800 protein-coding genes, 10 tRNA genes, 3 rRNA genes, 1 other RNA gene, 12 pseudogenes and 3 riboswitches (2 of these 829 cut by a window edge) are annotated in these 922,746 nt (G+C 69.7%); of the genes and pseudogenes, 362 read left to right on the top strand and 464 right to left on the bottom strand.

Annotated elements, in window-relative coordinates; translation table 11 throughout:
* Positions 1-476 carry the 3' portion of an ATP-binding protein gene (locus tag OG266_RS28350; RefSeq protein ID WP_371548986.1) on the top strand. The gene continues 13 nt to the left of window position 1, outside the view, so only the last 476 of its 489 coding nucleotides appear in the window; its start codon lies off the left edge, out of view; the stop codon is at positions 474-476.
* Positions 477-514: 38 nt separating this feature from the next.
* Here OG266_RS28350 and OG266_RS28345 read toward each other — a convergent pair whose 3' ends face one another.
* The 3 genes from OG266_RS28345 to OG266_RS28335 form a co-directional block, all read right to left on the bottom strand.
* Positions 515-2,200 (bottom strand): thiamine pyrophosphate-binding protein, encoded by a 1,686-nt coding sequence (locus OG266_RS28345; RefSeq protein WP_371548985.1) that lies wholly within the window; start codon positions 2,198-2,200, stop codon positions 515-517.
* Positions 2,197-3,165: an agmatinase gene (gene speB / locus OG266_RS28340; protein WP_266461794.1), complete on the bottom strand. Its 969-nt coding sequence runs from the start codon at positions 3,163-3,165 to the stop codon at positions 2,197-2,199. The genes OG266_RS28345 and speB overlap by 4 nt, the downstream gene beginning before the upstream one ends.
* A gap of 63 nt (positions 3,166-3,228) precedes the next feature.
* On the bottom strand, positions 3,229-4,692 hold the full coding sequence (locus OG266_RS28335) for a sodium:solute symporter (RefSeq protein WP_371548984.1): 1,464 nt from the start codon (positions 4,690-4,692) through the stop codon (positions 3,229-3,231).
* Between the two features lie 202 nt (positions 4,693-4,894).
* Here OG266_RS28335 and OG266_RS28330 point away from each other — a divergent pair, with 202 nt between their 5' ends.
* Positions 4,895-6,403 carry a PucR family transcriptional regulator gene (locus tag OG266_RS28330; protein WP_371548983.1) on the top strand — a complete coding sequence of 503 codons (1,509 nt, stop codon included), beginning with the start codon at positions 4,895-4,897 and terminating at the stop codon, positions 6,401-6,403.
* A gap of 253 nt (positions 6,404-6,656) precedes the next feature.
* The gene (locus OG266_RS28325; protein WP_371548982.1) at positions 6,657-7,445 is read left to right on the top strand and encodes a phosphatase; all 789 of its coding nucleotides are present in this window, start codon (positions 6,657-6,659) and stop codon (positions 7,443-7,445) included.
* A gap of 21 nt (positions 7,446-7,466) precedes the next feature.
* Here OG266_RS28325 and OG266_RS28320 read toward each other — a convergent pair whose 3' ends face one another.
* The 4 genes from OG266_RS28320 to OG266_RS28305 all read right to left on the bottom strand — a co-directional run bounded on the left by OG266_RS28320 (position 7,467) and on the right by OG266_RS28305 (position 11,275).
* Positions 7,467-8,444, bottom strand: coding sequence for a cation diffusion facilitator family transporter (locus OG266_RS28320; RefSeq protein WP_266461780.1), 978 nt, complete (start codon positions 8,442-8,444; stop codon positions 7,467-7,469).
* 10 nt (positions 8,445-8,454) lie between these two features.
* Positions 8,455-9,321: an acyl-CoA thioesterase II gene (gene tesB, locus OG266_RS28315; protein WP_371548981.1), complete on the bottom strand. Its 867-nt coding sequence runs from the start codon at positions 9,319-9,321 to the stop codon at positions 8,455-8,457.
* 35 nt (positions 9,322-9,356) lie between these two features.
* Positions 9,357-10,514, bottom strand: a complete 1,158-nt coding sequence (locus OG266_RS28310; RefSeq protein WP_266461774.1) for an acyl-CoA dehydrogenase family protein — start codon at positions 10,512-10,514, stop codon at positions 9,357-9,359.
* Positions 10,515-10,681: 167 nt separating this feature from the next.
* Complete coding sequence (locus OG266_RS28305; RefSeq protein ID WP_371548980.1) at positions 10,682-11,275, bottom strand: TetR/AcrR family transcriptional regulator; 594 nt, start codon at positions 11,273-11,275, stop codon at positions 10,682-10,684.
* Positions 11,276-11,361: 86 nt separating this feature from the next.
* On the opposite strand from OG266_RS28305, the gene OG266_RS28300 reads away from it, so the two are divergent.
* From OG266_RS28300 to OG266_RS28285, 4 genes are read left to right on the top strand one after another with little or no spacing between them, the layout of a single operon-like run.
* Entirely contained in the window at positions 11,362-12,981 is a 1,620-nt protein-coding gene (locus OG266_RS28300) for a carboxyl transferase domain-containing protein (RefSeq protein ID WP_371548979.1), read from the top strand.
* A gap of 13 nt (positions 12,982-12,994) precedes the next feature.
* Positions 12,995-14,923, top strand: a complete 1,929-nt coding sequence (locus OG266_RS28295; protein WP_371548978.1) for a biotin carboxylase N-terminal domain-containing protein — start codon at positions 12,995-12,997, stop codon at positions 14,921-14,923.
* Positions 14,920-15,876 carry a hydroxymethylglutaryl-CoA lyase gene (locus tag OG266_RS28290; protein WP_329547462.1) on the top strand — a complete coding sequence of 319 codons (957 nt, stop codon included), beginning with the start codon at positions 14,920-14,922 and terminating at the stop codon, positions 15,874-15,876. The genes OG266_RS28295 and OG266_RS28290 overlap by 4 nt, the downstream gene beginning before the upstream one ends.
* A 4-nt stretch (positions 15,877-15,880) precedes the next feature.
* A complete protein-coding gene (locus OG266_RS28285) occupies positions 15,881-17,047 on the top strand; it encodes an acyl-CoA dehydrogenase family protein (RefSeq protein ID WP_371548977.1) in 1,167 nt (388 codons plus the stop codon).
* Between the two features lie 384 nt (positions 17,048-17,431).
* Here OG266_RS28285 and argG read toward each other — a convergent pair whose 3' ends face one another.
* Positions 17,432-18,880, bottom strand: a complete 1,449-nt coding sequence (gene argG / locus OG266_RS28280) for an argininosuccinate synthase (RefSeq protein ID WP_329547460.1) — start codon at positions 18,878-18,880, stop codon at positions 17,432-17,434.
* Positions 18,881-19,233: 353 nt separating this feature from the next.
* Here argG and OG266_RS28275 point away from each other — a divergent pair, with 353 nt between their 5' ends.
* The 7 genes from OG266_RS28275 to OG266_RS28245 all read left to right on the top strand — a co-directional run bounded on the left by OG266_RS28275 (position 19,234) and on the right by OG266_RS28245 (position 28,431).
* The gene (locus tag OG266_RS28275) at positions 19,234-21,015 is read left to right on the top strand and encodes a tannase/feruloyl esterase family alpha/beta hydrolase (RefSeq protein ID WP_266461753.1); all 1,782 of its coding nucleotides are present in this window, start codon (positions 19,234-19,236) and stop codon (positions 21,013-21,015) included.
* A gap of 223 nt (positions 21,016-21,238) precedes the next feature.
* The gene (locus tag OG266_RS28270; protein ID WP_266461750.1) at positions 21,239-22,288 is read left to right on the top strand and encodes an ABC transporter substrate-binding protein; all 1,050 of its coding nucleotides are present in this window, start codon (positions 21,239-21,241) and stop codon (positions 22,286-22,288) included.
* A gap of 42 nt (positions 22,289-22,330) precedes the next feature.
* Positions 22,331-23,209 carry a siderophore-interacting protein gene (locus tag OG266_RS28265; protein ID WP_266461748.1) on the top strand — a complete coding sequence of 293 codons (879 nt, stop codon included), beginning with the start codon at positions 22,331-22,333 and terminating at the stop codon, positions 23,207-23,209.
* Positions 23,210-23,368: 159 nt separating this feature from the next.
* Positions 23,369-24,811, top strand: coding sequence for a lysine decarboxylase DesA (desA, locus tag OG266_RS28260; protein ID WP_371548976.1), 1,443 nt, complete (start codon positions 23,369-23,371; stop codon positions 24,809-24,811).
* The gene (locus OG266_RS28255) at positions 24,795-26,078 is read left to right on the top strand and encodes a lysine N(6)-hydroxylase/L-ornithine N(5)-oxygenase family protein (protein ID WP_371548975.1); all 1,284 of its coding nucleotides are present in this window, start codon (positions 24,795-24,797) and stop codon (positions 26,076-26,078) included. Before desA ends, OG266_RS28255 begins: the two co-directional genes overlap by 17 nt.
* A complete protein-coding gene (locus OG266_RS28250) occupies positions 26,075-26,662 on the top strand; it encodes a GNAT family N-acetyltransferase (protein ID WP_371548974.1) in 588 nt (195 codons plus the stop codon). The genes OG266_RS28255 and OG266_RS28250 overlap by 4 nt, the downstream gene beginning before the upstream one ends.
* The gene (locus tag OG266_RS28245; protein WP_371548973.1) at positions 26,659-28,431 is read left to right on the top strand and encodes an IucA/IucC family siderophore biosynthesis protein; all 1,773 of its coding nucleotides are present in this window, start codon (positions 26,659-26,661) and stop codon (positions 28,429-28,431) included. The genes OG266_RS28250 and OG266_RS28245 overlap by 4 nt, the downstream gene beginning before the upstream one ends.
* Positions 28,432-28,487: 56 nt before the next feature.
* On the opposite strand, the gene OG266_RS28240 is transcribed toward OG266_RS28245, so the two are convergent.
* Positions 28,488-30,074 carry a beta-N-acetylhexosaminidase gene (locus tag OG266_RS28240; protein WP_371548972.1) on the bottom strand — a complete coding sequence of 529 codons (1,587 nt, stop codon included), beginning with the start codon at positions 30,072-30,074 and terminating at the stop codon, positions 28,488-28,490.
* Between the two features lie 62 nt (positions 30,075-30,136).
* Here OG266_RS28240 and OG266_RS28235 point away from each other — a divergent pair, with 62 nt between their 5' ends.
* On the top strand, positions 30,137-31,003 hold the full coding sequence (locus OG266_RS28235; protein WP_371548971.1) for a DUF4429 domain-containing protein: 867 nt from the start codon (positions 30,137-30,139) through the stop codon (positions 31,001-31,003).
* A gap of 67 nt (positions 31,004-31,070) precedes the next feature.
* On the opposite strand, the gene OG266_RS28230 is transcribed toward OG266_RS28235, so the two are convergent.
* The gene (locus OG266_RS28230) at positions 31,071-32,633 is read right to left on the bottom strand and encodes a purple acid phosphatase family protein (RefSeq protein ID WP_371552992.1); all 1,563 of its coding nucleotides are present in this window, start codon (positions 32,631-32,633) and stop codon (positions 31,071-31,073) included.
* 164 nt (positions 32,634-32,797) lie between these two features.
* On the opposite strand from OG266_RS28230, the gene OG266_RS28225 reads away from it, so the two are divergent.
* Both OG266_RS28225 and glmS read left to right on the top strand, forming a co-directional pair.
* Positions 32,798-33,055 (top strand): hypothetical protein, encoded by a 258-nt coding sequence (locus tag OG266_RS28225; protein WP_266461726.1) that lies wholly within the window; start codon positions 32,798-32,800, stop codon positions 33,053-33,055.
* Between the two features lie 27 nt (positions 33,056-33,082).
* Entirely contained in the window at positions 33,083-34,900 is a 1,818-nt protein-coding gene (gene glmS, locus OG266_RS28220; RefSeq protein ID WP_266461722.1) for a glutamine--fructose-6-phosphate transaminase (isomerizing), read from the top strand.
* 198 nt (positions 34,901-35,098) lie between these two features.
* Here glmS and OG266_RS28215 read toward each other — a convergent pair whose 3' ends face one another.
* Positions 35,099-35,668 (bottom strand): GPR1/FUN34/YaaH family transporter, encoded by a 570-nt coding sequence (locus OG266_RS28215; RefSeq protein WP_371548970.1) that lies wholly within the window; start codon positions 35,666-35,668, stop codon positions 35,099-35,101.
* Between the two features lie 208 nt (positions 35,669-35,876).
* A complete protein-coding gene (locus tag OG266_RS28210; RefSeq protein ID WP_266461716.1) occupies positions 35,877-36,404 on the bottom strand; it encodes a universal stress protein in 528 nt (175 codons plus the stop codon).
* 324 nt (positions 36,405-36,728) lie between these two features.
* On the opposite strand from OG266_RS28210, the gene OG266_RS28205 reads away from it, so the two are divergent.
* The 4 genes from OG266_RS28205 (at position 36,729) to OG266_RS28190 (ending at position 39,719) form a co-directional block, all read left to right on the top strand.
* Entirely contained in the window at positions 36,729-37,184 is a 456-nt protein-coding gene (locus OG266_RS28205; protein ID WP_371548969.1) for a hypothetical protein, read from the top strand.
* Between the two features lie 377 nt (positions 37,185-37,561).
* Entirely contained in the window at positions 37,562-38,803 is a 1,242-nt protein-coding gene (locus tag OG266_RS28200) for a helix-turn-helix domain-containing protein (RefSeq protein ID WP_266461709.1), read from the top strand.
* A gap of 123 nt (positions 38,804-38,926) precedes the next feature.
* Positions 38,927-39,529, top strand: a complete 603-nt coding sequence (gene orn, locus OG266_RS28195) for an oligoribonuclease (RefSeq protein ID WP_266461705.1) — start codon at positions 38,927-38,929, stop codon at positions 39,527-39,529.
* 117 nt (positions 39,530-39,646) lie between these two features.
* A tRNA-His gene (locus OG266_RS28190) sits at positions 39,647-39,719 on the top strand.
* A gap of 87 nt (positions 39,720-39,806) precedes the next feature.
* On the opposite strand, the gene OG266_RS28185 is transcribed toward OG266_RS28190, so the two are convergent.
* Complete coding sequence (locus OG266_RS28185; protein WP_266461460.1) at positions 39,807-40,310, bottom strand: FxLYD domain-containing protein; 504 nt, start codon at positions 40,308-40,310, stop codon at positions 39,807-39,809.
* 232 nt (positions 40,311-40,542) lie between these two features.
* On the opposite strand from OG266_RS28185, the gene OG266_RS28180 reads away from it, so the two are divergent.
* Entirely contained in the window at positions 40,543-41,526 is a 984-nt protein-coding gene (locus OG266_RS28180) for an alpha/beta hydrolase (RefSeq protein ID WP_371548968.1), read from the top strand.
* Between the two features lie 13 nt (positions 41,527-41,539).
* Here the strand turns inward: OG266_RS28180 and OG266_RS28175 are convergent, their stop codons facing one another.
* A complete protein-coding gene (locus OG266_RS28175; protein ID WP_266461451.1) occupies positions 41,540-42,595 on the bottom strand; it encodes a LacI family DNA-binding transcriptional regulator in 1,056 nt (351 codons plus the stop codon).
* A gap of 393 nt (positions 42,596-42,988) precedes the next feature.
* Between OG266_RS28175 and OG266_RS28170 the strand changes: the two genes are divergently transcribed.
* The 5 genes from OG266_RS28170 (at position 42,989) to OG266_RS28150 (ending at position 49,106) form a co-directional block, all read left to right on the top strand.
* A complete protein-coding gene (locus OG266_RS28170; RefSeq protein ID WP_266461448.1) occupies positions 42,989-44,305 on the top strand; it encodes an ABC transporter substrate-binding protein in 1,317 nt (438 codons plus the stop codon).
* A 5-nt stretch (positions 44,306-44,310) separates the two neighbouring features.
* The gene (locus OG266_RS28165) at positions 44,311-45,327 is read left to right on the top strand and encodes a carbohydrate ABC transporter permease (RefSeq protein ID WP_266464214.1); all 1,017 of its coding nucleotides are present in this window, start codon (positions 44,311-44,313) and stop codon (positions 45,325-45,327) included.
* 11 nt (positions 45,328-45,338) lie between these two features.
* Positions 45,339-46,244, top strand: a complete 906-nt coding sequence (locus OG266_RS28160) for a carbohydrate ABC transporter permease (protein WP_266461445.1) — start codon at positions 45,339-45,341, stop codon at positions 46,242-46,244.
* 112 nt (positions 46,245-46,356) lie between these two features.
* Positions 46,357-47,784, top strand: coding sequence for a GH1 family beta-glucosidase (locus OG266_RS28155; protein WP_371548967.1), 1,428 nt, complete (start codon positions 46,357-46,359; stop codon positions 47,782-47,784).
* A 233-nt stretch (positions 47,785-48,017) separates the two neighbouring features.
* Positions 48,018-49,106: a hypothetical protein gene (locus OG266_RS28150; RefSeq protein ID WP_371548966.1), complete on the top strand. Its 1,089-nt coding sequence runs from the start codon at positions 48,018-48,020 to the stop codon at positions 49,104-49,106.
* A 160-nt stretch (positions 49,107-49,266) separates the two neighbouring features.
* On the opposite strand, the gene OG266_RS28145 is transcribed toward OG266_RS28150, so the two are convergent.
* The gene (locus OG266_RS28145; protein ID WP_371548965.1) at positions 49,267-50,742 is read right to left on the bottom strand and encodes a cellulose binding domain-containing protein; all 1,476 of its coding nucleotides are present in this window, start codon (positions 50,740-50,742) and stop codon (positions 49,267-49,269) included.
* A 232-nt stretch (positions 50,743-50,974) separates the two neighbouring features.
* Here OG266_RS28145 and OG266_RS28140 point away from each other — a divergent pair, with 232 nt between their 5' ends.
* Both OG266_RS28140 and OG266_RS28135 read left to right on the top strand, forming a co-directional pair.
* On the top strand, positions 50,975-51,655 hold the full coding sequence (locus tag OG266_RS28140; RefSeq protein WP_266461435.1) for a TetR/AcrR family transcriptional regulator: 681 nt from the start codon (positions 50,975-50,977) through the stop codon (positions 51,653-51,655).
* Positions 51,656-51,673: 18 nt separating this feature from the next.
* Positions 51,674-52,867: an FAD-dependent oxidoreductase gene (locus tag OG266_RS28135; RefSeq protein WP_371548964.1), complete on the top strand. Its 1,194-nt coding sequence runs from the start codon at positions 51,674-51,676 to the stop codon at positions 52,865-52,867.
* Between the two features lie 119 nt (positions 52,868-52,986).
* Here the strand turns inward: OG266_RS28135 and OG266_RS28130 are convergent, their stop codons facing one another.
* On the bottom strand, positions 52,987-54,363 hold the full coding sequence (locus OG266_RS28130) for a HAMP domain-containing sensor histidine kinase (protein WP_266461430.1): 1,377 nt from the start codon (positions 54,361-54,363) through the stop codon (positions 52,987-52,989).
* Positions 54,364-54,391: 28 nt separating this feature from the next.
* Entirely contained in the window at positions 54,392-55,096 is a 705-nt protein-coding gene (locus OG266_RS28125) for a response regulator transcription factor (protein ID WP_266461427.1), read from the bottom strand.
* Between the two features lie 178 nt (positions 55,097-55,274).
* Here OG266_RS28125 and OG266_RS28120 point away from each other — a divergent pair, with 178 nt between their 5' ends.
* Positions 55,275-55,796 (top strand): hypothetical protein, encoded by a 522-nt coding sequence (locus OG266_RS28120; RefSeq protein ID WP_371548963.1) that lies wholly within the window; start codon positions 55,275-55,277, stop codon positions 55,794-55,796.
* Positions 55,797-55,817: 21 nt separating this feature from the next.
* On the opposite strand, the gene OG266_RS28115 is transcribed toward OG266_RS28120, so the two are convergent.
* Together OG266_RS28115 and OG266_RS28110 are read right to left on the bottom strand one after the other, a co-directional pair.
* Positions 55,818-56,738 (bottom strand): spermidine synthase, encoded by a 921-nt coding sequence (locus OG266_RS28115; RefSeq protein ID WP_371548962.1) that lies wholly within the window; start codon positions 56,736-56,738, stop codon positions 55,818-55,820.
* 68 nt (positions 56,739-56,806) lie between these two features.
* Positions 56,807-57,244 carry a hypothetical protein gene (locus tag OG266_RS28110; protein WP_326722902.1) on the bottom strand — a complete coding sequence of 146 codons (438 nt, stop codon included), beginning with the start codon at positions 57,242-57,244 and terminating at the stop codon, positions 56,807-56,809.
* A 300-nt stretch (positions 57,245-57,544) separates the two neighbouring features.
* Here OG266_RS28110 and OG266_RS28105 point away from each other — a divergent pair, with 300 nt between their 5' ends.
* Positions 57,545-59,053: a hypothetical protein gene (locus OG266_RS28105; RefSeq protein WP_371548961.1), complete on the top strand. Its 1,509-nt coding sequence runs from the start codon at positions 57,545-57,547 to the stop codon at positions 59,051-59,053.
* A gap of 21 nt (positions 59,054-59,074) precedes the next feature.
* On the opposite strand, the gene OG266_RS28100 is transcribed toward OG266_RS28105, so the two are convergent.
* Positions 59,075-59,671 (bottom strand): histidine phosphatase family protein, encoded by a 597-nt coding sequence (locus OG266_RS28100; protein ID WP_266461415.1) that lies wholly within the window; start codon positions 59,669-59,671, stop codon positions 59,075-59,077.
* Between the two features lie 286 nt (positions 59,672-59,957).
* Here OG266_RS28100 and OG266_RS28095 point away from each other — a divergent pair, with 286 nt between their 5' ends.
* From OG266_RS28095 to OG266_RS28065, 7 genes are all read left to right on the top strand, one after another.
* Positions 59,958-60,983, top strand: coding sequence for a phosphatase PAP2 family protein (locus OG266_RS28095; RefSeq protein ID WP_371548960.1), 1,026 nt, complete (start codon positions 59,958-59,960; stop codon positions 60,981-60,983).
* Positions 60,934-62,124, top strand: coding sequence for a hypothetical protein (locus OG266_RS28090; RefSeq protein WP_371552990.1), 1,191 nt, complete (start codon positions 60,934-60,936; stop codon positions 62,122-62,124). The genes OG266_RS28095 and OG266_RS28090 overlap by 50 nt, the downstream gene beginning before the upstream one ends.
* Complete coding sequence (locus OG266_RS28085) at positions 62,115-63,707, top strand: hypothetical protein (protein WP_371548959.1); 1,593 nt, start codon at positions 62,115-62,117, stop codon at positions 63,705-63,707. The genes OG266_RS28090 and OG266_RS28085 overlap by 10 nt, the downstream gene beginning before the upstream one ends.
* Positions 63,704-65,053 carry an AAA domain-containing protein gene (locus OG266_RS28080; protein WP_371548958.1) on the top strand — a complete coding sequence of 450 codons (1,350 nt, stop codon included), beginning with the start codon at positions 63,704-63,706 and terminating at the stop codon, positions 65,051-65,053. The genes OG266_RS28085 and OG266_RS28080 overlap by 4 nt, the downstream gene beginning before the upstream one ends.
* Before the next feature lie 159 nt (positions 65,054-65,212).
* Positions 65,213-65,605, top strand: a complete 393-nt coding sequence (locus OG266_RS28075) for a hypothetical protein (RefSeq protein WP_266461406.1) — start codon at positions 65,213-65,215, stop codon at positions 65,603-65,605.
* Between the two features lie 249 nt (positions 65,606-65,854).
* On the top strand, positions 65,855-66,487 hold the full coding sequence (locus OG266_RS28070) for a bifunctional DNA primase/polymerase (RefSeq protein WP_371548957.1): 633 nt from the start codon (positions 65,855-65,857) through the stop codon (positions 66,485-66,487).
* Positions 66,478-66,551 (top strand) — tRNA-Lys (locus OG266_RS28065). Before OG266_RS28070 ends, OG266_RS28065 begins: the two co-directional genes overlap by 10 nt.
* A gap of 72 nt (positions 66,552-66,623) precedes the next feature.
* On the opposite strand, the gene OG266_RS28060 is transcribed toward OG266_RS28065, so the two are convergent.
* Positions 66,624-68,015, bottom strand: coding sequence for a M6 family metalloprotease domain-containing protein (locus OG266_RS28060; protein ID WP_371548956.1), 1,392 nt, complete (start codon positions 68,013-68,015; stop codon positions 66,624-66,626).
* A 453-nt stretch (positions 68,016-68,468) separates the two neighbouring features.
* On the opposite strand from OG266_RS28060, the gene OG266_RS28055 reads away from it, so the two are divergent.
* Positions 68,469-70,346 (top strand): putative bifunctional diguanylate cyclase/phosphodiesterase, encoded by a 1,878-nt coding sequence (locus tag OG266_RS28055; protein WP_371552988.1) that lies wholly within the window; start codon positions 68,469-68,471, stop codon positions 70,344-70,346.
* A 27-nt stretch (positions 70,347-70,373) separates the two neighbouring features.
* Here OG266_RS28055 and OG266_RS28050 read toward each other — a convergent pair whose 3' ends face one another.
* The 3 genes from OG266_RS28050 to OG266_RS28040 form a co-directional block, all read right to left on the bottom strand.
* Positions 70,374-71,468, bottom strand: coding sequence for an LLM class flavin-dependent oxidoreductase (locus OG266_RS28050; RefSeq protein WP_266461398.1), 1,095 nt, complete (start codon positions 71,466-71,468; stop codon positions 70,374-70,376).
* Positions 71,469-71,736: 268 nt separating this feature from the next.
* The gene (locus tag OG266_RS28045) at positions 71,737-72,468 is read right to left on the bottom strand and encodes a decarboxylase (protein ID WP_371548955.1); all 732 of its coding nucleotides are present in this window, start codon (positions 72,466-72,468) and stop codon (positions 71,737-71,739) included.
* A complete protein-coding gene (locus tag OG266_RS28040) occupies positions 72,465-73,253 on the bottom strand; it encodes an aspartate/glutamate racemase family protein (RefSeq protein ID WP_371548954.1) in 789 nt (262 codons plus the stop codon). The genes OG266_RS28045 and OG266_RS28040 overlap by 4 nt, the downstream gene beginning before the upstream one ends.
* 221 nt (positions 73,254-73,474) lie before the next feature.
* On the opposite strand from OG266_RS28040, the gene OG266_RS28035 reads away from it, so the two are divergent.
* Complete coding sequence (locus OG266_RS28035; RefSeq protein ID WP_371548953.1) at positions 73,475-74,422, top strand: D-2-hydroxyacid dehydrogenase; 948 nt, start codon at positions 73,475-73,477, stop codon at positions 74,420-74,422.
* A 50-nt stretch (positions 74,423-74,472) separates the two neighbouring features.
* Entirely contained in the window at positions 74,473-75,882 is a 1,410-nt protein-coding gene (locus OG266_RS28030; RefSeq protein ID WP_371548952.1) for an amidase, read from the top strand.
* Positions 75,883-75,904: 22 nt separating this feature from the next.
* Here the strand turns inward: OG266_RS28030 and OG266_RS28025 are convergent, their stop codons facing one another.
* Entirely contained in the window at positions 75,905-76,411 is a 507-nt protein-coding gene (locus tag OG266_RS28025; RefSeq protein WP_371548951.1) for a DUF3830 family protein, read from the bottom strand.
* 109 nt (positions 76,412-76,520) lie between these two features.
* Between OG266_RS28025 and ehuB the strand changes: the two genes are divergently transcribed.
* The 6 genes from ehuB to OG266_RS27995 all read left to right on the top strand — a co-directional run bounded on the left by ehuB (position 76,521) and on the right by OG266_RS27995 (position 80,689).
* The gene (gene ehuB, locus OG266_RS28020) at positions 76,521-77,453 is read left to right on the top strand and encodes an ectoine/hydroxyectoine ABC transporter substrate-binding protein EhuB (RefSeq protein WP_371548950.1); all 933 of its coding nucleotides are present in this window, start codon (positions 76,521-76,523) and stop codon (positions 77,451-77,453) included.
* The gene (gene ehuC / locus OG266_RS28015) at positions 77,450-78,109 is read left to right on the top strand and encodes an ectoine/hydroxyectoine ABC transporter permease subunit EhuC (RefSeq protein WP_371548949.1); all 660 of its coding nucleotides are present in this window, start codon (positions 77,450-77,452) and stop codon (positions 78,107-78,109) included. The genes ehuB and ehuC overlap by 4 nt, the downstream gene beginning before the upstream one ends.
* Complete coding sequence (ehuD, locus tag OG266_RS28010) at positions 78,106-78,756, top strand: ectoine/hydroxyectoine ABC transporter permease subunit EhuD (RefSeq protein ID WP_371548948.1); 651 nt, start codon at positions 78,106-78,108, stop codon at positions 78,754-78,756. Before ehuC ends, ehuD begins: the two co-directional genes overlap by 4 nt.
* Positions 78,746-79,531 (top strand): ectoine/hydroxyectoine ABC transporter ATP-binding protein EhuA, encoded by a 786-nt coding sequence (gene ehuA, locus OG266_RS28005; protein WP_371548947.1) that lies wholly within the window; start codon positions 78,746-78,748, stop codon positions 79,529-79,531. Before ehuD ends, ehuA begins: the two co-directional genes overlap by 11 nt.
* A 226-nt stretch (positions 79,532-79,757) precedes the next feature.
* A complete protein-coding gene (locus OG266_RS28000) occupies positions 79,758-80,516 on the top strand; it encodes an IclR family transcriptional regulator C-terminal domain-containing protein (protein WP_371548946.1) in 759 nt (252 codons plus the stop codon).
* 99 nt (positions 80,517-80,615) lie between these two features.
* Positions 80,616-80,689: transfer RNA gene (locus OG266_RS27995), tRNA-Lys, on the top strand.
* Between the two features lie 67 nt (positions 80,690-80,756).
* Here the strand turns inward: OG266_RS27995 and OG266_RS27990 are convergent.
* From OG266_RS27990 to OG266_RS27955, 8 genes are all read right to left on the bottom strand, one after another.
* Positions 80,757-82,067 carry a M18 family aminopeptidase gene (locus OG266_RS27990; protein WP_371548945.1) on the bottom strand — a complete coding sequence of 437 codons (1,311 nt, stop codon included), beginning with the start codon at positions 82,065-82,067 and terminating at the stop codon, positions 80,757-80,759.
* A gap of 201 nt (positions 82,068-82,268) precedes the next feature.
* On the bottom strand, positions 82,269-82,913 hold the full coding sequence (locus OG266_RS27985) for a response regulator transcription factor (protein WP_266461354.1): 645 nt from the start codon (positions 82,911-82,913) through the stop codon (positions 82,269-82,271).
* Entirely contained in the window at positions 82,907-84,100 is a 1,194-nt protein-coding gene (locus OG266_RS27980) for a sensor histidine kinase (RefSeq protein WP_371548944.1), read from the bottom strand. Before OG266_RS27980 ends, OG266_RS27985 begins: the two co-directional genes overlap by 7 nt.
* A 364-nt stretch (positions 84,101-84,464) precedes the next feature.
* Positions 84,465-86,126, bottom strand: coding sequence for an AMP-binding protein (locus tag OG266_RS27975; RefSeq protein ID WP_371548943.1), 1,662 nt, complete (start codon positions 86,124-86,126; stop codon positions 84,465-84,467).
* Positions 86,127-86,175: 49 nt separating this feature from the next.
* The gene (locus tag OG266_RS27970; protein WP_371548942.1) at positions 86,176-86,691 is read right to left on the bottom strand and encodes a DUF3592 domain-containing protein; all 516 of its coding nucleotides are present in this window, start codon (positions 86,689-86,691) and stop codon (positions 86,176-86,178) included.
* Positions 86,692-86,843: 152 nt separating this feature from the next.
* On the bottom strand, positions 86,844-87,461 hold the full coding sequence (locus OG266_RS27965; RefSeq protein WP_266461342.1) for a lytic polysaccharide monooxygenase: 618 nt from the start codon (positions 87,459-87,461) through the stop codon (positions 86,844-86,846).
* A 197-nt stretch (positions 87,462-87,658) separates the two neighbouring features.
* A complete protein-coding gene (locus tag OG266_RS27960) occupies positions 87,659-88,855 on the bottom strand; it encodes an SPFH domain-containing protein (RefSeq protein WP_371548941.1) in 1,197 nt (398 codons plus the stop codon).
* Between the two features lie 84 nt (positions 88,856-88,939).
* Positions 88,940-90,367 carry a peptidoglycan-binding protein gene (locus OG266_RS27955; protein ID WP_371548940.1) on the bottom strand — a complete coding sequence of 476 codons (1,428 nt, stop codon included), beginning with the start codon at positions 90,365-90,367 and terminating at the stop codon, positions 88,940-88,942.
* Between the two features lie 177 nt (positions 90,368-90,544).
* Between OG266_RS27955 and OG266_RS27950 the strand changes: the two genes are divergently transcribed.
* From OG266_RS27950 to OG266_RS27940, 3 genes are all read left to right on the top strand, one after another.
* Positions 90,545-90,618: transfer RNA gene (locus OG266_RS27950), tRNA-Lys, on the top strand.
* Between the two features lie 406 nt (positions 90,619-91,024).
* A complete protein-coding gene (locus OG266_RS27945) occupies positions 91,025-92,983 on the top strand; it encodes a glycosyltransferase family 2 protein (RefSeq protein ID WP_371548939.1) in 1,959 nt (652 codons plus the stop codon).
* Complete coding sequence (locus OG266_RS27940; RefSeq protein ID WP_266461330.1) at positions 92,980-94,917, top strand: kelch motif-containing protein; 1,938 nt, start codon at positions 92,980-92,982, stop codon at positions 94,915-94,917. The genes OG266_RS27945 and OG266_RS27940 overlap by 4 nt, the downstream gene beginning before the upstream one ends.
* Before the next feature lie 65 nt (positions 94,918-94,982).
* On the opposite strand, the gene OG266_RS27935 is transcribed toward OG266_RS27940, so the two are convergent.
* Positions 94,983-95,987 (bottom strand): glycoside hydrolase family 6 protein, encoded by a 1,005-nt coding sequence (locus OG266_RS27935; RefSeq protein ID WP_371548938.1) that lies wholly within the window; start codon positions 95,985-95,987, stop codon positions 94,983-94,985.
* A gap of 165 nt (positions 95,988-96,152) precedes the next feature.
* On the opposite strand from OG266_RS27935, the gene OG266_RS27930 reads away from it, so the two are divergent.
* Positions 96,153-96,920, top strand: coding sequence for a GAF and ANTAR domain-containing protein (locus OG266_RS27930; RefSeq protein WP_266461324.1), 768 nt, complete (start codon positions 96,153-96,155; stop codon positions 96,918-96,920).
* A 291-nt stretch (positions 96,921-97,211) separates the two neighbouring features.
* Here OG266_RS27930 and OG266_RS27925 read toward each other — a convergent pair whose 3' ends face one another.
* From OG266_RS27925 to OG266_RS27880, 10 genes are all read right to left on the bottom strand, one after another.
* Positions 97,212-97,877, bottom strand: coding sequence for a class F sortase (locus tag OG266_RS27925; protein WP_371548937.1), 666 nt, complete (start codon positions 97,875-97,877; stop codon positions 97,212-97,214).
* 1 nt (position 97,878) lies between these two features.
* Positions 97,879-98,421: a hypothetical protein gene (locus tag OG266_RS27920; RefSeq protein ID WP_371548936.1), complete on the bottom strand. Its 543-nt coding sequence runs from the start codon at positions 98,419-98,421 to the stop codon at positions 97,879-97,881.
* A 123-nt stretch (positions 98,422-98,544) separates the two neighbouring features.
* Positions 98,545-99,324, bottom strand: coding sequence for an HAD-IIA family hydrolase (locus OG266_RS27915; protein WP_266461315.1), 780 nt, complete (start codon positions 99,322-99,324; stop codon positions 98,545-98,547).
* A gap of 109 nt (positions 99,325-99,433) precedes the next feature.
* Positions 99,434-100,516, bottom strand: coding sequence for a 2-aminoethylphosphonate ABC transporter substrate-binding protein (locus OG266_RS27910; protein WP_266461313.1), 1,083 nt, complete (start codon positions 100,514-100,516; stop codon positions 99,434-99,436).
* Positions 100,517-100,562: 46 nt separating this feature from the next.
* Entirely contained in the window at positions 100,563-101,360 is a 798-nt protein-coding gene (locus tag OG266_RS27905) for an ABC transporter permease (protein ID WP_371548935.1), read from the bottom strand.
* Positions 101,347-102,195 carry a 2-aminoethylphosphonate ABC transporter permease subunit gene (locus tag OG266_RS27900; RefSeq protein ID WP_371552986.1) on the bottom strand — a complete coding sequence of 283 codons (849 nt, stop codon included), beginning with the start codon at positions 102,193-102,195 and terminating at the stop codon, positions 101,347-101,349. Before OG266_RS27900 ends, OG266_RS27905 begins: the two co-directional genes overlap by 14 nt.
* 223 nt (positions 102,196-102,418) lie before the next feature.
* Positions 102,419-103,471, bottom strand: a complete 1,053-nt coding sequence (locus tag OG266_RS27895; protein ID WP_371548934.1) for an ABC transporter ATP-binding protein — start codon at positions 103,469-103,471, stop codon at positions 102,419-102,421.
* Positions 103,468-104,154, bottom strand: a complete 687-nt coding sequence (locus OG266_RS27890) for an HAD family hydrolase (RefSeq protein WP_371548933.1) — start codon at positions 104,152-104,154, stop codon at positions 103,468-103,470. The genes OG266_RS27895 and OG266_RS27890 overlap by 4 nt, the downstream gene beginning before the upstream one ends.
* A 56-nt stretch (positions 104,155-104,210) precedes the next feature.
* The gene (locus OG266_RS27885) at positions 104,211-105,335 is read right to left on the bottom strand and encodes a TIGR03364 family FAD-dependent oxidoreductase (RefSeq protein WP_371548932.1); all 1,125 of its coding nucleotides are present in this window, start codon (positions 105,333-105,335) and stop codon (positions 104,211-104,213) included.
* Between the two features lie 131 nt (positions 105,336-105,466).
* The gene (locus tag OG266_RS27880; RefSeq protein WP_371548931.1) at positions 105,467-106,060 is read right to left on the bottom strand and encodes a TetR/AcrR family transcriptional regulator; all 594 of its coding nucleotides are present in this window, start codon (positions 106,058-106,060) and stop codon (positions 105,467-105,469) included.
* A gap of 98 nt (positions 106,061-106,158) precedes the next feature.
* On the opposite strand from OG266_RS27880, the gene OG266_RS27875 reads away from it, so the two are divergent.
* Both OG266_RS27875 and OG266_RS27870 read left to right on the top strand, forming a co-directional pair.
* On the top strand, positions 106,159-106,581 hold the full coding sequence (locus tag OG266_RS27875) for a nuclear transport factor 2 family protein (RefSeq protein WP_371552984.1): 423 nt from the start codon (positions 106,159-106,161) through the stop codon (positions 106,579-106,581).
* A complete protein-coding gene (locus OG266_RS27870) occupies positions 106,581-107,453 on the top strand; it encodes an NAD(P)H-binding protein (protein WP_371548930.1) in 873 nt (290 codons plus the stop codon). The genes OG266_RS27875 and OG266_RS27870 overlap by 1 nt, the downstream gene beginning before the upstream one ends.
* 28 nt (positions 107,454-107,481) lie before the next feature.
* Here OG266_RS27870 and OG266_RS27865 read toward each other — a convergent pair whose 3' ends face one another.
* From OG266_RS27865 to OG266_RS27855, 3 genes are all read right to left on the bottom strand, one after another.
* Positions 107,482-108,240, bottom strand: coding sequence for a GntR family transcriptional regulator (locus OG266_RS27865; RefSeq protein ID WP_266461292.1), 759 nt, complete (start codon positions 108,238-108,240; stop codon positions 107,482-107,484).
* A gap of 168 nt (positions 108,241-108,408) precedes the next feature.
* Positions 108,409-109,188, bottom strand: a complete 780-nt coding sequence (locus tag OG266_RS27860) for a cell wall protein (protein ID WP_371548929.1) — start codon at positions 109,186-109,188, stop codon at positions 108,409-108,411.
* 258 nt (positions 109,189-109,446) lie between these two features.
* Positions 109,447-110,625: a DUF6183 family protein gene (locus tag OG266_RS27855; RefSeq protein WP_371548928.1), complete on the bottom strand. Its 1,179-nt coding sequence runs from the start codon at positions 110,623-110,625 to the stop codon at positions 109,447-109,449.
* 82 nt (positions 110,626-110,707) lie between these two features.
* On the opposite strand from OG266_RS27855, the gene OG266_RS27850 reads away from it, so the two are divergent.
* On the top strand, positions 110,708-115,228 hold the full coding sequence (locus OG266_RS27850) for a DUF6531 domain-containing protein (RefSeq protein ID WP_371548927.1): 4,521 nt from the start codon (positions 110,708-110,710) through the stop codon (positions 115,226-115,228).
* A 93-nt stretch (positions 115,229-115,321) separates the two neighbouring features.
* Here the strand turns inward: OG266_RS27850 and OG266_RS27845 are convergent, their stop codons facing one another.
* A complete protein-coding gene (locus OG266_RS27845; RefSeq protein ID WP_371548926.1) occupies positions 115,322-116,500 on the bottom strand; it encodes an ROK family protein in 1,179 nt (392 codons plus the stop codon).
* Between the two features lie 47 nt (positions 116,501-116,547).
* Here OG266_RS27845 and OG266_RS27840 point away from each other — a divergent pair, with 47 nt between their 5' ends.
* Together OG266_RS27840 and OG266_RS27835 are read left to right on the top strand one after the other, a co-directional pair.
* Positions 116,548-117,672, top strand: coding sequence for a Gfo/Idh/MocA family oxidoreductase (locus OG266_RS27840; protein ID WP_371548925.1), 1,125 nt, complete (start codon positions 116,548-116,550; stop codon positions 117,670-117,672).
* Positions 117,669-118,130 carry a heme-degrading domain-containing protein gene (locus OG266_RS27835; RefSeq protein WP_371548924.1) on the top strand — a complete coding sequence of 154 codons (462 nt, stop codon included), beginning with the start codon at positions 117,669-117,671 and terminating at the stop codon, positions 118,128-118,130. Before OG266_RS27840 ends, OG266_RS27835 begins: the two co-directional genes overlap by 4 nt.
* A 65-nt stretch (positions 118,131-118,195) precedes the next feature.
* Here OG266_RS27835 and OG266_RS27830 read toward each other — a convergent pair whose 3' ends face one another.
* The 4 genes from OG266_RS27830 to OG266_RS27815 all read right to left on the bottom strand — a co-directional run bounded on the left by OG266_RS27830 (position 118,196) and on the right by OG266_RS27815 (position 120,925).
* A complete protein-coding gene (locus OG266_RS27830; RefSeq protein ID WP_371548923.1) occupies positions 118,196-119,053 on the bottom strand; it encodes a fumarylacetoacetate hydrolase family protein in 858 nt (285 codons plus the stop codon).
* A 140-nt stretch (positions 119,054-119,193) separates the two neighbouring features.
* The gene (locus tag OG266_RS27825; protein ID WP_371552982.1) at positions 119,194-119,913 is read right to left on the bottom strand and encodes a YidC/Oxa1 family membrane protein insertase; all 720 of its coding nucleotides are present in this window, start codon (positions 119,911-119,913) and stop codon (positions 119,194-119,196) included.
* Between the two features lie 101 nt (positions 119,914-120,014).
* Positions 120,015-120,344 carry a DUF6412 domain-containing protein gene (locus OG266_RS27820; protein ID WP_266461263.1) on the bottom strand — a complete coding sequence of 110 codons (330 nt, stop codon included), beginning with the start codon at positions 120,342-120,344 and terminating at the stop codon, positions 120,015-120,017.
* Between the two features lie 53 nt (positions 120,345-120,397).
* The gene (locus tag OG266_RS27815) at positions 120,398-120,925 is read right to left on the bottom strand and encodes a winged helix-turn-helix transcriptional regulator (protein WP_371548922.1); all 528 of its coding nucleotides are present in this window, start codon (positions 120,923-120,925) and stop codon (positions 120,398-120,400) included.
* Positions 120,926-121,074: 149 nt separating this feature from the next.
* On the opposite strand from OG266_RS27815, the gene OG266_RS27810 reads away from it, so the two are divergent.
* Positions 121,075-122,472, top strand: coding sequence for an MFS transporter (locus tag OG266_RS27810; RefSeq protein WP_371548921.1), 1,398 nt, complete (start codon positions 121,075-121,077; stop codon positions 122,470-122,472).
* A 61-nt stretch (positions 122,473-122,533) separates the two neighbouring features.
* Here OG266_RS27810 and OG266_RS27805 read toward each other — a convergent pair whose 3' ends face one another.
* On the bottom strand, positions 122,534-123,319 hold the full coding sequence (locus tag OG266_RS27805) for a class E sortase (protein WP_371548920.1): 786 nt from the start codon (positions 123,317-123,319) through the stop codon (positions 122,534-122,536).
* Between the two features lie 268 nt (positions 123,320-123,587).
* Between OG266_RS27805 and OG266_RS27800 the strand changes: the two genes are divergently transcribed.
* From OG266_RS27800 to OG266_RS27790, 3 genes are all read left to right on the top strand, one after another.
* Positions 123,588-125,063 carry a beta-1,6-galactanase gene (locus tag OG266_RS27800; RefSeq protein ID WP_371548919.1) on the top strand — a complete coding sequence of 492 codons (1,476 nt, stop codon included), beginning with the start codon at positions 123,588-123,590 and terminating at the stop codon, positions 125,061-125,063.
* 193 nt (positions 125,064-125,256) lie between these two features.
* On the top strand, positions 125,257-126,273 hold the full coding sequence (locus tag OG266_RS27795; RefSeq protein ID WP_371548918.1) for an SEC-C domain-containing protein: 1,017 nt from the start codon (positions 125,257-125,259) through the stop codon (positions 126,271-126,273).
* 412 nt (positions 126,274-126,685) lie between these two features.
* The gene (locus OG266_RS27790; protein WP_371548917.1) at positions 126,686-129,826 is read left to right on the top strand and encodes a DUF3427 domain-containing protein; all 3,141 of its coding nucleotides are present in this window, start codon (positions 126,686-126,688) and stop codon (positions 129,824-129,826) included.
* A gap of 12 nt (positions 129,827-129,838) precedes the next feature.
* On the opposite strand, the gene OG266_RS27785 is transcribed toward OG266_RS27790, so the two are convergent.
* The gene (locus OG266_RS27785) at positions 129,839-130,543 is read right to left on the bottom strand and encodes an ATP-binding protein (protein WP_323178297.1); all 705 of its coding nucleotides are present in this window, start codon (positions 130,541-130,543) and stop codon (positions 129,839-129,841) included.
* A 147-nt stretch (positions 130,544-130,690) separates the two neighbouring features.
* Here OG266_RS27785 and OG266_RS27780 point away from each other — a divergent pair, with 147 nt between their 5' ends.
* The gene (locus tag OG266_RS27780; RefSeq protein WP_266461240.1) at positions 130,691-131,539 is read left to right on the top strand and encodes a helix-turn-helix transcriptional regulator; all 849 of its coding nucleotides are present in this window, start codon (positions 130,691-130,693) and stop codon (positions 131,537-131,539) included.
* Complete coding sequence (locus OG266_RS27775; protein ID WP_266461238.1) at positions 131,536-131,742, top strand: DUF397 domain-containing protein; 207 nt, start codon at positions 131,536-131,538, stop codon at positions 131,740-131,742. Before OG266_RS27780 ends, OG266_RS27775 begins: the two co-directional genes overlap by 4 nt.
* On the opposite strand, the gene OG266_RS27770 is transcribed toward OG266_RS27775, so the two are convergent.
* Complete coding sequence (locus OG266_RS27770) at positions 131,735-132,310, bottom strand: hypothetical protein (protein WP_371548916.1); 576 nt, start codon at positions 132,308-132,310, stop codon at positions 131,735-131,737. The two genes, OG266_RS27775 and OG266_RS27770, sit on opposite strands and share 8 nt — an antisense overlap.
* Before the next feature lie 101 nt (positions 132,311-132,411).
* On the opposite strand from OG266_RS27770, the gene OG266_RS27765 reads away from it, so the two are divergent.
* A complete protein-coding gene (locus OG266_RS27765) occupies positions 132,412-133,452 on the top strand; it encodes a hypothetical protein (RefSeq protein ID WP_371548915.1) in 1,041 nt (346 codons plus the stop codon).
* A gap of 32 nt (positions 133,453-133,484) precedes the next feature.
* Positions 133,485-134,149 (top strand): annotated as a pseudogene (locus OG266_RS27760) (HAD family hydrolase).
* Here the strand turns inward: OG266_RS27760 and OG266_RS27755 are convergent.
* Together OG266_RS27755 and OG266_RS27750 are read right to left on the bottom strand one after the other, a co-directional pair.
* A pseudogene (locus OG266_RS27755) lies at positions 134,130-134,807 on the bottom strand (transcriptional regulator); the annotation flags it as partial. The pseudogenes OG266_RS27760 and OG266_RS27755 overlap by 20 nt on opposite strands.
* A 397-nt stretch (positions 134,808-135,204) precedes the next feature.
* Positions 135,205-136,269, bottom strand: coding sequence for an aldo/keto reductase (locus OG266_RS27750; RefSeq protein ID WP_266461221.1), 1,065 nt, complete (start codon positions 136,267-136,269; stop codon positions 135,205-135,207).
* A 251-nt stretch (positions 136,270-136,520) separates the two neighbouring features.
* On the opposite strand from OG266_RS27750, the gene OG266_RS27745 reads away from it, so the two are divergent.
* Positions 136,521-137,579, top strand: coding sequence for an asparagine synthase-related protein (locus tag OG266_RS27745; protein ID WP_371548914.1), 1,059 nt, complete (start codon positions 136,521-136,523; stop codon positions 137,577-137,579).
* A gap of 538 nt (positions 137,580-138,117) precedes the next feature.
* Here the strand turns inward: OG266_RS27745 and OG266_RS27740 are convergent.
* On the bottom strand, positions 138,118-138,456 hold the full coding sequence (locus OG266_RS27740) for a hypothetical protein (RefSeq protein WP_371548913.1): 339 nt from the start codon (positions 138,454-138,456) through the stop codon (positions 138,118-138,120).
* 232 nt (positions 138,457-138,688) lie between these two features.
* On the opposite strand from OG266_RS27740, the gene OG266_RS27735 reads away from it, so the two are divergent.
* On the top strand, positions 138,689-139,051 hold the full coding sequence (locus OG266_RS27735) for an SCO4225 family membrane protein (protein ID WP_371548912.1): 363 nt from the start codon (positions 138,689-138,691) through the stop codon (positions 139,049-139,051).
* A gap of 101 nt (positions 139,052-139,152) precedes the next feature.
* Here the strand turns inward: OG266_RS27735 and OG266_RS27730 are convergent, their stop codons facing one another.
* The 8 genes from OG266_RS27730 to OG266_RS27695 form a co-directional block, all read right to left on the bottom strand.
* Complete coding sequence (locus tag OG266_RS27730) at positions 139,153-139,536, bottom strand: DoxX family protein (RefSeq protein WP_371548911.1); 384 nt, start codon at positions 139,534-139,536, stop codon at positions 139,153-139,155.
* Between the two features lie 165 nt (positions 139,537-139,701).
* Positions 139,702-140,106, bottom strand: a complete 405-nt coding sequence (locus tag OG266_RS27725) for a HEAT repeat domain-containing protein (RefSeq protein ID WP_371548910.1) — start codon at positions 140,104-140,106, stop codon at positions 139,702-139,704.
* Between the two features lie 127 nt (positions 140,107-140,233).
* Positions 140,234-140,800, bottom strand: a complete 567-nt coding sequence (locus OG266_RS27720) for an HAD domain-containing protein (protein ID WP_371548909.1) — start codon at positions 140,798-140,800, stop codon at positions 140,234-140,236.
* Positions 140,801-140,942: 142 nt separating this feature from the next.
* Positions 140,943-143,129 (bottom strand): RNA polymerase recycling motor ATPase HelR, encoded by a 2,187-nt coding sequence (helR, locus tag OG266_RS27715; protein WP_371548908.1) that lies wholly within the window; start codon positions 143,127-143,129, stop codon positions 140,943-140,945.
* Positions 143,130-143,260: 131 nt separating this feature from the next.
* A complete protein-coding gene (locus OG266_RS27710; RefSeq protein WP_371548907.1) occupies positions 143,261-144,490 on the bottom strand; it encodes a glycosyltransferase in 1,230 nt (409 codons plus the stop codon).
* Positions 144,491-144,674: 184 nt separating this feature from the next.
* Positions 144,675-145,577: an alpha/beta fold hydrolase gene (locus OG266_RS27705; protein ID WP_371548906.1), complete on the bottom strand. Its 903-nt coding sequence runs from the start codon at positions 145,575-145,577 to the stop codon at positions 144,675-144,677.
* Between the two features lie 424 nt (positions 145,578-146,001).
* Positions 146,002-146,412, bottom strand: coding sequence for a DUF2267 domain-containing protein (locus OG266_RS27700; protein WP_371548905.1), 411 nt, complete (start codon positions 146,410-146,412; stop codon positions 146,002-146,004).
* Positions 146,413-146,651: 239 nt separating this feature from the next.
* Positions 146,652-147,077 (bottom strand): Hsp20/alpha crystallin family protein, encoded by a 426-nt coding sequence (locus OG266_RS27695; protein WP_266464200.1) that lies wholly within the window; start codon positions 147,075-147,077, stop codon positions 146,652-146,654.
* Between the two features lie 197 nt (positions 147,078-147,274).
* Between OG266_RS27695 and OG266_RS27690 the strand changes: the two genes are divergently transcribed.
* Positions 147,275-147,580, top strand: a complete 306-nt coding sequence (locus tag OG266_RS27690) for a hypothetical protein (protein WP_371548904.1) — start codon at positions 147,275-147,277, stop codon at positions 147,578-147,580.
* A 51-nt stretch (positions 147,581-147,631) separates the two neighbouring features.
* Here the strand turns inward: OG266_RS27690 and OG266_RS27685 are convergent, their stop codons facing one another.
* Complete coding sequence (locus tag OG266_RS27685; protein WP_371548903.1) at positions 147,632-148,015, bottom strand: 4-oxalocrotonate tautomerase family protein; 384 nt, start codon at positions 148,013-148,015, stop codon at positions 147,632-147,634.
* Between the two features lie 124 nt (positions 148,016-148,139).
* On the opposite strand from OG266_RS27685, the gene OG266_RS27680 reads away from it, so the two are divergent.
* Positions 148,140-148,628 carry a MarR family winged helix-turn-helix transcriptional regulator gene (locus OG266_RS27680; protein WP_371548902.1) on the top strand — a complete coding sequence of 163 codons (489 nt, stop codon included), beginning with the start codon at positions 148,140-148,142 and terminating at the stop codon, positions 148,626-148,628.
* Here OG266_RS27680 and OG266_RS27675 read toward each other — a convergent pair.
* Entirely contained in the window at positions 148,562-149,560 is a 999-nt protein-coding gene (locus tag OG266_RS27675) for a GlxA family transcriptional regulator (RefSeq protein ID WP_371548901.1), read from the bottom strand. The genes OG266_RS27680 and OG266_RS27675 overlap by 67 nt on opposite strands.
* Before the next feature lie 185 nt (positions 149,561-149,745).
* Between OG266_RS27675 and OG266_RS27670 the strand changes: the two genes are divergently transcribed.
* Positions 149,746-150,222: a DUF2269 family protein gene (locus OG266_RS27670; protein WP_371548900.1), complete on the top strand. Its 477-nt coding sequence runs from the start codon at positions 149,746-149,748 to the stop codon at positions 150,220-150,222.
* An 81-nt stretch (positions 150,223-150,303) separates the two neighbouring features.
* Positions 150,304-151,359, top strand: a complete 1,056-nt coding sequence (locus OG266_RS27665) for a hypothetical protein (RefSeq protein WP_371548899.1) — start codon at positions 150,304-150,306, stop codon at positions 151,357-151,359.
* A gap of 29 nt (positions 151,360-151,388) precedes the next feature.
* On the opposite strand, the gene OG266_RS27660 is transcribed toward OG266_RS27665, so the two are convergent.
* The 3 genes from OG266_RS27660 to OG266_RS27650 form a co-directional block, all read right to left on the bottom strand.
* Positions 151,389-151,754: a VOC family protein gene (locus OG266_RS27660; RefSeq protein ID WP_371548898.1), complete on the bottom strand. Its 366-nt coding sequence runs from the start codon at positions 151,752-151,754 to the stop codon at positions 151,389-151,391.
* Between the two features lie 13 nt (positions 151,755-151,767).
* Positions 151,768-152,238, bottom strand: a complete 471-nt coding sequence (locus tag OG266_RS27655) for a hypothetical protein (protein ID WP_266461141.1) — start codon at positions 152,236-152,238, stop codon at positions 151,768-151,770.
* Between the two features lie 78 nt (positions 152,239-152,316).
* Positions 152,317-153,690, bottom strand: coding sequence for a DUF445 domain-containing protein (locus OG266_RS27650; RefSeq protein WP_329547380.1), 1,374 nt, complete (start codon positions 153,688-153,690; stop codon positions 152,317-152,319).
* 228 nt (positions 153,691-153,918) lie between these two features.
* Between OG266_RS27650 and OG266_RS27645 the strand changes: the two genes are divergently transcribed.
* Positions 153,919-155,247 (top strand): SGNH/GDSL hydrolase family protein, encoded by a 1,329-nt coding sequence (locus OG266_RS27645; RefSeq protein WP_371548897.1) that lies wholly within the window; start codon positions 153,919-153,921, stop codon positions 155,245-155,247.
* A gap of 198 nt (positions 155,248-155,445) precedes the next feature.
* Here the strand turns inward: OG266_RS27645 and OG266_RS27640 are convergent, their stop codons facing one another.
* Genes OG266_RS27640 through OG266_RS27625 form a run of 4 tightly spaced genes read right to left on the bottom strand, consistent with a single transcriptional unit; the run spans position 155,446 to position 158,947 of the window.
* The gene (locus OG266_RS27640) at positions 155,446-156,297 is read right to left on the bottom strand and encodes a DUF1707 domain-containing protein (protein WP_371548896.1); all 852 of its coding nucleotides are present in this window, start codon (positions 156,295-156,297) and stop codon (positions 155,446-155,448) included.
* 10 nt (positions 156,298-156,307) lie between these two features.
* Positions 156,308-157,273, bottom strand: a complete 966-nt coding sequence (locus OG266_RS27635) for an ATP-binding cassette domain-containing protein (protein ID WP_371548895.1) — start codon at positions 157,271-157,273, stop codon at positions 156,308-156,310.
* A 5-nt stretch (positions 157,274-157,278) separates the two neighbouring features.
* Positions 157,279-158,130: an ABC transporter permease gene (locus tag OG266_RS27630; RefSeq protein WP_371552980.1), complete on the bottom strand. Its 852-nt coding sequence runs from the start codon at positions 158,128-158,130 to the stop codon at positions 157,279-157,281.
* A gap of 16 nt (positions 158,131-158,146) precedes the next feature.
* Positions 158,147-158,947 carry an ABC transporter permease gene (locus OG266_RS27625; RefSeq protein WP_371548894.1) on the bottom strand — a complete coding sequence of 267 codons (801 nt, stop codon included), beginning with the start codon at positions 158,945-158,947 and terminating at the stop codon, positions 158,147-158,149.
* Positions 158,948-159,150: 203 nt separating this feature from the next.
* Here OG266_RS27625 and OG266_RS27620 point away from each other — a divergent pair, with 203 nt between their 5' ends.
* Complete coding sequence (locus tag OG266_RS27620; RefSeq protein ID WP_371548893.1) at positions 159,151-161,595, top strand: transglycosylase domain-containing protein; 2,445 nt, start codon at positions 159,151-159,153, stop codon at positions 161,593-161,595.
* A 35-nt stretch (positions 161,596-161,630) separates the two neighbouring features.
* Here OG266_RS27620 and bcp read toward each other — a convergent pair whose 3' ends face one another.
* Complete coding sequence (gene bcp, locus OG266_RS27615) at positions 161,631-162,098, bottom strand: thioredoxin-dependent thiol peroxidase (RefSeq protein ID WP_371548892.1); 468 nt, start codon at positions 162,096-162,098, stop codon at positions 161,631-161,633.
* Positions 162,099-162,240: 142 nt separating this feature from the next.
* Here bcp and OG266_RS27610 point away from each other — a divergent pair, with 142 nt between their 5' ends.
* The 3 genes from OG266_RS27610 to OG266_RS27600 all read left to right on the top strand — a co-directional run bounded on the left by OG266_RS27610 (position 162,241) and on the right by OG266_RS27600 (position 164,119).
* Positions 162,241-162,579 carry a DUF3618 domain-containing protein gene (locus tag OG266_RS27610; protein ID WP_266461125.1) on the top strand — a complete coding sequence of 113 codons (339 nt, stop codon included), beginning with the start codon at positions 162,241-162,243 and terminating at the stop codon, positions 162,577-162,579.
* Between the two features lie 100 nt (positions 162,580-162,679).
* Positions 162,680-162,982, top strand: a complete 303-nt coding sequence (locus OG266_RS27605) for a co-chaperone GroES (RefSeq protein ID WP_326790934.1) — start codon at positions 162,680-162,682, stop codon at positions 162,980-162,982.
* A 231-nt stretch (positions 162,983-163,213) separates the two neighbouring features.
* The gene (locus OG266_RS27600) at positions 163,214-164,119 is read left to right on the top strand and encodes a helix-turn-helix domain-containing protein (RefSeq protein WP_371548891.1); all 906 of its coding nucleotides are present in this window, start codon (positions 163,214-163,216) and stop codon (positions 164,117-164,119) included.
* A 97-nt stretch (positions 164,120-164,216) separates the two neighbouring features.
* On the opposite strand, the gene OG266_RS27595 is transcribed toward OG266_RS27600, so the two are convergent.
* Positions 164,217-165,050, bottom strand: coding sequence for an SAM-dependent methyltransferase (locus tag OG266_RS27595; RefSeq protein WP_266461120.1), 834 nt, complete (start codon positions 165,048-165,050; stop codon positions 164,217-164,219).
* Positions 165,051-165,224: 174 nt separating this feature from the next.
* Positions 165,225-165,301, top strand: a riboswitch (guanidine-III (ykkC-III) riboswitch).
* Positions 165,302-165,330: 29 nt separating this feature from the next.
* Between OG266_RS27595 and sugE the strand changes: the two genes are divergently transcribed.
* A complete protein-coding gene (sugE, locus tag OG266_RS27590) occupies positions 165,331-165,651 on the top strand; it encodes a quaternary ammonium compound efflux SMR transporter SugE (RefSeq protein ID WP_329547372.1) in 321 nt (106 codons plus the stop codon).
* A 30-nt stretch (positions 165,652-165,681) separates the two neighbouring features.
* Here sugE and OG266_RS27585 read toward each other — a convergent pair whose 3' ends face one another.
* Positions 165,682-166,401 (bottom strand): hypothetical protein, encoded by a 720-nt coding sequence (locus OG266_RS27585; protein WP_371548890.1) that lies wholly within the window; start codon positions 166,399-166,401, stop codon positions 165,682-165,684.
* A gap of 140 nt (positions 166,402-166,541) precedes the next feature.
* Here OG266_RS27585 and OG266_RS27580 point away from each other — a divergent pair.
* Positions 166,542-166,626, top strand: a tRNA-Leu gene (locus OG266_RS27580).
* Positions 166,627-166,678: 52 nt separating this feature from the next.
* Here OG266_RS27580 and rdgB read toward each other — a convergent pair.
* The 4 genes from rdgB to OG266_RS27560 form a co-directional block, all read right to left on the bottom strand.
* Positions 166,679-167,281 (bottom strand): RdgB/HAM1 family non-canonical purine NTP pyrophosphatase, encoded by a 603-nt coding sequence (gene rdgB, locus OG266_RS27575; RefSeq protein ID WP_371548889.1) that lies wholly within the window; start codon positions 167,279-167,281, stop codon positions 166,679-166,681.
* Positions 167,282-167,314: 33 nt separating this feature from the next.
* Positions 167,315-167,707: a hypothetical protein gene (locus OG266_RS27570; RefSeq protein WP_329547368.1), complete on the bottom strand. Its 393-nt coding sequence runs from the start codon at positions 167,705-167,707 to the stop codon at positions 167,315-167,317.
* 106 nt (positions 167,708-167,813) lie between these two features.
* Positions 167,814-168,548, bottom strand: coding sequence for a ribonuclease PH (gene rph, locus OG266_RS27565; RefSeq protein WP_266461104.1), 735 nt, complete (start codon positions 168,546-168,548; stop codon positions 167,814-167,816).
* Between the two features lie 97 nt (positions 168,549-168,645).
* On the bottom strand, positions 168,646-168,879 hold the full coding sequence (locus OG266_RS27560) for a glucose PTS transporter subunit EIIB (protein ID WP_112449866.1): 234 nt from the start codon (positions 168,877-168,879) through the stop codon (positions 168,646-168,648).
* A 175-nt stretch (positions 168,880-169,054) separates the two neighbouring features.
* On the opposite strand from OG266_RS27560, the gene OG266_RS27555 reads away from it, so the two are divergent.
* Positions 169,055-170,341: a PTS transporter subunit EIIC gene (locus OG266_RS27555; RefSeq protein WP_371548888.1), complete on the top strand. Its 1,287-nt coding sequence runs from the start codon at positions 169,055-169,057 to the stop codon at positions 170,339-170,341.
* 209 nt (positions 170,342-170,550) lie between these two features.
* Positions 170,551-171,801, top strand: a complete 1,251-nt coding sequence (locus OG266_RS27550) for a PTS transporter subunit EIIC (RefSeq protein ID WP_371548887.1) — start codon at positions 170,551-170,553, stop codon at positions 171,799-171,801.
* 72 nt (positions 171,802-171,873) lie between these two features.
* On the opposite strand, the gene OG266_RS27545 is transcribed toward OG266_RS27550, so the two are convergent.
* On the bottom strand, positions 171,874-172,626 hold the full coding sequence (locus OG266_RS27545) for an MBL fold metallo-hydrolase (protein ID WP_266461091.1): 753 nt from the start codon (positions 172,624-172,626) through the stop codon (positions 171,874-171,876).
* A gap of 272 nt (positions 172,627-172,898) precedes the next feature.
* On the opposite strand from OG266_RS27545, the gene OG266_RS27540 reads away from it, so the two are divergent.
* Positions 172,899-173,357 carry a type II toxin-antitoxin system PemK/MazF family toxin gene (locus OG266_RS27540; protein WP_266461089.1) on the top strand — a complete coding sequence of 153 codons (459 nt, stop codon included), beginning with the start codon at positions 172,899-172,901 and terminating at the stop codon, positions 173,355-173,357.
* A 156-nt stretch (positions 173,358-173,513) separates the two neighbouring features.
* Here OG266_RS27540 and OG266_RS27535 read toward each other — a convergent pair whose 3' ends face one another.
* The 8 genes from OG266_RS27535 to clpS form a co-directional block, all read right to left on the bottom strand.
* Positions 173,514-174,464: a PLP-dependent cysteine synthase family protein gene (locus tag OG266_RS27535; protein WP_266461087.1), complete on the bottom strand. Its 951-nt coding sequence runs from the start codon at positions 174,462-174,464 to the stop codon at positions 173,514-173,516.
* 22 nt (positions 174,465-174,486) lie between these two features.
* Positions 174,487-174,765 (bottom strand): MoaD/ThiS family protein, encoded by a 279-nt coding sequence (locus tag OG266_RS27530; RefSeq protein WP_266461084.1) that lies wholly within the window; start codon positions 174,763-174,765, stop codon positions 174,487-174,489.
* A 116-nt stretch (positions 174,766-174,881) separates the two neighbouring features.
* A complete protein-coding gene (locus OG266_RS27525) occupies positions 174,882-174,983 on the bottom strand; it encodes a putative leader peptide (RefSeq protein ID WP_323178296.1) in 102 nt (33 codons plus the stop codon).
* A 127-nt stretch (positions 174,984-175,110) separates the two neighbouring features.
* Positions 175,111-176,172 carry a LacI family DNA-binding transcriptional regulator gene (locus tag OG266_RS27520; RefSeq protein WP_326722808.1) on the bottom strand — a complete coding sequence of 354 codons (1,062 nt, stop codon included), beginning with the start codon at positions 176,170-176,172 and terminating at the stop codon, positions 175,111-175,113.
* Between the two features lie 28 nt (positions 176,173-176,200).
* Entirely contained in the window at positions 176,201-176,623 is a 423-nt protein-coding gene (locus tag OG266_RS27515) for a Mov34/MPN/PAD-1 family protein (protein ID WP_371548886.1), read from the bottom strand.
* Positions 176,624-176,700: 77 nt separating this feature from the next.
* Entirely contained in the window at positions 176,701-178,152 is a 1,452-nt protein-coding gene (locus OG266_RS27510; protein ID WP_266461077.1) for an amino acid permease, read from the bottom strand.
* A gap of 341 nt (positions 178,153-178,493) precedes the next feature.
* On the bottom strand, positions 178,494-179,096 hold the full coding sequence (locus tag OG266_RS27505; RefSeq protein ID WP_329547362.1) for a DUF2017 domain-containing protein: 603 nt from the start codon (positions 179,094-179,096) through the stop codon (positions 178,494-178,496).
* 49 nt (positions 179,097-179,145) lie between these two features.
* Positions 179,146-179,463, bottom strand: a complete 318-nt coding sequence (clpS, locus tag OG266_RS27500) for an ATP-dependent Clp protease adapter ClpS (protein WP_266461072.1) — start codon at positions 179,461-179,463, stop codon at positions 179,146-179,148.
* Between the two features lie 111 nt (positions 179,464-179,574).
* Between clpS and OG266_RS27495 the strand changes: the two genes are divergently transcribed.
* Both OG266_RS27495 and OG266_RS27490 read left to right on the top strand, forming a co-directional pair.
* Positions 179,575-180,903, top strand: a complete 1,329-nt coding sequence (locus tag OG266_RS27495) for a nicotinate phosphoribosyltransferase (RefSeq protein WP_371548885.1) — start codon at positions 179,575-179,577, stop codon at positions 180,901-180,903.
* Positions 180,904-181,171: 268 nt separating this feature from the next.
* Positions 181,172-181,756 (top strand): isochorismatase family protein, encoded by a 585-nt coding sequence (locus tag OG266_RS27490; RefSeq protein ID WP_326722804.1) that lies wholly within the window; start codon positions 181,172-181,174, stop codon positions 181,754-181,756.
* Positions 181,757-181,772: 16 nt separating this feature from the next.
* Here the strand turns inward: OG266_RS27490 and OG266_RS27485 are convergent, their stop codons facing one another.
* Together OG266_RS27485 and OG266_RS27480 are read right to left on the bottom strand one after the other, a co-directional pair.
* The gene (locus OG266_RS27485; RefSeq protein ID WP_266461065.1) at positions 181,773-182,168 is read right to left on the bottom strand and encodes a hypothetical protein; all 396 of its coding nucleotides are present in this window, start codon (positions 182,166-182,168) and stop codon (positions 181,773-181,775) included.
* 123 nt (positions 182,169-182,291) lie between these two features.
* Positions 182,292-184,625, bottom strand: a complete 2,334-nt coding sequence (locus tag OG266_RS27480) for an immune inhibitor A domain-containing protein (protein WP_371548884.1) — start codon at positions 184,623-184,625, stop codon at positions 182,292-182,294.
* 480 nt (positions 184,626-185,105) lie between these two features.
* Between OG266_RS27480 and OG266_RS27475 the strand changes: the two genes are divergently transcribed.
* Positions 185,106-185,402 (top strand): hypothetical protein, encoded by a 297-nt coding sequence (locus tag OG266_RS27475; RefSeq protein ID WP_266464197.1) that lies wholly within the window; start codon positions 185,106-185,108, stop codon positions 185,400-185,402.
* Positions 185,403-185,491: 89 nt separating this feature from the next.
* Here the strand turns inward: OG266_RS27475 and OG266_RS27470 are convergent, their stop codons facing one another.
* Complete coding sequence (locus OG266_RS27470; protein ID WP_266461061.1) at positions 185,492-186,151, bottom strand: RDD family protein; 660 nt, start codon at positions 186,149-186,151, stop codon at positions 185,492-185,494.
* Between the two features lie 115 nt (positions 186,152-186,266).
* Positions 186,267-187,793 carry an RDD family protein gene (locus OG266_RS27465; RefSeq protein ID WP_371548883.1) on the bottom strand — a complete coding sequence of 509 codons (1,527 nt, stop codon included), beginning with the start codon at positions 187,791-187,793 and terminating at the stop codon, positions 186,267-186,269.
* Between the two features lie 256 nt (positions 187,794-188,049).
* On the opposite strand from OG266_RS27465, the gene OG266_RS27460 reads away from it, so the two are divergent.
* Positions 188,050-188,523 (top strand): SsgA family sporulation/cell division regulator, encoded by a 474-nt coding sequence (locus tag OG266_RS27460; protein ID WP_266461056.1) that lies wholly within the window; start codon positions 188,050-188,052, stop codon positions 188,521-188,523.
* 11 nt (positions 188,524-188,534) lie between these two features.
* On the opposite strand, the gene OG266_RS27455 is transcribed toward OG266_RS27460, so the two are convergent.
* Complete coding sequence (locus OG266_RS27455) at positions 188,535-189,941, bottom strand: FAD-binding oxidoreductase (RefSeq protein ID WP_266461053.1); 1,407 nt, start codon at positions 189,939-189,941, stop codon at positions 188,535-188,537.
* Positions 189,942-190,033: 92 nt separating this feature from the next.
* On the opposite strand from OG266_RS27455, the gene OG266_RS27450 reads away from it, so the two are divergent.
* Positions 190,034-191,551 (top strand): tetratricopeptide repeat protein, encoded by a 1,518-nt coding sequence (locus tag OG266_RS27450; RefSeq protein WP_371548882.1) that lies wholly within the window; start codon positions 190,034-190,036, stop codon positions 191,549-191,551.
* 43 nt (positions 191,552-191,594) lie between these two features.
* Here OG266_RS27450 and hppD read toward each other — a convergent pair whose 3' ends face one another.
* The gene (gene hppD, locus OG266_RS27445) at positions 191,595-192,740 is read right to left on the bottom strand and encodes a 4-hydroxyphenylpyruvate dioxygenase (RefSeq protein ID WP_266461051.1); all 1,146 of its coding nucleotides are present in this window, start codon (positions 192,738-192,740) and stop codon (positions 191,595-191,597) included.
* Between the two features lie 122 nt (positions 192,741-192,862).
* Here hppD and OG266_RS27440 point away from each other — a divergent pair, with 122 nt between their 5' ends.
* From OG266_RS27440 to OG266_RS27410, 7 genes are all read left to right on the top strand, one after another.
* On the top strand, positions 192,863-193,333 hold the full coding sequence (locus tag OG266_RS27440; RefSeq protein ID WP_266464196.1) for an Lrp/AsnC family transcriptional regulator: 471 nt from the start codon (positions 192,863-192,865) through the stop codon (positions 193,331-193,333).
* 23 nt (positions 193,334-193,356) lie between these two features.
* Positions 193,357-194,004, top strand: coding sequence for an ABC transporter permease (locus tag OG266_RS27435; RefSeq protein ID WP_266461050.1), 648 nt, complete (start codon positions 193,357-193,359; stop codon positions 194,002-194,004).
* Positions 193,997-195,262 (top strand): betaine/proline/choline family ABC transporter ATP-binding protein, encoded by a 1,266-nt coding sequence (locus OG266_RS27430; protein ID WP_266461049.1) that lies wholly within the window; start codon positions 193,997-193,999, stop codon positions 195,260-195,262. The genes OG266_RS27435 and OG266_RS27430 overlap by 8 nt, the downstream gene beginning before the upstream one ends.
* Entirely contained in the window at positions 195,259-196,116 is an 858-nt protein-coding gene (locus OG266_RS27425) for an ABC transporter permease (protein ID WP_266461046.1), read from the top strand. The genes OG266_RS27430 and OG266_RS27425 overlap by 4 nt, the downstream gene beginning before the upstream one ends.
* A 14-nt stretch (positions 196,117-196,130) precedes the next feature.
* Positions 196,131-197,075, top strand: coding sequence for a glycine betaine ABC transporter substrate-binding protein (locus OG266_RS27420; protein ID WP_371552978.1), 945 nt, complete (start codon positions 196,131-196,133; stop codon positions 197,073-197,075).
* On the top strand, positions 197,072-197,584 hold the full coding sequence (locus OG266_RS27415) for a transcriptional regulator (protein WP_371548881.1): 513 nt from the start codon (positions 197,072-197,074) through the stop codon (positions 197,582-197,584). Before OG266_RS27420 ends, OG266_RS27415 begins: the two co-directional genes overlap by 4 nt.
* A gap of 171 nt (positions 197,585-197,755) precedes the next feature.
* Positions 197,756-199,492, top strand: a complete 1,737-nt coding sequence (locus tag OG266_RS27410; protein ID WP_371548880.1) for a hypothetical protein — start codon at positions 197,756-197,758, stop codon at positions 199,490-199,492.
* A 93-nt stretch (positions 199,493-199,585) separates the two neighbouring features.
* Here the strand turns inward: OG266_RS27410 and OG266_RS27405 are convergent, their stop codons facing one another.
* Positions 199,586-200,245: a cutinase family protein gene (locus OG266_RS27405; RefSeq protein ID WP_371548879.1), complete on the bottom strand. Its 660-nt coding sequence runs from the start codon at positions 200,243-200,245 to the stop codon at positions 199,586-199,588.
* A gap of 208 nt (positions 200,246-200,453) precedes the next feature.
* Between OG266_RS27405 and OG266_RS27400 the strand changes: the two genes are divergently transcribed.
* On the top strand, positions 200,454-201,980 hold the full coding sequence (locus tag OG266_RS27400; RefSeq protein WP_266461036.1) for a carboxylesterase/lipase family protein: 1,527 nt from the start codon (positions 200,454-200,456) through the stop codon (positions 201,978-201,980).
* A 62-nt stretch (positions 201,981-202,042) separates the two neighbouring features.
* Here the strand turns inward: OG266_RS27400 and OG266_RS27395 are convergent, their stop codons facing one another.
* The 11 genes from OG266_RS27395 to OG266_RS27345 all read right to left on the bottom strand — a co-directional run bounded on the left by OG266_RS27395 (position 202,043) and on the right by OG266_RS27345 (position 218,253).
* A complete protein-coding gene (locus OG266_RS27395; protein ID WP_266461032.1) occupies positions 202,043-203,272 on the bottom strand; it encodes a CdaR family transcriptional regulator in 1,230 nt (409 codons plus the stop codon).
* A gap of 125 nt (positions 203,273-203,397) precedes the next feature.
* Positions 203,398-204,312, bottom strand: a complete 915-nt coding sequence (locus tag OG266_RS27390; RefSeq protein ID WP_371548878.1) for an alpha/beta hydrolase — start codon at positions 204,310-204,312, stop codon at positions 203,398-203,400.
* Positions 204,313-204,321: 9 nt separating this feature from the next.
* A complete protein-coding gene (locus OG266_RS27385; RefSeq protein WP_371548877.1) occupies positions 204,322-208,461 on the bottom strand; it encodes a beta-ketoacyl synthase N-terminal-like domain-containing protein in 4,140 nt (1,379 codons plus the stop codon).
* Positions 208,458-210,473, bottom strand: a complete 2,016-nt coding sequence (locus OG266_RS27380) for an AMP-binding protein (protein WP_371548876.1) — start codon at positions 210,471-210,473, stop codon at positions 208,458-208,460. The genes OG266_RS27385 and OG266_RS27380 overlap by 4 nt, the downstream gene beginning before the upstream one ends.
* Positions 210,474-210,516: 43 nt before the next feature.
* Positions 210,517-212,109, bottom strand: coding sequence for an acyl-CoA carboxylase subunit beta (locus OG266_RS27375; RefSeq protein WP_371548875.1), 1,593 nt, complete (start codon positions 212,107-212,109; stop codon positions 210,517-210,519).
* A 155-nt stretch (positions 212,110-212,264) separates the two neighbouring features.
* Entirely contained in the window at positions 212,265-213,056 is a 792-nt protein-coding gene (locus tag OG266_RS27370) for a S16 family serine protease (RefSeq protein WP_266461019.1), read from the bottom strand.
* An 83-nt stretch (positions 213,057-213,139) separates the two neighbouring features.
* Positions 213,140-213,781 (bottom strand): IclR family transcriptional regulator, encoded by a 642-nt coding sequence (locus OG266_RS27365; RefSeq protein WP_266461017.1) that lies wholly within the window; start codon positions 213,779-213,781, stop codon positions 213,140-213,142.
* A 495-nt stretch (positions 213,782-214,276) separates the two neighbouring features.
* On the bottom strand, positions 214,277-216,079 hold the full coding sequence (locus tag OG266_RS27360) for a DEAD/DEAH box helicase (RefSeq protein WP_266461015.1): 1,803 nt from the start codon (positions 216,077-216,079) through the stop codon (positions 214,277-214,279).
* 118 nt (positions 216,080-216,197) lie between these two features.
* Entirely contained in the window at positions 216,198-216,572 is a 375-nt protein-coding gene (locus OG266_RS27355) for a type II toxin-antitoxin system death-on-curing family toxin (RefSeq protein WP_371548874.1), read from the bottom strand.
* The gene (locus OG266_RS27350) at positions 216,569-216,760 is read right to left on the bottom strand and encodes a hypothetical protein (RefSeq protein WP_329547349.1); all 192 of its coding nucleotides are present in this window, start codon (positions 216,758-216,760) and stop codon (positions 216,569-216,571) included. Before OG266_RS27350 ends, OG266_RS27355 begins: the two co-directional genes overlap by 4 nt.
* Before the next feature lie 47 nt (positions 216,761-216,807).
* Entirely contained in the window at positions 216,808-218,253 is a 1,446-nt protein-coding gene (locus tag OG266_RS27345) for an MFS transporter (protein WP_371548873.1), read from the bottom strand.
* 234 nt (positions 218,254-218,487) lie between these two features.
* On the opposite strand from OG266_RS27345, the gene OG266_RS27340 reads away from it, so the two are divergent.
* Positions 218,488-218,562, top strand: a tRNA-Cys gene (locus tag OG266_RS27340).
* 208 nt (positions 218,563-218,770) lie between these two features.
* The gene (locus tag OG266_RS27335) at positions 218,771-219,040 is read left to right on the top strand and encodes a hypothetical protein (protein WP_266461004.1); all 270 of its coding nucleotides are present in this window, start codon (positions 218,771-218,773) and stop codon (positions 219,038-219,040) included.
* A 76-nt stretch (positions 219,041-219,116) separates the two neighbouring features.
* Here the strand turns inward: OG266_RS27335 and OG266_RS27330 are convergent, their stop codons facing one another.
* From OG266_RS27330 to OG266_RS27270, 13 genes are all read right to left on the bottom strand, one after another.
* Positions 219,117-220,274 carry a serine hydrolase gene (locus OG266_RS27330; RefSeq protein WP_266461000.1) on the bottom strand — a complete coding sequence of 386 codons (1,158 nt, stop codon included), beginning with the start codon at positions 220,272-220,274 and terminating at the stop codon, positions 219,117-219,119.
* Between the two features lie 227 nt (positions 220,275-220,501).
* Complete coding sequence (locus tag OG266_RS27325) at positions 220,502-221,680, bottom strand: SUKH-4 family immunity protein (RefSeq protein WP_371548872.1); 1,179 nt, start codon at positions 221,678-221,680, stop codon at positions 220,502-220,504.
* 236 nt (positions 221,681-221,916) lie between these two features.
* Complete coding sequence (locus tag OG266_RS27320) at positions 221,917-222,045, bottom strand: hypothetical protein (protein ID WP_371548871.1); 129 nt, start codon at positions 222,043-222,045, stop codon at positions 221,917-221,919.
* Between the two features lie 7 nt (positions 222,046-222,052).
* On the bottom strand, positions 222,053-224,359 hold the full coding sequence (locus OG266_RS27315; RefSeq protein ID WP_329547344.1) for a molybdopterin cofactor-binding domain-containing protein: 2,307 nt from the start codon (positions 224,357-224,359) through the stop codon (positions 222,053-222,055).
* Positions 224,356-225,909, bottom strand: a complete 1,554-nt coding sequence (locus tag OG266_RS27310; protein ID WP_371548870.1) for a 2Fe-2S iron-sulfur cluster-binding protein — start codon at positions 225,907-225,909, stop codon at positions 224,356-224,358. Before OG266_RS27310 ends, OG266_RS27315 begins: the two co-directional genes overlap by 4 nt.
* Entirely contained in the window at positions 225,906-226,799 is an 894-nt protein-coding gene (locus OG266_RS27305) for a xanthine dehydrogenase family protein subunit M (protein ID WP_371548869.1), read from the bottom strand. The genes OG266_RS27310 and OG266_RS27305 overlap by 4 nt, the downstream gene beginning before the upstream one ends.
* A gap of 280 nt (positions 226,800-227,079) precedes the next feature.
* The gene (locus OG266_RS27300) at positions 227,080-228,705 is read right to left on the bottom strand and encodes a beta-N-acetylhexosaminidase (protein ID WP_371548868.1); all 1,626 of its coding nucleotides are present in this window, start codon (positions 228,703-228,705) and stop codon (positions 227,080-227,082) included.
* A gap of 1 nt (position 228,706) precedes the next feature.
* On the bottom strand, positions 228,707-229,561 hold the full coding sequence (locus tag OG266_RS27295; protein ID WP_371548867.1) for a carbohydrate ABC transporter permease: 855 nt from the start codon (positions 229,559-229,561) through the stop codon (positions 228,707-228,709).
* A complete protein-coding gene (locus OG266_RS27290; RefSeq protein ID WP_371548866.1) occupies positions 229,558-230,502 on the bottom strand; it encodes a carbohydrate ABC transporter permease in 945 nt (314 codons plus the stop codon). Before OG266_RS27290 ends, OG266_RS27295 begins: the two co-directional genes overlap by 4 nt.
* A 4-nt stretch (positions 230,503-230,506) precedes the next feature.
* Complete coding sequence (locus OG266_RS27285; protein WP_371548865.1) at positions 230,507-231,802, bottom strand: extracellular solute-binding protein; 1,296 nt, start codon at positions 231,800-231,802, stop codon at positions 230,507-230,509.
* A gap of 144 nt (positions 231,803-231,946) precedes the next feature.
* Positions 231,947-233,053, bottom strand: coding sequence for a tetratricopeptide repeat protein (locus tag OG266_RS27280; protein ID WP_371548864.1), 1,107 nt, complete (start codon positions 233,051-233,053; stop codon positions 231,947-231,949).
* Positions 233,054-233,157: 104 nt separating this feature from the next.
* Complete coding sequence (locus OG266_RS27275; protein ID WP_266460965.1) at positions 233,158-233,457, bottom strand: DUF3039 domain-containing protein; 300 nt, start codon at positions 233,455-233,457, stop codon at positions 233,158-233,160.
* 29 nt (positions 233,458-233,486) lie between these two features.
* Positions 233,487-234,059 carry a YqgE/AlgH family protein gene (locus OG266_RS27270; RefSeq protein WP_266460962.1) on the bottom strand — a complete coding sequence of 191 codons (573 nt, stop codon included), beginning with the start codon at positions 234,057-234,059 and terminating at the stop codon, positions 233,487-233,489.
* Positions 234,060-234,340: 281 nt separating this feature from the next.
* On the opposite strand from OG266_RS27270, the gene murA reads away from it, so the two are divergent.
* Entirely contained in the window at positions 234,341-235,687 is a 1,347-nt protein-coding gene (gene murA / locus OG266_RS27265; protein WP_266460957.1) for a UDP-N-acetylglucosamine 1-carboxyvinyltransferase, read from the top strand.
* A 147-nt stretch (positions 235,688-235,834) separates the two neighbouring features.
* Here the strand turns inward: murA and OG266_RS27260 are convergent, their stop codons facing one another.
* From OG266_RS27260 to OG266_RS27235, 6 genes are all read right to left on the bottom strand, one after another.
* Complete coding sequence (locus tag OG266_RS27260) at positions 235,835-236,116, bottom strand: HU family DNA-binding protein (protein WP_016645140.1); 282 nt, start codon at positions 236,114-236,116, stop codon at positions 235,835-235,837.
* 354 nt (positions 236,117-236,470) lie between these two features.
* On the bottom strand, positions 236,471-237,904 hold the full coding sequence (locus tag OG266_RS27255; protein WP_266460936.1) for an NAD-dependent malic enzyme: 1,434 nt from the start codon (positions 237,902-237,904) through the stop codon (positions 236,471-236,473).
* A 433-nt stretch (positions 237,905-238,337) separates the two neighbouring features.
* Entirely contained in the window at positions 238,338-240,833 is a 2,496-nt protein-coding gene (locus OG266_RS27250) for a UvrD-helicase domain-containing protein (protein WP_371548863.1), read from the bottom strand.
* Positions 240,834-240,983: 150 nt separating this feature from the next.
* The gene (locus OG266_RS27245) at positions 240,984-241,763 is read right to left on the bottom strand and encodes an anti-sigma factor (protein WP_266460932.1); all 780 of its coding nucleotides are present in this window, start codon (positions 241,761-241,763) and stop codon (positions 240,984-240,986) included.
* A 38-nt stretch (positions 241,764-241,801) separates the two neighbouring features.
* Complete coding sequence (locus tag OG266_RS27240) at positions 241,802-242,377, bottom strand: sigma-70 family RNA polymerase sigma factor (RefSeq protein ID WP_266460930.1); 576 nt, start codon at positions 242,375-242,377, stop codon at positions 241,802-241,804.
* Positions 242,378-242,568: 191 nt separating this feature from the next.
* Positions 242,569-243,156 carry an ABATE domain-containing protein gene (locus OG266_RS27235; protein ID WP_266460928.1) on the bottom strand — a complete coding sequence of 196 codons (588 nt, stop codon included), beginning with the start codon at positions 243,154-243,156 and terminating at the stop codon, positions 242,569-242,571.
* Positions 243,157-243,346: 190 nt separating this feature from the next.
* On the opposite strand from OG266_RS27235, the gene OG266_RS27230 reads away from it, so the two are divergent.
* On the top strand, positions 243,347-243,904 hold the full coding sequence (locus OG266_RS27230; RefSeq protein ID WP_371548862.1) for a DUF1772 domain-containing protein: 558 nt from the start codon (positions 243,347-243,349) through the stop codon (positions 243,902-243,904).
* On the opposite strand, the gene OG266_RS27225 is transcribed toward OG266_RS27230, so the two are convergent.
* The 8 genes from OG266_RS27225 to OG266_RS27190 form a co-directional block, all read right to left on the bottom strand.
* Positions 243,853-245,013: a uroporphyrinogen-III synthase gene (locus OG266_RS27225; protein ID WP_266460922.1), complete on the bottom strand. Its 1,161-nt coding sequence runs from the start codon at positions 245,011-245,013 to the stop codon at positions 243,853-243,855. The two genes, OG266_RS27230 and OG266_RS27225, sit on opposite strands and share 52 nt — an antisense overlap.
* Before the next feature lie 124 nt (positions 245,014-245,137).
* The gene (locus OG266_RS27220; protein ID WP_371548861.1) at positions 245,138-246,520 is read right to left on the bottom strand and encodes a nitrate/nitrite transporter; all 1,383 of its coding nucleotides are present in this window, start codon (positions 246,518-246,520) and stop codon (positions 245,138-245,140) included.
* Positions 246,521-246,896: 376 nt separating this feature from the next.
* The gene (locus tag OG266_RS27215) at positions 246,897-247,283 is read right to left on the bottom strand and encodes a hypothetical protein (RefSeq protein ID WP_371548860.1); all 387 of its coding nucleotides are present in this window, start codon (positions 247,281-247,283) and stop codon (positions 246,897-246,899) included.
* Positions 247,284-247,406: 123 nt separating this feature from the next.
* Complete coding sequence (locus OG266_RS27210) at positions 247,407-247,601, bottom strand: hypothetical protein (RefSeq protein WP_371548859.1); 195 nt, start codon at positions 247,599-247,601, stop codon at positions 247,407-247,409.
* 98 nt (positions 247,602-247,699) lie between these two features.
* Positions 247,700-252,121 (bottom strand): DUF6531 domain-containing protein, encoded by a 4,422-nt coding sequence (locus tag OG266_RS27205; RefSeq protein ID WP_371548858.1) that lies wholly within the window; start codon positions 252,119-252,121, stop codon positions 247,700-247,702.
* A gap of 7 nt (positions 252,122-252,128) precedes the next feature.
* Positions 252,129-252,440 carry a hypothetical protein gene (locus tag OG266_RS27200; protein ID WP_266460908.1) on the bottom strand — a complete coding sequence of 104 codons (312 nt, stop codon included), beginning with the start codon at positions 252,438-252,440 and terminating at the stop codon, positions 252,129-252,131.
* Positions 252,441-252,582: 142 nt separating this feature from the next.
* A complete protein-coding gene (locus tag OG266_RS27195; protein WP_371548857.1) occupies positions 252,583-252,756 on the bottom strand; it encodes a hypothetical protein in 174 nt (57 codons plus the stop codon).
* Between the two features lie 163 nt (positions 252,757-252,919).
* Entirely contained in the window at positions 252,920-253,258 is a 339-nt protein-coding gene (locus OG266_RS27190) for a nuclear transport factor 2 family protein (protein WP_266460903.1), read from the bottom strand.
* A gap of 244 nt (positions 253,259-253,502) precedes the next feature.
* Between OG266_RS27190 and OG266_RS27185 the strand changes: the two genes are divergently transcribed.
* The gene (locus OG266_RS27185) at positions 253,503-254,039 is read left to right on the top strand and encodes a hypothetical protein (protein WP_371548856.1); all 537 of its coding nucleotides are present in this window, start codon (positions 253,503-253,505) and stop codon (positions 254,037-254,039) included.
* 47 nt (positions 254,040-254,086) lie between these two features.
* Here the strand turns inward: OG266_RS27185 and OG266_RS27180 are convergent, their stop codons facing one another.
* From OG266_RS27180 to OG266_RS27150, 7 genes are read right to left on the bottom strand one after another with little or no spacing between them, the layout of a single operon-like run.
* Positions 254,087-255,067: an ADP-ribosylation family protein gene (locus OG266_RS27180; protein WP_371548855.1), complete on the bottom strand. Its 981-nt coding sequence runs from the start codon at positions 255,065-255,067 to the stop codon at positions 254,087-254,089.
* A gap of 54 nt (positions 255,068-255,121) precedes the next feature.
* Positions 255,122-255,841, bottom strand: coding sequence for a hypothetical protein (locus OG266_RS27175; protein ID WP_371548854.1), 720 nt, complete (start codon positions 255,839-255,841; stop codon positions 255,122-255,124).
* A 21-nt stretch (positions 255,842-255,862) separates the two neighbouring features.
* Positions 255,863-256,552 (bottom strand): hypothetical protein, encoded by a 690-nt coding sequence (locus tag OG266_RS27170; RefSeq protein ID WP_371548853.1) that lies wholly within the window; start codon positions 256,550-256,552, stop codon positions 255,863-255,865.
* A gap of 25 nt (positions 256,553-256,577) precedes the next feature.
* Entirely contained in the window at positions 256,578-257,924 is a 1,347-nt protein-coding gene (locus tag OG266_RS27165; RefSeq protein ID WP_371548852.1) for a hypothetical protein, read from the bottom strand.
* Positions 257,921-258,238 carry a hypothetical protein gene (locus tag OG266_RS27160; RefSeq protein ID WP_371548851.1) on the bottom strand — a complete coding sequence of 106 codons (318 nt, stop codon included), beginning with the start codon at positions 258,236-258,238 and terminating at the stop codon, positions 257,921-257,923. The genes OG266_RS27165 and OG266_RS27160 overlap by 4 nt, the downstream gene beginning before the upstream one ends.
* A 43-nt stretch (positions 258,239-258,281) precedes the next feature.
* Positions 258,282-259,328 carry a hypothetical protein gene (locus tag OG266_RS27155; protein ID WP_371548850.1) on the bottom strand — a complete coding sequence of 349 codons (1,047 nt, stop codon included), beginning with the start codon at positions 259,326-259,328 and terminating at the stop codon, positions 258,282-258,284.
* Positions 259,316-259,972, bottom strand: coding sequence for a hypothetical protein (locus OG266_RS27150; protein ID WP_371548849.1), 657 nt, complete (start codon positions 259,970-259,972; stop codon positions 259,316-259,318). The genes OG266_RS27155 and OG266_RS27150 overlap by 13 nt, the downstream gene beginning before the upstream one ends.
* Positions 259,973-260,514: 542 nt before the next feature.
* Between OG266_RS27150 and OG266_RS27145 the strand changes: the two genes are divergently transcribed.
* The 4 genes from OG266_RS27145 (at position 260,515) to OG266_RS27130 (ending at position 267,150) form a co-directional block, all read left to right on the top strand.
* Positions 260,515-265,062 (top strand): DUF6531 domain-containing protein, encoded by a 4,548-nt coding sequence (locus OG266_RS27145; RefSeq protein ID WP_371548848.1) that lies wholly within the window; start codon positions 260,515-260,517, stop codon positions 265,060-265,062.
* Positions 265,063-265,070: 8 nt separating this feature from the next.
* Complete coding sequence (locus OG266_RS27140; RefSeq protein WP_371548847.1) at positions 265,071-265,445, top strand: hypothetical protein; 375 nt, start codon at positions 265,071-265,073, stop codon at positions 265,443-265,445.
* 77 nt (positions 265,446-265,522) lie between these two features.
* Positions 265,523-266,236 (top strand): hypothetical protein, encoded by a 714-nt coding sequence (locus OG266_RS27135; RefSeq protein ID WP_371548846.1) that lies wholly within the window; start codon positions 265,523-265,525, stop codon positions 266,234-266,236.
* Between the two features lie 368 nt (positions 266,237-266,604).
* Complete coding sequence (locus OG266_RS27130) at positions 266,605-267,150, top strand: hypothetical protein (RefSeq protein WP_371548845.1); 546 nt, start codon at positions 266,605-266,607, stop codon at positions 267,148-267,150.
* 43 nt (positions 267,151-267,193) lie between these two features.
* Here the strand turns inward: OG266_RS27130 and OG266_RS27125 are convergent, their stop codons facing one another.
* The 6 genes from OG266_RS27125 to OG266_RS27100 form a co-directional block, all read right to left on the bottom strand.
* Positions 267,194-268,240 (bottom strand): hypothetical protein, encoded by a 1,047-nt coding sequence (locus OG266_RS27125; RefSeq protein WP_371548844.1) that lies wholly within the window; start codon positions 268,238-268,240, stop codon positions 267,194-267,196.
* Complete coding sequence (locus tag OG266_RS27120) at positions 268,228-268,884, bottom strand: hypothetical protein (RefSeq protein ID WP_371548843.1); 657 nt, start codon at positions 268,882-268,884, stop codon at positions 268,228-268,230. Before OG266_RS27120 ends, OG266_RS27125 begins: the two co-directional genes overlap by 13 nt.
* 274 nt (positions 268,885-269,158) lie before the next feature.
* On the bottom strand, positions 269,159-270,445 hold the full coding sequence (locus OG266_RS27115) for an acyltransferase (RefSeq protein WP_371548842.1): 1,287 nt from the start codon (positions 270,443-270,445) through the stop codon (positions 269,159-269,161).
* The gene (locus tag OG266_RS27110; RefSeq protein ID WP_371548841.1) at positions 270,442-272,664 is read right to left on the bottom strand and encodes a glycosyltransferase; all 2,223 of its coding nucleotides are present in this window, start codon (positions 272,662-272,664) and stop codon (positions 270,442-270,444) included. The genes OG266_RS27115 and OG266_RS27110 overlap by 4 nt, the downstream gene beginning before the upstream one ends.
* Entirely contained in the window at positions 272,664-273,494 is an 831-nt protein-coding gene (locus OG266_RS27105; protein WP_371548840.1) for a hypothetical protein, read from the bottom strand. The genes OG266_RS27110 and OG266_RS27105 overlap by 1 nt, the downstream gene beginning before the upstream one ends.
* A 432-nt stretch (positions 273,495-273,926) precedes the next feature.
* Entirely contained in the window at positions 273,927-274,931 is a 1,005-nt protein-coding gene (locus OG266_RS27100) for a LysR family transcriptional regulator (RefSeq protein WP_371548839.1), read from the bottom strand.
* 83 nt (positions 274,932-275,014) lie between these two features.
* On the opposite strand from OG266_RS27100, the gene OG266_RS27095 reads away from it, so the two are divergent.
* The 7 genes from OG266_RS27095 (at position 275,015) to OG266_RS27065 (ending at position 286,034) form a co-directional block, all read left to right on the top strand.
* A complete protein-coding gene (locus OG266_RS27095) occupies positions 275,015-276,304 on the top strand; it encodes an MFS transporter (protein WP_371548838.1) in 1,290 nt (429 codons plus the stop codon).
* A 426-nt stretch (positions 276,305-276,730) separates the two neighbouring features.
* Positions 276,731-278,026, top strand: a complete 1,296-nt coding sequence (locus tag OG266_RS27090) for an extracellular solute-binding protein (RefSeq protein ID WP_371548837.1) — start codon at positions 276,731-276,733, stop codon at positions 278,024-278,026.
* Positions 278,023-278,988 carry a carbohydrate ABC transporter permease gene (locus tag OG266_RS27085; protein WP_371548836.1) on the top strand — a complete coding sequence of 322 codons (966 nt, stop codon included), beginning with the start codon at positions 278,023-278,025 and terminating at the stop codon, positions 278,986-278,988. The genes OG266_RS27090 and OG266_RS27085 overlap by 4 nt, the downstream gene beginning before the upstream one ends.
* Before the next feature lie 53 nt (positions 278,989-279,041).
* Positions 279,042-279,806: a carbohydrate ABC transporter permease gene (locus tag OG266_RS27080; protein ID WP_371552976.1), complete on the top strand. Its 765-nt coding sequence runs from the start codon at positions 279,042-279,044 to the stop codon at positions 279,804-279,806.
* 11 nt (positions 279,807-279,817) lie between these two features.
* Positions 279,818-282,070: an alpha-xylosidase gene (gene yicI / locus OG266_RS27075; RefSeq protein WP_266460841.1), complete on the top strand. Its 2,253-nt coding sequence runs from the start codon at positions 279,818-279,820 to the stop codon at positions 282,068-282,070.
* A complete protein-coding gene (locus tag OG266_RS27070; RefSeq protein ID WP_266460838.1) occupies positions 282,070-283,083 on the top strand; it encodes a LacI family DNA-binding transcriptional regulator in 1,014 nt (337 codons plus the stop codon). The genes yicI and OG266_RS27070 overlap by 1 nt, the downstream gene beginning before the upstream one ends.
* Positions 283,084-283,094: 11 nt before the next feature.
* Complete coding sequence (locus OG266_RS27065; RefSeq protein WP_371548835.1) at positions 283,095-286,034, top strand: glycoside hydrolase family 3 C-terminal domain-containing protein; 2,940 nt, start codon at positions 283,095-283,097, stop codon at positions 286,032-286,034.
* Positions 286,035-286,110: 76 nt separating this feature from the next.
* Here OG266_RS27065 and OG266_RS27060 read toward each other — a convergent pair whose 3' ends face one another.
* The 7 genes from OG266_RS27060 to ftsE form a co-directional block, all read right to left on the bottom strand.
* Positions 286,111-286,854, bottom strand: coding sequence for a hypothetical protein (locus tag OG266_RS27060; protein WP_371548834.1), 744 nt, complete (start codon positions 286,852-286,854; stop codon positions 286,111-286,113).
* Positions 286,851-291,311, bottom strand: coding sequence for a ricin-type beta-trefoil lectin domain protein (locus tag OG266_RS27055; protein WP_371548833.1), 4,461 nt, complete (start codon positions 291,309-291,311; stop codon positions 286,851-286,853). Before OG266_RS27055 ends, OG266_RS27060 begins: the two co-directional genes overlap by 4 nt.
* 437 nt (positions 291,312-291,748) lie before the next feature.
* Positions 291,749-292,136: a transfer-messenger RNA gene (gene ssrA, locus OG266_RS27050) on the bottom strand.
* Between the two features lie 98 nt (positions 292,137-292,234).
* The gene (gene smpB, locus OG266_RS27045) at positions 292,235-292,771 is read right to left on the bottom strand and encodes an SsrA-binding protein SmpB (protein ID WP_266464194.1); all 537 of its coding nucleotides are present in this window, start codon (positions 292,769-292,771) and stop codon (positions 292,235-292,237) included.
* An 82-nt stretch (positions 292,772-292,853) separates the two neighbouring features.
* Entirely contained in the window at positions 292,854-294,038 is a 1,185-nt protein-coding gene (locus OG266_RS27040; protein ID WP_371548832.1) for a S41 family peptidase, read from the bottom strand.
* Positions 294,039-294,105: 67 nt separating this feature from the next.
* Positions 294,106-295,023, bottom strand: coding sequence for a permease-like cell division protein FtsX (gene ftsX, locus OG266_RS27035; RefSeq protein ID WP_266460820.1), 918 nt, complete (start codon positions 295,021-295,023; stop codon positions 294,106-294,108).
* 46 nt (positions 295,024-295,069) lie between these two features.
* On the bottom strand, positions 295,070-295,759 hold the full coding sequence (ftsE, locus tag OG266_RS27030) for a cell division ATP-binding protein FtsE (protein WP_266460816.1): 690 nt from the start codon (positions 295,757-295,759) through the stop codon (positions 295,070-295,072).
* A gap of 359 nt (positions 295,760-296,118) precedes the next feature.
* On the opposite strand from ftsE, the gene OG266_RS27025 reads away from it, so the two are divergent.
* Positions 296,119-296,310: a hypothetical protein gene (locus OG266_RS27025; RefSeq protein ID WP_266460813.1), complete on the top strand. Its 192-nt coding sequence runs from the start codon at positions 296,119-296,121 to the stop codon at positions 296,308-296,310.
* Positions 296,311-296,458: 148 nt separating this feature from the next.
* Here the strand turns inward: OG266_RS27025 and OG266_RS27020 are convergent, their stop codons facing one another.
* The 4 genes from OG266_RS27020 to OG266_RS27005 form a co-directional block, all read right to left on the bottom strand.
* Entirely contained in the window at positions 296,459-297,295 is an 837-nt protein-coding gene (locus tag OG266_RS27020) for a hypothetical protein (RefSeq protein WP_266460811.1), read from the bottom strand.
* 304 nt (positions 297,296-297,599) lie between these two features.
* Positions 297,600-298,706 (bottom strand): peptide chain release factor 2, encoded by a 1,107-nt coding sequence (gene prfB, locus OG266_RS27015; protein WP_266460808.1) that lies wholly within the window; start codon positions 298,704-298,706, stop codon positions 297,600-297,602.
* 199 nt (positions 298,707-298,905) lie between these two features.
* Complete coding sequence (locus tag OG266_RS27010) at positions 298,906-300,150, bottom strand: serine/threonine-protein kinase (RefSeq protein WP_371548831.1); 1,245 nt, start codon at positions 300,148-300,150, stop codon at positions 298,906-298,908.
* 126 nt (positions 300,151-300,276) lie between these two features.
* Entirely contained in the window at positions 300,277-301,986 is a 1,710-nt protein-coding gene (locus OG266_RS27005) for a protein kinase (protein ID WP_371548830.1), read from the bottom strand.
* A 442-nt stretch (positions 301,987-302,428) separates the two neighbouring features.
* On the opposite strand from OG266_RS27005, the gene OG266_RS27000 reads away from it, so the two are divergent.
* The 6 genes from OG266_RS27000 (at position 302,429) to OG266_RS26975 (ending at position 314,733) form a co-directional block, all read left to right on the top strand.
* Complete coding sequence (locus tag OG266_RS27000) at positions 302,429-306,040, top strand: FHA domain-containing protein (protein ID WP_371548829.1); 3,612 nt, start codon at positions 302,429-302,431, stop codon at positions 306,038-306,040.
* Between the two features lie 732 nt (positions 306,041-306,772).
* Positions 306,773-308,182, top strand: coding sequence for an ABC transporter substrate-binding protein (locus OG266_RS26995; RefSeq protein WP_371548828.1), 1,410 nt, complete (start codon positions 306,773-306,775; stop codon positions 308,180-308,182).
* A gap of 11 nt (positions 308,183-308,193) precedes the next feature.
* The gene (locus OG266_RS26990; RefSeq protein WP_371548827.1) at positions 308,194-309,555 is read left to right on the top strand and encodes a carbohydrate ABC transporter permease; all 1,362 of its coding nucleotides are present in this window, start codon (positions 308,194-308,196) and stop codon (positions 309,553-309,555) included.
* Positions 309,552-310,433 carry a carbohydrate ABC transporter permease gene (locus tag OG266_RS26985; RefSeq protein ID WP_371548826.1) on the top strand — a complete coding sequence of 294 codons (882 nt, stop codon included), beginning with the start codon at positions 309,552-309,554 and terminating at the stop codon, positions 310,431-310,433. Before OG266_RS26990 ends, OG266_RS26985 begins: the two co-directional genes overlap by 4 nt.
* A 118-nt stretch (positions 310,434-310,551) precedes the next feature.
* Complete coding sequence (locus OG266_RS26980; RefSeq protein ID WP_371548825.1) at positions 310,552-312,834, top strand: CDP-glycerol glycerophosphotransferase family protein; 2,283 nt, start codon at positions 310,552-310,554, stop codon at positions 312,832-312,834.
* Between the two features lie 339 nt (positions 312,835-313,173).
* Entirely contained in the window at positions 313,174-314,733 is a 1,560-nt protein-coding gene (locus tag OG266_RS26975; protein WP_371548824.1) for a hypothetical protein, read from the top strand.
* A gap of 32 nt (positions 314,734-314,765) precedes the next feature.
* Here OG266_RS26975 and OG266_RS26970 read toward each other — a convergent pair whose 3' ends face one another.
* Entirely contained in the window at positions 314,766-315,179 is a 414-nt protein-coding gene (locus OG266_RS26970) for an organic hydroperoxide resistance protein (protein WP_266460778.1), read from the bottom strand.
* 124 nt (positions 315,180-315,303) lie between these two features.
* Here OG266_RS26970 and OG266_RS26965 point away from each other — a divergent pair, with 124 nt between their 5' ends.
* Complete coding sequence (locus OG266_RS26965; RefSeq protein ID WP_266460775.1) at positions 315,304-315,792, top strand: MarR family winged helix-turn-helix transcriptional regulator; 489 nt, start codon at positions 315,304-315,306, stop codon at positions 315,790-315,792.
* Positions 315,793-315,917: 125 nt separating this feature from the next.
* Here OG266_RS26965 and OG266_RS26960 read toward each other — a convergent pair whose 3' ends face one another.
* Positions 315,918-317,453: a hypothetical protein gene (locus OG266_RS26960; RefSeq protein ID WP_371548823.1), complete on the bottom strand. Its 1,536-nt coding sequence runs from the start codon at positions 317,451-317,453 to the stop codon at positions 315,918-315,920.
* Between the two features lie 93 nt (positions 317,454-317,546).
* On the opposite strand from OG266_RS26960, the gene OG266_RS26955 reads away from it, so the two are divergent.
* Complete coding sequence (locus tag OG266_RS26955) at positions 317,547-318,815, top strand: glycosyltransferase 87 family protein (RefSeq protein WP_371548822.1); 1,269 nt, start codon at positions 317,547-317,549, stop codon at positions 318,813-318,815.
* 75 nt (positions 318,816-318,890) lie between these two features.
* Entirely contained in the window at positions 318,891-319,871 is a 981-nt protein-coding gene (galE, locus tag OG266_RS26950; protein WP_371548821.1) for a UDP-glucose 4-epimerase GalE, read from the top strand.
* On the opposite strand, the gene OG266_RS26945 is transcribed toward galE (OG266_RS26950), so the two are convergent.
* Complete coding sequence (locus OG266_RS26945) at positions 319,868-320,797, bottom strand: oxidoreductase (protein ID WP_371548820.1); 930 nt, start codon at positions 320,795-320,797, stop codon at positions 319,868-319,870. The two genes, galE (OG266_RS26950) and OG266_RS26945, sit on opposite strands and share 4 nt — an antisense overlap.
* A gap of 100 nt (positions 320,798-320,897) precedes the next feature.
* Between OG266_RS26945 and OG266_RS26940 the strand changes: the two genes are divergently transcribed.
* The 3 genes from OG266_RS26940 (at position 320,898) to OG266_RS26930 (ending at position 323,209) form a co-directional block, all read left to right on the top strand.
* The gene (locus OG266_RS26940) at positions 320,898-321,509 is read left to right on the top strand and encodes a TetR/AcrR family transcriptional regulator (RefSeq protein WP_371548819.1); all 612 of its coding nucleotides are present in this window, start codon (positions 320,898-320,900) and stop codon (positions 321,507-321,509) included.
* The gene (locus tag OG266_RS26935) at positions 321,506-322,441 is read left to right on the top strand and encodes an ADP-ribosylglycohydrolase family protein (RefSeq protein WP_371548818.1); all 936 of its coding nucleotides are present in this window, start codon (positions 321,506-321,508) and stop codon (positions 322,439-322,441) included. The genes OG266_RS26940 and OG266_RS26935 overlap by 4 nt, the downstream gene beginning before the upstream one ends.
* Positions 322,442-322,504: 63 nt before the next feature.
* A complete protein-coding gene (locus tag OG266_RS26930) occupies positions 322,505-323,209 on the top strand; it encodes a class I SAM-dependent methyltransferase (protein ID WP_371548817.1) in 705 nt (234 codons plus the stop codon).
* Here OG266_RS26930 and OG266_RS26925 read toward each other — a convergent pair.
* Positions 323,193-323,840, bottom strand: a complete 648-nt coding sequence (locus OG266_RS26925) for a response regulator (protein WP_371548816.1) — start codon at positions 323,838-323,840, stop codon at positions 323,193-323,195. The genes OG266_RS26930 and OG266_RS26925 overlap by 17 nt on opposite strands.
* On the bottom strand, positions 323,828-325,003 hold the full coding sequence (locus tag OG266_RS26920; protein WP_371548815.1) for a histidine kinase: 1,176 nt from the start codon (positions 325,001-325,003) through the stop codon (positions 323,828-323,830). The genes OG266_RS26925 and OG266_RS26920 overlap by 13 nt, the downstream gene beginning before the upstream one ends.
* Before the next feature lie 191 nt (positions 325,004-325,194).
* Between OG266_RS26920 and OG266_RS26915 the strand changes: the two genes are divergently transcribed.
* A complete protein-coding gene (locus OG266_RS26915) occupies positions 325,195-325,380 on the top strand; it encodes a hypothetical protein (protein ID WP_326722716.1) in 186 nt (61 codons plus the stop codon).
* 14 nt (positions 325,381-325,394) lie between these two features.
* Here the strand turns inward: OG266_RS26915 and OG266_RS26910 are convergent, their stop codons facing one another.
* A complete protein-coding gene (locus OG266_RS26910) occupies positions 325,395-326,123 on the bottom strand; it encodes a TetR/AcrR family transcriptional regulator (protein ID WP_371548814.1) in 729 nt (242 codons plus the stop codon).
* Positions 326,124-326,302: 179 nt separating this feature from the next.
* Between OG266_RS26910 and OG266_RS26905 the strand changes: the two genes are divergently transcribed.
* Positions 326,303-327,247 carry an ABC transporter permease gene (locus OG266_RS26905; RefSeq protein WP_371548813.1) on the top strand — a complete coding sequence of 315 codons (945 nt, stop codon included), beginning with the start codon at positions 326,303-326,305 and terminating at the stop codon, positions 327,245-327,247.
* Between the two features lies 1 nt (position 327,248).
* A complete protein-coding gene (locus tag OG266_RS26900; RefSeq protein WP_371552974.1) occupies positions 327,249-328,064 on the top strand; it encodes an ABC transporter ATP-binding protein in 816 nt (271 codons plus the stop codon).
* A gap of 73 nt (positions 328,065-328,137) precedes the next feature.
* On the opposite strand, the gene OG266_RS26895 is transcribed toward OG266_RS26900, so the two are convergent.
* From OG266_RS26895 to OG266_RS26880, 4 genes are all read right to left on the bottom strand, one after another.
* On the bottom strand, positions 328,138-333,075 hold the full coding sequence (locus OG266_RS26895; RefSeq protein WP_371548812.1) for an NAD-glutamate dehydrogenase: 4,938 nt from the start codon (positions 333,073-333,075) through the stop codon (positions 328,138-328,140).
* Positions 333,076-333,836: 761 nt separating this feature from the next.
* Positions 333,837-334,025: a hypothetical protein gene (locus tag OG266_RS26890; RefSeq protein WP_371548811.1), complete on the bottom strand. Its 189-nt coding sequence runs from the start codon at positions 334,023-334,025 to the stop codon at positions 333,837-333,839.
* A 53-nt stretch (positions 334,026-334,078) separates the two neighbouring features.
* The gene (locus OG266_RS26885) at positions 334,079-334,744 is read right to left on the bottom strand and encodes an HAD family hydrolase (RefSeq protein ID WP_266460743.1); all 666 of its coding nucleotides are present in this window, start codon (positions 334,742-334,744) and stop codon (positions 334,079-334,081) included.
* 202 nt (positions 334,745-334,946) lie between these two features.
* Positions 334,947-335,462, bottom strand: a complete 516-nt coding sequence (locus OG266_RS26880; protein WP_329547287.1) for a hypothetical protein — start codon at positions 335,460-335,462, stop codon at positions 334,947-334,949.
* 337 nt (positions 335,463-335,799) lie between these two features.
* Here OG266_RS26880 and OG266_RS26875 point away from each other — a divergent pair, with 337 nt between their 5' ends.
* The gene (locus tag OG266_RS26875) at positions 335,800-336,456 is read left to right on the top strand and encodes an Rv3235 family protein (RefSeq protein ID WP_371548810.1); all 657 of its coding nucleotides are present in this window, start codon (positions 335,800-335,802) and stop codon (positions 336,454-336,456) included.
* 101 nt (positions 336,457-336,557) lie between these two features.
* On the opposite strand, the gene secA is transcribed toward OG266_RS26875, so the two are convergent.
* Positions 336,558-339,404 (bottom strand): preprotein translocase subunit SecA, encoded by a 2,847-nt coding sequence (gene secA, locus OG266_RS26870; protein ID WP_266460734.1) that lies wholly within the window; start codon positions 339,402-339,404, stop codon positions 336,558-336,560.
* A 243-nt stretch (positions 339,405-339,647) separates the two neighbouring features.
* Here secA and OG266_RS26865 point away from each other — a divergent pair, with 243 nt between their 5' ends.
* A complete protein-coding gene (locus tag OG266_RS26865) occupies positions 339,648-340,217 on the top strand; it encodes a GNAT family N-acetyltransferase (protein WP_371548809.1) in 570 nt (189 codons plus the stop codon).
* A gap of 150 nt (positions 340,218-340,367) precedes the next feature.
* Positions 340,368-341,558 (top strand): winged helix-turn-helix domain-containing protein, encoded by a 1,191-nt coding sequence (locus OG266_RS26860; RefSeq protein ID WP_371548808.1) that lies wholly within the window; start codon positions 340,368-340,370, stop codon positions 341,556-341,558.
* A 57-nt stretch (positions 341,559-341,615) separates the two neighbouring features.
* On the opposite strand, the gene OG266_RS26855 is transcribed toward OG266_RS26860, so the two are convergent.
* The 7 genes from OG266_RS26855 to mtnA form a co-directional block, all read right to left on the bottom strand.
* Positions 341,616-342,362, bottom strand: a complete 747-nt coding sequence (locus OG266_RS26855) for a response regulator transcription factor (protein WP_266460726.1) — start codon at positions 342,360-342,362, stop codon at positions 341,616-341,618.
* A 205-nt stretch (positions 342,363-342,567) separates the two neighbouring features.
* Positions 342,568-343,260, bottom strand: a complete 693-nt coding sequence (gene hpf, locus OG266_RS26850) for a ribosome hibernation-promoting factor, HPF/YfiA family (protein WP_371548807.1) — start codon at positions 343,258-343,260, stop codon at positions 342,568-342,570.
* A 316-nt stretch (positions 343,261-343,576) separates the two neighbouring features.
* Entirely contained in the window at positions 343,577-344,701 is a 1,125-nt protein-coding gene (locus OG266_RS26845; protein ID WP_371548806.1) for a ComF family protein, read from the bottom strand.
* Between the two features lie 136 nt (positions 344,702-344,837).
* Entirely contained in the window at positions 344,838-346,691 is a 1,854-nt protein-coding gene (locus tag OG266_RS26840; RefSeq protein ID WP_371548805.1) for an LpqB family beta-propeller domain-containing protein, read from the bottom strand.
* Positions 346,681-348,759: an MtrAB system histidine kinase MtrB gene (mtrB, locus tag OG266_RS26835; protein ID WP_371548804.1), complete on the bottom strand. Its 2,079-nt coding sequence runs from the start codon at positions 348,757-348,759 to the stop codon at positions 346,681-346,683. Before mtrB ends, OG266_RS26840 begins: the two co-directional genes overlap by 11 nt.
* 1 nt (position 348,760) lies before the next feature.
* Positions 348,761-349,450 carry a two-component system response regulator MtrA gene (gene mtrA / locus OG266_RS26830; protein WP_199820881.1) on the bottom strand — a complete coding sequence of 230 codons (690 nt, stop codon included), beginning with the start codon at positions 349,448-349,450 and terminating at the stop codon, positions 348,761-348,763.
* 8 nt (positions 349,451-349,458) lie between these two features.
* Complete coding sequence (mtnA, locus tag OG266_RS26825; RefSeq protein WP_371548803.1) at positions 349,459-350,604, bottom strand: S-methyl-5-thioribose-1-phosphate isomerase; 1,146 nt, start codon at positions 350,602-350,604, stop codon at positions 349,459-349,461.
* Positions 350,605-350,744: 140 nt separating this feature from the next.
* Here mtnA and OG266_RS26820 point away from each other — a divergent pair, with 140 nt between their 5' ends.
* From OG266_RS26820 to OG266_RS26800, 5 genes are read left to right on the top strand one after another with little or no spacing between them, the layout of a single operon-like run.
* Positions 350,745-352,127 carry a glycerophosphoryl diester phosphodiesterase membrane domain-containing protein gene (locus OG266_RS26820; RefSeq protein ID WP_371548802.1) on the top strand — a complete coding sequence of 461 codons (1,383 nt, stop codon included), beginning with the start codon at positions 350,745-350,747 and terminating at the stop codon, positions 352,125-352,127.
* Between the two features lie 4 nt (positions 352,128-352,131).
* Positions 352,132-352,851, top strand: a complete 720-nt coding sequence (locus tag OG266_RS26815) for a DUF4129 domain-containing protein (RefSeq protein WP_371548801.1) — start codon at positions 352,132-352,134, stop codon at positions 352,849-352,851.
* Entirely contained in the window at positions 352,848-354,053 is a 1,206-nt protein-coding gene (locus tag OG266_RS26810) for a DUF4350 domain-containing protein (protein ID WP_371548800.1), read from the top strand. Before OG266_RS26815 ends, OG266_RS26810 begins: the two co-directional genes overlap by 4 nt.
* A complete protein-coding gene (locus OG266_RS26805; protein WP_266464192.1) occupies positions 354,053-355,042 on the top strand; it encodes a MoxR family ATPase in 990 nt (329 codons plus the stop codon). The genes OG266_RS26810 and OG266_RS26805 overlap by 1 nt, the downstream gene beginning before the upstream one ends.
* Complete coding sequence (locus tag OG266_RS26800; RefSeq protein WP_266460698.1) at positions 355,042-356,352, top strand: DUF58 domain-containing protein; 1,311 nt, start codon at positions 355,042-355,044, stop codon at positions 356,350-356,352. Before OG266_RS26805 ends, OG266_RS26800 begins: the two co-directional genes overlap by 1 nt.
* Positions 356,353-356,473: 121 nt before the next feature.
* On the opposite strand, the gene rrf is transcribed toward OG266_RS26800, so the two are convergent.
* The 4 genes from rrf to OG266_RS26780 form a co-directional block, all read right to left on the bottom strand.
* Positions 356,474-356,590, bottom strand: a 5S ribosomal RNA gene (gene rrf / locus OG266_RS26795).
* 87 nt (positions 356,591-356,677) lie between these two features.
* A 23S ribosomal RNA gene (locus OG266_RS26790) occupies positions 356,678-359,802 on the bottom strand.
* Between the two features lie 318 nt (positions 359,803-360,120).
* Positions 360,121-361,648, bottom strand: a 16S ribosomal RNA gene (locus OG266_RS26785).
* Together the 16S, 23S and 5S rRNA genes form the textbook arrangement of a ribosomal RNA operon.
* Before the next feature lie 567 nt (positions 361,649-362,215).
* Entirely contained in the window at positions 362,216-363,223 is a 1,008-nt protein-coding gene (locus OG266_RS26780; protein WP_266460695.1) for a stage II sporulation protein M, read from the bottom strand.
* Positions 363,224-363,342: 119 nt separating this feature from the next.
* Between OG266_RS26780 and OG266_RS26775 the strand changes: the two genes are divergently transcribed.
* Entirely contained in the window at positions 363,343-364,341 is a 999-nt protein-coding gene (locus OG266_RS26775) for an RDD family protein (protein WP_371541148.1), read from the top strand.
* Between the two features lie 43 nt (positions 364,342-364,384).
* Here OG266_RS26775 and OG266_RS26770 read toward each other — a convergent pair whose 3' ends face one another.
* The 9 genes from OG266_RS26770 to OG266_RS26730 form a co-directional block, all read right to left on the bottom strand.
* Positions 364,385-365,005 carry a hypothetical protein gene (locus OG266_RS26770; protein ID WP_371541150.1) on the bottom strand — a complete coding sequence of 207 codons (621 nt, stop codon included), beginning with the start codon at positions 365,003-365,005 and terminating at the stop codon, positions 364,385-364,387.
* Between the two features lie 99 nt (positions 365,006-365,104).
* Positions 365,105-366,562 (bottom strand): adenosylhomocysteinase, encoded by a 1,458-nt coding sequence (gene ahcY, locus OG266_RS26765; RefSeq protein ID WP_266460686.1) that lies wholly within the window; start codon positions 366,560-366,562, stop codon positions 365,105-365,107.
* 396 nt (positions 366,563-366,958) lie between these two features.
* Positions 366,959-367,936: a cation diffusion facilitator family transporter gene (locus tag OG266_RS26760; protein ID WP_371548799.1), complete on the bottom strand. Its 978-nt coding sequence runs from the start codon at positions 367,934-367,936 to the stop codon at positions 366,959-366,961.
* A gap of 112 nt (positions 367,937-368,048) precedes the next feature.
* Entirely contained in the window at positions 368,049-369,200 is a 1,152-nt protein-coding gene (manA, locus tag OG266_RS26755; protein ID WP_371548798.1) for a mannose-6-phosphate isomerase, class I, read from the bottom strand.
* Positions 369,201-369,288: 88 nt separating this feature from the next.
* On the bottom strand, positions 369,289-370,416 hold the full coding sequence (locus OG266_RS26750) for an SIS domain-containing protein (RefSeq protein WP_371548797.1): 1,128 nt from the start codon (positions 370,414-370,416) through the stop codon (positions 369,289-369,291).
* Positions 370,417-370,443: 27 nt separating this feature from the next.
* On the bottom strand, positions 370,444-370,614 hold the full coding sequence (locus OG266_RS26745) for a Trm112 family protein (protein WP_266460674.1): 171 nt from the start codon (positions 370,612-370,614) through the stop codon (positions 370,444-370,446).
* 277 nt (positions 370,615-370,891) lie between these two features.
* A complete protein-coding gene (locus tag OG266_RS26740; RefSeq protein ID WP_371548796.1) occupies positions 370,892-372,259 on the bottom strand; it encodes a phosphomannomutase/phosphoglucomutase in 1,368 nt (455 codons plus the stop codon).
* Positions 372,260-372,412: 153 nt separating this feature from the next.
* Positions 372,413-374,029, bottom strand: a complete 1,617-nt coding sequence (locus OG266_RS26735) for an L-lactate permease (RefSeq protein WP_371548795.1) — start codon at positions 374,027-374,029, stop codon at positions 372,413-372,415.
* Between the two features lie 201 nt (positions 374,030-374,230).
* Positions 374,231-374,656 (bottom strand): DUF3499 domain-containing protein, encoded by a 426-nt coding sequence (locus OG266_RS26730; protein ID WP_266464191.1) that lies wholly within the window; start codon positions 374,654-374,656, stop codon positions 374,231-374,233.
* Between the two features lie 324 nt (positions 374,657-374,980).
* Between OG266_RS26730 and OG266_RS26725 the strand changes: the two genes are divergently transcribed.
* A complete protein-coding gene (locus OG266_RS26725) occupies positions 374,981-375,430 on the top strand; it encodes a metallopeptidase family protein (protein WP_266464189.1) in 450 nt (149 codons plus the stop codon).
* Between the two features lie 75 nt (positions 375,431-375,505).
* On the opposite strand, the gene OG266_RS26720 is transcribed toward OG266_RS26725, so the two are convergent.
* From OG266_RS26720 to OG266_RS26710, 3 genes are all read right to left on the bottom strand, one after another.
* Positions 375,506-376,990, bottom strand: a complete 1,485-nt coding sequence (locus OG266_RS26720) for a DUF5719 family protein (protein ID WP_371548794.1) — start codon at positions 376,988-376,990, stop codon at positions 375,506-375,508.
* Positions 376,987-380,673 (bottom strand): glycosyltransferase, encoded by a 3,687-nt coding sequence (locus tag OG266_RS26715; protein WP_371548793.1) that lies wholly within the window; start codon positions 380,671-380,673, stop codon positions 376,987-376,989. The genes OG266_RS26720 and OG266_RS26715 overlap by 4 nt, the downstream gene beginning before the upstream one ends.
* Before the next feature lie 241 nt (positions 380,674-380,914).
* Positions 380,915-381,178 (bottom strand): WhiB family transcriptional regulator, encoded by a 264-nt coding sequence (locus OG266_RS26710; RefSeq protein ID WP_003975777.1) that lies wholly within the window; start codon positions 381,176-381,178, stop codon positions 380,915-380,917.
* 700 nt (positions 381,179-381,878) lie between these two features.
* Between OG266_RS26710 and OG266_RS26705 the strand changes: the two genes are divergently transcribed.
* The 4 genes from OG266_RS26705 (at position 381,879) to OG266_RS26690 (ending at position 385,905) form a co-directional block, all read left to right on the top strand.
* Positions 381,879-382,367 (top strand): cysteine dioxygenase family protein, encoded by a 489-nt coding sequence (locus OG266_RS26705; protein ID WP_329547263.1) that lies wholly within the window; start codon positions 381,879-381,881, stop codon positions 382,365-382,367.
* A gap of 92 nt (positions 382,368-382,459) precedes the next feature.
* Positions 382,460-383,419, top strand: coding sequence for a 2-phospho-L-lactate transferase (gene cofD / locus OG266_RS26700; protein ID WP_329547262.1), 960 nt, complete (start codon positions 382,460-382,462; stop codon positions 383,417-383,419).
* Positions 383,420-383,505: 86 nt separating this feature from the next.
* Positions 383,506-384,837 (top strand): coenzyme F420-0:L-glutamate ligase, encoded by a 1,332-nt coding sequence (locus tag OG266_RS26695; protein ID WP_371552970.1) that lies wholly within the window; start codon positions 383,506-383,508, stop codon positions 384,835-384,837.
* A 66-nt stretch (positions 384,838-384,903) separates the two neighbouring features.
* Positions 384,904-385,905 (top strand): DNA-3-methyladenine glycosylase, encoded by a 1,002-nt coding sequence (locus OG266_RS26690; RefSeq protein WP_371548792.1) that lies wholly within the window; start codon positions 384,904-384,906, stop codon positions 385,903-385,905.
* Positions 385,906-386,042: 137 nt separating this feature from the next.
* On the opposite strand, the gene OG266_RS26685 is transcribed toward OG266_RS26690, so the two are convergent.
* Positions 386,043-387,125, bottom strand: a complete 1,083-nt coding sequence (locus OG266_RS26685) for a sugar phosphate nucleotidyltransferase (RefSeq protein ID WP_371548791.1) — start codon at positions 387,123-387,125, stop codon at positions 386,043-386,045.
* A gap of 122 nt (positions 387,126-387,247) precedes the next feature.
* Positions 387,248-388,660, bottom strand: coding sequence for an N-acetylmuramoyl-L-alanine amidase (locus OG266_RS26680; protein ID WP_371548790.1), 1,413 nt, complete (start codon positions 388,658-388,660; stop codon positions 387,248-387,250).
* Between the two features lie 128 nt (positions 388,661-388,788).
* On the opposite strand from OG266_RS26680, the gene OG266_RS26675 reads away from it, so the two are divergent.
* From OG266_RS26675 to OG266_RS26660, 4 genes are all read left to right on the top strand, one after another.
* On the top strand, positions 388,789-389,544 hold the full coding sequence (locus tag OG266_RS26675; protein WP_266460647.1) for a TIGR03089 family protein: 756 nt from the start codon (positions 388,789-388,791) through the stop codon (positions 389,542-389,544).
* 195 nt (positions 389,545-389,739) lie between these two features.
* Positions 389,740-391,044, top strand: a complete 1,305-nt coding sequence (locus OG266_RS26670) for an LCP family protein (RefSeq protein WP_371548789.1) — start codon at positions 389,740-389,742, stop codon at positions 391,042-391,044.
* A 248-nt stretch (positions 391,045-391,292) separates the two neighbouring features.
* A complete protein-coding gene (locus OG266_RS26665; protein ID WP_371548788.1) occupies positions 391,293-393,044 on the top strand; it encodes an LCP family protein in 1,752 nt (583 codons plus the stop codon).
* Positions 393,045-393,167: 123 nt separating this feature from the next.
* On the top strand, positions 393,168-394,964 hold the full coding sequence (locus tag OG266_RS26660) for an LCP family protein (RefSeq protein WP_371548787.1): 1,797 nt from the start codon (positions 393,168-393,170) through the stop codon (positions 394,962-394,964).
* 70 nt (positions 394,965-395,034) lie between these two features.
* Here OG266_RS26660 and OG266_RS26655 read toward each other — a convergent pair whose 3' ends face one another.
* Positions 395,035-396,063, bottom strand: coding sequence for a glycosyltransferase family 2 protein (locus tag OG266_RS26655; protein ID WP_371548786.1), 1,029 nt, complete (start codon positions 396,061-396,063; stop codon positions 395,035-395,037).
* A gap of 224 nt (positions 396,064-396,287) precedes the next feature.
* On the opposite strand from OG266_RS26655, the gene OG266_RS26650 reads away from it, so the two are divergent.
* On the top strand, positions 396,288-397,649 hold the full coding sequence (locus OG266_RS26650) for an LCP family protein (RefSeq protein WP_371548785.1): 1,362 nt from the start codon (positions 396,288-396,290) through the stop codon (positions 397,647-397,649).
* A 36-nt stretch (positions 397,650-397,685) separates the two neighbouring features.
* On the opposite strand, the gene OG266_RS26645 is transcribed toward OG266_RS26650, so the two are convergent.
* Positions 397,686-398,234, bottom strand: coding sequence for an acyl-CoA thioesterase (locus OG266_RS26645; RefSeq protein WP_266460627.1), 549 nt, complete (start codon positions 398,232-398,234; stop codon positions 397,686-397,688).
* A 120-nt stretch (positions 398,235-398,354) separates the two neighbouring features.
* Between OG266_RS26645 and OG266_RS26640 the strand changes: the two genes are divergently transcribed.
* The gene (locus OG266_RS26640) at positions 398,355-399,626 is read left to right on the top strand and encodes an LCP family protein (protein WP_266460625.1); all 1,272 of its coding nucleotides are present in this window, start codon (positions 398,355-398,357) and stop codon (positions 399,624-399,626) included.
* Between the two features lie 94 nt (positions 399,627-399,720).
* Here OG266_RS26640 and OG266_RS26635 read toward each other — a convergent pair whose 3' ends face one another.
* Both OG266_RS26635 and OG266_RS26630 read right to left on the bottom strand, forming a co-directional pair.
* A complete protein-coding gene (locus OG266_RS26635; protein WP_266460623.1) occupies positions 399,721-400,068 on the bottom strand; it encodes a four-helix bundle copper-binding protein in 348 nt (115 codons plus the stop codon).
* Between the two features lie 130 nt (positions 400,069-400,198).
* A complete protein-coding gene (locus OG266_RS26630; RefSeq protein ID WP_266460620.1) occupies positions 400,199-401,356 on the bottom strand; it encodes an acyl-CoA dehydrogenase family protein in 1,158 nt (385 codons plus the stop codon).
* 189 nt (positions 401,357-401,545) lie between these two features.
* On the opposite strand from OG266_RS26630, the gene OG266_RS26625 reads away from it, so the two are divergent.
* Complete coding sequence (locus tag OG266_RS26625) at positions 401,546-402,889, top strand: UDP-glucose/GDP-mannose dehydrogenase family protein (RefSeq protein WP_371548784.1); 1,344 nt, start codon at positions 401,546-401,548, stop codon at positions 402,887-402,889.
* A 117-nt stretch (positions 402,890-403,006) separates the two neighbouring features.
* On the opposite strand, the gene OG266_RS26620 is transcribed toward OG266_RS26625, so the two are convergent.
* Entirely contained in the window at positions 403,007-403,507 is a 501-nt protein-coding gene (locus OG266_RS26620; RefSeq protein WP_371548783.1) for a CGNR zinc finger domain-containing protein, read from the bottom strand.
* Between the two features lie 92 nt (positions 403,508-403,599).
* Between OG266_RS26620 and OG266_RS26615 the strand changes: the two genes are divergently transcribed.
* Together OG266_RS26615 and OG266_RS26610 are read left to right on the top strand one after the other, a co-directional pair.
* Complete coding sequence (locus tag OG266_RS26615; RefSeq protein ID WP_371548782.1) at positions 403,600-403,959, top strand: VOC family protein; 360 nt, start codon at positions 403,600-403,602, stop codon at positions 403,957-403,959.
* Positions 403,960-403,994: 35 nt separating this feature from the next.
* Entirely contained in the window at positions 403,995-404,366 is a 372-nt protein-coding gene (locus OG266_RS26610) for a VOC family protein (protein ID WP_329550217.1), read from the top strand.
* Here the strand turns inward: OG266_RS26610 and OG266_RS26605 are convergent, their stop codons facing one another.
* The 4 genes from OG266_RS26605 to OG266_RS26590 all read right to left on the bottom strand — a co-directional run bounded on the left by OG266_RS26605 (position 404,367) and on the right by OG266_RS26590 (position 408,522).
* Positions 404,367-405,509: a dipeptidase gene (locus OG266_RS26605; protein WP_266460594.1), complete on the bottom strand. Its 1,143-nt coding sequence runs from the start codon at positions 405,507-405,509 to the stop codon at positions 404,367-404,369. It abuts the gene before it with no gap.
* 123 nt (positions 405,510-405,632) lie between these two features.
* The gene (locus OG266_RS26600) at positions 405,633-406,817 is read right to left on the bottom strand and encodes a dipeptidase (protein WP_371548781.1); all 1,185 of its coding nucleotides are present in this window, start codon (positions 406,815-406,817) and stop codon (positions 405,633-405,635) included.
* Positions 406,818-406,822: 5 nt separating this feature from the next.
* On the bottom strand, positions 406,823-407,386 hold the full coding sequence (gene purE / locus OG266_RS26595; RefSeq protein WP_266460589.1) for a 5-(carboxyamino)imidazole ribonucleotide mutase: 564 nt from the start codon (positions 407,384-407,386) through the stop codon (positions 406,823-406,825).
* Complete coding sequence (locus OG266_RS26590) at positions 407,383-408,522, bottom strand: 5-(carboxyamino)imidazole ribonucleotide synthase (RefSeq protein ID WP_266828264.1); 1,140 nt, start codon at positions 408,520-408,522, stop codon at positions 407,383-407,385. Before OG266_RS26590 ends, purE begins: the two co-directional genes overlap by 4 nt.
* Before the next feature lie 218 nt (positions 408,523-408,740).
* Here OG266_RS26590 and OG266_RS26585 point away from each other — a divergent pair, with 218 nt between their 5' ends.
* The gene (locus OG266_RS26585; RefSeq protein ID WP_266460584.1) at positions 408,741-409,292 is read left to right on the top strand and encodes a GtrA family protein; all 552 of its coding nucleotides are present in this window, start codon (positions 408,741-408,743) and stop codon (positions 409,290-409,292) included.
* A 9-nt stretch (positions 409,293-409,301) separates the two neighbouring features.
* Here the strand turns inward: OG266_RS26585 and OG266_RS26580 are convergent, their stop codons facing one another.
* Positions 409,302-410,579, bottom strand: coding sequence for an ATP-binding protein (locus OG266_RS26580; RefSeq protein ID WP_266460582.1), 1,278 nt, complete (start codon positions 410,577-410,579; stop codon positions 409,302-409,304).
* Between the two features lie 45 nt (positions 410,580-410,624).
* Entirely contained in the window at positions 410,625-411,302 is a 678-nt protein-coding gene (locus OG266_RS26575; RefSeq protein WP_037748267.1) for a response regulator transcription factor, read from the bottom strand.
* A gap of 487 nt (positions 411,303-411,789) precedes the next feature.
* Here OG266_RS26575 and OG266_RS26570 point away from each other — a divergent pair, with 487 nt between their 5' ends.
* Positions 411,790-413,286 carry an oligopeptide:H+ symporter gene (locus OG266_RS26570; protein ID WP_371548780.1) on the top strand — a complete coding sequence of 499 codons (1,497 nt, stop codon included), beginning with the start codon at positions 411,790-411,792 and terminating at the stop codon, positions 413,284-413,286.
* A gap of 76 nt (positions 413,287-413,362) precedes the next feature.
* On the opposite strand, the gene OG266_RS26565 is transcribed toward OG266_RS26570, so the two are convergent.
* The 6 genes from OG266_RS26565 to OG266_RS26540 all read right to left on the bottom strand — a co-directional run bounded on the left by OG266_RS26565 (position 413,363) and on the right by OG266_RS26540 (position 418,928).
* Positions 413,363-414,697, bottom strand: a complete 1,335-nt coding sequence (locus OG266_RS26565) for a hypothetical protein (protein ID WP_371548779.1) — start codon at positions 414,695-414,697, stop codon at positions 413,363-413,365.
* A gap of 26 nt (positions 414,698-414,723) precedes the next feature.
* Positions 414,724-415,851: a hypothetical protein gene (locus OG266_RS26560; RefSeq protein WP_371552968.1), complete on the bottom strand. Its 1,128-nt coding sequence runs from the start codon at positions 415,849-415,851 to the stop codon at positions 414,724-414,726.
* A gap of 26 nt (positions 415,852-415,877) precedes the next feature.
* Positions 415,878-416,858, bottom strand: a complete 981-nt coding sequence (locus OG266_RS26555; RefSeq protein ID WP_371548778.1) for a hypothetical protein — start codon at positions 416,856-416,858, stop codon at positions 415,878-415,880.
* A gap of 31 nt (positions 416,859-416,889) precedes the next feature.
* Positions 416,890-417,579, bottom strand: coding sequence for an LPXTG cell wall anchor domain-containing protein (locus OG266_RS26550; protein WP_266460567.1), 690 nt, complete (start codon positions 417,577-417,579; stop codon positions 416,890-416,892).
* A gap of 180 nt (positions 417,580-417,759) precedes the next feature.
* Complete coding sequence (locus tag OG266_RS26545) at positions 417,760-418,353, bottom strand: ATP-binding protein (protein WP_371548777.1); 594 nt, start codon at positions 418,351-418,353, stop codon at positions 417,760-417,762.
* 206 nt (positions 418,354-418,559) lie between these two features.
* Positions 418,560-418,928, bottom strand: coding sequence for an STAS domain-containing protein (locus tag OG266_RS26540; RefSeq protein ID WP_266460561.1), 369 nt, complete (start codon positions 418,926-418,928; stop codon positions 418,560-418,562).
* 250 nt (positions 418,929-419,178) lie between these two features.
* Between OG266_RS26540 and OG266_RS26535 the strand changes: the two genes are divergently transcribed.
* Entirely contained in the window at positions 419,179-420,072 is an 894-nt protein-coding gene (locus OG266_RS26535; RefSeq protein WP_371548776.1) for an RNA polymerase sigma factor SigF, read from the top strand.
* Positions 420,073-420,409: 337 nt separating this feature from the next.
* Entirely contained in the window at positions 420,410-421,930 is a 1,521-nt protein-coding gene (locus OG266_RS26530; RefSeq protein WP_371552966.1) for an RICIN domain-containing protein, read from the top strand.
* Here OG266_RS26530 and hutI read toward each other — a convergent pair.
* From hutI to hutU, 4 genes are all read right to left on the bottom strand, one after another.
* Complete coding sequence (hutI, locus tag OG266_RS26525; protein ID WP_371548775.1) at positions 421,923-423,092, bottom strand: imidazolonepropionase; 1,170 nt, start codon at positions 423,090-423,092, stop codon at positions 421,923-421,925. The two genes, OG266_RS26530 and hutI, sit on opposite strands and share 8 nt — an antisense overlap.
* A 44-nt stretch (positions 423,093-423,136) precedes the next feature.
* Positions 423,137-424,471 carry a formimidoylglutamate deiminase gene (locus OG266_RS26520; protein ID WP_371548774.1) on the bottom strand — a complete coding sequence of 445 codons (1,335 nt, stop codon included), beginning with the start codon at positions 424,469-424,471 and terminating at the stop codon, positions 423,137-423,139.
* Entirely contained in the window at positions 424,468-425,670 is a 1,203-nt protein-coding gene (locus tag OG266_RS26515; RefSeq protein ID WP_371552964.1) for an allantoate amidohydrolase, read from the bottom strand. The genes OG266_RS26520 and OG266_RS26515 overlap by 4 nt, the downstream gene beginning before the upstream one ends.
* Before the next feature lie 437 nt (positions 425,671-426,107).
* Positions 426,108-427,772 carry a urocanate hydratase gene (gene hutU, locus OG266_RS26510; RefSeq protein ID WP_371548773.1) on the bottom strand — a complete coding sequence of 555 codons (1,665 nt, stop codon included), beginning with the start codon at positions 427,770-427,772 and terminating at the stop codon, positions 426,108-426,110.
* Between the two features lie 117 nt (positions 427,773-427,889).
* Here hutU and OG266_RS26505 point away from each other — a divergent pair, with 117 nt between their 5' ends.
* From OG266_RS26505 to OG266_RS26485, 5 genes are all read left to right on the top strand, one after another.
* On the top strand, positions 427,890-429,308 hold the full coding sequence (locus OG266_RS26505; RefSeq protein ID WP_371548772.1) for a diaminopimelate decarboxylase: 1,419 nt from the start codon (positions 427,890-427,892) through the stop codon (positions 429,306-429,308).
* Positions 429,309-429,636: 328 nt separating this feature from the next.
* Positions 429,637-430,035, top strand: coding sequence for a hypothetical protein (locus OG266_RS26500; protein WP_266460549.1), 399 nt, complete (start codon positions 429,637-429,639; stop codon positions 430,033-430,035).
* Positions 430,032-430,841: a transcriptional regulator gene (locus tag OG266_RS26495; protein WP_371548771.1), complete on the top strand. Its 810-nt coding sequence runs from the start codon at positions 430,032-430,034 to the stop codon at positions 430,839-430,841. The genes OG266_RS26500 and OG266_RS26495 overlap by 4 nt, the downstream gene beginning before the upstream one ends.
* 64 nt (positions 430,842-430,905) lie before the next feature.
* A complete protein-coding gene (locus tag OG266_RS26490) occupies positions 430,906-431,427 on the top strand; it encodes a roadblock/LC7 domain-containing protein (RefSeq protein ID WP_266460543.1) in 522 nt (173 codons plus the stop codon).
* 16 nt (positions 431,428-431,443) lie between these two features.
* Positions 431,444-431,818 (top strand): hypothetical protein, encoded by a 375-nt coding sequence (locus OG266_RS26485; protein ID WP_266460540.1) that lies wholly within the window; start codon positions 431,444-431,446, stop codon positions 431,816-431,818.
* Positions 431,819-431,856: 38 nt separating this feature from the next.
* Here OG266_RS26485 and OG266_RS26480 read toward each other — a convergent pair whose 3' ends face one another.
* The 3 genes from OG266_RS26480 to OG266_RS26470 form a co-directional block, all read right to left on the bottom strand.
* Positions 431,857-432,426 (bottom strand): hypothetical protein, encoded by a 570-nt coding sequence (locus OG266_RS26480; RefSeq protein WP_266460537.1) that lies wholly within the window; start codon positions 432,424-432,426, stop codon positions 431,857-431,859.
* Between the two features lie 119 nt (positions 432,427-432,545).
* Entirely contained in the window at positions 432,546-433,385 is an 840-nt protein-coding gene (locus tag OG266_RS26475; protein WP_329547225.1) for a MurR/RpiR family transcriptional regulator, read from the bottom strand.
* Between the two features lie 53 nt (positions 433,386-433,438).
* Complete coding sequence (locus OG266_RS26470; protein WP_371548770.1) at positions 433,439-434,977, bottom strand: aromatic amino acid ammonia-lyase; 1,539 nt, start codon at positions 434,975-434,977, stop codon at positions 433,439-433,441.
* 142 nt (positions 434,978-435,119) lie between these two features.
* Between OG266_RS26470 and OG266_RS26465 the strand changes: the two genes are divergently transcribed.
* The 5 genes from OG266_RS26465 to OG266_RS26445 all read left to right on the top strand — a co-directional run bounded on the left by OG266_RS26465 (position 435,120) and on the right by OG266_RS26445 (position 438,942).
* On the top strand, positions 435,120-436,154 hold the full coding sequence (locus tag OG266_RS26465; RefSeq protein WP_371552962.1) for an ABC transporter ATP-binding protein: 1,035 nt from the start codon (positions 435,120-435,122) through the stop codon (positions 436,152-436,154).
* A complete protein-coding gene (locus OG266_RS26460) occupies positions 436,151-436,792 on the top strand; it encodes an ABC transporter permease (protein ID WP_266460528.1) in 642 nt (213 codons plus the stop codon). Before OG266_RS26465 ends, OG266_RS26460 begins: the two co-directional genes overlap by 4 nt.
* The gene (locus OG266_RS26455) at positions 436,792-437,454 is read left to right on the top strand and encodes an ABC transporter permease (RefSeq protein WP_371552959.1); all 663 of its coding nucleotides are present in this window, start codon (positions 436,792-436,794) and stop codon (positions 437,452-437,454) included. Before OG266_RS26460 ends, OG266_RS26455 begins: the two co-directional genes overlap by 1 nt.
* 10 nt (positions 437,455-437,464) lie before the next feature.
* The gene (locus OG266_RS26450) at positions 437,465-438,400 is read left to right on the top strand and encodes an ABC transporter substrate-binding protein (protein ID WP_266460527.1); all 936 of its coding nucleotides are present in this window, start codon (positions 437,465-437,467) and stop codon (positions 438,398-438,400) included.
* 107 nt (positions 438,401-438,507) lie between these two features.
* Complete coding sequence (locus OG266_RS26445) at positions 438,508-438,942, top strand: hypothetical protein (RefSeq protein ID WP_326722643.1); 435 nt, start codon at positions 438,508-438,510, stop codon at positions 438,940-438,942.
* Between the two features lie 389 nt (positions 438,943-439,331).
* Here the strand turns inward: OG266_RS26445 and OG266_RS26440 are convergent, their stop codons facing one another.
* Entirely contained in the window at positions 439,332-440,726 is a 1,395-nt protein-coding gene (locus OG266_RS26440; RefSeq protein WP_266460518.1) for a cystathionine beta-synthase, read from the bottom strand.
* Between the two features lie 143 nt (positions 440,727-440,869).
* Here OG266_RS26440 and OG266_RS26435 point away from each other — a divergent pair, with 143 nt between their 5' ends.
* The 3 genes from OG266_RS26435 (at position 440,870) to OG266_RS26425 (ending at position 444,558) form a co-directional block, all read left to right on the top strand.
* Entirely contained in the window at positions 440,870-441,892 is a 1,023-nt protein-coding gene (locus tag OG266_RS26435) for an SGNH/GDSL hydrolase family protein (protein ID WP_326722642.1), read from the top strand.
* Between the two features lie 379 nt (positions 441,893-442,271).
* Positions 442,272-443,492 (top strand): acetyl-CoA C-acetyltransferase, encoded by a 1,221-nt coding sequence (locus OG266_RS26430; protein ID WP_266460514.1) that lies wholly within the window; start codon positions 442,272-442,274, stop codon positions 443,490-443,492.
* Between the two features lie 283 nt (positions 443,493-443,775).
* Positions 443,776-444,558, top strand: coding sequence for a hypothetical protein (locus OG266_RS26425; RefSeq protein WP_326722640.1), 783 nt, complete (start codon positions 443,776-443,778; stop codon positions 444,556-444,558).
* 80 nt (positions 444,559-444,638) lie between these two features.
* Here OG266_RS26425 and OG266_RS26420 read toward each other — a convergent pair whose 3' ends face one another.
* Positions 444,639-444,950 carry a hypothetical protein gene (locus OG266_RS26420; protein WP_329547220.1) on the bottom strand — a complete coding sequence of 104 codons (312 nt, stop codon included), beginning with the start codon at positions 444,948-444,950 and terminating at the stop codon, positions 444,639-444,641.
* A 104-nt stretch (positions 444,951-445,054) separates the two neighbouring features.
* Here OG266_RS26420 and OG266_RS26415 point away from each other — a divergent pair, with 104 nt between their 5' ends.
* Positions 445,055-445,285 carry a DUF4287 domain-containing protein gene (locus tag OG266_RS26415; RefSeq protein WP_148008763.1) on the top strand — a complete coding sequence of 77 codons (231 nt, stop codon included), beginning with the start codon at positions 445,055-445,057 and terminating at the stop codon, positions 445,283-445,285.
* A gap of 147 nt (positions 445,286-445,432) precedes the next feature.
* On the opposite strand, the gene OG266_RS26410 is transcribed toward OG266_RS26415, so the two are convergent.
* The 3 genes from OG266_RS26410 to OG266_RS26400 all read right to left on the bottom strand — a co-directional run bounded on the left by OG266_RS26410 (position 445,433) and on the right by OG266_RS26400 (position 447,965).
* Complete coding sequence (locus tag OG266_RS26410) at positions 445,433-446,314, bottom strand: Bax inhibitor-1/YccA family protein (protein ID WP_371548769.1); 882 nt, start codon at positions 446,312-446,314, stop codon at positions 445,433-445,435.
* 194 nt (positions 446,315-446,508) lie between these two features.
* Positions 446,509-447,684 (bottom strand): 4-hydroxybenzoate 3-monooxygenase, encoded by a 1,176-nt coding sequence (locus OG266_RS26405; protein WP_266460504.1) that lies wholly within the window; start codon positions 447,682-447,684, stop codon positions 446,509-446,511.
* Positions 447,685-447,882: 198 nt separating this feature from the next.
* Positions 447,883-447,965, bottom strand: a tRNA-Leu gene (locus OG266_RS26400).
* A 403-nt stretch (positions 447,966-448,368) separates the two neighbouring features.
* Between OG266_RS26400 and OG266_RS26395 the strand changes: the two genes are divergently transcribed.
* Positions 448,369-449,139, top strand: a complete 771-nt coding sequence (locus OG266_RS26395; protein ID WP_266460502.1) for an ABC transporter ATP-binding protein — start codon at positions 448,369-448,371, stop codon at positions 449,137-449,139.
* 77 nt (positions 449,140-449,216) lie between these two features.
* Positions 449,217-451,745 (top strand): ABC transporter permease, encoded by a 2,529-nt coding sequence (locus tag OG266_RS26390; RefSeq protein WP_371548768.1) that lies wholly within the window; start codon positions 449,217-449,219, stop codon positions 451,743-451,745.
* A 58-nt stretch (positions 451,746-451,803) separates the two neighbouring features.
* On the opposite strand, the gene OG266_RS26385 is transcribed toward OG266_RS26390, so the two are convergent.
* The 9 genes from OG266_RS26385 to OG266_RS26345 all read right to left on the bottom strand — a co-directional run bounded on the left by OG266_RS26385 (position 451,804) and on the right by OG266_RS26345 (position 462,509).
* Positions 451,804-453,090, bottom strand: a complete 1,287-nt coding sequence (locus OG266_RS26385) for a class I SAM-dependent methyltransferase (protein ID WP_371548767.1) — start codon at positions 453,088-453,090, stop codon at positions 451,804-451,806.
* Between the two features lie 249 nt (positions 453,091-453,339).
* Complete coding sequence (locus OG266_RS26380; protein WP_266460496.1) at positions 453,340-454,743, bottom strand: NAD(P)/FAD-dependent oxidoreductase; 1,404 nt, start codon at positions 454,741-454,743, stop codon at positions 453,340-453,342.
* A gap of 467 nt (positions 454,744-455,210) precedes the next feature.
* Complete coding sequence (locus OG266_RS26375) at positions 455,211-456,152, bottom strand: exopolyphosphatase (RefSeq protein ID WP_371548766.1); 942 nt, start codon at positions 456,150-456,152, stop codon at positions 455,211-455,213.
* Positions 456,149-456,721 carry a DUF501 domain-containing protein gene (locus OG266_RS26370; RefSeq protein ID WP_266460492.1) on the bottom strand — a complete coding sequence of 191 codons (573 nt, stop codon included), beginning with the start codon at positions 456,719-456,721 and terminating at the stop codon, positions 456,149-456,151. Before OG266_RS26370 ends, OG266_RS26375 begins: the two co-directional genes overlap by 4 nt.
* Before the next feature lie 110 nt (positions 456,722-456,831).
* Complete coding sequence (locus tag OG266_RS26365; protein ID WP_266460489.1) at positions 456,832-457,308, bottom strand: septum formation initiator family protein; 477 nt, start codon at positions 457,306-457,308, stop codon at positions 456,832-456,834.
* Between the two features lie 105 nt (positions 457,309-457,413).
* Entirely contained in the window at positions 457,414-458,700 is a 1,287-nt protein-coding gene (gene eno, locus OG266_RS26360; protein ID WP_266460486.1) for a phosphopyruvate hydratase, read from the bottom strand.
* A gap of 335 nt (positions 458,701-459,035) precedes the next feature.
* On the bottom strand, positions 459,036-459,725 hold the full coding sequence (locus OG266_RS26355) for a transglycosylase family protein (protein ID WP_371548765.1): 690 nt from the start codon (positions 459,723-459,725) through the stop codon (positions 459,036-459,038).
* A 4-nt stretch (positions 459,726-459,729) separates the two neighbouring features.
* Positions 459,730-459,894: riboswitch (cyclic di-AMP (ydaO/yuaA leader) on the bottom strand.
* A 183-nt stretch (positions 459,895-460,077) separates the two neighbouring features.
* Positions 460,078-461,034: a transglycosylase family protein gene (locus tag OG266_RS26350; protein ID WP_371548764.1), complete on the bottom strand. Its 957-nt coding sequence runs from the start codon at positions 461,032-461,034 to the stop codon at positions 460,078-460,080.
* A gap of 182 nt (positions 461,035-461,216) precedes the next feature.
* Positions 461,217-462,509, bottom strand: coding sequence for a cytochrome P450 (locus OG266_RS26345; protein ID WP_371548763.1), 1,293 nt, complete (start codon positions 462,507-462,509; stop codon positions 461,217-461,219).
* A gap of 158 nt (positions 462,510-462,667) precedes the next feature.
* Here OG266_RS26345 and OG266_RS26340 point away from each other — a divergent pair, with 158 nt between their 5' ends.
* Positions 462,668-463,879 (top strand): globin domain-containing protein, encoded by a 1,212-nt coding sequence (locus OG266_RS26340; protein WP_371548762.1) that lies wholly within the window; start codon positions 462,668-462,670, stop codon positions 463,877-463,879.
* A 115-nt stretch (positions 463,880-463,994) separates the two neighbouring features.
* Here OG266_RS26340 and OG266_RS26335 read toward each other — a convergent pair whose 3' ends face one another.
* The 6 genes from OG266_RS26335 to OG266_RS26310 all read right to left on the bottom strand — a co-directional run bounded on the left by OG266_RS26335 (position 463,995) and on the right by OG266_RS26310 (position 471,594).
* Positions 463,995-465,065 (bottom strand): nucleoside triphosphate pyrophosphohydrolase, encoded by a 1,071-nt coding sequence (locus OG266_RS26335; protein ID WP_371548761.1) that lies wholly within the window; start codon positions 465,063-465,065, stop codon positions 463,995-463,997.
* Between the two features lie 199 nt (positions 465,066-465,264).
* A complete protein-coding gene (locus tag OG266_RS26330; RefSeq protein WP_266460471.1) occupies positions 465,265-465,924 on the bottom strand; it encodes a SurA N-terminal domain-containing protein in 660 nt (219 codons plus the stop codon).
* 196 nt (positions 465,925-466,120) lie between these two features.
* On the bottom strand, positions 466,121-466,948 hold the full coding sequence (locus OG266_RS26325; RefSeq protein ID WP_371548760.1) for a glycoside hydrolase domain-containing protein: 828 nt from the start codon (positions 466,946-466,948) through the stop codon (positions 466,121-466,123).
* A gap of 242 nt (positions 466,949-467,190) precedes the next feature.
* Entirely contained in the window at positions 467,191-468,714 is a 1,524-nt protein-coding gene (locus OG266_RS26320) for a serine/threonine-protein kinase (protein WP_266460465.1), read from the bottom strand.
* A complete protein-coding gene (locus OG266_RS26315; RefSeq protein WP_371548759.1) occupies positions 468,711-469,331 on the bottom strand; it encodes a hypothetical protein in 621 nt (206 codons plus the stop codon). The genes OG266_RS26320 and OG266_RS26315 overlap by 4 nt, the downstream gene beginning before the upstream one ends.
* Positions 469,332-469,473: 142 nt before the next feature.
* The gene (locus tag OG266_RS26310; RefSeq protein ID WP_371552957.1) at positions 469,474-471,594 is read right to left on the bottom strand and encodes an N-6 DNA methylase; all 2,121 of its coding nucleotides are present in this window, start codon (positions 471,592-471,594) and stop codon (positions 469,474-469,476) included.
* A 267-nt stretch (positions 471,595-471,861) separates the two neighbouring features.
* Here OG266_RS26310 and OG266_RS26305 point away from each other — a divergent pair, with 267 nt between their 5' ends.
* Positions 471,862-472,557, top strand: coding sequence for a hypothetical protein (locus OG266_RS26305; protein WP_371548758.1), 696 nt, complete (start codon positions 471,862-471,864; stop codon positions 472,555-472,557).
* Positions 472,558-472,693: 136 nt separating this feature from the next.
* Here OG266_RS26305 and OG266_RS26300 read toward each other — a convergent pair whose 3' ends face one another.
* A complete protein-coding gene (locus tag OG266_RS26300) occupies positions 472,694-473,494 on the bottom strand; it encodes an N-acetyltransferase (protein WP_371548757.1) in 801 nt (266 codons plus the stop codon).
* A gap of 99 nt (positions 473,495-473,593) precedes the next feature.
* A pseudogene (locus OG266_RS26295) lies at positions 473,594-474,079 on the bottom strand (HNH endonuclease family protein); the annotation flags it as partial.
* A 123-nt stretch (positions 474,080-474,202) separates the two neighbouring features.
* Here OG266_RS26295 and OG266_RS26290 point away from each other — a divergent pair.
* The 4 genes from OG266_RS26290 (at position 474,203) to OG266_RS26275 (ending at position 478,967) form a co-directional block, all read left to right on the top strand.
* Complete coding sequence (locus tag OG266_RS26290; RefSeq protein ID WP_371548756.1) at positions 474,203-475,324, top strand: tyrosine-type recombinase/integrase; 1,122 nt, start codon at positions 474,203-474,205, stop codon at positions 475,322-475,324.
* A gap of 332 nt (positions 475,325-475,656) precedes the next feature.
* A complete protein-coding gene (locus tag OG266_RS26285; RefSeq protein WP_371548755.1) occupies positions 475,657-477,522 on the top strand; it encodes a tyrosine-type recombinase/integrase in 1,866 nt (621 codons plus the stop codon).
* Positions 477,519-478,118: a DUF6262 family protein gene (locus OG266_RS26280; RefSeq protein WP_371548754.1), complete on the top strand. Its 600-nt coding sequence runs from the start codon at positions 477,519-477,521 to the stop codon at positions 478,116-478,118. Before OG266_RS26285 ends, OG266_RS26280 begins: the two co-directional genes overlap by 4 nt.
* Before the next feature lie 96 nt (positions 478,119-478,214).
* Positions 478,215-478,967 (top strand): class I SAM-dependent methyltransferase, encoded by a 753-nt coding sequence (locus tag OG266_RS26275; protein ID WP_371548753.1) that lies wholly within the window; start codon positions 478,215-478,217, stop codon positions 478,965-478,967.
* Between the two features lie 15 nt (positions 478,968-478,982).
* On the opposite strand, the gene OG266_RS26270 is transcribed toward OG266_RS26275, so the two are convergent.
* From OG266_RS26270 to OG266_RS26260, 3 genes are all read right to left on the bottom strand, one after another.
* Positions 478,983-479,741 carry an HNH endonuclease family protein gene (locus tag OG266_RS26270; RefSeq protein ID WP_371548752.1) on the bottom strand — a complete coding sequence of 253 codons (759 nt, stop codon included), beginning with the start codon at positions 479,739-479,741 and terminating at the stop codon, positions 478,983-478,985.
* Positions 479,742-479,763: 22 nt separating this feature from the next.
* A complete protein-coding gene (locus OG266_RS26265) occupies positions 479,764-480,090 on the bottom strand; it encodes a hypothetical protein (protein ID WP_371548751.1) in 327 nt (108 codons plus the stop codon).
* Positions 480,091-480,280: 190 nt separating this feature from the next.
* Complete coding sequence (locus OG266_RS26260; RefSeq protein WP_371548750.1) at positions 480,281-481,201, bottom strand: hypothetical protein; 921 nt, start codon at positions 481,199-481,201, stop codon at positions 480,281-480,283.
* 105 nt (positions 481,202-481,306) lie between these two features.
* On the opposite strand from OG266_RS26260, the gene OG266_RS26255 reads away from it, so the two are divergent.
* Positions 481,307-481,957 carry a TetR/AcrR family transcriptional regulator gene (locus OG266_RS26255; protein WP_371548749.1) on the top strand — a complete coding sequence of 217 codons (651 nt, stop codon included), beginning with the start codon at positions 481,307-481,309 and terminating at the stop codon, positions 481,955-481,957.
* Between the two features lie 55 nt (positions 481,958-482,012).
* On the opposite strand, the gene mfd is transcribed toward OG266_RS26255, so the two are convergent.
* Positions 482,013-485,543 (bottom strand): transcription-repair coupling factor, encoded by a 3,531-nt coding sequence (gene mfd, locus OG266_RS26250; protein WP_371548748.1) that lies wholly within the window; start codon positions 485,541-485,543, stop codon positions 482,013-482,015.
* 789 nt (positions 485,544-486,332) lie between these two features.
* Here mfd and OG266_RS26245 point away from each other — a divergent pair.
* Positions 486,333-487,748: a DUF2079 domain-containing protein gene (locus OG266_RS26245; protein ID WP_371548747.1), complete on the top strand. Its 1,416-nt coding sequence runs from the start codon at positions 486,333-486,335 to the stop codon at positions 487,746-487,748.
* 75 nt (positions 487,749-487,823) lie between these two features.
* Here the strand turns inward: OG266_RS26245 and OG266_RS26240 are convergent, their stop codons facing one another.
* A complete protein-coding gene (locus OG266_RS26240) occupies positions 487,824-490,406 on the bottom strand; it encodes an ABC transporter permease (RefSeq protein ID WP_371548746.1) in 2,583 nt (860 codons plus the stop codon).
* On the bottom strand, positions 490,403-491,191 hold the full coding sequence (locus OG266_RS26235) for an ABC transporter ATP-binding protein (RefSeq protein ID WP_266460442.1): 789 nt from the start codon (positions 491,189-491,191) through the stop codon (positions 490,403-490,405). The genes OG266_RS26240 and OG266_RS26235 overlap by 4 nt, the downstream gene beginning before the upstream one ends.
* 447 nt (positions 491,192-491,638) lie before the next feature.
* Here OG266_RS26235 and OG266_RS26230 point away from each other — a divergent pair, with 447 nt between their 5' ends.
* The 3 genes from OG266_RS26230 to OG266_RS26220 all read left to right on the top strand — a co-directional run bounded on the left by OG266_RS26230 (position 491,639) and on the right by OG266_RS26220 (position 495,776).
* Complete coding sequence (locus OG266_RS26230; RefSeq protein ID WP_371548745.1) at positions 491,639-493,255, top strand: MFS transporter; 1,617 nt, start codon at positions 491,639-491,641, stop codon at positions 493,253-493,255.
* Positions 493,256-493,545: 290 nt separating this feature from the next.
* The gene (locus OG266_RS26225) at positions 493,546-494,127 is read left to right on the top strand and encodes a DUF485 domain-containing protein (protein WP_371548744.1); all 582 of its coding nucleotides are present in this window, start codon (positions 493,546-493,548) and stop codon (positions 494,125-494,127) included.
* Positions 494,124-495,776, top strand: coding sequence for a cation acetate symporter (locus tag OG266_RS26220; RefSeq protein WP_371548743.1), 1,653 nt, complete (start codon positions 494,124-494,126; stop codon positions 495,774-495,776). Before OG266_RS26225 ends, OG266_RS26220 begins: the two co-directional genes overlap by 4 nt.
* A 107-nt stretch (positions 495,777-495,883) precedes the next feature.
* Here OG266_RS26220 and OG266_RS26215 read toward each other — a convergent pair whose 3' ends face one another.
* The 4 genes from OG266_RS26215 to OG266_RS26200 form a co-directional block, all read right to left on the bottom strand.
* A complete protein-coding gene (locus OG266_RS26215; RefSeq protein WP_371548742.1) occupies positions 495,884-496,771 on the bottom strand; it encodes a cellulose-binding protein in 888 nt (295 codons plus the stop codon).
* 120 nt (positions 496,772-496,891) lie between these two features.
* Entirely contained in the window at positions 496,892-497,914 is a 1,023-nt protein-coding gene (locus tag OG266_RS26210; RefSeq protein ID WP_371548741.1) for an LCP family protein, read from the bottom strand.
* Positions 497,915-497,989: 75 nt separating this feature from the next.
* On the bottom strand, positions 497,990-500,824 hold the full coding sequence (locus OG266_RS26205; protein ID WP_371548740.1) for an SUKH-4 family immunity protein: 2,835 nt from the start codon (positions 500,822-500,824) through the stop codon (positions 497,990-497,992).
* 7 nt (positions 500,825-500,831) lie between these two features.
* Positions 500,832-501,896, bottom strand: a complete 1,065-nt coding sequence (locus OG266_RS26200) for an SMI1/KNR4 family protein (protein ID WP_371548739.1) — start codon at positions 501,894-501,896, stop codon at positions 500,832-500,834.
* 229 nt (positions 501,897-502,125) lie between these two features.
* Here OG266_RS26200 and OG266_RS26195 point away from each other — a divergent pair, with 229 nt between their 5' ends.
* Together OG266_RS26195 and OG266_RS26190 are read left to right on the top strand one after the other, a co-directional pair.
* Positions 502,126-502,629: a YwqJ-related putative deaminase gene (locus OG266_RS26195; RefSeq protein ID WP_329547193.1), complete on the top strand. Its 504-nt coding sequence runs from the start codon at positions 502,126-502,128 to the stop codon at positions 502,627-502,629.
* A 94-nt stretch (positions 502,630-502,723) separates the two neighbouring features.
* Positions 502,724-503,218: an SUKH-3 domain-containing protein gene (locus OG266_RS26190; protein ID WP_266460411.1), complete on the top strand. Its 495-nt coding sequence runs from the start codon at positions 502,724-502,726 to the stop codon at positions 503,216-503,218.
* Between the two features lie 680 nt (positions 503,219-503,898).
* On the opposite strand, the gene OG266_RS26185 is transcribed toward OG266_RS26190, so the two are convergent.
* A complete protein-coding gene (locus OG266_RS26185) occupies positions 503,899-505,209 on the bottom strand; it encodes a sensor histidine kinase (protein ID WP_266460408.1) in 1,311 nt (436 codons plus the stop codon).
* A 217-nt stretch (positions 505,210-505,426) separates the two neighbouring features.
* Between OG266_RS26185 and OG266_RS26180 the strand changes: the two genes are divergently transcribed.
* The 6 genes from OG266_RS26180 to OG266_RS26155 all read left to right on the top strand — a co-directional run bounded on the left by OG266_RS26180 (position 505,427) and on the right by OG266_RS26155 (position 510,266).
* Positions 505,427-505,498 (top strand) — tRNA-Gln (locus OG266_RS26180).
* A 120-nt stretch (positions 505,499-505,618) separates the two neighbouring features.
* Positions 505,619-507,067 (top strand): bifunctional UDP-N-acetylglucosamine diphosphorylase/glucosamine-1-phosphate N-acetyltransferase GlmU, encoded by a 1,449-nt coding sequence (gene glmU, locus OG266_RS26175; RefSeq protein WP_371548738.1) that lies wholly within the window; start codon positions 505,619-505,621, stop codon positions 507,065-507,067.
* Between the two features lie 121 nt (positions 507,068-507,188).
* The gene (locus OG266_RS26170; protein ID WP_266460403.1) at positions 507,189-508,163 is read left to right on the top strand and encodes a ribose-phosphate diphosphokinase; all 975 of its coding nucleotides are present in this window, start codon (positions 507,189-507,191) and stop codon (positions 508,161-508,163) included.
* A 232-nt stretch (positions 508,164-508,395) separates the two neighbouring features.
* Positions 508,396-508,977 (top strand): 50S ribosomal protein L25/general stress protein Ctc, encoded by a 582-nt coding sequence (locus tag OG266_RS26165; RefSeq protein ID WP_266460401.1) that lies wholly within the window; start codon positions 508,396-508,398, stop codon positions 508,975-508,977.
* An 84-nt stretch (positions 508,978-509,061) separates the two neighbouring features.
* Positions 509,062-509,664, top strand: a complete 603-nt coding sequence (gene pth / locus OG266_RS26160) for an aminoacyl-tRNA hydrolase (protein WP_266464159.1) — start codon at positions 509,062-509,064, stop codon at positions 509,662-509,664.
* Between the two features lie 92 nt (positions 509,665-509,756).
* On the top strand, positions 509,757-510,266 hold the full coding sequence (locus tag OG266_RS26155) for a hypothetical protein (RefSeq protein WP_371548737.1): 510 nt from the start codon (positions 509,757-509,759) through the stop codon (positions 510,264-510,266).
* A 64-nt stretch (positions 510,267-510,330) separates the two neighbouring features.
* Here the strand turns inward: OG266_RS26155 and ppc are convergent, their stop codons facing one another.
* Entirely contained in the window at positions 510,331-513,063 is a 2,733-nt protein-coding gene (ppc, locus tag OG266_RS26150; RefSeq protein ID WP_371548736.1) for a phosphoenolpyruvate carboxylase, read from the bottom strand.
* A gap of 412 nt (positions 513,064-513,475) precedes the next feature.
* Between ppc and OG266_RS26145 the strand changes: the two genes are divergently transcribed.
* Entirely contained in the window at positions 513,476-514,492 is a 1,017-nt protein-coding gene (locus tag OG266_RS26145) for an acyl-CoA desaturase (RefSeq protein WP_371548735.1), read from the top strand.
* Entirely contained in the window at positions 514,489-515,169 is a 681-nt protein-coding gene (locus tag OG266_RS26140) for a TetR/AcrR family transcriptional regulator (RefSeq protein WP_266460390.1), read from the top strand. The genes OG266_RS26145 and OG266_RS26140 overlap by 4 nt, the downstream gene beginning before the upstream one ends.
* Positions 515,170-515,193: 24 nt before the next feature.
* On the opposite strand, the gene OG266_RS26135 is transcribed toward OG266_RS26140, so the two are convergent.
* The 3 genes from OG266_RS26135 to OG266_RS26125 form a co-directional block, all read right to left on the bottom strand.
* On the bottom strand, positions 515,194-516,048 hold the full coding sequence (locus OG266_RS26135; RefSeq protein WP_371548734.1) for a PaaX family transcriptional regulator C-terminal domain-containing protein: 855 nt from the start codon (positions 516,046-516,048) through the stop codon (positions 515,194-515,196).
* 49 nt (positions 516,049-516,097) lie between these two features.
* Complete coding sequence (locus tag OG266_RS26130) at positions 516,098-517,483, bottom strand: MFS transporter (protein WP_371548733.1); 1,386 nt, start codon at positions 517,481-517,483, stop codon at positions 516,098-516,100.
* A gap of 121 nt (positions 517,484-517,604) precedes the next feature.
* Positions 517,605-518,411, bottom strand: coding sequence for a trans-aconitate 2-methyltransferase (locus tag OG266_RS26125; protein WP_266460383.1), 807 nt, complete (start codon positions 518,409-518,411; stop codon positions 517,605-517,607).
* Between the two features lie 116 nt (positions 518,412-518,527).
* Between OG266_RS26125 and tamR the strand changes: the two genes are divergently transcribed.
* On the top strand, positions 518,528-519,025 hold the full coding sequence (gene tamR, locus OG266_RS26120; RefSeq protein ID WP_266460380.1) for a MarR family transcriptional regulator TamR: 498 nt from the start codon (positions 518,528-518,530) through the stop codon (positions 519,023-519,025).
* Here tamR and OG266_RS26115 read toward each other — a convergent pair.
* Positions 518,984-519,751 carry a response regulator transcription factor gene (locus OG266_RS26115; protein ID WP_266460377.1) on the bottom strand — a complete coding sequence of 256 codons (768 nt, stop codon included), beginning with the start codon at positions 519,749-519,751 and terminating at the stop codon, positions 518,984-518,986. The genes tamR and OG266_RS26115 overlap by 42 nt on opposite strands.
* A 259-nt stretch (positions 519,752-520,010) precedes the next feature.
* Between OG266_RS26115 and OG266_RS26110 the strand changes: the two genes are divergently transcribed.
* Positions 520,011-520,466, top strand: a complete 456-nt coding sequence (locus OG266_RS26110; RefSeq protein ID WP_266460376.1) for an N-acetyltransferase — start codon at positions 520,011-520,013, stop codon at positions 520,464-520,466.
* A 229-nt stretch (positions 520,467-520,695) separates the two neighbouring features.
* Here the strand turns inward: OG266_RS26110 and galK are convergent, their stop codons facing one another.
* From galK to galT, 3 genes are read right to left on the bottom strand one after another with little or no spacing between them, the layout of a single operon-like run.
* Positions 520,696-521,838 (bottom strand): galactokinase, encoded by a 1,143-nt coding sequence (galK, locus tag OG266_RS26105; RefSeq protein ID WP_371548732.1) that lies wholly within the window; start codon positions 521,836-521,838, stop codon positions 520,696-520,698.
* Complete coding sequence (galE, locus tag OG266_RS26100; protein WP_371548731.1) at positions 521,839-522,807, bottom strand: UDP-glucose 4-epimerase GalE; 969 nt, start codon at positions 522,805-522,807, stop codon at positions 521,839-521,841. It lies immediately after the preceding gene.
* The gene (galT, locus tag OG266_RS26095) at positions 522,804-523,868 is read right to left on the bottom strand and encodes a galactose-1-phosphate uridylyltransferase (protein ID WP_371548730.1); all 1,065 of its coding nucleotides are present in this window, start codon (positions 523,866-523,868) and stop codon (positions 522,804-522,806) included. Before galT ends, galE (OG266_RS26100) begins: the two co-directional genes overlap by 4 nt.
* A 197-nt stretch (positions 523,869-524,065) precedes the next feature.
* Here galT and OG266_RS26090 point away from each other — a divergent pair, with 197 nt between their 5' ends.
* Positions 524,066-525,805, top strand: a complete 1,740-nt coding sequence (locus tag OG266_RS26090) for a sodium:solute symporter family protein (protein ID WP_371548729.1) — start codon at positions 524,066-524,068, stop codon at positions 525,803-525,805.
* A gap of 21 nt (positions 525,806-525,826) precedes the next feature.
* Positions 525,827-526,150 (top strand): hypothetical protein, encoded by a 324-nt coding sequence (locus OG266_RS26085; protein WP_371548728.1) that lies wholly within the window; start codon positions 525,827-525,829, stop codon positions 526,148-526,150.
* Between the two features lie 50 nt (positions 526,151-526,200).
* Here the strand turns inward: OG266_RS26085 and OG266_RS26080 are convergent, their stop codons facing one another.
* Complete coding sequence (locus OG266_RS26080; protein ID WP_371548727.1) at positions 526,201-527,082, bottom strand: hypothetical protein; 882 nt, start codon at positions 527,080-527,082, stop codon at positions 526,201-526,203.
* Positions 527,083-527,115: 33 nt separating this feature from the next.
* Positions 527,116-527,523, bottom strand: a complete 408-nt coding sequence (locus tag OG266_RS26075; protein ID WP_371548726.1) for an ATP-binding protein — start codon at positions 527,521-527,523, stop codon at positions 527,116-527,118.
* 235 nt (positions 527,524-527,758) lie between these two features.
* Here OG266_RS26075 and OG266_RS26070 point away from each other — a divergent pair, with 235 nt between their 5' ends.
* A complete protein-coding gene (locus OG266_RS26070; RefSeq protein ID WP_266460351.1) occupies positions 527,759-528,610 on the top strand; it encodes a helix-turn-helix transcriptional regulator in 852 nt (283 codons plus the stop codon).
* Positions 528,611-528,619: 9 nt separating this feature from the next.
* On the top strand, positions 528,620-528,826 hold the full coding sequence (locus OG266_RS26065; protein ID WP_266460348.1) for a DUF397 domain-containing protein: 207 nt from the start codon (positions 528,620-528,622) through the stop codon (positions 528,824-528,826).
* Between the two features lie 24 nt (positions 528,827-528,850).
* Here OG266_RS26065 and OG266_RS26060 read toward each other — a convergent pair whose 3' ends face one another.
* Positions 528,851-529,288 carry a glutaredoxin domain-containing protein gene (locus tag OG266_RS26060; protein WP_371548725.1) on the bottom strand — a complete coding sequence of 146 codons (438 nt, stop codon included), beginning with the start codon at positions 529,286-529,288 and terminating at the stop codon, positions 528,851-528,853.
* Positions 529,289-529,428: 140 nt separating this feature from the next.
* On the opposite strand from OG266_RS26060, the gene OG266_RS26055 reads away from it, so the two are divergent.
* Both OG266_RS26055 and OG266_RS26050 read left to right on the top strand, forming a co-directional pair.
* Entirely contained in the window at positions 529,429-529,824 is a 396-nt protein-coding gene (locus OG266_RS26055; protein WP_371548724.1) for a hypothetical protein, read from the top strand.
* Between the two features lie 53 nt (positions 529,825-529,877).
* Positions 529,878-530,057, top strand: coding sequence for a hypothetical protein (locus OG266_RS26050; protein ID WP_371548723.1), 180 nt, complete (start codon positions 529,878-529,880; stop codon positions 530,055-530,057).
* A 139-nt stretch (positions 530,058-530,196) separates the two neighbouring features.
* On the opposite strand, the gene OG266_RS26045 is transcribed toward OG266_RS26050, so the two are convergent.
* The gene (locus tag OG266_RS26045) at positions 530,197-530,694 is read right to left on the bottom strand and encodes a YfbM family protein (RefSeq protein WP_371548722.1); all 498 of its coding nucleotides are present in this window, start codon (positions 530,692-530,694) and stop codon (positions 530,197-530,199) included.
* A 262-nt stretch (positions 530,695-530,956) separates the two neighbouring features.
* Here OG266_RS26045 and OG266_RS26040 point away from each other — a divergent pair, with 262 nt between their 5' ends.
* Positions 530,957-531,799 (top strand): FkbM family methyltransferase, encoded by an 843-nt coding sequence (locus tag OG266_RS26040; RefSeq protein ID WP_266460339.1) that lies wholly within the window; start codon positions 530,957-530,959, stop codon positions 531,797-531,799.
* A 91-nt stretch (positions 531,800-531,890) separates the two neighbouring features.
* Here OG266_RS26040 and OG266_RS26035 read toward each other — a convergent pair whose 3' ends face one another.
* The 12 genes from OG266_RS26035 to rsmI form a co-directional block, all read right to left on the bottom strand.
* Positions 531,891-532,604 carry a response regulator transcription factor gene (locus tag OG266_RS26035; protein WP_329547171.1) on the bottom strand — a complete coding sequence of 238 codons (714 nt, stop codon included), beginning with the start codon at positions 532,602-532,604 and terminating at the stop codon, positions 531,891-531,893.
* 180 nt (positions 532,605-532,784) lie between these two features.
* The gene (locus OG266_RS26030) at positions 532,785-534,605 is read right to left on the bottom strand and encodes a PQQ-binding-like beta-propeller repeat protein (RefSeq protein ID WP_371548720.1); all 1,821 of its coding nucleotides are present in this window, start codon (positions 534,603-534,605) and stop codon (positions 532,785-532,787) included.
* A 73-nt stretch (positions 534,606-534,678) separates the two neighbouring features.
* Positions 534,679-536,571 (bottom strand): PQQ-binding-like beta-propeller repeat protein, encoded by a 1,893-nt coding sequence (locus OG266_RS26025; RefSeq protein WP_371548719.1) that lies wholly within the window; start codon positions 536,569-536,571, stop codon positions 534,679-534,681.
* A 397-nt stretch (positions 536,572-536,968) separates the two neighbouring features.
* On the bottom strand, positions 536,969-538,777 hold the full coding sequence (locus tag OG266_RS26020) for an ABC-F family ATP-binding cassette domain-containing protein (protein ID WP_266460328.1): 1,809 nt from the start codon (positions 538,775-538,777) through the stop codon (positions 536,969-536,971).
* 236 nt (positions 538,778-539,013) lie between these two features.
* Positions 539,014-541,035: a nitrate- and nitrite sensing domain-containing protein gene (locus tag OG266_RS26015; protein WP_371548718.1), complete on the bottom strand. Its 2,022-nt coding sequence runs from the start codon at positions 541,033-541,035 to the stop codon at positions 539,014-539,016.
* 143 nt (positions 541,036-541,178) lie between these two features.
* Positions 541,179-541,958, bottom strand: coding sequence for an MHYT domain-containing protein (locus OG266_RS26010; protein WP_371548717.1), 780 nt, complete (start codon positions 541,956-541,958; stop codon positions 541,179-541,181).
* A 232-nt stretch (positions 541,959-542,190) separates the two neighbouring features.
* Positions 542,191-543,096, bottom strand: a complete 906-nt coding sequence (locus tag OG266_RS26005; protein ID WP_371548716.1) for a 4-(cytidine 5'-diphospho)-2-C-methyl-D-erythritol kinase — start codon at positions 543,094-543,096, stop codon at positions 542,191-542,193.
* Positions 543,093-543,980: a 16S rRNA (adenine(1518)-N(6)/adenine(1519)-N(6))-dimethyltransferase RsmA gene (gene rsmA / locus OG266_RS26000; RefSeq protein ID WP_266460316.1), complete on the bottom strand. Its 888-nt coding sequence runs from the start codon at positions 543,978-543,980 to the stop codon at positions 543,093-543,095. The genes OG266_RS26005 and rsmA overlap by 4 nt, the downstream gene beginning before the upstream one ends.
* A gap of 137 nt (positions 543,981-544,117) precedes the next feature.
* Positions 544,118-545,515, bottom strand: coding sequence for a ubiquitin-like domain-containing protein (locus tag OG266_RS25995; RefSeq protein ID WP_371548715.1), 1,398 nt, complete (start codon positions 545,513-545,515; stop codon positions 544,118-544,120).
* Positions 545,516-545,657: 142 nt separating this feature from the next.
* Complete coding sequence (locus OG266_RS25990) at positions 545,658-546,530, bottom strand: TatD family hydrolase (RefSeq protein ID WP_266460311.1); 873 nt, start codon at positions 546,528-546,530, stop codon at positions 545,658-545,660.
* A gap of 58 nt (positions 546,531-546,588) precedes the next feature.
* Positions 546,589-547,026: a hypothetical protein gene (locus OG266_RS25985; RefSeq protein WP_329547162.1), complete on the bottom strand. Its 438-nt coding sequence runs from the start codon at positions 547,024-547,026 to the stop codon at positions 546,589-546,591.
* 385 nt (positions 547,027-547,411) lie between these two features.
* Positions 547,412-548,269, bottom strand: coding sequence for a 16S rRNA (cytidine(1402)-2'-O)-methyltransferase (gene rsmI, locus OG266_RS25980; protein ID WP_329547161.1), 858 nt, complete (start codon positions 548,267-548,269; stop codon positions 547,412-547,414).
* Between the two features lie 95 nt (positions 548,270-548,364).
* Here rsmI and OG266_RS25975 point away from each other — a divergent pair, with 95 nt between their 5' ends.
* Positions 548,365-550,104: a dolichyl-phosphate-mannose--protein mannosyltransferase gene (locus OG266_RS25975; protein ID WP_371548714.1), complete on the top strand. Its 1,740-nt coding sequence runs from the start codon at positions 548,365-548,367 to the stop codon at positions 550,102-550,104.
* Between the two features lie 292 nt (positions 550,105-550,396).
* On the top strand, positions 550,397-552,388 hold the full coding sequence (locus tag OG266_RS25970; RefSeq protein WP_371548713.1) for a pentapeptide repeat-containing protein: 1,992 nt from the start codon (positions 550,397-550,399) through the stop codon (positions 552,386-552,388).
* A gap of 97 nt (positions 552,389-552,485) precedes the next feature.
* Here the strand turns inward: OG266_RS25970 and OG266_RS25965 are convergent, their stop codons facing one another.
* Positions 552,486-553,034, bottom strand: coding sequence for a UTRA domain-containing protein (locus OG266_RS25965; RefSeq protein WP_371548712.1), 549 nt, complete (start codon positions 553,032-553,034; stop codon positions 552,486-552,488).
* 14 nt (positions 553,035-553,048) lie between these two features.
* Positions 553,049-553,825 carry a GntR family transcriptional regulator gene (locus OG266_RS25960; protein WP_371548711.1) on the bottom strand — a complete coding sequence of 259 codons (777 nt, stop codon included), beginning with the start codon at positions 553,823-553,825 and terminating at the stop codon, positions 553,049-553,051.
* 634 nt (positions 553,826-554,459) lie between these two features.
* On the opposite strand from OG266_RS25960, the gene OG266_RS25955 reads away from it, so the two are divergent.
* The 12 genes from OG266_RS25955 to OG266_RS25900 all read left to right on the top strand — a co-directional run bounded on the left by OG266_RS25955 (position 554,460) and on the right by OG266_RS25900 (position 567,026).
* Complete coding sequence (locus OG266_RS25955; protein WP_371548710.1) at positions 554,460-554,729, top strand: DUF6284 family protein; 270 nt, start codon at positions 554,460-554,462, stop codon at positions 554,727-554,729.
* Entirely contained in the window at positions 554,726-555,010 is a 285-nt protein-coding gene (locus OG266_RS25950; protein WP_371548709.1) for a DUF6303 family protein, read from the top strand. The genes OG266_RS25955 and OG266_RS25950 overlap by 4 nt, the downstream gene beginning before the upstream one ends.
* Complete coding sequence (locus OG266_RS25945; RefSeq protein ID WP_371548708.1) at positions 555,007-555,864, top strand: protein spdB; 858 nt, start codon at positions 555,007-555,009, stop codon at positions 555,862-555,864. The genes OG266_RS25950 and OG266_RS25945 overlap by 4 nt, the downstream gene beginning before the upstream one ends.
* Positions 555,864-556,229, top strand: a complete 366-nt coding sequence (locus tag OG266_RS25940) for an RRQRL motif-containing zinc-binding protein (protein ID WP_371552955.1) — start codon at positions 555,864-555,866, stop codon at positions 556,227-556,229. Before OG266_RS25945 ends, OG266_RS25940 begins: the two co-directional genes overlap by 1 nt.
* Positions 556,230-556,246: 17 nt before the next feature.
* Positions 556,247-556,555: a hypothetical protein gene (locus tag OG266_RS25935; RefSeq protein WP_371548707.1), complete on the top strand. Its 309-nt coding sequence runs from the start codon at positions 556,247-556,249 to the stop codon at positions 556,553-556,555.
* 367 nt (positions 556,556-556,922) lie between these two features.
* Complete coding sequence (locus OG266_RS25930) at positions 556,923-558,824, top strand: FtsK/SpoIIIE domain-containing protein (RefSeq protein WP_371548706.1); 1,902 nt, start codon at positions 556,923-556,925, stop codon at positions 558,822-558,824.
* 104 nt (positions 558,825-558,928) lie between these two features.
* Positions 558,929-559,807: a bifunctional DNA primase/polymerase gene (locus tag OG266_RS25925; protein WP_371548705.1), complete on the top strand. Its 879-nt coding sequence runs from the start codon at positions 558,929-558,931 to the stop codon at positions 559,805-559,807.
* Positions 559,808-559,809: 2 nt separating this feature from the next.
* Positions 559,810-561,285 (top strand): ATP-binding protein, encoded by a 1,476-nt coding sequence (locus OG266_RS25920; RefSeq protein ID WP_371552954.1) that lies wholly within the window; start codon positions 559,810-559,812, stop codon positions 561,283-561,285.
* A 441-nt stretch (positions 561,286-561,726) separates the two neighbouring features.
* Entirely contained in the window at positions 561,727-561,969 is a 243-nt protein-coding gene (locus OG266_RS25915; protein WP_371548704.1) for a helix-turn-helix domain-containing protein, read from the top strand.
* A gap of 79 nt (positions 561,970-562,048) precedes the next feature.
* On the top strand, positions 562,049-563,314 hold the full coding sequence (locus OG266_RS25910) for a tyrosine-type recombinase/integrase (protein ID WP_371548703.1): 1,266 nt from the start codon (positions 562,049-562,051) through the stop codon (positions 563,312-563,314).
* A 288-nt stretch (positions 563,315-563,602) separates the two neighbouring features.
* Entirely contained in the window at positions 563,603-565,252 is a 1,650-nt protein-coding gene (locus tag OG266_RS25905) for a penicillin-binding transpeptidase domain-containing protein (protein ID WP_371548702.1), read from the top strand.
* A gap of 97 nt (positions 565,253-565,349) precedes the next feature.
* Entirely contained in the window at positions 565,350-567,026 is a 1,677-nt protein-coding gene (locus OG266_RS25900) for a penicillin-binding transpeptidase domain-containing protein (RefSeq protein WP_371548701.1), read from the top strand.
* Between the two features lie 180 nt (positions 567,027-567,206).
* Here OG266_RS25900 and tnpA (OG266_RS25895) read toward each other — a convergent pair whose 3' ends face one another.
* Positions 567,207-567,623: an IS200/IS605 family transposase gene (gene tnpA, locus OG266_RS25895; protein ID WP_371548700.1), complete on the bottom strand. Its 417-nt coding sequence runs from the start codon at positions 567,621-567,623 to the stop codon at positions 567,207-567,209.
* Between the two features lie 25 nt (positions 567,624-567,648).
* On the opposite strand from tnpA (OG266_RS25895), the gene OG266_RS25890 reads away from it, so the two are divergent.
* The 4 genes from OG266_RS25890 (at position 567,649) to OG266_RS25875 (ending at position 571,766) form a co-directional block, all read left to right on the top strand.
* Positions 567,649-568,872 (top strand): RNA-guided endonuclease InsQ/TnpB family protein, encoded by a 1,224-nt coding sequence (locus OG266_RS25890; RefSeq protein ID WP_371548699.1) that lies wholly within the window; start codon positions 567,649-567,651, stop codon positions 568,870-568,872.
* 70 nt (positions 568,873-568,942) lie between these two features.
* Positions 568,943-569,443 (top strand): YbaK/EbsC family protein, encoded by a 501-nt coding sequence (locus OG266_RS25885; protein ID WP_266460294.1) that lies wholly within the window; start codon positions 568,943-568,945, stop codon positions 569,441-569,443.
* Positions 569,440-570,285: a DMT family transporter gene (locus OG266_RS25880; RefSeq protein WP_266460291.1), complete on the top strand. Its 846-nt coding sequence runs from the start codon at positions 569,440-569,442 to the stop codon at positions 570,283-570,285. The genes OG266_RS25885 and OG266_RS25880 overlap by 4 nt, the downstream gene beginning before the upstream one ends.
* A gap of 203 nt (positions 570,286-570,488) precedes the next feature.
* Positions 570,489-571,766, top strand: a complete 1,278-nt coding sequence (locus tag OG266_RS25875; protein WP_371548697.1) for a hypothetical protein — start codon at positions 570,489-570,491, stop codon at positions 571,764-571,766.
* Positions 571,767-571,920: 154 nt separating this feature from the next.
* Here OG266_RS25875 and OG266_RS25870 read toward each other — a convergent pair whose 3' ends face one another.
* Positions 571,921-572,619 (bottom strand): hypothetical protein, encoded by a 699-nt coding sequence (locus OG266_RS25870; RefSeq protein WP_371548696.1) that lies wholly within the window; start codon positions 572,617-572,619, stop codon positions 571,921-571,923.
* A gap of 150 nt (positions 572,620-572,769) precedes the next feature.
* On the opposite strand from OG266_RS25870, the pseudogene OG266_RS25865 reads away from it, so the two are divergent.
* Both OG266_RS25865 and OG266_RS25860 read left to right on the top strand, forming a co-directional pair.
* Positions 572,770-572,898: pseudogene (locus OG266_RS25865) on the top strand (EamA family transporter); the annotation flags it as partial.
* Positions 572,899-572,965: 67 nt separating this feature from the next.
* Positions 572,966-573,451, top strand: coding sequence for an SRPBCC family protein (locus OG266_RS25860; RefSeq protein WP_371548695.1), 486 nt, complete (start codon positions 572,966-572,968; stop codon positions 573,449-573,451).
* Here the strand turns inward: OG266_RS25860 and OG266_RS25855 are convergent.
* Both OG266_RS25855 and OG266_RS25850 read right to left on the bottom strand, forming a co-directional pair.
* A complete protein-coding gene (locus OG266_RS25855) occupies positions 573,438-574,598 on the bottom strand; it encodes a serine hydrolase domain-containing protein (protein ID WP_371548694.1) in 1,161 nt (386 codons plus the stop codon). The genes OG266_RS25860 and OG266_RS25855 overlap by 14 nt on opposite strands.
* Positions 574,599-574,731: 133 nt before the next feature.
* The gene (locus OG266_RS25850) at positions 574,732-575,601 is read right to left on the bottom strand and encodes a helix-turn-helix domain-containing protein (protein WP_371548693.1); all 870 of its coding nucleotides are present in this window, start codon (positions 575,599-575,601) and stop codon (positions 574,732-574,734) included.
* Between the two features lie 297 nt (positions 575,602-575,898).
* Between OG266_RS25850 and OG266_RS25845 the strand changes: the two genes are divergently transcribed.
* The gene (locus OG266_RS25845; RefSeq protein ID WP_371548692.1) at positions 575,899-577,659 is read left to right on the top strand and encodes an RNA-guided endonuclease TnpB family protein; all 1,761 of its coding nucleotides are present in this window, start codon (positions 575,899-575,901) and stop codon (positions 577,657-577,659) included.
* Between the two features lie 302 nt (positions 577,660-577,961).
* Here OG266_RS25845 and OG266_RS25840 read toward each other — a convergent pair whose 3' ends face one another.
* The 4 genes from OG266_RS25840 to OG266_RS25825 form a co-directional block, all read right to left on the bottom strand.
* A complete protein-coding gene (locus tag OG266_RS25840; RefSeq protein WP_266460275.1) occupies positions 577,962-578,408 on the bottom strand; it encodes an organic hydroperoxide resistance protein in 447 nt (148 codons plus the stop codon).
* A 180-nt stretch (positions 578,409-578,588) separates the two neighbouring features.
* On the bottom strand, positions 578,589-579,347 hold the full coding sequence (locus tag OG266_RS25835; protein WP_371548691.1) for an energy-coupling factor ABC transporter ATP-binding protein: 759 nt from the start codon (positions 579,345-579,347) through the stop codon (positions 578,589-578,591).
* Positions 579,335-580,096: a cobalt ECF transporter T component CbiQ gene (gene cbiQ / locus OG266_RS25830; RefSeq protein ID WP_371548690.1), complete on the bottom strand. Its 762-nt coding sequence runs from the start codon at positions 580,094-580,096 to the stop codon at positions 579,335-579,337. Before cbiQ ends, OG266_RS25835 begins: the two co-directional genes overlap by 13 nt.
* Position 580,097: 1 nt before the next feature.
* Positions 580,098-581,150 carry an energy-coupling factor ABC transporter permease gene (locus OG266_RS25825; RefSeq protein WP_371548689.1) on the bottom strand — a complete coding sequence of 351 codons (1,053 nt, stop codon included), beginning with the start codon at positions 581,148-581,150 and terminating at the stop codon, positions 580,098-580,100.
* Positions 581,151-581,342: 192 nt separating this feature from the next.
* Here OG266_RS25825 and OG266_RS25820 point away from each other — a divergent pair, with 192 nt between their 5' ends.
* Complete coding sequence (locus OG266_RS25820; protein WP_266460264.1) at positions 581,343-581,699, top strand: SsgA family sporulation/cell division regulator; 357 nt, start codon at positions 581,343-581,345, stop codon at positions 581,697-581,699.
* Here the strand turns inward: OG266_RS25820 and OG266_RS25815 are convergent.
* The 6 genes from OG266_RS25815 to OG266_RS25790 all read right to left on the bottom strand — a co-directional run bounded on the left by OG266_RS25815 (position 581,693) and on the right by OG266_RS25790 (position 586,119).
* The gene (locus OG266_RS25815; protein ID WP_371548688.1) at positions 581,693-582,340 is read right to left on the bottom strand and encodes a hypothetical protein; all 648 of its coding nucleotides are present in this window, start codon (positions 582,338-582,340) and stop codon (positions 581,693-581,695) included. The two genes, OG266_RS25820 and OG266_RS25815, sit on opposite strands and share 7 nt — an antisense overlap.
* A gap of 129 nt (positions 582,341-582,469) precedes the next feature.
* Positions 582,470-583,027: a hypothetical protein gene (locus OG266_RS25810; RefSeq protein WP_371548687.1), complete on the bottom strand. Its 558-nt coding sequence runs from the start codon at positions 583,025-583,027 to the stop codon at positions 582,470-582,472.
* Between the two features lies 1 nt (position 583,028).
* Positions 583,029-583,685 (bottom strand): hypothetical protein, encoded by a 657-nt coding sequence (locus OG266_RS25805; RefSeq protein WP_371548686.1) that lies wholly within the window; start codon positions 583,683-583,685, stop codon positions 583,029-583,031.
* Between the two features lie 117 nt (positions 583,686-583,802).
* Positions 583,803-584,507, bottom strand: coding sequence for a hypothetical protein (locus tag OG266_RS25800; protein ID WP_371548685.1), 705 nt, complete (start codon positions 584,505-584,507; stop codon positions 583,803-583,805).
* A gap of 569 nt (positions 584,508-585,076) precedes the next feature.
* Positions 585,077-585,265, bottom strand: a complete 189-nt coding sequence (locus OG266_RS25795) for a DUF397 domain-containing protein (RefSeq protein WP_371548684.1) — start codon at positions 585,263-585,265, stop codon at positions 585,077-585,079.
* Positions 585,262-586,119, bottom strand: a complete 858-nt coding sequence (locus OG266_RS25790; protein ID WP_371548683.1) for a helix-turn-helix domain-containing protein — start codon at positions 586,117-586,119, stop codon at positions 585,262-585,264. Before OG266_RS25790 ends, OG266_RS25795 begins: the two co-directional genes overlap by 4 nt.
* Positions 586,120-586,255: 136 nt before the next feature.
* Between OG266_RS25790 and OG266_RS25785 the strand changes: the two genes are divergently transcribed.
* On the top strand, positions 586,256-586,705 hold the full coding sequence (locus tag OG266_RS25785) for an ATP-binding protein (protein ID WP_371548682.1): 450 nt from the start codon (positions 586,256-586,258) through the stop codon (positions 586,703-586,705).
* An 82-nt stretch (positions 586,706-586,787) separates the two neighbouring features.
* On the opposite strand, the gene OG266_RS25780 is transcribed toward OG266_RS25785, so the two are convergent.
* From OG266_RS25780 to OG266_RS25770, 3 genes are all read right to left on the bottom strand, one after another.
* Positions 586,788-587,537, bottom strand: coding sequence for a hypothetical protein (locus tag OG266_RS25780; RefSeq protein WP_371548681.1), 750 nt, complete (start codon positions 587,535-587,537; stop codon positions 586,788-586,790).
* Between the two features lie 525 nt (positions 587,538-588,062).
* Positions 588,063-590,279 (bottom strand): MMPL family transporter, encoded by a 2,217-nt coding sequence (locus OG266_RS25775; protein WP_371548680.1) that lies wholly within the window; start codon positions 590,277-590,279, stop codon positions 588,063-588,065.
* Positions 590,280-590,426: 147 nt separating this feature from the next.
* Positions 590,427-591,014, bottom strand: a complete 588-nt coding sequence (locus tag OG266_RS25770) for a TetR/AcrR family transcriptional regulator (RefSeq protein WP_266460250.1) — start codon at positions 591,012-591,014, stop codon at positions 590,427-590,429.
* Between the two features lie 198 nt (positions 591,015-591,212).
* On the opposite strand from OG266_RS25770, the gene OG266_RS25765 reads away from it, so the two are divergent.
* Positions 591,213-594,509, top strand: coding sequence for a S41 family peptidase (locus OG266_RS25765; RefSeq protein WP_371548679.1), 3,297 nt, complete (start codon positions 591,213-591,215; stop codon positions 594,507-594,509).
* Positions 594,510-594,651: 142 nt separating this feature from the next.
* Here OG266_RS25765 and OG266_RS25760 read toward each other — a convergent pair whose 3' ends face one another.
* From OG266_RS25760 to OG266_RS25745, 4 genes are all read right to left on the bottom strand, one after another.
* Positions 594,652-594,873, bottom strand: a complete 222-nt coding sequence (locus OG266_RS25760; protein ID WP_371548678.1) for a hypothetical protein — start codon at positions 594,871-594,873, stop codon at positions 594,652-594,654.
* Between the two features lie 127 nt (positions 594,874-595,000).
* Positions 595,001-595,885 (bottom strand): SDR family oxidoreductase, encoded by an 885-nt coding sequence (locus OG266_RS25755; RefSeq protein ID WP_371548677.1) that lies wholly within the window; start codon positions 595,883-595,885, stop codon positions 595,001-595,003.
* The gene (locus tag OG266_RS25750) at positions 595,882-596,799 is read right to left on the bottom strand and encodes an alpha/beta fold hydrolase (protein WP_371548676.1); all 918 of its coding nucleotides are present in this window, start codon (positions 596,797-596,799) and stop codon (positions 595,882-595,884) included. Before OG266_RS25750 ends, OG266_RS25755 begins: the two co-directional genes overlap by 4 nt.
* Positions 596,796-598,340 (bottom strand): flavin-containing monooxygenase, encoded by a 1,545-nt coding sequence (locus OG266_RS25745; RefSeq protein WP_371548675.1) that lies wholly within the window; start codon positions 598,338-598,340, stop codon positions 596,796-596,798. The genes OG266_RS25750 and OG266_RS25745 overlap by 4 nt, the downstream gene beginning before the upstream one ends.
* 154 nt (positions 598,341-598,494) lie before the next feature.
* Between OG266_RS25745 and OG266_RS25740 the strand changes: the two genes are divergently transcribed.
* On the top strand, positions 598,495-599,124 hold the full coding sequence (locus tag OG266_RS25740; RefSeq protein ID WP_371552952.1) for a MerR family transcriptional regulator: 630 nt from the start codon (positions 598,495-598,497) through the stop codon (positions 599,122-599,124).
* 42 nt (positions 599,125-599,166) lie between these two features.
* Here OG266_RS25740 and OG266_RS25735 read toward each other — a convergent pair whose 3' ends face one another.
* Positions 599,167-599,643 carry a DUF4231 domain-containing protein gene (locus OG266_RS25735; RefSeq protein ID WP_371548674.1) on the bottom strand — a complete coding sequence of 159 codons (477 nt, stop codon included), beginning with the start codon at positions 599,641-599,643 and terminating at the stop codon, positions 599,167-599,169.
* A gap of 522 nt (positions 599,644-600,165) precedes the next feature.
* On the opposite strand from OG266_RS25735, the gene OG266_RS25730 reads away from it, so the two are divergent.
* Entirely contained in the window at positions 600,166-601,494 is a 1,329-nt protein-coding gene (locus OG266_RS25730) for a recombinase family protein (protein WP_371548673.1), read from the top strand.
* 59 nt (positions 601,495-601,553) lie between these two features.
* Here the strand turns inward: OG266_RS25730 and OG266_RS25725 are convergent, their stop codons facing one another.
* Positions 601,554-602,357, bottom strand: coding sequence for an exodeoxyribonuclease III (locus OG266_RS25725; RefSeq protein WP_266460228.1), 804 nt, complete (start codon positions 602,355-602,357; stop codon positions 601,554-601,556).
* Positions 602,358-602,415: 58 nt separating this feature from the next.
* Between OG266_RS25725 and OG266_RS25720 the strand changes: the two genes are divergently transcribed.
* The gene (locus tag OG266_RS25720) at positions 602,416-602,895 is read left to right on the top strand and encodes a GNAT family N-acetyltransferase (RefSeq protein WP_371548672.1); all 480 of its coding nucleotides are present in this window, start codon (positions 602,416-602,418) and stop codon (positions 602,893-602,895) included.
* Positions 602,896-602,986: 91 nt separating this feature from the next.
* On the opposite strand, the gene OG266_RS25715 is transcribed toward OG266_RS25720, so the two are convergent.
* The 7 genes from OG266_RS25715 to galU all read right to left on the bottom strand — a co-directional run bounded on the left by OG266_RS25715 (position 602,987) and on the right by galU (position 608,720).
* Positions 602,987-603,060, bottom strand: a tRNA-Ala gene (locus tag OG266_RS25715).
* A gap of 95 nt (positions 603,061-603,155) precedes the next feature.
* Entirely contained in the window at positions 603,156-604,502 is a 1,347-nt protein-coding gene (gene glpR, locus OG266_RS25710; protein WP_371548671.1) for a gephyrin-like molybdotransferase receptor GlpR, read from the bottom strand.
* Positions 604,503-604,675: 173 nt separating this feature from the next.
* Positions 604,676-605,410, bottom strand: coding sequence for a GNAT family N-acetyltransferase (locus OG266_RS25705; protein ID WP_266464153.1), 735 nt, complete (start codon positions 605,408-605,410; stop codon positions 604,676-604,678).
* Positions 605,407-605,919 carry a molybdenum cofactor biosynthesis protein B gene (locus OG266_RS25700; protein ID WP_371548670.1) on the bottom strand — a complete coding sequence of 171 codons (513 nt, stop codon included), beginning with the start codon at positions 605,917-605,919 and terminating at the stop codon, positions 605,407-605,409. The genes OG266_RS25705 and OG266_RS25700 overlap by 4 nt, the downstream gene beginning before the upstream one ends.
* Positions 605,916-606,428, bottom strand: a complete 513-nt coding sequence (gene moaC / locus OG266_RS25695; protein WP_266460218.1) for a cyclic pyranopterin monophosphate synthase MoaC — start codon at positions 606,426-606,428, stop codon at positions 605,916-605,918. Before moaC ends, OG266_RS25700 begins: the two co-directional genes overlap by 4 nt.
* Positions 606,429-606,489: 61 nt before the next feature.
* Entirely contained in the window at positions 606,490-607,812 is a 1,323-nt protein-coding gene (gene glp / locus OG266_RS25690; protein WP_371548669.1) for a gephyrin-like molybdotransferase Glp, read from the bottom strand.
* A gap of 5 nt (positions 607,813-607,817) precedes the next feature.
* On the bottom strand, positions 607,818-608,720 hold the full coding sequence (galU, locus tag OG266_RS25685) for a UTP--glucose-1-phosphate uridylyltransferase GalU (RefSeq protein ID WP_266460212.1): 903 nt from the start codon (positions 608,718-608,720) through the stop codon (positions 607,818-607,820).
* A gap of 93 nt (positions 608,721-608,813) precedes the next feature.
* On the opposite strand from galU, the gene OG266_RS25680 reads away from it, so the two are divergent.
* Positions 608,814-609,428, top strand: a complete 615-nt coding sequence (locus OG266_RS25680) for a 5-formyltetrahydrofolate cyclo-ligase (protein ID WP_371548668.1) — start codon at positions 608,814-608,816, stop codon at positions 609,426-609,428.
* Positions 609,429-609,506: 78 nt separating this feature from the next.
* Here the strand turns inward: OG266_RS25680 and OG266_RS25675 are convergent, their stop codons facing one another.
* Positions 609,507-612,254 carry a penicillin acylase family protein gene (locus tag OG266_RS25675; protein WP_371548666.1) on the bottom strand — a complete coding sequence of 916 codons (2,748 nt, stop codon included), beginning with the start codon at positions 612,252-612,254 and terminating at the stop codon, positions 609,507-609,509.
* 255 nt (positions 612,255-612,509) lie between these two features.
* Here OG266_RS25675 and OG266_RS25670 point away from each other — a divergent pair, with 255 nt between their 5' ends.
* From OG266_RS25670 to mscL, 6 genes are all read left to right on the top strand, one after another.
* On the top strand, positions 612,510-614,045 hold the full coding sequence (locus OG266_RS25670) for a potassium/proton antiporter (protein WP_371548664.1): 1,536 nt from the start codon (positions 612,510-612,512) through the stop codon (positions 614,043-614,045).
* 351 nt (positions 614,046-614,396) lie between these two features.
* Positions 614,397-615,659: an MFS transporter gene (locus OG266_RS25665; protein WP_266460197.1), complete on the top strand. Its 1,263-nt coding sequence runs from the start codon at positions 614,397-614,399 to the stop codon at positions 615,657-615,659.
* A 68-nt stretch (positions 615,660-615,727) separates the two neighbouring features.
* On the top strand, positions 615,728-616,036 hold the full coding sequence (locus OG266_RS25660) for an FmdB family zinc ribbon protein (RefSeq protein WP_266460195.1): 309 nt from the start codon (positions 615,728-615,730) through the stop codon (positions 616,034-616,036).
* A 77-nt stretch (positions 616,037-616,113) separates the two neighbouring features.
* Complete coding sequence (locus OG266_RS25655) at positions 616,114-616,992, top strand: S-methyl-5'-thioadenosine phosphorylase (protein ID WP_371548662.1); 879 nt, start codon at positions 616,114-616,116, stop codon at positions 616,990-616,992.
* Positions 616,993-617,162: 170 nt separating this feature from the next.
* Positions 617,163-617,720: a hypothetical protein gene (locus OG266_RS25650; RefSeq protein WP_371548660.1), complete on the top strand. Its 558-nt coding sequence runs from the start codon at positions 617,163-617,165 to the stop codon at positions 617,718-617,720.
* 141 nt (positions 617,721-617,861) lie between these two features.
* A complete protein-coding gene (mscL, locus tag OG266_RS25645) occupies positions 617,862-618,341 on the top strand; it encodes a large conductance mechanosensitive channel protein MscL (protein WP_371548658.1) in 480 nt (159 codons plus the stop codon).
* 85 nt (positions 618,342-618,426) lie between these two features.
* Here the strand turns inward: mscL and OG266_RS25640 are convergent, their stop codons facing one another.
* Positions 618,427-618,612: a hypothetical protein gene (locus tag OG266_RS25640; RefSeq protein WP_326722526.1), complete on the bottom strand. Its 186-nt coding sequence runs from the start codon at positions 618,610-618,612 to the stop codon at positions 618,427-618,429.
* Between the two features lie 379 nt (positions 618,613-618,991).
* On the opposite strand from OG266_RS25640, the gene OG266_RS25635 reads away from it, so the two are divergent.
* The 4 genes from OG266_RS25635 (at position 618,992) to OG266_RS25620 (ending at position 623,695) form a co-directional block, all read left to right on the top strand.
* Complete coding sequence (locus tag OG266_RS25635; RefSeq protein WP_371548656.1) at positions 618,992-620,146, top strand: low temperature requirement protein A; 1,155 nt, start codon at positions 618,992-618,994, stop codon at positions 620,144-620,146.
* Between the two features lie 17 nt (positions 620,147-620,163).
* Positions 620,164-621,192, top strand: coding sequence for a P1 family peptidase (locus OG266_RS25630; protein WP_371548653.1), 1,029 nt, complete (start codon positions 620,164-620,166; stop codon positions 621,190-621,192).
* Positions 621,193-621,558: 366 nt separating this feature from the next.
* On the top strand, positions 621,559-622,788 hold the full coding sequence (locus OG266_RS25625; protein WP_371548651.1) for an Ig-like domain-containing protein: 1,230 nt from the start codon (positions 621,559-621,561) through the stop codon (positions 622,786-622,788).
* A 157-nt stretch (positions 622,789-622,945) separates the two neighbouring features.
* Positions 622,946-623,695, top strand: coding sequence for a DUF6227 family protein (locus OG266_RS25620; protein ID WP_266460172.1), 750 nt, complete (start codon positions 622,946-622,948; stop codon positions 623,693-623,695).
* 70 nt (positions 623,696-623,765) lie between these two features.
* On the opposite strand, the gene OG266_RS25615 is transcribed toward OG266_RS25620, so the two are convergent.
* The 5 genes from OG266_RS25615 to OG266_RS25595 all read right to left on the bottom strand — a co-directional run bounded on the left by OG266_RS25615 (position 623,766) and on the right by OG266_RS25595 (position 630,310).
* The gene (locus OG266_RS25615; RefSeq protein WP_266460169.1) at positions 623,766-624,023 is read right to left on the bottom strand and encodes a hypothetical protein; all 258 of its coding nucleotides are present in this window, start codon (positions 624,021-624,023) and stop codon (positions 623,766-623,768) included.
* Between the two features lie 108 nt (positions 624,024-624,131).
* Entirely contained in the window at positions 624,132-626,228 is a 2,097-nt protein-coding gene (locus tag OG266_RS25610) for a fructose-specific PTS transporter subunit EIIC (RefSeq protein WP_371548648.1), read from the bottom strand.
* Between the two features lie 583 nt (positions 626,229-626,811).
* On the bottom strand, positions 626,812-627,765 hold the full coding sequence (gene pfkB / locus OG266_RS25605) for a 1-phosphofructokinase (RefSeq protein WP_266460163.1): 954 nt from the start codon (positions 627,763-627,765) through the stop codon (positions 626,812-626,814).
* A gap of 79 nt (positions 627,766-627,844) precedes the next feature.
* Positions 627,845-628,606, bottom strand: coding sequence for a DeoR/GlpR family DNA-binding transcription regulator (locus tag OG266_RS25600; protein WP_266460160.1), 762 nt, complete (start codon positions 628,604-628,606; stop codon positions 627,845-627,847).
* Positions 628,607-628,792: 186 nt separating this feature from the next.
* Positions 628,793-630,310: an MFS transporter gene (locus tag OG266_RS25595; protein ID WP_371548646.1), complete on the bottom strand. Its 1,518-nt coding sequence runs from the start codon at positions 630,308-630,310 to the stop codon at positions 628,793-628,795.
* Between the two features lie 62 nt (positions 630,311-630,372).
* Between OG266_RS25595 and OG266_RS25590 the strand changes: the two genes are divergently transcribed.
* A complete protein-coding gene (locus OG266_RS25590; RefSeq protein WP_371548644.1) occupies positions 630,373-631,344 on the top strand; it encodes a helix-turn-helix transcriptional regulator in 972 nt (323 codons plus the stop codon).
* Positions 631,345-631,477: 133 nt separating this feature from the next.
* On the opposite strand, the gene OG266_RS25585 is transcribed toward OG266_RS25590, so the two are convergent.
* Entirely contained in the window at positions 631,478-632,134 is a 657-nt protein-coding gene (locus tag OG266_RS25585) for a TetR family transcriptional regulator (protein WP_371552950.1), read from the bottom strand.
* An 850-nt stretch (positions 632,135-632,984) separates the two neighbouring features.
* Positions 632,985-633,983, bottom strand: coding sequence for an RNA polymerase sigma factor RpoD/SigA (locus OG266_RS25580; RefSeq protein WP_266460152.1), 999 nt, complete (start codon positions 633,981-633,983; stop codon positions 632,985-632,987).
* A gap of 173 nt (positions 633,984-634,156) precedes the next feature.
* On the opposite strand from OG266_RS25580, the gene OG266_RS25575 reads away from it, so the two are divergent.
* Positions 634,157-634,675, top strand: a complete 519-nt coding sequence (locus OG266_RS25575) for an N-acetyltransferase family protein (protein ID WP_371548642.1) — start codon at positions 634,157-634,159, stop codon at positions 634,673-634,675.
* Positions 634,676-634,711: 36 nt separating this feature from the next.
* On the opposite strand, the gene OG266_RS25570 is transcribed toward OG266_RS25575, so the two are convergent.
* Entirely contained in the window at positions 634,712-635,479 is a 768-nt protein-coding gene (locus OG266_RS25570; RefSeq protein WP_371552948.1) for a dioxygenase, read from the bottom strand.
* Between the two features lie 201 nt (positions 635,480-635,680).
* On the opposite strand from OG266_RS25570, the gene OG266_RS25565 reads away from it, so the two are divergent.
* Positions 635,681-636,184 carry a MarR family winged helix-turn-helix transcriptional regulator gene (locus OG266_RS25565; RefSeq protein ID WP_371548639.1) on the top strand — a complete coding sequence of 168 codons (504 nt, stop codon included), beginning with the start codon at positions 635,681-635,683 and terminating at the stop codon, positions 636,182-636,184.
* A 176-nt stretch (positions 636,185-636,360) separates the two neighbouring features.
* On the opposite strand, the gene OG266_RS25560 is transcribed toward OG266_RS25565, so the two are convergent.
* Positions 636,361-637,908, bottom strand: a complete 1,548-nt coding sequence (locus OG266_RS25560; RefSeq protein ID WP_266460145.1) for an MFS transporter — start codon at positions 637,906-637,908, stop codon at positions 636,361-636,363.
* A gap of 161 nt (positions 637,909-638,069) precedes the next feature.
* A complete protein-coding gene (locus tag OG266_RS25555) occupies positions 638,070-638,714 on the bottom strand; it encodes a TetR/AcrR family transcriptional regulator (RefSeq protein ID WP_266460144.1) in 645 nt (214 codons plus the stop codon).
* A gap of 273 nt (positions 638,715-638,987) precedes the next feature.
* Between OG266_RS25555 and OG266_RS25550 the strand changes: the two genes are divergently transcribed.
* Positions 638,988-640,262 (top strand): M6 family metalloprotease domain-containing protein, encoded by a 1,275-nt coding sequence (locus OG266_RS25550; protein ID WP_266460143.1) that lies wholly within the window; start codon positions 638,988-638,990, stop codon positions 640,260-640,262.
* 210 nt (positions 640,263-640,472) lie between these two features.
* Entirely contained in the window at positions 640,473-642,176 is a 1,704-nt protein-coding gene (locus tag OG266_RS25545; protein ID WP_371552947.1) for an IclR family transcriptional regulator C-terminal domain-containing protein, read from the top strand.
* A 64-nt stretch (positions 642,177-642,240) separates the two neighbouring features.
* On the opposite strand, the gene OG266_RS25540 is transcribed toward OG266_RS25545, so the two are convergent.
* The 3 genes from OG266_RS25540 to OG266_RS25530 all read right to left on the bottom strand — a co-directional run bounded on the left by OG266_RS25540 (position 642,241) and on the right by OG266_RS25530 (position 645,465).
* Positions 642,241-643,431, bottom strand: a complete 1,191-nt coding sequence (locus OG266_RS25540) for a flavin monoamine oxidase family protein (RefSeq protein WP_371548638.1) — start codon at positions 643,429-643,431, stop codon at positions 642,241-642,243.
* Between the two features lie 175 nt (positions 643,432-643,606).
* Entirely contained in the window at positions 643,607-644,722 is a 1,116-nt protein-coding gene (locus tag OG266_RS25535) for a sensor histidine kinase (protein WP_371548636.1), read from the bottom strand.
* A gap of 23 nt (positions 644,723-644,745) precedes the next feature.
* Positions 644,746-645,465 carry a response regulator gene (locus OG266_RS25530; protein WP_371548634.1) on the bottom strand — a complete coding sequence of 240 codons (720 nt, stop codon included), beginning with the start codon at positions 645,463-645,465 and terminating at the stop codon, positions 644,746-644,748.
* 401 nt (positions 645,466-645,866) lie between these two features.
* On the opposite strand from OG266_RS25530, the gene OG266_RS25525 reads away from it, so the two are divergent.
* The 3 genes from OG266_RS25525 to OG266_RS25515 all read left to right on the top strand — a co-directional run bounded on the left by OG266_RS25525 (position 645,867) and on the right by OG266_RS25515 (position 648,286).
* Complete coding sequence (locus OG266_RS25525) at positions 645,867-646,010, top strand: hypothetical protein (RefSeq protein WP_329547106.1); 144 nt, start codon at positions 645,867-645,869, stop codon at positions 646,008-646,010.
* A 126-nt stretch (positions 646,011-646,136) separates the two neighbouring features.
* Positions 646,137-647,915 (top strand): ABC transporter ATP-binding protein, encoded by a 1,779-nt coding sequence (locus OG266_RS25520; protein WP_371548633.1) that lies wholly within the window; start codon positions 646,137-646,139, stop codon positions 647,913-647,915.
* Positions 647,916-648,210: 295 nt separating this feature from the next.
* Positions 648,211-648,286: transfer RNA gene (locus tag OG266_RS25515), tRNA-Arg, on the top strand.
* A gap of 55 nt (positions 648,287-648,341) precedes the next feature.
* Here the strand turns inward: OG266_RS25515 and OG266_RS25510 are convergent.
* From OG266_RS25510 to OG266_RS25500, 3 genes and pseudogenes are all read right to left on the bottom strand, one after another.
* Positions 648,342-648,461, bottom strand: a pseudogene (locus OG266_RS25510) (oxidoreductase); the annotation flags it as partial.
* 160 nt (positions 648,462-648,621) lie between these two features.
* Complete coding sequence (locus OG266_RS25505) at positions 648,622-648,903, bottom strand: DUF3027 domain-containing protein (protein ID WP_266460127.1); 282 nt, start codon at positions 648,901-648,903, stop codon at positions 648,622-648,624.
* Positions 648,904-648,917: 14 nt separating this feature from the next.
* Positions 648,918-649,706 carry a GntR family transcriptional regulator gene (locus OG266_RS25500; protein WP_371548630.1) on the bottom strand — a complete coding sequence of 263 codons (789 nt, stop codon included), beginning with the start codon at positions 649,704-649,706 and terminating at the stop codon, positions 648,918-648,920.
* Between the two features lie 107 nt (positions 649,707-649,813).
* On the opposite strand from OG266_RS25500, the gene OG266_RS25495 reads away from it, so the two are divergent.
* Genes OG266_RS25495 through OG266_RS25485 form a run of 3 tightly spaced genes read left to right on the top strand, consistent with a single transcriptional unit; the run spans position 649,814 to position 651,073 of the window.
* Positions 649,814-650,230, top strand: coding sequence for an NUDIX hydrolase (locus OG266_RS25495; RefSeq protein ID WP_371552944.1), 417 nt, complete (start codon positions 649,814-649,816; stop codon positions 650,228-650,230).
* A 46-nt stretch (positions 650,231-650,276) separates the two neighbouring features.
* A complete protein-coding gene (locus OG266_RS25490) occupies positions 650,277-650,705 on the top strand; it encodes an ATP-binding protein (RefSeq protein WP_371548629.1) in 429 nt (142 codons plus the stop codon).
* On the top strand, positions 650,705-651,073 hold the full coding sequence (locus OG266_RS25485) for a hypothetical protein (RefSeq protein ID WP_371548627.1): 369 nt from the start codon (positions 650,705-650,707) through the stop codon (positions 651,071-651,073). The genes OG266_RS25490 and OG266_RS25485 overlap by 1 nt, the downstream gene beginning before the upstream one ends.
* On the opposite strand, the gene OG266_RS25480 is transcribed toward OG266_RS25485, so the two are convergent.
* Together OG266_RS25480 and OG266_RS25475 are read right to left on the bottom strand one after the other, a co-directional pair.
* Positions 651,070-651,756 (bottom strand): SMI1/KNR4 family protein, encoded by a 687-nt coding sequence (locus tag OG266_RS25480; protein ID WP_371548625.1) that lies wholly within the window; start codon positions 651,754-651,756, stop codon positions 651,070-651,072. The genes OG266_RS25485 and OG266_RS25480 overlap by 4 nt on opposite strands.
* Before the next feature lie 131 nt (positions 651,757-651,887).
* Positions 651,888-652,049 carry a hypothetical protein gene (locus OG266_RS25475; protein ID WP_371548623.1) on the bottom strand — a complete coding sequence of 54 codons (162 nt, stop codon included), beginning with the start codon at positions 652,047-652,049 and terminating at the stop codon, positions 651,888-651,890.
* A 203-nt stretch (positions 652,050-652,252) separates the two neighbouring features.
* On the opposite strand from OG266_RS25475, the gene OG266_RS25470 reads away from it, so the two are divergent.
* Both OG266_RS25470 and OG266_RS25465 read left to right on the top strand, forming a co-directional pair.
* Complete coding sequence (locus OG266_RS25470) at positions 652,253-652,642, top strand: hypothetical protein (protein WP_371548621.1); 390 nt, start codon at positions 652,253-652,255, stop codon at positions 652,640-652,642.
* Positions 652,639-656,175 carry a tetratricopeptide repeat protein gene (locus tag OG266_RS25465; protein WP_371548619.1) on the top strand — a complete coding sequence of 1,179 codons (3,537 nt, stop codon included), beginning with the start codon at positions 652,639-652,641 and terminating at the stop codon, positions 656,173-656,175. Before OG266_RS25470 ends, OG266_RS25465 begins: the two co-directional genes overlap by 4 nt.
* 1,272 nt (positions 656,176-657,447) lie before the next feature.
* On the opposite strand, the gene OG266_RS25460 is transcribed toward OG266_RS25465, so the two are convergent.
* On the bottom strand, positions 657,448-658,377 hold the full coding sequence (locus OG266_RS25460) for a DUF2199 domain-containing protein (RefSeq protein WP_371548618.1): 930 nt from the start codon (positions 658,375-658,377) through the stop codon (positions 657,448-657,450).
* A gap of 270 nt (positions 658,378-658,647) precedes the next feature.
* On the opposite strand from OG266_RS25460, the gene OG266_RS25455 reads away from it, so the two are divergent.
* The gene (locus OG266_RS25455) at positions 658,648-659,100 is read left to right on the top strand and encodes a VOC family protein (protein ID WP_371548617.1); all 453 of its coding nucleotides are present in this window, start codon (positions 658,648-658,650) and stop codon (positions 659,098-659,100) included.
* A 125-nt stretch (positions 659,101-659,225) separates the two neighbouring features.
* Here OG266_RS25455 and OG266_RS25450 read toward each other — a convergent pair whose 3' ends face one another.
* Genes OG266_RS25450 through OG266_RS25435 form a run of 4 tightly spaced genes read right to left on the bottom strand, consistent with a single transcriptional unit; the run spans position 659,226 to position 662,301 of the window.
* Positions 659,226-659,987, bottom strand: coding sequence for an SDR family NAD(P)-dependent oxidoreductase (locus OG266_RS25450; RefSeq protein WP_371548616.1), 762 nt, complete (start codon positions 659,985-659,987; stop codon positions 659,226-659,228).
* Positions 659,984-660,730, bottom strand: coding sequence for a VOC family protein (locus OG266_RS25445; RefSeq protein ID WP_371548615.1), 747 nt, complete (start codon positions 660,728-660,730; stop codon positions 659,984-659,986). The genes OG266_RS25450 and OG266_RS25445 overlap by 4 nt, the downstream gene beginning before the upstream one ends.
* A gap of 33 nt (positions 660,731-660,763) precedes the next feature.
* The gene (locus tag OG266_RS25440; protein WP_371548614.1) at positions 660,764-661,534 is read right to left on the bottom strand and encodes an SDR family oxidoreductase; all 771 of its coding nucleotides are present in this window, start codon (positions 661,532-661,534) and stop codon (positions 660,764-660,766) included.
* A 5-nt stretch (positions 661,535-661,539) separates the two neighbouring features.
* Complete coding sequence (locus OG266_RS25435) at positions 661,540-662,301, bottom strand: SDR family NAD(P)-dependent oxidoreductase (RefSeq protein ID WP_266460092.1); 762 nt, start codon at positions 662,299-662,301, stop codon at positions 661,540-661,542.
* A 193-nt stretch (positions 662,302-662,494) separates the two neighbouring features.
* Between OG266_RS25435 and OG266_RS25430 the strand changes: the two genes are divergently transcribed.
* Positions 662,495-663,355 carry a helix-turn-helix transcriptional regulator gene (locus tag OG266_RS25430; protein ID WP_371548613.1) on the top strand — a complete coding sequence of 287 codons (861 nt, stop codon included), beginning with the start codon at positions 662,495-662,497 and terminating at the stop codon, positions 663,353-663,355.
* A 93-nt stretch (positions 663,356-663,448) separates the two neighbouring features.
* Positions 663,449-663,820 (top strand): iron chaperone, encoded by a 372-nt coding sequence (locus OG266_RS25425; protein WP_371548612.1) that lies wholly within the window; start codon positions 663,449-663,451, stop codon positions 663,818-663,820.
* A 150-nt stretch (positions 663,821-663,970) separates the two neighbouring features.
* Here OG266_RS25425 and OG266_RS25420 read toward each other — a convergent pair whose 3' ends face one another.
* From OG266_RS25420 to OG266_RS25390, 7 genes and pseudogenes are all read right to left on the bottom strand, one after another.
* On the bottom strand, positions 663,971-665,161 hold the full coding sequence (locus tag OG266_RS25420; protein WP_266460087.1) for an MFS transporter: 1,191 nt from the start codon (positions 665,159-665,161) through the stop codon (positions 663,971-663,973).
* A gap of 108 nt (positions 665,162-665,269) precedes the next feature.
* Positions 665,270-665,620 carry a hypothetical protein gene (locus OG266_RS25415; protein ID WP_371548611.1) on the bottom strand — a complete coding sequence of 117 codons (351 nt, stop codon included), beginning with the start codon at positions 665,618-665,620 and terminating at the stop codon, positions 665,270-665,272.
* Positions 665,621-665,764: 144 nt separating this feature from the next.
* The gene (locus OG266_RS25410) at positions 665,765-666,520 is read right to left on the bottom strand and encodes a hypothetical protein (protein ID WP_266460082.1); all 756 of its coding nucleotides are present in this window, start codon (positions 666,518-666,520) and stop codon (positions 665,765-665,767) included.
* Positions 666,447-667,886: a S28 family serine protease gene (locus tag OG266_RS25405; RefSeq protein ID WP_371548610.1), complete on the bottom strand. Its 1,440-nt coding sequence runs from the start codon at positions 667,884-667,886 to the stop codon at positions 666,447-666,449. The genes OG266_RS25410 and OG266_RS25405 overlap by 74 nt, the downstream gene beginning before the upstream one ends.
* Positions 667,887-668,316: 430 nt before the next feature.
* Positions 668,317-668,766, bottom strand: a pseudogene (locus tag OG266_RS25400) (hypothetical protein); the annotation flags it as partial.
* A 1,277-nt stretch (positions 668,767-670,043) separates the two neighbouring features.
* Complete coding sequence (locus OG266_RS25395) at positions 670,044-671,054, bottom strand: zinc-binding dehydrogenase (RefSeq protein ID WP_371548608.1); 1,011 nt, start codon at positions 671,052-671,054, stop codon at positions 670,044-670,046.
* On the bottom strand, positions 671,047-671,478 hold the full coding sequence (locus tag OG266_RS25390) for a 4-oxalocrotonate tautomerase family protein (RefSeq protein ID WP_371548607.1): 432 nt from the start codon (positions 671,476-671,478) through the stop codon (positions 671,047-671,049). The genes OG266_RS25395 and OG266_RS25390 overlap by 8 nt, the downstream gene beginning before the upstream one ends.
* Positions 671,479-671,592: 114 nt before the next feature.
* On the opposite strand from OG266_RS25390, the gene OG266_RS25385 reads away from it, so the two are divergent.
* Positions 671,593-672,183 carry a TetR/AcrR family transcriptional regulator gene (locus OG266_RS25385; RefSeq protein WP_371548606.1) on the top strand — a complete coding sequence of 197 codons (591 nt, stop codon included), beginning with the start codon at positions 671,593-671,595 and terminating at the stop codon, positions 672,181-672,183.
* A 185-nt stretch (positions 672,184-672,368) separates the two neighbouring features.
* Here OG266_RS25385 and OG266_RS25380 read toward each other — a convergent pair whose 3' ends face one another.
* The 3 genes from OG266_RS25380 to OG266_RS25370 all read right to left on the bottom strand — a co-directional run bounded on the left by OG266_RS25380 (position 672,369) and on the right by OG266_RS25370 (position 674,018).
* Positions 672,369-673,262, bottom strand: coding sequence for a hypothetical protein (locus tag OG266_RS25380; RefSeq protein WP_371548605.1), 894 nt, complete (start codon positions 673,260-673,262; stop codon positions 672,369-672,371).
* An 87-nt stretch (positions 673,263-673,349) separates the two neighbouring features.
* Positions 673,350-673,583 (bottom strand): hypothetical protein, encoded by a 234-nt coding sequence (locus tag OG266_RS25375; protein WP_371548603.1) that lies wholly within the window; start codon positions 673,581-673,583, stop codon positions 673,350-673,352.
* A gap of 270 nt (positions 673,584-673,853) precedes the next feature.
* Positions 673,854-674,018, bottom strand: coding sequence for a hypothetical protein (locus OG266_RS25370; protein ID WP_266460066.1), 165 nt, complete (start codon positions 674,016-674,018; stop codon positions 673,854-673,856).
* Positions 674,019-674,320: 302 nt separating this feature from the next.
* On the opposite strand from OG266_RS25370, the gene OG266_RS25365 reads away from it, so the two are divergent.
* From OG266_RS25365 to OG266_RS25355, 3 genes are all read left to right on the top strand, one after another.
* The gene (locus tag OG266_RS25365) at positions 674,321-674,647 is read left to right on the top strand and encodes a carboxymuconolactone decarboxylase family protein (RefSeq protein WP_266460064.1); all 327 of its coding nucleotides are present in this window, start codon (positions 674,321-674,323) and stop codon (positions 674,645-674,647) included.
* A gap of 48 nt (positions 674,648-674,695) precedes the next feature.
* The gene (locus tag OG266_RS25360; protein ID WP_371548601.1) at positions 674,696-676,132 is read left to right on the top strand and encodes a DUF2252 domain-containing protein; all 1,437 of its coding nucleotides are present in this window, start codon (positions 674,696-674,698) and stop codon (positions 676,130-676,132) included.
* Positions 676,133-676,353: 221 nt separating this feature from the next.
* Positions 676,354-677,499, top strand: coding sequence for an MBL fold metallo-hydrolase (locus tag OG266_RS25355; protein WP_371548600.1), 1,146 nt, complete (start codon positions 676,354-676,356; stop codon positions 677,497-677,499).
* Positions 677,500-677,524: 25 nt separating this feature from the next.
* On the opposite strand, the gene OG266_RS25350 is transcribed toward OG266_RS25355, so the two are convergent.
* Positions 677,525-678,679, bottom strand: a complete 1,155-nt coding sequence (locus OG266_RS25350) for a prolyl oligopeptidase family serine peptidase (RefSeq protein WP_371548599.1) — start codon at positions 678,677-678,679, stop codon at positions 677,525-677,527.
* 192 nt (positions 678,680-678,871) lie between these two features.
* Here OG266_RS25350 and OG266_RS25345 point away from each other — a divergent pair, with 192 nt between their 5' ends.
* A complete protein-coding gene (locus tag OG266_RS25345) occupies positions 678,872-679,588 on the top strand; it encodes a TetR/AcrR family transcriptional regulator (RefSeq protein WP_371548598.1) in 717 nt (238 codons plus the stop codon).
* On the opposite strand, the gene OG266_RS25340 is transcribed toward OG266_RS25345, so the two are convergent.
* The 4 genes from OG266_RS25340 to OG266_RS25325 all read right to left on the bottom strand — a co-directional run bounded on the left by OG266_RS25340 (position 679,576) and on the right by OG266_RS25325 (position 684,330).
* Positions 679,576-680,661, bottom strand: a complete 1,086-nt coding sequence (locus tag OG266_RS25340) for an acyltransferase family protein (protein WP_371548597.1) — start codon at positions 680,659-680,661, stop codon at positions 679,576-679,578. The two genes, OG266_RS25345 and OG266_RS25340, sit on opposite strands and share 13 nt — an antisense overlap.
* A 408-nt stretch (positions 680,662-681,069) precedes the next feature.
* On the bottom strand, positions 681,070-682,314 hold the full coding sequence (locus OG266_RS25335) for a DegT/DnrJ/EryC1/StrS family aminotransferase (RefSeq protein ID WP_371548596.1): 1,245 nt from the start codon (positions 682,312-682,314) through the stop codon (positions 681,070-681,072).
* A gap of 98 nt (positions 682,315-682,412) precedes the next feature.
* Positions 682,413-683,543, bottom strand: coding sequence for a GNAT family N-acetyltransferase (locus tag OG266_RS25330; protein WP_371548594.1), 1,131 nt, complete (start codon positions 683,541-683,543; stop codon positions 682,413-682,415).
* A 238-nt stretch (positions 683,544-683,781) separates the two neighbouring features.
* Positions 683,782-684,330: a cysteine hydrolase family protein gene (locus OG266_RS25325; RefSeq protein WP_371548592.1), complete on the bottom strand. Its 549-nt coding sequence runs from the start codon at positions 684,328-684,330 to the stop codon at positions 683,782-683,784.
* Between the two features lie 204 nt (positions 684,331-684,534).
* On the opposite strand from OG266_RS25325, the gene OG266_RS25320 reads away from it, so the two are divergent.
* Positions 684,535-685,416, top strand: a complete 882-nt coding sequence (locus OG266_RS25320; RefSeq protein WP_371548591.1) for a dolichyl-phosphate beta-glucosyltransferase — start codon at positions 684,535-684,537, stop codon at positions 685,414-685,416.
* 91 nt (positions 685,417-685,507) lie between these two features.
* On the top strand, positions 685,508-687,688 hold the full coding sequence (locus OG266_RS25315) for an ArnT family glycosyltransferase (RefSeq protein ID WP_371548590.1): 2,181 nt from the start codon (positions 685,508-685,510) through the stop codon (positions 687,686-687,688).
* Here the strand turns inward: OG266_RS25315 and OG266_RS25310 are convergent.
* Positions 687,681-688,430: a hypothetical protein gene (locus tag OG266_RS25310; RefSeq protein WP_371548589.1), complete on the bottom strand. Its 750-nt coding sequence runs from the start codon at positions 688,428-688,430 to the stop codon at positions 687,681-687,683. The two genes, OG266_RS25315 and OG266_RS25310, sit on opposite strands and share 8 nt — an antisense overlap.
* 84 nt (positions 688,431-688,514) lie before the next feature.
* Between OG266_RS25310 and OG266_RS25305 the strand changes: the two are divergent.
* The 4 genes and pseudogenes from OG266_RS25305 to OG266_RS25290 form a co-directional block, all read left to right on the top strand.
* Positions 688,515-689,386 (top strand): annotated as a pseudogene (locus tag OG266_RS25305) (transcriptional regulator); the annotation flags it as partial.
* A gap of 143 nt (positions 689,387-689,529) precedes the next feature.
* Positions 689,530-691,623 carry a zinc ribbon domain-containing protein gene (locus OG266_RS25300; RefSeq protein WP_371548588.1) on the top strand — a complete coding sequence of 698 codons (2,094 nt, stop codon included), beginning with the start codon at positions 689,530-689,532 and terminating at the stop codon, positions 691,621-691,623.
* A 23-nt stretch (positions 691,624-691,646) separates the two neighbouring features.
* Positions 691,647-692,144 carry a glutathione peroxidase gene (locus tag OG266_RS25295; protein WP_371548587.1) on the top strand — a complete coding sequence of 166 codons (498 nt, stop codon included), beginning with the start codon at positions 691,647-691,649 and terminating at the stop codon, positions 692,142-692,144.
* Positions 692,145-692,210: 66 nt separating this feature from the next.
* Entirely contained in the window at positions 692,211-693,107 is an 897-nt protein-coding gene (locus tag OG266_RS25290) for a MerR family transcriptional regulator (protein ID WP_371548585.1), read from the top strand.
* Between the two features lie 263 nt (positions 693,108-693,370).
* On the opposite strand, the gene OG266_RS25285 is transcribed toward OG266_RS25290, so the two are convergent.
* Together OG266_RS25285 and OG266_RS25280 are read right to left on the bottom strand one after the other, a co-directional pair.
* Positions 693,371-695,356 (bottom strand): MFS transporter, encoded by a 1,986-nt coding sequence (locus tag OG266_RS25285; RefSeq protein WP_371548583.1) that lies wholly within the window; start codon positions 695,354-695,356, stop codon positions 693,371-693,373.
* A 224-nt stretch (positions 695,357-695,580) separates the two neighbouring features.
* Positions 695,581-698,148, bottom strand: coding sequence for a serine hydrolase (locus tag OG266_RS25280; RefSeq protein WP_371548581.1), 2,568 nt, complete (start codon positions 698,146-698,148; stop codon positions 695,581-695,583).
* A 740-nt stretch (positions 698,149-698,888) separates the two neighbouring features.
* Here OG266_RS25280 and OG266_RS25275 point away from each other — a divergent pair.
* The 3 genes from OG266_RS25275 (at position 698,889) to OG266_RS25265 (ending at position 701,314) form a co-directional block, all read left to right on the top strand.
* Positions 698,889-699,644, top strand: coding sequence for a GPP34 family phosphoprotein (locus tag OG266_RS25275; protein WP_266460003.1), 756 nt, complete (start codon positions 698,889-698,891; stop codon positions 699,642-699,644).
* A gap of 364 nt (positions 699,645-700,008) precedes the next feature.
* Entirely contained in the window at positions 700,009-700,866 is an 858-nt protein-coding gene (locus OG266_RS25270) for a helix-turn-helix transcriptional regulator (RefSeq protein ID WP_266460000.1), read from the top strand.
* A gap of 238 nt (positions 700,867-701,104) precedes the next feature.
* Positions 701,105-701,314 carry a DUF397 domain-containing protein gene (locus OG266_RS25265; RefSeq protein ID WP_266459998.1) on the top strand — a complete coding sequence of 70 codons (210 nt, stop codon included), beginning with the start codon at positions 701,105-701,107 and terminating at the stop codon, positions 701,312-701,314.
* A gap of 142 nt (positions 701,315-701,456) precedes the next feature.
* On the opposite strand, the gene OG266_RS25260 is transcribed toward OG266_RS25265, so the two are convergent.
* Entirely contained in the window at positions 701,457-702,308 is an 852-nt protein-coding gene (locus OG266_RS25260) for a hypothetical protein (protein WP_371548578.1), read from the bottom strand.
* A gap of 178 nt (positions 702,309-702,486) precedes the next feature.
* On the opposite strand from OG266_RS25260, the gene OG266_RS25255 reads away from it, so the two are divergent.
* The 3 genes from OG266_RS25255 to OG266_RS25245 all read left to right on the top strand — a co-directional run bounded on the left by OG266_RS25255 (position 702,487) and on the right by OG266_RS25245 (position 706,784).
* Entirely contained in the window at positions 702,487-704,139 is a 1,653-nt protein-coding gene (locus tag OG266_RS25255; protein WP_371548576.1) for a recombinase family protein, read from the top strand.
* 86 nt (positions 704,140-704,225) lie between these two features.
* Entirely contained in the window at positions 704,226-705,011 is a 786-nt protein-coding gene (locus OG266_RS25250) for an SDR family oxidoreductase (RefSeq protein WP_371548575.1), read from the top strand.
* A 207-nt stretch (positions 705,012-705,218) separates the two neighbouring features.
* The gene (locus OG266_RS25245; protein ID WP_329547063.1) at positions 705,219-706,784 is read left to right on the top strand and encodes a sodium:solute symporter family protein; all 1,566 of its coding nucleotides are present in this window, start codon (positions 705,219-705,221) and stop codon (positions 706,782-706,784) included.
* Positions 706,785-706,988: 204 nt separating this feature from the next.
* On the opposite strand, the gene OG266_RS25240 is transcribed toward OG266_RS25245, so the two are convergent.
* Both OG266_RS25240 and OG266_RS25235 read right to left on the bottom strand, forming a co-directional pair.
* Positions 706,989-708,104 carry an ADP-ribosylglycohydrolase family protein gene (locus OG266_RS25240; protein ID WP_371548573.1) on the bottom strand — a complete coding sequence of 372 codons (1,116 nt, stop codon included), beginning with the start codon at positions 708,102-708,104 and terminating at the stop codon, positions 706,989-706,991.
* Positions 708,105-708,275: 171 nt separating this feature from the next.
* Positions 708,276-710,900 (bottom strand): tetratricopeptide repeat protein, encoded by a 2,625-nt coding sequence (locus tag OG266_RS25235; RefSeq protein WP_371548572.1) that lies wholly within the window; start codon positions 710,898-710,900, stop codon positions 708,276-708,278.
* 104 nt (positions 710,901-711,004) lie between these two features.
* Here OG266_RS25235 and OG266_RS25230 point away from each other — a divergent pair, with 104 nt between their 5' ends.
* Positions 711,005-711,535: a DUF2165 domain-containing protein gene (locus OG266_RS25230; RefSeq protein ID WP_371548570.1), complete on the top strand. Its 531-nt coding sequence runs from the start codon at positions 711,005-711,007 to the stop codon at positions 711,533-711,535.
* A 19-nt stretch (positions 711,536-711,554) separates the two neighbouring features.
* On the opposite strand, the gene OG266_RS25225 is transcribed toward OG266_RS25230, so the two are convergent.
* The 3 genes from OG266_RS25225 to OG266_RS25215 all read right to left on the bottom strand — a co-directional run bounded on the left by OG266_RS25225 (position 711,555) and on the right by OG266_RS25215 (position 717,567).
* A complete protein-coding gene (locus OG266_RS25225) occupies positions 711,555-712,631 on the bottom strand; it encodes a protein kinase family protein (protein WP_371548568.1) in 1,077 nt (358 codons plus the stop codon).
* Between the two features lie 91 nt (positions 712,632-712,722).
* Positions 712,723-714,270 carry a LamG domain-containing protein gene (locus OG266_RS25220; protein ID WP_371552943.1) on the bottom strand — a complete coding sequence of 516 codons (1,548 nt, stop codon included), beginning with the start codon at positions 714,268-714,270 and terminating at the stop codon, positions 712,723-712,725.
* Positions 714,271-714,981: 711 nt separating this feature from the next.
* On the bottom strand, positions 714,982-717,567 hold the full coding sequence (locus tag OG266_RS25215) for a bifunctional FO biosynthesis protein CofGH (protein ID WP_371548566.1): 2,586 nt from the start codon (positions 717,565-717,567) through the stop codon (positions 714,982-714,984).
* Positions 717,568-717,821: 254 nt separating this feature from the next.
* Here OG266_RS25215 and OG266_RS25210 point away from each other — a divergent pair, with 254 nt between their 5' ends.
* Positions 717,822-718,496, top strand: coding sequence for a hypothetical protein (locus tag OG266_RS25210; protein WP_371548564.1), 675 nt, complete (start codon positions 717,822-717,824; stop codon positions 718,494-718,496).
* A 168-nt stretch (positions 718,497-718,664) separates the two neighbouring features.
* Positions 718,665-720,179, top strand: coding sequence for a CehA/McbA family metallohydrolase (locus OG266_RS25205; protein WP_371548562.1), 1,515 nt, complete (start codon positions 718,665-718,667; stop codon positions 720,177-720,179).
* 69 nt (positions 720,180-720,248) lie between these two features.
* On the opposite strand, the gene OG266_RS25200 is transcribed toward OG266_RS25205, so the two are convergent.
* On the bottom strand, positions 720,249-720,599 hold the full coding sequence (locus tag OG266_RS25200) for a hypothetical protein (RefSeq protein ID WP_266459935.1): 351 nt from the start codon (positions 720,597-720,599) through the stop codon (positions 720,249-720,251).
* A gap of 366 nt (positions 720,600-720,965) precedes the next feature.
* Here OG266_RS25200 and OG266_RS25195 point away from each other — a divergent pair, with 366 nt between their 5' ends.
* Entirely contained in the window at positions 720,966-722,354 is a 1,389-nt protein-coding gene (locus OG266_RS25195; protein WP_371548559.1) for a CapA family protein, read from the top strand.
* A 78-nt stretch (positions 722,355-722,432) separates the two neighbouring features.
* Here OG266_RS25195 and OG266_RS25190 read toward each other — a convergent pair whose 3' ends face one another.
* From OG266_RS25190 to OG266_RS25180, 3 genes are read right to left on the bottom strand one after another with little or no spacing between them, the layout of a single operon-like run.
* On the bottom strand, positions 722,433-723,437 hold the full coding sequence (locus tag OG266_RS25190) for a hypothetical protein (protein WP_266459929.1): 1,005 nt from the start codon (positions 723,435-723,437) through the stop codon (positions 722,433-722,435).
* Between the two features lie 33 nt (positions 723,438-723,470).
* Positions 723,471-723,950 carry an HIT family protein gene (locus OG266_RS25185; protein WP_371548558.1) on the bottom strand — a complete coding sequence of 160 codons (480 nt, stop codon included), beginning with the start codon at positions 723,948-723,950 and terminating at the stop codon, positions 723,471-723,473.
* 2 nt (positions 723,951-723,952) lie between these two features.
* Positions 723,953-725,092 (bottom strand): hypothetical protein, encoded by a 1,140-nt coding sequence (locus tag OG266_RS25180; RefSeq protein ID WP_371548557.1) that lies wholly within the window; start codon positions 725,090-725,092, stop codon positions 723,953-723,955.
* A gap of 231 nt (positions 725,093-725,323) precedes the next feature.
* Between OG266_RS25180 and OG266_RS25175 the strand changes: the two genes are divergently transcribed.
* Positions 725,324-726,220, top strand: coding sequence for a hypothetical protein (locus OG266_RS25175; protein WP_371548555.1), 897 nt, complete (start codon positions 725,324-725,326; stop codon positions 726,218-726,220).
* A 10-nt stretch (positions 726,221-726,230) separates the two neighbouring features.
* Here the strand turns inward: OG266_RS25175 and OG266_RS25170 are convergent, their stop codons facing one another.
* Positions 726,231-726,656, bottom strand: a complete 426-nt coding sequence (locus OG266_RS25170) for an ATP-binding protein (RefSeq protein WP_266459918.1) — start codon at positions 726,654-726,656, stop codon at positions 726,231-726,233.
* Positions 726,657-726,866: 210 nt separating this feature from the next.
* Here OG266_RS25170 and OG266_RS25165 point away from each other — a divergent pair, with 210 nt between their 5' ends.
* Genes OG266_RS25165 through OG266_RS25155 form a run of 3 tightly spaced genes read left to right on the top strand, consistent with a single transcriptional unit; the run spans position 726,867 to position 728,347 of the window.
* Positions 726,867-727,718: a helix-turn-helix transcriptional regulator gene (locus OG266_RS25165; RefSeq protein ID WP_329547044.1), complete on the top strand. Its 852-nt coding sequence runs from the start codon at positions 726,867-726,869 to the stop codon at positions 727,716-727,718.
* 9 nt (positions 727,719-727,727) lie between these two features.
* Positions 727,728-727,910, top strand: a complete 183-nt coding sequence (locus tag OG266_RS25160) for a DUF397 domain-containing protein (protein WP_371548553.1) — start codon at positions 727,728-727,730, stop codon at positions 727,908-727,910.
* Between the two features lie 38 nt (positions 727,911-727,948).
* On the top strand, positions 727,949-728,347 hold the full coding sequence (locus OG266_RS25155; RefSeq protein WP_266459906.1) for a nitroreductase/quinone reductase family protein: 399 nt from the start codon (positions 727,949-727,951) through the stop codon (positions 728,345-728,347).
* Between the two features lie 25 nt (positions 728,348-728,372).
* On the opposite strand, the gene OG266_RS25150 is transcribed toward OG266_RS25155, so the two are convergent.
* From OG266_RS25150 to OG266_RS25075, 16 genes and pseudogenes are all read right to left on the bottom strand, one after another.
* Positions 728,373-728,840, bottom strand: coding sequence for a GNAT family N-acetyltransferase (locus OG266_RS25150; protein WP_371548552.1), 468 nt, complete (start codon positions 728,838-728,840; stop codon positions 728,373-728,375).
* Between the two features lie 45 nt (positions 728,841-728,885).
* Positions 728,886-729,194 (bottom strand): annotated as a pseudogene (locus tag OG266_RS25145) (hypothetical protein); the annotation flags it as partial.
* 41 nt (positions 729,195-729,235) lie between these two features.
* Positions 729,236-729,829 (bottom strand): GNAT family N-acetyltransferase, encoded by a 594-nt coding sequence (locus tag OG266_RS25140; RefSeq protein ID WP_266459900.1) that lies wholly within the window; start codon positions 729,827-729,829, stop codon positions 729,236-729,238.
* Complete coding sequence (locus tag OG266_RS25135) at positions 729,826-730,356, bottom strand: hypothetical protein (RefSeq protein WP_371548550.1); 531 nt, start codon at positions 730,354-730,356, stop codon at positions 729,826-729,828. The genes OG266_RS25140 and OG266_RS25135 overlap by 4 nt, the downstream gene beginning before the upstream one ends.
* 150 nt (positions 730,357-730,506) lie before the next feature.
* Entirely contained in the window at positions 730,507-731,346 is an 840-nt protein-coding gene (locus tag OG266_RS25130) for an aldo/keto reductase (RefSeq protein WP_371548548.1), read from the bottom strand.
* A 121-nt stretch (positions 731,347-731,467) separates the two neighbouring features.
* A complete protein-coding gene (locus OG266_RS25125) occupies positions 731,468-733,165 on the bottom strand; it encodes a methyltransferase (RefSeq protein WP_371548547.1) in 1,698 nt (565 codons plus the stop codon).
* 105 nt (positions 733,166-733,270) lie between these two features.
* Positions 733,271-734,434, bottom strand: coding sequence for a 4-hydroxybenzoate 3-monooxygenase (locus OG266_RS25120; RefSeq protein WP_371552941.1), 1,164 nt, complete (start codon positions 734,432-734,434; stop codon positions 733,271-733,273).
* 166 nt (positions 734,435-734,600) lie between these two features.
* Positions 734,601-735,305 (bottom strand): TetR/AcrR family transcriptional regulator, encoded by a 705-nt coding sequence (locus tag OG266_RS25115; protein ID WP_371548546.1) that lies wholly within the window; start codon positions 735,303-735,305, stop codon positions 734,601-734,603.
* A gap of 28 nt (positions 735,306-735,333) precedes the next feature.
* Positions 735,334-736,230: an SDR family NAD(P)-dependent oxidoreductase gene (locus OG266_RS25110; protein WP_371548545.1), complete on the bottom strand. Its 897-nt coding sequence runs from the start codon at positions 736,228-736,230 to the stop codon at positions 735,334-735,336.
* A gap of 64 nt (positions 736,231-736,294) precedes the next feature.
* Positions 736,295-737,050 carry an SDR family oxidoreductase gene (locus OG266_RS25105; RefSeq protein ID WP_371548544.1) on the bottom strand — a complete coding sequence of 252 codons (756 nt, stop codon included), beginning with the start codon at positions 737,048-737,050 and terminating at the stop codon, positions 736,295-736,297.
* A 112-nt stretch (positions 737,051-737,162) separates the two neighbouring features.
* A complete protein-coding gene (locus tag OG266_RS25100) occupies positions 737,163-738,614 on the bottom strand; it encodes an aldehyde dehydrogenase family protein (protein ID WP_371548543.1) in 1,452 nt (483 codons plus the stop codon).
* A gap of 22 nt (positions 738,615-738,636) precedes the next feature.
* Positions 738,637-740,367 (bottom strand): amidohydrolase family protein, encoded by a 1,731-nt coding sequence (locus OG266_RS25095; protein ID WP_371548542.1) that lies wholly within the window; start codon positions 740,365-740,367, stop codon positions 738,637-738,639.
* A 14-nt stretch (positions 740,368-740,381) separates the two neighbouring features.
* Positions 740,382-741,500, bottom strand: coding sequence for an LLM class flavin-dependent oxidoreductase (locus OG266_RS25090; protein ID WP_323178291.1), 1,119 nt, complete (start codon positions 741,498-741,500; stop codon positions 740,382-740,384).
* 166 nt (positions 741,501-741,666) lie between these two features.
* Positions 741,667-742,443: an SDR family NAD(P)-dependent oxidoreductase gene (locus tag OG266_RS25085; RefSeq protein WP_371548541.1), complete on the bottom strand. Its 777-nt coding sequence runs from the start codon at positions 742,441-742,443 to the stop codon at positions 741,667-741,669.
* 229 nt (positions 742,444-742,672) lie between these two features.
* Entirely contained in the window at positions 742,673-743,926 is a 1,254-nt protein-coding gene (locus tag OG266_RS25080) for an RNA-guided endonuclease InsQ/TnpB family protein (protein WP_371548539.1), read from the bottom strand.
* Between the two features lie 278 nt (positions 743,927-744,204).
* Entirely contained in the window at positions 744,205-745,152 is a 948-nt protein-coding gene (locus OG266_RS25075; protein WP_371548538.1) for an LLM class F420-dependent oxidoreductase, read from the bottom strand.
* A gap of 446 nt (positions 745,153-745,598) precedes the next feature.
* On the opposite strand from OG266_RS25075, the gene OG266_RS25070 reads away from it, so the two are divergent.
* Positions 745,599-746,513 carry a hypothetical protein gene (locus OG266_RS25070; protein WP_371548537.1) on the top strand — a complete coding sequence of 305 codons (915 nt, stop codon included), beginning with the start codon at positions 745,599-745,601 and terminating at the stop codon, positions 746,511-746,513.
* Between the two features lie 94 nt (positions 746,514-746,607).
* Here OG266_RS25070 and OG266_RS25065 read toward each other — a convergent pair whose 3' ends face one another.
* The gene (locus OG266_RS25065; RefSeq protein ID WP_371548536.1) at positions 746,608-747,840 is read right to left on the bottom strand and encodes an amidohydrolase family protein; all 1,233 of its coding nucleotides are present in this window, start codon (positions 747,838-747,840) and stop codon (positions 746,608-746,610) included.
* 201 nt (positions 747,841-748,041) lie between these two features.
* Here OG266_RS25065 and OG266_RS25060 point away from each other — a divergent pair, with 201 nt between their 5' ends.
* The 5 genes from OG266_RS25060 (at position 748,042) to OG266_RS25040 (ending at position 752,628) form a co-directional block, all read left to right on the top strand.
* The gene (locus tag OG266_RS25060; RefSeq protein WP_371548535.1) at positions 748,042-750,993 is read left to right on the top strand and encodes a BTAD domain-containing putative transcriptional regulator; all 2,952 of its coding nucleotides are present in this window, start codon (positions 748,042-748,044) and stop codon (positions 750,991-750,993) included.
* Between the two features lie 204 nt (positions 750,994-751,197).
* Positions 751,198-751,425, top strand: coding sequence for a hypothetical protein (locus OG266_RS25055; RefSeq protein WP_329547024.1), 228 nt, complete (start codon positions 751,198-751,200; stop codon positions 751,423-751,425).
* Positions 751,426-751,609: 184 nt separating this feature from the next.
* Positions 751,610-751,756, top strand: a complete 147-nt coding sequence (locus tag OG266_RS25050) for a hypothetical protein (RefSeq protein WP_371548534.1) — start codon at positions 751,610-751,612, stop codon at positions 751,754-751,756.
* Between the two features lie 250 nt (positions 751,757-752,006).
* Complete coding sequence (locus OG266_RS25045) at positions 752,007-752,366, top strand: hypothetical protein (protein WP_326722421.1); 360 nt, start codon at positions 752,007-752,009, stop codon at positions 752,364-752,366.
* The gene (locus tag OG266_RS25040; protein ID WP_371548533.1) at positions 752,359-752,628 is read left to right on the top strand and encodes a hypothetical protein; all 270 of its coding nucleotides are present in this window, start codon (positions 752,359-752,361) and stop codon (positions 752,626-752,628) included. The genes OG266_RS25045 and OG266_RS25040 overlap by 8 nt, the downstream gene beginning before the upstream one ends.
* Positions 752,629-752,632: 4 nt before the next feature.
* Here the strand turns inward: OG266_RS25040 and OG266_RS25035 are convergent, their stop codons facing one another.
* Positions 752,633-754,231, bottom strand: a complete 1,599-nt coding sequence (locus OG266_RS25035) for a FadD3 family acyl-CoA ligase (protein WP_371548532.1) — start codon at positions 754,229-754,231, stop codon at positions 752,633-752,635.
* 152 nt (positions 754,232-754,383) lie between these two features.
* Here OG266_RS25035 and OG266_RS25030 point away from each other — a divergent pair, with 152 nt between their 5' ends.
* The 3 genes from OG266_RS25030 to OG266_RS25020 are packed head-to-tail and all read left to right on the top strand — an operon-like array spanning position 754,384 to position 756,776.
* On the top strand, positions 754,384-755,532 hold the full coding sequence (locus tag OG266_RS25030) for a lipid-transfer protein (protein WP_266459860.1): 1,149 nt from the start codon (positions 754,384-754,386) through the stop codon (positions 755,530-755,532).
* Positions 755,533-755,538: 6 nt separating this feature from the next.
* The gene (locus OG266_RS25025) at positions 755,539-755,994 is read left to right on the top strand and encodes a Zn-ribbon domain-containing OB-fold protein (protein ID WP_266459858.1); all 456 of its coding nucleotides are present in this window, start codon (positions 755,539-755,541) and stop codon (positions 755,992-755,994) included.
* A complete protein-coding gene (locus tag OG266_RS25020; protein ID WP_371548529.1) occupies positions 755,991-756,776 on the top strand; it encodes an enoyl-CoA hydratase/isomerase family protein in 786 nt (261 codons plus the stop codon). Before OG266_RS25025 ends, OG266_RS25020 begins: the two co-directional genes overlap by 4 nt.
* 110 nt (positions 756,777-756,886) lie before the next feature.
* On the opposite strand, the pseudogene OG266_RS25015 reads toward OG266_RS25020, so the two are convergent.
* The 3 genes and pseudogenes from OG266_RS25015 to OG266_RS25005 all read right to left on the bottom strand — a co-directional run.
* Positions 756,887-757,066 (bottom strand): annotated as a pseudogene (locus tag OG266_RS25015) (hypothetical protein); the annotation flags it as partial.
* Positions 756,999-759,317, bottom strand: a complete 2,319-nt coding sequence (locus OG266_RS25010) for a PQQ-binding-like beta-propeller repeat protein (RefSeq protein ID WP_371548528.1) — start codon at positions 759,315-759,317, stop codon at positions 756,999-757,001. The gene OG266_RS25010 and the pseudogene OG266_RS25015, both read right to left, overlap by 68 nt.
* Positions 759,318-759,591: 274 nt before the next feature.
* Positions 759,592-760,359: a VOC family protein gene (locus OG266_RS25005; RefSeq protein WP_371548527.1), complete on the bottom strand. Its 768-nt coding sequence runs from the start codon at positions 760,357-760,359 to the stop codon at positions 759,592-759,594.
* 192 nt (positions 760,360-760,551) lie between these two features.
* On the opposite strand from OG266_RS25005, the gene OG266_RS25000 reads away from it, so the two are divergent.
* Complete coding sequence (locus OG266_RS25000; RefSeq protein WP_266459846.1) at positions 760,552-761,199, top strand: TetR family transcriptional regulator; 648 nt, start codon at positions 760,552-760,554, stop codon at positions 761,197-761,199.
* A gap of 112 nt (positions 761,200-761,311) precedes the next feature.
* Here OG266_RS25000 and OG266_RS24995 read toward each other — a convergent pair whose 3' ends face one another.
* Positions 761,312-761,827 (bottom strand): nitroreductase/quinone reductase family protein, encoded by a 516-nt coding sequence (locus OG266_RS24995; protein WP_371548526.1) that lies wholly within the window; start codon positions 761,825-761,827, stop codon positions 761,312-761,314.
* Complete coding sequence (locus OG266_RS24990; protein WP_371548525.1) at positions 761,827-763,050, bottom strand: acyl-CoA dehydrogenase family protein; 1,224 nt, start codon at positions 763,048-763,050, stop codon at positions 761,827-761,829. The genes OG266_RS24995 and OG266_RS24990 overlap by 1 nt, the downstream gene beginning before the upstream one ends.
* A 109-nt stretch (positions 763,051-763,159) precedes the next feature.
* Between OG266_RS24990 and OG266_RS24985 the strand changes: the two genes are divergently transcribed.
* Complete coding sequence (locus OG266_RS24985) at positions 763,160-764,359, top strand: acetyl-CoA acetyltransferase (protein ID WP_371548524.1); 1,200 nt, start codon at positions 763,160-763,162, stop codon at positions 764,357-764,359.
* A 38-nt stretch (positions 764,360-764,397) separates the two neighbouring features.
* Here the strand turns inward: OG266_RS24985 and OG266_RS24980 are convergent.
* Positions 764,398-764,760, bottom strand: a pseudogene (locus tag OG266_RS24980) (GtrA family protein); the annotation flags it as partial.
* On the opposite strand from OG266_RS24980, the gene OG266_RS24975 reads away from it, so the two are divergent.
* The 3 genes from OG266_RS24975 to OG266_RS24965 all read left to right on the top strand — a co-directional run bounded on the left by OG266_RS24975 (position 764,669) and on the right by OG266_RS24965 (position 766,411).
* Positions 764,669-765,049, top strand: coding sequence for a hypothetical protein (locus tag OG266_RS24975; protein WP_371553190.1), 381 nt, complete (start codon positions 764,669-764,671; stop codon positions 765,047-765,049). The pseudogene OG266_RS24980 and the gene OG266_RS24975 sit on opposite strands and share 92 nt — an antisense overlap.
* A gap of 196 nt (positions 765,050-765,245) precedes the next feature.
* Positions 765,246-765,671: a pyridoxamine 5'-phosphate oxidase family protein gene (locus OG266_RS24970; protein WP_266459834.1), complete on the top strand. Its 426-nt coding sequence runs from the start codon at positions 765,246-765,248 to the stop codon at positions 765,669-765,671.
* A gap of 71 nt (positions 765,672-765,742) precedes the next feature.
* A complete protein-coding gene (locus tag OG266_RS24965) occupies positions 765,743-766,411 on the top strand; it encodes a pyridoxal 5'-phosphate synthase (protein WP_371548523.1) in 669 nt (222 codons plus the stop codon).
* Here OG266_RS24965 and OG266_RS24960 read toward each other — a convergent pair.
* From OG266_RS24960 to OG266_RS24945, 4 genes and pseudogenes are all read right to left on the bottom strand, one after another.
* Positions 766,389-766,574, bottom strand: a pseudogene (locus OG266_RS24960) (GNAT family N-acetyltransferase); the annotation flags it as partial. The gene OG266_RS24965 and the pseudogene OG266_RS24960 overlap by 23 nt on opposite strands.
* Position 766,575: 1 nt before the next feature.
* The gene (locus OG266_RS24955; RefSeq protein WP_266459828.1) at positions 766,576-767,178 is read right to left on the bottom strand and encodes a GNAT family N-acetyltransferase; all 603 of its coding nucleotides are present in this window, start codon (positions 767,176-767,178) and stop codon (positions 766,576-766,578) included.
* Positions 767,179-767,241: 63 nt separating this feature from the next.
* Complete coding sequence (locus tag OG266_RS24950) at positions 767,242-767,649, bottom strand: Zn-ribbon domain-containing OB-fold protein (protein ID WP_371548522.1); 408 nt, start codon at positions 767,647-767,649, stop codon at positions 767,242-767,244.
* Entirely contained in the window at positions 767,646-767,780 is a 135-nt protein-coding gene (locus OG266_RS24945) for a hypothetical protein (RefSeq protein ID WP_371548521.1), read from the bottom strand. The genes OG266_RS24950 and OG266_RS24945 overlap by 4 nt, the downstream gene beginning before the upstream one ends.
* 244 nt (positions 767,781-768,024) lie before the next feature.
* Between OG266_RS24945 and OG266_RS24940 the strand changes: the two genes are divergently transcribed.
* Entirely contained in the window at positions 768,025-769,233 is a 1,209-nt protein-coding gene (locus OG266_RS24940; RefSeq protein ID WP_371548520.1) for a flavin-containing monooxygenase, read from the top strand.
* Positions 769,234-769,402: 169 nt separating this feature from the next.
* Positions 769,403-770,884 (top strand): flavin monoamine oxidase family protein, encoded by a 1,482-nt coding sequence (locus tag OG266_RS24935; protein ID WP_371548519.1) that lies wholly within the window; start codon positions 769,403-769,405, stop codon positions 770,882-770,884.
* 266 nt (positions 770,885-771,150) lie between these two features.
* On the opposite strand, the gene OG266_RS24930 is transcribed toward OG266_RS24935, so the two are convergent.
* The gene (locus OG266_RS24930) at positions 771,151-772,215 is read right to left on the bottom strand and encodes an LLM class flavin-dependent oxidoreductase (protein ID WP_266459814.1); all 1,065 of its coding nucleotides are present in this window, start codon (positions 772,213-772,215) and stop codon (positions 771,151-771,153) included.
* 46 nt (positions 772,216-772,261) lie between these two features.
* The gene (locus tag OG266_RS24925) at positions 772,262-772,717 is read right to left on the bottom strand and encodes a MarR family winged helix-turn-helix transcriptional regulator (RefSeq protein WP_266459811.1); all 456 of its coding nucleotides are present in this window, start codon (positions 772,715-772,717) and stop codon (positions 772,262-772,264) included.
* Between the two features lie 95 nt (positions 772,718-772,812).
* Here OG266_RS24925 and OG266_RS24920 point away from each other — a divergent pair, with 95 nt between their 5' ends.
* Positions 772,813-773,373: an NADPH-dependent FMN reductase gene (locus OG266_RS24920; protein WP_266459808.1), complete on the top strand. Its 561-nt coding sequence runs from the start codon at positions 772,813-772,815 to the stop codon at positions 773,371-773,373.
* A gap of 244 nt (positions 773,374-773,617) precedes the next feature.
* On the opposite strand, the gene OG266_RS24915 is transcribed toward OG266_RS24920, so the two are convergent.
* A complete protein-coding gene (locus OG266_RS24915) occupies positions 773,618-774,187 on the bottom strand; it encodes an ester cyclase (RefSeq protein WP_371548517.1) in 570 nt (189 codons plus the stop codon).
* A gap of 124 nt (positions 774,188-774,311) precedes the next feature.
* Positions 774,312-774,830, bottom strand: coding sequence for a cupin domain-containing protein (locus tag OG266_RS24910; RefSeq protein ID WP_266459802.1), 519 nt, complete (start codon positions 774,828-774,830; stop codon positions 774,312-774,314).
* Between the two features lie 579 nt (positions 774,831-775,409).
* On the opposite strand from OG266_RS24910, the gene OG266_RS24905 reads away from it, so the two are divergent.
* From OG266_RS24905 to OG266_RS24895, 3 genes are all read left to right on the top strand, one after another.
* A complete protein-coding gene (locus OG266_RS24905; protein WP_371548516.1) occupies positions 775,410-777,635 on the top strand; it encodes an acetate--CoA ligase family protein in 2,226 nt (741 codons plus the stop codon).
* A gap of 148 nt (positions 777,636-777,783) precedes the next feature.
* On the top strand, positions 777,784-778,608 hold the full coding sequence (locus tag OG266_RS24900) for an enoyl-CoA hydratase/isomerase family protein (RefSeq protein WP_371548515.1): 825 nt from the start codon (positions 777,784-777,786) through the stop codon (positions 778,606-778,608).
* An 86-nt stretch (positions 778,609-778,694) separates the two neighbouring features.
* A complete protein-coding gene (locus OG266_RS24895) occupies positions 778,695-779,318 on the top strand; it encodes a flavin reductase family protein (protein ID WP_371552939.1) in 624 nt (207 codons plus the stop codon).
* 22 nt (positions 779,319-779,340) lie between these two features.
* Here the strand turns inward: OG266_RS24895 and OG266_RS24890 are convergent, their stop codons facing one another.
* On the bottom strand, positions 779,341-780,651 hold the full coding sequence (locus tag OG266_RS24890; RefSeq protein ID WP_371548513.1) for an MFS transporter: 1,311 nt from the start codon (positions 780,649-780,651) through the stop codon (positions 779,341-779,343).
* A gap of 70 nt (positions 780,652-780,721) precedes the next feature.
* Here OG266_RS24890 and OG266_RS24885 point away from each other — a divergent pair, with 70 nt between their 5' ends.
* The gene (locus OG266_RS24885; protein ID WP_371548512.1) at positions 780,722-781,849 is read left to right on the top strand and encodes a GlxA family transcriptional regulator; all 1,128 of its coding nucleotides are present in this window, start codon (positions 780,722-780,724) and stop codon (positions 781,847-781,849) included.
* Between the two features lie 17 nt (positions 781,850-781,866).
* Here the strand turns inward: OG266_RS24885 and OG266_RS24880 are convergent, their stop codons facing one another.
* The 3 genes from OG266_RS24880 to OG266_RS24870 all read right to left on the bottom strand — a co-directional run bounded on the left by OG266_RS24880 (position 781,867) and on the right by OG266_RS24870 (position 785,308).
* Positions 781,867-782,916 carry a Zn-dependent alcohol dehydrogenase gene (locus OG266_RS24880; protein ID WP_371552937.1) on the bottom strand — a complete coding sequence of 350 codons (1,050 nt, stop codon included), beginning with the start codon at positions 782,914-782,916 and terminating at the stop codon, positions 781,867-781,869.
* Positions 782,917-782,940: 24 nt separating this feature from the next.
* On the bottom strand, positions 782,941-784,119 hold the full coding sequence (locus OG266_RS24875; RefSeq protein WP_371548511.1) for an acyl-CoA dehydrogenase family protein: 1,179 nt from the start codon (positions 784,117-784,119) through the stop codon (positions 782,941-782,943).
* 277 nt (positions 784,120-784,396) lie between these two features.
* On the bottom strand, positions 784,397-785,308 hold the full coding sequence (locus tag OG266_RS24870; protein WP_371548510.1) for an SDR family oxidoreductase: 912 nt from the start codon (positions 785,306-785,308) through the stop codon (positions 784,397-784,399).
* A gap of 96 nt (positions 785,309-785,404) precedes the next feature.
* Between OG266_RS24870 and OG266_RS24865 the strand changes: the two genes are divergently transcribed.
* A complete protein-coding gene (locus OG266_RS24865) occupies positions 785,405-786,331 on the top strand; it encodes a cyclase family protein (RefSeq protein WP_371548509.1) in 927 nt (308 codons plus the stop codon).
* 404 nt (positions 786,332-786,735) lie between these two features.
* On the opposite strand, the gene OG266_RS24860 is transcribed toward OG266_RS24865, so the two are convergent.
* The 3 genes from OG266_RS24860 to OG266_RS24850 all read right to left on the bottom strand — a co-directional run bounded on the left by OG266_RS24860 (position 786,736) and on the right by OG266_RS24850 (position 789,742).
* Positions 786,736-787,197 carry an ATP-binding protein gene (locus OG266_RS24860; protein WP_266459777.1) on the bottom strand — a complete coding sequence of 154 codons (462 nt, stop codon included), beginning with the start codon at positions 787,195-787,197 and terminating at the stop codon, positions 786,736-786,738.
* 477 nt (positions 787,198-787,674) lie between these two features.
* The gene (locus OG266_RS24855) at positions 787,675-788,577 is read right to left on the bottom strand and encodes an acyl-CoA dehydrogenase family protein (protein WP_371548508.1); all 903 of its coding nucleotides are present in this window, start codon (positions 788,575-788,577) and stop codon (positions 787,675-787,677) included.
* A gap of 10 nt (positions 788,578-788,587) precedes the next feature.
* On the bottom strand, positions 788,588-789,742 hold the full coding sequence (locus OG266_RS24850; protein ID WP_371548507.1) for an acyl-CoA dehydrogenase family protein: 1,155 nt from the start codon (positions 789,740-789,742) through the stop codon (positions 788,588-788,590).
* Between the two features lie 143 nt (positions 789,743-789,885).
* Here OG266_RS24850 and OG266_RS24845 point away from each other — a divergent pair, with 143 nt between their 5' ends.
* Positions 789,886-791,418 carry a class I adenylate-forming enzyme family protein gene (locus OG266_RS24845; RefSeq protein ID WP_371548506.1) on the top strand — a complete coding sequence of 511 codons (1,533 nt, stop codon included), beginning with the start codon at positions 789,886-789,888 and terminating at the stop codon, positions 791,416-791,418.
* Here OG266_RS24845 and OG266_RS24840 read toward each other — a convergent pair.
* The gene (locus OG266_RS24840) at positions 791,402-791,914 is read right to left on the bottom strand and encodes an EF-hand domain-containing protein (protein WP_266459765.1); all 513 of its coding nucleotides are present in this window, start codon (positions 791,912-791,914) and stop codon (positions 791,402-791,404) included. The genes OG266_RS24845 and OG266_RS24840 overlap by 17 nt on opposite strands.
* A 202-nt stretch (positions 791,915-792,116) precedes the next feature.
* Entirely contained in the window at positions 792,117-792,497 is a 381-nt protein-coding gene (locus OG266_RS24835) for an STAS domain-containing protein (protein WP_266459762.1), read from the bottom strand.
* Positions 792,498-792,861: 364 nt separating this feature from the next.
* On the opposite strand from OG266_RS24835, the gene OG266_RS24830 reads away from it, so the two are divergent.
* Together OG266_RS24830 and OG266_RS24825 are read left to right on the top strand one after the other, a co-directional pair.
* Positions 792,862-793,446, top strand: a complete 585-nt coding sequence (locus OG266_RS24830) for a sigma-70 family RNA polymerase sigma factor (protein ID WP_266459759.1) — start codon at positions 792,862-792,864, stop codon at positions 793,444-793,446.
* Positions 793,443-794,882: a zf-HC2 domain-containing protein gene (locus OG266_RS24825; protein WP_371548505.1), complete on the top strand. Its 1,440-nt coding sequence runs from the start codon at positions 793,443-793,445 to the stop codon at positions 794,880-794,882. The genes OG266_RS24830 and OG266_RS24825 overlap by 4 nt, the downstream gene beginning before the upstream one ends.
* A 114-nt stretch (positions 794,883-794,996) precedes the next feature.
* On the opposite strand, the gene purU is transcribed toward OG266_RS24825, so the two are convergent.
* Positions 794,997-795,881: a formyltetrahydrofolate deformylase gene (purU, locus tag OG266_RS24820; RefSeq protein ID WP_371548504.1), complete on the bottom strand. Its 885-nt coding sequence runs from the start codon at positions 795,879-795,881 to the stop codon at positions 794,997-794,999.
* A 176-nt stretch (positions 795,882-796,057) separates the two neighbouring features.
* On the bottom strand, positions 796,058-796,558 hold the full coding sequence (locus OG266_RS24815; RefSeq protein WP_266459751.1) for a hypothetical protein: 501 nt from the start codon (positions 796,556-796,558) through the stop codon (positions 796,058-796,060).
* Between the two features lie 117 nt (positions 796,559-796,675).
* Between OG266_RS24815 and OG266_RS24810 the strand changes: the two genes are divergently transcribed.
* Positions 796,676-797,974, top strand: a complete 1,299-nt coding sequence (locus OG266_RS24810; protein WP_371548503.1) for an ABC transporter substrate-binding protein — start codon at positions 796,676-796,678, stop codon at positions 797,972-797,974.
* Between the two features lie 125 nt (positions 797,975-798,099).
* Here OG266_RS24810 and OG266_RS24805 read toward each other — a convergent pair whose 3' ends face one another.
* Positions 798,100-800,004: a hypothetical protein gene (locus OG266_RS24805; RefSeq protein ID WP_371548502.1), complete on the bottom strand. Its 1,905-nt coding sequence runs from the start codon at positions 800,002-800,004 to the stop codon at positions 798,100-798,102.
* A gap of 201 nt (positions 800,005-800,205) precedes the next feature.
* Positions 800,206-801,591, bottom strand: a complete 1,386-nt coding sequence (locus tag OG266_RS24800) for a transcriptional regulator (RefSeq protein WP_329546992.1) — start codon at positions 801,589-801,591, stop codon at positions 800,206-800,208.
* A gap of 317 nt (positions 801,592-801,908) precedes the next feature.
* Between OG266_RS24800 and OG266_RS24795 the strand changes: the two genes are divergently transcribed.
* The 3 genes from OG266_RS24795 (at position 801,909) to OG266_RS24785 (ending at position 805,089) form a co-directional block, all read left to right on the top strand.
* Positions 801,909-802,568, top strand: coding sequence for a bifunctional DNA primase/polymerase (locus tag OG266_RS24795; protein WP_266459739.1), 660 nt, complete (start codon positions 801,909-801,911; stop codon positions 802,566-802,568).
* A gap of 119 nt (positions 802,569-802,687) precedes the next feature.
* A complete protein-coding gene (locus tag OG266_RS24790; protein ID WP_266459737.1) occupies positions 802,688-803,479 on the top strand; it encodes an ABC transporter ATP-binding protein in 792 nt (263 codons plus the stop codon).
* Complete coding sequence (locus tag OG266_RS24785; RefSeq protein ID WP_371548501.1) at positions 803,476-805,089, top strand: transporter; 1,614 nt, start codon at positions 803,476-803,478, stop codon at positions 805,087-805,089. Before OG266_RS24790 ends, OG266_RS24785 begins: the two co-directional genes overlap by 4 nt.
* 19 nt (positions 805,090-805,108) lie before the next feature.
* On the opposite strand, the gene OG266_RS24780 is transcribed toward OG266_RS24785, so the two are convergent.
* A complete protein-coding gene (locus OG266_RS24780; RefSeq protein WP_266464123.1) occupies positions 805,109-805,969 on the bottom strand; it encodes an alpha/beta fold hydrolase in 861 nt (286 codons plus the stop codon).
* Positions 805,970-806,636: 667 nt separating this feature from the next.
* Positions 806,637-807,329, bottom strand: coding sequence for a metal-dependent transcriptional regulator (locus OG266_RS24775; protein WP_266459732.1), 693 nt, complete (start codon positions 807,327-807,329; stop codon positions 806,637-806,639).
* 328 nt (positions 807,330-807,657) lie between these two features.
* Here OG266_RS24775 and OG266_RS24770 point away from each other — a divergent pair, with 328 nt between their 5' ends.
* Positions 807,658-808,413, top strand: coding sequence for an SIS domain-containing protein (locus tag OG266_RS24770; protein ID WP_266459729.1), 756 nt, complete (start codon positions 807,658-807,660; stop codon positions 808,411-808,413).
* A 16-nt stretch (positions 808,414-808,429) separates the two neighbouring features.
* Here the strand turns inward: OG266_RS24770 and OG266_RS24765 are convergent, their stop codons facing one another.
* Positions 808,430-809,830 carry a PAS domain-containing protein gene (locus OG266_RS24765; protein ID WP_371548498.1) on the bottom strand — a complete coding sequence of 467 codons (1,401 nt, stop codon included), beginning with the start codon at positions 809,828-809,830 and terminating at the stop codon, positions 808,430-808,432.
* A 718-nt stretch (positions 809,831-810,548) separates the two neighbouring features.
* On the opposite strand from OG266_RS24765, the gene OG266_RS24760 reads away from it, so the two are divergent.
* On the top strand, positions 810,549-811,577 hold the full coding sequence (locus OG266_RS24760; protein WP_371548496.1) for an isopenicillin N synthase family dioxygenase: 1,029 nt from the start codon (positions 810,549-810,551) through the stop codon (positions 811,575-811,577).
* 53 nt (positions 811,578-811,630) lie between these two features.
* On the opposite strand, the gene OG266_RS24755 is transcribed toward OG266_RS24760, so the two are convergent.
* Positions 811,631-812,731 carry a citrate synthase 2 gene (locus OG266_RS24755; protein WP_326722378.1) on the bottom strand — a complete coding sequence of 367 codons (1,101 nt, stop codon included), beginning with the start codon at positions 812,729-812,731 and terminating at the stop codon, positions 811,631-811,633.
* Positions 812,732-813,029: 298 nt separating this feature from the next.
* Between OG266_RS24755 and pdxH the strand changes: the two genes are divergently transcribed.
* Entirely contained in the window at positions 813,030-813,716 is a 687-nt protein-coding gene (pdxH, locus tag OG266_RS24750; RefSeq protein WP_371548495.1) for a pyridoxamine 5'-phosphate oxidase, read from the top strand.
* Between the two features lie 23 nt (positions 813,717-813,739).
* Here the strand turns inward: pdxH and OG266_RS24745 are convergent, their stop codons facing one another.
* The 8 genes from OG266_RS24745 to OG266_RS24710 all read right to left on the bottom strand — a co-directional run bounded on the left by OG266_RS24745 (position 813,740) and on the right by OG266_RS24710 (position 824,102).
* Complete coding sequence (locus OG266_RS24745) at positions 813,740-814,396, bottom strand: TetR/AcrR family transcriptional regulator (RefSeq protein ID WP_326722375.1); 657 nt, start codon at positions 814,394-814,396, stop codon at positions 813,740-813,742.
* A complete protein-coding gene (locus tag OG266_RS24740; RefSeq protein WP_371548493.1) occupies positions 814,384-815,154 on the bottom strand; it encodes an enoyl-CoA hydratase family protein in 771 nt (256 codons plus the stop codon). The genes OG266_RS24745 and OG266_RS24740 overlap by 13 nt, the downstream gene beginning before the upstream one ends.
* A complete protein-coding gene (locus OG266_RS24735; RefSeq protein WP_371548491.1) occupies positions 815,151-816,716 on the bottom strand; it encodes a 4-coumarate--CoA ligase family protein in 1,566 nt (521 codons plus the stop codon). Before OG266_RS24735 ends, OG266_RS24740 begins: the two co-directional genes overlap by 4 nt.
* A 93-nt stretch (positions 816,717-816,809) precedes the next feature.
* Positions 816,810-817,970, bottom strand: coding sequence for an acyl-CoA dehydrogenase family protein (locus OG266_RS24730; RefSeq protein WP_371548489.1), 1,161 nt, complete (start codon positions 817,968-817,970; stop codon positions 816,810-816,812).
* A gap of 81 nt (positions 817,971-818,051) precedes the next feature.
* Entirely contained in the window at positions 818,052-819,902 is a 1,851-nt protein-coding gene (locus OG266_RS24725; protein WP_371548487.1) for a biotin carboxylase N-terminal domain-containing protein, read from the bottom strand.
* A 113-nt stretch (positions 819,903-820,015) separates the two neighbouring features.
* A complete protein-coding gene (locus OG266_RS24720; RefSeq protein ID WP_371548485.1) occupies positions 820,016-821,656 on the bottom strand; it encodes an acyl-CoA carboxylase subunit beta in 1,641 nt (546 codons plus the stop codon).
* The gene (locus OG266_RS24715) at positions 821,611-823,311 is read right to left on the bottom strand and encodes an acyclic terpene utilization AtuA family protein (protein ID WP_371548482.1); all 1,701 of its coding nucleotides are present in this window, start codon (positions 823,309-823,311) and stop codon (positions 821,611-821,613) included. The genes OG266_RS24720 and OG266_RS24715 overlap by 46 nt, the downstream gene beginning before the upstream one ends.
* Complete coding sequence (locus tag OG266_RS24710; RefSeq protein WP_371548480.1) at positions 823,308-824,102, bottom strand: TIGR03084 family metal-binding protein; 795 nt, start codon at positions 824,100-824,102, stop codon at positions 823,308-823,310. Before OG266_RS24710 ends, OG266_RS24715 begins: the two co-directional genes overlap by 4 nt.
* A gap of 241 nt (positions 824,103-824,343) precedes the next feature.
* Here OG266_RS24710 and OG266_RS24705 point away from each other — a divergent pair, with 241 nt between their 5' ends.
* From OG266_RS24705 to OG266_RS24695, 3 genes are all read left to right on the top strand, one after another.
* Entirely contained in the window at positions 824,344-824,754 is a 411-nt protein-coding gene (locus tag OG266_RS24705; RefSeq protein WP_371548478.1) for a winged helix-turn-helix transcriptional regulator, read from the top strand.
* A gap of 149 nt (positions 824,755-824,903) precedes the next feature.
* Positions 824,904-825,824, top strand: a complete 921-nt coding sequence (locus OG266_RS24700) for an NADP-dependent oxidoreductase (RefSeq protein ID WP_371548476.1) — start codon at positions 824,904-824,906, stop codon at positions 825,822-825,824.
* Positions 825,825-825,874: 50 nt separating this feature from the next.
* On the top strand, positions 825,875-826,357 hold the full coding sequence (locus OG266_RS24695) for an SRPBCC domain-containing protein (protein WP_371548475.1): 483 nt from the start codon (positions 825,875-825,877) through the stop codon (positions 826,355-826,357).
* Between the two features lie 27 nt (positions 826,358-826,384).
* Here OG266_RS24695 and OG266_RS24690 read toward each other — a convergent pair whose 3' ends face one another.
* Positions 826,385-827,395, bottom strand: coding sequence for an ArsR/SmtB family transcription factor (locus tag OG266_RS24690; RefSeq protein ID WP_371548473.1), 1,011 nt, complete (start codon positions 827,393-827,395; stop codon positions 826,385-826,387).
* A 192-nt stretch (positions 827,396-827,587) separates the two neighbouring features.
* On the opposite strand from OG266_RS24690, the gene OG266_RS24685 reads away from it, so the two are divergent.
* Positions 827,588-828,811 carry an MFS transporter gene (locus tag OG266_RS24685; protein ID WP_371548471.1) on the top strand — a complete coding sequence of 408 codons (1,224 nt, stop codon included), beginning with the start codon at positions 827,588-827,590 and terminating at the stop codon, positions 828,809-828,811.
* A gap of 11 nt (positions 828,812-828,822) precedes the next feature.
* Here OG266_RS24685 and OG266_RS24680 read toward each other — a convergent pair whose 3' ends face one another.
* From OG266_RS24680 to OG266_RS24665, 4 genes are all read right to left on the bottom strand, one after another.
* Complete coding sequence (locus tag OG266_RS24680; RefSeq protein WP_371548470.1) at positions 828,823-829,779, bottom strand: DMT family transporter; 957 nt, start codon at positions 829,777-829,779, stop codon at positions 828,823-828,825.
* Positions 829,780-829,938: 159 nt separating this feature from the next.
* Positions 829,939-831,072 (bottom strand): lipid II:glycine glycyltransferase FemX, encoded by a 1,134-nt coding sequence (locus OG266_RS24675; protein WP_371548469.1) that lies wholly within the window; start codon positions 831,070-831,072, stop codon positions 829,939-829,941.
* Positions 831,069-831,599 carry a GNAT family N-acetyltransferase gene (locus OG266_RS24670; protein ID WP_371548467.1) on the bottom strand — a complete coding sequence of 177 codons (531 nt, stop codon included), beginning with the start codon at positions 831,597-831,599 and terminating at the stop codon, positions 831,069-831,071. The genes OG266_RS24675 and OG266_RS24670 overlap by 4 nt, the downstream gene beginning before the upstream one ends.
* Positions 831,600-831,837: 238 nt before the next feature.
* The gene (locus tag OG266_RS24665) at positions 831,838-834,831 is read right to left on the bottom strand and encodes an FAD-linked oxidase C-terminal domain-containing protein (protein WP_371548464.1); all 2,994 of its coding nucleotides are present in this window, start codon (positions 834,829-834,831) and stop codon (positions 831,838-831,840) included.
* A gap of 287 nt (positions 834,832-835,118) precedes the next feature.
* Between OG266_RS24665 and OG266_RS24660 the strand changes: the two genes are divergently transcribed.
* The 7 genes from OG266_RS24660 (at position 835,119) to serC (ending at position 842,180) form a co-directional block, all read left to right on the top strand.
* Positions 835,119-836,861, top strand: coding sequence for an ATP-binding protein (locus OG266_RS24660; RefSeq protein ID WP_371548462.1), 1,743 nt, complete (start codon positions 835,119-835,121; stop codon positions 836,859-836,861).
* On the top strand, positions 836,858-837,265 hold the full coding sequence (locus tag OG266_RS24655) for a roadblock/LC7 domain-containing protein (RefSeq protein ID WP_266459666.1): 408 nt from the start codon (positions 836,858-836,860) through the stop codon (positions 837,263-837,265). Before OG266_RS24660 ends, OG266_RS24655 begins: the two co-directional genes overlap by 4 nt.
* Complete coding sequence (locus OG266_RS24650; protein ID WP_266459663.1) at positions 837,262-837,618, top strand: DUF742 domain-containing protein; 357 nt, start codon at positions 837,262-837,264, stop codon at positions 837,616-837,618. Before OG266_RS24655 ends, OG266_RS24650 begins: the two co-directional genes overlap by 4 nt.
* On the top strand, positions 837,599-838,291 hold the full coding sequence (locus OG266_RS24645; RefSeq protein WP_371548461.1) for an ATP/GTP-binding protein: 693 nt from the start codon (positions 837,599-837,601) through the stop codon (positions 838,289-838,291). The genes OG266_RS24650 and OG266_RS24645 overlap by 20 nt, the downstream gene beginning before the upstream one ends.
* A complete protein-coding gene (locus OG266_RS24640) occupies positions 838,288-839,511 on the top strand; it encodes a cytochrome P450 (protein WP_371548459.1) in 1,224 nt (407 codons plus the stop codon). The genes OG266_RS24645 and OG266_RS24640 overlap by 4 nt, the downstream gene beginning before the upstream one ends.
* Positions 839,508-840,722, top strand: a complete 1,215-nt coding sequence (locus tag OG266_RS24635; RefSeq protein WP_371548457.1) for a cytochrome P450 — start codon at positions 839,508-839,510, stop codon at positions 840,720-840,722. Before OG266_RS24640 ends, OG266_RS24635 begins: the two co-directional genes overlap by 4 nt.
* Positions 840,723-841,061: 339 nt before the next feature.
* Complete coding sequence (gene serC, locus OG266_RS24630) at positions 841,062-842,180, top strand: phosphoserine transaminase (protein WP_371548454.1); 1,119 nt, start codon at positions 841,062-841,064, stop codon at positions 842,178-842,180.
* A gap of 61 nt (positions 842,181-842,241) precedes the next feature.
* On the opposite strand, the gene OG266_RS24625 is transcribed toward serC, so the two are convergent.
* Positions 842,242-843,063, bottom strand: a complete 822-nt coding sequence (locus tag OG266_RS24625; RefSeq protein ID WP_266459651.1) for an ABC transporter permease — start codon at positions 843,061-843,063, stop codon at positions 842,242-842,244.
* A complete protein-coding gene (locus tag OG266_RS24620) occupies positions 843,060-844,049 on the bottom strand; it encodes an ATP-binding cassette domain-containing protein (RefSeq protein WP_371548451.1) in 990 nt (329 codons plus the stop codon). Before OG266_RS24620 ends, OG266_RS24625 begins: the two co-directional genes overlap by 4 nt.
* Before the next feature lie 96 nt (positions 844,050-844,145).
* Here OG266_RS24620 and OG266_RS24615 point away from each other — a divergent pair, with 96 nt between their 5' ends.
* Both OG266_RS24615 and OG266_RS24610 read left to right on the top strand, forming a co-directional pair.
* On the top strand, positions 844,146-844,904 hold the full coding sequence (locus OG266_RS24615) for a TetR/AcrR family transcriptional regulator (protein WP_266459646.1): 759 nt from the start codon (positions 844,146-844,148) through the stop codon (positions 844,902-844,904).
* Positions 844,905-844,935: 31 nt separating this feature from the next.
* On the top strand, positions 844,936-845,370 hold the full coding sequence (locus tag OG266_RS24610; protein WP_371548449.1) for a PPOX class F420-dependent oxidoreductase: 435 nt from the start codon (positions 844,936-844,938) through the stop codon (positions 845,368-845,370).
* Positions 845,371-845,377: 7 nt separating this feature from the next.
* Here the strand turns inward: OG266_RS24610 and OG266_RS24605 are convergent, their stop codons facing one another.
* On the bottom strand, positions 845,378-846,343 hold the full coding sequence (locus tag OG266_RS24605; protein WP_371548448.1) for a WD40 repeat domain-containing protein: 966 nt from the start codon (positions 846,341-846,343) through the stop codon (positions 845,378-845,380).
* Positions 846,344-846,468: 125 nt separating this feature from the next.
* Between OG266_RS24605 and OG266_RS24600 the strand changes: the two genes are divergently transcribed.
* Entirely contained in the window at positions 846,469-847,143 is a 675-nt protein-coding gene (locus OG266_RS24600; protein ID WP_266459639.1) for an SGNH/GDSL hydrolase family protein, read from the top strand.
* Positions 847,144-847,186: 43 nt separating this feature from the next.
* Here OG266_RS24600 and OG266_RS24595 read toward each other — a convergent pair whose 3' ends face one another.
* Complete coding sequence (locus OG266_RS24595) at positions 847,187-848,722, bottom strand: MFS transporter (RefSeq protein ID WP_371548446.1); 1,536 nt, start codon at positions 848,720-848,722, stop codon at positions 847,187-847,189.
* A gap of 503 nt (positions 848,723-849,225) precedes the next feature.
* Here OG266_RS24595 and OG266_RS24590 point away from each other — a divergent pair.
* Together OG266_RS24590 and OG266_RS24585 are read left to right on the top strand one after the other, a co-directional pair.
* Complete coding sequence (locus OG266_RS24590; RefSeq protein ID WP_371548444.1) at positions 849,226-849,813, top strand: Uma2 family endonuclease; 588 nt, start codon at positions 849,226-849,228, stop codon at positions 849,811-849,813.
* A 63-nt stretch (positions 849,814-849,876) separates the two neighbouring features.
* The gene (locus tag OG266_RS24585) at positions 849,877-850,869 is read left to right on the top strand and encodes an aldo/keto reductase (protein WP_371548442.1); all 993 of its coding nucleotides are present in this window, start codon (positions 849,877-849,879) and stop codon (positions 850,867-850,869) included.
* Positions 850,870-851,049: 180 nt separating this feature from the next.
* On the opposite strand, the gene thpR is transcribed toward OG266_RS24585, so the two are convergent.
* Positions 851,050-851,646, bottom strand: coding sequence for an RNA 2',3'-cyclic phosphodiesterase (thpR, locus tag OG266_RS24580; RefSeq protein ID WP_371548440.1), 597 nt, complete (start codon positions 851,644-851,646; stop codon positions 851,050-851,052).
* Positions 851,647-851,693: 47 nt separating this feature from the next.
* Here thpR and OG266_RS24575 point away from each other — a divergent pair, with 47 nt between their 5' ends.
* On the top strand, positions 851,694-851,858 hold the full coding sequence (locus tag OG266_RS24575) for a hypothetical protein (protein ID WP_266459627.1): 165 nt from the start codon (positions 851,694-851,696) through the stop codon (positions 851,856-851,858).
* A 95-nt stretch (positions 851,859-851,953) separates the two neighbouring features.
* On the opposite strand, the gene tnpA (OG266_RS24570) is transcribed toward OG266_RS24575, so the two are convergent.
* Positions 851,954-852,382: an IS200/IS605 family transposase gene (gene tnpA, locus OG266_RS24570; protein WP_266459625.1), complete on the bottom strand. Its 429-nt coding sequence runs from the start codon at positions 852,380-852,382 to the stop codon at positions 851,954-851,956.
* A gap of 23 nt (positions 852,383-852,405) precedes the next feature.
* Between tnpA (OG266_RS24570) and OG266_RS24565 the strand changes: the two genes are divergently transcribed.
* Positions 852,406-853,686 carry an RNA-guided endonuclease InsQ/TnpB family protein gene (locus tag OG266_RS24565; RefSeq protein WP_371548438.1) on the top strand — a complete coding sequence of 427 codons (1,281 nt, stop codon included), beginning with the start codon at positions 852,406-852,408 and terminating at the stop codon, positions 853,684-853,686.
* A 149-nt stretch (positions 853,687-853,835) separates the two neighbouring features.
* Here the strand turns inward: OG266_RS24565 and OG266_RS24560 are convergent, their stop codons facing one another.
* Together OG266_RS24560 and OG266_RS24555 are read right to left on the bottom strand one after the other, a co-directional pair.
* Positions 853,836-855,191 carry an MFS transporter gene (locus OG266_RS24560; RefSeq protein WP_371548437.1) on the bottom strand — a complete coding sequence of 452 codons (1,356 nt, stop codon included), beginning with the start codon at positions 855,189-855,191 and terminating at the stop codon, positions 853,836-853,838.
* A gap of 82 nt (positions 855,192-855,273) precedes the next feature.
* A complete protein-coding gene (locus tag OG266_RS24555; protein WP_266459617.1) occupies positions 855,274-855,711 on the bottom strand; it encodes a MarR family winged helix-turn-helix transcriptional regulator in 438 nt (145 codons plus the stop codon).
* Between the two features lie 144 nt (positions 855,712-855,855).
* Here OG266_RS24555 and OG266_RS24550 point away from each other — a divergent pair, with 144 nt between their 5' ends.
* A complete protein-coding gene (locus OG266_RS24550; RefSeq protein WP_028802841.1) occupies positions 855,856-856,038 on the top strand; it encodes a hypothetical protein in 183 nt (60 codons plus the stop codon).
* Between the two features lie 36 nt (positions 856,039-856,074).
* On the opposite strand, the gene OG266_RS24545 is transcribed toward OG266_RS24550, so the two are convergent.
* Positions 856,075-857,526, bottom strand: a complete 1,452-nt coding sequence (locus OG266_RS24545) for an NCS2 family permease (RefSeq protein WP_266459613.1) — start codon at positions 857,524-857,526, stop codon at positions 856,075-856,077.
* Between the two features lie 276 nt (positions 857,527-857,802).
* On the opposite strand from OG266_RS24545, the gene OG266_RS24540 reads away from it, so the two are divergent.
* A complete protein-coding gene (locus tag OG266_RS24540) occupies positions 857,803-858,078 on the top strand; it encodes a DUF2530 domain-containing protein (protein WP_266459611.1) in 276 nt (91 codons plus the stop codon).
* A gap of 155 nt (positions 858,079-858,233) precedes the next feature.
* A complete protein-coding gene (locus OG266_RS24535; RefSeq protein WP_371548434.1) occupies positions 858,234-860,639 on the top strand; it encodes an HAD-IC family P-type ATPase in 2,406 nt (801 codons plus the stop codon).
* Positions 860,640-860,654: 15 nt separating this feature from the next.
* Here OG266_RS24535 and OG266_RS24530 read toward each other — a convergent pair whose 3' ends face one another.
* From OG266_RS24530 to OG266_RS24515, 4 genes are all read right to left on the bottom strand, one after another.
* Entirely contained in the window at positions 860,655-861,596 is a 942-nt protein-coding gene (locus tag OG266_RS24530) for a hypothetical protein (RefSeq protein ID WP_371548433.1), read from the bottom strand.
* Between the two features lie 342 nt (positions 861,597-861,938).
* Positions 861,939-862,715 carry a calcium-binding protein gene (locus OG266_RS24525; RefSeq protein ID WP_266459602.1) on the bottom strand — a complete coding sequence of 259 codons (777 nt, stop codon included), beginning with the start codon at positions 862,713-862,715 and terminating at the stop codon, positions 861,939-861,941.
* Positions 862,716-862,968: 253 nt separating this feature from the next.
* The gene (locus OG266_RS24520; protein WP_371548432.1) at positions 862,969-866,136 is read right to left on the bottom strand and encodes a sacsin N-terminal ATP-binding-like domain-containing protein; all 3,168 of its coding nucleotides are present in this window, start codon (positions 866,134-866,136) and stop codon (positions 862,969-862,971) included.
* A gap of 94 nt (positions 866,137-866,230) precedes the next feature.
* Complete coding sequence (locus tag OG266_RS24515; protein WP_371548430.1) at positions 866,231-866,941, bottom strand: PH domain-containing protein; 711 nt, start codon at positions 866,939-866,941, stop codon at positions 866,231-866,233.
* A 123-nt stretch (positions 866,942-867,064) separates the two neighbouring features.
* Here OG266_RS24515 and OG266_RS24510 point away from each other — a divergent pair, with 123 nt between their 5' ends.
* The 3 genes and pseudogenes from OG266_RS24510 to OG266_RS24500 all read left to right on the top strand — a co-directional run.
* Positions 867,065-867,562, top strand: a complete 498-nt coding sequence (locus OG266_RS24510) for an ATP-binding protein (protein ID WP_371548429.1) — start codon at positions 867,065-867,067, stop codon at positions 867,560-867,562.
* A 156-nt stretch (positions 867,563-867,718) separates the two neighbouring features.
* Entirely contained in the window at positions 867,719-868,564 is an 846-nt protein-coding gene (locus OG266_RS24505) for a helix-turn-helix domain-containing protein (protein WP_371548428.1), read from the top strand.
* Positions 868,545-868,747, top strand: a pseudogene (locus OG266_RS24500) (hypothetical protein); the annotation flags it as partial. The gene OG266_RS24505 and the pseudogene OG266_RS24500, both read left to right, overlap by 20 nt.
* A gap of 246 nt (positions 868,748-868,993) precedes the next feature.
* Here the strand turns inward: OG266_RS24500 and OG266_RS24495 are convergent.
* Positions 868,994-869,920, bottom strand: coding sequence for a DUF3027 domain-containing protein (locus OG266_RS24495; protein ID WP_326722332.1), 927 nt, complete (start codon positions 869,918-869,920; stop codon positions 868,994-868,996).
* 546 nt (positions 869,921-870,466) lie between these two features.
* Between OG266_RS24495 and OG266_RS24490 the strand changes: the two genes are divergently transcribed.
* From OG266_RS24490 to OG266_RS24475, 4 genes are all read left to right on the top strand, one after another.
* A complete protein-coding gene (locus tag OG266_RS24490; RefSeq protein ID WP_266459584.1) occupies positions 870,467-871,891 on the top strand; it encodes an MFS transporter in 1,425 nt (474 codons plus the stop codon).
* An 81-nt stretch (positions 871,892-871,972) separates the two neighbouring features.
* Positions 871,973-872,512 carry a DUF2771 domain-containing protein gene (locus OG266_RS24485; protein WP_266459581.1) on the top strand — a complete coding sequence of 180 codons (540 nt, stop codon included), beginning with the start codon at positions 871,973-871,975 and terminating at the stop codon, positions 872,510-872,512.
* Positions 872,482-873,246 (top strand): futalosine hydrolase, encoded by a 765-nt coding sequence (locus OG266_RS24480; RefSeq protein WP_371548426.1) that lies wholly within the window; start codon positions 872,482-872,484, stop codon positions 873,244-873,246. The genes OG266_RS24485 and OG266_RS24480 overlap by 31 nt, the downstream gene beginning before the upstream one ends.
* Positions 873,230-874,084: a 1,4-dihydroxy-6-naphthoate synthase gene (locus OG266_RS24475; protein WP_371548425.1), complete on the top strand. Its 855-nt coding sequence runs from the start codon at positions 873,230-873,232 to the stop codon at positions 874,082-874,084. The genes OG266_RS24480 and OG266_RS24475 overlap by 17 nt, the downstream gene beginning before the upstream one ends.
* A gap of 41 nt (positions 874,085-874,125) precedes the next feature.
* On the opposite strand, the gene OG266_RS24470 is transcribed toward OG266_RS24475, so the two are convergent.
* Positions 874,126-874,509, bottom strand: a complete 384-nt coding sequence (locus OG266_RS24470) for a cold-shock protein (protein WP_323178289.1) — start codon at positions 874,507-874,509, stop codon at positions 874,126-874,128.
* A 216-nt stretch (positions 874,510-874,725) separates the two neighbouring features.
* On the opposite strand from OG266_RS24470, the gene OG266_RS24465 reads away from it, so the two are divergent.
* Positions 874,726-874,983, top strand: a complete 258-nt coding sequence (locus OG266_RS24465; protein WP_266459572.1) for a hypothetical protein — start codon at positions 874,726-874,728, stop codon at positions 874,981-874,983.
* On the opposite strand, the gene OG266_RS24460 is transcribed toward OG266_RS24465, so the two are convergent.
* Entirely contained in the window at positions 874,953-875,603 is a 651-nt protein-coding gene (locus tag OG266_RS24460) for an HAD family hydrolase (protein ID WP_371548424.1), read from the bottom strand. The two genes, OG266_RS24465 and OG266_RS24460, sit on opposite strands and share 31 nt — an antisense overlap.
* A gap of 271 nt (positions 875,604-875,874) precedes the next feature.
* Positions 875,875-876,861 (bottom strand): hypothetical protein, encoded by a 987-nt coding sequence (locus OG266_RS24455; RefSeq protein ID WP_371548423.1) that lies wholly within the window; start codon positions 876,859-876,861, stop codon positions 875,875-875,877.
* Positions 876,862-877,040: 179 nt separating this feature from the next.
* On the opposite strand from OG266_RS24455, the gene OG266_RS24450 reads away from it, so the two are divergent.
* Positions 877,041-879,602, top strand: coding sequence for a helicase-associated domain-containing protein (locus OG266_RS24450; RefSeq protein WP_371548422.1), 2,562 nt, complete (start codon positions 877,041-877,043; stop codon positions 879,600-879,602).
* A gap of 13 nt (positions 879,603-879,615) precedes the next feature.
* On the opposite strand, the gene OG266_RS24445 is transcribed toward OG266_RS24450, so the two are convergent.
* On the bottom strand, positions 879,616-880,155 hold the full coding sequence (locus tag OG266_RS24445; protein WP_371548421.1) for a hypothetical protein: 540 nt from the start codon (positions 880,153-880,155) through the stop codon (positions 879,616-879,618).
* 192 nt (positions 880,156-880,347) lie between these two features.
* On the opposite strand from OG266_RS24445, the gene OG266_RS24440 reads away from it, so the two are divergent.
* Positions 880,348-882,000, top strand: a complete 1,653-nt coding sequence (locus tag OG266_RS24440) for a DNA repair helicase XPB (protein ID WP_266459563.1) — start codon at positions 880,348-880,350, stop codon at positions 881,998-882,000.
* Here the strand turns inward: OG266_RS24440 and OG266_RS24435 are convergent.
* Positions 881,949-883,106 (bottom strand): glycosyltransferase 87 family protein, encoded by a 1,158-nt coding sequence (locus tag OG266_RS24435; protein ID WP_371548420.1) that lies wholly within the window; start codon positions 883,104-883,106, stop codon positions 881,949-881,951. The genes OG266_RS24440 and OG266_RS24435 overlap by 52 nt on opposite strands.
* Positions 883,107-883,199: 93 nt before the next feature.
* A complete protein-coding gene (locus OG266_RS24430) occupies positions 883,200-883,379 on the bottom strand; it encodes a hypothetical protein (RefSeq protein ID WP_371548419.1) in 180 nt (59 codons plus the stop codon).
* A 341-nt stretch (positions 883,380-883,720) separates the two neighbouring features.
* Here OG266_RS24430 and OG266_RS24425 point away from each other — a divergent pair, with 341 nt between their 5' ends.
* Entirely contained in the window at positions 883,721-885,778 is a 2,058-nt protein-coding gene (locus OG266_RS24425; RefSeq protein WP_371548418.1) for an AAA family ATPase, read from the top strand.
* 26 nt (positions 885,779-885,804) lie between these two features.
* Here the strand turns inward: OG266_RS24425 and OG266_RS24420 are convergent, their stop codons facing one another.
* A complete protein-coding gene (locus tag OG266_RS24420) occupies positions 885,805-886,500 on the bottom strand; it encodes a copper homeostasis protein CutC (RefSeq protein WP_371548416.1) in 696 nt (231 codons plus the stop codon).
* A 223-nt stretch (positions 886,501-886,723) separates the two neighbouring features.
* Between OG266_RS24420 and OG266_RS24415 the strand changes: the two genes are divergently transcribed.
* Together OG266_RS24415 and OG266_RS24410 are read left to right on the top strand one after the other, a co-directional pair.
* Entirely contained in the window at positions 886,724-887,380 is a 657-nt protein-coding gene (locus OG266_RS24415; RefSeq protein WP_371548414.1) for a hypothetical protein, read from the top strand.
* 45 nt (positions 887,381-887,425) lie between these two features.
* Complete coding sequence (locus tag OG266_RS24410) at positions 887,426-888,493, top strand: GNAT family N-acetyltransferase (RefSeq protein WP_266459552.1); 1,068 nt, start codon at positions 887,426-887,428, stop codon at positions 888,491-888,493.
* Between the two features lie 27 nt (positions 888,494-888,520).
* Here OG266_RS24410 and OG266_RS24405 read toward each other — a convergent pair whose 3' ends face one another.
* Both OG266_RS24405 and OG266_RS24400 read right to left on the bottom strand, forming a co-directional pair.
* Positions 888,521-888,799 (bottom strand): DUF4031 domain-containing protein, encoded by a 279-nt coding sequence (locus OG266_RS24405; protein ID WP_266459549.1) that lies wholly within the window; start codon positions 888,797-888,799, stop codon positions 888,521-888,523.
* Positions 888,796-889,188 (bottom strand): hypothetical protein, encoded by a 393-nt coding sequence (locus OG266_RS24400; protein WP_329546922.1) that lies wholly within the window; start codon positions 889,186-889,188, stop codon positions 888,796-888,798. The genes OG266_RS24405 and OG266_RS24400 overlap by 4 nt, the downstream gene beginning before the upstream one ends.
* Before the next feature lie 55 nt (positions 889,189-889,243).
* Here OG266_RS24400 and OG266_RS24395 point away from each other — a divergent pair, with 55 nt between their 5' ends.
* The 4 genes from OG266_RS24395 to OG266_RS24380 all read left to right on the top strand — a co-directional run bounded on the left by OG266_RS24395 (position 889,244) and on the right by OG266_RS24380 (position 893,365).
* Positions 889,244-890,167 carry a MurR/RpiR family transcriptional regulator gene (locus OG266_RS24395; protein WP_266459543.1) on the top strand — a complete coding sequence of 308 codons (924 nt, stop codon included), beginning with the start codon at positions 889,244-889,246 and terminating at the stop codon, positions 890,165-890,167.
* 117 nt (positions 890,168-890,284) lie between these two features.
* Positions 890,285-891,220 carry an N-acetylmuramic acid 6-phosphate etherase gene (gene murQ, locus OG266_RS24390; RefSeq protein WP_371548413.1) on the top strand — a complete coding sequence of 312 codons (936 nt, stop codon included), beginning with the start codon at positions 890,285-890,287 and terminating at the stop codon, positions 891,218-891,220.
* A gap of 16 nt (positions 891,221-891,236) precedes the next feature.
* Positions 891,237-892,781 carry a PTS transporter subunit EIIC gene (locus OG266_RS24385; RefSeq protein ID WP_371548412.1) on the top strand — a complete coding sequence of 515 codons (1,545 nt, stop codon included), beginning with the start codon at positions 891,237-891,239 and terminating at the stop codon, positions 892,779-892,781.
* Positions 892,778-893,365: a hypothetical protein gene (locus OG266_RS24380; protein ID WP_266459535.1), complete on the top strand. Its 588-nt coding sequence runs from the start codon at positions 892,778-892,780 to the stop codon at positions 893,363-893,365. The genes OG266_RS24385 and OG266_RS24380 overlap by 4 nt, the downstream gene beginning before the upstream one ends.
* 21 nt (positions 893,366-893,386) lie before the next feature.
* Here the strand turns inward: OG266_RS24380 and OG266_RS24375 are convergent, their stop codons facing one another.
* A complete protein-coding gene (locus tag OG266_RS24375; RefSeq protein ID WP_371548409.1) occupies positions 893,387-894,136 on the bottom strand; it encodes a helix-turn-helix domain-containing protein in 750 nt (249 codons plus the stop codon).
* A gap of 245 nt (positions 894,137-894,381) precedes the next feature.
* On the opposite strand from OG266_RS24375, the gene OG266_RS24370 reads away from it, so the two are divergent.
* From OG266_RS24370 to OG266_RS24360, 3 genes are read left to right on the top strand one after another with little or no spacing between them, the layout of a single operon-like run.
* Positions 894,382-895,047, top strand: coding sequence for a DUF4097 family beta strand repeat-containing protein (locus OG266_RS24370; RefSeq protein ID WP_371552934.1), 666 nt, complete (start codon positions 894,382-894,384; stop codon positions 895,045-895,047).
* Positions 895,048-895,076: 29 nt separating this feature from the next.
* Positions 895,077-896,036: an ATP-binding cassette domain-containing protein gene (locus OG266_RS24365; protein WP_371548408.1), complete on the top strand. Its 960-nt coding sequence runs from the start codon at positions 895,077-895,079 to the stop codon at positions 896,034-896,036.
* Positions 896,036-896,821 carry an ABC transporter permease gene (locus OG266_RS24360; RefSeq protein WP_371548407.1) on the top strand — a complete coding sequence of 262 codons (786 nt, stop codon included), beginning with the start codon at positions 896,036-896,038 and terminating at the stop codon, positions 896,819-896,821. The genes OG266_RS24365 and OG266_RS24360 overlap by 1 nt, the downstream gene beginning before the upstream one ends.
* Before the next feature lie 126 nt (positions 896,822-896,947).
* On the opposite strand, the gene OG266_RS24355 is transcribed toward OG266_RS24360, so the two are convergent.
* Positions 896,948-897,340 (bottom strand): hypothetical protein, encoded by a 393-nt coding sequence (locus OG266_RS24355; RefSeq protein WP_266459525.1) that lies wholly within the window; start codon positions 897,338-897,340, stop codon positions 896,948-896,950.
* 111 nt (positions 897,341-897,451) lie between these two features.
* On the opposite strand from OG266_RS24355, the gene OG266_RS24350 reads away from it, so the two are divergent.
* Positions 897,452-898,291: a helix-turn-helix domain-containing protein gene (locus OG266_RS24350; protein ID WP_371548406.1), complete on the top strand. Its 840-nt coding sequence runs from the start codon at positions 897,452-897,454 to the stop codon at positions 898,289-898,291.
* The gene (locus tag OG266_RS24345; protein WP_371548405.1) at positions 898,275-898,547 is read left to right on the top strand and encodes a DUF397 domain-containing protein; all 273 of its coding nucleotides are present in this window, start codon (positions 898,275-898,277) and stop codon (positions 898,545-898,547) included. Before OG266_RS24350 ends, OG266_RS24345 begins: the two co-directional genes overlap by 17 nt.
* Before the next feature lie 96 nt (positions 898,548-898,643).
* On the opposite strand, the gene OG266_RS24340 is transcribed toward OG266_RS24345, so the two are convergent.
* The 6 genes from OG266_RS24340 to thrC form a co-directional block, all read right to left on the bottom strand.
* Positions 898,644-899,711 carry a tyrosine-protein phosphatase gene (locus OG266_RS24340; RefSeq protein WP_371548403.1) on the bottom strand — a complete coding sequence of 356 codons (1,068 nt, stop codon included), beginning with the start codon at positions 899,709-899,711 and terminating at the stop codon, positions 898,644-898,646.
* Positions 899,712-899,923: 212 nt separating this feature from the next.
* Positions 899,924-901,123 (bottom strand): NADH:flavin oxidoreductase, encoded by a 1,200-nt coding sequence (locus tag OG266_RS24335; protein WP_371548402.1) that lies wholly within the window; start codon positions 901,121-901,123, stop codon positions 899,924-899,926.
* A gap of 237 nt (positions 901,124-901,360) precedes the next feature.
* Positions 901,361-902,989 (bottom strand): chaperonin GroEL, encoded by a 1,629-nt coding sequence (gene groL / locus OG266_RS24330; RefSeq protein WP_266459511.1) that lies wholly within the window; start codon positions 902,987-902,989, stop codon positions 901,361-901,363.
* Positions 902,990-903,380: 391 nt separating this feature from the next.
* Positions 903,381-903,587: a cold-shock protein gene (locus tag OG266_RS24325; protein WP_164304865.1), complete on the bottom strand. Its 207-nt coding sequence runs from the start codon at positions 903,585-903,587 to the stop codon at positions 903,381-903,383.
* Positions 903,588-904,047: 460 nt separating this feature from the next.
* On the bottom strand, positions 904,048-904,323 hold the full coding sequence (locus OG266_RS24320) for a MoaD/ThiS family protein (protein ID WP_266459508.1): 276 nt from the start codon (positions 904,321-904,323) through the stop codon (positions 904,048-904,050).
* The gene (thrC, locus tag OG266_RS24315) at positions 904,320-905,636 is read right to left on the bottom strand and encodes a threonine synthase (RefSeq protein WP_371548398.1); all 1,317 of its coding nucleotides are present in this window, start codon (positions 905,634-905,636) and stop codon (positions 904,320-904,322) included. Before thrC ends, OG266_RS24320 begins: the two co-directional genes overlap by 4 nt.
* A 17-nt stretch (positions 905,637-905,653) precedes the next feature.
* A riboswitch (SAM riboswitch) is annotated at positions 905,654-905,801 on the bottom strand.
* A gap of 179 nt (positions 905,802-905,980) precedes the next feature.
* Here thrC and OG266_RS24310 point away from each other — a divergent pair.
* Both OG266_RS24310 and OG266_RS24305 read left to right on the top strand, forming a co-directional pair.
* On the top strand, positions 905,981-906,955 hold the full coding sequence (locus tag OG266_RS24310) for a glucosyl-3-phosphoglycerate synthase (RefSeq protein WP_371548396.1): 975 nt from the start codon (positions 905,981-905,983) through the stop codon (positions 906,953-906,955).
* Between the two features lie 76 nt (positions 906,956-907,031).
* On the top strand, positions 907,032-908,420 hold the full coding sequence (locus tag OG266_RS24305; protein WP_371548394.1) for a trehalose-6-phosphate synthase: 1,389 nt from the start codon (positions 907,032-907,034) through the stop codon (positions 908,418-908,420).
* Between the two features lie 84 nt (positions 908,421-908,504).
* On the opposite strand, the gene otsB is transcribed toward OG266_RS24305, so the two are convergent.
* The 3 genes from otsB to OG266_RS24290 all read right to left on the bottom strand — a co-directional run bounded on the left by otsB (position 908,505) and on the right by OG266_RS24290 (position 911,180).
* Positions 908,505-909,353: a trehalose-phosphatase gene (gene otsB, locus OG266_RS24300; protein WP_371548393.1), complete on the bottom strand. Its 849-nt coding sequence runs from the start codon at positions 909,351-909,353 to the stop codon at positions 908,505-908,507.
* 313 nt (positions 909,354-909,666) lie between these two features.
* Positions 909,667-909,903, bottom strand: coding sequence for a DUF3263 domain-containing protein (locus OG266_RS24295; RefSeq protein WP_371548391.1), 237 nt, complete (start codon positions 909,901-909,903; stop codon positions 909,667-909,669).
* Between the two features lie 32 nt (positions 909,904-909,935).
* Positions 909,936-911,180, bottom strand: coding sequence for an extracellular solute-binding protein (locus tag OG266_RS24290; protein WP_371548389.1), 1,245 nt, complete (start codon positions 911,178-911,180; stop codon positions 909,936-909,938).
* 129 nt (positions 911,181-911,309) lie between these two features.
* Between OG266_RS24290 and OG266_RS24285 the strand changes: the two genes are divergently transcribed.
* The 3 genes from OG266_RS24285 (at position 911,310) to OG266_RS24275 (ending at position 914,535) form a co-directional block, all read left to right on the top strand.
* Positions 911,310-912,299 (top strand): ROK family protein, encoded by a 990-nt coding sequence (locus OG266_RS24285; protein WP_371548388.1) that lies wholly within the window; start codon positions 911,310-911,312, stop codon positions 912,297-912,299.
* Positions 912,299-913,444 (top strand): N-acetylglucosamine-6-phosphate deacetylase, encoded by a 1,146-nt coding sequence (gene nagA, locus OG266_RS24280; protein WP_371548387.1) that lies wholly within the window; start codon positions 912,299-912,301, stop codon positions 913,442-913,444. Before OG266_RS24285 ends, nagA begins: the two co-directional genes overlap by 1 nt.
* A 161-nt stretch (positions 913,445-913,605) precedes the next feature.
* Positions 913,606-914,535: a 1-phosphofructokinase family hexose kinase gene (locus OG266_RS24275; protein WP_371548386.1), complete on the top strand. Its 930-nt coding sequence runs from the start codon at positions 913,606-913,608 to the stop codon at positions 914,533-914,535.
* Between the two features lie 9 nt (positions 914,536-914,544).
* Here the strand turns inward: OG266_RS24275 and OG266_RS24270 are convergent, their stop codons facing one another.
* Both OG266_RS24270 and cdgB read right to left on the bottom strand, forming a co-directional pair.
* A complete protein-coding gene (locus tag OG266_RS24270; protein ID WP_371548384.1) occupies positions 914,545-915,570 on the bottom strand; it encodes a CBM35 domain-containing protein in 1,026 nt (341 codons plus the stop codon).
* Positions 915,571-915,700: 130 nt separating this feature from the next.
* On the bottom strand, positions 915,701-917,434 hold the full coding sequence (cdgB, locus tag OG266_RS24265) for a diguanylate cyclase CdgB (RefSeq protein WP_371548382.1): 1,734 nt from the start codon (positions 917,432-917,434) through the stop codon (positions 915,701-915,703).
* A gap of 376 nt (positions 917,435-917,810) precedes the next feature.
* Here cdgB and OG266_RS24260 point away from each other — a divergent pair, with 376 nt between their 5' ends.
* Positions 917,811-918,386: a flavin reductase family protein gene (locus OG266_RS24260; RefSeq protein WP_266459489.1), complete on the top strand. Its 576-nt coding sequence runs from the start codon at positions 917,811-917,813 to the stop codon at positions 918,384-918,386.
* A gap of 58 nt (positions 918,387-918,444) precedes the next feature.
* Here the strand turns inward: OG266_RS24260 and arfB are convergent, their stop codons facing one another.
* The gene (arfB, locus tag OG266_RS24255) at positions 918,445-918,873 is read right to left on the bottom strand and encodes an alternative ribosome rescue aminoacyl-tRNA hydrolase ArfB (protein ID WP_371548381.1); all 429 of its coding nucleotides are present in this window, start codon (positions 918,871-918,873) and stop codon (positions 918,445-918,447) included.
* 202 nt (positions 918,874-919,075) lie between these two features.
* Between arfB and OG266_RS24250 the strand changes: the two genes are divergently transcribed.
* A complete protein-coding gene (locus OG266_RS24250; RefSeq protein ID WP_266459486.1) occupies positions 919,076-919,651 on the top strand; it encodes a TerD family protein in 576 nt (191 codons plus the stop codon).
* Positions 919,652-919,750: 99 nt separating this feature from the next.
* Here the strand turns inward: OG266_RS24250 and OG266_RS24245 are convergent, their stop codons facing one another.
* Positions 919,751-920,425, bottom strand: coding sequence for a trans-aconitate 2-methyltransferase (locus OG266_RS24245; protein ID WP_371548379.1), 675 nt, complete (start codon positions 920,423-920,425; stop codon positions 919,751-919,753).
* Between the two features lie 303 nt (positions 920,426-920,728).
* Between OG266_RS24245 and OG266_RS24240 the strand changes: the two genes are divergently transcribed.
* From OG266_RS24240 to OG266_RS24230, 3 genes are all read left to right on the top strand, one after another.
* Positions 920,729-921,025 (top strand): hypothetical protein, encoded by a 297-nt coding sequence (locus OG266_RS24240; RefSeq protein ID WP_371552932.1) that lies wholly within the window; start codon positions 920,729-920,731, stop codon positions 921,023-921,025.
* A gap of 96 nt (positions 921,026-921,121) precedes the next feature.
* A complete protein-coding gene (locus OG266_RS24235; protein ID WP_371548377.1) occupies positions 921,122-921,592 on the top strand; it encodes a hypothetical protein in 471 nt (156 codons plus the stop codon).
* 60 nt (positions 921,593-921,652) lie between these two features.
* Positions 921,653-922,612 (top strand): GNAT family N-acetyltransferase, encoded by a 960-nt coding sequence (locus tag OG266_RS24230; protein ID WP_371548375.1) that lies wholly within the window; start codon positions 921,653-921,655, stop codon positions 922,610-922,612.
* Positions 922,613-922,619: 7 nt separating this feature from the next.
* Here the strand turns inward: OG266_RS24230 and OG266_RS24225 are convergent, their stop codons facing one another.
* Positions 922,620-922,746, bottom strand: the final stretch of a protein-coding gene (locus OG266_RS24225) for a M1 family metallopeptidase (RefSeq protein ID WP_371548373.1). Its footprint extends 1,355 nt past the window's final position; 127 of the gene's 1,482 nt are visible here — the last part of the coding sequence; the start codon falls outside the window, past its right edge; its stop codon occupies positions 922,620-922,622.

Raw genomic sequence — 922,746 nt, 5'->3', positions numbered from 1 at the left:
AGTTCAACCTCGGCAACCTGCTCGGCCAGGAGGGGACCCGCATGCCCGAAACAGCCACCGACTCCGCTGTCACCGACGCTGCTGTCACCGACGCCACCTGGCAGCTCCCGCGCACCCCGCGCAGCGCCCCGCACGCCCGACAGCTGCTCCGCGCCCAGCTCACCGACTGGCAGATCGACGGTGAAGTGGCCGAAACGGCCGAGCTGTTGCTCACGGAACTGGTCACCAACTCACTCCAGCACGCCTGCACCGCGCCCGGCCTCGGGATCGGTCTGCGCCTGGCGACGTACGACGGTCTCCTGCGCGTGGAGGTCGCCGACGCGGACGACCACCGCCCCCTGCCCCGGCAGGCGGCCGCGGGAGACGAGGGCGGCCGGGGACTCACCCTCATCCAGGCCTTGGCCCAACGCTGGGGCTACTGCCCCCGGTTGGGCGCCGCCGGCAAGGCGACCTGGGCGGAACTGGCGCTGCCCTAGCGAACCAGGGGCGCCGTGGCCGTCAGCCCAGGTGACCGTCAGTCCAGATGCGTCGGCGCGAACATCCGCAGCACCGCCGGGAGCAGCACCACCGAAGGGCCGGGTGTCGCCAGGGCCTTCGACAGGTCCGTCTCCAGGGTCTCGGGGCTCGTGCGCACGCCCGGCACCCCGAAGGACTCCGCGAGGGCCACGTAGTCGGGGCGGGCCAGCTCCGTCGCCGTGGCCTGGCCGAAGGCGTCCGTCATGTACTCGCGGAGGATGCCGTAGCCGCCGTCGTCGACGATCAGCCAGGTGACGTTGAGGTCGTACTGCCTGGCCGTGGCGAGTTCGGCGATCGAATACAACGCGCCGCCGTCACCCGAGACCGCGAGGACCGGACGGGTCGGGTCCGCGGTCGCCGCGCCCAGTGCGGCGGGGAAGCCGTAGCCGAGGCCGCCCGCGCCCTGGGCGGAGTGCATGGTGTTCGACCCGCGCGGGTCGAAGGCGGACCACGCCCAGTACGCCAGGATCGTCATGTCCCAGAAGGACGGGGAGCCGGCCGGCAGCGCCTGGCGGACGGACGCCAACACGTCCTGTTCCAGGGTGAGTTCCTGGGCGGCGATGCGCTCCCCGACCCGGGCGAGCACCGTACGCACCCGCTCCCGCGCCGTGTCGTCCGCGCGGTCGGAAACCGTCTCCAGGAGCGCCGACAGCGCAAGGCGGGCGTCCGCGTGGATGCCGAGCGCCGGGTGGTTGGACTCCAGTTTGCCGAGGTCCGCCTCGATCTGGACGACGCGGCCCCGGGGCTTGAACGTGTGGTAGTTCGACGACAGTTCGCCCAGGCCCGAGCCCACCACGAGGAGGACGTCCGCGTCCTCCAGGAAGTCCGTGGTGTGGCGGTCCTCCAGCCAGGACTGGAGGGAGAGCGGGTGTTCCCAGGGGAAGGCGCCCTTTCCGCCGAAGGTGGTGACGACGGGGGCGTTCAGCTTCTCGGCGAGTTGGCGGAGCTTGCCGGACGCGTCCGCTCGTACGACTCCGCCGCCCGCGATGATCGCGGGGCGGGCGGCGTTCGACAGCAAGTGGGCCGCCACTGCTGTGAGTTCGGGGCGCGGGACCACGTCCTCCGGGGTCGCGTCCATCGCCGTCACGACCGGCAGTGACGTCTCGGCGAGGAGCACGTCCTGAGGGATCTCCACCCACACCGGGCCGTGCGGGGCCGTCAGCGCCGACTCCCACGCCGCCGCGATCGCCGACGGGATCTGGGACTGACTGCGGACCGTGTGCACGGACTTCACCACTCCCCTGAACGACGCCTGCTGGTCGGGGAGTTCATGCAGATAGCCGTGGCGTCCGCCGCCGAGCCCGGCGGTGGGGATCTGGCTGCTGATGGCGAGGACGGGGGAGGAAGCCGCGGCCGCCTCCTGGAGCGCGGCCAGCGAGGTCAGCGCGCCCGGGCCCGTCGACAGCAGCAGCGGGGCCGCCTCACCGGTGATGCGGCCGTACGCGTCCGCCGCGAACCCCGCGTTGTTCTCGACGCGCAGGCCCACGTACTGGAGGGAGGAGCGGCGCAGGGCGTCGAACATGCCAAGCGCGTGCTGCCCTGGCAGGCCGAAGACGGTCGTCGCGCCGAGACCGGTGAGGGTCTCCACGACCAGGTCTCCGCCGTTGCGCCCGGGGGGCGGGTTCAGGGCGGCTGCGGTCTGGGCGGCCGTGGGGCGGAGCTCCAGGTCGTGGTCGTGGGTCACTTCGCGCGTGCCTCTGCAATCTGGCGGGACATGATGGTCGTGAGTTCATACGCCGTGTGGGACGCGGCCACCGCCGTGATCTCGGCGTGATCGTACGCGGGCGCGACCTCGACGACGTCGGCCGACACCAGGTTGCAGGACGACAACCCCCGCAGGATCTCCAGGAGTTCGCGGGAGGTCATGCCGCCCGCTTCCGGCGTGCCCGTGCCGGGCGCGTGCGCCGGGTCCAGGCAGTCGATGTCAATGGAGATGTAGAGAGGGCGGTTGCCGATGCGCTGGCGCAGCTGGTCGGCGACCTCGTCGGCGCCGCGGCGGTAGATGTCCGCCGAGGTGACGATGCCGAAGCCCATCTTCTCGTCGTCGGTGAGATCCTGCTTGCCGTACAGCGGGCCGCGGGTGCCGACGTGCGAGAGCGCCTCGGTGTCGAGGATGCCCTCCTCCACCGCCCGGCGGAATGGCGTGCCGTGCGTGTACTCGGCCCCGAAGTAGGTGTCCCAGGTGTCGAGATGGGCGTCGAAGTGGAGCAGCGCGACGGGGCCGTGCTTCTTGGCCACGGACCTCAGCAGCGGCAGCGCGATGGTGTGGTCGCCGCCCAGCGTCATGAGGCGGGCGCCGGTGCCGAGCAGTTCGTCGGCCGCCGCCTCGACCGTCTCCACGGCCTCGTTGATGTTGAACGGGTTCGCCGCGATGTCACCGGCGTCCGCGACCTGCGCGAGGGCGAAGGGCGAGGCGTCCTGGGCCGGGTTGTAGGGGCGCAGCAGCCGGGACGCCTCGCGGATCGCGTTGCCGCCGAAGCGGGCGCCCGGCCGGTACGAGACGCCGGAGTCGAACGGCACCCCGACCACGGCGACGTCGGCGGTGCCGACCTCGTCGAGGCGCGGCAGCCGGGCGAAGGTCGCGGGTCCTGCGTACCGCGGGATGCGGGACGAGTCGACGGGGCCGCGGGGCGTCTCGTTGCTGCTCATGATGAAATGCCTTCTTTCCTACGCAACATCGCGTATGTACAACTAAGTACCGCTGATACGACTCTACTGGTGAGCCGGGACTGGTTCGGACAAGGGTTCGGCGACCCGGCCCGCGAGGCGCTCGCGCCAGGCGACCAGTACGGCGGCGTCGGTCGCGGGCGTGGCCAGCGAGACGATCACATAGACGGCCAGCGAGGAGAGCAGCCCGTAGTACACGGGCTCGTTCGCGAGGATGCCGTACGTCGCCATCAGGCCGATGACCGCGACGCCGCCGACCACGACGGAGGCGAGTGCGCCCTGCGCGGTGCCGCGCTTCCACAGCAGCCCGCCGAGGATCGGGACAAGGAGCCCGCCGACGAGCAGGTTGTACGCGACGGTCAGCGCCTCGACGACGTTGTTGAGCGCGATCGCCGTACAGATCACCGCGATGCCCATGACCAGGATGAAGACGCGGTTGTCCCTGACCTCGTCGCGCTCCTCGCTGTCCTTGTCCGCGGTGGCTCCCCGCAGCCGCGACCAGATGTCGTTGTTGGCGACGGTGGCGCAGGCTATGAGCGCGCCGGAGGAGGTCGACATCACGGCGGCGAGGGCGGCGGCGAGCACCAAGCCCCTCACCCCGACCGGGAGTTCGTCCTTCACGATGGTCGCGAAGGCGGTGTCGGCGCTGGGCAGCGTCGGGTACATGACCTTGGCCGCGGTACCGATGACGGCGCCCGCGACGGCGTACACCAGGCAGTACGTACCGGCGACCGTGCCGCCCCACTTCGCCGTGGTGTCGCTGCGCGCGGTGAACACGCGCTGCCAGATGTCCTGCCCGATCAGCATGCCGAAGGTGTAGATGAGCACGTACGTGAAGATCGTCTCGCCGCCGATGCCCAGCGGGTCGAAGTACTCGGTCGGCAGCTTCGCCTTCATCTCGCTGAACCCGCCGGCCTTGACGACCGCGATGGGCAGGAGCAGGAGCAGCACACCGATGGTCTTGACGACGAACTGCACCATGTCGGTGAGCGTGATCGACCACATGCCGCCGAGCGTCGAGTACGCCACGACGATCGAGCCGCCGAGGACGATCGCGAGCGTCCGGTTCATGTCGAAGAGGACGTCGAAGATCGTGGCGTACGCGATGGTCGAGGTGACCGCGAGCATGAGGGTGTACGCCCACATGACGACACCGGAGATGACCCCCGCGCGGCCGCCGTAGCGGAGGTCGAGCATCTCGGAGACGGTGTAGACCTTCAGGCGGGCGATGCGCGCGGAGAAGAAGATCGACAGCGCGAGGAGTCCGAGGCCGATGGCGAAGACCATCCAGGCCCCGGAGAGCCCGTACTGGTAGCCGAGGCCGACCCCGCCGATGGTGGACGCGCCGCCGAGCACGATCGCGGCCATGGTCCCCGAGTACATGGCGGGGCCGAGACGCCGCCCCGCGACGAGGAACTCGCTCTTCGACTTGGCACGGCGCATGCCCCACCAGCCCATGGCCAGCATGCCGGCCAGATAGACGACGATCACTGTGTAGTCGACGGCCATGGGGGTCTCCTCCGAGCGCTCGGTGGCGTGTCGTGCAGGTGGGTGTGGGGCTCTGGCCCTGAGGACCGGCCGGTGACTGATCGCGGGGACATCCGCCCGTACCCGCTGCTACCGGCGGTCACGACACTAGGTGGCCGGAAAGCGACTCTGAAGTGTACGTTTCATCCACTGCCGCTGAACCGGATGGAGGGAACGTCCACCCATGCCGGACGCATCCGCCCTGCCTGCCTCACCCACCTCGCCCGTCCCGCCGACTCCGCCCGTACCGCTCTCCGCGCTCCTTGCCCGCGAGGATCTCGGCCTGCATCAGATCGCCGGCCCCTCCGACCCGGACACGGTGATCCACTGGGCGCACACCTCGGAGATGGCGGACCCGTACCCCTACTTGCTGGGCGGCGAACTGCTCCTCACCGCCGGCGTCCACATCCCGGAGGCGGCAGGCTCGGGCACCTACTTCGACGACTACGTCTCCCGAATCGTCGCCGCAGGCGGCACAGCCCTCGGCTTCGGCCTGGCCCCGGTCCACGACACGGTCCCGCGCGCCCTGGTCGCCGCCTGCGACACATACGGCCTCCCCCTCCTGGAGGTCCCACCCCGCACCACCTTCTCGGGAGTGGCCCGAGCCGTCTGGCAACTCATGGCCCAGGCCCGCCACACGGAGCTGCGGCGGGTCACGGAGGCCCAGCAGAGCCTCGCGGCGGCTGCTGCCCGCCCGGATCCGGTACCCGCGGTGCTGCGGCAGCTCGCGCGGCGGGTGGGGGGCTGGGCTGTGCTGTACGGGCCGGAGGGGGCGGAGCTTGCGCGGGCGGGGAGGGTGGCGGGGGAAACCGCCGTGCAGGCCCTCGCCGAGTTGGCCCGGGTCGTGCGGCCCGGGGGGACCCAGAGTGGCCCCTCGCCCGCCTCCGCCACCGACACCGTGGGTGGCACGCATCTCGCCGCCTACGCCCTGGGGGCCGGACAGGGTTTCGTGCTCGGGGTCGGGGCGCCGCGGCGTGAGCCCGGGGATCACACCATCGCGTCTGTGGCGGCCGTGCTGCTCTCCCTTCTCACCGGGGAGCACCAGAGCGGCAGTGGGGCGGCGCGGTCGGCGGCGCTCGTGCGGTTGTTGCTGGGGGCCTCGCCGGAGGCGGTCGCGCCGTTGCTGGGCGGCGGGGAGCGGTGGATCGTCGTGCACGCGCGGCCCGCCGGGGACGGCCCCGCGCCGGACGCCGTCGCCGCCTCCGCGCTGGGTGCGGCGCTGGGCTCCGCGCTGGTCGACACGGGCCGCGACGTCGTACGCGTCCTCGTGCCCGGCGACCGTGAGCCCGCCCCGCAGGCGGGCTGGACCTGCGGGGTCAGCGCGCCCGTCGGCCCGCACGAGTGGGTGGCGGCCGACGCACAGGCCGCCCGTGCCCTGGCCCGCGCCCGTGCCACCCGTACGGCGCTGGTCCGCCACGGGGAGCGTCCCGCGCTCGCCGATCTCGTGCCCGCGTCGGACGCCGAGGCCCACGCGCGCGCCCTGCTCGCCCCGATCGCCGCGAATCCCGCGCTCACCGAGACCTTGCGCACCTGGCTCTCCCTGCACGGGAGTTGGGACCGTACGGCGGTGGCGCTGTCCGTCCACCGCAACACGGTGCGCCAACGCATCGCGCGGTGCTCGGCGTTGCTGGGGGCGGACCTCGATGATCCGGATGTGCGGATGGAGTTGTGGTTCGCGTTGCGGGACGGGTGAGGCACAGGCGCCAAGTCGAGCCCTTCAAGAGGCCGAGACGGGTGGGTGGGTGGGAAACACGCCGCGGAGCGGCTGGGAGTGTTCTGCCGCGGAGCGGCCTGGGAAAGCCCGTCGCGGAGCGGCGGAGCCCGGTCACTCCGGCCGGCGGCAACACGGCACCCGAGGCCCACAGGACCCCGTACACACAAGTGACCCGTATCCCAGGGTTCGGGACATCCGGGTCGCCCGGCGGCGCCGACGGCACAATGGACCTATGCCGATACCCGGGATCCCCAGCCGCCAAGAGCTCGTCGACCACCTCGTCAGGACGCGTATCGCGGGCGACGTAGCCACTCCCCGCGAGAACAACCTCTCTCACTACCGCAAGCTGGCGAACGGCGAGCGCAACTGGTGGCTCGGACTCGAGCTCGGTGACCGCTGGAGCGACGAGCAGGACGTGCTCGCGGTGATGGCTGAGCGCTGCGGTGTGAACGACGACCCCGAGTACCGGTACGGGCAGGACACCATCGACCCGGAGCTGACGGTCGACGCCCTGGACCGGGCGGCGGCACGGCTGCGCAAGGCGGCCGACGGCACCCAGAGCGTGCTTTTCGCGACCGGCCACCCGGGCGGCCTGCTCGACGTGCACCGCGCGACCGCCGGGGCCCTGCGCGCGGCCGGCTGCGAGATCATCGTCATCCCGGACGGGCTGCAGACCGACGAGGGATACGTCATGCAGTTCGCGGACGTCGCGGTCCTCGAACACGGCGCCACCCTCTGGCACACCCATTCGGGCGAGCCTATGCGGGCGATCCTCACCGGCCTGGAGCGGGAGGGCCGCCCGCTGCCCGACCTGGTCTTCGCCGACCACGGCTGGGCCGGCTTCGCGGGCCAGCAGGGCATCGACTCCATGGGCTACGCCGACTGCAACGACCCCGCCCTGTTCCTCGCCGAGTCCGAGGGCACCCTCCAGGTCGCGATCCCGCTGGACGACCACGTCACCAGCCCGCGGTTCTACGACCCGATGACGGCGTACCTCCTGGACGCGGCGGGCCTGCTCTGACCCCACCCGCTCAATCCGTGGTCACGGCCACGGATTGAGCCCCTCCTCCCGCCGCTGCGCGTACCCCGGCGTCGGGTCCAGATACACGCGGCTCACCCCGGGGAACACCTCCCGCAGCCGCGCCTCCGCCTGTTCGCAGGCCCACTCGATCTGCGCGGCCGTCGACACATCCCGGAAGTCGACCTTCGCGGCGACCAGCGCCTCGTGCGGCCCCTGCACCAGGGTCGTCAACTCCAGTACGGCTTCCACGTGTTCCACCGCGAGGAGTTCGGCCCGGATCCGCTCCCGCATCGGCTTGGGCAGCGGCCGCCCGATGAGCAGCTCGGCGTTGGAGCGGCCGAGGACCCAGGCGACGTACAGCAGGAGCAGGCCGATGCAGAGGGAGGCGACGCCGTCCCAGACCCCGGAGCCGGTGAGCTGTCCGCCGAGCAGGCCGCCCGCTGCGAGCAGCAGGCCCACCAGCGCGGCCGAGTCCTCCATGACGACGGCCTTCACGGCGGTGTCGGGCGTGTGCCGGAAGTAGAGCTTGAAGGACGCCCCGAAGCGCTCCGCCTCGCCCCGCGCCTGGCGGACGCCGGTGCGCAGCGAGTAGCCCTCCAGGAGGAAGGCGACGGCAAGCACGATGTACGAGATGAGCGGGTCGCCGAGTTCCTCGCCCGCGACGAGGGTGTGGATGCCGTCGTAGATCGAGAACACCGCGCCGCCGACGAAGGTGGCGACCGCCGCGAGCATCGCCCAGATGTAGCGCTCGGGCCCGTATCCGAGCGGATGGTCCTCGTCCGCCGGTTTCTCGCTGCGCTTCAGCGCGGTCAGCAGCAGCAACTCGGTGACCGTGTCCGCCACCGAGTGCGCCGCCTCGGACAGCATCGCGCTGGATCCGCTGATCACGCCGGCGACGGCCTTGGCGAGTGCGATCCCGAGATTGGCGACGGCGGCGACGATCACCGTGAAGGTGCTCTCGCCGCCGCCCTGTTGTTCCGCCTGTGCAGCTTCAGCCATGCCCCAAGTGTTACCGGGGGACGCGGACCACGCCCTCCTGGATCACCGATATGGCGAGTTGTCCGTCCTGCGTGTAGATGCGGGCCTGGCCCAGACCCCGCCCGCCCGACGCGGACGGCGACTCCTGGTCGTACAGCAGCCATTCGTCGGCACGGAAGGGCCGGTGGAACCACATCGCGTGGTCGAGGGAGGCGCCGACGACATCGCCGACGGCCCAGCCGCCGCGCCCGTGGGCGAGCAGGATGGAGTCCAGGAGCGTCATGTCGGAGACGTAGGTGGCCAGGCAGACGTGCAGCAGCGGGTCGTCGGCGAGTTTGCCGTTGGTGCGGAACCACACCTGCGAGCGCGGTTCGCGCGGCTCCCCGAACCTGCCGTACGGCGGGTCGTCGACGTAGCGCAGATCGACCGCGGCGCGCGACTCCAGGAACTTCTCCACGACGTCGGGGTCGAGGTGCTTGTACGCGGGGAGCCGCTCCTCGGCGGTGGGGAGCGTGGCGGGGTCGGGCGCGTACGGCATCGGCGTCTGGTGGTCGAAGCCCTCTTCGCGTTTCTGGAAGGACGCGGAGAGGTGGAAGATCGGCTGCCCGTGCTGGACGGCGACCACCCGGCGGGTGGTGAAGGAACGGCCGTCGCCGATGCGGTCCACGGTGTAGACGATGGGCGCGCCGGCGTCGCCGGTGCGCAGGAAGTACGAGTGGAGGGAATGGGCGAACCGGTCGTCGGGGACCGTACGCCCCGCGGCGACGAGCGCCTGTGCCGCGACCTGTCCGCCGAAGACTCGTGGGACGACGGCGGACCGGGACTGGCCGCGGAAGATGTTCTCCTCGATCTGCTCGAGGTCGAGCAGATCGAGGAGAGACTGAAGTGCCTGACTCATGGAGCCATTTCTACTGGCCAGTAATTTCGGGAACCTTACAGGCCCATGTCCTTCGCGATGATCATCTTCATGACCTCGCTGGTGCCGCCGTAGATCCTGTTCACACGGTTGTCCGCGTACAGGCGGGCGATCGGGTACTCGTTCATGAAGCCGTAGCCGCCGTGCAGCTGGAGGCAGCGGTCGATGACGCGGTGCGCGACCTCGGTGCAGAACAGCTTGGCGCTCGCGGCCTCGGCCGGGGACAGCTCGCCCGCGTCGAGGGCCTCCAGGGAGCGGTCGGCGACGGCCTGCGCGGCGTCCACCTCGGCCTGGCAGGCGGCCAGCTCGAACTTGGTGTTCTGGAAGTGGGCGACCTGCTTGCCGAAGACGGTGCGCTCCTGGACGTACTCCTTGGCGAACCGGACGGCCGCCGCAGCCTGCGCGTACGCGCCGAACGCGATGCCCCAGCGCTCGGAGGGCAGGTTGCCGCCGAGGTAGTAGAAGCCCTTGTTCTCCTCGCCGAGCAGGTCCTCGACCGGCACCTTCACGTCGACGAACGCCAGCTCGGCGGTGTCGGAGGTCTTCAGGCCGAGCTTGTCGAGCTTGCGGCCTATCGAGTAGCCCTCGGACTTGGTGTCCACGGCGAAGAGGGAGATGCCGAAGCGGCGGTCCTCGGCCGTGGGCGCGGACGTACGGGCGCAGACGATGACCTTGTCCGCGTGCACACCGCCCGTGATGAAGGTCTTGGAGCCGTTGAGGACGTAGTGCGTGCCGTCCTCGGAGAGCTTCGCGGTGGTCTTCATGCCCGCGAGGTCGGAACCGGTGCCCGGCTCGGTCATCGCGAGGGCCCACATCTCCTCGCCGGAGACGAACTTCGGCAGGAAGCGCTTCTTCTGCTCGTCGGTGGCGAGCGCCTTGATGTAGGGCAGGCCGAGCAGCACATGCACACCGGAGCCGCCGAAGGAGACACCCGCGCGCGCGGTCTCCTCGTACATCACGGCCTCGAACTTGTACGAGTCGATGCCCGCGCCGCCGTACTCCTCGTCCACACGGATGCCGAAGACGCCCAGCTCGGCCAGCTTGTAGTAGAAGTCGCGCGGCGCCTGGCCCGCGGCGAACCACTCGTCGTAGACGGGGACGACCTCGGCCTCGATGAAGGCCCGGAGGGTCTCCCGGAACGCCTCGTGGTCCTCGTTGAACACAGTACGGCGCACCGCCGACACCTCTCTGCGCCTAAGCCGGCGCCGCTCTCGCGTATCTGGTTGCTCGCCGTGGGGGTTGCTCAATTGATGGTTACGGTCCCACGGCTAAGCGCTTGCTCAGCATCCAGGTTACCGGGCAGTCACGAGCGGCGTCCAGAGCAACCGTCCCGAGACGCTCGTCACGTCCCCGCCGCCTCGAAGGCGCCCCTGGCCATCCGGTGCAGCAGAGCGGCACTGGTGGCGCGGCCCGGCAGTGAGCCCGGGCGGGCCAGGTGCGGTGTGGAGTTGAGCAGCCCGAAGACCGAGTGCACCGCCGAGCGGGCCGTGGGTTCGGCCAGGGCCGGATAGACCTCGCGTACGACCTCCACCCACAGCTCGACGTACTGGCGCTGGAGCTGCCGCACGAGCTTGCGGTCGCTGTCGCGGAGGCGGTCCAGCTCGCGGTCGTGCAGGGTGATCAGGGGGCGGTCGTCGAGCGCGAAGTCGATGTGCCCCTCGATGAGGGAGTCGAGGACCTGCTCCGAAGGGTTCCCGTCGGCCTCCGCGACGCGCCGCTTCGCGCCGGTCAGCAGCTGTCCGCTGATGCCCACGAGGAGCTCGGCGAGCATCGCGTCCTTGCCGGGGAAGTGCCGGTACAGACCGGGGCCGCTGATGCCGACCGCGGCCCCTATCTCATCCACTCCCACACCGTGGAAGCCGCGCCCGGCGAAGAGCCGGGCGGCTTCCTTGAGGATCTGCTCGCGACGGGTGGGTGCGTCGGTTCTCGTGGCCATGAAAGTAATTCTAGACAGGAAGGTTAGCGGTCGTTAACCTGAAGGAAACGCGTTAACGCTCATTAACAAGGTGAGGGGTCCGCGCAATGCACCACGAGGCACCGGAGCTGACGAGCGCGGCAGACCCCGCGTCGGAGGCCTGGCGGGCCAATGAGGCGGCCCATCGCGCGCTGGGCGAGGAGCTGCGGCAGAAGCTGGCCGCGGCCCGGCTCGGCGGCGGCGAGCGGGCGCGGGACCGGCACACCGCGCGCGGGAAGCTGCTGCCGCGCGACCGCGTGGACACGCTCCTGGACCCGGGCTCGCCCTTCCTGGAGCTGGCACCGTTGGCCGCGGACGGGCTGTACGACGGGCAGGCCCCGGCCGCCGGAGTGATCGCCGGGATCGGCCGGGTGAGCGGCCGCGAGTGCGTGATCGTCGCCAATGACGCGACCGTCAAGGGCGGCACGTACTACCCGATGACGGTGAAGAAGCACCTGCGCGCCCAGGAGGTGGCGCTCGAGAACCGCCTCCCCTGCATCTACCTGGTGGACTCCGGGGGCGCCTTCCTCCCCATGCAGGACGAGGTCTTCCCCGACCGCGAGCACTTCGGGCGGATCTTCTACAACCAGGCGCGGATGTCGGGCGCCGGCATCCCGCAGATCGCGGCCGTCCTCGGCTCCTGCACGGCGGGCGGCGCGTACGTGCCCGCGATGAGCGACGAGGCCGTGATCGTGCGCAATCAGGGCACGATCTTCCTCGGCGGCCCTCCCCTGGTGAAGGCCGCCACCGGTGAGGTCGTCACCGCCGAGGAACTGGGCGGCGGCGAGGTCCACGCGCGCGTGTCGGGCGTCACCGACCACCTCGCCGAGGACGACGCGCACGCGCTGCGGATCGTACGGAACATCGCCGCGACCCTCCCCGCGCGCGGGCCCCTGCCATGGACGGTCCAGCCTTCGTCCGAGCCCAAGGTCGATCCGTACGGGCTGTACGGCGCCGTGCCGGTCGACTCCCGCACCCCCTATGACGTACGCGAGATCATCGCGCGCGTGGTCGACGGTTCACGTTTCTCGGAGTTCAAGGCGGAGTTCGGGCAGACCCTGGTCACCGGCTTCGCGCACATCCACGGACACCCGGTCGGGATCGTCGGCAACAACGGCATCCTGTTCTCCGAATCGGCCCAGAAGGGCGCCCACTTCATCGAGCTGTGCGACCAGCGGGGCATCCCCCTGGTCTTCCTGCAGAACATCTCGGGGTTCATGGTCGGGCGGCAGTACGAGGCCGGTGGCATCGCCAAGCACGGCGCCAAGATGGTCACGGCGGTCGCCTGTACACGGGTACCGAAGCTCACCGTGGTGGTGGGCGGGTCGTACGGAGCGGGCAACTACTCGATGTGCGGCCGGGCGTACTCGCCGCGCTTCCTGTGGATGTGGCCGAACGCCAAGATCTCCGTGATGGGCGGCGAGCAGGCCTCCTCCGTCCTCGCAACCGTCAAGCGCGACCAGTTGGAGGCGCGCGGGGAGTCCTGGCCCGCCGAGGACGAAGAGGCCTTCAAGGATCCGATCCGCGAGCAGTACGAGCGCCAGGGGAACGCCTACTACGCGACGGCCCGCCTCTGGGACGACGGCGTGATCGACCCGATGGAGACCCGGCAGGTGCTGGGGCTCGCCCTGACCGCTTGCGCCAACGCGCCGCTGGGTGAACCCCAGTTCGGCGTCTTCCGGATGTGAGGGACCTCTGACGATGTTCGACACCGTTCTTGTGGCCAACCGGGGCGAGATCGCCGTCCGGGTCATCCGCACGCTGCGCTCGCTCGGCGTGCGCTCGGTGGCCGTCTTCTCCGACGCCGACGCCGACGCCCGGCATGTGCGCGAGGCGGACACGGCGGTACGGATCGGTCCGGCGCCGGCCGCCGAGAGCTATCTGTCGGCCGAGCGGCTCCTGGAGGCCGCCGCGCGTTCGGGAGCACAGGCGGTGCACCCCGGGTACGGCTTCCTCGCGGAGAACGCCTCCTTCGCGCGGGCCTGCGCGGCCGCCGGGCTGGTCTTCATCGGGCCGCCCGCGGAGGCGATCGCGCTGATGGGCGACAAGATCCGCGCCAAGGAGACCGTCGAGGCGGCCGGGGTTCCGGTGGTCCCGGGCTCGTCCGGCAGCGGGCTCACGGACGCGGAGCTGGTCGACGCCGCCCGCGAGGTCAGTATGCCGGTGCTGCTGAAGCCCTCGGCGGGCGGCGGCGGCAAGGGCATGCGGCTGGTGCGGGATGCGTCCCTGCTCTCCGATGAGATCGCGGCCGCCCGGCGCGAGGCCCGCGCCTCCTTCGGCGACGACAGCCTCCTCGTCGAGCGGTGGATCGACCGCCCCCGGCACATCGAGATCCAGGTCCTGGCGGACGGCCACGGGAACGTGGTCCACCTCGGCGAGCGCGAGTGCTCCCTGCAGCGCCGCCACCAGAAGATCATCGAGGAGGCGCCGAGCGTGCTCCTCGACGCCGGGACCCGCGCCGCGATGGGCGAGGCGGCGGTCCAGGCGGCCCGGTCCTGCGGCTACCGGGGCGCGGGCACGGTGGAGTTCATCGTGCCGGGCGTGGACCCCTCCTCGTACTTCTTCATGGAGATGAACACCCGCCTCCAGGTGGAGCATCCGGTGACCGAGCTGATCACGGGGCTCGACCTGGTGGAGTGGCAGCTCCGGGTGGCAGCCGGTGAGCAACTCCCTTACGGGCAGGGGGACATCACGCTCACGGGGCACGCGGTGGAGGCGCGGGTGTGTGCCGAGGACCCCGCGCGGGGCTTCCTCCCCTCCGGGGGCACGGTGCTCGCGCTGCACGAGCCCCAGGGCGACGGCGTACGCACCGACTCGGGGCTGACCGAGGGCAGCGAGGTCGGTTCCCTCTACGACCCGATGCTGTCCAAGGTCATCGCGTACGGGCCGGACCGCCCGACCGCGCTGCGCAAACTCCGGGCCGCCCTCGCGGAGACGGTGACACTGGGGGTGCAGACGAACGCGGGGTTCCTGCGGAGGCTGCTCGCCCACCCCGCCGTGGTCGCCGGGGAGTTGGACACGGGTCTGGTGGAGCGGGAGGCGGAGGGGCTCGTCCCGGCGGAGGTGCCGGAGGCGGTGTACGAGGCGGCCGCGGCCGTACGACTTGAGGCGCTGGCCCCTCGTGCAAGCGGCTGGACCGACCCCTTCTCAGTGCCGAGCGGCTGGCGGCTGGGGGGCGAACCCAAGCCCGTGGGATTCCATCTGCGTGTGCTCGACCCCGTGGAGTACGTTCCGCGCGGCACCCACACCGTCACCGCCGGCCAGGTGTCGGTGGTCCTGGACGGCGTGCGCCACACCTTCCACCGCGCCGGCGACTGGCTCGGCCGCGACGGCGACGCCTGGCAGGTCCGCGACCACGACCCGGTCGCCGCCTCCCTCACCGGCGCCGCGCACGCCGGTGCCGACTCGCTCACCGCTCCCATGCCCGGGACGGTGACCGTGGTGAAGGTCGCCGTCGGGGACGAAGTGGCCGCCGGGCAGAGCCTGTTGGTCGTCGAGGCGATGAAGATGGAGCACGTCGTCTCCGCACCGCACGCCGGGACCGTGAGCGAGCTGGACGTCACACCGGGCACGACGGTCGCCATGGACCAGGTCCTCGCCGTGATCGCACCGCACGAGGAGGCGGAATGACCGTATCGGGACTGCCCATGGCCGTACCGGCCCAGGATCTGCCCGCCCGGGTGAGGATCCACGAGGTCGGCGCACGCGACGGGCTGCAGAACGAGAAGGCGACCGTGCCGACCGAGGTCAAGGCGGAGTTCATCCGGCGCCTGGCCGACGCGGGCCTGACCACCATCGAGGCCACCAGCTTCGTCCACCCGGACTGGGTGCCCCAACTCGCGGACGCGGAGCAGCTGTTCCCCCTCGTACGGGATCTGCCGGGCGTCCACCTCCCGGTACTCGTACCGAACGAACGCGGTCTCGACCGGGCCCGCGCACTGGGCGCCACCCGCGTCGCCGTCTTCGCCAGCGCCACGGAGACCTTCGCGAAGGCCAACCTCAACCGGACGGTCGACGAGGCGCTGGCCATGTTCGATCCGGTCATCGCCCACGCCAAGAAGGACAAGCTCCACGTCCGCGGCTACCTCTCGATGTGCTTCGGCGACCCCTGGGAAGGCGCCGTCCCCATCCACCAGGTCGTCCGCGTCTGCAGAACGCTGCTCGACATGGGCTGCGACGAGCTGAGTCTCGGCGACACCATCGGCGTGGCGACACCCGGCCATGTACAGGCCCTCCTCGCCGAGCTCAACGAGGAGGGCGTGCCGACCAGTTCGATCGGCGTGCACTTCCACGACACGTACGGCCAGGCGCTCGCCAACACCCTCGCCGCGCTCCAGCACGGTGTCACGACGATCGACGCCTCCGCCGGCGGCCTCGGCGGCTGCCCTTACGCCAAGTCCGCGACCGGCAACCTGGCCACCGAAGACCTCGTATGGATGCTCCAGGGCCTCGGTATCGACACCGGGGTCGATCTCGGCCGTCTCACCGCCACCAGCGTGTGGATGGCCGACCAGTTGGGCCGACCCAGCCCGTCCCGCACCGTCAAAGCGCTCGGTGGAACACCACAGCAGCACAAGGAGTGACCCCATGTCCCTCGATCACCGCCTCTCCCCCGAACTCGACGAACTCCGCCGTACGGTCGAGGAGTTCGCCCACGATGTCGTCGCACCGAAGATCGGTGACTTCTACGAACGGCACGAGTTCCCGTACGAGATCGTGCGGGAAATGGGCCGGATGGGCCTGTTCGGGCTGCCGTTCCCGGAGGAGTACGGCGGCATGGGCGGCGACTACCTCGCCCTCGGCATCGCGCTGGAGGAACTGGCCCGCGTCGACTCCTCCGTGGCCATCACCCTGGAGGCCGGCGTCTCACTCGGCGCCATGCCGATCCACCTCTTCGGCACCGACGCCCAGAAGGCCGAGTGGCTGCCCCGCCTCTGCTCCGGCGAGATCCTCGGCGCGTTCGGGCTGACCGAACCGGACGGCGGCTCGGACGCGGGCGCGACCCGCACGACGGCCCGCCTCGACCCGGCGACGAACGAGTGGGTGATCAACGGCACGAAGTGCTTCATCACCAACTCGGGCACCGACATCACGGGCCTGGTCACCGTCACCGCGGTCACAGGCCGCAAGGACGACGGCAGGCCGCGCATCTCCGCGATCATCGTCCCCTCCGGCACCCCGGGCTTCACGGTCGCCGCCCCGTACTCCAAGGTCGGCTGGAACGCCTCGGACACCCGGGAGTTGTCCTTCGCGGACGTCCGCGTCCCCGCCGCCAACCTCCTCGGCGAGGAAGGCCGCGGTTACGCGCAGTTCCTGCGGATCCTCGACGAGGGGCGCATCGCCATCTCCGCCCTCGCGACCGGCCTCGCCCAGGGCTGTGTCGACGAGTCGGTGAAGTACGCCAGGGAACGGCACGCGTTCGGCAAGAACATCGGCGCCTACCAGGCCATCCAGTTCAAGATCGCCGACATGGAGATGAAGGCGCACATGGCCCGCGTCGGATGGCGCGACGCCGCCTCCCGGCTGGTCGCCGGAGAACCCTTCAAGAAGGAGGCGGCGATCGCCAAGCTCTACTCCTCCACCATCGCCGTCGACAACGCCCGCGAGGCCACCCAGATCCACGGCGGCTACGGCTTCATGAACGAGTACCCGGTGGCCCGGATGTGGCGCGACTCCAAGATCCTTGAGATCGGGGAGGGGACGAGTGAGGTACAACGGATGCTGATCGCCCGGGAGTTGGGGCTCGTGGGCTGATCGACGCAGGGGCGGGCCCCGGCGGGTGAATCCGCCGGGGCCCGCTGCCCGGGTGCGTACGAACGGTGCTTGGCGCCCACCACCGGTGACCGGCGCTGGTGACCGGCGCTGGTGTTCTGCGACCGGCGCCTGACTCCCGCACCGGTGACCGGCGGCTGGTGGTCTGCTACCGGCACTTGGCTCCCGCCGCCGAGCCGACGGCTGGTGGCCTACGGCGGGACACCGACGGCCGATCACCGGCGGCCGGTGATCTCCTACCGGCACCTGCCTCCCACCACCGGTGACCGACAGCTGGTCCCCGACGTCCGGTGACCGGGCGGCCCGGGTGACCGGGGGCCGGGTGACCGGGCGGCCCGGGCCGGGTGACCGGCCGGCCTGCCGGACTCAGTCCGTGCCCGACTCCATCGCCGCCCGGTCCAGCATCGTCTCCTCGTCCGTGGCCTCGCCGCGCGAGGCGATCGCCTCCGCGCCGCCGGTGTCCATGGCGCCGATCAGACCGGTCGAGGCCGCCTGCGCGGCGCCGATCGGCGTCGGGTGGGCGGTGCCGACCAGGCCGAGCCCCACGTACTGCTCGAGCCGGGCACGGGAGTCCGCGATGTCCAGGTTCCGCATGGTGAGCTGGCCGATCCGGTCCACCGGGCCGAACGCCGAGTCCTCGGTGCGCTCCATGGAGAGCTTGTCCGGGTGGTAGCTGAGGGCCGCGCCCTGGGTGTCGAGGATCGAGTAGTCCTCGCCGCGCCGCAGCCGCACGGTCACCTCGCCGGTGATCGCCGCGCCGACCCAGCGCTGCAGCGACTCGCGGACCATCAGCGCCTGCGGGTCCAGCCAGCGGCCCTCGTAGAGCAACCGGCCGAGCTGCCGACCCTGGTTGTGGTACGCGGCCACGGTGTCCTCGTTGTGGATCGCGTTGACCAGGCGCTCGTAGGCGATGTGCAGCAGCGCCATGCCGGGCGCCTCGTAGATGCCGCGGCTCTTGGCCTCGATGATCCGGTTCTCGATCTGGTCGGACATGCCGAGGCCGTGCCGGCCGCCGATCGCGTTGGCCTCCATGACGAGGTCGACCGCGGAGGCGAACTCCTTGCCGTTGATGGTGACCGGGCGGCCCTGGTCGAAGCCGACCGTCACGTCCTCCGTGGCGATCTCCACCGACGGGTCCCAGAACCGCACGCCCATGATCGGGTCGACGGTCTCGATGCCGGTGTCGAGGTGCTCAAGGGTCTTGGCCTCGTGCGTGGCGCCCCAGATGTTGGCGTCCGTGGAGTACGCCTTCTCCGTCGAGTCCCGGTACGGCAGCTCGTGCGCGAGCAGCCACTCCGACATCTCCTTGCGGCCGCCGAGCTCCGTGACGAAGTCCGCGTCCAGCCAGGGCTTGTAGATCCGCAGGTGCGGGTTGGCGAGCAGCCCGTACCGGTAGAACCGCTCGATGTCGTTGCCCTTGAACGTGGAGCCGTCGCCCCAGATCTGGACCCCGTCCTCGAGCATGGCCCGCACCAGCAGCGTGCCGGTCACGGCACGCCCCAGCGGCGTGGTGTTGAAGTACGGGCGCCCGCCCGACTTGATGTGGAACGCGCCGCACGCGAGCGCCGCAAGACCTTCCTCGACCAGCGCAGCACGGCAGTCGACGAGCCGGGCGATCTCGGCGCCGTAGGCGAAGGCACGGTCGGGCACGGACGCGATGTCGGGCTCGTCGTACTGGCCGATGTCGGCGGTGTACGTGCACGGGACGGCGCCCTTGTCACGCATCCAGGCGACGGCGACCGAGGTGTCGAGCCCGCCGGAGAAGGCAATGCCGACGCGCTCGCCGGTGGGGAGGGAGGTGAGGACCTTGGACATGGCAAGATTATGCAACAGAACGCATGATCATGCAACGCCGGGTGGTGAGGGCACCCATCGGCGGAAATCCGCTTTCAACCTTTGACGTACAAGCAGGCCCCCACCGCCGGCGACTGAAGACAGGCGGCGGTGTCGAAATCCGCCCCCTCCCCCGGAATGCGGGACCGGACCGAACCGGCCCGCCAGACCCGGTAAACCTCTGACGAAATCGTCGACAATCTCGTCGACATCTATTGCGCCAGGATTAACGCCGGGCTACGTTCCTTCGCTGTGCCGTCGCTGAACGCACCCCCCTCCCCGGGGCGGTGCGGCCGGCCGGCGTCCCGTGCCGCCGATCGAATGGAGACCCGAGCATGCCCACGCTGTTCAGATGGCACCGGTGGAAATCAGCGACCTTCATGGCCACCCTCGCCGCCGGCCTCGCGCTGGTGACCGGCGGGAGCATGGCGCTCGCCAACGGCGCGACCGGCAGCACGCAGGCAACGGCCTCCACCTCCGCCTCGGTCAACGCCACCACATCGAGCAGCACTTCCTCCGGCATAGCGCCGGCCATGTCCTGCACCGGTATCGCGTCGCAGGACCTGGCCGCCGCCGTCCCCGATGTGCCCTTCGAGATCACCTCGGCCACGGAGCTGGCCGCCGGCAGCAACACGCTCGGCAACTGGGCGGCGTGCGTGGTGAAGGGCGTGATCGCCCCGCAGATCCACTTCGAGCTGCGTCTTCCGCAGACGGGCTGGCAGGCCAACTACCTCCAGGTCGGCTGCGGCGGTCTCTGCGGCAGCGTGAACGTGAACAGCGCCCCCGCCTCGGCCGGTTGCGTCCCGCTGACCAGCGGCGCCTTCGCCGTCGCCTCCAGCGACGAGGGCCACTCGCAGGGCGGCGGACTGTTCTCCACCGACCCCACCCTGCGCGCCGACTTCGGTTACAAGTCCGACCACCTGCTCGCCCAGGCGGCCAAGGTCCTCATCAAGACGTACTACGGGCAGGCCGCCACCCACTCCTACTTCGACGGCTGCTCGCAGGGCGGCCACCAGGCCCTGACGGAGGCTCAGCGCTACCCGACCGACTTCGACGGCATCATCGCCGGCGCCCCGGCCAACAACTTCACCGCGCTGAACACCTTCTCGCACGCCTGGACCGCCCAGTCCGTCTACCTCAACGGCGGCCCGGCCACGATCACCAACGCCGACCTCGCGGCGCTGCACGAGGCCGTGCTCAAGGGCTGCGGCGCACCCGCCGACGGCATCATCGCCGACCCGCTGAGCTGCACCTGGGACCCGGCCACCATCAAGTGCGCGGCCGGACAGACCTCCACGTCCGCCGACTACTGCCTGACCGCGGACCAGGTCACCACCCTGCGCCGGATCTACGCAGGGCCGACCGACGAGAACGGTGAACTGCTGTACCCGGGTTACCAGTTGCGCGGCTCCGAGCTGAACTGGGCCGGGATCATCACCCCCGCCACGGCCACCGGCGCCTCCGGCGACATCAGCTTCGTCCGCGAGACCATCCGGTACCAGATCTTCAACAGCCCCCAGCCGACGCTGACTTACAAGGACATCAAGTTCACGGCGGCCTACTACAAGAAGGTCATGGCGCTGGGCGAGGGCATGTACGACGCCACCGACCCGGACCTGAAGGCGTTCAAGGCGGCTGGCGGCAAGCTGATCCTCTGGCACGGGCTGGGCGATCAGCACATCCCGGCCGTCGGCACCATGGCGTACTACAAGGCCGTACAGAAGGTCATGGGCGGCGCCGCGGCGACCGAGAGCTTCGCCCGGCTGTTCCTGCTCCCCGGCGTCGCGCACTGCGGCGGCGGCCAGGGCCCGAACACCTTCGACGCGCTGACCGCCATGGTCGACTGGGTCACGAAGGGCGACGCCCCGAGCAGCCTGACGACCAAGTCCGTTGACAGCAGCGGGAACACGACCGCCACCCGCCCGGTCTACCCGTTCCCGTACATCGCCGAGAACACCACGGGCGGCCCGGCCGACGAGGCCGGCAGCTACACCCCCGTCAGGTCCACCGCCGAGGCCGGTCTCAAGCTGAACTGGCTCGGTTCCTTCCGCTCCGGCTACGAGACGGTCGGCAACTGGGTCAACGGCAAGTGGGTGGTCAGCAAGGGCAAGGTCTGATCGTCCGAGGCGATCGGAATCAGCCAGTGACGTCAGGCGTCGCGGCTCCCGGCTTCCGCCGTGGACCGCGGCGCCGTCGTACGTGTGGACCGCCGTCGGCCTTACGCACTGCGGGCATTCCGGCAGATGGGACCCACCTCTGGACAACTGCTGAGGTTAGGCTAACCTACCTTCGAACTTGTCAGGCGGGCGCTCCCGCCCCGTGCCGAAAGCAGCCACACACATGTCCAACGCCCGTGCCACCCACGTCACCCGTCGCGGCATCCTCGCCGCCGGCGGCGCCCTCGGCCTCGGTGCCGTTCTCGCCGCCTGCGGAGACGACGACTCGACCAGCACTGGCTCGGCGGACGAGACGAAGGCCGCCGCGTCGGCCGGCCCCTGGACGTTCAAGGACGACCGCGGCACCACGGTGAAGCTGGACAAGATCCCGGCGAACATAGTCGCCTTCACCGGTGTGGCCGCCGCACTCTTCGACTACGGCATCGAGGTCAAGGGCGTCTTCGGCCCGACCACGACCGCGGACGGCAAGGCCGATGTCCAGGCCGGCGACATGGACGTCAGCAAGCTGACGGTGCTCGGCAACGAGTGGGGCCAGTTCAACATCGAGAAGTACGCGGCCCTCACGCCCGACGTGCTGATCTCCACGCTGTTCGACGACGCGGGCACCCTCTGGTACGTCCCCGAGGAGTCCAAGGACAAGATCCTCAAGCTCGCCCCGAGCGTCGGCATCTCCGTGTACGACCGTCAGATGCCGGTGTCGCTGGAGCGCATGTACGCGCTCGCCGAGTCGCTCGGCGCCGACGTGAAGGCCGCCAAGGTCGTCGAGGCGAAGAAGAAGTTCGAGACGGCCGCCGAGCGGCTCCGCGCGGCGGCCAAGGCCCGCCCGGAGATCAAGGTCCTGGCCGGCTCCGCGAGCCAGGACATCTTCTACGTCTCCGGCTCGAACCTCTCCATCGACCTGGAGTACTTCAAGGCGCTCGGCGTGAACATCGTCGAGCCCTCGGCCAGCGCACTGAAGGCCAGTGGCGGCTGGTTCGAGAACCTGAGCTGGGAGAACGTCGACAAGTACCCGGCGGACATCATCATCATGGACGACCGCAGCGCGACCATCCAGCCGGCCGACATCACCGAGGCCACCTGGAAGAAGCTGCCCGCCGTCAAGGCCGGCCAGGTCATCGCCCGCTCCCCCGAGCCGATCGTGTCCTACGCCAAGTGCACCCCGCTTCTCGACAACCTCGCCGAGGCCATCGAGAACGCCAAGAAGGTCGCCTGACACCCCCTGTCGTGATCCCCTGACGCAGACTCAGGAGCACTTATGCCGACGGCCGTAGCCGCCCCGTTCCGTTTCTTCTCTCTCCAGGTCGTACGGACGAGGCGGCTCGGCCCGTCTCTGGCCCGGGTGACCTTCGCGGGCCCGGACCTGCGCGCGTTCGCCTCGGGCGGCCTCGACCAGAGCCTCTCCCTCTTCCTGCCGCACCCGGGCCAGACCGAGCCCCGCGTCCCGATCGAACTGGGCTGGGGGTCCCCCCGCTCGAGCGAAGCCGAGAGTGGGGGAGGCTGGTGGCAGGCCTGGCGCGAACTCCCGGACGACGTACGGGCGGTGATGCGCTCGTACACGCTGCGGTCGCTGCGGCGGGACCCCGACGAGATCGACATCGACTTCGTGCTGCACGGCGTGGAGCCGGAGGCCGAGACGCCCGCGGGACCCGCGTCCCGCTGGGCGTCCGAGGCGGCCCCCGGTGACCGCGTCCTGCTGCTCGGTCCGGCGATCGAGGACAACAGGGCGATCCGCTTCCGCCCGCCGGAGGACACCGACCTGGTGGTCGTCTGGGCCGACGAGACCGCCGTGCCCGCCGCCTCCGCCATCCTCGAATCGCTCCCGGCCGGCACCCGCGCACGGGCCTGGCTGGAGGTCGAGCACACCGAGGACATCCAGGACCTGGTGATCGCCGCCGACGCGGACATCACCTGGCTCGTGCGCGACGACAGCTCCCCCATGGCCGTCGACGCCGTGCGAGCCGCACAACTCCCGCCCGCAGAACGACCGTACGTCTGGATCGCGGGCGAGTCCGGCCAGGTGAAGGAGTTGCGCCGGCATCTCGTGCGCGAGCGTGAGATCGACCGCAGGCGGATCACCTTCGTCGGCTACTGGCGGCGCGGGCTGACCGAGGAGCAACTGCGCGAGCAGGAGTAACCCGCGGTCCTGGACGAGGCGTTCGTCACTCATGGGACAGGAAGACACCACTGGGGCAGGGTCGCACGATCGACTTAGGTTAGGCTAACCTAAGTTGAACGCGCGATTCCGCCCTCACTCATGTCCCGCCCGGACGCTCCCCGCACGGAGGACCCCCACATGCGCTCGCACCTGCTCAACGACACGACCGCGGAGCGGTACCGCCGCTCCGCGACCGAAGGCATAGAGCGGGTGGCGGCCAAACTCGCCACCACAGACCGTCCGTTCACGGGTGTCACGGTCGACGCCCTCGCTCCCCGTATCGAGCGGATCGACCTGGACCGCCCGCTGCACGACACCACCGCGGCCCTCGACGAACTCGAAGAGGTCTACCTCCGGGACGCGATCTACTTCCACCACCCGCGCTACCTCGCGCACCTCAACTGCCCGGTCGTCATCCCGGCCGTGGTCGGCGAGGCGGTCCTCTCGGCCGTCAACTCCTCCCTGGACACCTGGGACCAGTCGGCCGGCGGCACGCTCATCGAGCGCAAGCTCATCGACTGGACGAACGAGCGGATCGGCCTCGGCCCGGCCGCCGACGGCGTGTTCACCTCCGGCGGCTCGCAGTCCAACCTCCAGGCACTGCTGCTCGCCCGCGAGGAGGCCAAGTCCGACAGCCTCGCCAAACTGCGCATCTTCGCCTCCGAGGCCAGCCACTTCAGCGTCAAGAAGTCGGCCAAACTCCTCGGCCTGAACGCGGACTCCGTCGTCTCGATCCCCGTCGGGAACGACAAGCGCATGCAGACGGTCGCACTCGCGCACGAACTGGAACGCTGCAAGAGCGCCGGCCTCGTCCCCATGGCCGTCGTCGCCACCGCCGGCACCACCGACTTCGGCTCCATCGACCCGCTGCCCGAAATCGCCGAGCTGTGCTCCCAGTTCGGCGCCTGGATGCACGTGGACGCCGCCTACGGCTGCGGGCTGCTCACCTCGCTGAAGAACCGGGACCGCATCGACGGCATCGAGCGCGCCGACTCGGTCACCGTCGACTACCACAAGTCCTTCTTCCAGCCGGTGAGTTCGTCCGCCATCCTGGTCCGGGACGCCGCCACGCTGCGCCACGCCACCTACCACGCGGAGTACCTCAACCCGCGCCGCATGGTGCAGGAACGTATCCCCAACCAGGTGGACAAGTCCCTGCAGACCACCCGCCGCTTCGACGCGCTCAAGCTGTGGATGACGCTGCGCGTGATGGGCGCCGACGGCATCGGCGAACTCTTCGACGAGGTCTGCGACCTGGCCGCCGAGGGCTGGAAGCTGCTCGCCGCGGATCCCCGCTTCGACGTCGTCGTGGAGCCCTCGCTCTCCACCCTCGTCTTCCGCTACATCCCGGCCGCCGTCACCGATCCCTCCGAGATCGACCGCGCCAACCTGTACGCCCGCAAGGCCCTGTTCGCCTCCGGTGACGCCGTCGTCGCGGGTACGAAGGTCGGCGACCGTCACTACCTGAAGTTCACCCTGCTGAACCCCGAGACCACGACGGGCGACATCACCGCCGTACTCGATCTGATCGCCGGCCACGCCGAGCAGTACCTGGGAGAATCCCTTGACCGCGCTTCCTGAATCCCCCGCCAAGACGTACGACTTCGTCGGGATCGGTCTCGGCCCCTTCAACCTCGGCCTCGCCTGCCTCACCGAGCCGATCGTCGAACTCGACGGCGTCTTCCTCGACTCCAAGCCCCACTTCGAGTGGCACTCCGGGATGTTCCTGGAGGGCGCGCACCTCCAGACCCCCTTCATGTCGGACCTGGTCACGCTGGCCGACCCGACGTCCCCGTACTCCTTCCTCAACTACCTCAAGGAGTCCGGCCGTCTGTACTCGTTCTACATCCGGGAGAACTTCTATCCCCTCCGGGTCGAGTACGACGACTACTGCCGCTGGGCCGCCTCCAAACTGTCCAGCGTCCGCTTCAGCACGACGGTCACCGAGGTGACGTACGACGAACGCGCCGAGGTGTACGTCGTCCGCACGGACGCCGACGAGGTGTTCCGCGCCCGGCATCTGGTCCTCGGCACGGGCACCCCGCCGTACATCCCCGAGGCCTGCGCCGGACTCGGCGGCGACTTCATCCACAACTCCCGCTATGTGCACCACAAGCAGGAGCTGCAGAGCAAGGAGTCGATCACGCTCGTCGGCAGCGGCCAGTCCGCCGCCGAGATCTACTACGACCTGCTGAGCGAGATCGACGTCCACGGCTACCAGCTGAACTGGGTCACGCGCTCGCCGCGCTTCTTCCCGCTCGAGTACACCAAGCTCACGCTGGAGATGACCTCCCCGGAGTACATCGACTACTTCCACGCGCTGCCCGAGCCGACCCGCTACCGCCTCCAGACGGAGCAGAAGGGCCTGTTCAAGGGCATCGACGGCGAGCTGATCGACGCGATCTTCGATCTGCTCTACCAGAAGAAGGTCGGCGGCCCGGTCCCCACCCGGCTGCTCACCAACTCCTCGCTCAACACGGCGAATTACTCGGACGGGACGTACACCCTGGGCCTGCGCCAGGAGGAGCAGGGCAAGGAGTACGAGCTGGACTCCCAGGGTCTGATCCTCGCCACCGGCTACAAGTACGCCGAGCCCGAGTTCCTCAAGCCGGTCCACGAACGTCTGCGCTACGACTCGCGCGGCAACTTCGACGTGGCCCGCAACTACGCCATCGACACGACGGGCCGCGGCGTCTTCCTCCAGAACGCCGGCGTCCACACGCACTCGATCACCTCGCCGGACCTCGGCATGGGCGCGTACCGCAACGCGTACATCATCCGGGAGCTGCTCGGCACCGAGTACTACCCCGTCGAGAAGGCGATCGCGTTCCAGGAGTTCGCCGTATGAACCGTTTGAACCGTATGAGCGGCACGACCGCCACCGACATCGGCACGTTCACCATCCGCGCCCTCGACCCCCTCAAGGACGCCGAGCTGCTGCACAGTTGGGTGACCCACCCCAAGGCCGCCTTCTGGATGATGCAGAACGCGAAACTGCAGGAGGTGGAGCGGGAGTACATGGCCATCGCGGCCGCCGAGCACCACCACGCGTACCTCGGGCTGCGCGACGGCGAACCCGCGTTCCTGATGGAGAAGTACGACCCCCGGTACATCGAGCTGGTCGGCCTGTACGAGCCCGAGCCCGGCGACGTAGGCATGCACTTCCTGGTCGCGCCTACGGACACCCCCGTGCACGGCTTCACCCGGGCCGTGATCACCGCCGTGATGGCGGAGCTGTTCGCCGACCCGGCCACCCGGCGGGTCGTCGTCGAACCCGACGTCACCAACAAGGCGGTGCACGCGCTCAACGAAGTGGTCGGCTTCGTCCCCGAGCGCGAGATCGAGAAGCCCGAGAAGCGCGCGCTGCTCAGCTTCTGCACCCGTGAACAGTTCGACGCCGCGACACGAGAAGTACGGAGTTTGGCGATATGACCCTGTCCGACGCCGTGGCCCACCTCTCCCCCGAGCGCTGGGACCGCGCCAACCGCCTGCTCGTCCGCAAGGCGCTCGCCGAGTTCGCCCACGAGCGGCTGATCACCCCGGAGGCGCAGGGCAAGGACCAGTACACCGTCCGCAGCGACGACGGGCTGACCCGCTACCGCTTCACCGCCCGCCTCCGCGCACTCGACCACTGGCAGGTCGACGCCGAGTCGATCACCCGCCACCGCGACGGAGCCGAACTCCCGATCGCCGCCCTGGACTTCTTCATCGAGCTGCAGAAGACGCTGGGCCTGAGCGACGAGGTCCTGCCCGTCTACCTGGAGGAGATCTCCTCCACCCTCTCGGGCACCTGCTTCAAACTCACCAAGCCGCAGATCCCGGTCGCCGAGCTCGTGAAAAGCGGCTTCCAGGACATCGAGACCGGCATGACCGAGGGCCACCCCTGCTTCGTCGCCAACAACGGGCGGCTCGGCTTCGGGGTCCACGACTATCTGTCGTACGCCCCCGAGACCGCGAGCCCGGTCCGGCTGGTGTGGCTGGCCGCGCACCGCTCCCGCGCGGCGTTCACTGCGGGTGTCGGCATCGAGTACGAGTCCTTCCTGCGTGAGGAGTTGGGCGCGGAGACCGTGGAGCGGTTCGCCAGGATCCTCACGGACCAGGGCCTCGACGCCGACGACTACCTCCTGATCCCGGTCCACCCGTGGCAGTGGTGGAACAAGCTCTCGGTGACCTTCGCGGCCGAGGTGGCCCAGCAGCGTCTCGTCTGCCTCGGCGAGGGCGACGACGAGTACCTGGCGCAGCAGTCGATCCGGACGTTCTTCAACAAGTCCCACCCCGAGAAGCACTACGTGAAAACGGCGCTCTCGGTCCTCAACATGGGCTTCATGCGCGGACTTTCGGCCGCGTACATGGAGGCGACCCCGGCGATCAACGACTGGCTGGCCCAACTCGTCGAGAACGACCCGGTGTTGAAGTCGACCGGTCTGTCGGTCATCCGCGAGCGCGCCGCCGTGGGCTACCGCCACCTGGAGTACGAGGCCGCCACGGACCGCTACTCCCCGTACCGCAAAATGCTCGCCGCGCTGTGGCGGGAGAGCCCGGTGCCCGCGCTCCAGGAGGGCGAGACCCTGGCGACGATGGCCTCGCTCGCCCACGTCGACCACGAGGGCAGGTCCTTCGCGGGCGCGCTGATCGAGCGGTCGGGGCTGAACCCCGTGGAGTGGCTGCGCCGCTATCTGCGCGCCTACTTCACCCCTCTGCTGCACAGCTTCTACGCCTACGACCTGGTGTACATGCCGCACGGCGAGAACGTCATCCTGGTCCTGAAGGACGGCGTCGTGCAGCGCGCGGTCTACAAGGACATCGCCGAGGAGATCGCCGTCCTGGACCCGCAGGCGGTGCTGCCGCCGGCCGTCGAGCGGATCCGGGTCGAGGTCCCCGAGGAGAAGAAGCTCCTGTCGATCTTCACGGACGTCTTCGACTGCTTCTTCCGCTTCCTCGCCTCCGACCTCGAGGCCGAGGGCATCCTCGACGAGGACCTGTTCTGGCGGACGGTCGCCGAGTCCGTCCGCTCGTACCAGGATGCGACGCCCGAACTCGCCGACAAGTTCCGGCAGTACGACATGTTCGCGCCGGAGTTCGCGCTGTCCTGCCTCAACCGCCTGCAGCTGCGCAACAACAAGCAGATGGTGGACCTCGCCGACCCGTCCGGAGCCCTCCAGCTCGTCGGCAACCTGAAGAACCCGATCGCGGGTCTCTGAAACCGGGGGTGGGGCTCAGGAGACGGTCCTCCTGAGCCCCACCTCTGTATCCGTAACTACGCAGTTGGCCAGGGAATTTGGGGCGACTTGTAGTAGCCGATCCCCAGCGCGTCCCACCGCGGCCCCTGTGCCGCGAGCCGCACCTTGTACGCGTCCCAGTCGTGCGTGGACGCGGGCGACCAGCCGAGCTCGGCCACCCCGGGCAGCCGCGGGAACACCATGTAGTCGATGTTCGCCGAGGTCACGATCGTCTCGGTCCACAGCGGCGCCTCGACGCCCTTGATCGCCGAACCAGGGGCTCCGGGAAGGTAGTTGCCCGGATCCCAGTCGTAGGACCGCTGCACCTCCACAAGGCCCGCCCAGTCCTGCCCCAGCGGGGTGTCCGCGGTGTACTTCATGTCCAGGTAGACCCGGTCGGCGGGCGACAGCACGAGACCCGTCCCGTTCTGCGCGGCCTTCGCCACCTGCTCCTTCTCCGCCGCGCTGGTGTCGTCGAGCCCCCAGTACTGGGCCAGTGCGCCCTTCGCGGGAGTCGCCCCGGTCAGCTGGTGCCAACCAACCACTGTCTTGCCGTACTTGGCGACGACCGGCTGCACCCGGTCCATGAAGGCCACATAGTCGGCGTGCGTCGTGGAGTGGGCCTCGTCCCCGCCGATGTGCAGGTACTTGCCCGGGGTGATCGCGGCCAGCTCGCGGATCACGTCGTCCACGAAGTCGTACGTGATGTCCTTCGACACGCACAGCGAGCTGAAGCCGACATCCGTGCCGGTGTACAGCGGCGGCGCGACTCCGTCGCAGTTCAGCTCCGCGTACGAGGCGAGCGCGGCGTTGGTGTGCCCCGGCATGTCGATCTCGGGGACGACCTCCAGATAGCGCGAGGCCGCGTACTGGACGATGTCCTTGTACTGGGCCTTCGTGTAGTAACCGCCCTGTCCGCCGCCGACCTGTGTCGAGCCGCCGTACGTGGTGAGCCGCGGCCAGGAGTCGATCGCGATGCGCCAGCCCTGGTCGTCGCTGAGGTGCAGGTGCAGCTTGTTGACCTTGTAGAGCGCCAACTCGTCGATGTAGCGCTTGACTTGATCGACGGTGAAGAAGTGCCGGGAGACGTCGAGCATCGCGCCCCGGTAGCCGTAGCGCGGGCTGTCCTCGATGGTGCCGCCCGCGACGAGCCAGGGGCCGGGCTGCACGGAGTCCTTCTCGACCGAGGCCGGGAGCAGCTGGCGCAGGGTCTGCACGCCGTGGAAGAGTCCGGCCGGCTTGGCGGCGGTGATGGTGATGCCGGACCTGCCGCTGTCCAGGCGGTAGCCCTCGGCGCCCAAGTCCTTCGCGCCGATACGGAGTTGGATGCCACCGCCGTGCGAGGACGTGACCGGCAGACGGTAGCCCGTGGAGGGCCGCAGGACGTCCGCGAGGTACTCGCCGACCTTGCGGGCCTCGCGCGAGCCGTCGACACGGATGCGGGTGTCGCCGGTGATCCGGTACGCGGATCCGCCCGCTTCGACCGAGGCGGGCGCCGGAATCACCTGGCCGAGCGGCGTGACAGCCCGGTCGGCCGCGGGGGGTGCCGCGCCGACGACGGAGATGGAGGCGGCCGCCACGAGCAGCAGCGTGCTGAGCAGACGGGGCGTTCTGTGCTGTCTCACATGCGCTCCCTTCGAATGGGTATAGACCACTCTCCCGTACAGCCGGTGAAACAATCCCCCTCATGGCGGAAATCATCCAGAAGGACGGCACCTGGATCTTCGACGGTGACGCCCTGCGCCTGACACCCGGGCGCGACAAGAACGTCAGCCTGCTCCGCAAGACCTTGGGTGAACTGACCGTCCCGCTCGGCGCGTTGGCGGGGATCTCCTTCGAACAGGGCAGGAAGAGCGGGCGGCTGAGGCTCAGACTGCGCGACGGCGCCGACCCGCTGCTCCAGGCGACCGGCGGCAAGCTCGCGGAGCCGAACGACCCCTACCAGCTCACCGTCGAGTCCGACCGCTACGGCGTCGCCGAGTACCTCGTGGACGAGGTCCGCAACGCGCTGCTCCTGGACGAGGTGCCGTCAGGACCCGTCGACGGGTATCTGCTGCCGGGCCCCGCCCTGCCGCTCTCCGTCTCCGCCGGGGACGGCACCGCGAGCTTCGACGGCGAACACGTACGGCTGGAGTGGAACTGGAAGACCGAGGACGCGAAGGCTGCCGCCGGGGTTCGTTCACTGGCCCTGGGAGACATCACCAGCGTCGAGTGGCATCCGTCGGCCGGCCTGGAGAACGGGTGCCTGCGGTTCACGGTGCGCGGTGCGGGGACGAAGGCTCCGCCCAAGTACGACCCCAACTCCGTTGAGCTGTGGGGGTTCAAGAAGGATCCGCTGATGGCGCTGGTGGCGGCGGCGGTGCAGGTGCGGTTGCCTCACCCTACGGCTGCGGTTTCTTCCCCGGAGCCGGTGAAGGAGCCGGCCCCCGTCGCCGAGGCCGACCATGACGCCCTGTTGCGCAGGCTGCGGGAGCTCGGGGAGCTGCACAAGTCCGGTGTCCTGACGGACGATGAGTTCGCTCTCGCGAAACAGGCGGTCCTCAAGAGGATGTGAGGACCGCCTGCCGTCTGCGGGCCGTGTGTGGCTGGTCGCGCAGTTCCCCGCACCCCTGAAGGGGCGCTCAGCGAACCCGGCGTGCCACCGTGAACGCGTCTACCTCTTCGCCCGTCTCCGCGATGCCCCGTACCTTCAGCGTGGCCAGGTGGCCCTTCGCTGCCGGCTTCACATCCACGCGCAGGAATGAGTAGTTGAGGTAGCGCACGCGGGACCACGCGACCGTCTCGGCCTCGTGGACGTTGCCCTTCTGGACTACGAAGGAGGCCACGGACTCGTTGTCCTTGACGTGGCCCTCGTAGGACTCGTCGGCGCTGAACGCGTACAGGCTGCGGCCGGCCGCGCCCGCCGTGACGTACACGATGCCGTCGGTCTCCGGGTAGGCGGTGGCACCGATCGGCAGTTCCTTGGCGACCTTGTTGCCCTTGATGACGTCGGTGCGCTCGTAGACGTGGTTGTGGCCGTTGATCACCAGGTCGACGGTGTACTTCTCGAAGAGCGGCACCCACTCCTGGCGTACGCCGCCCTCGGAGGCGTGCGCGGTCGAGGTGCAGTAGGCGCAGTGGTGGAAGAAGACCACGATGAAGTCGATGCCGTGGGCGGCCCGGTACTTCTTGAGCTGGGCCTCCAGCCACTTGGTCTGGGTGCCGCCGGAGATACCGAGGTTGGCCGGGATCTCCCAGGAGATGTCGTTGGCGTCCAGCGAGATGATCGCCGTGTTGCCGTGCGTGAAGGAGTACACCCCGGGGAGGTTCTTCTTGTCGGGCCCGTTCGCCGGCAGTTGCCAGCGGGCCTCCTCGCCGCCGTAGCCGTTGGGCGAGTACCAGGCCTCCATGTCGTGGTTGCCGTACGCCACCATCCACGGCACCTGCTTGGCGACCGTCTCGGTCTGCGCGAGGAACTGGTCCCAGGTGCGCGAGTCGAAGCCGGTGTCGGCGGTCTGGCCCGCGCCGGTCGGGTCGGCGTAGCAGATGTCGCCCGCGTGCAGGTGGAAGGCCGGGTTCTGGCCGAGGATCAGGGCGTCGTTGGCGAGGCCGTGGTAGCTGACGCCCTGGTCGCCGAAGGCCGTGAAGGTGAACGGCTCGGACTTGGCGGGCGCGGTGGTGAAGGTGCCGAGGGTGCCCGCGAGGTGTGCGGACGCCGGGTCGAAGCCGTCGTGGCCGACGCCGTAGTAGTACGTCTGGCCGGGGCGCAGGTGGGTGAGCTGCGCGTGCACGTAGTACTGCGTGTGGTCGGCGCTCGCGCCGACACCGGCCGGGGTGTAGAGGCTGCGTACCTCGGCCCCGATCTTGCGGGAGAGGTCCCAGGGGTGGGCGCCGATGCGGATGTACGGCTTGCTGACGGCGGCCGGGACCTGCCAGGAGACCGTCATCTCGGTCTTCGGGTCGGTGCCGTAGGCGAGGTGGCGGCCGAAGGGGGCGACGAGCGCGCCGTCGACCTTCTCGGTGCTGGTCTTCTGGGTCGGAACGGCGGCCTGTGCGACCGCGCCCGGCACGAAGGCGCCGCCCGCGACGGCGCCCAGGGTCACGGCGCCGCCTCTGATCATCGTGCGCCGCGAGAACTTGGTGCGGAGGTATTCGTGCTGCTCGGCCATGCTCATGCGTCCGGCGAGCTTCTCCGGTACGCCCATGCGAGGAGTGTCCATGGCTGAAAAAGGTGCTCCTGGCATCCATCGATACGCAGGACACAGCATGAACAGGCCCCGAACAGGGTCCCATAAGAGTTTCAACAGCCTCTTGCCCGATATCGGGCAGGATTCTTGCGATTGCCAGCGCTTTACCTCAGGATCAACGGGTGCACGACGAACTTGTTGATCATCTGACGCGCTCCTCGCCCCTCAACCGGGGCGAGGCGCTGCGTGTGGTCCAGGACGTGCTCGCCTACTTCGACGAGACGACCGAGGAGTACGTCCGTCGCCGCCACCGCGAGCTCCAGGCACAGGGCCTGGTGAACGCGTCGATCTTCGAACGGATCGAGGCGGACCTGAAATACCGCGCGGTCGCGCCGCCGGAGCTCACGCTCAGGCAGCTGCGCCGCATCGTCTACGGCTAGATCATCTACGGCTAGGAAACGTCATTTATGTGCGGAATCGTCGGATACATCGGCAGGCGTGACGTCGCCCCCCTCCTCCTTGAGGGCCTGCAGCGACTGGAGTACCGGGGCTACGACTCGGCGGGCATCGTCGTGACGACCCCCAAGTCCTCCGGCCTGAAGATGGTCAAGGCCAAGGGCCGGGTCCGCGACCTGGAGGCCAAGGTCCCCAAGCGCTTCGCCGGCACCACCGGTATCGCCCACACCCGCTGGGCCACCCACGGCGCCCCCTCCGACGTGAACGCCCACCCGCACATGTCGGCCGACGGCAAGGTCGCCGTCGTCCACAACGGCATCATCGACAACGCCTCCGACCTGCGGAAGAAGCTCGAAGCCGACGGCGTCGAGTTCCTCTCCGAGACCGACACCGAGGTCCTCACCCACCTCATCGCCCGCTCCCAGCAGGAGAAGCTGGAGGACAAGGTCCGCGACGCGCTGCGCGTGATCGAGGGCACCTACGGCATCGCGGTCCTGCACGCCGACTTCCCCGAGCGCATCGTGGTGGCCCGCAACGGCTCCCCGGTCGTCCTCGGCATCGGCGAGAAGGAGATGTTCGTCGCCTCGGACATCGCCGCCCTGGTCACCCACACGCGCCAGATAGTGACCCTGGACGACGGCGAAATGGCCACCCTCAAGGCCGACGACTTCCGTACGTACACCACCGAGGGCACCCGTACGACGTCCGAGCCCACCACCGTCGAGTGGGAGGCCGCCTCGTACGACATGGGCGGCCACGACACGTACATGCACAAGGAGATCCACGAGCAGGCCGACGCCGTGGACCGCGTGCTGCGCGGCCGCATCGACGACCGCTTCTCCACCGTGCACCTCGGCGGCCTGAACCTGGACGCCCGCGAGGCCCGCCAGATCCGCCGCGTGAAGATCCTCGGCTGCGGCACGTCGTACCACGCGGGCATGATCGGCGCCCAGATGATCGAGGAGCTGGCCCGCATCCCCGCGGACGCCGAGCCGGCCTCCGAGTTCCGCTACCGCAACGCCGTGGTCGACCCCGACACGCTGTACGTCGCGGTCTCCCAGTCCGGTGAGACGTACGACGTCCTCGCAGCCGTCCAGGAGCTGAAGCGCAAGGGCGCGCGGGTCCTCGGCGTGGTCAACGTGGTGGGCAGCGCCATCGCCCGCGAGGCCGACGGCGGCATGTACGTGCACGCGGGCCCCGAGGTCTGCGTCGTCTCCACCAAGTGCTTCACCAACACCACGGTCGCCTTCGCGCTGCTCGCGCTGCACCTGGGCCGCACCCGCGACCTGTCGGTGCGCGACGGCAAGCGGATCATCGAGGGCCTGCGCAAGCTGCCCGGCCAGATCTCCGAGATCCTGGAGCGGGAGGACGAGATCAAGAAGCTGGCCGCCGAGTACGCCCAGGCCCACTCGATGCTCTTCATCGGCCGGGTGCGCGGCTACCCGGTGGCCCGTGAGGCCTCGCTGAAGCTCAAGGAGATCACGTACATCCACGCCGAGGCCTACCCGGCCTCCGAGCTGAAGCACGGCCCGCTGGCGCTGATCGAGCCCTCCCTGCCGACGGTCGCGATCGTCCCCGACGACGACCTCTTCGAGAAGAACCGTGCCGCCCTGGAGGAGATCAAGGCCCGCAGCGGCAAGATCCTCGCGGTGGCGCACCGGGAACTGGAGAAGGCCGACCAGACGATCGTCGTCCCGAAGAACGAGGACGAGCTCGACCCGATCCTCATGGGCATCCCCCTCCAACTCCTCGCCTACCACGCGGCATTGGTACTGGGCCGCGACATCGACAAGCCGAGGAACCTCGCCAAGTCGGTAACGGTGGAGTAGAAAACCCCGGTGCACGGGAGCGCCCCGTCAGGGGCGCGGGGCTGTGACAACATGCGGCTCCGCCGCGGGGCGCGAGCAACCCCCACGACCCGCAGCCGAAGAACACACGAAGAACGGGTCCCTGCGCGTGCCACCAGCACGCAGGGACCCGTTCTTTTCAGGAGCCGGGGCCGCCCAGTTCCCCGGCCCGCGCCAGCTTCAGCCGGTGGCCGTCACCCCCCGGCCGGCGGCGCGCCTGGGAAGAGCAGTGGGCCAGTGAGCCAACGCAGCCGTAGCCGAGTACCAGGCAAGCGCACCCGCGGCCGCGGCGAACCAGCCCCCGACCTTGGCAAGCCCCTCGGAGTCACCGAACTGCCCGATGGCGAGCAGCAGCATCGCCACGAAGAGCAACCCGTATGCCCCGCGGGTGAGTTGCGAGGCGCCGGACGCCCCGAGCGTCAGGCTGAGCGCGACAAGGGCGAACAGCAGCAGGAAGAGCCCCGCCGCGTTCGCGGAGAGGGTCGCGTCGGCCGAGACACCCCAGGTGAACCAGAGCGCGCCGAGCGCGGAGAACGCCGTACCGGTGAAGGCGTCACGGTCGCGGAAGGCGAACAGCCCGGCGACGAAGAGCGCGATGCCACCGACGTACGTGGCGAGGGAGACGGAGTCGGCTGCCGTCACGCCGTCGATGACCTCGGTGTGACCGAGACCGAAGGCCAGCAGGGTGAGTCCTAGCGCGAGTTGGCCGAGGATCGAGGTGGTGCTTCCCGCGGAGACGTCATTGTCCACGGCGGGCTCCCTTCGTGCATGTGCGGTTGTGCGGTGACCGATATATGCCCTTCACAAGCGCACAAACACATCTACGCACGAGTAGATGTGAGCGGCTTTCTACCCGGCGTCAAAAGGGAGTTGACCGCGCCGAAGGCTCATCTCACCTGGGACAACAAGGAGTTGCGGAACGGCAACGACAGGGTTCGCCCGGCACTCGGGGAATCACTCAGGGAATGACGACAACAGGACGCTGCGCGCGCTTGGCGAGCCGGCCCGCGACCGAGCCGAAGATGCGCCCGACGATGCCGTGCGTGGATCCGACGACGATCGCGTCCGCCTCGTACTCCCGCCCCACCTCTTCGAGTTCGTGGCAGATGTCGCCGCCGCGCTCGACGAGGATCCACGGGACCTCGGCCAGATACTCGGCACAGGCGAGCTCGAGTCCGAGCACCTCGGTGCGATGGTCCGGCACGTCGACGAAGACCGGGGGCTCGCAGCCCGCCCACACGGTGGTGGGCAGCCGGTTGGCGACATGGACGATGATCAGGCCGGAGCCGGAGCGGTGGGCCATGCCGATCGCGTAGGCGAGGGCACGCTCGCTGGACGTCGAGCCGTCGAAACCGACGACTACGCCGTGCTTGAAGGCGGGATCGCAGGACTGGCGGAGTTCCTCCGCCGCCAGGGGCTCGGCCGCCGTGGGATCGGCGAGCGGGCGCTGGCGGTCCGCGGGATCGAAGTATTCGTGACCGGCCATGGGTATCTCGGCGTTTGGATCCTCGTGGTGGGACGACGTCAACGTGCGGCAGAGCTGTGTCCGGGAATCATCTTCCCAACCCCATACCCCCAAGGGTACGGCGCCACTCCTCCTCTGCCCAGATCCCGCGTGCGCTACGCGGCGTTCATCGGAGCATGCATGAGGAGGCGCCCGTAACGCAATGGTTGCTGCCCCGTACAGGCGGTTTGCACAGGGTTCACCCAGGCATGCCGCACAGTGACCTGCCGGTCGAGCACGCGTTGAACTGTTCAGCCGCCGCCAGGGGGAGCAATGGAGTACTAGGTACGTACGAGGGAGCACACCGTGCCCGGACCCGAGACCGTGTCCCGCCCCGCCCCCCGGGCACACACCGCGGCACCCCCCGTCCCGGACACGGCGAGCGATGTGGTGCGCTGGGCGGCCTTCAGCTGCGTGCTGGTCCCCGTGGTCCTCGTCTGGTACGGCACCTCACTCGCCGGCGCGGCCGGTACGGCCCTTGGCCTGGCGGCCGTGACCGCGGCCTGCCGGGTGCTGCTGAGGCAGTCCGAGCGGGGTGCGGCGCAGTTGCTCGCCGAGGAGCGCGCTCCGGCCCGCGGACGGCACGGCGCGAGCGGAGCGCAAGGGGTGCCGGCGTCGCGCGGGGTGCCGGGCCCGTACGGGGGCTCGTACGGGGTACCGGCCTCACGCGAAGCGGAATGCGCGAGCGGCCCGCACGGCAGGAATGGCGTGGGGGCGCGCAGAGGCGGTCGGCACGGCGGAGGAAACAAGCCGGTCGACTGACCGGTTTACGCGCACGCGCCCGCTTCTTTTCAGCCAACTTCTGCGTATGGCGCATTCCTTGGTCGAACGACCCCCCAACCCCCGTTCGACCTGCGCTGAAAGGGCCGCAGAGGGCGCGCGCACCCTACGTGGATTGGCCACTGCCACGAGGCGCACTTCCCTGTAAGGCCCGTGAGTGCAACGCTTCGTGATCGAATGCTTCACGCCAAGTTGCCATGTCGACATTCCACCGAGTGCCGAACTGGTCACCTTGGCGCCATGGGACACAGTAGATTCGATCTTGACGTCTTACGGCGGGGGACTCGTGCAGGACCGAGGGGAAACGTGCAGGAGCGACACAACCGAGGAGCCGCGACCACCGAGGGGGGCTTAGCAGTATGAGCCACGACTCCACTGCCGCGCCGGAAGCCGCGGCCCGGAAACTTTCCGGGCGACGCCGCAAGGAGATCGTCGCGGTGCTGCTGTTCAGCGGCGGCCCCATCTTCGAGAGTTCCATACCGCTGTCGGTGTTCGGGATTGACCGCCAGGACGCCGGCGTACCGCGATATCGCCTCTTGGTGAGCGCGGGCGAGGAAGGCCCGCTGCGGACCACAGGGGGCCTGGAACTCACCGCGCCACATGGCCTGGAAGCGATCTCGCGGGCAGGCACGGTGGTCGTGCCCGCCTGGCGGTCGATCACCTCGCCGCCGCCGGAGGAGGCGCTCGACGCACTGCGCCGGGCGCACGAGGAAGGCGCCCGCATAGTCGGGCTGTGCACCGGCGCCTTCGTGCTGGCCGCGGCGGGTCTGCTGGACGGCCGTCCAGCGACCACCCACTGGATGTACGCGCCGACGCTGGCGAAGCGCTACCCGTCCGTCCATGTCGACCCACGAGAACTCTTCGTGGACGACGGAGACGTACTGACTTCGGCGGGTACGGCGGCCGGAATCGATCTGTGCCTCCACATCGTGCGGACGGACCACGGCAACGAGGCGGCCGGCGCGCTGGCCCGTCGTCTGGTGGTCCCGCCGCGCCGCAGCGGCGGTCAGGAGCGCTATCTCGACAGGTCTTTACCTGAGGAGATCGGCGCCGACCCCCTCGCGGAGGTCGTCGCCTGGGCGCTGGAGCATCTCCACGAGCAGTTCGACGTGGAGACGCTGGCGGCTCGCGCGTACATGAGCCGGCGGACCTTCGACCGCCGTTTCCGGTCGCTCACCGGGAGCGCTCCCCTGCAGTGGCTGATCACGCAGCGGGTGCTCCAGGCGCAGCGTCTTCTGGAGACGTCGGACTACTCGGTCGACGAGGTCGCGGGCCGCTGCGGCTTCCGTTCGCCGGTCGCGCTCCGGGGTCATTTCCGGCGCCAGCTCGGCTCGTCGCCGGCCGCGTACCGGGCCGCGTACCGGGCCCGTCGTCCGCAGTCCGCCGACCGGCCGTCCTCGGACTCGGACGGCGCCGCGGGTCCGGCGGGACCGCCACCGGCCATCCACCAGGAGAACCCGGTTCCGCCGCAGACCCGGCGTACGGCGGCCGCGGGCATCGTCGGGCAGTCCACGTCGATGTCGACGGACCCGGGCAGGGCGGGCGCTGAGCTGTACGCGGCGGGACGGCCGAGCCTGCCGGGGCAACGCAGCGCCCCGTAGTCCCCGCAGGTCGCGTCATTCGCACCAATCCCGCCGTTCTCACCGGGCGGGGGCCCTCGGGTCCCCGCCCGGTGGCACGCACGGGCGGTTCACCTGGGCGTAGTGGGCCGTAGGGTGAGGCACATGAACGATCGCATGGTGTGGATCGACTGCGAGATGACCGGTCTCTCGCTGTCGGATGACGCGCTCATCGAGGTGGCCGCGCTGGTCACCGACTCTGAGCTGAACGTACTCGGTGACGGAGTGGACATCGTGATCCGCCCGCCGGACGCGGCGCTGGAGACGATGCCGGACGTGGTGCGCACGATGCACACGAAATCCGGCCTCCTCTCCGAGCTGGCCGAGGGTACGACCCTGGCGGACGCCGAGGCGCAGGTCCTCGCCTACGTACGCGAGCACGTCAAGGAGCCGGGCAAGGCCCCGCTGTGCGGAAACTCGGTGGGCACGGACCGGGGTTTCCTCCTCCGTGACATGTCGACCCTGGAGGAGTACCTCCACTACCGCATCGTGGACGTCTCCTCCATCAAGGAGCTGGCCCGCCGCTGGTACCCCCGGGCGTACTTCAACAGCCCGGACAAGAACGGCAACCACCGCGCCCTGGCCGACATCCGCGAGTCCATCGCCGAGCTCCGCTACTACCGCGAGGCGATCTTCGTCCCGCAGCCGGGACCCGACTCGGAGACCGCCCGCACCATCGCCGCGAAGCACGTCCTGCCCACCGAATAGCACCGGACACGCCTTTGACGGGGCCCTGCTGGGCCCCCGAAAAAGCGGTGCGCGAGCACCCCTTCGGACCCTGTACACTTTTTCTCGGCCGGTCGGAGAAACTCAAGACCGGACATGGTGGGTGTAGCTCAGCTGGTAGAGCACCTGGTTGTGGTCCAGGATGCCGCGGGTTCAAGTCCCGTCACTCACCCTGAATGATCAAGGCTCGACCCGCGAAAGCGGGTCGGGCCTTGATTCGTTTCCCGACGACGGTCCATGACGATCTACGACCTATGGCTTATGAAGCCCACCGCGTCACCTCGGTCACCTTGCACTCGATCTTCACCGAGATCTCGTTCAGGCCCTGCGCGGTCTCCTCCGCCTTCTGCCCCGGCGCCAAGTTGCTCGTCCCTGCGGACGCCTCGCCCAGCCGCTTCCCCGAGTTGTCCACGAACTCGACGTCGATGAAATAGGTCGACTCCTTCGAGCTGCGGTTCGTGATCAGCAGTTCGGCGGCCGGCCAGGATGTCGTGGAGTCCACCTCGCACTTCGTGATCTTCACGTCTCCCTCAGGGCCGGACGTCTCCTTGGGGCTCGCCTTCGCCGTCGACTCCTCGACCACCGCGCCGCTGTCCTTCGACGAGTCGTCCCCGCTGCCGAACACGAGGCCGATCACGCCGAGGACCACGAACAGCAGGAAGACACCGAGGCAGCCGAAGCCGACGATCTTCCCGGTGTTCCTCTTCGGCGGCTGTGGGGGCGGCGGAGCACCCCATCCCGACCCTGGAGATCCGTACGGCATGAGGCCCCCAGGTCTGCTGGATGAGGGGTCAACGGTCACTGTCCAGCCTGCGCCGGGGTGTCCGACGGCGCACCTCCGGGGCGGTCGCCCCCGGCGCTGTTGCCGAACCGGCAACAGGCTTCGCGTCGGTCGTGTCGGGCGCCGCAGGATCGGCGGTGTGCCGTTGTCCGGTGTGTTGCGCCGGTGCGGCCGTTGGCAGCAGGTAGACGCGGAGTGACCCGGGAGGAACCCCATGCCGCAGACCCACGCAGCAGAGCGCACGCACCGTCTGGTGTCTTCGCCCGCCGGACGGATCCACCTGGTGGAGGAGGGCACCGGCCCGCTGGTCCTGCTCGTGCACGGATTCCCCGAGTCCTGGTACTCGTGGCGCCACCAGCTGCCGGTGCTGGCCGCGGCCGGCTACCGGGTGGCCGCCATCGATGTCCGCGGCTACGGGCGCTCCTCCAGGCCCGAGGCGGTGAGCGCGTACCGGATGCTCGACCTGGTGGAGGACAACGTCGCCGTGGTGCGGGCGCTGGGCGAGGAGACCGCCGTGCTCGTCGGGCACGACTGGGGTGCGACGATCGCCGCCGTCTCGGGCCTGGTCCGGCCCGATGTGTTCCGCGCGGTCGGGCTGCTGAGCGTGCCCTACGCCCCGCCCGGCGGCCCCAAGCCCAGCGAGGTCTTCGCGCGGATGGGCGGGGACGAGGAGTTCTACGTCTCCTACTTCCAGGAGCCCGGACGGGCGGAGCGGGAGATCGAGCCCGACGTCCGGGGCTGGCTGGCCGGTTTCTACGCCGCCCTGTCCGCCGACACCATGCCCGCGCCCGGCGCTCCCGACCCGCACTTCCTGAGCCCCGGCGGGACGCTGCGCGAACGGTTCCCCGCCGGACGGCTCCCGGGCTGGCTCGGCGAGCGCGAACTCGATGTCTACGCCGGGGAGTTCGAGCGGACCGGGATGAGCGGGGCACTGGGCCGCTACCGGAACATGGACCGCGACTGGGAGGATCTGGCCGCCTTCGAGGGTGCCCCCGTCACTCAGCCCTCGCTGTTCATCGGCGGCGGCCTGGACGCCTCCACCACCTGGATGGCCGACGCCATCAAGGCGTTCCCCGTCACCCTGCCCGGCCTGACCGCCTCGCACATCCTCGACGCCTGCGGCCACTGGGTCCAACAGGAACGCCCTGAGGAGACCAACCGGCTGCTGACCACCTGGCTCGCGTCCCTGCCGGCCTGACCGAGGGGGCGCCTCACGAAGACGCCCGGGCCACCAGCTCCGTGGGCAGCACGACCTGCCGTCTCTCCAGGCCGCGCGACACCGCCGGACGGCGGTCCGCGATCTCGTCCAGGAGGAGGTCGATCATCGCGCGGCCCATCAGCTCGATCGGCTGACGCACGCTGGTGAGCGGGGGGTCCATGTGGCGGGCGATGGCGGAGTCGTCGTAGCCGACGAGGGCCACGTCTTCGGGTATACGGCGGCCCGCCTCGCGCAGGACCTGGCGGGCGCCGGCCGCCATGACGTCGGAGCCGGCGAAGACCGCGTCGAGGGAGGGGCAGCGGTCCAGGAGTTCCGTCATCGCACGGCGGCCGCCCTCCTCGGTGAAGTCGCCGGGGACGATCAGCCGGTCGTCGGGCTCCCGGCCCGCCTCGCGCAGGCCCTCGCGGTAGCCGTCGACGCGGCGCTGGGCGCCGAAGACGTCGAGGCGGCCCGCCAGGTGGACTATGGTGCGGCGGCCCTGGGCGATCAGGTGCTCGACGGCCGCGCGGCCTCCGCCGTAGTTGTCGGAGTCCACGGACGGCAGCGTCTCGCCCGCCGAGCGGCGGCCGCTGATGACCGCCGGGATCTCCAGCTGGGAGAGGAGATCGGGGAGCGGGTCGTCCGCGTGGACCGAGACCAGCAGGACGCCGTCCACGCGGTGCGCGGCCAGGTACTGGGCCAGTCGCTGGCGCTCACGATCGCTGCCCGCGAAGATCAGCAGCAGCTGCATCTCGGTGTCGGACAGCGCCGCGCCGACCCCCCGCAGCATGTCCGAGAAGTACGGTTCCGCGAAGAAGCGGGTCTCGGGTTCGGGGACGACAAGGGCGATCGCGTCGGTTCGGTTGGCCGCGAGGGCACGGGCCGCCGTGTTCGGGACATAGCCGAGTTCCGCGACCGCGGCCTCGACGGCGGCGCGGGTCGCGTCGCTGACCCGCGGGGAACCGTTGATCACCCGGGACACCGTCCCGCGGCCCACTCCGGCCCGCGCGGCGACCTCCTCAAGGGTCGGCCGCCCGCCGCTCCGGCCCCGCGCTCCGTGGCCTGCCATGGTCGCCTCCCGTCACACCGCGGATCACTCCGCGACTGGCCTGGAATCTAACAGCCCTGTTCGTGAACTCGAGCCCGGCCCGAGCGCCGCCCGCACCGGAGGCCGCGCCCTCGGCCCCCGCGACGGACCGAAAAGCCTCCGTCCTGACCCGAGTTCGTACCGCCTCTCGCAGTTAGCTAACGGCCCGATAACTGAACGCATCTCTCCGCGTCCGCTCCCTTGACACCCCCGCGCGAACCGACGACTCTTCAACACATCACTTGTGGGAGCGCTCCCACGGTACCTGACACATACACATCCCGCACGTTCCCCGCCCGAGCCGCAGCGTGAACTAACGGGCCCAACAATGCAGTTGGCCGGGGGGTCGGCACGTCAGGGCAACAGGAGGACGCAATGCGAGCACGTACCCGAACCGCCCGCAAGGTGGTAGTCCTCGCGACGATCGCGTCGCTGGGCACCGGGCTGCTGGCCGGCTGTGCCGACGACGGCAAGGACAGCTCCGGTTCGTCGTCGGAAGGCGGCGGCAAGGGCAAGACCAAGATCACGCTCGGCCTCTTCGGCACCGCCGGCTTCGAGGAGTCCGGCCTGTACAAGGAGTACGAGAAGCTCCACCCGGACATCGACATCCAGCAGACCGTCGTGGAGCGCAACGAGAACTACTACCCGGCGCTCGTCAACCACCTCACCACCAACAGCGGCCTCCAGGACATCCAGATGGTCGAAGTCGGCAACATCGCCGAGATCGTCGAGACCCAGGCGACCAAGCTGCTCGACCTGTCGAAGTACGGCAAGGAGAGCGACTACCTCGACTGGAAGTGGAAGCAGGCCACCACCAAGGACGGGCAGACGATCGGGGTCGGCACCGACATCGGTCCGATGGCCATCTGCTACCGCACGGACCTGTTCAAGGCAGCCGGTCTGCCCACCGACCGCGAGGAAGTCGGCAAGCTGTGGGCGGGCAGCTGGGACAAGTTCGTCGACGTCGGCAAGCAGTACCAGGCGAAGGCCAAGGGCACCACCTTCCTGGACTCCCCCGGCGGTCTGCTCCAGGCGATCCTCAGCAGTGAGACCGAGCGGTTCTACGACTCCGCAGGCGAGGTCATCTACAAGACGAACCCGGCCGTGAAGGCCGCGTTCGACCTCACCTCGCAGGCCGCCGAGGACGGACTGATCGGCAATCAGACGCAGTTCCAGCCCGCCTGGGACACGACGATCGCCAACAGCAAGTTCGCAGCGATGTCCTGCCCGCCGTGGATGCTGGGTTACATCAAGGGCAAGTCGAAGCCCGAAGCGGCCGGCAAGTGGGACGTCGCCCAGTCGCCCGTGTCCGGCAACTGGGGCGGCTCCTTCCTGACCGTGCCCAAGTCCGGCAAGAACACCGAAGAAGCCGCGAAGCTGGCCGCCTGGCTGACCGCTCCCGAGCAGCAGGCCAAGCTGTTCGGCGTGCAGGGCAGCTTCCCGAGCACCCCGGCGGCGTACGACTCGACCGAGGTGACAACCGCGAAGAACGACATGACGGGTGCCGCGCCGATCGGCACGATCTTCGCCGAGGCCGCCAAGAACATCCCGGTCCAGACGATCGGCCCGAAGGACCAGATCATCCAGCAGGGTCTGACCGACAACGGCGTGGTTCTCGTGACCCAGGGCAAGTCTCCCGAAGAGGCCTGGAAGAACGCCGTGAAGACCATCGACAACAACCTGGAGAAGTGACCGGTATGTCCCCCCGGCACGACACCGCCGCGCCCCCCGAGAAGGAGGGGGGCGCGGCCCCGGCCGACCGGATCCCGTCAAGTACGCCCGCTGAGGCGGACGTTCGACGCCGGGCCCGGCTCTCCCGCCGATGGCAGCGGGACATGCGCTGGAGCCCGTACGCCTTCGTCTCCCCGTTCTTCCTGCTCTTCCTCGCCTTCGGCCTCTTCCCGCTGATCTACACGGGCTGGGCCTCGCTGCACGCGGTGGAGCTGACGGCGCCAACCGACATGGACTGGGTGGGCCTGCGCAACTACACCCGGATCTTCGACGACGACTTCTTCTGGAACGCGGCGAAGAACACCCTGACCATCGGGATCATCTCCACCGTCCCGCAGCTGATGATGGCGATGGGCCTCGCCCACATCCTCAACTACAAGCTGCGCGGCTCGACCTTCTACCGGGTCGCGATGCTCGCGCCGTACGCCACGTCGATCGCCGCCGCCTCGCTGGTGTTCGTGCTGCTCTTCGGCCGCGACTACGGCATGATCAACTGGGCGCTGAACGCCGTCGGGTTCGACAACATCGACTGGCAGAACGACAAGTGGCCCTCGCAGATAGCCGTTTCGTCGATCATCATCTGGCGCTGGACGGGCTACAACGCGCTGATCTATCTGGCGGCGATGCAGGCCATCCCGCAGGACCTCTACGAGTCGGCGGCCCTCGACGGAGCCTCGCGCTGGAAGCAGTTCCTGCACGTCACGCTGCCGTCGCTGCGGCCGACGATCCTGTTCACCGTCGTCGTCTCGACGATCGGCGCCAGCCAGGTGTTCGGCGAGCCGCTCCTCTTCGACGCCAACAAGGGTGCGTCCGGCGGCGCCCAGCACCAGTTCCAGACGCTCGGCCTCTATCTGTACGAGCAGGGCTGGGTCAACCAGCACCTGGGCCGGGCCTCCGCCATCGCCTGGACCATGTTCTTGATCCTCATCGTGATCGGGATCGTCAACTACGTCATCTCGCGCCGGCTGCGCGCCAGTAGTTAGGAGTACAGGCCGTGACGACGACACTGACGCCCCCCACCGACCCTGTGAAGGAACCGCCCAAGCGCACCCGGCGCCCCAAGTCGGCCCGTGCGGGCGGGCAGTTGCACGGCGGCCCGATCGCGTACGCCGTGCTCGTGCTGTTCACCATCGGCTCGCTGTTCCCGCTGGTGTGGACGGCGATCGCCGCCTCGCGCGACAACAACCGGCTGGCGCAGACGCCACCGCCGTTCTGGTTCGGCTCGGGCCTGTTCGACAAGCTCGAACTCGCCTGGAAGGACGCCAATCTGGGCGAGGCGATGCTCAACACCACGATCGTGGCCGGGATTTCGGCGGTCACCGTCGTCGTCCTCTCCACGATCGCCGGGTTCGCCTTCGCCAAGCTGCGCTTCAAGGGCCGTAACGCCATGATGCTGATCATCATCGGCACCATGATGATTCCGCCCCAGCTCAGCGTGATCCCGCTGTACATGATGGTCGCCAAGCTCGACTGGTCCGACCAGCTCCAGGCAGTGATCTTCCCGTCCCTCGTGAGCGCCTTCGGTGTCTTCTTCATGCGGCAGTACCTGATCCAGGCGCTGCCGAACGAGCTGATCGAGGCGGCCCGGGTGGACGGCGCGAGCAGCTGGCGGGTGATCTGGCACGTGGTGTTCCCGGCGGCGCGCCCCGCGATGGCCGTGCTCGGCATGCTCGTCTTCGTGCAGACGTGGAACGACTTCCTGTGGCCGTTCCTCGTGCTGACCCAGATGGGCAACCCGACCGTGCAGGTCGCGGTCGCGGGCCTCGGCCGCGGCTTCACCCCCGACCAGTCCCTGATCATGGCGGGCGCGCTGCTCGGCACGCTGCCGCTGCTGCTCGTCTTCGCGATCTTCGGCAAGCAGATCGTGGGCGGCATCATGCAGGGCGCCGTCAAGGGCTGACGCCCGTGTGGGGGCCGGGTCACCGCCGCCTCGGCCCCCCTCGCCCCCATCCTCCTTGTCCCCGTCCCCCCTCTTACCGTCGGCCTCCACGACCCCCTATGGGAGCGCTTCCATGCCTGAGCCTGTGACGCCCGTGACCTTTCCTCCCGCCTTCCTCTGGGGCGCCGCGACCTCCGCGTACCAGATCGAGGGGGCGGTACGGGAGGACGGCCGCACGCCCTCGATCTGGGACACCTTCAGCCATACGCCGGGCAGGACGGCGGGCGGCGAGACCGGTGACGTGGCCGTGGACCACTACCACCGCTACCGCGACGACGTGGCCCTGATGGCGGACCTCGGCCTGACCGCGTACCGCTTCTCGGTCTCCTGGTCCCGGGTGCAGCCGACGGGCCGCGGCCCCGCGGTCCAGCGCGGCCTGGACTTCTACCGCCGGCTGGTGGACGAGCTGCTCGCGCACGGCATCAAACCGGCCGTCACCCTCTACCACTGGGACCTCCCGCAGGAGCTGGAGGACGCGGGCGGCTGGCCCGAACGCGACACGGCGCTGCGTTTCGCGGAGTACGCGCAGATACTGGGCGAGGCGCTCGGCGACCGAGTCGAGCAGTGGATCACCCTCAACGAGCCCTGGTGCAGCGCCTTTCTGGGGTACGGCTCCGGGGTGCACGCTCCCGGCCGCACCGACCCGGCGGCGTCGCTGCGTGCCGCGCACCATCTGAACCTGGCGCACGGCCTGGGCACTTCGGCCCTGCGCGCCGCGATGCCCGCCCGCAACTCGGTCGCGGTGAGCCTCAACTCCTCGGTCGTCAGGCCGGTTTCGCAGAACCCGGCCGACCTGTCGGCGGCGCGGCGCATCGACGACCTCGCCAACGGGGTCTTCCACGGTCCGATGCTGCACGGGGCGTACCCGGAGAGCCTGTTCGCGGCGACGGCGTCGGTCACGGACTGGTCGTACGTCCTGGACGGCGATCTCGCCCTGATCAAACAGCCCTTGGACGCGCTCGGCCTCAACTACTACACACCGACGCTGGTTTCGGCGGCGGAGAACGTGACGGACGGCCCGCGAGCGGACGGCCACGGCGCGAGCTCGCACTCCCCCTGGCCGGGCGCGGACGACGTCGCCTTCCACCAAACGCCGGGCGAGCGTACGGAGATGGGCTGGACGATCGACCCGACGGGCCTGCACGACCTGATCATGAGGTACGTCCGCGAGGCTCCCGGCCTGCCGATCTACATCACCGAGAACGGCGCCGCGTACGACGACAAGCCGGACCCCGACGGCCGGGTCCACGACCCCGAGCGGATCGCGTACCTCCACGGCCACCTCGCCGCCGTACGCCGCGCCATCACCGACGGCGCGGACGTCCGCGGCTACTACCTCTGGTCCCTGATGGACAACTTCGAGTGGGCGTACGGCTACGGCAAGCGCTTCGGAGCGGTGTACGTGGACTACGCGACCCTGGAACGTACGCCGAAGTCGAGTGCCCGGTGGTACGGGGAGGCGGCGCGGACGGGGGTGCTGCCGGGGGTGGCCACCGAGTAGGGGGAGACGGGGGGGCGGGGCGCGGCACGGTGAGGGGAGTGCCGCGCCCCTTGGGGCTTGAGGGGTAGCCGGGCTTCCGCCGGGTCGGTCGGTCGGTCACCGCACCCCGTGGCTGGTCAGGCCCGTGATTCACAGGAAACCGAGTACAACCAACCCCCGCGATCACAAGTCCAGTTCGTCGGCGGCGCCACGCCTGTGCGCCGCCGACGAACCGCTCCCTGGGGGGAAGCACCGTGAGACGTTCCACCATCACCACCCGCGTACTCGGCGGCTCGGCACTCGCCTGTGTCGCCGTCGCCCTGGCACTGGTCTTCGTGCGGCACGACGCACCGGCCCCGCGTACCGACATCCTCGCGGCGCTCGGGCTGGCGGCCGTCGCCGCGGCCGGCTGGGCGTTCGCGTGCCGTACGGCGCCCGCACTCGGACCGGCACCGGAAGCGGCGTCCAGCAGCGCGCTGCCCGGCCGACTCCCGCTGCCCAGGTGGGACTTGGGCACAGTCATCGGTTTTCTTCTCCTGGCCCTGACGCCGTACTCGGCGCACCGGCTCGCGCAGGGGCCCGGCGGCGGAGGTGTGTTCCTCGGCCTTGTGGGGCTCCTCCTGATCGTGGTGACGGTGAAGGCGATGCTCTTCGCGCGCAAGCAGACGAGCATGAAGCAGCGGCTGCTGAAGCTGAAGGTGCTGGCCGAGGACGCGGCACACGGCGAGGTGTACGCGGTGCGGGTGCAGGCCGGAGAGCCCGTGCGGATGCGGCTCAGTGAACGGGGCGACAAGCCCGGCGCGGTGGACGTCTCGTACTGGCACTGGATCGTCGTGCGGGAGGGCGCGCACGAGATCAGGCTGGCCGCGCCGCGCGCGGACGTGGCGCGAGCGGCCGTACGGTTCGGCGGCCAGGAAGGGTGGCTTTACCTGCCCAAGCGCTGGAAGCTGATCGACGACGAGCTGCCCGCGGCGTTCGTCGCGGACGGCGGCGAAGCGCTGCTGGGCCTCACGGATCCGGACGAGGTCCGCGCCTACCTGGTCAAGGACCTCCGTACGACATCGTCCGACCGCAGCGCGCGACGCGTACCGTCAACCGCCAAGTTCCGCGCACCGGTTCACCTCTCCACGTTCGGCGGGGCCCTGCTCGCCACCCTCCTCGCCCTCCCCGTACTCCTTCTCGGCAACGACCTGCCCACTGCGGCGGCCTGGTTCCTGTGCGCCCTCGCGGCGGCCTCGGCCGTGACGGGGGCGCTGCGCGGGGCCGGCGACGGGGCGACGCGGGCGGTCATGTCCGATGTGAAGTGGACTGAGCGGGACGAGACGGATCCGTCCATCGCGTAGGCCGCGAGGGGGCCGCGAGATGCCCGGGAACGCGCCGCGCGCCCCGGCCGGGTGGGGGGGAAGGTCCGGCCGGGGCGCGTAGCCCCCGTGCGGAGATGGCTGATTGGCGAATTGGCTGACTGACTGGCTGGCCGACTGGCTGACTGGACAGGCCAATTGGCTAGTTGTTGGCGGCGAAGGCCTTCGAGAACGCGTTCGCGTCCTGGACGATCGAGCTGCACGTCGCGTCGGCGAAGTTCTTCGCACCGCCCGCGCACTGCTTGTCGCGGGTGGCGGACCACATCGAGAGCCAGCCGAGGCCCTTCGACTTGGCGAAGGCGACCAGCTGGGTGGCGTCCTCGACCTTGAAGATCTCCGTCGTCACGTCGTTGACGCCGATCATCGGGGTGACGGCGACGGCCTTCCAGGCGGCACTGTCGGAGAGCCCGAGGACGCTCTTGACCTGGGCCTGTGTCGCGGTCGCGGCCTGCTCGGCGTATGTACCCATGTCACCGCTGTACGCGGGGCCGTAGTCCATCGCCATGATGTTGACGGTGTCGATGGAGACGCCGTTCGACTTGGCGTTGGACAGGAGGTTCACGCCGTCCTGGGTGAGGCCCTCGGGCATCACCGGGAGCGTGAACGACACGTCCAGCGACGGGTGTTGCTGCTGGAGCTTCGCGACGGCCTGGGCGCGGCGGGTGTTGGCGGCCGTGTCGGGCAGCGCACCGCCCTCCACGTCGAAGTCGACCTTCGTGAGGTCGTACGCGTCCACGACCTTGCCGTACGCCGTCGCCAGCGCGTCCGCCGACGAGCACGTGGTCGCCAGCTCCGAGCCGGACGCCCCGCCGAAGGAGACGCGGACGTCGCCGCCCTTCGCCCGCAGGGCACCGATCTGCGAGGCCACCCCGTCACTGCCGAGGTCGGTCACACCGCCCCACTTGGGTGTGCAACCGCCGCCGTCCGTGATGAAGGCGAGGTTGTAGTCCTTCACGCCGGTGGCCGTGGCGGCGGCGAGCAGGTCGAAGGCGGGGTAGAGCGAGGTGTCGACGTAGGGCGCGAAGCCTGCGCTGGTGGTGGTGCCGCTGCCGGAGGTCTCGGAGGCGGAGGGGGTGGGGGTCGGCGTGGGCGTTGCCGACGCGGTGGGTGACGCGGTCGCCGTGGCACTCGGGGTCGCCGTCGGGGTCGCCGTCTCCGTCGGCCGGCCGCTCGGCTCCGGCGTCGCGCCGCTGTCCACCGAGCAGTCGGCACCGTCGATGAGACAGCCCGTCGGGTTCGCGGAACCGTTCACGACGAACCCGACGGTGACGGTCTCACCGGCCGCGAGGCCGTCCTTGTCCCAGGACGGCGGCCGCACGGTGACGTGCTGCCCGCTCACCGTCGAGTCGCCGTTCCACAGCGAGCTGAGCGTGGCGCCGGACGGCAGGTCGAACTCCAGCGTCCAGTCCCCCTTCGTCTGGTCGCTGTCGTTGGTGATGACGTACTGCGCGGTGTAGCCGGTCGACCAGTCACTGGTCTTGGTGTACGCGGCTCCGACGCCGGCCGCCTGCGCGGTCCCGGAGAGCAGGACGGCGCCACCGCCGACCAGGGCCGCGGAGATGATGCCGCCTATCGCCTTGTTCCTGGCACTGATCCTGCGCCGGTGCGTACTGCTCATCGCGTGTGCCTGCCTTCGCGGTTCACGGGGGTGGGGTGCGGCAGCACGCTAGCGATCCGGAATCGGGCAAAACGCTTCATCCGGACGGCCGTTGGCGATCTTAGGGTGCGCTTAAGGGAGACATCGGGGGCGGTTAAAGGTCGAGACCAATTTGGGGGCCGAGCACTGGAACATCAACGAACATGTTCGCTAGGAACTTGTTCGTGACGAACATGTTCGTTATGGTGGATGTATGGCACCCGATACACCCCACAGTCGCCGGGAACGCCCGGCCAAGCCGGCCCTGTCACGGGACGGCATCGTCGCCACCGCTGTCGAGATCATGCGCGCCGAGGGCCTGCAGAAGGTCACCATGCGGCGGCTGGCGCAGGAGCTGGACACCGGCCCGGCCTCGCTGTACGTGTACGTCCGCAACACCGCGGAGCTGCACGCGGCCGTCCTGGACGAGCTCCTGGGAACCGTCGAGTCGCCCCCGGCCGACGAGGGCGACTGGCGCGAGCGCCTGGAGAAGGTCCTCTCCTCCTACACCGAGGTGCTGTTCGAGCACCGGGGCCTCGCCCAGTCCGCTTTGGTGGCCCGCCCCAGCGGAGAGCACTACCTGAACCTCGTCGAGAGGCTGCTGGCTCTGCTGGACGAGGGCGGCGCGCCGCCCGGACAGGCGGCCTGGGGTGTGGACCTGCTGCTGCAGGTCGCCACCGCGACCGCCGCCGAGCACGCCGTCCAGGACCGGGCCGTCGGAGCCCAGGACGACTGGGACGCCCTCGCCCGCGCCCTTCAGAACGCTTCCGGCGACACCCACCCGCACATCGCCTCGCTCGCCGACGAGCTTCTGTCAGGCGCCCCGAAAGCACGTATGACCTGGGGTTTCCAGATGCTGATCAACGGCATCCTGCACACCCCCACGCCCACCTAGACCCAAAGGAGCACGACCATGACCACCACCACGCCCACTCACCACCCCGTAACCGTCATCGGCGCCGGGCTCGGCGGCCTCACCCTCGCCCGAGTCCTGCACGTCAACGGCATCGAAGCCGCCGTCTACGACCTCGACGCCTCCCCGGCAGCCCGCGCCCAGGGCGGCATGCTCGACATCCACGAGGAGTCCGGGCAGGCGGCCCTGCACGCCGCCGGCCTCTACGAGGAGTTCCGCACCCTCATCCACCCCGGCGGCGAGGCCACGCGCATCCTCGACAAGCACGCCGTCGTCCGTATGAAGCAGGACGACGACGGCGACGGCGGCCGTCCCGAGGTCGAGCGCGGCCAACTGCGCGACCTGCTGCTCGGCTCGCTCCCCGAGGGCACCGTCCGCTGGGGCACGAAGGCCACCGGCGCCCGCCCGCTCGGCGACGGCCGCCACGAGGTCACCCTCGCCGACGGCTCCGTCCTCACGACCGACCTGCTGATCGGCGCCGACGGAGCCTGGTCCCGGATCCGCCCGCTGGTCTCCGCCGCCACTCCCGCCTACTCCGGCCTGTCCTTCGTCGAGGCGGACCTGCCCGACGCCGACACCCGCCACCCCGGCAGCGCCGCCGTCGTCGGCGGCGGCATGCTCATGGCCCTCGGCGCGGACAAGGGTTTCCTCGCCCACCGCGAGACCGACGGCAGCCTGCACGTCTACACCGCGCTCAAGGTCCCCGAGGAGTGGCTCGACGGTATCGACTTCACCGACACCGGCCTGGCCAAGGCGGCCGTCCTCGATCACTTCCCCGACTGGGACAGGAGCCTGCGGGCGCTGATCGCCGACGCCGACGGCCCGCTGGTCCCCCGCCGGATCCACACCCTGCCCGTCGGCCACCGCTGGGACCGCGTCCGCGGCGTCACCCTGCTCGGCGACGCCGCCCACCTGATGTCACCGTTCGCCGGCGAGGGCGCCAACCTCGCCATGCTCGACGGAGCCGAACTGGGCACCGCCCTCGCGGCACACCCCGGCGACACCGAGGCCGCGCTCGCCGCCTACGAGCAGGTGATGTTCCCGCGCAGCGAGTCCGCCGCGACAGAGTCCGCCGAGAGTCTCATCGTCTGCTTCCGCGACGACGCCCCTCAGGGTCTGCTCGACATGTTCGCCGGATTCCAGGACCAGGCGGAAGCCCAGGCAGAGGTCCAGGCGCACCCCCAGGCGGACTGACCCGCCCGGTCGGCCGGGACGGGCGTCAGCCCACACCCACCCCGCGCAGGCGAAAGCCCAGGCAGAGGTCCAGGCGCACCCCCAGGCGGACTGACCCGCCCGGTCGGCCGGGACGGGCGTCAGCCCACACCCACCCCGCGCCGACGCCGCCGTACGGACCCCCGGTGCCCCCGCCGAACGGGCGCCCGCCCGTCCAGCTGGATCCAGATCCGCACCTCCGTCCCCCCGAGCACCGACGATCCGATCCGCACATCCCCGCCCGTCGACTCCGCGAGCCGTCGCACGATGTCCAGGCCGAGCCCCGTCGAGCCGTCGCTCCCGGACCCGCGGCCGCGCGCCATCGCCGCCTCCGGGTCCACGATCCCGGGACCCGCGTCGGACACCAGCACGATCACCGCGTCCTCGCCGTTGTGCACGTCGACCGCGAAGGCGGTGCCCTCCGGGGTGTGCCGGAAGACATTGCCGAGCAGCGCGTCGAGGGAGGCCACCAGGTCGGCGCGGGCGACCGGTATTCGTACCGGCCGGTCCACACCCGCAACCCGCACCTTGCGCCCCTCGTCCTCCGCGAGCGCCGACCAGAAGTCCATCCGCTCGCGCACGACCTCGGACGCGTCGCACCCGGCGACGGCGGCTATCGCCGCCGTCTGCGGCTTCGCCTCGCGGGCCGTCCGGATGATGGTGTCGACCTCACGCTCCAACTGCGCGACGGCCGCCCGGGTCTGCTCGGCGGCCGGTCCGTCGCCGAGCGAGGCCGTGTTGAGCCGCAGCACGGTCAGCGGTGTGCGGAGGCGATGGGAGAGATCGGCCGCCAACTCCCGCTCGTTCGCAAGCAGTTGTACGACCTGATCGGCCATCGAGTTGAACGCGACCGCCGCGAGGCGCAGCTCGGTCGGCCCCTCCTCGGGCACCCGGGCCCCCAGCTTGCCCTCCCCCAACTCGTGCGCGCCCTCGACCAGTCGCTGCGCGGGCTGCACCATCCGTACGCCCAGCCGGTCGGCCACCGCGACGGAGCCGATGATGAGCGCGACGCCGACCGCGGCGAGCACCGCCCAGGCCGTGCCGATGCCGTTGCTGACCTCGGACTCGGGGACGTACACCTCGACGACCGCGATCTCGCCGGAGCTCAGCGCGACGGGCTGGAGCAGGGTGGAGCCGCCGGGGACCTCCGTGGTGGAGGCGCGACCCAGCTTCCGGGTCGTGGCGATGTCCTCGTCGGCGGCGCGCTCCTTGCCGATCTCGACCGCGGCCGCGCCGTCGGCGGCCGGTATGTGCACGGCCATGCCCTCGTCCGAACCCGCGGACGCGACGACCCGCTCCAACTGGTCCCGGTCGGTGGTGATGGAGAGCGCGGGCGCGATCGCCGCGGCCTCCCGCTCGGCGTTCGAGAACGCCCGGTCTCTGGCCATCTCCTTGATGACAAGCCCGAGCGGCACCGCGAAGGCCACCACGACCATCGTGGTCACCGCCACACACACCTTGACCAGCGCCCACCTCATGGCGCCCACCCCTCGCCCCGTGCCCACCTCATAGCGGCGGCTCCGCTCTCGGCGGCTCCAGCTTCACACCGACACCCCGCAGGGTGTGCAGATAACGCGGCCGCGCCGCCGTCTCACCCAACTTCCGCCGCAGCCAGGACAGATGGACGTCAATGGTCTGATCGTCCCCGTACGACTGCTGCCACACCTCGGCGAGCAGTTCCTTGCGTGCCACGACGACACCGGGCCGCCCGGCCAGGAAAGCGAGCAGGTCGAACTCACGCCGGGTGAGATCCAGCCGTACGCCGTCCAGTTCGGCCTGCCGGCGCAGCGGGTCGATGGCGAGCCCGCCGACCCTGATGACCGTCGACGGAGGCGCGTCCCCCGCGGGCACCCGGGCGCGGCGCAGGACGGCCGCCATCCGCGCCGACAGGTGCTCGACCGAGAACGGCTTGGTCAGATAGTCGTCCGCGCCGTCGTTCAACAAGCGGACGATCTCGGCCTCGTCGTCGCGTGCGGTGGCGATGATCACCGGGACGTCGGTGATTCCGCGCAGCATCTTCAGCGCCTCGGCCCCGTCCAGATCGGGCAGACCGAGGTCGAGGATCACGACGTCGAAGGAGAAATGGGCGACCTCGCGCAGCGCCTCAAGGGCGGTGCCGACGCTGCGCACGGTGTGCGCGGCATCGGTCAGATGCCGGATGAGGGCTGAGCGTACGAACTGGTCGTCCTCGACCACGAGCACACTTGCCATGGGCAGGACCGTACGCCATCCGGGCGAGCCGCTCCGGTGCCTGTGGATAACTCGGTACGAGTGCGTACGAGGTGGTTGTGGACAACCGACTGAGCAACCCGGCCGAACAACCCGGCTGTGCGCAAAGCCTGAGACACCCGTGGGACGCGTGGGGCGGTCGTGAGGCAGTATGGCCGCGATGCGCAGAGGACTCGTACACGTACTCGCTTGGTCGCTCGCCACGGGCGCGGCGGTCACGCTGTCGTGGTGGGGTGTCCACACCGTGATGGCGGGGACGGCCTACGACCCGCCGCGCGCCCTGCCCATCACGGCGGGCGACGCCACGACGCAGGAGTCGAAGCCGCTCGCCTCCTCGACGGAGCGGGCCAAGCCGTCGAAGAGCCCGTCGAGCAAGGCATCGGAGAGCCCCGAGCCGAGCTCGACGCCCTCCAAGACTCCCGGTGCCAGTCCCTCTCCGAGTTCGTCCGGCGCCTCGTCCGGCCAGGTCAAGAGCTACGACACCGAAGGCGGGCGGGCGGTCTTCGCCCTCGACAAGACGTACGCGACGCTCGTCTCGGCGACCCCGGCCTCGGGCTGGTCGATGCAGGTGTGGAAGACGGAGACCTGGATCCGGGTGGAGTACGCCTCGGGCGCGGACCGGGTGTCGGTGTTCTGCACGTGGCACGACAGCGCGCCGCGGGTGCAGATCGGGACGTACTGAGCGCTGGTTCGGGGCGCCGGCTCAGCGGAACACCGAGGGTGGCGGTGCGGGCGACGCCACCGCCACCGCGTCCGTGACCGGTGCCGCTCCCCCGGTGAAGTCGGCGAGTTCCTTGCCGTGTTCGACTCGTCCGGGGTGCGGGTCGGAGGCCGCTCGGCGGGTCAGTTCGGCCAATGGGAGGGGCCTTGCGGAGCCCACGAGGACGGCGTTCCCGAAGCGTTTGCCGCGCAGTACCGTCGGGTCGGCGATCAGCGCCAGTTCGGGGAAGACGGCCGCGGCGGTGGCGATCTGGCCGCGCAGATGCGCGAGCGGCGGCCCGTCGGCGAGGTTGGCGGCGTACAGGCCGTCCGGTTTGACGGCCCTGCGGACGTCGGTGAGGAACTCGACCGAGGTGAGGTGGGCCGGCGTGCGTGCCCCGCTGAACACGTCCGCGATCACCAGGTCCGCCCAGCCGTCCGGCACTTTCGCGAGCCCTTCGCGGGCGTCCATGGAACGCACCCGGATGCGGGCGCCGGGGTCCAACGGCAGTTCGCGGCGGACCAGTTGGACGAGGGTCGCGTCGCGTTCGACGACCTGCTGAGTGGAGCGGGGGCGGGTCGCGGCGGTGTAGCGGGCGAGGGTGAGGGCGCCGCCGCCGAGGTGTACGGCGTGCACGGGTTTGCCCGGCGGGGCGACGAGGTCGATGACATGGCCCAGGCGGCGCTGGTACTCGAAGTTCAGATACGCGGGATCATCCAGGTCGACGTGCGACTGCGGGGCGCCGTCGATCAGCAGGGTCCAGGCGCGCGCCCGGTCCCGGTCGGGCATCAGCTCGGCGAGCCCGCCGTCGACCGCCTCGACGACGGCCTCGGCGGCGGCCGCCTGCCCGCGCCGTGCACCACGCCCGCCGTCACGTCCCGCGTCACGCCCGTCGTCGGACCGCTTGTTCCTCGCCCTTGCCATCCCGCCATTATCGGGGCGTACGAGCGGGTCGGCTCAGCAGCGGATTCACCGGCGGTTCCTCGGACGGCTCAGCGGCAGTTGTCCGCGGCCTCGATGAGCCGCGCCGCCTCGCCGAGGGCCGCCCGCAGCACCGCCGGGTCGGTCGCGAGGTCGGCCTCGCCGGGCGGCAGCAGCCAGTCCGAGCCCTCGACCGGGGGCTCGGGGGCCAGGCTGAGGCCGCGGCCGTTGGTGTGTGTACAGGTGCTTCCCGGCACGTCCCACGCGTCCGCGGTGCCGGGTGGCACCAGGAAGCCGAGGGTGTCGCAGCCGTCGTCGTGAAGTACGGGTCCGACGGCGTCGCCGGAGCCGCGGCGCAGGATGTCGACCGCCTCCAGGCCCTGCCGCGTCGGCACCGTCACCAGGTCGCAGTCGGCGACCGGCTCAGGTGGGGCACTGCACTCCGGCGACGGCCGGTGCTGCGCGGTCGACAGCGACGTACGGAACTCGGCGCTCTGCGTGGTCTCCATCCCGGCCTCCAACACGGAACCCCTCCTCCTGACGAGTGGGTCGGGAGTTCGGGCGGCTCCCGGTCCACAGGGTTCAACGCACCATCGCGTCAACGGCTACGGCATAACACCGCCGCAAAGGATGGCAGTTCATGGCAGATCGTGGATGAGATATCCGGTTTGTAGCCAAACCCAGCGTGCGGGGTCCGTCACAGCAGGTACGTTCTTGCCCCGCCGGACGCATGGCACCCATAGGGCACAACCCGGGTAACTCGCCTTGATTCCGGCACGGTTCGACGGTTCGCAAGAGAGGGCCCCACCATGGCGTCGTCAACGGTGACCTCGTCCCAGCCCCCCAGGCCATCGCGGCCGAACCTCGCCTTCCGGCGGCTGCGCGCACAGCGTTCGCCGGGCGAGTTCGCCGCGGCGGTGCGGCGGGCCGCGCGTGAGATCGGCGAGCGGGTCAGCTGCGACGCGCGCTACATCGGGCGCGTGGAGGCGGGCGAGATCCGCTGTCCCAACTACGCGTACGAGCGGGTGTTCCTGCACATGTTCCCCGGCCGCACGCTCACCGACCTGGGCTTCGCACCCCGCTCATCGGTACGCGGGCGCGGGGCGCGCGACACGGACGAAGCGCCCCCTCCGCACACCGCGAGCCCTTCGCACGCCTCGCATGAGACGGAGGGGGCGTACGAGACGTATGAAGCGCAGGAAAACCCGTACCACCCGCATGACCCGCACGATCCGTGCCACTCGTACGACCCGCACGATCCGTACGAGAACCACGAACAGAACGACGAGGAGAGCGACGTGCAGCGTCGCGCATTCATGACCGGAGGCACCGCCACTGTGGCGGCCGCCTCAATGGTGCCCTTCGGGGTCGCGTTCGGCTCCCCCGCCGCGGCCGCAGACCGGCGTGTCCACCGGGCGGGAACGTCCGAGGCCGGCGCACTCGAAGAGGCCGTACGCAAGATCCGGCTGCTCGACGACCGGCACGGGGCCGACGGCCTCTACCGGCGGGCCGCGGCGCCGCTGCGGACGGCGTACGCGCTGCTCGACGCGGGCACCACCCGGCAGGCGACCGCCGACCGGCTGTACGCGGGGGCGGGTGAACTGGCCATCTCTGTCGGGTGGCTGGCGCACGACTCCGGGCGCTTCGACGACGCGCGCTCGCACTACGCGGAGGCGCTGGCGACCTCGCGGATGTCCGGCGACCCGGGCCTGGAGGCGCACGCCTTCTGCAACACCGCGTTCCTCGCGCGCGACGCGGGGCGCCCACGTGAAGCGGTGCGCGCGGCGCAGGCCGCGCAGCGCGCCGCGCGCCCGCTGGGCTCCCCGCGCCTGCTCTCGCTGCTCGCGCTGCGCGAGGCGGGCGGCTGGGCGGGGCTCGCCGACCGCGCGGGATGCGAGCAGGCGCTGGCGCGCGCGCAGGCCCTCTACGAGCGGGGCCCTTCGGAGACGGACCCCGAGTGGATGACCTTCTACGGAGAGGCCGAACTGGAGGGTCTCGAGGCGCAGTGCTGGTCGACGCTGGGCGACTGGCCCCGCGCGGCCCGCCACGCACGCCGCGCCGCGGCCCTCCAGGACCCGCACTTCACCCGCAACCTGGCCCTCTACACCGCCGAACTCGCCGACGACCTCGCCCGCGGCGGCCGCCCCGACGAGGCCGCCCTCGCGGGCCTGCGGGTCCTCGACCTGCTGAGCGAGGTCCAGTCCTCCCGTATCCAGACCATGCTGGCGGGAACGGCGCGGGTACTGCTGCCGCACCGGAGGGCGTCGGGAGTCTCGGCGTTCCTGGACCGGCACGCGTCACTGCCGCGTACTGCGTGAGGGGGCAACCGAGAGCGCCTACTACGGGGTCAGGTGTCCGCAGTCGTTCCACGACTCGATCGCGGGCTCCCCGTAGGCCCACCCGAGTACCGACAGCGAGGTCGGGTTGAGGCGGATGCGGGCCGCGAAGTCCAGGGGGAGGCCCAGCCAGCGGGCGCCTATGGAGCGCAGGATGTGGCCGTGGGCGAAGACCAGCACGTCACGGTCGGCGGAGCGGGCCCACGCGACGACCTCGTCCGCGCGCGCGGAGACCTGTTCCAGGGTCTCGCCCTCGGGAACGCCGTCGCGCCAGATGAACCAGCCCGGCCGGACCGCCTGGATCTCGGCCGGGGTCATGCCCTCGTACGCGCCGTAGTCCCACTCCATGAGCGTGTCCCAGGTGGTCGCGCGGTCCCCGAACCCGGCGAGTTCGCACGTCTCACGCGCGCGTGCCAGCGGACTGGTGCGCACCTCCACCCCGTCAAGACCGTCGAACGGCGTCCGGTGCAGCCGCTCGCCGAGGAGCTTGGCGCCACGCTTTCCCTCCTCCAGGAGCGGGACGTCGGTCCTGCCGGTGTGCTTGCCGGACAGCGACCATTCGGTCTGTCCGTGCCGGGCCAGCAGGATGCGCGGTGCCATGGAGGGATGCCTTTCCGATAGGTACAGGGAGAGGGTCGTTCAGATGACGGAACGGGTCATTGAGGTGTGCGAGGTGGGTCATTCCATCATCGCGCACCCGCGCGGTGGGCAACCCGGGGGGCGATCTCTGCGTCTTTGACGACCGAGGGGCGCCCCTTCGGGGAGTTCACATACACCGTAAAATCGAATGTGGCCACGGATCGTCGTGAGCAGACTGTGCAGACTTGGCCGTCGGCAGACTGAGCAGACCGGCGGGTCACCGCACAGATGGGGGAGGGCGATTCGGATGCCGCAGGCCGATGCACCGCGTACCGAGGCGGCACCACGCGCCCGGCTCCGCCGGTGGACCGAGCCGCGTACCTCCCGGGCATCGCGGGCCCGGCTCCGCTGGTGGACAGAGCTCCCACTGATCCTGCTGGTGTACGCGTCGTACTCGGCGGGCCGGCTGCTCGCCCGGGGCGACGAGTCCGGTGCCGTCGACCACGGCCTGGAGATCCTGCGCATCGAGAAGGCCCTGCGCCTGAACGCCGAGCACCCGCTGAACCGTCTTTTCACCCGCGAGGCCTGGCTCGGCGTGCCCGCCGACTTCTGGTACGCGTCCCTGCACTACCTGGTCACGCCGGCGATCCTGATCTGGCTATTCCGGTCCCGCGCGGTGCGCTATCGCGCGGCCCGCACCTGGTTGATGACCTCCACGTTCATAGGCCTGATCGGCTTCACGCTGCTGCCCACCTGCCCGCCGCGGCTGCTCGCGGCGGGCCACGGCTTCACCGACACGATGGCCCAGTACAGCGACTACGGCTGGTGGGCGGGCGACGCGAGCGCGCCGCGCGGCCTCGGCGGCATGACGAACCAGTACGCGGCGATGCCGAGCCTGCACGTGGGCTGGGCGCTGTGGTGCGGAGTGATTCTGTGGCGGTACGGCCGCACGCCCCTCGCCAAGGCCGCGGGCATCGCGTATCCGCTGATCACCACGATCGTCGTGATGGGCACCGCCAACCACTACTTCCTCGACGCGGTCGCGGGCGCGGCGGTGATGGGGGCCGGCCTGCTGCTGACCCCGTTCGTGATACGGGTCGCGGACCGTGCGAGGACCGCGCTGAGCGCGCGGTTCAATGCGGTGCTCGGCGCCCGTTCCGCACGGGCCCCGGGCGCCTCGCACGGCGCAGGTTCCTCAATTGTCAGTGCGGGGTGCCAGACTTCCACGGGTGAACGATTTCCCCGACAGCGCGAGTCCCGAACCGGGCCGAGAGCCGAACCGGGTGCCGCCCCCACGGACGCGGGGGACGGCGCTGCGGCAGCGGCTCGCTGACCTGCGCGGCCCGTCCGTACCCCCCAAGGCTCTCGACGCGCGCGCCCTCGCGGCGCTCGCCGCGAACCCGGGGTGCGAGCGGCGCGCCCTCCTGGACGGCGCGGGGGTCGACAAGGCGAAGCTGGCGGAGGGGCTGGGCTCGCCGTCCGCCTTCGGGCAGTCGCAGTTCGCCTTCATGCGGGGCAACGCCTTCGAGGCGCGGGTGAAGGCCGACGGGGGCGCGGAGTTGCTGCGGCTCGTGCACGAGAAGCTGGACCCGGGTGCCGAACCGCCCGGCTCCGGGCGCGTACCCGACCTTTCGGCGGTCGGCCCCGAGGGGCGCGCGGCCCGTACGGCGCTCGCGTTGCGCGAGGCCACCGAAGCCGGGGTCTGGACCCTGCTCGACCACCCCATGGTCGCGCTCGACGTCGCCGACTCCCCCGCGTTCCTGGAGCCCGACGCGGTGGTCGTGCACCCCGACGGCAGCTGGACCGTCGTCGAGATCAAGTCCTTCCCCATGCTGGACGGTTCGGCCGACCCGGCGAAGGTGGGCGCGGCCGCCCGCCAGTCCGCCGTCTACGTACTGGCGCTGGAGGAGATCGCCGCCCGCCTGGACCAGCCGGGCGAGGTCCGCCACCGCGTCCTCCTGGTCTGCCCGAAGGACTTCTCCAACCTCCCGACCGCGTCCGCCGTCGACGTCCGCAAGCAGCGCGCGGTCACCCGCCGCCAGCTCGCCCGCCTCACCCGGGTCGAGGACATCGCCGACGCCCTCCCCGAAGGCACCTGTTTCGCCCCCGACCTCCCGACCGACTCCCTGACGGCCGCCGTCGAGTCCGTCCCGGCGACCTACGCCCCTGAATGCCTCGCAGCCTGCGAGCTCGCCTTCCACTGCCGCGACCACTCCCGCGCGGCGGGCGCGGTGACGTCCTTGGGACGCTCACTGCGCGCCGAGCTGGGCGGGCTGACGACGGTGGGGGACGTGCTGGCCGCCGCCCGCGGAGAGGCCGGGGACCCGGCCGATCCGGCGGTCGCCGCGCTGCGCAGGGCGGCGGAGCTTCGGGCCGAGGCGTTGGGAGCCCGGCCCTCGGCAGTCCAGCCCTCGGGAGCCCAGCTCTCGGCAGTCCAGTCGTCGGGAGTCGCGGAGGGGGCCGTATGTCGCTGATCGCCACCCTCGCCCGCCTCGAGGCCGTCGACAGCGGCCGGGCCCAGCCCACCGCGACCGTGCGGCACCGGCATCTCACCGAGCGGCCCCTCGTGTTCGTGCCGCTGATCACCGCCGGTGAGGCCGGGGCCCCGCTCGGGGCGCTCGTCGGAACCGAGCGGGACACGCCGCGGCTGCTCGTCGTACCGCAGCCACGCGACCGCGACCTGCGGTTCGCGTTCCTGGCCGAGCTCGCGGACGTCGTCCTGCCGTACATCGACTCGTACGCGGACGTGGTCGAGGCGGCCGAGCGCAGCGAGACCGATCCGGAGACCGGCAAGCGCGTCAAGGTCGAGGTCGAACTGTGCGCGGACGCCCCGCAGTTGATCGTGCCGAGCCGGTCGGGAGTCGAGTTCGTACGGCTGCTCGGGCGCTCCATGCGGTTTCGGCGCACCGCCGAGCAGGAGCCGGAGGCGCCCCATCCGGCGCCGCCCCGGGTGCCGTTGCTCGGGCGGTGGATGACGCACTTCGGGGAGCGGGCCCGGGTGCCCGGCTCCTCGCTGCTGCTCGCCCTCACCGACGTGCTGTCGCGGCACTGGGCCACCGGGCAGAGCAGTCTGGAGGACCAGCACCTGGGGGCGCTGCTCGCCTGGATCGACCCGGCGGACGGTGCGTCGGGCGCCGAGGCGGCGCTGCGGGCCGAGTTGCTGCGGGACTCCCGGGGACAGCTCGTCTGCCCGCCCGCAGGACCGGCGACCGACCCGGCCTTCGACAACAAGCTGCTGGCCCCCGCCATCGATCGCTACGACCGTGCGCGCACCGCGCTCGCCGCCGCCGAGGACGGCGTCGAGGCGGACGACCGGCTCGGTGACCTCACCGCCGCCGAGCGCGAGATCCGGGCCCTCGTCGGCGGTGTCATGCTGCCCACCTGGGACACAGTGTGGCGCGGCCTCGACCTGCTGCGGGAGCTGCCCGAGGGCGCCCGCGCGGCCGACCGCTGGACCCGTGACCGCTGGTCATTCACCGGCCACCGGGACCGGATCACCGCGGGCGAACCCCCGCAGCCGCGCCGCGACGACGCGGTCACCGCGGCGAACAAGCTCGCCACCCGCGAGCGCGAACAGGCCCGCCTGGAAGCCCAGGAGGCCCTCGACGACCCGCTCGTCATGGCCGGACGGCGGCTCGGCGGCGAGGCCTTCGCGGGCGAGGTCATGGATGTCGTGATGGCGTACAGCGAGGGCAAGCGGCCGAGCCCGCGCCCGCTGGTGACCGTGCGCACGGACGACCGGCCGCATCTGGGGGAACGGGCGAAGGTGTACCGGTCGTTGGGCGGGAAACCGCAGGCCTCCGAGTTCGTCGCCGCCGAGGAGGACGGCGCACTGCTCGTCCTGCGGGTGGTCGACAAGATGGGGCGCGGCAAGGAACCCGAGGCGGGGTCCGTGCCGGAGAAGGGCGACCTCGTCTGCTTCACGCTCTTCGAGCACGAGCAGCGCGGCGGGGCGAAACTGCCCGACCCGGAGGAGACACCGTGGACACACGGCGGGCCGCCGGGTGAGGCCGACGCGCCCCGTCCGGACCCGGTGACAGAGGAGGACGTCCTGTGACCCCGCCCCTGACGACCCCCGTCTTCGATCCGGGCGCCGCGGCGACCAGCGCCACCGACGCGATCCTCCGCGACACACTGCACGGCACGCACCGCGGAGTCGTGGTCGACTCCCCGCCCGGCGCCGGAAAGTCCACCCTCGTCGTTAGGGCCGCGCTCGAACTGGCCGCCGCGGGGCGCCCGTTGATGGTCATCGCGCAGACCAACGCGCAGGTCGACGACCTCGTGCTGCGGCTCGCCGAGAAGAACCCCGAGCTGCCCGTCGGACGGCTGCACAGCAGCGACCCCGACCCGTACGACAAGGCGCTCGACGGCCTGGAGAACGTGCGCAAGTCCACCAAGGCGGCCGACCTGGCGGGCCTCGACGTCGTCATCTCGACCGCCGCCAAGTGGGCCCACGTCAAGGGCGTCGAGCCGTGGCGGCACGCGATCGTCGACGAGGCGTACCAGATGCGCTCGGACGCGCTGCTGGCCGTCGCGGGGCTCTTCGAGCGGGCGCTGTTCGTGGGCGACCCGGGGCAGTTGGACCCGTTCGCGATCGTCGGATCCGAGCAGTGGGCGGGCCTGTCGTACGACCCGTCGGCGTCCGCCGTGACGACGCTGCTCGCCCACAATCCCGAGCTTCCGCAGCACCGCCTGCCGGTGTCGTGGCGGCTGCCCGCGTCCGCGGCGCCGCTGGTCTCGGACGCGTTCTACCCGTACACCCCGTTCCGCAGCGGTACGGGCCACGGGGACCGGCGGCTCGACTTCGGTGTGGCGTCGGACGGTTCGGGCCCCGACCGGGTCATCGACGAGGCCGCGGAGGCGGGTTGGGGGCTGCTGGAGCTGCCGGCCCGGCACACGCCTCGTACGGATCCGGAGGCGGTTCGGGCCGTGGCCCAGGTCGTACGCCGTCTGCTGGACCGGGGTGGCGCGGCCACGTCGGAGCGGTCCGCCGAGCCGGTGCCGCTGACCGCCGACCGGATCGCCGTCGGGACGGCGCACCGGGACCAGGCCGCCGCCGTACGGACCGCGCTGGCCGAGCTCGGCGTCTCGGACGTCACCGTCGACACGGCGAACCGGCTTCAGGGGCGGGAGTTCGATGTGACTGTGGTGCTGCATCCGCTCTCGGGGCGGCCCGACGCGACGGCGTTCCACCTGGAGACGGGGCGGTTGTGCGTGCTCGCGTCGCGGCATCGGCACGCGTGCATCGTGGTGTGCCGGGCGGGGGTGACGGACCTGCTGGACGATCATCCGTCCACCGAGCCGGTTCAGCTGGGGGTCACGGTCAAGTTTCCCGATGGTTGGGAGGCGAACCATTCGGTGTTGTCGCATCTGGGGGAGCATCGGGTGGCTTGGCGGCCTTAGCCCCCCGGGGATCCGGCTCCCGAGATCGGCTCCCGAGCTGTCGCTCGGTCGGCGCCGGCTCGGTTCCCGCCTGGCCTCGGGCCCTCTTGCGCCGTCGGGGGACAATAGACGGTGGCCCGCTCACAAGGCGGACCCTGAACCGTACGAGGAGGAGAAGACATGGCGGAGCCCACGCCGCGTCGGAACGAACCGCGGCTACGCCCCGCGCCCCTGCTCTTCGAGCCCGCGGAAGCCGCGAGCGATCCGGAGCACTTCTTCGACCTGGAGTCGATCGACGATCCGCGGGCGCTGCTGGCGCGCGCGACGGAGCTGACGCAGGCGTTTCGTGCCGCGGCCGACCGGGCCGTCGAGTTCCAGGCGATGGCTGCGGCGCAGCTTGCCGATCCTCGGCGATTCGATCGGCTCACCGCGGCTGCGGTGGCGGAGCGGGCCGAGTGGACCGAGGACTATGCGAAGAAGATGATCGAGTTCGGCCGTGATCTGCTTCGGGGAGTGGAAGGGGCGAGCGGGCGGGCACATGGGCTGGGGCATGGGGTTGGGGACCATGCGTGAGGTCTCGGGGTGCGTGGGGTGAGTTCGGGTTTTTTTCGCCCCCTCCGCCCCTACCCGTCCCGTTCCTGGGGGCTCCGCCCCCAGACCCCCGTATCGCGCTGACGCGCTCGTCCTCAAACGCCGGACGGGCTGAAAGTTCCCCCTCCTGGCATATGCCAGGGCGGCAAGATACTCCTCCTCGCCCCCTCCTGTCCCGGTTTCCGGCAACCCTCTGAGAGCAGGCACTCACCACCGGTAGATGTATTTGCCATGAGTGCTTCCCCCGACCAGTTCGACATCTCAGGTGTCACGCCCGAGGGAGTCGCCTGGCTCGCCTCGGCAGGAACATACCCGCGCAGTACTCTCGCGCTCTGGGAGGAACGGCCGGGCGCCCCGGTCGTGCTGCCCTGCGGGAGCACCTTCGACATCGTGAACACTCCGGTGATCTTCGGGCGGCGGATGCTCGACCTCCTGTGGGACGAAGGGCCCGGCTCGGGCCCGGTGGCCACCTACCGGGGGCGGATGCTGCTGTTCGCCGCGCCCGGTACCGCGCAGCGGCTGCCCTCGCTGCTCGACTGGGAGGAATGGGGTTCCCGTTCGAGGAGCGAGGGCTCCGGCCGGAGCGGCGGGATTCCGCCGCTGCTCTGCCACGGCACCGGCGACGCGGTCACCGTCCCCGCGCCGGGCGTCGGCGACAGCAGGGGGCCGAGCCCCGCGAACCGGCTGGAATCCCGCTGGCTCGTCGCCCCCGACACCCGGCAGCCCTGGCTCCCCGGACCCGAGATCCTGCTCTGGGCGGCGGTCCGGGCGGCCCGCGCGGCGGCCTCCGCGGCGGTGCGGATATCGATTTTTCCTCCCCGCGATCAGGATGCTAAGGTCTACGACGTCAGCAGGCGCCGCTAGCTCAGTTGGTTAGAGCAGCTGACTCTTAATCAGCGGGTCCGGGGTTCGAGTCCCTGGCGGCGCACAGACGGTGAGAAGCCCCTCGCGAGAGCGAGGGGCTTCTTGCGTATCCGTGGAAAGTCTCTACCCGGCGCACTCACCCCGTCGTGATCTTCACCGTCCACGCCCCCGTGGCCGTCCGGTCCTCCACCTCGATCCGTACGTTCTCGCCGGGCACGGTGAAGCTCTCCCCGAGTGCCACCGGCGCGTCCGCGAGCGGCGGGTAGACCGAGTCCTCCCAGCAGGACTCGGAGTGGGGGTGGGCGTCGAGGACCTCGATCGGGCCTCGGCCGGACTCGGCCTCGCTGCGGACGCGGTAGACGAGGACGCCCTGCGTGCACGTCGATCCGTCGTTGCCCGCGGAGCCGCGCGCCTCGAAGGCCAGCACGGTGTCGGGACCCGTACGGGCCACGGCCAGCTTGGTGCCCCGACCAGACCCGAAGGTCCGCGCGCCGGAAGCGCTGGAGCTGCCGGAGCCGCCCGAGCCACTGAAGCCCCCCGCCCCCGCCCCTGCCCCTGCCCGGAGCACGGACGCGGGCGCCCCCGCCTCCCCGACCGTCGCCGGCCCGGCACTCAACGGCTCCAGCGTCAGCCGCGTACTCCCCCGGCCCCGCACACACGCGACCTGGCGCGGATCCAGCCAGCCCAGTTTCCACTTGTGCCAGCCGAACAGGTCGGGGGCGAGGCCGAACTGGCTGCCCATGAGGTCCCAGTCGCCGACGTAGGTGTCCCAGTCGCCCTTGCCGTCGACGGGGCGGTGGTAGAGGTCGGGGAGGTCGAAGACGTGGCCCGTCTCATGGGCGAGGACGAGGCGGTCCGGCGGGTGCTTCTCGAAGACGGTGACGACACGGCGGATATCCTTGCCGTCGGCCCGCATGGGCGTGTCGAGGTTGACGACCTTCGTCGCGTCCGAGTCGACGCCCGGCGCGTCCGGGTCGGCGACGAAGTAGACGATGTCGTAGCGCGAGAAGTCGACCCGCGCGTCGGCCACGGCGAGCGCGTCGCGCAGATAGGCGGCGCGGTGCGCGGAGCTCCAGTCGCGCTGTATGGCGTACGACGTGGAGGGGTGCGGCATCCGGATCCAGTCACGCTGTGGGTGCGGGCGCAGCGTGAACCTGCCGTACGAGGCTCGCTCGAAGAAGTCGCTGGTGGCCGGGAAGTAGTCGGCGGTCAGTTCGGCGGGCGTGGTCTGCGGCTCCGAGTCGGGGAAGGACAGGAAGACCATCACGGCGTCGAGGGCGCGGGTGGGGCGCGTATAGGCGGCGTTCCAGGTGTCGACGCCCTCCGAGTGGTGCGCCGCGGTCCGCTTCAGGGCGCACAGCTCCGAGCGGGGTTCGGCGAGCGCGGGGCCGGGCAGCAGCGAGGTCGCGGCCAGCGCCGACATCGAGGTGAAGACCGCCGCGGTGCTGCGCCAACGGGGCGACCCGTCACGGGTGAAGGCTCGCAGGGCCTCACGGGTGAGCTCCTTCAGGGGGAGCGGACGCGGCACATCGACCTCCGGATGCGGATTTCAGGACACCGCACCCAGCCTGTGATGGTTTGTCATATTTCGCCCTGTTTGTCTACACCAGAAGGGTGAGAGGCCGCGGGAGGGCGACACCCCGAACACTCACGGAACGTCACAGGCGATCGGAGGGGGAAGGAACCCGTCCAGATGCAGGCAGAAACGATCTGTCAGAAGGGGTGGTTGTTCCGGGACACTGGACAGTGGCTGCAACTCCCCGGGGCCAGCCTCTATGATCGGCACACTTTCCTGCACGGACACGGCTTGTGCGGCCGTCCAGCACCGGCCGACCACCCCGAGAGACCCATACGAAGAACGAGTGCACTGCGGGAGCGAGCGGTGAGCGGAACGTCCGAAGGGCCGGCGCCCGCGGCAGACCTCGTCCGGCCGGCCGTCACAGAGCGTCACATTGAGACATCTCCTCGTACGTCCGCCGGGTTGCATCCCGGCACATCCGTATCCCCCGGGCCACCTCCCGGCACATCGGTCCCTTCCGAACCGGCCCCCGGCACAGCCGTATCGACCCGGGCGCCTTCCGACACCACGGTCTCGGCCCACGCGTTTCCCGACGCGACGTCACCCCACACCTTCCAGGCCGCGTTCGCCACCGCGCCCCTCGCGATGGCCGTCGTCGACCGCGAGGGTCTGGTCGTCACCGCCAACGAGTCGCTGGGCGACCTGCTCGGCAGCGACGCCGACGCGCTCGCCGGGCGGATCGCCTCCGACCTGGTGGACCTGGCGTCCGACACCCGCACCTGGCACGCGTACCGCGAGGTGCTGCGCGGCCGGCAGGCCCGGCTGCGCTGCACGCGCCGGCTCAAGCACCCCGACGGGCACTCGCTCTGGGTCCAGGTGACGGTCGCGCCGCTGCCCGCCCAGGAGCGGGCGGTGCTGATCTCGGTCGCCGACATCAGCGCCCGGCGTGAACTCCAGGCGCGGCTGCGGCACTTGCAGATGCACGACGCGGTGACCCGGCTGCCCAACCGCACCCTGTTCTTCGAGCGGCTGACGGCCGCCCTGGAGGCGGAGGCGTACGAGGAGGGCGGCACCGGCCGGATCGGGCTCTGCTATCTCGACCTGGACGGGTTCAAGGCGGTCAACGACACCCTCGGCCACCGGATCGGGGACCGGCTGCTCGCGGCCGTCGCCGAACGCCTGACGCGCTGCGCCGACGAGGCCGGTTACGCACGGGCGGCCACTCCCCTGGTGGCGAGACTGGGCGGCGACGAGTTCGCGCTGCTCGTCGAGGACTCCACGGGGACAGAGCAGTTGGCCGACCTCGCCGAGTCCGTCCTCAGATCACTGCAGGCGCCCTTCGACCTCTCCGGTCAGCGGCTCTCCGTCTCCGCGTCCATCGGCGTCGTCGAGCGCCGGGCCGCCGGGACCTCCGCGACCGGGCTGATGCAGGCCGCGGACACGACGCTGTACTGGGCGAAGGCGGACGGCAAGGGCCGCTGGACCCTCTTCGACCCGGAGCGCAACGCCCACCGGATGACCCGCCAGGCCCTCTCCTCCACCCTCCGCGCGGCCGTCGAGCGCGGTGAATTCACCCTGGAATACCAGCCGTTGGTGGGCATGGAGGACGGCGGCGTGCGCGGGGTCGAGGCGCTCGTCCGCTGGAACCACCCCCAGTTCGGAATGCTCACGCCGAATCGGTTCATCGGACTGGCCGAGGAGGACGGCTCGATCGTGCAGCTCGGCCGCTGGGTCCTTGCCACCGCCTGCCGCCAGGCCCGCCGCTGGCAGCTGGACCACCCGGACGCCGTGCCGATCTTCGTCAGCGTGAATGTGGCGGTGCGTCAGGTCTGGGACTCCGACCTGGTCGCGGATGTGGCGGAGATCCTGAAGGAGACCGGACTCCCGCCCCATCTCCTCCAGTTGGAGCTCACCGAGTCCGCGGTGATGGGCTCGGCCGGCCGCCCCCTCCAGGCTCTGCAGGCCCTCAGCGACATGGGCGTACGCATCGCCATCGACGACTTCGGCACCGGGTACTCGAACCTGGCGTATCTCAGCCGGCTGCCGGTGTCGGTGCTCAAGCTGGACGGCGCCTTCGTACGGGGCTTCCAGTACGAGAACCGCGACGGCACCGACACCCACCCCAACCCCGCCGACGAGGTCATCGTCGAGGCCCTCATCCAACTCGCCCACAGGCTGGGCCTGACGGTCACCGCCGAGTGTGTGGAAACCGCCTCCCAGGCCTCCCGCCTGCGCGGCATCGGCTGCGACACCGGGCAGGGGTGGCTGTACTCGCGGCCGGTGGCGGCGGATCGTATCTCCGCGCTGCTGGAGGCGGCGGCCACCTGCGGGCAGGTCTGAGCAGCGGGTTCGGTCCGAGCGGCGGGTTCAGGACGCCTGCGGCAACCCGTACGCGTCCGCGATCAGTTCGTACGAGCGCAGCCGTAGGTCGCCGCTGTGGGCGTGCGAGGTGAGCATCAACTCGTCGGCGCCCGTGCGCTTCTGGAGGTCGTCGAGGCCTGCGCGGACCTCGTCCGAGGTGCCGTGGATGACGTTGGAGTTCCAGGTGTCGATGAACTCCCGCTCCATCGCGCTGAATTCGTACGCCTCGGCCTCCTCCGGGGTCGGGACAAGGCCCGGTCGGCCGGTGCGCAGGCGGACCATGTTCAGGGCGGCGGCCAGGACCTGGCGGCGGGCCTCCTTCTCGTCGTCCGTGGCGAGGGCGGAGACGCCGATGAGGGCGTACGGGGCATCCAGGACGGCGCTCGGCCGGAAGGACTCCCGGTAGAGGTCCAGGGCCGGGATCGTGTTCTGGGCCGAGAAGTGGTGGGCGAAGGCGAAGGGGAGGCCGAGGGATCCGGCGAGGCGGGCGCTGAAGCCGGAGGAGCCGAGGAGCCAGATCGGGGGGCGGTGCGGGGACTGGACTCCGCCGGGGGAGGTCGACTGGATCGGGCCCGGGACGGCGTGGATACGGGCGTATCGGTGGCCGGGCGGGAAGTCGTCGTCCAGGAAGCGGGTCAGCTCCGCGAGCTGTTCGGGGAAGTCGTCGGCGCCTTCGTTCAGGCGGTCCGTGCGGCGGAGGGCCGCGGCTGTGGCGCCGTCCGTGCCGGGGGCCCTGCCCAGGCCCAGGTCCACTCGGCCCGGGGCCATCGCCTCCAGGGTGCCGAACTGTTCCGCGATGACCAGCGGGGCGTGGTTGGGGAGCATGACGCCGCCCGAGCCGAGGCGGATGCGGGTCGTGTGGGCTGCCAGGTGGGCGAGGATCACCGCCGGGGACGATGACGCCACGCCCGGCATGGAGTGGTGTTCGGCCACCCAGTAGCGGTGGAAGCCGCGGGATTCCGCGAGGCGGGAGATCTGGACGCTGGTGCGGAGGGCTTCGGTCGCGGTGCGGCCTGCGCCGACTGTGACCAGGTCCAGTACGGAGAGAGGCACCGGGGCGGTGCCCTCTGCCTTGCCGCGGATCTCGTCCGTCTCGTTCACCGGGGTGCCTCCTGTTTTCGTGCGTCGCGCTGTCCGCGGGGTAACAGGAGGGTGTCCCCGGTTATTCCCGCGGGCGGGTGGGGTGGGGGCTGGGGAAGGCGTTTTTCGCCCCCTCCGCCCCTGCCCGTCCCGTATCTGGGGGCTGCGCCCCCAGACCCCCGCTTTCGGCCTGAACGGCCTCGTCCTCAAACGCCGGACGGGCTGAAACCGGGCGTAGCCCGGAAGCAAGGGACGGGTAGGGGCGGAGGGGGCGAAGAAAACCTCACCCTCACGCCTGCACCAGCGGTTCCTTCGTGAACAGCGTGCCCAGTTCGGGGGCGTTGACGCGGCGGGTTGCCAGGCGCAGGGCCTCCCAGACCGTGACCTGGTTCGCGGTGAGGACCGGCTTCGAGAGGGCGGCCTCCAGGGCCGGGATGTGGGAGGCGGTGTGGAGGGCGGTGTCGGGGAGGAGGACGGCGTCCGCGTCGGGGTGGTCGGCCTCGCGGGCCAGGGCGAGGACCTCGGCCTCGCCCCAGGTGCCGACCTCCGCGGCGGTGACGATCCCGGAGGCGCGCGCCGAGACCACCTCGACACCGGCGTCGCTCAGGAACGCGGCGAAGAGCGCGGTCACGTCGTCCGGGTACGTCGCCGCGATGGCAACCCGGCGCACCCCCAACTCCCGTACAGCGTAGGCGAACGCGAAGGAGGTGGAAGAAGCGGGCAGCCCCGCCGCGCGGGCGAGGGAGCGGACCTGTTCGTGGGCGCCCTCCCAGCCGTACACGAAGCTGCCACTGGTGCAGGCCCACACCACCGCCTCGGCCCCCGAGAGCCGCAGCTCCTCGACCCCCGCCGCGAGCCGCGCCGCCGAGCCCATCTCGAGGAGCGCGTCCACCCGGTGCGCGTCCTCGCCGATGTCCGTGTGGACGACGGGCAGGCGGATGTCGCTGCCGAGGAGCTGCTCCATGCGCGGGTAGTCGTCCTCGGCCGAGTGGCCCGGGTAGAGGAATCCCAGTGCGGTCATGCCCAACCTTCCTGCTGGTTCCGTTCCGGCAGTACGGGGCCGCGCCGACGGGCCGATTCGTCCAGCAGCGCCTGATAGGGCCCCACCGCCCGGGTACCCAGATGCCGCAGGGCTGCCCACATCGTCACCTGGTTGGCCGAGATCACCGGGATCCGCAGCTCGGCCTCCAGCTGGGGGATGACGTCGTACGTCGGAAGGTTGGTGCAACTGATGAAGAGCGCTTCGGTGGAGTCCCGGACGCTGCCGCGGGCCATTTCGACCACCTCGCGGTACGGGACCTTCCAGATGTGGCTGGTCAGGCCGAGCGAGGCGCGGCCCGTGACCGTGATGCCGGCCTCGGCCAGGTACTCCTCCAGGGACTGGGTCACCGAAACCGTGTAGGGGGTGACGAGCGCGATTCGGCGGGCGCCCAGCTCCCCCAGCGCTTCGAGCAGGGCGCCCGAGGTGGTGACCGACGGGACCGCGCCCGCCCGTCTCATCGCCTCGCACATCGCCCGCTCGCCCGCCACTCCGCCCACGAAACTGCCCGAGGTGCAGGCGTACGCGACGACCTCGGGCGCGACCGCGTTCAGCGCGCGTACCGCGTTGCCGAGCGTCTCGTGCTCGGAGACCAGGCGGGCCAGGTCCAGGCTGACCTCGACCGGCACGAACGGGGTGCGGGTGAGGTGCAGGGAGACGTCGTCCGGGACCCAGCGCCAGAGTTCGCGGTCGAGGGCGAAGTCGAACGGGGCGACGACGCCGATGCCGCGTTGCGGCCGGGGTCCGCCGAGAAAGGAGACGTCCATGGCAGGCACCGGCCTCACTGAGGGAAACGGGTGAGCAACGGTCCGTACTCGGATCCGTGTTGACGAAGGTAGGTTCGGGTGCGAGCGTGGTCAATCCGCGCATCTCAGACGGCTATGACCCACCCTCAACTCTTCGGAGAAGCATCCCTTCGAAGAGACACCTCTTCAGACGAGCACCCCTTCAGAGAAGCGGACCCGTATTGCGAAACGGTTTCCCGACGATGCCCGGTACGACTCTGCTTGTCCTCGACGCCGAACCGCTCCCCCGCCTCGGCAAACTCACCGGGCGGGTGCGGATCGAGCACGCCGACGCGTCCACGCTGGCCGAGCTGCTACCGCGGGCCGACGTCCTGCTCGTCTGGGACTTCACCTCGCACGCCGTGCGCGACGCCTGGCCCGGTACGGGTCCGCGGCCGCGCTGGGTGCACACGGCGAGCGCGGGTGTGGACCATCTGATGTGCCCCGAACTCGCCGCGTCCGACACGGTGGTGACGAACGCGCGCGGAGTCTTCGACGAGCCGATCGCGGAGTACGTCGCCGCGCTGGTCCTCACGATGGCCAAGGATCTGCCGAGGACGTGGGACCTGCAGAGGCAGCGGGAGTGGCGGCACCGGGAGTCGCAGCGGGTGGCGGGCACGCGCGCCTGCGTGGTGGGTTCCGGGCCGATCGGGCGGGCGATCGTCAAGTCCCTCAAGGCACTTGGCATCACGACGGCCCTGGTGGGACGCACCCCGCGTACCGGCATCCACGGCCCCGAGGAGCTGGACCGGCTGATGGCGCGCGCCGACTGGGTGGTGTCCGCGGCGCCGCTCACCGAGGCCACGTACGGCATGTTCGGCGCCCGGCGCTTCGGGATGATGCAGCCGTCGGCTCGCTTCATCAACGTCGGACGCGGGCAGCTCGTCGTCGAGGACGCACTCGTGGAAGCGCTGTCGAAGCGGTGGATCGCGGGGGCCGCCCTCGATGTCTTCCAGCACGAACCGCTCGGCCCCGACAGCCCGTTGTGGGAGGTGCCGGGGCTGATCGTGTCACCGCACATGAGCGGGGACACCGTCGGCTGGCGCGATGAACTCGGCACGCAGTTCGTGGAGTTGTACGAGCGTTGGGAGGCGGGGAAGCCGCTGGCGAACGTCGTCGACAAGAAGCGTGGATATGTACCGGGGCACTGAACTCCCCAGCTCCCTCTGGCCGTGACACTGAACTCCCTTTGGAGGGGCCGATGTCGGAACTCACCGAGCTGACCGCCGTGCAACTGGTCGACGGCTACCGCAAGGGCGAATTCAGCCCCGTGGACGCGACGCGCGCGGCCCTCGATCAGGCCGGTCGCGTCCAGCCCGCCGTGAACGCGTTCGTGCGGCTGGACGCGGACGAAGCCCTCACCCGGGCAGGGGAGTCGGCGGAACGCTGGCGACGGGGCGCGCCCGCAGGCCTGCTCGACGGCGTCCCCGTCACCGTCAAGGACATCATCCTGCTGCGCGGCGGCCCGACCCTGCGCGGCTCCAAGAACGTGGATGCGCAGGGCAGTTGGGACGAGGACGCGCCGTCCGTCGCCCGCCTGCGCGAACACGGCGCCGTCTTTCTCGGCAAGACGACGACACCCGAGTTCGGCTGGAAGGGCGTCACGGACTCGCCGCTCTCCGGAGCGACGCGCAATCCGTACGACGTCTCGCGCACCGCGGGCGGCTCCAGCGGCGGCAGCGCGGCGGCCGTCGCGCTCGGTGCGGGTCCGCTGTCGCTGGGCACGGACGGGGGTGGCAGTGTCCGTATCCCGGCCGCCTTCTGCGGGATCTTCGCGCTGAAGCCGACGTACGGGAGGGTGCCGCTGTATCCGGCGAGCGCGTTCGGGACGCTCTCGCATGTGGGGCCGATGACCAGGGACGCCGCGGATGCCGCGCTGATGATGGACGTGATCAGCGGGCCCGACGCGCGGGACTGGTCGGCGCTCGGGCCGGTGACCGGCTCGTTCGTGGACGCGCTGGCGGGCGGGGTGCGGGGGCTGCGGGTCGCGTACTCGCCCTCGCTGGGCGGGCAGGTCGCGGTCCAGCCGGCCGTCGCGGCGGCGGTACGGGGGACGGTGGAGCGGCTCGCCGGGCTCGGCGCGTACGTCACCGAGACCGACCCCGACTTCACCGATCCGGTGGACGCCTTCCACACGCTCTGGTTCGCGGGGGCGGCCCGTGTGACCCAGCGTTTCGGGCCCCACCAGCGGGAGTTGCTCGACCCCGGCCTCCGCGAGATCCGCGACCTCGGCGCCCGCGTCAACGCCCTTGAGTACCTGGCCGCGGTGGACGTCCGTATGGAGCTGGGCCGGCGGATGGGCCTCTTCCACGAGTCGTACGACATCCTGGTCACGCCGACGCTCCCGCTGACCGCGTTCGAGGCGGGCGCGGAGGTGCCGAAGAACTCCGGCCACCGCCGCTGGACGGGCTGGACCCCGTTCACGTACCCCTTCAACCTGACCCAGCAGCCAGCGGCGACCGTCCCGGTCGGGCTGGACCCGGACGGCCTCCCGATCGGCCTGCAGATCGTGGCCGCCCGCCACCGCGACGACCTCGTCCTGCGCACGGCACACGCGCTGTACGAGGCGGGAGCCGCGGGGGTGGCCGCCCCCGCGCCGATCGAGAACTAGGGCCTGATCCGCCGGACAGGCCCTAGACCCGGCGGAAGCTGAGCGTCTCCCCCAGTGCCCCCGAGCGCCACAGGTCGTTGCAGGCCTCGGCCATCGTGTCGAGGCCCTCGGTCACCTGGCCCCAGACGATGCCCGGCACCCAGCCGACATCGCCGTTGAGCAGCAGGTTGTTGCGCTCGTAGAAGAGGGCGAGGTCGACGACCGTGGCGCCCGACTTCACCTCGGTGTCGTAGCCGTACGCCTTGGTGCCCAACTCTGTGCCCTCGAAGGCGAAATAGCACAGATCGCCGGGTATCGGGGTGACTGTCGGGTTCTCCAGGGGTGGTTCCGTGTGTGCGAAGGGTGGGAAGAGGGCGTAGATCTCGTTGCGGGCGTACTTCGCGTGGTAGACGTCGCCGCTCAGCGGGAGGGCGTCCCATACCGCCGCGCAGGTGATCGGCGCGCGGTCGTCGAGCAGCTTCGCCGTGCAGTGGACTCCCCGCTTGACCAGGGAGATCTCGATGTGGCGGTCGGAATCGCGGTGGGTCATGCACTCCATGGTCCCGCCGCGGTCAAGAGGGCCTGCCCCGGGATCAGGGAGGCGTACGGGGCTCAAATCGATCCGCATAAGTCGGATCGGCTCGGGTAGCCGCGCGGCCATGGCTCCATCACTGAGAAACGACACGAAGAACGCGAGGGACGCGGAGAAACGAAGTCCCAGCCGGCGGGCGCTGCTCGCCGGCGCCTCGGCGCTGGGTGCCGTCGGGGCGCTGGGCGCGGCCGGTTGCAGCCGGGTCGCCACGGCGTCCGGCGTGGACGGCGGCGATCTCCTGGACCGGCTCAAGGCGCAGGGCGTCGTACGGCTGGGTATCGCGGGTGAGATCCCGTTCGGCTACATCGACAGGAACGGCGAGCTGACCGGCGAGGCGCCGGAGCTCGCGAAGGTCATCTTCAAGCGGCTGGGAGTGGATCGCGTCCAGCCGGTTCCGATCGAGTTCGGCTCGCTCATCCCCGGGCTTCAGTCGCAGACCTTCGATGTCGTGTCCGCGGGGATGTACATCAACCCCGAGCGCTGTGCGCAGGTCATCTTCTCCGACCCGGACTACCAGATGCTCGACGCGTTCATCGTGCGCAAGGGCAACCCGAAGAACCTGCGCGACTACAAGGACGTCGTCGAGGCCAAGGCCAAGTTCGCGACCGGGACCGGCTACGCCGAGATCCAGTACGCCGTCGAGGCCGGGTACAAGGAGAGCGACATCCTGATCGTGCCGGATCAGGTCGCCGGGCTGAACGCCGTCGAGGCGGGGCGTGCCGACGTCTTCGCCGGGACCGCGCTGACCGTCCGTGAAGTGGTGAAGAAGTCGGCCAAGGCCGAGAGCACCGAGGCCTTCGCGCCGCTGGTGGGCGGCAAGCCGCACGTCGACGGCGGCGGCTTCGCCTTCCGGACGGCCGAGACGAAGCTGCGGGACTCCTTCAACGTGGAGCTGAAGAAGCTGAAGGACAGCGGCGAACTGTTCCGCATCCTTCAACCCTTCGGCTTCACCAAGGCCGAGATGACCGACATGACCGCGAAGGAGCTCTGCCGCGGATGACATCGGGACTCTGGGAACTGGTACTCAAAGGGGTCTGGGTCACCGTCCAACTGCTGTTCTTCAGCGTCCTGTTGGCCGGTGCCGTCTCCTTCGTCGTGGGGATCGCGCGCACCCACCGGCTGTGGATCGTCCGCTTCCTCGCGGGCTTCTACACCGAGGTGTTCCGCGGTACCTCCGCACTGATCATGATCTTCTGGGTGTACTTCGTGCTGCCGCTCGCCTTCGGCTGGCAGCTCGTGCCGATGTGGGCGGGCACGCTCGCGCTGGGACTGACGTACGGGGCGTACGGCAGCGAGATCGTGCGCGGCGCCCTGAACGCGGTCGATCCCGCACAGCGCGAGGGCGGTGTCGCGCTCAGCTTCACGCCCTGGCAGCGGATGCGGCTGATCCTGCTGCCACAGGCGATACCCGAGATGATCCCCCCGTTCTGCAATCTGCTGATCGAGCTGCTCAAGGGCACGGCCCTCGTCTCGATCATGGGGATGGGCGACCTGGCGTTCAGCGGCAACCTGGTGCGGCTGGCGCTGCAGGAGAGCGCGGAGATCTACACGTACATCCTGCTGGTCTATTTCGTGATCGCCTTCCTCCTCACGCGGGTCATGCGCGGTCTGGAACGGCAGCTCAAGGCCGGGGTCGCGGGCGGAGGTGCCTCATGAAGTGGGACTGGAGCGCGGTGAGTGACTTCATGCCGCATTTCTGGGACGGGCTGCTGGTCACCCTGCAGGCGCTGGCCCTCGGCTCGGTGATCTCCTTCGTACTCGGCCTTGTGTGGGCGCTGCTGATGCGGACGCCGAGCAGGTGGGTGCGCTGGCCCGTGGGTGTCGTCACGGAGTTCGTCCGGAACACCCCGCTGCTGGTGCAGTTGTTCTTCCTCTTCTACGTACTGCCCGAGTGGGACATCACGTTCTCCGCGCTGACCACCGGTGTCGTCGCGATCGGGCTGCACTACTCGACGTACACGATGCAGGTCTACCGGGCCGGTATCGAGGGCGTGCCCGCCGGCCAGTGGGAGGCGGCCACGGCACTCAGCCTGCCCCGGGCGCGCACCTGGACCGCGGTGATCCTGCCGCAGGCCGTCCGACGGGTGGTCCCGGCCCTTGGCAACTACGTCATCTCGATGCTCAAGGACACCCCGCTGCTGATGGCGATCACCGTGCTGGACATGCTCGGTGAGGCGCGGCTGTATTCGCAGCAGCATTTCCAGTTCACCGAGCCGCTCACGGTCATCGGTGTCGCCTTCATCCTCATTTCCTATCCGGCTTCCCTGCTTCTGCGAGCCCTGGAGCGACGTCTTGTCCGCTGACACGAATTCCGCCGCCACGAAATCCACCGATACGAATCCCGGCGAGCTGATCCGTTTCGACGGCGTCACCAAGCGCTTCGGGGACAACACCGTTCTCGACGGCCTGGACTTCACCGTCGATTCGGGGAAACACGTCACGCTGATCGGGCCCTCCGGCTCCGGCAAGACGACGATCCTGCGGATGCTGATGACGCTGACCCAGCCCGACGAGGGCACGATCGCGGTCGCCGGGGAGCGGCTCTTCCCGGCCGGCGAGAAGGAGGTCCGCGAGGTCCGCAAGAAGATCGGGATGGTCTTCCAGCAGTTCAACCTGTTCCCGAACATGAAGGTGCTCAGGAACATCACGGAGGCGCCCGTCACCGTCCTCGGCATGTCCAGGGACGAGGCCGAGGCGCGCGCCCGCGAGCTGCTGGACCTGGTGGGTCTCGCGGACAAGTGCGACGCGTATCCGAGCCAGTTGTCCGGCGGCCAGCAGCAGCGCGTGGCGATCGCGCGGGCGCTGGCGATGCGGCCGCAGGTGCTGCTCCTTGACGAGGTGACGTCCGCGCTCGACCCCGAGCTGGTCGCAGGTGTGCTCGATGTCCTCCGTGACATCGCCCGCACCACTGACATCACGATGCTCTGTGTGACCCACGAGATGAATTTCGCCCGGGACATCTCGGATCAGGTCCTGATGTTCGATTCCGGCCGTGTGATCGAGTCAGGACCGCCGGAGAAGATCTTCACCGATCCCGGCCAGGAAAGGACCCGGGAATTCCTCAGTGCGGTCCTTTGATTGCGGGGAGTGAACGCGGCCGAATAAGGTAAGGGGCGAGGTCCGGATCGTGGGGCATGCCTTACGCATAATGCCTTTGGCATATGCCAGAGTGGCGCGTTCCTGTTGAGCGGCTTGGAGCGCGCCACCAATCTCGTCAACAGACGCTCACAGCAAGCACTTTGACGGCTATCGTGGTGGAAGCTCAGCTGTCCGAAACAGGGCCCAGAAAGCGCAGGGGGAAACCGTGGCGCTGAAGAACGAGCCGACCGCGCCGTACCACTCGGCCCAGGACGCCCTCCGCGTCCTGGAGACGGTGTCGCGGCACTCCACCGGCGTCCTCGACACCGAGATCGCGCGCCGCACCGGCCTCGGCCCGGACCGCCTGACCACACTGCTGCTGATGCTGCGCCGGGAGGGGTACGTCGAGCAGGTCGCCGACGGTGCGTACGTCAGCGGCGCCGCCCTCAACCGGCTCACTTCCGCCCATGGCCGCGACCGGGCACTGCGCGAGAAGCTCCAGCAGACCATCGACCGGCTGCGCGACACGGTCGGCGCCGCGATCTACATCAGCCGGTACGTCGACGGTGAGATCCACGTCACCCAGTACGCGGACGGACCCGCGACCCCCGCGGTCAACGAATGGGTCGACTTCCGCTCCTCCGCCCACGCCAGCGCGATCGGCAAGAGCCTCCTCGGCCAGCTCGACCACAACGGCCGCCGCGACCACCTCTCCCGCCACAAGATGGCCCGCCTCACCTCGCGCACCATCACCAACGAGCGGCTGCTGCTGTCCCATCTCGAGTCCCAGCCGGCCACCGTTCCCGTGCTCGATCTCCAGGAGTACGCGATCGGCACGGTCTGCGCGGCGGTCCCCATCACGGCGGGCTCCTCCGTCGGCTGCCTCGCCCTGTCGCTGCCCGTCGAGCACGCGCACCGGCTGCGCGCGGCGGCGGACTCACTGAACCGCGGGGCGGGCCCGGTGCTCCTCTCCCTGGCCATCTAGGGCGGCGTCCGGCGGCCAGGAGCGTGGTCCGGAGCACCCCGGCGGACCAGGTAGTATTTCTTTTGTCGCCGCCCGCCGAGCGCGGGAGGCGAGAGTCATGCGCCGCTAGCTCAGTTGGTTAGAGCAGCTGACTCTTAATCAGCGGGTCCGGGGTTCGAGTCCCTGGCGGCGCACAACTGATGAAGGCCCTCCACGATGTGGGGGGCCTTTCACGCATGCCCGGCACCTGTCGGTGCGGGCTCAGCCGGCCGTGACGAACTCCGTGAGCACCCGGGTGAGCAGCCCCGGATCCCGCGCCCCGCACAGTTCGCGCGCCGAGTGCATCGACAGGCCCGGCACGCCCACGTCGACGGTGGCGACGCCGAGGCGGGCCGCGGTGATCGGGCCGATCGAGGTGCCGCACGGAATGGCGTTGTTGGAGACGAACGGCTGCCACGGCACCCCGGCCCGTTCGGAGGCGGCGGCGAAGGCTGCGACGCCGGTGCCGTCGGTGGCGTACCGCTGGTTGACGTTGACCTTGATGACGGGGCCGCCGTTGGGGAGGGGGCGGTGGTCGGGGTCGTGGCGCTCGGCGTAGTTGGGGTGGACGGCGTGCGACATGTCGGAGGAGACGCAGAAGGCGCCCGCGAGGGCCCGGTTCCAGTCCTCGCCGCTGCCGCCGCGCGCCGTGACACCGCGGCTCAGCACCCGTTCCAGCAGGGGGCCCTGGGCGCCGGACTCCGAGCCGCTGCCGACCTCCTCGTGGTCGAAGGCGGCGAGTACGGGGATGTGTGCGGGCGGCCGGGAGGTGGCGGCGGCGACCAGCGCGGTGACTCCCGCGTGCACCGAGATGAGGTTGTCCAGGCGCGGCGAGACGATGAACTCCTCGTCCGCGCCGAGGTATCCGGGCGGCTGGATGTCGTGCAGCATCAGGTCCCAGCCGAGGATCTCGGCGAAGGCGGTGTCGGCCTCGTCGGCGATCCGGCCGAGCAGGGCGCCGGGTTCGGTGCCGCCAAGGCCCCACACCGGGGTCATGTGCCGCTGCCGGTCGAGGGCGAGCCCCTCGTTGACGGTCCGGTCGAGGTGGATGGCGAGCTGCGGCACACGCAGCAGCGGCTTGTCGACGCGGACCAGCCGGGTCGAGCCGTCGCGCAGGGTCAGCCGCCCCGAGACACCGAGGTCGCGGTCGAGCCAGGTGTTGAGCGGTACCCCGCCGTAGATCTCCACGGCGATCTGCCGCCACCCCGCCGAGCTGGTGTCGGGCGAGGGCTTGATCCGCAGGTTCGGCGAGTCGGTGTGTGCGCCGATGATCCGGAACGGCGTGCGGGCCGGGGCGCCCCGGGGGACGTACCAGGCGATCAGCGCGCCACCCCGTACGACATAGCGGCCGCCCTCGGCGCCGGTCCAGTCGTCCGTCTCACGCAGTTCTTCGAAGCCCGCCTTCTCCAGTCGCTGGGCGGCGCTCGACACCGCGTGGTACGGCGAGGGGCTGGCGTTGACGAAGGTGAGCAGGTCGTCGCTGTGACGGCGGGCGTCGACGGGGTCGTTCGCGGTGTCATGCGTGGGGGACATGAGTGCCTTTCAGGTGCTGTTGAGGGTTGTCACGACAGGCAGGCACATGACAACCGCCTATGTGGGAAGGCCCGGCGCCGACGCGGTTGTCCGGTGCATCCTCCCCCCGTGGAGCGCGGGGGATTCCTCGTGGGCGCATGGATATACGGAGCCGCGAAGTATCGGTCCAGGGAGGCGGCAACCGTGACGCCCCGGGCGCCCTCAGCCCCGCAGATATGCCAGTACGGCCAGCACCCGTCGGTGCGTGTCCTGGGCCGGAGGCAGGTCCAGCTTTCCCAGGATGTTGCCGATGTGTTTGCCGACGGCCGCCTCGGAGACGACCAGTTCGCGGGCGATCGCACCGTTGGACCTTCCCTCGGCCACCAGGCCGAGGACCTCGCGCTCGCGCGGAGTCAGCGCCTCCAGCGGATCGCGCCGCCGGCGCAGCAACTGCCGTACGACTTCGGGGTCCACGACCGTGCCACCCTCGGCGACCCGCCGCACCGCCTCCGCGAACTGCTCGACCTGGCCGACGCGGTCTTTGAGGAGGTAGCCGACTCCGGTGCCGTCCCCGGTGTCGAGGAGTTCGGCGGCGTAGGCGCGCTGGACGTACTGGCTGAGGACGAGCACCGGGAGCCGCGGGTCCGCCGTGCGCAGAGTGAGGGCGGCGCGCAGGCCCTCGTCCTGGAAGCCCGGGGGCATCCGTACGTCGGTGACGACGAGGTCGGGGGCGTGCGCCGAGACGGCGTCGCGGAGTGTATCGGCGTCGCCGACCGCCGCGACGACCTCGTGCCCGAAGCGGTTCAGCAGCCCCACGAGCCCCTCGCGCAGCAGCACGCTGTCCTCGGCGAGTACGACTCTCAGCAAGGGATCTCCATCGTCAGGACGGTCGGCCCACCGGGCGGGCTTTCGACGGTCAGTGTCCCATCGAGGACGGCCAGCCGGTCGGCGAGTCCGGTGAGCCCGGAGCCCGATCCGGGGTCGGCTCCCCCGCATCCGTCGTCCCGCACCTCGATCCTCAACCGGCCTTCCTCGTACCGCCCTTGGATCCACGCCCGTCCGGCCCCGCTGTGCCTGCCCACGTTGGCGAGCGCCTCCCGCACCGCGAAGTACGCGGCGGACTCCACCGGTTCGGCGAACCTCGGCAGCTCCACGTCCACCTCCACGGGTACGGCGGACCGGTCGGCGGCGTCGGCTATCGCGTCGCCGAGCCCGTAGTCGGCGAGCACCTGCGGATGGATGCCGTGGATCAACTCCCGTAGCTCGACGAGGACTTGATCCGCCTCCGCGTGGGCCTCCGTCAGCCGCGCCGCCAGCTCGGGTGGCGCGTCGAGGCGGGCCAGGCCCAGCCTCATGCTCAACGCCACCAGCCGCTGCTGCGCCCCGTCGTGCAGATCCCGCTCGATCCGCCGCCGCTCGGCCTCGAACGCCGCCACCAGACGGGCCCGGGACTTCGTCACCTCGGCGAGCTGCCCCTCGGCCTGGCGCGGCGCGAGCAGCAGCCGGGTGAGGGCGGCGCGGGCATGGGCGTACCGCACGAGGGGCCACCGGAGTACGAGGATGAGGGCGAGGCCGCCCGCGGCGCACAGGAACGCCTGCCCGTACGTGTGGATCAGCCACAGCTTGACGCCCCGGGTTTCCTCGCCGCCGACGATCGCGAGTTGTGCCGGCGTCCCGATCATCGCGCCGGGGATCCCGAGGGCGACGGTCAGTACCACCACGTCCAGCGGCCACAGCACGACCGCGAGCAGTAGGGCGTACCCCAGTTCGCGCCAGGTCGCCGGCTCGGTGAACCTGAGTCTGGCCCAGGCGGCGGGGCCGGGCTCGTCCGGGGTTCGGTGGGGGGTGGGCACCCGCGCCGGGTGGACGAGCTGCAGCCGCCATCGCTCCAGCGCCCCGACGGGTACGCCGGTCAGCGCGAGCAGCGCAAGAAGCGGCAGCCCGACGAGCACGGGGGTCAGCCCGGCCCCGACGATGCCGAGCAGCAGCATCCCGACGAGCAAGGGGGCGCCGACCAGGACGCCGCTGATGAGGTAGCGCACGGAACGGGTCACGCGCTCACGGTAGGCGGGGCGTGACCTCACGGAACATGGGGTCCGTGGGTGTACCAGGGGTAGGGCTGGGCATACCTTGCCGCCGGTTCGGGGCCTGCCCTCGCCGCCAGTTCGGGCCCCGCCCCACCCTCGCCGCCGGGCCGGGGCCGCGCGACCCCACCGTCGGGCCGGCCTCGCGGCCCTGACCGCCGGGCCGGGCTCGCGACTTTCACCGCCGCGTCAGCCCCCGCCACCCTCACCACCGAGCCGAACTCGCCACCGTCACCGCCGCGTCAGGCCCCGCCTCCCCCACCACCGAGCCGGACTCACCACCGTCACAGCCAGGCCGAGCCCGCCACCCTCACCGTCAAGCCAGGGGCCAGCCCTACCTCGTCAGCAACTCCTCGCGCCCCCGCGCCCGGTACTCCTCGACCAGCTCCTCGACCTCCGCCTCCGCCAGCCTCCGGTAGGCGCACTCCCCCGGCGGCCGCCACCAGACCGGGTCCGCGCATCTGAAGCCCTCGCGCCGGAGTCCGACCCGGTGGACCTTGTTCGTCGCCGTGACGGGCATCCGCTCCACGATGCGTATGAAGCGAGGGGCCATCTTGGTCCCCAAGTCGGGCTGGGACAGCAGGAATTCACCGAAGTCGAGCGGATCGAAGGAGACGGCGGACCGCAGCGCGACGGCTGCCATGACCTGGTCGCCCGCGACCGCGTCCGGCACGGCGTACACCGCCACAGCGGCAGCGCCCTCGTACCGGGCGAGGATGTTCTCGATCACGGCGGCGGCGAGGTTCTCGCTGTCGACGCGCAGCCGGTCGTCGGTGCGGCCGGCGAAGTACAGGTATCCGTCGGCGTCCCGGTAGAAGAGGTCGCCGGTCCAGTACCAGCCGTCGCGCCTGCGGTCGGCGTCCGCGGCCGGGTTGCGCCAGTAGCCCTCGAAGGGGTTGGGGCCCCGGTTCACCAACTCTCCTATTGCGTCGGCCCCGTTGAGCAGCCGCCCGTCCCCGGCGAAGACGGCGGCCGGGCATTCGCGCAGCGTGCCGGGGTCGACCACGGCGAGGTCGTCGTCGGGTGCCGCCCGTCCGATCGCCCCGGCCGGGGTGCCGGAGGTCCGCTGGATGGCCGCGCCGCCCTCGGAAGAGCCGTAGCCCTCGACGAGGCGCACCCCGAAGCGCCGCTCGAAGGCGGCCGCGTCGACCGCGCCGGCCTCTGTTCCGAAGCCCATGCGCAGTGGGTTGTCGCGGTCGTCGGGGTGGGCCGGGGTCGCCAGGATGTACTGGACGGCGCGCCCCACATAGGTGAAGTACGTGGCCCGGCAGGCCCGTACGTCCGCGAGGAACCCGGAGGCCGAGAAGCGCCGCCGCAGCGCCACTCCCGCGCCCGCGGCCAGCGCGGGTGCCCAGTCGGCGATCACCGCGTTGCCGTGGAACATCGGCATGCAGATGTAGTGCGTGTCCTCCCGCCGCACGCCGAAGTGGTCGACGAGCGACTGCCCCGCGGCGGCGAGCCTGCCCTGGGTGCAGATCGCGGCCTTGGGGGCGCCGGTCGAGCCGGAGGTGAAGTAGAGGAGCAGGCGGTCGTCGGGGGAGGCCGAGGACGCGTCGGGCTTCGTGCCCTCGTACGGCGTGAGGAGGTCGGCGTACGCGTCCGTGTCGGTCACCAGGACGCGTACGCCCGGGAGTTCGAGACCGTCGAGGAGCGGCAGGTGGGCCTGTTCGGTGATCAGGACGCGGCACTCGGTGTGCAGGATGTCGCGGGCCAGTTCGGGGCCGCGCCGGGTCGGGTTGATGCCCGCGACGGCGGCACCCGCGAGGGCGGCCGCGCTCAACCACATCGGGTACTCGGGGGTGTTGTCGAGCAGCACGCCGAGGTGCGGCGGCTCGGCACGTGGCGGCAGCAGGTCGGCGAGCAGCGCCGCCCGGGCCGCCGCGCCCGCCGCCACCCGGTGGTGGCTCAGGACCCGCCCCTCGAACCACAGCCCCGGCCGGTGGTCGTTCCACCGTTCCTGCACGAGCTCCGCGACGGTACGCCTCATGGATCCCATGGGGGCGCACCATAATTGACGTACCGTCAGATGGGGAGGGTCGCGGGACCTACGGCACTTCGTCGTAGGGCACGTCCGGCTCCTCATAGGTCACGTGCGACCCTCCGAAGGGCATGTCGAACGATGAGCTCATCTGGTGATACGTGACCATGAAGCCGATGCAGAAGGCGGCGGCCACTCCGAGGAAGACCAGGATGCCGATAGTGCCCGCGGCGGCCTTGACCGGGCTCGGCGCGTGGGCGGTGGCCTTCTCGGGTCGCTCGGCGGTGTAGTGGACGGTGACGATGTCGCCTTCGACGATCGTGGAGGGACCGCTGCTCTCGTCGAAGCGGACCGTCCGGCCCTCGCGCGTCCGGAACTCGTAGACATGGTGCAGCGTCGTGGACACGGAGCTGTCGCCACCGCCGCCACTGGTCGTCGTGTACGAGCGCAGACAGCGCGCCTCGGCGGTCAGCCCGCTGTTCCAGGCGCTGCGCAGCTCCAGTGAGCGGCGGATGATCCTGACCGCCGCGAATGCCACCAGGGCGATGATCAACCCCGGTACGGCGTAGAAGAACACGTCCATAGCGATTCCCCGTTGTTCGGTGCAGTTGCAGTTCCCCGCACGCCGACCTGGTCTTGTCGGCGTGCGGGGAACCTACCCGCTGGGGATGTCGGTGCAGCTCAAGGGAGCCTCAGAAAACAAGGTCCCTTCAGGTCGCCCTGGGACGTGACGTTCTAGAACGTGACGTCCGAGCAGGCGTAGAACGCGTTGGCCGTGTCGGCGATCGTCCACACCGCGACGATGACGTGGTGCCCGGTCCGGCCCGTGGGAATCGTGCCACTGTGCGAGATCGTGGACGGCGGGCGCGCGTTGTTGTAGGGGACGGTGAGGAACGGCGTGGTGTTCAGGTCCGAGCGCGCGAGCGCGTGGTTCTGATTCCAGCCCTGCTTGGTGAGGTAGTACTTGAAGTCGGTCGTGGCGTGCATGGCGGTGAACTGCCAGCGGAACGTGTAGCTGGCCCCGCCGGTGACCCTGGTCGTCGGCCAGGCGCCGCCCGACGGAGTCGTCGGACTGTTGAGCTGACCGAATTCGGTGTGGTTGGCCGAGCAGATCTGGCCGTCGGCCGCACCTGCCGCGGGGAAGCCCTTCGGGCCCTCCACGCTCTGCGGCTCCCACTGGATGTTGCCGCAGTTGGTCACCGTGCCGTTCTGACACAGCTTCTGCCGGCTGATGGGGAGGTCGGTGTAGCCGTGGCCGCTGGCACCGCCGCTGGAGAGCACGAGCGCTCCCGTCGTGGCGAGGCCGACCATGCCCGCGTACCACTTCGCTTTCCTGGTCGCACGTATGCGCATCCTGCCGCTCCTGAGGACGTGGGGGAGGTTCACATGAGCTGAGCGCGAGATGTTTCAGGTCTAGACCAAGTCTCAGATTATTACCAGGACTTGAACATGTCCAGACCAATTTCAGAAATGGCCGACGCCCGCTTCCCGCCCGTCCCGCATCAACGACTCCGGCTACTCCCCGCTCCGTCCCATGCGGACAATCACGGCTACTCCCCGCTCCGTCCCGTGTAGAACGCCACCGTCAAGTCCTTCACCAGCGCCTTGCGTTCGTAGTCGTCGAGCTCCACCAGGCCCCGCATGGTCAGCCGGGTCACCGTGTCCTCGACCGAGTCGACGACGGAGGTGAGCACGGTGTCGCGGTGCTGGGCGTCCAGCGCGGCGATCCGGCGGCGCTGCATCACGGCGGCCACCTCGGGCGCGTACTCGATCTTCGTCGGCTGGGCCGAGAAGACCTCGAGGCCGACCGGCGCCGTGTCCGCGGCCACCAGCCGGGTCAGCGCCTCGCCGACGGCCTCGGTGTTGCGCAGGGTCGCGTCCTTGACGACGGCGGGCGGCAGTTCGGCCGGGAGCCGCGAGAGCACCCGCGAGAGCGCCGCCTCCACACACTCCCGCAGATACGTCTGGTGGTCGTCCACGCCGAGCGTGGCGCGCGCGGTGTCCCTGACCCGCCAGACGACGAGCACCACCACCCGCAGCGCGACCCCGTTGGCGTCGACCGCGGACATCGGCTCACTGCGCCAGTGCCGCAGGCGTACGTCGACCCGGCGGCGTAGCACCAGCGGGTTGACCCACATGAGCCCGGTGCGCCGGACCGTGCCGCGGTACCGGCCGAACAGCCCGAGCACCCAGGCCCGCCCGGTCCGCCCCCGCGCGAGACCGCCGAGGCCGAACAGACCGAGCGCGCCCGCTCCGGCGTACGCCGCCCACTGCGCCGGTCCGAGCCCGGCGCCGCCGTGTCCGGGCAGTCCAAGCGCCTGCGTCACCGGGGGCGGCAGGACGCCCGCCCACCACGAGGTGAGTACACATCCGGCCATCCCACAGGCCCCGGCCAGCACTCCCACCGCTCCGGGCAGCACCCGTGCGGGGCGCTCCACCAGTTCGGGGTCGATCTCCGGCACCGGGCGCGGGGCGGCCCTGCCGGGCACGGGACGCCGGACGCGCGGCTGCTCGCCCGTGCCACGCCGCCGGCCCACGACGGCGGGCGCCAGCGGGACGGACACCGGCTCGGGATCGTCCCTGAACAGCAGGTGCACGGGGATCTCGGTGGTCGCCTCGTTGTGGATGAGCCTGGTGGAGCGCGCGCCGCCCTCGCGCGCGCCCCCGCCCTCTGTTGCCGGTTCCGGCCCGGGCACCTGGGAGGACTGCCCTTCGGAATCCGGGGTGTGTGAAGTCGTCGTACTCATACCTGCCTCCATGCCTCCGCGCCTGGAAGATTCATGAGAAGTCGAGAAACGGTGAAGCCGGGAAACGATGAAGCCGGGAAGGATTCAGGAGAAGAGCCGCCGCCAGGTCTCCGGCCCCGGGTACCCGTCCGCCGCGCCGCCGCGCCAGCCCTGCGCCCGCTGGAACGCCTCGACGTTGCGCCGGTCCGCCTCGCCCCAACGGGGTCCCGGACCCGAGCTGTAGTACTTGCCGAACCCCTTCTTGACCAGTCGCTTTCCCAGCCGGCTGACGTGTGCGTTGTTCGCCCCCGGCCGGAACATCCCGCGCCCCGGATAGCCGGGCACCCCGTGCGAGGAGGCGCCCGATCCGTGCGGTCCCGGGCCGTGCGCCCCCGTCTGCCCGGGGCTGCCCCCGAGCGGAATGTCCTCCGGGGGAATGTCCTCCTGAGGAACGTCCGCCGGAGGAATGTCCTTGCCCTTCTTGCCCACCAGGTACGACCAGGTCAGCTTCCCCGGCAGCCCGTCCGCCGCCGCTCCCGTCCAGCCCTGCGCCCGCTGGAACGCCTGGGTGGCCCGCCGGTCCGCGGTCGACCAGCGGGGGCCGGGACCCGAGGTGTAGAAGCGGGCCGCGCCGCGCTCCATGAGGAGCCGGCCCAGCTGGGTGACGTACTTGTTGTTCGCGCCGGGCCCGAAGTAGACGGCTCCCGGGTAGCGGCTGGGCGCCTTGGGCGCCGACGGCTTCGCCCCGCTCGCGCTCTCCGTCAGCCCCTTGTAGCGGTAGGCCAAATAACGGTCCTCGTTGCTCCAGTACGGGTACGGGGTGGCCTGCTTCCGGGCGTGCGGGGGTGCCGCCTCGTACGCGACGTAATAGGTGTGCGTGTAGTCCGTCCAGCCGCCGAAAATGACGACGTGCGAGCCTTTCTCGGGGTTCGCCGGATTGTGGAAGAGAAGAATGTCGCCGGGCTGGAGCTGCTCACGTTTAATGCGTACGCCGAGCGTGTCGAGGCTGCCCGTCCATTCGTTGCCCGGCAGGTTCCAGGCCATCGAGACAAAGCCGGAGCAGTCCTGCCGGTAGCCGTCCGACCAGTACTCGCTCATGCTGTACGGCACTTCCGCGTCGATCCATGTCTTGGCCCGGTTGATGATCTCGGCCCGGGTGGTCGCGGGTGCCTTGGAGACGGTGCCGGGCTTTCCGTGGGCCGCCGGTTTTCCCGCCGGACCGTGCAGCGGGGCCTTGCTGCCTTGCGGGGTGTCGGGCTCGTCACCTGCGGGGATGCCGGGCCGGGCGGGTCCGTGGGCGGCCGCGACCGCCGTCATCGGTGGGCCCGCGCCGAGGACGGTGCCGGCCGCCGCGGCCAGGACGAGAGCCCTGCGGGCCGCCGGACGGCCCACGGGACCGGAAAGGGAGGAAAGGAAAGAGGGAGGGGAAGAGGCAGGGGAAGAGGAATAGGGCATGACGCGTCGCCAGTGCACGCATCCGGGGCAGTCGCAGTCCCTCGCGGCATCGAATTCCTCGAATACCGGAGCCTTCATGCGATTCCCCTCACACTCCAGGTCGAAATCTCCGCGCTTCTGCACAGGCGCAGTTTCTCAACTGTCATCCGGTGTCGCATGTTGACGGTCCGAATGATGTACAGGGCGTGCGCGCCAAGGGGACCGCCGGGGTCCGGGGCACCCTTCCCGGTCGGGTAGAGTTCCCCGGGTCGGCGCGCGCCGCTAGCTCAGTTGGTTAGAGCAGCTGACTCTTAATCAGCGGGTCCGGGGTTCGAGTCCCTGGCGGCGCACAGACCGGAGGGCCACTCGCAGCAGCGAGGGGCCCTCCGTCATATGCCACTACAACCCCTTCGTCGTACACGCGTCCCAATTAGCGCGTATGACCGGTTAACACCGCGTTTCGCATCTTGCGATCATGATGTAAGGCGTAGAACCCTGGGCTTCAAGGGACTGTCGATAACTGACAGTTGGGGGCAAGGTCGGTTGCGTATATGACGGGGAAGTTGGGGGCCCCGGTTCATGAACAGATGCCGAGGGGGGCATCATGCAACCGGAAGGTCGTCGTTCCATGTCTGTCTTATGGAGATGATGTGGTGACGCTGGCCTGCCAGTGATGCGTCCGGGACGGTCTAGGGGGACCCGAGCGGACGACTGAACCGACGAACACGCGGGCATCCGCGTGCGGGGGGATGACTCATGACGTCGACGCCGACCGGCGCCCGGCAGAACTTCGACCCGTCCGAAACAACCCAGCTCAGGGTGCCGTCGCACCGGACCGGCGGCTTCCGCAGGATCAAGAAGACGCTGCCGAGATACGACTACGAGCACTACAGCCGGCTCGCGGGACCCCTCACACAGCCCGATCCGAACAAGCCGTACAAGGTGCAGTACCGCTCACTGCTGTCGCAGGAGCCGCACCGCATACGGGCCGCGCTCATGCTGGGTGCCGCTCCGCTGCTCTCGCTGGTGCTGCTGACCTGGCTGCTCCAGCCCGCGCACTGGACGGAACGCGACTATCCCGCGTACGACTTCCTGCCGGCCCTCGACATCGTGATGCTGGTCTCGATCGGCCTGATCGAACTCTTCCGCTGCCTGAACGTGCTGTCGAACGCGCACGCCACCCTGGTCGCCCGCGACCCCATCCCGGTGGTGCCCGAGACCGGCACGAGAGTCGCCTTCCTCACCTCGTTCGTACCCGGCAAGGAGCCCCTCGCCATGGTGACGAAGACCCTGGAGGCGGCCGTCAAGATCCGCCACCGGGGTCTTCTGCACATCTGGCTCCTGGACGAGGGCGACGACCCGGAGGTGAAGGAGGTCTGCGCGCGCCTGGGTGTGCACCACTTCTCCCGCAAGGGCATCGCGAAGTGGAACATGCCCAAGGGCCCGCACCGCGCCAAGACCAAGCACGGCAACTACAACGCCTGGCTGGACGCGCACGGCGGCGACTACGACTACTTCGCCTCCGTCGACACCGACCACGTGCCGCTGCCCAACTACCTGGAGCGGATGCTCGGCTTCTTCCGCGACCCGGACGTCGGCTTCGTCATCGGCCCGCAGGTGTACGGCAACTACGACAACGTCATCACCAAGGCCGCCGAGTCGCAGCAGTTCCTCTTCCACGCCCTGATCCAGCGCGCCGGAAACGCCTACGGCTCCCCGATGTTCGTGGGCACCTCCAACGCCGTACGCATCAAGGCGCTGAAGCAGATCGGCGGTCTGTACGACTCGATCACCGAGGACATGGCGACCGGCTTCGAGATCCACCGCGCCAAGAACCCGGCCACCGGCAAGAAGTGGCGCTCGGTCTACACGCCGGACGTGCTCGCGGTCGGCGAGGGTCCCAACGCCTGGACGGACTTCTTCACCCAGCAGCTGCGCTGGTCGCGGGGCACGTACGAGACGATCCTCAAGCAGTACTGGAAGGGCTGGTACTCGCTGCCGCCGAGCAAGCTCTTCAACTACACGATGATGATCATCTTCTACCCGATGTCGGCCCTCAACTGGATCCTCGCGGCGCTGAGTTGCGCCCTGTTCCTGGGCCTCGGCGCATCGGGTGTGAACATCGACCCGACGGTCTGGCTGATGCTGTACGGCAACGCGTCCGCCCTGCAGATCGGGCTCTACATCTGGAACCGCCGCCACAACGTCTCGCCGCACGAGCCCGAGGGCAGCGGCGGCGTGGCGGGCATGATGATGTCGGCCCTCTCGGCGCCGATCTACGCCCGCTCGCTCATGGACGCCGTACTGCGCCGCAAGAGCAAGTTCGTGGTGACCCCCAAGGGCGACTCGGCGAGCCCCGACACACTGTTCGGGACCTTCCGGATCCACCTGTTCTTCATCCTGGTCTTCGCCGGCTCGATCACCGCCGGCGTCCTGCTCGGGCACTCCCACCCCGCGATGATCATCTGGGCCACCTTCGCCCTGCTGATAACCGCCTCGCCGATCTTCGCCTGGCGCTGGACGATGCGGCAGGACAGGAAGAAGCCCAAGCACGCGGCGGAAGCCGCCGAGCCGGTACCGCTGCCACCGCAGGCCTCGGTTCCCCAGCAGGAGCAGCACGGCCCGCACGCCCCGCAGCACAAGCCCCACTGGGCCGCCGCGAACGGTGGGAACGACCAGACCATGCAGATTTCCCTTGGGGGACATAAGAAATGAAAGACGGTGCCAGCCGCCGCCGTGCCCGTCGTCTTGCGATAGGCGCGGCGGTGGTTCTCGCGCTGGCCGGGATGAACGGCCCGTGGCTGTATCGCTTCGGGACGGAGCAGTACCACCAGTACAAGATCAACAAGCCGGAGTACAAGGCCGAGAACGGCCACTGGGACGTCATCGACTTCCCCGAGGAGTTCCGCCAGAACACCATCCACGCGGCCCTGCTGCACACCGGCAAGATCCTGCTCATCGCGGGCTCCGGCAACGACCAGGACAACTTCGACGCGAAGAAGTTCGACACCCGGATCTGGGACCCGGTCGAGGGCACCATCAAGAAGGTCCCGACACCGGCCGACCTCTTCTGCACCGGCCACACCCAGCTCGCCAACGGCAATCTGCTGATCGCGGGCGGCACCAAGCGCTACGAGAAGATGAAGGGTGACGTCACCAAGGCCGGCGGCCTGATGGTCGTGCACAACGAGAACCCGGACGAGCCGATCACCCTGCCCGCGGGCACCAAGTTCACGGGCAAGGAGAACGGCAAGACCTTCGTGTCGAAGGACCCGGTGCTCGTCCCGCGCGCCAAGAAGGTCTTCGACCCGGACACCGGCGAGTTCCTGCGCAACGACCCCGGCCTCGGCCGTATCTACGTCGAGGCGCAGAAGAGCGGCACCGAGTACGAGACGGGCACCCAGGACAACTACCGCGTCCAGGGCCTCACCGGCACCGACGCCCGCAACACGTACGGCATAGCGGAGAAGCTCGCCCTGGACAAGAAGGACTTCCAGGGGATCAAGGACGCCTACGAGTTCGATCCGGTCGCCGAGAAGTACATCAAGGTCGACCCGATGAACGAGGCCCGCTGGTACCCGACGCTGACCACCCTCTCGGACGGCAAGATCCTCAGCCTCTCCGGTCTGGACGAGATCGGCCAGCTGGTACCGGGCAAGAACGAGGTCTTCGACCCGAAGACCAAGAAGTGGACGTACACCGAGGGCATCCGGCAGTTCCCGACCTACCCGGCGATCTCCCTGATGCAGTCCGGCGAGCTCTTCTACTCCGGCTCGAACGCGGGTTACGGCCCCGATGACGTGGGCCGCGACCCCGGTATCTGGGACGTGGACACCAACAAGTTCACCAAGCTGCCCGGTATGAGCGACCCGAACCTCCTGGAGACCTCCGGGACGGTGCTGCTGCCGCCCGCGCAGGACGAGAAGTACATGGTCATCGGCGGTGGCGGGGTCGGCGAGTCCAACAAGTCCAGCGAGAAGACCCGGATCATCGACCTGCTCGCGGACGACCCGAAGTTCGTGAACGGGCCGTCACTGGAGAAGGGCACCCGCTACCCACAGTCCTCGATCCTCCCCGACGACAGCGTGCTGATCTCGGGCGGCTCGGAGGACTACCGCGGGCGCGGCGACTCCAACATCCTCCAGGCGCGGATCTACGACGCGAAGTCGGGCGAGCTGAACCGGGTCGCCGACCCGCTGGTGGGCCGCAACTACCACTCGGGCTCGCTGCTGCTGCCCGACGGCCGCGTGATGTTCTTCGGCTCGGACTCGCTCTACTCCGACGAGGCCAACACCAAGCCCGGCGTGTTCGAGCAGCGCATCGAGATCTACACGCCGCCGTACCTGTTCCACGGCTCGCAGCCCACGCTCTCCGACGGCCCGGAGACGATCGCCCGCGGCGCCTCGGGAACCTTCAAGACGCAGCACGCCTCGTCCATCAAGACTGCCCGGCTGATCCGGCCGAGCGCGTCCACCCATGTCACCGACACCGACCAGCGGTCCATCGCGCTGGACCTGAAGAAGACGAAGGACGGCATCACGGTGACGGTGCCGAAGAACCGGAACCTGGTCGAATCCGGCTGGTACATGCTGTTCGTGACGGATGATCAGGGGACGCCCAGCAAGGCTCAGTGGGTCAAGGTGCCCTGATCTCCTGAGAGTTACGTGACTGGGGGCGCCCTTCTCCTCGAAGGGCGCCCCCAGTCACGTACGAACTACTTGGAAGCCTCGGCCAGCTTCAGGGCGTAATCCGCCCACCACTCACCGGCCTTGGGCCCGCCCTTGCACTCGCCGTCCGACTCCCCCGGCCGCTTGACCCACAGATACGCGTCGACGAGCGGATCCACGGTCTTGGTCGTCGGAGTCTCGCCCAGCGCGCGGCCCGGCGGGTTGCACCAGTTCTCGTCGGCCTCGCCCTGCGTGTACGGCCCGTTGCCGTTGCGGCTGGTGTCGATGACGAAGGGCTTGCCGCCGACCTTCGCCGAGAGCTGCTTGCCGTACGCGACGGAGTCCGCGGTCGTGTAGAAGTTCGAGACGTTGACCGCGAAGCCGTCGGCCGTCTCGATGCCCGCCCACTGGAGCGGCTCGAAGATCTGGTCGGGGTGGCCCCAGCCCGCGTTGCCCGCGTCCACGTACACCTTCGTGTTCTTCAGGGCCTTGAGCGTGCTGATGGCGCCCTTGAGGAGGTCGTAGCGCTCCTCGTGGAACTCCTCCGGGGTGCACTGGTTGACCAGGTGCAGGACGGCGTCCGGCTCCAGGATCACCGTGGCGGGCCGGTCCTCGATGCCCTTGGCGACCCCGTCGATCCAGGTCCGGTAGGCGTTGCCGTCGGCGGCGCCGCCCTGCGAGAACTGGCCGCAGTCGCGGTGCGGGATGTTGTAGAGGACCAGGATCGCGTCCCGGTCGGCCTTCTCGGCGGCCTCGGTGAAGCCGCGCGCCTCCTGCTCCGGGTTCTCCGGACCGATCCACTCACCGGTCGGCTGCTGGGCGATCTTGCGGATCTGCTCGGCGTCGTCGTCCTTGCCTGCCTTCACGTACGCGGCGACCTGCGCGGCCGCGTTCCCGTCCGGGTTGACCCAGAACGGGTCCGAGTTCTTGGGCTGTTGTGTGACCTTGGCACCGGAGTTGTTGTCCTTCTCGCCGTCGCCCCCCGAGGAGAAACACCCCGCGAGCAGCAGTGCCGCCCCCGCCACTGCCACCGCCTGCCTACTGCCGTACATCCAACTCCCCCTTGGGTGTACTCGTCCGAAGGGTCAATCCTGACATAGGTCTCGCGCCGCCCACGAGATCGCCCACCCCTTGGTGGAGAGCTGTTACAGCTCCGGGCCTCCGGGTAGGCACGGGCTGAGCGGGAAGGCGCGGGACAACGGAATCGGGGTAGGGACATGCACCTGAGTACCCGGGAAACGCTGCTGGCATCGGCCCTTCTTGAGGCCTCGGACACGCTGTCCGACAGTTTCGACGCCGAGCACTATCTGCAGCGCCTGTCCGATCACGTCGTGGAGATCCTGGGTGCGCGGGCCGCCGGTGTCATGCTGATCGACGGCGGCCAGGCGGTGTCCCTCGCGGTGAGCAGCCGCCGGCAGGAGATCGCGCTCGACCTGATGGCCGTCCAGCATCAGGGCGGACCCTGCCTGGACAGCTACGGCACGGGACGGCCGGTCCCGCCAGTCGCGATCAGCGTCGCCCATGCCGCCTCCCGCTGGCCCGACTTCACGGAGCGGGCACTGCGCCACGACATCGCCTCGACCTTCGCGGTCCCGCTGCGCCGCCGGGAGACCCTGCTCGGCGCGCTCAACGTCTTCGTGCCCACCCTGCCCGAGCACACCGACCCGCCCGAGGACGACTGGAGTGTGCGGCTGGCCCAGGTCCTCGCCGACGCGGCGGCCGTCGGGCTGCAGAACCACCGGGTGTACGACCAGTACCGCACCCTGGCGGGGCAGTTGCAGGGCGCCCTGTCCAGCCGCGTACGCATCGAGCAGGCGAAGGGCATGCTCGCCGAGCGCTGGAGCACCGGGGTCGATCAGGCGTTCCTCACGCTGCGCCAGTACGCGCGCCGGCACCGGCTGCCGCTCGACGAGGTCGCGACGGGAGTGATCGAGGGGTCGGTGGACCGCGACGAGCTGGGCGGGGGCCCGGAAACGGCCCGATAAGGCGCGGTCCACCTGCGCGGATTACGCAGCGACACCGGCTGTCGACTTGGCGTCAAACAGCCTCTAGGCCGGAACGCTGATCCCCTCTACAGTTGCCTCAAACGGCCCCAGCCCCTGGCCAGTTGGCCGGACCGCGATATTCGCGGATTGGTCCCAGTACCTCCCGTGCCGGACGCCGGGTTACTCCCGCAGCCCGTGCGCGCGCGGTCGAGGACCAGCCCGGTCGGCGGCTCCGGGGGAGCGGTCGTCGACCGGGCCAGGTAATTCGCCGCCCGTGTGACCCCGGTGGGCTCAGAGTCCGCTTCCGGTGAGGTACGCCGACACGATCACGTTCGCCGTATAGGTGCGGCTCGTCGCGTCGAAGGTGCCGCCGCAGGTGATGAGCCTCAGCTCCGCGCGGCCCGACTGCCGTGTCCCGTAGGCCTGTTGGGCGTCGAACTGGTCGCGGGAGAGGACCCGTACGTCGTCCACGGTGAACTCGGCGACCGTCCCGTCGTCGCGGATCACCCGGACGGTCTCGCCCGGCCGTACCGCGCTGAGCTTGTAGAAGACCGCGGGCCGGGTCTCGGTGTCGACGTGCCCCACAAGGAGCGCGGTCCCGGCCGCCCCCGGTTTCGCCCCGGCGCCGTACCAGCCGACCACACCCGGCTGGTCGAAGGGCGGCGGATCGATCGCGCCCTGCGGATCGAGTCCGCGGGCCACGACGGGCGCCTGCACCCCCATCGAGGGGATGTCGAGGCGCTGCGGTTTCGCGTCCCCCAACGGCCGCTTCGCAGGCGGCAGTTGCACCTCGGGCGGTCTGCCGACCGCCGCCATGTCCCCGGTGGTCGGCGCCGATATCCCCTGCCGTACGTCCGTCACCTCGCGGCCCCACAGCCAGAGCCCGAGCAGCAGTACCGCCCAGGCGACACCCGTGAGCAGGCGCCCGGCAGCGGAGGAGCGCTCCTTGTCGGACATGTCAGTCGCGGGCCTCGCCGTGACGGCTCCGGCGGGCGCTGCGGACCGCCACGGCCACGGCCGCGACACTCGCGAGGACCAGGCCGATCACCGCCTGCCGGGTGCCGGGGCCCGTCTCACGGGCGTCCACCAGGGCGAGGTGCGCGGTACCGCCGCCGCCCGCGTGCACGGGCGCGACCGGCGAGGCGGGGGCGGAGGGGCTGGGGCCGCCGCCTGCCGCGACGGTGACCGTGCCCTTGACCTTGTCGTCGTAGCCGTCGCAGCTGACCTTGATGTCGTAGGTGCCGGACTTGAGCGAGGTGGGCACACGGCTGTCGCCGACGAGTGCGCCGTCCTTGCCCGTGAGCTGCGCGTCCGCGACGAACGCGGCCGATTTCGCGGTGCCGGTCTGCCCCGCGCACCCCGTCGCCCGCAGCTGGATGTCGCTGCCGGGGGCCGGGGAAGCCGGGGTCACCCAGACGCCCGCGTCGGCCGCGTAGGCGGCGGGAGCGAGCGCGGCCGCCACCACCGCCCCGGCACAGAGAGTGATTCGCAGTGAGCGCATCGTGAACCTCCAGATACCTGGAGACTCCTCCTCGGGGCGCCGGGGCGCATCTCCAGAGGGTCACGACTGCTCCGTACGGGTCCTGAATGGTTTAGATCGCCCAGGTCACGCCGGGGTAGTGGTTCAGATCCGGTCGACCAGATCCGCGATCGAGTTCACGATCTTCGAGGGGCGGTACGGGTACTGCTCGATCTCGGCGGGTGTGGTCAGCCCCGTGAGCACCAGGAACGTCTCCATCCCCGCCTCGAGGCCGGCCAGGACGTCCGTGTCCATCCGGTCGCCGATCATCGCGCTGGTCTCGGAGTGCGCCCCGATCGCGTTCAGGCCGGTCCGCATCATCAGCGGGTTCGGCTTGCCCGCGAAGTACGGCTGCTTGCCGGTCGCCTTGGTGATCAGCGCGGCGACCGCGCCGGTGGCGGGCAGCGGGCCCTCCGCGGACGGGCCGGTCTCGTCGGGGTTGGTGGCGATGAAACGGGCACCGCCCTTGATCAGCCGGACCGCCTTGGTCATGGCCTCGAAGGAGTACGTACGGGTCTCGCCGAGGACCACGTAATCGGGTTCGTGGTCCGTCAGCACGTACCCGATGTCGTGCAGCGCCGTGGTCAGGCCCGCCTCGCCGATGACGTACGCCGTGCCGCCCGGCCGCTGGTCCTCCAGGAACCTGGCCGCGGCCAGGGCGGAGGTCCAGATGTTCTCGACCGGCACGTCCAGGCCCATGCGCTGGAGCCTGGCGTGCAGGTCACGGGCGGTGTAGATCGAGTTGTTGGTGAGCACCAGGAAGGGCTTCCCGGACTCCCGCAGCTTCTTGATGAAGGCGTCGGCGCCGGGGATCGGCACACCTTCGTGGATGAGGACACCGTCCATGTCGGTGAGCCACGATTCGATGGGCTTGCGCTCTGACATGTGCGGGTCTCCTGACGTGCGCGTGCTTGTGCGCTTGCGCGGTGCTTGACGTGCGCGGTGGCTTGACGTGCGCGGTGCTGCGTAGCCCCAGGGTAGCGATCGTCCGCGATCAGCTGCCGGTCGCGGTCTTCCAGTCCTCGACGTACGACGTGAGGTTCTTGTCGATGTCGGTCCAGTCCGGTTCGAAGATCTCCACGCCGTCCATCAGCTTGGTGAGGGCGATGGCGTTCGCGTCGGTGGCCTTGATGTCCTTGCGCGCGGAGAAGCCGCCGCCGATCTCGCTGACCTGCTGCTGCGCCTTCGCGGTCAGCATGTAGTCGAGGAGCTTCTTGCCGTTCTCGGTGTGCGGGGCGCCGGTGACGAGTCCGGCGGCGTACGGCAGCGCGAAGGTGGTCGGCTCTCCCGCGTCCGAGGCTGCCGTGCCGGTGGCCCGCGGGAACCAGATGGCCAGGTTCGGCATGGACTTGGACTGCGCGTAGTTCATCTGGACGTCGCCGTTCGCGACGAGCAGTTCGCCCTTGTCGACCTTGGGTGCGAGCTTGCCCGTGGAGGCGGAGGGCCCGACGTTGTTCGTCTGGAGCTTCTTCAGGTACTCCAGCGCCGCGTCCTTGCCGCCGAAGTCGTGGATCGCCTTGATGAGTACGGCGGTTCCGTCGCCGGCGACGCCGGGCGTCGAGTACTGGAGCTTGTTCTTGTACTCGGCGTCGAGCAGTTCGTCCCAGGTCGTGGGTGCCTGGCTCAGCTCCTTCTTGTTGTAGACGAAGCCGAAGTAGTTGTTGACGACGGAGGTCCAGGTGGCGTCGGCGGCCTTGTCGGCGCCGTCGACCTGGTCGGAGCCCTTGGGCGCGTACGTCTGGAGCAGCCCCTTGCCGTCGGCCTGCTGGATGAACGGGGGCAGCGTCACGAGCACGTCGGCCTGCGGGTTCGTCTTCTCCCGGACGGCGCGCTGGACCATCTCTCCCGAACCGCCCTCGACGTACTCGACCTTGATCCCGGTCTCCTTCTCGAAGTCCTTGAAGACCTGGTCGTACCAGCCGTCGCCGTTCTCGCCCTTGAGGCCGTCCGCGCTGTACACGGTGACGACCTTCTCGTCGGAGGCGGCGGAGTCGCCGCCGCAGGCGGTGAGGGTGGCGGCGAGGGTGAGAGCGCCGAGAACGGCGGTGACCGGCTTGAGGTGCGTGTTTTTGAGCATGGCGAGGTGAACTCCCTACAGATTGTCGTGAGTTGATGGGTGAGCGTCAGCGATAGGTCGCTTTGGTGCGGATCCGGGAGACGGCGAAGAGGACGAGCAGCGTGGCGGTCATGAGGACGACCGCGAGGGCGGAGCCGGTGAAGAGGGCGCCGCGGTCGGTGGCCGCGTAGATCTGGACCGGCAGCGGGGTCCAGTCCGGCGGGTAGAGCATCATCGTGGCGCTCAACTCGCCCATGGACAGGGCGAAGCAGAGCCCCGCCGCTGCTGTCAGCGAGGGCAGCAGCAGCGGCAGCCGCACCCGCCACAGCACGTACGAGGGCCGGGCGCCGAGGGAGGCGGCGGCCTGTTCGTACGCCGGGTCAAGGCGCACGATCGCCGCCGAGACCGACTGATGGGCGAACGCCGTGACAAGAACGGCGTGCGCCAGGATGACGATCCACCGAGTGCCGTTGAGCAGCAGCGGCGGCTTGGAGAACGCGACCAGGATCGCGAGCCCGACGACGACGGACGGCACGGCGACGGGCAGCACGAACAGCGCGTCGAGCACCCGTCGCGCCCGCCTCGGCAGGGCGTGCGCCGCGAGAGCGGCCCAGGTCCCGACGGCGAGCGCCAGCAGACTCGCCGTGACGGCCGTGACCAGGCTGGTGGTGAGGGCCTGGAGGGACTCACCGCGAGTGGCGGCGGAGTAGTGCCCGGTCGTGAACTCGGACGGCAGCACGCTCGACCAGTTCGTGGCGAACGACGCGGCGAGGATCACGAGGAGCGGAAGCGCGAAGAGCGGCAGGAAGAGGAGGAAGAACATCCCCCACGTGGCCCACTTCCCTCCACGGCTATGCACCAGCACGACGGCTCACCACCCGGTAGATCCCGTAGAGCCCCACGGATATGAGGACGTTGACGACGGCCACGACACACGCGCCGGGGTAGTCCGACTCGAGCATCGCCTTGCTGTAGACGAGCATCGGCAGCGTCGTGACGCCCTTCGCCCCGGTGAACAGCACGATCCCGAACTCGTTCAGACACAGCACGAGTACGAGGCTGCCGCCGGCCGCGAGCGCGGGCCCCACCTCCGGAAGGATCACCCGCCCGACGATGCGAGCGGGCCGCGCACCGAGCGAACTCGCCACCTCCACCTGCGCGGTGTCCATCTGCGAGAACGCCCCGAGCAGCGGACGCATCACGAACGGCGTGAAGTACGTGATCTCGGCGAGCAGCACCCCCCAGGGAGTGGCGAGGAACTGAAACGGCCCGTCGGCCGCCCCGGTCGCGTCCGTCCACAGCCCGTTGGCCATCCCGACCGTGCCGTAGATGAAGAGAAGGGCGAGCGTGATCAGAAAGGACGGGAAGGACAGAAACACGTCGATGAACTTGGCAACGGCCTTCCCGCCGGGAAACGGCACGAACGCGATCACCAGCGCGAGGACGAATCCGAGGACCAGACACCCGACGGTGGCGGCAACGGCCAGCCAGACGGTGGTCCACAACGCCTCCCGGAAGGAGGACGACGCAAAGACATCGGCGTAGGGCTGGAGGGAGGTGCCGCCGGTGTCGGGGTGGAGGGACTGCTGGATGACAAGGGCGAGGGGGTAGAGGAAGAGGAGGGAGAGGGTGGCGATGGGGGGTAGGGCCCAGAGGTACGGCTGGCCCCAACGGTTCCGGAGGGCCTGCGGGTCCCGCAGGCTCCGCGGGCCTCGCGGGCTCCGCAGGCCTCGCGGGCTCCGCAGGACCTGCGGAGCCCGCCCGTCCCGCTGGCCCTGCTCGTCCCGCTGGTCGCGGCTGGCCCGCTGGTCCCGCCCGGCTGGCCCGGCCGGCTCGTCCTGCTGTGGGCAATCGTTCCGCAGGGCGGAACGGGTGGGCACAGCCACCGGCGCCGGGTCACTTTCCATCGGAGGGTCACTGGACCTACCCATGGGCCACCCCTGCAGACAGCAACACCGCATCCTCCGGCGCGAAGTGCAGCGTCACAGAGTCCCCGTACGCCGGAGGCTCCCGCAGCTCACGCAGGTCCGCCATCACCCGGTGGCCCCCCACATCGACGTACAGCCGATGTGTGGACCCCCTCCACTGAACCTCACTGACGGTCCCGACGATCTGGTTGGGCCCGGCCCCCAGCCCGACAAGGTGAGGCCGTACACAGAGGGTGGCCGAGGCCCCACTCACCGCGTCAACGGTGTCGACCTTGAGCTCGGCACCGGCAAAGGCGACGACACCCGAACCGACGGTCACGGGAAGCAAGTTGGCGTTCCCCACGAACGACGCCGTGAACTCCGTACGCGGACTGCGGTACAGCTCACGCGGCGTACCGCAGTCCCTCAACCGAGCCCGATCCATGACGGCAATCCGATCCGCCAGGGTCAACGCCTCCACCTGGTCATGGGTGACGTACAGAATCGAAACGTCGGGCAACTCCCGGTGCAGCCGGGCAAGTTCCCCCAACATCCCCGACCGCAGCTGCGCGTCCAGCGCGGACAGCGGCTCATCGAGCAGCAGCACCCCCGGCCGTACGGCCAACGCCCGCGCGATAGCGACCCGTTGCTGCTGCCCCCCGGACAGCTCACGCGGATACCGCCGCGCGAACTCCCCCATCCCGGTCATCTCCAGCGCGTCGGCGACCCGCGCGGGAATCTCGGCCCGGGCGACCTTCTGCGCCTTCAGCCCGAAGGCCACGTTGTCCGCGACCCGCATGTGCGGGAACAGCGCGTACTGCTGCACGACCATCCCGATCCCCCGCCGGTACGGCGGCTCGTCGGTGACGTCACGCCCGCCGAGGAACACCCGCCCGGAAACAGGCCGCACGAACCCGGCGACCGCACGCAACGCGGTCGTCTTCCCGGACCCGGAGGGCCCGAGCAGCGCCATGACCTCGCCGGGCTCGACGGTGAGGTCGAGCGAGTCGAGGACGGTGGTCCCGCCGTACGCGACGGACACGTTCTCGAAGCGGATGCCACCGCTCATGACCCGACTCCCCCGAGCAGGGAGGGCAGTTCGGCGACGGACCCGAGGACGGCCGTGGCCCCCGCCGCCCGCAGCGCCGCGCCCCCGTGCGCCCCGGTGAGCACTCCGGCGACGACCCCGGCCCCGGCGCGTACGCCGCTGAGCATGTCGTACGAGGTGTCGCCCACGACTGCGACCTGCCGCACGCCCTCCGCGGCCCGCGTCCGCAGGAACGCCTCGAGCACCATGTCGGGGTACGGCCGCCCGCGCCCTCCGGCGTCGGCGGGACACAGCGTGAGCGGCACCAACTCCCGCCATCCCAGGGCGTCGAGGATGGCGTCCTGGGTGACCCGGGCGAATCCGGTGGTCAGCACGACCGTCCGCCCGGACCCGGCGAGTTCCTCGATCGCCTCGCGCGCCCCGTCGATCGGTGCGATGAGCCCCTCGTCGACGAGCTCCCCGTACGCCTTCTCGAAGGCGGAGTTGGCCCGCTGGGCGAGCGCCTCCTCCCCGAACAGCTGGCGGAAGACGGAGATCTTGGACTCGCCCATGGTGGCGCGGACGTGGTCGAGCTTCGCCGCGTGGTCGGCGGAGTCCGGCTCGACGCCCAACTCCCGCGCGGCTGTGGCGAATGCCCGCTCGACGAGCCCGCCGTCGGCGACGGTGGTGCCGGCCATGTCGAGCACCACGAGTCGTATGTCCACGGCTTCCGCGGCTTCCTCTGAGGTCTGTTCCGGGGTCTGTTCCGGGGTCAATTCCCTCACCATCCCAGTTCGTCGGCGGTCGTCTCGGCAATGGCGGGTGAGCAGGTCATGCCGCGCCCGCCGGGCCCGGTGACCAGCCACACCCCGTCCCGCACCCGCTGCCGGTGCACCACCCGGCCGGTGTCGGTGCACTGCGCGTACACCCCGGCCCAGCGCCGCCGGATCTTCGGCAGCGGCCGTCCGAGGAAGGACTCGACGACGCCGGTCAGGTGCTCGTACGGCTCCTCGACGGTGTCGAAGGCGAAGGGGTGCTCGTACTCGTGGGTGTCGCCGATGGTCAGCCCGCCGTCCGCGCGCTGCACCATGAGCAGCTGCATACGGTGGGCGGCAGCCGTCTCGGCCTGCGGCTGGCTGGAGTTGAGCCGGTCGAGCGCATCGCCGCGGTAGGCCGGGTAGTAGCGGAAGCTGTCCGCGTCGGCGACGGAGGTGGTGAGCGGTTCGCCGAGCGGCTCGGTCTGCATCATCTGCAGCCGTACGCGCCGCACGGGAAGCTCAGGACCCGCCAGCTCCCGTACGAGACCGCCCAGCCAGGCCCCTGTGCACAGCACCACCACGTCGCCGCGGTGCACCTCCCCGTGGTCGTCGCGGACCGCGTGCCCACCGACGACGTCGCGGACCTCGCGCCCCGGCAGGAAGGTGTAACGGGGAGACTTCAACAACTCAGTGCGGAGGGCGAGTTGGGAGACGCGCGGTTCGACGGCCGCGTCGCGCTCGCAGTAGAGGGCGGCGTCGTACGCACCCCGCAGCGCCGGGTTCACGGCGAGCGCCTCGCCCGCCGTCAGCAGCTTGTAGCCGCGCGCGGCGGCGTCCGGGCGGGCCACGGCCGCCTCGGCGACGGCGAGTTCATGCTCGCCGCGTACCGGGGTCAGGGACCCGTTCGCCCGGAAGCCGATCCCCGGGACGCGCGCCCCGATCGACTCCCACAACTCCCTTGCCCGCAGGGCGGTTTCGAGCTCCTCTCCTCCGGCGCGACCACTCACCCAGATCTGCCCGAAGTTGCGTAGCGAGGCCCCGCGGGCCTCCGCCTCACGCTCGATCTGCACGACCTCGTGGCCGCGCTCCACTGCGTGCCAGGCATGCAGGGTGCCCACCACGCCGGCTCCGACGACTATCACTCTCACAACGGCAACGCTCCTCGGGAGGGGGGAATCAGAAGGGACCGCCCAGCATCCAGATGGTGAACTGCCCATCACGTTTGGGCTAGACCCGTTATGTTGTCGTTATAAAAATAAGCCGAGGGGGGCTCGGGCACTCAGCCCAGCGACGTACAGGACCCCAGGACCCTCGCAGCGAAGGCCGCCAGCTGAGCCCGCATCTCCTCGCGAGTCATCCCCTGCCGGCCGACGAGGTGTTCGACGAGGTCGGCGCGGGTGGCCGCAAGCAGGGCGTGCGCGGTGAAATCGCTGCCGTCGAGCCCGGGAATCTGCTCCAGCGCGGCCCGGAGCGTGCCGTGCCACCGCTCGTAGTGCCCGGCCACATAAGGGCTGTCGCCGCCGGTTCCCTCCAGCGCCAGGGCAAGGTGGCGGTTGTCGAGCTTGAAGCACAGGACGGCGTCGAGGAGGGCGGGGACGCGCTGGAGCGGCGGGGTGGCCGGTCCCAGAGGCGGCGCCCCCTCTTCGGCGGCGAGCCTGATCGGCGCGAGCCGCGTCTCGTACAGCGCGTGGATCAGGCCCGTGCGGTCGCCGAAGCCACGGAAGAGCGTTGCCTTGCCGACGCCGGCCGCTGCCGCGATGTCGGCCATGGTGACCGACTCGGGGCTCTCGCAACGGGCGAAGAGCGCGTCGGCGGCCACAAGGACGGCCTCCCTGTTGCGAGTTGCGTCGGCGCGGGGCTTGCGCTCGGGCATCGGTTCCTCCTCTTGCTAAACGGACCCCGGGTCCGTATCGTCCTCCACATGAAACGGACCCAGGGTCCGTATCGTACGGGACGGAGCACCCCATGACCATGACCACGAACACCGCACCGGCGGACCTGTACCGCCACGGCCTGCGACTACTGCTGGACAAGGACATCCCCGCGTGGGTCGACCTGTGGGACGGGGACGGCATCCTCGAGTTCCCCTTCGCGCCGGAAGGCTGGCCGACGCGGCTGGAGGGCAAGGCGGCCATCGCCGAGTACATGCGCGACTACCCCGACCACATAGACCTCCACGAGTTCCCCTACGTCGAGATCCACCAGACCATCGCGCCGGAGACCATCGTGGTCGAGATGCGCGGGGTGGGCCGCGTGGTGGACACCGGCAGCCCCTTCGACATGTCCTACATCGCCGTTGTCACCGTCAGGAACGGCCTCATCACCAGCTACCGCGACTACTGGAACCCGCTCGCCGTCCAGGACCCCGCCACCAACTTCGCCGGGAGCAACTGATGGACGCGTCACCGGAGTTCACCCTGGTCATCGGGGCCACCGGCACCACCGGCAGCCGTGTCACCGCCCAACTGGCCGCCGCGGGACGGCGCGTGAAAGCCGCCAGTCGTCGTGCCGCACCTGTGGACGGGGCAACTCCCGTGGACGGGACCACTCCCGTCCGCTTCGACTGGGACGACCCCACGTCCTTCGACGGCGCCCTCGAAGGCGCGGACCGGGTCTATCTCATCCCGCCGCTCGGCTCTCCGGACCCGGCAGCCGTCATGCTGCCCTTCCTCCGGCAGGCCCGCGCCGCGGGCGTCCACCGCGCGGTCCTGCTCAGCTCGTCGGCGATCCCCGCCGGAGGCCCCGCGGTGGGACAGGTTCACCAGGCCCTGCCCGGTCTGTTCTCCCAGTGGGCGGTCCTGCGGCCCTCGTGGTTCATGCAGAACTTCACCGGCGACCACGCACACGCCATGACGATCCGAGCGGACGGAACCATCCGGACGGCCGCCGGTGAGGGCCGCGTCGGGTTCGTCGACGCCGACGACATCGCCGCCGTCGCCGTACACGCGCTGACCGAGCCGCAGGCCCCGAACACCGACCTGGTCATCACCGGCCCGCAAGCACTGGGCTACGACGACATCGCCGCCACCCTCACCCAGGTCACCGGCCGGACCATCACCCACCACCGGCTGACCTACGAGCAGATGCGCGACCGTCTCGCCGCCGACATGCCCGCCGAGTTCGCCGCGATGCTCGCCGGCATGGACCGCACCATCGCCGAAGGCGCCGAGGACCGCACCACCGACACGGTCCAGCGCCTCACCGGCCGCCCACCGCGCAGCTTCCAGGCTTTTGCGGAACGGGAGTTGGGCCTGCTCCGGAGCTGACACCCGGCGACATCCAGCCCGGTCGCCATCAGCTGCCCAGATGGGCCGTGAACGAGAAGCGATCCCCCCGGTACAGCGTCCGCACCCGCTCCAGCGGCATCCCGGCCGTGTCCCGCGAGACCCGGTGGATCAGCAGCATGGGCAACGCGGGCGGCGTACCGATGAGCAGCGCCTCGCGCGGAGTGGCAAGGACCGTCTCGATGCGCTCGTCTGCGTCACCGAACGCGATGCCGAGCCGGTCGTGGAGGTAGGCGTAGAAAGAGGAGTCGGGAGTGAAGTCGCGGTCGAGGTGCGGCACGCGGGCGACAGCGACGTACGTACTCTCGAGCCCGACCCGCTCGTCATCGGCGAGCAGGACACGCTCCATGTGCCAGACGGGTTCGCCGCGTGTCAGCCCGGCCTCGGCGGCGAGGGCCTCGGGGCAGGGGAAGCGGTCGAGGCTGATCAGGGTACGGCCGGGGGTGCGCCCCTGCCGCCGTACGCCCTCGGTGTAGCTGGCGAGTGAGAGCGGCTGCTCCAGCTTCGGCCCGGCGACGACCGTCCCACGCCCCTGCCGCCGCAGCTTCCCCTCCAGCAACAGCTCCCGCAGCGCCTGCCGCACGGTCTCCCGCGCGACCTCGTACTTCTCCGCGAGATCACGCTCGGTCGGCAGCGGGCCGCCCTCGCCCAACTCCTCGATGAGCAGGGCGATATGCGCCTTCACCGCGTAGTACTTCGGAATGCGGCCGTGCTCCGGGATGCCGGAGCGGACGGGGGCGCCGGGGGCCTGGTCGTTCGGGTAGTCCACGGGGAGGATCGTCGCAGACGGGGTGCTCGCGACGGGCTCCAGGTGCCGACCGTGGCGATCAGAAGCGCGAGCGGCGCCGGCACCCGGCGAGCACGGACATGGGCGTCGCGCGGATGGCCGTACCGGTCGGTGATCCGCCCGACGAGCCCGGGCGGCAGCCCACGGGGGTCACCGGCGCAGCCGTACCCACCGCCGGGACACGACAAGGAGGACGGCCCCCGCGGCGAACAGCCCGAGACCCACGGTCACGCCGAGCCCGTGCGGTGCCCGCGGACCGGTACTGGCCAGCTCGTCCGCACCCGACGCCACCCCTTCATCGCGTACGCCGCCCCCGTCGCCGCTGCCGGCCAAGATCTCACCGTCGCTGTTCCCGCCCGAGTCCTCTCCTCCTACTTCCCCTTCTGCTTCTGCTACGTCCCCGTCCTCGTCCTCGATGCGGAACCGGTAGTCGTTCGACTCCCCCACCCAGTCCCCGTCGTCGTCGTGCCGCTGGACGACGGCCGCGTTCGCGACGACATCGTTCGGCGCGGCCGCGTCGGAGGTGACGGAGAGACGCACCTTCACGGTGAGCGTCCGCCCGGGTCCCACCGTGAACCCCGGAAACCCGTCGTCGAACGCCCCCACGTTCTCGTCCTCGTCACTCTTCTCGAACTCGACCGGATGCGGATCCCGGCCCTCGCCCTTACCTGCACCCTCGTAGAACTCCAGCCGCGCCTGTTCGGGCCGCAGCGCCCGCTTCTCGTCCACGAGGACGACGATCGGGTGGATGTTGCCGCAGGTGTGCGCTGTGGTGTTGGTGAGGTCGATGTACCAGGTCCGGAAGTCTCCCCCGACGTCGTAACTGGCGGGCCCCCCGTGGATCCGGGTCTTCACCGGAAAGGTGCGGCTGTCGGGCGCGGCACAGGTCGGGCGGGGGTTCGCCACGGCCGTACCGGGCGCGGCGAGCATGAGGGGAAGAGCGGCGGCCGCAGCTGTAACGGAGAGGGGCAGGGACGTGCACAGTCTCAATCGCATTCGCGTTCGCGTTCGCATGAGGAGCCTTTGCCGATCGGGAGCGTAAGCGGTACCGGGCAGCGGCCCGTGACCCTGCCACACGCGAGCGCCGGCACCGGAGCGCCGCGCCCGGCGTGGGCCCCGATCGGCCGTGCGGGTCCCCTCGATCAGCGGAAACGATTTAGCCCTTCCGGCGCCTGAGCTCCGCGCTGATCAGTCGGCGTCGGCATCGGTGTCGGTCGCCGCCAGCACCGTGGCCCGAGTACGGGTGGGATCGAGCACGGCGAAGGCCACGTCCGACGTGTCGTGGTGGAACCAGTCCGTGAACGCGATGAAGCGCAGCCACCGGTGGTCGGCGGCGAGCAGCACCGCTTCCAGGAACGGAATGTCGACGGGCAGCCCCATCAGCGCGTACAGACTGTTCCAGGCGTACAGCCTGGCGTACGCGCCACCCTGCGCCTGACCGTTCACTCCGCCGTTGTAGGCCGCCGAGAACAGTTCATTGAGTACGTCGTCGGGCGTCGTCCGGCAGGTGACGGCGACACCTCGGCGTGTGCCTTCGCCTGCCAGGCAGTCCAGTGGCAGTTCCTTGATGAGTGAGATGGCGAAGTCGTCCGGGGCGAGCGGGCTCGGCAGCGTGAAGAAACGCGCCTCGGGCTCGCGGGACCAGCCGCTGACGGTGAAAGGTTCAGCGGCCGCCCGTGCGCGGCGGCCGTCGGGGGTCTCACTGGCCGTACGTCCGGCCGCTGCACCGTTTTCGGTGGCGGGGATCTCCGGAAAACGCGACCGGAGCTGGTCAGCAGTCTTGATGGACCCGAGGCCCCGGACACGGACCCCGAACCGGTGCTCGATGTCCAGCCGCGTCCTGGGCAGCCGGGCCAGCGGGTGCCCCAGCTCGCGCAGCGTCTCCGCGTACGCGTCCAGGACGGGCCGGCCGCGCCCCGCGCCGATCAGGGCCAGCTCACCGAGAACGCAGGCGCGCACCTCCACCGCCGTGTCCTGCACTCCATCCGGAAGCTCCTCGAACAGAGCCTCCAAGTCCCGCAGCTGCTGGACCTTGACCAGCTTCGCGGCCACCGAGCGCCGCAGCCGGTCACCTTCCTCCCGGTACGCGGACCCGGGCGGCAGCAGTCTGCCCACGATGTCCGCGGCAAACCTCACGCAGTCACCGGAGCGCGTGTCGGCAAGGGCCTCGGCAATCCGTCCGACAGTGCGCGCCGCAGCGGATCCGTCGGGCCCTTCACCGGCCGCCCGGCGACACAGCTGCTCCGCCGCTTCGTACAGCTCCTCCGGGCCGGACTCGGCAAGCTGCTTCAATTCCGCCGGGCCGAGCCGCTCCCAGAGATGCCGACGGGAAGCGTCGTCGCCGGGCGTCACATGGTTGTCGTTCACGCCCGAAGTGTACGAGCGGAGGATCCAGTAACTTTGCTGCGGCATACGTGCGTTGAGTGAAGCGGTGCAACGGGGGACGAACGTGGGAAATCGGCCGAGTGACTGGCATGTCCTGGATCTGGAGAGGGATCCGACGCCGGGTGATCCGGACCGGGTGCGCCTGCTGTCCAAGAACCTCCTCGACTTCGCCGATGACGTGGGGGATGCGCTGCGTCTGATCAAGGGGATGGCGGACGAGGAAGCGGTCCTGCAGTGGGCGGGTAAGTCGGCGAAGGCGTTCCAGGATCAGTTTTCGGGTGTGCCGAAGCAGCTGAAGAAGCTGAGGACGTCCTATGACATGGCGGGGGGTGCGCTGGCTGCGTACTGGCCGAAGCTGGAGCGTGCGCAGGCCCTCGCCGACCGGGCGCTGGCCAACGGCCGCGCGGCGCAGACCGACCTGAGCTCGGCCAAGTCCCGTCTCGCGTCGGCCGATTCGTGGGTGACCAGGGCCGGCAAGGAAGCCGACAAGTACAAGGACGACCCGACCGGCAGCAAAAGCACCGAGAAGCCCGACGAGGCCAAGGTCCGGGCCGCCACCCGGGACGCCCAGCACGCCAAGACCGCGCAGACGTCCGCCCAGTCGGACGTGTCGAACGCGCAGGACGCCCTGGACGCGGCGAAGAAGATGGCCGCGGACGCCCGGAAAATGCGCGAGGAGGCTGCCCGGGAGGCCAAGACCAAGATCGACGAAGCCTCCGACGCGGGGATCCACAACCGCAAGTGGTGGGAGGAGGTCGGGGACTGGTTCACCGACAACTGGGACACCATCGTCACGGTCTGCAAGGTCGTCGTCGCCGTCGTCGGCATCATCGCGATGATCATCGGGGGGCCGATCCTCGGCGCGATCCTGCTGGTCGCAGCCCTCGTGGTCCTCGCCGACACCCTCAACAAATACGCGAAGGGGCAGGCGTCCCTGTGGGACGTGGCGTTCGCGGCGCTGGACTGCATACCCGGCGGCAAGGGCATCACCAGCCTCGGCAAACTCGCCAAGGGCATGAAGGGTCTGGGCAAGATGGGACTCAAGGGCATGGCCAAGGCGGTGAGGGGCGGTCTCCGTAGGGGGGCTGACGACGCGGCCGGCGCGAGCAAGCCCGCCAAGGCGCGCTGCAAGAACGGCGACCCGGTCGACATGGTCTCCGGCGAGATGCTCATGGAGGAGACCGACGTCGAGCTCCCCGGCCTCCTGCCGCTCGTTCTGCGACGTACGCACCTGTCAACGTACCGGTGGGGGCAGTGGTTCGGCCCGTCCTGGGCCTCCACGCTCGACGAACGCCTGGAACTGGACAGCGACGGGGCCGTCTTCGCGGCCGACGACGGCATGATCCTCCTCTACCCCGTCCCCACACCCGGCACCTCGGTGATGCCGCTGGAGGGTCCGCGCTGGCCGCTGGACTGGGACGGCGCACCCGGCGCACCCATCCGCATCACCGACCCCGCCACGGGCCACATCCGTCACTTCGCGCCACTCGGCCAAGCCCCCGCGGCCCATGACGTGTTCGCCCTCCCGCTGGCCGCGGTGACCGACCGCGGCGGACGACGCATCGACTTCGACCGGGACGAGAGCGGCGCGCCCATCGCCGTCCGCGACTCCGGCGGCCGCCACCTGCACGTCGACACCGAGGGCGACCGCGTCGTCGGGCTGCGGCTGCGCGACCCCGCCGCGGGCGAAGAGGGCACGACGCTGCTTCGCTACGGATACAGCTCCGACGGGCATCTCACCGAGATCCACAACTCCAGCGGCCTACCGCTCAGGCTCACCTACGACGACCAGGCACGCATCACGTCCTGGACCGACCGCAACGGTTCCTGGTACCGCTTCACCTACGACGACCAGGACCGCTGTATACGGGGCGAAGGCGCCGACGGCTACTTGTCCTGCTCCATCGCCTACGACCCGGAGGCCCGGGAGACCCGCTACACCGACTCGCTGGGCCGCACCACCACGTACCGGCACAACGAGCGCCGTCAGGTCGTCGCCCAGACCGATCCGCTCGGCAACACCACGTACGCCGAGTGGGACGCGTACAACCGGCTGCTCTCACGGACGGATCCGCTCGGCAACACGTCCCGCTTCACCTATGACGAGCGCGGCAACCTCATTTCGGTGGTCAGGCCCGACGGCACGGCCACCACCGCCGAGTACGACCCCTTCGACCGACCGCTTTCGATCACCCTGCCGACCGGCGGCCGGCGTGGCTACGCGTACGACGAGCAGGGCCGCCCGACGGCGACGGTGGACCCCGACGGTGCCGTCACCACGTTCGCCTACGACGCTTCCGGCGGGCTCCTCAGCGTCACCAACGCGCTGGGAGCGGCCCACCGCGTCGAGTCCGGCCCGCTGGGCCTGCCCGTCTCCACCACCGCGCCGCTGGGCGGTACCACCCGCGTCAGCCGCGACGCCTTCGGGCGCATCGTCGAGTCCGTCGACGCCACCGGCGCGACGACGCGCACCGTCTGGACTGTTGAGGGCCGCCCCGCCGAGCGGACCATGCCCGACGGGAGCAGGGAGCGCTGGTCCTACGACGGCGAGGGCAACACGGTCCGCTACACCGGCCCCGACGGCCGCAGCGTCACCCACGCGTTCACGCACTTCGACCGGCTCTGTGCCCGTACCGACGCGGACGGTTCGACCGTGCGGTTCGTCTACGACACCGAGCTGCGGCTCACCTCCGTGACGAACGCGTCGGGCGCGGTGTGGTCGTACACGTACGACCCGGCGGGCCTGCTCGTGGGCGAGACCGACTTCAACGGCCGTACCGTTTCCTACACTTACGACGCGGCAGGCCGTCTGCTCGAACGCACCAACGGCGCGGGCGAGACCACCACCTACGTGCGCGACACGTGCGGGCGGATCGTCGAGCGGCGCTCCGGCGACGCGGTCACCACCTTCACCCATGACGCGGCGGGCCGGCTGGTCGGAGCCGTCACCCCTGACACAGCTCTCACCCTCACCCGTGACGCGGCGGGCCGGGTCGTCACCGAGGAGTGCGACGGCCGCGCGCTGCACACGACGTACGACATCCTCGGCCGGCGGGTGGAGCGACGCACTCCTTCGGGCACCGTCAGCCGGTGGGACTGGGACGCGAACAACCGCCCCGTCCGGGTCCAACTCGCCGACAACGAACTGTCCTTCGGATACGGGGCGTCCGGGCACGAAACCGAGCGACGGCTCGGCGAGACGGCGGTGCTGACCCAGGAGTGGGACGCCGGTCACCGCCTGACCGGCCAGACGGTCGTCGGACAGGCCGCCCCCGGTGCGGACCCGTCCGGCGAACCGCTGCTGCACCGCTCGTACACGTACGGGCAGGACGGCGGCCTGACCGCCATCGAGGACCAGACCCACGGCACGCGCCGATTCGCCCATGACCGTCTCGGCCGGGTGGAGGGAGTCTCCGCCACCGGATGGTCGGAGCGCTACGCGTACGACGCCGCGGGCAACCTCAGCCGGGCCGACGCACCCGAGGGACCGCAGGGGGAGCGTGTCCACGACGGCACGCTCGTACGCCGGGCCGGTCACGTCACGTACGTCCATGACGCGCAGGGGCGCCTCGTCCGGCAGTCGCGCAGGCTGCTGTCCGGCGGCGCACGGGAGTGGACGTACACCTGGGACGCCGAGGACCGGCTCACTCAGGTCACCACCCCGGACGGGCGCCGCTGGGCGTATGTCTACGACGGTCTTGGCCGGCGTACCGCCAAACGCCTGCTGTCCGACGACGGCCGGTCGGCCGAGGAGGAGACCGTCTTCACCTGGGACGGCTCGCACCTGGCGGAACAGAGCAGTTCCGCCGGTGGTCCCACCCGAAGCTGGGAATGGGCCCCCGGTACCGACCGCGCGCTGCTTCAGGTCGACCAGGACACCGACCAGGACGAGGTCGACCGCCGCTTCTACGCCATCGTCACCGACCTGGTCGGCACCCCCACCGAACTGGTCGACGAGAAGGGCCGCATCGCCTGGCGGGCCCGCACCACCCTTTGGGGCACGGCCCTTGGCGGCTCGGGCGACCTGGTCGACTGCCCGCTGCGTTTCCCCGGGCAGTACCACGACGCCGAGACAGGCCTCCGCTACAACTTCCGGCGTTACTACGACCCCGAGAACGCCCGTTACATCAGTCCCGACCCGCTGGGCCTGGCCCCCGCGCCGAATCATCACGCGTACGTCAGCAACCCGCTCCGCTTCACCGATCCCTGGGGTCTGGTGAGCTGCGAGGGCAATCACGGGATCACCACGGCACGCGAGAACCACATCGAGGGCCAGCACGGCCCCGGCGCCCAGGACCGGGTACGGGAGAACGCGGACCCCACCGGCCCCGAGCCCTCACTGCCCGGTGAGTTCAACGACAACTTCCTCTGGGACGGCGACGACTTCGCGCTGGGCCGACGGCTCCGGGAAGGCATCGACGGAACGCCCGCCCTGCCCAACCCACGGGCACGGGCCGGACAGGACACCCACCTGCACCGCTTCGACTACGGCAGCCCCGTCGGCGTGAACGGCAGCGGGCAGACGACCAATGTCGTCGAAGTCGTCATCCGCGACGGCAACATTCACACGGCGTACCCGATCTGAACCGTCCGCGGAAGCGGCGCCCCACCCACCCGTGGGGGCGGCGCCTCCAGGTACGGGAATGGGTGGCGGCGGAGGGGCGAAACCCCACCACCCTCACCCCTCCCCCCACCCGAACAACGGCCCCAGCAACAACTGCGCAGCCCCCTCCGCAACCCCCCGTTCCCCACCCGGAGCAACCCGCACAGGAACCCCCGCCGCCACGCCCTCACGCCGGGCCCGTTCGTCCAGCACCGCACCGACCCCCCGTACGAAGTCCTCCTGGTGCGCTGCCACCGTGCGCCCGCCCAGCAGCACCACGTCAATGTCCAGCAGCCCCACCAGATTCGCCGCCGCCACCCCCAGCACCCGCGCCGCCTCGTCCACCGCGCCGCGCGCCACCGCGGCCAGACACAGGACCTCAACGCATCCCCGGTCGCCGCACCCGCACAACGGGCCGTCCAGCTGAATGACCTGGTGTCCGAACTCCCCCGCCCCCGTGCGGGCTCCCCGATGCACGGTCCCGCCGATCACGAGCCCGGCCCCCAGCCCCGTACCGAGATGCAGATACGCGAAGGATCCGGAGCCGTTGCCGGTGGCCCCGAGTCCGCCTCCGACCGCGAGCCCCAGCGCGGCCGCGTTGGTGTCCTTGTCGACGACCACCGGGACCCCGAGCCGCCTCGCCAGGGCATCCCGCAGCGGAAACCCGTCCCACTCCGGAAATCCGGTGACCCGGTGCAGCACCCCTCGCGTGTGATCGAGGGGTCCGGGCAGAGCGACCCCCACGCCCAGCACGGAGGCCACCCCCGTGAGCAGCGCCTCTACCTCTCCCGCGGCGTCCTCGACCACCGCGTCCGCCCCGCCTCCCAGATCGAGCGGGGCCTTCCGCTCCCCGACCACCGCTCCGGTGAGATCGCAGAGCACGGCCGTCAGCTCGTCCCGGTCGAGGTGGAGCCCGACGGCGTGGCCGGCGTCCGGTACGAGCCGCAGCACCGTGCGGGGCTTGCCGCCCGTGGAGGCTCGGCGGCCCGCCTCCGCCGCGAACCCGTCGGCCCGCAGCCGGGCCGTGATCTTGCTGACTGCCTGGGGGGTCAGCCCGGTCCGCTCGGCGAGTTCGAGACGGCTGATGCCGACGGGCCCGGCCGTGCGCAGCAGGTCGAGCACGAGCGCGGCGTTGTGGCTGCGCAGGGCGAGCAGGTTCACTCCCGCGCCGCCGGCCTCCACACCGCGACCCCGACCTCGTACACCTGGCAGACCCGCTCCCGACCCCGCATCGTTCCTGTTCACGTACGCCATTGTCCTCCGCGCTTGCACTTTGGCAACAGCGTTGCGAAAGTGGACGTATGACTGGCACAGGTTCTGATCCCGGCACGCCCGCCGCCCCCCGCACCCCGGGTGGCCCCCTCCGCGTAGCCCTCGTCGGCTACGGCCTCGCGGGCTCCGTCTTCCACGCCCCCCTGATCGCGGCGACCGAGGGCCTGGCCCTCGACACGGTCGTCACCTCGAACCCGGAGCGGCAGGAGCAGGCCCGCGCCGAGTTCGGCGACGGGCTCCGCTTCGCCGCGACCCCCGACGACCTGTGGGCCCGCGCCGACGAGCTGGACCTGATCGTCATCGCGTCCCCGAACAAGACCCACGTCCCGATCGCGACCGCCGCCCTCAAGGCGGGCCTGCCGGTCGTCGTCGACAAGCCCCTCGCCGGTACGGCGGCGGAGGCCCGCGAGCTGGCCGCCCTGGCCGACGAACGCGGCCTGCTCCTCTCCGTCTTCCAGAACCGCCGCTGGGACAACGACTTCCTGACACTCCGCAAGCTGCTCGCCGAGGGCGAGTTGGGCGACGCCTGGCGCTTCGAGTCCCGCTTCGAGCGCTGGCGTCCGCAGCCCAAGGGCGGCTGGCGCGAGTCCGGCGACCCGGCAGAGATCGGAGGTCTCCTCTACGACCTCGGCAGCCACGTCGTCGACCAGGCGCTGGTCCTCTTCGGCCCCGCGACCTCGGTGTACGCCGAGTCGGACATCCGCCGCCCGGGCGCCGAGACGGACGACGACACGTTCATCGCGATCACCCACGAGAACGGCGTCCGCTCCCACCTCTACGTCTCCGCGACCACCGCCCAACTCGGCCCGCGTTTCCGCGTCCTCGGCTCGCAGGCCGGTTACGTGAAGTACGGCCTCGACCCGCAGGAGGCGGCCCTGCGCGAGGGCAAGCGCCCCACGGACACCGACGAGGAGTGGGGTGTGGAGCCCGAGTCCCTGTGGGGCCGCGTCGGCGCCGGCGAGTCCCCGCTCACGGGCGGCGGCCGACCGGAGCCCACGCTCCCGGGCGCGTACCCCGAGTACTACGCGGCCGTCGCCGCCGCCCTCCGCGACGGCGGCCCGAACCCGGTCACCGCGCACGAGGCCGCGGCCGCCCTCGACGTCCTGGAGGCGGCCCGCCGCTCCGCCGCCGAGGGAGTGGTGGTGTCCCTGTGAGCGCCCCCAGCATTCCTGAACTGGAGGAGCAGGAGCGCCGGTTGACGCTCCCGCACTTCACGCACGACGACGCCTGGGCACTCGGCTCGCTGCTCGTGGACATGGCCCGCGAGCAGGCCGCTCCCGTCGCCATCGACATCCGCCGCGGCGGCCAGCAGCTCTTCCACGCCGCCCTGCCCGGCTCCACCCCGGACAACGACGCCTGGATCGACCGCAAGCGCCGCGTCGTCGAGCGCTACGGCTCCTCCTCCTACCTCGTCGGCTCCCGCTTCCGGGCCAAGGGCACGACGTTCGAGGAGTCCTCGCGCCTCGACCCCGACACGTACGCGGCGCACGGCGGCGCGTTCCCGATCGCGGTCGAGGGGGCGGGAGTTGTCGGCACGGTGGTGGTGTCGGGGCTGCCGCAGGTGGAGGACCACGCGATGGTGGTGGCGGCGCTGGAGCGCTTCAAGGGTTGAGAAGTCGCTGAGTGCGTACGGGGTTGGGGGCGCCCCCAACCCCGTACACCTCGACTTCGTACAGCTCAGGCGTCCTTGAGTTCCTGCCTCTGACGGCCCAGCCCCTCGATCTCCAGCTCCACCACATCGCCGGCCCGCAGGAACGGCTTGGGCTCCGGCGCCCCCAGGGCAACCCCCGCCGGCGTACCGGTGTTGATGACGTCACCCGGGTACAGCGTCATGAACTGGCTTACGTACCGCACCACTTCGGCGACCGGGAAGATCTGCTCGGCCGTCGTCCCGTTCTGCTTGAGCTCGCCGTTGACCCAGAGCTTCAGCGCCAGGTTCTGCGGGTCCGGCACCTCGTCCGAGGTCACCAGCCAGGGGCCCAGCGGGTTGAACGTCTCGCAGTTCTTGCCCTTGTCCCAGGTCCCGCCGCGCTCGATCTGGAACTCGCGCTCGGAGACGTCGTGCGCCACCGCGTACCCGGCGACGTGCGCGAGCGCCTCCTCGTGGGACTCCAGGTAGCGCGCGGTGCGGCCGATGACGACCGCGAGCTCGACCTCCCAGTCGGTCTTCACGGACTTGCGCGGCACGAGCACCGTGTCGTTCGGGCCGATCACCGTGTCCGCCGCCTTGAAGAAGATCACCGGCTCGGCGGGCGGCTCGGCGCCGGTCTCGCGGGCGTGGTCGTGGTAGTTCAGCCCGATGCACACGACCTTGCCGATACGGGCGAGCGGCGGCCCGACGCGCAGCCCGGCGGCGTCCAGCGCGGGCAGTTCACCGGACTCGGCGGCGGAACGGATCCGGCCGAGCGCGGCGGCGTCGGCGAGCAGCGCCCCGTCGATGTCCGGGACGACCCCCGAGAGATCCCGCAGGGTCCCCTCGGCATCGAGCAGCGCGGGCCGCTCAGACCCCGCCGTACCGACTCGCAGCAGCTTCATGATCACAATCTCCCTCGATCGCGGCAGTCGTCCGACAGGTGCAGCCATCGGATGACTGGTCGATCGTCCAAGCTCGGCGTCCAGTCCGCAAGACCCTGATCACGGACTGGGACCACCCTCACGTCCTCAAGAGACCACCCTCACGTGTTCAGGGGGTACAGGAACGCCCGTTCCACCGCACTCCACGTCGTGCTGGTCACCATGTACAGCGCGGCCGCCAGCGGCATCACCGCCACGCTGACGAGGGTGATGAAGGACATGAACGGCATGACCTTGGTGATCGCGCCGAGCCCGGGCACCGGCTGGTCGCTGTCGGCCACCGGGGCGTTCGCGGCCACCATCCGCTTCGTACGCCGGTAGTTGAAGGTCGCGACCGAGCCGACGATCGCGAAGAGGGCGAGGTAGACGAGCCCCGACGCCCCGAGGACCCCGCCGTCGCCCAGCGCGTCCGCCCAGCGGTCGCCGAGGGGCGCGGCGAAGAGCTTGTGGGCCAGCAGGCCGTTGGCCTCGCCGCCGATCGTCGAGCTGGAGAACAGGTGGTAGAGCAGGAAGAAGGCCGGCAGCTGAAGCAGGCTGGGCAGAATCCCGGACAGGGGCGACACCTTCTCCGCCGTGTGCAGCTCCAGCACCGCCGTCCGCAGCTTCTCGGGATTCTTCGCGTGCTTCTTGCGCAGCTCCGCGATCCGCGGCTGGAGCTTGGTGCGCGCCCGCTGTCCGCGCGCCGCCGACCGGGACAGGGGATGCACGAGAAGTCGTACGAACGCGGTGAACAGGACGATCGCGGCGGCCGCCGCGGAGGCGTGGAACAACGGCTGGAGCAGGTCGGCGAGCTGCTCGACGAGGCGTGCGAAAGCGGACAGGAACGTGGACATGGGTGAGCCCTCCGAGGGTCTCGTCGTGCCGGAAGTACGAGATGGCGGCATGACGACCCACGCGGGGTCTGCTCAGGGAAAGAGGTGCCCTACGCGGCGGCCGTCAGGAGGGCACGCCCCGGCGCCCGGGGACGTGAACGCCCCGCCGCGTCGGGATCACGCTGGGGCAGGAACGCCGTACGGTGCTCGCGGTCGCGGATGGCCGTCCGTACGCGCGTACGCGGCACGGCGGGCGCGCAGCGCGAGCCAATGAGCGCACAGACGGCGAGCGCGGAACCGGCCGCGGCGGTCGCGGTGAACGCGACGGCGACGGCGGCGACGAGGCTGCCGGAGTCGAGCAGAGCGACCTCGACGAGCAGCAGGAGCAGCAGGGAGGCGGGACGCATGATGCCCCGGGCTCGGGCTCGCGCTCGGATCATCGGCTGCTCCCCCTCTCGGTTCCCTGTGCGTTGTTCCTGCCTGTTCCTGCCTGTTATACGGGATCCGTCTCGATCGGCTCAAGGAGGCGCTTGGGCTTGAGCAGTGCCCGGCTGACGGGATCCGCCGGCCGCTGATCGAGTCCGGGTCCCGGTGTCATTACTACGTCCGGGACCGGTACGAGGGTTCCGCAGGCGGGGCATTCGCCGTACGGCCCGAGTTCCGTACCGCAGGCCGCGTGTCGGAAGTAGCGCAGCTGGGTCTCCGCGTATTGCTCGCGGCCCCAAAGGCCCAGGGACCGCAGGGTGGGCCACAGGGCGGCGCCGCGGTCGGTCACGACGTACTCGTCGCGCGGCGGCGATTCCTGGTAGCGGCGTTTTTCGAGGATGCCCTCGGCGGTGAGCGCCTGGAGGCGGGCCGCGAGGACGGCGCGCGGGATGCCGAGGTGGACGAGGAAGTCGTTGTAGCGCCGTACGCCGTAGAGCGCGTCGCGCATGACGAGGAGTGTCCACCGCTCGCCGACGACCTCGAGCGCGCGGGCGATCGAGCACTGCTGCGTCGGATAGTCCTTGCCCAGAGCCATGGCCTCACTGTAACCAATTTTCGCCGGGTTGGTTCAATGACCGAACCTAGATGCTATGGTCGGCACACATGCCTCGGTTCAGTGAACAGACCTACTGAATCCCGGCTCACCTTCCGTCCCCTTCACTCGCCCGAAAGGCAGGGCAGGCCATGTCAGAGCTCGACCGCGGCACCGTCGCCACCGTGGAGGCAGCGCCCACCCGGGAGAGCACGCCGCCGTCCGCGGGCCGCACCCTCGCCCTCACCAGCGCCGCCACCGCCGTGACCCTGATGAACTACACGGCGCCGATGGTCACCCTCCCCGCCACCGCGGCCACCCTGCACACCCCGGTCTCCGCCCAGGCCTGGCTGATCAACGGCACCCCGCTGGGCCTGGCCGCGCTGCTCCTGGTCGCCGGCAGCCTCGCGGACGACTACGGGCGCCGCCGGATGTTCCTGGCCGGCACGGTCGCGCTCGGCATCACCACCGCACTGGGCGCACTCGCGAACTCGACCCTCCTCTTCACCCTGGCCCGCGTCACGCAGGGCGCGGCGAGCGCGGCGATCCTCGCGAGCAGCCTGGGCCTGCTGGTGCACGCGTTCCCGACCCCGCGCGGCCGGCTGCGCGCGACCGGCGTGTGGGGCGCGTTCGTCAGCGGCGGGATCGCGGCGGGCCCGCTGCTCGCGGGTGCGATGGCGCTGGCCGACTGGCGGGTGGCGTACGTGGTCCTGGGCGCGGCCGCGCTGGCCGTCGCCGCGCTGGGCAGCCGTGCGCTCACGGAGTCCCGGGCGCCGCGCGGCGGCCGGCCGGACCTCGCCGGGGCGTTCACCTTCGGTCTCGCACTGGTGGCGTTGGTGGCCGCGCTCACACTCGGCCGGGACGGCTGGCTGCGGGCGCCGGTGGGCCTCCTGCTGGCGGCGTTCCTCGTCCTGACCGCCGGGTTCGTCCTCGTCGAGCGCCGTACCCGTACGCCGATGATCGACCTCGGCCTGCTCCGCCACCGCCGCTTCCTCGCCTCGTCCGCGGGCGGTCTGTTCACGGGCCTCGCGGTGATCGGCCTGTTCAGCTTCCTGCCGGCGCTGCTCCAGCAGACCCTCGGCCTGTCCGCGATGGACACGGCCTGGCTGTTCCTGCTCTGGTCCGGCCTGTCCTTCGTGGTCGCCCTCCAGGCGCGGCGCCTCGCAGGCCGGGTCTCACCGCGCCACCAACTCACGCTCGGCTTCGCGCTGCACGCGACCGGAGCCCTGACGATGCTCGGCGCGTTCGACGCCGGCTCCTGGACCCGCCTGCTCCCCGGCTTCGTCATCTCCGGCATCGGCAGCGGCCTCCTCAACGCCGCCCTGCCCCTACTCTCCGTCGAATCCGTCCCCGCCAACCGGGCCGCGATGGGCTCCGGCGCACAGCAGACGTTCCGGTACATCGGCTCCTGCGCCGGAGTGGCCCTGACGATCGCGCTGGTGACGTCGACGGGGGGTCTCGCACACGGGGCGGACGTCGCGATCGGGGTCTCGGCGGGGCTGGCGCTGGTGGCGGCGGTGAGTGTGGGGGTGTTGCGGGAGCGGGGGTGACGGGTCGGGGCTCGGGTGGGGCGGCATCGTGGCTGCGGGGGTTCACCGTGGCCGCGGGCCTTCATTTCGGCCGCGTCGATGTGAGCTTCCCCCACACCACCAGCCGGTACTTGGAGGTGTACTCGGGGGTGCAGGTGGTGAGGGTGATGTAGTACCCGGGCTCGCTGTACCCGTAGGCAGGCTTGGCGGTGCTGCGCGGCACCGCGCCGATGACCCCGCCGTCTCCGGCCGAGGTCTGCGGAAGGGTCTTGTCGACGGTGTACGTGTAGAGCGCGGCCTCGGTCTCGACGCTGATCTCGTCCCCGCGCTTGAGCCGGTTGACGTACCGGAACGGTTCGCCGTGGGTGTTGCGATGCCCGGCCAGGGCGAAGTTCCCTGCCTGGCCGAGCTGTTGGGTGTCCTTGTAGTGGCCGACGTACCCCTTGTTGAGGACGCCCTGCTTGCTGACGCCTTCGGCAACGGGGACGCGGAGCCCGAGGCGGGGGATGGTGAGGATGGCGTAGGCCTGGGACCAACTGGGCTGGGTTCCGGTGCTGTTGACCGCGGACTTCCGTTCCTGCCCTCCGGAATCCTGCCCGGCGTCCTCCGTAGGCGCGGCACTCGGCGCGGCCTCCGTCGCCGGCGCCGAGGGGGTCGCGGCCCCCCACTCCCGCTCCAGGGCCTGTACCTCGCGCGCGGCGTTGTGCTGGGCCTGCCGGTTGGTCCACCACAACTGGTGGGCGACGAGGAGCAGCAGGACGACCCCGAGGGTGACGAGGAGTTCGCCGCCGGTCCACAGGGTGCGCCGTCGGATGGCCTGCCGTCGCCGAGTGCTGTGCCGCACCACGGGAACCCGCGTGACCCGCATTCGTGCGCCTCCTTCGCCGGGGCGCACGCACGATAAGGGGTGCGCCTTCAAGTCACCAGTCCCGCAACCGTCCGTACGCGCTCCCGGGGTACTCCCCTACGCCCGACGGCTTCATAAACCGGTTTTAGAAAGGGCTGTCACAACCCTCGACAACCTCACGCGCCACCCCTGATGCTTCCTGATGGCATCAGCCAGACAGGCCGTCACAGGCCGCGGCAGCCCAACGCCAGTGGGACGACTGGCAGTTGGGCGGGATGGACGGAGAGCCATGATCCGACGCAGAACACTGCTGGCCGCCACGGGCGGCGCGCTCGCCGGCAGCGCCCTGGCGACAGGCACCGCGCACGCGGACGCGACCATCGCCGTCAACCCGGCCACGACGTACGGGAAATGGGAGGGCTGGGGCACCTCACTGGCCTGGTGGGCGAACGTCTTCGGCGCCCGGGACGACTTCGCCGACATCTTCTTCACCACCAAGTCGGTGGCGTACAGCGGCAGGACGCTGCCGGGCCTCGGCCTGAACATCGCCCGCTACAACCTCGGCGCGTGCAGCTGGAACAGCGTGAACGGCGAGTCCATGGTCGCCTCCGCCAACATCCCCGGCTTCAAGCAGATCGAGGGCTTCTGGCAGGACTGGAACAACGAGGACCCGACGTCCACGGCCTGGGACTGGACCGCGGACGCGGCGCAGCGAGCCGCACTGGTGAAGGCCACCCAGCGGGGCGCCGTGAGCGAGCTGTTCGCCAACTCCCCGATGTGGTGGATGTGTTCGAACCACAACCCGTCGGGCGCGTCCGGCGGCGGCAACAACCTCCAGACCTGGAACTACCGCCAGCACGCCTCCCACCTGGCGGCGGTGGCCCTGTACGCGAAGTCGAACTGGGGCGTGAGCTTCGCGACCGTCGACCCCTTCAACGAACCCTCCTCCAGCTGGTGGACGGCCACCGGCACCCAGGAGGGCTGCCACATGGACGCCGCCGTCCAGTCGGCCGTACTCCCGTACCTGCGGACCGAGTTGGACAAACGAGGCCTGACGGCGACAAAGATCTCGGCATCGGACGAGACGAGCTACGACCTGGCCCGCACCACCTGGAACTCATTCAGCTCGACCACGAAGGCCCTGGTCAGCCGCGTCAACGTACACGGCTACCAGGGTTCGGGCGGCCGACGTGACCTCCTCTACACGGACGCGGTGACGACCGCCGGCAAGGGCCTGTGGAACTCCGAGTACGGCGACGGCGACGGCACCGGCCTCACCATGGCGAGCAACCTGCTCCTCGACTTCCGCTGGCTGCACCCGACGGCTTGGGTCTACTGGCAGGTCATGGACCCGTCGTCGGGCTGGGCGACGATCGCGTACGACGCGAGCACCCTCCAGCCGGGCGCCGTCCAGACGAAGTACTACGTGCTCGCCCAGTTCAGCCGCCACATCCGCCCCGGAATGACGATCGTGAACACGGGAGTGGACTACGCGACAGCGGCCTTCGACGCGACGGCGAAACGCCTGGTGATCGTGGCGGCCAACAAGTCCACCTCCGCCCAGACCCTGACCTTCGACCTCTCCCGCTTCACCACGGTGGCAGGCGGCACGGGCGGCCTGGTCCCCCGCTGGAACACGGTCACGTCCGGCAGCGGCGACCTGTACACGGCACGCTCGGACACGTACCTGAGCGGGAAATCGGTGAGCGTGCCGTTCGCGGCGGGGGCGGTGCAGACGTTGCAGATCGATGGGGTGGTGGTGTGATCGGTGCCGTGTGATCCGTGCCGTGTGATCGTGCCGGAGCCGTACCGAGTGAGCCCGCGCGCGCCCGGCAGGCAGTGCGTGCCTGTGTCTGCCGGTGCGTGCCGGTGCGTTCCTGTGTGATCCTGCACGCCTCTGACGCCTCTGGCCTGCGGATCCCTCTCGTCCGCAGGCCCGCGGCAGTACGGTGTCCACCATGCGCCCCGACACGCCTGCCGAGAACGTCGACCACACCGGCGAAGCAGCCCGCCTGGAACGTACTGCCGGCCTCTACCCGGAGGACGCCGAACACCTGCTCGTGCAGGCCGCGGCCCACCTCGAACTTGCCGGCGACCGCCCCGGAGCCACCGCGCTCTACGACCGCCTGCTGTCATCCGTTGACTCTCTGGAAAACCCCCACCTGGTACGAGCCCTGAAGGCCTCCAACCTCTGGGAGTACGGCCACGAGGCGGAGGCCCGCGCGATCATCGACGGAGTCCGCGCCGCCGCCCCCCGCGACCCGGCCCCCTGGGTGATCGTGGCGGAGTCCCTGGAGTCCCACGACGAGCTGGAGTCGGCCCAGGAAACGTTCACGCAAGCGGCGACGTTGCTATTGACCGACGTAGCCGAACCCCCGTACTCCACCCGCCCCATCCTCTTCGGCCGCCACCGCGTCCGCCGCATGCTCGGCGCCACCCACGACGACTGGGACACCCTGGCCGACACCCTCCACTCCTCCCCGATCTCCCTGGACGAACTCCACGACCCGAAGCGCGTGTGGTCCCTGGGCTCGGACAACCCCGCCGAACTCCAGGCAGAGATCTCCCGCCTACGCGCAGAACTCGGCACGTTCCGCGAGGCCCTCTCCCGCCCCTTCCCGGTAGCGGTCCTCCACTGGCCGACGGAAGAACTGACCGAACTCCTGGTCGCGTATCCGCCCCTCGAATCGGAGTACCCCTCCCACGAGGAACACCTCGCGACCATAGAGGCGTCACTACGGGAGCTCGCGTCCTCCGGCACCCCGAACCTGGGCATCGTCACGGGCACGGTCCCCTCGTACGAGGCGTTCGCTGCGTCCGAGGCCTCGTCCCCGGCAGACCCGACGCTGCTGCCGCAGTATGCGACGACGCTGGCGGCGCGGGGGTTGGCTGTGGCTTGGCCGCCGCAGCGGGGGGCGGATTGTTGGTGTGGGTCGGGGCGGGTTTATGGGGAGTGTCACGGGGACGCCGCCTGACCGACCGGCGATCTTCCCGTCCGGTGCCATCCGGACCAAGTCCGGACGGGACCGGACCCGTACGCTCTCCTCCACTCTCATCCGGTTGCCTGCGTAAAAGCGTGGGATCGGCGTGTCCGGGTTGATGGGGCGAGGGGCGAGGGGCGGCGAACAGAATGCACGGGCCTTCCGCCCCGCAATCCGCGCATTCCGCAATGCCGGGCCACTCGCTTCTCACCGGTGCTGGAGCGGCCCGTGACACCGGTTGCGGAAGCACAACACTGCCAAAGAAGCGGGACGCCTAACATCCTCTTCAGATCAGGCTTGGCGGCCTGGTCCCGAGTACTGATCACCTTTCGGCACAAGGCCTTCGAATGTCAGTGACTCCTGTTAGAACTGATCCATATCGACACTGGGGATCAGAGGAGCGGGCGTGGCTGAGTCGGGGGAACTGAAGCATCCAGGCGTCTACGAGAAGCTCGTCACGCATGACCTGCACGATCAGCTAGCCAAACTCGAGGCCGCGGGATGGAAGGCCATCGACGCGGAGGTCAGCGAAGAGTCAACACCGAATGTGCTCGCCCGACACATCGGCGAGGCCGTCGGGCGCCGGTTGGCTCAGCTGCCGCATGCGCAGCAGGTGGCAGCCGCCAACCAGATCATGCAGTCGCTGGCCGCTAACGCGCCCGACCCGGATGCAGACGGGATCGACAGCACCATCACCGATGGCCCTCGCCAACTGCTGGCACTCGCCAAGCAGGAGGCTCCCGGCGTCTACGCGATCCGCCCCCTCACGCCTCTCTCCGAAACCTCGCTGATCACAAACTCCCCGGGAGACCCCAGCCTGGGCGCGGAGTTGAGAGCCGAGCTGGCCACGGCAGACCGCATCGATCTTCTCTGCGCCTTCGTGAAGTGGTACGGCATCCGAGTCCTGGAAGACTCCCTGCGCGCCGCGAAGGAGCGGGGCGTACCGATCCGTGTCATCACGACGACCTACATCGGTGCCACTGATCGCCATGCCCTCGACCGGCTCGTCCGCGATTTCGGCGCCGAGGTCAAGGTCAACTACGAGCTCCGGTCTACGCGACTGCATGCGAAGGCATGGCTGTTTCGCCGGAAGAGCGGCTTCGACACCGCGTACGTGGGCAGCTCCAACCTGTCGAAGGCCGCGCTCCTCGATGGCCTGGAGTGGAACGTACGGCTGTCGTCCGTCGCCACGCCTGTGGTACTCAACAAGTTCGAGGCGACCTTCGATGCGTACTGGAACGACATCGCCTTTGAGCCATACGACCCCGACAACCACGGCGAACGCCTTGACCAAGCCCTGGCGCAGGCAAGCGGAACGGGACCCAAAACCGACCTGAAGATCAACCTCTCGGGCTTGGAAGTACGCCCCTTCCCGCACCAACGGGACATGCTCGAACGCCTCCGCGTCGAGCGAGAGATCCGAGGGCGGAACCGCAATCTCCTCGTCGCAGCCACCGGCACTGGTAAGACCGTGATGGCTGCCTTGGACTACCGAGCCCTGTCCAAAAAGCATGGCAACGGTCATCCGCGACTGCTGTTCGTGGCCCACCGCAAGGAGATCCTCAAGCAGTCCTTGCGCATGTATCAGGAGGTCCTCGATGACGCCTCCTTCGGAGAACTGCTCTATGGCGGCCAGGAGCCACAGACTTGGGACCACGTATTCGCAAGCGTCCAGTCTCTCAACGTCCGACGCCTGGAACAGCTGGCACCTGACCACTTCGACATCATCGTCATCGACGAGTTCCATCACGCCACCGCCGCCACCTACCGGCGAGTCATCGACCACTTCGAACCGAAGCAACTACTGGGCCTCACAGCCACTCCTGAGCGGATGGACGGGCTCAATGTCCAGGACGAGTTCTTCGACGGTCGCATTGCTGCAGAGATGCGCCTCTGGGAAGCCCTGGAGAATGACCTCCTCTGCCCCTTCCACTACTTCGGAATCCCAGACGGCACGGACCTGACCAACCTGGGGTGGAGCAAGGGAACCTACGCCGACAACGAGCTCGGGAACCTCTACACGGGCGACCACGCCCGCGCCCGCATCGTGGTCAAGCAGATCCGGGACAAGGTGTCCAACCCCGGAGCAATGCGCGCTCTGGGCTTCTGCGTGACCAAGTCCCACGCTCGCTTCATGGCCGACTTCTTCCGGGAGGCTGGCTTCCAGGCCGTGGCGCTGGACAGCGACTCGCCGGCCGCTGTACGCGCCCAGGCACTCGCCGACCTACGCGACGGCAAGCTCCAAGTCATCTTCTCCGTCGACCTGTTCAACGAGGGCCTCGACATCCCTGACGTCGATACGCTGCTGCTCCTGCGGCCCACCAACAGCGCCACGATCTTTCTCCAGCAGCTCGGTCGAGGGCTACGCCGCACAGAGACGAAGCCGGTGCTCACCGTCCTCGACTTCATCGGCCAGCACAGGGCGGAGTTCCGCTTCGAGGAGCAGTTCCGGGCCCTGACGAACCTCTCCCGCAACCGGCTCGTCGATCACATCGAGCACGATTTCCCGCAGCTCCCCTCCGGATGCCAAATCATCCTTGAGGGCAAGTCCAAGGACCTCGTACTCGACAACATCCGCACCCAACTGGGCGCCACGATCAAGACTTTGGTCAACGAGGTCAGGGCATACAGCACGCACCGCCTGGCTGACTACCTCCACGAGAGCCGCCGTGAGATCAAAGAGCTGTACAAGAGCGACAACTCGTGGACGTCCGTCCTCCGGAGGGCAGGCCTGGTCAAGGACCCCGCTCCCTCGGAAGAAGCGGCCCTCCTCAAACGTGTCCACGCCTTCCTCCACGTCGACGACCCCGACCGAGCCGAGGCCTACCTCCGCCTCCTCTCCGACGACGCTCCGCCCTATGACTCACTGGGTCCAACCGACCGGGCATACGCCCGCATGCTGTTCTTCAACTTGTGGGACAACGCGGGTGGCTTCACGAGCTACGAGGAAGGCCTCGGATCTCTGCGCTCCCAGCAGGTGTTCCGCGACGAACTCCGGCAGGTGCTGTCGTACGTCATCGAGCAGTCCGACCACTTCCCGATCGCCCTGTCGGGCCCTCACAGCCACATCCCCTTGAAGGTCCACAGCGCATACAACCGCTCCGAGATCCTCGCCGCGCTCAGTGTGGCCCGCTTCGGAGGCCAAATGCCCAGGTCCTTCGCACAGGGAGTGCAGTGGGTCGAGGACATCAAGACCGACGCCCTGCTCATCACCTTGGAAAAGAACGAGAAGGACTTCTCCCCCACGGTCCGCTACAAAGACTTCGCTCTGAGCCCCACGCTCTTCCACTGGGAGTCCCAGAACGCGACTGCCGCCAACTCACCAACAGGTCTGCGCTACCAAAACCACAAGCAACAGGGCAGCCACGTCCTCCTGTTCATGCGCCGCTACAAGAACACGGACATCGGCAAGTCCCAGCCGTGGATGCTCCTGGGCCCTGCGGCCTATGACGACCACACGGGCAGCAAACCGATGGCGATAACGTGGCAGCTGGAGCACGAATTGCCGGCTGATGTGTGGACGTATGCTGCCATCACAGCGAGCTAAGCGGCTTCCCACTCAGACAACCTCACTGATCTCGGCCTCGAAGTGAGTCTGTGCCCGGTCGAGTACGTCATCGGGGTCATAGCCGTGTGCACGCAGCCAGTGCAACACGTCGGCCATCATCCCGATGGCAGCCTCTTCTGCCGCCGCCACGCTCAGCGCTCTGCCGCTACCAGAGATAGCTCCACCGTGTGGGAGTTGCCACGCCCCATAGAGGTCAAGGATCGCCTCGGCCCGCGTGACACGGGGGCCGTTATTCCGGCCACACTCAGCGGACGCATCAGTAGCAAGCTCACACCACACCACCTTGGAACCGCCTCGAAGGAATACACCCCACCGGTGATCCGTCAAGGTATCGACGAGGGCCATTCCTCGGCCCGACTCCAGCGCACTACTGGCAGCGAGCAAGGTGGGCAATGCCCGCGCATCGGGGTCCTCAACTTCCATCCGCAGATACGGCTCACTGAGCGCCACGCGCAGCGTCACGGGCGTTCCCTCGCCAACATGTTGGATGACGTTGGTTGCCAGCTCTGATACGCAGATCTGCGCCGCGTCAACGTGATCGTGCAGCCCCCACAGAATGAGCCGGAGCTTCAACATCCGCCTCAACTGCGAGAGTTCGCCTGGTTGGGCAACGAACTGGTGCACCCAGGGCTCTCGTCCGACGCAACCGCTCACGTAGATCATATTCGACCACCCTTCACGCGCTTCGTCGCGCACTGTGGATCCATCGATGACTCTCAGTGAGAGGATTGCAGCGACCATCTCGACATGCAACGTGCACGAAGGGATTCCCCCTTTAGGGTGATTGGACTTTCGAGCCCCTTCCGGTGGGATGGAACATCCGCTAACTCACAAGGAGTTGACATGGCCGGATCCCCCACAGCTCGCCGTCGCCGTCTTGCGATCGAGCTCAAGCGGCTGCGAGAAGACAGCAGCCTGACCTGTAGCCAGGTAGGCAAAGAGCTGGACTGGAGCAGCTCCAAGGTCAACCGCATGGAGACGGGACAGGGGCGTGTCCAACCCTCAGACGTCGACGCCCTGTGTCGTTTCTACGGCACTCCCGATGAGCTGCGTGATCTCCTGAAGTCGCTGGCCAAGGAGTCCAAGACAAAGGGGTGGTGGCACGCGCACGGCGATGCGATCCCCGCTTGGTTCTCGGTGTACGTCGGCCTCGAACAGGCAGCTTCCCACTTGCATACCTATCAATCCGAGTTCATCCCCGGCCTGCTGCAAACCGCTGAGTACGCAGCCGAGCTGAGTCGCGCCTGGGTCGACCACACCGCCGAGGACATTCAGCGCATGGTCGATGTCCGGATGCGGCGCCAAGACCTGCTCACCAGCGAGGGTGCGCCTGACCTGTGGGCAGTTGTCCACCAGAGTGCGTTGCTACACACGGTCGGCAGCCGGCAAGCCATGGCCCACCAACTCGAACGTATGCTGGAAATGCAGAAGTTGAAGAACGTGACCGTCCAGGTCCTGCCGTTCGACGCGGGCGCCTATCCCACCCCGGGGTCGTTCACGATCCTCAGCTTCCCGGAGCAGGAAGACCCAGACTTGGTCTACCGAGAGGGACTTACCGATTCGGTCTACCTCGAAGAACCCAAGGACGTGACCCTCTACACGAAGGCGTTCGACCATCTCAGGGCCTTGGCGCTGAGCCCTCAGCGTTCGACATTGCTGATCACAAGACTCTTGGAGGAGAACTCCCGATGATCCCGCCGTCGAGCATCCCGTGGCGCAGGAGCAGTTACAGCAACGGCATGGGGGGTGAGTGCTTGGAGGTGGCCGCACTCGCCAGGGCAATCGCGGTACGCGACTCCAAGGCCCCCTCCGGACCGCAACTCATGTTGAGCACTGCTGCATGGCAGAGCTTCGTCCACACTCTGCCGCCAAAGAACCAAGAACCCACTAGCTGACCGGCTGCCGCGGGTCACGGACGATTTCTCCAGCTCTCTGAAGGAAGGCGGCATGGGCCTCCGTCATCTCTTCTCTAGCCCGGTCAAAGCTGGACCAAGCTGAACTCAAGCCTGCAGACCCCACACCCTCCACCTGCAGCAAGGAGCTCACCGCCGCCACCGACTTTCCCATCAGCGCGTAAGCCAATACATTTGCCTCACTTGGCCCCCATAGTGCCAATTGGCTTATTTTGGCCTGCAGTTCAAGTGCGCGCTCCCGCAACTCGCGCCCCGCCGCCTCATCAAGTCCAACTCCGTTTCGCACCTCGGGTGCGATGCGTGCTAGCACTTCATCGAGAGCGGCATAAGCCGCAAAGAGGGCACCAAAGGACTGGTGTCGCTGACTGCGCACCCACTGCCAATGCTCCGCCGCCGCTTGGCCATGTACCTGCGCTAGCGCTGCCTCAACTGCCTTACGACCGCCGGCTTCTGCTCCGCGTTTGGCGTACCTACCGGCAATCACAGCCCCGACGACTGCGGATGCGAAAGCGATAACACCCGCGATGACCGTACCTGTCACCTCACCCATCACACCATCCTCACCTGAGCCTGCCACTGCCACAACGCCCGCTCCGGCGACCTACGTCACTTGCCGCACTTCGCGAGCATTGAAACCATTAGCCTCGAGTCATGACGACGCCCACGTCCGGGTTCCAACCCGGCGACATCCTCACGCGCGCACAGATCCACCCCGCACTCGGCGGCAGCGGCTACGCCGGAATCTGTCCAGCAAAGGAAAAGCGGAACGTTCTAATTTTCTCCGACAGCAAAATCGGTGAGCGTTACGGATATCGTGACGGATGGCTTGCCGAGAACGACGACCGGGGTCCCATATTCACCTATACCGGAGCCGGAAAGCGGGGCAATCAGACCTTCGAGGGCGGAAATTCTTCAATTCTGGAGCATGCCGAAAAGGGGCGCACCCTGCATTTATTTATCGCTGTGGGCAAGGTTCCAGGAAGCGACACACGAACCCACAGATATATAGGGAAGTTCAAGGTTGATGAGCGTAAGCCATTCGAGATACGAGAGGCCAAAGACGAACTAGGTCAAGATCGCAACGTAATTGTCTTCCGACTGCGCCCCATCGACCCTTACATCCGTGAAGCTTTCGACACTCTTCAACCGGCACCCGAATCCCTGTCTCGGTTCAATCGCACCGCAGGCCGCTTCGCCCGGGCGACTCGACGTCAGAGGCGCGAACGCCAGCATCAATCCGACGTCGACCAGCTGGGAGCAACCCGCGATGATCTGGCGGACACCTTCGAGGAAGGTAAGGCCGCTGCAGGGGAAACGATTGGCCAACTGGAGTTGTCGATGCGCAACTCGACAACTCAGCTCTTATTCGACCTCTACAACAAGACGAACAACACTGTCTATGAGCCGACGGGCAGTGCAGCAAGCGAGTCGATCACCCAAGCTCTTGCTCAACTCCTCCTTGCAAGGCGCTATTTGAGCAGCCTCGCACACGATCAGCCCCTCCACCTCATGGTGCTCACACCAGCGCTCCCCCGCGAGGATCTCCGTGACCTGCTCGCTGAACACGGGATTGGCCTCGTGTACCGCAACGACGGCGGCGGCTTCTCTGAGTTCGAGGGAAGCGCCACCGCCTCAAGCAGTGCTCCTCAGTCCGTCCGCTGCTTAGATTGCCCAGTGCCCACCTACCGGTAGTTTCTGCATTGTGCTCTCGCTACCCTGCCCTCATGATTCGCGCAGTGGTCTTCGACGTTGGTGAATGCCTCGTGGACGAGACCCGTGAGTATGGGACTTGGGCCGACTGGCTGGGTGTGCCGCGGCACACCTTTCATGCGATGTTCGGGGCCGTCATCGCGCAGGGGCGCGACTATAGAGAAACCTTCCAGGAGTTCCGTCCTGGGTTCGACCTCTACGAAGAGCGCGAGAAGCGGTCGGCAGCCGAGCAGGCGGAGACGTTCGGGGAAGAGGACCTGTACGCGGATGTGCGTCCCCGCCCTCGCCGAGCTCCGGGCGGACGGGCTGTGGCTCGGTGTCGCGGGCAACCAGACCGTGCGAGCCGGGCGCATTCTCCGCTCGCTGTTCATCCGATGACGTCGATCTGATCGGGACGTCGGACGACTGGGGTGCCGGCAAGCCCGACCCGGAGTTCTTCAAGCGCGTGGCTGCCGTGGTGCCCTTCGACGGTGACGAGATCCTTTACGTCGGGGACCGCTGCGACAACGACATCCGCCCCGCTGTTGAGGCCGGGATGCACACCGCGCTCGTGCGCCGCGGTCCTTGGGCCACGATCCAGTGGAACAGTCCTGAGGCGCGGGAGCTGCCGACGTTCCGTATCGGCAGCCTCCTCGAACTGTCCGGTCTCATCGTCGACTTCAACGGCTCAGCGCACTGACCGTCGTCGACCATCCGTAGAGCCGGTCGTCGAGGTCTCCTACACAGCGCTCGTGCTGATGCGGCGCGAGCGCGCGCCGTACCTCGCGCACACCGTCCATGCCAGTGGCGTACCACGTGAGCGCCAGCTGATCGAGAGCCTGTCCCGCGTATGTACACGCCTGCTCCGGATTTCCGGAAGCGGCCTCGACGGCGGCCAGGTCCCCGAACACGACACTTCGCCGCTCGTCCTCGCTCGACGGCATTTCGTCCAGGACGCCGAGCAAGGAGTCGCGCGCCTGAGGAAGGTGTCCGGCGATCAGCTGCGTTTTGCCCTTGAACGCCGCCAGTCTGGCCAGGGAGAACCAGTCCATCCACTCGGGCGAGGGGTGCTCGTTCCCGGTGGCGAGGACATCCTCGGCGTGCCCGATCAGGTGGAGGGCAGTGCGAGTGTCGCCACACCGTGTCTCGCACTCCGCTTCCACGGCGTCGAGCCAGGCACGAAACTCCACGGAAGCGGGCGCACGGCGGGCGTATGTACGTGCCGCGATCATCCGCTCCAGAGCCGCGTCGCGGTCGCCCGCCCAGCCCGGGATGAACGCCATGTGCGCGAGGATCGCCGAGCCGAGTGGCGGGTTGTCGGCTTCGCCTGCGGCTTGGAGAGCGGGCAGAAGTGCGTCGCACGCGCTGCTGGGTTCTCGGCAACGTCGCGTAGGACCCTCGATGACGCCCGCTTCTGCGCCCGGCAGGACTCCCGGCATGCTGCTGCGTGCCGGTCCGTCGGAATTTGACGAAACTGCGGACAGAACCATGAGATTGGTTGTGACCGCGCCTCCGTGACGGCTATGCGCAGGAGCGGATCCACGCTGCACAGCTGGACCGAGGACTCACGAATGGGCGTCCAGAACACCGACGTTGGTTGTGGCCGCTCTCCGTGATGACTACGACAGAGGGACGACAGCTGCCCTGGGCGAGCAGTCGTCTTGGAGCTGTCTGAACAGGCATGGCCGCTCTTCCGTGTGGACTCCCTCCGAAACCGGAGAACGCGCCGAGGCGCCCTCGTCTTCGGTGCTGAGGTCAGGATCGCCGGAAGGCCGAGGAGGTGACTCCGTTGATGGTGGTGTTGCCTTGCTGGTAGCCGATGCCGACCTCGTCCATGAAGGGATGGGGATAGTTGAGGGACGGGGCCGTGAGGTCGTCGAGCTCGGCGAGATGAGCCGCGTCCAGGGTTACCTCTGCTGAGGCGAGGTTGTCCTCCAGCTGTGCCGGAGTGCGGGCCCCGATGAGAACGGAGGTGACGGGCCGCTGCTGGCGCACCCAGGCCAGGGACGCCCGGGCGACGGTGGTGCCGAGGTCTCGGGCGATGCGCTCCAGTGTGTCCAGAAGGACGTAGGTGTTCTCCGTCAGGAGTGGCGCAGTGTATCCGGTGCGCCTGGAGTCGGTGTGCCGGCCACTGGTACGGGTGTACTTGCCCGAGAGGACCCCGGAGGCCAGCGGGCTCCAGGGCGTGACGCCCAGGCCGAAGGCGCGGGCGGCGCCGAACTGCTCGCCCTCGGCGGTCCGTGCGAGCAGCGAGTACTCCACCTGGACGGCCGCGATGGATTCCCAGCCGCGCAGCTGCGCGGTCGTGGCGGCCTGGGCGACCCACCAGGCGGGGGTGTTGGACAGGCCGAGACTGCGGATCTTGCCCGTACGGACGAGGTCGTTGAGTGTGGAGAGGGTCTCCTCCAGGGGGGTGTGCCGGTCCCATTGGTGCATCCAGTACACGTCGATGTAGTCGGTGTTCAGCCGCCGCAGAGAGGCATCCAGCTGCGCGAGGATGGCTTTGCGTCCGGCGCCGCCGGCGTTCGGGTCATCGGGGTGCAGGGTGCCGCCGAACTTCGTCGCGAGCACGATGCGGTCGCGGACGCCGGGGCGCTGTGCGAAGTACGCGCCGAGGGTGGCCTCCGACACTCCGCCGTTGTACTGGTTGGCGGTGTCGACGAAGTTGCCGCCCTCCTCCAGGTAGCGGTCGACGATGGAGAAGGACGCCTCCTGTGCCGAACCCCAGCTGCCGTCGTCAAAAGTCATCGTGCCCAGGGCCAGCGGGCTCACCTTCAGCCCGGTGCGGCCGAGCGTGAAGTACGTGCTCAACATGGTCATGCTGCGCCATCTCCTCTGCTGTGGGCGGGGCGGCCTGGTGGCCTGCCATCAGCAGCTTCGACCACGCGAGAGCACCCAGGAAGGCCGCACCAACCTAGGTGCCGCACTCCTAGGAAGGCGTATCGACCTCACCGGCGACCCGTCCGGAATGAGACGAGCAGTCCGGTCCGGGCCACTCCACAGTTGAGGGTCCGGGTACTCCACGCCGAAAGCCTCAGGCCCACAGTCACAGCCCGGCACAGGCCCACCGGATGCCGCAGCCGTCACCGAAGAGCGGTCAGAACGCCCTGCACTCCCGGCCCCGCATCCTGCTGGCCGACGCCGATCCCGTGGAGGCATTCAGCGCCCTGTTACGGAGCGAGATCTCAGCCCGGCCGCTGTCCACCGACGACTGCGTGGTGGAGCTGTCCGGCGGCATGGACAGCTCCATGACCGCACTCGCCCTCGCCGAGACCGTCGGACCGGTCCGTACTGCGGCGCTCACGCTTGACGGGAGTGTCGGTGAGCAGCAACACCGGCGGCGCAAAGAGATCGTCGCACGCGCCCACCTCGGCCCCGATCTGACCGTACCCGTCGCAGAATTCGGGCCCTTCCACCCCAGCGGGCCCCGCGCAAGTGGCCTGCCCACAAGCCCCACGGACGGCACCTACGCCGAAGCCATGAACGAGTTGTACAGCCGCTTGAGCGCTGCCGGTGCTCGGTGGGTGTTCACCGGAGTCGGCGGCGACGAGCTGTGCTTCCAACGGCCAGAGGAACGAGCTCTCACCGGCGACCCGTGGAACCTGCACCCCGTGCCCAACCACCTCGGCCCCCGCGCCCGGGACACCCTGCCTCACATCGCGGAGGACTTGGCGCCCGCTTCCGTACTCCACGCCTCCACTCTCCTCGCCCTCGCTGTCCACAGCGCGACCGCCATGCGTCACGGTCTGTGGCCCATCAGCCCTTTGGCCACCCCACTCGTGCTGCGATTCGGCGAATCGCTGCCATTGGCATGGCGGCGTGGAAAGCAGCTGATGCGTCTCCGCCTGGAACAGGCCGGGTACTCCCGCGAGGTCGTCTGCCCTCCGCTGCGGGAGAACTTCGCAGCCACCTGCGAAGCGGCCATGCTTCAGAACGGCCTGCCGCTCCTGTCCCAATGGCTGCCCACATCGATCCTCACCCGTCAGGGCTTGCTGGACCCCGCCGAGCTGATCTCGGAGTGCGCGACCGTAGCCACTACTGGGCGTGGGGCCAGCGAGCTCTACCGGCCTCTGGCCATGGAGGCCGCCTTACGCTCCCTGCCCACACCGGCTGCGGTGCCAGCACCATGATGCAGGCGGGTCGTATCCGTCTCTTTGTACGGCACAGGCCGTGGCCTCTGTAGTTGAGACCGGTCGACGGCGGCTCATCCAGTCAGCGGAGTTGTCGCTAAATGAGAGGCCTGCGATTCCGTAGCAGTGGCGATTCCCGCCCAGCTGAACAGGCGTGTGACAGGCAGCTTCTGTCTATCGGGCACCCAAGGCCGCCCGGGTTTGCCGAGTGTGGCGGTTCCGGGGTGAGCGTCAAGAGCGCCCTTCGGGCGTCGGCTGCGCCGATTCCGCTTCGCTCCACTCTTGACTCTCGCCCCTGCACCGCGAGTTGAGCTTGGCCGGGCGGCCGAAAGGGGGCGGCGGGGGAAGCAGGGGGCAGGGTTTCTCTGTGGTCCCGGGTGCAGGAGGTTTGTGGTTTCGGGGCGCATTCGACCGGCCGCGCACGCCGGGTTGGCTCGGCGGCTTGCGGCTGCGGGTGGGGCGCGGCTCGGTAGCGCGGGGCGACTCACGGTCGGTACAGGGCAACTCGCGGCTTGGCCCTACGTGGAGCGCTGCCGGATCAGTCCGCTGTCTCAGGTTCTCCCTGCTCGAACGCGAGGCGGCAGCGCTCAACTTGCTCTGCCACGTGCTCCATGAACCAGCGCACGATCTCGTAGGGGATGGCGTGCTCGTCGCGGCTGTGCAAGTGGACGGTCGGCTCCAGACCCGGATCCTCGTCGGGTATCACCGCCACCACGAAGGCAGTTCCTGGAAGGTGAGTCTCTGCGTTGGGAATCTCCGCCCACGCGGCCGGCGCCGGTACGGCCTCGCTCAGTTCCACACACCATGCGTCGTCCGGCAAGGCGTAGTGGAACTGGATCGCGTAGTGGCGGCCTGCATGTACGCGCAGTTCTGCCATGTCCGCAGGCTGACACAGCTGCCCTGCCGGAGTCCCGCGGGTATGGGAACTTCCGTACTCCCACGTTGTGACTGAGCGTGCTGCTGGAAACGGTGGCCAAGTACACACCGAGTTGCCTGAGCAGCGTGGTAGGTCCTGCAGTCCTGCCGATGAGTACCCGTACTCATGCCTTGGCGCGCCCGGCAATCCATCGTGGAGATCGCCAACCCGGACCCACTCGAAGGAACACCCGATGCCGAATGCTTCCCGCCCGCGTCACCTCCCGCGCCTGCGCCAGTTGCTGGTGCCCGCGGTGGACAACTGGCTCGCGCGTGGGTATCTCGCCGTGGTGGCGGCGTCGCTGGGGTTCTTCTTGGGCGCCTGGTACGTGGGGCCGGACCCGGGGCTCTCGGGGGCCTACCCGCTCATGGCCACGGCGCCGTTCAGCTTCCTCGGCCTCCTGGTGTCGATACCCGCGGAGTACTCCTCGCTCACCTGGCTGAGCCCGTTGATCTTCGCCGTCGGTACGGCCCTGTCCGGCCTGGTCAACGCCGTGCTCCTCGGTCGGTTCGCACGCAGGCAGCGGGTGCGGGAGCCGCAGCCGGCCACTAGCTGATCGACACCGCGAACACCGCTTCACTTGGCCACTTGAGTAGTCAATGGCCAAGTGAGAACGGCGCTCCACCGCAGGCCGGCATCCCTGAGCGTTGCCGCCTGTCAGCCGTTGAACGGGTTGGGGCCGAAGCGGCCCCATGCGATGAAGACCGCGAGCGCCAGATAGACCAGGTTCACCAGGACGAACTTGGATTCGCCGAGTCGGCCGTGGGTGACCATCGCGCCGATCATCAGCAGGACCCAACAGATGGCGGTCACCGGCACCATGACGGGTGCGATGTCGACGACAGCCGGCAGGATCAAGCCCACCGCGGCCAGGAGTTCGAGGACGCCGAGGGTTTTGATGAAGCCGACGCCGATGTCTTCGGTCCATCCCCCACCGTTGGCCGCTGCCAGTTTCTCCTTGGGCACGAATGCTTTGGTGATGCCGCCGCCCAGGGCTACGGCGGCCAGCAGTCCGGCACCGATCCACAGTGCGAGGTTCATGAGGGCACGCTCCTGATACTCGACGTCTCGCCTCCACCTCTCCGGTGGGGTTCCGACACTTAGACGAGGGAGGGCGGCGGATTGTGACATGGTCACCGCCACCATCATTGCCATCGCCACCGCCGCCACCATCGCGATGCCGTGATGCCTTGCCCCCTTGACCGCCTACCAGGCCCCGCGCGGGGCCGTCTTGCGATAGATCGTCCCGCCCGGGGCGTACCAGCTCGCCACCTTGCGGACCGCCGGGCTGGAGTCGTTGAGGCGGGCGTGTTCCAGGGCTGCCGTGGCGGAGGGTTCTGTGTGGGCGAACTTGCCCAGTAGTTCGGCTGCCATCATGCGGACCCGGGGTTCGGGGTCGTCGGTCAGGCGGCGGAGGGCCGGGGCGAGGACGAGTCGGGCGGCGACCAGGTGGTCGAACAGGCGGCAACAGCCCTCGCGGACGGCCGCGTTCTCGTGCCGCAGCCTGTCGCGGATGGCGTCGAGCGCCTCCCGCCCGCGCCTCAGCAGCTCCGTGGTACGCGCCGACCGTTCGCTGAGGGTCCCCCAGCGCTGCGACGAGCGCCACATCATCCGTTCGGACAAATCCCAGCCTGTCTGAAGAGTCGTGAGCGGGGGGAAGGGTCGCAACTGGGTTTCGATGGACAGTGGCTTACGCCTGGCGGCGGGCGGTGCCTGGACCAGTGGACCAACAGCGCGGTCACCTCGTGGATTCGTTGCGAAGCCACTCGCTGATAGCGGCGTAGTCGGCATCGGTCAGCCCCCGGCTCGGGTCCACGCGATGGAGCAGAGCCCGGCCTCGATGGTGGGCCGACACCCACGCTCGGTCGGTGTCCGTGATTTCGTCGTCGACCCAGATGAAGGAGCGGCCGACTGCCCAGTCGACGAGGGTGCGGGTTTTCCAGTGGAGTCCGTTCCGCAAGTCCTGCTCGTCCTGCTCGTTCTGCTCGTTCTGCTCGTCGGTAGCCGTTGGGTCCGGCCAGATCACTACCGGCAGCTCGGGCAGGCCGAGCCGCGGTGCGATGGTTTCGTTCGCGTCGGTCATCCAGGTCGTGGCCCAGACCAGCTGGCACGGTAGTGCTGACAAGCGGGGGCCGTGCTCGGGGTTGATCCTGGCCAGCAGCGGATTGGGATCGGCTCCGGGGGGTTCGGGATCCGTCGTCCCGTACGTCGGATAGCCGTCTGGGTACTGCGACGCGCCTCCGAACGGAATGAGCGGTCCGTCGACATCGAGGAAGAACAACGGGCGCTGTACGGAACCGGTCACGGCTGCACGATAGTGCCCCTCGGGGCCCGGATCGGGTTGTCGGTCGGCGCCGGTGACAGCGCGGGCCGGGACGGACCTCGTCGCCGTCCCGGCCCCGCGCCAACTCACGTCAGCACACTCGCTGTTCCTACGACTCCCGGCGTCAGGCGCTCGTGAGGATGACGAGTTGCTGGGTCGCCCGCGTCATCGCGACATAGCGGTCGACCGCTCCCTCGATGCCCTTGCCGAACGTCTCCGGGTCGATGACGACGACCAGGTCGAACTCGAGCCCCTTCGACAGTTCCGGGGTCAGCGACCGGACGCGAGATGTCGTACGGAATGTGGGGTCGCCGATGACGCAGGCGATCCCCTCGGCGTGGGCAGCGAGCCAGGTTTCGAGGACCGAGTCCAGGTCGGAAGCGGATCCGTGTACGACGGGGATGCCGCTGCTGCGGATGGAGCTCGGCACGTTGGCGTCCGGGAGCGCGGCCCGGATGACCGGTTCGGCTTCCGTCATGATCTCTTCCGGCGTCCGGTAGTTGATGCTCAGGGAGGCCTGGTTGATCCGGTCGAGTCCGACCCGCTCCAGGCGTTCCTGCCACGACTCCGTGAACCCGTGCCTGGCCTGGGCGCGGTCCCCGACGATGGTGAAGCTCCGGGACGGGCACCGGAGCAGCAGCATCTGCCACTCCGCGTCGGTGAGTTCCTGGGCCTCGTCGACGACGATGTGCGCGAACGGGCCGGCGAGCAGGTCGGGTTCGGCGGTGGGCAGTGCGCTGTCGTCGATCAGGCTGTCCTGCAGGTCCTGTCCGCGCAGCATCCCCATCGCGCCTTGGCTCTCGTCGATCTCGCTGTCCCGCAGCAGGATCTCGATGACGTCGGCCCTGCCCGCCCGTTCGGCGGCGACGGCGGCTTCGTGCCGACGTCTGCGCCGCGACGCCTCCGGGTCGCCGAGCCGCTGCCGTGCCGCGTCCAGGAGCGGCAGGTCGGACACCGTCCAGGCCTGGGCGTCCTCGCGTTGCAGCTTCCGTACGTCGTCGGGGCCGAGCCAGGGAGCGCACTTCCGCAGGTAGGCGGGTACCGACCACAGGTCTCCGACGAGGTCGGCCGCTTCGAGCAGCGGCCACGCGCGGTTGAAGGCCGTGAGCAGTTCCCTGTTCTGCAGCAGTGATCTGCGGAGCAGAGCGGGCGAGGCGTCGATTTCACCGTCGCCGCCGGCGTTGTCGTGCTTGTCGACCAGGATCGTGACCAGTTCCTCCAGGACCTGGTCGCGCGCCTCGTTGTGCGGGGTGCCGGGTGCCGCTTCGAACGCCAGGGCCCAGTCGTCGGCGCTCAGCCGGACTTCGGACCAGTGGGTCGTGACCGTCATCCCCTTGGTGGGCGGCTCCTCGTAGAACCTGACGGCCGTCTCGATCGCCTTCACCAGGTCCGCGGACGACTTCAGGAGGGCCACGTCCGGGTCGGCCTCGACCGCTGCCGCGGCTCCTTCGGCGACGAGGTTCCGCAGGGTGCAGGTCTGGACGCCCTCCTCTCCGAGGCTGGGGAGTACGTCGGCGACGTAGGCCAGGTAGGGCTGGTGCGGGCCGACGAACAGTACGCCGCCCCTGCGGTGACCGAGGCGCGGGTCGGAGTAGAGGAGGTAGGCGGAGCGGTGCAGGGCGACGACCGTCTTGCCCGTACCCGGACCGCCGTCGACGACGAGGGCGCCGCGCGAGCCCGCGCGGATGATGGCGTCCTGGTCGGCCTGGATGGTGCCGAGTACGTCTCGCATCCGCGGTGACCGGTTGCTGCCCAGGCTGGCGATGAAGGCGGACTGGTCGTCGAGCGCGGCGTGCCCGGCGAACCCGTCCGAGGTGAACACCTCGTCCCAGTAGTCGCTGATCCGGCCGCCGGTCCAGCGATACCTGCGGCGGCTCGCCAGGCCCATCGGGTTGCCGTGGGTGGCTCCGAAGAACGGCTCGGCCGCCGGGGAGCGCCAGTCGAGCAACAGCCGACGGCCGGTGCTGTCCGTGAGGCCGAGTCGTCCGACGTACACGGGCGTGGCGTCGGGGCCGTCCGCGCCGACCATGTGTCCGAGGCACAGGTCCAGGCCGAAGCGACGCAGCGCGCGCAGGCGCGTGGTCAGCCGGTGGATCTCCATGTCCCGGTCCATCGCCTGCCGGCCTATGCCGCCGGGCGCCTTGCGTTCGACATCCAGACGGTCGGTCAGCTCGGCGATCGACTGCTCGAGACACTCCGCGATGGCCGCGAAGTGCTCCTCGTCGCCGGCGATCAGCGTCGGGTCAGCCTTGGGAGAGAGACGGTCGGGAAGGTCGAACGCGCTGGTGGTCAACGGGTTGAGCGGGTTCACTTAAGCAGCTCCGATCTGGGGTCGCTCGGCGACCATTACGTGCGGCAACTCGGCGACCAATACGTGCGGCAAGACGTCGTCCGGACTGGCGTGACGAACCTGGTGGCTACGACGGCAGCGCTCCGTCCCACTCACGCGGACACCGGCGGCCTCTGCCGACTGACCTCGTCGAGCAGCAGCTTCGCGGCCACCGTCGCCCCGTCGGGGCGGATCGTGGCGGCCACGGCCCTCGCCCGTGTGTGGGTCTCGGGGGTCAGGGCCGTCTTGAGCGCGGTGGACAGGGACTCGAAGGTCGGAGTCGGGCCGTCGTGTGCCACGCCGATGCCCAACTGGGCCACCCGGGCGGCCCAGTGCGGCTGGTCCACGAACTGGGGGACGACGACCTGGGGCGCCCCGGCCCGGGCGGCCGTCGTCGTCGTGCCTGCGCCGCCGTGGTGCACGACGGCGGCCACCCGGCCGAACAGTGCCTGGTGGTTGACCTCGCCGACGACGAAGCAGTCGGTGCGGTCGTCGATTAGGCCCAGGTCCGCCCAGCCGCTCCCGACGAGTACGCGGCGGCCCTGCGCGCGGACCGCCTCGACGGCCACCCGGGCGATGTCCGTCGAGCCGCGCAGGGCCATGCTGCCGAAGCCCACGTACACCGGCGGTTCACCGGCGTCCAGGAACGCCAACAGCTCGTCCGGCAGCGGGCGTTCGTCCGGCCGGATCCACGCGCCGGTCTGCACGACGCGTAGGTCCGTCAGCTCCTCGCACGGCAACAGGACCGGGTCCGCCGCCAGCCACGGCTGGTCGGTGAAGACGTGGTCGCGGACGTTGTCCACCGGCGGCAGGCCGATCGACGCCCGGTGGGTGTTGAGTGCCCCGCCGTACAGGGCGTTCACCTTCTGGGCATCCAGGTCCCACAGCGCCCGGTTGTCGGTCACGTCCGGTGGCAACGGCGGGCCCGGCCGAGACGACGGTGAGCGGTGCGGCGACGGCAGCTCGAGCGTGTGGAAGCACCCGTACACGTAGCGGATGCCCAGTTTCTCGGCCACCGACCGAGCACCGGCGGGCATCAAACCGGTCGCCACCAGCGCATCGCACCCCTCGGCCGCCGCGCCGATCGTGTCGAAGTGCGCGGCGACCAACTCGGCCGCGATCCCGGGCGGGCCCTCCGCCGGCATCTCCCCGGTCACCAGCGCGCGCACCGGCCGGCCGAAGGGTACGAACTCCGCGCCGACACCGGCCACCAGCTTCGCGAACTCCTCGTCCGGCGGCGCGCACACCCGCACCTCCGCGCCGAGTTCCCGCAACCCCACCGCGAGTCCCGCCAGGGGTTCGACATCCCCGCGCGACCCGTACGACATCAACAACACACGCACTTAGCGACTCCCGTTTCCGCAGGTCCTGGCCTGAGGCCAGTGATTCTGCGGTACGACGGGGGCCTTGCCGCAAGCCCCCCAGTGCGCTATACCTTGAGCATGGCAAGGAGTTCAGAACTCCTTGCCTTTGCTTTTTTGTCACCCCGCGCGCAATCACTGCACTGCGCTTCAGGGGACCCGTGCTTCAGGGGCCCTGGCCGATGCCCGTCAGAAACGCGCTCACCGTCGCGTGCAGCTCGGCCGGCCGATCCAGGTGGACGTCGTGCGACGCGTCGGGGATCACGTGGACTGTCGTCGCGGTCGGGCGGCGGTCCTTCATCCGCGTGGCCTCCGACTCGGGCATGGTTCCGTTGGCGCCCCGGATGACGAGCGTGGGGCATCGGATCCTGTCCCACTCGGGCCAGTACGAGTGGTTCGCGAGCTCCGTGACCGCGGAGACCATCGTGTCGCGGTCCACTCGCGGGCGCCAGCCCTCCTCGCGCTCCTCCAGACCTCTCGCCCAGGCCTCGTGGCCGAAGAACTCCGCTGCTGCGGAAGGGGAGTTGAAGGGTGTTGGCCAGCTGTCCAGCCAGGCGGCTATTTCTGAGGGGACGGCGGGGTTCGCGCCCGCTGGGCCCGCCTCGATCAGGATGAGGGCGTGGACCAGGTCAGGGTGGGCGGCTGCGGCGAGGAGTGCGGTGTGGCCGCCGAGGGACTGGCCCAGGAGGGTTACGGGGGCCAGGGACAGTTCGCGGACCAGCGCCAGGGCGTCTTGGACGCAGGCCGCTCGGGTCATGTTCCGAGGGCGGCGGGTGCTGGCGCCGTGGCCTCGGGCGTCGTAGGTCACCACTCGGTGGCCGTCCGCCAGGAGGAGGGGGAGGATGTCGTCCCACTCACCCATGTGGCCTGCCAGGCCGTGCATGAGGAGGAGCGGGGGCTGAGCGCGTGCCGGGGTGACTGCGTCCGGGGCCGACGGGTGGTGATCTCGGCAGGCCAGCCTTGTGATGTCCGGGGTCGTGACGAATTCAGGCTGGGGGATGTTCACGGTTCCGCTCTCTCTGCCTCGCCCGTATGGCTGCTCGACGGAGTCTGACGCCCATGGCTTCATGGTCCGCGTATCCTCCGCGAGCCGGCTGCGGGCGCCGAGGTCGTCGTAGACGGTCCGAGCGGCGACAAGCCTCGCCGCTGCATGCACCCGATGGGCTGGGCGGCCGGCTCCTAATGCGGTCAGGTTGACCTCAAGAAGGCCGCGATCACCTCGTACAGGCCGTCCGGCTGGTCCAGGTGACGTCGTGCCTCGTGACCCAGGAAGACTTCTGCTGCCGTCGGGGGTGGTGAGCCGGGCGGGGGGCGTCAACTGAGGTTCGTCTCCCGGGCTTTGGCACGTCGATGGTGTGGAATGCCGGCCTCTCCCTGCCCCGCCGTCGCCGCGAGCGAATTGAGAGGGATAGGGCGGCCGTCGGCCGGTGGCGACTGCGGTCAACGATGGTTCCCGGGCCGCCCGTCCCGTCAGGTGACCGGCGTATACGTCGTCAAGCTGACGTCGGGGCCAGTTCCGCTCGGCCGAACAACAGGGCGTAGCCGGAGGGAAGTTGCTTCAGGATGCGATTGATGAGGTCGTCGCCGACGGCCGTGGGGAGGACGCTCAGGACTGAGCTGACGTCCCAGCGGGCCTTGGCCGGGGTGGCTCCCAAAATGCTGGACGCGATGCTGTCCACGAACTCCGCGGCCGACAGGGAGCGGGTGACCGGGATCTGGGATGCGATCAGACGGGCCGCCTCGGTGGGGAGTCGGCGTGCCAGATCGACGCGTTCGTCGCCGACCACGTGGCCGCCGAGGGCGGACAGGACGAGGCGGGTGACGCGTTCCGCTTCCGCCTTGGTGGGGTACTGGCCGGATTCCCTTACCTCCTCGATGAGTTCGTTCCATGTCATCGAGGGCATCCGGCTTGGGGTTCCTGGTGACGTCGTCAGCTCGTTCGTCCGGCTGGCGGGGTTCATCGTTCCTGGGGTGCTCAAGGAGCTCATCGTTCGGGCTCTCCTGGTGTTCGTGTCCAACTCGCGTCTGCTCCAACGGCCTTGAGCCGCCCCCGCCCGGCAACATCCGTTCCGCCGAAGGGCATTGGCCCTGCCCCTGCCCCGCGAGCGCACGTGCCCGCAGGGCAGGGCCAGTCGTGCGGTGGTCAGCTGCTGAGCTGCTTGGGGTTGTCGCCGTTGCCGCGGCTGATCTCGATGCGGCGGGGCTTGGCCTGTTCGGCCACCGGGATGCGCAGCGTCAGTACTCCGGCGTCGTACGAAGCGTCGATGCGCTCCGTGTCGAGGGTGTCACCGAGGAACAGCTGCCGGGTGAAGGTGCCGGAGGGTCGCTCGGTGACGATCATGTCCACACCCTCGGGGGCGGGTGAACGGCGCTCGGCGCGGACGCTCAGGACGTTGCGCTCGACGCCCAGGTCGATCGTCTCCGGGTCGATACCCGGGAGGTCGAAGTGGACGATCAGGTCGCCGTCGGACCGGTACGCGTCCATCTGCATCGCCTCGGGGCGAGCGGGGCCGAAGAACTGCTGCGTGAGGCGGTCGAAGTCGCGCAGAGAGTCGGTGCGCATGAGCATCACGGGTCACTCCTTCCCTACAGGTGCTGGGTGCGATGCCCTACGGCTTCTTATATAACTCCGGGGAGGAAAACTGACAAGCCCCGGCTCAACCTCGGCGTGAGGGTACGTACGGGACGGGCAGGCGTCAGGCGGCCGGCCCGTGCGCGTTAGCCTCAGACAGACGCAGCAGACAGACGCAGCAGCGGGAGGCAGTAGTGGCGAAGGTACCGGCCGCGGCGGTGGCCGCCAGTGGGCTCATCGGTGGGTACGGCGTGGCCCGCTGGACCAAGAAGCGGCAGCTCGGCGGGGTCGTGCTGGCCGCCGCCGGGGCCACGGCCGCGCAGCAGTGGCAGCAGCAGGCCGGCGGGAAGGCCGCCGGGGCGCTGACCGTCGCGTACGTCGCCGCCTTCGCCGGGTCTCATCCGCTGGCCAAGAAGGTGGGCGCCTGGCCTGCCGTGTTCGGCGTCGCCGGGGCCGTCGCCCTCGCCTCGTGGGTCGTGTCCGACCGACGGGCCGCCTGAGCGGCGCAGGGCCCCGCCTTCGCCGACCTCAGGCCACCCCCTCAGGCCACCTCAGACAACCTCACCCCCCACCCCCGACCGCCCCGCCGGAACCCCCACGATCAGCACGGTCACGTACTGCCGTACACCCTCACCGAGGACCGAAACCACCGCCTCCGTAAGGGACTTGACGAGCCGCGCGGGAGCGTCGGGGATCTGCGGGTGGGTCAGACCGCCCTCGCGCATGTTCAGCGTGACGACCGGTGCGGGAGCCTCGCCGGGGATGCCGCCGCTCCCCCAGCGGTGCTCCGGTACGCCGAACAGGTCGACGACCACGAGAGGTCGCGCCCACTCGCCGACCACGGCGACCACCGCCTCGCTCAACGCCCTGATGATCTTCGGTTCGACCGATCCGTCAAGCGTCTCTTCGCGGATCTGCACAGTGAGGTGCGGCATGGAGATCTCCGTTCACGCGGAACACGGGGTGAGGATCACGGTCGCGGGTCGTAATATGACGACCTACGATTCCTCTTTGCCAGCAAAGCATCTTTAGAAGCAAAGCTATTTACAGGGATGGCCGATGTCAACCGATCCGGGCGTCGACGACGCCGTTCGCGACCTCCTGCTGCTCATGCCCCGCATGGTCGGCCGGGCCAAGCGGATCCCCGTACCCGAGGAACTTCAGTCGCTGGCCCTGGCTCCGCGACACCTGTCGCTGCTGGCGTATCTGCTCTTCGACGGGCCCCTGACCGTGAACGACCTGGCCGCCCGCCTCGAGGTCGCGCCGACCACCGTCAGCCTCATGGTCGGCGAGCTGAGCGGGAAGGGAATCCTGGAGCGGCGCGAGCACCCGACTGACCGGCGGCGACGCATCGTCAGCATCACCGACGCCCAACGGCCCTCCATCTCCGCGTGGTTGTCACGCGGGGCCACCGCCTGGCGTCGCGCGCTGGAACCTCTGACGCCCAGTCAGCGGCAGCTGGTCGTCGACACCTTGCGCGCCTACGAGGCAGCAGCCGCCGACCCCGAGGCAGACCCCGAGCCCGAGCCCGGCGTTTCCACCCCCTGAAACGCCCGCCGATACGCGTACGGACTCGTCCCCACCACCCTCTTGAACCGCTCCCGGAACGCCGTCGGTGAGCCGAACCCCGCCTGGGCCGCGATGCGTTCGACCGGGTACGTGGTCGTCTCCAGGAGGTACTGGGCGCGCCGCACCCGGGCCAGGTGCAGCCACTGCAACGGCGTCGTGCCGGTCTGCTCGCGGAAGCGGCGGTTGAGTGTTCGGGTGCTCATGCCGGCGTGGGCGGCGATGTCCTCCAGGGTCAGTTCGCGCTCGGCGTTCTCCTCCAGCCAGTTGAGGAGGGGCTCCAGGGTGGCGCCGGACGGTACCGGTGGCTGGGTCTGGATGATGAACTGGGCCTGGCCGCCCTCCCGTTCGAGCGGTACGACGCACATCCGGGCCGCGTGCGCGGCGACGGCCGAGCCGTGGTCCCTGCGGATCATGTGCAGGCACATGTCGATCGCGGCGGCCGCGCCCGCCGAGGTGAGGAACTGGCCGTTGTCGACGTAGAGGACGTTCGGGTCGACGGTCACCGCGGGGTACATCTCCGCCAGGTCCCGGGCCGCGACCCAGTGCGTCGTCGCGCGCAGCCCGTCCAGCAGGCCCGTGGCGGCGAAGACGAAGGCGCCCACGCAGATCGAGGCGATCCGGGTGCCGTTCGCGGCCGCCGCGCACACCGCCTCCGCGACGCCCGGCGGAAGCGGGACCGTCGGGTCGGCGACCCCGGGCAGGATGATCGTGTCCGCCTCGGCCAGCGCCTCCAGCCCGTACGGGGCACGCAGCGCGAACGGGCCCGCGCTCACCTCCTCCGACGCCGAGCAGACCCGGATCCGGTACGCCGGGCGCCCGTCCGGCAGCCGGGCCCAGCCGAAGGCGTCGATCGGGGCGGAGAGGTCGAACGGGATGACCTGGTCGAGCGCCAATACGGCCACGGTATGCATGGCAAAAGAGTAGGGGTACGACGGGATTCAGTCATGGTGCAGTCAGTGCGGATACGAGCCGCACACACCCGGAAGCACCGAGAAACCCCGAGTTTGAGCCGCTCAACCCCCCCTGGCGAGAATCCGTTGAGTACTGGCAAAACCGCCACTTCTGCAAGATCCCCGCCGCCCCCTACCGTCACCCCGTGACCAAGTTCCTCCTCGCCGTCCACGTGATCGCCGCGATCGTCGCCATCGGGCCCGTCACGGTCGCCGCCAGCATGTTCCCGCCCACCGCGCGCAAGGCGCTCGCCGAGCCGGGAGACGCGCAGGCCCTCGCGACCACGCGTCTGCTGCATCGGATCTGCCAGGTGTACGCCACCGTCGGCGTCGTCGTCCCCGTCTTCGGGTTCGCCACGGCGAGCAACATGGGCGTGCTCGGGGACACCTGGCTGATCGTCTCGATCGCGCTGACTGCGCTCGCGGCTGTCGTCCTCGCCGCCCTGGTCCTGCCCAGGCAAGCGGCGATCATGGAGGGCATCGAGGATGCCGGGGGCGGCGAGATCGCGGTGACGACGAGGGCGACCGCACGGCTCGCCATGTTCACCGGGATCTTCAACCTTCTCTGGGCCACCGTCACGGTCCTGATGATCATTCGGCCGGGGTCCACTACAGGGGCTTGAGGGAGTGGCGGGGCCGGCTGCGGAAAATGCCCGACGGGGGTGCTTCGCGACCCGGGCTGTCAGGCGTTTAGGGTCGCGTTCATGACGAGGACCACGCCCCCGCGCCCTCTCGACGTCGAGGCGCTCTTCCCGGGACTGGCCGCCTTTCGCGGGACGACGACCCGGCTCCATCCGCGGCCGGGCAGACCGGACGTTTCGGCCAGTTCCGTGGGCGGTCCGATGCTGTGGCCTGCGGACGAGCCGTGGCCGGTGTGCGGCGAGGCACACGGCCGTGGGCGTGGTCTACGCCCGGCCGACATCCGCCGCTCTCGGCAGGTTCTGGCCTCCGCATGGGCCCGCGAGCAGGCTCCCGGCCCGACGGACGAGGAACGAAAGCTCCTGGGCGAGCTGGGCCGGAAGCACCGGATCCCCGGGGCGTCCGAGACCGACCCGCTGCCGATGATCGGCCTCGCGCAGCTGTACCGGCGGGATCTGCCCGACCTGGCCGCGGGGCCGGACGACTGCGATCTGCTCCAAGTGTTCTGGTGCCCCTTCAACGCGCACGGCCCGGGCCGGTACGACCTGGAGCTGCACCTGCGCTGGCGGCGGTCGTGGGAGGTCGGCGAGGTGCTGACCGCGCCGCCGCAGCCGCTGGTCGTCGGGTCCGACGGCTTCGTGCCCGAGCCCTGTGTGCTGCACCCGGAGCAGGTGGTCACCTACCCGTTCGCCGGCCTTCTGCCCGAGGAACTGTGCGCCCGGATCGACGCCTGGGAGGAAGCCCTAGAAGAGGAAGCCGAGGAGTCGGCGGACGAAAGCACGCCAGAGCCGCTCGGCTACCAGTACGACCTGTCCATCCCGCCCGGCTGGCGCGTGGGCGGCTTCGCCTCCTGGCACGCGACCGACCCGTCCCCCATGGACTGCCTGACCTGCACGGCACCGATGCACCTGCTGCTGACCATCGACAGCTCGGAATGGGACGGCGGCAGCGGCAGCTGGAAACCGCTGGAGGACCAGAACCAGGACCAGAGCCAGAGCCAGAACCAGCCCACTCACGCTTCCGCCACTCCCACGGAAATCACGGTGGGCCGCTGGGGTGAGCTCAACGTATTCGCCTGCCCCACCGGGCCCGGGCATCCGCACCGCTGGAGCATCCAGTAGCCTGCCGTGCCCGAGTGCCGGCCCGTCGGCTATTCCGCCCGCCGGTGCCCCAGCACATTCACCACCCGCCCGTTCGGATCCCGTACGAAGAAGCGCCGTACGCCCCACTCCTCGTCCCGCAACTCCCGTACGACCTCCGCGCCCGAGGCGACGACCTGGGCGTACACCGCGTCGACGTCCTCGACCTCCACGCTCAGGTCGGGGGCGACGGGGGCGGTCCGCTCCTCGGTGAAGAAGCTGATCTGGGCGGTGGGGTTGGACGGGGAGGCGAGGGTCATGACCCAGCCCAGGTGCATGACCTGCTCCAGGCCGAGCAGGCCGTAGAAGTCACGGCTGGTCGTCATCGACTCCTCGGAGTCGACCTGGATGTCGGGGACGATCCTGCGGACGGTCATCGGGAGCGGCTCCTCACGTGGGGTGCGGGTACAGCAGTCCGTCCAGCGAGTCTTCCTCCTGCGGCCTGAACCGGCGGGCCAGCGCCGCCGCGACGAGTACCCCGGCGCCGATCAGGAACGTGAAGAACCCCCACGCCAAGGGCCACAAGTGCGCCATGCCGTCCGGTGGTCCGGAGTGTGTGCGGAAGGAGATCTGCATCAGTACCGCCGGAGGCACCGCCACCAGGAGCAGCGGCCAGCCGAGGTAGTCCCGGAGGCCGAAGTAGGCCGCAAGGGCCAGCAGGACCAGGGCCAGGCCGATCACGCCGATGCCCGTCACCGGGGTCGTCTCCTGGTTGGAGCCGGGCGTCTGGACGCGGTTGGTCAGATCCCACGGGATGCAGACGAGGTACGCCGCCGAGGCGAGGGCGGCGCCGAGTACGCGCGTCAGCCAGCGTTGCGGCCAGGGGCGCGTTCGCAGAGGGCTCAACAGCTTCTCGGTCATGCGTACGAGAGTTCCGCGGGCGCGGGCGGCCCGACAGAGTACGGATACTCAGACGCGCCTGAGCCCGCTCGCCGAGGTTCACGCCCCCAGCGCCCTCGACACCGCGTAGATCGCCAGCCCCGCCAGCGAACCCACCACCGTTCCGTTGATCCGGATGAACTGCAGGTCGCGCCCGATGTTGGCCTCGATCTTCCTGGTCGTGTGCTCGGCGTCCCAGCCCGCGACCGTGTCGGTGATCAGGGAGGTGATCTCACGCCGGTACGTCGTCACGACGTACACCGCCGCGCCCTCGACCCAGCTGTCGACCTTGGCCTGGAGCTTGGGCTCCACCGCCATCCGGGCCCCCAGCGACAGCAGTGACGCCCGCACCCGCAGCCGCAGTTCGCTGCGCTCGTCCTCCGCGGCGGACACGATCATCGACCGTACGGCGGTCCAGGCGGAGGCGATCAGGTCCTGGACCTCGCCGCGGCCGAGGACCTCGCCCTTGAGGCGCTCCACCCGGGCGCGGGTGTCGGTGTCGGACTGGAGGTCGGAGGCGAAGTCGGTGAGGAAGCGGTCGAGGGCGCCGCGGGCCGGGTGGGAGGGGGCGTCGCGCATCTCGGTGACGAAGCGGAGGAGCTCCTTGTAGACCCGCTCGCCGACCCTCTTGTCGACGAACCGGGGGGTCCAGCCGGGGGCGCCGCCCTGCACCGCGTCCATGACCTGCTCGTCGTGGAGTACGAGCCAGTCGTGGGCGCGTACGCAGACCAGGTCCACGACCCGCTTGTGACCGCCGTCCGCGACGATCTTCTCCAGCATCTTTCCTATGCCGGGCGCGATCTCGGCGGCGTCGGCGCGCCGGGTGATCGCCTCGCCGACCACCGCTTGCACGTCGGAGTCGCGCAGGACGGTCAGCGCCCCCCGGAGCGCGGTGGCCAGCTCCGCCGTCACCCGGTCGGCGTGGTCAGGTTCGGCGAGCCAGGCACCGAGACGGCTGCCGATTCCGACGGCGCGCAGCCGGCCTCGTACGACCTCCTCGGAGAGGAAGTTCTCCCCGACGAACTCACCGAGCGAGACGCCCAGCTGGTCCTTCTTGGTGGGGATGATCGCCGTGTGCGGGATGGGCAGGCCCAGCGGGCGGCGGAAGAGGGCCGTGACCGCGAACCAGTCGGCGAGCGCGCCGACCATGCCGGCCTCGGCGGCCGCGGCGACATATCCGGCCCAGGGCCCCGCGCCCTCGTTCGACGCCCACTTGGCGAGGACGTACACGACCGCCACGAAGAGCAGCAGGCCGACGGCCGTCAGCTTCATCCGGCGTACGCCCCGCTGTTTCTCCTCGTCGGCGGGGCTGAAGGTGGTCATCGTGCGGCGCGCGCCGACGCCGGGCGTGCCCTGTCGGTTAGTGGCGGCGTCCGGCAGGGCATGCTGCTTTTCTGCGTCCGCGCCCGCTTCTTCCGGTTTCGTACGTTCCATTCACTCCACCCGTTCGCGTCCCCCGTACACATTGTCCCTTCCTGACCGACTCCTGGAACGGAACAGGAGTTCCCGGCGTCTGTCCGGTGGGAGAAGTTCCGGGGAAACCCCGGGGCGGGTATCAGGGGAATTTACGGGGGCGTCGCAGTTTCGCCCCATCCCATGACGCATCATGGGGTGATCACACCGGAGCTTCGGGCTCCACTTGCCCGAGGGGAAACGCACCGCATGACCAAGCGTCACGGTTATGCCTTGCTGGCCGCGATCGTCGCCGTGATCGTGGTCATTTCCGCCGCCATATACATCGGCGTCGCGGCCGACGACGGCAGCGGGCAGAACAACCTCGCCGGCGGCCGCACCCCGCGGGGCTCGGCCGCCCCCGCCTCCACCGGCCTCTGGGTCGGCGCCTGGTCGGCCTCCCCCGCCCGAGCCGAGCCCGGCACCGAGACGAACGGCATGGCGGGCAGGTCGGTACGCAACATCGTGCACACGAGCGCCGGCGGTACGAGCGCCCGGATCACGCTGTCCAACCTCTTCGGGCAGCAGCCGCTCACCATCACGCACGCCACGATCGCCGTCGCCGAGACCGCGAACAGCGCCGCGGCCAAGGCCGACACCATGACCCGCCTCACCTTCGGCGGCAGCACCTCGGTGACCATCCCGTCCGGGCAGCAGGTGATGAGCGACGCGGTGCCCGTGACGATCCCGCACGACTCGGACGTACTCGTGACCACGTTCTCGCCCACGCCGTCGGGCCCGGTCACCTACCACCCGCACGCACGCCAGACCTCCTACCTCGCCGAGGGCGACCTCACGGACGACGTGAGCGGCACCGCGTACACCGAGGCGACCCCGTACTGGCGCTACGTGACCGCCGTCGACGTGCTGAGCGAGGAGTCGGCGGGCACCGTCGTCGCCTTCGGCGACTCCCTCACCGACGGCGACGACTCCACCGTGGGCGCCAACCACCGCTGGCCGGACCGCCTTTCGGACCGGCTGCGCGACGCCGCCGGCACGGACGGCGTGCCCCTCTACAGCGTCGTCAACGAGGGCATCGGCGGAAACCGGATCCTGGCCTCGGAGACCGGCCGCCCCTCCGACAACCCGAGCGCCCTGTCCCGCTTCGGCCGCGACGCCCTCGGCCATGCGAACGTCAAGGCCGTCGTCATCGACCTCGGCATCAACGACATCCTGCGCAACCCGAACCAGGTCGACCCCGCCACGATCACCGACGGCCTGCGCACGCTGGTCCAACAGGCGCACGCCCACGGGGTGCGTGTTGTCGGGGCGACGCTGATGCCGTTCAAGGGGCACGGCGGGTACTCCGCCCAGCGTGAGGAGGTACGGCAGGCCGTCAACGCGGAGATCCGGGCGGGGAAGGTGTTCGACGCGGTGGTCGACTTCGACAAGGCGGTGCGGGATCCGTACGATCCGCGTGAGCTGCGGGGGGACTACGACTCCGGGGATCATCTGCACCCCAGTGACAAGGGGTATCAGCGGATGGCTGAGGTGGTTGACCTGCGGTCGCTTTCTGGGGCGGTGTCGGCTGCGTTGTAGGTTGCCGGTCGTTTGTCGGCTGCGGCGCCGTCGTGGCTGGTCGCGCAGTTCCCCGCGCCCCTAAAGACCCCCGGGTCGACGTTCGTCAGTAGTCCCCGCGGCGGAGCCGCACGAAGACACAGCCCCGCGCCCCTGAAGACCCCGGTCGACGTCAGTCAGTAGTCCCCGCGCCCCTAAAAGCCAGAACCCCGGCCCGCGTCAGTGGTCCCCGTGCCGTCGCCGGTGGCGCTCGTCGCGGCGTGCCTGGTGCCGTTCGCGGCGTTCCTCGTGGCGCTCGCGGCGTTCCTCGTGACGTTCGCGGACCAGGTCGTGGACGTCATCGAGCGCGTCGAGCATGTCGCCGCCGTCCCGTGCGGCGCCCAACTCCTTGCGGGCCTCTCGCCGTTCCAGCTTCTCCTGGCGGCGTTCCTCCTTCAGCCGTTGCCGCTCGGCGCGGGTCAGTTTGCGTTCCACGCCGACGCCGCCCCAGAAGGCGAAGCCCGTGACGATCACGCGCGGGGCGCCTGGCTCGCCCGGGACGCCCTCCTCGCGGTGGTCGAAGCCGCCCATGATGCCGATGCCGCGGACGACGACCTCGACGCCGGGCGGTACGACGACGTTCATGCCGCCCATGATCGCGACGCAGTTGACGACCACCTCGCGGTCCGCGAAGTACGCCTCGCGCAGGTCGATCTCGCCGCCGCCCCAGAACGCGAAGGAGTTGAACCGCTTGGGCATCGTCCAGCGCCCCTTGCGCTGGAAGCCCGCCATGATCGCGACGCCCCACGTGGACGAACCCTCGCCGCCGACGATCCGGTCCGCCCAGGCCCCGGTCCCGCCCTCGGCCGGCCCCTTGACCATGTTCACCACGGGCGGGGTGACACCCGGGGCGGGCAGATCGCGGGTGATCGGCGCCAACTCCCCGTACGTACGCGCCTTGTACGTCGCCTCCAGCCGCTCCTCGAACTCCTCCATGTCGAGGCGGCCCTCCGCGAGGGCGTCCCTCAGCACTTCGGAGACTCGCTCGCGGTCGGCGTCTGAAGCCCGGAGTTCGGGAAGGTCCTCGCTCATGGATGCCAGCCTACGAGACCGCCTTCTCCGCGTACATGCGGCTGATGACCGCCTCGATGTCCGGCTCCCGCACCGAGAGGTCCACCAGCGGATACTCCGCCGCGATCCGCGCCACGAGCGGAGCCGCCGACTGGGCGGCGGGGAACGCCAGCCACTGCCGCGGCCCCTCCACCTTCACCACCCGCGCCGACGCGATCTCGATCGGCGGCAGCTCCCGCTCCAGGTCCACCACCAGCGTCCGCTCGCTCTCCCCCACCTCGTGCAGCCCCGACAGCGCCCCGTCGTACATCAGCCGCCCGTGGTCGATGACCATCACCCGCTTGCACAACTGCTCGATGTCGGTGAGGTCGTGGGTGGTGAGCAGGACGGTCGTACCGCGTTCGGCGTTCAGGTCCCGCAGGAACTCCCGCACCCGCGCCTTGCTGATCACATCGAGGCCGATCGTCGGCTCGTCGAGATACAGCACCTCCGGATCGTGCAGCAGGGCCGCCGCGATGTCACCGCGCATCCGCTGCCCCAGGGAGAGTTGCCGCACGGGCACGTCCAACAGGGCGCCCAGCTCCAGGAGTTCGACACACCGGTCGAGGTTCTCCCGGTAACGGGCGTCCGGGATCCGGTACATGCGGTGCATCAGCCGGTACGAGTCGATCAGCGGAAGGTCCCACCACAGGGTCGTACGCTGCCCGAAGACGACCCCGATGCGCTGCGCGAGCCGCGTCCGCTCCCGGGACGGGTCGATGCCCGCGACCCGCAGCCGGCCGCCGCTCGGAGTGAGGATGCCGGTCAGCATCTTGATGGTGGTCGACTTGCCGGCACCGTTCGGGCCGATGTAGCCGACCATCTCGCCGCGCGGCACGGTGAAGGAGAGGGAGTCGACGGCCCGCACCTGCCTCCGCTCACTGCGCATGAACCCGGTCTTCTTGCGCACGTCGAAGACCTTCTCGACCCCTACGAGTTCAATGAAGTCACTGTCCACGTCGGTTAGCTCCCCGTGCTCCGGTACGAACGAAGTCCCGCCCGCCAGGCGAGCCCCGCCAGCGCGCAGCAGCCGGCGGCCACCAGCGGCGGCGTGAAGGCGACCCACGTCGGCAGGTCGAGCGGATAGGGCCGTCCCAGCACGTACAGCGCGGGCAGCCAGTTGACGAAGGCCAGCGGGAACACGAAGGTCACCCCGCGCACCAGGTCCTTGGCGAAGACGGTCGGCGGGTACTGCAGGAGCGTACTGCCGCCGTACGTAAAGGAGTTCTGCACCTCGGAGGCGTCCTGCGCCACGAACTGGAAGGCCGCGCCCGCCACGAACACGGCCGCGAAGATCGCGCCGCCGCTGACCAGCATCAGCGGGATCATCAGCACCTTGAGCGGCGTCCAGGAGATGTCGAGCACGACGAGGGCGTACCCGAGGACCAGCAGCCCCTGGGTGACCCGGCCGATGCGGCGCACCGCGAAGCGGTCGGCGGCGACCTGGGCGAGGACGGGCACGGGGCGCACGAGGAGCGTGTCGAGCGTGCCGTCGCGCACCCGCCGTCCCAGCCGGTCCATCGTGCCGAACGCCAGGTCCGCGAGCCCGAAGGCGGTGCCCCCGAGGCCGTACAGGAAGGCGACCTCGGGCAGCGAGTAGCCGCCGAGCCGGTCGACCTGCGAGAACATCAGCAGGATCGTGAGGAAGTCGAGGCCGGTCAGCACGAAGTTGCCGGCAAGGGTCATCACGAAGGAGGCGCGGTAGGCCATCGTGGAGCGGATCCACATCGCGGCGATCATGCGGTAGGCCCGCAGCCCGTCGCGCACGCGCTCGTACGCCCCCTGCCTGGGCGTGGGCCACCCGGTGTCCGGCACCCGCTCGTCGACCTGGCTAACCACCCTGGACCACCACCCTGCGCGTCGCCGCCGACTGGACGAGCCGCCCGGCCGCGAGCAGCGCGAGAGCCCAGCCGGTCTGGAAGGCGTACGTGCCCAGCGGATCGGCCGTGCCGAGGAGCACGTCCACAGGTGCCTGGATCAGCGACGACCACGGCAGTGCCCGTACGACCTCGCCGAGCACGCCCGGGAAGACGTTCAGCGGCAGCACCATCCCCGAGCAGAAGATCCCCAGGATCCACGCCATCTGCGCCACGCCCGCCCCGTCCATGAGCCAGAACGCGGACAGCGCCACCAGATAGCGGATCGAGAAGCTGACGACCACCCCGAGGGCGACCGCGACCAGGAACGCGATCCACGTCAACAGGTCCCCGGGCAGCGCGAGTTCGAAGAACAGCGCACCGAACACCAGCGGGACCACGCCGCGCCCCAGCAGTTGGAACAGCGCCCGGCCCATGTCCTGCGCCAGCCACCACAGTTGCAGATCGACGGGCCGGTACAGGTCGATCGCGATGTCCCCCGTACGGATGCGCTCGATCAACTCGTCCTCGAAACCGCCGCCCATCACCGACACCACCGTGAGCAGCGCCTGCCCCAGCCACACATAGGTGAGCGCCTGCGCCTGGTCGTAGCCGCCGAGGTGCGGTTTCTCGTCCCACAGCGCCATGAAGGTGTACGCCAGGATCAGCCCGAAGACGGTGTTGGTGAACAGGCCCGCCGCCGTGGCCACCCGATAGGTGGCGTACCGACGGAAAGCGCCGGCCGCGACGGCCGCGTACAGCCGTCCTGTGCCCACAAAGAGGCCCTCCCTCAGCGCGTCAAGGCCGAAGCGCAGGAGCCTAGCCCCCGGGTGACGCAGCCCGCCAGGCATTTTCCGGGCGCGACGCGTGCCGAGGTAAGGGAACGGAACGCATGGTGCGACAGTCTTCAAGAGGGGGCGCAACAGGCGTACGAGGGCGTACGGCAACGTACGACGCGAAACGGGAGTCCGGCGAACAAATGAGTGACGAGCCGCAGCCGCAGCAGAGCGACCAGGGCTGGGCGCCCAGGGAACCAGGACAGGGACCGGGACAGGGACCGGGACAGGGACCGGCGCCGATGGCACCCGGCGGGAAGCAGAAGAAGCAGAAGCGCAAGCGCACCGGCTGGCGGCGGATCATCCCGACCTGGCGCATGGTGCTCGGCACCTTCGTCACCGTGATCCTGCTTCTGATCGGCCTGTTCGCGCTCGGCTACTACCTGGTCAAGATCCCGCCCGCGAACGCCGCCGCGACCAAGCAGAGCAACGTCTACCTCTACGCGGACGGCTCCCAGCTCGCCCGCGACGGCGAGGTCAACCGCGAGAACGTGACGCTCGCGCAGATCTCCAAGGACGCCCAGCATGCGGTACTCGCCGCCGAGGACCGGGACTTCTACACCGAGTCGGCCGTCGACCCCAAGGCGATGATCCGCGCCGGGTGGAACACGGTCACCGGCAAGGGCAAGCAGTCCGGCTCGACGATCACCCAGCAGTACGTGAAGAACTACTACCTGGGCCAGGAGCAGACGGTCACCCGGAAGGTGAAGGAGTTCTTCATCTCCATCAAGCTCGACCGCGAGAAGAGCAAGGACGACATCCTCGAGGGCTACCTCAACACCAGTTACTTCGGCCGCAACGCGTACGGCATCCAGGCCGCCGCCCAGGCGTACTACGGTGTCGACGCCATCGACCTGACGGTGGGTCAAGGCGCTTACCTGGCCGCGCTGTTGAACGCGCCGAGCGAGTACGACGTGATCGCGCACCCGGAGAACAAGTCCGCGGCGGTGGCCCGCTGGAACTACGTACTCGACGGCATGGTCAAGAAGGAGTGGCTGAGCGCCTCGGACCGCGCCGCCGTCAAGTTCCCGGCGCCGAAGGAGGCCAAGGGCTCGGCGGGCATGTCGGGCCAGCGCGGCTACCTCGTCCAGGCCGTCAAGGACTACCTCACCACCAACAAGATCATCGACGAGGACACCCTCGCCACCGGCGGCTACCGCATCACCACCACCATCCAGAAGCCGAAGCAGGACGCCTTCATCGAGGCCGTCAACGACCAGGTGATGGACGACCTCGACAAGAAGAACCGCAAGGTCGACACCTACGTCCGCGCGGGCGGCGTCTCCATCGACCCGTCCAACGGCAAGGTCGTCGCGATGTACGGCGGCATCGACTACACCAAGCAGTACGTCAACAACGCCACCCGCCGCGACTACCAGGTCGGCTCCACCTTCAAGCCCTTCGTCTTCACCTCGGCCGTCCAGAACGACTCGGAGACGCAGGACGGCAGCACCATCACCCCGAACACGTTCTACGACGGCACCGACCGGCGCCCGGTGGAGGGCTGGGACGGCGGCACGTACGCACCCGAGAACGAGGACGGCGTCTCGTACGGCGACATCACGGTCCGCACCGCCACCGACAAGTCGGTGAACTCGGTGTACGCGCAGATGGCGGTAGACGTCGGCCCCGACAAGGTCAAGCAGACGGCGATCGACCTCGGTATCCCCTCGAACACCCCCGCCCTCACCGCCACCCCGTCCATCGCGCTCGGCCCGGCGCAGGCCAGCGTCCTCGACATGGCGGAGGCGTACGCCACCCTCGCGAACCACGGCAAGCACGGCACGTACACCCTCGTCGACAAGATCACCGACGGGGCGGAGGACGTACCGCTGCCCAAGCAGGAGACCAAGCAGGCGGTGACCCGCGAGGCCGCCGACACGACCACTTCCCTCCTCCAGAGCGTCGTCGACGGCGGCACCGGCACCGCCGCGCAGGAGGCCGACCGGCCGGCCGCGGGCAAGACCGGCACGGCAGAGGAGGACCAGGCGGCCTGGTTCGCCGGCTACACCCCCGACCTCGCGACCGTCGTCGCCGTCATGGGCCAGGACCCCGACACCGGCGCCCACAAATCCCTGTACGGCGCCCTCGGCCTGCCCCGCATCAACGGCGGCGGCCCCCCGGCCCAGATCTGGGCCCAGTTCACGAAGTCCGCCCTGGACGGCACCGAGGCGACCGACTTCGACCTCCAGCTCCAGCCGGGCGCGGAGGAGCCGGAGGTCCCGTCCTACGAGCCCCCCGCCGAGCCCACCGACACCGGCGGCCAGGACAACGGCGGCACCACGACAGGCGGCTCCGAGACCCCGGGCCAGACCGAAGGCCAGACGAACGGCCAGACCCAGGGCCAGACGGACGGCGGCACCACCACGGACGGCGGCACCACGACCACCGGCGGCACCACCGACGGCGGGACCACCACCGATGGCGGCACCACCGACGGCGGCACGACCACCACCGGCGGCACCACGGACGGCACCACGACCACCACGGGCGGAACGACGGACGGCGGCACGGACACCGGGGGGACGGACGCGGGGACGATCGCGGGGGCGGGTCCGCTGAACCGCCCCGCGTCAAGAAAGCCCTGACCCCTCGGCGCCGGGCCGCTCGAGTGGCTCGGCGCTCAGATCCCCAGATCCTTGATGATCTTCGCGACGTGGCCCGTCGCCTTCACGTTGTAGAAGGCGTGCTCGATCTTGCCCTCCTCGTCCACGACGAGGGTGGAGCGGATGACGCCGACGTACGTCTTGCCGTAGTTCTTCTTCTCGCCGTAGGCGCCGTACGACTCGATGACCTTGGTGGACGGGTCGCCGACCAGGGTGACCTTCAGGTTCTCCTTCTCACGGAACTTGGCGAGCTTCTCGGGCTTGTCCGGGGAGACACCGATGACGTCGTAGCCGGCGGCCGCCAGGACGTCGAGGTTGTCGGTGAAGTCGCAGGCCTGCTTCGTGCAGCCGGGGGTCATGGCGTTCGGGTAGAAGTAGACGATGACCTTGCGGCCCTTGTGGTCGGCGAGGGAGACCTCGTTGCCGTCGGCGTCGGGCAGGGTGAAGGCGGGGGCGGTGTCGCCGGGCTGGAGTCGCTCACTCATCGGTACCTCACGTGGCCGGGGGGTGGATGCGGGTTACGGAACTACGGAACGAGCGTAATGGGGGTGCCGAGGGGTGCGTCGCCGCCCGAGCTGACAGACTGTCGGAAGTAAAGGGCCAGAACACGACCACGGAGGCAGCGCGGTGCCGGACACGTCGGACACGTCGGATACCAGGACTCCGGCGCAGATCGAGGCGGACATCAAGCGCCGCCGCGAAACCCTCGCCGAGACGCTCGACGAGATCGGTGTGCGCGTGCACCCGAAGACGATCGTCGGGGACGCCAAGGCCAAGGTCGCCTCCAACATCGATCACACGCTCGGGCGCGCGTACGTCGGCGTCAACCGGGTCGTCAGCGATGTGAAGGGGCAGTTCGTCACCGAGGAGGGCGCACCGCGGCTCGAGCGCGTCGTGCCGGTGGCCCTGGTCGTGGCCGGAATCGTCGGGCTGCTCGTCGTCGGCTCGCGTCGGCGCAAGCGCTGACCCGACGGCGTACGGACCGCTCGAAGGCAGGTAGGTTCGGGGCGTGAGCGCCAACCGGGACAAGCAGAGCACCCACCACGACGACAAGTTGCCCATCCGCATGCTGCACGATCGCGTGCTGGTGCGGCAGGACGCCGCCGAGGGCGAGCGGCGTTCCGGCGGCGGCATCCTGATCCCCGCGACAGCGGCCGTCGGCCGCCGCCTCGCCTGGGCCGACGTCGTGGCGGTCGGACAGAACGTACGGACTGTGGAACCTGGCGACCGCGTCCTCTACGACCCCGAGGACCGCGCCGAGGTCGAGGTGCGCGGGACCGCGTACGTGCTGATGCGCGAGCGGGATCTGCACGCCGTGGCCGCGGACCGTTTCGAGGGATCAGAGGACTCGACCGGCCTGTACCTGTAGTGCGCGGGCCCTGCGTGGGCTGTGTGTGAGTTGTGCGTGGGCCGTCGGCTCGAATCCGCCGGAGGGCTCCGGAAGAAACCGCATGTCAGACATCTGACCTGCGGTTTCTCTGTGCCCCTTGTGACCTTGGGAAGTGGGAAACGGGGTTCCCCTTGGACTCGGTCAACTAGGATGACAAGCCGCAGCGTTCGGGGGCGGGCAGAGCTGCGTCCACCGCCAGGGAGCATGCCCATGGACGCCGAAGAAGCCGTGCGTACACCCACCGTCAGCCGCGTCCTGGACGACCGGTCGGCGGGGCCGGCAGTGCCGCGCATGGTGCTGGGGGCACGGCTTCGCCGGCTGCGGGAGCATCAGAACATCTCCCGTGAGGTCGCGGGCGAGGCCATCCGCGCCTCCCAGTCGAAGATCAGCCGACTGGAGTGGGGCCGCCACGGCTTCAAAATGCGCGACGTGGCCGACCTGCTCACTCTCTACGGAGTCACGGACGAGGCCGAGCGCGCCACCCTGCTGGCCCTGGCCGAGCAGTCCAACACCTCCGGCTGGTGGCAGCCGTACAACGACGTGGTGCCCGCCTGGATGCAGGCCTACCTCGGGGCCGAACAGGCGGCGAGTGTCATCCGCTGCTTCGAGCCCCAGGCCGTTCCGGACCTCCTGCAGACCCCCGACTACGCCCGCGCCGCCATCCGGCTCACCCACCCGGGCGCCGACCTGGAGGAGACCGACCGGCGGGTCACCTTACGGATGAAGCGCCGGCAGACCCTGCACCGGCAGCGAGGGCCCCAGCTGTGGGCCGTGATCGACGAGGCGGCACTCCGTCGCCCGGTGGGCGGCGCCGGCACGATGCGCGCCCAGCTCCGGCATCTCCTGGAGATCTGCCAACTCCCGCACGTCACCGTCCAGATCATGTCGTTCCTCGCCGGCGGCCACGCCGCGGCCCGCGGTCCGGTGACCATCGTCCGCCTGCCCGGCGGCCAGCTGCCCGACATGGTCTACCTCGAACAGCTCGCGAGCGCCCTCTATCCCGACAAGCCGGCCGAGATCGAGTACTACTGGGATGTCATGAACCGCCTGGTCGTCGCGGCCGAGTCACCGGACGCGACTCGAACGATCCTCCAGCGCATCCTCCGGGAAACCTGAGTCGTCGCGCCCGGCCAACGGCGCGCGCCCGGCATCCGCCGCGTCAGCGGCGGACGCCGAGTGGGCCGAGAGGCACCCCGCCTGTTGCCGGCGGGATTCAGCGCTTGAGGGCCACACCGCCGTACTGATGCACCTCCGCGGGGAGCCCCAGGGCCTCGGTGTCGGGGCGCCAACGCGAGCACGAAGCCACGCCCGGTTCGAGCAGCTCCAGACCGTCGAAGTAGCGCGCGATCTGCTCGGGGCTGCGGAGGATGTACGGGATCGAGCCGCCCTCGTTGTACTGCTGGATGGCGTTCACGTAGTCGTCGCTGGTGTCGGTGCTGTCGTACTGCACGAGGTAGCTGCCCGAGGGCAGCGCGTCCACCAGCTGCCGCACGATCGCGCGGGCCTCGTCATGGTCCTCGATGTGGCCCAGGATGCCCATCAGCATGAGCGCGACGGGCTGGTCGAAGTCCAGCGTCTTCGCGGCTTCCCGCACGATCGTGTCCGGGTCGCGCAGATCGGCGTCGACGTAGTTGGTGACGCCTTCAGGGGTACTGACGAGCAGCGCACGGGCGTGTGCCAGCACCAGGGGGTCGTTGTCGACGTAGACGATCCGGGAATCGGGGGCCACCCGCTGGGCGATCTGGTGGGTGTTGTCCACGTTGGGCAGTCCGGTGCCTATGTCGAGGAACTGGCGGATCCCCTCCTCGGCGGCCAGATGACGGACGGCGCGGGCGAGGAAGTAACGGGCGGCGCGGGCGCCGGTCTCGATGCCCGGGAAGATCTCGCGGAACGCGTCACCGGCGATGCGGTCGACCTCGTAGTTGTCCTTCCCTCCCAGCCAGTAGTTCCAGATCCGGGCCGACTGCGGCACCGTGGTGTCGATCTTGGAGAGCGCCTCCTGGTCGGAGATCTCGGGCTTCTCGGAGTTCGCTGATTCGTCAGTCATGGACACTCCTGTGTGTACGTCTGTCACGTCTGTGTACGTAGTGGTCCCCGGGGCTGGGATCAAGTAAATCCCAATGGCGGCAACGGAGTTGAACGGGTGGTGATTTGCAGGCCACCGGGGCCCGCTGCGCACCACAGGAGCTGGTGACCATCGTCACCAGCCCCTTTTGCCGGTGATTTGCTACCTTTGAAGAACCCCGACGAGACGCGCCGTACCGGGACCGGTAAAGACACCAGCAAAGACGACGCACCCCTGTTGTTCCATCACGGAGGTGCCTCTCATGGCCTGGGTTCTGCTGCTCGTCGCCGGTCTGCTCGAAGTCGGCTGGTCGATCGGGATGAAGTACACGGACGGTTTCACGCGGCTGGTGCCGAGCGTCCTCACCGGCGCGGGCATCGTCGCGAGCATGCTGCTGCTGTCGTACGCCGCGAAGTCCCTGCCCATCGGAACCGCCTACGGCGTGTGGGTCGGGATCGGTGCGGCCGGGGCGGCGGTGCTGGGCATGGTCGTACTCGGTGAGCCGGCTACCGCCGCCCGGATCTTCTTCGTGTGCCTGCTGCTGGTGGCCGTGGTGGGGCTGAAGGTGACGTCGGGGCACTGACCTCCTCCGGGCTTGCCCACGGCCGACTCGTCACGAAGGCCGGTTGATCCAGTCGCCGGGGAGCAGTTCGCGTACGGCGTCCAGGGCGGGCGCAGTCCGGCCCAGGGCCCACAGCCAGTCGCCGGCGTCCACGCGGAGCAGGACGTCGGGTGACGCGAACCAGCGGACGGTGCCTCCCTCGACAGCCCACGCCGGATAGTCAGGCAGAGCCAGACGCTCGAATCCCCGTGGTGCCTCGAGGATTTCAGGTTCCTCGACAGGGCGATTGTCCGCGCGCGTCCCGTCGTATGCGACGAGCGACTCGGACAGCACCATCTCGATGCAGGCGAGCGAGAACCGGTCGAGGAAACCCGACCAGTCACGTGCGTTGGAGTCCGTGCGGCGGAAGACCACGGGCGGGTCGTCCGTCTCCAGGTCCTCCCGCCGGACGGCCCACTCGGCGACCGACTGGTTCTCCCGTCGGAACACCAGAGCACCGTCCTCGACACGCAGCCGCTCCAAGGAGAGCAACTGGTCCTGGACACCGGTCAGGTCCGTACGTTTCCCCAGCAGCCCGTACGCATCCCACAGTGCGATCGGCAGCGGCGTGCCCAGCCGCCACTCTGTATCGGTCAGCTCCTCGAACGAGCAGCCGTCGCCGGCACCGATCGGCTCACGCCAGTGCCGGACGAAGCCCTCGATGAACCGCCGGACGCCCGCCTCATCCACAACAGCCGCCAGTTCCGCACCGACGTCGAACTCCACCGTCATGCACCGAACGCTAGCCGCCGCCCCCCTTCCGGTCCTGAAATACGGAGTGGGTGCAGGGGAGGCAGTCGAAGCCGGGAAACGGCGTGACATAAACCCCCGCGCACCGGGAGCCGCCCGCCCGGTACGATGACAGGCGTCTAGCGGCGGTGGCGCAACAGGCGACGCAGCAGACTTAGGATCTGTGGCCCGTGAAACGGCTTGAGGGTTCGAATCCCTTCCGCCGCACAGTAAACGGCCTGCGAATCGAAGGATTCGCAGGCCGTACCCGTATCCGCCTTCAGCCCAGCAACTCCCGGACCACCGGCACCAACCCCCTGAACGCCTTCCCCCGATGGCTGATCGCGTTCTTCTCCTCGGCCGACAGCTCCGCGCAGGTCCGTGTCTCCCCCTCCGGCTGGAGGATCGGGTCGTACCCGAACCCGTTCGTGCCGACGGGCGCGTGCCGGAGTGAACCCCGCAGCTGGCCCTCGACCACCCGCTCCGTGCCGTCCGGCAGGGCGAGGGCCGCCGCGCAGGCGAAGTGGGCGCCGCGGTGCTCGTCGGAGATGTCGCCGAGCTGGGCCAGGAGGAGGTTCAGGTTGGCGGCGTCGTCGCCGTGGCGGCCCGCCCAGCGGGCGGAGAAGATGCCGGGGGCGCCGCCCAGGACGTCGACACAGAGGCCGGAGTCGTCGGCGACGGCCGGGAGGCCCGTGGCCTGAGCCAGGGCGTGGGCCTTCAACAGGGCGTTCTCGGCGAAGGTGACGCCGGTTTCCTTGACGTCGGGGATGTCGGGGTAGGCGTCCGCGCCGACGAGGTCGTGAGTGAGACCTGCGTCGGCGAGGATCGCCTTCAGCTCGGTGAGTTTTCCGGCGTTGCGGGTGGCGAGGATCAGGCGGGTCATGCCCATCAGTATCCCCAAGCCCCCGCGTGACGGTTACGGCGTGCAGACCTTCGTCAGTTCGCCGGCCGCGTCGGTGACCGGGCTGATGTCGGGTGTCTCGTCGCCGTTCTCGATGGCCGTACGGACGTTGCCGACGGCCTTGTTGAGGTCGTCGACCGCCTTGTTGACGTCGGCGTTGTCGGTCTTGTCGCCGATCTCGTCGAGGTTCTTGTCGATCGCGTCGAGGGACTCTGCGGTCTGCGTCGGGTCGTTCGCCGCGTTCTCGACGGCCTGCTGGAGGTCGGTGACGCTGTCGGCGATGGCGTCGGCGGTCTGGACGCAGTCCAGGGCCTTGTTGACGGCGTCGCAGCCGGTGGCCGCCGGTATGGCGACGAGTGCGGCGATGACGGCGAATGCGGCGGTGCGGCGACGGTGGCGCGCGGCCATGGAACAGTCCCTCCCCGTGGGCATGATGGATGCGCTCGACCCCGTGTCGGGGTCGGCTGGGGCGCACGGCTGGACCGTACGCCCGTACCTCTTAGAACGCGAAGGGTTAAGGCGTGGTTGCCTCAAGTGCCGCGCGCTGTACGGCCGCGAGCTCGTCGCAGCCCGCGACCGCGAGGTCGAGCAGGGCGTTGAGTTCCTTGCGGTCGAAGGGCTCTGCCTCGGCGGTGCCCTGGACCTCGACGAAGCGGCCGTCGCCGGTGCAGACGACGTTCATGTCGGTGTCGGCCCGCACGTCCTCTTCGTAGCAGAGGTCGAGGAGCGGGACTCCGCCGACGATGCCGACGGAGACGGCGGACACGGTGCCGGTGAGCGGCTGGCGGCCGGCCTTGACGAGCTTCTTGCCCTGGGCCCAGGTGATGGCGTCGGCGAGGGCGACGTACGCGCCGGTGATCGCCGCGGTGCGGGTGCCGCCGTCGGCCTGGAGGACGTCGCAGTCGAGGACGATGGTGTTCTCGCCGAGCGCCTTGTAGTCGATGACGGCGCGCAGGGAGCGGCCGATGAGGCGGGAGATCTCGTGGGTGCGGCCGCCGATCTTGCCGCGGACTGATTCGCGGTCGCCGCGGGTGTTGGTGGCGCGCGGGAGCATCGAGTATTCGGCGGTGACCCAGCCCTCGCCGCTGCCCTTGCGCCAGCGCGGGACGCCTTCGGTGACGGAGGCCGTGCAGAAGACCTTGGTGTCGCCGAAGGAGACGAGGACGGAGCCCTCGGCGTGCTTGCTCCAGCCACGCTGGATGGTGATGGGGCGCAGCTGTTCGGGGGTGCGGCCGTCGATTCGAGACATGGCGATGAGCCTAGCCGTATACGGGTGAGGGGCTGCCGCCGGTTTACGGAAGCAGCCCCTCAGGGGTGAGCCGCGGGGGCTCACAAATCGTGGTGGTTCACATCATGTCTTCGATGTCCGCCGCGATCGGGTCGGCGTCGGTGCCGATGACGACCTGGATGGCGGTGCCCATCTTGACGACGCCGTGGGCGCCGGCGGCCTTCAGGGCGGCTTCGTCGACCTTGCTCGGGTCGATGACCTCGGTGCGGAGGCGGGTGATGCAGCCTTCGACCTCTTCGATGTTCTCGATGCCGCCGAGCCCGGCGACGATCTTCTCAGCCTTGGTGGCCATGTCCTACTCCCTGATCCGAACCGCTTTTTCGCAGTAACCCACAGTTGGCCCATCTTCGCGAGCGGTCATGTCGTGGGTACCGAATCATGGCGTTCACGACAGCGCGACCGTTCGCAGACTGGTCTACACCAGTTGACGAACGGGCGCCAAACCCGGTTCCGTCCGGAGGACGCCGATGAGTGCCAGCAGCGCCGCCGTACCCGCGCGCACCCGCTGGAACAACCTGTTCCAGGGTTTGCAGAAGATGGGCCGCAGTCTCCAACTCCCCATCGCCGTACTGCCGGCCGCTGGCATTCTCAACCGACTGGGCCAGCCGGATGTGTTCGGCGCCGACGGCCTCGGCTGGACGAACGTGTCCAAGGTGATGGCGGGTGCGGGTGGCGCGCTGCTCGACGGGTCGCTCGGGCTGCCGATGCTGTTCTGCGTGGGTGTGGCCATCGGGATGGCGAAGAAGTCGGACGGGTCGACGGCGCTGGCGGCGGTGGTGGGGTTCCTCGTCTACTTCAATGTGATGCGCCAGTTCCCGGTGGACTGCCCGGGCGGGACGGTCGAGGCCGCTACGGGGTGTCAGGCGGCGGACGGAACGGTGGGGGCGTTCACGTATCAGAATCCGGGGGTCTTCGGCGGCATCGTGGTGGGGCTGATGGCCGCGTACTTCTGGCAGCGTTTCCACCGTACGAAGCTGGTCGACTGGCTCGGCTTCTTCAACGGCCGCCGCCTCGTCCCGATCATCATGTCGTTCGTCGCGATCGCGTTCGCCGCGCTGTGTCTGTGGGTGTGGCCGCCGATCGGTGACGGTCTGGAGAACTTCAGCGACTGGCTGGTCGGGCTCGGCGCCTGGGGTGCGGGTGTGTTCGGTATCGCCAACCGCGCGCTGCTGGTGATCGGTCTGCATCAGTTCCTGAACGTGCCCATCTGGTTCCAGTTCGGCAGTTACACCAAGCCGGACGGGACGATCGTGCACGGTGACATCAACATGTTCCTGGCGGGTGACCCGAACGCGGGCCAGTTCACTTCGGGCTTCTTCCCGATCATGATGTTCGCGCTGCCGGCCGCCTGTCTGGCGATGACGCACTGCGCAAAGCCCCATCGCCGCAAGGAGGTTGGCGGTCTGATGCTCTCGGTCGCACTGACCTCGTTCGTCACGGGTATCACCGAGCCGATCGAGTACTCGTTCCTGTTCATCGCGCCGCTGCTGTACGCGGTGCACGCGGTGCTCACGGGTGTGTCGATGGCGGTGACCTGGGGGCTGGGGGTCCATGACGGCTTCAGCTTCTCGGCCGGTCTGATCGACTACGTCATCAACTGGAACCTGGCGACGAAACCCTGGGCGATCATCCCGATCGGGTTGTGTTTCGCCGTCGTGTACTACGCGATCTTCCGCTTCGCGATCACCAAGTTCGACCTGAAGACCCCGGGCCGTGAGCCGGACGACGAGCGCGAGGACGTCACGAAAGCGTAGCGGCCGACGCTCGAAGGGCCCCCGGACCTGCTGGTCCGGGGGCCCTTCGTCATGATTCGAAATTGGCGGGTTCCTTATCTCACCTTCACCGTGCTAAAACAGGTCTACACCACTTAATGGTGTAGACCACGTGGACGCTGCCCACCCTTTTTCTTCACCCCTGCTTCCCCCTTCCCGTCCCCCCGGCAGCTCCGGTACATGGAGGAACTATGAGCACCGCCACCACATCGGCGGCCCCCGCAAAGAAGCGGGGATCCGGTCTGTTCCAGGGCCTGCAGAAGGTCGGCCGCAGCCTGCAGCTGCCGATCGCCGTGCTGCCGGCGGCGGGCATCCTGCTCCGTCTCGGCCAGCCCGACGTGTTCGGCGCCGAGGGACTCGGCTGGGACAAGGTTGCGTTGGTGTTCGCCACCGCCGGTGACGCGGTCTTCGCCAACCTGCCGCTGCTGTTCTGCGTAGGCATCGCCATCGGCTTCGCCAAGAAGTCCGACGGCTCCACCGCCCTCGCGGCGCTGGTCGGTTTCCTGGTCTACAAGAACGTACTCACCGCGTTCCCGATCACCGACGCCAAGGTCCAGGACGGCGCGGACCTCGCCGCGACGTACAACGACCCCAAGGTCCTCGGCGGCATCGTGATGGGCCTGATAGCCGCCGTCACCTGGCAGCGGTTCCACCGCACCAAGCTGCCCGACTGGCTCGGCTTCTTCAACGGCCGTCGCCTCGTCCCGATCCTGATGGCCTTCATCGGCACCGCCGTCGGCGTCTTCTTCGGCCTCGTCTGGGAGCCCGTCGGCGACGTCATCACCAACTTCGGCGAGTGGATGACCGGCCTCGGTTCCTTCGGCGCCGCCCTGTTCGGTCTGATCAACCGCGCGCTGCTCCCGGTCGGCATGCACCAGTTCGTGAACACCGTCGCCTGGCAGGAGATCGGCACCTACACGGACTCCGCCGGTGCCGTCTGGCACGGTGACCTGCCGCGCTTCTTCCACGGCGACCCGACCGCCGGTCAGTTCATGACCGGCTTCTACCCCATCATGATGTTCGCGCTCCCGGCCGCCGCCCTCGCGATCACGCACTCCGCCCGCCCCGAGCGCCGCAAGGCCGTCGGCGGCATGATGGTCTCTCTCGCGCTGACCTCGTTCGTCACCGGCATCACCGAGCCGATCGAGTTCTCGTTCATGTTCATCGCGCCGGTCCTGTACGCGATCCACGCGATCCTGACCGCCCTCTCGATGGCCATCACCTGGGCCCTGGGCGTGCACCACGGCTTCAGCTTCTCCGCCGGTGCCATCGACTACTTCCTGAACTGGAACCTCGCCACCAAGCCATGGCTGATCATCCCGATCGGCCTCGTCTTCGCGGCGATCTACTACGTGACCTTCCGCTTCGCGATCACCAAGTGGAACCTCCCCACCCCGGGCCGCGAGCCCCAGGAGGAGGTCGAGGACCTCACCAAGGCGTGAGCCTCGCTCGTACGGCATGACGAAGGCCCCGGAACCCATTGGGTTCCGGGGCCTTCCTCGTTACCGCCGGCTCTAGATCTCGTACGACGCCCTCGGCGCCGCCAGTTCCAGCGGACCGTCGTACACCTCGCGTGCGTCCGCCAGGTTGATCTGGGGGTCCGTCCACGGCGGGATGTGGGTGAGGAGGAGACGGCGGGCGCCGGCGCGGGTGGCGGTTTCGCCTGCCTCGCGGCCGTTGAGATGGAGGTCGGGGATGTTCTCCTTGCCGTGCGTGAACGCGGCCTCGCAGAGGAACAGGTCGGTGTCACGGGCGAGTTCGTCGAGAGACTCGCTCACTCCCGTGTCCCCGGAGTAGGTCAGGGAACGTCCACCGTGCTCCACGCGGATGCCGTACGCCTCCACCGGGTGGCGCACCCGCTCCGTGTGCAGGGTGAACGGGCCGACCTCGAACGTGCCCGGCTTGACCGTGTGGAAGTCGAACACCTCGCTCATCGACGAGGCGCTGGGGGTGTCCGCGTACGCGGTGGTCAGGCGGTGCTCCGTGCCCTCGGGTCCGTAGACCGGGATCGGGTCGGCGCGGCCGCCGTCGTGGCGGTAGTAGCGCGCGACGAAGTACGCGCACATGTCGATGCAGTGGTCGGCGTGCAGATGGCTGAGGAAGATCGCGTCGAGGTCGTAAAGACCGCAGTGGCGCTGCAGCTCGCCAAGGGCACCGTTGCCCATGTCGAGAAGCAGCCGGAAGCCGTCGGCCTCTACGAGGTAGCTCGAACAGGCCGATTCCGCGGACGGGAACGACCCCGAGCAGCCGACGACGGTGAGCTTCATAGAGCTGGAACCTCCGCGCTGACAGGAAGTGCAGAGAGTAGATGCGGTGAGCAGATACTCAGCGCAGACACTCGGAGCAGGTACGGGAAACGGGGGTCGTGCGGTCCGTCGAGCGTAAGGCGCAAAAGGGCCGGTCGCTCCTCCGCCAGGGGCCGTTGTGGGCGAACTCACCTGTGCTGTCACCGGTTCGGATGGACCTGGGGCGGGGTCCGGGCGGGCGGCTCCGGCCGGGCGGGGGGCGGGTGGCGGTACGCACCGGTACCTTCATTGGTATGGACACGTCCTGGTGGCTCGCGCTGGCGGCTGTGGTGCTGCTCGCGTTGGTCGCCACGCTTGTGGACGGGTGGGGGCGGGGGCATCGGGCGGCGCGGCGTACGCGGCCGCCCGGGCGGCCGCCGCGTGGGCCTCGGCGGCGGGTGCCTCGGCCGCGGGCGGCGGAGATCTGGTGGGCGAGCGTTCCCTACGAGGACGGGCCCGGGGGCAAGGACCGGCCCTGTCTCGTGCTGGGTGTGCGGGGCGATGTGGTGACCGTCGCGAAGATCACCAGCAAGTATCACGACGAGCGGGCCGGGGTGATTCCGTTGCCGCCGGGGGCGGTCGGGGACGCCCAGGGGCGGGCGAGCTTTCTTGAGACGGATGAGCTGCGGGAGGTGCCTGTGTGGGACTTCCGGCGGCGGGTGGGGGTGGTGGATCCGGTGCTGTGGGATCAGGTGCGGTATCTAGCGGGCTGAGGGTTGGGGTTTTTCGCCCCCTCCGCCCCTTCCCGTCCCGTTCCTGGGGGCTCCGCCCCCAGACCCCCGTATCGCGCTGACGCGCTCGTCCTCAAACGCCGGACGGGCTGAAACCGGCCGGCGGGGGCGAAGAACCCACCCCCGCCCGCTACACCCCTACGCCCACAACTGCCCCTGCAACGTCTCGATCGCTTCCTCCGTCGTCGCGGCCGTGTAGACCCCCGTCGACAGGTACTTCCAGCCCCCGTCGGCGACGACGAACACGATGTCGGCGGACTCGCCCGCGGCGAGGGCCTTCTTGCCGACGCCGATCGCGGCGTGCAGCGCGGCGCCGGTGGAGACGCCCGCGAAGATGCCCTCTTGCTGGAGCAGCTCGCGGGTGCGGGTGACCGCGTCGGCGGAGCCGACGGAGAAGCGGGTGGTGAGGACGGACGCGTCGTACAGCTCGGGTACGAAGCCCTCGTCCAGGTTGCGAAGGCCGTACACGAGGTCGTCGTAGCGCGGCTCGGCGGCGACGATCTTCACGTCGGGCTTGTGCTCACGCAGGAAGCGGCCGACGCCCATCAGGGTGCCGGTGGTGCCGAGCCCGGCCACGAAGTGGGTGACGGAGGGGAGGTCGGCGAGGATCTCAGGCCCGGTGGTCGCGTAGTGGGCGCCCGCGTTGTCCGGGTTGCCGTACTGGTAGAGCATCACCCAGTCCGGGTGCTCCGCGGCGAGCTCCTTGGCGACGCGGACGGCGGTGTTGGACCCGCCGGCCGCGGCGGAGGGGATGATCTCCGCGCCCCACATGCCCAGCAGGTCCCGCCGCTCCTGCGAGGTGTTCTCGGGCATGACGCAGACCATGCGGTAGCCCTTGAGCTTCGCCGCCATGGCCAGCGAGATCCCCGTGTTGCCGGACGTCGGCTCCAGGATCGTGCAGCCGGGCGTCAACCGGCCGTCCTTCTCCGCCTGTTCGACCATGTGCAGCGCGGGCCGGTCCTTGACCGAGCCGGTGGGGTTGCGGTCCTCCAGCTTGGCCCAGATACGCACGTCCAGGGACGGCGAGAGCCGCGGCAGGCGCACCAGAGGGGTGTTGCCCACCGCGGCGAGCGGGGAGTCGTAGCGCATCAGAGATCAGAGCCCGATCAGATCAGACCATGCCGCCGGCCACGGCCGGCAGGATCGTCACGTTGTCGCCGTCGGTCAGCTTGGTGTTGATGCCGTCGAGGAAGCGGACGTCCTCGTCGTTGAGGTAGACGTTGACGAAGCGGCGCAGTTCGCCGCCGTCCACGATGCGGGCCTGGATGCCCGTGTGCCGGGTTTCGAGGTCGGCGAACAGCTCGGCGAGGGTCTCCCCGCCGCCCTCGACGGCCTTCTGGCCGTCGGTGTAGGTGCGGAGGATGGTGGGGATGCGGACCTCGATGGCCATGGTTGCGGGCTCCTGTCGGGAGGAAAGTCAGGTCGGTGGGCGCGCGGCAGCGCGGTGGAGAAAGGTGTACGCCGGTTGCGGAGCCGCGGCTCACGGCCGTACGGCGGCGGCAGGGTTCAGCGCGTACAGATGGCGCTCTGCAGCCTGCACAGGTCGACGTGCAGCCGCGCCACGAGCATCATGCCCGGCGTCTTGTCGCTCACGTCGTGGGAAACCATGGGGTCATCGTATCGATTCCCGGTCCGGGTCCCGGAATGTGATCCCACATTCCGGACAGATTGCGATCGGGGAATGAGACCGGACAGCTCAGGCCCACAGCTCGGGCCCCCGGCTGCGGCCCACGGCTCAGGCGGACTCCCGCCTGACAAGACGCGTGGGGGTGACCACGGAGGAGAGCGGGTGACCGCCGGTCGCCTCCTCGTCGGCGCCCGCCGCGGTCCCGCTGAACAGCAGCCGGGCCAGCAGGCGCCCCATGCCTTCGACGTCCTGGTGGACGGTGGTGAGCGGCGGGTCGGTCGACTCGGCGATGGGTGCGAGGTCGTCGAAGCCGACGACGGCCACGTCCTCGGGCACCCGGCGGCCGTGCTCCCGCAGCACCTGCAGCGCGCCGGACGCCATGAGGTCCGAGGCGACGAAGACGGCGTCCAGGTCGGGGCACCGGTCCAGGAGGACGGCCATGGCGTCGGCACCGCCCTGCCGGGTGTAGTCGGCCCGTTCGATCAGGCGGGGCGAGGCGTCCAGGAGGACGTCCCGGTAGCCGTCGAGGCGGTCGACGGCTGAGGCCTCCTGGTCGTAGGGCCCGGTGATGGTCGCGATGCGTTCACGGCCGATCGAGACGAGGTGGCGGACGGCTTCACGGGCCCCGCCGCGGTTGTCGGCGTCGACGTATATCTGGCCGCGCACGGTCTCGCCCTCACGCAGCAGCGGGCGGCCGCCGAAGACGGCGGGCAGGCCGAGCCGCTCGATCATGCCGGGCAGCGGGTCGTCGGCACGGAGGGAGAACAGCAAGGCGCCGTCGACGTGGCCGCCGCCGAGGAATTCGCCCACGCGCGGATAGTCGTCGGGTTCCTCGAGGAACAGCAGGACGGGCTGGACGCCGTGCGCGATGAGCTCCTTGCGGATGCCGCGCAGGTGGCAGTCGAAGAACGGGTCGATGAAGACCCGGTCCTGCGGCTGGGTCGCCACGACGGCGACGGCGCCCGTGCGGCGGGTGACCAACTGGCGGGCGGCCTGGTTCGGTACGTAGCCCAGTTCGGCGATCACGTCCCGGACGCGGTCGACGACCTCCGGGCGCACCTTGAGCTCGCCGTTGACCACTCGCGACACGGTGGACTTCGAGACACCCGACTGGCGGGCGACGTCCTCCAGCGTGGGGCGTCGTCTGTTCGTCCGCTGCGTCAACACCATCTCCGATACGGCGAGTTGGTCGGGGCAATCAGTATGCCTCGACCACCTTGATCTCCTCCTCCGTAACCACGCCCTCGACGATCCGGTACGAGCGGAACTGGAAGGGCCCCACGTCGTCCGAGTCGGCGGTGGAGACCAGTACATAGTGCGCGCCCGGCTCGTTGGCGTACGAGAGGTCGGTGCGGGAGGGGTAGGCCTCGGTCGCCGTGTGGGAGTGGTAGATGACGACGGGTTCCTCGTCGCGGTCGTCCATCTCCCGGTACAGCTTCAGCAGGTCGCCGGAGTCGAACTCGTAGAACGTGGGCGAGCGGGCGGCGTTGAGCATCGGGATGAACCGCTCGGGGCGGCCGGTGCCCTCCGGGCCCGCTACGACGCCGCACGCCTCGTCGGGGTGGTCCTGGCGCGCGTGCGCGACGATCTGGTCGAACAGGGCCTGGGTGATGGTCAGCATGCTGGCCAGGATAAGCAGAAGGGCGGCCCCGTACCGAGGAGTGGTACGGGGCGGCCCACATCATGAGACCTGGGAGGTCAGCCGACCTTTTCGAAGACCGGGTCGTCGCGCTCGGCGACCTGCGGGTTCCTCGACTTGAGGACGGCCCAGCCGATGCCCAGCGCGGCGGCCCAGCCGGCCATCACGTACAGGCAGACGCGGGAGTCGGCGTCGTAGGCGATCAGGCAGGTCACGAAGAGGAGGAACGCGACCGCGACCCAGCTGAACCTCGCGCCGCCCGGGGCGGGGAAGGAGGACGCGGGCAGGCGCCCGGCGTCGACCGCGCGGCGGTACAGGATGTGGCTGATCAGGATCATCAGCCAGGTCCAGATGCCGGCCGCGGTGGCCACCGAGACCACATAGCCGAACGCCTTCTCCGGGACGATGTAGTTGAGGATCACGCCGATGCCCATGAAGAGCACGGAGATGGTGATGCCGAACGCCGGGGTCCTGGTGGAGGAGAGCTTGTTGAAGATCTTCGGGGCCTCGCCGTTGTCCGCCAGGGTGCGCAGCATGCGGCCGGTGGAGTACATGCCGGAGTTGCAGGACGACAGGGCGGCGGTGAGGACGACGAAGTTGACGATGCCCGCGCCCGCCGGGATGCCGATCTTGGCGAAGGCCTCCACGAAGGGGCTGACGCCTGGTGCGAACTCGGTCCACTTCACGACGCAGAGGATGACCGTGAGGGCGCCGACGTAGAAGAGGGCGATGCGCCAGGGCAGGGTGTTGATCGCCTTGGGGAGGGTCTTCTCGGGGTTCTCGGACTCGCCGGCGGTGACGCCGACGAGTTCGACGGCGAGGTAGGCGAACATGACGCCCTGGAGGGTCATCAGGGAGGAGCCGATGCCCTTGGGGAAGAAGCCGTCGAACTGCCAGAGGTTGGCGACGGAGGCGGTGTCACCGGCCGAGCTGAAGCCGAAGGTGAGGACGCCGAGGCCGATCACGATCATGCCGATCAGCGCGGTGACCTTGACCATCGAGAACCAGAACTCGATCTCGCCGAACAGCTTCACCGAAATCAGGTTGGCCACGAAGAGGACGACCAGGAAGACCAGGGCCGTCACCCACCGCGGGACCTGCGGGAACCAGAAGTTGACGTAGATCGCGGCGGCGGTGAGTTCCGCCATGCCGGTGACGACCCACATCAGCCAGTACGTCCAGCCGGTGAAGAAGCCGAAGAACGGGCCGAGGAACTCGCGCGAGTACTCCGCGAAGGAACCCGACACCGGGCGGTAGAGCAGGAGTTCGCCGAGTGCCCGCATGATGAAGAAGATGATCACGCCCGCGAGGGCGTACATGAGGATGAGGCTGGGCCCCGCCTTGGCGATGTTCGCCCCGGCGCCCAGGAAGAGGCCGACGCCGATGGCGCCGCCGATCGCGATCATCTGGACCTGACGGCTGCCGAGCCCGCGCTCGTACCCCTCTTCGGGGGCGTCGCCGCCCACGGCCTCACTGCCGTCGTATTCCTTGCCGACCTGCGATGAGGTCACGTCGTGCGCCTTTCTCCATGCCGTTCCGAGCCAGTGACTTGGCTTCGGATCGGGTTCCGATCCCCCCGGATGGTGGAGCTGAGCGCGCTCGGGGAGCCCGCTCGTGCCTGGCCGGCGATCCGCCGGCTCGGTGGCGCACCCGACCGGACATGGGTGTTGTCCTGTCGGGCGGTCGTGAAGATTTATCACGGCCGCAACGTTGATCGACTGGGGGATTCGTGGCACACACCACAGGAAGAACCGGACAAAAGTCTGACCGCGCCCCATAGGACGCGGTCATGGTGACGTGATCGTTATCCGGATTTGAGTGTCCTCTGAGCGAACACCGAAAGCGGGGTGGATCAGGGCATAAGGGTCTCGACGAGCGTCTCCTGAAGCCCGCCCAGCCACAGATACGCCATCACCATCGGCTTGCGAGGGTCCTCGTCCGGCAGCCGGTAGAGGAGGTCGGTGTCCTCCTCGTCGACGACGTCGAGCCGGGAGCCGATCGCCAGGCGCAGGTCGTTCAGGGCGCGCAGCCACTGCTCGGACTCGTCGGCGGTGAGCTTGAGGACGGCTCCGCCGTCGCCGGACGTCAGCCCGTCCAGGCAGCGGATCACCGTGAGGGCGTTCTCCCGCTTGCCCGCGCGCAGGTCGTTCTCGGTGAAGCGGCGGAACTCCGAGGAGTGGGCGCGCTGCTCCTCGGCCTGTTCGGGCGAGTTGGCCTCGACGTCGGGGCCGCTGTACGCGTCGGGGAAGAGGCGCTGCAGCACGGGGTCGGAGGGCGGCTCGCTGGGGCCCTCCGCGAACAGCTCGGCGAGCGGGTCGTCGGGGGCGTTCTCGGCGGGTCCGGGACCGATGAGCTCCAGGAGCTGGACGGCGAGGGAGCGGATGATGGAGATCTCGACCTCGTCGAGCGCGACGGCCGCGCCGCCGCCGGGGATCGGTTCGAAGTGTCCTGGCATGGAGTGAGTTCGCTGCTTCCGGTCCTGCTCGCGGTTTCCAGGGCTCGGGCTATTTCCGGTCCTGCTGAAGGGTGGCCCACAGACCGTAACCGTGCATGGCCTGTACGTCGCGTTCCATCTCCTCGCGGGATCCGCTGGAGACGACGGCCCGGCCCTTGTGGTGGACGTCGAGCATGAGCTTGTGGGCCTTGTCCTTGCTGTAGCCGAAGTAGGCCTGGAAGACATACGTCACATAGCTCATGAGGTTGACCGGGTCGTTGTGCACGATCGTCAGCCAGGGAACGTCCGGCTCGGGTACGGCGAAGACCTCCTCCGCCGACTCGGTCTTCTCGGTCTCTAGGGGTGCGGGAGCCGTCACACCGCCCATGCTGCCACCAGAGGGGGGTGCTCGCACAAATGGACCCCGCAACGCCGGTGCGTCCCACAAACCCGAACCACAAATCGTCAGAGTGACGAGATGGGGGTACGATCCCGTCCTATGAACACAGCGGACCTTGGGCTGCCGGTGGACGTTCCCTCGACGGCGCTCTTCACCGACCAGTACGAGCTGACGATGCTGCAGGCCGCCCTGGCGGCCGGGACCGCCGAGCGGCGCTCGGTCTTCGAGGTCTTCACCCGGCGGCTGCCCGAAGGGCGGCGCTACGGGGTCGTGGCCGGAACCGGGCGAGTCCTCGACGCCGTCGAGAACTTCCGCTTCGACGCGGACGTCCTCGGCTTTCTGCGCGATCGCAAGATCGTGGACGAACCGACCCTGCAGTGGCTCGCCTCGTACCGCTTCGGCGGGGACATCTGGGGCTACCCGGAGGGCGAGGTGTACTTCGCGGGCTCGCCGGTCCTGCGGGTCGAGGGGTCCTTCGCGGAGTGCGTGCTCCTGGAGACCGTGATCCTCTCCATTCTCAACCACGACTCGGCGATCGCGGCCGCCGCCTCCCGGATGGCCTCGGCGGCGGGCGAACGTCCGCTGATCGAGATGGGCGCCCGGCGCACGCACGAGCTGGCCGCCGTGGCCGCCGCGCGGGCCGCGTACGTCGGTGGCTTCACGACCACCTCCGACCTGGCCGCCGGTTTCCGCTACGACATCCCGACGGTGGGGACGTCCGCGCACGCCTTCACCCTGCTCCACGACACCGAGCGGGACGCGTTCCAGGCCCAGGTGAACTCCCTCGGCCGGGGCACCACGCTGCTGGTGGACACGTACGACGTCGCCGAGGCGGTCCGGATGGCCGTCGAGGTGGCCGGGCCCGAGCTGGGCGCCGTCCGCATCGACTCCGGGGACCTCCTTCTCGTCGCGCACCGGGTGCGGCAGCAGCTGGACGAGCTGGGGGCTACCCACACGAAGATCATCGTGACCTCCGACCTGGACGAGTACGCGATCGCCTCGCTGGCGGCGGCGCCCGTGGACGCGTACGGCGTCGGCACCCAGCTGGTGACGGGATCCGGCCATCCCACCTGCTCCATGGTCTACAAGCTGGTCGCCCGCGCCGAGTCCGCCGACCTGAAGGCCCCGCTGGAGCCGGTGGCCAAGAAGTCCACCGGCGGCAAGACCTCCATCGGCGGCCGCAAGTGGGCCGCGCGGCGCCTGGACGAGCACGGGGTCGCCGAGGCCGAGGTGGTCGGCGTCGGTCCGGTGCCAGGCGAGCTGGCCGACCGCCAGCTCCTGGTGGAGCTGGTCAAGGGCGGCCGGATCGTCGCACGCGAGCCCCTCGACGTCGTACGCGACCGGCATGCGGCGGCCCGCGCCAACCTGCCGCTGTCGGCGACCCAGCTCTCGCGCGGCGAAGCGGTCATTCCGACCGAGTACGTCTGAGATACGGCTGCTGCCGCTGACGTACGGCTATCGCGCGGGCGCATGAACAACCGGTGAGCGGGAATGCAACGGCAACGCCCCCTCCGCACCACGCAAGCGTCCTCTCCGCACCACGCAAGCCTTCCCTCCGCACTCCGGGACACGGCGCAGCAGCCAAATGCCCCCTCCCGGAGCGCACTTGAAGTCTCTAGGCTCGGTAGCTCAAAGGCCGGGCCCGCACCCCTCCATCAACACCACCGACCTCATGCCGAGCCTAAGGACACCCGCCATGCGCCGCGCCTTGATCGTCGTAGACGTGCAGAACGACTTCTGCGAGGGTGGCAGCCTCGCGGTGGCCGGGGGTGCCGATGTGGCCGCCGCCATCACGGAGCTGATCGGGCAGGCGCCCGCCGGCTACCGCCATGTCGTCGCGACCCGCGACCTCCACATCGCCCCCGGCGGCCACTTCGCCGACAACCCCGACTACGTCCACTCCTGGCCCGCGCACTGCGTGGCCGGCACGGAGGGCGTCGGCTTCCACCCGAACTTCGCCCCGGTCGTCGCCTCCGGCGCGATCGACGCCGTCTTCGACAAGGGCGCGTACGCGGCGGCGTACAGCGGCTTCGAGGGCGCCGACGAGAACGGGGTGACGCTGGCGGACTGGCTGCGGGCCCGGGAGGTCGACGAGGTGGACGTGGTGGGCATCGCGACCGACCACTGCGTACGCGCCACCGCCCTGGACGCCGCCCGCGAGGGCTTCCGTACGCAGGTCCTCCTCGACCTCACGGCCGGAGTGGCCGAGGAGACCACGGACCGGGCCCTGGAGGAGCTACGGAGCGCGGGCGTGGAGCTGACCGGCAAGCCGGTGGTCTGAGCCTCCCGGGGAACTCCTACAGGCCTTGGGGCGCCGCGGGCAGGCCTTGGGGCGCGGGTCTGCGCATGAGCGCCCTGATCGGGTGCCACAGCTCCTGGACCAGCTCCGGGCCGATGTCCGGGCTGACGCTGACACCGTTGTCAGGGGCCGGGGCCGTACGCCATATCAGGCCGTCGGGGTGGTGCAGGACCGCGGTGATCTCGTCCGGGGTGGGCGGCTGGGCGTTGCCCCGCAGGTACACCGCGCGCAGGCCCAGGTTGCGCAGCCGGGTCAGGGCGCGGGCCCGGTTCTGGGCCAGCACGAGCACCCGCACACAGCCGGCGGCCGAGCTGTACGGGCCGGACGGGCTGGGCAGGTTCAGCGCCACCACCACGCTGCCGTTCGGCAGCTTGCAGAAACCTCCTGCGGCCATGAAAAGTCACACCCCCGTGCGGTCCGGTGTCAATAAGAGAATCACAGGACGCACCTAAACACGATCGGCCGCGACCCGCCAGGGGGTCGCGGCCGATCATGCTCTGACCTGCGGAAATGCCTCTTACTTCACTGCGGGGCCGACCTGGAGCGAGATCGTGGAGCCGTTCAGGGCCTCCTTGACGATCTTGATCTTGGTGTTGGTGTCAGTGATCTTGACACCGGCCAGCGGGGTGCTCGTGTCGTAGTAGGTGTTGGTCCGGTCGTTGAAGACCGAGACACCCTTCTGCGACGCGATCTTGGTCGCGACGTCCGCCTTGTGCAGCGTGAGACCGTCGGTGCGGAACAGGCTGAAGGGCGAGTCGTAGGCCTGGATACGGCTGCGCATCACCGTGCCGTCCGCCCACTTCAGGGCGGTCGGGTGGGCGTCGATCGGCAGCACCAGACCAGCACCCGGGTGGACGCTGGTGTTGTTGTCCGGCTGGGAGGTGTCCCACTTCCAGATCAACAGGCCGTTCTGGTACGGGAAGTGCTCCACCCAGTCCGGACGGGTCGTCGAGAAGCCGAAGTTGTACGGGCCGACCTTGAGGGTCTTGTCGTACGACACGTACTGGCGGTTCTCGGCGATGTAGTACTGCGCGTAGTCGTCCGTGATGGACGCGCCGATACGGGAGAAGCCGTCCGCCGTCCAGGCGGCGTCCGCGGTCTCCGCGTCGTCCGAGAAGAGGGCGGTGCCGTCCGCGGTGACGCTGATCTCGTCGGCCGCGAAGCCCTTCTGGGCCACGCCGCCGTCGGTGGCGTAGCGGAAGCGCAGGCCGATGTTCTGGCCCGCGTAGGCGTCCAGCGGGTACGACAGCTTCTTGTACGCCTCGGTCGTGCCGTCGAGCGCCGGCTTGCCGCTGCCGTCACGGCTGATGGCCGCGCCGTCCGCGGTGCCGTCGATGGCGGTCCAGTTGGCGCCGCCGTCGGTGGACACCTCGGTGTAGAGGTAGTCGTAGCCCGCCTCGATGTCCCACCAGCCGTCAAGGGTCAGCGTGGCCGAGGACTTGCCCGTGAGGTCCACGGAACGGGTCAGCGTCTGCGAGAGGTTGTCGCCGCTGCCGCTCCACCACTGGGTCGCGCCCTGCGCCGGTTCGACGATCTCGTTGGTGACCGTCTTCTCGGGCAGTTCGACGACGAGCGCCTGCGCGTTCTTGGTGTTGTACTCGGCGACGCCCAGCGTGTGCGAGGACTTGGTGCCCGCCTTCGCCGTGTCGTAGTTGAGCCAGCCGAGCTGCAGCTTGTCCCAGGCGGTCATGTCGCCGGGGAGGTTGCCGATCTCTTCCTCGCCCGTGCCGAGCCAGGAACCGGACGACATCAGCGTCCAGAAGCCCGTGGAGTTGTCGCCGCCGTTGGTGTCGTAGAGGTCCGGCAGACCGAGGTCGTGGCCGTACTCGTGGGCGAAGACGCCGAGTCCGCCGTTCTCCGGCTGGATGGTGTAGTCGCCGACCCAGATGCCGGTGTCGCCGATCGCGGCGCCGCCGAGCTTGTTGCCCTCGGGTCCGGTGGAACCGGCGTCGGTGCCGAACGCGTACCAGCGGTGGGCCCAGATGGCGTCCGCGCCCTGGGCGCCGCCGCCCGCGGACTCGTCCTCACCGGCGTGCACGATCTGGAAGTGGTCGATGTAGCCGTCGGACTCGTTGAAGTTGCCGTCGCCGTCGAAGTCGTAGCGGTCCCACTGGTCGTACTCGGCCAGCTGCGCCTTGATCTCCGCGTCGGTCGCGCCTGCCGCCTCCTGCGCCGCGACCCAGGCGGTGACGCCGTCCTGCACCGCGTACCAGGCGCCGGTGCTCGCGTCGTTGGAGCCGTAACGGGCCTCGTTGTAGGGGACCTTGACCCAGTCCGAGACCTCGCCGTCGACCGAGTAACGGCCCGACGACTGCTTCTCGTAGTACGTCTTCATCGAGTCGACACCCGTGCCGGTGCCGAAGTAGAGCTCGTTGAAGTGCTCCTGGTTGTAGTCCGCCTGCCAGGCCGTGCTGTTGTCCTTGGTGCGGTCCGGCTCGGCTATCGCGTTGTGCAGCGGGCCGACGGTGCCGCCGTAGCGGCTGTCGATCTGGTCGCCGAACTCGACCAGGATGGTGAAGATCTTGTCGGTCTTCTCCCGGGCCAGCTCGACGTACTTGCCCTTGCTGAGCTGCACGACCTGCGAGCCGTTGCGCTCCTGGGCCGTGGCCTCGCCGGATATGACCTGCTGGAGCGCCTCTTCGCGCTGGGCCGCCTCGCTGTCCGTGAACGGGCCCTTGAGGTCGTGCTCGGTGTCACTCGCGGCGGGCGATGCCGGGTCACGGCGGTCCACCGTCGGGGCCGACGCACCGGCGTCGGCCTGCGCCACGGCGAACGTCGAGAACGTGGCAGTGGCCGCGGCGAGGGCAACGCCCACCGCCGCCCCTCTGAACGTCCATGATCTGCTGGTCACTTGATGTCCTCCCTCGCGCGCGCTCACGCGGATGGAGGGGTCCAGGTCATGGGGTCCGCGGGCGAATACGCGTGTCAAGTGACGACATTGGACCGGAGTTACCAAAGAAAAGACAGATCTTGACTTGAACCTGGCAACTGCACTATGTAGAGCGGGTGTTCGCTCTGCGGAGCGCCACCACACCGCTCAACAGGCGCGCCCGGACGTCCACTTCATGGACGTGATGACTCCGTGCGCCCCCTGTGCACCGGCACCGTGGGTTAGGTCACGCTTACCGGCCGTTCCACTCGGGCATGCAGGCGAATAGAGTCGATTGGCGGCACGTCGGAATGTCGATGGATTGCCAAGTCGACACCGTTGTCGGCCCCCGATTCGCAGCCTCACCCCCAATGCTCTATCCGCACCCTCCCCCATCGCGAGAGGCACCCGGGGGGAGCACCCCCATCCGAGGAAACGATTGCCATGCCTCGAACGACTGCCATGCCTCGTCCGACCGCCGCACAGCTCGCCTACGGTTCCTGCACCGTGATCCTCTCCACCCTCGCCATGCTGCTGCTGTCTCAGACGAGTTCGGGCCCGGGGATCGTGGCGATCACCCTCTCGGCACTCGTTCTCGGACTCCTCGTCGCCCTGACGGTCCCGCTGCCGAAGCCGGCGCGCACCGTGAAGGTGCCCGTCGTTCCCGTACTGGAGGGGCGCGTCCCCGCACAGCGCGAGACCGCATCGGTGGCCGCCTCCGTGACGTCCGAGCCCGTACGCGAGCCGGCGAACCCCTAGGTCACCGCAGAAGCGTCAGCACGTACGAACCGGCGGGCCCGTGTCTCACGGACCCGCCGGTCGTCGTTTCCTGTCCCACCGCCCGACGGTCAACCGGTGCTGACCACCACCGTCTTGGCCGCCTTGTCGTGGAGGCCCTGTTTGTAGGGCTTGTCGAAGAAGCTCCAACCGCCCGCGATCGCGGTCCAGATGCACGCGCAGCAGAACGCGAACGGGATCCACAGGACCAGCGAGCGGATCAGCGTGGTCTGCACGGACGGCGTGGAGCCGTTGTCGAGGTTGGCCACCCGCAGCTTGAACAGCCTCTTGCCGAGGGTCTGCCCCGACTTGCTGATCATGAAGGTGTCGTACCCGACGTAGAGCACGGCGGCGACGAGCGACTGAGCGAAGGACTTGCCGGTGTCGATCTTGTCCGTGTCCACGTCGTACTCGGTGACCCCGAACGCCCATGACAGCAGCCACACCACGATGCCCACGAGGATCATGTCGAGGATCCGCGCAAGGACCCGCTTGCCGCTGTCCGCCAGCGGCGGCATACCGGCGAGCGGATCGCCGCCGTAGGGGCCGCCGGAGCCGTAGGGATCGCCGCCACCACCGTAGGGCGGCGGCTGGGCGCCGGACGGCGGGGGCTGGGCGCCGTAGGAGGGGTCGTACGGGGAGCCGCCGCCCTCGGCGGGCGGGGGCTGCTTCTTGAACGGGTCGTCGTCCGGTGGCTGGCCGGAGCCCGGAGGCGGCGGTTCGCTGCTCATGGCCCGAGTGGACCGCGAACCCTCCCCGTCCGCATCCGGCGAGCGGCCGTCCGGGCTACCGGGTTGTGTACGTCCGATGACGCGTGGCTCTGTACGCCCTCTGCGCCGGCGTTCCTTACGTCCGCGCCGCCACGAAGGTGTGGGCCGCCTTGTCGTGCCAGCACTGGCGCCACGGCTTGTCGAACAGGCACCACAGGACACCGAGGACCCCGACACCGAGGACGCCTGTGACGCCGTAGACGAGCCAGCGGCGCAGGGCCGAGCCGAAGGACGGGGGTTCGTGGCCCTCGATGTCGCGCACCTCGATGCCGCACAGCTTCTTGCCGAGGGTGCGGCCCCACTTGGCGGTGGGCAGCGCGTCGTAGAGGACGCCGAAGAGGAGCAGGACGGCGAGGATCACACCGAGGTAGCCCGCGGTCGTGCCGTCGAGCAGCCAGACCGTGACGGTCTCGCCGGAGAGCTTGGCCGCGTCGATCTTCTCGTTGACGTGGTCGACCGCCTTGGTGCCCAGCGGTACGGCGGCCACGGCGGTGACCCCGGCAAGGACCACGGTGTCCACGAGCCGGGCGGCCAGCCGCTTGCCGAGGCCCGCGGGACGGGCCGCCGACTGCCTGCGCGCGGCCGCCGTGAAGATGTCGTCGACCGGCGGCTTCCACGGCGCGACGGGCTGCCCCTCCGCCGCCGGGTCCCCCGCGAGCCGGTGCACCTGCTGCGCCCAGGAGGGCTGACCGCCGCCGACCCCGGGTGCCATGGGAGCGCCGGCTGCCTGCTGGGGAACGGAGGGGGTCACCGGGGTGGCCGGAGCTTGGGCCGCTGGGGTTTGGGCCGCTGGGGTTTGGGCCGCTGGGGTTTGGGCCGCCTGGGCAGCGGCGGCCTGCCCGGCGCCGAAGCCGCCCCCGGCGGACGCGGCGGGCGCACCGGCGGCCGGGGCCGTGCTCCCCGGCTGCGCCCCCTGCTGCGGCGTGCGCGGGCGGAAGGTCATGGTGCCCTCGGAGGGCAGGTCCTCGGCACCGGGTCCTGCGGGGCGCCCGCTGCCGCTGCCCGTCCCCTCAACTCCCGCGGGCCGTACCGGTCCCGTCGGGCGCCGGAACACCACGGTGCCGCCGGACGCCGGAGGCTGGGGGCTGCCCGAGTCCGCGGGCGGGATCGTCGCCGTGCCGTCCGTACGTGAGGAGCGGCCGTCGGGCTGGACCACCGGGTCGGCCGGTTCCGACGCGTGGGGTACCCGCGGGTCGGCGGCGCTCGGCGGCGCCCCCCAGGCGACGCGGCGGTCCCGCTCGCCGCCGAAACCGGTCTGCCGGGAGCGGTCGGCGCCCCACGCGGCCGCGGGCTCGGGCCGGCTGCCGTGCTGGGCCTCGGCGGGGCTCACCTGCCGGGAGCCGCCGGACGGTTGCGGGTCCTCGTCGAAGAAGTGCGGCCCGGTCTCCTCGGCGGGAGCCGGCGCCTGCGCCTGCGCGGGCACGGACGCCGGGTGCGAGCCGGGCGGCGACGCGAGCGGCACGCCGTCCAACGGCGCCGGACGGCTCGTACCCGGTACCCAGGAGGCACCGTTCCAGTACCGGACATATCCAGGAATGGAGGGATCCGGGTAATACCCTTCGCGGGGCCTGTCGTCGCCGGGTGCCGGGGTTGGGGCGCTCATGTCCGTCGTCCCGTATCTGCTCGGGGGTCTTTTGGGGGCTCCACATCTATCAGACCGGCGCACCCGCCACTGCCGCTCCCGCCGTACCCGCCCCATTCGGGCAAGGTTCCGCCACGTCCGGACATCGCTGGGCACACCACTGAGAGCCCAACGGGAAAAAACTTCTCGGAACCCGCGTAATGGTCCCGCCTCAACGCGCTCTCCACTCGTACGGGCCCGCCCACAGGGCCCCGTACGAGAAAGGAAACGCACCGACATGCACACCGTGGTGGAACGCGAACTCGAGCTCAAACTCGTCCTGTCGCCCGAACGCAGCATCCCCGTCCCGGCGCGGCTCAGTTACCGCACCGACGATCCGTACGCCGTCCACATCACCTTCCACATCGGCTCCGACCATCCCGTCAGCTGGACCTTCGCCCGCGAACTGCTCGTCGAGGGGGTGTTCCGGCCGTGCGGGCACGGTGATGTGCGGGTGTGGCCGACGAAGGTCTCGGGCCGCAGTGTCGTGCTGATGGCGCTGAGTTCGCCGGACGGCGACGCGCTGCTCGAAGCACCCTCCGCGCAGGTCTCCGCCTGGCTGGAGCGAACCCTGCGGGCGGTCCCGCCGGGCTCTGAGGCGGAGCAGCTCGGTATCGACGACGGCCTCGCCGAGCTGCTCGCGCCCACTCCGGCCGACGACCTGTGGCTGCGGGATCCGTGGCCGTCGGACGAGTCCAAGGACGGGGAGTAGATCTGGGTGCGTCAGAAGAGCTTGCCGGGGTTAAGGAGCCCCAGCGGGTCGAACGCCGTCTTGATCGCCCGCTGCATCTCCACGCCCACCGGGCCGATCTCGCGCGCCAGCCACTCCTTCTTCAGGACGCCCACGCCGTGCTCGCCGGTGATCGTGCCGCCGAGTTCCAGGCCGAGGGCCATGATCTCGTCGAAGGACTCGCGGGCGCGCCGGGACTCGTCGGGGTCGGAGGCGTCGAAGCAGACGGTGGGGTGGGTGTTGCCGTCGCCCGCGTGCGCGCAGACCCCGATGGTCAGCGAGTACTTGTCGGCGACGCGCTCGATGCCTTCGAGCATGTCGCCGAGCCGGGAGCGCGGCACGCACACGTCGTCGATCATCGTCGTGCCCTTCACCGCTTCGAGCGCGGTGAGCGACAACCGCCGCGCCTGGAGCAGCATTTCGGACTCGGCCGCGTCCTCCGCCGGTACCACCTGGGTCGCGCCCGCGGCCTCGCACAGGGCGCCGACCGCGGCGAGGTCGGCGGCCGGGTCGTGGGTGTCGAAGGCGGCGAGGAGCAGTGCCTCGGTGGTCTCCGGGAGGCCCATGTGGGCGAGGTCGTTGACGGCCTTCACCGTCGTGCGGTCCATCAGTTCGAGGAGGGACGGCACATGGCCGCCCTCCATCACCTTGACCACGGCGTCGCAGGCGGCCCGCGCCGACGCGAACTCGGCCACGAGGACCAGCTGTTGGGGCGGCTGCGGCCGCAGCGCCAGGATCGCCCGTACGACGATGCCGAGCGAGCCCTCGGAGCCCACGAAGAGGCGGGTGAGGTCGTACCCGGCGACGCCCTTCGCCGTACGGCGGCCGGTGGTCATGAGCCGCCCGTCGGCCAGCACGACCTCGAGGCCGAGGACGTACTCCGCCGTCACCCCGTACTTGACGCAGCACAGGCCGCCGGAGGCCGTGCCGATGTTGCCGCCGATCGTGCACATCTCCCAGCTGGAGGGGTCCGGCGGGTAGTACAGGCCGTGTTCGTTGACGGCGCGGGAGAGGGTCGCGTTGATGACGCCCGGTTCGACCACCGCGATCCGGTCGACCGGGTTGATCTCGAGGATCTTGTCCATCTTCACCAGGGACAGCACGATGCAGCCGTCCGAGGCGTTGGCGGCGCCGGAAAGGCCGGTGCGGGCGCCCTGCGGGACGACGGGGACGCGCAGCTCGGTGGCGATGCGCATGACGTGCTGGACCTGTTCGACGGTGCGCGGAAGGACCACGACGGCCGGGGTGCCCGCCTCGCAGAAGCTCGCCATGTCGTTCGCGTACGAGGCCGTGATGTCCGGGTCGGTGAGAACGGCTTCGGCCGGCAGGCCGCTCAGCAGACGGTCCACGAGGTTGCCGGTGACTTCGTCGCGCGGCGCTTCGATACGACTCATGATCACAGCCTCGCACCCGGGGCCATCGGTGTGAACCCCGTCTGCGGCACCCAACGCGTGCCGTGATGTGGTCTTCGTATTGACGCACAGTGAGCGGCATGGAGATCGAAGAGCAGCGACCGGCCGCGCAGCCCCAGGAGCCCGAGCCCTCCGGGTCCCGCTTCTCCCCCTTCGCCAAGTGGGCGCTGATCAGTGCCGCCGCGGGATGCGTCGTACTCGGCGGTGTACTGGTGCTGCTGCCCTCGGCGGAACGGGACGCGGCGCCGCCCGCGCCGGGCCCGGTGGCGCGGGCGCAGACGGCGGTGGGGGCCGGGGTGCCCGCCTCGCTGCCCGACCTGGCGGCGCTCATCGGCGACCGCGAGGCACATCTGCGGGCCCATCCGCGCGACGTCCAGTCGTGGGCCGTGCTCGGTACGGCGTACGTGGAGCAGGGGCGGCGGACGGCGACGCCCGCGTACTACCCGAAGGCCGAGCAGGCGCTGCGTACGTCGCTGAAGTCCCGGCCGAAGGGGAACGTGGAGGCCCTCGACGGCCTCGCGGCGCTCGCCAACGCCCGCGGTGACTTCCGGGCGGGGAAGAAGTGGGGCGAGGCCGCCGTGAAGCTGGCGCCGAAGCGCTGGACGACGTATCCGCTGCTGCTCGACGCGTACACCGGCCTCGGCGACTACAAGGCCACCCGGAAGACCCTCGACAAGCTGCTCGAGCTGCGCTCCGGGCCGACGGTGACCGCGCGGGCGGCGCGGGTCTACTGGGACCGCGGCTGGCGCGAGGACGCGGCGGCCGCGGTCGCCGACGCGGCGGCGCGCGCGGCCACCCCCACGGAGCAGGCGGCCTTCCTCCAGCAGGCCGGCGAGCTGGCCTGGGAGCGCGGCGACCGCGAGCAGTCCCTCGGCTACTACGAGCGCGCGCTGCGCACCGACCCCGACGAGCACAGCGCCCTCGCCGGGCAGGGGCGCGCGCTGGTGGCACTGGGGCGCACGTCGGAGGCGCTGCGCGCGTACCAGACGGCACTCGCCAAGCGGCCCGAGCCGCGGTACGCGCTGGAGCTGGGCGAGCTGTACGAGAAGCTCGGCGTCGACGGGGCCGCGCGCGTGCAGTACGACCTGCTGCGGGAGCGTGCGCGGGAGGAGGCCGCCGGGGGTGTCGACGACGCCCTGGTACTCGGGCTCTTCGAGGCGGACCACGGCGATCCCGCGGCGGCCGTGCAGCTGCTGCGCACCGAGTGGAAGCGGCACGGCGGGATCGCCGTCGCGGACGCGCTGGGCTGGGCGCTGCACCGCGTCGGGGAGCACGAGGAGGCCCTCAAGTTCGCCACCAGGGCGATGGACAAGGAGCACGGCGGCGGCGTACGCAGTGCGCTGTACGCCTACCACCGCGGCCAGATCGAACGCTCCCTGGAGCAGTACGGCCCGGCCCGCCGCCACCTCGCCGAGGCTCTGCGCATCAACCCGTACTTCTCGCCGCTGCTCGTGCCGCAGGCGGAGGCGGGGTTGGAGGCGCTGGGCGAGCCTTCGGCTGAGGAGGGGCCGGGGGAATCGGCGGAGGAGGAGTCGGGCGAGGCGGGCGAGGCGGCGGATGAGCCTTCGGAGGAACCGTCGGCGGAGCCTTCCGCGTAGCTCGTCGGCGGAGCCTTCGGCGTTAGCTCCGCGCAGGGTGCCGCTACAGGTTTCCGCGCCTCTCCTGCTCCCGCTCGATCGCCTCGAACAGGGCCTTGAAGTTGCCCTTGCCGAAGCCCATCGAGCCGTGCCGTTCGATGATCTCGAAGAAGACGGTCGGGCGGTCCTGGACCGGCTTGGTGAAGATCTGCAGCAGATAGCCGTCCTCGTCGCGGTCGGCGAGGATCTTCAGTTCGCGCAGGGTGTCGACGGGGACGCGGGTGTCGCCGACCCACTCCCCCAGCGTGTCGTAGTACGAGTCCGGGGTGTCGAGGAACTGGACGCCGGCCGCGCGCATGGTGCGTACCGTCTCGACGATGTCGCCGGAGTTGAGCGCGATGTGCTGGACGCCCGCGCCGCCGTAGAACTCCAGGTACTCGTCGATCTGGGACTTCTTCTTGGCGATGGCGGGCTCGTTGATCGGGAACTTGACCTTGAGCGTGCCGTCGGCGACGACCTTCGACATCAGCGCGCTGTACTCGGTCGCGATGTCGTCGCCCACGAACTCCTTCATGTTCGTGAAGCCCATGACCTTGTTGTAGAAGCCGACCCACTCGTTCATGCGGCCGAGTTCCACGTTGCCGACGCAGTGGTCGATGGCCTGGAAGGTGCGGTGGGCGGGCGGCTCGACGATCGGCGCGGCGGCCGTGAAGCCGGGGAGGTAGGGGCCGTCGTAGCCCGAGCGGTCGACCAGGGTGTGCCGGGTCTCGCCGTACGTGGCGATCGCGGCGAGTACGACCGTGCCGTGCTCGTCCTTCAGCTCGTACGGCTCGGCGACCGAGCGGGCGCCGTGCTCGATGGCGTACGCGTACGCGGCACGCGCGTCCGGGACCTCGATGGCGAGGTCGACGACGCCGTCGCCGTGCTCGGCCACGTGCTCGGCGAGGAAGTGGCCCCAGGTGGTGGCGGGCTTGATCACGGAGGTGAGGACGAAGCGCGCCGAGCCGTTGGTGAGGACGTACGACGCCGTCTCGCGGCTGCCGTTCTCCGGTCCGGAGTAGGCGACGAGCCGCATGCCGAAGGCCGTGGAGTAGTAGTGCGCGGCCTGCTTTGCGTTGCCGACGGCGAAGACGACCGCGTCCATTCCCTTGACCGGGAAGGGGTCTGCCTGCCGGGCGGTGTCGGGAGTGTGGTCTGTGGTCTGGGTCATGTTCGCAGGCTCCCCCTGCGCGGCAAGGTGCGCAATAGTTTGCGTATTCGCTGGACATTGTGTTCATGCGATTGCCCGATCCAGCGGGCGTTATGTACAAGATGACCACCCCGGAGGCCCGTATGGCGATCGATCATCTGGACGGCCGGCTCATCGTGCTGCTCGCCGAGGAACCGCGTATCGGCGTCCTCGAGATGTCCCGGCGGCTCGGCGTCGCGCGCGGCACCGTGCAGGCGCGCCTTGACCGGCTTCAATCGAATGGAGTGATCCGCGGATTCGGGCCGCAGGTGGATCCGGCCGCGCTCGGCTACCCCGTCACGGCCTTCGCGACCCTGCAGATCAGGCAGGGGCAAGGCGCGGACGTACGGGCGCACTTGACGACCGTCCCCGAGGTCCTTGAGCTGCACACCACGACCGGCGGCGGCGACATGATGTGCCGGCTCGTCGCCCGCTCGAACGCCGATCTCCAACGTGTGATCGACCGGGTTGTCGGTTTTGATGGCATCGTCCGGGCCTCCACGGCGATCGTCATGGAGAACCCCGTTCCGCTGCGGATCATCCCGCTGGTGGAACAAGCGGCGACCGAGCACTGATCAACCGACCGGGGTGACGTGGCGTGAACTTCTGGGAGTACCTGAGCAGCCGCCACCAGCAGCTGCTCACGGACGCGTACCAGCACGCCAGCGCGGTCTTCCAGTGCATGGTCGTGGCGACCGTCATCGGCGTGGTGATCGGTGTCGTCACCTACCGCAGCGAGTGGGCCGGCGGCGTCGCCACCACGACCACCTCCATGATCCTCACGATTCCGTCGCTCGCCATGATCGGTCTGCTGATCCCCATCGTCGGACTCGGCGTCCCGCCGACCGTCATCGCGCTGACGCTGTACGGGCTGCTGCCCATCGTGCGCAACTCGATCGTCGGCCTGCGCGGGGTCGACCCCTCCCTCGTGGACGCGGCGAAGGGCATCGGGATGTCGCGCCTGGCCCGGCTCCTGCGGGTCGAGCTGCCGCTGGCCTGGCCGCCGATCCTCACCGGTATCCGGGTCTCCACACAGATGCTGATGGGCATCGCGGCCATCGCGGCGTACGCCTCCGGGCCCGGCCTCGGCAACGAGATCTTCCGCGGGATCGGCTCCCTGGGCAGCAAGAACGCGCTCAACCAGGTACTCGCGGGGACGCTCGGGATCATCATCCTGGCGCTGCTGTTCGACGCCGCGTACGTCCTCATCGGGCGGCTGACCATCCCGAGGGGGATCCGTGTCTGAGACGACCGAGGTCGAGAGCGCGCACGCCTCCACGTCCGGCGCCACCATCGAGCTGGAGAACCTCACCAAGCGCTATCCGGGCAGCAGCGACCCGGCGGTCGACAACGTCAACATGGAGATCAAGGCGGGCGAACTCGTCGTCTTCGTGGGCCCGTCGGGCTGCGGCAAGTCCACCACCCTGAAAATGATCAACCGGCTGATCGAGCCGACGGGCGGGCGCATCCGCATCGGCGGCGAGGACGTCACCGACATGGACCCGGTGAAGCTGCGCCGCAAGGTCGGGTACGCGATCCAGTCCTCGGGGCTCTTCCCGCACATGACGGTCGCTCAGAACATCGCCCTCGTACCGAAGATGACCGGCTGGTCCAAGTCGAGGATCAAGTCCCGGGTGGAGGAGATGCTCGACCTGGTCGGTCTCGACCCGGGCGAGTTCCACGGCCGCTATCCGCGCCAGCTCTCCGGCGGCCAGCAGCAACGCGTGGGCGTGGCCCGGGCGTTGGCCGCCGACCCGCCCGTCCTGCTGATGGACGAACCCTTCGGCGCGGTGGACCCGATCACCCGGGACCACCTCCAGGACGAACTGATCCGGCTCCAGCACGAGTTGCACAAGACGATCGTCTTCGTGACGCACGACTTCGACGAGGCGATCAAACTGGGCGACCGGATCGCGGTGCTGCGCGAGCGCTCGCACATCGCGCAGTTCGACACCCCGGAGGCGATCCTCACCAACCCGGCCGACGACTTCGTGTCCGGGTTCGTGGGCGCGGGCGCGGCCCTGAAGCGGCTCAATCTCAGCCGCGTACGGGATGTCGCGATCACCGACTATCCGACGGTCACCGTCGACGACCCGCTCCAGGACATCTTCAACAAGCTCCGCTCCAGCGGCACGAACGAGATCCTGCTGCTCGACAAGCGGAGCCGCCCCTACAAGTGGCTGCGGCGCGGCGACCTGATGCGGGCCAGGGGCTCGCTGGCGCGGGCGGGAACGCTGGTGCACGACACGGTGACGAGGGATGCGACTCTGCGGGACGCCCTCGAGGCCGTACTCACGGACAACACGGGCCGGGTCGCGGTGACCGGGCGGCGCGGCGAGTACATCGGCGTGGTCGACATGGAGACACTGATGAACTCCGTGCACGAACTCCTGGAGGCCGACCGGCTGGACGCCATGGAGCACCAGCACGAGCTGGAGGAGGCGCGCGCCCACCAGACCCACTTCGAGCAGGAGGGCGTGGACAGCGGGGAGGCGAAGGCGTGAGCACTCCCCCGTCCAAGCAGCGCCCCGAGGGCGAGCACGAGGTCAAGGGGCTCGCCTTCCGCGACGAGGGCGCGGCCGAGCAGGAGGCCCCGCCGCCGGCCGCCGCCACGGTGAAGCGCCGGATCAGCTGGCAGAAGCTGACCTTCCTGCCGGCGTTCCTGGCGGCCGTGCTCCTGGCCACCTGGCTCTGGTTCGAGCAGGCGGACCTGGACTCGATCTCCGAGAACGCGATCGCGGGCGACCTGGTGTGGAAGGCACTGCGGCAGCACATCCAACTGACCGTGATCTCCACGTTCTTCGTGCTGATCATCGCGATCCCGCTGGGCATCCTGCTGACCCGCAGGGCGTTCCGCATGGCGACCCCGATCGCGATGACGTTCGCCAACATGGGCCAGGCCACCCCCGCCATCGGCCTCCTCGCGCTCCTGGTCATCTGGCTGGGCATCGGCGAGAAGGCGGCCCTGATCGGCATGATCGCCTACGCGGTCCTGCCGGTCCTCTCCAACACGATCGCGGGCCTGAAGGCGAACGACCCGACGCTGCTGGAGGCCGCGCGCGGCATCGGCATGTCACCGATGGGGGTCCTGTCCCGGATCGAACTCCCGCTGGCCGTACCGCTGATCCTCGCGGGCGTCCGCACCGCGCTCGTCCTGAACGTGGGCACCGCGACCCTCGCCACCTTCGGCGGAGGCGGCGGTCTCGGCGTACTCATCACCACCGGAATCACCACCCAGCGCATGCCGGTCCTGGTCCTCGGCTCGGTCCTCACGGTGGCACTCGCACTGCTCGTGGACTGGCTCGCCTCGCTGGCCGAACTGCTTCTTCGGCCGCGGGGGTTGGAGGTGGAGTCGTGAGGCGTACGTGCCTGATGCTGGCCGGGGTTCTTGTCGCGGCGTCCGGCTGCGGGCTGACCAGCGGCTCCCCCATGGTCGACGACGTCGAGCCCGGCTCCATCGGCCGGGGCAAGCCCCTCGATGGCGCCGATCTGACGGTGACGTCAAAGGAGTTCACCGAGCAGCTGATCCTCGGCGCGATCATGGGCATCGCCTTCCAGGCGGCCGGCGCGGAGGTGCTCGACCGCACGGGCATCCAGGGTTCGATCGGCGCCCGCGAGGCGGTGAAGAGCGGGGACGCGGACGGCATGTACGAGTACACGGGCACCGCCTGGATCACGTACCTGGGCAACAGCGAGCCCATCACCGACCCGCAGAAGCAGTGGGAGGCCGTGCGCGACGCGGACGCGAAGAACGGCATCACCTGGCTGCCGCCGTCCACCCTCAACAACACCTACGCACTCGCCATGAACCAGTCCAACTTCAAGAAGTACGGCACCAAGACGCTCTCCGACGTGGCCGCACTCGCCAAGTCGGACCCGGGCGCGGTGACGCTGTGCGTGGAGAGCGAGTTCGCCAACCGGGCGGACGGGCTGCCGGGCATGGAGAAGGCGTACGGGATGAACATCCCCACCGGGAACATCACCCAGATGGACACCGGGATCATCTACACCCAGGTGGCGAAGGGGACTTGCACGTACGGGGAGGTGTTCACCACCGACGGGCGCATCAAGTCGATGAACCTGGAGGTGATGGCGGACGACAAGAAGTTCTTCCCCAACTACAACGTCGCCCCCGAGATCAACTCCAAGGCCCTGAAGAAGTGGCCGGCGATCGCCGAGGTCCTCGACCCGATCACCAAGAAGCTGAACAACAGCGTGGCCCAGACCCTGAACGCCAAGGTGGACGTGGACGGGGAGGACCCGCATCAGGTGGCGTTGGACTGGATGAAGGAGGAGGGGTTCGTCAAGGGTGGGTGAGTCTCCCCCGGGTGGCGGGCGAGCTCACCGCGCTGCGGCAGCGGGGGCCGGCCACGGCGTCGATGCTCGCCGAGCGCCTGGGCGAGTCCAGCTACCACTTGCGACAACTCGCCGCGCACGGCTTCGTCGAGGACGCCCCGGATCGGGGCAAAGGGCGGGAGCGCTGGTGGCAGGCGGTCGTTCAGGCCCTGGGCTTCGACGAGACGCTACTCAAAGACCCCGACCCGAGCGTGCGCGGTGCGGCCGACATGTACCTGCACGAGATCGCCACCACCCACGCCCGTGAGCTGTCGACCTGGCTGGGCACACACGACGACTGGCCGGAGTGGACCCGCGCCACCGACATGAGCGACTTCACGCTACGGCTGACACCGGAGCTCTCCCGCGAACTCATCGCGAAGATGCACGACTTGCTCAACAGCTACCGCGCCCTCGCCCCGGCCGAGGACGACCCCGACGCGGCGCAAGTGCGCTTCCACACCCACTCGTTCCCCATCAACAAGGACTGAGAGGCACTGCGATGACCGACCCCACCACCCACCTCGCCCTGCACCACACCCGCGCCGGCTCACTAAGGGCAAGCCGCAAACTGTCCGCTGCTGACAAAGGCGCGGCCAGTCGTACGAAATCTGCTCAGCGGTGCCTGAAACGCCGCCAGGTGCGGTCCTACTGTCCGGTACATGACTACGAGCCGCACGAGACGTCCGAAGTGGCGGAGCGCCGCGATCGCGGGGCTGCTCGCCGTAGGGGGCCTGACGGCATTGCCCGCCGCGCAGGCGGCCACCACGCGAGTGGAGACACCCGTCGTGTCCTCATCACCCATCACTGGTGTCACCGAGTCCGTCGTCAAGGTGAGGATGCCGCTGCCCGCCTCCGTGGGCAGCCATCCGGCGGCCTGCGACTGGCTGTCGTACCTGCGCTACAGGGACAGCGAGGGCCCGGCCGCCTCGGCCGACGCCGACAAGATCCTGGTCGCGCAGCCCGGGATCCTGGAAGGTGCCGGGGCCTTCGACAGCGTGGCCCGCAACACGATCACGCAGGCCGCGAAGGAGGGCCGGCACATCGAGTTCTGGGCCCTCGACCGGCGGTCGAACTGCCTGGAGGACCGTACCGGGGTCCAGGCCGGTCTGGACTCCGGCGACCCGCACCAGGCGATCGACTACTACTTCAACGGCAAGGCGGTGGGCGGTAAGAAGTTCGCCGGCTGGCTGGACAACAGCCAGGTCGGGTGGCTGTCGAAGGTCGGCCTTGAGCAGACCGTACGCGACGAGTACGACCTGCTGGCCGCCGAACTTCCCTCGCAGGCCCTGCGCAAGCAGAAGGTGCTGTGCGGCGGCCACTCGCTCGGCGGGGTGCTCACCGGCTACTTCGCCACCTGGGACTTCGACGGGAATCCGGCCACCACCGCCGACGCCGGGTACAACCAGTGCTCGGGCTACTTCGCCCTCGACACCACCATCTCCACCTCGCTCGACGACCTGCAGGGCAGCATGCCCGGCGACATCAACCTCCCGGACATCGGCATCGGCTACGCCGCCGTGCAGGCGGGCCTCGACACCGGGCTGCTGCCCCGTGCCGTCCAGGCGCCCGTCGTGATCAACGCGGCGACGATGACCCTGCTGTCGGTGGCCGGACTGTGGGCCACCGTCAGCCCGGACGGCGAGTCCGATCTCGCCCTGTCGGTGCCGCCGAACACGAACGTCGACGCGACCAACCGGCTGCTGTTCTCCAAGGACGCCGCCACCTTCCTGGTGGGGACGCCGGCGATCGAGGACTTCCGGCTCACCAACGAGGCCGCGCTCGGCGCGCTCATGGACGACAACTCGGTGCCGCTGTCCTTCATCCAGTCCAGCGTCGGCTTCTTCGACGGCGGAGGAACAGGGGAGATCGTCGACAAGAACTTCCCGGTGGCCAACGGCGACGACAGCGCGTCCGCCCTCACCGGCACCGAGTACAAGGCGATACCGGCCGAGCCGAACGGTCCCCTCTACACCTGGCGCAACTACGACCGCGTGGGCGCCGCCGACGACCCCGGCTACACGTCCGCCGACGGCACGCCCTTCACCGACGCCGGCAAGGAGGTCACCGACATCCAGGAGCTCGCCCGCAGCCTGTCGGAGCAGCCGCTGGACTTCACCGAGAACTACTTCCCGACCAAGCTCGTCACCGACATCGAACTCGGCACCTCCCCACAGGTGAGCAGGTTCGTCGTGCATCCCGACGGGCTGACCGCCAATCCCACCATCACGCTGCTCGCGGGCGACGGCCTGCTCGGCGACGACCCGCCCGCGGAACTCGACCCGGTCATCGCGCCCGGCTATCAGCACCTGGACGTGCTGACCGCCGCGCCGGAGCAGAACAACGGCGAGCCGGAAACGGTGTCCGCGAACCTCGCGGAATTCGCCGTGGAGAACTGAGCGACAACTCGGACCTGACAAAGGACCTGACAGAGGGGGCCCGGAGAGCTGCAGCTCTCCGGGCCCCCTTTTTTGTGCGGCTCTTTCTATCGGTCACACCTTTCCGGCGGCGAAGGTGGCCGCGGCGTCGGCGTCATCGCCGTACGTGAGGTGGGCCAGGGTGTCGTCCCCGCCGTTCTCGCAGACGGGGTCGCCGTCGGCGCAGAAGTCGATGGTGCGGCTCTGGTAGGTGCCGGTGACGCTCTTTCCCAGCGCCCGGATCGGGTTGCCGAACAGCAGTACGGCGGCCACCTTCGGCTCCAGTGCGCCGGGGATGGTGGCGACGATCGGGCTGCCGACGACCGCGCCCGCGCTGCTGATGCCGATCGAGTTGTCGACGACGTTGGCGCCCTGTGAGTAACCGACCAGGATGAAGCGCTGGTTGGGGCAGGAGGCGGCCTGACTCCTGACGTGGTCGACGAGGTCGGCGTTGCCCGTGGCCGCCGAGGTGAGGGACAGGTTGGCCGGGTAGTCGACGGCGTAGCTGCTCAGGGTCTTGCCGGTGATCTTCTCCTGGAGCGCCGAGAAGACCGGGTCACCGACGATGACGCCGAGGGTGCCCGGCTCGAAGGTGCCCCGGGCGGCGACGACGTCGATGTCCGCGCAGGCGGCCGACGCGGTCGGGGCGGCCACCACGACCAGACCGCCACCGGCGGCCAGTGTGGCGGCGGCGACGGTCAGCCGGAGTAAAGAGGATTTCTTGTGGGGGAACATGAAGGAGGAGTCCTCCGCATGTAGTGCGCATGACAGCGCAGGCGAATGGGATGACTCCGAAAGTAACGGCCCCGTATTGGCAGGTGTTAGCGACGGAAATGACAAAGGGATGGCGGATTCCACTCCGGGATTGAGTAGGTGAGCCTCCCTGTTTTTGGCAGAGTCGTCACAGGTGAGTGGCCATTCTTGAGAACGGTGGGAAGTTTCGATGAGTTTTGCCGAACCGGAAGTCCGTACCGCCGCCGGACTGTTGCGCGGACGCGAGGAAGGCGGCCTCGCCGCCTTTCGCGGTATCCCTTTCGCGCAGCCGCCACTGGGCGAGCTGCGTTTCGCCGCGCCCCGGCCCGTGCTTCCGTGGAAGGGCGTGCGCGAGGCCGTCACGTTCGGGCCGCCGCCCCCGCAGTCCGCCGCACTGGGCGCGCCGGGCGCGCCGCCGGCTCCGCCGGTCACGGACTCCGACTGGCTGACGGTCAACGTCTGGTCCCCGGGCGGCACTTCGGACGGTTCGGACGGCCTTCCGGTCATGGTGTGGATCTACGGCGGTGCTTATCTGCTGGGCGAGGCGGGCGACGTCGCGTACGACGGCGCGGTGCTCGCGCGGCAGGGCGTGGTCGTCGTGAGCTTCAACTACCGCCTCGGCATGGAGGGATTCGCGCACATCGAGGGCGCCCCCGCCAACCGCGGCCTGCTCGACCAGGTCGCCGCGCTCGAATGGGTGCGGGACAACATCGCGGCCTTCGGCGGTGACCCCGGCCGCGTCACCGTCTTCGGCGAGTCCGCGGGCGCCGGCTCCATCGCCTCGCTCCTGGCCATGCCGCGCGCCGCCGGACTCTTCCACCGGGCCATCGCACAGAGCGTGCCCGGCACCTTCTTCTCCGCCGGGCTGGCCGCCGACATCGCCCGGGCCGCCGCCGCCGAGCTTGGGCTGCGCCCGACGGTCGCCCACCTCGCCGGGGTCGAGCCCGGGCGGCTCGTCGCCGCGGGTGACGCGGTCGCGGCCAAGATGGTCCAGTACCAGGAGCGCTGGGGCGCCGTGGCGCACACACCTACGCCCTTCTCACCGGTCGTCGACGGCGATGTGCTGCCGCTTGCTCCCTGGCAGGCGCTCGCCGAGGGCTCGGCGCGGGATGTCGAGCTGATCGTCGGTCACAACCGTGACGAGTACCGGCTTTTCGTCGCCCTGGCCGACCGGCTCGGCCGGATCACGGAAGAGCAGGCGACCACCGCCCTGCGTGTCTTCGCCCCCGGCCCGGACGGCCCCCGCGCCTATCGCACGGCCTTCCCGGATGCCGACGCCGCCGAGCTGTACGAACGCGTCCACACCGACTGGCTCTTCGCCGCCCCCTCGCTGCACCTCGCGCAGGCCCACGTCACGGCCGGCGGCCGGGCTCATCTCTACGAGCTGACCTGGTCCTCCCCCGCCTTCGGCGGCGCGCTCGGCGCCTGCCACGGCCTCGACATCCCCCTCGTCTTCGGCACCCTCGGTGTCGGCCTCGCCCTTGTCCTCCTGGGCGAGGAGGTCCCGCCCATCGCGACCGACCTGTCCCGGCGCATACGTACCGCCTGGACCGCCTTCGCCGCCCACGGCGACCCCGGCTGGCCTCCCTACGACGCCGAGCACCGCCTCACCCGGGTCTGGGACGCGGTGCCCTCGGTCACCGCCTACCCGGAGGACACCGCCCGGCTCATCTGGCGCGACCACGCGTTCGGCGCGCTGCCGCTGCTCATTCCCTGACGCCATGCCCCCTGGCCCCCTCGTCCGGCCTTCACGAACCGGAGGGAATCGCATGCCCGCTCTCACTCCACAAGCGGGGCGGCAGGACGCAACGAGGCGCCCTGCAGGGCGAGTTCGAGGTCGAAGCGGGCTTCGGGGTCGCGGAGGCGGTCACCGAAGAGCTTGTCGAGCTGGCGGAGGCGGTAGCGGACGGTCTGCGGGTGGATGTGAAGGAGGGTGGCGACCTCGCCGACGCTGCTGCCGCTCTGCAGCCAGGCGAGGAGCGTCTCCGCGAGGCGGTCGCGCTGCGGGCCCGGCGCGGAGTCGAGGGGTGCGAGCACCTGGTCGGAGAGTCGCAGCAGGAGCGCCTCGTCGCCGTAGAGCAGCAGCGTGGACAGGTGGTCCGTGCAGCGGACGACCCCGCGGCCCGGGAGGATTCCGCGACCCATCAGGGAGAGCGCCCGGATCGCCAGGCGCAGGGAGTCGGCGGCCTCGGCCAGGGGGACGGTGGGGCCGACGGCGGCGGGGCGGCCGCGCAGGGCGAGGGCGAGGCTGCGACCGCGCGGGCGGCTGAGCTCCTCGGGGTCGGGCACCACCATGCGGGGCGGGCGGCTGTCCATGCCGACGAGCACGCCGGTGGGCACCATGATCCGGTCGGCGGCGGTGGCGTCGTCGCCGTCGGGGGCCGCCGCGAGGGCGACGACGGCCACCTTCTGCGGCACGGGCCACTGCGCGCTGTGCGCGAGGTCCTGGACCGCCTCGGCCGAGGCCGCCGGGTCGCCGAGGAGCAGGTCCATCAGGCGCTTGCGGCGGCGTTGCAGTTCGCCGGTGCTGCGCAGCTGCGCCTCCGTGTAGCCGGCGGTGGCCACCTCGGCGACCTCGTGGATGGCCACCATGGCCGCCTCGGCGAGCCCGGCCAGCACGGTGGCGTCGAGCTTCTGCTCCTCCGCCACCTGGCTCAGTAACCGCCAGGCCACCCGTCCGCCGATCCGCAGCGCGGACTGGAGGGCGTCCAGGCTGCGGCCTTCCAGGGCTTCGCCGCGGCCGATCTCGTAGTACGTGGCGGCGACCGACTCCCAGTCGCGCAGCGGGTCGGCGACCAGGTCGACGAAGAGCGTCAGTGCCTGTACGACGCCGGTTCTGAGATTCTTGACGTAGTTGTCGCCGTGTCTGGCGTACTCGGGGATGCCGACGCGTACCTCTCGCTCGACCTCGTCGGCAGTCTCCTCGAGTTGGTCGCGCAGCAGTTTGACCAGCTCTTCGGGTACGGCGGTGAAGGGATCGCTTGTGATGCCCTGGGGGATGGGGATCATCGCGGACGCTCCTTCCGCTCGGCGGCGGCTTGGGCCGTAGACGATATCCGGTGCGGGTGTGCGCCGGTCCTGTCCTGGCGCACAGCCCCGTCACCGGTATTTGTCCTTCCGTGACAATGTCCTCGCTAAAGCCCCAGCGCGGAGGCGAGAATTGGCCATGATGCCCTGAACTCCGGCTGCCAGTAAGCCCAGCTGTGCCCTCCCCCCGAGTAGTAGTGAGTCGTCACCGGGATGCGGAGCAGGTTCAGCGCCGAGGTGAAGCTGTGGGCGGACGGCCACAGGGCGCTTTCCAGGGCCTCGGGCAGCAGGTCGCCGGTGCCGCCGGCCAGGCCGCTGCCGTTGGAGACGTACAGCGGTGTGCCGCTCAGCGCCGACGCGCGTACCCGGGGGTTGTAGTCGCGCCAGGTGGCGTACTGGAACACCGGGTTGCCCCAGAGCGACCACGCCGCCACGTTCTCGCGGGCGACGATCGCGTCGACGAGCGGCGGCACGCCGAACAGCGTCGTGTCGAGGATGCCGCTGTACGAGGCGGCTGCGGCGAAGGCGCCCGGGTGGCGGGCGGCGTGGGCGATCGCGCCGTAGCCGCCGGTGGAGACCCCGGCCACGGCCCGGACGGTGGAGGCCCGGTAGTCGCTGCGCAGGACGGCGTGGACCTCGGCCAGCTGGAAGGTCTCGTAGTCCGTGCCGTCGCGCCACTTGGTGGGGATGCCGGTGGGGCCGCCGTCGGGCATGGCGACGATGAGGCCCAGGCCCTCGGTGAATGCCTCGATGTCGGTTTCACGGGTCCAGGAGTTGTAGTCGTCGTGGGCGCCGTGCAGCAGGTACAGCACGGGCCAGGTGCGGGTGGGCCGGGCGTCGAAGTCGGTGGGGAGAATCAGCCGTACGGGTGCGCTGCGGCCCAGGGCGGCCGAGGCGATGGACAGGTCGAACACGCGCTCGCTGATCTGCGTCGCGGCGCCTGCGCGAGTGGTGGCGACGGCTCCGAAGAGCGCGGCGAGGCCGGTGGCGGCCGCGGCCTTGACGACGGTACGGCGGTGCATGGCGGCTCCTCAGAACATGCGGTCGAGGTGTTCGGCGATGGCGTTGACATGGGGCGGGTCGAGCAGGGACAGATGGTGGCCGCCGATGCGGACGACCTCCAGGTCCGGACAGACCTCGTCCCAGCCGAGCGCGTCGTCCACGCGCTCGTACGCGGGATCGCGCACGGTGTGCGGCGCGGGCTCGGTGGCCCGGTAGAGGATCACCCGGCCCGCGTAGGGCCCGGGCGTGTGCGCCTCGCCGATCCGCAGGTCGAGGTAGGAGGTGCGCTGGTGCTCCAGCGCGGCGGGCGGGATGTCGGCGGCCTCGCGGAGGATGCGCAGGACGCGCTCGATCCGGCCCCGGTCGTCCATCGCGGCCAGGACGTCGTACGGCAGGTCGAGGCGCGCTCCGTAGGTGTCGGCCACGTACTGGGCGAAGCCCTCGAAGTGCGCCCGCGTCCTGTCGCCCCCGACCGGCAACGGCCGTACGGAGTCGATGAGGATCACCGCGTCCACGTCCTGCCCCGCGGCGGTGAGCAGTCGCGCCGTCTCCTGCGCGACGAAGCCGCCGAACGACCAACCACCCAGGCGGTAGGGGCCGTTGGGGTACGCGATCCGGATGGCCTCGGCGTAGCGCCGGGCCTTGGCCGCGACCGTGCCGGCCTCCTCGATCCGTTCGAGGCCGATGACGGGCTGGTCGGGGCCGAGGAGTTCGGCGAGATTGCGGTAGACGGTGGTGGGGCCGCCGGCGGCGTGCGCGAGGAACAGCGGCGGGCGGGTGCCGGTGCTGCGCAGGGCGCGTAACTCAGCCCGTCCGGCGATTTCGGGAAGGGGCGGGGTCCGGGGCGAAACCCCGGCCTCGGGCACCCCGGGCTCCGGCGCAAGCCCGAGCTGGGCCGCCACGTCGTGAATCGTGGTGGACCGTAACAACTCGCGCAGCGGCAACTCCACCCCGAACTCGGCCTCGACGGCGACCCGGATACGGGCCGCCATCAGCGAGTCCAGGCCGAGGTCGGCGAGGGCTGTCGCCGGGCCGAGGTGCTCAGGCAGATGGCCGGTTACGGCCGCGAAGTGGTGGAGGAGGCGTCGTACAGCCGACGACACCTCCTCCTCGCCGTCCGTCGCGGCGCCCGCCGACGCCGTCGCCGTCGCCGGGGCGGGTCGGTCGGTCCACCAGTGGCGGGTGTGGCGCCAGCGCGGTCCGGGGACGTCGATGACGCGGCCGGGCGGGGCCGGGAGCGGGTGCCCGGCGGCGTGCAGGGCGGCGACGTGGCCGCGGAAGGTGAGCGGGGCGTCGGTGCCGCGGCGGAGCGTGGGGAGGGCGAGGGCGTCGGGGAGGGTCTGGGCGAGGGGGTGCAGGAGGGTGGGGTGCGGGGAGATCTCGACGAAGGCGGTGTGGCCGTCCTCGGCGGCGGCCGCGAGGGCCTGGGCGAGGCGGACCGGGCGGCGGAGGTTGGCGGCCCAGTGGGCGGCGTCGTAGGCCGTGGGGGCTCTGGGGTCGTCGTGGACGGTGGAGTAGCCGCGTACGGGCGCGGCCTTGCCCCGTACGTCGTCCAGCCGGGCGGTCAGTTCGGGAAGCAGCGGGTCGACCTGCGGCGAGTGGCCGGCGCCCCGGACGGGCATGGTGCGCGCCGGGCGGCCGAGCGCGGTGAGACGGTCGGCGAGGCGGGCGACTGCGGCGGCCTCGCCGGTCACCACCTTCTGGCCGGGCGAGGAGTGGACGGCGACGTGGACGCCGGGGAAGTCGCTTGAGATCGCGGCGAGTTCGGTGTCGTCCAGGTCGACGACGGCCATCGCCCCACCGCTGAGCGAGGTGAGCAGCCGGGAGCGTACGGCGATGACGCGGGCGCCGTCCTCGGGGTCGAGGCCGCCCGCGGTGACTGCGGCGGCGACCTCGCCCATGGAGTGGCCGATGACCGCGGCGGGTTCGACGCCGTACGCACGCCAGAGTTCGGCGAGGGCGACCTGCATGCCGAACAGGACGGGCTGGGCGGTGTCCAGGCGGTCCAGGCCGGTGCCGCGCTCCAGGCTCTCGTGGAGGGAGATGCCGCAGGCGGCGGCGAGGGCGGGTTCGAGCTTCTCGACGGCGGCGGCGAACGCCGGTTCGGCGGCGAGGAGTTCGCGGCCCATGCCGGGCCACTGGCCGCCGTAGCCGGAGAAGACCCAGACCACGCCGGGGCCGATGCGGTCGCGGTCGCCGGTGACGACCCCCCGGTCGGGCCGGGCCTCGGCGAGAGCGCGCAGCGACGCGGTCAGGCCGGGGCGGTCGCGGGCGGTGACGGCGGCGCGGACGGGGCCCCGGCCGGTGCGGCCGGCCAGGGTGCGGGCGAGGTCGCCGAGGCCGGCGGTGCGGCCGTCGGGGGTGTCGAGCCAGTCGGCGATGCGGCCTGCGGTGTCACGGACCCGGGCGGCGTCGGCGTCGCTGAGCTGCAGGATGTCGGGCGGCGCGGGGGTGGCGGGCGGCTGGTCCGACGGCTGCCATTCCTCCAGTACGGCATGGGCGTTGGTGCCGCCGAAGCCGAAGGCGGACACCCCCGCGACGGCCGTGCCGCCGTAGCGGGGCCAGGGCTCAGGCTCGGTGACGACGCGCAGCCGGGGGTCGGCGGGGGCGGGCCGCTCGCAGTGCAGTGACGGCGGTATCCGGTCGTGGTGCAGCGCGAGCACGGTCTTGACCAGCCCGGCGATCCCGGCGGCCGATTCGAGGTGGCCGAGGTTGCTCTTGGCGGAGCCGAGCAACAGCGGCTGGTCCAGGTCGCGTTCGCGGCCCAGTACGGCGGTGAGCGCGTCCGCCTCGATCGGGTCGCCGAGCGGGGTGCCGGTGCCGTGCGCCTCGACGAGGTCGACGGTGGCCGGGTCGAGGCCGGCCCGGCCGTACGCCGCCTCCAGAAGGGCCCGCTGTGCTTCGGGGTTGGGCGCCATCAGGCCGTTGGAGCGCCCGTCGGAGTTGACGGCGGTGGCCCGGATCACGGCCAGCACCCGGTCGCCGTCGCGCAGCGCGTCCGGCAGCCGCTTGAGCACCGCGACGGCGCAGCCCTCGCTCCGGCCGATGCCGTCCGCGTCGGCGGAGAAGGACTTGCAGCGGCCGTCGGGTGCCAGGGCCCCGGCCCTGCCGAAGGCGACGGTGACGGCCGGGGCCAGCAGAAGGTTGACCCCGGCTGCCAGCGCCATGTCGCTCTCGCCGGTGCGCAGGCTCACGCACGCCTGGTGGACGGCGACCAGCGATGACGAGCAGGCGGTGTCGATCGCCACGCTCGGGCCGCGCAGATCGAGTACGTAACTCAGCCGTCCGGCCGCGATGCTCGGCGCCGCACCGGTGGGGGCCCGGTGGTCGACGGCGGCGGGGTCGGTACCGGTGAGCTGCCCGTACTCGTTGGACGAGATGCCGACCCAGACGCCGGTAGCGGTCCCGGCGAGGGACGCGGCCGGGATGGCGGCGTGGTCCAGCGCCTCGTGGACGACCTCGAGCAGCATGCGCTGCTGCGGGTCCATCACGGCCGCCTCGCTCGGGCTGATCCGGAAGAACTCGGCGTCGAATCCGGCGATCTCGTCCAGCGAGCCGAGGTAGCCGCCCTGCCGGGCGGTGTCCGGCGGTGCCGTGAAGTCGCTCCAGCGGTCGGCGGGCATGGTGGAGACGGCGTCGGTGCCGTCCGTGAGCAGCCGCCAGTAGTCGCCGGGCCCGCGTACGCCGCCGGGCAGCCGGCAGCCGACGCCGACCACGGCGACCGGCTCGTCGGACGGTTCGGGCAGCGTCGCCGGCAGACCGCGTTCTCCCGAGAGGGACTCCCCCGGCCTTCGGCCGGTGGGGGCGCCTCCCAGCCGCCAGGCCGGTGGAGGACCCCCACCCGTGCCCCCACGAGGAGCCCGGCCCGCGCGGCCGGACCGGAGCGGCATCGCGTGGCCGGACGCGGTGATCAGCGGTGCCTGCTCGGCCACCGCGCTCAGCCGCCTCACCAGGCCGTCCACCGTGCTGGTCTCCCACAGCAGCGTCGCGGGCAGCGCCCGCCCGATCTCCCGGACCAGCTCGCCGGTGAGTGCCACCGCGTCCCGCGACGACATCCCGTAGTCCGCCAACGGCCGGTCCCCGGCGACTTCGGCCGGGGCCGTCCCGGCCCACGAGGCGACGCGTTCGGTGATCAGCCGCCGCAGCGCCTCGGCGTCGGCGGCCGTCACGGGGCACCACCGCCTGCTGCAGGCACGCTGCGGTGCGGCGCACCCGGTGCGCCGCCTGGCCCGCGATCCTCCGGAGCATCCGATGCCGGCCACGCAGCGATACCGCCCGGCACGGCGCCGGACATCGGCCGCGTGACGGTAGGCGCGCCGGGGGTCGCCCCTGCAGAGGCATGCGGCCCGGGCGCGGTGACGGTGTGCCGGCTCGACCGGCTGAGGGCCTGCTCGCCGGACGGCCCCGGCGTCCGCGTCACGGTCCCGGCCTCGCCGGGTTCCGGTGCGGCGTACTCACCGTCCAGGTACCGCGTCCGGGTCAGGGACCGCGAGACCTTGCCGCTGGACGTACGCGGGATCGTGCCCGGCGGGACCAGGGCGAGGTCGGCGAGGCGCAGGCCGTGGCGGGCGGACAGGGCGGCACGGACGGCACGGCCCACCTCGGCCGGATCGCGGTCGGGGGCGGCGACGGCACGGCCGTGCTCGGCGACCACGACAGCGCCTTCCGTGCCGTCGGCCAGGATGACGGCGAAAGCGGCGAGGCGGTCGCTGCGGATGGCGGGGTGGGCTGCCTGGGCGGTGGCTTCGAGGTCCTGGGGGTAGTGGTTGCGGCCGTCGACGATGACCAGGTCCTTGAGGCGGCCGGTGACCAGGAGTTGGCCGTCCAGGGTCATGCCGAGGTCGCCGGTGCGCAGCCAGTCGCCGGACGCGCCGTGCAGGGCGGCGTGGAAGACGCGCCGGGTCTGCGGGCCTCGGTTCCAGTAGCCGCGGCCGATGTTGGGGCCCTGGACCCAGATCTCGCCGACCTCGCCCTCCCCCAGAGCGGTGCGGGTGGCGGGGTCGGCGATCCTGACCCGCTGGCCGGCCGGCGCGCCGCAGCCGGCGAGGTGGACGGCCCCCGGGTTGCCGGGCGGGACGGGCAGGGCCTTGCCCGCGGCCAGCGCCTCGCGGTCGAGGGCGAAGCTGCGTACCGGGTCGCCGGGCCGGGCGGCGCAGACGAAGACGGTGGCCTCGGCAAGTCCGTACGAGGGACAGTGCACGCCCGCCGGCAGTCCCTGCGCGGCGAAGGCGGCGTGGAAGCGCTCGGCGGTCGCGGGGCGGACCGGCTCGCTGCCGTTGATCAGCGCGGTGACGCCGTCGAGCCGGAGCCCGGCCTTCTCCTCCTCGCCGATCGCCGAAGCGCAGTAGTCGTACGCGAAGTTGGGTGCCGCGCTGATCGCGCCCGGGTGGTCGGCGAGCAGCCGCAGCCAGCGGGCCGGCCGCTGGAGGAAGTCGGCGGGGTCCATGAGGACGGACAGCAGTCCGCGTACGACGGGGGCCGCGACGCTGAGGACGAGCCCCATGTCGTGGTAGAGCGGCAGCCAGCCGACGGTGGTGACGGGGTGCTCGTCGGCACCGTAGGCGGTCAGCGCCTGGCGGGCGTTGGCCACGACATTGGCGTGGGAGATCTCGACGCCGGCCGGAACCCGGGTGGATCCGGAGGTGTATTGAAGGTAGGCGGTGGATCTCTCCGCCACTTCGGGCGGCTGCCAGCCTTCGGCCTCGCTGTCCGGGACGAGGTCGGTGGCGAGCAGCGTTGTCAGTATCTGCTGGTCGTCGAGAAAGGTTCGTACGGTGTCGAGGCTGTCGCGGGTGGTGAGCACGGCGGAGGGGCGCGCGTCGCCGAGCACGGCGGCGAGCCGGTCGCCGTGTCCCGGCAGGTCGGGGGTGAACATCGGGACGGCGACGCGGCCGGCCGCCAGTGCGGCCAGGAAGCCGATGACGAAGTCGGGACCCTGCGGGCAGAGCAGGGCGACCCGGTCGCCGGGGGCGGTACTGCGGGCGATCCGGGCGGCGACGGCCCGGGTGCGCAGGTCGAGGCGGCGCCAGGTGAGGGTGCGGTGGACGCCCCGGGAGTCGTACGTGGGGTGGTCGACGAAGGTGAAGGCACGGCGGGCCGGGGTGGCGGCGGCCCAGTGCTCCAGCAGGGCGGGGAGGGTGCCGGGAAAGGGGTCGGCGTCGGTCAGGGGGTGCGCGGGCATGGGGCGGCTCCTCATGTCACTGCGGTCACGGCGGCCAATGCGTTTACAGCGGGATGTTGCCGTGCCGCCGCTCGGGGACGGCGGCACGCTTGGTGCGCAGGGCGCGCAGCGCCCGGTTGATGTGCGCCCGCGTCTCGTGCGGCGGGATGACGGCGTCGATGTAGCCGCGCTCGGCGGCGGCATAGGGGGTGGCGTAGGTGGCCTCGTAGCGCTCGACGAGGCGGGCGCGCAGCGACGCCGCCCTCTCCTCACTCTCGGCGGCGGCGTCGGCGAGTTCGCGCCGGTGTATGACGCTGACCGCGCCCTCGGCGCCCATGACGGCGATCCGGGCGGTGGGCCAGGCGACGTTGACGTCGGCGCCGAGGTGCTTGGAGCCCATGACGGCATAGCCTCCGCCGTAGGCCTTGCGCACCACGACCGTCACCTTGGGCACGGTGGCTTCGGCGTACGCGTACAGCAGCTTGGCGCCGCGCCGGATGATGCCGCCGCGCTCCTGCCGGGCCCCCGACAGGTAGCCGGGGACATCGGTGAAGGTCAGCAGCGGGATGCCGAAGGCGTCGCAGAACCGGACGAAGCGGGCCGCCTTCTCGGAGGCGTCGATGTCCAGTACGCCGGCGGAGTGGAGTGGCTGGTTGGCGACCACGCCCACCGACCGGCCCTCGACCCGGGCGAGGGCACAGAGGATGTTGGGCGCGAAGAGCGCGTGCACCTCGCAGAGTTCGCCGTCGTCGACGACCGTGCGGACGATCTCGCCCATGTCGTAGGCCAGGCCGGGGCGGTCCGGGACCAGGTCGTCCAGCCGCAGATCAGCGGGCGTCGGGGCGAGGCCGGTGTAGGCCGGGGCGTATTCGGGCGGCCGCTCGCGGTTGTTGGCCGGGAGGTACGACAACAGGTCGCGTACGGTGTCCAGGGCCTCGTCCTCGTCGTCGGCGAGGAAGTGCGCGTTGCCGTTCTCGGTGTTGCTGGCCCGGGCGCCGCCGAGCTCCTCGGCGGTGGTGCGCTCCCCGGTGACCGCCTCGATGACGTCCGGGCCGGTGACGAACATGTGCGAGGTACCGTCCACCATCACCGTGAAGTCGGTGATCGCCGGCGAGTACGCGGCTCCGCCCGCACACGGCCCCATGATCACCGAGATCTGCGGGATGACCCCGGACGCCTCCACATTGCGCCGCACCAACTCGGCGTAGAGCGCGAGCGAGGCCACGCCCTCCTGGATGCGGGCGCCGCCGGAGTCGTTCAGCCCGATGACCGGGCAGCCTGTCTTCAGCGCCAGGTCCATGACCTTGACGACCTTCTCGCCGAAGGCCTCGCCCATGCTCCCGCCGAACACGGTGGCATCCTGGGCGAAGACACAGACCTGGCGCCCGTCGATCGTGCCGAATCCGGTGATCACCCCGTCGCCGTACGGCCGCTTGTCGTCGTCCCCCGCGCGCGCCCGTACGAAGACGTCGGTCTCGGTGAAGGAACCCGCGTCCATCAACCGCTCGATCCGCGCTCGCGCCGTCTGCCGCCCGCGCTCCCGCTGCCGGTCCACCGCCCTGGCCGGCGCCGCGGCCAGGGCCTGCTCCTGTCGGCGCGCCAGGTCGGCGACACGACGCGCCGTGCTGTCGGCAGGGGACGCTTCCGCGATACTCATCAATGCCACCTCCGAAGGGGCTTTCGAATATCGCAGCCATCGGAAGCGGGACGGGGCAATCACCGTTCCCTGTGGGTTAGTTGAGCGTCAGGGGCCGCCGTTTCGTCGCGGCATGACAACGGCTCGGCCGGTCCGCGGCCCACAACGGACAGGCCCTAGCAGCTCGGTACCGAGCCCTTCCCCGTCTCCAGCGCCACCAACGCACTCACGGCACCCTTCAGCGTGGTCACCGGAACCAGCCGCAGCCCCTTCGGAAGCTCGGACTTGGCGTCGGAGCACTCGGCCTTCGGGACCAGGAACACCGTCGCCCCATCCCGCCGCGCGGCCTGTGTCTTCAGGGCCACGCCACCCACCGCGCCCACCGTCCCGTCGACGTCGATCGTGCCCGTACCGGCGATGGTGCGGCCGCCCGTGAGGTCGCCGCCGGTGCCGTCGCCGTCGAGCTTGTCGATGATCCCGAGGGTGAACAGCAGGCCGGCGCTGGGCCCGCCGACATCCGCGAGCTCCAGGGTGACCTTGACGTTCTTGTCGCTGAGGTCGAGGTAGTTCAGCGCGGCCTCGGTCGCCGCGTCCTGCGACTCCTTCATCTGGGCCTCGTTGTGCTGCTCGATCTCCTTGACGCTGTCCCCGGTCGGATAGACGGAGTCGCGCGGCATGACGGCCTGGTCGGTGCGGAACCAGCCGTCGATCACCGCACCGAGCGAGACATGCGCGTCAGGACCGGTCGCCTCGATGGTCGTCATCCGCAGCTGCCCGCTCGTGTCCCGGGTGGCCGCCCCGGAGATCGTGATCACCGGGGTGTCCTGGTCCGCACCGAGAACGTTCGCCGTCATCCCCGGCTGCGCCACCGAGAACGGCAGCGGCGCGAACAGGGCCGTGGCGATCAGACCCACGACGGGCAGAGCACAGACGGCGACGGCTTGGGGGCGCGTGAGGCGAGAGAGCACGGGATCAATCTAACGGGACGGGCTGACACGCTCGGCCGCGGGCAGTCGTACAGCTGATGTCACGGTTGCTGTCGGGGCCGCCGTCAGCGCAACGCGTCCGCGACCTCCCGAGCCGCATCCAACACCCGCGGCCCCACCCGCTCCGGCACGGAGTCCGCAAGCATCACCACACCCACACTCCCCTCCACCCCGGTAACCCCGACAAGAGGAGCCGCAGCCCCACTGGCCCCCGCCTCCAACTCCCCATGCGTCAAAGTGAACCCGCACTCCCCCACCGGCGCCTGCCGCGCGGCAAGAATCGCCCGCCCCGCAGCCCCCCGGTCCAGCGGATGCCGGAAACCGGCACGATAGGCAACGTGGTAATCCGTCCACGTGGGCTCGACAACAGCGACGGCAAGCGCCTCGGTCCCGTCGACAAGCGTGAGATGGGCCGTCGCCCCGATGTCCTCCGCGAGCGAGCGCAACGCGGGCAGCGCGGCCTCCCGCACCAGCGGATGCACCTGTCGCCCGAGCCGCAGCACCCCGAGCCCGACCCGGGCACGGCCGCCCAGATCACGCCGTACGAGAGCGTGCTGCTCCAACGTGGCGAGCAACCGGTACACAACGGTCCGGTTCACTCCCAGTTTGTTCGAGAGTTCGGTGACGGTCAGCCCATGATCGGTGTCGGCGAGCAGCTTGAGGACGCGCAGTCCCCGGTCGAGCGTCTGAGAGGTCTCCGCGGTCACGACGCCCACTCCTTAGTGGTGAGGTCGACGGCCCCCTCGCGGCGGTTGCGACACCGAGTCCCGTCGGCGACGCGCTACAGAGGCCGCCGGTCGGCTGGCGACCCGGTTCTCCCGGGCGGAGTCGCTTCACGGCTGCGCTCCGCGGCGGCGCTGCCACGGGGCGTGTGCGTAGCGGGACAGTAGCGAGCCGGTTCGCTCAGCGGAAGGCACCGTCCAGAATCCGGTCATCGGCTGGTACGGACTGATTTCGTTTGCCCCGATTCGCACGGCGCCCGCCACCCGGCGTGCACGCCCCTTACACAGAGCGCACACGCCACAGCACACGCCGGCACCCGACGAAACACGCCCGCACGCACCCGCAGCCACGCGCCGCACTCCGGGCCACACGCCCCGCGCGGATACGTATGCGCGCCGGTCACTCGGAGCACCCGCCCGGCGCAGACCCGAACACCCACGCCGGTCCCCACCCTCACCGCCCAGGCAAAGCGCCCAGCGTCACCGCATCCGCGTGGCCCACTCCTGCACCTTGGCGATCCGCTGCCGCAGCTGGCCCGCCGTCGCCTCCGCGCTCGGCGGCCCCCCGCACACGCGCCGCAGCTCGGTGTGGATGACACCGTGCGGCTTGCCGCTCTGGTGGACGTACGCGCCGACCATGGTGTTGAGCTGCTTTCTGAGCTCCAGCATCTCCTTGTGGGAGACCACGGGCCGACGCTCGGCGGGCAGTTCGAGAAGGTCCGCTTCCTCATCCGGCTTCTTGCGGCTGTGCGCAATCTGCCGGGCCTGCCGCTTCTGGAGCAGGAGCTGCACCTGGTCGGGTTCGAGCAGCCCCGGAATCCCCAGGTAGTCCTGCTCCTCCGCGCTCCCCGGGTGGGCCTGCATGCCGAACTCGGCGCCGTCGTACAGCACCCGGTCGAAGACGGCCTCGGACTCCAGCGCCTCGAAGGAGAACTGCTCCTGCTCCCCGGTGTCCTCGTCCTCCTCCCGGTTCGCCTCCTCCATCTCCTTCTCGGAGTCGGCGTACGGGTCCTCCTCGCCCTCCTTCTTGGGCTTGTCGAGGACGTGGTCGCGCTCGACCTCCATCTCGCTCGCGAAGCCGAGGAGGTTGGGAATGGTCGGCAGGAAGACGGAGGCGGTCTCGCCGCGGCGCCGGGAGCGCACGAAGCGTCCGACGGCCTGTGCGAAGAAGAGGGGCGTGGAGATGGTGGTGGCGTACACGCCGACGGCGAGCCGCGGCACGTCCACGCCCTCGGACACCATCCGCACCGCGACCATCCACCGGTCCTCGCTGTGGCTGAACTCGTCGATACGGTTCGAGGCGCCGGTGTCGTCGGACAGGACGAGGGTGGCCTTGGTCCCGGTGATGTCGCGAATGAGCTTGGCGTAGGCGCGGGCCGACTCCTGGTCGGAGGCGATGACGAGCGCACCGGCGTCCGGGATGCCCTTGCGCACCTCCGTCAGCCGCTGATCCGCGGCGCGCAGCACACTCGGCATCCACTCGCCGCGCGGGTCGAGGGCGGTGCGCCAGGCCTGCGAGATGGCGTCCTTGGTCATCGGCTCGCCGAGCCGGGCGGCGATCTCGTCGCCGGCCTTCGTACGCCACCGCATGTTGCCGCTGTAGGAGAGGAAGATGACGGGCCGCACGACGCCGTCGCCGAGGGCGGACCCGTACCCATAGGTGTAGTCGGCGGAGGACCGCCGGATCCCGTCCCTCCCCTCCTCGTACGTCACGAAGGGGATGGGGTTGGTGTCGGACCGGAAGGGCGTACCGGTGAGCGCGAGGCGCCGCGTGGCGGGCTCGAACGCCTCCAGGCACGCCTCGCCCCACGACTTGGAGTCACCGGCGTGGTGGATCTCGTCGAGGATGACGAGGGTCTTGCGCTGCTCCACCCGGTTCCGGTGCAGCATGGGCCGCACACCGACACCGGCGTACGTCACGGCGACGCCCTGGTACTCCTTGCTGAGCGGCCCCGCGCTGTACTCGGGATCCAGCTTGATCCCTATCCGCGCGGCCGCCTCCGCCCACTGCTTCTTCAGATGCTCGGTCGGCGCGACCACGGTCACCTGCTGGATGACATGGTGATGCAGCAGCCAGGACGCGAGCGTCAGCGCGAACGTCGTCTTGCCGGCGCCGGGTGTGGCGACGGCCAGGAAGTCGCGTGGCTGCTCCTGGACGTACCTCTCCATCGCCCTCTGCTGCCAGGCACGCAGCTTGCCGGCGGTGCCCCAGGGGGCGCGGCCGGGAAAGGCGGGTGAAAGGTGATGGGACGAGGAAGCGGCACTGGCGGCGGTGGTAGTCACGGTCTCCGTGGTGTGGGGTCGAGCGGCTCGGCTACGTATGACAACCGGGCCACCCTACCGGCGCCCCGACCACGTCAACGCGCGGACGACGCCGGGTCACCCGTGGATGGGACTCAGGTCACAGCGCGCGCAGCCGCCCCGCGATCACACCGATGTCGTTCTCCTCACCGGAGGCCACGCCGATGACCAGGTCGTACGCCGCGTCCTGGTCGCAGGCCGCGAGATCGACCCCGTTCGCGGCGAGGAAGGTCGCGGCGGCCAGCCAGGCGGTCCGCTTGTTGCCGTCGACGAGAGGGTGATTGGTGGCGATGGCGTGCAGCAGGGCCGCGGCCTGGTCGTGCAGGTCCTGGTAGGCGGCGACGCCGAGCATGCGGGCACGGGGCCGATGGACGGCCGAGGCCAGCAGCCCCGGCTCACGCGTCTCGGGCACCCGCCCGCCGAAGGCCACCGCGGCGAGGTCCGTCACTTCGGCGACGGTGAGGTGACGGGTCATTCGCCCAACCTCCGCAACAGTTCGGCGTGCTCGGCCGCCAACTGTGCGGCGAGCGAGCGGATGAGCGCACCCTCCTCCTGCAGATACCTGCGTACGGCCTCCTCCGCGACCTCCTCGGGCAGGCGGTCCTGCGCGTCGGCGAGGTCGGCGAGAGCCCGCTCCAGGGTGGGATCGAGACGGAGTTCCATACGGAGAACGTAGGGCACGACGCCAGCCGGTTTCGACCGGTTGACGATCACCGCTCCCGCACCCGAGTAGTCACCCACGCCCCCACCAACGCCACCCCCGCCATCGGCAGGAACACCGCCGCGAAGGCAGCCGGATGCGAGCCGGATGCCGAGGTGGCCGCATGGCTCACGGTGCCCCCGCCCAACGCGGCGAAGGCAGCACCGCCCGCGGCGAGCAGCACCACATTGGCCAGACCGTCGGAGATCTGCAGCGAGGCGGAGTTGGTACCGGCCTCCTCCGGCGCCGAGAGGTGCAGCAGCAGCACGCTGGTCGAGGCGATCACCAGGCCCATCCCCAGGCAGCCGAACGCCCAGGCGACGGCGACGATCCACACGGGCACGGCGGGGATCAGGACACTCGGCGCGGCGGCGATCGCTGCCGCGACCAGCACCATGCCGAGGAACATCAGCCGCTCGCGGTACGGCTCCACGCGCGGCCTCGACTGGATGTACGACCCCAGCGCCCAGGTCCCGCCGCCCGCCGCGAGCGAGAACCCGGCGAGCGTCGGCGACAGCCCCCGCTGGGTGACCAGCATGAGCGGTACGAAGGACTCGGCGGCGATGAAGGAGCCGGCCGCGACCCCGCGGAGCAGCACCACGGACGGCAGTCCGCGCGCCGCCCGGTAGGTGCCGCGGGGCAGCAGCCCGAGGACGGCCGGGACGAGCAGCGCGACGCCGACGACGGCGGGGACGAGCGAGAACCAGGTCAGATCCTGGGCGGCGTACTGAAGGATCCCGGCACCGCACGAGATCCCGAGCGCGAGCCGGATCCGCCGCCGGTCGAAGGGCACACGCCCCTTCCCCTCCGCCCCCTCCTCGGAGCTGGACGTCCGCCGCCGTATCTGAGGCAGCGCGAGGCCGAGCGGCAGAAAGACCAGGACAGGTATGCCGATGAACACCCACCGCCAGCCGAGGTGTTCGGTGACCGCGCCCGCGGCGAGCGGTCCGACCACGGACGGGATCACCCAGCTCGCGGCGAACGCCGCCATGATCGACGGCCGCAGCCGCTCGGGATAGGCGCGCCCCACGACCACGTACAAGGCGACGATCACCAGCCCACCGCCGAGCCCCTGTACCGCCCGCCCGAGGATGAACAGCCACATGGTCCCCGCGGTGCCGCACAGCAACAGCCCGGCGGCGAAGGCGGATATCCCCGCGGTCAACGAGGCGAGCGGCCCGTCCCGGTCCGACCACTGCCCGGCGAGCACCATCCCGAACAGGCTGGTCGTGAAGTACCCGGAGAAGGCGAAGGCGTACAACGACACCCCGTCCAGCTCCCGCGCCGCCACCGGCATAGCGGTCCCGACCGCCGTCGCCTCGAACGCGATCAGCAGCACGACGGAGACGATCCCGATACTGAGCGCCCGATAGCCCCGGCCCAGAACACCATCATCGGCATCGGAACCGGCCCCTGCCGGAACCGTCGTGGCATCGCGCGCACCCAGGCTTGTCATGCCCGTCAGCGTAAGGGTCACAACCGACCCTGACCCCTGTCCGGAGTCCGTGATCGACTGAGCCTTTGGTCGTACGACCACTGCTCACGCGGAACCCCCGCACTCCCGCCCGTTCATGAACGGCACATGGCAATCCCATTGCAGCGCCCGCCCACCCCTTGAGCCCCGTCCCCACCCCCGCCTACGGTCAACCCATCAGGTTCGGAACGAGTGAGCCGTGCCGCACCTGAGAACGGCCGTGTGCCCGAGTGGTTTAGGGACTCGCCTGCAAAGCGAGTTACGTGGGTTCGATTCCCGCCACGGCCTCCACAGCCTGACCAGGCAGAACGAAGGGGCGGCATCCTCGACAAGGGTGCCGCCCCTTCGGGTGACTCCGGGCCCCCGGAACGCTGTTGTTCCTGCTTTGTTCCTCCGCGACCACGGTGACCGGAACGTCGGCGGCGGCTACCGTTGGGAGGCGCCAACTTAGCTGGGCGGCAACCGAGTTGGACGGCGAATGCCGAGGTGGGGGCGAGGGATGAGACGGCTGTGGGGGCTCGGCGTGGCGGTGACCGCCGGGGCGGCGGCGCTGCTGATCGCCGGATGCGGCACTCCGACGGATTACAGCGAGATCGTCACGTTCACCGACGAGCACGGCCGCGTCTGCACCGCGGCGGTGGTCGTCGACCAGGAGCAGAACGAGGGCGACGACTACGAGATCTCCAGCCTCGACTGCGACTACCCCCCGGAGGGCCGGACGCCGGGGCCCACCCGCTACTCGCCCCTGCCGGAGCGGGATACGGAGTAACCGGCGTCGGCCACACCCTCACCGGACGGAGCCAGGCCAACAGAGCCGGGACGATCGCCCGCACCAGCATTGACGATCACCGCGTGCGCAGCAGCGTGCACACAGCCTCCTCCTCGAACTCGCGGAGCTTCCGCAGCAGCTCCGGGGTGTCGCGGTTGATCTGGCTGGTGAGGGAGACCGTGAGGGAGCGTCGGCCGTCCGGGGTGGCGGCGATCAGCTGGGTGTATCCGGGGGTGTTCCCGGTGTGTCCGAGGACCGTGCCGCACCGGGTGGCGTAGCGGAAGATGCCGAGGCCTGCGGTGTTGCGGCCGGGGCCGGCCGGTTCGGAGGCGCCGTCCACCCAGCGGCGTTGCTCGCGCAGTACCGCCCGCGAGGTCAGTTCGCCGCTCGCGTAGCCGCGGACGAACCGGTTCATGTCGCGCGGTGTGGAGATGATGCCGCCCGAGGCCCACACCCCTGAGGTGCCGATCAACTCGCTGACGTCCTCCGGTGGTTCCGGCGGGCTGACGGCGTAGCCGTGCATGAAGGGCTCGGGCATCTCGTATCCCTGCGGAAGGCTGGTGTGGTGCAGGCCTTGGCGCTGGTAGACGGTCTTGCTGAGCAGTGTCTCGTAGGGCTCCCCAGTCACGGCCTCGGCCATCAGGGCGACGGCGATGTTGTCCGAGTTGGAGTAGAGGTACTCGGAGCCCGGGCGGAAGTGCAGAGCCTCGTCCTTGACGAAGTCGAGCAGTCGTCGCGAGTCGAAGTGGCGCCGGGGGTCGGCCACGATGAGACGGAGGAATTCCGGATCGGTGCTGTAGTCCGGCAGCCCGCTGGTGTGCTGCAGCAACTGACGGAGAGTCACCCGGCCCCAGGCGCGTGGCAGCTGAGGCAGGCGCTTGCGGATCGTGTCGTTGAGGCCGAGGGCATGGTGCTGGACCAGGTACAGCGCTACCGCGCCGCTCAGGGCCTTGCTCGCACTGGCGGTCCTCGTGTGGTCGCTCGGCTCGATCTGCCGGCCGGTCGTGACGTCGGCGACGCCCGCCCGCAGGACCTGGCTCCTCTGCCCGCTCTGCAGCATGACCACCGCTCCGGGCGGGCCTCCCCGAACCGCGACCAGTGCGTCGAGCTGCCGCTGGAGCGAGTCCAGGTGGTCGAAGGCATCGTCGTCGGGAACAGCAGGAACAGCAGGACCAGCGGGAAGAGCGCGATCGGCGCGAGCATCGGGAACAGCGGTGGCCGGTTGCGGCACCACGCTTCCGACACAGACAGCGGCCAGCAAGGTGAACAGTCCAAGGCGCAGGCGAGGGCTGTGTGGACGCGGATGCGGATGCGGCACGGTGACTCCCTAGGGCGGACGGAGACAGGGCACGCTCAGCATCGGCAGGTGATGGTGTCGAGCGCGCGCGTTCCTGCTCCATACGGCCGATACCGAGCCCGGCATCGGTCACGAGGACGGTCTACCGCCCCGCCGGTCCGCGTTCACGCGTACAGCATTCCGCCCGCCCGGTCCTCGAATATCTCCGGCCAGTAGCGCCAGCCGTCGTCGCCGGGTGCGGCCGGGGTCGGGTCGCAGGCGAGGGGGTCGACCGTGGCGAGGGTCTGGGTCATGGTGGCGGCGAGTTGTTCGTAGGCGTCCGTGAGGTCGTGGGCCGCGTCCAGGGACTTCTCCCGGTGCAGTAGCCAGAGAGTGAAGGCGAGTGTGGAGATGTCGGCGTTGAGGGGGCGGAGGGTGAGGTCCGGTTCGCTCCAGGCGAGGACGGCGCCCGTGGTGCCGTCGACGACGAGGTTCGTGTCCTCCAGCAGTAGGCCGAGGCGTATCAAACGGTCGGCGGCGTCCGGGAGTTCGTCGACGGTGAAGTCGCCGGGGCGTTCGTCCGCGTAGTACTCGCTGAGCGCCGGCAGGGGCACCTCCGTGTCCAGCTGGAAGACGAAGCCGTCCTCCGGGAGGCCCGTCTCGCGCAGGAAGCGGCGTGTCGGCTCGTGCGTGAGCGCGGTCGGGAAGTCGACGTCCTCGAAGCACATGATCTCGCCCGTGCCGAACTCCTCGTCCAGCAGCCGCTTCGGCAGGTCCAGGACGAGTCCCTCACCGGGGCCCGCGATCCGGGCCAGCGGCCGGATCAGCGCGGCCATCCTCCAGAACGCCGGCACCTCGTCGCCCGCCGCGCCCTCGAAGACGGCGGCCAGCCGGTCCGACGCCTCCGTGACCGCCTTCGGGCCGAACCCCGCCCGCTGGGACGCGGACTGCCCGCGGGAAGCCGTCAGCTCCTCCGTGGCCGCCGCGAAGCGCAGTAGCGCCTCCAGAGAGGGGGCCAGCGGTGAGAGGTCCATCGGTGTCGGGTTCGGGTGCAGGTGCGCCGTGGAGACCTTCCCCGTCGCCCCGTCGAGGACGATCGCCTCCAGGTCCCGGTCGAAGCTCCGCAGGGCGCCTATGACCAGCTGGTCCTGGAGCTCCCCCGCGAGTCGCTCCGCGTCGACCGCCAGGTCCGCGACCCTGCGCAGCCCGTGCTCCCGCAGCGTGCCGAACCCCACCAGCGTGCCCTCGCAGGGCAGTCCGGGGCCCGACAGCCGGCGCCGCGTCCCGTCGTGCGTGATGTACGGATACAGCTCGTCGTCGGTCAGTGTGATCGCGCCGCCGACATCGGTGTCAGTCGTGCTCATGGCTCCCCCGCGCATGTGAACGCATCGTGCTTCCCCCGAGCAAGGAACGCCCCGTCGTCCAGGGGCAGTTCCCACTAAGTCAGAACCATACGCCGCACCACTGACAACGCCGGAAACACGCAGGCACAGACGATGCACAGACGGAGCACGGACCGGAAACGCCCGGGTACGGTCCGATCACGGGCCCGGAATCACCCGGTTCGTGCCATCCATGGACAAGACGAAACTCCCCCGCCTCAGGCGAAGTACACGCCACCCACGACAACCACCACGGCCGCCACCACGAACAGCAGCACCCACAGCGCCAGCTTCCCGACACCGGGAGCGGGTTCGTAGCGCGGCGGCTCGGGCTCAGAGCTGCTCATGACGTCGTCACGGTGTCGTCACCACAGCCGCCTGCGGCCGGATCGGCAGCCGGTTCACCGGCCGCCCCGTAGCCGCCCGCACCGCCGCGGCGACCGCCGCCGGAGACGTCACGACGGGCACCGCGCTGGCCGCCTTCGCACCGAAGGGGGCGACCACGTCGCGCTCCTCGACCAGCTTGACGATGCGGATGTCGGGGGCGTCAAGGGAGGTGGGGAGGGCGTAGCCGGTGAGGTCCGGGTGGCGGACAAGCCCGCGCGCGGTGCGCAGGTTCTCCGTCAACGCGGCACCCACTCCCTGGGTGACGCCCGCCTCGATACGGGCCGCGAGCTGGGCGGGGTTGAGGATCCGGCCCACGTCCTGGGCCAGGGCGAGTTCCACGACGCGGACCGAGCCCAGCTCGATGTCGACGTCGACCACGGCACGGATCGCGCAGAAGGCGAGGCCTACGAAGGCGTCGCCCTGGCCGGCCGCGTCCAGGGGCTCGGTCGGATGGGGGCGGCACTGGGCGGTGGCCCAGAGCTCCTTGCCGTCCATCGCCTCGGTGACGGTCGTGGACAGCACACCGTCGTACGAGGTGATCTTGCCGTCGGTGATCTGGAGCAGCTCGGTCGACATCCCGAACTTGTGCGCCAGGGGCTGCAGCAACTGCGTACGGACCATTTTCGCCGCGCGTTCCACCGCTCCGCCCGACACCCAGGTGTGGCGGCCGCGGCAGCTCGGGCCCGCCGGGGGCTGGTCCGTGTCGACCGGCGCCACGTGCACCTCATCGATACCGAGCGTCTCCTGGACGATCTGCCGGGCCAGCGTGGTGAAGCCCTGGCCGGTCTCCACGGCCGCGCAGAGCACCGTGGCGACCCCGTCGTGGACCTTCACCGTGGCCGTCGACACCTCGTCCGCGCCCTCGGCACCGAGCATGTGCACCATGCCGAGGCCGTAGCCGACACCCCGGCGTACGGCGCCGGGTTCGCCCGCGCCCTCGGGGCCGCCCGGGAGCAGCCACTCGTCCTCGGGCGTGTCCTTGGGGAGCGCGGGGAGCGGGAAGTCCCGTACGGCCTGAAGCAGTTCGGCGACCGGGGCCGGGCAGGTCACCGTCTGACCGGTGGGAAGTACGTCCCCCGTAGCCATCACATTGCGCAGGCGCAGCTCCGCCGGGTCCATGCCCAGCTTCTTCGCCAGCTTGTCCATCTGCGCCTCGTAGGCGGCGCAGACCTGCATGGCGCCCTCGCCGCGCACGTGGCCGGAGGGCGGGTTGTTGGTGCGTACGGCCCAGCCCTCGATGAAGGCGTTCGGGACGACGTACGGGCCGCAGGCGAAGGAGACCGCAGCGGCCAGAGACTCCGACGAGGTGTCCGCGTAGGCGCCGCCGTCCAGGAGGATCTGCGCCTCGACCTTCACCAGCTTGCCGTCGGCGTCCGCGTGGTGGCGGTAGCGCAGCAGCGTGGGGTGGCGGTGGGCGTGGCCGAGGAAGGACTCTTCCCGCGTAGCGGTGATCTTCACCGGGCAGCCGGTCTTCAACGCCAGCAGGCCGAGCGGGAGTTGCAGGCCCTGGTCCTCGCGGTCGGCGGTGGCTCCGGGCACGCCGGTGACGACGACCTTCACGCGCTCGGGCTCCAGGCCGTAGCAGGCGGCGGCCGTGTCGCGGTCGGTGTGCGGGTCGGTGGACGCCACGTAGAGCTCGACTCCGCCGTCGGGGCGGGGCACGGCGAGGCCCGCCTCGGCGCCGACGGGGGCGGGGTCCTGGCGGCCGATGCGGTACTGGCCCTCGACGACGATCTCGCCGGTCGCGTCCGGGTCGCCGTGGCGCAGCGGGATGTGCCGGATCAGGTTGCCGTCGGGGTGCAGCGGCTCGGCCTCGAAGGCGAGCTCCGGGTCGGTCACCGCGTCGAGCATCTCGTACTCGACGATGACGGCCGCGGCGGCCATCCGCGCGGTGTCCGGGTGATCGGCGGCGACGGCCGCGATGGGCTCCCCATGGTGGCGTACGACCTCGGAGGCGAACACCGGGCGGTCGGCCCTGCCCCGGCCGTGCACCGGGGTGCCGGGCACGTCCTCGTGGGTGATGACGGCCCGTACGCCGGGCATCTCGCGCGCGTGGCTGGTGTCGATCGACACGATGCGCGCGTGCGGGTGGGGTGATCTGAGCACGGCGGCCCACAGCAGGCCCTCGGCCCACAGGTCGGCCGCGTACGGGAAGGTGCCCTCCGTCTTGGCGCGGGCCTCGGCGGCCGGCAGTGAGACTCCGAGCCCGTGCGGGAGGGGCTCGGGGCCCGCCTCCTGCGCCGCGGGTGACGCGGTCGCGGTTTCGTTGCTCACGCCTGGCCTCCGTCCTGGCCGTACGGCTGCTCATGCGGCGCCTGGGGGTCGTACGACGTGTCGTACGGGGGGTTGTACGCAGAAGTGTCCCCGTACGCCGCGGGGTTGACGCCGCCCGCGCCCGGACCCGCCTGGTGCGGGATGCGTGCCTCGTCGGCGTCCGGCGCGGACTCGGCGGCTGCCGCGGAGTGCGCCTCGCGTTCGGCGACGACCTCCTGCACGGCGTCCAGGACGCCGCGGTAGCCGGAGCAGCGGCACAGGTTGCCGCACAGGGCCTGGCGGGTCTCCAGCTCGTTCGGCGCGGGGTTGCCCTCGAGCAGGTCGTGCACGGTCATGGCCATGCCCGGTACGCAGAAACCGCACTGCACGGCGCCGCACTTGGCCAGCGCGCGCTGCACGTCGGAGGGCTGTCCGTCGGTGGCCAGGCCCTCGACGGTGCGCACCTCGCTGCCCGCGGCGGTGACGGCGGGCACCAGACAGGAGGCCACGAGCCGCCCGTCCACCTGGACGTTGCAGGCGCCGCACTCGCCCTGCGAGCAGCCGTCCTTGGCGCCCGCGAGGCCGAGGCGCTCGCGCAGTACGTAGAGCAGCGATTCGCCGATCCAGGCGTCGGTCACGGGGCGGTCGGCGCCGTTGACGCGCAGGACGTAGGAGGCGAGGGGGTGTTCGTCGTGCCGGGCTGTGGCGGGGGTCCCGGCGTCCTCCGCCTCTTCGGCGGCGACGGCCTCGGAGGCCTCGGGCGCCCCGGAGGCTTCGGAGTCCTCGTGAGCCTGGTCCGCGCCTGGCGCCTCAGGAGCCTCGTGAGCGGGCTCGGCGGCCTGCTGGGCGGCCTGCGCGGGCAGTTCGGCGGATGACTGCCCCGGCGGCCGTACGAGGCCTTCAGCGGGCGTCTGCGCCGACGGCCGTACGGCGTCCTCGGCGGCCTGGTCCCTCGGGTCGGCGGACCGTTCCCTCGGGTCGGCGGACCACGCCTGCCCGATGGCCTCCGTCGCCCAGGGAGCGGCCGCGCCGCCGGGGAGTGTGGCGGGCGGCGTCCCGCCCCACTGCTCGACGAGCGCCGAGGTGGTGAACTCACCCGATTCGTCCGGAAGATCCCCACCGGCCACCGGAATCGACCACTGCCCGGTCACGTCGTGCCCGGAAGGTCCAGAGGGTCCGGCCTGACGCGGTTGCCCGCCACCGCCCTGCGTCTGCGTGACGTCCCCGAAGTCCCACTGCCCGGTGACCGGCGGCTGGTACGTGAACCCGTCGCGGCCGGCTTCCGGGGGGACGGCATTCGGATCCGGCCAGTCGACGGCGCCGGCCTGCGCGGCCCACGCCCCCGCCTGCGCCGGGTCCGCAGCGGCGGGCGCCGCGGGCGGCACGTCTATCTGCGGCGGCACGTAGCCGTGCCCGGGGGCCGCGAGCGGCTCACGCTCGGCGAGGAGGGCCTCGATGCCGCCTTCGGGGAGCTTGACGAAGGCCGTGGCGCCGTCGTCGTAGTCACCCTGGGGCAGCGGATCCCACCGGCCGCCCTGAGGGGCGCCCTCTCCGTGCTGGTCGTCGGTCACGACAGTGCCCTCCCCAGTGCTCGTCGGGCCAGCGCGGCGACGGTGCGACGCAGGTGCAGTACGGCGGGCGGAAGCGGTTGGACGGAGCCGTCCTCGGCGGGGACGGGGTCGGGGATGCAGGCCGCGGCGACGTACTCCCCGAAGGCGCTGAGCGCCTCCGGCACGAGCGTGCGCTCCCCGTCCCAGTCGATCAGCTGGGCGACCCAGGCCTCGGCGTCCAGGGGCCGCAGCGGCATCGGCGCTATGGCCCCGACCGCGCACCGCACTCCGCGCCTGGCGGGGTCCAGGACGAGCGCCACGGACGCGATCGCGCGCCCGGGCCCGGTGCGTCCGGTCGCCTTCAGGAAGACCTGCGGCGCGTGCAGCAGCGGCACGCGCACGTAGCCGATGAGTTCGCCGGCGCGGAGCATCTCCACGCCCGCGAGCAGGTGCGAGACGGGGATCTCGCGGCGGGCTCCATCAGGGCCCGCGATGATCAACGCGGCTTCCAGGGCGGCCAGTACCGGCAGCGCGTCCCCCGTGGGGGACGCCGAGGCGATGTTGCCGCCCAGGGTGCCCGCGTTGCGGATCTGCGGCGGTCCGGCGGCGCGCGCGGAGGCGGCGAGCGCCGGGATGAGGGCCGCGAAGTCGGGGCGGCCCATGCGTGCGTGGGTGAGCCCTGCGCCGAGCAGCGCGTGGCCGTCCTGGTACTGCCAGCCGCGGATCTCGCTGATCCTGCCGAGACCCACGAGTGCGGCGGGCCGCAGCTGTCCGGAGTTGACGGCGGCCATGAGGTCGGTGCCGCCCGCGACGGGAACGGCGGCGGGCATGGCGGCCAGAGCCGCGACCGCCTCGTCCAACGAGCCGGGCAGCGTCACGGCCTGCGCCGCCTGCGGTGCGTGCGTGGTCAAACCGGCTGCCCCTTCCCGCTGCCCCACCTGGTCCCACCTGTGCTGCCGTACGGTACGTGCTGACAGGGCGGACGTGGCAACTCTGGCACATCTTCCCCGGCCCTCGACGCGGGGGTCCGCTAGGAGGCATTCGCCCCCCTCACCAGGGAGATGGTCCGTTTTCGTACGGCATCACCGGTGAGCGCGAAATGCCACTCTTCGGTGATCCGTGGGCGTCTTGTCCCTCATGGGGCCACGGTTACGGGACGAGGGCACCGGGACACCCGTTTCCGGGGTCACCTCACACGTTCGGGGGTTCCCCCTCGATCGGGCGTCCGAGCACCCCGGGGCGCTGCTGCCACGGCAACGGCCCCGTGGGCGGGCGATACGCCACTCCCAGGGCGTCAAGTCGCCCGTAGTGCACGGCCATCCGCCGCTCGAAGTCCGCGAAGTCCCGTTCGGCGGGCGCGGGCAGTGCGCTCCAGGCGACCTCGGCGAAAGCCGCCAGCCTCGGGAACGCCTGGTAGTCCACGCGCGCGTGATCCTCCATCACCTCGGTCCACACATTGGCCTGAGTGCCGATCACATGCCGTGCCTCCACCTCGGTGAGCTGCGGCGGCACGGGCTCGAAGCGGTAGACGTCCTCCAGGGTGCGCACGTAGCCGATGGGCACCGGCTCGTCCTCGCCCGCGTCCTGACGGTGGTCCAGGTACACCTGCTGCTCGGGGCACATGACGACGTCGTGGCCCGCGCGGGCGGCGGTGATGCCGCCCGCGTAGCCGCGCCAGGACGAGACTGCGGCGCCGTCGGCGAGGCCGCCCTCCAGGATCTCGTCCCAGCCGATCAGCCGACGCCCGTGCGCGGAGAGCCAGTTGTCGAAGTGCCGGATGAACCAGGACTGCAACTCGTCCTCGTCGGCGAGCCCCAGCTCCTTGATGCGGGCCTGCGCGGTCGGCGACTGCTTCCACTGGTCCTTGGCGCACTCGTCGCCGCCCACGTGAATGAACTCCGAGGGGAACAGCTCGAGGAGTTCCTCGAAGACCCCCTCGTAGAAGCGCAGGGCGTTGTCAGTGGGGGCGAGTACGTTTTTGGAGACGCCCCAGGTGTCCCAGACGGAGAGTGAGGTCGTGTCGATGGCATCGGTGTTGCCCAGTTCCGGATACGCGGCGATGGCCGCCTGGCTGTGCCCCGGGATGTCGATTTCGGGGACGACGGTGATATGCCGCTCGGCCGCGTACGCCACGATCTCGCGGATGTCGTCCTGCGTGTAGAAGCCCCCGTGCGGCTTCTCCTCCCACAGGGGCGAGGCCCGATGGCCGAATTTCGTGCGCGCCCGCCAGGACCCGACCTCCGTCAGCTTCGGGTAGCGCTTGATCTGGACACGCCAGCCTTGGTCGTCGGTGAGGTGGAAGTGGAAGACATTGAGTTTGTGGGCGGCCAGGAGGTCGAGATAGCGCAGGACTCCGTCCTTGGGCATGAAGTGCCGGGCCACGTCGAGCATGAGGCCGCGCCAGGCGAATCGGGGTTCGTCTTCGATCGTGACGTGCGGCACGGCCCAGGTGCGGTCGAGGCTGAGCGGGGCCTTTCGGTACGCGTCCGGGCCGAGGAGCTGCCGCAGCGTCTGGGCGCCCCAAAAGACGCCGGCCGCGCTGCCACCCTCGATGAGAACGCCGGTCGGGTCGCTGACAAGGCGGTACTCCTCGGGGCCGAGTTCGGGGTCGATCTGGAGCCCGATGCCGTCGCCGTCGGTGTCGTCGAGTTCCCGCCCCTCGCGCAGCGGCAGGCCCGTGGCCTGCCAGAGGACGGTGCGCAGCCAGTGACCGACACCGTCCAACGCGGTGCCGGCGTAGAGCTGGGAATGCGCCGTCAGCCGCACCTCGCCGGAACCGGCGACGACGCTGCGGGGCGCGGGAATCAGTTCAGTCACGTCAGTCCTTTACCGCTCCACCCAGCCCGGAGACCAGCCGTCGCTGTACGAGTACGAAGAAAATCAGCACCGGAATCGTCATCACCGTGGACGCCGCCATCACACCGCCCCAGTCCGGCTCGTCCGGCTTGTAGAAGACGAGGAGGGCCATCGGCAGGGTGGACTGCGCGGTGTCGCTGATGATGAAGGACTTGGCGAACAGGAAGTCGTTCCAGGCCGAGATGAAGGAAAACACGCTCGTGGCCACCAAGCCCGGGAAGACGAGCGGGAAAAGGATCTGCCAGAGGAATCGCGCACGGCTCGCCCCGTCGATGTACGCGGCCTCTTCCAGTGCCTCCGGAACCGCCTTCACAAATCCCCGCAGCATCCAGATCGCGAACGGCAGCGAGAAGGCGATGTGCGGCAGGATCAGCGAGCCCAGGGTGTTGAGCTGGCCGATGTCCCGCATGAGGAAGAAGAGGGGGATCGTGAGCGCTTCCACGGGCACCATCTGGGCCACCAGGAACATGATCAGCAGGGTGGTCCGGAATCGGAAGCGGAATCGTGTCACCGCCGTCGCCGCGAGAAACGCGATCAGCGCCGAGACGAGGACCACGGAGCAGGCGACCACAAGACTGTTGAGGAAGTAACGGCCGAATTCCTGCTGCCCAAAGACGCGCCGGAAGGAATCCAGGGACGGCGCCAGCGTCCAGGGCCGCGGCTGGGTCGACTCGATCTCGCCGGCCGGTTTGAAGGCGCTGAGCACCATCCAGTAGAGGGGGAAGGCGACGACGGCCGCGATCAGCAGCGCGGACACCTCGGCGGCGAGCCGCCAAGGGCGCCGGGGACGCCGTACGAGAGAACGTACCGAACTCACAGTTCTTCCCCCTGCCTGCGCAGCAGCCGCAGATACACCAGCGTGACCGCCAGCAGAATCACCAGCATCACCACGCCGATCGCCGAGCCGAGGCTGTACTGCGAGGAGGCGAACGCCTTCTGGTACGCGTACACGTTCAGCACGAGGTTCTGTCCGGCGATGCCGCCACCGTTCGTCATCACGTAGATCTGCGTGAAGACCTTGAAGTCCCAGATGACCGACTGGATGGTGACGACCACCAGGATCGGCCGGAGCATCGGCGCGAGCACCGAGCGCCAGATCCGCCACTGCGAGGCGCCGTCCAGGGAGGCCGCCTCAAGGACCTCGGACGGCACCGCCCGGATCCCCGCGTACACCGTCACCATCACGAAGGGGAAGGAGCACCACACGACTTCGAGGAGTACGAGCGCGAAGGCGCTGAGGCGGTCGTACGTCCATGAGTGGTCGCCGAGCCCGAGGACCCGGTTGACGGGGCCGAAGTCGGGGTCGAAGAGCAGCAGCCAGACCGTGGAACCGGTGACGGCCGGGGTCGCCCAGGCCCCGAGCGCCGCCATCATCAGCGCGAGCCTGGGCAGGGCCCGTACGCGTGTGAGGAGCACCGCGAGCGCGCAGCCGACGGCCAGCGTGGAGACCACGCAGGCCGCGGCGAACACGACCGTGGCGAGCAGCACCTGCCAGAACTGCTCGTCGGCGAAGAGCGTCGCGTAGTTGCCGAAGCCCTCGAAGGTGGTCGGTTCGCCGCCGCTGACCTGGGCCTGGGTGTACTCCAGGAACGAGATCAGGCCGAGTTGGTAGATGGGGTAGACGAGCAGGCCGCCGAGGACGACGAGGGCGGGGGCGAGGTAGAGCCAGGGGGTCCAGCCGGGGCCGTGCCGCCCTTGGCGGGCGGGGCGGGCCTTGGCCACTGTGCCGCGCTCGGCGAGCGCGTCGTGCGTTGTCATCCGCTCAGCCCACGGTGCTGAACGCGTCGTTCATCTTCGTCGCCGCGTCCTTCGAGGCCGCCGCCACGTCCTTCTTGCCGCTGACGATCTCCTGGAACATCGTCGGCAGGACGAGCGAGGCGTCGATCTGCGCCCAGGCGGGCGAGGCCGGCACGAACTTGGCGCCCGCGGCGAGCGTCTGCACGAAGGGCTTCACGAACGGCTCCTTCTTGGCGACGTCGGCGCGCACATCGGTGTACGTCGGCAGGAAGCCCATGGCGTCGAACAGTTCGGCCTGGGTCTTCTTCGAAGCCAGCTGCTCCATCAGGTCGATGGCGAGCGTGCGGTGCGAAGTGCTCTTCAGCACACCGATGTTGTTGCCACCCGCGAACGCCGGAGCTATCTCGCCCGACTTCACGCCCGGCAGCGGCACGACGGCGTACTTGCCCTTGACCGACCCCGCCTCGATGGCCGCGTGGCTGAAGTCACCGCCGATGGCCATGCCCGCCTTGCCCGACGCGAAGGCCGTCACCGTGTCGTTGCCGCCCATGCCCGCGCACTTGGCGGCCGGACAGTTGTCGTCGCCGAAGAGGGAGGTGTAGGCCTCGATGCCCTTCTGGGCGGCCGCGCTGTCGATGGCGGAGGCGTACGAGCCGCCCTTGCCGTTCGCGATCTCCCCGCCGTTGGACCAGATGAACGGCATCGCGCCGTACGTGTAGGCGCCGCCGACCGCGAGGCCGTAGAGCTCCGGCTTGGCGGCGCGTATCTCCTTGGCCGTGGAGATCAACTCGGCCTGCGTCTTCGGGACTTCGAGACCGAGCTCCTCGAAGATGTCGGTGCGATAGTAGAGAGCGCGTACGCCTACGAAGTAGGGGGCGCCGTAGATCTTCCCGTCCACCGTCACGGACTGCTTGGCCGTCGGGTCGGTGTCCTTGGCCTCGCTCCAGTCGGCGAAGTCCTCGGTGATGTCGGCGAGTCCGCCGTCCTTCACGTAGCCGGCGGTGTCCGTGTTGCCGTACTCGATGACGTCCGGGGCGCTCTTCGGGTCGTTGAAGGCGGCCTTGATGCGCTGGGCGCGGGTCTCGACGGGGATGTACTCGACCTGTACGTCGGCACCCTCATGGGCCTTCTCGAAGGTGTCGACGGCGGCGTCGACGACCTTCTCCTTCGGTGCGTTGCTGACCTCCTGGAAGAGCCAGACGCGCAGGGTGCCGGTCTTCTCGTCCTTCTCGGAGGAGGAGTTGTCGGAGGTCTGGGGGGCACAGGCGGTGACGACCGCAAGGGCGGTGACGGCGACGGCTGTTCGGACAGAGAGCTTCATGGAGCATCCTCCGATGGGGGTGCGTTGCAACATACGCAATGGCTGTTTCGCTCTGCACAACACATCGGAGGCTATGGAGTACATGAACATGCCCACAAGAGGTCTCAACCACTTCGTGACCAGGTGACGCACTCCGTGCAACGGTCAGCTGTCGGCGGGCTCCTTCTCCGGCCCGCCCGGCCCCTGGTCAACGGCCTTCTGCTCCGACTCGGGCGGCCCCTGAACGAAGAGCGCGGAGATCATGCCGAACAGGAACCACACCACGGACCAGATGAGCAGCACCCGCCACGACCCCGGGGGCGCATCGCCGAGCGTCAGCAGCACGACGCCCCCGCCGAGCACTCCCGCCGCGACCAGATGGACGCGCACGAAGACGCTCGGTACGAACACCTCACGCAGGAAGCGCTCCCCGTACCAGAGGCGTATGGTGCGCCGCGCGAGGATCACCAGCACACCGCCACCGATCAGCACCGCCGGCACGACGACCGACGCGGACAGCGGGTCCCCGTCGGCAGCGGGCACTGCGAGCAGTCCGGCGCCCACGGCCAAAGCACAGCCCCAGGGCATCGCCGCCGGCCCGGCCCGTCTGCGCGCCGCGCGACCCCCGTCGCCGTACCGCTCCTCGTTCACGGCCCGTAGCTCCGCGATCCGCTCGGACCAGGTGAGGCCGGCCCGGCTGGGCATGACGATGAGCAACAGAACCAGCACGGGAGGCACCACACGGGCCAGCAGCATGAGGTCCTCCACTGCGTCCGGCCAGTCGCCCACCGCCGACAGCACGACAGCGACCGCGAGCGGCGCGACGATCGGCAGGAGCCACCACGGGCTACGTCGCCCAGGCGTCCGCAACGCCCCCCTGCCCCCCAGTTCCCTGGCGCGTTTCACTTCCCGTCTCGCCTCACGGCCGCCGCCGATCCGCCGGTTCAGTGCGACACCCAGCGCCCGGTGCGCCGCCGCCTCCTCCGGCGCCAGCGCCACGGCCCTGCGGGCAGCGGCGGCCGACTCACCCCACCACCGCAGCTGAAAAGTGGCGTCGGCGACCGCCAGATGCCCCCGCCAGTCGTCCGGCGCCAGCGCCACCGCCCGCCGCGCCAGCGGCAACGCCGCCTGCGGATCCCGGAGTTCGACCAGCACGGACGCCGCCAGGCTCAATTCCTCCGCACTCCCCGGCTCCGCCCGCTCCACCAGCGCCCTGCTCTCGCGGAACCTCCGCGCCACCGCCAGTTCCCGCGCCCGCAGCAACAACTCCATGCCCCACCCCCGGGTACGACAAGACCGCGGCACCCCTCACCAGGGATGCCGCGGCCGTGCACGGTCTGCCTACGCGGCGTCCTGCGCCGAAGGACCGGTCGGCGTTACTTCTTGTCGCCGTCCTTGCCCTTGTCGCCCCCGCCGGCGCCCATGGACTCGTAGATCTCCTTGCACATGGGACACACGGGGTACTTCTTCGGGTCACGCCCCGGGACCCACACCTTGCCGCACAGGGCCACGACGGGCGTGCCGTCGAGGGCGCTCGCCATGATCTTGTCCTTCTGGACATAGTGGGCGAAGCGCTCGTGGTCCCCGTCACCGTGCGACACCTGCGGTGCCGGCTCTACGAGGGTCCCCGTCCCAGTGCCTCGCTGGGGCTGGGTCTCAGGCTCAAGAGTGCTCATAACGCCAAGGGTACTGAAGGTCACAGGCATCAGTTCAGGGAAGGGTCGTCCGGATACGTGGCCACCATCGCGAGCTCGTTGCGCTGGCGGCGCAGGACCTCGCGCCAGAGGCGTTCCGGGGACGGGGAGGAGACGTCTCCGGGTTCGGACTCGACGACGTACCAGGCGCCCTCGGTCAGTTCCGACTCCAGTTGGCCGGGGCCCCAGCCCGCGTACCCGGCGAAGATGCGCAGCGAACCGAGGGCGGCGGCGAGGAGTTCCGGCGGGGCCTCCAGGTCGACGAGGCCGATCGCGCCGTGCACGCGGCGCCAGCCGAGCGGGGTGCGCTCGCCGGACGCACCGCCGGGGATGACCGCCACGCCCAGCGCGGAGTCGAGGGAGACCGGGCCGCCCTGGAAGACGACGCCGGGTTCGCCGGCCAGGTCCGCCCAGGCTTCCAGGATGTCGCCGACGTCCACGGGTGTGGGCCGGTTGAGGACGACGCCCAGTGAGCCCTCCTCGTCGTGGTCGAGGAGCAGCACCACCGCGCGATCGAAGTTCGGGTCCGCCAGGGCGGGCGTGGCCACGAGCAGCCGCCCTGTGAGCGAGGACACCTCGGTCATGCCAGACATGATCCCGCATCTTCCCCGTGAGCGGGGAGCCTATGCGGGTACCTGTGTGAATGCAGCTCAGGGCGCAGAGAAGCGCCCCCCGCGCACGCCGGGGCCGGTGACCGCGTGTGCCCGATTAGGAACGGTTCGTGTTGTGGCAAAGCTATGACGCAGCTGAGTGGTACTTGGGCTTACTGAAGGGGGGTAGGCGGCGATTACCCTTACTCTCCGGCCCAGCACGACGTGCCCGCCGACGAAATCACGCCTGCCCAACTCATCGGATCGCGAGATACATGACCGTCAACGGCTCTGACGACGTACTGCTTGTCCACGGCGGAACTCCGCTCGAAGGCGAGATCCGTGTCCGCGGTGCGAAGAACCTCGTACCGAAGGCCATGGTGGCCGCCCTGCTGGGCAGCGCGCCGAGCCGACTGCGCAACGTCCCCGACATCAGAGACGTGCGGGTCGTGCGCGGACTGCTCCAGCTGCACGGGGTGACGGTCCGTCCGGGCGAGGAACCGGGCGAGCTGGTGCTCGACCCGTCGCACGTCGAGAGCGCGAACGTCGCGGACATCGACGCGCACGCGGGTTCGTCCCGGATCCCGATCCTTTTCTGCGGCCCGCTGCTGCACCGCCTGGGCCATGCCTTCATCCCGGGCCTCGGCGGCTGTGACATCGGCGGCCGGCCGATCGACTTCCACTTCGAGGTGCTGCGGCAGTTCGGGGCGACGATCGAGAAGCGGGCGGACGGTCAGTATCTGGAGGCCCCGCAGCGGCTGCGCGGCACCAAGATCCAGCTGCCGTACCCGTCGGTGGGCGCGACCGAGCAGGTCCTGCTGACCGCCGTGCTGGCGGAGGGCGTCACCGAGCTGTCCAACGCGGCCGTGGAGCCCGAGATCGAGGACCTCATCTGCGTACTGCAGAAGATGGGCGCGATCATCGCCATGGACACCGACCGGACGATCCGGATCACCGGTGTCGACTCGCTCGGCGGCTACACCCACGCGGCCCTCCCGGACCGTCTGGAGGCCGCCTCCTGGGCTTCCGCGGCGCTGGCGACCGAAGGCAACATCTACGTCCGGGGCGCCCAGCAGCGCTCGATGATGACGTTCCTGAACACCTACCGCAAGGTCGGCGGCGCCTTCGAGATCGACGACGAGGGCATCCGCTTCTGGCACCCCGGCGGCCAGCTCAAGTCGATCGCCCTGGAGACGGACGTCCACCCGGGCTTCCAGACCGACTGGCAGCAGCCGCTGGTCGTCGCGCTCACCCAGGCGACGGGCCTCTCGATCGTCCACGAGACGGTGTACGAGTCCCGCCTCGGCTTCACCTCCGCGCTCAACCAGATGGGCGCACACATCCAGCTCTACCGCGAGTGCCTCGGCGGCTCCAGCTGCCGCTTCGGCCAGCGCAACTTCCTGCACTCCGCGGTCGTTTCCGGCCCCACCCGGCTCCAGGGCGCCGACCTGGTCATCCCCGACCTCCGCGGCGGCTTCTCGTACCTCATCGCGGCACTGGCGGCGCAGGGCACCTCACGGGTGCACGGCATCGACCTGATCAACCGCGGCTACGAGAACTTCATGGAGAAGCTCGTGGAACTCGGGGCGAAGGTGGAGCTGCCCGGGAAAGCCCTCGGGTAACTGACACAGACACAAACACAGTCGTACGTACGACGATGGGGCGGCCACCCGGTGAAGGGGGCCGCCCCATTGGCGTATTGCTCTGCGATACACCGTCTGGCGTACCGCTGTGCCGTGCGCCGTCCCGTAACGCGGGCGGCGTAGGCCTTACTTGCCCTTGGCGGCTTCCTTGAGCTTGCTGCCCGCGGAGACCTTCACGCTGTAGCCGGCCGGGATGTTGATCGGCTCACCGGTCTGCGGGTTGCGCGCGGTGCGAGCGGCACGGTGGGTGCGCTCGAAGGTCAGGAAGCCGGGGATGGTGACCTTCTCGTCGCCCTTGGCGACGATCTCGCCGACGGTCTCGGCGAAGGCGGCCAGAACGGCGTCGGCGTCCTTGCGAGTCACCTCGGCGCGGTCGGCCAGCGCGGCCACCAGCTCACTGCGGTTCATGTCGTTACTCCCGTGTTCTTCTTGCTGTTGAGGCGTGCCACGCGGCGGAGCCGCATAATCGGGCACAGTGAAGCCGATGCTGCCAGGGTCCTCGATCGGTCCCCGGACCCGGGTCCGTCGCCGGACCCTCGCGCCCGAAGACGCATCCTGCCCCCACCTGCGGCGGGAAAGCCAATCCGGCACCCCTGGGGAGTCACAGGAACACCCTTGGGGGTCACACGAAAAGGCCTGCGCAAGGCGGGAACAAGGCCCGAGCCTGGCCGCCACCCTAAAGGCGGCCACAGGCCCCGCCTTCCACGACGCGCCGGGGCTCCGGCGGTCGTGGCGACCATCACAGCGGCTTCACGGCCGCGTTCACACGCTTGTGCTGCCCGACTCCGTCGCCCCCGCCGCCTTCGCGGCGTTGCGCACCGCTCCGGCGACCGCGCCCGCGACCTTGTCGTTGAAGACGCTGGGGATGATGTAGTTCGGGTTGAGCTCGTCCTCGGTCACCACGTCCGCGAGGGCGGTCGCGGCGGCCAGCATCATCTCCGTGTTGACCGTACGCGACTGGGCGTCCAGGAGGCCACGGAAGACGCCCGGGAAGACCAGGACGTTGTTGATCTGGTTGGGGAAGTCCGAGCGGCCGGTGGCGACAACTGCCGCCGTCTGGCGGGCGATTGCCGGGTCGACCTCGGGGTCGGGGTTCGCGAGCGCGAACACGATGGCGTTCTCTGCCATGGCCGCCACGTCGGTGCCATCGAGCACGTTCGGGGCGGAGACACCGATGAACACGTCGGCGCCGCGCACGGCTTCCTTCAACGTGCCCGTGAGGCCCTCGGGGTTGGTGTTGTCGGCGATCCATCGCAGCGGCGAATCGGCGGCGGCGTCCACGAGGTCCGTACGGTCCGCGTGCACGACGCCGTGGATGTCGGCGACGACCGCGTTCTTGACGCCCGCGGCGAGCAGCAGTTTGAGGATGGCCGTACCGGCCGCGCCCGCGCCGGACATGACGACACGGATGTCGCCGATCGCCTTGCCCGCGACACGCAGGGCGTTCTTGAGGGCGGCGAGGACGACGATCGCGGTGCCGTGCTGGTCGTCGTGGAAGACGGGGATGTCGAGGGCCTCGCGCAGCCGGGCCTCGATCTCGAAGCAGCGGGGCGCCGAGATGTCCTCGAGGTTGATGCCCGCGAAGCCGGGGGCGATGGCCTTCACGATCTCGACGATCGCGTCGGTGTCCTGGGTGTCCAGGCACAGCGGCCAGGCGTCGATGCCGGCGAAGCGCTTGAAGAGCGCCGCCTTGCCCTCCATCACCGGGAGGGCGGCCATCGGGCCGATGTTGCCGAGGCCGAGAACGGCGGATCCGTCCGTCACGACCGCAACGGAGTTGCGCTTGATGGTCAGGCGGCGGGCGTCCTCGGGGTTCTCGGCGATCGCCATGCACACCCGGGCCACACCCGGGGTGTAGATCATCGAGAGGTCGTCACGGTTGCGGATCGGGTGCTTGGACTGCATCTCGATCTTGCCGCCGAGGTGCATCAGGAACGTACGGTCGGAGACCTTGCCGAGCGTCACGTCCTCGATGCCGCGCAGCTGCTCGACGATCTCGTCGGCGTGCGCCGTGGAGGTCGCCGCGATGGTGACGTCGATCCGGAGCTTCTCGTGGCCGGAGGCGGTCACGTCGAGACCGGTCACCGAGCCTCCGTGGGACTCCACGGCCGTGGTGATCTGGGAGACCGCGGTTCCGCTCGCGGGCACCTCCAACCGGACCGTAATCGAGTAGGAGACGCTGGGCGCCGTTGCCATGGCCGACTTCCTCTGCTTTCACCGTGTACTGCCGTGCCCCGCTGGCTCGCGGGTATGCCGTCCGATCGTCGCACCTACCCCTGAGTACGTGGTAGCCGCCCCGGATTGCGAACGTTTTGTTCGCGGGCGCCCGACGCTTTCGGAAAACAGATTCCACCATACGAGAACCAAGGTGGCGGCGGAAGGGGTGATCCCGGTGGGAGGCCGGTGGGAGGCCGCGCCGCGGAAATGAACTTTCGGGACGGGAATTGCCTTGCGGGGATCGTTTGTTACCGTGGACGTGACACCGGCCCGATCCAAGCCCCCGGGCCCAACCTTCGTCGCTACGAGCGACCACTTGCCGCGAGGCGAGCATGGCGGGTCGGTGTCACTGAACGAACGAGAGGCCCACGTCACCTGGTGACGTGGGCCTCTCGGCATTGGCGCCTGCGGGTCAGTCCCGCAGCAGGTCAGGCACCCCGTTCCCGTCCGGCTCGTCCCGGTCCGCCGAGACGATGGTCAGCTGCTGGGTCGCCCGGGTCAGGGCGACGTACAGCACACGCAGCCCCGCCGGTGACTCGTCGGCGATCTCCGCGGGCGAGACGACGACCGTCGCGTCGTACTCCAGGCCCTTCGCCTCCAGGCTGCCAAGGGCCACCACACGGTCGCCGAGCCCCTTGAGCCAGCGGGCGGCCTCGTCGCGCCGGTTCATGGCCACGACGACGCCCACGGTGCCGTCCACACGGTCGAGGAGGCGGGCGGCCTCCGCGCGTACGGTCTGCGCGAGTGAGTCCCGTACGACGGCGAAGTGCGGCTCGACGCCGGTGGACCGTACGGCGGACGGGGATTCCGCGCCCGGCATGGCGAGGGCCAGGATCTTGGCGGCCAGTTCGGCGATCTCCGCCGGGTTGCGGTAGTTGACGCTGAGGGTGAAACGGCGCCGGGGGCGGCTGCCCAGGGCCTCGTCCCGGGCCTCGGCGGCCTCGTCGGGGTCGGACCACGAGGACTGGGCGGGGTCGCCGACCACGGTCCAGGTGGCGTGCCGGCCCCGGCGCCCGACCATCCGCCACTGCATGGGCGTGAGGTCCTGCGCCTCGTCGACGATGACGTGCGCGTACTCGGTCCGCTCCTGCGCCAGCCGCTCGGCGCGCTCCCACTGCGTCTCCTCGCGGGTGGGCATGAGCTCCTCGAGGCCGGTGAGCTGGTCCAGCGGGTCCAGCTCGCGCCGCTTCCTGGGGCGGGCGGGGCTGCCGAGGATGGCGTTCAGCTCGTCGAGCATGGCCACGTCGTGCACGGAGAGCCCGTCCCGCTTGAGGGAGCGCGCCACCCGGCGCACCTCTCCGGGGTTGAGGATCCGCCGCGCCCAGCGACCGAGCCGCCGCTCGTCGGCCATCGCGGCCAGTACACCCCGCGGGGTCAGCTCGGGCCACCACACGTCCAGGAACTCGATGAAGCTGTCCTCGGACGTGATGTCCTCGTCGAACGAGGAGCGCAGCTCGGCCGCCAGCTCCGGGTCCGAGTGCCGCGTACCGGCCCCCGACCGCGCCCACAAGGCGTCGAGCAGCAGCTTGCGTGCCCGGGGACGCAGCAGGTTCACGGGCGCGGTACCGCTCAGCGCGTTGTTGCGGATCCGGTCCAGCTCGGGGGCCTCCAGCTCCAGGCGGCGCCCGAAGGCGACGACGCGCAGGCGGGTGGGGGTGCCTGCGGGTGCCTGCGGCCGGGCGTCTCCGTCGTCACCGGAGTCCTCGCCGAAGCCTTCGCCGAAGGAGAGCTGCTGGTCCGGGGCGCCCGCTGCGGACCGGCCGCCGTTGGACGCCCGGCCGGGGCCGCCGCCGTTGGACGACCGGCCACCACCACCGGAGGACCCCGACGGTGCCTCCAGCGCCCCCCGTGCCGCCTTCCGCAGCACCTTCAGCATCCGGTACGAGCCCTTGGCGCGGGCCACCGCCGGAGAGTCGTACAGGGCGGCCTCGGCGCCGTCGACGAGGGAGCCGATGGCGCGGATGGCGACCTGGCCCTCCTCGCCGAGGGACGGGAGGACGCCCTCGGTGTACGCGACCAGCAGAGGCGTGGGCGAGACGATCAGGATGCCGCCCGCGTAACGGCGGCGGTCCTGGTAGAGGAGGTAGGCGGCGCGGTGCAGGGCGACCGCCGTCTTGCCGGTGCCGGGGCCGCCCTCGACGTACGTCACCGAGGCGGCGGGGGCGCGGATCACCAGGTCCTGTTCGGCCTGGATGGACGCCACGATGTCCCGCATGGTGTGACTGCGGGCCTGGCCGAGGGCGGCCATCAGGGCGCCGTCGCCGATCACCGGGAGTTCGCGGCCGTCGAGAGTGGCCTTGAGCTCCGGGCGCATGAGGTCGTCCTCGACGCCGAGGACCTTGCGGCCCTTGGAGCGGATGACCCTGCGTCGCACCACCCGGCCCGGTTCGACCGGGGTCGAGCGGTAGAACGGGGCCGCCGCGGGCGCCCGCCAGTCGATGACCAGCGGCGCGTAGTCCGTGTCCAGGACACCGATACGGCCGATGTGCAGCGTCTCCGCGATCTCCGCGGTGTTGTTGTCGCGCACGGCGCCCTCGGCGGGTTCCACCGCCGTGTACGCGCCGTCCGGACCCTTCTTACCGTCCTTCCCCAGGAGCAGGTCGATGCGGCCGAAGAGGAAGTCTTCGAACTCGTTGTTCAGGCGGTTGAGGTGAATTCCCGCCCGGAACACCTGGGCGTCGCGCTCGGCGAGCGCCCCCGGTGTCCCGACCTGACCGCGCTTGGCGGCGTCGTTCATGAGGAACTCCGCCTCGTGGATCTTCTCCTCGAGGCGCCGGTATACCCGGTCGAGATGTTCCTGTTCGACGCTGATCTCACGGTCCCGTACGGAGTCGTCCCTGAGGGACTTCTGCCGTACGGAATCGTGGACCGAACCGAGCGCGGTTTCCTGCTGAGCCTGAGCGGCCACCGGGCCCCCTTCTGACGTGCTGGGCAGCCGTCAACCGTACGCGAAGGGGGGCCCTTAAGCTACGCGTGCGCTCCGGTTCGCTCACGCGTCCATTTGTGCGTCCACTGCTTACACGAGTTATCCGTCTGCTGACACGAGTTACGCGCCCGCTTACGCGTCCACTTCCACGAGCTGCTTCCCGTCGAAGGTCATGACCTCGAAGTGGTCGATCTCGTTGGGGGTGAAGGCCGCGCCACCGTGTACGTAGAGCGGGGCTTTCGACTCGTCCGTCTTGGCGTTCGGGAGGCCGTAGCCCCACGTCGGGACCGACCAGGAGGTCACCGTCTCGCGCTCGCCGTTCTTGCCGACCGCGATCAGTGAGCACTTCTCCGGGCCCGCGACGTTCTTGAGCTCCAGGACGGCGTGGGTGCCCCAGGCCTTGGGCTCCATGGCGACGACGGCGGTGACCTTGGTACTCGCGTCCGTGGCCGTGACCTTGTCGGTCATGACGTCGAAGGCCGCCTTGGCGGGACTGGTGGCGTGTGCCTGGGGAGTGGTGGTGCCCTCGTTGCCGCCGTTGACCGCGAGCACGGTCAGCGGGCCGCCGACGATCAGCGCGGCCGCGGCCGCCACCATGTAGAAGCTCCGCCGGCGCTTCTGGGCGCGCCGCTCGGACACCTCGTCGACCAGCCGTTCCGCGAGCTGTGGGCTCGGGCGGGCGGACAGCGACTCACCGATCGCCGGGGTGCCCATCGAGGCGGGCAGATCCGCGAGTGCGGCGAGCATCGGCTCCATCCCGGCGAGCTCGTCGAGCTGCTGGGCGCACCACTCGCAGGTGGCGAGATGGCCTTCGAAAGCGGTTGCCTCGGCGTCGTCGAGAATGCCGAGGGCGTACGCGCCGACCGTCTCGTGAATGTCACCGGGACCCTGCTGCCCCTGTGGACTCTGCATGGCTCCCGGACCACCCGTTCCGTATCCCCCGTATGTGTTCATGCCGTCACCCCCCGCTCCTCCAGAGCCAGTTTCATCGACCGCAGGGCGTAGAACACCCGTGAGCGCACGGTGCCACTGGGGATGCCGAGCGTCTCGGCCGCCTCATTGACCGTACGCCCCTTAAAGTATGTTTCGACCAAGACTTCCCTGTGAGCAGGGGTCAGGTCGTCCAGCGCGTCCGACAGTGTCATCAGCCACAACGCCTTGTCGATCTCGTCCTCCGCGGGGATGACCTCCAGCGGTGACGGGTCCACCTCCTGCGGCCGGGCCTGCCGACTGCGGTGTCCGTCGATGACGATGCGTCGTGCCACCGTCACCAGCCAGGGTCGTACCGAACCGGTTGCTCGATTGAGCTGCCCGGCATTCTTCCAGGCACGGATGAGGGTTTCCTGTACGACGTCCTCGGCACGCTGCCGGTCGCCCGCGACCAGCCGCAGCACATAGGCAAGCAGGGGTCCCGCGTGTTCTCTGTACAGCGCACGCATCAGTTCCTCGTCAGGCTCAGAGGACTGAGACGCGCGATGTCGTGCCCTTGGCGGGCGTTCATCAGCCACGGCGGAATCCTTGCGCACGCCTACCTCCGGTGTCCGGGGGTTCCCCCAGTCGGTCGCTCACCCCGGGGTACGGATCTCAGCGCGCGTGTGTTCAAAGGGGTCGCACATATTTCTTGGGCAGGATGTGAAGACGGTTACCTGGTCACCCCCTGCGATTCCTTGATCACTACCAGCAGTTGGGCGTCGCCGCTGCCGATGCTCGTCGAGGTTCACGCGCGGGCGAGTGCCGCCCGACGCCGGTGCCGGGCCACTCGCTCCCGGTTGCCGCACACCTCGCTGGAACACCATCTTCTGCGCCGGCCCCTGGATGTGTCGAGGTAGACGATCGGACAACTGTCACCCTCGCACTGGCGCAGGCTCGCCCGCGCCGCCGGGTCGGTGAGGAGTTCGAGGGCGTCCCGGCCGATCAGGGAGAGCAACTCGGCGCGGCCGGGCGGCGAGTGCAGCCGGCCGCGCAGCGAACCGTCGTCCGCGCGTACGGCCCAGGGCGCGGGCGGCGCGGCGAGGGCGGCCGCGTTGACACGGGCGAGCGCCGCGTCGGCGGGCCGGGCGTCGAGCTCGCCGCGCACCAACCGGTCGACGTGCCCGCGCAGTTCACGGAAGCCGACGAGCCACGAGGGGTCGGCGCCCGACAGGGGCGTGCCCGCGGGGACGAGCCCGGAGCGGGCGATCCAGGCGCGCAGGTGGTCCACCGAGTCGAGCCGTTCCTCGGGGTGGGTGGTCGCCAGCAGGTCCAGGCAGATCCGCCCGGAGTCGAACCGCAGCTCGTACGAGGCCGTGGCCATGCCCGATGCCATGTGCCTGTCACCACCTAGGGGTTACCGCCATGAGCCTTCAGGGGAGCTTTTAGGGAGTAGGTACCCCCTACAGTGCACGCGCGCACCCCCCGCCGGAAGACTTCCCACCGCCCGCGCCCTGGACGTCCGCTTATGGGACCGCGCGGCTCGGCCATGTCACCCGTGCCGGAGCGCCGGTTGACTGATTCCCATGACGGACAACAGCAGCACGGGGCGGCGGACCACCGCCGGAGGTGTACTGGTTGCGGCCACGGTCGCGATGGGCCTGATCGCCGGGGTCTTCTACATTTACGCGTGCAACATCATGCCGTCGCTCTCCCGCAGCGACGACCGCGTCTTCATCGAGGTCATGCAGAACATCAACGACCAGATCCAGAACCCGGTCTTCTTCCTGAGCTTCCTGGGCGCCCTGCTCCTCGCGGCGGTCGCCGCCTGGCAGTCACGCAGGTCGCCGCACCGCTGGTGGGTGTTCGCGGGCCTCCTCGCGTACGCGCTCGTCTTCCTCGTCACGGTCGCCGTGAACATCCCGCTCAACGACGAGCTCATGGACGCCGGTGCCCCCGCGAAGATCGCCGATCCGGCCGCCGTACGCGAGGAGTTCGAGGACCCGTGGGTGGCCTGGAACGTCGTACGGGCGCTGCTGTCGACGCTCGCGCTGGCCTGCCTGGCGCGTGCCCTGCTGTTGTACCGCGGGCCTCAGGCGTCGGCGTACTTGGAGTCCGCGGCCGGGTCGAGCGCGAGCCGGTAGCCGCGCTTGACCACCGTCTGGATGAGCTTGGGCGCGCCAAGTGCCGTACGCAGCCGGGCCATTGCCGTCTCGACGGCGTGCTCGTCCCGTCCGGCACCCGGCAGCGCGCGCAGCAGTTCGGAACGGGCCACCACCCAGCCGGGCCGCCGCGACAGGGCGCGCAGCAGCGACATCCCGGCGGGCGGTACGGGCCGCAGCGCGTCGTCGACCACCACGGCGTGTCCGCGGATCTCGACCCGGTGGCCGGCGATGGGCAGCGTGCGGGCCCGGCCGGGGAGTTCCTGGCACAGCACCTGTACGAGGGGGCCGAGCCGGAAGCGTTCCGGCTGGACCGTGTCGATGCCGTGGGCCTGCAACGGCAGGGCGGTGACCGGGCCGACGCAGACGGGCAGTACGTCGTGGTGGAGGGCGGCGAGCAGCTCGGGCAGCAGTCCGCGTTTCTCCGCCCTGGTCAGCAGGGACGCGGCGGCGGGTGCGCTGGTGAAGGTGATCGCGTCCAGGCCGCGGGTGATGGCCGCGTCGAGCATCCGGTCGACGGGGGCGATGTCCTCGGGTGGCATCCACCGGTAGACGGGGACGACGATGACGTCGGCTCCTGCGGCCCGCAGCGACTCCACGAACCCGGGCAGCGGCTCCCCGTGCAGCTGGAGGGCGATACGGCGCCCCTCGACGCCCTCCTCGAGGAGCCGGTCGAGCACCTCGGCCATGGACTCGGAGGAGGGGGACCACTCCTCGGTCAGCCCCTGGGCCCGTATCGCGCCCTTGACCTTGGGGCCGCGGGCGAGCAGTTCGACGCCGCGCAACCGCGCGAGCAGATCCTCCCCGATCCCCCACCCGTCGGCGGCCTCGACCCACCCCCGGAACCCGATGGCGGTCGTGGCCACCACGACGTCCGGGGCCTCGTCGATCAGCTCCTTGGTGGCGACCAGCAGTTCGCTGTCGTCGGCGAGCGGCACGATGCGCAGAGCGGGCGCGTGCACGACGGAGGCGCCGCGCCGCTGGAGCAGTGCCCCGAGTTCGTCGGCCCGGCGGGCGGCGGTCACGCCTACGGTGAACCCCGCGAGGGGGCCGTGCGGCAGGGGTTCTGGTCGCTGCTGTTCGTCGTACATGAGGGTCGTCCCGGCTCTCGTCTTGCACTCGAGTCGTCGTGCACTCAGGGCTGGCCTTACGGCTGACCGAGCCTGTCAACGCCCCGTGACAGGCCCGGTTCATCCGCATGTCGCCCGTGTTACGTCACACCTGGGCGTAGCTGAGCTGCACCTTCTCCTCCGTAGCCGGTGCGGAAGCCTCCTTGGCGGCGACCGGGCGGCGAAGGTATACGGCCCAAGTGACCGCGAAGCAGAGCGCGTAGAAGGCGAGGAAGCCCACGAAGGCACCGGTGCCGGAGCCGACGCTCAGGAAGGACTGCCGGAAGGCGAGGTTGATCCCGAGCCCGCCGAGCGCGCCCACCGCTCCGATGAGCCCCATGGAGGCGCCGGAGAGCCGGCGCCCGTAGGCGGCCGCTTCCTCGCCGCTCAGCCCCTTGGCCATGGCCTTGGCCTGGAAGATGCCAGGGATCATCTTGTACGTCGACCCGTTGCCGAGCCCCGTCAGCACGAACAGCACGATGAACGCGGTGGTGAACAGGGCCAGCGACTTCTCCATCGAGGCGAGGATGATGACCGCGGTCGCGGCGCCCATTCCGACGAAGTTCCACAGGGTGATCTTGGCGCCGCCGTAGCGGTCGGCGAGCCAGCCGCCGACGGGACGGATCAGGGACCCGAGCAGCGGCCCGATGAAGGTGACGTACGCGGACTCCAGCGGCGTACGCCCGAACTGCGTCTGAAGCACAAGACCGAACGCGAAGCTGTATCCGATGAAGGACCCGAACGTCCCGATGTAAAGGAAGGACATGATCCAGGTGTGGGCGTCCTTCACCGCCTCCTTGGCGGCCCCGGTGTCGTTCTTCACGGACGAGATGTTGTCCATGTAGCGGGCGCCGAGGACAGTGGCGAGGACGATCAGCGGGATGTAGATGCCCAGCAGGACCCTGGGCCCGCCACTCGCCCCGATGACGGCCAGCCCCACGAGCTGCACGACCGGCACGCCGATGTTGCCGCCGCCGGCGTTGAGCCCGAGGGCCCAGCCCTTCTTCCGCAGCGGGAAGAACGAGTTGATGTTGGTCATGGAGGAGGCGAAGTTCCCGCCTCCGACGCCGGCGAGCATCGCGCAGACCAGGAAGGTCCCGAACGAGGTGCCCGGCTCCATCACGACGAACGCGGCGATGGTCGGTACGAGCAGCATGCTCGCGGCGATGATCGTCCAGTTCCGGCCACCGAAGCGGGCGACGGCGAAGGTGTAGGGGACCCGCACGATCGCGCCGACCAGCGTCGCCATCGACACGATGAAGAACTTGTCGGCCGGGGTGAGCCCGTACTCGGGCCCCATGAAGAGCACCATCACCGACCACAGGGTCCAGATCGAGAACCCGATGTGCTCCGAGAGCACGGAGAAGAAGAGGTTACGGTGCGCAACCTTCTCGCCGCCCTCATTCCAGAAGGCCTCGTCCTCGGGATCCCACTCGTCGATCCAGCGGCCTCCCCTGCTCTGTGCGGGGGCTGTACTAGGGGCTGTCATGACGCCTCCACGGTTCTCCGGTGCTCAGGTCTGGTACTGGGGGGATGAGAACCGAAGGTAGGTAGGGCGCGTTTCCGGCCTGTGGCTGTGGGTGACCGGAATGGAACGTTGCTCTCACTCGGGGCGGGGGGCGGTGGTGAGGTCGCCGTTCGGCTTGGCCCGGGGGTCGGCGGGGCTGGTGCCGCGAGGTACCGGGTGTGTGGCTACTGCTGCGGGGGCCGGCTGTAGGGGTTGGGGTATGGGGGGGGTAGGGCTGGGGCTGCGGTTGTCCGTAGGGGATGGGCTGGCTGTGGGGGCCGGGGATCTGCTGGCCGTATGGGCCAGGTGCCTGTTGCTGACCGTACGGGCCGGAGACGGGCGGAGCGTATGGGCCGGGCTACTGACCGGCGGCCTGCTGGGCGTACGCGGTCGGTGGCAGATACCGCACCCGGCCGCCCTCCTCCGTCACCGACGTGAACCCGGCGGCCCGCAACCGCGCCGCGAACTTGGCGTTGCGCTTGCGCGTGACCACGAATCCGATGCCGAAGACGGCCATCACCAGCACCCACAGAGCGGCGGCCGCAGAGAAGGCGACCGCGTCCCCACCAGTCCGTACCGCCAGGACCACGCACGCGACGGTGACACCGAGCACCCCGTACAGCATCCGCTGCTGGGCGTTCTTCCCGGTCAGGTCGAAGTTGATCCGGGCCTTGAGGAGCTCCAGCGCGTCGGGGACGACGGGCGGCAGCGACTGCCCGTCCCCCGCCTGCGGAAACTGCGCCACCGCTTACTCACTGCGCCAACTCCCCGCACACTCAACAGCCTTCACTTACGCAACCGGCTTACGGTGTCACGGTCCCGCACGAGGGCAAAACCCTCGGAGGGTCCACTTGCCCGTGAACGGAAATCAGGCCTTGAGGTAGAACTGTTCGGCTTCCAGGACCATGGCACCCAGCGCACTGTCGAAGGGCCAGGAGTCAGCGACGGCTCGGCCGGCCCCCCGCACACGCTGCTCCTTGGGCGGAAGCTGAGATGACGACAGCTGCGTCTCCATCAGCGTCAGCTGCTCGCGGATGGCGGCCAGCTGCTTGGCATTGCTCACCCGGCCCTGCCCCACACCGTGTCGTTGCAGCTCCTCATCCACACCGGACAGAGCCCGCGCTGTCGCGGTGAGAGCTTTTCTTATGGCCAATTCGGACACTATGGCTCCAGCAAATCCCTGTCGGGGTCCAGTACATATGTCTGTTTTCCGCCGCCAGGATACCCGACACCCTGCGGAGCAACCCGGCCCTCGATGATGGGTGCGCCAGGCCGGATCTTCCATTGCTTAAGGTACGAGAACTGATTCCAGCCCGCCTTGACAGCGATCTCCTCACGAGTGGCCGGCCATTGCGTGGTCAGGTAGCGTCCGCGTGCCCAGGCATTCTCATTGTCGTAGAAGCGCATTCCGTAATCACTGCTACCGGCTCGGCGCACGCTTATGGTGCCCTCTTCGAAAGACTGCATGACCTGGACTCGGAACGCGCGTGGAACACCTGCGTCGCGTAGCAATTGCGAGGCTTCCTTGGTGCCGAGGTACGGATCCGGACTTCCGGTCTTGCACGGCGCAAGGCCTAGCGGATCGCTCCAGGAATACGGGTTGGTGACATAGGTTACCGGGTTCGGGGCCGGGGCAAGACCGAGAGGGTCGGGAGTGAGATATCGGGCTGTTTCGGGATCGTAGTGACGGAAATAGTTGTAGTGGAGCCCGGTCTCAGGATCATGGTATTGGCCGGGAAAACGCAATGGTGTGTACGCGGTGCTGCCGACACCCCAAGAGGTGGTACCCCACAAAGTGGAGCGGGCACGCCAAGCTATGCCGCCGGTTTCACCGATGAGTTCCGTCGGAGTTCCGACGAGATCGGTGACGATCGCGAAGAAGCGGGAGTCGATCTCCTCCTGTGGCGCCTCAAGGGCCGTGCCACGTTCCGTCTGGGCTATCGGGTGCAGACCCTCGTGATCCCAGGTGACCGTGACGGGATTGGGCAACTCGGCTGCGTGCGTGGTCTGTTCGCAGAGGGTGTCGCCGTCCCAGGTGAAGTGGGTCTGCTCAGCGATCGTTTCGCCGTCGGCCGCCAGGCGCTGCTTGGCGATGCGGCGGCCGAGCGGGTCGTAGCGGTATTGCCAGCACGTGCCGTCCGGTGTGATGACGGAGACGAGACGGTCTTCGGCGTCCCAGGTGTAACGCCAGGTGTCCGGCTTACGGGACAGTCGCGTCTTCTGCCGCAGTGTGATGCGGCCCGCCGCGTCGTGCTCGTAGCGGACGTTGCCGGCGCGGACCAGACGTGTGCCGACGTAGTCGCGGGGACCGGTGGCTTCATGGCCGGGCTGTGTGGCAGGCCAGGAGGCATCGGTTTGGTTGCCCGCCTCGTCATATGCGTACCGCTCGGTCCAGCCGCGTGCGTGGACAGTCGTCACCCGGCCTGTGGTGTCGAGTTCGAATCGGCTCGTACCGCTCAGCTGATCGTCGATCGCGGTGAGATGCCCGTCGGCGCGGTAGCCGTAGACGCGCCGCTGGAGGCTCTTTCCAGTGGTGCGATCTGTCACCGACTGCGCGGTCAGACGGCCGAGGTCGTCGAAGGTGTTCGCCAGGGTGAGGAAGGCACCGACATGGCGGTTCACCTCTCGGCCCGCCGCGTCGCGGTCGAAGCCGATCGTGCGGTCCGCGCTGGTCCGTTCGACGCAACTGCCGGCCGCGTCGTAGCGCCATGTGCTGGTCAGACCGGTGGGGGTGGTGCGCAGCGTACGACGCCCCATGGCGTCGTAGTCATACCTGACCGTGCGCCCGTTGACCGTTTCGGACAACAGCCGACCGGCGGCATCATGATCTCGAACCAAGGTCGCGTCCGGGGTGACGGCCTTGGTGAGTTCGCCGACGGCGCTATAGGTGAAGGCCGTGGCCTTGACCTCGTCCGTCTGACGGGTGATCTGGCCGAGTACGTCTCGCTCGAAGCGAAGGGTCTGGCCGAACGGATTCGTACGGGTGGTGAGGCGGCCCGCCTGGTCGTGGGTGTAACTCACGACACGGTTGTCGAAGTCCGTCTCGGATATGAGGCGTCCGGCCGGGTCGTGTTGATAACTCCAGGACAGGCCCTGGGGGTTGGTCACCTTCGTAAGGCGCAGCTCGGAGTCGTGTGTGAAGGTGTGCCGCGCTCCGTCCGGTCCGGTTCGCGCAGACAGCAGATCGAAATGGGTGTACTCGAATCGGTGGACCGCACCCATGCTGTCGGTGTGGCTGGTGCAATTGCCCTCGCCGTCGTACGTCCACGACTCGACGCTGCCGTCAGGAGCGGTACGGCGGGCGGGCTTGCCTTCCACCGTCCACGCGAAGTGCGTCACGTTTCCGAGAGGGCCTGTCAGCGTAACGGGCCTTCCGAAGGCGTCGCGTTCGTAGTGAGTCTCCGCGCCGAGCGGGTCGACCACGGCAAGAGGCAGGCCCACAGGGTCACAGCGGAAGCGGGTTCGGTGACCGAGCGGGTCGGTGATCGATGACAGATGCCCGGAACCGTTGTAGGAGAAGTGGGTTGTCGCGCCAAGGGCGTCGGTGATCGCGGTGCGGTTGCCCCGTTCGTCGTACGCATAACGGAACACGACGCCGTCCGGGCCGGTCACCGTCGTCGGCAGACCGAGGTCGTTGTACTCGGCGCGCGTCTCACTGCCGTCCGGGCGGATGACCGACGTCGTCCGCCCTGTCTCGTCGTAGCGGAAGCGGGTGGTGTTTCCGAGCGCATCGGTGACGGCGGTCAGCTGATGCGCCGCGGCCCATTCCTGGCTGGTGCTGTGGCCGAGTGGGTCGGTCTCCCTGATCAGGCGGAATGCGTCGTTGTGTTCGTAGCGGGTGGTGTGGCCGAGGGAGTTGGTGACGGTCGTGGTGCGGGTGAGGCCGTCGTAGGCAAGGCTGCCGGAGAGGAAGCCGTCGCTGCCCTCAGTACGGACGACTCGGCCCCACTCGTCGTAGAGGTACTCGTACGAGGTGTCGGTGCGGTCGGTCCATGATGTGATCCGTCCTGCCCCGTCGTAGGTGAAGCGCGCAGGCAGTGCGGAGGAGTTGGTGACCTCGGCGAGATGACCTTGGTCGTCGTAGTCGTAGGAGAGCAGGATCGTCCCGCGGCCGTTCGGACGCTCCGGGTCCAGCAGGCGCAAGGAGCTGATGCGGGGAAGGGTGGGGTGGCGGTCGAGGGCGATGCGATAGCCGCCGGAGTGCGTGACGCCTGTGGGGGTGCCGTCATCGGCGTACTGAACGGTGATGCGTTGGCCGTTACGGTCCACGATGGCCTGCAGACACAGGTCCACGGCATCGCCGTCATCGACGAGCTGTGGCGTGTGAAAGACATAGGCGAGTCCGGACGTCGGGTCGCTCAGGCGCAGAGCGCCGTCCGTCTCGGTGTCCCAAGTCAGCGGCAGACGCGCGCCGTTGTCGGGATAGGCGGGCTCGTTGGCGTCTGGAGCCAGGAGGGGGTAGGTGAGCCGGGCACCGTCTGCTGTCGCGTAGGTGATGCCGTCGTCCGCGGCCTGCAGGCGTTGGTCGAGGGTGGAGGCCCAGGAGGGGCCGAACCAGCCGCCCCACCGGTAGGAGGAAATGTGGGTGCGCTGCAGGATCAACGGTAGGACGCCCGGGAGTTCGACGTCGGTCTGCGGCAGCAGCATGTCGCCAGTGGCCACATCGATCGGGTCGAGCTTGCATTCCTTTTCCGCCGCCCGGATACCCGCTTCGAGCTTCTCGGCCTCGGCGGGCCGCAGTTTGAGCCTGGAGAGGTCGGAACCGCCAAGCTTCAACGTCTTGCTCAGCTTGGCGAGTTCGCTGGGCTTGAGACTCTTCAGCCCCTTTCCCAACGCCTTGCCCAGCACCCCGAAGCCGACGCCCATGACTGCGCCCTCGGTCAGGATGCCGGCCAGCTTCTCCGGATCCTTGAAAGCGCCCGGGTCCTCCAGCGCGGTGGCGAACGCGCTGAACTTCGCCCCTTCCACGGCCATCTTGGACATCGACGCGATCGCCTTGATGTCCTTGAGCGCCTTCAGAGCACGCTCCAGGCCGCGGATTGCCTCCATCACCGTGCGCACCGCGGCCCCCAGCGCGGTGCCCTCCTCCTCGATCCGCGCCACCAGCGCGACGACCTTCACGGCCCGCTCCCCGGCCATCAGGCTCGCGGCCACCGAAGACGCGCCCGCCGTGAGGATGTCCAGCGCCAGCCCCGCGAGCTCGTACTCTGCGATCTCCGCCAGCATCACGCCGATCTCGGAGAGCAGTTCATGGGCCTGGTCGGCGAACTTGTCCAGCGCCTTGGCGCCCTCACGCAGCGAGTCCGCCATGTCGGCGGCGTTCTTCCGGGTCCCCTTCGCCCGCTTGTGGAAGGCCTTGGCGGTCTTGCCCTCCCACACCACGCCCACGAGCGCCCGCTCGGCATCATCGGCCGCGTCGTCGAGCCCGGAGGCCAGGTCCCGCCACTTCTTCGCGATCTCGCGCACCCCGTCCGGGTCCACCGCCGGATCGGAGATCCCGAGGAACTCCAGCCCGCTGGCGATGCTGTCGCCGAACATGTGGTTGAACTTGTTGACGTAGTGCAGCGGGTTGAGGTCGACCACGAGCGGCTCAGCCCTTCTCGCCGCGAGCCGCCGCGGCCAGCAGCACGTCCAACAGGTCGAAGGCATCGGACACTTCACCCATCAGCTTCGCCTCGGCGTGCCACTCCTCGTCGAGGGCGCGGGTGAGCTTGGCGAGCGTGCGCATACCACCGCGTATGTCGTCCGTCGCACTCATCAAGGACCCGAGCGCGCCGAGCGCCGACAGATCATTCGACTCTGCCTTGAACTCGTGCAACGGCTTGGTCGTGTGATGCGACACCTTGCGCAATGCGGTAGCCGCCTTGTCCAGCGACTCCGCTTCCTTCTTCAGGTCCGCCATGCGGCCCGCCCCCGTACTTCACTCTGTGCACATGCCAACCCTATGACCGTAGTGAGGTGGGCTATAAGGCTGGCATCGGAGGCGCCAAGGGCCGGCAAAGATTGCCCCACCTCCCCCTACGGCGGCCTGCTGAGAGCCGCTGTCACCCAGCCTCAGCCTGCGCGGCCCCGGACCTGCCGCCCTCGAGCACCTGCACCCGCACCCGCCCCCCACCGAGCCCTGCCGGCCGTAGAGAGGCGTTCCCCTTCGCGTACTGGTAGGTGTTGGCGACCAACTCCGACGTCAACAACTCGACCACGTCGGGCACTTCACGCATGCCGTGCCGTGCCGTTGAGCGTGGCCCGCACGGCGTCATTGACGCAGCGAGAAGGGCAGCGCTGGAGCGGCAGGCCAGAGCACTGGAGCGGCAGGCCAGTCCGCGCAGCAGCTTGACCCGCGGAACACTGTTCCTCGATCGCAGCACCAACCGGAACGGCTTGTCATACCTTGCCGCCGAAGAAGACCTGCACCTCCTGGATGAGGCCGTCCCGGACAGTGATCGCCTCGATGTTGCGATACCTGCCGCCCGTCGTGAGCTCGTACTCGTAATAGACGAAGACGAGTTCTTCGTCTGCCGGGGTGACGTGCAGCAACTGCTGCTCCTTGAACCGGTCGGCGGTCGGGAAACACCGCTCGAAGAACGCCGCCTTGTCGATGTGATCGTCCCGCGGACTCGTGAACGAGAAATCATCGGCGTAGAGAACGAAGGCCGCGTCGCGGTCCTGTGACCTGTAGTACCGGAACGCCGCTTCGACGACGGCTGTAGGACTGTTGACCATTCGGGCTCCTGGGTCGGACGACTGGCACTGTTCCGCCACGGTATAACCAGGTTTCGCACACTCCGATAGGGAGACGCGGCGGAACCCGGTCATCGCTCGACCCCGTCCAGACGTAGCACCTGACCAATTGGCAGACTCGTCCCGCGCGACGGGCCCTCGGACGCGGCAACCAACGGCCGCCGCCCCGCGCCTGCTGGAACAAAGCTGCCAATTGGAGCCGAGGCACAGGAAAGGGAGAGTTTCCATGTCCGCTGGACCACGGGCAGGCCGCCCCGAGACGGCTCGGCAACCTCAACGTTCGACGGCCGGAAATATCGCCTTCACGGCCGGATTGATCCTCGTCCTGGCGACCACGTTCCTCGGCGCATTCGCGGGGGTCTATATGACCCTCAAGTTGGCGGACGAGTCGTTCCTGTCGCCTGCGATCCCGGAAGACGGACGTATCGCCCTGGTGATCGGTGGCATTGGTTTTGGTGCCGTGGTCGGAGGGTTCCTGCCCCTGACCATATTGGGGCTCTTTGGCGGGACTGATGAGAAGCCGAGGCTTCGACCCATCGAGGCTTCCCGCAAGATGCTCGGTGTCCTTCTCTTCGGCATCTATCTGGTGGTGGTGTCCGTAATCGCCGCGCAGCTCGGCTGGATCCTCCCCGAGGGCCTCGTTGCCCTCGCCGGCGTCTTCGCAGTCGGCTTCGGGTGGATCCCTCTGGCGCTGCTCCCCTGGGAGCGATTCGGCCTTGAGGGCGTGAGAAGTCGGTTCGCGTCGAGCAGAAAGGCAAGCTGAGTGGGCACGAGGAGCGACTCGATCCTGCAAGTCTGTCCATGCGGCTGCTACGCCTTCTTCGTCTCCAGGACGGTTACGCGCGGCAGGGAACGGTGGCGGTGGTGGGCGTCGGCAATCTCCGCGAGCGAGGGGCGGTCCAGCGCGCGATAGGCCACCACGAGGAGTTCGTTCGCGAGTGTCTCGCGGACCGGGTCACCATGTGACGCCCAGTGCAGGTCGCGGCCCAGGACCAGAGCCTCCGCCGGATCGCCCGCCGAACAACGGCCGCGGGCGTCCTGCACTCTCGCGTTCAGGGCCGCGGGATCCTCGAACAGGGCATACATGTACGTCGCGAACTTGTACTCGTCCGCCTGATTGTGGGCAGGGCGGTCCAGCGCGGTTTCGCCCGTCACGAGTGCGCCCGCGCCGTCCAGCGTGGTGAGCCGGCCGAGGTTCACGGGCGGGACGAACCCGTCGTAGACCATGGAATAGGCGATGCCTACCTCAGGCCGGTCCCCGGTCTCGTGGACGGTCAGCGCATCGCGCAGCAGACCCAGACGGGACCCGCACGCGGATGTCTCCTCGTCCTGTATGTCATCGTCATCGAGGTCCCGCCAGCAGCGTTCGAGGATCGCGCGCAGCGCCTCCAGCGGAGTGCCCGAACGGGTGTCGATTCCACCGCCGTCGTTGTTGTAGTAGGAAGCGACCCCATTGCAGGTGCGGCCGTCGTCGAACCACAGGCCGTGGTGCAGGCCGTCTGAGCCGCCGTGCATGAAGGTCAGGAACTCGGGCGGGTCACGGTAGTAGCGACCATGCACCCGTACGTCGATCCCCTCACACGGCCGCAGGCCGGCGTCGGCGAACAAGTCCATGATGCCGACGGGCGACACGTCCAAGTCCCGGAGCGCCTGGCGTTCGACCGGCCCCAAGGACTCCAGGAACGCCCAGAACCGAAAGATCGACTCCGGAAGTTCGAGCCCCCAGTCCCGCAGGAAACGCTCTTCGATGCCGGCCCGGCCGGCGAGGCTCTCGGTCTTCTTACCCTGCATCGAAAGACCCCCGGTCTCATGGCGCATACATGACCACTGCTACGAAGGCCGAGGCTACCGAACCGCTGGCATCCCCTCTCCCAGTCGACTTGCCTCACTTTTGTCCGACTCCAGCGGACTGTCGAAACTGACCGTTTCGGCAATCTGTCGGAGGACCGCGCGGTATTCCTCACGCCGGATCACGGCCGTCGTGCTCAGTGTGAGGACGACCAGTCGCTTGCAGTCCGGGTGGGGCAGGTGGGCGTGGATCTGGAGGAGGGGAAGCCGCGGGAGGCCGCTGTCGGCGGAGGCTGTGCGCACGGTCTCGCTGAGGGTGGCCGGGCCGCAAGGCAGTTCGAGGTACTCGATGTGGGTGTGGCCCGCGGCGGAGGTAACGGCGCGTGCGGCAGTGACGGCCCTTGGGGCCACGGCCGTGTCTCGCCAGGAGAGGGTGAAGAGGGAGATCAGGGGTTGGCCATCGCCACTGGCAGTTTCGTCTACGTCGTCGCGGTGCAGGCCGATTGAGCAGTGGACGGTGCCGACCTCACACAGGGCCCCGAGCATCTGTTGGCTTGCGGCAGCTTGAGCGACGAACTGCTGGCGGATCAGCTCATCGGGCGCAGCCTCCAGAAACGGGGTGAATACCGTGCGCAGCTCGTCGGCGGCCGGAGAGCCGGGCGGGGCAACCAGGGACTCCAGTGGCAGCGCGGTGAAGCCTGCGGGTTCGGCGAACCAGATGTCGGCGGCAGGGTCCTTGGCCGAGTCGGTGACGACGAAGTGGGGTGCTGCGGTCATCGGGTCCTGTCCTGTATCGGATCAGTACGGGCGCGGCGGAGGAGGCGCCGAGTCGGGAACGTGGGCTCCGGCGCGGCGGGCACGGTCAAGGGCGGCGGGGCTCGCGTTCCAGTCGGTCGGTTCGATCCCTCGACGGCCCGTGGCCGTGCGCTGATAGAGGAGATGCAGCCGCCGAGGGGACTTGCTGCGGCGGCTGGTGGCCGCGATGACGGCGATGAAACGGGGGTCGCCGGCGAACCAGAGGGGCTCGATCTGGGCTTTCAGTTCCGGTTTGGTCTTGGAAGTGCCGAAGCGTCGCATCCACCAGAAGGTGCGCATGTTCATGAAGAAGAGCAGGGGGATCTGCTCCTCAGGCTTCTCCGGGTTGGGGAACTCGTACCACATCTCGTCGTACTCGACCTGAGGGTGCTTGTTCCGGCCGCGGGGGACGTCCGTTAGGAACTGCCAGGGGTATTGCCCCAGGACACGCTTGATTTGGAAGGAGGGACGGAAGTAGGCGAGTTGGAGGACGGCGCGGAAGGTCGAGTAGAGCAGGACGGGAAGGAAGAGATAGGTGTAGCCCGGCGTCAGAAATGACACCAGTACGCCCAAGGAGCCGATCCAGACGGCGATCCATCCGACCAGCCTCCCGACGATCATGAGCATGTGCATGATCCAAGCCCGCCTGGTCGGTAGATGGTCCCAGGCAGTGGAGTAGTCGGTGGGGTGCATGCGATGGGCTCTCTCTGTTCGGGGCTCAGAAGACGTGCTGGGCGATATCGACAAGCCCTCCAACGTCGAGGCCAAGCCTTGCTCCGTCGACGCCCGCCACGGAGCCGTCCTTCACGCCGTCGTCATCGGTGTCCACGGCGGTCATGACCAGGCCGAAGCCTGCAGTGACCACGCCGACTGAAGCCGATGTGATCTCGACCGTTCTAATAACCTGTGGCGCGCGGGCACCATGAACGGTCAGACGGAGCAGGGAATTGTCCAGGTCCGCGATTGCGCCAGCCTCGTCCATGGTGGCGGTGCCGAAACGGGAAACTCTTTGGCCGATCGTGAGTACCTCCCCCGCCTCGCTGGTAGCCCTCACCGCAGTCGAAGCGCCCTTCCACGCCGCGCCGAGGCCAGGCAACGCGCCCAAGGCGTCCCCTCCCACCGTGACGAGATTGCTCCAGAAATCCGTGTCGAACTCGCCTTTGGTGAACCCGTCCTTCAGCGACTCCCAGACCGCGGGGTCTTGGGCGAGTCGCGTAGCCAACGCTGTAGCACTCAACGCCGCAGCAGCAAGCAGCAGTACCGCAGCCGCCGTCCCACCCGTCACAACGAACAGCGCCACCAGCCCGACCACGGCAGCCACAGTGCTGAGGATGTCCGGCAGATTCTCGGTGACCCAGTCGAGCGCCGAGTCGAACCATCCTGGTTCGTGCGGCGCCAGCTTCTTCGTCGCGTCGCGGATTTTGCCCGCCCGGTACTGAGCTTGATGCTCGTGCTCGTCCGCGAGTGTCCGGGCCTTGCCCCGGATCTTCTCCAGTGCGTCCTCGGCATCGTCCACCGCCGTGTTCGCCTGAGTCAGGGCCTTCTGTGCGCCGTCGTGCTTGGCGCCCTTCTTGGCCAGGTCAGGACTGTCGCCTGCCTTGCTGGCGTGGCCCTTGGCCCGGTCCACGGCCGCCTGCGCGTCCTTCGCGTCTTCCTCAAGGCGCTTCGCCCGGCGCCGGAAATCTTCCAACTCGCCGTCCCAGCGATCGAGTTGCTTGGCAGCCTTGCGAATGGAGTGAGCGGCGTTCTTCAAGTTCAACGGCAGCGGACCACCGTCGAGCTGCTCACGGAAGGCGACGGCCGCATCGCCCTCCCAATAGCTGCCGTCCAGCAGCTTGGTGACAAGCTCATGCGTCTCTTCGAGAACCTTGGCGCACCCAACGAGCTTCTTGTGCAGGCCGCTCACCGTCTCGGTGCTGCCCGGCACAGGATTGAAGCCCAGGTGCGTGTAATCAGGGTTCGGGATGTGCGGGGCGGACTTGAGCCCCTGAGGTTTGCCGACGTCAGCTCGGGACTGCGGGTCGAGGGCGGCTCCCGAATCCCCGGTACCAGACGGGTGCGTCACCTCGAACCCCCGCTCTTGCCCTCGCTGGGTTTCTTGAGCGCTTCCTCCAAGGCCTTGTCGACCTCGCGGTAGCTGTCCCGACTCTTTCCGATGATCTTGGCGAGATCCTCGGTCTGCTCACCGATCTGATCGGCTCCGTACTTCCAGTCGTCCTGGAAGTCCTCACAGGCGCGGTCGAGGTCGTCGGTACCGAGGCCGGTGACGGTCGCGTCTTCCAACGCCTTATGCAGGCCCTTCAGTGAATCGGTCGATTTTCTGAGCATCTTCATGAAGTGCGTCAACTCATCGCCGTCAACTGCCAGCCGATCCGCCACGCGTCTGTTCCCGGATTCTCTTCGTATGCCGGTTTACCCAGCGTCAGCGGTTGACGGCCTGGATCTCCTGCACGACCACGTCCTGCTCGGCCCCGAACTCGCCGTCCGGCAGGGCCTGGTCCTGGTTCACCCCGGTACCCGTCCAGTGGATCTTCCAGGTGATCGTCGCCCTGAGCTTGTACGAGTCGTCACCCGAGGAGCGCAGATACTTCACGCCACACGGCGGGGTCTCATCCGCCTTGCCCGCGGCGTACGCCTCGCCGATCTTGCCGTTGTTGATCTCGCAGACACCAGAGGCCGGGTAAGTCGTGGCGTCGCCCGTGCCCGGCTCGATCTTGAGGGAGTCCGGTACGGCGGTCGTGGTCGCCTGGATGCCCAGTACGGGGATGGACGCGGTGACCGAGACCGGCTTGAACTGGGCGGTGTCCAGCCAGGCCCAGGTCGGCAGGTTCACCTTCGTCGTGCCTTCCGGCGCCAGGGTCACCTCCGTGCCGGGCACGCGGATCTCGGCGTACGCGAGCTGGGCGAGGATCTCGGGGGTGACGGCGTTCTCGATATCAGCGGGCGGAGGGTCGCCTTGGTCCACCCAAAAGATGGGCTCCTCGCAGCTGTTCCAGCCGGGCGGATAGTTCTTGTTGACATACGAGTCCCAGAAATAGCCCTCGCCTGTCTTGTCCTTGTTGAAGTCCTTGTACGGGTCACCATCGACGTAGCGCTTACGCTGCTCCGCGTCCCACTCGTAGCCGGTCGAACCGGCTTCCCAGATCGGCTCCAGAGTCGCCTGGAGCTGCGCTGGGGTGTACTTCGGCGCGTACCAGCAAGCGGGCGGGGTCCAGGACGTGGTGGAGGTGACGGCTCCGACGGAATTGCCGCTCCCATTCTTTGAGCGGTCGAAGACGATTCCGCCAGCGGTGGAGGAGATGGTGTCTCCGTCGACATCGCCCGACGTGTCGGTGTCTGTTCCACCACCGACCGACCCACCACCCGGAGGGGTTCGGTCAGCGTTTGCCGCAGGCGCTGACATCGTTGCAGCGAAGCCCGCTACGAGCAGGGTTACGGCGAAGCGGGAGAGCCGACTCATGACTGGCACCTGTCCGCCCCTCGGGTAGAGACGATCTTCACGACTTCCCAGACCCCCTTCTCGCTCTTCTCCACCTGCACCCCGTAGGCGACGTAGCTGTCCTTGGTGACCTTCGTCTTCTTGATCTCACCAGTCTTGATGACCTTGCTGAAACCCTTGCTCTCATCCGCGCAGTAGCTGAGAGAGGCGGAATCCTTGGACTTCACCGTGACCTGCCGGTCGAAGTAGCGCACGGATCCGGTGACCGTCCAACCGGCATCCGTGTAGGACTCGACCCACTGCTGGGCAGCCACCGCGCCCTCGCCTTCCGTGTAGAACTCCAGGGCAGGCAGCCGGGGGTCCTGAGCAACGATGGCCGCATCGAGCCCGCGAATGAACTCTGCGTTGTCCTTCAAGACCGCGTCCTGGACAGCATCACCGGACTGATCCGGGGTGAAGGCGTACGTCAGATCCGACGGCAACTCGATCTTCGGCCTCTCCGCCGAACCCGTCGCGCTCGCGCTGGGCGACGCCGACGTCTCGCTGCCGGTATCGGCCCCGGCGATCTTGTCGTTGCCCGTGGAGTCACCGTCACTTCCTCCGCAGCCGGTCAGGAGGAGGGCCGTGGCCGCACCGAGGGCGGCCGTGGCGAGCAGGCTGGGGCGGCGGTTCACGGCAGACTCCTGTGCGGCGTGGGGTTCGGGAGGGCAGCGACACGGTATCGGGGGCTCGTGTGACGACACCAGAGCGAATTACGTCAACAGGGATCACAAGTCGGGCATAGCCCTACAGAACATGCCTACCCGACGGTGCAGAACCTTCGATTGAGTGATGTTGGAGGTCGGAAAGCGTCACCGCGTTGGCCACCGCAAAGATCGGCGATCGCTACCCGTTCCGCTTGCGACCGACTCAATCCCCGCACCTTCGGCTCGCACCCCGCCCGTACCCAACTCGGCACCGTCGTCCTGGACGCCGACGTTGGCCGCGAATTCCTCTATGCAGAAAGACAGTTGCCCCGCCGAGGCCGCCAACTACGTCAACATGACCGCGGCCCGCTCCCGCCGCCGTCCACCTGCGCACCGCCAGCCTGTGCAAACTGATACGCGCTCAGGACCCCCGCTCAACTCACTGACGGTCCTTCCCTCCTCCTTGAGCACCTAGTAACTTCGCTCGCGCGTACGGTTATTGGTGAGACAGGCGTGACGGGGGTTGCGGCGTGGCGGGGAATCGGCCGAGTGACTGGCATGTCCTGGACCTGGACAAGGACCCGACGCCGGGTGATCCGGACCGGGTGCGCCTGCTGTCCAAGAACCTCCTCGACTTCGCCGACGACGTCGGGGACGCGCTGCGTCTGATCAAGGGGATGGCGGACGAGGAAGCGGTTCTGCAGTGGGCGGGTAAGTCGGCGAAGGCGTTCCAGGATCAGTTTTCGGGTGTGCCGAAGCAGCTGAAGAAGCTGAGGACGTCGTACGACATGGCGGGGGGTGCGCTGGCTGCGTACTGGCCGAAGCTGGAGCGTGCGCAGGCCCTCGCCGACCGGGCGCTGGCCAACGGCCGCGCGGCGCAGACCGACCTGAGCTCGGCCAAGTCCCGTCTCGCGTCGGCCGATTCGTGGGTGACCAGGGCCGGCAAGGAAGCCGACAAGTACAAGGACGACCCGACCGGCAGCAAAAGCACCGAGAAGCCCGACGAGGCCAAGGTCCGCGCCGCGACCCGCGATGCCCAGCACGCCAAGACCGCGCAGACGTCCGCCCAGTCGGACGTGTCGAATGCGCAGGACGCCCTCGACGCGGCGAAGAAGATGGCCGCGGACGCCCGGAAGATGCGTGAGGACGCGGCGCGGGAGGCCAAGACCAAGATCGATGAAGCCTCCGACGCAGGTATCCGGAACCGGAAGTGGTGGGAGGAGGTCGGGGACTGGTTCACCGACAACTGGGACACCATCGTCACGGTCTGCAAGGTCGTCGTCGCGGTGCTGGGCATCATCGCGATGATCATCGGTGGGCCGATCCTCGGCGTGATCGTCCTCGTGGCCGCGCTCGTCGTCCTCGCCGACACCCTCAACAAATACGCGAAGGGGCAGGCGTCCCTATGGGATGTCGCCTTCGCGGCGCTGGACTGCATACCCGGCATGAAGGGCCTGACCACCCTCGGCGGACTCGCCAAGGGGCTCAAGGGCGGCATGGCGGCGATGAAGGGCCTCAGGGGCGGGCTGAAGGGTATGGGCCTCGCCGCACGCGGCCTCGGCAAGTCGGCCCGTGGCGCGATCGCGGACGGTGCGAAGGGCGCCTACAACCGGCTGAGGAGTGTGGTCCGAGGCTGCGGTGACCCGGTCGACGTTGCAACCGGCGCGATGTTCCTCCCACAGACAGACATCGAACTTCCTGGCATTCTGCCTCTGGCTTTCACCCGTCAGTTGGCCTCCGACTACCGCACAGGCTGGTGGTTCGGCCCCACGTGGGCCTCCACCATCGACCAGCGCCTCGAAATCGACGCAGACGGCATTGTCTTCGTCACCGAGGACGGCCTGCTGCTCGCCTACCCTCACTCCATCCGTCCGGACACAGCAGTCCTGCCTGAAGCCGGACCTCGTTGGCCCCTGACCCGTCTCGACGACGGCGGTTACCGCATCGACGACCCACTCACCGGCCAGGCACGCCACTTTGCCCATCCCACCGACGGCATCGGCCTGCTCACCCGCATCGTCGACCGCAATACGAACACCATCACCTTCGACTACGACGAGCACGGCAGCCCCCTCGCCATCCGCCACACCGGGGGCTACCACCTCAAGCTCACTACTGACGAAGGCCGCGTCACCGCCCTGACCCTGCTGGGTGCCGCCGAGGACGGTTCCGACGTCACCATCAAGCGCTTCGGTTACACCGATGGCGCCCTGACCGAGGTCATCAACTCATCAGCCCTGGCACTGCAGTTCACGTACGACGAGCGCCTGCGCATTACCTCCTGGACTGACACCAACCACAGCCGCTACACGTATACCTACGACGATCACGACCGCTGCATCGCGGAAGGCGGCGCGGCAGGGCATGTCTCCCTCTCGTTCGGCTATGAGGCGACGGACCACCGGTGGCCGGGACACCGCGTCACCACAAGCGTGACCGCAGAAGGCGCCGAATCCAGGTTCGTGGTCAACGAGAACTGTCAGGTTGTCGCTGAGATCGACCCATTGGGCGCGGTGATCCGCACTGCTTATGACGTGCATCACCATGTCGTGTCGATAACGGACGAGCTAGGCCACGAGACCAGGTTCGAGAACAATGCGGCCGGACAACCAGGGACGGTTACCCGCCCTGATGGCGCGCTGATCCGCATCGAGTACAACGCACTCGGTCAGCCAACCGTCGTCACGCTCCCGGACGAGACCACCACGACGCGACAGTTCGACGGACGTGGCAACTGCACGACGACGACGGGCATGAGCGGGGGGAGGACCCGCTGCGAGTACGACGAACGCGGCGGTTTGCAGGCGGTCACCGACGCTCTTGGTGCGACTGTCCGCGTCAAGTGCAACCTCGCAGGGTTGCCGGTAGAGGTGGTCAACGAATCGGGGAGCAGGTCGACGCGCTCGTATGACGCGTTCGGCCGACTCCGGGAGACCAGAGATCCGCTGGGCGCCGTGAGCCGGTTCAGCTGGACGCCGGAAGGGAAGATCACCCGCGCCGTCGGACCCGACGGTGCGACACAGACGTGGGCCTACGACGGCGAAGGCAACTGCACCCGTCACGTCGACGCGATGGGCGGCGTGACAACGTACGAATACACACACTTCGACCGACTGCACGCTCGCACCGAGCCGGACGGGCGTCGCTACGAGTTCTCATACGACCCACAACTGCGCCTGACGCGCGTCGCCAACCCCGCAGGCCAGAACTGGACTTATCAGTACGACCCCGCCGGACGTCTGGTGTCGGAGACTGATTTCGGCCACAAGACACGGAGTTACGTTCATGACGCTGCCGGGCGGCTTGTCAGTCGCACCAACTCGCTTGGCCAAGTGATCTGCTTCGAGCGTGACACCTTTGGGCAAGTCGTCCGCAAAGATGCCGGTGGATACGTCACAACGTTTACCTATGACGTTCTGGGCAGGCTCACCGCAGCATCCACCCCTGATGTGGCACTGACGCTGCGCCGCGAAAGGGGCACGGGGCGGCTGACGTCGGAAACGATCAACGGCCGAACCATGACGTACTCCTACGATGCTTTGGGGCGCCGCACCACTCGTGTGACCCCCAGTGGAGCCGCCAGTTCCTGGGACTACGACGCCGTCGGCAACTACCGTCGGCTGACCGCGTCAGGGCGCACTATCGACTTTGCGTACGACGACGCCGGCAGGCGCCGATCAAGTCAGGTGGGGCCCAAGGTCTTTCTGACGGATGAGTACGACATCGCCGGGCGCCTTGTCGCTCAGTCGGTCATCGGCGATGGCCGACTCCGTCAGCACCGTGGCTACGCCTACCGAGCAGACGGCAACCTCACAGGGGTGACCGATGGACTCAACGGAGATCGCACATTCGACTTGGACTCCGCCGGGCGGGTAACTGCTGTCTACGGACACGGCTGGACCGAAGGCTATGCCTACGACGAAGCCGGCAACCAGTCCGAAGCATCATCGCCCGATTCACATCCGGCCAGCGAGACGAACGGACCGCGCGCGTACGTCGGCACTCTCATCGAACGCGCTGGGCGCACCCGTTACGAGCACGACGCCCTGGGGCGCATGGTGTTGCGTCAGAAAACCAGGATCTCCCGAAAGCCCGCGACTTGGCGGTACACGTGGGATGTCGAGGACCGGCTCGCCTCCGTGGTGACGCCGGACGGCACTCTCTGGCGCTATCAATACGACCCTCTTGGCCGCCGCATCGCCAAAGAGCAGATCGGCGCGGACGGCAGGTCCGTTACGGAACGGGTCGACTTCGTTTGGGACGGTGCCACCCTTTGTGAACAGACATCGCGCGGGGCAGATGCGAATAACTCTATAACCCTTACATGGGACCACGATGGCCTACGCCCCGTGGCCCAGACAGAGCGCATAACGTCCGCAGATGCTCCGCAACACGAAATAGACTCACGCTTCTTCGCGATCGCCACGGACCTGATCGGCTCTCCCAGCGAGCTCGTCGACGAGTCGGGCGATATTGCGTGGCGCTCCCGCTCCACACTGTGGGGCTCAACAACTTGGAATGCCGACGCGCAGGCCTACACCCCGCTACGTTTCCCCGGCCAGTACTACGACCCGGAAACAGGGCTGCACTACAACTACTTCCGTCACTACGACCCTGAGACAGCCCGCTACCTGACCCAGGACCCCCTTGGTCTCGCCCCTGCACCTAACCCCGCGACTTACGTCCATAACCCTCACGCCTGGGTGGATCCCCTTGGACTGTCAGCCTGCAAACCATGGGTTATCGGCAAGGGCGACGACCCTCTGGTGCCAGACCTGGCAGATGAGATCCACGCCCGCTACCCCGGGCACATGAAGGCGCAGGGGTTGGATGTCGTCGGTGCCGACGGGAAACCCCTCACCGACTTCGACATTGTTACTGGAAACGCCGTGATTCAAGTCAAGGACGGTTCAGGGAAGGGCGCTTTGAAACAGGCTTTGACCACCCAGAGCCTCACGGACTATCCTGTGATTGTTTATCTTCCGAAGGGCAGAGGATCGGTAATTAAGTCCTTGGAAGAAGCAGGGATTATGGTAACTCGCGACAAGGAGACACTGATGCAGGTGATTGCACCGTGAGAGACACTATGGTGCTGTTCACGAGCGCGACCGACGAGCCCGCATTCGCGGAACGGGTGAGAAGCCTCCGAAAGCTTCAGGATGGACCATACTTCGAGTACTTCGAAATCGGAGAGTGCACGTTCGGTTTCGACGGAACAGGGGATGTGGTATCCGAATACGACTCAGAAGAGCTGTCAGAAATCACAGCCCTTGTGAGAGATTTCAAGGCCTCACTCGTAGAATACGAAAATGCGACCTGCCGCAACAATTTCATTCTCCGAATGCTGCCGGGTCTGCATGGCGTAGTCGATACGAATTTTGGCGACACGGTTCCTTATTCAGAACTAATTGATTGGATCGCCCGCAACCCGGAGCGGCACTTCCGTGACGGTCTCGCATGAGTAGTTGAGCAACTAATGAGAATTCACTCCGGATACACACATCCTGTCATCTCTCACTGCTGCTCATCCTGTCGCGCATGGAACTCTGCGAAAGAGGCAACGATGTGGCACTTCGTCGGCCTGTTCTGGGCAATTTGAGATCCCTTGAAATGACGGAACAGTACGCATCGATTTCCGAAACAGGGCTCGGCTACGACGTGTTCGCTCCGCTGTGGGGAATTCTGGAGCTGGGTGCGGTGACGGCCTCGGGGGCGCGCTCCCTGCGGGATGTCTCACTTGCCGACTTCGTGGCGGCTCATCGGGAGGAGTTGGACCGCCTTCTCGAAGTGGTTCGAGACGTCGGTGACTTCTCCGCCGAGACGATGGCCATCTTCGAGAGGCAGGGCGGGTGGAACGACGACCGTGAGGTGACGGCAGAGTATTTGATGACGTACTCGGGGTGCATCGAGGGCTATCCCCCCGCCACCGATGACCCTGCCGTGCTGCGGCGCATGGTTCACATGGGCAATGATCTTCAACTGGCCACTTTCATGCATGCTCTGGTGGGCGCCGCCACAGTACGAGGTCCTGGTCTTGGGGCGGCATCGGCACTCGTCGTCGCTGCCGTGCGTATGGCGGGTTCGTTGCTAGGCGTCGACAGCGAGCGAGCGACTTCGGACACCTTCAGGATGTGGCGCGTCAAATTCCTGCCGGATATCTTGCGTCCCGATTCTCCTTCACGGGAGGGTTCGAAAGAAGAATTCAGGAAATATGCACATGTATTGGAGGGCTTGATCAACCCATATAGGTGATCGCACTGCCAGGGCATGCCCAGCGAACACCGTCGGTGAGAGCGGCCTCCTGTGCCCCGGTCAGCGGTTGACGGCCTGGATCTCCTGCACGACCACGTCCTACTCCGCCCCGAACTCGCCGTCAGGCAAAGGCTGTTCCTGGTTCACCCCTTGTGCCGGCCCGATCTTCGCGGAGACCGGCTCCGCGACGGTCATCGCCTCGACCCCGAGCAACGGGACCGCTCTGAGGAATTGCGAGGCAAGTGAAAGTGCCAGGACAAGTCATCCCCGTTTCGGAGTCGAGACTCGCTCGCGAGATCTTCGGCCCGCTCGGCGGCATCGTGGAGATCGGGGCCGTGCAAGCCACCGGTACCTGGACGCTCCCTGACGTGTCGATGGGAGACTTTCTGGCACGTCGGCAGAACGAGGTGGATCGCCTACTGAACGGTATCCGCACGGTCTGCGGCTTCAGCGACGCGTCCATGGCGATCCTCGACGAACTGGGCCGGTTTCGCGATCACGAAGTGATCGCCCCCTTCCTGTTCCTCTGGTCCGGTGGTGTCGAAGGGATCCCGAAACGCCGCGAAGAACTCGAAGAACCCCGGACAGTGCGCCGCATGTGCCACATGGGGGCGGACCTCCAGCTCACGCAGTTCCTGCAAGCGCTGATCAACGGGGCTCTCGCCGCGGGAACCGAGGCACGGCAGGGAGCGGGGGCGGTCGCCGAAATCCTCGGGATTGCGGTCGACCTGGCGGACGGCACCGGGCGAACCACTCCGACGGGCATCTTCAGGACCTGGCGGGTCGCTTGCCTTCCGAGCATTCTTCGCCCGGAATCGAGCGCGCCGGAGAGCGGCAGAGCAGGCTTCCGGGCCTACGCCCGCGAGCTGGAGGAAATGCTCGACACCGGCGGCCAGGAGGAACCCGACCCCTGAGACAGGGAGCCGGGCACCAACTGGGCGGCGACCTGTGCCCCGGTCAGCGGTTGACGGCCTGGATCTCCTGCACGACGACGTTCTGCTCCGCCCCGAACTCCCCGTCGGGCAACGGCTGTTCCTGGGCCACACCCGTGCCGGTCCAGTGAATCTTCCAGGTGATGGTCGCCCTCAGCTTGTACGAGTCCTCGCCCGAAGAACGCAGGTACTTCACGCCGCACGGCGGAGTCTCATCCGACTTACCCGCCGCGTACGCCTCACCGATCCGGCCGTTGTTGATCTCACAGACACCGGAGGCCGGGTAAGTCGTGGCATCGCCCGTGCCCGGCTCGATCTTCACGGAGATCGGCTCCGCAACAGTCGTCGCCTCGACACCGAGCAACGGGACCGACGCGGTCACCGACACCGGCTTGAACTCCGCCGTGTCCAGCCACGCCCACGTCGGCAGGTTCACCTTCGTGGTACCGGCCGGAGCGAGGTCCACCTTGGTCGACGGCACACGGATCTCCGCATACGCCAACTGCGCCAGAATCTCGGGCGTGATCGCCTCCGCGATGTCCGCCGGCGGCGGTTCACCCGTGTCCACCCAGAAGTACGGCTTGTCACAGTCGAGCGCGCCCGGATCACCCGCGCGCCCCTCCGCGACATATCCCGACCACCAATACCCCTTGCCGGCCTTGTCCTTGTTGAAGTCCGTGTACGGGTCGCCTTCGACATAGCGCTTACGCTGCGAGGCATCCCACTCATAACCCGTCGACTCCGCCTCCCAGACCGACTCCAAATTCTCCTGCAACTGGGCCGGCGAATACATGGGAGCGTAGTAACAGGCAGGCGGCGTCCACGTGCTGGTCGTGGAAGCCACCGGACCTGCCGACTCACCCGAACCATTCTTCGAACGGTCGAAGACGACAGCGCCCGCAGTCGCCGACAGATTGCCCTCGCCGTCGGTGTTGCCGGAAGGGCCCGTGGTACCGGATCCCTGTCCGTCGCCCGGACCGTACGCCTCAGCGGTGCCGGACAACCCGGCGACGCAAACCGCAACTATCACGCTCAGGGCCAAGGTGCGCCCCCGTCTGCTCACGCGGCGCATGTCTTGTCTCCCCGTTTTGAGATCAGGTTGGTCGCTTGCCAAACGCCCTGCTCGTTCTTCTCAAGGCGCGTGTTGTACAGCACGTACGGGCTTTCGTCCGAGGCCGTCTTGTCGACCTTGTTCGTCTTGCGGTTCTTGCTGAACCCCTTGCTCTCGTCAGCGCAATAGACGACATCCGCCGACTTCTCACCGGACAAGGTGACTTTGGGGGCGTAGTAACGAGTCGTGCCGGTGAAGGACATGTTGGCGTCCACATACGCCTGCACCCACTCCACCGCGTCGCTCAACGCCGTGTCCCGGTAGTAGAAGGAAAGGCCTGGCGCACCTGTATCGCCCTGCAGGATGGCGTCGTTCGTGGCGTCGATACGCCCGGCGGTGTCCGCCAGGACTGCGTCCTTGGCATCGTCGCCGGTCTTCCAGTCCTCGTACTTGTCCGTGACGTCCGACGGCAGCTCGATCTTCGGCCGGTCGGCGGCTGCCGCGGCGGAGGCACTCGGCGATGCCGGCGTCTCAGCCCCCGTGTCGGCCCCGGCGATCTTGTCATTGCCCGTGGAGTCACCGTCACCGCCCCCGCAGCCAGTCAGAAGGACGGCCGCGGCCGCACCGAGGGCGGCCGTGGCGAGCAGGCTGGGACGGCGGTTCACAACTGACTCCTGTGCGGCGTGGGGTTCGGGAGGGCAGCCACACGGTATCGGGGGCGTATGTGGTGACACCAGAGCGAATTGCTTCCAAGGGGAAGTCAAGTCAGGCATAGGCCTACAGAACATGGCTAACTCGCGGTGCGGAACCTTCGATTCAGTGATCTTGATGGTCTGAATCTGTCACCACATTGGCCCCTGCAAAGCCGGGACCGCCAACACCGAACCCCTCCCGCGCGTGGGCGCGTACTTGAGTACGCACCCACGTACGACCTCCGCATCAACCCTTCCGCCGCCCCCGCGCAGCCCCCCGCTTCACCCCGTTGGGCCACAACCTCGGACTCCGCTGTGCCGCCAGATCCTCGACCCAGCCCACCGAGACGATCGCGAGGCCTATCAACGGCCAGACCAGCAAGAACATCCACACCATGTACGTCGAGTCCAGCAGCCCCGTCGCTGCCTCGCCCTGCATGAACGGCAGGTTGTAGGCGAGGTCGATGATCGGGACCGTGGCCATGATCAGCATGTTGTGCCAGAGGTAGATCGTGACGGCTCGGTTGTTGGACAGGGTGATGAGTTTGTCCCACTTGGCGAGGCGGCCCGGGAGTTCCTGCCATGACGGGGCGTACTGGAGGAGGATGACGACGAAGCCGAAGGACCAGGTCGCCTGGGCCAGCGGGATGTCGTTCAAGTCCCAGCCGTCCGGGCCCAGATGGCCGGACGCCCACCACAGGCCGAAGGCCATGATCAGGACCGAGCAGGAGACCGCGAGATAGCGGGGAACCTTCGCCAGTACGCCTTCCTGGTGGGCGAAGCCCAGGACCCAGCAGCCGCCGAAGACCGCGAAGTCCGAGACGGCGTTGCCCGTTTCGCCGGGGATCGACACCACGCCGGTGCCGACGACCGCCGTCAGGGCGAGGGGGGCGAGGAGCGTGGGCCAGGGTGCACGGCGGAACGCCCACAGCAGCAGCGGGGAGGCGATCACGAACCACAGGTAGGCGCGCAGGTACCACAGCGGGCCCGCCGCCTGGACCGCCCAAGTGTCCTCCAGGAGGCCCGACTTGGAGCCGATGTTCCAGGGGAACGGCGGGGCGCCGAGCGGGATGATGTAGTTGATCATCTCGACCAGGCCCCAGGTGCCGCCGTGGTCCGGGTCCTCGGACAGGTTCCAGCCGCCCGCGAACAGCAGGACCAGTACCACCGCGCTGAACACCCAGAGGGGTGGCAGGAGTCGGCGGATGCGGCCACGGATCACACCCCACGCCGGACGGCTCAGCGAGCGCGCCATCAGCGAACCCGCCAGCGCGAACATCACGCCCATGGAGGGGAAGAGAACCGTCAGCCACGCCCAGCCGAAGAGGTGGTACGCCACCACGCGGACCAGAGCGATCGAGCGCAGCAGGTCCAAGTAGCGGTCGCGGCCGGGCCTCTTCCCGCTCGCAGCCGCCGCACCCGCAGCCGCAGGCGGGGCCACACCCGCAGACGGAGCGAACCCCCGCTCAGGCGCGGCAACCTGCGGCGCCCCCAACGGCGGCGTCGCCCCCGCCGCATAGTCGTGCGTCGTCATCCGACCGGCCTCCGATCGTTCGAGTTCCGGTCACGCGAATCCCGGTCCGGCTGGCGCGGGATCGCCCCCGGCGCCCCCACGACACCCGTGCGCCGCAGCTTCTGCCAGCGCAGCCGGCCGCCGGTGAGCGCGGTGATCCAGGACTGGAGCAGGACCACGTACATCAACTGCCGGTAGAGGATCTGCTGGAGCGGGAGGGATATCAGGTGCGTCATGCGTTCCCGGTCGAGGCGGAAGGCGTACGCCGCGCACACCGCCTGGATGGCCAGGACGCCCAGCCAGGCCACGATCGTCTTCTGCGTCGGGCCGAAGACGAGTCCGTAGAGGAGAAACACGTCGATCAGCGGGGCGAGGAGCGGGGCCAGGATCATGAAGAGGGACACCAGGGGCATGCCGACCCGGCCGAAGCGGCCCGACGGGCCCCGTTCGATGACCGCCCTGCGGTGCTTCCAGATCGCCTGCATCGTGCCGTACGACCAGCGGTAGCGCTGGGACCAGAGCTGCTGGACGGTCTCCGGTGCCTCGGTCCACGCTCGGGCGTTCTCCGCGTACACGACCCGCCAGCCGTCGCGGTGCATCGCGATGGTGATGTCCGTGTCCTCGGCGAGCGTGTCGTCGCTCATGCCGCCGACGCGTTCCAGGGCGGAGCGGCGGAAGGCCCCGACGGCGCCGGGGATCGTCGGCATGCAGCGGAGCATGTCGTACATACGGCGGTCGAGGTTGAAGCCCATCACGTACTCGATGTGCTGCCAGGCGCCGATGAGGGAGTCGCGGTTGCCGACCTTCGCGTTGCCGGCGACGGCGCCGACGGTCGGGTCGGCGAAGGGCTGGACCAGTTCGCGTACCGTCGCCGGTTCGAAGACGGTGTCGCCGTCCATCATCACGATGAGGTCGTGACGGGCGTTCGAGATGCCGCGGTTGAGGGCGGCGGGCTTGCCGGCGTTGAGCTGCCGTACGACGCGTACGTTCGGCAGGCGCAGGTCCTCGACGATGCGGGCCGTGCCGTCGCTCGAGCCGTCGTCGATGACGATGATCTCGATGGGATGCTCGCTCGCCATCAGCGAATGAACCGTGTTTTCAATGCACTTGGCCTCGTTGTACGCCGGGACCAGCACCGACACCGGTTCGGTGATCGGTACCGGGCCCCAGCGGAAGCCGGCGCGCCGCACCCGGCGGGCGTGCAGGACGGAGAGCAGCAGCATCAGGCCGAAGCGGGTGAAGACCAGGACGCCGATGACGGCGATGCCGACGACGAGGGCGTCGGTGGTCCTCTCGGAGGCCTGGACCAGGTTGACCCAGGCCTTGCCCTTCCACAGGTCGAGCCCGGTGACCTTGGTGCTCGCGCTGGGGGCGTCGAGCGCCTCGGTGAGGTTCTGGAACTTGTAGCCTCGGTCCTGGAGCTGGGGCAGGAGCCTGTCGAGCGCCTGGACGGTCTGGTGGCGGTCGCCGCCGGAGTCGTGCATCAGGACGATCGCGCCCTTGCCGCGCTTGGGCGTGGCATTTTCGATGATCGTGCGGACGCCGGGCTTCTTCCAGTCCTCGCTGTCGGTGTTGTTGACGACGGTGATGTAGCCGCGGGTGCCTATGTACTGCGTCACGGGCCAGGACTTGTTGTCCATGGCGTCGGAGAAGGACGAGTACGGGGGGCGGAACAGGGACGTACGGATGCCCGCGGCGCCCGCCAGCGCCAGCTGGTTCTGGGACAGCTCCCAGTCGATGCGCTTCTTGGACTGGTAGGAGAGGTCGGGGTGGTTGAAGGTGTGCAGGCCGACCTCGTGGCCCTCGTCCACCATGCGCTGCACCAGGTCCGGGTAGCGCGAGGCCATGGTGCCGGTGACGAAGAAGACGGCGTGCGCGTCGTACTTCTTCAGGACGTCGAGGACCTTCGGGGTCCACGTCGGGTCCGGGCCGTCGTCGAAGGTGAGGACGAGACGGTGGTCCGGGACTCTCAAGGTGGTCGTACGCCCGCTGCGGGTGTCGATGACCGGGCCGCCCTTGAGGATCTTGTCGGGCACCTGGTCGTAGGAGACCGGGGGGCGGACGCGGTGGTCGGCGAGGATCTCGCTGTGTACGTAGCCGCGCAGCATCAGCATCGCCATCAGGGCGACGAGGATGAGCGAGGGAAGCAGATAGCGCATGGGCAGCCGTCGGCGCCCGGCGCTGCGTTCGGGTCGCCTCGCGCGGGGCGCTGAGGCGTGACGGCTGGTGCGGGATGCCATCAGAGGTTGTTCTCCGGGGACGAGGAGCTGGTGGTGCTGGGCTGGGTGTCGATGGTCACTACGAGGTTCTGCTCGACGGCGCCCTCGGCAACTGCTCCCGTGTCGCCGCCGGTGACCGGGCTGTCCGACGGGGCGGGCGTCGTGGCGGTGTCGGTCGGAGTGGGATCCGGGGAGTTGGTCGCCGTGGCCGTGGGCTCCGGGTCCGGCGAGGTGCTGGTGCCCGGGTCCGGCGAGGTCGTGGCGGACGTCGAGGGCTTCGGGTCGGTGGACGTGCCCGGGTTCGCGGCGCTGCCGGAGGCGTCGGGGGTCGGGTTGGCGCCCGGTGCCGGCGTCGTACCGTCGCTGGCCGTCGCGGACGCGCCCGGCGAAGCGCTGCCCGTGCCGGTCGGGCTCACCGTCTCGGCGGGCAGCGGTGAGGTGTCGACCTGGCCGGCGGGCTGGTCCTCCTGCTGGCCCGGCATCGGGATCCAGGGCGCGTTGGAGTTGCCCGAGAGGAGTGTGACGACGATCACGACGGCGTAGACCGCGCAGGCCAGGCCCACGAGCATGCCGAGGCGGCGGTATCTGCGGCTGCGGCGGCCCGACTCGTCGACGAAGACCGGACCGTCCGAGCCGTCCTGGGCGGTCGGCGCGTCCTTGGCCTGCTGGACCAGCCAGTCCTCGAGCTGACGTCCGGCGCCGTCGAGCTGGATCGTCACCTCGTGGGGGTCATGGGTGTGGCCGGGATCGTCCTGCTCCCAGATGGGCCCTGACTGCTCCGGGCCGGGGTCGCGTTCGGCACCACCCGCCAGGAGTTCCGACTCCGGCTCTGGTTCCGGACCGCGCTCCACGCTCGACCCCTGCCGCTGAGTGAGCGGCCAGGACGACGTTCTACCGGCAGCCTCCGGCCAGACCACCGCCCCGCCAGGCTCCTGCCGCGGAAACCGACCGGTTCCACGCGGCTCGGCGTCACGCGGCTCGGTGTCACGCGGCTCGGTGTCACGCGAGTACGGCTGCGGCTGCTGATGCGGCTCGGGATACGACGAATCGGCTCCGCGCCCACTTGGCTGATCGACATCTCGTCCGACCAGTTGGGCGTCTTTCCGCCAGTTTTCTACGTGCACGCGTATCCCCCCACGGGACAGTTGCGGGAGCGCACACGACTCCCGGGCCTTGCTCAAATGTCGTCCGGAACGGGCCCCCACCCGCCCCAGCGCCCCCCACTACCACACTGCGCCCGGACTCAGAATGTAGCGCACGCCAGAGACACGCATCGCTTTGTCTCACCTGTGGCTCATCATGATGAGTGCATCTGCGGCCGGAATCCACCCGTCCTCGGGCCGCCGCAGCCATGCTGCCTCGCCCGCAAGTTCGACGGCTGCCCGGCGGAGGGCATCAATCCCCGGATGCACCAGCCCCTTGCGCCACACCAGCGACACCGGTGACAGGGGGACGGGGTCGACGAGAGGCCTCAGGACCGTTTCAGGCATGGCCGGAAAATCCACCACGGCGAGAACGGGGGTCCGCGTCTTGGCCATGATCCGCCGGAACTCCTCCGCTCCGATGGCCACCGGCGCCGGTGCCGCGAGCTCGATGCCGCGTCCCTCGAACAGGTGGCGGGCCAGGTCGGTCCACTCCAGCGTGCGCGGATTTCCCGCCCCCGCGTACACGGTCTCGCCCGCGAGCGCGGCCAGCGGCACGGCGTCCAGGGCGGCGAGGTGATGGTCCTCGGGCAGGATGACGGCCATCGGCTCGTACCGTACGGGCTGCTGCTCCAGCCGGGCCCGCAGCACCGGGTCGAGCCCGGCGAACCGCCCGAACGACGCGTCCAGGCGACCCGCGAGCATCTCCCCGGCCGCACCGGTGAGCCCACTCTCGAAGCGGGCCATCAGCTCGCTGCCGGGCGCGAGCGCACGGGCCCGCTCGAGAACCCGGCCGGAGATCAGCCCTGGGGAGTTGATGTCGACGAGGAGAGGACGTTCGCGCTGCCCCCGCGTGAACGCGGCCAGCAGCTCGTCCTGCGCCTCCAGCACACGCAGCGCATACGGCAACAGCCGCTCGCCGTCCCCCGTCAGCGTCACCTGCCGGGTCGTGCGTACGAAGAGTTCGGCGCCCAGCTCCCGCTCCAGGCGCCGGATGTCCCGGCTCAGGGCCTGCTGGGCGACATAGAGGCGGGCGGCCGCACGCGTGAAGTGCAGATCCTCGGCGACCGTCACGAAGGCGCGCAGAAGGCGGGGGTCGAGGTGGGACGGCGTTCTCCCGTGCGACCGGGACTGCTGAGCGGACATCACGCGAACTTACAACCCAGGCGCGTCAATCGCCACGGAGTAGGTGTTGGACCCCGGTTACCACCCCAGCCGATGCTTGATCCATGCCGCAACACCCCTCTGACCAGCCACACTTGCCCCTCCTCACCGTCACGGGCGACACCCTCGTAGCCGTCGACTTCCGCCCGCGCTTCAAGCAAGGACGCCCACCGGGCCCGTACCGCCGCCTCTTCCTCACCCCCGGCACCCGCGCCTTCACCCTCGGAAATCTCCTCGCCCGGCTCCCCATGGGCATGTTCAGCGTGAGCGCGGTCATCATGATCGCGGGAGCGCGTGGCTCGTACGCGCTCGCCGGTGCCGTGACGGCGACGGGCCTGGCGGCGACGGCGGTGGTCGCCCCCTGGACCGCGCGTCTCATCGACCGCCACGGCCAGGCGCGCATCGCAGTGCCGGCGACGGCCTTCGCCCTCCTCGGCACGATCGCGCTGATGCTGTGCGTGCACTACGGGGCGCCCGACTGGACCCTGTTCGTCTCGTACGCCGCCACGGCCACGATCCCCAATACGGGCGGCATGTCACGCGCCCGCTGGGCCCACCTCCACAAGGGCGACGACAAGACCCTGCACACGGCCAACTCCTTCGAACAGGCCGCGGACGAGCTGTGCTTCATGCTGGGCCCGGTCCTCGCGGCCTTCCTGTGCGGAACCTTGTTCCCGGAGGCGGGCACGCTGGTCGGAGGCGTCCTGCTGATCACGGGCGTGCTCCTCTTCGCCGCCCAGCGCTCGACGGAACCGCCACCCCAACGACGTACGAACGCCAAGTCCCCTGTCCGCGCCCCCGGAATGCCCCCACTTCTCCTCGGATTCCTCGCCACGGGCGCGATATTCGGCTCGATGGAGGTCGTCACGATCGCGTTCGCCGACGCGCAGGGCCACAAGTCGGCAGCGGGAGCGGTCCTAGCACTCCAGGCCGCAGGCTCCTGCGCGGCAGGACTCCTGTACGGCGCCCGCAAGCCAACCGCCCCCGCCGAACGCCGCTACCCCCTGTGCGTCGCCGCCATGGCGGCGCTACTGACCCTCCCCCTCCTCGCCGCCTCCCTGACCAACTCCCTCCTCCCCCTCTCCGGCGCCCTCCTCCTAGCCGGCATGGCAACAGCCCCGACCATGGTCACCGGCATGGCCCTGATCCAACACCGCACCCCCGAGGGCCGATTGAACGAGGGCATGACCCTCGCGGTAACGGGCCTGCTGGGCGGTATCGCCTGCGGCTCGGCCGCCGGCGGATGGGTGGTGGAGGCCGTGTCAACAACGGCGGGCTACGGCGTTCCGGTCACCGCGGCGACGCTGGCGCTGCTGATCGCGCTGGTCCCCTGGCGGGGCCGCCAACGCATCTGACCGCGACCACAGCCGGGACGCCACGCACGCACCCGCACCCGCCAGATCACCGAAGGGGACGTGCCGGAACGTCCGCCCGCAGCGGCTGGCGCGTCAACACCGTCCCGCTTCCTGAGCAACCCATTCCGCGCCAGACCGAGGACGGATGCTCCGGCACGGCCCCGACCCACGACGGAACCCAGCGGCCCACGACGGTCCGGCCCCGACCCACGACGAAACAAGGCGGCCCGCGACGGTCCGGCCCCCCGAACCCCCGCCCCAATTCCCGCGCCCCCCATTGACGCACCCCCAACCCCCACATACCTTCCCCCGTCGAAGCGCTTCGACGTCACGCATCGAAACGATTCGACGACCGCTGCGTGACGCCCCCACAACGAGCACAGCTCACCGGCAATGCGAACCATCCGACTCCCCCGGAGGCACTGGATGTTGACGGCACAAAAGCGTGTGGTGGCGACAGCCGCGGCGGTAATGAGCGGGGCCTTGCTACTGGCCTCCTGCGGCGGCTCGGAGAGCAGCGGATCGGACGGCAAGACCCTCAAGCTGTGGCACTACGAGGCCCCCGACAGCGCGATGGGCGCCGCCTGGAACGAGGCGATCAAGGAGTTCAAGAGGACGCACCCGGGCGTCACGGTGAAGTTCGAGTCGAAGGGCTTCGAACAGATCCAGAAGACCGCACAGATGGTCCTCAACTCGGGCGACGCACCCGACCTCATGGAGTACAACAAGGGCAACGCGACGGCGGGCCTGCTCTCCAAGCAGGGCCTCCTCACCGATCTCACCGACGAGGCCACCGAACGCGGCTGGGACAAGAAGCTCAGCGCCGGTGTGCGCACCACGAGCCAGTACGACGCGAACGGCGTGATGGGCTCCGGCAAGTGGTACGGCATCCCCAACTACGCCGAGTACACGATGGTGTTCTACAACAAGGAGCTCTTCAAAAAGCACGGCATAGCCGAGCCCACCACCCTCGACGAACTCACCACCGCGATGGACAAGTTCGTAGCCGAGGGCATCACCCCGCTGGCCAACGCCGGCTCCGAGTACCCGGCCCAGCAGTACCTGTACCAGCTCGCCCTCTCCAAGGCCGACCGCCCCTGGGTCGACAGCTACGAGCTCTACAAGGGCAAGACAGACTTCCACGACGCGGCCTGGACCTACGGCGCCGAGACCTTCGCCGACTGGGTGAAGAAGGGCTACATCAGCGAGAAGTCCAGCGGCCTGAAGGCGGAGGACGCCGGGATCTCCTTCATCCAGGGCAAGAGCCCGATCCTGTTCTCCGGCAGCTGGTGGTACGGCCGCTTCAAGTCGGACGCCAAGTTCGACTGGGGCACGTTCCTGTGGCCCGACTCGAACCTCACGCTCGGCTCGGGCGGCAACCTCTGGGTCGTCCCGAAGGGCGCCAAGAACAAGGACCTGGCGTACGACTTCATCGACATCACCATGTCGAAGAAGATCCAGAACCTGCTGGGCAACAAGGGCGGCGTTCCGGTGGCCGCCGACCCCGCCGCCATCACCGACCCGCAGGCCAAGTCGCTCATCGCGAACTTCAACACCCTTGCCGACAGGGACGGTCTGGCCTTCTACCCCGACTGGCCGGTCCCCGGCTTCTACGACGTCCTCGTCTCCGGGACCCAGAAGCTGATCACGGACAGCGAGAAACCGGACGCCTACCTCAGCGCACTGCAGGAGGCGTACGACAAGGACGTACCGACGAAATGACGGTCACCGTCGAACGGGGCGGCCGGGTGGTCGAGAAGCGTCACCACGCGAAGAGCCCGCGCCGCCCCCGCGACTCCTACGCCCTGTTCCTGCTCCCCGGAGCCCTCGCCTTCACCGCCGTCATAGTCGTCCCGTTCCTGATGAACACCGGGGTGAGCTTCACCGACTGGCAGGGCGTAGGGAGCCCGGAGTGGTCCGGGCTCGCCAACTACCGCGAGCTGATGGACGATTCGGAGTTCTGGGCGTCCTTCCGGCACAGCCTCTTCATGGTCGTCGCCATGGCCGCCGTACCGACCGCGCTCGGACTCGTCCTCGCAGCAGCCCTGTTCGACTTCGTCGGCAAGCACTTCGGGTCGGCCACGGCCTCGCTCCTCCGCGCCTGCTTCTACCTCCCCCAAGTCCTGCCCATCGCCGTCGCAGGCATCGTGTGGAGCTGGATCCTCGCCCCCGACAACGGCTCCCTGAACGAGCTGCTGAAGGCCGTCGGCCTCGGATCATGGCAACAGGACTGGCTAGGCGACCCCGACATCGCCCTCTACAGCGTCATGGGGGTGATGGTGTGGGTACAGATCGGCTTCCCGCTGGTCATCTTCATGGCGGGGCTGCAACGGGTGGACCCGCAGCTGTACGAGGCCGCCGAGCTGGACGGCGCCGGCTGGTGGCGCCGCTTCTGGCACATCACGCTGCAGCAGATCAGGCCCGAAATCTACGTCGTCCTGCTGTGGTGCACGATCGCCGCGCTCAAGGTCTTCGGCGCGGTGTACGTCCTCACGAAGGGCGGTCCCGGCGGCGCGACGAACGTCCCGTCGTACTTCTCCTTCACCACCTTCTTCGAGAAGACGCAGGTCGGCTACGGCGCCGCGATCTCCACGGTCCTCACCGTGATCATCCTCGCCCTGGCACTCATCGGCCTCAAGTTCCAGACCCGCGCGGAGGACCTCGAGGAAGGGATCCGAACGTGACCGCAGTACGCCGTTACCCCGTCCTCGCCGCCCTGGTCATCGCAGCCCTCTTCATGGTGCTGCCGTTCGCGATCGTCGCGGTCAACGCGGTCAAGTCGCCGACGGAGTACGCGCAGAACGGTCCCCTGAGTCTCCCGGACGGCCTCTACCTCGACGGGATCAAGGACTTCTGGCAGCGCGTCGACTTCGGCCAGAAGCTCGTCAACTCGGTGCTGATCTCCGGGTCGGTGGCGGTCCTCGCGGTAGTCCTCTCCGTCCTCAACGCGTACGCGATCGGCATCGGGCGCGTGAAGGGCCGCACCTGGGTGCTCGCCTTCTTCGTCCTGGCGAACATGCTGCCGCAGGAGGCGCTGGTCTACCCGATCTACTACCTGAGCAAGGAAGCCGGCCTGTACGACACCCGGTTGAGCGTGATCATCGTCTTCACGGTCGTCCAGGCCGCGTTCGGGACCTACCTCCTCGCCTCCGTGCTCGGTCAGTTCCCGCGCGAGATCATCGAGGCCGCCCGGATCGACGGGGCGAACAAGTGGCAGGTGCTGTGGCGGATCGTGGTACCCGTCAGCCGGCCGACCATCGGGGTGCTCCTCGTCTTCTTCTTCATCTGGACGTGGAACGAATTCCTGCTGCCGCTGGTCATGTTGATCTCCAACGACAACCAGACGGTGTCGGTGGCCCTCGGTGTCCTCCAGGGCCAGCACCTGATGGACGCCACGATGACGAACGCGGCCGCGCTGCTCGGCGTGCTCCCCGCCATCGTCTTCTTCCTCGTCTTCCAGCGGACGCTCACCCGCGGTATCGCCGTGGGCGCGGTCAAGTAAGGGGTGCGGGCGTGAAGTTCACCGACGGCTACTGGCTGCTGCGCGAGGGTGTCACCGCGGCCCACCCGGTCGAGGTCCTCGATGTGACGTCCGGGCCGGGGAGCCTGGAGATCCACGCGCCGACCCAGCCCATCCGCCACCGCGGCGACCTGCTGAAGGGACCGGTCGTGACGATCACCGCACACGCGCCGATGCCCGACGTCATCGGCGTCACGTTCACCCACTTCGAGGGCGAGGAGCCCCGAAGGCCCCAATTCGAGCTCTCCCACGACGAATTCGGTACAACGCACGTGTCGTACGACGACGACCACGCCGTACTCACCTCGGGCGCCCTCTCCGTAAGGGTCGCCCGCACCACCCCCTGGCACGTCGACTTCCTCGCCCACGGCCGCACACTCACCACCAGCGGCCCCAAGGGCATGGGCATCATGCGGGACGCGACCGGCGCGCACTTCCTGCGCGAGCAGCTGAACCTCGGTGTCGGCACCCAGGTCTACGGCCTCGGTGAGCGCTTCGGGCCGCTGGTCAAGAACGGCCAGGTCGTGGACATGTGGAACGCGGACGGCGGCACGGCGACCGAGCAGGCCTACAAGAACGTGCCGTTCTATCTGACGGACGCGGGGTACGGCGTCTTCGTCGACCACCCCGGCCGGGTCTCCTTCGAGGTCGGCTCGGAGGCGGTGTCCCGGGTGCAGTTCAGCGCCGAGACACAGCAGTTGACGTACTACGTCATCCACGGCCCGACCCCGAAGGACATCCTGCGCAAGTACACGGCCCTCACCGGCCGCCCGGCCCTCCCGCCTTCCTGGTCCTTCGGCCTGTGGCTGTCGACCTCCTTCACCACCTCCTACGACGAAGCCACCGTCACCTCCTTCATCGACGGCATGCGGGAGCGCGAACTCCCGCTCTCCGTATTCCACTTCGACTGCTTCTGGATGCGCGAGTTCAACTGGTGCGACTTCCAGTGGGATCCGCGGGTCTTCCCGGATCCGGCGGGGATGCTCGCGCGGCTGAAGGAGAAGGGCCTGCGGATCTGCGTATGGATCAATCCGTACATCGCGCAGCGCTCGCCGCTGTTCGCGGAGGGACGGGCGCTCGGACATCTGCTCAAGCGGCCGGACGGAAGCGTCTGGCAGTGGGACCTGTGGCAACCGGGCATGGCACTCGTCGACTTCACCAACCCGGCCGCGCGCGAGTGGTACGCGGCCAAACTGGAAGCACTGCTCTCCCAGGGCGTCGACTGCTTCAAGACCGACTTCGGTGAGCGCGTCCCGGTGGACGTCGCGTACGCGGACGGCGCCGACCCCGAGCGGATGCACAACTACTACACCTACCTCTACAACCAGACCGTGTTCGATGTGCTCCGCAAACACCGGGGCGAGGCGGAAGCCGTCGTCTTCGCCCGCTCCGCCACCACCGGGAGCCAGAAGTTCCCCGTGCACTGGGGCGGCGACTGCGAGGCGACGTACGAGTCGATGGCCGAGTCGCTGCGCGGCGGACTGAGCCTCGGGATGTCGGGGTTCGGGTTCTGGAGCCATGACATCGGCGGGTTCGAGGGGACGCCGACGCCCGCGCTGTTCAAGCGGTGGATCGCCTTCGGGCTGCTGTCCTCGCACAGCAGGCTGCACGGCTCGTCCTCGTACCGCGTGCCCTGGCTGTTCGACGAGGAGGCCGTGGACGTACTGCGGCTGTTCACGCGGCTGAAGCTCGGCCTCATGCCCTATCTGTACGAGGCCGCGCGCGCCGCCCACGCCGAGGGCGTGCCGGTGATGCGGGCGATGGTCCTGGAGTTCCCGGACGATCCCGGGTGCGCGCATCTGGAGCGGCAGTACATGCTCGGTCCCGACCTGCTGGTCGCGCCGGTGTTCTCCGACGAGGGAGACGTGTCGTACTACGTGCCCGAGGGCACCTGGACCCATTTCCTCAGCGGGCGGACCGTGACCGGGCCGCGCTGGGTGCGGGAGCAGCACGGATTCCTGAGCGTGCCGCTCCTTGTCCGGCCCGGGGCGGTGATTCCGGTGGGGGCCGTGGACGACAGGCCGGACTACGACCACGCCGACGGGGTCACCCTGCGCGCGTTCGGCCTGGAGCGCGGCGCGCAGACGACGGTGACTGTGGGCGGCGTGACCTTCACGGTCGTACGGGAGGGGGACACCCTGCGGGCCTCGTCCAGTGATCCGGGGGCGCCGTGGGGGCTTGCGGCGGGCGGGCGCGAGGTGCGGGCCCGGGCCGGAACCGGGTTCCTGACAGTGGAGCTGGGCTGATGGTGAAGATCACCGATGTGGCGCGGCACGCCGGGGTGTCCCCCAGCACCGTGTCGTACGCCCTCAGCGGCAAGCGTCCGATCTCCGAGGAGACCCGGCAGCGCGTCGAGGCGAGCATCCGCAAGCTGGGATACCGGCCGCACGCGGGTGCGCGGGCCCTCGCCAGCAGCCGGTCGAACGTGGTGGCGCTGGTGGTGCCGCTGCGGGGCGGGGTCCATGTGCCGGTCGTCATGCAGTTCGCGGTGTCCGTGGTGACGGCGGCGCGACGGCACGACCACGACGTGCTGCTGCTCACGCAGGAGGAGGGCGAGGACGGGCTGCGGAGGGTCGCGGACACGGCGCTGGTGGACGCGCTGATCGTGATGGACGTCCAACTCCACGATCCCCGGCTGCCGTTGCTGCGTGCGCTCGACCGGCCGTCCGTGCTCATCGGGTTCCCCTCCTTCGCCGAGGGGCTCACCTGTATCGACCTGGACTTCAAGGCGGCGGGCGAGCTGTGCGTGGAGCATCTGGCGCGGCTCGGGCACCGCGTGGTCGCGCTGGTCGGGTCGCCGCCCGAGGTGTATGTGCGGGAGACCGGGTTCGCGCAGCGCGTGGTGCGGGGGTTCACGGCCGCGGCCGACCGGGGCGGGCTCGCGTCCTCCGTCCACCCCTGCGAGGCGACACCGGCCGCCGCACGCCGGGTCGCCGAGCAACTGCTGCGCGAGTACCCGGCGTTGACGGGTGTCGTCGTGCACAACGAACCGGTTCTGGAACCGCTGATCGACGCCTTCGAGCAACTCGGACTGCGGGTCCCCGGTGACCTGTCCGTCACCGCCATCTGCCCGGACGAGCTCGCCGAGAACGTCCGCGTCCCCGTCACCTCCATCGCCATACCGTCCGCCGAAGTGGGCGCGCAGGCGGTCGAGTTGCTGATGAAGAAGCTGGACGGCACGCCCGTACCGGAGGCGACGCTGCTCGCCCCCCGGCTGACGGAGCGGGCCAGTACAGCGCCGCGCACACTGACCCCTTGAGGAGCCGTGTCATGAGGAAAGGCAAGAGAGGAACAGGCAAGAGAAGACAAGGCAAGACAAGACAGCGAACCACGCTCGTCCTGGCCCTCGCGCTGATCGCGGGCCTGGTCGCCACCGCCCCCGCCGGCGCGGACACCCCGGCGTACGCCTTCCGCAATCCGAACCTCCCCGTGGACAGACGGGTCGACGACCTGCTCGGGCGGCTGACGCTCGACGAGAAGGTCTCCCTCCTCCACCAGCACGAGCCCGCGATCCCCCGCCTCGGCATCCAGTCGTTCCGCACCGGCACCGAGGCCCTGCACGGGGTGGCCTGGCTCGGCGAGACCACCGTCTTCCCGCAGGCGGTCGGGCTGGCCTCGACCTGGGACCCGGAGCTGATGGAGCAGGTCGGTTCGGCGGTCGGTGACGAGGCGCGCGGCTTCCAGCAGGAGCGCCCCGACGGCTGGGGCCTCAACCTGTGGGCGCCCGTGGTGAACCTGCTGCGCGACCCGCGCTGGGGACGCAACGAGGAGGGCTACTCCGAGGACCCGTACCTCACGGGTGCGATCTCGACGGCGTACGGCAGCGGCCTGACCGGCGGCGACCCCGACCATCTCAAGACGGCACCCACCCTGAAGCACTACCTCGCCAACAACAACGAGGTGAACCGCACCACCACCTCCTCCGACCTGCGCCCCCGCGTCCAGCACGAGTACGACGAGGCGGCGTTCAGGCCGGCCGTCGAGGCGGACGCGGCGACCGGCGTCATGTCCTCCTACAACCTGGTCAACGGCCGCCCCGCGACGGTGAATCCGGACCTGGACGACACCGTGCGCGGCTGGACGGACCAGACCCTCCTGAACGTCACCGACGCCTTCGCCCCGGGCAATCTCGTCGGCGACCAGCAGTACTACCCCACCCTCGCCGAGGGCGACGCGGCCGCTCTGAAGGCCGGTATCGACAGCTTCACGGACAACAGCGCGTCCCCGGCCCCGACGATCACGGCGATCAACTCGGCCTTGCAGCAAGGCTTGTTGGTGGAGTCGGACATCGACGAGGCGGTGTCCCACATCCTCGCCATCCGCGTCCACCTCGGCGAATTCGACCCGGGTGGCGGCAAATTCGGCGCCATCGACAGGTCCGTCATCAACAGCCCGGCGCACCAGAAGCTGGCCCGCGAGGCCGCGACCGAAGCAGCGGTCCTGCTGAAGAACGACAAGGCACTCCCCCTGGATGCCTCCGCACAGAAGAACGTCGCCGTCGTCGGCCCCCTCGCCGACACCCTCTACACCGACTGGTACTCGGGCACCCTCCCCTACTCCGTCACCCCCAAGGACGGCATCGCGGCGAAGCTCGGCACCTCCGTCGCGAGCAGCGAGGGCGTGGACCGGATCGCGCTGAAGAACACGACGACGGGCAGGTACGTCACGGCGGGCACCGGCGACTCGGGGGCGGCCCTCCAGGAGAGCGCGGACACGGGTACGACCGCCCAGTTCGACGTGTTCGACTGGGGCTCCGGCATCGTGACCCTGCGCTCGGCCGCCAACGGCAGGTACGTCGGTTACAACTGGTCGAACTTCGTCAACGACCGGGTGCAGCCCGGCGGTTGGTACGTGCAGCAGCAGTTCGAGCTGGAGCGGCAGGACGACGGGACGTACCTCCTCCGGTACGCCGGATACGAGACCGGCGAGCCATGGTGGTCGGACCCCGTCTACCTCGGCCCCACCGGCGACGACGGCACCCTCGGCCTGGTCGCCAAGGAGCAGGCCGCCCACTACACGAAGGACGTCGTCCGCAGCGGGGTCGAGGAGGCCGTGGCCGCGGTGAAGGGCAAGGACACGGCCGTCGTCGTGGTCGGCTCGATGCCGGCGATCAACGGCCGCGAGGCCCACGACCGTACGGACATGGGCCTGGCGCCCGCACAGGAAGCCCTGGTCAGAGCCGTCCACGCGGCAAACCCGAAGACCGTCGTGATCGTCGAGAACAGCTACCCGACCACCCTCGGCGCCCTCCAGCAGGAGGTCCCCGCCCTGCTGTGGACCACCCACGCGGGCCAGGAGACCGGCAACGCCCTCGCCGACCTCCTCTACGGCGACGCGAACCCGGCCGGCCGCCTCACCCAGACCTGGTACCGGTCCGCCTCCGACCTCCCGTCGATCCTCGACTACGACATCATCAAGTCCGGGCGCACGTACCAGTACTTCGAGGGGCGGCCGCTGTACCCCTTCGGCCACGGGCTCTCGTACACCTCCTTCCGCTACACCGGCTTGAAGCGGGTCTCCGGCGGCTACGAGGTGAAGGTCACGAACACCGGCGGCCGGGCGGGCGACGAGGTCGTCCAGCTCTACACCCACCAGCGCGCCTCTCGCGACGAACAGCCCCTGAAGCAGCTGAAGGCCTTCCAGCGGGTGTCGCTGAAACCGGGAGAGACGAGGACGGTCCGGCTGAAGGTGGCGCGGAACGACCTCGCCCACTGGGACGTCACGCGTGCGAAGTGGGTGGTGGAGAACGGGACGTACGACGTCCTCGTCGGCGGCTCGTCGGCGGACATCCGCGCCCGTGACGCCTGGCAGGTGAAGGGCGAGACGATCCCGGCCCGGAACCTGGCGAAGCCGACCCGCGCGGAGAACTTCGACGACTACGACGCCACGAGGCTGGTGGACGAGTCGAAGACACGGGGAACGGCGGTGACGGCCTCCGCCGACGGCGCCTGGCTGAAGTACGCGGACACCCAACTGGGTTCCGGCGCCACCGAGTTCAGCGCCAGGGTGGCCGGCCCGTCCGGCACGGTCCAGGTCCGGCTGGGCTCCCCCACCGGACGGCTCGTCGGCACGGCGACGACTGACGGCACCTCATCGCCGTACGCCTACACGACGGTGACCGCCGATCTGTCGGCCTCGGCGAAGGGGCGCATGGACGTGTACCTGGTCCTGTCGCGGGGCCTGCGCCTGTCGACGTTCAGCCTGCGCTGATCCCAGGCGTGTACTCGCACGGCAAGGGCCCGCACCCACCCGGGTGCGGGCCCTTGCCGTCCACATCTGCTCGCGCCTACAGCTGCCGGTCCCCTTGCCAGGTGACGGACGTCAGCGCGGCCAGTCCGCCATTGGCCAGGCCTTTGTAGGTCACCTTCCGGTCCGGGCCCAGCTCGTGCGCGACCCGTTTCGCCAGTTCCGTCCCTTCGTGGAACAGGCGCTGCCAGTCGGCGTCGTACTTGCCGTCCTCCCGGTCCCTCAGTTGCAGGTTCAGCGTGGTGTCGATGCTCTCCGCCCACCTGTACAGATCGGCGACGAGGTCGTCGGACAGGGCCAGCGCGGCGGCGGGATCATCCGGGAAGAAGTCCCCGAATCCGTCGGAGCGCAGCGGACCGAACTTGAACTCGCCTTCGACGGTGATGTCGACCGGGTGCGGGGGTGTGCCGTGGCTGTCGCGCTCCCAGTGGAAGCGGTCGCAGCCCCAGCACACCCACTTCGCCGTCCTGTGCTGCTCGTCCCAGTAGCGCACCACCCACGACGGCCCGAGCTGCCTCGCCAGCCGCTGGGCGAGCGCCAGACCCTGCTTGACGTGCTTGCGCAGGTCCGGGCGGGAGGTGAACCCGCCCGGCGGGCGGGTCAGCGACCAGGAGCGCAGCGCGTCCGCCAGATCGGCCGGGAGGGCCGGCCGGTCGTCGTCGAGCGGAACGTTGCGGGTGAAGGCGCCGAGGTCCTCGTGGGCCCGGGGATCCTCCGGCTCGTACAGGGGAGACGGCTCGCCCCGGGCCTGCACGAGCATGTCCCGCGGTTCTTCGGCGGTCATGCGATGTTCGCTCCGATCACGTATCCGTTGTCGCCCACGCTGATGGCTACGCGCTGGGTCTTGCCCTGGAAGGCGACCTCGAAGATCGGCCGTCCGTTCTGGCTGCCGACCCTCGCACCCTCGGTCAGGGCCGTCTTCACGAGGGCCGGGATGTCCTCCACCCGGACACCCGCGCTCGCGAACTCTCCGGCGTGCCGGAACATGATATGGGTCAGGCCCGCGTAGACGTCGCCCTTCTCCAGCCAGGCGAGGGGCACACCCGGCTTGGCGTACTCGATGATCCAGATCGTGTCCGCCTTGCTGAACTTCACGCCGGCGTCCTTGAGCCGGTCCAGCAGCTTGGGATCGAGGGTGCCCCGGGCGATCTTCGCCCGTTCCACCACGGCCTTCGCGATACGCAGCCCCATGCCCGCGGCGCTGGTGGCGTCGCCGACCTGGAGGGCGCCCTTCTCCCCGTAGATCTTCTTCAGGTCCGCGAGCACGTCCGCGGCCTTCTCACCGGTCTTGACGGCGAGTTCGACCCGGCCGGCGAGCTTGACCGCCTCGGCGAGCTTCTCGGCGACCCTGCCCGGTACGACGATCGCGGCGGCCCAGGCGCAGCTGGACTTGTCGCCGTGGTAGCAGCGGGCGACGTCACCCAGCACGATCTCGTACAGGATCGCACCGGCCTTCTCTCCGAAGAGGTTCTGCCAGCCGATCCGGGTGATGTCGCCGAAGCTGAAGTGGTGGGTCCACTCCTGTGTCTGGTCCTTGAAGATCTCCGTGCCGAGGAACACCGCGTCAGCCTTGGGGCAGCCGGACTCGGTGGCGGGGACATCGGGATTGACGCAGAAGTAGAAGCTGGCCGTGACATCGAGGGTCAGCTCCCACGTCACCGTGCAGCCCTGCGGCACGTAGTCGCACGTGTTGAGCTGCTTGGCCGGTCCCGACTCGGTGACCTTGTCGACGATGTAGAAGACACCCTCCTCGCCGGTGGCGCCGCCCGTGGCGACCTGCTGGTTCGCCTCCTTCCTGCCGGCTTCGTCGGCGGCCTGCTGCGCAGAATCGGCGTACTTCTGCGCGTCCTTCGCCGCCTCCTCCGCCAGCGTGGCCTCGGTGTCCGCCCGGTCGGCCGCCGCGCGGGCGTCCTTCGCCGCCTGCTCGGCCTCGGCCGCCGCGGTGCGAGCCGCTGCCGCGTCCAGGGCCGCCTGGTCTGCCGAGTCGCGGGCGTCCTTGGCGTAGCCCTCGGCACGTCCGGCCGCCTTGTCGGCCGCGTCGGCGTCCTCGGTGGCCTGCTGGTCGTACTCGATGGTGCGGGCCAGTGACTTCTGCGCCTCCGCCGCGTACTTGGCGGCCTCGGCGGCGTAACCGAGCGCCTCCTTCGCCGACTTGCGCGCGTTCGCGGCGAATCCGGCGGCCTCGGCGGCCAGCGTGTACGCCGCCTTCGCGTCCCCGGTCGCCGCGTTCGCGACGCTCTGCGCCTGCTCCGCGGCCTTCTGCGCGTTGGCGGCGTGCGCCTCGGCGACGGCCTGCTGCTGCTCGGCGAGCGTCTTCGACGACTGCCCTGTCAGCACCACGAGCCCCGCGGCGGAGTCGGTGGTGACATAGGGCGAGCCGAGCTGGATCGCGTCGTTCGCCGGAGCGGCGACCTGCTTCGCCGAGGCACCGGCGTCCTCGGCCGCCTGCGCGGTGACGTACGCGTGACCGACGGCGTCGGCCGCACCCGCGACCGCCTTGACCGCCTCGGCCTGCGCCGCGTCGGCCTGCTTCTTGGCGTCGGCCGCGGACTTCTCCGCGTCGTCGGCCAGCTCGACCGCTGTGCGTGCCGCCGATGCCGCGGCCTGGGAGGCCTTGATGGCATCCGCGGCGGCACTGGTCGCCGTCCGCACGGCGGCGTCCGCCTTCAGCTTGGCGGCCTGGGCGTCGTCGGCGTCGGAACGGGCCCGCTTCGCCGCGGCCTCCGCGCGCGTCGCCGCGGCGTCGGCATCGGCCGCCGCCTGGGTCGCCGCGTTCGCCTCGGAACGGGCCGAACCCGCAGCCGACTCGGCGTCATCGGCGGCCTTGTCGGCGTCGTTCGCCGCCGCCCGCGACTCCGTCGCGTCGTCGGACGCGTCGTGGGCGTCGGCGTAGGCGTCCTTGGCGTCGGCCTTGGCACGTGCCGCGTTCGCCTTGCTCTCGGCGTCCCAGGCGTCGTCCCGCTTGCCCTTCGCCCGGTCCCTGGCGGCTTCGGCGTCGATGCGCCGGTCGCGGGCGGTGCCTTCGGAGGTCTCCGCCCTGCCCTTGGCCTCCGTTGCGGTCTTCGCGTAGCCCTGGGCGTTGTTCTTGTGCTGGGCGGCCTCGGCCTGCTTCTGCGCGGCGGTCGCCTTCTCCGCCTTCGCGGTGGCTTCCTCCGCCTCCGCCGAGAGCCGCTTGGCGTGCGCGGTGGCGGCCGCCGACTTCGCGTCGGCCTCCGCCTTCTGCGTCTCGGCCAGCTTCGCCTTGGCGAGATCCCTGGCGGTCTTCGCGTTCTGCGCCTGTACGGCGGCCGCGTCGGCGGCGGCCTTCGCCTGGGCCCTGGCCTCGTTGGCGGCGGCCGTACGGAACGCGGCCTTCGACTGCGCGGCCTGCGTCACGGCACGGGCGGCGATGGTCGCGCTGTCATCGGCGGCGGCGCGGGTGGCCGCGTAGGCGGTGTCACCGGCCTTGGACAAGGCGTCAAGGGCGGCGGCCGAGGCCTTGGTGACCTGGGCCTTCTGCTGTCCGACCAGCAGACCGCGGCCTCTGGGGGCACCCGCCTTGTCGGCGACCGCGTAGGCCGCCTGCGTCGCGGTGTCCGTGGTAGTCGCGGCGGTCTTCGCCGCGGTGGCCTGGGCCTTGAGCAGGTCGAGCTGCTTCTTCGCCGCGGCCTGGGCGGCCGTCACGCCCGCCTTCGCCTGGTCGAACTGGGCCTTGGTCGGGTAGTCCAGCTTCTCGGTGCCGTTGTGACCGGAGGGCGTCATGTCGAACTTCTGCGGGTCGGTGCCCTTGCAGTCCCACATCCGCGCGTCACGGCCGTTGTCGTACGTCGCGAGGTCGAGGCAGTTGCCGGTGCCCGGGTTGAACATGCGCGTGGCCGCGTGGGTGTTGTACTCCCACTTCTGCGCGGCGCTGTTGTTGCAGGTCCAGATCTGCAGCGTCGTACCGTTCGCGGCGCCGGCGCCCTTCACTTCCAGGCACTTGCCGGAGTTGACGTTGACGAATGCGTCGTCGCGGATCTCCCACTTCTGCCCGGCGCTGCCGTTGCAGGTGTAGATCTGCACCGGCGTGCCGTTGTCCTTCTTGCTCGCCCCCACCTCGAGGCACTTGTCGGCGGCGCCGTGCGCGTGCACGACCATCGGGCTGTCGCCGATCCAGCCGGGGCCTCCGGCGGACCAGTAGTCCTGCCAGCGCGCCAGCCGGTCGGCGATCCACGACTGACCGAGCATCTCGCCCAGCGACTTGGAGCCGGCGGCGAGCGCCTTGGTCGCGTCGCGGTTGGAGTTCAGGATCTGGTTGCGCTGGGTGGCCTGGGCGGCGATCTCCTGCTGCCACTCGGCGGACGCGGACGCGACCTCCTTGCCCAGGACCTTGCTCGGGTCGACCGGGGTGCGCCAGGCGCAGGAGGCGAACCGGGTCTTCAGGTCCTCGACCGCGAGGCGGTACTCGACACTGCCGGGCTCGGGCGCGGTGCGCGGGAAACCGCCGGAGGAGAGGAACAGCCGGGCGTTGTCCGCGCCGGTCGGCTCCATGGACCAGTTCACCAGGCCGTCCCACGCCTGGTGTTCGGCGAAGGCCTGCTGCCACTGCTGACCGGGCAGCGACGGGTCCGGGGTCTTGCCGTAGACCGGGGTGCCGAGGTCCTTGACCGCCTTGACCGTCGCCTCGTCGGCGAGCGGGGTCGGGTCCTCGTAGAAGTCGCCCTCGGACTTCCAGAACTGGGCCGCGGTCCACTGGCTCAGGCCGGTCTGCTCGAAGAAGCCCGGGCCCGTGCCGGTGGTCCCCGGAGGCCAGTGGAAGCCGGTCACGGTGAACCCGGCGGGGGTGCTCAGGCCGTCAAGGGGCTTCTTCCATACGTCGACATAGGCGTTGAGCGCGTCCCCCTCCTTGTCGGCGACGGCCTTGTCCTGGACGAACGCCGTGGAGAGCGGAGTGGTGTTCCAGTACTCGCGGTTGGCCGTGGTGCGCAGCTTGTCCGGAGTCTGGTTGAGCCCCGCCTGCGCGGTCGTGTACATCGACGCACCGCCCATGCGCAGCACGTCGGCCATCAGGCACTGGTCCTGGCGGAGTTGCTCGGCGGCCTTGGCGTCGAAGCCGTCGTAACTGTCGGCCACCGGGCTGAAGTCGGTGGCCCGGTCGTCGGGCAGGTCGGTCCGGGCGGCGACCGTGGCCAGCACGGCGAGCGCGAGAACCGACGGAACTATTCGCGCGAAGTGTCCGGATTTCCGCGTCGGGGGTATGAAGAACCCTGGTCTGGAACGCAAGAGAAGATCCCGTTTGTCGTGAGGAGGGCAGGCGGGGGCCCGTACGAGGAGGTGGAGGCGCCGGCGAGAAGGTGGAGGCGCCGCGAGGCGGTCAGGACTCGCGGTCAGGAGCCTGTACGGCTCGGATGCGTCCTCAGATGCGTCAGGCATCGCGGCATGACGGTGTACCCCTCCCCCTAGCGACGGTGTTCCCCCGGTCGCTGATTGACGTGCGCGGGCAACGGAGTGGTCAACTCCGCCGAGCGCGGCGGCCACCATGGGCGCGACGCGGGCGCGCAGGACAAGACCCGCGCGCTCGCGGCCGAAAGCCGACGGTGCGACCGAACAGTAGCCAACATGTGCGGCGTCTGTGAAGGGTGAGCCCCCGGAGGCCAACATGGAAAAGCCCCGCCGCTCGAAAGCGACGGGGCTTTTCCATTCAATGCAAAACATGGGATGAGTGGAGATGGCGGGAATCGAACCCGCGTCCAACGGTGCAGAATCAGGGCTTCTCCGAGCGCAGTTCGCTACGCTTTTCTCGGCCCCGGAGTTCTCGCGAACAAGCCTCCGACAGGCCCAGTCACTGTTTGATTTCCCACCGAACCCCGTGACCGGGCTCGGCGGTTTAGTTCCCTAGATTATGCCAGGATCCGGGTCGGGAACACTCCCGGGCTGACACCCTTTTAGGGTCCTTCAGTCGCTGTTATTAGGCAGCGAGGGCGAAGGACTGGGAATCGCTCTTAGAAGTGGCGATTATTGTTTGCGACATATGGTTTACGAGATCATTGCCGCTTCCTCGGCTCGCTTCCCCTGCTTCGACAGCCGCTGTCGAAACCGATCATCCCCATGTTTATTTTTCAAAACGCGCACCTGCTGTGAGGTGCACGACCCATCGTACGTGAACAACGCACGACGACGCCAACCTATTTCCGGGGACCGGCCACCTACTCGCCCCGCTGCTTCCGCTTGGCTGCCGCGATCGCGCGGTCCGACTCCCGCCGGTCCTGCTTCTCCCGCAGGGTCTGCCGCTTGTCGTACTCCTTCTTGCCCCTGGCGAGCGCGATCTCGGCCTTCGCCCGGCCGTCCTTGAAGTACAGGACGAGGGGCACGATCGTGTGACCCGTCTCCTCGGACTTCGACGCCAGCTTGTCGATCTCCTCGCGGTGCAGGAGCAGCTTGCGCTTGCGGCGCGCGGAGTGGTTGGTCCAGCTGCCCTGGCTGTACTCGGGGATGTGGGCGTTGTGCAGCCAGGCCTCGTTGCCGTCGATCTGGACGAAGCCGTCGGCCAGTGAGGCGCGGCCCTGCCTCAGCGACTTCACCTCGGTGCCGGTCAGGACGAGCCCGGCCTCGTAGGTGTCGATGATCGCGTAGTCGTGCCGTGCCTTCTTGTTCTGCGCGACGATCTTGCGCTTGCCGTCCTTGGCCTTGCCGGAGCCCGCCTGACCGCCCTGCTTCGGCTGGGACTCCTTCGGTACGTACATTCCCTTGCTCATAGTGCTGGCCATTTTCGCACTACAGGGGGGTGAGAGGGAAAGCCGATTACGCGAGAGACGCTTCAGCCGGCTACGAGGGGTCCCCGAGCCCGCTGAGTACGGTCTCGGCCTGCTCCAGCGCCTTTGCGTCCACGTCCAGGTCGGGGGTGATGCCCTGCCCGTCGACGCCGCGTCCGGACGGAGTGCGGTAGTGCCCGACGGTCAGCTCGGCGACGGAGCCGTCGGGCAGCCGGCTCGGCATCTGGACCGAGCCCTTGCCGAAGGTCTGGGAGCCCACGACGACCGCACGGCCGCGGTCCTGGAGGGCGCCGGTGAGCAGCTCGGCCGCGCTCATCGTGCCGCCGTCGACGAGCACGACCAGGGGTCTGGTGGTGTCGCCGCCGGGTTCGGCGTGCAGGGCGCGCTGATCGCCGTCCACGTCGTACGTGGCGACGAGGCCGCCGTCGAGGAAAGCGGAGGCGGCGGTGACGGCCTCGGTGACCAGGCCGCCGGAGTTGCCGCGCAGGTCGAGGGCGATCCCGGAGCCCTGCGGTGCCTGGGCGACCGCGGCCTGTACGAGATCGCCCGCGCCCTTGGTGAAGGCGTCGACCTTGATCACGGTGACGCCGTCGGCGAGTTTGCTCACGGTCACGGAGTCCGTGGACAGCAGGGCCCGGCGCAGAGTCTCGCTCCACGCGCGCGTGCCCCGCTGCAGACCGAGCGAGACCTCCGTACCGGCGGCGGCGTCCTCCGCGTCACCGCGCAGTAAGGAGACGACCTCGGTCACCGGGCGGCCGTCGACCTTCTGGCCGTCGACGCTGCGCAGCAGGTCGCCCTTGCGGATCCCGGCGGCGGCCGCGGGCGAGCCGCTCTGCACGCGGGTCACTTCGATACGTCCGTCGCTCTCGCGCCTGGCCCACAGCCCGACGCCGGTGTACTGGCCGTCGAGGGCTTCCTCGAACTCCTCGTACTCGCCCTGGGAGTAGACCGCGCCCCAGCGGTCGCCGCTGCGGCTCACCGCGCGCTCGGCGGCCTCCATGGGCGACTTCCCGTCGGCCATGGCCTTCTCGGCGGCCTCGGTGACCTCTTCCTGGTCGCTGGCCGGCGTCGAACGGTCCCCGGAAGAAGCGGAGGAAGGAGAGGAGGTGGCTTTCCGGCCGGGGTCGGGAAAGGATCCCGTTGCCGCGCCGGCGACGAAGACGCTGGCGAAAAGCAATGTCAGGGCGGCCCCGCGGCGGATGCGGCGGGGCTGACAGAACAGGTCACGGCCTGACATGCCGGTGAGTCTAGGACAACGCGAAGGGCCGCACCGCCGGTTGGCAGTACGGCCCCCTTGGCATGCGTCACACCTTCAGGTACTTGCGCAACGCGAAGAACGCGGCAAGCGCCGGCATCAGCAGACTCGTCGCCAGGATGAGCGGCAGCTTCGTCAGAACAGCGTCCCAGCCGATGAAGTTGATCAGATTCAGCTTCTCGGACAGGGCCAGACCGTGGTCGATGATGAAATACCGCGCGATGACCAGGAAGCCGCACGCGACCCCACCGCCGATGAGCCCGGCGACGGCGGCCTCCATGATGAACGGGGCCTGGATGTAGAAGCCCGAGGCGCCGACCAGGCGCATGATGCCGGTTTCGCGCCGACGGCTGAACGCCGAGACGCGCACCGTGTTGACGATCAGCATCAGGGCGACGACGAGCATCATCGCCATGACCGCGCGGGCGGCCCAGTTCATGCCGTTGAGCAGCCCGAAGAGGTTGTCCAGGATGCCCTTCTGGTCCTGCACGGACTGCACGCCGTCACGCCCGTCGAAGGCGGTCGCGATGACCTGGTACTTCTCCGGGTCCTTCAGCTTGATCCGGTACGACTCCTGCATCTGGTCCGGCGTGAGGGACGCCGCCAGCGGGGAGTCGCCGAACTGCTCCTTGTAGTGCTTGTAGGCCGCGTCCGCCGACTCGTAGGTGACGTTGTCGACGACCGTGGACTTGTCCAGGTCGGCGAGGATCTCCTTCTTCTGGTCGGCGGTGACCGCACCCTTGGCGCAGTTGGGGTCGGACTCCGCGTCGCTCTTGTTGCAGAGGAAGATCGAGACGTTGACCTTGTCGTACCAGTAGCCCTTCATGGTGCTCACCTGGTCGCTCATCAGGAGCGAACCGCCGAACAGGGCGAGCGAGAGGGCGACCGACACGACGACCGCGAAGGTCATGGTCAGGTTTCGGCGGAGACCGACTCCGATCTCCGACAAGACGAACTGGGCGCGCATGGCGTCTACTCAGGCCTTTCCATGGACAGGTGCGGGAGAGTCGCGGTCAGTGCTGGTAGCCGTAGACGCCACGCGCCTGGTCGCGGACGAGACGGCCCTGCTCCAGCTCGATGACGCGCTTGCGCATCTGGTCCACGATGTTCTGGTCGTGCGTAGCCATCAGCACGGTCGTGCCCGTCCGGTTGATGCGGTCGAGCAGCTTCATGATGCCGACGGAGGTCTGCGGGTCGAGGTTTCCGGTCGGCTCGTCGGCGATGAGCAGCTTGGGCCGGTTCACGAACGCTCTCGCGATCGCGACGCGCTGCTGCTCACCACCGGACAGCTCACCAGGCATCCGCTCCTCCTTGCCGCCGAGCCCGACGAGGTCGAGCACCTGGGGCACGGACTTGCGGATCTCGCCGCGCGACTTGCCGATGACCTCCTGCGCGAAGGCGACGTTCTCCGCGACCGTCTTGTTCGGCAGCAGACGGAAGTCCTGGAACACGGTCCCCAGCTGGCGGCGCATCTGCGGCACCTTCCAGTTGGAGAGACGCGCGAGGTCTTTGCCCAGGACGTGCACCTGGCCGTGGCTGGTCCGCTCCTCGCGGAGGATCAGCCGCAGGAAGGTGGACTTTCCGGAGCCGGAGGACCCCACGAGGAACACGAACTCTCCGCGCTCGACCTCAAGAGAGACATCCCTGAGTGCAGGGCGGGTCTGCTTGGGGTAGACCTTGGAGACATTGTCGAATCGGATCACGGATGCACCACGGGTCGCCGGGGGTAGGTGTGCGTGACCATACGCGAACCGGGTGTGCCAGCGCAGTCGCCGGTCGGGGTTGCGCGCGGCTTGTGCGTTTTTGTACGTCTCTTTGGTACGGGGGGCGCCCCCCGTAGGGGCGCGGGGAACTGCGCGAGCAACCACATCCGCGCCGCAGCCGCGGGACGAAGCCCAGCCACCCCGATGAGAGCGTTCTTTTCACGGCTAAGGCGCGGAGCGCCGGGGCAGGATAAGGCGAACCGCGCCGAAATCCGCGGAACCTGGCACAGTGGAGGGGGAACGGTTGCGTTCCCCGCAGCGTTATGTACGCGGAGAGCCGGCGCAAGGAGGGCAAGCGCATGACGTACGACCGACTGGTGTGCGCGAACTGCGCGGCGCCCGTGAGCGAAGGGCGCTGCCGCGTCTGCCGGGCGAACCGGGAGCGGCTTCAGCAGGAGAGCCCCTTCGCGGGCATGAACCCCATGGCACTGATCTCACTGCTGGCCGTGCTGATCGCGGCACTGGCACTGGTGGCCCACCAGACGGTGTGAGACCCGCGGATTCCGGCGTTACGGCGGCCATCGCGCCCCCGGCCTGAAGGGGGCCCGGAGCGCCCGCTGACACGAGAGCCGGACACTAGAGCTGATATGAGAAGGGCCCGGAGCATGACGCTCCGGGCCCTTCTTACGCGCGTGTGCGTCAGGCGACGGCACCGCCGCGGCCGGCCATGAGGCGCGGCAGCAGACGGAAGCCGATACCGCCGGCGATCATCGTCGCGGCGCCGATCAGCAGGAAGGTGGTCTCGGCGGCACCCGTCTCGGCGAGCTCGCCGCCCGAGCCCTGGGCCGAGGTGTCCGAGCCGGTGTCGGTCAGGGACGAGGAACCCTCGCCCTGCTCGACCGGGGTGTTGCCGCCGCCGTCGGGGTCGGTGCCGCCGGTCGTCGTGTCCCCGGTCGTACCGCCCGTGGTCGTGTCACCCGTCGTACCGCCGGACGTCGTGCCACCGGTGGTGCCGCCCGTGGTCGTGTCACCGGTCGTACCGCCGGTGGTCGTGTCCCCGGTGGTACCGCCCGTGGTCGTGTCACCAGTGGTGCCGCCGGTCGTGTCACCCGTCGTACCGCCGGTCGTCGTGTCCCCGGTCGTGCCACCGGTGGTCGTGTCACCAGTGGTGCCGCCGGTCGTGTCACCCGTCGTACCGCCGGTCGTCGTGTCCCCGGTGGTACCGCCCGTGGTCGTGTCACCAGTGGTGCCGCCGGTCGTGTCACCCGTCGTACCGCCGGTGGTCGTGTCCCCGGTCGTACCGCCCGTGGTCGTGTCACCGGTCGTACCACCGTCGGTGCAGACACCGATGGGGCAGTCGTCGTCGGTGCCACCGTCGTCACCGGTGCCGTCGTCGCTCACGCTGACGCTGAGCGGTCCTGCTTCAACATCGATGTCCAGGGCCGAAGCGGCTCCGGCTGCGGTCAGCGAGGCGCCGGCGGCGATCACGGCACCAGCGGCTATCCGTGCCACACGGATCCGCGTCTTCTTCGTCATTCGGCTGCTACCCCCAGTAGCTAATTCGTCAATGGAACAGCGCCCGGGGCCACGGCGTCACAGGTGGCTTCGTTCAAGCCCCCCGGTTCACATGCGCCCCAGAGATACGCATGCCACGCGTTACCATCCCCACTTTTCAAAGCAACGTCAAGGTCGTTGCGCGCGCGATGTCCGGATCAACATCATTTGCCTGCCGTGAGTCATGTGACTGTGATGTAAGCCCCAGACATCCCACACACAAAAGGCAACTGCCGTCCATGAGACGGCAGTTGCCTTGTCGACAAAGCGGTGTTGATGAACCCGCTTACTTCTCCTGCTGCTTGCGCCAGCGAATTCCGGCCTCGAGGAAACCGTCGATCTCACCGTTGAACACGGCCTCGGGGTTACCGACTTCGAACTCCGTGCGCAGGTCCTTGACCATCTGGTACGGGTGCAGGACGTACGAACGCATCTGGTTTCCCCAGGAGTTGCCGCCGTCGCCCTTGAGCGCGTCCATCCTGGCCTGCTCCTCCTGGCGGCGCCGCTCGAGCAGCTTGGCCTGGAGCACGTTCATCGCGCTGGCCTTGTTCTGGATCTGCGACCGCTCGTTCTGGCAGGACACCACGATCCCGGTGGGGAGGTGGGTCAGGCGGACCGCGGAGTCGGTCGTGTTGACGCCCTGGCCGCCCGGTCCCGACGACCGGTACACGTCCACGCGCAGCTCGGACTCATCGATCTCGATGTGGTCGGTCTGCTCGACGACCGGCAGGATCTCGACGCCGGCGAACGAGGTCTGGCGGCGTCCCTGGTTGTCGAAGGGCGAGATCCGGACAAGGCGGTGGGTGCCCTGTTCCACGGAGAGCGTTCCGTAGGCGTACGGGACGTGGACGGCGAAGGTGGTCGACTTGATGCCGGCCTCTTCCGCGTACGAGGTCTCGTAGAGCTCCGTCTTGTAGCCGTGGCGCTCCGCCCAGCGCAGGTACATGCGCTGCAGCTTCTCGGTGAAGTCGGAGGCGTCGACGCCGCCGGCCTCGGCGCGGATGGTGACGACGGCCTCGCGGGAGTCGTACTCGCCGGAGAGCAGGGTCCGGACTTCCATCTCGTCCAGCGCCTTCTTGACGGCCGTGAGCTCCGTCTCGGCCTCGGCACGGGTGTCCGGGTCGTCCTCCTCCTCGGCCATCTCGAAGAGCACGCTCAGATCGTCGATACGCCCGCGCAGCGCCTCGGCCTTCCTGACCTCCGCCTGGAGGTGGCTCAGCTTGCTGGTGATCTTCTGCGCCTCGTCCGGGTCGTCCCACAGGGACGGCGCGGCCGCCTGCTCCTCGAGCACGGCGACATCTGCCCTCATCTTGTCGAGGTCCAGGACGGCCTCGATCGACTCCATGGTCGAGGAGAGGGACTTGAGCTCTTCGGATACATCGACGACTGCCACGCCTCCAGCGTAACGGCTACGACAACCGGGGCCGGCCCCTCGGTCCGGGGCGGGGCTGGGGGGTGGGTTTTCGCCCCCTCCGCCCCGTTTCAGCCCGTCCGGCGTTTGAGGACGAGCGCGTCAGCGCGACACGGGGGTCTGGGGGCGGAGCCCCCAGAAACGGGACGGGCAGGGGCGGAGGGGGCGAACAAACCCACGGTCACGGAGACGCCGGCGCCGAGTTCTTCGTGTCCGGAGGTGTGGATCCCGCCTCGTCCCCCGAGGTGGCGAGCCACGTCCCCACGCCCACCGCGGCGACGAGGGCGACAGCCGCCGCCCCCAGAGTGATCCGCCGCCGCCGAGCGGAGGCCCGATGCCGCGCGGACCCTGGCCGCGGCGCCCCCGCGGCCCGCGGAACACGAGCAGTACCCCGCGCCCCACCCGCCAGCTCATCCGGCCCCGGCACCCGCATCGACGTATGGGTGTCCCGGTTCGAGTCGGACACAGCCCCCGGCACGAGCGGCACGGCCCCCCGCCGTACCCCCGCCGGGGCCCGCGGAGCGGACGGCTCGGCGGCCTCCTCGTACCTCTCGTCCTCCTCGGACTCCGCATCCGGCGAATCCACGTCGAGCGGCGGCATCCCGGCCAGCAGAGGCAGCTGCTCCCGCAACCGCGCCCCCAGCTCGGACGCCCGCAGCCGCGACGCCGGCGCCTTCGCCAGACACTGCACGAGCAGCTGCCACAGCTCGTCAGGGATCCCCGGCAGCGGAACGACCGTCTCCGTCACATGCCGCCGCAGCACCGCCCCGGGGTGTCCGCCGCCGAAGGGCGTGAACCCGGCGAGGAGCTCGTACAGGACGGTCGCCAGGGCGTAGATGTCGACGGCGGCCCGGGGCGGCAGCCCCTCGATGATCTCGGGCGCGAGATAGTCCGGCGTACCGATGATCTTCGTCGCGCGGGTCCGCCGGGGCGAGTCGATGAGCTTGGCCACACCGAAGTCGGTGAGGAGCGCGGGGTGCGAGCCGCCGGGCCCGAGCGGCCCCTGCATGTCGAGCAGCACGTTCTCCGGCTTCACGTCCCGGTGGACGACCCCCGCGGCGTGCGCCGCCGCCAGCCCGTCCGCGACATCGGCCACGATCGCGACCGCGGCCTCGGGGGCGAGCCGCCGCTCCCGGTCGAGCCGGGTGCGCAGATCGGTGCCACGGACGAGATCCATGACGAGCGCGAGGTCGTTGCCGTCGACGACGAGATCCCTCACCGCGACCACATGCGGATGATCGAGCCCGAGCAGCGCCGTGCGTTCCTGCACGAAGCGCCCCACGAGCTCCTGGTCGGACGCGAGGTCCTCGCGCAGCAGCTTGACGGCGACGGGCCCGTCGGGCCCCTCGCCCAGCCACACCGTGCCGGCGCTGCCCCGCCCCAGGATCTGGTTGGCGGTGTACCGGCTGCCGATCTTCCGTGCCAAGGCTGCTCCTACAGACGCGTGTTGTCGCTAAAACTACGCGTCCGAAGAGCCAACCTTCACTCCCAGGACGGAAATCACCCGCCAGGTGTCGACAAATCCCCAGACTCGGTTCCCAGAAGTCCCGAATTACTGCCCGGAACTACCGCCGGAACTACCGCTGGAACCTCCGCCGAGATCCCCGACCCACCCGGAGACGGTGTTGTACATCTCAGTCAGCTGGCCCCAGAAACTCCGGGTGCTCCCAATCCATTCCTGAAGGGGACTCAACTCCCAGATCAGCCACGCGGCGACAAAGAGGATGACGACGGTGAACAGGCACCCCTTGAGGCAGCCGAGCCCGGGAATCTTCATCGGGTTGGCGCTGCGCTGCCGGGGCTCGCGCGGTTCACGCGGCGCGGGCTGCTGGGGCTGCTGCGGCGCGGGCGCGTACCGCTGCGGCTGCTGGTGCTGCGGCTGAGGCTGCTGACGCTGGGGCTGCTGGTGCTGAGGCGCGTACTGCTGCGGCTGTTGCTGCTGCGGATATCCGTATCCGGGCGGCGGCTGCTGTCCCTGCGGCGGGCGCTGCTGTTGCGGGCGCTGCTGGGGACGTGCGACCTGCCGCTGGGGGCGGCGGCGCAGCGGGTCCTCGTTCGGGTCGAGGTACTGGACCTGCGTCGCCTCGTTGCGGTCGCGGGCCGCGCGCAGCTGGTTCTGCCAGGGGTGCGGGTCCTCGGGGCCGCCCTGCCCGCCCGGCTGGTTCTGCGGCACGGGCGGCATGACGGCGGTCGGGTCGGCCGCGCCGCGGTTGGGGAGTACGGCGGTGGGGTCGGCGGCACCGGTGTGCGGGAGGTAGCTGGTCGCGGCGTTCGGGTCGTACGAGCCCGCGCCGTGCGGCAGCACCTGGGTGGGATCGGCGGCGCCGGGCATGCCGGGGACGGTCGCCGGGGACGGGTCGGGGACGAGGAGTGCCCCCACCCCCTCGGCGGCCATGATCTGCGCGGAGTTCGCGTGCACACCGATGCCCGCGGCGACCGTACGCAGTCCGCGGGCGAGGTTCTCGGCGCTGGGCCGCTCGTCCGGGTTCTTGCGCAGGCAGCGCTCGATGACGGTCCACAGGGGGTCGGGGACGGTCGACGGGCGGCGCGGCTCGGCGCTCAGGTGCTGGTGCAGCACTTCGAGCGCGGACCCGCCGCCGAACGGCGGACGCCCGGTGACCAGCTCGTACATCAAAATGCCCGCCCCGTAGATGTCGACGGCGGACGTCTGCGGACGCCCCTCCGCGGACTCGGGCGCGACATACGCGGGCGTGCCGACGAACTCATGGGTCCGGGTCAGCCCCGGGGAGTCCGCGAGCCGGGCGATGCCGAAGTCCGTCAGCATCGGGTGCATCTGGCCGCCCTGCTGCATGAGCAGGACGTTCGCGGGCTTCAGGTCCCGGTGGACGACGCCGTCGGCATGGCTGGCGGCGAGCGCGTCGGCGACCTGGGCGGTCAGGAGGGCGGCGGCGACGGGGCTGAGCGGCCCGTTCTCGCGGAGATAGCGGTGCAGGTCGGGACCGTCGATCAGGTCCATGACGAGCGCGAGCAGATCGCCTTCGACGACGAGATCCCGTACGCGCACGATGTTCGGGTGGGTCAGCCGGAGCAGCACGGAGCGCTCCCGCAGGAACCGCATCACGATGTCGGGGTCGCTGGCGAGCTCTTCCTTGAGGACCTTGATCGCCACGGTCTCGCCGGGCTGGCCCTGGACGGCCGCCTCGGCGCCTGCCGTCTCCCGCTGGCGAGCGCGCCAGACGGTGCCTGTGGCGCCGCGTCCCAACGGCTCCTCAAGGAGGTACTTGCTCCCTACCGGCCGCACGTCATGCGCTCCCTGTTGCTTGCTGGTCGCCTGCTGATTCCGACCCACTGTAGTGCCGGGATACATAGCACTGGACTGTCGTCTTCCTGTGCCGCCCCCCGCATCCCGTGCGCCCCATAGTCGCTTACGTACCAGTTGCCGTACATGTTCGATGGAAAGACGCTCGGTCCGGTCGGTTGGTTGCCGAGACGTGAACGTGACCGATCTCAAGCGGGCACCGCTCGGGCACGGGTAGGGCACTGGTCAGGAACTTTTACGGGCAGAGCCGACCAATCAAGATCACTTACGGGTGGGGGGCGGGCGTGTTGTCAGTGGCAGGTGCGAGGATGCCTCCAGTACTGGCCGACGTGCCCGTGTGCGGTGGGGGAATCTGCGGTGGGGGGACCACAGCGCAGCCTCGTCCTCGTCGCGGACACCCGCGCGGAAGGGACCGCTGACGGCGATGCAGATCCGGCTGACCGTCGTAGACCCGTTGGGCCCGCCCTCGGAGCCGCGGGGGCGAGCCGCGGTCTGCGATGTGCTCGTCACGGCCCCGGCCGGGACGGCTCTGGCCGCGGTGGCCTCGGCACTCGCCTCGGCGGTCGGCGGGAGTGACAGCCAGGTCGTGCTGTACGCGGGCGCCGAGCGCCTCGACGCCCAGCGCTGCACCGTGGGCGAGCCACCGCTGACCGACGGCGCCGTGCTGTCCCTGGGTTCCCCCGCGGAGCCCGGTCCCGACGTGGACGACGTCGCCGCCCAGCTCCAGGTGATCGCGGGCCCCGACGCGGGCGGCGTCCACCTGCTGCACGGCGGCCAGATCCGCATCGGCCGCTCCGCCGACGCGGACGTGCCGCTGGACGACCCCGACGTCTCCCGCCTGCACTGCGCGGTCACGGTCACCCCCGAGGGCCGCGTCTCGGTCGCCGACCTCGGCTCCACGAACGGCACGACGCTCAACGGCACCCGTGTGGGCACCCGCCCGGTCCGCTTCGCCCCGGGGGCGCTCCTGCGCGTCGGCGAATCGGCCCTGAGGCTGGCTCCGCCCGAGGTCACGGGGTCCGTGGGGACGACACCCGACGGCGAAGGCCACGTCCGGGTGACGGTCCAGGGGGATACGCGGGATGCCGCTGCTCCTGCCGACGGCGCCGAACGCACCCGGCCCGCACCGACGGCGAACGTGCCCCACGCGCGCGTGGGAGGCGCCTCCCAAACCCGGACGTCGTTCTCGACCGCCACCGGGACGGCCGGAGCCGGCGCGGTCCCGCCCGAAGGAGAGACACATCACGGCTACGGATCGGCGGAGTGGGGAGCCGCGGGCGGCGTCCCCGCAGCACAGGACCACGGTCCGGTCGTACCGGAACAGGGCGGGGCGCCCCGGATCGAGACTCGGGGATCCTCCAGCGCAGCTGAGGCCCCCCGCGACAGGGACAGCGCCCCCGGCAGCTCGACCGCTTCCGACACTTCTGCCACTCCTGCCACTTCTGCCACTTCTGCCACTTCTGCCACGGGCACGCGAAAGGGCACCCCACCCCGGGGTACGGACGTGCCGTCGGGCGTACGCAAGCGGGGCGGACTCGGCGCATGGGCCCGGCGCCTGACCGGCGGGCGCGCGGAGCCGTCGGAAGCCGGGCAGGACCCGTACGACGACGGGGAAGCCGCTGCGGAGGAGGACCCCCCGGTGGTGACGCGGTCGCCGGAGAGCTGGCCCGACCCCGCGGCACTGCTGCTCACCGCGCTGGGTCCGGGACCGAGGCTGTGGGAACGCGGCCCGGGGCACCCGGAGGCGCTGACGGTCCGGCTGGGCACGGCGGACCGGGCGGCGCCCGACGGTTCCGGCCTGCTGCCCGCCGTGCCGGTCACCGCCGACCTGCGCGAGGCCGGCGCACTGGGCCTCGCCGGACCGAGGGAACGCCTCACGGGGCTGGCCCGCGCGGTCGTGGCACAGCTCGCCGCGCTGCACTCGCCGGACGCGCTGGAGATCGTCCTGATCAGCACGGACCGTTCCCGCACGGTGGAGGAACGCACCGCCGAGTGGTCCTGGCTCGGCTGGCTCCCCCACCTCCGCCCCACCCACGGCCAGGACTGCCGCCTCCTGCTCGCGTACGACCGCGAACAGGCCACGGCCCGCACCGAGGAACTCCTCCGCCGCCTGGACGACCACCCGCAGACGCCGGGCGCTCCCCGTGACGACGCAGGCCGCGCCGGAGCCCGACGGCCCTCGTGGGCGCGGGACGAGGACCCTGCGGACGGCGCCTTCGACGGGCCGTACACGGTCGTGGTCGTGGACGGCGACCCCGGCGGAGCCGACGTACGCGAGTCCGTGGCACGGCTGGCACACGAGGGTTCGCGGGCCGGCATACACGTCATCTGCCTGGCCGAGACGGCATCCGCGTCACCGGCGTCACCCGTGAGGGACACGTACGAGGCGGCGTGCGAGACGTCACCGGCGTTCCGGGAGTGCGGGGCGGTCGCGCTGCTCAGCGGCGATGTGGCCACGGCGCTGCGGTTGCTGCGGGTGGCACAGGGCGCCCCGGAGGGCCCCGAGCCCACGCACTCCGGATCGGCCCACCCTGGGTCCATGGACAACGGGCCCGCACACGGCGACCCCTCCCAGGACGGCTCGGCACGCACCGGCCGCAACAACAACGGATCCCCGCACGGATCCACACAAGGCGGCGCGGCGCACGCCGAATCCACCCACTCCGGATCCCTCCGCCCCTCTCCTGCTCACCCCAACGCCTCTCACCCCAACTCCTCTCACCTCACCCCCCCTACCGCCCACTCCCCCGGACACCTGCCTCGTGGCCCCGTGGGCCGTGGCACCGTCGCCGCGGTGGACGCGGTGTCGGTGGCATGGGCGGAGCGGTTCGCGCGGGCGTTGGCTCCCTTGCGTACGGATGGTCCGCAAGGGGAGCGGCACACGCGGGTGTCCGTGCCGTTGCCTCATGTGGCGCGGCTCCTCGACGAGTTGGGGCTGGCGCGGGCCACCCCGGCGTCGCTGATGGCACGTTGGGCGGACGCGGGCGACGACGCGGAGGCGCTGGGCGGGCGCGGCTGGGCCGTGCTCGGTGCCGGGCCGCGCGGACCCGTCTGTGTGGACCTCGCGGCGGAGGGCCCGCATCTGCTGATCGAGGGCCCGTCGGGCAGCGGCCGTACGGAACTGCTGCGCTCCATCGCCGCGTCCCTCGCCGCAGCCGAGCGCCCGGACCGGCTCGGGATCGTCCTGATAGACGGCCGGGACGGCACCGGGGGCAATGGCGAGGGGCTGCGCGTCTGTACGGACCTCCCTCATGTCACCACGCACCTCGCCGCCAACGACCCCGTACGGATGCGGGAGTTCGCCCAGTCCCTGAGCGCTGAACTGAAGCGGCGGGCGGAGTTGCTCGGCCGGCTCGACTTCACGGAGTGGCACACCCGGCGCGAGGTGTCGGGGCGGATGGTCACGCAGCGCTCGGCGGGCGGGGGGTCCTCCGGTGCCGGGGATCTCGACGCGCCGCCCAGTTCGACGCTGCGGCTGCGGCCGGCGGCGGCGCGGGAGCGGGCGGAGCCGGGGCCGCCGCTGGCCCGGCTCGTCGTGGTCGTCGACGACCTGGATGCGTTGCTCTCCCCCGCGTTGGGGTCGCTGGGGCGGCCTTCGGCCGGGTCGGTCGTACGGGCGCTGGAGGCGGTTGCCCGTGAAGGGGAGCGGCTCGGGGTGCATCTCGTGGCTGCCGCCGGGGTGGAGGGGCGTACCTCGGATTCCGAGCTCGCCCGGGCCGCGGCGATCCGGGTCACGCTGGACGAGGTGTCGTCGGCGCAGGGGCCGGACGAGCCCGCGCCAGGCCGAGGCCACCTTCTCGGCCCCGACGGACGGGTCACGCCCTTCCAAGCAGGCCGGGTCACGGGACGCATCCCCCGTACGGCGACCCTCCGCCCCACGGTCGTCCCCCTCGAATGGCACCGCATGGGCGACCCCCCGGCCCGCCGCCCCGTCCGAGAACTCGGCAACGGCCCCACAGACCTGGCCCTCCTGGCCAGCGCCCTGGAACGAGCCGCCCGCTCGGTATCCGCCACGGAGGTCCCGTCCCTCCTCTAACCCCTAACCCCTAACCCCAGGCACCGGTGCCGACCTCGATTTCTTTCGCCCCCTCCGCCCCTACCCAACCCGTACCTGGGGGCTCCGCCCCCAGACCCCCGTTCGCCCGAAGGGCTCGTCCTCAAACGCCGGACGGGCTGGAGATACCTGCCCCGAGCTGAAAAGCGCAGCCCCCACGGGCGGGTGGGGGATCGGGACGGCACCGCCTCTCCTCAAACGCCCGACGGGCTGAAACCGCGGCCTCGGTGGGTGGGTGGGGGATTGGGACGGCACCGCCTCTCCTCGAACGCCCGACGGGCCGGATGGTGACTCCCTGGGCTGAAGGATGCAGCTCCCGCCGGGTGGGCGGGGGATCGGGACGGCACCGCCCCGCCCACCGGACGCCGTAGGCGTTCGAGGAGCGGGCCCCCACCGGACACCCCGCAGCCGCCCACCGGCGTGGGTCGGGGGCGTGCCGGTACGTCCAAAGCCCGTCGCGTACGTTCGCGTCACCGGACGTTTCACTGCCCGGCCAACGTCTGATCCGGCGGCGACGGGCGGACGTACCGGCACGCCCCCGACCCACCCACCGGACAGCAGGCGAACCCCCCACCCGCCAGAACACGTCACGACGCGGTCACGATCGCTCCCTTGACAGCGTCGGCGCTCTTGCCGCCCTCGCAGACACGGGCGTAGACCAGACCGCACGGGACAGCGCAGAACGTTCGACGAGGAACGATGAACGGGGCAAAGATGCGCAGCAGGATTCGTACACGCAGGTCGCCCGAGAGCTCGACACACCACAGGTCACGCAGAGCCGCAACAGCCACCGCGGCCGCGGTCATCGCAGGCGCCCTCACTCTCACCGCATGCGGCGGCGACAGCGACGACAACACGGGCGGCACGGAAAGCAGCGGCGCCCCGGAAAGCGCCGCCTCCGTCCAACTCCCCAAACTTAACGGGCAGACCCTCGAAGTCGCGGCCGTCTGGACCGGCCCCGAGCAGGCCAACTTCACCAAGGTCCTGGACGAGTTCGAGAAGCGCACCGGCGCCACGGTCAACTTCGTGCCGACCGGCAACAACACCTCCACCTTCCTCGGTACCAAGATCGAGGGCGGCAAGCCGCCGGACGTGGCGTTCCTCCCCCAGGTCGGCGTCCTGCACCAGTTCGCAGAGAAGGGCTGGCTGAAGGACATCGGCACCGACGCCCAGGCCCAGCTGGACAAGAACTTCTCAGCGGGCTGGAAGGACCTGGGCGCGTACGAGGGCAAGCAGTACGGCATCTATGTGAAGGCCGCCAACAAGTCCCTGGTCTGGTACAACACCGCGGCGTTCGAAGCCGCAGGCATCACCGACACGCCCACCACCTGGAAGGATTTCATCGCCACCGCGCAGACACTCTCCGACGCCGGCTCCCCCGCCGTCTCCATCGGCGGAGCCGACGGCTGGACGCTCACGGACTGGTTCGAGAACGTGTACCTCTCCCAGGCGGGCCCGGAGAAGTACGACCAGCTGGCCGCGCACGAGATCAAGTGGACGGACCCCTCCGTCAAGGCCGCGCTCACCACGCTCGCCGAGCTGTGGGGCAAGGACGACCTGATCGCGGGCGGCCGTTCGGGCGCGCTGCAGACGGAGTTCCCGAAGTCGGTGACGCAGACGTTCTCGGGTGACACCCCGGCGGGGATGGTCTTCGAGGGCGACTTCGTGACGGCGAACATCAACGCGGACACCAAGGCGAAGGTGGGCACGGACGCCAAGGTCTTCCCGTTCCCGGCGGTCGGCGACCAGGCCCCCGTGGTCAGCGGCGGCGACGTCGCCGTGGCGCTGAAGGACGGAGCGGGCGCCCAGGCGCTGCTGACCTTCCTCGCCTCGACGGACGCGGCCGAGATCTGGGCGGCACAGGGCGGCTTCCTCTCCCCCAACAAGGAGATGGACCAGGCCAGTTACAAGGACGATGTCACCCGGGACATCGCCAAGGCCCTGCTCGCTGCGGGTGACGACTTCCGCTTCGACATGTCCGACCAGGCCCCGGCGGCCTTCGGCGGCACGCAGGGTGTCGGCGAGTGGAAGGACCTGCAGGACTTCCTGAAGAACCCGTCGGACGTCGCGGGCGCCCAGAGCAAACTCGAGGCCGACGCCGCCAAGGCGTACAAGAGCAGCTGACGGCGCGCGGCATGTCGTCTTCGACAGCGAAGGCGGACGGCACCGGCGAACTCTCGGTGCCCTCCGTCGGAAGAACGCGCAAGAGCGTGACCGGGACGAGGCTGTGGGTGGCGGTGCTGTTTCTGCTGCCCGCCCTCATCCTGCTCGGTTCGCTCGTGGTCTACCCGATCGGGTACTCGGTCTGGCGCAGCCTCTACGACGCCGCCGGTTCGGGCTTCGTAGGCCTGGACAACTACATCGACATCTTCACCACCGACTCGACACTGACCGCAGTGAAGAACACCGCGATCTGGGTCGCCGTCGCCCCGGCACTGGTCACGGTGCTCGGCCTGATCTTCGCCGTGCTGACCGAACGGGTGCGCTGGGGTACGGCGTTCAAGCTGATCATCTTCATGCCGATGGCGATCTCGATGCTCGCCGCGGGCATCATCTTCCGGCTGGTGTACGAGCAGGACCCGGAACAGGGCGTGGCGAACGCGATCGTGACGTCCGTGCACGACGCGTTCGTCGACTCCTCCGTCTATCCGAAGGCGAGGCCGAACGCCCAGGTGAGCGACCTGAAGGCGTCCGGCGGCGGTTCCTTCACCAGTACGGGAACCGTCCAGGCGGGCTCACCCGCGCTGCTCCCGCTGGTCGGCATCGCACCGAACAAGCTCCCCGGCACCCCCGAGGACGCGAAGTCACCGACACCCGGCTCTGAAGGAATCACCGGCACGGTGTGGCTGGACTTCAAGCTCGGCGGAGGCGGCGAGAAGGGCAAGGTCGACCCGGGCGAGAAGGCCCTGAAGGGCGTGAAGGTCGAAGCCGTGAAGGACGGCAAGACCGTCGCCTCCGCCACCAGCGGCGCCGACGGCACCTTCACCCTCCCCAAGGAGGCCGACGGAGCCCAACTCCGCCTGCCCGGCTCGAACTTCGCGGCCCCCTACAACGGCATCGACTGGCTCGGCCCGACGCTCGTGACACCGGCCATCATCGGCAGCTACGTGTGGATGTGGGCGGGCTTCGCGATGGTGCTGATCGCCGCGGGCCTCGCGGGAGTTGACCGCAATCTCCTCGAGGCGGCGAGGGTGGACGGCGCGAACGAGTGGCAGGTGTTCAGAAGGGTCACCGTCCCGCTCCTCGCTCCGGTCCTGATCGTCGTCCTGGTCACGCTGATGATCAACGTGATGAAGATCTTCGACCTGATCTACATCATCGCGCCGCAGCCCAGCCAGGACGACGCCAACGTCCTCGCCCTGCAGCTGTTCCAGTCGTCCTTCGGCGGCGGGGGCAACTACGGCGTGGGCAGCGCGATCGGCGTCATCCTGCTGCTGCTCGTCCTGCCGATGATGTACGTCAATCTCCGCCGTCTCAGGAAGGAGCGCCAGCGGTGACCGCACTCGACACGTCCGTACGCGCCAAGCGCTCCCTCGCCGCCCGGCTGGCGAGCGGCGCGGCCGGCGGCGCGCTGCGCGTCTTCCTGCTCCTGGTCGCGCTGTTCTGGCTGGTTCCCGCCTTCGGCCTGCTGGTCTCGTCGTTCCGCGACCCGACCGACATCGCCGCGTCGGGCTGGTGGAAGGTCTTCTCGGCCCCCGCCCAGCTGACCACCAACAGCTACCAGTCGCTCCTGGAGAACGACGACGTCACCAGCGCCCTGTTCAACACCATCTACATCACGGTCCCGGCGACGCTGCTGGTCGTCATCATCGGCGCGATGGCCGGATACGCCTTCGCGTGGATGGACTTCAAGGGCCGCGACTGGTGGTTCATGGCCGTGGTGGCGCTGCTCGTCGTACCCGTGCAGGTGGCGCTGATCCCGCTCTCCAACCTCTTCGGGAAGATCGGGATCTTCGGCGACATCATCGGTGTCGTCCTCTTCCACGTGGGCTTCGGACTCCCCTTCGCGATCTTCCTCCTGCGCAACTTCTTCGCGGAGATCCCGCGTGAACTCCTGGAGGCGGCACGCCTGGACGGCGCGGGAGAGGCGCGGCTCTTCGCGACCGTCGTCCTTCCGCTGGGCATGCCGGCGATCGCGTCCCTGGGGATCTTCCAGTTCCTGTGGGTGTGGAACGACATGCTGGTCGCCCTGGTGTTCTCGGACTCGCAGTCGCAGCCGCTGACGGTCGCCCTGCAGCAGCAGGTACGGCAGTTCGGCAGCAACATCGAGATCCTGGCGCCCGGCGCCTTCATCTCGATGGTGATCCCGCTGGCCGTGTTCTTCGCGTTCCAGCGGCAGTTCGTGTCCGGGGTGATGGCGGGCGCGGTGAAGTAGCGGCGAAAGCACCGAGTTGCGGCACCCGGAAATTCCCCCGGATGCCGCAACTCGCGTAACCAGGTGCCCCCTTCGGCCGTTCCCGGGCAGTCTGCCCGCGCCGACCCATGGATGTGCCTTGCCCAGGTTCAGTGTCATCGTCCCCGCGTACAAGGTTCAGGCGTACTTGAGCGAGTGCCTCGAATCCGTCCTCGGACAGTCCTGTCCGGACCTCGAACTGATCGCGGTGGACGACTGCTCGCCCGACGCCTGCGGCGCGCTCATCGACGAGTTCGCGGCCCGCGACGCCCGCGTACGCCCCGTACACCTGCCGGAGAACGCGGGCCTGGGCCGCGCCCGCAACGCGGGCCTCGCCCACGCGAGCGGCGACTACCTGATCTTCCTGGACGGCGACGACACCCTCACCCCGGACGCGCTGCGAGCGATCGCCGACCGCCTGAAGGAGACCTCCGAACCGGACGTCCTGGTCCACGACTACGCGCACACGTACTGGTCGGGCGAGGCCGTCCGCAACCAGTCGGCGCAGCAGCTGACGGAGGAAGGCCCGGCCCCCTTCCGGCTGGACGACCGGCCGGCGCTGCTCACGGCCCTGCCGGTCGCGTGGAACAAGGTGTACCGCCGGGAGTTCATCGAGCGCGGCGGCTTCACCTTCCCGACCGGCCGCTACGAGGCCACGCCCTGGACGTATCCGGTGCTGATGTCCGCGGAGACGATCGCCACCCTCGACCGGGTCTGCGTCCACCACCGCCGACGCCGCCTCACCACGAGCACCGCGAGCGGCACCCGCAGCACCAGCGGCGTCAGGCACTTCGACATCTTCGAGCAGTACGACCGTGTTTTCACGTATCTCGACTCGCACCCGGAGCTGGCCCACTGGCGCCCGGTCCTGTTCCGCCGCATGGTCGACCACGTCTCCACGGTGTTCGTCGAGCGTGGCCGGCTGCCCCGCGGCTCCCGCGCCGACTTCCTGCGCAAGTCCCGTGACCACTACCGCCGTTACCGCACCCCGGGCGCCCGGATCCGCGTCCGTACCCGCCTGCGGCACGCGCTGGTCCGCCTGGGCACCCACCGCATCTACCGTCTCCTCTCCCTGGCGTCGAGCATCAACAGGCGTGCCTTGAAGCTCAGTTCGAAGCTGATCCACCGAGCACGCGGCGCCGCCCTCCGGCTCCACTACCGCGTGCAGCGCCGCCTCCCGCTGCGTGCCGACCGCGCCGTCTTCTCCAGCCACCGGGGCCGCGGCCACGGCTGCAACCCGGGCGCCCTGGAGTCCGCGTTCCGCACCTTCGCGCCGCACATCCGCACCACGTGGATCGCGCGCCCCGAGTACCACCACACGATCCCGGCCTCGACGCGCCGGGTCCGCCCCAGTTCGGCCGCGTACTGGACGGCGCTCGCCCGCTCCAAGTACCTCGTGAACAACGTCGACTTCGACGGCGGACTGGTCAAGCGCCCCGGCCAGATCATGGTCCAGACCCAGCACGGCACCCCGCTCAAGCACATGGGCCTCGACCTCCAGGACCGCCCGGCGGCAGCCCGCGACACCGACTTCGCCGAGCTGCTGCGCGGCGCCGACGACTGGGACTACTGCCTGTCCGCCAACCGCCACTCCACCCTGGTCTGGGAGCGCGTGTTCCCGGCCGCGTACACCACGCTGGAGTACGGCCTCCCGCGCAACGACGTGTTCCAGCAGGCGACTTCGGCGGACGTGGCCCGGCTGCGCGAGTCGCTCGGCATCCCCGAGGGCACCGTCGCCGTCCTGTACGCGCCGACGTACCGCGACTACCGCCGCACCCAGCGCCACACCCTCGACCTGGAACGCGTACTGCGCCAACTCGGCCCGCGCTTCGTGGTGCTCACCCGCGCGCACCACTCGTACGACGCCCCTCTCACGCACGCCTCGGGCGGCCGCCTGATCGACGTCACCGACCACCCGAGCATCGAGTCCCTGTGTCTCGCCTCGGACGCGCTGGTCACCGACTACTCGTCCCTGATGTTCGACTACGCCAACCTCGACCGCCCGATCGTGGTCCACGCCGACGACTGGGAGGCGTACGAGGCGGCCCGCGGCACCTACTTCGACCTGCGCGCCTTTCCGCCGGGCGCGGTCGCGCGCAGCGAGGACGAGCTGATCGACATCTTCGCGACCGGCCACTGGCGCGGCTCGCGCTCGACGCAGCTGCGGGCCGCGTTCCGTGAGCGCTTCTGCCCGTACGACGACGGGCGCGCCGCCGAGCGGGTCGTACGCCGGGTCGTGCTGGGCGAGAGCGGGGTGCCGGTCGTGCCGCTGTCCGACCGGCATCCCGTCCCGTCGGCCGCCGCGGCCCTCCAGCTCGCGCCCCTCGCAACCGTCCCGGGGCCCGCCGGGCCCATGTCCGTCCCCGTCGCCGAGACCCTCTGAACCGGAACGCCCATGTCCTCCAGCAGGCCCACACCCAATCGCCCGGTCACCTGGCGGCCGGCCGGGCGGCCGGGGCGATGAACGCCCACCTCGGCGCACGCTCATGGAGCCGCCGAGCGCACCCAATGAGGTGACGGACCGCTGAGCAGGGCGGATGAAGTCCGCTGCGGTTCGCGCGGGCCCTGAAGGGGCGCGGGGAACGGCGCGACCAGCCACGACGGCGCCTCAGACGATCGACGACGCGTTCCCGCACTTCCAGCGGAGCGCTTAGGCGGCCGACGTCGGCGGGAATAGACGACAAATGCCCCGAGCCACCGCCCAGCCCCGTCCCTCCACCCGGTGAGCGCCGACGTCGTCCTCCGAGGGGCCGTGCGCGGCGCCACCGCACTGCGCGGCGGTGCCTCCTGGCGCCCAACCCCGTACCAGGTCTTCGGCGGCTTGTTCTGGCTGGTGATGTCGCTCGCGTACTGGCGCGTCCCGCTGTGCTGCGACGCGGGCCTGCACGCGGCGGTCGTCGAACGGCTCAGCGCAAGCCTCCTCCACCCTCTCCACCCGACGGCGGACCTGCCCGGCGCGGGCAGCCCGTACTACTCGCCGTACGCCGTGGCGCAGGGAGCCTTCGCCCGGCTGTCGGGCCTGGGCGGCTGGGAGGTCGTACGGCTGTCGGGACCGCTGAACCTGCTGGTCCTGCTGACCGGCATCGGCCGCTTCGTCCGCGTTCTGGCCCCGCGCAGGCCCTGGGCACCCGTGCTCGCACTCGCCGCGATGACGCTCCTGTGGGGCACCGAGCGGGTCTCGTGGAGCGGCTTCCTCGCGCTGATGCCCATGACGGGGAACCTCGGCGATCCCTCGACGTTCGCCGTCGGACTGGCCTTCTGGGCCTGGGCGTTGACGGGTACGCGCGCGGGAGGGGGCGGCCGCGGGGGCAGCCGTGCGATCCGGTACGTCGGCCCGAGCGGACTCGGGAGCTTCTCCGGGTACGCCGGGCTCGGCGCCCTGTACGGGCTGATCCTGCTGGTGCACTCGATCACGTTCGTCGCGGCGGTACTCGGCGCGGTGGCGCTCGTCGCGGGATGGGAGCGCGGGTGGCGGGCCGGCGTGGTGGGGCGGTGGGCACTGGCGGGCGGGACGGCCCTGCTGGTCGCCGCCTGCTGGCCGTACTTCGATGTCGTGGCGCCGGCGGACGCGACGTACGAGCGGCTGTACGAGGGGATGCCGGGGCACTTCTGGCTGGCGCTCGCCGGGGTGCCCGCGCTGTGGCTGCGGGCGCGGAGGTCAAGACGGGATCCGCTCGTGCTCATGTTCGTGCTGGAGTGCGCGGCGGTGGCGTACGGCTGGGTGAGCGGGCACTACGCGTACGGCGGGATCATGGGGCTCACGCTGGTGCCGCCGCAGTTCGCGCTCGCGGTGGAGCTGGCGGCGCCGCGGCCGTGGCCCGCCCGGCGGCGATGGCTCGGGGCGGTGGCGGCCACGGGGGCCTGCGTCGGCTTCCTCACCGTGCAGGCCGGGGCCGTCGTACCGCGCTCGCTCGACCCGGTCGGCTTCGAACAGCCGCCGCGCTGGCCGACGTACGCCTGGGCCGCGCGGCACATCGAGCCAGGCGAGGCGGTCATCGCCGACGGGTACTACGCGGTCCGCCTGATCCCTGGCCACGGCGTCGACCTCGCCGCGCCCGCCCTGCCCGATCCCGCCCTCGACGAGGGGGAACGGCAGCGGCGGCTCGCGGCGGTCCGCGCCTACCTCGCCCCGTCGTCGACCCGCGCCCAGCGCACCGCCGTGGTCCGCCGCTACGACGTGCGCTGGCTGCTGCTGACGCGCAGGCAGCGGGTGCCCGAGGAGGCGGTGGTGGTGGCGTGGAGCGAGGAGACGGGCGAGGTGCTGGCGCGGGTCGGGCGCTGAGCAGTCCGGGGACTGCTCGATGATTCCGGGGACTACTCGATGACGAGGTCGACCGGGATGTTGCCGCGGGTCGCGTTGGAGTAGGGGCAGACCTGGTGGGCCTGCTCGACCAGCTTGCGGCCGGTGGCCTCGTCCACGGTGTCGGGCAGCTCGATACGGAGCGTGACCTTCAGGGCGAAGCCCTCGCCCTGCTTGCCTATGCCGACCTCGCCGGTCACGGCGGACTCACTGACGTCGACCTTCGCCATACGGCCGACGACGGCGAGGGCGCTGGCGAAACAGGCGGCGTAACCGGCGGCGAAGAGCTGCTCGGGGTTGGTGCCCTGGCCGTTGCCGCCCATCGCCACCGGGATGCCCAGCTGGAGGTCGAGCTTGCCGTCGGAGCTGACGGCGCGGCCCTCGCGGCCGTGGGTGGCGGTGGCGACAGCGGTGTAGATCGCGTCCATGGGGAGCATCCCTCTCGAGTCAAGATCTTGCCGGAGCGGCCGGTCCGGCCGCCTCACGGACTCAATTAGAGCACGCAATTCAATTGTGCACAACTAAATGGCGGACTAGAGCTATCCTGGACCCATGACCGCCATGCAGACCCCGACGACCACGAGCGCCCAGGCCCCGCCCGACGGGGACTTCCTGCGCCTCGACAACCAGATCTGCTTCTCCCTGAACGCCGCGTCGCGCGCCTTCGGCGGCGTGTACCGCGTGCTCCTCAAGGACCTCGGGCTCACCTACCCGCAGTACCTGGTGATGCTGGTGCTGTGGGAGCAGGGCGAGCTGCCCGTGAAGAAGGTCGGCGAACATCTGCGGCTCGACTCCGGGACGTTGTCGCCGCTGCTGAAGCGGCTGGAGGTGGCGGGGCTCGTACGTCGTGAGCGCAGCGCCCTCGACGAGCGTTCCGTGCACGTCCACCTCACCGAGGAGGGCGTCGCTCTGCGCGAGCGTGCGCTGCTCGTGCCGCGGCGGATCGCCGCCGCGACGGGGGCGAGCTTCGAGGAGATCCGTGAGCTGCGGGAGCGTCTTGACCGCCTGACGGCGGCGCTGGACGACGCCGCGCTGGATTAGACGCCCGGCTGCGTCCGAGCTTCGCAAGGGGCGGTTCGAAGCTGCGGGCCGGTGGGGGCTGGTCGCGCAGTTCCCCGCGCCCCTGAAGGGGCGCTTCTGTGCGCGTTCGGCCGAAGCGTCACCCCCTACGGGGCGGCTCTGTGCGCGTAAATCGATGCGTCACCCCCTTCCGGGGCGCTCCTGCGCACGTACAACCGAAGCGTCACCCCCTTCCGGGCCACCTCCTCCCGAGGCACGAACTCCTCGCCGACCACGGTGAGTTTGAGTCGCTCCGTCGCGCTGCCCGGATACCAGGCCGGCCGCAGGGCGAACGGCTCGGCGACCACCCAGACCCGGTCGAGGCGGTCGAGCCGTCGCCGCAGTTCGCCCGGGTTCGTCTCCTGCCCGTACAGGGTGCCGGACACCGGCCCGGGCTCCCTGAGCGCGATGTCCCGCACGCCGCGGAAGCCGTTCGGGTACGCCAGCGCGGAGCGTCGTACGAGCGAGGGCAGGAACAGGACCGGGTCCCCGGGCCGCAGTTCGCGCCCAGCGACGGCGGAGACGACGGCGAGGTTGTCGGGGCGGCGGTCCGGGATGCGGTCCTTCCGGAGGAGGGGGAGCTGCCAGACGAAGACCAGGGCGATGGCGAGGACGCCGGTGAGGACACCGGAAAGGCTGCTGAGGGCGAGCCGCGGCACCATCGCCACCAGGCGTTCCGCCCCGGCGGCGGCCAGTAGCGGCGCCCCGGCGAGGGCGTACAGCACATAGCGCTCGTCGTACAGCGGCCAGAAGCGGGACACCGTCATCAGCACAGCGGGCGGGACGATCATCAGGGGCAGGGCGACCGCCCGGAGCGTCAGCTCGCCCCGCCGCGCGAGCGGGGACCGCAGGGCCAGGGCGATGAGGACCAGGTACGGCACGAAAACCAGCTGCCTCGGGCCCGCGAAGGCCCGTAACAAGCGGTCCGCGCTTCCGAATCCGGGCATCGGCAGCCATGCGACCTGGGCGGACTGGCCCTGCGAGACGAGGGCGAGCGGCAGCAGCACCAGCAGCGCGGCGCCGGCCGCGCACCCCCACCTCCACCACACCCGTCGGGGCACCCGCGCGAGCGCCAGAGTCCCGGCGTGGGCGAGCAGCACCAGCACCGCGAACTCGTGCAGCAGGCAGGTGACGGCGACCGTCCCGCCGTACGCCCACCAGCCCCCCGTCCGCAGGGCCCTCACCAGAAGCAGCGTCGCCCCCGCCACCCCCGCCGCGACCAGCGCGTACGACCGTCCCTCCTGCGCGAAGTGGCCGGTCATGGGCGTGACGGCGTACAGCAGACCCGCCCACAGGCCGACCCGCGGGCGGCACAGTCGGACGCCCATGGCGGCGACGAGGCCCGCGGTCGCGGCGGCCCCGCAGACCGACGGGAGCCGGAGGGCGACCTCGCCGGGGTGCGGGGTGAGGACGACGTGCATGAGGAGGTAGTACAGGCCGTGTACCGCGTCCACGCTGTGCAGCAGCTGCCAGATCTGCGGAACCGAGCGCCGCGCGACCTGGAAGGTGACGGCCTCGTCCCGCCACATGCCGCCGCGGTCGAGGCCCCAGAGCCCGATCGCGAGCATGACGGTCACGGGCATGAGCACGGCCACGGCCTCGGTACGTCCGGCCTCCGGCCGCCTAGCCCACGAGCTCACCATGGGCAAGATCTTGTGCGATTAAACAACCTTTGAAGGTGATTGACGGCGTATCAACACTTTTGCCCCATCCATGCGGCTTACGATCCGGCCTTGATGAGCACCTTGACGAGCACCTTGCCGAAACACCAGCGCCTGCTCCTCCTGGCCGCCGCCTGGCTCGCCACCCGCGCCCTGATGCTGTGGCTGCTCGCCCACGACCACCTCCGCCCGCTCGGCCACGGCGGGGTCTCGCGCGAGGTCGGCAACCTGTACTTCCGCTGGTACGGCGTGCTGTCCCACGGCGCCTTTCCGACGGACGACCGGCTGTGGCAGTACCCGCCGGGCGCGGGCCCGGTGCTGCTCGCCCCCGCGCTGCTGCCGGCCCTGACGTACTTCACGGCCTTCGTGACGCTGACCCTCCTCACGGACGCCGCGATCACGATCGCCCTCACGCGCGCGGGCACCCGGCCCGGCCGGACCCTGCGCGGCGCGGCCCTGTGGACGGCGGGGCTCCCCCTTCTCCTGCACCTTCCGCTCGTTCGCTACGACGTGCAGGTCACGGCCTTCGCCGTCATCTCCCTGTTGACGTTGTCGCGCTCCACGCGCGCGTGCGGGGCGTTCGCCGCGCTGGGCGCCCTGGTGAAGGTCTGGCCCGCGCTGGCGCTCATCGGCACACCGAGGGGCCGTACGACACGAGGGGCCTGGACGTCGGCGGTGGTCACGGCGGCGGCCATGCTCACGCTGCTGACGGCCGCCTTCGGCAACCCCTTCGGTTTCCTGCGCCAGCAGGGCGGCCGGGGCGTACAGATCGAGTCGCTCGGCGGCACGGTCCTCGGCCTCGCGCGCCACGCCGGTTGGCCGGGCACCGTGCGCTACCAGTACGGCGCGATGGAGTTCGTCGGCCCGTACGTCTCCGCCGTCGCGGCCCTCTCGCTCGCCCTCACGGTCGCCGCCTTCGGGCTGTTGCTGCTGTGGCGGGTGCGCGCACGGCATTGGACGGCGGCGACCCCGTACGACGCCGCGCTCGCCGCCGTACTGCTCTTCACGGTGACCAGCCGGGTGATCAGCCCCCAGTACATGGTGTGGCTGCTCGGTCTGTCCGCCGTGTGCCTGACCTCGCGGCACACCACGCAGCGCCCGGTGGCGGCGCTGATCGTGGCGGCGACGGCGGTCAGTTCGGTCGTGTACCCCGTCATGTACGAGGAGGTCGTCCACAGCACCTGGACGGGCTGCCTGCTGATGCTCCTGCGCAACGGCCTGCTGGCGTCCGCGGCGGCGCTGTCCTTCTCACGGCTGTGGCGGTCGGGCCTACCACCCATGACGGGTTCGGCGCAGTCGAACGTTCCGGCCCGGAACCCGGAGCCCCTTCGCCTGATTCACTGAGACGCGACCGAACAACACGGGCGGGACCACCGGTTCACGGGCCCACCCGGCTCACCCACGAGGGGACGGCCGCACATGACCTGGCTGATCACCGGCGGCGCCGGCTACATCGGGGCGCACGTCGTCCGCGCGATGCTCGACGCGGGCGAACAGGCCGTGGTCTACGACGACTTGTCCACGGGGATCGCGGAGCGGGTGCCTTCCGGTGTCCAGCTGGTGGTCGGCTCGACGCTGGACGCCGAACTCCTGGCCCGCACGATCGAGGAACACTCCGTCACCGGCGTCGTACACCTGGCAGCGAAGAAGCAGGTCGGCGAGTCGGTGGAACTGCCCCTGCACTACTACCGGGAGAACGTCGAGGGCCTGCGGGTGCTGCTGGAGGCGGTCACCGCCGCGTCGGTGTCGTCCTTCGTCTTCTCGTCGTCGGCCGCGGTGTACGGCATGCCGGATGTGGACCTGGTGACGGAGGAGACGCCGTGCCTGCCGATGAGCCCGTACGGCGAGACGAAGCTGGCGGGTGAGTGGCTGGTCCGCGCGACGGGCCGCGCCACCGGTCTGTCCACCGCGTCCCTGCGCTACTTCAACGTGGCGGGAGCGGCGACGCCCGAACTCGCGGACGTCGGCGTCTTCAACCTCGTCCCCATGGTCTTCGAGAAGCTCACCGAGGACGCGCCACCGCGCATCTTCGGCGACGACTACCCGACCCCCGACGGGACCTGCGTCCGCGACTACATCCACGTGGTGGACCTGGCGGAGGCCCATGTGATCGCGGCCCGCGCCCTGCAGTCGTCCCCGGGAAGGAACCTGACCCTCAACATCGGCCGCGGGGAAGGCGTTTCGGTGCGCGAGATGATCGACCGGATCAACGCGATCACCGGTTACGACCGCCCTCCGGTGACCGCTCCCCGCCGTCCCGGTGACCCGGCCCGCGTGGTGGCCTCGGCCGACCGCATCGCCGTGGAACTGGGCTGGAAGGCGAAGTACGACGTCCAGGACATGATCACATCGGCGTGGGCGGGGTGGGTGCGGCTGCATCCGGAGGCGGCGCGGGACTAGACGACGTTCACTGCCAGGCTGCTCAGCTGCGGGAACGTGACGCCGGTCAGTTGCTCCGAGGCCGCCCACAGGCGGACGGCGGACTCCGGGTCGCTGGCCGCGGCCGAGCGGCCGACGAGGGCCGGTCCGCCGCGCATCTCGGCAAAACCGTCCGGGCCGACGTAGCTGGCGCCGGGCAGATCCTGCGTGGCGGCGTACAGCGTGGGCAGGGCGCCGGCCGTGTTGTCCTGGGCGATGAAGCGGTTGCCCACCGCCATGAAGGCGCGCCGCACGGCGCTTCCGTCATGGCTCTGGAGCTGGGTGGCGGCCCAGCCGGGGTGCGCGGCGAGGGCCCGCACGGACGATCCCTCGGCGGCCAGCCGGCTCTGCAGTTCCAGGGTGAAGAGCAGGTTGGCGAGCTTGGACTGGCTGTAGGCAACCGTGGGTGAGTACTCGCCGGTCAGATTCAGGTTGTCGAAGTGCATGTGGGGGCTGCCGGGGAACCGGTGGGACCCGGAGGACACGGTGACCACGCGGTCGGTGACGTACGGCAGCAGCAGGTTGGTCAGGGCGAAGTGCCCCAGGTGGTTCGTCCCGAACTGCATCTCGAAGCCGTCCTTGGTGCTGGCCTCGGGGATGTTCATGACGCCCGCGTTGTTGATCAGCAGGTCCAGATCACCCTGCCAGGACTCGGCGAACTCCCGCACCGAGGCGAGGTCCGCGAGGTCGAGGCGGCGCACCTCGACGGTGCCCTTGGCGCCCTGGACGGTGCGGGCGGCGTCCTCGCCACGCTTCACGTCCCGTACGGCGAGTACGACGTGCGCGCCCGCACGGGCCAGGGCTTCGACGGTGGCGATACCGAGCCCGCTGTTGGCGCCGGTCACGACGGCGGTACGGCCGGTCTGGTCGACGATGTCGCTTGCGTTCCACGTCTGCTTGGTAGCCATGACTCCGAATGTAGGCGTCGACAACAATGCTGTCAACGCCAACAATGATGACGTCGACAACAATGTAGCCAGCGTTCACATGGCCACTACACTGAGGGCCATGCAGACTCGCCAGACACGCCGCTACCACCACGGAGACCTACGCGCCGCCCTGCTGACCCGCGCCGAGGAGACGCTCAGGGAGAAGGGCCCCGCCGCCCTGTCCCTGCGCGAACTGGCCCGCGACCTGGGCGTCAGCCACGCCGCGCCGAGCCGTCACTTCAAGGACAAGCAGGCCCTGCTGGACGCGCTGGCCCTGGTCGGTTTCGAGCGCTTCGGCGAGACGCTGGCCGCGTCACAGGAGACGGCGGACGAGACCTTCGCCGACCGCCTCGGCGCCCTGGCCCGCTCCTACGTCGGCTTCGCCACCGCCAACGCGGAACTCCTCGACCTCATGTTCTCGATCAAGCACGACCCGGCGGCCTCCGCGGCCCTGGTCGCCGCCTCCCAGAACATGGGCGTACTGGCCACCCGCCTCATCGAGGAAGGCCAGCGCCGAGGCGAGGTCCGCGAGGGCCCCATCGAAAGCATCGCCCTCCCCCTCTTCACCACCCTCCACGGCTACGCCAGCATCGCCGTAAGCGGCACACTCCCCACCGAAACCCCGGACGTGGACCTGGAGAACGTAATCGCCTTCACCCTCAGGGGCAGCGCCCCGGACTCGCCCCGATGACCGTCGCCCGTGACGCCCGCACCACCGGGGCAGTGCTCGGCTCCGCGGTGGGCGACGCCCTCGGCGCCCCCTTCGAGTTCGGCCCCGAAGGCGCGTTCACGGAACGCTTCCCCGCCCCCGGTCACGGCGGGGAGATGTGCGGAGGCGGCGGCTGGGAGCCGGGCGAGGCCACGGACGACACGCAGATGGCCGTACTGGTCGGTGAGTCGCTCCTCGACCACGACGGCCTCGAACTCCCGGACATCTTCCGCAGGTTCCAGCGATGGGCGGCAGCGGACCCCAAGGACATAGGCCTGCAGACGGAGGCGGTCCTCACCAGCGGAGACCCCTGGGACCTGGCCGCGCCGATCCACTTCCAGGAGAACCAACGAGCAGCGGGCAACGGCTCGTTGATGCGGGCGGCCACCTCCGCCGTGTACTTCGCCCCGCAGGGCCGGACTGCCACCATGGCCGCCGCCCGCAGCATCGCCGCCCTCACCCACGGCGACCGAGCGGCCTGGGAAGGCACAGCGCTCTTCCACGAACTGATCCGGGTGGCACTCGACGGCCACGACCCCCTCACCGCGATCCGGGAAACCCTCACCGCCGTCCACCCCGGCCACCGCGCCCGCTATGCCACCGTCCTCGCCCCCGACTGGCACCCCGACCAGGCCACCGAGTTCAACGGCGCGGTCTGGCCGTGCCTGGGCTCCGCCGTATGGTCCCTGCGGACGACCGGCTCCTACGAGGAAGCCGTGCGCGCGGCGATCGACCTCGGCGGCGACACAGACACGGTCGCGGCCGTGACGGGCGCCCTGGCCGGAGCCGTATACGGGGCGAACGCCATTCCGGCCCGATGGACCGAGCCCCTGCACGTACCCCTGCCGGGCTCCCGCGGGCGGATCCTGCGCTCGGCGGAACTGACGGCCCTGGCAAGCGAGTTGGCAGGCTGACGTGCTGAAGCCTTGAGCGAACAGGTCCACGCGCCGAGGTCCGCCGTCCCTAGCCTCGACGGCATGGGAGCCGATGAGGACACAGGGACGACGGCGACGGCGACCTACGACGAACACGCCGACTGGTACAACGAGTTCATGTCGGCCGGCAGGGCCGGTGAGTACATCCAGCGGGTGCACGCCACGCTTGAGGATCTGCTGGGTGCCGGTGAGGGGACGTGCCTGGACGTCTGCTGTGGGACGGGGGCTCACGCGTACGTGCTGGGCGGGCTGGGGTGGGCGCCGGTGGGGGTGGATCTGTCGGGTGGTCAACTCCGGCATGCGGTGGGCAGGTTGCCCGTCGTCAGGGCTGACTCGACGGCGCTTCCGTTCGCGGATGGCTCGCTGCCCGCCGCCGTCTGCGTCCTGGCTCATACCGACGTGCCCGACTACGCGGCCGTTCTGCGCGAGATCGCCCGCGTTCTGCAGCCCGGCGGACGGTTCGTGCATCTGGGCGTACACCCCTGCTACATCGGCGCGTTCGCCGACTGGAGCGACCGGCCGAGGATCGTCGTCGACGAACGGTACGCCGACCGCTCCCGTTCCTTCGACGCGTGGAACCCCGCGGGGGTCCGCGCCCGGGTCGGCGCCTGGCACCTCCCCCTGGGGGACCTCCTCAACGCCACCACGGCAGCCGGCCTGCGCCTGGTGCGCACCGTCGAGGCAGGCCCCGGCGGCATCCCTGACCTGTTCGGATTCCTCTGCGTGAAGCTCACAACTCCCGGTTGAGATACGCCAGTACGGCCAGCACCCTCCGGTGTCCGCTGTCGCTCGGTGGCAGGCCCAGTTTCAGGAACACGTTGCCGATGTGTTTGCTGACCGAGCGTTCCGTGACGACGAGGGTCTTGGCGATGGTGGCGTTGTCGTGGCCCTCGGCCATCAGCTCGAGGACCTCGCGTTCGCGGGGGGTCAGGAAGTCGAGGGGCGAGTCGCGGCGGCGGGTGAGGAGTTCGGTGACGACCTCGGGGTCGAGGGCCGTGCCGCCGGCGGCGACCCGTTCCAGGGCGTCAAGGAACTCGTCGACCCGGCCCACCCGGTCCTTGAGCAGGTAGCCGACCCCGCTCGCACCACCGCCGAGCAACTCGGCGGCGTACGACTCCTCGACGTACTGGGAGAGCACGAGCACCGGCAGCCCGGGGATCTCCTTACGGGCGGCGAGCGCCGCGCGCAGGCCCTCGTCGCGGAAGCCCGGCGGCATCCGGACGTCGAGGACGGCGACGTCCGGACGGTGCTCGATGAGGGCGGGCAGCACCTCGGGCCCGCTGCCGGCCACCGCCACGACCTCATGGCCGGAGGAGGTGAGCAGCAGCACGAGCCCCTCCCGCAGCAGGGCGTTGTCCTCCGCGATCACCACACGCACGGCAGCTCCACTTCGATCACGGTCGGCCCCCCGGCGGGGCTGGTCACCAGCAAGGTCCCATCGAGCGCGGCGACGCGGCGCCGCATGCCGAGCAGCCCGGAACCGCCCGCCTCATCTGCCCCGCCGCGCCCTTCGTCCCGTACGACAACCCTCAACCCCGCAGGCAGCCGCACCAGTTGGACCGACGCCCGCTCCGCCCCGCTGTGCTTGACCGCGTTCGTGAGTGCCTCGGCCACGACGAAGTACGCGGCCGCCTCGACCGCAGCCGGCGGCCGCGGCCCGTCGTCCGCAGCGCCCGCGTGACGGTCCTCAAGGCCGTCCACCCGTACGGTGACATCGAGCCCGCTGCTGGCTGCCAGCGCCCGTACCGCTCCCGCGAGCCCCCGGTCGGTGAGGATCGGCGGATGGATGCCGCGTACGACGTGGCGCAGCTCGGTCAGGGCCTCCTCGGCCTGGTCCTGGGCGTCGTCGAGCAGCTTGCGCGCGGCCTCCGGGTCGCGTTCGTACGCCCGTTTCGCCAGCCCGATCCGCATCGACAGCGCGACAAGGCGCGCCTGCGTACCGTCGTGCAAGTCCCGTTCGATACGGCGCAGTTCGGCACCGTGCGCGGCGATCGCACCCGCCCGGGTCTCGGTCAGCTCCTCGACCCGCTCGACGAGCCGCGCCTTCGGCGAGGGCTTGAGCAGGGCGGTCGACCAGGCCGCGTCGAGGTCCGCGACACGGCTGATCAACGAGAGTACGACCGCCTCCCGGCCCAGCAGCCCCTGCCACACGCCGTCGACGAGCAGACCGACGAGCCACAACGGCACTGCCAGGAACCCGAGGCAGCCGTACCCGTAGTACGCGACCATCCAGCGGAGATCGGCATGCGTGCCGGGGTCGCGGACCGCCGTGCGCAGCCGCTCGCGCAGCGGGCCCTCGATAGGCAGATACGCCTCGGGGATCTCCCGGCCCGACCACGCGGCCACCGCGCGTCGCTTGGCCCCGGCCATACGCCGTATCAGCAGCACCGTCTCCGGTAGCAGCCCGGCACCGACCACGGCGAGCGTGGCGACGGCAGTGATCAGCAGCACGGTGATGAAGATGATCGAGAAGAAGGCCAGCACGACAGCCCCGGCCAGCTGGACCGTGGCCCGAGCCGCCTGCCGCACCGTGTTCCGCATGGTGATCAGGTTAGGCGACGGCCTCCGGCGGGGATCCGCGCGGATCCCCGCCGCCCCCGTGGTGTAGCCCGCTACACCCCCACTTCGGGAGCGCACTCCCTCGAAGCGCCGAGCTGACGACGGGATCGTTGATCTCAGTCGGTCCCCGGGTCCCCGGGGTTCAGGGCCCCCCGAAGCGAAGGAAACCCGTCATGAAGTCGCTGCTCTCCTCGAAGCCCGTCCTGTGGTTCCTGTTCCTGTTCAACCTCGCCGTCGCCGCGGTCGCCCCCTTCGCCGTGGACGGCTCGCAGGGGATCATGACCGCCGTCGGCATGGGCGTCGTCTCACTGGGAGCGGGCGTCAGCCTGGTCCGGGGTCGTGGTCAGCAGCGAGCCTGACGGCTCAGCGGCCGTCACAACGCCTTGAGCGCCGCCGCCGTGGCCCGGGCCAGACTCGCCAGATACCCCTTCGGCAGCTTCGGGCCCCGGACCACCACGGCCCGCCAGTACAGCGGCCCGGACATCAGGTCGAGCGCGAGGTCGAGGCTGATTCCCTCGCGGACCTCTCCCCGGGCGGCGGCCGCCGCGACGATCCCGTTCGCGACGCCCTGCTGGCCCTCGCGCAGGGCCTTCTGCATGGCGTCGGCGATCTCGGGGTTGCGGGCCGCCTCGGCCTGCAGGTCGGGGATGATCTGGCCGGCGACCGGGTGGCGCAGCGCGCGGGACGTGACCTCGTACAGCAGCCGCAGGTCGCCCTCCAGGGAGCCGGTGTCCGGCGCGGGCAGGCCCTGGACCGCGACGGCCGAGACCAGGTCGAGGACGAGGTGGAGTTTCGAGCGCCAGCGGCGGTACACCGCCGTCTTGCCCACGCCCGCGCGGCGCGCGATGCCCTCGATGGACATCCGGGCATAGCCGACGGCCGCGAGCTCCTCGAAGACGGCGAGGCGGATGGCTTCCGTCACATCTTCCCGGAGGACGGCCGCCCCGGCGGGAGCCCGGCGGCGCGGGACCTTACCCGGAACGGTCCCGGCCCCGGGCCCGGTTCCGGACCGCTTTCCACCCTTCGCCGCAGCCCCGGTGCCGGTCACGGCCCCGGTCACGGTGCCGTTCATGGTCCCGGTGGCGTCGGCGTTCGTCGTCATGCGCTCCAGCATAGGGCGTTACGACGAAACGGTTGCGTTCCGACGTGGAAAAGGCCTACTCTCACGTTGCGACGATACGGTCCCGTCCCGACGTAAGAAGACGGTAAAGACGGCGTATGAACAGGTCAAGGACGGAACCGAGCGACTCGCACCCCACCCCCCGAGCGAAAGCAGCGGATGTGAGCCAGGTCCTCGACACACCGCCCCCGACGTCGGTCTCCCCCACCCGTGAGACCACCGTCGGCCAGACCGCCGACGAGTCCGCCGAGGCGCTCGCCGCCCGGTACGGCCTCACCGTCAGCGGTGCCCGACCCTCCCTGCCCGAGTACATCCGCCAGCTGTGGGCGCGGCGCCACTTCATCACCGCCTTCGCCACCGCGAGGCTCACCGCCCAGTACAGCCAGGCGAAGCTCGGCCAGCTCTGGCAAGTGGCGACCCCGCTGTTGAACGCGGCGGTCTACTACTTCATCTTCGGCATCCTGATGGGCACCAGTAAGGGGATTCCCGACTACATCCCGTTCCTGGTCACGGGCGTCTTCGTGTGGACCTTCACGCAGAGTTCGATCATGGCGGGGACCCGGGCGATCTCCGGCAGCCTCGGGCTCGTACGGGCCCTGCACTTCCCGCGGGCCGCGCTGCCGGTGTCGTACTGCCTCCAGCAGCTCCAGCAGCTGCTGTTCTCGATGTGCGCGCTGGTCGTGATCCTGCTCGCCTTCGGTGTGCCGGTCAGCATGTCCTGGCTGCTCGTCATCCCCGCCCTGACGCTCCAGTTCGTCTTCAACGCGGGCGTGGCGATGGTCATGGCCCGGATGGGCGCGAAGTTCCCCGACATCTCGCAGCTCATGCCGTTCCTGCTGCGCACCTGGATGTACATCTCGGGCGTCATGTGGAGCATCGAGCACGTCCTGAGGCACCAGGACCTGCCCGGCTGGGTCCTGGTCGCGCTGCAGTCCAACCCCGCCGCCGTCTACATCGACCTGATGCGGTTCGCGCTGATCGACAGCTTCCACGCCGGTCAGCTGCCGCCCCACGTGTGGGCGGTCGCGACGGGCTGGTCGCTGCTCGCCGGCGTGGGCGGTTTCCTGTACTTCTGGAAGGCTGAGGAGACGTACGGCCGTGGCTGACATCATCACGAAGAGCACCCCTGAGACCGCCCCCGTGGACACCCCCGGCGAGCTGGTCCCCACGGTCATCGTCGACCAGGTCGACATCGTCTACCGCGTCAACGGCACCGGCGGCGGCCGCGGTTCCGCCACCGCCGCGCTCAACCGCATCCTGCGCCGCGAGAAGTCCGAGAAGGCGTCCGGTGTCCGCAAGGTGCACGCCGTCAAGAACGTCTCCTTCACGGCGTACCGGGGCGAGGCCATCGGCCTGATCGGCACCAACGGCTCCGGCAAGTCCACGCTGCTCAAGGCGTGCGCGGGTCTGCTCCCGGTGGAGAACGGCAGGATCTACACCGACGGCCAGCCCTCGCTCCTCGGCGTCAACGCGGCCCTGATGGGCGACCTCACGGGCGAGCGCAACGTCTACCTCGGCGGCCTCGCGATGGGCATGTCCAAGGAGCAGGTGCGCGAGCGCTACCAGGAGATCGTCGACTTCTCCGGCATCAACGAGAAGGGCGACTTCATCACGCTCCCCATGCGCACGTACTCGTCCGGCATGTCGGCCCGTCTCCGGTTCTCCATCGCCGCCGCCAAGGACCACGACGTCCTGATGATCGACGAGGCCCTGGCGACGGGGGATCGCTCCTTCCAGAAGCGCTCCGAGGCTCGCATCCGGGAGCTGCGGAAGACTGCCGGCACCGTGTTCCTCGTGAGCCACAACAACAAGTCGATCCGGGATACGTGTGACCGGGTGCTGTGGCTGGAGCGGGGGGAACTCCGCCTGGACGGCCCGACGGAGGACGTCCTCAAGGAGTACGAGAAGTTCACGGGGAAGTAGAGCCCGGCGCTCGGCAGGAAAAAGGGGGCGCCCCCGGCCGTAAAGGCCAGGGGCGCCCCCAACTGCGTACGGGCTACGAATGCGTCCGCAACAGCGTCCGCATCGTCCGCATAGCCACCGACAGATTCGCCAGGTCGAACGCGTCCGAGCTGCGGATCTCCTCCAGCGTGGTGCGGGCCCGGCCGAGGATCGCCGCGTTCCGCTCCTCCCATGCCTTGAAGCGCTGCTCGGGAGTGGAGGCTCCGTTGCCGACCGAGAGGACGTCGGCGACGAGCGCCGCGTGGGCCGCGTACAGGTCCTCGCGGATGGAGGCGCGGGCCATGGACTGCCAGCGGTCGGCGCGCGGGAGCTCGATGATGCGGTCCATCAGCTGGGTGATGCCCAGGCGGTCGGCGAGGTCATAGTAGACCTCGGCGACGCCCATCGGGTCCTTGCCCGTGCGGTCGGCCACCGCGACGATGTCCAGCGTCGGGAAGGCCGAGGAGAACCCGGCCACCCGTGTGGCGAGTTCGTCCGGGACGCCCGCACCCGACAGCTCGTCGTAGATCTGCTGGTACCACTCCAGATCCGCGCCGCGCAGCAGCTTGGGCAGCTCGGACCAGACCTGCTCGACCCCGTCGCTGAAGAAGCCGATCGTCTCGGCGAGCTGGAGCGGCTGCGGCCGGTTGTTGAGCAGCCAGCGCGTGCCGCGCTCGACGAGCCGGCGCGAGTGGAGCCGGATCCGGGTCTGGACGTCGGCGGCGACGACATTGTCGAGCGCCTCCACCGAGTCCCACACCTTGCTCGACTCGAAGATCGCGCGAGCCGCGGTCTGCGCCCGGACGATCTCCTCGAGCGAGGCACCCGTCTCCTCACGCAGGCGGTGCAGGAAGCTCGTACCACCCGTGTTGACCGTGTCGTTGACCAGGACGGTCGTCACGATCTCGCGGCGCAGCGCATGCCCGTCGATCTGCTCGCGGAACTTCTCGCGCAGCGCGGTCGGGAAGTAGGCGTGCAACAGGCGCTGGAGGTACGGGTCGTCCGGCAGCGAGGTGGCGAGCAGCGCGTCGGAGACCGTGATCTTCGTGTACGCGAGGAGGACGGCCGTCTCCGGACCGGTCAGCCCCTGCCCGGAGTTGAGCCGCTCGCGGATCTGCCTGTCGGTGGGCAGGAACTCCAGGGCCCGGTCGAGGTGGCCCTCCCTGACCAGGGTGCGCATGAAGCGCTGCTGGGCGTGGAGCATGTCGGGCGACTGGGCCAGCGCGTTGGCGATCGCCACGTTCTGCGCGTAGTTGTTGCGCAGGACCAGGGCGCCGACCTCTTCGGTCATCTCCGCGAGCTGCTTGTTGCGCTGCTTGACGGTCAGGTCGCCGTTGGCCACCGTCGCGTTGAGCAGGATCTTGATGTTCACCTCGTGGTCGGAGGTGTCCACGCCCGCGCTGTTGTCGATGGCATCGGTGTTGATCTTGCCGCCGTGCTGGGCGAACTCGATCCGGCCGAGCTGGGTGAGCCCCAGGTTGCCGCCCTCGCCGACGACCTTGACCCGCAGGTCGGCGCCGTCCACGCGGATCGAGTCGTTGGCCTTGTCGCCGACGTCCGCGTGCGTCTCGGTGGACGCCTTCACGTACGTACCGATGCCGCCGTTCCACAGCAGGTCGACCTGCGCCTTCAGGATCGCCTTCATCAGGTCGGCCGGGGTCATCTTGGCGACGCCGGACTCGATGCCGAGGGCCTCACGGATGTGCGCGTTGATCGGGATGGCCTTGGCGGTACGCGGGAAGATGCCGCCGCCGGACGAGATCAACTCGCTGTTGTAGTCGGCCCATGAGGAGCGCGGCAGTTCGAAGAGACGGCGCCGCTCGGCGTACGAGGTCTCGGCGTCCGGCTTCGGGTCGAGGAAGATGTGCCGGTGGTCGAAGGCCGCGACCAGCCGGATGTGCTCGCTGAGCAGCATGCCGTTGCCGAACACGTCACCGGACATGTCACCGACGCCGACCACGGTGAAGTCCTGGGTCTGGGTGTTCACGCCCAGCTCCCGGAAGTGCCGCTTCACGGACTCCCAGGCACCGCGCGCGGTGATGCCCATCTTCTTGTGGTCGTAACCGGCCGAGCCGCCGGAGGCGAAGGCGTCGCCGAGCCAGAAGTTGTAGCTCTCCGCGACCCCGTTGGCGATGTCCGAGAACGTCGCGGTGCCCTTGTCGGCGGCGACCACGAGGTAGGTGTCGTCCTCGTCGTGCCGTACGACGTCCGCGGGCGGGACGACCTCACCGGCCACCATGTTGTCGGTGATGTCGAGCAGCGCGGAGATGAAGGTCTTGTAGCTGCGGATGCCCTCGGCGAGCCAGGCGTCGCGGTCCACGGACGGGTCGGGCAGCTGCTTGGCGACGAAGCCGCCCTTGGCGCCGACCGGCACGATGACGGTGTTCTTGACCATCTGCGCCTTGACCAGGCCGAGGATCTCCGTCCGGAAGTCCTCCTTCCGGTCGGACCAGCGCAGCCCGCCGCGCGCGACCTTGCCGAACCGCAGGTGCACGCCTTCGACGCGCGGCGAGTACACCCAGATCTCGTACGCCGGCCGAGGCGCCGGCAGATCGGGGATGGCCTGCGGGTCGAACTTCATGGAGACGTACTCGTGGGGCTTCGCGCCCAGCGCCTCCTGGAAGAAGTTCGTACGCAGGGTCGCCTTGATGACGGTGAGGAAGGACCGCAGGATCCGGTCCTCGTCCAGGCTGGCCACCTGGTCGAGAGCGGCGTCCAGTTCCTCGAGGAGGGCGTCGGTCAGCTCGACACCGGCGCGCTGCCGGTCGGGCGACATCCGCGCCTCGAAGAGCGAGACGAGCAGCCGGGTGGTGTGGACGTTGTTGCGGAGGGTGTCCTCCATGTAGTCCTGGCTGAAGGTCGAGCCGGCCTGGCGCAGGTACTTGGCGTACGCGCGCAGCACCATCGCCTGCCGCCAGTTGAGCCCGGCGCTCAGCACGAGGGCGTTGAAGCCGTCGTTCTCGGCCGCGCCGGTCCAGGTGGCGGCGAAGGCCTGCTGGAACCGCTCGCGGCCGTCGTCACCGAGGTAGTCGCCGTTGCCGTTCAGGGACTTGGGCAGCCGCAGCCCGAAGTCGTAGATCCAGGCGGTCGTACGGTCCGAGCAGCGCAGCTCGTACGGACGCTCGTCGGTGACCTCGACACCCATGCGGTTGATCGCGGGGAGGACCGCGGAGAGCGAGACCTGCTCGCCGGTGCGGTAGATCTTGAAGCGGCGCTCGCCGGGGCCCGCGCCCACCGGCTCGTACAGACTGAGCGCGAAGTCCTTGGTGTCGTCCCTGGTCAGCCTCTCGAGGTGGACCAGGTCGGCGACGGCGGCGCGCGGGTTGTGGTCCGCCTTGTACCCCTCGGGGAAGGCACCCCCGTACCGGCGCAGCAACTCGGCGGCGCGCTCCTCGCCGAACTCGGCGGTCAGCGCCTCCCCGAAGCCGTCGGCCCAGGAGCGGGCGGCCTCGACGAGCCTGGCCTCGATGCGTTCCTTGTCGGCGTCGGACAGCTGCGGCAGCTCGGTGCCCGGCTCGACACGGACCACGAAGTGCAGCCGGGAGAGGATCGACTCGGTGTTCCAGGCCGTGAAGTCGACGCTGGTGCCGTTGAGCTCTTCCTTGAGGATGTCGATGATCCGCAGGCGTACGCCGGTGGTGTAGCGGTCGCGCGGGAGGTAGACGAGGGCGGAGTAGTAGCGCCCGTACTCGTCCTGGCGCAGGTAGAGCCGCAGCCTGCGCCGCTCCTGGAGGTACAGGACGGAGGTGACGATGGACCGCAGCTCGTCCGCGGGCGTCTGGAACAGCTCGTCGCGCGGGTACGTCTCCAGGATCTGGAGCAGGTCGCGCCCGTCGTGGCTGTTGGGCGAGAACCCGGCGCCGCGCAGGACTTCCTCGACCTTGCGGCGCACCACGGGAACCCGCCGCACGGACTCGGTGTACGCGGCCGAGGAGAAGAGCCCGAGGAAGCGCCGCTCGCCGATCACATTGCCTTCGGCGTCGAACTTCTTCACACCGACGTAGTCGAGGTACGACGGCCGGTGCACGGTGGACCGGCTGTTGGCCTTGGTCAGCACCAGCAGCTTGTGCTCGCGGGCCTTGGCGCGGGCGTCGGCGGGCAGCCGCTCGAAGGACGGGCTGACCGGGTGGCTGTCCTCGCCGCTGTGGTGCGGGTCGGAGCGCAGGATGCCGAGCCCGGTGCCGGCCACGGCGGCGAGCGAGTCGTCGTCCCGCAGCTCGTACTCGCGGTATCCCAGGAAGGTGAAGTGGTCGTCCGCGAGCCAGCGCAGCAGCTCCCGGGCCTCCTCGACCTCCTGGTCGCGCAGGTCGTCCGCGGTCGGCTCCTTGGGCAGCTCCTCCGCGATGCGCAGCGCGGCGTCGCGCATCTTCTCCCAGTCCTCGACGGTCTCGCGGACGTCGGAGAGAACGCGCAGCAGATCGGCGGTCATCTGCTTCAGATCCGCGCGGTCGGTCTCGCGGTCGACCTCGACATGGATCCAGGACTCGACGGCGGCATCGTGCGGGAGCTCGCCGGTGGGCCGCGTCGGCAGCACCTCGATGAGCTTGCCGGTGAGGTCACGCCGTACGACGACCTGCGGGTGGATGACGAGGTGGATGCCGCGCCCTTGGCGCGAAAGCTCGTTGGTGACCGAGTCGACGAGGAAGGGCATGTCGTCGGTCACGACCTCGACGACGGAGTGGCTGCAGGTCCAGCCGTTCTCGTCGACGGTCGGGGTGTGCACCCGCACGTTGGCCGTGCCCTGGGGGCGGTTCTCGGCCAGGCGGTAGTGCGAGAAAGCGGCTCCGAAGATGTCGACCGGGTCGCGGTCGGTCAGGTCCTCCGCTGCGGTGTGCAGGTAGTACCGCTGGAGGAACGCGAGCACGGTGTCCCGGTCGGGGGTGCCCTCGCCCGTCGTCCCAGTCGGTAGGTGCCCCCCGACCGGGCTGTTCTCAGCTACCCGGGCGGCCCGTTCGAGCAGCTCGGCCTTGGCTTCGTCCAGCTTGGTCTGCATTGTCCTCTGGCTCCTGTCGCGCGCCGTTGCGTGACGTTGAAGGAAGTACGGTCTCTTCTCCGACGCAACGTCTTGACGCGGGGTGTCCGGTCTGGTTCGACGCTATGCCGCACGGAGAGATGAGCGGGGGGTTATCGGCCATTCTCGGCACCCGCGGCGACTGTGACGCTGCTCTCGGCACCGCCTGTGCCTCGGGTGCCCCAGGCGCTGCCTCGGGTGCCCTCGGCACTGTGGATGTCGCTCCGGGTGTCCGTGCTGCCCTTGACTCCCCGACCCGCCTGCGAAGATCAGCGACCGCCGCCCGGTCACGGATGTCGTCCGTGCTCTCCGGGCGCGGGGCAGGGGCGTCAATGCCCCCGCGAGATATCGCGCTGATCACGCCACCAGGCTATCGCTCCCCACCCGGGGGTCGTCATGAGCCGTATGTGTACAAAAGCAGGGGTCGAACTTTGACACTCTGCACAGGGACGAAAGGGGCGGGGGCGTGCAGTGCGGGCGGATTCCCTGCCGGCCGGGCCCTTTGGGAGGCAGGTTCCCCACTGGCCCCGGGCCCTTGGGGAGGCAGGTTCGCCACTGGCCCCGGCTCCTTTGGGAGGCAGGTTCCCCACTGACCCCGGCCCTTGGGTAGGCGGCTGCCCCGCCGACGAGGGCAGCCGCCGTGACACCGCCCGGGGCGGAACGGCAGGGCGCCTGCCATGACAGCCGGGGCTCGCGGGGACTGGACCCACACTGCCGACACCCAACCGCTCCCAGAGGATCCCTCACCCCATCCCCAGCGGGCAGCGCCCCTGGAGATGTGCGACGACCGCGTCCAGCGGCCCCACGCCGGACCACTCCGGCAGTTCGCGCACCACGGCAAGCGTCGGCGGCATCAGCTCCGGGTCGCGCAGCGCCGACAGCCAGGCAAGCCACACCCCGCCGGGGAACCCCTCCCCGAATCCGGCCGCCACCCGAAGCGCCGTACGACTCTGCGGAGCGCGTTAACGGGTTCGCATCAAGTCGGTCAGGCCGCCAGCCGCTCGGCCTCCACGACCGCTTCCGCCAGGCTGTCCACCACGGGCACGCCCACCTCCTCCAGGCTGGCGCGGCCGTGCGAACCGCCGGTGTAGAGGACCGCCTGCGCACCAACGTGCCGGGCGGCTATCGCGTCGTCGGCCGCGTCACCTATCACCACCACACGGGCCGGCTCCACGCCGGCGAGCACGCCCAGGTGCCGCACCATGTGCTCGGCCTTGCTGCCGCCGGAGGGCCCGGTCCGCCCGTCGACACGCATGAAGTGCGGCTCGATCCCGAACCCCCGTACCAGCGGGACCAGTTCGTCATGCCCGTACATGCTGAGGATCGACTGGCTGTGCCCCGCCGACCCCCACTCGGCCAGGAGTGTCGGCACACCCTCGGTGAGCTCGCACCCGGTCCGGTGCTCCGCGTAGTACCGATGGAAGGTCTCGTCCATGACCTGCCACTCGGCATCGGTCGGCAGCCGCCCCATCAACCGCTCATAGAACCTCGGTACCGGAACGCAGTACAACGCCCTGTACCGCTCCATGGTGATCGGCTCAAGCCCCAGCTCGGCGAACGCCGCATTCGTCGCCCCGATGATCGCGGCATTGTCATGGAACAGAGTCCCGTTCCAGTCCCACACAATGTGCGCTGCTCCGTACTTCCCCATACACAAGAAAATACCCGCCCCCACTGACACCCATCCGTCATAGCTGCGGGCATGCGTGCGCTCCGCAACCGCCCCAGCTGTGGGCATGCGTGCCGCTAGGGGCGGCACGGGTGGGCACAGCGGCACCCCGCAAGCGCCGGGCTCCGCGACCCACCCCGACCCCAGCCCCAACGCCGGGCACCGAACCCAGCGAACCGACCCCTCAGTCCCCCAACCCCACCAGGTTGGGAATCTCCTGCGTGGCGAACCACAACAACTCGTGATCCTCAGCCCCGTCCACGACGAACTGAGCGTCATCGTCCCCGTGATCGGCCGCCCCCAACGCCTCCACGGCAGCAGCGACGTCACTCTCCGCATCCGCAAGATCGACATGCACAGCGGCCGCCTTGGCCAAAGGCACAGCCCCAGAAACCCGAACCTCACCGAGCGCCCCGGGATCCAGCCCCCGATCGGGATCCCCGACCGCGTCCCGGTCGGCCACATCAACCGCGACGACCACCCGCCGCCGCACAGCCCCCGGATCAACCGCCAGCAACCGCAGCGACGCCACAGCCGCACGGTTCAGCGCCGCGTACTCGAGCTCCTCGATGTCGTCGGAGAGATACCACTCCCGCAACGCGGGCGTGACGGCGTAGGCGACGAACGGTCCCGCCCCCAGCTCCCCCGTCTTGTACGCCTCGGCGAGACCGGAGAGGGTCAGGGGGACGTAGACGCGCATGGCTGGCCACTTTCGTAGTCGGGGAGTCTCGTGGTCGGAGGGCTCCGGGAAGGGCGGTCCCGCGCCTCCCGGGAGGGCTTCAGGATACGTGCGGGCGTCCCCTTTCGAGTCCCCGACCGCACCCTCCGAGGCGTCCACCCCGGGCCCGCGATTCACCCGGTACACCCCGGCCCCGCCAAGCCTCCCGCACCCCCCGGCCACCCTGATGAGTGAACTTTCCGGCGGCCCCGACGCGCACCCCGCGTCCTTGCGAAGGCCCGCCCCCGCCTCGTACAAGATCCCCAACGCAAAAGTTACTGCCCGGTATCAAACCGGGCCCGTCGAGCGGGGACCACGCATGAACAAGGTGATGACCAGGACGACGCGCCACCCGGGCACCCGCCCGCCGGGCCGCCAGGACTCCCGCCGCCCCGGCAGCACCCCACCCCGCACACCGGGCGGAGGCACCCCTCGTACGGCCCCGGGAGGCAGCCCACCCCCGACGTCCCCCGGCGGAGGCGCATCCCGCACCGCACGACCCGCGAACCGCCCGCCAACCGCACCGCCCACAACCCGCCCCCCAACGGCGTCGTCGGCAGCCACGACCCTCACCGCGCCCCCTGAAGCCCCACCCGGGCCGGTCCCCGCTCAGGCCCCCCACAGGCCCGCTCCCCGCCCCCGCCCCACCGACCTCTTCGCCGACCTCCTGCTCGCCGTACTGAGCGGTCAGCGCCCCGTCCACTGCATGCTGCGCCACACCGCGGGCCGCGCCTACGACGAACTGGCCTGGCTCGCCGAACGCGGCCTGCTGCGCACTCGCGGCACCCGCCCGGTCGTCCGCGACATCGGCTACTACGTGCCGCGCCCCGGCGCGATCGAGGCCTTCGCCCGCATCGGCGCCGGCGACCAGCTCCGCGCCATGGCCTTCCGCCTGGAGCAGGCCGCCGACCTCCGCTGGCGCTGCACGGCGGTCGAACTGGGCGGCCCCCGCATGCCACACACGAACGACGACTGAGCCCCGGGCCACCTCGCTCGCGACGCAACAGGCAACGCGAAGGGCCGGGCACCCAAAGGTGCCCGGCCCTTCAGCCGAACTCTGGACCGCCGAACCGCGGGTTACTTCTTGCGGCGACGCGTGCCCTTCTGCTGCTTGCGGCGCTCCGCGCGCGTGAGGCCGTCCGACTCGGAGCGCACCGGCTCGTCGTCGTCACTGGCGAAGTCGCCCTCGACGATGCCGCCCTCGCCGTCCACGGTGGGCGCGGAGAAGTGCAGCCGGTCCGGCCGCTGCGGGGCGTCGAGCCCCTTGGCGCGGATCTCGGGACGCGCGCCCGCGGGGACGGCGTCCGTCTTCTTGTCCAGGGACGGCCCGGCGGCGTCCTCGACCGGGACCTCCTCGACCTGCTGCTCGACCTGGACCTCCAGGTTGAACAGGTAGCCGACGGACTCCTCCTTGATGCCGTCCATCATGGCGGTGAACATGTCGAAGCCCTCGCGCTGGTACTCGACCAGGGGGTCCTTCTGCGCCATGGCGCGCAGGCCGATGCCCTCCTGGAGGTAGTCCATCTCGTAGAGGTGCTCGCGCCACTTGCGGTCCAGGACCGACAGCACGACCCGGCGCTCCAGCTCACGCATGATCTCGGAGCCGAGCTGCTCCTCGCGGGCCGCGTACTGCTCGTGGACGTCGTCCTTGATGGACTCGGAGATGAAGTCGGCGGTCAGACCGGCACGGTCACCGGCGGCCTCCTCGAGCTCCTCGACGGTGACCTTCACCGGGTAGAGCTGCTTGAAGGCGCCCCACAGCCGGTCCAAGTCCCATTCCTCGGCGAAGCCCTCGGCGGTCTCGGCCTCGATGTACGCGTCGATCGTGTCGTCCGTGAAGTGCTGGATCTGCTCCTTCAGGTCCTCGCCCTCCAGGACGCGGCGGCGCTCGCCGTAGATGACCTCGCGCTGCCGGTTGAGGACCTCGTCGTACTTCAGGACGTTCTTACGGGTCTCGAAGTTCTGCTGCTCGACCTGCGACTGGGCGGACGCGATCGCGCGCGTGACCATCTTGTTCTCGATCGGTACGTCGTCGGGAACGTTCGCCATCGACATGACCCGCTCGACCATCGCGGCCTTGAAGAGGCGCATCAGGTCGTCACCCAGCGACAGGTAGAAGCGGGACTCGCCCGGGTCGCCCTGGCGGCCGCTACGACCGCGCAGCTGGTTGTCGATACGACGGGACTCGTGCCGCTCGGTGCCCAGGACATACAGCCCGCCGAGGTCCTTGACCTCCTCGAACTCGGCCTGCATCGCCTCCTTGGCCCTCTCCAGGGCGGCGGGCAGCGCGGCGGCCCACTCCTCGATGTGCTCCTCGGGGTCGAGGCCGCGCTGGCGCAGCTCCGCCTCGGCGAGGTCTTCCGGGTTGCCGCCGAGCTTGATGTCCGTACCACGGCCGGCCATGTTCGTGGCCACGGTCACAGCGCCCTTGCGGCCGGCCTGGGCGATGATCGGCGCCTCACGGTCGTGCTGCTTGGCGTTGAGCACTTCGTGCTGGATGCCGCGCTTGGAGAGCTGCTGCGAGAGGTACTCGGACTTCTCGACCGACGTCGTACCGACGAGGATCGGCTGGCCCTTCTCGTGCTTCTCGGCGATGTCGTCGACGACCGCCTCGAACTTCGCGACCTCGGTGCGGTAGATCAAATCGGACTGGTCCTTGCGGACCATGGGCTTGTTGGTCGGGATCGGGACGACGCCGAGCTTGTAGATCTGGTGGAACTCGGCGGCCTCGGTCATCGCCGTACCGGTCATGCCGGAGAGACCCGGCATTTCCTTGCCCTGCTGGTCGTGGCGCTTGTAGAGGCGGAAGAAGTTCTGCAGGGTGATCGTGGCGAGCGTCTGGTTCTCGTCCTTGATGTCCACCCCTTCCTTCGCCTCGATCGCCTGGTGCATGCCCTCGTTGTAGCGGCGGCCGGCGAGGATACGGCCGGTGTGCTCGTCGACGATCATGACTTCGCCGTCGATGACGACGTAGTCCTTGTCCTTCTTGAAGAGTTCCTTGGCCTTGATGGCGTTGTTCAGGTAACCGACGAGCGGGGTGTTCACCGACTCGTACAGGTTGTCGATACCCAGCCAGTCCTCGACCTTGGCGACACCGGACTCGTGGATGGCGACGGTGCGCTTCTTCTCGTCGACCTCGTAGTCCCCGGTCTCCTCGATGCCCTTGAGGGTGTTGCCTGCCTCGCCCTTCTTCAGCCGCGTGACCAGCTTGGCGAAATCGCCGTACCACTTGGTGGCCTGGTCGGCCGGGCCGGAGATGATCAACGGCGTACGGGCCTCGTCGACGAGGATGGAGTCGACCTCGTCGACGATCGCGAAGTGGTGGCCGCGCTGGACGAGCTCCTCCTGGGACCACGCCATGTTGTCGCGCAGGTAGTCGAAGCCGAACTCGTTGTTCGTGCCGTACGTGATGTCGCACGCGTACTGCTCGCGACGCTGGGCCGGCGTCATGTTGGCGAGGATGCAGCCGACGGTCAGGCCCAGGAACTTGTGGACGCGGCTCATCAACTCGGACTGGCTCTCGGCCAGGTAGTCGTTGACCGTGATGAGGTGAACGCCGTTTCCGGTGAGTGCGTTCAGATACGCGGGAAGCGTGCCGACCAGGGTCTTGCCCTCACCGGTCTTCATCTCCGCGACATAGCCGAGGTGGAGCGCGGCGCCGCCCATCATCTGCACGTCGTAGTGGCGCTGGCCAAGGACGCGCTTGGCAGCCTCACGGACGGTCGCGAAGGCCTCGGGCAGCAGGTCGTCGAGGCTCTCGCCGTCGGCGTACCGCTGCTTGTACTCATCGGTGAGGGCCCGCAGCTCGGCGTCGGAGAGGTCGACGAAGTCCTCTTCGATGGAGGTGACCTGGTCCGCGATGCGGTGCAGTTTGCGCAGGATCTTGCCTTCGCCTGCACGCATGATCTTTGAGAGGACGGACACTGGGCTATGTCTCCTTGCCGGTCGGGCCTGGGACGGTCGGTTGCAATGAAGATTCAATTAGCAGCTTGAGCAACGGCCATCGTAAGCGAGGACCCCACCGCGCCGGGAGGTCTGCCCGTGACAGCCACTAGGACAACGGGCAGGGGTTGCGGAAGGTGCCGCGTTCGCGTCGCGAAAAGTAATGAGGCACTCACTCTCAGCAAAAGAATGGCGTCCTTCCGCTCGCCCGAGCAGAATCGGCCGATGGACCCCGTCACTCTGACCACGGACCGTCTCCTGCTGCGCACCGTCGGCCCGCACGACACGGACGCCGTGTACGACGCCGTCCAGGACCCCGACATCCAGCGCTGGACCACGATCCCGTCGCCCTATCTCCGCGAGCACGCGGCGGGCTTCACGGACCAGATGGTGCCCGACGGCTGGGCGGACGGCTCCATGTTCACCTTCGGCGTCTTCGTCCCCTCCGGAGAACTGGTGGGCATGCTCGCCATCACGATGCGCTCCCTGGGCACCGGCGAGATCGGCTTCTGGGCGAAGAAGGAACACCGCGGCAACGGCTACATCACCGAGGCCGCGATCGCCGCGTCCCGCTGGGCCTTCACCGACATCTCCCTCGACCGGGTGGAATGGCGCGCCCAGGTAGGCAACACAGCCTCCCGCGCCGTAGCCGAAAACGCCGGCTTCACCCTGGAAGGCACCCTCCGCTCAGCCATCAACAACAAGGGCGTACGCAGAGACTGCTGGGTAGCTTCCCTGCTCCCTTCGGACTTGGGCCTCCCCTCGACAGCGCCTTATCTGCCGACGCCGTCTTAACTGTGGGCATGCGTGCCGCTAGGGGCGGCACGGGTGGGCACAGCGGCACCCCGCAAGCGCCGGGCCACGCGACCCACCCCGACCCCAGCCCCCACCCCGGGAACCATGAGGCAGACCCCCACTGTCAGTGGCACCGCCTACCGTGAGGACATGACGAGCCTCCCGCGTCCCACCACCGAACTCTCCACCGACGAAGCCCGCCGCATCGCCCTACGCGCCCAGGGCTTCCTGGGCGCCCCGGACCGCAGGAGCGGCGTACGCGGAGTCCTGCGACACCTCGGCGCGGTCCAACTCGACACGATCTCCGTCCTCGCCCGCTCCCACGAACTCATCCCGTACGCCCGCCTGGGCGCGGTAGGCCGCAAGACGGTGGACCAGGCGTACTGGACGCCGGGTTCCGACGGCGCACCCCACGCCTTCGAGTACTGGTCCCACGCCGCCTGCATCCTCCCCGTGGAGGAGTGGCCCCACTTCGCCTTCCGCCGCCGCTCCTACCGCGCCCGCCCGCACTGGAACCACGACCTGCCGGACGGCACCTACGACCAGGTCATCAAGCAGCTCCGCACCGAAGGCCCCCTCACGGCCACGGACTTGGGCGGCGCGAAGAAGACCAGCGAGTGGTGGGACTGGTCGGGCACCAAGGTGGCAGTGGAACGCGCGCTGATGTACGGCGAGGTGGTGTGCACCGAACGCCGCGGCTGGAAGCGGGTGTACGACCTCGCAGAGCGCGCGATCCCCGACGCGCTGCTCCATGACGAGCTGGACGACCCGGAGTGCCTGCGCCGCCTCGTCCGCCTCGCGGGCCAGTCCCTGGGCGTCGGCACGCGCGCGGACATCGCCGACTACCACCGCCTCAAGGGCGAACAGGTCGACGCGGTGATCGCCGACTCGGGCCTGGTCCCGGTGACGGTGGCGGGCTGGGGCAAGCCCGCGTGGGCGGACCCGGAGGCCCTGGAAACGACCCCGCGCGGCCGCCACCGTACGACGCTGCTGTCGCCGTTCGACTCCCTCATCTGGGAGCGGGCCCGCACCGAGCGGATCTTCGGCTTCACCCACCGCCTGGAGGCGTACACCCCCAAGCCGAAGCGGGTGTACGGCTACTTCGCGATGCCGGTCCTCGCCGGCGGCCGGCTCGTCGGCCGCGTGGACCCCGCCCGCGAGGGCCGCACCCTGGTCGCCAAGCAGGTCACCCTGGACGGCCCCAAGGCCGTCCCCGCGGTGGCCCAGGCCCTGGTGGAGGCCGCGAGCTGGGTGGACTGCACGGACGTACGAGTGGAACGGGTGGACGCCCCGGAGCTGCGCGCCCCACTCACCAGAGAGCTGTCACGCGCACTCGCGTGACCACCCGACGAACCCGACTCCCCCAACTCACGCAAGCCACCCAACTCACCCGAGTGACTAGCGAATCTCGAGGATCTTCTCCCGCATCGCGTACACCACGGCCTCCATCCTGGAGTGCAGCTGCAGCTTCTCCAGGATGTTGCGCACATGGTTCTTCACCGTGTTCTCGGAGATGAACAACTCCTTGGCGATATCCCGGTTGTTCATCCCCGTGGCGACGAGCTTGAGAACCTCCAGCTCGCGCTCCGTCAGCCGCGGCGCGGGCACCAGCCGACGCTCGTCGGTGCGCTGGATCATCGACTTGAACTCGGTGAGCAGTTTCGACGCCATGGAGGGGCTGATCTGCGACTGTCCGTCGGCCACCGCGCGAATGGCTGTGGCCACTTCGTCGGTGGAAATCTCCTTGAGGAGATATCCGGTCGCGCCCGCCTTGATCGCGTCGTAGAGATCGGCTTCCTCGTCGCTGATCGTCAACATGATGATCTTCGCGCTGGGGGCCACCTCCTTGATGGAGGTGCACGCCTCGATTCCGCCCCGCTTCGGCATCCGTACGTCCATCAGCACGATGTCCGGCAGCAGATCGGCCGCTTTGTCGACCGCCTCGGCCCCGTCACCGGCCTCACCGACGACCTGGATGTCCTCCTCGGCCGCGAGCACGATCTCCAGGCCGCGGCGGAAGAGGGCGTGGTCGTCCACCACCAGGACCCGGATGGGCTCCTTGCGTGGAGACCCCGCGTCCGGGCCCATGGCGACGACGCCGTCGCCGGCATCCGCGTCACGCATCGGTCCGAAGCTGTCCGCCATCGTTCCTCCCCCTGAAGGCCGTGGCCTGTGTTTCTTGTGCCATCGCCAACCCAAGGCAGCGGCCCACGGGTTGGGCCGGTACGGCCATGATTCCATGCCCGAGCGACAGCGCGGTGACAGCGCGGGGCGCGAAAGGTCGCACACCGGTGCCCCTGGGGGCGCACAAGCGCTCCAGGGGCACCGGCTCAGCTGTCACCGGGGTGGGTCAGCCGCCGAGCGCTCCGCCCGGCCCGGCCGACCCGGCCTGGGCGACCATCGGGTCCGTGTTGAGGTGGATGACGCCGTAGTCGTACGCGTGCCGCCGGTAGACAACACTCGGTTCCTTGGTCTCGGAGTCGACGAACAGATAGAAGTCGTGCCCGACCAGTTCCATCTCGTAGAGGGCCTGGTCAAGGGACATGGGTGCGGCCACGTGGGTCTTCTCGCGGACGACGAGGGGGCCTTCGCCCATGACCTCGAGGGGGCCGACCTTCTTCGTCGGCACGCTGTCGGGTTCCTCGTCGTGGACGACGCTGCCGTCTCCGTTGAGCGTCGCGGCGCCCGGCACGCGGTCGGCGACCTCTGCTGCCGAGATCCTGCCGGTACCACGGCGGGTGTAGCGCTTGTCGTGCTGCTTGCGCAGCCGGGCTTCGAGTTTGTCCGCCGCCAGGTCGAGTGCTGCATACGGATCGTTTGCCGAGGCCTCCGCCCGGATCACCGGACCGCGGGAGCGGAGCGTGATCTCCACTCGGTCACAACGGTCGGCCTGACGGGGGTTCGGCTCCTTGGACACCTCGACGTCGAGGCTGATCACCTTGCCATCGAGCTTCTGGATCTTCTCCAGCTTCAGCTTCTCGGCCACGTGCTTGCGGAACCTCTCGGGCACCTCGGTCTTGCGGCCCTTGACGACGATGTCCACGCAGAACTCCGTTCCCGGATAGCCCCACTCCACTGGCGGGGCGTCTCCCTTTTGCACCAGGCTCCGGTGAGTCCCGGAACCTCGGACTCGGTGACTTTCACCTCCTCCTCCCCCATGGGCAAGATCTACACCCCAACCGATGCGGGTGATTGCAAAAAACCCGCGGCACGGCATTCCGATATACGAGGTACGGCCTGCGCCATTGCCTCACAACCGAACATATCTCGCCCGGACGGATGTCGTCACCCTCTACTGCGGCGTACCTCCGTTCAGGTGAATTGGTCGAGTCATTACCTGCAACGATGCAAGTTCCCGGTCAGTTCCGGTTTATTTCGAACGAGTCAGGTGGCGCCGCGATCACTGCCGCGCAGATCATGACTCCCGCTCCGCCCATAGCCGTCACGCCTCCCGTTTCGCGCCTGCCCGCCACTCCCTGGGCCGCCCGTGATCGGTCTGCCCTCGCCGCCGCTTTCGCTGCCCCGCAGTCCCCTGCCGGTGCCCGTACCGCCACCCGGCAAACGTCGTCGGCGTCGGTGTCGGCGTCCGGCACCACCGTCCGCACGGCACGCGCCGCCTCCGTCAGCGAGGCGCCCGTCGTCATCAGGTCGTCCACGAGCACGATCCGGCCGCCGTCCGCCAACAGCCGTTCACCCCCGGCAGCCACCTCCAGGGCGCCCGCGAGATTGTCCAGCCGCTGCCGGGAGTTGAGCCCCGACTGGTCGGCCACGGCACGCTGCTGCCGCAGCACGGCGAGCACCCGGGCCGGAGTCCCCGTACGACGCAGCTCACCCGCCGCGGCGAGAGCGATCCGCCGCGCCGGATCATGCCCTCGTGCCCGCACCGCCTGCCGCGAGGACGGCACGGGAACCAGCAGCACGCCCCCACGTCCGGCTCCGCCGGCAGCTCCCGGCGGCACCCGCCCACTCCCCGCCGACGGCTGCCCGCCACCGACTCCCGTTCGGTCGTCCCGAACCCACGGCCGTCCCCCCTGCTCCCTTCGCGACCCGCCCGCCCCCGACCGGCCACCCGCAGTCCCCGGCGACCCGCCGCCCGCCCCCGACGGAGGCTCGGTCCACAGCTGCCCGTTCCCGCCCCTCAGCGAGCCCTCCGAGGCCATGAGCCGCCTCTCCTGCACTGGGTGGCGCATGTACCCCAGTCCCGCCCGCACAGCCCCGGCCAGGGCCGCCCCGAGAGGCCCCGCGAGCATCAGCGCCCCCCGTTCCTTATGGGCGAGGAGCACCGCCCGCACCTCGTCCTCGTAGGGAGCCGCCGCGTGCACCACAGGCAGCCCGGACGGCTCCGGCACCGGTCGCACCCGGCTCGGTGCGGCCCCGGTCAGGGCGGCACGGCACTCGGTACAGAGCACCGTGCGAGGCCTCCCGCAGCCTCCGCACTCGGCCGGCAGCACCAGATCCGTGAGGTCCTGCCACCACCCCCGCATGCCCACCACTGTGCCAAGGCACGGGCCGACCGGCCACCCCTGTGGATAACTCCCTGTGGATAACCGACGCGGCCGTCGGACAGCCCCGTCCACCCTGCGGAGACGTCACCCGCACAGCCGTCATCCGCGGGCAGGGCTACCCGGGATAGACCGGTGCCGTCCCGTCCTTGACCACTTGCTGCCACTGCTCTCCGGACGACAGCCGCACGATCCCGTCCTCCTCCGAGTGCGCCACCAGCGGCAGCCGCTCGTCCTCGGACGCGGCGATCTCCTTCACGCCCGTCAGCGCGGAGGGCGCCGTACCCACCGGAGTGGAGCCGTCGACCTGGACGTACCCCATCTGCTGCACGCCGCCTTCCTCGCGCCCGACCACCACGAGCCGGCTGTCCCCGGCCCACGACATGGCCGTGACCTCCTCCAGCTGCGGTGCCGCGGCACGCAGTTCGAGGATCGAGACGACGGGCCGCTCACCGGACTTGGTGTCGCGCTCGATACGCCCGATCTGCAGCGAGCTCTTGCCGTCCTTCTCGACGATCAGCGCGATCCGCACCCCGTCGGCGGCGACCCGTACGGCCTCGATGCGCCCGTCGAGACCCGGCGCCGAGACCACCAGCGGTTCGCCCGCGCCCTTCTCCAGCAGAAGAAGCCGGGGCTTCTTGGTGTCGCGGTCGGCCACCCACAGGTCGCCCCGTCCGTCCCAACTCGGCGTCGTCAGCCGGTCGTCCGCGGTCTTGCCCTCGCTGTGCAGCACCGCCTCCCCGAGCGAACTGCCCGACACCAGCGACCCGACGTACAGCGAACTCCCGTCGGTCGAGACCCCGGCCGCGATGTCCTCGTCCCGCGACACCGCTGCCGCCCGCAGCTTCGTGTCGCCCTCGCCCAGCGCACCGGGCACCGGCTCGGGCAGTTTGTCCCCGTTGCCGCTGGGCATCCGTACAAGACGCTGCTTGGCATCGATGAAGTACTGGTACTCGGGAGACTGTCCCGTGCCGTGCGAGGCCACGGTCTGCGCCTTCTCCTCATCGAGCGCACACAGCTGCGAGCCGTCCGACTTCTGCAGCTCCACCTCCTCCACCCCCGTGGGCGTCAGGTCCTGGAGCGTGAAGAAGAGTTGGGCCGCCATCTTGTTGCACTGGGCCTGTCCGACACGGTCGGCCTTGCTGTTCAGCGGAACGGTGACCCAGTTGCGGTCATCGGGCGACAGGGACTTGACGCCCTTCTTGAGCTCCGTACCGGAGGGGAAACTCGACGTCACCACAGGGTCCAGCCAACTGGTGGGCCCTTCCAGGAGCGTGCGGACCATCTCCGTCATCGGATCCACCTCCCCGCGTACATAGACCGGGTCGGCGACAGTCCTGAGCTGTCCGCCCTGTCCGCCTGTCCCGGAGGACACGTCCGAAGCGAAGTAGTACTTGTTGACGGAGTCGTAGTTGCGCTCGAAGTCGGACTTGCCCATCACCACACCCGGGGGCAGCCCGTCGATGCGCCACTGCTTGTCCTTCTGCTGAGTGAGATGCACGGCCGCGGTGTACGCGCCGGACTCCGGTGCATACGCGTGCTGCGCGTCCACCGTGGCGACCTTGCTGCCGCTCAGCTGGTACAGGAAACCGTCGTCGGCGCCTTCTCTGCTCGCCGTGTGCACCAACTCGGTGTTCGGTCCGTCCGCGAGGACTGCCGTGGACCGGTAGGGATCCCACGTCTTGCGAGCGCCCGTCGCCAGGTACTTGCGTGCCGTCTCGTACTGCGCGTCGTCGCTGGTTAGCGCCTCCAGGAAGCCCCGTACGATCTCCGCCGGCTGGGCGTCCTCCCGCGGTGGCACCGCGAAGACCCGGACCTGCGAGTCCGCCCGCGGCGTGGACTCGACGTCCCGCAGATCCCCGCTGTCGGGCATCGAGGCGCACCCGGCCAGCAGCAGCGCGCCGCAGCCGACGTACGCCCCCACTCGCACCGGACGCCGTCGACCGCCTCGCCGCTCGCGGTCAGCGCCCACGAAATGCCTCCCCTTGTCCGAGCCCCTCCGGCTCCCCGCCGGCCCGCTCGCGCTCCTGCGCGGCCCGCTCCCCGCCCGCGGCAGGTGCGTCGTCCGGACGTCGTACGGCGCCTGTGGGCCGCGGCACCACGCGCGCGCCGTTGCCCGGCAGCGCCGTCGGATCGGCCGTGGGGGACGCCCCTGTCATCCGCGGCACGACCGGCGTCCGCTGCGGCGCACTCCCGCCCGTGGGCTGCTGCACCGGCACCGTCGCGAGCTTGCCACTGCCTCCGAGCGGCAAACCGGCCTCATTAAGTCCACGATTACGCCGTGAGTCCTTGGGCTCCAGCGGTATCGGCGACCCCCGCAGCGGCTCGTCCGCCGTCCGGGGCAGCGTGAGCCGGAACTGCGAACCGCCACCCGGCTCGCCCCAGGCCTGCAGCCAGCCGCCGTGCAAACGCGCGTCCTCCAGGGCGATGGACAGCCCAAGGCCTGTTCCGCCCGTAGTACGCGCGCGTGCCGGGTCCGCCCGCCAGAAGCGGCTGAAGACCCGGGTCGCCTCACCGGGCTTGAGTCCCACCCCGTAGTCGCGCACCGCGACCGCGACCGCGCCGCCCGCCGCGGCCAGCTTGACCACGACGTCCCTGCCCTCGCCGTGCTCCACGGCGTTGACGACGAGATTGCGCAGCACCCGCTCCACCCGCCGGGCATCCGCCTCGGCGATCACCGGTTGCTGGTCGCCGACGACCCGTATCTGCGTGCCCTTGCGCTCGGCGAGCGGATCGGCCCCGCTGACGACCCGCCGTACGACCTCACGAAGGTCTATCGGCTCGGCCTCCAGCGCCGCCGCACCCGCGTCGAAGCGGCTGATCTCCAGCAGGTCCGCGAGCAGCCCCTCGAACCGGTCGAGCTGGTCGGCGAGCAGCTCGGCCGACCTGGCGGTCATCGGATCGAAGTCCACGCGCGCGTCGTGGATGACGTCGGCCGCCATCCGCACCGTCGTCAGCGGCGTACGCAGCTCGTGCGAGACGTCGGACACGAACCGCCGCTGCATCCGCGACAGGTCCTCCAGCTGCTGGATCTTCAGCTGCAGGTTCTGCGCCATCTTGTTGAAGGCCTCGCCGAGCCGCGCGATGTCGTCCTCGCCGGTGACCTTCATACGTTCCTGGAGACGCCCGGCGGACAACCGCTCGGCGATGCCCGCGGCCATCCGTACCGGCGTGACGACCTGGCGCACCACGAGCCAGGCGATGGCCCCGAGGAGCACCACGACGAACAGCCCCGCCGTCGCGAGTGTCCCCTTGACCAGGCTCAGCGACTTCTCCTCCTGCGTCAGCGGGAAGAGGTAGTAGAGCTGGTACCGGTCGCCGTTGGGGTCGGTGACCTGCTTGCCGATGACCAGCGCCGGCTGCGAGTCCTTGGCGTCCTTGTAGACGACCCGCGTGTAGCTCTGGGCCGCCGCCGTGTTGCTGTCGACACGGGCGCGCAGGTTCTCCGGCACGCTCAGCGTCGGATCGACGTTGCCGGAGGAGCGCGGCCCCAGCCCGGCGCCGCCGTCACCGGCCGCGGTGGAGCTGAGCGTCACGACGTCGAAGGCGCCCTGGCCGCCGCTGGAGAGGGACACCACGAGGTCGCTCATCCACTGGCTGACGTTCTTGGAGGGGCGGCCGTCCGGGCTCGAGGTGTCGGCGCCGTTCGCCGTGGCCGCCGAGTCCGCGTTCTGCGCGGCCACCGAGAATCCGCCGGTGGCCTGGCTCTGCGACGCCTTCACCTTGGCGTCCAGCAGTCCGTTGCGCACCTGCCCGATGACGACGAAGCCGAGCAGCAGCACCACGCCGAGCGACATCAGCAGCGTGGTGACGACGATCTTGAGCTGGATGTTGCGCCGCCACAGCCGCATCACGGGCAGCAGCGGACGGCGCACCCAGCGCATGAACAGCCGAAGGACCGGGCTGCCCTGGACTCCGCCCTGAAGCAGCCCGCCCTCGACGAACTGGGCCCAGCGGGAGCCCGTCACTTTCCGGCCGACAGGCCGCCCCGACCGGACCCCCGGCTCACCGGGCGCCGAAGCGGCACTGTCCCGGGACATGTCAGCTCGGTCCGGCCTTGTAACCGACGCCACGGACGGTCACCACGATCTCCGGCCGCTCCGGGTCCTTCTCGACCTTGGAGCGCAGCCGCTGGACATGGACGTTGACCAGGCGGGTGTCCGCCGCGTGCCGGTAGCCCCACACCTGCTCGAGGAGCACCTCCCGCGTGAACACCTGCCACGGCTTGCGGGCCAGCGCCACCAGGAGATCGAACTCCAGCGGCGTCAGCGCGATCGACAGCCCGTCCCGCTTCACAGAGTGACCGGCCACGTCGATGACAAGATCGCCTATGGCCAGCTGCTCCGGCGCCGGTTCCTCGGAACGGCGCAGCCGCGCCCTGATCCGCGCAACCAGCTCCTTTGGCTTGAACGGCTTCACGATGTAGTCGTCGGCGCCGGACTCGAGGCCCACCACGACATCGACGGTGTCGCTCTTCGCCGTGAGCATCACGATCGGCACCCCGGACTCCGCCCTGATCAGGCGGCACACCTCGATACCGTCCCGGCCGGGAAGCATCAGGTCCAGGAGCACCAGATCGGGCTTGCTCTCACGGAAAGCGGCCAGCGCCTTGTCGCCGTCGGCTACGAAAGACGGCTCAAAACCTTCACCACGCAACACAATGCCGAGCATCTCGGCCAGTGCGGTGTCGTCATCGACGACAAGGACTCGTCCCTTCATAAACGACATCATCCCATTAACTAAATCGTTACCTGGCGTGACCTGTCACACAGCTCGGCAAGCGCCTCAGCTGTCACGGGCGACACAGCGCCCTCTTCGGTCACGATCGCCGTCACCAACTCGGGCGGCGTCACATCGAATGCCGGGTTGTACGCCTGGGTCCCCAGGGGTGCCACCGGTATCCCGCCTCCCGCTTCCACTCCCGCCACCTGCACCTGAGGTGCTGTGATCTCCGTCACTTCATGACCTGCGCGCTGCTCGACCTCGATGGACGCCCCGTTCGGAGTGTCCAGGTCCACCGTCGTCACCGGCGCCACCACGATGAACGGCACATGGTGGTACCGGGCCAGCACCGCGAGCGGATAGCTCCCCACCTTGTTCGCGACCGAACCGTCGGCCGCGATCCGGTCGGCCCCGATCAGCACCGCGTCCACCTCCCCCGCCGAGAACAGCGAACCCGCCGCGTTGTCCGTGAGCAAGGTGTACGCCATTCCGGTGCGCGCCGCCTCGTACGCCGTCAGGCGAGCACCTTGCAGCAACGGCCGCGTTTCGTCCACCCACAGCCTGCGAAGCCGCCCGGCCCGGTGCGCCGCGAGGGCCACCGCGAACGCCGTGCCCTCCCCACCGGACACCAGCGCCCCGGTGTTGCAGTGCGTCAGGATCCGGTGTCCGCCGCCCGGCAGCAGCTCGTCGAGCAGAGCCAGTCCGTGCGTAGCCATCCGCGCGCTGGCCTCGGCGTCCTCCCGATGAAGCGCCCGCGCCGCGGCGAGCGCCGCCCCGGCCGCCCGCTCCGGATCGCCACCACCGGAGAGCACGGCACTGTACGCCGCCTGCGCCCTCCGTACTCCCACGGCGAGGTTCACCGCGGTGGGCCGGGCACCGGCCAGCGCCCGCGCGGCATCATCCACGTCGAAGCCGCGTACGGCGGCGAGCGCGACGCCGTACGCCCCCGCGATACCGAGCAACGGCGCCCCGCGCACGGCGAGCGTCCGGATCGCCTCCACCAGCGCGGGCGCGTCCGTGCACACCAGCTCGACTTCCTCGGCCGGCAGTCTCCTCTGGTCGAGAAGGACCAGTACGGGGCCTTCGGGTGGCTCGTCCCAGCGGATCGCCGGTATCTCCACCGGCCCACTGTCCTCGCGGTATTGCGCGTACTGATCAGCCATTCGCCCAGTCTGCCCCTTCCCGGGCGGACAATTGAAGGTGTGCAGCTCATACGACCCCCGGTCCCCAGTCGCGCACACCGTGGCACGATGGCTGCCAACCTGCCGCCGCGCCTGCGGACGGGCACCGTGAAGGAGCGACGATGAACGACACTCCGGGCTGGGCCTCGCCCGGATCTGCCCCCTCCGACGGGCAGGAGCCGGACACCTCCGGCACCGCTCAGCCCACGGAGCAGCCCTCGGACCAGGGCAGCAAGGACCAGCCCGACACCCCCTCGAAGTGGTCCAAAGAGCAGCCCCCGCCCGGCCAGTGGTCCGCCCCCAGCCCCCAGGACGCCGCCCCCGGCCAGGCCCCGCCACCACCTCCGCCCGGCCCGGGCTGGGGCGGCCAACACCCCGGCGGCCCTGGCGGATCCGGAGGCCAGGGGGGCTACGGCGGTGGCGGATACGGCAGTTGGGGCGGCCAGGGTGCCGGCTACGGAGGTCCCGGTGGTCCCGGCGGCTGGGGAGGCAACTGGGGCGGCCCGCCGCCCGCGGCCAAGCCCGGCGTGATCCCGCTCCGTCCGCTCGGCGTCGGCGAGATCCTCGACGGCGCGGTCTCCACGATGCGTACGTACTGGCGCACCGTCCTCGGTATCTCGCTGACCGTCGCGGTCGTCACGCAGATCGCGGTCATCCTGCTCCAGGGCTTCGTCCTGGACGACAGCGCCACCTCGGACACCCTCAACGACTCGACCGCCACCGTCAGTGAGCTGAGCAGCGCCCTGGGCACCACCCTGGCCAGTTCCGGTGCCGTCCTGCTCATCACCCTGCTCGGCACCATCATCGCGACGGCCCTGCTCACGACCGTGACCAGCCGCGCGGTCCTCGGCAAGCCGGTGACCACCTCCGAGGCCTGGCGGGATGCCCGTCCTCAGCTTGCGAAGCTGTTCGGCCTGACCATCCTGCTGCCGCTCATCGCCATCGTGATCATCGGCGTCGGCACCCTGCCCGGCGTACTCATCGGGGTGACCGCCTCGGGCGACGCGGGCATCGCGGTCGCCGTCATCGGCGGACTCGGCGCCGGCGTCGTCGCCCTCTGGCTGATGATCCGCTTCTCGCTCGCCTCGCCCGCCCTGATGCTGGAGAAGCAGAGCGTCTTCAAGTCGATGAGCCGCTCCGCGAAGCTCGTCCGCGGCTCCTGGTGGCGGGTCCTCGGCATCCAGCTGCTCGCCACGATCATCGCCAACATCATGGCCTCGATCATCGTCATCCCGTTCGCCGTCATCGCCGCGGCCCTGAGCGGAGACGGCCTCTCCGGCTTCTTCAGCAGCGACAGCGGCTCCCTCGGCTGGACGTTCCTCATCGTCAGCGGCATCGGCTCGGTGATCGGCTCCATGCTCACCTTCCCGATCACCGCCGGCGTCACCGTGCTCCTCTACATCGACCAGCGCATCCGCCGCGAGGCCCTCGACCTCGACCTCGCACGCGCGGCCGGCCTCCAGGACTACGGCTCCAGCGCCCCCGGCACCACCCCGGGGAGCTGATGCGGTGAGCCTGGCGGGGGGAGTTCTCACAGCCGTCCTGGCACTGCCGCTCACCGGCGACGAACCGCCGGTGACGATCCCACGCGACCCCGCGCGGGAGGCGGCCGAACGCGAGCTGTCCAAGCCGATGTACCACGAGAACGACCCCAGCCTGGCCCAGCGCGCCCTGGATGCCGTCTGGGAGTGGATCGACAAACTGTTCGGCGCGGCCTCCACCGCAACTCCCGGTGGAGCGCTCGGACTTGCCGTCATCGTGCTGGCCGTACTGGCGGTCGCGGCCGCGCTGTGGTGGCGCCTGGGCACCCCGCACCGCGCACCCACATCGGCCCCGGCACTCTTCGACGACCGCCCCCGCAGCGCCGCCGAACACCGCGCTTCGGCCGACGCGCACGCCGCCCAGGGCCACTGGAACCAGGCCGTCCAGGAACGCATGCGCGCCATCGTCCGCTCCCTGGAGGAGCGCGCCCTTCTCGATCCGCGCCCCGGCCGCACCGCCGACGAGGCAGCCGCCGAAGCGGCCCGAACCCTGCCCTCCCACACGGACCGACTGCGCGCCGCGGCAAGGGACTTCGACGACGTCACATACGGCGGACGAGCCTCGAACCCGGCCACATACGACCGCCTCTCCGAGCTCGACCGCGACCTGGAGCGCACCAAACCCGTACTCGCGAGCAGCACCGCCCGGAGCACGGCCCACAACACCCGCCAGGGGGCCGCCCCATGACCGAGGCCACCCTCCTGTCGACCTCCCCGACCTCGGCCTCGCCCACCGCCCGCCAGCTGTGGACGCGCACCCGCGGGATCGTCCTCGCGTTCGTGATCCTCCTGGCGGCCGCCATCGCGATCGCCGCGGTCCGCTCCAACTCCCAGCACGGACGCCTCGACCCGCGCTCCGCCGACCCCTCCGGCAGCCGCGCCGTCGCCGAACTCCTGGCAGACCGAGACGTCTCCACGCGCGTGGTCACCACCCTGGCCGAAGCCCGTGCCGCGGCCGGCCCCGACACCACTCTCCTGATCGCCGCCCCGGACCTGCTGACGGACCGACAGCAGACGCTCCTCCACGCGACGACCGAGAACTCCGGCGGCCGTACGATCCTGATCTCCCCGGCGTCGCCCTCCCTCGGCATCCTCGCCCCCGGAGTCACCGCCGACCCCGCGATCAGCTTCGACTCGACCCTCTCCCCGAGCTGCGACCTGCCCGCCGCCCAGCGCGCGGGCACCGCCGACACGGGCGGCATCCGCTACACCACCACCGATCCCACCGCCGACGAGTGCTACCCCAGCGGCGGCCTGCCCACCCTGCTGCGCATCCCGGCACCCGAAGGGGACGGCGACACCGTCGTACTCGGCGCCCCCGACATCCTCTACAACTCCCGCCTCGACGAGCACGGCAACGCCTCGCTCGCCCTGCAACTGCTCGGTTCCCGTCCCCACTTGGTCTGGTACCTCCCCTCGCTCTCCGATGCCTCGGCCACCGACGCGGGCGACCAGAGCTTCTTCGACCTGCTCCCCTCGGGCTGGCTCTGGGGCACGCTCCAGCTCTTCATCGCGGCAGGCCTGGCCGCCCTCTGGAGGGCACGCCGACTCGGCCCCCTCGTACCCGAACGCCTCCCCGTGGCGATCCGCGCCTCCGAAACCGTCGAAGGCCGCGCCCGCCTCTACCGCAAGGCCAACGCCCGCGACCGCGCGGCCACCGCCCTGCGCTCCACCACCCGCACCCGCCTCGCCCCCCTCGTAGGCGTCCCCGTCACCCAGGCGCACTCGCCCGAATCCCTGCTCCCCGCCCTGTCCGCCCAACTCCGCGGCCAAGGCGACGGACAGGCCCTGCACTCCCTCCTCTTCGGGCCGCCACCCCGCGACGACGCAGCCCTCATCTCACTCGCCGACCAACTCGACGCCCTCGCAAGAGAGGTACGCCATTCATGATGGACCCGACCACTGACAACGCCGGGAACACCGGGGACCAGGGCGCCGCCCGCGCCTCCCTGGAGGCCCTGCGCACCGAAATCGCCAAAGCCGTGGTCGGCCAGGACCCCGCCGTGACCGGCCTTGTCGTCGCCCTCCTGTGCCGCGGACACGTTCTCCTCGAAGGAGTCCCCGGAGTCGCCAAGACGCTGCTCGTCCGGGCCCTCGCATCGGCGCTGGAACTCGACACCAAGCGCGTCCAGTTCACCCCCGACCTGATGCCGAGCGACATCACAGGCTCCCTCGTCTACGACTCGCGCACCGCGGAGTTCTCCTTCCAACCCGGCCCGGTCTTCACGAACCTCCTCCTCGCCGACGAGATCAACCGCACCCCGCCCAAGACCCAGTCCTCCCTCCTCGAAGCCATGGAGGAGCGCCAGGTCACGGTCGACGGCACCCCGCGCCTGCTCCCCGAGCCGTTCCTGGTCGCCGCCACCCAGAACCCGGTCGAGTACGAGGGCACCTACCCGCTCCCCGAAGCCCAACTGGACCGTTTCCTCCTCAAACTGACGATCCCTCTCCCCTCCCGCCAGGACGAGATCAGCGTCCTGACACGCCACGCCGAGGGCTTCAACCCGCGCGACCTGCGCGCCGCCGGCGTACGCCCCGTAGCGGGCCCGGCCGACCTCGAAGCAGCCCGCGCCGCGGTCGCGAAGACTTCCGTCTCCCCCGAAATCACCGGCTACGTAGTGGACATCTGCCGCGCCACCCGCGAATCCCCGTCCCTCACCCTCGGCGTCTCCCCGCGCGGCGCGACGGCCCTCCTCGCCACAGCCCGAGCCTGGGCCTGGCTGACGGGCCGCGACTACGTCACCCCGGACGACGTGAAGGCCCTCGCCCTCCCCACCCTCCGCCACCGGATCCAACTCCGCCCCGAGGCCGAGATGGAGGGCGTCACCGCCGACTCCGTCATCAACGCGATCCTCGCCCACGTCCCCGTCCCCCGCTGATGGCACTCACCGGACGCGCCGCCCTCCTGGCTGCCCTCGGCGCACTCCCCATCGGCATCTGGGAACCGAGCTGGACGGGCATCCTCGCCATCAACGCCCCCCTGGCCCTGGCCTGCGCCTGCGACGCCGCCCTGGCAGCACCCGTACGCCGCCTCGGCCTGACCCGCTCCGGAGACACCTCGGTACGCCTCGGCGAAACCGCCGACGTCACCCTGACCGTCACCAACCCCTCCGGCCGCCCCCTGCGCGCCCAACTCCGCGACGCCTGGCCGCCCAGCAGCTGGGAACCCGGCACCGAAGTAGCCGCTTCCCGCCACCGCCTGACGGTCCCGCCCGGCGAGCGCCGCCGCCTGACCACCCGCCTACGCCCCACCCGCCGCGGCGACCGCCAGTCCGACCGCGTCACCATCCGCTCGTACGGCCCCCTCGGCCTCTTCTCCCGCCAGGGCAGCCACAAAGTCCCCTGGACGGTACGAGTCCTGCCGCCCTTCACCAGCCGCAAGCACCTCCCCTCCAGGCTGGCCCGGCTCCGCGAACTCGACGGCCGCACCAGCGTGCTGACCCGCGGCGAGGGCACGGAATTCGACAGCCTCCGCGAGTACGTCCCCGGCGACGACACCCGTTCCATCGACTGGCGCGCCACAGCCCGCCAGACCACGGTCGCCGTACGCACCTGGCGCCCGGAACGCGACCGCCACATCCTTCTAGTCCTGGACACCGGTCGCACCTCCGCAGGCCGTGTCGGCAACGCCCCCCGCCTCGACTCCTCCATGGACGCGGCCCTCCTCCTCGGAGCCCTCGCCTCCCGAGCCGGCGACCGAGTGGACCTCCTCGCATACGACCGCCGTGTACGCGCCCTAGTCCAGGGCCGAGCGGCAGGCGAGGTCCTTCCGTCCCTGGTCACAGCGATGGCAACCCTGGAACCGGAACTCGTCGAGACGGACGCACGCGGCCTCGCCGCCACAGCACTCCGTACGGCCCCACGCCGCTCCCTGATCGTGCTGCTGACGAGCCTGGACGCGGCCCCCATCGAAGAGGGCCTGCTCCCCGTACTCTCCAGCCTGACCCAGCGCCACACAGTCCTCGTGGCATCAGTGGCGGACCCACACATCGCCCACATGGCGACGGCCAGGGGCAACGCCGAAGCGGTGTACGAGGCAGCAGCCGCGGCCCAGGCCCAGACGGAACGCCATCGCACAGCCGAACAGCTACAACGCCACGGCGTCACCGTCGTCGACGCAACTCCGGACGACCTGGCGCCGGCTCTTGCGGATGCCTATCTGGCGCTGAAGGCCGCGGGCCGACTATAAGCAGGCACAGAAGAACGAGGCGTGAAACAAAAAAAAGGGGGGTCTCTCGCTTCCGAGAAACCCCCTAAATGCAAAAAACCCCTGTACCGGTTTCCCGGTACAGGGGTTTTCTCTACAAATAGTTCGGCGGCGTCCTACTCTCCCACAGGGTCCCCCCTGCAGTACCATCGGCGCTGTGAGGCTTAGCTTCCGGGTTCGGAATGTAACCGGGCGTTTCCCTCACGCTATGACCACCGAAACACGGTGAAACTTGTCAACCGGAGCCGTGGCATGGCTACGACGGTTGTTCGTGGTTTCAGAACCAACACAGTGGACGCGAGCAACTGAGGACAAGCCCTCGGCCTATTAGTACCAGTCAGCTTCGCCCATTACTGGGCTTCCACATCTGGCCTATCAACCCAGTCGTCTACTGGGAGCCTTAACCCCTCAAGGGGGTGGGAATACTCATCTCGAAGCAGGCTTCCCGCTTAGATGCTTTCAGCGGTTATCCCTCCCGAACGTAGCCAACCAGCCATGCCCTTGGCAGGACAACTGGCACACCAGAGGTTCGTCCGTCCCGGTCCTCTCGTACTAGGGACAGCCCTTCTCAATATTCCTGCGCGCGCAGCGGATAGGGACCGAACTGTCTCACGACGTTCTAAACCCAGCTCGCGTACCGCTTTAATGGGCGAACAGCCCAACCCTTGGGACCGACTCCAGCCCCAGGATGCGACGAGCCGACATCGAGGTGCCAAACCATCCCGTCGATATGGACTCTTGGGGAAGATCAGCCTGTTATCCCCGGGGTACCTTTTATCCGTTGAGCGACGGCGCTTCCACAAGCCACCGCCGGATCACTAGTCCCGACTTTCGTCCCTGCTCGACCCGTCGGTCTCACAGTCAAGCTCCCTTGTGCACTTACACTCAACACCTGATTACCAACCAGGCTGAGGGAACCTTTGGGCGCCTCCGTTACTCTTTAGGAGGCAACCGCCCCAGTTAAACTACCCATCAGACACTGTCCCTGATCCGGATCACGGACCCAGGTTAGACATCCAGCACGACCAGACTGGTATTTCAACGACGACTCCACCTGAGCTGGCGCTCAAGCTTCACAGTCTCCCAGCTATCCTACACAAGCCGAACCGAACACCAATATCAAACTATAGTAAAGGTCCCGGGGTCTTTCCGTCCTGCTGCGCGAAACGAGCATCTTTACTCGTAGTGCAATTTCACCGGGCCTATGGTTGAGACAGTCGAGAAGTCGTTACGCCATTCGTGCAGGTCGGAACTTACCCGACAAGGAATTTCGCTACCTTAGGATGGTTATAGTTACCACCGCCGTTTACTGGCGCTTAAGTTCTCAGCTTCTGCCACCCCGAAGAGTGACTAACCGGTCCCCTTAACGTTCCAGCACCGGGCAGGCGTCAGTCCGTATACATCGCCTTACGGCTTCGCACGGACCTGTGTTTTTAGTAAACAGTCGCTTCTCGCTGGTCTCTGCGGCCACCCCCAGCTCAAGCAGCAAGTGCTATCACCGGTGATGGCCCCCCTTCTCCCGAAGTTACGGGGGCATTTTGCCGAGTTCCTTAACCATAGTTCACCCGAACGCCTCGGTATTCTCTACCTGACCACCTGAGTCGGTTTAGGGTACGGGCCGCCATGAAACTCGCTAGAGGCTTTTCTCGACAGCATAGGATCATCCACTTCACCACAATCGGCTCGGCATCAGGTCTCAGGCTATGTGCTGTCCGGATTTACCTGGACAACGCCCTACACCCTTACCCCGGGACAACCACCGCCCGGGATGGACTACCTTCCTGCGTCACCCCATCACTCACCTACTACCAGCTCGGGTCACCGGCTCCACCACTTCCCTCAACTCCGAAGAGATCAGGACGGCTTCACGGGCTTAGCATTACTGGATTCAATGTTTGACGCTTCACAGCGGGTACCGGAATATCAACCGGTTATCCATCGACTACGCCTGTCGGCCTCGCCTTAGGTCCCGACTTACCCTGGGCAGATCAGCTTGACCCAGGAACCCTTAGTCAATCGGCGCACACGTTTCTCACGTGTGTATCGCTACTCATGCCTGCATTCTCACTCGTGAACCGTCCACCACTAGCTTCCGCTGCGGCTTCACCCGGCACACGACGCTCCCCTACCCATCCATACGGGCGTTGGCCCTATTGTATGAATGACACGACTTCGGCGGTACGCTTGAGCCCCGCTACATTGTCGGCGCGGAATCACTAGACCAGTGAGCTATTACGCACTCTTTCAAGGGTGGCTGCTTCTAAGCCAACCTCCTGGTTGTCTGTGCGACTCCACATCCTTTCCCACTTAGCGTACGCTTAGGGGCCTTAGTCGATGCTCTGGGCTGTTTCCCTCTCGACCATGGAGCTTATCCCCCACAGTCTCACTGCCGTGCTCTCACTTACCGGCATTCGGAGTTTGGCTAAGGTCAGTAACCCGGTAGGGCCCATCGCCTATCCAGTGCTCTACCTCCGGCAAGAAACACACGACGCTGCACCTAAATGCATTTCGGGGAGAACCAGCTATCACGGAGTTTGATTGGCCTTTCACCCCTAACCACAGGTCATCCCCCAGGTTTTCAACCCTGGTGGGTTCGGTCCTCCACGACCTCTTACAGCCGCTTCAACCTGCCCATGGCTAGATCACTCCGCTTCGGGTCTTGAGCGCGCTACTAAATCGCCCTATTCGGACTCGCTTTCGCTACGGCTTCCCCACACGGGTTAACCTCGCAACACACCGCAAACTCGCAGGCTCATTCTTCAAAAGGCACGCAGTCACGAGAGTGCATGCAAGCATGCACTCCGACGCTCCCACGGCTTGTAGGCACACGGTTTCAGGTACTATTTCACTCCGCTCCCGCGGTACTTTTCACCATTCCCTCACGGTACTATCCGCTATCGGTCACCAGGGAATATTTAGGCTTAGCGGGTGGTCCCGCCAGATTCACACGGGATTTCTCGGGCCCCGTGCTACTTGGGTGTTTCTCAAACGAGCCGTTGACGTTTCGACTACGGGGGTCTTACCCTCTACGCCGGACCTTTCGCATGTCCTTCGCCTACATCAACGGTTTCTGACTCGCCTCACGATCGGCAGACCGTGAAAGAGAAATCCCACAACCCCATATACGCAACCCCTGCCGGGTCTCACACGCATATGGTTTAGCCTCATCCAGTTTCGCTCGCCACTACTCCCGGAATCACGGTTGTTTTCTCTTCCTGCGGGTACTGAGATGTTTCACTTCCCCGCGTTCCCTCCACATACCCTATGTGTTCAGGTATGGGTGACAGCCCATGACGACTGCCGGGTTTCCCCATTCGGAAACCCCCGGATCAAAGCCTGGTTGACGGCTCCCCGGGGACTATCGTGGCCTCCCACGTCCTTCATCGGTTCCTGGTGCCAAGGCATCCACCGTGCGCCCTTAAAAACTTGGCCACAGATGCTCGCGTCCACTGTGCAGTTCTCAAACAACGACCAACCACCCACCACCCCACCCTCACGGGCGAGTTCACTGGGGCCGGCACTGAAGAAACAAGCTAGAACAGCCCGTACCTTCAGACACCCAACAGCGTGCCCGGCACCCTCGCCACTCATGATCAGCTTTCCACGCCCCGAAGGACAGTACTTGCAGCCCGAGATGACTGAGAGTGCCGAATAATCAACGTTCCACCCATGAGCAACCAGCACCGGACGTACGCCGATGTACTGGCCCTGGACCACCAGACAATGCCTGGCGGCCTAGATGCTCCTTAGAAAGGAGGTGATCCAGCCGCACCTTCCGGTACGGCTACCTTGTTACGACTTCGTCCCAATCGCCAGTCCCACCTTCGACAGCTCCCTCCCCACAAGGGGGTTGGGCCACCGGCTTCGGGTGTTACCGACTTTCGTGACGTGACGGGCGGTGTGTACAAGGCCCGGGAACGTATTCACCGCAGCAATGCTGATCTGCGATTACTAGCAACTCCGACTTCATGGGGTCGAGTTGCAGACCCCAATCCGAACTGAGACAGGCTTTTTGAGATTCGCTCCGCCTCGCGGCATCGCAGCTCATTGTACCTGCCATTGTAGCACGTGTGCAGCCCAAGACATAAGGGGCATGATGACTTGACGTCGTCCCCACCTTCCTCCGAGTTGACCCCGGCAGTCTCCTGTGAGTCCCCATCACCCCGAAGGGCATGCTGGCAACACAGAACAAGGGTTGCGCTCGTTGCGGGACTTAACCCAACATCTCACGACACGAGCTGACGACAGCCATGCACCACCTGTACACCGACCACAAGGGGGGCACCATCTCTGATGCTTTCCGGCGTATGTCAAGCCTTGGTAAGGTTCTTCGCGTTGCGTCGAATTAAGCCACATGCTCCGCTGCTTGTGCGGGCCCCCGTCAATTCCTTTGAGTTTTAGCCTTGCGGCCGTACTCCCCAGGCGGGGAACTTAATGCGTTAGCTGCGGCACCGACGACGTGGAATGTCGCCAACACCTAGTTCCCACCGTTTACGGCGTGGACTACCAGGGTATCTAATCCTGTTCGCTCCCCACGCTTTCGCTCCTCAGCGTCAGTAATGGCCCAGAGATCCGCCTTCGCCACCGGTGTTCCTCCTGATATCTGCGCATTTCACCGCTACACCAGGAATTCCGATCTCCCCTACCACACTCTAGCCTGCCCGTATCGACTGCAGACCCGGGGTTAAGCCCCGGGCTTTCACAACCGACGCGACAAGCCGCCTACGAGCTCTTTACGCCCAATAATTCCGGACAACGCTTGCGCCCTACGTATTACCGCGGCTGCTGGCACGTAGTTAGCCGGCGCTTCTTCTGCAGGTACCGTCACTTTCGCTTCTTCCCTGCTGAAAGAGGTTTACAACCCGAAGGCCGTCATCCCTCACGCGGCGTCGCTGCATCAGGCTTTCGCCCATTGTGCAATATTCCCCACTGCTGCCTCCCGTAGGAGTCTGGGCCGTGTCTCAGTCCCAGTGTGGCCGGTCGCCCTCTCAGGCCGGCTACCCGTCGTCGCCTTGGTGAGCCACTACCTCACCAACAAGCTGATAGGCCGCGGGCTCATCCTTCACCGCCGGAGCTTTTAACCCCCACCCATGCGGGCAGGAGTGTTATCCGGTATTAGACCCCGTTTCCAGGGCTTGTCCCAGAGTGAAGGGCAGATTGCCCACGTGTTACTCACCCGTTCGCCACTAATCCACCCCGAAGGGCTTCATCGTTCGACTTGCATGTGTTAAGCACGCCGCCAGCGTTCGTCCTGAGCCAGGATCAAACTCTCCGTGAATGTTTTCCCGTAATCGGGACGACACCACGAGAGCGGAACCGAAGGGAGGAATAATCCCCACGGTCCACAGCGTCCTCGCTGATGTTTTACTTCAAAGGAACCTCGTCCCAGCCATGATGACTGGAGACGGGGTATCAACAAACTTGGCGTTGATTTTTGGCACGCTGTTGAGTTCTCAAGGAACGGACGCTTCCTTTGTACTCACCCGAGAGACTCTCTCAGGCTTTCCTCCGGGCAGTTTCCCTTCGGTCTTGCGTTTCCGACTCTATCAGACCGTTTCCCGATCCGATTTCCTCGGTGCTTTCCAGGTTTCCGCTTTCGCGTTTCCCTTTCCGGCGGTTCCGACTTTATCAGAGGTTTTGGGCCGGACTGACCGGCATCCATTTCTGAATCATCGGGAGGGGCCTCTCGGAAAACGACGTTTCCAGAAGCAGGCAGACCCTAACCGCTGCCACTGGAGCTGTCCAGTTCTAGGCAACTGTTCGAATCTACCTCCCCGCTCGTTCCGTGTCAACGGTTCTTGTGGGGCGAAGAGGAGACTAGCAGGTCAGCGAGGGGGGTCGCACATCAGGCAGCCGTCGGGAGGACGGCGCTGCGCTCGGCCTCGTCGACGTCGCCGGTTTCACCGGCGCGTGCCGCACGACCGCCCAGTACATAGACGTACGCGAGGAAGGCCAGTTCAGCCGCGATTCCGATGCCTATACGGGCCCAGGTGGGGAGTCCGGACGGTGTGACGAAGCCTTCGATGGCGCCTGAGACAAAGAGGATCAGGGCCAGGCCTATTGCCATGCCCAGGGCGGCTCGGCCTTCTTCGGCGAGTGCCGTGCGACGGGGACGGGGACCCGGGTCGATCAGGGTCCAGCCCAGTCGCAGACCTGTGCCGGCGGCAACGAAGACGGCCGTCAATTCCAGGAGGCCGTGTGGGAGGACGAGGCCCAGGAAGGTGTCGAGGCGGCCGGCCGAGGACATCAGGCCTATGCCGACACCAAGGTTGAGCATGTTCTCGAAGAGGATCCAGATGACCGGCAGGCCCAGGAAGACGCCCAGGACCAGGCACATCGCGGCGGCCTGGGCGTTGTTCGTCCACACCTGGGCCGCGAAGGACGCGGCCGGGTGGCTGGAGTAGTAGGTCTCGTACTGGCCACCGGGGCGAGTGAGCTCGCGCAGGTCGCTGGGCGCCGCGATCGAGGACTGGACCTCGGGGTGCGTACCGATCCACCATCCCAGTAGGGCCGCGACCAGGGTGGACAGGAGAGCGGTGGGAACCCACCAGTGGCGCGAGCGGTAGACCGCTGCCGGGAAGCCGTGCGTCAGGAATCGGGTGACATCGCGCCAGGAGGCGCGGCGGGTGCCTGTCACTGCACTACGCGCGCGTGCCACCAGTTGACTGAGGCGGCCCATCAGCTGAGGGTCCGGGGCGCTGGACTGGATCAGGGAGAGGTGGGTGGCGGTGCGTTGGTACAGGGCGACGAGTTCGTCGGCCTCGGCCCCGGTGAGGCGGCGTTGGCGGCGGATCAGTGCGTCGAGCCTGTCCCACTCGGCGCGGTGGGCGGACACGAAGACGTCGAGGTCCATCTGGTTGGCTGCTCCTCGGCTGCTCGTCGTAAGTGTCAGCTTGTCGTACTGCGGCGCGATGTGCCCTCAGCTTGGCAGACTGGCCGTTCTCGAGGCAGGTCAGGGGAAGGACGGCAAGCGTGAGTGAGCTAGTGACGGGCGAGGCGGTGGCGCTGGAGCTGCGCCCCGCGAAACTGCCGAGCCGGGCCCTGGCCGTCTTGCTGGACCTGGTCGTGACGATGACCGTCTACGTCCTCGTGACCATCGGCTTGGTGGCCGCGACGGCTGCGCTGGACGAAGCGGCGCAGGTCGCGGTCTCGATCGCGGCTTTCCTGCTCGTGCTGGTGGGCGGGCCGATCGCGGTGGAGACACTCAGCCACGGGCGTTCGCTGGGGAAGCTGGCGTTCGGGCTGCGGGTGGTGCGGGACGACGGCGGGCCGATCCGGTTCCGGCATGCGCTGGTGCGCGGTGCCGTCGGTGTGGTCGAGCTTCTGATGACGTTCGGGGTCATCGCGTGCATCGCCTCGCTCGTGTCGGCGCGCGGGCGGCGGCTGGGTGACGTGTTCGCGGGGACCCTTGTCGTACGGGAAAGGATTCCGGCCGGCCGCACGTCTTTCGTGCCTCCACCGCCGCCCTGGCTGGCGGGGCGATTCTCCGAGCTTGATCTGTCCGCGGTTCCGGACGGCTTGTGGTTGGCCATCCGGCAGTACCTGACGCGTATGCAGCAGCTGGATCCGCAGGTCGGTGGGGCGATGGCGGAGCGGCTCGCGATGGATCTGGCCACCCGTACGGGGACTCCGGCGCCGCACGGGGTCCCGCCGGCCGCGTATCTGGCGGCCGTGGTTCAGGAGCGGCAGGCGCGGGAGGCTCGGCGATCCTTTGGCGGTGGCGTCGCCATGGGCGGCCATGGGGGCCCGGGTGGACCGGTGATGGCGATGCCGGGCGCGGTCGGACCTGCGCCGGTGCAACCAGGCATCTACCCCTATCCGCCGGCGATTCCGGGAGCCCCGTCACCACAGGCATCGCCGACGCCGCAGTCGCCGCAGAACATCGCACCGCTGCCTGTCCCACCGCCGCCCGCCGCACCGCAGCAGGACCAGGCCGACCGTCCCTCGACCGGCTTCGCGCCGCCCGCATAACCACCGGTGTCGGCGCCGAGCGGCGAACGGCGCCGACGTCTCGTCAGGCGAAGACCGACGGGGGCGATTCGAGGTGTTCCAGTTCGATGCCGGGTGCCGCGAGCACCACGTCTCCCGCGATGTGTACGGCGTGCTGTTCACCGGTGTCCAGGGCTGTGACCTGGTATTCGTCCACGGTCAGGGGGCCGTTGTCAGTGGCGTGTGTTTCTCTCGAGATCAAGGCCCAGGACTGGTCGAGGGTGCGCGGGGCGAGGACCGGGTCGGTGAAGGCGACGAGGCGTACGCGGGTCGCGGAGGCGGGGGTGGAAGGGGTGAGGCGAAGGAGACGTGCGGTGGCGATGAGGAACGCCGGGGACGAGCCGGTGAAGGCGTGGGCGCGGACGTTGCCTTCGGTGGCCTGCGTGCCGGTGGGGTCGGTGCGGACCCAGGTGACGCCGTCGAGCGCGGCGCCGCGGATCTGCCAGCTCGCGGCGTTCAGTTCAAGGCGGATGGGGCGGCCGAGGTCGTCGAGCGCGAGGTCGACGGAGCCGGCATGGTCGCCGGAGGGGGTGGTGAGTTGGGAGACGTAGCGCCAGCCGGAGGGGCCGGGCGCGCAGTGGAAGTGTTCTTCGGCGAGGGGGGTGTGATCGTGCGGATCATGGAGCGAATAGCGGCCGCGGGGCATGGGGGTTCAGGTCCTCATCGGGGACAGGCCCCCGCCGTGACGGCGAGGGCCTGCTGACATCCGTACGCCGAGCGGTGGTACCGCTGCTCGGCGGGGAACTCAGTAGCGGTAGTGGTCCGACTTGTACGGGCCCTCGACTTCGATGCCGAGGTAGGAGGCCTGCTCCGGGCGCAGCGTCGTCAGCTTCACGCCGAGCGCGTCCAGGTGGAGGCGGGCGACCTTCTCGTCCAGGTGCTTGGGCAGCACGTACACGTCGGTCGGGTACTCCTCGGGCTTGGTGAACAGCTCGATCTGGGCCAGCGTCTGGTCCGCGAACGAGTTGGACATCACGAACGAGGGGTGACCGGTGGCGTTGCCCAGGTTCAGCAGGCGGCCCTCGGACAGCACGATGAGGACCTTGCCGTCGGGGAACGTCCAGGTGTGGACCTGCGGCTTGACCTCGTCCTTGACGATGCCCTCGACCTGCGCCAGGCCCGCCATGTCGATCTCGTTGTCGAAGTGGCCGATGTTCCCCACGATCGCCTGGTGCTTCATCCGGGCCATGTCGGCGGCCATGATGATGTCCTTGTTGCCCGTCGTGGTGACGAAGATGTCCGCCACTTCGACGACCTCGTCGAGCGTCGTGACCTGGTAGCCGTCCATCGCCGCCTGCAGCGCGCAGATCGGGTCGATCTCGGTGACGATGACCCGGGCGCCCTGCCCGCGCAGCGACTCCGCACAGCCCTTGCCCACATCGCCGTACCCGAACACGACCGCCGTCTTGCCACCGATCAGCACATCGGTGGCACGGTTGATGCCGTCGATCAGCGAGTGCCGGCAGCCGTACTTGTTGTCGAACTTCGACTTCGTCACCGCATCGTTCACGTTGATCGCCGGGAACAGCAAGGAGCCGTCCCGGTGCATCTCGTACAGGCGGTGCACGCCGGTGGTGGTCTCCTCGGTCACGCCGCGGATCTCCGAGGCGAGCTGGGTCCACTTCTGCGAGCCCTCGGTGATGGTGCGGGTGAGGAGCTCGAGAACGACGCGGTGCTCGTCGGACTCGGCGGTGTCGACGGAGGGGACCTTGCCGTCCTTCTCGTACTGGACGCCGTTGTGGACGAGCATGGTGGCGTCACCGCCGTCGTCCAGGATCATGTTCGGGCCGCCGGTCGGGGTGTTCGGCCAGGTCAGAGCCTGCTCCGTGCACCACCAGTACTCCTCCAGGGTCTCGCCCTTCCAGGCGAAGACCGGGACGCCCTGCGGGTTCTCGGGGGTGCCGTTCGGGCCGACCGCGATGGCGGCGGCCGCGTGGTCCTGGGTGGAGAAGATGTTGCAGGAGGCCCAGCGGACCTCGGCGCCGAGGGCGACGAGGGTCTCGATGAGGACGGCGGTCTGCACGGTCATGTGCAGGGAGCCGGTGACGCGGGCACCCGCGAGGGGCTGTGCCTCGGCGTACTCCTTGCGGATCGACATCAGGCCGGGCATCTCGTGCTCGGCGAGGGTGATCTCCTTGCGGCCGAAAGCGGCCAGGGAGAGGTCGGCGACTTTGAAGTCCTGTCGGTTGTCGACAGTCGTCATGTCGAGCTGCTCCTCAAGATCGGGATTGGGGCGAGGTCGTGCGGCTGGTCTGCGCGGCGGCGGGCACACGCGTGCCCGGCTGGACACAGGAGTGCCCGGTGCGCGCAGCGCAGTCCGTCGGAGGCCCTCTCTCCCTCGGCCGGTCCGCGGTGGGACCGCCCGACCGCCATCAGCAGCGACGTCTGGCTCAACCCCCAAGCTACACCGGTGGGCCCGGCCCTCCCCAGTCCACCTCCGAACACAGCGGGGCTCAGCGGAACGCGTCAGGTGGGCCGTGCTCGACGGAACCGTGGCCGAGCCGGTCTTGGTGATCTCCGGGGCGGAGGGATCGGGCAGGTCCAACGGAACGGGGCCCGTCCGAACTTCAGGCGGGCCCCGGCGACGTACAAGAGGGAATCAGTGCTCGGCGGGATGCGCCGGGCCGCCCGGTGTCGCCTCGCGGTCCGGGCCCTTCGCCGCCTCTGCCTCGTTGTAGATGTCGGGCTCGAGGTAGATGACGCGGGCGATCGGTACGGCCTCGCGGATGCGGGACTCGGCGGCGTTGATCGCGGAGGCGACCTCGGTGGCTGTCTCGTCGTGCTGGACCGCGATCTTGGCCGCGACCAGGAGCTCCTCCGGGCCAAGGTGGAGGGTGCGCATGTGGATGATGCCGGTGACCGTGTGGCCGTCGACGATGGCGGCCTCGATCTTCTTGACCTCTTCGAGGCCCGCGGACTCGCCCAGCAGGAGGGACTTGGTCTCCACGGCGAGGACCAGCGCGATCACGATGAGCAGGATGCCGATGCAGAGCGTGCCGATGCCGTCCCAGACGCCGTCGCCGGTGGCGAGGGCGAGACTTACGCCGAACAGCGCCAGGACCAGACCCACCAGTGCGCCGAGGTCCTCCAGGAGCACGACCGGCAGTTCGGGGGCCTTGGCGTGGCGGACGAACTCCTTCCACGACTTCTTGCCGCGCAGGGGGTTGGACTCCTTGATGGCAGTCCGGAAGGAGAAGGACTCCGCGATGATCGCGAAGACGAGGACGCCCACCGGCCAGTACCAGGCCTCGATCTCGTGCGGATGCTTGATCTTCTCGTAGCCCTCGTAGATCGCGAACATGCCGCCGACCGAGAAGAGGACGATCGAGACGAGGAAGGCGTAGATGTAGCGCTCGCGGCCGTAGCCGAAGGGGTGTTGCGGGGTCGCCTCGCGCTGGGCCTTCTTGCCGCCGAGCAGGAGAAGGCCCTGGTTGCCGGAGTCGGCGAGCGAGTGCACGGACTCCGCGAGCATCGACGACGAACCGCTGAAGAGGAACGCCACGAACTTCGCTACCGCGATCGCGAGATTGGCGGCGAGTGCCGCCACGATCGCCTTGGTGCCGCCTGAAGCGCTCATGTGCTCCTGCTGTCCCTTCGTACGCCGTCCAGGGCTTTGCCTGCCTTTTGCCAGTGGGCCATTGTTGCAGTCCGCTCGGACAACGGCGCGTCAGGCCGCCACAGTGGTCACATCAGGCCACTACGGTCGCCCGGAAAATCGTGCCAGGGCCGGACACTTCGGCCTTTTCGCCTGCCGGTACGAAGACGGACTCGCCGGGGCCGAGCGCGATGCCGTCCGCTCGTACGGAACCCGCCGTGCACAGCAGGATCTGCGGGGTCGCGGCGGTGAGGTCGTGCGGGGCGGTGTCCTGGGGCAGGACGAAGCGGGAGAGGCGGAACTCGTCGATGGGGGTCGCGTAGACCTCCTCGCCGTCGGGGGACGCCTCCGGGCGCAGTACGCCGGGGTCGCTCGCCTCGAAGCGGACGACGCGCAGGAGTTCGGGGACGTCGACGTGCTTGGGGGTCAGGCCGCAGCGCAGGACGTTGTCGCTGTTGGCCATGATTTCGACGCCCAGGCCGTTCAGGTACGCGTGCGGGATGCCGGCGCCGAGGAACAGTGCCTCTCCGGGCTGCAGTTGGACGTAGTTGAGGAGCATCGCGGCGATGACGCCGGGGTCGCCCGGGTAGTGGTGGGCGAGGTCGGCGTACGGGGCGTAGGAGCCGCCGAGGCGGGCGCAGGCCGCCGCTGCCTCTCTGACCGTGTGGGCCATGTCGTCCGGGTCGGCGGTCAGCAGCGCCGTGAGGACCTCGCGCAGGGCGGCCTCTTCGGGGTGGGCGTGCAGCAGGTCGACGTACGGCTTGAGGGAGTCGACGTCCAGGCCCGCGAGCAGTTCGGCGGCCTCGTCGGGGGCGCGGAAGCCGCACAGGCCGTCGAACTCCGTGAGGGCGCAGATCAGTTCGGGCTTGTGGTTGGCGTCCTTGTAGTTGCGGTGCGGGGCGTCGACCGGGATGCCGCGGCTCTCCTCGTCCTCGTAACCCTCTCTCGCCTGTTCGAGGTTGGGGTGCACCTGGAGGGAGAGGGGGGCGCCCGCGGCGAGGATCTTCAGCAGGAACGGCAGGCGGGGGCCGAACTTGGCGACGGCCGCGCGGCCGAGTTCCTTCTCGGGGTCCTCGTCGATGACCTCGGTGAGGGGACCGCGTTCGGTGCGCGAGGGTGCGCCCGGGTGGGCGCCCATCCACATCTCCGCCTGCGGTTCACCGGTCGGCTCCACGCCGAGCAGCCGCGGGATGGCGGTGGTCGAACCCCAGGCGTAGGGGCGGATGGTGTTGTCGAGGCGGTCCATAGTGTGTCGTTCTCTCCATACGTACGCTGGTCAGCGGGCGTTTGTCGCCGTGCGGGGTCCGGTGCGGGCTGCCCCGTGTGCGTCCAGATCAGGCCCCTGAAGCGAGCGCCAGGTAAACGGCGGCGAAATCCGTGATGGCGATCAGTTCCGCGAGGGTCTCCAGCTCGCCGCCCTCCTCGGGTTCGAGCTCGCTGATCGCGGTGTCGTGGCTGAGGGCGAGTTCGCGGGCGGCCGGGGCGGCGGTAAGGCCGCCTGTCGGACGGTCGCGGAGGAGCACCACGCGCGCGTGGATGGCCTGTTGCTCCTCGACGCGGTCGCGGAAGAAGTCGTCGGGGTCGGCGCCGGCGGCCAGCGCGCCGGCCAGCAGCGCGGTGTGCGCGGCGAGCGCCTCGGGCAACTCGCCGGTGAGCGCGGGGCGTCCGGCCAGTTCGGCGAGTGTGGCGGCGAAGCGGCGGCCCGCCGGGCCCGCGGACGAGCCCTCGGTCCAGATCACCGGGAGCGCCTCGGCGAGTTCGGCGGCGAGGGTCTTGGCGGGGTTGCTGTACGTCGCGATCGCCGGGCCGCAGCGCTCGGCGACGGCGTCGAGGCGGTCGGCGACCTTCTGGATGGCCTCCGGGGGCGCCGTGAGCAGGCCGGTGCGGTCCAGGAGCGCGAGCAGCGGGGTGAGCAGCGCCCACAGGACGCCGGGGGCGGACGCGGCCGCGGGCTCGTCCTGCTCGTACGGAGTGGTCGCCAGGGCTACGAACAGGCCGTGCGCGCCTTCCACCGCCTCGGACAGCGGAGACTGGGCCGGGGCCACGGCGGCTACGGCGCAGCCGCGGCGGTAGGCCTGCTCGATCAGGAGCGAGAGGCCCGGCTCGGAGCCGTCGGGGGTGGCGACCAGGAGCAGGTCCACGGGGCCCGCCCAGCCGGGGAGTTCCCAGCGCAGGGCGCCGGCGGCGGGGGCTACGCCGGTGGGGCTCAGCCGGGTGACCGGGCAGCCCGCGCCGGCCAGGGTGCCGAGCAGGTCGGCGACGCAGGTGGCCGCGGTGCCCGGGCCCGCGATCAGGACGCCGCGCGGGCGGCCGTCCGGCTTGAGCTCCGCGATGCCGGCCTCGGCGGCGTGCCGGGCGGCGGTGCGCACATGGGCGCCTGCTTCGGCGGCCCCCCTGAGGAGGCCCCGGCGGTCCGCCTGGGCCAGTGCCTCGGGGGTGTCGAGCAGCGATTCGTCGAGCATGGGCGGCAGCCTCCGATCGCCGGGTCGTTACGCGGGGCGGCGGGCCTCGTCGACGAGCAGTACGGGGATGCCGTCACGGACGGGGTAGGCGAGGCCGCAGTCGTTGCCGGTGCAGATCAGCTCGCTCTCCTGCTCCTTGAGCGGGGCGTGGCAGGCCGGGCAGGCGAGGATCTCCAGGAGGCCGGCTTCGAGCGGCATGGGGTGTCCTTCCGAACAGGTGGATGCGGCCTGGTCAGGGTACCGCTGTGGGGGGCTGTGTGCGGGGGCGCGGCGCTGGCTTGGAGGGGGTGCGCTCAGGGTGCACTCAGGGGTGCTGGCTGGGTGCGGGCTGGGGTGGGTGGGGTTTTCGCCCCCTCCGCCCCTACCCGTCCCGTACCTGGGGGCTGCGCCCCCAGACCCCCCTGTCGCGCTGACGCGCTCGTCCTCAAACGCCGGACGGGCTAAAGACTTCTAGCGCCGGCCGGGGGGGGAAGACTCAGCCCCTGATGATCCCCAGGACCTCGTCCCGCATCTTCTCCATCGTCGCCTCGTCGCGCGCCTCCGCGTTCAGGCGGAGCAGCGGTTCGGTGTTGGAGGGGCGGACGTTGAACCACCAGTCCTCGGCGGTGACCGTGAGGCCGTCCAGTTCGTCGAGGGTGATGCCCTCGCGGCTCTCGTAGGTGGTCTTGATCGCGGCGAGGCGGGCCTTCTGGTCGTCGACCGTGGAGTTGATCTCGCCGGAGCCGGCGTAGCGGTCGTACTGGGCGACGAGGGCGGAGAGTGTGCCCTCCTGGCCGCCGAGGGCGGCGAGGACGTGGAGGGCTGCCAGCATGCCCGTGTCCGCGTTCCAGAAGTCCTTGAAGTAGTAGTGCGCGGAGTGCTCGCCGCCGAAGATCGCGCCGGACGTCGCCATCTCGGCCTTGATGAAGGAGTGCCCCACGCGCGTGCGTACCGGCGTGCCGCCGTTCTCCCGGACGACCTCCGGGACCGACCAGGACGTGATCAGGTTGTGGATGACCGTGCCCTTGCCGCCGTTCCTGGCCAGCTCGCGGGCGGCGACCAGGGCCGTGATCGCGGACGGGGAGACCGGCTCGCCGCGCTCGTCGACGACGAAGCAGCGGTCGGCGTCGCCGTCGAAGGCGATGCCGAGGTCGGCGCCCTCCTCGCGGACGCGCTTCTGGAGGTCGACGATGTTCGCCGGGTCGAGCGGGTTCGCCTCGTGGTTCGGGAACGTGCCGTCCAGTTCGAAGTACATCGGGACCAGGTCGAGGGGCAGTCCGTCGAAGACCGTCGGGACCGTGTGCCCGCCCATGCCGTTGCCCGCGTCGACGACGACCTTCAGGGGGCGGATGGAGGTCAGGTCGACGAGGCCACGGAGGTGCGCCGCGTAATCCTTCAACGTGTCACGCTGCGTGATCGTTCCCGGCGTCACGTCCGAGGGCGCCGGGGCACCCGAGTCGAGCCAGGACTCGACGAGGCCGCGGATCTCGGAGAGACCGGTGTCCTGCCCGACCGGGGCCGCGCCCGCCCGGCACATCTTGATGCCGTTGTACTGGGCGGGGTTGTGCGAGGCCGTGAACATGGCGCCCGGCAGGTCGAAGGCGCCCGACGCGTAGTAGAGCTGGTCGGTCGAGCACAGCCCGATCTCGGTGACGTCGACACCGCGCGCCGCCGCACCGCGCGCGAAGGCGCGCGACAGGCCGGGCGACGAGGGCCGCATGTCGTACCCGATCACGATCGCGTCCGCATCTGTCACCTGGACGAAGGCCGCTCCGAACAGCTCGGCCAGTGCCTCGTCCCACTGGTCCGGGACCACACCGCGTACGTCGTACGCCTTCACGAGCTGCGACAGATCAGCAGTCACGACCAACCCTCCATAAATCCAATTCGGTCGGCTCAAACTACCTGGCCGGACCGACAGCCCTGCCTGCGGTGGCTGAGCGGATGCCCATCCGTCATCTGCGGGCTCGCATTGTCACCTGGGGGTAACACGCCGCGGCAAGCCGACCCCGTCCTGTCAGGGCAGCATCCACCCCAGGACCGGCGTGCTCTGCCCCGCGACGATCAGGCACATGATCAACAGCAGCCCGATGCTCCACGGCAGCACCTTGCGCAGCACGTCGCCTTCGCGGCCCGCGAGTCCGACCGCCGCGCAAGCGATGGTCAGGTTCTGCGGCGAGATCATCTTGCCGAGGACGCCGCCCGAGCTGTTGCCGGCGGCGAGCAGTTCGGGGGACAGTCCCGACTCCCTTGCCGCGCTCACCTGGAGGGCACCGAAGAGGGCGTTCGCCGAGGTGTCGGAGCCGGAGACGGCGACGCCGAACCAGCCCAGAACCGGTGACAGGAAGGCGAGCCCCGCGCCGGCCGCCGCTACGAAGTGGCCGATCGTGGCGGCCTGTCCGGAGAGGTTCATGACGTAGGCGAGGGCCAGCACGGACGTCACGGTAAGGATCGCGAACCTCAACTCGTGCACCGTCGCGGCCCATTCCCTGACCGCCACGCGCGCGTGCACCCCGAGTACGACGGCCGTGCACAGCCCGGCGAGCAGCACGAGTGTGCCGCCGGTCGACACCAGCGGCAGCGTGAAGACATTGCCGCCTACCGGCTCGCCGTCCGGATTGACCACGTTCAGGAACGGCCAGTCGAAGACGCGTGTCGCCTGGGCCAGCCAGTCCTTCACCGCGGGGATCTGGGCGATGGAGAAGATGACGACGATCAGCGCGTACGGGGAGTAGGCGCGCACGACTTCGGGCCGCGGGTCCTCCTCGTCCAGGTCCTCGCTGCGTACGCCGGTCAGGACCGCCACGCGTACGGGCTCGGCGGCGGGCCTGCGCGCGTGCGGTACGGCGACCAGGGCGCCCGCCCCCGCCAAGGCGGCCCCGATGTCGGCGAGTTGCGCGGAGACGTAGTTGGAGGCGGCGAACTGGGCGGCGGCGAAGGCGATCCCGCACACCAGGGCGGGCACCCAGGTCTCGCGCAGCCCGCGCCGCCCGTCGACCAGGAAGACGAGCACGAGCGGTACGACGAGGGCCAGCAGAGGCGTCTGACGGCCCACTACGGAGGCGACGGAATCCAGTGGCAGACCGGTGACTTGGGCGAGTGTGACGACCGGGGTGCCCATCGCGCCGAAGGCGACCGGAGCGGTGTTGGCGACCAGCGCGACCACCGCGGCGCGCACCGGGTCGAAGCCGAGGGCGACCAGCATCACCGAGCAGATCGCGACGGGCGCGCCGAAGCCCGCGAGGGCTTCCAGGAGTGCACCGAAGCAGAACGCGACCACGAGGGCCTGGATGCGCGGATCGTCGGACAGGCGCCCGAAGGAGCGGCGCAGGATGTCGAAGTGCCGGGTGTGGACCGTCATCCGGTACACCCACAGGGCGTTGACGACGATCCACAGGATGGGGAAGAGGCCGAATACGGCCCCTTGGGCGGCGCTGGAGAGCGTCTGGCCGACCGGCATGCCGTACGCGAGCCACGCGACCAGTCCGGCGGCCAGGAGGCCGATCAGTCCGGCCCGGTGCGCCTTCATGCGGACGCCGCCGAGCAGGATCAGGACGATGACGAGGGGCAGGGTCGCGACGAGGGCGGACAGGCCGAGCGAGCCGGCCACGGGTTCCAGTTCCTGGACGTACACGGGCGCCTCCTCGGATTCCGCGATGCGGAAAGCGGTTTCTCGCTGGCGGAGGCATAGTCCGTCCATGACAGGTGCGCGTCAATACTTGTACGCCGCTGAGTGAAACGTGCACGGAACATGCACCGAGGTGAAGTTCCCGTCAGGGAAGGGGAGTTCAGCCAGGTCAGGCAGGGAAAGGGCGTGCGGCCGGGTAAGCGGAGCTCAGGAGTCCGGCGAGCGCAGCACCCGCAGATGGCCGCGGCGCGCGACCTCCATCGGGTCCGCCGTACGCGCGCTGCCACCGGCGCCCGCCGCGCGCTGTTGCGGACGGGCCGCCTCACGCACCGCGTTGGCGAGCGCTTCCAGGTCGTCACCGGTGGGGCGGGAGGGAGCCGAGGAGTCGGCGAGCCGGACGACCTCCCAGCCGCGCGGCGCGGTGAGGCGCTCGGAGTGCTCGGCACACAGGTCGTAGCAGTGGGGTTCGGCGTAGGTGGCGAGCGGGCCGAGGACCGCGGTCGAGTCGGCGTAGACGTACGTCAGCGTCGCGACGGCGGGACGGCCGCAAGCGGTGCGCGAACAGCGACGTACAGGGCTCACGACGTTGGACGGTACCGCACTCTTGAGCGGGCCGCGACGACTCTCTCCCAGGTCACCCCACCGTGTCGTGCTGTGAGGCCGCCCACATCAACGTCCGTACACGCGGCCCTGACCTGGGGTGACATCACGTGTCACGGTGCCGAACAGACCTGAAACCGGTCACCACTTGGTGCAAATCATGTCAATTGCCATGTGAGTGACGGTCTTGGGGGATACGGAATCGAGCCCAAGCTTGGCTGGAATGGTCATCCAGCGACATCCGGAATGTCACGGAGCGAGATCCCCGTCGATCACAGAGCAAGATCCCGCACCGCTTCCCGTCCACCGCGTGGGGGTCGGGCACACCACCCTGACGAGGACTACTCTTCGTCAGTGATGGACAACCCCGTACCTCCCCGTGCCGCCGCACCAGGGCCCCGCCGTCGTGACCGCCATGGCAGGGGCATGCGTGGCCCCGTCGCGCCACCCCAGGTGCCGCTGGCCGCGAGCCGTGCCGAGGTGTTCGCGGACCTGGTGCAGGACTCCGTGGAGCGGCTGGAGCGGCGCTGGCCGCAGCTCGCCGACATCGACTTCATCGTCCTGGAGGTGCCCCGTCTGGAGGGCTCCGGAGACGGCTGGAGCGACGAGGCGGTGCCCCTGGGCGGCACGATCCAGGCACGTGAGGGCCATCCCGCGCGCGTGGTCGTCTACCGCCGCCCCGTCGAGATCCGCACCAAGGGCCGCGACGAACGCGCCGCCCTGGTGCACGAGGTCGTCGTGGAGCAGGTCGCGGAGCTGCTGGGGCTCACTCCGGAGACGGTGGATCCGCGGTACGGCGAGGACTGAGGTCCACCGGGGCCGTGCGCGCCCCGGCGGACCACCGCTGGATCACCACCTGTTGGAGCACCACCTGCCGGATCACTACTTCTGCAGCACCGAAAGGTCCTGCTCGGCCTCCGGCACCGCCACCGTCCCGCGGTCGTCCGGAAGGGTCTGGATCGTGAAGCCCGGGACGCCGTTCTCGGTGGCGGTGAGCATCCGGGAAGCGTAGACGGAGCCGCCGGAGACCGGCTCCACGGTCAGTGCGTACGTCCCCTTGAGGCCGCTCGGGACCGGCGCCTCGATGTTCTCCGTCGTCCCGGCCTTGATGGTGAACGTCTTCGTCACCGCCGTACCGCCCTCGCTGCCCGCGGACGCGGTGACCTTGACCTCGGCGGCCTTGCCTGCGGCGGTCAGGGTGAGGGTGGAGGCCTTCGACGTGTTGTCGGCGACCGTCGCGCGGGCGGCCACCGGGCCGGTGGCGGGGATGAACGCCGTCTCCTGCTTGTCGCCCTTGCCGCGGACGACCCGCAGGGCGGCGACTACCGGCACCGACGTACTGGTGGGCGTGAGCACCAGGGAGCCCGCCTCGCCGCGCGTCAGGTCACCGAGGTCCACGGCGGCGGTCATGCCGGACTTCACGTGCAGGGTCTCGTTGCCCGCGGGCGTGATCAGGCCCGAGGGCGCGGCGAGGCGCACCTTCAGATCGGCGTCGGTGTCGCCGGGCACGAAGGCGACCAGGCGCACGGACGTGGCGTCCTTCGGGATGCCGGGCAGGACGAGGCTGCCGGCCGGGTCGGTGGAGGCGGCCAGCCAGTCACCGCCGATCTTGTCGTCCAGTGCCTGCACGGCAGCTCCCACGCGGCCGCTGCGGACCGTCACGTGCACGGTGAGGTCGTTCTGCGGATCGCCCGTGAGCGTGTTCAGGAGGATCGCGTCGCTGGAGTGCGGCTGGACCGTGATGCCCTCGCCCAGCGGGGACTTGAGGGTGCCGTCCTTGCCGTACAGCTCGATGTCGACGACGGCGGCGGAGTCGTCGGGGTTGGTCAAGTGCACATAGTCGGTGCGGGCGTCGGCGGTGCTGGCGCCCGGGAACCAGAACTCGGTGTCTGGAGCGGTGCAGTTGGTGCCGAGCAGGCCACGGCCGGTGCCCGCGGCGACCTCCGTGGTCTCCTGGACGGTCCAGCCGGACGCGAACTTGCCCTCGGCGGTGCCGACCAAAGCCGGGGCCTCTGCGCCCGAGCTGTCGCCGGTGGCCGGCTTGCCGGGCTCCTTGACCTCCAGAACGGGCTTTTCCGCCTTGTCGTCGGCGCCGCCGTCCGCCGACTCCTCGGTCGCGACCTTGAGTTCGGCCTTGCCGCTGTCGCCGGTGCCCTCGGAGACGGGCGTGAAGGACGTGTACGCGGTCTCGGCGAGGTCGGAGGTGCTCGGCTGCGGGCAGAGCAGGCTGGTGCGCTCGACGGGCAGCCGGGCGGCCGTCTTCACGGTGCCGTCGCCCGAGGCGTCCGGCGCGCTGAGCGCGGCGAAGCCGGTGACGGCGGCCAGCGCGGTGGTGCCGGCGATCAGGGACAGGGTGGTGCGGTTCACTGCTGGCTCCCGTCGGGGCGCTCACTGTCGGTGCCGTGCGGCGGCTGCGGAGGCATCGGGGGCTGCGCCGACGGGTCGTACGCGGGGTCGTAGCCCTGGCCGTTCGTGTCGTAGCCCTGGTTGTACGTCTGGTCGTACTGCGCCGTGCCCCCGTAGGCGTACGGGTCGTACTGGCCGCTCTGGTACGGATCCGCCTGGTAGGGCTGCTCGTACGTGCCTGCCTGGTACTGCTGCTGGCCCTGGTACTGCTCGCCGCTGTAGGTGCCGTACTCGGCGCTTGCGTAGCTCGGGGTGTCCCACTCGCCGTACGCCTGCTGCTGCGGGACGGCGGCCGAAGCGACTGGGACCTCCTCCTCCTGCTGCTCCTGCGGAGGAAGGCCGTCGGCAGTACCGGTGTCCTGATCGGCCTGTTCGGCTTCCGCCTGGGCGCGCAGGCGGCGGGCGCGGCGGCCGTCGCCTGTGACCTCCTGGGCGGAGACGACCTCCTCCTCGGGGAGGTCGTCGTCGACGTCACGGCGGCGTCCGGGCAGAGCCATCACCACGAGGACGACGGCGAGGGCGCCCTGCGCCCACAGCCATGCGGTGTGGCTCAGCGGTGCGTCGAAGGTGACGTCCAGCTTGCCGCCGCCGGTGGGCAGTTCGAAGCCCTGCGCCCAGCCGTCGACCGTGGTGCGGGGGAGCGGCTTGCCGTCCAGGGTCGCGGTCCAGCCCTCGTCGGCCGTGTCGGCCAGGCGCAGGACGCGGCCGTCGGCACCGGCGGGGATGGTGGTGTGCAGTTCGACGGGTCCGGCGGCGATGGACTGCGGCTCACCGGACTTGGGGACGATGGCGGCGCGCGAGACCTGCTGGTCCACACGCCACAGGGCGCTGCCGTCCTGCTGGCTGAGCCTGCTCAGGCCGGGCGTCGCGTCCAGGACACTGGTCATTTCGGTGGGCGCGCCCTTGTGGACCAGGACATAGCGCACGGCGAAGCCGCCGAGCTCGTCGGCCTGGTCGGCGCCGGAGCCCGCCACCAGGTTGGCGACCACCTTGCCGAGCTTCTCGTTCTCACCGTCCGCCACCGCGAGTTCGGCGTCGCCGAGGCGAGCGCCGGAGCCGCGGACGAGGGTGTAGCCGACCTCGGCGGTCGACCGGCTGTCGAGGACGAGGGTGCGGGCCTGGTCGCGGGTGCCGCTCTCCTCGGCGACGAACGCGGGCACCTGCACCGGGTCGCGGCGCTCCAGGGGCCCGTCCGCGCCACCGATCATCCAGCCGGCCGCGACGAGCAGGGGGCCCGCGGCGGCGGTGAACGCGATCAGCGCGGCCACCGGCTGACGCCAGCCGAAGCTCTGCTCGGCCACGCGCGAGCGTGCCCCGTCGGCGCCGAGCGCGGCGGCCGCGAGCAGTGCCAGGCCGTAGACGAGGGTCGCGGGGCCGGCCCAGGCGGAGCTGTTGGACAGCACGGCGAAGACGAGCGCCACCAGGGCTACGGCCCAGGCCGCCCAGATCCCCGCCTGGCGCTGGGTGCGCAGCAGGGCGGCCAGCGCGGCCAGCAGCACGCCGATCAGCATCAGTCCGCTGACGGTCCCGGGGCCGCCGGGGCTGGCGCCGAGCAGGTCGAGCGCGGAGGCCGAGCCGGTCCCGTACTCCAGACCGGCTTCCTTGAAGAAGCCGAACGGGAGCAGCGTCAGTGACCAGGGGGCGAGGACCAGCAGCGGAGTGCCGAGCTGGGCCAGAAAACGCAGTCCGTAGGCGGTGATCTCGTTTCGGCGCACTACGAGGAGTGCGATTCCGAGAACCAGCGCGATGGGCCACACGATCGGCGTGAAGGCCGTGGTGAACGTCAGCAGCAGGGCGTACGCCCAGGTGGCGCGCCAGCTGCCGCGCGTGCCGGAGGAGTTCGTCAGCCCGCTCGCGGCGATGCCCGCGCGCGCGAGGAGCGGCAGCAGGATCGCGAGGACGGAGGTGCCGATGCGGCCGCCCGCGAGCGCGCCCGTGGCGGCCGGCAGGAAGGCGTACACGACGGACGCCCAGGCACGCAGCAGGCGCGACTCGACGAGGGGCCGCGAGGCGAAGTAGGCGGTGAAGCCGGCCAGCGGTACGGAGGCCACCAGGAGCACGGTGACCGCGAGCCCGGTGGAGCCGAGGAGCAGGGAGGAAAGCATCGCGACGATCGCCAGATAGGGCGGCGCCGTCTGTGTCCCGCCTGTGCCCACCGCGTGCCAGCCGTCGAGATAGCGCGACCAGAGCTCGGAGGAGTCGCCGGGCGCGGGCAGCAGCGCGCCGCCCGCGAGCGCCCCGCTGTCGAACAGCGAGCGGCAGGCGATGAGCGAGACGAAGAGCAGCACGACGAAGAGCACGGGTCCGGGCTTGCGCGCGACGCGCTTGACCCGGCCGAACTGCTCGACCTCCAGGAAGTCGGCGTCGTCGCCGCCGGGGCCGGACTCGACCGCGCCGCCGTGCCGTCCGGCGCCGGCGGTGGCCTCGGCGTCGGAGCGGCTCACGAGACTGCCCGCGGCCTGCTCGATGGTGGCCCGCACGGTCGCGCCCGGTGGCGGGAACAGCGGGCGCAGCTCGTCCTTGTCGACCTGCGGGCGGCCGCGCCTGCGGCGGCCCGCGAGGATCCGCTCGGGGCGCAGCAGCGTCCCCAGGAGGCCGCGGATCTCGTCGACGGCCTGTCCGGGGACCTTGCCGACGAGATACGCGACCGTGCGCAGCAGGGTGCCGAGGACCAGCCGGAACAGGATCCAGGGCAGCTGTGCCGTACGGGCGTTGACGAGGAGGGTGTAGACGGCGCCCGCCTTGTCGACCTTGTGCGGGGAGGCGGCGGTGCGGCCCACGCAGTCGACGGTGCGGCGCTCGCGGGAGGAGGCCTCTGCGTGCCGGACGACCGCTTCGGGGGCGACGAGGACGTGGTGCCCGGCGGACTGGGCCCGCCAGCACAGGTCGACGTCGTCGCGCATCAGGGGCAGCCGGCGGTCGAAGCCGCCGAGTTCCTCGAAGACATCGCGCCGGATCAGCATTCCGGCGGTGGAGACGGACAGCACGGGGTGTACGTGGTCGTGCTGGCCCTGGTCCTGTTCGCGGCGGTCCAGGCCGGTCCAGCGGCGGCCGGAGTTGGCGATGGTGACGCCGACTTCGAGGAGCGCCCGGCGGTCGTACCAGCCGCGGAGCTTGGGCCCGATGACGGCGACTTCCTTGCCGAGCTCCGCCTCGTTCTCCACGACCCGCAGCAGCTGCGCCAGGGCGTCCGGCTCGGGCGCGCAGTCGTCGTGCAGCAGCCACAGCCACTGCTCGGGCTCGCCGTGCGGGAGGTCCGGCATGTCGTACGCGTCGTCGCGCCAGGTGCGGGTGACGGGGTCCCAGCCGCTGGGGCGCTTCAGGTAGGGCAGGTCGTCCGGGGTGAGGACACCGGCGGTGCGGGTGGCCTCCTCGACGGCCTGGCCGAAGCCGGTGCGCCGGGCGAGGTGCACCACGCGGTCGGCGCCGAGCGCTTCGGTGAGCAGCTGGGCGGAGTCGTCCGCGCTGCCGGTGTCGGCCGCCACCGCGTTCTGCACGGGGCGCTCCTGGCCGAGCAGCCCGGCGAGCGCCTCGGGCAGCCAGCGGGCGCCGTCGTGGGAGACGAGCACCGCGGTCACCACGTGGCGCGGGAACTCAGGAGTGGCAGCGTCGTGTTGGCCTGCCGTATGGCTCTGCACGGACATCGAGGTACGGGCCCCGGTTCGGTGGACTGCGGTGGACGTCTGTGTCCGGCGGGGACAGCGTGACGTCTCGGACGAGGGCCCACACTAACGGCTGGGCAACACAGCGGCCCGCCGCCTGTGGATAACCCACCTGCGACGGGCCGTTCGTTACGTATCGGTACGTAGGGGTGTGCGCCGTTCGGTCGGACGGCGGTCCCCTTCGGTCAGCGTTCGGTCAACATGCGGCCGGCGTCGGTCACTCTCAGACGGCGGCTTTCTTCAGACGACGTCGTTCGCGCTCGGAGAGACCGCCCCAGATGCCGAATCGTTCGTCGTTGGCGAGCGCGTATTCGAGGCACTCGGAACGGACCTCACAGGCGAGGCAGACCTTCTTGGCCTCGCGGGTGGAGCCGCCCTTCTCGGGGAAGAAGGACTCGGGGTCGGTCTGGGCGCACAGCGCGCGCTCCTGCCAGCCGAGTTCCTCGTCCGCGTCGTCGACCAGCAGTTGCTGCACCAGCTCGGTCATGTGCGCCCCTCGTCTGTCTTTCGCGTCCCCGTGATGCTGCCGTAACCGATTTCGGCTGAACGACACGAGTGAAATTACAAGTGTGCCGATCCGGGCCAGTCAAGCCGAGATCTGCTATTGGGCCCCTTATTCACTCTGCGGAACCAAGGCTATGCGGAAAGTGTTCAAATCGGCATAAACCCTGACAGCCGAAGGTGCCCAGGCCAGACCCCCGCCCCCTTCACAGGGAAGGACGCGCATAAGTTCGATCTCGTTCCGACGCGAACAACGAAGCGAACCGGATCACATTCGGATCACGGGCTCGCGGCGAGGTTTGTGCGCCCGGTTGTGCGCCATGTGTCCGGGGCGGCTACTGAACAAACCTTTCGCCTCACAGATGAACCGGATGAGGTGAAACATCTCCCACATGGCGGGCATGAAGTTGACAGTCGAGGTGTGACCCGATGTCCTTGTGGGCATGCTCGCGAACTTGGCGCTCACCTCGACCCGCACCACCGGGTCCCACGGTGCTGTCCGCGCTCGCTGTAGCTGTTGTTGCTGTCCCAGCTGTTGAGCCACACCGCGCTCCGGCTGACGTCCGCTCCGTAGATCCGTACGGCGCGACTCCCCGCCCGTAACCGGGCGACACCCCCGCTCGTAACCCGGGCGGTAATGGTCCGCGACACCCCAGCACTCTCCCGCCGAGGAACCACCGCACCCCATGAACAGCGACAGCGACCTCCAGATCGCCGGCGACATCCTCGAAGTACCGCACCTGCTCCAGCCGCCGCGCGAGCACCCCGCCACCGTGGCCGAGTTCGTCGGCCTGGCCCGCTCCATCGCCGCCGACCGCTCCCAGTGGGAGCACCTCGTCCAGTACGACGCCACCTCCCGTTGGTACCACCGGCTTCGCACCGGCCCCGGCTACGAGGTGTGGCTGCTCTCCTGGGTGCCCGGGCAGGGCAGCGGGCTGCACGACCACGGGGGCTCCTCCGGCGTACTGACCGTCCTGGACGGCGCGCTGACCGAGCGCACGGACCGGGGCACGCGCGCGTTGGGCACGGGTGCCCAGCGGGTGTTCGCGCCCGGGTACGTCCACGAGGTCGTCAACGACTCCCTCGAACCGGCGGTGAGCCTGCACGTGTACTACCCGGGTCTGACCGAGATGCCGATGCACGCCGCGCGCTGCGCCGTCGCCGAGGTCTCGTAGTCGTCCAGGTCCCGTACAGCTGAGGTCTCGCACAGCTAGAGGTCCCGTAACCGCCTGACGCGTTGTCGTACCCGCCTGCAAGACTGATTCCCATGCGCATTGTGGTTCTGGCAGGCGGCATCGGTGGTGCCCGGTTCCTGCGTGGTCTTCAGCGGGCCGCGCCGGACGCGGACATCACGGTCATCGGCAACACCGGGGACGACATCCACCTCTTCGGGCTGAAGGTCTGCCCGGACCTCGACACGGTGATGTACACGCTCGGCGGCGGCATCAACGAGGAGCAGGGCTGGGGTCGGGCGGAGGAGACCTTCCACCTCAAGGAGGAACTCGCGGAGTACGGGGTCGGGCCCGAGTGGTTCGGACTCGGCGACCGCGACTTCGCGACGCACATCGTGCGGACGCAGATGCTGGGGGCGGGCTTTCCGCTCAGCGCGGTCACCGAGGCGCTGTGCGACCGGTGGAAGCCGGGCGTCCGCCTCATCCCCATGTCCGACGACCGCGTCGAGACGCATGTGGCCGTCGAGGTCGACGGCGAGCGCAAGGCGGTCCACTTCCAGGAGTACTGGGTGCGGCTGCGGGCCTCCGTGCCGGCCGAGGCCATCGTGCCGGTCGGCGCCGAGCAGGCGAAGCCCGCGCCCGGGGTGCTCGAAGCCATCGCCGAGGCGGACGTCATCCTCTTCCCGCCGTCCAACCCCGTCGTCTCCATCGGCACGATCCTCGCCGTGCCCGGCATCCGGGAGGCGATCGCCGACGCGGGCGTTCCCGTGGTCGGCCTCTCCCCCATCGTCGGGGACGCTCCCGTACGCGGCATGGCCGACAAGGTGCTGGCAGCGGTGGGCGTGGAGTCCACGGCCGCCGCGGTCGCCGAGCACTACGGCTCGGGGCTCCTCGACGGCTGGCTCGTCGACACGGTGGACGCGTCCGTCGTGGAGCGCGTGGAGAGTGCCGGGATCCGCTGCCGGGCCGTGCCGCTGATGATGTCCGACCTCGACGCGACGGCGCAGATGGCCCGTGAGGCGCTGACGCTGGCGGAGGAGGTGCGGGCGCCTTGAGCGGTCTGGTTCCTCCGGAGGAGGGGTTTACGGAGGGCGAGGGTTCGGAGGGGGTCGCCGCCGGTGACAGCCTCGCGGCTCACGCCGTGTCCGGGCGTCCCGACACGGACGTCTCCGCCGCGCCTCCCGGCTATCGGGTCTGGGCGCTGACCGGCTTTCCCGAGGTGCGCGAGGGCGATGACCTCGCCAAGTTCGTCGCCGCTGCCGAGCCCGGGCTCATCGACGGTGACGTGCTCCTCGTCACCTCCAAGATCGTGTCCAAGGCGGAGGGGCGGATCGTCGAGGCCGTCGACCGTGAGGCCGCCATCGACGCCGAGACCGTACGGGTCGTGGCGCGCCGCGGGACCCTGCGGATCGTCGAGAACCGGCAGGGGCTCGTGATGGCCGCCGCCGGAGTCGACGCCTCCAACACCCCCGCCGGGACCGTGCTGTTGCTCCCCGAGGACCCCGACGCGTCCGCGCGGACGATTCGGGACGGGGTGCGGGACGCCCTCGGCGTGGACGTCGGTGTCGTGATCACTGACACCTTCGGACGGCCCTGGCGCACCGGGCTCACCGATGTCGCCATCGGCGCCGCGGGCGTACACGTGCTCGACGATCTACGCGGCGGCACGGACGCCCACGGCAATCCGCTGAGCGCGACCGTCGTCGCCACCGCCGACGAACTGGCCGCCGCCGGTGACCTGATCAAGGGCAAGTCCGCCGGGCTGCCCGTCGCCGTCGTGCGCGGGCTGCCGCACGTGGTGGCCGAGGACGACGGTGAGGGAGCGCGGGCGATGGTGCGAGGCGGGCGCGACGACATGTTCCGGCTCGGCACGTCGGAGGCTGTACGGGAGGCCGTGACCCAGCGGCGCACCGTACGGGCCTTCACCGACGAGCCCGTCGACCCCGGTGCCGTACGACGGGCAGTGGCGGCGGCCGTCACGGCGCCCGCGCCGCATCACACCACTCCCTGGCGGTTCGTCCTCCTGGAGTCCGAGGAGTCCAGGACGCGGCTCCTCGACGCCATGCGGGACGCCTGGATCGCGGATCTGCGCGGGGATCAGAAGGCCGAGGAGTCCATCACCAAGCGGGTCCGGCGGGGGGATGTGCTGCGCAAGGCCCCGTACCTCGTCGTGCCGTGTCTGGTGATGGACGGGGCTCATACGTACGGCGACGTACGGCGGGACGGGGCCGAGCGCGAGATGTTCGTGGTCGCGGCCGGGGCTGGCGTACAGAACTTCCTGGTCGCGCTCGCCGGGGAGCGGCTCGGCTCCGCCTGGGTGTCGTCGACGATGTTCTGCCGGGATGTCGTACGAGAGGTGCTGGGGCTGCCGGAGGGGTGGGATCCGATGGGGGCCGTGGCCGTGGGGCACGCGGCGGAGGAGCCCAGGGCTCGGCCCAAGCGGGACGCGGGGGCGTTCATCGAGGTGCGGTGAGTCAGGCCTTCCGGGGAGTCGGACCGCCTACCCTCGTAGGGCACCCCAAGCGCTAGGACCTCATTCGTGGCTGGACGTTTCGCTCCTCGGCCGACGCGTACGACAGTGCGCGGCGGGCATGTCGTGGTGCCCGGCGGTGTGCCCCGGCCCGCGCCGGCGCCCGGCCGCAGTCGTACGTGGACGCCGTCCTGGCCTCTCGATCTCGGGCTCGTGCTCGGGCCGCTGCGGCGTGGGCCGGGCGATCCGACGTTCCGTACGACGCCGGACGGGTCCGTCTGGCGGGCCTGCCGGACTCCTGCCGGGCCGGGGACCCTGCGGGTCGCGCTGCGGGGCGGGGCGGTGCACGGCGAGGCGTGGGGGGCGGGGGGCGAGTGGCTGCTCGATCAGCTTCCGGAGCTGCTCGGGGCCCTGGACGACCCGGATGCCTTCGAACCGCGGCACCGGCTGGTCGCGGTCACCCGGCATCGGCGGCCGGGGTTGCGGCTGACGCGTACCGGGCTCGTGCTGGAGTCGCTGATCCCGTCCGTGCTCGAGCAGAAGGTCACCACCGATGAGGCGTACCGGGCCTGGCGGTTGCTCGTACGGAAGTACGGGGAGCCTGCGCCGGGGCCCGCGCCGGAGCGGATGTGTGTCATGCCGGCGGCTCGGACCTGGGCGTTGATTCCCTCCTGGGAGTGGCATCGGGCCGGGGTGGACAACAAGCGGGCCTCGACGATTCTGCGGGCCGTGCGGGTCGCTGCGCGGCTCGAGGAGGCGGTGTCGTTCGAGCCCGTGCGGGCTCAGGCTCGGCTGGAGCTGGTGTCCGGGGTGGGGCCCTGGACCTCTGCGGAGGTTGTGCAGCGCAGTCATGGGGCGGCGGATTCCGTGACCGTGGGGGATCTTCATCTGCCCGGGATCGTGGGGTACGCGCTGGCGGGTGACCGGGACGCGGACGACTCCGTGATGCTGTCGTTGCTCGAGCCCTATGCGGGGCAGCGGCATCGGGCCGCTCGGTTGATCCTGTTGTCCGGGCGGACGCCGGCTCGGCGGGTGCCGAAGATGCCTCGGGGGGATATCGGGCGGCTTTGACCGGCGCCCGGCGCCGGTGCCGGGGCCGAGGGGTTTTCGCCCCCTCCGCCCCTGCCCGTCCCGTACCTGGGGGCTGCGCCCCCAGACCCCCCTTCGGCCTGAACGGCCTCGTCCTCAAACGCCGGACAGGCTGAGAGCTACTGGTCCGAAGAGAAGCGCACCGCGCCCGGCGGGATTCTGGCGTCGCACCAGACCCGTACGCCGTCGCGGAGTTCGTTGTCCGGGCCGATGTGTGCGCCGTCTCCGATTACCGCGCCTTCCAGGATGGAGCGTTCGCCGATGCGGGCTCGGGCTCCGATGAGGGAGTCGGTGATGACGGCGCCGGGTTCGATGACGGCGCCGGGGAGGATGGCGCTGCCTGTGATGCGGGCGCCTTCGCCGATGTGTGCGCCCTCGCCGACCACCGTGCCGCCGGTCAGCTTGGCGTCGGGGGCGACGGTGGCGGTGGGGAGGACCAGGCGGTCGCCGCAGCGGCCGGGGACGGCCGGGGAGGGGGCGCGGCCGAGAACGAGGTCCGCTGAGCCGCGTACGAAGGCCTGGGGGGTGCCGAGGTCGAGCCAGTAGGTGGAGTCGACCATGCCCTGGAGGTGGGCTCCGGTGGCGAGGAGGTCCGGGAAGGTCTCGCGTTCCACCGAGACCGGGCGGCCCGTGGGGATCGTGTCGATGACCGAGCGGCGGAAGACGTACGCGCCCGCGTTGATCTGGTCGGTGACGATCTCCTCGGGGGTCTGGGGCTTCTCCAGGAAGGCCGTTACGCGGCCGGTGGCGTCCGTGGGGACCAGGCCGAACGCGCGCGGGTCCTCGACACGGGTGAGGTGGAGGGAGACGTCCGCGCCCGTCGTCTGGTGGGTGCGGACCAGGGCCGGGATGTCGAGACCGGTCAGGATGTCGCCGTTGAAGACCAGGACCGGTTCGTCGGGGCCCGAGTGCAGGCGGGAGGCAACGTTGCGGATGGCGCCGCCGGTGCCGAGGGGCTCCTCCTCGGTGACGTACTCGAGGTGGAGGCCGAGCGAGGAGCCGTCGCCGAAGTACGGCTCGAAGACCTCGGCCAGGTAGGAGGTCGCCAGGACGATGCGCTCTACGCCCGCTGCCTTCGCCCGGGCCAGCTGGTGGGTGAGGAACGGGACCCCGGCCGCCGGAACCATCGGCTTGGGAGTGTGCACCGTGAGCGGGCGCAGTCTGGTGCCTCTGCCGCCGACCAGGAGGATCGCTTCTGTCACCTGTCGTCTCTGCTTCCTGCCGGGACCGGCCGAACTGTGTTTCGGCCGGCCAGTGTATGCAGACCGTTCGATGGCGCTTTCGACGGCCGACGGTGCGGGTCCTCCCGTGCTGCCCGGCCGTGCTACCTGCCCTGGTACTTGGCCGCCGTCTTCCGGGCGGAGCCGAGCTTGCTGTACAGCTGCCAGCCCGGGCACTCCGTGCTGAACCCGTCCCGATGGCCGGAGATCACGTTCAGTCGCACGTTCTTTCCCTTTTTGTAGAGATTGCCACCGCCGGACTTCAGATATGTCTTTCCGTTCGGATTGGCTCCGAAGAGGCCAAGCTTCCATGCCGTGAGCTTCGCGATGGCTGTTACGGCGGATCCGGACGGCTTCGTCTTGCCGAAGCTGCCGAGGACGGCGATCCCCATGCTGTCGGTGTTGAAACCGAGGGTGTGGGCGCCCATCACGGCCTTCGCTACGCCCCCGGCCCGGCCTTCGTAGATGTTTCCGCACTTGTCGACGAGGAAGTTGTAGCCGATGTCCCGCCAGCCACTGCTCACCACGTGGTAGCGGTAGATACTGCGGATGACCGAAGGGGCTTGGGCGCAGGTGTAGTTGTTGCCCGAGGCGGTGTGGTGCACGAAGGCCACCTTGACCTTCTTCGTGTAGACGAAACCGCGCTCGCGCAGGTCCTCGTTCGCGCCCCAGCCCTTGCGCGTGATGATGCGCGGGCGTGGGCCGATGTACGGCTTCACGCGCTGCTCATCGGGGCGCTCGGCAAAGAATTCGCTCTCCGTCTCCTGCTGGGAGAGCTCGGGGATCTCGTCCGGGGAGAGCTCGGGGATGTCGGCGGCGCTCGTGGGCTCCAGACCGGTGTTGTCGGCGTTTACGGCGGCGTACACCGCGGAGAGTGCACCGGCGCGCGGGGCGCGCACCTGTGCGTCGGCTCGCGGCAGGCTCTGTTGTGCACCGGCGCGTGGGACGTCCGGCTGCGCGCCTGCGGAGCGGGCGTCCGCGCCGGGCGCGACGAGTTCGAGACGCAAGCCCTTGGGGAGCGGCGAGTCGCTCACCACCGGCGCGCGCTCGTCCATCTCCGCCTGGACGCGTACCTCGACGCCGTCGGAGTCCCCCACCCACAGCGGTGCGGTGGATCCACGCAGCCGGCCCGACCCGCCTTCGGCGCTGTCCGGGTCGGCGCCGTGTTCGTGGTTGTGCGTCTCGACGTCCTGCCAGCCGGACCACTGGCCGGTGGCGGCGCCGCGGGTACGGACCTGGACGCGGCCGTGCAGTTCGCTGTCCGGGTTGTCCCAGACGACGCCGACGAGCGAGAAGGGCCGTACGTCGCGTCTGACGAGCCCCTGTTCGGGAGCGGCGGAGCCGAGGGAGCGGTCGCCCCCGAGCGGGACGAGCGGCAGGGACTGGGTGCTGCCGGGGGCGGCGGGCTCGGACGTCACCGCCGGCAGGCCGGCCTGCGCCGGAGCGGACAGGGCCAGCGGAAGGGCGAGAGCGGCCGCGCAAGTGACGCCGACCGAGGAAGCAAGGAATCCACGCATGCCCCTGATCCTGGACATAGTCATACATATCTGTCTATCGGGGAATTGACGGGCCGTCGGGTTCCACTCGTCCGAACCGGTGGCCCGGTGGGCCCGCCGGGCGCTCCGCCCCGCGTACGCTTGCCCGCGTGAACGCCACCGACCGCACCCCCGCCGACCTGCTGCGATCCGCGCTCGCCGCGGACCCCGCGCGCCCCCTGGTGACCTTCTACGACGACGCCACGGGCGAACGGATCGAATTGTCCGTGGCCACCTTCGCCAATTGGGTGGCCAAGACCGCCAACCTGCTCCAGAACGAACTGTCGGCCGAACCCGGCGAACGGGTCGCGCTGCGGCTGCCCGCGCACTGGCAGACGGCCGTCTGGCTGCTCGCGTGTTCGTCGGTGGGTGTCGTCGCGGATGTCGGGGGCGATCCCGGCGCGGCGGATCACGTCGTCGCGGGGCCCGGCGAGTTCGAGGCCGGGCTCGCGTGCTCCGGCGAACGTGTCGCGCTGTCGCTGGCTCCGCTGGGGCGGCGCTTTCCGACGCCGCCCGCCGGGTACGCCGACTACGCCGTCGAGGTCCCGACGCAGGGGGACCGGTTCCAGGCGTACGCGCCTGTGGACCCGGAGGTGGCGGCGCTGATCGTCGCCGGGGCGGAGTACACGAGCGCGGAGGTTGTCGAGCGGGCGCGGGTGGATGCGGGTGCGCTCGGGCTCACGGGGCCCGGGTCCCGGATCCTGTCCGCGCTGCCGTACGACACCTGGGAGGGGCTCAGCGCGGGGTTGTACTCGGCGCTTGCCACCGGGGGGTCCGTGGTGTTGTGCCGCCACCTTGAGGAGCTTGGCGAGGACGCGTTGGCCAAGCGGATCGAGAGTGAGCGGGTGACGGCTACGGCTCGGTGAGCCTTTGCCAGGAGGCCGCCAGTTGTCTGCGGGCCGACTGTGGCTGGTCGCGCAGTTCCTCGCGCCCCTGAAGGGGCGCTGCGGTCGCCCCCCGTGTCATCCGTTCGGCCCATCAGCGCCCCGCCCCCACCCCCGCCCCGCGCCATGGTCGTAGGAGCACGACACGCTCGTACGCCATGAGGGGTGGACTCAGACGTGACCGACACCGCAGGCACGGCCTCCGGACGTGGTGCGCTGGGTCCGGAGCTCGGTGCCACCCCTACCGGCGCCGGGGTCATACGTCGGCGTAGGCGCTGGCTGCGTTACACGGCGATCGGTGTCGCGGTCGTGGTGCTCGGTGCCGCGGGAGTGGGCTGGGCGGCGTACGAGAAGCTGAACGCGAACATCACGGCGGACAACGACGCGGCCACCGAGCTCGCCCGGTACGAGAAGGAACGGCCCACCGCGCTGGTGCGCGACGCGCAGAACATCCTGCTGATCGGGTCGGACTCGCGGGCCGGGGACGGCAACGCGAAGTACGGGCGGGACTCCGGCACCGAGCGGTCCGACACCACGATCCTGCTGCATCTCGCCGCGAACCGGCGCAGCGCGACCGCCGTCTCCCTCCCCCGCGACCTGATGGTGGACGTGCCCAGCTGCCGCCGCCCGGACGGCACCCGCACCGAGCCGATGCTCGCGATGTTCAACTACGCCTTCCAGACGGGCGGTTCGGCCTGCACGATCCGTACCGTCGAGAAGCTCACGAACATCCGTGTCGACCACCACATGGTCGTCGACTTCAACGGTTTCAAGGAGATGGTCGACGCGGTCGACGGCGTCCGGGTGTGTCTGAAGGAGCCGATCGACGACAAGGAAGCCCAGCTGAAGCTGCCGGCGGGCAAGGTGACGCTCAACGGCGAACAGGCCCTCGGTTATGTCCGCGCCCGCAAGAGCATCGGCGACGGCAGCGACACCGACCGGATGGACCGCCAGCAGCGCTTCCTCGGCGCACTCGTCAACAAGGTGCGCAGCAACGACGTACTGCTCAATCCCACGAAGCTCTATCCCGTGCTCGACGCGGCCACCTCCTCGCTCACCACGGACCCGGCGCTGGCGAACCTGCGCGGGCTGTACGACCTCGTGCGCGGCATGCGCAACATCCCCACGGAGCGGGTGCAGTTCCTGACGGTGCCCCGGACGTCGTACGTCTACAACGCCAACCGCGACCAGCTCGTGGAACCCGAAGCTGAGAAACTCTTCACGCGGCTGCGTGAGGATGCGCCGATCGCGGTCACAAAGGACCTTCCGGAGGTTTCCCCCACAAACAGCTCGTACGACTCCGCTTTCGGGGAGTCCTACGACGAGTCCCGGGAGTCCTACGCCGAGCCCTACGACGAGTCCGAGGGCGAGTCCTACGAGGACGGGAAACCGGGCGGAAAGGGACCCGCCGGAGTCCCGCGGAGTCCCGATCCGGCGCCGACTTTCCGGGGGAACACGGCGGCCGAGGACGAGTGCGGGTAAAGCCCACGTCAAGGCGGGGAACTGCTGAGCTAAGAACTCTCTGAGAAATAGGGCGGATTGCCCAGTTGTAGGCAGGTGGAATTTGTCACTGCCGTCGCTTGACGCTGAACTGGGCGGATAGTGTGAGCGATCCGGTGCACCCGGCCTTCAGGTCTGTCCTGCGGTCGCGCACTGCTGGACCGACTGACCGAGCGCCTTTTGTAGGGGGAAAAGGCGCCGCGTGGCCCCGACGGAGGACTTAAGCAACCGTGGACGCGCAAGGCCGTGGGCGGGCGGACGATATCGACCCCGCAGACCAGTGGGTACTCAACCCGAACACCGGCGACTACGAACTGCGACTGCGGCCTTCCGCACCGCAATCACCAGTCCCCGGTCCTCGCAGATCGGCCCGTGGCGCGGGGGGCGTCCCAACGGGCTCACGCAGCACGCCGGTCCGCGAACCCGGCGAAGCTCCGGGCCGCGTTCCCGACACCGATGTGCCGGGGCCGCGCAGGCGCCGTGGCGCACCCGCCGAACCGCCTCCAGGGCGCCGGCGGGGGCGTACGAAGCCGAAGAAGTCGAAGGCGAAGAAGATACTGCTGTGGACCGGCGGCACGATGGCCCTCGTGCTGGTCGCCGCCTCCACCGCCGGGTACTTCTACCTCAAGCACCTCGAGGGCAACGTCACCACGACGGACGTCGGCAACGCGGCCTCCAGCAGCTTCAGCAAGGACGAGGCCTTCAACATCCTCATCATCGGTACGGACAAACGCACCGGTGAGGGCAACGAGGAGTACGGCGACTCGGGCAGCGTCGGTCACGCCGACACGACGATCCTGCTGCACGTCTCCAAGGACCGTACGAACGCGACGGCGTTGAGCATTCCGCGTGACCTGATCGTCGACATCCCGGACTGCGAGACGAAGCAGGCGGACGGCTCCTCCAAGATCATCCCAGGCACGACGGACGTCCGCTTCAACACGAGCCTCGGTCAGTACGGCCGGGACGCGGGCTGCACCATGCGCACGGTCAAGGAAGTCACCGGCATCACGCCCAACCACTTCATGATGGCCGACTTCAACGCGGTCAAGACGCTGACCACCGCGGTGGACGGCGTCGAGGTCTGCCTCGCCAAGGACGTCGACGACGACGACTCCAAACTCAAGCTCTCCGCCGGCAAGCACACGATCGAGGGCGAGACGGCGCTCGCCTTCCTCCGCACCCGGCACAGCTTCGGCAACTCGGGCGACCTCGACCGCATCAAGGTGCAGCAGCAGTTCCTGGCCTCGCTGATGCGCAAGATGTCCTCCAGCGACACCCTCACCAGCCCCAGCAAGCTGCTGAAGCTGGCCGAGGCCGCCACCAAGGCGCTGACGGTGGACACCGGTATCGGCAAGGTCAGCACGCTCAAGGACGTGGCCCTGGAGCTGAAGAAGGTGCCGACGAAGAACATCACCTTCCTCACGACGCCGGTCATCGACAACCCGGCCGAGGAGACCCCGGTGACGGTCGTCGTCTCCCCCACGGATTCTCAGCCGGTCTTCGACATGATCAGGGACGATGTGTCCTTCACCGAGGTGAAGGCGCAGGAGAAGAAGGAGGCCGCAGCGGTGGCCGCCCGGCTCAAGGGCACCCAGTCCGCGGCCGCCGATGTCCGGGTCAACATCTACAACGGCGGCGCCCCCGCCGGCTCCGCACAGGAAACACTTAACTGGCTGCAGAATGATGAGGGCGTGACCAAGTCCAGCCAGCTCGGCAACGCCGAGGAAACGCTCAGCAAGACGACCCTCGAGTACTCGCCCGACCAGGCCGATCAGGCGCGCAAGCTGGCGGATCTCATGGGGTTGTCCGGTTCGGCGATGAAGCCTGGCAAGAGCGAGACGAACTCACAGGGTCTGCCCGCGATCGTGCTGACCCTGGGCAAGGACTTCAAGGGCGCGGGGGTCTCCATGACCGCTGCGACAACGGCGCCCTCGACGGTCGAAAAGTCCACGGCGGACAAAACTGTGTGCGCCAGCTGATGACCTAACGGGTCCGTCATGCGTCCAACAGGACGTGAGTGCGTCCGACTTGGGCGCCACAAACGTTCAACTGGACGCGGGACGGGCCCGTTTGTCAGGCGCAGGGTGGGGAGGGGCAGCAAGATGGCGCAAAGTGGTGTGCGCGGGGAGGGAAGACGCTCAAACGGCCGGGGGGCCGGTGAGCTGGGCTGGGACGACAGCCTGTACGACGAGAGCGGTGAGCCCGTCCGGGGGGCCGACGGCGATTCCGGTCAGGGCGCCGAGAGCGTTCCCGGCCCGAGGGCCGACGGAGAGCCGGCGGCGGCCCCAGTGGCGGCCGACGGCGATCCGGTTCCGGGAGCCGACGGCCGGACGGCCGAGGACACGATGCCCCTCAAAGCGCAGGGGAGCAGCGGGAGCGGCGGCGCCCGCCGGCACGGGGGCGGGGCGCGCCCGCGCCGCAAACGCCGAATACTGCGCTGGTCGGCGATGGTCCTGGCAGTCCTGATACTTGGCACCGCGGGTGCCGGATATCTCTACTACCAGCACCTGAACGACAACATCCAGAAGGACAAACTGAACATCGGCGACGAGAAGGACCGCGCCGCCAAGTCCGAGGCGAACGCGGCCGGCCAGACCCCGCTGAACATCCTTCTGATCGGCTCGGACGCCCGGGACACCGAGGAGAACCAGGAACTCGGCGGCGCGAAGGAGACCTTCGGCTCCACCCCGCTCGCGGACGTCCAGATGCTGTTGCACCTCTCCGCCGACCGCACCAACATGTCGGTGATCAGCATGCCGCGCGACACCCTCGTGGACATCCCCAAGTGCACGGACCCGGACGACGGCGAGGTGTACGCGGCAACCACCGTTCGCACGTTGACCAACCGGACACTCGGCCGCGGCGGCCCCGGCTGCACGGTGGCCACCTGGGAGAAGCTGACCGACATCCACATCGACCACTTCATGCAGATCGACTTCTCGGGTGTGGTCTCGATGGCGGACGCGATCGGCGGCGTCCCGGTCTGCGTGGACGCCAACGTCGAGTCCAGGGACAGCCAGGGCCACGGCTCAGGGCTGAAGCTGGAAGAGGGCACCACGTACGTCAAGGGTGAGCAGGCCCTGCAGTGGCTGCGTACCCGCTACGGCTTCGAGGACGGCAGCGACCTGGCGCGCGCCAAGGCTCAGCACCAGTACATGAACTCGATGGTCCGCCAGCTGCGCGAGAACGCCACGATCACCAACCCCACGAAGCTGCTCAAGCTCGCCAACACGGCCACCAAAGCGCTGATCGTCGACGAGAGCCTGGACGAGGTGGGGAAACTCTACGACCTCGGCAACGAGCTGAAGAAGGTCGAGCCGAAGCGGATCACGATGACCACGATGCCGAACCGGTACGTCGGCGTGCATGTGGAGCCCACGGACGACGCGGCCAAGCTGTTCCGTCTCGTCCGCGAGGACATCGCGCTGGACGGCAAGGACAAGAAGAAGACGACCACGGAGAAGGCCTCCTCGGATCCGGCCGCCGCGGACGACAAGATCGGCGTGGCCGTGCTGAACGGCACCCGGACGTCCACGCTGGGCCCGGTCAGCGGGCGGGCGAGCGATGTGAGCGAGCTGCTGGTCGGCAAGGGCTTCACCCAGGCGTCGGCGGAGCAGACGGAAGCGACGGCCGAGGACAAGACGCTGATCAAGTACCCGAGCGCCGACCTGGAGGGTGACGCCCAGCGGGTCGCCAAGGCCCTGGGGATTCCGACGAGTTCGGTGGAGAAGTCGACGAACGTCTCGGGCGTCACGCTCGTGGTCGGCGCCGACTGGCGCGAGGGCACGACGTACAAGGCCGAGGTGGAGGACAACACGATTCCGGACACGGCGGAGGCGCTCAACGGCGCCAACGACGAGGCCTGCATGCACGTGAACCCGAACTACACCTGGTCGTAAGCGAGTAAGCGAGTAAGCGAGTTGGGCCCCTCTCCATGCCGAGAGGGGCCCAACTCGTGCACCTACAACCTCAGTTGGAGCTGAGCACCGCCGGACGCCGCGACGCGATGACCTTCTTCGCGAGCGCCTTCGGGCTGGTGAGGAAGCCCCAGCCCCACGACATGTGCATCGTCGCGAGGGCGAGGGGAATCTGGAGCCGCGCCTTCAGCGGCAGCCCCTTGCCCGTGGCCAGCGACCCGAGCGCGATGGCCGCGAGATAGCCGCCGGGGATCACGAACCCCCAGGGGGTCAGCGCCGCGCCCACCACGACACCCAGCGTGATCGCGCAGACGGCGGTCGGCGGGGCGAGGTAGCGCAGGTTGATGGAGCCCTCGTGGAAGCGGGCGACGACATGGCGCCAGCGCCCGTAGTCCTTGTACTGCCTGGCGAGGGCGCGCATGGAGGGCCTCGGGCGGTACGACACCCGCAGCTCGGGCGAGAACCAGATGAGGCCGCCCGCCTCCCTGATCCGGAAGTTCAGCTCCCAGTCCTGGGCGCGGATGAACTCCTCGTTGTAGCCGCCCTGTTGCTCAAGGGCCTCACGCCGGAAGACACCGAGGTACACGGTATCGGCGGGCCCTGCCTCGCCTCCCGTGTGGAAGGCCGCGTTCCCCACGCCGATCTTCGAGGTCATCGCGGCGGCGACCGCATGCTCCCAGTCGTTCTCACCCTCGGCGTGCATGACCCCGCCGACGTTCTGCGCGCCGGTCTCCGCGAGGAGACGTACGGCGGTCGCGATGTAGTTGGGCGAGAGCATGCCGTGCCCGTCGACGCGTACGACGATGGGGTGGCTGGACGCCTTGATCGCCGCGTTCAGCGCGGCGGGCGTGCGACCGGCCGGGTTCGGCACGGTGTGCACGCGCGGATCCTCGCCCGCGAGCTCGGCGGCGATCTCCTCCGTACGGTCCGAGGACGGACCGATGGCGAGCACCACCTCCATCTCGCCGTCGTACTCCTGCGCCAGGATCGCTTGGACGGCCCCGCGCAGGTGCCGCTCCTCGTCGAGGACGGGCATGATCACAGAAACGGCGGGAGACCGCACGTCAGACTTCTCGCTCATCGGTCGCCACGTTACCGCGAATGGGGGACACGGTCGCGCGCCGCCCTCTCTCCGCCCCGGGCCGCAGATCGTATGGGCCTACGGTGCTCACGGATCCCACGGCCGGCCTTCGCGGAGGTGCCCCCTTGCCCACGCCGCCCCGCTCCCCCGCACGCCCTCCACGCCGACCGGGGCCTTCCCCCGCCCGGCGGCCGCCCGTACGGCGCAAGAAGCCACGCTGGGCCATGCGGGCGGTGACGACGCTCTCGGTGGTGGTGCTCGCCGCGGCGGGCATCGGGCACGCGGTGGTCACCAGCCTGGACGCGGACATCGCCCGGGTCGACCCCTTCAAGGACATGAAGAACCGTCCCGAGGCGGGCCACGGCATGAACGTGCTGCTGGTCGGCACCGACGGCCGGGACAAGATCACGGAGGCGGAGCGGCGCAAGTACCGGCTGGGCGGCGCGCCCTGCCACTGCACCGACACGATCATGATCGTGCACATCTCGGAGGACCGGGAGCGTGCCAGCGTGGTGAGCCTGCCGCGCGACTCGTACGCCGAGACGCCCGCGCACACCGACCAGATCACCGGCAAGAAGCACGGCTCGCACCCCATCAAGATCAACGCGGCGTACGCCGAGGGCGGGCCGCAGCTGACCGTGCGCACGGTCGAGAGCATGACCCGGGTGAAGATCGACCACTACCTGGAGGTCGACTTCACCAGCTTCATGAAGACCGTCGACGAGCTCGGCGGTGTGGAGATCTGCACGACGAAGCCCCTCAAGGACTCGTACACCGGGCTCGACCTCACGGCGGGCTCGCACCGGCTGAACGGCGGGCAGGCACTCCAGTACGTCCGCTCCCGCCATGCCGACGGTTCCTCCGACCTCGGCCGGATGCAGCGCCAGCAGCGTTTCCTGGCGGCGCTGATCGCACGGGCCACCTCGTCCGGGGTGCTGCTGAACCCGATGAAGTTCCGCGACGTCACCCGGGCCGTGCTCGGCTCGGTCCGCGCGGACAAGGGGTTCGGCACGGACGAACTGCTCGACCTCGGGCGGGCGATGCGCGACTTCTCACCCTCCTCGTCCGAGTTCACGACCGTGCCGATCGGGCAGATGGGATACGCCGTGAAGGGCGTCGGCTCGACGCTCAAGTGGGACCCGGTCAAGTCGAAGAAGCTCTTCCAGGCCCTGCGCGACGACCGGCCGCTCGCGGCGCACAAGCCCCGCAGCAACGCCCTGCGCGTCGATGTGGCCCCGCAGCAGATCCGCGTCCAGGTCGAGAACGGGACGCCCACGGCGGGCCTCGGCATGCGGGTCGACAGCGCGCTCGCCGCCACCGGGTTCCGTACGACCCGGCAGCCCGTCACCGCGCAGGACCGCACCCTCCGCCGCACGATCGTCTCGTACGACCCCCGCTGGGACCGCTCCGCGAAGTCCCTCGCGGCCGCCCTGCCCGGCTGCGAACTGCGCGCGGTCAAGGGGCGGGGGCCGCTCCTGAAGGTGACCGCTGGGGCGGACTTCAAGGGGGTGCGGAAGGTGCGGGCGGACGATCCGTATCAGGGGGAGTTCGGGGTGACTACGGGGGATCAGGTGATTTGTCCGTAACGGTCACCGTCACCGTCGCCGTCACCGTGGGTGCCGTTACTCGTCCAGACCCTCCGCCGCGCGCTTCTCGCGCAGGTCCATGATCGCGCGGCGCCTGGCCAGTCGGTGGGTGCGGCGGATCTGGGCCTCCTGGTACCGGCGTTCGTCGCGCTCGGTCTCCGGGAGGACCGGCGGCACCGGTCGCGGCTTGCCGTCGGCGTCGACCGCGGCGAAGACGAGGTAGGCCGAGCCCACCTGTTGGGGTGGCGTGGACTCGTTCCACCGCTCGGCCAGGACGCGGACGCCGACCTCCATGGACGTACGACCGGTCCAGTTCACCTGGGCCTTCACATGGACCAGGTCGCCCACGCGGACGGGTTCCAGGAAGGCCATCTCGTCCATGGAGGCGGTGACGGCGGGCCCGCCGGAGTGCCGTCCGGCCACCGCGCCCGCCGCGTCGTCCACGAGCTTCATGATCACTCCACCGTGCACCGTTCCCAGAAGGTTGGTGTCGTTGTGGCTCATGATGTGGCTGAGGGTGGTCCGGGACGCTGAGGTGGGCTTGCCCGGAATATCGGATTCCGGGGTGGGGGCCTGGTCTGTCATGGCGTCCACCTTATGCGGGGGTCACACAGAGGTTGCTTTGCATCAGGTCTGCAACAGGCATGGCATGAATCTCCTCACTCTCTTGTATGGCGCACAGTGCGGCACTGCACACTGGTCCGCATGAACGATTGGCCCGACGAGAACCGCAACGACCGGTACGGACGCGGCAGCGCCGGCGCACAGCCCGAGAGCGCGCGCGTCATGCGGCAGGTCCGCCGTGGCCAGCCGGGCCCCGGTCCGTCCGCGCCGCCGTACGGCGGGGTGCCCCAGCAGCCGACGTACGTCGACGGTCAGGGGTACGACGACCAGTACGGCAACGGCTACAACTCGGGCCAGGTCTACGGCACGCCGAACGGCGGCGGACCGCAGGGACCGGGCGGGCCGGGCGGCGGACGGGGTCCGCGCCGCGCGCCGAACTGGGGCCGCCGGATCAAGTGGACCGCCATCACGCTGGTCACACTGCTCGTCGTGGTCTCCGTCAGCACGTACTTCTGGGCCGACTCCAAGCTCAACCGTGACGTGGATCTCTCGAAGGTCATCGACCGCCCCGACGCGGGCGAGGGCACGAACTACCTGATCGTCGGTTCCGACAGCCGCGCCGGCATGACCGCCGAGGAGAAGAAGGCGCTGCACACCGGATCCGCCGAGGGCAAGCGCACGGACTCGATGATGATCCTGCACACCGGCGACAACGGCTCCACGCTGATCTCGCTGCCGCGTGACTCCGACGTCGAGATCCCGACCTTCGTGGGCTCCGAGTCCGGCAAGACGTACAAGGGCACGGGCCGGCACGTGAAGCTGAACGCTGCGTACGCAGAGGACGGGCCCGAACTGCTCGTGCGCACCGTCGAGTTCAACACCGGGCTGCACATCGACCACTACGTGGAGATCGGCTTCGCGGGCTTCGCGGACATCGTCGACTCGGTCGGCGGCGTGGAGATCGAGATCCCGAAGGGCGGCATGAAGGACACCAAGTCCGGCGCCGACTTCGAGGCGGGCAAGCAGACCCTCAACGGCGAGCAGGCCCTCGCGTTCGTCCGTACCCGCTACGCGCTCGCGGGCAGCGACCTCGACCGTACGAAGAACCAGCAGAAGTTCCTCTCGGCGCTGGCCAACCAGGTCGCGACACCGGGCACCGTCCTGAACCCCTTCAAGCTGTACCCGACCATGGGCGCCGGCCTCGACAGTCTCATCGTCGACAAGGACATGGGCCTGTTCGACCTCGCCGACATGTTCTGGGCCATGAAGAGCGTCAGCGGCGGCGACGGCACCTCGATGAACATGCCGATCTCCGGCTCCACCGGCGGCAACCTCGTCTGGGACGAGGCCAAGGTCAAGACGCTGGTGAACGAGCTGAAGAACGACGAGAAGGTGACGGTCACGGGCGACTGAGCCAGGCGTTCCGGGCGACTGAGCCAGGAAACGAGTGAAGGGCACCCATCGGGTGCCCTTCACTCGTTTCAGACGGAGGTCACATCGAGGCGCACTACATCGCGCGGCACATCTCGGCGGCGCGGCGACAGGACTCCGCGCAGCGCATCATCTGGGGGTCGTCCGGCATCGTCATACACGCCTCGGCACACATGTCGCAGGCCTTGGCGCACATGACGCACATCTCGGCCGACATGGGTGAGCGGCGCATCATCATGTCGGCGCACATGCGAGTCATCTCGGAGCAGTCCATGAGCGCGCGCATGACCTGCATCTGGGCCTGGCCGCCCATCTGCATGCAGGAGCTCATGGTCTCCTCGCACACGGCGTGGCAGGACATGCAGGCCTCGACGCAGTCCTGCATCGCCTTGCTCATCGCGGTCATGTTTCCGGTCTGGGTCATGACTTCTCCCGGGGGTGGGGGCCCCTGAGCGGGGTCCCGTGCCCTTCCGTCGTACGCCGTCCCGGCCGACCTCGCCATCGGACGGCAGGCGGAAGAGGGGCTCGGGGAGGCCCCTCCCCCGCATCCGCCTTTACGGCAGGTTGCGGGCCATCACGATGCGCTGGACCTGGTTCGTGCCCTCGTAGATCTGGGTGATCTTGGCGTCGCGCATCATGCGCTCGACCGGGTAGTCGCGGGTGTAGCCGTAGCCGCCCAGGAGCTGGACGGCGTCCGTCGTGACCTCCATGGCCACGTCCGAGGCGAAGCACTTGGCCGCCGCGCCCTGGAAGGTGAGGTCCTTGTCGCCGCGCTGCGACTTGGCCGCTGCCGCGTACGTCAGCTGGCGGGCGGCCTCGATCTTCATGGCCATGTCGGCGAGCATGAACTGGATGCCCTGGAACTCGGCGATCGCCTTGCCGAACTGCTTGCGCTCCTGGACGTAGCCCTTGGCGTAGTCCAGCGCGCCCTGGGCGATGCCGAGGGCCTGGGCCGCGATCGTGATGCGGGTGTGGTCCAGGGTCTTCATGGCGGTGGCGAAGCCGGTGCCCTCTTCGCCGATCATGCGGTCGGCGGGGATGCGGACGTTGTCGAGGTAGACCTCGCGGGTCGGGGAGCCCTTGATGCCGAGCTTCTTCTCCGGGGCGCCGAAGGAGACGCCCTCGTCGGACTTCTCGACCACGAAGGCGCTGATGCCCTTGCTGCGCTTCGTCGGGTCGGTGACCGCCATGACCGTGTAGTACTCGGACTCGCCCGCGTTGGTGATCCAGCGCTTCACGCCGTTGAGGACGTAGAAGTCGCCGTCGCGGACCGCCTTCGTCTTCATGCCCGCCGCGTCGGAGCCCGCGTCCGGCTCGGAGAGGGCGTACGAGAACATCGCGTCGCCCTTGGCGAGCGGGCCCAGGTACTTCTTCTTGAGGTCCTCGGAGCCGGAGAGGATCACGGGGAGCGAGCCCAGCTTGTTCACCGCCGGGATCAGCGAGGAGGACGCGCACACGCGGGCCACCTCCTCGATCACGATCACCGTGGCAAGGGCATCCGCGCCCGCGCCGCCGTACGACTCGGGTACGTGCACGGCGTGCAGGTCGGAGGCGACCAGGGCGTCCAGGGCCTCCTGCGGGAAACGGGCTTCCTCGTCCACCGCGGCCGCGAACGGCGCGATCTTCGCCTCGGCCAGCGAACGGATCGCGTCACGGAGCATGTCGTGCTCCTCGGACGGGCGGTACAGGTCGAAATCAGCCGATCCGGCCAAGGTCTCTCACGCTCCAAGGATGCTGTGACGGTGGTGCTAACTACCGTTAAGTAACCCAAATTTTAGGGGCCCTCCCACCCAAGGGATACGTGAGCTTGGCGACAGAGGGAAAGTTGCCCGTTGAGGGGCCGTCGCATGCCCCGGTTATGCTCGGGCGCGCACCCCGCCGTACACCTCAGGAGTACACCCATGGCCCTCAAGATCACCGTGATCGGCACCGGGTATCTCGGCGCCACCCACGCCGCGGCCATGGCCGAGCTCGGCTTCGAGGTCCTCGGGCTCGATGTGGTCCCCGAGAAGATCGAGATGCTCAAGCGGGGCGAGGTCCCGATGTACGAGCCGGGGCTCGAGGAGCTGCTGCGCAAGCATGTCGCGGGGATCGAGGGGTCCAGCGGGCGGCTGCGCTTCACCATGGACTGGGCCGAGGTCGGGGAGTTCGGCGACGTCCACTTCGTCTGCGTGAACACGCCGCAGAAGCACGGCGAGTACGCGTGTGACATGTCGTACGTCGATGCCGCCTTCGAGTCGCTCGCCCCGCACCTGCACGGCCCCGCCCTCGTCGTCGGCAAGTCCACCGTGCCCGTCGGCTCCGCGGACCGCCTGGCCGCCCGGCTCGTGGAGCTCGCGCCCGCCGGTGAGGACGCGGAGCTGGCCTGGAACCCGGAGTTCCTGCGCGAGGGCTTCGCCGTGAACGACACGCTGCACCCCGACCGCATCGTGGTGGGCGTACGCAGTGAGCGCGCCGAGAAGCTGCTGCGCGAGGTGTACGCGACGCCGGTCACCGCCGGATCGCCGTTCGTCCTGACCGACTTCCCGACCGCCGAGCTGGTGAAGACCTCCGCGAACTCCTTCCTCGCGACCAAGATCTCCTTCATCAACGCCATGGCCGAGGTGTGCGAGGCCGCCGACGGCGATGTCGTCAAGCTGGCCGAGGCCATCGGGCACGACGAGCGGATCGGGAAGAAGTTCCTGCGGGCCGGGATCGGGTTCGGGGGTGGCTGCCTGCCCAAGGACATCCGCGCCTTCATGGCCCGTGCCGGTGAGCTGGGTGCCGACCAGGCTCTGACCTTCCTGCGCGAGATCGACTCGATCAACATGCGCCAGCGCGGGCAGATGGTGGAGCTGGCGCGGGAGGCGCTCGGTGGCGGGTCGTTCCTGGGGAAGCGGGTCGCCGTGCTCGGTGCCGCCTTCAAGCCCGACTCGGACGACGTCCGGGACTCGCCCGCGCTGAACGTCGCCGGGCAGATCCACCTCCAGGGCGGCCAGGTCACGGTGTACGACCCGAAGGGCATGGCCAACGCTCGCCGGCTCTTCCCGACGCTCGCGTACGCCGACTCCGCCATAGAGGCCGTGCGCGGCGCCGATGTCGTACTGCACCTGACCGAGTGGCGTGAGTTCCGCGAGCTGGACCCGGCGGTCCTTGGCGAGGCCGTGACGACGCGGCTGGTCCTCGACGGGCGCAACGCGCTCGACCCGGAGGTGTGGCGGCGGGCCGGGTGGACGTACCGCGCGATGGGGCGGCCGACGGCCTGAGACTCCGGCCCACCGACTGAGGCTGTCGGGTGACGCCGATCCGGCCGAGGCTCAGTCGGCCGGATCGGCGTCGTCGCACATTCTCCACCGTCCTGCCGCCTGGTGTGGCCGGACGGGCTACTTGGCCCGGTACCTGCGCATCTTCGCGCGTGCCCCGCAGACCGACATCGAGCACCAGCGGCCGCGTCCGGCCGGGGAGCGGTCGTAGTAGGCCCAGTGGCAGTCGACGGCCTCGCAGGCCTTCAGCCGGGTCCAGGTGCCCTCGACGAGGGCCTGGGCGACGGCCGCCGCGACCCGCGAGAGCAGCGGGCCCTCGTCCGCCGGGGCGAGGGCCGCCGAGCCGTCGCCCGGGTCGACCGTGACCACCAGGTGCGCCCGCGCGAGCAGCTCGCCCAGCGGGGTCACCGTGCCGTGCGGCGGGTGGCCCGCGTGGGCGAGCAGGGCCGCGCGCAGGGACTCACGCAGCTCGCGGGCCTGTTCCAGCCCGCCCTGGGGGACACCGAACCGCGCCCGGCCCTCCGCCCCGTCCAGCGAGTCGGCGCCCGTCTCGATGTCCAGCGTGTTCACCAGGGACTGGACCAGGGCCAGGCCTCCGGGTGCGGGCGATCTGTCATTCACGCTTGCGACGTTACCTCCAATACGGGAGCATGCAGTAACCGTTACCTCTTCATGAGGCCTACGGGTAACTCGACGCTTCCTGGGAGGAAGTCATGGCTCTCGCCGAACTCGGCGTCGTCGTCCTGGACTGTCCCGACCCCCGCGCTCTCGCCGGGTTCTACGCCGAGGTGCTCGGCGGCACGGTCGAGGGCGAGGGGGACTGGATCGACCTGAAGCTGCCCGGCGGGCGGTCGCTGGCGTTCCAGGCCGCCCCCGGACACCTACCGCCGAAGTGGCCCGCGGGCGAGGCCTCGCAGCAGTTCCATCTGGACCTGACCGTGGCCGACCTGGACGCGGCCGAGAAGGGCGTGCTGGCGCTCGGGGCGCGGGCACTCGACGCGGAGGACCGGTCTCGCGGGTGGCGTGTGTACGCCGATCCGGCGGGGCACCCGTTCTGCCTCTGCGCATGTTGAGCCCGAAGGAGATTGCTGTGGAGCCTGTCGTACGTATGCGGTCCGTCGTACTCGACTGCCCCGACCCACGCGCGCTCGCCGCGTTCTACGCGGGAGTGCTGGGCGGCACCCCCTGGGGCGAGGACGACGAGTGGGTCGTCCTGCAGATCCCGGACGGGCCACGGCTCGCGTTCCAGCGGGCCCCGGGGTTCGTCCCGCCCGAGTGGCCGCGCGCCGACCTCAACTCGCAGCAGTTCCATCTCGACTTCGACGCCGGAAGCACCTGGGAAGCCCTCGAAGCCGCCCAGGAGGCGGTGCTCGCGCTCGGCGCCCGGCTGTTGCACCAGGAGGACAAGGAGGACTTCCGGGTGTACGCCGATCCGGCGGGGCATCCGTTCTGCCTCTGCCGGATCGACCACCCGGCGTAGCTATCCGTCCAGCTCCGCGATCTTCGCCGACGAGGGTTCGCGGCGCTGCCGGGCCGCGCGGGCGGTGAAGTCCGCGCTGCGCAGCACGCGTTGGACGTTGCCCCAGGTGAGCAGGGCGAGGTCGGTCTCGGACCAGCCGCGGGTGAGGAGTTCGGCGATCAGGTGCGGGTAGCAGGAGGCGTCGGCGAGGTCCTGCGGGTGCGCGGTTCCGGAGTCGTAGGTCCCCGAGAGGCCGACGGACTCCGGGCCCGCGAGGGCGCGGACGTGGTCGAGGTGGTCGGCGACGTCCCGTACCGAGGGGCCCGTCTGCTCGGCGGTGAGCGGGACGAGGCACAGGCCCTTGGCGGCGCCGAGTTCGGCGAGGACGCCGTCGGGAAGGTTGGCCGGGTGGGGGCGCAGGGCGCGGGCCGCGGAGCGGGTGAACAGGACCGGGGCCTTGGACGCGGCCATCGCGCGGGCGATCGTGGCGTCCGAGGTGCCGGAGAGGTCGGCGAGCACGCCGAGCCGGTTCATCTCGCGGAGCACCTCCTCGCCGAACCGGGTCAGGCCCGCCTCGCTCGCCCAGGACGCGCCGGAGAGGGTGAGGACGCGCAGGCCGAGCGCGTGCATGGAGCGCAGGATGCCCATCGAGTCGCCGAGCGCGCCGGCTCCGGCGGGGCCGAGTACCACGGCGACGCGGCCGCAGTGCTGGGCGTCGGTGACGTCCGCCGCGTTGCGGGTCATGCGCAGACCCTCGGGGTGGGCCTGGACCACCGTATGCACCAGGTCGAGCTGCTCCAGGGTGGCTCCGACTGCACGGTCCCCGGCGAGCCCCTCGGGCAGGTGCAGCGACCAGAACAGGGCGCCCACATGCCCTTCCCGCATCCGCGGCACATCCGTGTCCACCGCGCTCTCCCCCAGCTCCAGGTCGAACCAGGGCAGGTGGCGCAGCGCCCATGGCAGACCGCTGTAGCCGTCGGCGACGGGGTGGCCGGCGAGGAAGGCGTGGGCCCGCTCCAGCGGGTCGCCCGAGGGCTCGGGCTCGGGTGCCGTCTCGAGGTCACTGGTGTCGAGCGGCAGCGGCTCGGGCTCCGGCCAGGCAGCCGGCCGGTCCAGCTTGCCCACCTCAGCGGTCGTGTGCAGTTCGTCCTGCAGGTCTGCCATGACAGGGCTCCGTTGGGTGGACGGTGATCGCAGTACCACCACCGTTCCACGGAGGCCGGGGCGCTTCCTGGTGGGTGGGGCGTTTGGGGGTACGCCCCACCCACCGGGCAGGCTCCGGAGGTGTCAGCAGTCCAGCTGCTGCAGCGTCGCGTTCGACGGTCCCCGCCGCGCTTGGAGGTCGCGGGCCACGTCCTCGGCCGCGCCCAGCACCCGTACCGCGTTCTGCCAGGTCAGCTTGGCCAGGTCGGCCTTGGACCAGCCGCGGTCCAGCAGCTCCGCGATGAGGTTCGGGTAGCCGGACACGTCGTGCAGGCCGTCCGGGGTGAACGCCGTGCCGTCGTAGTCGCCGCCGATGCCGAGGTGGTCGATGCCGGCGACCTCGCGCATGTGGTCCAGGTGGTCCGCGACCGTCGACACCGTGGCGACGGGGCGCGGGTTGGACTCCTCGAAGACGCGGTGGACCTTCATGCCCTCGGGGGTCGTGTCGAGGTGGTGGAAGCCGTTGGCGCGCATGTTCTCGTCGGCCGCGGCCGTCCAGTCGACCGCCGCCTGGAGGACGAACTTCGGTACGAACGTCACCATCGCCACTCCCCCGTTGGCGGGCAGCCGCTCCAGGACGTCGTCCGGGATGTTGCGCGGGTGGTCGCACACCGCGCGGGAGGAGGAGTGGGAGAAGATCACCGGCGCGGCGGTCGTGTCGAGCGCGTCGCGCATGGTGGTGGCGGCCACGTGGGAGAGGTCCACGAGCATGCCCTCGCGGTTCATCTCCCGTACGACCTCACGGCCGAAGGACGACAGGCCGCCGACGGCGGGGTGGTCCGTCGCCGAGTCCGCCCAGGCGATGTTGTCGTTGTGGGTGAGGGTCATGTAGCGGACGCCGAGCGCGTACAACGCCCGCAGTGTGGCGAGGGAGTTGTCGATCGAGTGGCCGCCCTCCGCGCCCATCAGCGAGGCGATACGGCCCTCCGCTCGCGCCGCCTCCATGTCGGCGGCGGTCAGCGCGGCGCGCAGGCCGGACGGGTGCCGGTCGATCAACTGCCGTACGCAGTCGATCTGTTCGAGCGTCGCGGTGACCGCTCCCGGCAGGTCCGAGCGGACGTACACCGACCAGAACTGGGCGCCGACCCCGCCCTCGCGCAGCCGCGCCAGGTCCGTGTGCAGGTGTGCGCTCTGGTCGGTGGCGATGTCGCGGGCGTCGAGGTCGTAGCGGACCTGTTCGCGCAGCGCCCAGGGGAGGTCGTTGTGACCGTCGACGACCGGGAACTCGGCGAGCAGTTCGCGGGCCTGCGCGAGCGAGGCGGAGGTCATCGGCGTCACTTCCCGAAGCCGAAGCCGCTGCCCGCGCCCTCGACCTTGGTGCGCAGCCGCTTGCCCTTCTCGGTGGCCTGCTCGTTCAGCTCCTGCTGGAACTCCCGCATCCGGGCGAGGAGTTCCTCGTCGTGCGCGGCGAGCATCCGGGCGGCAAGCAGGCCCGCGTTGCGCGCGCCGGCGACGGAGACGGTCGCGACCGGGACACCGGCCGGCATCTGCACGATGGAGAGCAGGCTGTCCATGCCGTCGAGGTACTTCAGCGGGACCGGGACGCCGATCACCGGCAGCGGCGTCACGGACGCCAGCATGCCGGGCAGGTGGGCGGCGCCGCCCGCGCCCGCGATGATCGCCTTGAGCCCGCGGTCGGCGGCCTGCTCGCCGTACGCGATCATCTCGCGCGGCATGCGGTGCGCGGAGACGACATCCACCTCGTACGGGATCTCGAACTCGTCCAGGGCCTGTGCGGCGGCCTCCATGACGGGCCAGTCGGAGTCGGATCCCATGACGATGCCCACCAGAGGTGCGACGGGGTTGCCTGGTGCAGCGGGTTCAACGCGGTCGGTCATTCGGTGATCGTGCCTCTCAGATATCCGGCTGCGTGCCGGGCGCGCTCCAGTACGTCGTCCAGGTCGTCGCCGTAGGTGTTGACGTGGCCCACCTTGCGGCCGGGCTTCACGTCCTTGCCGTACATGTGGATCTTCAGCTGGGGGTCGCGGGCCATGCAGTGCAGGTACGCGGAGTACATGTCGGGGTAGTCGCCGCCCAGGACGTTGGCCATGACCGTCCACTTGGCGCGGGGGCGCGGGTCGCCGAGCGGGAGGTCGAGGACGGCCCGTACGTGGTTGGCGAACTGGGAGGTGATCGCGCCGTCCTGGGTCCAGTGGCCCGAGTTGTGCGGGCGCATGGCCAGTTCGTTGACGAGGATGCGGCCGTCGCGCGTCTCGAAGAGCTCCACGGCGAGGTGGCCGACGACTCCGAGTTCCTTGGCGATGCGCAGGGCCAGCTCGCCGGCCTGGAGGGCCAGCTCCTCCGCGATACCGGGGGCCGGGGCGATCACCGTGTCGCAGACGCCGTCGACCTGCTGGGACTCGACGACGGGGTAGGCGACGGCCTGGCCGTGCGGCGAGCGGACGACGTTCGCCGCGAGTTCGCGCACGAAGTCGACCTTCTCCTCGGCGAGGACGGGGACTCCGGCGCGGAAGGGGTCGGCCGCTTCTTCGAGGGAGCGGACGAACCAGACCCCCTTGCCGTCGTAGCCGCCGCGGACGGTTTTCAGGATCACCGGGAAACCGTCGCCCTCGGCCGCGAAGGCGGCGACGTCGTCGACGTCGCTCACGATCCGGTGCCGCGGGCACGGCACGCCGATCGAGTCGAGCTTCGCGCGCATCACACCCTTGTCCTGGGCGTGCACGAGTGCGTCGGGCCCCGGGCGGACGGGGATGCCGTCCGCCTCCAGGGCACGCAGATGCTCGGTGGGTACGTGTTCGTGATCGAAGGTGATCACATCGCAGCCCCGCGCGAACTCACGCAGCGTGTCGAGGTCGCGATAGTCGCCGATGACGACATCGCTGACGACCTGCGCCGCGGAATCCTGAGGGGTGTCACTGAGGAGCTTGAACTTGATGCCGAGCGGGATGCCCGCCTCGTGTGTCATACGAGCGAGCTGCCCCCCGCCGACCATGCCGACTACCGGGAACGTCACGCTCCAAGAGTATCGGCCACGCCACGGCGGCCGGTTTCCGCACCGGTATGCCGGTGTCTCCACGTCGACAAGCCGGTAATTCCGCATCGAGATGCCCACGGTGGCGGCCATTTTTCTTACCTGTGAGTCTGTACACACAGGCGATGCCGAGGACCGCTGGTTAGCATGGCTGAGTTGATATATCCGACTGACGGCAACCTACGGGGGCTGGCGACACCATGGGCAGTGGTTCTTCGGGGCTCCATACCGAGCAGCCTCGCGGCGCGGTCCGCCGTCGTTTCGACCGGCTCTTCCGAGAGGTCGTCAAGTTCGGCGCGGTCGGCGGGGTGGGGCTGCTCGTCAACCTGCTCGTGTTCAACCTGGTGCGCCACGGGACCGGTCTGCAGGTCGTCCGGGCCAGTGTCATCGCCACCGTCGTGGCCATCATCTTCAACTACGTCGGGTTCCGCTACTTCACGTACCGTGACCGGGACAAGGGCGGCCGCACCAAGGAACTGACGCTGTTCCTGCTGTTCAGCGCGGTGGGACTGGTGATCGAGAACGGCGTGCTCTACATGGCGACGTACGGCTTCGGCTGGGACAGCCCGCTGCAGAGCAACGTCTTCAAGTTCCTGGGCATCGGCGTCGCGACCCTGTTCCGCTTCTGGTCGTACCGCACCTGGGTGTTCCGTACGCTGCCCGCGCGGGAGGCGGTGGCCAGTGCGGAATCGTTCCTCGAAGCCGAGCCCGGGCCCGAGCAGCGCCCCAGGCCCGCACAGCACGTGAGCTGAGCCCTACCGCTACCTGACCGTCGGCTCCGGCTCCTCGCCCGTCGGCGGCTTCTTCAAGGGCGTACGGGACAGGAACAGGCCGAACACCGGGGGCTTCACCTGGAGCATCTCCAGACGGCCCCCGTCGGCCTCCGCGAGGTCACGGGCGACGGCGAGGCCGATCCCCGTGGAGTTGCGGCCGCTGATCGTGCGCTCGAAGATGCGGGCGCCGAGGTCCGGGGGAACGCCGGGGCCCTCGTCGGTGACCTCGACGACGGCCTGGTTGCCGGTGACGCGGGTGCGCAGGGCGACGGTGCCGCCGCCGTGCATCAGGGAGTTCTCGATGAGCGCGGCAAGGACCTGGGCGACCGCGCCCGGGGTGCCCACGGCCCGCAGATGCCGCTTGCCCGAGCTGACGATGGCGCGGCCCGCACTGCGGTAGGCCGGGCGCCACTCCTCCAGCTGCTGCTTGATGACCTCGTCGAGGTCGAAGGAGACTGCTGAGCCGGTGCGCGGATCGCGGGCGTTGGTGAGCAGCCGCTCCACGACGTCCGTGAGCCGCTCGACCTGCGTCAGCGCGATCGTCGCCTCCTCCTTCACCGTGTCCGGGTCGTCGGTGAGGGTGATCTCCTCCAGGCGCATGGAGAGGGCCGTGAGGGGCGTACGGAGCTGGTGGGAGGCGTCGGCGGCGAGCCGGCGCTCCGCCGTGAGCATCCGTGCGATGCGCTCCGCGCTGGCGTCCAGGACGTCCGCGACGCGGTCCAGCTCCGGGACGCCGTACCGCTTGTGGCGCGGGCGGGGGTCGCCGGAGCCGAGCCGTTCCGCGGTCTCCGCGAGGTCGGTGAGCGGGGAGGCGAGGCGGTTGGCCTGGCGTACGGCGAGGAGGACGGCGGCGATGATGGCGAGCAGGGCGACCGCCGCGATGATCAGCAGCGTACGGCCGATTTCCTTCGTCACGGACGAGCGCGGCTCCAGGACGGTGACCGTCTCGCCCTCCTCGCCCTTGGACGTGTAGTGGGTGACCTCACCGCTGGGCTTGGTCCCGATCTCGATCGGCTCCCGGCCCGGGATCCTGATCACGGCGTACCGCTCGTCCGTGACCTGGTTCTTCAGGATCTCCGCGGTGATGTCCTCATGGCCGATGATCCGGCTGTCCACGATGCTCGCGAGTCGGAGCGCCTCGGACTCCACCCTCTCCTGGGCGCTGCTGCCGATCGTCCGCGTCTCGACGATCACGAGGGAGACGCCGAAGACGGCGATCACTACGAGCACCACGGCGAGGGTGGACTGGATGAGACGGCGACGCACGGTGCCCTCCGGGCGGGTTGCTTGGAGCCTGGCGGGAGGGCTCCGTCAGCTCTTCTCGAAGCGGAATCCGACGCCTCGTACCGTCGCGATGTAGCGGGGGTTCGCCGCGTCGTCGCCGAGCTTCTTGCGGAGCCAGGAGATGTGCATGTCGAGGGTCTTGGTGGAGGACCACCAGGTGGTGTCCCAGACCTCGCGCATGAGCTGGTCGCGGGTGACGACGCGTCCGGCGTCCCGGACGAGGACCCGCAGGAGGTCGAACTCCTTGGCGGTGAGCTGGAGTTCCTCGTCGCCCATCCAGGCGCGGTGCGACTCGACGTCGATGCGCACCCCGTGCGTGGCCGGCGGCTGCTGGGGCTCGGCGGCACCGCGCCGCAGCAGGGCCCGTACGCGGGCGAGCAGTTCGGCGAGCCGGAACGGCTTGGTGACGTAGTCGTCGGCGCCCGCGTCGAGGCCGACGACGGTGTCCACCTCGTCGGCGCGCGCGGTCAGGATCAGGATGGGGACGGTGTGCCCCTCGGCACGCAGCCGGCGGGCCACTTCCAGGCCGTCCATACCGGGCAGGCCCAGGTCCAGGACGCACAGGTCGATGCCGCCCTGGATGCCGGCGTCGAGCGCGGTGGGTCCGTCTTCGCGCACCTCGACCTCGTAGCCCTCCCGGCGCAGGGCACGGGCCAGTGGCTCCGAGATGGACGCGTCGTCCTCGGCGAGCAGTACACGGGTCATGGGTTGATGGTAGTCCGCCGCGGACGACACTCGCGGGGTGATCGGCATCCGTGATTCTTACCTACGGCCCTGGAGATGCCGACCTGCGACTGCGAGGGGCGATCTTGATAAACACCTTCGAATAGGTTCCTGTGGTTCCAATACCGCCTGTGATCCATCTCTCAAGTCCTTCCATATGCGGCATTGACATGTCGTATGGTGACCAGACGCCTGTAGCACTGCAGGGACCTTTGGCGGGCATTTGACGCTGAAGGTCTCTTTTATGTGCGGGCTGGTATTCGCCAGCCTTGAAAGGAATGACCTGTGGCCGGGCCCGAGCGCGTCAAAGCGTGCGGGCGTGGATCCCGGTGGTCGGCCTCCGCCGCTTCGCAATCCGGAGCGGACTCCCCGTGGGCGTGGGGACGGACGGCCGGAACCCGCCGGTGCCGGCCGCCCCCACCGGGCGCGCAACCCCACTTCCGCGCGTCCCGACCAGCAAGGAACGACCATGGCGTCCAGCCTGACGAAGGGTTCGGCAAACCCGGGCACCCCCGGTTTCGAACGCACCTTCTTCGGCCACCCCCGGGGACTGGCCACTCTCTTCATGACCGAGATGTGGGAGCGTTTCTCCTACTACGGCATGAGGGCTCTGCTCCCGCTGTACCTGGTCGCACCGGGTGGCCTGCACCTGAGCGTGGCCACCGCGACCGCGATCTACTCCGTCTACGTGTCGATGGTGTACCTGCTCGCCCTGCCCGGCGGCTGGTTCGGCGACCGGGTCTGGGGTCCCCGCAAGACCGTCGCCGTCGCCGGCGGAATCATCATGCTCGGCCACCTGACGCTGGCGCTGCCGGCGTCGGGCACCTTCTACGCCGGTCTCGGCCTGGTCGCGATCGGCTCGGGTCTGCTGAAGGCCAACATCTCCACGATGGTCGGCCACCTCTACGACGGCCCGGACGACCCGCGCCGCGACGGTGGCTTCACGGTCTTCTACATGGGCATCAACCTCGGCGCCTTCGCCGCGCCGCTGATCATCGGCACCATCGGTGAGAACGTCAACTGGCACCTGGGCTTCGCGCTCGCCGCGCTCGGCATGGCGCTCGGCCTCGGCCAGTTCCTGATCGGCAGCCGCAACCTCGCCGAGCGCTCCACCATCGTGCCGACGCCGCTCTCCGCCGCGGAGAAGTCCTCGACGCTGCGCAAGGCCGCGATCTGGGCGGGCATCGCCGTCGTCTTCTACGCGATCGTCGGCACCACCGGCCACTACACGCTGAACTGGGTCCTGGTTCCGCTGACCCTGCTCGGCGTGATCATCCCGATCATGGTCCTGGTGCGGATCAAGCGCGACAAGGACCTGGACCGCGCCGAGCAGTCGAAGATGTCCGGCTACATCTGGTTCTTCGTCGCCGCGGCCGTGTTCTGGATGATCTACGACCAGGGCGGTTCGACGCTGTCGATCTTCGCCGACGGCTCGGCGCAGAACACCGTCTTCGGATGGGAGTTCCCGGTCTCCTGGTACCAGTCGGTGAACCCGGTGCTGATCATGGCGCTCGCCCCGGTCTTCGCCTGGTTCTGGCTGGCGCTCAACAAGCGCGGCAAGGAGCCGAGCACCATCGTGAAGTTCGCGTCCGGTCTCGTGCTGGTCGGTGCGTCGTTCTTCCTCTTCCTGGCTCCGCTGTCCATCGCCGAGGGCGGTCACAAGGCCGCCGCGATGTGGCTGGTCGCGATCTACTTCGTGCAGACCGTCGGTGAGCTGCTGCTCTCCCCGGTCGGCCTCTCCGTCACCACGAAGATGGCGCCCGCGAAGTACGCCTCCCAGATGATGGGCGTCTGGTTCCTGGCCGTCACCGCCGGTGACGCCACGACCGGTCTGCTCTCCATCGCCGGGGTCGACCTGAACAAGATGGGCATCGTCGCCCTGGAGGCCACGCTCGCCGTGGTCGCCGGTGTCGCGGTGTGGATGTACCGCAACAAGGTCAAGGAACTCATGGGCAACGTCCGCTGACGTACGCCTGAGGCTTCTGTACGAAGGGCCGCCGCACCAAGTGGTGCGGCGGCCCTTCGGGTTTTCCCGCGTCGGCTCAGCGCACGCGCCGACGGGGCATGAAGGTGAAGACGGCGCCGCCGAGCAGGATCACGGTGCCGGCCACCAGGCCGAGGGCCCGGAGCCCGCCGTTGTCGTTCGCGCCGGTCTCGGCCAGGCCGCCGCTCGAAGAAGAAGACGAGGACGAGGACGAATCGGAGCCCGACGTCGTCGCGCCGGAGACGCCGCCGTCCTGCTTCTCGACGTCGAGTTCCAGTGAGACGCCGGTCTTCGTCGCCTTGCAGGGGATGGCGATCGGGTCGGCCCCGGCGCTCAGCGTCACGACGATCGTGAGATCGCCCGGGCTGAGCGTGGCCTTGCCGTCCGCTCCCGGCTTGTACGTGCCCGTCATGTCCTCGAGCGAGACCGGGTCGCCCGCGTTGAGGGCCTCCTTGTTGGCAGGGCCCTCGACCTCGAGCGAGCCGCTGTCGTCGCCGCCGACCGTGATCACCATGGACGGCTTCAGCGCGCCCGCGGGCAGCGGTGCGGGACTGTCCATCACGCCCTCGGCGGTCTTCACCGTGAGGTCGTAACTCCCGCCGTTCTTCTTGGCGTTGATCGTCGCCGTGGATTCGATCTTCTCGGGTCCCGGCGAGGTGCAGGCGAAGGACGTGGTCACCGTCTTGCCCTCGAAGTCGGTCTGACCGTCATCGCCGCCGGAGGTCGAGCCGCCGTCGGTCGACCCGCCGGTCGTCGTGCCACCGTCGGTGGTCGTGCCGCCATCGGTCGTGGTGCCACCGTCGGTGGTCGTCCCGCCGTCGGTGGTCGTCCCGCCCGAGGTCGTCGTACTGCCCCCGTCGTCCGTCACCGTGATCGTGGCCGCGGCCGGCACCGCCTCCTGGGGCGTGCACACGGTGTCCGTCGAGTAGGCGGTGATGGTGTACGCGTCCGGGGTCAGCGTGACCTCGCCCGCCGTCGTCAGCGTGACCTTGCCCGTCATGTCGGACAGCACCATGTCGCCGCCCTTGGGTATCGCCGGGTTCTCCTGCGGCCCCTCCATCGGGACGTCCGCGGTCTGCGCACCGGCCGCCTTGACGGTTCCGGTGGGCTTGACCGAGTCCTCCGGGAGGTCGATGAGGTCGGGGTTCTTCGAGGCGGCCTGCGTGAACTTCCATACGATCTCGACCTCGTCACCCACCTTCGCCGTCGCCGGTGCGGTGATCTCCACCTTTGTGGTGCCCTCGACGGGGTCGAGGCCCGAGGCCGCGGGCGGGATGCACTTGGTCGCGTACGACACCTCGGCGGCCTGCGCCGGTGACGCGGCCACCCCGAGCAGGATGCCCGCGCCGCCGAGTACCAGCGCGATCCCGGCCGCGCCGGCTCTCCGCCCCACCGTTGGTGCCACTCTCCGTTGCGTACTCACGTATTGCCCTTCCTCGTGGGAGTCGTAGGACTGTTCTCTTGCGGTGCGGAGAGCTGACCGGCCGCCGGGATCCCCGGATCGCTGTCCGGCGTGAACCACGGAAGGGTCCGCGTCGAAGCCGGGGCCGGAGTCGGAGTCGAGGTGGAGGTCGTACGGGATTCGGGTGCCGTCGATGCCTTCGTGGCCGACGGCATGCTCAACCTCGGCATGCGCAGGGTGAGTTCGGGCAGCCGCAGGCCGCGCCGACGGCCACTGCCGCTGCGCCGGGACGGCCTGCGCGGCCGCAGCCGGTCCACCACGGCCATGCCGATACGGAACACCGCGGCCGGCACGACCACGGCGAGCAGGATCCAGAACAGCGTCACGCCCCAGGGGCGGCCCACGCCCCACGGCTGCTCGGCGAGCATCTTCCCGCCGTACTTGAGCGAGACCGTGTAGTCGCCGTGTGCCCCGGCCGCGAGTTCGACGGGGAGTTCGATCTGCGCCTTCTTGCCGGGCTCGACGGTGCCGCGCCACTGCTGTTCCTCCCACGTCGGGGCGAACACACCGTGGGAGGTGCCGACTTGGAAGACCGGGTCCTTGACGGCGGCGGTGCCGACGTTGCCGACCGTGAAGACGAGCGTGCGGGAGGGCGGGGCGCCGAACGAGGTGAGCAGCCCGCTCGAACCGTCGAGCCGGGTGTCCGTGAGCACCGAGAGCCGTCCGCCGCTCTCCTCCTCGGGGAGCGGCTCGACCGAGTGCCCGGCGACCATGAAGATGGCGTCCGCCTCCGCCTTCGCCCCCGTGACCGTGGCGACGTGCACCACGCACGGGCACGGCTCGGGCGGTTCGGCGACCGGCAGCTCCTTGCTGAAGTCGCCCTTCGCGTCGGTGGTGACGGCCCGGCCGTCGGCGTTGGCACAGGAGTTGGTGCCGCCGATCACACCCCGGGACGGCACCGACTGGCCGCAGATCAGCATCATCAGCAGCGTCTTCGGCCGCCATCCACTGCCGGTGACGGTGATCGAACCCCCCGTCCCGGCCTGGGACTTGGACAGTTTGACGGAGGGCTTCTCCGCGCCGACCGCGGGAGCCCCCGCGAGGGGCAGCACGAGGAGCGCGAGCACCGCCGCCAGCACCGTCATCCGCACCTTGCCGCCCACGACACCGCTCACGACACCGCTCCCGTCAACTCGACTTCCGCACGCGGCTGTTCGCACGCCTCACCGCCGGGCGTGCGATGCCCGTGACGCCGTACACCGCCCGGCGGACGACGCCTGTGACGCCGTACGACGAGAAACGCGGCGACCGTCGCGAGCGCGCCCCCGGCCCCCGCCACCGCGCCCCACGGCACGAACGTCGCCGACGCGGCCCCCGTGTCGCGCGCCCCGCCCGCCGCCGTGACCGTCAGCCGTACCTCGACCGAGTCCAGCGCCGGGGTGTCGGGCCACGGCTCGCTGAGCGTGACGCGGCGGCCCGGCAGGAGTTCGACGGGGAGGGTGCGCGGGGCGCGGTCGAGGACCTCGCCGAGGGTGCCGTCGGCGTGGACGGCGAGGCGCGGGGTGAGGGCGGTGGTGCCTCGGTTGACCAGCTCGTACGAGATGCGCCCCGCGCGCACCGTGACGTGTTCGACGGTGAGCGCGGACAACGTCGGTCCGTCCACTCGCAGTTGGATCCGGACGGCCGAGGTCCGCCCGCCGTCGCCGCTCGCCACGATCGCGCCGGGGTGGTCGCCGGGCGACGCGCCCGCCGGGACGCTCAGCGTGAAGGGGACGTCGGCGCGGGTGTGCGCGGGGACGCGTACGGACAACTCCCGTACGGGGACCCGCCGTCCGTCCGCCTTCCCCGCGAAGTTGATCCACGCGCCCGCGTCCGTCGGCTTCTCCCGGATCGTGAACCCGCCGCCCGCCGTGTTGTCCGCGTCCGCGCCGCGCAGCCGGACCGTGAGCGGCTGCGCGCCCGGGTTGAGTACGGACACCGAGTCCTGGAGGACCGTGCCGGGCGCGCCCTCCGCGTAGACGTACGGCCGGCCCTCCGGCGCGCTCGCGGAGGGCACCACGGACCAGCCGTCGTCGGCCACGGCCACGGGTGCCATGCCCAGCAACAGCAAGGTCAGGCCCAGGACGCGGGCGGCGGGCAGTACGTACGGCATCAGCGGCTCCTGCTTGTCGTACGGGGGCCGGTCAGCGGCGTACCGCCTGGTTCCTGCGCGTCAGCCACAGCACACCCGCCGCGCCCGCGAGCAGGACCGTGCCGCCGAGCGTGCCGAGGGCGATCGCCGAGTCCTCGGGGCCGGTCTGCGGGAGTTCGCCGCCGGAGTCCGAGCCGCTCTGGGTCTCGCCCGAACCGCCGCCCGCGGCCGTGACGTCGAGGGTGAGTGAGGGCTTGGGGCTGTTCGAAGGGGTGCAGGTGGTCGTGGTGCCCAGCGCCTTGATGGTCAGCACGCCCGCGGTGAAGGTGACCTTGCCGGTCTCCTTCGGCGTGTAGGTACCGCTCAAGTCACTGATTTTGATGGGGGTGTTGGCAGGGATCGCGGCCGCGTTGGCCGGACCGCTCACGGCCACCGTCCCGGTGTCCGCACCGCCCAGCTTGATCACGGCACTCGGCTTCATCGAGCCCTTTCCCAGCTCCACCGGGCTCGACGAGACGCCCTTCTGCCAGGACATGGTGAGTTTGTAGCCGCTGCCGCTCTTGACGCTCTTGATGTCGATGGGCGACACAGCACTCTTGTCACCGATCGGTGTCTTGCACTCGTAGTTGACGTCGACCACGTCGGCATGGGCGGCGGGGGCGGCCATCAGCACCGCGGAGCCGGCCAGGGCCGCGGCGAACGCGAGCGCGGCGGTTCGTTTCTGGTACGTCCGGTACGACACCTCGGGGCCTCATTCCTGACGGAACATCAGATCGGCCGTCAAGGTACGCCCGGGGACTTGTGGAGGGAAGACAAAGCGCGCGCCGGATGTGAGGAGATCCGGCGCGCGTTCGATGACGTACGGGAAGGGCGCGAATGAGGGTTCGAACCCGGGGTAACACAAGGTGGGAGTCGCCAGGGGCTATGCGGGTGCCCCGAGTTCGGCCCAGACGGTCTTGCCCACGCCCCCCGGAGTGCGGACAACTCCCCAGTCCAGGCACAGTCGCTGCACGATGAACATGCCGTGGCCGCCGGGGCGCCCGGCGCGGTGCGGGGTGCGCGGGGCGGGCTGTCCTGCGCCGCGGTCGGAGACCTCGACGCGGAGCACCTTGTTGTCGCAGGCGATCCGGAGTTCCTCCGGACCCTCGGCGTGCAGGCAGGCGTTGGTGACGAGTTCGGAGACGACCAGGAGGACGTCCTCGGCGGCGGCGCGGCGGTCGGCGGTCGCGGCGGGCAGCCAGCCCCACGCGTTCAGCGCCTGGCGGGCGAAGTCGCGGGCGAGCGGCACGACACCGCTCTGGCCGTCGAAGCTGAGGCGGCGGGCCTGGCGGCCGGTGCCGGTGGCAGTAGCACTACTGGTGCCGGTGTCCGTGCCGGTGCCAGTGCCGGTGGCACCGCCCGTGCCGGTGCCACTGCCACTGTCGATGCCACTGCCGGTGCCGGACACCGCGGAAGCGCCGCCGTCGCCCGACTCCGGGCCGCGGTCTCCCGGCGGGTAGGGCCGGGTGGTGCTCATCAGCGCTTCACCTCACCGATTCACCCATTCACAATTCAAGACTTCACTACTCAGTACGTTGCGGCGGCGGACGCAGTCAGAAAGTCTCCTGCCCGACCGAACCGTCCGAACACCCAATTATTCGACCCGAAACCCGTGACGCGCGTAACCCGCCGATCACGCAGGGACAACTGGGGTATCACTGTGACGCGATCCACCCGGTCCGCCTAGACGGCCAGGGCCGCGGCGAGGCTGTCGTGGACCGTGAAGACGGCCTCCGCCCCGGTGATCTCGAAGACCCGGGCCACCACCGGCAGCATCGCGGCGAGATGGACCGCGCCACCCGCGGCCTCGGCCTTCAGCCGGGCGCCGAGCAGCACATTGAGTCCGGTGGAGTCACAGAACTCGAGGCGCGAGCAGTCGACGACCAGGCGGGCGTACCCCTTCTCCAGGCACGCATCGAGTGGTTCACGCAACAAATCGGCCGTGTGGTGATCGAGCTCACCCGCAGGGGTCACGACGGCACTGAGGCCCTCTGTCCGCACTTCGACAAGAAGCCGACCCGACTGCGCGCTGCCGACCGTCCCGCGGTCCATGCCGTCTCTCTCCTGAGCGTCGTGACTGCTGATGTAGGCACTCGAACACTACGCCTTCTCTACACACCCCGACACCCGAACAACCGCCATTAAACGGACATTTCACAAGTAAGCACACTTGCAACAACCGCGCGGGAGCGGGTAGGGCTAGTAGAGACACCTTTTCGACACGACCGGCTTTGGAGGCGCCGCACACCGCAGTGCACGCATTGGCATCGGCGGCCATATGCCGAGAACGATGGAGGACACCATGTCACCCCGGCTCGACGAATCGCATACCCAGACGGCGACGTCGGCTCCCCCGCCGGAACACCCGCGACTCATCGGGAAACCCGACGGACTAGAAGGCCTTCCGGAGATCCCCCCGTACGACCAGGTGGGGCCGGTGGACGCCCGGGCCCTGTCCAAGACACTCTTCGAGCGGCTGGAGTCCCTCGAAGAAGGCACCTACGAATACTCGTACGTTCGCAACACGCTGGTCGAACTCAACCTCGCACTGGTCAAGTTCGCCGCCTCTCGGTTCCGCTCCCGCAGCGAGCCGATGGAGGACATCGTCCAGGTCGGCACCATCGGCCTGATCAAGGCGATCGACCGCTTCGAGATGAGCCGCGGCGTCGAGTTCCCCACCTTCGCGATGCCGACGATCGTCGGCGAGATCAAGCGCTTCTTCCGCGACACGTCGTGGTCGGTGCGCGTACCGCGCAGGCTGCAGGAACTCCGCCTCGACCTGGCCAAGGCGGGCGACGAACTCGCCCAGAAACTCGATCGCGCGCCGACGGTGGGAGAGCTGGCGGAGCGCTTGGACCTCTCCAACGAAGAGGTCGTCGAAGGCATGGCCGCCTCAAACGCGTACACGGCCAGTTCGCTGGACGCCCAGCCCGAGGAGGACGACTCCGAGGGCGCGCTCGCGGACCGCATCGGCTACGAGGACCACGGACTCGAAGGCATCGAGTACGTGGAATCGCTGAGGCCGCTGATCGCCGAACTCCCCTCCCGCGACCGGCAGATCCTCGCCCTCCGCTTCGTCGCCAACATGACCCAGTCCGAGATCGGCGACGAACTCGGCATCTCCCAGATGCATGTCTCCCGGCTGCTCTCGCGGACGCTGGTGCGGCTGCGGAAGGGGCTGACCGTCGAAGAGTGACGGTCCCCCGCGGCCACCGGCCGCGTGCGACAGCTGTAACCAGGTCGGGCGCCCCCAACTACCGGGGCGCCCGACCTGGTTACAGCTTGGCAGCGGCCGCGGTTACCCCGGGAAACCTCTTTCCCCACAGGTTGCCTTCCACCACGATGGGCACCCCCGTACCCGCCGGTACTCCAGGACACCGGCGAGCGGAGAGCACGGGGTGCGAGGAGGCACGGGGATGGCTGGGGCCGGCCGGACCGACGGAGAAGACGGGTACGGCGCGGACGGCGGCTTCGGCGGGCGCGGCGGGGATGACGGGTACGGCGGGTACGACTCCCAGGACGCCGGGAGTGGCATGTACTCCACGGCATCCGACGCACAGCTCACCGAACTGCTGCGCGCCGACACCCCGACCGCGTATCCGGCGCTGCGCGAACTACGCCTGAGGCACCGGCCCGCGGTCCTCTCGTACGCCCGTCTGTGCACCGTCGGCGAGTCCGCCGCACGGCAGCTCACCGCGCAGGCCTTCGCACTCGCCGCCCGCGACACGGCACGCGGCATCGACCCGCCGGGGCCCTGGCGCCACCAACTGCTGCTCCTGGCAGGCCGGGTGGCCGCATCCTGGGCCGCGCCCCTGGACCATCGCGCGAGCCGCCTCGATCCGGGCCTGCTCGCCCTGCTCCGCCGGACGAGCAGCCCCGACGGGCCCGTCCCGCCGATGCTCGACGCGTTCCAGTCGCTCCCTAGCCGTGTCCAGGGCCTCATCTGGTACGGCGTCGTCGACGAGGTGCCCGACGTCAGGACCACCGCTCTCCTCGGGGCCGTGCCGCAGGACGTGGCGTACGGCAAGCAGCCCGCGTTCCAGGCCCTGCGCCAGGCCTGTCTGAAGACCCGCCTCGCCCGCTCCGGCAACCCGCGCTGCCAGGACTTCCGGCGGCTGATCGAGGAGGCGGCGCACCCCGAGAACCCGCGCTACAGCGCCGACTTGAACGCCCACATGACGCACTGCGCGCACTGCGCCACCGCCTACGAGGAGCTGGGCGCCCTGCGCGACACCCCGCGCACGGCGCTGGCCGAGGGGCTGCTGCCGTGGGGCGGCGCCGCGTACGTCATGGGCCACGGAGGCGAGACGGTTCCCGCCCGGAGTCCGGCGTCCTCCTCGTGGCCGCCTTCCCGGCGCTTCGTCCTCGCGTCTGCCGCGCTCGGCGTCGCGGTGGCGCCGCTGCTGCTGTTCCTGTTGACGTCGGGCGGATCGGAGCCGGGGCAGGCGGCGAGCGCGGTGAGCACTCCGGCGGCGCCGCCCCCGGTCACGGTGACCGCGACGGTGTCGGTGACTCCGTCGCCGTCCGTGTCCCCGTCCCCGTCTCTTTCTCCGTCGCCCAGTCGTACGACCAAGTCCCCGTCTCCCAGGCCCACTTCGACACCCTCGAAGACACCGAAGCCGTCGCCGACCCCGCACCCCCCGAACGGCACCTACGCCCAGGTCGTGAACGCCGGTTCGGGGCTCTGCCTCGACATCCGCGACGGCGTCATGGACCTGGGCACGGACGTCGTCACGGCCCGCTGCACCTCGTCCCGCACCCAGATGTGGCGTGTCGACACCGGCCGCGGCGTCCTCCAGTCGTACGCCGACGACCGCTTCTGCCTGGACAGCCGGGGTTCCACGGACAGGGGCGTCGGCATCTGGGAGTGCTCGGCCGCCGACGACTACGAGCCCAACGGCAAGAACCTGCACTTCACGGTGGACTCGCGCGGCACGATCCGCCCGGACATCGCCCGGGACCACGTGGTCACGCCGTACGGCGACCGGCTTGCGCTGGCCAGGGACCAGGGCCGCGACGACCAGCGGTGGCTGGCGGGCTCCACCGCTAGGTGACCGGAACCCCGCGCCGCCAGACCTGCGACACCAGCGGAACGCCCGGCCGGTAGGCGAGGTGGACATGGCTCGGGGCATCGAGGATCGCCAGGTCGGCGTAGGCGCCGGGGGTCAGGCGGCCGATGTCCGTACGGCGCAGGGCCTGGGCTCCGCCGGCCGTGGCCGACCAGAGGGCCTCGTCGGGGGTCATGCCCATGTCCCGTACCGCAAGCGCGACGCAGAACGGGACGGACGAGGTGAAGGACGAGCCCGGGTTGCAGTCGGTGGAGAGGGCCACGGTGACGCCGGCGTCGAGCAGGCGGCGGGCGTTCGGCCACTCGGCGCGGGTGGAGAACTCGGCGCCTGGGAGCAGGGTCGCCACGGTGTTGCCGCTCGCCAGGGCGTCCACGTCGGCGTCCGTGAGGTGTGTGCAGTGGTCGGCGCTCGCCGCGTCCAGTTCGACCGCGAGCTGGACGCCGGGGCCGTAGGAGAGCTGGTTGGCGTGGACGCGCGGGTGCAGGCCCTTCGCCTTGCCCGCCGTGAGGATCGCGCGGGCCTGGTCGCCGTCGAAGGCGCCCTTCTCGCAGAAGACGTCGACCCAACGGGCGTACGGGGCACAGGCGTCGAGCATCTCGCCGGTCACCAGGGCCACGTACCCGGCCGGGTCGTCGGCGTAGTCCGGGGAGACGATGTGGGCGCCGAGGTAGGTGACCTCGTCGGTGTGCGCCGCCGCGATGCGCAGTGCCCGTGCCTCGTCCTCGACGGTGAGGCCGTAGCCCGACTTCGTCTCGAAGGTGGTGGTGCCCTGGAGCAGGGCCTCGCGGAGGTAGTGCGTGAGGTTGCGTTCCAGGTCCTCGTCGGAGGCGGCGCGGGTGGCGGCGACGGTGGTGCGGATGCCTCCGGCCGTGTAGCTGCGGCCCGACATACGGGCGTTGAACTCCTGCGTGCGGTCGCCCGCGAAGACGAGGTGCGAGTGGGAGTCCACGAAGCCCGGGATCACCGCCCGGCCGCCGGCGTCGACCCGATTGTCAGTGGCGGGTGCTTCTCTTGAATCACCGGTCCACGCGATGCGGTCGCCGTCGATGACGACGGCCGCGTCCTGGATCAGACCGAGGGGGGAACCGTCACCGAGGGAGGGGTCGTTGGTGACCAGGCTGGCGATGTTGGTGATGACGGTGGTCATGGCGGCGTCCTTGTGGGGGCTCGGGCTGCGGGGGACGATCGGGCTCAGGCGCGCAGGGCTTCGACGGCATCCGCAAGAGCTGTCGGCACATCGGGTACGAGGGTGTGCGCGCCGTCTCGTACGACGTGCCGGCCGCCCACGACCGTGTGGCGTACGTCGGCCGCCGTCGCGGCGAATACGGCTGTCTCGGCACCGAGGCGCGGCACCGGTCCCGCTGTTCTGACCGAGTCGAGGGCGATCGTCGTGAAGTCGGCGAGCGCGCCCGGCTCCAGGATGCCCGCGCCGTCCCAGCCCAGGGCCGCGTGGCCGTCCGCGGAGGCGGCGCGGAGGAGCGCGGCCGCCGTCCAGTGACCGCGGGTGCGGGTGCGCAGGCGCTCGTTCAGCTCCATGGCGCGGGCCTCTTCGAGGAGGTCGATGACGGCGTGGCTGTCGGAGCCGAGGGAGAGCGGCGAGCCCGCGTTCTGCAGGGCGGCCGCGGGCCCGATGCCGTCGGCCAGGTCCCGTTCGGTGGTCGGGCACATGCAGGTCCCGGTCCCGGAGCCGCCGATCAGGGCGATGTCCTGATCCGTGAGGTGCGTGTTGTGGACGCCGGTCGTGCGGGGGCCGAGGACGCCGTGGTCGGCGAGCAGCTGGGTGGGGGTGCGGCCGTGCGTGGCCTGGCAGGCGTCGTTCTCCGCCGTCTGCTCGGACAGATGCACATGCAGCGGGGCCCGCCGCTCCTCGGCCCACCGCGCCACCGTCGCCAACTGCCGGGCCGGCACGGCCCGTACGGAGTGGATGGCCGCACCGATCCGCGCGTGATCTCGGTCCTTGAGAAGTGAAGAGCGTTCCGCCCAGGCGTCCGCGCTGCCGTCGGAGAAGCGGAGCTGGTGCCGGTTCGGGGGCTGTCCGAAGCCGGAGGAGACGTACGCGGTGTCCAGGAGGGTGATGCGGATCCCGGCGTCGGCCGCGGCCGCGATGAGCGCCTCGCCCATCGCGTTGGGGTCGGCGTAGGGGGTGCCGCCCGGGGCGTGGTGCACGTAGTGGAACTCGCCGACGGCCGTGACCCCGGCGAGCGCCATCTCCGCGTACACCGCGCGGGCGAGCGCGTGGTAGGTCTCCGGGGTCAGCCTGTCCGCGAAGGAGTACATGATCTCGCGCCAGGTCCAGAAGGTGCCCGAGCCGACCTGGACGGTGGAGCGCAGGGCGCGGTGGAAGGCGTGCGAGTGGGCGTTGGCGAGCCCGGGGAGGGTGAGGCCGCGGAGGGTCTCGGCGCCGGGGGGCGGGGTGTCGACGCCGGTGCGGACGGCGGTGATGCGGCCGTCGTGGACGTCGAGGGCCACGCCCGGCTCGACGTTGGTGTCGAGCCAGGCGTGTTCCAGCCAGTACGTCTGCGTCACCTGCGGACCAGCCCTTCGAGTACGTCGGCGAGTGCGGTCACCCCGGCCACGCAGTCGTCCTCGGCGGCGTACTCGGCCGGGGAGTGCGAGACGCCCGTGGGGTTGCGTACGAACAGCATGGCGGTCGGGACGGTCCCGGAGAGGATTCCGGCGTCGTGTCCGGCGCCGGTACCCAGGACGGGGACCCTCAGGTCCGTCTCCTTGCCCAGGATGCGGGCGAGCTCGTCACGCAGGGCGTGCTCGAACTCGATGACGGGGGTGAACGACTCGCGGACGACGTCGAGTTCGACGCCCTGCGCCTCCGCGTACTCGCGGGCCGCCTTCTCGATGCCGGTGACGACCGTGTCCAGGCTCGCCTGGTCGGCGGCGCGGGAGTCGAGCCAGCCGCGGACGAGGGAGGGGATGGCGTTCACGCCGTTCGGCTCGACGGCGATCTTGCCGAAGGTGGCGACGGCGCCCGCGAGTCGGGCCTCTCGTCTCGCGGCCAGCACCGTCTCCGCGTACGGCAGCATCGGGTCGCGGCGGTCCACGAGCCGGGTGGTGCCCGCGTGGTTGGCCTCGCCCCGGAAGTCGAACCGCCAGCGGCCGTGCGGCCAGATGGCGCTCGCGATGCCGACGCGGTCGCCGGAGAGGTCCAGTGCGCGGCCCTGTTCGACGTGCAGCTCGACGAAGGCGCCGATGCGGGCGAGCCGCTCGGGGTCCGGGCCGATGGTGTCCGGGTCGTATCCGGCCCGCTCCATGGCCTGCGGCAGCGTGATGCCGTCGGCGTCCGTCAGCCGGTGCGCCTGCTCGACGGTGAGCTGCCCGGCCGCGAGCCGCGACCCGACACAGGCGAGCCCGAACCGGGCGCCCTCCTCGTCCCCGAAGTTCACGATGGCGAGGGGCCGGGTGAACTCCACGCGGCGTGCGCGCAGTTCGTCCAGCGCGGCGAAGGACGACACGACCCCGAGGGGCCCATCGAAGGCCCCGCCGTCCGGCACGGAGTCGAGATGGGACCCGGTGACTACGGCGTCCCCCGCCCCGGAATCCCCGAGCCAGGCCCACTGATTCCCGTTCCGGTCGACCTCATAGTCAAGCCCACGAGCCTCGGCCTGCCCCCGGAACCAGTCCCGACAGTCGGCGTCGGCCCCGCTCCAGGCGAACCGGCGGTAGCCCCCGGAGTCGGGGTGCCGGCCGATGGGCTTCAGGTCACGCCACATGTCGTGGAAGGAGGCGGCGGCCGGTACGGGGCGGCCGGGTAGGGACGCGCCGCCGGATGCGGCGGGCTGCGCGTGGGCGCCGGGGACTGCTGTCGCGGGCTGCGGACGGTCTCCGGCCGCTGCGGCCACGGGCTGCGGACCCTCGCCAGCCGCAGCCACCACAGGCTGGGAGCAGTCACCGGCCGCTGCCACCACGGACTGCGGACGGTCACCAGCCGCAGCCACCCCAGGCTGCGGACCGTCACCAGCCGCAGCCGCCACCGGCTGCCCAGGGCAATCGGCGCCAGGCGATGGCTCAACCGCAGCCGCTACAGGCTGTGGGCAATCGTTCCGCAGGGCGGAACGGGTGGGCACAGCCGGGCCCGCAGGTGGGGACGAGGCGTCCGCCCCCACCGGGGGGTTGCCGCCTCGCGCCGCAGGCGCGCCTTCACGCTGGGTCACGCGGACTCGCCTTCCCGCATGGGGATCCGCACACCGCGCTCGTCCGCCACGGACTCGGCGATGTCGTAGCCCGCGTCCACGTGCCGGATGACCCCCATCCCGGGGTCATTGGTCAGCACCCGGCGGATCTTCTCGCCGGCGAGCTTCGTGCCGTCGGCGACGCAGACCTGACCGGCGTGGATGGAGCGCCCCATGCCGACGCCGCCACCGTGGTGGATGGAGACCCAGGACGCACCCGACGCCACGTTCACCATGGCGTTCAGCAGCGGCCAGTCGGCGATCGCGTCGGACCCGTCGAGCATGGCCTCGGTCTCGCGGTACGGCGAGGCGACGGAACCGCAGTCGAGGTGGTCGCGGCCGATGGCGAGGGGCGCCGCGAGCTCACCGGAGGCGACCATGTCGTTGAAGCGCTCGCCGGCCTTGTCGCGCTCGCCGTAGCCGAGCCAGCAGATACGGGCGGGCAGGCCCTGGAAGTGGACGCGCTCGCCGGCCAGCTTGATCCAGCGGTGCAGGGACTCGTTCTCCGGGAAGAGGTCGAGGATCGCCTTGTCGGTCTTGTGGATGTCCGAGGCCTCTCCGGACAGGGCGGCCCAGCGGAAGGGGCCCTTGCCCTCGGAGAAGAGCGGCCGGATGTAGGCGGGGACGAAGCCGGGGAATGCGAACGCCCGCTCGTACCCGGCGAGTTGGGCCTCGCCACGGATCGAGTTGCCGTAGTCGAAGACCTCGGCACCGGCGTCCATGAAGCCGACCATCGCTTCGACGTGACGCGCCATGGATTCACGGGCGCGGGTGGTGAACCCGGCCGGGTCCTTCGCCGCGTAGGAGGCCATGTCGTCGAAGTCGACGCCGACGGGAAGGTAGGCCAGTGGGTCGTGGGCCGAGGTCTGGTCGGTCACGATGTCGATCGGGGCGCCCTCGGCGAGCATGCGCGGCAGCAGGTCGGCGGCGTTGCCGAGCAGACCGATCGACAGCGGGCGCCGGGCGTCGCGGGCCTCGACGGCGAGCTGGAGGGCGTGCTCCAGGGAGTCGGCCTTCACGTCGAGATAGCGGTGTTCGATGCGGCGCTCGATGGCACGCGGGTCGACGTCGATACAGATCGCGACGCCGTCGTTCATCGTCACGGCGAGCGGCTGGGCGCCGCCCATGCCACCGAGACCGGCGGTCAGGGTGATCGTCCCCGCGAGCGTGCCGTTGAACTTCTTCGCGGCGACGGCGGAGAACGTCTCGTACGTGCCCTGCAGGATGCCCTGCGTGCCGATGTAGATCCACGAACCGGCGGTCATCTGCCCGTACATGGTCAGGCCGAGGGCCTCGAGGCGCCGGAACTCCTCCCAGTTCGCCCAGTCGCCGACCAGGTTGGAGTTGGCGATGAGGACGCGCGGGGCCCACTCGTGGGTCTGCATGACACCGACGGGGCGGCCGGACTGGACGAGCATCGTCTCGTCCTGCTTCAGGGTCCGCAGGGTGCGCACCATGGCGTCGAAGGAGCGCCAGTCACGGGCGGCCTTGCCGGTGCCGCCGTAGACGACGAGCTTGTCGGGGTGCTCGGCGACCTCGGGGTCGAGGTTGTTCTGCAGCATCCGCAGGGCGGCTTCCTGCTGCCATCCCAGGGCACTCAGTTCCGTACCGCGCGGAGCTCGTACGGGGCGGGGTCCTGACATGGTCTGCCTCCTATGCGGACTGTTGCAGTAGATATTCACATCCTGGCTTCTTGAATAGAGCTAGTCAATAGCCCCACGGGCCAGCGCGGGCACGCGGTGGATGTTTGGCTGGTACGTATGGGCGCAGACAGGGACAGGGCGGGGGATCCGGTGAGCGACGGGGCGGACGGGGCGGCGGGTCCTTCGGATGGCGCGGGCGACGAGGACGGCGGTCGTGTCCTACGGCGTGACGATGCCGTCCGGGCCGCCGTCGAGCAAGGACTCCTCACGCCGGGAACCCCCATCGTCGCGCTCCTCGACGTCCCCGGCATCCGGGCCTCGGCCACCGCACTGCGGGCCGCCTTCGACGCGGTGACCGCTCCCGGCACCCCCGTGCTGCACGCCTTCGCGGTGAAGGCGACCCCGCTCGTGCCTGTCCTGCGGCTGCTGCACGAGCAGGGCATCGGCGCGGAGGTGGCGAGCCCCGGAGAGCTCGCCCTCGCCCGGGCGGCCGGAGTACCGCCGACGCGCACGGTGCTCGACTCCCCGGCCAAGACGCCCGCCGAGCTGCGCGAGGCGCTGGCGCTGGGCATCGCGGTCAACGCGGACAACCCCCAGGAGCTGGACCGCATCGACGCGCTGGTGCGGTCCGCGGCCACCGGCTCCCCGATCGGGATCCGGGTGAACCCGCAGGTCGGCGGGGGTTCGATCGAGGCGCTTTCCACCGCGACGGCGACCTCCAAGTTCGGGGTCGCGCTGCGGGACGAGGGGGCGCGGGAGTGGATCGTCCGGGCGTACGCCGACCGCCCCTGGCTGACCCGGCTGCACGCGCACACCGGGTCGCAGGGCATCCCGCTCTCGCTGATGGCGCAGGGCGTGGCGGAGACGTACGCGCTGGCCGAGGAGATCAACCAGCACCTCGGGCGCCGGCAGATCGACACGATCGACATCGGCGGCGGGCTGCCGGTCAACTTCGGTTCCGACGCGACGGCCCCGACGTACGCGCAGTACGCGCGGCTGCTCGCCGAGGTGGTGCCGGGGCTGTTCGACGGGCGGTACGGGCTGGTCACCGAGTTCGGGCGGTCACTGCTCGCCAAGCACGGGACTGTGGTCGCGCGGGTCGAGTACACTAAGTCCGCCGGGGGCCGGGCGGTCGCGGTCACACACGCGGGCGTGCAGATCGCCGCCCGCACGGTGTACGCGCCCGCGTCCTGGCCGCTGCGGATCGCGGCGTACGACGCGAAGGGGCGCCCCAAGGCGGGACCGGATGTCGTCCAGGACGTCGCGGGCCCCGCCTGCTTCGCGGGCGACCTCCTCGCCGAGGGACGCGCGCTGCCGCTGCTCGAACAGGGCGACTACGCGGCCGCGCTGGACACCGGCGCGTACTACTTCGCCCACCACTACGCGTACAACTCCCTCGCCCGCCCGGGCATCCACGGCTTCGCACCGGACCGCGAGGGCGGCGTCCGCTTCGCCGTCGTGCGAGAGCCGCAGACCCTGGACGAGATCGTCGCGGAGTCGGGCGGGGCGCACCCTTCGGCGCTCACGGGGCTCTAGCGCGCCGGAGCGCGCAGACCATTTGGCCGCGTCCGACGGACCACGCCCGCGGGGTGTCTTGACCCCCGCCCGGCAGTCGGCACCCTCCCGAGCAGCCAAGTCACCCTGACTCGGCGCTGAATACACTCCGCGCGCCCCGGCGCACCCGCACGCGCCCCCGGTCAAGACTTCGCGACGGCTTCAACCGGCCAGAAAATATGGTCAGTTGACCCACCTTAGTCACCTCGGGGCATGTTCCTCAGGAAAATGCCAGAACCCTCACCCCCGGCGCACACGTTGCGTAACTTCGGCGTCACTCGGCCGAACCCTTGGCGGGAGGGGAGACACGGTGCCCGGAATCGACGAGTGCCTACTGGAAGCCATGACACTGCCCGGTGCCCGGGGTGCCGCGGTGGTCGACTGGACCAGCGGCCTGGCCCTGGGCACCGCGGGGGACGCTCCGGGCGGTGACCACGAGACGACCGCGGCCGAGGCCGCGGAGCTGGCGCGGCTCGCCGCGGAGCACCGAGCGTTCGCCCCGGCGGACGGCTCCGACTGGTCCGACCGGGAGACACCGGTCGAGGACCTGATCGTCAGCAACCGGGACAGCTACCACCTGCTGCGCTTCGTGAGCACCACCTTCGACAGCAGCGTGTTCCTGCACCTGTGGCTGGCCCGCGCGGACGGCAACCTCGCACTGGCCCGCATCCGCCTGGGCGAGCTGGCCGGACGGCTGGTGCTCGGGTGACGACGGTCAGGACACCACCTCCGCCCCGACTCCCCCTGCGGGACAGGGCGGCCGACACCGGCGGCGTCTCGCCGATGCTGAGCCGGCTCGCCGCCGAGCGGGCCACCGGCGTGCTCATACGCGAACGCGGCACGCTCTACCTCGCCGACGGCGACGTGGTGCACGCCGAGAGCCCCGCCACACCTGGGCTCGACGTGCTGTTCGCCGCCCGTGGGGTGCTGGACGCCGAGGTCTGGCGGGAGGCCGTCGCGGCAGCCGGCGCACGCCACCGGGTCGGACGTTTCCTGGTCGACACCGGCCGGATCGCTGAAGGGGCGCTGGAACTGTGCCATCTCGGTTCGCTGTACGACGCGGCGTACTTCGTGCTCGGGGCGAGCAGCACCCCGACCCGCTTCCGCTACGGGGCCGCGCACTGGCTCGGCATCGTCCGACCGGTGCCGGTGGCCGCGCTGGAGCGCGAGACCGTGCGCCGCCGTGAGCTGCTGCACCGCATCTGGCCCGACCCGGCGACGGACACCGCACCGCTGGTGCGCGCCCACCTCGCCGCCGGGCCGTCGGTGCCGCTGCGCCAGGAAGCCGTACTCGTCCGGGTGGACGGCGTACGCACCGCGGCGGACGTCTCGCTCGCCCTGGGGCGGCCCGCGTTCCACACCCTGGTCGACCTGCGGCGGCTGGCCGCCGCCGGGCTCGTGACGGCGGCGGCGCCTGCGCAGCAGCCTCCCGTGCCCAGTGTGCTCACGCAGCCCTCGGCCGATCCCGACGTGGCTCTGCTGCGGCGGCTCAGAGACGCATTGGAGGCCCTGTGAGCACCGACGAGCGGGAGGCCTTGTGATCCGCGCGCTACGACAGCGTGCCGAGAGGAGACTGCTGATGGCGGCGGAGCCCGAAGTCCTCGACGAACTCCACCGGTTGAGGGCCCGAGTACCCCAGCTGACCGGGGCGCTCGCGGCCAGCGCCGACGGTCTCGTCCTCGCCCACGACACCCCCGGCGTGGAGCCGGACGGCCTGGCCGCGCTCACCGCGGCCGCGCTGGGCGTCGCCGTACGGATGGCGGACGCCACCGGGCAGGGCGACTTCCGCGAGCTGCTCGTGCGCGGCGTCCACGGCTATGTGGCGACGTACGCGGCAGGCACCTCCGCCGTGCTGACCCTGCTCGCCCAGGACCGGGTGAACGTCGGGCGGCTGCACCTGGAGGGGCGCCGCTCCGGCACCCGGATCGGGGAGCTCGTGGACGCCGCGACGGCGCGCGGCGAACCGGTCACCTCGGCGAGGGCTCCGGCGAAGACCGCCGCCGCCCCCTCGCGCAACCGGACGGCGCGCGGCACGGCGAGTCAACGCACGGCCACCGCCACGACCCGAACCCCCAACACCCCCACCACATCGGAAAGTTGAAAGGAACCAAGACACCATGGCAAATACCGAAACCGCGCTGAAAGAGGCGCTCGCCTCCATCGAGGGCGCGACCGGAGCCGCCCTCGTCGACTACACCAGCGGAATGGCGCTGGGCACCATCGGCGGCAGCAAGAGCTTCGACCTCAACGTCGCGGCGGCCGGCAACACCGACGTCGTACGCGCCAAGCTGCGCACCATGGAACACCTCGGACTGAAGGGCGAGATCGAGGACATCCTGATCACGCTGTCCGACCAGTACCACCTGATCCGGTTGATGAAGGGGCGCGGCGGCAACGGCCTCTTCCTGTACCTGGTGCTCGACGTCAAACGGTCCAACCTGGCGATGGCCCGCCACCAGCTGCGCAAGATCGAAGCGGACCTGGAGGTGTAAACCAAGCCGACGGCCAACGGCTGCTGCAGCCAACGCCGTCAGTGGCGCCGCGCTCCGCCGGGCGCGGCGTCGCCCGCCGCAACTCCGGTGGCCCGGCAGGCCTTGACCGGCTTGCCGGCGGGGGCGCCCGCGCCCCTGCCGAGCCAGTCGACGCGCACCCAGATCAGCTCCTGCCCGGCACGTTCGCGGCGCCCGAGCCAGCCGGCCTTCACCCACAGGCCGGCGCCCGCACCCGCGATCAGCATGCCGCCTGCCGCGGGCACCGCGAACGAGCTGCCCAGCGCGCCCGCGAAGGCGAGCAGCAGCCACCAGCGATGGCCCCGGCGCCAGTTCCTTACGGTCACCGCACGGTCCTGGAGCACGTCGTGCTTGCCGGCGCGCGCGGCGGAGCGGGCCAGTGCGACGTACCGCTTCCTGCGCGTGTACGCCACGACGACGGCCGTGACGATGAACAGCACAGCTCCGGCCATGACCCCGATCCGGCGCCCGGTCAGCCCCGGCAGCAGCAAGCCGATACCCGCCGCGAACACCCCGCACCACCACAGCGGTGCGGCACCGGCCCTGACGACGACAGCCACCCGGGCCAGTCCCTGCCCTCCGCGCACCACGTTCCGCCTCCTCGTGTGTCCCAGCTCTCCGGGCGGGCACGCTAGCGAGCGAAGGTGAGACGAACCTGAGAAGCACGGCCGCTCAACCAAACCGTGACTACCGCACGGCAGGTCCGGGCCTACTCCACGAACAGTCCCCGGGCCGCGGCCCGCACGTCGAACTCCTCGAGGCGCGCCTGCGCGTCCGGCAGGTCGTCGCACATCGCCTCAAGGAGGACGCGGCCCAGCAGCATCGGGGCGCAGGCCGTGTCGAAGGCGAGGCCGGTGCCGACGGCGGCCGGGAGCAGCAGGTCCGACACCTTCGCCACCGGCGCGAACGCCGAGTCCGCGACGGTGACCACCGTCAGGCCCGCCTCCTTCGCGTACGCCAGCGAGTCGACGACCTCACGCGGGTGCCGGGGCAGCGCGAAGCACAGCAGGGCCGTGGCCCCGGCGCGTACGGCCGCGTCGATACGGTCGTGGAGCATCGTGCCGCCCTCGTGCAGCAGCCGTACGTCGGGGTGGACCTTGGCGGCGAAGTACGCGAAGCCGTACGCCTGGGAGGCGGCGGCCCGCAGACCGAGTACGGGGAGGGGCCTGCTCGAAGCCAGGAGACGCCCGGCACGCGCCACCGGGCGCGGGTCCGCAAGGACCTCCGCCAGGTGCTTCAGATTCTCGATCTCGGCCTCGACGGCCTGCTGGTACTCGTTGTACGAGGCGGAGGCGGCGGTCTGTTCGGTGGGCGCGACCTCGCGCAGGTGCTTGCGCAGCGCCGGGTAGCCGTCGAAGCCGAGCGCGACCGCGAAGCGGGTGACGGAGGGCTGGCTGACCCCGGCCAGTTCGGCGAGCTCGACGCTCGACAGGAACGGCACGTCGGCGGCGCGCCGCACCATGCTGTGCGCGATGCGCCGCTGGGTCGGCGTCAGCCGGTGCCCCTCGAAGAGCGCCTGAAGCCGCGCGGCGGGACTGTCCGTCGTCATACCGCTGCTCCCGTCAACACCCTTGGTCCCGTCCGCACTTGCGTCCACGCCGTTCATGACGCGCTCCCCCTCCAGATGTCCGTGAACCGGTCGAGCAGTGCGGCCGCCGTGCCCACGTCGTCGGTGAGCGGCCGGTCGGCCTGTTCCGGGTCGAGCACCGACTCGGCCAGCTCCAGCGCCCGCCCGGCCGGCAGCTCCGGGTCGGGCCGCAGACCGCGCTGGCGCAACGCCCGTACGGCGGCGACCAGTTCGCAGCCGACGACAAGACGGTACGCACCGCACGCCCGCAAGGTCTGACGTGCGGCGAGCGAGGCGAAGCTCGCCTGCTCCTCGACGCCCCGGGAGAGTACAGCGTGGCCGAGCGAGGCGGGCGCCGAGAAGGCCCGCAGGTCACCGAGGGCGGCCGCGGCGGCGTACTCCAGGATCATCACGCCGGAGGACGCGGGCTCGCTGTCGGCGAGGAAGGGGCGCAGGCGGGTGTAGGCGGGCTCGTTGAGGGTGGAGAGCCGGGAGGTCGACAGGCGGGCCACCTGGGTGACGGCCAGCCTGAAGTGGTCCAGGGCGAGGGCGAGTTGGGCCTGGTAGAAGCCGCCGTGGTGGTAGGCGGCCATGTCCTCGGGGCAGATCAGGGGGTTCTCGGCGGCGGCGTTGATCTCGACGGTGAGGACGTCCTCCAGTGCGTCCGCCGCGTCCTGCGCGGGCCCGTGGATCTGCGGGACGCACCGGAAGCCGTACGGGTCCTGGATCCGCCCGAGCGGCGGCACCGGCCGGTCCGCCGCACCGATCAACTCCCGCATCCGCCGGGCCACTTCGACCGATCCGCGGTGCGGGCGGGCGGCGTGCACGGGCGCCGCGTACGCCTCGTGCGACCCGTCGACGGCGAGCAGCGACAACGCGGCGACGACCTGCGTGGCCCCGATGAGCCCACGCAACTCGTCGAGGGCCAACGCGGCCTGCCCGAGGGTGAGCGCGTTGCTGCTGATGAGCGCGAGGGCATCGTTGTTGTCGAGCGGCTGAGGCTCGGGGCCCAGCCCCTCGGGGAACCGCCCGGCCCCCGCCCCGGAGGACCGCCAAGGATGCTCCCCCGCCAACGCAAGCCCCACCTGCGCCAGCGCCGCGATGTCGCCCGTGCCCACGGAGCCGAACTCGTTCACCACCGGGTACGCCCCGGTCTCCAGTGCCTCGCAGAGTGCCGTGACGACGGTGGGCCGGAGTCCGGCTCCGCCCGCGAGGAGTTGGTTGGCGCGTACGGCGAGCATCGCGCGGACCTGCCGGGCGGGGAGTTCCTCGCCGATGGCTCCGGCGTGGCTGCGCAGGAGCCGCAGACCGTGTCCCGCGGCGGACGCCGTCGGCACGTCCTCGTTCCGGTTGGCGCCCACTCCGGTGGAGCGGCCGTACACGCGGCCGCTCGCGGCGATCTGCCGGGCCGCGTCCCAGGATTCCTCGACGCGCTTCATCGCTTCGGTGCCGGGAACCGGCCGCGCGGCCCCGTCGGCGAGCCGGACGACGTCCGCGACGCCGGTGCTGCAGCCGTCCAGCACCACGAGGCCGGCCGTCACCCCACTCGGCACGTCCACATTCCGAGACGACATAGAGCGTTAACTCCCCTCAATCCGGACATTGGATCTTGCCTGGCGGTCATAAGTAACCAGCGATTAACACCGGACCGTTGACAACCTATTCAGGTACAGAGAACTCTGCATGACGATATGCAGACCGGGCAAGGGACACCTCATGATCCAGTTCGACACGGTCCACAAGCGTTTCCCCAACGGCACCACAGCAGTCCACGACCTCTCCCTGCAGATGCCGGAGGGCGGCGTGACCGTACTCGTCGGATCTTCCGGTTGCGGTAAGACGACCACCCTCCGGATGATCAACCGAATGGTCGACCCGACCTCCGGGACCATCCGGGTCGGCGGCAAGGACGTCCTGGAGCAGGACGCCGCCGAGCTGCGCCGTTCCATCGGCTACGTCATCCAGCAGTCGGGGCTGTTCCCGCACCGCACGGTGCTCGACAACATCGCGACCGTGCCGCTGCTCCTCGGCTGGGGCCGCAGGAAGGCCCGGGCGAGGGCGGCCGAGCTGCTCGAGACCGTCGGCCTCGCCGCCGACGCCGGCAAGCGGTTCCCGCACCAGCTCTCCGGCGGCCAGCAGCAGCGCGTCGGCGTGGCCCGCGCCCTCGCCGCCGACCCGCCGGTCCTCCTCATGGACGAGCCCTTCGGCGCGGTCGACCCGGTCGTCCGCACCCAGCTCCAGGACGAACTGCTGCGGCTCCAGAAGGAGTTGAGCAAGACCATCGTCTTCGTCACGCACGACGTGGATGAGGCGGTACGCCTCGGCGACCAGATCGCGATCTTCCGCACGGGCGGTCATCTCGTCCAGTGCGCCGAGCCCGCCGAGCTCCTCGCCCGCCCCGCGGACGACTTCGTCGCCGACTTCCTGGGCGCCGAGCGAGGCCTCAAGCTCCTCTCCCTGAAGACCCTGGCGGGCCTCCCCCAGGCCCCCGCCCCCGAAGGCGGCACCTGGGAACTCGTCCTCGACGGCGCCCGCAGGCCCCAGCACTGGCGGTCCAAGGAAGCCGAACTCCCCGTACGGCCCCTCAAGGACACCGACACCCTCCTCGCCGCGCTCAACGAGTCGATCGCGTCGCCGACCGGCCTGGTGGCACGTGTCGACGCCACCGGCGTCCTCACCGGCGTCACCTCCCGCGACAAGATCCACGAGCACGCGGGCAACGCGCACACCGAAGCGCGAGTGGCCATATGACCATCGACTGGTCGTGGATAGGCGACCACACCGACGACCTCACCACCCTCACCGTCTCCCACCTCCAAGCGGCCCTGTCCGCGGTCTTCTTCGGGCTGCTGATCTCCCTCCCGCTGGCCGTGGTCGCACACAGGATCCGCCCCCTGCGCGGCCTGCTCCTCGGCCTCTCGAACGTCCTGTTCACGATCCCGTCGATCGCGATCTTCGTGCTCCTGCTCCCGGTGTCCGGCCTCACCCGCACCACCACCGTCATCGGCCTGACGATCTACACGCTGGTCGTCCTGCTCCGGAACACGGTCGAGGGCCTCGACTCGGTCCCCGCGAAGACCAAGGAGGCCGCGAAGGCGATGGGCACCCGCCCCCTGCGCACCCTCCTCACCGTCGAACTCCCCCTCGCCCTCCCGGTGATCATGGCGGGCGTGCGGATCGCGACGGTCATGTCGATCTCGCTGGTCTCGGTGGCGACGTACATCGGCGACGGCGGACTCGGCCAGCTCTTCACCGACGGCTTCCAGCGCAACTTCCCCACCCCGGTGATCGTCGGCGTGGTCCTGACGCTCCTCCTGGCGCTGGTGGCGGACGCGCTCCTGGTGGCCGTGCAGTACGTACTCACCCCGTGGACGAGGCGGCGAGCCTGATGTTCGAACTCTTCAAGAACCTCGGCAGCTGGCTGACCAGCGGCGCGATGTGGTCCGGCACCGACGGCATCGCGCACCGCCTCGCCGAGCACCTCCAGTACTCGCTGCTCGCGACGCTCGTCGCCACCGCGATCGCCCTCCCCGTCGGCCTGCTCATCGGCCACACCGGCAAAGGCGCCTTCCTCGCGATCAACCTCTCCTCCTTCGGCCGCGCGCTGCCCACCGTCGGCCTGGTCGTGCTCGTCTTCCTGGCCAGCGGCCTGTCCATGTGGCCGGTGTACATCGCGCTCGTCGCCCTCGCGGTCCCGTCGATCGTCACGAACACGTACGCCGGCATGACCGCCGTCGACCCGGACGTGAAGGACGCGGCCCGCGGCCAGGGCATGCGCTGGCACCAGGTCCTCTTCCAGGTGGAACTGCCCCTCGCGCTCCCCCTGATCATGACGGGCCTGCGCCTCGCGCTGATCCAGGTGGTGTCGACGGCCACGGTCGCCGCGTACGTCAGCTTCGGGGGCCTGGGCCGCTTCGTCTTCGACGGCCTCGCCCAGCGCGACCTCGTGCAGGTACTCGGCGGCGCGGTCCTGGTCGCCGCGGTCGCCGTGGTCCTGGACCTCGCCCTCTCCGCGCTCCAGCGCATCCTCTTCCGCCACCGCCCCGCCTAGGAGCACAGCCATGAACCGTCGTACTCTCCTCGGCGCGCTCGCCGGAGCCGCCGTCTCCGTCCCCGTCCTCTCCGCCTGCAGCAGCGGCATCACCTCGCTCGACGGCGGGGGCAGCGCGGGCTCGGGAAGCGGTTCCAGCGCGGACGGCGTCACCATCGGCACCGCCAACTTCACCGAGAACCAGGTGCTCGGCTACCTCTACGCGGCCGTCCTGGAAGCGGCGGGCGTCACCACGAAGGTCCGCCCCAACCTCGGCACCCGCGAGATCCTCATCCCCGCTCTCAAGGGCGGCGACATCGACCTGCTCCCCGAGTACCAGGGCGCGCTCCTGCACTACCTCGCCCCGAAGGCGACCGCCACCGAGGAGGGCGAGATGCAGAACGCCCTCGCGATCGCGCTCCCCGCGGGCCTCCAGATCCTCCCGTACGGCATGGCCGAGGACTCCGACGCCTTCGTGGTCACCCGGGAGACCGCGAAGAAGTACGGCCTGACCTCCCTCGCCGACCTGAAGAAGCAGAACGGCAAGCTCGTCATCGGTGCCGCGCCCGAGGTGAAGAAGCGCGAGGTCGGCGCGGTCGGCCTGAAGGAGGTGTACGGGGTGGAGTTCAAGGAGTTCAAGTCGCTCGACTCCTCCGGTCCGCTGGTCAAGGGCGCCCTGAAGAAGGGCGACGTGGACGTGGCGAACCTCTTCACCACGGACACGGACATCGTGGCCAACGACTGGGTGGTCCTGACCGACCCCAAGAACCTCATCCCCGGCCAGCACATCGTCCCCCTGATCGCCGACCGCAAGGCCGACTCCACGGTCCGCAAGGCCCTCGCCGAACTCGGCAACGTCCTCACCACCGCCCAGCTCACCGAACTCAACCGCCAGGTGGACAAGGACAAGAAGGACCCCGAGGACGTGGCGAACGCGTACGCCAAGCAGCACGGGCTGGCCAAGTAGGGGCGGGCGCCCTCCTGAGCCCTCGTGCCGGACGGGGGTGGAGCCCACTTCGAACAGGGGGGCTAACCCCAGTGCGACGGGGGCTGCGGCTGCCTAACGTGGGCATCATGACCGGTATGGATGCCCGCGGCGACGCCGAACTGAAGAAGGAACTCGACGCCACCTTGCACGCACGCAAGGAGTTGGGCGAAGAGTACGAGCCCGCGCTGATCGACTCCTTCCTGGAGAAGGTCGAACAGCGCGTCGATGGCGCGGTCGACCGCCAGGTACGCCGCCAGCTCGCGGAACAGCAGATGGTGGTGGCCCGCGGCGCGCGCTCACCCCAGTCGTCCGATTCCTTCGGGGAGCGGTTCGGCTTCGGAATCGTCTCGCTCGTTCTCGCGATCCCCCTGTCCGGAATCGGCGGCGGTGTCGCGGGCCTGCCCGGCCTCCTGGTCGCCTGGGCGGGCATCGTGGGAGTCAACGTGGTCCAGGCCGCGCGACTCTCCCCGAACTTCCTCCGCCGCCGCAAGGGCAGGTCGGACTCGGACTGGGAAGGCTAGAAGAGCCGGACGAACACGTGTGAAGGGCCCGGCACCTTGGTGGGTGCCGGGCCCTTCGAGGTCTTGCGCGGGGACCGCCGCACCCCCGATACCGGGGGGCGGGACGACGGCGGTCCCCGCGAGGGACGCGTGCCGGGTCAGGGCCAGGCGTACGCGTCCGTGGCGTCCATGGAGGTCCGGGAGCCGCTCCGGAGGTCCTTGACGCCGTTTTCGGTGCCGGCCGGGGCGGGGAGCCGCTCCCGCCCTTGCCGACACCCACTAATGTGCCGGACCCGTGTTAAGCGGGTGCTGCGCGGACGTGACACGCTCGTACCACTTCCGCGAAGTTCCCCGCCGAAACCGCCGTTCAGAGGATTTCTCGCAGCTCGGCCCCGGACAACCGGCCACTCTTACTTCCTGGCCCCGCCCTTGGCGAGGAAGGACAGCAGGTCCTGGCGGCTGACGACCCCGGTGGGCTTGCCCTCGACCAGGACGATCGCGGCGTCGGCAGCGCCGAGCACGGTCATCAGGTCCCCGACCGGCTCACCGGAACCGACCTGCGGCAGCGGCGCCGACATGTGCTTCTCCAGCGGGTCCTCCAGGGAGGCCCGCTTGGTGAACAGCGCGTCGAGCAGCTCCCGTTCGACGACGGACCCGATGACCTCGGCGGCCATCACGTCCGGGTGCCCGGCGCCCGGCTTCACGATCGGCATCTGCGAGACGCCGTACTCGCGCAGCACCTCGATCGCCTCGCCGACCGTCTCCTCCGGGTGCATGTGGACGAGGGAGGGGATGTGGCCGTGCTCCTTGTCGTCGAGGACGTCGGCGACGCGCGCGTTGGGACCCGAGTCCTCCAGGAACCCGTAGTCGGCCATCCACTCGTCGTTGAAGATCTTGCTGAGGTATCCGCGCCCGCTGTCGGGCAGCAGGACGACCACGACGTCGTCGGGCCCGAGCCGCTCCGCCACCCGCAGCGCGGCCACGACGGCCATGCCGCAGGACCCGCCGACGAGCAGCCCCTCTTCCTTCGCGAGCCGGCGCGTCATCTGGAAGGAGTCCTTGTCGGACACGGCGACGATCTCGTCGGCCACGGTCCGGTCGTACGCGGTGGGCCAGAAGTCCTCGCCCACGCCCTCGACCAGGTACGGCCGCCCGGAGCCGCCGGAGTACACGGACCCCTCGGGGTCGGCGCCCACGACCTGCACCTTGCCGTCGCTGACGTCCTTCAGGTACCGCCCGGTCCCGGAGATCGTGCCGCCGGTGCCGACGCCCGCCACGAAGTGGGTGATCCGCCCCTCCGTCTGCTCCCACAGCTCGGGGCCGGTGGAGTGATAGTGCGAGAGGGGATTGTTCGGGTTGGAGTACTGGTCGGGCTTCCACGCGCCGGGCGTCTCACGCACCAGCCGGTCGGAGACGTTGTAGTACGAGTCCGGGTGCTCGGGGTCGACGGCGGTGGGGCAGACGACGACCTCGGCCCCGTACGCCCGGAGCACATTGATCTTGTCGGTGCTCACCTTGTCGGGGCACACGAAGATGCACTTGTACCCCTTCGTCTGCGCCACGATGGCGAGCCCAACTCCCGTGTTTCCACTGGTCGGCTCGACGATCGTGCCCCCCGGCTTGAGGGCGCCGCTCTCCTCCGCGGCCTCGATCATGCGCAGGGCGATGCGGTCCTTCACAGACCCGCCGGGGTTGAAGTACTCAACCTTCGCCAGGACCGTCGCCTGGATACCTGCGGTCACGTTGTTGAGCCTCACCAGCGGGGTGTTGCCGACGAGGCTGATCATCGAGTCGTGGAATTGCACCGTTGTCTCCGGAGCTGTGTTTCAAGAGGGATGGTTCCGTCAGCGTAAGGCGTCGGATGACCGTTCACGCACAGTTGAGATTGGGGGACGGCCTTCACGGGGCAAGCACTGGATGTACGGCTATGAGGAGGTGGCGGCGGCACATGGCGGGCTTGTCTAGGGCGAGGGTGGCACGCCGGATCGCGGCGGGCGCGGCGTACGGCGGCGGCGGGATCGGTCTGGTGGGCGCGGCCGCGATCGGTCTGCTCCTTGCCGAGGTGCAGATGGCGAAACGCGTGGTGGGCAACGGACACACGCCGCACGCACCGCGCGGAGAGGGCCTGTACGGGTACGGGTACGCCGGGCAGGACGGTCCGCCGCTGCGGCTGACCATGCTCGGTGACTCCACGGCCGCGGGCCAGGGTGTGCACCGGGCCCGGCAGACTCCCGGCGCGCTCATCGCGTCCGGGCTCGCGGCGGTCGCCGAACGTCCGGTGGAGCTGAGCAACGTGGCGCTGCCCGGGGCGCAGTCGGACGACCTGGACCGCCAGGTGGGGCTGGCCCTCTCGGACACCTCCCGGGTGCCCGACATCTGCGTGATCATGATCGGCGCGAACGATGTGACGCACCGGATGCCGCCGACGCGTTCCGTACGCCACCTGTCATCGGCGGTACGGCGGCTGCGTACGGCCGGTGCGGAGGTCGTGGTGGGTACCTGTCCCGACCTGGGGACGGTCGAGCAGGTGCAGCAGCCGTTGCGCTGGCTGGCGCGGCGGGCCTCGCGGCAGCTCGCCGCGGCGCAGACGATCGGTACGGTCGAGCAGGGCGGCCGCACGGTCTCGCTGGGCGACCTTCTCGGCCCCGAGTTCGAGGCGAACCCTCGGGAGCTGTTCGGCCCCGACAACTACCACCCCTCGGCGGAGGGGTACGCCACCGCCGCGATGGCCCTGCTCCCCACGGTCTGCGCGGCCCTCAACCTCTGGCCTGCGGAGGACGAGCGTCCGGACGCCTCGCGCCGCGAGGGCTTCCTGCCGGTCGCCCGTGCGGCCGCGGAGGCCGCCTCCGAGCCCGGCACCGAGGTCACGGCCGCCATGCCCACGGGCCCCCGCGGCCCCTGGGCCCTCCTGAAACGCCGCCGCCGACGCCGCGTCCCGGCAACGGACCCGGCCCCGGCGCCGTCGACGTAAGGGGCAGTTTTTCGCCCCCTCCGCCCCTACCCGTCCCTTGTTCCTGGGGCTCCGCCCCAGACCCCGCTCCTCAAACGCCGGAGGGGCTGGATTGTGCCGGGCGGGGCTAGAAGTTTTTAGCCCGTCCGGCGTTTGAGGACGAGCGCGTCAGCGCGATACGGGGGTCTGGGGGCGGAGCCCCCAGGAACGGGACGGGTAGGGGCGGAGGGGGCGAAAACAGCTGGCCGCACCCCCCGATGCAAAGGGCGCCCACGCCAGAAAAAAGCAAGCGCTTAGAAAGTGCGTCCGGAGTCACACCCCCACAGCCGTGACCCCGACGGTACGTACGGGTAACTTCCCACTCAGCCATGCCAACCCCCGTACGCCAATGGAGCCGTCGATGCCCGAAGCCGTGATCGTCTCAGCCACCCGCTCCCCGATCGGCCGCGCCTTCAAGGGCTCCCTGAAGGACATCCGCCCCGACGACCTGACCGCCACGATCATCGAGGCCGCCCTCGCCAAGGTCCCCGAGCTGGACCCGAAGGACATCGACGACCTGATGCTCGGCTGCGGCCTCCCCGGCGGCGAGCAGGGCTACAACCTCGGCCGCATCGTGGCCGTGCAGATGGGCATGGACCACCTCCCGGGGTGCACCATCACCCGTTACTGTTCCTCGTCGCTGCAGACGAGCCGCATGGCCCTGCACGCCATCAAGGCGGGCGAGGGCGACGTCTTCATCTCGGCGGGCGTCGAGATGGTGTCGCGCAGCATCAAGGGCTCCAGCGACGGCCTCCCCGAGACCCAGAACCCCTTCTTCGCCGAGGCCGTGGCCCGCACCGCCGCGGTCGCCGCCAGCGAGGGCGCGACCTGGCACGACCCGCGCGAGGACGGCCTCGTCCCGGACGCGTACATCGCGATGGGCCAGACCGCCGAGAACCTGGCCCGCATCAAGGGCGTCACCCGCCAGGACATGGACGAGTTCGGCGTCCGCTCGCAGAACCTCGCCGAGGAAGCCATCAAGAACGGCTTCTGGGAGCGGGAGATCACCCCGGTCACGACGCCGGACGGCACGGTCGTCGCCAAGGACGACGGCCCCCGCGCCGGCGTCACCCTCGAAGGCGTACAGGGCCTCAAGCCGGTCTTCCGCCCCGACGGACTCGTCACCGCCGGCAACTGCTGCCCCCTGAACGACGGCGCCGCCGCCCTCGTGATCATGTCGGACACCAAGGCCCGCGAGCTCGGCCTGACCCCGCTGGCCCGGATCGTCTCGACCGGCGTCACCGGCCTCTCCCCCGAGATCATGGGCCTCGGCCCGGTGGAGGCGTCGAAGCAGGCCCTGAAGCGCGCGGGCCTGACCGTCGACGACATCGACCTGTTCGAGATCAACGAGGCCTTCGCCGCCCAGGTGATCCCGAGCTACCGCGACCTGAACATCCCGCTGGACAAGCTGAATGTGAACGGCGGCGCCATCGCCGTCGGCCACCCCTTCGGCATGACCGGCGCCCGCATCACCGGCACGCTCATCAACAGCCTCCAGTTCCACGACAAGCAGTTCGGCCTGGAGACGATGTGCGTCGGCGGCGGCCAGGGCATGGCGATGGTCATCGAGCGCCTCAGCTAGTACCGCTCCTGTCACGGGAGTTGAACCCAGCGTGACCGAACTGGCCCAGATCCCAGCAACCACAGGGATCTGGGCCGATTTGTGATCCAATCCCCCCCAAGATGTGACCTATCTCCCCCTGGAGAGCGATTTACGCAGGTCAGAGCCGCTACGCAACTAAACCCCGGGCCCAAAGTCCTGTCCCTTTCGTGACGTTACGCACTGACAGCGGGATGGTTCGCCCTTCAAGCTGATGTAGGAAGTCGGGGGTCGACTTTGAACCGGGAGTACGTCAGTGAGCGCCATGCCGATTGCTTTGCTGCTCACCACGGCCGCCACCGCGGCCGTGGGCGTCGCCGTTCTGCGCACCCTTAACGGGCTGCGCCGGCAGGTCGCGGCCCTGCACACCGAACTCGCCGCGAACCGTGCCACGGCCGCGCGAGGCCTCGTGCCCGCCGCCCGCGCGGCCACGGACACGGACGAGATACGCGCCGCAGTGGCCGAGGCGCTCGCCGAGGAGCGGGAGCGGGAGCTTGCCGAGGCGCGGGCGTTCTGGGCCGCCCAGGAGGCGCGTGACGCCTCTGACATGCCCTCCCTGCTCGGTCTGCCCGACAGCGAACCGTTCCTGCCGCGCCACTCGGACTTCATCGGCCTCGAGTACCTGGAGCCGGTGACCGAGCCTGGCCTGGACGCCGAGGAGTTCGCCGGCGACTCCCCCGAACTGGCCGCGGCCCGCCGCCGCCACCCGTCCCACCCGGACTTCGTACCGGTCCAGTCACCTGTAGTGAACGACCATGACCGCACGGTGGCCTGCCTGGAGGAACTCGCCGAGTCCCGCACGGAGCTGGCGGACGTCCGCCCCGGCCCCCTCGGCACCCTCGACGTCTACGTCTTCGCCGACGGTACGACCCTGTGCATGACCCCGGGCCACCGCGAGACCGCGGAGCAACTGGCCGCGGCCCTGCGCGCGGGCGCCGCCCCGGTCCTCCTCGGCGGCTCCGGCGTATCGGGCGCGTACGCACTGACGTTCGCGTGCGGCGAGGAGAACGTGTACATCCTGGCGGACCGAGTCATAGCGTCGCTGTAGAAGCGCCCCGTAAGGGGCGCGGGGAACTGCGCGACCAGCCACGAACCACCCGCGGTGAAAACACAGCGCGCCGGAGTCGATCAGACCCCGGCGCGTTTCTGCGCCTCCGCCACAAGCCGCACCGCTTCCGCGAGCTCCCGCTCGTCTTTCAGTACGAGCGCCAAATCGTGCGCGGCGACGGTGATTTGATCGGCGGCGGCGAACATGCCCGCGTCGGGCATCTCGCGAGGCTCCCCGGACGGGTCCTCCACACGCTGGGTCCACAGGGCCAACTCCCTGGCCAGACCCAGCGCCTCGGCGGCAGCCCCCCGCTGCAGCCGGCTCTGCGGCGCGGCCCGCAACCGGTCGGCGAAGTGATCCACGGCACGGGTCAAAGACGTCGTATCAAGCACGCGGCGAGCGTACGCGCCGCGGCAGGACTGTTGCCAACAACCCAACCCTCAGGCACGGTGGCGTGAAGGACCGGCTTACATCCCCATTGCGTCCGGAGGCGCCGATGTCCCAAGTGTTCTCCCAGGAGACCCATCGCAACCTGCTCGCCCGCATCCCCCATTGCACCGGTCGTGAGATCTCCGACTGGCTGCGCACCGTCGATGAAGGCCCCGCGCTCTTCCGCTTCGAGGAAAAGGTCAGCTGGCTCCGCGCCGAGCACGACCTCGCGTACGGCCACGCCAAGGCGATCATTCACGAGTACGACCTGAGGAGGGCCGCGCGCAAACTGCTCTGAGCGCGCACCACCGGCACCACAGGCATCCGAACCACAGACACCGTAGACATCCGACACCGCAGGCATCCGCACACGGCAAAGGGCCCGCGAACCGGTGGGTTCGCGGGCCCTTCAGTCAGTCGATGCCGGCCGGAGCCGGCGGCCCGACTAGTCGTCGCCGCTGAAGATGGCGACCAGCCGCAGCATCTCGACGTAGATCCACACGAGGGTCATGGTCAGGCCGAACGCGGCCAGCCAGGCTTCCTCGCGGGGAGCGCCGTACGCGATGCCGTCCTCGATCTGCTTGAAGTCGAGGGTGAGGAAGAACGCGCCGAGGATGATCGCGATGATGCCGACGATCGCGCCCAGCGGGCCCATGCTGCGCAGTCCGCCGTCCTCGGCGACACCGAAGGCGACCAGCAGCAGGTTGACGGCCATGACCACGATGAAGGCGATGGCGATGGCCATGCCGATGCGCGCGTACCGCGCGGTCACGCGGATCCAGCCCGCCTTGTAGATCAGCAGGGTCGCGCCGGACACCGCCATGGTGCCGAGCACGGCCTGGAAGGGAGCGCCCGACCACCGGCTGTTGTACATCTCGCTGATGACCCCGAGGAAGACGCCCTCGAAGGCGGCGTAACCGAGGATCAGCGCGGGCGAGGCCTTGCGCTTGAAGGACTGCACCATCGCCAGTACGAAGGCGATGAGGGCGGAGCCGATGGCGAGCCCGAAGCTGGTGTTGGTGACCGGCAGCAGGGCCCAGGCCAGGATGGCGCCGACGGCGACGGTGCCGAGCGTCATGGCCGAGCGCATGACGACGTCGTCCATCGTCATCCGGCCGGTGGAGACCGGGGCCTGCGGCGGAGCGCCGTGCTGGAGGTCCTGCTGCGCGTAAGGGTTCTGCGCGTAGGGGTTGGCGCCGCCCTGGGCGTACGGGTTGGCCTGCGTGCCTACAGCGGGTCCCCCGGCCTGCGGCGCCGCGTTGAATCCCGCGTAGCCGTTGTCGCGGCTGAACCCCCGTCGCGAGAAGACCGGGTTGCTGCTCCTCATTTCACTCCTCCATGGCCACCGTGCGTGGCGTTGGCTCAAGAGTAATAGGTAGGCAAAGGAAAGAGCCTAGTGCTTGGGGAGGATCTTTCCCTTGTCATGACGCGGAACACGCTACGTGCTGCCCTCATTCCCTGCGACGGAGCACCCAATCCATGACCAACCCGGGACACGGCCGAGACCGGCCGATGATCACTTCAGTCCAGCGGGAACCCGGTGTACCCGTCCGCGAGGTCCGTCTCGGCCGCCCGTGAGCCGACGACCCGTTCCAGCCGGGCGAGCTGGAGGCGGTTCTCGAAGGGGGTCGCGTCGGGGGCGGGGTGCAGCATGGTCGTCATGTCGTACGAGAACCGCTCGGCCTGCCAGACGCGGCGCAGGCAGGTCTCGGAGTAGGTGTCGAGCAGTTCGGCCGATCCGGTGTCCCGGAGCCGGACCAGGGCGCGGGCGAGGGTGACGACGTCGCCGACGGCGAGGTTGAGCCCCTTGGCGCCGGTGGGCGGCACGATGTGCGCGGCGTCACCGGCGAGGAAGAGCCGCCCGTGCCGCATCGGCTCGTGGACGTAACTCCGCATCGGGGTGACGGACTTGGAGGTGATGGGCCCGCGCTCGAGCTGCCACCCGTCCTCGGTCTCGAACCGCCGCTCCAGTTCGTCCCAGATCTCCTCGTCGCCCCATGCCTCGGCGTCCGTTCCCTCGGGCACCTGGAGGTAGAGGCGGGAGACGGTGGGCGAGCGCATGCTCAGCAGGGCGAAGCCGCGGTCGTGGCGGGCGTAGACGAGCTCGTCGTGCGAGGGGGCCACATCGGCGAGGATCCCGAGCCAGCCGAAAGGGTACGTCCGCTCGAAGACGCGGGAGAGGCCGGCGGGTACGGCGTTCCGCGCGACGCCCCAGAACCCATCACACCCCACCACGTAGTCACACTCGAGCACGTCCTCGCGCCCCTCGTGCGTGAACCGGATCCGCGGCCGGTCGCTCTCGGCCCCCTCCACCGCGAGCGCCTCGGCCTCGAAGAGCAGCGGCCCGCCCTCCTTGAGCTGGAGGGCGATGAGGTCCTTGCACACCTCGGTCTGCGCGTACACCATCACGGAGCTGCCCCCGGTGAGCCCGGGAAAGTCGACGCGGTGCCGCTTTCCCTCGAACCGCAGCTCGATCCCGTCGTGCCGCAGCCCTTCCCGGTCCATCCGCTCACCGGCGCCCGCGGCCCGCAGCACGTCGACGGTCCCCTGCTCCAGGATCCCGGCCCGCTGCCGATGCTCCACATAGGCCCGGTCCCGGCTCTCCAGGACCACGGACTCGATCCCCGCGTTGTGCAGCAGCCGCGCCAGCAGCAGCCCGGCCGGCCCGGCCCCGATGATCCCGACGGTGGTACGCATCGGCACGCCCCTTCGCGTTCCTCGACCCAGATACGTTCGCGTTATGTTCGCGTAGTGAAATTTACTTCACCAATTCCTGAACGCGAGTCTCCGACGACGTACGCCCTCTGTCAAGGATTCGGCCGCGCACCGGACTCGGCGGGCCCCGGTCGGAATGTCGCCCGTCGAGACCCGCACCCGTGTCGCAAGTGCGGGAAGTGCCCGGAACCGGACTTGAACCGGTACGCCCGCGAGGGGCAGCGAGGTTTAAGCTCGCCGTGTCTGCATTCCACCATCCGGGCAGGCCATGGGCTCCGCATCGAGGTTCCGAGCCTATCGGGACGCATCGCCCGAACAGCGGGCGGGCGGACCGATGTTGTCTTATTTTATTGATGTCTGAGGGTGCATCAGCACTCGGTACGGACCATCCGCACATGCCAGATAGCCTTTCGGGTGACTTTCGGCTGCGCATGCGGAATGACGGAATTTCACCGTCCGAACAAGCGGCCTCCACGACATTCACCGCACCGGCGGCCGGCGACCCTCAGGGACGGGCCTCATCCCCAGGTATGACACGGGCGCTCCCGGTGCGACCGAAGTCGCCCCCCGGAACCGGAACAGCGGCTGACTACATCGCCCCGAACGGCCACGACGATGGACACACGTCCCCGGAAATCGTCGTCGTCCCGACAGGAGCACCCTCCCGTGACCACCACCCCCATTGCCGACCGGACCACCACGGTGGCCGCACGCGCCACGGAACTCTCCAAGGTCTACGGACAGGGAGAGACCCAGGTGGTCGCCCTCGACCGGGTCACCGTCGACTTCCGGCAGGCCGAGTTCACCGCGATCATGGGCCCCTCGGGGTCCGGCAAGTCCACGCTGATGCACTGCGTGGCCGGACTGGACAGCTTCTCCTCCGGCTCCGTGCGCATCGGCGAGACCGAGCTCGGCTCCCTCAAGGACAAGCAGCTCACCAAGTTGCGCCGGGACAAGATCGGCTTCATCTTCCAGGCGTTCAACCTGCTGCCGACCCTGACGGCCCTGGAGAACATCACGCTCCCGATGGACATCGCCGGCCGCAAGCCCGACAAGGAGTGGCTGGACACCGTCATCAAGATGATCGGCCTCGCCGACCGCCTCAGCCACCGGCCCTCCCAGCTCTCCGGCGGCCAGCAGCAGCGTGTCGCCGTCGCCCGCGCGCTCGCCTCCCGGCCCGACATCATCTTCGGCGACGAGCCCACCGGAAACCTCGACTCCCGGGCCGGCGCGGAGGTCCTCGGCTTCCTGCGCAACTCCGTACGTGAACTGGGGCAGACCGTCGTCATGGTCACCCACGACCCGGTGGCCGCCGCCTACGCGGACCGCGTCATCTTCCTGGCCGACGGCCGGATCGTCGACGAGGTGCACGAGCCGACCGCCGACTCGGTCCTGGACCGCATGAAGCAGTTCGACTCGAAGGGCCGTACGAGCTGACGCCCGCCGGTCCATCGGACCGAGCACCCCTCGTGCCGCCCCGCAGACCTCCTACCTCCCTGGACTGAGACAACCCCATGTTCCGTACCGCCTTGCGCAACGTGCTCGCGCACAAGGCCAGGCTCCTCATGACCGTGCTCGCCGTGATGCTCGGCGTGGCGTTCGTGTCGGGGACCCTGGTCTTCACCAACACCATCTCGGACGCCTACCAGAACAGCTCCGCCAAGGGCTTCGACCAGATCGACGTCGTCATAGAACCGGAGAGCCAGGAGTCCACGGGCGACACGGTCGGCAAGGAGCAGAAGCTCACGCAGGCGCTCCTCGACAAGACCGCCGCGGTCCCCGGTGCCGCCTCCGCCGTCGGCGTCGTCAACGGCTTCACCGCCATCGCCGACAAGGACGGCAAGCTCGTCGGCAGCGGCTTCCAGTCCCAGGGCGGGAACTACTGGCAGGAGAAGGACCCCCGGTACCCGCTGACGGGCGGTCAGGCCCCGCGCGGCCCGAACCAGGTCGCCCTCGACTCCGAGACCGCGAAGCGGGCCGGGTACAAGGTCGGCGACACCGTACGCCTGTCCGTCGACGGGCCCGTCCTCACGCCCACCATCAGCGGCATCTTCACCACCGACGACGGCAACGTCGCGGCCGGCGGCAGCCTCGCCCTCTTCGACACGGCGACCGCGCAGAAGCTCTTCGACTCGGTCGGCACGTACGACGAGATCGACGTGAAGGCGGACGCCGGCACCAGCCAGACCGCCCTCCTTGCCGCGCTCGACAAGGTCGTACCGAAGGACGTCGCCTCCACCACCACGGCCGACAAGGCCGCCGCCGACCAGGCCGAGCAGATCGCCTCGGCGATGAGCGGGATGAAGACGGGGCTGCTGGTCTTCGCCGGTATCGCGCTGTTCGTCGGCACCTTCATCATCGCCAACACCTTCACCATGCTGGTCGCCCAGCGCACCAAGGAACTCGCGCTGCTGCGCGCCGTCGGCGCCTCCCGCAGGCAGGTCACCCGGTCCGTGCTCGTCGAGGCGTTCGTCGTCGGCGCGGTCGCCGCCGTCGCGGGCCTGGTCGCCGGTATCGGCATCGGCGCCGGGATGCGCGCCCTGATCGGCACACTCGGCGCGCCCGTGCCGGACGGCCCGCTGGTGATCTCGCCGGGCACGGTCGCCACGGCCCTGCTCGTCGGCGTCCTCATCACGATGCTGGCCGCCTGGCTGCCGGGCCGCCGCGCGGCGAAGATCCCGCCGGTCGCCGCGATGAGCAGCGTGCACGCCCAGGCGACCACGAAGTCCCTGGTCGTACGGAACACGATCGGCGCCATCTTCGCCGGAGCGGGCATCGCCGTCGTCCTCTACGCGACGACCATGAGCGGCTCGGACGGCCAGGCCCCGATGGGCCTCGGCGCGGTCCTGCTCATCATCGGCGTCTTCATCCTCACGCCGTTGCTGTCGCGCCCGCTGATCGCGGCCGCCTCACCGGTCCTCCGTATCTTCGGGGTCTCCGGCAAGCTCGCCCGCCAGAACTCCGTACGCAACCCGCGCCGCACCGCCGCGACCGCCTCCGCGCTGATGATCGGCCTCACCCTGATCACCGGCATGACGGTGATGGCGGGCAGCCTGCAGAAGTCGATCGACAAGATGGCCAGCTCCGCGATCAAGGCGGACTACGTCGTCTCGATGGCGAACGGCAACTCGCTCTCGCCGGACGTCGAGAAGAAGCTCGCCGGCGTCGACGGGGTCACGGACACCAGCGCGCTGCGCAACTCGCCCTCGCGCATCGACCAGGAGACCGAGTACCTGACGGGCGTCAACGGCGCGTCCATCGCCAAGCTCACCGACCTCACGATGGAGGAGGGCTCGTTCAAGGTCGGCGGCAGCCAGGTCGTGGTCGACGAGGACACCGCCAAGTCGCACGGCTGGAAGGCGGGTTCGGACTTCACGGTCTCCTACGAGGACGGCACGAAGCAGCAGCTGACGGTCGCCGGTGTCTACCAGGGCAACGAGATGATCTCGGGCATCATGCTCGACAACTCGACGCTCACCCCGCACACCACGGACGCCTTCGACATGCAGGTCATGCTGAAGACGTCGAGCGGCGCCTCGGACGCGACGAAGGGCCAGCTGGAGAAGGCCCTCGGCGACAACCCGGCCATCCAGGTCCAGGACAAGAAAGACATCTCCGACAGCATCGCGAGCATGTTCACCCTGATGCTGAACATGCTCTACGGCCTGCTCGCGATGGCCGTCATCGTCGCCGTCCTCGGTGTCATCAACACCCTGGCCATGTCGGTCTTCGAGCGCTCGCAGGAGATCGGGATGCTGCGCGCGATCGGCCTCGACCGCAAGGGCATCAAGCGGATGGTCCGGCTGGAGTCCCTGGTCATCTCGCTCTTCGGCGGCGTACTCGGCATCGGCCTGGGCGTGTTCTTCGGTTGGGCCGCCGGTGAACTGCTCGGCAGCAGCATGGCGACGTACGAACTGGTCCTGCCCTGGGCCAGGATGGGCCTCTTCCTGCTCCTCGCGGCGACGGTCGGCATCCTCGCGGCGCTGTGGCCGGCGCGGCGGGCGTCCCGCCTGAACATGCTGTCGGCGATCAAGTCGGAATAGCAGTACGGCAGATGGGGCCCCGTTCCGCCATGGAACGGGGCCCCATTGCCGTAGCGGATCAGTTCCAGTCACGCGCCCTCAGCGGCATCCCGGACGCGCCGGACGCCTCCGGTGTCCTGACCGCCAGCACCTGGTTGACGCCGATGCGGTTGTGCTCGAAGGCGAGCGCGGAGGCGGCCATGTACAGGCGCCAGACGCGGGCCCGGCCGGGGCTGGTGAGCCGTACGGCCCGCGTCCACTGCTCCTCCAGGTTGACGACCCAGCGGCGCAGGGTGAGGGCGTAGTGCTCACGGATCGACTCCACGTCGCGGACCTCGAAGCCGGCCCGCTCAAGCTGGGTCACCGTGGTGCCGACGGGGGCGAGTTCGCCGTCGGGGAAGACGTACGCGTCGATGAACTCGTCGACGGAGTACGCCGATTCGTCCCGCCGCGGCGGGCGCGCGATCTGGTGGTTGAGCAGCCGGCCGCCGGGCCTCAGCAGCCGGCGCAGCGTCTCGGCGTACTCCAAGTACCGTTCGGCGCCGACGTGTTCGGCCATCCCGATCGACGAGATGGCGTCGTACGGCCCGTCCGTGACGTCCCGGTAGTCCTGCACCCGGATCTCCACCCGGTCGGTGAGCCCCTCGTCCGCGACCCGCTTACGGGCGTACGCGGCCTGCTCCTGCGAAAGCGTCACGCCGACCACGCTCACGCCGTGCTCACGGGCCGCGTGGATGGCCATGGAACCCCAGCCGCACCCGACGTCGAGAAGCCGCTGGCCCGGTTTCAAGTCCAGCTTGCGGGCGATGAGTTCGAGCTTGTCGCGCTGTGCGTCCTCGAGGGAGCCGTCATCCTCCCAGTAGGCGCACGAGTAGACCATCGACGGGCCGAGGACGATCTCGTAGAAGTCGTTCCCCACGTCGTAGTGGTGGCTGATGGCCCGTTTGTCGCTGCGCTTGGTGTGCAGGTGGCGGCGTCTGCGCACCTCCTCGGCGGGCGGGGCGGGCGGCAGCGGCCCGGCCAGCTTCACCAGGCCGCGAAGGGCGGCGCGCACCTCGGAATCCCGCAGCGCCTCCCCGACCCCTCTCGCGCCCTCTCCCCGCTCCCACAGGAGCCCGGACATCAGGTCGAGGGCGGCGTACAGGTCGCCCTCCACTCCGAGGTCTCCGGCGACCCATGCCCTCGCGAGGCCCAGCTCCCCCGGCTTCCACAGCAGCCGGCGCACGGCCCGTCGATTCCGTACGACGAGTACCGGGGCGGCGGGCGGCCCTGCCTCCGAGCCGTCCCAGGCGCGGATGCGCAGCGGTAGTGGGGCTCCCAGCAACTGTTCGACAAGGCTCTTCAGCCGCAGCGCGGCGTCCTGCATGGCGCACACCTCCGTGACGACACTCCCGAACGCTCCAACACCCACGTAAACACCAACATGGTCTTCGCGCAGTCCCCCTTCCGCGTTACGGCTTCGCAAAATACGTGCATGGGCCATGTTTTTGGTGATGCCTCTGCCGTCGCGAAAACGCCGAAGGGGACGCCGGGGAGGGACGCCGGGGGAACGCCGAAGGGGCCTCCCGCACCACGGATGGCGGGAGGCCCCTTCGGGGCGTTCGGTGACCGGAGGTCAGGAGGCCTTGGCCTTCTCCTCGGTCTTGGCGGGCGCTGCGGGCGCGGCAGCGGCCGCCGGGGCGGGCGCGGGCTTGGCGGCCTCGTAGAACTCCTCGCGGGGAGTCTCCATGGCACCGAGCGAGACGACCTCACGCTTGAGGAACATCGCCAGCGTCCAGTCAGCGAAGACGCGGATCTTCCGGTTCCAGGTCGGCATCGCCATGCCGTGGTAGCCACGGTGCATGTACCAGGCGAGACGGCCCTTGACCTTGATCTTCATCTTGCCCATGACGATCATCGCGACGCCCTTGTGGAGGCCGAGACCGGCCACCGCACCCTTGTTGGCGTGCGAGTACTCCTTCTGCGGGAAGCCCCGCATACCGGAGATCACGTTGTCGCCGAGGACCTTCGCCTGACGCAGCGCATGCTGGGCGTTCGGCGGGCACCAGGCGTTCTCGACACCGGCCTTGCGGGCGGCGGCGTCCGGAACCTGGGCGTTGTCGCCCGCGGCCCAGATGTAGTCCGTGCCCTGCACCTGGAGCGTGGTCTGCGTGTCCACGTGACCGCGCGGGCCGAGCGGCAGACCGAAGCGGGAGAGAACGGGGTTCGGCTTGACGCCGGCCGTCCAGACGATCGTGTTGGAGTCGACCTCGAGGCCGTTCTTGAGCACGACGTGGCCGTCGACGCAGGAGTCCATGGAGGTGGAGAGGTAGATCTCCACGCCGCGGCTCTCCAGGTGCTCCTTGCCGTACAGGCCGAGCTTGGGGCCGACCTCGGGAAGGATCTTGTCCGCCGCGTCGACGAGGACGAACCGCATGTCCTCGCGGGACACGTTGGTGTAGTACTTCGACGCGTCACGCGCCATGTCCTCGACCTCACCGATGGTCTCCGCACCCGCGAAGCCACCGCCGACGAAGACGAAGGTCAACGCCTTGCGGCGGACCTCTTCGTCCGTCGTGGAGTCAGCCTTGTCGAGCTGCTCGAGGACGTGGTTGCGCAGGCCGATGGCCTCCTCGATGCCCTTCATACCGATGCCCTGCTCGGCGAGGCCGGGGATCGGGAAGGTGCGCGAGACCGCGCCCATCGCGACGACGAGGTAGTCGAAAGGCAGCTCGTACGCCTCACCCACGAGGGGGGCGATCGTCGCGACCTTGCGGTCCTGATCGATGGTGGTGACCCGACCGGTGAGGACCTCCGCCTTGGGGAGCACGCGTCGCAACGGGACGACGACATGCCGCGGGGAGATGCTGCCGGCGGCGGCTTCGGGGAGGAAGGGCTGGTAGGTCATGTACGACCGGGGGTCGACAACCGTGACGGTCGCCTCTCCGTAGCGCATCTTCTTGAGAATGCGCCGAGCTGCGTACAGGCCTACGTACCCACCGCCTACTACGAGGATCCTGGGACGCTCCGTGGTGCTCATGCCATCGAGTATCCACCTGCCCCAGGGGGGTCGCTCGTGAGCCCCTTCACAAGCATGGGTGGACCCTCTGCTACACTCCGCCGCCCACGTGACTCAGGTCATGGCGCCAGGGGGGAACCACCGTGTGGTGCGGACCGTTGTCAACACCGCGTGAGCTGCCACTCCGCCCCTGCGAGGCCCCTGTGAACCAGCCGAGTCGGCCCCCGTTTCACACGCCCGAAACACACCTCGAACGCTCCGGTGAGCACCCTTCCCGGCCTGGTGAGCCCCCTGGAAGGGCCCTGGGGAAGAAATCCTCGCCCAACAGGGCCGTTTTCCTTGTGAAGAACTTCACGAACTTTTCCGACGGCGCGTCGCCGAGAGGTTTTCCAGGGCCCTGAAGTGCGCTCATACGTTGTCCGACCTGCTCAGGAGAGGCGGATCGGAGGGCCGCAAAGCCCCCCTCACACCACCGCTACGCACCACCGCTACGCGATCGACCAGGCGATCCCGTCGAGGATGTCGTGCTCGCTGACCACGACCTCCGTCGCGCCGATCCGCTCCATGATCGAGAGGAGCACGAGGGCCCCGGCGGCGATGACGTCGACGCGGCCCGGATGCATCGAGGGGATCGCGGCGCGTTCGGCGTGCGTCGAGCCCACCAGGGACTCGGTGATCTCGCGGACGCGGTCGTACGGGACCCGAGAGTGGTGGATGGCGACCGAGTCGTACTCGGGGAGGTTCTGCGCGATCGCCGAGACCGTGGTGACCGAGCCCGCAAGACCGACCAGCGTGTGCGCCTCGCGCAACGGCACGGTCAGCTCCGCGAGGTCCAGGGCCGCCCCGATGTCGGCACGGATCGCCTCAACCTCGGCGGACGTCGGCGGGTCACTGACCTTGCCCTCGTGCACGAGGTGACGCTCGGTCATCCGTACACAGCCGATGTCGACGGAGCGCGCCGCGCTCACATGCTCCTCGCCCACGACGAACTCCGTGGACCCGCCGCCGATGTCCACCACCAGGTACGGCTTGGCGAGGTCGTCCCGGCCGGTCAGCTCCTTGGTGGCGCCGGTGAAGGAGAACTCCGCCTCCTGGTCACCGGTGATCACCTCCGGCTCGACACCCAGGATGTCCAGCACCCCGCGCACGAACTCGTCCCGGTTCTCGGCGTCACGGGAGGCGGAGGTCGCCACGAACCGCAGCCTCTCCGCCCCGTGCTCCTTGATGATCGCCGCGTACTCACGGCAGGCGGCGAAGGTCCGCTCCAGTGCCTCCGGGGCGAGCCGCCCGGTCCGGTCGACGCCCTGGCCGAGCCGCACGATCGTCATACGGCGGTCCAGGTCGACGAGTTCGCCCGTCTCCGGGTCCGCGTCGGCCACAAGCAGCCGGATCGAGTTCGTACCGCAGTCGATGGCGGCGACACGGGTCACTTGGCGGCCTCCTCTGCGGCGGGGGACGCCTCGGCGCCGGGCTGCCGCGAGTCCTCCGAGGACGTCACGCAGGGCCCCTTGCGCCACCACTCCGGCAGCATCGCGATCGCCTCGTCGCCCAGCGGGTTCACGCCCGGACCCGCCGCCAGGGAGTGGCCCACCAGCACATGGAGGCACTTCACCCGGTCCGGCATGCCGCCCGCGCTGGGGAAGCCCTCCAGGACCTCGATGGAGTCACGCCGGGCGATGTAGTCCTCGTGAGCGGCGCGATACGCGGCGGCCAGCTCCGGATCGCTCGCCAGACGGTCCGTCATCTCCTTCATGACCCCGTTGGCCTCCAGCGTGCCGATCGCGGAAGCGGCACGCGGGCACGTCAGGTAGTACGTCGTCGGGAACGGCGTCCCGTCGGGCAGGCGGGGCGCCGTCTCCACCACGTCCGGCTGACCGCAGGGACAGCGGTGCGCGATCGCGCGCAACCCGCGCGGCGGTCGCCCCAGCTGCTGCTTGAAGGCCTCGACGTCCGCGTCGGTCGGCTCGGTGCGCGGGGTGGGCGGCGGTGGCGTTTCCATGCCGTGAGTCACATGTCTTTCTGGTCGGTCGGTCAATCGGTCGGTCTGCCGATTCAGTCAGTCGATCGGCCGGTCGGCCGGCCGGCCGATGAACTGGTCGATCGGTTCGTTCACCGGTCGGCGGCGTCGGCCTTGTCCACACCGTCCCAGACGTTCGCGTACCAGGGACGGTCGGCCGCCCCCTGGCCGGCGCGGGACTGCTTCGCCGCGTCCGGGTCGATCACGATGTAGCCGGTCTCCCCCGGCATCACATAGTGCAGCCGGTCCCGGATCTGCTGCTCCGCGTACGCGTCGTCCTGCCACCGCGCCTTGAGGTCACGCAGCTGCTCGACCCGCGCACGGGCCTGCTCCCGCTGCTGCTGCAGGTCGGCGATCTCGGCGCGCTGGGACACGTACTGCCTTATCGGGTACGCGAGGGCCACGACCAGCGAACAGAGGACGAGGGCGAGGAGCGCCGCCCGCCCGGTGAGCCGCGAGCGGCGCGCCTGACGCTTGGTCTGGGAGCGGTAGACCCGGGCCGCCGTCTGCTCGCCGAGCAGCTTCAGCCTGGTCGCGGTGGAGAACCGGTCCCGGTCCTTCACGGCCATGAGTCCCGCCTCCCCGGTACAAACCCGTCACGTGCGTACGTCCCCGCACACGGTACGGGACCGAGTACGGGGACGTACGTACGACGCTTCCTAAGCCGGTACGGCTCAGCCCTTGAAGCGGGGGAAGGCGCTGCGACCGGCGTACACCGCGGCGTCGTCGAGGATCTCCTCGATGCGCAGCAGCTGGTTGTACTTGGCGACGCGGTCCGAGCGGGCCGGGGCGCCGGTCTTGATCTGACCGCAGTTCACCGCGACGGCGAGGTCGGCGATGGTGACGTCCTCGGTCTCGCCGGAGCGGTGCGACATCATGCACTTGAAGCCGTTGCGCTGCGCCATCTCGACGGCGTCCAGGGTCTCGGTCAGCGAGCCGATCTGGTTCACCTTGACGAGCAGGGCGTTCGCCGAGCCCTCCTCGATGCCACGGGCGAGGCGCTCGGGGTTGGTGACGAACAGGTCGTCACCGACGATCTGGACCTTGTCACCGATCTTCTCGGTGATGACCTTCCAGCCGGCCCAGTCGTCCTCGTACAGCGGGTCCTCGATGGAGACGAGCGGGTACGCGGAGACGAGCTCCTCGTAGTACTCGGTCATCTCGGCGGCCGAGCGGGACTTGCCCTCGAACTCGTACTTGCCGTCCTTGTAGAACTCGGACGCGGCGACGTCGAGCGCGAGCGCGATCTGCTCGCCGGGGATGTAACCGGCCTGCTTGATGGCCTCGACGATGAGGTCGAGCGCTGCGCGGTTGGACTCCAGGTTCGGGGCGAAGCCGCCCTCGTCGCCGAGGCCGGTGGACAGGCCCTTGGTCTTCAGCACCTTCTTGAGGGTGTGGTAGACCTCGGCGCCCCAGCGCAGCGCCTCGGAGAAGGACTCCGCGCCGATCGGGGCGATCATGAACTCCTGGATGTCCACGTTCGAGTCCGCGTGCGACCCGCCGTTGAGGATGTTCATCATCGGAACGGGCAGCAGGTGCGCGTTCGGGCCGCCCAGGTAGCGGAAGAGGGGGAGGTCGCTGGCCTCGGAGGCGGCGTGCGCGACGGCGAGGGAGACGCCGAGGATGGCGTTGGCGCCGAGCGAGCCCTTGTTGTCGGTGGCGTCCAGGTCGAACATCGCCTGGTCGATCAGGCGCTGCTCGGTGGCGTCGTAACCGACGAGCTCCGGGCCGATCTGCTCGATGACCGCGAGGACGGCCTTCTCGACACCCTTGCCGTGGTAGCGGTTGGGGTCACCGTCGCGGAGCTCGATGGCCTCGAAGGCGCCGGTGGAGGCGCCGGACGGGACGGCGGCACGACCCGTGCTGCCGTCATCGAGGCCGACCTCGACCTCGACGGTGGGGTTCCCTCGCGAGTCGAGGATTTCCCGGGCTACGACGACGTCGATGGACGGCACGAGCATCTCCTTCTGGGATGTGACGCGGGTACGCGGGGCTTTTTGGAACCCTGCGGGATGAGCCTAACCGGCTCGGAGCGATCGGCCAGCCGGTCGACCACCCCTTGGGCAGAACACAGGGTAAACATTGTTCCAGAACGGAACAAAAAAGGAATGAAAAACCCCGCCCCGGTGCGTACGGGGGAACACGCACCGGAGCGGGGAGCCCGTGGGGACGGGGGTGACCCACACGAGGCCTTCAGTATGGAGACCACGTATAGGAGAGAGCTGAGGTTCAGCTACGAGCCTGGTGTCAGCCGACCGCCGTGGGCCGACAACCGCTGCCCCTCAGCTCTCGGACCTCAGCTGAGGTGCAGCTGCTGACCCGGGTAGATGAAGTCCGCGTCGTCGATGATGTCCTTGTTCAGCTTGAGCAGCTGCTGCCAGCCACCCTTGACGTTCTTCGCCTCGGCGATGGCGCTGAGGGTGTCGTTCTTCTTCACCTTGTACTCGCCGTCACCCTTCTTGACCTTCTTGCCGGTCGGGGTCTCGACGGTCTTCGCCTTGGCGGTCTTGGTCGTCGCGGTGGACGTGTTCGACTGCTGCGAAGGAGTGGTGCTCTGCTCGCTGCTCGACGACGAGGAGGACGAGGACGAGTCGCTCGTACCACCGTCGTACGCGGCGCTCGACAGGCCCGTGCCGCAGGACGGCCAGGCGCCCTTGCCCTGTGCGGCGAGGACCTTCTCGGCGACCGTTATCTGCTGGGACTTGGAGGCCTGGTCGGCGGTGGCGGCGTAAGCGCTGCCGCCGTACGCGGACCAGGTGGAGGAGGAGAACTGCAGACCGCCGTAGTAACCGTTGCCGGTGTTGATGGCCCAGTTGCCGCCGGACTCGCACTGGGCGACGGTGTCCCACTCGGAGGTGGTGGCGGCGGAGGCGGTGCCGGACGCCATCAGCGGGGCGGCGACGGCGACGCCGGTCACCCCGGCGAGCGTGGCAATGCGGGTGACCTTGGACGGGCGACGGTGCTTGCCCTTGCACGAACGCAGCATGAAGTGATCCCCTCACCGACGCCTGCGAGGTGAGCTGTCGGGTTCGGGCGGGTGAGTGCCCGGTCGCGCACCTCTCGGCGCACGTCTTCACCCCAAGCCGCTCCCGGTCAACTACCGGGCTCGGCACTTACCTTGGGTCCCCCGCTCCTGCCTACGGCGCTTGACGCGACGACTGTTCCCGTACGGCCGCTGGCAGGATTCGGCGTTGCGATCGTCGGGGCCCGCTGTGGCGAGCGGTCACGACCGTAAGCAGGCGATCGGCGGAATTTCAAAGACGATCAGGGGGTCTGAGATCCATCTCTCATTCTCACCAAACCGGACATTCCATGGCGAACCATGACGCGAACTCCCGCTACTTTTCGCCCGGTTCGGCACCAACTGCAAGGCTCTGACCGGGGAGAATGAGGTTCGCGTCGGTGCCCACCGTCTCCTCGTTCTCGGCGTACAGCTCGGCCCATCCGCCTTCGAGGCCAAGGGCGTCGGCGATGGCCGAGAGACTGTCGCCGACGCGGACGACGTACGAACCGTCGACGACGCCGCGAAGGCCGTCGGAGTCACGCGAGGCATGCCGCCCGGCCGTGCTGTCCGTACGGCCGTCGGTCGTGCCCTCGGTGGCGGTGTCGCCGCGGTGACGCCCGGCGCCGGTCGTCGCACTGTCGGACGCATCCGAAGAGTCGTCACTCTGGGCCGACTTGTCCGAGTCGTCATCGTTTGTCGCGCTCGAGTCCGCACCCTCGTCCGCGTCCGAAGTGTCGGACTTGGTCGACGTGTCGGACGAGGACGACGCGGACGGAGAGGGGCTGGACGAAGCAGACAAGTCGAGCGAACCGGATGAGTCGGTCGATTCCGAGCTCGAAGAGTCGGAGGAGTCCGAAGTGGAGGCGTCGGACGACGAGTCGTCCGACACGCCCGTGTCGACGTCCGCCGAGGCCGAGTCCTTGCTGAGCCCGGAGAGGGGTCCACAGGTGGGCCAGGCGACGACTCCGCGGCCGTCGAGGATCTTCTCGGCGACTGCTATCTGCTGCGAGCGGCTGGCCTGGTCGGCGCTCGGGGCGTATTCGATGCCGCCGTAGTTCTCCCAGTCCCACTGGGTCAAGTGCAGCCCGCCGTAGTACCCGTCACCGGTGTTGTCGCTCCAGGAGGCGCCCGTCTCGCACTCCGCGACACGGTCCCAGGTGGTGGCGTCGGCCGCGCTCGCACTCGTGGCACCGAGCAACGGGATCGCGATGGCCGATCCGGTCACTCCTGCCGCGACGATGAGAGCCGGAGCCTGACGGGGGCGACGATGGCGGCCGTTCCCGGAGAGCATGCGGAAGCCTTTCACGTGACAGCAGGTGACTAAAGCGACGTACGGAGACGTCTGCGACGGATGATCCGCGCTGGTCATTGAACGTATCGGCACTCGAACGCTTGTCACAAGTCGATGCAGCGTAGATCACGTGAAGATCACAATGTTGATGGACCGTCAGCTTTTCGCGCCCCCGAAGTGCCTTACGAAGGCCCGGTGGACAACTGGAGCGGAGGCGTGAACTCCACTGGAAGTGTGCGCAATCCGCGCATAATGAGCCCACCGCGCCATCGCAAATCGGCGGAATCTCCCGCGAGTTGGAGGTCGGGGAGGCGGGTGAGGAGGGTGGCCAGCGCGGTCTGGCCCTCCAGGCGGGCGAGGGGTGCGCCGAGGCAGTAGTGGATGCCGTGTCCGTAGCCGAGATGCTGGTTGTCACGGCGGGAGAGGTCGAGGGTGTCCGGCTGCGCGAAGCGTTCGGGGTCACGGTCCGCAGCCGCCAGTACGACGAGGACGGGGTCGCCGGGTGCGATGTCCTGTCCGCCGAGCCGGACGGCCTCGGTCGCGAACCGCCAAGTGGCCAGCTCCACAGGGCCGTCGAAGCGAAGGAGTTCCTCGACACCGGTTTCGAGCAGTCCACTCTCCCCGGCGGCAAGGGACTTCTGCAGTCGCTGCCGCTGCTCGGGGTGGGTGAGGAGGGCGTACGTGCCGTTGCCGATCAAGTTCACGGTCGTCTCAAAACCGGCAAACAGGAGGATGAAGGCCATGGCCACCACCTCGTTCTCCGTGAGGTGCTCACCGTGGTCGGAGGCGCGGATGAGGCCGGAGACGAGGTCCTCGCCGGGGGCGGCGTGTTCGGGCAGCGCCTCGCGCTTGCGGTGGATCAGCTCGGCCAGATATCCGCGCATCTTCTTGACGGACCGTGCGACACCGCCCCGCGGCCCTCCCCCGTGCCGGATCATCATCCCCGCCCAGTCCCGGAAGTCGTCCTGGTCCTCGCGGGGGACGCCGAGGAGCTCGCAGATGGCGTAGATGGGGAGCGGGAAGGCGAACTCGTGGATCAGGTCTGCGGACCCCTTCTCCGCGAACTGGTCGATGAGGTGATCGGTGATCTCCTGCACGCGCGGCGCGAACTCGGCCACCCGGCGCGGCGTGAACGCCTTGCTGACGAGCCGGCGCAGCCGGGTGTGATCCGGCGGATCGATGTTGAGCAGATGCGTCATCAGCTCGGCCTTGCGCTCACCCGGGATGCCCGTCTTGCCCTTGGCATGGGCGGGTTCGTCGTGATGCGCCGGGTTCTTGCTGAGCCGTCCGTCGGCGAGAGCGTGCTTGGCGTCGGCGTACCGGGTGACCAGCCAGGCCTCCACACCGCTGGGCAGCCGGGTCCTGTGCACGGGGGCGTGCTCGCGGAGCCAGGCGTACGCCGGGTAGGGGTTGGTGGCGAACTCCCAGCTGAAGAGTTCGGGGGCAGGGCCTGCGGGGGTGGGGTGCTCGGTCACTCCTTGACCGTATCCGGGGACGGTGTCCGGGCAGGCGAGGAGGCCTTGCCCGGCCGACCCGGACCACGGTGCCGGCCGCCCCGCACACTTCACCCCAGGCTGTCCGCAAATCACCTGCTGTTTGACTCTGCGGCTCGACAAGTCCCTACATTCGCGAAGTGGACCCCGAAATACTCAGATCCAGCTTCGCGGTCGTCGAGAGACGGGCCGAGTTCGCGGTCAAGTACTTCTACTCGCATCTGTTCCGGCACAACCCGGAGGTACGCGCGCTTTTTCCGCTGGACTTCCCTGAGGACATGGAACGGCAGCGGGATCGGTTGTTCGCGGCGCTGACGTATGTGATGGAGCGGTTGGGGGATCCGGCGCTGCCGGAGTATCTGCGGGAGCTGGGGCGGGATCACCGGAAGTATCTGGCGGAGCCCGATCACTACGCCGCCGTGGGGGCGAGTCTGATCGCCGCGTTCACCGTCGTCGCGGGGTCGGCGTGGAACGCGGAGGTCGAGAAGGCGTGGTCCGAGGCGTACGGGGCGATCGCCAATGTGATGCTCCAGGGCGCGTGGGAGGCGCAGCAGGAGGGTGAACCGCCTTGGTGGGATGCCGAAGTGGTGGCCCGGACGCGGCACGGTGACGATCTCGTCGTACTGACCCTTCAGCCCGACCGACGGCTGCGGTACTCCCCCGGCCAGTACGTCAGCGTCAACGCCCCGCATCTGCCGGGCATTTGGCGGCCGTACTCGCTGGGCAACGCACCCCGCGTCGACCACACCCTCGACCTGCACATCAGCCGGGTCGAGGGCGGGGTGCTCTCCACGGCCCTGGTCCGGCAGACGCGGGAGGGTGACGCCCTGCGGCTCGGCGCACCCGGTGGCGGGCTGACCCTGCGGACACCCGGGGAGCGGTCGCTGACGTTCATCGCGGCCGGCACGGGGTGGGCACCCGTCAAGGCGCTTCTGCAGCAGCTCGGCGACTCGCACGAGGCCCGGCTCTTTCTCGTCGCCCGCGACACCTCCTATCTGTACGACCGGTCCGCCGTCGAACGGCTTCAGGCCCGACTGCCTCTGCTTTCGGTCACGTTCATCACCCCCGCGCCCGGCCGGCCCAAGGCCCAGGCGACCGAGCGGCTGCTGACCGCGCTGGGCAACCGCGCGGGCTGGGAGCGGAGTGACGTCTATCTGGCCGGTCCGCCCAAGCTCGTGGACGAGATCAGCGGCGAGCTTCCTGCGCTGGGTGCTCCGGCCGAGCGGATCTTCCACGACCTCCTGGCGCCGACCGGTGAGGGCCGGACCCGGCCGCTGGGCACGGCGGAGTGGCTGCTCGACCGTCCGCCGCCGAACTGGCACAACCCGGCCGGCCGCGCGCCGGGCGCGTGACCCTCATTCATCTGCGGGCCCGCTCGGCTGCGGCTTGCATCTCTCCGCCGGAGGCTCCTGCTCGGCCGCGGCCCTCGTCCCTCTACAGGCCCCCGGCTTACAGGCGCCCCGGCCGTCATCCCTCCGCAGGTCGCTCCGTCGCGCGGATCGCGTCCCGGTACGCCCGTGCCGCCGCCCGTAGCGCCGCCTCCGGGTCCACGCCCTCGGCCTCGGCGCGCGTGGCTATGGCCAGCAGTTCGTAGCCGACGCCCTCGCCTCGGGGAAGCTCGACGTCAAGTCCTGCCGTACGCACCCGGGATGCCAGTTTCGCCGCCAGTGCCAGGCCCGGCTGGCCCAGCGGGATTCCCTCGGTCACTGATGTGCGCCGCTTCTCCTCGGCCTTGGTGCGCAGCCAGTGCTCCTTGACCTCCTCGGGGGTCGTGGCCGTCTCGTCTCCGAAGACGTGCGGGTGGCGGTGGATCAGCTTGGTGACGATGCCGCCGGCGACGTCGTCGATGGAGAAGGGGGCGTCCTCGTCCTCCGGACCGCCTTCCTCGGCGATGCGGGCGTGGAAGACGACCTGCAGCAGGACGTCGCCGAGCTCTTCCCGCAGCTCGTCGCGGTCGCCCTCCTCGATCGCCTCGACCAGCTCGTACGCCTCCTCGATGCCGTACTTCGCCAGGCCCTTGTGGGTCTGCTGGGAGGACCAGGGGCATTCGAGGCGGATGCGGTCCATGACCTGGACGAGGTCGAGGAGGCGGGCGCCCGGGAGGTCGTACGAGGCGGGGAGCAGCTCCAGGTCCGGCATCTGTATGCGGCCGGAGCCCGCGAGCCTGGCCAGGCCGTCGGTCAGCCGCGGCTCGCCCTCGCCGGTGGCGACGACGACCACTGTGCGGCCGCCGGCACAGGCGTCGACCAGTTCCTGGGCGTTGGGGGCGGTCTCGTCGACGGTGATGCCCGCCTCGCGGAGGTAGGGCAGCTGCGGGTGCGTGCCGTCCGCGCACAGGACCTGGTCGGCGCCGCGCAGTGCCTGCCAGGCGGGCCAGGACAGCAGTCCGGGGGCGACGCGGTGGCTGGTGGTGAGCAGGACGATACGGCCGGGGGCCGGGGCAGCGGCGGGGGCGGCGAAGTCCGAGCCGGTGGCGGTCGGGGCGCCGTCGGGGCCGGTCGTCGCGTTCGGGTCGCCGTCGAAGCTGGTTGCGTTCACCCATCGAACGTAACCCACGCCGCCGACAGCCCCCGCGGTTATCCACAGGCCGGGTCGCCCGCCCGTTCCCGGGCCAGGTCGCCGCCCGCCTGTTCCCAGGCCGGACGGCCGCACCAACGTGTCCGCGAGTACCGGGACCCTATCCGCGAGCCCCGCGGCCGAACCGTTTATCCACAGCCCCCGCCCGCTGCGAGACCCGTTACGTCGTCTCCTGTGTCTGGTCCGCCGTGACCTCCCGCAGCCACGGCGTCTTCACGTCGACGCGGCTGCTCTGCTTGACGTCCCAGGCGCCGTAGCGCGGGTTCAGGTCGACGTCCAGTGTCTTGGATGCCTCGGACATCGCCTTCCAGAAGGTGGCCTGGCCCTCGGTGGTGTTCATGTCGGCGCCGATCGCGGCGGCGAGCTTCTGGGCCTCGATCTCGGTGCGGAGGCTTTCGTCGAGACGCTTGGGCGCCACCCCGTACTGGGTCAGCCAGGCCGCCTCCAGCTCCTTCGCGCCGCCCGCCTGCTGCTCCAGGGACGTGCGAAGTTGCTGGGTGTCCTTGCGGGTGACGCTGACGCCCGCGTTCTCCGCGGCCTCGTCCAGGACCCGGTCGAGGACCATGGTGTGCAGGGTGTTGCGGGTGAGGCCGGAGGTCTTGGCGACGGCCTGCTCGTACTGGGCCTCGTCCGTGGTGGCGGCGCGCTGTGCCGTACGCACCTCGTTCACGCGGGTTTCCAGCTGCGCGATGGTGATCCGCTGCCCGCCGACGACGGCCGCGGCACCGGGATGTGCCTCGCTGCCGCAGGCGGTGAGCAGGGGGGCCGCGGCGACGATCGCGGCGGAGAGGACGAGCGCGGTGCGACGGCGGCGGTGCAAGGAAGCCTCCCGAGGAGATTGTGCGGCGGTGCACAAAGTCTTGCGGTGATCGATGTTAGGCAGTGGCTCAGCTCTCGGCCACCCATTCGACCAACGATTCGCAAGCAGTTCAGGCACCGCCGCACCGGCAGATCGCCCTCAGCCCACTCCAGCTCGCCCCAGCCGGTGATCGCTGCCGTCGCTGCGGCGTATGTCCTCAGCCGGTGATCGCCACCGGCGCGTCCCACGCGTCCCGGTCCACGGTGATCGTGTAACCGCCGCGGGTCTCCTTGCTGTTCACCATGTACTGGTGGGCGCGGCTGTGGTTGGTCCACAGGGTGGCGGCGAACGGCCAGTCGGCCGTGGTGGTGTTCTGCTTGTCCCACAGCGCGTACCACATGTTGCCCGGCAGGTCCGTGCGGTCGGTCGCGTTGGCGATGGCCTTGGCGCTGGAGCTGGTGAAGCCGTAGTAGCCGCTGCGGTACGTCTTGGCGCGCAGGGCCTTGTCGAAGGCGCGTACGTACGTGAGTACCGCCTTGTTGCAGGCCGTGTTGGTGATGTCGTACGCCTCCATGTCCAGGTAGACCGGGCTGCCGGCCTTCATGCCGAGGGCCGAGGCCTTGGCCACGGCGTCCGCGGCGTCGGTGGCGCCGAGTGAGGCGGCAGTGGCGGCGGTGATCTTCTCGGGGCTGGAGCCGGTCTGGCAGGGTGGCTGGGCGCCGACGTACAGCGGGATGAGTTTCCAGCCGACCGTGCTGACCGATTTCACCCAGGACGCGGTGAGGTTGGGCTGGGCGCAGCCGCGGTTCTTGCCGCCGATGTAGACGGCGGCGGCGCCGTAGAGCCCGCCGTGCCAGGCCTTCATCGCGTTGAGCGAGGGGGCGGCGCAGGTGTCGAAGGCGCGGCCGGTGTACGTCCGTTGGGCGGGCCAGGTGGTGGCCGCCATGGAGTTCTGCGCGGCGATGCCGGCTCCGGCGACCACGGCGGCGCCGGCCGCGGCCCAGGCGACGTATCTGCGCTTCTTCGACTGACGATGGTTGGACATGCGTGACCCACCCCTGGTTGAGCTCCGATTGCGTGCCGACTCGCACACCGACCTGCGCGTTGAATCGCGCGCCGGCTTGTGCGCTGCTTTTGCGCCGACTTTGCGTCTCCTTCGTTGCGGAGACGGATCGCAACGTATCCGGTGTCGCATCCGCGTTCGGGAAACCCCGGGCCTTGATCACTACATGGTTCGGCCAAGCGGGAGCAAAACCTGTGCGCGCTCCAGCTGCGGCCGGCCGCGATCTAGCCCCGCACCTGTCCCAGCCACTGCAGCGTCCGCCGGATTTCCGCCGCCATCGGATGTCCGGGCCCGCGCAGGCGTTCCACGTCGTGCAGCAGCCGGGCCAGTGTGTCGTGGGCGGCGGCGCGGTCGCCGAGGGCGAGGAGCAAGTGGCCTATGCGGCGGCGGACTTCGAGGGAGAGTTCGGGGTCACCGGCGACGTACTGATTCTCGTAGTACGGCAGCAGCGCGCGGTACTCCGCGAGCGCGGCGGCGGGTTCCCCGAGCTGTTCCAGGCACTGGGCGGCCTCGTAGCGGAAGCGCAGGGACTGCGGGTCGGACTGGCCTGCCTCGGAGGCGCGTTCGTCGGCGAGACGGCGCAGTTCGGGCAGTGCGCGCCGGTACTGTCCGTCGTCCATGAGCGTGGCCGCGTACTGCTTGCGCAGGGTGCGCACGACTGGGGAGTGCGCGCCGTGTTCGGCGGCGGCCGCCGGGAGGATCGCGCCGAGGATGTCGACGGCCTGCGTGATGCGCCCTTCGCCGAGGAGGCGCTTGACCTCGTCGACGGCGCCCACGACGTCGGCCTTCTCCACGGCGGGCGCGGCCTGCGGCTGTGACGCGGGCGTGCGCGCACGGTCCGGCCAAGGGGCGTGCGGGCGCAGGAAGGGGCGCGTGGGGTCGAGTGGGGCGCCTGTGGGCATGCCGCGCGCCGGCAGCAGCGGGAGCAGCTGCTCGTACGTCTCCTGCGCGGACGCCGGCCGGTGCTGCGGGTCCTTGGAGAGCAGTCGCAGGACGAGACCCTCCAGGGCGGGCGGGACCTCGGGGCGCAGCCGGCGCACCGGGAGCGGCGGTTCGTAGAGGTGCCGGTGCAGCACACCGAGGGCGGTCGAGCCCGCGAACGGCACGTCTCCGCTGAGGAGTTCATGGAGGAGTACGCCGAGCGCGTACAGGTCCGTGTACGGGCCGACCGCGCCGCCCATCGCCTGTTCGGGCGCCATGTAGGCGGGGCTGCCGATGGGTGAGCCGGTGTGGGTCAGGCGGGTGGTGTCGGTGTCCATGACGGAGGCGACGCCGAGGTCGAGGACGGTGACCGTGCCGTCCTGCTTGACCATCACGTTCCGCGGTTTCAGGTCGCGGTGGACGATCGGGACGGCGTGCACGGCGCTCAGCACGGCGCACAGTTGCGCGGCGACCGCGACCGCCCACTGCCACGGGTAGGGGTCGTGTTCGGCGAGGTGGTCGGAGAGGTCGGCCCCGTCGACGTACTGCATGACGAGGAACAGTTCCTCGTCGTCGCTGCCCGCGTCGTGGACCGTGACCAGGCCGGGGTGGTCGACCTGCGCGGTGACGCGGCACTCGCGCACGAAACGGCGGCGCAGTTCGTCGGCCTCCTGGCCCGCGACCTTGTCGGGGCGCAGCAGCTTGACGGCGACACGCCGGTCAAGCCGCTGGTCGTAGGCCGTCCACACCTGGCCCATGCCGCCCTGCCCTATGAGCGTGGACAGCTCGTAGCGGTCGGCGACCACACGCCTCGTCGCGACGCTCATCTGCCGTCCTCGTGGTTGCCCTCGTGCTTGCGCAGGTAGTCACTGAGCTCGTCGAGTTCGGCACGCACCTGGTCGATCCGGACGGGCGTGGGGCGCTGCGGAGGCGCGGGCGGCGGAACGGGGGTCTGGGGCACGGGGGCCTGAGGAACAGGGGTCTGAGGAACGGGAGCCTGGGGAACGGGAGTCGACTGCATCGGCGTCTGCGGGTGCGTGGCGGTGTACGGGGACGCGGGCTGCGGGTAGCCGTATCCGGCCGGGGGCGGCTGCTGCGGCACGTAGCCCGGGAACGAGGGCCGCGCACGGTGGTGCTCGATGTCCACGGACAGGAAGTACACGCCGCTGAACGCACCCAGCAGGAGCACGACGCCCAGCGCGACATCGGTCCTCGGGTCCGACTCGGGCAGCGAGCCGATCACCATGAGACCGCCGATCGCCAGCGGCAGGCTCACCCAGGCCAGCGCCCAGTCGAACCACTTGCCGCGCAGCACGGCCACCCGGAACAGCGGGATGCACGCGAGCATGCCGCAGGTGAGAAACCCGGCAGCGGTGAACAGCACACGGAGGGTGATGACCGTACCCGAGCTGCGGGAGGGCGGCGCCGCGCCGTGGCCGTACATGACTGCTCCCGGTGACCTGATGAGGACGGACGTACAAGTTCGAAGTCCGAGCGTATAGGCCGACAAGGACAACCGGTCCCGGGTTGTACCGAACCGTTGTCGTGACGATCACATCGTCCGCCCCGCGAGACTCGACGAGGGCTCAGCCGGGCGCGACCGTCCCGTCCGTCAGCCCGTCGTACATGCCGCGCACAAGCTGTTCGCCGAGGCGGCCCGCGCGCCTGAGCGCGTCCTCGAACTCGGCGAGCGCGCGGAACCGTTCGCCGTACGTGCGCTGTTCCTCGAGCGACAGCCGGGGCACTTGGAGGCGGCGCACGTCGAGCCTGGTGGCGGTGGACGCATAGCTGCTGGCCTGCCGGTTGTTGGCGGTGCCGCGCAGGAATCCGGCCAGGAACCACGGGTCGAGGGCGGCCGGATCGGGGCGCAGGAGGGCGAGGTTGCGCCCCAGGGCGGCTCCGGCCGTCCTGTCGTCGACCACGCGCGCGGTGGAGCCGCCGCCGAGTACCGGGACGACGACATCGCCCGTCTCGACCAGTACCGCTTCCTCGCCCCCGTCGGTTTCGGGGAGGCTTCCGGAGGGCGCGGTTCCGGCGAGGACGTCGTGGTCGGTGAGTACGGGCACGCGCGCGGGGGCGTTGTTTCCGCCCGTACGCATCAGCAGTCCGCCCCCACGCACGAGTTCACCGACGGTGATGAGCGGCCAGCGCGCGGACGGCGCGTACGCGGGCGCGGGGGGCGTGAGACCGGCGGTCAGGCGCAGGGTCGCGCCGAGGCGCTCACGTACAGTCGCGAGCCCCTCGGTGCCGCCCCCCGCGCCGGGCGGCGGCAGATGACGGGCGGGCGCCAGGTCCACGTCGTCGTCGAGGAGTTCGATGACGGGCACCGCGCGGCTGAACCCCGGCTCCTCCTGCGCGGTACCGGTGCGCTCGAAGGGCCGCCAGGCGTCGAGCACGGCGGTGCGCACGGCCCCCCAGTCGAGGCCGCCCCTGCCTTCGGCGGCCAGCGCGCCGGTGTCGACGAGCAGCAACTCGGGCTGCACCGGCGCCTTCTCGGGGCGGCGCAGCACCCACACGTGGAGCGGGATGTTGTACGGGGGTGCCGCTCCGATCGGGAGGGCGATCACGGCGCGCAGCGCGCCACGGCGCAGCAGGTCGGCACGGATGCGGCGGCCCGAGCGGCGGGAGGCGGCGGCGGGAGGCATGAGGACGACGGCGCTGCCGCCTTCCTTGAGGTGGGCCAACGCGTGCTGGACCCAGGCCAGTTCGGACTCGGTGCGAGCCGGGAAGCCGTACTCCCAGCGGGCGTCGTAGGCGAGTTCGTCGTGGCCCCAGTTGCGTTCGTTGAACGGGGGGTGGCACAGCACGGCGTCGGCCCTGAGGTCTCCGTACGCGTCCTTACGCAGGCTGTCCCCGGTGGCGGTGCGGATGCCGGCGTTCGCGTGCAGGGCGAGCCGCAGCCCGGAGAGCGCGGCCAGTTCGGGTGCGCTGTCCTGGCCGTACAGCGCCTGGTCGGGCTTGGGCGCGACGGCGCGCAGCAGTGCGCCGGTGCCGCACGCCGGGTCGAGCACCCTGCGGGCGGGTCCGGCGAGTTCGGCCATGAGTTCGGCGAGGCCGCCCGGGGTGAGCGTGTACTGGCGCGGGTTGGCGTCGAGGTGCCGCCCGAGCAGGAACTCGTACGTCTGCCGCGCACCCAGCCCGGCCGCGAGTTCGGCGGCACCGCGCAGGAGCGGGACGGAGGGGAGGAGCTCGGGGCCGGTCGGGGTGTTCACAGCACGCGCTGGGCCGGGGCCGGGGGCGGTGTTCGGGGTGTTCACAGCGCGCGGTGGGCCGAGGTGGGTGTTCGGGGTGTTCACAGCGCGTTCGCGGGGTGGGCCGAAACGGGGGGTGATCACCTGGTCCAGCGCGGCGGGCAGCAGGGCGGCGAGGCGCTCGTCGGAGCCCGCGCTGAGCTCCAGCCAGTCGGTGGGGCGGTCGTGGATGAGCAGGAGGGCGCAGCCGGCGTGCACGAGGGCGGTGACCGGGCCGTCGGGGTGTCCGGCGAGCTGCTGCCAGACGCGTTCGCGCAGCGGGACTTCGGCGAGTTTGCCCTGGTCGCGGAGCCATGATTCGACTTCGGTGAGGGCGAAGGAGGGGCTGGTCTCGGTGCCGCCGACCGGCTTGGGGAAGTCGGCATGGCGGCGGCGCCAGTTACTGACGGCAGCGCGGCCGACCCCGGCGAGCCGCGCGATCCCGGCAGCGGTCACCTCTGTCGCGTTGTCCTGCACCACCCAACTCCTCTCGCCCTGCTCTGCGACGTCGTCCCGGTCCGCGGTCTGTCGCGGTCCACGGTCTCGCCCGGTCCGCGGCGTCACCGCCTGCGCCGTCTGTGACGCCGAGCATACCGGCGTACACGAGATCCACCCCTTCACATGCGTGTACACAAGCTTCCTCGTGAATCGTGTTGACTCGGTTCACAAGCTCTGTTGTTATTGGCCCATCGAACGAGCGGTCGCCGAAAAAGAGGCGGCAGCCGCCTTGGGGAGGGAACTGTCATGGGTACGAAGGGCAAGATCGCACTGGGGGCCGTGGTTGGCATCGTCGTCATCGGCGCGGTGTCGGCGAACGCGGGCGGCAACAGCGACAGCGGTTCCGGCGACAAGAGCAAGGACAGCTCCGCCTCCGCCAAGCGCGAGTCCGGCAAGCCGGACGACGCCAAGAGCGACGAGGCCGAGCAGGCGGCCGAGAAGAAGATCGCGTTCAAGGGGGACGGTGACTACGAGGTCGGCACCGACATCAAGCCCGGCACCTACCGGACCACGGGCAACACCGACGACATGTGCTACTGGGAGCGCGCCAAGGACTCCTCGGGCGAGGTGGACTCCCTCCTCGCCAACGACAACGTCAGCGGCACCAGTTACGTGACCATCGCGGCGAGCGACAAGCTCTTCACGTCCAGCGGCTGCAAGGACTGGGAGGCCGTCGACGCGAAGGCGTCCGGCACGCCCGCCTCGCAGATGAAGGGCAACGGCGGCATGTTCAGAGTCGGCGCCGACATCGCTCCCGGCACCTACAAGTCCACCGGCAACACGGACGACATGTGCTACTGGGAGCGCACCAAGGACGCCTCGCAGTCCATGGACTCGATCATCGCCAACAACAACGTGTCCGGTACCGCCGTCGTCACCATCGCCGCCGGCGACGCCTACTTCAAGACCGCCGGCTGCAAGGACTGGAAGAAGACCGCCTGACGGCAGCGGGCCCGCCCCTCTCCACCCTCACCCCCCACACTTCGCCACCCCCACTCTTCTTCTCTTCTTCGCCGCAGCGCAGACCGGCGCCCATCAGCCGATCGGCCGGAGCAGATACGTCAGCCGTACGTCGAGCTCAAAGGGTGTGCCGCACCCACACATTGGGCTCGACGTATACGGCGTATCCGCGCCCCGTTTCGCAGTGCACCGGCACCAGCGCACCGGGCACCTGGACAAGGCCTTCGGTGTCGAAGGGCAGCCCCGTCCAGTCGCGCCACTCCTCCAGCGAGGCCGCCACGGTCATGGACGCCGGTGCCACCGCCTCGATGACGCCGCCGGCCCGGACGTGGACACGCAGCCACGGGTCGTGCGGCAGCCCGTCGGCACGCTTCCGGAACGCGTACTCCTGCATCGGCGTCCGCGGTTCCAGGTGCTTGGCGCTGGGGCGGACCGGGGCGACGACCTCGCCGAAGCCGTGCGCACGGGCGTTGTCCCGCATCGCCGAGAGCATCCGGCCCGACAGGCCACCGCCCTGGACATGCGGGGCGACCACGATCGAGATGGCGCTCACCGTGTCAGGCGGTGTGCCGCGACGCCGATCGGCGAACGCCCGGGCCAGCACCTCGTCCCAGCCCCGCGCGGGCAGCACTCCCCGGGCGCCCCCGGCCTCCTCGTCGACGTAGGCCTCGCGCTCCTCGTGCTCATCGTCCTCATCCACGTCGATGAGTGCGAAGGGAACGCTGTACCCATGCGCGACCACGTCCCCGTGCTCGTCCTCGGCGAACAGCACGTACTCAGGGAGTTCGGTGGCGATCCGGCCGTAGTGCGCGTTGCCCACCGGGTCGTGGAGCAGGAACTCCGGCCAGGTGTTGGCCATCCCGACCACCTGGCCGAGCATCTCCGGGCGCTCGGCGAGACTCGACACCGTCAGCTGCATGCCAGTCACCGTAGGCGGCGGCGCTCCACAACAAAACGGTTTTGCACCCACCTCGGGCGCCCGGCGGTGGTGCTGACTGTGTTGCTGCCGGTGATGCCGTCAGCCCGCGTGAAAGCGTGTCGGCGCGTTGGTCGGGTTGCCGCCCGAAGGGATCTTCTGGTCGGGGCAACTGGCCAGCACCCGCTTCATCGCGGCCTTCTCGCTGCTGGTGACCCACAGCTCGTACTTCTTCTTGACGGCCACCTGGGCGGCGACATACGTGCAGCGGTACGCCTTGCTGGGCGGGAGCCAGGTCGCCGTGTCGCCGTCACCCTTGCTGCGGTTGGTGCTCGAGTCGACGGCACGGAGGTTGAGGGGATCGTTGGCCAGGGCTATCCGCTTGCTGTCGTCCCAGTACTTGGCGCCCTTCTGCCAGGCGTCCGAGAGCGCGACGACGTGGTCTATGTCGACAAGGCTGCGGCCGCGGGTGAACTTCACGTCCTTGCCGGTGTACAGATCCGGGTCGAGAACTCCGGAGGACACCTTGCAGTCGCCGTCGCTGAACTTCACGTCCTTCAGGTCCCGTTTGAGGATGTCGTCGCGGGTTATCTGCACCCTCTTCTTCTCTCTGATTTACATGAGTGACAGCCGTTTCCTCTTTCTGTGCCTCGCCGTTATCAGTCATGCCAAGAGGCACATGCGTGACATCGCGGTGCAGAGGATGATTCAGTGGGATTACACACCGAGAAGGCCGTCTCTCCCACCACCGGGGAGATCACCTGGCTACTCGTCGACGGGGACACATACCGTCCGCACTCCGAGGCCCGGGAGTTCTCTCTGTATCTACGCGGCGCGGGACGCTCACCACAGACACAGCGCGCCTACATCCCTCGGATCGGGCGCTTCCTCAATTGGTGCGCGGAACGGGGGACCGACTGGGAGGCTGCCTCACTCGGGGATATGGCGCGGTTCAAGTTCCACCTCGAGCAAACGCCCACGCGGCGAGGGCTGCTCCCGTCCGGCAAGACGGTCAACGCCGTACTCACCGCGGTCTGTGAGTTCCTCCGGTTCTGCGCCGTTCAGGGACACGTCGACCACGAAGTGGCCGCCCGGCTGAGCGAGCCGCGCTTCCTGGCTTCGGCACCGATCGGCTTCGACCCGGGCGAGGGCGGCCAGCACCTCATGGTCAAAGCTCGCGTGTTGAAAGCACCCGAGATTGAGATGGCACCGGCGACGCTGACCTCCCCCCAGGTGAGCCGAGTGCTGGATGCGTCCCGCACCGCCAGGGACCGGCTCCTCCTGACCGTGCTCGTGAAAGGTGGGCTGCGGATCGGTGAGGCCCTCGGGTTGCGGCGGGAGGACATGCATCTGCTGCCCGACTCCACGCACCTGGGCTGCCGGACTCGTGGCGCTCATCTCCATGTCCGACCGCGCCAGGACAACGTGAACGGTGCGCGCGCCAAGGCGGGCCGCCACCGGATGGTGCCTCTGGCGGAAGGGACGGTCCACCGGTACCGCGACCACCTCTCCGAGCGGGAGAAGGTGGCCCAAGCCGTCGGCTGTGACTACGTGTTCGTGAACCTCGTCGGCGAGCATGCCGGCAAGCCGATGTCGTACTCCAATGCCAAGCAGATCGTCGAGCGGATCGGGGAGCGCTGCGGGTTCCGCGCCCGGCCGCACATGATGCGGCACACGGCGGCAACCCAGTGGATTCGGGGCGGAGTCGCGCCAGATGTCGTACAGACGCTGCTTGGTCATGCCTCATCTGCGAGCACCGCTGTCTACCTGCATGCTCAGGACGAGGACCTGCGATCCGCTGTCGACCATCTCTCTCCGGAGGTCGTCCGATGACGCGTGCTTCCGTCTTGGCCGCGGTCGCGCTGCCCCGCCAGCAAGGCCCCGGATGGGCTGCCTGGCTCGCGGAACGCCTTCTCCCTGGCTGGCGGTCGGCCGAATGGGACGAGGACAAGTCGCTCTTCGCAGCAGACTCCGAAAACCCTGCGACCAGCGTGTTTCCCTGCGTCGTGGCTGCATGCTCGACCCACGTGGCAAGCAACGGGAGCCGCTGTGGCGCCTGCCGGAAAGCCCGCTTTTTACAGGGCAACCCGCCGGGCTTCGACAGTGCCCACGTCCCCGTACCGTCGCGACGCAGGCCCAATGTCACGCACGGGGCTCTCCCCGGGGTGTCCCAGTTCTCGCTGCTCGGGGTTTCTTCAGCCGTGCGCCGAGAGGTGCTGTACGGCCTTCAGCAACGCGACACCGCCGGGATCAGCCTGGTACCCCAGCGCATTCGCCGTATTGTCGCCGGGCTGCCCTCGGGCCTTCCCTCGCTCCTGGACCTGGACGAAAGCTTCGTACGTGGTCTTCCGTCAGCTGCCTCTGGTGTCCTGAACGGCATCCTTCTCCATGTCCGCCGCGCCAGGCTGGAGTTCGAGGGGGGCGACCCCACCTCTGGAGACGTCTGGGAGTGCTCGCTGGTAGGGCTCACGGCGGGACGCGGCCGGAAGTACGCCGCCGTCCACGGTGTCATCGACTTCCGGCCCGTCCGACAGCGGTGGCTTCGGGAACTGGTCAAGGAGTACGGGCGCACGGCCCGTCCCACCGTGATCGATCTGCGGCAGACCGTGTACGCCGCGTCGATTGCCTCTGTAGCCCTGGCCGGTCGCCCGCACGGCGACACCCCGGAGAGACTGTCGATGGCGGACATGAGCGCCGTGGTGGACACACTCCGCATCACGAAGAGGCCCGAAGACGGCCACGACTACTCGACCAGCCACCGCCGAGCGCTCCTCCGCCTGTGGCGGACGTTTGTGGAGTACACACGCCAGGCCGGGATGATGGACCACGTCCCCGGCGGTTTCGCGCTCAACCCCAAGTTCCACAGCATCGCCGCCGTGGAGACGTCCGAGGACGATGTCGGCCGGGCGATCCCCGAGCACGTCATCGCCCAACTCGATGCGCGGATCCCCTTGCTCGGCACGTCGACCGCGTACGAGAGCGGCGGTTGGACGGCGGCGGACTTCGCGCAGATGTATCAGGTGGTCTACAAGGTCCTGCGGGACACCGGCCGCCGTCCTGGCGAGGTCACCAGCCTGCCCCGCAACTGCCTGGAGTGGATCGACGGCAAGCCGACTTTGATCTACGACAACCACAAACGGCGCCGTCATGGCCGACGACTCCCCGTCAGCGAGGCGACCGCCCAGGAGATCGAGGCGTGGAAGAAGGAACTGGACCGGCTGCCGCTCGTACCGGCCTGTGAACAGTGGCTGTTCCCCTCGCCAGGCCAGCGCAATCGACCTCGGCGAGGTCATCTGAGCGCCCCACAGTTCTGCAACCGGATCTTCCGCGACTGGGTCGACGAGCTGATCCCAGATCTCGTGGACGAGCGCCTGGACGACAACGGCGATCCGTTCGCCTACGACCGCACCCAGATCGTCCCGTACGGCTTCCGGCACGCCTACGCCCAGCGGCATGCTGACGCCGGGACCAGACCAGATGTCCTCAAGGAGCTCATGGACCACCGCTCACTCGACGTCACCATGGGCTACTACAAGGTCTCCCTGAACCGGAAGCAGGAGGCCGTCAGGACCGTGGCGAAACTCGTCGTCGACCGGCACGGTACCCCGCAGGCCTTCGGTGACTCCCTGGCCTACGAGGTCGAAAGCGTCGCGGTCCCGTACGGCGGCTGCACCGAACCCAGCAACGTCAAAGCAGGCGGCGGGCACTGTCGCATCCGCTTCCAGTGCGCCGGCTGCGACTTCTACCGGCCCGATCCCTCCTACCTCCCCGCGTTGGAACAACAGGTAGCCGATCTGCGTGCGGACAAGGAGGCTGCCCTGGCCATGGACGCAGCCGACTGGGTCGTGCGCAACTTCGACGACCAGATTCGTGCCTACGCCAAGTCGGCCGATGAGATGCGACGCAGGCTGGAGGAGATGCCGGAAGGCGAGCGGGACCTCGTGGAGGCCGCCTCCCGTGAACTACGCAAGGCTCGCTCGGCCGCCGCGTTCATCCCCGTACAGTCCCTGACTACCCGGAGTGCCCCGTGAGCCGTACCGCCCCTTCCGACAGCGCGAGACGGGATGCGCGTGTCGAGCGGCTTCAAGCCGCCCGCACCCGAGACAGCGAGGCCAAGTCGGCCCGCACTTTGAACGTTGTCCGCGACCTCCTCGCCTCCGGCCAGCGGGTCAGCTGCGCCCGCGTCGCCCGCGAGGCGTCGGTGTCCACATGGTTCGTCTACAACCAGCCCCAGGTGCGGGACGCCGTACAAGCCGCCATGCACGAACAGCACGAACAAGGGCGCCAAATCTCTGGCTCGGGAAGCGGACAGCAGGTCACCCCGGCTGGTCTGCACACCGAACTCGCTCTGGCCCGCGACGAGATCAAGGACCTGAAGAAGGAACGAGACCGGCTCCGGGAACGCGTCCGGCTCTCTCTCGGCGCGGAACTGGATGACGTGGACCGCCGTCAACTGGTCGAGCGGATCCAGCAGTTGGAACAGCGCAACACGGACCTCAATCACGAACTGTCGGATGCCCGGGACCGGCTAACCACTCTGGAACAGCGCCTGCAGGAGGCAGAAGACGACCTCACTGCTGCCCGGGCCGGCCTCCGCCGCGCGATGCGAGCGGTGCCCTCGACGTGACCTCACGCAGGCCATCTCTGCTGTCTTCGTGGCTCTGCCCGGATCCGGGAGACAAACGTGTGGACCCACCCGCACGGCTCTGGCTACCATCCGCCGGTGCTGCACGCCGAGTTCCACGACCCGCGCCTCGTGACGGTTTACGACGCTGAATGCCCGTGGTCACGAGAGGACGACTTCTTCCTGTCCGTTGTCAACGAGACCCCAGGCTCACAGGTACTCGACCTGGGCTGCGGCACAGGTCGGCTCACCCTCGGCATCGCGGCCGCAAGCCACGCGGTGACGGGGGTCGACCCGGCACGGGCGTCACTCGATGCTGCGCGTGCCAAGCCGGGTGCCGGGCGGGTCGTCTGGGTGGAGGGCACCTCGTCGGGCCTCCCGGATACGTCATTCGGCGTTGCAGTCATGACCAGTCACGTCGCACAGTTCTTCGTCGAGGACGACGAATGGGCACGGACTCTCGCCGACCTCAGTCGCTCCCTCCTGCCTGGCGGCCGACTCGTCTTCGACACTCGCGACCCGCTGGACCGCCGCTGGGAGCGGTGGAATCCGGTCGACTCCGGACGGCAGATCACGTTGCCGGACGGCGCGGTGGTAACCGCGTGGACCGAGGTCACAGCCGTCCGGGACGGCACAGTCAGCTTCACCCATCACTACACGTTCCCTGACCACTACACGTTCCCCGACGGTGAGGAACTGCTGAGCACCGCCACGCTCCGCTTTCGCTCGGAAGCGGACATCCGCTCCTCGCTCCACAACGCAGGCTTCCGCATCGAGCACATCTACGGAGGCTGGAACCGCGAGCCCGCGGGCGCCGGGGACGGAGAGCTCCTGGTGATCGCTCGCGCCTGAGGCCTCAGCTCCGGGTCATCCACCGCACTGCTTCAGCATCATCTGCTTGTCCGGCGCGGTCACCGGCATCTCGTACTTGACGGCGACCTGGGCGAAACGGGCGGCATAAGCGCACCTGATCTGCTTGTTCGGCGGTAGCCAGGAGGCGGGGCCGGAATCGCCCTTGGACGAGTTGGTGCGGCCGTCGACCGGAATCAGATTGAGCACGTCGTTCGCAAGCTGCTTGCGCTCGCTCAGGGGCCAGCGCGAGGAGCCCATCTGCCAGCTGTATGACAGTGGCACCACGTGGTCTATCTGCACCTCGGAAGCGTCCTGCTTGCGCCACTTGATGGTCTTTCCCGTGTACGGATCATGCAGCGTCATGGATATGACGACACAGTCCGAACCTGATCGGAATTGAAGGTCCTGGCCATCGCGATGGATGAGATCGTTTCGAGTGTCACAACCATTCCGTGCGAGGGGCACCCCATCTGCCGTGTCCATCCAGGCGTAGCCGAACTCGGAGCGGGCGTAGCCGGTTTGAGGACCCCGGCCCTTGGTGGAGAGGGTCTCGATGAGCTTCCGGGCAGCAGCCTTGTCCGCATCGGACGTCACGGGCGCGAGGCCCGGCTTCGTTCCGTCCGGGTTCTTCAGCGGGCTCACCGCGTGCCCGTCCGGCGCCCCTGCTCCGGCTCCCGTCGAAGGACTGCCGTCGTCGAGGCCTTCACACCCGGAGACAAGAGCCACAGCAGCCGCCAAGGCCGACACCCTGAGGAGAAGCGATCTCCGCACCATGCCCTTGTGCCTCACGTGCCTCTCAGACCGCACAGCGCACCCCTCCCTGTATGAACTGCACAAACTTCTCAGCAGCCCGCCGACCCATAGAGATAACGCGGGTGTCGCAGTGGTTCGAGTCCGTGTCGGCCCAGGCCGTGCCGAACTTCTCCCTGGTGTATCCCGTCTTGGGTGCGCGCCCCTTGACGGCCAGTGAGTCCACGGCCGTAAGAGCGGCGCCGCCGACCGTCGTCTCCTCCGGGCCTGCGGAACCCTCCTCGGGGTCGATCTTGCAGCCACTGACACCGACGCTCACACCGACCACGAACAGCACCAGCGCAGACGCGGCACCCCCACCCCTCAGACGCACAACGACGCCCCTCCCTTTGCCTACCCGGGTGGCACCCTGTTCGAGCGCGTGTCCCCTGGCCTCAAGGTAGCTGCCGGGGAACCGCGGCCATACCCGCCCTCAAGGGGCAAGAGGTGCACGCCGGGTGTATCGATGGTGGTGAGTGAGCCACCTCCACGCCGGATACCCCCTCTTCCGCACTTCGTGCACGTCAGACCTTGCCAATTCCCAGCGTCGTCTCCGAGGGCAGCAGACCGGAGCCGAGCACCGCGACCCAGAACTCCCCGACCAGGTCGGCGAGTTGTCCCACGGCGTCCGGGCCGAGCGCCTGCCAGGGAGCGGCGGCCAGTTCGTCCGTGTGCTGTTCGACCTGGCGGCGCAGTTCGCGGCCGGCGTCCGTGGCGGTGCCGTCCTCGGTCAGCAGGCCGCGCCCGACGAGCCGTTGGCGTGCGGCGGTCCACTCCTCGGGGGTCCACCCACGGCTCTCGAAGCGCTCCACGGAGGCCGCACCGATCGCCGCGAAGGAGACGAGGGACTCGACGGGGTCCAGGCCCGCGACGAGCAGGGCCGCGAGGTGACCGTCTCCCCGGTGTTCGCGCAGGATCGTCGCGGCATGCCACAGCTGGAGGTGTGGAGCCTCGGGCCAAGCCAACTCCGCGTTGGCGGCGGCCAGTGGGCGGCCGGCGGTGTTCGCGGCCTCGGCGGCACGACGGGCCAGCGCGGCGGCCTGCGCGAGTTCGGGACTGGATATGCGATCGCCGAATATCGCACGGTACGCCCGGTTGACGGCCCGCTCCCGCGCCTTCAGCACCTCGTCCGGGCTCGCTGTCCGCCACGCGGACTCCACGTGTTCGGCGACCATGCGCGGACTGAAGCTGTAGAAGGCGGAGGTCACACGCTCACTCCCGACCGCACCCAACGGCGCGGCGCGGTACGGGAAGTAGCTCGGCCAGCGCTCCTCGGTCCCGTACCCGAGCGCGGCGGCCTCCTCGAAGGCCTCCGGCGCGTAGTAGAGCACGGCGTGCAGGGGCTCCAGCAGGTGCCACATCTGGCGCACCCGGCCGAGCTCGACACCCGCACTCACATCGGCACTCTCTGCCGTCCCACTTGTCCCGCTGGCATTCCCCGACATGACCCACCCCTCGTCAGATTCCAACCCACCCGCAACTTGACACTGACAAGATTGCCGGAACCCGCGCAACTTGTCAATGCCTAGATTCCGCGTACGCTGCTGACCATGGCCCCTGCCAATACCGATGCCGATGCCGACCCCAACGCCAGTGCTGGCGCCGGCACCACCGCCAGTGCCAAGACCGGCGACACCTCACGCCCCTACCACCACGGCGACCTACGCCGCGCGATCCTCAACGCCGCGCTCGACGTCATCAGCGCCGACGGCCCGTCCGCGCTGAGCCTGCGCGACCTGGCCCGCCGCGCGGGCGTCTCGCACGCGGCGCCGGCCCACCACTTCAAGGACCGCACCGGCCTGCTCACCGCGATCGCGGCCGAGGGTTACGAACTGCTGGCGGCAACGCTGGCGCAGGCCGCGGACCTCAAGGACGCGGGCGTCCACTACGTACGCTTCGCGCGCGAGCACCCGGCGCACTTCCAGGTGATGTTCACGCCGGAGCTGCTCCGCGCGAACGACCTGGAGCTGACCACCGCCCGAACCCTCGCGGGCGAACGCCTGCGCACCGCCGTCTCCGGAGTCCCACCCGAGGGCCGCGGAACCAACCCCCGCCTCGCCGGAGTAGCCGCCTGGTCCCTGGCCCACGGCTTCGCCACCCTGCTCCTCAGCCACAACCTGGACGACCCGGTCGGCGACCAGGATCCCGAGGAGGTCTTCCGCGCCCTGACGGGGATGCTGTTCCAGCCCAAGTCACCCTGAACGGACCGGACCCGACCCGCACGACCCGCCCCGCCCGGACCCGATCGGACTTGGCCTACGAGCCAAGAACCGTAGCCAAGAACTCCCCCGTCCACCCCAGCAACTCCCGCCCCACCAACGGCTTCCCCCCGACCTTCGCCGTCTTGGGACGCGGCACCAGCACCTGATGCGCGGTCGGCTTGATGACCGTGCCCGGGTAGAGGCGCTTCAGTCGCAGCTCCTGGGACTCCCTCAACTCCACCGGTGCGAAGCGGATGTTGTTGCCCTGGAGGACGACCTCGCCGACTCCGCAGGCGCGGGCGAGCATGCGGAGGCCTGCGACGAGCAGCAGGTTCTCCACCGGCTCGGGCAACTTGCCGTAGCGGTCGACGAGTTCCTCGCGTACGGCCTTGACGTCCTCCTCCGTGTTGGCGGAGGCGATGGAGCGGTAGGCCTGGAGGCGGAGCCGCTCGCCCGGGGCGTAGTCGTGCGGGACGTGGGCGTCGACCGGGAGCTCGATCTTGACCTCCAGGGGCGGCTCTTCCTCGACACCGCCGTCCAGGGAAGCGCGGTAGTCGGCGACCGCCTCGCCGACCATGCGTACGTAGAGGTCGAAGCCGACGCCCGCGATGTGGCCGGACTGCTCGCCGCCGAGCAGGTTTCCCGCGCCGCGGATCTCGAGGTCCTTCATGGCGACGTACATGCCCGCGCCCATCTCGGTGTGCTGGGCGATGGTCGCGAGCCGCTCGTGCGCGGTCTCGGTCAGCGGCTTCTCCGGCGGGTACAGGAAGTACGCGTAGCCCCGCTCACGGCCACGCCCGACTCGCCCGCGCAGCTGGTGCAGCTGTGAGAGGCCGAAGTTGTCGCCGCGCTCCACGATCAGGGTGTTGGCGTTGGAGATGTCGATGCCCGATTCGACGATGGTCGTCGACACGAGCACGTCGAACTTGTTCTCCCAGAAGTCGACGACGACCTGCTCCAGGGACTGCTCCGACATCTGACCGTGGGCGGTCGCGATACGCGCCTCCGGGACGATCTCCCGCAACCTGGCCGCCGCCCGGTCGATGGACTCCACCCGGTTGTGGATGTAGAAGACCTGGCCCTCGCGCAGCAGTTCGCGGCGGATGGCGGCGCCGATCTGCTTCTCCTCGTACGGGCCGACGAAGGTCAGGACAGGGTGCCGCTCCTCCGGCGGGGTGGTGATCGTCGACATCTCGCGGATGCCCGTCACCGCCATCTCCAGAGTTCGCGGGATCGGGGTGGCCGACATCGTCAGCACATCCACGTTCGCGCGCAGCTTCTTCAGCTGCTCCTTGTGCTCGACGCCGAACCGCTGTTCCTCGTCGACGATGACCAGGCCCAGGTCCTTGAACTTGGTCTCCGCGGAGAAGAGCCGGTGGGTGCCGATGACCAGGTCCACCGAGCCCTCGCGCAGGCCCTCCAGGACCGCCTTCGCCTCCGTGTCAGTCTGGAAGCGGGACAACGCCCGTACGTTCACCGGGAATTGGGAGTAGCGCTCGGAGAAGGTCCCGAAGTGCTGCTGCACCAGCAGGGTGGTGGGCACGAGCACCGCGACCTGCTTGCCGTCCTGCACGGCCTTGAAGGCGGCGCGGACCGCGATCTCCGTCTTGCCGTAGCCGACGTCGCCGCAGACGAGACGGTCCATCGGGACCGTCTTCTCCATGTCGTCCTTGACCTCGGCGATGGTGGTGAGCTGGTCGGGCGTCTCCGCGTACGGGAAGGCGTCCTCCAGCTCGCGCTGCCAGGGGGTGTCGGGTCCGAAGGCGTGCCCGGGAGCGGCCATCCGCGCCGAGTACAGCTTGATGAGGTCCGCGGCGATCTCCTTGACCGCCTTCTTCGCCCGCGCCTTGGTCTTCGTCCAGTCGGCGCCGCCGAGCCGGTGCAGGGTCGGGGCCTCGCCGCCGACGTACTTGGTGATCTGTTCCAGCTGGTCGGTGGGGATGTAGAGGCGGTCGCCCGGCTGGCCGCGCTTGGCGGGGGCGTACTCGACGACCAGGTACTCGCGGGTCGCGCTCTGGACGGTGCGCTGCACCATCTCGATGTAGCGGCCGACGCCGTGCTGCTCGTGGACGATGTAGTCGCCCATCTCCAGCGTCAGCGGGTCGATGGTCTTGCGGCGGCGGGCCGGCATCCGCGCGCCGTCCTTGCCTGCCGCCTTCTGGCCGGAGAGGTCGGTCTCCGTGAGGACGGCGAGCTTGAGGGCCGGTTCGATGAAGCCGAAGTCGATCGAGCCGCAGGCGACCTGCACCACCCCGGGCGTCAGCTCCGCCACATCGGTGTCCAGGCGGGCCGCGATGCCCTCGCCGCCCAGGACCTCGACGGTGCGGGCGGCGGGACCGTGCGCCTCGGTGACGTACACCGTGCGCCAGCCGTCGGCCAGCCAGCCCTTGGTGTCGGCCAGCGCCCTGGCGGTGTCGCCGCGGTAGGTCTCGGGGGCGTGCATGCCGAGCTTCAGCGTGTCGGCGTCCAGCTCGTCGTCCGCCGCGAAGGGCGAGACCGACCACCACATCATGTCCAGCTCGCGCGCCCGGTCCCGTACGTCCGCGATGGCCCACAGCGACGCCGCGTCGACGTCGATGGGTGCCTCGCCGCCGCCCGCGGTGGCCGCCCAGGACGCCTGGAGGAACTCCTGCGAGGTCGCCACCAGGTCCGCGGCCCGCGTCCGCACCCGCTCCGGGTCGCACACGACGGCCATCGAGCCCTTGGGCAGTACGTCGATCAGCAGCTCCATGTCGTCAACGAGGACCGGAGCCAGCGATTCCATACCCTCTACGGCGATGCCCTCGGCGATCTTGCCGAGCAGCTCACCCAGCTCCGGGTGCTCCTCCGCCAGCCGCGCCGCCCGCGCCCGTACCTCGTCGGTGAGCAGCAGTTCACGGCAGGGCGCGGCCCACAGCCCGTGCGCGGCGACCTCAAGGGACCGCTGGTCGGCGACCTTGAAGTAGCGGATCTCCTCGACGTCGTCGCCCCAGAACTCCACCCGCAGGGGGTGCTCCTCGGTGGGCGGGAAGACGTCGAGGATGCCTCCGCGGACCGCGAACTCGCCGCGCCTCTCGACGAGCTCGACCCGGGAGTACGCGGCTGCCGCGAGCGCTTCGACGATCTCGCCGAGGTCGGCGCTCTGGCCCGTGCGCAGGGCAACGGGCTCCAGGTCGCCGAGGCCCTTGACCTGCGGCTGGAGCACGGAACGGATGGGGGCGACGACGACGGAAACAGGACCCGTCTCCGGGTCGTCGGGGCGCGGGTGCGCGAGGCGGCGCAGCACGGCGAGGCGGCGACCCACGGTGTCCGACCTCGGGGACAGCCGCTCGTGCGGGAGCGTCTCCCAGGACGGATACTCCACGATTCCCTCGGACGGGAGGAGGGAGCGCAGCGCGGCGGCCAGGTCCTCGGCCTCGCGGCCGGTCGCCGTCACCGCCAGTACGGGCCGGCCGGCCTCGCGGGCCAGCGCGGCCACCGCGAAGGGGCGGGCGGCGGGCGGGCCGACCAGGTCGACATGCATCCGGTTGCCGTCGGCGGCGGCCTTCACCGCTTCCGCGAGGGCGGTGTCCTTGACGACGGCATCGAGCAGACCGTGCAGGCTCATGAAGGAGTTCCATCCCGGGGAGTGGGCAACGCGAACCACCCGACACGTGTTCCGGGCCGGGGGGCCTCCAGCGTACGTCGGTGAGCTCCACGGCGCCGTGCCTGTGGATAACCCCGGCGCCGGAGCGGGCGTGTCCCTGGGGGCTCCGCCCCCAGACCCCCGTATCGGCCTGAACGGCCTCGTCCTCAATCGCCGGACGGGCTGAAGATCACCCCCGCCCGAAACGCACCCGGCGCAGGGTGCGGGCGTCCCCAGAGGCTCCGCCCCCGGATCCCCGATCGCCCGAAGGGCTCGTTCTCAAACGCCGGACAGGCTGGAGATACCTGCCCCGGGCTGAAAAGCGCAGCCCCCACGGGCGAGCGGGGAATCGGGACGGCGCTGTCCCGTCCTCGAACGCCGGAGGGGCTGGAGATACCTGACCCGAGCTGAAGCGCAGCCCCCACGGGCGAGCGGGGAATCGGCACGGCACCGCCCCGCCCACCGGACGCCGGAGGGGCTGAAAAATGGGGCCCCACGGCTAGGCGGGAGACCGAGACGGGGCCGGAGCCGGAAGAGATGCGACCCGCAGCCGCCCACCGGCGGAAGGGGACGTGCCGGAACGTCCGCCCGCAGCGGCTGGCGCGTCAACACCGGCACGTTGGTAAGCAACCCATTCCGCGCCAGACCGAGGACGGATGCTCCGGTACGGCCCCGACCCACCCACCGCGCACAAGGCGCACACATCCCCCATGCCTATGCTCACCCCGCCGAAGCCCAACGCCCGACGCCCGCCGCCCCAAGGACCCGCACGTGCCCGCACCCCTCACCGCGACCCCACCCGACCGCGCCCCCTGGATACCCTCGCCGGTCACGCCCACCCGTGACCGGCGCCTCCGCGACCCGTACCTCCTGGCAGCCGTGCTGTTCACGGCGTACGCGGCGCTCTCGGTCTGCCGCTACCGGCATCTCGCCACCCGTTCCTGGGACCTCGGCATCTTCGAGCAGGCCGTCCGCGCGTACGCCCACCTCCAGGCCCCCGTTGCCGATCTCAAGGGCCCGGGCTTCAACATCCTCGGCGACCACTTCAGCCCAGTCATCGCACTCCTCGCACCCGCGTACCGCCTCTTCCCCACCCCCGTCACCCTCCTCGTGGCGCAGGCCGCACTGTTCGCGCTGTCCGCCGTGCCGGTCACCCGGGCCGCGGCGGGCCTCCTGGGCCGTGCGCGGGGACTCGCCCTCGGGGTGGCGTACGGGCTGTCCTGGGGGATCCAGCGCGCGGTGGACTTCGACTTCCACGAGATCTGCTTCGCGGTCCCGCTGATCGCCTTCTCGCTGGAAGCGGTCCTCACCCACCACTGGCGGCGGGCCCTGCTGTGGGCGCTCCCGCTGGTGCTGGTCAAGGAGGACCTCGGACTGACGCTGGCCGCGATCGCCCTGGTGGTCGCGTTGCGAGCCCGGCGCCCCGCCCCACGGGCGGCGCTGTACGCACTCGCCGTCGCTGCCTTCGGCGTACTGGCCGCAGCGCTCACCTTCACCGTGCTGATCCCGGCCTTCAACACCACCGACAGCTACGAATACTGGGACAAGGTCGGCGGCGGCCCCCTCACCGGCATCGGCGCCAAGCTCCACACCCTCGCCTGGCTACTGATCCCCACCACGGGCTTCCTCGCCCTGCGCTCCCCGCTCCTCCTCGTCGCCCTGCCGACCCTCACCTGGCGCTTCCTGTCCTCCGACGAGCACTACTGGGGCACGGACTGGCACTACAGCGCGGTCCTGATGCCGGTGTTCTCGCTCGCCCTCGCAGACTCGCTCGCCCGCACCCGTTACAGCCCGCGCCCGTGGCTGCGTTCGTACGCCCTCCACCTCCCGGCCGCCTCCGTCGCGGCCGCCCTCGCGCTCACGACCACGCTCCCGCTGTCCGTGCTGACCGAGCCCGACGCCTATCGCAAGCCCGCGCGCGTGAGTGCCGTCGAACGGATGCTGGCGCTGATCCCGGACGGGGCGAGCGTCGAGGCGAACACCGGCCCGGGCAGCCGGCTCACCTCGCGCTGCAGGGTCTTCTGGGTCGGCCGCACCGACGGGATCGCACCGGACTTCATCGCGCTCGACAACAAGTCGGGCTGGGTCAAGGACGTCCAGGCGTACGCCCGCCAGCTGCACCCGCACGCGGAGTACGAGGTGACGGGCGCCGCCTACGGCTACGTACTCCTGGAGCGGCGGAGATAGCACGGCGGGCCCGGTGGCCGGAGGACATCTCCTCCGGCCACCGGGCCCGTTCCCCGCGACCCCCGTACGCGGTGGCTATTCGGTGGCGATCGCGTTCAGGACGTTCATCCGCCCCGCCCGGAACGCCGGGATCAGCGCGGCGAACAGACCCACGAACGCGGAGCCGATGAAGACGGAGATGATGGTCGGCCAGGGGATCTCCAGGATCTTCAGGCCTTCCAGAGCCAGCAGCTTCTGGGCGGTGGCGCCCCAGCCCATGCCCAGGCCAAGGCCGAGGAGCGCACCGAAGAGGGCGATGACGACCGACTCCAGGCGGATCATGCGGCGCAGTTGGCGGCGCGACAGACCGATGGCCCGCATGAGGCCGATCTCCCGGGTCCGCTCGACGACCGACAGGGCCAGGGTGTTCACGACGCCCAGGATCGCGACGATGATCGCCAGGGCCAGCAGCCCGTAGATGATGTTGAGGAGCTGGCTGATCTGGTCCTTCATCGCCTCCTTGTAGTCGGTCTGGTCGCGGACCGTGTACTGCGGATAGTCGTGCAGCGCCGACTTGAGCGACTTGTAGGCGGCCGCTTCCTGGCCGTCCTTCGCCGAGGCGAAGACCATCTCGTCGAGGGGCATCTTGTCGGCGGGGACGTACTTGGCGAGCGTGTCGATCGACGTGTACATCGCACCCGCGTCGATGACGACGTCGCTGCTGGTGATCGCGCGGACCGTCAGCTGGGCCTCGGAGCCGTCCTCGAAGTCGACGCCGATCTTGGACCCGAGGGTGATGCCGTGGTCCTTGGCGAACGTCTCGTGGACGGACATCGAGTTGGGCTTGTAGGCGTCGGCGAGATTGCCGGCGACCGTCTTGGTGGCGAGGTCCGTCGCGTACGACGGATCGGCCGCGGTGATCGCCGTCTTCTTGAGGGTCTCGCCGTCGGGGGTGGTGAAGTCACCCTTGGTCCACTTGTACTCGGTGACCCCCTCAAGACCCTCCGTCGCCTTCACGGCCTTGACCGCCTGCGGGGTGATCAGCTGGCCGCTGTCGGACTGGATGATGAAGTCCGTGCCGACGGTCTTGTCGAGCTGGTCGGTGGCGGAGGCCACCATCGAGGAGCTGACCACGGAGAGGCAGGCGACCAGCGCGAGGCCGATCATCAGGGCCGCTCCGGTGGCGCCGGTGCGGCGCGGGTTGCGCAGCGCGTTGCGCTCCGCCATCCGTCCGACCGGGCCGAAGGCGCGCAGCACCACCACGCTGAGCACGCGCACCACGGCGCTCGCGAGCAGCGGGCCGATGATGACGAACCCGATGAGGGTCAGCACCACACCGGCACCGAGGACGAGCGAGCCCTCGCTCGCCTTGTCGGCGGTGGCCGCCGCGTAAAGCGAGGCGGCTCCGGCGCCGGTGAGGACCAGGCCGATCAGACCGCGGATGAGGCCTGCCTTGCCGTCGGCCGGCGTACCGGCGTCGCGCAGCGCGGCCATCGGAGAGACCTTGCCGGCGCGCCGGGCGGGTACGTACGCCGCGAACACCGTGACCAGCACGCCGAGGAGCAGCCCGGCCACCGGAGTCGTCCAGGCGACGGTCAGGTCGGACGTCGACAGCTGCATGCCCATGGAGCCCATGAGCTTCATCAGCCCGACGGCGATGCCGACGCCCGCGCCGACCCCGAGCACCGAGCCGAAGAAGCCGAGGAGCAGCGCCTCGACGAGCACCGACAGGTTGACCTGCCTGCGGGAGGAGCCGATGGCGCGCATCAGGCCGATCTCGCGGGTGCGCTGGGCGACCAGCATCGAGAAGGTGTTGATGATCAGGAAGATGCCGACGAGGAAGGCGATCCCGGCGAAGCCGAGCATCGCGTACTTCATCACGCTCATGAAGCCCTCGACGTCACTGGCGTTGGCGTCCGACAGCTCCTTGGCGGTCTGCACCTGGTAGCCGCCGGCTCCGAGTTCGGCCACGACGTTCTGCTTCAGCTGCGCGTCGGTGAAGCCGGAGGCCGCGGTGACGTTGACGTTCGTGTACACGTCGGACTGCCCGACCAGGGTCTGCTGGGCGGTCTTGGTGTCCAGGTAGAAGATCGCGGCACCGGGGTTGGTGACGGTGAAGTCGGCGATCCCGGAGATCTTCGCGAGGTGGGTGCCGACCGCGCTGATGACGCCGATCTCGTCACCCAGCTTCAGGTCGTGCTTGTCGGCGGTGTCGGCGTCGACCATGACCTGGTCCGCGCTCTTGGGCGCCGCACCGGAGGCGATCTTCATGGTGCGGGCGTCGTTGCTGTTCCAGCTGCCGACGATGGTCGGTGCGCCGCTGGAGGGCGACAGGCTGTCCTTGTCGGCGTCGACGACGGTCACCGAGGTGGAGAAGACGGTGCCTTCGGCCGACTTCACGCCGTCGGCCTTCTTCACCTCACCGAGCACGGAGGCGGGTATGACGGGCGGCTTGCCGTTGTCGGACTGGGTCTCGCCGGTGTCCGATGCGTCCTTGGCACTGACCGTCACATCGGCGGAGGTGGCCGCGAACAGCTTGTCGAACGTCGTGTTCATCGTGTCGGTGAAGACGAGGGTGCCGCAGACGAACGCCACCGACAGCATGACCGCCACGGCCGACAGGGCCATTCGCCCCTTGTGCGCGAAGAAGTTGCGCCTGGAGGTCTTCATGACAGTCATGACGTACGCCCCCGGGCGTCGAAGTCCTTCATGCGGTCCAGGACCTGATCGGCCGTCGGCTGGTGCATCTCGTCGACGATCCGGCCGTCGGCGAGATACAGCACGCGGTCCGAGTACGAGGCGGCCACCGGGTCGTGCGTGACGATCACGATGGTCTGGCCGAGCTCGTCCACGGAGCGCCGCAAGAAGCCCAACACCTCGGCACCTGCACGGGAGTCCAGGTTTCCGGTCGGCTCGTCACCGAAGATGATCTCGGGCCGGGCGGCCAACGCCCGTGCCACGGCGACGCGTTGCTGCTGACCGCCGGAGAGCTGGTTCGGCCGGTGCTTGAGGCGGTCGGCGAGCCCGACGGTCTCGACGACCTGGGCCAGCCAGCCCTTGTCGGGCTTGCGCCCTGCGATGTCCATCGGCAGCGTGATGTTCTCGATCGCATTGAGCGTCGGAAGCAGGTTGAACGCCTGGAAGATGAACCCGATCCGGTCCCGGCGCAGCTGCGTGAGCTTCTTGTCCTTGAGGCCGGTGATCTCGGTCTCGTCGAGGTGGATCTGCCCGCTCGACACGGTGTCGAGCCCGGCGAGGCAGTGCATCAGCGTGGACTTGCCGGACCCCGAGGGGCCCATGATCGCGGTGAACTGGCCCCGCGCGATGTCCACGTCGATGTGGTCAAGGGCGACGACGCGGGTCTCTCCGGACCCGTACGCCTTCACGACCTGCCGCGCCCGTGCGGCAACGGCCGTACGCCCTCCAGTGCCCCCGTGCCTGGGAATGGTTACAGCCGAAGTCACGGTAAGTCTCCTATGTCGGTCAGCGGGTGAATCGCGTGAAGTGCTTCATGGATGAGTCTGCTTGCGGGAGGGGGTCCGGCGCGCTGGTGCCCGGCCCCGTCTTCTGCGGGGGAAAACCCCACCCTCCGAGGTGCGGTCACCGCCCTCAGAGGTGCGGCCACCGTCCCCAGCCGTGCGGGTCCGCCGTCCTCGGCGGTGCCGTCGCACCGCCGCCCTCAACGGCGTAAAGCCAGGTTAAGGACGCACCCCGCCCCGTCTCGTCCTCCGCCGGTACGACCCCTCCCCGAGCCCTTGTACGGAGGTACCCCTAGGGGCAGTCCACCCTGCGGTGGAGTACGTCTCAGGGATGCCTCCACCTCCGGACCCCGCCCAGCGTCCACCCTGCCGCGACGTGAGGGTCAAGTGGCAGAGTGTCCCCGGCAGATAGATGCAGGGGGAAGGAATCCAGTGGGCCGTACCCGACCTGCGATACGCGACGCCGCCGAGCACCCCGGTACAGGCGCCGGTACCGACAGACGCGGCGCCGTGGTCGCCGCCCTCATGCTCTCCATGGCGCTGGTCGCGCTGGACACCACCATCGTGGCGACGGCCGTACCGCAGATCGTCGGCGACCTTGGCGGTTTCTCGGTCTTCTCCTGGCTGTTCTCGGGCTATCTGCTGGCCGTGACCGTCTCGCTCCCCGTCTACGGCAAGCTCTCCGACACCTTCGGCCGCAAGCCGGTGCTGATCGCGGGCTCCGTCCTCTTCCTCGTCGGCTCGCTGCTCTGCGCCACCGCCTGGAACATGGCCGCGCTCATCGCCTTCCGCATCGTCCAGGGCCTGGGCGGCGGCGCCCTCCAGGGCACGGTGCAGACACTCGCCGCCGACCTCTACCCGCTCAAGGAACGCCCGAAGATCCAGGCCAAGCTGTCCACGGTGTGGGCCACTTCGGCGGTCGCGGGCCCCGCGCTCGGCGGAATCCTCGCGGCGTACGCCGACTGGCGGTGGATCTTCCTCATCAACCTCCCGATCGGCGCGCTCGCCCTGTGGCTGATCGTCCGCCACCTGCACGAGCCCCGGCGCGAACCGGCCCCCAGGCCCCGCATCGACTGGGCGGGCGCACTCGCCGTCTTCGCCTGCGGCGGCGTACTGCTGACCGCGCTGGTGCAGGGCGGGGTCGCCTGGGACTGGCTGTCCCCACCGTCGATCGCCCTGTTCGGTACGGGACTTGCGCTGGTCGCGGTCGTCGTGGCCGTCGAGCGGCGGGCCGCCGAACCGATCATCCCCGGCTGGGTGTGGCGGCGGCGCACCATCGCCGCGGTGAACCTGGCGTGCGGCGCGTTAGGGCTGCTGATGGTCGCCCCGACGGTCTTCCTCCCCACGTACGCGCAGGCGGTCCTCGGCCTCGCCCCGATCGCCGCCGGATTCGTGCTCTCCGTATGGACGTTGAGCTGGCCGATCTCGGCGGCGCTCAGCCAGCACGTCTACCGGCGCATCGGCTTCCGCAACACCGCCATGATCGGCATCGGCACGGGGACCGTCATCCTGCTGGCCTTCCCCTTCCTTCCCTACCCGGGCGAGCCCTGGCAGCCGGCCCTCCTCATGCTCCTGCTCGGCGGCGCCCTGGGTCTCTTCCAACTCCCCCTGCTCATCGGCGTCCAGTCGACCGTCGGCTGGGACGAACGCGGCACCACCACCGCGTCCGTCCTCTTCTGCCGCCAGACGGGCCAGACCCTGGGCGCCGCCCTGTTCGGCGCGATCGCCAACGGGGTACTCGCCGCGCGGCTCGGCGGCGCGGGCGACCTCGACACCGTGACCCGCTCCCTCGAATCACCGGGAGCAGCCACCGAAGAACTCCGCCACGCGGTCGCCGAAGCGGTCCACGCCGTCTACTTCGGCGCGGCGATCGCGGCCGGACTCGCCTTCCTGGTCCTGCTGTTCGTGGCCCCGAGACGCTTCCCGGTACTGGCGAGCGAGACGAAGGAGACGGACGACACGGGCGAAGCGGTCGAGGCGGACGACGAGGGGCCCGAGGACACGGAGAACGTCAGCCGGCCGTCGCCTGCTCCACGTGGCGCACCTTGATGCACTCCTTCACGGCGAAGAGGTGCCGCAGTCGGTGTCATTGGTCCAACTCCGTTAAGCAGGCGGCCACTTGAGCCCGCGCCCCGCCACGGCTCACCTTTCCGCCACAAAGAACCCACCGTTACAGGAGGGGAAGGAGTGAAGCCGCAGGTCACCGAAACAAGCGCATACCGACCACTCAGTTCGATGAAAGACTCCCGCACCCCGTCTACCTGCGAGTAGCGTGCCTCGCCCACCCCCAAGCTCCCTGCGGTCCGCACCGGAACCCGCACCACGCAAGGAGAAACGGGATGCCTGACTCGTTCTCGTCCCCGGAGCACCAACCACCGCACCAGTACCCAGACCAGCATCAGCACCCCGACCAGGACCGGTATCCGGACCAGGATCCATATCCGGACCCCTATCCGGATCCGTATCGGGACCAGGATCCGTATCCGGACCAGTACCCGTATCCACAGGATTTCCCGCCCGAGCCGCCCCGCAACTCCTCGCCCTCCCGCCTCACTTACCCCTGGCAGCCACCGCCGCCGGAGCCCGCGAGAAGGCGCACGCCGCGCCACCGCGCGCTGGGCCGGCACAGCGACATGCGCCTGCTCCGGACCGCGTACCGCAGACAGCGGCGCGTGGCGACGCTCACGGCGCTCGGATACTTCGTCCTCTTTCTGCTCCTGTCGGCGTTCGCGCCGGGCCTGATGACGAGCAGGGTCTCCGGCGGGCTCTCGACCGGACTGCTGCTCGGTCTGCTCCAAGTCCCCGTGGCCTGCCTGGCGATCGGGCTGTACGAGTACACGGCGCGCCGGAGTGTCGACCCGATCGCGGACCGGATCCGCAAGCAGACCGAGCTGGACGCCAAGCGGGAGGCGGCACGATGAGCGGGTTCAGCAGTTCGGCGCAGGCGATGTCGCTGGTGGCGTTCACGACGGTGGTGACGATCACGATGCTGCTGTGCGTACTGACGGGCCCCGACCGCGACGACCTCGACGAGTTCTACACCGGCTCCCGGTCCCTGTCGCCGATGCGCAACGGCCTTGCCATCGCCGGGGATTACATCTCCGCGGCGACGGTGCTGAGCGGGTGCGGGGTCATCGCGCTCGCCGGGTACGACGGGGTCGTACTGACGCTGAGCGTCTGCCTCTCCCTCGTGCTGCTGATGTTCCTGCTGGCCGAACCCCTGCGGAACGCGGGCCGGTTCACGATGGGGGACGCACTCGCACGGCGAATGCCGGGACGCTCCGTGCGCATCGCCGCGTGCGCCACGACGATCATCGCGCTGCTGCCGCTGATGCTGGTCCAACTGGCGGGTTCCGGCGACCTGTTGGCCTTCATCCTCGGATTCTCCAACGAGTCCCTCAAAACGGGCTGCGTCATCGGCCTTGGCGCGCTGATGATCAGCTACGCGGCCGTCGGCGGCATGAAGGGCACCGCGCTGATCCAGATCATGAAGATCGTGATGCTGCTCGGCTCGGGCGCCGTCGTCGCCGTACTCATCCTGAACCGCTTCGACTGGAACCCGGGCGCACTGCTGGACGCGGCGGCGCAGGGCAGCGGCGCGGGACCGGCCTTCCTGGAGTCCGGACTGCAGTTCTCGGGCGGTGCCAACCCCCGCCTGGACATGATCAGTTCAGAACTCACCGTGGTCCTCGGCGGCGCGTGCCTGCCACACGTCACCATGCGCATGTACACCGCGAGGAGCGCCCGTCAGGTGCGCCGCTCACTGTCCTGGGCGGTGCCGTGCGTGGCGCTGTTCGTGCTGGTCATCACGGTCATCGGCTTCGGCGCCACGGCCCTGATCGGCCGCGCGGCGATCGCCGGCGCCGATCCGCAGGGCAACACGGCGTATCTGCTGGGATCTCAGGCCGCGTTCGGCCCGGACGTCTCGACGGCCGAGACCCTCGTCTTCACCACCGTCACCACGGCGATCTTCCTGACCCTGCTCGCCTCGGTCGCCGGAATGATCCTGGCCTGCGCCAACTCCCTGGCCCACGACCTGTTCGCGCACGCCCGGCTCTTCCGCGGGAGCCGCCGCCACACCGACGAACTCTCCCCGCGCCGCGAGATGCTCCTGGCCCGCGTATCCGCCCTGGCGGTCGGCGCGGTCGCCATCCTCCTGGCCACCCTCGTCCAACACCGCAGCCTCCAGCCCCTGATCACCCTCTCCTTCTGCCTCGGCGCCTCCGCCCTCGCCCCCGCCCTGATCCACACCCTCTTCTGGCGCCGCTACACCCGAACCGGCCTCCTCGCCACCCTCATAGGCGGCACCCTCACAGTCCTCCTCCTCATGCCCGGCACCAACCTCGTCTCCGGCTCCCCCACCGCCGCCTTCCCCGACGCCGACTTCAACTGGTTCCCGTTCACGACGACCGGGCTGGTGTCGATCCCGCTGGGGTTCGCGTACGGGTGGCTGGGGACGGTGGTTTCGGGGCGGAAGAAGGCGGAGGAGCAGAGGAAGCAGTACGAGGCGGTGGAGGGGTGGATTTTGGCGGGGGCGGTGAGGAGGAGGGGTGATGCCGGGGGGAGATGACGCGGAGGAGGATTGGCGAGCCGCGCCGATCAACGGACCGAGACGGGCGGGTGGGCGGGAAACACGCCGCGGAGCGGCGAAGATCCCCCCCCCAACAGCAACCCCACCTACTCCGCCGGAGCCCGCCCAGTCAGAGTCGTCAGACTCGTCCGTACGTGGTCCATATGGGCCCGTACGTCATCCCACCGCTCCCCATGCTCCCGCAGCACCCGCTCGGTCTCCCGAGCAATCCGATCCTCCCGCACCTGAGCCTCCGCAAGCACCTCCGCGGCCCGCGCCCCCGCGTCCTCCTGCCCATGCCGAGCCGACTCCTCGGCCTCGGCAAAGGCCCGCTTGGCCTCGGACAACGCGGCCTCGGCGCACGCAACCCGCTCCACGTGCTGCGCATCGAGCGCGCCCTCCCGCTCGGCGGCAGCCCGCCCGGCCTCCTCCCAGCGCTCCGCATGCTCCTTCTCCTGCTCGGCGAGCAGCCCCTCCGTGCGCTGCCGCACCTCCCGCAGCGCGGCCAAGGCCTCACCACGGTTCTCCTTGACGTCCCGCCGGGCCGAGATCCGCATGTCGTCGGCCTCGGCACGGGCGGCGAGAAGCCGCTGCCGGGCGCGTTCCTCGGCCTCACCACGCACTTCGTCGGCGTACGCCGCCGCGGCCTCGCGCACGCGCTGCCCCGCCGCCTCGGCCTCGTCGACGACCCGCTGGACCTCCAGGCGTGCGGTGTCCCGTACGGACGCGGCCTCCTCCTCACCGAGCGCGAAGATCTGCCGGGCACCTTCACCGAGCGTCTCGTAGGTCTGCGGGGCGAGCGTCGCCACGACCTCCCTCAGCCGCTCCGCCTCCGCCTCCATCTCCCTGGCCAGCACGGTCAGCCGGGCGGCCCGCTCCCAGGCGGCGTCGCGATACCGGGAGAGCGCCGCGGCGTACGCGTCGACCTGCTCGGGACGGTAACCACGCCCCCGTACGGCCATGAAGCCGTACGGCGGCTCCGATGCGCTGCTCATCCTTGAACCCCTCTCCGCCGGACACACACGAAATGACGAACGATTTCGCGCACATCTTGATGGATCACACGGAAGTGTTCATAACGCGACACTCCGCCCATCCGTCCGGTCAAAGGTGAGTCATTTGAGGTCAGAAGCCGGAATCGTCGTGTCGTCGCGAAGTGCGGAGAAAAGCTGTTCGGCCTTCACGGAGTCCCACTCGACAACATCGCCGACCCCGTCGACGGTGGTCTCCTCCCCCACCGGAACGGTCGTCGTGGCCCCCTCCCCGCCCGCGAGCTCCTTCATCCGCCACCCCATCTGCGCCAGATCCCGCACCCCGGTCCCGTCATCCACGGTGAGCGCGTCGAACGAGGCCCCGAGCCACGGAATCAGCCGCCACGGCGGCACCACCACAGCCGCGCTCATCGCCTTGTCCGCGACCGCGCTCACCAACTGCCGCTGCCGCCGCACCCTCCCGAGGTCCCCCAGCGGATCGGAGTACCGGGCGCGGACGTACGCCAGTGCCTGCGTACCGTCCATCCGCCGGCACCCGGCGTCGAAGTCGGCCCCCGACTTCTCGTCGTGCAGCCCGCCCTTCGCCACGCAGATGGTGACGCCGCCGAGCGAGTCGACCACGTCGACGAAGCCGAGGAAGTTCACCTCGGCGTAGTGGTCGAGTTTCAGCCCGGTGGCCTGTTCGACGGTGCGGGTGAGGAGTTTGGGACCGCCGAGCGCGTACGCCGCGTTGATCTTGTTCTTCCCGTGCCCCGGGATGGCGACGTACGAGTCCCTCGGGATCGACACCAGATACGGGCCGCTGTCCCCGTAGTGCAGGACCATGATCGTGTCGGTGTTGAACACCTCGTTGTTGCCGACGTGCAGCTTCTTTCGCTGCTCGGGGGTCAGCTCGGAACGGCTGTCGGACCCGATCAGCAGCCAGTCCGCGCCCGGGTCCGCGCTCGGCTGATCGGCGTACGTGTCGAACGCGTCCGTGTGCCGCAGACGTGAATCCCCCCAGAAGTACAGGCCGATGACGTACGCGACGACGACCAGCACCAGTGTCAGCAGCGCCAGTGCCAGCCGCTTGGGCCACCGGCGCCCGTGCCGACTCTCCCGCAGGCGATCCTGCCCGCGCTCCCGCTGTCCGGGCCGCATACCCATGACCGCATGATCGAGGCGCCCGACCTTTCCCGCAGGTCGAGCGCCTCGTTCGTACGTACGCCGGCTCCGGCCGCCCTACAGCAGGCCGTCCCACATCTGTTCGAGCAGGACCGACCACCAGCTCTCCGGCGACCCGAGGGCCGCCGGGTCGAGGGAGGCGAGCTGGGCCTGGAAGTCGACGGTCCAGCGGCCCGCCTGCTCCTGGTTCAGCCCGAAGCGCAGCCGCCACATCCGGCCGAGGAGGGCCAGGCAGCGCGCGAACTCGGGCAGCCCCGTGTTCACGAACTGCGGCGCCACCGGGGCACCGCCCGGACCCGCCTCCACCGGCACGGCCACGATGTTCGCCGTGCCGTACTGGACACAGATCGCCTTGCCGAAGTCACTGCCCATCACGAGGTACGAGCCCGCGTCCGAGGCCGGCTGCACCCCGCGCTCCGCCGCCAGCTCCGCCAGCGTCGGCACCGGCCGGCCCGGCTGGGCCTGCGCCCAGAAGAACGGCCCCATGTCGACCGGCAGCCCGGCCACCACCAGCGTGTGCGCCACGATGTTCGGCACACCCTGCCGCGACACGGCCACCTGGTCGAACCGGAACACCCCCGGCCCGAACGCCGCCGCCAGCTCCTGCCCGATCGCCTCCGGAGGAATCGGCGGCGCGGGCTGCACCGGCGGAATCGGCGCCCGCACCGGCGCGGGCCGCGCCGGCCCGTCCGCCACCTGGTGCAACTCCCCCTGGTGCGCGAGCAGTTGCCCCATTCCCTGCTGCCTGCTCGCGTGATCCGTGCCGTACGGCGCGATGCTCGTGATCCTCGCCTGCGGCCAGGTCTCCCTGATCATCCGCGCGCAGTACGCGCCCGGCAGCTCACAGGACTCCAACTCCGTGTGCAACTCCAGCACCTGCTGCGGCGGCACATTCATCGCCCGCAGCTCATGCAGCATCTGCCACTCCGGATGCGGCGTCCCCGGCGCCGAACGCCGGATCAACTGCTGCTCGGAACCATCCTGCGCCCGATAACGCAGCACGGCCTGATACCCGGGCCCGACGGTCGGCTGCCCCGCCTGCGGATAGCCGTACGCCGGGGGCTGCTGACCAGGGGCCCCGGGCTGACCCGGCATGGGCTGACCGCCCAACGGCTGTCCGGGCAGAGGCTGGGGCGCACCCGGAGGCATTCCGGGGGCGTGCGGAAGCGGCGGTGCGCCAGGGCCCCCGACGGGCGGGCCCGAGAGCATGGTCGCGGCGTGATGAACAGCGCCGGGGGGCGTACCACCAGCGGGGTTCGGCGCCCCGGGCACACCAGGGACGCCCGGCGGCTTGGGAGCGCCCGGCGCACCCGGCGGCTGCGGCGCGCCGGGACCCCCGACAGCCGGCCCCGACAACATCGTCGCGGCGTGATGAACACCGCCCGGAGTGTTCGGACCACCGGGCGCCCCGGGCACGCCGGGCTGCCCCGGAGCGCCAGGTGCCGCGGGCGCACCAGGCGCACGCGTCCCTGCAGACCCCTCAGGCCCGTCCGGCCCGAGCTGCGAGACAAGCTGCGTCGGCACGTACCCACCCGCGGGCGTACCCGGAGCGCCGGGCCCGGACTGCGGAGGCGCACTCCCGGGCCGCGCGCCCGGCACTCCCGGCGCACTCGGCGGAGGCGGGGCGCTCGCCCCACTCCGCGCGCCCCTCGGAGGCTGCGCCTTGCTGGTCGCGGCGTCGGCGATGTCACCGGCGCTGGGGCGCGAGGGCGCGGCGGGCGGCGTCGCACCAGGAGCGCCCGGAACCGGCGGCACACCGGGCGGCGGAGTCCCTGGCACACCACCCGGCCCCTGCGGGAACCCGTACGAAGGCGCACCCGGAGGAGGCGCGCCCTGCGGCACGCCGGGAGGCGGCGTCCCCGGTACTCCGCCCGGCCCCTGCGGATAGCCGTACGAAGGTGCGCCCGGAGGGGGCGTGCCCTGCGGACCACCGGGACCCTGCGGATAGCCGTACGAGGGCGGAGCGCTGGGCGGCGCACCCGGACCCTGCGGCGCGTTCGGCCCCTGCGAGAAGGCGGACGGCCGCGGGGAGTTGGGGTCGCCGACCGCCGGAGCCTGAGCCGTGGGCGGAAGTTGGCTGCCCCCGGACATCAAGGCGGTCTTGGCATCCGGCGCCGGGCCGGGCGGGGTACCGCCGTCGTTGACGTCGGTCAGTGGCGGCGCGAACACGGTCGCCGGCAGAGGTACGGAACGGTCGTCGCCGGAGTCCGCGTTGGTGTCGGTCCCAGCCCAGGGGGTCGCGTCGGCGGGCATGCCCGGCGCCCCCGCGTCCTGAGCGCCGCCGGCCGCGGGCCACGCCGTCCCCCCACCGGGAGCCGAAGGCGCACCCGGCACGAAGTGCGCAGGCGGCGCATCAACCGGTGGCGCATCGGCCGGAGAGGGCACGGAGTGCACCCCAGCCCCAGAGGACCCGTTCGGCACTCCACCCCCGGCAGCCGCGCCCGAACCCGCAGCGGCACGAGCCCCCGCCCCGTCCGAGGCCCCACCCCCACTCCCACTCCCACCCCGCCGATCCGGAATCCCCAACTTGTCCGCGGCCTCCTGCAACCACTCAGGGGGACTCAACAAGAAGGACGTCTGGTTCAGGTCGACGCGAGCGGGAGGAGCCGGCGCCGTTTCCGGAGCAGCGTCCGGCACCCCGTACTGCTCCTCGTACCGGCGGATGACCTCACCCACCGGCAGCGAGGGCCACAACGTGGCCTCCCCGCTGTCGCGGGCGATGACCAGCCGCTGCGCGCCCCCGTCGGAACGCGGACCGTCGGCCCGGTCCTCGGCCCACACCACGAACCCGAGTTCGAACTCCCGTACCCGCACCTCACGGTGCTGATACGTGACCACATCCCCGTTGATCCACTCTTCCGCACGCTCCTGCGCCTGCGCGAAGGTCACCATCGAAAGCTCACTCCCCCACCGAAGACGCAGAAGCCACCGCAGACCCCGAACCGGACCCGGCCCCGGACCCCGAACCGGCCGCGGACGCCGAAGCCGCCGCGGAGACGGGAACCGCCCGCGCGAAGCCGCCGTCCACCATCAGGTTCGCCACCGTCTCCAGCTCCGGCGGATTGCCCGCGAGCCGGGACAGGAACTGGTCGAAGTCCGCACCGCAGGGCAGCAGCAATCGCGCCACCCGCTCCGCCGGCGGCCAGGCATCCTGATCGCGGACATCGTCGTACGCGCAGAACCAGACCGAACCGATCGCGTCGCCCTTGACCTTCACGGCGAGCAGACCGCCCTGCACGAAGCCGACGCACAGGTAGTCCTTGGTCAGATGGTCGCGCAGGCACTTGTTGATGTAGACGAGGTCGTTGAGGGCAGCCTCGTCGCGCACGGTGAAGAGGGGCTGGTCGACGAGCAGCCCCAACTCGGCGTCCAGCGCGGCGCCCACCGGCGCGCAGCCCCCGGCCGCCTTCAGGAAGGACCGATACGCACCGGGCAGCCGGTAGCCGAGGTCCTCCTCAACTCCCTGCACCTGCTGCTCGGTCACCGCGACCAACGACTTCTGCAGCCCGAAATGCACGGGCCGCGTCTCCTGCAACGGTCGCGTACCCCGCTTGTCCTGATCCACCAGCGCGGTCGCGAGCCCACCGTGGTGCCGCAGCAGCGCCTTCACGTCCACGGGGACGAGTTCGAGCCGCCGGGTGCCCGGCACGTGGTGCCAGGTCCAGCCGTGCGGGGTCGCCACCGCGGGGATCGTGTCCCACAGGTCGTGTCCTGAGGCGGCGAGCGCGGCGTTCGCGGAGACATAGTCCGTGAGCCTCAACTCGTCCACGCCGAAGCCCTCCGGGGGCTCGGCAATCTCCGCGGCGGCACGCGCGTACGCCGAGAAATCGGGATAGCCGTACTCGTCGATCCGCACCCCTCTGGGGTGGCGGGCCGCCCGGACCGGGTCCGGGAAATGTACGACCTGCCCGGCGTATGCCGCGTTCGGCGGCGCGGCTTGCTGCCCGAGCCGACCTGTCGTCATGGCGGTTGCCCCCTGCGGCGTCGTCAATAGCGGTATGGATCGCGGATGTCGACAGCCTATGCGGTTGTACGACACCGGTCACCGGGCCTCTGGTTCCGTGACCTGCCGTCACCCCGCCGTGACGGTGCGACGAAGACCGGGCGTGTCGCGCAGCCCCAGCTTCCCCACCGACCACGCCATTTGGCAGTCTGTCTCCGCACCGGGGGATGCACGGGAGGGAATAACGATCATGAGCGCGACGCATATGGGCACGTCCGGGGACCCACGGGTCGGCTGGAGCAGCGCCGAGACACCGCACGCCCCTGCCCTCTTGCACCGCCGCGACGGCATACTCCCGACCGTGGCCGCCGCCCTCTCGGTACGCGGCGAGACCCTCACCGGCACAGCGGCTCGCGGCGACCAGCCACCCACCCTCCACCCGCTGGTGCAGGACTTCCTCGACACCCTCACCAGCGCACAACGCGACCGCTTCACCGGCCGCTGCGCCGAGGCGATCCTGATCTCCCGCCACATCGCCTCAGCCGACGCCACCCGCAGCAAGCGCGCCGGACGCAAGCCGATGACCAACGGCGAGGCCCGCAAGGCGCTCAAGCAGGCCAAGCTCACCGCCCGCCGCATCCGCGAGGACGGCGACCCGCTGCACGGCAGCTTCGCCGCGCCCTGCCGCTCCTGCACGGCACTCAGCGACCACTTCGGCGTACGCGTAGTCGACCCGACAGCGCCGGACGCCTGAACCACAACCACTCCACCGCTCACGTACGACAGCGAAGGCGCCCGCTCCCCGACGGCCGCCCCCGCCTCCCTGACACTCGACGAACGAAGGGCAGATGCACGCCGACCGCACCTCCACCACACGCTTCTCCGTCCCCGTGGACGCCGCGCTGCGCTCTGCCGGGTGGCAGCCCGGGCGCTGGGACATAAAGCAGGCCGAGTACTGGGCCGACGCCCTGCGCGGGCACGAGTCGCCTGCCGGTCACCAGCACGCCGTGTTCCCCGCGGCGGTGGAGGCATGGGCGGAGTTCGGCGGCCTCCACGTCACCTCACCCGGACCCGGCCGCCAGATCGCCCCCGCCGCACTCCACTTCGACCCCCTGCACGGCCTCCACCTGGCCCGCACCCTCGGCGACCTCGGCCGCGCCCTCGACACCGAGGTCTGCCCCCTCGGCGAGGAGTCCGACAGCCGAGCCCTCCTGGCCATCGACGCGGAAGGCCGCGTGTACGCCCTGGATCACACCGGCGACTGGTTCCTCGGCCCCGACATCGACACCGCCCTCACCACACTCCTGTCAGGCACCACCCCAGCCCGCCTGACCGCCGGCTGACCCACCCCCGGCACCGGGGCCCGACAAAGGCGCTTCTTCGCCCCCTCCGCCCCTACCCATCCCTTGCTCCTGGGGACTCCGCCCCCAGACCCCCGTATCGCGCTGAACGCGCTCGTCCTCAAACGCCGGACAGGCTGAAAGATCTCCCCCGGCCCGGGACTGAAGAGCACAGCCCCCACGGGTGGGTGGGGGTTGGGGACGGTGGCGCCCTCCACAAACGGCGGAGAGGCTGAAAGATCTACGGGCACGCTGAAGGGCACGGCACCCCACGGGTGGGTGGGGGATCGGGATGGTGCCGCCCTCCTCAAACGGCGCAGAGGCTGAAAGATCTACGGGCACGCTGAAGGGCACGGCACCCCACGGGTGGGTGGGGGATCGGGATGGTGCCGCCCTCCTCAAACGGCGAAGGGGCTGAAAGATCTGCGGGCGCGCTGAAGGATGCGGCCCCCCACGGGTGGGCCGAACGTGCGCGCGGGATCGGGACGGTGCTGCGGGAGGGTCGCCCCCCCCGGGCCGAGAACGCGCCCGCAGCCACATACGCACGGGAGGGGCCGGGGGCCGGTACATCAAATGCCCGTCGCGTACGTTCGCGTCACCGGACGCTTCCCTGCTCGGCCAAGGTCTGATCCGTCGGCGACGGGCGGATGTACCGGCCCCCGGCCCCGACCCACCCACCGCCGTCACCGACCCGCCGGAATCACCGCCGAAACCCGAAACCCACCCGCATCCGTAGGCCCCGAAACAAAAACTCCCCCCAACGCACTGACCCGCTCCTTCATCCCCAGCAACCCGTTCCCCCCACTGGGCAGATGCACAGAAGAAGCCGCCCCCGGCTCCGGCGGACACTCGTTCTCCACCTGCATCGCGATCTCAGCGACCCGGTGCGCCAACCGCACATGCGTCTTCGCCCCCGCCGCATGCTTGTGAACGTTGGTAAGCGCCTCCTGGACAACCCGGTACGCGGTCTGCTCGACCTCGGCGAGATACCCCGGCGAGTCACCCTCGACCGACAGATCGACCACCATCCCCGCAGCCGCCGACTGCCCGATGAGCTCATCGAGCTCCGCAAGCGACGGCCCGTCCACGGAATCCTCGGCAACCCGCGACGCCGCAGCGGCAGCCGCCACGGCCACCGCGGCAAGCGGCATCGGCTGGACCCGCGAGTCCAGCCCCTCCCCCGTACGCAGCACCCCCAGCATCTCGCGCAGCTCGGTCAGCGCCTGACGCCCCATGTCCCCCACGAGCGCCGCGTTCCGCACGGCCTTCTCGGGATCCTTCCGCGCGACGGCCTGAAGCGCGGCGGCGTGCACGACCATCAGACTCACCCGGTGCGCAACCACGTCGTGCATCTCACGAGCGATCCGCGTCCGCTCCTCGTTACGCGCCCACTGCGCCCGCTCCTCCGCCCGCTCGGCAAGCAACTGCAGCTCACGTTCCAGCGAGTCCGCCCGCTCCCGCAGGCTCTCCATCAGCCGCCGCCGCGCCCCGACGTACAGCCCGAGCAGTACGGGCGGGGCGGTCATCCCCAGGGCGGTGGTGAGCGAGATGAAGGGGACGAACCAGTCCCCCATCGTCACGTCCCCGCGCACCACACCCTGGTGCGCCCGCACGAACGTCACGATGAGCGTCCCGGCGAAGGACATCGCCGCCAACGCCCCGATGATCCGCCGCGGCAGCTCGGACGCGGCCAGCGTGTACAGCCCGACGAGCCCCATCACGAAGCCCATCTGGGCGGGCGTGATGGCGATCGACACCAGGACGACGGCGATCGGCCACTTCCGCCGCAGCAACAGCGTCAGCCCGGCGAGTACCCCGAACCCCACCCCGACCGGAACCGGCAGCCCCGCGTCGTGTGCGAACCCAACCCCCTCGATGCCGCACTCGGCGGCCGACACCCCGGCGAGCCCCGCATCAAGCACGGCACTGCGCCACCTGACCCACCACCACGGCCCGGTACCGGCCGCGGTGTGCTCTTCCCCCGTCGTGGTCATGCCTCCAGCCTACGGTCGCCCCCCGCCCCTTTTCCGGTGAGTTTCGGCTACTGGCCTACACCACACCCCGAAATCGAACAGAAGCGAAACCGCCTGGTATCACGCAGCGCAGGTGAGGGGCCCCGAGTTGTACCGTCGCACGGAAGGCGCCTGGTACGGCATAGTGTTGGGTGCCAACTCGGCGACCTGACCAAATATCTGGTTCGGTCGACTTTGATCCCCCGTGGTGTAATTGGCAGCACTGTGGCTTTTGGTGCCATCTGTCCGGGTTCGAGTCCTGGCGGGGGAGCAATAGCACGATTCGGGTCCTGACAGCTCAGTCAGGGCCCACTCTCATATCCCCCCTGAAACACCCCGGTATCCTGCGGATGTCCACACCCCAGCCATCCGTAGCCGAAGGACATACCCCGTGAGCGCCAATCGCCCGGCAGCCGTCGTCGTACTCGCAGCGGGTGAGGGCACCCGTATGAAGTCGGCCACACCGAAGGTTCTGCACGAACTGTGTGGCCGTTCCCTGGTGGGTCATGTGCTCGCGGCAGCGCGCGAGTTGGAGCCCGAGAACCTGGTCGTCGTGGTGGGTCACGCCCGCGAGAAGGTCGTCGCGCACCTCGGTGAGATCGACCCGGGTGTGCGCACCGCCGTGCAGGCGGAGCAGAACGGCACCGGGCACGCGGTGCGGATGGGCCTGGAGGAGCTGGGCGGCGGCGTCGACGGCACGGTGGTCGTCGTGTGCGGTGACACCCCGCTGCTCACCGGGGAGACGCTGAAGAGCCTCGCCGCGACGCACACCACGGACGGCAACGCGGTCACCGTGCTGACCGCCGAGGTCCCGGACGCGACCGGCTACGGCCGCATCGTCCGCGACGGTGTCAGCGGCGCGGTCACCGCGATCGTCGAGCACAAGGACGCCGACGGGTCCCAGCGCGCCATCCGCGAGATCAACTCGGGTGTCTTCGCCTTCGACGGGCAGCTCCTGGCGGACGCCCTCGGCAAGGTGCGTACGGACAACAGCCAGGGCGAGGAGTACCTGACGGACGTCCTGGGCATCCTGCGCGAGGCCGGGCACCGGGTCGGCGCCTCCATCGCCGGTGACCACCGCGAGATCGCCGGCATCAACAACCGCGTCCAGCTCGCCGAGGCCCGCCGCATCCTCAACGACCGGCTGCTCACGCAGGCCATGCTCGCCGGGGTGAGCATCATCGACCCGGCCTCCACCTGGGTCGACGTGACCGTCACCTTCGAGCGGGACGCGATCGTGCACCCGGGCACCCAGCTCCAGGGCGCCACGCATCTCGCCGAGGGCGCCGAGGTCGGCCCCAACTCCCGTCTGAACGACACCAGGGTGGGCGCGGGAGCCCGGGTCGACAACACGGTCGCGAACAACGCCGAGGTCGGCCCGCAGGCGAACGTCGGCCCGTTCGCGTATCTGCGCCCCGGCACCCGCATCGGTCTCAAGGCCAAGGTCGGCACGTACGTGGAGACGAAGAACGCGACGATCGGCGAGGGCACGAAGATCCCGCACCTGTCGTACGTGGGTGACGCGACGATCGGCGAGTACTCCAACATCGGTGCGGCCAGCGTCTTCGTGAACTACGACGGCAAGGACAAGCACCACACGACGATCGGCTCGCACTGCCGTACCGGTTCGGACAACATGTTTGTGGCGCCTGTCACCATCGGGGACGGCGCCTACACCGCGGCGGGCTCGGTCATCACCAAGGACGTGCCGCCCGGTTCACTGGCCGTGGCCCGTGGCCAGCAGCGGAATATCGAGGGTTGGGTGGCCCGCAAGCGTCCGGGGAGCGCGGCCGCGAAGGCGGCCGAGGTGGCTTCCCGGGAGCCGGAGGGCGAAGCCTGACCGGAAACCGGCACGTCCGACACGGCGTACCGTGATAAATGCACTTCCGCACCGTGCACCCACACGCCAGCTGAGACCACCTCTCAACACCCAGCTGAGACACCTCTGAGGAGACAGTGCTGTGACCGGGATCAAGACGACCGGCGAGAAGAAGATGATGTTCTTCTCCGGCCGCGCCCACCCCGAGCTTGCCGAGGAGGTCGCCCACAAGCTGGGTGTCGGGGTAGTCCCGACGAAGGCCTTCGACTTCGCCAACGGCGAGATCTACGTCCGTTACGAGGAGTCGGCGCGTGGCGCGGACTGCTTCGTGATCCAGAGCCACACGGCCCCGATCAACCAGTGGATCATGGAGCAGTTGATCATGATCGACGCTCTGAAGCGGGCCTCCGCCCGGAGCATCACCGTGATCGTGCCCTTCTACGGTTACGCCCGGCAGGACAAGAAGCACCGTGGACGTGAACCCATCTCGGCGCGCCTGATCGCCGACCTGATGAAGACGGCCGGTGCCCACCGCATCCTCACGGTCGACCTGCACACCGACCAGATCCAGGGCTTCTTCGACGGCCCGGTCGATCATCTCTTCGCGCTGCCGATCCTCGCGGACTACGTGGGCGCGAAGGTCGACCGTTCCAAGCTGACCGTCGTCTCCCCCGACGCCGGCCGCGTGCGCGTCGCCGACCGCTGGTGCGACCGTCTCGACGCTCCCCTCGCGATCGTGCACAAGCGCCGCGACAAGGACGTCGCCAACCAGGTCACCGTCCACGAGGTCGTCGGTGACGTGAAGGGCCGTGTCTGCGTCCTGGTCGACGACATGATCGACACCGGTGGCACGATCTGTGCCGCCGCCGACGCCCTGTTCGCGCACGGCGCCGAGGACGTCATCGTCACGGCCACGCACGGTGTGCTCTCCGGCCCGGCGGCCGACCGTCTGAAGAACTCCAAGGTCAGCGAGTTCATCTTCACGGACACCCTGCCGACCCCGGGTGAGCTGGAGCTCGACAAGATCACGGTGCTGTCCATCGCGCCGACGATCGCGAACGCGGTCCGCGAGGTCTTCGAGGACGGTTCGGTGACGAGCCTCTTCGAGGAGCAGTAGGCCCCCGCTGCACCGGTCGCTCCCGTAGATCGATTTCTGATACGGCCTTCCCGCCCAGTAAGCTGTCACAGTTGCTCGGCGAGGGAGGCCGTACCGCTTTCAAAAGCGTACGGCGGTCCGTTATCGACGCGCTCTTCGTAGCAGGCCGATGTTCGGCCGGGTGACCTCCCCCACTCTCGACTTCGCTCGAGCGGGGGGACCCCCATCCCCAATTGATCTACGAGGAGTGAACATGGCTGACGTCAAGCTCGCCGCCGAGACCCGCACCGAGTTCGGCAAGGGCGCCTCCCGCCGTATCCGTCGCGAGAACAAGGTTCCGGCCGTTGTCTACGGTCACGGTGCCGACCCCGTCCACGTCACGCTGCCGGGCCACGAGCTCCAGCTTGCCCTGCGTACCGCGAACGTCCTGCTCACCCTGGACATCGAGGGCAAGACCGAGCTGGCGATCCCGAAGGCCGTCCAGCGCGACGCGATCAAGGGCTCCCTCGTGCACGTCGACCTGCTCACCGTGAAGAGCGGCGAGAAGGTCACCGTCGAGGTCTACGTCCACACCGAGGGCGAGCTGGCCCCGGGCGCGTACCTTCTCGAGCACGTGCTGAGCACGCTGACGGTCGAGGCCGAGGCCACCCACATCCCCGAGTCGGTCACCGTCTCCATCGCGGGCCTCGAGGCCGGCGCGGCCATCCTCGCCAAGGACATCCCGCTTCCCGAGGGCACCACGCTGGTGATCGACGAGGACGCGGTCGTCCTCCAGGTCCTGGCCGCCCAGGCGGAGGAGGCCTCCGCGGACGAGGCCGAGACCACCGAGGCCTGATCCTCACCTGGTCATCGTTCGTCGGCCGCCGCTCCTCCGGGAGCGGCGGCTGACGCGTATCAAGGACGTATGGGAGACACGGACGTGACGACGACGACCGACGCAGCCGCCCCCTGGCTGATCGTGGGGCTCGGCAACCCAGGGCCCGAGTACGCCATGAACCGGCACAACGTGGGCTTCATGGTGGCCGATCTGCTGGCGGAGCGGATCGGCGGGAAGTTCAAGCGGGCCGGGAAGGCGCAGGCGCAGGTGATCGAGGGTCGCATCGGCCCGCCGGGACCGGCGAACCGGCGGGTGATCCTGGCCAAGCCGATGTCGTACATGAACCTGTCCGGCGGCCCGGTGAACGCGCTGCGCGACTTCTACAAGGTGCCGCTCGGGCACGTCGTCGCGATCCATGACGAGCTGGACATCGACTACGGCGTCCTGCGTCTCAAGCTCGGCGGCGGCGACAACGGCCACAACGGACTCAAGTCCATGACGAAGGTGATGGGCCCGGACTACCACCGGGTGCGGTTCGGGATCGGGCGTCCTCCGGGGCGTATGCAGGTCGCCGATTTCGTACTGAAGGACTTCTCGTCGGCGGAGCGCAAGGAGCTCGACTACCTCGTGGACCGCGCGTCGGACGCGGTGGAGTGTCTGGTCATCGACGGTCTGGAGCGGGCGCAGAGCTCGTACAACTCCTGAGAGGGGCGACTGCCCGGCGTGCCGCACCGAAAGGTACGTACAACTCGGGACTTGTCCCTCACCGGAGTTGACCGAGCGCACGGCCATGGCCAATGATCCCCGCCATGCCCGCCGTCACCTCAGATCAAAGCTCCCGCCAGAACGCGTACGCGGCCCTGCGGTTCGGACAGCTCGCGACGATGGGTACGGTCGCGGCGCTGATCCTGATCGCGGGCATCTGGGGCTCCTGGGGCACGGCTCAGCACGTGATGCTGGGCAAGGGCCGGGAGCAGGGGACGATGACGGTCACGGCGTGCTCGGGCGAGACCTGCACGGGTCCGTACACGCCCGCGTCGACGGGATCGGAGGCGCGGGCCCGCGTCACGATCGAGGAGTCGGTCGCGGTGAAGAAGGGCCAGATCTACTCGGTCACCGTGAAGCCGGGCAGCAACGACGTCGTCCGCTCGGGCCCCGCCGGACTCCTCTACGCCTGGATCCCCCTGGGCGGCGCCCTGCTGCTCGCCTCGGTGGTGGTCGCGGGCGGACTGCGGCTCACGCGACTTGCGTGGGTGCTGGCGGGGGCGGGGTTCGTGCAACTGACGGTGACGTTCCTGGCCTTGTGACCTGTATGAACGACGGCGCCCCCGTGTTCTCACGAACACGGGGGCGCCGTCGTACGACCGGTGGTCAGCCGGTGTTGCGCAGGCCCGCCGCCACGCCGTTGACCGTCAGGAGCAGGGCCCTGGACAGCAGCGGGTCGGGGGCGGAGCCGGCCGCCGCCTCGTCGCGCTGACGCTTGAGGAGGGCCACCTGGAGGTAGGAGATCGGGTCCAGGTAGGCGTCGCGGATGGAGAAGGTCTGCTGGAGGACGGGGTGGGTGTCGAGCAGCTTCTCTCCGCCGGTGATGCGCAGCACCTCGCGGACGGTGAGCTCGTGCTCGGCGCGGATGGCGTCGAAGACGTGCTTGAGCTCGTCCGGTACGAGGGTGTCGACGTAGTGGCCGGCGATCCGCAGGTCGGTCTTGGCCAGCGTCATCTCGACGTTGGAGAGGAAGTTGCGGAAGAAGTGCCACTGGTCGTGCATCTCGTCGAGCACGGTGTCGAGGCCGGCCTCGCGCAGGGCCTTGAGGCCGGAGCCGACGCCGTACCAGCCGGGGACGATCTGCCGGGACTGGGTCCAGCCGAAGACCCAGGGAATGGCGCGCAGTCCGTCGAGCGAGACGCCCGAGCCGGGGCGGCGGGAGGGCCGTGAGCCCAGGTGCAGGTCGGCGAGCTGGTCGACCGGCGTGGAGGCGAGGAAGTAGGTCGGCAGGTCGGGGTCCTCGACGAGCCGGCGGTACTCCTGGTGCGCCGCGTCGGAGACGACGTCCATCGCCGCGTCCCAGCGGGCCAGCGCCTCGTCCGACTGACGCGGGGAGGTGTGCAGGGCGGACGCCTGCAGCGTGGCCGCGACGGTCAGCTCCAGGTTCTCGCGGGCCAGCGAGGGCACCAGGTACTTGTCGGAGATGACCTCGCCCTGCTCGGTCACCTTGATCTCGCCCTCCAGGGTGCCCCAGGGCTGCGCGAGGATCGCGTCGTGCGAGGGGCCGCCGCCACGGCCGACGGTGCCACCGCGGCCGTGGAAGAGACGAAGGCGTACGCCGTAGCGGTGGGCGACGTCGCGCAGGCGCCGCTGCGCCCGGTGGATCTCCCACTGCGAGGTCGTGATGCCGCCGAACTTGGAGGAGTCGGAGTAGCCGAGCATGACCTCCTGGACGTCTCCGCGCAGCGCGACGAGGCGCCGGTAGGAGGGGTCGGAGAGCATGTCCTCCAGGATGGTGTCGGCGGCCTTGAGCTCGTCCGTCGTCTCCAGGAGCGGCACGATGCCGATCTTCGCCCAGTTGCCGTGCAGGTCGAGGAGCCCGGCCTCGCGGGCGAGCACGGCCGCCGCGAAGACGTCGTCCGCGCCCTGGCACATCGAGATGATGTACGACTCGATGACCTCGGGCCCGAAGATCTTCAGGGCCCGCTTGACCGTCTCGAACACGCCCAGGGTCTTCTGGCCCGCGGCGTCCAGCGGAGCGGGGGTCGGGGCCAGCGGGCGCCGGGACCTGAGCTCCTTGGCGAGGAGCTTGGTGCGGTAGTCGCGGGGCATGTCGGTGTAGCGCCAGGACTCCTCGCCGAGGCGGTCGAAGAGCTGGCCGAGCGCGTGGTGGTGGGCGTCCGCGTGTTCGCGTACGTCCATGGTGGCGAGCTGGAGACCGAAGGCGGCGAGCGTACGGATCGTGCGGTTCATGCGGCCGTCGGCGAACAGCGCGCCGCGGTGCTCGCGCAGCGAGGACTGGATCTGGGTCAGGTCGTGGAGGAGCTCGGCGGTGCCGAGGTAGTCGCGTCCGGCCTCGTGGGGGGTCCCCAGGGCCAGCCGCTTCTTGGTGTTCTCCAGCTTCTGGCGGATGCAGGTGGCCTTGAGCCGGTAGGGCTCCTCGGCGTTCAGCCGCTTGTAGCGGGGGCTGATCTCGGGGAGCCGCTCCAGGTCGGTCTGGAGGGAGGTGAGGAGCTCCTCGGTGGCGCCCGTGTACCTGATCGAGTTCGACAGGAAGCCGCGGAGTTCGTCGATCAGCTCCAGGGCGTCGTTGATGCCGTGCTCGTGCTGGAGGATCAGGACGTCCCAGGTGACGTCCGGGGTGACGTTCGGGTTGCCGTCCCGGTCGCCGCCGATCCAGGTGCCGAAGGTGAGCGGCCGGGTCTCGTCCGGGAGGGTCACCCCGACGCGCTCCAGCTCGGCGGTGAGGTCCTCCAGTACGTCCCCGACGGCGCCGGCGTGCAGCTCGTCGAGGTAGTAGATGGCGTTGCGGGCCTCGTCGGCGGGCTCGGGGCGTACGACGCGCAGCTCATCCGTCTGCCACACCAGGTCGATGTTCTCGGCCAGGCGGGTGTCGTAGCGGCGGCGGTCGGCCTCGATGACCGGGGTCTCAAGGAGCGCGGCGATGCGGCGCAGCTTGTTGAGGACCGAGCGGCGTGCGGCCTCCGTCGGGTGCGCCGTGAAGACCGGGCGCACGTTCAGGTTCTTGACCGTCTCGCGCAGGTGGTCGGGGTCGGCGTCCTTGAGCCGGTCCGCCGTACGGGCGAGGAGGCTGCCCTCGGCGGCGCGCTTGGCGCGCAGTTCGCGGCCGCGGTGCACCTGCTCGGTGACGTTGGCGAGGTGGAAGTACGTCGAGAAGGCGCGGACCAGCTTGGCCGCGGTCTCCAGTTCGGTGCCGCGCAGCAGTTCGGCGGCGGCCTCGCCGTCCTCGCGGGTGAGTCGGCGGACCTTCTCGACCAGTTCGAGGAGCTCGGGACCCTCCTGGCGGACCAGGGTCTCGCCCAGCAGGTCACCCAACCGGCGGATATCGGCGCGCAGCTCGCTGCTGGTCGTCGTGGTCTGGTCGTCGGCACTGCTCACAGGTGCGGCTCCTTGCAGTGTTGAAGCTCATCTGAAGAGTGGAAGCTCGTCTGAAGCTCGTCTGGGAGGGAACCCGGGTGGCGACCGCGCGGCGGGTGCCGCTTAGGAACGTGGCATCCGGGAATTAAACAGAACGGACCGCGCTGTCCGACCGACTCCAAGGATAGGTGTCCACACGGACGCGCAGGCTCACGGGCTCTTGCCGCCGGGCTACGCGCTGCCATACTTACGACGCCGTAGGTTACGGAAGCGTAGGGAATCCCGTCAGATAGAGGGAGGACCCTGGGTTCCGTTTCCCGGTACCGGGAGGACCTGAGGACCCTGAAGGCCCCGGGATCCGCACCCCGGACATCTGGCTCAACTCTCACCCCGGACATCTGTCTCCACCCTCGAAACCCCACAGGGGACGCCCATGACCACGAGCTCCGATGTGATCGACGACGCCCCGCAGGCGAACAACGACGACGGCCCGCTTCCTCCCGCCACGCTGGGCGGCGAGAAGAAGGGGTCGCTCGAGCAGCTCGCGCTTCTCCTCTTCATCGTCGTCCCGTTCCTCGCACTGGTGGCCGCGGTGCCGCTGGCCTGGAACTGGGGGGGAGTGAGCTGGCTCGACCTCGGCCTGCTGGTCTTCTTCTACTACCTGGGTTGCCACGGCGTCACGATCGGCTTCCACCGCTACTTCACCCACGGCGCCTTCAAGGCGAAACGCCCGTTGCGGATCGCGCTGGCGGTCGCCGGTTCGATGGCGGTCGAGGGGCCGGTGGTCCGCTGGGTCGCCGACCACCGCAAGCACCACAAGTTCTCCGACGCCGAGGGCGACCCCCACTCGCCGTGGCGCTTCGGGGAGACGCTTCCGGCGCTGATGAAGGGCCTGTGGTGGGCGCACATCGCCTGGATGTTCGACGAGGAGCGCACTCCGCAGGACAAGTACGCACCGGATCTGATCAGGGACCCGGCGATCCGTGCGATCTCGCGCCATTTCCTCTACTACACGATCCTCTCGCTGGCCCTTCCGCCGCTCATCGGTGGTCTGGCGACGATGTCCTGGTGGGGCGCGTTCACCGGCTTCTTCTGGGGCTCACTCGTCCGAGTGGCGTTGCTGCACCACGTGACCTGGTCGATCAACTCGATCTGCCACGCGGTGGGCAAGCGCCCCTTCAAGTCGCGTGACCGTTCGGGCAACGTGTGGTGGCTGGCCGTGCTCTCCTGCGGCGAGTCCTGGCACAACCTGCACCACGCCGACCCGACCTCGGCGCGGCACGGTGTGGAGCGCGGCCAGCTGGACTCCTCGGCCCGGATCATCCGCTGGTGCGAGCAGCTCGGCTGGGCGTACGACGTGCGCTGGCCGTCACGCTCGCGTATCGATTCCCGCCGGAATACGGACGGGTCCGACTCCCGCCGCAAGACGGAAGCAGCCGAAGCGGCATGATTGACGGCGTGGCGACCGACTCCAGCAGCACCCCGAGCAGCAATGAAAAACCGCGGCGCGCTCGCCGCACCCGCATGACCGGCGCCGAGCGCCGTCAGCAGCTGCTGGAGATCGGCCGCACCCTCTTCGCGGCCAAGGGTTTCGAGGGCACCTCGGTGGAGGAGATCGCGGCGAAGGCCGGCGTCTCCAAACCGGTGGTCTACGAGCACTTCGGTGGCAAGGAGGGCCTGTACGCGGTGGTGGTGGACCGTGAGATGCGCCGCCTCCTCGACATGGTGACCAGCTCCCTGACGGCGGGCCACCCCCGTGAACTGTGCGAACAGGCGGCGTTCGCGCTCCTCGACTACATCGAGGAGTACACGGACGGCTTCCGCATCCTGGTCCGCGACTCCCCGATCCCCCAGTCCACGGGCTCCTTCGCCTCCCTGATCTCGGACATCGCGACGCAGGTCGAGGACATCCTGGGCCGCGAGTTCAAGAGCCGCGGCTTCGACCCCAAGCTCGCCCCCCTGTACGCCCAGGCCCTGGTCGGCATGGTGGCCCTGACCGGCCAGTGGTGGCTGGACGTCCGCCGCCCCAAGAAGTCGGAAGTGGCGGCCCATCTGGTGAACCTCGCCTGGCACGGCCTGGACGGCCTGGAGGCGAAGCCCCGGTTGATAGGCCACCGCAAGGCCTGAGGAGCCGGCCTCGGCAAGAGGTTCCTACGCGTCCCGAAGCGGCGTGGTCTCCAGCAGCTCCCGTGCCATCCGGTCCGCGGACTCGGCGGTCTCCTCGGCGACGCGCCGGAAGGTCTCCTGTGCCTGCCGGGCCGGCCAGCCGGGCGGCAGGTGCTGGACCGGGAGCCTGGGATCCGTACGGATGATCCGCAGCCATTCGCCGACCAGCCGAAGCCGGGCCGTGACCGGGTCGCGCGAGCCGGTGTCCTGGTCGGCGGTCCAGCGCTTGTCGAAGGCGACGTACCGTGCGGCGATGGACTCCAGGTCCCAGCTCTCGCGGATCATCAGGCCGATGTCGGTGGCCTGGTCCGCCTGGGCGTGGAAGACCTTGACGTGGGCGGCGAGGCCGAGCTCGGAGACGATTGAGTGGACGTCGACCCGGCCCGGCGCGACCCACAGTCCGCTGTAGAGGGCGCCGAACCCCGACCAGCTGAGCTGGGAGCGCAGATCGTGGCGCTGGCGCTGCCAGGACTCGGGCAGGGAGAAACCCAGCAGGGTCCAGGTGCCGTCCCAGTCCTCGTTGACCGCGCCGTCCCGCCAGATCCGCCGGCCGCCGTCCCGCAGGATCCGCGCCGCCTGCGGGGTGAGCCCGAAGAACATCTTGCGGCCCTCGCGCTGGCGCAGCAGCAGGCCCCGGTTGACCATGCGGGTCAGGGTGGAGCGCACGGCCTGCTCCCCCGTCCCCGCCCGGGCGAGCACGTCGATGATGCTGCCCGAGTAGACGCACAGGTCGCCCTCGTCGAGCACGTGGTTGCCGAAGAAGGCGAGTACGAGTGACTGGGGGCGCAGTTGCGTGCCGTCCGGCGCGTCCACCGGCTCGTCCGGGTTGTCGTCCTCCACGGAGGTAAGCGTACGACCGCCCGCCGGAGGTCCGGCGGGCGGTACGAGGTCACCGGTCACTGAACGTCGGGGCGACTTGCTCCCTCTCCGCCGCGGTGGCGGGGGTGCCGCCCTCGGTCAGCGAATCCCGGTGGGTCTCGCGCAGGAACCAGACGGTCAGGGCGGTGACGGTGGCACCGCCGCACAGCAGCAGCGCGACCGGCGTACTCCCGCCACCGTCCGCGGCGACCAGGCTGCCCGCGATCAGCGGCGAGAACCCGGCACCGACCAGAGTGGCCAGCTGATAGCCGAGGGAGGCGCCGGTGTAGCGGACCCGGGTGCCGAACATCTCGGTGAGCAGCGCCCCGAGCGGGCCGTACATCATGGACTGGGCGACGCCGTGGCCGAGGGCGACGGCCAGGATCAGCAGCCCCGGGGACTTCGAGTCGACCAGCGCAAGCACGGGGAAGGCGAGCGCGGCGGAGGCGACGGCACCGGTGAGGACCACCGGGCGGCGCCCGATCCGGTCGGAAAGCGCGGAGGCGCAGGGCAGCACGACGAGTGCGACGCACGCGGAGACGGTGAGCGCCGTCAGGACCTGCGAGCGGGCGTAGCCGATGCCGGTGGCGTACGCGATCATGTAGCTGGTCAGCAGCGACTGTGCGGTGAAGGCGCCGATGCCGACGCAGCAGGCGAGCAGCAGTGCCCGCGGACGCCGCAGCACCTCGACGACCGGCAGCCGGGCCTCCGTGCGCTCCTTCTTAACCTCGGTGAACAGCGGGCTCTCAACCACCTTCAGCCGTACGAAGAAGCCGACCGCGAGCAGGACCACACTCAGCAGGAACGGCACCCGCCAGCCCCAGGCGGCGAACTCGTCCTTGGGGAGTGTGACGACGAGCGTGACCACGGCCGACGACAGCAGCGAGCCGAGCGGGGCTCCCATCTGCGTGAAGCTGGACCACAGTCCGCGCCGCCGCTCTCCGGCGTGCTCGACGACCATCAGGGTGGCGCCGCCCCACTCCCCTCCGATGGCGAGGCCCTGCACGACGCGCAGCGTGATCAGCAGCACGGGTGCCCAGACGCCGACGGTGTCGTACGTGGGCAGCACCCCGATCAGGAAACTGGCGCCGCCCATCAGTCCCATGGTCAGCAACAGCATGGACTTGCGGCCGAGCCGGTCCCCGAAGTGACCGAACAGGATGCCGCCGAGCGGCCGGGCGACATAGCCGGCGGCGAAGGTGCCGAAGGCCGCGATGGTGCCGACGGCGGGGTCGGCACCGGGGAAGAACAGCTCGCCGAAGACGAGGGCGGCGACCGTTCCGTAGACGAGGAAGTCGTAGAACTCCACGGCGGTACCGAGGAGTCCGGACAGCGCGACGCGTCGCAGCTGCCGGACGGATTCGGGGGTTCGCGGGGGATGTGAAGCGGGCGGGAAATCGGTTGGGGACGAAGGCATCGCGGTCTCCCTTGACCGGGGGAAGGACACCGCGAAGATAGGCGCCTGAATGACGGCGGTCAATAATGTGCACAACATCGACAGCATCGACAGCTCGTCGCGGCACCGCGCGCCCCGAGCGTCAGGCGGCGCGCCTCGCCACCGCGAAGATGCGGCGGAACGGGAACATCGTGCCGTGTTCCGTGGCCGGATAGGCCTCGCGCAGTGCGGCCCGGTACTCGTCGACGAAGGCGCCCGCGTCCGCGCCCAGTTCGGTGAGGACGGGCCGCAGCCCCGTCCCCTTCACCCAGTCCAGGACCGGGTCCTCGCCGTCCAGGAGATGGAGGTACGTCGTCTCCCAGACGTCGGTCTCGCAACCGAGGGCGGTGAGGTGTCCGAGGTAGGCGGCCGGGGTGTGCACCGCGTCGTCGTGGCGCAGGGCGTCGGCCAGGCGGTCCTTCCAGCGGGCGGAGTGGGCGAGTTCGCGCATCAGCCGGTGGCTGGGGGCGTCGAAGTTGCCGGGGACCTGGAAGGCGAAGGTGCCGCCGGGCGCCAGGCCCCGCACCCAGGCGGGGAAGGAGTCGGTGTGCCCGGGGACCCACTGGAGGGTCGCGTTGCTGATGATCAGGTCGTACGGGTCCGAGGGCGTCCAGGTCCGGGCGTCACCGGGGGCGAAGTCGAGGCGGCCGCCGCCGGAGGTGGGACCGGCCAGCGGCTCGGCCCTGGCCAGCATCTCCGGGGAGTTGTCGTAGCCGGTGATGTGCGCGGCGGGCCAGCGTTCGGCGAGCAGGGCCGTGACGTTGCCGGGTCCGCAGCCGAGGTCGGCGATGCGGGCGGGGTCGCGGGGCAGTGCGGGGACGCGGGCGAGGAGGTCGGCGAAGGGGCGGGCGCGGTGGTCCGCGTGGCGGAGGTACTGGCTCGGGTCCCAGGTGGGGGTGGTGGCGGGCATGGACGGGCCTCCAGGAAGTCACCGTTGGGGATCATTCGGGCAGGCCTTCACCCTCACACCCAAAGTATCTTGACGTCAAGAGACTTCATGTCGACACAACCACTACACTGATCGTCATGGAGGACGAGGTCGATCGGCTGGTCGCAGCATGGCGCCGGGAGCGCCCTGACCTCGACGTGGAACCACTCGAGGTGCTCAGCCGGGTGAGCAGGCTGGCGCGGCATCTGGACCGCGCGCGTCGGCTGGCGTTCTCCGAGCACAGCCTGGAGCCCTGGGAGTTCGACGTCCTGACCGCACTCAGGCGCGCCGGGAGTCCCTACCAGCTCTCCCCCGGCCAACTGCTCACACAGACCCTCGTCACCTCCGGCACGATGACCAACCGCATCGACCGGCTGACGAAGAAGGACCTGGTGGAGCGGCTCCCCGACCCGAGCGACCGCCGGGGCGTGCTGGTACGCCTGACGGACGAGGGCCGCGACCGCGCCGACCAGGCGCTGGCGGGCCTGCTGGAGCAGGAGCGCGCGATCCTGGCGGAACTGAGCAGGGCTCAGCGCGGAGAACTCGCGGGCCTGCTACGCCAGTTGACCGCCCCGTTCGACAACATCCCCGGTTAGGTCGACGGGCCCGACCCCCGCACGGCGGGCGAGCGCGACGGCGGCGAGGGTGGAGTGCACGCCCAACTTCCCGAGCACGTTCTGCATATGGGTACGGACGGTGTGCGGGGAGAGGAAGAGCCTCTCGGCCACGGCTTTCCGCCCCAGCCCGGCGACCATGCACCGCAGCACTTCCCGCTCCCTCGGCGTGAGCGACTCGACGAGCCGCTCGCTCTCGGTGCGGTGCTTGCGGGCGGCGGTGAGTTCGCGCAGCACCCCGGTGAGCAGGGCGGGCGGAAGATGGGTCTCGTCGCGCAGCACACCTCGTATGACGGTGAGCAGCCGCGACAGCGAACAGTCCTTGGCGACCCAGCCCGAGGCTCCGGCCTGCAGGGCGAGCGCGGCCCGGCGCGGATCGTCCTTCTCGGCGAGCACGACGGTCCGTACGGACGGCTGGCCGGACCGGACACCCGCGACGAGCGAGATCCCGTCCACGAGCCCGTCCTCGTTGCTCTCCTGGACGGGCACGGCCGGACGCATACCGGGCACGTTGCCGCCCAGGTCCGCGTCGACGAGCAGTACGTCGAATCTGCGGCCTTCCGCCGCAGCCCGCTCCAGGCAGCGCAGCGCGGCGGGACCGCTGCCCGCGGCGGACACGTCGACGTCGGGCTCGGCCGCGAGGGCGGCTGCGAGCGACTCGGCGAAGATGCGGTGGTCGTCGACGACCAGTACTCGGATGCGAACCACTGAAACCCCCACTGTCGGGGGACGACCGGTGCGGGTACGGCGCCCGAAATGATCCCGAAGCCGCATGTGCGACCCCGGAAGGCGGGGTGCCGCAGCCGCACGGCCGCCGCCGTGCCGTAACTGCTACCCCCACTTCGGGCGTCGTACCCGACTGTCTCGCCCCCTGATCAGCACCGGCCCCCACCGGCACTGTTCACAGAGTAAGGCCGGGGGCAGGGAGGGGAAGGCAATTCACAGAACTGATTGGCCAGGCCCGTTTATGGTGAGCCGTATGTTTCGTATTGAGACAGGAGTCGACAAAGAACGCCGCGAACTGCTCCGCAGGCAGCTACTGGACGCCAACACGGCGGCGTCTCCCGTGCTCCGCGCGCTGCGCGGGACCCCGGGTGAACGTGAACTTCCGCTCCATATTTGGGCGTTGGACTCCGCCGGTGCCCTCGCGGGCGGGCTTGTCGGTCACACCTGGGCGACCTGGCTGCACGTCACCTACCTCTGGGTCGACGCCCGCCACCGCGGCACCGGCCTCGGCTCCCGTCTTCTCGCCGAGGGCGAGCGTCTGGCCCGCGAGGACCGCGGCTGCCGTGCCGCCCGCCTGGAGACCTGGGATTTCCAGGCCCCCGACTTCTACAAGAAGCAGGGCTACGAGGTGGTGTGCGTGATCCCCGACTATCCACCGGGGATCACGGAGTACACGCTGACGAAGCGGTTGGGCTGAGCGGAATGGTTTTTCGCCCCCTCCGCCCCTACCCGTCCCTTGTTTCTGGGGGCTCCGCCCCCAGACCCCCGATCGCCCGAAGGGCTCGTCCTCAAACGCCGGACGGGCTAAAACCCTTTCCAGCGCCGGGCGGCAAAAGTTCAGCCCCTCCGGCGTTTGAGGAGCGGGGGTTTGGGGGCGGAGCCCCCAAGGGACGGGAATGGGTAGGGGCGGAGGGGGCGAAAAACCCTCAGCTCAAGCGGCGGGCGCCTGCCGAAGGCACCGCCGGGAACACCCGGGGCGCTGTGTAGCCCGCGGCGGCGAACGCCTCGGACACCGCCTTGGTGACCGTGTCCACGTCCGCGGCCTCCACGAGGACGATCGCCGAACCACCGAAGCCGCCCCCCGTCATACGGGAGCCGAGCGCCCCGGCGGAGTTGGCCGTGGCGACCACGAGATCCAGCTCGTCGCAGGAGATCCGCAGATCGTCCCGCAGGGACGCGTGCCCCTCGGTGAGAACAGGCCCGATCCCCCGCACGTCACCGGCGTCCAGCAGCCCGATGACCCGCTCCACCCGGTGGTCGTCGGACACGACATGGCGCACATAGCGGCGGACACGCTCGTCGGACAGCCGCGCGAGAGCCGCGTCGAGCCCCTCGTACGCGACATCCCGCAGATGCGAGACCCCGAGCACCCGCGCGCCCTCCTCACACCCCTCACGCCGCTCGGCGTACGCCCCGTCGCCCAGCGCATGCTTGACGCGCGTGTCGACGACCAGCAGCGAAAGCCCCTGAGCCGCGAGGTCGAAGGGAACCTGGCGGATGGTCAGGTCGCGGCAGTCGAGGTGCAGCGCGTGCCCGTCCGTGCAGCACGCGGACGCCGTCTGGTCCATGATTCCGCAGGGCACGCCGACGAAGTCGTTCTCCGCGCGCTGGGCGATACGGGCCAGCTCGGGACGGGTGAGGCCGAGCTCGTAGAGGTCGTTCAACGCCAGCGCCGTCACCACCTCCAGCGCGGCCGAGGAGGACAGACCCGCGCCCGTCGGGACGGTGGAGGCAAGGTGCACATCGGCACCCGCCACGGCATGCCCCGCCGCACGCAGCGCCCACACCACACCCGCCGGGTACGCGGCCCAGCTGGTGTTCGTGAGTGGCTCGAGCCCGTCCACGTGGAGCTCGACGACGGGCCCCTCGATGTCGGCCGAGTGGAGCCGCAGCACGCCGTCGTCGCGGCGCGACACCGCAGCCACCGCCGTGTGCGGCAGCGCGAGCGGCATCACGAAACCCTCGTTGAAGTCCGTGTACTCGCCGATCAGATTGACCCGGCCCGGTGCCGCCCAGACGCCCTCAGGGGCAGCCCCGTACAGCTCCTCGAAACCCTCGCGAACCCCCACCTACTGCTCCCTTGCGATGTTCTGCGCGAACGCCCACGCGTCCGCGACGATCCCCGCGAGATCCGCGCGGGACGGGTTCCAGCCGAGCCGCTCACGGGCGGTCGCGGCCGAGGCGACCAGCGCTGCCGGGTCACCGGCCCGGCGCGGGGCCAGGACCTCGGGGATCGGGTGCCCGGTCACCTGGCGGACGGTCTCGATCACCTGGCGGACGGAGAAGCCCTCGCCGTTGCCGAGGTTGCAGATCAGGTGCTCGCCCGGCTGAGCGGCGGTGAGGGCGAGCAGGTGCGCGTCCGCCAGGTCGGCGACGTGGATGTAGTCGCGTACGCAGGTGCCGTCCGGCGTCGGGTAGTCGTCGCCGAAGACGGAGATCGCCTCGCGGCGGCCCTGCGCGACCTGGAGCACCAGCGGGATGAGGTGCGACTCGGGGTCGTGCCGCTCGCCGCAACTGCCGTAGGCGCCCGCCACGTTGAAGTAGCGGAGCGAGACCGCACCGAGGCCGTGGGCGTTGGCCTCGCTCGTGATCATGTGGTCGACGGCGAGCTTGGTGGCGCCGTAGGGGTTGGTCGGGGAGGTGCGCGCGGTCTCGACGATCGGGACCTCCTCCGGCTCGCCGTACGTCGCGGCCGTGGACGAGAAGACCAGCTTGCGGACGCCCGCGTCGCGCATGGCGCCGAGCAGCGCCATCGTGCCGCCGACGTTGTTGTCCCAGTACTTCTCGGGCTTCACGACGGACTCGCCGACCTGGGAGGAGGCGGCGAAGTGCAGGACCGCGTCGTACGAGGAGTCCAGCCACTTGGCGGCGTCGCGGATGTCGCCCTCGACGAAAGTCGCCCCGGCGGGGACGCCCTCGCGGAAGCCGGTCGAGAGGTTGTCGAGGACGGTCACCTCGTGTCCGGCCTCGATCAGGTGCTGCGCGACCACGCTGCCGACATAGCCCGCGCCACCCGTGACCAGGTACTTCCCACTCATGAACTCGCTACCTCTCGCAGTCGCTGAGCCGCGGACTCCGGCTGGATGTCGTTGATGAACACGCTCATCCCCGACTCGGAGCCCGCGAGGAACTTCAGCTTGCCGGACGTACGGCGAATGGTGAAAAGCTCGAGGTGGAGCGCGAAGTCGTCCCGGTTGACGCCTTCGAACTCCTCCAGCGCGCCGAACGGTGCCTGGTGCCAGGCGGAGATGTACGGCGTCGCCGGCTCGCCCTCACCGAAGATCCGGTCGAAGCGTCTCAAGAGTTCCAGGTAGACCTTGGGGAACTCTGTGCGGGCGTCCTCGTCGAGCCCGAGGAGGTCCGGCACGCGGCGGCGCGGGTAGAGGTGGACCTCGTACGGCCAGTGCGCGGCGTACGGCACGAAGGCCACCCAGTGGTCACTCGACAGGACGACCCGCGAACCGTCCGCCAGCTCCCGGGCGACGACCTCGTCGAACAGGTTCTCGCCGCCGGTCGCTTCCTTGTGCGCGGAGAGCGAGCGCAGCATCAGGGCCGTACGCGGGGTGGTGAAGGGGTAGGCGTAGATCTGCCCGTGCGGGTGGCCGAGCGTGACGCCGATCTCGGCGCCGCGGTTCTCGAAGCAGAAGACCTGCTCGACGGCGGGCAGGTGCGACAGCTCGGCCGTCCGGTCCGTCCATGCCTCCAGGACCAGGCCGGCCTGCTCCTCCGTCAGGTCGGCGAAGGAGGAGTCGTGGTCGGAGGTGAAGCAGACGACCTCGCAGCGGCCGGAGTCACCGGCCAGGGAGGGGAAGCGGTTCTCGAAGACGACGACGTCGTACGAGGAGTCCGGGATCTCGCTCAGCCGGTCGCCCTCGGAGGGGCACAGCGGGCACTCGTTCGCCGGCGGGTGGTAGATGCGGCCCTGCCGGTGCGAGGCGATCGCGACCGAATCGCCGAGCAGCACGTCGCGGCGCACCTCCGAAGTGGTGACGGTCGGGTCCAGTGGACGCCGGTCCACCGCGTCGCGCACCGCGTCGTCGCGTGAGTCGTAGTAGATGAGCTCACGACCGTCGGCCAGCCGGGTCGAGGTCTTCTTCACAGTCGGACTCCCCATCCGCGCCCATCAGAGCTTCGAAGCCCATCAAAGCTTCAAACAGAACCGAACACAACAAACCATTAAACACCACCTACGTCAACATCACAATCAAACAAAGGACACCATCAGAAGTGTTCATTTCTTGAAGGTGGAGGCGTAGGTTCCGCTTGGATCAGTTCGCGCAACGAAGCGAGTTCTCTATGCAGTCCCCCACGCATCTGCAGCCCCCCACCCATCTGGCCGCGTCCGGCATCGACCGTCTGACGTCAGGCATCGACCTGGCGGCCGAGCTGCGGCTCCCCACCAACGCACTCGACTACACAATCCTCGGCATCTACTTCGTCGTCGTCCTTGGCATCGGCTTCGCCGCCAAGCGCTCGGTGAAGACGAGCCTCGACTTCTTCCTCTCCGGGCGCTCACTGCCCGCCTGGATCACCGGTCTCGCGTTCGTCTCGGCCAACCTGGCCGCGACCGAGATCCTGGGCATGGCCGCCAACAGCGCGCAGTACGGCGCGTACACCGTGCACTGGTACTGGATCGGCGCCATCCCGGCCATGGTCTTCCTCGGCCTGGTGATGATGCCCTTCTACTACGGCTCCAAGGTCCGTTCGGTCCCCGAGTTCCTGCTGCTGCGCTTCGACAAGTGGGCGCACCTACTGAGTTCGGCCCTGTTCGCCTTCGCCGCCGTCCTCATCGCCGGCGTGAACCTCTACGCCCTCGCGATCGTCGTCGAGGCGCTGCTCGGCTGGCCGCAGTGGGTGGCCATCGTGGTCGCCGGCTTCTTCGTGCTCGCCTACATCACCCTCGGCGGTCTGTCCTCGGCGATCTACAACGAGGTACTGCAGTTCTTCGTCATCCTCGCCGCGCTCATCCCGCTCGTCGTGCTGAGCCTCAAGAAGGTCGGCGGCTGGGGCGGTCTGACCGACGCGCTCGACGCGAGCCACGGCCACGACTTCACGACCGCCTGGGGCGGCACCGGCATCGGCAGCGCCAACCCGCTGGGCGCCAACTGGCTGACCATCGTCCTCGGCCTCGGCTTCGTGCTGTCCTTCGGCTACTGGACGACCAACTTCGCCGAGGTGCAGCGTGCCCTGTCCGCGAAGAACCTCTCGGCCGCCCAGCGCACCCCGCTGATCGCCGCGTTCCCGAAGATCTTCATCGTGTTCCTGGTGATGATCCCGGGCCTGGTCGCCGCGGTCCTGGTGCCGAATATCGGCACGTCCGGCTCGGATCTCCAGTACAACGACGCGATCCCGTACCTGATGGAGCAGTTGCTGCCCAACGGCGTGCTCGGCATCGCGGTGACCGGTCTGCTCGCCGCCTTCATGGCGGGCATGGCGGCCAACATCTCGTCCTTCAACACGGTGTTCACCACCGACATCTGGGCGAGGTACGTGGTGAAGGACCGCGAGGACTCGTACTACGTGCGCTTCGGGCGGCTCATCACCGTCATCGGCGTCATGGCCTCGATCGGCACGGCGTTCCTGGCCTCGTCCTTCTCGAACATCATGAGCTACCTCCAGACGCTCTTCTCCTTCTTCAACGTGCCGATGTTCGTCGTCTTCATCGTCGGCATGTTCTGGAAGCGCGCGTCCAAGAAGGCCGGCTTCTGGGGTCTGCTGGCCGGTACGACGGCCGCGATGGTCAACTACTTCGTCCTCTACAAGCAGGACATCGTCGGCATCCCCACCGACCAGGGCGCGAACTTCGTGTCGGCGATCGCGGGCTTCGTGGCGGGCGCGGTGGTCATGGTCGCGGTGTCCCTGTTCACCGCTCCGAAGACGACCGAGGAACTGCAGGGCCTGGTGTACGGCACCACCTCTCCCGGCATGACCGAGCCGCCCGCCCCCGGCGACGACGCGTGGTACCGCAAGCCGGCTCTGCTGGGCTGGAGCGCGATCGTCCTCGCGGCCCTCTGCTACATCCCGTTCTCGTTCTGATCGAGGAGGATTGGAGAAACCATGTCCGAGTTTTCCGAGAAGGACGTCCAGCGGGAAGTCACCGAACTTCAGGGCAAGTCCGCGACGGCCTTCCGCCTCTTCGACATCCGCCGCATCATCGGCGGCCTCTTCGTCGTCTACGGCATCATCGTCACGATCGCCGGCATCTCCCCGTCCGACGCCGACCTGGAAAAGGCCCAGGACGTCAACATCAACCTCTGGACGGGGCTGGCGATGCTTGCCCTGGGGGTGTTCTTCCTGGTGTGGCTGAAGCTGCGGCCGACCGTGCCGCCGGTGGTTGACGGGGCCGAGGCGCCGCCGTCGTCCTCGTCGCCGTCGGAGTAACTCCCTTGTGCGGGGCCGGGGTTCACTGCGGTGACTCCGGCCTCGTACGGCTATTTGGGCTGGTCGGCGGTGAAGAGGTCGGCGGGGTCGGTCACATGGACGGCCCGTTCCGACCAGATCTTGAGCTGGTCCAGGTCGGTGCAGGCCTGCACCCGAAGCCGGACGGAGTCGGATACCTGGATGCCGCGCAACTCCAGGATCTTCACGATCATCTCGATGCGATCCTCGATACGCCCTTCGTCCCTCAGCTGATCCGCGACCGGATTCTGGAAGAAGTAGTTCACCGGAGCCATCAAGTCCCTCCAAATCTCCTTCGCCTGGGAATCCACCAGGCCAGACGTCACGAGCTGCGCCAACAGAGCCGCGCTTGCCGGGTCAATAGTCTCCAGAGCCACCGCGAGTGGTCCCAGTATCGCAGCGACACCCGGCCCTCTACCATGCGTAATCGCCGAGAGCACCGCGAGCGACGGGTCCCGCACGGCCTCCTTCTCGTCAGCGATCACCGGCACCTGGTCCGGCCCGAGAACCATCGGCCGCACGACGAGCGAGGACCAGCCGGGCAGACCGAACCGGATGGGCTCGGCGGCCCAACGTGCGGTGGAACTGCTCTGGGTCATGACGACCAGCACCGGCTCACAGCGGTACTTTTCGTAGAGGTATGAGAGGTAGTACGGCCAACTCCCCCGTTTCCTCTCGTCCTTCTTACTCTGCGACTCCAGCACCAGCAGGAAGTCACCGTCCTCGGTGTGCACCCGCACCAAACTGTCCACACGCCGCTCGACCGGCTCGATCTCGGTCAAGTCCGTGTTCACCACCGTGAAGCCGCACGGTTCCGGGAACGGCACATGGAACAGCCTCTGGAAGTTGCGGATCAACCCGGCCGTGTCCTTCTGGCCGAAGTGGTGCATCGCCTCATGCGACGAGCTGACCATCGGACCTCCTTTCCATCTGACGTGATCAACGAACTACGCCGCACCGAGGTCACACCACACGTACTTGCCCGTGTCGCCACCCTGCCGCAGCGGATGCCAGCCCCAGTCGTCGGCACAGGCCCGGACGAGGGCGAGGCCGCGGCCCGCTTCCTCGTCGGGGGTCACCGTCAGCTCGTACGGGGGTGGTTCGGGGCTCGCGTCCCACGCACCGATGCGGAGCACTCCGTTTCGGTACTGCAGGCGTAGGGCCGCGGGGCCCTTCGTATGGCGTACGGCATTGGAGACCAGCTCCGCCGCCAGCAGCTCGGCGACGTCCACGAGGCGGATCAGGCCGTGCAGGGTGAGGATCAGGCGGACGGTGCGGCGGCAGACGGGGACGGCACGGGGGTCGTGGGGGATGTGGAGTACGTACTCCCAGGGTTCGGTCTCTGTTTTGGGCATGGGTGAACTCCGGTTGGGGTGAGGGGGGTTAGGGGGCGCTACGGGTAGCGGGCGGTGGCAGTTTCACCGCCGCCGTGGCATGGCGGGGTGGTGCGCTTCCGGGGTCCCGGGGTTCCGCAGTGTGTGCGTCGCGTCACTGACGGTAGAGCCACAATTTGGGACCGCGCAAGCCGCTGCCGTAATCTGCCCCTCGAACGAGTCACTGCCTCACGGCAGTTGGGGCAAGGAGGAAGTCATGGCGCGCAGGCAACAGCCGACCGCACGTCAGCAGCGCCTGGGCGCTGAGCTGCGGAAACTGCGTGAGGCTGCGGGACTCAAGGGACTTGAAGCCGCCGCACTGCTCGGTACGGACTCGGCACAGGTGAGTCAGATTGAGTTCGGCACGGCGGGCGTGAGTGCTGAACGCGTGCGCCGTCTCGCCGCCCATTACGCGTGCACGGACGAGACGCTGGTCGAAGCCCTGACGGCAATGGCGACCGACCGCACTCGGGGCTGGTGGGAGGAGTACCGAGGGGTCCTCCCGCCGGTGTTCCTGGATGTCGCCGAGTTGGAGCACCACGCAACTTCCCTGCGGGAGGTGGTCATCACTCACGTACCTGGACTTCTGCAAACCCCGGACTACGCCCGGGCCGTGTACTCGTACATGGTTCCGGGGCTCCCCGAAAGCGAATTGGAGCCTCGCGTGCAACACCGGCTGAGACGACGAGCTGTCATCGAACGCGACAGCCCCACCCCGTACGAGACGCTCGTCCACGAGTTCGCCCTGCGCATCCGGGTATCCGATCGCCCCACCGCCCGCGCTCAACTCCAGGAAATCCTGAACCAGATCGAGTGCGGTCACGCCACCGTGCGCGTCATCCCCACCGACCAGGACGGCTTCGCGGGCGCCGGAGCCTCGATGATGTACACCGGCGGTCCGGTATCCCCGCTGGACACTGGACTGCGCGATGCCCCGACGGGCACCGCGTTCATCGATGCCGAACCCCAACTGAAGCAACTTCGAACGCTGTTCCGTAGGGTGGAGAATGCGGCGCTGGACCCCACGGCGTCGCGGGACTTCATCCACCGTCTGTCGAAGGAACTGTGAGGCGCTTCCATGACCCAGGGCGTGCGCTGGCAGAAGTCCACCTTCTCCGACGGCGGCGACGGCAACACCTGCGTGGAACTGGCCACCACAGCCGCCCAGTTCGTCCACCTCCGCGAAAGCGACACCCCCACCACCCACCTCACCACCACCCCCGTCCCCCTGGCCCACCTCCTCCACCACATAAAGTCCGGCACCCATGCCACGCCCATGAAGTGAACTCGCCCTCGTTTCCCACCGGGATCACGCGGGAGGGACGAGCTGTTCGCGCACCCAGTCAGGATCGGGGTTGACGTGTGGCCGGCCCGCCACGAAGACCGTCGGTACGGTCTCATTGCCACCGTTGACCGCCCTGACCGCTGCCGCTCCAGCCGGGTCGCGCCAGATGTCGACCCAATGCAACTGGCGGGCGCTACGGCCCAACCGGATACGCAGTCGCAGACAGTACTTACAGCCCGACCGCCAGAAGACGACCGGCCGGCCGTCGACCGCGCTGCGGCGTTGCGCCTCCAGCGCACCGATCGACCTCGGGAAGATCAGAGGCGAGTTCACGCCTGCGAGCGGTACAAACACCAGCAGGAGCACTGCGGCCGCACCGAGGTTCCCCCGGAGGACCTGCGCAGTCGCAACGGCTGAGCCGCAGAGCACAAGCAGCATGGGCAGGATCCAGGCACGCATCATGATGGCGCAGGCTATCGGTGAGCCGAAATGCTCCTCGAACCAGGCTCCAAGTCCGGCGAATCCCCGGCCGGGCAAACTCATTCGAGAAGCCGTTCGAGATCGTGGCACCATGTGCGGCATGACTACGAACCGAAAGGTCCATGCCGCGTAGACGGCCAGGGCACATCCGGGCCGGCATCCCCCGCCGTACGACACCTGACGCGAAGCCGGTCATCGACGGCTTGTCCTCCCGTGCGATGTTCGAGATCTCCCATCTCGAGCGCACCCGCAATTACCTGCAGTCGGGAGACATCGGCAAAGCCGTGCGCCTGTGGAAGGACTACGTCCACCGCCCCCAGGGCCAGCTGTGGCACGACCACGAGTGGGGCAACTCGGACTGGGACTGCTGGGGCAGCCCTTTCGAAGCCCGCGCTCTCCTCGACACCGCGATGCAGGCCATGGCCCCCCGAAGCGCCCGTGAACTCCGCCGGATCATCAGCCGCTTCGACACCGTCTGGAACCAGCCATCACCGCCGTACGGCGCGGACGGAGGCTAGCCTGGAGCTTCAACCCTGCACAGCCGGGACCGACGCCATTTCCGGAGGTCAGCGTGTGTGCTCTGGTCCTGATACTGGCATTTGGTGCCGCGTTGTTGATCATCGGCATCATCCAGGACAACCTCACGACGGCGATCTTCGGCGCCGTAGTACTCGCCTTGGTCGTATGGGCTCTTCTGAGCCCCAAGGGCGACGCGGACGGCGACTACGCCGATGAAGACGGCGAAGCCTAGATTCGGGCATGCTCGCCTTGACCGGCAAGACCCGCCGCTGGGAACCCAAACACCTGCGGCTGCGACTGTTCTTCGCCGCCGACACGACAGCCGGGCCACGGGCATGCGGCGTTTGACGTCCGGGCCGTCCCAAGATGGATCAATCGATCCAGATCAGCATCGCGTGACCGGTGGATGCGGCACCCCGGAAGAACTCCGTCAGGGGAGTGAACAGGTCGCGGGCCCACTCCAAGGAGGCGGGCGAGTCCCAGATTTGGGGGTAGATCTCGGCCTTGATGAGCTCGGAGGGATCGATATCCTGGATGAGCTGGTCATACGTGGTGCGGTGCATGGTGTCAGCGGCCAGCCGTACCCGGTCCGGCGTCAGGTATTGCGGAGGTCCGTAACCCCAGTCATCGGTGCCGAGGGGTTCCTCGCCTTGGACGATGTCGACAGGGAAGGCCGAGCGCCGCAGAAGGAAACCGAGCAGGTGCCATGTCTGGTGCGTGGTGAAGTGCCGCGCGTCGATCGGTGGGGGCTCGCTCTCCTCCTGTGCGTCCTGAACCCCCTCGGCGAGTTCCAACGCCCATTCGGGATCTTTCAGGGCCCGATCCAACTCCGCAGGCGTGACACGTAGGTACTCCCCGTTCATGCTCATGGGCGGCAGCATACGGACGGTGTCCGGCAGCGGGGACGGCCGACCCCAGGCGGAGGTCATCCTGTGCGTCGGGGACATCATGCCGAGGGGCACTCCGACAGCGATCGCGAAGGCCCAGCGAGCGGAATCAGGCGGTCCGCCGACAAGGGCCGCGTGAGCCGCGAACCGTTGGTGAACCCGTCACCACGGCGACCGTTTACGTTCATCTCCTGGGATTCCTGAAGCAGGCGACAGGCCATGGCCACAGCCCTACGATCGCGTAATGCGCCTCTCCGAGCTCGAAGAAGCCAACGCCCGTACGTTGGCCCACTCCACCACCGTCCGGCCGGTCGCTGCGGGCGAGATCATCCGTACCCACCGCAAGAAGCACCCGTTCCGGGGCTTCGTCGAGATCGACTCCCCGTACTGTCCGCCGTTCGTCATGTTCTGCGTGAACGACGACGCGGTGGCCCTCGAAACGTTGTGGAACGGGCATTTCGGGTACGAGCCCGGCACCCTCGGCACCTGGGCACGGCTGGCCGAGCAGAGCGCGACGATCGCCGACGTCGGTGCGCACGTCGGGTACTTCTCGATGATCGCCGCGCTCGCCAACCCCGCCGCGAAGGTGCACTCGTTCGAGCCGGTGGACCAGGTCCACGCCCGCCTCGCGGTGAACGTGCGGGCGAACGGCGCGCAGAACGTGAAGCGCTACCAGGCGGGTATATCCAGCGAGGCCGGGTGGGCCGACATCAGCGTCCGCTTCTCGGCGAACCTCCTGTCGACGGGCTCGTCCCTGGAGCAGGTCCCCGACGGCGCCGAACTGAAGCGCATCCAGCTGCTGACCCTCGACGAACTGTTCGCCGACACCAAGCTGGACCTCATCAAGATCGACGTCGAGGGACACGAGATGTCGGTCCTGAAGGGCGCTCGGCAGGTGCTGAAGCGCGACCGGCCGAACGTGATCCTGGAGGCGCTGGTCAACGCGCCGCTGGACCCGCTCCTCGAGGAGTTCGGCCCGCTCGGCTACGAGTGCAACTGGATCGCCGAAGCCGACGGGTCACTCGTCCCGTCGACCGAGCCCCGGCCGAAGGGCACGCGGAACCTGCTCTTCACGCCCGTCGAGTAGGACCCCGGGCCGCCCACCACGAGTGCCGGGGAGGGCCGGACGTATCGTCCGGCCACGCCCCGGCGTGGCTACCGCTACCCCTACCGCGCGGCTACGGCGTATGCCGCGGATCCTGCGGGAGGTCGAGGGACGACACCGTCACCGGCCCCGCCCGGTCCAGCAGCCCCGTACGGGCCGCCAGCGCCGCCGCCTCCAGCCGTGACCCCACCCCCAGCTTCATCAGCACCCGCTGGACATGGGTCCGTGCCGTGGACGGCGCGATCCCCATGCCGGCCGCGATGAGCCGCGTATCCTCACCGTCCGCGACCCGCACCAGGACCTCGACCTCCCTCGGCGTCAGCATCTGGAGCAGCCGCTGCCCCTCGTCGTCGGGCTGTGCCGCCGGGTTGAGCAGTTCGCTGAAGGCGCCCTGGAGCAACTGCGGGGCGACGGCCGCCTCCCCCGCTCTCGCCTTCATGATCGCGCGCTCGACGCCCTCTATGCGCTCGTCGTGGCGTACGTATCCGGAGGCGCCGGCCGCGAACGCGGCAGCGATGCCGCGCGGGTTCGGGACCGGGCCCAGCACCAGGACCGCCACCTGCGGGCGCTCCTTCTTGATCTTCACCACCGGGTCGAAGATCCCCGGCTCGGCGGGCGTCGCCGTACCGATCAGGCACACCTCGGGTGCCCGTGTGATCACCAGCTCCGCCGCCCCCGCGGCGGGCGCGGCCGCGGCCAGCACCCGGTGCCCGCGCAACTTCAACGCCGAGGCCAAGGCCTCGGCGAGCAGTCGGTGGTCGTCGACCACCATGAGCCGCACTCCCATCGAGCAACCCCCCAGTTCCCCCAAGCATCCCCACTGGTTCCCCGTGGATTAGGAGCCCCCCGGCTCTCCATCACCCGGAAGCTACACGCTTGTTCGACGTTGCGCTTCCCCTACAGGAGAGAAGTGCCCCGGATTACCGAAATTCCTCGCATTCGGGAGTGATGAGAGGTTAGACCTACGCTAGTCGGTGCCGAATCCGAGCGCCGTGTACTCCTTCTCGTCCGCCGAGTACGGCTTGCTGATCAGGTCCTTGCCCATGAAGAGGCGGCCGCTGGTGTACAGCAGCTCGGAGCTCTTGGGGACCATGCCGCTGATGGCGCTCAGCACGCTGTCATCTGCCGGGGTCTCCAGAAGCGTCGTCTGCTTCAGCGACTTGCCGTCCACGGAGATGACCTGGGGGCCGACGTCGCTCGAACCGTCCTTGTACGCGAGGACGTTCCCGCCGTCCATGCGCATCGGGAAGATCTCGTTGCCGTCGCCCGCGTCGATCTTGTCGCCGGTGGTCTTACCGGTGGCCAGCGAGAACGAGATGATCTCGTTGGTCAGGCCGTACTCGCCGGTGCCGTCGTGCTGCCTGGTCGGAACGTAGAGCTTGTCGTTGCCCACCACGATCGCCTTGCAGGCGTACACCTCTCCGACACCACAGTCGTGGTCGTACTTGCCGTCCTCCAGCGTGATCTTGACCCGCAGCTTGCCGTTGTCGTCCAGCGAGAAGACGTCCGAGGCACCGGAGGCCGTGATGTCGGCGGAGTCCACACCGAACACGACGGGCTTGGTGGAGATCACCTTGGCGTTGTCGATGCCACTGGGCAGCTTGTACGTCCACTTCACGCTGCCCGACTTCGGGTCGAGCAGCTGAACCTCGTACGTCTCACTGCCGTAGTCACCGCACTTGCGGACCGCGACCAGCTGTTCCCCGCCCGCGTAGCCGACGTCCGCGCACGTGTCGACCTTCGGCTGCCACAGCGCCTTGCCGGACTTCACCTCGAAGGCGGCTCCGCCGTCGTAGCCGCCGCCGACCGCGACGGTGGTGCCGGAGATGGTGACTTCCTCGAACGCCGCCTTCCGGCCGCTGATCGCAGCGGTCTTCGTCCAGAGCTTCTTGCCGGTACTCACGTCGAACGCGGTGACCTGCGTGCAGTCCTCGTGATCGCCCTCGCTGTTGCGCTTGGCGCCCTCGGTGACCACGGCGGCGATCCCGTCCTCGGTGACCTCCCGCGAGCCCGCGCAGGTCTGGCCGGACAGCGGGAGCGTCCACTTCTCGCTGCCGGTGTCCGGGTCGTAGCCCACGATCTCGTTGACGCCGCTCTTGGCGTACACCGAGTCGGTGAGCCAGGAGCCCACGACGCTGTCGATCTGGTCGTCCTTGACCTCCGGCGCGGGCACCTGGAAGAGGACCTCGGCGGCCGGGTCGGCCGGAGCCTTCTCCAGGCCGGTGCCGCCCGAGGTGTCGGCGCCCGTGTCGTCCTTGCCGCCGGTGCCGCCGGTGGTGTCCGAGGAGTTGTTCTTGCTGTCGTCCCCGCCGTCCGTGCCGGAGGAGTTCGCGTACCAGACACCGCCGCCGACGATCAGCGCGACGGCCACCACGGCCGCCACGATGATGACCATCGAGCTGTTGAACTTCCGCCCGCCGCCTCCGCCTTGGGGCGGCTGCGCGTAGGGAGGCTGCTGCTGCGGATAGCCGTACGGGGGCTGCTGCTGGCCCGGGTAGCCGTAGCCCGGCCCCGGCTGGCCCGCCGGGGGCGGGGTCTGCGGATAGCCGTACGACGGCTGCGGCGAGGCGGGCGGGGCCGCCTGCGGGTAGCCGTACCCCGGGCCCTGCGCGGGCGGCGGGGGCGTCGGGGAGCCGAAGCCACCCGGGGGCGGGCTCTGAGGCGCGCCGAAGCCTCCCGGCGGCGGGTCCTGCGGCGCGCCGAAACCACCCGGGGGCGGGTCCTGGGGCGCGCCGAAGCCTCCCTGCGGGGGCTGGTTCGGGGGCGGCGGGGGCGGCGGCTGGGTCATGACGTGTGTACCTCGGAAGTGGGGACGATGGAGGAGGTGGGCGGGGAGACCTGAGAGGCGAGGCCGAGGCCGGTCACTCGCCGAACGCCAGCATCAACTTCTCCTTCTCCTCGCCCGTGCCCGTCAGCCGGGTGGTGGAGATGTAGAAGCGCCCGTCCACGTAGTCGACCGTCTTCGAGTAGAAGCCGTTCTCGATGTCCGCGGTGCCCGCCGGGTTCTGCAGCAGCTTCGTGGTCTTGTGGCTGCTCCCGGTCGTCGGGATCGACACGACCTGGCCACCGCCGTCGTACGACGGCTGGACGTACGCGATGAGATTCGTGCCGTCCATCTTCAGCGGCAGCATCGACTCGTCCGCCGGGGACTTGACGCGCCACTTCTCCTTGCCGGTGTCCAGGCTGATCGCGACGATCTCGTTGGCGCCGGTCGTCGCCTCGGTCGGCAGGTAGAGGGTGCTCGCGTCGGCGGCCGTGCCCACGCAGCCCTGAAGGTCACGGGCGAGGATGGCCCAGCCGCACTCCGGCGCGAAGGACTCGTCGACGTCGACCTGGGAGAGGAGTGTGCCGTCGTTCTTCAGCGTGGAGACGTTCCACTGGTCCTTCTCCTCGTTGGTGAGGTAGAGGACGACGGGGTCGACGGAGTAAGTACGCGCGACCGTCCAGCCCTTGGGGATCGTCTTGGTCCACTTGACCTTGCCGGTCTTCGGGTCGAGCTCCTGCACCTCGTCGTGCTCGTTGTCGTTGCCGGCACCGCAGGAAGCGACGGAGAGCAGCTTGGTGCCGCCCGTGAACCCCGAGGGGTAGCAGGCCTGCCCGTACTTCTCCTTTTCCCACAGCTTCTTGCCGGTGGCGGCGTCGTACGCCGTGCCCGACATCGAACGGCCCACCATCAGGGTGTCGCCGACGAGGGAGAGTTCGATGGACAGGGCACTGTCGAAGAGCGCGCCGTCGGCGACCTTCGCGGTCCAGCCCTTCGCACCGGTGGCGAGGTCGATCTCCTGGAGCTGGTTGCACTTGGCGCTGTCGCTCGCACCGCTCATGTAGGCGATGACGATCTTCTCGTCGGACGTCTTCTGCGTGGTGACCGCACAGATCTTCTGCGGGAACGCGAGGGCGTCCCAAGCGGGCTGCCCGTCACCGACGTTGTACGCGAAGATCTGCTTGTACGCCGCCTTCACCGCGACCTTGTCGGTGATCCACAGGCCAGGAGCGTCAGCGCCGGAACCGGGCGCGTCGGGCGCCTCCTTGTACCAGAGCACCTTCGACTCACCGGCCTGCCGGCCCTCGTTGAGGTTCTCGGGGTCGTCGCCGCCGTCGCCGCTGCCGTCACCCGGGTTGACCGGGCCGTCGGAACCCGTGGCCTTGCCGTCGTCGGCACTCTTGTCCGCGACCGGCTTCTTGCCGCCGTCACCGCCACTGCTGCTGACGGCGAACACGGCGCCGCCGATGACGAGCAGCGCGGCCACCGCGGCACCGATGATCACCGCGGGCTTGCCGCGGAAGGGGTTCTTGGTACCGCCGCCGGGGGGCGGGGTGCCCGGTGCGCCCGGGTACTGCGCCTGGGGCGGGTAGCCGTAGCCGGGGTGCTGGCCGTAGGGGCCGGACTGTCCGTACGGGCCCGGCTGTTGGGGCTGGCCGTAGGGGCCCGGCTGCTGCGGCGGCTGGCCGTACGGGCCTGGTTGGCCGTAGGGGCCGGGCTGTTGGGGGTAGCCGTAGCCGGGCTGGGGTGTGCCGGCGGGCGGCGGGGTCTGCGCGGGCGCGGGGGCGTGCGGGGGTTGCGCGGGGGGCGGCGGAGCGCCTTGGGGCGTGCCTTGCGGCGGGCCCGGAGGGGTGCTCGGCGGCGTGTTCGGGGGCGCGCCGAAACCGCCCTGCGCCCGCGGGTCCTGCGGTGCGCCGAATCCACCTTCCCCCGGCTGGTCCTGCGGTGCTCCGAAACCGCCCTGCGGCGGCTGACTCGGCGGCTGACTCATCAGCGCGTCCCCCTCTTCACTGATGTGGCGCCCCACCGGCGGCGCTGGATTCCCGCCATACCCGGTGGTTCTCAGACTTTTCTCAGACGGCTCTTTCTATCACTGTGGCGGCCTATGACACCGGGCCGGTGCTCCCCCTGTTCCCAAGGGAGGACCGGCCCGTGATGCCCTCGTTACGCGCCTTCACGGGGCCTTCACGCCCCGCGCGCGGCACCCTCGCGAGGGCATACGTGTGCAACAAGCGCGGGTTTCGCAGGGCACGCGCGGGGCGCGGCCAAGTACCGCACGCGGCACGCGAATTGCGCACGCCCGGCGTGCACGGCGCACGCGCCCCGGCTTACACGTCCTACGCCCCCGCCGGCTTTGCGCGCCCCCGCCCCCGCGTGCGCGGCGCGGCTTACGCGTCCTCCGCCAGCTCCAGCCAGCGCATTTCCAGCTCCTCGCGCTCCCCCACCAACTCCCGCAGCTCTGCGTCGAGTTTGGCGACCTTCGCGAAGTCCGTGGCGTTGTCGGCGATTTGGGCGTGCAGCTTGGTCTCCTTCTGGGAGACCTTGTCCAGTTGCCGCTCGATCTTCTGGAGCTCCTTCTTGGCGGCGCGGGCGTCGGCGGACGAGGCGGCCTTGGCGGTGGGCGCCGGCGAGGAGGCGAGTACGGCGGCGGCCGCGACCTCCTCCATCTTCTTGCGGCGCTCCAGGTACTCGTCGATCCCGCGCGGCAGCATCCGCAGCGTGGCGTCGCCGAGCAGTGCGAACACGTTGTCCGTCGTCCGCTCGATGAAGAACCGGTCGTGGGAGATCACGATCATCGAGCCGGGCCACCCGTCGAGCAGGTCTTCCAGCTGGGTGAGGGTCTCGATGTCGAGGTCGTTGGTGGGCTCGTCGAGGAAGAGGACGTTCGGCTCGTCCATCAGCAGGCGCAGCAGCTGAAGCCGCCGCCGCTCACCACCGGAGAGGTCTCCGACGGGCGTCCACTGCTTGTCCTTGTTGAAGCCGAACGTCTCGCAGAGCTGGCCCGCGGTCAGCTCGCGCCCCTTGCCGAGGTCGACCCGGTCGCGTACGGCCTGGACGGCCTGCAACACCCGCCAGGTGGGGTCGAGTTCGGCGACTTCCTGCGAGAGGTAGGCGAGCTTGACGGTCTTGCCGGTGACGATCTGCCCGGCGACGGGCTGCTTCTCGCCGTCGCTGCGGGCGGCGTCGGCCATGGCCTTCAGGAGCGAGGTCTTGCCGGCGCCGTTGACGCCGACCAGGCCCACCCGGTCGCCCGGGCCGAGGTGCCAGGTCAGATGCTTGAGCAGCACCTTGGGACCGGCCTGGACGGTGACGTCCTTGAGGTCGAAGACGGTCCTGCCGAGCCGGGAGCTGGCGAACTTCATCAGCTCGGAGCTGTCCCGCGGCGGCGGCACGTCCGCGATCAGTTCGTTGGCGGCCTCGACGCGGAAGCGCGGCTTGGACGTACGGGCGGGGGCGCCGCGCCGCAGCCAGGCGAGCTCCTTGCGCACCAGGTTCTGCCGCTTCACTTCCTCCGTGGCGGCGATGCGCTCACGCTCGGCGCGCGCGAAGACGTAGTCCGAGTAGCCGCCCTCGTACTCGTACACGTCGCCCTTCTGCACGTCCCACATGCGGGTGCAGACCTGGTCGAGGAACCAGCGGTCGTGGGTGACGCAGACGAGGGCCGAGCGGCGCTCGCTCAGGTGCCGGGCGAGCCAGGAGATGCCCTCCACGTCCAGATGGTTGGTCGGCTCGTCCAGGATGACCAGGTCCTGGTCCTCGATGAGCAGCTTCGCCAGGGCGATGCGGCGGCGCTCGCCGCCGGAGAGGGGGCCGATGACGGTGTCGAGTCCCAGCGGGAAACCTGGCAGGTCGAGGCCGCCGAACAGGCCCGTCAGTACGTCCCTGATCTTGGCGTTGCCCGCCCACTCGTGGTCGGCCATGTCCCGGATGACCTCGTGCCGGACGGTGGCCTCGGGGTCGAGGGAATCGTGCTGCGTCAGTACGCCGAGGGTCAGGCCGCCGGAGTGCGTGACCCGCCCGGTGTCCGCCTCCTCCAGCTTGGCGATCATCCGGATGAGGGTCGTCTTCCCGTCGCCGTTGCGGCCGACCACGCCGATGCGGTCGCCCTCGCTGACGCCGAGGGAGACTCCGTCGAGCAGTGCACGTGTGCCGTACACCTTGCTGACGGACTCCACATTGACCAGGTTGACGGCCATTTCTCTCCTGACAAGGGGGACGATCGACCCTCAAGGGTAGTCCGCGCGTCGGCGTGGGCTGAGCCGCGGTTTTTTCGCCCCCTCCGCCCCTACCCGTCCCATGCTTCCGGGCTACGCCCGGTGTCAGCCCGTCCGGCGTTTGAGGACGAGCGCGTCAGCGCGATGCGGGGGTCTGGGGGCGGCAGCCCCCAGGAACGGGACGGGAAGGGGCGGAGGGGGCGAGAACCCGTAGTTCCTCAGACGCCCCCGTCAGCAAGCCGCTGCCGCGGGATCAGCGCCGACGCCGGAGCCAGGGACCGTCCCTGCCCGCCGCCCTCGGCGATGGAGCGGTCGTGGACCGGCATGTCGTCCCGGAGCAGGGGCTCCGGGATGAAGACGGCCGCGGTCACGCCTCCGCTCGGCGTCTGCCGGAGCTCGATCCGCAGACCCTGCCGCTCGGCGAGGCGGTTCACCACGAACAGCCCGATCTGCTTGGCGTCGAGGAGATCGACCCGCTGGGCCTGGATCTTCCGGTTCGCCTCGGCCATCGCCTCCTCGTTCATGCCGAAGCCGCTGTCCTCGACCTCGACGAGGACACCGTCCCGCAGCCGGGCGGCCTTCAGCTGCACCTTGGTGCTGGGCGGCGAGAAGGCCGCGGCGTTCTCGACGAGCTCGGCGAGAAGGTGGATCACGTCGGCGACCGAACCGCCGGCGACCGAGACACGGGGTACGGCCCAGATCTGGACGCGGGTGGCGTCCTCGATCTCGGCGACGGCGGCACGCAGTACGTCGGACAGCGCGATCGGCGTACGCCACCCACGCCCCGGCGCGATCCCGGAGAGGATGAGCAGGCTCTCGGAGTGCCGCCGCATCCGGGTGGCGAGGTAGTCGACCCGGTACAGGTCCTGCAACTCCATCGCGTCCCGCTGCCGTTGCTCCATGGCGGACAGCAGATCCAGCTGCCGGTGCAGCAGCACCTGGCTGCGCCGGGCGAGGCTGACGTACACCCCGGAGATCCCGCTCAGCAGCTCGGCCCGCTCGGACGCGGCCTTGAGCGCGGCCCGCTGCACGGCGGTCAACGCGGTGCCCACCTGGGCCAGTTCGTCACCGACGAGTCGCCGCATGGGCGCCTCGGCGTCGATGTCGACGCCCTGCCCGGCGTGCAGCCGGCGCATGGCCTGCGGCAGCCGACGGCCGGCGACCTCCAGCGCGGAGTTCCGCAGATCGAGCAGTTCGACGATGAGCCCGCGTCCGACGAGCACGGACACGAGCAGCGACAGCAGTACGCCGATCAGTCCCAGGAGCATCGCGACGCCGGACGCGCCGAGCGTGGCCCAGCCGAACGGGTTCGCCTTCGCCGCGGCGGCGGTACCGGCCCCCGCCTCGGCCTTGGCCAGCCCCTTAAGGACGGCGGAAACGGAGTCGTCCCAGCCCGCCAGCAGACCGGCCGACACACCGGAGGCCCCGGGCCCGGCGCTGCGCACCCGGTTCTCGACGGCCTGCAGCTTCGCGTAACTGTCGCCCGCCAGAACGGTGTTGTACGCCGTCCGGTGCGCGGCCTTCAGGTCGGCGACCGCGGGCTTCAGCAGCGCCCGCTGCGTGGCGACGGCCCCGGTGAACAGCGCGTACTGGTCGGTCGTCAGCGACCCGGCCCCGCTCCCGGCGACGAGCAGCGCCTGTTCCTGGGCAACTGCCTCGCGGGCGCGGGAGAGTTCGAGGACGACGCGGGCCTCGGAGGTCGCGTCGGTGGTCTCGTCGCCGGTGAGCGCGCCGGTGACGGAGAAGCCGTGCTCGATGATCGCGGAGTACTTCGTGAACGCGGCGGAGGGGTTCGCCCCCTCCACACCGACCTCGGTGCGCAGGGCCGAAAGACCGCCCGCGTCGGATTCGAGGCGGTCGAGACGGCCGGGCAGCGCGGCGTTGAGCAGTTCGGCGTCGGAGCCGCTCGCGTCGACACCGGTGAGCAGCGTGGTGGAGGCCTTGTCGGTGGCGGCCCGCGCCGTCTCCAGGGCGGCGAGGCTGCGGGCACCCGGTGCGGCCACGTACCTCAGGGTGGCGGTCCGCTCGCCCTGCAGGGTGGTGACGAAGTCGCCGACGGGGGTGAGGAGTTCGGAGTTGACGTCCTTGGCCCGTTCCAGGTCGCCGATGCTGGACGCCGTGGTCACGGCGGCGAAGCCCCACAGTGCCATCAGGGACACGATGGGCAGCATGAGCAGGGCGACGATCTTCGCGCGAACGGATCTGGGACGCAGCCGGTCGGGCGTGCGGGGGACACGCATGGGGGGACCTCGTTCAGGGGGAGTTCAAGCGACGTACGGAAGGGGGCGGTTCAAGGGACGTACGGGCGGTGCGGGCGCCCGGACGACGGGGAGCTCAAGTGCTGGACAGCTTCAAGTGCTCGACAGCTCAAGGGTTGGACAGCTCAGGCGGTGGACAGCTCGACCTGGCGGAGCAGTTCGGCGGCGGCGGCCGACTCGTGTCGCTTGCCGGTCGGGGACAGTGCGACGTACGCGGAGGTCAGGAAGAGGAACGAACCGAGCACCACGGCGAGCGGGAAGATGAACTCGGTTGCCGTGGCCCCGGAAAGCGTCGCGCTGCTGGGCGCGAGGCTGATGCTCACGGCCCACATCCCGGTGTAGTGCATGCTGACGACCGCGAGACCCATGACGAGGGCCGCGAGGGTGGCGAGGACGGGCCCGCGGACGATGAGGGTGAGCGTCAGCGCGGCGGTCGCGGCGACGACGGCGATGATGACGGAGGCGATGACGAGCGTGGGGTCGTAGTCGACCGTGGCGTTCAGGTTGAGCGCGGCCATGCCCGTGTAGTGCATGGCGGCGACGCCGAGCCCGGTGCCGATCCCGCCGAGCGTCACGGCCCGTACGCGGGAGCGCCCGTACCCGGCGGTGAAGACGCCCGCCCCGACGACCGCGACCGCCATCAGCAGGCTGAGCACGGTGAGCGGGACGTCGTACCGGATCGGTGTCCCGTCGACGGCGAAGCCCATCATCGCGATGAAGTGCATGGTCCAGATGCCGGAGCCGATGGCGATGGAGGCCATCAGCAGCCAGTTCCGTTTCGAGGCTCCGTCGGCCTCAAGTGCCCTGACCGTGCAGCGCAGTCCGAGCGCCGAGCCGACGCAGGCCATCGCGTAGGACAGGACCGGAGTGACCCATCCGGCGCTGAAGTGGTCCATGTGTCCCATGGGGAACCCCTCTCGTCCGGCGAGCGGGCATGGCCGCGCACACGGAAGTACCGCCGGTAACAGGAGACCGGGGAGGCCTGATCATGCCAGCCTCCGCTGAGGGGCAGACCGCACGAAAGGGACCATGGGGGGCGATAGATCAGAATAAAGTTACCGTGACGTAGGTTACACGTGGACCTTCACATTTATGCAGGTCAGGTGAAGGTGGGGTGAGGTCGGTGCCCGAGTCGGGTCAGTGACCGAGCACCGTGGCGCCCGGCGCCGCTCCCGACGCCGTGCGCACCGTCCGGCAGGTGCCGGAGGCCGACAGCGCCTCGGCCACCTCGGCCGCCGACTCCGGATCACGGGCGAGGAACGCCGTGGTCGGACCCGAACCGGAGACGAGCGCGGCGAGGGCGCCGGCGGCGCGGCCGGCGGCCAGGGTGTCGGCGAGCTCCGGGAAAAGCGAAAGCGCGGCGGGCTGCAGGTCGTTGGAGACCGCGGCGGCGAGCGCGGCGGCGTCTCCCTTCGCGAGGGCGGCGAACAGTTCCTGCGAGGCGACGGGCTCGGGGATCCGTACGCCCTCGTTCATCCGGTCGAACTCCCGGAACACCGCCGGGGTGGACAGCCCGCGCCCGGCCATCGCGAACACCCAGTGGAAGGTCCCGCCGACCTCGAGCGCCCGCAGCCGCTCGCCCCGTCCGAGGCCGAGCGCCGCCCCGCCCACCAGGCTGAACGGCACGTCGCTGCCCAACTCGGCGCAGATGTCGAGGAGTTCCTCGCGCGAGGCGTTCGTACCCCACAGGGTGTCGCAGGCGAGCAGCGCGCCGGCTCCGTCGGCGCTGCCGCCCGCCATGCCGCCCGCGACGGGGATGTCCTTGGCGATGTGGATGTGCACGTGGGGGTCCACGCCGTACCTGCGGCCGAGCTCGATGGCCGCCCGCGCCGCCAAATTCGTCACGTCAAGGGGGACTTGGTCGGCATCAGGACCCGAGCAGGTGACGCTCAGCTCGTCCGCCGCCGTCACCGTGACCTCGTCGTACAGGCCGACCGCGAGAAAGACGTTGGCCAGGTCGTGGAAGCCGTCGGGGCGGGCGCCGCCCACCGCGAGCTGGACGTTGACCTTGGCGGGGACACGTACGGTCACGGACTCGGTCACTTGGCCGCGGACTCCTCGTTCTCGACGACACGGTTCTCGGCGATGCGGGCGAACTCCTCGACGGTGAGGGACTCGCCGCGGGCCTGCGGCGAGACCCCGGCGGCGACGAGCGCGGTCTCGGCCGCCGCCGCGGAACCGGCCCACCCGGCGAGCGCGGCCCTGAGCGTCTTCCGCCGCTGCGCGAACGCCGCGTCCACCACCGCGAACACCTCGCGCCTGGACGCCGTGGTCTTGATCGGCTCGGTGCGCCTGGTGAGCGCCACGAGCCCGCTGTCGACGTTGGGCGCCGGCCAGAAGACGTTGCGCCCGATGGAACCGGCCCGCTTCACGTCCGCGTACCAGTTGGCCTTCACCGACGGGACGCCGTACACCTTCGAGCCGGGCGGGGCCGCGAGCCGGTCCGCCACCTCGGCCTGCACCATCACGAGCGTGCGCTCGATGGTCGGGAAGGTCTCGAGCATGTGCAGCAGTACGGGAACGGCGACGTTGTACGGGAGGTTCGCGACGAGCGCGGTGGGCGCGGCGCCGGGCAGCTCCCGTACCTGCATCGCGTCGGAGTGCACGAGCGAGAAACGCCCGGCGCGGGTCGGCATGCGCGCGGCGATGGTCGCGGGGAGCGCTCCGGCGAGTACGTCGTCGATCTCCACGGCGACGACCGCGTCGGCGGCCTCCAGCAGCGCGAGGGTCAGCGAGCCGAGCCCTGGGCCCACCTCGACGACCACGTCGTCCGGGCGTACGCCGGCGGTGCGCACGATACGACGCACCGTGTTCGCGTCGATCACGAAGTTCTGGCCGCGCTGCTTGGTGGGCCGCACGCCGAGGGCTCCCGCGAGTTCGCGGATCTCGGCGGGGCCCAGGAGGGCGTCGGGGGTGGGGCTGGTCACGGAGTAAGGGTACGGGCTGGAGATTTCCAGCCCGTCCGGCGTTTGAGGACGAGCGCGTCAGCGCGATACGGGGGTCTGGGGGCGGAGCCCCCAGGAACAAGGGACGGGTAGGGGCGGAGGGGGCGAAAAACCCACCCTCACCCCCGCAACCGCGCCCCACAGTGCGGCCAAGGACTGGCCCCCCGCCGCACATAAAGCTTCTTCGCACGAAACGTCTGCTCCGCCGCAGGCGCGTCCTGCGGCCGCCCCGCACCCCCGAGCCCCTGCCACGTCCGCGTGTCGAACTGATAGAGCCCGCCGTACGTACCGGAGGGATCCACCGCCCCGGGCCGCCCCCCCGACTCACACGCAGCAAGCCCGGACCAGTCCAGATGATCGGCCCCGCCGACGGACGTAGGCAGCGGCTTCGTCCCGACCTTCACCACCTGCACCCGCGGCTCCCGCACCACCTCGGACTTCACCCGCCGCGGCTTCTGCTTGACCCCGTTGACGGTCCGCAGGAGGTACGTGACCCGCCGCACCCCCGGCTGCCCGGCCCGCTCGACCACCTCGGTCCCCCGGAACAGCGAGGAATCCCGGCTCCGCTCCACCGCGAACGGAATCGGCTCCTCGCGGACCTCCTTGGTCCCGGTGATCCGCATGACGGTGACGGTCTGTCCGTCGCGCGGGAAGCTCCCGGGCGCGACGGAGGTGGTGTCCTGCCCGTGCAGCGTGATCCCGGCCTCGTCGAGGGCCTCGCGCACGCTCGCCGCGTTCGTACGGATCGTCCGCGCCCGCCCGTCCGCCATGATCGTCACCGTGCGCTCGGTGCGGACGTCGAGCTCCAGCCCGGCGCGGCCGATCCGCTGGGAGCGCGAGGTCGACAGGTACGCCCCCTCGGCGCGCACTCCGAGCTGCCTGAGCGCCCCGTCCACCGTGTGCGCCGTCGTCCACACCTGGCGCCGTTGCCCGTCGAGGGTGAGGCGCACGGGGCGCCCGTAGTGCACAGCGACCTCGTCGCCGCTCGCGAGCGCCGTGCCGGGGGCGGGCGCCACGACGTCGTGCGCCCCCACGTCCACGCCCTCGTCGGCGAGCAGTTCGGTCACGTCGTCCGCGAAGGTGTGCAGCGTGCGCGGCTTGCCGTCGACGCTGAGCTCGATCGCCTTGTCGTTGGCGACGAAGGCGGAGGTGCCGCCTGCCAGGAACGCGACGACCAGCGCCTGCGGGAGCAGCCGCCGCAGCGGGTCGGGACGCTCGCCGGTGCGCCTGCGCCGGGCCGCACGCCGGGCTTCGGCACGGCCGCCGGGCCGCGGAGCGGCGCCCTCGGGGGCCGCCTGCCGAGGCAGCAGGGGCTCGGTGGGAAGGTCGGACTCCGGCACGTACGCCTCGTACGCGGGCTCGTACGTGTCCGGGTACACCGGAGCGTCCGAGGACTCCGGGAAGTCCGGGTAGCCGTGGCCGGCAGACGGCTCATAGTCCTCGTACGACGGGCCGACCGCCCCCGTCGTACCGGCTGTTCCAGTCGTTCCGTACGTCTCGTACTGCGAGTTGCTCACGACGACACGCTCCAGGGGGGAGTCCGGATCGGGCGACCAGAACCTAGCGGAGCGGTCGTCACTCTCCAAAGCAACGCGGCTACGCTGTGTCGCGACACTGCCCTGAGGTGCGGTCGGGAAGAACCCCCGGAAGCGTTATTCGTCAGTAATCAAACGCACGCGCGGTGTTCGCGGAGATCGAGGTCGCCAGCTCGTCCTCGCCGATTCCCCGCACCGCGGCCATGGCGCGGACCGTGACCGGAATGAGATACGGAGCGTTAGGCCGTCCGCGGTACGGCACGGGGGTCAGGAAGGGCGCGTCGGTCTCGACGAGGACGAGCTCCAGGGGCGCCACGGCGAGTGCGTCACGCAGCGGCTGGGCGTTCTTGAAGGTCATGTTGCCGGCGAAGGACATGAAGTAGCCGGCGCGGGCGCACACTTCGGCCATCGCGGCGTCACCGGAGTAGCAGTGGAAGACGGTCCGCTCGGGGGCGCCCTCCTCCTTGAGGATGCGCAGTACGTCGGCGTGGGCGTCGCGGTCGTGGATGACCAGGGCCTTGCCGTGCCGCTTGGCGATCTCGATGTGGGCCCGGAAGGACCGTTCCTGCGCGGCCTTGCCCTCGGGGCCGGTGCGGAAGTAGTCGAGCCCGGTCTCGCCGACGCCCTTGACCTGCGGCAGAGCTGCCAGCCGGTCGATCTCGGCGAGCGCCTCGTCCAGCGCACCGTCGCCGCCCGGCCGCCGCTCGCCCTGCCGGGACCAGCCGTCGGGGTCGCCGTGGACGATACGCGGCGCTTCGTTGGGGTGCAGCGCGACCGTCGCGTGGACGGCGTCGTACGCGGCAGCCGTCTCGGCCGCCCAGCGTGAGCCGTTCACGTCGCAGCCGACCTGGACGACCGTCGTCACCCCGACCGAGGCGGCCTTGGCGAGGCCCTCGTCCACTGTGCCGGACTGCATGTCGAGGTGGGTGTGCGAGTCGGCGACGGGCACGCGCAGCGGCGCGGGGAGGGGCGGAGCTTCGGCAGCGGAGGAGGGCATGCCCCGATCCTACGAAAGGGGCATGCCCTGCCTCACCGGAGCCCGGACTCTCGCCGGGTCATCCGGCCTTGCGGTGCGCGAACGGGTGCAGCAGATCCGAGAGGTGCCAGTGGTGCGGCTCTTTGGATGCCGACCGCGGCTCCGACTGGGGCTCCCCAAAGCCCTCGTCGTGCGTCACCTCGGGCTTGCGCCGCTGCTCGGTTCGCTGCATGCGGTGAATGGAGTCCTGGACGGAGGACACCTGACCGGCGCGCATGATGCGCACCACATGGTTGTCGCAGTTCAGGCAGGTGGGCCGGCTCAGCGGCGAAGGCACGACCTGGCCGTTCGCGACGTACATCACGAACTCGTTGCCCTCGACGTCGAGGTGGTGCTCTATCTCGTACGACTGCTCCCACCCGTGCCCGCAGCGCATGCAGGCGAACGAATACGACTCGTTGACGACGGCGGTGGCCGCGGCGCTGCGGGGACCGGTCTGTCCTGCGATCTCACTCATGCCAGCTCCTTTGTCCGCTGGACAAGCGCCTCCGGCTTGCGGAGGCGGAGGGACGGTGCGTCCCTTTACCCAGTGGACGCTTCTCCCGGCGCGAGTGCACGAGACCTGTCGACTGTTGGAGACGTCTTGGCCGTTCCTTGCCACAACGCTCCTGGTGGCGGGCCTGCGCTTTGCCTTCCACGGTAGCCCTTTGCCCGCTTATGGGGGAATACCAACAGCGTGCTTATGGCGGCCTCCGGGGCGGGCGCTTCCGGGGTGTTTCCGATGGTGCCCACGGGACCTACGAGGTGCCGGTCCGGACCTACGAGATGCCGGTCCGGACCTACGAGATGCCGGTCCGGACCTACGAGATGCCGGTCCGGACCTACGAGATGCCGGTCCGGACCTACGAGGTGCCGGTCCGGGCCGCGTTCTTCGCCGCGACCACCGCGTCGAAGACCTCCCGCTTCGGGAGCCCCGCCTCCGCCGCCACCACGGCGATCGCCTCCTTGCGCCGCTCCCCCGCGTCCTCGCGCACCTGGACCCGGCGCACCAGCTCGGCGGCGTCCAGCTGCTCGGCCTTCTCGGGGGCACCCTCGACGACGACCGTGATCTCACCGCGTACGCCCTCGGCGGCCCAGGCGGCCAGCTCGGCCAGCGGGCCGCGCTTGACCTCCTCGTACGTCTTCGTCAGCTCGCGGCAGACGGCGGCGCGGCGCCCGGCGCCGAAGGCCTCGGCCATCGCGGCGAGGGTGTCGTCGAGGCGGTGCGGTGCCTCGAAATAGACCAGCGTGCGACGCTCGTCGGCGACTTCGCGCAGCCGGGACAGCCGCTCGCCCGCCTTACGGGGCAGGAAGCCCTCGAAACAGAAGCGGTCGACGGGCAGCCCGGACATCGCGAGCGCGGTGAGCACCGCGGACGGGCCGGGTACGGCGGTGACCTTGATGTCCTTCTCGACGGCGGCGGCGACCAGCCGGTACCCGGGGTCCGACACGGACGGCATCCCGGCGTCGGTCACCAGCACCACCCGCGCCCCGCCCACCAGCGCCTCGACCAGCTCGGGCGTCCGGGCCGCCTCGTTCCCCTCGAAGTACGAGACGACGCGCCCGCCGACCTGCACGCCCAGCGACTGAGTGAGCCGCCGCAGCCGCCGGGTGTCCTCGGCGGCGACGACATCGGCCCCGGCCAGTTCCTGGGCGAGCCGGGGCGGCGCGTCCGAGATGTCGCCAATGGGGGTGCCTGCCAACACAAGGATTCCTGTCACGGCCCCATCCTCGCAGGGCCCCGCCGGGACAACCTCATCCGGACGGAAGGGCCCGGGCGCGGGACTCCCACAGAAGGGTTCCCTACGATGGCGCGGTGACCAGTACCGCGTCCTCCACGGACACCCGGCAGGGCCAGGCCGCCGAAGACCAGCGGCCGTCGTGGCAGCAGCGGCTGCGCCGCTTCGGATACACGGCGAGGCCGCCCATCGACGTACGCGACAGGCTGGTGCCTCCGTACGCCGAGCCCAGCCCGCGCATCTGGGCCACGCTCGGGCTGCGCCACGAGCTGGCCGAGCGCGTCACGCGCTGGTCGGGGTGGGGCGGCCCGCTCCTGGTGACGCTGCTCGCCGGGCTGATGCGGTTCTGGAACCTGGGCAGCCCCAAGGCGGTGATATTCGACGAGACGTACTACGCCAAGGACGCCTGGGCGCTGTTCAACCGCGGCTACGAGGTCAACTGGGCCAAGGACGCCAACGACCTGATCCTCCAGGGCAACGGCAACATCCGGATCCCCACCGACGCCGCCTATGTCGTGCACCCGCCGGTCGGCAAGTACGTCATCGGGCTCGGCGAGTGGATGTTCGGCTTCAACCCCTTCGGCTGGCGCTTCATGACGGCGGTGCTCGGCACGCTGTCGGTGCTGCTGCTGTGCCGCATCGGGCGCCGCCTGTTCCGCTCGACCTTCCTCGGCTGCCTGGCGGGCGCGCTGATGGCGGTCGACGGCCTGCACTTCGTGATGAGCCGCACCTCGCTGCTCGACGGCGTGCTCATGTTCTTCATCCTGGCCGCGTTCGGCTGCCTGGTCGTCGACCGCGACAAGGCCCGCGCGAAACTGGCGGCGGCACTCCCGCCGGACGCGGACGGCCTCGTACGCCCCGACGCGCACACCGCCGAGACCACCCGCCTCGGCTGGCGCCCCTGGCGCTGGGGAGCCGGCCTCATGCTGGGCCTGGCCCTCGGCACCAAGTGGAACGCCCTCTACGTCCTCGCCGCGTTCTGCCTGATGGCCGTCCTCTGGGACGCCGCCTCGCGCCGCGTCGCCGGCGCCCGTCACCCGTACGCGGCGGCCCTCAAGCACGACACGGGCATCACGTTCCTGGCCACGGTCCCGGTCGCGATCGCCACCTACCTGATCTCCTGGACCGGCTGGATCCTCTCCCCGTCCGACGGAACCGGCGGCTACTTCCGCAACTGGGCGGCGACCGAGGGCAAGGGCGGCAGCTGGACCTTCCTCCCCGACTGGCTGCGCAGCCTGTGGCACTACGAGCACGAGGTGTACGAGTTCCACGTCGGCCTCTCGTCCCCGCACACCTACCAGTCGAACCCGTGGAGCTGGATCGTCCTGGGCCGTCCGGTCTCCTACTTCTACGAGTCCCCGGCCCCCGGCACCGACGGCTGCCCCACGGACGCGGCCGAGAAGTGCGCCCGCGAGGTGCTGGCCCTGGGCACCCCGCTCCTGTGGTGGACGGCCTGCTTCGCGATCCTCTACGTCCTGTGGCGCTGGGCCTTCCGACGCGACTGGCGCGCGGGCGCGATCGCCTGCGGCATCGCGGCCGGCTACCTCCCCTGGTTCATGTACCAGGAGCGCACGATCTTCTTCTTCTACGCCGTCGTCTTCGTACCCTTCCTCTGCCTGGCCGTCGCCATGCTGCTCGGCGCGATCATCGGCCCACCGGGCTCCACAGAACGCCGCCGCGTCATCGGCGCCACAGCAGCGGGCGTCCTGGTCCTACTGATCGCCTGGAACTTCATCTATTTCTGGCCGATCTACACAGGGCAGGCGATCCCCATCGACCAGTGGCGGTCGCGGATGTGGCTGGACACCTGGGTCTAGCTGGGCTGACGGCTTTACTGCGGGATGAGAGCCACCGCAGGATCGCGGTCGTCATTGGTCATCAGTGGTTGTCGTTGGCCACCCTCGGACGGCCCGCAGACGGCCCAGCAGTAGGCACGTGACCTGCTGCGATGCAGGGGCCGGCGAGAGCGGAAACGGCGACGGCCCGCACTGGAAAGTGCGGGCCGTCGCCGTACGTGCGGATCAGCTGATGGACGGGCTGTAGCGCAGGTGCGTTCCGACTTGCACATAAAGCCTCCGAGATAGGCGCAAGGTCGGTAGAACGAGGGGCATGGGTGAACCTACGTGGGCGACCTGCCAAGCCGATCCGCTCTGTTCTGGCGTGCAAGTCTCGCCCAACGACCGATGCATCGCTCATCTGGCGGGGAACGAGCAATCCGGCCTCCTGGATGGGATCGCTGTCGGAGAGAGCGTCGACTTCCGAGGGGTGACGTTCAACGCTGCACTCACGCAAAAACTGCAGAAAGCAATCGCGCGGTGCACAGCCTTCGGAATTTCCCTCTTCACGGATTGCCAGTTCCTAGCGCCGATCGATTTCAGCGACTTCAAGTTTCAAGGTGCATGCTGGTTTGATGGCGCATCATTTGATGCCGCAGACTTCGGGCGGAGTATTTTCCATGAGTCTGCCTGCTTCCTGGGAGCGACATTCCACGCACCGGTAACATTCCAACTTTCCTCACTCGGAAGGGCCGACCTGTCCCGGGCCCAATTCAAAGGCGGGGCGGATTTTAGCTCACTGCAAAGACGCCCGTCCGTAAATTTCCAGGATTGCACCTTCGAAGACATCACCAGCTTCGAAAACTCTGAGCTAGAAAACGGTAGTTTCGAACGTACACAGTTCCAAATGGTGCGATTCTCCAGAGCAACCTTCCTAGGTCTTCCGACCTTTCGCCGAGCAGAATTTGGAGGTCTGGCTAACTTCGAAAACGTAAAGTTTCCGTATGGGGCAAATTTCAGATACAGCAGCTTCCCCGAGGGATGCCTTTTCACAGGTAGCGAATTTGGGTCGCGAGGCCCCGCAGTATTCGCCGGGGCACAGTTCGGCAAAATGACAGGGTTTACCAAGGTCAAATTTGAAAGCGAGGTTTATTTCAGCGGAGCAGTCTGCAAGGGATCGATAAGTTTCAAGTCCAGCCAATTTTCTGACCTGCTCCATGGACCGCTCAGCGCGAAGGACGTGAATCTAGGTTACGCAAGCTTCGATCGTTCGGTTCGTTTTGAGGTGAGTTCAAAAAATCTTGGCCTGTCCCGTGCAACGTTCTCAGCAGCAGCGGCATTTAGTGTCCGATTTTCCACAGTTGACCTCACGGACGTGCATCTTAGCTCTCCTTTGACAATCTCCTCTTATCATAGCGAGTTCACCGTGGGCGATCTCACGGTTCCTGATCCCGAGCTGGGAGACCTGGACCCCTTGAGTAAAGTAACTCGGCTCGCCGGGGTGGACGCAAAATTGCTGGTGCTCAGCGACGTAGACCTAGCCAAGTGTTCTTTTGCTGGGGCATATCACTTGGATCAGATCACCTTGGAAGGAGACTGCCGCTTCGCCACTCCACCAACTGGCATAAAGTGGGGGGTCTCCACAGTTCCTTTCCGCTGGTGGACGCAGCGTAAAACGCTTAGCGATGAAGTCTTGTGGCGGTCACAGCGTCCAGTTAAACTCTTGAATAAAAAAGGATGGGAAGTAAGTCGTGAAGTTCCGACCCAGACTCCCAGCATTCAGAATATCGCAGCAACATATCGCCAACTCCGTAAGACATTTGAAGACGGCCTGAATGAACCAGGCGCAGCCGATTTCTACTACGGAGAAATGGAGATGCGAAGGCGTGATGAGCATGCTAGCCGCAGCGAGCGGGGCCTCCTGCATGCTTACTGGGCACTCTCCGGATTCGGTCTTCGGGCATCTCGCGCAATCGGCTGGCTTGCCGCCTCAATGGCAGTAACTATTGTCTTGATGATGGGATGGGGCCTACCCAATCAGGCAGCAAAACAGACAGCCACTGGAATCGCGTCCGCTCCCGGAAAGGAAACAACGCTAGTAATCGAAGTACCCAAGCAAAATCTGACCATTCCGTTTGATAAGCGGTGGACACTAAGCCGACTAGAAAGGTCGGGGCGGATCGTTATCAATTCCGTTATTTTTCGGTCCAGCGGCCAGGGTCTGACATCCGCTGGCGTTTGGATCGAAATGACTTCCCGCTTCACGGAGCCCATTTTTTTGGGCCTTTCCATTTTGGCCATCAGGGGACGTATCAAACGAAAATGATCTATTTCTGATGGTCAGGCAACACTCGAATTTTGTCCGAGGGCAGGAACAGCGACGGCCCGCACTGCTCAGTGCGGGCCGTCGCCATGCGTGTGGATCAGCTGATGGGCGGGCTGTAGCGCAGGACCCAACCGGGGCCAGGGCGGTGCACGGTGACCTCGACGGCGCGACCGGTCTTCGTGTAACCGGTGTGCGTGATCTGAAGGAGGTTGCTGCCGACCTCGACCCCGAACGCCTCCGCTTCGACGGAGGTAGCCGCGTACAGCGCGACCTCCTCGATCGCCTCGGTCTGCTCGTATCCCGCGTCACGCATCCGGCTGATAATGCCGCCAAGCCCGGGGTCGGGACTTTCGACGCCTGCGGCTTCTGCCACGTCCACGGGGACGTACGAGTCGGCAAGCTGGACCAGGCGCTCACCGTCGTACATGTGCCTGGCACGGATCACGGTCTGATCAGCGGTCGCGATGCCGAGGAGCTCAGCGACGTGAGAGGGCGCGGTGTCGCGACGGATCGCGGTTTCCACACGGGGCGTGCCACCGAGTCGCTTGATCTCGGTCTCGAAGGCACCGCGACTTTCGCCGGCCTCCCGGCGAGCGGTGCGGTAGCGCTCCGTGGCGTCGCGGACGATGGCGGTATTGCTGCTCACTGAGGTCTTTCCTCTCAGACGGTGGGTTGGTCGATGGGCCACTCATAGCTGAGTGACCAGAGAGTGATGGGCATAACGTGCACGCAGACTTCCACGGCCCTGTCGGTGTCGGTCAGGCCAACATGGGTGACCTCGTAGACCAACCTGTCGGCTGAAACGCCAAGCGACTCGGCTTCAGCCTTGCTCGGAGGCCGTACGTCGATGGACTCCCGGATCCGGGTCTGCTGGTAGCCGAGTTCAGCGAGGCGCGACTTACTACCACCGTCTCCGGTGTCCTGTTGCTCCAACTGCGTACCGAACGCCACGTCGCCGGGGAAATACGAGGTCGCCACCTGAACCACGGTGGCATCCGCCCGCATGACCCGTGCCCTGACGAGTGCCTTCGCAGCGTGATGGACGCCGAGGATCTGAGCGACCTGTTTCGGTGGCCGCTCCCGGCTGATCACGGTTGTCGAAGTCGAGGTCATCCCGAGCCTGGCGATTTCCGCGGCGAACGCGCCTCGGGCGCCGGCCTCTTCCCGAGCCGACTTGATGTACCGGCCCGTCCCGTCGCGGTGGATCTTCCCGAGGATCGGAGAGACAAAGGTGCCCTCACCCCTGCGGGAAATGATCAGGCCCTCATCTTCCAGCACCCGGTACACATCGCGCACGGTCTGGTAGGCGACGCCTTCGGCTTCCTGGAGTTCCCGGACCTTGGGCAGCGCGGAACCCGGGGGGTACACCCCCTGCCGGATCTTCGCCCGAAGCTCTGCGGCGAGCCGCTGAACCTTCGGAACCTTGGTCTCCTCCACGCCTGACTCCCTCGATGTGTGACTCACGCGCCCCCAGTCTTACAGAACTAGTCCTAGAAGGGTACCCGGGATCGGTTTCGCGACTCGCAAGCGAATCCCAGTGGCTCTGAACTAGTTCTATTGACACCCACTCCGGAGCGTGCCTTAATCGTCACATCGCACCGCAGAACTAGTTCAGCGGGGCGACGGGAGGGCCCTATGTGGGGTGCTCCCACGCAGAGGGCGGGGACGCTGCAATCCCGCTAAAGGCCAGATGAACAGGGCTTTAGCCCGACTGGCGAGGTGGCCCGGCGACCGCGAGCAACGGCCGGAGAGTGGGGACTTGGTCCCCCTTGCAGTGCAACACCACATGCACCCAGCGACAGAGAGGAGACGCCGATGCACCAACGACATCGCCCGGCGTCATCGCGCCTGACCAGCACGACGGCAACGCCCTTCGCGTCCCACTGACTTCCGCAGCGGCGAGCGCTGCGGCTGGTTGCCTCCCCCGCCCGTCAGGACCCCGCTACACGCGGTGCTCGTACGGACGGGGTTGAGGGGAGCCGGGTTACCGACTTCAACGGCACGCCCCCCGGAGCAGCAACTCCGGGGGGCGCTTTCGGGCCGTACCACCGACTAGGGAGAACACGACCCAATGAGTCACATCGTCACTGTTCAGGATGCTGTTACCGCGTTCGCCGACTTCATGGAGCCGACGGCCGCTGAGCTGGACGCGATCGACCGCGAGATGCCCGTCATCCTGGCGGACGTCGACCTGATCGACGCGCAGATCATCGCTCTCAACCACACGCCGAACGAGTTGGACACCAAGCGTGTCCGCCGGGCGTTCGGGCGGGTGCTGATGGCGCGGCGGGCGCTGGCCAACCGCACCCCCAGCGCGAGCACGGCGGACGGTGCCGCATGAGCGTACGCACACACACTGCGGTGATGTCGGTGTCGCCCACTACCGGCAGGTGGCGTCTGTTCGTGGGGCTGTTGAACACCACCGCCCCGTGGCCTGAGCACGTGTTCGGCACGCCGGAGATTCCGACCCTCACTGCGCGGACAGAGGCACTCGCCCTGCTCGGCTACGAGCCCGTTGCCTGTGCGCAGTGGGAGTGGAGCGAGGACAGTACGCCCCCGGATCGGCCGGTTGACCTGCTCGCTTCCCTGAAGGTGCGAGAGCACGCGGGAGGTACGGCATGAAGGCCAAGACCGCTCTTCCCGCTGTCGCGATGACGGCGGTGTCCATGGTCCTCACCCTGGCCGTGGTCGTGATGTGGCTAGGCACGGCGATGCCGTGGCCCGTCGCCCTGGTCGTCGGTCTCGGCATCGACGGCGGATGGCTGGCCACCCTCGCCTACGAACGCCGCCTCGCCGCCCAAGGCGACCACAACCGCGCCGTCACCGGCGTCGGCTGGTCCTTCGGCCTCATCGCCACCGGCGTCCTGGTCACCCACGCACTCACCGCAGAAGACAACCCGGGCGCGTGGCTGGCTGTCGCCTGGCTCCCCGTCGCGGCGAAAGCGCTGTGGCTGGTCCACGGACTGTGGGAGCAGACCGCACTCACCCCCAACGCCCTTGGAGCGATTCAGGGCATCCAGCAGGAAGCCCGCGACGAAGCAGCCGTGGCCCGTGCCCGGCTGCGGGCCGAAGCGGTCACGGAGGAGACGCGGTTGACGGCCGTGACGCAGGCCGGCGCCCGCGTCGCCCGCATCCAGGCCAAGACCGCACACTCCCTCTCCCGGGCCTGGTCGACCTTGGAGGCGGCACGGAAGGGCAAGGACACCGGACGGGCCCTGACCAGCGTGACGCACCGCGTCACACCCGACGTCACCTCCCGCTGGGAACTCCCGGTCTGGGGACCTGCCGAACCCGTCGCGCTTGCGTTGGAGTCGGCGCCCGCCCTCACAGACGCGGAACTTGACGCGCAGGTCGACGAGATCCGGCACAGCGAGCACCCGGCCCTGTCCTACCGCGAGATGGCTGTCCGCTTCCGCGCGGCCGGCCATTCTGCATCCGAGGTCCGGCTCCGCGCGGCGTGGAAGCGCGTGGCGTGATGGGCCGCTCGTACGGCAAGTGCTTCGACCCCAACGGCGCCCGCTACGGCATCCCCACCTTCCCGTGGCGGATGGCACCGGACGGCATGGTCACGCGCCGCCAGCTGCGGGCGCGTGGCCTGCGTCCGGGCGGACAGCCCATCGCCGCGCAGGTCCTGCGCCCGCGCTACCGCCGGGGCCCGCTGGTCGCCTACCTCTACCGCCTCGACCACGCCAAGCGCGTCCGGCCCATGACGCCGGGACGGTGGGCCGCGCTCGACAAGGCCAACCTCGCCCGCCGTACCTGCCCCGAGTGCCGGACGGATGCCGGTTACGTCATCCCCGCCTCGCTCGGCATGTGCGTTCCGTGCGCCTACCCCAACTGATCGCGAGGGAGGACCTGATGGACCATCGTGACCCGCCGGGGATCATCGCCCCGCACATTCCCGTCGACGCCTACCGCCGCGCGGAAGCCACCGGACAGCCCGTCGTCATCGTCGTCCACACCACCGACCAGTACGGGCGCCCACTGCGTCACTACCTGGTCCCGCTCGTCATCGCGGGCGCGGGTGCCATGGGCTGCTGGGGGCTGGTCGCCGCGCTGTGCGCGCTGCTTGACGCCGCCGCTCACACGGTCACCGTCATCGCCCAGACCGCCGGACCCCTCAGCGTCGGCGGCATCACCTTCCGCCTCACCCGCCCCAAGCACTGAACCGGCGCTCCGCACCACCCGCCTGCGGCTCCGCACACCCCGGAAAGGGCCGGAAGTCGTAGGCGGCCCGCAGGGCGCCTGACCCCCCTTCGGTATGGGTGGAGACCCCCGGGGCCGTGAACGGCCACTCAGGGCGCCACAGGGACGTTGCGTGACGGCATTTTCGACGCCTCTTCGCGCGCGTGCGCGTAGGGGCCCCCTCCCCGGAACGGCGCAACTCTGCAACTCCGCAGGTCACAGGCGCTTGCAGGGGCTCAACCAGCGATGCCGACGCAACCGACACCGCCAACTACCCCAAAACGGACGGGCCGGTGACGCCACGCGACGGCGCACCGGCCCTCATCCACGTGTCTTTGGAGGACTCTTCGTGGACTGGAAGCAAGCATGGACGACCACCGCCACAACCACCAACACCGCGTTGGACGCGCTCGCGCCGATGTGCGCGCCGTTCGCCGCACGCTGGGACCGGGAAGCGGAGCGCCGCACGCAGCTGCGGACTCCGGAGAACCTGAAAGCGCTCATGACAGCGCAGCGGGAGCACAACTCCGCCCGCTCCACTGCCGCGATGGCCCGGAACCAGCGCAGTGCGGCGCGCAAGGCGTCCACCAACCCGCTGTCCGCGAACCGCCGGGCCGCCCGCACGGCGGACAAAGCCGCACGCCAGCACCACAGTCAGGCACGGTCGGTGATGAAGGTGGCGCGGAAGAACTATCCCGCCACCCTCGCTGCCCGCGCCGTGCAGACGCACGCCGCGCACGCGGTACCCAGTGGACTGGCCACCTGGCTCATGTCCGAGGCCACCCACGCGCTCACCCTGTGGCCGGCGTCTGTGTCCGCCGGCCTGATCGGATTGAACGCCGCGGGCCTGTGGCTGGGACGTCGTCAGCCGTCGGTGCGGCTCGATGACGGGATGAGCGCGGAGGAACGGCGCCTCGCCTCCCGGCTGGACCCGGCGTTCTGGGTGCAGAACGCGGATGCCCGCGGCTTGTCGGGCACCGTGCCCACCCCGGCCAAGCTCACCCCGGCCGGACTCATCTCGCACGTGCGGCTGGACGGCCGGTGGACACCGAAGACGTTCCGGGCCAAGGCGGATGAGATCAGGGCCCTGCTCGGGGCACGAAGTGACCTGCGCATGGAGATCACCTCCGGCAGCCACGGCGACCGCGCCACCATCACGCTGCGGACCCGCAGCGCGGCTGACGGCATCGACCTGTCCGGCTGGAAGCCGGGCGAGCCGTGGGGTGTCGACACGGTCACGGGCGAGCCCGTGATGGTCCCGCTCGGGCGCCGGATGCTGATCGCGGGCACCTCCGGGTCGGGCAAGAGCTGGTCGACCCGCGCTCTTCTCGCTGAAGCCTCCGAGGCACCGGATCACCGCTTGGTGGTCATCGATCCGAAGCGGGTTGAGGCGATCAACTGGGAGCACCGCGCCCGGACTGCCATCGCGATCGAAGACGTCCTGGACGTCACCGACGAACTGGTCACCGAGATGCACGAGCGGCTCGCCCTGGTCCCCCGCGGCCGGGACACGATCGAGATCTCCGAAGAGCGGCCCCGCATCACGGTGTTCGTGGACGAGGGAGCCGAAGTCATCACCATGGCCCGCAAGAAGCGGGCCAAGGGCAGTGACGGCGAGCCGGGCGATCCCGACTGGTCGCAGATCATGGAGAACCTCGGCACGCTGGCCCGCATGGCGCGGGCAGCCGAGATCATCCTGATCTGGGCCACCCAGAAGCCCACGATGGACGCCAAGGGCGGCATCGACCCGCAGATCAGCGCGCAGATCACCTACCGGGCCGCGCTCGCGCTGTCCACCTCGGGTGAGTCCCGCGTGGTCTTCGGTGAGGACGCCACCGAGAAGGGCTGGCACGCGCACGAACTGCCCATGCCCGGCGTGGCGATGCTGCGATCCGGCCCCAAGGCCAAGCCCCACCCGATCAGCACCCGCGCCTTCTCCCCCGCCGATGTCATCGCCCTCCCCGAGCGGCCCATCTGGAAGCGCGGAACATCCCGGACCGCCGCAAGCCCTCTCCACCTGGTCAAGAATGCGGGCACCCCAGCAGCCGCCCCGGTCTCCGCCGGCACGGAGACGAATCGTGCCCGGGTCCTGCGGGCCGTTGAGGACGGGGCCCGCACGCTGCGGGACATCACCGACCGCACCGGAATCAACAAGGGCACCGTCTCCCGCGAGGTCAAGACCCTCATGACCTCGGGAGCACTCCGCAAGAGCGACGACGGCATGGTCCTGCCCGGCCAGGAAGCCGCCTGAGCACATCCCGCCCGACCGAACGACAACGGCGGCCCCCATCCGACCAAGAACCGGGGCCGCCGCCAATCCACCTGCCCTCAACAGACCTGTGGAGGCCTCCCAGCATGACCCAACCCACTGACACCCGGCGAGCCCGCGGCTTAAGGCCACGCGTGAAGGATCACCTGAGCACCGCGCTGCACCTGGCCCAAGCCGGTGTACCGCCGCTGCCGCTGCGGGCAGGGAAGGTGCCGTTCGGCAACTGCCCGACGTGCGCGCAGAACGCGTGCGGTGGCCGGCCGAACATGAAGACCCCAGGCCCTTGCACCTGCCCGGCGCCCTGCCACGGCTGGGCCGCCGCAACCACCGATCCGAACATCGTCAACTCGCCTACGTGGCAGCGGGCTTGGCGAGATGCGGCGGCGGTGGCCTATCACCCCGGAGGCGCCGGTCTCACCATTGTGGATCTCGACAGCGCGGAAGCCATCGCGTGGGCCCGCGCAAGTCTGCCCGCCACCCGGACCGTGCCAACGACCCGGGGTGAGCACTGGCTCTACCGAGGCGCGATGCAGTCCGCCAACGGCGTACGGCCCGGCGTGGATATCAAGTCGACCATGGCCTACGCCCGTTGGCTCGGACCCGGCACCGGCACCATGACGGCGCTCCCGGACGTCGTGCGCGCGCTGACCGCGAAGGAGCCGGCCCCCCGTCCGGCGTCCGTCACGGTGCCCGCACTGGCCGGCGGCGGCGAGTGTCCGCACCGCGCGCCGACCTACCTGGACCGTGGCATTGCCATGGCGGAACAGCGCATCACCGAGGCCCGGCAGGCGGTGCACGCCACGGTCTACCGGACGTTCCTCGCGGTGCTGTCCACGCACGGCCGGTGCGGCTGCCTCACCGAGGCACACACCGCGCGGCTGTTCACCGCCGCGCAGGCCAAGGGCGAATCGCCCCGGCACTGCACCGACGCGTGGACCAACGCCCTGACCACGTTGGGACTGTGACCATGTCCGAGGACGACAAGACTCCCGCCCGCGCGATCATCACCGACTACGCGCAGTCTCACTTCCGGTACTTCCGCACCCCCGACGGGACCGTGTACGCGCAGAAGAACGGCCACCCCGTGGCCCGCCCGATCCGCTCCCAGGGCACCACGGGCAGCCACCGCCAGGAACTCATGGTCGGCCTGTACAAGGACGGTCGCGGCGCGTTCAACGGGTCCGCCCTCAAAGAGGCACTGGACCTGATCGAAGCACTCGCCCTGTCCGAGGACGTACAGCCCGTGCACATCCGCGTCGCTCCGGGATACGACGGGGCGACGTGGCTGGACTTGGGCCGTGATGACGGGCAGTCCGTCCGCATCCACCCGAGCGGCTGGGACATCCTCACCCCCAACCCGCAAGAGGTCTGCTGGCGACGCACACAGCTCACCGGCGAACTGCCCCTGCCGGTCAAGGACACCGCCGGCAAGGGCATCGACCTGCTGATGCGGCTGTGCAACTTCGCCAACGCCGAGACCGAATGCCTGGCCATCGCGTGGCTGATCGGCTGCCTCGGGCCGTCCGTGCCCGTGCCCGCGCCGTTCCTCACTGGACCGCAGGGGGCGGGCAAGTCCACCGGAGGCCGGATGCTCACCAGGATCATCGAGGGCATGAGCGGTGACCTGCGCCGGGCACCGAAGGATGAGGAAAGCCTGATCGCAGCGGTAGCGGCGGGATGGGTCACCGCGCTCGACAACCTCTCCCACGTGACGCCAGACCTGTCCGACGCCATGTGCTGCATCGTCACCGGCGCCGAGAGCGTCAAGCGGGCCCTGTTCACCGACGGGGACGTGTTCCGCGTCGGCTACCGCCGGCCACTACTCCTCACCGGCATCGACGTCGGAGTCATCCGCCCCGACCTCGCCGACAGGCTCCTACCGCTCCGGTTGGAGCGACCCAAAGTCCGGCGCACCGAGGCCGAACTGTGGGCGGACTACGCGGAAGTGCTGCCCATCGTCCTCGGCTCGCTCCTCGACCTGACGGTCAAGGTCCGCGCCGTGGAGGCGGAGACACCCACCGACCTGCGGATGGCGGACTTCGCCCACCTGTGCGCGCAGTTCGACGCCGCGACCGGCCTGGGGGCGCTCCCCGCCTACCGGGCCAGTCTGGACGACCTCAACGACGACGTCATCGAAGGCGACCTCCTCGCACAGACCGTCCTCCGCCACGCCGACACCATCGAACCGGGCACGGCACAGCAGATGACGTCCACGGAGTGGCTGTCCTGCCTCAGCCGCCTCTACAGCGGCGACGACTGCCGCCCCCTGCCCAAGGGGTGGCCGACCACCGGCAAAGTCCTCTCGGACCGGCTCAAGCGCCTCCAACCCACCCTGGCGGCCCGGGGTGTGCTCGTCGACGCGGGTCGCACCAAGGCGGGCCGCTACCTCGAAATGACCCGCACGCTCCCCCCGGCCCCTCACGAGCAAGCACGGGCGTTCTGACCCGCGACCCGCACGCTCAAGCGAACAGCAAGAGGAGCACGTGCTCCTCTTGCTGTTCGGCGGAACGCCGCCCCAAGGTCGCGCCGCGCAGCGGCTCCTACTTCGCTCTGTAAGGCGCGCCGAAGTACTACAAGCAGCCCCTTCTTTGTCCTAAGTAGGAAGACACTGCGTCACCTGCGTCACCCGAGCCGGAAAACGGCATCTGACCTGCGTCAACAGCGATGACGCAGACGGCCGACTCTGCGTCATCCTGCGTCACCTGCGTCACCCGATGACGCAGCCGATGACGCACCGGTGACGCAGCACCGATCCGCCGCGTCACCCAAAACCGCAGGTCAGAGCCCTAAGTGACGCTGACGACGCGGTGACGCAGAAATCCGAGCTTCGGACAGACCCGGCCCCCGATGTATCACCCTTCGCTCGCGCACGGAGGACACGCCTATGAGCACCGCACGTGAACAGCCGGACCCGCGCGCCACGCTCCGCGCCGGGCTGCCTGACCGCTACCTCACCCCCGACGACATCGCCGAGATCTTCGAAGTGCCCAAAGAGACCGTCTACCAGTGGCGCAAGAAGCGCCTCGGTCCGCCCGGATTCCGCATCGGAAAGTACATCCGTTACGACCCCGCCGACGTGCTCGCCCACGTAGCCGAGCGCAAGAGCACCGACCAAGACGCCGCCTAACCCAACACCCACCGCAGACAGCAGGGAGAGCCGCTACCCAGCGGCTCTCCCTGCTGCGTGTTGAGAGGACCGCCGCCACATGGCAGGCCACATCCAAGACCGCTGGTTCAAGACCGAGACCGACGCCAACGGCAAGACCGTCAAGGCCAAGTCCGACCGCTACGGCACGGGCATGCGCTACCGCGCTCGTTACGTCGGCCCCGACGGCACCGAGAAGAGCAAGTCATTCCGCGACAAGGAGAAGCGCCTCGCTGACCAGTGGCTCGCTCACATCGAGGTCGACATGGCGCGCGGTCAGTACGTCGACCCGCGCCAGGCTCGGACCACCTTCCGGCAGTACGCGGAACGCTGGGTCAAGACGCACACGGGTGAGATCAACAGCCGTGAGGCAGCCGAGCGACGGCTTCGGCTGCACGCGTACCCGCACATCGGGACACGCCCGCTCGGATCGTTCAAGCCCGAGCACATCCGCGACTGGATCGCGGCTCTGGAGAGCACAGTGCCGGCGGGGTCGCACCGCCGCATCATCGTCGGAACGGTCTCGGCAGCACTGAGCGCGGCCGTCGATGACGGGCTACTCGCCAAGAATCCCTGCCGCGCGCGGACGGTGCAGCTCCCGAAGCCGGGCAAGCCGCGCGTGACTCCTTGGACCGCATCTCAAGCCTTCGATGTGCGTGCCGCACTCGAACGGCGCTTCCGAGCCGCTGTGGACCCCGGCGCTGGATGCGGTCTGAGGCAAGGCGAGATCTTCGGCCTGTCGGAGGACGAACTCGACTACGAGGGCGGTTGGCTGGCCGTCGGCCATCAGCTCAAACGCATCCGTGGCAAGTACGTCTTCGCGCTGCCGAAGGGCGGCAAGGTCCGTGACGTGCCGCTCCCGAAGGCCGTGGGCGCCGCGCTCCGGGAGCACTCCAAGGAGTTCCCCTCAGTGGACGTGACGCTTCCCTGGCGTACGCCGGACGGCCCGCTCGTGACGAAACGACTCCTGTTCAGCGGCGTCGAAGGCGACCACGTCCGCGTGAGCAACTTCAATGACCACCATTGGAAGGCCGCTCTAGCTGCCGCAGGGATCATCCCGGCACGGAAGGCGGGCGAACGGTACGCGTCGGCCCCCGAGGACGGCATGCACGCACTCAGGCACTTCTACGCGTCGGTGCTGCTGGACGCAGGCGAGAACATCCGTGCCTTGAGTCAGTACCTCGGCCACAGCGATCCGGGGTTCACGCTCCGGACGTACACGCACCTGATGCCGAACAGCGAGGGACGTACGCGAAAGGCCGTCGACAGCCTCTATCTGGCGTCCACTCCACAAGATCACGGCCCAGAGGCGGCCCAAGCAGCCTGACGCGGCCCCGGCCAGAGTCAAACGCCCTGGTCGGGGCCCGACCAGGGCGAATCTCGCAGACTTCATCTATTTCTGGCCGCTGTACACGGGCCAGGCGATCCCCATCGACAGCTGGCGGTCGCGTATGTGGCTGGACACCTGGGTCTGACGGTCGACCCGTCGACCGGGGTTAACAATCAGGGAACACCGCTCCCACACGTCACTTCTCCCGCATAGAGTGCGGACAGAATCACCTTTCTGAACGCGTTCAGAAGTTTGGGGAGGGGTTCACGGGGAGGGGAACGACCGATGCGCAAGGGGGCGAAGGCCGCCATCGTCGGCAGCGTGTTCGCGGTGATGGTGGGGGGTGCCGGGTACGGCGCCTACAACGTGGTGACCGCGATCAGCGGGGACGAGGGGACCAGCGGGTCGTCCGGGCCGGCGGCGGTGAAGACCGGGCCGCCGAGTGCCGACGAGGTCAAAGAGGCGTCGGAGAAGTTCTTCGCGGCCTGGGAAAAGGGCGACGCGGTGACGGCGGCGGCGCTCACGAACAACGACGCGGACGCGGACCCGGTGCTGAGCAGCTACAGCGGCGCCGGGCACATAGCCAAGGTGCAGATCACGCCGGGCACGCCGTCCGGTGCGTCCGTGCCGTTCTCGGTCAAGGCGACGGTGTCGTTCGACGGAAAGAGCAAGCCGCTCTCGTACGACTCCGAACTGACCGTCGTACGCGGGCTCACCACCGGGAAGGCGCTGGTCGACTGGAAGCCGTCCGTCGTCCATCCCGAGCTGGCGAAGGGCGACACGTTCGTCACGGGCGAGGCGGCGAACCCGCCGATCGAGGCCGTGGACCGGAACAACGTTGTCCTGACCGCCGAGAAGTACCCGTCGCTCGGCCCGATCCTGGACGAACTGCGCGGAAAGTACGGCGAGTCCGCGGGCGGCACGGCCGGTGTCGAGCTGACGATCCGGCACGAGGACGAGAACGCGGGCGACACCACGCTCCTGACCCTCGCCAAGGGCGAGCCGGGCAAGCTGCGGACGACGCTCAGCGCGAGCGTGCAGGCGGCGGCCGAGAAGGCGGTCAAGGAGTACGACCAGTCGTCCCTGGTCGCCGTGAAGCCGAGCACCGGTGAGGTGCTTGCAGTCGCCAACAACCGCAAGGACGCCTTCAACGCGGCCTTCCTCGGCAGGGTGGCACCCGGCTCCACGATGAAGATCATCACCGCGGCGATGCTCATAGACAACGGCGTGGCCTCGATGAACGGCCCGGCGCCCTGTACGCAGACCGCGATCTGGCAGAGCCAGACCTTCAAGAACCTCACCAACATGCAGCCCAACGAGAACGCGACCCTCCTCAACGACTTCATGCGGTCCTGCAACACCGGCTTCATCAATCTCATCGACGGCACCGAGGCGAACCCGCTCACCGACGAGTCGCTGACGACCGAGGCGCAGAGCCGGTTCGGCCTGGGCCAGGACAACTGGAAGACCGGTATCGCGTCCTTCGACGGCAGCGTCCCCGCCTCCGGCGGCCCGGACCGCGCGGCGAACGCGATCGGCCAGGGCCAGGTCCAGATGAACCCACTGAACCTGGCCTCGGTGACGGCGACCGCCATGACCGGCACCTTCCGGCAGCCGGTCCTCGTGTCGCCCGAGCTCGACGACCGCCGGCTGGCCACCGCCAAGGGGCTGCCCTCGAACACGGTCTCGCAGCTCCGCTCGATGATGAACGCCACCGCGGTCAGCGGCACCGCCGCCAAGGCCATGGCCGGGGTCGGCGGCGGCAGCATCGGCGCCAAGACCGGCTCCGCCGAGATCGACGGCAAGGCCGTGTCCGACAGCTGGTTCACCGGCTACCGCAACGACATCGCGGCCGCCGCGCTGGTCCAGGGAGGCGGCCACGGAGGAGACGCGGCCGGTCCGATCGTCGCAGCTGTGCTACGAACTGGTGGCTGAAGTCACTCCTCACAGGGCGGGACCCTAGGGTGGTGCCTCTCGTTGAGGAGCGTGTGGGCACGGGGGCACCAGGGGAACCAGCGGAGGATTGTTAGCTGTGGGCAACAGAAGACGTGTCGCCGAGCGCAAGAGCAAGAAGCCGAAGCCGGCCGTCCTCGGCGGAGTGATCGCCGTGGTCGTCGCCGGCGGGGCGTTCGGCGCCTACGGCCTGTACGGCGGTGACGCGGCGGCCGAGGGCAGGACGTCGACGGCTGCCGACCAGAAGGCCGTGAAGACCGGCCCGCTGTCGGCCACCGAGGTGACCACCGCGGCCACCAAGTTCCTCACCGCCTGGCAGAGCGGTGCGGTCGCGACCGCGGCCGCCGCCACGGACGACTCGGCCGCCGCGAAGACCCTGCTGACCGGCTACACCAAGGACGCCCACATCACCGGCGTGACCCTGACGAGCGGCACACGGTCGGGGGCCGTCGTCCCGTTCTCCGTCAAGGGCACCGTCACCTACAAGGGCACCAGCAAGCCGCTCTCGTACGAGTCGAAGCTGACGGTCGTACGACGGGCCAAGGACGGTGTTCCGCTGGTGAGCTGGAAGCCGTCCGTCGTGCACCCGGACCTCCAGGACGGCGACAAGCTGGTCACCGGCGAGTCCGGTACGCCCCCGATCACGGCCCTCGACAAGCACGGCGGCGAGCTGACCACGGCCAAGTACCCGTCCCTGGGCACGGTGTTGGACGGGCTGCGCGAGAAGTACGGCAAGACGGCGGGCGGCAAGGCGGGCATCGAGCTCCAGGTGATCCGCAAGGCGGCGGCGAAGGGCGAGGAGAAGACCCCCGACAAGTCGCTGCTGACGCTCAGCAAGGGCACGCCGGGGACCGTGAAGACGACGCTCAGCCCGACCCTCCAGGCCGCCGCCGAGAAGGAAGTGGCCAAGAAGGCCAAGTCGTCGGTGGTCCTGATGGTCCCGTCGACCGGCGAGATCCTCGCGGTCGCCAACCAGAGCCACGGCTTCAACACCGCCTTCCAGGGCTCCCTCGCCCCCGGCTCCACGATGAAGGTCATCACGGCGTCGCTGCTCATCGACCAGGACCTCGCCTCGGCCGACAAGCAGCACGTGTGCCCCAAGACGTTCACGTACGGTCACTGGAAGTTCCACAACGACGACGACTTCGAGATCAAGAACGGCACGTTCAAGGCGAGCTTCGCGCGCTCCTGCAACACCGCCTTCATCAGCCAGGCCCCCGAGCTGGAGAACGACAGCCTCACCAAGCAGGCCCAGCAGGTCTTCGGTCTCGGCATGAACAACTGGGCTATCGGCGTGCCGTCCTTCGACGGCGCGGTGCCCGTGCAGTCCGCGGCGCAGATGGCGGCCTCGCTGATCGGCCAGGGCGGGGTCCGCATGAACCCGCTGAACATGGCGTCGGTCGCCTCCACGGTGGCGGCGGGTGCGTTCCACCAGCCGTACCTGGTGGCGCCGTCGGTGGACGACCGCAAGCTGGCCACGGCTTCCCGCACCCTGTCGGCGGACACCCTCTCCCAGCTCCGCGAACTCATGCAGTACACCGCCGCGTACGGCACCGCCGCCGAGGCGATGTCCGGCCTCGGCCCCGACTACGGCGCGAAGACCGGCTCCGCCGAGGTAGACGGCCAGGACAAGCCCAACGGCTGGTTCACCGCGTACAAGGGCGACTTGGCGGCAGCGGGGGTCGTACAGCAGGGCGGGCACGGGGGCGACACGGCGGGGCCGATCGTGGCGGCGCTACTCAAGGCCGCGAGTTAGGCGTCGTCGTGGCTGTGGGTGGCCGAGGTCCGCTCCCTGGAACTCGGTCGCATGCCCCGTACACCGACCGCTACCGGGATTCCTTCGCAGTGCATCTGGCTTCAGCCCGATGGTGAAGCGAATCTGAGGGTTGCGAGGCGGAGCGTCGCGAGGGCCGGTCCCGGCGGAGCCAGGCGACGCTCACACCGGCCGGTTCTGCTGCTCGATGTACTGCCTGACCACGGAGAGTGGGGCGCCACCGACGGTTCCGGCGAAGTAGGAGCCGGACCAGAGTTTGTTGGCCCGCCAGTAGTGGCGTACCAGGTCGGGGAACTCCTGGCGCAGACGGCGGGAGGACACGCCCTTGAGTGAGTTGACGAGCTTGGTCACGGCGATTTTGGGCGGGAAGTTCACCTGGAGGTGGACGTGGTTGTCCCCGCCTTTGAACTCCACCAGCTCGCACTCGAAGTCCGCGCACACCGACCGCATGATCTCCTCCAGCCGCGCCAGATGGGCATCGGTGAACACTTCATGCTGGAACTTGGTCACGAAGACCAAGTGGACATGCATCACGAAAACACAGTGCCGACCAGTTCTGATCTTCCGATTCTCGCCCATAACCCAAGTATGTAGCGTGGCTGCCATGCAGCTTCGGTACAGCTTCCGCCTGTACCCGGACATCGCCCAGGCAGCGGCTCTGGCGAGGGCGTTCGGGTGCGCCCGCGTCGTATTCAACGACGCCGTGCGCGCCCGTGAAGACGCCCGCCAGGCGGGCGGGGCATTTCCGAAGGCGGCCGAGCTGTCCAGGAAGCTGATCACCGAGGCGAAACAGACCGACGCACGGTCCTGGCTGGGCAAGGTCTCCGCCGTCGTGCTCCAGCAGTCCCTGCGCGACGTAGAGGCCGCCTACAGAAACTTCTTCGCCTCCCTCAAGGGCGAACGCAAGGGCCCGAAGAGCGGCGCTCCCCGGTTCAAGTCCCGCAAGGACAACCGGCAGTCGATCCGCTTCACGACCAATGCCCGCTGGTCGATCACCGATTCCGGGAGGCTGAGTCTGCCCAAGGTCGGCGCGGTGACAGTGAAGTGGTCCCGCACCCTGCCCGCACGGCCCTCCTCGGTCACCGTGATCAAGGACGCGGCCGGACGGTACTTCGCCTCCTTCGTCATCGACACCGACCCGCACGCCGACGCCGCACGGATGCCCGACACCGACCAGGCCATCGGCATCGACCTGGGCCTCACGCACTTCGCCGTCCTGTCCAACGGCACGAAGGTCGACTCCCCGCGGTTCCTGCGCCGCGCGGAGAAGAAACTGAAGAGAGCCCAGCGCAAACTGTCCCGCAAGCAGAAGGGGTCCAGGAACCGCGAGAAGGCCCGCCTCAAGGTCGCCCGCGCGCATGCACAAGTGGCCGACGCCCGCCGTGAGTTCCATCACCAGCTCTCCACCCGGCTGATCCGCGACAACCAAGCGATCGGTGTGGAGGACCTGGCGGTCAAAGGACTGGCGCGCACCAGGCTGGCGAAGAGTGTGCACGATGCGGGCTGGGCGCAGTTCGTGCACATGCTGGAGTACAAAGCGATCAGGTACGGGCGGTCCCTGGTGAAGATCGGCCGGTTCACTCCGACCAGCCAGGTCTGCTCGGAGTGCGGGGCCAAGGACGGTCCCAAGCCCCTGCACATCCGGACCTGGACCTGTGCCGCCTGCGGTGCGGTCCATGACCGGGACCACAACGCCGCGAAAAACGTGAAAACGGCCGCCGGACTGGCGGTTACAGCCTGTGGAGCGCAGGTCAGACCAGGACTCGTCCTGGCACAGCGCAAGGAAACAGGAAGCCACGGATTCCCACCCGAACCCCGTGCCGCCTAGCGGCACAGCAACGGACGAGAAGGCCAAAATCCCCGGGCGTCAGCCCGAGGAGCATGTCAAGGTGCCTTTCATGACCACAGCCGAAGAGAACGCCGCCCACCCCCGCTTCGCCGAAGCCCTGCGCGAGCTGGGCCTCGACGACCTGATCCCGCAGGTCCGGCGCTTCCCGGACGCGACCCGCACCGCCGCCGAGGCCGCCGCAGCGATCGGCTGCGACCTCAGCCAGATCTGCAAGTCGCTGATCTTCGCGGCGGACGGCGTCCCGGTACTGGTCCTGATGGACGGCGCGTCCCGGGTCGATGTAGAGCTCGTACGGCGCGAGTTGGGCGCCGAGAAGGTGACGCGCGCGAAGGTGGACCTGGTGCGGGAGACGACGGGGTACGCGATCGGCGGCGTACCTCCCTTCGGGCACGCCTCCAAGACCCGTGTCCTGGCGGACCGTTCACTGCTCGACCACGAAACGGTGTGGGCCGCCGCGGGCACCCCGTACGCCGTCTTCCCGATGGACCCCAAGACCCTGATCGCCCACGCGGGCGGCACGCTGGTGGACGTGCGCGAGCAGACGCAGTGACCCCGCTGGTCACCGCGGCCGTCCTGCTCGCCGCGGTCACCCACGCGTGCTGGAACGCGATCGCGCACCGCATCACCGACAAGCTGGTCGGCTTCACGCTGATCGCGGGCGGCGGCATGCTGATCGGCCTCGTCATGGTGCCGTTCGTCGCGTTCCCGGCGCCCGGGGCGTGGCCGTACCTGTTCGCGTCGGCCGTGATCCACGTCGTGTACTACGTGCTGCTGATGCGGTCGTTCCGGCTCGGCGACTTCGGGCAGGCGTACCCGATCGCCCGCGGCACCGCTCCCCTCATCGTCACGGCACTCGCGGCGGTCTTCGCACACGAGGTGCCCGACGGGTGGGCGGCGGCGGGGATCGCGTTGTCCTGCGCGGGGCTGACGGGTGTCGCGCTGTGGGGGCTGCGGGGGCGCCGTCCCAACTGGGCGGCGATCGGCGCGGCGTTGGCGACAGGCGTGTCGATCGCCGCGTACACCGTCGTGGACGGCCTCGGCGTGCGCGCCTCCGGCTCCTCGCTCGGCTACATCGCCTGGCTGATGGCCATCGAGGGCTTCGTGATCCCGGTGTACGCGCTGCACCACTGGCGCGGCGAACTCCTCACCGTCCTGCGCCCGTTCGCCGGGCTCGGCCTGCTCGGCGCAGCGCTCTCCGTCGCGGCGTACGGGCTGGTCCTGTGGGCCCAGACCCGGGCCGAACTCGCGCCCATCGCGGCCCTGCGCGAGTCCTCGATCATCGTCGGCGCGGCCATCGGGGCGATCTTCTTCAAGGAACGGTTCGGGGCGCCCCGGATCGCGGCGGCGGGGCTGCTGGTGGTGGGGATCGGGCTGATGTTGCACACGGGGTGAGCTGCGTGACTCTGCCGGTCGCCGACGCCGTCCCACACTTGTCCGCGCCCCGCCCGGCCCCGTCAGCCCGAGCACGGGACGGTCGCATCCCGTGGCCGAGCGGTGCAAACGGCAGGTGCCGGGAGAGCAATTAGGGGCCGCCGGTGTCGAGTTACGGTCAAGCCTGCTTGTGCTGTTGATCGAGTGCGCATACTTTCCGCGTCATGACCATGACACGAAGAGCGATCATCAAGGGCATGGCTGCCGCACCGTTCGTCGGAGCCGTCGGCAATCTCCTCTCCCCCACAGCCGCCCATGCGGCCACGATCGCCGCCGGCCAGTTCGCCCTCACCAGCCGGTCCTCCAACAGCTACGGCGAATTCACCGATCTGGCCGCCGGCTTGGCGACCAAGCTGACCAAGGTGGACGCGACCACCGTCATAGCCGACACCAACCGCAGTGCCACCCACCTCACCAGCGCCCCCAGTACAGCGGGGGCCTTCTCGACCGGTTTCGCCTGGGACAGCGACGACCAGACAGTCGACTACTGGATACCTCAGGGCGTCACCACCAGCGCGGATGCGTACGGCAACGGGCTCTACCCCGAGGGCGGAAGCAACAAGGTCGTCCTCGCCTCCTGGTACTTCGAGACCGACCCCGACAACGACGGCGTCGACGAGTACGCGCTCGACAAGGGCCTGCGGCTCACGTTCGTCGACAACAACACCCCGTCGGCACCGACGTACCGGCATGTGCTGCTGGTCGAGCCCGTCACGACCAGCACGGGCAAGTACTCCTTCAACCCCATCCGCAAACACGCGGGCGGCATCATGTGGTACGGCAACCTTCTCTATGTCGTCGACACCTACAAGGGACTCCGGGTGTTCGACCTGAACACCCTCTTCACGGTCGCCACCGCCGAGAAGGACGTGTGCGGTCTGCACACCGACGGGTCGTACTACGGCTACGGATACCAGTACGTCCTGCCGCAGAGCCGCGCCTACGACAACGCGGGAACTTATCTGCGCTACACGGCGATCGGGCTCGACCGCGCGAGCACACCCGACAGCCTGGTCGTGAGCGAGTACTCCTACTCCGGCACCGTCGACTACACGGACGGCACCTTCAACGGCACAGGCCCCGGCACCACCACGCCCAAGGTGGTCCGCTGGAACCTCGACCACACCGACCGGCAACCGGCCTCGCTCACCGCGACCGAAGCCGTCACCGTCAGCCAGCAGAAGATCCAGGGAGTCGTGTCCCGCAAAAGCAAGCACTATCTCGCGGTCAGCGCCGGCACCTCCACCAAGGGCACACTGCGCACCTTCACCTCCGGCGACTCGACCGCAAGCACTGTGTGCGACCTGGCCGTCGGTTGCGAGGACCTCAGCTACCACAGCAGCGGGGCGTCCGGCTGGGCCTACAGCGAGTCCGTGATCTGGAACGCCAGCGAATACGTCGGCAAGCGCTACGTCTACGCAGTCCACGCGGACGGCTCGTAGCCGCAGCAAGGCGATGCCGGCTGACACGCGGAGGCACCGACCTCGACGGCTGACGCCGTAGGAGCCATCTCCCTGCGTGCAGGCGCCCGCGGACCAAAAGTCATGCCCTCGGCCCGGCGGCTTGCGGGTTTGACCACCACGGCCAGATGCGCTGCTAGGACTCGTCCGGGGGCAGGCTGCTCAGGTCCAGGACATCGGCTGCCGCCGGGGGCTGAATGTCCACCGGGTTGTTGAAATCGCTGAACTTCGTGACGCGGTGGGAGCGAGGGTCTTTGTAGTCGATCCTCAGTAGGTACGGCTTGCCCTCGGCGGCCACGTAGAAGGTATAGACGCCCCCCTTGAGTTCGTCGTCCGTCACTTTCACCGGGATGACCGGCTTGCCGTCAAGCTCGGTCGGGTCGGCCTTCGTCGCCTCGCCGAAGGAGGAGAACGGCCACGAGCAGTCGACCAGGTCGTCTGCTCCCTTCGCCGCGCTCACGGGGCTCTTCAGCCAGGGGCTGTTCCGCATCGCGGGTACCGTCTTCCGCCCCCACATGTCGAGGTACACGTCGTTGGGGTGGATGTAGTCCGTCTCGCCGATCCGGATCTGCTCCATCTCTGAACCGTGGGACGAGGTCGCCTTCAACGCGCACCTGCTCTTGAGATCGGTCGTCAGACGGCCGGAATACCGGTCGCCGCCCGAGGTGACATCCAGTCCGATGGTCACCGACGTGAGCGCATTCATGGTGCGGTAGGCCTCGCCGAGCAGTTGGTCGGCGGAGCGTGTGTCAGTCGTGCCACCGTCGCCGGCACAGCCAACCGTGACGGCACCCATGAACAGGCACAGCGCAGCGGTGCTCGCCTTCGTTCGCACAATCCCCCCTGGTGTGTAGGGCGGCAGAGTACCGGAACGATGATCACCCCGCCCCGGGCCGCGGACGAGCGCGCCGACCTCACCTCAAGAGCCCGCGTCACCTGGTCTTGCGACCTCGGATCAGGCCACCAATCCAACGTCCCAGCCCCGAGAACGGCATCAATCATCGTCGGCGCCGCCATCGGGGCGATCTTCTTCAAGGAACGGTTCGGGGCGCCCCGGATCGCGGCGGCAGGACTGCTGGTAGTGGGGATCGGGCTGATGCTGCACACGGGGTGAACCGCGTCGACGCTGCCCCACGATTGCCGCGCCCGCCCCGACAGAGGTCCGGTCCTAAACTCGCCCCATGGACAGGACCGACCGCGCCAGTCGGCTGATCGCCGCACCACCGGTGGCCGTCTACGGCGCCCTCCTCGACCGGGAGTCCATCGAGGCCTGGTTGCCGCCGGACGGCATGCGCGGGCGGGTCGAGCGGTGGGATCCCCGGCCTGGTGGCGGGTTCCGGATGGTTCTCACCTACCTCGACCCCAGCGGCGGTCCCGGCAAGACCTCGGACGCGACGGATGTCGTCGATGTCGCCTTCGCCGACCTGGTGCCACCGGAGCGCGTGGTGACGCGGGCGGTGTTCGAGGCCGACGACCCGGCGTACGCGGGCACCATGACGATGACCTGGCACCTCTCCGCCACCGGTGACGGGACCGAGGTGACCGTCACGGCCACGGACGTGCCGCCCGGCATCGACCAGGCGGCACACGAGGCCGGGATCGCCTCCTCGCTGGCCAACCTGGCGGCGTACGTCGAAGCCCCGACCTCGGGGCTCAGCGCGCCGTAGCCGCCCGCACCGCCCCCACCAGCGCCTGCGCCCGCGCATCCGCCGTCACGCTCTTGCGGAAGCCGTTCGTCACGTACCCGAAGGCGATCCCCGACTCGGGGTCGGCGAAGCCGAGGGCGCCGCCCCGGCCGGGGTGGCCGAAGGAGCCGCCACCAAGCAGTGGGGACGCGCTGCCGTGCAGCATGTACCCGAGCCCGAAGCGGGTGCTGACGACCAGCACGCGGTCGGGGCCTGCGGAGTGTTCCGTACGGGCCGCCGAGACGGTGGCCGGCGAGAACAGCCGCACCCCGTCCACCTCTCCGATCAGCGAGGCGTAGAAGCGCGCGAGGCCCTCCGCCGTGGCGATCCCGTTGGAGGCGGGCAGGACGGCCGCCCGGTACGCGGCGTCGTTCTCGTCCGGCAGCGGAGTGATCACGGCGAAGGCGCGGCGGGTCAGCGAGGAGGGGTCCGCGTACGCCTCGGAGACCGACCGCTTGGGCCGGGTCCGCAGACCGCCCGCCGCGGACGGGGCCTCGATCTGCCCGACCTTCCCCACGCGCCCCGCCACCGAGTCCGGCAGCCCGACCCACAGGTCCAGGCCCAGCGGCCGGGAGATCTCCTCGGCGATCCAGTCACCGATCGAGCGCCCGGTCACCCGCCGCACCAGCTCCCCCGTCAGCCAGCTGTACGTCTGCGCGTGATACCCGTGGTCCGCGCCCGGCTCCCACACCGGCGCCTGCGCGGCCACCGCCGCGGCCCCGAGACCGGGATCCGCCGCCTCGGCGGGCGTCAGCGGGCGGTCGAGGACGGGTACGCCGGCCCGGTGCGCGAGGACATGCCGTACGAGCGTCCGTTCCTTGCCCCGCGCCTTGAACTCCGGCCAGTACGCGCCGACCGGGGCGTCGAGGTCCAGCAGCCCGCGCTCGGCCAGCATGAGCAGTACGGCGGCGGCCACGCCCTTCGTCGCCGAGCGCATGATCTGCGCGGTGTCCCGCTCCCAGGGCTCGGTGCCGTCGACGTCCCGCGTGCCGCCCCACAGGTCGACGACCTTGTGACCGTCGCGGTACACGGCGACGGCGGCACCCCGGTCCCCGAGCACCTCGAAGTTCGCTGCGAACGCCTCCCTGACCGGCTCGAAGCCCTCGGCCACTGTGCCGTTCACGTCCACGCCCGTACTCCCTGTCGCCGCACACCTGCCAACAGTGCGTGCAACACGCACGTAGAGGTCGCGATTCCCAGACCTGTCCGGCCGATCACGGCGGAGACGCGGGGTGGCCGTGACATCCCCCGCTCACCGGTGCTCAGGCCCGGCTCTCTGCGCCGATGTACGACTTGGTGGCGTCGGTGATGAAGTCGCGGCTGCTGTCGGATTCGAGGGCCTGGGCCTGGAGGTGGTCGTACATCACGCTGTAGTGCTGCACGTCGAATGGTTTCTCCAGGTAGAGATCGCTGGTGAAGCGTTCCAGGTGCACGACTGCCTCGGGGCTGTCGGCGAACCTCAGGATGCAGAACCGTCCTCCGAGGCCCGGATGAGCGCCCACGGTGTACGGGAGGACCTGCACGGTGATGTGGGGCTCCGCGCCGAGTGTGTTCAGGTGCTCCAGTTGTTCGCGCATGATGTCCGGGCCGCCGACGACGCGGCGCAGTGCCGATTCGTCCACGATGGCCCAAAGGCGCAGGGGGCGGGCCGGGTCGTAGATCCGGTGCTGACGGCGCAGCCGCACCTTGAGGCGGGTGGCGGCCTGTTCGGCAGTGAGCAGAGGGATCGTTTCCGCAATGACGGCGTGGGCGTAGGCGGGGGTCTGCAGCAGGTCGGGGATCACCATGGGCTCGTATGCGTGGACGGTGGCGGCGTCCGCCTCCAGGCCGACATAGACGCTCTGGGGAATGTCGCCGTAGACGTTCCACCAGCCCTGCTGGCCGGATTCCTTGGCCATCCGCATGAGTGAGTCGATGACCTGCTGGTCCGTCACTCCGTAGATCGCGCACAGATCGCGTACATCGCGGGGGCTGGCGGTGCGGCGGCCGTTCTCCATGTGACTGATCTTGGGCTGGGAGACCATGAGCCGCTCGGCCGCTTCTGTGCTCTTCAGCCCGCTGGCCTGACGGAGCCGGCGGAGTTCGGCTCCCAGGCGGCGCTTTCTGACCGTGGGATTGCTGTTCGCCGCCACGGCGGTCCACCTCCGGCTCCAAGTCATCGTGCTGACCCGGAGATTGCCATGGACCGAAGCTTGTTGATCATCCGCCATGCCGTCTTCTTCGCAGCGCTCCAAAGAACCTCGAACGGCAAATGCCAGCGTAAGAGTCCTTTTCGGCTGCCTGTGATCAGGACGGTATGGCGCGTGACCAGCCAGCCTTGCCCCGTGGCAACCTGCGGCCCAGCACAGCGACTTGGAACCGGAGGTATGGCGCGCGTGGCGGCGAAATCCAATTCCGCAGAGCCAGGGCACGGCCCCGCGGCCGCGACCATGCCCAGAACGGAGGTGTTGCGGGCGTACCGGTTCGCCCTGGACCCCTCCGACGCCGAGCGTGCCGCCCTGTCCCGCTACGCCGGCGCTTGCCGGTGGGCCTACAACTACGCCCTGGCCAAGAAGACCCAGGCCCACCAGGCATGGGCCGACCGCCGGACCGCCTACCTCGAGGCGGGGCTGAGTGAAGCCGAGGCGAAGCAGCGGATCAAGGCCGACGGCGCCGAGCTCACCGACCGCATCAAGGTGTGGGACCACCACCGCAAGAGCCTCACGCTCACCGTCGCCGGCAAGCCGCCGCTGCCCGAGATGCAGCCCCCGGCCGGGCAGGAGACCCTCGTCCACCGGCTGGTCGCCGTCCGCGCGGACGCCGCCGAAACCACCCGTGAACGCGAGCTCCTGGCCGAAGCCCGTGCCACGGTGAACGCGCTCAAGACCAAGGCGTTCAGTGCCGGTTTCCGCACACCGACCGCCACCGACACCAGCGCCCTGTGGCGGGTGGAACGGGATCTGCCCAAGGAGCAGCGCGGCAGCCCCTGGTGGCGGGAGGTCAACGTGTACTGCTTCACCTCCGGCTTCGACCGCGCCCAGGTCGCCTGGAACCACTGGCAGGAATCGCTCGCCGGCCACCGAGCCGGTCAGCGCCACGGATATCCCCGCTTCAAGAAGAAGGGCCACGCAGAATCGTTCACTCTCTTCCATGATGTGAAGAGGCCGATCATCCGCCTGGAGGGCTACCGGCGCCTGGTGATGCCAGGCCTGGGCAGCATCCGCATCCACAACTCCGGCAAGCGCCTCGCGCTGCTCGTGGACGGCGGGCAGGCCGTCATCCAGTCCGTGACCGTCACCCGCGGCGGCCACCGCTGGTACGCCTCCGTGCTGGCCAAGGTGCAGCAGAACGTGCCCATGCTGTGGGAGCACGTCCACGACGACGGCACCCGCACCCCGTACCTGAGCCGCACCCCGGCCGAGGAAGCCGCCGAGAACGGCGGACGCGTCGAGCAGATCGGCCGCCCCACCGCCCGCCAGCGCGCCGGCGGGCTCGTCGGCGTCGACCTCGGCTCCCACTACCTGGCCGCCCTGTCCAGCCCCCTCGACCCGGCCGACCCCGCCACCGCCCTCGTACAGCACCCCCCTCTGCTTGCCGACAGCCTGGCCAAGCTGTCGAAGGCCCAGCGCGCGATGTCCCGTTGTCAACAGGGGTCGGGGCGATGGAGGAAGGCCACCGCCCGGGTCTCCCGCGTCCACCAGCAGATCACCGTGCGGCGCGCCTCGTATCTGCACGGCCTGTCCAAGAAGCTCGCCACCGGATTCACGCACGTGGCGATCGAAGACCTGGACCTCACAGCTCTCACCACCTCGGCCGAGGGCGCCCGGGACAAGACGGGCAGAAACGTCAAGGTCAAGGCCCGCTCCAACCGGCATCTCCTGGACGCCGGTCTGGGCAACCTGCGCAAGAAGCTCGCGTACAAGACCGCCTGGTACGGCTCGCAGCTCGTCGTCCTCGACCAGGGCGAGCCCGTCACCAGCACCTGCGCGAAGTGCAAGAAGCGAAACCCGAGCTCCGACCCTTCATGCAGTACGTTCCACTGCCCCTCGTGCGGTGCGGTCGTACACCGGCACCAGAACAGCACCGCGAACATCGTCGACGCGGCGCACAGACAGCTCGAGACGGTCGCCTCCGATAGGGGGGAGACCCAAAACGCTCGCCGAGCCCCTGGAAGTCCCAGAGCCCGCAAGGCTCCCGGGCAGGGGGCGTAGAAGCGAGAAGACACCGGCTGATGCCGGTGCCACCCCCGGGGAGCGATCCCCGGGCGTCCCACAACAGCACCACAACCAGCGCGGCAGGCAGCTACCGCCGAAGGCCCCAGGCCGTTCGGCGGCCGCTCCCTACGCGCCTGGGACGATCCGTGTTCTGGCAGACCGACAGCTGCACCACGATGCTTCGGACGAGTGCCTCCCGCGCACTCCCCGTCGCGAAGAAACACGCACTCTCCGTCGTGAAGAAAGAGGTACTTACTGGGCCCCGCCGCTTTCCTCCACCGTGATCGGCCGGACAGGTCCTAGCCCAGCAGGATCGTGACCTCGATGTTGCCGCGGGTGGCGTTGGAGTACGGGCAGACGTCGTGGGCCTCGTCCACGAGCTTGGCGGCGACGTCCTGGTCGACGACGGGGAGCGAGACGCTCAGGGCGACCGCGAGGCCGTATCCGCGCCGCTTGTTGGGGCCGATACCGACCTTCGCGGCGACCGTGGAGCCGGAGAGGTCGAAGCCGGAGCGGCGGCCCACCATCACCAGCGCGTTGTGGAAGCAGGCGCTGTAGCCGGCCGCGAACAGCTGCTCCGGGTTCGTGCCGTTGCCGTCCCCGCCGAGAGCCGGCGGCATCGCGACCTTCAGTTCGAGCTGGCCGTCCTGACTGGTGACATAGCCGTCCCGGCCGCCGTGGGCGGTGGCCTCTGCGACGTACATGATCTTCGTCGGGCGGGTGTCGACAGCGGTGCCGTCGATCATGGCGGGACCTCCCCCGGGGCGGGCGGCACAAGTGTGCAAGTGCATCCCGCTCAAGGTATCGACCGACACGCGACACCTTGTTACCAGGGGGTAGAAACCGCGGGTAACCCGAGGTCGGCGCAGGTCAGCGGGGATTCTCGTGCCGATCCGTCCGGTTCGTCACGCGCCCATGGTCGTTCGTCACGCGCCCATGGTCACGGAGCGCGGGTCGAACCCGAAGGGCAGCTCCAGGCGGTGGCTGCGCATCAGCTCGTCGTCGGAGAGCAGCTCGCCGGTCTTGCCGTCGGCCGCGATCACGCCGTCGCTGAGGATGAGGGCGCGGGGGCAGAGCTCGAGGGCGTACGGCAGGTCGTGCGTGACCATCAGGACGGTCACGTCCAACGACCGCAGGATGTCGGCGAGTTCGCGGCGCGAGGCGGGGTCGAGGTTGGAGGAGGGCTCGTCGAGGACGAGGATCTCCGGCTCCATCGCGAGGACGGTGGCCACGGCGACCCGGCGCCGCTGCCCGAAGGAGAGGTGGTGCGGCGGGCGGTCGGCGAAGTCCGCCACGCCGACCTGCTCAAGCGCCGTACGGACACGCTCCTCCAGCTCGGCACCCTTCATCCCGGCCGCGGCCGGTCCGAAGGCGACGTCCTCGCGCACGCTCGGCATGAACAGCTGGTCGTCCGGGTCCTGGAAGACGATGCCGACCTTGCGCCGGATCTCGGCCATGTGCCGCTTGCCGACGGGGAGTCCGGCCACCGTCACGGTCCCGGCGCCGCCGTTCAGGATGCCGTTGAGGTGCAGTACGAGGGTGGTCTTGCCGGCGCCGTTCGGCCCGAGCAGCGCGACGCGCTCGCCGCGCCCGACGGTGAAGTCGACGCCGAACAGGGCCTGATGCCCGTCGGGGTAGGCGAAGGCAAGTCCGGAGACTTCCAAAGAGGGGGTCACAGCATCCATCCCAGCAGACATACGACAAGAGCGGCGAACGGGAGGGCAAAGGCGTACGACCACTGCGCCCGCGAGGCGGTCACCTCGTCGATGACCGGCATCGAACCGGCGTACCCCCGGCTCACCATGGCGAGATGCACACGCTCCCCGCGCTCGTAGGAGCGGATGAACAGCGCGCCCGCGGATTTCGCGAGCACCCCCCAGTGCTTGACTCCGCTGGCCTCGAACCCGCGCGACTCCCGCGCGATCCGCATCCGCCGCATCTCGTCGGTGATGACATCCCCGTACCGGATCATGAAGGAAGCGATCTGCACGAGCAGCGGCGGGAGCTTCAACCGCTGGAGGCCGAGGAGCAGTTCGCGCAGTTCGGTGGTCGAGGCCAGGAGTACGGAGGCGGCGACGCCCAGCGTTCCCTTGGCGAGGACGTTCCACGCGCCCCACAGGCCGTTCACGCTCAGCGACATGCCGAGGACGTCGACGCGCTCGCCCTCCGCCACGAACGGCATGAGCACCGCGAAGGCGACGAACGGCACCTCGATGAGCAGCCGCTTCAGCAGGAAGGGGGCGGGCACCCGGGCCTGGTACGCGACTCCCGCGAGGAGCACGGCGTACAGCGCGAACGCCCACATCGCCTCGCGCGGGGTGGAGACGACCACGACCACGAAGGCGAAGGTGGCGGCGAGCTTGGTGTGCGGCGGCAGCGCGTGCACGGGCGAGTGCCCGTGCCGGTAGAGCTTGTGGGCGTGGCCGGCGCCCATGTCAGGCGACCTGCGAACGTGACACTTCGGGCGCATCGGCCGTACGGCGCCTGCGGACCGCCCAGAAGACTCCGGTGCCCGCGACGACGGTGACGCCGACACCGATCACACCCGCGAGGCCGCCGGAGATCCGGGCGTTCGAGACGTCCTTGACTCCGTAGTCCGCGAGCGGGGAGTCGGCGGCGGAGTGCTCCTTCGCCGCCTCGGCGATGCCCTGGTCCTCGGCGACCTTCTCCAGGCCGTCGGGGCTGGCGGAGGCGTAGAAGCTGACGAACCCGGCGAGGATCAGGGAGGCGACGAGCCCGGTGATCCACACCTTGCGGTGGGAGGTGCGGGCGGCGACGGCGGCCGGGACGGCCGTGGGCGCGTCGACGAGTTCGCCGTTGACGCGCAGCTTGAGCTGCTGGGTCAGGCCCCGCGCGCCGTACACGAGATCCGGTCGTACGGCGATGACGGCGCCGACCGTGAGCGCGGTGATCGCGGCCTCGCCGAGGCCGATGAGGATGTGGACGCCGACCATGGCGGTGGCGACCTTGTCGATCGAGACGTCGGTGGTGCCGCCGACCGCGTAGATGAGGGTGAAGGCGACGGCGGCGGCCGGCACCGAAAGGAGCGCGGAGACGAAAGCGGCGGCCGTGATGGAGCGGCGCCCGCGCGGGAGCACCTTCACCAGGCCGCGGAAGACGGCGTACGCGACGACCGTCGTGACGATCGCCATGTCCGTGATGTTCACGCCGAGCGCGGTGAGGCCGCCGTCCGCGAAGAGGATGCCCTGCATCAGCAGGACCACGGAGACGCAGAGGACCCCTGTGTAGGGGCCGACGAGTATCGCCGCCAGCGCACCCCCCAGCAGATGTCCGCTGGTCCCGGCCGCGACCGGGAAGTTCAGCATCTGCACGGCGAAGATGAAGGCGGCGACCAAGCCGGCGAGCGGCGCGGTCTTCTCGTCCAGCTCGCGGCGGGCCCCCTTGAGGCTCACGGCGATGGCACCGGCGGCGACTACTCCGGTGACCGCGGAGACCGGGGCGTTGATGAATCCGTCAGGCACATGCACCGTACGAGGATAGCGCCTTGTTGCGAACCTCTTGCAAGAGCGAGGAGGTTACGAATAGCCGAGCGGAGGCCGGGCAGGAGCACCGGGGAGGTCAGGCATACGCCCGGGAGCGGAATCCGTGGAGTGTGCGACATTGGAGAGGTGACGGATTCATAGATTCCGCACAGGTTACGCAGCGTAAGGAGTCGGCCCATGTCCGCTGTCGAACAGTACGCACGCGCCCATATCGTCACCGACACCGCAGACACCGCCGCCGACGAACACCGGGCCGTCCCCATCGCCCTCCGCTACGACCCCGAAGCCGACCCCCGCCAGGTCCACGTCACCCTCCCCGGCCCCCACGAGTGGGTCTTCGCCCGCGAGTTGCTGGAACAGGGCCTCCGCGCCCCGGTCAGCAACGGCGACGTACGCGTCTGGCCGTGCGGCCGGGTGCAGGCGGTCATGGAGTTCCACTCGGCACAAGGGGTGGCGGTCGTGCAGTTCGAGTCGAAGACGCTGCTGCGGTTCCTTCGCCGTACGTACATGGCGACGGCGCCGGTGGCTCACTGACGTGGACGGTGGCGTCCTGGTCGGGCGGTGACCGTGTCCGATGGGTCGGGGTCCGAGTCCGACGGGTCCGAGCCCGATGAGTCAGGCGCCGAGTCCGGATCGAGGACCCAGGACACCAGGTGGTCGGTTGCGAGGCACCACCATCCCGCCCGCCCCCGCGCCGCGCTGACGTGCAGCCCGCGGTCGTGGACCGTACAGACGGGCCAGATCTCCCAGTACAACGCGGCGACGTGCGCCTGGACTCCGCGGGCGACGCACGCGACGATCTCCTGCCACAGGAACGAGCCGACCGGCTCTCCGCCGACGTAAACCATCCCCGCCGGGAACACCTCGCCGGGACCCTCGCGCCAGGGCTCAGGGACTCCTGCGGGACCCCCGTCCAGGTCACCGCGCGCTCTCAGGATCTCCACCGCACGCTCCGTCAGCCGCACCTTGCGAGCGTGCAGGAGATCACCGAAGGCATCCGCCGGCATCTCGCCGTTGCGGCAGAAGACCGCGTACGCCCACGAACGGTATTCGTCGTCCCCCAAGCCGGTCGCCCACACAACGTCCAGATGCTCCGCCGACCGCAGATGCCAGGCCGCGAAGCGCTCGAAGTGAGCGTCATGTCTCAGCGAGTACAACGAAATATCAGCCCCCATGATCAAAATATACCAACCGGCATCGACATCCACTCGAACCTGGGACCGTCGACATCGCGAAAGTCACTTAGTGGCATTGACTGTTGCACCGGCCCGCGAGATCAGCGAACTCATGCGATCCGCCACGATCTATAGCCGAATCGAAGGATCAACTGCCCTTACCACATGACCACCTGTAACCCCTCCATTGCATTTCCAAACTGCAGCCTCATGGAAATAATCTACGTGCAGGCCGAAGGCGTGGCGGCCACAGACAGGCCAGACCGTGACATAATAATTCATAACAAATTCCTGCACCCCTTCCGCTACGACACCCAAAACCTCCACCAAATCCGGCGTTGAAACTTCCACGGACTTAAAGCGAACCACACCGACCGGCCCAAATTCCGGGTCGCGAAAATAATTAATGTAGCAAAACTCCTCCCCGGCAATCCTTTTCCCTATTTCATCAAATGCCGACATTTGGATTACCTCGAAGGCCGATCTCGCCATGGAAAAGGTTCGCATGGTCCAAAGTTCGCAGAATTCATCTTCGGAAATTTCTCCGAATTCGTCATACAGCTCAACCATCCATGCCACCACCTCTTCCGAGAGGTTCTCCCCGTGACGCCAGACCGCTCGCAGCATCCTGTCCTGCCAGTCCGAAAAGTTGGACATCAAACAGTTGGTGCCATTCTTGTTCTGCACGCTATTCCTCTCCGCACAGCAGTGCCTCAGCCTCGATCTCGGCCTTCGACAGTTCCTCGTCGATCCCACATTTGAACAGCCCTGAGTACGTGGCCAGCGACCAGGTGCTCAGGGTGCCTCGCACGGATTCCCGGCCGGAAGTGGTGCAACCGAAGACGAAGGATGCTTCGACCGTGTTGACGCCCACGACGCCGACCAGCACGCCGGAGAACTTTCCGAACTCCGTTTTGAGGACCTTGTCCCCTTCGCTCAGGACGAAGGAGGCGCCTGCCTTGGCCAGATCGAGCCCGGTCTCTTCTTCGAGCGAGCCGACGGCGGCCTGCGGATCCAAGGCGGTGTCGTCCGGGAGTGCGGGAGTGACGGCCGACTTGAGGGAGCGGACCGGAACGGCTTCGAACTCAGCCTTGACGGTCTTTCCCGCCGGGACGTCGAACTGCTGGGCGTCGGATACGGCGACCAGCACCTCCCGCTTCACCACCTTGCCCCAGTGGAATTTGCCGTTCTGGCAGGTCCAGTTTTTCGGAACCGTCCGGTTGACTGATGCCTTGTTGGCGGACGGGCCGGGGTTTGGCGCCGCGTTCGCTGTACAGGACGTCGCCGTCAGCCCGACGGCAAATATGGCTACACCTCGAAGCGATACGCTCACGCCGTTCAGCATCCTTTGTTGATCGCGAGTTTCGCGAGGCCGTCCTGTGGCTTCTTGTCGCAGCGGTAGGTGTCGGTGCAGAGGATCGCAAGCCCGAAAACCGCGCCTGCTGAAGAAGCTGATGGTTGGTCAGGCAGAGGGAGTCACCGATGCCGACGGCTCAGTAGTGGCCTCCTCACCGCAGAGCAGGCTGTACACCTCCCTCATGTACACACGTCGGGGATCGGTCCCGCATTCGATCATTCCGGCGGCGCGTTTGTGCCAGGTCGTGACCGTGCCGAAGACAGGTGTGGCGGTCGAACTCGCGCAGCCGTACACGAAGTCGGCCTCCACGACCGTCGCGCCGATGGCCGAGGCGTACTCCGCCTCCTGCCCCTCGAGGTTGATGGCGATCTCACCCTTGGTGTCAGGGAGAGGCACAGCCGTCCCGGGCCGGGCGAACGTGCCCTCCTCGACACCCATGTGCTTCTCGAGCGAGGCAAGCAGGGTTTCCTGGTCCGCTTTCACCGAAACACTCGTCTCGACGGACGCCTTCACGGTTCTGACCGGGATCACCGAGAACCAGACTTCGCTGCCCTTCATCCCGCTTGTGGCCTTCACCAGTTGGGAGGCAGCCACGAGCTGTTGCCGCTGCTGTGTCCTGCCCCAGTGAATGCTCTGCTTGTCGCACGTCCACGGGGAGACGGACGGGGCCGTGGAGGCGCGGGCCGCGGTGGCGGATGACGTCTTCTTGTCGGTGTTCTTGTCGGTGTTCTTGTCGCCGTTCTCCTGACAGGCCGCGAGGCCGGTCAGGAGCAGGCAGGCCAAGGCCGCGCGTACGATCGGCGTTCTCATGGACACGTCGTCGAGGTCGCCGAACGCTCCGACGGCACCTCGATCTTCCGGTCCTGCAACCGCGCCATCAACAGCGGCCGCCACCGAACCCGCCGACGAAGCAGCCGACTTCGTCTCGTCCGACGCCGCCGTAACCTCCGTCGTACCGGAGTCTGCCGCGAGCCCCGTACGTCTCAACGCGGCGCGCGACGGTCTCCCCCGCCTTTTCGCGCCTGGGACCCATCTCCCCTTGAGCCTCAACACAACTCCTGTGATCACGTCATGACGCCAAATGCGCCATGAGTGGCGTGATCAAAAGTCAGGAACCTGTGAAGGGACTCCGCAAGAAGTCCACCGTCACATCAAAGTGACCTCTGAACAGCGAGAACGCTCTTGACTTCCAGAAGGCGACAACCGGTTACCCCCCGACATCTGTGAAGCACCCATGGAGACCTTGTCCCAACGCTGTCCTCGTACCGGGCATATCGCGACTAACGCTCATCGTGAGCCTCTGACCTGCGCATACTCGGATCGTGACAGAGTCGTGATGGGTCGCGCTCATGTTCTGGACAGGTGAGGGTGCTGCGGGTCTACATCCCCGATGCGTACGCCACGAAGTCCGTCCACGTGGTGGGTTCCACGGTGAGGCAGGGGCCTTGGGTGTTCTTGGAGTCACGGACGTGGATGGTGGCGAGGGCCACGGCTATCTCGACGCAGTCGCCGGGTTCGCTGCTGCTGCTGTAGCTGCTCTTGAACCACTGGAGTTCACGGGTGCTCATAGTTCTCCCAGCACGTGCTCGATGAAGGCCAGCGACTCCCGTGGCGTGAGAGCCTGCGCCCGGATCATGCCATACCGCAGCTCAAGGACCCGAAGATCCCTGGGAGTTGAGACCGGTCGGCCATTGAAAGCTCCTTCGGAACGCCCGACCGCCGTACCGTCCTGGAACTTCAGCACCTCGATCAGACCGTCCATTCCGGCGTGGTCCTCCCGATCGGTCGGCATGACCTGAAGCATGACGTTCCGCAACTGCGCCACCTCCAGCAGGTGTTCGAGCTGCCGATGCAACACCATCTTCCCTCCGATGGGGCGTTCCAGCGTCACCTGTTCCTGGACGAAGGCGAGATTGGGGGCGGGCTCCCGCTCGAAGATCGCCTTCCGGGCCATACGGGCATCGGTCTCCCGCGCCACCACGTCGGCCGAGAGCGCGGGCTGCCGTGTCTCGAACAGCGCCTTCGTGTACTCCGGCGTCTGCAACAGCCCATGGATGTTGTGGTTGCTGTACAGCAGCAACTCAACCGCCCGCGCCTCCAGTTGAGCCAACTCCCGCACCTTCTTCGGATACCGGGCCTTCTCCGTGTGCACCCGCAGCGCGACAACCGCCCCGCCCGCGTTGAGCACCTCGTCCGCCTGGTACAGGAACTCCAGCCGTGGAATCCGCGCCCCACGCTCGATCTTGCGGATCATGTCCTCCCCGTACCCCATCGCCTCCCCGAAGTCGGCCGCGCTCATCCCCGCGGCCTCCCTGTGGAACTTGATCACCCCGCCGACGACCTCGATCATCGGCGCCATCTCGTCCCCGGGCTCGATGCCCCAGCCCGCCTCGTCCACGCCCTCGTCCACGCCCTCGCTCATCGCCCACCTCCAACGCGCATCCGTACCCGTGCGGCACGGGGACAGCCGAGACAGCCCGGGACAAAGACCGGACAATCCCCGTACGCACAGGCGTCATCGCAGCTCAAGGCAAGCACGGTCGGCCACGCTGAGTGACATGAACCAAGAAATCGCCGATCACGCAACCCAACCTGACGCCCCCATCCGCAACTTCAGCGTGCTCCTGTCCTCCACGCCTCGAGGTGCCCGTCTGGCCCGTCTGTTGACGGTGGAACAACTCCGGGCGTGGGGGCTACCGTTGGAGGTTCCGGCGCAGATCGTGGCGGAGCTGTCGGCGAACGCGGTGACGCATGGGCGGGTGCCGGGCCGGGACTTCCGCCTGACGCTGTACGTCGTCGGCGACACGCTGCGCATCGAGGTGGCGGACACGAGGGGCGACCGCATCCCGACGTCACCGGGACCGGCGCTGCCGGAGGCGGAGTCCGGGCGGGGATTGCTGATCGTGGAGGCGCTGTCCGGACGTTGGGGTGTGTCGCCGGGGCCGCCGCCGCGCAAGACGGTCTGGGCGGAAGTGGACGTGGGCGGAGCCCGTCATCCCCAAGGGTGATCATTCCCGAGTGGGCCGGATCGGCGCCAAGTACCGAATGACACGGCGACCGCCAAGAGCGCCCGCGGCCTGAAGCGAGAGTTCAGTGGCCCATGGAAGTGAGCTTGTCCCGCAATGACGTCAGTTCCTTCGAGACGGTGACGTCGGGGATGCTCGCCAGGCGGTCCACCAGGGCGGCCGTCTCGTCCAGGCAGGCGGGGTCGTTGACATTCTCGATGACCCACGTGTCGCCCTGGGGGTAGAACTGTCCGTCGCTCCCTGTGTCGACGACGGCGACAGGGCCGACAGTCGTCCTGGTGCCATCGTGCTCGAAGATGACGTCTACGACCCCGTACCAGGCCGACCCCCACCCGACCGTTTCCGGTCCCATCGTGAGGGTCAGGCGATCGAGCTTGTTGTCCTCGACGGTGAAGCTGATGTCCTTCGTCTTCTCGTAGGGTGTCTTCGGTAGCTCAAGCGGCATCGGGAAGTCGTAGTTCATGGAGATCCCGAGACCCCCTCCGCTCGGATGGCAACCCGGCAGGTTTCCGGCCTCACGGAGCCGCAGCGTCGCCTTCGTGATCAGGGAGGGGCCCGGAGCCCTGTTCTCAAAGGTCACGTCCAGGTGCGGGCCGTACAGATCCTTCGCCTTGACAGGCTCGGCTTCCGGGGTGATCCGCTCGGTGCCGTCGATTCCTCCCTCGATGTAGGCGGCGACACGCGCAACTTTGAGCTTGGGCTCGCGTGCGGCCTCTGACACACCGGTGCTTGCCTGCACCTCTCCGCTCTCAGCCTGTGAGCGCCCGGTGCCGGAGGAGTCGTTGCCGTAGATGATGAAGAGGGGGATGCCCACAATCGCGGCGGCTGTGCCGAGCAGAGCGATGATGTTGGGCGGGTGCCGCCAGCGCGAACTTGGATCGCCGCCGGTTACCGGTGTGGTGCTGCTGGTCGAAGGTACGGCTGGATCGCCGGCGGGTGCCGACGGGGTTGCGGACGGGCCGGCCGGTGCTGAAGCCGTTCCTGGTGCGGGCGTGGTCGGGGGAACCGCTGTGGGCTGCGGAGCCCCGGCGGGTATGCCTTCCCCAGCCGACGCGGGCGCAGGCGGTAACGGAGCGCCCGCCCCATCGCTCGCGGGGCTTCCGTTCGCACTTTCGTCGGTGCTGCCTGAAGGGTCCGGCATCTGTGTCCCTCACCAGTCCATGGCCCAAGTCTTCGTGCGCAGAAGGAGGTTATCGAGAATCTCGCGCGTTGACCGGAAACATCCGGACTGTCCGACTCCCTGAGCCATTCGTCTTCGCCAAGGAACCGGCCTGACAGGAGCAGTGACAAACAGGGCGCCCCACAGATACGTGGGGCGCCCTGTCGGTTCAGCCGAGGATCAGACCTGTACCAGCTCCCGGTCCTCGTCCTTGCCGCGCCGTTCCTCGTCCAGCTTGCGCAGCCCCTCGCCCTCGACGTCGACGTTCGGGAGGGCGCGGTCCAGCCACTTCGGCAGCCACCAGGCCTTCTTGCCGAGCAGGGAGAGCACCGCCGGGACGATCGCCATGCGGACCACGAACGCGTCGAAGAAGACGGCGATCGCGAGGCCGAAGCCGATCATCTTGATCATCGACTCGGTGGAGCCGATGAAGCCTCCGAAGACGGCCATCATGATGACGGCGGCGGCGGTCACGACGCGGGCGCCGTGGTTGAAGCCGGTGACGATCGCCTGGTTGGGCTTCTCGCCGTGGACGTACGCCTCGCGCATGCGGGTCACGAGGAAGACCTCGTAGTCCATGGCGAGTCCGAAGACGACGCCCACCATGAAGATCGGCATCATCGACATGATCGGGCCGGTCTCCTCGACGCCCAGCAGGCCGGCGAGCCAGCCCCACTGGAAGACCGCGACGACTGCGCCGAGCGCGGCCATCACCGAGAGCAGGAAGCCGAGGGCCGCCTTCAGCGGGACCAGGATCGAGCGGAAGACCACGATCAGGAGCAGGAAGGCCAGGCCGACGACCAGCGCCAGGTACGGGAGCAGCGCGTCGTTGAGCTTCTGCGAGAAGTCGATGTTCATCGCCGTGGTGCCGGTGACCAGCACCTCCGCGCCGGTGTCCGCCTTGATGTCGCCGGCCTCGCCGCGGATGGCGTGCACCAGGTCCTCGGTGGTGATCGAGGAGGGCTTGGAGTCCGGGATCACGGTGATCGTCGCGGTGTCCCCGGCCTCGTTGAGCGGCGAGGGAGTCACCGACACGACGTCGTCGAGACCCTTGATCCGGTCGGTCACCGTGGTGACGGCGGCGTCCGGGTCGTCGCTCGCCTTCACGTCCGCGACGATCATCAGCGGGCCGTTGAAACCGGGGCCGAAGCCGTCGGACAGCGTGTCGTACGCCCGGCGCTGGGTCGTGGACGTGGGCTGCGAACCGTCGTCGCCCAGGCCCAGTTCGAGCGAGGCCGCCGGGATCGCGGCGGCGCCGAGCGCGACGACACCGAAGAGCAGGACGGCCACCGGACGGCGTACGACGAAGCTCGCCCAGCGGGTGCCCATGTTGGGCTTGCCCTCCTTCTTGGCTGCCCGGCCCCCGCCGAGCAGCTTGCTCTTCTTGCCCGCGGGCTGGACCTTCTTGCCGGCGTAGCCGAGCATCGCCGGGATCAGGGTGAGGGCGATCAGTACCGCGATCACGACCGTGCCGGCCGCCGCGATACCCATCTTCGTCAGCACCGGGATGTTCACGACCGACAGCCCGACCAGCGCGATGACGACCGTCAGGCCCGCGAAGACCACCGCCGAGCCCGCCGTGCCGACGGCCCGTCCGGCCGCTTCCTCGCGTTCGCGGCCCTCGGCCAGTTCAGCTCGATAGCGCGAGACGATGAACAGCGCGTAGTCGATACCGACCGCAAGGCCGATCATCATCGCGAGCGTGGAGGTGGTGGTGCCGAGGTCGAGCGCCTTCGCCAGGGCTGTGATGGTCGAGATGCCGATGCCCACGCCGATCAGCGCGGTCAGTAGCGGCAGCCCGGCCGCGATCAGCGAGCCGAAGGTGATGACGAGGACGACCGCGGCGACCGCGATACCGATGATCTCGGTGGACCCGGTTTCGGGCGTCGCCTGGAGCGCGTCACCGCCGATCTCGACGGTCATCCCGCCGGCCTGCGCTTCCTTCGCCGCGTCCTCCAGGGCCTCCTTCGAGGAGTCCTTCAACTCCATGCCGGAGACCTTGTAGGAGACCTGCGCGTACGCGACCGTCCCGTCGTCGGAGATCGACTTGGCCTTGTACGGGTCGGTCACGGAGGTGACTTCGGAGCCGTCGCCGAGTGCCTCGACGGTCTTCTCGACGGTCGCCTTGTTGGCCGCGTCCGCCATCTTCTCGCCGCTGGGCGCCTTGAAGACGACGCGTGCGGTCGCTCCGTCGGCGCTCATGCCGGGGTTGCGCTGTTCCAGCAGGTCGAAGGCCTTCTGCGCCTCGGTGCCCGGTATCGAGAACGAACTGGTGCCCGCGGCGGGTGCGCTTGCCGCGCCGACGCCCGCGAGCGTCAGCAGCGCAACCCAGATCAGGGCGACGAAGTGCCGTCGCCTGAAGGCGAGTCGGCCGAGTTTATAGAGAAATGTAGCCACGAGGGCGTACTCCCGGTCAGGTCGTTGGATGGCAAGGGGCTGGTGCGATCACCCGCTGGGGAACGGGGGAGGGCAGGGGGGATCAGCCCGACGACGTGAGCGGTCGCGTCAGGTGCGATGGAAGGGATTTCGGGGAGGGCTGAGGGTTCAGGCGCAGAGGGCGGGAAGGACCACTGCGTCGACGTACGAGGTGAGGAAGTCCTGGGTCGGCGGCAGCTCGTCGATCATGGTGCGGGCCGCGAAACCACCGATCATCATGTGCATCACGTAGTCGATCGCGGGGTTGTCCGGACGGATCTCGCCCCGGTCGACGGCGCGTTGCAGCACGCGCCGCATCTCCGCCACCTCCGGCTCGATGAGCAACTCCCGGAAGGCGCGCAGGAGATCGGGGTTCGCGTGCATCGCCATGGCGAGACTCCGCATCAGCGCGGAGTTCTGCTCCATGTGGCAGTCGTCGTCACGGGTCACCATCGCGTGGAAGTCGCCCCGCAGGGAACCGGTGTCGACATCGGCGTGACCCCGCTTCTGGTGCCGCATCGCCCTGGCCACGAGCTCGGCCTTGCCACCCCACTGGCGGTAGAGGGTGGCCTTGCTCGACTTGGTGCGGGCGGCGACGGCGTCCATGGTCAGGGCGTCATAGCCGACTTCCCGGAGCAGATCGAGCACAGCCGTGTACAGCTCGGCCTCACGCTCGGGCGTGATCCGACTGCGTCGCACCGTTGCGGCTTCAGTCATCCCACTCACCTTCTCCTGCTCCGACGGCTTCATGCGTCATCTTCGTACATCGCCTTCGTACGTCTCTGAAGATACCCTGAGAGCGAGCGAAACGAAACCGTTTCGTACGTGTCCTGTGTCACGAGTCTTCGGCTCAACCCCGCAATCGACACCCACGCACAAGTTGCCGAGGCCCTCCCAGCGGAAAAGCATGGGTAGGTGAGCGACGAGTACGAGAACGCGACCCCCGGGGAACACGCCCCCGGATACCTGCGCTTCCCGCACCTCAGCGGCGACCGGCTGTGCTTCGCGGCCGAGGACGACCTGTGGGTGGCCCCCCTCGACGGCCCGGGCCGCGCCTGGCGCCTCACCGTCGACCGCACCAAGGTCGGCCACCCCCGCTTCTCCCCCGACGGCCGCCACATCGCGTACACGAGCTGGCGCAGCATCGCCCCGGAGATCCATCTCGCGCCGGTGGACGGCGGCCCCGGCAAACGGCTCACCTACTGGGGCAGCGCCGACACCCAGGTCTGCGGCTGGTCCCCCGACGGCGACATCCTCGCCGTCGCCTCGCACGGCCAGCCCTTCTCGTACTTCACCTGGGCCTACAGCGTCCCCACCAACGGCGACCCCGGCGGCAAGCTCCCCTGGGGCCCGGTCTCCGACATCGCGGTCGCCGACATCGGCGGCGAGCGCCAGACCCTGCTGCTCACCGGCACCCCGCCGCACGAACCGGCCGCCTGGAAGCGCTACCGCGGCGGCGCGACAGGACGGCTCTGGCTGCACGGCAGACGCCTCCTCGCCGACCTCGAAGGCCACCTCGACACCCCCATGTTCGTCGGCGGCCGGATCGCGTTCCTCTCCGACCACGAAGGCGTCGGGAACCTCTACTCGTGCGCGTACGACGGCTCCGACCTGCGCCGCCACACCGACCACGACGCGTACTACGCCCGGCACGCGTCGAGCGACGGCACCCGGGTCGTCTACCAGTGCGCGGGCGACCTGTGGATCGTCGACGACCTGTCCGTCAACTCGGTCCCGCGTCGTCTCGACGTCCGGCTCGGCGGTCCGCGCGCGGGACGCCGTACGTACCAGGTGCCGGCCGCCCAGCACGTCGACAGCATCTCCGTGGACGAGACGGGCCGGGCAAGCGCCGTCGTCGTACGCGGCAGCCTGTACTGGCTCACCCACCGCGACGGCCCCGCACGCACCATCGCGGACACCCCCGGCGTACGGGTCCGGCTCCCCGAGATGCTCGGCTCCGGCGGCCAGGTCGCCTACGTCACCGACGCGGACGGCGAGGACGCCGTCGAGATCGCCTACCTCCCGCGCGCGAGCGGCGAACGCGAACCGCGCCGCCTGGCCTCCGGCGAACTGGGCCGCGTACAGGAAATGGTCTCGGACCCGCAGGGCGAGCGCCTCGCGATCGCTTCGAACGACGGACGGCTGCTGGTCCTGGACGCGTCCGAGGAGTCTGGGGGCACCTCCCGGACGAAGTCTGGGGGAGGTGAGGTCATCGAACTCATCCGGTCCATCAACGGACCGGTGCGCGATCTCGTCTTCTCGCCGGACGGGGCCTGGCTGACCTGGGCGCATCCCGGGATCGGCCGCTCGCTGCGCCAGATCAAGATGGCGCGGATAAAGGACCGGTTGATCGTCGACGTCACGAACGGCCGCTTCGAGGACGAGAATCCGGTGTTCACCAGCGACGGCCGCTATCTGGCCTTCCTGTCCTGGCGCGGCTTCGACCCGGTGTACGACGTCCACACCGGGGACCTGTCCTTCCCGCTCGGCTGCCGGCCCTACCTGGTGCCCCTGTCGTCCGCGACGCCCTCGCCCTTCGCGCTGAACCCCGACGGGCGGCCGGTCGCCGGGGGCCTGGACCCGGTCGAGGACGAGACCGGCGACGGCAGCACGGTGACCGTCGAGGTCGAGGGCCTGGAGAGCCGGGTCACGCCGTTCCCGGTCACCGCCTCCAAGTACTCGGCGCTGTACCCGGTCTCGGGCGGCGGCCTCGTGTGGCTGCGCTGGCCGATCTCGGGCGCGCTCGGCGAGACCTTCGCCAACCCCGACGACACCTCCGGCCGACCCACCCTCGAGTACTTCAACATCGCCAAGGCGAAGAAGTCCGAACTCGTCGACCATCTTGACTGGTTCGCGGTGAGCGGCGACGGCAGCCGGCTTGTCGTGGTCGACGAGGGCGACCTGCGCGCGGTCCCCTCCACCGAGTCCGGCGACGGCGACTCCACCGTCTGGATCGACCTGCGCCGCATCCTGCACGAGGCGGACCCGCCCGCCGAGTGGCGCCAGGCCTACGAGGAGGCGGGCCGCATCATCCGCGCGTTCTACTGGGAGCCGCACATGTGCGGCATCGACTGGGACGCGGTGCTCGACCAGTACCGCCCGCTGGTCGAACGGGTCGCGTCCCCGGACGAGTTCGCGGATCTGCTCCGCGAGGTGCTGGGCGAACTGGGCACCTCGCACGCCTACGTCTCCGCGGCCCGCCGCAACGAGGGCCCGGCGCACTACCAGCGCTGGCAGGGCCTCCTCGGCGCCAACTTCGTCCGCCGGGACGGGAGTTGGATGCTCAAGCGGATCCTCCCCGGCGACTCCTCGGACTCCAAGGCCCGTTCACCGCTGGCCGGCACGGGCATCCGCGAGGGCGCGGTGCTCACGCACGTCGACGGACGGCCGGTGGACCCGGTCACAGGCCCGTATCCGCTGCTGGCGGGAGCGGGCGGTACGACGGTGGAGCTGACGTTCACACCGGCGGAGGGCGAGGGACGGTCACGCCGGGTCGCCGTGGTCCCGCTCATCGACGAGCGGCCGCTGCGCTACCAGGACTGGGTGGCCAAACGCCGGGACGTCGTACGGGAGTTGAGCGGCGGGCGCTGCGGCTATCTGCACATCCCCGACATGGGCGGCTCGGGCTGGGCCCAGTTCAACCGCGACCTGCGCCTTGAGGTGTCCCGGCCCGCGCTCATCGTGGACGTGCGCGGCAACGCGGGCGGCCACATCAGCGAACTCGTCGTCGAGAAGCTGACCCGCAGGATCCTGGGCTGGGACCTGACACGCAACGCCCAGCCGGTCTCGTACGCCTCCAATGCCCCGCGCGGTCCGGTGGTCGCCCTTGCCGATGAAGCGACCTCCTCCGACGGCGACATGATCACCGCGGCCTTCAAGCTGCTGAAGCTGGGCCCGGTCGTCGGCCAGCGCACCTGGGGCGGAGTCGTCGGCATGACCGGGCGACACCGCCTCGGCGACGGGACGGTGATCACGGTCCCGATGAACGCCGCCTGGTTCGACGCGTACGGCTGGTCCGTCGAGAACAAGGGCGTCACACCCGACCTGGAAATCCTCCGCACGCCCCTGGACTGGGCGGAGGGCCGCCACGCCCAACTGGACGACGCCGTGCAGCTGGCCCTGGACCTGCTGGGCACGCAACCGGCGGCGTCTCCGCCGGACTACTCGAACGTGCCGGATCGGACGAGGCCGAAGCTGCCGCCGCGGGGCTGAACGCGCGCGGCTGAACGCTCAACGCGGCTGAGCGCGCACGCTCAACGCGAGAGTGGGGCGCCCTCCTTCAAGAGGGCGCCCCACTCTTCGTACAGCTCGTGCCGCTCAACGACCAGACGGTCAGACGTCAGGTGTTCAGACGTCAGACGTCGTAGTCCTGGTCGAAGCGGTCCTGAGCCTCCTGCTGCATGCGGTCCGTGTCCTGCTGGCCACGCTCACGCTCCTGCTGGCCACGCTCACGGTCCTTGCGGCCGGGCTCACGCTGCTGCGAGGAACGCTCGCTCGCCTCGTCCTGGTTCTCGCCCATCTTCTTCTTGGCCTGCTGCTTCATCTCTTCGGCCTTGTCCTGGAACTGGTCCTTCATGCCCATGAGGTTTCACTCCCGTTTGTGGGTGAGGGGATCGGGGCTCGACCAGACTTACACGGGGGCACAAAGCACGCATTTCGATCAATAACTCACGGTGAGCTACGACCGAGACGCGACCGATAACTCAAGGTGAGGTGCCCTGTCGCTCCTGCTCGTCCGCCACTCCACCGGCCCCCACGAGCCCCGTACCCACACCCTTGAGCCGCGGCTCGAACCGCCGCATCTCCCGCTCCCCGACCGCCGCGATGATCCCGGGCAGATAACCGCGCACGCCCTGCATCCCCCGCAGCCACCACTGCGCGTACACATGGCTGGACCGCCGCTCGATCCCGGCGACGATACGGTCGACGGCAGGACCCAGCGGATACGTCTTGTTGGCCGGCCACGGCAGCCGCTGCCGCAGTTCGCGCATCACCTCGTCCTGGTCGGCCCCGCGCACCATGTCGGTGTCGGTCCAGGACAGGTAACCGACCCCGACCCGCACCCCCTTGTACCCGACCTCGGCACGCAGACTGTGCGCGTACGCCTCCACGCCCGACTTGGACGCGCAGTACGCGGTCATCATCGGGGCCGGCGTGATCGCGGCGAGCGAGGCGATCTGGAGCAGATACCCGCGGCTCTCCATGAGTACGGGCAGGAAGGCGCGGGCCGTCACCGCCGAGCCGATGAGGTTGACCTCGATCACGCGTCGCCAGGCCACGGGATCGGAGTCGAGGAACGGCCCGCCGCTCGCGACCCCGGCGTTGGCGACGACGATGTCCACCTTCCCGAACCGCTCCTTCACCTCCCCGGCGACCCGCGCCATCGCCTCGTGGTCGGTGACATCGGCGTACCAGTGACCGCTCTCGCCGTGCAGCCGCTCGGAGACCCGCTTGAGCTCGTCCGCCTCAAGACCGACGAGCGCGACCTTCGCGCCGCGCGCGGAGAGCTTGCGGGCGAGGAGTTCACCGACACCGCGCGCCGCTCCGGTGACGACCGCGACCTGCCCTTCGAGACTCACCCTGCTCATGCGCCCTCCTTGATCTGTACATACGTGGACGTCAGTTCGCGTATGCGCCCGGTGACCAGCTCGGGCGCCTCCACCGGCGTCATGTGCCCGAGCCCGGTCAGCTCGGTGAGCCCGACACAGTTCGGCAGCGCGGCGACCAGGGCACGCGCATGCACGGCCGGCGTCATCCGGTCCGCCGTACCCACCACCACAGCGGTCGGCACCGCCAACTCCCGTACCCCGTCGTCGAGATCGAGCAGATCGAGCACGACCGACCAGGCGTGCCGCACCCGCCGCGGACACGCGTGCACGATCCGCGCGCACGCGTCGACCATGCCCGGCGACGAACCGGGGCCCATGGTCGCGTACTTGAGGATCCTCCTGGCGAGCGGCGTGACCGGCCCGAGCGGCGCCCGCGAGCCGAGAACCGACTTGGTGATACGGGTCCGCAGCCGCCCGGCACGTATCGGCACCACCCGCGATTCGGCGACCAGCCTCGAACTGCCCGTGCTGCACAGCAGAACCGCCGCCGTGTGCTCCCGGAAACGCGGCCGCGCCGAGGCCGCCATCAACGTCATCCCGCCCATGGAGTGCCCCACGAGCACGGCCTTCTCACCCGGCGCGAGCGTGGCCGCGAGCACCGCCTCCAGGTCGTCGGCGAGCGCGTCCGTACCGCACGCGTCACTCGCGGGACTCCGCCCGTGCCCGCGCTGGTCGTACGCGATGACCCGGTGGTCGGCCGCGAGGTCCCGGATCTGCGCCGCCCAGAAGGCGGTCGAACAGGTCCAGCCGTGCGCGAGGACGACAGCGGGCATCCCCTCGGACCCGTGCACCTCGACGTGCAGCCGCGCCCCGTCGGCGGAGACGGCGGTCAGCTCGCGCGCGGGCACGGGCGGGGCGTAAGGCCCGTGCGACACATGCATCAGTCGGCTCATGCTCCGGCCTCCACCTTCTTGTCCGTCTTCTTCTTGTCCGTCTTGCTGTCCGCTGGGGACTCTTCTGCCACCGGGGGTCGCAGGACGTCGTACTCCGCCAACTCGATACGCCGAGTCGCCCGGCGGAACTCGGTCGTGGTCCCCGGCCAGACGGTCGTGTTGACCCCGTTGGCGTCGAGGTACCAGCTGTCGCAGCCGCCGGTGTTCCAGACCGTGCGCTTCATGCGCTCCTGGACCCCGCGGTTCCAGGCGTCCACGGCGCCGGGCCGGGCGTCGAGCGCGGCCCGCCCACCGAGTACGCCCAACTGCCGTACGAAGTCGGCCATGTAGTTCAGCTGGGACTCGATCATCAGGATCATGCTCGAGTTCCCGAGACCCGTGTTGGGCCCGATGATCGTCATCCAGTTGGGGAACCCGGCGGCGGAGGCGCCGCGCAGCGACTTCATGCCGTCCTTCCAGGACTCGGCGAGCGTCCGCCCGTCCGCGCCGACGACCCGGTCGGCGATCGGCATGTCGGTGACGTGGAAGCCGGTACCGAAGACGATCGCGTCGACCTCGGCCTCGCTGCCGTCGGCGGCGACGAGGGTGGACCCCCTGATCTCACTCAGGCCGCTGGCCACCACGTCCACATGGGGCTGGGCGAGCGCGGGATAGTACGTGTTGGAGAGCAGGATCCGCTTGCAGCCGATGCGGTAGTCCGGGGTCAACTTGGCCCGCAGCTCGGGGTCCTTGATGGCTCGGGCGATGTTCCGCTTGGCCAACTTCTCGATGAGCCCCAGCTCGTTGGGACGCTTGGTGAACGCCTGGACCTGCAACTCCCTGATCCCCCAAAGCAGTCCACGCCTGGCCTGCGCCGTGAACGGCAGCTGCCGGTGCAGCCACCGCTCGGCGCCGCTGATGGCACGGTCGACGCGCGGCATCACCCACGGCGGGGTCCGCTGGAAGAGCGTGAGGTGCGCGACCTCCGACTGGACGGCCGGCACGATCTGAATGGCCGAGGCCCCCGTACCGATCATGGCGACACGTTTGCCGCGCAGGTCGTAGTCGTGGTCCCAGCGGGCGGAGTGGAACACCTTCCCGGGGAAGGTGTCGATCCCGGCAATGTCCGGAATCTTGGGATCGGACAGCGGCCCAGTGGCCGAGACAACGACATCGGCGGTCAGGAAGCCGCTACTGGTCTCGATCCCCCACCGCAGCTTCTCCGCGTCCCAAGTCATCATCTTCACTTCGGAGTTGAACCGAAGATGCGACCGCAGCCGGAAGACGTCCGCCACATGCTCCAGATAGGCCCGGATGTGCTCCTGCCCGGAGAAGGTGCGCGGCCAGTCGGGATGGGGCGCGAACGAGAACGAGTACAGATGGGACGGTACGTCGCAGGCGCACCCGGGATAGCTGTTGTCCCGCCACGTGCCACCCACGCTGTCGGCCCGCTCGAGGACGACGAAGTCGGTGACCCCTTCACGCCGCAGCCGCACAGCGGCCCCCAGCCCGCCGAACCCGGACCCGACCACCGCGACTCGCACATGCTCGTGCTCGGTCATCCCGACGCCTCCCTAGCCGTACGACCATGCCAGTGAACACTGGCGCAATGGGGAGAGTAGAGCAGGTTCGTACTCATGGGTAGGGGTCGCGACAGCGAAAGTTACCGTCGGTACGTCGTAGGGTGCCGACGTGACGGAGAAGCACGAGTACCGGATGGCGGAGCTGGCCAAGGAGGCCGGCATCACCGTGCGCACCCTGCGCTTCTACCGCGAGCGCAAACTGATTCCGCCACCGCGCCGCGAGGGCCGCATCGCCTGGTACGACGACACCCACCTGGCCCGCCTGCGCACGATCTCGGCACTCCTGGAACGCGGCCACACCCTGAACGGCATCGCGGAACTGGCGGAGGCCTTCGACCACGGCCGCAACGTAGGTGAGCTGCTGGGCCTCGGCGAGCCCACCGAGGAGACCCCGGTCCGCCTCTCCCCCGAGGAACTCGCCGACGTCTTCGCCGGCCAGGCCACCCCGGAGAACCTCGCCGCCTCCCTCGACCTCGGCTACCTCGGCACCGACGGCGGCGAACTCGTCCACATCAGCCGCCGCCTCCTCGACGCCTCCGCCGCCCTGGTCCGCGAGGGCATCCCCCTCACGGAAGTCCTGGCAACAGCCCGCCGCGTACGCGACCACGCCGACGCCCTCGCCGACCTCTTCATCACCCTGGTCCTCACCGAAAACCGCACCCCGGAGGACCTCCAACGCCTACGCCCACTGGCGAAGAGCGTGGTGGAGGCGGAACTGTCGATGGCGTTGGACCGACGGCTCAGCCGTCGGCCGGGGGCTTGAGCAACCACCGCGGATCCGGCGCCGCACGGCCTGGCCGGGGAATCAGGTGTCCCGCTGGTCCGCATGGCGCTGATCGAGCCATCGGCGACTGATGTCGGCCCACACTTCTTGCGCTCTCTGGAAGAACGGGTCGACGTCCTCGACGCGTATGAGGTCGGGCGCCGTCCGTACGAGGAGGTAATCCAGTTCGTCTCTGATGCGGCGCAACCTGACCTCCGACTCCTCCATGAGGACCCACCGAGCCCTCCAGTTGAAGAAGGGTTCAACCGCATTGACAGCGACTCCGACGGCCCCCAGGGAAAAGGCCAGACTGGCCCAGAAGTTGAGGTCCTGCAGCCCCAGGATGACTGTCGAGGCAACGGAGAAGGCCAAGGACAGCAACTTGACCAGCGAGGCGGACCGCCGGAAACGCGCTCTGCGGCATTCGGACCACTCCATCCCGGCTGTGAGCTGACCCTGAACCCAGCGGGCCAACTCCACCGGCGGAAGCCCAGCCGGAGATTGCGGGTTCTCAGCCATCTCAGCGTCCTCACGTCGTCAACTCGCGCCTGGTCCGCTCCGATGCTCATCTTCCCCACGGCTCCGGCGGTCGACTCATCGCCGCCTTCGGCCTCGCTCTTGCTGCGACGTGGCTCTACGTCGGCCACCGCCATCTCCGCTATTGCGAACTTCTACGCGAGCGCGCCCGAAACCGGCTCCCCTGGTACGCCGAGACCCGTGCGGCATAGGACGAGAGAGGACCTGGGTCTCTTCCGCTCATCACATACGTACTGCCATCGCTCGCTACTTTCATGTGGGTCTTCCTCCTCGTCGAGGTGTGAGCCGAACTTCTGACTAGTTCACGATCACGGTCACAGCTGAGGCCCCACATCCAGGTTTTCACTAGATCGCTGACAGAACCCTGAACGTTCACACCATCGAGGTACTTTCCGGTCAACGGAAGACAGACACCAGTTCGCACTCCGAGAGTGAGACCGAATAGACCCCGGCGGCTGTCCTACCAGCCCCGGGGCACGGCCGACACTGTCGAGGAGTGCCAACATGCTCAAGCCTAGTTCCCTGCAGGCTCCACCGACTTCGCTTTCCGCCGGGCAACCGGGAGCGCTCGCGGCCCTGCGCCTGAGCTGCCTGACGAGTGTGACGACCTCGCCCGGCCGACAGCGCGCCGCCATCCAACTCTGCGCCGAGCAGCTCGGCTTCACGCTGATCGGCGAGGCATCGGACCTTGGCATCTCGGCCCGCAAGACGTCCCCGTTCGAGAGGCCGTCCCTGTCCTCGTGGCTACGTCACCCCCAGGAGTACAACGCCATCGTGTGGTCCCACGTGGACCGTGCCGTCCGATCCGTGGCACACATGGCCGAGTTGATCGCTTGGGGGCGGCAGCACGACAGGACACTCGTCTTCGGGATGACTGAGGCAGAGCACCCGCTCGAGGTAACCCCGCAGGCGGACAGCGCCACCATCCGACGGTGCATGGATCTGGCCTACGCCGCCGAGCAAGAGGCCCGCACCATTTCCAACCGGCTCACCGACAGCCACGAAGCCCTCCGTGCGGCCGGTCGTTACGGAGGCGGACTGGTCCCCTTCGGCTACCGAAAGGCGTCGCACCCTTCCGGCAGCGGCTGGTGTTTGACCCCTGATCCCGAAACCACACCTGTCGTCCGCATGATCGTGGAAGAAGTGCATGCGGGTCACTCCTTGCTCGCCATCGCGCGCAAACTCAACGAGACAGGTGTACTGGTGCCGCGCGACCGCCACGCCCAACTCCAAGGACGGCCACTGGGGGGCCGCCGTCACGGACGCGACTTCGAACACTTCCGCTGGACGTCCGGAACCCTGTCCAAGGTGCTGCGCAGCCCGTCACTGATGGGCCATCGCGTGCACCGGACACAGACCGTTCGCAACGTCGAGGGTGCGCCCGTGCTGATCGGTCCGCCGCTGCTCACCGAGGACGAGTTCAGCGCCCTGCAAGACGTCCTTCTGACACGTTCCAACGGCACTCGCAGCAAGCGCGGGACGGCCACCGCCCTGCTCACCAGGGTGGCGCACTGCGCAGGCTGCGGGGGACGCATGTACTTCGCCGCGCGGAAGGGGTATCCGTACGGCGACTACGCGTGTCGTGCCACCGCCCGAGGCGAGGTATGCCCCGCCCCCGCCGCCATGCGCTCCGACTGGCTCGAGGAATACGTGGTCAACCGCTACCTCCAGACACTCACCGCCGAAGCCGAGGTGACCCGGGAACACCTTCTCCTCAGCGCTGTCCGGGTCACCGTCAGCAAAGGCCGCCCAGGGGGCGGCCCCAGTCGACTGGCCGGGCCGGATACCTCGCGCCTGACCTTCACGATCGGGGAATGTCACACCGCGAGGTGAGGCAACTGAGGACTCGGCGGGGCTTGCCATGTCGACCGGGGCGGCGCGCCCCGCACCCGTCAGGTCTCAAAAACCACGGTCACGGGAGCGTGGTCCGACCACCGCTCCTCATGCCGGGCGGCCCGCTCCACAAACCCCTTGACCGCGCGCCCGGCGAGACCCGCCGTAGCGACAGCCAGGTCGATCCTCCACCCTGAATCGTTGTCGAAGGCCCGCCCCCGATACGACCACCACGAGTACGGCCCCTCCACGTCCGGATGCAGCCCCCGCACGACATCGACGTATCCGCCCTCGGCCGCGTCGAAGACCCGCCCCAGCCACTCCCGCTCCTCGGGCAGAAACCCGGAGTTCTTCTTGTTCGCCTTCCAGTTCTTGAGGTCGGCCTCCTGGTGGGCGATGTTCCAGTCGCCGCACACGACGACCTCGCGCCCGTCGGCGGCGGCCCGCTCCCGCAGCCCCTTCAGATAGGCGAGGAACTCCCCCATGAACCGGATCTTCTCGTCCTGCCGCTCGGTCCCGACCTCGCCCGACGGCAGATAGAGGCTGGCGACGGTGACACCGGGCAGATCGGCCTCGACGTACCGCCCGCTGGAGTCGAACTCCTCGGACCCGAACCCGACCTGCACACGGTCGGGCTCGCGCCGCGTGTACAGGGACACGCCCGCGCGCCCCTTGGCGGCGGCGGGCGCATGCACGACGTGCCAGCCGTCGGGCGCGCGGACCTCGTCCGGCAGCTGCTGCGGCTCGGCGCGCACCTCCTGGAGGCACAGCACATCCGCGGAGGTCTCCGCGAGCCACTCCACGAAACCCTTCTTCGCGGCGGCCCGGAGCCCGTTCACGTTCACAGAGGTAATAGTCAGCACCCAGGCACGATACTTAATGCCTACCACCCACCCCACGCATAGAAGTACGATGGTTCGCATGAATATCCGCCGGGTCCCCTTCGACCACCCCGACGCCGTCAAGCTCAACGACCAGGTACAGGCCGAATACGCCGAGCGCTACGGCGACGAGGGCGACGTCACACCCCTCGATGCCACGATGTTCGAGCCGCCGCTGGGCATGTACCTCATCGCGTACGACGAGCAGGACCGGCCGGTGGCCACGGGCGGCTGGCGCACCCAGGACGAGAACGACGAGGGCTACTCGGACGGCGACGCCGAACTCAAGCGCATGTACGTGGTCCCGCAGGCCCGCGGCCTAGGCCTCGCCCGCCGCATCCTGGCCGCACTGGAAGCGGACGCCCGCACGGCGGGACGCACCCGCATGGTCCTCGAGACGGGCACCGAGCAGCCGGAGGCGATCGCCCTGTACACATCGAGCGGCTACGAGCCCTGCACCAAGTTCGGCCACTACCGCGACTCACCCATGAGCCGCTGCTTCGCAAAGCCGCTGCACTGACAGGCCGACAGACAGAAATCCCGCCCAGTTCAATGAACTGGGCGGGATTTCAAGATCTGTTGACGATCTGACTCATCAACAGGTCGCAGTGTGGACCTGTGGGGATTTGAACCCCAGACCCCCTCGATGCGAACGAGGTGCGCTACCAGACTGCGCCACAGGCCCTTGCAACGAGAGAAACTCTAGCATCCCCATCAGGGTGCCCGGAAATCCGTTCCTGGCTGGTCAGCCAGTGGCCCCGAGGGCCCGTCACGGCACCGTCACTCGTTGGCCGCGCGCGGCCGGTCCCCGTCCTCGTACTGGTCGAACAACGGGGTGCGGCCACGCTCGCGGGCGCGACGGGCGGACGCGGCGCGACGGGCGTCGCTGCGACCGTCGCCGTCGGCGCAGTCCGCGGCGTCGGCATCCGCTTCGTCCTCGCACTGCTCCTCGGCGACGCGCTCCGCCTCCGGCGCGCTCGGCTCGACGGTGCTGGACCGCGCGGAACTCCACGCGTCCGGCGCCCCCAGGTCGACGCTGGACGTGGCCCGGGGCGCGACCGGCGCGGTCACATAGGTCGGCAGCGGAACCGGCACCGGGTCCCAGCTGTCACCCCGGCCGGGGCCCTGCTGGCGCTCGCGCTGCTGGTCGACCCACTCCGCGTGGTCGGTCTGCTCGACGAGCGCGCGGCGGTCGGCCGCGAGCGCGGAGAGACCGGGGTCGGTCGCCGGCTCCGGTCCCTCGTCCGGCTCGTCGGCCCCGGGGTCGACGGCCTGCCGCCGTCGCGGCTGCCGTTCCCGCAGCCGCTGTGCCGCGGCCTCGGCCCGGCGCCGGTCCATCGTGTAGGTGAAGCGGCGCCGTTCGTGGGTGCGCAGATACACGATGTACCCGCTCAGCATCACGGCCGGTACGCCGGGCGCCCACAGGAGCGCGAGCCCCCCGACGGCCGCCACGATCGCGCCGAGCGTGAAAGCGATGAAGAGCATCACCGTCGTACGCCGCCGGCGCGCGAGCACCTTCGAGCGCCGGGCGCGCGCCGCGGCCTCCGCCGAGGAAGCGCGCCGCGCCGCAGGCGTCTGCCGGGACGCGGACTTGGGCTCCGGCTCGGACTTGGGCCTGGCCGACTGCTTCGGTACGGGTCTGGGGGCGGTCTGCGCCGAGTGCGCCGTGCGCGCCGGTGCCTGCGCCGCGTGCGCCGGTGCCCCGTGCTGGGCGTCCGGTCTGCCCGCGCCCTGCGACGCCGAATCCGCCTTCGGCTGAGCCAGCGGCTGCCCCTGAACCCGCTCCCGCACCTGCGGTCGGGACCGGGCCTGCGCGTGCGCCTGCGGCCGCTGTTGGGTCGGCGCCTGCGACTGGGCCGGGGGCATGGCGAAGGCCCGGACGTCCACCGAGTCGGTGACGCCGGCCGGATCGGCGCTGGGCTCCCCCTCTTCGGTGGAGCGCGCCCGCAGGTCCTTGGCGTATCGGCGCTCCATGCCCGCCCGTCCGGACAGCAGCCGGATGGCGGTGCTGAAGCGTTCCGTCGGACGGGCTTCGTTCAGCTCGTCCTGCCTACGGAGCCACATCGGCACCAAGTAGGCGGCCCAGGCCCCGACGATGACTGCGTAGATGAGGCCGCTGCTGCTCACGCCTCACACGGTAGAGGGGTTTGCGTGAGGCCATCTGCCAATTGAGCCGGTGTGTCGCACGATCTGGCTGATATTTCGAGCTTTTTTTGTGACCGATGCGATCAACAGGCCGCCGGGACCGCGAATTTAATGCCCGGAGACGATCGCCGAGCGATCAATTTCGAACACCCATTTCATTTACTCGCGTTGCCCGGCTTACTCGGGTTCTGCGCGCCCGTCTGCCCGGGTCGCACCTGTTCGTGCCCCATCTGACCCGGCCTGGTCTGGTCCAATCGCGCCTGTTCGGAGCGCGCCCGCTCCGCGCGCGCCCGTTGCCAGCGCCCGAGCAACCCCTCCGGTACCTCTTCGGCGGTGAGTGCGAAGACAAGATGGTCGCGCCAGGCTCCGTCGATGTGAAGATAACGTGGACGAAGTCCTTCCTCGCGGAATCCGAGTTTCTCCACGACCCTGCGACTGGGCCCGTTCTCGGGGCGAATACAGACTTCGATGCGGTGCAGTCCGACGGTCCGGAAGCAGTGGTCGGTCACGAGCGCCACGGCCGTCGGCATCACTCCGCGCCCCGCCACCGACTGGTCCACCCAGTAGCCGATGTGCCCGGAGCACATCGAGCCCCAGGTGATCCCGGCGACCGTCAGCTGCCCGACGAGCCGCCCCTGGTATTCGATGACGAAGGGCAGCATTCGGCCCGCGTTGGCCTCGGCGCGCAGGTGCCTGACCATCTGACGGTAGGTCGGCCGGTGCGCGATCGGACCACTGGGCGTGGGCGGCGGGATGGTCGCCTCCCAGGGCCGCAGCCAGTCCCGGTTGCGCCGGTTGACCTCGCGCCAGACCCGCTGGTCGCGCACCTTTATCGGCCGGAGGACGACATCGCCGTCCACCAGCTCGACGGGCCAGGATGGGCTGTTCAGCTCACACCCCCGGTGTCGCTGGGTCTGGGGTGGTCGCCGCCGCGGATCTGGTCGACGGCGTGAGTCAGCAGAGGCTCCAGAACGGCCAGTCCGTCCTTCACCCCGCCGGAGGAACCGGGCAGGTTGACGATCAGTGTCCGTCCCGCGACTCCGGCGAGCCCCCGGGACAACGCCGCCGTCGGAACCTTCTCTCTTCCGAACGCCCTGATGGCCTCGGGAATGCCCGGCACCTCGTGATCGAGAACACGACGCGTGGCCTCCGGGGTCCTGTCGGTGGGCGAGATCCCGGTGCCGCCGGTGGTGACGATGACGTCGTACCCGGCATCGACACCGGCACGCAGCGCAACCTCGACCGGGTCACCGTCGGGCACCACCCGGGGACCGTCCACCTCGAAGCCGTACGAGGTCAGCCCCGCGGCGATCAGGGGTCCGCCCTTGTCCTCGTAGACCCCCGCGGCGGCCCGGTTGGAGGCGGTGACCACAAGGGCACGGTACGACGGTCCCGTCATGCCCGACTCCAGTGGCCCGACTTTCCGCCCGTCTTCTCCTCCACGCGTACGTCCGTGATGACCGCTCCCTTGTCGACCGCCTTGACCATGTCGATCACGGTGAGGGCCGCCACGGTGACCGCGGTGAGGGCTTCCATCTCGACGCCCGTACGGTCCGTGGTCTTCACGGTGGCGAGGATCTCGACGGCGTCGTCCGTGACCGACAGATCAAGCTTGACACCCGACACCGACAACGGGTGGCACAGCGGGATCAGGTCCGGCGTGCGCTTGGCGCCCATGATGCCCGCGATGCGCGCGGTCGCGAGGGCGTCGCCCTTGGGGACGCCCTCGCCGCGCAGCAGCTCGATCACACGCGGTGAGACCAGGACGCGGCCGCTGGCACGGGCGGTGCGCGCGGTCACGTCCTTGCCTGACACGTCGACCATGCGGGCGGCGCCCGCCTCGTCGATGTGCGTCAGCCGGTCCTGTACATGGGGTCCGGGGGTCTCCCCCCGGGCTGGAACTGTCATGTGCTGCGGCGCTCCCGGTCGGGCCTGTTGTGCGCGACACGGTACCGCCAACTCGGGGCGCTCAGCCGAGCAGGACCACGTCGACCTCGGTGCCGGGCTCGACCGAGGTGTCGTTCTCGGGGACGACGATGAGTGCGTCGGCGTGTGCGAGGGCCGCGACCAGGTGGGATCCGGCGCCGCCGACGGGCGTCACCCGGCCGTCGGCGTACTTCCCGCGCAGGAACTGCCGGCGTCCCGCGGGCGAGGTCAGTGCCTTGTCGGTCGCGAGCGCTGCCCGGACGGTCGGGCGGTGGACGTCCGTCAGGCCCATCAGGGTGCGGACCGCGGGGCGTACGAAGAGCTCGAAGGAGACGTACGAGGAGACGGGGTTGCCCGGGAGGGCGAGCAGCGGGGTGTGGTCGGGGCCGATGGTGCCGAAGCCCTGGGGTTTGCCGGGCTGCATGGCGAGCTTTCGGAACTCGATGCCGCTGCCCTCCTCGTCCTCGTCTCCGACGGAGGAGAGGGCTTCCTTGACGACGTCGTACGCGCCGACGCTCACCCCGCCCGTGGTGACCACCAGGTCCGCTCGGATGAGCTGGTCCTCGATGGTGGCGCGGAGGGTCTCGGCGTCGTCGGCGACCGCGCCCACCCGGTAGGCGATGGCTCCGGCGTCGCGAGCGGCGGCGCAGAGGGCGAAGCTGTTGGAGTCGTAGATCTGGCCGGGGCCCAACTCCTCGTCGGGCTGGACGAGTTCACTGCCGGTGGACATGACGACCACGCGCGGGCGCGGGCGCACCCGTACGGTGCCGCGGCCGATCGCGGCGAGCAGGCCGATCTGCGGCGGGCCGAGGACCGTGCCCGCGTCGAGAGCGCGGTCGCCGGCCCTCACATCGCTGCCTTTCGCGCGCACATGCGCGCGTGCCTCGGCCGGGCGGTGGACCTGCACCTGTCCGAAGGCCCCCTCGGGGTCCGCGCTGTGGGCGCGCATCCCCGAGACCGGGCCCTCGCCGAGGCCGCCGTCGGTCCACTCCACGGGGACGACGGCCTCGGCGCCGGGAGGCATCGGGGCGCCCGTCATGATGCGGGCGGCCTGGCCGGGGCCCACGTGGAGCAGCTCGGCCTGGCCCGCCGCGACATCGCCGACGACCGTCAGAGCGGCCGGGAACTCCTCGCTCGCGCCCGCGACATCCGCGACCCGCACCGCGTACCCGTCCATCGAGCTGTTGTGGAACGGCGGCAGGGAGACCGGCACCGTCACGTCCTCGACCAGGACGCAGCCCTGGGCGTCGAGGAGCTGCAGCTCGATGGGTTCGAGGGGGCGAACGGTCGCGAGGATGTCCTCCAGGTGCTCGGTCACCGACCAGAGGTGGTCCTGGCCGGTGACGCGGGTCGCGGCGGTGCTCAAAATCGCTACATCTCCTCGGCTACGTAACTGCGAAGCCAGGTCCGGAAGTCCGGGCCCAGGTCTTCACGTTCGCATGCGAGTCTGACAATGGCACGCAGGTAGTCGCCGCGGTCACCGGTGTCATAGCGGCGGCCCCGGAAGACGACGCCGTGCACGGGGCCGCCGACCTTCTCGTCCGTGGCGAGCTGCTGGAGGGCGTCGGTGAGCTGGATCTCGCCGCCGCGGCCCGGCTCGGTCTTGCGCAGTATGTCGAAGACGTGCGGGTCGAGGACGTAACGCCCGATGATGGCGTAGTTGCTGGGCGCGTCCGCCGGGTCCGGCTTCTCGACCAGGCCCGTCACCTTCACCAGGTCGCTTTCGTCGGTGGACTCGACGGCGGCACACCCGTAGAGGTGGATCTGCTCGGGTGCGACCTCCATGAGCGCGATGACGCTGCCGCCGTGCTGCTCCTGGACCTCGACCATGCGCGAGAGCAGGGGGTCGCGCGGGTCGATCAGGTCGTCTCCGAGGAGCACCGCGAAGGGCTCGTGGCCGACGTGCGGGGCCGCGCACAGGACTGCGTGGCCGAGTCCCTTGGGGTCGCCCTGGCGCACGTAGTGCATGGTGGCGAGGTCGCTGGACTCCTGGACCCTGGCGAGCCGGTCGGCGTCGCCCTTCTTCTGGAGGGCCGATTCGAGCTCGTAGTTGCGGTCGAAGTGGTCCTCGAGGGGGCGCTTGTTGCGGCCGGTGATCATCAGGACGTCGTCAAGACCCGCGGCCGCGGCCTCTTCGACCACGTACTGGATCGCCGGCTTGTCGACGACCGGCAGCATCTCCTTGGGAGTGGCTTTGGTCGCCGGCAGGAACCGGGTACCGAGGCCTGCTGCAGGGATGACAGCCTTGCTGATCCTGGGGTGCGACTCAGTCATGCCCGCAACCATATCCGGTGGCTATGTGCGGAATCTGTAGCTCCGGTTAATTCACTCTCATATGAGCGTATTAGGAAGTTACAGGAGAGACCTGTGAGTCACGTTGGGTCCGAGTCAGAGCCTGACAAGAGAACGTTGCGGCGAGAATTCCTCACGGTGAGAAACGGGTTGACAGCCGATGACGTGCGGGAGACAACCGCAGCTCTCGCCGCCCGCGCCCTGGAACTGCCCGAGCTGGCGCACGCGCGCACAGTGGCGGCGTACGTCTCGGTGGGGAGCGAGCCCGGCACCCTCGCACTCCTGGACGCGCTCCACGCGCGGGGCGTGCGCGTGCTGCTGCCGGTGCTGCTGGCGGACAACGACCTGGACTGGGGGGCGTACGCCGGAGTGAGCTCCCTCGCGCGGGTCCAACACGGCGGAAAGATGGCCCTCTTGGAGCCGGCGGGCGAGCGGCTGGGGCCCGCGGCCGTCCAGGAGGCCGACGCGGTCCTGCTGCCCGGTCTCGCCGTCGACGCGCGCGGAATGCGCCTGGGGCGCGGCGGGGGCTCGTACGACCGCGTGCTGGCCCGTCTGGAGCGCGCGGGGGCCGATCCCGCGCTGGTGGTGCTGCTGTACGACTCCGAGGTCGTCGAGCGGGTCCCCGAGGAGCCGCACGACCGGCCCGTCCACGCGGTGGTGACCCCGTCGGGCGTACGTCGCTTCCGCTGAGGTCTTCCACCGGCGCCTCCGGCAACGCGAAAGGGCCCTCCACGCGCGCGTGGAGGGCCCTTTCGACAGGTCAGCGCGTCACGGTTTCAGGACCAGTGTGTCGCTCGTCCCCTTCTCGACCGCTTCCTTCGAGAAGGACCAGTCCAGCAGTTGGCCCTCGGCCCAGATGTCCGTCTGGTCGGTGTAGTGGGCGCTGTAGGCGTGCCCGGAGGCGCCGGTGAGGTTGATCCACTTGGACTTGTCGAGGTCCCCGAGGTTGACCACCATCCGCATGGACGGCACCCAGACCACGCCGTAGCCGCCCGCCGCGTTCCAGCCGGTCGCGTTGACCGTCGCCTCGCCGCCGCTGAGCTTCCAGGGGCCGCGGTTGAGCATGTACTGCAGGTAGGCGGGGCCTTCGGTGCCCAGGGTCTGGTTCTTCAGGAACAGGCGGTGCAGCCGGCCCCAGTTCCAGGTGTCGATGTCCTTGCCGAGCTTGGCGGTCAGCTCCCAGCGGGCGTCCTTCAGAGCCCGCCCGAACAGCTCGTCACGGGTGTCGGTCGCCTTGTCGAGGCGCGTCTTGGGCGACTTCCACCAGTCGCTGTCCTCGTCGTCGATGATGTTGCGGACCACCTCGAACCAGCGGTCGCCGCCGTCCGGCTGCGCCTTGTCCGCGGCGCGCTGGCCGCACTCGCGGACCGTCTGGTCCTCGTCGGCGGGACCGGTGGTGTCGACCGGGGCCACGTTCAGGCACTGGCCCTCGACGCGCAGCTCCTTGGGCAGCTTGTTGCCGAATGCGAGCTTGAGGATGTTGCGCCAGACCGAGTTGAAGTAGGCGGCGGCGGCGGAGTCGGCGTCCTGGGTGTAGTCCCAGCCCTCCAGGAGCTTCTGCGCCTCGCGGACGTCAGGGTCGTCGACGTCGATCTTGAGCAGTTTGGGCACCAGCAGCTTGGCGATCTCGCTGCTGTTGTCGAGCTGCATCTGGCGCATGTCCTCGGTCGAGATCTTGCCGCCGTCCTTGATCTTCGACTCGATCAGGTCGGTGATCCGCTGACTGCGCGTTCCGTAGCCCCAGTCCGTGGTGAGCGTGTAGGGGTACTTGTCCTTGTCGACGACAGCCTGGTTGGCGGTCACGATGTAGCCGCGGTCCGGGTTGTACTCGTAGGGCAGCTCGGCCTGCTTGATGTAGCCGGTCCAGTTGTACTTGGAGTCCCAGCCGGGCGCCGGGAGCGAGCCGTCGCCCTCGCCGCGCGTGGGGATCTTGCCGGGCAGCTGGTAGCCGATGTTGCCCTTGGTGTCGGCGTAGATCAGGTTCTGCGAGGGCACGTCGAAGGACGCGGACGCGTTGCGGAACTCGGTCCAGTCGGAGGCCTTGTCCAACTCGAAGACGGCGTCCATGGAGTTGCCCGGATCCAGCGCGGTCCAGCGCAGCGAGATGCCGTAGCCGTCGCCGCGGTCGGGCGCCGCGGAGTCGACGGTGGCCTTCTCGCCGACCTTGACGAGTTCGTCGTTGCGGTCGGACACCAGGGGCCCGTTGTCGGTCTCCCGGACGACGATCGTCTTGGAGTCGCCGCCCGCGACCTTGATGGTCTCCTTGCGGGTCGTGAAGGGCTTCACCTTGCCGTCGACCTGGTAGCCGTCGCCGGTGAGCTTCTCCAGGTAGAGGTCGGTGACGTCGACGCCGGAGTTGGTCATGCCCCAGGCGATGTCCTGGTTGTGGCCGATGATCACACCGGGCATGCCGGCAAACGTGTAGCCGGAGACGTCGTACTGGCAGGTGGCGGAGACGGTGGTGCAGTGCAGGCCCATCTGGTACCAGACCGAGGGCAGCGAGGGCGACAGGTGCGGGTCGTTGGCCAGCAGCGGTTCGCCGGTGATGGTGTGGTCGCCGTCGACGACCCAGGAGTTGGAGCCGATGCCGTTGCCGTTCACTCCGACGGCCGTCGGCAGGTCGTCGAGGACGTCGTAGAGCCCCGACAGCTGGCTCTCCAGGCCGGCGGGAGCCGTGGTGTCGCCCGCGAGCCCGGTGCCCGCGGAGTCCGTCGTGGTGCTGCTGCCGCCCTGGACGTACGACTGGGTGGCGCTGTCGTACTCGCCCTCCTGGACGATCGTCTGGTTCCGGCTGTACGGGTACTCCGGGTACAGGTCCGCGATCTGCTGCGGGCCCAGGCGGCTCGTCATCAGGGAGCGGTCGATCTCGTCGTCCATGTTGCCGCGCAGGTCCCAGGCCATCGCCTTGAGCCAGGCCACCGAGTCGACCGGGGTCCACTCCTGGGGCTTGTAGTCGTTCTCGAAGCCGAGGGCCGCGTACTCCAGGGAGATGTCCTTGCCGTCCTTGCCCTTCAGGTAGGCGTTGACTCCCTTGGCGTAGGCCTGGAGGTACTTCTTCGTGGAGTCCGACAGTTTGGTGTCGTACTCCTCCTTCGCGACCCGGTCCCAGCCCAGGGTGCGCAGGAACTCGTCGTCATCGACCGTCCCGGAGCCGAACATCTCGGACAGCCTGCCCGAGGTCATGTGACGGCGTACGTCCATCTCGTAGAACCGGTCCTGCGCCTGGACGAAGCCCTGCGCCATGAAGAGGTCCTCGTCGGACGAGGCGTAGATCTGCGGGATTCCGTAGCTGTCCCGCTTGACGTCCACGGGTCCTGACAGGCCGTCGAGCTTGATCTCGCCCGTGGTTTGCGGGAAGGAAGCGCGCACTGTGCTGACGGTCCAGAACCCGCCGAAGGCGACGCCGCCGATGATGGCCAAAACCAGGACGATCAAGAACAGTCGGGCTTTGCGCCCCTTCTTCCTGCCGGACTTGCCGGGCTTTTGGCCGGAAGAGGCGGTGGTGTTGGGGGGCATCGCTGTCCTTGCTGTCCTAACGCGAGCGGCAGGCGGTCCTGGAGTGCTGGAGCAACCATAGGCGCAGGGCCCACCGCGCCTTGACGCGGAGTCGGGTACCCGAACGGACGGGCGTTCGATCTTGCCCCCGGGAACGTCAAGAAAGCGTCAAGAGTTAGGTAAGGTAACGAAGTACTTGCACTGAAGTGCTCGGCTTCCGGTGTTCTGATCCGAGGGTTCCGATCCGCGTGTGCCGATCTGAGCGTTCTGATCCGAGTGACCGGATTGACGAGGAAGGAACGGCCGCTGACTGTCCACCACCTCAACCAACTCCTGCTCGTGTGCTCGCTCGTTCTGCTCGTCGCGGTGGCAGCGGTTCGGATCTCTTCGCGCAGCGGGCTCCCCACCCTGCTCGTCTACCTGGGCATCGGCGTCGCGATGGGCCAGGACGGGATCGGCGACGTCCACTTCAACAATGCCGAATTGACCCAGGTCATCGGGTACGCGGCCCTGGTCGTGATCCTGGCCGAGGGCGGCCTCGGCACGAAGTGGAAAGAGATCAAGCCCGCCCTTCCGGCCGCCACCTCGCTGGCACTGGTCGGCGTCGCGGTGAGCGTCGGAGTGACGGCCACAGCCGCTCACTATCTGATCGGGCTGGAGTGGCGGCAGGCGCTCATCATCGGGGCGGTGGTGTCCTCGACGGATGCGGCGGCGGTCTTCTCGGTCCTGCGGAAACTGCCCCTCCCCGCGCGCGTGACGGGCGTTCTGGAAGCCGAGTCGGGGTTCAACGACGCTCCGGTGGTCATCCTCGTCGTCGCGTTCTCCACGGCGGGCCCGGTGGAGCACTGGTACGCGCTGCTGGGCGAGATAGGCCTGGAGCTGGCCATCGGCGCGGCCATCGGCATCGCGGTGGGCTTCCTCGGCTCGTACGGGCTGCGGCATGTGGCGCTGCCCGCCTCCGGTCTCTATCCGATCGCCGTGATGGCGATCGCGGTCGTGGCGTACGCCGCCGGCGCGCTCGCCCACGGCAGCGGCTTCCTCGCCGTGTACCTCGCGTCGATGCTGCTGGGCAACGCGAAGTTGCCGCACTGGCCCGCCACGCGCGGTTTCGCCGAAGGGCTCGGCTGGATCGCCCAGATCGGCATGTTCGTGCTGCTCGGCCTGCTGGTCACGCCGCACGAGATGGGCGACGACATCTGGCCCGCGCTCGTCATAGGCCTGGTTCTCACCATGGTGGCGCGGCCGCTCAGCGTCGTGCTGAGCCTGCTGCCGTTCCGCATACCGTGGCAGGAACAGACGCTGATGTCCTGGGCCGGACTGCGCGGCGCCGTGCCCATCATCCTGGCGACCATCCCGATGGTGAGCGGCATCGAGGAAAGCCGCCGCATCTTCAACATCGTCTTCGTACTGGTCGTCGTCTACACGCTCATCCAGGGCCCCACACTGCCCTGGCTGGCCCGCAAGCTGCGGCTGGGCGAGTCCGGCGAGGCCGCCGACCTCGGCATCGAATCAGCCCCCCTGGAGCGGCTGCGCGGCCATCTGCTGTCCGTCGCGATCCCGAAGGGTTCGCGCATGCACGGCGTCGAGGTGGGCGAGCTGCGCCTGCCGGCGGGCGCTGCCGTCACCCTCGTCGTACGCGACGGGAAGTCCTTCGTACCGCTGCCCACGACCGTGCTGCGGCGCGGCGACGAGCTCCTCGTGGTGGCCACCGATCCCGTCCGGGACGCGGCCGAGAGGCGACTGCGCGCGGTGGGCCAGGGCGGCAAGCTGGCCGGCTGGCTGGGACCGGAAGGCGAAGGTCACAACCATTGAACGGAACGTCGAGCGAGACGGCGAACGAGACATCGGCCGGGACATCGACTGAGGCACCGGCTGAGGCATCGGCTGGGACATCCAGGCGAACAGGGCCTTAAGCGTTGATATGCATTCGCAGGCGAACGATGCCATGGTGCTCGTTTTCACAGGCAGTGGACCGTTCATCCCTGTACGATGAAGGCATACCTAGATCGAACCAACTCTGCCTGACGCAGAGCTGGCGCGACCGTATGGCGGCCGCGGTGCCCTCGCAGTGGGCAGCCGGTATCTACCGCAGTTCCGCGCAAGAGGACAGCTCTCGGCGCCCCCCGCACGGGCGCGCTACCAGGTGGCAGAAAGGCACGGGCCGTGGCATCCACGGTCACCTCCCGCCCCGGGTACGGGCAGCTGCTGCGCACGCGCGGCGCCTGGACGTTCCTGCTCCCCGGCTTCGCCGCACGCCAGCCGTTCGCGATGCTGACCATCTCCATCGTGCTGCTCGTGCAGCACACCACCGGCTCGTACGGAACCGCCGGCGCCGTCGCCGCCGTGACCGGTGTCTCCATGGCACTGTTCGCGCCCTTCACGGGGCGCCTCGCCGACCGGCTCGGGCAGCGGGCGGTACTGCTCCCCGGCGTCCTGGTGCACACCCTGTCGGGCCTCTCCCTGACCGCGCTCGCGCTGGCGGACGCCCCCTTGTGGGTCCTCTTCGTCGCCGCCGTGCCGACCGGCGCCTCGGTTCCCCAGATCGGTCCGATGGTGCGCGCCCGCTGGGGCGTCAAGCTCCAGGGGTCGCCGCTGATGACCACCGCGGCGGCCTTCGAGTCCGTCACCGACGAGCTGACCTTCGTGTTCGGCCCGCTCGTGGCGACCGCACTGTGCACGACCGTGGACCCGGCCGCCGGCCTGCTGACCGAGGCCGCGCTGACGCTGGTCGGCGGTCTCCTGTTCGCCGCGCAGAAGAGCACCCAGCCCGCTGTCGCTTTTGACGGGCACGCGCGCGTGGAGCACGTTTCGGCACTGCGCGTCCCCGGTGTGCGCGTTCTGATCGTGGCCTTCCTGGGAATCGGTTCCGTCTTCGGCGGCATGCAGGTCTCCCTCGCCGCGTTCAGCGAATCGATCGGCGAGCCCGGCCTGAACGGTGTCCTGTACGGCGTCTTCGCCGCGGGCAACATGCTCTCCGGCGTCGCCTTCGGCGCCATCGCCTGGAAGGTGGCCCCGCAGCGACGGCTCGTCCTCGGGTACGCGGCCCTGGCGCTCACCGCCTCCGGGCTCTGGGCCGCCCACTCCGTGATCGTGCTCGCCGGGATCGGCCTCCTGGTCGGCATGTGCATCGCTCCGGCCCTGATCACCGGCTACACACTGGTCGAGAGTCTGGTGCCCGCCGGCGCCCGCACCGAGGCCTTCACCTGGCTCACCGGCGCCGTCGCGCTCGGTCAGGCGGCGGCCGTCACGGTCTCCGGACAACTCGAGGATCGCTTCTGGGACGGCGCCGGTTTCCTGGTGCCGATGGCCGGTACGGCACTGGCTCTGGCGACGCTGGTAGGCCTGCGATCACGATTGGCGACGCGGCCCGCGAGCCGCACCGTCGCACGTGGCGTGGGTCACCGAGTGCCGGTGGCGGTGGACTGATCTCTCGGAATACGTCACTATGGACCGTCGTTAGCACTCATTGAGTGAGAGTGCCAGGAGGAAGACCAGTGCCGACCTACCAGTATCAGTGCACCGAGTGTGGCGAGGGCCTCGAGGCGGTGCAGAAGTTCACCGACGATGCCCTGACCGAATGCCCCAACTGCGGTGGCCGCCTGAAGAAGGTGTTCTCGGCCGTCGGCATTGTCTTCAAGGGCTCCGGCTTCTACCGCAATGACAGCCGCGGTTCGTCGACGAGCACCTCGCCGGCGTCCACGCCTGCTTCGAAGCCGTCGTCCACACCCTCGACCACTTCGTCGTCCTCTTCGGACTCGAAGTCGTCGGGCAGCGGCTCGTCCAGCAGCAGCTCCGCCGCGTAAGGCTTGTTCTTACGGGACCCCGTCGTCGTACGACGACGGGGTCTTCGGCGTTTCCTGGCCCGACTAGGGTGCGGTCCATGGCGAACACGGAGAATGCGCAGAGCCCTGCCGGAGAACAGCCGGCGGACAGGGCCGAGATCGGGGTCATCGGCGGCTCGGGGTTCTACTCCTTCCTCGATGACGTGACCGAGATACAGGTCGACACCCCCTACGGGCCGCCCAGCGACTCCCTGTTCCTCGGCGAGATCGCCGGGCGGCGGGTCGCCTTCCTGCCCCGTCACGGCCGCGGCCACCATCTGCCGCCGCACCGCATCAACTACCGGGCCAACCTGTGGGCGTTGCGTTCCGTCGGCGCACGACAGATCCTCGGGCCCTGCGCGGTGGGCGGTCTGCGACCTGAGTACGGGCCGGGGACACTCCTGGTGCCGGACCAGCTGGTCGACCGTACGAAGGCGCGGGCGCAGTCGTACTTCGACGGTCTTCCGCTGCCGGACGGCACGGTGCCGAACGTGGTGCACGTGTCGCTGGCCGACCCGTACTGCCCCGTCGGTCGCAAGGCCGCGCTCGAAGCTGCGCGCGGGCGGGACTGGGAGCCGGTGGACGGCGGCACCCTCGTGGTGATCGAGGGCCCGCGGTTCTCCACCCGTGCCGAATCGCTCTGGCACCAGGCGCAGGGCTGGTCCGTGGTGGGTATGACCGGCCACCCCGAGGCGGCGCTCGCGCGCGAACTGGAGCTCTGCTACACGTCGTTGACCCTCGTCACCGATCTCGACGCGGGGGCCGAGACCGGCGAGGGAGTTTCGCACGACGATGTGCTGAAGGTGTTCGCGGCGAATGTGGACCGGCTGCGGGGTGTGCTCTTCGACGCGGTCGCGGGGCTGCCGGCGAACGGGACGCGGGACTGTCTGTGCACGACGGCGCTGGGCGGGATGGATCCGGGGTTCACGCTGCCGTAGCGCGGGGCCCCTGCAGTCGTTCAGCGCGTCGCAGGAGGGGCGGAACTTCCCGTTCGGGTGAGGGAGTTGTCCACAACCCGTCGGTGGTCCACGGGCTCCGGCGGGCTCGGCCGTGAGGCCTCATCGTGGGATCGCAAGCAGCCGATCTCTCGTCGCAGGTGGTGGTCACCATGGCACAGCCCTCTCAGCTCGCTCCTCTCACTCCTCCCGTACGCCCGCCGGGCGCGGACGCGCCTCCGACCTGCGAGGTACCTCACTTCGCTCCCGTACGCGTGCGCGGCGGGCGGTATCAACTGCGGCGCCTCACCCGGCACAAGCGGCGGGCCGTGGCCGCGGGGCTGGCGGTCACGGCGGCCGCGCTCATCTCGGCCGGCCCTCGTGACGCCGAGCGGGCGCGGGGGCATCCCGCGGGCGCTGCCCGTTCCGCTTCCGCATCCGCGTCGGCTCCCGTACGCGAGCGCCGCGCGGCCGAGATGGTGACTGCGCCGGTGCGGATCGCCGACGCGGCCACGGTGCGGTTGTTGCGGCGCGGGGACCGGGTCGATGTCGTCGCCGCGGACAACGGCGGCGAGGCACGGGTGGTCGCAGCCGGGGTCCGGGTGACCGAGGTGCCGGAAGTCGACGCCACCGAGACCGGCGCTCTGGTCGTCCTCTCCGTCCCGCGGACCACGGCGACGCGGCTGGCCGGCGCGAGTGCGACCTCACGGCTGGCGGTGACGGTGTGCTGAACAACGTGCCCGACCGTGACGCCGTAAGTGACGAATCGGTGTCAAGTCCCTCGTTCGAGCTGCCGAATTGGACAGGCCCGGCACGCCCTGACGTAGGTTGCGGAGCTGTTTGTTCCACAACTTGTGCAGAAGGGCCCCTCGGTGAGCGAGAAGAAGAAACCCGGTGTGCTGGAGGGCTTCAAGGCCTTCCTGACGCGGGGGAACGTCGTCGACCTGGCAGTCGCGGTGGTCATCGGCGCGGCCTTCACCAACATCGTCAACTCGGTGGTGAAGGGAATCATCAACCCGCTGGTGGGCGCGTTCGGGACCAAGGACCTCAACCAGTACAGCTCGTGCCTGAAGTCGCCGTGCCATTTCGACGAGGCGACGGGCACGGCCACGAGCGGCATCCCGATCATGTGGGGCACTGTCCTCAGCGCGACGCTCACGTTCTTGATCACCGCGGCCGTCGTCTACTTCCTGATGGTCCTGCCCATGTCCAAGTACCTGGCCCGGCAGGCGGCCCGCCAGAAGGCGAAGGAGGGCACGCAGGAGGTCATGGAGATCACCGAGCTGGAGGTGCTCAAGGAGATCCGCGACGCCTTGGTGGCGCAGCGCGGTTCGGGGCACAGCGAGAACTAGCGGCACGGCTGTGGGCCGGGGCCCAGCGGTGGCGGGGCGGGGCCAAGACACGCTGGGGCGGGGCTAAGACGTGGTGGGGCGGGGTTCAGATGTGGTGGGGCGGCTTCTCGTCGAGGAAGCGCTTCAGGTCGGCCGCGCTGTCGCTGTCGCTGCCGGGCCGCTCGCCCCACCCGCGGTCCGTATCGTCCGAGGACTGCTGGCTCAGCGGGTCGTCGAAGACCAGCGCGGCAGGCTTGGGATCGCGCGGTTCGGGGGCGGGGGCGGTACTCATGCCTTCAGGGTACGCCGAGGGGGACGGCGGCCCACCCCGGCTCAGCTGGGGGCCTCGGCACCCCGGCGGGCACGCCCGCGACGAGGAACTGACCGGCCGCGTCGGTCCCCCAGCGGAGACCGAAGGTCCTCCCGTCCGGCGGGCGCGGGTCGCCCTGCCCCGTCTGACCAGGTCATCCCTGGGGGACGTTGGACTCGAGTCACCTTGTGAACGCATTCACAAGAATTTCCGGGACTTTTCTGCTGTGCTTGGCCGTATGACGTCCCGTGCCAGTTCCAGTTCCAGTTCCGGCTCGAGCCCCGGTGCCGGTTCCGCATCCGCATCCGCATCCGCATCCGCACCGACCTCACGGCCTGCCGGTCGTGGGCCGTTGCGCACCATGGCCGCTCGTGGCCGCGACGAGGCACACCGGGTCGCGTCGCCGCTGGAGCTCTTCTTCGACCTGTGTTTCGTCGTGGCCATCGCCCAGGCGGGCATCCAGCTGGTGCACGCCGTGGCCGAGGGACATGCGGGTGAGGGCATCCTCAACTACGCGATGCTCTTCTTCGCGATCTGGTGGGCCTGGATGAACTTCACCTGGTTCGCCTCGGCGTACGACAACGACGACGCGCTCTACCGGGTCGTCACGTTGGTGCAGATCGCCGGTGTCCTCGTACTCGCCGCCGGGGTGTCGCGGGCGGCCGAGGACCACGACTTCCTGCTCGTCTGGCTCGGGTACGCGATCATGCGGTTCGCGATGATCGCGCAGTGGCTGCGGGTGGCGCGGTCCACCGAGGGGGCCGAGAGAACCATGGCCCTGCGGTACGCGGGAGGCGTGCTGCTGTGCCAGGTCGGCTGGCTGGGGCTGCTGGTCCTGCCGGAGTCCGCGCGGCCCTGGGTGTTCCTGGTGATGGCCGTCGCCGAGTTGTGCGTCCCCCTGTTCGCGGAGAAGGATGCCAAGTCGTCCTGGCATCCGCACCACATCTCCGAGCGGTACGGCCTGTTCACGATCATCGTCCTGGGCGAGACGATCGCCGCGGCCACGGTCGCCGTGAAGTCGGGCGCGGACGAGAACGAGGCGCTCGGAGAACTGCTGCCGATCGCCGCGGGCGGGCTGCTGATCGTCTTCTCCGCGTGGTGGATCTACTTCGTGGTGCCGATCCACGGACATCTGCGGACCAACAGGCAGGCGTTCCTGTGGGGCTACGGCCACTACCTGGTCTTCGCGTCGGCGGCCGCGATCGGAGCGGGGCTGGAGGTCGCGGTCGAGCAGGCGGTCGGCAAGGCGCACATATCGACGCTCTCCGCGTCCGCCGCGGTGACACTGCCGACGGCGCTGTACCTCCTCACCGTGTGGCTGCTGCATTCACGCCACTTCAAGGTGGGCATCGCGCAGCAGGCCGTCCTGCCGACCACCGCCTTGCTGGTCATCCTGTGCACGTTCCTGGGCGACTGGGCGGTGCTCGCGGCGGGCGTCGTATCGGCGCTGTCGGTGGCGGTCGGGGTGACGTTGACGGCGCGGATGGTCACGCGGGAGGAAGCGCGGGCCGCGTAGCGGGAAACACTGTCGCCATGACAGTTGACGCTCTGACGGATGTCGCGGGTCTGCGGGTGGGGCACGCGACGTGTACCGGCGACGGTTGGCTCACCGGCACCACGGTCGTGCTCGCCCCTCCCGGCGGCGCCACCGCGGCCGTGGACGTGCGCGGCGGCGGGCCAGGCACCAAGGAGACCGACGCGCTCGACCCACGCAACCTCGTGCAGAAGGTCGAGGCGGTCGTACTGACCGGCGGCAGCGCGTACGGACTGGACTCGGCGTCCGGCGTGATGGCCTGGCTGGAGGAGCGCGGACGCGGGGTGCGGGTCGGTCCCGATCCCGCGCACGTCGTGCCGGTCGTTCCCGCCGCCGCCGTCTTCGACCTGGGCCGCGGCGGCGACTTCCGGGCCAGGCCGGACGCTTCCACTGGGCGCGCGGCGGTCGAGGCGGCCGACGCGAGCGAGCCCGGCACTCCGGTGCGGGAGGGCTGCGTGGGCGCCGGCACCGGGGCGGTAGCCGGCACGGTCAAGGGCGGCATCGGCACCGCGAGCGTCGTGCTCGACTCGGGGATCACGGTGGCCGCGCTGGTGGTGGCCAACGCGGCGGGGTCGGTGATACAGCCGGAAACGGGGGCGCTGTACGGGGAGTTGCTGCAGGGGCGTACGCCGTATCCGTCGGTGGAGGTGCACGAGGCGGCGCAGCGGCGGCTGGCCGAAGCCATCGCGAGGAACGGGGCTCCGCCGCTGAACACCACGCTCGCGGTCGTCGCCACCGACGCCGACATCTCGCGCGCGCAGGCGCAGAAGCTCGCGGGCACGGCGCACGACGGCATCGCGCGCGCCGTGCGTCCGGTGCACCTGCTGAACGACGGGGACACGGTGTTCGCGCTGGCCACGGGCGCCCGGCCGCTCGCCGACGAGCACCCCCTCGCGCTCAACGCCATTCTTGCGGCGGGTGCGGACGTGGTGACGCGGGCGATCGTGCGGGCGGTGCGGGCGGCGGAATCGGTGGACGGCGTGGGTGGGCTGTGGCCGGCGTACGAGGAGCTGTACGGAGGTCGGTAGGCGGGAGGCGTGCCGGGGGCGTGGGTGGGTCGGGGGCGTGCCGGTACGTCCGCCCGTCGCCGCCGGATCAGACGTTGGCCGGGCAGGGAAGCGTCCGGTGACGCGAACGTACGCGACGGGCTTTGGACGTACCGGCACGCCCCCGACCCACGCCGGTGGGCCGCTGCGAGCGGGGTGTCCGGTGTGGGGGGGGCGGGCGGTAGGGGCTGGGAGCAGGGGCGTTTCGGGGGCGGGCGTTGGGGGATTGTCCCGGTTCTGTCACGTGATGGTGTTCACCGGCGACGGAGGGAACCCTTCCTGGCGCCGGTCGCTCTTTCTCGACGTACTGGAGCGGATCACGCACATCACAAGAATCTGGAGCAGCCCGTGGCAACGCCGGACAATACAGCGCGGCGCGCACTGGGGGCCTGTGCCGCCCTGATGGTCGGCGCCCTCACCCTCACCGCCTGCGGTGGCAGCGCGAACGCCGACAGCAAGAACGGCAAGGACGCAGAGAACGGCGGGAGTTCGGCCAAGACGTCCACGGCGAAACTCGTCATCTCCGCCAAGGACGGTTCGACGGACGCGTCGATCAACGCGACCGGTGTGAAGGTCAGCGACGGCAAGCTCACCGACGTGAAGATGACGGTGTCGGGGACCGGGGCTGCCGTACCCGGCGCGATATCCGCGGACGGGAGCTCCTGGAAGCCGAAGGAGCAGCTGGAGCGCGGGACGAAGTACCAGATATCGGCCACCGCGAAGGACTCGAGCGGACGCACCTCCGCTGCCAACTCCATCTTCACGACGGTCACTTCCAGCAACAGCTTCATCGGGACGTACACGCCCGACAACGGCACCACGGTCGGCGTCGGGATGCCGGTCTCCTTCAACTTCGACAAGGTGATCAGCGACAAGAAGGCCGTGCAGTCGCACATCACGGTCTCCTCGAGCAGCGGGCAGCAGGTGGTGGGGCACTGGTTCGGGGCGCAGCGGCTCGACTTCCGGCCCGAGGAGTACTGGAAGGCCGGTTCCAAGGTCACGATGAAGATCGACCTGGACGGCGTCGAGGGCGCGAACGGCGTCTACGGCGTGCAGAAGAAGACCGTCACCTTCACCATCGGGCGTTCCCAGGTGTCCACCGTCGACGTCAACACGCAGACCATGACGGTCGTGCGGGACGGGAAGACCCTCAGGAAGGTCCCGATCTCGGCGGGCAGCCCGGATCACACCACGTACAACGGGCAGATGGTGATCTCCGAGAAGTTCACGCAGACGCGGATGAACAGCCGGACGGTCGGACTCGGCGGCGAGTACGACATCCCGGACGTGCCGCACGCGATGCGCCTGACCACCTCCGGCACCTTCATCCACGGCAACTACTGGTACAACAAGGGCAATCCGCCCTTCGGCCGCGAGGGCACCAGCCACGGCTGTGTGGGGATGGCCGATGTGCAGGGTGCTCAGGGGGACACGACCGCCAAGTGGTTCTACGACAACTCCCTCATTGGGGACGTCGTGACCGTCGAGAACTCCCCCGACAAGACCGTCTCTCCGGACAACGGGCTCAACGGCTGGAACTTGTCCTGGAGCGCGTGGACCGCGGGAAGTACCGTCTGACGAGGGCTTTTTGACGCTCGGTCGGGCCGCGTGGGAACTTGCCGCGCGGCCCGTCCGTTTTCCAACCGTACGTTTTCTCGGTTCGCGGACATGATGTCCGACCGAGGGGCTACGGTATGCACCCACAAGGTGACATGCAGCAACGCCGGGAGAAACCTTGAGCGTTCCGTACGAGACAGCAGCGTACGAACCACCCGAGTCGCCCGAGTCTCCGGAGGAGCATCTCGCGCGACTCCTCGGTCGCGCCCTGAACTCCTTCGAACTGCCGGACGAGACGATACGGCGGCTCGACTGTGCGCTGGCGCACGACAGTTCGCTGCACTCCGCGCACCACAGTGCGGGGCTGCACCGCGAGACGTACCGGCACACGTGGCTGCTCGCCGACGGCTCGGCGGTCACGCTGTGGGAGCTCGTGCACAACACGGCGCCCGGCAGCGATCCGCAACACGAGGTGTACGTCGACGACGACGAGCTGCGCGCCGCCACGGCCCGCCTGCCGCTCCCGGCGGACGCTCCGGACTTCGAACTGGCCGTACTGATGCAGCTGTCGCCGATTCCCGCGCCGCGGCACGAGTACGTGCCCGACGACTCGCCGGATCACGCGCGACGGCTGCTGCGGCGGGCGGAGAACCCGGACCAGCCGGGGGCCGACCTCGCGACACTGCTGATGCGCGAGGCGTTCGCGCACCAGATCACCCAGGCCTTCGGCCGTCCCTGCCGGACAGGTCGGCCGGGGATGTCCTTCTCGCTCTACGAGCACGCGTTCCTGCTGCGTGACGGGCAGGAGATCTCCCTGTGGGAGGTCGAGCACACGGCGACGCCCGACCGGCGGCACATGTGCGAGGTGTACGACACGGAGGACGCGGCGCGCGATGCGATCGAGCGGCGCGCGGCCCGACTCGGCTGAGACCGGCTCGACTCGGCCGAGACCGGCCCGGCTCGGCTGACATCACCACCGGGGAGCAGCCGCAGGGCAGTTACGGGCGGCTGTCGCTGAACTGGCGTACCAGGCCCGCGAAGGCGGCGTGCTCCTCCGGGGTCAGTTCGACGGACTCGGTGTCCGGACCCGACTGTCGCTGGCGGGGCATGGCCCGGAGCGCGTCGCCATGACGCCGGAGCACGGCTTCGGAGCGGTCCCGGCGCAGAAGGCGTACCAGGCCGACGACCCAGATGACGGTCGCCAGGGCGAGGGCGGCCACGCCTGTCAGCTGGAGGATCGACACGTGATCGGGCATGCGCCCCAGTAGACACCACGGTCCGGGACTTTGGTCCCGGACCGTGACGCATCTCGCAGATGCGGTGAACAGCTCACCAGTGCCCTAAAGGGGCAGGCGGTTGGCTCTTCAGGCGGCTGCCACCGGCTCCTTGCGTTCGGCCTTCGCCGATATCGGAGCGTCGGCAACCCCTGCGCCGGCGACCCCGGGAGCCTGCTTGCGCATGCCCTTCAGGACGACCACCAGGGCGGTGGTGACGCAGACGCCCGCGGCGATGGCGACCAGGTAGAGGAACGGGTTGCCGATCAGCGGGACCACGAAGATGCCGCCGTGCGGGGCGCGCAGGGTGGCGCCGAAGGCCATCGACAGTGCGCCGGTGACCGCGCCGCCCACCATGGACGACGGGATGACGCGGAGCGGGTCCGCCGCGGCGAAGGGGATCGCGCCCTCCGAGATGAAGGAGGCGCCAAGGACCCAGGCGGCCTTGCCGTTCTCGCGCTCGGTCTGGGTGAAGAGCTTGCCGCGGACGGTCGTGGCCAGGGCCATGGCGAGCGGCGGGACCATGCCGGCCGCCATCACCGCGGCCATGATCTTCATCGCCGAGTCGCTGGGGCTCGCCACCGCGATACCCGCCGTGGCGAAGGTGTACGCGACCTTGTTGACCGGGCCGCCGAGGTCGAAGCACATCATCAGGCCGAGCAGGGTGCCCAGGAGGATGGCGTTGGTGCCGGTGAGGCCGTTGAGCCAGTCGGTCATGCCCTTCTGCGCGGAGGCGATCGGCTTGCCGATGACCACGAACATCAGGAACCCGACGATCGCCGAGGAGATCAGTGGGATCACCACCACCGGCATGATGCCGCGCAGCGACTTGGGGATCTTGACCTTCTGGATCCCGATGACCACCGCACCGGCGATGAGACCTGCGGCCAGACCGCCGAGGAAGCCCGCGTTGATGGTGAGCGAGATCGCGCCGCCGACGAAGCCGGGGACAAGACCTGGCCGGTCCGCCATGCCGTACGCGATGTAGCCGGCGAGGACGGGGACGAGGAAGCCGAAGGCCACGCCGCCGATCTGGAAGAACAGCGCACCCCAACTGTCCGCCTGCAGCCACATGAAGTGGTCCATGACGGAAGGCGCCTTGTTGACCTGGTAGCCGCCGATCGCGAAGCCCAGGGCGATCAGCAGACCGCCCGCGGCGACGAACGGCACCATGTAACTCACGCCGCTCATCAGCCACTTGCGGAGCTTGCTGCCGTAGCCCTCGCCGGACTCACCGGTGCGCTCCACCGGTGTGCCGGGCGCGGAGCCCGCGGTGACCTCGCCGCGCTCCGCCTTGCCGCGGACCTCGGAGATCAGCTCGGTGGGACGGTTGATGCCCGCCTTCACGCCGACGTCGACGGTCGGCTTCCCGGCGAAGCGGTCCTTGTCCCGTACGGGGACGTCGTGCGCGAAGATCACGCCGTCCGCCGCCGCGATGACCGCGGGGTCGAGCCGGGTGAAACCGGCCGAGCCCTGCGTCTCGACGACGAGTTCGATGCCGGCCTCGCGTCCCGCGTTCTCCAGCGACTCGGCCGCCATGTAGGTGTGCGCGATGCCGGTGGGGCACGAGGTGACGGCGACGATGCGGAAGGGTTCGCCGCCCTCGGTGGCGCCCGGCGCCGGGGCGGGTCCGTCCTCGACGGTCGCACCCGGCGCCGGGGCCGTGCCGCCCGCGGCGGAGTCGGCGGAGGCCGCCGCGTTCGACTCCGCCGCGGAGCCATCGGAGGCGGCCGGGGCCGCCGCGGGCTCGTCGCCCCGGATCAGCGCGGCCGCGGCCGCCGCGTCGTCCACGGCCCGCAGCGCGGACGTGAACTCGGCGTTCATCAGGTGCCGGGCGAGCGACGAAAGGATCGTGAGGTGGGCGTCGTCCGCGCCCGCCGGGGCGGCGATCAGGAAGATCAGGTCGGCGGGTCCGTCCGGCGCGCCGAAGTCGATCCCCGCCGCGCTGCGCCCGAAGGCGAGCGTCGGTTCGGTGACGTGTTCGCTCCGGCAGTGCGGGATGCCGATGCCGCCGTCGAGGCCGGTCGGCATCTGGGCCTCGCGAGCGGCCACGTCGGCGAGGAAGCCGTCGAGGTCGGTCACCCGGCCCTGGGCGACCATGCGCTCGGCGAGGGCTCGGGCCGCCGCTTCCTTCGTTTCGGCGGACAGGTCGAGGTCGACCAGGTCCGCGGTGATCATCTCGCTCATCGCGGGCTCCTTCGCACGCGTATCGCCCGGGGGAAATTGTGGGCGGGGGCGGGGGTGGGGACAGGGGTGAAGCTGAACGTGGGGACGGGGGTACGGGGACTGGGACAGGAACTGGGGCTGGAACTGGGGCTTGGGCTGGGGCTTGGGCTGGGGCTTGGGCTGGGGCTTGGGCTGGGACGAGTTGCAGGGGCGGTGGAGGCGGGGCGGGGGAAGCCCCGCCTCCCCTCGGCGGCGGGACCGGGCCAGTCCCTTCGCCGTATGGCTGCGGCGGGGAAGGGGAGACCCCGCCGCTTCAGGGCCTGTTCAGGGGGTCCGGAGCCATTGGGCTCGGGACCGACGGGGCCGGGGCCAGTGAGCCCGGGGCCAGTGACTCCGGGGCCAGTGCGTCCGGGACCGGTGAGGCCGGGGCCGGTGAGCCCGGGGCCAGTGCGCCCGGGACCGGTGAGGCCGGGACCAGCGACTCCGGAACCGGTAACTCCGGAACCGGTGAGTCCAGGGCCAGTGACTCCGAGACCCGTGAGTCCAGGGCCAGTGCGTCCAGGACCGGATCGAGCGCCGGCCAGTCGTCCGGTGGAGCGCGCCGTCATGACACGGGCTCCGTCAGTACGCGGTCCACCGGGATCTCCGCCGTGACCGTCACGGCGGAGGGGTCGAGGTCGGCCGGGCCCGGCATCACGCTGCCGGGGAGTTGGACGGCCGCGGCGCCGTGGGCGACGGCGGAGGCCAGGGCCTTCGGGCCGCTGCCGCCGGCGATCAGGAAACCGGCGAGGGAGGAGTCGCCGGCGCCCACGTTGCTGCGTACGGCATCCACCCGCGCGCTCGCGAACCAGGCGCCCGAGCCGTCCACGAGCAACTGGCCGTCCGCGCCCAGGCTCGCGAGCACGGCGCGCGCGCCCAGCTCGCGCAACTCCTCGGCCGCCTTCACCGCGTCGCCCACCGTGGCGAGGGGGCGCCCGACGGCTTCCGCGAGCTCCTCGGCGTTGGGCTTCACCACATCGGGCCGCTCGCGCAGCGCCGCGAGCAGCGCCGGACCTGAGGTGTCCAGCGCGATCCGGGCGCCCGCCGCGTGCGCCCGCGCGACAAGATCGGCGTACCAGGAAGGTGCGAGCCCGCGCGGCAGGCTGCCGCAGCAGGTGATCCAGTCGGTGGCGTCGGAGCGGTACTGGCCGCGGACGGTCTCCAGGAGCAGTTCGGCCTCGGCGGCGGAGAGTTCGGGGCCGGGCGCGTTGATCTTCGTCATCGTGCCGTCGGGTTCGGCGACCGAGATGTTCGAGCGGGTGGCTCCGGCGATCGGGACCGGCGCGACCTCGATGCCCTGCGCGTCGAGCAGGTCGGCGACGAGTGCGCCGGGCGCACCGCCCAGGGGCAGGACGGCGATCGTGCGCTGTCCGGCGGCGGCGACCGCGCGCGAGACGTTCACGCCCTTGCCGCCCGGGTCCATGCGTTCGCCGGTGGCCCGGATGACCTCGCCGCGGTCGAGCGACGGGACCTCGTACGTACGGTCGAGGGAGGGGTTGGGGGTGACGGTGAGGATCATGCGCACTCGTTTCTCAACACACGGCGGCCGGATGCCGCTTGCAGCTCAATACACACAGCGCCTCGGAACACGGGGCGCTCTACACACACAGCACTTCGGTGCCGCCGCGCTCGATGGCGGTGGCGTCTTCCGGGCTCAGCCCGCGGTCGGTGATCAGCAGGTCCACATCGCTCAGGTCGCCGAAGCGGGCGAAGTGCTCCTGTCCGTGCTTGGAGGAGTCGGCGAGCAGCACCACGCGGCGCGCGGCGCGCATGGTCGCGCGCTTGACGGCGGCCTCGGCGAGGTCGGGGGTGGTCAGGCCGTACGAGACGGAGAAACCGTTGGCGGCGATGAAGAGGACGTCGGCGCGGATCTCGCTGTACGCGCGGAGCGCCCAGGCGTCCACGGCGGCGCGCGTACGGTGCCGCACGCGCCCCCCGACGAGATGGAGCTGGATGCCGGGGTGGTCCGCGAGGCGGGCCGCGATCGGCAGGCTGTGGGTGACGACGGTGAGCGTCGCCTCCAGCGGGAGCGCTCCGGCGAGCCGGGCGACCGTCGAGCCGGCGTCCAGGATCACTGTGCCGTCGTGGGGCAGTTCGGCGACGGCGGCCTGGGCGACGCGGTCCTTCTCGTCGGCCGCCGTGTACTCGCGTTCGGCGAGGTCGGGCTCGAAGTCCAGGCGCCCGGCCGGTATCGCGCCGCCGTGCACCCGGCGTACGAGACCCGCGCGGTCCAGGGTCTTCAGGTCGCGGCGGATGGTCTCCGCGGTGACCTGGAACTCCTCGGCCAGTGACACCACGTCCACCCGGCCGCCGTCACGGGCGAGCCGGAGGATCTCCTGCTGCCGCTCCGGTGCGTACATGTCCGTTCGCCTCCGACTTATGCCCGAACCTGTGGTTTCAATCGGAGGCTACGCCCGCATTTCCAGAAAGTAAACAGGTTCGGGCGTGATCCGGGCATGAACGGACTTTCGTTGCCGAAGGCAATACAAGGAGGGCCACACAAAAGGGGCCCGGCACCTGAGGTGCCGGGCCCCTTCGGTCCTGGTTCACGAAACGAGCTCGGGCTCCTTCGTGAGCTCGTCGGAGGACGCGTCCTCCACGCCCTCCACATGCTGCGCCGGCCGCTTCGGCAGCGCGAACATCAGCAGGAAGATGACCGCCATCACCGCCGCGACCCAGCCCAGCGCGTGCTGGAAGGCGTTCACGAAGGCCGGGCTGACCTCGGCCGGTGTCAGCCGGTCCCCCATCGTGCCGAAGAAGACGACGGACACCAGGCCGAGGCCCAGCGCGTTGCCCATCTGCTGCACGGTGTTGATGAGGCCGGACGCCGAACCAGCGTGCTCACGCGGCACGTCCGACAGCACCGCGTCCGTCAGCGGCGCCACGATGAAGCCCATCCCCGCGCCCATGACCACCAGCGGGAGCGCCATCTGCCAGGAGGCGATGGACATGCCGTACCGCTCGGACTCCCAGATGTAGAGCAGTACGCCCGCCGCCATGGTCAGCGCGCCCGTCTGGAGCACCTTGCGCCCGAAGCGCGGGACCAGCAGCTGCACCGACATCCCGGCCGCCGCCGACACCGCGATCGAGAACGGAACCCCGGTCAGGCCGGCCCGCAGCGGGCTCCACCCCAGTCCGATCTGCATGTACAGCGTCCACACCAGGAAGAAGATGCCGAGCGCGACCCCGAAGACGGTCTGGACGGCGATGCCCGCGGCGAAGCTCTTCGCCTTGAAGAGGGAGAGTTCGACGAGCGGCGAACCGTCGATCCGCGCCTTGCGCTTCTCGTACGCCACCAGCGCCGCGAAGACGAGGAGGGCGCCGACCATGGACGCGTACCCCCACAGCGGCCAGCCCAGCTCCTCGCCGCGCGTCAGCGGGTAGAGCAGCATCAGCAGCCCCAGCGTGACGAGGGCGACGCCGACGAGGTCCAGCTTGAGGGCCCGCGGGGCCTTGGACTCGGTGATGAAACGGCGGCCCAGGATCAGGCCCGCGATGCCGACCGGCAGGTTGATGAGGAAGATCGGCCGCCACTCGAGCCCGAACAGGTTCCACTCGGTGAGCAGCGCGCCGAGCAGCGGTCCGGACACGGCGCCAAGGCCCACGACCGCGCCGAACAGACCGAACACCTTGCCCCGCTCGTGCGCCGGGAAGGTCGCGTGCACGATCGACAGCACCTGCGGCACCATCAGCGCGGCCATCCCGCCCTGGAGGATGCGGGAGGCGACGAGCATCTCCGGGTTCGCGGCGAAGCCGCACAGGGCCGATGCCATCGTGAATCCGCCTATGCCGACCAGGAAGAGTCGCTTGCGGCCGTGGATGTCGCCGAGCCGCCCACCGGTGATGAGTCCTGCGGCGAAGGCCAGCGCGTAGCCCGCGGTAATCCACTGGATCTGGCTGAACGAAGCCCCCGCGTCCCGCTGGATCGACGGGATCGCGATGTTGACGATCGTGACGTCGACCAGGTCCATGAAGGCCGCGGTCATCACGATCGCGAGTGCGAACCAACGACGCCGGTCGGCCACGGGGGCCGGGCTGTTGAGAGTGGTCTCGGTGGAGGTCATGGAACGAAGTTAGTGCGGCAATAGGTCAGATCGTGTCCTAGTTCTACGGCACTCTGGAAAACATGACTACGGATACGCCGGCCCGGCTGCTCCAGCTCCTCTCCCTGCTTCAGACGCCCCGCGAGTGGCCCGGCGGTGAGCTGTCCGAGCGGCTCGGGGTGTCCCGTCGTACCGTCCGGCGGGACATCGACCGGCTCCGCGAACTGGGCTATCCGGTGCAGGCGACCAAGGGGTCCGACGGCGGGTACCGGCTGGTGGCGGGGAAAGCGATGCCGCCGCTCGTGCTCGACGACGAGGAGGCGGTGGCGATCGCGGTGGGGCTGCGGGCCGGCGCCGGGCACGCGGTCGAGGGCATCGAGGAGGCCTCCGTACGGGCGCTCGCCAAGCTGGAGCAGGTGCTGCCGTCGCGGCTGCGGCACCGCGTGTCCACGTTGCAGGCGGCGACCACCCCGCTGACCAGCGGGGACGGGGCGAGCATCGCGCCCGAGACGCTGACCGTCATGGCCTCCACGGTGGCCGGCCGGGAGCGGCTGCGGTTCGCGTACCGAGCCAAGGACGGGACGCCGTCGCGACGGCTGACCGAGCCGTACCGGCTCGTCTCCACCGGCCGCCGCTGGTACCTCGTCGCCTACGACCTCGACCGCGAGGACTGGCGTACGTTCCGCGTCGACCGGGTCGCCGAGCCCTTCGCGACCGGGGCGCGCTTCGCTCCGCGCGAGTTGCCGACGGGGAGTGCGGCGGAGTACTTGCGGCAGTCGATGTACCGGCGTCAGGTGACGTACGACTTCGACGTCACCTTCGCCGCGCCCGCCGCGTTCGTCGCCGCGCGACTGCCCCCCTCGCTCGGGACACCCGAGCCGATCGACGACCACAGCTGCCGGCTGCGTTCCTCCGCCGGGGACGCCGTGGAGTGGCTGGCGGTGCGGCTCGCGACGGTCGACTGCGAGTTCACGGTGCGGGAGCCGGCGGAACTTGTGGTGTGTATACGGGAGTTGGGGGCGCGGTTGACTCGGGGGGCGGGCGGGGCAGCGTAGTGGCGTACCGGGTCCCGCCGTGTCATGCCGTACGGGACTCGTGCCGCGCGGTGGCGCTGGATCCCGTACGTCAACCTCCCTGGCCTGTCACGTACTTGGCACCCCCGTTGAGCCACACGTACGGCCGTGCCGGTCAGTTCGTCGCTTGCTCGGCGTGCCACGGAAAGTCGCGAAGGGACCCGAGATTGCGCAGCGCGAGCGCGACGGGCCCGGCCGGTCCGGTCGCCGGGGCGTCGCCGGCGGCCCATGCCTCCACCGCGACGCGCACCGCCGCGCTGGCCACGGCGGCGCTGAGACGGAGCTCGGGGGACAGCTCGAGGTATGGCAGCGGGTGGCCGCCAGGCGCCCGGTCGCCGGACTCTGGCGCCCCGGCGGTCTGAACCTCCGCCCCGGGCATCCGCGCCGCCAGCACCTCCGCCAGCGTCCGCTCCGCCGTATGGCAGGCCTCGCCCCACACCCTCAGCAGGGCCGGGCTCTCCTCGGCCAGCCGGAGCAGGGAGCGGACCCACTGCAGGGACTCCTGGCGCACCCCGACGCCGGGCGTCAGCGTCTGGACGACGGCGTGGTGGAGGGCCTCGGGAACGGTCAGGTGGGCCGGGGCGTCGCGGACCATCTCGGCCCATCTCTGGGAACCGGCGGCGAAGAGGGGGCCGAGGGACTCCTCCTTGCTCGCGAAGTAGCGGTAGAAGGTGCGCGGGGCGATGCCGGCGGCGCGGGCGATGTCCTCGGCGCGGGTGGCGCGCAGGCCGTGGCGCATGAAGAGCCCGGCGGCGGCCCGGGCGATCTCCATACGGGTGGCGGCCTTGCGCCGCTCGATCAGCGTGGGGCGCTGCCCATCGGGCGGGGAACTCGGGGCACGTTCACCGGACGACGCCCCGGCAGCGGCGCGTGGCGGGCGTTCGACAGGGAGCGGGCCTGCGAAGGAGGACCGGGCCGTACCGTCGGCGGACACCGGCTCGGAGGACGAGGCCGGGGCATCCGCGGACGCCCGAGGGCCGGAAGCCGGGGCCGTCGCGTCGGCTGAGGCGCGTGCCGCAGCCGTCGCGTCGGCTGAGGCGCTTGCCGCGCGTTTGGTACCGCTCACAGACGGCAGGTTATGCCCCTGTGGCAGAATCTGCCATTCGGGTCACCCCGGGGTTCAGGTTCGGGGTGGCCCGTCAAACAACCTGCCCGGAAACAGCCTCCCATGCGCGAGCCACCCGGGCCTCCGCCCCTGTCCACGCGGCATGCGGCACTCCTCGTCGGGCAGGACCACACGCACCCCGCCGCATGCCCCGCACCCCGGACAAAAATGGAGCCGAGCCCCGGCGCCAGGGGGGGGGAAGGCGCCGGAGCTCGGCTCTGGAAGAGTCCCGGCGCGGGGGGGGTGTGCGTCGGGACTCGGCTTAGGGGGGCCAAGGGCGTATGCCCGGGGCCCTGATGCCTAACCCTGGGCCCTGAAGTCTTGTTCCCAGAGCCCAGCGAGTTGAAGCGGCCTTAGACGGCCATGTCCGGTCGACTTGTGGCCGACATCTGTCGGTTCCGAAGCGCCGGGCAAGGTCCGACCGGGCGATGCGGCGAGGATCCGAGCCGTAGGGACCGTACGAACCCTACGGACCTGACGGACCCTACGCCGAGGACCGCCCCCGCACGGGGACGACTCACGCCGCCGCGTCGAACCCGGTGTCACGTGCCAGCTTCTTCAGTTCGAGGAGCGCGTGCTTCTCGATCTGGCGGATGCGCTCGCGCGTGAGGCCGTGCTCCTTGCCGACCTCGGTGAGCGTGCGCTCCCGGCCGTCCTCTATGCCGTACCGCATCTTGATGATGGAGGCCGTGCGCTGGTCGAGGCGGCCGATCAGGTCGTCCAGCTCCTCGCTGCGCAGCAGCGTCATCACCGACTGCTCGGGAGAGACCGCGGAGGTGTCTTCGAGGAGGTCACCGAACTGGGTGTCTCCGTTGTCGTCCACCGCCATGTTCAGCGAGACCGGGTCGCGGGCCCAGTCCAGGACGTCGCCGACGCGCGCCTCGGTCGTGTCCAGCTCGGCGGCGATCTCCGCGTGCTCGGGCTCCCGCCCGTTCTTGCGGTTGAACTCGCGCTGCACGCGCCGGATCCGGCCCAGTTCCTCGACCAGGTGGACGGGGAGGCGGATCGTGCGGGACTGGTCCGCGATGGAACGGGTGATGGCCTGACGGATCCACCAGGTGGCGTACGTCGAGAACTTGAAGCCCTTGCGGTAGTCGAACTTCTCGACCGCGCGCACCAGGCCCGCGTTGCCCTCCTGGATCAGGTCGAGCAGGGGCAGGCCGCTGCGCGGATAGCGCCGGGCCACGGCGACGACAAGGCGCAGGTTCGAGCGGATGAAGACGTCCTTGGCCCGCTCGCTCTCGGCGACCAGCGCCTCCAGCTCCTCGCGGGACGCGTCCGCCTTGGCATGCTCCCCGCCATCGAGGATCTGCCGTGCGAACACACCCGCCTCAATGGTCTGGGACAGCTCGACTTCCTTGGCGGCGTCGAGCAGCGGTGTACGCGCGATCTCGTCGAGGTACATGCCGACCAGGTCGCGGTCGGCGATCTCGCCGCCTACGACGCGAACACTGCGTGCGCGGTCGCTGGTCTCGCCGGAGGCGGACTTACGACGGGCGACGGCACGGGTTGCCATGCGTGCTCCCTTGCGATGGTGGGCTTGCGGGTCGGTCCGGACACTTGGGCTCACCCTCCAACGGGTGCCCTGCATCCGAAGGAAACAACGACTGGAATCCGGACAGAATTCCCAACCCGCCCCTCGATTTTTCTGATCATGCAGTACCCTGTGCCGCCACAGAGAGGTGGCAGATGACATCAGAACGTATAGATGTGCAGGTCAGGCCGGGATTCGAGGGTGACCTCGAGGCCCTCACGGCCATCTACAACCACTACGTGCGTGAGACGCCCATCACATTCGATACCGCTGTCTTCACTGCGGAAGAGCGTCGCTCGTGGCTGCTCTCCCACCCTGAAGACGGACCACACCGACTGATGGTTGCCGCCGACGCGAACTCACAGGCGATTCACGGGTACGCCACCAGCAGCCCGTTCCGCGCGAAACCGGCGTACGCCACCTCGGTCGAGGTCACGATCTACCTCGCCCCCGACGCGGCAGGCCGCGGCATCGGCACCCTCCTCTACAAGGCCCTCTTCGAGGCCCTGGCCGACGAGGACCTGCACCGCGCCTATGCGGGCATCGCCCAGCCCAACGAAGCGTCCGAGCGGCTGCACGAACGCTTCGGGTTCCGGCACGTCGGCACGTACCGCGAGGTGGGCCGCAAGTTCGGCCGCTACTGGGATGTGGCCTGGTACGAGAAGGAACTCTGACCCGCCAGGCACGGGCTGGGCTGGGCTGGGCTGGGCTCAGCCGAACTGCACCGACCGCTTCGCCATCCCCATCCAGAACCCGTCGATCACCGACTTCTGCCCGTCCAGCTCGCCGGCCGCGTCCGCCGCGCCCATGGTCACGAAGAGGGGCGCGAAGTGCTCGGTGCGCGGGTGGGCGAGACGGCCCGCCGGGGACTTGCGCTCGAAGTCGAGCAGCGCGTCCACGTCACCGGCGTCCAGTGCGCGGTGGCCCCAGTCGTCGAACTCGCTCGACCAGGACGGCACGCCGCCGCCGGTGTGCCGCAGGGCCGCGAGGTTGTGCGTGAAGAAGCCGGAGCCCACGATCAGGACGCCCTCGTCGCGCAGCGGCGCCAGCCTCCTGCCGATCTCCATCAGCCGGACCGGGTCGAGGGTCGGCATCGAGATCTGCAGGACCGGGATGTCGGCCTCGGGGAACATCTCGACGAGCGGGACGTACGCGCCGTGGTCGAGTCCGCGGTCCGGGATGTCCTGCACCGGGGTGCCGGGGGCGCGCAGCAGCTTCCGTACGGACTCGGCGAGTTCGGGGGCGCCTGGAGCCGCGTACCGCACCTGGTAGTAGTGCTGGGGGAAGCCCCAGAAGTCGTAGACGAGGGGGACGGTCTCGACGGCGCCGAGGGCGAGAGGGGCCTCTTCCCAGTGGGCGGAGACCATCAGGATCGCCTTGGGGCGCGGCAGGCCGGCGGACCAGTCGGCGAGCTGGCCGGGCCAGACCGGGTCGTCGGCGAGCGGCGGGGCACCATGACTGAGATAGAGGGCGGGCATGCGCTCCAGCGGGGCACGCTCCTCGGTGGCGACGGACGTGGCAGCGGACACGGCGGCGGCTCCCTCCCAACGGGTTCGATCACACGCCCTCGGGCTTCGATCAGCGACCCGAAGGACTCGATACTTGAACTCTCAATATCAACATCTCACCTTAGTCCCCATTTGTTTAATTTTCAAGAAGGGGCTCGTACAGTGGAGTACATGAACACGGCATCCGCTCAAGAGACGCGCTGGCTCACCGACGAGGAACAGCGCACGTGGCGCGCCTACATGCACGCCTCCACACTCCTCGAGGACCACCTCGACCGCCAGCTCCAGCGCGACGCGGGCATGCCGCACGTCTACTACGGCCTGCTCGTGCAGCTCGCCGAGGCGCCGCACAGGCGGTTGCGGATGACCGAGCTGGCCATGAACGCGAAGATCACCCGCTCCCGCCTCTCCCACGCGGTGGCCCGCCTGGAGAAGAGCGGCTGGGTGCGGCGCGAGGACTGCCCCTCCGACAAGCGCGGACAGTTCGCGGTCCTGACGGACGAGGGCTACGAGGTCCTGAGCCGGACCGCGCCGGGCCATGTGGCCGCCGTACGCCAGGCCCTCTTCAACCGGCTCTCCCCCGACCAGCAGAAGGCCCTCGGCGAGGCCATGCGGATCATCGCCGAAGGGCTCCAGCCGAAGGACGCGGGCGCGGACCTGCCCTGGCTTCGCTAGAGCTCTCTCGTGGGGAGCTCTCGCGCGGCAGGGCGGCAGGGCGGCAGGGCCCGGACGCGGGTCCGCCCCGGCTCCGATGAACTCGGAACCGGGGCGGACCCTGGGATTCGTACGGGCGAGGCGTCCCCACCCCGCGCCCGTACGCGAAGTACCCGGAATGCCGGCGGTACGGGTGATCAGTGGGCGATCACCGGCACCTTCACCTCGTCCTCGGCGCCCTCGCCAGCACCCTCGCCGGAGGCCGAAGTGACGTCCGGGCGGCCGGTGTTGATGAGGGTCGCGGCGACCGTCGCGGCGAGCACGAGGATGCCGACGGCGAACCAGATCGCGTTGGTGTAGCCGTGCACCTGGCCCTCGAGTTGGACCAGCTGCTGCTGGGCCTGGGAACCGGCGCCGCCGATGTGGTCCTTGATGTACGAGGTCGTCGCCGAGGCGGCGATCGTGTTCAGCAGGGCCGTACCGATCGCGCCGCCCACCTGCTGCGAGGTGTTGACCATCGCGGAGGCGACACCGGCGTCACGCGGCTCGATGCCGAACGTGGCCAGGGACATGGCGGGCATGAACGCCGTACCCATACCGAGACCGAGCAGCACCATGCCGGGCAGGATCACGCCGGCGTACGAGGAACCGATCTCCAGCTGGGTCAGGAACAGCATGCCGAGCGCGGCGACCAGGAAGCCCGGGCCCATCAGCAGGCGCGGGGCGACCCGGGTCATCAGCCGGGTGCCGATCTGGGTGGAGCCCACCATCATGCCCGCGATCATCGGCAGGAAGGCGAAGCCGGTCTTGACCGGCGAGTAGCCCTTCACGATCTGCAGGTAGTAGGTCAGGAAGAGGAACAGGCCGAACATCGCGATGATCGCGAGGCCGAGCGAGAGGTAGACGCCGCCGCGGTTGCGCTCGGTGATGACACGGAGCGGCAGCAGCGGGGCCTTGACCCGGGACTCGGTGAAGACGAACCCGGCGAGCAGGACCACCGAGGCGGCGAACAGGCTGAGCGTCACGGAGTCGCCCCAGCCGTCGGACTCGGCGCGGGTGAAGGCGTAGACGAGCGTGACCAGACCGAGGACGGACAGGACGACGCCGGGGATGTCGAGCGGCGAGCGGTTGCGGCCACCGGCCGGCTCACGGATGACGAAGTACGCGCCGACGGCGGCGATGATCGCGAACGGGATGTTCACGAAGAACGTCCAGCGCCAGTCGAGGTACTCGGTGAGAACGCCGCCGAGGATGAAGCCCACGGCACCGCCACCACCGGCGATCGCGCCGTAGATGCCGAACGCCTTGGCGCGCTCCTTGGGCTCCGTGAACATCACGGCGAGCAGCGAGAGCGCGGCGGGCGCGAGCAGCGCGCCGAAGGCACCCTGCAGGGCGCGGGCGCCGAGCATCATCGCCTCGTTCGTGGCCGCGCCGCCGATGGCGGACGCGCCTGCGAAACCGATCAGACCGGCGACAAAGGTGCGCTTGCGGCCCCACAGGTCGGCGATACGACCGCCGAAGAGCAGCAGACCACCGAAGGCGAGGGCGTAGGCCGTGATGACCCACTGCCGGTTGCCGTCCGATATCCCCAGGTCCTGCTGGGCGGAGGGCAACGCGATGTTCACGATGGTGGCGTCGAGGACGACCATCAGCTGGGCGAGCGCGATGAAGGTGAGCGCTTTCCAGCGGTTCGAATGTGCTGATCCGGCGTCGGACATTGCTGTCGACTTTCCTGTTTCAGACATGGGGATACCCACTCCGGGACTTCGTAGCGAAAATAAGGATGAGAAGGATGAGAGAGAGTTCTGAGTACTGAGGGACTTGGTTCTGCGGTCTTTTGAGGTCTGCAGTCTTCTGAGGTCTGAGGTCTGAGGTTCTGACCGGCGCTCCGCGCGGGACTAATCGCTCACGCTCGTCGCATGTCCTCCACGGTCGCGGCCACTCCGGTGAGTTCGGAGCGGGCCGGAGCCCGCATACCGTCCAGGAACAGCTGCAGGTGACGGTGTACGAAGCGGTCGATGCCCTGGCACGCCCCACCGGGCAGCGGCCTGGTGAGCTGGGTGACGGCGATCATGAGGTCGCCGAACTCGACGTCGGGGCGCAGTTGGCCGGACTCGCGGGCGCGGGCCATGAGCTCCTCGATCAGTCCCGTGGTCCGGTCGCGCGCGGCGACGAGGTCCGGGTGGTTCTGGTCGAAGCCCTCGGAGAGCATCGGGCACAGGGCGCCGATCCGCTCGTCCGCCGAGAAGTGCACGAAGTCGCTCAGCGCCTCGAAGGCGTCGCCCCCCGCGGCGATCGCCGACTCGGCCCGCTCCGACGTGCGGTCCATGACCGAGCAGACGACCTCACGTGCCAGTGCGTCGCGGTCGGGGAAGTTGCGGTACACCGTGGCGTTGCCGACACCGGCCCGGCGGGCGATCTCGTCGAACGGCACCTCGGGGCCGAACTCGACGAACATCTCGCGAGCGGCGGCGACGATCCGCTCCCGGTTGCGCAGGGCATCGGCGCGCGGCCGGGGCACTCGACGCTGCACTCGGGTTGCGGTCTCCACGGCGTACTCCTCGTAGGTAGTTGGACGGCCGTTCACGTAGATGACGGCCGGATTGCGATCCGGGGATTCACTCCCCGCTTCGCTCGGACACATGGCTAAACGGGGAAACGATCCCCGGTTATTTCCTACCTTCGATGTGACCTGAGTCACATCTCCTCCGGCAAGAAACCCACGATCGGACTCGTCCAGCGCGCGCCCGCGCACCCCTCGCCACAGGGTGATCGAAAGGGTGCAGCCGGTGACCGGCGGCTGCCGTCGAGCGAAGGGGTCCGTATGCCGCCGACCAGCCGTCGGATACGCCCGCGCCGCGTGGTCGCGCTCGCCTCGGTGGCCGTTCTGACGCTGGCGGTCAGCACCTCCGCCGGCACCGGACATCTGACGGCGGGCTCCACGACGGCGGGCTCCATCGCGCTGGCCCGCTCCACGGCGCTCGGCCCCTGCATGATCAACGGCGCACTGGGCGTACAGATGGGCGAGGGCGTCCCGACGCCCCCCGGGTACGCCCGCTCCACCGGCACCGTCCGCGCCCTCACCCTGATGATCGACTTCTCCGACGCGCACGGCCAGGGCAGCGCGCTGGACCGCCTCGCGGAGTTCTTCCCGCAGACCCAGGAATGGTTCAGGACCGGCTCCTACGGCCGCCTCGACTACCGTCCCGAGACGCCCGTACGGCACTGGCTGCGGATGCCCAAGCCGTTCAAGGCGTACGGCATAGAGCGCGGCGCGCCCTTCGACCCCGGGTACCGCGAACTGGTCCAGGACATCGTGGCCGCCGCCGACCCGACCGTGGATTTCAGCTCGTACGACCTCCTGAACGTGCTGGTCACACCGAACGCCGGGCCCTCCGCCCTGGACACCGTCCTGTCCGTGACCTTCGCCGGCAACACCGAGGCACCGGTCGCCGACGGCGTCGCCGTCTCCAACGCGTCCTTCGTCTACAGCCGCCAGGACGACGGCTCCGGCTCCTACGACGAGACGGGCTACCGGGTACTCCCCCACGAGAACAGCCACACCTTCGGCCTGCCCGACCTGTACACCCAGGACGGCGGGGGCGCGGTCGGGCACTGGGACATCATGAGCGAGGACTGGGGGGCCGGGAACGATCTGCTCGGCTGGCACAAGTGGAAGCTCGGCTGGCTCGACGAGACGCAGGTCGCCTGTGCGGCGTCGCCCGGCACCACCGAGTACACGCTCACCCCGCTGGCCAAGCCCGGCGGCGCCAAACTCGTCTTCGTGCCGACCAGCAGCAGGACGGGGTACGCCCTGGAGCTGCGCACCCGCGACGGCAACGACGCCGCCGTCTGCCGCCCCGGCATCCTCATCTACAAGGTCGACGCGAACATCGACACCGGAAACGGCCCCGTCACCGTGTACGACTCCCACCGCGACAGCGGCGGCTGCACCCGCTCCCCCAACGTCCACGCGGAACTCTCCGACGCGCCCTTCACCCCCGGCGAGTCCTTCAAGGACCCCAAGACCGGCGTCGCGATCACGGTGACGGGAGTGGATCTCTCAGGGAACTACCGGGTGTACGTCACCCGACGCTGAGCCGGCCGGGCCCGCTGCTGCGCCGGTGACCTGCTCAGGACCTGCTGAGGTGGCCGGGCAAGCACTACCGTGTCTCTTCTGAGAGCCGCAAACGGAGAGCCCATGCCATCGAACGTCGTGCCGGCACCCGAGGACGAGAACGAGGACGGGAACGGGAGCGAGGACAGTAACGAGGACGGGAGCGGCAACGGGAGCGCAAGCGGAACCGTGATGACCGGGACCGTCGTGCCCGCGGAGGCCGTCGCCCCCCTCATGCGCGGTATCGCCGTCCTGCGGCGGCTGACCGTGGCCGACGGTGTGTCCAGTCTCAGCGGGCTCGAGCGGGCCACCGGGCTCGCGCGTTCCACCGTCGACCGGATCACCGCCACGCTCGCGCGCATGGGGTACGTACGACTCGACGGCCGGGACGCCGTACTCGCCCCGCGTCTGATGGAACTCGGCAACGCCTACCTCGGCGCCCTCCGCCTCCCCCGTCTCCTGGACGCGCACGCCGACGCCCTCGCCGACGAGCTCGACGAGTCGGTGTCCCTCGCCGTCGGTGACCGGGACGGCATCCGCTTCATCCACCAGGCGACCCGGCGCCGCGCCATGTCCCTGAGCTTCCGCATCGGCGACCTGCTGCCCGCCGAACGCACCGCCCCCGGCCCGCTGTTCGCCACCGAGTGGGGCGAGACGGAGTGGGCGCGGTGGCACGAACGCCGGGCGGCCGATCCGGAGGACCGGGGGTTCCCCGCCGTACCGGCACGGAGCCGGCCGTTCGCCGAAGTCCCGTCCGGGCCGGGCGAGTCGGGGGACCGTGATCGAGCGACCCGTGGCGCCCCGCCGGTCCAAGTCGCCACCGTTGGCGAGGACTTCGAGGTGCGTACGGACGAGGCCCGGAAGGACGGATGGTCGCTCGACGACCAGCTCATCGAGCCGGGGCTCGTCGCCCTTTCGCTGCCCGTACGGGCGGATGGGCACATCGCCTGCGTGGTGAGCGTGGTGAGCCACACCAGCCGGCACACCGCAGCCGGCCTGCGGGACACGCTGCTGCCGCGGCTGCGGGTGGCGGTCGCCGCGATGGAACGGGAACTGCGCGAGGCCCCGCCCGCCGTACCGGCCGCTCCTTCCGGCCTCGCCGCCTGGACCGGCGCCTCCAAGCAGGAACTGGGCCGGGAGTTCATCGAGTCGCTGGCCCGCGGCCTGACCGTGATCACCTCCTTCGGCGAGGGCCGCGCCGAGCTGACCCTCACGGAGGTCGCCCAGGCCACCGGCCTCGCCCGCGCGACCGCCCGGCGCGCCCTGATCACCCTGGAACACCTCGGCTACGTCACCACGCACGGCCGCGTCTTCCGGCTCACTCCGCGCGTCCTGGGCCTCGGCTTCCCTCCGCTGTCCCGGACCTCGCTCCCCGACATCGCGGCCCCGCACCTCACCGAACTCGCGCACCGGCTGCACGAATCGGCGTCGCTGGCGGTCCTGATCGGCGACGAGATCCAGTACACCGGCCGCGTCGCCACCACCCGCGTGATGAGCGTCAACATCACCGTCGGCACCCGGCTGCCCGCGTACGCGACCTCACTCGGCCGCGTACTGCTCGCCGACCTCCCCGACCCCCACCTTCCGGAACTGCTCCCGCTGACCCCTCGTACGATCACGGATCCCGCACGGCTGCGGGCCGAACTGGACCACGTACGGGAAGCCGGATACGCCCTGGTCGACGAAGAGTTGGAGTATGGGCTGCGCTCCGTCGCCGTTCCGGTGCGGCAGCGCGGCGGGCAGGTCGTCGCCGCGGTGAACGTCGCCCTGCACAGCAGCCGCCGTACCGCCGAGGAGTGCGTCCGCGACATCCTGCCCGAACTCCACGCCACAGCCGGCCGGATCGAGGCGGACCTGCGGGTCGCGGGCAGCTTCAGACGCGTACCGCTGGGCTGACTTCGGAAGAGGGCCATGAGGGCTATGAGGGCTACGAAGGCTATGAAGGCTATTGGGAAGAGGCCTATTTTGCGGGCCGGCCCAGCCGCTCGAGCAGTTCGGTGGCGGTCTCCTTGCCGCTGTCGTGGGAGTAGTCGACCTGGTCGGTGATGACGCCGGCCCAGAAGAGGGTGTCGTTGACCGGCTCGTAGATCTCCCGGGCGCCCGGGGCGTCCTCCTCCGAGAAGGCGGCGCGGGCGAACGGGTCCTTGGCCCATTCGTGCTCGATGACCTTGACGGGTTCGAGCCTGCGGTCGCCCGCCACGCCCCGGATCACGTCGAGGACTTCCCGGTGCCGGCGGTCGGCGGGCAGCGCCAGCAGGCGTCTGGCCTCGCCCCCGTCCGCCCCCATATCGACGACCTGCCCCGAGAAACCGGGCACCCCTTTGGAGGCGTTCCACAGGTACCACGGCACGCCGGCCTCGACGATGTCGTCGGCGTCCTCCGGGATCACCGGCCTGGCGAACTCCATGAGGACCTTCGACACCACGACCGGCCGTACGGCCCTGAAGGCGTCCACCTTCGCGGCCGGCAGCGCCGGGGAGAACTCGACGGCGCCGGCGGCCAGTACGGCGACCGGCAGGGCCACCACCACCGAGCGGGCCCGGTAGGTGACGGGGCGCCCCTGCCGCTCGGCGTGGACGACGACTCCGGCGGTCGAGTGCTCCACGCGCCTTACCACCGTGCCGAGTTGGATGGACAGCTTGTCGGCGAGAGGGACAAGGACCTGGTTGTAGCCGCCGATGACGCGGAAGTTGACGTAGGAGGGTTCGGCGGGTTCGGTGCTCTTGTGCCAGGGGCCGCCCGGTCGCGTACGGGAGATCGTGACGGTGTGGCCGTGGGTCTTCAGTCCCTGCTCGCGGACCAGTTCCCAGGTCGAGGCCATCGTGCCGTGGATGAACTCCGGCCCGCGCTCGACCGGTACCGACATCGTGCTCCGGTCGGTCCACATGCGGCCGCCGATACGGTTCCGGGCCTCGACGACCACGACTGACTTCCCCGCGTCCGCCAGCACCCGGGCGCTGCTCAGCCCGGCGACTCCCGCACCGATGACGACGACATCGAGGTCGGCGCCCCGGCTTCCTCCCCCGTTCGGCGTCGCCGGGGCGGCCCGTACCGCGTCGGCCGAGCACGCGGCGAGAGAGCCGGCCACGAGGCCTGCTGCGGCACCGATGAGGATGCCTCGACGGCCTACCAGGGGGCGTTCGTTCTGCACGTCGTCTCTGCCCTTCCATTCGTGAACGGTGTGCGCGCCGCTCGTTGCGCGTGCCGTCCACGCTGGTCGACCAGGCGTTCAGACCGCCATCCCCCGACCGGCGGTCGGACCCCCGCCGGTCGGGGTCGCGGGGTCTGTTAGGTGGCCTGCCGTCGGTGTCGATCCGGCCGGCTGTTCAGGCGGTGTGGGTGGGCAGGCGCAGCCGGACCCGGTAGCCGCTGTCCTCCGTCGGTCCGCTCTCGAAGGTGCCGCCGAGCAGTTCGGCGCGTTCTCGCAGGCCGATAAGGCCTTGCTGGGAACTGGGCAGGGCGAGAGCGGGGCGGGTGGGGGCGGTGTTGGTGACGGTGACCTCTGTGCCCTGGCCGGTGCGGCGGATCTCGATGCACGCGGTCGCTCCGGGGGCGTGCTTGCGTACGTTGGTGAGCGCCTCCTGCACGGTGCGGTAGACCGCCCGCTGGCTGGGCGCGGCCATGTCCGTCGTGGGCCCGACGCCGCTGAACTCCACGTCGATACCGCTGTTCGCGATCAGCTGCTCCAGCTGGGCGAGGGTGGGCTGTGGGGTGAGCTCGGTCGCTCCGCTGCCGGAGGCACGCAACAGGGTGACCATGTGGCGGAGTTCGTCGAGGGTGGCGACGCTCAGGGTGCGGATCGAGTGGGCGGCCTCGCGGCTGGGGGCGTCCTTGGAGGCCACTTGCAGGGCGCCGGCCTGCACGGCGATCAGACTCACCTGGTGGGAGACGACGTCGTGCATCTCGCGGGCCAGCTGGGCGCGTTCACGGGCCAGTACGGCCTGGGCGTGCAACGCCCTCTCGTGCTCGCGCGCTTCCTCGATCTCCGCGAGCCGCTGCTTCAAGTCGCGCCGGGCCTGGACGAGTTGTCCCACGAGCACGGGCGCCAGCGTGGCCGCCAGGAGATATCCGAAGTAGATCAGCGTCCATGTGTTGCCCGTCTCGGCGAACCCGTCCCCGTCCAGCGGCCATGGGAGGGCCAAGGCGGTGGCCGAGACAACTGCACAGCCGGCCAGGAGTCGGCGGTTCCGGGAACGCTCGGCGAGTGTGTACAGGACGGCGATCGGGGCGACCACGACTTCCAGGACCAGGGTGGCGGGCAGAGTCAGCGCGAACACCGTCAGCGGGAAGCGGCGCCTGAAGGCGAGCGCGGCGCAGGCGACGGCCGCCAGGACCAGGGCGGTGGGCGAGACGGTCTCCATGTTGACTGAGGCGTCGAAGGCGGCGAGAGCGATGAGGCCTGCGTTCCGCACCCAGGCAGGGATGGCCGGCACGGCGGGCATGGCGGGCACGGACCATCGGCGCATTACGCGTCGCCCGCCTTGTGCCTCGCGTCCCTCGTGTGGTGTGTGTCGCGCGTGTGGCTCGCGTCCCTCGTGTCGTCCAGCAGGCCCGTGCGCTGGGCGATGAGGGCGGCCTGGACCCTGCTGCCGACGCGGAGCTTCGTGAGGATGGCGCTCACGTGGTCCTTGACGGTGCCGGCGCTGAGGTGGATCCGGGCGCCGATGTCGGCGTTGGAGAGGCCCTCGGCGATGAGGGTGAGCACCTCCCGCTCCCGGTCGGTGAGCCGGCCCACCCGGGTGGCTTCCGCCGTGTCGACCGGCGCCGGACCATTGGGCCGTTCCCGCAGGACCGCACGGGATGCCCTCGGCGAGAGGACGACGCCGCCTGCCGCCAACGTCCGTACCAGCTGCGCCAGTTGGTCGGGTTCGGTGTCCTTGAGCAAGAACCCGGCAGCTCCGGAGTGCAGTGCGGTCATGACGTACTCGTCGGTGTCGAAGGTCGTCAGCATCGCCACCACCGGAGCCACCGGCAGCGCCTGCAACTCGGCGAGCACGGTCAGTCCGTCCACGTCCGGCATCCGGATGTCGAGCAGGACGACATCGGGGTCCTCACGGCGTACCGCATCGACCGCCTGAGCACCGACCGTGGTGGCGACGACCTGGATGTCGTCCGCCGAATTCAAGATCAATTCGAAGCCGGACCGAACCAAGGCCTCGTCGTCCACCACAACTACCCGGATCACAGTCGTTCCTTCGCACTCGTACGGCGGCTCGCGACCGCTGGGCTGTCGACCCTAGGCCGTGACCGGCGCTCCATGGGTCCGGCGGTGGTCGAGGGCAGTCGACCGGCGGGCCCGTTCCAGCCGGTTGGGGGAAGTGCGCGACCACTGGGTGGCGGGGGTGGTCCCGCTGGTCGGCGGAGTGATCCGAGACGGACGGAGCGGTGGGATGGGGGCACAGGCCGACACCGTGAAGAGGGAACGTGCATGAACACAGCGAGGCTCAGGGCTGCGACGGCGCCGGTCGGCGCCTCGGCAGCAGGAATCGGCCGTACGTCGGCAGCAGTAACCGGCCGTACGCCGGGGGCAGTTGCCATGCTGTCCGGCAGCGGAGCTGCCAGGGGTGCCGGCTCGGCGGGGGTCAGGTGAACGGGCACCTCGGTGGCGGTGGGGAAGCCGCCCTCATCGTGTTCCTGATGGCGGCCGGGATCCTGGCCGTTCTCCGCCCGGATCTGTACGCCGGGACGGCCCGGCACATCGCCGATCTGCTCGCAGCGCCGGCCCGCTGAGCAATTGACGGGACCCATGCAGAGCACGTTCCTGAACACCGCCTCCGCGTCTCCGCACCGCAGCGACCCGCACTTCTGCCACCCAACGACACCCAGCGGCACCCGCCCTGGCCAAGGAGTCCGACGATGACGAGCGCCCGCGCAGAGCGTCGTGCGCGGTGGTCGAACGCTCGCCTGTTGTGGTCGTTCGTTCGCCCCTACCGCGGACGCCTCCTGCTGTCCCTGCTTCTCGGTCTCGGTGTGACCGCCGCTTCGCTGGCCACGCCGATGGTGACGAAGTGGGTGCTGGACTCGATCGAGTCGCCGGCCTCGATCGCGGGTCCGGTGATCGTTCTGCTGGCGCTGCTCGTGGTGAGTGCGGGCCTGGGGGTGGTGCAGTGGGTGCTGCTCGGCGCCCTGGCGGAGAACGTGGTGCTCGACGCGCGGCGTTCGCTGGTGTCCCGCTTCTTCCGGTCCGTGCTGGGCGATCTGCACACACGGTCCAAGGGCGAACTCGTCACGCGCGTCACCTCCGACACCGTGCTGCTGCGGGAGGCGGCGTCATCGAGTCTGGTGAACCTGGTCAACGGAACCGTCTCGCTGGTCGGCACGATCGTGCTGATGGCGGTCCTCGACGTGCCACTGCTGATCAGCACACTGCTCGCGATCGTGCTCGTCGGTGTCCTCGCCGCTTCCCTGATGCCGCGGATCGCCCGCGCGCAACGCGAAGCGCAGGAATCGGTCGGACAGCTCGGCGGCCTGCTCGAAGGCGGTGTCGGGGCGATGCGCACGGTCAAGTCGTCCGGCGCGGAGGAGCGTGAGATCTCCCGGATCATGGGCCACGCGGACGATTCGGCCCGCCACAGCATCCGAGCGGTCAGGACCGAGGCCATCGCCTGGTCGGTCGCCGGCTCCGGAATGCAGCTGGCCGTCATCGCCATCCTCGCGCTGGGCGCCTGGCGGGTCAGCACCGGAGGCCTCGAGGTCTCCACCATGATCGCGTTCCTGCTGTACGCCTTCGGTGTCGTCGAGCCGATCACGGAACTGACCGAGGACCTGACCCATATGCAGGCCGGCGTCGCCGCCGCGGAACGGCTCCGGCAGGCCGAGGAGATCCGCACCGAGGACGTCACCGCCGGCGCGCCGGTTCCGCCGGGCGTGGACGGCGAGCAGCTCATCACCCTCAACGACGTGTCCTTCACCTATCCCGGCGCCGCGGAGCCCGCCCTGCGCGGACTGACCGCGGCCATCCCCCGCCGCGGGCACATCGCGATCGTCGGACCGTCCGGGGCGGGCAAGACCACCGTCATGTCGCTGCTACTGCGGTTCGTCAGCCCCGACCACGGCACCATCACCATGAACGGGGCACCCTACGAGAGCCTCGCGATCAGCTCCGTACGGCAGCGGATCGCCTACGTCGAACAGGAATCCCCTTTGCTGCCCGGCACAGTTCGCGACAATGTCGCGTACCGCCACCAGAACCTGACCGACGACGAGATCTGGGCCGCCCTGACCGCGGTGCACCTCGACGAGACCGTACGACGCCTCCCGGCCGGCCTCGACGAACCCGTGACCGGCACCAGCCTGTCCGGCGGTCAGCGGCAACGCATCGCCCTGGCCCGAGTCATCGTGACCCCGCCCGACCTGCTCCTCCTCGACGAAGCGACAGCCCAACTCGACGGCCTCACCGAGGCCGCCGTACACGAGGTCATCTCCCGCATCGCTCAACAGGGCACCGTCATCACCATCGCCCACCGGCTCTCCACCGTCATCGACGCCGACACCATCCTGCTCCTGGCCGGAGGAACCCTGCGCGCCGCAGGCACCCACACCGACCTCCTCGCCCACGACGACCTGTACCGAAAACTCACCACCACACTGAAGATCACCACACCCGCCACGACCGAGCCCGCCGGACAGCGATGAACCTGCGCCAGCGGCGAACACTGTCCGACGACCACGAACCCGGGGGCGTCACCACGACCGCCGGGGCGCCGGGGAACGAGGGGGAGGGCACGACCGCCGGGGAACGGGGGAAGCCCGGAGCGACCCCGAGCCGGTGCCCCGCCGAGCTGATCACCTACCCCCACCCCAGCCGCCCCACCACCCAGCCCGCATCCGCTACCCTGTCGGAAGCTGTCCTTTAACGACAGCGCAGACCTTGCAGAGACCTGGCTGACCTCTCACTCAGAGCCATCCGCCACGTTTCCCGCAAGGCCCCGCCTTCGTAGCTCAGGGGATAGAGCACCGCTCTCCTAAAGCGGGTGTCGCAGGTTCGAATCCTGCCGGGGGCACCAGGCAAAAGGCCCCGGACCGATCATGGTCCGGGGCCTTTGACATCTACTTTTGACATCAACGAGGGCGGTCACTCACAACCGGCCGCCGCTTGAGCAGCCGGTCCATGTGGCTGATGGCCTCGCGCTCCGCGTCCTGCACGACGTACGTGCATACGTCCATGGTGCGCGAGAATTCTTCCCATCTACTCGTCCGTACAAGATGCAGCCTTCGAACCCGATCTCCAGGAACGCGGCCACCCTGCCGCACAGCTTGCCCACTCGTCTATATGAGTATGCCTATTGGGGTGTATGAGTCTGAAGAGGTTTCCCCCTGCACTGCCCGAACCGAGGCGAACTCACCCGAAGGAACCGTCTTCCCGGATGGCGAACAACTCGCAGCCGTCGTGTTCGAAGCGGGCTCGCCCATCGAACGTCGAGCCTGGACGGGTGCAGACCCCCCAGTCCCGGCCCAGCTCTCCGCTCAGCGCGACCCAGAACCGGCAACCGCCGCACTGCTCGTCGAACCAGTCATCCCGGTAGTCGGGCTGATGAGTGCGCCTGTTCTGCGCCCGCAACCAGCGCTCGTGACACGCGTCGTTGTGTTCGCGGTCGTCACCTGTCCAAGCTCCGCCAGGCATCAGGTGATCCACACTCACGTAGCCGGGAGCTGGTACGACAGCACGTACGCATCCGCCGCCATCACGGTGTCGCAGACTTCCACGGCCCGCCCTTCCGTATCGAAGGCGGTACGGATGAGGTGGATCACCGGCACACCTGCGGCCAGCCGGAGCGTTTTGACCTCGGGCGGCGAGGGCATCCGGGCGCGGATCTCTTCCTCGAAGTGGTCGAGGCGGTGGCCCAGTTCCTCAAGGCGGGCGTAGATGCCGCCGGGACCTGGGTTGGGTTTGGCGATCGGGGTGTCTCGCGCGATGTCGAGCGGGAGGTAGGAGGTGGCGAACTCGACCGGCTTCCCGTCGAGCAGATACCGGCGCCGACGGGCGAGTACGCGCCGCACGGTACCGAGGCGGGTGGAGATGTCCTGGCTGGCCTTCTCCTCCTTGACCTCCAGGCTGTCGACCTGGGGGTGACTGCCCGCGGCGTCCGCTTCGACGATGAACGCGGACTTGCCCTGCTCGCGGTGGCGCCGGGCGAACCGGTCGGAGGCCAGCCGGCGGACGGGCGGTCGCGGTCGTACGAAGACGCCCTTGCCGTGCTCCGCGTGCACCAGGCCCTCGCCCTGGAGGATGGAGAAGGAGTTTCGGACCGTCATACGGGATACCCCGTAGTGGTCGACGAGCTCGGCTTCCGAGGGCAGCTTTTCGCCCTCAGTGAATCGCCCACGGTCGATGGCCTCGCGCAGCTGGTCGGCGATCTGCCGGAACACCGCACGATCGCTCGTGGGGTCCAGATCGCCGAGCTGGCTGGTCGGGAGTGAGGTCACGTTTACTCCTTTAGGTATCTAGACGAGTGGGCGAGTTTTGTTGCTACGGTGGAGAGCCTAGCCATCCGAGAGGGCCGAGGAACGTGAGCACTGACCGTCCGCACTCCGTGAGCGTTGCCGGAGTCATCATCGACGACCAGCGCCGGGCCCTCTTGATCAAGCGTCGCGACAACGGCCAGTGGGAACCCCCGGGTGGCGTCCTCGAACGCGACGAAACCATTCCCGAGGCACTCCAGCGCGAGGTCCTCGAAGAAACCGGAATCAAGATCGCGGTTCCCGCGACCCTCACCGGCGTCTACAAGAACATGACGGGCCTGATCGTCTCTCTGGTCTTCCGCTGTGAGGCCGCCGACGGGACGCCCACCACCGGGGACGAGACCCGCGCACTGCGCTGGGCCACCCGCGAAGAAGTCACCGAACTCGCCGACGAGGCGTACGCGATCCGCGTCCTGGACGCACTCGACTCCCTCGACGGGACATCCCCGCCGGCCATCCGCGCCCACGACGGCGTGAAACTCGTCTAGCCCGAACCCGCTGCACATGGCGGCCTACCAGCATAAAGGAACTTGTATGCACGAGTATACGAGCACTGCGCGGGTCTGGGGCCTCACTTGCCCAGGATTCCCGGAAGAGGTCAGCCGAGCGCGCCGCTGGACGAGGGACATCTTGCGCGGTTCACCGCTGGCCGAGGACGCCGAGCTGATCGTCAGCGAGTTGAGCGCGAACGCGATCCTGCACACGGCGAGCGGCCAGGAGTCCGGCAGCTTCCATCTGGCCCTCGCGGTGTCCGCGCAGGTCGTCGCGCTCTCGGTCACGGACGGCGGGGGTAACGGCACTGCCCCGAAGGTCGAGCACCAGGACGAGGACGCCGAACACGGCCGGGGCTTAGGCATGGTCAGCGCCATCGCCCACCGGGTGGTCGTCCACGACAGCAACGGCGGCTACACCGTCACCGCGGAACTCTTCGTCGATGCGCGGCCAGGAGGTCACCCGTGCTGATGGACAAGCCCCGCCGCGGCTACTGGTGCGAATGCTGGACCCAAGACATCGCCGAGCCGGGCTGGCCGTCCCTCCTGGCATCCTTCGACGCCTACTCGGCACCCCAGGCAGACAGATGGGTCGCAGTCGCGCTCCGCACCATCTCACCAGCGCTCGACCCAGAAGCCTCCGACGAGGCATGGGCCTGGCTGTACGAAGGCCGCGCCGAGACAAGGAGAGCTCTCCTATGCTCCGAGCCCTGCACGGTTTCCGTCACGCACACCAGCACCCGCATCACATGGACGATCCGCCCCGTGCTCTTCCTGCCGCTCGCACACCGCCACTCCGTAGAACTCCCGGACTGCACGAAGGAGTTCAAGCCCTCCTAACGAGGGCGCCCGGCCACAGCCTCGGACTTCTCGACCCAGTCGAGATACCAACCCGCAAACTCGACCCCCACCTGAGGCGCCCCAAGGGGATGGAACGTGCCATCTCCCGCACGCTCATCAAGCCACATACGGCCACGCTCCGGACCGGAGACGACGAGCCAGGAGCAGTAACCGCAGCCCTCGTGACTGAGGTTCACCGCGCCGGACGTCGACCAGTCGAAGAGCGCCTCATCCTCCTCCAACCAGGCACGACAGGCCTCACGGAACGCGTCGTCATCCTCAAAGGCAGACTCCACAGGTTCCTTGGCACTGTGCTCGGCCTGGACCTGTGAGCTTTCTTCCGCTGCTGGAAAAGGAAACCGCAACCGGCCGTGCGACATGCCGCCATCTACTTCGGTCCACAGCCACCCGGCGTCGCTCCGACTCAAGGAGCTCAGTCCGTAGCCCGGCCCAGCACCGCCCGCACCAACCTCAAGCAGGAATCCCCGGTAGTCCTCCGGTAGCAAAACGCCCCACTGAGCCTCAGCTTCACTGACATCCGACTCTGACAGCGGATCAGCAAGCCGGAAGTGATGACCACGGGCCCCGTACCGGTCCCAGGCTCCAAAGACTTGCCGCGCCCGATCCACCCGAGCCAACTCCGCAACACGCTTACGGACACCGCTCCAGGTCGTCGCCCCCATGAACCGCAGCGTAGGCCAAGAGCCCTGAACCCAAGCGAGCGTCACGCACCAACTGCAACTCCGGCGTCAAGCATCACCCGAGACAAGACAAGCCCCACGCGACCGACTGAGTTACAACTTTCTCTACTGGTTCAAGGCGGCTCGCTCCGCTCCCCGCGCGCGGCCCGACCCCCGGCCGGGCCTGCGCTCTTGTCTCCGCCCCGCTTCAGCCCGGCCAGCGCCCGTGCCGCGCACACAGCGATCAGCCGCTTGCCGTAGAAGAGGTACGTCATGGCTGGGGCGACCAGCTCCACGGCTTTACGCAGCCACTTTGACGCGACTCTCGAAGATCATGGCCCCAAGGTCGTGCCTGACCAGGCAGGTCCACCAACTGTCCGACGCGCCGGAAGCATAATTTGGAAACTCCGCCGTAATGCGTGTGGGGCGGTGACACGATATGGGGCACCTCCGGCTTAGGGGACAGAACATCAGGGGGAGAGTTGTGGACGCGCTAACAGTGGCCAACGAGATCACGCCCTATATCACCGCCGCTGTCAGCGCGTACGGCACCGCCGTGCTGACCCGGACCACCGACGCCAGCGCGGATGCCACCGTCTCGCTTGGGCAACGCATCTTGCAACGCATCTGGCGCCGCGAGGACTGCCGCCCCGATCTGGAGCAAGCCGTCAAGGACGCGAGCGAGGCCCCCGATGACGAGGACTTCCAAGCCAGACTGCGCGCCCAAATCAAGAGGATTCTGCGCGATGACCGCGCCCTGGTCACCGAGCTGACCGGCATGCTGGTCGAGGCGCGCGTGACCCTGGCAGCCTCCGGGGAGCGCGCAGTTGTGGCCAAGGACAACTCCGGCGTCATCAGCACCGGAGACAACGCCACTATCCAGCGATGACCCAACCCGAACCCACGCCCGCCCAAACCGTGCAGGCGATCGGTCACCGATCAGCCACCACTACTACCAACCGTGGGATCATCAGTACAGGCGATGGTGCGAGCATCGATGCACGCACCCAGGTCCTGCCAGCCGACGCGTACCGCCTGCCTACACAGGTGGACCCGCCCCCGGGGCTGACCAATCTGCCCGCCCCGGCCAGCGATGTATTCGTGGGCCGAGAGGAGGACCTGAACCGTTTGGAAACCGCCGTGGCAGATGGTGCGGGCGTGGTCACCCAGGTGATGCACGGGCTGGGAGGAGTCGGAAAGACCACCCTGGCCCTGCACTACGCCCACAGGCACCTAAGCGACTACACCATTCTCTGGTGGATCAACGCCGACAGCCCCAACGGCATCACTACCGCCCTGACCGACCTGGCCGCGCGCCTGAACCCGCGGGCTGATTTCACCACCACAGCCAGCGACCAAGCCGTGCCCTGGGCGCTCACGTGGCTCCAGTCCCACACCGGCTGGCTGCTGATCTTCGATAACGCCACTGCACCCGAGACCGTCGCCCCGTACATCGGGCAGCTGAGGACCGGCCGTCACCTGATCACCACCCGTCTTGCGCACGGCTGGCACCGCCTCGCCCGCCCCGTCCCTCTGGACACCCTCACCCCCGCAGCCGCCATTGACCTGCTAGCCCGTATCACCGCCTACTCCGCCGAACATCCGGCCCTGGCTGACATCGCTGCCGACCTCGGGTATCTGCCGCTGGCCCTGGAACATGCCGCCGCCTACGTCCGCCACGCCGCGCTCACCCCCGCCACCTACTTAGACCGGCTGCGACGCTACCCGGCCCGCATGTTCGCCGCCTCGCCCGCCGGCGGGGAGCAGGAGCGCACTATCGCCCGTATCTGGCACCTCACCCTGGCGGCCATCACCGAGCAGAACCCGCTTGCCGCCGACCTGCTACGCACCCTGGCCTGGTTCGCCCCTGAACACGTCCCCCGCGACCTGCTGTCCCCCTTGCACGACGACCCGATCGCCGTTGACGAGGCTCTAGGTCTGCTGGCTGCGTACAGCATGATCACGATCACCGAGACAACCGTCAGTACCCACCGCCTCGTTCAGACCGTCGCTCGCACTCCTGAGCCCACCGACCCGCAGCGCGCCCCCGACCCCATCAACCGCGCCAATCGGCAGGCGACCATAGCCTTACGCGATGCGCTGCCCGATGACCCGGAAGGCAACCCCGCAGACTGGCCCCGCTGGCGGGAGTTGCTGCCTCACATCGATGCCCTCGCCTCTGCCACAGACCCCCTCCTAGCTGAGACCGAAGCCACGGGGTACGTCCTCCACCGGACGGCCCTATTTCTTCAAGGACACGGCCAGACCGCCCGCGCCATCACCTATCTCCAGCGCGCAGAGCAGATACGCCAGCGTGTGCTGGGTGAGGAACACCCCGACACCCTCGCCACCCGCAACAACCTCGCGGGCGCCTACCAGTCGGCGGGTAACCTGCGACGAGCCATCACGCTGTACGAACAGACCCTCACCGATCGGGTGCGACTGCTGGGTGAAGAACATGCCGACACCCTCGCCACCCGCAACGACCTCGCGGGCGCCTACCAGTCGGCGGGCGACCTGCGACGAGCCATCACGCTGTACGAACAGACCCTCACCGATCGGGTGCGACTGCTGGGTGAAGAACATGCCGACACCCTCGCCACCCGCAACGACCTCGCGGTCGCCTACCAGTCGGCGGGCGACCTGCGACGAGCCATCACGCTGTACGAACAGACCCTCACCGATCGGGTGCGACTGCTGGGTGAAGAACACCCCCACACCCTCACGACCCGCAACGACCTCGCGGGCGCCTACCACGCCGCAGGCAACCTGCGACGAGCCATCACGCTGTACGAACAGACCCTCACCGATGAGGTGCGGCTGCTGGGTGAAGAACACCCCGACACCCTCATCACCCGCAACAACCTCGCGGTCGCCTACCACGCCGCAGGCAACCTGCGACGAGCCATCACGCTGTACGAACAGACCCTCACCGATGAGGTGCGGCTGCTGGGTGAAGAACACCCCCACACCCTCACCACCCGCAACAACCTCGCGGGCGCCTACCAGTCGGCGGGCGACCTGCAACGAGCCATCACGCTCTACGAACAGACCCTCACCGATTCGGTGCGACTGCTGGGCGGGGAACACCCCGACACCCTCACCACCCGCAACAACCTCGCGGGCGCCTACCAGTCGGCGGGCGACCTGCGACGAGCCATCACGCTCTACGAACAGACCCTCACCGATCGGGTGCGACTGCTGGGCGGGGAACACCCCGACACCCTCGCCACCCGCAACGACCTTGCGGGCGCCTACGAGTCGGCGGGTGACCTGCAACGAGCCATCACGCTCTACGAACAGACCCTCACCGATCGGGTGCGACTGCTGGGCGGGGAACACCCCCACACCCTCACCTCCCGCAACGACCTCGCGGGCGCCTACGAGTCGGCGGGTGACCTGCAACGAGCCATCACGCTCTACGAACAGACCCTCACCGATCAGGTGCGACTGCTGGGTGAGGAACACCCCCACACCCTCACCACCCGCAACAACCTCGCGGGCGCCTACCACGCCGCAGGCGACCTGGGACGAGCCATCCCGCTGTACGAACAGAACCTCACCGATCGGGTGCGGCTACACAGTGAGAACCACCCGGAAACTCTTACCTCCCGCAGCAACCTCGCCTATGCCTACGAGTCGGCGGGTGACCTGGGACGAGCCATCACGCTCTACGAACAGACCCTCACCGATCAGGTGCGGCTACACAGTGAGAACCACCCGGAAACTCTTACCTCCCGCAGCAACCTCGCCTATGCCTACGAGTCGGCGGGTGACCTGGGACGAGCCATCACGCTGTACGAACAGAACCTCACCGATCAGGTGCGACTGCTGGGTAACGATCACCCCGACACCCGCGCTAGCCGTCAGAAACTCGCCTGCTGGCTGTGGGCAATGGGTGATGAGGCTGGAGCCGAGGTCGCTCTTGAAGAAGCCTTTAGAGGAATGCGCATGAAATTCACAGGTGTGGCCAGCATCGTGCTTCCAGTTCTTCCCGGATGGGAGGACCGTTCTCAGGCGATCTTGGTCCAGTCTGAACAAGAGGATGGATTCGCACCCAACATCGTGGTGACCCATGAGGCCAGACACGGCAGGTCTTTGGACCAGTTTCTCACGCAACATCTGAGTACGCTGGAGCAGACATTCAACCACCTCGACATCGGACGCAATGAACCTGCCACTTTCGGGGCCCACTCCGGCCATCTGATCGATTACACCTTCTTGACCAACGACAAGCAGTACCGCCAGGCTCAATTCTTCCTCTTTACAGGTAAATCCGTCATCACGTTCACGGTGTCCCATACGTCCCGTCGGTTCCCTGCTTTCTGGCCAGTCATGAAAAGGATCATCGAGGCAGCCCGCATCGAAAGTAATGATCCCGATGTGGACGACTCTTTGCGGGCCATCGGCGATGCTTCCTAATCCTGCTGATCAAGGTCAGGCTCCCTTGGGGCAGCTGCACGCCTGGACGTGGTGCCAGTAGTTGACAATCGGCGGTTTGAACAGCCGGTCCGGACAGGTTGGGTCCTGCACTGACCGTCTGCTCCGGCCACGTGAAGTAGCGTTCCAGCAGCGCTCCATCGATAGGAGTCATCAGTTCACTCGCCGCGAGAAGCTCCGGCAGGACTACTCCGCGTTGGTCAACTACCGTCGCTGCCTGGTTCATCTCTGGTTCGGCGCGCAACAGCCACCACCGAAAGACCCAGACACGGTACGCATCCGCGCCTACGACTCGCGTTCCATACCCAAGGGGCTCTCTTCCGGGAGAAGGTGCGCACCGATGACGAGACGCTGAGCCAGGCTGCGGAGTACGTGCTTGCAGACATCACGGCGCTACCCGAGGCTTACAGCGGGGTCGGCCGACGGTTTCAGAGTGCAGACCCGACGATATCTGCCGACTTGTCAGCGCAGGCAAGTAACACCTCTGAGGCGCTTGTAGAGGCACTGGTCTTGTAGAGTCACCAGGTGCTCCGAATGCTAACGGTGGCCGCACCACAACCGCACCAGATCGAGCAGGGAATCACGGTGCAAGCTATCAAGCCCGAAAAGGCCACAGGACAGTATTCGCCCAGGTAAACGCCTCAACATGCCTCAGAATGGCGCAGCTTCCAAGCTGAGGGCTCCGCTGCTGTCGCTGGCCAGCCGTCGCGGCTCACTTTGGGTCGACAACACACTCACACAACGTGGCTGGAGCCGGTGGGGGTGCAGCGAGGCATGCGCGCGCCTCATCGGTCGACGCACCCGCCGTCGTAGCTGACTGTCGTCGGCTGAGGCACAGAACGACCTCGACGAAGGCGCCGGCCGTACCTCGACTACCGGTCGTATGCGGTGTGGGCAAGGCGCACGGTGGTGCGGAGCGCACGGATTGACATCCATCGCTGACATCAACGACCGCCAACAATGGCAGCCCCAGACGGCCTTCATCGACCACCCCTCAACTGCGTGGGGCCGTGTCTCCGCCGCTTTGATTCGAACTCCTAAAGCGGGTGTCGCAGGTTCGAATCCTGCCGGGGGCACCAGACACAAGGCCCCGGACCGATCATGGTCCGGGGCCTTTTACATCTACTTCTCACATCAACGAGGGCGGTCACTCGCAACCGGCCGCCGCTTGAGCAGCCACTCCATGTGGCTGTTGGCCTCGTGCTGCTTGTCCTGCGCGACGTGCATCAGCCAGCGACGGTTCCACTCGTTGTGTCAGCCTCTGTCGGTCGCTCTGGTCTCGTCCTCCGTGCTTCGGTGCAGCGAGCGCCAGACGTGCTGGGCCCATGGGAGGTCCTCCGGGGCGTCCCACGTGCAGTAGACCCCGGCGCCAGTGCCGCTGTTGTGGACGGTGAATCCGTACAGCTCGTGCCGCTCGTGGCCCTGCGGGCCCGAGGTGAGCCAGAAAGCGTGGCGCACGCCGTCCGGGATCTGTTCCGTGAGTTGTTGGTCGGACGGCACTGTGGGGGCGCCGACCAGCAGCGAGGCGAGGAATTCTTCTGGGGTGTCGCCGGCGCTGCCGGAGAACAGATCGGCCTGCACGTTATGGCCCGGCGCTGCGAACTGTGAGGTGCCTTCTACGACCCGCGCCGCCAGGCCGGCGGTTCGTTCGATGGACCAGTGCTCGTCCAGGTGCGTGCGCACGGCCACGGGCAACGGATGGCCCAGGCAGCTCAGGACGTCGTGCCGGTCCCAGGTTCCTGCCAGGACGTGCGCGAGGAGGTGCTGGTCGCTGGTGACGACGTACGGAATCTCGTCGGGGTTGCGGACCTCGACGGTGGCCGTTGCGCCGAGCAGTCCGTCGCCCCAGGGTTTGATGGAATTGGCCAGTGCCCCGCGGAGGGTCAAGTCCGCGTAGGCAGGGTCCTTCCAGATGGTGTGGGCGTGATCCAGCTCTACGTCGCTGATCTCCAGCCAGGTACCGAATACGAGCTCGATGTCGTCGGTAAGTCGGACGGGCAGCAGACAGCGCATGAAGCAGCCGACACCGTCGACCCGAAGAAGAGCGCCGAGACCGACTTCGTGCCGGGCTTCCTCGCCCGCCGCCAAGGCAACGTCAGGCAGCCCGAACCGGACATCTATTCGCTTCTCGTCCAGAGTGGGTGTTCCGCAACAGGAACAGGCCGGAGCATGGTTGGCGATCACGTCGCGCAGCCTAGAGCCGTGTGGGACGTCGCCATGCCTGGGACGCCTACGGTCTCGACGATCAAACGACGGCTCCGGCGGGGGATTCGGCCGGCACCGGGAGGGAGGGGGCGCCGTTCGCGGCTGCGGGCCCGAAGTGGCGTGTGCGGGGAGCTCCCATCACGCTTCGGCCTGTCGCTTGATGCGAGTTCCGAAATCCATCGATGAGTTCCGCAGGCCGGGCCGGTCTACCCAGTCGTACATCATCGAACCTCGGACTGGAGACCCACCATGGCCACTCCCGCACACGCCGGTCGCATGCTGTTCGTGAACATCCCTGTGGCGGACGTCGAGCGCAGCAAGGCGTTCTTCGCGCGGCTCGGGTTCAGCTACAACCCGATGTTCACCGGTGAGACCGCCGCCTGCATGCTGGTCGGCGAGCAGGCCTCCGTCATGCTGCTCAGCCACGAGACGTTCGCGCAGTTCGCGAAGCTGCCGATGGCCGATCCCACCACGCACACGCTGGCGCTCTACTGCTTCAGCGTGTCAACCCGCGATGAGGTCGACACGGTCGCTGAGGCTGCGCTCGCGGCGGGCGGCTCCGAGGCCGACGGCCCCGAGGACCACGGCTTCATGTACTCACGCAGCTTCTACGACCTCGACGGCCACGGCTGGCAGGTCATGTGGATGGATCCGTCGAGCACCTCGGACAGCTCGACCTCCTCCACGCCCGCCAGGGCGTGATCCTGCTCGACCCATCGGGCACCGGCAAGACCCACCTCGCCGTCATAGGGCGGCGCGGGCTTGCGGATCACGTCGATCGCCGCGGCCCATGTCGCCGCGTCGGCGCCCTTCCGCCCATGCGGTGTTCAGAGTTGGGTCTGGCCGCCGTTGACCTCGTAGACGGAACCGGTGACGAAAGCGGCTTCGTCGGAGAGCAGGAAGCTGACCACGGCTGCGACCTCGTCGACTTGGCCCACGCGGCCCATCGCGGTTTTCGTGGCGATCGAGGCGCGGACCTCCGGCGGGAGTGCTCGTGCGGATGGGGCGTCGATCGGACCGGGTGCGACGGCGTTGACGCGGATGCCGCGCTTCGCGTATTCGACCGCGGCGGAGCGGGTGAGTCCGACGATGCCGTGTTTGGAGGCCGCGTATGCGGACCGCCCGGCGTGGGCCATCACTCCGGCGGTGGAGGCCATGTTGAGGATGGCCCCACCGCCGGCCTCGAGCATGTGGGCGATCTCGGCCTTCATGCTGTGGAAGACGCCGGTCAGGTTGACGGTGATGACGTCGTTCCAGTCGTCGAGAGCGATGTCGTGGACCTCGGCCAGGGCGGGCGTGATGCCGGCGTTGTTGAAGGCGAGGTCGAGGGCGCCGTAGGTCGTGACGGTGAAAGCGACGAGCCGCTCGGTGTCGTCGAACGACGTGACGTCTGCGGCGAACGCGGTTGCGAGGTGTCCGGCGGTACGGAGTTCCGCGGCGACGCGTTCGGCGGCCCCCGCGTCACGGTCGGCGACGACGATACGCGCGCCGTCCGCGGCGAGTCGTCCGGCGGCCGCTTCACCGAGGCCGGATCCTGCGCCGGTGACGAGCCCGACCTTGCCGGTCTTGTCGCGCGAGTTGGTCGTCATACGGCAGCCTCCTCGACGGTGAGTTGGACGAGGGTGAAGACGGCGCCCGCCGGGTCGAGGAAGACCGCGATCGTGCCGATCCCGACCGGCGTCGGCGGCATGAGCAGGGTGCCGCCGTGTTCGGTGGCGGCCTTCGCCGCGACCTCGATGTCATCGACGGCGAAGTACACATCCCAGTACGCGGGCGTCTCGGCAGGCATCGCCGGCGGCCGGGGCAGGAGCCCGGAGAACGACCTGCCGTACGCCTGCCACTCGCGGCGGCCGAGGGGACCGCTCGGCTCCGTGAGCTCCCACCCGAAGGCCCCGCGGTAGAAGGCTGCGGACGTGTCGACGTCGTCGGTGATCAGTTCGGCCCATGCGAGGGTGCCGGGCGCCGGGCGCCGCTCACGGTGCTGTGGGGCGGGGGCGCGGAGCGCGAACCGGGTTCCGTTGGAGTCGGTGACGACGGCGGAGCCTCCGGTGACCGTGCCCGCGGCCTTGGAGACGGCGGTCAGCGCGGTGTCGAGCTCGTCGACGTCGAAGTGAACGAGCCATCCAGGGGGCCCATCAGCCGTGGCGATGTCGCTGATGTCGGCAACCGGCGTGCCCTCGGCGGATGCGAGCAGTCGGCCGTCGGTCTCCGTGACGGCCCAGCCCAGCAGGGCCTCGTAGAAGGAAGCGACGGTCCGCGGGTCGGCCGAGACGAGGCTCGCCCAGCCGGGCCGGACGGGGGTGCGAAACGCGTCAGTCACGGTCGCGGTCATGGTCGGACTCCGATCGGTGGGTGTTCGGAAAGGTCACTGGAGTGCACCCCCGCTGATCAGGAGGCTCTGCCCGCTGACCCAGGCCGCGAGGCCGGAGGCGAGGTACTCGGCGGCGTCCGCGACGTCGTCGACGGTCCCCATCCGGCGGCCGATGCGCCCGGGCTGGGCGACGAACTGCCGTACCGGGTGGTGCGGTTGGTCCGGGTTCGGGTCCGGCTCGGTGAACACGCCCGCGCCCTCGATCGCTGTGGGAAGGATTGTGTTGACGGTGATCCCGCGGTCGGCGAGTTCCTGCGCCAGGACCTGGACGGCGTAGCGCGGTGCTGTCTTGCTCGACCCGTACAGTCCTTCGCCGCGGACCGGCACGGTCGTCGTGCTCGAACCGACGTAGATGATCCGGCCGCCGTTCACGACGTGCCGCGCCGCCGCCTGGAGCGTGAAGAAGGTGCCCCGGGTGTTGATGGCGAAGAGACGGTCGAACTGCTCCTCGGTGATGTCGAGGAAATCGATGCCGATGAGCTCGACACCCGCGTTGGCGACAGCGATGTCGACCTGTCCGAAACGGTCGGTGGCCTCGGTGAAGAGGCGCTGGATGTCAGGTACGACGGACACGTCGGCCTGTACGGCGATCGCCGCCGCGCCCAGACGTTCGATCTCCGCGACCGTGGCATCGGCCTCCTTCGCGCTGGAGGCGTAGTTGACCACGATGTTCGCGCCGAGGCGTGCGTAGCGCAGGGCGATCGCCTTGCCGATGCCGCGGGCGGAGCCCGTGACCACGGCCGTCCTGCCGGTCAGGTCGGTCATGGGACTCACAGGCTCTGTCCGCCGGAGATCTCGATGCGCTGCGCGGTGACCCACTGGTTCGCATCCGAGAGGAGTGCCGTCACCGCGCCCGCGATGTCGTCGGGTTCGCCCACGCGTCCCAGGGCGACCTGCGAGGTGAGGTAGTTGCGGACCTGTTCGTCGTGCATCATGCCGCCGCCGAAGTCGGTCGCGGTCGCCCCGGGCGCGACGGTGTTCACGCGGATACCGCGGCTGCCGAGCTCCTTGGCCTGGTAACGGGTGAGGACCTCGACCGCGCCCTTCACGGCGCCATAGGCGGAATGCCCCGGGACGGCGAAGCGGGTCAGACCGCTGGAGACGTTCACGATGGCGCCGCCGTCGGCAAGCGCCGGCAGCAGGGTCTGTGTCAGGAAGAACACGCCCTTGAGGTGTACGTCCACCAGGTCGTCGAAGTCCTTCTCGGTCGTCTCGGCGAACGGGGCGGTCAGGTCGGTGCCGGCGTTGTTGACGAGGAAGTCGAACGTGGTCCTGCCCCAGCGCGCCTGGAGCTCGGTGCCGAGCCGCTCGGCGAAGTCCGCGAAGGTGTTCACGACGCTGGTGTCGAGCCGCAGCGCGACGGCGGAACGTCCCAGGTCGGTGATGGCGGACACGACTTCCTCGGCCTCGGCCCGGTTGTTGCGATAGGTCACGACGACGTCGACGCCTGCCCGGGCGAGATGCAGCGCGTAGGCGCGTCCGAGACCTCGGTTGGCTCCGGTGATGACGGCGATCTTCTGGGTGGTGCTCATGATGACTCCTTGGTCGCTCAACGGGGGTTCGCTCCGAAACGGGGATGCTGTGCCGAACCCGATGACCAGTTGACGCGCGATCCGAGAAGCCATCCAGTGCCTGCTTGTCCACTGTCCGGCGGTCCCAGGCTGAGGCTCAGCCTGGGACTGGCAGACAGTGGATAGCCGTATCCGGGTGAGGCACAGTGTCGATATGGATCAGAGCGGTCTGGCGACATTTCTCCGTAGGCGTCGAGAGGCGCTGCAACCCGACGACGTCGGCGTTCCTCCGGGGCAGCGCCGACGTACGCCCGGGCTACGACGCGAGGAAGTGGCCGCGCTGTGCGGAATGTCGACGGACTACTACAGCCGTCTCGAACGCGGCCGCGGACCGCAGCCCTCGGAGCAGATGATCACCGCGATCGCCCGTGGGCTCCGGCTCACCCTCGACGAACGCGACCACCTCTTCGTCCTCGCCGGCCACAACGCACCGGCCCGCACCACACGCGACGACCACGTCAACGCCGGCATGATGCGCATCCTCGACCGCCTTGAGGACACGCCCGCGCAGGTCGTCACCGCCACCGGCGAGACGATCGTGCAGACCCCGCTGGCAGTGGCCCTGCTCGGCGACCAGACACGATTCACCGGGCTCGCGCGAAGCATCATCTACCGCTGGTTCACCGACCCGGACGAACGTACGACTTACGCGTCGGACGACCACCCGACGCACAGCCGCGTCTACGTGGCCCAGCTCCGCACGATCGCCTCCCGCGAGGGCCGCGGCTCACACGCCGCCGCGCTCGCCGACCGGCTGTGCGCGGAGAGCTCCGAGTTCGCGGAACTGTGGGCCCGGCACGAAGTCGGTATCTCCTACACCAACCGCAAAAGAATCCTGCACCCGCAGGTCGGAATGATCTCCCTGCACTGCCAGACGCTCGTCGACCCGGACCAGGCCCAGTCGCTGCTGGTCTTCACGGCGATCCCCGGCACGGAAGACCACGACAAGCTCCGGCTGCTCTCCGTCATCGGAAGCCAGCGGCTCGGGGCGTCCACCACGGCGACCTCCGACTGAGGACTACGTGTCCCCTGCCGCGCCATGAAGACGTGGCATGAAGACGTGCCATGAAGACGCGCCATGAAGAGTGGGCGGTGCCACACTGCCGCCATGGGAAAGCCGCAGACGATCGGTGAGTACATCGAGGGTTTCGCGGGGCCAGGCCGCGAGGTGCTTGAGCAGGTGCGGGCGCTGGCCCTCGAGGCGGTCCCCGCGGCGAGCGAGGCGGTCAAGTGGGGCCATCCCGCGTGGGTTCACCCGTCCGGGACGATCCTGTTCATGGTCAGCGGCCACGCGAAGCACGCGAACGTCGTGTTCACCCCCAGCACCCGTGAGGCGTTCGACGCCGCCCTCGCCGGATTCGCCACCGGCAAGGGCTCGGTCAAGCTCCCGTACGGCGAGCCTGTGCCGGGCGAGCTGCTGCGCCGGATGATCGCGTTCCGCGTGCGCGAGCACGAGGACGACGGCGTGCTGTGGATGTGACGGCCGCGGAGGCGAAGCGAGGCTTCTGACGGCGCGGCCGCTGTGCGGTTGGCGCGCCGCCGGACAGCAGTCCGCCCGGCACTCCGCCCGGGTCACGGCCGCATCCGCGGACATGTGCATGTGTACGTGGGTCACCGCGTCCGTACGCGTTCACGGCCTCGTCGGTACCGGTCGCCGGAGCAGGTAGACGGCCGCGGTCGAGACCAGCACGGCCATGCATGCGATGAACACCAGCCCCGCGCCCTCCAGGCCGATCGGACCCGCCAGTACCCCCACGCCGATCACCGGTACCGAGATGCCCGCGTAAGCCACCACGAACAGCGTCGAGATGACGGCCGCGCGCCGGTCCGCGGGAGACGCCTCGGCCACTGCGGACAGCGCCCCGCGAAATGCCAGCCCCTGCCCGCATCCGCCGACGATCGCGCTCAGCACCACCAGAAGCAGCAGGTCCCACCGGAGCGCGCCCGCGAGCAGTGCAAGGCCGGCAAGGAGTGCGGCGCAGCCCAGTGGCAGCGATCGCTCCAACCCGACCCAGCCGACGGCCAGTTGACCGGCGGTCGAGGCGAAGAAGGCCAGCGCGACGACCAGACCGCTCACGGCGTGGTTGTGCACGTCCAGGGACTCTGCGAGGAACGCCGGGCTGACCGATGTGAACACCCCGAACAAGGCGAACCCCACGAACGAAGCGATCGCCGCCGGCCCGAACACCGCCCGCACCTGCGGGGGCAGGCCGGGCCGCTGCGGTCGTACGGTGCTCAGCGGGCGCCGTTCCCGTACGGTCTCCGGAAGCCACAGCAGGACGGTGGCTGAGCAGGCCACCAGGGCGAGATGTACGACGAACGGCAGGTAGAGCGGCCAGGGGGCGTACTGCGCGAGCACTCCGGCGAGCAGCGGACCGCAGCCCAGCCCGCCCATGTTGGCTGCCGTCGCCACGAACGTGGCCCGTGAGGCTCCGCCGGACGGTGCCAGTTCCATCACGTACGCCGTGGCGGCCCCGGTGAACAGACCTGCGGACAGTCCCGACAGCAGGCGCCCCGCGTACAGCCAGCCCAGCCCGGTGGCGCACAGGAAGCAGACGGCGCTGGCCGCCGCGAATCCCAGGCCCCACAGCAGCACCTGACGCCGGCCCACGGCGTCCGACGCGTTGCCCGCCAGCAGCAGCACGCCGATGACCCCGAAGGCGTACACGGCGTACACGACGGTGACCGTCAGCTCGGAGAACCCGAACTTCTCCTGGTAGAGGCCGTAGAGGGGGGTCGGCAGCGTGGTGCCGGCCATGCACACGGCGAACACGGCCCCACCGAGCAAACACTGGCGCCACCCTCGGCGATCACCGTCCATGCCGCCGACGGTATCCCCGCACGCCGCCCCGGTTCGGCACGGCGTGCCCGGCGAGCCGCCGGTGAGCCGGACACCACTTGCCTCGTGGGCATCCCAGAGATGCTGGTGTCATCTGATGGGGACGATGCGGTCGGGCCTGCCGAGCCCGCTGGTTCGGACCCATCCTTTGCCCGTCACGTGCCCATCTGCCGCCAGGCTTTCCGCCTGTCCGTCAGGGGCCAGGGAATGGTTGTAGCTCTGGCTGAGGCCTTGCCCGCTGTCCGCGAACAGGTACCTGCCGGCATAGACCCGGCCGTTGTGCTCCCACTCGTAGCGCACGATGGGCTTGCGCAGGACGGCTTCGAACCACTGGGCCGCGTGATCGGCGAGTTGCTGCGGGGAGCCGGCCGCTTCCGTGGCAAGGCTTGTGGGTCTGTCGGGCAGGAAATAGAGCTGGTTGTGGAGTTCGTCGCCTCGCATGGTCGATCCGATTCATTCTCAGGATCATCGATCTCGAACCAGGGGTTCCCCGACATGAGGGGCACTGTAGGCCGGCTGCCGCTCCGCCTGACGGCCGACCGACCGGCCCAGCCGGCGTCGGCGGACTGCCGTGGCGTTAATTCCTCAACGAATCCCCGGATGGATCGACGGAAATCTGACACCGTCCGGGTCGAGGAAAGCAAGGAGAGTGGACAATTCATCCTTGACTTTCACCATTCTGTCCAGGTATCCGGGTGGGGCATCGGCAAGTCCATCGATTTCGCCACTCAGCCGACCGAACCATCGAGAAAAGGTCGGGTTGCTCTCCAGCTCTTCCACAAATTGAACATAGCTCATGCATTGAAGCTCGCGAGCGGCACCGGGGGTTCGCTCTATCATCAGCTCGCCGAGTGCTCGCTGTTCATCACGGTAGAGCCGGAATGCGGAATTCTCGGGATACCTGGAGGTTTCAGCGAAAGCCAGACCAATGCGGTCCAGTCTGTCCGACAGCTGTCTGGTCCGCTCCTGGTCTCCCAGGTCCAAGAATTGAACACTTTTTCGCAGAATTTCGACCCAGCCGAAATACTGAGCCAGTCTGAACAACGTGCTGGAGCGGACGTATCCCGGCTCCCCGTGGCTGCCGTCGCCGGACACGCGCGGCACGAAATCGGTATCTACAATATTGTGAATGCGAGTCTGAAGTTCGAAGGCGGCTCTCAGGAAAGGTTCCCTGAACCGACTCATGACGTTTTCTATTTCTTCTTCTTTTCTTACGCGGTGGCGGCGTACCTCCATCTCGCGCTGTATTCGTGCCGACAGGACTGCGCTATAGGTTCCAACCGTCGCGCTGGTCAACGCCACAGCTCCCGAAATGATCGCTACCCATATCTCGATCGTCACACGAAGACTGTGCCAGCCGGCGGAGCGTTGTGACAGCCTCCGTGCGGTCGGCGGGGGCCAGGTCCGCGATCGTGACGTGGTGGTTGCCGCCCGGTACCCACAGCGTGCGGGCGTCGCGAGGGCCGGGCCGGAAGTGTTCGGCGACGGACGGGTCCTGGGTGCCGTTGACGAAGAGCAACTGGCCGCCGCGCCGCCGCACCCAGCGGTCGATGTCGGGCATGGCCTCGGCGTCGAAGTGCATCGGGATGTCGGCCGGCACGAAACTGCGGGGTTCGATGGCGTCCGGGTACTGCAGGAGTCCGTCCAGATGGGCGGTGGGAACGTTCAAGTAGCCCATTTGTGTGCCGAGTTGATACCAGTAGGGGATGAAGTTCCGGGCCGTGGAGTCTGCGTAGACGGGCAGGGCGGCCGTCGCTTCCAGCCATGCGTACAGCGCGTCGGTGGAGGCGTCCGGGCCGGGGACGGCGGTGGCGTCCGCAGCGGTGCGGTTCTGCCAGAACATGAACGGCACCCGCAGGACGGCGATCTCCAGTGCCTTGTCGGCACTGCCGACGATCCGGAAGGTGTCGCCGGCGGCCGCCGCCCAGGCCTCATAGCGGGCGACCATCTCTGTGCGGCGCAGCAGCATCTGTCGCTGTGCCGTCTTCAGGGCGTCGCGGGCGGCGGCGGTGCCCACGTGCTCCAGGAACCGCACGTAGGCGGAGTCCTCGCGGTCGTCGACGTTGTTCGGGGCGGAGTAGGCGACGGTGCCGTCCACGTCGTAGGGGTGGAAGCGGCGGTGGTAGACGCTGGCCATGCCGCCCTTGCTGCCGCCGGTGGAGATCCACGCACCGGGGTACAGCCGACGGAAGAGGCGGACCACGCGGTGGTGGTCGTCGGCGGCCTGGCGGATCGTCAGGTGGGTGAGGTCGAGGGCCGCCGGGCGCGAGGTGCCGAAGAAGCGGTGCTCGACGCCGAGTTGGTTACCGCCCAGCAGGACGGCCGGTTCGGTCCGCCGTGGAATGAGCGGCACTTCGTATCCGGTGCTGAACAGGATCGTGGGCCGGTCGGTGGCGGTATGGAGCAGGGTGAGGCGCTGTTCGAAGGTCCCGGCCCCGGGGTCGTTGTGGTCGACCGGTTGGCGCAGGCCGAGCACGAAGAAGCGGTATCCGGGCTCGGCTCCCGGCCGTTCCTCGATGACCCGCAGGCCCGGAAGCGCCCGCAGGGCGTCCACCACGTCATCGGCCACCGCGCGGGTCCGGTCCGCGGCCCGCGCGCGGATCCGGTCATCGGCCCGCGCGGGCACGGCGGCCAGGCCCGCGGCCAAGGCCGCCGATACGGCAGTGGTGAGCAGACGTCGTCTCGTGAGGCTCGTGAGGGTGCGCATGCAATTCCTTTCCGGTGCCGACTGCCTCAGTACATTCGGCCGACGGCACGGGGAGATCCCGCGCGCGAGGGAACCCTCTCCCCCGGCCGGGGGAGAGACCACATCACGAGGACTCCTCAGTCGCCCCTCCTGCCACTCGTTCCATACGGCGGGTGAGTGGGCGCATGCCGTGCGGACTCAACGGCGCCGTGGTCCATGGCTTTCCGGTGTCCCGGCCGATTGCGAGTCGGCCCAAGTCCTGCCCGCCGGCGGCGTACCTGTTGTCCGGGAGTTGTTGGAGGTAGCCCTGCCGGATCAGCATCGACAGGGCTGCCGACTCGACCGTGCCGAACGTCCCCAGGGAGCGGGCGATCTGTGCCCGAGACGCCACCCCATGCGGTGCACGCGTGACAACTTCCAGGATCTTGAGGGCTTCCCGGGTTGTGCGATGTGCGGTTCCCGCGGCGAGCGAGGCACCCGCGACCACCGAGCCGCGTCGGTTGAGCACGAGGTCCGTTCCCGTGAATTCGGTGAGGACCGCGGCAGTCCGCTCGGGCGCCCACGGCACACCTCCGGGATACTCCGTACCCCCGCCGCCTTGCCTTTTCCCCGAGCGCCCGCGCCTGACCAGTCCGAGGTCCTCGATGGTCACGACACGGCCGAGACGCTCGGTGAACAGGGCCGCCAGCGCCCGCGGTACGGGATCGCGCGGGATCTCTCCCATCTCGATCCAACGCCTCACCCGCGAGGTGTCGGTCGCCAGTTGGGGGCGCCCCATGGCAGCCGCCTGCCGGTTCACCAGTCCGGCGAGTTCGCCCCTGGACCAGCCGGTCAGGCCGAGCAGGTCTTGCAGGCGGGTGTTGGGAGTGAAGTGCTGTTGACGGGGAGGCCCGCCGGACAACTCCAGGCGAACGACACGGCCGAGCTTTCGCTCCATATGGAGGGAGACCCGTTGCATGCCCTTCGATACGGCGTCGAAATCGGAGTCGCCCGGCGCCGTGAAAACGATGACGTCGCGGGTGATGCTGCGCGCGATGAAGGGCATTCCGAGGCGGCTCGTGGCGCTCAGCCACACCCGCCTCGTTCTCCGTACGCTCAGCCACCTGCCGAGAAACGTCCCGGACCCACTGGGCAGGCAGCGCCGCCAGACCCACCAGAGGATGCCGCACGCGGCCAAGCTCGACAGCGCAGCGACCTCGGGCCAACGCTCGTACAGCGCAAGCAGCATGGCCCGCCCCTCGTACCACCACCGAGCAGGCGATGTGCCCTCCCCCTCACCGGGTTCCCGCGCCGGATCAGTGCGTTGCAGCCGACCGCCGATGAGTCGACTCGCCACACACACGATGGCGGCGACCACAGCAGGGCCGAGGCTCGCGCGCAGCAGATCCATGCCGCGGGAGACGTGCGTGGCGACCGTGCCCGGGGCTCTGTCCATGAGGGTCGCGGCCTCGCTCTGGGTACAGTCCAGCGCTTTCGTCACCCATACCGAAGTGCGCTGCGCGAGGGACAGCCCGGCCAGGGCCTGTTCGATGGCACAACGGTTGGCGACCAATGCGGAGAAGTCCGCGCACTCCACTGGGTCGAAGCGCGAAGGGTCGGCCGCACGAAGGGCTTCGATTCGCCTGTGATCGGCCTGCTGCCTGGCCCGGTTGGCCACCTCGGTGCGGATCACCACACGCAGGTAGCTGATCGGATGTTCGATGGATGCCGGATTGCGCAAGGCCTTGGCGAAGGCGCTCTGCACGATGTCCTCGGCCGAGACAACCGACTCCGGCACGCCGCGAGCAAGGAGCGCCTGGCGAGCGGTCGCCGTCAGACTGACCCGGTACTTCTCGTACAGAGCGCCCAAGTCTTCGGCGGTCACCGCCTCCCGCTCAGCCATTGCCTTCCTCTCGGTTCCGGTGCCCATCCGACGAGTCGCTCGGACTTGCCGGCCGGGCCCGGATGATCTCGGCCCGGGCCAGGGACCGGTTGCGACGTGCCACGCTATCGAGCCAGCCCTTGATTGCAGGGGCCAGAGGGGCGACCACGGACAAGAGTGCAGCAGCGAGCTCCACCGTCCAACCTCCCTTGCGATGTGGGCCGTTGTCGCCCGGGAGGCGCGGTGGCCGTTCACAGAAGAGAGGTACGAGCACGCCGTTCTCATGACATGCCGTCCAAGATCTTTCAATCGTGTCGTCAGCCGTCGTTGCGGACGAAAACGGGCTTGAGGTGGTTCTCGGGGAGTGCGTCGGGGAGTTGCTCCCAGTCGAGGACGTGGGAGACGACCCGGGCGGGGTCGACCTGGCCGGAGCGGGCGAGGTCGAGGGCGTCGGGGATGTGGGCGCGGACGTTGTCGCGGGCGATGCGCAGTGTGACGCCCGTGAGGTACATGTCGAGCAGGGGCAGTTCGCCGGGGCGGAAGTGGTTGCCGGCGGACTCGCAGATCCCTTCCGGGGCAAGGGACTTGACGGTGAGGGCAAGCTGGTCGACGCGGCCGGTGGCCTCGACGGCGAGGTCGAAGCCATGTCGTACGGGCTCGATCGCCTCGGCCGTACGGGCGCCGTAGCTCTCGGCGATCCGGCGGTGTTCGGGGTCCGGGTCGACGTACAGGACGTCGGAGGCGCCGAGTGCGCGGGCGATGTCGCACACGTACAGGCCGATGCTGCCGCGGGCGACGACCAGGACCCGGGCCCCGGGCCTGTTCTTGAGGTGGGGTGCGACCAGGCGCCAGGACAGGGACCAGTTGTCGCTGGCCGAGGCCATGGCGACCGGGTCGAGGCCCGCGGGCAGGGGTACGAGCATGGCGTCCGCGAAGGGCACGCGGACCAGGTCGGAGAAGAGACCGCCCCAGCTTCCGCCGATCGGTGCGCCGTACATGGCCATGTGCGGTACGGCCGTGCAGTGGGCGGTGAGTCCGGCGCGGCAGTGGTCGCAGCTGCCGCAGTTGATGGACCAGGGGACGACCACCAGGTCGCCGGGGGCTACGGCGGTCACCGCGTCGCCGGTCTCGACGACCCTGGCCACGCATTCATGGCCGAGGGCGAAGGGAGGGTCGATGAAGCCGTGGCCCGCCAGGATCATCGAGTCCACGTCGCAGGAGGTGGCCGCGACCGGGGCGACGATCGCCTCCTGGTCGGACTGGAGCTTGGGGTCGGGCGCCTCGCGCCACTCGACGGTGCGCTTCGCGACGTAGGTCAGTTCACGCATCGGCTCGGGGCCCCTTCGCCAGTGCCACCAGGTCGGCGTAGCGGATGACCGAGCCGCCGGCGCCCCAAGTGCCCTCAGGCTGGTCGTGCACCAGCACCCACACCCTCAGCGCGTCGTTCGGGGAGAGTCCGGCGGCGTCGAGCACGGTCTTCGTCACGTCCTCGACCAGGCCCGCCTTGCGGCGCTCGGACAGGGCGCCCTGCGGAACGGTGACGTCCACGAGGAAGCGCGGCTCGTCGTCCTCGGCGGTGGTCCCCGCCCCTTCGGGCAGCTCGATCAGGTAGCTCCACGCCTGGGCTCGGAAGAACGCCGTGTCGGGCGCTCCCTCCCAGCGCAGCAGTACGGCGGCAAGGTCGCTCTGGACGCTCGCGCGTCCCCCTTCGGTGAGCGAACCGGCCGGAACGGTGAGCCGGATCATCGGCATGACGGAGTCTCCCTCGTCCCCTTGGGCTGTCCACACAGCCGCTCTATAACGGTCGTTATAACGGGAGGTCACGCTAGACTATGACGAGCGTTATAGCCAGAGGAGAGCACGGCCTTGACCAAACCCAGCGCGCCGTCGCGCGAGCGCATCGTGGCCGGTGCCGCCGACATGATCAGCAGGCGCGGCCTGAACGGCACCAGCATCCGTGACCTGGCCAAACACGCCAAAGCACCGCTCGGCTCGACGTACCACTACTTCCCCGAGGGCAAGCAGCAACTGGCCACCGAGGCGGTGCGGTACGCGGATGCGGCAGTCGCCCGCATCCTGCGCAAGGAGCTGGACGCGGGCCCGGTCGCCGGGCTGCACGCCTTCCTCGCACTGTGGCGCGGCATCGTCCTCGCGAGCGACTTCCGCGCCGGCTGCCCCGTGCTGGCCGTCGCCGTCGAGGAGCCGCCTGCCGACGAGACCCCGCCCGCCCTCGTCGCCGCCGCCGAGGCGTTCGACCGCTGGGAGGAGCTGCTCGCCGAGGCGCTGCGCGAGCACGGCGCCGCCCCCGACCGGGCTCCGGGGCTCGCGACCCTCATCGTGGCATCCGTCGAAGGCGCCATCGCCATGTGCCGTGCCAAGCGCAGCATGAAGCCCCTGGACCAGGTCGCGCAGCAGCTCGAAGCCCTGATCGTCGGCGCGCTGGACCGGTCGGCATGACAGGCGTCCCGGCCTGAGGACTTCGGGACGCCCGCCCGGACTCAGGTCCTGACCACCGTAGGGATCTCCTTGCCCTTTCACGGCTCGCTCCCGGGCGTCTCGCTGCGATCACGCCCGCAGACGCAAGCCTCCGGCCGGGAGAAGGCGTCGCATCATCGGCTTCTGTTGCTCGACGGCCACGGCAGCTACCGCTCCCCGGGATTCTCGGCAGGCTCGGCTTTGCGACCGTCGGCGGCCAGCAACGCGAGCACGGCGAGTACGGCGAGGAGGATGAGCACCAGCAGCAGCACGGTCAGCACCGTGGGGTGGTTCCAGAGCGCGAACACCAGCGCAAGGACGAGCAGCACCCCGATGGTGAGCCACCGCCGGTGGGCGTCCACCCAGGTTCCGGCCTTTCCGGTGCGCACTCCGTGAGCGCCGCCCCAGCGCGCGACGGAGTCGGCCGTACGCTCGGCTGCTCCGCGCACGGCGCGCGGCAGGCGGCCCGTACCGGACAGATAGGCGCCGATGGCCACCACGACCCCGAGGACGAGTGCGGTGCGGATGCTGCTCCGCAAGAAGCGGAGCAGAGTGTCGAAGATCGCCGCGGCCGCATCCGGCGACTGGACCTGCGCGGGAAGATGGTCGAGGTAGTAGCGGCGGGCGATCACCAGGCCGATGGCGAGGACCAGGCAGGCCGCGGCCGCGCCGAGGGTCGTGGTCACCAGGGCTCGCCGACGGCGCCGGGCGAGCACCACCCCGAGCGCCCCGAGCACCACCGTGAGAACAGGCAGCCAGTTGCCGACGACGTCGAGCAGATGGGCCCCGTCCCTGATCTTCTCCAGCTTGTCGGACTGGAAGAGCACCATCTGTTTGTCCACGTCGGGGATCTTCTCCGCCGGGGAGAGCCCGGCGTCCACGAGGTCCTGCTTGACCTGCTCGACCGCGACGCCGACATCGAGGGTGACCGTCCCGTCGCTGACCTCGGTGGCGCCGCGGCCGTCACCGGTGAGCGCGTGTACCACTGCCGAATGGGCGGCCCGGTTGGCCTCGGTCCAGATGGTCTCGAACCTGTCGCTCTCGACGAAGCGGGTCGCCACCTTGGTGACGGTCTGCTCGACTGCCGCATCCAGCTGCGGGCCCAGAGACTTGATCGCGGCACCTGCGCGCGGCGGCAGCCCCTGGGACTACAGCCACGCCGCGATGTCGGAGGTGACCTGGGCGCCGTCGACCCTGGCGCCGGCGGCTTCGGAGATACGGGTGGCCGCTGCGGCCTCGATCGCCGGGTCCGACGCGAGTGGGGTGACCGTCGACACGTACCGGCCGGTGTCCAGCACGATGTCGTGCACCCAGACAGTGATCAGGGATACCGGCACGAGAATGCAGGTGAGCGTGATCAGCACGGCCGAGACGGTGCTCATCGCGATCCGTCCGGCACGCGAGCCTTTCCGGCTCGACGTCGACGGAGGGTGAGGTGCGACGTCGGATGGCTCGGGCGGCGTACTCATGACACTCCCGGGGTGGGCTGCGGTGAGACTGCCGGCTGCCACCACTAGGCACTCAGGGTAGTGATACACGCACTCCGAGTAGCGCTTCCGGAGTATGAGACGCCCTGTGGGCGGGGGACGAAGAACACCCTCTGATGGCGCGGGAGCAGAACCACAACCTCCGCAAGGCACCGGCCGTCCGTGTCAGTCGGCGGGTTCCACCTCGCCCGGCCGCCACGTCTTGTCGAAGAACGGCTGCTCGGGGCTGTAGAAGCGCAGGATGCCGAGCCAGGGCACGACGCCGCGAAGGCCACCACCCCCGACCTGCGCGAGGCCCAGGACGCACCGGAAGGCGCCGGGAAACAGCACAGCGGTCCGCGACGCCTGCGCTGAGCCGGGCGGGATCTGCCGTCGCGCTCCGCCAGAGCCGCTTCCCGCCGCCGCACGCCCTGAGGTGCACAACACGCCCTACAGGTCGAGAGTGGAAGTAACCCGATCAGCCGAACAGGTACCCCGGTTGTGAGGAGCCGTGCGACATCAGGGAGCCGGCAATGACGACTCATGTGAGCGGGGCGCGCTCGGGTGCGGCAGTGCGGATTCCCGCGAAAACCGGCATCGGGAGCGGCTGGGTCGTCTTCGCCGCCGCCGGCCACACTTAGGAGGCATTCGACATGGCCACTGCATCTGAAACTCCTGTCCTGGACACCCTCGCCGCCATGACGGTCGACTCGATCGAGCGATGCGGGCTGGCCCCGGACATGCTCATACTCACGCGTATCGCGGCACTGGCCGCCTCGGACGCCCCGCCGATCTCCTACGTTGCCCATATCGACCCCGCCCTCCAAACCGGCCTGACCGCCGAGCAGTTGCAGGATGTCCTGGTCGCCATCGCGCCCATCGTGGGCACGGCCCGCGTCATGACGGCAGCAGGCAACATCGCCACGGCACTCGGCATCGCCATCGCCGTCGCCGATGCGGAGATCGAGTCCCAGGGCTGAGAGCGGACGCCCACCCGGCGGCCGCAGGATCAGGCAGGAGGGTCCTCGATGGCCCAGAACGCGACCACGGCGATGCGCGCGGCACTCCGCGGCACGCCCGAGGAACGCGCGGCTCTCGGAAAGGAGGCGCGGCGCCGCTCGCCCAGGTCGGGTCACGCCGAGTACAAGCCGTCTCCGGACCGGCCGGACCCGCTGGCGATCCTGGAGGCGCAGTCCGCGGCAAGGCTGCCCGAACTCGTCCCGATCCGCTACGGACGGATGATGGAAGCCCCGTTCCGCTTCTACCGGGGCGCCGCCGCGATCATGGCGTCCGACCTGGCCGACAGCCCGGCCTCGGGACTCACGGCCCAGCTGTGCGGGGACGCGCACATGCTGAACTTCCGTCTACTCGCCTCGCCCGAGAGACAGTTGATGTTCGACATCAACGACTTCGACGAGACACTGCCGGGCCCCTGGGAGTGGGACGTCAAACGGCTGTCGGCGAGTCTCGTCATCGCGGGCCGGGCCAACGGCTTCGACGACTCCGAGCGCGCCCGCATCGTGAGTTCCACGGTCCGTTCGTACCGCGAGGCGATGATCCGCTTCGCGGGCACGGGCAACCTCGACGTCTGGTACGCGAAGATCGACGCGGACCTCCTCGAGTCCCTGGCCGGCGGCGGACTCCACGGAACGAAGCGCGGTCGGGAGAACCTGACCCGCGCCATGGAGAAGGCCCGCACCCGCGACAGCCTGCAGGCCTTCGACAAGCTCACCGAGACGGTCGACGGCCGGCCCAGGATCGCGGCGGACCCCCCGCTGCTCACCCCGGCGGGCGACCTGCTGCCGGACGTCGAACGCAACGCGCTGGAGCGGCAGTTCCGCGGACTGATCGAGCGGTACGGCCGCACTCTCGCTTCCGACCGGCGCACGCTCCTGGAGGACTACCGGCTGGCGGACGTCGCCCGCAAGGTGGTCGGCGTCGGCAGCGTCGGCACCCGCTGCTGGATCTTCCTCCTCCTCGGCCGGGACGGTCAGGACCCGCTCTTCCTCCAGGCCAAGGAGGCCGACACCTCCGTGCTCGCCGGACACGTCGGCGCCAGCCAGTACCGCAACCAGGGCGAACGCGTGGTCGCGGGCCAGCGGTTGATGCAGGCCACGAGCGACATCTTCCTCGGCTGGGAACGCGTGGACGGGATGGACGGCAGGCAACGCGACTTCTACATCCGCCAGTTGCGTGACTGGAAGGGCATCGCCATGCCGGAAAGGATGCGGCCGAAGGACATGCAGGCGTTCGGCGAACTGTGCGGGGTCACGCTGGCTCGTGCGCACGCACGGTCCGGCGACCGGATCGCGATCGCCGCGTACCTGGGCAACGGCGACCCGTTCGACCGAGCACTCGCCACATTCGCGGAGACATACGCCGACCAGAACGAGCGCGACCACCAGGCCCTGGTCGACGCGGTGCACGCGGGCCGGCTGTCCGCGGAGGAACTGCCGGCGGCCTGACCCGGACGAGGACACCCGGCTCGCCCTGCCCCTCGGGCCCGCGTCGGGCCGGCACAGACGGAACCCGACCTGGCATCCCGCCTCCGCAAGCAGCTCGTTCGCAGTACGCAATCTCATGCTGCACGCCGCGAAGCCCGAGTTCGTACCGGGCTGTGGACAGGCATTCGCGTCCTGGTGAGGGTGGCTCCGCGTACCAGGAGCCGCGAAGGAGCAAATGCCTCATGTGTGAATCCTCGATCGAGTGCACAGGCGCGTCAGCGTCGGCGTCGACAACTCGTAGAACCCTGCTCGGCGCGGTGGCCGCGTCCGCCGCGGCTGTCACCGTGCCGCTGCTGAGCGGGGAGGCAGCGGCGGCTGCGAACTCGGACGCCTCCTCCGATACGAGGCTGTCGCTCACCCTCCTCGGTACCAACTCCGGGCCGCCGCCGCTCGCGGCCCGGTACGGGATCTCGCAGGCGCTGGTGGTCAACGGCCGGACGTACGTGGTCGATTGCGGGCGGGGCGCGGTGAGCCAGTACATGCGTGCCGGGCTGTCGATGCCCTCACTGGCGGCCATCTTCCTCACCCACCTGCATGCCGACCATGTCGTCGACTACTACGCCTTCCCGATGCTCGCGGCCGGCGCCGCCGGCGCGCAGGGCTTCCGGAGTCCGATCGACGTGTACGGTCCCGGGCCGGCAGGCATCGCTTCCACCGTCGCCGGAGCCCCCGGGCCCGTTCCCGGCACCATCGACATGACCAGGCTGGCGGGACAGGCGTACGCCGCCGCCCCCACCTTCTTCATGACCGAGCACATCGGCATCGACCCGGCTTCCCTGCTACGGGTGCACGACGTGCTTCCGCCTGCGGGCACCGGCGCCTCCGCCACGAACACCGCCCCGGCGATGGCGCCCTTCACGGTCATGGAGAACGACGATGTGAAGGTCACCGCCGTGCTGGTCCCGCACGGCGCGGTCTACCCCGCCTACGCGTACCGTTTCGACACCGATCACGGCAGCGTCGTCTTCTCCGGCGACACGACCCCGACGCCGAACGTCATCGGGCTCGCCCGGGGTGCCGACGTCCTGGTGCACGAAGCCCTCCACCCCGACGGGCTGGCGGCCCTCGGCCTGCCGCAGCACCTCATCGACCACATCCTGGCCACGCACACCGACGTGTCCGAACTCGGGCGGATCGCCGCCGAGTCCGGGGTGCGGACGCTGGTCGCCACCCACCTCAGTCCCGGAAATCCGGCCGCCACCTCGGACGCCACCTGGCGCCGGCTCCTGCGCGACAGCGCCCGCCGCGCCGACTTCGGTGGCCGGATGATCCTGGGCGAGGACCTGATGCGCGTACCGGTGGGGCGAAGCAACACTCGCGGCCGCTGAACCGCCCGGCCCCAGTTGCTGAAGGTCAGCCGCCGATCCGCTCGTCGAGGAAGCCCGTGATCGTGCCCATGACCTTCTGGGTCGACCAGGGGATGCCCGCCTCGGGGTCGCCGAGGAAGGACATGTCGCCGTGGTTGGCGCCCTTGACCACGTACCTGGTCGCGTCGACGCCCTTGGCCTTGAGGGCGTCGGCGAGGATGAGCGACTGGCCGGGGGAAATGATGTGGTCGTTGTCGCCCTGGAGCAGGATGAACGGCGCGGTCCTGGAGTTGCTGTAACTCGCCGGGTTCGCGGCCGCGTTGGCCGCCGCGTCACTGGTGACGGTCTTCTTGGAGCCCGGCCCGAAGACGTACGCGTTGACGAAGCTGCCCGGGGCGTTGTACGCCTTCTGCGTCGCCGCGTCGAGGTCGTCGGCGATCTTCGACAGGTCACCCGCCCCGAACTCGTCGACGACGGCCTGCACTTCGCTGCTCTGGTCGAGGTTGTCACCGATGTCGAACTGCTTGTCGCCGTTGGTGGTGCCCGCCATGGCCGCGAGGTATCCGCCCGCGGACTGGCCCCATACGGCGACCTTGGTGCCGTCGATGCCGTACTTGTCCGCGTTCGCGCGCAGATAGCGGATGGCCGACTTCACGTCGGCGACCCCGTCCTTGTAGGTCGCGCCGTTGCCGATCGTGCGGTACTCGATGCTCGCCACCGCGTAGCCCTGCTCGGCGACATAGGTGCGCTGCGCGAGGTTCGCGGTCTTGTCGTCCGTGACGAAGCCGCCGCCGGTGATGTACACGACCAAGGGCTTCGCCCCGGAGCCCTTCGGCACCTGGAGGTCCAGCTTGAGGTCGGTCTTCTTCCCGCCCGTGGTCGGCGAGGAGTAGACGATGTCCTTTTGGCTCGTGAGGTCGACCTGCCCGCACTGGATCGCCGGTCCCGTCGGATCGATGACCGTGCTGGTGCTGGTGTCCGTGGCCTTCACCGTCTTGGAGATCTGGATCGCCGCTCCCGTCGATGTTCCACCGCCCTCGGGGGCCGCGGTCGACGTGGATTCCTTGGGGCAGGCGCCGAGCGCCGACGACGAGGAAGAGCTGGAACCCGTGCTGCTCGAACCCGAGGAGCAGGCGGTGAGCAGCAGCCCCAGGGCAACGGCTCCGGTGACAGTGATGGCGAGGCGGCTCCGAATGGCCATGACTCGCTCCTTCCGTGTATTCAACGTGCAGCAGCAAGGAAACGGATATCGGATATCCGCTTCACTCGGAGTCTAGCAACTAAGTGGATAGATCGCATCCACTTACTGTCTGCGGTGCACATGCCTCACTCGGGTGCGCGGCTACCATGAGTCAGCCCGATCTCCCACTGCCCGCTGCCACGGAGCGAAGCCATGACCGCCGACAAGCCCCGGCAGCCGCCCCTGCGCAAGGACGCGGAGCGCAACCGCCGGCTGATCCTGGCGGCGGCACGGGAGGTCTTCCGCGATCGCGGGGTCGCTGCGACGCTCAATGACGTCGCCCATCACGCGCATCTGGGCGTCGGCACGGTGTACCGGCGCTTCGCCAACAAGGAGGAGCTCGTCGACGCGCTCTTCGGCGACATGGTCGACACCGTCGACCGCTACCTCACCGAGGCACTGGCCGAGGAGGATGCCTGGCTGGGGCTGACGCGCTGCCTGGAACAGGTCTGCGAAGTCCAGTCCTTCGACCGAGGCCTGCGCGAGGTCATGCTGGGCACCGGGCACGGACCGGCCCGGCAGGCACAGATCCACGGGCGCTTGAATCCCGCCGTGCAGCGGCTGCTGGCGCGGGCGCAGGAGCAGGGCAAGCTCCGCGCCGACGTGGTCCCCTCCGACTTCCCGGTCCTGCAGCTGATGACCGCCGCGGTCAGCGAGTTCGACGCGGGATCCGATGCCTGGCGCCGCTACCTCGCCATCCTCATCGACGGCCTTCGGGCCAGGCCGGACGTCGACACACTTCCCCCTGGAATCGCCGACGTGGAAGGCGTCGACCAGGCCCTCGTCGACGCCAGCGCACACGACGCGCGATCCCGTCAGAACCAGAACCCGGACCGGGACCAGGACCAGGACCAGAATCAGCGGGTCTGAGGCGAGGGTGCCTTCGGGCGGCTCTTCCTACCCCGGCGCATCAGCGGCTCCTCCACCAGGACGTACGACAGCAGGGCCATGACGACGGTCAGCACCAGCGTCGCCGCCAGTCGCCCCTCCTCCACACCGAGGGAGGCCAGCAGCCGCACGACCGGGTAGTGCCACAGATACATCCCGTAGCTGAGGTTGCGGCCGACCCAGGCCAGCGGGGCCACCGCCAGCAGCCGGGACAGCCGTCCGTCCTGCCGCAGTTCGAGCCCCGCCACCAGCGTGGCGGACACCACCGCCACCGCCAGGAATCCGACGGTGTACCAGACCGGCGTCCACCAGCCCACGTGGCCGGTGATCGGCACGTACCGGGCGATCAGCAGCAGGATGCCGAGGGCGGGCAGGGCCAGCCGTCCGGCCCACGTACGCAGCCACCGCAGCCGGGGATCGTCCGCGCGCAGCCGTGCCAGGACCACCGCCACGAGGGCGCCGGCGAGCAGCTGGTCGGCGCGGGTGTCCGTGCCGTTGTAGATGCGGTGGGCCGCGTCGGGGTTCCACAGCAGCCACCGCCACAGCACTGGCAGCGTGCACAGGACCGCCGTGCAGATCAGCACCGTGCGGGCGCGCAGCCACCTCAGCAGGACTAGGAGCAGGAGCGGCCAGAGGAAGTAGAACTGCTCCTCGACGCCGAGCGACCAGGTGTGGCCCAGCGGTCCGGTCAGGTCGGAGTAGGTTCCGGGCTGCGCGGCCCGCACGATGTTCACCACGAACAGCGCCGCCAGTCCGGCGGCCGTCCACGAGCTGTCGAAGGACCACAGCGAGGTGGTGAGCTCAAGGACCGCGCACACCGCGCAGACCACGAGCAGGGCGGGGACCAGTCGCAGCCAGCGGCGCCGGTAGAAGCCCAGGAGGTCGAGGCCGCCTGTGCGGGCGTACTCGGCGAGCAGCAGCCGGGTGATGACGAAGCCGCTGATGGTGAAGAACACATCCACCGCGACGGAGCCGCCCGGCAGCAGGCCCGACTCCACGTGGTAGACGACGACCATCAGCACCGCCAGGGTCCGCAGGCCGTCCAGCCCGCCCACCCGGCCGCTGCGTGCGGCCGCCGACGGGAAGCCCCTGCCCGAAATGCCTCTTCTCGAGGACTCCGGCGCAGCTGAATGCCCCGCGGAATGCCGTGCGGAATCCTCCTTCACCTCCCCTTCCCGGTCTCCGGTCGTCACTTGCCCGCTCGGTGCCCTGCCCATGAAGAGGATCGCCTTCCGCCTGCCCACTGCGTCGCCCGGAACAATTCGGTGTACTCAGCAACCTGTAGGTCCACAAACCGTAGAAGTGCTCGACTACCCGATTGCGCGGTGGGCAAAAGTACGGCCGACGGGTCGGTCGAGACTCCTGGGTACCGATCCGACCGCGCGCGACTGTGCCCCCTCTTCACGTCTCCTGTGTTCCCGCTGTGAAAGGGGTGACGATGGACGGGAGGGCAGCAGGACAGCTCAGTCGGCGTCCGCCCGCTCGGCCTGGGGCTGGGTCTCGGGCTGAGCCTGGGACTGGGCCTGCCAGGACGCGGGGGTCCTCCGTTCCTTGGTCAGCGCCCTGGCGATCTTGCGGGCCACGAGCGGGTCGGCCGGAAGCACGTGGGAGGCGAACCAGCGGGCGGCCGACGGGTCGGGGGACGGTTCGACGAACTCCGCGCCCGCGTAGTCGTCGAGCGGGGGGTCGTAGACGTATCCGGAGACCACGCCGTGGCTCACCAGGCGGTCTATGAGGGCGTCGCGGTCGTGCACCAGGAGCGGCGCCCGGAAGAGCGGGAGAGGGCCGGTGTCCGCCACCCGGTCGCGGAGTGCCGGGGAGGCCCAGGGGGTGCCCGCGAGGAGCGAGACACCAGCCTCGCGCCGGGTCAGGTTGCCGTCGAGAGCTGCCATCCGCAGCTCCAACTGCCCGCGCACCAGGGCTCCGTGGCGGGATCGGAAGCCGTGTAGATCGACGCGTACCCAGGGTTCGTACGCGGCGAGGCTCGGGGCCTCACGCGTGCATTCGGAGAGCTGCGGCGCGCGCAGGGCCATGCGGTAGTCGTCGCGCTCCAGCAGGCCGAGGCGCTGCAGCGTCCGCCAGACAGGACGCACCAGGTGGAGGCCGCGTACCGTCGACCGTGCCAGCGGCCGGAGTGTCGCGGTGAGGTCGTCGTGGAGGCGGCGCGGCGCGAGGAGTTCGTCGCGCAGGGTCTCCAACTCCCGTCGGGTGCGCGCGTCTTCGACGGCGAGGAAGCCGCCGGCCGTCGATGCCACATGCTTGGACAGGCTGAACACCGCCGCCTTCCCGAACGTCCCGATCGGCTGCCCGTCCACTCGCGTGCCGATCGCGTGCGCCGCGTCCTCGAACAGGGGGATCCCCAACTTCTCGCAGCGCAGGCGCAGTTCCGCGACCCGGTCGGGCATCCCGTACAGGTTGGTGGTCAGGACGGCGTCCACGTTCCGCCAGGTCGACTCCGGTACGGCGGCAGGGTCGATGTTTCCGTCCCATGCGGACACCGGGGCCGTCACAGGGCGCAGCCCGGCCGCGAGGACGACGAAGAGGATCACGTCGTCGTTCACCGGCGACATCAGCACCCGTGCGCCCGGCCTGCACCAGCGCCGCAGCGCCAGGTACAGAGCCAGCCGTGCCGAGGGCGTGTAGACGCATTCACGTCCGAGCCTCCGTGACATCGTCGCGGCGAGCCGCGATCCGTACGACGTCGTCATCGTCACCTCTTCCGTTGCTTTGGGCAGGGCGGGCCTCGCCGCGGCATTTCGGCGGGGCGTGAGGTGGGGGGAGAGGTAGCCGGGGGGCGGAATCCCGCTCAGCGCGGGCGGGGTTCCGCTCCGGTGGAGCCCGGGCGGCCCGAGGTGCGCAGCGTGCCGGCCGTCTTCAGCAGGCGGTCGGCCGGTTCCCGCAGTGTGGGGTGGGCCAGGACCGTGTTCCGCAGACCGCGCACCGGTCTGCGCCACAGTCGGTGCGCCGCCGCCACCGGGCTGGGGCGGGTAGCGAACCCTTCGCCGACGCGCAGCTCGCGGGTCTTGAGCCAGTCCTTGTACTCCTTGTCGCCACGCCCCATGTCCATGAGCCGCACGCCCTGCCGGCCGGCCGCCTCGGCCATCCGGAGGTGCATGATCAACCCGGGTGAGTAGTAGCGGAGTTCGGGGTCGTACGTCGTGAACCAGGCCGCGAACACCGTGCGCGAGGTCGGGCCGAAGTGCGCGGCCACCGGCCGGTCACCGGCGTACACCACGGACAGCACGCCGGTGAAGTGCTCCTCGCGGACGTGGAACAGATGGTCCACCAGGTCCACGATCCACGGCCGCGCGAACCGGTCCATCCGTCCCGTCCTGCGGTACTGGGCGGACTTCCACTCCATGAGCTGATGCAGCATCTTCGGGTCACGCTCGTCGTAGACGAACCGCATCTCGCCCAGGTCGCGGCCCAGGCGGCGTTCCTTCTTCAGCGTCGTCTTGGCGAGCCCCGGGTAGGCGCCGCGCAGCCATTCCGCGTAGCTGCCGTCGCCGACCTTGAGGTCGAGGACCGGTGAGGCGAACGTCCCCGTGACGTATCTGCCGAAAGGTCTCTGCTCCTCGACGAGGTGGTCGAACTCGAAGACGGAGAGTCCGCAGGCCTTCAGTAGTTGCTGGGGGTCCCAGGTGACCCCGGGACGGTGCACCAGGGCCTGGCAGTCGGAGAGTCCGAGGCCGATGGCCCGGCCGACGCCGAAGGCGTTGCGTTCGTACGGGAAGAAGCCGACGGCCTCCCCGTTCTGGTGCAGGACCGCCACCCGCGCCCCGCTGCGGTGTCTGCCGATCCCGGCCGCGAACTCCGGTGCCAGGAACGGGTTGGCGTAGTCCGGTGACTCGTCCATCGCCCGGTGCCAGTCCTGGCACAGCGAGGTGCTCAGCTCTTCCGGTCTGTGGATCGTGATTGCCGTATCAGAAGATCGCATAGACGATCGCTCCCCCAATTCCCCCATGACGCCCAACTCCCCTTTGACGCCCAGCTCCCCCATGAGGCGCACTCCGCGTCCGTCCCACCACATCCTTGCCCCAGGGGCTCAAACGTCGCGAAAGGTACGCACACTGTCAAGGGTGCCTGTCGTAACGGAAGTGTGCGGATCGGATGTCGCGGTCGTCCTCTCTCAGAAAGTCACTTCCGTCTCGCACAGGGAGTCGTTTTCGTCTCTTTCAGAAAGTCACTTCCTTCGCGTCTGCGGTCCCCCCGGTCCGTCCTGGCGCCGCCTGCTCCTGCCAGTAGAGATTGGTGTGCGCGATGACCTGATCCGGAGGCGGTGCGCCGTACGCGGTGAGGTCCTCCGTCGTGTGGGCGTCGGCGACCAGCGTCACGTCGTACCCGCGGACGAAGGCGCCGTGGATGGTCGAGCGGATGCACATGTCGGTCTGGGCGCCCGCGACGACGAGCCGGCCCACACCGCGCTCGGCGAGCAGCGCTTCCAGTTCGGTGCCCTCGAAGGAGTCGCCGTAGTTCTTGTGGACGAGGGGTTCCGTGTCGCGGCGCACCAGCTCCGGCACGTACTGCCAGCTCTCGCTGTCCCGTTTGAGGTGGTCGTCGAATTGCTGCACCCAGACCACGGGCACCTGCTCCGCGCGGGCCCTGTCGACCAGGGTGTTGATGTTCGCGATCACGCGGTCTCGGTCGTGGGCGTCCGCCATCGGCCCGTTCTGGACGTCGATGACGAGGAGCGCGGCGTTCGGCCGGTCGTGCAGGGTCGTCATAGGAACCTCCCACTCACCACAGTAGGCCGCACCACTGACAGCGGCACAGGGCCGCACGGACGGCCGTACGCGAGCCCCGGTTCCCGCCGGAGCCTTGGCGTTCCGCCTGGCCGCACTGTGCGCTTCCTGTGAGTTCCCTGATTCTCATTCTTCCCTCAGAGCGCGCTCACCGATGCCCCAGACGGGGGCCGGATGGTCGCCGCTATGAACGAAACGAACGCAGGAGGCGTCCGGCGGCGGTCGGTCGAGATCGTGGTGCCGGTTCACAACGAGGCTCACGTCCTCGGCGACAGCGTCAACCGTCTCCACGCCTATCTCGAGAGCTCCTTCCCGTTCCCGTTCCGGATCACCGTCGCGGACAACGCGAGTACGGACGGCACTTGGCAGGTGGCCGTCGGTCTGACGCACCGGCTTCCCCATGTGCACGCCGTCCGGCTTGACGCCAAGGGGCGCGGCCGGGCCCTGAAGTACGTGTGGAGCCGGTCGACGGCGGATGTGGTCGCCTACATGGACGTCGATCTGTCCACGGGTCTCGACGCTTTCCTGCCGCTCGTCGCGCCCCTGCTGTCCGGTCACAGCGACATCGCCATCGGCAGCCGGCTGCACCGGCAGGCCGACGTCGTACGCGGGCCGAAGCGGGAGTTCATCTCGCGGTCCTACAACCTGCTGCTGAAGCTGGGGCTCGCCGCCCGCTTCTCCGACGCGCAGTGCGGCTTCAAGGCCGTACGCACCGATGTCTTCCGGGCGCTCGCCCCGCACATCGAGGACAACGCCTGGTTCTTCGACACCGAACTGCTGGTGCTGGCCCAGCGCAACGGGCTGCGCGTCCACGAGGTGCCGGTCGACTGGGTCGACGATCCCGACAGCCGGGTCGACCTGGTGCGTACGGCCGTCGACGACCTCAAGGGCGTGTGGCGGATGGCGAAGCGGACGGTGACCGGGCACGCCAGGGTCGCCGCCGTACCGCGCCGGGTCGGACTCCCGCGGGTGCCGGGCGCGGTGCGCGAGAGCGCCGGTCCCCATGGCGCACAAGCCGCACCGGCCGAGTCAGCCCAGGCCATACCCGCCGGCGCGGGCTCCCGATGAGCAGGCCCGGCAGGCCCAGCAGACCCCGCAGAACCACCAAGCCCAACAGCTCCACTCCCAGCCGTCCCTCTCCCACCCTGGAGTGCCTGTCATGACGACCCTCGCCCCGCCGACCCGCGACGAAGGGGTCCGGCAGCACTCGCACCGGGCCGGGCCGCCCGCCGACGGCGGCATCAAGGCCCGCACCCGCAGGCTCTTCACCGGCCCGCCGGACGACCCGCGCTGGGCCCGGCCCACCCTATGGGCGGTGCTGGTCCTGGCCGTCGGCCTGTACGCCTGGAACGTCTCCTCCATCACCGGCAACACCTTCTACAACGCCGCCGTCTACAGCGGCACCAAGAGCTGGAAGGCGTTCTTCTTCGGTGCCCTGGACTCGGGCAGCTTCATCACCGTCGACAAGCCGCCGTTCGCGCTGTGGGTGATGGGCATCTCGGCCCGCGTATTCGGCTTCGGGACCTGGCAGTTGGCGCTGCCGATGGTCGCGCTGGGCACGGGATCCGTGGCGCTGCTGTACCGGATGGTCAAGCGGGACTTCGGAGCGGTGGCGGGGACGATCGCCGCACTCGCGCTCGCCCTGACTCCGATCACCGTCGCCATTACACGTGACACCAACCCCGACCCGGTCCTCGTCTTCCTGATGCTGCTCGGCGCGGCCGGGCTGATGAAGGCCGTACGGGGCGGGCGGCTGATGCCGCTGGTGTGGTCGGCGGTCGCGATCGGGTTCGCGTTCAACACGAAGATGATGCAGGCGTACGTCGTCCTGCCGGTCTTCTTCCTCGTCTACCTCTGGGCCGCCAACGCCTCACTCGGCAGGCGGATCCGCAACCTCGCCGTCGCCACGGTCGCGCTCGTCGTCTCCAGCGCCTGGTGGATGGTGGTCGTCGACCTGTGGCCCACGTCCTCGCGCCCCTACATCGGCGGCTCGACCGACAACACCGTCTGGGACCTCGTCATCGGCTACAACGGCTTCGGCCGTATCTTCGGGGCGAGTTCGTCCACAGGCTCGGCAGGGAACGGCGCAAGCTTCGGCGGCACCGCGTCCGTCTACCGCATGTTCAACGACATCATGGGCGGCCAGATCTCCTGGCTCATCCCCTTCGCCGCGATCGCCCTCGTCGGCGGGCTGGTGCTGCGCGGGCGCGCTCCGCGTACGGACGCCAAGCGCGCGGCGCTAATGCTGTGGGGCGGCTGGTTCGTCCTGCACTATCTGACCTTCGCGCTCGCCGAGGGCACCTTCCACCCGTACTACGTCACCGCCATGGCCCCGGGTATCGCGGCCCTGGCCGGTATCGGCGGCGTGATGCTGTACCGGGCGTTCCGTGAGGGCTCGGCGGCGAAGTGGGGCTGGGTCCTGCCGCTGGCCGTCGCGGTCAGCGCGGTCTGGGCGGTCGTCCTGCTCCAGCGGGTGTCGGGCTCCGGCACCCTCTACACCGTCGCCGAGATCGTGGCCGGCGCCGCGGGCGCGGTCTCCGTGCTCGGGCTGCTCGCCGGACGGTTCCTGAAGCGGCAGCGGCTGCTGGGCTTCGCGGCGCTTGCGGCGGTCGTGGCCCTGCTGGCCGGTCCGGCCGCGTACTCGGTCTCGGCCGCCACGAGTGCTTCGAACAACGGCACCAATCCGACGGCCGGTCCGAGCACGGGCGGCGGTATGGGTGGCGGCGGAGGCGGTGGCATGGGCGGCGGTGCACCGTCCGGCACCGGCAGCCGGAGCGGCAGCGCGCCGACCGGCACCGGCGGCCAGTCCATGGGCGAGCCCCCGGCGGGCGCCAACGGCTCGTCTTCCAGCGGCAGTTCGTCCACCGAGTCCGGCACCGAGGCCTCTGGCGCCGGATCCGGTACGCAGTCCAGCGGCGGTCAGATGGGCGGCGGAGCCGGCGGCGGCACTCAGGTCTCCTCCGAGATGATCACGTACCTGGAGAAGAACCAGGACGGCGCCACCTGGCTGCTGGCGGTGGCCACCGACCAGACCGCGGCCTCGATCATCCTGGAGTCCGGCCAGCCCGTCATCTCCATGGGCGGCTGGTCCGGCACCGACAACGCCATGACCCTCGCCAAGCTCAAGAGCCTGGTGAAGTCGGGTCAGTTGCACTACATCATCATCAGCAGCGACGGCGGCCAGGGCACGAACTCGGAGATCGCCACCTGGGTCGAGAAGAACGGCACGGCCGTCAACTCCTCGGCGTACAGCTCCAGTTCCGGTTCGGACTCCACCAGCTCGTCCACGTCGAGCTCGTCCACCGGCCTGTACCGCCTGGACGCCTCCGACGTCAGCTGAGTCGACCGTCCACCCCTGTGGGGCGGGCCGCCGGAGATGTCCTTCCGGCGGCCCGCCCCTTTTCCTCCGGGGCACGAGTCGACAGGACCGCCGTCACCGCCAGCGACGCGACGGCCATCACCGCCATCGCCGTACCCGGCGAGGTCAGTTGGGCCACCGCACCGGCCACTGCCGCGCTGACGCCCTGCATCGTCAGCATGCCCGAGGAGTGCAGGCCCAGTACGTGGCCGCTCAGCTCGTCCGAGGTCTGCGCGACGGACGGACGGCCGGCGGCACGGGGCGGGCGGCGGGACAGGCCGAGGCGGCTGACCAGCGCGCCCGCCAGATACAGGGCCGCCGCCGTGAGCAGGGTCACCCGTGGGGACAGCAGGACCACCAGGACGCCGCCCGTCGCGAACCCCGTGATCTGCATGAGCCCGTTCATCATGTTGAAGACCGCGCCGACCGGTAGACCCGGCAGGGCCATCGCCGCCGTGCCGAGAGCGAAGGCGAGCGCGATGCCCGTCATAGTGGCGCGCGGCGCCAGCCGGTCCGCCGCTGACAGCAGGGTCGTCGCACCGACGACCTGGGCGAGTTGCGGGCCGAACATGCTGAGCGCGGAGAGCAGGGGCGACTCGGTGGCCTGGAAGACCAGGGTGGCGATGGCCAGACCGCCGACCGTCTGGGCGGCGCCCTGGAAGGCGGAGGACAGGAAGAGGGGCGTGAACTCCCTGGTGCGGAAAAGGTCGGTGTAGCTGCGCATGCGGGGAGTCTGGGGTGCCGTGGACGGCGATCGTCATTGTTTCGCACGGGAGCGAAACGTCGCAGGGTACGAGGGGGTGGGCGCGTGGGCTGGTGGCAGGTCAACGCCAACACCCTCGCTGGGAGCCGCTTCGTGCTGTCGCCGCTCGCCGAGACCTTCGCGAGCCTGAAGCTGCTGCACGCGGAGGCCGCCTCGCACCCCGGCGAACACGCCTGGCTGCGCACCTATCTCCCCTCCTACAAGCGGTACTTGGCCGCCGACCCCGCCACCGCGCTGCTCATCCGCTCCGGGCTCGGCCGGGACTGGATCGCCGGCTTCCTCACGCCCACCCCGCGCGACGACGGGGCGGCCTTCGAGAAGGAGGTGGAGCGGGTACGCGCGGTCTCCCCCGACGACGCACGCGCCCACCTCACCCTCTCCCTGCGCGGCCCGCTCCCGGCCCGCCTCGACCGCGACGACCTTCCGGGGCGCGCCGCCGCCCTCCTCACCCACGTGTGGGAGGAGGCCGTACTCCCGTACTGGACCCGGCGACGGCGCGTCCTGGAGGCCGATGTGGTCGCGCGTACCGCCCAGTTGAGCCAGGGCGGCTGGGCGGCGGCACTCGACGCGCTCCGGCCGGGGACCCGGTGGCTCGGCGACAACCGGCTCCAGGTCAACGCGCACGAGTACCCGCCCCGCGAGATCTCCGGCGCGCAGCTCTTCTTCGTACCGGTCACTCCGCAGCGCATCGGGTGGGTCTCCTGGGAGGAACCCCACCGGTACGCCGTCGTCTACCCGTGCGCGGGCACGCCGGCAGGCGGTCCGGACGGGGCGGCCATCCCCGCGAACCTGGGCCCACTCCTCGGACCCGCCCGCGCCGCCGTCCTCGTACTCCTCGACTCCTCCATGGCCACCAGCTGGTCGGCGTGACCGGGCAGTGCCTGGGTTCGGTCGGGCGCCACCTGAAGGTGTGTTTGCCTGGTTTTCCTGGGTGTTGCTGTGATTCTTTCGGTCTGCTCCGGCTGTTTTCGATTGCTGCGTGACCTTTGCGGGTGGGGCGCGTTGCGTATGTGAGTCCGATGATCGGACAGCAGGTCGAACCAGGGTGGGGAGGTGGACGGTGCGGCGGAAGATCCAGCTGGGTGAGGGGGAGACGGAGAGGGTTGCGTGTGCCTCGGCGTCCGCGTTCAGGGGTCTGGATGCGGTGACCGGTGAGGTGTTGGGGGCGGAGGAGCTGGCGGGGCGGGTGGGCTGGCTGACGTCCCTGGTCGAGGCGCTGTGTACCGAGGTGACCTCGGCGCACTGGAACCGGCCCGACCTCGCGCAACTCGCCTCAGGGAAGGACCGGTCGGGGGCCCGGTTGCCGTCGAACGCGTGGATGGCGGTGCGCACGCTGGGCTGGGGCTCGGCGGTTCCGGAGGGGCTGTATGTGCCGGACCGGGTGCGCAGGGTGGCTGAGGAGCAGGCCGGGCGCGCGCTCCGGTCGGCCTGGTGGCGTAGTGAGATCACCGACGCGATCCTGGCCACCTGGCCCGCTGGCCCGGATGCCGAGCCCATGCGGCGCACCGAGGCCGAGTGGGCGGCGTTACGGAAGGCGTGTCCGGACGGGCAGGCGGTGGCGACCTCCATGTTGCGCACACGGACCCGGCAGGTCGCCGCCTTCCAGGCGAGCCAGGGGTGTGTGCCGGTGGATGTATGCGCGCTGGAGGGGGCGCCGGGTGGTGGGCGGCAGGTGGTGCTGGCCGCCGCCGACAAACAGCTGTGCACCCTGACCCGCTGCGAAGACGCCCCCGCCCACTACGGGGTGCTGACCGTGCGGCTGCCGGGGCGCCCCGATCCGCGCACCCGAGCGGACTGGCACCCGACCGTGATCCGTTTCCGGCTGCCCCCGACCGTCCCACTGGCCGCCGCCCTGCACGCGCCCACCCTGCGGCTGCGGGGCGGGCGGCTGCGGCTGGATGTCGCGTTCACCACCGCCGCCCCCAAGACCCGTCGCGACGGGCATGTGCGGGCGGTGGCCTTCGACTACGGGCTCAACACCCTACTCACCGGCGGCACCGTGACCCTGACCGGCGGCTCCCAGCCCACCGTGGCCACCGACGGACGGCCGGTGTTCTTCCGCCCTGGCGGAATCCTGGCCAAGGCCGACCGCCTCCGCATCCTCGGCGAACACCTGTGGACCAAGGCCGCCCATCTCCAGGCCCTCGTCGGCGGGCGCACGGCGGCCGGGCACGGGCCCGAGCCCCTCACCACCGCGAAGCTGGCGGTCCTTCAGGCCGAGCACGCGGCGGTCAGCAGGCGACGGACGAAACTGAACGAGCAACTGGCCGAGGCCGCCGCCCGCTTCATGGTCGACCATGCCCGCGCGTTGAACGCCACGGTGATCTATCTGGAGGATCTGCGGGACATGGAGGCCCGCGGCAAGGGCCGCACCCTCAACACCCGCCTGTCCTCCTCGGTTCGCGGGCAGATCGTCACCCGTACGCGGCATCAGGCCGCGGCGTACGGGATCGCGGTGGTCATCGTCCCGGCCCGGGGCACCTCGAGATACTGCCCCCGCTGCCTGAGCACCTTCCGCCACCACGCAGCCCCCGACAACCCGAAGCCGGGCTGGAAATGGGCCACCTGCCCCAACACGGCGTGTGGGTACAGCGCGGACAGGGACGTGGCCGCCTGGCAGCGCATCGGCGCCCGCGGGCTGACCCACCAGCACACAACCGTCCTGGACCGGAGCAGCGGCACGTACGTGATCCGCCGCACGGTCCAGGAGCTGGACCAGCCGGTCCGGCACACCCCCCACCCCGGCACCGTCCCTTCGTCCGGTCTGCCGCAGCCTGGTGCTGTGGGCGATCGGACGAAGGCGGGGCCGACGAGAAACCGCCCTGTGCCCAGGCAGCGACGCAGGGTCCCCGCCCCACCCGGAAGTCCCGCAGCAAGTACCACTGCTACAGGTTCGGGTGGAAAGCGTCCGGCGGGGCGGCAGCCCCAGTCACCAAGGCGTCACCCCCAGTGGCGCGGACGGCGACAGGCACCGCACACGATGAGCACCCCCGCCCGGCACCAGCCGTATGGGGCCAGACTCGGCGCAGGCTTCCACCTGCACACCCACGCCACTCCCGTCACATCACGGGCGGGACGGCCACCGGGACACCCGAGATCTCTTTCCCAGGACCGGAACCGGGCCGAAAGCCCCACCCCGCCCAGGAAAGCCTAAAGCTCATCTGCGACGCTCCGTTTATGACTACTGACAACTCTGTGCTCAATGTAGAGATCGATTCCCTGCAGGGCGGTTCCGCGGATCTCGGGCAGTACCGGGGCAACGCCGTGCTCATTGTGAACGTGGCCTCCAAGTGTGGGCTGACCCCGCAGTACGCGGGCCTCGAGCGGCTGCAGGAGCGGTATGCCGGCCAGGGGTTCACCGTCCTCGGGGTGCCGTGCAACCAGTTCATGGGGCAGGAGCCCGGGACCTCCGAGGAGATCGCCGAGTTCTGCTCGGCGACGTACGGCGTGACCTTCCCGCTGACCGAGAAGGTCGACGTGAACGGGGACGGGCGGCACGGGCTGTACGAGCGGCTCGTGGGCACGGAGGACGCCGACGGGCACAGCGGGGACATCCGCTGGAACTTCGAGAAGTTCCTGATCGGTCGGGACGGCGCGGTGGTGGCGCGGTTCTCGCCGCAGGCCGAGCCGGAGTCGGCGGAGGTCGTGGCCGCGGTGGCGAAGGCGATCGGCTGACCTGCCGGTTGACCTTGCCCCTGGGGCAGGGGCCACCGTCCTGTGTCACCGGGTGGAAGGCGCCCGGTGACGGAGGATGGGGTCGTGGACCAGGAACGTTCTGAAGACGCTCAGGCCCTGAGCGAGCTGCTCACCATCGGTGCGTTCGCCGCCCGGTCGCGGCTCTCGCCGAAGGCGCTTCGGCTGTACGACCGGCTCGGGCTGCTGGCCCCCGCGTACGTCGACGAGGTCAGCGGTTACCGCTACTACCGCGCCGACCAGGCCGAACGCGCCCGAGTGGTCGCGCTTCTGCGCCAGCTCGACATGCCCCTCTCGCGTATCGCCGAGGTCGTCGACGCGGAGGGCTCTTCGGCCGGCGCGCTCCTCGCCTCGTACTGGGCGGACGCGGAGGCGCGGTTCGCCTCGCAGCGGACGCTTGCCGAGTACCTCCGTGGACGGCTGTCGGGAAGGAGTTCCGAGATGTACGGGAAGTTCGTGGTCGAGACGGTGGACGTACCCGAGCAGGTGGTGCTTGCGGAGACGCGGCATACGCTCGCCGCCGAGTTGCCCGCGTGGATCGGGGCGTCGCTGGGGCGGCTGGAGGAAGGGGCCCGGGCCTGCGGTGGGGTCACCGCGGCGCCCTTCGTCGTGTACCACGCCGAGGTCTCCCAGGAGAGTGACGGGCCCGCCGAGTCTTGCGTGCCCGTCGCCGACGAAGCCGCTGCGCGGGCGTGGGCGTCTTCGGCCGGGCGCGCCTGGGAGACCCGGGTGCGGGTCGAGCCCGCTCGGCGGCTCGCCTACGCCCGGATCACCAAGGCGCAGGTCGCTCATCCGCAGATCCTCGCGGCGTTCGAGGCGGTCGAGGCGTGGATGTCCAAGCAGGGGCTGTCGTACGACGGTCCCTGCCGGGAGGTGTACTTCGCCGACTGGGATGCGGCGGGGCCGGAGGATGTGGTGTGTGATGTGGCGTTTCCGGTGAGGTGACGGGCCCTCGGGGGGGGGTGGGGGGGGTGGTTTTTCGCCCCCTCCGCCCCTACCCGTCCCTTGCTCCTGGGGGCTCCGCCCCCAGACCCCCGATCGCCCGAAGGGCTCGTCCTCAAACGCCGGACGGGCTGAAAACCTCTATCTCCGGCCGGGGAGATATTCAGCCCCTCCGGCGTTTGAGGAGCGGGGGTTTGGGGGCGGAGCCCCCAAGGGACGGGAATGGGTAGGGGCGGAGGGGGCGAAAAACCCACCCCCAACCCCCACTACCGCAACTCCTCCGGGCAAGGCGTCCCCCGCGGAAGTTGGTACGGCGCCGCCAGGCGATAGGTCCCCGGTGTGGGAGCCAGTAGCTCCGTCCACTTGTCGCCCGTCGCGTTCTCCGGGGCCTGCATCAGGCAGCCGTTGACGTTCTCGTACGTCTTCGGGGTGTCTTCGTCCTCGCGGTTCTTGGACGCCTCCGTCTCCTGCGGAGCCTTGAGGCTCTTGCCGTCGGCGTCGACGACGCTCAGCCACGGGGAGTACGGGATGCGGATGAGGATGCGGCCGGCCTTCTTCACCTGGAGGGTCATCTCGCCCTGTTCGGCCCGCTCGACAACGGCGTTGGGCTCGGCGAGCGACGCCGGATCGGTCACGGCGAAGAGCTGCCAGTTCGCGTCGCCCCAGATCTGCTCGAGGTACGGCATCCCACGCTGCACGAGCTCACGTTCGCGTTCGGCGCCGTCCCCGTCGGGCTCCCCCTTCGGCACCACCACGTAGTGGACGGCCCACCGCTGCAGCCACTCGTGGTAGTTCGCGGAGTTGAGGGTGTCGTCGTAGAAGAGGGGGTTGCGCTCCATGTCAGCCTGACGGTTCCAGCCGCGGGCGAGGTTGACGTACGGGGCGAGGGCGGAGGCCTCGCGGTGGGAGCGGGCCGGGACCACCTCCACCCGGCCCTTCTCGGCGCCGACGACCTGGAGCTGGTTCACCAGCGGCGCAAGCTCGCGCGCCCAGGACGCCGCCGGTGTCGTATGCACGACGTCGTCGACCGACTTGAAGCCGATCCACCCGGTGAATCCGGCGAAGGCGAGGACGATGGCGTACCACTTGCGCGAGCGCGGCACGGTGTACGGCAGCGCGGCCAGCAGCACGACACCCGCGAACAGCATCGCCAGGCGCGTGATGTTGGAGCCGATCTGGGAGCTGATCAGCCAGACGAGGAGTACGGAGAGCCCGTACACCGCTGCCGTGATCCGTACCGTCTTCCACTCCTTGGGGACGAGGAGGAAGACGACGACGGCCGACAGGAAGGGCAGCGAGGCCGAACCGATGGCCATCGGCTGGGTGCCGGAGAAGGGGAACAGCCAGGCCGAGAGGGCCACGACGACGGTCGGCGCGATACCGAGGGCGTACGCGCCCGGGCGGCGTTTCTGGAGGAACAGAGCCACCGCGACCAGGCCGACGAACAGGCCCGCCACCGGCGACGAGGCCGTGGCGAGCGCGGCGAGCGGCGCCGCGCACAGGGCCTTCGCCCAGCGTTTGTAGCGCCAGCGGTGCGGCCAGCAGAAGACGACGGCGGCCGCGGCGAGCGCGAACACCATGCCGAGGCCGTACGTCACCCGGCCCGAGGCGGCGTTGCAGAGCAGCGCGAACACGCCCGCGAGAGCCGGCCACAGCGGCTGCCGCACCGCCTTGCTGCGGATCAGGATCAGCGTCAGCAGGCCCGCCGAGATCGTCCCCGCGATCATCATCGTCGTACGGACACCGAGCACCGACATCAGATACGGCGACACCACGCTGTACGACACCGGGTGCATCCCGCCGTACCAGGCGAGGTTGTACGCCGAGTCCGGATGCTGCCCCACGAACTCCGCCCACGCGTCCTGCGCCGCGAGGTCCCCGCCACTGTTCGCGAACGTGAAGAACCAGACGACGTGGAGTACGCCCGCGAGGGCGGTGGCGAGGATGATGGGATGGCGGAGGAGGAGACGGGTCAGCGGGTGTTGTCGGGTGCTGGACGTCTCGTCGTGCGCGTCGTTGTGCGCGTCGTTGTGCGTGTCGCCGTGCGCGTCGTTCTGTGCCTCGTTATGCGCGCCGTTGTGCGTGCGGGACTCGTCGCTGTGCGCAGGGGGCTCGCTGTCTTGCGTACGGGACTCGTTGTCCCGCGTAGGGGACTCGTCGAGTTGCGTGCGGGCGGGCAGTGGTATTCGCGGGCCTGATCCTGGGCTGCCCGGATCGGCGTCATCGGCGTGTGTCGGCTCCGCTGTCGCCACTGCAAGGCACTCCCAGTGTCCCGTTTTCCGTTCTTCGGCCGGGACCCGCGGCCCGCGACCAGGCCGCTTAGCGACGCTAGCACGCACCCCGCCGGTGAGCGCCCGGGTGGGGCGTCATCGGCGGGGTACGGGGCGTTCGGAGGGCGTTCACGCGGTGTTCCCGCGATTCGCGGGCGCCCTCCGGCGTACGCCCGTTCCGCTGGTGCGAGCCGGTTTCGCGCCGGTCAGCCGACTCGGGTCAGCTTGGCTCCGAAGCCCGGTTCGGCGAGGTCCGACTGGAGCGCGACGGGGATCTTCACGGCGTGACTGGAACCGTCGCCGACCGTCAGCTCGCCGACCACCGTGCCCGCCTTGCCCGAGTGCGGAACCGTATCGCCACCGGCGGTGCCGATCGAGAGCTTCGTCTTCAGGCCGGGCCAGCCGACCGCAGTCATGTTCTTGGTGGCGACGACGGGGGTCTGGCCGCCGAGCTGGTCGTCCACGTAGCCGACGACGTCGCCCTTCTTCACCACCGTGGCCGACGTCAGGCTCTGCTGGACCGTGTCGATCAGCTTCTGGCTGTTGGTGAGCGCCAGTTTGAGGCTGTCCCAGACCTTGCCCGTGCCGGCGTTCTGGCCGAGGACCGCGCCGTAGACGGTCTGTGTCTTGCCGTTCACGGTCTTGGTCGCGGCCCACACCAGGTTGCCGCCCGCCGGCGTCGACGAGCCCGTCTTGAGACCGATCACGCCGACCTGGTTCACCAGCAGGTCGTTGTTGTTGTAGATGGTGCCGTCGAGCCCGGGGATCTTCGCGCTGGCCATCCCGACGATGCTCGCGAACACCGGGTTCTGCATGACCTCCTTGGCCAGCTTGAGCTGGTCGGTGGCGGTGCTCACCGTCGTCTTCTCCAGACCGCTCGGGTCCGTGTACGTCGAGTTCGTCATGCCGAGCTTCTTGGCGGCGGCGTTCATCTTGGCGACGAAGGTCTTGTCGTCGGAGTCCCAACGGGCCAGCAGGCGTGCCGCGTTGTTGCCCGACGGGATCATCAGCAGCTGGAGCATCTGGCGCTCCGTGAACTGCTGTCCCTTCGTCATGGGCGCCGTCGACTCGTCCACGTTCTTCGACTCGTCCTCGGCCTGCTGGTCGACGGTGATCTTCTCGCCGCCCTCGTCCCCCTTCAGCGGGTGGTCCTGAAGGATCACGTACGCCGTCATGATCTTCGCGACGCTCGCGATGGGGGCGGCGGTCTGCTTGCCGTCGGTACCGAGACTGCCGACGCCCTCGACCTCGATCGCCGACTGGCCCTGACCGGGCCAGGGCAGGTCGAGCGTGCCGCCCTCGAAGGTGTAGGTCGCGTCCGCGGTGAGCGTGAGGCCCGTCGCCGGGAGCGGGCGCACAGCCTGTACGACTGCAAAGATCACCGCGAGCAGCAGGACCAGCGGGGTCCAGATCTTGACCCGCCGCACGATCGTCCGCACCGGGGTCTGCCGGGGCGGCGGCGTGTTCGTCAGCTCGGCCAGCAGGTCCAGCGGCGGCTTGGGCGGCAGAGGCTGCTGGGTGGTGCGCTCGGGACCGACCTGCGGAAGCGCGGCGGTGGCCCCGGGGGCGGGGGTTGCCTTCGGCTTCGCCGGTGCGGGTTCGTCGAGCGGCTTGAGCGCGACGAACTTGCTGGTGCGTTCGGCGGGGGGCACGGGCGTGTCGACTGGCTTGTCGGTGGGCGGCTTGGTGCTGCCCAGCTTGAGCATGGTGGTGGGCTGGTCCACGGCCGGGCGGCGAGGGGCCCTGAAGACGCCGGTGGGCTGGTCCACGAGGGGCGGCTTGGGGGCCTTGGGCTCCTCGGCGGGGCCCTTCGGGGAGTCCTTCGGGGAGTCCTCCGGGCTGGGCTCCGTGCCCTCGTCAGAGGGTTCGCCGGAGTCCCGCCCGGCGGCCTTGGAGGCGGCGTCGGCGTCCCGCGCGGAGACGGCCTCGGCGGCGGGCGGCTCGGCGTCCGCCTCGGGCTTGGCGTCAGCGCTTGCGGCAGGTTCGGCGTCAGCATCCGCGTCGGGGGCGGATGCGCTCTCCGCAGCGTCAGCGTCCCGCTCGGCGGCCACCCCAGGCTCGGTACTGGGGCTGGGGCCGGCGGCGGGCTCAGTGCCAGCACTGGTGCCGGCGGCAGGCGCCTCGCCGGCATCCGCCTTACCCCCGGACGCGCTCTCCGCATCGGCAGCGTCAGTGGCCCGCTCGGCGGCCACCCCAGGCTCGGTGCTGGGGTCGCCGGCGGGCTCAGTGCCAGCGCTGGGTCCGGCGGCAGGCGCCGCGCTGGCATCCGCCTCAAGCTCGGTGCTGGCACTGGCACTGGCACTGGCACTGGCACTGGCGGCAGTCTCGGTCCCACCGCTCGCACTCGCGGCAGGCTCCGCGCCTGCATCCGCCTCACGCCCGGACGCGCTCTCCGCATCGGCAGCGGAACGCTCGGCGTCAGCAGGCACCACGTCGACATCCGTGTCGCCCTCGGTCGCTGTCGCGGACGTGGACACGCTCCCGGAGCCGACAGCAGCCCGCGGCTCATCGCCCCCGCCGGACTCCCCGGCGCCCTCGGTCGCGGCACCCGCCGCACTCGCGGTCCCGTCGGCGTCCTCCGCCTCGGCGCCCGTCTCGGACGGGGTATCCCCCTCCGGCTCCTCACCGACGTCCGTCGCACCGACAGACGTGGAGGCACCGCCCTGGGAGGACCGGCCACCACCAGCCACATCGCCCGCGGCGTCCGTCTCCTCGCCGACGTCATCCGCGTCGGCCGTGGACACCTCACCGGAAGCGCCGGAAGCGCCACTCACCGCAGCCGCGTCGGCGTCCCCGTTCCCGCCCTCGGCGTCACCCGAGGACGCCTCCGCATCCGGGTCCGCTTCCGGGTCCGTATCCGCCCCCGCAACCCACGCGGCAACCGCCGCCCGAAGCCGCGCGTCACCCGGCAACCCACTCTCGGCCGCCCCCGTACCAGCGTCTCCAGACCGCTCCGCCCCCGACGAACCGTCGGACCCGGACGAACCACGGGAACCCGACAAACCCTCGACCCCCGTCCCGACCGCCCCGTCGGTCACCGCCCGCGTCGAGAAGACCGCCGTGGCCTGATCCACCCGCACCGTGGCCGCCCGCTCTCGGGCCAACCCCAGACGCGGGTCGGCCGGGGCCGAGGACGCAGCCGAGGCCGAAGCCCCGCCCCCCCGCGTCGGACCCGGAACCGCGGCCGCCGTCCCCGGCGTCGGTTCTCCCGACGACGCCGATGCCGACGACTCGTGTTGCTTCGACCTGTCGGGGGACTCGCCCGCCACCGATGCCTCCTCCTGCGGCGCACACCCGCAGTGCGCCAACCGAACCGTGAAAACCCGTGAAAACCCTTGACCCGCCGCCCGGACACCGCTGTCCGAACCATGTACCAGTGTCCTGTGTGGGGGCTTGTCCTCCGCGGTAGACGAGAACGACATACCTACCGGTTCCACTACGAACCGGTCACGCCCTCTCGACAGATGAATGTGAGAGGGGTCACCCTGTCATTCATCCACGCGGGGAGGCATGGATGGGCAGGAGCCGCAGATCAATTCCGGAAGAGCTTCTTCTGCTGGCGCTGGACCCGACCACGGGTACCACCGCACAGCCGCAGTCGCTCGACCTCGGTCTGGCCGGAGCACAGCTAGTGGAGCTGGCGCTGGCCGGACGGATAGCCCCGGACGGGGATCGTATCGCCGTGGTCGTACCACGGCCGACTGGAGATCCAACACTGGACTGTGCGTTGGAACTGCTTCGCCGACGCGGAGCACCCGTACGCGCAGTGAACTGGATTGGCGGACCCCGACTGGGGCTGCGCCAGACCTATCTCTCGCATCTGGAGAGGTGCGGCATGGTCCATGCCGTGGCCGGCCAGATGTGCGGGGTGCTTCCGACGACTCGCTACCAAGCGACGGACACGGAAATCAGCCGGGAGATCAAGGCCCGGCTGGACAGCGCGATCCGCACCGGCGTCCCGCCGGACCCGCGGACCGCGGCGCTCGCCGCACTGGCCCACGCGGTCGGACTCGGCAAGCACCTGTATCCGGGTAATGAGGGACGCTCGTCCCGCTCCCGGCTACGGGATCTGATCAGGCACGACCCCATGGGCGGCCTCGTGGCACACGCGGTCATGGACGTCCAGAACGGTGTGGCCGCTCAGCCACGCCGTAGCCCGGCACCGGCAGGCCGTCCGGCCACCGCCGGCGTCAGGTCCGCACCGGAACCCGCCCGCGGTGTTCCGATGCAACCGCGCCACAGTTCCATGGCGCGCGCCGTGGCCCACTGAGCCGCAGTCCCACGGCACAACGCAGGAACAGCAGGACCCGCACCACCAGCGCCGCACCGCAGTCCCCAGGATCCGGTTCGGGAGCCGCTGGCTCGCGCGGGGCGATGAGACCGTACGTCCGGACGACGACACGGCCCCACCGCCCCGCGCGGCCGCATATGCAGGCCTTCTATGCAGGCCTCAACCATGACCTGTCGCGGCCGCACATACATGCGCTCTTACCAGCCAGATACCGGCCGGAAGCCCGAACTGGCGTGTACCCAGCGCATATCCGCTGTTTCCCAGCGGTAGAAAGCACCTTGGTGGCAGTCTGCTCAACAGCAGATACGCAAAGTAGAGGCCCGCAGCCGGAGGTGCACGTCCCGTGGCGTCAAGTGTCAATCCCACCGTCCGGCGGCGCCGGCTGGGCCAGGAGCTGCGCCGGCTCCGTGAGCTCAAGGGCATGACGGCCGAAGAGGTCGCCGAGCGACTGCTGGTCTCCCAGTCGAAGATCAGCCGCCTGGAGAACGGGCGGCGCAGCATCAGCCAGCGCGACGTCCGTGACCTGTGCGGGGTCTACGAGGTCGAGGACGTCCGCATCGTCGACTCCCTGATGCAGATGGCCAAGGACTCGCGCCAGCAGGGCTGGTGGCACTCCTTCGGCGACATCCCGTACAGCGTCTACATCGGGCTGGAAACCGACGCGGCGAGCCTGCGCGTGTACGACCCCCAGGTCGTCCCGGGCCTGTTGCAGACCCGGCCGTACGCGGAGGCCCTGATCGCCGGTGCGCTGCCGGAGACCGCCACCGGCGACATCGACAAGCGCGTCCAGGTGAGACTCCGCCGACAGGAACGTATCTCCGCGCCGGAGAACCCGCTCCGGCTGTGGACCGTCCTGGACGAGGCCGCCCTGCGCCGCGCCGTCGGCAACCGCTCCCTGATGCGCGAGCAGTTGGAGCACCTCGTCGAGCAGTCCCAGCTCCCGCACGTCACCGTGCAGGTGATCCCCTTCGACATGGGCGCGCATCCGGGGCTGAACGGGCAGTACGCGATCCTGGAGTTCCCCGACGCGGCGGACTCGAGCGTCGTCTACATCGAGGGCGTCACCAGCGACCTGTACCTGGAGAAGGCGAACGACGTCCAGAAGTACAGCGTGATGTATGAGCATTTGCGGGCACAGGCCCTCAATGTGGAGCAATCGCGGCAATTCATCGCGGATATCGCCAAAGAGTACGCGCGCTGAGGCTCACTGAGCCACCTCCGTCGCGAGGGTGCCGGACTGTACACCTTCGTCACACCGGAGCGGAAGACCCAATGGAATATGCCATCCGGTCGAGTGAATACTTCATTCGCCTGCCGATGTTGGCGAGTAGCGTCGATCACGCCATCGAGCAACAACGTTGGCGCAAACCGAACCGCGGGTTCCGGAAGGAACCCGCTGTGCGGTGACAGCAACTCAACAACTGGCTACCGGAGCAAACATGGCAATCCAGCAAGGCGCCCTGCAGACCTGGACCAAGTCCTCCTACTCCACCGGCAACGGCGCGTGCGTCGAGGTCAAGTCCCCGGTTCTCGCGGCGATGGCCGTACGGGACTCCAAGGTCCCCGAGGGCCCCACGCTGGCGTTTCCCGCGAGTTCGTGGAACGCCTTCGTGGCAGAGGTGAGCCGGGGGGCTTCCCACCTCGACTGATGCACAGATACCGCCCACCACCACAACTGCACCGACCAACCGCATACGCACCACCGACAGAGCCCTCTCGACTGGCCCGCCGTCCTAGCCGAGGGGGCTCGGCCTTTTCCCGCCACGCCGGCTCGCCACCGACCCGGTCGCGCTACCTGAGCCGGTCCACGTACTTGTCCGTCCCCGGCACCGTGGGAATGAACGGCGCCACCAACTCGACCTTCCCCAGGCCCACTTCCTCGACGGCCGCGTCCAGCCCGGCGAAGTACCCCTCCCAGCAGTCCCGTGGGTCCGCCTCCAGGAACCACAGCAGCGTCAGCCGCGTGTCCACGCCTTCGACCTGCTTGACGTACGTCATGCGGTCGCCGGGCAGCGGCGTCGGGCGGAAGATCGTGACGAGCGCGGCCGGGGAGCCCGCGAGCCGTTTCGGGAGGTGGCGGGAGCGCAGCCACTCCAGCAACTCGGCCCGCTGTTCGGGGGATTCGGCGTCGATCACTTCAAGGACCAGGCCCGAGTACGGGTGGTCGAGCGCGTGGAAGTCCCGCGGCCCGGAAGCGCCGTCCCGGTACACCGTGGCTTCGTGGTCCTGAAATGCCGTGAAGACATGGGTGCGCTGTTGGAAGACGCGTCCGTCGCGGTTGAGCCGCTTATTGATCCCGACGGTCCACCTCATGTGCTCGTCGTAGCGACCGGCGGTCAGCCAGTAGACCGTGATGTAACAACCGTCCGTGACGGGCTGCGCGACGGCCGACTCGCTTGGATACCGCAGGAGTTGGAGGTCGCGCGTGGCCACCCAGCGGCGCCCCGCGTACATCCAAGGCATGGCCATCGCTCCCGCGATGAAGTGATCGTCCTCATACCATCTGTGGTAGGCGCGTTCATGCCCCTGGTGAGGTTCGACCATCGTGATCAGCGCGTGCCCGACCTCCACCCCGTAGGGCCCGGCCGACGCCAGTTTCCCGTACAGATCTGGATAGGTCTCTTCACGTCCGGCGTCTTGCATGCGCGCTCCCCACCTCTCCCGAAGTCCCTCAAGTCGTTCCTGACGATACGTCAGATACTGCATAGCGGGAATGGATGTGCGATGGGTCAACCGAACGAGCGATATGAGCTCAATGCACCAAAACGCCAACTGGAAGTACCTACGTTCAGGGGTGCATCACGCCACTTCGGGAGGACACATGACCACGCTCGGCAGCACACCAACGGCGAGGACCGATGTCGTGTCGTGGGACGGGGTAACCATCCCCGAACGCGTGCGCAACCGGACTTCGGTCGCACTCACGGTTGGCGTCTCGCTGCGCGCCTACGTTCCGCAACGGCCCGGCTGCTACCTGCGTACCTCTCAGGATCGCCAAGGCGACGAGAAGAGCATCGGCATTCAACTCAACGATGCCGAGGCGAGACGCATCGCCCTGAGCTGGGCGCCATTCGCCGGTGTCTACCGGGAGAACGACACCAGCGCTTTCAAGAAGAAGCGGACGGGGCGGACGGACGGCTCAGCCGACTGGGTCGTCGTCCGCCCCGAGTTCAGGCGTATGCTCGGCGATCTTCTTTCGGGGCGGATCGACGGGGTCGTCTTTTCCGACACCGATCGGTTGGCCCGCCAGCCAAGGGATCTCGAAGACCTGATCGACGTCATCGAGTACACGAAGCGCCCCGCGGTAGGCGTCACGGGCGACCTCAATCTCATCTCCGACGCGGACAGGCACATGGCGCGAATGCTGTGCATCATGGCGCTCAAGTCGTCGCAGGACACATCGCGGCGCGTCGCCCGAAACCACCTGGCGGACGCGGCGGCAGGTGAGCTCACCGGCAGGACGCCCTACGCGTGGAACCCGGACGGCACTCTCAGGCCCGACCGCGCACGTGTGGCCCGGCGCATCTACGAGCAGTTCACGGAAGGCGTCTCCATCACGGGTATCGCCCGCGAACTCAACCGCGACGGCATTCCCTCACCACGAGGCGGAAAATGGGCCCAGCCGACCGTGAAGGCAATCCTGACCAACCCCCGCTATTGCGGGTTCGTCTCGTACGAGGGGAAGCACCGCACGGAGAGCCGGCGTCAGCGGGATGGCTGGGCGCGCGTGCTCATCGGGCAGGACGGCCTGCCTGTGGCCGGCAAATGGGATCCGGTCATCCCCCGGAAGCTGTGGGCAGACACACAGCTTGAACTGGACCACCGCAGGGTGCTCAGCGCGGCGAAGGGAATTCTCGGCAATCCTGAGGGTGTCAACCATCGCAAGTACCTGTTCACTGGGTATCTGCGGTGCGGGGTCTGTAAGGCCCCGATGAGCGCCAAGCGGGTCGCTCAGCGCGGGCACGTCATCTACTACTGCCCGGGCCGAACCCGCAACGCCTGCGGCAAGGTCAGCCGCCGCGCGGAGCCGGTGGATCAGCATCTGGAGAAGCTGGTCGCCGAGTGGGTGCGCGGACGGGCGGCACCCACTCTCAGCGACGGCGCCGCCGCAGCCCCCGAGGAAATGCGGGACACACAGAATCGGATCTCGTCGATCGGCGCCCGCAAGCGCACCCTCATTACTGCATGGGCCACAGGGGACGAATCCGTCTCCGACCTGCGTCCGGACGATTACTACCAGACGATTTCGACCATGAATGCCGAACTCGACCTTCTGGAAAGGAGAGCCGCTGAACACTCGGTGACCGCAGAGGCAACTCGGCGGCGCGACTACGCAGCCGAGTGGAGAAACGGCGGCTTCGAACAGCGCCGTGCACTGATCGGTGAGATCTTCACGGCCGTTCATGTCATGCCGTCCGGCAAGGGGCGAGCCCCGTTCGACCCGGCTCACATCTGCCCTGTCTACGCGACCTGATCAGCACGAGTACGTCACTGGCCTTCTTCCCCGAACACCCTTAATCTGACGCATCGTCAGGTACTGGTAAGCCAGGGAGGCCTCGGATGTCACTGCTCGCGGGCAAGACCGTCGTCGTGTCGGGGGTGGGGGCCGGGCTCGGCCATCAGGTCGCGGCGGCCGTCGTACGGGACGGGGGGAACGCGGTCCTCGGGGCGCGTACGGAGGCGAATCTCGCCAAGTGCGCGGCCGAACTCGACCCGGACGGCGCGCACTCGGCGTACCGGGCGACCGACATCACCGACGAGGGTCAGTGCGAGGACCTCGCCGCGCTCGCGGTGGAGCGCTTCGGGCGGATCGACGGCGTCGTCCATGTGGCCGCCTGGGACAGCTACTTCGGCGGTCTCGAGGACGCCGACTTCGCCACCTGGCAGTCGATCATCGACGTCAATCTGCTGGGGACGCTGCGGATGACCCGCGCCTGCCTGCCCGCGCTGAAGGCGGGCGGCGGCTCTGTCGTCATCATCGGGACGCAGTCGGCGGTGGCCGCGCCGTCGCAGGTGTGGCAGGCGGCGTACGCGGCGTCGAAGGGTGCGCTGACGAGCGCGATGTACTCGCTGGCGCGGGAGCTCGGCCCGCACCGGATACGGGTCAACACCGTGCTGCCGGGCTGGATGTGGGGCCCGCCGGTCCAGGCGTTCGTCCAGTTCACCGCGCACACCGAGGGCGTACCGGAGGCGGAGGTCCTTGCGCGGCTCACCGAGCGGATGGCGCTGCCCGAACTGGCCACGGACGGGGACGTCGCGGACGCCGCGGTCTTCCTGGCGTCCGACCGGGCTCGGGCGATCACGGGACAGTCGCTGCTGGTCAACGCGGGTGAATTGATGCGGTAGCGGCCGATGTGACACCCCTTAGTTGTTCATTCATGTGAACAGAGGTCATCAACCAGAACTTTTTTACTCCCTCTTGACCATACGGGCTGTTGTCGCCGCCATGCCAGCGAACTCACGATGAGCGGGCACTTCGCGGCCTCCTTGGGCTGCGCCGGAAGTGCCGTGCACGTCATCGCAGTTCACAAGGCGGACCCTGGGAGGGGGCATATGAACAGTCTCGACTGGGCCGTGCTCATCGGCTACTTCGGCGTGATGGTCGCGATCGGTGTCTGGTCCCACAAGCGGGTGGACAACGTCAGCGACTTCTTCACGGCCGGAGGAAAGATGCCGTGGTGGCTGTCCGGCATCTCGCACCACATGTCCGGCTACAGCGCGGTGATGTTCACCGGGTACGCGGCGATCGCCTACACCTACGGCGTCACCTCGTACGTCACCTGGTCCTTCCCCATCGCCATCGGCATCGCGATAGGCGCGAAGACCTTCGCGCCCCGCCTCAACCGGGTGCGCTCACGGCTGCATGTGTCCTCGCCGCTCGAGTACCTGAAGAACCGCTACAACCTGCCCACCCAGCAGGCCCTCGCCTGGTCGGGCGTCCTGCTGAAGATCGTGGACGTCGGCGCCAAGTGGGCCGCCATCGCGACCCTGTTGTCCGTGTTCACGGGCGTCTCGCTGAACATGGGCATCCTCATCACCGGTGCGGTGACCGCCATTTACTGCACGGTGGGCGGGCTGTGGGCCGACGCGCTCACCGAACTCGGCCAGTTCATCATCCAGTTCATCGCCGGTATCGCGATGCTCGTCGCGGTCCTCGCCGAACTCGGCGGCTTCAGCCAGTTGTGGAACGTCTGGGACGCCCCCGCGCTCGACGGCCACACCAAGCCGCTGGCCGGCCCGTACATGATGGTCTTCCTGATCGCCTACCTCTTCATCAAGACCTTCGAGTACAACGGCGGCATGTGGAACCAGGCCCAGCGCTACATGGCCACCGACTCCGCGAAGTCCGCCACGCGCTCGGGCGTCCTGTCCGCCTCGCTCTGGCTGGTCTGGCCGCTGGTGCTGTTCTTCCCCATGTGGGTCGCGCCGCTGATCATCAAGACGGACGTGCCGGCGGACTCGTACGCGCTGATGGCCGAGAAGCTGCTGCCGCACGGCCTGTTGGGGCTCGTCATCGTCGGGTTCTTCTCCCACACGATGGCGATGTGTTCCTCCGACGCCAACGCGATCGCGGCCGTCGTGACCCGTGACATCGCGCCCGCGGTCTCGAAGAAGGTCCGCGAGTGGGACACCCGGGCCGGGCTGCTCGCCGCGCGCCTGACCACGCTGCTCTTCCTCGGCCTGTCGATGTCCGTCGCGACGCAGGTCAACTCCGACTTCTTCGGGGACATCATCACGGTGGTCATCAAGTGGGTCGCCGGGCTGATGGGCCCGATCGCGATCCCGCTGATGCTGGGGCTGCTTCCCTGGTTCCGCAAGAGCGGTCCCACGGCCGCCCTGGTCAGCTGGGGCGTCGGCCTGGTCACCTTCTGGCTGGTCAACTACCCGATCAGCTGGAACGTCGACGGTGGCGTCCCGCTGCAGTACCAGGTGTCGATCCCGCTGGCGGTCTCGCTCGTCCTCTACATCCTCATCGGCTACGTGAAGCCGGAGGACACACCGGAACGGGACGAACTCATCGCGAAGATCAACAGCGACGACGGCGGTTCGGGTTCGGCAGCGGCGGCGATCCCGTCCCAGGCGGGCACGGCCAGCCCGTCCGGCGCGGGAAGTCTTTAAGCCTTTGTGATCCGGGGCTGGAGGGTTGGGGGTGGGAGGTTTTCGCCCCCTCCGCCCCTTCCCGTCCCGTTCCTGGGGGCTCCGCCCCCAGACCCCCGTATCGCGCTGACGCGCTCGTCCTCAAACGCCGGACGGGCTGACACCGGGCGTAGCCCGGAAGCATGGGACGGGCAGGGGCGGAGGGGGCGAAAAAACCCTCCGCCCTCACGCCCGCGGGTATCGGGTGAGCCACCCGGGCGACGACCCCCCGGGCCCGTGCAGCGCGGGCCCCTGCGTCATCTCCATCGCGAAGTCGTCCGCCAGGACGAGCATCGTGGGACGGCCCTCCAGCTCGGCCAGCCAGGCCGGCGGAAGGGCCGTTTCGCCGTGCAGGGCACCAAGCAGCCCCCCGGTGAGGGCACCCGCCGCCCCCGAGGGCCCCCCGTGGTTCACCGCGAGGCACAGCCCGTGCCGAACGTCCTCGCCGACCAGAGCGCAGTACACGGCGACGGAGAGCAGCCCCTCCGCCGTACCGTCCCCGGCGAGCTCCTCGACCCGGCTCGGCGTGGGCATGCCCTGCCGTACGGCACCCAGGGCGTGCTGGAGCGCCTCGGTGACCGCCTCCTGCCCCGGACGCGCGGCGAGCATCCCCAGGGCCCGCTGGACGGCCCCGTCGAGGCTCTCGCCGCGGGCAAGGCCGTGCACGATGACGGCGTACGCGCCCGCCGCCAGGTACGCCGTCACATGCCCGTGGGTCTGCGCGGCGCACTCGACGGCGAGCTGCATCACGAGCTGCGGCTCCCAGCCGACGAGGAGCCCGAAGGGCGCGGAGCGGGCGGCGGCCTCGGGGCCGGGCTCGCCCGGGTTCTTGGGGGCGTCCAGGGTGCCCATGGTCTCGTCGCCGAAGCCGAGCAGGCAGGAGCGGGCCGGGTCGCGGCGGGCGTACAGCCACTCCTCGCGGGCCAGCCAGCCGTCGTCCTTGCGGCGCTCGTCGGGCCCCCAGTCGCTCTGGGTCGCCGCCCAGCGGCGGTAGGCCCGGTGGAGGTCGGTGGGCGGGTGCCAGGCGCCGGTGTCACGGCGTACCTGGGCGCGGATCAGCCCGTCGAGGGTGAAGAGGGTGAGCTGGGTGAGGTGCGTGACGGAGCCCCGCCTGCCGTGCCCGAAGGCCAGATCGGTGAGGCCCTCGGCGCCGTACGCCTCCCGGATCTCCTCCAGGGTGAGCCCGTCGAGCGGCGCACCCAGCGCGTCGCCGACGGCCGTACCCAGCAGCGTCCCGCGCACCCGGCTACGGAAGTCCTGCTGTTCGGCACGGCCCCAGACGGCACCGGCTGTCGCACCCACCGAGACCTCCCAGGCACCGTCCGTACGTCCGACTGCCCAGCACTGTAATCGAACGGGAACGGTCGGTTGAGAGGCGGAACGTTATGCGAAATGTGAACCCACTGATCACCTTTGACCGGCGTTCGGTGGGGTTTGCCGGTGCGGTGAGGTGTGCCGAAGGTGGGCTGGGGACTACCGCGCATCCCGTTGCGCCGCGTCGATCCGGTCCAGGAGTGGAGCCAGGCCGGCCCAGTCCGGCGACATGGACCGGATGAGTTCGACCGCGCGGTCAAGGTCGGCACGGGCCTCGGCAAACCGCTCCACACCGATCAGCGCCCGGGCCCGGCATACGAGGATCTCCGCGTTGTCGGGCTGAAGGGTTACCGCCCGGTCGGTGTCGGCCAACGCCCTTACGTAGTCGTGCTGTTGGAGACGGATCTCCGCCCGCTTCCACAGCGCCCAGGGGTATCCCGGCCTGAGTGCGATGGCCCGGTCCAGGTCGGCCAGGCCCTCGTCGAGCCGGCCCAGTTCGCTGAGGCAGGCACCCCGGCTCGCGTGGGCAGACGCGTAGGCGCTGTCGAGTTGGATGGCCCGGTCGAAGTCGGCGAGAGCCTCCTCGTAGCGGCCCATGGAGCAGAGGGCGTCTCCTCGTTCGCCGAAGCCCCAGGTTCCGTCGGGATCCAGGCGGACCACGTGATCGAGGTCCGCGATCTGGCGTTCCTGCTCGCCGAGAGCCCGCCACACGCGGGCCCTGCGGATCAGCGCGAAGGGGTAGTCCGGCCTGATTCCCAACGCACGGTTCAGGTCCGCGAGAGCGTCGTCCAGCAGTCCTAGTGTCTGACGGATGGCTCCCCTGGAGGCCCAGGCGAAATGGTGTGACGGGTCGAGCTCGATCCCCCGGTCCAGGTCCCTGACCGCCTCGTCGTCGTGCCCCAGGGCGCGGTGGTACTCGCCGCGCAGGGAGACGGTCTCGGCATGGTCGGGTGCGAGCGTGTCGGCCCGGTCCAGGTCGGCGATCCCCGCCTCGAAGTCGCCGAGGCCGCCGCGGCTGAACGCCCTGCCGCGGTAGGCCCGCGCCAGTTCCCGATCGAGGGCGATGGCCCGGCCGTACTCCGCCACCGCCTGCTCGTACGCGCCGCTGTGCCGCAGCGCGCGGCCCCGCACCGTCCGGGCGAGCGCCTGTCGCGGTTCGTCGAGCCCTCCGGGCCGGTCGAGGAGCAGCCCGAGCGCGGTCACCACCCCGCCTTCGGCGAGCGCCCCCAGCAGGTCGCGCCCCCACTTCCGTACTGCCTCCGCGTCCGCGTCCTCGCCCGCTTCCACCATGGCCACGGCCCAGCGGCGGGCGGAGACGTCACCGGCGTCGCAGGCGTCGACGAAGTCCCGCAGCACCACCGGCAGCGCGGCCCGCGCTCCCGCACACAGCAGGTGGTACGACTCCGCGAGCCGAAGCTCGCGCCATGCCGCGTCCGACCACAACTCATCTTCGTCCAAGCCGACTTCGGCCTCGGACCGCCACCCTCCGAACGTCTCCGCGAGCCGCGCGTGCCGCTCCGCCCACCCCCGTGGGGAGTGCCGCCGCTGCAACCGCAGCATCGGGGCGCGTACGACGTCGTGGTACTGGACCCGGTCCCCGCGGTCGCTGACGAAGGGCAGCGACCGCAGCCAGCCGAACAGCGCCTCGGCCTCTTCCTCCGGGCAGCCCACGGCGGCCCGGAACACGTCCGCGTCGAGGCGCCGGGGCAGCGCGCAGGCGAGGGCGGCCCCCCGACGTACCGGATCCTGCTCCCACTTGAGGAACCGTTCGACGGCCGTCGCGCTCGGGTCGCCGATGTCGTCGGGGTCGGTGGGCCGTGCCTCGGCCAGCGTGGACACCAGCACCGGCAGCCCGCCCGTGAGCCGCAGCACCTCCTCCACGACCGGCTCGGCCACCACGCCCCTGTCGGCGAGCAGCCCCCGCGCCTCGGCCTCGGTGAAAGGCCCCAGCGGGAGGTCCGTCACGAAGTCCGCGAAGCCGCCCCAGCGGGCGGTGTCGAAGGCCCGCTGGCCGGCCGTCACGACCACGGTGTTGGCCGGCAGCGAGCCGCCGTACCGGTCCGTCGTCATCACGTCGTGCAGCCAGCCGTCGAGGAACGGTCCGGTCCGCTCGTACGTGTCGAAGAACAGCACGAGCCAGGGGGCCGCGTCGGCGGCTTCGGCAAGTTCGGTGAGCAGGACGGGTGTGAGGACGCGCTCGGGCGACAGCACCAGCTGTACGTCCTCCTGGTTGCGGAAGCGGGCACTCAGCCCCGCACGCAACCGGTCGGCTCCTTGGGCGAGTTGGGCCGGGTCGATGGCTCCGGCGAACGCGCCGACGCCGGGCACGAGACCCAGCCCGACGAGTCCCGCGCGGGCGGCGGTCATGCCGGCTGCCGAGGGCTGGGGTCCGAGCGTCTCTACGGTCTCCACGACCGTCGACTCGGCCTCGTGCCGCCGCTCCCGATGCGTGGCCAGCAACCGGTCGAGTTCCTTGAACCGATGCCCCTGCCGTGCGAACCGGTCGCTGATGGCCGCCATCGCCTCGGGCACACTGCCCGCACTCTCGTCGACGTAGGCGGTCAGCGCCCCGCGCTCCCGCGCGAGCTGCTCCAACTCCCGTACCAGGAAGGACTTTCCGACCCCCGCGTTGCCGTGCACGTGGAACAGGAACCGGTGCCGCTCGTCCTCCGGCGGCAGTTCGAGGTTCTCCCGGAACGCGGCGCGCTCCGCACCCCGCCCGACGAACCCGCGCCGCGTGCGGCCCGTGATCAGCTCCCGCATCGAGGGCCGCGCCCGCACCATCCGCCCGTCTCCTCCGCAATCGCCTGCCCGGACCGGCTCCAGTCTGGCCCAACCCACCTGAAGAGGCATGGTTGTTGACCGTCCCACAGGGCCATATTGGGATCATGCCTGTATCCAGAACCCCCCACTCCACCGTCCTCCACCTCACCTACACCCTCCTCACCGCAACGGTCGCGCTCTACATCTCCCTCGTCGCCTTCAGCAACATCACTGACTTCGGCACCAACCAGCAGTTCGTACGCCATGTCCTCGCGATGGACACAACGTTCAAGGACGACGACCTCATGTGGCGGGCCATCACGTCACGCACCTGGCAGGACGCCGCGTACATCGCGATCATCGCCTGGGAGACCCTCGCGGCCCTCGTCCTCATCGCCGGCACCTTCCTCTGGACCCGCCGCGACCACACCCGCGCCCGCTCCGTCTCCACCCTCGGCCTGCTGATGCTCCTGCTCCTCTTCGGCGCCGGTTTCATCGGCATCGGCGGCGAGTGGTTCGTCATGTGGCAGTCGGGAGACTGGAACGGACTGGACGCCGCGATGCGGGTGTTCCTGCTCAGCGGGGTCGTGCTGCTGGCCATCCATCTGCCGTTCGGGACGGGCACACGGGAGAGCGGAACGGGAAGCTCCGGCTGACAGTCGGCCGCGCCCGCCGCTACCCCGCTGAACGACCCCCCGGCCTGGCCCGTTCGATGTCGGCCGCCGGATACGGTGTCCGCTTGCTCACCGTGATCAGGCCGTGGTGGAACCCGTCCAGCACGGCGGCGGCGCGTGCATGCCGGTCGATGATCGCGGCGATCGCGGGCGGGACCCCCTCGGGCCTTCCACCCGCGATCCAGTTGTGCAGAAACGCCTCGTGTTCCGCCGTGCCGCGCAGGCCGTCGGGCAGATGGTGGCGAAGCAGATGGTTCACGACGTAGCAGCCGTCATAGGCGTGATGGTCGGCGAGGAACTCGGCCTCGTTCTCCGAGAGTTCGAACCCGGAGCTCAGGGCGAGGCCGAAGTCCGCGAAGTAGATCAGCCGGCCGTCGGTCAGGACGTTGTTGAAATGGGCGTCGAAGTGGACGAGCCCGCGGGAGCTCATGAAGGCGGCACCGCGCGTCACGGCTTCCTCCGCCCACTCGTACCCCGGGATGTCTTCGCCTGCCGGAGTGGCCTTCCGTCGCTCGCCCAGCCACTCGCCAAGGGTCTGAGGGACGTGTTCCAGGAAGACGGCGAGACTGAAGGAGGACCGGCCGATGGCCTCCAGTCGCTCACGGACGGCCGGGGCGCCCTCCCAGTGCGCGACCGCCCCGTCGATGCCTCCGAAAACGTCGGCGAATCCCTGGGGAGGAGAGTCCGGCAGGACTCGCCAGTGGTACATCAGCGGAAAGCCCTCGTACTCGTTCCCGAGAACCCAGTTGGTGGTCATCGTGTGCACGGCCAGCTCGCGCCAGGCCCCGAATCCGGCCGAGCCCACCCCGTACTGGTAGAACATCGGCAGCCCGAAGAGGTTCGCGGTCGACCGTACGTTCTCCGGCCGCATCTCGAGGTCCGTCAGAGGCACTCGCTTGACGAAGACCCGGGTCCCGCCGACCTCTAGCTCGGCCGACCTGCCCCCGATGCCGGACCCGAGAGGGGTGGCCGCGGCCACGGCTTCGCCGAGTCGACGGTCGCTCAGCAGCGACAGGTGCGTGGAAACGGCTCCGTACGTGGCCAGACGTGCCGCATACCGCGAGTCCGGGTGGTCCATCAACATCTCCTCCGCTGTCACGCAAAAACCGGTCGCCGCCGCCGTACACGAGGGCGGAGGCGACCGGTCCAGTTTCAGCGCCCTGTGCAGCTCAGCACAGGCAGGGGTCGGTGCCCGAGCCCAGGCCGATGATGTCGCGGTCCCTCAAGGCCCCGCTGTACGCCTGGACTTCGTCGACGTCGCCGTGGAGGTACTCGCCCCAGCCGTCGCCGACGTGTCCGCGACCCACCTGAAGCGGTCCGGAGCTGTGCCAGCCGTTCGGGAAGGACGCGGTGGCACCCGCGTTGGTGTAGCCGTCCAGGTAGAGCTTGATCCGGTCGGTGGCGTCGTCGTAGACGACCGCGAGGTGGTGGCCCTGCCCCTCGCCGCCGTCCGCCCCCGTGATCTGGGAGACCACGGTCTCGGCGGCGCCCGCCTCGTCCTTCTCCGGCATGACCAACTGCCAGGAGTACGTGGAGGGGTCGTAGCGCACCTTGAAGGCGTCCGTGTGCTCGCCGGCCTGCGACAGCACGGTCATCGGGCCGGAGGGCTCGGAGTCCGTCAGCCGTACGACGACGCCGATGGTGAAGCTGTCCGCGGTGTCCAGGAGGGCGGCGTCCGTGGCCGCGTAGGCCGTTTCGCCGTCCAGCTGGAGGTGGCCGTCGCCGACGAGGGCGTAAGGCACGACGGGGCAGTCCGGGTCGATGTCCGGCAGGCAGGAGTTGTCCGGGCCGCGGTGGATGACCGCGCCCGCGCCGAGCTTCAGCGGCACTCCGCCGCTCTGCTCGGGGCTGACGCCGTCCGACGCCGTCTCCAGGGACCAGTGCCCCAGCAACTGAGGCTTCTGCCGGGCGAGTTCGGTGGCTTCGGCGGGTACGACGACACGGTCGTAGGCTCGTACGTCGCCGATGTCACCCTGCCACGCCGACACCCCGGCGCCCTGGCCGATCCGGAATGCGCCGGTTGTCTCCGCGGGCGCCGCCTGCGTCTTCGTACCGGTCTCGTAGCCGTTGACATACAGCTGCGCCGTGCCGGTCTCGGCGTCGTAAAGGCCCAGGACGTAGGCCCACTCGCCGCTCTCCGGAACGCCGCCCGAGACCTCCTGACCGGCGACGGTGAACGACCAGACCGGGCCCGCGTCGCCCGCACGCAGCCCGAGGGTGGCGCCGTCGGAGCCCTGGCTCGCCACCGCCATGTCCCGGTCGGTGCGCTCCGGGCGTACCCACGCGCCGACCGCGAAGGTCCCGCCCGTGTCCACGACCGGGGCATCAGGGGTCAGGAACGCCTGGTCACCGCCGTCGAGGTGGGCCGTGGTGGTGAGGCCGGTGCCGGCCGGGGCGGTTCCCCCGAAGGTCACTCCGGAGCCGGCGCGCGCGTCGGTGCCCGACTCGGCGTCCGCGCTCGTGGCGCCCGCCGCGTCGGTGAGCTTCCACTGGGCGACCGGGGCGCGGCCGGACTGCACCCGGAACCAGTAGGTGGTGGTCGAGCTGCTGCGTCCCGAGCGGTCGATCGCCCGGACGGTGAGGTAGTCGGGACCGGACCTCAACGGCAGGAAGCGGATCGTGGCGGGCCCGCCCGGCTCGTCGGGGCGGGCGGTCGCGTAGGGACCGCTGATGAAGTTGTAGCGGTACTCCACGACGTCCGGTGAGGGAGAGTCCATCGTGAAGCTGCCGTAGACGCCGACGCCGTCCTGGATCTGCTCCTCCGGGTAGTCCGGGGACGTGACGACCGCCCGGTCCGGGCTGACGTCGTCGATCACGAACTCGCAGACCGAGCCCTCGCCCTCGGAGCTCCAAGCGGAGGCCGCTTTCCCGTCGTTGGCGCGGACGTGCCACGACACGACGGTGTTCGCCGGGATGTCCTCCGGCATCCGCCAGAGCTGCCTGCTGCCCGACAGCGTCTCGTACGTGGTGTACGTGCGGCGCTGCTCAGCCCCGGTCGAGTCCGTCCACCAGGCCTCGAACTCACCCTTGACCATGTTGGCCTCGACGGGCTGGTTGTCCTCCTCGGGGTCGTACAGCACGGCGCTGAGCATGGGCGGCGTCGCGACGTACGGCTTGTCGTCGCCCGTCGCGCACGGCTTGCTCCCGGTCTGCAGATCCTGGACGACCGGCTGCCTGGGCGGCAGATTGTCCGCGGCGTGCGCCGTGCCTGTCGCGGCCGTCACGAGCGCTGCCGCACAACACCCCACCGCCAGCCGTCTGAGGCCGCCGAGTGTTCCGTTCCTGGCCAAGTGCCCCTCCCCTGTGAGTTCCTGTGCCTCGTGGATCACACGAGCCACAGGAAGTTAACAGGAGTCACCGACACCACCGAAGCGGATTTCTCGCCGGGCGAGGGGCGCTCTCCGGCCACGAGCTTCCCAGGGAGAACCTCAGTCCAACACCGGCAACAACTCCGGCAGATGCCCGTCCGAAGCCGCCGCCGCCCGCTGCCGTTCCTCCGGCACCTCGCCGTACAGGGTCGTACGCGGCTTCGCCGGGCGCCCCGCCGCCTCGGCCACCGCGATCAGGTCCTTGACGGACTTGTACGAGCCGTAACTCGACCCGGCCATACGGGAGATGGTCTCTTCCATCAGCGTGCCGCCGAGGTCGTTCGCACCGGAGCGGAGCATCTCCGCCGCGCCCTCGGTCCCCAGCTTCACCCAACTGGTCTGGATGTTGGGGATGTGCGGGTGGAGGAGGAGGCGGGCCATGGCCATGACCGCGCGGTTGTCGCGCATGGTCGGGCCGGGGCGGGCGATCCCCGCCAGGTACACCGGCGCGTTGGTGTGGATGAACGGGAGGGTCACGAACTCCGTGAAGCCGCCGGTCTGTTGCTGGATACGGGAGAGGGTGCGGAAGTGGCCGAGCCAGTGGCGGGGCTGGTCGACATGGCCGTACATCATCGTGGACGAGGAGCGGATGCCGAGTTCATGGGCCGTCGTGACGACCTCGATCCACGTCGCTGTCGGCAGCTTGCCCTTCGTCAGGACCCAGCGGACCTCGTCGTCGAGAATCTCGGCCGCGGTGCCGGGGATGGAGTCGAGGCCCGCCTCCTTCGCCGCCGACAGCCATTCGCGGATGGACATGCCGGTGCGGGTGGCGCCGTTCACCACCTCCATGGGCGAGAAGGCGTGCACATGCATCCCGGGGACGCGTTCCTTCACCGCCCGCGCGATGTCGAAGTACGCCGTCCCGGGCAGGTCGGGGTGGATCCCGCCCTGCATGCAGACCTCGATCGCACCGACGTCCCACGCCTGCTGGGCCCGGTCGGCGACCTGGTCGAGGGAGAGGGTGTACGCGTCGGCGTCCGTGCGGCGCTGGGCGAAGGCGCAGAAGCGGCAGCCGGTGTAGCAGACGTTGGTGAAGTTGATGTTCCGGGTGACGATGTAGGTGACGTCGTCGCCGACCGCCGACTTGCGGACGTCGTCGGCAATACGGCAGAGGGCGTCCAGGGCGGGGCCGTCCGCGTGCAGCAGTGCCAGGGCCTCGTCGTCGGTCAGGCGGGTCGGGTCGTCGGCGGCCGTCGCGAGCGCGGCCCGGACGTCCGTGTCGATCCGCGACGGCACCATCCCGGGCGCCGCCGCCTCCCGCAGCGACTCCCAGTCGCCGTACACGAGGTCGAAGTCCTCACGGCGGTCGCCGGTACGGCCCTCGGTGTCGATCGACACGTGCAGATCCGTACGCCCCGAAGACGTGAACGCCTCCTCGGGCTCCTGCCACGGGTGCCCCTCGACCACCGCGTCCGGCAGCGCGAGCCCCGACGACGAGTCGGCGAGAGCCCGTACGTGCGGCAGCAGCCGCGGGTCCAGCCACGGCTCGCCGCGCTGCACGAACTCCGGGTACACACAGAGGCGTTCGCGCAGCTCGAAGCCGGCGGCAGCGGATTCCGACTTCAACAGGTCGATCTGCGGCCACGGACGCTCCGGGTTCACATGGTCGATCGTCAGCGGCGACACCCCGCCCCAGTCGTCGATCCCCGCACCGATCAGCCGCCCGTACTCGGAGTCCACCAGGTTCGGCGGCGCCTGGAGGCAGGCGGCGGGACCCATGATGTGCCGGGCCACGGCGACGGTGGCGACCAGCTCGTCCAGCTCGGCGTCCGGCATACCGCGCATCGCCGTGTCCGGCTTGGCGCGGAAGTTCTGGATGATCAGTTCCTGGATGCCGTGGTACGAGCGGGACACGCGGCGCAGCGCGAACAGCGACTCCGCGCGCTCCTCGTACGTCTCCCCGATCCCGATCAGGATCCCGCTGGTGAACGGGACGGAGGAGCGGCCCGCGTCCTCCAGCACCCGCAGCCGTACGGCGGGCTCCTTGTCCGGTGACCCGTAGTGCGGACCGCCCGGCTCGGACCACAGGCGGGTCGCGGTCGTCTCCAGCATCATGCCCATCGACGGGGCCACCGGCTTCAGCCGCTGGAAGTCCGTCCACGACATCACACCCGGGTTCAGGTGGGGCAGCAGCCCCGTCTCCTCCAGGATGCGGATCGAGATGGCCCGTACGTACGCGATCGTGTCGTCGTACCCGTGCGCGTCCAGCCACTCGCGCGCCTCGGGCCAGCGGTCCTCGGGCTTGTCGCCGAGGGTGATCAGCGCTTCCTTGCAGCCGAGTTCCGCGCCGCGGCGGGCGATGTCGAGGACCTCGTCCGGGGACATGAACATCCCGTGTCCCGCCCGGCGCAGCTTGCCGGGGACCGTGACGAAGGTGCAGTAGTGGCATTTGTCCCGGCACAGGCGGGTGAGCGGGATGAAGACGCTCTTCGAGTACGTGATGACACCGGGGCGGCCCGCAGCCTCCAGGCCCGCGTCCCGCACCCTGGCCGCGGACGCGGTGAGGTCGTCGAGGTCGGCGCCGCGGGCCTGGAGCAGCACCGCGGCCTCGGTGACGTCGAGGGCGACGCCGTCACGGGCACGTTTGAGGGCGCGACGCAGCGAGTTCTCGGTGGGACCGGTTCCGGAGGTCGCGGAAGTCGTCATCCATTGAGCATACGTTCGGGCGATCACGGCTGACTTGAGTGCCCGATTCGTCCCGCACCGCAGGTCGTTACACGGTGGCACTGGAACCGGCGGCTCCGGACACGTAGGCAGCAGTCGCGGGTCCGGTGAACGTCCCGGAGGGCGGCTCCGTCGTAGGGGTGATGAGGGGGGCGGCCAGGGACATCGGTGGGAGCCGGCCGCACCACGCCGTGGCGGCGCTGCGAACCGAACTGGGCAACGTGGGGGGATCTGACATGGCGGAGCCGACGGCATGGGAGGAGGAGCGGCTCCGGGCCGCCCTTGCGCTGATCGGGGATGCCGTGGCGGGCCCGGATCCGGCAGCCGCACCGGGGCGGCGCCCTGACCCGGTGACTCCACCCGCGCCCTCCGCGACCCCGTCCCGGGTACGGCCGCCCGAGCGCGCGTCCCACCGGCGCCGGCGCCAGGCCCTCATCGGCGGCGCGCTGGCCGCGGCGGTCCTGTGCGCGGCCCTGCTGATCGACGGCGGCTGGTTCCGCGAGACGCGGTCCGGTACGGCCGGTGCTGCGGCGGACGAAGACGGCGTGGGCCAGACCTACGCCGAGGGCATCGCCTGCGCACGCCTCATCGTCGAGGGAGACGTACTCGACGTGCGTCCGGCTCCGCGGACGGGCCGGGTCCTGCTCACCTTCGCCGTCGCCGACTGGATCAAGCCCGGTCGGGGCAGGAGCACGATCGAACTCGACCTGGTCGACCCGACCGCGGCAGAGGTCGAGGAGCCCTTCGGCAAAGGGCAGCATCTGCTCCTCGTGGTCCCGGTCCGCGAGGACCTGGAGGCGGACGCCTCCAGCGGGACGGAGCTCACCCGCATGCGCAAGATCATCGACAGCAACTGGGCCGAGGCAGCCAGGACCGAGTGCCCGCCCTATTGGAAGGGCACGCAGAGCTGAGGGCACTACCTCTGTGTCCGGCTCTGCGACCGACTCTGCGCCTGACCGAAAGCTGTCCATCCCCTTCCCTTGCACCGCAGTTCACGGCCGGATAGAAGCCTTGTACATGCCACCCGCACGCCATCCCCCCACCACCCATGTCACTCACGACGTCTTGGGAGCAGCAGCATGTGTGAGGACGACCACGGCATAGGCAGACGCGCTCTGATCGTGACGGGAGCGACCGCTGCGCTTACGTTGGGAAGCGTGACCTTCTCACCCGGGTACGACGCGGAAGCGGCGAACGAGCTGGAGACGAGGACGGTGCGCGGCACGCTGCCCACCGGTTCGCCGGACTTCGTGTACCTACCGGTGGAAGTCCCGGCCGGGGTACGGGAGCTCAAGGTCGCGTACTCCTACGAGAAACCGGCCGTCCCGGTCGGCACGCAGGGCAATGCCCTGGACATCGGCATCTTCGACGAACGCGGCACCGCACTGGGCGGCAAGGGCTTCCGCGGCTGGTCGGGCGGCGCCCGCACGGAGTTCTTCATCCGCGCGGACGACGCGACGCCGGGCTACCTCCCCGGACCGGTCCGCGAGGGCACCTGGCACATCGCCCTCGGCCCGTACACGGTGGCTCCGCAGGGACTGCCGTACGAGATCACGATCACGCTCGCGTACGGGGAGCCGAGTCCCGCCGTGAAGCCGACGTACCCGCCCCCGCGTGCCAAGGGCAGGGGCCGCGCCTGGTACCGCGGCGACTGCCATCTGCACTCCTGGTACTCCGACGGCCGCCGCACCCCGGCCGAGATCGCGGCCCTCGCCCGTGCCGCGGGCCTGGACTTCATCAACACCTCCGAGCACAACACCCATTCCGCGCACGCCCATTGGGCGGACCAGGCGGGTGACGACCTGCTGATCATGCTGGGCGAGGAGGTCACGACGCGCAACGGTCACGTTCTCGCCCTCGGCACCGACCCCGGCACCTTCATCGACTGGCGTTACCGCGCCCGCGACAACCGTTTCGGCAAGTACGCGCGGGAGATCCGCCGCTCCGGCGGCCTCGTCGTACCCGCCCACCCGCACGCCACCTGCATCGGCTGCAACTGGAAGTTCGGGTTCGGGGAGGCGGACGCGGTCGAGGTGTGGAACGGCGCGTACACCCCCGACGACGAGGTCGCCCTCGCCGACTGGGACGGCATGCTGGTCGCCTCGGTGCGGGAGGGCCGCGACTGGATCCCGGCGATGGGCAACAGCGACGCCCACCGCGATCCCGACCCGGTCGGCCGCCCCCAGACGGTCGTCCTCGCCGACGACCTGACCCGCGAGGCCGTCCAGGAGGGCATCCGGGCGGGCCGCTCGTACGTGGCCGAGTCCCAGTCGGTGTCGCTGGCCTTCACCGCGTCCGGCACGAAGGGCGAACACGCGGGAATCGGCGAGCGGTTGAAGGTCGGCAAGGACACCCCGGTCACCATCCGCCTGGAGGCCACTGGCTCACCCCGCTGCACGGTCCGCTTCCTCACCGACCAGGGCGTCCTGTTCACCAGCGACCCGCTGCCGGTGGACGGCTCAGGCACGGTCGAGTGGCGTACGACGGCTTCGTACGCGGCGTACGTACGGGCCGAATTGCGCCATGAGGTGGTGCTCGCGCCGTTGCCGGGAGCGTTGGCGGCGTTCACGAATCCGATCTTTCTGGGGCGTTGACCTTGGCTGTATGAGGGCAGCATGGAAGGGATCCCGCCGGTGATTCCGGCGGCGCCCCTTCCTCGCCACTCAGCTCTCCGTGCGTACCGCGCGCCAGGCCGTGTCCAGGGCGGCGAGAAATGCCGCCTGGTTCGAGCGTTGGAACCAGTTGAAGAGAATCAGCTGCGACTGTCTGCCGATCTTCCACTTCGGGGGGTCCGCCCAGTAGCTCAGGTGCGCGGGGTCCGCGTCTGTCGCCAGGTAGACGTAACCGTTGACCCACACGGTGGGAGGCTTGGACACCGGTTGGACAAGATCGGTCAGAGCGACGACGGACCCCTTGACGCCGCCGATCCTGGCAAGCAGGTCCCACTCGATCTCGATCCGGTCGTCGTACAACGTGGCCTTGGCATTGAAGCCCTTGAACGTCTGCGGGTTCACGATCTCCTCCATGTCCGAGCACGGCAGGGGAAGCCGACTGTGGCGTCACCAGGACTTCACGGCGTCCCAGTTCGACCTCGCCCGCGCTGCCGACGGACGAACGGACACCGCTCGTTGAGCTCCAACCCGACTCTATGTGTCCCCAAGTAGCCAGGACGGCAAGCAACTTGAACAGAACGCCGAATCCGACGCTGCCGCACCCACACGTCCACTCTCGACCGACCCGGCCACCTTCGGTACCTTCCTCCGCGCCCCTCAAGCGGACCCACGGCTGAAGGCCGCCAGGGCTACCTTGGCCATGTGAGGAGGTGCTCCGTGGGAATGCGGTCACGGCGGGAGGTACTGGCATGGGGGGCCGCTGCGGCGATGACCGGATGCGCCGACGGTTCCCCGGACCGTCGACCACAGCCGAGTAGGCCCTCGCCCGTACCGTCCCCTTCTGCCCCTCCCCGGCTCCCGCTCGTCCTTGCCGTCCATCCGACACGGGCCGCAGGCCTGTCCGCCGACCCGGCGCTCCTGGGCCACGTACGGTCCGGCCGACAGCTGACCTGGCAGCAACTCGGCGGCACGGGCGGGGTCGCGCGGGTGGTCCGCGGACCGCACGCGGAGGACTCCGGCGCCTCCGCGCCCTCCGACACGGACGCGGTACTGGCCGTACAGCGCGACCCCGACACGGTGGCCGTAGTACGGGCGGACGCACTCGGCCCCGGCGTAGCGGCGCTGCCCGTCGACGGCCGCGACCCCGTGACGGACCCCCGCGGCTACCCCGTGACGGTCGACGCCGAGGCCGGTCCGGGCGCGGTCGCCACGACTCTCTGGACCGGCGACATCATGCTGGGCCGGCGGGTCGGCATCGAGATCGCCGCGTCCGGCGACCCGGCGCTCCCCTTCTCCCGGACCGCGCGCCGCCTCGCAGCGGCCGACCTGACCGTGGGGAACCTGGAGTGCGCCCTGTCCCGGGCGGGGCCTGCCACCCAGGGCGGCGACTCCTTCGCCGCCGACCCGGCCTCCCTCTCCGGCCTACGCGAGGCCGGTTTCGACGTCCTGACCTTGGCCAACAACCACCTCGGCGACTTCGGCGCGGAGGCCCTGCGACGCACGGTGAGCAGCGCCCGGTCCGCCGGGTTCACGACCGTAGGCGCGGGCGAGAACCTGACCGCCGCCCGCGAACCGGCCATCGTGCGCGTGGGAGCCGTACGTTTCGGAATCCTCGCCTTCAACGCGATCGGCGAGACCCCGGCGGCGGGCCCCACGAGCGCGGGCGCGGTACGGCTGCGGATGCCGCCCCGCACCGGCCCCCTCTCCGCCTCCGACCTGGCCGCGCTGGAAACCTCGGTCCGCGCCCTGCGCGCCCGCGCCGACGTGGTGGTCGTCTGCCCGCACTGGGGCGAGCAGTACACGCACCGCCCGGTCGCGGCCCAGCACACGGTGGCCCGCCGGCTCGTCGACGCGGGCGCCGACGCGGTCATCGCCTCGCATCCGCACTGGGTGCAGGGCATGGAGCTGTACAAGGGCGCACTCGTCGCCCACTCACTGGGCAACTTCATCTTCGACATGACCTTCTCCCGCGAGGTCCAGCAGGGCGTGGTCCTTGAGCTGGTGTTCTGGGGAGCGAAGGCGATGGCGGCCCGGCTGCTGCCGGTGGCGATCGGGACGCGACACGTGCCGTACTTCCTGGAGCCGGCGGGCAGCGAGGCCCGCGAGATCCTGGCCGACGTGTGGCGAACAAGCGGCGAGCCTTACAACGCCCTATAAGGAGTGCCCCGTTAGGGGCGCGGGGAACTGCGCGAGCAACCACAACCGACCCGCAGTCAGCGAACGACCGAAGCACCCCTACACGTCACTGTCGAAGGCAACGTGCAGATGATCCCGATGCACCCGGTCAGAGAAGAACCCCGGAAGCCCGAGCTGCCGCGGCCCGCCCACGTTGTACGCCCCCGCCTTCGCCGCCGCCCGCATGAAACCGTCGACGAGCGCGTCGGAGGTCGCGGGGTCGATCACCGCGTGCCCGTCGACGGCCCACACGTCGAAGGCGCGCATACGGGTGTGGTCGCTGAGCCGGTCCGTACCGAAGACGTTGCGCGGGTGCCCGGTATGGACGACGCTCACGTCGATCTCGTACGTCTCCGCCAGCGTCAGCAGCGCCCGCAGCGGCTTGGGACGCAGCTGCCCGGCCCGGATGTCGGCCTCGGCGGCGGGCGGCAGCCGGATCCGGTCGTGCGCGACGACCTGCTCGATCAGCGTGCCGGGCCGGGCGAGCGGCTTCGCGGCACGGGACGGGTACAGCTCGCTGACCTCCCACCCGGAGGCCGCCCGGGTCAGCCGTACGTCGACGGTGACCCCGCCGTCCTCTACCTTCCCGTCCGCCGCCCTCCCCCACTGCCGGAGCGCGACCAGGACACTGGCCCGCGCGCTCAGCAGCCCTCCGTACTGGGCGGCGATCACACGGGTGGTGGCCTCGGGCCCGGCGTCGAGCAGGGGCCCCGCCTGCGTGACAAGGTGCGGGACGGAACCGGCGGGCACGTCCTGCGCTGCGGCCCGCTCCGTCGCGGCGGCGGCCCCCTGCTGCCCGCGCGGCCAGGTGCCGAGTGCCTCCAGAAGTCGTACGGCCGCCCCTTTGACCTGGGGTTCGACCTCGGTACGGACGAAGGGCCAGGGAGACGCGGAGGGGAGGGGGTCGGGCGGGGAGGGGGATGGGGTGTTGCCACTGCTCGGAGCCCGCGTAACCGGCGAACTCCCTGTCGGCGTGGGCTCCTTGCCACCGCTGGTACAGCCCGCGATCGCGGCCGCGGCCCCCGCGACGGCCGCCAGCAACACCCGCCTGGCTGGTTCGGTCACCCCTCCAGCATGACCCCGCGTCCCGACGCACTGTCAAGGCGACTGGGGAGTGGCGCCGCCGAGGCGAAGAAGCTGAGCGCGAAGAGCATGGGCCACGTGGTCTGCCTGGTCAGCTGTGACTCGCTCGTGCTCTGGGCCCCCAAGCAACTCGAAGACCCCCGGCCCTCGTTGGGCTTCCGGCAGATTCGCCATACGCGGCACGATGTGGAAGTGCACGTGGGCGAAGCCTTCGGTTTCTGCGAACTGCACGACGTAGGTCTTGACGCAGCCGGTCACCCCGCGGAGGGCCCGGGAGAGCTTGACCTGCCAGGTTCCCAGAGCGGCTGCCTCGGCATCGGTGAGGTCATGGACGGCCGTGACGTGGCGTCGGGGCAGCAGCACCAGCCAGCCGGGCAACGCGGTGTCGAAGACATGGGCCACCCGCCAGTGCTGGTCGAACACGACGCACTCGCGGGGCGGAAGCTCGTCGAACCGCGCTTCCTTGGCGCACGCATAGCAGTCGGGAGCCGTCATGCTCACCGCAGCGACGGATGGGACTTCTCGCGCACGGTCCACCCTTCCTTGTCCATGCTGACGCTGTCCATCGTCCCTCCCGCGAGGAGCCCCACGGCCCCCGAGAGCACGCCCAGCAGCAGGGCGGCCCAGTACGGGACGACATCCAGCAGGAACGGTACGGCGAGGAGGGCGCCGACCGCCGCGATGCGCAGGTGGTAGGCGTGCTCGTTCGGGAGGTACCGGGACGGACGGGCAAGCGGTGCGACGGCGACCGAGGGGTCCGTCTCGCACACGGGTGCGGCACCGGCGCGCAGGTAGTACGAGTGGTCGTCCTCCTGCGTCATGCCCCAGACCACGTGACCGGAGTCGGAGACGAAGGCTGCCGAGACCGTGCGCTCCTTGTTCGTGCCCGCGATGTCCCGCCACCGGGTCGGCCAGCACAACCAGCCGTCGTGGCCCACGAGTCGGGCGGCGGCATGGACGAGGTGCTTGTTGCCGACGGTGTCGCTGTGGCCGGCCCCCGTCATGGCCTGGAGCCGGACGGTCCGTTGTGTGTCGGTGGCACCCTCGTCCACCAGATCGACGCCGTAGGTGGTGGCGGCGGCGATCTTGCCGACACCCTGCCCTGTCGGGTACCGGTACGTCTCAAGGACCGGGGTATCGAACCGGACGCGAACCGCGTGGACACCGCCCGCGGCGGCGTCCTTCTTGAGCATGTGCTGCATACGGCCGAGGTTGCCCTGAACCAGGATGAGATTGACCACGGACAGCACGGCGCCGAGGACGAAGGTGAGCAGGCAGTACACGGCGCCGAGCTTTGAACCCCGGCCGTCGTAGGCGCTGTTGGCCGCCACGTACGGTGTCCAGACGATGAGGTAGGCCGTCGCGATGAGCCCCCAGTCACGGCGCAGCACTCCCAGCTTGCCGGGGATCGTCGCCCGGGGAGGAGCGGTCGTCGGCAGCAACTTCGCGGGTGGTGCCGACCGAGAGGCCAGCAGCCAGCCCACGACGGACACCGCCGCCAGGACCAGCGGCACGAGAACGTCCCAGCGGGGGCCGTGCAGGTCGTACCGGAAGGCGGCCGCGCCCCATGCGACGGCTGTCGACAACAGGGCCGTCGCCCCCAAAGTCCTTGCGAGCGGCGTGGAACTGCGCTGCATGCGGCCTCCCCCTGACCGTGGCGTGAAGATCTTGTGTGGCACGGAGATTACGCCCAGTTGATCAGCTTCCGGAAGGCCTGTGGACAAGTACCGCCGCCGTGCATGAGCTGCCTTGGGCGGCTCCGAAAAGCATTCTGAAACGATCAGTAAAAAGAAATTGGGTGGCACCGGCAACTGGCAGTATTCGGCGGCAGCACGCGAGTTGAGGCGGCCAACCGGCAGGGGGAAGACATGGCGACGGACGTTGTGGAGGCTCAGCAGGACCGGCCGCCCGGTTCCGGGGCGGTGCGGAAGCGCGGCGCTGCGTTGCAGGCTCTGCTGTTCGCGGTGACAGCGCTCGTCGCCGGGGCCGCGGGAGTGGGCGGCACCTTGCTCTACCAAAGGGGCGACGCTCCGGACACGTCCGCCGTCGACGGACAGGCCGCCGATGTCGCCGAGGCCCTCCGCCAGGACCTGAACGCCGGTTTTTACTCGGGGGGTGGGACCTACGGGGGCCAGTTCACCGAGGGCACGATCGTCGCTCAGGTCGAGGCGCACGGCGGAGCGGTGCTGAGCTCCGGCACGGCGAAGGGTGAGCCCGGCAGCCTCAGCGTGCACACGGCGACGGTGATGCTGGGGCTTGTGCCGCCCGGCAAGGAGACCGTCGCCGCCGACGCCTACCCCGTCCGCTGCTACCGCTACACCTTCAGTCTCGGCGCACACAGCGTGGAACAGTCCGCCACGACCTGCCCGGCCACGCGCGCCGACGGCACGCCCGGCAGCCTCGCGGCGCAGATGGGCGTACTGCTCTCACGGCAGCCCACCGGCACGAACGCGTACCGGGCAATGACGACCTCGGGATATCCCCACACCCCGCAGGGCGCCACGGACTTCCTGAAGGAGAGGGGGATGGTCGGCGCCGGGAACACCGTAAGCAAGGTCTCCGGGAAGGCCGAGAGCGATGACCTGTACCTCGTCGCCCTGCGTATCAACGACGTCTGTCACTACCTGCGTATGGACTCCTCGTCCTCCGCGTCACGCCTCATACCGCTGTGGGCCGCCCCGGCGGACGAGCAGGAAGCCTGCGCCGTGCAGCAGGCCGTGGCCGCCGCCACCCTGCACGGGATCGACCCGGCGAAGGCGGGGTGACACCAGACCGTCACCCCGCGCCGCATTCGGCCCACAGCAGCTTGCCGCCCTTCGACGCGCCCAGTTCGCGCAGCACGGACGCGCCCCACGTGTCGGCGCAGGCCCGTACGAGGTGCAGGCCTCGGCCGTGCTCGGCGGTTTCCGCGGCCTGCGGGGGTACGTCGCTGAAGCCGGGCGGGACTCTCGGGTCGGAGTCCCATACGGCGACCCGCAGCCGGTCCGACTCGGTCGACAGGACCCGCAGGGCGTACGGGCCACTGGTGTGACGGTGCGAGTTCGTGAGCAGCTCCGTCGCCAACAGCTCTGCCGTGGGGGCGAGTTCGGACATCTCATGGGCGGCCAGAATCAGCCTGAGGGTTCCCCGGGCGATGCCCGGAGCCCGCGGATCGTGCGGAAGTTGCAGGGTGTAGGACCAGGGCGGGGATACGGTTGCCATGGAAGTTTCCGATCACGAGAGGGAGTTGGGGTCGTTGGTCTGCGGAGCCCAGTGACGATGCCGCTCCGTCGAGCGGGGTACTCCCGGGCGGGGCGCCTGGGAACGAAGGTAGGGCACGCACAAATAACTTTTGGCGAATCCGAGAAAACTTCGAGAGACTTCCCTCGTGTGAGTGACATCCCAACTCGGCGTAGAGCCAGAGGAGTTCACATGCCCCCCAAGCCCTCGGCGTCGGCCCGCCGCATCCGGCTTGCCGTTGAGCTGCGCAAGATGCGCGAGCGAGCGGGCATGACGGCAACTGAGGCAGCCCGCACACTCGGGGTCAGTCAGGGGCAACTCAGCAACATCGAGTCGGCCCGATTCGGGGTCAGCCCCGACCGTCTCAGGGCGATGGCCAACACGTACACCTGCTCGGACCAGGCTTTCGTCGAAGCCCTGGTCGACATCGCGACCGACAAGACGCGTGGCTGGTGGGAGTCGTACCGGGAGGTCCTGCCATCGGGCCTGCTCGACCTCGCCGAACTGGAGCACCACGCCACCGCCGTGCGCACCGCGTACACAACCCACGTCTCGGGATTGCTTCAGACCCATGACCACGCCCGCGAGATCTTCCGCCACGTGATCCCCGCCCCCACACCTCCCGAGGTCGAACACCGCGTCTCGCATCGCATCAAGAGGCAAGACGTCATCTACCGGGCCGATCCGATCCCCTACCGCACCGTGATCCATGAAGCAGCCCTGCGCATGCGCGTCGGCGGCCGGGACGTAGCACGCGCCCAGCTTCAGCACCTGCTCGACATGAGCGAGCAGGAGCACATCACCGTGCGCGTACTCGCATTCGACGTCGGGGCCTTCCCTGGGTCAGGCCAGTCCATCAACTACCTGCACGGCCCTGTCCCACAGCTCGACACCGCTCAACTCGACCAGTTCCACGGTCCCGTACTCCTGGACGCCGAAGCACTCTTGGAGAAGTACCGGAACCTGCTCGACGTAGTGGAGGCCACTGCTCTCAGCCCTGAGAAGTCCCGGGACCTGATCCACGCCATCGCCCAAGACCTGTGAAGGAGCCCCATGTCCACGCATGACTGGCAGACCTCGTCCTACTGCCAGGAGGGCGACGCGTGCCTCCACGTCGCCGCCACCGAAAAAACGATCCATCTCACCGAAAGCAGCGACCCCACCCGAGCCATACTCTCGACCCACCCCGACATCTTCGGCGCCCTTCTCCGGGCGCTCAAGAAGAACCAGTCCTGAACCGCCCCGCCCCCGGGCCCCAACGAAAGCGCCCCCACATGCCCCGCGATCACGATCTCAAGTTCCGGCTGGTCACGTCGTTCCAGCGGCGGATCGGCAACCCGGTCACGAAACTGCTGCCGTTCCAGACGCTCCTGGAGACCACAGGGCGGAAGTCGGGGCTGCCCCGCCGAACCCCGGTCGGCGGACGCCGCGTCGGGACGGAGTTCTGGATCGTGTCCGAGTACGGCGACAAGTCGCAGTACGTGCGGAACATCAAGGCCGACCCGAGCGTCCGGGTCCGCGTAAAGGGACGTTGGCACCACGGCACGGCCCACCTGCTGACCCAGGACGACGCCCGCGAACGGCTCAGGTCCCTGCCACGGCTCAACAGCGTCGCGGTGGCCGCGCTCGGGACGAACCTGCTGACGGTACGGGTGGACCTGACGGACGGCTGACCGGGCCGGGGCAACGGCCTTGGCTTCAGTTCAGGGTGAGTAGAACTTCGTCGATCTCACCGTCGCGAGCCTGGGCAAAGCCTTTGTCGTGCCCGGTGAGGACGAAGCCGCACTTTTCCAGTACGCGGATCGAGCCCGCGTTGTCGGCTGCCGCGCGGGCGTACAGCGGCCGGGTGCTGACGAGTTCGAGCAACGCCGTGAGCGCCGCCGTGGCGATTCCGCGTCCCCAGTGCGCCCGGTCGATCCAGTACGTGACCTCGCGTTCGTCCGGCGGCCCGTACACCGAGACGTGGCCGACCACCTCGTCGTCGGCAACTACGGTTCGTATCAGGTTCTCGGGGTTGGAACGGATCTTCGCCCAATGGCTGTCGAAGAGCCCCCGGTCGTAGTGGTACTTCCCTGTGAACGCGGCAAGTTGCTGCGCCGAGGGGTCGGACAGGTGCTCCCAAAAGGTGGACAGGTCGCTGTCACGCACTTCGCGGAGAGAGATCATCTCGGTGGTGGCTCCTGAGGCCGGTCGAGAACCCGGCGCTGAATCTCAGTGCCGGTTTTCGATCCTCGGTTTTATGTAGCTTCGGACCTTAGGGCCTGTCCCGATGCCGTGGGCGAGGAGGCTCTCGGCGGTTTCCGCGATGGTGTCCTCGATGGGACGCGCTCGCCACCCGAGAAGCTTCTCCGCTTTGGCGCTTGTGGCGTCGAGATCCCGGCCGAGCTGGTGCTTGAGCAGTCGCAGTTCCGGGTTCACGAGGCCCAGTGCGCGTACGAGCCACACGGGCAGTTCACGGGTCGGGGCCTTCGCGGCGCGCTCACCCAGGCGGTCATGCAGAATGCGTGCGATGTCGATGACGCCGCACGCACCGGTAGACACCGCCCACGAGACAGGACCTGTCAAATACGAGTTGCGTTCGACGCGGAATCCAGCTGCCCACTCATCGAGTGCAGCCGCGTGAACTCGTCAGCGAGCATGCCCAGCATGACGACATCGTGGTAACGACCAGCGAAGAAGACGTGATCACGGAGGCGCCCCTCCTCGACGAAACCGAGCCGACGATGAAGGGCCAACGATGCCTCGTTGTGTGCGAAGACCCGCGCCAGGCACTTGTGATAGCGCCGCTCGGCGAACATGAAACGCAGCAGCGTCACCACAGCTTCTGCCGCGTAGCCCTTGCGCCGATGATCAGCGCCCATCGTGACCCCGTACTCGAACCAGCCCGCACGTGGATCAGCGTGATGCGAGCCGACGGTGCCGACTATTTCCCCCGTCTCGACGGCTTCGACAGCCAACCTGAAGCATTCGCCGTCGGACTTGGAAGTGGCCTGCTCCGTCGCCCAGGTACGGAAGCCCTCGGCGGAGCGAGGTGGTTGCAGCAGGTCTCCCAACCGCTCCTCGTCCACGGCGAAGCGCATGAACGCGGTCCAGTCGTCGGGCTCGATACCGCGCAGACGTACCCGCTTGCCCGTCCAGAACGATGTCGGCGTCAACTGTCCTCGCAAGCCCTGGCTTTGAACTCCGCCAAGGGGACGGTGACCGCGGATTCGTCGCCGTCGCCGGAGCCGTCTTCGTAGCGGACCGTTCCCGGGGTGAGCCGGTCCCGGTCGGTCAGAGTGAAGGAGACGCTGCTCGACGAGGACGAGTTGTCCTTGGTCCAGCCGTAGAAGGCGTAGGTGGTCTTGGCGGTGAGCGGTTGGAGAGACCGGGTCGCGGTCCACCCGGCGGAGGGAGAATCGAGGTTCCAGGTGGCGAGACCGTCCTTGAGGGGCCGGTCGGCGTCCCATGAACCGACCGTCACCTCGTCGTCGACGTCGGCGCTGTCCACGTAGAGGCTCGCGCCGTCGATCTGATGCCCGCAGACCATCATGACGCCGAGCAGCCGGCCGTCGTCGGTCACGGAGATGCCGGCGACGGCATCGATGGGCACCGTGCACCCCGAGGTCGCGGCCAGGGCCACGCCGGCGGCGACAGCGCCGACGAAGCGTCGCAACACCGGTCGTAAAACGGTCGACTTCACAGACCCCCCTGCCCGGGGGAACCGTGCTTGGCCCCCCTGCACACCGAATGGTAGGGACGCCCCACGTCGAACCGCGGCGCCGCCGCCCACTCGTTGCGCCCTCGTTGTGCCCTCGTAGCCGCTGTCCCTGCTCGAAGCTCGAAGTAGCCGCTATCCCCGCTCGAACAGCCTGTCCAGGCGGGCCAGTTGCTCCGGGGTCGGCCGGAGGCGCGTGGCGGCGAGGTTCTCCTCCAGGTGGTCGATGCGGGCGGTGCCCGGGATCGGGAGGATGACCGGCGAGTGCGCCAGGAGCCAGGCGAGGGAGAGTTGCGTGGGGGTGGCGTCGAGTTCGGACGCCACGGCGGCGACCTCGGCCCGCGCGCCGAAGTCCCCCGCCGCGACCGGCCGCCACGGCAGGAACGCGATCCCCGCCGCCTCGCAGGCCGCGAGCACGGGCTCGTACTCCCGGTCGAGCAGGTTGTAGCGGTTCTGGACGCTGGCGATGTCGACGATCTCCCGCGACCGGTCGAGTTCGTCGACGCTCACCTCGGACAGGCCGATCCGGCCCACCTTGCCCTCGGCCCGGAGCTCCCGCAGCGTGCCGAGCTGGTCGGCGAGCGGGGTCTCCGGATCGATGCGGTGGAGCTGGAGCAGCTCGATCCGGTCGACCCGGAGCCGGCGGAGGGCCAGGTCGACCTGAGCGCGCAGTACCGCGGGGCGGCCGTCGAGACCCCACTCCCCCGTCGACTCCGAGCGCGCCACACCGACCTTGGTGGTGATCAACAGCCCGTCCGGATAGGGGTGAAGGGCCTCGGCGAGGAGTTCCTCGTTGGCTCCCCCGCCGTACAGGTGGGCGGTGTCGATCAGTGTGACGCCCAGTTCGACGGCACGCCGGGCGACCCCGATGGCGGCCTCGCGGTCCGGTCCCGGCTCGGTCGGCAGCCGCATGGCCCCGAACCCGAGCCGCCCCACGGTCAGTTCCCCGCCGATACGAAACGTGGTCTGTGTCATCCGACGCCTCTCCCCCGTCACCCGCGCCCTCACTCGTTCGAGAGGCGGTTCAGCCACTCTGCCAGGAGAGTTGATTCGGCCGGAGTGAGGAACGCAAGCGATCATCCGACACCGACAAGGGCTACTCGGATCCGGTGTTCACCGCCCCGGTCCTGCGGACGTGCAGCACGCTGCCGTCCAGGGGCAGCGGTGCCCGGCCCACCAGGGTGAGGCCCGCATCGGCGAACAGCCGGGCGTAGTGGTCGGCGCGCCGTTCGCGGCCGCCGACGTTGCACATCATGTGCAGGTCCCAGGCCGTGGCCAGCGAGGCCGAACCGTCGGCGGGCAGGACGCGTTCGACGACGAGCAGGTCGGCGGTGTCGGGCATCGCGCGGGCGCAGTGGCGCAGGATCTCGCGGCAGCGTTCGTCGTCCCAGTCGTGCAGGACGCGCGACAGGACGTAGACGTCGCCGCCCGCGGGTACGTCCGCGAAATCACCGGCCCGGAAGGTGCACCGTTCCGTGTGGCCGGCCGCACCGAGGAGGCGGCGGGCGGCCTCGACGGTGTGCGGGCGCTCAAGGAGTACGCCGTGCAGGCGGGGGTGCGCGGAAAGGATTCGGCCGAGCAACTCCCCGTTGCCACCCGCGATGTCGACCACGGTGGCCCCTTCGGCCGCCGCGTTGAGGACCGGGTGGGTGGGCAGCGGGTCGAACATCCGTGAACCGGCGGCCATCGACCGGTCGAAGAGTTCGGCGAGTTCGGGATCGCGGGCGAAGTGGTCGAAGTGGTTCTCGCCGAAGCGCTGCTCGAAGGCGACCTGTCCGGTGCGCACGGTGTGATCGAGCCCGGCGAAGGACTCGTAGAACGGTCCCCCGTACATCAGCGCCAGCGCTCGCATCGACCCTTCGGTGTCCGCGCGGAGCAGGGCGCCGGTGTCCGTGAGCCGGAAACCGTCGCGGTCCTCGCTCACCACGCCGAGCATGGTGAGGTAGCGCAGCAGGGTGGCCAGGTTCGGCGCGCGGGCACCGACGTCCCGCGCCAGTTCCGCCAGGCCGACGCCCCGCTCCTCGTCCATCGCGTCGGCCACCCCGAGGCGCGCGAACGCGGCCAGGGCCTGCGTCGTCCACGCCCCGGTCAGCAGGCGCAGCAGGGTCTCGGCGGGCTGCCGCTCACGGTGCTCGTCGAGGTGGGCGGCGAGGACGTCGCGGTGGTCGCCGGGGACGTACAGCTCCACGCGCCGGTACCCGGTCTTGGCCTCGGCGGGCGCGGTGAAGTAGAACACCGTGCCGTTCTCGTGCGGGTTGTAGCCGCCGCCGTCGGGGGTGGCGCCGTACCGTCCGAAGACCGCGCACAGGCCGCGCAGCACCAACGGGTCCGGTGCCTCGACCTCGAAGGCGACATGCGCCTCGTGCTGCCGCTCCCGCTCGTGCGCGGCGACCGTGTCGAGGTCAGCCCCCGGCGGCACGGTCAGCGCGAACACCTCGACCCAGCGCCGCGCCCCGTCCAGGCACTCCACCGCGGGGCGCAGAATGCCGACGTCGAGCTCCGCCGCACACCTCTTGTGCCGTACGGCGAGACGCTCGCGCACGACGACGCTCGGCCGCGGCGGCGCGTCAGCGACGAGCCCGCAGTCGGCAAGCGTGGCGTCCAGCGCCGCCTCGTCGGGCGGGAAGACGAGCAGCGCCGCGTGCGAGAAGTCGCAGCGCTCCACCAGGGCCCGCAGCTCCGGGCCGTCGAGCCCGGGGAGCAGCAGCCGGAGCAGCGTGGCGGTGTCCTGTTCCTTGACGAAGTCGACCGTCGCGCGCAGGCGGGACGTATCGCCCGACAATGCCGTGATCATTGCGGGGGGATCCTCATTCCGGGGTTCGGATGTACGCATACGGATGCAGGCGTACGGACGCGGGCGTACGGATGTACGCGGGTGCGGAGTTGGGGGGATGACGGGCTATACGCCGACGTAGTGCTCGGCGAACCAGTCCTGGTGGCTGCGCGAGGTGCGCAGCGAGGTGAGACGGGAGCGGCGCAGGGAGTTGTGGAACAGCGACTCGCCGTCCGCGCCGGACGGGCCGTGCAGCAGCCCGATCATCCAGTGCGAGAACTCCTGCGCACGCCAGATGTGCGTCAGGCACCGCGCCGAGTAGGCGTCGAGACCCCGGGGGTCCCCGGCAGTGAGGTCGTCGGTCAGGGCGTCGGCAAGGACCGCCGCTTCGAGGACCGCGAGATTGGCGCCCTTCGCGGCGGACGGGCTGATCAGACCTGCGGCGTCGCCCGCGAGGAACAGCGCGCCGTGGCGCAGCGGTTCGAGCACGTCGGACTCAAGGTCTACGACGGAACGCTGCACGACGCGCCCGCGGCGCAGCGGGCCGTACTCCCGCGCGCGCATCCGCAGCTCCAGCTCGTCCCAGATCCGCTCCTCGGACCAGGTGTCGGCCGGGGTGCCGCGCTCGCACTGCAGGTAGTAGCGGGTGACCTCGCTGGTGCGGGCCATGTGCCCGGCGAACCCGCGCTCGTGCACCGCGTACCCGACGGCGTCCAGACTGGGCGGCGCCTCGGCGAGCAGACCGAGCCAGGTCACGCCGTGATCGCGGTGGTGGCGAACCGTTCCGGCCGGCAGTGAACGCCGGGCCGCGCCGTGCCGCCCGTCGCAACCGGCCACGTACCGCGCCCGCCACAGGCCGACCCGCCCGTCGGCCTCGCGCACGGCCACCTCGGGCCGCTCGGTGTCGGCGTCGCGTACGGCCAGGGCCTCGGTGCCGAAACGGATCTGTCCGCCGCGTTCCAGGAACCGCGCCAACAGGTCGGTCACCAGCTCCTGTTGGGGGTAGACGGTGTGCCGCTCGCGCTCCCCGAGCCCGCTGTAGTCCAGCCGGAACCGGCCGTCCTCGGTACGGAACTCGCAGGTGCTGTGGATCCGCCCGTTCCTATGCAGCCCCTCGGCGAGACCGTGCCGTTCCAGGATCCGTACGGTGTTGGCGGCCAGGAACCCGGCACGTGCCCGCGTCTGCACATGCGTGCGCTCGGCCCGCTCCAGGACGACGCAGTCGATCCCCCGGTCCACGAGGATGTTGCCGAGCACGAGCCCGGCCGGCCCGGCCCCGAGGACGACCACGTCGGTCGTGTGGTCGTCCGGTCGCCGCCGGCTCTTCCCGTCTGTCACGGAACCAGATACTAAGTAGCTCTAAATCGGTGGTCATACCGAAATCACCTGAATGCCCGGCTCGAACGACAAAGATCGTTGGGCACGACCGTGGGGGCCTTCTCGTGCTCACTCGTGCTCACTCGTTCGAGAGGCGGTTCAGCCACTCTGTGAGGAGAGTCGTTTCGGCGGGGGTGAGGCCCGGGGGCGTGGACTGGCTCAGGAGGGCGCTGAGGCGGGCGGCCGTGGCGGGGACCCGTACCTCCTGTTCGGCCTCGGGCGACTCGTTCGAGGCCATCACCTCCGGTGTGAAGACCACCGCATGCACCGCGTCCCGTACCCGCCGCGACACCGTCTTGTCGGTGAAGGTCGCCGGGCGCGAGACCAGCATCAGGGCGATGCCGACGTTGGCGGACATGATTATCTGGGCGGCGAGTTCCGGGGCGAGGCGCAACCTGCCCTGCTCGGCGGCGCGTTGGAGGTCCGAGGTGAGGATCTGGTGGGCTTCCAGGGCCGCGGCCGGGGGTGTGCGCATCGCCGGGGAGTTCATCAGGCGGTAGAGGTTCGGGTTCTGGAGGGCGAACTCGGTGTGGGTGTCCCAGCCGTCGCGCAGGTCCTGGACGGGGTCCGTGCCGGGGTCGCGGTGGCGTTTGGTCGCCAGGTACTTGTCCCAGCCGTGGTCGACGACCGCCGACAGCAGGCCCTCCTTGTCCCCGAAGTGGCGGTAGAGCGCCGGGGCGCCGACCCCGGCGGCCTCGCAGACCGCCCGGGTCGAGACATCCCCGTCCGGGGACTCGGCGACCAGCGCGGCCGCCACTTCGAGAATGCGCGCTTTCGTACTCACGGTAGCGACGCTAACGGATGCCACGTGTTCAGACCCCCTGATGGGGGGCGAGGAGGTCTTCCAGGCCGATCCGCTTCAGGAACTCGGCGCGGATGCGGTCCGCGACCCGGCTGACCTCTTCGGAGCCGTCGTTCGCCGGGTCGATGTGGACCCGGAAGGGCCGCTCGCCGTGCGGGGTGTCGACGATCCCGACGATCGCGTCGGCCACCTGGGACACGTCCGCGTCGGCGGGCGCGAGGGCGGCGAGGCGCTGGGAGACCTGGTCCATCAGGCCCGCGTAGCGCTCCTCGTACGCGGGGATGACGGTCTGCTCGGCGGGGTGTCCGCCGGTGGCGAAGTGGTTGGTGCCGGAGGTGAAGGAGCCCGGCACGACGATGGTGGTCTCGATGTCGAAGCGGGCGAGCTCGGCGGCGTACGACACCGCGAGCGAGTCCATCGCGGCCTTCGCTGCGAAGTAGGGGGCGAGGTACGGCGGGGTGCCGCCCCTCGTCGACGTGGAGCCGACCCACAGCACCAGGCCGTGGCCCTGTGCCCGCAGGTGCGGCAGTGCGGCCCGGTTGACCCGCTGGGTGCCGAGCACGTTCGTGTCGTACACCGCGGCGAGCTCTTCCGGCGTGAAGGCCTCGGTGGGGCCGGTCACCATGTGGCCCGCGTTGTGCACGAGCACGTCCAGGCGGCCCGCCTCGGCGAGGATCGTGGCGACGGCGGCGTCGGCCGACTCCTGGGAGAGGACGTCCAGTTCGACCGTACGCAGGTCCACCTGGTGCTCGGCGGCGTACGCCTCGGCCTCCTTGACCCGGTCCGCGTTGCGGCCGGTTATGTCACGCATCGCGGCGTAGACGGTGTGCCCTGCTCGGGCGAGTGCGCGGGCGGAGAGGGCGCCGAAGCCGGACCCGGCGCCGGTGATGACGATGACCTTGCTCATGGCAGAACTCCTTAGTGGCTTGAGGGGCTTGAGGGGCTTGAGGGGCTTGAGGGGCTTGAGGGGCTTAAGCGATGCCGCCGTTGGCCCGGAGGACCTGGCCGTTGACCCAGCGGCCGGCAGGACCGGCGAGGAAGGAGACGACCCCGGCGATGTCCTCGGGGGTGCCGAGGCGCTCCAGCGGCGGCTGGGCGGCCATCCGCGCGATGGTCTCCTCGTCCTTGCCGTCCAGGAACAGGGCGGTGGCGGTCGGGCCGGGGGCCACCGCGTTGACGGTGATGTCCCGGCCGCGCATCTCGCGGGCGAGGATCAGGGTGACGGCCTCGACGGCGCCCTTGGTGGCGGCGTACGCGCTGTATCCGGGGATCGCGAGCGCCAGCACGGAGCTGGAGAAGTTGATGATCGCGCCGCCCGCGCGCAGCCGGCGCGCGGCCTGCTGGTCGACGACGAAGGTGCCGCGGATGTTGGTGCGGTGCATCCGGTCGAGGGCGTCGAGGTCGAGGTCGACGAGCGGGGCCAGCGCCATGACACCCGCCGCGTGGACGACGACGTCGACCCCGCCGTACGTGTTCTCCGCCGCGTCGAAGAGGGCCGCGACCTCGCTCTCGTCGGCCACATCGGCACGGACGGCGACCGCCTGCCCGCCCTTCTCGGTGATCGCGGCGACGGCCTTGTCGGCCTCGGCCTCATTGCCCGCGTAATTGACGACGACGGCAAATCCGTCGGCGGCGAGGCGCTCGGCGGTCTCACGGCCGATCCCACGCGAACCACCGGTGACGACGGCGACACGGAGGGTAGGACTGCTGGTGGACTGCTCACTCATGACGTTGCTCCCTGTCGAGACTGGGGTAGCGGTCTTCGCTTCCCCACAGGAACAACGCTAACACTTAGACGGTAGCAACGCTACCTTTGGCCGTAGCATCGCTACGGGCAGGTCACCCCGGCCACACGATCGCCTGCACCTCGCTGTACGCGTGCAGGGCGTACGACCCCACGTCCCGCCCGACCCCGCTCTTCTTGAAGCCGCCGAACGGTGCCTCCATGTTGCGGCCGACGGTGTTGACGCCGACCCCGCCTGCGCGGAGCCGCCGGGCGACGCGGAAGGCGCGGGCGACGTCGCCGGACCAGACGTAGTCGATGAGGCCGTAGTCGCTGTCGTTGGCGAGGGCGATGCCCTCCTCCTCGTCGCCGAAGGGGACGACCACGACGACAGGGCCGAAGATCTCCTCGCGGACCACCCGCATGTCCGGGGTGCAGTCGGCGAGGAGGGTGGGGGCGACGTAGAACCCGCGCTCGTACGGCGGCCGTTGACCGCCCGCGACCACCCGCGCCCCTTCCTTCCGGCCGAGTTCGACGTACGACTCGACCCGGTCGCGATGGGCCGCGGAGATGACCGGGCCGACGACCGTGCCCGGCTCCCGCGGATCCCCGACCTTCAAATGACCGGCGTACGCGGCGAGTTGCTCGACCAGCCGGTCGTGCACGCCACGCTGCACCAGCACCCGCGTCGGCGCCGTGCAGATCTGCCCGCTGTAGAAGGAGAACGTCGTCCCGATCCCCGACACCGCCGACTCCAGGTCGGCGTCGTCGAAGACGACCGCCGCGCCCTTGCCGCCCAGCTCCATCAGCTGCCGCTTCATCCCGCGCCCGCACACCTCGGCGATGCGCTGCCCGACGGCGGTCGATCCGGTGAAGCTGACCATGTCGACGTCCGGGGAGTCGACCGCGGCCTCGCCGACCTCCGGCCCCGTACCGCTCACCACGTTCACGACCCCGGGCGGGACACCCGCCGCCTCCAGGGCCTCCGCCATCCGGTACACGGAGAGGGGGTCCTGCGGGGCGGGCTTCACGACCACCGTGTTGCCCATGGCGAGAGCGGGGGCGATCTTGCCGGCCGGGTTGGCCCAGGGGTTGTTGTAGGAGGTGATGCAGGTGACGACGCCTACGGGCTGGCGTACGGCCAGGGCGCCCATCACGGCCGCTCCACCGAAGGGCCCGGCCTCGTTGATCTGCGGCGGCAGCGGCTGCTCGACGGGTTCGATGCGCGCGTAGCGGTGGAAGCGGGCCATGCCCACGCCCACCTGCATCGCGCGCGCCGTCCCGGTGGTGGCGCCACTCTCGGCCTGGGCGAGTTCGGCGTACGGAACGAGGTTGCGCCGGATGATCCCGGCGGCCCTTTCGAGGACGGCGGCGCGTTCCTCGGCAGGTGTACGGGACCACGGCCCGAAGGCCTCGCGGGCCGCGGCGGCGGCCGCCCGCACCTGCTCCCGCGAGGCCTCCGGCGCCAGCCCGACGACACCCTCGCTCGCCGGGTCGGTCACCTCGTAGAACCCGTGGTCGGGCACCACCCACGAGCCGCCGATGAACAACCGCTGCTCCTCGGTCACTTGAACCTCTCAGGGGCGTCGCTCACTTGGTGCTCACCGTCCGCGTGTCCCGACCGGACCGGAGCACCTTCCCCGGCACCGAACCCGTCACCACATCACTCCTGATCGCCTCAACGCCGTTGACCCACACGGCGGTTATGCCGATCGCCTTCGAGTCGAGGCGCGGACTGTCACCCGGCAGGTCGTGCACCAGGGTGGCCTTGCCGGCGTCGATCCGTTCCGGGTCGAAGAGGACGAGATCCGCATGCCAGCCCACCTCCAGGCGCCCCCGCTCACGCAGCCCGAAGAGCCGCGCCGGGTCGTCCGTCAGCATCTTCACGGCCTGCTCCAGCGTCACGAGCTTCCGCCCGCGCAGGCAGTCACCGATGAAACGAGTCGTGTACGGGGCTCCGCACATGCGGTCCAGATGGGCCCCCGCGTCGGAGCCGCCGAGCATGACGTCCTCGTGCCGCCAGGTCTCCTGCCGCAGGGACCACGAGTCGGGATCGTTGTCGGTCGGCATCGGCCACAGCACGGTCCGCATCTCGTCTGCCGCGCAGATCTCCACGAGGCACTCGAACGGCTCCTGCCCGCGCTCGGCCGCGATGTCCTTCACGACCCGCCCGGTCAGGCCCTCGTTCGCGGCGCTGTAGGTGTCCCCGATGACGTACCGCCCGAAGTTGGCGAGCCGCCGGAAGACCCCGGCCTCCTTCGAAGTGGCCCTCCGCAGCATCTCGGCCCGCACGTCCGGATCGCGCAGGCGGGCGATCCGCTCGGGCACGGGGAGCGCGAGTACCTCGCCCCAGCCGGGGATGAGGTTCAGCGCGCAGAAGGTGCCCAGCGACATGTTCATGGGGGTGAGGATCGGCATGGTGAGCGCGACGATGCGGCCACCGGACTTGCGGGCGCGTTCGCTCGCCTCCAGCTGCCGGGGGACGCGCTCGGGGACGGCGGCGTCGATGGTGAGCACGTTCCAATTCAGGGGACGGCCGGCCGCCGCGCTCATCTCCACGAACAGATCGATCTCGTCGTCGCTGAACTGGTCGAGGCAGCCCGCGACGATCGCCTCGATCTGGGTGCCCTCGTGCTCGCCGACGGCACTGCTCAGCGCCAGCAGTTCCGCCGGTTTCGCGTGCCGCGAGGCGACCGGCTTCCCGTCGCCGTCGGAGTGCGTGGAGGACTGGGTGGTGGAAAGGCCCCAGGCTCCGGCGGCCATCGCGTCATGGAACAGCCGCAGCATCTCCTGGAGTTGCACCTCGGTCGGCTGCCCGCCCACCGCCTCCGCGCCCATCACGTACCGCCGCAGCGCGCAATGCCCCACCATGAAGCCCGCGTTGACGGCGATCCGCCCCTCAAGGGCGTCCAGGTACTCCCCGAAGCTGTGCCAGCTCCAGGGCGCCCCCTCTTCGAGCGCGACCAGGGACATGCCCTCGACCTTGGACATCATGCGCCGCGTGTAGTCGGCGTCCTCGGGCCGGGCGGGGTTCAAGGGGGCAAGCGTGAAGCCACAGTTGCCGCCCGCGACGGTCGTCACCCCGTGGTTCAGGGACGGGGTGGCGTACGGGTCCCAGAAGAGCTGGGCGTCGTAGTGCGTGTGCGGGTCGACGAAACCGGGGGCGAGGACGAGCCCGTGCGCGTCCTCGCTCGTCCTGGCGTCCTCCGTCACCTCGCCGATGACGGCGATACGGCCGTCGCGTATCCCCACATCGGCGGTGTACGCGGGGGCGCCCGTGCCGTCCACGACGGTCGCGCCCTTGATCAGATGGTCGAGCATCGCGGAGGAACCCCCTAGACGGTTTGACGGAACCTGGTCGTCCGGTGCACCGGATCCGTGTCGATCTTCGGAATCACGTGCTCGCCGATCAGCTTGATCGTCTGCAGCGTGTACTCCCGCGAGACCCCGACCGGCAGACCGAAGGAGAGCTGGTCGGCGCCCGCCTGCTCCCACCGCTTGCACTGGGTGAGCACCTCGGCCGGGTCACCGCAGATCAACAGCTCCTCCTCGATGAGGAGTTCGACGAACTCCTCGTTGTACTCGGGGAGCGTCTCGGGCCACACCGGGAAGCCCTCGGGCCGCGGGAAGGTGTCGTGGTAGCGGAAGACGAGGGAGGGGAGGTAGTGCAGCCCGCCACTGACCGCGATCCGTATCGCCTCCTCGTGCGTCGGCGCGCAGATCGCGGTCGTCGTCACCATCACGTTGTCGTTGACGAAGTCCCCGATCGGCTGCGCATCGACGACCGCCGTCTTGTACTGCTCCAGGACCCACTCCATGTCGGAGACCTTCTGCACGCTGAAGCCGAGCACCCCGAGCCCCTTGCGGGCGGCCATGGCGTACGAGGGCGGCGACCCGGCGGCGTACCACATCGCGGGGTGCGACTTCCCGTACGGCTTGGGGAGGACCTTGCGCGGCGGGAGCTGCCAGTGCTTGCCCTGGAACCCGACGTACTCGTCCTGGAGCCACATCTTCGGGAACTCGGCGATGGTCTCTTCCCAGATCTCCTTCGTGTAGTTCATGTCCGTGATGCCCGGGAGGAAGCCGAGGATCTCGTGGCTTCCCGCGCCGCGCCCGCTGCCGAACTCGAAGCGGTTCTCGGTGAGATGGTCGAGCATCGCGACCTTCTCGGCGACCTTCACCGGGTGGTTGACCTGGGCGAGCGGGTTGAAGATCCCGGACCCGAGGTGGATGCGCTCGGTGGCGTGCGCGAGGTAGCCGAGGAAGACGTCGTTGGCCGAGAGGTGCGAGTACTCCTCCAGGAAGTGGTGCTCGGACGCCCATGCGTACTTGAAGCCGGACTTGTCCGCCTGGATGACGTACTCGGTCTCCTCCATCAGCGCCTTGTGCTCCGCGAGCGGGTCGGTCTCGGCCCGCTTACCCACGTATCCCTGTACAAAGAGCCCGAATTCCAAGGAGGTTCACCATCCCCAAGAGTCTCTTCCGAAGAGATCTGACGTACCGTCAGATCCACTCAGTCGACTGTTCCACCGAGCCCCTTGAGCGTCAATAGTTGACGTTCAGTCAGAAACGGGCCATCGGAAACCGGGTCGTCAGTAACGGGGCCGTCGGCAACGGGAGTCAGAAGACGCTGACGCCCGCGAGCCAGCCGCCGTCGATCACGAACGGCTGCCCGGTGATGTACGAGGAGTCCTCACCGGTGAGGAAGAGCGCGAGCCGCGCCACCTCCTCCGGCCTGCCGATCCGCCCGAGCGGCACGAGCTTGCGATAGAGACCGTCGATGGCCCGCGCCATCTCCTCGGTGTCGGCCCCCGGATCGAGCTGCGCCGGGTTGCTCATGGCCGTGTCGATCGCCCCCGGACACATGGCGTTGACCCGTATCCCCTTGGGCGCCAACTCCAGCGCGGCGACCCGGGTGAGCCCCAGGATCGCGTGCTTGCTCGCCGCATACGCGCCCACCGCCGCCATGCCCGTCACCGCCGTGTACGAGGCGGTGTTGACGATCGTGCCGCCGCCGGCCTCGGCCAACTCCCCGGCCACGGCCTTGATCCCGAGGAAGCAGCCGACCTGGTTGACCTGCACGACCTGCATGAACTCGTCGAGCGGGGTGTCCACGAGGGTGTTGAACCGCAGGATGCCCGCGTTGTTGACCAGCCCGTCGACCTTCCCGTACGCCTCCTTCGCGGCGGCGACCGCAGCCACCCAGTCGGCCTCGCGACCCACGTCGAGATGGACGTACAGCGCACCGAGCTCCTTGGCGAGATCCTCGCCCTGATCGTCGAGAACATCGGCCAGGACGACCCTGGCACCCTCGGCCGCGAACAGCCGGGCCTCCTGCTCCCCCTGACCGCGCGCCGCTCCGGTGATCAGGACGACACGTCCGTCGAGCGTGCCCATGCGGGCCCCCTTTGGCATCGATGGGCTCAGCATCGTACCGCCATATCTGACTAAGCGTCAGATGAGGGTTGGGTGATTGCGCGAGCACATGCGCAGCGACCCAGGTGACATCAAGTGACGGACAAGTGGGGATATTTGACTCGGTCGTCGGTACCTTCGCGGCCGAACAATCCTGATCGCAAGGAAAAGAAGCCATCAAGGACGGAGCAAGGCATGGCCAAGAGGAGAGTCAACTACCCGGGGCCAAAGGTCCCGGGCTTGCACAACGGGCATCACTGGCGGTGGTGCGTCGTTTGCGTCCGGCCTCACGCCCGGATGTCCGGGGTGGGGCGGGGGCCGTTGACTGGGCCCCGCGTCGCCACAACTCCCACGCGCGGGCGCGGATGTTGCGGGAGCTGTTCCGGTCCGCGTGATCAACGAATCCGCAGTTCCGGCACGCGAACCAGGCCTGACTGACCCGGTTTGCTTTGTCGATGTGGCCGCATTCGGCGCAGGTTCGGGAGGTGAACGCAGGATCGACGTACACCACCGGCACTCCGGCCTTGCGGGCCTTGTACGCGATGAACTGCCCCAGCTGGGCAAACGACCAGCTGGAGTGGGTGGCCCGTTGGGGCTTGCGAAGCCGTACCCGCTCGCGGATGCCCGTCAGGTCTTCCAGGGCGATTCCGCGACCGGTGCGTTCTGCCTCGGCCACCACATGTATCGCGATCTTGTGGTTGATGTCCTTCGCCCGCCGCGCCTCCTTGTGCCGCCGCTTCTTCAACCGGCGCTTGGCGGATGGGGTGTTCTTCTTCTGCAGCTTGGCCCGCAGGCCCCGCTCCCGGACCCGGATGCGGTTGAGTTCGCGTCCGGCCATGATTTCGCCGTCGGAGGTGGTGGCGATGTTCACGATGCCCAGGTCGATGCCGAGGAAGTCCACCGGATCCGTATTCGGCACGGCTTCGGGGATCTCGCAGGTGGCGATGAGGAACCACATGCCGTCCCGCTCCAGCAGGTCGGACTCGCCCCTGCGATACAGGGCCAGCGTGGCTAGTTGCTCCACCGAGGCAGTGAACGCCACGTGTTTGATCCGCCCGCCGGTGGTCCAGATCGATACCGTCCGGTCCGGGATCTGCCAGGACAACATTCGGTCGTCGTAGGGCTGCGCACCCTGGGGACGGAAGGTGATCGGCTTCTCGGTGGCCTGGCGGTAGCGGCGGGAGCCGGGCTTTCCCAGGTTCCCTGCCTTCAGGTTCGCCCTCAGCGTGGTGTACGCGTCACACGTCTTCTTGATCGCGTGCTGGGCGGCCTGCGCGCCCAAGCCCCAGCGTGACTTGACGGTGTCGTAGGTGTGCTTGCGCAGGGCGAAGTTCTTGAACTGTCCGCGCTCGAAGGCGACCTCACTCACCCGGGTGGCGGCCTCGTTGCAGGCGTGCAGGGTCGCCTCGAGTGCCGCCGCCTGCATGGGCGTCGGCAAGAGCCTGACCTGCACCACCATCTTCACGATCACCGAACGTACGCACCCACGCGAGACACCACCACACGTTCGAGATCGTTCACCCGATCGAGCGACCAGACGGGCCCTTAATCGGCGGTCTCCGTCAGACGTGACACTCGGCCGCTCCGTGGCCGGACCACCACAACGCCCATGCGGCGCTCCGCGCCGCATCCTTGAGGCAACTCGACGTGGGCATGTTCAAAGATTCAAGAAGGAAAAGCCGGGCTGTCTGGCAGGTTGGCCCACGACCCCCACCGGTTGGGCCACGACTCCCACCGTTTGGCCTACGCCTCCCCCAGCAGCGGCCCCACCTCGGTGCCGAACGCAGCCATCTGATCGGTGAGTTCGGTGCGGCTGCGGCTGCGGAACCGCACCTGTATCTGGTGCACACCCATCGCGCGGTACGCCCGCAGCGACTCGGCGAGCGCCTCGGGCGCCCCGTGCAGGGTGCGCCGCCCGACGTCCCAGCCGGGCTCACCGACGTACAGCGGCTCGGTGATGGCACCGATGGTGAGGGGCTCCTCGACGCCCGCCTGCGCGCGCAGGCTCTTCAGCCGGTCGATCTGCTCGGGCAGCCGGTCACGCGGATCCCCCTGCGGCAGCCACCCGTCACCGCGCTGCGCGGCCCGGCGCACGGCGGCGGGCGAGGACCCGCCGACCCAGACGGGCACCCGCTCCTGCGCGGGCCTGGGCAGCTGCCCGAGCCCCTCGAAGTCGTACAACTTGCCGTGGTGCACGGGGAATTCATCCGGCCCGAGCGCGGCCCTGAGGGCATCGATGGACTCGTCGAGGACCGCCCCCCGCCGCTCGAAGTCCACCCCGAGCACCTCGAACTCCTCCTGTACGTGCCCGGCCCCGACCCCGAGGATCAGCCGCCCCCCGCTCAGGTGGTCGAGGGTCGCGTACTGCTTGGCGGTGATCAGCGGATGCCGCAGCCCGACGATCGCGACATGGCTGAGCAGCCGTACGCGCTCGGTCACGCCCGCCAGGAGGGCGAGGGTGGCGACGGGGTCGTACCAGACGGTACTCATGGCGCTCGCAAGCCGGCGCGGGATGGCGACGTGGTCGCAACTCGCGAGATACGCGAACCCGGAGCGGTCGGCGGCACGGGCGATCTCGACGAGGTCACCGGGGCCCGCGCCCGCCTCCCACGGCTCGGCATAGATGGTGCTCTGCGACTGGATCGGGAGCTGCATCCCGTAGGCAAGTCGCCCTTCCGGCAGTACGTGCATCGGCACCCCTTGGCTGACGGGTCGTCATATCACGACCAGGCCATCGTCGTAGCTGACGGTTCGTCAGACAAGGGGTGGGGTGGTCGAAGTCGACGGGCGGTGGGTGGTGGATGAGTCAGCGACAGGAGGCAGGCCGAGCGGGGCCGACGCGGTCCGGCGCGGTCCGGCAGCAGCACCGCCAGGGGCGCGGGGAACTGCGCGACCAGCCACAACGCACCCGCAGACGACGAACCGGACTTCCAGCGGAGCGCGCCGACGGACGGCCGCGCCCGAAGCCCCCCGACTGTCCGCGTCCCGCGCGCAATTGCCGGAAGTCGTCCGCAATTGCCGGGAGCCGTCGCGGCCTCGTCCCAGGCGCGTAACCGGGTGAGGGCGGCCCGGAAAGCGGCCCGTACTGCCCGGCGAGGTTCCGGGGAGGCCGGGGCCGACGACCCGAGGAGAGCCCGATGTTCCGCAACAGCAGTCGCAACCGCTTCGCGATGATCGCCGCTTCCGCCGCCGCCGGTGTCATGCTCCTGACCGCCTGCAACGGCACCGGCACCGCCGGCTCCACGAGCCAGGGCGCGGCCGACTCCGTCGCACAGAGCCTGAACTTCCTGAACGGCACCGCCGAGCAGAACAGCGCCCAGCCCAAGACCGGCGACTGGGCCAACGCCCCCGGCAAGCCCGCCGCCAAGCCGGTGGCACGCAAGTGGGTGCAGCTCAGCGCCGCCCGCGCGGGCGACCTCGACCCGGTGGTCGTCAACGGCGCCGGCTTCACCCTCTACCGCTTCGACAAGGACACCGCCGATCCCTCCAAGTCCAACTGCGACGGCGACTGCGCCACCACCTGGCCGCCCGTCCTCGTCGCGCCCGGCGGCAAGATCTTCATCGACGGCGTCGACAAGTCCGCCGTCGGCGTGGTCAAGCGCACCGACGGCACCCTCCAGGTCACGATCGGCGGCTGGCCCGTCTACCGCTTCAGCAAGGACCTCAAGCCCGGGGACACCAACGGGCACGGCGTGGGCGGGACTTGGTTCGGCGTGACGCCGGACGGACAGAAGGCCGGCGTGACCGAAGCCCCTGATGAGGCTGACGCGGACCAGGGGCAGGAGCAGGGCGAGGCCGAGGGGCAGGCCGCCACCAGCGCCGTCCTCTTCGACGACCCCGGTTTCGCGGACAACGGCTCCCAGGGCCTCGCCGGCCAGGGCTGCAAGAACGTCTTCCGCGACGACGTGGCCTCCTCCATCCAGGCGGCCGGCTCCCTGAAGATCTGGACGGGCGCCGACTGCACCGGCAAGTCGAAGGTGATCGAGGGCGACGTGGCGGACCTGGCGGCGATCGGGTTCAACGACGATGTCTCGTCGGTGTTCTTCGGCTGAGGTCCTTGCTTCTACGAGACTTCTACGGGGCTTCTACGCGCGAGGCCGCACCCCTGGTCGGGGTGCGGCCTCGCACCCGTACGCCCCCTGATGGCTACTTGGCCCCCGGCCACAGCCCGTCGCCCGTGAGCCCAAGGAGCTCGATCGCGTTCCCCCGTACGATCCGGTCGACCACGTCCGCGTCAAGGTGCCCCATCTGGGCCTCGCCGACCTCCCTGGACTTCGGCCAGGTCGAGTCGGAGTGCGGGTAGTCGGTCTCGTACAGGACGTTGCCCACCCCGATGTCGTCGAGGTTCCTGAGCCCGAAGGCGTCGTCGAAGAAGCAGCCGTACACGTGCTCGGTGAAGAGTTCGGACGGCGGCCGGTGGACCTTGTCGGCGACGCCGCCCCACCCGCGGTTCTCCTCCCACACGACGTCGGCGCGTTCGAGGATGTAGGGGATCCACCCGATCTGGCCCTCCGCGTACATGACCTTCAGACTCGGGAAGCGCTCGAACTTCCCGCTCATCAGCCAGTCGACCATCGAGAAGCAGCAGTTGGCGAAGGTGATGGTGGAGCCGACGGCGGGCGGGGCGTCGGCGGACGTCGACGGCATCTTGCTGCTGGACCCGATGTGCATGGCGATGACCGTGCCGGTCTCGTCGCAGGCGGCGAGGAAGGGGTCCCACTCGTCGGTGTGGATGGAGGGCAGTCCGAGGTGGGGCGGGATCTCGGAGAAGGCCACCGCGCGTACGCCACGGGCGGCGTTGCGGCGTACCTCCGCCGCGGCGAGCCGGGGATCCCAGAGGGGGATGAGGGTCAGCGGTATCAGCCGTCCCCCGGCCAGCGGCCCGCACCACTCCTCCACCATCCAGTCGTTGTAGGCCTGCACACACAGCAGGGCCAGCTCACGGTCCTTGGCCTCGGTGAAGGTCTGCCCGCAGAAGCGGGGGAAGGTCGGGAAGCAGAGGGCGGACTGGACATGGTTGACGTCCATGTCGGCGAGGCGCAGCGGCACGTCGAACGAACCGGGCCGCATCTGCTCGTACGTGATGACCTCGAGCTTGATCTCGTCCCTGTCGTACCCGACGGCGGTGTCGAGACGGGTGAGGGGCCGGTGCAGGTCTTCGTACACCCACCAGTCCCCTATCGGTCCGTCGTCGCCCGGGTCGCCCATGACGGGCGCGAACTTGCCGCCGAGGAACGTCATCTCCCTCAGCGGGGCGCGGAGGATGCGCGGGCCTCGGTCCTGGTACTTGGACGGGAGCCGGTCCCGCCAGACGTTGGGGGGCTCCACCGTGTGGTCGTCCACCGAGATGATCTTCGGGAAGGTCGGGAGGGTCTCCATGTCTTTTACGGTAGCGCCGATCTGACGGTCCGTCAGCTACCTGGTGGCAGACTGCTGGATTGCGGGGGCCACGTGTGGGCATTGTGTGAGCCTGCGGAGCTTGGCACGGCGGCCTGTGATCGACGTCTCCCGAAGCTGACGCATCCGCCATGAACAAGGCAAACTGGCTTCCTAGTGTTAGCAGTTCGGCAGGGGGCAGCGATGGACGGTGTGCCGCGAGTACCGGAGCAGTGGCGTCGCGAGGAATCGGCGACTCTGCGCTTCAGCGTGCTCGGTCCGGTGCGCGCCTGGCGCGGGGAGGATCTCCTTCCGGCGGGGTCCCCGCAGCAACGCGCCATGCTGGCGGCCCTGTTGCTCCGCGAGGGCCGTACGGCCACCGCCTCGGAGCTGATCGACGCGCTGTGGGGCGACGAGCCCCCGGCCCAGGCCCTGGCCACGGTACGTACGTACGCCTCACGGCTCAAGAAGACGCTGGGCCCCGAGATCCTGGTCGGCGAGGCGGGCGGCTACGCGATCCGGCTGTCCGGCACCGGCGGGACGCTCGACCTCGCGCAGGCCCAGGAACTCGCGGCCGACGCCGAGAAGGCCCGCAGCGCCGGGGATCTCTGCCATGCCCGTGAGGTGCTGCGGCGCGCGCTGAGTCTGTGGGACGGGGAGCCGCTGGCGAGCGTGCCGGGTCCGTTCGCGGAGACCCAGCGTGCGCGGCTGGAGGAGCTGCGGCTCCAACTCCTCGAATCCCGCCTCGACATGGACCTGGAGCAGGGCTGCCACGCGGAGGCCGTGTCGGAGCTGACCGCACTCACCGCCGCGCATCCGCTCCGGGAGCGCCTGCGCGAGCTGCTGATGCTCGCGCTGTACCGGAGCGGGCGGCAGGCGGAGGCCCTGGCCGTGTACGCGGACACGCGGCGCCTGCTGGCCGACGAACTGGGAGTGGACCCCCGGGCGGGCCTGAAGGAACTCCAGCAGCGCATCCTCCAGGCGGACCCGGGCCTGGCCGAACCCTCCGCCCCGGCCGCGGAGCCCGCGACGGCCCCGGTCCGCCCCGCCCAACTCCCCGCCACCGTGACCGACTTCACCGGCCGCGTCTCCTTCGTGAACGAACTGAGCGACGTCCTGGCAGCCGCCTCCTCCGAGGAGGGCCGGGTCATGGCCGTATCGGCGCTGGCGGGGATCGGGGGCGTAGGCAAGACGACGCTCGCCGTGCACGTGGCCCATCAGTCGCGGGGCGCCTTCCCGGACGGTCAGTTGTACGTGGACCTCCAGGGCGCGGGGTCGCGCGCCGCCGAGCCGGAGACGGTACTCGGGGCGTTCCTGCGGGCGCTGGGAACCGCCGACTCGGCCATCCCCGACTCCCTGGAGGAGCGCTCGGCGCTCTACCGGTCGGTACTGGACGGGCGGCGGGTACTGGTCCTGCTCGACAACGCCCGGGACGCCGCCCAGGTGCGTCCACTGCTCCCCGGGACGGAGGGCTGCGCCGCGCTGGTCACCTCCCGGGTGCGGATGGTGGACCTCGCGGGCGCGCATCTGGTGGACCTGGACGTGATGTCCCCCGAGGAGGCCCTCCAGCTCTTCACGAAGATCGTGGGCCGGGAACGGGTGGAGTCGGAGCGCGAGGCCGCGCTGGACGTGGTGGCGGCCTGCGGATTCCTGCCCCTCGCGATCCGCATCGCGGCGTCCCGGCTGGCCGCCCGGCGTACGTGGACCGTGTCCGTACTCGCGGCGAAGCTCGGCGACGAACGGCGCCGACTGGACGAGTTGCAGGCGGGCGACCTCGCGGTCAAGGCGACGTTCGAGCTGGGCTACGGGCAGTTGGAGCCGGCACAGGCCCGCGCCTTCCGGCTGCTGGGGCTGGCGGACGGGCCGGACATGTCGCTGGCGGCGGCGGCCGCGGTGCTGGATCTTCCGGTGGAGGAGACCGAGGATCTGCTGGAGCCCTTGGTCGATACGTCGTTGCTGGAGTCCGCGGCACCTGGTCGGTACCGGTACCACGATCTCGTACGGCTCTACGCGCGCGCCTGTGCGGAGAGGGATGAGCAGCCGCCCAGTGAGCGAGAGGCGGCTATGTCCCGGTTGCTGGACTTCTACCTGGCCACGGCGGTGGAGGTCTTCGCGATCGAGCGGCCGGGAGACCGCCTGGTGGATCACCTTGAGCCGACACAGTACGCGGGCCTGCGGTTCAGCGACCGCCAAGAGGCACTCGACTGGCTGTACTCCGAGGCCAACTGCCTCCTGGCCTGCGCGCGGCAGGCGGTCGGAGGCAGTCGGCTTCGCCGGGGCGTGGACCTGCTGTGGGCTGCGAAGGACTTGGGGGAGTCGGGGGCCAACTCGAAGCAGTACGAGTCCGCGGCTCTCGCAGCCAGGGACGCCGCTCAGACCTTCGGTGACTCCCGGGCGGAGGGGCGCGCTCGCACGACGTTGACCAACGTCCATCTCGTGGCCGGGCGTTATGACGAGGCGGACGAAGAGGCGCGCAAGGCGGGGCTGCTTGCGAGCGCGGTCGATGACGCCTCCGCGCTCTACTGGACGAGCAACGACCGAGGGATCATCGCGTTCATCCAGGGCCGAAACGCAGACGCCGAGGAGCACCTCCTCTCGGTGATCGAGGGTTCGCGGGCGGACGGAAACCATCCCCTCGAAGCGAGCGGCTTGTGCAACCTCTCCCGGGTGCATCTCGCCATGGGCCGTACTGCACACGCCATTTCGCTCGCCCAGCAAGGCATCGACATCTATGACCGCCTGGGGCTGACCTTGCGGCTGGCCAACGCCCGGTATGCCCTGGGACTGGCCCTCACACAGGCGGGGCGCCCGACGGAAGCGCTGAGTGAACTGAGCGAGGCGCTTCAGATGTTCCAGACGAACCGCCAGCGTCTCTGGGAGGGGACCACCCACTTCCGTATCGCGCAGGCCCATTTCACGGGGCGTCACCTGGCGAAGGCCGCGCAGCATGCCGAGCAGGCTCTCGCGATCGGCTGCATCGGCGGAGACCGCATGCGGGCCAATGTCCTGACGACCCTGGGGCGTTCGCTTGACGCCCTGGCTCAGGTGGACCGCGCACGGGCCTGCTGGCTCGAGGCGCTCTCCCTGTACGAAGCGTCCGGTGCGGCGGAGGCGGCGGAAGTCCGAACGCTGCTCGCTCCCGCTTCTGCCGCCTGAGACGCCCGCCTCAAGGGCGTTCATCGATTGTTTATGCCCCGCTGGCATGCTCAGCGCACTGATCCGTTGCGTCGGGGGACAGGCGGGTCACCAGGACTCAACACCTAGGGTGAGAGTCCATTCGGCTCCTGTCCGGCAGCCCTCGGGGGAGTTGCCGGTCAGGGGCCCCAACAGACTTAACTCGAACGCGGGGAGTTCGCAGCCATGAGCGACAAGCAGAAGAACGCTGATGCCACCACCCAGGACAACCACGCGCCCGTGCCGCCGGCTGACGACACCATCGTCACGCTGGACAACCACGCGCCCACCCCACCTGCCGACGACGCGATAGTCACTATGGACAACCACGCGCCCGCGCCGCCGACCGACGACGTCATCGTCACGATGGACAACCACGCGCCCGCGCCGCCCGCCCTGGACCTGGACCGCTAAGGACCTTCATCCCGACGGGGATCGGCCGCGGTGGCGCGGAGGGGGAGCCACCGCGGCCGAGTCATGTCCGGGGCACGGTCCACGCCAGTTCATGGCGTGAATCGTTTGCCCCTCTCGAACAATCGCCCCCTCTGCCGCCGGCGTCACTCGACGTCCGGAAGTCCCCTCTCCCACAGGAGCTGGAATGACCCGTACCAAGAAGATCGTCGCAACCATTGCCCTGGTGCTCGGCGCCACCGCCGCCGCCGCGAGCCCGGCACTGGCCGACCAGCACGCGCCCGTGAGCCCGCAGGAAACCGTCGTGGCCCCGCTGGACTCGCACGCCCCCTGACACCGAATCTCACCGATGGGGCCGAGCCGAACAAGCTCGGCCCCATCGCCACGTCCAGCCGCACCGACCCCGCGACCTCCTCCAACCTCGCCCCCGGCAGCCCATACCCTGCGGGGCGAGCCCTGGGTCGAGGCGGAGGGAAGACGGACCCGCCCCTCACCGCACCGGCATGTGCAACGAGTCAAACACCCTGCGTCACCACCTTCACCTGCCGTACCGTGGCCAAAGGCAGTCTCAGGGAAGGATGAGGATGACCGCACAGCACATCGAACCCGGCGGACCCGTCATCCCCCGGCCCGAACGAACACCCGGCGCCCTACGTGTGGCCCTGGCCCAGGTCGCTCCACACCGGCTGGCCGAGATGGAGCGCCAGAAGGACGAGGCCATCGCCCTGGCGGCCGGCACAGGCAGCCTCGGGCCGATCATGCAGTTCCTGGAAACGTGGGCCGTCGCGGTCGAAATCGCAAGGATCCCCTCCACGGCTGCCCGGCTCCGGGTCGCGGAATACACGGCACAGACCGTCGACCAGGATGACCCCGCGTGGCGCGGCGCCATGGACGAGATCCGCACGCTCCACTCCTCCACCCGGGAGTCGCTCACCCGTGAGTAGTTGGCGCTGGGAGTACGACCCGGACGAAACCCACGTCATCGGTGGCGATACCCCTGCACCGCCTGCCTTTGTCGCTGAAGTGGAGAAGCGCGCCGCTGAAATCACGCGAGCGGCTGAAGCCCTCTACCTGGACGGCACCGCGTACCAGGGCGCCGGCGAAGGAGTACAGACCGCTTACGTGCCCGGCGGGATGTTCCTCTACCTGGCCATTGCCCGGCACGAGTGTGTCTACATCCTCCAGGTCACGGCCTGGCCCGCATAACCGCTCACCGCCCCCGCAACTCCCCCTTAACCACCTTCCCACTCGCATTCCGAGGCAGCTCCCCCACGAACTCCACCACCCGCGGCACCTTGTAGTTCGCCATCTCGCGTCGTGACCAGGCGATCAGGTCGTCGCCGGTGGCCACGGAGCCCGGTCGGCGGACCACGTACGCCTTGCCGACCTCGCCGAGGCGGCCGTCCGGTACGCCGATCACGGCGATGTCGGCCACGTCCGGGTGCAGGCCGAGGAGTTGCTCGATCTCGGCGGGGTAGGCGTTGAAGCCGCCGACGATGAACATGTCCTTGATGCGGTCGGTGATGCGGAGGTTTCCGGCCGCGTCCAGCACGCCTACGTCGCCCGTCCGGAGCCAGCCGTCCGTTCCGAGGACGGCTGCCGTCGCTTCCGTGTCCTCGAAGTAGCCCTGCATGACGTTGAATCCGCGGACCAGGATCTCCCCGGGGGAGCCGACATCGACCGGGTCGCCCGAGGGTCCGACCACCCGTACCTCCGTGTCCGGGATCGCCCGCCCCGACGTGGAGGCGATGACGGTGGGGGCGTCCCCCCGGCGGCACATCGTGACGATGCCGCTCGCCTCCGAGAGCCCGTACGCCGTCAGGACCGTTTCGATCTTCAGCTCCGACTTCAGGCGCTCGACGAGCCGCAGAGGGACCACCGCCGCGCCCGTCACCACCAGCCGCAGCGCCGAGAGGTCGTGCGCGTCCCGGGAGGGGTGGTCCAGCAGGGACTGGTGGAGGGTGGGCGGGCCGGGGAGGACCGATATCCGTTCCGAGGCCACGTTCGCGAGGACCGTGTCCACGTTGAACACCGGCTGCGGGACCATCGTCGCGCCGCGCATCAGGCAGGCCACGATCCCGGCCTTGTAGCCGAAGGTGTGGAAGAAGGGGTTCACGATCAGGTAGCGGTCGCCCTCGCGGAGGCCCGACAGTTCGCTCCACACGGCGTACGCGCGAAGCGTCTGCGCGTGGGTGATCACCGCACCCTTCGGACGGCCCGTCGTCCCGGACGTGAAGACGATGTCGGAGGGGGAGCTTCCGGAGAGGGCCGCCTCCCGCTCCCGTACTTCCTCCGCCGCCACTCCCTCCCCGCCCGCGAGGAAGTCCTTCCAGGTACGGAAGTCGGCGGGGGCGTCGTCCGAGAGCACGACCACCTGTTCCAGGTGCGGGAGGCCGGGGAGCGGGCCCGTGCCCTCCCCCTCCCCCGCGGCCCGCCGCAGCGACGCCACGTACGACGTGCCCAGGAAGGTGCCCGTCACGAACAGCAGCCGGGCCCTGCTGCGGGCCAGTATGTACGCCGCTTCCGTCCCCTTGAAGCGCGTGTTCAGCGGGACCAGGACCGCCCCCGCCGACACCGCGCCCAGGGCGGAGACGATCCAGTCGAGGGTGTTCGGGGCCCAGATCGCGACCCGGTCGCCCTGCCGCACCCCGCTCGCGAGACAGGCCGCCGCCGCGCGTTCGACGCGGGCGCCCAGCTCCTCGTACGAGATGCGCGTACGGCCGTCGACGACCGCCTCGACATCGGCGTACCGTTCGGCCGCCGACCGGACCAGTCCCGGGATGCTGCCCCACTCCAGGTCTCCGCGCATCTCACGCCTCCCTGCACCCGAAACGCACTAGCTGACTGACCGTCAGATTAGCTGTAGCCTGACGCCCTGTCAGCAGTCGGGACTCCGTGCGGAGGTGCGCGCACATGGCAAGGACCGCGACAAGAGCAACGAAAAGGGCCATCCCCAGGAGCATGCCGGGGATCAAGGACGCCACCGCCATCGTCGGGATCGGCCAGACCGACTTCGCCAAGCAACTCCCCGAGTCCGAGAAGACCTTGGCCTGTCGTGCGATCCTCGCCGCCCTCGACGACGCCGGGATCGCGCCCGCGGAGGTCGACGGGCTCGCCTCCTACACGATGGAGGAGACGGACGAGGTGGAGGTGGCGAAGGCCGTCGGACTCGGCGATCTCAGCTTCTTCAGCAAGGTCGGGTACGGCGGCGGGGGTTCGTGCGCCACCGTCGCGCATCTCGCCGCCGCGGTCGCCACCGGGCAGGCCACGGTCGGCGTCGCCTGGCGGTCACGGAAACGGGGCTCCGGCCCCCGCCCGTGGAAGAACACCACCGTCCAACTCCCCACCCCCGCCCAGTGGACCCGCCCCTTCGGGCTCCTCAGACCGGCCGACGAGATCGGCATGCTCGCGCGCCGCTACATGCACGAGTACGGCGCGACCCGCGACCACCTCTTCAACGTCGCCCTCGCCTGCCGCAACCGCGCCAACCAGAACCCGGCCGCGATCATGTACGAGCGGCCCCTCACCCGCGAGATGTACATGACCTCCCGCTGGATCAGCGAACCCCTCTGCCTCTTCGACAACTGCCTCGAAACGGACGGTGCTTTGGCGTGCGTCATCGTCTCCGCCGAGCGGGCCAGGGACTGCCGGCGCAAGCCCGTGTACGTCCACTCCGCCGCCCAGGGCCTGCCCGCCCAGCACCACGGCATGGTCAACTACTGGAACGACGACCCCCTCACAGGACCTGCCTGGACCGCCGCCCGACACCTGTGGAAACACGCCGACTTCACGCCGGAGGATGTGGATGTCGCGCAGATCTACGACGCTTTCACGCCCCTCATCCCGCTCTCCCTGGAGGGGTACGGCTTCTGCGGGAAGGGCGAGGGCGCGGGGTTCACGGAGGGCGGGGCGCTGGAGATCGGGGGGCGGCTGCCCATGAACACGGGGGGTGGCGGTCTCTCCGAGGCGTACGTGCACGGCTTCAACCTCATCAACGAGGGCGTGAAGCAGCTGCGGGGCACGAGTACCGCCCAGGTGCCGGGGGCCGCCACCTGTCTGGTCACGGCCGGTGAAGGCGTACCGACTTCCGCTCTCCTCCTGAGGAGTTGACCGACCATGAGCGACGACGAGACCACCCTCCTCTCCCCCGTCCCCGACGACGACGGCGCCCCCTTCTGGCAGTACGCCGCCCAGGGCGAACTCCGGATCCAGGCCTGCGCCGACTGCGGCGAACTCCGCTTCCCGCCCCGCCCCTGCTGTCCGCACTGCCACTCCTTCGCGAGCGAGTGGCGGAAGATGAGCGGGAGGGGGCGGGTCTGGTCCTACGTCGTCCCGCATCCGCCGCTTCTTCCCGCCTACGCCGCGCAGGCCCCGTACAACGCGATCGTGGTGGAGCTCGCGGAGGCGCCCCGGATACGGCTCGTGGGAAATCTGGTGAGCGGGCCCGGCGCGCCGCTCAACTCCGTCGCGGTGGAACGGATTCGGATCGGCGCGCGGGTGCAGGCCGTGTTCACCGAGGTCACCGACCTCGCCGGGGTGTCCGTGCCCCGCTGGGTCCTGGAGCGGTCATGAGCGGCGGCGGCGGCGGTCTGCGCGTCAGCATCGACAAGGACTCCGGGGTCGCCGTCCTCACCCTCGACCGGCCGGAGAAGCTCAACGCGATCGATCTCGGCATGGCGGCGGAACTCGCCTCGGCGTGGCGGGAGTTCCGGTTCGACGACTCGGTACGAGCGCTGGTCATCACCGGGGCCGGCGAGCGGGCCTTCTCCACGGGGATCGACCGGGGGGCCGACGTTCCGCAACCCAACTCCCCCTACATGGTGGACGATCCGCTCGTCGCCATCGGGCCGAAGGCGAACGACCTGTGGAAGCCGGTCATCGCCGCCGTGAACGGGATGGCCTGCGGGGGTGCCTTCTATCTGCTGGGGGAGTCCGAGTTCGTCGTCGCGGACGAGACGGCCACCTTCTTCGATCCGCACACCACGTACGGCATGGTCAGCGCGTACGAGTCCATCTACATGGCGCAGCGGATGCCGTTCGGGGAGGTGGCGCGGATGGCGTTGATGGGGACCGCCGAGCGGGTTTCCGCGCGGCGGGCGTACGAGGTGGGGCTGGTGTCGGAACTCGCCGTGTCCGGTGGGGCGTTGGCGGCGGCCGTGGAGTGTGCCGCGGTCATCGCCTCGTATCCGACCGAGGCCGTCCAGGGCACCGTCCGCGCCCTGTGGTCCGCAACGGAGGTGGCCCGTGCCCAGGCCCTCGCCCACGCCCCGTACCTCGTCTCCCTCGGCAACCTCCCGAGCGAACACCAGGCGGACCTGTTCACCGCCCGCCGCTCGGCCTTCAGGACCCGCTGACGGGTCGGGGCTGGGGGTGGTTTTTTCGCCCCCTCCGCCCCTACCCATTCCCGTCCCTTGGGGGCTCCGCCCCCAAACCCCCGCTCCTCAAACGCCGGAGGGGCTACCCCCCTCAGCCCGTCCGGCGTTTGAGGACGAGGCCGTCCAGGCCGACAGCGGGGGTCTGGGGGCGGCAGCCCCCAGGAGCAAGGGACGGGTAGGGGCGGAGGGGGCGAAAAACCCCTACACCGTCCGGGCCGTGCCCGTCCCCTTCTCCGCGTCCAGCGCGTACACGCACCGGTCCTTGCTGCACGCGTACACGACGCCGTCCTTGACCACCGGAGCCCCGGTGATCTCACCGCCGGTGGCCAGCTTCCACCGCAGACGCCCGTCGTCCGCCTTCAGCGTGTACAGCAGATGGTCGGTGGAGCCGAAGTGGATGCGCCCCTCGGCGACGGCCGGGGCGCCCACGAGGTCGCCGCCCGCCTGGAAGCGCCACTTGGGGGTGCCGGTGACGGCGTCGAGGGTGTAGAGACCCTTGCCGCTGCCGACGTGGACGTGACCGGCGGCGACGAGGACCGGCTCGATGGAGGCACGGGACTCGGTCGCGATGCGCCAGCGGTCGCGACCGTCGGTGGCGTCGAGGGCGTACACGGTGCCGAGGTAGTCGGCGAGGTAGACGCCACCGCCGGTGACGGCGGGGCCGGGCGCGAAGGCGGGCGGGCAGAGGAAGACCGCGGGGGCCTCGAAGTGCCAGCGGACGTGCCCGTTCGCCACGTCGATGGCGAGGACCCGGGTGCCCGCGGAGACGTACACGTATCCGTCGGGCGCCGACGCGATCCGCACCGGCACACCCCCGCAGGAAGCCGCGTCACCGATCGGATAGGACCAGCGCTCCTCGCCGGTACGGGCCTCCAGGGCACGCAGCCGGGCGTCCTGCCAGACGTACACGGTGCCGTCGTGGACGGCGGGCCCGGCCTCCGGGGACTCGAAGTCGGTCTGGGCGCCGGAGATCTCCCACAGCTTGTGGCCGTTGGCGGCCTCCCAGGCCTGTACGCCGCCGCCGCGCGTGCCGGTGACGACGGTGCCCCGGTCGGCCTTGAGGGAGTACACCCAGGCGTCGGTCGACAGACGCCACAGGTCACCGCCCTCGCGGGCGTTCAGGGCGAAGAGGGTGGGGCCGTCGGAGGCGTGGATCCGGCCGTCCGCCACCGACATGGACCAGGCCACGTCACGCGTCTTGAAACGGCGCCGGCCGGTCGCGACGTCGAGGGCGTGCACCTCGAAGGAGGTGACGTAGACGAGGTCGTCGGCGACCGCGGGCGTACCCCATACGTCGTTCGACATACGGAAGCGCCACGGCCGCCAGCCGGCCGGGGAGTCCGGCGCGGGGGGCGCGGCGACGGGCGCGGGGTCCGCGCCGTTCACGCCGGTGCGCGGCCGGGACCAGGACGCGGCGAGGCCCGCCTCCGGAGGGGGTGCCTTGACGGCGGCGGCGCGGGCGTCGGCGACGCGTGGACCTGGGCCGATGGGCACCTGGGCGCCCGCGAGGCGCACGGGGCCCGTGTCGGGCGCCCCGACGGGCACGGGGGCGTGCGAGGGCGGGGGCGGGACGGCTCCGCGCCCCCCGCTGCGGCCGCCGGACGGCGACGGCTTCGCGGGCGGCCTGCCTCCGCGGCGCGCCTCGATCAGGCTCACCGCGCGCTCGGGCAGCCACGCCGACGCCGTACCGCTGTCGTCGGATCCGGAGCCGAAGAGGTGCGGTGCCAGCTGGGCCTGGAGGTCGGCGGGGTTGGGGCGGCCGGTTGCCTCCATCTGCATACAGGACTCGATGAGGGGGCGCAGTTCGGCGGGCAGACCTTCGAGGTCCGGGCCCTCCCTGAGCAGCATGAAGACCGTCTCGACGGGGTTCGCGCCGTGGAAGGGGGCGTGGCCGGTGGCGGCGAAGACGAGCATCGAACCGAGCGAGAAGACGTCGCTCGCGCCGGTCACGCTGCGCGAGTCCTTGGCCTGCTCGGGCGACATGTACGCGGGCGTACCGACGGCGACGTTCGTCATGGTCAGACGGGTGTTCGAGACGCCGGACGCGATACCGAAGTCGATCACTCGCGGTCCGTCCTCGACGACGAGGACGTTCGAGGGCTTCAGGTCGCGGTGGACGAGCCCCGCGCCGTGGATGGACTGCAGCGCCTCCGCCACGCCCGCCGCGAGCCAGCGCACCGCCTGGGCCGGCATCGGCCCGCACTCATTCACTATTTCTTCCAGTGAGGGCGCGGGCACGTACGCGGTGGCCAGCCACGGCACGGCCGCGCGCGCGTCGGCGTCGACCACGGCCGCCGTGTAGAAGCCGGAGACGGCCCGGGCCGCCTCGACCTCACGCGAGAAGCGCACCCGGAACAGCTGGTCCTCGGCGAGCTCCGTCCTGACCGTCTTGATCGCCACGCGCCGGCCGGAAGCCGAGCGCGCGAGATAGACCAGCCCCATGCCGCCGGCACCCAGCCGCCCCAGCACCTCGAACGGCCCGATCCGACGCGGATCGTGCTGCGTCAGCTGATCCACCACTTGCCTGCCACCTCCCCGTACGGGCCACGTCATCCACGTATGAACGCGGCCCCGTGCAGCGTCTCACCACCGCACCGCCATGGCGGCACGCACCCCGATTCTTCCTGTCCGAGCCGATGGTTGCGAACCCGGGGGCGGATCGGGGTGTCTTGGGGCAAAATGACCGCACGTTTCGGGCACCGCCCGCTCATGGCCCGGTCAGGACCCGGTCAGGACCCGGTCAGGACCCGCTTACAGCCGATGCACCACGTCTATTACAACCGCCGCGCCACGGCTAGGACCGCTGAAGTACGGCGAACGACGCCCCCTGATTGTCCGTGACCACCGCCACCCGCCCGTACGACGTGTCGAAGGGTGTCACCTGGACGCGGCCGCCGAGCCGGTTCACCGTCCCGAGTACGGCGTCGCAGTCCTCCACGCCGAAGTGGACGAGGAAGTGGGGCGGCATCTCGGCCGGGAAGACGTCGGTCACCGGGGCCCGGCCGAAGTCGGGGGAGGCGTCGGCGCCGAAGAGCGCCTCCAGGAAGAGGGTGCCGTAGAACTGGTCGACGGCCGCCATGTCCCGGGCGTACAGCTCGGCCCAGCAGAAGGTGCCCGGCTCGTGCCGCTTGCCGAAGCCGGGGTGGGTGTCGGCCTGCCAGAGGCCGAACACGGCGCCCTCCGGATCGGCCGCGAGGGCCCTCGTGCCGAAGTCGCGCACCGGCATCGGCGCGGTGATCACCTGGCCGCCCTCCGCCGTGATCCGGGCGGCGAGCGCGGTGGCGTCCGGCGTCGCGAAGTACACGGTCCATACGGTGGGCATCCGGCCGTCCCGCTTGGGTACGAGGGCGGCGACGGGCACACCGTCACGGTGCGCCCGCACGGCTCCCACTGCCCGAGCCTCGGGTTCGTCCGGGTGATGCCCGCCTTCGAAGGTCCACCCGAACAGCTCGCCGTAGAAGCGCTTGCCCGCCGCGACGTCGGGGAGCTGCGCATCGACCCAGCAGGGGACGCCTTCGGGGAAGGCGGCGGGACCCTCGGGCAAAGCGGCGGATTCGGCCATGCGGCCAAGCTAACGGGCCTGCACGCATCCCGCAGAGCATGCGCACCCCTTTGTGCACGGGCACACGCACCCCCGCGTGAACAGCCACCCGCACCCTGTGTGAACAGGCACACCCACCCCTGTGATGAGCAGCCGCACCCCATTTGCAGTCGGCCGAATCGCGCTCCGATCACCCCTCGGTAAGCTGACGGCATGACAGGACAAGTGCGTACCGTCGACGGCCGCGTGGCCGGGCGGCGTGGGCAGGCGACCCGGCAGAAGCTGCTGGACTGCCTCAGCGAGATGCTCAGCTCCTCGCCCTACCGTGACGTCAAAGTCATTGATGTCGCCCGTAAGGCGGGCACTTCACCCGCGACCTTCTACCAGTACTTCCCGGACGTCGAAGGCGCCGTCCTGGAGATCGCCGAGCAAATGGCCGCGGAGGGCGCCGAGTTGACCCAACTGCTCGACGGGCGTTCCTGGGTCGGCAAGGCCGGCTGGCAGACCGCACAGGAACTCGTCGACGGCTTCCTGGAGTTCTGGCGACGCAACGACGCGATCCTCAGGGTCGTCGATCTGGGCGCCGCCGAGGGCGACAAGCGGTTCTACAAGATCCGCATGAAGATCCTCAACTCCGTGAACAACTCCCTTACGGACACGGTCACCGAACTCCAGTCCAAGGGCAAGGTCGACAAGGACGTGAACCCGGCGGCGATGGCCGGTTCCCTTGTCGCCATGCTCGCGGCGGTGGCCTCGCACCAGAAGGGCTTCCAGTCGTGGGGCGTCAAGCAGGCTGAACTCAAGCCGAATCTTGCGCTGTTGGTACACCTCGGCGTGACGGGCAAGAAGCCGACGAAGTAGTACGTTCCCCTTTCTTTCAGGACCTCCTGTCATGCAGGCGGCAGTCCACCGAGGTGGACTGCCGCCTGCTGCGCTGTGGGTCCGACAGGGATCAGTTCCGACAGGGATCAGTTCAGCGCCGTACGATCCGGAACAGCCGGATCTCCCGGTCGACCCGCTCCTGATACGTGACGTACGGCGGCCAGAACGCCACCGCCGCCTTCCAGGCCGCGGCCCGCTCGTCCCCGTCGAGGAGATGGGCGGTTACGGCGATGTCCTCGCCCTTCCAGCTGATCTCGGCGTCCGGATGCGCACGGAGATTGGCGGTCCAGGCAGGGTGATCCGGCCGCCCGAAGTTGGAGCCGATGAGGATCCAGCTCACCGGACCGGCGCTTTGGGTGGTTCCGGCGCCTCCGGAGTCCTCGGGCATACACGCCAACGGCGTACGCCGCTCCACCCCGCTCCTGGCGCCACGCACGGTGAGGATGATCCCCGGCAGCATCTGCGCGCTGAGCAGCACCTTGCCGCGCGTCAGCCGGTGCACCACACGGTCAAGGGCGGGGATGAGATGCGGCGCGATCCGCGCGAACATCGGGGTCGAGGAGACCTTCTGCACCAGCCGAACCCCTGGAACCCTGCGTGCGGCCATCAGACGGTCACCTCCGCGCGACTGCCATCACCCTTACGGTCGAACAGGCGTGCCACTTCGGCGGCGTACCCCCGTAGCCGATGCACCGGCCCGAAGAGCGACTCATCGCCCGCCGCGCGCTTGAAGTACAGGTGGGCGTCGTGTTCCCAGGTGAACCCGATGCCGCCGTGCAGCTGGATCCCCTCGGCCGCCGCACGGCGCAGCGCCTCCAGGGCCTGCGCGAGCGCGAGCCCGCCGACCCGCTCACCACCGGTGCCGGTGGCGGCATCCGTACCGGCAGCCCAAGCCGCGTAGTACGCCGCCGACCGTGCCGCCTGCACCTCCACATACACATCCGCCAACCGGTGCTTCACCGCCTGGAACGACCCGATCGCCCGCCCGAACTGCTCCCGTTGCCGCACGTACTCGACCGTCCTCTCCAGTGCCCGGTCGGCGGCGCCCACGGCCTCGGCGGCGAGCACGGCGGCAGCCATGTCCCCTACGCCGGCGAGCGCGCCGGCCACATCGGCGTTCTCGTCACCGAGCAACTCGGCCTCCACATCACGAAGTTCGATCCGCGCCTGGGGCCGCGTCTCGTCCAGGGAGGTCTGCCGCACCCGTACGAGCCCCGCACTCCCGTCCCGTACGAGATACAGCAGTGTCCGCGACCGTGCGAACCCTCCTGTGTGCGCAGCCACCACAAGGAGCCCCGCACTATGTCCGTCGAGCACCTGTGCCGCCTGCCCATAGAGGCGCCACACACCATCGACCTGGCGCGCCTGTACGCCACCCGCACGGCCGCCGCCTGCCCAGTCGCCGCCGTTGTCGCCCACCAGCCCGAGCGCCGTCGCGAGCACGGCGCCCGGCACCGCGAGGGCGGCGGTCAGCTCGCCGGAGGCGAGGCGGGGCAGCAGCTCGGCGCGCTGGGCCTCGGCGCCCAGGGCCAGCACCAGCGGGGCCCCGAGTACAGCCGTGGCCAGGAGCGGAGAGGGGGCCAGCGCGCGCCCCGACTCCTCGCAGGCGAGGGCGAGTTCGGTCACCGAGCAGCCGACACCGCCGTACGCCTCGGGGAGGGCGAGCCCGGGCAGCCCGAGCTGTCGCGCGAGCGCCTCCCAGAACGCGGGGTCGTACCCGGCGGGCGTCAGCACGGCCGCCCGCAGGTCCTCCGGACCACAGCGCTTGAGCAGCAACTCCCGCAAGGTGCGGCGGATCTCTTCCTGTTCGGCGGTGAAGCGGGCATCCATGGGGGGCTCCTCCGGATCTGACGGAGCGTCATGTTAGGACTGCGGCAGCCAGATGCACAGGCCCGCGACGGCCTCCCCCGCCCACATTGTCTGATGTACCGTCAGATTTATGACGCCAGGAACTCCAAGGACTTCCGGTGAGGGCAGACGCAAGGTCGCCGTCGTCGGCGTTTCCCTCTCCGACTGCGGCCGCGTCGAGGAGGCGACCCCGTACGCCCTGCACGCCCAGGCCGCCCGCCGCGCGCTGGCCGACTCGGGGCTCGGACGCGAGGTGGTCGACGGTTTCGCGTCGGCGGGCCTAGGCACGCTGGCGCCCATCGAGGTGGCCGAGTACCTGGGACTGCGCCCCACCTGGGTGGACTCCACCTCCGTCGGCGGCTCCACCTGGGAGGTCATGGCCGCCCACGCGGCCGACGCGATCGCGGCCGGCCACGCGAACGCCGTCCTGCTGGTCTACGGCTCCACCGCCCGCGCCGACATCAAGGCGGGCCGCCGCACCGGCAACCTGTCCTTCGGCGCCCGGGGCCCCCTCCAGTTCGAGGTCCCGTACGGCCACACGCTCATCGCCAAGTACGCGATGGCCGCGCGCCGCCACATGCACGAGTACGGCACGACGCTGGAGCAGCTCGCCTCGGTCGCCGTGCAGGCCCGCGCGAACGCGGCGGCGAACCCGGAGGCGATGTTCCGCACCCCGGTCACCGTCGACGAGGTCCTGTCGGGCCCGATGATCGCCGACCCCTTCACCAAGCTCCACTGCTGTATCCGCTCCGACGGCGGCGCGGCGGTCCTGCTGGCGGCCGAGGAGTACGTACGGGACTGCCGTACCGCTCCCGTCTGGGTCCTCGGCACCGGCGAGCACGTCTCGCACACCACCATGTCCGAGTGGGCGGACTTCACCGTCTCCCCGGCGGCGGTGAGCGGCCGCCTCGCCTTCTCCCGCGCCGGGGTCCGCCCGGACGAGATCGACCTGGCCGAGATCTACGACGCCTTCACGTACATGACGCTCGTGACGCTGGAGGACCTCGGCTTCTGCGAGAAGGGCGAGGGGGGCCCGTTCGTGGACACCGCGAAGGGCCGCTTGCTGGTGGGCGGGGAGCTGCCGGTCAACACGGACGGGGGCGGGCTGTCGGCCCAACACCCCGGGATGCGGGGGCTGTTCCTCCTGGTGGAGGCCGTACGCCAGTTGCGCGGAGAGGCCGGGGAACGCCAGGTACGGAAGGCCGGCGGGCGCCTTCCGGAGCTGGCCGTCGCCTCCGGGACGGGCGGCTGGTTCTGCTCTTCGGGGACGGTGGTGCTGGGGCGGGGGTGAGTCCGGCCCGGCTCCTCGATCTGGTCGATCCGGTCGATCCGGTTCCGGCCGCTCGCGAAGACGAACAGGCGCAGCACCAGGAAGCGTCCGATTCCGGCGAGCCCGGAGGCGCTGAGGTAGACGATCTGCTCCGTCAGCAGCCCGGGCGAGGCCTGCAGCAGGTGCAGTACGAGTATCGCCGCGGAGGTCACCGCGTAGGCGGCCGCGGCCGATCCCGCGGACTGCCAGTGCTGGCGCCATTCCGCATGCCGCCCGGCCCCGAAGGTGAAGCGTGCGTGCAACTCCGTGCAGAGGAGGGTGGAGGCGACGGTGATCACCGCGTTCGCCAGGGCCCAGGGCAGCACCCCGGCGAGCCCCGCCACGGCGGCGCTGGAGAGGACCCCGACACCGCCGCCGAACAGAACGAACCGGGCGAAGGAGGCGAGCGGTCCCGGTCTTCCGGGAGCTGCCGGGGTCACCGGGGTCTGTGAGGGCACTGGGGTCACCGGAACCGCCTGGGTCACCGGGGTCACCGGAAGCCGGCGTACGCCGATCGGGTCGGTGTCCTCCGTCGGCTGGGAACCCCGCGCCGCGAACGCCGTCTCCGGCTTCGACAGGAGCAGCGCTGTCATGGGGGATTCCTTCCGGGCGATGAACCTCTGGGACCAGCTGGGTTTCGGCTGGGATCAACTGGGTTCAACGATGTCGTGACCCGCTCCTCAGCACGAGGAGGCGGGCTCCCGAACCAGTGGTGGAGCTAGCCCCACCATGGCCCGGGGGTCACCCCAGAAGTTCCTGTTACAAGCCAACCCCGTCGGGCACCCATCGATTCCGGAATACGAAGTGGTGCAGAGCACGCTGACCCGGACATCCGTCATCCACTGTGCGCAGCCTGGAGGAGCCCGACATGGCCCTGCCCCGCAAGGAGCGCGAAGCCTTTCTCGCCGAGCCGCACGTCGCCGCGTTCGCGGTCGACGCGGGGGCGGGTAGGGCCCCGCTGACCGTGCCGATCTGGTACCAGTACGAGCCGGACGGCACCGTCTGGATCATGACCGCGCTCGACTCCCGCAAGAACGAGCTGATCGAGGCTGCGGGCCGGTTCTCCCTCATGGTCGACCGGCTGGAACCCACCATCCGGTACGTGTCGGTCGAGGGGCCGGTCGTCGGCACGGCCCCCGCCACCCGCGAGCAGCTCCATGAGATCTCGGCCCGCTACCTCCCGGCCGACAAGGTCGATGCCTACGTCGACTCCGCCTGGAAGGAGCACGGCGCACAGGTGGTCGTCCGCATGCGCCCCGAGCGCTGGGTCTCCTCCGACCTCGGCTCGCTCTGAGAACTCTCGGTGAGCATCTCAGTGAGTAGGGGTGTGAGCGGGGCACACGGGTCGCACGTGACAATCAGGGCATGAGTGCCGACGCGTCCTCCGAGTTCGTCCGCCTGCTCCGGTCCCAGCGGGTCTGGGACACCGAGCTGCCCCCCTTCGATCCGGGCGCGGCACCCGACGAGCCGCTGCCGCTGTTCGAGCGATGGTTCGCGGAGGCGGTGGCGGCGGGCCAGACCGAGCCGCACACCGTGTCGCTCGCCACGGCGGACGAGGACGGGCTGCCGGACGTCCGTACGGTGATGCTGCACGGGGCGGACGCCGAGGGCTGGTCCTTCGCGTCCCACGCGACGAGCCGCAAGGGCCGGCAGCTGGCGGCCCGCCCGTACGCGGCCCTCGGCTTCTACTGGCCTGCGCAGGGACGCCAGATCCGCCTCCGCGGACCTGTCACCGTCGCCCCTCCCGAGGCGGGCCAGGCGGACCTGCACGCCCGCTCCACCGGCGCGCTGGCCGCCGCCCTCGTCGGCCACCAGAGCGAAGTCCTGCCGTCGCAGGAGGAGTTGGAGCGCCGCTCGGCCGCGGCCTGGTCACAGGCCGAGCGCGAACCCACCACCCCCGTCCCCACCTGGACCCTCTACCACCTCCGCCCGGACGAGGCGGAGTTCTTCCAGGGAGACGCCCACAGACGCCACGTACGCCTCAACTACCGTCGCGTGAATGGGGCTTGGGTCACGGAGCTGCTGTGGCCGTGAACTCGTACGTCGCGAAGTCCGCCACCGGCCGGTAACCGATCCGCTGATACAGGCCGTTGCTGGTCGGGTTGGCAAGGTCGGTGAAGAGCAGCACCTCGTCGGCACCGGAGGCGAGCGCGGCACGGCTGACCTCGGCGGTTGCGGCACCGGCGTAGCCACGGTCGCTACGGAACGACGGGCTCCGCATCCGCCGCGATCCGCCCGTGCAGATGCACATCCCGGAACGCGTCATGTCGCCCCGCCTCGAACATCGCGCCCCGCAGCGTCCCCTCGTACCGGAATCCGCAGCGCTCGGCGACGTGGCAGGACGCGTCGTGGCCGAGGGCGTGGCCCAGTTCCAGGCGGTGCAGGCCGAGGTCGGTGAAGGCGAAGCGGGTGGCGAGGAGCAGGGAGCGGGTGGCCACCTGGCGGCCGCGGGCCTCGGGGAGGACCCAGTAGCCGACGCGGGCGCAGCCCATGACGTGGTCGATCTCGTTGACGCCGATGTGGCCGAGCAGCTCGCCGGTGTCCGCGTCCGTGACGCAGAAGGACACCCCGCTCCCGTCCACCGCGGCCTCCGCACGCGCGCGGAGCGACTCACGGGCACCGTCGATGTCCCGGATCATCCTCAGCGGCGTGTTCCACCGCTGGAACTCCGGGTCGGACAGCCCACGCAGCCACGCCGCCGCATCGACGTCGGACTCCGCGTTCCAGGAACGCAGCCGAAGCCCGTGCCCGTGCTGCTCGGGGAAAGGCTGGATGACGTAATGCTCGTGGACGTCGGCCATCAGTCCATTGAAGCCCCTCGGCGCGTACGACTCCCACTCGGGGCGCAACCGTCGACCACTCGGTCACGCACGGGGCCGGAACACCGGCACGCACGCGCCCCCCGCCCGCCGGAACGTCACCTCAAGCCCCATCCCCATCCGCAGCGCCCCCTCCGCGCACTCCACGACCTCGGTCATCATGCGCGGCCCCTCCGCGAGGTCGACGACGGCGGCGACGTACGGGACGCGCTCGCCGAACGGCGGGAGGTCGTTGCGGTGGACGACGGACCAGGTGTAGAGCGTGGCGCGGCCGCTCGCCCGCTCCCACTCCACGGTCTCGCTCCAGCAGTGCGGGCAGAACTCCCGGGGGTAGTGGTGGGCCCGCCCGCATCCTCCGCAGCGCCGCACCAGCAGCCGGCCCTCCGCCGCCGCGTCCCAGTACGGCCGCGTGAAGGCGTCCACCTCGGGCAGATCGAAGCGCGCGTCACTCACGAGAACAGCCCGATCGCCTCGTCCACCGGCCATGTCCGCCCCGCCGTCCCGAGCGGCCCGGGATCGGGATCGGGCGGCCCGATACGGAGCACGGCCGGCCACTCCGCCCCCCTGAGCCAGATCGTGTCCACGAACGCCCACGCTCCCTTCCATTTCTGACGGTACGTCAGTTCAACTCACCGGGGAGCGCCCGCGCAAGAGGCGTACGCCCCCACGCGCGCACTCCGGCACGAGCGCCTCCCTCCACGCCCCCTGCACAACCAGGTGACCTACGCCACCAGCCCCACCCACTCCTCCTACAGCCGTGATCAGTTCGCAACCGATTCCGGGCTTGACCGAGACCTATCAAGTGACCACGTGATTACGCTCGCGCTCATGGCCGACTCCACTGCTTCCTCGACGCCCCACCCGGTGCCGTCCCACGAAGACCGCCCCGTGTACGTCATCGGCGGCGGCCCCGGCGGACTCGCCGCGGCGTACGCGCTGCGCGCGCAGGGCGTGCGCGCCGTCGTGCTGGAGAAGTCCGAGCGCGTCGGGGCATCCTGGCGGCGCCACTACGACCGGCTGCACCTGCACACCACCCGGCGACTGTCCTCGCTGCCGGGGCTGACGATGCCGCGCGCGTTCGGGCGGTGGGTGTCGCGGGACAACGTGGTGCGCTACCTCGAGAAGTACGCCGAGTTCCACCAGCTGGAGATCGTGACGGGCGTCGAGGTCTCGCGCATCGAACCCGCCCCGGGCGGCGACGGCTGGCTGCTGCACGCCACCGGCGGGCGTGAGCTGACGGGCAGCGCGGTGGTCGTCGCCACCGGCTACAACCACACGCCCCACATCCCCGACTGGCCCGGCCGCGACAGCTACACCGGCGAGCTCCTGCACGCGGGCGACTACCGCAACCCCGCCCCCTACACCGGCCGCGACGTCCTCGTCGTCGGCATCGGCAACACGGGCGCCGAGATCGCCGTGGACCTGATCGAGGGCGGCGCCTCCCGCGTGCGGCTCTCCGTCCGCACCGCGCCGCACATCGTGCGCCGCTCGACGGCCGGGTGGGCCGCCCAGTTCACGGGCATCGCCGTACGGCGGCTGCCGGTCGGCCTCGTCGACCGCCTCGCGGGACCGATGGCCAAGCTCAGCGTCCCGGACCTGTCCGAGAAGGGGCTGCCCCGCCCCGACACCGGCCTCTACTCGCGCGTCAACGAGGGCTCCATCCCCGTCCAGGACGTCGGCCTCATCGACGCCGTCCGCAAGGGCCGGGTCGAGGTCGTGGCCGCGGTGGACGGCTTCGAGGACGGCAAGGTCGCCCTCGCCGACGGGGACCGGATCGGGCCGGACGTGGTGATCGCCGCGACCGGTTACCAGCGCGCGCTGGAGGGCCTCGTCGGCCACCTCGGCGTACTCGACGAGCGCGGCCGCCCGGTCGTGCACGGCGCCCGCACCCCGAGGAACGCACCAGGCCTCTATTTCAGCGGTTTCACCAACCCCATCTCCGGGATGTTCCGCGAAATGTCGATCGACGCGGAGAAGATCGCGAAGGCCGTCGCCCGCCATGCCCCGACCCGGAAACCGTCCTCGGCCGCGCGCTGACCCGATCACCTCCCTGACGTAGGGACTCTCAACTTCCTGATGTACCAGGGGTGTTACTGGTGCGTCAGATGTGGCGAGAGTGCTGTACCGATCCAGCCACGGGGGCCAGAATGCGAGCCCTGCTCACTTTCCAGCTCCATCCACCTCGCGCATTCGACGGAGGATGAACGTGGCCCGTGAAAGACAGCTCTCCCGGCGCACCCTGCTCGGTGGTGCCGCCGCGACCGGCGTCGCCCTGACCGGCGCGGCCGCCGGCACCGCGTCCGCCGCCACCCGCGAAGCCGACGTCGCCGTCGTCGGCGGCGGGCTCGCCGGACTCACCGCCGCCCGCGACCTGGTGGCGGCGGGCAAGACGGTCGTCGTCCTGGAGGCCCGCGACCGCGTCGGCGGCCGGGTCGTCAACCTGAAACTGGCGAACGGCGGTGTCACCGAGGGCGGCGGCGAGTTCATCGGCCCCACCCAGGACCGCATCAAGGCCCTCGCCGACGACCTGGGCGTGGCGACCTTCGCCACGTACAACACCGGCAAGAACGTGCTCTACAAGGACGGCAAGCGCACCCCGTACGCCACCGACGGCCTCCTCGGCTCGGTCCCGCCCGTCGACCTGGCCGGGCTCGCCAACGCCGCCGCCCTGCAGGCCATGCTCGACGACATGGCCACGAAGGTGCCCGTCGACGCACCCTGGACCGCCGAGAAGGCCGTCGAGTGGGACCAGCAGACCTTCGAGACCTGGCTGAAGGCCAACGCCATCATCCCCTCGGCCAAGTTCCTCCTGGACGTCGCCTGCACCTCGGTCTTCTCCGCCAAACCCCGCGAACTCTCCCTCCTCTACGTCCTCTTCTACATCGCCTCCGCGGGCAACGCCTCGAACCCCGGCACCCTGGAACGCCTCACCGAGACCGCGAACGGCGCCCAGGAGACCCGCTTCGTCGGCGGCTCGCACCAGGTCCCGGTGAAGCTCGCCGCCACCCTCGGGGACCGTGTGGTCCTGAACGCGCCCGTCCGCTCCATCACCCTCTCCGGCGGCCGGTACACGGTGACGGCGGACGGAGTGACCGTCAGCGCCCGCCGCGTCGTCGTCGCCCTGCCGCCGCCGCTGGCCTCGCGCATCTCGTACGATCCGCTGCTGCCCGCCGACCGTGACCAGCTCAGCCAGCGGATGCCGATGGGCTCGGTCGGCAAGGCCGTCGCCGTGTACGACACCCCGTTCTGGCGCGCCGACGGCCTCAACGGCCAGGTCGTCAGCGACACCGGCGCCGTCCGCTCCACCTTCGACAACTCACCGCAGGACGCCTCCTACGGCGCCCTGATGGGCTTCATCGAGGCGGACGAGATGCGCGCGTTCGACTCGGTCCCGGCCGACGAGGTCAAGGCGGCCGTACTGAAGGACTACGTCACCTACTTCGGCGACAAGGCCAAGTCCCCCACCTCCTTCGTGCTCCAGCGCTGGGACAACGAGGGCTTCTCCCGCGGCGGCCCGGTCGCCTACGCCCCGCCCGGCGTCCTCACCCAGTACGGCCCCGCCCTCCGCCGCCCCACCGGCGGCATCCACTGGGCCGGCACCGAGACCTCCACCTACTGGAACGGCTACATGGACGGCGCCGTCCGCTCCGGCGAGCGGGTGGCGAAGGAGATCCTGGCGGCGCTCTGACGGGCGCCTCGGACCGCCTCGGATACTCATGAGCGACTGCTCATGAGCGTCTCTCTGCCAGTGAAGCGGCGAACCACGTGGTACCCGCCGAGCAGTCTGCGCCCGGCGGGCACCACGTCCGCGACCGGTCAGGACACGGTGCGCTCGGCGAGGACGCGTCCGGACAGGTTGTGTACCAGTCCATCCGCGGCGTGCGGGGTGCGGACCGCGCCGACTATGTGGAACTCGGGGCAGACCGCGCCGCAGGGCCAATGAACGCCGAGGCGTCAGGAGCCCATCATCTCGTGCACCAGAGGTGCCACCTGGGTGCCGTACAGCTCGATGTTGGTCATGAGCGCGTCGTGCCGCATTCCGTTCATGCCGTACTTCAGGTCGAAGCGCGTAGCGCCGAGTTCCTTGAGCGTCGCCGCGATCTTGCGGGCCACGGTTTCGGGGGATCCGACATGCAGCGCGCCGCCGGGGCCCACGTCGCGCAGGAGGCTCTCGCGGGTGGGAGTGCGGAAACCGCGCTGCGCGGCCACGCTACGGATCACGGCTTCGAAGGCGGGCAGGAATTCCTCCTGCGCCTGCTCGTCCGTGGCCGCGACATGGCCGGGCGCATGAATGCCGACGGGCCGCCGGGGCTGTCCGAACTTCTCCAACGCCTGCTGGAACAACTGGGAGAACGGCGCGAACCGGCCCGTGTCGCCCCCGATGATCGCGAGCATTAGCGAGAACCCGTACCGGGCTGTTCGGACGACCGACTGGGGGCTGCCGCCGACGCCGACCCAGGTCGGGATCGCTCCCGACTCGCTGCGCGGGTAGATGGCGAGGCCGTCGAGCGACGCGCGGGTCTTGCCCGACCAGGTGACCGGCTTCTCCCGCAGCAACTCGGCAAAGAGGCCGAGCTTCTCCTCGAACAGCTCCTCGTAGTCGTTCAGGTCATAGCCGAAGATCGGGAAGGACTCGGTGCTCGATCCCCTGCCGAGGATCACCTCGGCGCGACCGCCGGAGACGCCGTCGAGGGTGGCGTAGCGCTGGAAGACCCGGACGGGGTCGTCGGAGCTGATCACCGTGACCGCCGAGCCCAGGCGGATACGTGATGTGCGTGCCGCGACGGCCGCGAGCACGATGTCGGCGGCCGACAGCGGCATGGACTCCGTGTGGTGCTCGCCGATGGCGAAGTGGTCCAGGCCGACCTGGTCGGCGAGGACACCTTCCTCGACCAGACCGCGAATGGTCTGGCCGTGCGTGAGCGGTGCGCCGTCGGCGTCGTTCGTCACGTCACCGAACGTGTCAAGGCCGAGCGTGATGTCTCCGTCACCGGTTCGGTCGATCGAGTGGTCGGTCATCGTCGTGCTCCTCGGGTTCTCGCGCCGGCGCGCATCACCAGGCGGGTCAGGTCGCGAAGTGCCGCAGTGCGCTGATGAGTTGGGTCAGGTCGGCGCCCTCGACGTGGTCGAGGATGTGGCGCCGGACGCTGGCCAGGTGGGCGGGCCATGCCTGTTCCAGCCGGGCGAGGCCCGCATCCGTGAGGACGGCGTTCCACCCTCGGGCGTCCTCGGCGCACCTGACCCGTTCGACCAGCCCCTGCTTCTCCAAGCGGGTGACGATGCGGGTCATCCCGCTCAGCGAGAGGGTGCCGGTGGCGGCGAGCTCGCTCATGCGCATCAGCCGGTGCGGGGCCTCGGACAGAAACATCAGTGTCGTGTACTCGGAGAGTTGCATGTGCTGCTCTCGCATCATGTCGGCGTCGACCACGCGAGGAAGGGCGATCATCACCCGGCTGAGCTCGCGCACGAGGGCTTCCTCGTCCGTACTCATGGGTTGCAGTGGCTGCTCGGAGGTCGGCATGCCCCCCATCTTACTTGTTTGACGAATCAAGGGCTATGTGATTACTTGACGGAACAAGCATATTCACGGATGGATCAATGGGAAGGCGTAGCGCTATGACCAAGATCGGGATCATCCTCGGCAGCACCCGCCCCGGACGCAACGGGGCGGCCGTCGCCCAGTGGGTGCACGAGGTCGCCGCACAGCGCACCGACGCGGAGTTCGAGCTCGTCGACCTGCTCGACTACAAGCTCCCCCACCTCGACGAGGCGTACCCGCCGTCGCTGGGCCAGTACACGCAGCCGCACACCCTGAGCTGGGCCAAGAAGATCGCCTCGTTCGACGGCTACGTCATGGTGACGCCGGAGTACAACCACTCCACCTCCGGTGCGCTGAAGAACGCCATCGACTTCCTCTACGCCGAGTGGAACAACAAGGCCGTCGGGTTCGTCAGCTACGGCTCGGCCGGCGGCACCCGCGCCGTGGAGCACCTGCGCCTGATAGCCGGCGAACTCCAGATGGCCGACGTGCGCGCCCAGGTCGCCCTGTCCCTGTTCACCGACTTCGAGAACTTCAGCGTGTTCAAGCCCACCGACTTCCAGCGCAACTCACTCACCACCACGCTGGACCAGGTCGTGGCATGGAGTCAGGCGTTGGCCCCGCTGCGCGCCGGCTGAGCTCACGCCCTGTGAGGTGAGGGCGAGGTCCCGCTGGATGTCGGTCGGCGTCCGAGCCTTGAGGGCCACTGTTTCCGAATTCCCTCGCCCCCGTTGGCCTTTGACCGCGGTGTCGGCCGGTCGCCACGTTCACGACCAGCATCGACCGGCCGGGCACGACGCCGGAGACCGGGCGCCGCAAGGACGTCTGCGACCCGGCGATCTGCGGGCTGAGGGGAATCGCCGGTTCGACGAGATCGGCCAGTCAGATCTGGTTTCCCCGCAGCAGGGCGGCCGCTTCGGCCGCCTGTGCCGTGACGTGAGCGGCCGCGCGAGCGGCTCGTCCGGACACCCGCCAGGCGAGCATGCTCAGCGCGGTGGCCGGTGCTGGAGGAAAGATGCCGAGCTGGCCCAGCATGGTCATGTCGTCGCGCACCGCTTCATGTCGGACCACCCTGCCGTCGCGGATGTCGAGAAAGTGAATCTGCTCGAAGTCGATTTCGCGCCGCGTGGGGGGTATGGCCTGGTCGAGGGCGCCGTCGCGGAAGCGGACGAACGGGCCGGTGTGGCGGCCCTGCATACGCAGCCGCACCCAGACCTGGTCGTCGTTGCCGGTCATACCGACGACGGGGAAGCGCAGGTCACTGAAGGCCGACCGCATCCACGCACCCGAGGCGAGAACCCCCGCAGGCCCGGGAAGTGAACAGGCCGGGGGCGACACGGCCGCTTCGCGGTTGTGGAAGTCGTCGCCCACCACGTCGGCGGCCAGCGCCGGATCACCCGCCACGAGGATCTGGAAAAGTCCCTCGGCCAGACCCCTGGCATCTATTCCCATTGCGTTCATTCCTCTCGCGACTGGAGAATCTGTTTCGCTCGACGATCACACGCGGCAAAGCTGTGGACAGAGCGCCAGGACACATCCGTGATCGCCACAACTTTGAAATCGCACTCGCCGGGGTTCAGTCGGCTTCAGGGAGAATAACGACACCGGATTCCTCGTTGAACTTCAGAATCTCCGGAGTGGCGAAACGCTCCAGCGTCCAGCGGATCGGTGACTGACCGGGCTGTGCTTCGTCGCCGTACATGAATACGCGTTCCTCGCCGGGCGGAGTGAACATAAACAAAATCCTGGCAGCGTGCACGCCGGTATTCTTGAACCGATGCCGCGTTCCTCGCGGGACGAAAACGAAGTCGCCCGTGCCGGCCGTAAACGTTCGTTCACCGTCCAGGATCTCCACTTCTCCGTTGAGGACGTAGAACGCCTCGTCAGTCTTGGTGTGGACATGAGCGACCGGTCCATTGCCCGGGGGAACCGTGGCTTCCACGAGTCCGAGTGAACCATTCGTGGTCTCACTTGACGCCTTGATCGTGTACGTATCCCCGGAGAACCATTTACTCGGCCCCTCTCCCGCGGGGACGTACAGAGCTCCACTCTTCAGATAATTCGGATCCTGGTCGTCATGAAACGGCAGACTCATCTCAATAGCCTTTCAATCGTGGAGCCCGTGAGAGCGGAAGCCCCGACTCGTACCGTCAGGAAACCCCGCACCGGTCGCCGGGAACAGCGCCGAGAGTGGCGTAACACCGGAAGACGCGGACGGGAACATCGGGGTTGGTCATCGTCACCACCGAACCGAGGTGGCTGCGCAACCTGCGCGACGCGACGGCTGCGAGCGGGCGGTGCGGGCATCGGCCCTAATCGGTGAGGGCCTAATCAGTGCGGACATAGGTTGCAGCGGGCTGCTCGGCGCTGGGCACAGGCATCACCATACTTACTTGACGCGTCAAGCGCTATGCTTGACGGGACAAATATCTCCCCTTGCGTCATCGGAAGGTTTGCCACACGACGGAGGGGTCAGGTCATGACTCACGCGGGTACACCTGAGACTGCGGGGGGCGCCGGGCGCCTTTGCCGAGGACCTGGCGCCAGCGTTGAGAACCCACAGCCAAGCGTCCTCCACACGTCTTTGCGTGCACAACGGTTCCTGACACGGCGTCAGTTAAGTAATCTGACAGTGCGTCAGTTAATTGGCTGTCACACAGGAGCGGGCGGACCGATGCTTGGATCAACCCACGGCACCCTCACCACCGACTCCCGCCGGGCCCGGGTCATCGCCTGCGGCGAGCAACCCTCACCCGTCGTGCACGGCCGGCCGGCCGAGGTCCACGACCTGGACGTCAGCGGCCGTCCGCTCTACGCGGGCGTACCCGATCTGGACCGATTCTTCCGTCCCGAGTCCGTGGCCGTGATCGGCGCCTCGGACGCCGAGGGGCGGCCGAACACCGGCATCACGCGACAGCTGATCGCCTGGGCCGAGCGGGTCGGCGCGCGACTGCACCCGGTGCACCCCACCCGTCAGTCCGTCTTCGGCATCCCGTGTCTCCCTTCCATCTCGGACCTGCCCGAACAGGTCGACCTGGCCGTGCTTCTGGTCGGCGACCCTCTTCCCGTGATCGAGAAGCTGGCCGAGGCCAAGGTGAAGTTCGCGGTCGCCTTCGCCTCCGGGTTCGCCGAGACCGGAGCCGAGGGCGCCCTCGCACAGGCCCGGCTCGCCACCGCCGTCGCCGGCTCGGGGCTGCGGCTGCTCGGGCCCAACACCAACCTGAACGCCTTCGAGAAGTTCCGGGACGACCTCGACGGTCCGGCGATCGCGCTCATCACGCAGTCCGGGCACCAGGGCCGCCCGGTGTTCGCGATGCAGGAGCTGGGTGTGCGGCTCTCCCACTGGGCGCCCACCGGCAACGAGGCCGACCTGGAGACCGCCGACTTCATCTCCTACTTCTCCGAGCGGCCCGAGGTCGGTGCGATCGCCTGCTACGTCGAGGGCTTGAAGGACGGCCGCTCCTTTCTGCTCGCCGCCGACCGCGCCGCCCGGCGCGGCGTACCCGTCGTCGCGGTCAAGGTCGGCCGCACCGAGACCGGCGCCCGCACGGCCGCCTCACACACCGGCAAGCTGACCGGCGCCGACACGGTGGTGGACGCGGCGATGCGGCAGTTCGGCGTGATCCGCGTCGACGGGCTCGACGAACTCCAGGACACCGCAGCCCTGTTGGCGCGCGCCCGCTCCCCGCAGGCCGACGGGGTCGTCGTGTATTCGATCTCGGGCGGCACGGGTGCGCACTTCGCGGACCTGGCGAGCGGGGCCGGACTCTCCCTGCCCACGCTGTCGGCCGACAAGCAGGCCGAGCTGCACGAGTGGATACCCGAGTACCTGAACGTCGCCAACCCCGTCGACAACGGCGGCCACCCGGTGGGCGACTGGCGCGGCCGCAAAATCATCGACGCGATCCTCGCCGACCCGTCCGTCGGCGTGCTGATCTGCCCCATCACCGGGCCCTTCCCGCCGATGAGCGACAAGCTGGCGCAGGACCTGGTGGACGCGGCGGAGCAGACGGACAAGCTGGTCTGCGTGGTGTGGGGGTCGCCGGTCGGCACGGAGGCCGCGTACCGCGAGACGCTGCTCGGGTCGTCCCGGGTCGCCACCTTCCGTACGTTCGCCAACTGCATCACCGCCGTACGCGCCTATCTGGACCACCACCGGTTCGCCGCCTCGTACCGCTCCCCCTTCGACGAGGCGCCTCGCACCCCCTCGCCCTCCTTCCGCAAGGCGCAGGCGCTGATGCGGCCCGGGCAGCAGCTGAGCGAGCACGCGGCGAAGCAGCTGCTGCGGGCGTACGGGATCCGGGTGCCGCGCGAGCAGTTGGTGACCAGCGCTGCGGCCGCCGTGCGCGCGGCGAGCCTGATCGGCTACCCCCTCGTGATGAAGGCCTCCGGCGCGCAGATCGCCCACAAGACCGAACTCGGCCTGGTGAAGCTGCCCCTGACCTCCGCCAGCCAGGTCCGCGACGCCTATCGCGAGCTGACCGACATCGCGCGCTACGAGGGGATCTCGCTCGACGGGGTGCTCGTGTGCCAGATGGTCGAACGGGGCGTCGAGATGGTCGTCGGCGTCACGCACGACGAGCTCTTCGGACCGACCGTGACCGTCGGCCTCGGCGGCGTCCTCGTCGAGGTGCTCCGGGACACGGCCGTCCGCGTGCCCCCCTTCGGCGACGACCAGGCCCGCGCCATGCTCGCCGAGCTGCGCGGGCGGGCGCTTCTCGACGGGGTCCGCGGGGCCCCGCCCGTCGACATCGACGCGCTGGTGGAGGTCGTCATCCGCGTCCAGCGCATGGCGCTCGAACTCGGGGACGACATCTCGGAGCTGGACATCAATCCGCTGATGGTGCTGGGTCGGGGACAAGGAGCGGTGGCGTTGGACGCGCTGGTGATGTGCCGCTGAGCGGCCTCGCCTCCCGCTCCGGAGGCCCACGGCTCCTCGTACGGAAACCGTTGTTCCTCGCAGGAGAGCCACTGCTCCTCGTACGAAAAAGCCCAGCACCCCTCGTACGAAAGGGCCCACCACTCCTCGTACGAAACGGAGTACCCCCATGTCCGACTCCCCCCATGTATCTCCCGAAAAGTCCCTCGACTCATTGATACTTCACGCCACTGACAACGCGGTCGCCCGGATCACCCTCAACCGGCCCGAGGCGATGAACGCCCTCACCTGGGACCAGCGGGAACGCGTGATCGCGCTGCTCGCGGAGGCCTCCGCGGACCCGGACGTACGAGCCGTCGTGATCACGGGGACGGGACGCGGCTTCTGTGCGGGCGCGGATCTGCGCGGGGGCCCGCCGGCCGGGGAACGGGTGCCCGGCGACGTCGCCCGTACGATCCGGCTCGGCGCCCAGCGGCTCATCTCCGCCGTCCTCGACTGCGAGAAGCCGGTGATCGCGGCGGTGAACGGCACGGCGGCCGGGATCGGCGCGCACCTCGCGTTCGCGTGCGACCTCGTACTCGCGGCGGATTCGGCCAGGTTCATCGAGGTGTTCGTACGCCGGGGCCTGGTCCCGGACGGCGGCGGCGCGTACCTCCTCCCCCGGCTGATCGGCCCGCAGCGTGCCAAGGAGCTGATGTTCTTCGGCGACGCGCTGACGGCGGCGGACGCGGAGCGGTTCGGCCTCGTCAACAGGGTCGTACCGCCTGAGGAGTTGGAGAAGACCGCGCGCGAGTGGGCCGAGCGGCTGGCCACCGGGCCGACCCGCGCGCTCGCTCTCACGAAACAGCTGGTCAACGCGTCGCTGGACAGTGACCGCGCGGCCGCCTTCGCCGCGGAGGCGGCGGCGCAGGAGATCAACATGACGACGGCGGACGCGAACGAGGGGGTCGCGAGTTTCGTGGAGCGGCGGGACCCGAAGTACCGGGGGCGTTGAGGTACGGAGGGCACCGGCACAAGTTCCGACCAAAACGGCTGACGGCATTCACTTCTGACTATCCGTCAGCTTCAATGGGTGCTGTGATGGGACACGCAGGGATGGCGGCCACCGCCGTCCGATACCTCAGGTCGGTCGGGGCATCCACGGTCGCGGAGCCGGTCGAAGCGCTGCCGCGCCCGGAGCTGCGGGCGGTCGGCGACGACGAACGGGCACCTGTCGATCAGGCCGAATTCCGCCGCGTACTGGGGAACTTCGCGACCGGGGTGACCGTCGTGACGGCACCGGCCACCGGCGCCGGCAAAGACCCGGGCTCAGAGACGAGCCCCGCCGGCTTCGCCTGCCAGTCCTTCTCCTCCCTCTCGCTCGACCCTCCGCTGGTCTGCTTCATGGTCGGCCGTACGTCCTCGACCTGGCCGCGGATCGCTCGCGCGGGCGTCTTCTGCGTCAACGTACTGGGGGCGCACCAGGGCGAGCTGTGCCGTGGCTTCGCGGTGCGCGGCGGGGACAAGTTCGCCGGGGTCGTGTACGACGCGACGCCCGTCACCGGCTCCCCCCGCCTCGCGGACGCCACGGCCTGGATCGACTGCACGATCCACGCGGTGCACACGGGCGGGGACCACCTGATCGTGGTGGGGCGGGTGGAGGCGCTCGGCACGGGCGACGACGAGGCGGACCCGCTGCTGTTCCACAGGGGCAGGTTCATCTGAGGCTGAGGACGCCGGTGCGCCGTCAGGCCGCCAGCAGGGGCGCACGTACGGGCCGCCTGCGCCGGATCACCAGCGCCATCAGCGCCGCCGCCGCGCACAGCGCCCCCGACGCGTACCAGACCACGTTGTACGAGCCGAACGTGTCCCGGGCGACGCCGCCGAGGAAGGCGACGAGGGCGGCGCCGATCTGGTGCGAGGCGAGGACCCAGCCGAAGACGATGGCGCTGTCCTCGCCGTACTGCTCGCGGCACAGGGCCAGGGTGGGCGGGACCGTGGCGACCCAGTCGAGGCCGTAGAAGACGATGAAGAAGATCATCGGCGGGTGCACGGTCTCGGCAAGCAGCATCGGCAGGAAGAGGAGCGAGATACCGCGCAGGGCGTAGTACACCGCCAGCAGCCGGCGCGGGTCGAAGCGGTCGGTGAACCAGCCGGAGGCGATCGTTCCGACGACGTCGAAGACGCCGATGACCGCGAGGAGCGAGGCCGCTGCTGTGATCGGCATGCCGTGGTCGTGGGCGGCGGGCACGAAGTGCGTCTGGATCAGGCCGTTCGTGGAGGCGCCGCAGATCGCGAAGGTTCCGGCGAGCAGCCAGAAGGGGCCGGTGCGGACGGCGGAGAGGAGGACCGTCACCGCGCGGCGGGCGGCGCCCGGCACGGGGGCGGGCTTCTCGACGAACTCCGTTGCGCCGTAAGGCTTCTGGCCCACGTCCGCCGGGTGGTCCCGCAGCAGCAGCCATACGAAGGGGACCACCGCGAGGGCCGCGAGGGACACCGTCACGGCGGCCGGACGCCAGCTGTGCTCGGTGACGATCCACGACAGCACCGGCAGGAAGATCAGCTGACCGGAGGCCGAGGCCGCCGTGAGGATGCCCGTCACCAGGCCGCGCTTCTCCGTGAACCAGCGGTTCGTGACCGTCGCCGCGAAGGCGAGCGCCATCGAACCGGACCCGAGCCCGACCAGCAGCCCCCAGCACAACAGCAACTGCCAGACCGCCGTCATCCACACCGTCAGTCCCGACCCGAGCGCGATGACGACCAGGGCGACCGCGACGACCCGCCGTATCCCGAAGCGGTCCATCAGCGTGGCGGCGAACGGCGCCGTCAGCCCGTACAGCGCGAGGTTGATCGACACCGCCAAGCCGATCGTGCCGCGCGACCAGTGGAACTCCTGGTGCAGCGGGTCGATCAGCAGCCCCGGCAGCGACCGGAAGGCCGCCGCGCCGATGATCGTCACGAAGGTGACGGCGGCGACGAACCACGCACGGTGGATGCGGTGCTGTCTGCTGGTACCGGGCTTCTGAGCGGCCTCTGCGGCTTCGGTCGTCTGGGTCACGTCTAGAGCTTCGGGCCTGCGATCTCCGCGAACGAGTGGCCCGAAGGACATCATTCGCTAGGATCGGGCCATGGCCGACCAGCAGGCACCTCCGCAGCAGACGTCCGACCGGCAGGCACCCCCGCTCCGGACACCCCGGCAGGAGGCATCCGAGCACCAGCCCTCCTCGCACCAGCCCTCCTCCAGGCACCGTGTCGTCGTCCTCGCCCTCGACGGCCTGCTGCCCTTCGAGCTCGGCATCCCGCAGCGCATCTTCGGCAAGGCGCGCGACGCGGACGGCAGGAACCTGTACGACATCGTCACCTGCTCGATCCGCCCGCCCGGCCTCGTCGAGACGGACGCCGACTTCGCCGTCCTCGTCCCGAACGGCCCCGAGGCGCTGGCCACCGCCGACACCGTCGTGATCCCCGCCTCGTACGAGCTCGGCCCCGTCCACGACGAGGGCGTTCTCACCCCCGAACTGGCCGCCGCCCTCGCCCACATCCGCCCCGGCACCCGCCTCGTCTCCATCTGCACCGGCGGATACGTCCTCGCCGCGGCCGGCTATCTCGACGGCCGCCCGGCCACCACGCACTGGATGCACGCGGAGCACTTCCAGGAGCTCTTCCCGAAGGTCAGGGTCGACGCCGACGTCCTCTTCGTCGACGACGGCGACGTCCTGACCTCCGCCGGGGTCGCGGCCGGCATCGACCTGTGCGTCCATCTCGTACGCCGCGACCACGGCGTCGCCGTCGCCAACGACGTGGCCCGCCGCACCGTCGTACCGCCGCACCGCGAAGGCGGCCAGGCGCAGTACATCCAGCGCCCGGTCCCGGAGGCACAGACGGCCACCACCACCGCCGCCCGCGCCTGGGCCCTCGCCCGTCTCGCCGAGCCGCTGCAACTCCGCGACATGGCCGAGCAGGAGTCCATGTCCGTACGCACCTTCACGCGCCGTTTCCGCGAGGAGGTGGGCGTGAGCCCCGGCCAGTGGCTCACCCAACAACGTGTCGAACGCGCCCGCCACCTACTGGAGTCCAGCACCCTCTCCATCGACCAGGTGGCCCACGAAGCCGGCTTCGGCACACCCCAGTCGATGCGCCAACACCTGCAAACGGCCCTCGGCGTCACCCCCACCGCATACCGGCGCACCTTCCGCGCCGGAAACACGTCCGGGATCCCGGACGTCCACAACGACCTTCTCCCCAGCGGTAGTTGACCCACGGTGCTGACCCTCTAGAAGGTCAGCACCGCCCGCGCCACCCTGCCCCCCTGCGCATCCGCCACCGCCTTCTCGAAGTCCTCCACCGGATACGTCTCCGTCACCAGCTCGTCCAGCAGTAGGCGGCCCTCGCGGTACAGCTCCGCGTACAGGGCGATGTCGCGTTGCGGGCGGGAGGACCCGTAGCGGCAGCCCAGGATCGACTTGTCCAGGTACATGGAGGAGACGAGGAAGGAGGCCTCGGCGGTCGAGGGGGGTACGCCGAGCAGTACCGCCTGGCCGTGGCGGTCCAGCAGGTCGATGGCCTGGCGGATGAGTTCGACGCGGCCGACGCATTCGAAGGCATGGTTGGCGCCGGTGGGGAGGATGTCCTTGACGGTGTCTGTCGAGGTCAGGAAGTGTGTCGCGCCGAACTGGCGGGCCACCTGCTCCTTCGCCGGGTTGGAGTCGACCGCGACGATCTTCAGGGCGCCGGCGATCCGCGCGCCCTGGATGACGTTGAGGCCGATGCCGCCCGTGCCGATCACCAGGACGGTGTCCCCCCGGTCCACCCGTGCGCGGTTGAGCACGGCCCCCACGCCCGTCAGCACCCCGCAGCCGATCAGCGCGGCCGACGGCAAGGGAATGTCCTCGGGGATACGGACCGCCTGGACCGCCTTCACCAACGTCCGTTCCGCGAAAGCCGAGTTGGCCGCGAACTGGTACAGCGGCCGCCCGCCCCGCGTGAACGGCTGCTGCGGCATCCCGATCGCCTTGCGGCACATCGTGGGCCGCCCCCGGTCGCACTCGGCGCAGGTCCCGCAGTTGGCGAGCGTGGACAGCGACACATGGTCACCCGGCTGGACATGGGTGACGCCCACACCCACCGCTTGCACGATCCCCGCGCCCTCATGGCCCAGCACCACAGGAACGGGGAAGGGTATGGTCCCGTCCACCACGGACAGGTCGCTGTGGCACAGCCCGGCCGCGGAGATCGCGACCTGCACCTCGCCGGGCCCTGGATCCCGTACCTCCAGATCGTCCACGACCTGGGTCTGCTTACCGTCGAAGATCACGCCCCGCATCAAATCCGGCATCGCTCCGCCTCCCTATCCCCTGGGTTCCTTCGGCAGGCCGAGCACACGCTCGGCGATGATCGTGCGCTGGATCTCGTCCGAACCGCCGTAGATCGTGTCGGCCCGGCTGAACAGGAACAGGTGCTGGAACGCGTCCAGTTCGTACGGCGACGAGGTCGTCCAGTCCGCCGGTCCCACCGCGGCCGCGACGCCCCGCACCCGCACCGCAAGCTCCCCGAGCCGCTGATGCCACCGCCCCCACAGCAGCTTGGCCACGCTGGGCGCCCCCGGGTCACCCAAGCCCCCCGGACCGTCCGCTTGGGCCGAACTCCCCAACGTCCGCAGCGCGTTCCACCGCATCGTCCGCAGCTCCGCCCACAGCCGTACAAGGCAATCTCGTACGACGGGATCGGCGACCGCGCCGTTCGCGACGGCCGCCTCCACGACCCGCCCCAACTCCTCCGCGAAACCGATCTGTTGAGCCAGCGTCGACACGCCCCGCTCATAGCCGAGGAGGCTCATCGCGACGCGCCAGCCGTTGCCCTCGCCGCCCACGACATGCTCGGCACGCGCCACCGCTCCGTCGAAGAAGACCTCGTTGAACTCGCTCGTTCCGGTCAGCTGGCGGATCGGGCGGACCTCGATCCGGCCCGGCTGGTCCATCGGGACGAGGAGGAAGGTCAGGCCGTGGTGGCGTCGCGACTCCGGTTGTGTGCGGGCGAGTACGAAGCACCAGTCGGCCTCGTGGGCGAGGGAGGTCCAGATCTTCTGGCCGGTGACGCGGTAGGAGTCGCTGGGTGCAGCGTCCTTGTCCCGTACGGCAGTTGTCCGTACGGCCGCCAGGTCGGAGCCCGCGCCGGGCTCGCTGTAGCCCTGGCACCAGAGTTCCTCGCCTCGGGCGACGGGAGGGAGGAAGCGGGCCTTCTGTTCGTCCGTTCCGTGGGCGATGAGGGTCGGCGCGAGCAGGTTCTCGCCGATGTGGCCGGAGCGGGGTGGTGCCTTCGCGCGGGCGTACTCCTCGGCCCAGACGACCTGTTGGGTCAGGCTCGCCCGCCGGTTGCCGTAGCCGGCCTCGTCCCACCCGAGCCCGATCCAGCCGGCCCGGCCGAGCTCCCGTTCCCACTCCCTACGGTCGCCACCGAGGTGCTCCCGCAACCACGCTCGCGCCTCCCCCCGGAAGTCCTCGTCCTCCGGACCGAATCCGAACTCCACGGTTTCCGCCTCACGTTGGGTCGGTCCACGTCATGTTTTTCGCCCCCTCCGCCCCTGCCCGTCCCGTACCTGAGGGCTGCCGCCCCCAGACCCCCGCTTCGGCCTGGACGGCCTCGTCCTCAAACGCCGGACGGGCTGAAAGATCTCTAGCGCCGGCCGGGGAGGGATTCAGCCCCTCCGGCGTTTGAGGAGCGGGGGTTTGGGGGCGGAGCCCCCAAGGGACGGGAATGGGTAGGGGCGGAGGGGGCGAAAAACCCACCCCAGCCCCCACCCACCGTCACTCATTGGGCCGCGCCTTCTCCGCCGCCGCCCGCGCCATCGCCTCCACCCGCTCCAGCAGCGGCATCGGATCCACCCCCACACTCCCCGGCAGAAAGTCCGCGATCCGCTCCGGAGTCCAGGAGCCCTCCGCATACGCCGCCCGGAGTTCCCGGGGCTGCGCCCACACCGCGATCTTGGGCCCGGCGATGGTGTACACCTGCCCGGTGATCCGTTCCTGCCGGGCGCGTTCCGACAGCAGGTAGACGACGAGCGCAGCCACGTCCTCCGGCTCGCCGATCTCCGTCAGCTCCATAGGAACGCCCGCGGACATGCGGGTACGGGCGACGGGCGCGACCGCGTTCGCCGTCACCCCGTACTTGTGCAGACCCAGTGCCGCGCTGCGGACGAGCGAGATGATCCCGCCTTTGGCGGCGCTGTAGTTGGCCTGGGAGACCGACCCCTGGTGGTTGCCGCTGGTGAAGCCGATCAGTGTCCCCGAACCCTGTTTGCGCATCACCGCCGACGCGGCCCGGAAGACGGTGAACGTGCCCTTCAGGTGGGTCGCGAGGACCGGATCCCACTCCTCCTCGGACATGTTGAAGAGCATCCGCTCGCGCAGGATCCCGGCGACGCACACGACGCCGTCGATACGTCCGTACGACGTCAGCGCCACGTCGACGACCCGCTGGCCGCCCGCCATCGACGAGATGTCGTCGGCCACCGCGACCGCTTCCCCGCCCGCCGCCTCGATCTCCTTGACCACGGCTTCGGCGATCGAACTCGTCGGCTGGGCGCCCTCGACGGACACCCCGTAGTCGTTGACGACGACGCGCGCTCCCTCGGCCGCCGCGGCCAGCGCGACCGCACGTCCGATGCCCCGCCCCGCCCCCGTGACGGCGATGACCTTGCCTGCCAGGAAGTTCCCCACGCCCGGCCCCTTCCCGCGGTTTCTGACGGTCCGTTAGATTCAACTCGGATTCTACGACCCGTCAGATACCTGGAGACAAGCCCCCGGGGAGGACTCATGTCACTGCCGGCCGAGTTCCATGACATCGCCAAGCGCGTGAACAACTGGGGGCGTTGGGGGGCCGACGACGAGATCGGCACCCTGAATCTCATCACCGACGAGGTCGTGCGCGAGGCCGCCGCCACTGTCCGCACCGGGCGGCGCATCCCCCTCGCCCTCCCCCTCCAGCAGGACGGCGTACAGACCGGCATGATCCCCGGGCGGGTCAATCCCCTGCACGTCATGGTGCAGATCAACCAGGAGCTCTTCGGCCCCGGCACGGTCGCGTGCAGCGACGACGCCGTGACGATGGGACTCCAGGCGGCGACCCACTGGGACGCCCTCACCCATGTCTCGCACTCCGGGAAGCTCTACAACGGCCGCCCGGCCGGCACGATCACCCCGCACGGCGGCGCCGAGTTCAGCGGCATCGACAAGCTGCGGCACCTCGTGTCGCGGGGCGTGCTGCTCGACGTCGCATGCGCACGGGGCAAGGACCGGCTCGACGGCGGGCACGCCGTGACACCCGAAGACCTGGACACGGCCGAGGAGTTGGCGGGTACGCGGGTGCGGGCGGGCGACATCGTGCTCGTACGGACGGGGCAGATCCAGGTGTATCTCGCGGGCGACAAACAGGGATACGGGTATCCGTCACCCGGTCTCTCCGTGCGCACCCCCGAGTGGTTCCACGCACGGGATGTCGCCGCCGTCGCCAACGACACCCTCACCTTCGAGATCTTTCCGCCCGAGATCGAGGACCTCTGGCTGCCCGTGCACGCGCTCGATCTGGTCGAAATGGGGATGTTGCAGGGCCAGAACTGGAATCTCGAAAAGTTGTCCACAGCCTGTGGAGAAGAAGGGCGCTACGCGTTCCTGCTGTCCGCGATGCCCGAGCCGTTCGTCGGCGGCACGGGAACCCCGGTGGCCCCGGTCGCCCTGCTGTGACCGAGCGTCGGCTGGCGGCGCGCCACTGCGCGCCCCGAGCACGGCATCGCGCGCCGCCATCCGGCTCCGGCGTTCCCGCCCCGCTCCCGCTGCCCCGCGGGAGCCGACGCCGAGTCGCGACCCGCACTCGCCGAGGGCTCCCGTCACCGGAACCCTCGGCGTCCCCTCGCGGCGAATCGCTGAACACAAGCGTGATCAAACGGACACGCCACGTCAACACCTGATCGGAGATTTACCGCTTATGTCCCATTCATGAAGGCGCGCACAGAAGCACAGCCCGGCGCATTCAGCCACATCCGAAGCCACGGAAACAGAGTTCGTGCATAAATGCACGAACCCGTGCCTCAAGGTCAAACGCGTTCAGGCAGCTTCAAACGCCTTCAGACGGCTTCGTACGCGAAGCCTCAGACCGCTTCGTACGCGAAGTCCTCGTACGCCGGATACGCCGCCCCCGGCGTCGCAGTCGGCGAACAGCGGTCCACCTCGCACCAGATGCGCTTGCCGGCACCCTCGGGGCTCCAGCCCCAGCGGTCCGCGAGGCCGTCGACCAGCTCCAGGCCGCGGCCGTTGGTCTCGTCGCCCTCGGCGTGCCGGGGGATCGGCGGCCGGGTGCTGGAGTCGGCCACCTCCAGGCGGACGGTGGTGGCCTCCGCCCCGCCCGGCATGGAGAGCCGCACCACGGCAGGGCAGCCGGTGTGCACCACGGCGTTGGTGACGAGTTCGGAGACGAGCAGGATCAGCGTCTCGGCGAGCGGCTCATCGACCCCTATCCCGGACCCGGCGAGCCGCGAACGCGCCCACCTCCGGGCTCGCCCCACCTCTGCGGGGTCGGGCCGAATCTCCAGCTGCACTTGAAGCACCTGCACCGCTCACACCATCCGAACCGGCGGACACATCGCCTCGCGCCTCACAAGGGCCACGATCGTAGCCATTTTCTGCATGGCCAGAACAAGGATCACGGAACGTGATTCCCTTGCGAAACAGCATGGTTGACGTACAGTCACCCCAACAAGCGCTTCGGGCATATTCCAGCGCGAAGGAGTACGCGTGCGGGATACTGTGCGACGCTCGCCACGGGGAGTCGAACAGGCAGGCGCGGGGATCCGCCCTGCCTCGCGAGCGGTGTGCATCGCCGGGTCCGGCGCCGCCTCAGAGGCAACACCGGCATGGCTCAAGCTCGGAACCACTCGCATCCCACACAAGGTACCGGAGCACGGCTCCGACTCCAGGCCGTGACAAGTCACGCCTAGGACACAACCCGATATCAACGCTCCGTAATTCCGGTATGCCACGATCCGCGACATCCGTTTCCGGTGCTTCCCGAACCGTTCCTGCACAGAGCCCTACTGGGCCGTTCCGGCGAGCAGATCGTCCGCCAACGCGTCCTCACTCTGTGTCGCGCCACCCGTACGCTGCGTCCGCACCCACGCCCTCTTGAGATACAGATGGACGTCTGCCTCCCAGGTGAAGCCCATGCCGCCGTGCACCTGGAGGCAGTCCCGCGCACCGCGCACCGCGGCCTCGTCGGCGAGCAGCCGGGCCGCCGCGACGTCCAGCGGGTCGGCGGTCACAGCGGCCGCGTAGACGGCGGCGCGCGCCACTTCCACCCGCACCAGCATCTGCGCGCACAGATGCTTCACCGCCTGGAAGGCCCCGATCGGCTGCCCGAACTGCTCGCGCGTCCGGGCGTGTTGCACCGCCAGCTCACAGACACGGGCGGCGGTACCGAGCTGTTCGGCGGCGGTGAAGAGTGAGGGGAGGAGCGAGGTGCGGAGTACGGCCGCCGGGTCGGGCTCTGTGGAGGCGGGCACCCGGTGCAGCGGGGTCAGCGGGTCCACCGACCTCAGCGGCTCCGCGCCGGCCGCGTCCCCTCGTACGACATCCGCCTCCGCCAGCCACTCCACCAGCTCCCCGTCGACGGCGGCCACCACGGTCTCGCCCGTGGCCGCGCCGTCCACCGTGCCCGCCGCGAGGTGGGTGGCCACCAGCGGTCCGGGCAGCAGCACCCGTCCGGCCTCCTCGAAGGCCAATACGGCCTCCGGGAGGCCGAGTCCGACGCCGCCGTCCGACTCAGGCAGCCGCAGGGCGAAGAAGCCCGCCTCGCCGAGCTCGCGCCACAGGGTCCGGTCGAGCGCCGGTCCGTTGTCCACGGCGGCCCGCAGGCCCTCGTGTCCGAAGCGCGCGGTGAGCAGCTCACGCACGCCTGCCTTCAACGCCCGCTGGTCGTCGTCGAGTTGAAAGTCCACGGGGAAGACGTCACCGTCCCTTCGGAAGGCCCAGGATCCGTTCGGCCACGATGTTCGACTGGATCTGCGAGGTGCCGGCCGCGATGGTGTACGACAGGGACGAGAGCCGGTCGAGGGTCCACTCCCGGCCCAGGTCGAGGGCCTCGGGACCGAGCACCTCGGCGGCGGCGTCGTACAACTCCTGCCGCGCGTGCGAGTACCGCAGCTTGAAGACGCTGCCGCCGACACCGGGTACTCCCCCGGTCCTCTGCGACTCGCTCACGTTCCATTGTGTGAGCCGCCACAGGGCGCGGAACTCGGCGTTCAGCCTGCCGAGGCGGCGGCGCAGCGCGTCGTCGTCCCAGCGGCCGTTCCCGCGTGCCTCACGGGCGAGTTCGCCGAGCACGCGGCGGCAGGCGACGACCTCTCCGACGAAGGCGGTGCCACGTTCGTACGACAGCGTCACCATGGTCACGCGCCAGCCGTCGTTCTCCGCGCCGACGCGGTTGGCGACCGGCACCCGCACCTCGTCGAGGAAGACCTCCGCGAACTCGGTGGAGCCCGCGAGTGTACGCAGCGGCCGGACCGTGATCCCCGGCGCGTCCATGGGCATCGCCAGCCACGAGATCCCCCGGTGCTTGGGCGCCGCGGGGTCGGTGCGGACCAGCAGCTCGCACCAGTCGGCGACCTCCGCGTGGGAGGTCCAGATCTTGGATCCGCTCACTACGTAGTCGTCGCCGTCCCGCCGCGCGCGCGTGCGCAGCGCCGCGAGGTCCGAGCCGGCGTCCGGCTCGCTGAACCCCTGGCACCAGACCTCCTCGCCGCGCAGCACGGGCGGCAGCCAGCGCGCCCGCTGCTCGGGGGTGCCTTCCGACGCGATGGTGGGTCCGGCGTGCAGCAGTCCGACGAAATTGGCCCCTACGTAGGGTGCGCCCGCCTTTTCCGTCTCCTCCAGGTAGATGAGGTGCTGTGTGGGGGTGGCACCGCGGCCGCCCGCGTCGACGGGCCAGTGCAGCCCCGCGTACCCGGCCTCGTACAGCGTCCGCTGCCAGCCGAGGTCGTACGCGCGGCGCCCCGGCCAGTCGTCGGGGGACGGTTTCGGGGGCAGCGAGGGGAGCACCTTGGCGAGCCACTCGCGCAGCCGCGCGCGGAAGTCTTCCTCTTCCTCCGTGTAGGCGAGATCCATAACCCCGTCCGCTACTGGGAATCTGATGGGTCATCAGAAACCAGGCTAGCCCCGCGCCTATGGACCGACAAGGCGGTGAGCCCTACGCTCTCCGCACGATCTGACTGTCCGTCAGTTCCATCAGTCACTGCCAGGGGGCCGAAGTGAACGACACCGCACACGCCCTGGGTTCCTCCCGCACCCTCTGGGAACTGGTCGCCCGCCGTGCCGACCTCACACCCCACCGGCCCGTCCTCCTCCAGGACGACCGCTCCCTGAGCTTCGGCGAGTTGCGCGACCGCGCCGAGCGGGTGGCGGCCGGCCTGTACGACATGGGCGTACGCCCGGGCACAGTGGTCGCCTGGCAGCTGCCCACGCGCATCGAGACCGCCGTGCTGTCCTTCGCGCTGGCGCGGCTCGGCGCCGTGCAGTCCCCGGTGATCCCGTTCTACCGCGACCGTGAAGTCGGCTTCGCGCTGCGGGAGTCCAAGGCCGAGTTCTTCGCCGTACCGGGTGAGTGGCGCGGCTTCGACCACACGGCGATGGCGCGGCGGCTCGGCGCGAAGGGTGTCTTCGAGGCGTACGACACCCTGCCGGACGGCGATCCCTCCGCACTCCCCGCCCCGCCCTCCGAGGGCACCTCGGTCCGCTGGATCTACTGGACCTCGGGCACCACCTCCGACCCCAAGGGCGTTCTGCACACCGACCGTTCACTGATCGCGGGCGGCTCCTGCCTGGCGCACGCGCTGCACCTGTCCGCCGACGACGTGGGCTCGATGGCCTTCCCGTACGCGCACATCGCCGGGCCCGACTACACGGTGATGCTGCTGCTGTACGGCTTCCCGGCCGTGCTGTTCGAGCAGTTCGCGCTGCCCGCCGCCCTGGAGGGCTACCGCAAACACGGCGTGACGGTGGCCGGCGGCTCGACGGCCTTCTACTCGATGTTCCTCACCGAGCAGCGCAAGCAGCCGGGGGAACCGCTCATACCGACTCTGCGGCTCCTGGCGGGCGGTGGGGCGCCGAAGCCGCCCGAGGTCTACCACTCCGTCGTACGGGAGATGGGGGTGCAGCTCACCCACGGGTACGGGATGACCGAGGTCCCGATGATCACGATGGGGTCGCCGGACGACACGGTGGAGAACCTCGCGACGACGGAGGGGCGGCCGCCCGAGGGCATGGAGATACGGATCGTGGACGGGGAGGTGCGGCTGCGCGGGGAGGCCGTCTGCCAGGGGTACTTGGACCCGGCGCAGACGGCGGAGTCCTTCGACGCGGACGGGTTCCTGATCACCGGTGACGTCGGGCATCTGACGGAGAGCGGGCACCTGGTGCTCACCGGCCGCCTCAAGGACGTCATCATCCGCAAGGGCGAGAACATCTCGGCGAAGGAGATCGAGGACCTGCTGCACCAGCACCCGGCCGTCGGCGACGCCGCCGTGATCGGGCTGCCGGACGCCGAGCGCGGGGAACGGGTCTGCGCCGTGATCGAGGCGGCCGAACAACCGCCGGGGGCGGACGAGTTGACCCTCTCCGCGATCACGTCCTACCTGCGCGCGGAAGGGCTGTCCGTGCACAAGCTGCCGGAGCAGCTGGAGGTGGTGGACGCCCTTCCGCGCAACGACGCCTTGCGGAAGGTGCTCAAGTACAAGCTGCGCGAGCGCTTTTCACGGCCTTCGGGTGCTACTCGGGCACCGTGAAGTAGCGGGCGAACGCGCTCACGATCTCCGCCTCGCCGATCCGGCCGTCGGCGTCCGTGTCGAGGGTTCCGGCCGCGGCGGCGGCGACGTCCTCGGGGGCGCCCAGGGCTTTGAGCACGCGCGCGGTCTCGTCGACCGTGGCCGCGCCGTCGCCGTCGGTGTCCGCGACGGCAAGGGCCGCGTGCAGGAAGGGGCGGGCGATCTCGGCGAAGCGCTCGGGGTTGTCGCGCAGCCGCTTGACCGCGCCGTTCACGAACTCCTGGCGCGTGATCCGCTGGTCGCCGTCACGGTCCGCTATCCCCGCCATGCCCTGCCAGAAGGCCTCCGCGCCGACATACAGGGCCTGGCCCTTGTCCGACCGCGCCGTCGTACCGAACTCGGCGAGGACCGCCTTGGTCGCGGCGTTGAAGTCCTCCCGGTCGATGTAGCCGTTGCCGTCCTGGTCGAAGCCGGAGAACCGGGCCGCGATCCTGCGCTCGTACTCGCTGTTGGCCATTGCCTTCGGGCCGCCTTACGTCACGTGAGGGTGCATCTGGAACGGAGCGTACGACGTCAGGGGCGCCCGGGGAGCGGGAAAACGACGCTTGTGCCAAGACTGCGGGAATTCCGGGACAACGGTGTGGCGCAGCGCTCCCGCCGGGTGAGGGTCCCCTCACGTCTCGTGATCACGAAGCCCGGCTCGCCGCCCGCGCCGCACGTCACGCCGAGAGGGGGCTCGACTCCTCGCCGACGGCCGCGGTGACGTCCGGGTAGACGTCGAAGAGGCGGCGGACACCGAGGGCCGCGAGGACCCGGTTGACGTGGGAACCCTCGACCGCCCCTTGTGCGGGCAGGATCAGCCGCAGGCGGCCCTGGCAGGAGCGGATGAGGCGGCGGGTGGCGATGAGGACGCCGACGCCGCTGGAGTCGCAGAAGAGGACCTCGGAGAGGTCGAGGACAAGACTGCGGCGGCCGTCGGCCACCGCTTCGTGCACCCGTTGACGCAGCTCCGGCGAGGTCACGAGGTCCATCTCGCCGGACACCCGCAGCACGGCCCACTCACCCTCATCGCCGTAGGTCACCTTGAGTGTCACCGCCACGCCTCTCGCTCGCCTCACACACTGGAAACGGAAGGGATTCCTACGCTTCTCTCCCCCGCGACTGCCCGACTGTCGTTCCATGAAACACCGGTCCGGAACCAAAGAAACGTCGGTCCAAGGTCGAAAGCGCGCGATGAGCGAGTCATTTCGGTCACGTACGTTCCAATGTGTTCAGTACAGGGCAGGCGCCTACCATTCCTGGACCGTCCGGGGGCGCACATTGACACAAAGGGGCGTGCGCCCACAGACGTGCCGACTACATTCGAGACAGCGAGTGCGCGCAGGCTGGACACAGCACGGACACGCGGACACGCAGGCTGGACAAAGGGACAGGCGCCGGGCACGACCAGGGTGAGGGGGCCGCATGGCGACGAGCAACGCACCGCCCCGCTGGGACCGCAAGATGCAACAGCGGCTCGCACGCGGGGAGGCGGCCGCGCTCGGTGAGCTCTACGACCGGTTCGCCTCGCTGGTGCACGGCCTCGCCCACCGCGTGCTCGGGGACGAGCGGGCCGCCGACGGCATCACGCGCGAGGTGTTCACGCACGTCTGGGAGAACCCCGACGCGTACGACCCCAAGCAGGGCCCGCTGCGTTCCTGGGTCGCCACACTGACCCACCGCCTCGCCGTCCAGCGGCTGCGCGCGACGGAGACCGCCGCGCTCGCCCGGGACGGCCTCGGCACCACCGAGGAGCTGGAGCGCAAGGTGCGCAGCGCCTCCGTGGCCGCCCGCGCCGACTACATCGTCACGTCCATGCCCGCCCCGCTGCGGGCCGCCCTGGAGCTCGCCTACTTCCAGCGCCGCGACTACCGCCAGGCCGCCGCCGACCTCGGCGTCACCGAGGACGAGGCCCGCCGCCGGCTCCGCCTCGGCCTCCAGCTCCTGTCCACCGCCCACGACACCGGCGGCTCCCCCGGGGCGCCGCCCGAATACGGGGGTGCCCGGTGAGCGCAGGGGCGGACCGGTACGAGGCGTTCGACGAGCGGGACCGGAACGAGGACGGGGACGAGGACGGGTACGAGGGGAAGGACGGGGACGAGAAGCGGGAAGAGGGCGTCCAAGGCGCCGAAGGGGAGCCCACTGAGTTCGGGGCACCCGGTCGGCCGGGAGATCTCCGCGGGCCGGAAGGCCCTGGTGGGCCGCAGGGTCCCGACCGGCCGGAGGGCAGTCGCGACGACGTGCCCGGAAGGCCGCCGCGCATACCGCTGCCGCGTTCCTCCGTCGAGGACACCGGACTGCCGCTGCCCACGCCGGTACCCGCCCCCGCTCCCCCGCCCCTCGTCCTGGAGCACCGGGTACTGAAGTCGCTGCTCGGCGCGTGGGCGCTCGCCGCCTGCTCGGCGCAGGAGACGGCCGCCGTCGAGGAGCACCTCGGGGACTGCGGCTCCTGCGCGGACGAGGCGCTGCGGCTGCGCGAGGCGGTCGGACTGCTGCACCCGGCCGAGAGCCTCGACCTCGACCCGGCGCTGCGCACCCGCGTTCTGGAGGGCTGCCTCGGCCGGCGCCCGCCCCGGATCCCGGTGCCCGACTGGGCGACTCCGTACGACGCTGAGGCCGCGCGGCTCGACGCGCTGCTCCAGGACATAGGTGACGCCGAGTGGCACGCGCCCGTGCGGCTGCGCTGGTTCGAGGGCAACGGGCCCACCAGCCGCCGTACGACCGTCGCCGGGGTCATCGCCCATCTGCTGAGCGTCGACGGGCTGGTCGCCGTCGCCCTCGGCCTGGAGGACCCGCTCGACTCGCCCTCCGCCGAGGCGACTCCGACGGCCCGCACAGAGGCGTACTGGGATGCCTCGCACTTCCCGCCCACCCGGTCCGTGCGCGGACCCTGGCGGGAACAGAGCCACAACCTCGTCCGTACGGTGTCGTTCGCGGGCGGCGGCTCCGGGCGCCTGCCCGTGCCGTACGGCGCCTTCGAGCTGCAGCTGAGCGACTCGATGCTGGACCGGGCCTTCGAGTGCTGGGTGCACGCGGGGGACATCGCGGACGCGGTGGACTATCCCTACGAGCCGCCGGCCCCGCGCCATCTGCACAGCATGATCGACCTGGCGGCCCGGATGCTGCCCGGCTCACTGGCCGAGCGGCGCCGGGCGGGGCTCTCCGCGGCGCCGTCCCGCCACCTCGTCGAGGCGGGCGCGTCCGGGCGCAGCCTCCGTCTGGAGATCGAGGGCTCCGGCGGCGGCGAGTGGCTCATCCCGCTCGACTCACCCGGCGCGATCGCCTCCGCCGAGCGCGAGGTCGCCCATGTCGCCCTGGACGGCGTGGAGTTCTGCCGCCTGGCGGCGGGGCATGTGTCGCCGGAGGAGGCGGCCGCGGGGCAGGACGGGGACCGCGAGGCGATCAGGGATGTGCTGTTCGCGGCGGCGTCGTTGAGCCGCATGTAGGAGATTCCAGCCCGTCCGGCGTTTGAGGACGAGCGCGTCAGCGCGATACGGGGGTCTGGGGGCGGAGCCCCCAGGAGACGGGAATGGGTAGGGGCGGAGGGGGCGAAAACCGCCCTACCCGAACACCACCGTCCGGCGCCCGTTCAGCAGGATCCGCCGCTCGGCGTGCCACTTCACCGCCCGCGCCAGCGCCTGGCACTCGACATCCCGCCCGATGGCGACCAGCTGGTCCGGCGTCACACCGTGCCCCACCCGCTCGACCTCCTGCTCGATGATCGGCCCCTCGTCGAGATCGGCCGTCACATAGTGCGCGGTGGCACCGATGAGCTTCACACCCCGGGCATGCGCCTGGTGATACGGCTTCGCGCCCTTGAAGCTCGGCAGGAACGAGTGGTGGATGTTGATGATCCGCCCGCTGAGCTGCTTGCACAGGTCGTCCGACAGCACCTGCATATAGCGGGCGAGGACGACGAGTTCGACGTTCTCGGCCCGGACCAGCTCGAGGAGCTGAGCCTCGGCCTCCGCCTTCGTGTCCCTCGTCACCGCGATGTGGTGGAAGGGAATGTCGTACGACCCCACGAGCTCGGCGAAGTCCGTGTGGTTGGAGACCACGGCCGCGATCTCGACCGGCAGCGCACCGGTCCGCGCGCGGAAGAGCAGGTCGTTCAGGCAGTGCCCGAACTTGCTGACCAGCAGCACGATCCGCATCTTGTCCTCGGCCCGGTGGATCTGCCAGTCCATGTGGAAGGAGTCACCGATCGCCGCGAAACTTGCGCGCAGTTTGTCCACGGTCACCGGCGCCTCCGCCGAGAAGTGGACGCGCATGAAGAACAGTCCCGTGTCGTGGTCGCCGAACTGCTGACTGTCCTCGATGTTGCAGCCGGTCATGAAGAGGTAGCTCGACACGGCGTGCACGATGCCCTGCTTGTCCGGGCAGGAGAGGGTCAGGACGTACTGCTCAGCGGCGGGTGCGGCCCCGCGGACGGACTGCTCATTCATGCAGGACAGGTTCCCATACCGCCCGCCCACGACGGGCGCCCGTCCCGCCAGGCGGACCAGGTCAGGCACGGGACGGCGCGACTACCCGCGGCCGGGGTCGTGACCGCAGCCGTGGCCGAGGTCGTGGCCGGAGCCGGGGTCGTGGCCGGAGCCGGGGTCGTGGCCGGAGCCGGGGTCTACGCCGACCGCGTCAGGATCTTCAGCACCTCAAGCGTGCGCGGCGGAATGTCGGGGTCCTCCCCGTCACTCACCGCGAGGCGCACATGCGCGTCGCGCGCGGCTCGTACGGCGTCCGGCCAGCCCTGGTGGTCGAGGTACGTGGAGACGAGGGCGTCGGGTCCGACCTGGTGCATGATCCGCAGGACGCGGAGCACGGCGGTGTCGACGAGCGCCGCCTCCTGGGAGTCCCGGAAGATCGTGCCGACGTATTTCTCGGCGGACCAGTTGTCCAGCCAGGTGTCCTCGACCAGGCGATACACGGCGTCGGTGACGTCCCCGTACCCGTCGACGCCCGCGAGCCAGACGCCCCGCTGGAAGTCGGTGTCGGAAAGCATGTGCAGCGCGGAGCGCACATTGCTGCGCCAGCGCCACCACGGCATGTCGTTCAGTGGCATGTCGCCCATGGTGGACGAGCGACGGCCGCGACGGGAAGAGTTCTCCGAACCTTGCACGGTCACCGATCGTACGTTCCCCGCGAAAAGCAGATCATCCGCCCCCGCTATTCACCTCTGAGTCACCTGATGTTGACCGCGGGTCACACCCTGGTTAGTGGTGTGACGGAATCGTGCGTGTGCATGACCGGCAGTCGACGCACGCGCACCGTCTCTCCCGTCCTCCCCCGGCCTCTCAAGGCCACGTTGCTGTCCGCGGGCGCGCTGGTGGCGTGTGCGTCGGTCGCCGTCGGATGTGGGGTCATCCCTGGTGCCACGGGGGGCTCCGGGGACGACTCCATCACCGTCATGACGTGGGCTCCCGAGCAGACCGCCGCCACCAACAAGCCCGGAATGCCCGCCATGGCGAAGGCCTACGCCCGCTGGGTCAACAGCCGCGGCGGCATCAACGGCCGCAAGCTCAAGGTCCTCACCTGCAACGACCACAACGACAACGTGGACGCAGCCAACTGCGCCCGGCGCGCCGTCGACGAGAACGTCGTCGCGGTCGTCGGCTCCTACAGCCAGCACGGCCGCTCCTTCCTCGCCCCCCTGGAGGGCGCGGGCATCCCCTACATCGGCGGCTACGGCGTCACCGACGACGAGTTCACCAGCCCCCTGTCCTACCCCGTCAACGGCGGGGAGCCCGCGCTGCTTGCCGGCCTCGGCGAGCAGCTCGGCAAGACCTGCGGTCCGGTCTCGCTGATACGTCCGGACACCATCGCCGGTGACGAACTCCCGGTGCTGCTCGACTCCGGCCTGCGGGCGGCGGGCCACAAGTCCGCCTCCGACCAGCGGGCCGCCGACGACGCAACCGAGTACTCGCGGCAGACACAGACGTCCCTGGAGAACGCGACCTCCGACCCGTACAAGAACGGTTGCGTGGTGCCCGCGCTCGGCGATCGCACGGACACGTTCATGGACTCCTTCCGGCGCGACCGCGAGGACTACTCGAAGGTGGGCGTGGGCACCGTCCTCGGCAGCGTCGACCAGTCGGTGATCAACTCCACCGGCGGCGCGTCGAGTCCGTACGAGGGCGCGTACGTCACCGGCTGGTACCCGCCCGCGAGCGACGCCGGCTGGGACCCGCTGCGCAAGGTGATCAAGGACCACGCCTTCGGCGACAACCGGATCGACCCCACGGACGCCGGAGTGCAGACGACCTGGATCGCCTACACCGTGCTGGAGAAGGTCGTCGACGCGCTCGGCGACGGCGAGGTGTCCGCGCTCGCGATCCGGCGGGCCCTCGATGACGGCCTCAAGGTGACCACCGGCGGGCTCACCCCGACCCTCAGCTGGCGCTTCGAGGACATGATCGCCGCCGTCGACTTCCCCCGCCTCATCAACGCCGACGTCACCTTCCAGGTCGTGAGCAAGGGCCAACTGGTCGCGGCGCGCAAGGGGTTCGTCAGCATGTCGAAGACGCTGGAGAGCGCGGACTAGCTCCGCCGGGAGTGCGGTGTGTCGTCTGCGGGTCCGTCGTGGCTGGTCGCGCCCACGCGGCGGAGCCGCATGTATGTCACAGCCCCGCGCCCCTTACGGGCGCGGGGAACTGCGCGAACCGGTGCTCACAGCTGGATGCGTGTGCGCTCGGTCAGTCCGTACTTCGACGCGATGGAGTTCCACAGCTTCGCGGCCTTCTCCTTCGCCGTGCTCGCCGTGCCGCTGTCGCGGACGGCTGCCTGGCTCTGGCCCGTGCCGCGGGCCTGGCCGTTCTTGCAGCCCTTCTTGCCGGCCGCCTGGTCGGCCCAGGCCGCGTAGTGGTTGTCGGCCGACTCGGAGGCCTTCCAGCCGTTGGTGAGCGCGGTGATCAGCTCGGCGTGGTTCGGGAGCTTGTCCAGCGAGAGGGCGTCGAGCCGGGTGACCAGCTCGCCGCGCTGATTCGCCGCGTCCCGCAGATCACTGGCCGCCTGGCCCAGGTTCTTGCACGCCGTCACGTCCGCCACGGCGTTGATCACCGAGTCGCGGCTGGCGTTGGCATCCGCCAGGAGCTTGTCCAGCTCGACGGCCTGCGCCTTCGCGGGGTCGGCGGCGGACGCCGACTCCGAGCCCTCCGTGGCGGGGGCCGTCGCCGACACGGTCGTGCTGTTGTCGTCGCTGTCGGCGCCTCCGCCGCTGCTGAGCAGGGCGCCGGCGCCGATACCGAGCACGGCGATGCCGATGCCGACCGCGGCGATCAGCGGCACACGCGAGCCGCCGCGCCCTCCGCGCCCGCCACCGCCGTCATTCGCGCCCCCGCGCCGCGCGGCAGCGCGTCCGCCCGGGGCTCCGGGCGCACCCGGAGCTTGCGCGCCGTACGCGCCGGGAGCCTGCGCGCCGTACGAGGCGTGTGCCCCCTGCGGGGCCTGCGCGCCGTGCGGAGCCGAAGGGTCGAACCGCGGCAGCTGCTGCGTCGACGCGGGCGCCGACGGCTCACTGCGGAACAGGTTGTCGAACTCCGCCGGAGGCTGCCTGTCCTCCGGCCCGCCCGGACGTACCCCGTAGGGCGCCCCGCCCGGCTGCGCGGGAACGGGCGGGATGTACTGCGTGGCCTGCGCGTCCGGGTGCGCGGCAGGAGGCAACGGTCCGGCACCGCCCTGGGGCGGCCGCCCCAGGAACTGGGTCGCGTCGGCCTGCACCTCGGGCGGCAGCGCCCCCGGGCCCACCGGGGGGATGTACTGGGTGGCGCCCTCATCGGGCACGGCCGCGGGCGCGGGCACGGAGGCGGCGGGCGGAATGTGCGGGATGTACTGAGTCGCCCCGTCGTCTGCGACCGGAGCAGGCGGTATGTGCGGTATGTACTGCGTCGCACCATCAACAGCGGCAGGCGGCAGCGGCAAACTCGACCCCACACCGGCGCCTCCGCCCACACCCGCATCCACGGGCGGCAGCGGCTGCGCGACGGGCGGTCCCTGCGGAACGCCGCCGTCATGACCCTCGTACGCAGCCTGAGCGCCCCCGTACGAGGAAACCTGGGCGTTCCCGTACGACGGAGCCGCCGCGCCCTCGGGCGGCAGCGGCCCGGCACCGGGCGCGGGCTGCGACTGCGGAGCGAAGCCCTGCGGCTGCTGGGCTCCACGCGAGCCCGGCAGCGAGCCCGGCAGTTCCTGAGCCCCGTACGCGCCCGGCAGCTCCTGCATCGGCTGCTGCTGGGCCGGGTTGTCGCCCCATCCCGGTCTCGGTTCCGCGGGAGCCCAGCCGTGGGACGCGTCGGGCGTGCCCCAGTCGGCGGCGGGCGCGTTGGGCCCCGGCGGCTGGGCGGCTCCCCAGGTCTGGGTGCCGTTCAACGGTGCCCCCCAGCCCTGGTCCGGCTGCTGGGCGGGGGCCGCCTGCTGGTCGGGTCCCCAGGGCCGGTCCCAGGCCTGGCCGCCCGCCGGGGTCGTACGGTCGCCCGTCGTACCCGGCAGCAGGGGCGCGCCGCCGTCGGAGGGCAGCACGATGCCTTCGCGCGCGGGTCGCGGCGAGGGCTCTTCGCCCTGTCCACTCTGCGTCACCGGGACTCCTACGAATGGGGGACCTTCGGAATCATCGGCTCACGCTACCGGGTCCCCGCAACCCCGTGCCACGCAGCACAGGGCGTGACCACCACACCTGTGACCGCGGTAACAGATCCGCTCCCCATTGCGCTACATATGCCTCCCCTCACAACCCTCTTGATCGTTTCCCGTCCGTTCACGCCCTGGATCACCAGGTGTTCACGCCGCGGCCTGCAACTCCATCCGCGCGCCGAACTCCCGTACCACCGGCTCGTCCTGATACGGCTCCAGTCGCTGCTGGAAGTCCTCCAGATAGTCGGCGCCCCGGTTGGAACGGAGCGTGCCGAGCAACTCGACGGCGCGCAGCCCGGTGTGGCACGCCTGTTCCACCTCACGCTGCTGGACCTGCGCGGTGGCGAGCAGTACGTAGCCGATCGCACGCCGGCGGGCCTTCGACTCGGGAAGCCCGGCGAGGGACTCCTCCGCGCAGCGCGCGGCCGCTTCCGCCTGTCCGAGGTCCCGGTGGCAGTGCGCCAACTCGTCGGCCAGGTAGGCCTCGTCGAAGTGCGAGATCCACGTCGGGTCGTCCCCGGAGGCCGCGTCCGCCGACTCCAGTGCGCCGACAGCCCGGCCGGACGCCACCTGAGCGGCGCGCGCGTCGCCCAGGAGCGCGTGCCCGCGCGCTTCAGCGGCGTAGAACATCGACTCCGCGCGCGGTGTCACCCGCCCGCGCGCCCCCTCCTGCGCCGCGCGCGCCAACTGCGCGATCTCGCGCGGGTTGCCGAGCTGCGCCGCCAAGTGGCTCATGGACGCGGCGAGTACGTACCCGCCGTACGCCCGGTCCCCGGCCGCCTGCGCGAGCCGCAGCGCCTGGATGTAGTACCGCTGGGCGAGGCCCGGCTGACCGGTGTCGATGGCCATGTAGCCCGCGAGTTCCGTCAACCGGGACACGGCGGCGAACAGTTCACGCCCGACCGCCTCCCGGTAGGAGCCCGCGAGCAGCCCGGAGACCACGCTGTTCAGGTAGTGGACGACGACCGGACGTACATGCCCGCTGCCGTACTGGTGGTCCAGGTCCACCAGCGCCTGGGTCATCGCGCGGACCGCCGCGACGTCCGAGACCCCGACCCGCGGCCCCGCCGAGCGCGCCACCTGGGAGTCCGGCGAGGAGATCAGCCAGTCGCGGCTGGGCTCGACGAGCGCGGAGGCGGCGACGGACGAGCCGGAGAGGAAGTCCCTGCGGCCGACGTCACTGCGCCACAGCTCGCAGACCTGCTCGATGGCCCCCAGTACGGTCGGCGAGAACTGGAGACCGACGCCGGACGCGAGGTTCTTGCCGTTGGCCATGCCGATCTCGTCGATCGTGACCGTACGGCCGAGTTTGCGCCCGAGCGCCTCCGCGATGATCGCTGGAGCACGTCCGCGCGGCTGCTGTCCGCGCAGCCAGCGCGCCACGGACGTCTTGTCGTAGCGCAGATCGAGACCGTGCTCCGCGCCGCACATGTTGACCCGGCGGGCCAGCCCGGCGTTCGAGCAACCCGCTTCCTGGATGAGCGCCTGCAGTCGTTCGTTCGGCTGCCGCGCGACGAGCGGCCTTGCGGCCATGGCGTACCCCCTGTGGCTGCGGTGCCTGCCCACGCACCGAGTTGACGTGTCCTCAGCGGCCGAACCCAGTGAAGAACAGCGAAAGAACTCGGCCAAGAAGATCAATGCCCCGCAGACATACCGAAGATGCGAGACATGTGAGGATTGCCGGGGTAAGGGCAGTGGCCCAACCCCTCACGTGGGTTACCCAGCCCCCGCCGCGTTTCCCCATGCGCGCCCCCACCCGTGCATCCATGCGCCCCACGTGCGGAATCGATGCTCCTCCCCCGCGCGCGCGTCCCCCGTAACCCGAGGTGGACGCGGGAGTTGAGTTCCACGTGGACGAGACCATCGCAGGCACCGAGACCGCACAGATCCCCAAGCAGCGCGGCGAATCGCTGCAGGACACCGCCGTGCGCTATGCCGAGGAGCGCCACTGGGACGTGTTCCCCGGCACCTGGCTGGAAGCCGTCGACGGAGTGCAGCGCTGCTCCTGCGGCGAGGCGGCGTGCCCCCTACCCGGCGCGCACCCGGCGCGCGAGGACTGGGCGACGCAGGCCACGGGCAGTGCGACCGTCGCGCGCCGGCTGTGGGCGAAGCAGCCCACGGCGTCGATCCTGCTGCCGACCGGGCGTACGTTCGACGCGATCGACGTGCCCGAGACGGCCGGGTTCCTCGCGCTCGCCCGCATGGAGCGGATGGAGCTGACCCTCGGGCCGGTCACCTGCACGCCGGACCGGCGCATGCACTTCTTCGTGCTTCCGGGGGCCTCCGCGAAGGTCTCCGATCTCGTACGGAAGCTGGGCTGGCCGCCTGCCTCCCTCGACCTGGTCGCCCTGGGCGAGGGGTCGTACGTGGCGGGTCCGCCCACCCGGTACGGGTCGCAGGGCGCCGTGCAGTGGGCCCGTCGGCCCACGCCCGCGAACCGGTGGCTGCCGGATGCGGAGGAGTTGATCTCGCCGCTCGCCTACGCCTGCGGGCGGGAGGGACGCCGGTAGCTTCCGCAGCGCCGTCGTATTCTGCGGATCCGTCGTGGCTGGTCGCGCCCCGCGGCGGAGCCGCTTGAAGGCAGAGTCCCGCGCCCCTAAAGACGGGCGTTGGCCCTTAGGGTGCCTGTATGACCGAGGGAGCAGGGGGCGGCGTGCCCGCCGTGCGTGTGCGGGGGCTCTGGAAGCGGTTCGGGGAGCAGGTCGCCGTCGCCGGGATCGATCTGGAGCTGCCCGCGGGGCAGTTCATCGGGCTCGTCGGTCCGAACGGGGCCGGCAAGACCACCACCCTGTCGATGGTGACCGGGCTGCTGAGGCCCGACCAGGGCACCGTCGAGGTGGTCGGCCACGACGTGTGGCGCGACCCGGTGGAGGTCAAGGCGCGGATCGGTGTCCTGCCCGAGGGGCTCCGGCTCTTCGAAAGGCTCTCCGGGCGCGAACTCCTCGGCTACACCGGACGGTTGCGCGGCCTGCCCGGCGCCGAGGTCGACAAACGGGCCACCCAGCTCCTCGACGTACTCGACCTCGCGGGCGCCCAGCACAAACTCGTCGTCGACTACTCGACGGGCATGCGCAAGAAGATCGGCCTCGCCTGCGCCCTCCTCCACAACCCCGAAGTCCTCTTCCTCGACGAGCCGTTCGAAGGCGTCGACCCGGTCTCCGCGCAGATCATCCGCGGCGTCCTGGAGCGGTACACGGCATCGGGCGCCACGGTCGTCTTCTCCTCCCACGTCATGGAACTGGTCGAGTCGCTGTGCGACTGGGTCGCCGTGATGGCCGCGGGGCGCATCCGCGCGCACGGCCCGCTCGCGGACGTCACCGGCAGCGCCCCCTCCCTCCAGCAGGCCTTCCTGGAACTGGTCGGCGCGAACGGCCGAGCCGCCGGCGCCGACCTGGACTGGCTGGGCGGCGGCGCGCGATGAGCGCGAACGCCGGTGTCTCCGCCGCGTCGATCACACCCGTCGTCGTACGGCTGAAGCTGTCGCTCCTGCGCAACGGGCTGCGGCAGTCGGCCGGACGGCGGGCCGCGTACGTCGCCTCAGCCATCCTCGTCCTCCTCTTCGGGGCCCTCCAACTGCTCGGCCTGATCGCGCTGCGCGGCAACGCGCACGCCGTCGCCGTCGCCGCACTCCTCGTGGCGCTCCTGGCGCTCGGCTGGGCCGTGATGCCGCTCTTCTTCTCCAGCGGCGACGAGACGCTCGACCCGACCCGCCTGGTCATGCTGCCGCTGCGGCCACGCCCGCTCGTACGGGCGCTGCTCGCGGCCTCACTCGTCGGCATCGGACCGCTGTTCACGCTGTGCGTGCTCACCGGATCCGTGATCTCCGTGGCCCACGGCACTGCGGCGTACGTCACCGCCGTCGTCGCCGCGGCCCTCGGGCTCCTCGTCTGCGTGGCCCTCGCACGCGCCGTCGCCGCCGCCAACATCCGGCTGCTGACCAGCCGCAGGGGCCGCGACCTCGCGGTGCTCAGCGGCCTGCTCATCGCGATCGGCGCGCAGGTGGTCAACTTCGGTGCGCAGCGGCTCAATTCGTCGGGCGGACTCTCCGAGCTCGACACGCTGGGGGATGTGCTGAGCTGGGTGCCGCCCGCGTCGGCGATCGGCGCGGTGCATTCGGTGAGTGAGGGGTCGTACGGGATCGGAGCCGCCCAACTCGCCTTGAGTGCGGCCGCGTTGGTGGGGCTGCTGGCGCTCTGGTCCCATCACCTGACCCGGCTGATGACCTCGCCGGACGGGTCGACGCTGCAGGCGGCGGAACCCGCGGCGCGGGAGCGGGGTTCCACCGGCCTCGGCCGGCTGCTGCCCACGGGCCGCACCGGGACCGTCATGGAGCGCAGCCTGCGCTATGTGTGGCGCGATCCCAAGACCAAGGCGGCCTGGGTGACCTCACTCGCCATCGGGCTGATCGTGCCGGTGTTCAACGCCCTGCAGGGCACCGGCTCGATCTACTTCGCGTGCTTCGCGGCCGGGATGCTCGGGATCCAGATGTACAACCAGTTCGGGCAGGACACGTCCGCGTTCTGGATGGTCGCGATGACGATCTCGTCCACCCGGGACGCGTACGTCGAACTGCGCGGGCGCGCGCTGGCGCTGCTGGTGATCACCCTGCCGTACACGGCCCTCGTGACCGTCCTGACGACGGCGATGCTCGACGACTGGAGCGCACTGCCCGAGGTGCTCGGCCTCTCCTTCGCGCTGCTCGGCGCGATGCTGGCGACCGGCGCGTGGTCCTCGGCCCGCTTCCCGTACTCGATCCCCCAGGAGGGCTACAAGAACGTGGCCCCCGGCCAGGCCGGGCTCGCCTGGATCTCGATCTTCGGCGGCATGATCTCGGCCGCGCTGCTGTCCGCTCCCGTCATCGTTCTCACGATCTGGCTGAACACGTCGGCGGACGGCGACGAGTGGATGTGGCTGCTGCTGCCGCTGGGTGCGGGGTACGGCACCCTGATCACGTGGTGCGGACTGCGGTTGGCGGCGCCGCGGACGGCGGCGCGGTTGCCGGAGATCCTGACGGCGGTGAGCAAAGGCTGACGCTCAGGACCTGAGGACGTCAGGGCGTCAGGACCCCGTCCAGGAACGGTTCGATCGCCACGCGCCACGCGTCCGGCTGGTCGTAGTGCACGAGGTGGCCGGCGTCGGCCACCTCCGCGTACTGGCCGTTCGGCAGGACGCGGACCATCTCCTGGGACTCGGCCCGGCCGAGCTCGCCGTCGAGACCCCGTACGACCAGGGCGGGGCACCGGACCTGCGCGAGCTCCTCCCAGTGGGCGTCGTACACCCAGGTCTGGCGGGACTTGAGCATCTGCGCGGGCTCGAAGACCGGGCGCCAGCCGTCGGCGGACTCGTGCATCACCTCGGCGTAGAACTCGCCGCGGGACGGATTCGGCCGCTCCACCCAGGGGTCGTCCTCGCCGAACCACTTGCGTACGTCGGCGAGCGTCGCGAAGGGAACGGGCCAGGCCTTGAACCAGTCCTCCCACTCCCGCTGCGAGGCGGCGCCCAGCGCCGACGCCCGCATGTCGCAGATGATCAGACCGGAGACGAGATCGGGGCGTTTGGCGGCGAGCTGCCAGGCGGTCAGGGCGCCCATGGCATGGCCGATGAGGACTGCCGGGCCCAGGCCCAGCTGTTCGAGAGCGGCCTCGGCGTCCTCGACGTATGCCTCACGGGTGTAGGCGGCCTCCGGCGGCTTGTCGCTCTGGCCGTGGCCGCGCTGGTCGAGCGCGACGGCGCGGTGCCGTTCGGAGAGCCAGCGGGCGGTGGAGGCCCAGTGGGAGGCGCGGCCCATGAGGCCGTGCAGTAAGAGCACGCCGGGCGCCCGCGAGACCTCCTCGGTCTTGGGAGGGTCCCCGAACTCCCAGGCGGCGAGGCGTACGCCACCCGCTCCCGTCACGTCGATGCGCCGCACCACAGGTAATGGCACCCCCCTAGCTCGCTCGGACCGCCTCGCTCCCGCTCGAGCCGGCCGGTCCACTCGTACCGCTTCCTACCTCGTCGTACCCCTGCTCCTGCTGCCCGCTTGCACTGGATTGCCGCTGACCGATGCTGAATTCTGCCGACCGCTGCCGGATTCTGCCGACTGCTGCTGGGATTTCGCTGACCGCTGTCCTGCGAGTACCCGTGGTACCCCGACTACGCCGCCACGTTATCGAATGGGGATTCGAGAATGCCTTTCTCGGCGGCAACACCCCTCGTTCGAGTGACCATGCTCAAGGATTGACCGCCTCCGCCGAGGGGAGATCTTCAGCGGGGGGCGGGCCGCTCGGGGAAACCGGTCCGAAGGGAATGACCCTGGGAGCTCGGGGCTCCGGGTCAGTACAGGGGAGGACAGGCCCCGGCGCCAATCGGCGCCGGGGCCCTCTCCACAACTGCGGCACATCCTTCCGCCCCCTCCCCGACCGCGCGCCATCGCTCTCGGACACGGTCAAGAGCTCTCAGGTCATATGCCTCACGCGACAGCCTCGCACGCAAATGGTCCCAGCGCTGCGATTCTGCACACTGAATCTTGGTTTCGGTGAGGTCACGCAGACGTCACAACTGCCTCTGTGGTCGCGGTAGTTGACGTGCCCTCCGGCGCCTCAGCGCTTGGCGACGAACACGTGGGAAGCGACGTCCGCCTCCAGCTCCGCGGCCTCGCCACCACTGCCCACCAGGACCCCGCCCGCGGACTCCGTCACACTCACCACGGAGCCGGGCTGCACGCCCGCCCGCCGCAGCGTGTACATCAGCTGCGCGTCCGTCTGGATCGGCTCGCCGATACGCCGTACGACCACGGTCTTGCCGTCGACGCCCGGGTCCAGCTCGGCCAGCGACACCATGCCCTCGTCCAGGAACGGGTCGGCGCTGTCCTTCTCGCCCAGCTCCTCCAGGCCCGGGATGGGGTTGCCGTACGGCGACTCCGTCGGGTGGCGCAGCAGCTCGAGCACCCGGCGCTCCACGGCCTCGCTCATCACGTGTTCCCAGCGACACGCCTCGGCGTGCACCTGCTCCCACTCCAGACCGATCACGTCGACGAGGAGGCACTCCGCGAGCCGGTGCTTGCGCATGACACGCGTGGCCAGCCGCCGTCCCTCGTCGGTGAACTCCAGGTGCCGGTCGCTGGCGACCGCCACCAGGCCGTCGCGCTCCATGCGCGCCACCGTCTGGCTGACCGTCGGGCCGCTCTGGTCCAGCCGCTCCGCGATCCGGGCGCGCATGGGGACGACGCCTTCCTCCTCCAGCTCGAGGATGGTGCGGAGATACATCTCCGTGGTGTCGATCAGTCCGGACATGTGTGCCCCTCGATTAGCTCTGCCGGAGGCTCCGTGGCTCACCGGCTTGTGCGCTGGCCCTGGACTCAATTCTGACGCATACCACTGACAAGCGTGCCTCGCCGTTGAAACCACGTGGTTACGAGTGCCTCCGAACACCCTCCACGGCGGACCCGACCCGGGCGAAAGCCCCGTATACGAGCCCCGCGTCACGTTGCACCACGTACTGCCCGCGGTATCACCCGCCGTATTGACAGCACGCTGGTCCAGACCGCAACGTGATCCGCGACGCGTCGACGGTGACGAGACTTCGACGGGACTTCGCCGAGAATTCGAAGGGGCTTCGCCGATGAGCGACAGCAAGCTGGCCGGACAGTTCTTCGACGCGGCGATCGGCCTGCTGCAACAGGTGCGGGACGAGGACGCCGGAGAGATCCAGGCGGCCGGAGCCCTGATCGCCGACACCGTCGCCACCGGTGGACGACTCTTCGCGTTCGGCGCCGGGCACTCCTCCCTCGCCGCCCAGGACATCGTCTACCGCGCGGGCGGCCTCGCCCTCATGAACCTGCTCGTCGTACCCGGCGTCGTGGGCGTCGACGTCATGCCGGCGACCCTGGGCTCGGCCCTGGAACGGGTCGACGGCCTGGCGAGCGTCGTCCTGGACTCCAGCCCCGCCCGCTCCGGCGACCTGCTCGTGATCATCTCCCTCTCCGGCCGCAACGCACTCCCCGTCGAGATGGCCATGAGCGCCCGCGCCCTCGGCCTCAAGGTCATCGGCGTCACCTCGGTCGCGTACACGACGGAGACGGAGTCCCGGCACGTCTCGGGGACCTACCTCAAGGACCACTGCGACATCGTCCTCGACTCGAGGATCCCGGTCGGCGACGCCGAACTCACCCAGGACACCGTCCAGGCCCCCTTCGGCCCCGCCTCCACCGTCGTCACCACGGCCCTCCTCCAGGCCGTCATGGCCACGGCGGCGGGCGCCCTGGCCGACCGCGGCATCGAGCCCCCGCTCCTGCGCTCGGGCAACGTGGACGGCGGCCACGAGTGGAACAACCGCGTGATGACGGAGTACGGGGACCGGATCTTCTACCAGTACTGAGCCGGCGGGGGCACCCTCAGGGGCGCCCCGGCAGGCCCGCCAGTCCCTGCAGATCCTCCAGATCCAGCGCCATGGCGATCCGTACGGCCACATCCTCCGCGTACGTCGCATCCGTACGCTCGAACTGGCTGCGCCCCGCCCCCCGCAGGAACGTCACCACGCCCAGCGTCCGCCCCCGGCTGCGCAGTACCGCGCACAGCGCGTGCACCGAGTCCGGCGGCCACTGCCGTGCCACGGCCCACTCACGCGCCCGCGCCGGGTCGGTCTCCCTCGCGCTCGCCCGCACGGCCCCGCCCCGCTCCACGCACTGCAGCGCCGGATGCCCGTCCACGTACCGCACCGGCAGCCCGGCCTTCCCGGTCGGCATGCTCGGCCCCGGCGCCCCGGAGGGCGTGGCGGCGGCCCGTACGAGCCGTACCGGAGTGTCACCGTCGACCACCGAACCCCCCGCCACCCGGTCGATCAGCGCGTGATCGGCGAACCCGGCGAGCGAGAAGTCCAGATGTACGGTGGCCGCCTCGCCCGGGTCCTCGCACTCGGCCGCGGCCCGCGCCGCCCGGTGCAGCTGGTTGGCCCGGAACCGCAGCAGCGCCGCCTCCTGCTCGGTCTGCTTGGCCTCCGTCACATCCTGGAAGAGCCACCCCACACCCAGCGGTACGGGCTCCTCCGTGAGCGGCGAGGAGAGCCGCAGGAACCCGCTCCGCCAGCACCTGCGCGTCTCACCCTCCGGCGTCCGCACGCTCACCCACATCTCGGCGGGAGCGGGCGGCGCACCCTCGGCCAGCACATGCGTGAGCGCGCTCTCCAGCTCCTCGACACCCTGGGAGAGCAACTCCCCCAGCGGCCGGCCGAGCACCGCCGTACGCCCGATCCCCAGCGCCCGCGCCGCATGGGCGTTGACCACGGCCGGCCGCAGATCGGCGTCCACCAGCACGACACCCCAGCTGGCGTCCTCGAACAGCGCCTCGCTGAGGGCGATGGACCGCTCCAGATCGATCTGCGCGTGCACCTCGCTGAAGGCGCAGTACACCCCGGCGGGCTTCCCGTCAGGGCCGCGCACTGCGGCCGACTGGGTCCGTACGAGGACTCGCCCGCCGTCCTTGGTGAGGAGGGCGAACTCGTTCACCTGCCGCCCGGGAGCCTCCATGGCGGACAGCAGCCGCCCCTCGACCTCCTCGGCGTCGGCGGTCCGCACGGCCCACCCGGCGAACCCCTGCCGCCCCACGGCCTCCGCGGCCGTCCACCCGAGAATCCGCTCGGCCTCACGGTTCCAGTGCGTCACGACCCCATCGGCGTCAAAGGCGCACAACGCCGCGTCCATCCCGTCGAGGAGCGCGGCAAGAAGATCCGAACCATCCCGGTCGGGCTCGTCCGGCCCCAGCTCATCGGTAGTCCCACTACGCCGGGAAGCACTCACCTGAACCCCCTGCAGGCTGCGTCCGCACGTACGGCGTGACAGTTCGCTCACTCACCATCATTCAACTCGAACGTGACCCAGCCCACACCTGGTTCCCCAAAGATTGGACGAAATCGTTGTACGCCGGATTTCCGCCCCGCCCGCCCCATGAGCAGCGAACGAGCAGCGAACCCTGTCCGGCGACTGTCCGGCGAACCCTTGCCACGGCCTTTCCGAAAAACCGGTTGAGCCATGCCCGATCGGTTCCTAGGGTGGGCCGCACGCTACGAAAGGAGGTGATCCGGCAGATGCATGGCAACCGGACGAGCGAGGTGGCTGCGGGCTAGCGGCCCGTCACCACATCCAGTGCGGTGCCGGACCAGCGCGTGATCTGTGCGCGCAGCCGGCCCAATCTCCAGCAGTCACCCGACCCGCGGGCTCGCCGGTAAGTCCGGCCGGCTCCTTCGCCGCACGGCGGAGGGACCAGAGCTCGCGGGTCGCCTGCGTTCCGGTGGTGTGTGAGGTGGGGCACCTGGGAATCCGAGGTTCCGCAGTACTCTTGGCGCATGCTTCCGCTGCTCGTTCGACGCCGCCACGTGGACTACGTCCGCGTCACGAGCATGGGGTGTCCGGGTTCCGTCTGACCTCGGCCCCCTCATCTCTTTTCGCTCGGCACCCGTGGACCCCGCCCCATCCCTGGCGGCCGCCCGGGCACCCGTACATCTCGCGGACGCACACCATGACGACGAACACGTCCTCCTTCTCGTACCAGCAGCTTCCGATCATCGATCTCTCCGCCGCCGATCGCGGGCCGCAGGCGCGTGCGCTGCTGCACGCGCAGTTGCACAGTGCCGCCCATGACGTGGGGTTCTTCCAGCTCGTCGGGCACGGGGTGACCGCCGGTGAGACCGACGCCCTGTTGCGCGCCATGCGGCGCTTCTTCGCGCTTCCCGAGGCCGACCGGCTGGCGATCGACAACGTCAACTCGCCGCACTTCCGCGGGTATACGCGTACGGGAGACGAGGTCACGGGAGGCGGCAGGGACTGGCGGGACCAGCTCGACATAGGGGCGGAGCGGGCCGCCCGGACACCCGGGGCGGGTGAGCCGGCGTACTGGTGGCTGCAGGGACCCAACCAGTGGCCGGACGCACTGCCGGAGCTGCGGGTCGCCGCGCTGGCGTGGATCGACCGGCTCAGTGCCGTCTCGGCGCGGCTGCTGCGCGAGCTGCTGACCGCGATCGGGGCGCCCGCCGACTTCTACGAGCCCGTCTTCGGATCGCGCGCCCATCCGCATCTGAAGCTGGTGCGGTATCCGGGGAGCGCGGGTGACGGCGCTGACCAGGGAGTCGGCGCGCACAAGGACTACGGCTTCCTGACGCTGCTGCTGCAGGATCAGGTCGGGGGGCTTCAGGTGCAGCGGGAGGACGGGTTCTTCCACGATGTGCCGCCGCTGCCGGGGGCGTTCGTGGTCAACCTGGGCGAGCTGTTGGAGGTGGCCACCAATGGGTATCTGCTGGCCACCAACCACCGGGTGGTGAGTCCGCCCGGTGCCACCGAGCGGTTCTCCGTGCCCTTCTTCTACAACCCGCGCCTCGACGCCCGTGTCGAGCCGCCGCCCTTCCCGTACGCTTCCGCCGCGCCCGGCGTGACGACCGACCCGGCGAATCCGCTCTTCGCCGAGTACGGCTTCAACGAGCTGAAGGGCAAGCTGCGGGCGCATCCACTGGTCGCCGCCCGCCATCACGCGGAGCTGCTCACACCCGCGTGAGCAGCTCCGGCGAGCGCGTGCCGGGGTCGGTTCAGTGCGCGATCAGTGCGCGATCAGTGCGCGATGCCCTCGTAGCCCACGATTTCCTGCGGGCCGCGGGTGCTGGGGCCGATGTAGCGCGCGGACGGCCTGACGAGCCTTCCGGTGCGCTTCTGTTCCAGGATGTGTGCGGACCAGCCGGCGGTGCGGGCGCAGGTGAACATCGAGGTGAACATGTGTGCCGGGACCTCGGCGAAGTCGAGGACGATGGCGGCCCAGAACTCGACGTTCGTCGCGAGGATGCGGTCCGGGCGGCGGGCGTGGAGTTCGGCGAGGGCGGCCTTCTCCAGGGCTTCGGCGATCTCGAAGCGGGGGGCGCCGAGTTCGCGGGCGGTGCGGCGGAGCACGCGCGCGCGTGGGTCCTCGGCGCGGTAGACGCGGTGGCCGAAGCCCATGAGGCGTTCGCCCTTGTCGAGGGCCTGCTTGACGTATGCGTCGGCGTCGCCGGTGCGTTCGATCTCCTCGATCATGCCGAGGACGCGGGAGGGGGCGCCGCCGTGCAGCGGTCCCGACATGGCGCCCACGGCTCCGGAGAGGGCCGCCGCCACGTCGGCGCCGGTGGAGGCGATGACGCGGGCGGTGAAGGTGGAGGCGTTCATGCCGTGTTCGGCGGCGGACGTCCAGTAGGCGTCGACCGCGGCGACGTGCTTGGGGTCGGGCTCGCCGCGCCAGCGGATCATGAAGCGCTCGACGACGGACTGCGCCTTGTCGATCTCGCGCTGCGGGACCATGGCGTTGCCCTGGCCGCGGGCGGACTGGGCGACGTACGACAGGGCCATGACGGCGGCGCGGGCGAGGTCCTCGCGGGCCTGCTGCTCGTCGATGTCGAGGAGGGGCTTGAGGCCCCACACGGGGGCCAGCATCGCCAGCGCGGACTGGACGTCGACGCGGATGTCGCCGGAGTGGACGGGGATCGGGAAGGGCTCGGCGGGCGGCAGGCCTGGGTTGAAGGCCCCGTCGACGAGCAGTCCCCAGACGTTTCCGAAGGAGACGTGGCCGACCAGGTCCTCGATGTCGACGCCCCGGTACCGGAGGGCGCCGCCCTCCTTGTCCGGTTCGGCGATCTCCGTCTCGAAAGCGACGACTCCTTCGAGTCCGGGTACGAAGTCGGACATCAGGCGGCTCCTCATGATGCGTGCGACAGATGATTTGTGGGGGGTTCGGTGGTTCTCGTGACCATATGCGCGTGGCGGGGGTGCACGTCCGGTTCCGCGGTCTCCTCGTGGACTCGCGGTCCGGTACGTCACCCCGGTGATGCCCCGTCCGGTCGGTCGCGCAACCGTTTCGGCACCAGCACGATATCCCTGAGTGCCACCTTTGGGGAGAGTGCGCGGCACTCAGTGCCACGAAAGTGCCCTTCAGTGATGAAGCACACCCCCACGGCGCGGGGCGCCCGTACGGCAGGATGACGATGTGAATGATCGTGATCCCGCCCTCGACCCCACCCTCGACCCCGCCGCGATGCGCGAGCACTACCGGGCCGAGGGACTCGCCGAGACCGAGCTGGCCGCCCACCCCATGGAACAGTTCGCGCGCTGGTTCGGTCAGGCCGCGCAGGCCGCGGCACAGGGCGTGGTGTACGAGCCCAACGCCATGGTCGTCGCCACGGCGGACTCCGAGGGCCGGCCCAGCTCGCGCACGGTGCTGCTGAAGCAGTACGACGAGCAGGGCTTCGTCTTCTACACCAACTACGGCTCCCGCAAGGCCCGCGACCTGGCCGCCAACCCGTACGTCTCGCTGCTCTTCCCGTGGCACCCCATGGCCCGCCAGGTCATCGTCACGGGCACGGCACGGCGCACCGGGCGCGACGAGACCGCCGCGTACTTCCGCACCCGGCCGCACGGCTCCCAGCTCGGCGCCTGGGCCAGCGCCCAGTCCACGGTGATCCGCTCCCGCGCCGAACTGGACGCCTCGTACGCCGAGTTGAGCGCCCGCTACCCGGAGGGTGAGCAGGTTCCGGTCCCCCCTGACTGGGGCGGTTTCCGTGTCGCCCCGCAGACGGTGGAGTTCTGGCAGGGCCGCGAGAACCGGCTGCACGACCGGCTGCGGTACGTGGCGGGGGCGGACGGCAGCTGGACGGTGGAGCGGCTCAGTCCCTGAAGCCGCTCAGCCCCGGGTCCCGCTCAGTCCCTGAACCCGGTCCCCAGCGCCTCGTCCAGCAGTACGGCCCACTGGGTCACCACCCGCTCCCGCCGTCCCCCGTCGTCCGTGAGCAGGTTGGCGAGACCGAGGCCCCGGGCCATGTCGAGGAGCCCCTGGACGGTCTCCCGTACCCCGGGGCGGGACTCGTCGGCGGCCAGCAGTTCCACCGCTATCCGGTGGGTCTCGCGGCCGACGCGGGCTTCCAGTTCCGTGACCCTGGGCCGGAGTTGTTCCTCGTTGGAGGCGGCGACCCAGAGGTGGAGGGCGGCGCGGAAGAGGGGTCCTGTGTAGAGGTCGACCAGGGCGGCCACCACCTCGCGGCGGTCGGCGGCGCCCTGGGGGAAGAGGGCGCGCAGGGCTGTGGAGCGTTCCTCGGCGACGTATTCGACGGCGGCTGTGAAGAGGTCCTCGCGGGTCGGGAAGTGGTGCTGGGCGGCGCCCCGGGAGACGCCGGCGCGCTCGGCGACGACGGAGACCGTGGAGCCCGCCCAGCCGTGTTCGGCGAGGCAGGCCACGGCGGCCGCCAGGAGCCGCTGCCGGGTGGCCCGGCTGCGGTCCTGTTTGGGGACGTGCGGCGGACGCGCGGCGGCTTCCCCCGCCCGCTCAGGCGCACTGTCCGTCGTGGTCACACCACCCATACGGGATCCCGTCTTTCGAGGAAGGCCGTCATCCCCTCGCGGGCCTGCGCGGAGGAGAACAGCCGGGCCGAGAGCGCGGTCAGCTCGGCCGCGTCCCGGTCGAAGGCCTCCAGCACCTTAGCCGTGAGCAGCGACTTCGTCTCGGCGAGGCCTTGCGGGGACGACCTGCGCAGGCCGTCGAGGACGGGCTCCAGGGTTACGTCGACGTCGTCGCCCGCCGCCGTCAGGAGCCCGGTGCGTACCGCCTCGGTGGCGTCGAAGCGTTCGCCGGTGAGGTAGTAGCGGGCGAGTGCGCGGGGGTCGGTACGGGGCAGCAGGGGCAGCGAGATGACGGCGGGGGCGACTCCGATGCGTACCTCCGTGAAGGCGAAGGTGGATTCCAGGGAAGCGGCCGCGATGTCGCAGGCGCCGAGCAGGCCGAGGCCGCCCGCCCGGACGTGTCCGGTCACCCGGGCCACCACCGGCTTGGGCAGTTCGACGATCTGCCGGAGCAGCCCGACGAGGGCGTCCGGGTGATGGGGGTCCCCCCGCTCGAGCGAAGCCGAGAGTGGGGGAGGGTCGCGGAGATCGGCGCCCGCGCTGAACGTGTTCCCGGTGTGGGTGAGGACGACCGCGCGTACGTCACCGTCCTTGCCGCAGCGGGTGAGGGCGTCCGTCAGGTCGCCCACCAGTGCCGCCGACAGGGCGTTGCGGTTGCCGGGCGAGTCGAGGGTGAGGGTGGTGACGGCGCGGTCGTGCGCCGTGTGCACAAGAGTCACGCGAGCTCCCGGAGCCGGCGGCGCAGGATCTTCCCGGAGACCGCCCGCGGCACATCGTCGATGAAGGTGACGTGGCGGACCCGCTTGTACGGGGCGACGCGTTCGGCGACGTACATCATGACTTCTCCTTCGGAGAGGTCGGTCGCGGACGGCTGGCGCACCACGTACGCGTGCGGGACCTCGTTCTTGTCCTCGTTGTAGACGCCGATGACGGCGGCGTCGGCGATGCCGGGGTGGGTGAGCAGCAGGGCCTCGAGTTCGGCGGGGGCGACCTGGAAGCCCTTGTACTTGATGAGTTCCTTGACGCGGTCGACGACGAAGAGCCAGCCGTCGGCGTCCACGTATCCGACGTCTCCGGTGTGCAGCCAGCCGTCCGGGTCGATCATCGCGGCGGTGGCGTCGGGCTGTCCCAGGTAGCCCTTCATGACCTGGGGACCGCGGATGGCGATCTCGCCCGCTTCACCGACTTCCAGGTCCTTGGAGGGGTCGTCCAGGGACACGATGCGCATCTCCGTGCCGGCGATGAGCTTGCCGACGGTTCCGGGGGGCGGGTTCTCGGTGCCGAGGGGGACGACGTGCGTGCCGGGCGACAGTTCCGTCATGCCGTACGCCTGGCCGATGGGCGGCAGGCCGAGCCGCCGTGAACAGGCGGCCGCCAGAGCGGCGTCCAGGGGGGCCGCCGAGCAGATGATGTATTCCAGGGAGGACAGGTCGTACTGCGCGACGGCCGGGTGCTTCGCGAGGGCGAGGACGATCGGCGGGGCCACGTAGAGGGCGTTGATGCGGTGTTTCTCGATGGCCGCGAGGAAGGTCTCGAGGTCGAAGCGGGGCAGTACGACGACGGTGGCGCCCTGCCTGAGGGGCGCGTTCATGAGGGCGGTCAGCCCGTATATGTGGAAGAAGGGCAGCACGGCGAGGATGCGGTCGCCGGGGCCCGTCGGCATGAGCGGCGAGAGCTGCGCGAGGTTGGTGGCGATGGACCGGTGGGTCAGCATCACGCCCTTGGGGACGCCGGTGGTGCCGGAGGAGTACGGGAGGGCCGCGACGTCCTGCGCGGGGTCGATGTCGACCTGCGGTTCGGGCGCGGTGGTGGCGAGCAGGTCCATCAGCGACCGGTGCCCCGGTGCCTTGTCGCAGACGAAGATCTCCCGTACGCCGCCCGCGAGTTCGGCGGCCTGGCGTGCCGCGTCCAGGAGGGGCGAGACGGTCACGATCCAGGTGGCGGCGCTGTCGCGGAGCTGCTTGGCGAACTCCTCGGCTGTGGCGAGCGGGTGCACGGTGGTGACCGATGCCCCCGCGCGTGTGGCCGCGTAGAACGCCGTCGGGAAGGCGATGGTGTTCGGGCTGTGCAGGGCCAGTACGTCGCCCTTGCCGACGCCCGCTTCGGCGAACGCGGCGGCCAGCCGGCGGTGGAACAGGTCGAGTTGGCCGTAGGTGAGGGTGGTTCCGTCGACGCCGTCGATGAGCGCGGGCGTGTCGCCCCACTCGGCGGCGCGGCCGAGGACCGCGTCGTGGATGGGTACCTCGACGGCCGGGACATCTGCGTACTCGCTGCGGAACATGGGTTCCTCCTGGCACGGCTGGGGCGGCTGGGGCGGCTGGGCACTGTCTGACGCGCCACCTGGCGCACTGTCTGGCGCACTGCCTAGCACGGCTCAGTACGACTTGGGCAGGCCCAGGGTCTGGTGGGAGATGTAGTTGAGAATCATTTCCCTGCTGACCGGTGCGATCCGGGCCACGCGCGACGCCGTGATCAGCGAGGCGAGGCCGAACTCGCGCGTCAGGCCGTTGCCGCCGAGGGTCTGCACGGCCTGGTCGACGGCCTTCACACAGGCCTCGCCTGCCGCGTACTTGGCCATGTTGGCGGCCTCGCCCGCCCCGGCGTCGTCCCCCGCGTCGTACAGGTGGGCCGCCTTCTGCATCATCAGGCGGGCGAGTTCGAGCTCGATGTGGGCTTGCGCGAGGGGGTGCGCGATGGCCTGGTGGGCGCCGATGGGGTCCTTCCAGACGGTGCGCTCCTTGGCGTAACCGATCGCTACGGAGAGGGCGTACCGGCCCATGCCGATCGCGAACGCGGCCGTCATGACGCGCTCGGGGTTGAGCCCGGCGAAGAGCTGGAGGAGGCCCGCGTCCTCGTCGCCGACGAGCGCGTCGGCGGGCAGCCGCACGTCGTCGAGGGTCAGCTCGAACTGCTTCTCCGCGCCGTGGAGTTCCATGTCGATCCGCCGCCGCCCGAAGCCCTCGGCGTCGCGCGGGACGATGAACAGGCAGGGCTTGAGGCGGCCGGTCCTCGCGTCCTCCGCACGTCCGACGATGAGCGTCGCGTCGGCGATGTCGACTCCGGAGATGAACACCTTGCGGCCGCTCAGCACCCACTCCTCGCCGTCGCGGCGGGCCGTGGTGGTGATGCGGTGCGAGTTGGAGCCGGCGTCGGGTTCGGTGATGCCGAAGGCCATGATGCGGGAGCCGTCCGCCAGGGCGGGGAGCCACTCCTGTTTCTGCGAGTCCGTTCCGAAGCGGGCGATCACTGTGCCGCAGATCGCGGGCGACACGAGCATCATCAGCAGGGGGCAGCCTGCGGTCCCCAACTCCTCCAGGACGATGGAGAGTTCCGAGATGCCGCCGCCGCCTCCGCCGTATGCCTCCGGCAGGTTGACGCCGAGGTAGCCGAGCTTGGCCGCCTCCGACCAGAGTTCGTTCGGGTGGGCGCCGTCGGCGATGACCTTGTTGATGTAGTCGCGGCCGTAGCGGGTGCCCAGGGCGGCTACGGCCGATCGGAGGGCCTTGTGCTCGTCGGATTCGGTGACGGGGGTCATGGGGTCTCCTGAAGGGTGCGGATTCGTTGTGGCTGGTCGCGCCCACGCGGCGAAGCCGCATATGTGAGCAGCCCCGCGCCCCTAAAGGGGCTCGTTCGGCTGAACGACCGCCAGAAGGGTTCCGACCTCCACCTGTTGGCCGGGGGCCGCGTGGAGGGCGCTCAGGATGCCCTCCGTCGGCGCTGAGATCTTGTGTTCCATCTTCATCGCCTCCAGCCAGACGAGGGGCTGTCCGGCCGTCACGGCGGCTCCGGTGGTCAGTCCCTCGGCGACCCGGACGACGGTTCCCGGCATGGGGGCCAGGAGGGAGCCGGGGGCCTGCTGGGTGGTGGGGTCGGGGAAGCGGGGCAGGGCGGTGAGGGCGGTGGGGCCCACGTGGAGCTGGTCGCCGTAGCGGCTGATCTCGAACTTGCGGCGTACACCGTCGATTTCGAGTACGACGAGACGTGCGTCGGCGTGCACGACGCGTACGCCTTCGGCGGTGAGGCCGTCACGGGTGTGCCGGTAGTGGACCTCGTGCTCGGTGCCGCCCATGAGGTAGCGCTTGGTCTGCGGCTGGGAGGGGAGGTTGCGCCAGCCGCCGAACCGGGAGCGGCCGTGCGCGTCCGAGAGGGCCGCGGCGAGCGGTGCGTACGGGTCCGGGGCCGCCCTGGTGAGCACCTCGAGGTGCCGCTCGTAGAAACCCGTGTCCATGCGGGCGCCGGTGAACTCCGGGTGCCGCAGGGACCGTACGAGAAGGTCCCTGTTGGTGACCGGGCCGTGGATCTCGGCCCTCTCCAGGGCGCCCGACAGTTTGCGGAGGGCTTCCGCGCGCGTGGGGGCGTGGGCGACGGCCTTGGCGAGCATCGGGTCGTAGTGGATGCCGATGGGGTCGCCGTCGGTGTAGCCGGTGTCCAGGCGCACGCCCTCCGGGACGGCGAGGCGGTGCAGGGTGCCGGTCTGCGGGGCCCACGCGCGGGCCGGGTCCTCGGCGTACAGGCGGGCCTCGATCGCGTGGCCACGCGCGCGTGGAGGGTCGTTTTCGAGTACGGCGCCCTCGGCGACCTGGAGCTGGAGCGCCACGAGGTCGATGTCGAAGACCGCTTCCGTGACGGGGTGTTCGACCTGGAGGCGGGTGTTCATCTCCAGGAAGTGCGCCTTGCCGTCCGCGATCAGGAACTCCACGGTGCCCGCGCCCACGTAGTCGACGGCGCGTGCGGCGCGCACGGCCAGCTCGTGGAGCTCCGCCACCAGCGCGGGTGCAAGGCCGGGTGCCGGCGCCTCCTCGATCACCTTCTGGTGCCGCCGCTGCAGCGAGCAGTCGCGCGTGCCGAGCGCCCACACCGTGCCGTGCGCGTCGGCGAGGATCTGCACCTCGACGTGCCGACCGCCCTCCACGTAGGGCTCGACGAACACCTCCCCGTCGCCGAAGGCACTGAGGGCCTCGGCGCGGGCGGCCGTCAACTCGGCGTCGAGTTCCGCGAGTTCCCGTACGACGCGCATACCGCGCCCGCCGCCGCCCGCGGCCGCCTTCACCAGAACGGGGAGATCGTCTGCGGTCACCGTCGACAGGGGTTCGAGCCCCATCAGCTTCTTGGCGCGCGTCTTGGAGGCCATCGCCTCGATCGCCTCGGGCGGCGGTCCGACCCAGACGAGGCCCGCGTCGAGGACGGCCCGCGCGAAGTCGGCGTTCTCTGAGAGGAAGCCGTACCCGGGGTGCACGGCGTCCGCGCCGGCGCTCAGGGCCGCCTTCACGATCAGGTCGCCGCGCAGATACGTCTCCGAAGGAGCCGAACCCGGCAGACGTACCGCCGCGTCGGCCACGCGCGCGTGCAGGGCGTTCTCGTCGGCGTCCGAGTGCACGGCGACGGTTCGGATTCCCAACTCGCCGCAGGTGCGGAAAACCCGGCAGGCGATCTCGCCCCGGTTCGCCACCAGAAGAGTTCTGATCATGAGGAACGCACTCTTTCCACTAGATCACCGCAACCATCAATTGAGGAACCACGACGGCGAGCAACCGGGTCCGCGAGAGCGGCGGCGGTTTAGCCGCAAAGGGGAGCCAGCTCTCACATCCGGAAGACGCCGAAGCCACCGCGCGCACCCTCGTAGGGCGCCGTATGGATCGTGGACAGGCACAGGCCGAGCGCGGTGCGGGTGTCGCGCGGGTCGATGACCCCGTCGTCGTACAGCCGCCCGGACAGGAACATCGGCAGGGACTCGGACTCGATCTGCTGCTCCACCATGGCGCGCAGCGCGGCGTCGGCGTCATCGTCGTAGGGCTGCCCCTTGGCGGCGGCCGACTGGCGGGCGACGATCGAGAGGACGCCGGCGAGCTGCTGGGGGCCCATGACGGCGGACTTGGCGCTGGGCCAGGCGAAGAGGAAGCGCGGGTCGTACGCGCGCCCGCACATGCCGTAGTGGCCCGCTCCGTAGGAGGCGCCCATCAGCACGGAGAGGTGCGGTACGCGGCTGTTGCTCACCGCGTTGATCATCATCGCGCCGTGCTTGATGATGCCGCCCTGCTCGTACTCCTTGCCGACCATGTAGCCGGTGGTGTTGTGCAGGAAGAGGAGCGGGATGTCGCGCTGGTTGGCCAGCTGGATGAACTGGGCCGCCTTCTGCGACTCGGCGCTGAAGAGCACCCCTTGGGCGTTGGCCAGCACGCCGACGGGGTAGCCGTGGAGCGTCGCCCAGCCGGTGGTGAGGCTCGTTCCGTAGAGCGGCTTGAACTCGTCGAAGTCGGAGCCGTCGACGAGGCGGGCGACGACCTCGCGCGGGTCGAAGGGGTGCCTCAGGTCGCCCGGGACGATCCCCAGGAGCTCGTCCTCGTCGTACTTCGGCGGGGCTGCCGGGCCAGGATCGCCGTACGCCTTGCGGTGGTTGAGGCGGGCCACCACCCGCCGCGTCTGCCGGATCGCGTCCTGCTCGTCGACGGCGAAGTAGTCCGCGAGCCCCGACACGCGCGCGTGCATCTCGGCGCCGCCCAGGGACTCGTCGTCGCTCTCCTCCCCGGTGGCCATCTTCACCAGCGGCGGCCCGCCGAGGAACACTTTGGCCCGCTCCTTGACCATGATCACGTGGTCGGACATGCCGGGGATGTACGCGCCCCCTGCGGTGGAGTTCCCGAAGACGACGGCCACGGTCGGGATTCCGGCCGCCGACAGCCGTGTGAGGTCGCGGAAGATCGCGCCCCCGGGGATGAAGATCTCCTTCTGGGAGGGCAGATCGGCCCCGCCCGACTCGACGAGACTGATGCAGGGCAGCCGGTTGGCGAGGGCGATGTCATTGGCGCGCAGGGCCTTCTTCAGGCTCCAGGGGTTGCTTGCTCCTCCCCGCACGGTCGGGTCGTTCGCCGTGATCAGGCACTCCACGCCCTCCACGACACCGATCCCGGTGACCAGCGAGGCACCGACCGCGTAGTCGCTCCCCCAGGCCGCGAGCGGCGACAGCTCAAGGAACGGTGTGTCGGGGTCCAGGAGCAGTTCGATGCGTTCCCGGGCGAGCAGCTTGCCGCGTTTGCGGTGCCGGGCGACGTACTTCTCGCCGCCGCCCGCGAGGGCCTTGGCGTGCTCGGCGTCCAGCTCGGTGAGCTTGGCGAGCATGGCTTCGCGGTTGGCGGTGTAGTCGGGGCTCCTGGTGTCCAGGGACGACGAGATGACGGTCACAGGAGCGTCTCCGGGATGTCGAGGTGGCGGGAGCGGAGCCATTCGCCGAGGGCCTTGGCCTGGGGGTCGAAGCGGGCCTGCGAGGCGACGCCTTCGCCGAGGATTCCTTCGACTACGAAGTTGAGGGCGCGGAGGTTGGGCAGTAGGTGACGGACAACTTTCAGATGACAACTTTCAGATATCAGACTCTGAAATCTGTCAGTTGTCAGCTCATGGGTGATCCATCGCCATGCTTCGTCCGTCCGCACCCACACCCCGACGTTCGCGTTCCCGCCCTTGTCCCCGCTGCGGGCGCCCGCGACCAGCCCCAGGGGCGCTCGCCGGGTGGGCGTGCCGGTCGGCAGAGGCTCGGGCAGCGGCGGCGCTTCCAGGGTCTCCAGTACGAGGCTGTCGCCGGCCGGAGCCAGCGGGATACGGCGTCCGCCCTCGAGGACAGCCACATGGTCCACGGCGCCATGTGGGACGTACACATCCTCGAAGACCCCATAAGGCGCGCCCGTTCCAGGTGGCGCCATCACATGGAATCCCGGGTAGCTGGCGAGGGCGAGCTCAATCGCGGCGCCGCTGAACGCCCGCCCCACCGCGTGCTGGTCGGGGTCCCGGACGACGAGCCGGAGCAGCGCGCTCGCGGTCTCCTCGGTGGGGGCGTCGGGGTGGTCGGTGCGGGCGAGGTCCCAGCGGACGTCCGCCGGGCGGGACTTGGCGGTGCCGAACGCTGTCTCCATCTGGTCTTGGACCAGCGCGGCCTTCGCCTCGATGTCGAGCCCCGTCAGCACGAACACGACCTCGTTGCGGAAGCCGCCGAGCCGGTTGAGGCCGACCTTGAGGGTCGGGGGCGGGGCCTCGCCGCGTACGCCGTTGATCCGTACCCGGTCGGGGCCCTCCTGCGTCAGCCTGACGGTGTCGAGCCGGGCGGTGACGTCGGGTCCCGCGTACCGGGCGCCCGAGGTCTCGTACAGGAGCTGCGCGGTGACCGTGCCGATGTCGACGAGGCCGCCGGTGCCGTCGTGCTTGGTGATGACGCTCGTGCCGTCCTCGTGGAGTTCGGCGAGCGGGAAGCCGGGGTGGCGGAGAACAGCAAGGTCGTGTTCGGCGAAGAAGGCGTAGTTGCCGCCGGTGGCCTGGGTGCCGCACTCCAGGACGTGCCCGGCGACCACGGCGCCCGCGAGCCGGTCGTAGTCGTCCGGGGCCCAGCCGAAGTGGGCCACGGCGGGGCCGGTGACCAGCGCCGCGTCCGTCACCCGCCCGGTGACGACGATGTCCGCGCCCTCGCGCAGACACGCGGCGATTCCGGCGCCGCCGAGGTAGGCGTGCGCGGCGAGGCTCTTCGGGTGGTCCCGGGTGAGGTCGTCGCCCTCGACGTGGGCGACCCGCGCCGGGATGCCGAGCCTGTCCGCCAACTCCCGTACGGCGTCGGCGAGTCCGGCCGGATTGAGGCCACCGGCGTTCGCGACGATGCGTACACCGCGCTCGTGCGCGAGGCCGAGGCACTCCTCCAGCTGGCCCAGGAAGGTCTTGGCGTATCCGCGCCCGGGGTCCTTCAGTCGGTCCCGGCCCAGGATGAGCATGGTCAGCTCGGCGAGGTAGTCGCCGGTGAGGACGTCCAGCGGGCCGCCGGTGAGCATCTCGCGCATGGCGTCGAAGCGATCGCCGTAGAAGCCGGAGGCGTTGCCGATGCGGAGCGGCGCGACGGTCACCGCGTGGCCCCCTTCGGCGCGCGCCCGGCCCCCGATGGCCCCGCGAACGCCTGCGCGATGTCCAGCCACTTGTCGGCGTCGGGGCCTTCCGCCCGTACAGCGAGGTCGGCGCGGTTCGCCCGCTGGGTGACCAGCAGGCAGAAGTCGAGCGCGGGGCCGGTGACACGCTGGGCGGCGCCCTCTGGACCGTACGTCCACAACTCGCCCGAGGGGCCGACGAGTTCCACGCGGAACTCCTCACTCGGCGCGCTGAGCCCTCGTACCCCGAAGGCGAAGTTCCGCGTCCGGACACCGATGCGCACCACATGCTGAAGCCGGTCCGTAGGTGCGCGCATCACACCCAACGCGTCGGCCACGTCCTGTCCGTGAGCCCAGGTCTCCATGAGACGGGCGGTGGTCATGGAGGCGGCGGACATGGGCGGCCCGTACCAGGGGATGCGCGTGCCGGGGGGCGCGGAGCGCAGCGTGCGCTCCAGTTCCGAGCGCCCCGCACGCCAGGTCGCGAGCAACTGCGCGGGCGCCGTGCGCGCCCCCTCCTCGGCGCCTTCGTCCACGAGGGAGCCCTGCGACGCGAACGCCTTCTCGGTCTCCCGCCCGAACGCCTCCGCGTCCGTGAGGGCCAGCAGCGCCGCCCGGTCGGTCCAGGCGAGATGCGCGATCTGGTGGGCGATGCTCCACCCCGCGGCGGACGTCGGAAGGGCCCAGGCACCCTCCGCCAACTCCCCCACCAGCAGGTCGAGTTCCTCGCTCTCCCGGTGCAGATCGTCGATCAGGGACGACGGGTCGAACACGATGGCGCTCCCCTCGGGGCACGACGGTGTGTGTCCCGGAGCATGGCAGCGCCCACAGAAACAAGCAAGCGTGCTTGCATTGTCGATTTGCACCACACGCTGCGTACGGGTGGCCACTCTCAGCCACAGCCCTCGAAGTCAACGATCTTTGCGAATTCGAACGTCACGCACTGCAGGGGAGTTACGATCGATTCGTAAGTAGGCACTGTTCAGTGCGTAGCGTCCCTGATGGGAGATGCGGATGACCACCACGGAGAAGTCGGCGCGCCAGATCGAGCCCGGCACGTACGAGGCGTACGTGCATGACTGTCCCGCGGTGGCGTTGCTCTCGACGATCAGCAACCGGTGGGTCAGCCTGACGATGTGCACGCTCGGGTCCTACGGCGATGCGATGCGATACAGCCACATCAGCCGGGAGATCCCCGGCGTCAGCCAGAAGATGCTCACCCAGACCCTGCGCATGCTGGAGCGCGACGGCATGGTGAAACGGACGGCCACCCCGACCGTGCCGGTACGTGTCGACTACGAGCTGACCCCGCTCGGGCAAGGCCTGTACGGCCTGCTTTCCCAGGTACGCGACTGGGCCGCCGACAAGACCGACGAGGTCGACGAGGCGCGAGCACGCTACGACACCCGGAAGACCGACCAGTAGCGGCAACGGGCACCCCGTTCGGCGTGGCGCCCGTCCACCCCGGCAGGGGTGTAACGAACTTAAAAGTGCCTACTTACGAATCGATCGTAACTCCCCTAGCGTTCGTAGCGTACACAGCGTTCGGATTTGCAAAGGGAAGAGTGAAGATCATGCGTGCAGCAGTCGTCAAGAAGATCGGTGGACCCGAGGCTGTCGAGGTCCTGGAGGTCCCCCTGCCGGAACCGGGTCCCTTCGAGGTCCGCGTCAAGGTCGAGGCCGCCGGGCTCAATCCCGCCGACGCCGCTGTGTGGGGCGGGTTCTTCGGGCCGTTGGAGGTCGAGTACATCGGTCTGGGTCTGGACGCCGCCGGAACGATCGACGCGGTCGGCCCGGGTGTCCTCCTCGAGGTCGGAACGCCGGTGATCGTGTTCCACGCCCCCGTACTGCGCCCAACGAAGGCCCAGGCCGAATACCTCGTGACCGACCTCAACTCCCTCGCCCCCGCCCCGGAGGGCATGGACCCGACGCTCGCGGCGACGATCCCGCTCAACGCGATGACCGCCTCCCTGGCCCTGGACCACCTCCCGCTGCGCCCCCGCGACACCCTGCTCGTCACGGGCGCCGCCGGTGCCGTCGGCGGCTACGCCGTCGAGCTGGCCCGGACGCGGGGCGTGCGGATCGTCGCGCAGGGGCGGCCCGAGGACGAGGAGTTCCTCCGCGATCGTGGCGCCACCTGGTTCGTGTCGCGCGACGAGGAACTGAGCGGGGCGGTACGCCGGTTGGTGCCGGGGGGCGTGGACGGCGTGCTCGACGCGGCGGCCCTGGGCGCCCCCGCGCTGGCCGCTGTCCGTGACGGCGGCATCTTCGTGAGCGTGCGGGTGGACGTGCTGCCGACGCCGGAGCGGGGCGTGGTCGTACGCAACACCTTCGCCGGTCCCGACGCGACCCGTCTCTCGTACCTCTCAGCGCTCGCCGAGGTCGGCGTGCTGACGCCGCGCGTGGCGCAGATCTACCCCCTGTCGCAGGCGGCCGAAGCCCATGCCCAGCTCGCCCGGGGCGGACAGCGGGGCCGGATCGTGCTGGTGCCGTGAACGCCGGAACGGACACCGGAGACAACCGAGGACACCGGAAGGAGCCGACCGTGAAGGAAACCCCTGACGCCCCTGATACCCCTGATACCCCTGTCGCCCCTGTCGTCACCGCAGTAACCAGGATCTCCGCTTCGGTGGAGGACGTGTGGCGCGTGCTCCTGGCGTTCGACCAATACGCGCAGTGGCACCCGGTTCTGTCCCTCGACGCGAGGCCCGAACAGGTTGTGGTCGGGGCGGAAATCCCGGGCCGCGTCTCGGGCGGCGACACCGCTGAGCAGGCCGTCACGATGAGGATCGTGGAGGTGGAGGCCCCCTGTCGGCTGGTCTGGGAGGGCGGATCGCTCGACGCGATCCTCGGCAGGCACTCGTTCGTGCTCGCCCCACAGCCGGACGGCACCACCGAGTTCACAGAATCCGAGGAGTTCTTCGGCACCGCCGCTGCCGAACTCATCCCGACACTCGGCGAGCTCACGAAGGAGTACTCCCGATACGGCGCCGCTCTGGGCGCACGCGTGGAGGGTCTCTCCGGCTGACGTCGGTCGTGTCGAGGCGCCGCCGGCTCAAGACGGGGGGATCCCCGCTTCCGACTCCCGGTCACCGGTGTCCGCGCCCGACGCCTCCACCAGGACATCCCCGGCCGCCGTCCGCACGTACAGCACCGACTGCCCGGCCCGCCGCCGCTCCACCAGGCCCGCGTGCAGCAGTACCCGCAGATGCCTGCCCACCGACCCCAGTCCCTGCCCAGTCACGGCGACCAGTTGGGTCGTACTCATGGGAGTTGTGAGCAGCGCCAGCAATCCGGCCCGCGCGGTTCCGATGAGTGCCCCGAGCCCGGCGGGGACGGGCCGCCGGTCGTGGTCCTCGGCGAGTACCCCGAGGCACGGGTAGACGACGGCGTACCGCTCCCGCCCCTCCCACGACACCCAACTGGTCCTCGGCGTGACCGGCATGAACAGCAGCTCGGCCCCGGCGGCGATCTCCCGTGGCGGATACGCGTTCACGTTGACCTGGAACCGGCTCTCGCCGAGCCACCGCGTGCCCGGCTTCAGCGAGTCGAGCACGGCCGCCCAGCCTCCCTGGCTCACCCGCGCGGTCCGCGCGACCATGTCGGCCTCCAGGACGCGCCGCCGACGCTGCCAGTACGGCCGTACGGTCTCCTCCCAGACGTACGTCAGGAGCGCGGTCGCCCGCTCGGGCAGGTCGTCCCGCTCCAGGGCGGCGGGGAGCGGACCCTTGAGGGACACGCGGAGGTTGGCGCGCGCCTCTCCGGGCCCGGCCGCCCGTACCCGGGCCACGGTCTCCTCGAAGCTCTCCCCGACGCACGAGGTGGGGCAGAAGAAGTCGGCGATCCAGGACGTGCCGATCGCCGCCCGCACGAGCAACTCGGCCACCGGGTCGGCCGCGAGGCGCGCGCGATAGCCGGGCAGATGCGCGCGCAGCCAGGCCTCCTCGCCCGGATGGGCACCGGTCCCCGCGTGCAGCAGTTTCAGGCTCGCGAAGGTCTCGGCGAACGGCGAGAGGACGAACCGGCTGTGGGCGAGGGTGTCGGTGTTGATCTGCCACAGGCCCATGCGCACGACCCTAAGGCCATGCGGATGACCTTGCTCAAGCTCATGCGTACGACGGCCGGTCGTCGGGTGCGGGCCGGTGGGGGCTTGTCGCGCAGTTCCCCGCGCCCCTCAAAGACGAGGCTGCGCGTACGACCTTTCGCGGGTCGGCGAAACAGTCAACACGGTCCCCCTGCCGCCCCGAGACTTCGGCGCATGCGCAGCTACCGAACCCTGTTCCGCACCCCGGAGTTCACCCCGTTCCTGTTCTCCTTCGGTGCTTTCGCCGCCGCCCAGACGATCGGTGGCCTGGCCCTCGGCACGCTGGTCTTCCGGGCCACCGGCTCCCCGTTCCTGTCGGCGGTGAGCATGTTCGGCCCGCAGCTGGCGCAGTTGCTGGGGGGCGCGTTCCTGCTCTCTGGCGCCGACCGCCTGCCCCCGCGCGCGGTCCTGTCCGCCCTCGCCCTCGCCTTCGCGGCCGGCACGGCGGTCCTCGCACTGCCCGGCCTGCCCATCTGGGCGGTCTTCGCCGTCGTACTCCTACAGGGCCTGGTCGCGTCGCTGGGCGGCGGAGTGCGCGGTGGACTGCTGAACGAGGTCCTGTCCAAGGACGGCTATGTCCTGGGGCGTTCGGTGTACAACATGCTCTGGGGCCTGACGCAGATGGCCGGTTTCGCGACGGGCGGCGCACTGCTGGCGCTCCTTTCCCCACGCACCTGCCTGCTCCTCGCAGCGGCGCTGTACCTGGTCTCGGCCCTCGCCACCCGCCTGGGCCTCACCGCACGCCCGCCACGCTCCGCGGGCCGCCCGTCCATCTCGGCGACCTGGCGGACCAACGCCCTCCTGTGGTCCTCACGCTCCCGCCGCCTGACGTACCTGGGCCTGTGGGTCCCCAACGGCCTGATCGTCGGCAGCGATTCGCTCTACGTCTCCTACGACCCCGGAGCCGCCGGCACGCTGTACGCGTGCGGGGCGCTGGGCATGTTCGTGGGCGACATGGCGGTGGGCCGCCTGGTACCGCCCGCGCTGCGCCCCCGTCTCGCGACCCCGCTGCGCCTGCTCCTCGCGGCCCCCTACCTGTTCTTCTTCCTCCGCCCGGGAGTGGCGCTGTCGGCCGTGGCCGTCACCGTCGCCTCCGTCGGCTTCGCCGCGAGCCTGGTCCTGCAGGAACGCCTGATGTCCCTCACCCCCGACGACCTAACGGGCCAGGCCCTCGGCCTGCACGCCACCGGCATGGCCGCCCTGCAGGGCGTCGGTGCCGTCATCGCGGGCACACTGGCCCAACTGACGTCCCCGGCCACGGCGATGACGCTGATGGCAGCCGCATCGGTCACCGTGACCCTGACCCTCGCGGCACTGAGCAGGCACGACGAACGACAGCCGGCCGCCCCCGGCACGCGCCCGGGCGGCGCCCTGCCGGAACCCGCAGCCACGGACTAGGGGCAATGGCGCTAGTCGGCGCCAAGCCCCTTCGCCTTCCCCCGCCCCACCTGGGTCCGCACCGCGCCCATGCTCGCCGCGATGACGAGGGCGATCGCGGAGGCCTCCGTGAGGGACAGGGCCTGGTTGAGGACGAGGAAGCCGGCGGTCGCGGCGATGGCCGGTTCGAGGCTCATGAGGATGGCGAAGGTGGAGGCGGGGAGGCGGCGCAGGGCGAGGAGTTCGAGGGTGTAGGGGAGGACGGAGGAGAGTACGGCGACGGCTGCGCCCAGGGCGATCGTCGTGGGGACCAGGAGCTTCGAGCCCGACTCCACGATCCCCAGCGGCAGGAACACCACCGCCGCGACCACCATGGCGAGCGCGAGGCCGTCGGCCTGGGGGAAGCGTCGACCCGTACGAGCGCTGAAGACGATGTACGTGGCCCACATGGCGCCCGCCGACAGGGCGAAGGCGACACCGACGGGGTCGAGGCTGCTGAAGCCTCCGCCGCCGAGCAGGAAGACGCCGCCGAGGGCGAGGCCTGCCCAGACCAGGTTCACGGCGCGGCGGGAGGCGAGGACGGAGAGCGCGAGCGGGCCGAGCACCTCGAGGGTGACGGCGGTGCCCAGCGGGATGCGGTCGACCGACTGGTAGAACAGCCCGTTCATCGCGGCCATCGTGATGCCGAAGACGACGATGGTGCCCCAGTCGGCGCGCGAGTATCCGCGCACCTTGGGCCGGCAGACCGCGAGCAGCACGATCGCGGCCACGGCGAGGCGCAGGGCGACGACCCCGAGCGCCCCGACCCGCGGCATCAACGTCACGGCCAGCGCGCCGCCGAACTGCACCGAGATCCCCCCGGCGAGGACCAGCCCCAGCGGGCCGAGGGCGCCCCATCGCCCGGAACCTTCCGTGGAAGCGGCTGCGGCTGTGGCGACCGCGGGTTCGGTCGCCGTCGTGGCCACGTCAGCGGCGCTGGGGAGGTTCACGGGTTCCGTCCAGGAAGTTCAAGTCGAGGTTCGCTGATATTCGTCTATCCTGCTGCACTTTCCAGTCCAGGGTAATGGACTACGTCAGGGCTGTGAACCTCTTTTACCACTTACCTCAGGGCGTGACGGGTGCGATGGCTCACCCTCGGCGGCGATGGGTCACCCGCGGCGGGCCATGTACAGATCCAGCGCCTTGTGGAGGACGCGATTGAGGGGGAAGTCCCACTCGCCGAGGTACTCGGCGGCCTCGCCGCCCGCGCCGACCTTGAACCGGAGGAGGCCGAGGAGGTGGTTGGTCTCGTCAAGGGTGTCGGTGATGCCGCGGAAGTCGTAGACGGAGGCGCCCAGTTCGTGGGCGTCGGACATCATGCGCCACTGGATGGCGTTGTTCGGCTGGACCTCGCGCTTGCGGCTGGTGGAGGCGCCGTAGGAGTACCAGACGTGTCCGCCGACGGTCAGCATGGTGGCGGCGGCGAGGATGTCCCCGTCGTGGTGGGCGAGGTAGAGGCGCATACGGTCCGGGTCCTCGGCCGTCAGCGCGGTCCACATGCGCTGGAAGTAGGGCAGGGGGCGCGGGATGAAACGGTCGCGTCCGGCCGTCTCCGCGTACAGCTCGTAGAAGGCGGGCAGGTCGTCGTAACCGCCCCGCACCACCTTCACGCCGGCTTTGTCGGCCTTCTTGATGTTGCGCCGCCACTGCTGGTTGAGGCCCTGGTGGATCTCCTCGAGCGACCGCCCGGCGAACGGCACCTGGAACACGTACCGCGGCTGCCCGGCCGCGAATCCGTCCTCACCACCCGGCTCGGTCTGCTGCCAGCCCATGCGCCGCAGGCGTTCCGCGAGCTCGAAGGCCCTCGGCTCGTACGTGGTCGCCGCCGCGTCACCCAGCCGCCGCGCCACCGGATCGGCGATCGCCGCCTTGACCGCGTCCGCACTCCACCGGCGTACGACCACGGGCGGCCCCATCTTCACCGAGAACGCACCCCGCGTCTTGAGGTGAGCCAGCATCGGATCGAGCCAGCGCTCAAGGTCCGAGGCGTGCCAGTCGATGACAGGCCCCTCGGGCAGATAGGCGAGGTACCGCTTGACCTTCGGCAACGGCCGCATCAACACCAGCCCCACCCCGACAAGCCGCCCGTCCCCTCCACCCTCTTCGAACCAGCCCAGACTCTCCGCCCGCCAGTCAGGCTTCACATCACCCCATGAAGGCACCTGCATATGGCTCGCGGACGGACGGCTCCCGATGAACGCCAGATGCTCTTCGCGGGTGATCGGACGCAGACTCAGACTCATACGTGGGGCTCCTCGGTGTTGGTGGGCGGGCGAACCATGAAGACGTCGACCGGGTCCTGCGTCTCCACGGTGAAACCATGACGTCGGTAGAGACGCTGGGCAGCACTACCGCGCAGCACGTTCAGGCGTACGGTCACGCGTTCGGCGTCCACCCGGTCCAGCAGAGCGCACAGAACCGCCGACCCAAGCCCACGCCCCTGGAACCGGGGGTCGAGATAGAAGTGCTCCAGCCACTGACAACCATCACCCGCACCCGCACCCTCGCCATCGCCCTCGCCCGCGCCCTCCTCCTCGCCCGGTCGCAGTGTCACGCACCCCGCAAAGGCACCGTCGACCACGACGACCGACGTGTACCGCACAGAGAAGGAGTCCCGCAGCCGCTGCCGTACCCGACGCTCGTCGAACCGACCCAGCCTCTCCAGATCCGGCCGCATCACAGCCGCCCGCAACTCCGCGATCACGTCAACATCCGCAGGCTCAGCGACCCGCAGCGCCCACGTGCCCCCGGCGCCAGTGCTCACGTCCATGATCGGAGTATGCCAACGGACGACCACGCCTCACTGCCCAGTACCTGACCCACGGGCCAGCGCTCGCCCGCCCCACACCGGACACCCCGCAGCGGCCCACCGGCGGGAGGGGGCGTGCCGGTACGTCCAAAGCCCGTCGCGTACGCCCGCGTCACCGGACGCTTCCCTGCCCGGCCAACGTCTGATCCGGCGGCGACGGGCGGACGTACCGGCACGCCCCCGACCCACCCACCCGGCATCAGCCCCCGTCCCACCCCTCCAGCCCCTCCGCCAGCACCTCCGCCAAATGCCGCCCCCGACTCCCCGCCAACTGGTCCAACTGCGTACGGCAGGAGAACCCGTCCGCCAGAACCACCGCGCCGTCCGCGGCCTCCCGTACGGCCGGCAGCAGTTGCTCCTCGGCGCAGGCCGCCGAGACCTCGTAATGCCCCTTCTCGAAGCCGAAGTTGCCGGCAAGGCCACAACAACCGCCCGCGAGCGCCCCAGTCAGGCCGGCCGCCTCGCGCAGGCGGCGGTCGGCACCGTCGCCGAGAACCGCGTGCTGGTGGCAGTGGGTCTGGCCGACGGCCGGCCGGTCCACCCGAGGCGGAGTCCAGTGCGGAGCGTGCCGTTCCAGGGCCTCCGCAAACGTCGTGACCGCCGCCGCCAGACGCGCCGCACGCGGATCGTCGTGCAGCAACTCAGGCAGGTCGGTACGAAGGGCAGCGGCACAGCTCGGTTCCAGGACGACGACCGGGGTGCCCATCTCCAGGTAGGGCTCCATAAGGTCGAGCGTGCGCCGCATCACGGTGCGCGCACGGTCGAGCTGGCCCGTCGAGACGTACGTCAGCCCGCAGCAAACACGGCGACGGCGCCGCGGCAGAAACGCACCGAACCCGATGGGCCCGTTCGTCACCCCGTCCCCGATCGGACCGTTGGACAGCGCTGCCCCCACCGGCGTGAACCGCATCACCTTCGTCGGCGGCAGCAGCACCATCAGCCCCGCCGCCTCCAGGACGTCTACGGCGGCCCGGCCCACAGCCGGTGAGAGATGCTCGGTGAAGGTGTCCGGCCACAGGACGACGACCTCTCCACCAGAGCCGGCCCCGGCCCCGAACCCCGGAAACGGCCTCCGAACCCCCCGCTTCCGATCCCGCACAAACCCCCGCACCCGAGCCCGAAACCTCCGCGACCACCACCGACTGAAGGTCTCCCGAGCCACCGTCGGAATCCCCCGCTCGGGCGCGATCCCGCCCAGCCTCTTGGCCACCGCCGCCAACGGCCGCACGGAAGCGAGGTAGTTGACGACCCGCGCCGTGCGCGTCCGGGCGACAAGCCCGAGCCACAGCGGCAGCCACCCCATGGCGTAGTGGGCAGCCGGCCGCCGCCGCCCTTCGTAGTGATGGTGAAGGAACTCCGCCTTGTACGTGGCCATGTCGACGCCGACCGGACAGTCGGACCGGCACCCCTTGCAGGAGAGGCAGAGGTCCAACGCATCACGGACCTCCGTAGACCGCCACCCGTCGGTCACCACCTCACCCGCGAGCATCTCGTGCAGCAACCGCGCCCGCCCCCGAGTGGAGTGCTCCTCCTCACCGGTCACCCGGAACGACGGACACATGACATCCCCTGAAGCCCCCGAACCCCCGACAGGCGTACGACACTTGGCAACCCCCACACACCTCCGCACAGCCGCCGAGAAGTCCCAACCGTCCGCCGGATACCCAAAGGCCACATCCACCGGCTCCCTCGGCAACACCGCGAACCGCAGGTTCTCGTCCAGCCGATGCGGCCGCACCAGCATCCCGGGGTTGAGCAGGTCGTCCGGGTCCCAGATGCCCTTGACCCGCTCGAAGAGAGCGACCATCTCGTCGCCGTACATCTTCGGCAGAAGCTCCGCCCGCGCCTGCCCGTCCCCGTGCTCGCCGGACAGGGACCCCCCGTGGGACACGACGACCTCCGCGAGCTCTTCCGAGAAGCGCCGGAACCGACCGATCCCGTCACCGGTCATCAGGTCGAAGTCGATGCGCACGTGGATGCAGCCGTCGCCGAAGTGCCCGTACGGTGTGCCGCGCAGCCCGTGGGCCGTCAACAGGGTCCGGAAGTCACGGAGATACGGCCCGAGCCGGGCCGGCGGCACCGCGCAGTCCTCCCAGCCGGGCCAGGCCTCGCTGCCGTCCGGCATCCGCGTCGCCGTACCGCTGGCGTCCTCGCGCAGCCGCCACAGCGCGCGCATCCCGGCCGGGTCGGTGACCACGAGGGAGTCGACGACGTCGGCGGCCCGCACGATCGCGTCGGCACGCGCGCGTGCCTCCCCCGCGTCCGCTCCGCCGGTCTCCACGAAGAGCCAGGCCCCGCCCCGCGGCAGCCCTGCGTCGGCGCGTACGAGATCGGCGGCCATCCCCTCCACCGTCAGCGGCCCGTGCGGCAGCAGCCCGGCGGCCGCCTCCGCCGCGGCGCTCTCGTCCGGGTACGCCAGCACGGCCAGCGCCCGCGCGCGGGGCGCCTCGACCAGTCGTACGACCGCCTCGGTCAGCACCCCCAACGTGCCCTCGGAGCCGCAGAACGACCGGGCGACATCCGCGCCCTTCTCGGGCAGGAGGGCATCCAGCGCGTAGCCGGAAATACGGCGGGGAAGATCGGGGAAGCCGGTCCGCAGACGCGCCAACTCGCCTTCCACCAGGGTCCGGAGACCGTCAGGGGCGCCCGCCCAGTCCTGCCCCAGCCGCACGGCGGCCCCATCACCCGTGACCACCGACAGCTCCCGCACGCTGTCCGCCGTCGTACCCCAGGCGACCGAGTGCGAGCCGCAGGAGTTGTTGCCGATCATCCCGCCGAGGGTGCAGCGGCTGTGGGTCGAGGGGTCAGGGCCGAAGCGCAGGCCGTGCGGGGCGGCGGCGTCCTGGAGACGGTCCAGTACGACACCGGGCTGCACCACAGCCGTACGCGCTCCGGGGTCGAGCGACACGATCCGGTTCATGTGACGCGTGAAGTCCAGCACGACCCCTGTCCCCGTCGCCTGCCCGGCGATCGAGGTGCCGCCGCCGCGCGGCACGACCGGCACACCGTGCTCGCGGCACACGGAGAGGGCGGCCGCCACGTCGTCGGCGTCGCGCGGGGACACGACGCCGAGCGGGACGCGCCGGTAGTTGGAGGCGTCCATGGTGTTCAGCGCCCGCGCGGTCGCGTCGAAGGCGACCTCGCCGCGCACGGCCTTCCGCAACCCCGCCCGCAGTGCCCCGAGATCAGTCATGTCCCCCAGCATGCCCCCAGGCACTGACAGTGACGACCGACACCACACAGTGACGACGTTCGACCGGCCGAATCGTGATCGGATTATGAGGCCAAGAACGGGAACCTTCCCAATTCGATCACGAACTCTCATATAGTGACGGCGAGTTGAGCACCCGGTGTCGCTTCTCGCCCAGGAACCGCGCGCAAGAACCGCACAAGAGCCGCGCGCAGGAACCTCACCCAGGAACTTCGCACCAGGAACCGCGCACAGGAACCTCGCCCAGGACACGACCGAGGACACGATTCATGACCGCGCCCATCCCCTCCGGCGAACGACCCACGCTCCGAGCCGTCGCGCCCGCTCCCCTGATCACCGCCGTCCTGGCCGCACTCGCAGTCGCCGAAGCGGCCTACCTGGCGCCCGGCTCGGTACGCGTCCCCCTCGCCTGGGGCGCGGGCGCCGCCGCCGTATTGCTGTGCGCGGCCGTCGCGGTGGCCGCGTACTCCGTACAGACCTCGAAGCTGGTACGCCGCCGGCTCGACGCCGTCACCCAGGACGCCGGACGGCTCCTCCAGGAACGGGCCCGGCTGACCGAGGAGTTCAACCAGGAGCAGGCCCGGCTGACCGGCGACGTCGCCCGTGAGCGGGCGCGACTGGCCGAGGCTTCGGCCCTGGAACACGTACGGCTCACCGAGTCCGCGGCCCAGGAACGCGCGCGCCTCACCGAGGAGTTCGCGACCGAGCGGCAGCATCTCACCGAGGAAATGGACCGCCTCACCAAGGAGCACGCCCGGCAGGCCGAGCGCGCCCGGCAGGCCATCGGTGACCGCGCCGCCGCGCTCGCGTCGACCGCCAACGCGGCGGGCCGGATGCAGGCGCTGTCCACCGGCATGCTCGCCGACCTGCGCGCCATGGAGGAGCGGCACTCCGACGAGGAGGTCCTCGCCGACCTGCTGCACCTCGACCACCGCACCGCGCAGGCGGGCCGCCTCGCCGACTCCGTCGCCGTCCTCTCCGGCGCGCGCTCCGGCCGCCGCTGGGCGCGGCCCATCGTCATGGAGTCGATCCTGCGCGGCGCGATGGGCCGCATCGGCGGCTACCAGCGCGTCCGCGTCCACTCAGCCAGCGAGGCCGCCGTCGCCGGGCACGCCGCCGAGGGCGTGATGCACGCAATCGCCGAACTCCTCGACAACGCCGCGAACTTCTCGCCGCCGACCGCCGAAGTGCATGTGTACGTCGAGGAGGTCCCGGCCGGAGTCATCGTCTCCGTCGAGGACAGCGGCCTGGTCATGGGCGACGTCCAGCTGCGCCGCGCCGAGCGTGCCGTGTCCGGTGACAGTGTCGAACTGGGCGGGCTCACCGGCACCCGGCTCGGCCTCGCGGTGGTCGGCCGGCTCGCCCGCAAGCACGGCCTGAAGGTGTCCTTCCGGCCCTCCGCGCGCGGCGGCACGGGCGTCCTGATGCTCATCCCCCAGGACCTCCTCACCCTGCCGAATCTCCCGACCCTCCCGGCCGTCCCACTGCCCGCGGAGTCCGAGCCCGAGCTCACCGAGACCAAGCTCGCCGAGACCGGACTCGACGAGACCGTGCCGGTACCCGAGGTGTCGTACGCCGCCGCCCGCGCCGCCGACGACCTCGACCCGGACCCCGTACCCACCCACGACTCGCCCCGGCACGAGGCGGACTCCCCGTCGACGGGCGGCCTCCCCAAGCGCCGCCGCGGCCGCACCCTGGCGCACGCCGAACGCAGCCGCGCGCACGTCACCGGCCAGGCGGCCGACGCGGAACCCCGCACCCCCGCTCCCGGAACCCCGGACCGAGCCAAGGCCAGGGCCGACCGCTTCAGCAGCTTCCGCCAGGCGGTACGCGCCACGGCGGCCGACACCGACACCCCCACAGCCACTGACGCCACTGACGCCACTGACGCCACTGACGCCACTGACGCCACTGACGCCACTGACGACGACAAAGCCGTAGAGGACACGGCCGCCGCCGTGTCCTCGTCCCCGCACTCCCACTCGCACCCGGAAGGCCACACCACCCCATGACGGGCACCACCACCGCCGACGAGAAGCTCTCCTGGCTCATCGAGGGCCTCCTTGAGCGCACCCCGGGCGCGCGGCACGCGCTCGTACTCTCCCGCGACGGCCTGAAGCTGTGCCGCACCCCGGAACTCTCGGTCGACCAGGCCGACCAGCTCGCCGCGATCGCCGCCGGCATCCAGTCGCTCTCCCACGGGGCGTCCGTGGAGTTCGGCGACGGCAGCGGAGGCGTACGGTCCGCGATGGCCGAGTTCTACGGCGGAGTCCTGTTCATCGTCGAGGCGGGCGACGGCGCCCACCTGGCGGTGGTCACGACCGAGGACGCGGACGCCGGTCTGGTCGGGCACAACATGACCGAACTGGTGGAACAACTGGGCGAGCACCTGAACGCGCAGCCTCGTTCGTCATGAGCCGTCCCGGCAGGGACGACGCGCCCGACAGGCTGTACACCCTCACGGGAGGGCGCAGCCGGTCCGGTCCCGACGCCCCGTTCGACCTGGTGACGCTGGTGGTCGCCGAGTGCGATCCGGTGGCGGGCATGCAGTCGGAGCACGCCGCGATCCTGCGGTTCGCCCAGCGGCCCACGGCGGTCGTCGAGCTCGCGGCCGAACTGCGGCTGCCGGTGAGCATCACGAAGATCCTGCTCTCCGACCTGCTCGCCGCGGGCCGCGTCAGCGCCCGTCACCCGCACACCGCTGTTCCTTCCGGCCTCCCCGATCCCGACATCCTGGAGCAGGTGCTCGTTGGACTCCGTAACCTCTGACGCCGGTACGCCGCCATCGCTGCCATCGCCGTCGTCGTCGCCTTCTGACGCCCGTACGCCCCTCGCGGCGTCGGCGGACAACGGCCTCAAGATCGTCGTTGTCGGCGGTTTCGGCGTCGGCAAGACGACGCTGGTCCGCTCCGTGAGCGAGATACGTCCCCTCAACACCGAGGAGACGATGACGCAGGCGGGCGAGGCGATCGACGACATCAGCGAGGTGCGCGGCAAGTCCGCGACCACCGTCGCCTTCGACTTCGGGCGCATCACACTCGATGCCCGCAATGTGCTGTACCTGTTCGGCGCGCCGGGGCAGGAGCGGTTCTGGTTCCTCTGGGACCGCCTGTTCTCCGGCACGCTCGGCGCGGTCGTGCTCGTGGACACGCGGCGCATCGACGACTCCTGGTACGCCATCGACCGCCTGGAACACCACGGCATGCCGTTCATCGTGGCCTGCAACGACTTCGGCGGCCCCGCGCACACCCCCGCCCAGATCCGCGAGGCCCTCGACCTCGACCCGCACATCCCGCTGCTCGACTGCGACGCCCGCTCGCGGGAGTCCGGCAAGCGGGTGCTGATCACGCTGATCGAGCACCTGCAGAGTCTGTACGCCGCCGGCAGCGCACCCGGAGCCGTCGGCGAAAACCCCCTCAAATCACCGGAGTTGGCCCTGTGACCGCCGCCCCCGTGCCCCTCAGCGGGCCCAGGTTCCAGACCGAACCCGCCGAGCTGTACCGGGAGATGCGGCGCGACCACGGGTCCGTGGTGCCGGTCGTGCTCGACGGTGACGTACCGGCGTGGCTGGTGCTCGGCTACCGCGAACTGCACCAGGTCACCGGCGATCCCGTGCTGTTCAGCCGGGACTCCGACCTGTGGAGCCAGTGGCCGAACATCCCGGACGACTGGCCGCTCCTTCCGATGATCGGCCGCAAGCAGCCCTCCATCCTCTACACGGTCGGCGAACGCCACCGCGAGCGCGCCGCGATGATCAGCGACGCCCTCGAAGCCGTCGACCCCTTCGAACTGCGCGGCCACGCCGAGAAGTTCGCCGACGAGCTCATCGACGCGGTGTGCGCCAAGGGCGAGACGGACCTCGTCGAGGACTACGCGGCGCTGCTGCCGGTCCGCGTCCTCGCGACTCTCTTCGGCTTCTCGGACGAGCAGGGTCCCGGTCTGGTCACCGCCCTCAACGACATGATCAACGGTCGGGAGGGGGCGCTCGCGGGGCAGCAGCATCTGGCCACGTCCATGGGGCAGTTGCTCGCCGACCGGAAGGCGGCGCCCGCGAACGACGTCGTGTCCCGCATGCTCGCGGACACTTCCGGGTTCACGGACGAGGAGATCGCCCAGGACCTGATGGTCATGATGGCCGCGGGCCACCAGCCGACCGCCGACTGGATCGGCAACTCGCTGCGCCTGATGCTCACCGACGACCGTTTCGCGGCCTCGCTGTTCGGCGGCCGGCACAGCGTCGCCGAGGCCATGAACGAGGTCCTGTGGGAGGACACCCCCTCCCAGAACATCGCAGGGCGCTGGACCTCCCGCGACACCCAGCTCGGCGGCCGCCGCATCCGCTCCGGCGACCTGCTCATCCTCGGTCTGCAGGGCGCCAACTCCGACCCCCAGGTGCGGACCGACGGCTCCGCCCTCACCGGCGGCAACAACGCCCACTTCTCCTTCGGCCACGGTGAACACCGCTGCCCGTTCCCGGCTCAGGAGGTCGCGGAGGTCATCGCGCGGACCGGGATCGAGGTCGTACTGGACCGGCTGCCGGACATCGACCTCGCCGTGACCGCCGAGTCGCTGACCCGGCGGCCCTCCCCGTGGCTGCGGGGGCTGACCGAACTGCCTGTGAGATTCACCCCGACTCCGGCCCTGGGAGGCACGCCCGCATGACCACTCGTATCGCGCTGGACCCGTTCGTCACCGACCTCGAGGGGGAGAGCGCCCGCCTCCGCGAGGCTGGTCCGCTCGCCGCCGTGGAGCTGCCCGGCGAGGTCCCGGTGTGGGCGGTCACCCATCACGCCGAGGCGAAGAAGCTGCTGACCGACCCCCGCCTTGTGAAGGACATCAACGTCTGGGGTGCCTGGCAGCGCGGCGAGATAGCCCCGGACTGGCCGCTGATCGGGCTCGCGAACCCCGGCCGTTCGATGCTCACGGTGGACGGTGCGGACCATCGCCGGATGCGGACGCTGGTGGCGCAGGCGCTGACTCCGCGGCGGGTGGAGCAGATGCGGGAGCGGATCGCCAAGCTGACCGAGGGGCTGCTCGACGGCCTGCCGACGGACGCCGATGTCGTCGACCTCAAGGCCGACTTCGCCTACCCGCTCCCCATGTTCGTCATCGCCGACCTCATGGGCATCGACGAGGCGAAGCTTCCCCGTCTCAAGGAGCTCTTCGAGAAGTTCTTCTCCACGCAGACGCCGCCGGCCGAGGTAATCGCCACGCTCACGGAACTCGCGGGCATCATGGCCGAGACGGTCGCGGCCAAGCGCGCCGAACCGGGTGACGACCTCACGTCGGCACTCCTCCTCGCCTCCGAGGACGGCGACCACCTCACCGACGAGGAGATCGTCTCCACCCTCCAGCTGATGGTCGCGGCGGGCCACGAGACGACGATCTCCCTCATCGTCAACGCCGTCGTCAACCTGTCGCTCCACCCCGACCAGCGCGCCCTGGTCCTCTCCGGCGAGGCCGACTGGTCCGCGGTGGTCGAGGAGACCCTTCGCTACTCCACACCCACCTCGCACGTCCTGATCCGCTTCGCGACGGAGGACGTTCCCGTCGGCGACAAGGTGCTCCCCGCGGGAGACGCGCTGATCGTCTCCTACGGAGCGATCGGCCGCGACGAGCAGGCCCACGGCCCGACCGCAGGCGCCTTCGACATCACCCGCACCTCCTCGAACCGCCACATCTCCTTCGGCCACGGCCCACACGTCTGCCCCGGCGCAGCACTCTCCCGCCTCGAGGCGGCAGTAGCCCTCCCGGCCCTGTACGAACGCTTCCCCACCCTCGACCTGGCAGTCCCACCCTCCGAACTCCGCAACAAGCCGGTGGTCACACAGAACGACCTGTTCGGTCTGCCGGTGCGGCTGACGACGCCGTAGTTTCTTCGCCCCCTCCGCCCCTTCCCGTCCCGTTCCTGGGGGCTCCGCCCCCAGACCCCCGCATCGCGCTGACGCGCTCGTCCTCAAACGCCGGACGGGCTGAAAGATCTCTCCCCGGCCGGGGAGAAAGATCTGCCGCCGGTGCGAAAGATTGCAGCTCCGGCCGGCGAAAGATCCAGCCCCTCCGGCGTTTGAGGAGCGGGGTCTGGGGCGGAGCCCCAGGAACAAGGGACGGGTAGGGGCGGAGGGGGCGAAAAACCCCCCGCGTCACCCCCACCCCCGTCTCACCCGACGGACGAGGTTTCACCCACGTTTCCGGAAGCGGCTAGGCTCCCGATCGTGGCTGATATCCAGATCCCCGCTGACATCAAGCCCGCCGACGGACGTTTCGGCGCGGGCCCCTCCAAGGTGCGGACGGAGGCGCTGGACGCCCTCGCGGCGACCGGCAGTTCCCTGCTCGGGACATCCCACCGCCAGGCCCCGGTGAAAAACCTGGTCGGCAAGGTGCGCGAGGGTGTGAGCTCGCTGTTCTCGCTGCCTGAGGGGTACGAGGTCGTCCTCGGCAACGGTGGGTCCACCGCGTTCTGGGACGTCGCGACCGCCGGGCTCATCGAGAACAAGTCGCAGCACCTCACCTTCGGTGAGTTCAGCTCGAAGTTCGCCAAGGCCGCGAAGCTCGCGCCCTGGCTCGCCGAGCCCACCGTGATCAGCAGTGACCCCGGCACGCACCCCGAGCCGCAGGCCGAGGCGGGCGTGGACGTCTACGCCTTCACGCACAACGAGACCTCCACCGGCGTCGCGGCCCCCATCAAGCGCGTGGCCGGCGCCGACGAGGGCTCCCTCGTCCTGGTGGACGCCACCTCCGGCGCCGGCGGCCTCCCGGTCGACATCGCCGAGACCGACGTCTACTACTTCGCCCCGCAGAAGTCCTTCGCCTCCGACGGCGGGCTGTGGATCGGCGTCTTCTCCCCGGCGGCGATCGAGCGCGCCGAGCGGATCCACGCGAGCGGGCGTCACATCCCGGAGTTCTTCTCGCTCCCCACGGCGATCGACAACTCCCGCAAGAACCAGACGTACAACACCCCGGCCCTCGCCACCCTGTTCCTCCTCAACGAGCAGCTGGAGTGGATCAACGGCCAGGGCGGGCTCGCCTGGTCCGCCGGCCGTACCAAGGACTCCTCCACCCGCCTCTACAGCTGGGCCGAGGAGAGCAAGTACGCGACCCCGTTCATCGCCGACCCGGCCAAGCGCTCGCAGGTCATCGGCACGATCGACTTCGCGGACGAGATCGACGCCGCCGCCGTCGCCAAGGTGCTGCGCGCCAACGGCATCGTCGACACCGAGCCGTACCGCAAGCTGGGCCGCAACCAGCTCCGTGTCGCGATGTTCCCGGCCATCGACCCGGCGGACGTCGAGGCACTGACGAAGTGCATCGACTACGTGATCGAGAAGCTGTAACCGGTCTTACGAGGATGGGGGCGCCCGGCACTCGCCGGGCGCCCCTCTCTCATGTCCCGTCTCAGTGGCTCAGCTTCCTGAACCTGCGCACCGCCAGCGGCAGGAAGATCAGCGTCAGGACCAGCGGCCATACGCCCGCCATCAGCAGGGCGTGCTGCTCGACCCATGAGTCCCCGCTGCCGACCGGCGTGCCGAACAGGTCACGCGCGGCCGCCGCCGTGGACGAGATCGGGTTCCAGGCCGCGACGAAGCCGAGCCAGTCCGGCATCAGCTGCGGCGCGACGAAGATACTGGAGATCATCGTCAGCGGGAAGGCGACCGCGAACAGTCCGCCCGCCGCCTCCGGGTTGGGCACCATGAGGCCGAGCCACACGCCGAGCCAGATCAGTGAGAAGCGCAGCCAGAGCAGCAGTCCGAAGGCCGCCAGGAAGGCGAGTCCGCCGTCGGGACGCCAGCCCATGGCGAACGCGGTGAGCATCAGGATCGTCAACTCCGCGCAGGCGCCGAGCAGATCCGTCACCCCGCGACCGGAGACCACGGCGGACGGCGCCATCGGCATCGAGCGGAACCGGTCGATGACGCCCCTGGTCGCGTCGTAGACCACGACCGTCGCAGTGTTGATGAAGCCGAAGGCCATCGTCATCACGAACATGCCCGGCATCAGGAAGTCCTTGTAGTCCCCGCCCCCGGGCACCTTCATCGCACTGCCGAAGACATACCCATACAGCAGCACGGAGAGGATCGGGAAGCCCAACTGCCAGACGATGTTGATGGGTTGGCGCTGATAGTGGGTCAGTCCGCGCCGGACGACGTTCCAGCAGTCGACGAGTGCCCAGTACGTACGACCGCGACCGCTCGGTCCGGTCAGTTCCAGCGCGCTCATGCCACCGCCTCCTTCTTGCTCGTGTCCGTGCCGTCGACGGCGGCCGTACGGTGTCCGGTCAGGCGCAGGAACACGTCGTCGAGGCTCGGCCTGCGCAGGCCGATGTCCTCGACGGCGACGCCCTCGTCCTGGAGGGTCCGCGCCACGTCGGTGAGCGCGGCCACCCGGTCGGTCACCGGCGCGTGGACGCGGAGTTCGGTCTCGTCCGACTCCGGTTCGCCGTCCGCCACCCGGGCCACCACCTTCACCACCCGCGGGATGTCGGCGCGTTCGCTCACCACGACCTCGATGCGGTCGCCGCCGACCGTGTCCTTCAGCCCGTCCGGAGTGTCGTCCGCGATGGCCCGGCCCTGGTCGATCACGGTGATGTGCGAGGCGAGCTTGTCGGCCTCCTCCAGGTACTGCGTGGTCAGCAGGACGGTCGTACCGCCGGTCACCAACGCCCGTACGGAATCCCAGACTTCACCCCGGCCACGGGGGTCGAGCCCGGTCGTCGGCTCGTCCAGGAACAGCACGCTCGGGGTGAGGATCATCGACGCGGCGAGGTCGAGGCGGCGCCGCATGCCGCCGCTGTACTTCCCGACGCCCTTGTCGGCGGCCTCGACGAGGTCGAACTGCTCAAGCAGCTCGCCCGCCCGCAGCCGCGCCCGGCGTCCGCCCAGATGGAACAGCCTGCCGAACATCTCCAGGTTCTGCCGCCCGGTGAGCACCTCGTCCACGGCGGCGTACTGCCCCGTGAGCCCGATCCTCGCCCGTACCTCCCGCGGCTGCCGTGCCACGTCCAGGCCGGCCACCGTAGCGCTCCCGCCGTCGAGCCGCAGGAGTGTGGACAGGATGCGGACGGCGGTGGTCTTGCCCGCGCCGTTCGGCCCGAGCAGGCCGTGCACCGTACCCTCCCGCACCGCCAGATCGAAGCCGTCGAGCGCGTGCTTCTCCCCGTACCGCTTCTCCAGGCCCTCGGCCCGTACCGCGTAACCCTCGCTCATGGTTCCCCCTTCTCCCTCTTCCCCTTAACTGGGTACACCGTACCCGATTACGCGTACGACGTACTCAGTTTTTTGCCACGGAACTAAGCTGCACCCATGACAAGCAGCACGGAGACCAGCGGCAGCGGCGACATCCGGCGCACCCTCGAACTGCTGTGGGACACCGGCAAGCGCCCCAGCCGCGGGCCCAAGCCGGGCCTGACGCTGGAGCGGATCGTGGAGGCGGCCATCCTGGTCGCGGACTCCGACGGCCTTGACGCGGTCTCGATGCGCCGGATCGGCACCGAACTGGGCACCGGAGCGATGTCCCTCTACCGCTACGTCCCCGGCAAGGGGGAACTGCTCGACCTGATGCTGGACCGCGTCCAGAGGCCGTCCGAGAACCCTGCCGACCTCGGCGACGGCAGCTGGCGCTCGGCCCTGGAGGCCCTGGGCCGGGCGACCCTCGCCCTCTACCGGCGCCACCCCTGGCTGCTCCAGGTCAACCAGTCCCGCCCGATCCTCGGCCCGAGCGCGCTCGACGGCATGGAGAAGATGCTCGCCCGCATCAAGCCGATGGGCCTGTCCGATCCCGAGCTGGTCTCGGCGATCGTCATGATCGACGGATACGTCGTCGGGGCCGCCCGCACGCAGGTGTACCAGGAGGAGGCGGAACGCAGAACAGGTCTGACCGATGCCGAGTTCTGGCAGGCCCACATCCCCGTCTTCGAGAAGGTCATGGCCGACGGCAACCACCCCTTCCTCGCCTCTCTCAGCGAGGACGCCTTCGGTACCGACTTCGACCACTTCGAGTTCGGTCTTCAGCGGATCCTCGACGGGCTCGAAACGTTCGTCTCGCGACGCGCCAAAGGGTGACAAACCGAGTGATCAGTGCCTGTATGGAGGCATGAGTACTCCGAGTACGAGCCCCGAACTCACCCGTTTCGTCAAGCAATGGGCCGTCCTCCTCACCAGCCACAAGAAGGACGGCACAGGAGTCGGCACCCCCGTCAACCTCGCTGTCGAGGGGGACCACGCCTACTTCCGCACCCCGGGCAGCGCCTGGAAGGCCAAGCGCCTGCGCAACAACCCCGAGGTGGAGATCGCCCCCTCCACCCTCCGCGGCGCCCCGACCGGGCCCGAGATCCACGCCCGGACGCGGCTGCTGGACCAGGGCAGCCCGGAGGACAAGCACGCGGCCCAGCTGCTGCGGAAGAAGTACCCCCTCTCGCACGGGGTGTTCGTGCCGCTGGCCCACAAGGTGATGCGGACACCGACGCTGCACTACGAGGTGCGGCCGATGGAGGAGATGGAGGAGAAGCCCCGGCCGGCAGGTGACTGACCCTTCGCTACGACCGCCGCAGCAGCCGCTTGAAGCCGATGACGACGACAAGACCGATGGCGAGAGCCAGGGCGCCGACCTTGAAGCCGTTGCTGTCGCTGCCGCCGCCCTGCGCCGAACTCCCGCTTCCGGACGGCGACTTGGATGACTCGCCGGCGTCCCCGGGGGCATCCTCCGCCACGACCGAACTCCCGGCTCCTTCGCTGCCGAGCATGAGCTTGGTCCCGTCGGTGGAGTAGCTGACGGACTCCCCCTGGCCCAGGGGCACGCTGATCCGCCCCAGCTTCTCGATCTTGCCGCCGTTCCAGTCGTACGCGATCCCGCCGAAGTAGCCGCGTACGGCGAGCTGTTGGCCGTCCGGGGAGAAAGCGGCGTCGGTGGCCCACAGGTCGACGGGGACGACGGGCTTGAAGACGTTGGTCCCGGAGGCGGAGAGCTTGGCGGGCCCCTCGTACAGGTGCCCGCCGTCCTCCTGCTTGTCGATGATGTAGACCCGCCCGGTCTTGGGGTGCACGAGGAGCGACTCGGCGTCGCGGGGTCCGTCGGAGTACTTCACGACGTACTGCGTGGTGCGGATCGTCTGGTCCTTGAGCACCTTGGGCTCGGGCAGCTGATAGACCCACACGTAGTCCCAGACGACGCCGTCGTTGTCGCCGATGTCTCCGACGTAGATCTGGTTGTCCGGGCCGATCTGGATGGCCTCGACGTCGCGCGGGGTGCCCACTCCGGTCATGGTGATCGTCGCGACGGTCTCGCCGGTGCGGCTGTCGACGGCGTAGAGGTAGGCGCCGTTGTCCTGGTCGTTGTGCGTCCAGTAGATCCCGGGGTGCTGCCGGGAGGCGGCGAGGCCGCTGGACTCCGTGATGCGAGGGTCCTTGATCGTGAAGCCGTCGTCGCCGTCGGCGGCGACGGCGGGCGCGGCGAGCGCACCCATGAGAAGGACCCCGGCAAGAAAGACGAGCGGTCGGCGCATGCCCCCAAGCCTGCCATCCCGGACAGGCGTTCACATCGGCCTTCACGGCCGACCAGCCACTGGGGGTGTCAAGCTTCACACCCCCACCGGCCATGCCACCCGTACCGATCGTCCATGATGAGCGGATGCTCAGGTTCATGCCCGTCGGCGATTCCCAGACGATCGGAAGCGCGGGCGAACACACATGGCGTTACCGGATGTGGCAGCACCTGCGCGAGACGTACGCGGGCCCGTTCCGGATCGTCGGCCCGCGCGAGACGCTGTACGACAAGGCGACGGAGTCCCCCGACTCCTACGAGTACGCGGACCCGGACTTCCCCCGCGCCCACCTCGCGGGCTGGGGCGAGGGCTGGCTCCACATGACCCCGCTGATCGGCGAGGCGGTCCGCGCGCAGCGCGCCGACATCCTGCTGGTCGCCCTGGGCCTGATCGACCTGGGCTTCTACACGAACGCGGTGCAGACCGCGGACAACGCCCGCGCCTTCATCGCGGAGGCCCGCGCCGCGAACCCCCGCGTCCGCATGGTCGTACTCCCGGTGATCCCGAACGTCCGCGCCGAGTCCGACGCCCCCTTCGCCACCGAGGTCGCCGCCTTCAACGAACTCCTCGCCAAGACCGTCGCCGACCTCGACGAACCCCGCTCCCCCCTCCTCCTGGCGTCGCCTCCGGCCTCGTACGACGTCCACCTCGACACGTACGACGGCACGCACCCGAACGAGAGCGGCGAGCACAGGATCGCGGAGGCCTTCGCGGAGGCGATGTACCAGGCCTGGGACCTGGGCGAGCCCTACTCCGCCTGAACGGGCGGACGCGGGACGAGCCGCCCGCCTGAGGGAGCCGGGGTCAGCCCATGTGGACCGGAGCCGCGCCTTCGGTGTGCTGCTGCTTGCCTGCGGTGACGGCGAACGCGGTGACGGCGAGGCCGGCCAGGAACATGCCTGCGGCGGCGACGAACGCCAGGGTGTAGCCGTGGGTCACGGCTTCGCCCGCCCGGGCGGCCAGGGTGAAGTCCTTGGTGGCCAGGCCCCGGTAGAGGGCGGTGGCCGCCTCGGGCAGCTTGTCGTTCGCGGCCGAGGTGGAGATCGTCGACAGGACGGCGAGGCCGAGGGCGCCGCCGATCTGCTGGGCGGTGTTGAGGAGCGCGGAGGCGATCCCGGTGTCCTCGTGGGAGACACCGCTGACCGCGCCGAGCGTCATCGGCACGAAGCTCGCGCCAAGACCCAGCGCCGTGACGAACATGGCGGGCATCAGATGCGCGGCGTACGAGGAGTCCGGCTCCAGGGTCGCGAACCAGAGCATGCCCACAGCCGCGACCAGCAGCCCGGGCCCGGCGATGACCCGCGGCGCGAACCGGGCGACCAGCTTGGAGCTGATGCCCGCGGCCGCCGCCATCCCGAAACTGAACGGCAGATAGGCGAAGCCGGTCCTGACCGGGCTGTAGCCGAGGATCAGCTGCATGTAGAGGGTCAGGAAGTAGAAGGTGGCGAACATGCCCGCGCCGATGAACAGCATCGTGGCGTAACTCCCCCACCGGCTACGGTCCTTGAACAGCCGCAGCGGCATCATCGGGTGCGCGGTCCGGGCCTGGACCATCAGGAAGACCGCGAGCAGTACGGCCGCCGCGCCGAAGGAGACCAGCGTGAGGCCGTCGGTCCAGCCGTGCTCGCCGCCCCGCGTGATGCCGTAGACCAGGGCGATCAGCCCACCGGTGCCGGTGATCGCGCCGGGCACGTCCAGCCGCCCCGCATGCCGTTCGGCCTCGACAAGGGTCCGCGTCCCGGCCAGCACCGCGAGCCCGATGGGAATGTTGACGAAGAACACCCACCGCCAGTCCAGAACGTCGGTGAGTACGCCGCCCATCAGCAGCCCGACCGTGGCACCGATGCCGGCCATCCCGGCGTACACACCCATCGCCGTGTTGCGCGGCTTGCCCGCCGGGAACGTGGTGGTGATCAGCGCCAGGGCGCTGGGCGCGGCGAGCGCCGCTCCCGCACCCTGCAGAATGCGGGCGCCGATCAACAGCCCCTCGTTCGGGGCCAGCCCGCCGAGCAGCGAGGCCAACGTGAAGACGGCGATGCCCACCTGGAACATCTTCCGCCGCCCGAAGAGATCCCCCGCCTTGCCACCGAGCAGGAGCAGTCCGCCGAAGGCCAGCGCGTAGGAGTTGACGATCCACGCCAGGTTGGAGTCGGAGACACCCAGGTCGGTCTGGATGGCGGGCAGGGCGATGTTGGTGATCGTGGCGTCGAGGACCACCATCAGCTGGGCCGCGGCGATCACGACCAGGGCGAGTCCGAGATGCCGTCCACCGGACACGCGACCGGAGCCGGAGGTATCCGGCCCCGCGGGGGCGACGACAGCGGTGCTGTCAGCAGACATGGAAATACTCCAAAGGTGGGCGGGAAACCCAGAGGTGGACTGAAAGCATTTCCCCGGAGAACGGAAGCGACCCGGAAAGTCAACTTGCGTTCCGAGAGAGAAACGAGGCGAACGGAATCGATCCGGCGAAACGGAACGCCTACTGCAATCCGAGGTTCGGCGCCGATACGGCGCAACGGGGCTCGGGACGAAGGCCCACCCTAGCAGCCCCTTGACCGTACTCCCGGCTGGAGAACTCCTCTCCCCATGTGGTGATTCTCGCCCTTGACGAACCCTGCTGATTATGGGCACGCGACACCAGGGGAATTCCAGGATCCGACTTGCATTTCCACCCGAAACCTGTTCCCAGCAAAGGCGGCACGGAAATGTGCCCACACTTTTCCGGGAAAGGCAATCCGCCCGATTCCCGTGCCGGGAAACCATGCCCGTGTCCAGGTCACCGTGCGTATCGTTGTACTGCGCGGCCGCTCTCGACCGGGTGGCGGCCGGGGAGGAGTGCCACGATGACCGTCCTTGAAGACAGGATCGAGATGGCCGACGAGAGCGAAGAGCTCACGCTCGACGTGCTGTTCGAGCGCCTTGAGCACATGCCCACCCCCGAGGGATACAAGGTCGAGATCGTCGAGGGGGCCATCTTCATGTCGCCGCAGCGGGACACCCACTGGGAGATCATCCTGGATATCGTCGAGCAGTTGCGGACCAAGTACCCGCGCAAGCGCGTCAAGTCCGACGTGCGCGTCGACTACCCGGGACACCTCAACGGCTTCGCTTCGGACGTGACGCTCGTGGCCGAGGACGCCGCCAAGAGTTCCAAGGGGCTGTGGAGCTACCAGGACGTCGAGTTCGTCGCCGAAGTCATCTCCAAGGGGACGGGACCCAACGACTACGGCCCCAAGAAGACCGCGTACGCCACGGCAGAAGTCCCCGTCTACCTCATCGCCGACCCCTACCAGGGCAAGTGCCACCTCTACACCCAGCCCAAGGGCGACGACTACACCACCGAGACGACCGTCACCTTCGGCACGGACGTGGATCTCACCCACACCCACCTCGGCCTCACCCTCAAGACCCACGAGTTCCCCCGCGACTGACTTCACCCCACCCCGCCAGCCACCCTTGCCTAGAGCGCACTCCACGTCGTTGGCTTGGTAGCCATGAAGTACACGCAGCTCGGACGCACGGGACTCAAGGTCAGCCGGCTCGTCCTCGGCACCATGAACTTCGGTCCGCAGACAGACGAGGCCGACAGCCACGCGATCATGGACGCGGCGCTGGACGCGGGTATCAACTACTTCGACACGGCGAACGTCTACGGGTGGGGCGAGAACAAGGGCCGCACCGAAGAGATCATCGGGAACTGGTTCGCCAAGGGCGGCGAGCGACGCGACAAGACCGTGCTCGCCACCAAGATGTACGGGAACATGGGCGTCGAGGGCGCCCCCTGGCCCAACCACGACAAGCTCTCCGCGCTCAACATCCGGCGAGCGGTGGACGCCAGCCTCAAGCGGCTCCAGACCGACTACATCGACGTCTACCAGTTCCATCACATCGACCGGGACACTCCCTTCGAGGAGATCTGGCAGGCGATCGATGTCCTGGTACAGCAGGGGAAGATCCTCTACGTGGGGTCCAGCAACTTCCCCGGTTACAAGATCGCCCAGGCCAACGAGATCGCTGCGAGGCGCGGCGGCACCATCGGTCTCGTCAGCGAGCAGTGCCTCTACAACCTCGCCGAGCGGCGCGCCGAGATGGAGGTCATCCCGGCCGCGCAGGAGTACGGGCTCGGGGTCATCCCGTGGTCGCCGTTGCAGGGCGGACTGCTCGGCGGGGTCATCAAGAAGGAGATCCAGGGCGGACGCCGGGCGAGCGGCCGGGCCGCCGACACCCTCGCCGAGCCCACTGCACGCGCGCAGATCCAGGCGTACGAGGATCTGCTCGAGAAGCACGGCCTGGAACCCGGCGAAGCCGCCCTGGCCTGGCTGCTGACCCGCCCCGGCGTCACGGGCCCGATCGTCGGCCCACGCACCGCCGAACAGCTCGAGTCAGCGCTCCGCGCCGTCGAACTGGAACTGTCCGAGGATGTCCTGACGTCCCTGGACGAGATCTTCCCGGGGCCGGGGCCTTCTCCGGAGGCCTTCGCCTGGTGACGTAGCCCACGAGGGCACACAGCCCGCGAGGGCACCGCGCAGGGGGCGGCGGCGGGCTACTGCCCGACCGCCGCCGCCACTGCCACCACGACGAACATCAGCACGAGCACACCGGCCATGATCCGATTACGAGTCTTTGGGTCCACGTGGTCGAGGTTAACCGGCCGCCGCCGGGCACCTTCAGCCGCCCGCCCCGAGCGGGGCCCGTGAGGCGGATGCCCCCAACGGCCACCGCGCCACCGTCTCGTAACGCGGCTGCTCCCCCGGCACCCCCGACTTCGGCAGGTTGCTCCGGACGAGACACAGCTCCCCCACCGTCCACTCGCGCCCGGCGAAGGCGTCCAGAACAGTGACGTACGCCTCGAAGTCGGCGTCCGAGCGGCTGCGGGCCACTGTGAGGTGGGGCCGGTAGCGGCGGTGCGCCCCCATCGGGACGCCCGCCTTCCTGGCCGCCGCCTCCGCCCGGTCGGCGAGCAGCCGCAGGACGGGGACGTCACCCGACACCCCCGCCCACAGCGCCCGTCCGCCGAAGTGGCCACCGGCGCGCAGAGCGAGGTCGAACGGGTCCGTACGGTGGGCCGCGCGGGCCAGCCGTTCCGAGAGGCCGGGTACGACGTCCTCGTCGACCTCCCCGTAGAAGGCAAGGGTGCAGTGCCAGTCCGGGCGGCCGGTCCAGCGCAGCCCGTCGGCCCCCGGCAGCCCGCGCAACTCGTCCACCACCGAGCCGAGTTCACTCGTCACGTCCTCGGGTGGCAGCACAGCCGCGAAGAGTCTCATGACGTCACCCTTCCAGGGAATGGATCAACGGGCGACCCTCCCGGACGATGGAGGTATGCACGACGATCCTGTGGATCACCCTCCTCATGGGCGCCCTCGTCACCATCGGCTTCGTTCACCTCTTCGGGATGGAGAGCCTGCGCGCCCACGCGGGCGTGGTCTTCTCCCTCACCTTCACCGTGGGCGTGATGGTCCTCATCGTCTACCTCTGATCTTGGCCAGTGCTCCGCCCTTCGGGGCGGGGGTGAAGGCCATCCTTGGGTCGGAGGCGCGGAGCGCCGGAGTGCTCTGCGCCTCCGTGGTGACGTCAGGTGGGGCGTTGCTGGCTTTCGATGTACTGCTTGACGGCGGTCAGGGGTGCCCCGCCGCATGATCCTGCGAAGTAGGAGCCGGACCAGAAGTGTCCGCCCCACAGGTACCGGCGGACGTGGCTGTCGTACTCCTGGCGGAGTCTGCGGGAGCTGACGCCCTTGAGGGAGTTGACCAGCTTGGAGAGCTGGACTTTGGGCGGGTAGTGCACGAGCAGGTGGATGTGGTCCTGTTCGCCGTTGAACTGTTTCAGCTCGGCCTCGAAGTCGGTGCAGACCTCCCGCATGATCTCCTCGGTGCGGGTCAGCATGGCGTCGGTGAACGCCTTCCGCCGGTACTTCGTGACAAAAACCAAGTGAACGTGCAGGTTATAGACAACGTGACGACCGGTTCTGACATCGGGATTAGGGTTCCAGCGCGGTGACATAAACCAATGCTATTTTGTCGACTATGAGTCAAGGCGCTCTGGTCAAGCGGCAGTTCGGGCATCGTGCCCGGCTTGCGCTGTCTCCTGCCGGAGTTCGCGCAGCGGATGACCAGGCGCACGCGGCCCGCACGATGTGGAACCTTCTCCACGCGTGGTGGCAGATGATGCCGAAGGGGAAGCGGACGCTCGCGAACGCGGACGCCGCGATCCGCCAGGCCCGTCAGGACATCGATTTCCTGGCAGTCCTGCCCGCCCAGGCCGCGCAAGCGGTCCTCAAGACGTACTTCCAGGCTTGGAAGAGCTGCTGGGAGGGCCGCGCGGACGCCCCGAACTTCAAGGGCCGCATCCGCACGGTGATGTCCGTGGACATCCCGCAGGGCCGGGACCTGAACATCACCCGCGTGCACCGACGCTGGGGCATGGTCAACATTCCCAAGGTGGGCCGGGTCCGCTTCCGCTGGACGAAAGACCTGCCGGTGGGCAAGCACGCAGGCGCGGAGAACCGGATCACCGGGGCCCGGCTGGTCAAGGACGCGCTCGGCTGGCACATCGCCTTCCGCGTCCAGACCCTTCAGGGCAAACCCGATCCCCACCAGGGGCCGGACGTCGGCATCGACGTGGGCGTCACCGTGCCCATAGCCCTCTCGGACGGCGAAACGTACGAGCACGGCGAATGGCTGACGGACAAGGAGAGGGCCAGGCTTCTGCACCTGGAGCAGCGCGCCGCCCGGCGCAAGCAGCATCGCAAGCCCGGCGCGCGCACCAGCCGCCGGCTGCACCGCACCTATGACCAGATCGCAGGACTCCGCGCGAAAGCCAAGCGCCGGGCCCTGGACTGGCAGCACAAGACGACCACCGTCATCGCCCGCACATACGGCACCGTGGTGGTCGAAGCACTCGCCATCACGAACATGGTCAAGTCGGCCAGGGGAACCATCGAGGAACCGGGGAAGAACGTCGCCCGGAAGTCCGGGCTGAACCGCTCCATCAGCGGGGAGGCTTGGGGCCGGACGGTCACCATGCTGACGTACAAGACCGCCCGACTCGGCGGCACCCTGGCCAAGGTCCCCGCTCCCCACACGTCCCGCCGCTGTTCCGCGTGCGGCTTCACCACGCCCGACAGCAGGGAGTCCCAGGCCGTGTTCGTGTGCAGGAACCCGGACTGCGGATGGTCGGGTAACGCCGACCACAACGCGGCCCGGAACGTCTTGCACCTGTACCGGATGGGCCTCGCGCTCATCCCGGCTGCCGGGAGGGCAGTCGTCAGGCGCGCGAAGCGCGTCAAGCCCGCTGCCGCAAGGTAAGCAGGAATCTCCCGGCCTCAGCCGGGAGAGCACTTCAAGAGTTCAACTACCCGTTCAGCGGGCGGAGCGCTCAAGGTCGGCCCGACGGCGTTCGAACTGGCCCTTGAGCGCATACAGCTGGGTCACCTGACCTGGCTCCACGCGCCAGGTCACGCCGCCGTGGCCAGCCGCTCCCGCTCCTCCCTCGGTACGAAGCGGACGTGCGGGTGGCCGTGGTTCCAGCCCATGGAGAGGCGGAGGTCGCCGAGGCGTGCCAGGACCAGGCCGATGGTGAGCGCCGAGAGCGTCGAGATCACGCCGCCGAGGGCGAAGCCGATGCGTGGGCCGTAGGCGTCGGTGACCCAGCCGACGAGGGGCGCCCCCAGGGGCGTACCGCCCATGAAGACCATCATGAACAGGGCCATGACGCGGCCGCGCATGGCGGGGTCGGTGGCCATCTGGACCGAGGTGTTCGCGGTGACGTTGACCGTCAGGCCGAAGAGGCCGATCGGGACCATGAGGAGGGCGAAGAGCCAGAGCGAGGGGGCCGCGGACGCCACGACCTCCAGGATGCCGAAGGCCAGGGCCGCCGCGATCAGGACGCGCAGGCGGGCCGTGCCGCGGCGGGCGGCGAGCAGCGCGCCGGCGACGGAGCCGACCGCCATCAGGGTGTTGAAGAGGCTGTACGCGCCGGCGCCCGCGTGGAAGATGTCGTCGGCGTAGGCCGAGAGCCAGACCGGGAAGTTGAAGCCGAAGGTGCCGATGAAGCCGACGAGGACGATCGGCCAGATCAGCTCGGGACGGTTCGCGACGTAACGCAGGCCCTCGCGGAGCTGGCCCTTGGCGCGCGGGGCGCGCTTGACGAACTGCAGGTCGCGGGTGCGCATCAGCAGCAGGCCCGCGACGGGGGCGACGAACGACAGGCCGTTGAAGAGGAACGCCCAGCCCGTGCCCACGCCGGTGATCAGCAGGCCCGCGACGGCGGGGCCGATCAGGCGGGCGGACTGGAAGTTGGCGGAGTTGAGGCTGACCGCGTTCTGCAGCTGGTCCGGGCCGACCATCTCGGAGACGAAGGACTGGCGGGCCGGGTTGTCGACGACCGTGACGAGGCCCGCGACGAAGGCGGCCAGGTAGACGTGCCAGACCTCGACGTGTCCGGAGAGGGTGAGGAAGGCGAGCGCGAGGCCGGTGATGCCCATGGCCGTCTGGGTGGCAAGCAGGGTCGGGCGCTTGCGGAGGCGGTCGACGAGGACGCCGCCGTACAGCCCGAACAGCAGCATCGGCAGGAACTGCAGCGCGGTGGTGATACCGACCGCGGCGGACGAGCCGGTCAGGCTCAGCACCAGCCAGTCCTGGGCGATGCGCTGCATCCAGGTGCCGGTGTTGGAGACGACCTGGCCCATGAAGAACAGGCGGTAGTTCCGGACCTTCAGCGAGTTGAACATCGACGAGCGGGTGTCGGGGGCGGGTGGGGAGTCGTGGGTGGCTGGTGCGGGGGCGGAGTCTGCTCCGGGTCCCGAACTCAAAAGGGCTCGCCTCCTAGGCGTACGTCGGACGTCGTCGTCCTGGGGCGTGCAGGACGACGACGTCCTGGCACTACGGCTTGGGTCAGATCTGTGCGAGCTTCTCCAGGACGGGAGCGGCCTCGCGGAGCTTGGCCCACTCGTCCTCGTCGAGACCCTCGGCCAGGCCGGCCAGCCACGCGTTCCGCTTGCGGCGGCTCTCTTCGAGGATGGCCTCGGCCTGCTCGGTCTGTGTGACGACCTTCTGGCGACGGTCGTCGGGGTGCGGCTCCAGCCTGACCAGTCCCTTCGCTTCGAGCAGCGCGACGATGCGGGTCATCGAGGGCGGCTGCACATGCTCTTTGCGGGCGAGTTCGCCCGGGGTGGCGTTGCCACAGCGGGCGAGGGTGCCGAGCACCGAGATCTCGGTGGGGCTCAGCGACTCGTCGACCCGTTGGTGCTTGAGCCGGCGCGACAGCCGCATGACTGCGGAGCGGAGGGAGTTCACGGCGGCAACGTCGTCGCCATGGGTGAGGTCAGGCATGTTCCTTAGCGTAACTCATTACTCTCCCTAAAGACCACCGGAGTGCCCCCGAAACCGGAAACTGAATCTTTACGTCACTCATATGAGTGAGCCGGATCCGGAAAGTGACCCCTCACCCGGCGGGAGAACGCGACCCTCGACTCCATGGGGACCAGCGTGCTCAGCCTGCGGATAGACGGGGAGCTGCTCAACCGGCTCCGACACCACGCCGCCAAACGCGGAATGAGCGTCCAGGACTATGTGGTCCGGACGCTCATTCGCGACGACTTCGACGAGCGGTTCCAGACCGCGGTCGAGGAGACGGAGAAGTTCTACGGGGTCACGTGAGCCAGTGGGTCACGTGACCCCGGGGCCGAGCAAGGCTCAGGTCAGACCCAGCGCCGGCATCAGGTAGTAGAACCCGAACACCGCCGCCACCACGTACATCGCGACCGGCACGTCACGGCCGCGCCCCGCCGCCAGGCGCAGCACCACGAAGGTGATGAAGCCGAAGCCGATGCCGTTCGTGATCGAGTACGTGAACGGCATCATCAGCATGGTGACGAAGGCCGGGATGGCGATCGTGTAGTCCGCCCAGTCGATCTCCTTGACCGACCCCGCCAGGATCATGAAGCCGACCGCGAGCAGCGCGGGGGTGGCCGCCTGCGACGGGACCATGGTGGCGACGGGGGTCAGGAAGAGCGCGACGGCGAAGAGCGCGCCGGTGACGACGTTCGCGAAGCCGGTGCGCGCGCCCTCGCCGACGCCCGCCGTGGACTCCACGAAGCAGGTGGTGGCGGAGGAGGAGCTGGCGCCGCCCGCGGCGACCGCGATGCCGTCGACGAAGAGGACCTTGTTGATGCCGGGCATGTTGCCCTGGGCGTCGGTCAGCTTGGCCTCGTCGCTGACGCCCATGATCGTGCCCATCGCGTCGAAGAAGCACGACAGCAGCACGGTGAAGACGAAGAGGACGCCGGTCAGCACGCCGACCTTGCCGAAGCCGCCGAAGAGGCTGACCTTGCCGACGAGCCCGAAGTCCGGGGTGGCGACCGGGTTGCCGGGCCACTCCGGGGTGGTCAGGCCCCAGGACGGGATGTCGGCGACGGCGTTGATGATCACCGCGAGGACGGTCATCGTGACGATCGAGATGAGGATCGCGCCGGACACCTTGCGCACCATCAGCGCGAGCGTGAGGAGCGTGCCGAGGATGAAGATCAGGACGGGCCAGCCGTTGAGGTGACCGTCGCTGCCGAGCTGGAGCGGGACCGTGGTCTGCGCGATGTCCGGGATGCGCGAGACGAAACCGGAGTCGACCAGGCCGATCAGCATGATGAACAGGCCGATACCGATCGCGATGGCCTTGCGCAGACCCAGCGGCACGGCGTTCATGACGCGCTCACGCAGACCGGTGGCGACCAGGAGCATCACGACGATGCCCGCGAGGACCACCATGCCCATGGCGTCCGGCCATGACATCCGCGGCGCGAGCTGGAGCGCGACAACCGTGTTCACACCGAGACCGGCGGCCAGCGCGATCGGCACGTTGCCGATGACACCCATCAGGAGCGTGGTGAACGCCGCGGTCAGCGCGGTCGCGGTGACCAGCTGGCCGTTGTCCAGCTGGTGCCCGTACATGTCCTTCGCGCTGCCCAGGATGATCGGGTTCAGCACGATGATGTAGGCCATCGCGAAGAAGGTGGCGAAACCGCCGCGGATCTCGCGCGGCAGCGTGCTGCCCCGCTCGGAGATCTTGAAGTAGCGGTCGAGGGCACCCTGCGCGGGCCGGGGTTCCGGCTGCTCCGGGGTGGGGGCCTTGGTGGCGGCCGAGGTGGACATGCGTGACCTCATACGTGCGGGGGCCAGGTGGCCAGTGGGCGCCGGGCGGGGACGGCGCCGGGCTGGGAACTTGATCGAGTCTGGCTGTCGTGTGATCACCAACGGGTTTCCGAGAGGTTTCCGTTGTTGTTTCGTACGAATAGAAAGAGCCAGACTCAGGCGGTTTCAGTATGAACATATGAGGTCGAATTCGCTATCTCCGCGCGTAGACCCTTGGTATACAAGGACCTCCCACGCCCCGGAGAGGACACGGACGCCCTCTCGTAAGCTGTCCCCATGGCGAAGTGGACCCCCAAGCACGAGGCGCCGGAGCCCCTGGAGGGGCCCGTCGTCGCCACCATCACAGGCCTCACGATTCTCTGGTTCGTCCTCTTCCTGGTGCAGCTGCCGTTCTACGGCTGGTTCGACGACCACGGGCACACCTGGTGGGTGTGGACGTGCCTGGCTGGCGCGGGTCTCGGCCTGATCGGCATCTGGTACGTCCGGGGCCGGGAGGCCGCGCTGAAGCGGGACGCGGCGCTCAAGGCCGACGCCGACTCTCCTGCGGAGTAGGCCGACTCCCCCCGCCGGGTGGGCCGTCTCCCCCGCCGAGTGACGGGCCCCGCCTACAACCACGGCATCATTGACCGCCGCCCCCGTCCTCCCCTGGTCGGATCTTTCGGGCACTCAGCGGGTGAAGCCGTATATCCGCACGTACCGTCGAACGCATGACGCACATCGACGCGGGCGCCGAACTCGATCCCGTTCACCCCGTGCCCATACCCGCCTCCCCCGCGGAGCGGGCGCTGGGGCTGTCCGCCGCAGAGGTGGCCGAACGGGTGGCGCGCGGCGAGGTGAACGACGTCCCGGTGCGCAGCAGCCGCTCCGTGAGCGAGATCGTCCGCGCCAACGTCTTCACCCGGTTCAACGCGATCATCGGCGTGCTCTGGCTGATCATGCTGTTCGTGGCGCCGTTCCAGGACAGCCTGTTCGGGTACGTCATCCTCGCCAACACCGGGATCGGCATCGTCCAGGAGTGGCGGGCCAAGAAGACCCTGGACTCGCTCGCGGTCATCGGCGAGGCGAAACCGACCGTACGCAGGGACGGGATCGCCGCCCAGGTCAGTACGTCGGAGATCGTGCTCGGGGACCTGATCGAGATCGGGCCCGGGGACAAGATCGTCGTCGACGGCGATTGCGTGGAGGCCGACGGCCTGGAGATCGACGAGTCGCTGCTCACCGGTGAGGCGGATCCGGTGATCAAGCAGCCCGGCGACCAGGTGATGTCGGGCAGCTTCGTGGTCGCGGGCGGCGGCGCGTTCACGGCGACGAAGGTGGGCCGGGAGGCGTACGCGGCGCAGCTCGCGGAGGAGGCGTCACGGTTCACGCTCGTCCACTCCGAGCTGCGGACGGGCATCTCCACGATCCTCAAGTACGTGACGTGGATGATGATCCCGACGGCGATCGGCCTGATCATCAGCCAACTGGTGGTCAAGCAGAACGACTTCAAGGACTCCGTCGCCCGCACGGTCGGCGGGATCGTGCCGATGGTCCCGGAGGGGCTGGTCCTCCTCACCTCCGTCGCCTTCGCGATCGGGGTCATCCGGCTTGGCCGGAAACAGTGCCTGGTGCAGGAGCTGCCCGCCATCGAGGGGCTCGCGCGCGTCGACACCGTCTGCCTCGACAAGACGGGCACGCTCACCGAGGGCGGCATGGACGTCACCGAGGTGCGCCCGCTGGGCGGCAGCGACGAGAGCTACGTACACAAGGTCCTCGGCTCGCTCGGTGAGTCGGACCCGCGGCCGAACGCGTCCCTGAAGGCGATCATCGACGCCTACCCGGACAGCGAGGACTGGCGCTGCACGGAGTCGCTGCCCTTCTCCTCGGCCCGCAAGTACAGCGGGGCGTCGTTCAGCGAGGGCAACGGGGAAACGAGCACATGGCTCCTCGGCGCCCCCGACGTGCTGCTGTCCGAAGGGGACCCGGCGCTCGCCGAGACCGAGCGGCTGAACGAGGAGGGGCTGCGGGTGCTGCTGCTCACCCGGGCCACCAGGGACCTCGACGATCCCGCCGTCAAGGAAGGCTCGAAGCCCACCGCCCTGGTCGTCCTGGAGCAGCGGCTGCGCCCGGACGCGGCGGACACCCTGCGGTACTTCGAGGAGCAGAACGTCAAGGCCAAGGTCATCTCCGGTGACAACGCGGTCTCGGTGGGCGCGGTGGCCGGGAAGCTCGGGCTCACCGGCAAGGTCGTGGACGCGCGCCAACTGCCCGCCGATCAGGCGGAGATGGCGAAGTCACTGGACAAGGGCACGGTGTTCGGGCGGGTCACCCCGCAGCAGAAGCGGGACATGGTGGGCGCGCTCCAGTCGAACGGGCACACCGTGGCGATGACCGGCGACGGCGTGAACGACGTACTGGCCCTGAAGGACGCCGACATCGGGGTCAGCATGGGCTCGGGCTCCGAGGCGACCCGCGCCGTGGCCCAGATCGTGCTGCTCAACAACAGCTTCGCGACGCTGCCTTCGGTGGTCGCGGAGGGCCGCAGGGTGATCGGGAACATCACCCGGGTCGCGACCCTCTTCCTGGTGAAGACGGTCTACTCGGTGCTGCTGGCCATTCTGGTGGTGTGCTGGCAGGTCGAATACCCGTTCCTGCCGCGCCACTTGACCCTGCTGTCCACGCTGACGATCGGTGTACCGGCGTTCTTCCTCGCCCTCGCCCCGAACACGGAGCGGGCGAGGCCGCACTTCGTGCGGAGGGTCATGCGGTACTCGATCCCGGGGGGCGTGATCGCGGCGGTGGCCACGTTCATCACGTACCTGACCGCCCGTCACCACTACAGCGGTACCGGCGCGTTGGACGCGGAGACGAGCGCCGCGACACTGACGCTCTTCCTGATCTCGATGTGGGTGCTGGCGATCGTCGCCCGGCCGTACACCTGGTGGCGGGTCGCCCTGGTCGCCACCATGGGCGCCGGGTTCCTGCTGGTGCTCGTCGTGCCGTGGCTGCAGGACTTCTTCGCGCTGAAGCTGGTCGGGGCGACGATGCCGTGGATCGCGGTGGGCATCGCGGCGGTGGCGGCGGCCGCCCTGGAGTTCGTGTGGAAATGGGTCGACCGCCGCTTTCCGGCCTAGCGGTACTGCAGGTGGTTACTTGACGTCAACGTAATCACCGGCGGTGGTGACCGCGGCGGTGCTCGCGATGCCCGCGAAGGTGAAGCGGTAGTAGCCGTCGACCCCGGCCTTGACCGTGGTCTTCAGCGCGCCGCCCGCGGCCGACTTGATGCCCTTGACGTTGGTGTAGGTGGTGGTGCCCGCCTTGCGGAACTGCAGCACCACCGACTGGCCGCTGAGGCCGACGTACTTGTTCGTCTCCCAGTCGGCGCGGGTCAGCTTGCCGGTGACCGTGATGGTCTTGCCCTTCACCACCGGCTCCGGCGCGGCGTTGACCGTCAGCTTCGACAGCCGCTGGACCTTGGGAGAGGTGAAGCCGCCCTGGTCGGCGACGCCGACCTTGGTGATGTCGAAGGTGGAGCTCGACGGGTCCTGGCCGTTGTACGCGACGGCGAAACCGGCGGCCTTCCACGTGCCGGCGTCGGAGTTGATCAGGTAGCCCTCGTTGGCACGGATGTCGATCTTGGCCACGCAGGAAGCGGTCGTCGACGAGGTGGGGGTGCAGGTGCCCGGGGCGTCGCCCCACAGCTCGTTGTCCGCGTTGCCGAAGGTGCCCTTGTAGAGATACGGGCCGTTGAGGAAGTCCGCGGCCGTGATGTCGACGTCGGCGGCGTGGGTCAGGGTGTACGTGACCGGCACGACGTTGTGGGTGGTGGCGCCGACGACGATCGCCTTGCCCTTGTTCACCTTGATGTTGGAGAAGGTGACGTCGAGGGCGTACGGCTCGTCCACGGCGGCGGCTGAGGTGCTGAACGCGCTCTTGCCGGAGTCTGCGGCGCGGGCGGCCTCCAGCACCTTGGCGACGTCCGCGCGGTAGGTGGAGGCGGAGCCGGAGTCGGCGGCGTGCGCGCCGGGTACGACGAAGGCGGAGAGGGCCAGGGCACCGGTGACGGCGGCCACAGTGGCTCGTATGCGCATGTGTTCCCCACGTGAAAGGGGCCCCGGGCTCTGGTCGTTACTACGGCTCGTCGTCGGCGCGGGACCCAAATGATTGTGGAGCCTGTTGGCTCACATGAGGAGATGCGCGACAGGGGGTGAAAGGTTGTACGAGTGTTGCGAATTTTTGTCGCACATGACCAATGGCCCCCGGGGGAAACCCGGGAGCCATCGGCAAGGCACTTCCACTTCACGTCCGGCTACTTGCCGTTCGGCCAACTCACCTGCGCCTAGCGCGAGTTCGACCGGGCCTAGCGCGAGTTCGACCGGGCCTGCCGCAAGTTCGACGGGACCTGCCGCAGGTTCGACCGGTCGCGAGTCCGACTACCTGACGTCGATGTAGTCACCCGCGGCGCTGACGCCCGCGGTCGTCGTGATGCCCGCGTAGGAGTAGCGGTAGTAGCCGTCGACCGAGGCCTTGACCGTGGTCTTCAGGGCGCCCGTCGAGGTCGACTTGATGCCCTTGACGTTGGTGTAGGTGGTGGTGCCCGCCTTGCGGAACTGCAGGGCCACCGACTGGTTGGCGAGGGCCACGTTCTTGCCCGTCTCCCAGTTGGCGCGGGTCAGCTTGCCGGTGACCGTGATGGTCTTGCCCTTCACCACCGGCTCGGGGGCGGCGTTGACCGTCAGCTGGGAGGCACGCTGGACCTTGAAGCTGCCCGCGTTCTCCTTCCAGACGTAGTTGGAGTCGTCGCCGTTGGCGTCGACCCACGCGTCGACGACCCAGTTGCCCGCCTCGTTGTTGAAGACGTCGGCCAACCGCGGGTCGACGCTGTAGGTCGCCGTGCAAGTGGAGGTCGTGGCGCTGGTGCTGGAGACCACGCACTTCGCCGCCGCGGACGTGGAGATGAGAAGGCCGTCGTTCGGACCGTAGAGGTCGATCTCGGCACCGGCGATGCCCTGGTCGTCCGTCGCCGTGACGGACACCGTGAACTTCTTGACCGTCGCCGCTCCGACGACGACGTTCTTGCCGCCGTTCACCACGACCTTGGTGATCTTGGTGTCGCCCTCGACGCCGTCCGCGAAGGCCGCGGGCGCCAGCGCGGCGCCGGCCACCGTGAAGGCGGCGAGCAGGGCAACGGTGGTGGTGCGCTTCCGCACAGTTTCCCCCAGTGGAAACAGGGGCCCTGTTGTGGTCGTTCCTGACGGCTCGTCGTCACACGGGGCCCAAGTGATCGTGGAGTCTGATGACTCGAGTGATCAGATGTTCGACGGGGGCGAATGGTTGTGCGGATGTGCAGATTTCGTGCGCGTGTTTTCGGCCACCTGCTGGACGCGCCCAAGACGCGCCCCGGAGTCGCCCCAGAACTCAGCCGGGACTCAGCCAGGAACTCAGCCAGGACTCGACCGGGACTCAGTCGAACCAGCGGTCCCGCTCCAGCTCCTCCGTCCGCGACGGGTCCTCGAGGAGGGCCGCGACCTCGAAGCGGCGCGGCCACTGCCCGGCCGTCCAGGCGAGGGCGGCGGCGACGCCCTCCAGGGTGGCGGCGTGCAGCACCCCGTCCCGGGTACGGCGCCAGTCCAACTCGACGCCGTCGACGATGAGTTCCTCGTGCTCGACGTACGACGCCGGGGTGGCGGGACCGAGCAGCAGCCGCACCGACTCCGGTACCTCGTGCTCGGTGCCCTCCGAGTCGACCTCGCCCGTCACCGACTCGCTGAGGCGCCGCACCTGGAACAGCTCGGCGAGCTCGGCGGCCCGCGCCGGCCGTACGGGGAGCAGCGGCACGCCGCTCGTGAAGGGCAGCAGGTCGGGTGAGTCCACGACCATGGCGTCGGCCGCGTCCACCACGGTCACCTGCCCGTCGACAACGGCCCGCAGTTCGTCCGGCAGCGTGACCTGCTCGGGGTCGAGGTCGGCCAAGGCGCCGTAGAGGGCGTGCAGTTGGGCCCCGGAGACCTCGCGGTCGGGGTCGGCGAGCCGGTCCAGGAGCTCGGCCGCGCCGCCGGGTTCGTCGAGGAGGGCGGCCACGGAGGTCCGTACGCCCAGCGCCCTCAGTACCTGCTCGTCCTCGAAACCGCTCGCGTCGGCGGCATCGTAGAGACCGTGCAGCAGCGGGTCGCCGCCGGCCGACCGCAGCCCGGCCGGGCGACGCCCGTCCAGGACGGGGTGACCACGCAGCCACCAGGCCGTGTACGGCCGTACGGTCTCGTGCGTCCCGTCCGGCAGCAGCAGCCGCACCGGCTGGGTGAGCGCGTCCCGCAGGGGCGGCCGGGACAGCAGGGCGAGGGCCTGCGGCCAGCGCTCGTCGTCGACGAGATCCAGGTCCCGTACGGCGACGATCTCGGTGGCGACGGGCGGCACAGGTGTGTCGGGCAGCCGGTCGAGGATGTCCTCGCACCACACGTCGACGGCGTCCAGGAGACCCGCGTCGTCGGGTTCCGCGAAGTCCGAGTCGCGCGGCTCCAGTTCGTCCGGGTCGAGGACGACATCGGTGGCGCGTACGAGGGTGAAGTTGGCGAGGACTCCACAGGCGGCCAGCGGCTGCTCGCCCCAGCGCTCGGCCAGTTCGGCGTCGACGAAGGCCAGTTCGTCCTCGCGCATGACCTGGGCGAACGGGCTGCCGGGCAGGACCAGTTCGCCCGCGGGCACCAGTTCCCCCTCCTCGTCGGGGAGGGCGAGGGCGCCCAGCCAGGGCTCGTCGCCGGGTTCGAGACCTGCGCCGCGGACGAGTGCGAGGACGGTGTCGGCCAGTTCCTCGGCGTCCGGGGCGTCCTCGTCCCAGCCGCCGCCCTCGTCGTCGAGCGAGGCCGCGACGGCGGCACGCACCTGCGGGGTGGTGAGGACCGCGCGGGGGGTGGCCGGGAGGGCGCCCAGCTTCTCCAGGAGCGGGTGGGCGGCGTCCGGGTGGGCGACCTTGAGGCCGAGCCGGGCGAGGGTGTCGGGGGCGGCGGTCCGGTCGTCGTCGGCGAGGGGCAGCAGGACCTGCCGGGGGCCGATGGTCGTACGGCCGTCGGCGAGCGGCACGGGCAGCCCGGAGAGCCGGTCGGGGTCGACACCGGCGAGGCTGTCGTACAGCCGCCGCCACCAGCCCGGGTCCTTCTCCAGACCCGCCAGCCGGTCCACGGCCTCGGTGAGCGGGACCCTGGCGACGCCCAACGTCCGCAGTTCCGCCCGGCGTTCGAGCCCGGCGGGCAGCAGGCTGGGCAGCACCTCGGCGAGCACACCGACGGTCTCGGCACCGGCGCCCTCGACGACCTCGGCGTCACGGGGGCGCAGGGCGGCGGGGTTCTCCGCGGTGCCGGTACCGGCGTCGGGCCAGTCGACGGGGGTCTCGGGGACGGCGGTGTCCGGCGGGGCGGCGGGCGGCAGGAACGCGGTGCGCGGCAGCCGCTCCAGGATCGCCTGCCGCAGGGAACCGTCCAGTTCGCCCTTGCCGAGCGGGCCCGGCACGAGGTCGATGATCCCCGCGTCCACCGGGCGCCAGGCGGCGAGCAGTTCGGCGTACGCGTCGGCCGCGCGCTCCACGATGAAGCCGGTCAGGGGGCCGGGGGCCGCGTGGCGGCGGGTGGTGTCGAGCGGAAGGGAGGCGATCAACAGCGCCGGTACGCCCAGGGGTTCGTCGCTCGGCGTGGGCGCGTGCACGACGGGGCTGGTGCGGGGGCGGGCCGGGGCGCCGTCGGCGTCCACGGGGACGGCCCAGGTCACGGACCAGTGCGGGCGCAGCCGTTCCTCGACCGGGCGGTCGGCGAGCAGGGCGGGTTCGAGGGCGCCGTGGCGGGCGACGGTGCGCCAGCGGGTGGTGCCGTCGCGGGAGTCCTCGATGACGGCGCCGTGCTCGTCTGCGCGGCGGCGCAGCGTACGGACTTCGTTGTCACCGCTCTCGACGACGACCTCTTCGAGGCCGGGCAGGGCGAGGAGCAGCGCGTCGTCGAGGTTCTGGAGGAGGCGTTCGGCGAGGTCCTGGGCGGCGGGGTCGCGCAGAGGGAGGATCACGGCCGTGTCGTACGTGTCCGGGGCGGTGCCCTCGGCGGCGAACGGCAGCCGGAGCAGGGGCACATGGCCGTCGCGGCGGCGGATCTCGTCGCCCAGGCCCGGGCTGTGCCGGGCGGTTTCGGAGGCCAGTTCGCGGGCCTCGGCGAGGGACCAGCGGACGCCGCCGTGCCGGCCCACGACGGCGGGCCCGTCGGTCACCGCGAGGACGGCCGCGAAGCCGACGCCGAAGCGGCCGACAGCCGTGTCGTGGGCGTCCCGCTTCGCGGAGGCGCGGAGGGTGGAGAGCGACTCGACGCCCGTCGCATCGAGGGGGGCGCCGGTGTTGGCCGCGATGAGTACGCCGTCGCGGAGGGTGAGCCTGAGGCGGCCGGGGACCCCGGACCTCGCCGCAGCGTCGGCGGCGTTCTGGGCGAGCTCGACGACCAGGCGGTCCCGGTACCCGCCGAGTACGAGGTCCTCCTCGGCGTTGGCGTCCTCGCGGAACCTCGCCGGGCTGGTCGCCCAGGCGTCCAGCACACCCCGCCTGAGACGGGCGGTCCCGAACGGGTCGGCACCCTGGGCTGCGGGCCGCACGAACTTGCTCACTGTGGCTCTCCTCATCGGCGTGACGATGAAGGTACCGCGAGGCGGCACCGGGCGCCCCGCCAGCCCACGCCGAGGTCGAGCCACCCGGCGAACGCTAGGCGTGACCCGGGGAACGCCGGGCGGCGAGGGTCTCGCCAAGACGGTCCAGGAGGAGAAAGAAGACGGGGAGGCAGAGGAGCGGGATGCCCAGGAGGAGCAGGAACGAGAGCGTGGGCCCGTCGGTGAAAATCATCCAGAAGTCGCGGACGAACAGGGCGACCACGACGACCACGCTGGCGCCGGACGCCCGCTGCCACGCCGTGCGCCGTCGCGCCCCTCGCCGGATGCGCTCCTCCACCTCGGGCCGCGTCTCAAGGGACGTGAGCCCGAGCCGTACGGCGGTGGCGCACAGGCCGGCGGCCTCGGCGATCGGGTCGTCCAGCTGAAGCTCGTCGAGGTGGGGGAGGCGAACCCGGCGCCCGTCGGTGCGGTAGAGATACGCCGGCCAGTGGGGGCTGCCCCACCTGCTGTTCTCGACCCGGATGCCGTAGATCTCGGTCCAGGCCCAGGTGCGGGTGCGCAACGGCCCTCGTACGGTGATCCCGTCGGCCGTGACGAACGTCCGCACCCGCCACTGCTCCAGGACCACGCGGACACCGACGGACATCCAGAGCGCCGGGACCATCACGGCCGAGGCCTTCAGTCCGGACAGCGTCGTCGCGTTCAGTACTCCGATGGCGACTATCACCGCCACGGCCACCAGGATGACGTACACAGTCGGCACAACCCGCCGCCCGCGGTACTCCCGCTCGATCCCGTCGTTCATCGCGACTCCCCCGCTTTCAAGGCCCTGCATGGCAGACGTATGAGGGCGGGGGGATGTTATATCCGGTCTCTGTGAACGCGTCCGGGCCAGAGTGCGCCGGTCAGATCCGGGAGCCCCTTTAGCGTGCCGCTGTCCTCCACGCCACGCGGAGCCTGTATCGCCCGCCTGCTCGCCACGGAGCAACTCCGCGACTGGGGCCTCCCGTTGGACCCGATGGCGCACATCGTGGCGGATCTGGCGGCGAACGCGGTCACGCACGGTCGGGTCCCGGGCCGGGACTTCCGGCTCACGCTCTACGTCGTCGGCGACACCCTCCGTATCGAGGTCACGGACACGAGGGGTGAGCGTGCCCCGCAGGCTCAACACCCCGCCACCGACGCGGAGTCGGGCCGGGTCCTGCTTCTCGTGGACGCCCTCGCCGACCGCTGGGGCACGAACACGGGTCCGCACCCTCGCAAGACCGTATGGGCCGAAGTCACCCTCCCGTCGCCGTCACCACCGAAGCTCAGCCCTCTGAGCTCCGGTGACGCGGGCGGTCTCTCCAAAGAACCAACGGGGAGAAAGAACCCTCACCAAGCCCCACCCCTCCCGCCCGCAGCGCAAACTCACTCGCGCGAGTGAACATCGCCAACTCAGCTGGATTCGGGACCGGTTGCCTGCCCTACGCTCAGCGCGACAAGCACGGACAACCGAGACAGCCACAGACATACGACGGCCCTCGCCGGGACTGGCATCCCAATGCGAGGGCCTGACCACCAAGGAAGTCAGACCTTCCCGATGGACACGAAAAACCCTAGCGCTCCCGCGCGCCCCCAGTCCCGTACTCGGGCCAGGAATCACCCCCACTCCGGCGTGATTCACGACAACGCCCGCCACACCGAGCGCTTCACGGTGGTCGGCAACCACCTCGCCCAGCACCCGGAGTTGTCGGGCCTCGCGATCGGACTGGCCGTCCACATCCAGTCCCTCCCCACCGGCGCCTCCGCAGACATCAAGACCCTCGCGGCCCGCTTCCCGGAGAGCCCGGCCCGTATCGCCGCCGCCCTGCGCGAGTTGGAAGCCCACGGCTACCTGCGCCGCACCCGCGAACGCGTTCCCGGTGGCCGCATCGTCACCCGGACCGTGTCTTGCAACCGGCCCGGACACCGCGACCAGGCCGCCGACACCCCGAAGCCACCGCGCCGCCGCCCGGACGCCACCCCACCCCGTAAGAAACTCCCGCCCGTCCCGCAGCCCGCCTACCGCTCCCCCACCCTCCTCCAACAGGCGACCGACCTCCTCGCCGGCCTCCGTCGCCAGGACCCCCGCCTCCTCCTCTCGGCCACCGACGCCGAACACCTCGCTCCCGGCGTCGCCGCCTGGCTGGAGCGCGACCTCACCCCCACCGCCGTACGCCACGCCCTCACAGCGGACCTGCCACCCGAGGACCTACGCCGCCCGGCCGCCCTCCTCGCCCACCGCCTGACCGCCCAACTGCCACCGCCGCCGCCGTTCCGAGCCCCGGCCCCACCCCCGGACGTACGGCACCCGCTCCAGAACTGCGACGGCTGCGACCACGCGTTCCGCTCCCTCACGCCAGGTCGCTGCCGCCACTGCCGAACCGATCTTCCGGAGCGCGCCTAGCGCCCTGCGCGCGGCCTTGGCCGTCGTTGCCCCGGTCCGCCTGGGGAGATGCAGGCCACGAAGGACGAAGCCTTTGCACAGGCTGTCGAGTGGCAGTCCCTGAGCCCGTTGCAGAGCTGGGTCCTGATATGGGCCAGGGATATCGAGATCGCCCGCCGCCCCGAACTTTCCTCTCGTCTTGCGGTACCGCGAGGCGGACGGGCACCCTGCGCTGGTGCGGGGCTGGGAGTTTTTCGCCCCCTCCGCCCCTACCCGTCCCTTGTTCCTGGGGGCTGCCGCCCCCAGACCCCCGCATCGCGCTGACGCGCTCGTCCTCAAACGCCGGACGAGCTGGAGTTAGCCCCTCCGGCGTTTGAGGAGCGGGGTCTGGGGCGGAGCCCCAGGAACGGGACGGGAAGGGGCGGAGGGGGCGAAGAAAGCCCGTCCTGCCTACGAGTGGCCCAGTTCCGCCGAGGACTCGTCCGCCGTAACCGAGACCGAACCGGAATCCGGGGCGGGGCGGAGGGGGAAGGGGTCCACCCGGGTCTCGTCGATCACGTGCGGCGCCGGACGCGGTGGTGCGGGCATGACCGCGGCCTCGGAGTGCCCACCACAGCCGTAGGCGAGCGAAACGACATGACCATCAGCCGGTGAGAACTCGTTCGCGCAGACTCCGAACGCCTGTCCGAGCGAGCCCCCGATCCGGTTGAGGAAGCCGCAGCTGACGCACGACGCCGGCGCGGCCTGCGCCATGGGCGTCTTCGGCCCGTACGACTCCTCCCAGCGGTCGGCCGCGACATGCAGCCCGTACCGCGACAGGACGCGCGCACGGCGCAGCCCCAGCTCCTCGGCGACCGACGCGATCGAACCGCGCATCGGCGAGAGGAGCAGGCCCGCGGGCGTCACACCCGAGACCTCGGCGTCCTCCGCCTCCACCAGCTCGGCCATCTCCTCGGAGAGGGGCGAGTTCGGCGGGGGCTCGTCCTCGCCGGTGTAACCCGGCTCAAGGCGCAGATCCTCGGCGTCCGTGGGCAGCAGGTCGCCCGGGCCCAGGTCACCGGGGCGCAGGCGCTCGCTCCACGGCACCCACTCGGGGGCGAGGAGGGAGTCCGGGCCGGGCAGCAGCACGGTTTCGTCGAGGGTGACGAGCTTCGCGCGGGAGGCGCGGGCGACGGTCACGGCCCAGCGCCAGCCGCGGTAGCCCATCTCCTTGCACTCGAAGAAGTGCGTGACGACTCGGTCCCCTTCGGAGACCAGCTCCACATGCTCGCCGACGACGCCGGGTGCGGCTGCCTCCTCGGCGGCGGCGCGGGCGAGGTCGACTGCCTCGGCGCACAGGCGGTCGGGGGTGCGGCTTCGCGTGGTCGCTGCGCTCACAGGTATCGCTTCTCTCCTACGCCGTCTCACGGGTGCGCCATTGCTCGGCGGGGGTGCGGACGGAGCGGACCAGGGGACCGCGTCGACGTCCGCGCCCGATCGCGCTCGGGCGCACCTACGTCATCCATTCTGCGGGATGGCCGAGAGGCGCGCGGCCGAGAACAATCGCCACTAGCGCGCTACGCACGCTACCTTCTCCTGGCCCCTGGGCCCACACCGGCGGGCCTCTTCGGCGCTCCGCGCCGGGTTTTTCGCCGCTCCGCGGCCCCCACTCCGGCCGCTCCGCGCCCTGATTCCCGCCGCTCCGCGCCGGATCTTTCCCACCCACCCGCCCGTCTCGGTCGGCTGGAAAGCACCGAAAAACCCCGACTGCGCCGGAGGCGCCACCAGCGCACCGAAAGGGGCCCGCCCGGGGATGCGCCCACCAGAACCCAGGCCCGCCCCCGCCAAAATCCCGCCCGAGGCACCCACCCCGCGGGCCCCCACTCGGCCCCCATACGCGCGGTAACCGCACTACGCACCCCCATCTCGGGGCACTATGACGGAGTGGCAGCCGCAAGGTCGCCCCACGGAGCCACCGGGATCGGCGGGGCCAAGGGGACCAACCGGAGTGGCGGATCGGCCCGAGTGAGCGGGCCCGTCCGTGCGGTCGGTCGCGCCCTGCACTTCCCGGTGACGGGGACGGCGCGCGGTATCCGCAAGGCGACGCACGCGCACGGGGCGGGTGAGTCCGGGCTCGGGAAGCTGATCGAGCTGCACGGAGTGAACGGCGCAGGTGACGTCATGATCACCGTCGCCCTCGCCTCCACCGTCTTCTTCTCGGTGCCCACGGACGAGGCCCGCGGCCGCGTCGCGCTGTACCTCGCCATCACCATGGCGCCCTTCACCCTCCTCGCCCCCGTGATCGGGCCGCTCCTGGACCGCCTCCCGCACGGCCGCCGCGCCGCGATGGCGGGCGCGATGCTCGCCCGGGCCTTCCTGGCGCTGCTGCTGTCGGGCGCGGTGGTGACCGGCGGTATCGAGCTGTATCCCGCCGCGCTGGGCGTGCTGGTGTCGTCGAAGGCGTACGGGGTGGTGCGCAGCGCCGTGGTGCCACGACTGCTGCCACCGGGGTTCTCGCTGGTGAAGGCGAACTCCCGGGTCACCCTCGGCGGGCTGCTCGCCACCGGTGTGGCCGCGCCGATCGGGGCGGGGCTGCAGGTGCTCGGCCCGCGCTATCCGCTCTACGGCGCCTTCGTGATCTTCATCGCGGGAATGTTCCTGTCGTTCTCGCTGCCGCCCAAGGTCGACTCGGCCAAGGGCGAGGACAAGGCGCTCCTGGCGGCGGATCCGGAGCATCTGCACGGGCCGCACCTGAAGAAGGTCAAGCGCCCGGGGCTGCGCACGGTCGGTACGGCCGTCACGCACGCGCTCGCCGCGAACGCGTCCCTGCGCTGCCTCTCCGGCTTCCTGATCTTCTTCCTCGCGTTCCTGATGCGCGAGCATCCGCTGGCCGGGGCGAGCGCGGCGGCCTCGCTGGCGATAGTGGGTATCTCGGCGGGCGTGGGCAACGCGCTCGGCACGGCGGTCGGCGCATGGCTGAAATCGCGCGCTCCGGAGATCATCATCGTGACGGTCGTCGCGTTCGTGCTGGCGGCCGCGATCACCGCCGCGGTGTTCTTCGGTGCGGTCGTGGTGGCCTGTCTGGCCGCGGTCGCGGGGTTCGCGCAGGCTCTCGCCAAACTGTCCCTGGACGCGCTGATCCAGCGGGACGTGCCCGAACTGGTCCGTACGTCGGCCTTCGCGCGCTCCGAGACGATCCTGCAGATGGCCTGGGTGATCGGCGGCGGCATCGGCATGGCGCTGCCCCTGAACGGCACGCTCGGCCTCTCCGTGGCCGCCGCGATCGTCGCCACCGGCTGGCTCACCACCGTGCGGGGACTGATCGGGGTGGCCCGGCACGGGGGCCGTCCGCGGACACGCGTGGCATGACCCGGCACGCACCTCACGCGGGGGGCGGCACGCCGTACCCCAGGTGGGGGGAGCGGTGGGCGTGCCCGATAGCCTTCGCCCATGACCTCCCTGCCCCGCGGCAGAGCCGCTATTGAATCTGTTCTTGGATCCGTTCCCGGATCCAATGGATCTTCTGGATTCAGCGCCGCGCGCCGCCGTCGCGCCGTTGCCGTTGTCGGAGCCGTGTCCGCCGGACTTCTCACCCTGTCCGCCTGTGACAAGCCGACGCCGCTGGCCACCATCACGGTCGGCGACAACTCGGTGAGCTCCGAGACCGACTGCTACAACGACGGCAAGGAGGTGAAGGCCGAGGAGCTGGCCAAGTGCCTCAAGTCCAAGGACATCAAGTCCATCAAGGTCGACCCCGACGAGACCGTGCGGTTCGGTGTGGACCCCGACATCGCCGAAAAGGGCTGGACGATCCTGATGAACGGTCAGCCGCTGACCGACTCCAGCAAGAAGACGTACCGCACGATCCCGGGCAGCGTGTTCTTCAACGCGCAGTACGGCGCGAGCGGCAACTCCACGCTCGTCTCCATCAAGGAGGGCGACACGACGGTCAGCGGTCTGTGGTCCTTCACGCTCAAGAAGGACTCCTGACCACGTCTTCCGTACGTGCGGCACGCATCCTCGTAGCCACCGCGGTCCCGGTCGAACGGGACGCGGTGGCCCGGGCGTTCACACCCCCCGCCGCCCGTGAGGTCCCGCTGCCCGGGGCGACCCTCCACCGGGCCGGTGCCTTCGACCTCCTCGCCGCCGGCGTCGGTCCCGCTCTCGCCGCCGCGTCCACCGCCGGGGCCCTCACCGCGGCCGCCCTTGCGGACACCCCGTACGGCCTCGTCGTCTCGGCGGGCATCGCCGGCGGTTTCCAGCCGGACGCGCCCGTCGGCTCGCTGGTCGTCGCCGACGAGATCACGGTGGCGGATCTGGGCGCGGAGACCGCGGACGGTTTCCTGACCGTCACCGAGCTCGGCTTCGGGGTCGTCAGCCACCGTCCACCCGAATCACTCGTACGAGACGTCGCGGCGGCCACGGGTGGACGCGCCGGGACGGTACTGACCGTGTCCACCGTGACCGGCACCGCCGCCCGCGCCGCCGGACTGCGCGCCCGCCACCCCCGCGCCCTCGCCGAGGCGATGGAGGGCTTCGGGGTCGCCGAGGCCGCCGCCGCGCACGGCGTGCCCGTGCTTGAGCTGCGCGCGGTCTCCAACCCCGTCGGCCCGCGCGACCGCGCCGCCTGGCGCATCGGCGAGGCCCTCGCGGCACTCACCGAGGCTTTCGGGAAGCTGGCGCCCGTCCTGGAGAGTTGGAACCCACATGACCGCACTCACTGAGCCCCTGCAGATCGCGTACTCGCCCTGCCCGAACGACACCTTCGTCTTCGACGCCTGGGCCCACGGCCGGGTGCCGGGCGCGCCCGCGCTCGACGTCACCTTCGCGGACATCGACATCACCAACGGCATGGCCGAGCGCGGCGAGTTCGACGTACTGAAGGTGTCGTACGCCGTGCTGCCGTACGTCCTCGACGAGTACGCGCTGCTGCCGTGCGGCGGTGCGCTCGGCCGGGGCTGCGGGCCGCTGGTCCTCACCCGGGAGCCGGAGGCCGACCTTACGGGCCGTACGGTCGCCGTGCCGAGCGAGAGGTCGACGGCGTATCTGCTCTTCCGCCTCTGGGCCGCGGACGTCCTGCCCGGCGGGGTCGGCGAGATCGTGGTCATGCCGTTCCACGAGATCATGCCCGCCGTACGGGACGGGAAGGTCGACGCGGGACTCGTCATCCACGAGGCGCGTTTCACGTACCAGAACTACGGGCTGCACAAGCTCGCCGACATGGGCGAGCACTGGGAGCGGACGACCGGACTGCCCATCCCGCTGGGCGCGATCATCGCCAAGCGCTCGCTGGGCGAGGAGCGGCTGACGGCGCTCGCCGCAGCGGCCCGTACGTCGGTCCGCATGGCCTGGGACGACCCGGAGGCCTCCCGCCCCTACGTCCTGGAACACGCCCAGGAGATGGACCCCGCCGTCGCCGACCAGCACATCGGCCTGTACGTGAACGAGTTCACGGCCGATCTGGGCGACGACGGATACGCGGCGATCCGGGGGCTGCTGACGCGTGCGGCGGCCGAGGGGCTCGTGCCGCCCCTCGGGCCGGATGCGCTGAACTTCCCGTAGTCGGTTGCCGGTCGGCTGGGGCCTGTCCGGCGGATCAGGTCCTAGACGTCGAGCTGGTCGGCGACCGCTCGCAGCAGGCCTGCGATCTTGCTGCCGGAGGCCTTGTCGGGGTAGCGGCCCCTCTCCAGCATCGGCGTGATGTTTTCGAGGAGGGTCGTCAAGTCCTGGACGATGGAGGCCAGTTCGTCCGGCTTGCGGCGCTGTGCGACCGCGACGGAGGGGGTCGGGTCCAGGAGGATCACCGAAAGCGCCTGGTCGCCGCGCTGGCCGGCGACGACGCCGAATTCCACGCGCTGGCCGGGCTTGAGGACTTCGACTCCGGCGGGCAGGACCGAGGAATGAACGAAGACGTCGCCGCCGTCGTCGCGGGAGAGAAAGCCGAAGCCCTTCTCGCTGTTGAACCATTTGACCTTGCCGGTAGGCACGTCTGTCCTCGTCCTCGTACTCGTCGGAAACTGCTCTGGAAACTTGCTGGGTAGTGCTTTGCAACTGCTCGGCTCGTGCGCGGCAACTGCTCGGAAACTGCTCTGGATAGCACTACAGCGGGTCGTCGGACCCGCCTGTACCAAGGCTAATGGTCCGGCGGCTGCTGACAAGACGTCGCCGGATTGTTCCTTCGCGCTGGGAACTACCCTGGTCGGGTGCGTGACAAAACCCAAGCGAATTCCGCAGAAGCCGGTGACCGGCTGATCCGTGCCGGTGCCATCGTGTTCTTCATCGGTGCCGTGGCCACTCTGGTCACCGTGGCCCCGCTGTTGCTCGATACGACGCCATTCCCGACGTACATGTTCGGATTGAGCATGTTCATGGGCGTCGGCTTCCTGATGGCCGGCGCGGGGGTGTTCCAGTCACTCGCCGCGGGACGCCGTCAGGCGCGCGCCGCCCGCGTCCCGCGGTAGTCCGCCAGCCAGGCCGGGAACTCCGTCAGGTCGGCGAGCACGACGTCCGCGCCCGCCGCGCGCAGTTCCGCCGCGTCGCAGGGGCCGGTGGGCACCGCTACGGCGTACGCGTCCGCGGTGTGTGCGCCGCGGACGTCGCCGGTGTGGTCGCCGACGTACACGCTCGCGCCGTGTTCGCGCAGCGCCTCCGCCTTGCGCTCCGCCCACAGGTTGCCGATGACCGCGTCCGGTTCGATGCGCAGGTGCTGGAGGTGGAGCTTGGCGTTGGGCTCCCACTTCGCGGTGACGACGACCGCGCGGCCGCCTGCCGCCTGGACCGCCGCGATGGCCTCGCGGGCGCCGGGCATCGCGGGGGTGGCCTTGATCGCGTACGTGGGGTACATCTCGCGGTAGACGTCCGCTGTCGCGGCGACGTCCTCCGGCGGGAACCAGTTGACGAGCTCCTCCTCCAGGGGTGGCCCGAGCCGCGTCACCACCAGGTCGCAGTCGATGTACGTACCCGTCCTCGCCGAAAGCGCCTGGTAGCAGGCGTGGATCCCGGGCCGGGAGTCGATCAGGGTCATGTCGAGGTCGAAGCCGATGGTGAGGGGGGTGAGGGGGCGCGGTGTCATGTGGGTCATTGTGCCGAGGGGGGTGGGGGGTGGGTTTTTCGCCCCCTCCGCCCCTACCCGTCCCTTGCTTCCTGGGGGCTCCGCCCCCAGACCCCCGTATCGCGCTGACGCGCTCGTCCTCAAACGCCGGACGGGCTAAAAGATCTCCCCCGGCCGGGGCGAAAGATTTCAGCCCCGCCCGGCACAATCCAGCCCCTCCGGCGTTTGAGGAGCGGGGTCTGGGGCGGAGCCCCAGGAACAAGGGACGGGTAGGGGCGGAGGGGGCGAAAAACCACCCCCGTCACCCCCGCCGCTGCGACCGCCAGGCCAAATAAACCGCCGACCCCACCGCCGCCCCCCGCACAACCCACGGCCACGTCTCCCCGATCGCCTCGTTCATGTGGCCCTCGGCGATCGGCTCGCCCCAGCGGTCGTTCATCCGCCCCCACAGCCAGACGATGCCGGCCGTGGCCGCAAGGCCGGGCAGCACGAGGACGGCGCCCTTCGACTCGGCGGGGGTCAGCCGACGCGAGGCGTAGGCGATGAGCCAGCCGAGGACGAGGGCGAACCAGTTGCCGAGGACGGCTCCCGCGACGAGGAGCGCGGCGGCGAGCAGGAGGAGGGGGTTGCTCCACCCGCCGAGGCGCGGGAGTCGCAGGAGACGACGGCGCGGAGCCCGGACTTCAGCCTCGTCCTCGACCTCGACCTCGGGCACCGCTTCCTTGGCGGCCACCTCGTCCTTCTCCACTGGCGGAGGCTTCAGTATTTCGGGAATCTCCACCCCGCCCACGAACCCCGGCACGCTCTCCCCGAGCCCGAGCGGAGTACTCCCCACCCGCCACCAGTCCGGCTGAGTCGCGCTGTCCCCCAGCTCCTGCGCGCTCGCGAGATGCGGCGGCGCGGGAACGTCGTCGTCGAACGCCGGGGCGGGACCGGACTCCGCGGGCCGCGGCCGGGGCACGACGCGGCGCAGGCCCTTGGGGCGGGGCGCCGGTTCGTCGGCGTGCCGCTGGGTGGGGACGGCGGCCCAGGAACCCGTCCCGGCGGCCTCCCCCGGGGTGCCCGCACCCGCGGCGGCGACGATCTCGTCGGGGGTGCCGAGGCGGTCGAGGATGCGGCGGACGGCGGCGGGGCTGTCGGCGGCGGCCTTCGCCCGGCGGCGGTCGATCTCGTTGCGCAGTTCCGACACGAGCCGCATGCGCGTGGCGGACGGCACCTGGCGCTGCTGGGCCAGGTCTCCGACCCGGCTCAGATAGTCGAAGACGAGCTGGTCGCTCTCAATTCCCACGAAGTCCCCTCCGAGGGGCGCGCGTTGGATACCTCGTGGTCACGACGGTACCGGGTTTTGCATACCCGCCGCTCCCGAGCGATCGGGCCCTTCCGGCGCGCGGGGAACGGGGTCCGGACCGGAGCCCCGGGCCGGGGAGGTCAGGGGCACAGCAGGTGAAACCCGCTACCGTTGGCCGGATGAGCACCGAGGAGCACACCACCACGGACCCCGCCCCCGCGGGGAACGCTCCGCGTTCGCTGGCGGAAGCCCTCCGCGCACGCGACGACGCCTCGCTGTCCGCCCTCCTCCGTAGCCGCCCGGACCTGATCACCCCCGTCCCCACGGACCTCACGCAGCTGGCGACCCGGGCGGGCACCCGCGCCTCGGTCGTCCGCGCCCTGGAGCGTCTGGACCGGTTCGCGCTGCAGACGGCGGAGGCGCTGGCCGTGGCGCCCGAACCGGCGGCGTACGACGAACTGCTCGCCCTGCTGGCGGGCGACGACCGTGACCCGGCGGTCAACCAGGCCTTCCCGCGGGCCCTCGGCACGCTCCGCGAGCAGGCCCTCGTCTGGGGGCCCGACGACCGGCTGCGGCTCGTCCGCACGGCCCGTGAGCTGCTCGCGCCGTCCCCGCAGCACCCGTCCCCGACGGGTCTTGGCCCGACGGTCGCGGAGGCCACGGCGGGCATGTCGCCGGGCCGGATCCAGGAGATCGTGACCGCGGCCGGGCTGCCGAGCACCCATGACTCCGTGTCGGCGGTGGCGTCGCTGACCGGCCTGTTCACGGATCGCGCCAGGATGTCGGCGCTCCTCGACGAGGCCCCGGCCGAGTCGGTGGACGTACTGTCCCGGCTGGTGTGGGGGCCGCCGTACGGGCAGGTGACCGCCGACCCGGCCCGCCATCTGCGCTGGCTGATCGCGCGGGGGCTGCTGCTGCCGACGGCGCCCGGCACGGTCGTACTGCCCCGGGAGGTGGCCCTGCACCTGCGGGCGGGCCGCGCGCACCGGGTCACGGAGCCAGTGGGGCCGTCCGTCGAGCCCGCGGCGACGCACCGTCCACAGGTTGTGGACAGCACGGCGGCGGGCCAGGCGTACACGGCCCTCGCCACCGTCGAGGAGCTGCTGAAGGACTGGCACGAGGGCGGTCCGGCCGTGCTGCGCGCGGGCGGGCTGAGTGTGCGGGATCTGAAGCGGACGGCGGTGGCGCTGGACGTGTCGGAGCCGGTGGCCGCGTTCTGGGTCGAACTCGCCTATGCGGCGGGCCTGTTGGCGTCGGACGGGGTGGCGGAGGAGCGGTACGCGGCGACGCCCAAATACGACGAGTGGCTCGAGCTGCCGGCCGCCGAGCGCTGGGTCGGGCTCGCCTCGGCGTGGCTGGCGTCGACCCGTACGCCGGGCCTGGTCGGCGGGCGGGACGCGAAGGACCGTACGTTGTCGGCGCTCGGCCCGGGCCTGGACCGCTCCGCGGCCGTCGAGGTCCGCCACCGCGTCCTCGCCCTCCTGGCCGCCCTCCCCGAAGGCGCCTCCCCCACCCAGGCCTCCGTCCTCGCCCGCCTCCAGTGGGAGCGCCCCCTGCGAAGCCCCCAGTCGACGGACGACCTGCGCACCCGGCTCGCCCGATGGACCCTGTCCGAGGCGGAGTCGCTGGGCGTGACGGGCCGGGGGGCGCTGTCGGCGCAGGGGCGGGCGCTCCTTGGCTTGCCACCGGCGACTCCCCAGGACGCGGAGCCCGCAGGGCCCGGCGACAAGCTCCCCGTCCACAAGCGCCCGCACCCGGCCCCCGAGTCCGCCCGCTCGCCGGCCGAGCAGGCCGCGGCCGGCGCCCGGGCGGCCCGGCTCCTCGCCCCGCTCCTGCCCGAGCCCCTGGACCACGTCCTCCTCCAGGCGGACCTGACCGCGGTCGCGCCGGGCCCGCTGGACCGCCCGCTCGCCGACACGCTCGGCGTCCTCGCGGACGTCGAGTCGAAGGGCGGGGCGACGGTGTACCGCTTCACGCCGGGGTCGGTGCGGCGGGCGCTGGACGCGGGCCGGTCGGCGTCCGATCTGCACGCGTTCCTCGCCGCGCACTCGCGGACGCCCGTCCCGCAGCCGCTCACGTATCTGATCGACGACGTGGCGCGCAGGCACGGCCATCTGCGGATCGGCTCGGCGTCGGCGTACGTGCGGTGCGACGACGACTCGATGCTGAACGAGATCCTCGCCGACAAGCGGTCGCAGGGGCTGCGCCTGAGACGCCTCGCGCCCACCGTGCTCGCCGCGCAGGCCGAGCCGGCGGCCCTCCTCGAAGGGCTGCGCGCGATGGGTTTCGCGCCCGCCGCCGAGTCCGCGGAGGGCGACGTCCTGATCACCCGCGCGCACGCCCACCGCACCCCGCCGCGAACGGCGCCCGCGCCCGTCCCGGACGGCCCGCCGGTCCCCGACGCCACCCTCCTCGGCGCCGCGGTGCGCGCCATCCGCGCCGGCGACCTGGCCTCCACGACGCCCCGCAAGCCCAACGCCGCCGATCTGCCCGGCAGCGCCGACCTGCCCCGCACCAGCCCCGCCGAGACCCTCGCCACCGTGCAGGCCGCCGTCCTCACCGGCGAGGCCCTCTGGATCGGCTACGTCAACGCCGAGGGCTCCGCCACCCAGCGCGTCATCGCCCCGATCCGCGTCGAGGGCGGCTTCGTCACGGCGTACGACCACACGGCGGACGAGGTCCGGACGTATCCGCTGCACCGGGTGACGGGGGTCGCGGAGCTCGCGGAGGACGCCGGCTGACCGGCGGGATCGGTCAGCAGTCCGTGACCCGGGCGTCCGCGGGGAGGCCGAAGTGGGCGCGGGCAGCGGCTTTCAGGGACGTGTCCGACATGGCGCCGTCGAGTTCGGATTCGGTGAAGAAGCCGAAGTGGTCCTTCTCCCACTCCGCGTAGCCCGCGCCGTCCGGCGGTTCCTCCCGCGATACGACTCGGTAGCCGCCGTCCGTCTCCCGCTTCAGCCGCACCACCTGCGGGTATTTGGAACCGCCGCACTCCACCAGGGCGCCGCCGCGCTCCCCGTACTCCATGCACAGCGTGGTGACACCCGCCCGTACGAGGCCGTCGCGCTCCTGGAGGTCCACGGCCTCCGCCCGGCAGAACCAGCGCGCTCTGAGACCGGGCACCGTCTCTCCGTACCCGCTGCCCCGCGAGTCGGCCGCGAGCCGGGCCTCGATCACCGGCCGTACCTCGCCCCACAGGCGGGCGTCGACGTCCTTCGGCCACAGCACCCACGCGCCCGTCGCCACCAGCACCGCCGTGGCTCCCAGGCCCGCCCCCCACCTGCGTACCGACATCACCGCGAGCTCCTCACCGCGCCGCGCGCCTGCGCCGCTTCCGCCGGTCAAGACAGTTGTCGGGGGTCCGGGGTTGCACGCGGGGTCCGTCCACTGTGAGCTGCGCCCCGCCGCGATCGTCCGCCGGTGATGCACACTGGACGTTTGGCCAAGCACCCGCGCATGGGTGCCGCCGCGCAGAAAGGTACGGGCGTGAACGGACCTCTCATCGTCCAGAGCGACAAAACACTCCTGCTCGAAGTCGACCACGAGAAGGCCGACGCCTGCCGTCGGGCCATCGCGCCGTTCGCCGAGCTGGAGCGGGCGCCCGAGCACATCCACACCTACCGGGTGACACCGCTCGGGCTGTGGAACGCGCGGGCGGCCGGGCACGACGCCGAGCAGGTCGTGGACGCGCTCGTCGAGTTCAGCCGCTATCCCGTGCCGCACGCGCTGCTGGTGGACATCGCGGAGACCATGGACCGCTACGGGCGGCTCACCCTCAGCAAGCACCCCACGCACGGTCTGGTGCTCACCACCACCGACCGGCCGATCCTCGAGGAGATCCTGCGGTCGAAGCGGGTCGCGCCGCTGGTCGGCGCCCGGATCGACCCGGACACGGTCCTCGTGCACCCCTCCGAGCGCGGGCAGATCAAGCAGACGCTGCTGAAGCTGGGCTGGCCGGCCGAGGACCTCGCCGGGTACGTCGACGGCGAGGCGCACGCGATCGACCTTGACGAGACCGGCTGGGCGCTGCGGCCCTACCAGCGGCAGGCCGTGGAGAACTTCTGGCACGGCGGCAGCGGGGTCGTCGTACTCCCCTGCGGGGCCGGCAAGACCCTGGTCGGCGCCGGTGCCATGGCCGAGGCGAAGGCCACCACCCTCATCCTCGTGACGAACACCGTCTCCGCCCGGCAGTGGAAGCACGAGCTGGTGAAGCGGACGTCGCTGACCGAGGAGGAGATCGGCGAGTACAGCGGTACGCGCAAGGAGATCCGCCCCGTCACCATCGCGACGTACCAGGTGCTGACGACGAAGCGGAAGGGCATCTACCCGCACCTGGAGCTCTTCGACTCCCGCGACTGGGGACTCATCCTCTACGACGAGGTGCACCTGCTGCCGGCTCCCGTCTTCAAGTTCACCGCCGACCTCCAGGCGCGCCGCCGTCTCGGTCTGACGGCCACCCTCGTACGCGAGGACGGGCGCGAGTCGGACGTGTTCTCCCTCATCGGGCCGAAGCGGTTCGACGCGCCCTGGAAGGAGATCGAGGCGCAGGGGTACATCGCGCCCGCCGACTGTGTCGAGGTCCGCGTCAATCTCACCGAGACCGAGCGGCTGGCCTACGCCACCGCCGAGACCGAGGAGAAGTACCGCTTCTGTGCGACGACCGCGACCAAGCGGAAGGTGACGGAGGCGCTGGTACGGCGGTTCGCGGGGCAGCAGATCCTGGTGATCGGCCAGTACATCGACCAACTCGACGAGCTGGGCGAGCACTTGAACGCGCCCGTCATCAAGGGCGAGACGAGCAACGCGCAGCGCGAGAAGCTGTTCGGCGCCTTCCGTGAGGGTGAGATCTCCGTCCTCGTGGTGTCCAAGGTGGCGAACTTCTCCATCGACCTGCCCGAGGCGACCGTCGCCATCCAGGTGTCGGGGACCTTCGGTTCCCGGCAGGAGGAGGCACAGCGGCTCGGCCGAGTGCTGCGGCCGAAGGCCGACGGCCACCAGGCGCACTTCTACTCCGTCGTCGCCCGCGACACCATCGACCAGGACTTCGCCGCCCACCGGCAGCGGTTCCTGGCGGAGCAGGGGTACGCCTACCGGATCATGGACGCCGATGAGCTCCTTGCGGCGGACAAGGACGGCTGAGCCGCCAGCAGGGCCAGTCCCAGCAGGGGGTACGGCGAGGCCAACAGCTGCTGCCACCAGGGGAGTTGCAGGTCCAGGTCGCCCTGGTGCGGGACCAGCCAGAGGGTACGGGCCGTGAAGACGACCGTCGCCGCCGCGGCCAGGTGGAGGCGGCGTTCGGCGTAGAGGACGGCGATCAGCGGTACGCACCACACCCAGTGGTGCGACCAGCTGATCGGGCAGACGAGCAGGGCCGTGGTGGCGGTGATCAGGATGCCCCAGCGGTCCTGGGGGGCGCGGCGGGCCAGCCAGAGGCCCGCGCAGGCGACGGCCACCGCGGGCAGCGCCCAGGCGAGGCCCGGCTCCCGTTCCCCCAGTGCGCGGGCGATCAGCCCCTGGAGCGACTGGTTGTCGACGATCCACACCTTGCCGACGCGCCCGGTCTCGTACAGCCGCCGGGTGAAGAAGTCGACGCTGGCGGCGGGGAGTACGAGCGCACCGAGCAGTACGGTCCCGGCGAAGGCCGACACGGCCGTGGCCGCCTCCCGTCGCCTCCCCCTGAGCAGCAGGTACGCGATGAAGAGGGCCGGCGTCAGTTTCACCCCGGCGGCGATGCCGAGCGCGATTCCCTTGCCGCGGGCGCCGGTCGGGCGGGTCAGGTCCCAGAGGATCAGCACGGCCAGGGCGAGATTGATCTGGCCGAACAGGACGGTCTGGAAGACGGGTTCGAGCCAGAGGGCGAGCGCGGTGGCGGCGCAGACGGCGGGGGCTCTCGCGGGCAGGTCCGCGAGGCGGCAGGAGAGCCGGACCAGCGCGGCCAGCAGGGCCACGTTCCCGGCGGCGAAGGCCAGCTTGAGGGCGCCGAGGGGGAGCCAGGTCGTCGGCACGAAGAGGAGCGCCGCGAAGGGCGGGTACGTCGCGGGCAGCCGCCACTCGGTGACGGTGAACCCGTAGAGATCCGTGCCGTTCGCCACGGCCGCGCCCTCGGCCCGGTAGACCAGTACGTCGGCCATGGGGGCGTGCGTGACGACGCACAGCGCGGAGAAGGCGGCGAGGGAGACGATCAGCAGGGTTCGCGCGGAGGCGACTTCACTGGGTGAGCGGCGGATCACGTTCCGTTGAAGCACGGAGTGACCCTAGTGTCCGGGCAGTTCGGCCCGGCGGACGGCTCACCGCTGCGGGACGGGTGTACGACTCACCGCTGCGGGTCGGTCATACGGTCACCGTCGCCGTACGCCCGCCTCCTCTCCGTACTCGCCGAGGAGGACCACGCTGAGGGCCGCACCGGCGAACACCTTGACGGCGCGCAGGGCGTCGCCGACGCGGTGGCGCTGGTGGGTTCCGGAGGCGGCGGTCGCGCCGGTGCGGACAGGGCCTGGGGTGAAGGTAGCTGCGCTCATGTATCCATGGTGGAACTCGCGGTCCCGAATGGCGTCACCCCCCGGACCGAACCCCGGCGGCCCCTTCGTACACCTGCGGGCCGCCCCTCGTACGCCTCACGACGGACCCCGACCCCTAGGGCTCCTACGGGCGTACCCCTGAGGCCGCGTAGAACGGGCGTACCGCTGAGCCGCGCAGAACGGGCGTGCTGAGCCGCGTAAAAAAGGGTTGGCCCCGGCATCCCCCGCTCGCCTAGAATCTCCGCTCTTGCCCGCCTCCCCGCACGGAGCGCCGCCGGCCGGACGGAAACCGGACGGCATCCAGGAATCACCCACACCGCAGGTCTCCCGGAGGCACCCCCTTGTCCAGCCCGTCCGACCATCCGCTCCACACCGACGACCCCCTGTCCCGCGAGCGCGCCCACCTCGGTGACTCGCGTGCCGCCCTGCGCGCGATGCGCGAGGACGTCGAGAACCTCGACATCAAGGACGTCACCGCGAACTGGGTGAACGCGGCGGTCCTCCAGCACCAGATCGACGAGCGCATCAAGGCCCTCGCCGACCTCAGCCACACCCCGCTGTTCTTCGGGCGGCTCGACTACCTGCACGCTCCGGGCGCCGACAAGGCGGAGGGCGCGGAGGGCGAGCGCTTCTACATCGGGCGGCGGCACGTCCACGACGCCGACGGCGATCCGATGGTCATCGACTGGCGCGCGCCGGTGTCGCAGCCGTTCTACCGGGCCTCGAAGCGGGATCCGATGGACGTCGGGCTCAGGCGCCGCTTCGGTTACACCGGCGGGGACCTCACCGCGTACGAGGACGAGCACCTCTCCGACCCCACCGAGACCGCGGCCACCAGCAAGCTGCTCCAGCAGGAGATCGAGCGCCCGCGCGTCGGCCCGATGCGCGACATCGTGGCGACCATCCAGCCGGAGCAGGACGAGATCGTACGGGCGGGACTGTCCGGCTCCGTCTGCGTGCAGGGCGGTCCCGGCACCGGCAAGACGGCCGTGGGCCTGCACCGTGTCGCGTATCTGCTGTACGCCCACCGCGAGCGGCTCGCCCGCACCGGCACCCTCGTCATCGGGCCGAACAGGTCCTTCCTGCACTACATCGAGCAAGTGCTCCCCGCCCTGGGCGAGTTGGAGGTCAAGCAGGCGACGGTCGACGACCTCGTCGCCCATGTGGAGGTCCGGGGCACGGACGGCGCCACCGCCGCGGTCATCAAGGGCGACGCCCGGATGGCGGAGGTGCTGCGCAGGGCCGTCCGCTCGCATGTGACCCTGCCGACCGAGCCGGTCATGGTCGTACGTGGCTCGCGGCGCTGGCGCGTCCCCGCGTACGAACTGGAGGAGATCGTCCGGGAGTTGCTGGACCGCGACATCCGGTACGGCGCCGCCCGCGAGGCGCTTCCGCAGCGGATCGCGCATGTGGTGCTGGTCCAGATGGAGCGCTCGGGCGAGGCGCCGGACGACCGGGTGCAGGACGCGGTCGCCCGCAACGCCGCCGTGAAGGCCGCGGTCAAGGCGATCTGGCCGCCCGTCGACCCCGCCAAGCTGGTCCTCCGGCTGCTCTGCGACGCGGACTTCCTCGCCGTACACGCGGCGGGAATCCTCGACGAGGACGAGCAGAAGGAGATCCTCTGGCAGAAGCCGGCGCGGTCCGTGAAGGCCGCCAAGTGGGCCCCGGCCGACGCCGTGCTGATCGACGAGGCCACCGACCTCGTCCAGCGGACGCACTCGCTCGGGCATGTCGTCCTCGACGAGGCGCAGGACCTCTCCCCCATGCAGTATCGGGCGGTGGGGCGGCGCTGCACGACCGGTTCGGCGACCGTGCTCGGCGACCTGGCGCAGGGCACCACGCCCTGGGCGACGCGGAGTTGGGCCGAGGCGCTCGGTCATCTCGGCAAGGGTGAGGCCGTCATCGAGGAGCTGACGGCCGGTTTCCGCGTCCCCACCGACGTCATCACGTACGCGTCCAGGCTGCTGCCGCACATCGCGCCCGGGCTGACGCCGGTGGCGTCGGTGCGCGAGAACCCGGGCTTCTTCGACGTACGCCCGATCACGGCGACCGGTGAAGTGGTCGCCGCCTGCGAGGAGTTGCTCCGCAACGAGGGCTCGACAGGGCTGATCGCCGCGGACGCCCGGATCCCGGCCCTGGCCGAGGCGCTGACGGAGGCCGGGATCACCTACCTCGCTCCGGGCGAGGAGACGACCCTCGACACCCGCCTGACCCTCGTGCCGGCCTCGCTGGCCAAGGGTCTCGAGTACGACTACGTGGTCCTCGACGAACCGCAGGCCGTGGTCGACGGCGAACCCGACGAACGCACCGGCCTGCGCCGCCTGTACGTCGCCCTGACCCGAGCGGTCTCGGGCCTGACCGTGACACACGCGGCACCACTGCCGGCCCAACTGGGTTAGGACCGGACAGCACACCTAGGGCCCGGCTACGCGTCCAGGACCCGCCGCCACTCCCCTACCGCCTCCGCCGAGACCGGCCCGGTCCAGCCGCCGGGCCGGGCGGCGCCGCCGATGTGGAAGGCGTCGATGCCCGCGGCGCGCAGCTGCGGCACGTGGTCGAGGCGCAGCCCGCCGCCCACCATGATCTGCGGCTCGTAGCCGGGTTCACCGCGGCGCGCGGCCTCGACGAGGAGGGTGGGCAGGCCGTCGTCGACGCCGTCGGGGGAGCCGGCGGTCAGGTAGGCGTCGAGGCCGGGCAGGTCCGCGAGCTGCTTGCGCAGGGCGTCGCGGTCGGCGGCGCGGTCGATCGCGCGGTGGAAGGTCCAGCGGCAGCCGTCCAGTTCGGCGACGATCCGCTCCACGGCGGTCAGGTCCACGCCGCCGTGCTCGTCGAGGAACCCGAGCACGAACTCGTCGGCCCCCGCGGTGCGCAGCTCACCGGCGACGCGTACCAGCGCGTCCACATCACCGGCCGCGAAGCCGTCCGCGAGCCGCAGCATCACGCGCAGCGAGACGTCGACGGCGGCCCGGATCCCGGCGAAGGTCTCCACGTCCGGGGTGAGCCCGTCCGCGGCCATGTCGGTGACCAGCTCAAGGCGGTCCGCGCCTCCGGCCTCAGCGGCGACCGCGTCCTCCACACCGAGGGCGATCACCTCCAGGACTGCGCGCCTACGCTTACTCATCGGACCTCTTCCCTTGGGCGGCTACAGGTCTAGTCCAATCAAAGCGTACGCGAGATCGGTTCTTCAGCCCCTCCGGGGAGGTTCCAGCCCGTCCGGCGTTTGAGGACGAGCGCGAAGCGCGAAAGGGGGGTCTGGGGGCGCAGCCCCCAGGAACGGGACGGGAAGGGGCGGAGGGGGCGAACAAACCCCACCCCAGCCCACCCGGCACCCGCACAATGACCCCATGCCCGACCTCGACACCCTCCGCACCCGCTGGACCCACGCCCTGGAAGGCGCCCGCTCCCCCGGCGAACAAACCCCCGACCCCACCCCCTACGCGGACAACCTCCTCACCCGCTGGCAGGAGCCCCAGCGCCGCTACCACACCCTCACCCACCTCACAGCGGTCCTCGACCACATCGACGCACTGGAGAAGTACGCGGACACCCCCGACCTGGTACGCCTGGCCGCCTGGTTCCACGACGCCGTCTACCTCCCGGACCGCTCCGAGAACGAGGAACGCTCGGCCCACCTGGCCGAACGCGCCCTCCCCGAAGCCGGTCTTTCCGACCCCGACACCGCGGAGGTGGCCCGCCTGGTCCGCCTCACCGTCACCCACGCCCCCGCGGACGACGACCGCAACGGCCAGGTCCTCTGCGACGCCGACCTGGCGATCCTGGCCGCGTCCCCACCGGCGTACGCGGCCTATACGACGGCCGTCCGCGAGGAGTACGCCTTCGTCCCCGCCGAGGCGTTCCGCGAGGGCAGAGCGGCGATCCTGCGCCAGCTGCTCGACCTGCCGAGACTGTTCAGAACGCCGTACGGCGAGCGGGAGTGGGAGCGGCGGGCCCGCGAGAACCTGCGGACGGAGCTGACACGGCTCGGCAGCGCCCCCGGCTGAAAAATCGGGTACGTACGCGACCGCGGTCGCGCCTACCCTCACCCCATGGGAGACATGGGTGGGGACCAGGTGTCGGAGGCCGTGGCGGGCAGTGCGGCGCTGCTGCGGACGTTGAGCGGGCGGGACTGGGACGGGGTCAAGGCGGGCCGCCTGGCGTGGAGTTGCCGCGAGACCGCCGTGCACATCTGCTCCGATCTCATCGCGTACGCGGGGCAGCTGGCGGGGCGCGCCACCAAGGCGTACGTCCCGTTCGACATCACCATGGAGGACGGCACCGACAACGCGGGCGTCGTCGACGTGATCGAGACGACCGGCGCCCTGCTCGCCGCCACCGTCCGCACGACACCCCGCGAGGTGCGCGCCTTCCACCCGTACCCCTTCCGCAGCGCGAACCGCGAGGGCTTCGCCGCGATGGGCGTCGCCGAAGTCCTGCTGCACACGCACGACATCGCCGAGGGCCTCGGCGTCCCGTACGAGCCCGCGGCCGCGCTCTGCGAGGACGTACTGACCCGGATCTTCCCGCACGTCAGGCCCGGCCCGGACCACTGGCGCACCCTGCTCTGGGCGACCGGCCGCGGCGAACTGCCTGGCCGCGCCCCGGTCACCGAGTGGCGCTGGAGCAACAACCTGGTGATCGGGTCCGAGCGGCTCACGCTCCAGGGAGTCACTCCGGCGGCCGCCGCCGATCTGCGGGCAGGCGGCACGGGCGGCTTCGCGTGGGTCGAGGGCGGCCCCTTCGAGGGCACGCGGGAGGCCGCCGGGATGGTCGTGAAGGCGTACGAGGCCGGGGTGCACCGCCCCGAGTGGGGCCTCTTCGTCCTCGTACGCACCGAGGACGGCCGCGCGGTCGGCGGCATGGGCTTCCACGGCACCCCGGACGAGGAGGGCCGCGCCGAGGTCGGCTACGACCTGGCGGAGAAGGCCCGTGGCAACGGCTACGCGACCGAGGCCCTGCGCACCCTGGCCGGCCGGGCGCTCGCGCACGACGACGTGAAGGTGCTGTTCGCGGCCGTCGACCGGGACAACATCCCTTCCCAGGGCGTCATTTCACGCGCCGGGTTCACACGGGTGAGCGAGGACGGTGAGCAGTTCGCGTACGAGCTGCGGAGCTGACTGCTCGCGTCCGGGCGCCGACCGAAGCTACGAACTCCTCGGCCCTGCCCACCTCTTGGCCCTGCGCAACCCCGCCCCGTACAGCAGCCGCACCACCTCGCGGCTGCTGACCTGCACCGCGCCCGCGCGCACCGCGTCCTCGTACCGGTGCGAGGGGATGTCGTAGTGGTCGCGCTCGAAGGCGCGGCGCGGGGCACCCAACTCCTCGGCGAAGGCGTGCAGTTCGTCGTACGAGACGTCGCTGATCAGGTGGGACCACAGGCGGCCGTGGCCCGGCCAGGTGGGCGGATCGATGTAGACGGTCACGAGGGCGGGGTCCCGCCGGCCGCCCCCAGCGTCCCCACCGAGGCCACCTTCACGCCTGCCTGGTGGCACACCCAGTGCGGGTCGGGACCGAGCTCGGGCTCGACCTCCAGGGCGTGCGGGTCGCCGGATTCGCAGACGGGGCACAGCGGCCAGCGCCCGTGCCGTTCGAGGAGGCCGTCCTGTACGTCCTGGGCGACGAGCCCGGCCACGTACTCCACGCCCTCGGGCCACTGCTCGACCCACCAGCGGCGCTGCACCACCGACTCCTCGACGAGCGAGACCACGTCGGCGTCCGCGACCTCGCGCGCGGCGAGATCGGCGAGGACGAGGGCGCGAGCCGCGTGCAACGCCTGCTCCAAGGGGCTGACGGGGCCGCTGATGGGGTTCATGCACCTATTGTGCGCACCCTTGACCGTATGCCCCAACGGAAAATATCTTTCAGTTGTGACCCGTGACGTGAAGGAAATTTTCGCCGGTGAGGCGCCGCCCGCCCCGGCCGCCCTCGCGGCCAAGGTGCGGACGCTCGCCCCGTCGATGACACGCTCCATGCAGCGGGTCGCGGAGGCCGTCGCCGCCGACCCGGCGGGCTGCGCGGCCCTCACGGTCACCGGCCTGGCCGAACTCACCGGTACCAGCGAGGCGACGGTGGTCCGCACCGCCCGCCTCCTCGGCTACCCCGGCTACCGCGACCTGCGCCTCGCGCTCGCCGGGCTCGCCGCCCAGCAGCAGTCGGGCCGCGCGCCCGCAGTCACCGCGGACATCGCGGTCGACGACCCCATCGCCGACGTGGTCGCCAAGCTCGCGTACGACGAGCAGCAGACCCTCGCCGACACCGCGGCCGGGCTCGACATGGCCCAGCTCAGCGCGGCGGTCACCGCGCTCGCCGCCGCCCGCCGTATCGACATCTACGGGCAGGGCGCGTCCGGTCTCGTCGCCCAGGACCTCGCGCAGAAGCTGCTCCGCATCGGGCTCATAGCCCACGCGCACAGCGACCCGCACCTCGCCGTCACCAACGCGGTGCAGCTGCGCGCCAAGGACGTGGCGATATCCATCACCCACTCCGGCTCGACCGGCGACGTCATCGAACCTCTCCGGGTCGCCTTCGAACACGGTGCGACGACGGTCGCGATCACCGGCCGCCCGGACGGGCCCGTGACGCAGTACGCGGACCACATCCTCACCACCTCGACGGCCCGCGAGAGCGAGCTGCGACCTGCGGCCATGTCGTCACGCACCAGCCAGCTGCTGGTGGTGGACTGTCTGTTCGTGGGGGTCGCCCAGCGGACGTACGCGACGGCTGCGCCGGCCTTGTCGGCGTCGTACGAGGCGTTGGCGCACCGGCACAGTCCGCGGGGGCGCTCGCGCTAGCTGGGCCGGGAGACTTGATGCCGTTGGAGCGCTGCGGGCCGTCTGTGGCTGGCCGCGCAGTTCCCCGCGCCCCTGACGGGGCGCCTTACCACCCCGCGTCGAAAAGAGCAGCCCGCCATGACCTCCAACGCCAACTACCGTGACCTGCGTGCCGAGTTGGAGACGCTCACCACCGAGGCGTTCCGGCCCGAGCTGGCCGAGATCGATCAGTTGCCGACGGTTGAGATCGCCCGGCTCATGAACGGCGAGGACGCGACCGTCCCGACGGCCGTCGCCGCGCGGCTTCCGCTCATCGCCGCCGCGATCGACGACATCGCGGAGCGGATGTCCCGCGGCGGGCGCCTGATCTACGCGGGCGCGGGCACCGCGGGCCGCCTCGGTGTCCTGGACGCGTCCGAGTGCCCGCCCACGTTCAACACCGCCCCGTCCGAGGTCGTGGGCCTGATCGCGGGCGGCCCGAGCGCGATGGTCACGTCGATCGAGGGGGCCGAGGACTCCAAGGAGCTGGCCGCGCGGGACCTCACGGAACTCGCGCTGACCTCCGACGACACGGTGGTCGGCGTCTCCGCCTCAGGACGCACCCCGTACGCCATCGGCGCCGTCGAACACGCCCGCGCACAGGGCGCGTTGACGATCGGCCTGTCCTGCAACGCGGACAGCGCGCTGGCAGCGGCAGCCGACCACGGCATCGAGGTCGTCGTCGGCCCGGAGCTGCTCACGGGCTCGACACGCCTGAAGGCGGGCACGGCCCAGAAGCTGGTCCTGAACATGCTCTCGACGATCACGATGATCCGCCTCGGCAAGACGTACGGGAACCTGATGGTCGACGTACGCGCCTCGAACGAGAAGCTCCGCGCCCGCTCCCGCCGCATCGTCGCGCTCGCGACGGGCGCCACGGACGAGGAGATCGAGCAGGCCCTCGCCGCCACGGACGGCGAGGTGAAGAACGCGATCCTCACCATCCTGGGCGGCGTCGACGGGCCGACCGCCGCCCGCCTTCTGGAGGAGAGCCACGGCCACTTGCGCGCGGCGCTCGCGGCGGCGCCCCGCTGACCAGCACCCTCGGGGAGTGCGCACTCCGAACGACCCCACCGCCACCGCGGCCGCCCTGCTCCCCCTCCTCGGCGGCCCCGCGAACATCACCTCCGTGGCCCACTGCATGACCCGCCTGCGCGTGGGCCTGCGGGACCGGACCCTGGTCCAGGACGAGGCCCTGCAAGCCCTCCCCGCCGTACTCGGCCTGGTCACGGACGACGAGACGTACCAGATCGTCCTGGGCCCGGGCACGGTCGCCCGCGTGACCCCGGAGTTCGAGGCACTGCTGACGACGACGGCATCAGCTGCAACGACCGCCGACGAACTGGCCTCGCGCGGCGCCGAGTTGAAGGAAGCGGGACGGCAGCGCAACGCCACCCCCGGCAAACTCCTGCTGCGCCGCGTCGCGAACATCTTCGTCCCCCTGATCCCCGCCCTCATCGGCTGCGGAATCATCGCGGGCCTCAACGGCCTGCTGATCAACCTGGGCCGGCTGGACGCGATCACCCCCGCCCTCGCCGCCATCGCCTCCGGCTTCATGGCGCTGATCGCCGTCTTCGTCGGCTACAACACGGCGAAGGAGTTCGGCGGCACCCCGATCCTGGGCGGCGCGGTGGCGGCGGTCATCGTGTACGCGGGAGTCGCGAAGGTGACGGCGTTCGGGATGACGCTGGCACCGGGCCAGGGCGGCGTACTCGGCGCACTGGCCGCCGCGCTCCTGGGCACGTACGTCGAGAAGTGGTGCCGCAGCTGGGTCCCGGAGGCCCTGGACGTCCTCCTCACCCCCACCCTCACGGTCCTGCTCACCGGCCTGGTCACGCTGTACGCCCTCATGTACGCGGCCGGCGAGCTGTCCTCCGCCATCGGCACCGGCGCGAACTGGCTCCTCTCCACCACCGGCGCCTTCGCGGGCCTGATCCTCGGCGGCCTCTTCCTCCCCCTCGTCATGCTCGGCCTGCACCAGGCCCTCATCCCCATCCACACCACCCTCATCGAGCAGCGGGGCTACACGGTCCTGCTGCCCATCCTGGCGATGGCGGGCGCGGGCCAGGTCGGCGCGGCCCTGGCGGTCTACGTCCGCCTCCGCCACGACCACTCCATGCGTACGACGATCAAGTCGGCGCTCCCGGCGGGGCTGCTGGGCGTGGGCGAACCCCTCATCTACGGCGTCTCACTCCCCCTCGGCCGCCCGTTCCTGACGGCCTGCGCGGGCGGGGCGGCGGGCGGCGCCTTCGTCGGCTTCTTCGCGATGCTCGGGGACAAGGTGGGATCGACGGCGATCGGGCCGTCGGGGTGGGCGCTGTTCCCGCTGCTGGCAGGAAGCGGGGGGCCGGCGATGACGGCGGCGATCTACGCAGGCGGGCTGCTGACCGGGTATGCCGTCGGCTTCGGGGCGACGTACGCCTTCGGTCTCGGGCCGGCTGTGAGAGGCGGCCTCGGTGCCGGTGCCGGTACTGAGGCCGGTGCCAGTGCTGGTGCCTCTGCCTCTGCCTCTGCCTCTGTCGACGGCACTGTCAGTGGTGTGTGCGACGCTTCGGAGAGTCAGGAAAACGCCCGGGGAGGGAACCGAACACCGTGAACCACGCACAGCTCACCGCTCTCGGCCGCGCCCTGCGTGTGCTGGGCGAGCACGGCGACGCTCTGAACGCCGACACCCCCGACGCGAAGCTGCACGAGATCAAGGCGGACCTGAAGCGGGCCCTCGACCTGCTCGACGAGACGGTCACCACGGCCGCGCCCACCACCCGCTGCTCCGAGCACCCGAACGGCCCGGTCGACGAGGCCGCCGCCGACCTCTGCCTGCTCTGCGAGACCCGCCGCCGCGCCGCCCGCCGCTCCCAGGTGAACGGCTCCTTCTCGCACGGCCGTGGACCCGGCCCCGACGAGGCCCCCGAGCGCACGAAGTCCCGCTACGGCCTGCGCGAAGACCGCCCCCAGCCCCAGCAGCGCTGGCTCCCGGAAGTCTGGAACGGCCAGGCGTGGCAGCTCTGCGGCACCCCGCGCCGCGACCGCATCGAGGCCGAGCGCTACCTCGCCGCCGAGCGCAAGACCCCCCGCCCCGGCATGGCCTACCGCCTGATCCACGAGTTCACGGACTACGAGGTGCTGCGCATCTGGGGCACCCCCGTGAAGATCGACATCGAGCCGATGGGGAACCTGTAGACATCGCGCCCGCCGGGCGCCCTAGTCCGAACTCGGCTCGGCAGCGCCGTCCGTGGTCGTTGCGGATTTCGTCTGGAGGATCTCGCGGGCCTGCTCCGCGGCGCGGGCGATGGCCTCGCTGACGAAGTCGAGGAAGCGGGCGACGTTCTCCAGGCGGGTGGCGGCCGGGGTGCCCGGAACGAGGACACCGACGCCCTGCCGTGCGATCTCGACGATCTGGGCGGTGGACCGGGCGCTGGCCATCATCGACTGGTACCAGATGTCGTCGTCGACGACATAGCGCTCGCGTCGGCGTTCGTCGCGTTCCCGGCGGACCAGGCCCTGGCTCTCCAGGAACGCGATCGCCTTGGAGACGGACGCCGGGCTGACCTGGAGACGCTGGACGAGTTCGGCCGCGGTGAGGCTGCCGGTGTCGGTGACGGTGAGGCTGGCCATCACCCGGGACATCATCGTGGGCATACCCGAGCCCATCATGACGGTCGTGAACGTCTCCTCGAACTCGCGCACGGCCTCGGCATCGCGTCCGTGGGCCTGCGCCGGCGCCTCCGCACCTCGGGGCGCCGCCTGCGTGCGCCTGTGGGCACGGCGTTCAGTCGCGCGGTGGGCCACCTCGGCGCGGTAGGCGGTGGGGCCGCCGTTGCGCATCACCTCACGCGTGATCGTCGAGGTCGGGCGGTCGAGACGCCTGGCGATCTCCGCGTAGGCGAGGCCGTCGGCCAGCCCCAGCGCGATCTGCTGGCGTTCCTGCTGAGTGAGCCTGCCTCCCGGCATTGCGATCTCCTTCGTTCCCCTTGATACCTCCAGCATAGCGTTCACCTTCAATTCATTGCAACGCACAGGCGACTTTCGTTGCGTTAGCCTTGAGGATCGTTGCAACGATTTCCTGGCCTTCACCTGTACTGATAGCGATTGGGCGCAACGAACACGTTGAAGGATCTCTAAATGCAACGTAGCTTTTCCGTCATCGGAAACGACGCGGTCCAAAGGAGCGCGCGATGCAGATGAAGGAGAGCACCATGCAGAAGTTCGACACCCCCGCCCCCGTCTCCGCCGTCCTGGACATCCCGGCCGGGCGCGTCCAGTTCATCGCCGCCGACCGGGCCGACACCACGGTCGAGGTGCTGCCCACGGACGCCTCCAAGGGCCGTGACGTGAAGGCGGCGGAGCAGATCACGGTCGCCTACGCCGACGGGATCCTGCACATCGGGGCCCCGGCGGCGAAGAACCAGCTCTTCGGCGCCTCCGGATCGGTCGAGGTGACCGTCCAGCTGCCCGCCGGCTCCCGCGTCGAGGGGAAGGCGGCCGCCGCCGAGCTCCGGGGCGTCGGGCGCCTCGGCGACGTCGTCTTCGACGGCGCGTACCACCGGATCAAGATCGACGAGGCGGCGAGCCTGCGGCTCACCGCGACCGACGGTGATGTCGAGGTCGGCCGGCTGGGCGGCCCCGGCGAGATCAGCACCGCGCGGGGCGACATCCGGATCGCCGAGGCCGTGCGCGGCACGGTCGTGCTCCGCACCCAGTCCGGTGACATCTCGGTCGCGGCCGCCGCCGGAGTGTCCGCAGCCCTGGACGCCGGCACCGACTACGGCCGCGTCAGCAACGCCCTCAAGAACGACGGCACCGCCGGACTCGACATCCGCGCCACCACCTCCCGCGGCGACATCACCGCCCGCAGCCTCTAGCAACCCGCAGCCTCTGAAGGAGACCCACCATGACCAACCCGGCCATCGCCGCGAACGGGCTGCGCAAGTCCTACGGCGACAAGACGGTCCTCGACGGCGTCGACCTGACAGTGCCGACCGGCACGGTCTTCTCCCTGCTCGGCCCGAACGGCGCCGGCAAGACCACCGCCGTCAAGATCCTCTCCACCCTCATCACCGCCGACCCCGGCACCGGCGACATCCACATCGGCGGCCACAACCTCGCCACCCACCCCCAGGCTGTACGCGCCGCAATCGGCGTCACCGGCCAGTTCTCGGCCGTCGACGGCCTGATCACCGGCGAGGAGAACATGCTCCTCATGGCAGACCTGCACCACCTGCCCCGCAGCGAAGGCCGCCGCACCGCCACCGAACTCCTGGAACGCTTCGACCTCACCGAGGCCGCGAAGAAGCCAGCCTCCACCTACTCCGGCGGCATGAAACGCCGCCTCGACCTCGCCATGACCCTCGTCGGCAACCCGCGGATCATCTTCCTCGACGAACCGACCACCGGCCTCGACCCGCGCGCCCGGCACAACATGTGGCAGATCATCCGCGAGTTGGTCTCCGACGGGGTGACCGTCTTCCTCACCACCCAGTACCTCGAGGAAGCCGACCAGCTCGCCGACCACATCGCGGTGCTGAACGACGGCAGGATCGCCGCCCAGGGCACCGCCGAGCAGCTGAAGCGACTGATCCCCGGCGGACACGTCCGGCTCCGCTTCACCGACCCGGCCGCGTACCAGTCCGCCGCCTCCGCACTGCGCGAGGCCACACGCGACGACGAAGCACTGGCGCTGCAGATTCTCAGCGACGGCAGCCAGCGCGAACTGCGCTCCATCCTCGACCGGCTGGACTCGACCGGCATCGAAGCCGACGAACTCACAGTCCACACCCCCGACCTCGACGATGTGTTCTTCGCCCTGACCGGCACCACCAAGGTCCCCAACCAGCCGAAGGAAGCAGTCTGATGAGTACCTTCTCGCTCGCCGTCCGCGACTCGAACACGATGCTGCGCCGCAACCTCCTGCACGCGCGCCGCTACCCGTCCCTCACCCTGAACCTGCTGCTCACGCCGATCATGCTGCTACTGCTCTTCGTCTACATCTTCGGCGACGTGATGAGCGCGGGCATCGGCGGCGCCGACCGCTCCGACTACATCGCCTACATCGTCCCGGGCATCCTGATGATGACCATCGGCTCCACCGTGATCGGCGCCGCGGTGTCCGTCGCCACCGACATGTCCGAGGGTGTCATCGCCCGCTTCCGCACGATGGCCATCCACCGCGGCTCCGTGATCATCGGGCACGTCGTCGGCAGCGTGTTGCAGGTACTCGCCAGCCTGGTCCTCGTCGGTGCCGTCGGCGTGGCCATCGGCTTCCGCTCCACCGACGCAACCGCCCTGGAGTGGCTGGCGGCGTTCGGGCTGCTCGCGCTGTTCTCCCTGGCGCTCACCTGGATCGCGGTCGGAATGGGCATGGCCAGCCCGAACGCCGAGGCGGCCAGTAACAGTGCGATGCCGCTGATCCTCCTCCCGCTCATCTCCAGCGCCTTCATCCCGGCCGACACCATGCCCGGCTGGTTCCAGCCCATCGCCGAGTACCAGCCCTTCACCCCCGCCATCGAAACCCTGCGCGGCCTGCTCCTCGGCACCGAGATCGGCAACAACGGGTGGATCACAATCGCCTGGTGCCTGGCTCTCACGGCGCTCGGCTACCGCTGGTCGACCTCGAAGTTCAACAGCGACCCGAAGTAACCGCCATGAAAGCGCGGGCCACCTCCCGCAACTCGTCCCGCCCCAGGGCGGCGTGCCCCGACACCAAGTCGGAGTACGCCGCCCCTTCGGCGTACTGGGACGACTGCTTCGCACCGTGGGCCAGTCTCAGGGGAGGCGTACCTCACGATTCCTCTCCCGTACCCGCGCCCGCAGTACCTCCCCCTGCGCCGCGGGCCTGGTCGACTCCGGCGGGCAGTCCCACTCCCGGCCCCCACCCACGGGCCGCAACTGCACCTTCCCGCCCACATGCCCCATCACCTCCCCGACCTGCCCGTCCCGTACGTCCACGACGTACGCCCCGACCGGCGGCCGCTCCCCGCGCAGCACGGACGCCAGCTTCTCGGCCGTACGTACGTTGCAGCGCCCCAGGACGACCAGAGCGAACGGCTCGTCGCTCGCGCCGGTCACGGGGTCGACACACAGGGACGGCAGAACGACACCCACGCCCGTGAGTGCGTCCCGAAGCAGGGCGACGACCTCTTCCGTCGACCGCAGCATTCCTTCACCTCCACGCAGAGTTCACTGTTCGCAACACAGCGTGTCTGTCGCGCCTCTAACCTGGCCAGAGGGGACGACCCAACAACATCGTCCGTGGGACAGGGAGTTGCGATGGCAGGACCGAAGGACCTCGACCCGTCGTCGTCCCCGCGCGCGCTGCTGGGAGCGGAGTTGCGTCACGCCAGAGAGAAAACCGGGCTGAGCCAAGACGAGTTGGGGGCGCTGCTGTTCGTGAGCGGCTCGTTCATTGGGCAGTTGGAGGCGGCGACGCGGCGGATCCAGCCGGAGTACGCGCGGCTGCTGGACGAGGTCCTGGGCACGGGTGACTTCTTCCAGCGGAACTGCGGGGCGACGGACAAGTCCCGCTACCCCGAGCACTTCGCCGAGGCGGCGGAGGCGGAGGCGCTGGCCACGGCGATCCGCCAGTACGCGCCGATTCTGATCCCAGGGCTACTCCAGACACCGGCGTACGCGCGGGCCGTGAATCGGGCGTACGCCCCGACGGCACCGGAGGAGACCATCGACGAGCGGGTTGAAGGCCGGATGGCGCGGACGCGTCTACTCGACGACCCAACAAGGCCGTTGTTGTGGGCGGTACTTGACGAGGCGGCGTTGCGCCGGGAGACCGGTGGGCGAGCGGTCATGGCGGAGGCCCTGCACCACGTCGCCGGTCTGGCCCGCCGGAGCCGGGTCATCGTGCAGGTACTGCCGTTCAGCGCGGGGGCGCACACGGCGATGGAGGGTTACCTGAGGCTGATGGACTTCGAGGACGCCCCTCCGCTGGTCTACTTCGAGGGCCCCGGCACGGGACGGCTGGAGGACGATCCGGCCACCGTCGCCCGGCTGAGACTCACCTTCGAACTCCTCGCGGCCTCCGCGCTCTCGCCGGAGAAGTCCCTGGCCTTGATCGAGGCGTTGGCGCAGGATTACGCCCATGAGGAACTTCCCTGACTACGACCTGAGCACGGCCACCTGGCACAAGTCCAGCTACAGCGGCGGCAGCGGCGGCGAGTGCCTGGAGATCGCCCGCTGGCGCAAGTCGACCTACAGCGGCGGCGGCGGCAACGACTGCCTCGAAGTCGCCGACGCCCACCCCACCCTCGTCCCCGTCCGCGACTCCAAAACCCCCCACGGCCCGAAGCTCGCGTTCCGGCCGGAGGCCTGGTCGGCGTTCGTCGCGGGCGTCAAGAACTCCACAGCCAAGTAATTGGCAGATGCGTCCCAGCAACCGTCCACAAACCCGCAGGTGAAGCGACCCCACCGTGGAACACATCTGCCGATCACCTCCCGCTCAGGACGACGGTCAGCCGATCAGCAGGTCCCGGTTCAGGGCGCGGAGTTCGCCCGTGTCGATGCCGAGGCCCTTCCGTAGGTACGAGTTGAACGAGCCGTACTCCGTGCTCACCTCGTCGAAGCCGGAGTTGAGGTACTCGGGACGGACGTCGAGGAGCGGCTTGTACACCTTGGCCTGGGCGGCCGGCATCGCGGCGAGCGTGGCCGCGTTGACCGTCGCGCGGTACGTGTTGCTGGCGAGGTAGTCGTCCATCACCGTCGCGCGCGGCACGCCCAGCGCCGTGAGCAGGGCCGCGCTGGACCAGCCGGTGCGGTCCTTGCCCGCGGTGCAGTGGTAGAGCAGGCCGTGCCGGGACTCGTCGGCGACACCGGCGAACACCGCGCTGTAGGCGGCCCGCGCCGAGTCCCCGCTGACCATGAACTTCTCGCCCTCCACCATCATCTCGACCGCCTCGTCCTCGGTCGTGGGCATGGTGGTGAAGGTGGCCGAACCGGCGAGCACGTCGGCGACGGTGTACGCGGCACCGGACGGCACGTGGTCGGGGGCGGACGTACGCTCGGACGCCATCCGCAGGTCGTAGACCGCCTGTACGCCGAGGCGCTCGAGCTTCGCGAGGTCGGCGTCGGTGAGCTTGTTCAGGGCGTCCGAGCGGTAGATCTCGCCCATCTTCACCCAGTGGCCGTCGGCGGTCCGGTAGCCGCCCGCGTCACGGAAGTTGACCGCTCCGTCGAGCTTGACGAGGCGATCGGCGAGGTGGAGTGAACCGCCGCGCTGGGGCACCAGGTCGAACCACTGCCGGTCGGCGGCGGGCAGCCCGCTCACCGTGACGTCCCCGTGAGCACCGCCGCGCGCGACGACATGACCGTTGGCCCGGATGGTCACAGACCGCACGCCGGGGGCCTTCCAGACGATGCGATACGAGCCGTTGTCGTTCGCGGTCACGGTCGCGGCCGTGAAGGGGATACGGCTGGTGGCGGCCGTGTGCTTGGCCGGCGCGGCCAGGGCGGCGGGCGTGGTCAGGGAGACGGAGACAGCGGTGAGCGCGAGGGCGACACCGGCGAGCGTGAGGTTCTTCATGAGACGGATGCTGTGTGCACTCACCGACGGAGAGGTGAACGGCAAGCAGATGACAACTTCTGCCGGGATGGCAGTTTGTGCCATCCGAGCATTCGGGCATCCCGGCATCCCGGCATCCGGACGCCCTGCAGAGCCCCCGAGCAAACGCCGAAGGGCGGCACCCCTCGCGAGAAGGGTGCCGCCCTCGACGTACAGGCAAAAAGAGCAGCGGCTCAGCTGAGCGACCGCAGCGACGCCGCCTCGTACGCCCCCAGCTCTCCGAGCCGTCCGTCGAGGACCTTCGCGGCCCACTCCGGGTCCTGGAGCAGGGCGCGGCCCACCGCGACCAGGTCGAACTCGTCGCGCTCCAGGCGGTCGAGGAGGTTGTCGAGGCTCGCCGCCTGGGCGCCCTCGCCGGCGAAGGAGCGGAGGAAGTCGCCGCCGTCGAGGCCGACCGAGCCGACGGTGATGGTGGGCTTGCCCGTGAGCTTCTTCGTCCAGCCCGCGAGGTTGAGGTCGGAGCCTTCGAACTCCGGGAGCCAGTAGCGGCGCGTGGAGGCGTGGAAGGCGTCCACTCCGGCCTCGGCGAGCGGGGTCAGGAGGGCGCCGAGCTCCTCGGGCGTCTCCGCGAGGCGGGCGTCGTACGCCTCCTGCTTCCACTGCGAGTAGCGGAAGAGGATCGGGAAGTCGGGCGAGACCGCGGCGCGGACGGCGGCGACGATCTCGGTCGCGAACTTGGTACGGGCGACCAGGTCACCCCCGTACGCGTCCGTGCGGCGGTTGGTGCCCTCCCAGAAGAACTGGTCGATCAGGTAGCCGTGTGCGCCGTGCAGTTCGACCCCGTCGAAGCCGATGCGCTCGGCGGCGGCCGCGGCCTCGGCGAACGCCGCGATGACGTCGTCCAGGTCGGCCTGGGTCATCTCCTTGCCCTCGCCGGCCGTGCCGTTGATGCGCAGGCCGGACGGGCCGACCGCGGGGGCCTCCGCGAACGGCGGCTCACCCGCGCTGCGCACCATGCCGATGTGCCACAGCTGCGGCACGATCTTCCCGCCCGCCGCGTGCACGGCCTCGGCGACCTTCGCCCAGCCCGCCAGCTGCTCCTCGCCGTGGAAGCGGGGGATGCTGTCGCTCTGCCCGGCCGACTCATGACCGATGTACGTGCCCTCGGTGACGATGAGGCCCACGCCCGCGGCGGCGCGGCGGGCGTAGTACGACGCGACGTTCTCACCGGGGATACCGCCCGGGGAGAACTGGCGGGTCATCGGCGCCATGACGATCCGGTTCGGGACGGTCAGGCCGTTGAGGGACAGGGGGCGGGACAGGATCTGGGCCGCGCGGGAGGGGGCGAGTGTCACGTGGGGGCTCCTCGGAGGGGTCGGTCGGGCATCGGTCGATCGGACATCGGTCGATCCGGCGGAGTGATGCTCATGCATATGTGCAGGTGATTAATACTGCAGATGATGAATATGTGCATGCGCATCGATTCCGCGTCAACGTCAACCGCCTCACCCATCACCGCATTCCGGCCCCCGGCACACTGCCCCGGTGATCCAGGACACTCGGGCACCAGGAAGGCGTACGAAAACGCCCGAGGGCGGCACCCCCTGGGAGAAGGGGTGCCGCCCTCGGTACGAAGGACGGTGATCAACCGTGGCCGGAGCCGGGGTCGATCAGAAGTCCATGTCACCGCCCGGCATGCCGCCACCGGCGCCCGCGCCGGCACCGGCCTTCTCCGGCTTGTCCGCGATGACGGCCTCGGTGGTAAGGAACAGCGCGGCGATGGACGCGGCGTTCTGCAGGGCAGAGCGCGTGACCTTCGCCGGGTCGATGATGCCTTCGGCGATCATGTCGACGTACTCACCGGTCGCGGCGTTCAGGCCGTGACCGACGGGCAGGTTGCGCACCTTCTCGACGATGACGCCACCCTCGAGACCACCGTTGACGGCGATCTGCTTGAGCGGGGCCTCCAGGGCGAGCCGCACGGCGTTGGCGCCGGTCGCCTCGTCACCCGTGAGCTCCAGCTTCTCGAAGACCGAGGAAGCCTGGATGAGAGCCACGCCACCACCGGCGACGATGCCCTCCTCGACGGCCGCCTTCGCGTTGCGAACGGCGTCCTCGATGCGGTGCTTGCGCTCCTTGAGCTCGACCTCGGTGGCGGCACCGGCCTTGATGACGGCCACGCCGCCCGCGAGCTTCGCCAGGCGCTCCTGGAGCTTCTCGCGGTCGTAGTCCGAGTCCGAGTTCTCGATCTCGGCGCGGATCTGGTTGACCCGGCCGGCGACCTGGTCGGCAGAGCCGGAGCCGTCGACGATCGTGGTCTCGTCCTTGGTGATGACGACCTTGCGGGCACGGCCCAGCAGGTCGACACCCGCGTTCTCCAGCTTGAGGCCGACCTCCTCGGAGATGACCTCGCCGCCCGTGAGGATGGCGATGTCGCCGAGCATGGCCTTGCGGCGGTCACCGAAGCCCGGAGCCTTGACGGCGACGGACTTGAAGGTGCCACGGATCTTGTTGACGACCAGCGTCGACAGAGCCTCGCCCTCGACGTCCTCGGCGATGATCAGCAGCGGCTTGCCCGACTGCATGACCTTCTCCAGGAGCGGGAGCAGGTCCTTGACGTTGGCGATCTTCGAGTTGGCGATCAGGATGTAGGGGTCGTCGAGGACGGCCTCCATACGCTCCATGTCGGTGGCGAAGTACGCCGAGATGTAGCCCTTGTCGAAGCGCATACCCTCGGTGAGCTCGAGCTCCAGACCGAAGGTCTGGGACTCCTCGACGGTGATGACGCCTTCCTTGCCGACCTTGTCCATCGCCTCGGCGATGAGCTCGCCGATCTGGGTGTCGGCGGCGGAGATGGAGGCCGTGGAAGCGATCTGCTCCTTGGTCTCGACATCCTTGGCCTGCTCGAGCAGGGCACCGGAGACGGCCTCGACGGCCTTCTCGATACCACGCTTGAGGGCCATCGGGTTGGCACCCGCGGCTACGTTGCGAAGGCCCTCGCGGACCAGCGCCTGCGCCAGAACGGTCGCGGTGGTCGTACCGTCACCGGCGACGTCGTCCGTCTTCTTGGCGACTTCCTTGACCAGCTCAGCGCCGATCTTCTCGTAAGGGTCCTCGAGCTCGATCTCCTTGGCGATGGAAACACCATCGTTGGTGATCGTGGGGGCGCCCCACTTCTTCTCGAGGACGACGTTGCGGCCCTTGGGGCCAAGGGTGACCTTGACGGCGTCGGCGAGCTGGTTCATCCCGCGCTCGAGACCGCGCCGTGCCTCCTCGTCGAACGCGATGATCTTGGCCATGTGAAGTGGTCCTCCCGGACTGGGGTGGATTGCTCCGGACCGCGCCCGCGCCCGCGACGGACGGCCTGCCTGCCTCGTGGTTCCTTGCCCCACTTGGCCTGCGGGCCTCACTGACCCGGTCCTCGTTGTCACTCTCACCTGCAGAGTGCTAACGCCAATGATTAGCACTCGCCCCTACCGAGTGCAAGCGGCTCCGGAAGATCCCCAGGTGAAACGGGGGGCGTGCACAGGCGCGCGGGCCCGTAAGCACGTACACGGGAAGACACGGGGTCCCGTACGCACGTACACGTGAAGAGGGGACAGACCGCCGGACAGACCGAAGGGCTCGCACCCCCTGCCGGGGATACGAGCCCTTCGTCACGTCGAACAGAACAGTCAGTCGGCGCGTGCTTCAGCTGGTCGCCAGCCGGACCATGTCCGCCTGCGGCCCCTTCTGGCCCTGCGAGATCTCGAACTCGACCCGCTGGCCCTCTTCAAGGGTGCGGTAGCCGTCCATCTGAATCGCGCTGTAGTGGACGAATACATCCGCACCACCGTCGACCGCGATGAAGCCGTACCCCTTCTCCGCGTTGAACCACTTGACGGTGCCCTGAGCCATGCCTAACTCCCCTATTACTGGCCCTTGCACAGGACCGCACTTCGCGGGCCCGGGTCAGACCTCACCCCCCAACGATTGGGGGTGTGCGCCGGAACGCGTCGACCGCGGCTGAATGTATCTGTCCAACTGCCCTCTGCAACAGGTCAATCGGACGAGAATTCTGGGCGTGACCGATCGGGAATATGCGGAGAATTCGCAAAGATTCAGGGCAAGTCGGGCCCCATAAATGCCATAAACGGCTCAAAAGTGCAGGGCACTTTGGCTACTTCTTGTCGGACTTCGGGCAAGAACTCATATGCGCCCGGCATGAAACCAACATGGAAAGCGAAGCACGTTCCCCAACTGTACCGCGCTCAACCATACAGAATTGCCCCCTCCGCTTCTCTCACGGAGGGGGCAATCAGGTGAACTCTCGGTGATTGCGATTACCCAAGGTAACTGCAATCGCTGTGCGTAATGGTCAGCCTCCGGCGACGGCCGGAATGATCGAGACGCCGGCGCCGTCCGGCGTCGCCGTCTCCAGGCCCTGCTCGAAGCGGACGTCGTCGTCGTTCACGTACACGTTGACGAAGCGGCGCAGCTTGCCCTGGTCGTCCAGGACGCGGGCGGCGATACCGGTGTGGTTCTTCTCAAGGTCGGAGATGACCTCGCCGAGGGTGCCACCCTCGGCCGTCACCTCGGCCTTGCCGCCGGTGTAGGTGCGCAGGATGGTGGGGATGCGGACATTGACGCTCATGACGCGAGGCCAGCCTCTCGGAAGGAGTCCAGGTTCGGGCGGATGGTAGCGGTGAGCCCGGTGTCCGAGGCCACCGCGTCCAGGGTCTTGAGGCCGTCGCCGGTGTTGAGGACGACCGTGGTGAGGGTCGGGTCGAGCAGACCGTTCTCGATCAGCTTCTTCGCCACACCCACCGTCACGCCACCCGCCGTCTCGGCGAAGATGCCCTCCGTCTGAGCGAGGAGCTTGATCGCCTCGACGACCTGCTCGTCGTTGACGTCCTCCACGGCGCCGCCGGTGCGCCGCGCGATGTCGAGCACGTACGGCCCGTCCGCCGGGTTGCCGATGGCGAGCGACTTGGCGATGGTGTTCGGCTTCTGGGGCCGTACGACGTCGTGCCCGGCCTTGTAGGCCACGGACACCGGCGAGCAGCCCTCGGCCTGGGCGCCGAAGATCTTGTACGGCTTGTCCTCGACGAGCCCGAGCTTGATCAGCTCCTGCAGGCCCTTGTCGATCTTCGTGAGCTGGGAGCCGGAGGCGATCGGGATCACCAGCTGGTCGGGGAGCTGCCAGCCGAGCTGCTCGCAGATCTCGTACGCGAGGGTCTTGGAGCCCTCCGCGTAGTACGGCCGCAGGTTGACGTTGACGAAGCCCCAGCCCTCGCCGGCCGGGTCGCCGATCAGCTCGGAGCAGAAACGGTTCACGTCGTCGTAGTTGCCCTCGATGCCGACGAGCTCGCCGCCGTACACCGCGGCCATGACGATCTTGCCCTGCTCCAGGTCGTGCGGGATGAACACGCAGGAGCGGAAGCCGGCCCGGGCCGCGGCGGCGCCGACGGCGCCGGCGAGGTTGCCGGTGGAGGAGCAGGAGAGGGTGGTGAAGTTGAACGCGCGCGCGGCCTCGATGGCCTGGGCGACGACGCGGTCCTTGAAGGAGTGCGTCGGGTTGCCCGAGTCGTCCTTGACGAAGAGCTTGCCGGGGGTGACGCCCAGTTCGCGGGCGAGGTTGTCGGCCTGGACGAGCTTGGTCCAGCCGGGGTTGATGTTCGGCTTCTCGGCGACGTCCGCCGGGACCGGCAGGAGCGGCGCGTAGCGCCAGATGTTCGCGGGGCCCGCTTCGATGCGCTTGCGGAGGTCCTCGGTCTCGTAGGCCGAGAAGTCGTACGCGATCTCCAGCGGGCCGAAACACTCCTCGCAGGCGAAGACCGGGCCGAGCGGCACACGGTGTCCGCACTCGCGGCAGGAAAGCGCGGCGGCGGGGCCCAGATCGACGGAGTTCGCGGAATCCGGGGAGGTCACGGTGTTCGTGGTGCTTGCAACTGTCTGCGCAGCCATGGAGGGGAGGCCCTTTCTCCTCATCTTCCTCACGACGCACTTCGCCGTGAGACGGATTTGGCACCTTCCCGAGCCGGGAGCCTCACCACGTCGACGTGACAAGAACCAGCTGGAGGGTTGCCGGGGCTTCAACGGGCCGTATCCCTCTGCCCCTCTGGATGAGCGGTATTCAGTTGTACGCGCAACGACCCCCGACATGCGATGGTCATCAGCGTTGTTCAAGACTGTAACCGAAGGCCTGGATGGTGGAGAGAGCCGTCCGAACCGCGAGATGACAGCGACACACCAACCGCTGGCGCGGCGACGGGCACACGCATCCCAATGAACGCAAGGGAGAGCCGCACGTGCTGGAAGACGTCGAGCGCTGGCTGAGCACGCGCTCCTGGTCCGTGAGTGACCGCCCGCTCAAGAAGCTGATAGCCGCGAAGCGATCCACCAACTCCACGGTGAGCGTGGTCCTGCCCGCGCTCAACGAGGAGGCGACGGTCGGTGAGATCGTCTCCATCATCCGCCGCGACCTGATGACGGCGAAAGTCCCCCTTGTCGACGAGATCGTCGTCATCGACTCGGGTTCGACGGACCGCACCTCCGAGGTCGCCACCGCCGCGGGCGCCCGGGTTGTTCACCGGGACGAAATACTCCCCCGCATCCCGGCCGTGCCCGGCAAGGGCGAGGTCCTGTGGCGGTCACTCCTCGTGACGAGCGGTGACATCGTCTGCTTCATCGACGCGGACCTCAAGGAGTTCTCCTCGGACTTCGTCTCCGGGATCGTGGGGCCGCTGCTCACCGAGCCCGGCGTGGACCTCGTCAAGGCGATGTACGACCGCCCGCTGAACCTGCCGGGCGAGCCCACCTCCGGCAGAACCGCGGCCGGCCAGGGCGGCCGTGTGACCGAGCTGATGGCCCGCCCGCTGCTGAACATGCACTGGCCGCAGCTGGCCGGATTCGTCCAGCCGCTCGGCGGCGAATACGCGGCCCGCCGCTCCCTCCTCGAACAGCTCCCGTTCCCGGTCGGATACGGCGTGGAGCTCGGCATGCTCGTCGACGCCCTGCACCTCGTGGGCCTGGACGCACTCGCCCAGGTCGACGTCGGCGTCCGCAAGCACCGGCACCAGGACGGTCAGGCGCTGGGCCGGATGTCCGCGGCGATCTACCGCACGGCCCAGCTGAGGCTGGCCCGCGGGCACCTCATCCGTCCGGCCATCACCCAGTTCGAACGGGGCGAGGACGGCTTCGAGCCGCGGACGTACTCCGTGGACACGGAGGAACGGCCTCCGATGGCGGAAATCTCGGAGTACCAATCACGCAAAGCGGCGTAATCGGACGGCTGTATACGCCTCCGCCGCACCCCGTCCGTACGTTTGAGCGTTTCCGGGCCGGGCTAGGTTGAGGCGTATGGCTTCTCCGTACGGCAATCATCGGATCCTCGTCGCGTCCAACCGCGGCCCGATCTCCTACGAGCTGCGCGAGGACAACTCGCTGCACCCCAAGCGCGGCGGCGGCGGCCTCGTCTCGGGCCTGTCGGCGATCGGCCCGGACAGGGGCGCCCTGTGGGTGTGCTCCGCGCTCGGCGACGGTGACCGCGAAGCGGTACGGCGCGGGGTCGGCGAGGACGGCGTGCGGATGCTGGACATCGACGCCGAGGTGCACGCGGACGCCTACAACGGCATCGCGAACTCCGTGCTGTGGTTCGTCCACCACATGCTGTACCAGACGCCGCTGGAGCCGGTCTTCGACAAGGAGTTCCGGCGCCAGTGGGCGTCGTACGAGGCGTACAACCGGTCCTTTGCGCGGGCGCTGGCCGACGAGGCGGCCGAGGGCGCCGTGGTGGTCGTACAGGACTACCACCTGACCCTGGTCCCCGGCATGCTGCGGGAGCTGCGCCCGGATCTCCGCATCGGCCACTTCTCGCACACCCCGTGGGCGCCGGTCGACTACTTCCGCCTGCTCCCCGACGACATCGCCGAACAGGTGCTGCGCGGCATGCTCGGCGCGGACCGGCTGGGCTTCCTCACCCACCGCTGGGCGTCCGCGTTCACCGCGTGTGCGCAGGAGCTGGTCGGCGGTCTCGGTGACACCCGGGTCGGGGTGCACGGCCTCGGGGCGGACGCGGACTTCCTGCGGAGGCGCTCGCACGAGCCGGATGTCGCCGAGCGCATGGCCACACTGCGTGAGCAGATCGGCGAGGGCCGGAAGGCGATCGTGCGGGTCGATCGGACCGAGCTGTCGAAGAACATCGTGCGCGGCATGCTGGCGTACCGGCAGCTCCTGGAGGACCAGCCGTCCTGGCGCGAGCGGGTCGTGCACGTCGCGTTCGCCTACCCCTCCCGGCAGGACCTCGCCGTCTACCGCGACTACACGGCCGAGGTGCAGCGGGTCGCCGACGAGATCAACTCCGCCTACGGCACGCCCGGTTGGACCCCGGTCCTCCTCCACGTCGACGACGACTTCGCCCGCTCCCTCGCCGCCTATCGTCTCGCCGACGTGGCGCTGGTGAACCCCATCCGGGACGGCATGAACCTTGTCGCCAAGGAGGTGCCGGTCGTCTCCGACGAGGGGTGCGCGCTGGTTCTGTCCCGGGAGGCGGGGGCGTACGAGGAGCTGGGCGAGGACGCGATCGTGGTGAACCCGTATGACGTGGTGGGTACGGCGGGGGCGTTGCACGAGGCGTTGGTGATGGGAGCGGGGGAGCGCGCTGAGCGAACCAAACGGCTCGCGGCCGCGGCTACCGCTCTGCCTCCGGCGCAGTGGTTTCTTGAGCAGTTGCGGGAGTTGGAGGGGTGAGGGGTTGCTCTTCCGCTGCGGGTGCGTTGTGGCTGGTCGCGCAGTTCCCCGCGCCCCTGAAAGGGGCGCTGTTGCCGGCCGGAGTTACTCAGTGATCCTCTTTGCCAGTGACCTCAGTAGGTGTACGACTCCTGCTGGGCCGTCGACCACCAGGTCTGCCCTGTCCGCCAGTTCGGCGACCTCTGAGCTGCCGCTGCAGACCAGGAGGCCCGGGATGCCTTCGGAGCGGAGTTTGTCGACGGCGGCGAAGGCCGGGAGGTCGCCGAGGTCGTCGCCGGCGTAGAGGACCGACTCTGCTCCGGTCTCGCGGACGTACTCCAGGAGGGCCACGCCTTTGTCCATCCCCGGTGGGCGGAGTTCCAGGACCATGCGGCCCGGCTCGACGATCAGGCCGTGCCGGGCGGCCAGGCCGGTGAGGGGCTCGCGCAGCGCCTCGAACGCGGCCTGCGGGTCCGCCGCGCGGCGGGTGTGCACGGCGACGGCCCGCCCCTTCTCCTCGATCCAGGTGCCCTGCCCGGCGCCGAACGTCTCGAGGAACCCGGGCAGCTCGGCCCGGACGGCGGCGACTCCGGGGTGCGGGGCGGGGGCACTGACCTCGCCGCTCCTGGCGTCCCAGCGTTCGGCGCCGTAGTGCCCGAGAACGACCAGGTGCTCCAGTCCCGGCACGCCCGCGAAGCCGCCGTGCTCGACCGCGACGGCGGCCGGGCGGCCGGTGACCACCGCCACGGAGGCGACCCTCGGGGCGAGGGCCGCGAGTGCCGGGACCGCGTCGGGGTGGGCCCTGGCCTGCTCGGGGTCGGGGACGATCGGGGCGAGGGTGCCGTCGAAGTCGAGGCCGATCACTGCGTGGCCCGGCCGGGCGAGGATGGCGTCGAGACCGTCGCGGCCGGCGGGGGTGGTGGGGGTCGGCAGGGAGTCCGCATGGCTGGCCATACGGCGACCCTATCCGCGCGGGGGCTGGGGGCGAGTTTTTTCGCCCCCTCCGCCCCTGCCCGTCCCTTGTTCCTGGGGCTCCGCCCCAGACCCCGCTCCTCAAACGCCGGAGGGGCTGAAGATTCCCCGGCCGGAGCTGAAATCTTTCGCCCCCGCGGCAGATCTTTCAGTCCCGGCCGGGGAGAGATCTTTCAGCCCGTCCGGCGTTTGAGGACGAGCGCGTCAGCGCGATGCGGGGGTCTGGGGGCGGCAGCCCCCAGGAGCAAGGGACGGGTAGGGGCGGAGGGGGCGAAAAACCCCTACAGCAACCCCCTCACCGCTCCCCCCGGCGGGCCTCCCGCACCCTCCGCAGCCGATTCACCGTAACCGGATCATGAGCAAGCGCCCGCGGATCATCAAGCAGCGCGTTGAGCAGCTGGTAATAACGCACCGGCGCCAACCCCAGCCGCTCCCGTATCGCCCGCTCCTTCGCCCCGGGCCCCCCGAACCCCCGGCGCTCAAGCGCGAGAATCCCCCGCTCCCGCGGACCGAGCGACTCGACAGGTTCCATGGACAGCACCGTAGCCCCAGCCACTGACACCACTACGTCGCGTTGTCCGCCGCACTCGCCTCCGCCTGCAGCGCCCCCAGCACCCCGGCAGGACTCCCGTCCGCCCCCACGGCCTTACCCATCCGCTCCTTGACGTCGGCGCTGACACCGGCCCAGGAGGTCTTGTCGACGGGGTACAGCTCGGCGGTGGGGAGTTCCTCGAGGAACGGGGCGAGATCCTGGTCGTCGGTGTCGGCGGTCATGGCCTCGGAGGCGGAGGTCGTGACCGGCAGGAGGTCGTACTCGCGGGAGAAGGCGAGGACGTTCTTGTCGCTGTAGACGAAGTCGAGGAAGTCGCCGACCTGCTCGGCGTGGCCGTTCTGCTTGAAGGCCATCATCCAGTCGGCGACGCCCAGCGTGGACTTGCTCTGGCCGTCGGCCCCGGGCATCGGCACCATGCCGTACTTCACGCCCTTGGCGGCGGCCATCTTCATCAGCGTGGGATGCCCGCTGAGCATCCCGACCTCACCGCGAGTGAACGCGGCGAACGCGTCCGCCCGGTTGAGCTTGGCGGGCGCGGTCGGCCCGGTGAGCCCCTTGCCGACGAGTTCGTCCTTGAGCCAGGTGAACGTCTTGACGTTCTCGTCGGAGTCGATGGCGTACGTGCCGACGTCGTCGGTGTAGCCACCGCCGCCGCTCAGCATCCACTGCATCGTCTCGGCCTGCGCTTCCTCGGGCCCCAGCGGCAGCGCGTACGGGAACTTCACGCCGTCGGCCTTGAGCACCTCGGCGTCGGCCGCCAGCTGGTTCCAGGTCTTCGGCGGGGTGAGACCGGCCTGGGTGAAGAGGGTCTTGTTGTAGAAGAGCAGCCGGGTGGAGGAGGCGAACGGCAGGCCGTACTGCACCCGCTGCCGCTCCCCCGCGTCGGTGAGCTGGAGCGCGAAGTTGGCCTGTACGGGTATGGAGAGCAGTTCGTCGGCGGTGTAGAGCTGGCCCTTCGCGGCGTAGTCGGCGTACGCGCCGATCTGCGCCATGTCGGGCGCCTTCCCGGCCGCGACCATCTCCTTGACCTTGCGGTCGACGTCGGTCCAGGAGTAGACGCTGACCTCGACCTTGATCCCCGGGTGATCGGCCTCGTACTCCTTGACCAGCGCGTCCCAGTACTTCTGGGAGCTGTTGGCGTCGGAGTCGCCGTAGTCGGCGGCCACCAGTCTGAGGGTCACGTCTCCGGATTCGCCGGAGTTTCCGCAGCCTCCGAGGGCGGCTGTCATCCCCAGTGCGGACACCGCCGCGATCATTCCTGTCCTACGCCGCCGCACCGCTTTTGCCCCGCACTCTGTTGACCGACTGTTCGATATCTCGACATAAGGTCTACACCACGTAAGTGGACTAGACCTCTTCCGGGTTAACGGGCCACACTGTCCCTCGTGAGACATGTCATCGCCCTCGATGTGGGCGGCACCGGGATGAAGGCCGCCCTCGTCGGCGCCGACGGCGAGCTCCTCCATCAGGCGCGCCGGGCGACCGGGCGCGAGCGCGGGCCGGACGCCGTCGTCGAGGGCATCCTCGGCTTCGCGGCCGAGCTGCGCGCGTACGGCGAACGGCACTTCGGCGAGGGAGCAGCGGCCGCGGGTGTCGCCGTCCCCGGCATCGTCGACGCCGACCGCGGCGTGGCCGTGTACTCGGCCAACCTCGGCTGGCGCGACGTACCCATGCGCGAACTGCTCGGCGCCCGGCTCGGCGGCGTGCCGGTGGCGCTCGGGCACGATGTGCGCACCGGCGGCCTTGCGGAGGGCCGGATCGGCGCGGGACGGGGAGCCGACCGTTTCCTCTTCGTGCCGCTCGGCACCGGGATCGCCGGCGCGATCGGCATCGGCGGCAGCGTGGAGGCGGGTGCGCACGGCTTCGCGGGCGAGATCGGCCACATCGTCGTACGGCCCGGGGGCACCCCGTGTCCGTGCGGCCAGCGCGGCTGTCTGGAGCGGTACGCGTCCGCCGCTGCCGTCAGCACGGCGTGGGCCGCGGTCTCCGGGGATCCGGAGGCGGACGCGGCGGACTGCGCGAAGGCCGTCGAGTCCGGGGACGAGCGGGCCGTACAGGTCTGGCAGGACGCCCTCGACGCGCTCGCCGACGGGCTCGTCACCGCGCTCACTCTGCTGGACCCCCGCATGCTGATCATCGGTGGCGGTCTGGCCGAGGCCGGGGAAACCTTGTTCACACCACTGCGGGCCGCGGTCGAGCGGCGCGTCACCTTCCAGAAGCTGCCGTCCCTCGTCCCCGCGGCCCTCGGGGACACCGCCGGGTGCCTGGGCGCCGGGCTGCTCGCCTGGGACCTCCTGACCACCACCGAACCGATCGAACCGATCGACGCGACCGACCCCACTGACTCCACCGACCCCTCGGAGGTAACCACCTGATGGCCACTAGCAAGGTTTTCGCCGGTGCACAGGTGGTACTGCCCACCGGGACCGTGGACGGCGGCCGCGTGATCGTCGACGGCGCGCGGATCGCCGGGAGCGCTCCCGTGGACGCCGAGACGGTGGACCTGTCCGGCCACTGGCTGGTCCCCGGCTTCGTCGACATCCACAACCACGGCGGCGGCGGCGCGTCCTTCACCTCAGGCACGGTCGAGGACGTCCTCAAGGGCATCCACACCCACCGCCTGCACGGCACGACCACGACCATGGCCTCCACCGTCACCGGCGACATGGACGGCCTCGCCCAGCGCGCCGGACTCCTCTCCGAACTGGCCGAGCAGGGCGACATCGCGGGCATCCACTTCGAGGGCCCGTTCATCTCGCCGTGCCGCAAGGGCGCGCACTCCGAGGAACTGCTGCGCGACCCCGACCCGGCCGAGGTCCGCAAGCTGATCGACGCGGCCCGGGGCCAGGCCCGTATGGTCACCCTCGCCACCGAACTGCCGGGCGGCATCGACTCCGTACGCCTGCTTGCCGAGCACGGGGTGATCGCGGCGATCGGGCACACCGACGCCACGTACGAGCAGACGGCCGAGGCCATCGAGGCGGGCGCGACCGTGGCGACGCACCTGTTCAACGCGATGCCGGCGCTCGGTCACCGCACACCGGGCCCGATCGCGGCCCTGCTCGAGGACGAGCGGATCACGGTCGAGCTGATCAACGACGGCACGCACCTCCACCCCGCCTCCCTGCAGCTGGCGTTCCATCACGCGGGCGCCGGACGGGTCGCGTTCATCACGGACGCCATGGACGCGGCGGGCTTCGGCGACGGCCGCTACATGCTCGGCCCGCTGGAGGTCGAGGTCGCGGACGGCGTCGCGCGCCTGGTGGAGGGCGGCTCGATCGCAGGCTCCACGCTCACCCTCGACCGCGCCTTCAAGCGCGCGGTCACCATCGACAGGCTGCCGGTCGATGACGTCGTGGCGGCACTCTCCGCCAACCCCGCCCGCCTCCTCGGCATGTACGACAAGGTGGGCTCCCTGGAGCCGGGCAAGGACGCGGACCTGGTGATCCTCGACTCCGCCTTCGAGCTCAAGGGCGTGATGCGCAGGGGAGAATGGGTGGTGGATCCCCAACTGGGCTGATTCGCACCCTCGTTGACAGCAGATCGACAGCGTTGCGGCGTACGGCGGTTGGCCCGTGGGACTGGGCCGACCGCCGTCGCGTTTGGCATGATCGAGTCTCCGGAACAACCGGCAAGCGCATTCCCGGCGTCTACTTGCTGAATCTCTTCGAGGGGACCGACGTGATCCTCACCGTCACGCTGAACACCGCCCTCGACCTCACCTATCGCATACCGTCCCTGCGCCCGCACGCCTCGCACCGGGTCACCGAGGTGACCGAACGCCCTGGCGGCAAGGGCCTGAACGTGGCCCGGGTGCTCGCCGCCCTCGGCCACGAGGTGACGGCCACGGGCTTCACGGGCGGCGCGACTGGCCGCGCGGTGCAGGACCAACTCGCGTACACACCGGGGGTGGTGGACGCGCTGATCCCGACCGAGGGCTCAACGCGCCGCACGATAGCCGTGGTTGACACGACGACAGGTGACACGACTCAACTCAACGAGCCCGGCCCGGCGATCACACCCGCCGAGTGGTCGGCCTTCCAGGAGGCGTACGAGGATCTGCTGCGCTCCGCCTCGGCGGTGGCCCTGTGCGGCAGCCTGCCACCGGGGGTGCCGGTGGGCGCGTACGCCCAACTGGTCCGCACCGCCCGCGCGTCGGCGGTCCCCGTCCTCCTCGACACCAGCGGCGAGCCGTTGCGCCGCGCGGTCGCCGCCCGCCCCGACATCATCAAGCCCAACTCCGACGAGCTCGCCGAACTCACCGGCTCCCACGACCCGTTGCAGGCCACCCGCGACGCCCGCCGCCGTGGCGCCCACACCGTAGTGGCCTCCCTGGGCACGGAGGGCCTCCTCGCGGAGAACACGGAGGGCCGCTGGCGGGCCACCCCGCCGCACCGCGTCCGCGGCAACCCGACGGGCGCCGGCGACGCCGCGGTCGCGGGCCTGCTGTCGGGACTGGTCGACGGCCTCCACTGGCCGGGCCGCCTGGCCCGGGCCGCGGCCCTCTCGGCGGCGGCCGTACTGGCCCCCGTGGCGGGCGAGTTCGACCGCCGGACGTACGAGGAGCTGCTTGACCAGATCACGGTCACGCGGGACGCGAGCGCGGCCTAGCAGCCACTGTCACCAGTCCTTGACCTGGCCTTCCTTCACCCGCAGCTGGTCCAGCAGGACATTGCAGCTGTCGCCGTTCTGGCAGGAGATGGAGATCGTGTTGGTGCCCTTGGTGAGGGTGGGCCAGGAGTAGGTCGTCGTCCAGCCCTTCGCGAAGTCACCCTCTTGGGCCTCGGCGTAGTTCTTCAGGTTCAGCTTGCTGCCGAACTCCTTGCCATTGATGGTGAGCGTCATCTTCTGATCGCTGCCCGGCACGCTGTAGCGCGTGAAGATGGTGTAGACGCCGTCCTTGGGAATGCCGTCGACGGTCCAGGTGACCTGGGCGCCGGCCTGGTTGAGGCCCGTCACATAGACACCGCCGTCGGACTCCGCGCCCTCGATGTCAGTGGCCGTGGTCACGCCGGTGCCGAGGTTCAGCGCCTTCGCGTCGATCGTGGTCGGCTCGAGCGTGGCCGGCTCGCTCGCCGCCTCGCTCGGCGACGAACTCTGCGAGGTCGAAGGCGTCGAACTCGCCCCGCCCGCGGCGTCCTTGTCGTCGTCGCCCGAGTCGCTGCTCAACATGGCGATGCTGATGCCGATGACAACAGCCGCGACCACGGCGATCGCACCGATGAGGAGGCCCTTGGTATTCGGCCCGTTCGATCCGCGGCCGCGCCCGCCGCCGTCACCGACCGATGAGTGCCGGGTCGTGGGCGCGCCACCGGGGACGGTCTCGGGTGCGGCGTAGTTCGGGTTCGGCTGGCCGTAGGCCTGGGACTGCTGCGGCACCTGCTGGCCGTAGGCCGGGGGCTGGCCGAAAGCCTGCGGCTGGCCGTACTGCGCGGTCGGGGCCTGCTGGCCGTACGCGCCCTGCCCGCCCTGCTGCGGTCCGTTGCGGCGCTCGCCGACCGCACGCACCCTGTTGACCGAGCCCGGGTAACCGTAGCCGCCGCCTCCACTGGGCGGGGTGGCTCCGTTGGCCTGGCCATCCTCGTAGAGATAGCCGAACGGGTCATCGTCCTCGGGCGTGCTCGCGCCGTTGTTGCCGGGCGTCATCCCTTGGTCTCCTAGCGGGTGCGGTACAGCTGCGGACGGTGCAGATTCACTGCATGGATGAATGGCGAGCCTACCCGGTCTCGCTGGGCCAAACGGGTGTCCTCACCGCTTCGACCCACTGACCTGCGACTTATCCGGCCCGCCGATGTGCTTTGGGACGAGACCGTTTCTCGATGTACATCCGCTCGTCAGCGGACTTCAGCACCTCGTCCGCCGTCATGCCGCAGTGTGCCCACCCGATGCCGAAGCTGGCGCCCACCCGGACGGCCCTGCCGTCGACCCTGATGGGCGGGATGATCGCGTTCCGCAGCCGTACGGCGAGGTCCTGCGCGTCGGCCCGGCCGAGCCCGTCGGCGAGCACCACGAACTCGTCGCCGCCGAGCCGGGCGACCGTGTCGCCGTCCCGGACGACGTTGGTCAGCCGGCGCGCGACCTCGATGAGAACCTCGTCACCCGCGTTGTGCCCGAACCGGTCGTTGATCGACTTGAAGCCGTCGAGGTCGCAGAAGAGGACCGCGAGCCCCTTGGTGCCGTCGTCCGTCTCGCCCTCGGGCGCGATGGTGTGCACATGGTGGTCGAAGGCGTCGTACGCCTCGGAACTGGGCCACGGGTCGAAGCTGTGCCCGTTCCCGTCGTAGCCACCCTGGCCACCGTTCCCGTTCCCGTCGTACGAGCCGTGCTCCCCTCCCGGCAGCTCCGCGTACTGCTGCTGCCCGTGCCCGTACGCCGCGTCCAGCGACTCGATCGCGCCCGGCGGGAGGGCCTGCGGGCGCTGACAGAGGCGGGAGCTGAGCCGGGAGCGCAGCTCGGCGGAGTTCGGCAGGCCGGTGAGGGAGTCGTGGGAGGCGCGGTGGGCGAGCTGGACCTCGCGGCGCTTGCGTTCCTCTATGTCCTCGACATGCGTGAGCAGAAACCGGGGGCCGTCGGCGGCGTCGGCGACGACGGAGTTGCGCAGGGACACCCAGACGTAGGTGTTGTCGCGGCGGCAGAGTCTCAGCTCCGCGCGACCGCCCTCCGCCGAGGTCCGCAGCAGCGTGCCGATGTCCTCGGGGTGGACGAGGTCGGAGAAGGAGTAGCGGCGCATCGCGGAGGCGGGACGCAGGAGCAGGCGGCAGAGCGCGTCGTTGGTGCGGAGGATCCGCCCGTGCTGGTCGCCGCCCATCTCGGCGATGGCCATGCCGGAGGGGGCGTACTCGAAGGCCTGCCGGAAACTCTCCTCGCTCGCCCGCAGCGCCTGCTGTTCGCGCTCCAGCCGGACAAGTGCACGCTGCATATTCGCTCGTAGACGCGCGTTGCTAATGGCGATGGCGCCCTGGAACGCGTACATCTGGAGCGCCTCGCGCCCCCACGCGCCGGGCCGTCGCCCGTTGCGCGGCTTGTCCACGGACAGGACGCCGATCAGTTCGCCGCAGCTGCTGCTGCCGGAGACGCCGGGCGTGTACATCGGCGCGAAGAGACGGTCGGCGGGGTGCCACTCGTCCTCGAAGCGGGGCGCGGGACCGTCGGTGTACCACTGCGGTACGTCGTCGTCGTCGAGGACCCAGCCCTCGGTGTGCGGTATGAACCGCAGGTCGCCCCAGGCCTCGCCCATGTTCAGTCGGCGGTCCCAGGAGGCGCGGGAGCCGACGCGGCCGGTGATGAGGGCCTCGGCGGCGGAGTTGCCGGCGAGCGCGGCGACCACGAGGTCGCCGTCCGGGCGTACGAGGTTGACACAGGCAAGCTCGTAGCCGAGGCCGGTGACCACTCCGTCGGCGACGGTCTGCAGCGTGTCCGCGAGGCTCCGGGCGGTGTTCATGTCCGCCATCACCGTGTGCAGCTGCCGCAGGGTCGCAAGACGGACGTAGGGCTCCGACTCGGTCTCCATTCGCCCTCCCCTCGAGACCTCGCAGCAACTCCAGGGTTCTCTTCGGCGTACCTGGTTCTCTTCGTCTACCGGTTGGTAGCTTCTTGCGTAGCTTCCCAGTCACTGAATCACAGCGCGCTGCTCACTCGGTACACAGGGTCAACAAAATATGGCTCCTGTGACTCAAGTCACAGCGTAACGTGAACAATTGAGTGGGGTTTCTGCAGTTTCTCCGTGCGCCTATTGAGCGCATATTAGGGAGCTGTGCAAGCACTGTGAGCGATTGTGTCCGATGCGGGTACGCGGCCGGTACGCATTCGCTAGGTCGCCGGTCCTAGGACCCGGTTCGGGCCGGGGACCGATGTGCGGCCCCGGCACCGGAGACTAGCGTTTCGGCGTGCTCAACACTCCCCCTCCCGCTCCCCCTGCCACTCCGCCCACCTCACCCGTGCATGCTGAGGGGGTGAGCAACGACGAGTTCCGCGCCGCCATGTCCCGGCTGGCCGCGGGCGTGGTCCTGGTGACCGCGCACGAGCCTGCGCTCGACCCGGACGGACCGGGCGGCGAGGACATCGGCATGACGGCGACGGCCTTCATGTCCGTCTCCCTCGACCCGCCCCTGGTGATGGTCAGCCTGCGCGACGGCTCCCGCATGGACGACCTGCTCGCCGAACAGCCCCTGTGGGCCGTCTCCGTACTCTCCGAGAGCCAGCGCCACATCGCGGGCCGCTTCGCCATGAAGGGCCGCATCAGCGACCGCCTCCTCTTCGAGGACATCCCGTACGTACGCGGAGAGGCGTCCGGCGCACTCCTGGTGCGCGGCTCCCTGGCGACCCTGGAGGTCCGTACGGAGCAGCGGGTGCCCGCCGGGGACCACACCCTCGTCATCGGCCGCGTACTGACGGCGGGGCTGCCGAGCGGGGACGGGGGTCCGTTGACGTACTTCAAGGGCAGGTACCGGCAGTTGGGCTGAGACGCCTGCCGGTTGTCGGCTATCGGCTATCGGCTATCGGCTGAGCCGGCGGGGGGCTCTAACCCCAGTCCCGCCCGTTGCGGCCGCGCTTGGTGTCGGAGCGCTGCTTCTTCTCGCGGAGGCGGCGTTCGTTGATCCCCCGTGGGATACGGGTGGCCCTGCGGGGCTTGGGCGGGGGCGCGGACGCCTCGGCGAGGAGTGAGGCCAGCCGCACGGCGGCGGTCTCACGGTTGCGCCACTGCGAGCGGTGCTCGGAGGCGCGGACGCTGATGACCCCGTCGACGAGCCGCCCGGAGAGCCTGTCGAGGGCGCGCTCCTTCCAGACGGGCGGCAGCGCGTTGGTCTTCGCGAGATCGAACCCGAGCTCCACCTGTGTGTCGCTCGTGTTCACGTGCTGGCCGCCGGGCCCGCCGGAGCGCGAGAAACGCCACATGAGCTCGGCCTCGGGGAGGGAGACGGAGCCGCGAATGACGTAAGGACCGGACATGAGGTACATGGTCGCTCGGATGTCCGGTCCACGTCACCCGCTTTTCAGCGGCTCCTCGTCTCCTAGGTAAAGAAAGTAAAGAGGGCAGGAACCTTCGGTACCCCTCGTGGCGTTCTAAGAGGTAGCTGTAGCTTCGTGCCCGTACGAAGCCCAAACGTACGAGCACTGTGCACGTACGCAACGAGGGAAGGGACTCCCAACAATGGCTGTAAGCCTGTCCAAGGGTGGCAACGTCTCGCTCACCAAGGAGGCTCCGGGCCTGACCGCCGTCACCGTGGGCCTCGGCTGGGACGTCCGCTCCACCACGGGCACCGACTTCGACCTCGACGCCTCGGCGATCGCGGTCAACCCCGAGGGCAAGGTCTACTCGGACGCCCACTTCATCTTCTTCAACAACAAGCAGACCCCGGACCAGACCATCGTCCACACCGGCGACAACCGCACGGGCGAGGGCGCGGGCGACGACGAGGCGATCAACGTCAACCTGGCGGGCCTCCCCGCCGACATCGACAAGATCGTCTTCCCGGTCTCGATCTACGACGCGGAGACCCGCTCGCAGAACTTCGGCCAGGTCCGCAACGCCTACATCCGCATCGTCAACCAGGCCGGCGGCGCCGAAATCGCCCGCTACGACCTGTCGGAGGACGCCGCCACCGAGACCGCCATGGTCTTCGGCGAGCTCTACCGCAACGGCGCCGAGTGGAAGTTCCGCGCGGTCGGCCAGGGCTACGCGTCGGGCCTGGTGGGCATCGCCCAGGACTTCGGCGTGAACGTCTAAGTTCCGGCTGCGTGTTGCGAGTTGCTGAGCCCCCGGCATCCGCCGGGGGCTCTGGCGCGTGCCGGCACTCCGACGAGGCCCACGAGTCTGCGGACCGCCCTATGCCGGGACATGGCCACGCACCATGAGCGTGCCCAGGTTTCCTGGTTCCGGGGCCTTCAGGACGTGGGCGTCGATGTCGGTGAAGCCGTGCCGCTTGAGGGTGTCCGCCCACATCTCGGGGGTGTACTGCCAGCGCAGTACCGTCAGCTCGCGCTCCCGGCCTTCGAGCCACTTGCCCCGCATCCGCTGAGGACCGTAGGAGCCGACGACTGGTTCGGCCTGCGAGAACGCGAAGACTCCGCCGGGGGCCAGTCGCTTGAAGACGCACGGAAACAGGTCCTCGGGATCTGTGAACCACACAGCTCCCCAAACCGAATAGACCGCGTCGTACTCCGCAGGGGTCGCCGAGAGGTAGGAGCAAGCCTCGCCCTGGACGAAGGACAACCTAGGAGTGTCCTTCCACCAGGCGCGGGCACGTTCGGTCTGGACAGGGGAGAAGTCGACGCCGGTCACCTCAACGCCCTGGCAGGCCAGGTGGGCTGCCTCCTTGCCCTCCGCCGGCCCGAGCTCCAGCGCGCGGCGGGGATGACCGAGAACTTCGGCCCCGGGCCCGTACCCGGGGTACTGCGTCCAGTCGAACCGGTCGGCCTGCGGTGCCGGTTGGGCGCCCTCACCCTTGTAGGGCTTGTACTTGTCCCAGTATTCGGCCGGTGTCATGGGCGCGTGGGGCATGAGGCTCCTCGGGAGGGCGGAGTGACCGGTGTCCGTTGAGCTGGACACCGTATCGGCGCTTCCTCCCGCACACGGCCGAATGACACCACCTCGCTCCGAATACGCACGCGAAGGAGCCCGTGAGCGTTCGTGACGCCCCCGGGCCCGACCGTTTCGTATCAGTGGCAGTTCGCCCCCGGACTGCATGGCCCGCACTTGCCGTAGTCCCGCTCCCAGAGCTTCCAGTCCACCTCGAAGCCCGCCTCAGCGATGATCTGCGCGGTGCGCTCCACCGAGCCGTCGTACTTGAACTCGATCTCGGGAATGTGCTCCAGGAAGCCCGCCTACCTTCTCGCGGACGGCACCGGCTACCTCACCCGCGTCGCGGACGGCACCGGCTACCTCACCCGCGTCGCGGACAACATCGAAAGCGTCCAGCTCGGCATGGCAAGCGATCTCCTCGACCACGCGGCCGACATGCTCGCCGACGACAAAGCCACTCCCGCCCAACTCCGCTTCCTGCTCGCGCGGATGCGCGAGTCCCTGACCGACGTACACCGCGTCGCGAAGAGCCGTGGTACGCGCCTGCCGGAGCCCGCCTACGACGACGAGATCGCATAGTACGGATCGATTCATGCACGCTGACGGTCAGGGCGAAGCCGTTGTCAGACCCTTCCCCTAGGGTGACGCCGTTCTCAACAGGGGGAGGGTGGCGCTATGGGCGCGAGTGGCTGGGAGTACGTCATCCCGTACGACGGCAGTGTCGAGGCAGCCTTGGAGAGCCTGCACGCGCAGGTCTTCCAGGAGGAATACGGCGACGGCGAGACGTTCGGGAGCCTTGAGGAGCTGTACGCCGACGAGGAGTTCATGGGCGAGGAAGGCACTCACTCGATTCTCGACGTCCAGCGCGTTGTCCACACGACCGACGCCCCGTCAGAACTCAACATCGAGGACTACGGAACTCTGCGGCCACTCGCCCCCGACCGCGTCACCCATCACTTCGGGACCGACCGTCCGACGCGCGGGCAGTTCGAGGAGGCGCTCGCCGAAATCCGGCGGTCGTACGAGGCGCGCCGAGGGCAGACCCTGATCGACGAGTGCCGCATGCGGTGGACCGGCCTGTACGTCATCCTGCACACCGGGGACGAGCCGACCCACCTGGGGGTCTTCGGGTACTCCGGCGACTGAGGCGGGCAACGGACGCCGGCGCCCATGACCACCCGCCGTACACGCCATAGCCTGCCCCGCGTGATCCTCGAACCCCTGGCCCTACCCCTGGCCGACAGCGCCCTCCTCGCCGAACTCACCGCCCTCTACGCCTCCAACCGTGACTTCCACGCCCTCAGCGGCGACTTCCCCGACCCCGACGACATCCGCGCGGAGCAGGTCTCGGCCGCGCTGGACGAGGAGTTGGCGAACCCGGACGTGGAGGTTCTGCTGGCCCGCGACAGGGTCGGAGGGCGGCTCGTCGGGGTCGTGATCACCCTCTCGCGGCATCCCGATCCGGCCGATCCCGACCCCTGGATCGGGCTGCTCCTCGTGGATGCGAATGAGCAACGCCGGGGGTACGGGCGGGAGTTGGCGGGGCTCGTCGAGGAGCGGTTCCGGGGTGCGGGGCGGGTCGGCGTGCGGCTTGCCGTGCTCGACAGCAATCCCAAGGGCCTCGCCTTCTGGACCGCCCTCGGGTACGAGGTCATCGGGCGGCGCGAGGACCTGCAACTCCACCGGCCCTGCGCGGTGTTGCGTAAGACGCTGCGCAAACCGCGCCGCGCGGCCCGCGTCGCCGTCCTCGACCCCGACGGCTCCGTCTTCCTCTTCCGGCACGACAACGAGGAGTTGGGCGTCCACTGGGCCCTGCCCGGCGGCGGACTCGAACCAGGCGAGAGCCCGCGCGAGGGCGCCCTGCGGGAAGTGCGCGAGGAGACCGGGTGGGCCGACCTCACCCTGGGGCCGCTGCTGTGCACATGGGAACGCGACTTCACGCGGGCCGGAGTCCCCGTGCGCCAGCACGAGCACATCTACGTGGCTCGCGGGCCGCGTCGTGAGCCGGACACCGGCGCCGATGTCAGCGCCATGCACGCCGAGGAGGGGATCCTGAACTGGCGCTGGTGGAACCGGCGGGAGCTGGCCGACGCGACGGAGGCCGTGTGGCTGCCCCGACTGACCTATCTGCTGGACGAGTTGGACGGGCACACTACGTCGACCTGAGCGGCGCTCACGGCTTCGCCGGCTTCCCCTCCCCGTACAGCCAGTCCTCCCAGATCTCGGTGAAGTCCGCGTCCGGCGCTGACTTCTCCACGTACGCCGTGAAGTCGGCGGTGTCCGCGTTGCCGTGGCGGTGG

The sequence above is a fragment of the Streptomyces sp. NBC_00554 genome (assembly GCF_041431135.1).
GTDB lineage: Bacteria > Actinomycetota > Actinomycetes > Streptomycetales > Streptomycetaceae > Streptomyces.
The sequence above is the reverse complement of the archived record's forward strand: the minus strand, read 5'-3'. Positions and strand labels throughout refer to the sequence as shown.

Coding starts and splice junctions, on each gene's coding strand:
- OG266_RS27450 (WP_371548882.1), top strand. CDS start 190,034: ATGGAGATCGAAGAGCAGCGACCGGCCGCGCAGCCCCAGGAGCCCGAG.
- OG266_RS27320 (WP_371548871.1), bottom strand. CDS start 222,045: ATGAGCAGCTCTGAGCCCGAGCCGCCGCGCTACGAACCCGCTCCCGGT.
- OG266_RS25125 (WP_371548547.1), bottom strand. CDS start 733,165: ATGATCACGGCATTGTCGGGCGATACGTCCCGCCTGCGCGCGACGGTC.
- OG266_RS24415 (WP_371548414.1), top strand. CDS start 886,724: ATGCCCGACCTCGACACCCTCCGCACCCGCTGGACCCACGCCCTGGAA.
- OG266_RS26770 (WP_371541150.1), bottom strand. CDS start 365,005: ATGCCCCGCGGCCGCTATTCGCTCCATGATCCGCACGATCACACCCCC.
- OG266_RS25320 (WP_371548591.1), top strand. CDS start 684,535: ATGAACGAAACGAACGCAGGAGGCGTCCGGCGGCGGTCGGTCGAGATC.
- OG266_RS26625 (WP_371548784.1), top strand. CDS start 401,546: ATGGCCCTCAAGATCACCGTGATCGGCACCGGGTATCTCGGCGCCACC.
- OG266_RS24550 (WP_028802841.1), top strand. CDS start 855,856: ATGGGGACCAGCGTGCTCAGCCTGCGGATAGACGGGGAGCTGCTCAAC.
- OG266_RS28230 (WP_371552992.1), bottom strand. CDS start 32,633: ATGGGCGTACCGGAGAAGCTCGCCGGACGCATGAGCATGGCCGAGCAG.
- OG266_RS25970 (WP_371548713.1), top strand. CDS start 550,397: ATGGGTGAACCTACGTGGGCGACCTGCCAAGCCGATCCGCTCTGTTCT.
- OG266_RS26060 (WP_371548725.1), bottom strand. CDS start 529,288: ATGATGCGTGCCTGGATCCTGCCCATGCTGCTTGTGCTCTGCGGCTCA.
- OG266_RS24670 (WP_371548467.1), bottom strand. CDS start 831,599: ATGGACGTGAGCACTGGCGCCGGGGGCACGTGGGCGCTGCGGGTCGCT.
- OG266_RS28170 (WP_266461448.1), top strand. CDS start 42,989: ATGCGAGCACGTACCCGAACCGCCCGCAAGGTGGTAGTCCTCGCGACG.
- arfB (WP_371548381.1), bottom strand. CDS start 918,873: ATGTCCGGTCCTTACGTCATTCGCGGCTCCGTCTCCCTCCCCGAGGCC.
- OG266_RS26010 (WP_371548717.1), bottom strand. CDS start 541,958: ATGGGACACATGGACCACTTCAGCGCCGGATGGGTCACTCCGGTCCTG.
- OG266_RS27520 (WP_326722808.1), bottom strand. CDS start 176,172: ATGGTGTTGACGCAGCGGACGAACAGACGACGCCCCACGCTGGAGGAC.
- OG266_RS27440 (WP_266464196.1), top strand. CDS start 192,863: ATGGCGATCGATCATCTGGACGGCCGGCTCATCGTGCTGCTCGCCGAG.
- OG266_RS27400 (WP_266461036.1), top strand. CDS start 200,454: ATGAGTTTTGCCGAACCGGAAGTCCGTACCGCCGCCGGACTGTTGCGC.
- OG266_RS28155 (WP_371548967.1), top strand. CDS start 46,357: ATGCCTGAGCCTGTGACGCCCGTGACCTTTCCTCCCGCCTTCCTCTGG.
- OG266_RS25365 (WP_266460064.1), top strand. CDS start 674,321: ATGGCCACTGCATCTGAAACTCCTGTCCTGGACACCCTCGCCGCCATG.
- OG266_RS26220 (WP_371548743.1), top strand. CDS start 494,124: ATGAGCGGGTTCAGCAGTTCGGCGCAGGCGATGTCGCTGGTGGCGTTC.
- OG266_RS24340 (WP_371548403.1), bottom strand. CDS start 899,711: ATGAAGAACCTCACGCTCGCCGGTGTCGCCCTCGCGCTCACCGCTGTC.
- OG266_RS25225 (WP_371548568.1), bottom strand. CDS start 712,631: ATGGACCACCCGGACTCGCGGTATGCGGCACGTCTGGCCACGTACGGA.
- OG266_RS24990 (WP_371548525.1), bottom strand. CDS start 763,050: ATGGATGCCCGCTTCACCGCCGAACAGGAAGAGATCCGCCGCACCTTG.
- OG266_RS24270 (WP_371548384.1), bottom strand. CDS start 915,570: ATGACGCCCGGCAACAACGGCGCGAGCACGCCCGAGGACGATGACCCG.
- purE (WP_266460589.1), bottom strand. CDS start 407,386: ATGACCGACCGCGTTGAACCCGCTGCACCAGGCAACCCCGTCGCACCT.
- OG266_RS24880 (WP_371552937.1), bottom strand. CDS start 782,916: ATGCGGGGCGTGATCTTCGACGGTAAGCAGACCCAGGTCGTGGACGAT.
- OG266_RS26530 (WP_371552966.1), top strand. CDS start 420,410: ATGTACTCCACGGCATCCGACGCACAGCTCACCGAACTGCTGCGCGCC.
- OG266_RS25000 (WP_266459846.1), top strand. CDS start 760,552: ATGACAGGACAAGTGCGTACCGTCGACGGCCGCGTGGCCGGGCGGCGT.
- galU (WP_266460212.1), bottom strand. CDS start 608,720: ATGACTGAGTCGCACCCCAGGATCAGCAAGGCTGTCATCCCTGCAGCA.
- OG266_RS27090 (WP_371548837.1), top strand. CDS start 276,731: ATGTTGACGGCACAAAAGCGTGTGGTGGCGACAGCCGCGGCGGTAATG.
- OG266_RS24985 (WP_371548524.1), top strand. CDS start 763,160: ATGACGCCAGGAACTCCAAGGACTTCCGGTGAGGGCAGACGCAAGGTC.
- OG266_RS24600 (WP_266459639.1), top strand. CDS start 846,469: ATGCTCAGGTTCATGCCCGTCGGCGATTCCCAGACGATCGGAAGCGCG.
- OG266_RS25245 (WP_329547063.1), top strand. CDS start 705,219: ATGAACAGTCTCGACTGGGCCGTGCTCATCGGCTACTTCGGCGTGATG.
- OG266_RS28175 (WP_266461451.1), bottom strand. CDS start 42,595: ATGGCAGGCCACGGAGCGCGGGGCCGGAGCGGCGGGCGGCCGACCCTT.
- OG266_RS25650 (WP_371548660.1), top strand. CDS start 617,163: ATGGCACAGCCCTCTCAGCTCGCTCCTCTCACTCCTCCCGTACGCCCG.
- OG266_RS26990 (WP_371548827.1), top strand. CDS start 308,194: ATGTCGTCTTCGACAGCGAAGGCGGACGGCACCGGCGAACTCTCGGTG.
- argG (WP_329547460.1), bottom strand. CDS start 18,880: ATGTCCAAGGTCCTCACCTCCCTCCCCACCGGCGAGCGCGTCGGCATT.
- OG266_RS25050 (WP_371548534.1), top strand. CDS start 751,610: ATGACCCGTACCAAGAAGATCGTCGCAACCATTGCCCTGGTGCTCGGC.
- OG266_RS26995 (WP_371548828.1), top strand. CDS start 306,773: ATGCGCAGCAGGATTCGTACACGCAGGTCGCCCGAGAGCTCGACACAC.
- OG266_RS28070 (WP_371548957.1), top strand. CDS start 65,855: ATGAGTGCTTCCCCCGACCAGTTCGACATCTCAGGTGTCACGCCCGAG.
- OG266_RS26225 (WP_371548744.1), top strand. CDS start 493,546: ATGCCTGACTCGTTCTCGTCCCCGGAGCACCAACCACCGCACCAGTAC.
- OG266_RS27245 (WP_266460932.1), bottom strand. CDS start 241,763: ATGCAGAGTCCACAGGGGCAGCAGGGTCCCGGTGACATTCACGAGACG.
- OG266_RS27490 (WP_326722804.1), top strand. CDS start 181,172: ATGCGCCGCGCCTTGATCGTCGTAGACGTGCAGAACGACTTCTGCGAG.
- OG266_RS25770 (WP_266460250.1), bottom strand. CDS start 591,014: ATGACTGAAGCCGCAACGGTGCGACGCAGTCGGATCACGCCCGAGCGT.
- OG266_RS27530 (WP_266461084.1), bottom strand. CDS start 174,765: ATGGCCATCGAGGTCCGCATCCCCACCATCCTCCGCACCTACACCGAC.
- OG266_RS27700 (WP_371548905.1), bottom strand. CDS start 146,412: ATGCCCTCGATGACATGGAACGAACTCATCGAGGAGGTAAGGGAATCC.
- OG266_RS24810 (WP_371548503.1), top strand. CDS start 796,676: ATGACCGGCAGTCGACGCACGCGCACCGTCTCTCCCGTCCTCCCCCGG.
- OG266_RS25755 (WP_371548677.1), bottom strand. CDS start 595,885: ATGAGCAGGGTGAGTCTCGAAGGGCAGGTCGCGGTCGTCACCGGAGCG.
- OG266_RS25545 (WP_371552947.1), top strand. CDS start 640,473: ATGACCGGGACCGTCGTGCCCGCGGAGGCCGTCGCCCCCCTCATGCGC.
- OG266_RS26075 (WP_371548726.1), bottom strand. CDS start 527,523: ATGCCCAAAACAGAGACCGAACCCTGGGAGTACGTACTCCACATCCCC.
- OG266_RS25585 (WP_371552950.1), bottom strand. CDS start 632,134: ATGGAGATCGCCCGGGCCGCCGCCGGGCTCTTCATGCGCCACGGCCTG.
- smpB (WP_266464194.1), bottom strand. CDS start 292,771: ATGTACGTACCGAAGGAGTCCCAGCCGAAGCAGGGCGGTCAGGCGGGC.
- OG266_RS27475 (WP_266464197.1), top strand. CDS start 185,106: ATGCCTCGTCCGACCGCCGCACAGCTCGCCTACGGTTCCTGCACCGTG.
- OG266_RS26110 (WP_266460376.1), top strand. CDS start 520,011: ATGGTGAGCCGTATGTTTCGTATTGAGACAGGAGTCGACAAAGAACGC.
- OG266_RS28165 (WP_266464214.1), top strand. CDS start 44,311: ATGTCCCCCCGGCACGACACCGCCGCGCCCCCCGAGAAGGAGGGGGGC.
- OG266_RS25065 (WP_371548536.1), bottom strand. CDS start 747,840: ATGGAGACCCTCCCGACCTTCCCGAAGATCATCTCGGTGGACGACCAC.
- OG266_RS24460 (WP_371548424.1), bottom strand. CDS start 875,603: ATGACCCACATGACACCGCGCCCCCTCACCCCCCTCACCATCGGCTTC.
- OG266_RS27695 (WP_266464200.1), bottom strand. CDS start 147,077: ATGCTCATGCGCACCGACTCTCTGCGCGACTTCGACCGCCTCACGCAG.
- OG266_RS25885 (WP_266460294.1), top strand. CDS start 568,943: ATGACCACAGCCGAAGAGAACGCCGCCCACCCCCGCTTCGCCGAAGCC.
- OG266_RS24725 (WP_371548487.1), bottom strand. CDS start 819,902: ATGATCAGAACTCTTCTGGTGGCGAACCGGGGCGAGATCGCCTGCCGG.
- OG266_RS26035 (WP_329547171.1), bottom strand. CDS start 532,604: ATGGGAGTGCGGCTCATGGTGGTCGACGACCACCGACTGCTCGCCGAG.
- OG266_RS25550 (WP_266460143.1), top strand. CDS start 638,988: ATGCCGCCGACCAGCCGTCGGATACGCCCGCGCCGCGTGGTCGCGCTC.
- OG266_RS24590 (WP_371548444.1), top strand. CDS start 849,226: ATGACCGTCCTTGAAGACAGGATCGAGATGGCCGACGAGAGCGAAGAG.
- OG266_RS26145 (WP_371548735.1), top strand. CDS start 513,476: ATGACCACGAGCTCCGATGTGATCGACGACGCCCCGCAGGCGAACAAC.
- OG266_RS25255 (WP_371548576.1), top strand. CDS start 702,487: ATGACCACGCTCGGCAGCACACCAACGGCGAGGACCGATGTCGTGTCG.
- OG266_RS25055 (WP_329547024.1), top strand. CDS start 751,198: ATGAGCGACAAGCAGAAGAACGCTGATGCCACCACCCAGGACAACCAC.
- OG266_RS26300 (WP_371548757.1), bottom strand. CDS start 473,494: ATGCAGCTGACGGTGTCGAGTCTCGCCGAGCGCCCGGAGATGCTCGGC.
- OG266_RS24535 (WP_371548434.1), top strand. CDS start 858,234: ATGACGCACATCGACGCGGGCGCCGAACTCGATCCCGTTCACCCCGTG.
- OG266_RS28105 (WP_371548961.1), top strand. CDS start 57,545: ATGGCGTCGTCAACGGTGACCTCGTCCCAGCCCCCCAGGCCATCGCGG.
- OG266_RS27460 (WP_266461056.1), top strand. CDS start 188,050: ATGCACACCGTGGTGGAACGCGAACTCGAGCTCAAACTCGTCCTGTCG.
- OG266_RS26910 (WP_371548814.1), bottom strand. CDS start 326,123: ATGACGACGAACGCCGACGCCACCGGGACCATGAACGGCACCGTGACC.
- OG266_RS25180 (WP_371548557.1), bottom strand. CDS start 725,092: ATGCAGCGCAGTTCCACGCCGCTCGCAAGGACTTTGGGGGCGACGGCC.
- OG266_RS24325 (WP_164304865.1), bottom strand. CDS start 903,587: ATGGCTCAGGGCACCGTCAAGTGGTTCAACGCGGAGAAGGGGTACGGC.
- OG266_RS27285 (WP_371548865.1), bottom strand. CDS start 231,802: ATGAAGCTCTCTGTCCGAACAGCCGTCGCCGTCACCGCCCTTGCGGTC.
- OG266_RS26970 (WP_266460778.1), bottom strand. CDS start 315,179: ATGGACGCGATCTACACCGCTGTCGCCACCGCCACCCACGGCCGCGAG.
- OG266_RS25095 (WP_371548542.1), bottom strand. CDS start 740,367: ATGCTCGACCATCTGATCAAGGGCGCGACCGTCGTGGACGGCACGGGC.
- OG266_RS26445 (WP_326722643.1), top strand. CDS start 438,508: ATGACCGGTATGGATGCCCGCGGCGACGCCGAACTGAAGAAGGAACTC.
- thrC (WP_371548398.1), bottom strand. CDS start 905,636: ATGGCTGCGCAGACAGTTGCAAGCACCACGAACACCGTGACCTCCCCG.
- eno (WP_266460486.1), bottom strand. CDS start 458,700: ATGCTCGTGCCGTCCATCGACGTCGTCGTAGCCCGGGAAATCCTCGAC.
- OG266_RS27765 (WP_371548915.1), top strand. CDS start 132,412: ATGACGACGCCCACGTCCGGGTTCCAACCCGGCGACATCCTCACGCGC.
- OG266_RS25035 (WP_371548532.1), bottom strand. CDS start 754,231: ATGCGCGGAGACCTGGAGTGGGGCAGCATCCCGGGACTGGTCCGGTCG.
- OG266_RS26885 (WP_266460743.1), bottom strand. CDS start 334,744: ATGGGGAAGTACGGAGCAGCGCACATTGTGTGGGACTGGAACGGGACT.
- OG266_RS24295 (WP_371548391.1), bottom strand. CDS start 909,903: ATGGAACCTGTCGAGTCGCTCGGTCCGCGGGAGCGGGGGATTCTCGCG.
- moaC (WP_266460218.1), bottom strand. CDS start 606,428: ATGACAGTTCCAGCCCGGGGGGAGACCCCCGGACCCCATGTACAGGAC.
- OG266_RS25440 (WP_371548614.1), bottom strand. CDS start 661,534: ATGACCGACCTGACCGGCAGGACGGCCGTGGTCACGGGCTCCGCCCGC.
- OG266_RS25070 (WP_371548537.1), top strand. CDS start 745,599: ATGTTCCGCAACAGCAGTCGCAACCGCTTCGCGATGATCGCCGCTTCC.
- OG266_RS26355 (WP_371548765.1), bottom strand. CDS start 459,725: ATGCTGCGTTCGTGCAAGGGCAAGCACCGTCGCCCGTCCAAGGTCACC.
- OG266_RS24365 (WP_371548408.1), top strand. CDS start 895,077: ATGACCAACCCGGCCATCGCCGCGAACGGGCTGCGCAAGTCCTACGGC.
- OG266_RS27740 (WP_371548913.1), bottom strand. CDS start 138,456: ATGGCAGAACTGCGCGTACATGCAGGCCGCCACTACGCGATCCAGTTC.
- OG266_RS26090 (WP_371548729.1), top strand. CDS start 524,066: ATGCAGTCCCCCACGCATCTGCAGCCCCCCACCCATCTGGCCGCGTCC.
- OG266_RS26605 (WP_266460594.1), bottom strand. CDS start 405,509: ATGGCAGACCTGCAGGACGAACTGCACACGACCGCTGAGGTGGGCAAG.
- OG266_RS25075 (WP_371548538.1), bottom strand. CDS start 745,152: ATGCACGTACTGCCGGAAGGGCGACTTGCCTACGGGATGCAGCTCCCG.
- OG266_RS24375 (WP_371548409.1), bottom strand. CDS start 894,136: ATGCCGGGAGGCAGGCTCACTCAGCAGGAACGCCAGCAGATCGCGCTG.
- OG266_RS27840 (WP_371548925.1), top strand. CDS start 116,548: ATGACTGGCACAGGTTCTGATCCCGGCACGCCCGCCGCCCCCCGCACC.
- OG266_RS24235 (WP_371548377.1), top strand. CDS start 921,122: ATGGGCGCGAGTGGCTGGGAGTACGTCATCCCGTACGACGGCAGTGTC.
- OG266_RS27355 (WP_371548874.1), bottom strand. CDS start 216,572: ATGACCCGTCACCTCACCGTCGCCGAAGTGACGGACCTCGCCGCGGTG.
- mfd (WP_371548748.1), bottom strand. CDS start 485,543: ATGAGCCTGCACGGTCTGCTCGATGCCGTCGTCAAGGACACCGCCCTC.
- galE (WP_371548731.1), bottom strand. CDS start 522,807: ATGAGTGGGAAGTACCTGGTCACGGGTGGCGCGGGCTATGTCGGCAGC.
- galE (WP_371548821.1), top strand. CDS start 318,891: ATGACCTGGCTGATCACCGGCGGCGCCGGCTACATCGGGGCGCACGTC.
- OG266_RS25520 (WP_371548633.1), top strand. CDS start 646,137: ATGACGAGCGCCCGCGCAGAGCGTCGTGCGCGGTGGTCGAACGCTCGC.
- OG266_RS26140 (WP_266460390.1), top strand. CDS start 514,489: ATGATTGACGGCGTGGCGACCGACTCCAGCAGCACCCCGAGCAGCAAT.
- OG266_RS24790 (WP_266459737.1), top strand. CDS start 802,688: ATGACCGAGGGAGCAGGGGGCGGCGTGCCCGCCGTGCGTGTGCGGGGG.
- OG266_RS24970 (WP_266459834.1), top strand. CDS start 765,246: ATGGCCCTGCCCCGCAAGGAGCGCGAAGCCTTTCTCGCCGAGCCGCAC.
- OG266_RS24620 (WP_371548451.1), bottom strand. CDS start 844,049: ATGAGCGAGGGTTACGCGGTACGGGCCGAGGGCCTGGAGAAGCGGTAC.
- OG266_RS26320 (WP_266460465.1), bottom strand. CDS start 468,714: ATGAGCGTCGCGACGAGGCGTGTGGTCGCCGACCGCTACGAGCTGTCC.
- OG266_RS26745 (WP_266460674.1), bottom strand. CDS start 370,614: ATGCCGCTCGAAGCCGGCCTCCTGGAGATCCTCGCCTGCCCGGCCTGC.
- OG266_RS24930 (WP_266459814.1), bottom strand. CDS start 772,215: ATGACCGACCACTCGATCGACCGAACCGGTGACGGAGACATCACGCTC.
- tesB (WP_371548981.1), bottom strand. CDS start 9,321: ATGAGTCAGGCACTTCAGTCTCTCCTCGATCTGCTCGACCTCGAGCAG.
- OG266_RS26575 (WP_037748267.1), bottom strand. CDS start 411,302: ATGACCCGTGTACTGCTCGCCGAGGACGACGCGTCCATCTCGGAGCCA.
- OG266_RS27560 (WP_112449866.1), bottom strand. CDS start 168,879: ATGGCCACCAAGGCTGAGAAGATCGTCGCCGGGCTCGGCGGCATCGAG.
- OG266_RS25060 (WP_371548535.1), top strand. CDS start 748,042: ATGGACGGTGTGCCGCGAGTACCGGAGCAGTGGCGTCGCGAGGAATCG.
- OG266_RS26350 (WP_371548764.1), bottom strand. CDS start 461,034: ATGCTCTCCGGGAACGGCCGCCATCGTCGCCCCCGTCAGGCTCCGGCT.
- OG266_RS24700 (WP_371548476.1), top strand. CDS start 824,904: ATGCGTGCAGCAGTCGTCAAGAAGATCGGTGGACCCGAGGCTGTCGAG.
- OG266_RS25655 (WP_371548662.1), top strand. CDS start 616,114: ATGGCGAACACGGAGAATGCGCAGAGCCCTGCCGGAGAACAGCCGGCG.
- OG266_RS26960 (WP_371548823.1), bottom strand. CDS start 317,453: ATGGTGAGCTCGTGGGCTAGGCGGCCGGAGGCCGGACGTACCGAGGCC.
- OG266_RS27335 (WP_266461004.1), top strand. CDS start 218,771: ATGAGACGGCTGTGGGGGCTCGGCGTGGCGGTGACCGCCGGGGCGGCG.
- OG266_RS27100 (WP_371548839.1), bottom strand. CDS start 274,931: ATGTCCGCTCAGCAGTCCCGGTCGCACGGGAGAACGCCGTCCCACCTC.
- OG266_RS27185 (WP_371548856.1), top strand. CDS start 253,503: ATGTCCGCTGGACCACGGGCAGGCCGCCCCGAGACGGCTCGGCAACCT.
- OG266_RS26845 (WP_371548806.1), bottom strand. CDS start 344,701: ATGCGGGGGTGGTGGCAGGACCTCACGGATCTGGTGCTGCCGGCCGAG.
- OG266_RS26650 (WP_371548785.1), top strand. CDS start 396,288: ATGCGGGCGGTGACGACGCTCTCGGTGGTGGTGCTCGCCGCGGCGGGC.
- OG266_RS24400 (WP_329546922.1), bottom strand. CDS start 889,188: ATGAACCCCATCAGCGGCCCCGTCAGCCCCTTGGAGCAGGCGTTGCAC.
- OG266_RS27190 (WP_266460903.1), bottom strand. CDS start 253,258: ATGGTCAACAGTCCTACAGCCGTCGTCGAAGCGGCGTTCCGGTACTAC.
- OG266_RS27655 (WP_266461141.1), bottom strand. CDS start 152,238: ATGACCGAGAAGCTGTTGAGCCCTCTGCGAACGCGCCCCTGGCCGCAA.
- OG266_RS24635 (WP_371548457.1), top strand. CDS start 839,508: ATGACCACTCGTATCGCGCTGGACCCGTTCGTCACCGACCTCGAGGGG.
- OG266_RS28030 (WP_371548952.1), top strand. CDS start 74,473: ATGTCGGAACTCACCGAGCTGACCGCCGTGCAACTGGTCGACGGCTAC.
- ehuB (WP_371548950.1), top strand. CDS start 76,521: ATGGCTCCATCACTGAGAAACGACACGAAGAACGCGAGGGACGCGGAG.
- OG266_RS25940 (WP_371552955.1), top strand. CDS start 555,864: ATGGGCCGCTCGTACGGCAAGTGCTTCGACCCCAACGGCGCCCGCTAC.
- OG266_RS27220 (WP_371548861.1), bottom strand. CDS start 246,520: ATGACAGCCCCTAGTACAGCCCCCGCACAGAGCAGGGGAGGCCGCTGG.
- OG266_RS25265 (WP_266459998.1), top strand. CDS start 701,105: ATGGCAATCCAGCAAGGCGCCCTGCAGACCTGGACCAAGTCCTCCTAC.
- OG266_RS25860 (WP_371548695.1), top strand. CDS start 572,966: ATGGACAGGACCGACCGCGCCAGTCGGCTGATCGCCGCACCACCGGTG.
- OG266_RS25485 (WP_371548627.1), top strand. CDS start 650,705: ATGGACAAGCCCCGCCGCGGCTACTGGTGCGAATGCTGGACCCAAGAC.
- OG266_RS24850 (WP_371548507.1), bottom strand. CDS start 789,742: ATGGATCTCGCCTACACGGAGGAAGAGGAAGACTTCCGCGCGCGGCTG.
- OG266_RS26780 (WP_266460695.1), bottom strand. CDS start 363,223: ATGGACCTCGACGTCTTCGTGTCCGCCCACCGCGCCGAGTGGGACAGG.
- OG266_RS27390 (WP_371548878.1), bottom strand. CDS start 204,312: ATGCACCGCCGTACCGTCGTCAAGGCCGCGGCCGCCACCGGCCTCGCC.
- OG266_RS25430 (WP_371548613.1), top strand. CDS start 662,495: ATGGATCAGAGCGGTCTGGCGACATTTCTCCGTAGGCGTCGAGAGGCG.
- OG266_RS24575 (WP_266459627.1), top strand. CDS start 851,694: ATGGAGGTATGCACGACGATCCTGTGGATCACCCTCCTCATGGGCGCC.
- OG266_RS26325 (WP_371548760.1), bottom strand. CDS start 466,948: ATGTCCAACCATCGTCAGTCGAAGAAGCGCAGATACGTCGCCTGGGCC.
- OG266_RS26460 (WP_266460528.1), top strand. CDS start 436,151: ATGACCATCGACTGGTCGTGGATAGGCGACCACACCGACGACCTCACC.
- OG266_RS28130 (WP_266461430.1), bottom strand. CDS start 54,363: ATGAGGTGGGCGCTGGTCAAGGTGTGTGTGGCGGTGACCACGATGGTC.
- OG266_RS26880 (WP_329547287.1), bottom strand. CDS start 335,462: ATGCGCGTCTACGTCCCCCTGACCCTCTCCGGTCTCGCCGAGGCGTAC.
- OG266_RS26855 (WP_266460726.1), bottom strand. CDS start 342,362: ATGGCGGACAGCTTCGGACCGATGCGTGACGCGGATGCCGGCGACGGC.
- OG266_RS26485 (WP_266460540.1), top strand. CDS start 431,444: ATGGCAAATACCGAAACCGCGCTGAAAGAGGCGCTCGCCTCCATCGAG.
- OG266_RS27810 (WP_371548921.1), top strand. CDS start 121,075: ATGTCAGAGCTCGACCGCGGCACCGTCGCCACCGTGGAGGCAGCGCCC.
- OG266_RS25590 (WP_371548644.1), top strand. CDS start 630,373: ATGACTACGGATACGCCGGCCCGGCTGCTCCAGCTCCTCTCCCTGCTT.
- OG266_RS25750 (WP_371548676.1), bottom strand. CDS start 596,799: ATGAGCCGACTGATGCATGTGTCGCACGGGCCTTACGCCCCGCCCGTG.
- OG266_RS26465 (WP_371552962.1), top strand. CDS start 435,120: ATGATCCAGTTCGACACGGTCCACAAGCGTTTCCCCAACGGCACCACA.
- OG266_RS28285 (WP_371548977.1), top strand. CDS start 15,881: ATGTCCCTCGATCACCGCCTCTCCCCCGAACTCGACGAACTCCGCCGT.
- OG266_RS26080 (WP_371548727.1), bottom strand. CDS start 527,082: ATGGTCAGCTCGTCGCATGAGGCGATGCACCACTTCGGCCAGAAGGAC.
- OG266_RS24555 (WP_266459617.1), bottom strand. CDS start 855,711: ATGCCTGACCTCACCCATGGCGACGACGTTGCCGCCGTGAACTCCCTC.
- OG266_RS26600 (WP_371548781.1), bottom strand. CDS start 406,817: ATGACCTCCGCCTCGCTCGCGCAGGCCCGCGAACTGCTCGCCGAGTTC.
- OG266_RS25030 (WP_266459860.1), top strand. CDS start 754,384: ATGCCGGGGATCAAGGACGCCACCGCCATCGTCGGGATCGGCCAGACC.
- OG266_RS24450 (WP_371548422.1), top strand. CDS start 877,041: ATGAGCACCGAGGAGCACACCACCACGGACCCCGCCCCCGCGGGGAAC.
- OG266_RS27505 (WP_329547362.1), bottom strand. CDS start 179,096: ATGCCAGGACACTTCGAACCGATCCCCGGCGGCGGCGCGGCCGTCGCG.
- OG266_RS27180 (WP_371548855.1), bottom strand. CDS start 255,067: ATGCAGGGTAAGAAGACCGAGAGCCTCGCCGGCCGGGCCGGCATCGAA.
- OG266_RS26085 (WP_371548728.1), top strand. CDS start 525,827: ATGTCCGAGTTTTCCGAGAAGGACGTCCAGCGGGAAGTCACCGAACTT.
- OG266_RS25505 (WP_266460127.1), bottom strand. CDS start 648,903: ATGCCTGGCGGAGCTTGGACAGGTGACGACCGCGAACACAACGACGCG.
- OG266_RS27595 (WP_266461120.1), bottom strand. CDS start 165,050: ATGACTGACGAATCAGCGAACTCCGAGAAGCCCGAGATCTCCGACCAG.
- OG266_RS26205 (WP_371548740.1), bottom strand. CDS start 500,824: ATGGTGACCTTCGCGCAGGCGCAGGAGCGTGCGGAAGAGTGGATCAAC.
- OG266_RS27375 (WP_371548875.1), bottom strand. CDS start 212,109: ATGAGTATCGCGGAAGCGTCCCCTGCCGACAGCACGGCGCGTCGTGTC.
- OG266_RS28185 (WP_266461460.1), bottom strand. CDS start 40,310: ATGCCGTACGGATCTCCAGGGTCGGGATGGGGTGCTCCGCCGCCCCCA.
- OG266_RS27860 (WP_371548929.1), bottom strand. CDS start 109,188: ATGCTCGCCGCGCCCGGTACGGCCGTGGCGAACCCCCGCCCGACCTGT.
- OG266_RS24290 (WP_371548389.1), bottom strand. CDS start 911,180: ATGATCGCGGCGGTGTCCGCACTGGGGATGACAGCCGCCCTCGGAGGC.
- OG266_RS28135 (WP_371548964.1), top strand. CDS start 51,674: ATGACCACCACCACGCCCACTCACCACCCCGTAACCGTCATCGGCGCC.
- OG266_RS28330 (WP_371548983.1), top strand. CDS start 4,895: ATGCCGGACGCATCCGCCCTGCCTGCCTCACCCACCTCGCCCGTCCCG.
- ehuD (WP_371548948.1), top strand. CDS start 78,106: ATGAAGTGGGACTGGAGCGCGGTGAGTGACTTCATGCCGCATTTCTGG.
- OG266_RS24305 (WP_371548394.1), top strand. CDS start 907,032: ATGGCTTCTCCGTACGGCAATCATCGGATCCTCGTCGCGTCCAACCGC.
- OG266_RS24720 (WP_371548485.1), bottom strand. CDS start 821,656: ATGGCTCCGCTCCCGCCACCTCGACATCCCGGAGACGCTCCTGTGACC.
- OG266_RS28250 (WP_371548974.1), top strand. CDS start 26,075: ATGAACCGTTTGAACCGTATGAGCGGCACGACCGCCACCGACATCGGC.
- OG266_RS27195 (WP_371548857.1), bottom strand. CDS start 252,756: ATGCGTGAAGTGCCCGACGTGGTCGAGTTGTTGACGTCGGAGTTGGTC.
- OG266_RS28235 (WP_371548971.1), top strand. CDS start 30,137: ATGGCGGAAATCATCCAGAAGGACGGCACCTGGATCTTCGACGGTGAC.
- OG266_RS26200 (WP_371548739.1), bottom strand. CDS start 501,896: ATGACGACAGGTCGGCTCGGGCAGCAAGCCGCGCCGCCGAACGCGGCA.
- OG266_RS25905 (WP_371548702.1), top strand. CDS start 563,603: ATGCGCAAGGGGGCGAAGGCCGCCATCGTCGGCAGCGTGTTCGCGGTG.
- OG266_RS27270 (WP_266460962.1), bottom strand. CDS start 234,059: ATGACCGAGGTGTCCTCGCTCACAGGGCGGCTGCTCGTGGCCACGCCC.
- OG266_RS25920 (WP_371552954.1), top strand. CDS start 559,810: ATGTCCGAGGACGACAAGACTCCCGCCCGCGCGATCATCACCGACTAC.
- OG266_RS28045 (WP_371548955.1), bottom strand. CDS start 72,468: ATGACCGCACTGGGATTCCTCTACCCGGGCCACTCGGCCGAGGACGAC.
- OG266_RS24915 (WP_371548517.1), bottom strand. CDS start 774,187: ATGGGAATAGATGCCAGGGGTCTGGCCGAGGGACTTTTCCAGATCCTC.
- OG266_RS24770 (WP_266459729.1), top strand. CDS start 807,658: ATGAGCGACAGCAAGCTGGCCGGACAGTTCTTCGACGCGGCGATCGGC.
- OG266_RS26945 (WP_371548820.1), bottom strand. CDS start 320,797: ATGGCTACCAAGCAGACGTGGAACGCAAGCGACATCGTCGACCAGACC.
- OG266_RS25350 (WP_371548599.1), bottom strand. CDS start 678,679: ATGGCCATTCGGAGCCGCCTCGCCATCACTGTCACCGGAGCCGTTGCC.
- pfkB (WP_266460163.1), bottom strand. CDS start 627,765: ATGATCCTCACCGTCACCCCCAACCCCTCCCTCGACCGTACGTACGAG.
- OG266_RS24610 (WP_371548449.1), top strand. CDS start 844,936: ATGAGTACTCCGAGTACGAGCCCCGAACTCACCCGTTTCGTCAAGCAA.
- OG266_RS26820 (WP_371548802.1), top strand. CDS start 350,745: ATGAACGACACTCCGGGCTGGGCCTCGCCCGGATCTGCCCCCTCCGAC.
- OG266_RS25535 (WP_371548636.1), bottom strand. CDS start 644,722: ATGCCCGCCGTGCCGGCCATCCCTGCCTGGGTGCGGAACGCAGGCCTC.
- OG266_RS27965 (WP_266461342.1), bottom strand. CDS start 87,461: ATGCGCATACGTGCGACCAGGAAAGCGAAGTGGTACGCGGGCATGGTC.
- OG266_RS26470 (WP_371548770.1), bottom strand. CDS start 434,977: ATGTCGTCTCGGAATGTGGACGTGCCGAGTGGGGTGACGGCCGGCCTC.
- OG266_RS27545 (WP_266461091.1), bottom strand. CDS start 172,626: ATGAAGCTCACCGTCGTCGGCTGCTCGGGGTCGTTCCCGTCCGCGGAA.
- OG266_RS27955 (WP_371548940.1), bottom strand. CDS start 90,367: ATGAAGGCTCCGGTATTCGAGGAATTCGATGCCGCGAGGGACTGCGAC.
- OG266_RS24665 (WP_371548464.1), bottom strand. CDS start 834,831: ATGACTGATCTCGGGGCACTGCGGGCGGGGTTGCGGAAGGCCGTGCGC.
- OG266_RS28270 (WP_266461750.1), top strand. CDS start 21,239: ATGTCCAACGCCCGTGCCACCCACGTCACCCGTCGCGGCATCCTCGCC.
- OG266_RS24360 (WP_371548407.1), top strand. CDS start 896,036: ATGAGTACCTTCTCGCTCGCCGTCCGCGACTCGAACACGATGCTGCGC.
- OG266_RS25570 (WP_371552948.1), bottom strand. CDS start 635,479: ATGCCCGCCCTCTATCTCAGTCATGGTGCCCCGCCGCTCGCCGACGAC.
- OG266_RS27650 (WP_329547380.1), bottom strand. CDS start 153,690: ATGGAACGTACGAAACCGGAAGAAGCGGGCGCGGACGCAGAAAAGCAG.
- OG266_RS27770 (WP_371548916.1), bottom strand. CDS start 132,310: ATGGGTGAGGTGACAGGTACGGTCATCGCGGGTGTTATCGCTTTCGCA.
- OG266_RS24545 (WP_266459613.1), bottom strand. CDS start 857,526: ATGTCCACCTCGGCCGCCACCAAGGCCCCCACCCCGGAGCAGCCGGAA.
- OG266_RS25185 (WP_371548558.1), bottom strand. CDS start 723,950: ATGACGGCTCCCGACTGCTATGCGTGCGCCAAGGAAGCGCGGTTCGAC.
- OG266_RS28025 (WP_371548951.1), bottom strand. CDS start 76,411: ATGACCCACCGCGATTCCGACCGCCACATCGAGATCTCCCTGGTCAAG.
- OG266_RS25795 (WP_371548684.1), bottom strand. CDS start 585,265: ATGAGCACCCGTGAACTCCAGTGGTTCAAGAGCAGCTACAGCAGCAGC.
- OG266_RS27290 (WP_371548866.1), bottom strand. CDS start 230,502: ATGACAACGCACGACGCGCTCGCCGAGCGCGGCACAGTGGCCAAGGCC.
- OG266_RS25425 (WP_371548612.1), top strand. CDS start 663,449: ATGGGAAAGCCGCAGACGATCGGTGAGTACATCGAGGGTTTCGCGGGG.
- OG266_RS27525 (WP_323178296.1), bottom strand. CDS start 174,983: ATGGTTTCCCACGACGTGAGCGACAAGACGCCGGGCATGATGCTCGTG.
- OG266_RS24895 (WP_371552939.1), top strand. CDS start 778,695: ATGGGACACGCAGGGATGGCGGCCACCGCCGTCCGATACCTCAGGTCG.
- OG266_RS24445 (WP_371548421.1), bottom strand. CDS start 880,155: ATGTCGGTACGCAGGTGGGGGGCGGGCCTGGGAGCCACGGCGGTGCTG.
- OG266_RS25450 (WP_371548616.1), bottom strand. CDS start 659,987: ATGACGACCAACTCGCGCGACAAGACCGGCAAGGTCGGGCTCGTCACC.
- OG266_RS24940 (WP_371548520.1), top strand. CDS start 768,025: ATGGCCGACTCCACTGCTTCCTCGACGCCCCACCCGGTGCCGTCCCAC.
- tnpA (WP_266459625.1), bottom strand. CDS start 852,382: ATGTCACCGCGCTGGAACCCTAATCCCGATGTCAGAACCGGTCGTCAC.
- OG266_RS24785 (WP_371548501.1), top strand. CDS start 803,476: ATGAGCGCGAACGCCGGTGTCTCCGCCGCGTCGATCACACCCGTCGTC.
- OG266_RS27815 (WP_371548922.1), bottom strand. CDS start 120,925: ATGGCTCTGGGCAAGGACTATCCGACGCAGCAGTGCTCGATCGCCCGC.
- OG266_RS27065 (WP_371548835.1), top strand. CDS start 283,095: ATGAGGAAAGGCAAGAGAGGAACAGGCAAGAGAAGACAAGGCAAGACA.
- OG266_RS25235 (WP_371548572.1), bottom strand. CDS start 710,900: ATGGTGCGGGCGCGGCCCTCGATGCGGGAGCTGATCACGGGCCGCACG.
- OG266_RS25105 (WP_371548544.1), bottom strand. CDS start 737,050: ATGAGTGAGCAGTCCACCAGCAGTCCTACCCTCCGTGTCGCCGTCGTC.
- OG266_RS24995 (WP_371548526.1), bottom strand. CDS start 761,827: ATGGCCGCACGCAGGGTTCCAGGGGTTCGGCTGGTGCAGAAGGTCTCC.
- OG266_RS26130 (WP_371548733.1), bottom strand. CDS start 517,483: ATGCCTTCGTCCCCAACCGATTTCCCGCCCGCTTCACATCCCCCGCGA.
- OG266_RS25150 (WP_371548552.1), bottom strand. CDS start 728,840: ATGATCTCTCTCCGCGAAGTGCGTGACAGCGACCTGTCCACCTTTTGG.
- hutU (WP_371548773.1), bottom strand. CDS start 427,772: ATGTCAGGACCCCGCCCCGTACGAGCTCCGCGCGGTACGGAACTGAGT.
- sugE (WP_329547372.1), top strand. CDS start 165,331: ATGGCCTGGGTTCTGCTGCTCGTCGCCGGTCTGCTCGAAGTCGGCTGG.
- OG266_RS27060 (WP_371548834.1), bottom strand. CDS start 286,854: ATGACCGCCGAAGAACCGCGGGACATGCTCGTGCAGGCCCGGGGCGAG.
- OG266_RS27585 (WP_371548890.1), bottom strand. CDS start 166,401: ATGACGGTGGAGTTCGACGTCGGTGCGGAACTGGCGGCTGTTGTGGAT.
- OG266_RS27875 (WP_371552984.1), top strand. CDS start 106,159: ATGACCACGAACACCGCACCGGCGGACCTGTACCGCCACGGCCTGCGA.
- OG266_RS27380 (WP_371548876.1), bottom strand. CDS start 210,473: ATGCCCGCGCACCCCCTGACCGACGCCGACCCCTTTCCCGGCACCCTC.
- OG266_RS27040 (WP_371548832.1), bottom strand. CDS start 294,038: ATGTCAGGCCGTGACCTGTTCTGTCAGCCCCGCCGCATCCGCCGCGGG.
- OG266_RS25955 (WP_371548710.1), top strand. CDS start 554,460: ATGAGTCACATCGTCACTGTTCAGGATGCTGTTACCGCGTTCGCCGAC.
- OG266_RS27780 (WP_266461240.1), top strand. CDS start 130,691: ATGGCCGGATCCCCCACAGCTCGCCGTCGCCGTCTTGCGATCGAGCTC.
- OG266_RS28325 (WP_371548982.1), top strand. CDS start 6,657: ATGCCGATACCCGGGATCCCCAGCCGCCAAGAGCTCGTCGACCACCTC.
- OG266_RS26940 (WP_371548819.1), top strand. CDS start 320,898: ATGCAGACTCGCCAGACACGCCGCTACCACCACGGAGACCTACGCGCC.
- murA (WP_266460957.1), top strand. CDS start 234,341: ATGACCGTCAACGGCTCTGACGACGTACTGCTTGTCCACGGCGGAACT.
- OG266_RS26860 (WP_371548808.1), top strand. CDS start 340,368: ATGACGAGCCTCCCGCGTCCCACCACCGAACTCTCCACCGACGAAGCC.
- OG266_RS25110 (WP_371548545.1), bottom strand. CDS start 736,230: ATGAGCAAGGTCATCGTCATCACCGGCGCCGGGTCCGGCTTCGGCGCC.
- OG266_RS26455 (WP_371552959.1), top strand. CDS start 436,792: ATGTTCGAACTCTTCAAGAACCTCGGCAGCTGGCTGACCAGCGGCGCG.
- OG266_RS26370 (WP_266460492.1), bottom strand. CDS start 456,721: ATGGAAACGCCACCGCCGCCCACCCCGCGCACCGAGCCGACCGACGCG.
- OG266_RS27235 (WP_266460928.1), bottom strand. CDS start 243,156: ATGGCATCGGGCATGGCCACGGCCTCGTACGAGCTGCGGTTCGACTCC.
- OG266_RS26045 (WP_371548722.1), bottom strand. CDS start 530,694: ATGAGCATGAACGGGGAGTACCTACGTGTCACGCCTGCGGAGTTGGAT.
- OG266_RS26040 (WP_266460339.1), top strand. CDS start 530,957: ATGCGCCTCTCCGAGCTCGAAGAAGCCAACGCCCGTACGTTGGCCCAC.
- OG266_RS25325 (WP_371548592.1), bottom strand. CDS start 684,330: ATGACGACCCTGCACGACCGGCCGAACGCCGCGCTCCTCGTCATCGAC.
- OG266_RS26560 (WP_371552968.1), bottom strand. CDS start 415,851: ATGACGGTGCTGGCGGCGGTGCTCGCGCTCCTCGTGCTGCCCCTCGCG.
- ehuC (WP_371548949.1), top strand. CDS start 77,450: ATGACATCGGGACTCTGGGAACTGGTACTCAAAGGGGTCTGGGTCACC.
- OG266_RS26505 (WP_371548772.1), top strand. CDS start 427,890: ATGGGCGCAGACAGGGACAGGGCGGGGGATCCGGTGAGCGACGGGGCG.
- OG266_RS25490 (WP_371548629.1), top strand. CDS start 650,277: ATGCACGAGTATACGAGCACTGCGCGGGTCTGGGGCCTCACTTGCCCA.
- OG266_RS24955 (WP_266459828.1), bottom strand. CDS start 767,178: ATGGCCGACGTCCACGAGCATTACGTCATCCAGCCTTTCCCCGAGCAG.
- mtrB (WP_371548804.1), bottom strand. CDS start 348,759: ATGTCCCGGGACAGTGCCGCTTCGGCGCCCGGTGAGCCGGGGGTCCGG.
- OG266_RS26490 (WP_266460543.1), top strand. CDS start 430,906: ATGGCGGCGGAGCCCGAAGTCCTCGACGAACTCCACCGGTTGAGGGCC.
- OG266_RS24565 (WP_371548438.1), top strand. CDS start 852,406: ATGAGTCAAGGCGCTCTGGTCAAGCGGCAGTTCGGGCATCGTGCCCGG.
- OG266_RS25700 (WP_371548670.1), bottom strand. CDS start 605,919: ATGACGGGACCGTCGTACCGTGCCCTTGTGGTCACCGCCTCCAACCGG.
- OG266_RS27170 (WP_371548853.1), bottom strand. CDS start 256,552: ATGCACCCCACCGACTACTCCACTGCCTGGGACCATCTACCGACCAGG.
- OG266_RS26915 (WP_326722716.1), top strand. CDS start 325,195: ATGAAGTCGCTGCTCTCCTCGAAGCCCGTCCTGTGGTTCCTGTTCCTG.
- OG266_RS26875 (WP_371548810.1), top strand. CDS start 335,800: ATGAACAAGGTGATGACCAGGACGACGCGCCACCCGGGCACCCGCCCG.
- OG266_RS24775 (WP_266459732.1), bottom strand. CDS start 807,329: ATGTCCGGACTGATCGACACCACGGAGATGTATCTCCGCACCATCCTC.
- OG266_RS27605 (WP_326790934.1), top strand. CDS start 162,680: ATGCTGCACGATCGCGTGCTGGTGCGGCAGGACGCCGCCGAGGGCGAG.
- OG266_RS25915 (WP_371548704.1), top strand. CDS start 561,727: ATGAGCACCGCACGTGAACAGCCGGACCCGCGCGCCACGCTCCGCGCC.
- OG266_RS24660 (WP_371548462.1), top strand. CDS start 835,119: ATGACCGCGCCCATCCCCTCCGGCGAACGACCCACGCTCCGAGCCGTC.
- OG266_RS25420 (WP_266460087.1), bottom strand. CDS start 665,161: ATGGACGGTGATCGCCGAGGGTGGCGCCAGTGTTTGCTCGGTGGGGCC.
- OG266_RS24410 (WP_266459552.1), top strand. CDS start 887,426: ATGGGAGACATGGGTGGGGACCAGGTGTCGGAGGCCGTGGCGGGCAGT.
- tnpA (WP_371548700.1), bottom strand. CDS start 567,623: ATGGGCGAGAATCGGAAGATCAGAACTGGTCGGCACTGTGTTTTCGTG.
- OG266_RS24705 (WP_371548478.1), top strand. CDS start 824,344: ATGACCACCACGGAGAAGTCGGCGCGCCAGATCGAGCCCGGCACGTAC.
- OG266_RS24335 (WP_371548402.1), bottom strand. CDS start 901,123: ATGCATGAGCATCACTCCGCCGGATCGACCGATGTCCGATCGACCGAT.
- OG266_RS26570 (WP_371548780.1), top strand. CDS start 411,790: ATGGCGTCCAGCCTGACGAAGGGTTCGGCAAACCCGGGCACCCCCGGT.
- OG266_RS24900 (WP_371548515.1), top strand. CDS start 777,784: ATGTCCGACTCCCCCCATGTATCTCCCGAAAAGTCCCTCGACTCATTG.
- OG266_RS24615 (WP_266459646.1), top strand. CDS start 844,146: ATGACAAGCAGCACGGAGACCAGCGGCAGCGGCGACATCCGGCGCACC.
- OG266_RS24830 (WP_266459759.1), top strand. CDS start 792,862: ATGGCGACGAGCAACGCACCGCCCCGCTGGGACCGCAAGATGCAACAG.
- OG266_RS27940 (WP_266461330.1), top strand. CDS start 92,980: ATGAAAGACGGTGCCAGCCGCCGCCGTGCCCGTCGTCTTGCGATAGGC.
- thpR (WP_371548440.1), bottom strand. CDS start 851,646: ATGAGACTCTTCGCGGCTGTGCTGCCACCCGAGGACGTGACGAGTGAA.
- OG266_RS27915 (WP_266461315.1), bottom strand. CDS start 99,324: ATGTCAGAGCGCAAGCCCATCGAATCGTGGCTCACCGACATGGACGGT.
- OG266_RS27225 (WP_266460922.1), bottom strand. CDS start 245,013: ATGTACGACGAACAGCAGCGACCAGAACCCCTGCCGCACGGCCCCCTC.
- OG266_RS24475 (WP_371548425.1), top strand. CDS start 873,230: ATGACCGCACTCACTGAGCCCCTGCAGATCGCGTACTCGCCCTGCCCG.
- OG266_RS25230 (WP_371548570.1), top strand. CDS start 711,005: ATGCCTGTATCCAGAACCCCCCACTCCACCGTCCTCCACCTCACCTAC.
- OG266_RS24650 (WP_266459663.1), top strand. CDS start 837,262: ATGAGCCGTCCCGGCAGGGACGACGCGCCCGACAGGCTGTACACCCTC.
- OG266_RS26410 (WP_371548769.1), bottom strand. CDS start 446,314: ATGAGGAGCAGCAACCCGGTCTTCTCGCGACGGGGGTTCAGCCGCGAC.
- OG266_RS27230 (WP_371548862.1), top strand. CDS start 243,347: ATGACGGACAACAGCAGCACGGGGCGGCGGACCACCGCCGGAGGTGTA.
- OG266_RS27465 (WP_371548883.1), bottom strand. CDS start 187,793: ATGAGCGCCCCAACCCCGGCACCCGGCGACGACAGGCCCCGCGAAGGG.
- OG266_RS28245 (WP_371548973.1), top strand. CDS start 26,659: ATGACCCTGTCCGACGCCGTGGCCCACCTCTCCCCCGAGCGCTGGGAC.
- OG266_RS27345 (WP_371548873.1), bottom strand. CDS start 218,253: ATGACAAGCCTGGGTGCGCGCGATGCCACGACGGTTCCGGCAGGGGCC.
- OG266_RS24350 (WP_371548406.1), top strand. CDS start 897,452: ATGGCAGGACCGAAGGACCTCGACCCGTCGTCGTCCCCGCGCGCGCTG.
- OG266_RS25640 (WP_326722526.1), bottom strand. CDS start 618,612: ATGAGTACCGCCCCCGCCCCCGAACCGCGCGATCCCAAGCCTGCCGCG.
- manA (WP_371548798.1), bottom strand. CDS start 369,200: ATGGACCGCCTCGACAACACCATCCGCCCCTACGCCTGGGGTTCGACC.
- OG266_RS25610 (WP_371548648.1), bottom strand. CDS start 626,228: ATGAGCGAGATGATCACCGCGGACCTGGTCGACCTCGACCTGTCCGCC.
- OG266_RS26545 (WP_371548777.1), bottom strand. CDS start 418,353: ATGAGCACCACCCGGCCCTACCCGCCGGGAGACCGCGGCCCGGAGTCG.
- OG266_RS27775 (WP_266461238.1), top strand. CDS start 131,536: ATGATCCCGCCGTCGAGCATCCCGTGGCGCAGGAGCAGTTACAGCAAC.
- OG266_RS25025 (WP_266459858.1), top strand. CDS start 755,539: ATGAGCGACGACGAGACCACCCTCCTCTCCCCCGTCCCCGACGACGAC.
- OG266_RS28085 (WP_371548959.1), top strand. CDS start 62,115: ATGTCGCTGATCGCCACCCTCGCCCGCCTCGAGGCCGTCGACAGCGGC.
- OG266_RS27735 (WP_371548912.1), top strand. CDS start 138,689: ATGCCGAATGCTTCCCGCCCGCGTCACCTCCCGCGCCTGCGCCAGTTG.
- OG266_RS26920 (WP_371548815.1), bottom strand. CDS start 325,003: ATGCGGAACACGGTGCGGCAGGCGGCTCGGGCCACGGTCCAGCTGGCC.
- OG266_RS26895 (WP_371548812.1), bottom strand. CDS start 333,075: ATGCAGACCAAGCTGGACGAAGCCAAGGCCGAGCTGCTCGAACGGGCC.
- OG266_RS24920 (WP_266459808.1), top strand. CDS start 772,813: ATGACCAAGATCGGGATCATCCTCGGCAGCACCCGCCCCGGACGCAAC.
- OG266_RS26155 (WP_371548737.1), top strand. CDS start 509,757: ATGATCCCCGCCATGCCCGCCGTCACCTCAGATCAAAGCTCCCGCCAG.
- OG266_RS27730 (WP_371548911.1), bottom strand. CDS start 139,536: ATGAACCTCGCACTGTGGATCGGTGCCGGACTGCTGGCCGCCGTAGCC.
- OG266_RS27280 (WP_371548864.1), bottom strand. CDS start 233,053: ATGGAGTTGTTGCTGCGGGCGCGGGAACTGGCGGTGGCGCGGAGGTTC.
- OG266_RS27115 (WP_371548842.1), bottom strand. CDS start 270,445: ATGACGACGCACGACTATGCGGCGGGGGCGACGCCGCCGTTGGGGGCG.
- OG266_RS27705 (WP_371548906.1), bottom strand. CDS start 145,577: ATGAAGCCATGGGCGTCAGACTCCGTCGAGCAGCCATACGGGCGAGGC.
- OG266_RS24885 (WP_371548512.1), top strand. CDS start 780,722: ATGGCCGACCAGCAGGCACCTCCGCAGCAGACGTCCGACCGGCAGGCA.
- OG266_RS26270 (WP_371548752.1), bottom strand. CDS start 479,741: ATGGTGCGGAGATCGCTTCTCCTCAGGGTGTCGGCCTTGGCGGCTGCT.
- OG266_RS26750 (WP_371548797.1), bottom strand. CDS start 370,416: ATGCTCGACGAATCGCTGCTCGACACCCCCGAGGCACTGGCCCAGGCG.
- OG266_RS27645 (WP_371548897.1), top strand. CDS start 153,919: ATGACCAAGCGTCACGGTTATGCCTTGCTGGCCGCGATCGTCGCCGTG.
- OG266_RS28110 (WP_326722902.1), bottom strand. CDS start 57,244: ATGGAGACCACGCAGAGCGCCGAGTTCCGTACGTCGCTGTCGACCGCG.
- OG266_RS25330 (WP_371548594.1), bottom strand. CDS start 683,543: ATGCGATCTTCTGATACGGCAATCACGATCCACAGACCGGAAGAGCTG.
- OG266_RS25220 (WP_371552943.1), bottom strand. CDS start 714,270: ATGGACTCTCCCTCACCGGACGTCGTGGAGTACCGCTACAACTTCATC.
- OG266_RS24905 (WP_371548516.1), top strand. CDS start 775,410: ATGCTTGGATCAACCCACGGCACCCTCACCACCGACTCCCGCCGGGCC.
- OG266_RS25890 (WP_371548699.1), top strand. CDS start 567,649: ATGCAGCTTCGGTACAGCTTCCGCCTGTACCCGGACATCGCCCAGGCA.
- OG266_RS25415 (WP_371548611.1), bottom strand. CDS start 665,620: ATGCGAGGCGACGAACTCCACAACCAGCTCTATTTCCTGCCCGACAGA.
- OG266_RS27555 (WP_371548888.1), top strand. CDS start 169,055: ATGAGTGCCAGCAGCGCCGCCGTACCCGCGCGCACCCGCTGGAACAAC.
- OG266_RS28295 (WP_371548978.1), top strand. CDS start 12,995: ATGTTCGACACCGTTCTTGTGGCCAACCGGGGCGAGATCGCCGTCCGG.
- OG266_RS28145 (WP_371548965.1), bottom strand. CDS start 50,742: ATGAGCAGTACGCACCGGCGCAGGATCAGTGCCAGGAACAAGGCGATA.
- OG266_RS26415 (WP_148008763.1), top strand. CDS start 445,055: ATGTCCCAAGTGTTCTCCCAGGAGACCCATCGCAACCTGCTCGCCCGC.
- bcp (WP_371548892.1), bottom strand. CDS start 162,098: ATGAGTGAGCGACTCCAGCCCGGCGACACCGCCCCCGCCTTCACCCTG.
- OG266_RS27070 (WP_266460838.1), top strand. CDS start 282,070: ATGGTGAAGATCACCGATGTGGCGCGGCACGCCGGGGTGTCCCCCAGC.
- OG266_RS25375 (WP_371548603.1), bottom strand. CDS start 673,583: ATGAGCACCGTCTCGGCCGTGCTGATCACGCTCACCTGCATTCTCGTG.
- OG266_RS27255 (WP_266460936.1), bottom strand. CDS start 237,904: ATGGCAACGGCGCCCAGCGTCTCCTACTCGATTACGGTCCGGTTGGAG.
- OG266_RS25405 (WP_371548610.1), bottom strand. CDS start 667,886: ATGCGCACCCTCACGAGCCTCACGAGACGACGTCTGCTCACCACTGCC.
- OG266_RS27025 (WP_266460813.1), top strand. CDS start 296,119: ATGACGTACGACCGACTGGTGTGCGCGAACTGCGCGGCGCCCGTGAGC.
- OG266_RS25800 (WP_371548685.1), bottom strand. CDS start 584,507: ATGAGAACGCCGATCGTACGCGCGGCCTTGGCCTGCCTGCTCCTGACC.
- OG266_RS24420 (WP_371548416.1), bottom strand. CDS start 886,500: ATGAGTAAGCGTAGGCGCGCAGTCCTGGAGGTGATCGCCCTCGGTGTG.
- OG266_RS25840 (WP_266460275.1), bottom strand. CDS start 578,408: ATGATCGACGGCACCGCTGTCGACACCCGCCCGACGAAGATCATGTAC.
- OG266_RS25735 (WP_371548674.1), bottom strand. CDS start 599,643: ATGGCTGAGAACCCGCAATCTCCGGCTGGGCTTCCGCCGGTGGAGTTG.
- glmS (WP_266461722.1), top strand. CDS start 33,083: ATGTGCGGAATCGTCGGATACATCGGCAGGCGTGACGTCGCCCCCCTC.
- OG266_RS27095 (WP_371548838.1), top strand. CDS start 275,015: ATGCCGCAACACCCCTCTGACCAGCCACACTTGCCCCTCCTCACCGTC.
- OG266_RS25295 (WP_371548587.1), top strand. CDS start 691,647: ATGACTACTGACAACTCTGTGCTCAATGTAGAGATCGATTCCCTGCAG.
- OG266_RS25785 (WP_371548682.1), top strand. CDS start 586,256: ATGAACCAAGAAATCGCCGATCACGCAACCCAACCTGACGCCCCCATC.
- rph (WP_266461104.1), bottom strand. CDS start 168,548: ATGTCTCGAATCGACGGCCGCACCCCCGAACAGCTGCGCCCCATCACC.
- OG266_RS24865 (WP_371548509.1), top strand. CDS start 785,405: ATGTCACTGCCGGCCGAGTTCCATGACATCGCCAAGCGCGTGAACAAC.
- OG266_RS26125 (WP_266460383.1), bottom strand. CDS start 518,411: ATGCCCGCCACCACCCCCACCTGGGACCCGAGCCAGTACCTCCGCCAC.
- OG266_RS27395 (WP_266461032.1), bottom strand. CDS start 203,272: ATGATCCCCATCCCCCAGGGCATCACAAGCGATCCCTTCACCGCCGTA.
- OG266_RS24430 (WP_371548419.1), bottom strand. CDS start 883,379: ATGAGCGCAGCTACCTTCACCCCAGGCCCTGTCCGCACCGGCGCGACC.
- OG266_RS24910 (WP_266459802.1), bottom strand. CDS start 774,830: ATGAGTCTGCCGTTTCATGACGACCAGGATCCGAATTATCTGAAGAGT.
- groL (WP_266459511.1), bottom strand. CDS start 902,989: ATGGCCAAGATCATCGCGTTCGACGAGGAGGCACGGCGCGGTCTCGAG.
- OG266_RS28210 (WP_266461716.1), bottom strand. CDS start 36,404: ATGGCCGGTCACGAATACTTCGATCCCGCGGACCGCCAGCGCCCGCTC.
- OG266_RS26800 (WP_266460698.1), top strand. CDS start 355,042: ATGGCACTCACCGGACGCGCCGCCCTCCTGGCTGCCCTCGGCGCACTC.
- OG266_RS24800 (WP_329546992.1), bottom strand. CDS start 801,591: ATGGCCGCAAGGCCGCTCGTCGCGCGGCAGCCGAACGAACGACTGCAG.
- OG266_RS26810 (WP_371548800.1), top strand. CDS start 352,848: ATGACCGAGGCCACCCTCCTGTCGACCTCCCCGACCTCGGCCTCGCCC.
- OG266_RS26190 (WP_266460411.1), top strand. CDS start 502,724: ATGCACGCCGACCGCACCTCCACCACACGCTTCTCCGTCCCCGTGGAC.
- OG266_RS26760 (WP_371548799.1), bottom strand. CDS start 367,936: ATGAGCGCTTCAGGCGGCACCAAGGCGATCGTGGCGGCACTCGCCGCC.
- OG266_RS26165 (WP_266460401.1), top strand. CDS start 508,396: ATGGCTGACGTCAAGCTCGCCGCCGAGACCCGCACCGAGTTCGGCAAG.
- OG266_RS26195 (WP_329547193.1), top strand. CDS start 502,126: ATGAGCGCGACGCATATGGGCACGTCCGGGGACCCACGGGTCGGCTGG.
- OG266_RS26725 (WP_266464189.1), top strand. CDS start 374,981: ATGGACAACCCCGTACCTCCCCGTGCCGCCGCACCAGGGCCCCGCCGT.
- OG266_RS28200 (WP_266461709.1), top strand. CDS start 37,562: ATGAGCCACGACTCCACTGCCGCGCCGGAAGCCGCGGCCCGGAAACTT.
- OG266_RS26935 (WP_371548818.1), top strand. CDS start 321,506: ATGACCGTCGCCCGTGACGCCCGCACCACCGGGGCAGTGCTCGGCTCC.
- OG266_RS27515 (WP_371548886.1), bottom strand. CDS start 176,623: ATGCTGACCATCACCCAGGCCCTGTTCGACCAGATCGTCGCGCACGCG.
- OG266_RS26615 (WP_371548782.1), top strand. CDS start 403,600: ATGGCTCTCGCCGAACTCGGCGTCGTCGTCCTGGACTGTCCCGACCCC.
- OG266_RS26425 (WP_326722640.1), top strand. CDS start 443,776: ATGCCGATTGCTTTGCTGCTCACCACGGCCGCCACCGCGGCCGTGGGC.
- OG266_RS25730 (WP_371548673.1), top strand. CDS start 600,166: ATGCTCAAGCCTAGTTCCCTGCAGGCTCCACCGACTTCGCTTTCCGCC.
- OG266_RS25820 (WP_266460264.1), top strand. CDS start 581,343: ATGTCCGCTGTCGAACAGTACGCACGCGCCCATATCGTCACCGACACC.
- OG266_RS27570 (WP_329547368.1), bottom strand. CDS start 167,707: ATGGCCGCGCGCCACCGTCGCCGCACCGCCGCATTCGCCGTCATCGCC.
- OG266_RS24540 (WP_266459611.1), top strand. CDS start 857,803: ATGGCGAAGTGGACCCCCAAGCACGAGGCGCCGGAGCCCCTGGAGGGG.
- OG266_RS26930 (WP_371548817.1), top strand. CDS start 322,505: ATGGGAGCCGATGAGGACACAGGGACGACGGCGACGGCGACCTACGAC.
- OG266_RS27795 (WP_371548918.1), top strand. CDS start 125,257: ATGCGCCCCGACACGCCTGCCGAGAACGTCGACCACACCGGCGAAGCA.
- OG266_RS25210 (WP_371548564.1), top strand. CDS start 717,822: ATGGCGGAGCCGACGGCATGGGAGGAGGAGCGGCTCCGGGCCGCCCTT.
- OG266_RS25465 (WP_371548619.1), top strand. CDS start 652,639: ATGACCCAACCCGAACCCACGCCCGCCCAAACCGTGCAGGCGATCGGT.
- OG266_RS27135 (WP_371548846.1), top strand. CDS start 265,523: ATGGAACTCTGCGAAAGAGGCAACGATGTGGCACTTCGTCGGCCTGTT.
- ftsX (WP_266460820.1), bottom strand. CDS start 295,023: ATGCGCGCCCAGTTCGTCTTGTCGGAGATCGGAGTCGGTCTCCGCCGA.
- OG266_RS27845 (WP_371548926.1), bottom strand. CDS start 116,500: ATGGCGTACGTGAACAGGAACGATGCGGGGTCGGGAGCGGGTCTGCCA.
- OG266_RS25215 (WP_371548566.1), bottom strand. CDS start 717,567: ATGACGACTTCCGCGACCTCCGGAACCGGTCCCACCGAGAACTCGCTG.
- clpS (WP_266461072.1), bottom strand. CDS start 179,463: ATGGGCGGTGTGACGGCTCCCGCACCCCTAGAGACCGAGAAGACCGAG.
- OG266_RS28040 (WP_371548954.1), bottom strand. CDS start 73,253: ATGGACGTCTCCTTTCTCGGCGGACCCCGGCCGCAACGCGGCATCGGC.
- OG266_RS26710 (WP_003975777.1), bottom strand. CDS start 381,178: ATGACCGAGCTGGTGCAGCAACTGCTGGTCGACGACGCGGACGAGGAA.
- OG266_RS27675 (WP_371548901.1), bottom strand. CDS start 149,560: ATGCATACCGTGGCCGTATTGGCGCTCGACCAGGTCATCCCGTTCGAC.
- OG266_RS27080 (WP_371552976.1), top strand. CDS start 279,042: ATGGTGCTGCCGTTCGCGATCGTCGCGGTCAACGCGGTCAAGTCGCCG.
- OG266_RS25600 (WP_266460160.1), bottom strand. CDS start 628,606: ATGTACGCACCGGAGCGGCAGCAGGAGATCCTCCGGCTCGCCCGTGAC.
- OG266_RS26430 (WP_266460514.1), top strand. CDS start 442,272: ATGCCCGAAGCCGTGATCGTCTCAGCCACCCGCTCCCCGATCGGCCGC.
- OG266_RS26555 (WP_371548778.1), bottom strand. CDS start 416,858: ATGCCGTACGTACTGCCCGCCGCCCGCGTCCTGGGCCTGACCTTGCTG.
- OG266_RS27020 (WP_266460811.1), bottom strand. CDS start 297,295: ATGACGAAGAAGACGCGGATCCGTGTGGCACGGATAGCCGCTGGTGCC.
- OG266_RS27485 (WP_266461065.1), bottom strand. CDS start 182,168: ATGGCCGCAGGAGGTTTCTGCAAGCTGCCGAACGGCAGCGTGGTGGTG.
- OG266_RS27970 (WP_371548942.1), bottom strand. CDS start 86,691: ATGGACGTGTTCTTCTACGCCGTACCGGGGTTGATCATCGCCCTGGTG.
- OG266_RS25565 (WP_371548639.1), top strand. CDS start 635,681: ATGAACACGGCATCCGCTCAAGAGACGCGCTGGCTCACCGACGAGGAA.
- OG266_RS27880 (WP_371548931.1), bottom strand. CDS start 106,060: ATGCCCGAGCGCAAGCCCCGCGCCGACGCAACTCGCAACAGGGAGGCC.
- OG266_RS27660 (WP_371548898.1), bottom strand. CDS start 151,754: ATGACCGTCCGCAGGATCGTCCCCGACATCCAGGTCGACTCCGAGGAG.
- OG266_RS27930 (WP_266461324.1), top strand. CDS start 96,153: ATGCACCTGAGTACCCGGGAAACGCTGCTGGCATCGGCCCTTCTTGAG.
- OG266_RS27945 (WP_371548939.1), top strand. CDS start 91,025: ATGACGTCGACGCCGACCGGCGCCCGGCAGAACTTCGACCCGTCCGAA.
- OG266_RS24585 (WP_371548442.1), top strand. CDS start 849,877: ATGAAGTACACGCAGCTCGGACGCACGGGACTCAAGGTCAGCCGGCTC.
- OG266_RS26015 (WP_371548718.1), bottom strand. CDS start 541,035: ATGCGTGTCCCCCGCACGCCCGACCGGCTGCGTCCCAGATCCGTTCGC.
- OG266_RS24530 (WP_371548433.1), bottom strand. CDS start 861,596: ATGCGCATACGAGCCACTGTGGCCGCCGTCACCGGTGCCCTGGCCCTC.
- OG266_RS26965 (WP_266460775.1), top strand. CDS start 315,304: ATGACCGCCATGCAGACCCCGACGACCACGAGCGCCCAGGCCCCGCCC.
- OG266_RS26450 (WP_266460527.1), top strand. CDS start 437,465: ATGAACCGTCGTACTCTCCTCGGCGCGCTCGCCGGAGCCGCCGTCTCC.
- OG266_RS27870 (WP_371548930.1), top strand. CDS start 106,581: ATGGACGCGTCACCGGAGTTCACCCTGGTCATCGGGGCCACCGGCACC.
- OG266_RS25805 (WP_371548686.1), bottom strand. CDS start 583,685: ATGCTGAACGGCGTGAGCGTATCGCTTCGAGGTGTAGCCATATTTGCC.
- OG266_RS25130 (WP_371548548.1), bottom strand. CDS start 731,346: ATGACACAGACCACGTTTCGTATCGGCGGGGAACTGACCGTGGGGCGG.
- OG266_RS25390 (WP_371548607.1), bottom strand. CDS start 671,478: ATGCCGATGATCCGGCTCACCGTTCCGGCCGGTTCGCTCACCGAAGGG.
- hutI (WP_371548775.1), bottom strand. CDS start 423,092: ATGACCACCGTCATCACCAACATCGCCAGCCTGGTCACCAACGACCCC.
- OG266_RS27550 (WP_371548887.1), top strand. CDS start 170,551: ATGAGCACCGCCACCACATCGGCGGCCCCCGCAAAGAAGCGGGGATCC.
- OG266_RS26210 (WP_371548741.1), bottom strand. CDS start 497,914: ATGGGTATGCGGCCCGGACAGCGGGAGCGCGGGCAGGATCGCCTGCGG.
- OG266_RS27975 (WP_371548943.1), bottom strand. CDS start 86,126: ATGGGATCCATGAGGCGTACCGTCGCGGAGCTCGTGCAGGAACGGTGG.
- OG266_RS26255 (WP_371548749.1), top strand. CDS start 481,307: ATGGCCCCTGCCAATACCGATGCCGATGCCGACCCCAACGCCAGTGCT.
- OG266_RS25945 (WP_371548708.1), top strand. CDS start 555,007: ATGAAGGCCAAGACCGCTCTTCCCGCTGTCGCGATGACGGCGGTGTCC.
- OG266_RS26535 (WP_371548776.1), top strand. CDS start 419,179: ATGTCACCCCGGCTCGACGAATCGCATACCCAGACGGCGACGTCGGCT.
- OG266_RS26380 (WP_266460496.1), bottom strand. CDS start 454,743: ATGAGCACCACGGAGCGTCCCAGGATCCTCGTAGTAGGCGGTGGGTAC.
- OG266_RS26025 (WP_371548719.1), bottom strand. CDS start 536,571: ATGAGTCAGCCGCCGAGTCAGCCGCCGCAGGGCGGTTTCGGAGCACCG.
- OG266_RS25395 (WP_371548608.1), bottom strand. CDS start 671,054: ATGCGTGAACTGACCTACGTCGCGAAGCGCACCGTCGAGTGGCGCGAG.
- OG266_RS25675 (WP_371548666.1), bottom strand. CDS start 612,254: ATGCCCCCCAACACCACCGCCTCTTCCGGCCAAAAGCCCGGCAAGTCC.
- OG266_RS26610 (WP_329550217.1), top strand. CDS start 403,995: ATGCGGTCCGTCGTACTCGACTGCCCCGACCCACGCGCGCTCGCCGCG.
- OG266_RS27830 (WP_371548923.1), bottom strand. CDS start 119,053: ATGAAGCTGCTGCGAGTCGGTACGGCGGGGTCTGAGCGGCCCGCGCTG.
- OG266_RS28275 (WP_266461753.1), top strand. CDS start 19,234: ATGCCCACGCTGTTCAGATGGCACCGGTGGAAATCAGCGACCTTCATG.
- OG266_RS28180 (WP_371548968.1), top strand. CDS start 40,543: ATGCCGCAGACCCACGCAGCAGAGCGCACGCACCGTCTGGTGTCTTCG.
- OG266_RS26185 (WP_266460408.1), bottom strand. CDS start 505,209: ATGACCACGACGGGGGAAGAGCACACCGCGGCCGGTACCGGGCCGTGG.
- OG266_RS27750 (WP_266461221.1), bottom strand. CDS start 136,269: ATGACCATGTTGAGCACGTACTTCACGCTCGGCCGCACCGGGCTGAAG.
- OG266_RS27175 (WP_371548854.1), bottom strand. CDS start 255,841: ATGACCGCAGCACCCCACTTCGTCGTCACCGACTCGGCCAAGGACCCT.
- OG266_RS25085 (WP_371548541.1), bottom strand. CDS start 742,443: ATGGGCACGCTCGACGGACGTGTCGTCCTGATCACCGGAGCGGCGCGC.
- OG266_RS24685 (WP_371548471.1), top strand. CDS start 827,588: ATGCGCAGCTACCGAACCCTGTTCCGCACCCCGGAGTTCACCCCGTTC.
- OG266_RS25745 (WP_371548675.1), bottom strand. CDS start 598,340: ATGACCGAGCACGAGCATGTGCGAGTCGCGGTGGTCGGGTCCGGGTTC.
- OG266_RS24605 (WP_371548448.1), bottom strand. CDS start 846,343: ATGCGCCGACCGCTCGTCTTTCTTGCCGGGGTCCTTCTCATGGGTGCG.
- OG266_RS25635 (WP_371548656.1), top strand. CDS start 618,992: ATGGCCGCTCGTGGCCGCGACGAGGCACACCGGGTCGCGTCGCCGCTG.
- OG266_RS28300 (WP_371548979.1), top strand. CDS start 11,362: ATGCACCACGAGGCACCGGAGCTGACGAGCGCGGCAGACCCCGCGTCG.
- OG266_RS26390 (WP_371548768.1), top strand. CDS start 449,217: ATGTTCCGTACCGCCTTGCGCAACGTGCTCGCGCACAAGGCCAGGCTC.
- OG266_RS26655 (WP_371548786.1), bottom strand. CDS start 396,063: ATGAGCGAGAAGTCTGACGTGCGGTCTCCCGCCGTTTCTGTGATCATG.
- OG266_RS26955 (WP_371548822.1), top strand. CDS start 317,547: ATGAGCACCTTGACGAGCACCTTGCCGAAACACCAGCGCCTGCTCCTC.
- OG266_RS27620 (WP_371548893.1), top strand. CDS start 159,151: ATGAGTGACGAGCCGCAGCCGCAGCAGAGCGACCAGGGCTGGGCGCCC.
- OG266_RS27990 (WP_371548945.1), bottom strand. CDS start 82,067: ATGTCCCCCACGCATGACACCGCGAACGACCCCGTCGACGCCCGCCGT.
- OG266_RS25155 (WP_266459906.1), top strand. CDS start 727,949: ATGCCCCGCGATCACGATCTCAAGTTCCGGCTGGTCACGTCGTTCCAG.
- OG266_RS26260 (WP_371548750.1), bottom strand. CDS start 481,201: ATGTCGGGGAATGCCAGCGGGACAAGTGGGACGGCAGAGAGTGCCGAT.
- OG266_RS24355 (WP_266459525.1), bottom strand. CDS start 897,340: ATGCTGCGGTCGACGGAAGAGGTCGTCGCCCTGCTTCGGGACGCACTC.
- murQ (WP_371548413.1), top strand. CDS start 890,285: ATGACCTCCAACGCCAACTACCGTGACCTGCGTGCCGAGTTGGAGACG.
- OG266_RS26660 (WP_371548787.1), top strand. CDS start 393,168: ATGGCGCAAAGTGGTGTGCGCGGGGAGGGAAGACGCTCAAACGGCCGG.
- OG266_RS27640 (WP_371548896.1), bottom strand. CDS start 156,297: ATGAGCGAGGACCTTCCCGAACTCCGGGCTTCAGACGCCGACCGCGAG.
- OG266_RS26645 (WP_266460627.1), bottom strand. CDS start 398,234: ATGACAGACCAGGCCCCCACCCCGGAATCCGATATTCCGGGCAAGCCC.
- OG266_RS25910 (WP_371548703.1), top strand. CDS start 562,049: ATGGCAGGCCACATCCAAGACCGCTGGTTCAAGACCGAGACCGACGCC.
- OG266_RS26705 (WP_329547263.1), top strand. CDS start 381,879: ATGAACAGCGACAGCGACCTCCAGATCGCCGGCGACATCCTCGAAGTA.
- OG266_RS26070 (WP_266460351.1), top strand. CDS start 527,759: ATGGCGCGCAGGCAACAGCCGACCGCACGTCAGCAGCGCCTGGGCGCT.
- OG266_RS24655 (WP_266459666.1), top strand. CDS start 836,858: ATGACGGGCACCACCACCGCCGACGAGAAGCTCTCCTGGCTCATCGAG.
- OG266_RS27540 (WP_266461089.1), top strand. CDS start 172,899: ATGGACACGTCCTGGTGGCTCGCGCTGGCGGCTGTGGTGCTGCTCGCG.
- OG266_RS28125 (WP_266461427.1), bottom strand. CDS start 55,096: ATGGCAAGTGTGCTCGTGGTCGAGGACGACCAGTTCGTACGCTCAGCC.
- OG266_RS25615 (WP_266460169.1), bottom strand. CDS start 624,023: ATGCCCGATCACGTGTCGATCCTCCAGCTGACAGGCGTGGCCGCCCTC.
- OG266_RS27420 (WP_371552978.1), top strand. CDS start 196,131: ATGCTGGCCGGGGTTCTTGTCGCGGCGTCCGGCTGCGGGCTGACCAGC.
- OG266_RS26030 (WP_371548720.1), bottom strand. CDS start 534,605: ATGACCCAGCCGCCGCCCCCGCCGCCCCCGAACCAGCCCCCGCAGGGA.
- cofD (WP_329547262.1), top strand. CDS start 382,460: ATGCGCATTGTGGTTCTGGCAGGCGGCATCGGTGGTGCCCGGTTCCTG.
- OG266_RS24745 (WP_326722375.1), bottom strand. CDS start 814,396: ATGGGTGGTGTGACCACGACGGACAGTGCGCCTGAGCGGGCGGGGGAA.
- OG266_RS26865 (WP_371548809.1), top strand. CDS start 339,648: ATGGACCCCGTCACTCTGACCACGGACCGTCTCCTGCTGCGCACCGTC.
- OG266_RS24345 (WP_371548405.1), top strand. CDS start 898,275: ATGAGGAACTTCCCTGACTACGACCTGAGCACGGCCACCTGGCACAAG.
- OG266_RS25355 (WP_371548600.1), top strand. CDS start 676,354: ATGTGTGAATCCTCGATCGAGTGCACAGGCGCGTCAGCGTCGGCGTCG.
- OG266_RS26385 (WP_371548767.1), bottom strand. CDS start 453,090: ATGCAGGACGCCGCGCTGCGGCTGAAGAGCCTTGTCGAACAGTTGCTG.
- OG266_RS27935 (WP_371548938.1), bottom strand. CDS start 95,987: ATGTACGGCAGTAGGCAGGCGGTGGCAGTGGCGGGGGCGGCACTGCTG.
- OG266_RS28075 (WP_266461406.1), top strand. CDS start 65,213: ATGGCGGAGCCCACGCCGCGTCGGAACGAACCGCGGCTACGCCCCGCG.
- OG266_RS26515 (WP_371552964.1), bottom strand. CDS start 425,670: ATGTGGCGTGACCTGAAGCCCATCGGCCGGCACCCCGACTCCGGGGGC.
- orn (WP_266461705.1), top strand. CDS start 38,927: ATGAACGATCGCATGGTGTGGATCGACTGCGAGATGACCGGTCTCTCG.
- OG266_RS24690 (WP_371548473.1), bottom strand. CDS start 827,395: ATGGGCCTGTGGCAGATCAACACCGACACCCTCGCCCACAGCCGGTTC.
- OG266_RS27125 (WP_371548844.1), bottom strand. CDS start 268,240: ATGCGCCGCGTGAGCAGACGGGGGCGCACCTTGGCCCTGAGCGTGATA.
- OG266_RS24515 (WP_371548430.1), bottom strand. CDS start 866,941: ATGAACGACGGGATCGAGCGGGAGTACCGCGGGCGGCGGGTTGTGCCG.
- OG266_RS27685 (WP_371548903.1), bottom strand. CDS start 148,015: ATGCCGCACCTCACTGTGCAGATCCGCGAAGAGACGCTTGACGGATCG.
- OG266_RS28320 (WP_266461780.1), bottom strand. CDS start 8,444: ATGGCTGAAGCTGCACAGGCGGAACAACAGGGCGGCGGCGAGAGCACC.
- OG266_RS25815 (WP_371548688.1), bottom strand. CDS start 582,340: ATGGGGGCTGATATTTCGTTGTACTCGCTGAGACATGACGCTCACTTC.
- OG266_RS27260 (WP_016645140.1), bottom strand. CDS start 236,116: ATGAACCGCAGTGAGCTGGTGGCCGCGCTGGCCGACCGCGCCGAGGTG.
- OG266_RS26475 (WP_329547225.1), bottom strand. CDS start 433,385: ATGACGACGGACAGTCCCGCCGCGCGGCTTCAGGCGCTCTTCGAGGGG.
- rdgB (WP_371548889.1), bottom strand. CDS start 167,281: ATGACCCGCCTGATCCTCGCCACCCGCAACGCCGGAAAACTCACCGAG.
- OG266_RS27495 (WP_371548885.1), top strand. CDS start 179,575: ATGAACACAGCGGACCTTGGGCTGCCGGTGGACGTTCCCTCGACGGCG.
- OG266_RS25925 (WP_371548705.1), top strand. CDS start 558,929: ATGACCCAACCCACTGACACCCGGCGAGCCCGCGGCTTAAGGCCACGC.
- OG266_RS27745 (WP_371548914.1), top strand. CDS start 136,521: ATGCCGCAGCCGTCACCGAAGAGCGGTCAGAACGCCCTGCACTCCCGG.
- OG266_RS26305 (WP_371548758.1), top strand. CDS start 471,862: ATGGGTACGAAGGGCAAGATCGCACTGGGGGCCGTGGTTGGCATCGTC.
- OG266_RS27910 (WP_266461313.1), bottom strand. CDS start 100,516: ATGCTCAAAAACACGCACCTCAAGCCGGTCACCGCCGTTCTCGGCGCT.
- OG266_RS25250 (WP_371548575.1), top strand. CDS start 704,226: ATGTCACTGCTCGCGGGCAAGACCGTCGTCGTGTCGGGGGTGGGGGCC.
- OG266_RS26240 (WP_371548746.1), bottom strand. CDS start 490,406: ATGACTGTCATGAAGACCTCCAGGCGCAACTTCTTCGCGCACAAGGGG.
- OG266_RS28095 (WP_371548960.1), top strand. CDS start 59,958: ATGCCGCAGGCCGATGCACCGCGTACCGAGGCGGCACCACGCGCCCGG.
- OG266_RS27535 (WP_266461087.1), bottom strand. CDS start 174,464: ATGCGCTACGACTCCCCGCTCGCCGCGGTGGGCAACACCCCTCTGGTG.
- cbiQ (WP_371548690.1), bottom strand. CDS start 580,096: ATGGGCGCCGGCCACGCCCACAAGCTCTACCGGCACGGGCACTCGCCC.
- OG266_RS25435 (WP_266460092.1), bottom strand. CDS start 662,301: ATGAGCACCACCCAGAAGATCGCCGTCATCACCGGAGCCAACCGAGGT.
- OG266_RS27920 (WP_371548936.1), bottom strand. CDS start 98,421: ATGCGCTCACTGCGAATCACTCTCTGTGCCGGGGCGGTGGTGGCGGCC.
- OG266_RS26215 (WP_371548742.1), bottom strand. CDS start 496,771: ATGAGCAGCGCATCGGAGCCGCCGTACGGCTTCATGGCCGTACGGGGG.
- OG266_RS24840 (WP_266459765.1), bottom strand. CDS start 791,914: ATGGCCAACAGCGAGTACGAGCGCAGGATCGCGGCCCGGTTCTCCGGC.
- OG266_RS26640 (WP_266460625.1), top strand. CDS start 398,355: ATGAACGATTGGCCCGACGAGAACCGCAACGACCGGTACGGACGCGGC.
- OG266_RS25990 (WP_266460311.1), bottom strand. CDS start 546,530: ATGCCCTCCTCCGCTGCCGAAGCTCCGCCCCTCCCCGCGCCGCTGCGC.
- OG266_RS25935 (WP_371548707.1), top strand. CDS start 556,247: ATGGACCATCGTGACCCGCCGGGGATCATCGCCCCGCACATTCCCGTC.
- hppD (WP_266461051.1), bottom strand. CDS start 192,740: ATGACCCAGACCACAGACCACACTCCCGACACCGCCCGGCAGGCAGAC.
- OG266_RS27680 (WP_371548902.1), top strand. CDS start 148,140: ATGTCAACCGATCCGGGCGTCGACGACGCCGTTCGCGACCTCCTGCTG.
- OG266_RS25580 (WP_266460152.1), bottom strand. CDS start 633,983: ATGGCAACCCGTGCCGTCGCCCGTCGTAAGTCCGCCTCCGGCGAGACC.
- OG266_RS27600 (WP_371548891.1), top strand. CDS start 163,214: ATGGACGCCGAAGAAGCCGTGCGTACACCCACCGTCAGCCGCGTCCTG.
- OG266_RS24320 (WP_266459508.1), bottom strand. CDS start 904,323: ATGAGCGTCAATGTCCGCATCCCCACCATCCTGCGCACCTACACCGGC.
- OG266_RS27325 (WP_371548872.1), bottom strand. CDS start 221,680: ATGAGCACGACTGACACCGATGTCGGCGGCGCGATCACACTGACCGAC.
- OG266_RS27895 (WP_371548934.1), bottom strand. CDS start 103,471: ATGAGCGGTGGCATCCGCTTCGAGAACGTGTCCGTCGCGTACGGCGGG.
- OG266_RS26365 (WP_266460489.1), bottom strand. CDS start 457,308: ATGGCCGTGAAGGACCGGGACCGGTTCTCCACCGCGACCAGGCTGAAG.
- OG266_RS25875 (WP_371548697.1), top strand. CDS start 570,489: ATGACCATGACACGAAGAGCGATCATCAAGGGCATGGCTGCCGCACCG.
- OG266_RS26715 (WP_371548793.1), bottom strand. CDS start 380,673: ATGTCCGTGCAGAGCCATACGGCAGGCCAACACGACGCTGCCACTCCT.
- OG266_RS27820 (WP_266461263.1), bottom strand. CDS start 120,344: ATGATCCGAGCGCGAGCCCGAGCCCGGGGCATCATGCGTCCCGCCTCC.
- otsB (WP_371548393.1), bottom strand. CDS start 909,353: ATGGCCAGCCATGCGGACTCCCTGCCGACCCCCACCACCCCCGCCGGC.
- OG266_RS28290 (WP_329547462.1), top strand. CDS start 14,920: ATGACCGTATCGGGACTGCCCATGGCCGTACCGGCCCAGGATCTGCCC.
- OG266_RS25315 (WP_371548590.1), top strand. CDS start 685,508: ATGACGACCCTCGCCCCGCCGACCCGCGACGAAGGGGTCCGGCAGCAC.
- OG266_RS26635 (WP_266460623.1), bottom strand. CDS start 400,068: ATGACCCAGACCGGAAACATGACCGCGATGAGCAAGGCGATGCAGGAC.
- OG266_RS25360 (WP_371548601.1), top strand. CDS start 674,696: ATGGCCCAGAACGCGACCACGGCGATGCGCGCGGCACTCCGCGGCACG.
- OG266_RS24965 (WP_371548523.1), top strand. CDS start 765,743: ATGAGTGCCGACGCGTCCTCCGAGTTCGTCCGCCTGCTCCGGTCCCAG.
- OG266_RS25335 (WP_371548596.1), bottom strand. CDS start 682,314: ATGACGACGTCGTACGGATCGCGGCTCGCCGCGACGATGTCACGGAGG.
- speB (WP_266461794.1), bottom strand. CDS start 3,165: ATGAGCAGCAACGAGACGCCCCGCGGCCCCGTCGACTCGTCCCGCATC.
- OG266_RS27275 (WP_266460965.1), bottom strand. CDS start 233,457: ATGAGCACTCTTGAGCCTGAGACCCAGCCCCAGCGAGGCACTGGGACG.
- OG266_RS27925 (WP_371548937.1), bottom strand. CDS start 97,877: ATGTCCGACAAGGAGCGCTCCTCCGCTGCCGGGCGCCTGCTCACGGGT.
- OG266_RS27405 (WP_371548879.1), bottom strand. CDS start 200,245: ATGTTCCCCCACAAGAAATCCTCTTTACTCCGGCTGACCGTCGCCGCC.
- OG266_RS28035 (WP_371548953.1), top strand. CDS start 73,475: ATGCCCGGTACGACTCTGCTTGTCCTCGACGCCGAACCGCTCCCCCGC.
- OG266_RS25045 (WP_326722421.1), top strand. CDS start 752,007: ATGACCGCACAGCACATCGAACCCGGCGGACCCGTCATCCCCCGGCCC.
- OG266_RS24485 (WP_266459581.1), top strand. CDS start 871,973: ATGACCTCCCTGCCCCGCGGCAGAGCCGCTATTGAATCTGTTCTTGGA.
- purU (WP_371548504.1), bottom strand. CDS start 795,881: ATGAATGAGCAGTCCGTCCGCGGGGCCGCACCCGCCGCTGAGCAGTAC.
- OG266_RS26680 (WP_371548790.1), bottom strand. CDS start 388,660: ATGCGTGGATTCCTTGCTTCCTCGGTCGGCGTCACTTGCGCGGCCGCT.
- OG266_RS24735 (WP_371548491.1), bottom strand. CDS start 816,716: ATGTTCCGCAGCGAGTACGCAGATGTCCCGGCCGTCGAGGTACCCATC.
- OG266_RS25740 (WP_371552952.1), top strand. CDS start 598,495: ATGGCGGAGCTGGCCAAGGAGGCCGGCATCACCGTGCGCACCCTGCGC.
- desA (WP_371548976.1), top strand. CDS start 23,369: ATGCGCTCGCACCTGCTCAACGACACGACCGCGGAGCGGTACCGCCGC.
- OG266_RS25165 (WP_329547044.1), top strand. CDS start 726,867: ATGCCCCCCAAGCCCTCGGCGTCGGCCCGCCGCATCCGGCTTGCCGTT.
- OG266_RS25020 (WP_371548529.1), top strand. CDS start 755,991: ATGAGCGGCGGCGGCGGCGGTCTGCGCGTCAGCATCGACAAGGACTCC.
- OG266_RS27000 (WP_371548829.1), top strand. CDS start 302,429: ATGCAGATCCGGCTGACCGTCGTAGACCCGTTGGGCCCGCCCTCGGAG.
- OG266_RS27725 (WP_371548910.1), bottom strand. CDS start 140,106: ATGATGTGGCGCTCGTCGCAGCGCTGGGGGACCCTCAGCGAACGGTCG.
- OG266_RS27800 (WP_371548919.1), top strand. CDS start 123,588: ATGATCCGACGCAGAACACTGCTGGCCGCCACGGGCGGCGCGCTCGCC.
- OG266_RS24760 (WP_371548496.1), top strand. CDS start 810,549: ATGACGACGAACACGTCCTCCTTCTCGTACCAGCAGCTTCCGATCATC.
- OG266_RS25160 (WP_371548553.1), top strand. CDS start 727,728: ATGTCCACGCATGACTGGCAGACCTCGTCCTACTGCCAGGAGGGCGAC.
- OG266_RS27110 (WP_371548841.1), bottom strand. CDS start 272,664: ATGGCATCCCGCACCAGCCGTCACGCCTCAGCGCCCCGCGCGAGGCGA.
- OG266_RS27140 (WP_371548847.1), top strand. CDS start 265,071: ATGGTGCTGTTCACGAGCGCGACCGACGAGCCCGCATTCGCGGAACGG.
- OG266_RS27085 (WP_371548836.1), top strand. CDS start 278,023: ATGACGGTCACCGTCGAACGGGGCGGCCGGGTGGTCGAGAAGCGTCAC.
- OG266_RS25845 (WP_371548692.1), top strand. CDS start 575,899: ATGCCCAGAACGGAGGTGTTGCGGGCGTACCGGTTCGCCCTGGACCCC.
- mtnA (WP_371548803.1), bottom strand. CDS start 350,604: ATGGCTGATCAGTACGCGCAATACCGCGAGGACAGTGGGCCGGTGGAG.
- OG266_RS26065 (WP_266460348.1), top strand. CDS start 528,620: ATGACCCAGGGCGTGCGCTGGCAGAAGTCCACCTTCTCCGACGGCGGC.
- OG266_RS25345 (WP_371548598.1), top strand. CDS start 678,872: ATGACCGCCGACAAGCCCCGGCAGCCGCCCCTGCGCAAGGACGCGGAG.
- OG266_RS27665 (WP_371548899.1), top strand. CDS start 150,304: ATGACGAGGACCACGCCCCCGCGCCCTCTCGACGTCGAGGCGCTCTTC.
- OG266_RS25630 (WP_371548653.1), top strand. CDS start 620,164: ATGACAGTTGACGCTCTGACGGATGTCGCGGGTCTGCGGGTGGGGCAC.
- OG266_RS24250 (WP_266459486.1), top strand. CDS start 919,076: ATGGCTGTAAGCCTGTCCAAGGGTGGCAACGTCTCGCTCACCAAGGAG.
- OG266_RS26315 (WP_371548759.1), bottom strand. CDS start 469,331: ATGTACGGCCACGGCGCGGCGCCGCCCTCCCGCAGCTCGGGTACGGTC.
- mtrA (WP_199820881.1), bottom strand. CDS start 349,450: ATGATGTCGTTTATGAAGGGACGAGTCCTTGTCGTCGATGACGACACC.
- OG266_RS28305 (WP_371548980.1), bottom strand. CDS start 11,275: ATGGCCACGAGAACCGACGCACCCACCCGTCGCGAGCAGATCCTCAAG.
- OG266_RS28140 (WP_266461435.1), top strand. CDS start 50,975: ATGGCACCCGATACACCCCACAGTCGCCGGGAACGCCCGGCCAAGCCG.
- OG266_RS26020 (WP_266460328.1), bottom strand. CDS start 538,777: ATGGCCGTCAACCTGGTCAATGTGGAGTCCGTCAGCAAGGTGTACGGC.
- OG266_RS28100 (WP_266461415.1), bottom strand. CDS start 59,671: ATGGCACCGCGCATCCTGCTGGCCCGGCACGGACAGACCGAATGGTCG.
- OG266_RS26805 (WP_266464192.1), top strand. CDS start 354,053: ATGGACCCGACCACTGACAACGCCGGGAACACCGGGGACCAGGGCGCC.
- OG266_RS26055 (WP_371548724.1), top strand. CDS start 529,429: ATGCCGCGTAGACGGCCAGGGCACATCCGGGCCGGCATCCCCCGCCGT.
- OG266_RS27470 (WP_266461061.1), bottom strand. CDS start 186,151: ATGAGCAGCGAACCGCCGCCTCCGGGCTCCGGCCAGCCACCGGACGAC.
- OG266_RS24595 (WP_371548446.1), bottom strand. CDS start 848,722: ATGTCTGCTGACAGCACCGCTGTCGTCGCCCCCGCGGGGCCGGATACC.
- OG266_RS25445 (WP_371548615.1), bottom strand. CDS start 660,730: ATGACCGCGACCGTGACTGACGCGTTTCGCACCCCCGTCCGGCCCGGC.
- OG266_RS26585 (WP_266460584.1), top strand. CDS start 408,741: ATGGGCAGTGGTTCTTCGGGGCTCCATACCGAGCAGCCTCGCGGCGCG.
- OG266_RS24505 (WP_371548428.1), top strand. CDS start 867,719: ATGGACACGAAAAACCCTAGCGCTCCCGCGCGCCCCCAGTCCCGTACT.
- OG266_RS26405 (WP_266460504.1), bottom strand. CDS start 447,684: ATGCGTACCACCGTCGGGATCATCGGGGCCGGGCCGGCCGGGCTGCTG.
- OG266_RS25005 (WP_371548527.1), bottom strand. CDS start 760,359: ATGGCCGAATCCGCCGCTTTGCCCGAGGGTCCCGCCGCCTTCCCCGAA.
- OG266_RS24370 (WP_371552934.1), top strand. CDS start 894,382: ATGCAGAAGTTCGACACCCCCGCCCCCGTCTCCGCCGTCCTGGACATC.
- OG266_RS27960 (WP_371548941.1), bottom strand. CDS start 88,855: ATGAGTACGACGACTTCACACACCCCGGATTCCGAAGGGCAGTCCTCC.
- OG266_RS25790 (WP_371548683.1), bottom strand. CDS start 586,119: ATGAGCGAGGGCGTGGACGAGGGCGTGGACGAGGCGGGCTGGGGCATC.
- OG266_RS24675 (WP_371548469.1), bottom strand. CDS start 831,072: ATGAGTCTGAGTCTGCGTCCGATCACCCGCGAAGAGCATCTGGCGTTC.
- tamR (WP_266460380.1), top strand. CDS start 518,528: ATGGAGGACGAGGTCGATCGGCTGGTCGCAGCATGGCGCCGGGAGCGC.
- OG266_RS27200 (WP_266460908.1), bottom strand. CDS start 252,440: ATGGCGGACCTGAAGAAGGAAGCGGAGTCGCTGGACAAGGCGGCTACC.
- OG266_RS27350 (WP_329547349.1), bottom strand. CDS start 216,760: ATGGAACTCCGTCTCGATCCCACCCTGGAGCGGGCTCTCGCCGACCTC.
- OG266_RS28335 (WP_371548984.1), bottom strand. CDS start 4,692: ATGGCCGTCGACTACACAGTGATCGTCGTCTATCTGGCCGGCATGCTG.
- OG266_RS25275 (WP_266460003.1), top strand. CDS start 698,889: ATGGGCAGGAGCCGCAGATCAATTCCGGAAGAGCTTCTTCTGCTGGCG.
- OG266_RS27410 (WP_371548880.1), top strand. CDS start 197,756: ATGACTACGAGCCGCACGAGACGTCCGAAGTGGCGGAGCGCCGCGATC.
- OG266_RS25760 (WP_371548678.1), bottom strand. CDS start 594,873: ATGAAGGACCAGTTCCAGGACAAGGCCGAAGAGATGAAGCAGCAGGCC.
- OG266_RS25720 (WP_371548672.1), top strand. CDS start 602,416: ATGAATATCCGCCGGGTCCCCTTCGACCACCCCGACGCCGTCAAGCTC.
- OG266_RS25310 (WP_371548589.1), bottom strand. CDS start 688,430: ATGCGCAGCTACACCGACCTTTTCCGCACCAGGGAGTTCACGCCCCTC.
- OG266_RS25950 (WP_371548709.1), top strand. CDS start 554,726: ATGAGCGTACGCACACACACTGCGGTGATGTCGGTGTCGCCCACTACC.
- OG266_RS25195 (WP_371548559.1), top strand. CDS start 720,966: ATGACCGGATGCGCCGACGGTTCCCCGGACCGTCGACCACAGCCGAGT.
- OG266_RS25575 (WP_371548642.1), top strand. CDS start 634,157: ATGACATCAGAACGTATAGATGTGCAGGTCAGGCCGGGATTCGAGGGT.
- OG266_RS25835 (WP_371548691.1), bottom strand. CDS start 579,347: ATGGATGCTGTGACCCCCTCTTTGGAAGTCTCCGGACTTGCCTTCGCC.
- cdgB (WP_371548382.1), bottom strand. CDS start 917,434: ATGGAGACCGAGTCGGAGCCCTACGTCCGTCTTGCGACCCTGCGGCAG.
- OG266_RS25985 (WP_329547162.1), bottom strand. CDS start 547,026: ATGAGTGAGATCGCAGGACAGACCGGTCCCCGCAGCGCCGCGGCCACC.
- nagA (WP_371548387.1), top strand. CDS start 912,299: ATGGCCACTAGCAAGGTTTTCGCCGGTGCACAGGTGGTACTGCCCACC.
- OG266_RS24925 (WP_266459811.1), bottom strand. CDS start 772,717: ATGCCGACCTCCGAGCAGCCACTGCAACCCATGAGTACGGACGAGGAA.
- OG266_RS24245 (WP_371548379.1), bottom strand. CDS start 920,425: ATGCCCCACGCGCCCATGACACCGGCCGAATACTGGGACAAGTACAAG.
- OG266_RS25260 (WP_371548578.1), bottom strand. CDS start 702,308: ATGCAAGACGCCGGACGTGAAGAGACCTATCCAGATCTGTACGGGAAA.
- ahcY (WP_266460686.1), bottom strand. CDS start 366,562: ATGACGACTGTCGACAACCGACAGGACTTCAAAGTCGCCGACCTCTCC.
- OG266_RS25455 (WP_371548617.1), top strand. CDS start 658,648: ATGGCCACTCCCGCACACGCCGGTCGCATGCTGTTCGTGAACATCCCT.
- OG266_RS24755 (WP_326722378.1), bottom strand. CDS start 812,731: ATGTCCGACTTCGTACCCGGACTCGAAGGAGTCGTCGCTTTCGAGACG.
- OG266_RS28115 (WP_371548962.1), bottom strand. CDS start 56,738: ATGGCAAGGGCGAGGAACAAGCGGTCCGACGACGGGCGTGACGCGGGA.
- OG266_RS25205 (WP_371548562.1), top strand. CDS start 718,665: ATGTGTGAGGACGACCACGGCATAGGCAGACGCGCTCTGATCGTGACG.
- OG266_RS24730 (WP_371548489.1), bottom strand. CDS start 817,970: ATGACCCCCGTCACCGAATCCGACGAGCACAAGGCCCTCCGATCGGCC.
- OG266_RS28265 (WP_266461748.1), top strand. CDS start 22,331: ATGCCGACGGCCGTAGCCGCCCCGTTCCGTTTCTTCTCTCTCCAGGTC.
- OG266_RS24240 (WP_371552932.1), top strand. CDS start 920,729: ATGTGCTCCAGGAAGCCCGCCTACCTTCTCGCGGACGGCACCGGCTAC.
- OG266_RS26435 (WP_326722642.1), top strand. CDS start 440,870: ATGGCGGGCTTGTCTAGGGCGAGGGTGGCACGCCGGATCGCGGCGGGC.
- OG266_RS27805 (WP_371548920.1), bottom strand. CDS start 123,319: ATGCGGGTCACGCGGGTTCCCGTGGTGCGGCACAGCACTCGGCGACGG.
- OG266_RS25175 (WP_371548555.1), top strand. CDS start 725,324: ATGGCGACGGACGTTGTGGAGGCTCAGCAGGACCGGCCGCCCGGTTCC.
- OG266_RS25560 (WP_266460145.1), bottom strand. CDS start 637,908: ATGTCTGAAACAGGAAAGTCGACAGCAATGTCCGACGCCGGATCAGCA.
- OG266_RS25595 (WP_371548646.1), bottom strand. CDS start 630,310: ATGACCTCCACCGAGACCACTCTCAACAGCCCGGCCCCCGTGGCCGAC.
- OG266_RS26540 (WP_266460561.1), bottom strand. CDS start 418,928: ATGGACCGCGGGACGGTCGGCAGCGCGCAGTCGGGTCGGCTTCTTGTC.
- OG266_RS28120 (WP_371548963.1), top strand. CDS start 55,275: ATGCGCAGAGGACTCGTACACGTACTCGCTTGGTCGCTCGCCACGGGC.
- OG266_RS25480 (WP_371548625.1), bottom strand. CDS start 651,756: ATGGGGGCGACGACCTGGAGCGGTGTCCGTAAGCGTGTTGCGGAGTTG.
- OG266_RS24625 (WP_266459651.1), bottom strand. CDS start 843,063: ATGAGCGCGCTGGAACTGACCGGACCGAGCGGTCGCGGTCGTACGTAC.
- OG266_RS25170 (WP_266459918.1), bottom strand. CDS start 726,656: ATGGCAACCGTATCCCCGCCCTGGTCCTACACCCTGCAACTTCCGCAC.